Source organism: Nocardia sp. X0981, from assembly GCF_977089955.1.
In genome coordinates, this window is the sequence record NZ_OZ372435.1 from 172673 (window position 1) to 1095418 (window position 922746).

At 68.1% G+C, this 922746-nt stretch carries 775 protein-coding genes, 7 tRNA genes, 9 pseudogenes and 1 riboswitch (1 of these 792 running past the window's edge); of the genes and pseudogenes, 355 read left to right on the forward strand and 436 right to left on the reverse strand.

Features of this window, described 5'->3' with window-relative positions; translation table 11 throughout:
• Positions 1 to 3 carry the 5' end (the start) of a preprotein translocase subunit SecA gene (secA, locus tag ACYR7D_RS00810; protein ID WP_459547718.1) on the reverse strand. 2853 nt of this gene lie to the left of the window's left edge, so the window shows 3 of its 2856 coding nt (coding positions 1-3); the start codon lies at positions 1 to 3; its stop codon lies off the left edge, out of view.
• 296 nt (positions 4 to 299) lie between these two features.
• Between secA and ACYR7D_RS00815 the strand changes: the two genes are divergently transcribed.
• From ACYR7D_RS00815 to bluB, 6 genes are all read left to right on the forward strand, one after another.
• Positions 300 to 1706 carry a WS/DGAT/MGAT family O-acyltransferase gene (locus tag ACYR7D_RS00815; protein WP_459547719.1) on the forward strand — a complete coding sequence of 469 codons (1407 nt, stop codon included), beginning with the start codon at positions 300 to 302 and terminating at the stop codon, positions 1704 to 1706.
• A 10-nt stretch (positions 1707 to 1716) separates the two neighbouring features.
• Positions 1717 to 2220: a DUF6912 family protein gene (locus ACYR7D_RS00820; RefSeq protein WP_459549951.1), complete on the forward strand. Its 504-nt coding sequence runs from the start codon at positions 1717 to 1719 to the stop codon at positions 2218 to 2220.
• Between the two features lie 215 nt (positions 2221 to 2435).
• A complete protein-coding gene (locus ACYR7D_RS00825; RefSeq protein WP_459547720.1) occupies positions 2436 to 3590 on the forward strand; it encodes a ferredoxin reductase in 1155 nt (384 codons plus the stop codon).
• Positions 3591 to 3742: 152 nt separating this feature from the next.
• Positions 3743 to 5116, forward strand: coding sequence for a fatty acid desaturase family protein (locus tag ACYR7D_RS00830; protein WP_459547721.1), 1374 nt, complete (start codon positions 3743 to 3745; stop codon positions 5114 to 5116).
• Positions 5117 to 5339: 223 nt separating this feature from the next.
• On the forward strand, positions 5340 to 6596 hold the full coding sequence (locus ACYR7D_RS00835) for a fatty acid desaturase family protein (RefSeq protein WP_459547722.1): 1257 nt from the start codon (positions 5340 to 5342) through the stop codon (positions 6594 to 6596).
• A 286-nt stretch (positions 6597 to 6882) separates the two neighbouring features.
• On the forward strand, positions 6883 to 7515 hold the full coding sequence (gene bluB / locus ACYR7D_RS00840) for a 5,6-dimethylbenzimidazole synthase (RefSeq protein ID WP_459549952.1): 633 nt from the start codon (positions 6883 to 6885) through the stop codon (positions 7513 to 7515).
• Positions 7516 to 7556: 41 nt separating this feature from the next.
• On the opposite strand, the gene hpf is transcribed toward bluB, so the two are convergent.
• The 14 genes from hpf to cofD form a co-directional block, all read right to left on the reverse strand.
• On the reverse strand, positions 7557 to 8222 hold the full coding sequence (gene hpf / locus ACYR7D_RS00845; protein ID WP_459549953.1) for a ribosome hibernation-promoting factor, HPF/YfiA family: 666 nt from the start codon (positions 8220 to 8222) through the stop codon (positions 7557 to 7559).
• Between the two features lie 236 nt (positions 8223 to 8458).
• A complete protein-coding gene (locus ACYR7D_RS00850; RefSeq protein WP_459547723.1) occupies positions 8459 to 9091 on the reverse strand; it encodes a ComF family protein in 633 nt (210 codons plus the stop codon).
• A gap of 44 nt (positions 9092 to 9135) precedes the next feature.
• Positions 9136 to 10950, reverse strand: coding sequence for an MtrAB system accessory lipoprotein LpqB (gene lpqB, locus ACYR7D_RS00855; protein ID WP_459547724.1), 1815 nt, complete (start codon positions 10948 to 10950; stop codon positions 9136 to 9138).
• Positions 10947 to 12824, reverse strand: coding sequence for an MtrAB system histidine kinase MtrB (mtrB, locus tag ACYR7D_RS00860; RefSeq protein WP_459549954.1), 1878 nt, complete (start codon positions 12822 to 12824; stop codon positions 10947 to 10949). The genes lpqB and mtrB overlap by 4 nt, the downstream gene beginning before the upstream one ends.
• A gap of 114 nt (positions 12825 to 12938) precedes the next feature.
• On the reverse strand, positions 12939 to 13616 hold the full coding sequence (mtrA, locus tag ACYR7D_RS00865; RefSeq protein WP_459547725.1) for an MtrAB system response regulator MtrA: 678 nt from the start codon (positions 13614 to 13616) through the stop codon (positions 12939 to 12941).
• Positions 13617 to 13629: 13 nt separating this feature from the next.
• Positions 13630 to 14367 carry a dTMP kinase gene (locus tag ACYR7D_RS00870; RefSeq protein WP_459547726.1) on the reverse strand — a complete coding sequence of 246 codons (738 nt, stop codon included), beginning with the start codon at positions 14365 to 14367 and terminating at the stop codon, positions 13630 to 13632.
• A 138-nt stretch (positions 14368 to 14505) separates the two neighbouring features.
• Positions 14506 to 15987, reverse strand: a complete 1482-nt coding sequence (gene ahcY, locus ACYR7D_RS00875) for an adenosylhomocysteinase (protein WP_459547727.1) — start codon at positions 15985 to 15987, stop codon at positions 14506 to 14508.
• Positions 15947 to 17254: an alkane 1-monooxygenase gene (locus ACYR7D_RS00880; RefSeq protein WP_459547728.1), complete on the reverse strand. Its 1308-nt coding sequence runs from the start codon at positions 17252 to 17254 to the stop codon at positions 15947 to 15949. Before ACYR7D_RS00880 ends, ahcY begins: the two co-directional genes overlap by 41 nt.
• A gap of 387 nt (positions 17255 to 17641) precedes the next feature.
• Positions 17642 to 17824, reverse strand: coding sequence for a rubredoxin (locus tag ACYR7D_RS00885; RefSeq protein WP_459547729.1), 183 nt, complete (start codon positions 17822 to 17824; stop codon positions 17642 to 17644).
• Positions 17825 to 17864: 40 nt separating this feature from the next.
• Positions 17865 to 18038 (reverse strand): rubredoxin, encoded by a 174-nt coding sequence (locus ACYR7D_RS00890; protein ID WP_459547730.1) that lies wholly within the window; start codon positions 18036 to 18038, stop codon positions 17865 to 17867.
• On the reverse strand, positions 18035 to 19264 hold the full coding sequence (locus ACYR7D_RS00895) for an alkane 1-monooxygenase (RefSeq protein ID WP_459547731.1): 1230 nt from the start codon (positions 19262 to 19264) through the stop codon (positions 18035 to 18037). Before ACYR7D_RS00895 ends, ACYR7D_RS00890 begins: the two co-directional genes overlap by 4 nt.
• A gap of 210 nt (positions 19265 to 19474) precedes the next feature.
• Positions 19475 to 19993, reverse strand: coding sequence for an NUDIX hydrolase (locus ACYR7D_RS00900; RefSeq protein ID WP_459547732.1), 519 nt, complete (start codon positions 19991 to 19993; stop codon positions 19475 to 19477).
• On the reverse strand, positions 19990 to 21342 hold the full coding sequence (locus tag ACYR7D_RS00905) for a coenzyme F420-0:L-glutamate ligase (protein ID WP_459549955.1): 1353 nt from the start codon (positions 21340 to 21342) through the stop codon (positions 19990 to 19992). The genes ACYR7D_RS00900 and ACYR7D_RS00905 overlap by 4 nt, the downstream gene beginning before the upstream one ends.
• Positions 21343 to 21371: 29 nt before the next feature.
• Positions 21372 to 22370 (reverse strand): 2-phospho-L-lactate transferase, encoded by a 999-nt coding sequence (gene cofD, locus ACYR7D_RS00910; RefSeq protein ID WP_459547733.1) that lies wholly within the window; start codon positions 22368 to 22370, stop codon positions 21372 to 21374.
• Positions 22371 to 22882: 512 nt separating this feature from the next.
• Here cofD and ACYR7D_RS00915 point away from each other — a divergent pair.
• The 7 genes from ACYR7D_RS00915 (at position 22883) to ACYR7D_RS00945 (ending at position 29851) form a co-directional block, all read left to right on the forward strand.
• Entirely contained in the window at positions 22883 to 23116 is a 234-nt protein-coding gene (locus ACYR7D_RS00915) for a WhiB family transcriptional regulator (protein WP_084471558.1), read from the forward strand.
• An 84-nt stretch (positions 23117 to 23200) separates the two neighbouring features.
• Entirely contained in the window at positions 23201 to 23680 is a 480-nt protein-coding gene (locus ACYR7D_RS00920; protein ID WP_459547734.1) for a metallopeptidase family protein, read from the forward strand.
• Positions 23681 to 23837: 157 nt separating this feature from the next.
• Positions 23838 to 24212, forward strand: coding sequence for a DUF3499 domain-containing protein (locus ACYR7D_RS00925; protein WP_459549956.1), 375 nt, complete (start codon positions 23838 to 23840; stop codon positions 24210 to 24212).
• A gap of 310 nt (positions 24213 to 24522) precedes the next feature.
• Complete coding sequence (locus ACYR7D_RS00930) at positions 24523 to 25899, forward strand: phosphomannomutase/phosphoglucomutase (protein ID WP_459547735.1); 1377 nt, start codon at positions 24523 to 24525, stop codon at positions 25897 to 25899.
• A 114-nt stretch (positions 25900 to 26013) separates the two neighbouring features.
• Positions 26014 to 27207, forward strand: a complete 1194-nt coding sequence (locus ACYR7D_RS00935) for a tobH protein (protein ID WP_459547736.1) — start codon at positions 26014 to 26016, stop codon at positions 27205 to 27207.
• Positions 27207 to 28421, forward strand: coding sequence for a mannose-6-phosphate isomerase, class I (manA, locus tag ACYR7D_RS00940; RefSeq protein ID WP_459547737.1), 1215 nt, complete (start codon positions 27207 to 27209; stop codon positions 28419 to 28421). The genes ACYR7D_RS00935 and manA overlap by 1 nt, the downstream gene beginning before the upstream one ends.
• Before the next feature lie 503 nt (positions 28422 to 28924).
• The gene (locus ACYR7D_RS00945; protein ID WP_459547738.1) at positions 28925 to 29851 is read left to right on the forward strand and encodes a cation diffusion facilitator family transporter; all 927 of its coding nucleotides are present in this window, start codon (positions 28925 to 28927) and stop codon (positions 29849 to 29851) included.
• On the opposite strand, the gene ACYR7D_RS00950 is transcribed toward ACYR7D_RS00945, so the two are convergent.
• The 4 genes from ACYR7D_RS00950 to ACYR7D_RS00965 form a co-directional block, all read right to left on the reverse strand.
• Positions 29848 to 31320, reverse strand: coding sequence for a phytoene desaturase family protein (locus tag ACYR7D_RS00950; protein WP_459547739.1), 1473 nt, complete (start codon positions 31318 to 31320; stop codon positions 29848 to 29850). The two genes, ACYR7D_RS00945 and ACYR7D_RS00950, sit on opposite strands and share 4 nt — an antisense overlap.
• A gap of 50 nt (positions 31321 to 31370) precedes the next feature.
• Positions 31371 to 32684 (reverse strand): cytochrome P450, encoded by a 1314-nt coding sequence (locus ACYR7D_RS00955; protein ID WP_459547740.1) that lies wholly within the window; start codon positions 32682 to 32684, stop codon positions 31371 to 31373.
• A 113-nt stretch (positions 32685 to 32797) separates the two neighbouring features.
• Positions 32798 to 33517: a TIGR03089 family protein gene (locus ACYR7D_RS00960; RefSeq protein ID WP_459547741.1), complete on the reverse strand. Its 720-nt coding sequence runs from the start codon at positions 33515 to 33517 to the stop codon at positions 32798 to 32800.
• 15 nt (positions 33518 to 33532) lie between these two features.
• The gene (locus tag ACYR7D_RS00965; protein WP_459547742.1) at positions 33533 to 35017 is read right to left on the reverse strand and encodes an LCP family protein; all 1485 of its coding nucleotides are present in this window, start codon (positions 35015 to 35017) and stop codon (positions 33533 to 33535) included.
• A 137-nt stretch (positions 35018 to 35154) separates the two neighbouring features.
• Here ACYR7D_RS00965 and rfbD point away from each other — a divergent pair, with 137 nt between their 5' ends.
• From rfbD to manB, 3 genes are read left to right on the forward strand one after another with little or no spacing between them, the layout of a single operon-like run.
• The gene (gene rfbD / locus ACYR7D_RS00970; protein ID WP_459547743.1) at positions 35155 to 36015 is read left to right on the forward strand and encodes a dTDP-4-dehydrorhamnose reductase; all 861 of its coding nucleotides are present in this window, start codon (positions 35155 to 35157) and stop codon (positions 36013 to 36015) included.
• Between the two features lie 11 nt (positions 36016 to 36026).
• On the forward strand, positions 36027 to 36938 hold the full coding sequence (locus tag ACYR7D_RS00975) for a glycosyltransferase family 2 protein (protein ID WP_459547744.1): 912 nt from the start codon (positions 36027 to 36029) through the stop codon (positions 36936 to 36938).
• A 52-nt stretch (positions 36939 to 36990) separates the two neighbouring features.
• Positions 36991 to 38070 carry a mannose-1-phosphate guanylyltransferase gene (manB, locus tag ACYR7D_RS00980; protein ID WP_459547745.1) on the forward strand — a complete coding sequence of 360 codons (1080 nt, stop codon included), beginning with the start codon at positions 36991 to 36993 and terminating at the stop codon, positions 38068 to 38070.
• A 6-nt stretch (positions 38071 to 38076) separates the two neighbouring features.
• Here manB and ACYR7D_RS00985 read toward each other — a convergent pair whose 3' ends face one another.
• On the reverse strand, positions 38077 to 39645 hold the full coding sequence (locus ACYR7D_RS00985; protein WP_459547746.1) for a carboxylesterase/lipase family protein: 1569 nt from the start codon (positions 39643 to 39645) through the stop codon (positions 38077 to 38079).
• Between the two features lie 115 nt (positions 39646 to 39760).
• On the opposite strand from ACYR7D_RS00985, the gene ACYR7D_RS00990 reads away from it, so the two are divergent.
• Positions 39761 to 39979 (forward strand): FmdB family zinc ribbon protein, encoded by a 219-nt coding sequence (locus ACYR7D_RS00990; protein WP_459547747.1) that lies wholly within the window; start codon positions 39761 to 39763, stop codon positions 39977 to 39979.
• A gap of 26 nt (positions 39980 to 40005) precedes the next feature.
• On the opposite strand, the gene ACYR7D_RS00995 is transcribed toward ACYR7D_RS00990, so the two are convergent.
• From ACYR7D_RS00995 to ACYR7D_RS01010, 4 genes are all read right to left on the reverse strand, one after another.
• The gene (locus tag ACYR7D_RS00995; RefSeq protein ID WP_459547748.1) at positions 40006 to 40287 is read right to left on the reverse strand and encodes an Rdx family protein; all 282 of its coding nucleotides are present in this window, start codon (positions 40285 to 40287) and stop codon (positions 40006 to 40008) included.
• A gap of 68 nt (positions 40288 to 40355) precedes the next feature.
• On the reverse strand, positions 40356 to 40742 hold the full coding sequence (locus tag ACYR7D_RS01000) for a YchJ family protein (RefSeq protein ID WP_459547749.1): 387 nt from the start codon (positions 40740 to 40742) through the stop codon (positions 40356 to 40358).
• Positions 40743 to 40773: 31 nt separating this feature from the next.
• A complete protein-coding gene (locus ACYR7D_RS01005) occupies positions 40774 to 41211 on the reverse strand; it encodes a hypothetical protein (protein WP_459547750.1) in 438 nt (145 codons plus the stop codon).
• Positions 41208 to 43709 (reverse strand): AAA family ATPase, encoded by a 2502-nt coding sequence (locus ACYR7D_RS01010; RefSeq protein WP_459547751.1) that lies wholly within the window; start codon positions 43707 to 43709, stop codon positions 41208 to 41210. The genes ACYR7D_RS01005 and ACYR7D_RS01010 overlap by 4 nt, the downstream gene beginning before the upstream one ends.
• Positions 43710 to 44242: 533 nt before the next feature.
• On the opposite strand from ACYR7D_RS01010, the gene ACYR7D_RS01015 reads away from it, so the two are divergent.
• Genes ACYR7D_RS01015 through ACYR7D_RS01030 form a run of 4 tightly spaced genes read left to right on the forward strand, consistent with a single transcriptional unit; the run spans position 44243 to position 51664 of the window.
• Positions 44243 to 47083, forward strand: a complete 2841-nt coding sequence (locus ACYR7D_RS01015) for an SWIM zinc finger family protein (RefSeq protein WP_459547752.1) — start codon at positions 44243 to 44245, stop codon at positions 47081 to 47083.
• Positions 47080 to 48186 carry an ATP-binding protein gene (locus tag ACYR7D_RS01020; protein ID WP_459547753.1) on the forward strand — a complete coding sequence of 369 codons (1107 nt, stop codon included), beginning with the start codon at positions 47080 to 47082 and terminating at the stop codon, positions 48184 to 48186. The genes ACYR7D_RS01015 and ACYR7D_RS01020 overlap by 4 nt, the downstream gene beginning before the upstream one ends.
• Positions 48183 to 50498 (forward strand): DUF5682 family protein, encoded by a 2316-nt coding sequence (locus ACYR7D_RS01025; protein WP_459547754.1) that lies wholly within the window; start codon positions 48183 to 48185, stop codon positions 50496 to 50498. Before ACYR7D_RS01020 ends, ACYR7D_RS01025 begins: the two co-directional genes overlap by 4 nt.
• Entirely contained in the window at positions 50495 to 51664 is a 1170-nt protein-coding gene (locus tag ACYR7D_RS01030; RefSeq protein ID WP_459547755.1) for a VWA domain-containing protein, read from the forward strand. The genes ACYR7D_RS01025 and ACYR7D_RS01030 overlap by 4 nt, the downstream gene beginning before the upstream one ends.
• A 16-nt stretch (positions 51665 to 51680) precedes the next feature.
• Here the strand turns inward: ACYR7D_RS01030 and ACYR7D_RS01035 are convergent, their stop codons facing one another.
• From ACYR7D_RS01035 to ACYR7D_RS01050, 4 genes are all read right to left on the reverse strand, one after another.
• On the reverse strand, positions 51681 to 54194 hold the full coding sequence (locus ACYR7D_RS01035; RefSeq protein ID WP_459549957.1) for an ABC transporter permease: 2514 nt from the start codon (positions 54192 to 54194) through the stop codon (positions 51681 to 51683).
• Between the two features lie 163 nt (positions 54195 to 54357).
• Entirely contained in the window at positions 54358 to 55134 is a 777-nt protein-coding gene (locus ACYR7D_RS01040; RefSeq protein ID WP_459547756.1) for an ABC transporter ATP-binding protein, read from the reverse strand.
• A gap of 302 nt (positions 55135 to 55436) precedes the next feature.
• The gene (locus ACYR7D_RS01045; protein ID WP_459547757.1) at positions 55437 to 57365 is read right to left on the reverse strand and encodes a serine/threonine-protein kinase; all 1929 of its coding nucleotides are present in this window, start codon (positions 57363 to 57365) and stop codon (positions 55437 to 55439) included.
• A gap of 93 nt (positions 57366 to 57458) precedes the next feature.
• The gene (locus ACYR7D_RS01050; protein WP_459547758.1) at positions 57459 to 58811 is read right to left on the reverse strand and encodes a serine/threonine-protein kinase; all 1353 of its coding nucleotides are present in this window, start codon (positions 58809 to 58811) and stop codon (positions 57459 to 57461) included.
• 110 nt (positions 58812 to 58921) lie between these two features.
• Between ACYR7D_RS01050 and ACYR7D_RS01055 the strand changes: the two genes are divergently transcribed.
• The gene (locus tag ACYR7D_RS01055) at positions 58922 to 59692 is read left to right on the forward strand and encodes a deoxyribonuclease IV (RefSeq protein ID WP_459547759.1); all 771 of its coding nucleotides are present in this window, start codon (positions 58922 to 58924) and stop codon (positions 59690 to 59692) included.
• A 109-nt stretch (positions 59693 to 59801) separates the two neighbouring features.
• Positions 59802 to 60737 carry a TauD/TfdA dioxygenase family protein gene (locus ACYR7D_RS01060; RefSeq protein ID WP_459547760.1) on the forward strand — a complete coding sequence of 312 codons (936 nt, stop codon included), beginning with the start codon at positions 59802 to 59804 and terminating at the stop codon, positions 60735 to 60737.
• A gap of 589 nt (positions 60738 to 61326) precedes the next feature.
• Here the strand turns inward: ACYR7D_RS01060 and ACYR7D_RS01065 are convergent.
• The 6 genes from ACYR7D_RS01065 to ACYR7D_RS01090 form a co-directional block, all read right to left on the reverse strand.
• Positions 61327 to 62436, reverse strand: coding sequence for a protein kinase family protein (locus ACYR7D_RS01065; protein ID WP_459547761.1), 1110 nt, complete (start codon positions 62434 to 62436; stop codon positions 61327 to 61329).
• Between the two features lie 259 nt (positions 62437 to 62695).
• Positions 62696 to 63898, reverse strand: coding sequence for an MCE family protein (locus ACYR7D_RS01070; RefSeq protein WP_459547762.1), 1203 nt, complete (start codon positions 63896 to 63898; stop codon positions 62696 to 62698).
• A gap of 226 nt (positions 63899 to 64124) precedes the next feature.
• Positions 64125 to 64610 carry a glutathione peroxidase gene (locus ACYR7D_RS01075; protein ID WP_459547763.1) on the reverse strand — a complete coding sequence of 162 codons (486 nt, stop codon included), beginning with the start codon at positions 64608 to 64610 and terminating at the stop codon, positions 64125 to 64127.
• Positions 64607 to 65830, reverse strand: a complete 1224-nt coding sequence (locus ACYR7D_RS01080; protein ID WP_459547764.1) for a cytochrome P450 — start codon at positions 65828 to 65830, stop codon at positions 64607 to 64609. Before ACYR7D_RS01080 ends, ACYR7D_RS01075 begins: the two co-directional genes overlap by 4 nt.
• A complete protein-coding gene (locus ACYR7D_RS01085) occupies positions 65831 to 66631 on the reverse strand; it encodes an SDR family oxidoreductase (protein ID WP_459547765.1) in 801 nt (266 codons plus the stop codon).
• Positions 66632 to 67837, reverse strand: a complete 1206-nt coding sequence (locus ACYR7D_RS01090) for a cytochrome P450 (RefSeq protein WP_459547766.1) — start codon at positions 67835 to 67837, stop codon at positions 66632 to 66634. It abuts the gene before it with no gap.
• Positions 67838 to 68148: 311 nt separating this feature from the next.
• Between ACYR7D_RS01090 and ACYR7D_RS01095 the strand changes: the two genes are divergently transcribed.
• The 6 genes from ACYR7D_RS01095 to ACYR7D_RS01120 are packed head-to-tail and all read left to right on the forward strand — an operon-like array spanning position 68149 to position 73907.
• Positions 68149 to 69618 (forward strand): aldehyde dehydrogenase, encoded by a 1470-nt coding sequence (locus tag ACYR7D_RS01095; RefSeq protein ID WP_459547767.1) that lies wholly within the window; start codon positions 68149 to 68151, stop codon positions 69616 to 69618.
• A gap of 52 nt (positions 69619 to 69670) precedes the next feature.
• Positions 69671 to 70420 carry an SDR family oxidoreductase gene (locus ACYR7D_RS01100; RefSeq protein ID WP_459547768.1) on the forward strand — a complete coding sequence of 250 codons (750 nt, stop codon included), beginning with the start codon at positions 69671 to 69673 and terminating at the stop codon, positions 70418 to 70420.
• A complete protein-coding gene (locus tag ACYR7D_RS01105) occupies positions 70420 to 71346 on the forward strand; it encodes an NAD(P)-dependent oxidoreductase (RefSeq protein ID WP_459547769.1) in 927 nt (308 codons plus the stop codon). Before ACYR7D_RS01100 ends, ACYR7D_RS01105 begins: the two co-directional genes overlap by 1 nt.
• Positions 71346 to 72812 (forward strand): FAD-dependent oxidoreductase, encoded by a 1467-nt coding sequence (locus ACYR7D_RS01110; protein ID WP_459547770.1) that lies wholly within the window; start codon positions 71346 to 71348, stop codon positions 72810 to 72812. The genes ACYR7D_RS01105 and ACYR7D_RS01110 overlap by 1 nt, the downstream gene beginning before the upstream one ends.
• Before the next feature lie 18 nt (positions 72813 to 72830).
• Entirely contained in the window at positions 72831 to 73409 is a 579-nt protein-coding gene (locus tag ACYR7D_RS01115; RefSeq protein ID WP_459547771.1) for a TetR/AcrR family transcriptional regulator, read from the forward strand.
• Positions 73410 to 73427: 18 nt separating this feature from the next.
• On the forward strand, positions 73428 to 73907 hold the full coding sequence (locus ACYR7D_RS01120) for a nitroreductase family deazaflavin-dependent oxidoreductase (RefSeq protein ID WP_459547772.1): 480 nt from the start codon (positions 73428 to 73430) through the stop codon (positions 73905 to 73907).
• Positions 73908 to 73953: 46 nt separating this feature from the next.
• Here the strand turns inward: ACYR7D_RS01120 and ACYR7D_RS01125 are convergent, their stop codons facing one another.
• The 5 genes from ACYR7D_RS01125 to ACYR7D_RS01145 all read right to left on the reverse strand — a co-directional run bounded on the left by ACYR7D_RS01125 (position 73954) and on the right by ACYR7D_RS01145 (position 77902).
• On the reverse strand, positions 73954 to 75174 hold the full coding sequence (locus ACYR7D_RS01125; protein ID WP_459547773.1) for a cytochrome P450 family protein: 1221 nt from the start codon (positions 75172 to 75174) through the stop codon (positions 73954 to 73956).
• A 227-nt stretch (positions 75175 to 75401) separates the two neighbouring features.
• Positions 75402 to 76016 carry an MBL fold metallo-hydrolase gene (locus ACYR7D_RS01130; RefSeq protein ID WP_459547774.1) on the reverse strand — a complete coding sequence of 205 codons (615 nt, stop codon included), beginning with the start codon at positions 76014 to 76016 and terminating at the stop codon, positions 75402 to 75404.
• Positions 76013 to 77098, reverse strand: a complete 1086-nt coding sequence (locus tag ACYR7D_RS01135; RefSeq protein ID WP_459547775.1) for an S-(hydroxymethyl)mycothiol dehydrogenase — start codon at positions 77096 to 77098, stop codon at positions 76013 to 76015. Before ACYR7D_RS01135 ends, ACYR7D_RS01130 begins: the two co-directional genes overlap by 4 nt.
• A 177-nt stretch (positions 77099 to 77275) precedes the next feature.
• Entirely contained in the window at positions 77276 to 77419 is a 144-nt protein-coding gene (locus tag ACYR7D_RS01140; RefSeq protein WP_459547776.1) for a hypothetical protein, read from the reverse strand.
• Positions 77420 to 77608: 189 nt separating this feature from the next.
• Positions 77609 to 77902: a hypothetical protein gene (locus ACYR7D_RS01145; protein WP_459547777.1), complete on the reverse strand. Its 294-nt coding sequence runs from the start codon at positions 77900 to 77902 to the stop codon at positions 77609 to 77611.
• A gap of 294 nt (positions 77903 to 78196) precedes the next feature.
• Between ACYR7D_RS01145 and ACYR7D_RS01150 the strand changes: the two genes are divergently transcribed.
• Complete coding sequence (locus ACYR7D_RS01150) at positions 78197 to 78943, forward strand: hypothetical protein (RefSeq protein WP_459547778.1); 747 nt, start codon at positions 78197 to 78199, stop codon at positions 78941 to 78943.
• 57 nt (positions 78944 to 79000) lie between these two features.
• Here the strand turns inward: ACYR7D_RS01150 and ACYR7D_RS01155 are convergent, their stop codons facing one another.
• The 4 genes from ACYR7D_RS01155 to ACYR7D_RS01170 are packed head-to-tail and all read right to left on the reverse strand — an operon-like array spanning position 79001 to position 82129.
• A complete protein-coding gene (locus ACYR7D_RS01155; RefSeq protein ID WP_459547779.1) occupies positions 79001 to 79747 on the reverse strand; it encodes an ESX secretion-associated protein EspG in 747 nt (248 codons plus the stop codon).
• Positions 79744 to 81000 (reverse strand): WXG100 family type VII secretion target, encoded by a 1257-nt coding sequence (locus tag ACYR7D_RS01160; RefSeq protein WP_459547780.1) that lies wholly within the window; start codon positions 80998 to 81000, stop codon positions 79744 to 79746. The genes ACYR7D_RS01155 and ACYR7D_RS01160 overlap by 4 nt, the downstream gene beginning before the upstream one ends.
• Positions 80993 to 81382, reverse strand: a complete 390-nt coding sequence (locus ACYR7D_RS01165) for a hypothetical protein (RefSeq protein ID WP_459547781.1) — start codon at positions 81380 to 81382, stop codon at positions 80993 to 80995. The genes ACYR7D_RS01160 and ACYR7D_RS01165 overlap by 8 nt, the downstream gene beginning before the upstream one ends.
• A 39-nt stretch (positions 81383 to 81421) precedes the next feature.
• The gene (locus tag ACYR7D_RS01170) at positions 81422 to 82129 is read right to left on the reverse strand and encodes an alpha/beta hydrolase (RefSeq protein WP_459547782.1); all 708 of its coding nucleotides are present in this window, start codon (positions 82127 to 82129) and stop codon (positions 81422 to 81424) included.
• Positions 82130 to 82355: 226 nt separating this feature from the next.
• Between ACYR7D_RS01170 and ACYR7D_RS01175 the strand changes: the two genes are divergently transcribed.
• Both ACYR7D_RS01175 and ACYR7D_RS01180 read left to right on the forward strand, forming a co-directional pair.
• The gene (locus ACYR7D_RS01175) at positions 82356 to 83546 is read left to right on the forward strand and encodes an NAD(P)/FAD-dependent oxidoreductase (RefSeq protein WP_459547783.1); all 1191 of its coding nucleotides are present in this window, start codon (positions 82356 to 82358) and stop codon (positions 83544 to 83546) included.
• Positions 83547 to 83556: 10 nt separating this feature from the next.
• On the forward strand, positions 83557 to 84489 hold the full coding sequence (locus tag ACYR7D_RS01180; RefSeq protein WP_459547784.1) for a sigma-70 family RNA polymerase sigma factor: 933 nt from the start codon (positions 83557 to 83559) through the stop codon (positions 84487 to 84489).
• Between the two features lie 121 nt (positions 84490 to 84610).
• Here ACYR7D_RS01180 and ACYR7D_RS01185 read toward each other — a convergent pair whose 3' ends face one another.
• On the reverse strand, positions 84611 to 85357 hold the full coding sequence (locus tag ACYR7D_RS01185) for a hypothetical protein (protein ID WP_459547785.1): 747 nt from the start codon (positions 85355 to 85357) through the stop codon (positions 84611 to 84613).
• Positions 85358 to 85584: 227 nt separating this feature from the next.
• On the opposite strand from ACYR7D_RS01185, the gene ACYR7D_RS01190 reads away from it, so the two are divergent.
• On the forward strand, positions 85585 to 86757 hold the full coding sequence (locus ACYR7D_RS01190; RefSeq protein ID WP_459547786.1) for an acyl-CoA dehydrogenase family protein: 1173 nt from the start codon (positions 85585 to 85587) through the stop codon (positions 86755 to 86757).
• 9 nt (positions 86758 to 86766) lie between these two features.
• Positions 86767 to 87894 carry an acyl-CoA dehydrogenase family protein gene (locus ACYR7D_RS01195; protein ID WP_459547787.1) on the forward strand — a complete coding sequence of 376 codons (1128 nt, stop codon included), beginning with the start codon at positions 86767 to 86769 and terminating at the stop codon, positions 87892 to 87894.
• A 28-nt stretch (positions 87895 to 87922) separates the two neighbouring features.
• On the opposite strand, the gene ACYR7D_RS01200 is transcribed toward ACYR7D_RS01195, so the two are convergent.
• Both ACYR7D_RS01200 and ACYR7D_RS01205 read right to left on the reverse strand, forming a co-directional pair.
• On the reverse strand, positions 87923 to 88558 hold the full coding sequence (locus tag ACYR7D_RS01200; protein WP_459547788.1) for a phosphoribosyltransferase: 636 nt from the start codon (positions 88556 to 88558) through the stop codon (positions 87923 to 87925).
• Between the two features lie 13 nt (positions 88559 to 88571).
• On the reverse strand, positions 88572 to 89417 hold the full coding sequence (locus ACYR7D_RS01205; RefSeq protein WP_459547789.1) for a carbon-nitrogen hydrolase family protein: 846 nt from the start codon (positions 89415 to 89417) through the stop codon (positions 88572 to 88574).
• 60 nt (positions 89418 to 89477) lie between these two features.
• Here ACYR7D_RS01205 and ACYR7D_RS01210 point away from each other — a divergent pair, with 60 nt between their 5' ends.
• Positions 89478 to 91280, forward strand: a complete 1803-nt coding sequence (locus tag ACYR7D_RS01210; protein ID WP_459547790.1) for a DEAD/DEAH box helicase — start codon at positions 89478 to 89480, stop codon at positions 91278 to 91280.
• 102 nt (positions 91281 to 91382) lie between these two features.
• Positions 91383 to 94766 carry an AAA domain-containing protein gene (locus tag ACYR7D_RS01215; RefSeq protein ID WP_459547791.1) on the forward strand — a complete coding sequence of 1128 codons (3384 nt, stop codon included), beginning with the start codon at positions 91383 to 91385 and terminating at the stop codon, positions 94764 to 94766.
• 120 nt (positions 94767 to 94886) lie between these two features.
• On the opposite strand, the gene ACYR7D_RS01220 is transcribed toward ACYR7D_RS01215, so the two are convergent.
• Positions 94887 to 96065: an amino acid deaminase/aldolase gene (locus tag ACYR7D_RS01220; RefSeq protein WP_459547792.1), complete on the reverse strand. Its 1179-nt coding sequence runs from the start codon at positions 96063 to 96065 to the stop codon at positions 94887 to 94889.
• Positions 96066 to 96115: 50 nt separating this feature from the next.
• On the reverse strand, positions 96116 to 96595 hold the full coding sequence (locus tag ACYR7D_RS01225) for a TetR family transcriptional regulator (RefSeq protein ID WP_459547793.1): 480 nt from the start codon (positions 96593 to 96595) through the stop codon (positions 96116 to 96118).
• A gap of 383 nt (positions 96596 to 96978) precedes the next feature.
• Here ACYR7D_RS01225 and ACYR7D_RS01230 point away from each other — a divergent pair, with 383 nt between their 5' ends.
• Positions 96979 to 97737: a tyrosine-protein phosphatase gene (locus ACYR7D_RS01230; protein ID WP_459547794.1), complete on the forward strand. Its 759-nt coding sequence runs from the start codon at positions 96979 to 96981 to the stop codon at positions 97735 to 97737.
• Positions 97738 to 97741: 4 nt separating this feature from the next.
• Here ACYR7D_RS01230 and ACYR7D_RS01235 read toward each other — a convergent pair whose 3' ends face one another.
• On the reverse strand, positions 97742 to 99058 hold the full coding sequence (locus ACYR7D_RS01235) for a class I adenylate-forming enzyme family protein (RefSeq protein WP_459547795.1): 1317 nt from the start codon (positions 99056 to 99058) through the stop codon (positions 97742 to 97744).
• Positions 99059 to 99166: 108 nt separating this feature from the next.
• Entirely contained in the window at positions 99167 to 99961 is a 795-nt protein-coding gene (locus ACYR7D_RS01240; RefSeq protein ID WP_459547796.1) for an enoyl-CoA hydratase/isomerase family protein, read from the reverse strand.
• 38 nt (positions 99962 to 99999) lie between these two features.
• Between ACYR7D_RS01240 and ACYR7D_RS01245 the strand changes: the two genes are divergently transcribed.
• The 18 genes from ACYR7D_RS01245 to ACYR7D_RS01330 all read left to right on the forward strand — a co-directional run bounded on the left by ACYR7D_RS01245 (position 100000) and on the right by ACYR7D_RS01330 (position 123961).
• Positions 100000 to 101013 (forward strand): glutathione S-transferase family protein, encoded by a 1014-nt coding sequence (locus tag ACYR7D_RS01245; RefSeq protein ID WP_459547797.1) that lies wholly within the window; start codon positions 100000 to 100002, stop codon positions 101011 to 101013.
• A 180-nt stretch (positions 101014 to 101193) separates the two neighbouring features.
• On the forward strand, positions 101194 to 101973 hold the full coding sequence (locus ACYR7D_RS01250) for a hypothetical protein (RefSeq protein WP_459549958.1): 780 nt from the start codon (positions 101194 to 101196) through the stop codon (positions 101971 to 101973).
• Positions 101970 to 102923, forward strand: a complete 954-nt coding sequence (locus ACYR7D_RS01255; RefSeq protein WP_459547798.1) for an ATP-binding cassette domain-containing protein — start codon at positions 101970 to 101972, stop codon at positions 102921 to 102923. The genes ACYR7D_RS01250 and ACYR7D_RS01255 overlap by 4 nt, the downstream gene beginning before the upstream one ends.
• Positions 102920 to 103702, forward strand: a complete 783-nt coding sequence (locus ACYR7D_RS01260) for an ABC transporter permease (protein WP_459547799.1) — start codon at positions 102920 to 102922, stop codon at positions 103700 to 103702. Before ACYR7D_RS01255 ends, ACYR7D_RS01260 begins: the two co-directional genes overlap by 4 nt.
• A gap of 198 nt (positions 103703 to 103900) precedes the next feature.
• Positions 103901 to 107542: an ABC transporter ATP-binding protein gene (locus ACYR7D_RS01265; RefSeq protein ID WP_459547800.1), complete on the forward strand. Its 3642-nt coding sequence runs from the start codon at positions 103901 to 103903 to the stop codon at positions 107540 to 107542.
• Positions 107543 to 107650: 108 nt separating this feature from the next.
• A complete protein-coding gene (locus ACYR7D_RS01270; RefSeq protein ID WP_459547801.1) occupies positions 107651 to 111439 on the forward strand; it encodes a multifunctional oxoglutarate decarboxylase/oxoglutarate dehydrogenase thiamine pyrophosphate-binding subunit/dihydrolipoyllysine-residue succinyltransferase subunit in 3789 nt (1262 codons plus the stop codon).
• 326 nt (positions 111440 to 111765) lie between these two features.
• Positions 111766 to 112749: a type IV toxin-antitoxin system AbiEi family antitoxin domain-containing protein gene (locus tag ACYR7D_RS01275; RefSeq protein ID WP_459547802.1), complete on the forward strand. Its 984-nt coding sequence runs from the start codon at positions 111766 to 111768 to the stop codon at positions 112747 to 112749.
• A 62-nt stretch (positions 112750 to 112811) separates the two neighbouring features.
• Positions 112812 to 113696, forward strand: coding sequence for a nucleotidyl transferase AbiEii/AbiGii toxin family protein (locus ACYR7D_RS01280; RefSeq protein WP_459547803.1), 885 nt, complete (start codon positions 112812 to 112814; stop codon positions 113694 to 113696).
• A 90-nt stretch (positions 113697 to 113786) separates the two neighbouring features.
• Entirely contained in the window at positions 113787 to 114785 is a 999-nt protein-coding gene (locus ACYR7D_RS01285) for a TIGR03617 family F420-dependent LLM class oxidoreductase (RefSeq protein ID WP_459547804.1), read from the forward strand.
• Between the two features lie 139 nt (positions 114786 to 114924).
• Positions 114925 to 115809: a helix-turn-helix domain-containing protein gene (locus ACYR7D_RS01290; RefSeq protein WP_459547805.1), complete on the forward strand. Its 885-nt coding sequence runs from the start codon at positions 114925 to 114927 to the stop codon at positions 115807 to 115809.
• Positions 115806 to 116012: a DUF397 domain-containing protein gene (locus tag ACYR7D_RS01295; RefSeq protein WP_459547806.1), complete on the forward strand. Its 207-nt coding sequence runs from the start codon at positions 115806 to 115808 to the stop codon at positions 116010 to 116012. Before ACYR7D_RS01290 ends, ACYR7D_RS01295 begins: the two co-directional genes overlap by 4 nt.
• A gap of 188 nt (positions 116013 to 116200) precedes the next feature.
• Positions 116201 to 116548: a DUF1330 domain-containing protein gene (locus ACYR7D_RS01300; protein ID WP_459547807.1), complete on the forward strand. Its 348-nt coding sequence runs from the start codon at positions 116201 to 116203 to the stop codon at positions 116546 to 116548.
• A gap of 130 nt (positions 116549 to 116678) precedes the next feature.
• Positions 116679 to 117893, forward strand: coding sequence for a sensor histidine kinase (locus tag ACYR7D_RS01305; RefSeq protein ID WP_459547808.1), 1215 nt, complete (start codon positions 116679 to 116681; stop codon positions 117891 to 117893).
• Positions 117890 to 118561 carry a response regulator gene (locus tag ACYR7D_RS01310; protein WP_459547809.1) on the forward strand — a complete coding sequence of 224 codons (672 nt, stop codon included), beginning with the start codon at positions 117890 to 117892 and terminating at the stop codon, positions 118559 to 118561. Before ACYR7D_RS01305 ends, ACYR7D_RS01310 begins: the two co-directional genes overlap by 4 nt.
• A 288-nt stretch (positions 118562 to 118849) precedes the next feature.
• Positions 118850 to 120073 (forward strand): serine hydrolase domain-containing protein, encoded by a 1224-nt coding sequence (locus tag ACYR7D_RS01315; protein ID WP_459547810.1) that lies wholly within the window; start codon positions 118850 to 118852, stop codon positions 120071 to 120073.
• A gap of 44 nt (positions 120074 to 120117) precedes the next feature.
• Positions 120118 to 120465: an alpha/beta hydrolase fold domain-containing protein gene (locus tag ACYR7D_RS01320; RefSeq protein WP_459547811.1), complete on the forward strand. Its 348-nt coding sequence runs from the start codon at positions 120118 to 120120 to the stop codon at positions 120463 to 120465.
• Positions 120462 to 122255: an ABC transporter ATP-binding protein gene (locus ACYR7D_RS01325; protein ID WP_459547812.1), complete on the forward strand. Its 1794-nt coding sequence runs from the start codon at positions 120462 to 120464 to the stop codon at positions 122253 to 122255. The genes ACYR7D_RS01320 and ACYR7D_RS01325 overlap by 4 nt, the downstream gene beginning before the upstream one ends.
• Positions 122252 to 123961, forward strand: a complete 1710-nt coding sequence (locus ACYR7D_RS01330; RefSeq protein WP_459547813.1) for an ABC transporter ATP-binding protein — start codon at positions 122252 to 122254, stop codon at positions 123959 to 123961. Before ACYR7D_RS01325 ends, ACYR7D_RS01330 begins: the two co-directional genes overlap by 4 nt.
• A 62-nt stretch (positions 123962 to 124023) precedes the next feature.
• Here ACYR7D_RS01330 and ACYR7D_RS01335 read toward each other — a convergent pair whose 3' ends face one another.
• Complete coding sequence (locus tag ACYR7D_RS01335) at positions 124024 to 124662, reverse strand: TetR/AcrR family transcriptional regulator (protein WP_459547814.1); 639 nt, start codon at positions 124660 to 124662, stop codon at positions 124024 to 124026.
• Between the two features lie 67 nt (positions 124663 to 124729).
• On the opposite strand from ACYR7D_RS01335, the gene ACYR7D_RS01340 reads away from it, so the two are divergent.
• From ACYR7D_RS01340 to ACYR7D_RS01355, 4 genes are all read left to right on the forward strand, one after another.
• Positions 124730 to 126277 carry a flavin-containing monooxygenase gene (locus ACYR7D_RS01340; protein ID WP_459547815.1) on the forward strand — a complete coding sequence of 516 codons (1548 nt, stop codon included), beginning with the start codon at positions 124730 to 124732 and terminating at the stop codon, positions 126275 to 126277.
• On the forward strand, positions 126274 to 127104 hold the full coding sequence (locus ACYR7D_RS01345; RefSeq protein WP_459547816.1) for an SDR family NAD(P)-dependent oxidoreductase: 831 nt from the start codon (positions 126274 to 126276) through the stop codon (positions 127102 to 127104). Before ACYR7D_RS01340 ends, ACYR7D_RS01345 begins: the two co-directional genes overlap by 4 nt.
• Positions 127105 to 127126: 22 nt before the next feature.
• A complete protein-coding gene (locus ACYR7D_RS01350; protein ID WP_459547817.1) occupies positions 127127 to 128050 on the forward strand; it encodes an alpha/beta hydrolase in 924 nt (307 codons plus the stop codon).
• A gap of 127 nt (positions 128051 to 128177) precedes the next feature.
• On the forward strand, positions 128178 to 129971 hold the full coding sequence (locus ACYR7D_RS01355; protein ID WP_459549959.1) for an AMP-dependent synthetase/ligase: 1794 nt from the start codon (positions 128178 to 128180) through the stop codon (positions 129969 to 129971).
• A 62-nt stretch (positions 129972 to 130033) separates the two neighbouring features.
• Here ACYR7D_RS01355 and ACYR7D_RS01360 read toward each other — a convergent pair whose 3' ends face one another.
• Both ACYR7D_RS01360 and ACYR7D_RS01365 read right to left on the reverse strand, forming a co-directional pair.
• A complete protein-coding gene (locus ACYR7D_RS01360; RefSeq protein WP_459547818.1) occupies positions 130034 to 131518 on the reverse strand; it encodes a DHA2 family efflux MFS transporter permease subunit in 1485 nt (494 codons plus the stop codon).
• 208 nt (positions 131519 to 131726) lie between these two features.
• Complete coding sequence (locus tag ACYR7D_RS01365) at positions 131727 to 132614, reverse strand: glycine betaine ABC transporter substrate-binding protein (protein WP_459547819.1); 888 nt, start codon at positions 132612 to 132614, stop codon at positions 131727 to 131729.
• A 20-nt stretch (positions 132615 to 132634) separates the two neighbouring features.
• Here ACYR7D_RS01365 and ACYR7D_RS01370 point away from each other — a divergent pair, with 20 nt between their 5' ends.
• Positions 132635 to 132961 (forward strand): Tn3 family transposase, encoded by a 327-nt coding sequence (locus tag ACYR7D_RS01370; RefSeq protein ID WP_459547820.1) that lies wholly within the window; start codon positions 132635 to 132637, stop codon positions 132959 to 132961.
• A gap of 47 nt (positions 132962 to 133008) precedes the next feature.
• Here ACYR7D_RS01370 and ACYR7D_RS01375 read toward each other — a convergent pair whose 3' ends face one another.
• From ACYR7D_RS01375 to ACYR7D_RS01415, 9 genes and pseudogenes are all read right to left on the reverse strand, one after another.
• Positions 133009 to 133572 (reverse strand): hypothetical protein, encoded by a 564-nt coding sequence (locus ACYR7D_RS01375; RefSeq protein ID WP_459547821.1) that lies wholly within the window; start codon positions 133570 to 133572, stop codon positions 133009 to 133011.
• A gap of 463 nt (positions 133573 to 134035) precedes the next feature.
• Positions 134036 to 134608, reverse strand: a complete 573-nt coding sequence (locus ACYR7D_RS01380) for a tyrosine-type recombinase/integrase (RefSeq protein ID WP_459547822.1) — start codon at positions 134606 to 134608, stop codon at positions 134036 to 134038.
• A gap of 395 nt (positions 134609 to 135003) precedes the next feature.
• On the reverse strand, positions 135004 to 136209 hold the full coding sequence (locus tag ACYR7D_RS01385) for an NAD(P)-dependent malic enzyme (protein ID WP_459549960.1): 1206 nt from the start codon (positions 136207 to 136209) through the stop codon (positions 135004 to 135006).
• A gap of 505 nt (positions 136210 to 136714) precedes the next feature.
• Positions 136715 to 136981 carry a hypothetical protein gene (locus ACYR7D_RS01390; protein ID WP_459547823.1) on the reverse strand — a complete coding sequence of 89 codons (267 nt, stop codon included), beginning with the start codon at positions 136979 to 136981 and terminating at the stop codon, positions 136715 to 136717.
• Positions 136978 to 137832 (reverse strand): PHP domain-containing protein, encoded by an 855-nt coding sequence (locus tag ACYR7D_RS01395; protein WP_459549961.1) that lies wholly within the window; start codon positions 137830 to 137832, stop codon positions 136978 to 136980. Before ACYR7D_RS01395 ends, ACYR7D_RS01390 begins: the two co-directional genes overlap by 4 nt.
• A 251-nt stretch (positions 137833 to 138083) precedes the next feature.
• Positions 138084 to 138665 (reverse strand): suppressor of fused domain protein, encoded by a 582-nt coding sequence (locus tag ACYR7D_RS01400; RefSeq protein ID WP_459547824.1) that lies wholly within the window; start codon positions 138663 to 138665, stop codon positions 138084 to 138086.
• Positions 138666 to 138668: 3 nt separating this feature from the next.
• On the reverse strand, positions 138669 to 139160 hold the full coding sequence (locus ACYR7D_RS01405) for a YflT domain-containing protein (protein ID WP_459547825.1): 492 nt from the start codon (positions 139158 to 139160) through the stop codon (positions 138669 to 138671).
• Between the two features lie 4 nt (positions 139161 to 139164).
• A complete protein-coding gene (locus tag ACYR7D_RS01410; RefSeq protein ID WP_459547826.1) occupies positions 139165 to 139650 on the reverse strand; it encodes a YybH family protein in 486 nt (161 codons plus the stop codon).
• A gap of 2 nt (positions 139651 to 139652) precedes the next feature.
• Positions 139653 to 140313: pseudogene (locus tag ACYR7D_RS01415) on the reverse strand (NADPH-dependent FMN reductase).
• Here ACYR7D_RS01415 and ACYR7D_RS01420 point away from each other — a divergent pair.
• Positions 140236 to 140706: a MarR family winged helix-turn-helix transcriptional regulator gene (locus ACYR7D_RS01420; RefSeq protein WP_459547827.1), complete on the forward strand. Its 471-nt coding sequence runs from the start codon at positions 140236 to 140238 to the stop codon at positions 140704 to 140706. The pseudogene ACYR7D_RS01415 and the gene ACYR7D_RS01420 overlap by 78 nt on opposite strands.
• 53 nt (positions 140707 to 140759) lie before the next feature.
• Here ACYR7D_RS01420 and ACYR7D_RS01425 read toward each other — a convergent pair whose 3' ends face one another.
• Positions 140760 to 141704 carry an HpcH/HpaI aldolase/citrate lyase family protein gene (locus ACYR7D_RS01425; RefSeq protein WP_459547828.1) on the reverse strand — a complete coding sequence of 315 codons (945 nt, stop codon included), beginning with the start codon at positions 141702 to 141704 and terminating at the stop codon, positions 140760 to 140762.
• A gap of 53 nt (positions 141705 to 141757) precedes the next feature.
• Between ACYR7D_RS01425 and ACYR7D_RS01430 the strand changes: the two genes are divergently transcribed.
• From ACYR7D_RS01430 to ACYR7D_RS01475, 10 genes are all read left to right on the forward strand, one after another.
• Positions 141758 to 143038 carry a magnesium transporter MgtE N-terminal domain-containing protein gene (locus ACYR7D_RS01430; RefSeq protein ID WP_459547829.1) on the forward strand — a complete coding sequence of 427 codons (1281 nt, stop codon included), beginning with the start codon at positions 141758 to 141760 and terminating at the stop codon, positions 143036 to 143038.
• Entirely contained in the window at positions 143035 to 143646 is a 612-nt protein-coding gene (locus ACYR7D_RS01435) for a DUF1003 domain-containing protein (RefSeq protein WP_459547830.1), read from the forward strand. The genes ACYR7D_RS01430 and ACYR7D_RS01435 overlap by 4 nt, the downstream gene beginning before the upstream one ends.
• A 144-nt stretch (positions 143647 to 143790) precedes the next feature.
• Entirely contained in the window at positions 143791 to 145134 is a 1344-nt protein-coding gene (locus ACYR7D_RS01440) for a lytic transglycosylase domain-containing protein (protein ID WP_459547831.1), read from the forward strand.
• Between the two features lie 302 nt (positions 145135 to 145436).
• Positions 145437 to 146288, forward strand: a complete 852-nt coding sequence (locus ACYR7D_RS01445; RefSeq protein WP_459547832.1) for a lytic transglycosylase domain-containing protein — start codon at positions 145437 to 145439, stop codon at positions 146286 to 146288.
• Positions 146289 to 146307: 19 nt separating this feature from the next.
• Positions 146308 to 147444: an Mrp/NBP35 family ATP-binding protein gene (locus ACYR7D_RS01450; RefSeq protein WP_459547833.1), complete on the forward strand. Its 1137-nt coding sequence runs from the start codon at positions 146308 to 146310 to the stop codon at positions 147442 to 147444.
• Between the two features lie 33 nt (positions 147445 to 147477).
• The gene (locus ACYR7D_RS01455; RefSeq protein ID WP_459547834.1) at positions 147478 to 147798 is read left to right on the forward strand and encodes a DivIVA domain-containing protein; all 321 of its coding nucleotides are present in this window, start codon (positions 147478 to 147480) and stop codon (positions 147796 to 147798) included.
• Positions 147795 to 148364 carry a DNA-3-methyladenine glycosylase I gene (locus ACYR7D_RS01460; RefSeq protein ID WP_459547835.1) on the forward strand — a complete coding sequence of 190 codons (570 nt, stop codon included), beginning with the start codon at positions 147795 to 147797 and terminating at the stop codon, positions 148362 to 148364. Before ACYR7D_RS01455 ends, ACYR7D_RS01460 begins: the two co-directional genes overlap by 4 nt.
• Before the next feature lie 157 nt (positions 148365 to 148521).
• Positions 148522 to 148689 carry a DUF3117 domain-containing protein gene (locus ACYR7D_RS01465; protein WP_011211259.1) on the forward strand — a complete coding sequence of 56 codons (168 nt, stop codon included), beginning with the start codon at positions 148522 to 148524 and terminating at the stop codon, positions 148687 to 148689.
• Positions 148676 to 149536 carry a putative RNA methyltransferase gene (locus tag ACYR7D_RS01470; protein WP_459547836.1) on the forward strand — a complete coding sequence of 287 codons (861 nt, stop codon included), beginning with the start codon at positions 148676 to 148678 and terminating at the stop codon, positions 149534 to 149536. Before ACYR7D_RS01465 ends, ACYR7D_RS01470 begins: the two co-directional genes overlap by 14 nt.
• Positions 149537 to 149652: 116 nt before the next feature.
• Positions 149653 to 150051, forward strand: a complete 399-nt coding sequence (locus ACYR7D_RS01475) for a group I truncated hemoglobin (RefSeq protein ID WP_459547837.1) — start codon at positions 149653 to 149655, stop codon at positions 150049 to 150051.
• Positions 150052 to 150059: 8 nt separating this feature from the next.
• Here the strand turns inward: ACYR7D_RS01475 and glgA are convergent, their stop codons facing one another.
• Complete coding sequence (gene glgA, locus ACYR7D_RS01480; protein WP_459549962.1) at positions 150060 to 151217, reverse strand: glycogen synthase; 1158 nt, start codon at positions 151215 to 151217, stop codon at positions 150060 to 150062.
• Between the two features lie 133 nt (positions 151218 to 151350).
• On the opposite strand from glgA, the gene glgC reads away from it, so the two are divergent.
• Positions 151351 to 152565 carry a glucose-1-phosphate adenylyltransferase gene (gene glgC / locus ACYR7D_RS01485; protein WP_459547838.1) on the forward strand — a complete coding sequence of 405 codons (1215 nt, stop codon included), beginning with the start codon at positions 151351 to 151353 and terminating at the stop codon, positions 152563 to 152565.
• Between the two features lie 94 nt (positions 152566 to 152659).
• Here the strand turns inward: glgC and ACYR7D_RS01490 are convergent, their stop codons facing one another.
• Complete coding sequence (locus tag ACYR7D_RS01490; protein WP_459547839.1) at positions 152660 to 153292, reverse strand: O-methyltransferase; 633 nt, start codon at positions 153290 to 153292, stop codon at positions 152660 to 152662.
• Positions 153293 to 153743: 451 nt separating this feature from the next.
• On the opposite strand from ACYR7D_RS01490, the gene sigE reads away from it, so the two are divergent.
• The 6 genes from sigE (at position 153744) to ACYR7D_RS01520 (ending at position 158432) form a co-directional block, all read left to right on the forward strand.
• Positions 153744 to 154394 (forward strand): RNA polymerase sigma factor SigE, encoded by a 651-nt coding sequence (gene sigE / locus ACYR7D_RS01495; RefSeq protein ID WP_459549963.1) that lies wholly within the window; start codon positions 153744 to 153746, stop codon positions 154392 to 154394.
• Between the two features lie 63 nt (positions 154395 to 154457).
• Positions 154458 to 154853: a hypothetical protein gene (locus ACYR7D_RS01500; protein ID WP_459547840.1), complete on the forward strand. Its 396-nt coding sequence runs from the start codon at positions 154458 to 154460 to the stop codon at positions 154851 to 154853.
• Between the two features lie 10 nt (positions 154854 to 154863).
• Positions 154864 to 156408 carry a S1C family serine protease gene (locus ACYR7D_RS01505; protein ID WP_459547841.1) on the forward strand — a complete coding sequence of 515 codons (1545 nt, stop codon included), beginning with the start codon at positions 154864 to 154866 and terminating at the stop codon, positions 156406 to 156408.
• 33 nt (positions 156409 to 156441) lie between these two features.
• Positions 156442 to 156858: a Sec-independent protein translocase protein TatB gene (gene tatB, locus ACYR7D_RS01510; RefSeq protein ID WP_459547842.1), complete on the forward strand. Its 417-nt coding sequence runs from the start codon at positions 156442 to 156444 to the stop codon at positions 156856 to 156858.
• A 51-nt stretch (positions 156859 to 156909) separates the two neighbouring features.
• Complete coding sequence (locus ACYR7D_RS01515; protein WP_459547843.1) at positions 156910 to 157770, forward strand: hypothetical protein; 861 nt, start codon at positions 156910 to 156912, stop codon at positions 157768 to 157770.
• A 230-nt stretch (positions 157771 to 158000) separates the two neighbouring features.
• Positions 158001 to 158432 carry a hypothetical protein gene (locus ACYR7D_RS01520; RefSeq protein WP_459547844.1) on the forward strand — a complete coding sequence of 144 codons (432 nt, stop codon included), beginning with the start codon at positions 158001 to 158003 and terminating at the stop codon, positions 158430 to 158432.
• A 27-nt stretch (positions 158433 to 158459) separates the two neighbouring features.
• Here the strand turns inward: ACYR7D_RS01520 and ACYR7D_RS01525 are convergent, their stop codons facing one another.
• The 5 genes from ACYR7D_RS01525 to dapE form a co-directional block, all read right to left on the reverse strand.
• Positions 158460 to 159398: a glucosyl-3-phosphoglycerate synthase gene (locus ACYR7D_RS01525; protein WP_459547845.1), complete on the reverse strand. Its 939-nt coding sequence runs from the start codon at positions 159396 to 159398 to the stop codon at positions 158460 to 158462.
• Complete coding sequence (folP, locus tag ACYR7D_RS01530; RefSeq protein WP_459547846.1) at positions 159395 to 160276, reverse strand: dihydropteroate synthase; 882 nt, start codon at positions 160274 to 160276, stop codon at positions 159395 to 159397. Before folP ends, ACYR7D_RS01525 begins: the two co-directional genes overlap by 4 nt.
• Before the next feature lie 32 nt (positions 160277 to 160308).
• A complete protein-coding gene (locus ACYR7D_RS01535; protein ID WP_459547847.1) occupies positions 160309 to 160884 on the reverse strand; it encodes an LOG family protein in 576 nt (191 codons plus the stop codon).
• On the reverse strand, positions 160878 to 161681 hold the full coding sequence (locus ACYR7D_RS01540) for an LOG family protein (RefSeq protein WP_459547848.1): 804 nt from the start codon (positions 161679 to 161681) through the stop codon (positions 160878 to 160880). The genes ACYR7D_RS01535 and ACYR7D_RS01540 overlap by 7 nt, the downstream gene beginning before the upstream one ends.
• A 69-nt stretch (positions 161682 to 161750) precedes the next feature.
• Positions 161751 to 162851 carry a succinyl-diaminopimelate desuccinylase gene (gene dapE / locus ACYR7D_RS01545; RefSeq protein WP_459547849.1) on the reverse strand — a complete coding sequence of 367 codons (1101 nt, stop codon included), beginning with the start codon at positions 162849 to 162851 and terminating at the stop codon, positions 161751 to 161753.
• Between the two features lie 61 nt (positions 162852 to 162912).
• Between dapE and dapD the strand changes: the two genes are divergently transcribed.
• A complete protein-coding gene (gene dapD, locus ACYR7D_RS01550) occupies positions 162913 to 163860 on the forward strand; it encodes a 2,3,4,5-tetrahydropyridine-2,6-dicarboxylate N-succinyltransferase (RefSeq protein WP_459547850.1) in 948 nt (315 codons plus the stop codon).
• 45 nt (positions 163861 to 163905) lie between these two features.
• On the opposite strand, the gene ACYR7D_RS01555 is transcribed toward dapD, so the two are convergent.
• The 3 genes from ACYR7D_RS01555 to ACYR7D_RS01565 form a co-directional block, all read right to left on the reverse strand.
• Complete coding sequence (locus tag ACYR7D_RS01555; RefSeq protein ID WP_459547851.1) at positions 163906 to 164298, reverse strand: PPOX class F420-dependent oxidoreductase; 393 nt, start codon at positions 164296 to 164298, stop codon at positions 163906 to 163908.
• 55 nt (positions 164299 to 164353) lie between these two features.
• Positions 164354 to 165772 carry an acyl-CoA synthetase gene (locus tag ACYR7D_RS01560; RefSeq protein ID WP_459547852.1) on the reverse strand — a complete coding sequence of 473 codons (1419 nt, stop codon included), beginning with the start codon at positions 165770 to 165772 and terminating at the stop codon, positions 164354 to 164356.
• 136 nt (positions 165773 to 165908) lie between these two features.
• Positions 165909 to 166544: a TetR/AcrR family transcriptional regulator gene (locus ACYR7D_RS01565; protein WP_459547853.1), complete on the reverse strand. Its 636-nt coding sequence runs from the start codon at positions 166542 to 166544 to the stop codon at positions 165909 to 165911.
• Positions 166545 to 166672: 128 nt separating this feature from the next.
• Here ACYR7D_RS01565 and ACYR7D_RS01570 point away from each other — a divergent pair, with 128 nt between their 5' ends.
• Positions 166673 to 167533: an oxygenase MpaB family protein gene (locus ACYR7D_RS01570; protein ID WP_459547854.1), complete on the forward strand. Its 861-nt coding sequence runs from the start codon at positions 166673 to 166675 to the stop codon at positions 167531 to 167533.
• Here ACYR7D_RS01570 and ACYR7D_RS01575 read toward each other — a convergent pair whose 3' ends face one another.
• The 5 genes from ACYR7D_RS01575 to ACYR7D_RS01595 all read right to left on the reverse strand — a co-directional run bounded on the left by ACYR7D_RS01575 (position 167534) and on the right by ACYR7D_RS01595 (position 174539).
• Positions 167534 to 168484, reverse strand: a complete 951-nt coding sequence (locus ACYR7D_RS01575; RefSeq protein ID WP_459547855.1) for a proline dehydrogenase family protein — start codon at positions 168482 to 168484, stop codon at positions 167534 to 167536.
• Positions 168485 to 168542: 58 nt separating this feature from the next.
• Positions 168543 to 170180, reverse strand: a complete 1638-nt coding sequence (pruA, locus tag ACYR7D_RS01580) for an L-glutamate gamma-semialdehyde dehydrogenase (protein WP_459547856.1) — start codon at positions 170178 to 170180, stop codon at positions 168543 to 168545.
• Between the two features lie 78 nt (positions 170181 to 170258).
• Positions 170259 to 171377 carry a succinyldiaminopimelate transaminase gene (gene dapC, locus ACYR7D_RS01585; protein WP_459547857.1) on the reverse strand — a complete coding sequence of 373 codons (1119 nt, stop codon included), beginning with the start codon at positions 171375 to 171377 and terminating at the stop codon, positions 170259 to 170261.
• 12 nt (positions 171378 to 171389) lie between these two features.
• The gene (gene fdxA, locus ACYR7D_RS01590; protein WP_459547858.1) at positions 171390 to 171713 is read right to left on the reverse strand and encodes a ferredoxin; all 324 of its coding nucleotides are present in this window, start codon (positions 171711 to 171713) and stop codon (positions 171390 to 171392) included.
• Positions 171714 to 171959: 246 nt separating this feature from the next.
• Positions 171960 to 174539 carry a bifunctional FO biosynthesis protein CofGH gene (locus ACYR7D_RS01595; protein ID WP_459547859.1) on the reverse strand — a complete coding sequence of 860 codons (2580 nt, stop codon included), beginning with the start codon at positions 174537 to 174539 and terminating at the stop codon, positions 171960 to 171962.
• A gap of 143 nt (positions 174540 to 174682) precedes the next feature.
• Here ACYR7D_RS01595 and ACYR7D_RS01600 point away from each other — a divergent pair, with 143 nt between their 5' ends.
• Both ACYR7D_RS01600 and ACYR7D_RS01605 read left to right on the forward strand, forming a co-directional pair.
• Positions 174683 to 175195, forward strand: coding sequence for a PH domain-containing protein (locus ACYR7D_RS01600; RefSeq protein WP_459547860.1), 513 nt, complete (start codon positions 174683 to 174685; stop codon positions 175193 to 175195).
• Positions 175192 to 176814, forward strand: a complete 1623-nt coding sequence (locus ACYR7D_RS01605) for a PH domain-containing protein (protein WP_459547861.1) — start codon at positions 175192 to 175194, stop codon at positions 176812 to 176814. The genes ACYR7D_RS01600 and ACYR7D_RS01605 overlap by 4 nt, the downstream gene beginning before the upstream one ends.
• Positions 176815 to 176831: 17 nt before the next feature.
• Here ACYR7D_RS01605 and ACYR7D_RS01610 read toward each other — a convergent pair whose 3' ends face one another.
• A complete protein-coding gene (locus ACYR7D_RS01610) occupies positions 176832 to 177182 on the reverse strand; it encodes a hypothetical protein (RefSeq protein ID WP_459547862.1) in 351 nt (116 codons plus the stop codon).
• A gap of 58 nt (positions 177183 to 177240) precedes the next feature.
• Entirely contained in the window at positions 177241 to 178026 is a 786-nt protein-coding gene (locus ACYR7D_RS01615) for an Rv1157c family protein (RefSeq protein WP_459547863.1), read from the reverse strand.
• 386 nt (positions 178027 to 178412) lie between these two features.
• Here ACYR7D_RS01615 and ACYR7D_RS01620 point away from each other — a divergent pair, with 386 nt between their 5' ends.
• A complete protein-coding gene (locus tag ACYR7D_RS01620; RefSeq protein ID WP_459547864.1) occupies positions 178413 to 179675 on the forward strand; it encodes a mannosyltransferase in 1263 nt (420 codons plus the stop codon).
• On the opposite strand, the gene ACYR7D_RS01625 is transcribed toward ACYR7D_RS01620, so the two are convergent.
• On the reverse strand, positions 179623 to 179910 hold the full coding sequence (locus ACYR7D_RS01625; protein WP_459547865.1) for a 4a-hydroxytetrahydrobiopterin dehydratase: 288 nt from the start codon (positions 179908 to 179910) through the stop codon (positions 179623 to 179625). The two genes, ACYR7D_RS01620 and ACYR7D_RS01625, sit on opposite strands and share 53 nt — an antisense overlap.
• A 61-nt stretch (positions 179911 to 179971) precedes the next feature.
• Positions 179972 to 180148: a hypothetical protein gene (locus ACYR7D_RS01630; protein WP_449995728.1), complete on the reverse strand. Its 177-nt coding sequence runs from the start codon at positions 180146 to 180148 to the stop codon at positions 179972 to 179974.
• Positions 180149 to 180295: 147 nt separating this feature from the next.
• On the opposite strand from ACYR7D_RS01630, the gene typA reads away from it, so the two are divergent.
• From typA to ACYR7D_RS01650, 4 genes are all read left to right on the forward strand, one after another.
• Complete coding sequence (gene typA / locus ACYR7D_RS01635; RefSeq protein WP_459547866.1) at positions 180296 to 182194, forward strand: translational GTPase TypA; 1899 nt, start codon at positions 180296 to 180298, stop codon at positions 182192 to 182194.
• A gap of 49 nt (positions 182195 to 182243) precedes the next feature.
• Positions 182244 to 184022 carry an ABC transporter family substrate-binding protein gene (locus ACYR7D_RS01640; RefSeq protein ID WP_459547867.1) on the forward strand — a complete coding sequence of 593 codons (1779 nt, stop codon included), beginning with the start codon at positions 182244 to 182246 and terminating at the stop codon, positions 184020 to 184022.
• Positions 184019 to 184912 carry an N-acetyl-1-D-myo-inositol-2-amino-2-deoxy-alpha-D-glucopyranoside deacetylase gene (mshB, locus tag ACYR7D_RS01645; protein WP_459547868.1) on the forward strand — a complete coding sequence of 298 codons (894 nt, stop codon included), beginning with the start codon at positions 184019 to 184021 and terminating at the stop codon, positions 184910 to 184912. Before ACYR7D_RS01640 ends, mshB begins: the two co-directional genes overlap by 4 nt.
• A gap of 115 nt (positions 184913 to 185027) precedes the next feature.
• Positions 185028 to 185462: a hypothetical protein gene (locus tag ACYR7D_RS01650; RefSeq protein ID WP_459547869.1), complete on the forward strand. Its 435-nt coding sequence runs from the start codon at positions 185028 to 185030 to the stop codon at positions 185460 to 185462.
• 18 nt (positions 185463 to 185480) lie between these two features.
• Here ACYR7D_RS01650 and ACYR7D_RS01655 read toward each other — a convergent pair whose 3' ends face one another.
• The 5 genes from ACYR7D_RS01655 to ACYR7D_RS01675 form a co-directional block, all read right to left on the reverse strand.
• Positions 185481 to 186197 (reverse strand): DUF1906 domain-containing protein, encoded by a 717-nt coding sequence (locus ACYR7D_RS01655; RefSeq protein WP_459547870.1) that lies wholly within the window; start codon positions 186195 to 186197, stop codon positions 185481 to 185483.
• 254 nt (positions 186198 to 186451) lie between these two features.
• Positions 186452 to 186694, reverse strand: a complete 243-nt coding sequence (locus ACYR7D_RS01660; protein ID WP_459547871.1) for a CHAP domain-containing protein — start codon at positions 186692 to 186694, stop codon at positions 186452 to 186454.
• 143 nt (positions 186695 to 186837) lie between these two features.
• Entirely contained in the window at positions 186838 to 187995 is a 1158-nt protein-coding gene (locus tag ACYR7D_RS01665) for a hypothetical protein (RefSeq protein ID WP_459547872.1), read from the reverse strand.
• Between the two features lie 79 nt (positions 187996 to 188074).
• Positions 188075 to 188902 (reverse strand): SDR family NAD(P)-dependent oxidoreductase, encoded by an 828-nt coding sequence (locus ACYR7D_RS01670; RefSeq protein WP_459547873.1) that lies wholly within the window; start codon positions 188900 to 188902, stop codon positions 188075 to 188077.
• Positions 188903 to 188936: 34 nt separating this feature from the next.
• Complete coding sequence (locus ACYR7D_RS01675; RefSeq protein ID WP_459547874.1) at positions 188937 to 190382, reverse strand: MFS transporter; 1446 nt, start codon at positions 190380 to 190382, stop codon at positions 188937 to 188939.
• Between the two features lie 73 nt (positions 190383 to 190455).
• Between ACYR7D_RS01675 and ACYR7D_RS01680 the strand changes: the two genes are divergently transcribed.
• Both ACYR7D_RS01680 and ACYR7D_RS01685 read left to right on the forward strand, forming a co-directional pair.
• Complete coding sequence (locus tag ACYR7D_RS01680) at positions 190456 to 190968, forward strand: MarR family winged helix-turn-helix transcriptional regulator (protein WP_459547875.1); 513 nt, start codon at positions 190456 to 190458, stop codon at positions 190966 to 190968.
• Positions 190969 to 191011: 43 nt separating this feature from the next.
• Positions 191012 to 191602 carry a TerD family protein gene (locus tag ACYR7D_RS01685; RefSeq protein ID WP_459547876.1) on the forward strand — a complete coding sequence of 197 codons (591 nt, stop codon included), beginning with the start codon at positions 191012 to 191014 and terminating at the stop codon, positions 191600 to 191602.
• Between the two features lie 57 nt (positions 191603 to 191659).
• Here the strand turns inward: ACYR7D_RS01685 and ACYR7D_RS01690 are convergent, their stop codons facing one another.
• From ACYR7D_RS01690 to ACYR7D_RS01715, 6 genes are all read right to left on the reverse strand, one after another.
• A complete protein-coding gene (locus tag ACYR7D_RS01690) occupies positions 191660 to 192067 on the reverse strand; it encodes a TIGR03668 family PPOX class F420-dependent oxidoreductase (RefSeq protein WP_459549964.1) in 408 nt (135 codons plus the stop codon).
• 12 nt (positions 192068 to 192079) lie between these two features.
• Positions 192080 to 194032: a vWA domain-containing protein gene (locus tag ACYR7D_RS01695; protein WP_459547877.1), complete on the reverse strand. Its 1953-nt coding sequence runs from the start codon at positions 194030 to 194032 to the stop codon at positions 192080 to 192082.
• A 29-nt stretch (positions 194033 to 194061) separates the two neighbouring features.
• Positions 194062 to 195459 carry a sigma 54-interacting transcriptional regulator gene (locus ACYR7D_RS01700; protein WP_459547878.1) on the reverse strand — a complete coding sequence of 466 codons (1398 nt, stop codon included), beginning with the start codon at positions 195457 to 195459 and terminating at the stop codon, positions 194062 to 194064.
• Positions 195460 to 195539: 80 nt separating this feature from the next.
• Entirely contained in the window at positions 195540 to 195680 is a 141-nt protein-coding gene (locus ACYR7D_RS01705) for a hypothetical protein (RefSeq protein ID WP_459547879.1), read from the reverse strand.
• 76 nt (positions 195681 to 195756) lie between these two features.
• Positions 195757 to 196803, reverse strand: a complete 1047-nt coding sequence (locus ACYR7D_RS01710) for an NAD(P)H-dependent flavin oxidoreductase (RefSeq protein WP_459547880.1) — start codon at positions 196801 to 196803, stop codon at positions 195757 to 195759.
• Between the two features lie 184 nt (positions 196804 to 196987).
• Positions 196988 to 197794 (reverse strand): NmrA family NAD(P)-binding protein, encoded by an 807-nt coding sequence (locus tag ACYR7D_RS01715; protein WP_459547881.1) that lies wholly within the window; start codon positions 197792 to 197794, stop codon positions 196988 to 196990.
• Between the two features lie 248 nt (positions 197795 to 198042).
• Here ACYR7D_RS01715 and ACYR7D_RS01720 point away from each other — a divergent pair, with 248 nt between their 5' ends.
• Positions 198043 to 198393 carry an FAD-dependent oxidoreductase gene (locus ACYR7D_RS01720; protein WP_459547882.1) on the forward strand — a complete coding sequence of 117 codons (351 nt, stop codon included), beginning with the start codon at positions 198043 to 198045 and terminating at the stop codon, positions 198391 to 198393.
• 20 nt (positions 198394 to 198413) lie between these two features.
• Here ACYR7D_RS01720 and ACYR7D_RS01725 read toward each other — a convergent pair whose 3' ends face one another.
• A complete protein-coding gene (locus ACYR7D_RS01725; RefSeq protein ID WP_459547883.1) occupies positions 198414 to 199196 on the reverse strand; it encodes an SAM-dependent methyltransferase in 783 nt (260 codons plus the stop codon).
• Between the two features lie 160 nt (positions 199197 to 199356).
• On the opposite strand from ACYR7D_RS01725, the gene ACYR7D_RS01730 reads away from it, so the two are divergent.
• The 6 genes and pseudogenes from ACYR7D_RS01730 to ACYR7D_RS01755 all read left to right on the forward strand — a co-directional run bounded on the left by ACYR7D_RS01730 (position 199357) and on the right by ACYR7D_RS01755 (position 205388).
• Positions 199357 to 200619, forward strand: a complete 1263-nt coding sequence (locus ACYR7D_RS01730) for an MFS transporter (RefSeq protein WP_459547884.1) — start codon at positions 199357 to 199359, stop codon at positions 200617 to 200619.
• 178 nt (positions 200620 to 200797) lie between these two features.
• Positions 200798 to 201274, forward strand: a complete 477-nt coding sequence (locus ACYR7D_RS01735) for a hypothetical protein (RefSeq protein ID WP_459547885.1) — start codon at positions 200798 to 200800, stop codon at positions 201272 to 201274.
• Between the two features lie 6 nt (positions 201275 to 201280).
• A pseudogene (locus ACYR7D_RS01740) lies at positions 201281 to 201600 on the forward strand (alpha/beta hydrolase family protein); the annotation flags it as partial.
• 82 nt (positions 201601 to 201682) lie between these two features.
• On the forward strand, positions 201683 to 202000 hold the full coding sequence (locus ACYR7D_RS01745; RefSeq protein WP_459547886.1) for a hypothetical protein: 318 nt from the start codon (positions 201683 to 201685) through the stop codon (positions 201998 to 202000).
• Between the two features lie 166 nt (positions 202001 to 202166).
• The gene (locus ACYR7D_RS01750) at positions 202167 to 203051 is read left to right on the forward strand and encodes a hypothetical protein (protein WP_459547887.1); all 885 of its coding nucleotides are present in this window, start codon (positions 202167 to 202169) and stop codon (positions 203049 to 203051) included.
• 399 nt (positions 203052 to 203450) lie between these two features.
• Positions 203451 to 205388 carry a TerD family protein gene (locus ACYR7D_RS01755; protein WP_459549965.1) on the forward strand — a complete coding sequence of 646 codons (1938 nt, stop codon included), beginning with the start codon at positions 203451 to 203453 and terminating at the stop codon, positions 205386 to 205388.
• 190 nt (positions 205389 to 205578) lie between these two features.
• Here ACYR7D_RS01755 and ACYR7D_RS01760 read toward each other — a convergent pair whose 3' ends face one another.
• Positions 205579 to 205755, reverse strand: a complete 177-nt coding sequence (locus ACYR7D_RS01760; protein ID WP_459547888.1) for a hypothetical protein — start codon at positions 205753 to 205755, stop codon at positions 205579 to 205581.
• A gap of 369 nt (positions 205756 to 206124) precedes the next feature.
• Here ACYR7D_RS01760 and ACYR7D_RS01765 point away from each other — a divergent pair, with 369 nt between their 5' ends.
• From ACYR7D_RS01765 to ACYR7D_RS01775, 3 genes are all read left to right on the forward strand, one after another.
• Complete coding sequence (locus ACYR7D_RS01765) at positions 206125 to 206925, forward strand: helix-turn-helix domain-containing protein (RefSeq protein ID WP_459547889.1); 801 nt, start codon at positions 206125 to 206127, stop codon at positions 206923 to 206925.
• A complete protein-coding gene (locus ACYR7D_RS01770; protein ID WP_459549966.1) occupies positions 206919 to 207110 on the forward strand; it encodes a DUF397 domain-containing protein in 192 nt (63 codons plus the stop codon). The genes ACYR7D_RS01765 and ACYR7D_RS01770 overlap by 7 nt, the downstream gene beginning before the upstream one ends.
• Positions 207111 to 207182: 72 nt before the next feature.
• Positions 207183 to 207431 (forward strand): PIN domain-containing protein, encoded by a 249-nt coding sequence (locus ACYR7D_RS01775; RefSeq protein WP_459547890.1) that lies wholly within the window; start codon positions 207183 to 207185, stop codon positions 207429 to 207431.
• Positions 207432 to 207749: 318 nt separating this feature from the next.
• Here ACYR7D_RS01775 and ACYR7D_RS01780 read toward each other — a convergent pair whose 3' ends face one another.
• The 5 genes from ACYR7D_RS01780 to ACYR7D_RS01800 all read right to left on the reverse strand — a co-directional run bounded on the left by ACYR7D_RS01780 (position 207750) and on the right by ACYR7D_RS01800 (position 210761).
• Complete coding sequence (locus ACYR7D_RS01780) at positions 207750 to 208166, reverse strand: PIN domain-containing protein (RefSeq protein ID WP_459547891.1); 417 nt, start codon at positions 208164 to 208166, stop codon at positions 207750 to 207752.
• Positions 208163 to 208414, reverse strand: coding sequence for a type II toxin-antitoxin system VapB family antitoxin (locus tag ACYR7D_RS01785; protein ID WP_459547892.1), 252 nt, complete (start codon positions 208412 to 208414; stop codon positions 208163 to 208165). Before ACYR7D_RS01785 ends, ACYR7D_RS01780 begins: the two co-directional genes overlap by 4 nt.
• A gap of 167 nt (positions 208415 to 208581) precedes the next feature.
• A complete protein-coding gene (locus ACYR7D_RS01790) occupies positions 208582 to 208803 on the reverse strand; it encodes a type II toxin-antitoxin system VapB family antitoxin (RefSeq protein ID WP_459549967.1) in 222 nt (73 codons plus the stop codon).
• A gap of 107 nt (positions 208804 to 208910) precedes the next feature.
• Entirely contained in the window at positions 208911 to 209990 is a 1080-nt protein-coding gene (ychF, locus tag ACYR7D_RS01795) for a redox-regulated ATPase YchF (RefSeq protein ID WP_459547893.1), read from the reverse strand.
• 12 nt (positions 209991 to 210002) lie between these two features.
• Entirely contained in the window at positions 210003 to 210761 is a 759-nt protein-coding gene (locus ACYR7D_RS01800; RefSeq protein WP_459547894.1) for an oxygenase MpaB family protein, read from the reverse strand.
• 152 nt (positions 210762 to 210913) lie between these two features.
• Here ACYR7D_RS01800 and ACYR7D_RS01805 point away from each other — a divergent pair, with 152 nt between their 5' ends.
• The 4 genes from ACYR7D_RS01805 (at position 210914) to ACYR7D_RS01820 (ending at position 213929) form a co-directional block, all read left to right on the forward strand.
• On the forward strand, positions 210914 to 211756 hold the full coding sequence (locus ACYR7D_RS01805) for a helix-turn-helix domain-containing protein (RefSeq protein WP_459547895.1): 843 nt from the start codon (positions 210914 to 210916) through the stop codon (positions 211754 to 211756).
• Between the two features lie 5 nt (positions 211757 to 211761).
• Positions 211762 to 212190 (forward strand): VOC family protein, encoded by a 429-nt coding sequence (locus ACYR7D_RS01810; RefSeq protein WP_459547896.1) that lies wholly within the window; start codon positions 211762 to 211764, stop codon positions 212188 to 212190.
• A gap of 144 nt (positions 212191 to 212334) precedes the next feature.
• The gene (locus ACYR7D_RS01815) at positions 212335 to 213423 is read left to right on the forward strand and encodes a DNA polymerase III subunit beta family protein (RefSeq protein ID WP_459547897.1); all 1089 of its coding nucleotides are present in this window, start codon (positions 212335 to 212337) and stop codon (positions 213421 to 213423) included.
• Positions 213420 to 213929, forward strand: a complete 510-nt coding sequence (locus ACYR7D_RS01820; RefSeq protein WP_459547898.1) for a hypothetical protein — start codon at positions 213420 to 213422, stop codon at positions 213927 to 213929. The genes ACYR7D_RS01815 and ACYR7D_RS01820 overlap by 4 nt, the downstream gene beginning before the upstream one ends.
• Here ACYR7D_RS01820 and ACYR7D_RS01825 read toward each other — a convergent pair.
• Complete coding sequence (locus ACYR7D_RS01825; RefSeq protein WP_459547899.1) at positions 213923 to 214483, reverse strand: pyridoxamine 5'-phosphate oxidase family protein; 561 nt, start codon at positions 214481 to 214483, stop codon at positions 213923 to 213925. The genes ACYR7D_RS01820 and ACYR7D_RS01825 overlap by 7 nt on opposite strands.
• A 239-nt stretch (positions 214484 to 214722) precedes the next feature.
• Between ACYR7D_RS01825 and ACYR7D_RS01830 the strand changes: the two genes are divergently transcribed.
• From ACYR7D_RS01830 to ACYR7D_RS01845, 4 genes are all read left to right on the forward strand, one after another.
• Positions 214723 to 216984, forward strand: a complete 2262-nt coding sequence (locus ACYR7D_RS01830; protein WP_459547900.1) for a carbon starvation CstA family protein — start codon at positions 214723 to 214725, stop codon at positions 216982 to 216984.
• 53 nt (positions 216985 to 217037) lie between these two features.
• Positions 217038 to 217241 carry a YbdD/YjiX family protein gene (locus ACYR7D_RS01835; RefSeq protein ID WP_459547901.1) on the forward strand — a complete coding sequence of 68 codons (204 nt, stop codon included), beginning with the start codon at positions 217038 to 217040 and terminating at the stop codon, positions 217239 to 217241.
• Positions 217242 to 217355: 114 nt separating this feature from the next.
• Entirely contained in the window at positions 217356 to 218891 is a 1536-nt protein-coding gene (locus tag ACYR7D_RS01840; protein ID WP_459547902.1) for an Ada metal-binding domain-containing protein, read from the forward strand.
• Positions 218888 to 219427 (forward strand): methylated-DNA--[protein]-cysteine S-methyltransferase, encoded by a 540-nt coding sequence (locus tag ACYR7D_RS01845; RefSeq protein ID WP_459547903.1) that lies wholly within the window; start codon positions 218888 to 218890, stop codon positions 219425 to 219427. The genes ACYR7D_RS01840 and ACYR7D_RS01845 overlap by 4 nt, the downstream gene beginning before the upstream one ends.
• Before the next feature lie 41 nt (positions 219428 to 219468).
• Here ACYR7D_RS01845 and ACYR7D_RS01850 read toward each other — a convergent pair whose 3' ends face one another.
• Positions 219469 to 222603, reverse strand: coding sequence for an AAA family ATPase (locus ACYR7D_RS01850; RefSeq protein WP_459547904.1), 3135 nt, complete (start codon positions 222601 to 222603; stop codon positions 219469 to 219471).
• Positions 222600 to 223778 carry an exonuclease SbcCD subunit D gene (locus ACYR7D_RS01855; protein ID WP_459547905.1) on the reverse strand — a complete coding sequence of 393 codons (1179 nt, stop codon included), beginning with the start codon at positions 223776 to 223778 and terminating at the stop codon, positions 222600 to 222602. The genes ACYR7D_RS01850 and ACYR7D_RS01855 overlap by 4 nt, the downstream gene beginning before the upstream one ends.
• Before the next feature lie 242 nt (positions 223779 to 224020).
• On the opposite strand from ACYR7D_RS01855, the gene ACYR7D_RS01860 reads away from it, so the two are divergent.
• Positions 224021 to 224974, forward strand: a complete 954-nt coding sequence (locus ACYR7D_RS01860) for a DUF6542 domain-containing protein (RefSeq protein WP_459547906.1) — start codon at positions 224021 to 224023, stop codon at positions 224972 to 224974.
• A 1-nt stretch (position 224975) separates the two neighbouring features.
• Here ACYR7D_RS01860 and ACYR7D_RS01865 read toward each other — a convergent pair whose 3' ends face one another.
• Complete coding sequence (locus ACYR7D_RS01865) at positions 224976 to 225983, reverse strand: 4-hydroxy-3-methylbut-2-enyl diphosphate reductase (protein ID WP_459547907.1); 1008 nt, start codon at positions 225981 to 225983, stop codon at positions 224976 to 224978.
• 192 nt (positions 225984 to 226175) lie between these two features.
• Here ACYR7D_RS01865 and ACYR7D_RS01870 point away from each other — a divergent pair, with 192 nt between their 5' ends.
• From ACYR7D_RS01870 to ACYR7D_RS01880, 3 genes are all read left to right on the forward strand, one after another.
• A complete protein-coding gene (locus ACYR7D_RS01870) occupies positions 226176 to 226901 on the forward strand; it encodes a lipid droplet-associated protein (protein WP_459547908.1) in 726 nt (241 codons plus the stop codon).
• A 95-nt stretch (positions 226902 to 226996) separates the two neighbouring features.
• On the forward strand, positions 226997 to 228244 hold the full coding sequence (xseA, locus tag ACYR7D_RS01875) for an exodeoxyribonuclease VII large subunit (protein ID WP_459549968.1): 1248 nt from the start codon (positions 226997 to 226999) through the stop codon (positions 228242 to 228244).
• Positions 228245 to 228246: 2 nt separating this feature from the next.
• Positions 228247 to 228483, forward strand: a complete 237-nt coding sequence (locus ACYR7D_RS01880; RefSeq protein ID WP_459547909.1) for an exodeoxyribonuclease VII small subunit — start codon at positions 228247 to 228249, stop codon at positions 228481 to 228483.
• Positions 228484 to 228490: 7 nt separating this feature from the next.
• Here the strand turns inward: ACYR7D_RS01880 and ACYR7D_RS01885 are convergent, their stop codons facing one another.
• The gene (locus ACYR7D_RS01885) at positions 228491 to 229057 is read right to left on the reverse strand and encodes a DUF4245 domain-containing protein (protein ID WP_459547910.1); all 567 of its coding nucleotides are present in this window, start codon (positions 229055 to 229057) and stop codon (positions 228491 to 228493) included.
• Positions 229058 to 229189: 132 nt separating this feature from the next.
• Here ACYR7D_RS01885 and glpX point away from each other — a divergent pair, with 132 nt between their 5' ends.
• The 3 genes from glpX to ACYR7D_RS01900 all read left to right on the forward strand — a co-directional run bounded on the left by glpX (position 229190) and on the right by ACYR7D_RS01900 (position 232181).
• Positions 229190 to 230233: a class II fructose-bisphosphatase gene (gene glpX / locus ACYR7D_RS01890; RefSeq protein ID WP_459547911.1), complete on the forward strand. Its 1044-nt coding sequence runs from the start codon at positions 229190 to 229192 to the stop codon at positions 230231 to 230233.
• Between the two features lie 259 nt (positions 230234 to 230492).
• On the forward strand, positions 230493 to 231134 hold the full coding sequence (locus tag ACYR7D_RS01895; RefSeq protein WP_459547912.1) for an LGFP repeat-containing protein: 642 nt from the start codon (positions 230493 to 230495) through the stop codon (positions 231132 to 231134).
• A 189-nt stretch (positions 231135 to 231323) separates the two neighbouring features.
• Positions 231324 to 232181, forward strand: a complete 858-nt coding sequence (locus ACYR7D_RS01900; RefSeq protein WP_459547913.1) for an acyl-ACP desaturase — start codon at positions 231324 to 231326, stop codon at positions 232179 to 232181.
• A 102-nt stretch (positions 232182 to 232283) separates the two neighbouring features.
• Here ACYR7D_RS01900 and ACYR7D_RS01905 read toward each other — a convergent pair whose 3' ends face one another.
• From ACYR7D_RS01905 to ACYR7D_RS01925, 5 genes are all read right to left on the reverse strand, one after another.
• Complete coding sequence (locus ACYR7D_RS01905) at positions 232284 to 233684, reverse strand: class II fumarate hydratase (RefSeq protein ID WP_459547914.1); 1401 nt, start codon at positions 233682 to 233684, stop codon at positions 232284 to 232286.
• A 143-nt stretch (positions 233685 to 233827) separates the two neighbouring features.
• Positions 233828 to 234538: an ESX secretion-associated protein EspG gene (locus ACYR7D_RS01910; protein ID WP_459547915.1), complete on the reverse strand. Its 711-nt coding sequence runs from the start codon at positions 234536 to 234538 to the stop codon at positions 233828 to 233830.
• The gene (locus tag ACYR7D_RS01915; RefSeq protein WP_459547916.1) at positions 234535 to 235731 is read right to left on the reverse strand and encodes a hypothetical protein; all 1197 of its coding nucleotides are present in this window, start codon (positions 235729 to 235731) and stop codon (positions 234535 to 234537) included. The genes ACYR7D_RS01910 and ACYR7D_RS01915 overlap by 4 nt, the downstream gene beginning before the upstream one ends.
• A gap of 169 nt (positions 235732 to 235900) precedes the next feature.
• Positions 235901 to 236533 (reverse strand): DUF3558 domain-containing protein, encoded by a 633-nt coding sequence (locus tag ACYR7D_RS01920; RefSeq protein WP_459549969.1) that lies wholly within the window; start codon positions 236531 to 236533, stop codon positions 235901 to 235903.
• The gene (locus ACYR7D_RS01925; protein ID WP_459547917.1) at positions 236533 to 236901 is read right to left on the reverse strand and encodes a hypothetical protein; all 369 of its coding nucleotides are present in this window, start codon (positions 236899 to 236901) and stop codon (positions 236533 to 236535) included. The genes ACYR7D_RS01920 and ACYR7D_RS01925 overlap by 1 nt, the downstream gene beginning before the upstream one ends.
• Positions 236902 to 237356: 455 nt before the next feature.
• On the opposite strand from ACYR7D_RS01925, the gene ACYR7D_RS01930 reads away from it, so the two are divergent.
• The 3 genes from ACYR7D_RS01930 (at position 237357) to ACYR7D_RS01940 (ending at position 240098) form a co-directional block, all read left to right on the forward strand.
• On the forward strand, positions 237357 to 237941 hold the full coding sequence (locus ACYR7D_RS01930; protein ID WP_459547918.1) for a hypothetical protein: 585 nt from the start codon (positions 237357 to 237359) through the stop codon (positions 237939 to 237941).
• 238 nt (positions 237942 to 238179) lie between these two features.
• The gene (gene adh, locus ACYR7D_RS01935) at positions 238180 to 239697 is read left to right on the forward strand and encodes an aldehyde dehydrogenase (protein WP_459549970.1); all 1518 of its coding nucleotides are present in this window, start codon (positions 238180 to 238182) and stop codon (positions 239695 to 239697) included.
• On the forward strand, positions 239697 to 240098 hold the full coding sequence (locus ACYR7D_RS01940) for a DUF779 domain-containing protein (protein ID WP_459547919.1): 402 nt from the start codon (positions 239697 to 239699) through the stop codon (positions 240096 to 240098). Before adh ends, ACYR7D_RS01940 begins: the two co-directional genes overlap by 1 nt.
• An 82-nt stretch (positions 240099 to 240180) precedes the next feature.
• On the opposite strand, the gene ACYR7D_RS01945 is transcribed toward ACYR7D_RS01940, so the two are convergent.
• The gene (locus ACYR7D_RS01945; protein ID WP_459547920.1) at positions 240181 to 240453 is read right to left on the reverse strand and encodes a hypothetical protein; all 273 of its coding nucleotides are present in this window, start codon (positions 240451 to 240453) and stop codon (positions 240181 to 240183) included.
• 121 nt (positions 240454 to 240574) lie between these two features.
• Between ACYR7D_RS01945 and ACYR7D_RS01950 the strand changes: the two genes are divergently transcribed.
• Both ACYR7D_RS01950 and ACYR7D_RS01955 read left to right on the forward strand, forming a co-directional pair.
• Positions 240575 to 240958 carry a DUF488 domain-containing protein gene (locus ACYR7D_RS01950; protein WP_459547921.1) on the forward strand — a complete coding sequence of 128 codons (384 nt, stop codon included), beginning with the start codon at positions 240575 to 240577 and terminating at the stop codon, positions 240956 to 240958.
• A gap of 457 nt (positions 240959 to 241415) precedes the next feature.
• Positions 241416 to 242765 carry a PhoH family protein gene (locus ACYR7D_RS01955; RefSeq protein WP_459547922.1) on the forward strand — a complete coding sequence of 450 codons (1350 nt, stop codon included), beginning with the start codon at positions 241416 to 241418 and terminating at the stop codon, positions 242763 to 242765.
• Positions 242766 to 242909: 144 nt separating this feature from the next.
• Here the strand turns inward: ACYR7D_RS01955 and ACYR7D_RS01960 are convergent, their stop codons facing one another.
• The 3 genes from ACYR7D_RS01960 to ACYR7D_RS01970 all read right to left on the reverse strand — a co-directional run bounded on the left by ACYR7D_RS01960 (position 242910) and on the right by ACYR7D_RS01970 (position 246119).
• Positions 242910 to 243323 carry a limonene-1,2-epoxide hydrolase family protein gene (locus ACYR7D_RS01960; RefSeq protein WP_459547923.1) on the reverse strand — a complete coding sequence of 138 codons (414 nt, stop codon included), beginning with the start codon at positions 243321 to 243323 and terminating at the stop codon, positions 242910 to 242912.
• 236 nt (positions 243324 to 243559) lie between these two features.
• Entirely contained in the window at positions 243560 to 244852 is a 1293-nt protein-coding gene (gene glyA / locus ACYR7D_RS01965) for a serine hydroxymethyltransferase (protein ID WP_459547924.1), read from the reverse strand.
• A 70-nt stretch (positions 244853 to 244922) separates the two neighbouring features.
• The gene (locus ACYR7D_RS01970; protein ID WP_459547925.1) at positions 244923 to 246119 is read right to left on the reverse strand and encodes a DUF885 domain-containing protein; all 1197 of its coding nucleotides are present in this window, start codon (positions 246117 to 246119) and stop codon (positions 244923 to 244925) included.
• Positions 246120 to 246387: 268 nt separating this feature from the next.
• Between ACYR7D_RS01970 and coaA the strand changes: the two genes are divergently transcribed.
• Positions 246388 to 247320, forward strand: coding sequence for a type I pantothenate kinase (gene coaA, locus ACYR7D_RS01975; RefSeq protein WP_459547926.1), 933 nt, complete (start codon positions 246388 to 246390; stop codon positions 247318 to 247320).
• A 445-nt stretch (positions 247321 to 247765) separates the two neighbouring features.
• On the opposite strand, the gene ACYR7D_RS01980 is transcribed toward coaA, so the two are convergent.
• Positions 247766 to 248554: an isoprenyl transferase gene (locus ACYR7D_RS01980; protein ID WP_459547927.1), complete on the reverse strand. Its 789-nt coding sequence runs from the start codon at positions 248552 to 248554 to the stop codon at positions 247766 to 247768.
• A 316-nt stretch (positions 248555 to 248870) separates the two neighbouring features.
• Here ACYR7D_RS01980 and trhA point away from each other — a divergent pair, with 316 nt between their 5' ends.
• Positions 248871 to 249566 carry a PAQR family membrane homeostasis protein TrhA gene (trhA, locus tag ACYR7D_RS01985; protein ID WP_459549971.1) on the forward strand — a complete coding sequence of 232 codons (696 nt, stop codon included), beginning with the start codon at positions 248871 to 248873 and terminating at the stop codon, positions 249564 to 249566.
• Positions 249567 to 249674: 108 nt separating this feature from the next.
• The gene (locus ACYR7D_RS01990) at positions 249675 to 251201 is read left to right on the forward strand and encodes an adenylate/guanylate cyclase domain-containing protein (RefSeq protein ID WP_459547928.1); all 1527 of its coding nucleotides are present in this window, start codon (positions 249675 to 249677) and stop codon (positions 251199 to 251201) included.
• Positions 251202 to 251205: 4 nt separating this feature from the next.
• Here the strand turns inward: ACYR7D_RS01990 and ACYR7D_RS01995 are convergent, their stop codons facing one another.
• From ACYR7D_RS01995 to ACYR7D_RS02005, 3 genes and pseudogenes are all read right to left on the reverse strand, one after another.
• Positions 251206 to 253257, reverse strand: a complete 2052-nt coding sequence (locus tag ACYR7D_RS01995) for a thioredoxin domain-containing protein (RefSeq protein ID WP_459547929.1) — start codon at positions 253255 to 253257, stop codon at positions 251206 to 251208.
• A 222-nt stretch (positions 253258 to 253479) separates the two neighbouring features.
• A complete protein-coding gene (locus ACYR7D_RS02000; protein WP_459547930.1) occupies positions 253480 to 254343 on the reverse strand; it encodes an oxidoreductase in 864 nt (287 codons plus the stop codon).
• Positions 254344 to 254764: 421 nt separating this feature from the next.
• A pseudogene (locus tag ACYR7D_RS02005) lies at positions 254765 to 255037 on the reverse strand (hypothetical protein); the annotation flags it as partial.
• Between ACYR7D_RS02005 and ACYR7D_RS02010 the strand changes: the two are divergent.
• Positions 255011 to 255409, forward strand: a complete 399-nt coding sequence (locus ACYR7D_RS02010; RefSeq protein ID WP_459549972.1) for an NUDIX hydrolase — start codon at positions 255011 to 255013, stop codon at positions 255407 to 255409. The pseudogene ACYR7D_RS02005 and the gene ACYR7D_RS02010 sit on opposite strands and share 27 nt — an antisense overlap.
• Positions 255410 to 255419: 10 nt before the next feature.
• On the opposite strand, the gene ACYR7D_RS02015 is transcribed toward ACYR7D_RS02010, so the two are convergent.
• Both ACYR7D_RS02015 and mca read right to left on the reverse strand, forming a co-directional pair.
• On the reverse strand, positions 255420 to 255722 hold the full coding sequence (locus ACYR7D_RS02015; RefSeq protein WP_459547931.1) for a hypothetical protein: 303 nt from the start codon (positions 255720 to 255722) through the stop codon (positions 255420 to 255422).
• Positions 255722 to 256588 carry a mycothiol conjugate amidase Mca gene (gene mca, locus ACYR7D_RS02020; protein WP_459549973.1) on the reverse strand — a complete coding sequence of 289 codons (867 nt, stop codon included), beginning with the start codon at positions 256586 to 256588 and terminating at the stop codon, positions 255722 to 255724. The genes ACYR7D_RS02015 and mca overlap by 1 nt, the downstream gene beginning before the upstream one ends.
• 121 nt (positions 256589 to 256709) lie before the next feature.
• Between mca and ACYR7D_RS02025 the strand changes: the two genes are divergently transcribed.
• Together ACYR7D_RS02025 and greA are read left to right on the forward strand one after the other, a co-directional pair.
• Positions 256710 to 257231, forward strand: coding sequence for a DUF4307 domain-containing protein (locus ACYR7D_RS02025; RefSeq protein ID WP_459547932.1), 522 nt, complete (start codon positions 256710 to 256712; stop codon positions 257229 to 257231).
• A 299-nt stretch (positions 257232 to 257530) separates the two neighbouring features.
• The gene (gene greA, locus ACYR7D_RS02030; protein ID WP_459547933.1) at positions 257531 to 258025 is read left to right on the forward strand and encodes a transcription elongation factor GreA; all 495 of its coding nucleotides are present in this window, start codon (positions 257531 to 257533) and stop codon (positions 258023 to 258025) included.
• Between the two features lie 129 nt (positions 258026 to 258154).
• On the opposite strand, the gene ACYR7D_RS02035 is transcribed toward greA, so the two are convergent.
• Entirely contained in the window at positions 258155 to 259297 is a 1143-nt protein-coding gene (locus ACYR7D_RS02035; RefSeq protein ID WP_459547934.1) for a cystathionine gamma-synthase, read from the reverse strand.
• A gap of 464 nt (positions 259298 to 259761) precedes the next feature.
• On the opposite strand from ACYR7D_RS02035, the gene ACYR7D_RS02040 reads away from it, so the two are divergent.
• Together ACYR7D_RS02040 and ACYR7D_RS02045 are read left to right on the forward strand one after the other, a co-directional pair.
• Positions 259762 to 260274 carry a DUF4254 domain-containing protein gene (locus ACYR7D_RS02040; protein ID WP_459547935.1) on the forward strand — a complete coding sequence of 171 codons (513 nt, stop codon included), beginning with the start codon at positions 259762 to 259764 and terminating at the stop codon, positions 260272 to 260274.
• An 80-nt stretch (positions 260275 to 260354) separates the two neighbouring features.
• Positions 260355 to 260693, forward strand: coding sequence for a DUF6401 family natural product biosynthesis protein (locus ACYR7D_RS02045; RefSeq protein ID WP_459547936.1), 339 nt, complete (start codon positions 260355 to 260357; stop codon positions 260691 to 260693).
• A gap of 51 nt (positions 260694 to 260744) precedes the next feature.
• Here ACYR7D_RS02045 and ACYR7D_RS02050 read toward each other — a convergent pair whose 3' ends face one another.
• Positions 260745 to 261701 (reverse strand): mechanosensitive ion channel family protein, encoded by a 957-nt coding sequence (locus ACYR7D_RS02050; protein ID WP_459547937.1) that lies wholly within the window; start codon positions 261699 to 261701, stop codon positions 260745 to 260747.
• A 105-nt stretch (positions 261702 to 261806) separates the two neighbouring features.
• Positions 261807 to 263198 carry a cystathionine beta-synthase gene (locus ACYR7D_RS02055; RefSeq protein WP_459547938.1) on the reverse strand — a complete coding sequence of 464 codons (1392 nt, stop codon included), beginning with the start codon at positions 263196 to 263198 and terminating at the stop codon, positions 261807 to 261809.
• A 114-nt stretch (positions 263199 to 263312) separates the two neighbouring features.
• Here ACYR7D_RS02055 and ACYR7D_RS02060 point away from each other — a divergent pair, with 114 nt between their 5' ends.
• The 4 genes and pseudogenes from ACYR7D_RS02060 (at position 263313) to ACYR7D_RS02075 (ending at position 266498) form a co-directional block, all read left to right on the forward strand.
• Complete coding sequence (locus ACYR7D_RS02060) at positions 263313 to 263774, forward strand: hypothetical protein (protein WP_459547939.1); 462 nt, start codon at positions 263313 to 263315, stop codon at positions 263772 to 263774.
• Between the two features lie 209 nt (positions 263775 to 263983).
• Positions 263984 to 265201 (forward strand): acetyl-CoA C-acetyltransferase, encoded by a 1218-nt coding sequence (locus ACYR7D_RS02065; protein WP_459547940.1) that lies wholly within the window; start codon positions 263984 to 263986, stop codon positions 265199 to 265201.
• A gap of 436 nt (positions 265202 to 265637) precedes the next feature.
• A pseudogene (locus ACYR7D_RS02070) lies at positions 265638 to 266019 on the forward strand (DUF2199 domain-containing protein).
• A 14-nt stretch (positions 266020 to 266033) separates the two neighbouring features.
• On the forward strand, positions 266034 to 266498 hold the full coding sequence (locus ACYR7D_RS02075; RefSeq protein WP_459547941.1) for a hypothetical protein: 465 nt from the start codon (positions 266034 to 266036) through the stop codon (positions 266496 to 266498).
• A gap of 69 nt (positions 266499 to 266567) precedes the next feature.
• Here ACYR7D_RS02075 and ACYR7D_RS02080 read toward each other — a convergent pair whose 3' ends face one another.
• A complete protein-coding gene (locus ACYR7D_RS02080) occupies positions 266568 to 267419 on the reverse strand; it encodes a Bax inhibitor-1/YccA family protein (protein ID WP_459547942.1) in 852 nt (283 codons plus the stop codon).
• A 296-nt stretch (positions 267420 to 267715) separates the two neighbouring features.
• Complete coding sequence (locus tag ACYR7D_RS02085) at positions 267716 to 268837, reverse strand: serine/threonine-protein kinase (protein WP_459547943.1); 1122 nt, start codon at positions 268835 to 268837, stop codon at positions 267716 to 267718.
• 231 nt (positions 268838 to 269068) lie between these two features.
• Here ACYR7D_RS02085 and ACYR7D_RS02090 point away from each other — a divergent pair, with 231 nt between their 5' ends.
• Positions 269069 to 269629: a hypothetical protein gene (locus ACYR7D_RS02090; RefSeq protein WP_459547944.1), complete on the forward strand. Its 561-nt coding sequence runs from the start codon at positions 269069 to 269071 to the stop codon at positions 269627 to 269629.
• 208 nt (positions 269630 to 269837) lie between these two features.
• Here the strand turns inward: ACYR7D_RS02090 and ACYR7D_RS02095 are convergent, their stop codons facing one another.
• The gene (locus ACYR7D_RS02095) at positions 269838 to 270368 is read right to left on the reverse strand and encodes a hypothetical protein (protein ID WP_459547945.1); all 531 of its coding nucleotides are present in this window, start codon (positions 270366 to 270368) and stop codon (positions 269838 to 269840) included.
• Positions 270369 to 270526: 158 nt separating this feature from the next.
• Positions 270527 to 271144, reverse strand: coding sequence for an AMIN-like domain-containing (lipo)protein (locus tag ACYR7D_RS02100; protein WP_459547946.1), 618 nt, complete (start codon positions 271142 to 271144; stop codon positions 270527 to 270529).
• A 177-nt stretch (positions 271145 to 271321) separates the two neighbouring features.
• Between ACYR7D_RS02100 and ACYR7D_RS02105 the strand changes: the two genes are divergently transcribed.
• Positions 271322 to 272470 carry a class I SAM-dependent methyltransferase gene (locus tag ACYR7D_RS02105; RefSeq protein ID WP_459549974.1) on the forward strand — a complete coding sequence of 383 codons (1149 nt, stop codon included), beginning with the start codon at positions 271322 to 271324 and terminating at the stop codon, positions 272468 to 272470.
• 10 nt (positions 272471 to 272480) lie between these two features.
• On the opposite strand, the gene ACYR7D_RS02110 is transcribed toward ACYR7D_RS02105, so the two are convergent.
• Together ACYR7D_RS02110 and ACYR7D_RS02115 are read right to left on the reverse strand one after the other, a co-directional pair.
• A complete protein-coding gene (locus ACYR7D_RS02110) occupies positions 272481 to 273137 on the reverse strand; it encodes a response regulator (RefSeq protein WP_459547947.1) in 657 nt (218 codons plus the stop codon).
• A gap of 310 nt (positions 273138 to 273447) precedes the next feature.
• Entirely contained in the window at positions 273448 to 274827 is a 1380-nt protein-coding gene (locus tag ACYR7D_RS02115; protein WP_459547948.1) for an ATP-binding protein, read from the reverse strand.
• Positions 274828 to 274983: 156 nt separating this feature from the next.
• Between ACYR7D_RS02115 and ACYR7D_RS02120 the strand changes: the two genes are divergently transcribed.
• Positions 274984 to 276600 carry a PspC domain-containing protein gene (locus tag ACYR7D_RS02120; protein WP_459547949.1) on the forward strand — a complete coding sequence of 539 codons (1617 nt, stop codon included), beginning with the start codon at positions 274984 to 274986 and terminating at the stop codon, positions 276598 to 276600.
• Positions 276593 to 276826, forward strand: coding sequence for a hypothetical protein (locus tag ACYR7D_RS02125; RefSeq protein WP_459547950.1), 234 nt, complete (start codon positions 276593 to 276595; stop codon positions 276824 to 276826). Before ACYR7D_RS02120 ends, ACYR7D_RS02125 begins: the two co-directional genes overlap by 8 nt.
• Positions 276827 to 276919: 93 nt before the next feature.
• Here ACYR7D_RS02125 and guaA read toward each other — a convergent pair whose 3' ends face one another.
• The 3 genes from guaA to guaB all read right to left on the reverse strand — a co-directional run bounded on the left by guaA (position 276920) and on the right by guaB (position 281699).
• Positions 276920 to 278491, reverse strand: coding sequence for a glutamine-hydrolyzing GMP synthase (gene guaA, locus ACYR7D_RS02130; protein ID WP_459547951.1), 1572 nt, complete (start codon positions 278489 to 278491; stop codon positions 276920 to 276922).
• A 214-nt stretch (positions 278492 to 278705) separates the two neighbouring features.
• Entirely contained in the window at positions 278706 to 279884 is a 1179-nt protein-coding gene (locus tag ACYR7D_RS02135; protein WP_459547952.1) for a GuaB3 family IMP dehydrogenase-related protein, read from the reverse strand.
• A 273-nt stretch (positions 279885 to 280157) separates the two neighbouring features.
• Positions 280158 to 281699 carry an IMP dehydrogenase gene (gene guaB / locus ACYR7D_RS02140; RefSeq protein WP_459547953.1) on the reverse strand — a complete coding sequence of 514 codons (1542 nt, stop codon included), beginning with the start codon at positions 281697 to 281699 and terminating at the stop codon, positions 280158 to 280160.
• Positions 281700 to 281944: 245 nt separating this feature from the next.
• Between guaB and ACYR7D_RS02145 the strand changes: the two genes are divergently transcribed.
• On the forward strand, positions 281945 to 282358 hold the full coding sequence (locus ACYR7D_RS02145) for a DUF5319 domain-containing protein (protein ID WP_030522220.1): 414 nt from the start codon (positions 281945 to 281947) through the stop codon (positions 282356 to 282358).
• 208 nt (positions 282359 to 282566) lie between these two features.
• On the opposite strand, the gene ACYR7D_RS02150 is transcribed toward ACYR7D_RS02145, so the two are convergent.
• From ACYR7D_RS02150 to ACYR7D_RS02160, 3 genes are all read right to left on the reverse strand, one after another.
• Positions 282567 to 283742, reverse strand: coding sequence for an anti-sigma-D factor RsdA (locus ACYR7D_RS02150; RefSeq protein ID WP_459547954.1), 1176 nt, complete (start codon positions 283740 to 283742; stop codon positions 282567 to 282569).
• A complete protein-coding gene (locus ACYR7D_RS02155; RefSeq protein WP_459547955.1) occupies positions 283735 to 284313 on the reverse strand; it encodes a sigma-70 family RNA polymerase sigma factor in 579 nt (192 codons plus the stop codon). The genes ACYR7D_RS02150 and ACYR7D_RS02155 overlap by 8 nt, the downstream gene beginning before the upstream one ends.
• Before the next feature lie 127 nt (positions 284314 to 284440).
• On the reverse strand, positions 284441 to 285391 hold the full coding sequence (locus ACYR7D_RS02160; protein ID WP_459547956.1) for a hypothetical protein: 951 nt from the start codon (positions 285389 to 285391) through the stop codon (positions 284441 to 284443).
• Between the two features lie 652 nt (positions 285392 to 286043).
• Between ACYR7D_RS02160 and ACYR7D_RS02165 the strand changes: the two genes are divergently transcribed.
• Complete coding sequence (locus ACYR7D_RS02165; RefSeq protein ID WP_357427507.1) at positions 286044 to 286337, forward strand: WhiB family transcriptional regulator; 294 nt, start codon at positions 286044 to 286046, stop codon at positions 286335 to 286337.
• A gap of 101 nt (positions 286338 to 286438) precedes the next feature.
• Positions 286439 to 287047 (forward strand): ECF RNA polymerase sigma factor SigK, encoded by a 609-nt coding sequence (sigK, locus tag ACYR7D_RS02170; RefSeq protein ID WP_459547957.1) that lies wholly within the window; start codon positions 286439 to 286441, stop codon positions 287045 to 287047.
• 67 nt (positions 287048 to 287114) lie between these two features.
• Here sigK and groL (ACYR7D_RS02175) read toward each other — a convergent pair whose 3' ends face one another.
• Positions 287115 to 288722 (reverse strand): chaperonin GroEL, encoded by a 1608-nt coding sequence (groL, locus tag ACYR7D_RS02175; RefSeq protein ID WP_459547958.1) that lies wholly within the window; start codon positions 288720 to 288722, stop codon positions 287115 to 287117.
• Between the two features lie 104 nt (positions 288723 to 288826).
• Positions 288827 to 289129: a co-chaperone GroES gene (groES, locus tag ACYR7D_RS02180; protein WP_030522227.1), complete on the reverse strand. Its 303-nt coding sequence runs from the start codon at positions 289127 to 289129 to the stop codon at positions 288827 to 288829.
• Between the two features lie 496 nt (positions 289130 to 289625).
• Between groES and ACYR7D_RS02185 the strand changes: the two genes are divergently transcribed.
• Entirely contained in the window at positions 289626 to 291188 is a 1563-nt protein-coding gene (locus ACYR7D_RS02185; protein WP_459547959.1) for an Hsp70 family protein, read from the forward strand.
• A gap of 44 nt (positions 291189 to 291232) precedes the next feature.
• Here the strand turns inward: ACYR7D_RS02185 and tsaD are convergent, their stop codons facing one another.
• The 7 genes from tsaD to ACYR7D_RS02220 form a co-directional block, all read right to left on the reverse strand.
• A complete protein-coding gene (tsaD, locus tag ACYR7D_RS02190) occupies positions 291233 to 292276 on the reverse strand; it encodes a tRNA (adenosine(37)-N6)-threonylcarbamoyltransferase complex transferase subunit TsaD (RefSeq protein WP_459547960.1) in 1044 nt (347 codons plus the stop codon).
• Entirely contained in the window at positions 292273 to 292785 is a 513-nt protein-coding gene (gene rimI / locus ACYR7D_RS02195; protein WP_459547961.1) for a ribosomal protein S18-alanine N-acetyltransferase, read from the reverse strand. Before rimI ends, tsaD begins: the two co-directional genes overlap by 4 nt.
• Before the next feature lie 2 nt (positions 292786 to 292787).
• Positions 292788 to 293495, reverse strand: coding sequence for a tRNA (adenosine(37)-N6)-threonylcarbamoyltransferase complex dimerization subunit type 1 TsaB (gene tsaB / locus ACYR7D_RS02200; protein ID WP_459547962.1), 708 nt, complete (start codon positions 293493 to 293495; stop codon positions 292788 to 292790).
• 85 nt (positions 293496 to 293580) lie between these two features.
• Complete coding sequence (gene tsaE, locus ACYR7D_RS02205) at positions 293581 to 294048, reverse strand: tRNA (adenosine(37)-N6)-threonylcarbamoyltransferase complex ATPase subunit type 1 TsaE (RefSeq protein WP_459547963.1); 468 nt, start codon at positions 294046 to 294048, stop codon at positions 293581 to 293583.
• Positions 294041 to 295063 (reverse strand): alpha/beta fold hydrolase, encoded by a 1023-nt coding sequence (locus tag ACYR7D_RS02210; protein WP_459549975.1) that lies wholly within the window; start codon positions 295061 to 295063, stop codon positions 294041 to 294043. The genes tsaE and ACYR7D_RS02210 overlap by 8 nt, the downstream gene beginning before the upstream one ends.
• Before the next feature lie 56 nt (positions 295064 to 295119).
• A complete protein-coding gene (alr, locus tag ACYR7D_RS02215; RefSeq protein WP_459547964.1) occupies positions 295120 to 296271 on the reverse strand; it encodes an alanine racemase in 1152 nt (383 codons plus the stop codon).
• A gap of 45 nt (positions 296272 to 296316) precedes the next feature.
• The gene (locus ACYR7D_RS02220; RefSeq protein ID WP_459547965.1) at positions 296317 to 297777 is read right to left on the reverse strand and encodes an NAD(P)H-hydrate dehydratase; all 1461 of its coding nucleotides are present in this window, start codon (positions 297775 to 297777) and stop codon (positions 296317 to 296319) included.
• 56 nt (positions 297778 to 297833) lie between these two features.
• Here ACYR7D_RS02220 and ACYR7D_RS02225 point away from each other — a divergent pair, with 56 nt between their 5' ends.
• Positions 297834 to 298244, forward strand: a complete 411-nt coding sequence (locus ACYR7D_RS02225; RefSeq protein ID WP_459547966.1) for a cupredoxin domain-containing protein — start codon at positions 297834 to 297836, stop codon at positions 298242 to 298244.
• A gap of 28 nt (positions 298245 to 298272) precedes the next feature.
• Here the strand turns inward: ACYR7D_RS02225 and glmS are convergent, their stop codons facing one another.
• Positions 298273 to 300156, reverse strand: coding sequence for a glutamine--fructose-6-phosphate transaminase (isomerizing) (gene glmS / locus ACYR7D_RS02230; RefSeq protein WP_459547967.1), 1884 nt, complete (start codon positions 300154 to 300156; stop codon positions 298273 to 298275).
• Positions 300157 to 300192: 36 nt separating this feature from the next.
• On the opposite strand from glmS, the gene ACYR7D_RS02235 reads away from it, so the two are divergent.
• A complete protein-coding gene (locus tag ACYR7D_RS02235; RefSeq protein ID WP_459547968.1) occupies positions 300193 to 301077 on the forward strand; it encodes a poly(ethylene terephthalate) hydrolase family protein in 885 nt (294 codons plus the stop codon).
• A 131-nt stretch (positions 301078 to 301208) separates the two neighbouring features.
• Here ACYR7D_RS02235 and ACYR7D_RS02240 read toward each other — a convergent pair whose 3' ends face one another.
• On the reverse strand, positions 301209 to 301463 hold the full coding sequence (locus tag ACYR7D_RS02240; RefSeq protein ID WP_459547969.1) for a hypothetical protein: 255 nt from the start codon (positions 301461 to 301463) through the stop codon (positions 301209 to 301211).
• A 76-nt stretch (positions 301464 to 301539) separates the two neighbouring features.
• On the opposite strand from ACYR7D_RS02240, the gene ACYR7D_RS02245 reads away from it, so the two are divergent.
• The gene (locus ACYR7D_RS02245) at positions 301540 to 301887 is read left to right on the forward strand and encodes a hypothetical protein (RefSeq protein ID WP_459547970.1); all 348 of its coding nucleotides are present in this window, start codon (positions 301540 to 301542) and stop codon (positions 301885 to 301887) included.
• A gap of 55 nt (positions 301888 to 301942) precedes the next feature.
• On the opposite strand, the gene ACYR7D_RS02250 is transcribed toward ACYR7D_RS02245, so the two are convergent.
• The 10 genes from ACYR7D_RS02250 to ACYR7D_RS02295 all read right to left on the reverse strand — a co-directional run bounded on the left by ACYR7D_RS02250 (position 301943) and on the right by ACYR7D_RS02295 (position 312669).
• A complete protein-coding gene (locus tag ACYR7D_RS02250; RefSeq protein WP_459547971.1) occupies positions 301943 to 302488 on the reverse strand; it encodes a hypothetical protein in 546 nt (181 codons plus the stop codon).
• Between the two features lie 50 nt (positions 302489 to 302538).
• Positions 302539 to 304248, reverse strand: coding sequence for a hypothetical protein (locus ACYR7D_RS02255; RefSeq protein WP_459547972.1), 1710 nt, complete (start codon positions 304246 to 304248; stop codon positions 302539 to 302541).
• 3 nt (positions 304249 to 304251) lie between these two features.
• Positions 304252 to 304557: a hypothetical protein gene (locus ACYR7D_RS02260; RefSeq protein ID WP_459547973.1), complete on the reverse strand. Its 306-nt coding sequence runs from the start codon at positions 304555 to 304557 to the stop codon at positions 304252 to 304254.
• A gap of 127 nt (positions 304558 to 304684) precedes the next feature.
• Complete coding sequence (locus ACYR7D_RS02265; RefSeq protein WP_459547974.1) at positions 304685 to 304978, reverse strand: DUF6802 family protein; 294 nt, start codon at positions 304976 to 304978, stop codon at positions 304685 to 304687.
• A 150-nt stretch (positions 304979 to 305128) separates the two neighbouring features.
• Positions 305129 to 305320, reverse strand: coding sequence for a PspC domain-containing protein (locus tag ACYR7D_RS02270; protein ID WP_459547975.1), 192 nt, complete (start codon positions 305318 to 305320; stop codon positions 305129 to 305131).
• Between the two features lie 135 nt (positions 305321 to 305455).
• On the reverse strand, positions 305456 to 306841 hold the full coding sequence (gene glmM / locus ACYR7D_RS02275) for a phosphoglucosamine mutase (protein ID WP_459547976.1): 1386 nt from the start codon (positions 306839 to 306841) through the stop codon (positions 305456 to 305458).
• Positions 306842 to 307027: 186 nt separating this feature from the next.
• Positions 307028 to 307474 carry a 30S ribosomal protein S9 gene (gene rpsI / locus ACYR7D_RS02280; protein ID WP_459549976.1) on the reverse strand — a complete coding sequence of 149 codons (447 nt, stop codon included), beginning with the start codon at positions 307472 to 307474 and terminating at the stop codon, positions 307028 to 307030.
• Positions 307475 to 307530: 56 nt separating this feature from the next.
• Positions 307531 to 307974: a 50S ribosomal protein L13 gene (gene rplM / locus ACYR7D_RS02285; RefSeq protein WP_459549977.1), complete on the reverse strand. Its 444-nt coding sequence runs from the start codon at positions 307972 to 307974 to the stop codon at positions 307531 to 307533.
• 167 nt (positions 307975 to 308141) lie between these two features.
• Entirely contained in the window at positions 308142 to 309956 is a 1815-nt protein-coding gene (locus tag ACYR7D_RS02290; RefSeq protein ID WP_459549978.1) for a hypothetical protein, read from the reverse strand.
• A gap of 91 nt (positions 309957 to 310047) precedes the next feature.
• Positions 310048 to 312669 (reverse strand): ATP-binding cassette domain-containing protein, encoded by a 2622-nt coding sequence (locus ACYR7D_RS02295; protein ID WP_459547977.1) that lies wholly within the window; start codon positions 312667 to 312669, stop codon positions 310048 to 310050.
• Between the two features lie 113 nt (positions 312670 to 312782).
• On the opposite strand from ACYR7D_RS02295, the gene ACYR7D_RS02300 reads away from it, so the two are divergent.
• Complete coding sequence (locus ACYR7D_RS02300) at positions 312783 to 314216, forward strand: neutral zinc metallopeptidase (protein ID WP_459547978.1); 1434 nt, start codon at positions 312783 to 312785, stop codon at positions 314214 to 314216.
• A 20-nt stretch (positions 314217 to 314236) separates the two neighbouring features.
• On the opposite strand, the gene ACYR7D_RS02305 is transcribed toward ACYR7D_RS02300, so the two are convergent.
• Positions 314237 to 315802 (reverse strand): FHA domain-containing protein, encoded by a 1566-nt coding sequence (locus ACYR7D_RS02305; RefSeq protein ID WP_459547979.1) that lies wholly within the window; start codon positions 315800 to 315802, stop codon positions 314237 to 314239.
• A gap of 144 nt (positions 315803 to 315946) precedes the next feature.
• On the opposite strand from ACYR7D_RS02305, the gene ACYR7D_RS02310 reads away from it, so the two are divergent.
• The 9 genes from ACYR7D_RS02310 (at position 315947) to ACYR7D_RS02350 (ending at position 325376) form a co-directional block, all read left to right on the forward strand.
• On the forward strand, positions 315947 to 317152 hold the full coding sequence (locus tag ACYR7D_RS02310; protein WP_459547980.1) for a DUF7373 family lipoprotein: 1206 nt from the start codon (positions 315947 to 315949) through the stop codon (positions 317150 to 317152).
• A gap of 299 nt (positions 317153 to 317451) precedes the next feature.
• Positions 317452 to 318612, forward strand: coding sequence for a TauD/TfdA family dioxygenase (locus tag ACYR7D_RS02315; protein ID WP_459547981.1), 1161 nt, complete (start codon positions 317452 to 317454; stop codon positions 318610 to 318612).
• Positions 318584 to 319594 (forward strand): ornithine cyclodeaminase family protein, encoded by a 1011-nt coding sequence (locus ACYR7D_RS02320; RefSeq protein WP_459547982.1) that lies wholly within the window; start codon positions 318584 to 318586, stop codon positions 319592 to 319594. Before ACYR7D_RS02315 ends, ACYR7D_RS02320 begins: the two co-directional genes overlap by 29 nt.
• Complete coding sequence (locus tag ACYR7D_RS02325) at positions 319585 to 320964, forward strand: type III PLP-dependent enzyme domain-containing protein (RefSeq protein ID WP_459547983.1); 1380 nt, start codon at positions 319585 to 319587, stop codon at positions 320962 to 320964. Before ACYR7D_RS02320 ends, ACYR7D_RS02325 begins: the two co-directional genes overlap by 10 nt.
• Before the next feature lie 55 nt (positions 320965 to 321019).
• A complete protein-coding gene (locus ACYR7D_RS02330) occupies positions 321020 to 322168 on the forward strand; it encodes a PLP-dependent cysteine synthase family protein (RefSeq protein WP_459547984.1) in 1149 nt (382 codons plus the stop codon).
• Entirely contained in the window at positions 322165 to 323568 is a 1404-nt protein-coding gene (locus ACYR7D_RS02335) for an MATE family efflux transporter (protein WP_459547985.1), read from the forward strand. Before ACYR7D_RS02330 ends, ACYR7D_RS02335 begins: the two co-directional genes overlap by 4 nt.
• A gap of 37 nt (positions 323569 to 323605) precedes the next feature.
• The gene (locus ACYR7D_RS02340; protein WP_459547986.1) at positions 323606 to 324064 is read left to right on the forward strand and encodes a flavodoxin domain-containing protein; all 459 of its coding nucleotides are present in this window, start codon (positions 323606 to 323608) and stop codon (positions 324062 to 324064) included.
• A 221-nt stretch (positions 324065 to 324285) separates the two neighbouring features.
• Positions 324286 to 324768: a pyridoxamine 5'-phosphate oxidase family protein gene (locus tag ACYR7D_RS02345; RefSeq protein WP_459547987.1), complete on the forward strand. Its 483-nt coding sequence runs from the start codon at positions 324286 to 324288 to the stop codon at positions 324766 to 324768.
• 32 nt (positions 324769 to 324800) lie between these two features.
• Positions 324801 to 325376: a TerD family protein gene (locus ACYR7D_RS02350; RefSeq protein ID WP_459547988.1), complete on the forward strand. Its 576-nt coding sequence runs from the start codon at positions 324801 to 324803 to the stop codon at positions 325374 to 325376.
• Between the two features lie 70 nt (positions 325377 to 325446).
• Here ACYR7D_RS02350 and ACYR7D_RS02355 read toward each other — a convergent pair whose 3' ends face one another.
• The 4 genes from ACYR7D_RS02355 to ACYR7D_RS02370 form a co-directional block, all read right to left on the reverse strand.
• Positions 325447 to 326232 carry a nucleoside triphosphate pyrophosphohydrolase gene (locus tag ACYR7D_RS02355; protein WP_459547989.1) on the reverse strand — a complete coding sequence of 262 codons (786 nt, stop codon included), beginning with the start codon at positions 326230 to 326232 and terminating at the stop codon, positions 325447 to 325449.
• Entirely contained in the window at positions 326229 to 329843 is a 3615-nt protein-coding gene (mfd, locus tag ACYR7D_RS02360; protein ID WP_459547990.1) for a transcription-repair coupling factor, read from the reverse strand. The genes ACYR7D_RS02355 and mfd overlap by 4 nt, the downstream gene beginning before the upstream one ends.
• 463 nt (positions 329844 to 330306) lie before the next feature.
• The gene (locus ACYR7D_RS02365) at positions 330307 to 330954 is read right to left on the reverse strand and encodes a ScbR family autoregulator-binding transcription factor (protein ID WP_459547991.1); all 648 of its coding nucleotides are present in this window, start codon (positions 330952 to 330954) and stop codon (positions 330307 to 330309) included.
• 203 nt (positions 330955 to 331157) lie between these two features.
• Complete coding sequence (locus tag ACYR7D_RS02370) at positions 331158 to 331778, reverse strand: TetR/AcrR family transcriptional regulator (protein ID WP_459549979.1); 621 nt, start codon at positions 331776 to 331778, stop codon at positions 331158 to 331160.
• 360 nt (positions 331779 to 332138) lie between these two features.
• Here ACYR7D_RS02370 and ACYR7D_RS02375 point away from each other — a divergent pair.
• The 6 genes from ACYR7D_RS02375 (at position 332139) to ACYR7D_RS02400 (ending at position 337453) form a co-directional block, all read left to right on the forward strand.
• A tRNA-Gln gene (locus ACYR7D_RS02375) sits at positions 332139 to 332209 on the forward strand.
• 43 nt (positions 332210 to 332252) lie between these two features.
• Entirely contained in the window at positions 332253 to 333740 is a 1488-nt protein-coding gene (gene glmU, locus ACYR7D_RS02380) for a bifunctional UDP-N-acetylglucosamine diphosphorylase/glucosamine-1-phosphate N-acetyltransferase GlmU (protein WP_459547992.1), read from the forward strand.
• On the forward strand, positions 333740 to 334720 hold the full coding sequence (locus tag ACYR7D_RS02385) for a ribose-phosphate diphosphokinase (protein ID WP_459547993.1): 981 nt from the start codon (positions 333740 to 333742) through the stop codon (positions 334718 to 334720). Before glmU ends, ACYR7D_RS02385 begins: the two co-directional genes overlap by 1 nt.
• A 121-nt stretch (positions 334721 to 334841) precedes the next feature.
• Positions 334842 to 335093, forward strand: a complete 252-nt coding sequence (locus tag ACYR7D_RS02390; RefSeq protein ID WP_459547994.1) for a hypothetical protein — start codon at positions 334842 to 334844, stop codon at positions 335091 to 335093.
• Positions 335094 to 335150: 57 nt separating this feature from the next.
• Entirely contained in the window at positions 335151 to 336365 is a 1215-nt protein-coding gene (locus ACYR7D_RS02395) for a hypothetical protein (protein ID WP_459547995.1), read from the forward strand.
• A gap of 170 nt (positions 336366 to 336535) precedes the next feature.
• Entirely contained in the window at positions 336536 to 337453 is a 918-nt protein-coding gene (locus ACYR7D_RS02400; RefSeq protein ID WP_459547996.1) for a ribonuclease Z, read from the forward strand.
• A 115-nt stretch (positions 337454 to 337568) separates the two neighbouring features.
• Here the strand turns inward: ACYR7D_RS02400 and ACYR7D_RS02405 are convergent, their stop codons facing one another.
• From ACYR7D_RS02405 to ACYR7D_RS02420, 4 genes are all read right to left on the reverse strand, one after another.
• The gene (locus ACYR7D_RS02405; protein WP_459547997.1) at positions 337569 to 338825 is read right to left on the reverse strand and encodes a CHAT domain-containing protein; all 1257 of its coding nucleotides are present in this window, start codon (positions 338823 to 338825) and stop codon (positions 337569 to 337571) included.
• 64 nt (positions 338826 to 338889) lie between these two features.
• Positions 338890 to 340407, reverse strand: a complete 1518-nt coding sequence (locus tag ACYR7D_RS02410) for a tetratricopeptide repeat protein (RefSeq protein ID WP_459547998.1) — start codon at positions 340405 to 340407, stop codon at positions 338890 to 338892.
• 1 nt (position 340408) lies between these two features.
• On the reverse strand, positions 340409 to 341626 hold the full coding sequence (locus tag ACYR7D_RS02415) for a hypothetical protein (RefSeq protein WP_459547999.1): 1218 nt from the start codon (positions 341624 to 341626) through the stop codon (positions 340409 to 340411).
• Positions 341626 to 342966: a hypothetical protein gene (locus tag ACYR7D_RS02420; protein ID WP_459549980.1), complete on the reverse strand. Its 1341-nt coding sequence runs from the start codon at positions 342964 to 342966 to the stop codon at positions 341626 to 341628. The genes ACYR7D_RS02415 and ACYR7D_RS02420 overlap by 1 nt, the downstream gene beginning before the upstream one ends.
• Before the next feature lie 150 nt (positions 342967 to 343116).
• On the opposite strand from ACYR7D_RS02420, the gene ACYR7D_RS02425 reads away from it, so the two are divergent.
• Together ACYR7D_RS02425 and ACYR7D_RS02430 are read left to right on the forward strand one after the other, a co-directional pair.
• A complete protein-coding gene (locus tag ACYR7D_RS02425) occupies positions 343117 to 343620 on the forward strand; it encodes a lipoprotein LpqH (protein WP_459548000.1) in 504 nt (167 codons plus the stop codon).
• A gap of 97 nt (positions 343621 to 343717) precedes the next feature.
• Positions 343718 to 344521, forward strand: coding sequence for a hypothetical protein (locus ACYR7D_RS02430; RefSeq protein ID WP_459548001.1), 804 nt, complete (start codon positions 343718 to 343720; stop codon positions 344519 to 344521).
• 59 nt (positions 344522 to 344580) lie between these two features.
• Here the strand turns inward: ACYR7D_RS02430 and ACYR7D_RS02435 are convergent, their stop codons facing one another.
• Complete coding sequence (locus tag ACYR7D_RS02435) at positions 344581 to 345753, reverse strand: aminotransferase class V-fold PLP-dependent enzyme (protein WP_459548002.1); 1173 nt, start codon at positions 345751 to 345753, stop codon at positions 344581 to 344583.
• A 203-nt stretch (positions 345754 to 345956) separates the two neighbouring features.
• Between ACYR7D_RS02435 and egtA the strand changes: the two genes are divergently transcribed.
• The 4 genes from egtA to egtD all read left to right on the forward strand — a co-directional run bounded on the left by egtA (position 345957) and on the right by egtD (position 350465).
• Positions 345957 to 347261, forward strand: a complete 1305-nt coding sequence (gene egtA, locus ACYR7D_RS02440; protein ID WP_459548003.1) for an ergothioneine biosynthesis glutamate--cysteine ligase EgtA — start codon at positions 345957 to 345959, stop codon at positions 347259 to 347261.
• Between the two features lie 65 nt (positions 347262 to 347326).
• On the forward strand, positions 347327 to 348661 hold the full coding sequence (gene egtB / locus ACYR7D_RS02445) for an ergothioneine biosynthesis protein EgtB (protein ID WP_459549981.1): 1335 nt from the start codon (positions 347327 to 347329) through the stop codon (positions 348659 to 348661).
• Entirely contained in the window at positions 348661 to 349497 is an 837-nt protein-coding gene (gene egtC / locus ACYR7D_RS02450) for an ergothioneine biosynthesis protein EgtC (protein WP_459548004.1), read from the forward strand. The genes egtB and egtC overlap by 1 nt, the downstream gene beginning before the upstream one ends.
• Positions 349494 to 350465 carry an L-histidine N(alpha)-methyltransferase gene (egtD, locus tag ACYR7D_RS02455; protein WP_459548005.1) on the forward strand — a complete coding sequence of 324 codons (972 nt, stop codon included), beginning with the start codon at positions 349494 to 349496 and terminating at the stop codon, positions 350463 to 350465. The genes egtC and egtD overlap by 4 nt, the downstream gene beginning before the upstream one ends.
• 106 nt (positions 350466 to 350571) lie before the next feature.
• Here the strand turns inward: egtD and pth are convergent, their stop codons facing one another.
• A complete protein-coding gene (pth, locus tag ACYR7D_RS02460; protein WP_459548006.1) occupies positions 350572 to 351147 on the reverse strand; it encodes an aminoacyl-tRNA hydrolase in 576 nt (191 codons plus the stop codon).
• An 18-nt stretch (positions 351148 to 351165) separates the two neighbouring features.
• Positions 351166 to 351756 carry a 50S ribosomal protein L25/general stress protein Ctc gene (locus tag ACYR7D_RS02465; RefSeq protein ID WP_459548007.1) on the reverse strand — a complete coding sequence of 197 codons (591 nt, stop codon included), beginning with the start codon at positions 351754 to 351756 and terminating at the stop codon, positions 351166 to 351168.
• 654 nt (positions 351757 to 352410) lie between these two features.
• On the opposite strand from ACYR7D_RS02465, the gene ACYR7D_RS02470 reads away from it, so the two are divergent.
• Positions 352411 to 354075 carry a peptide chain release factor 3 gene (locus tag ACYR7D_RS02470; RefSeq protein ID WP_459548008.1) on the forward strand — a complete coding sequence of 555 codons (1665 nt, stop codon included), beginning with the start codon at positions 352411 to 352413 and terminating at the stop codon, positions 354073 to 354075.
• A gap of 27 nt (positions 354076 to 354102) precedes the next feature.
• On the opposite strand, the gene ACYR7D_RS02475 is transcribed toward ACYR7D_RS02470, so the two are convergent.
• Positions 354103 to 354729, reverse strand: a complete 627-nt coding sequence (locus ACYR7D_RS02475; RefSeq protein ID WP_459549982.1) for a nuclear transport factor 2 family protein — start codon at positions 354727 to 354729, stop codon at positions 354103 to 354105.
• Between the two features lie 321 nt (positions 354730 to 355050).
• Positions 355051 to 356085, reverse strand: a complete 1035-nt coding sequence (locus tag ACYR7D_RS02480) for an Abi-alpha family protein (RefSeq protein WP_459548009.1) — start codon at positions 356083 to 356085, stop codon at positions 355051 to 355053.
• A 222-nt stretch (positions 356086 to 356307) separates the two neighbouring features.
• Between ACYR7D_RS02480 and ACYR7D_RS02485 the strand changes: the two genes are divergently transcribed.
• Both ACYR7D_RS02485 and ACYR7D_RS02490 read left to right on the forward strand, forming a co-directional pair.
• Positions 356308 to 357630: a hypothetical protein gene (locus ACYR7D_RS02485; protein WP_459548010.1), complete on the forward strand. Its 1323-nt coding sequence runs from the start codon at positions 356308 to 356310 to the stop codon at positions 357628 to 357630.
• Positions 357621 to 358466, forward strand: coding sequence for an Abi-alpha family protein (locus tag ACYR7D_RS02490; RefSeq protein ID WP_459548011.1), 846 nt, complete (start codon positions 357621 to 357623; stop codon positions 358464 to 358466). The genes ACYR7D_RS02485 and ACYR7D_RS02490 overlap by 10 nt, the downstream gene beginning before the upstream one ends.
• 29 nt (positions 358467 to 358495) lie before the next feature.
• On the opposite strand, the gene ACYR7D_RS02495 is transcribed toward ACYR7D_RS02490, so the two are convergent.
• A complete protein-coding gene (locus ACYR7D_RS02495; protein WP_459548012.1) occupies positions 358496 to 359425 on the reverse strand; it encodes an oxidoreductase in 930 nt (309 codons plus the stop codon).
• 62 nt (positions 359426 to 359487) lie between these two features.
• Here ACYR7D_RS02495 and ACYR7D_RS02500 point away from each other — a divergent pair, with 62 nt between their 5' ends.
• Positions 359488 to 360069: a TetR/AcrR family transcriptional regulator gene (locus ACYR7D_RS02500; protein ID WP_459548013.1), complete on the forward strand. Its 582-nt coding sequence runs from the start codon at positions 359488 to 359490 to the stop codon at positions 360067 to 360069.
• A 110-nt stretch (positions 360070 to 360179) separates the two neighbouring features.
• On the opposite strand, the gene ACYR7D_RS02505 is transcribed toward ACYR7D_RS02500, so the two are convergent.
• Both ACYR7D_RS02505 and ACYR7D_RS02510 read right to left on the reverse strand, forming a co-directional pair.
• The gene (locus tag ACYR7D_RS02505) at positions 360180 to 361988 is read right to left on the reverse strand and encodes an ABC-F family ATP-binding cassette domain-containing protein (protein WP_459548014.1); all 1809 of its coding nucleotides are present in this window, start codon (positions 361986 to 361988) and stop codon (positions 360180 to 360182) included.
• Positions 361989 to 362094: 106 nt separating this feature from the next.
• Positions 362095 to 363066 (reverse strand): 4-(cytidine 5'-diphospho)-2-C-methyl-D-erythritol kinase, encoded by a 972-nt coding sequence (locus tag ACYR7D_RS02510; protein ID WP_459548015.1) that lies wholly within the window; start codon positions 363064 to 363066, stop codon positions 362095 to 362097.
• 204 nt (positions 363067 to 363270) lie between these two features.
• On the opposite strand from ACYR7D_RS02510, the gene ACYR7D_RS02515 reads away from it, so the two are divergent.
• Positions 363271 to 363480 (forward strand): heavy-metal-associated domain-containing protein, encoded by a 210-nt coding sequence (locus ACYR7D_RS02515; RefSeq protein ID WP_459548016.1) that lies wholly within the window; start codon positions 363271 to 363273, stop codon positions 363478 to 363480.
• On the opposite strand, the gene rsmA is transcribed toward ACYR7D_RS02515, so the two are convergent.
• From rsmA to ACYR7D_RS02530, 3 genes are all read right to left on the reverse strand, one after another.
• Positions 363462 to 364349 (reverse strand): 16S rRNA (adenine(1518)-N(6)/adenine(1519)-N(6))-dimethyltransferase RsmA, encoded by an 888-nt coding sequence (gene rsmA, locus ACYR7D_RS02520; protein WP_459549983.1) that lies wholly within the window; start codon positions 364347 to 364349, stop codon positions 363462 to 363464. The genes ACYR7D_RS02515 and rsmA overlap by 19 nt on opposite strands.
• Positions 364350 to 364412: 63 nt before the next feature.
• A complete protein-coding gene (locus tag ACYR7D_RS02525; protein WP_459548017.1) occupies positions 364413 to 364604 on the reverse strand; it encodes a hypothetical protein in 192 nt (63 codons plus the stop codon).
• 143 nt (positions 364605 to 364747) lie between these two features.
• Positions 364748 to 365584, reverse strand: coding sequence for a TatD family hydrolase (locus tag ACYR7D_RS02530; RefSeq protein ID WP_459548018.1), 837 nt, complete (start codon positions 365582 to 365584; stop codon positions 364748 to 364750).
• 227 nt (positions 365585 to 365811) lie between these two features.
• Here ACYR7D_RS02530 and metG point away from each other — a divergent pair, with 227 nt between their 5' ends.
• Positions 365812 to 367374 carry a methionine--tRNA ligase gene (gene metG / locus ACYR7D_RS02535; RefSeq protein WP_459548019.1) on the forward strand — a complete coding sequence of 521 codons (1563 nt, stop codon included), beginning with the start codon at positions 365812 to 365814 and terminating at the stop codon, positions 367372 to 367374.
• A gap of 4 nt (positions 367375 to 367378) precedes the next feature.
• On the opposite strand, the gene rsmI is transcribed toward metG, so the two are convergent.
• Positions 367379 to 368284, reverse strand: a complete 906-nt coding sequence (gene rsmI, locus ACYR7D_RS02540; RefSeq protein ID WP_459548020.1) for a 16S rRNA (cytidine(1402)-2'-O)-methyltransferase — start codon at positions 368282 to 368284, stop codon at positions 367379 to 367381.
• Between the two features lie 78 nt (positions 368285 to 368362).
• Between rsmI and ACYR7D_RS02545 the strand changes: the two genes are divergently transcribed.
• The gene (locus tag ACYR7D_RS02545) at positions 368363 to 369985 is read left to right on the forward strand and encodes a dolichyl-phosphate-mannose--protein mannosyltransferase (RefSeq protein WP_459548021.1); all 1623 of its coding nucleotides are present in this window, start codon (positions 368363 to 368365) and stop codon (positions 369983 to 369985) included.
• 33 nt (positions 369986 to 370018) lie between these two features.
• Here the strand turns inward: ACYR7D_RS02545 and ACYR7D_RS02550 are convergent, their stop codons facing one another.
• The gene (locus ACYR7D_RS02550; protein ID WP_459548022.1) at positions 370019 to 370378 is read right to left on the reverse strand and encodes a GntR family transcriptional regulator; all 360 of its coding nucleotides are present in this window, start codon (positions 370376 to 370378) and stop codon (positions 370019 to 370021) included.
• A gap of 29 nt (positions 370379 to 370407) precedes the next feature.
• Positions 370408 to 371676 carry an arginine deiminase gene (arcA, locus tag ACYR7D_RS02555; RefSeq protein WP_459548023.1) on the reverse strand — a complete coding sequence of 423 codons (1269 nt, stop codon included), beginning with the start codon at positions 371674 to 371676 and terminating at the stop codon, positions 370408 to 370410.
• A 125-nt stretch (positions 371677 to 371801) separates the two neighbouring features.
• On the opposite strand from arcA, the gene soxR reads away from it, so the two are divergent.
• Complete coding sequence (soxR, locus tag ACYR7D_RS02560; protein ID WP_459548024.1) at positions 371802 to 372371, forward strand: redox-sensitive transcriptional activator SoxR; 570 nt, start codon at positions 371802 to 371804, stop codon at positions 372369 to 372371.
• Here the strand turns inward: soxR and ACYR7D_RS02565 are convergent.
• Both ACYR7D_RS02565 and ACYR7D_RS02570 read right to left on the reverse strand, forming a co-directional pair.
• On the reverse strand, positions 372298 to 373206 hold the full coding sequence (locus ACYR7D_RS02565) for an SDR family oxidoreductase (protein ID WP_459549984.1): 909 nt from the start codon (positions 373204 to 373206) through the stop codon (positions 372298 to 372300). The genes soxR and ACYR7D_RS02565 overlap by 74 nt on opposite strands.
• Positions 373207 to 373295: 89 nt before the next feature.
• Complete coding sequence (locus ACYR7D_RS02570; protein ID WP_459548025.1) at positions 373296 to 375509, reverse strand: hypothetical protein; 2214 nt, start codon at positions 375507 to 375509, stop codon at positions 373296 to 373298.
• Between the two features lie 456 nt (positions 375510 to 375965).
• Here ACYR7D_RS02570 and ACYR7D_RS02575 point away from each other — a divergent pair, with 456 nt between their 5' ends.
• The 8 genes from ACYR7D_RS02575 to ACYR7D_RS02610 all read left to right on the forward strand — a co-directional run bounded on the left by ACYR7D_RS02575 (position 375966) and on the right by ACYR7D_RS02610 (position 401822).
• Positions 375966 to 376409 (forward strand): GyrI-like domain-containing protein, encoded by a 444-nt coding sequence (locus tag ACYR7D_RS02575; RefSeq protein ID WP_459548026.1) that lies wholly within the window; start codon positions 375966 to 375968, stop codon positions 376407 to 376409.
• A complete protein-coding gene (locus ACYR7D_RS02580; protein WP_459548027.1) occupies positions 376406 to 376861 on the forward strand; it encodes an effector binding domain-containing protein in 456 nt (151 codons plus the stop codon). The genes ACYR7D_RS02575 and ACYR7D_RS02580 overlap by 4 nt, the downstream gene beginning before the upstream one ends.
• Positions 376862 to 377129: 268 nt before the next feature.
• Complete coding sequence (locus ACYR7D_RS02585) at positions 377130 to 377903, forward strand: hypothetical protein (RefSeq protein ID WP_459548028.1); 774 nt, start codon at positions 377130 to 377132, stop codon at positions 377901 to 377903.
• On the forward strand, positions 377893 to 380043 hold the full coding sequence (locus ACYR7D_RS02590; protein WP_459548029.1) for an Rv1355c family protein: 2151 nt from the start codon (positions 377893 to 377895) through the stop codon (positions 380041 to 380043). The genes ACYR7D_RS02585 and ACYR7D_RS02590 overlap by 11 nt, the downstream gene beginning before the upstream one ends.
• A gap of 16 nt (positions 380044 to 380059) precedes the next feature.
• On the forward strand, positions 380060 to 381922 hold the full coding sequence (locus tag ACYR7D_RS02595) for a bifunctional diguanylate cyclase/phosphodiesterase (RefSeq protein ID WP_459548030.1): 1863 nt from the start codon (positions 380060 to 380062) through the stop codon (positions 381920 to 381922).
• A 170-nt stretch (positions 381923 to 382092) separates the two neighbouring features.
• On the forward strand, positions 382093 to 383766 hold the full coding sequence (locus ACYR7D_RS02600) for a WXG100 family type VII secretion target (RefSeq protein WP_459548031.1): 1674 nt from the start codon (positions 382093 to 382095) through the stop codon (positions 383764 to 383766).
• Between the two features lie 5 nt (positions 383767 to 383771).
• Positions 383772 to 400184 (forward strand): MFS transporter, encoded by a 16413-nt coding sequence (locus ACYR7D_RS02605; protein ID WP_459548032.1) that lies wholly within the window; start codon positions 383772 to 383774, stop codon positions 400182 to 400184.
• A gap of 228 nt (positions 400185 to 400412) precedes the next feature.
• Positions 400413 to 401822, forward strand: a complete 1410-nt coding sequence (locus ACYR7D_RS02610) for a hypothetical protein (protein WP_459548033.1) — start codon at positions 400413 to 400415, stop codon at positions 401820 to 401822.
• A gap of 71 nt (positions 401823 to 401893) precedes the next feature.
• Here the strand turns inward: ACYR7D_RS02610 and ACYR7D_RS02615 are convergent.
• From ACYR7D_RS02615 to ACYR7D_RS02635, 5 genes are all read right to left on the reverse strand, one after another.
• A tRNA-Ala gene (locus ACYR7D_RS02615) sits at positions 401894 to 401969 on the reverse strand.
• Positions 401970 to 402091: 122 nt separating this feature from the next.
• The gene (sepX, locus tag ACYR7D_RS02620) at positions 402092 to 403084 is read right to left on the reverse strand and encodes a divisome protein SepX/GlpR (RefSeq protein ID WP_459548034.1); all 993 of its coding nucleotides are present in this window, start codon (positions 403082 to 403084) and stop codon (positions 402092 to 402094) included.
• A gap of 263 nt (positions 403085 to 403347) precedes the next feature.
• Positions 403348 to 403998: a GNAT family N-acetyltransferase gene (locus tag ACYR7D_RS02625; RefSeq protein ID WP_459548035.1), complete on the reverse strand. Its 651-nt coding sequence runs from the start codon at positions 403996 to 403998 to the stop codon at positions 403348 to 403350.
• 11 nt (positions 403999 to 404009) lie between these two features.
• Positions 404010 to 405269 carry a molybdotransferase-like divisome protein Glp gene (gene glp / locus ACYR7D_RS02630; protein ID WP_459548036.1) on the reverse strand — a complete coding sequence of 420 codons (1260 nt, stop codon included), beginning with the start codon at positions 405267 to 405269 and terminating at the stop codon, positions 404010 to 404012.
• A gap of 37 nt (positions 405270 to 405306) precedes the next feature.
• Positions 405307 to 406272 carry a UTP--glucose-1-phosphate uridylyltransferase gene (locus ACYR7D_RS02635; protein WP_459548037.1) on the reverse strand — a complete coding sequence of 322 codons (966 nt, stop codon included), beginning with the start codon at positions 406270 to 406272 and terminating at the stop codon, positions 405307 to 405309.
• 92 nt (positions 406273 to 406364) lie between these two features.
• Between ACYR7D_RS02635 and ACYR7D_RS02640 the strand changes: the two genes are divergently transcribed.
• The 3 genes from ACYR7D_RS02640 to ACYR7D_RS02650 all read left to right on the forward strand — a co-directional run bounded on the left by ACYR7D_RS02640 (position 406365) and on the right by ACYR7D_RS02650 (position 408203).
• A complete protein-coding gene (locus ACYR7D_RS02640) occupies positions 406365 to 406967 on the forward strand; it encodes a 5-formyltetrahydrofolate cyclo-ligase (RefSeq protein ID WP_459548038.1) in 603 nt (200 codons plus the stop codon).
• Positions 406968 to 407082: 115 nt separating this feature from the next.
• Positions 407083 to 407379: an FmdB family zinc ribbon protein gene (locus tag ACYR7D_RS02645; protein WP_459548039.1), complete on the forward strand. Its 297-nt coding sequence runs from the start codon at positions 407083 to 407085 to the stop codon at positions 407377 to 407379.
• 143 nt (positions 407380 to 407522) lie between these two features.
• Positions 407523 to 408203, forward strand: coding sequence for an SAF domain-containing protein (locus ACYR7D_RS02650; RefSeq protein WP_459548040.1), 681 nt, complete (start codon positions 407523 to 407525; stop codon positions 408201 to 408203).
• Positions 408204 to 408311: 108 nt separating this feature from the next.
• Here ACYR7D_RS02650 and ACYR7D_RS02655 read toward each other — a convergent pair whose 3' ends face one another.
• The 9 genes from ACYR7D_RS02655 to ACYR7D_RS02695 form a co-directional block, all read right to left on the reverse strand.
• A complete protein-coding gene (locus tag ACYR7D_RS02655) occupies positions 408312 to 408986 on the reverse strand; it encodes an MspA family porin (RefSeq protein ID WP_459548041.1) in 675 nt (224 codons plus the stop codon).
• A gap of 74 nt (positions 408987 to 409060) precedes the next feature.
• Complete coding sequence (locus ACYR7D_RS02660) at positions 409061 to 409735, reverse strand: MspA family porin (RefSeq protein WP_459548042.1); 675 nt, start codon at positions 409733 to 409735, stop codon at positions 409061 to 409063.
• A 319-nt stretch (positions 409736 to 410054) separates the two neighbouring features.
• Complete coding sequence (locus ACYR7D_RS02665) at positions 410055 to 410717, reverse strand: MspA family porin (RefSeq protein WP_459548043.1); 663 nt, start codon at positions 410715 to 410717, stop codon at positions 410055 to 410057.
• An 80-nt stretch (positions 410718 to 410797) separates the two neighbouring features.
• The gene (locus tag ACYR7D_RS02670; RefSeq protein ID WP_459548044.1) at positions 410798 to 411472 is read right to left on the reverse strand and encodes an MspA family porin; all 675 of its coding nucleotides are present in this window, start codon (positions 411470 to 411472) and stop codon (positions 410798 to 410800) included.
• A 539-nt stretch (positions 411473 to 412011) separates the two neighbouring features.
• Entirely contained in the window at positions 412012 to 412206 is a 195-nt protein-coding gene (locus tag ACYR7D_RS02675) for a hypothetical protein (protein ID WP_459548045.1), read from the reverse strand.
• Positions 412207 to 412215: 9 nt separating this feature from the next.
• The gene (locus ACYR7D_RS02680; protein WP_459549985.1) at positions 412216 to 412770 is read right to left on the reverse strand and encodes a MogA/MoaB family molybdenum cofactor biosynthesis protein; all 555 of its coding nucleotides are present in this window, start codon (positions 412768 to 412770) and stop codon (positions 412216 to 412218) included.
• Positions 412770 to 414134 (reverse strand): S1C family serine protease, encoded by a 1365-nt coding sequence (locus ACYR7D_RS02685; protein ID WP_459548046.1) that lies wholly within the window; start codon positions 414132 to 414134, stop codon positions 412770 to 412772. Before ACYR7D_RS02685 ends, ACYR7D_RS02680 begins: the two co-directional genes overlap by 1 nt.
• Before the next feature lie 516 nt (positions 414135 to 414650).
• Positions 414651 to 416084 carry a HAMP domain-containing sensor histidine kinase gene (locus ACYR7D_RS02690; protein WP_459549986.1) on the reverse strand — a complete coding sequence of 478 codons (1434 nt, stop codon included), beginning with the start codon at positions 416082 to 416084 and terminating at the stop codon, positions 414651 to 414653.
• Positions 416085 to 416173: 89 nt separating this feature from the next.
• Entirely contained in the window at positions 416174 to 416860 is a 687-nt protein-coding gene (locus ACYR7D_RS02695; RefSeq protein WP_459548047.1) for a response regulator transcription factor, read from the reverse strand.
• A 438-nt stretch (positions 416861 to 417298) separates the two neighbouring features.
• Between ACYR7D_RS02695 and ACYR7D_RS02700 the strand changes: the two genes are divergently transcribed.
• The 6 genes from ACYR7D_RS02700 (at position 417299) to ACYR7D_RS02725 (ending at position 422805) form a co-directional block, all read left to right on the forward strand.
• A complete protein-coding gene (locus tag ACYR7D_RS02700; protein WP_459548048.1) occupies positions 417299 to 420049 on the forward strand; it encodes a sensor histidine kinase in 2751 nt (916 codons plus the stop codon).
• The gene (locus ACYR7D_RS02705; RefSeq protein WP_459548049.1) at positions 420046 to 420456 is read left to right on the forward strand and encodes a roadblock/LC7 domain-containing protein; all 411 of its coding nucleotides are present in this window, start codon (positions 420046 to 420048) and stop codon (positions 420454 to 420456) included. The genes ACYR7D_RS02700 and ACYR7D_RS02705 overlap by 4 nt, the downstream gene beginning before the upstream one ends.
• A 185-nt stretch (positions 420457 to 420641) precedes the next feature.
• Positions 420642 to 420971: a DUF742 domain-containing protein gene (locus tag ACYR7D_RS02710; protein WP_459549987.1), complete on the forward strand. Its 330-nt coding sequence runs from the start codon at positions 420642 to 420644 to the stop codon at positions 420969 to 420971.
• Entirely contained in the window at positions 420952 to 421584 is a 633-nt protein-coding gene (locus ACYR7D_RS02715; RefSeq protein ID WP_459548050.1) for a GTP-binding protein, read from the forward strand. Before ACYR7D_RS02710 ends, ACYR7D_RS02715 begins: the two co-directional genes overlap by 20 nt.
• On the forward strand, positions 421577 to 422485 hold the full coding sequence (locus ACYR7D_RS02720; protein WP_459548051.1) for an MHYT domain-containing protein: 909 nt from the start codon (positions 421577 to 421579) through the stop codon (positions 422483 to 422485). The genes ACYR7D_RS02715 and ACYR7D_RS02720 overlap by 8 nt, the downstream gene beginning before the upstream one ends.
• On the forward strand, positions 422485 to 422805 hold the full coding sequence (locus ACYR7D_RS02725) for a hypothetical protein (protein ID WP_459548052.1): 321 nt from the start codon (positions 422485 to 422487) through the stop codon (positions 422803 to 422805). Before ACYR7D_RS02720 ends, ACYR7D_RS02725 begins: the two co-directional genes overlap by 1 nt.
• A 283-nt stretch (positions 422806 to 423088) precedes the next feature.
• Here the strand turns inward: ACYR7D_RS02725 and rpmF are convergent, their stop codons facing one another.
• The 3 genes from rpmF to mrf are packed head-to-tail and all read right to left on the reverse strand — an operon-like array spanning position 423089 to position 424882.
• Complete coding sequence (gene rpmF / locus ACYR7D_RS02730) at positions 423089 to 423262, reverse strand: 50S ribosomal protein L32 (RefSeq protein WP_459548053.1); 174 nt, start codon at positions 423260 to 423262, stop codon at positions 423089 to 423091.
• A 1-nt stretch (position 423263) separates the two neighbouring features.
• Complete coding sequence (locus tag ACYR7D_RS02735; protein WP_459549988.1) at positions 423264 to 423533, reverse strand: type B 50S ribosomal protein L31; 270 nt, start codon at positions 423531 to 423533, stop codon at positions 423264 to 423266.
• Positions 423533 to 424882: a ribosome hibernation factor-recruiting GTPase MRF gene (gene mrf / locus ACYR7D_RS02740; RefSeq protein WP_459548054.1), complete on the reverse strand. Its 1350-nt coding sequence runs from the start codon at positions 424880 to 424882 to the stop codon at positions 423533 to 423535. Before mrf ends, ACYR7D_RS02735 begins: the two co-directional genes overlap by 1 nt.
• A gap of 125 nt (positions 424883 to 425007) precedes the next feature.
• Between mrf and rpmB the strand changes: the two genes are divergently transcribed.
• The 6 genes from rpmB to ACYR7D_RS02770 all read left to right on the forward strand — a co-directional run bounded on the left by rpmB (position 425008) and on the right by ACYR7D_RS02770 (position 427014).
• Positions 425008 to 425244: a 50S ribosomal protein L28 gene (gene rpmB / locus ACYR7D_RS02745; protein ID WP_459548055.1), complete on the forward strand. Its 237-nt coding sequence runs from the start codon at positions 425008 to 425010 to the stop codon at positions 425242 to 425244.
• 10 nt (positions 425245 to 425254) lie between these two features.
• Positions 425255 to 425425 (forward strand): 50S ribosomal protein L33, encoded by a 171-nt coding sequence (gene rpmG, locus ACYR7D_RS02750; RefSeq protein ID WP_459548056.1) that lies wholly within the window; start codon positions 425255 to 425257, stop codon positions 425423 to 425425.
• Positions 425425 to 425730 carry a 30S ribosomal protein S14 gene (gene rpsN / locus ACYR7D_RS02755; RefSeq protein WP_459548057.1) on the forward strand — a complete coding sequence of 102 codons (306 nt, stop codon included), beginning with the start codon at positions 425425 to 425427 and terminating at the stop codon, positions 425728 to 425730. Before rpmG (ACYR7D_RS02750) ends, rpsN begins: the two co-directional genes overlap by 1 nt.
• Positions 425731 to 425757: 27 nt before the next feature.
• Positions 425758 to 426012, forward strand: a complete 255-nt coding sequence (gene rpsR, locus ACYR7D_RS02760; RefSeq protein ID WP_030522354.1) for a 30S ribosomal protein S18 — start codon at positions 425758 to 425760, stop codon at positions 426010 to 426012.
• Between the two features lie 111 nt (positions 426013 to 426123).
• Entirely contained in the window at positions 426124 to 426588 is a 465-nt protein-coding gene (locus ACYR7D_RS02765; RefSeq protein WP_459548058.1) for a hypothetical protein, read from the forward strand.
• 114 nt (positions 426589 to 426702) lie between these two features.
• Complete coding sequence (locus tag ACYR7D_RS02770; protein ID WP_459548059.1) at positions 426703 to 427014, forward strand: hypothetical protein; 312 nt, start codon at positions 426703 to 426705, stop codon at positions 427012 to 427014.
• A 491-nt stretch (positions 427015 to 427505) separates the two neighbouring features.
• Here the strand turns inward: ACYR7D_RS02770 and purH are convergent, their stop codons facing one another.
• From purH to sucC, 6 genes are all read right to left on the reverse strand, one after another.
• Positions 427506 to 429068, reverse strand: coding sequence for a bifunctional phosphoribosylaminoimidazolecarboxamide formyltransferase/IMP cyclohydrolase (gene purH, locus ACYR7D_RS02775; protein WP_459548060.1), 1563 nt, complete (start codon positions 429066 to 429068; stop codon positions 427506 to 427508).
• The gene (gene purN / locus ACYR7D_RS02780) at positions 429065 to 429712 is read right to left on the reverse strand and encodes a phosphoribosylglycinamide formyltransferase (protein ID WP_459549989.1); all 648 of its coding nucleotides are present in this window, start codon (positions 429710 to 429712) and stop codon (positions 429065 to 429067) included. Before purN ends, purH begins: the two co-directional genes overlap by 4 nt.
• A gap of 144 nt (positions 429713 to 429856) precedes the next feature.
• Entirely contained in the window at positions 429857 to 431353 is a 1497-nt protein-coding gene (locus tag ACYR7D_RS02785) for a cell division protein PerM (protein WP_459548061.1), read from the reverse strand.
• Positions 431354 to 431420: 67 nt separating this feature from the next.
• Positions 431421 to 432350: a DUF5336 domain-containing protein gene (locus ACYR7D_RS02790; RefSeq protein WP_459548062.1), complete on the reverse strand. Its 930-nt coding sequence runs from the start codon at positions 432348 to 432350 to the stop codon at positions 431421 to 431423.
• A gap of 224 nt (positions 432351 to 432574) precedes the next feature.
• Positions 432575 to 433489, reverse strand: coding sequence for a succinate--CoA ligase subunit alpha (sucD, locus tag ACYR7D_RS02795; protein WP_459548063.1), 915 nt, complete (start codon positions 433487 to 433489; stop codon positions 432575 to 432577).
• Positions 433490 to 433530: 41 nt separating this feature from the next.
• Positions 433531 to 434694, reverse strand: coding sequence for an ADP-forming succinate--CoA ligase subunit beta (gene sucC / locus ACYR7D_RS02800; protein WP_459548064.1), 1164 nt, complete (start codon positions 434692 to 434694; stop codon positions 433531 to 433533).
• Between the two features lie 609 nt (positions 434695 to 435303).
• On the opposite strand from sucC, the gene ACYR7D_RS02805 reads away from it, so the two are divergent.
• Positions 435304 to 436617, forward strand: coding sequence for a M23 family metallopeptidase (locus tag ACYR7D_RS02805; RefSeq protein WP_459548065.1), 1314 nt, complete (start codon positions 435304 to 435306; stop codon positions 436615 to 436617).
• 69 nt (positions 436618 to 436686) lie between these two features.
• On the opposite strand, the gene ACYR7D_RS02810 is transcribed toward ACYR7D_RS02805, so the two are convergent.
• Together ACYR7D_RS02810 and pcrA are read right to left on the reverse strand one after the other, a co-directional pair.
• The gene (locus ACYR7D_RS02810; RefSeq protein WP_459548066.1) at positions 436687 to 437112 is read right to left on the reverse strand and encodes a hypothetical protein; all 426 of its coding nucleotides are present in this window, start codon (positions 437110 to 437112) and stop codon (positions 436687 to 436689) included.
• A gap of 34 nt (positions 437113 to 437146) precedes the next feature.
• Positions 437147 to 439810 (reverse strand): DNA helicase PcrA, encoded by a 2664-nt coding sequence (gene pcrA / locus ACYR7D_RS02815; RefSeq protein ID WP_459548067.1) that lies wholly within the window; start codon positions 439808 to 439810, stop codon positions 437147 to 437149.
• Positions 439811 to 440233: 423 nt separating this feature from the next.
• Between pcrA and ACYR7D_RS02820 the strand changes: the two genes are divergently transcribed.
• Entirely contained in the window at positions 440234 to 440572 is a 339-nt protein-coding gene (locus ACYR7D_RS02820; RefSeq protein ID WP_459548068.1) for a chorismate mutase, read from the forward strand.
• Between the two features lie 94 nt (positions 440573 to 440666).
• Here the strand turns inward: ACYR7D_RS02820 and ACYR7D_RS02825 are convergent, their stop codons facing one another.
• The gene (locus ACYR7D_RS02825; protein WP_459548069.1) at positions 440667 to 442121 is read right to left on the reverse strand and encodes an NAD-dependent succinate-semialdehyde dehydrogenase; all 1455 of its coding nucleotides are present in this window, start codon (positions 442119 to 442121) and stop codon (positions 440667 to 440669) included.
• Positions 442122 to 442328: 207 nt separating this feature from the next.
• Between ACYR7D_RS02825 and pgi the strand changes: the two genes are divergently transcribed.
• Entirely contained in the window at positions 442329 to 443966 is a 1638-nt protein-coding gene (gene pgi, locus ACYR7D_RS02830) for a glucose-6-phosphate isomerase (RefSeq protein WP_459548070.1), read from the forward strand.
• A 59-nt stretch (positions 443967 to 444025) separates the two neighbouring features.
• Here the strand turns inward: pgi and ACYR7D_RS02835 are convergent, their stop codons facing one another.
• Positions 444026 to 445351: a hypothetical protein gene (locus ACYR7D_RS02835; RefSeq protein WP_459548071.1), complete on the reverse strand. Its 1326-nt coding sequence runs from the start codon at positions 445349 to 445351 to the stop codon at positions 444026 to 444028.
• A 116-nt stretch (positions 445352 to 445467) separates the two neighbouring features.
• Between ACYR7D_RS02835 and ACYR7D_RS02840 the strand changes: the two genes are divergently transcribed.
• Entirely contained in the window at positions 445468 to 447087 is a 1620-nt protein-coding gene (locus tag ACYR7D_RS02840; RefSeq protein WP_459548072.1) for an acyl-CoA dehydrogenase family protein, read from the forward strand.
• 6 nt (positions 447088 to 447093) lie between these two features.
• Here ACYR7D_RS02840 and ACYR7D_RS02845 read toward each other — a convergent pair whose 3' ends face one another.
• The 7 genes from ACYR7D_RS02845 to ACYR7D_RS02875 all read right to left on the reverse strand — a co-directional run bounded on the left by ACYR7D_RS02845 (position 447094) and on the right by ACYR7D_RS02875 (position 452672).
• Positions 447094 to 448230, reverse strand: a complete 1137-nt coding sequence (locus ACYR7D_RS02845) for a lipase family protein (RefSeq protein WP_459548073.1) — start codon at positions 448228 to 448230, stop codon at positions 447094 to 447096.
• Positions 448231 to 448336: 106 nt separating this feature from the next.
• Positions 448337 to 448867 (reverse strand): hypothetical protein, encoded by a 531-nt coding sequence (locus ACYR7D_RS02850; RefSeq protein ID WP_459548074.1) that lies wholly within the window; start codon positions 448865 to 448867, stop codon positions 448337 to 448339.
• An 82-nt stretch (positions 448868 to 448949) separates the two neighbouring features.
• A complete protein-coding gene (locus tag ACYR7D_RS02855; protein ID WP_459548075.1) occupies positions 448950 to 449747 on the reverse strand; it encodes a family 1 encapsulin nanocompartment shell protein in 798 nt (265 codons plus the stop codon).
• The gene (locus ACYR7D_RS02860; RefSeq protein ID WP_459548076.1) at positions 449744 to 450796 is read right to left on the reverse strand and encodes a Dyp-type peroxidase; all 1053 of its coding nucleotides are present in this window, start codon (positions 450794 to 450796) and stop codon (positions 449744 to 449746) included. Before ACYR7D_RS02860 ends, ACYR7D_RS02855 begins: the two co-directional genes overlap by 4 nt.
• Positions 450797 to 450848: 52 nt before the next feature.
• On the reverse strand, positions 450849 to 451175 hold the full coding sequence (locus ACYR7D_RS02865; protein ID WP_459548077.1) for a cupin domain-containing protein: 327 nt from the start codon (positions 451173 to 451175) through the stop codon (positions 450849 to 450851).
• 157 nt (positions 451176 to 451332) lie between these two features.
• Positions 451333 to 451836 (reverse strand): dihydrofolate reductase, encoded by a 504-nt coding sequence (locus tag ACYR7D_RS02870; protein ID WP_459548078.1) that lies wholly within the window; start codon positions 451834 to 451836, stop codon positions 451333 to 451335.
• Complete coding sequence (locus ACYR7D_RS02875; protein ID WP_459548079.1) at positions 451833 to 452672, reverse strand: thymidylate synthase; 840 nt, start codon at positions 452670 to 452672, stop codon at positions 451833 to 451835. Before ACYR7D_RS02875 ends, ACYR7D_RS02870 begins: the two co-directional genes overlap by 4 nt.
• 65 nt (positions 452673 to 452737) lie before the next feature.
• Between ACYR7D_RS02875 and cobF the strand changes: the two genes are divergently transcribed.
• The 4 genes from cobF to ACYR7D_RS02895 are packed head-to-tail and all read left to right on the forward strand — an operon-like array spanning position 452738 to position 456997.
• Positions 452738 to 453478 (forward strand): precorrin-6A synthase (deacetylating), encoded by a 741-nt coding sequence (cobF, locus tag ACYR7D_RS02880; protein ID WP_459548080.1) that lies wholly within the window; start codon positions 452738 to 452740, stop codon positions 453476 to 453478.
• A gap of 36 nt (positions 453479 to 453514) precedes the next feature.
• The gene (locus ACYR7D_RS02885) at positions 453515 to 453760 is read left to right on the forward strand and encodes a DUF2630 family protein (RefSeq protein WP_459548081.1); all 246 of its coding nucleotides are present in this window, start codon (positions 453515 to 453517) and stop codon (positions 453758 to 453760) included.
• A gap of 8 nt (positions 453761 to 453768) precedes the next feature.
• Positions 453769 to 455259: a dihydrolipoyl dehydrogenase family protein gene (locus tag ACYR7D_RS02890; RefSeq protein ID WP_459548082.1), complete on the forward strand. Its 1491-nt coding sequence runs from the start codon at positions 453769 to 453771 to the stop codon at positions 455257 to 455259.
• Positions 455228 to 456997, forward strand: coding sequence for a carboxylesterase/lipase family protein (locus tag ACYR7D_RS02895; protein ID WP_459548083.1), 1770 nt, complete (start codon positions 455228 to 455230; stop codon positions 456995 to 456997). The genes ACYR7D_RS02890 and ACYR7D_RS02895 overlap by 32 nt, the downstream gene beginning before the upstream one ends.
• A gap of 49 nt (positions 456998 to 457046) precedes the next feature.
• Here the strand turns inward: ACYR7D_RS02895 and ACYR7D_RS02900 are convergent, their stop codons facing one another.
• From ACYR7D_RS02900 to ACYR7D_RS02925, 6 genes and pseudogenes are all read right to left on the reverse strand, one after another.
• Positions 457047 to 457913 carry an Fpg/Nei family DNA glycosylase gene (locus ACYR7D_RS02900; RefSeq protein ID WP_459548084.1) on the reverse strand — a complete coding sequence of 289 codons (867 nt, stop codon included), beginning with the start codon at positions 457911 to 457913 and terminating at the stop codon, positions 457047 to 457049.
• 10 nt (positions 457914 to 457923) lie between these two features.
• On the reverse strand, positions 457924 to 458124 hold the full coding sequence (locus tag ACYR7D_RS02905) for an ion channel (protein WP_459549990.1): 201 nt from the start codon (positions 458122 to 458124) through the stop codon (positions 457924 to 457926).
• Between the two features lie 246 nt (positions 458125 to 458370).
• Positions 458371 to 481956: pseudogene (locus ACYR7D_RS02910) on the reverse strand (non-ribosomal peptide synthase/polyketide synthase); the annotation flags it as partial.
• Positions 481957 to 482312: 356 nt separating this feature from the next.
• Positions 482313 to 539183 carry a non-ribosomal peptide synthase/polyketide synthase gene (locus tag ACYR7D_RS02915; protein WP_459548085.1) on the reverse strand — a complete coding sequence of 18957 codons (56871 nt, stop codon included), beginning with the start codon at positions 539181 to 539183 and terminating at the stop codon, positions 482313 to 482315.
• Between the two features lie 375 nt (positions 539184 to 539558).
• Complete coding sequence (gene cobM / locus ACYR7D_RS02920; protein ID WP_459548086.1) at positions 539559 to 540317, reverse strand: precorrin-4 C(11)-methyltransferase; 759 nt, start codon at positions 540315 to 540317, stop codon at positions 539559 to 539561.
• 108 nt (positions 540318 to 540425) lie between these two features.
• A complete protein-coding gene (locus ACYR7D_RS02925) occupies positions 540426 to 540851 on the reverse strand; it encodes a PPOX class F420-dependent oxidoreductase (RefSeq protein ID WP_459548087.1) in 426 nt (141 codons plus the stop codon).
• A gap of 301 nt (positions 540852 to 541152) precedes the next feature.
• Between ACYR7D_RS02925 and ACYR7D_RS02930 the strand changes: the two genes are divergently transcribed.
• Positions 541153 to 542526, forward strand: a complete 1374-nt coding sequence (locus tag ACYR7D_RS02930; RefSeq protein ID WP_459548088.1) for an MFS transporter — start codon at positions 541153 to 541155, stop codon at positions 542524 to 542526.
• A 3-nt stretch (positions 542527 to 542529) separates the two neighbouring features.
• Here ACYR7D_RS02930 and ACYR7D_RS02935 read toward each other — a convergent pair whose 3' ends face one another.
• Entirely contained in the window at positions 542530 to 543135 is a 606-nt protein-coding gene (locus ACYR7D_RS02935) for an SACE_7040 family transcriptional regulator (protein WP_459548089.1), read from the reverse strand.
• 94 nt (positions 543136 to 543229) lie between these two features.
• On the opposite strand from ACYR7D_RS02935, the gene ACYR7D_RS02940 reads away from it, so the two are divergent.
• From ACYR7D_RS02940 to ACYR7D_RS02970, 7 genes are all read left to right on the forward strand, one after another.
• The gene (locus ACYR7D_RS02940; protein ID WP_459548090.1) at positions 543230 to 544840 is read left to right on the forward strand and encodes a carboxyl transferase domain-containing protein; all 1611 of its coding nucleotides are present in this window, start codon (positions 543230 to 543232) and stop codon (positions 544838 to 544840) included.
• A gap of 5 nt (positions 544841 to 544845) precedes the next feature.
• Positions 544846 to 546954 (forward strand): acetyl/propionyl/methylcrotonyl-CoA carboxylase subunit alpha, encoded by a 2109-nt coding sequence (locus ACYR7D_RS02945; protein ID WP_459548091.1) that lies wholly within the window; start codon positions 544846 to 544848, stop codon positions 546952 to 546954.
• A 52-nt stretch (positions 546955 to 547006) separates the two neighbouring features.
• The gene (locus ACYR7D_RS02950; protein WP_459548092.1) at positions 547007 to 548167 is read left to right on the forward strand and encodes an acyl-CoA dehydrogenase family protein; all 1161 of its coding nucleotides are present in this window, start codon (positions 547007 to 547009) and stop codon (positions 548165 to 548167) included.
• A gap of 47 nt (positions 548168 to 548214) precedes the next feature.
• Positions 548215 to 548694: a MaoC family dehydratase gene (locus ACYR7D_RS02955; RefSeq protein WP_459549991.1), complete on the forward strand. Its 480-nt coding sequence runs from the start codon at positions 548215 to 548217 to the stop codon at positions 548692 to 548694.
• Positions 548691 to 549515, forward strand: coding sequence for an HpcH/HpaI aldolase/citrate lyase family protein (locus ACYR7D_RS02960; protein ID WP_459548093.1), 825 nt, complete (start codon positions 548691 to 548693; stop codon positions 549513 to 549515). Before ACYR7D_RS02955 ends, ACYR7D_RS02960 begins: the two co-directional genes overlap by 4 nt.
• A gap of 380 nt (positions 549516 to 549895) precedes the next feature.
• Positions 549896 to 551839, forward strand: coding sequence for an acetoacetate--CoA ligase (locus ACYR7D_RS02965; RefSeq protein ID WP_459548094.1), 1944 nt, complete (start codon positions 549896 to 549898; stop codon positions 551837 to 551839).
• Positions 551840 to 551985: 146 nt separating this feature from the next.
• Positions 551986 to 553026, forward strand: a complete 1041-nt coding sequence (locus tag ACYR7D_RS02970) for an NAD(P)-dependent alcohol dehydrogenase (RefSeq protein WP_459548095.1) — start codon at positions 551986 to 551988, stop codon at positions 553024 to 553026.
• 6 nt (positions 553027 to 553032) lie between these two features.
• On the opposite strand, the gene ACYR7D_RS02975 is transcribed toward ACYR7D_RS02970, so the two are convergent.
• A complete protein-coding gene (locus ACYR7D_RS02975) occupies positions 553033 to 553314 on the reverse strand; it encodes a hypothetical protein (RefSeq protein WP_459548096.1) in 282 nt (93 codons plus the stop codon).
• Between the two features lie 218 nt (positions 553315 to 553532).
• Here ACYR7D_RS02975 and ACYR7D_RS02980 point away from each other — a divergent pair, with 218 nt between their 5' ends.
• Complete coding sequence (locus ACYR7D_RS02980; RefSeq protein WP_459548097.1) at positions 553533 to 553664, forward strand: hypothetical protein; 132 nt, start codon at positions 553533 to 553535, stop codon at positions 553662 to 553664.
• On the opposite strand, the gene ACYR7D_RS02985 is transcribed toward ACYR7D_RS02980, so the two are convergent.
• From ACYR7D_RS02985 to ACYR7D_RS02995, 3 genes are all read right to left on the reverse strand, one after another.
• Positions 553636 to 564408, reverse strand: coding sequence for an amidase family protein (locus ACYR7D_RS02985; RefSeq protein ID WP_459548098.1), 10773 nt, complete (start codon positions 564406 to 564408; stop codon positions 553636 to 553638). The two genes, ACYR7D_RS02980 and ACYR7D_RS02985, sit on opposite strands and share 29 nt — an antisense overlap.
• The gene (locus tag ACYR7D_RS02990) at positions 564408 to 566057 is read right to left on the reverse strand and encodes a WXG100 family type VII secretion target (RefSeq protein ID WP_459548099.1); all 1650 of its coding nucleotides are present in this window, start codon (positions 566055 to 566057) and stop codon (positions 564408 to 564410) included. The genes ACYR7D_RS02985 and ACYR7D_RS02990 overlap by 1 nt, the downstream gene beginning before the upstream one ends.
• Positions 566058 to 566187: 130 nt before the next feature.
• Positions 566188 to 566607 (reverse strand): YbaB/EbfC family nucleoid-associated protein, encoded by a 420-nt coding sequence (locus ACYR7D_RS02995; RefSeq protein ID WP_459548100.1) that lies wholly within the window; start codon positions 566605 to 566607, stop codon positions 566188 to 566190.
• 231 nt (positions 566608 to 566838) lie between these two features.
• Between ACYR7D_RS02995 and ACYR7D_RS03000 the strand changes: the two genes are divergently transcribed.
• Positions 566839 to 568137: a TetR/AcrR family transcriptional regulator gene (locus tag ACYR7D_RS03000; RefSeq protein WP_459548101.1), complete on the forward strand. Its 1299-nt coding sequence runs from the start codon at positions 566839 to 566841 to the stop codon at positions 568135 to 568137.
• Between the two features lie 26 nt (positions 568138 to 568163).
• Here the strand turns inward: ACYR7D_RS03000 and ACYR7D_RS03005 are convergent, their stop codons facing one another.
• From ACYR7D_RS03005 to ACYR7D_RS03055, 11 genes are read right to left on the reverse strand one after another with little or no spacing between them, the layout of a single operon-like run.
• Positions 568164 to 568823 (reverse strand): hypothetical protein, encoded by a 660-nt coding sequence (locus ACYR7D_RS03005; protein ID WP_459548102.1) that lies wholly within the window; start codon positions 568821 to 568823, stop codon positions 568164 to 568166.
• A gap of 13 nt (positions 568824 to 568836) precedes the next feature.
• Positions 568837 to 570018, reverse strand: a complete 1182-nt coding sequence (locus ACYR7D_RS03010; RefSeq protein ID WP_459548103.1) for an MCE family protein — start codon at positions 570016 to 570018, stop codon at positions 568837 to 568839.
• Positions 570015 to 571130 carry an MCE family protein gene (locus ACYR7D_RS03015; protein WP_459548104.1) on the reverse strand — a complete coding sequence of 372 codons (1116 nt, stop codon included), beginning with the start codon at positions 571128 to 571130 and terminating at the stop codon, positions 570015 to 570017. Before ACYR7D_RS03015 ends, ACYR7D_RS03010 begins: the two co-directional genes overlap by 4 nt.
• A 14-nt stretch (positions 571131 to 571144) precedes the next feature.
• Positions 571145 to 572245, reverse strand: a complete 1101-nt coding sequence (locus ACYR7D_RS03020; RefSeq protein ID WP_459548105.1) for an MCE family protein — start codon at positions 572243 to 572245, stop codon at positions 571145 to 571147.
• Complete coding sequence (locus tag ACYR7D_RS03025) at positions 572242 to 573249, reverse strand: MCE family protein (RefSeq protein WP_459548106.1); 1008 nt, start codon at positions 573247 to 573249, stop codon at positions 572242 to 572244. The genes ACYR7D_RS03020 and ACYR7D_RS03025 overlap by 4 nt, the downstream gene beginning before the upstream one ends.
• Positions 573249 to 574271, reverse strand: coding sequence for an MCE family protein (locus ACYR7D_RS03030; protein WP_459548107.1), 1023 nt, complete (start codon positions 574269 to 574271; stop codon positions 573249 to 573251). Before ACYR7D_RS03030 ends, ACYR7D_RS03025 begins: the two co-directional genes overlap by 1 nt.
• The gene (locus tag ACYR7D_RS03035; RefSeq protein ID WP_459548108.1) at positions 574271 to 575773 is read right to left on the reverse strand and encodes an MlaD family protein; all 1503 of its coding nucleotides are present in this window, start codon (positions 575771 to 575773) and stop codon (positions 574271 to 574273) included. Before ACYR7D_RS03035 ends, ACYR7D_RS03030 begins: the two co-directional genes overlap by 1 nt.
• A gap of 7 nt (positions 575774 to 575780) precedes the next feature.
• Positions 575781 to 576644, reverse strand: coding sequence for an ABC transporter permease (locus tag ACYR7D_RS03040; protein WP_459548109.1), 864 nt, complete (start codon positions 576642 to 576644; stop codon positions 575781 to 575783).
• Between the two features lies 1 nt (position 576645).
• The gene (locus ACYR7D_RS03045) at positions 576646 to 577515 is read right to left on the reverse strand and encodes an MlaE family ABC transporter permease (RefSeq protein ID WP_459548110.1); all 870 of its coding nucleotides are present in this window, start codon (positions 577513 to 577515) and stop codon (positions 576646 to 576648) included.
• Positions 577509 to 577724, reverse strand: a complete 216-nt coding sequence (locus ACYR7D_RS03050) for a hypothetical protein (RefSeq protein WP_459548111.1) — start codon at positions 577722 to 577724, stop codon at positions 577509 to 577511. The genes ACYR7D_RS03045 and ACYR7D_RS03050 overlap by 7 nt, the downstream gene beginning before the upstream one ends.
• Positions 577724 to 577948: a hypothetical protein gene (locus tag ACYR7D_RS03055; protein WP_459548112.1), complete on the reverse strand. Its 225-nt coding sequence runs from the start codon at positions 577946 to 577948 to the stop codon at positions 577724 to 577726. The genes ACYR7D_RS03050 and ACYR7D_RS03055 overlap by 1 nt, the downstream gene beginning before the upstream one ends.
• 276 nt (positions 577949 to 578224) lie before the next feature.
• Between ACYR7D_RS03055 and ACYR7D_RS03060 the strand changes: the two genes are divergently transcribed.
• From ACYR7D_RS03060 to ACYR7D_RS03070, 3 genes are all read left to right on the forward strand, one after another.
• Positions 578225 to 579151 carry an oxygenase MpaB family protein gene (locus ACYR7D_RS03060; RefSeq protein WP_459548113.1) on the forward strand — a complete coding sequence of 309 codons (927 nt, stop codon included), beginning with the start codon at positions 578225 to 578227 and terminating at the stop codon, positions 579149 to 579151.
• 61 nt (positions 579152 to 579212) lie between these two features.
• Positions 579213 to 579695, forward strand: a complete 483-nt coding sequence (locus tag ACYR7D_RS03065; protein WP_459548114.1) for an RpnC/YadD family protein — start codon at positions 579213 to 579215, stop codon at positions 579693 to 579695.
• 276 nt (positions 579696 to 579971) lie between these two features.
• On the forward strand, positions 579972 to 581411 hold the full coding sequence (locus ACYR7D_RS03070; RefSeq protein ID WP_459548115.1) for an AAA family ATPase: 1440 nt from the start codon (positions 579972 to 579974) through the stop codon (positions 581409 to 581411).
• Positions 581412 to 581457: 46 nt separating this feature from the next.
• Here ACYR7D_RS03070 and ACYR7D_RS03075 read toward each other — a convergent pair whose 3' ends face one another.
• Both ACYR7D_RS03075 and ACYR7D_RS03080 read right to left on the reverse strand, forming a co-directional pair.
• Positions 581458 to 581649, reverse strand: a complete 192-nt coding sequence (locus ACYR7D_RS03075) for a DUF397 domain-containing protein (protein ID WP_459548116.1) — start codon at positions 581647 to 581649, stop codon at positions 581458 to 581460.
• Positions 581646 to 582833 (reverse strand): DUF5753 domain-containing protein, encoded by a 1188-nt coding sequence (locus ACYR7D_RS03080; RefSeq protein WP_459548117.1) that lies wholly within the window; start codon positions 582831 to 582833, stop codon positions 581646 to 581648. Before ACYR7D_RS03080 ends, ACYR7D_RS03075 begins: the two co-directional genes overlap by 4 nt.
• On the opposite strand from ACYR7D_RS03080, the gene ACYR7D_RS03085 reads away from it, so the two are divergent.
• The 5 genes from ACYR7D_RS03085 to ACYR7D_RS03105 all read left to right on the forward strand — a co-directional run bounded on the left by ACYR7D_RS03085 (position 582832) and on the right by ACYR7D_RS03105 (position 585599).
• Positions 582832 to 583488 (forward strand): hypothetical protein, encoded by a 657-nt coding sequence (locus tag ACYR7D_RS03085; RefSeq protein WP_459548118.1) that lies wholly within the window; start codon positions 582832 to 582834, stop codon positions 583486 to 583488. The genes ACYR7D_RS03080 and ACYR7D_RS03085 overlap by 2 nt on opposite strands.
• A 2-nt stretch (positions 583489 to 583490) precedes the next feature.
• Complete coding sequence (locus ACYR7D_RS03090) at positions 583491 to 583709, forward strand: hypothetical protein (protein ID WP_459548119.1); 219 nt, start codon at positions 583491 to 583493, stop codon at positions 583707 to 583709.
• A gap of 148 nt (positions 583710 to 583857) precedes the next feature.
• Complete coding sequence (locus tag ACYR7D_RS03095; protein ID WP_459548120.1) at positions 583858 to 584253, forward strand: hypothetical protein; 396 nt, start codon at positions 583858 to 583860, stop codon at positions 584251 to 584253.
• Positions 584250 to 584855, forward strand: a complete 606-nt coding sequence (locus ACYR7D_RS03100; RefSeq protein ID WP_459548121.1) for a DUF3558 family protein — start codon at positions 584250 to 584252, stop codon at positions 584853 to 584855. The genes ACYR7D_RS03095 and ACYR7D_RS03100 overlap by 4 nt, the downstream gene beginning before the upstream one ends.
• Positions 584856 to 584996: 141 nt before the next feature.
• On the forward strand, positions 584997 to 585599 hold the full coding sequence (locus tag ACYR7D_RS03105; protein ID WP_459548122.1) for a DUF3558 family protein: 603 nt from the start codon (positions 584997 to 584999) through the stop codon (positions 585597 to 585599).
• Positions 585600 to 585869: 270 nt separating this feature from the next.
• On the opposite strand, the gene ACYR7D_RS03110 is transcribed toward ACYR7D_RS03105, so the two are convergent.
• Positions 585870 to 588086 (reverse strand): TPR repeat region-containing protein, encoded by a 2217-nt coding sequence (locus ACYR7D_RS03110; RefSeq protein WP_459548123.1) that lies wholly within the window; start codon positions 588084 to 588086, stop codon positions 585870 to 585872.
• Positions 588073 to 588396: a hypothetical protein gene (locus ACYR7D_RS03115; protein ID WP_459548124.1), complete on the reverse strand. Its 324-nt coding sequence runs from the start codon at positions 588394 to 588396 to the stop codon at positions 588073 to 588075. The genes ACYR7D_RS03110 and ACYR7D_RS03115 overlap by 14 nt, the downstream gene beginning before the upstream one ends.
• Positions 588397 to 588573: 177 nt before the next feature.
• Between ACYR7D_RS03115 and ACYR7D_RS03120 the strand changes: the two genes are divergently transcribed.
• Together ACYR7D_RS03120 and ACYR7D_RS03125 are read left to right on the forward strand one after the other, a co-directional pair.
• The gene (locus ACYR7D_RS03120; protein WP_459548125.1) at positions 588574 to 590499 is read left to right on the forward strand and encodes a hypothetical protein; all 1926 of its coding nucleotides are present in this window, start codon (positions 588574 to 588576) and stop codon (positions 590497 to 590499) included.
• Positions 590496 to 591260 carry an ESX secretion-associated protein EspG gene (locus ACYR7D_RS03125; protein ID WP_459548126.1) on the forward strand — a complete coding sequence of 255 codons (765 nt, stop codon included), beginning with the start codon at positions 590496 to 590498 and terminating at the stop codon, positions 591258 to 591260. The genes ACYR7D_RS03120 and ACYR7D_RS03125 overlap by 4 nt, the downstream gene beginning before the upstream one ends.
• A gap of 582 nt (positions 591261 to 591842) precedes the next feature.
• Here the strand turns inward: ACYR7D_RS03125 and mftG are convergent.
• The 4 genes and pseudogenes from mftG to mftA form a co-directional block, all read right to left on the reverse strand.
• Entirely contained in the window at positions 591843 to 593297 is a 1455-nt protein-coding gene (gene mftG / locus ACYR7D_RS03130) for a mycofactocin dehydrogenase MftG (RefSeq protein ID WP_459548127.1), read from the reverse strand.
• Positions 593298 to 593309: 12 nt separating this feature from the next.
• Positions 593310 to 594710, reverse strand: coding sequence for a mycofactocin biosynthesis glycosyltransferase MftF (gene mftF / locus ACYR7D_RS03135; RefSeq protein ID WP_459548128.1), 1401 nt, complete (start codon positions 594708 to 594710; stop codon positions 593310 to 593312).
• Positions 594711 to 594938: 228 nt separating this feature from the next.
• Positions 594939 to 596444 carry a mycofactocin radical SAM maturase gene (gene mftC / locus ACYR7D_RS03140; protein ID WP_459548129.1) on the reverse strand — a complete coding sequence of 502 codons (1506 nt, stop codon included), beginning with the start codon at positions 596442 to 596444 and terminating at the stop codon, positions 594939 to 594941.
• Between the two features lie 15 nt (positions 596445 to 596459).
• Positions 596460 to 596543 (reverse strand): annotated as a pseudogene (mftA, locus tag ACYR7D_RS03145) (mycofactocin precursor MftA); the annotation flags it as partial.
• A 407-nt stretch (positions 596544 to 596950) separates the two neighbouring features.
• Between mftA and mftR2 the strand changes: the two are divergent.
• Complete coding sequence (gene mftR2 / locus ACYR7D_RS03150; RefSeq protein WP_459548130.1) at positions 596951 to 597586, forward strand: mycofactocin system transcriptional regulator MftR2; 636 nt, start codon at positions 596951 to 596953, stop codon at positions 597584 to 597586.
• A gap of 66 nt (positions 597587 to 597652) precedes the next feature.
• The gene (locus ACYR7D_RS03155) at positions 597653 to 598708 is read left to right on the forward strand and encodes a 2Fe-2S iron-sulfur cluster-binding protein (RefSeq protein ID WP_459548131.1); all 1056 of its coding nucleotides are present in this window, start codon (positions 597653 to 597655) and stop codon (positions 598706 to 598708) included.
• 12 nt (positions 598709 to 598720) lie between these two features.
• Here the strand turns inward: ACYR7D_RS03155 and ACYR7D_RS03160 are convergent, their stop codons facing one another.
• The gene (locus ACYR7D_RS03160; RefSeq protein ID WP_459548132.1) at positions 598721 to 599479 is read right to left on the reverse strand and encodes a glutamate racemase; all 759 of its coding nucleotides are present in this window, start codon (positions 599477 to 599479) and stop codon (positions 598721 to 598723) included.
• Positions 599480 to 599488: 9 nt separating this feature from the next.
• Positions 599489 to 600688, reverse strand: a complete 1200-nt coding sequence (locus ACYR7D_RS03165) for an NAD(P)/FAD-dependent oxidoreductase (RefSeq protein ID WP_459548133.1) — start codon at positions 600686 to 600688, stop codon at positions 599489 to 599491.
• Positions 600689 to 600905: 217 nt separating this feature from the next.
• On the opposite strand from ACYR7D_RS03165, the gene ACYR7D_RS03170 reads away from it, so the two are divergent.
• Entirely contained in the window at positions 600906 to 601262 is a 357-nt protein-coding gene (locus ACYR7D_RS03170; RefSeq protein ID WP_459548134.1) for an SPW repeat protein, read from the forward strand.
• 302 nt (positions 601263 to 601564) lie between these two features.
• On the forward strand, positions 601565 to 603670 hold the full coding sequence (locus ACYR7D_RS03175; RefSeq protein WP_459548135.1) for a hypothetical protein: 2106 nt from the start codon (positions 601565 to 601567) through the stop codon (positions 603668 to 603670).
• A gap of 99 nt (positions 603671 to 603769) precedes the next feature.
• Here ACYR7D_RS03175 and ACYR7D_RS03180 read toward each other — a convergent pair whose 3' ends face one another.
• Positions 603770 to 604816 carry a helix-turn-helix transcriptional regulator gene (locus ACYR7D_RS03180; protein WP_459548136.1) on the reverse strand — a complete coding sequence of 349 codons (1047 nt, stop codon included), beginning with the start codon at positions 604814 to 604816 and terminating at the stop codon, positions 603770 to 603772.
• 24 nt (positions 604817 to 604840) lie between these two features.
• Here ACYR7D_RS03180 and ACYR7D_RS03185 point away from each other — a divergent pair, with 24 nt between their 5' ends.
• Positions 604841 to 606154 carry an FAD-dependent oxidoreductase gene (locus ACYR7D_RS03185; RefSeq protein ID WP_459548137.1) on the forward strand — a complete coding sequence of 438 codons (1314 nt, stop codon included), beginning with the start codon at positions 604841 to 604843 and terminating at the stop codon, positions 606152 to 606154.
• Between the two features lie 62 nt (positions 606155 to 606216).
• On the opposite strand, the gene ACYR7D_RS03190 is transcribed toward ACYR7D_RS03185, so the two are convergent.
• Positions 606217 to 606714 (reverse strand): phosphopantetheine-binding protein, encoded by a 498-nt coding sequence (locus ACYR7D_RS03190; RefSeq protein WP_459548138.1) that lies wholly within the window; start codon positions 606712 to 606714, stop codon positions 606217 to 606219.
• Between the two features lie 604 nt (positions 606715 to 607318).
• On the opposite strand from ACYR7D_RS03190, the gene ACYR7D_RS03195 reads away from it, so the two are divergent.
• On the forward strand, positions 607319 to 607765 hold the full coding sequence (locus tag ACYR7D_RS03195; protein ID WP_459548139.1) for a hypothetical protein: 447 nt from the start codon (positions 607319 to 607321) through the stop codon (positions 607763 to 607765).
• A gap of 381 nt (positions 607766 to 608146) precedes the next feature.
• Complete coding sequence (locus tag ACYR7D_RS03200) at positions 608147 to 608896, forward strand: hypothetical protein (RefSeq protein ID WP_459548140.1); 750 nt, start codon at positions 608147 to 608149, stop codon at positions 608894 to 608896.
• A gap of 146 nt (positions 608897 to 609042) precedes the next feature.
• Here ACYR7D_RS03200 and ACYR7D_RS03205 read toward each other — a convergent pair whose 3' ends face one another.
• The 8 genes from ACYR7D_RS03205 to ACYR7D_RS03240 form a co-directional block, all read right to left on the reverse strand.
• The gene (locus ACYR7D_RS03205) at positions 609043 to 609909 is read right to left on the reverse strand and encodes a glycosyltransferase (protein WP_459548141.1); all 867 of its coding nucleotides are present in this window, start codon (positions 609907 to 609909) and stop codon (positions 609043 to 609045) included.
• Positions 609910 to 610014: 105 nt separating this feature from the next.
• On the reverse strand, positions 610015 to 611205 hold the full coding sequence (gene tuf / locus ACYR7D_RS03210; protein WP_280402175.1) for an elongation factor Tu: 1191 nt from the start codon (positions 611203 to 611205) through the stop codon (positions 610015 to 610017).
• Positions 611206 to 611292: 87 nt separating this feature from the next.
• A complete protein-coding gene (fusA, locus tag ACYR7D_RS03215) occupies positions 611293 to 613395 on the reverse strand; it encodes an elongation factor G (RefSeq protein ID WP_459548142.1) in 2103 nt (700 codons plus the stop codon).
• A gap of 125 nt (positions 613396 to 613520) precedes the next feature.
• Complete coding sequence (gene rpsG, locus ACYR7D_RS03220; protein WP_014353063.1) at positions 613521 to 613991, reverse strand: 30S ribosomal protein S7; 471 nt, start codon at positions 613989 to 613991, stop codon at positions 613521 to 613523.
• 1 nt (position 613992) lies between these two features.
• Complete coding sequence (rpsL, locus tag ACYR7D_RS03225) at positions 613993 to 614367, reverse strand: 30S ribosomal protein S12 (protein ID WP_030525247.1); 375 nt, start codon at positions 614365 to 614367, stop codon at positions 613993 to 613995.
• Between the two features lie 468 nt (positions 614368 to 614835).
• On the reverse strand, positions 614836 to 615405 hold the full coding sequence (locus ACYR7D_RS03230; protein WP_459548143.1) for a DUF3558 domain-containing protein: 570 nt from the start codon (positions 615403 to 615405) through the stop codon (positions 614836 to 614838).
• Positions 615406 to 615409: 4 nt separating this feature from the next.
• Complete coding sequence (locus tag ACYR7D_RS03235; protein WP_459548144.1) at positions 615410 to 615940, reverse strand: DUF3558 domain-containing protein; 531 nt, start codon at positions 615938 to 615940, stop codon at positions 615410 to 615412.
• 80 nt (positions 615941 to 616020) lie between these two features.
• The gene (locus ACYR7D_RS03240; RefSeq protein WP_459548145.1) at positions 616021 to 616995 is read right to left on the reverse strand and encodes an NADPH:quinone oxidoreductase family protein; all 975 of its coding nucleotides are present in this window, start codon (positions 616993 to 616995) and stop codon (positions 616021 to 616023) included.
• A gap of 348 nt (positions 616996 to 617343) precedes the next feature.
• Between ACYR7D_RS03240 and ACYR7D_RS03245 the strand changes: the two genes are divergently transcribed.
• The gene (locus ACYR7D_RS03245) at positions 617344 to 618114 is read left to right on the forward strand and encodes an acyl-[acyl-carrier-protein] thioesterase (protein ID WP_459548146.1); all 771 of its coding nucleotides are present in this window, start codon (positions 617344 to 617346) and stop codon (positions 618112 to 618114) included.
• Between the two features lie 149 nt (positions 618115 to 618263).
• Here the strand turns inward: ACYR7D_RS03245 and ACYR7D_RS03250 are convergent, their stop codons facing one another.
• Positions 618264 to 619940 carry a 4Fe-4S binding protein gene (locus ACYR7D_RS03250; protein WP_459548147.1) on the reverse strand — a complete coding sequence of 559 codons (1677 nt, stop codon included), beginning with the start codon at positions 619938 to 619940 and terminating at the stop codon, positions 618264 to 618266.
• 175 nt (positions 619941 to 620115) lie between these two features.
• Here ACYR7D_RS03250 and ACYR7D_RS03255 point away from each other — a divergent pair, with 175 nt between their 5' ends.
• The gene (locus ACYR7D_RS03255) at positions 620116 to 620607 is read left to right on the forward strand and encodes a SixA phosphatase family protein (RefSeq protein ID WP_459548148.1); all 492 of its coding nucleotides are present in this window, start codon (positions 620116 to 620118) and stop codon (positions 620605 to 620607) included.
• A 9-nt stretch (positions 620608 to 620616) separates the two neighbouring features.
• Here ACYR7D_RS03255 and ACYR7D_RS03260 read toward each other — a convergent pair whose 3' ends face one another.
• Positions 620617 to 620817, reverse strand: coding sequence for a hypothetical protein (locus ACYR7D_RS03260; RefSeq protein ID WP_459548149.1), 201 nt, complete (start codon positions 620815 to 620817; stop codon positions 620617 to 620619).
• A 182-nt stretch (positions 620818 to 620999) separates the two neighbouring features.
• Between ACYR7D_RS03260 and ACYR7D_RS03265 the strand changes: the two genes are divergently transcribed.
• The 3 genes from ACYR7D_RS03265 to ACYR7D_RS03275 all read left to right on the forward strand — a co-directional run bounded on the left by ACYR7D_RS03265 (position 621000) and on the right by ACYR7D_RS03275 (position 622861).
• Positions 621000 to 621314 carry a GNAT family N-acetyltransferase gene (locus ACYR7D_RS03265; protein WP_459548150.1) on the forward strand — a complete coding sequence of 105 codons (315 nt, stop codon included), beginning with the start codon at positions 621000 to 621002 and terminating at the stop codon, positions 621312 to 621314.
• Positions 621307 to 622287, forward strand: coding sequence for a pirin family protein (locus ACYR7D_RS03270; RefSeq protein ID WP_459548151.1), 981 nt, complete (start codon positions 621307 to 621309; stop codon positions 622285 to 622287). Before ACYR7D_RS03265 ends, ACYR7D_RS03270 begins: the two co-directional genes overlap by 8 nt.
• A gap of 136 nt (positions 622288 to 622423) precedes the next feature.
• A complete protein-coding gene (locus ACYR7D_RS03275; RefSeq protein WP_459548152.1) occupies positions 622424 to 622861 on the forward strand; it encodes a MerR family transcriptional regulator in 438 nt (145 codons plus the stop codon).
• 97 nt (positions 622862 to 622958) lie between these two features.
• Here the strand turns inward: ACYR7D_RS03275 and ACYR7D_RS03280 are convergent, their stop codons facing one another.
• Positions 622959 to 623852: a helix-turn-helix transcriptional regulator gene (locus tag ACYR7D_RS03280; protein WP_459548153.1), complete on the reverse strand. Its 894-nt coding sequence runs from the start codon at positions 623850 to 623852 to the stop codon at positions 622959 to 622961.
• Positions 623853 to 623953: 101 nt separating this feature from the next.
• Here ACYR7D_RS03280 and ACYR7D_RS03285 point away from each other — a divergent pair, with 101 nt between their 5' ends.
• A complete protein-coding gene (locus ACYR7D_RS03285) occupies positions 623954 to 624964 on the forward strand; it encodes an aldo/keto reductase (RefSeq protein WP_459548154.1) in 1011 nt (336 codons plus the stop codon).
• Between the two features lie 77 nt (positions 624965 to 625041).
• On the opposite strand, the gene ACYR7D_RS03290 is transcribed toward ACYR7D_RS03285, so the two are convergent.
• Genes ACYR7D_RS03290 through ACYR7D_RS03300 form a run of 3 tightly spaced genes read right to left on the reverse strand, consistent with a single transcriptional unit; the run spans position 625042 to position 626191 of the window.
• On the reverse strand, positions 625042 to 625512 hold the full coding sequence (locus tag ACYR7D_RS03290) for an SRPBCC family protein (protein WP_459548155.1): 471 nt from the start codon (positions 625510 to 625512) through the stop codon (positions 625042 to 625044).
• Positions 625509 to 625841 carry an ArsR/SmtB family transcription factor gene (locus ACYR7D_RS03295; RefSeq protein ID WP_459548156.1) on the reverse strand — a complete coding sequence of 111 codons (333 nt, stop codon included), beginning with the start codon at positions 625839 to 625841 and terminating at the stop codon, positions 625509 to 625511. The genes ACYR7D_RS03290 and ACYR7D_RS03295 overlap by 4 nt, the downstream gene beginning before the upstream one ends.
• A gap of 32 nt (positions 625842 to 625873) precedes the next feature.
• Positions 625874 to 626191 (reverse strand): VOC family protein, encoded by a 318-nt coding sequence (locus ACYR7D_RS03300; protein ID WP_459548157.1) that lies wholly within the window; start codon positions 626189 to 626191, stop codon positions 625874 to 625876.
• 81 nt (positions 626192 to 626272) lie between these two features.
• On the opposite strand from ACYR7D_RS03300, the gene ACYR7D_RS03305 reads away from it, so the two are divergent.
• A complete protein-coding gene (locus ACYR7D_RS03305; RefSeq protein WP_459548158.1) occupies positions 626273 to 626764 on the forward strand; it encodes a MarR family winged helix-turn-helix transcriptional regulator in 492 nt (163 codons plus the stop codon).
• Between the two features lie 62 nt (positions 626765 to 626826).
• On the opposite strand, the gene ACYR7D_RS03310 is transcribed toward ACYR7D_RS03305, so the two are convergent.
• The 16 genes from ACYR7D_RS03310 to ACYR7D_RS03385 all read right to left on the reverse strand — a co-directional run bounded on the left by ACYR7D_RS03310 (position 626827) and on the right by ACYR7D_RS03385 (position 645580).
• Positions 626827 to 629148 carry a hypothetical protein gene (locus ACYR7D_RS03310; RefSeq protein WP_459548159.1) on the reverse strand — a complete coding sequence of 774 codons (2322 nt, stop codon included), beginning with the start codon at positions 629146 to 629148 and terminating at the stop codon, positions 626827 to 626829.
• 223 nt (positions 629149 to 629371) lie between these two features.
• Positions 629372 to 633325: a DNA-directed RNA polymerase subunit beta' gene (locus ACYR7D_RS03315; RefSeq protein WP_459548160.1), complete on the reverse strand. Its 3954-nt coding sequence runs from the start codon at positions 633323 to 633325 to the stop codon at positions 629372 to 629374.
• A gap of 108 nt (positions 633326 to 633433) precedes the next feature.
• The gene (gene rpoB / locus ACYR7D_RS03320) at positions 633434 to 636958 is read right to left on the reverse strand and encodes a DNA-directed RNA polymerase subunit beta (RefSeq protein ID WP_459548161.1); all 3525 of its coding nucleotides are present in this window, start codon (positions 636956 to 636958) and stop codon (positions 633434 to 633436) included.
• Positions 636959 to 637529: 571 nt separating this feature from the next.
• A complete protein-coding gene (locus ACYR7D_RS03325; protein WP_459548162.1) occupies positions 637530 to 638618 on the reverse strand; it encodes an ABC transporter ATP-binding protein in 1089 nt (362 codons plus the stop codon).
• A gap of 256 nt (positions 638619 to 638874) precedes the next feature.
• Positions 638875 to 639255: a 50S ribosomal protein L7/L12 gene (rplL, locus tag ACYR7D_RS03330; protein WP_459548163.1), complete on the reverse strand. Its 381-nt coding sequence runs from the start codon at positions 639253 to 639255 to the stop codon at positions 638875 to 638877.
• Between the two features lie 102 nt (positions 639256 to 639357).
• The gene (gene rplJ / locus ACYR7D_RS03335; RefSeq protein WP_063062912.1) at positions 639358 to 639897 is read right to left on the reverse strand and encodes a 50S ribosomal protein L10; all 540 of its coding nucleotides are present in this window, start codon (positions 639895 to 639897) and stop codon (positions 639358 to 639360) included.
• A gap of 449 nt (positions 639898 to 640346) precedes the next feature.
• Positions 640347 to 641066, reverse strand: a complete 720-nt coding sequence (rplA, locus tag ACYR7D_RS03340; protein WP_459548164.1) for a 50S ribosomal protein L1 — start codon at positions 641064 to 641066, stop codon at positions 640347 to 640349.
• 260 nt (positions 641067 to 641326) lie between these two features.
• A complete protein-coding gene (rplK, locus tag ACYR7D_RS03345) occupies positions 641327 to 641761 on the reverse strand; it encodes a 50S ribosomal protein L11 (protein WP_459548165.1) in 435 nt (144 codons plus the stop codon).
• Between the two features lie 85 nt (positions 641762 to 641846).
• Positions 641847 to 642620 (reverse strand): transcription termination/antitermination protein NusG, encoded by a 774-nt coding sequence (nusG, locus tag ACYR7D_RS03350; protein ID WP_459548166.1) that lies wholly within the window; start codon positions 642618 to 642620, stop codon positions 641847 to 641849.
• A gap of 117 nt (positions 642621 to 642737) precedes the next feature.
• Complete coding sequence (gene secE / locus ACYR7D_RS03355; RefSeq protein WP_459548167.1) at positions 642738 to 643139, reverse strand: preprotein translocase subunit SecE; 402 nt, start codon at positions 643137 to 643139, stop codon at positions 642738 to 642740.
• 31 nt (positions 643140 to 643170) lie between these two features.
• Positions 643171 to 643243: transfer RNA gene (locus tag ACYR7D_RS03360), tRNA-Trp, on the reverse strand.
• A gap of 277 nt (positions 643244 to 643520) precedes the next feature.
• Positions 643521 to 644573 (reverse strand): fused (3R)-hydroxyacyl-ACP dehydratase subunits HadA/HadB, encoded by a 1053-nt coding sequence (locus tag ACYR7D_RS03365; protein ID WP_459549992.1) that lies wholly within the window; start codon positions 644571 to 644573, stop codon positions 643521 to 643523.
• A gap of 293 nt (positions 644574 to 644866) precedes the next feature.
• Entirely contained in the window at positions 644867 to 645037 is a 171-nt protein-coding gene (gene rpmG / locus ACYR7D_RS03370) for a 50S ribosomal protein L33 (protein WP_011211653.1), read from the reverse strand.
• A gap of 44 nt (positions 645038 to 645081) precedes the next feature.
• A tRNA-Met gene (locus ACYR7D_RS03375) sits at positions 645082 to 645154 on the reverse strand.
• Positions 645155 to 645223: 69 nt separating this feature from the next.
• A tRNA-Thr gene (locus ACYR7D_RS03380) sits at positions 645224 to 645296 on the reverse strand.
• Positions 645297 to 645494: 198 nt separating this feature from the next.
• Positions 645495 to 645580 (reverse strand) — tRNA-Tyr (locus ACYR7D_RS03385).
• Between the two features lie 211 nt (positions 645581 to 645791).
• Between ACYR7D_RS03385 and ACYR7D_RS03390 the strand changes: the two genes are divergently transcribed.
• The gene (locus ACYR7D_RS03390) at positions 645792 to 646283 is read left to right on the forward strand and encodes a YajQ family cyclic di-GMP-binding protein (RefSeq protein WP_459548168.1); all 492 of its coding nucleotides are present in this window, start codon (positions 645792 to 645794) and stop codon (positions 646281 to 646283) included.
• Between the two features lie 7 nt (positions 646284 to 646290).
• Here the strand turns inward: ACYR7D_RS03390 and htpX are convergent, their stop codons facing one another.
• Both htpX and ACYR7D_RS03400 read right to left on the reverse strand, forming a co-directional pair.
• Positions 646291 to 647172 carry a zinc metalloprotease HtpX gene (gene htpX / locus ACYR7D_RS03395; protein WP_459548169.1) on the reverse strand — a complete coding sequence of 294 codons (882 nt, stop codon included), beginning with the start codon at positions 647170 to 647172 and terminating at the stop codon, positions 646291 to 646293.
• A gap of 647 nt (positions 647173 to 647819) precedes the next feature.
• The gene (locus ACYR7D_RS03400; RefSeq protein WP_459548170.1) at positions 647820 to 648842 is read right to left on the reverse strand and encodes a polyprenyl synthetase family protein; all 1023 of its coding nucleotides are present in this window, start codon (positions 648840 to 648842) and stop codon (positions 647820 to 647822) included.
• A 133-nt stretch (positions 648843 to 648975) separates the two neighbouring features.
• On the opposite strand from ACYR7D_RS03400, the gene ACYR7D_RS03405 reads away from it, so the two are divergent.
• Positions 648976 to 650247, forward strand: a complete 1272-nt coding sequence (locus ACYR7D_RS03405) for a geranylgeranyl reductase family protein (protein WP_459548171.1) — start codon at positions 648976 to 648978, stop codon at positions 650245 to 650247.
• A 45-nt stretch (positions 650248 to 650292) separates the two neighbouring features.
• On the opposite strand, the gene ACYR7D_RS03410 is transcribed toward ACYR7D_RS03405, so the two are convergent.
• On the reverse strand, positions 650293 to 650799 hold the full coding sequence (locus tag ACYR7D_RS03410) for a DUF2505 domain-containing protein (RefSeq protein ID WP_459548172.1): 507 nt from the start codon (positions 650797 to 650799) through the stop codon (positions 650293 to 650295).
• 311 nt (positions 650800 to 651110) lie between these two features.
• On the opposite strand from ACYR7D_RS03410, the gene ACYR7D_RS03415 reads away from it, so the two are divergent.
• The 4 genes from ACYR7D_RS03415 to ACYR7D_RS03430 all read left to right on the forward strand — a co-directional run bounded on the left by ACYR7D_RS03415 (position 651111) and on the right by ACYR7D_RS03430 (position 657789).
• Positions 651111 to 651536, forward strand: a complete 426-nt coding sequence (locus tag ACYR7D_RS03415; protein WP_459549993.1) for a DUF3592 domain-containing protein — start codon at positions 651111 to 651113, stop codon at positions 651534 to 651536.
• A gap of 4 nt (positions 651537 to 651540) precedes the next feature.
• Positions 651541 to 652683 (forward strand): glycosyltransferase family 4 protein, encoded by a 1143-nt coding sequence (locus tag ACYR7D_RS03420; RefSeq protein ID WP_459548173.1) that lies wholly within the window; start codon positions 651541 to 651543, stop codon positions 652681 to 652683.
• Positions 652684 to 652768: 85 nt separating this feature from the next.
• The gene (locus ACYR7D_RS03425; protein ID WP_459548174.1) at positions 652769 to 653476 is read left to right on the forward strand and encodes a demethylmenaquinone methyltransferase; all 708 of its coding nucleotides are present in this window, start codon (positions 652769 to 652771) and stop codon (positions 653474 to 653476) included.
• A 119-nt stretch (positions 653477 to 653595) separates the two neighbouring features.
• A complete protein-coding gene (locus tag ACYR7D_RS03430) occupies positions 653596 to 657789 on the forward strand; it encodes a molybdopterin-dependent oxidoreductase (protein WP_459548175.1) in 4194 nt (1397 codons plus the stop codon).
• A gap of 105 nt (positions 657790 to 657894) precedes the next feature.
• Here ACYR7D_RS03430 and ACYR7D_RS03435 read toward each other — a convergent pair whose 3' ends face one another.
• On the reverse strand, positions 657895 to 658929 hold the full coding sequence (locus ACYR7D_RS03435; RefSeq protein ID WP_459548176.1) for an aldo/keto reductase: 1035 nt from the start codon (positions 658927 to 658929) through the stop codon (positions 657895 to 657897).
• An 81-nt stretch (positions 658930 to 659010) separates the two neighbouring features.
• Between ACYR7D_RS03435 and ACYR7D_RS03440 the strand changes: the two genes are divergently transcribed.
• On the forward strand, positions 659011 to 659634 hold the full coding sequence (locus ACYR7D_RS03440; RefSeq protein ID WP_459548177.1) for a TetR/AcrR family transcriptional regulator: 624 nt from the start codon (positions 659011 to 659013) through the stop codon (positions 659632 to 659634).
• A 53-nt stretch (positions 659635 to 659687) separates the two neighbouring features.
• On the opposite strand, the gene ACYR7D_RS03445 is transcribed toward ACYR7D_RS03440, so the two are convergent.
• Positions 659688 to 660266: a TIGR03086 family metal-binding protein gene (locus tag ACYR7D_RS03445; RefSeq protein ID WP_459548178.1), complete on the reverse strand. Its 579-nt coding sequence runs from the start codon at positions 660264 to 660266 to the stop codon at positions 659688 to 659690.
• Positions 660267 to 660516: 250 nt separating this feature from the next.
• Between ACYR7D_RS03445 and ACYR7D_RS03450 the strand changes: the two genes are divergently transcribed.
• Positions 660517 to 661014 (forward strand): DUF6764 family protein, encoded by a 498-nt coding sequence (locus tag ACYR7D_RS03450; protein WP_459548179.1) that lies wholly within the window; start codon positions 660517 to 660519, stop codon positions 661012 to 661014.
• Between the two features lie 68 nt (positions 661015 to 661082).
• Here ACYR7D_RS03450 and menD read toward each other — a convergent pair whose 3' ends face one another.
• The 3 genes from menD to ACYR7D_RS03465 all read right to left on the reverse strand — a co-directional run bounded on the left by menD (position 661083) and on the right by ACYR7D_RS03465 (position 664164).
• Entirely contained in the window at positions 661083 to 662714 is a 1632-nt protein-coding gene (gene menD / locus ACYR7D_RS03455) for a 2-succinyl-5-enolpyruvyl-6-hydroxy-3-cyclohexene-1-carboxylic-acid synthase (RefSeq protein WP_459548180.1), read from the reverse strand.
• 199 nt (positions 662715 to 662913) lie between these two features.
• Positions 662914 to 663360: a DUF6918 family protein gene (locus ACYR7D_RS03460; RefSeq protein WP_459548181.1), complete on the reverse strand. Its 447-nt coding sequence runs from the start codon at positions 663358 to 663360 to the stop codon at positions 662914 to 662916.
• A 147-nt stretch (positions 663361 to 663507) separates the two neighbouring features.
• Complete coding sequence (locus ACYR7D_RS03465; protein WP_459548182.1) at positions 663508 to 664164, reverse strand: PaaI family thioesterase; 657 nt, start codon at positions 664162 to 664164, stop codon at positions 663508 to 663510.
• A 105-nt stretch (positions 664165 to 664269) separates the two neighbouring features.
• Here ACYR7D_RS03465 and ACYR7D_RS03470 point away from each other — a divergent pair, with 105 nt between their 5' ends.
• The 3 genes from ACYR7D_RS03470 to menE all read left to right on the forward strand — a co-directional run bounded on the left by ACYR7D_RS03470 (position 664270) and on the right by menE (position 667105).
• Positions 664270 to 665163: a 1,4-dihydroxy-2-naphthoyl-CoA synthase gene (locus tag ACYR7D_RS03470; protein ID WP_459548183.1), complete on the forward strand. Its 894-nt coding sequence runs from the start codon at positions 664270 to 664272 to the stop codon at positions 665161 to 665163.
• 97 nt (positions 665164 to 665260) lie between these two features.
• Positions 665261 to 665644, forward strand: coding sequence for a VOC family protein (locus ACYR7D_RS03475; RefSeq protein WP_459548184.1), 384 nt, complete (start codon positions 665261 to 665263; stop codon positions 665642 to 665644).
• 324 nt (positions 665645 to 665968) lie between these two features.
• Positions 665969 to 667105, forward strand: a complete 1137-nt coding sequence (gene menE / locus ACYR7D_RS03480; protein WP_459549994.1) for an o-succinylbenzoate--CoA ligase — start codon at positions 665969 to 665971, stop codon at positions 667103 to 667105.
• 54 nt (positions 667106 to 667159) lie between these two features.
• On the opposite strand, the gene ACYR7D_RS03485 is transcribed toward menE, so the two are convergent.
• Positions 667160 to 667444, reverse strand: a complete 285-nt coding sequence (locus ACYR7D_RS03485) for a hypothetical protein (protein ID WP_459548185.1) — start codon at positions 667442 to 667444, stop codon at positions 667160 to 667162.
• Between the two features lie 174 nt (positions 667445 to 667618).
• On the opposite strand from ACYR7D_RS03485, the gene ACYR7D_RS03490 reads away from it, so the two are divergent.
• Positions 667619 to 668491, forward strand: coding sequence for a 1,4-dihydroxy-2-naphthoate polyprenyltransferase (locus ACYR7D_RS03490; protein WP_459548186.1), 873 nt, complete (start codon positions 667619 to 667621; stop codon positions 668489 to 668491).
• Positions 668492 to 668619: 128 nt separating this feature from the next.
• Here the strand turns inward: ACYR7D_RS03490 and ACYR7D_RS03495 are convergent, their stop codons facing one another.
• The 5 genes from ACYR7D_RS03495 to ACYR7D_RS03515 form a co-directional block, all read right to left on the reverse strand.
• Entirely contained in the window at positions 668620 to 669003 is a 384-nt protein-coding gene (locus ACYR7D_RS03495; protein WP_459548187.1) for a phage holin family protein, read from the reverse strand.
• Between the two features lie 152 nt (positions 669004 to 669155).
• Positions 669156 to 669740, reverse strand: a complete 585-nt coding sequence (locus tag ACYR7D_RS03500) for a Clp protease N-terminal domain-containing protein (RefSeq protein ID WP_459548188.1) — start codon at positions 669738 to 669740, stop codon at positions 669156 to 669158.
• Positions 669741 to 669962, reverse strand: coding sequence for a helix-turn-helix domain-containing protein (locus tag ACYR7D_RS03505; protein ID WP_459548189.1), 222 nt, complete (start codon positions 669960 to 669962; stop codon positions 669741 to 669743).
• A 315-nt stretch (positions 669963 to 670277) separates the two neighbouring features.
• Entirely contained in the window at positions 670278 to 671363 is a 1086-nt protein-coding gene (gene cds1 / locus ACYR7D_RS03510; protein ID WP_459548190.1) for an L-cysteine desulfhydrase Cds1, read from the reverse strand.
• Positions 671360 to 671719, reverse strand: coding sequence for a DUF4229 domain-containing protein (locus tag ACYR7D_RS03515; protein WP_459549995.1), 360 nt, complete (start codon positions 671717 to 671719; stop codon positions 671360 to 671362). The genes cds1 and ACYR7D_RS03515 overlap by 4 nt, the downstream gene beginning before the upstream one ends.
• 220 nt (positions 671720 to 671939) lie before the next feature.
• Here ACYR7D_RS03515 and ACYR7D_RS03520 point away from each other — a divergent pair, with 220 nt between their 5' ends.
• Both ACYR7D_RS03520 and ACYR7D_RS03525 read left to right on the forward strand, forming a co-directional pair.
• Entirely contained in the window at positions 671940 to 672152 is a 213-nt protein-coding gene (locus ACYR7D_RS03520) for a BldC family transcriptional regulator (protein ID WP_459548191.1), read from the forward strand.
• 184 nt (positions 672153 to 672336) lie between these two features.
• Positions 672337 to 672537: a hypothetical protein gene (locus ACYR7D_RS03525; RefSeq protein ID WP_459548192.1), complete on the forward strand. Its 201-nt coding sequence runs from the start codon at positions 672337 to 672339 to the stop codon at positions 672535 to 672537.
• A gap of 65 nt (positions 672538 to 672602) precedes the next feature.
• Here ACYR7D_RS03525 and ACYR7D_RS03530 read toward each other — a convergent pair whose 3' ends face one another.
• The 7 genes from ACYR7D_RS03530 to hemL form a co-directional block, all read right to left on the reverse strand.
• Positions 672603 to 672827 carry a hypothetical protein gene (locus tag ACYR7D_RS03530; RefSeq protein WP_459548193.1) on the reverse strand — a complete coding sequence of 75 codons (225 nt, stop codon included), beginning with the start codon at positions 672825 to 672827 and terminating at the stop codon, positions 672603 to 672605.
• A gap of 186 nt (positions 672828 to 673013) precedes the next feature.
• Positions 673014 to 673982 carry a c-type cytochrome biogenesis protein CcsB gene (gene ccsB, locus ACYR7D_RS03535; RefSeq protein ID WP_459549996.1) on the reverse strand — a complete coding sequence of 323 codons (969 nt, stop codon included), beginning with the start codon at positions 673980 to 673982 and terminating at the stop codon, positions 673014 to 673016.
• A gap of 85 nt (positions 673983 to 674067) precedes the next feature.
• Positions 674068 to 675687, reverse strand: a complete 1620-nt coding sequence (gene resB / locus ACYR7D_RS03540; protein WP_459548194.1) for a cytochrome c biogenesis protein ResB — start codon at positions 675685 to 675687, stop codon at positions 674068 to 674070.
• On the reverse strand, positions 675684 to 676559 hold the full coding sequence (locus ACYR7D_RS03545; RefSeq protein ID WP_459548195.1) for a cytochrome c biogenesis CcdA family protein: 876 nt from the start codon (positions 676557 to 676559) through the stop codon (positions 675684 to 675686). The genes resB and ACYR7D_RS03545 overlap by 4 nt, the downstream gene beginning before the upstream one ends.
• 241 nt (positions 676560 to 676800) lie before the next feature.
• On the reverse strand, positions 676801 to 677424 hold the full coding sequence (locus ACYR7D_RS03550; RefSeq protein WP_459548196.1) for a TlpA disulfide reductase family protein: 624 nt from the start codon (positions 677422 to 677424) through the stop codon (positions 676801 to 676803).
• 13 nt (positions 677425 to 677437) lie between these two features.
• The gene (locus tag ACYR7D_RS03555) at positions 677438 to 678109 is read right to left on the reverse strand and encodes a histidine phosphatase family protein (RefSeq protein WP_459549997.1); all 672 of its coding nucleotides are present in this window, start codon (positions 678107 to 678109) and stop codon (positions 677438 to 677440) included.
• Positions 678110 to 678210: 101 nt separating this feature from the next.
• Complete coding sequence (hemL, locus tag ACYR7D_RS03560; protein WP_459549998.1) at positions 678211 to 679515, reverse strand: glutamate-1-semialdehyde 2,1-aminomutase; 1305 nt, start codon at positions 679513 to 679515, stop codon at positions 678211 to 678213.
• Between the two features lie 199 nt (positions 679516 to 679714).
• Here hemL and ACYR7D_RS03565 point away from each other — a divergent pair, with 199 nt between their 5' ends.
• The gene (locus ACYR7D_RS03565) at positions 679715 to 680098 is read left to right on the forward strand and encodes a hypothetical protein (RefSeq protein WP_459548197.1); all 384 of its coding nucleotides are present in this window, start codon (positions 679715 to 679717) and stop codon (positions 680096 to 680098) included.
• 9 nt (positions 680099 to 680107) lie between these two features.
• Here ACYR7D_RS03565 and ACYR7D_RS03570 read toward each other — a convergent pair whose 3' ends face one another.
• From ACYR7D_RS03570 to ACYR7D_RS03610, 9 genes are all read right to left on the reverse strand, one after another.
• Entirely contained in the window at positions 680108 to 680353 is a 246-nt protein-coding gene (locus ACYR7D_RS03570; RefSeq protein ID WP_459548198.1) for a hypothetical protein, read from the reverse strand.
• Between the two features lie 70 nt (positions 680354 to 680423).
• On the reverse strand, positions 680424 to 680933 hold the full coding sequence (locus tag ACYR7D_RS03575; protein WP_459548199.1) for a hypothetical protein: 510 nt from the start codon (positions 680931 to 680933) through the stop codon (positions 680424 to 680426).
• Positions 680934 to 681278: 345 nt separating this feature from the next.
• On the reverse strand, positions 681279 to 681779 hold the full coding sequence (locus ACYR7D_RS03580; protein ID WP_459548200.1) for a hypothetical protein: 501 nt from the start codon (positions 681777 to 681779) through the stop codon (positions 681279 to 681281).
• Complete coding sequence (gene hemB / locus ACYR7D_RS03585) at positions 681776 to 682753, reverse strand: porphobilinogen synthase (RefSeq protein WP_459548201.1); 978 nt, start codon at positions 682751 to 682753, stop codon at positions 681776 to 681778. The genes ACYR7D_RS03580 and hemB overlap by 4 nt, the downstream gene beginning before the upstream one ends.
• A gap of 26 nt (positions 682754 to 682779) precedes the next feature.
• Positions 682780 to 684342 (reverse strand): bifunctional uroporphyrinogen-III C-methyltransferase/uroporphyrinogen-III synthase, encoded by a 1563-nt coding sequence (locus ACYR7D_RS03590; RefSeq protein WP_459548202.1) that lies wholly within the window; start codon positions 684340 to 684342, stop codon positions 682780 to 682782.
• Positions 684339 to 685469: a hydroxymethylbilane synthase gene (gene hemC / locus ACYR7D_RS03595; protein WP_459548203.1), complete on the reverse strand. Its 1131-nt coding sequence runs from the start codon at positions 685467 to 685469 to the stop codon at positions 684339 to 684341. Before hemC ends, ACYR7D_RS03590 begins: the two co-directional genes overlap by 4 nt.
• Positions 685466 to 686896: a glutamyl-tRNA reductase gene (locus ACYR7D_RS03600; protein WP_459548204.1), complete on the reverse strand. Its 1431-nt coding sequence runs from the start codon at positions 686894 to 686896 to the stop codon at positions 685466 to 685468. The genes hemC and ACYR7D_RS03600 overlap by 4 nt, the downstream gene beginning before the upstream one ends.
• Positions 686893 to 687855 (reverse strand): redox-sensing transcriptional repressor Rex, encoded by a 963-nt coding sequence (locus ACYR7D_RS03605; protein WP_459548205.1) that lies wholly within the window; start codon positions 687853 to 687855, stop codon positions 686893 to 686895. Before ACYR7D_RS03605 ends, ACYR7D_RS03600 begins: the two co-directional genes overlap by 4 nt.
• A gap of 248 nt (positions 687856 to 688103) precedes the next feature.
• The gene (locus ACYR7D_RS03610) at positions 688104 to 688367 is read right to left on the reverse strand and encodes a glutaredoxin family protein (protein WP_459548206.1); all 264 of its coding nucleotides are present in this window, start codon (positions 688365 to 688367) and stop codon (positions 688104 to 688106) included.
• A 182-nt stretch (positions 688368 to 688549) separates the two neighbouring features.
• On the opposite strand from ACYR7D_RS03610, the gene ACYR7D_RS03615 reads away from it, so the two are divergent.
• On the forward strand, positions 688550 to 689500 hold the full coding sequence (locus tag ACYR7D_RS03615; RefSeq protein WP_459549999.1) for an HAD family hydrolase: 951 nt from the start codon (positions 688550 to 688552) through the stop codon (positions 689498 to 689500).
• A 36-nt stretch (positions 689501 to 689536) separates the two neighbouring features.
• Here the strand turns inward: ACYR7D_RS03615 and ACYR7D_RS03620 are convergent, their stop codons facing one another.
• From ACYR7D_RS03620 to ACYR7D_RS03660, 9 genes are all read right to left on the reverse strand, one after another.
• The gene (locus tag ACYR7D_RS03620; protein WP_459548207.1) at positions 689537 to 690550 is read right to left on the reverse strand and encodes a lysophospholipid acyltransferase family protein; all 1014 of its coding nucleotides are present in this window, start codon (positions 690548 to 690550) and stop codon (positions 689537 to 689539) included.
• A complete protein-coding gene (locus ACYR7D_RS03625; protein WP_459550000.1) occupies positions 690547 to 691581 on the reverse strand; it encodes an NAD-dependent epimerase/dehydratase family protein in 1035 nt (344 codons plus the stop codon). The genes ACYR7D_RS03620 and ACYR7D_RS03625 overlap by 4 nt, the downstream gene beginning before the upstream one ends.
• A gap of 228 nt (positions 691582 to 691809) precedes the next feature.
• Positions 691810 to 691911 carry a 30S ribosomal protein bS22 gene (locus tag ACYR7D_RS03630; protein WP_003402602.1) on the reverse strand — a complete coding sequence of 34 codons (102 nt, stop codon included), beginning with the start codon at positions 691909 to 691911 and terminating at the stop codon, positions 691810 to 691812.
• 201 nt (positions 691912 to 692112) lie between these two features.
• The gene (locus ACYR7D_RS03635; protein ID WP_459550001.1) at positions 692113 to 692361 is read right to left on the reverse strand and encodes a helix-turn-helix domain-containing protein; all 249 of its coding nucleotides are present in this window, start codon (positions 692359 to 692361) and stop codon (positions 692113 to 692115) included.
• A 144-nt stretch (positions 692362 to 692505) separates the two neighbouring features.
• Positions 692506 to 693324: a pyrroline-5-carboxylate reductase gene (proC, locus tag ACYR7D_RS03640; RefSeq protein ID WP_459548208.1), complete on the reverse strand. Its 819-nt coding sequence runs from the start codon at positions 693322 to 693324 to the stop codon at positions 692506 to 692508.
• A gap of 100 nt (positions 693325 to 693424) precedes the next feature.
• Positions 693425 to 694327, reverse strand: a complete 903-nt coding sequence (locus tag ACYR7D_RS03645; protein ID WP_459548209.1) for a thioesterase family protein — start codon at positions 694325 to 694327, stop codon at positions 693425 to 693427.
• Positions 694328 to 694468: 141 nt separating this feature from the next.
• On the reverse strand, positions 694469 to 695395 hold the full coding sequence (locus ACYR7D_RS03650) for a sugar phosphate isomerase/epimerase family protein (protein WP_459548210.1): 927 nt from the start codon (positions 695393 to 695395) through the stop codon (positions 694469 to 694471).
• An 11-nt stretch (positions 695396 to 695406) separates the two neighbouring features.
• A complete protein-coding gene (locus tag ACYR7D_RS03655; protein WP_459548211.1) occupies positions 695407 to 697044 on the reverse strand; it encodes a hypothetical protein in 1638 nt (545 codons plus the stop codon).
• Entirely contained in the window at positions 697041 to 698069 is a 1029-nt protein-coding gene (locus tag ACYR7D_RS03660; RefSeq protein ID WP_459548212.1) for a Ppx/GppA family phosphatase, read from the reverse strand. The genes ACYR7D_RS03655 and ACYR7D_RS03660 overlap by 4 nt, the downstream gene beginning before the upstream one ends.
• Positions 698070 to 698197: 128 nt before the next feature.
• Between ACYR7D_RS03660 and ACYR7D_RS03665 the strand changes: the two genes are divergently transcribed.
• The gene (locus ACYR7D_RS03665; protein WP_459548213.1) at positions 698198 to 699031 is read left to right on the forward strand and encodes a hypothetical protein; all 834 of its coding nucleotides are present in this window, start codon (positions 698198 to 698200) and stop codon (positions 699029 to 699031) included.
• Between the two features lie 37 nt (positions 699032 to 699068).
• Complete coding sequence (locus ACYR7D_RS03670; protein WP_459548214.1) at positions 699069 to 699419, forward strand: hypothetical protein; 351 nt, start codon at positions 699069 to 699071, stop codon at positions 699417 to 699419.
• A 12-nt stretch (positions 699420 to 699431) separates the two neighbouring features.
• On the opposite strand, the gene ACYR7D_RS03675 is transcribed toward ACYR7D_RS03670, so the two are convergent.
• From ACYR7D_RS03675 to ACYR7D_RS03705, 7 genes are all read right to left on the reverse strand, one after another.
• Positions 699432 to 700121, reverse strand: a complete 690-nt coding sequence (locus tag ACYR7D_RS03675) for a response regulator transcription factor (RefSeq protein WP_355246559.1) — start codon at positions 700119 to 700121, stop codon at positions 699432 to 699434.
• Positions 700118 to 701350 (reverse strand): sensor histidine kinase, encoded by a 1233-nt coding sequence (locus ACYR7D_RS03680; RefSeq protein ID WP_459548215.1) that lies wholly within the window; start codon positions 701348 to 701350, stop codon positions 700118 to 700120. Before ACYR7D_RS03680 ends, ACYR7D_RS03675 begins: the two co-directional genes overlap by 4 nt.
• Positions 701351 to 701563: 213 nt before the next feature.
• Positions 701564 to 703615 carry a CocE/NonD family hydrolase gene (locus tag ACYR7D_RS03685; protein WP_459548216.1) on the reverse strand — a complete coding sequence of 684 codons (2052 nt, stop codon included), beginning with the start codon at positions 703613 to 703615 and terminating at the stop codon, positions 701564 to 701566.
• A gap of 238 nt (positions 703616 to 703853) precedes the next feature.
• Positions 703854 to 704591: a phosphoglyceromutase gene (locus ACYR7D_RS03690; RefSeq protein WP_459548217.1), complete on the reverse strand. Its 738-nt coding sequence runs from the start codon at positions 704589 to 704591 to the stop codon at positions 703854 to 703856.
• A gap of 83 nt (positions 704592 to 704674) precedes the next feature.
• Entirely contained in the window at positions 704675 to 705577 is a 903-nt protein-coding gene (locus ACYR7D_RS03695; protein ID WP_459548218.1) for an ROK family protein, read from the reverse strand.
• A 147-nt stretch (positions 705578 to 705724) separates the two neighbouring features.
• A complete protein-coding gene (locus ACYR7D_RS03700) occupies positions 705725 to 706147 on the reverse strand; it encodes a TIGR03618 family F420-dependent PPOX class oxidoreductase (protein ID WP_459548219.1) in 423 nt (140 codons plus the stop codon).
• A gap of 51 nt (positions 706148 to 706198) precedes the next feature.
• Entirely contained in the window at positions 706199 to 707002 is an 804-nt protein-coding gene (locus ACYR7D_RS03705; protein WP_459548220.1) for an aminotransferase class IV family protein, read from the reverse strand.
• Between the two features lie 91 nt (positions 707003 to 707093).
• Between ACYR7D_RS03705 and ACYR7D_RS03710 the strand changes: the two genes are divergently transcribed.
• Positions 707094 to 707504 carry a MerR family transcriptional regulator gene (locus tag ACYR7D_RS03710; protein ID WP_459548221.1) on the forward strand — a complete coding sequence of 137 codons (411 nt, stop codon included), beginning with the start codon at positions 707094 to 707096 and terminating at the stop codon, positions 707502 to 707504.
• A 19-nt stretch (positions 707505 to 707523) separates the two neighbouring features.
• On the opposite strand, the gene ACYR7D_RS03715 is transcribed toward ACYR7D_RS03710, so the two are convergent.
• The 3 genes from ACYR7D_RS03715 to ACYR7D_RS03725 are packed head-to-tail and all read right to left on the reverse strand — an operon-like array spanning position 707524 to position 710270.
• A complete protein-coding gene (locus ACYR7D_RS03715) occupies positions 707524 to 708027 on the reverse strand; it encodes a type III secretion system chaperone family protein (protein ID WP_459548222.1) in 504 nt (167 codons plus the stop codon).
• Positions 708024 to 709364: a D-inositol-3-phosphate glycosyltransferase gene (gene mshA / locus ACYR7D_RS03720; RefSeq protein ID WP_459548223.1), complete on the reverse strand. Its 1341-nt coding sequence runs from the start codon at positions 709362 to 709364 to the stop codon at positions 708024 to 708026. The genes ACYR7D_RS03715 and mshA overlap by 4 nt, the downstream gene beginning before the upstream one ends.
• A gap of 54 nt (positions 709365 to 709418) precedes the next feature.
• The gene (locus ACYR7D_RS03725; protein ID WP_459548224.1) at positions 709419 to 710270 is read right to left on the reverse strand and encodes an alpha/beta fold hydrolase; all 852 of its coding nucleotides are present in this window, start codon (positions 710268 to 710270) and stop codon (positions 709419 to 709421) included.
• A 57-nt stretch (positions 710271 to 710327) separates the two neighbouring features.
• Between ACYR7D_RS03725 and ACYR7D_RS03730 the strand changes: the two genes are divergently transcribed.
• Positions 710328 to 711062: an SDR family NAD(P)-dependent oxidoreductase gene (locus tag ACYR7D_RS03730; protein ID WP_459548225.1), complete on the forward strand. Its 735-nt coding sequence runs from the start codon at positions 710328 to 710330 to the stop codon at positions 711060 to 711062.
• Between the two features lie 21 nt (positions 711063 to 711083).
• Here the strand turns inward: ACYR7D_RS03730 and ACYR7D_RS03735 are convergent, their stop codons facing one another.
• The gene (locus tag ACYR7D_RS03735; RefSeq protein ID WP_459548226.1) at positions 711084 to 712190 is read right to left on the reverse strand and encodes a UDP-N-acetylmuramate dehydrogenase; all 1107 of its coding nucleotides are present in this window, start codon (positions 712188 to 712190) and stop codon (positions 711084 to 711086) included.
• A gap of 24 nt (positions 712191 to 712214) precedes the next feature.
• On the opposite strand from ACYR7D_RS03735, the gene ACYR7D_RS03740 reads away from it, so the two are divergent.
• The 4 genes from ACYR7D_RS03740 (at position 712215) to ACYR7D_RS03755 (ending at position 714924) form a co-directional block, all read left to right on the forward strand.
• On the forward strand, positions 712215 to 712706 hold the full coding sequence (locus ACYR7D_RS03740) for a DUF2505 domain-containing protein (RefSeq protein ID WP_459548227.1): 492 nt from the start codon (positions 712215 to 712217) through the stop codon (positions 712704 to 712706).
• Positions 712707 to 712790: 84 nt separating this feature from the next.
• Positions 712791 to 713306, forward strand: a complete 516-nt coding sequence (locus ACYR7D_RS03745) for a DUF2505 domain-containing protein (protein WP_459548228.1) — start codon at positions 712791 to 712793, stop codon at positions 713304 to 713306.
• Entirely contained in the window at positions 713276 to 714073 is a 798-nt protein-coding gene (locus tag ACYR7D_RS03750; RefSeq protein ID WP_459548229.1) for a class I SAM-dependent methyltransferase, read from the forward strand. Before ACYR7D_RS03745 ends, ACYR7D_RS03750 begins: the two co-directional genes overlap by 31 nt.
• 128 nt (positions 714074 to 714201) lie before the next feature.
• Complete coding sequence (locus ACYR7D_RS03755) at positions 714202 to 714924, forward strand: LmeA family phospholipid-binding protein (RefSeq protein ID WP_459548230.1); 723 nt, start codon at positions 714202 to 714204, stop codon at positions 714922 to 714924.
• Positions 714925 to 714940: 16 nt separating this feature from the next.
• Here the strand turns inward: ACYR7D_RS03755 and deoC are convergent, their stop codons facing one another.
• Positions 714941 to 715609 (reverse strand): deoxyribose-phosphate aldolase, encoded by a 669-nt coding sequence (gene deoC / locus ACYR7D_RS03760; RefSeq protein ID WP_459548231.1) that lies wholly within the window; start codon positions 715607 to 715609, stop codon positions 714941 to 714943.
• A gap of 92 nt (positions 715610 to 715701) precedes the next feature.
• Here deoC and ACYR7D_RS03765 point away from each other — a divergent pair, with 92 nt between their 5' ends.
• Positions 715702 to 716247, forward strand: coding sequence for a GNAT family N-acetyltransferase (locus ACYR7D_RS03765; protein ID WP_459550002.1), 546 nt, complete (start codon positions 715702 to 715704; stop codon positions 716245 to 716247).
• An 80-nt stretch (positions 716248 to 716327) separates the two neighbouring features.
• Entirely contained in the window at positions 716328 to 717218 is an 891-nt protein-coding gene (purU, locus tag ACYR7D_RS03770) for a formyltetrahydrofolate deformylase (protein WP_459548232.1), read from the forward strand.
• 5 nt (positions 717219 to 717223) lie between these two features.
• Here purU and ACYR7D_RS03775 read toward each other — a convergent pair whose 3' ends face one another.
• The 5 genes from ACYR7D_RS03775 to ACYR7D_RS03795 form a co-directional block, all read right to left on the reverse strand.
• Entirely contained in the window at positions 717224 to 718267 is a 1044-nt protein-coding gene (locus ACYR7D_RS03775; protein WP_459548233.1) for an alpha/beta fold hydrolase, read from the reverse strand.
• Between the two features lie 91 nt (positions 718268 to 718358).
• Positions 718359 to 718655 (reverse strand): DUF2516 family protein, encoded by a 297-nt coding sequence (locus ACYR7D_RS03780; protein ID WP_459548234.1) that lies wholly within the window; start codon positions 718653 to 718655, stop codon positions 718359 to 718361.
• Between the two features lie 69 nt (positions 718656 to 718724).
• Positions 718725 to 719441: a heparin-binding hemagglutinin gene (locus ACYR7D_RS03785; protein ID WP_459548235.1), complete on the reverse strand. Its 717-nt coding sequence runs from the start codon at positions 719439 to 719441 to the stop codon at positions 718725 to 718727.
• Entirely contained in the window at positions 719438 to 719932 is a 495-nt protein-coding gene (locus tag ACYR7D_RS03790) for a helix-turn-helix domain-containing protein (protein WP_459548236.1), read from the reverse strand. The genes ACYR7D_RS03785 and ACYR7D_RS03790 overlap by 4 nt, the downstream gene beginning before the upstream one ends.
• A 128-nt stretch (positions 719933 to 720060) precedes the next feature.
• Positions 720061 to 721413, reverse strand: a complete 1353-nt coding sequence (locus tag ACYR7D_RS03795) for a DUF445 domain-containing protein (protein ID WP_459548237.1) — start codon at positions 721411 to 721413, stop codon at positions 720061 to 720063.
• Positions 721414 to 721799: 386 nt separating this feature from the next.
• Between ACYR7D_RS03795 and ACYR7D_RS03800 the strand changes: the two genes are divergently transcribed.
• The 10 genes from ACYR7D_RS03800 to ACYR7D_RS03845 all read left to right on the forward strand — a co-directional run bounded on the left by ACYR7D_RS03800 (position 721800) and on the right by ACYR7D_RS03845 (position 730194).
• A complete protein-coding gene (locus ACYR7D_RS03800) occupies positions 721800 to 722486 on the forward strand; it encodes a TetR/AcrR family transcriptional regulator (protein WP_459550003.1) in 687 nt (228 codons plus the stop codon).
• 126 nt (positions 722487 to 722612) lie between these two features.
• The gene (locus ACYR7D_RS03805; RefSeq protein ID WP_459548238.1) at positions 722613 to 724016 is read left to right on the forward strand and encodes an ABC1 kinase family protein; all 1404 of its coding nucleotides are present in this window, start codon (positions 722613 to 722615) and stop codon (positions 724014 to 724016) included.
• 37 nt (positions 724017 to 724053) lie between these two features.
• Positions 724054 to 725295: a saccharopine dehydrogenase family protein gene (locus ACYR7D_RS03810; protein WP_459548239.1), complete on the forward strand. Its 1242-nt coding sequence runs from the start codon at positions 724054 to 724056 to the stop codon at positions 725293 to 725295.
• On the forward strand, positions 725292 to 725978 hold the full coding sequence (locus ACYR7D_RS03815) for a class I SAM-dependent methyltransferase (protein ID WP_459548240.1): 687 nt from the start codon (positions 725292 to 725294) through the stop codon (positions 725976 to 725978). The genes ACYR7D_RS03810 and ACYR7D_RS03815 overlap by 4 nt, the downstream gene beginning before the upstream one ends.
• 182 nt (positions 725979 to 726160) lie before the next feature.
• The gene (locus ACYR7D_RS03820; RefSeq protein WP_459548241.1) at positions 726161 to 726589 is read left to right on the forward strand and encodes a hypothetical protein; all 429 of its coding nucleotides are present in this window, start codon (positions 726161 to 726163) and stop codon (positions 726587 to 726589) included.
• A complete protein-coding gene (locus ACYR7D_RS03825) occupies positions 726582 to 727157 on the forward strand; it encodes a hypothetical protein (RefSeq protein WP_459548242.1) in 576 nt (191 codons plus the stop codon). Before ACYR7D_RS03820 ends, ACYR7D_RS03825 begins: the two co-directional genes overlap by 8 nt.
• Complete coding sequence (locus ACYR7D_RS03830; protein ID WP_459548243.1) at positions 727154 to 727888, forward strand: ESX secretion-associated protein EspG; 735 nt, start codon at positions 727154 to 727156, stop codon at positions 727886 to 727888. Before ACYR7D_RS03825 ends, ACYR7D_RS03830 begins: the two co-directional genes overlap by 4 nt.
• A gap of 12 nt (positions 727889 to 727900) precedes the next feature.
• A complete protein-coding gene (locus tag ACYR7D_RS03835) occupies positions 727901 to 728746 on the forward strand; it encodes a polyphosphate kinase 2 family protein (protein ID WP_459548244.1) in 846 nt (281 codons plus the stop codon).
• A gap of 138 nt (positions 728747 to 728884) precedes the next feature.
• Positions 728885 to 729631 carry a DsbA family protein gene (locus ACYR7D_RS03840; RefSeq protein ID WP_459548245.1) on the forward strand — a complete coding sequence of 249 codons (747 nt, stop codon included), beginning with the start codon at positions 728885 to 728887 and terminating at the stop codon, positions 729629 to 729631.
• Positions 729628 to 730194: a vitamin K epoxide reductase family protein gene (locus tag ACYR7D_RS03845; RefSeq protein WP_459548246.1), complete on the forward strand. Its 567-nt coding sequence runs from the start codon at positions 729628 to 729630 to the stop codon at positions 730192 to 730194. The genes ACYR7D_RS03840 and ACYR7D_RS03845 overlap by 4 nt, the downstream gene beginning before the upstream one ends.
• Positions 730195 to 730219: 25 nt before the next feature.
• On the opposite strand, the gene ACYR7D_RS03850 is transcribed toward ACYR7D_RS03845, so the two are convergent.
• The 5 genes from ACYR7D_RS03850 to aceA all read right to left on the reverse strand — a co-directional run bounded on the left by ACYR7D_RS03850 (position 730220) and on the right by aceA (position 738310).
• Positions 730220 to 731344 (reverse strand): S1C family serine protease, encoded by a 1125-nt coding sequence (locus ACYR7D_RS03850; RefSeq protein ID WP_459548247.1) that lies wholly within the window; start codon positions 731342 to 731344, stop codon positions 730220 to 730222.
• 530 nt (positions 731345 to 731874) lie between these two features.
• On the reverse strand, positions 731875 to 732927 hold the full coding sequence (locus tag ACYR7D_RS03855) for an NAD(P)-dependent alcohol dehydrogenase (protein ID WP_459548248.1): 1053 nt from the start codon (positions 732925 to 732927) through the stop codon (positions 731875 to 731877).
• Between the two features lie 65 nt (positions 732928 to 732992).
• Positions 732993 to 735329, reverse strand: a complete 2337-nt coding sequence (metE, locus tag ACYR7D_RS03860) for a 5-methyltetrahydropteroyltriglutamate--homocysteine S-methyltransferase (protein ID WP_459550004.1) — start codon at positions 735327 to 735329, stop codon at positions 732993 to 732995.
• A gap of 232 nt (positions 735330 to 735561) precedes the next feature.
• Positions 735562 to 736434, reverse strand: a complete 873-nt coding sequence (locus tag ACYR7D_RS03865; protein ID WP_459548249.1) for a 3-hydroxybutyryl-CoA dehydrogenase — start codon at positions 736432 to 736434, stop codon at positions 735562 to 735564.
• A gap of 589 nt (positions 736435 to 737023) precedes the next feature.
• Complete coding sequence (gene aceA / locus ACYR7D_RS03870; protein WP_459548250.1) at positions 737024 to 738310, reverse strand: isocitrate lyase; 1287 nt, start codon at positions 738308 to 738310, stop codon at positions 737024 to 737026.
• An 830-nt stretch (positions 738311 to 739140) separates the two neighbouring features.
• On the opposite strand from aceA, the gene ACYR7D_RS03875 reads away from it, so the two are divergent.
• Both ACYR7D_RS03875 and ACYR7D_RS03880 read left to right on the forward strand, forming a co-directional pair.
• On the forward strand, positions 739141 to 740142 hold the full coding sequence (locus tag ACYR7D_RS03875) for an XdhC family protein (protein WP_459548251.1): 1002 nt from the start codon (positions 739141 to 739143) through the stop codon (positions 740140 to 740142).
• 117 nt (positions 740143 to 740259) lie between these two features.
• Positions 740260 to 741201 (forward strand): hexose kinase, encoded by a 942-nt coding sequence (locus ACYR7D_RS03880; RefSeq protein WP_459548252.1) that lies wholly within the window; start codon positions 740260 to 740262, stop codon positions 741199 to 741201.
• An 18-nt stretch (positions 741202 to 741219) separates the two neighbouring features.
• On the opposite strand, the gene ramB is transcribed toward ACYR7D_RS03880, so the two are convergent.
• The 5 genes from ramB to ACYR7D_RS03905 all read right to left on the reverse strand — a co-directional run bounded on the left by ramB (position 741220) and on the right by ACYR7D_RS03905 (position 745954).
• Positions 741220 to 742626, reverse strand: coding sequence for an acetate metabolism transcriptional regulator RamB (gene ramB / locus ACYR7D_RS03885; protein ID WP_459548253.1), 1407 nt, complete (start codon positions 742624 to 742626; stop codon positions 741220 to 741222).
• 157 nt (positions 742627 to 742783) lie between these two features.
• Complete coding sequence (locus tag ACYR7D_RS03890; protein ID WP_459548254.1) at positions 742784 to 743137, reverse strand: DUF3349 domain-containing protein; 354 nt, start codon at positions 743135 to 743137, stop codon at positions 742784 to 742786.
• 1 nt (position 743138) lies between these two features.
• Positions 743139 to 743423: a hypothetical protein gene (locus ACYR7D_RS03895; protein ID WP_459548255.1), complete on the reverse strand. Its 285-nt coding sequence runs from the start codon at positions 743421 to 743423 to the stop codon at positions 743139 to 743141.
• Entirely contained in the window at positions 743420 to 744610 is a 1191-nt protein-coding gene (locus ACYR7D_RS03900; RefSeq protein ID WP_459548256.1) for an inorganic phosphate transporter, read from the reverse strand. Before ACYR7D_RS03900 ends, ACYR7D_RS03895 begins: the two co-directional genes overlap by 4 nt.
• Before the next feature lie 120 nt (positions 744611 to 744730).
• Positions 744731 to 745954, reverse strand: a complete 1224-nt coding sequence (locus ACYR7D_RS03905) for a multidrug effflux MFS transporter (RefSeq protein WP_459548257.1) — start codon at positions 745952 to 745954, stop codon at positions 744731 to 744733.
• Between the two features lie 55 nt (positions 745955 to 746009).
• Here ACYR7D_RS03905 and ACYR7D_RS03910 point away from each other — a divergent pair, with 55 nt between their 5' ends.
• Complete coding sequence (locus ACYR7D_RS03910) at positions 746010 to 746483, forward strand: MarR family winged helix-turn-helix transcriptional regulator (protein WP_459548258.1); 474 nt, start codon at positions 746010 to 746012, stop codon at positions 746481 to 746483.
• Positions 746484 to 746538: 55 nt separating this feature from the next.
• Here the strand turns inward: ACYR7D_RS03910 and ACYR7D_RS03915 are convergent, their stop codons facing one another.
• The 3 genes from ACYR7D_RS03915 to ACYR7D_RS03925 form a co-directional block, all read right to left on the reverse strand.
• A complete protein-coding gene (locus ACYR7D_RS03915) occupies positions 746539 to 748365 on the reverse strand; it encodes an acyl-CoA dehydrogenase (protein ID WP_459548259.1) in 1827 nt (608 codons plus the stop codon).
• A 175-nt stretch (positions 748366 to 748540) separates the two neighbouring features.
• A complete protein-coding gene (locus ACYR7D_RS03920) occupies positions 748541 to 749410 on the reverse strand; it encodes a nuclease-related domain-containing protein (RefSeq protein WP_459548260.1) in 870 nt (289 codons plus the stop codon).
• A gap of 172 nt (positions 749411 to 749582) precedes the next feature.
• A complete protein-coding gene (locus tag ACYR7D_RS03925; RefSeq protein ID WP_459548261.1) occupies positions 749583 to 749960 on the reverse strand; it encodes a VOC family protein in 378 nt (125 codons plus the stop codon).
• 158 nt (positions 749961 to 750118) lie between these two features.
• Here ACYR7D_RS03925 and ACYR7D_RS03930 point away from each other — a divergent pair, with 158 nt between their 5' ends.
• Positions 750119 to 750979: a patatin-like phospholipase family protein gene (locus ACYR7D_RS03930; RefSeq protein WP_459548262.1), complete on the forward strand. Its 861-nt coding sequence runs from the start codon at positions 750119 to 750121 to the stop codon at positions 750977 to 750979.
• Positions 750980 to 750999: 20 nt separating this feature from the next.
• Here ACYR7D_RS03930 and ACYR7D_RS03935 read toward each other — a convergent pair whose 3' ends face one another.
• On the reverse strand, positions 751000 to 752271 hold the full coding sequence (locus ACYR7D_RS03935) for a helix-turn-helix domain-containing protein (RefSeq protein WP_459548263.1): 1272 nt from the start codon (positions 752269 to 752271) through the stop codon (positions 751000 to 751002).
• 385 nt (positions 752272 to 752656) lie between these two features.
• On the opposite strand from ACYR7D_RS03935, the gene ACYR7D_RS03940 reads away from it, so the two are divergent.
• Both ACYR7D_RS03940 and ACYR7D_RS03945 read left to right on the forward strand, forming a co-directional pair.
• Entirely contained in the window at positions 752657 to 753349 is a 693-nt protein-coding gene (locus ACYR7D_RS03940; RefSeq protein WP_459548264.1) for a polysaccharide deacetylase family protein, read from the forward strand.
• Between the two features lie 136 nt (positions 753350 to 753485).
• Entirely contained in the window at positions 753486 to 754070 is a 585-nt protein-coding gene (locus ACYR7D_RS03945; protein ID WP_459548265.1) for a carboxymuconolactone decarboxylase family protein, read from the forward strand.
• Here ACYR7D_RS03945 and ACYR7D_RS03950 read toward each other — a convergent pair.
• From ACYR7D_RS03950 to ACYR7D_RS03960, 3 genes are all read right to left on the reverse strand, one after another.
• Complete coding sequence (locus ACYR7D_RS03950) at positions 754054 to 754458, reverse strand: hypothetical protein (protein WP_459548266.1); 405 nt, start codon at positions 754456 to 754458, stop codon at positions 754054 to 754056. The genes ACYR7D_RS03945 and ACYR7D_RS03950 overlap by 17 nt on opposite strands.
• A 483-nt stretch (positions 754459 to 754941) precedes the next feature.
• On the reverse strand, positions 754942 to 756345 hold the full coding sequence (gene lpdA, locus ACYR7D_RS03955) for a dihydrolipoyl dehydrogenase (RefSeq protein WP_459548267.1): 1404 nt from the start codon (positions 756343 to 756345) through the stop codon (positions 754942 to 754944).
• Positions 756346 to 756468: 123 nt separating this feature from the next.
• A complete protein-coding gene (locus ACYR7D_RS03960) occupies positions 756469 to 757155 on the reverse strand; it encodes a ZIP family metal transporter (RefSeq protein WP_459548268.1) in 687 nt (228 codons plus the stop codon).
• Between the two features lie 245 nt (positions 757156 to 757400).
• On the opposite strand from ACYR7D_RS03960, the gene ACYR7D_RS03965 reads away from it, so the two are divergent.
• Together ACYR7D_RS03965 and ACYR7D_RS03970 are read left to right on the forward strand one after the other, a co-directional pair.
• Positions 757401 to 758033: a TetR/AcrR family transcriptional regulator gene (locus tag ACYR7D_RS03965; protein WP_459548269.1), complete on the forward strand. Its 633-nt coding sequence runs from the start codon at positions 757401 to 757403 to the stop codon at positions 758031 to 758033.
• Positions 758034 to 758079: 46 nt separating this feature from the next.
• On the forward strand, positions 758080 to 758940 hold the full coding sequence (locus tag ACYR7D_RS03970; protein ID WP_459548270.1) for an alpha/beta hydrolase family protein: 861 nt from the start codon (positions 758080 to 758082) through the stop codon (positions 758938 to 758940).
• Positions 758941 to 758951: 11 nt separating this feature from the next.
• Here ACYR7D_RS03970 and ACYR7D_RS03975 read toward each other — a convergent pair whose 3' ends face one another.
• Positions 758952 to 761027 carry a prolyl oligopeptidase family serine peptidase gene (locus ACYR7D_RS03975; RefSeq protein ID WP_459548271.1) on the reverse strand — a complete coding sequence of 692 codons (2076 nt, stop codon included), beginning with the start codon at positions 761025 to 761027 and terminating at the stop codon, positions 758952 to 758954.
• A 46-nt stretch (positions 761028 to 761073) separates the two neighbouring features.
• Entirely contained in the window at positions 761074 to 761559 is a 486-nt protein-coding gene (locus ACYR7D_RS03980; RefSeq protein WP_459548272.1) for a MarR family winged helix-turn-helix transcriptional regulator, read from the reverse strand.
• A gap of 120 nt (positions 761560 to 761679) precedes the next feature.
• Here ACYR7D_RS03980 and ACYR7D_RS03985 point away from each other — a divergent pair, with 120 nt between their 5' ends.
• Positions 761680 to 762684 carry an SMP-30/gluconolactonase/LRE family protein gene (locus tag ACYR7D_RS03985; RefSeq protein WP_459548273.1) on the forward strand — a complete coding sequence of 335 codons (1005 nt, stop codon included), beginning with the start codon at positions 761680 to 761682 and terminating at the stop codon, positions 762682 to 762684.
• Positions 762685 to 762883: 199 nt separating this feature from the next.
• Here the strand turns inward: ACYR7D_RS03985 and ACYR7D_RS03990 are convergent, their stop codons facing one another.
• From ACYR7D_RS03990 to ACYR7D_RS04025, 8 genes are all read right to left on the reverse strand, one after another.
• Positions 762884 to 763300, reverse strand: a complete 417-nt coding sequence (locus ACYR7D_RS03990) for a PIN domain-containing protein (RefSeq protein ID WP_459548274.1) — start codon at positions 763298 to 763300, stop codon at positions 762884 to 762886.
• On the reverse strand, positions 763297 to 763515 hold the full coding sequence (locus ACYR7D_RS03995; RefSeq protein WP_459548275.1) for a type II toxin-antitoxin system VapB family antitoxin: 219 nt from the start codon (positions 763513 to 763515) through the stop codon (positions 763297 to 763299). The genes ACYR7D_RS03990 and ACYR7D_RS03995 overlap by 4 nt, the downstream gene beginning before the upstream one ends.
• Positions 763516 to 763668: 153 nt before the next feature.
• The gene (gene groL / locus ACYR7D_RS04000) at positions 763669 to 765294 is read right to left on the reverse strand and encodes a chaperonin GroEL (protein ID WP_459548276.1); all 1626 of its coding nucleotides are present in this window, start codon (positions 765292 to 765294) and stop codon (positions 763669 to 763671) included.
• Positions 765295 to 765561: 267 nt separating this feature from the next.
• Complete coding sequence (locus tag ACYR7D_RS04005; protein ID WP_459548277.1) at positions 765562 to 765855, reverse strand: hypothetical protein; 294 nt, start codon at positions 765853 to 765855, stop codon at positions 765562 to 765564.
• 78 nt (positions 765856 to 765933) lie between these two features.
• The gene (locus ACYR7D_RS04010) at positions 765934 to 766701 is read right to left on the reverse strand and encodes a Clp protease N-terminal domain-containing protein (RefSeq protein WP_459548278.1); all 768 of its coding nucleotides are present in this window, start codon (positions 766699 to 766701) and stop codon (positions 765934 to 765936) included.
• 60 nt (positions 766702 to 766761) lie between these two features.
• Positions 766762 to 767655 carry a CDP-alcohol phosphatidyltransferase family protein gene (locus tag ACYR7D_RS04015; RefSeq protein ID WP_459548279.1) on the reverse strand — a complete coding sequence of 298 codons (894 nt, stop codon included), beginning with the start codon at positions 767653 to 767655 and terminating at the stop codon, positions 766762 to 766764.
• Positions 767655 to 768380, reverse strand: coding sequence for a phosphatidylserine decarboxylase (locus ACYR7D_RS04020; RefSeq protein ID WP_459548280.1), 726 nt, complete (start codon positions 768378 to 768380; stop codon positions 767655 to 767657). Before ACYR7D_RS04020 ends, ACYR7D_RS04015 begins: the two co-directional genes overlap by 1 nt.
• Before the next feature lie 141 nt (positions 768381 to 768521).
• A complete protein-coding gene (locus ACYR7D_RS04025; protein WP_459548281.1) occupies positions 768522 to 768782 on the reverse strand; it encodes a GlsB/YeaQ/YmgE family stress response membrane protein in 261 nt (86 codons plus the stop codon).
• Between the two features lie 259 nt (positions 768783 to 769041).
• Here ACYR7D_RS04025 and ACYR7D_RS04030 point away from each other — a divergent pair, with 259 nt between their 5' ends.
• Positions 769042 to 770088 (forward strand): beta-ketoacyl-ACP synthase III, encoded by a 1047-nt coding sequence (locus ACYR7D_RS04030; protein ID WP_459548282.1) that lies wholly within the window; start codon positions 769042 to 769044, stop codon positions 770086 to 770088.
• On the opposite strand, the gene ACYR7D_RS04035 is transcribed toward ACYR7D_RS04030, so the two are convergent.
• Positions 770063 to 770515 (reverse strand): SRPBCC family protein, encoded by a 453-nt coding sequence (locus ACYR7D_RS04035; RefSeq protein WP_459550005.1) that lies wholly within the window; start codon positions 770513 to 770515, stop codon positions 770063 to 770065. The genes ACYR7D_RS04030 and ACYR7D_RS04035 overlap by 26 nt on opposite strands.
• A 197-nt stretch (positions 770516 to 770712) precedes the next feature.
• On the opposite strand from ACYR7D_RS04035, the gene ACYR7D_RS04040 reads away from it, so the two are divergent.
• From ACYR7D_RS04040 to mnhG, 9 genes are all read left to right on the forward strand, one after another.
• Positions 770713 to 770874, forward strand: a complete 162-nt coding sequence (locus ACYR7D_RS04040) for a hypothetical protein (protein WP_459548283.1) — start codon at positions 770713 to 770715, stop codon at positions 770872 to 770874.
• A gap of 109 nt (positions 770875 to 770983) precedes the next feature.
• Complete coding sequence (locus ACYR7D_RS04045) at positions 770984 to 771448, forward strand: hypothetical protein (protein WP_459548284.1); 465 nt, start codon at positions 770984 to 770986, stop codon at positions 771446 to 771448.
• Between the two features lie 139 nt (positions 771449 to 771587).
• Positions 771588 to 773840: an AAA family ATPase gene (locus tag ACYR7D_RS04050; protein WP_459548285.1), complete on the forward strand. Its 2253-nt coding sequence runs from the start codon at positions 771588 to 771590 to the stop codon at positions 773838 to 773840.
• 162 nt (positions 773841 to 774002) lie between these two features.
• Complete coding sequence (locus ACYR7D_RS04055) at positions 774003 to 776792, forward strand: Na+/H+ antiporter subunit A (protein WP_459548286.1); 2790 nt, start codon at positions 774003 to 774005, stop codon at positions 776790 to 776792.
• On the forward strand, positions 776789 to 777169 hold the full coding sequence (locus tag ACYR7D_RS04060; RefSeq protein WP_459548287.1) for a Na(+)/H(+) antiporter subunit C: 381 nt from the start codon (positions 776789 to 776791) through the stop codon (positions 777167 to 777169). The genes ACYR7D_RS04055 and ACYR7D_RS04060 overlap by 4 nt, the downstream gene beginning before the upstream one ends.
• Positions 777166 to 778761, forward strand: coding sequence for a Na+/H+ antiporter subunit D (locus ACYR7D_RS04065; RefSeq protein ID WP_459548288.1), 1596 nt, complete (start codon positions 777166 to 777168; stop codon positions 778759 to 778761). The genes ACYR7D_RS04060 and ACYR7D_RS04065 overlap by 4 nt, the downstream gene beginning before the upstream one ends.
• Positions 778758 to 779315: a Na+/H+ antiporter subunit E gene (locus ACYR7D_RS04070; RefSeq protein ID WP_459548289.1), complete on the forward strand. Its 558-nt coding sequence runs from the start codon at positions 778758 to 778760 to the stop codon at positions 779313 to 779315. The genes ACYR7D_RS04065 and ACYR7D_RS04070 overlap by 4 nt, the downstream gene beginning before the upstream one ends.
• Positions 779312 to 779572, forward strand: a complete 261-nt coding sequence (locus ACYR7D_RS04075) for a monovalent cation/H+ antiporter complex subunit F (RefSeq protein ID WP_459548290.1) — start codon at positions 779312 to 779314, stop codon at positions 779570 to 779572. The genes ACYR7D_RS04070 and ACYR7D_RS04075 overlap by 4 nt, the downstream gene beginning before the upstream one ends.
• Positions 779569 to 779916, forward strand: a complete 348-nt coding sequence (mnhG, locus tag ACYR7D_RS04080; protein WP_459548291.1) for a monovalent cation/H(+) antiporter subunit G — start codon at positions 779569 to 779571, stop codon at positions 779914 to 779916. The genes ACYR7D_RS04075 and mnhG overlap by 4 nt, the downstream gene beginning before the upstream one ends.
• A gap of 7 nt (positions 779917 to 779923) precedes the next feature.
• Here mnhG and ACYR7D_RS04085 read toward each other — a convergent pair whose 3' ends face one another.
• The 5 genes from ACYR7D_RS04085 to ACYR7D_RS04105 all read right to left on the reverse strand — a co-directional run bounded on the left by ACYR7D_RS04085 (position 779924) and on the right by ACYR7D_RS04105 (position 784512).
• A complete protein-coding gene (locus tag ACYR7D_RS04085; RefSeq protein ID WP_459548292.1) occupies positions 779924 to 781321 on the reverse strand; it encodes a DUF5933 domain-containing protein in 1398 nt (465 codons plus the stop codon).
• An 88-nt stretch (positions 781322 to 781409) separates the two neighbouring features.
• Positions 781410 to 782555, reverse strand: a complete 1146-nt coding sequence (locus tag ACYR7D_RS04090) for a glutamate--cysteine ligase (protein ID WP_459548293.1) — start codon at positions 782553 to 782555, stop codon at positions 781410 to 781412.
• Positions 782556 to 782579: 24 nt separating this feature from the next.
• The gene (sodC, locus tag ACYR7D_RS04095; RefSeq protein WP_459548294.1) at positions 782580 to 783275 is read right to left on the reverse strand and encodes a superoxide dismutase[Cu-Zn]; all 696 of its coding nucleotides are present in this window, start codon (positions 783273 to 783275) and stop codon (positions 782580 to 782582) included.
• 126 nt (positions 783276 to 783401) lie between these two features.
• Positions 783402 to 783971 carry a LytR C-terminal domain-containing protein gene (locus tag ACYR7D_RS04100; protein WP_459548295.1) on the reverse strand — a complete coding sequence of 190 codons (570 nt, stop codon included), beginning with the start codon at positions 783969 to 783971 and terminating at the stop codon, positions 783402 to 783404.
• A 193-nt stretch (positions 783972 to 784164) separates the two neighbouring features.
• Positions 784165 to 784512, reverse strand: coding sequence for a DUF3263 domain-containing protein (locus tag ACYR7D_RS04105; protein ID WP_459548296.1), 348 nt, complete (start codon positions 784510 to 784512; stop codon positions 784165 to 784167).
• Positions 784513 to 784759: 247 nt separating this feature from the next.
• Here ACYR7D_RS04105 and ACYR7D_RS04110 point away from each other — a divergent pair, with 247 nt between their 5' ends.
• Genes ACYR7D_RS04110 through ACYR7D_RS04120 form a run of 3 tightly spaced genes read left to right on the forward strand, consistent with a single transcriptional unit; the run spans position 784760 to position 787185 of the window.
• Positions 784760 to 785350, forward strand: a complete 591-nt coding sequence (locus tag ACYR7D_RS04110; protein WP_459548297.1) for a peptide deformylase — start codon at positions 784760 to 784762, stop codon at positions 785348 to 785350.
• On the forward strand, positions 785340 to 786344 hold the full coding sequence (locus ACYR7D_RS04115; protein ID WP_459548298.1) for an N-acetylglutamate synthase, CG3035 family: 1005 nt from the start codon (positions 785340 to 785342) through the stop codon (positions 786342 to 786344). The genes ACYR7D_RS04110 and ACYR7D_RS04115 overlap by 11 nt, the downstream gene beginning before the upstream one ends.
• A gap of 25 nt (positions 786345 to 786369) precedes the next feature.
• Positions 786370 to 787185 carry an exodeoxyribonuclease III gene (locus tag ACYR7D_RS04120; protein ID WP_459548299.1) on the forward strand — a complete coding sequence of 272 codons (816 nt, stop codon included), beginning with the start codon at positions 786370 to 786372 and terminating at the stop codon, positions 787183 to 787185.
• Positions 787186 to 787192: 7 nt separating this feature from the next.
• On the opposite strand, the gene ACYR7D_RS04125 is transcribed toward ACYR7D_RS04120, so the two are convergent.
• Positions 787193 to 787771 (reverse strand): Uma2 family endonuclease, encoded by a 579-nt coding sequence (locus ACYR7D_RS04125; protein WP_459548300.1) that lies wholly within the window; start codon positions 787769 to 787771, stop codon positions 787193 to 787195.
• 257 nt (positions 787772 to 788028) lie between these two features.
• Here ACYR7D_RS04125 and thiC point away from each other — a divergent pair, with 257 nt between their 5' ends.
• Together thiC and ACYR7D_RS04135 are read left to right on the forward strand one after the other, a co-directional pair.
• On the forward strand, positions 788029 to 789657 hold the full coding sequence (gene thiC, locus ACYR7D_RS04130) for a phosphomethylpyrimidine synthase ThiC (RefSeq protein WP_459548301.1): 1629 nt from the start codon (positions 788029 to 788031) through the stop codon (positions 789655 to 789657).
• Between the two features lie 319 nt (positions 789658 to 789976).
• Positions 789977 to 790462 (forward strand): annotated as a pseudogene (locus tag ACYR7D_RS04135) (phosphatase PAP2 family protein); the annotation flags it as partial.
• A gap of 15 nt (positions 790463 to 790477) precedes the next feature.
• On the opposite strand, the gene ACYR7D_RS04140 reads toward ACYR7D_RS04135, so the two are convergent.
• The 3 genes from ACYR7D_RS04140 to ACYR7D_RS04150 all read right to left on the reverse strand — a co-directional run bounded on the left by ACYR7D_RS04140 (position 790478) and on the right by ACYR7D_RS04150 (position 792944).
• The gene (locus tag ACYR7D_RS04140; RefSeq protein WP_459548302.1) at positions 790478 to 791170 is read right to left on the reverse strand and encodes a response regulator transcription factor; all 693 of its coding nucleotides are present in this window, start codon (positions 791168 to 791170) and stop codon (positions 790478 to 790480) included.
• Positions 791167 to 792603, reverse strand: coding sequence for a sensor histidine kinase (locus tag ACYR7D_RS04145; RefSeq protein WP_459548303.1), 1437 nt, complete (start codon positions 792601 to 792603; stop codon positions 791167 to 791169). The genes ACYR7D_RS04140 and ACYR7D_RS04145 overlap by 4 nt, the downstream gene beginning before the upstream one ends.
• Positions 792604 to 792728: 125 nt before the next feature.
• Positions 792729 to 792944 (reverse strand): TetR/AcrR family transcriptional regulator C-terminal domain-containing protein, encoded by a 216-nt coding sequence (locus ACYR7D_RS04150; RefSeq protein ID WP_459550006.1) that lies wholly within the window; start codon positions 792942 to 792944, stop codon positions 792729 to 792731.
• Between ACYR7D_RS04150 and ACYR7D_RS04155 the strand changes: the two genes are divergently transcribed.
• On the forward strand, positions 792887 to 793300 hold the full coding sequence (locus ACYR7D_RS04155) for a hypothetical protein (RefSeq protein WP_459548304.1): 414 nt from the start codon (positions 792887 to 792889) through the stop codon (positions 793298 to 793300). The two genes, ACYR7D_RS04150 and ACYR7D_RS04155, sit on opposite strands and share 58 nt — an antisense overlap.
• Here ACYR7D_RS04155 and ACYR7D_RS04160 read toward each other — a convergent pair.
• The gene (locus ACYR7D_RS04160; protein WP_459548305.1) at positions 793267 to 793890 is read right to left on the reverse strand and encodes an NAD(P)-dependent oxidoreductase; all 624 of its coding nucleotides are present in this window, start codon (positions 793888 to 793890) and stop codon (positions 793267 to 793269) included. The genes ACYR7D_RS04155 and ACYR7D_RS04160 overlap by 34 nt on opposite strands.
• A 116-nt stretch (positions 793891 to 794006) precedes the next feature.
• Positions 794007 to 794780, reverse strand: coding sequence for a helix-turn-helix domain-containing protein (locus ACYR7D_RS04165; RefSeq protein ID WP_459548306.1), 774 nt, complete (start codon positions 794778 to 794780; stop codon positions 794007 to 794009).
• 128 nt (positions 794781 to 794908) lie between these two features.
• Here ACYR7D_RS04165 and ACYR7D_RS04170 point away from each other — a divergent pair, with 128 nt between their 5' ends.
• Positions 794909 to 795262, forward strand: coding sequence for a nuclear transport factor 2 family protein (locus ACYR7D_RS04170; RefSeq protein ID WP_459548307.1), 354 nt, complete (start codon positions 794909 to 794911; stop codon positions 795260 to 795262).
• 200 nt (positions 795263 to 795462) lie between these two features.
• On the opposite strand, the gene ACYR7D_RS04175 is transcribed toward ACYR7D_RS04170, so the two are convergent.
• The gene (locus ACYR7D_RS04175) at positions 795463 to 796707 is read right to left on the reverse strand and encodes a KasA/KasB family beta-ketoacyl-ACP synthase (protein ID WP_459548308.1); all 1245 of its coding nucleotides are present in this window, start codon (positions 796705 to 796707) and stop codon (positions 795463 to 795465) included.
• Between the two features lie 38 nt (positions 796708 to 796745).
• Between ACYR7D_RS04175 and ACYR7D_RS04180 the strand changes: the two genes are divergently transcribed.
• The 4 genes from ACYR7D_RS04180 to ACYR7D_RS04195 all read left to right on the forward strand — a co-directional run bounded on the left by ACYR7D_RS04180 (position 796746) and on the right by ACYR7D_RS04195 (position 801856).
• Positions 796746 to 797300: a TetR/AcrR family transcriptional regulator gene (locus ACYR7D_RS04180; RefSeq protein ID WP_459548309.1), complete on the forward strand. Its 555-nt coding sequence runs from the start codon at positions 796746 to 796748 to the stop codon at positions 797298 to 797300.
• A gap of 160 nt (positions 797301 to 797460) precedes the next feature.
• A complete protein-coding gene (gene thiD, locus ACYR7D_RS04185; RefSeq protein WP_459548310.1) occupies positions 797461 to 798300 on the forward strand; it encodes a bifunctional hydroxymethylpyrimidine kinase/phosphomethylpyrimidine kinase in 840 nt (279 codons plus the stop codon).
• Between the two features lie 257 nt (positions 798301 to 798557).
• Entirely contained in the window at positions 798558 to 799811 is a 1254-nt protein-coding gene (locus ACYR7D_RS04190) for a bifunctional glycosyltransferase family 2/GtrA family protein (protein WP_459548311.1), read from the forward strand.
• Entirely contained in the window at positions 799808 to 801856 is a 2049-nt protein-coding gene (locus ACYR7D_RS04195) for a glycosyltransferase family 39 protein (RefSeq protein WP_459548312.1), read from the forward strand. Before ACYR7D_RS04190 ends, ACYR7D_RS04195 begins: the two co-directional genes overlap by 4 nt.
• A gap of 88 nt (positions 801857 to 801944) precedes the next feature.
• Here ACYR7D_RS04195 and ACYR7D_RS04200 read toward each other — a convergent pair whose 3' ends face one another.
• Together ACYR7D_RS04200 and ACYR7D_RS04205 are read right to left on the reverse strand one after the other, a co-directional pair.
• Positions 801945 to 802331: a nuclear transport factor 2 family protein gene (locus ACYR7D_RS04200; RefSeq protein WP_459548313.1), complete on the reverse strand. Its 387-nt coding sequence runs from the start codon at positions 802329 to 802331 to the stop codon at positions 801945 to 801947.
• 183 nt (positions 802332 to 802514) lie between these two features.
• Positions 802515 to 803621: a class II histone deacetylase gene (locus ACYR7D_RS04205; protein ID WP_459548314.1), complete on the reverse strand. Its 1107-nt coding sequence runs from the start codon at positions 803619 to 803621 to the stop codon at positions 802515 to 802517.
• Between the two features lie 250 nt (positions 803622 to 803871).
• On the opposite strand from ACYR7D_RS04205, the gene ACYR7D_RS04210 reads away from it, so the two are divergent.
• The 3 genes from ACYR7D_RS04210 (at position 803872) to ACYR7D_RS04220 (ending at position 807880) form a co-directional block, all read left to right on the forward strand.
• The gene (locus ACYR7D_RS04210) at positions 803872 to 805557 is read left to right on the forward strand and encodes a bifunctional metallophosphatase/5'-nucleotidase (protein ID WP_459548315.1); all 1686 of its coding nucleotides are present in this window, start codon (positions 803872 to 803874) and stop codon (positions 805555 to 805557) included.
• A 230-nt stretch (positions 805558 to 805787) separates the two neighbouring features.
• Positions 805788 to 806099: a hypothetical protein gene (locus tag ACYR7D_RS04215; RefSeq protein WP_459548316.1), complete on the forward strand. Its 312-nt coding sequence runs from the start codon at positions 805788 to 805790 to the stop codon at positions 806097 to 806099.
• Entirely contained in the window at positions 806096 to 807880 is a 1785-nt protein-coding gene (locus tag ACYR7D_RS04220) for a DNA polymerase III subunit gamma/tau domain-containing protein (protein WP_459548317.1), read from the forward strand. The genes ACYR7D_RS04215 and ACYR7D_RS04220 overlap by 4 nt, the downstream gene beginning before the upstream one ends.
• Positions 807881 to 808012: 132 nt before the next feature.
• Here ACYR7D_RS04220 and ACYR7D_RS04225 read toward each other — a convergent pair whose 3' ends face one another.
• A complete protein-coding gene (locus ACYR7D_RS04225) occupies positions 808013 to 808585 on the reverse strand; it encodes a YceI family protein (protein WP_459548318.1) in 573 nt (190 codons plus the stop codon).
• Positions 808586 to 808668: 83 nt separating this feature from the next.
• Between ACYR7D_RS04225 and ACYR7D_RS04230 the strand changes: the two genes are divergently transcribed.
• The gene (locus tag ACYR7D_RS04230; RefSeq protein WP_459548319.1) at positions 808669 to 809130 is read left to right on the forward strand and encodes a MarR family winged helix-turn-helix transcriptional regulator; all 462 of its coding nucleotides are present in this window, start codon (positions 808669 to 808671) and stop codon (positions 809128 to 809130) included.
• A 27-nt stretch (positions 809131 to 809157) separates the two neighbouring features.
• On the opposite strand, the gene ACYR7D_RS04235 is transcribed toward ACYR7D_RS04230, so the two are convergent.
• The 6 genes from ACYR7D_RS04235 to ACYR7D_RS04260 form a co-directional block, all read right to left on the reverse strand.
• Positions 809158 to 810423 (reverse strand): MFS transporter, encoded by a 1266-nt coding sequence (locus ACYR7D_RS04235; protein WP_459548320.1) that lies wholly within the window; start codon positions 810421 to 810423, stop codon positions 809158 to 809160.
• 301 nt (positions 810424 to 810724) lie between these two features.
• The gene (locus ACYR7D_RS04240; RefSeq protein WP_459548321.1) at positions 810725 to 811048 is read right to left on the reverse strand and encodes a hypothetical protein; all 324 of its coding nucleotides are present in this window, start codon (positions 811046 to 811048) and stop codon (positions 810725 to 810727) included.
• Between the two features lie 376 nt (positions 811049 to 811424).
• A complete protein-coding gene (locus tag ACYR7D_RS04245) occupies positions 811425 to 812429 on the reverse strand; it encodes a MerR family transcriptional regulator (protein WP_459548322.1) in 1005 nt (334 codons plus the stop codon).
• 15 nt (positions 812430 to 812444) lie between these two features.
• Positions 812445 to 813101, reverse strand: coding sequence for a HEAT repeat domain-containing protein (locus tag ACYR7D_RS04250; protein WP_459548323.1), 657 nt, complete (start codon positions 813099 to 813101; stop codon positions 812445 to 812447).
• Positions 813102 to 813397: 296 nt separating this feature from the next.
• Positions 813398 to 813607 (reverse strand): DUF397 domain-containing protein, encoded by a 210-nt coding sequence (locus tag ACYR7D_RS04255; protein ID WP_459548324.1) that lies wholly within the window; start codon positions 813605 to 813607, stop codon positions 813398 to 813400.
• Positions 813604 to 814500, reverse strand: coding sequence for a helix-turn-helix domain-containing protein (locus ACYR7D_RS04260; RefSeq protein ID WP_459548325.1), 897 nt, complete (start codon positions 814498 to 814500; stop codon positions 813604 to 813606). Before ACYR7D_RS04260 ends, ACYR7D_RS04255 begins: the two co-directional genes overlap by 4 nt.
• Before the next feature lie 305 nt (positions 814501 to 814805).
• Between ACYR7D_RS04260 and ACYR7D_RS04265 the strand changes: the two genes are divergently transcribed.
• A complete protein-coding gene (locus tag ACYR7D_RS04265) occupies positions 814806 to 815174 on the forward strand; it encodes a hypothetical protein (RefSeq protein ID WP_459548326.1) in 369 nt (122 codons plus the stop codon).
• Complete coding sequence (locus ACYR7D_RS04270; RefSeq protein ID WP_459548327.1) at positions 815171 to 815527, forward strand: hypothetical protein; 357 nt, start codon at positions 815171 to 815173, stop codon at positions 815525 to 815527. The genes ACYR7D_RS04265 and ACYR7D_RS04270 overlap by 4 nt, the downstream gene beginning before the upstream one ends.
• 164 nt (positions 815528 to 815691) lie before the next feature.
• Here ACYR7D_RS04270 and ACYR7D_RS04275 read toward each other — a convergent pair whose 3' ends face one another.
• The 4 genes from ACYR7D_RS04275 to ACYR7D_RS04290 are packed head-to-tail and all read right to left on the reverse strand — an operon-like array spanning position 815692 to position 818108.
• Positions 815692 to 816045 carry a DUF6086 family protein gene (locus tag ACYR7D_RS04275; RefSeq protein ID WP_459548328.1) on the reverse strand — a complete coding sequence of 118 codons (354 nt, stop codon included), beginning with the start codon at positions 816043 to 816045 and terminating at the stop codon, positions 815692 to 815694.
• On the reverse strand, positions 816045 to 817448 hold the full coding sequence (locus ACYR7D_RS04280; RefSeq protein ID WP_459548329.1) for a hypothetical protein: 1404 nt from the start codon (positions 817446 to 817448) through the stop codon (positions 816045 to 816047). Before ACYR7D_RS04280 ends, ACYR7D_RS04275 begins: the two co-directional genes overlap by 1 nt.
• A 14-nt stretch (positions 817449 to 817462) precedes the next feature.
• Positions 817463 to 817768, reverse strand: a complete 306-nt coding sequence (locus ACYR7D_RS04285) for a WXG100 family type VII secretion target (protein WP_459548330.1) — start codon at positions 817766 to 817768, stop codon at positions 817463 to 817465.
• Positions 817769 to 817787: 19 nt separating this feature from the next.
• A complete protein-coding gene (locus ACYR7D_RS04290) occupies positions 817788 to 818108 on the reverse strand; it encodes a WXG100 family type VII secretion target (protein WP_459548331.1) in 321 nt (106 codons plus the stop codon).
• Positions 818109 to 818403: 295 nt separating this feature from the next.
• On the opposite strand from ACYR7D_RS04290, the gene ACYR7D_RS04295 reads away from it, so the two are divergent.
• Positions 818404 to 819615 (forward strand): pyridoxal phosphate-dependent aminotransferase, encoded by a 1212-nt coding sequence (locus tag ACYR7D_RS04295; protein ID WP_459548332.1) that lies wholly within the window; start codon positions 818404 to 818406, stop codon positions 819613 to 819615.
• 4 nt (positions 819616 to 819619) lie between these two features.
• The gene (locus ACYR7D_RS04300) at positions 819620 to 820738 is read left to right on the forward strand and encodes an AraC family ligand binding domain-containing protein (RefSeq protein WP_459548333.1); all 1119 of its coding nucleotides are present in this window, start codon (positions 819620 to 819622) and stop codon (positions 820736 to 820738) included.
• Between the two features lie 87 nt (positions 820739 to 820825).
• On the opposite strand, the gene ACYR7D_RS04305 is transcribed toward ACYR7D_RS04300, so the two are convergent.
• The 7 genes from ACYR7D_RS04305 to ACYR7D_RS04335 are packed head-to-tail and all read right to left on the reverse strand — an operon-like array spanning position 820826 to position 829980.
• Positions 820826 to 821440 carry a TetR/AcrR family transcriptional regulator gene (locus ACYR7D_RS04305; protein WP_459548334.1) on the reverse strand — a complete coding sequence of 205 codons (615 nt, stop codon included), beginning with the start codon at positions 821438 to 821440 and terminating at the stop codon, positions 820826 to 820828.
• Between the two features lie 6 nt (positions 821441 to 821446).
• Positions 821447 to 822256, reverse strand: coding sequence for an enoyl-CoA hydratase family protein (locus tag ACYR7D_RS04310; protein ID WP_459548335.1), 810 nt, complete (start codon positions 822254 to 822256; stop codon positions 821447 to 821449).
• Between the two features lie 56 nt (positions 822257 to 822312).
• Positions 822313 to 823473: an acyl-CoA dehydrogenase family protein gene (locus ACYR7D_RS04315; RefSeq protein ID WP_459548336.1), complete on the reverse strand. Its 1161-nt coding sequence runs from the start codon at positions 823471 to 823473 to the stop codon at positions 822313 to 822315.
• A gap of 3 nt (positions 823474 to 823476) precedes the next feature.
• The gene (locus ACYR7D_RS04320; RefSeq protein WP_459548337.1) at positions 823477 to 825513 is read right to left on the reverse strand and encodes an acetyl/propionyl/methylcrotonyl-CoA carboxylase subunit alpha; all 2037 of its coding nucleotides are present in this window, start codon (positions 825511 to 825513) and stop codon (positions 823477 to 823479) included.
• A gap of 8 nt (positions 825514 to 825521) precedes the next feature.
• Entirely contained in the window at positions 825522 to 827120 is a 1599-nt protein-coding gene (locus ACYR7D_RS04325; RefSeq protein WP_459548338.1) for an acyl-CoA carboxylase subunit beta, read from the reverse strand.
• Positions 827117 to 828268, reverse strand: a complete 1152-nt coding sequence (locus tag ACYR7D_RS04330) for an acyl-CoA dehydrogenase family protein (RefSeq protein ID WP_459548339.1) — start codon at positions 828266 to 828268, stop codon at positions 827117 to 827119. Before ACYR7D_RS04330 ends, ACYR7D_RS04325 begins: the two co-directional genes overlap by 4 nt.
• Positions 828265 to 829980: an acyclic terpene utilization AtuA family protein gene (locus tag ACYR7D_RS04335; RefSeq protein WP_459548340.1), complete on the reverse strand. Its 1716-nt coding sequence runs from the start codon at positions 829978 to 829980 to the stop codon at positions 828265 to 828267. Before ACYR7D_RS04335 ends, ACYR7D_RS04330 begins: the two co-directional genes overlap by 4 nt.
• A gap of 171 nt (positions 829981 to 830151) precedes the next feature.
• Between ACYR7D_RS04335 and ACYR7D_RS04340 the strand changes: the two genes are divergently transcribed.
• Complete coding sequence (locus tag ACYR7D_RS04340) at positions 830152 to 830307, forward strand: hypothetical protein (protein WP_459548341.1); 156 nt, start codon at positions 830152 to 830154, stop codon at positions 830305 to 830307.
• Between the two features lie 175 nt (positions 830308 to 830482).
• On the opposite strand, the gene thiE is transcribed toward ACYR7D_RS04340, so the two are convergent.
• Positions 830483 to 831181 carry a thiamine phosphate synthase gene (thiE, locus tag ACYR7D_RS04345; protein ID WP_459550007.1) on the reverse strand — a complete coding sequence of 233 codons (699 nt, stop codon included), beginning with the start codon at positions 831179 to 831181 and terminating at the stop codon, positions 830483 to 830485.
• Between the two features lie 197 nt (positions 831182 to 831378).
• Here thiE and thiO point away from each other — a divergent pair, with 197 nt between their 5' ends.
• The 6 genes from thiO to ACYR7D_RS04375 all read left to right on the forward strand — a co-directional run bounded on the left by thiO (position 831379) and on the right by ACYR7D_RS04375 (position 836613).
• Positions 831379 to 832479 (forward strand): glycine oxidase ThiO, encoded by a 1101-nt coding sequence (gene thiO / locus ACYR7D_RS04350; RefSeq protein ID WP_459548342.1) that lies wholly within the window; start codon positions 831379 to 831381, stop codon positions 832477 to 832479.
• A complete protein-coding gene (gene thiS, locus ACYR7D_RS04355; protein ID WP_459548343.1) occupies positions 832476 to 832721 on the forward strand; it encodes a sulfur carrier protein ThiS in 246 nt (81 codons plus the stop codon). Before thiO ends, thiS begins: the two co-directional genes overlap by 4 nt.
• Complete coding sequence (gene thiG / locus ACYR7D_RS04360; RefSeq protein WP_459548344.1) at positions 832714 to 833472, forward strand: thiazole synthase; 759 nt, start codon at positions 832714 to 832716, stop codon at positions 833470 to 833472. Before thiS ends, thiG begins: the two co-directional genes overlap by 8 nt.
• Positions 833473 to 833593: 121 nt before the next feature.
• Positions 833594 to 834589: an ABC transporter ATP-binding protein gene (locus ACYR7D_RS04365; protein ID WP_459548345.1), complete on the forward strand. Its 996-nt coding sequence runs from the start codon at positions 833594 to 833596 to the stop codon at positions 834587 to 834589.
• Positions 834589 to 835356, forward strand: a complete 768-nt coding sequence (locus ACYR7D_RS04370) for an ABC transporter permease (protein ID WP_459548346.1) — start codon at positions 834589 to 834591, stop codon at positions 835354 to 835356. The genes ACYR7D_RS04365 and ACYR7D_RS04370 overlap by 1 nt, the downstream gene beginning before the upstream one ends.
• A 414-nt stretch (positions 835357 to 835770) precedes the next feature.
• On the forward strand, positions 835771 to 836613 hold the full coding sequence (locus ACYR7D_RS04375; RefSeq protein ID WP_459550008.1) for an adenylate/guanylate cyclase domain-containing protein: 843 nt from the start codon (positions 835771 to 835773) through the stop codon (positions 836611 to 836613).
• A 10-nt stretch (positions 836614 to 836623) separates the two neighbouring features.
• Here the strand turns inward: ACYR7D_RS04375 and ACYR7D_RS04380 are convergent, their stop codons facing one another.
• From ACYR7D_RS04380 to ACYR7D_RS04395, 4 genes are all read right to left on the reverse strand, one after another.
• Positions 836624 to 837604, reverse strand: a complete 981-nt coding sequence (locus ACYR7D_RS04380) for a LysR family transcriptional regulator (protein WP_459548347.1) — start codon at positions 837602 to 837604, stop codon at positions 836624 to 836626.
• Between the two features lie 142 nt (positions 837605 to 837746).
• Complete coding sequence (locus ACYR7D_RS04385; RefSeq protein ID WP_459548348.1) at positions 837747 to 838202, reverse strand: deaminase; 456 nt, start codon at positions 838200 to 838202, stop codon at positions 837747 to 837749.
• Between the two features lie 8 nt (positions 838203 to 838210).
• Entirely contained in the window at positions 838211 to 838885 is a 675-nt protein-coding gene (locus tag ACYR7D_RS04390; protein ID WP_459548349.1) for a RibD family protein, read from the reverse strand.
• Positions 838886 to 838912: 27 nt separating this feature from the next.
• Positions 838913 to 839671 (reverse strand): NUDIX hydrolase, encoded by a 759-nt coding sequence (locus ACYR7D_RS04395; protein WP_459548350.1) that lies wholly within the window; start codon positions 839669 to 839671, stop codon positions 838913 to 838915.
• Positions 839672 to 839856: 185 nt separating this feature from the next.
• Between ACYR7D_RS04395 and ACYR7D_RS04400 the strand changes: the two genes are divergently transcribed.
• The 3 genes from ACYR7D_RS04400 to ACYR7D_RS04410 all read left to right on the forward strand — a co-directional run bounded on the left by ACYR7D_RS04400 (position 839857) and on the right by ACYR7D_RS04410 (position 844711).
• Positions 839857 to 841221 carry a hypothetical protein gene (locus ACYR7D_RS04400; RefSeq protein WP_459548351.1) on the forward strand — a complete coding sequence of 455 codons (1365 nt, stop codon included), beginning with the start codon at positions 839857 to 839859 and terminating at the stop codon, positions 841219 to 841221.
• 68 nt (positions 841222 to 841289) lie between these two features.
• Positions 841290 to 842264: a glutamate ABC transporter substrate-binding protein gene (locus tag ACYR7D_RS04405; protein ID WP_459550009.1), complete on the forward strand. Its 975-nt coding sequence runs from the start codon at positions 841290 to 841292 to the stop codon at positions 842262 to 842264.
• A 134-nt stretch (positions 842265 to 842398) separates the two neighbouring features.
• A complete protein-coding gene (locus ACYR7D_RS04410) occupies positions 842399 to 844711 on the forward strand; it encodes a serine/threonine-protein kinase (protein ID WP_459550010.1) in 2313 nt (770 codons plus the stop codon).
• Positions 844712 to 844781: 70 nt separating this feature from the next.
• Here the strand turns inward: ACYR7D_RS04410 and ACYR7D_RS04415 are convergent, their stop codons facing one another.
• The 3 genes from ACYR7D_RS04415 to ACYR7D_RS04425 all read right to left on the reverse strand — a co-directional run bounded on the left by ACYR7D_RS04415 (position 844782) and on the right by ACYR7D_RS04425 (position 846623).
• Entirely contained in the window at positions 844782 to 845183 is a 402-nt protein-coding gene (locus ACYR7D_RS04415) for a PIN domain-containing protein (RefSeq protein WP_459548352.1), read from the reverse strand.
• Positions 845180 to 845404: a type II toxin-antitoxin system VapB family antitoxin gene (locus ACYR7D_RS04420; RefSeq protein WP_459548353.1), complete on the reverse strand. Its 225-nt coding sequence runs from the start codon at positions 845402 to 845404 to the stop codon at positions 845180 to 845182. Before ACYR7D_RS04420 ends, ACYR7D_RS04415 begins: the two co-directional genes overlap by 4 nt.
• Positions 845405 to 845522: 118 nt before the next feature.
• A complete protein-coding gene (locus ACYR7D_RS04425; RefSeq protein ID WP_459548354.1) occupies positions 845523 to 846623 on the reverse strand; it encodes a CaiB/BaiF CoA transferase family protein in 1101 nt (366 codons plus the stop codon).
• 150 nt (positions 846624 to 846773) lie between these two features.
• On the opposite strand from ACYR7D_RS04425, the gene ACYR7D_RS04430 reads away from it, so the two are divergent.
• On the forward strand, positions 846774 to 847325 hold the full coding sequence (locus tag ACYR7D_RS04430; protein WP_459548355.1) for a methylated-DNA--[protein]-cysteine S-methyltransferase: 552 nt from the start codon (positions 846774 to 846776) through the stop codon (positions 847323 to 847325).
• 22 nt (positions 847326 to 847347) lie between these two features.
• Here ACYR7D_RS04430 and ACYR7D_RS04435 read toward each other — a convergent pair whose 3' ends face one another.
• Positions 847348 to 847740: a VOC family protein gene (locus ACYR7D_RS04435; protein WP_459548356.1), complete on the reverse strand. Its 393-nt coding sequence runs from the start codon at positions 847738 to 847740 to the stop codon at positions 847348 to 847350.
• 95 nt (positions 847741 to 847835) lie between these two features.
• Here ACYR7D_RS04435 and ACYR7D_RS04440 point away from each other — a divergent pair, with 95 nt between their 5' ends.
• Positions 847836 to 848819: a helix-turn-helix transcriptional regulator gene (locus ACYR7D_RS04440; RefSeq protein WP_459548357.1), complete on the forward strand. Its 984-nt coding sequence runs from the start codon at positions 847836 to 847838 to the stop codon at positions 848817 to 848819.
• 42 nt (positions 848820 to 848861) lie between these two features.
• On the opposite strand, the gene ACYR7D_RS04445 is transcribed toward ACYR7D_RS04440, so the two are convergent.
• Positions 848862 to 850793 carry a cutinase family protein gene (locus tag ACYR7D_RS04445; protein ID WP_459548358.1) on the reverse strand — a complete coding sequence of 644 codons (1932 nt, stop codon included), beginning with the start codon at positions 850791 to 850793 and terminating at the stop codon, positions 848862 to 848864.
• A 1676-nt stretch (positions 850794 to 852469) separates the two neighbouring features.
• On the opposite strand from ACYR7D_RS04445, the gene ACYR7D_RS04450 reads away from it, so the two are divergent.
• The 3 genes from ACYR7D_RS04450 to ACYR7D_RS04460 are packed head-to-tail and all read left to right on the forward strand — an operon-like array spanning position 852470 to position 853851.
• Entirely contained in the window at positions 852470 to 852973 is a 504-nt protein-coding gene (locus tag ACYR7D_RS04450; protein ID WP_459548359.1) for a fluoride efflux transporter FluC, read from the forward strand.
• Positions 852970 to 853332 carry a fluoride efflux transporter CrcB gene (gene crcB / locus ACYR7D_RS04455; protein ID WP_459548360.1) on the forward strand — a complete coding sequence of 121 codons (363 nt, stop codon included), beginning with the start codon at positions 852970 to 852972 and terminating at the stop codon, positions 853330 to 853332. The genes ACYR7D_RS04450 and crcB overlap by 4 nt, the downstream gene beginning before the upstream one ends.
• A gap of 36 nt (positions 853333 to 853368) precedes the next feature.
• Positions 853369 to 853851, forward strand: a complete 483-nt coding sequence (locus ACYR7D_RS04460) for a DUF456 domain-containing protein (RefSeq protein WP_459548361.1) — start codon at positions 853369 to 853371, stop codon at positions 853849 to 853851.
• 46 nt (positions 853852 to 853897) lie between these two features.
• Here ACYR7D_RS04460 and ACYR7D_RS04465 read toward each other — a convergent pair whose 3' ends face one another.
• Together ACYR7D_RS04465 and ACYR7D_RS04470 are read right to left on the reverse strand one after the other, a co-directional pair.
• Entirely contained in the window at positions 853898 to 854761 is an 864-nt protein-coding gene (locus tag ACYR7D_RS04465; protein WP_459548362.1) for an amidohydrolase family protein, read from the reverse strand.
• Between the two features lie 70 nt (positions 854762 to 854831).
• A complete protein-coding gene (locus ACYR7D_RS04470) occupies positions 854832 to 856220 on the reverse strand; it encodes an FAD-dependent oxidoreductase (RefSeq protein ID WP_459548363.1) in 1389 nt (462 codons plus the stop codon).
• A gap of 228 nt (positions 856221 to 856448) precedes the next feature.
• On the opposite strand from ACYR7D_RS04470, the gene ACYR7D_RS04475 reads away from it, so the two are divergent.
• The 3 genes from ACYR7D_RS04475 (at position 856449) to ACYR7D_RS04485 (ending at position 858741) form a co-directional block, all read left to right on the forward strand.
• On the forward strand, positions 856449 to 856919 hold the full coding sequence (locus tag ACYR7D_RS04475) for an Rv0361 family membrane protein (RefSeq protein WP_459548364.1): 471 nt from the start codon (positions 856449 to 856451) through the stop codon (positions 856917 to 856919).
• 64 nt (positions 856920 to 856983) lie between these two features.
• A riboswitch (SAM riboswitch) is annotated at positions 856984 to 857096 on the forward strand.
• A gap of 17 nt (positions 857097 to 857113) precedes the next feature.
• A complete protein-coding gene (locus ACYR7D_RS04480) occupies positions 857114 to 857530 on the forward strand; it encodes a rhodanese-like domain-containing protein (protein ID WP_459548365.1) in 417 nt (138 codons plus the stop codon).
• Positions 857527 to 858741, forward strand: a complete 1215-nt coding sequence (locus ACYR7D_RS04485) for an O-succinylhomoserine sulfhydrylase (RefSeq protein WP_459550011.1) — start codon at positions 857527 to 857529, stop codon at positions 858739 to 858741. Before ACYR7D_RS04480 ends, ACYR7D_RS04485 begins: the two co-directional genes overlap by 4 nt.
• Before the next feature lie 159 nt (positions 858742 to 858900).
• Here the strand turns inward: ACYR7D_RS04485 and ACYR7D_RS04490 are convergent, their stop codons facing one another.
• Positions 858901 to 859668, reverse strand: coding sequence for an HAD-IIA family hydrolase (locus tag ACYR7D_RS04490; protein ID WP_459550012.1), 768 nt, complete (start codon positions 859666 to 859668; stop codon positions 858901 to 858903).
• 198 nt (positions 859669 to 859866) lie between these two features.
• Here ACYR7D_RS04490 and fgd point away from each other — a divergent pair, with 198 nt between their 5' ends.
• The 3 genes from fgd to ACYR7D_RS04505 all read left to right on the forward strand — a co-directional run bounded on the left by fgd (position 859867) and on the right by ACYR7D_RS04505 (position 864652).
• Positions 859867 to 860877, forward strand: a complete 1011-nt coding sequence (fgd, locus tag ACYR7D_RS04495; protein ID WP_459548366.1) for a glucose-6-phosphate dehydrogenase (coenzyme-F420) — start codon at positions 859867 to 859869, stop codon at positions 860875 to 860877.
• Positions 860878 to 861320: 443 nt separating this feature from the next.
• On the forward strand, positions 861321 to 863393 hold the full coding sequence (gene pta, locus ACYR7D_RS04500; protein ID WP_459548367.1) for a phosphate acetyltransferase: 2073 nt from the start codon (positions 861321 to 861323) through the stop codon (positions 863391 to 863393).
• A complete protein-coding gene (locus ACYR7D_RS04505; RefSeq protein ID WP_459548368.1) occupies positions 863390 to 864652 on the forward strand; it encodes an acetate kinase in 1263 nt (420 codons plus the stop codon). Before pta ends, ACYR7D_RS04505 begins: the two co-directional genes overlap by 4 nt.
• 40 nt (positions 864653 to 864692) lie before the next feature.
• Here the strand turns inward: ACYR7D_RS04505 and yczR are convergent, their stop codons facing one another.
• Entirely contained in the window at positions 864693 to 866195 is a 1503-nt protein-coding gene (yczR, locus tag ACYR7D_RS04510; protein ID WP_459548369.1) for a MocR-like transcription factor YczR, read from the reverse strand.
• Between the two features lie 61 nt (positions 866196 to 866256).
• On the opposite strand from yczR, the gene ACYR7D_RS04515 reads away from it, so the two are divergent.
• Positions 866257 to 866466, forward strand: a complete 210-nt coding sequence (locus tag ACYR7D_RS04515) for a hypothetical protein (RefSeq protein ID WP_459548370.1) — start codon at positions 866257 to 866259, stop codon at positions 866464 to 866466.
• Positions 866467 to 866532: 66 nt separating this feature from the next.
• On the opposite strand, the gene ACYR7D_RS04520 is transcribed toward ACYR7D_RS04515, so the two are convergent.
• Complete coding sequence (locus ACYR7D_RS04520; protein ID WP_459548371.1) at positions 866533 to 866820, reverse strand: hypothetical protein; 288 nt, start codon at positions 866818 to 866820, stop codon at positions 866533 to 866535.
• Between the two features lie 177 nt (positions 866821 to 866997).
• Positions 866998 to 869487 carry an Rv0361 family membrane protein gene (locus tag ACYR7D_RS04525; RefSeq protein ID WP_459548372.1) on the reverse strand — a complete coding sequence of 830 codons (2490 nt, stop codon included), beginning with the start codon at positions 869485 to 869487 and terminating at the stop codon, positions 866998 to 867000.
• An 85-nt stretch (positions 869488 to 869572) separates the two neighbouring features.
• On the opposite strand from ACYR7D_RS04525, the gene ACYR7D_RS04530 reads away from it, so the two are divergent.
• Together ACYR7D_RS04530 and ACYR7D_RS04535 are read left to right on the forward strand one after the other, a co-directional pair.
• Positions 869573 to 870016: a DUF3151 domain-containing protein gene (locus ACYR7D_RS04530; protein ID WP_459548373.1), complete on the forward strand. Its 444-nt coding sequence runs from the start codon at positions 869573 to 869575 to the stop codon at positions 870014 to 870016.
• 68 nt (positions 870017 to 870084) lie between these two features.
• Positions 870085 to 871179 carry an FUSC family protein gene (locus tag ACYR7D_RS04535; protein WP_459548374.1) on the forward strand — a complete coding sequence of 365 codons (1095 nt, stop codon included), beginning with the start codon at positions 870085 to 870087 and terminating at the stop codon, positions 871177 to 871179.
• 47 nt (positions 871180 to 871226) lie between these two features.
• On the opposite strand, the gene ACYR7D_RS04540 is transcribed toward ACYR7D_RS04535, so the two are convergent.
• Together ACYR7D_RS04540 and ACYR7D_RS04545 are read right to left on the reverse strand one after the other, a co-directional pair.
• Positions 871227 to 871943 carry a site-2 protease family protein gene (locus ACYR7D_RS04540; protein WP_459550013.1) on the reverse strand — a complete coding sequence of 239 codons (717 nt, stop codon included), beginning with the start codon at positions 871941 to 871943 and terminating at the stop codon, positions 871227 to 871229.
• 577 nt (positions 871944 to 872520) lie between these two features.
• Entirely contained in the window at positions 872521 to 873180 is a 660-nt protein-coding gene (locus ACYR7D_RS04545) for a hypothetical protein (RefSeq protein ID WP_459548375.1), read from the reverse strand.
• 202 nt (positions 873181 to 873382) lie between these two features.
• On the opposite strand from ACYR7D_RS04545, the gene ACYR7D_RS04550 reads away from it, so the two are divergent.
• Entirely contained in the window at positions 873383 to 874669 is a 1287-nt protein-coding gene (locus ACYR7D_RS04550; protein WP_459548376.1) for an adenylosuccinate synthase, read from the forward strand.
• Positions 874670 to 874744: 75 nt separating this feature from the next.
• On the opposite strand, the gene ACYR7D_RS04555 is transcribed toward ACYR7D_RS04550, so the two are convergent.
• Both ACYR7D_RS04555 and fbaA read right to left on the reverse strand, forming a co-directional pair.
• Positions 874745 to 875860, reverse strand: a complete 1116-nt coding sequence (locus ACYR7D_RS04555) for a BTAD domain-containing putative transcriptional regulator (RefSeq protein ID WP_459548377.1) — start codon at positions 875858 to 875860, stop codon at positions 874745 to 874747.
• 24 nt (positions 875861 to 875884) lie between these two features.
• Entirely contained in the window at positions 875885 to 876919 is a 1035-nt protein-coding gene (fbaA, locus tag ACYR7D_RS04560) for a class II fructose-bisphosphate aldolase (RefSeq protein ID WP_459548378.1), read from the reverse strand.
• A gap of 208 nt (positions 876920 to 877127) precedes the next feature.
• On the opposite strand from fbaA, the gene ACYR7D_RS04565 reads away from it, so the two are divergent.
• Together ACYR7D_RS04565 and ACYR7D_RS04570 are read left to right on the forward strand one after the other, a co-directional pair.
• On the forward strand, positions 877128 to 877868 hold the full coding sequence (locus tag ACYR7D_RS04565; RefSeq protein WP_459550014.1) for a DedA family protein: 741 nt from the start codon (positions 877128 to 877130) through the stop codon (positions 877866 to 877868).
• A gap of 30 nt (positions 877869 to 877898) precedes the next feature.
• Positions 877899 to 878537: pseudogene (locus ACYR7D_RS04570) on the forward strand (DedA family protein); the annotation flags it as partial.
• 90 nt (positions 878538 to 878627) lie between these two features.
• Here ACYR7D_RS04570 and ACYR7D_RS04575 read toward each other — a convergent pair.
• A complete protein-coding gene (locus ACYR7D_RS04575; RefSeq protein WP_459550015.1) occupies positions 878628 to 879716 on the reverse strand; it encodes a glycoside hydrolase family 76 protein in 1089 nt (362 codons plus the stop codon).
• Between the two features lie 502 nt (positions 879717 to 880218).
• Here ACYR7D_RS04575 and ACYR7D_RS04580 point away from each other — a divergent pair.
• Positions 880219 to 880887 (forward strand): TrmH family RNA methyltransferase, encoded by a 669-nt coding sequence (locus ACYR7D_RS04580; protein ID WP_459550016.1) that lies wholly within the window; start codon positions 880219 to 880221, stop codon positions 880885 to 880887.
• 30 nt (positions 880888 to 880917) lie between these two features.
• Here the strand turns inward: ACYR7D_RS04580 and ACYR7D_RS04585 are convergent, their stop codons facing one another.
• The 7 genes from ACYR7D_RS04585 to clpB form a co-directional block, all read right to left on the reverse strand.
• A complete protein-coding gene (locus ACYR7D_RS04585) occupies positions 880918 to 881235 on the reverse strand; it encodes a DUF4190 domain-containing protein (protein ID WP_459548379.1) in 318 nt (105 codons plus the stop codon).
• A gap of 53 nt (positions 881236 to 881288) precedes the next feature.
• Positions 881289 to 881978: a lysoplasmalogenase family protein gene (locus ACYR7D_RS04590; protein ID WP_459548380.1), complete on the reverse strand. Its 690-nt coding sequence runs from the start codon at positions 881976 to 881978 to the stop codon at positions 881289 to 881291.
• A 2-nt stretch (positions 881979 to 881980) separates the two neighbouring features.
• Positions 881981 to 883039, reverse strand: coding sequence for a beta-ketoacyl-ACP synthase 3 (locus ACYR7D_RS04595; protein ID WP_459550017.1), 1059 nt, complete (start codon positions 883037 to 883039; stop codon positions 881981 to 881983).
• Between the two features lie 81 nt (positions 883040 to 883120).
• Positions 883121 to 883669 carry an orotate phosphoribosyltransferase gene (gene pyrE, locus ACYR7D_RS04600; protein WP_459548381.1) on the reverse strand — a complete coding sequence of 183 codons (549 nt, stop codon included), beginning with the start codon at positions 883667 to 883669 and terminating at the stop codon, positions 883121 to 883123.
• A 129-nt stretch (positions 883670 to 883798) separates the two neighbouring features.
• A complete protein-coding gene (locus ACYR7D_RS04605; RefSeq protein ID WP_459550018.1) occupies positions 883799 to 884800 on the reverse strand; it encodes a hypothetical protein in 1002 nt (333 codons plus the stop codon).
• 74 nt (positions 884801 to 884874) lie between these two features.
• Positions 884875 to 885642, reverse strand: a complete 768-nt coding sequence (locus tag ACYR7D_RS04610; protein WP_459548382.1) for a DUF5666 domain-containing protein — start codon at positions 885640 to 885642, stop codon at positions 884875 to 884877.
• A gap of 137 nt (positions 885643 to 885779) precedes the next feature.
• Complete coding sequence (gene clpB / locus ACYR7D_RS04615; protein WP_459548383.1) at positions 885780 to 888386, reverse strand: ATP-dependent chaperone ClpB; 2607 nt, start codon at positions 888384 to 888386, stop codon at positions 885780 to 885782.
• Positions 888387 to 888719: 333 nt separating this feature from the next.
• On the opposite strand from clpB, the gene ACYR7D_RS04620 reads away from it, so the two are divergent.
• The 4 genes from ACYR7D_RS04620 (at position 888720) to ACYR7D_RS04635 (ending at position 892002) form a co-directional block, all read left to right on the forward strand.
• Positions 888720 to 889877, forward strand: coding sequence for a globin domain-containing protein (locus ACYR7D_RS04620; RefSeq protein ID WP_459548384.1), 1158 nt, complete (start codon positions 888720 to 888722; stop codon positions 889875 to 889877).
• A 67-nt stretch (positions 889878 to 889944) separates the two neighbouring features.
• Positions 889945 to 890727 carry an FAD-binding oxidoreductase gene (locus ACYR7D_RS04625; RefSeq protein WP_459548385.1) on the forward strand — a complete coding sequence of 261 codons (783 nt, stop codon included), beginning with the start codon at positions 889945 to 889947 and terminating at the stop codon, positions 890725 to 890727.
• 237 nt (positions 890728 to 890964) lie between these two features.
• Entirely contained in the window at positions 890965 to 891114 is a 150-nt protein-coding gene (locus ACYR7D_RS04630) for a hypothetical protein (protein ID WP_459548386.1), read from the forward strand.
• 237 nt (positions 891115 to 891351) lie between these two features.
• Complete coding sequence (locus tag ACYR7D_RS04635) at positions 891352 to 892002, forward strand: helix-turn-helix transcriptional regulator (protein ID WP_459548387.1); 651 nt, start codon at positions 891352 to 891354, stop codon at positions 892000 to 892002.
• A gap of 146 nt (positions 892003 to 892148) precedes the next feature.
• Here the strand turns inward: ACYR7D_RS04635 and ACYR7D_RS04640 are convergent, their stop codons facing one another.
• The 4 genes from ACYR7D_RS04640 to dnaK all read right to left on the reverse strand — a co-directional run bounded on the left by ACYR7D_RS04640 (position 892149) and on the right by dnaK (position 896406).
• Positions 892149 to 892574 (reverse strand): heat shock protein transcriptional repressor HspR, encoded by a 426-nt coding sequence (locus ACYR7D_RS04640; RefSeq protein WP_459548388.1) that lies wholly within the window; start codon positions 892572 to 892574, stop codon positions 892149 to 892151.
• Positions 892574 to 893734 carry a molecular chaperone DnaJ gene (gene dnaJ / locus ACYR7D_RS04645; protein WP_459548389.1) on the reverse strand — a complete coding sequence of 387 codons (1161 nt, stop codon included), beginning with the start codon at positions 893732 to 893734 and terminating at the stop codon, positions 892574 to 892576. Before dnaJ ends, ACYR7D_RS04640 begins: the two co-directional genes overlap by 1 nt.
• A 93-nt stretch (positions 893735 to 893827) precedes the next feature.
• Positions 893828 to 894559 carry a nucleotide exchange factor GrpE gene (gene grpE / locus ACYR7D_RS04650; protein ID WP_459548390.1) on the reverse strand — a complete coding sequence of 244 codons (732 nt, stop codon included), beginning with the start codon at positions 894557 to 894559 and terminating at the stop codon, positions 893828 to 893830.
• The gene (gene dnaK / locus ACYR7D_RS04655; RefSeq protein ID WP_459548391.1) at positions 894556 to 896406 is read right to left on the reverse strand and encodes a molecular chaperone DnaK; all 1851 of its coding nucleotides are present in this window, start codon (positions 896404 to 896406) and stop codon (positions 894556 to 894558) included. The genes grpE and dnaK overlap by 4 nt, the downstream gene beginning before the upstream one ends.
• A gap of 491 nt (positions 896407 to 896897) precedes the next feature.
• On the opposite strand from dnaK, the gene ACYR7D_RS04660 reads away from it, so the two are divergent.
• The 3 genes from ACYR7D_RS04660 (at position 896898) to ACYR7D_RS04670 (ending at position 901062) form a co-directional block, all read left to right on the forward strand.
• Positions 896898 to 898229 carry a hypothetical protein gene (locus ACYR7D_RS04660; protein WP_459548392.1) on the forward strand — a complete coding sequence of 444 codons (1332 nt, stop codon included), beginning with the start codon at positions 896898 to 896900 and terminating at the stop codon, positions 898227 to 898229.
• A 145-nt stretch (positions 898230 to 898374) separates the two neighbouring features.
• Complete coding sequence (locus ACYR7D_RS04665) at positions 898375 to 899730, forward strand: S1 family peptidase (RefSeq protein WP_459548393.1); 1356 nt, start codon at positions 898375 to 898377, stop codon at positions 899728 to 899730.
• Between the two features lie 18 nt (positions 899731 to 899748).
• Positions 899749 to 901062, forward strand: a complete 1314-nt coding sequence (locus tag ACYR7D_RS04670) for a S1 family peptidase (RefSeq protein ID WP_459548394.1) — start codon at positions 899749 to 899751, stop codon at positions 901060 to 901062.
• Between the two features lie 481 nt (positions 901063 to 901543).
• On the opposite strand, the gene ACYR7D_RS04675 is transcribed toward ACYR7D_RS04670, so the two are convergent.
• On the reverse strand, positions 901544 to 902320 hold the full coding sequence (locus tag ACYR7D_RS04675) for a hypothetical protein (protein ID WP_459548395.1): 777 nt from the start codon (positions 902318 to 902320) through the stop codon (positions 901544 to 901546).
• A 449-nt stretch (positions 902321 to 902769) separates the two neighbouring features.
• On the opposite strand from ACYR7D_RS04675, the gene ACYR7D_RS04680 reads away from it, so the two are divergent.
• Entirely contained in the window at positions 902770 to 906087 is a 3318-nt protein-coding gene (locus ACYR7D_RS04680) for a (Fe-S)-binding protein (protein ID WP_459548396.1), read from the forward strand.
• A 75-nt stretch (positions 906088 to 906162) separates the two neighbouring features.
• Here the strand turns inward: ACYR7D_RS04680 and ACYR7D_RS04685 are convergent, their stop codons facing one another.
• The gene (locus ACYR7D_RS04685; RefSeq protein ID WP_459548397.1) at positions 906163 to 906594 is read right to left on the reverse strand and encodes a PPOX class F420-dependent oxidoreductase; all 432 of its coding nucleotides are present in this window, start codon (positions 906592 to 906594) and stop codon (positions 906163 to 906165) included.
• A gap of 105 nt (positions 906595 to 906699) precedes the next feature.
• Between ACYR7D_RS04685 and ACYR7D_RS04690 the strand changes: the two genes are divergently transcribed.
• The gene (locus ACYR7D_RS04690; protein ID WP_459548398.1) at positions 906700 to 907479 is read left to right on the forward strand and encodes a phytanoyl-CoA dioxygenase family protein; all 780 of its coding nucleotides are present in this window, start codon (positions 906700 to 906702) and stop codon (positions 907477 to 907479) included.
• Between the two features lie 129 nt (positions 907480 to 907608).
• Here the strand turns inward: ACYR7D_RS04690 and ACYR7D_RS04695 are convergent, their stop codons facing one another.
• From ACYR7D_RS04695 to ACYR7D_RS04705, 3 genes are all read right to left on the reverse strand, one after another.
• Complete coding sequence (locus tag ACYR7D_RS04695; RefSeq protein WP_459548399.1) at positions 907609 to 908754, reverse strand: acyl-CoA dehydrogenase family protein; 1146 nt, start codon at positions 908752 to 908754, stop codon at positions 907609 to 907611.
• Entirely contained in the window at positions 908754 to 909986 is a 1233-nt protein-coding gene (locus tag ACYR7D_RS04700) for an acyl-CoA dehydrogenase family protein (protein ID WP_459548400.1), read from the reverse strand. The genes ACYR7D_RS04695 and ACYR7D_RS04700 overlap by 1 nt, the downstream gene beginning before the upstream one ends.
• A gap of 186 nt (positions 909987 to 910172) precedes the next feature.
• The gene (locus tag ACYR7D_RS04705) at positions 910173 to 910673 is read right to left on the reverse strand and encodes a YdcF family protein (protein WP_459548401.1); all 501 of its coding nucleotides are present in this window, start codon (positions 910671 to 910673) and stop codon (positions 910173 to 910175) included.
• Between the two features lie 129 nt (positions 910674 to 910802).
• Between ACYR7D_RS04705 and ACYR7D_RS04710 the strand changes: the two genes are divergently transcribed.
• The gene (locus tag ACYR7D_RS04710) at positions 910803 to 912125 is read left to right on the forward strand and encodes a UDP-glucose dehydrogenase family protein (protein WP_459548402.1); all 1323 of its coding nucleotides are present in this window, start codon (positions 910803 to 910805) and stop codon (positions 912123 to 912125) included.
• 158 nt (positions 912126 to 912283) lie between these two features.
• A complete protein-coding gene (locus ACYR7D_RS04715; RefSeq protein ID WP_459548403.1) occupies positions 912284 to 913963 on the forward strand; it encodes an Hsp70 family protein in 1680 nt (559 codons plus the stop codon).
• A 410-nt stretch (positions 913964 to 914373) separates the two neighbouring features.
• Here ACYR7D_RS04715 and ACYR7D_RS04720 read toward each other — a convergent pair.
• A pseudogene (locus tag ACYR7D_RS04720) lies at positions 914374 to 915651 on the reverse strand (YibE/F family protein); the annotation flags it as partial.
• A 321-nt stretch (positions 915652 to 915972) separates the two neighbouring features.
• A complete protein-coding gene (locus ACYR7D_RS04725) occupies positions 915973 to 917226 on the reverse strand; it encodes a pyridoxal phosphate-dependent aminotransferase (RefSeq protein ID WP_459548404.1) in 1254 nt (417 codons plus the stop codon).
• Positions 917227 to 917311: 85 nt separating this feature from the next.
• On the opposite strand from ACYR7D_RS04725, the gene ACYR7D_RS04730 reads away from it, so the two are divergent.
• Entirely contained in the window at positions 917312 to 917863 is a 552-nt protein-coding gene (locus ACYR7D_RS04730) for a hypothetical protein (protein ID WP_459548405.1), read from the forward strand.
• A gap of 6 nt (positions 917864 to 917869) precedes the next feature.
• Here the strand turns inward: ACYR7D_RS04730 and ACYR7D_RS04735 are convergent, their stop codons facing one another.
• The gene (locus ACYR7D_RS04735; protein ID WP_459548406.1) at positions 917870 to 919189 is read right to left on the reverse strand and encodes a helix-turn-helix domain-containing protein; all 1320 of its coding nucleotides are present in this window, start codon (positions 919187 to 919189) and stop codon (positions 917870 to 917872) included.
• A gap of 293 nt (positions 919190 to 919482) precedes the next feature.
• On the opposite strand from ACYR7D_RS04735, the gene ACYR7D_RS04740 reads away from it, so the two are divergent.
• On the forward strand, positions 919483 to 919929 hold the full coding sequence (locus tag ACYR7D_RS04740) for a hypothetical protein (protein ID WP_459548407.1): 447 nt from the start codon (positions 919483 to 919485) through the stop codon (positions 919927 to 919929).
• A gap of 144 nt (positions 919930 to 920073) precedes the next feature.
• On the opposite strand, the gene dcd is transcribed toward ACYR7D_RS04740, so the two are convergent.
• Positions 920074 to 920646 carry a dCTP deaminase gene (gene dcd / locus ACYR7D_RS04745; RefSeq protein ID WP_459548408.1) on the reverse strand — a complete coding sequence of 191 codons (573 nt, stop codon included), beginning with the start codon at positions 920644 to 920646 and terminating at the stop codon, positions 920074 to 920076.
• A gap of 86 nt (positions 920647 to 920732) precedes the next feature.
• On the opposite strand from dcd, the gene ACYR7D_RS04750 reads away from it, so the two are divergent.
• The 3 genes from ACYR7D_RS04750 (at position 920733) to ACYR7D_RS04760 (ending at position 922589) form a co-directional block, all read left to right on the forward strand.
• A complete protein-coding gene (locus ACYR7D_RS04750; RefSeq protein WP_459548409.1) occupies positions 920733 to 921104 on the forward strand; it encodes a VOC family protein in 372 nt (123 codons plus the stop codon).
• A gap of 92 nt (positions 921105 to 921196) precedes the next feature.
• Positions 921197 to 921267, forward strand: a tRNA-Gly gene (locus ACYR7D_RS04755).
• Positions 921268 to 921413: 146 nt separating this feature from the next.
• Entirely contained in the window at positions 921414 to 922589 is a 1176-nt protein-coding gene (locus ACYR7D_RS04760; protein WP_459548410.1) for a helix-turn-helix domain-containing protein, read from the forward strand.
• Positions 922590 to 922746: the final 157 nt, after the last annotated feature.

Here is a 922746-nt window from a genome sequence, read left to right on the forward strand (position 1 = left end):
CACGGGTCTCGTCAGTCCTCTGGGTCGGTATCGGCTCCGATGTTCACGGCCGCGCGGTCCCGGCGATGGGCGCGTGGCCGCAGCTTGCTTCATGGTAATGCGGCTCCCATGGTAGGCGCCGTCGCGGACCCGGCCACTGTGTCTTCGTCACAATGGCGGGCCGGGAGATACCCCATAGCCCGGTCGTCACGCGAGACCGCGAATTCCCTGTCGGAATATGGCACACAATGGTGCGAGAACGGCTGTGGCCTGGTCACAATGGAGTCCGGGTTCCGGACTCCGAAGGGGCAGGCAACAGTGTGATTGCGAAGCTGACTACGCGGGACGCGGACTTCTTCCGCCTGGAATCGACCACGCATCCGGCGCATATCGGTTCGCTGGCCGTACTGGACAACACCACCGGCGGCGAACGGATCCTCGACTACGAGGGCCTGGTCGACCTGGTGGAATCACGCCTGCCGTTGGTACCGCGGTACCGCCGCAAGGTCCGCGAGATCCCGCTCTCCCTCGGCCGCCCGGTCTGGGTCGAGGACAGTCGCTTCGACATCACCTATCATCTGCGCCGCTCGGCGCTCCCGGCACCGGGCCGTGACGACCAGTTGCACGAACTCGTCGCGCGCCTGGCTTCCCGGCCGCTGGACCCCAGCCGGCCGCTGTGGGAGATGTACCTGATCGAAGGGCTCGCCGGCGGACGGTGCGCGATCTACACCAAATCCCACGCCGCGCTGGTGGACGGGAACGCGGCCCTGGAGATCGGGCATGTCATCGTGGACGGGGCCGAATCCCCGCGCGATATCGCCGACGACCTCTGGCAGCCGGGCCGCGAACCCAGCGATACCGATCTGCTGCTGGGCGCGCTCGCGCATCTGGTGGCCCAGCCGGGTTCGGCGGTGGAGGTGCTGCGCGAGGCCGGCGCGGGCGCGGCCGGGGTGGTCGGTGCGGCCGGGCGGACCCTGGACGCGGTGGCGACGGCGGTCCGGTCGGCCACCGGCGGAGCTCCCGACAGTCCCCTCAACACGCGCACCTCCCGGCAACGGCGGTTCGCGGTGGCGGTAACCGACCTCGACGACTACCGGCGGGTGCATCAGCGGGCCGGCTGCACCATCAACGATGTGGTGCTGGCGGTGGTGACCGGGGCCCTGCGCAACTGGCTGCTGTCCAGGAACAAGGGGCTGACCGAATCGAGCGTGCTGCGCGCGGTGGTGCCCATGTCGGAGTACGGCGGGGATACCGGGGGCGGGCGGACGTTACCCAACGAGATCACGCCGTTCCTGATCGACCTGCCGGTAGGGGAACCGAGCCCGGTGATGCGGCTGTCGCATATCGCGCACGCGACCGCGGCGGACGAGCGACACCGCTACGGCGTCCGGGCACGGACCCTGGTACACCTGCCGGGGTTCGCTCCCGCCAGCCTGCACGCGATGAGCGTACGGGCGGCGAGTACGTTCGCAGACCATACGTTCAATGTGGTGATCACCAACGCGCCGGGCCCGCAGACGCCCATGTACGTCGGCGGCGCGCGGATGCTGGAGATGTACCCGGTTTCGCCCTTGCTGCGCAACCAGGCGACGAGTATCGGGATCACGTCCTACGACGGGCGGGTCTGCTACGGACTCAACGCCGATCGCGAGGCGATGGCGGATATCGGGGTATTGGCCGCGTCGGTGCCCGAATCGATGGAGGAGATACTCGGTGCCTGCCTCTGACCGCAAGACCATGCGCGTGTACGTGCCGGCGACCGTGCCGATGCTGCGGGAACTGGTGGAGAAACGGGAGCTGTACGCGGTGGGCGGTACGGCCTTCGCGCTCACCCCGGCGCTGCGCGAGGCCTACGCCTCCGGTGACGACGAGGAGCTGGCGGAAGTCGCGATGGCCGAGGCGGCACGTGCGGCGCTACGCCTGCTGGCCGAGGAGGTTCACGGCTCGTCCACGCCGATGTATCGCCGGGCCGTGATCGCGGTGGATGTCACGGGAGCGACCCTGCGCCCGGATCTGGACGATGCGGTGGTGAAACTGGACGGCCCCATCCAGTACAAGCGGGTGGCCTCGGTCCACCTGGACCTGGCCGAAGCCGAGCCCGCGGTGGCCAAGGCGGTGGACATCATCGATGCCGCCGACCTGGGCGACGAGGACGCCGAATTCGTCCTCGGCGATGCCGAGGATCATCAGCTGGCCTGGTACGCGACCCAGGAGCTGCCGTTTCTCGTCGAACTGCTCTGAATCGGGCCGGTCGTCGCGCCGGACCGGGCGGTTCGCGCGGCCTCGGCCGGGTACCGCGCCTTGTGACGAACACCCGCCGGGCCACGGCTGCGCTGTGAACCCGGACGGCGCTACCGACTGCCGCTCACCTCGGCCCCCAACTGAACCTACGATGCCGTAACCTTGTCGCGACGACGCGCCCAGGGCGCGGGGAATACAGGAGATCAGCAGCGCAAATGGGCAGGAAACCGAAGGGGATGACGGTGCGCGGTGTCAAGGAGTGGCTCGAGGCACCGGCGGCCGATGTCGCCGATCGCGGCGGCAAACTGAATCTGCTGCGGGGAGCGGTGGCCCGGGTCACCACTCCGCTGCTCCCCGACGACTACCTACACCTGGCCAACCCGCTGTGGTCGGCGCGGGAACTGCGCGGCCGGGTCGTGGACGTCCGCAAGGAGACCGCCGATTCGGCGACCCTGGTGATCAAACCCGGCTGGGGCTTCGATTTCCGGTACGAACCCGGGCAGTACATCGGTATCGGCATTCTGGTGGACGGCCGGTGGCACTGGCGCTCCTATTCGCTCACCAGCCCGCCGGACTGGGAGGACCCCCGCTACGGCAAGAAGACCATCGCCATCGCGGTGAAGGCCATGCCGGAGGGTTTCCTGTCCAGCCATCTGGTCAACGGGGTCACGCCCGGAACCATCGTCCGGCTGGCCGCACCGCAGGGCGCTTTCGTGCTGCCCTCGCCGCCCCCGGCGAAGGTACTGTTCCTCACCGCCGGATCCGGGATCACGCCGGTCATGTCCATGCTGCGTGCCATGGACCGCCGCGACACGGTGCCCGATGTGGTGCACGTCCATTCGGCCCGCTCGGCCGAGGACGTGATGTTCGGCGCCGAGCTCGCCGATCTGCACGCGCGCCGCCCCGGCTTCGTCTCGCATATCCATCTCACGGGCGAGAAGGGCAAGTTCACGCCGGAGCAGCTCGACGAGCTCTACCCGGACTGGCGGGAACGCCAGACGTGGGCATGTGGGCCGCTGGGGATGCTCGACGAGATCGAGAAGCACTGGCGCGCGGCCGGCGTGGAAGCGAAACTGCACGTCGAACGCTTCGAGGTGGAGCGGTCGGCGACCACCGAGGGCGGCACCGTCACCTTCGGGAAAACCGGACGCACGATCACCGTCGACGGAGCCACCACCCTGCTGGAAGCCGGGGAAGCCGCCGGGGTCCAGCTGCCGTTCGGCTGCCGGATGGGTATCTGCCAGACCTGTGTGGTCACGGTGAGTTCGGGCCATGCCCGCGATCTGCGCAACGGGACCGAGCGATTCGAGGGCGAGAAAGTGCAGACGTGCGTTTCCGCCGCCGCGGGCGATTGCACGCTGGAGGTGTGAGCCGCCCGGGGGCCGCGGTAACCGGCGGATCCGGGTACTCTCGGGATCGACCGTAGGTTCTGCCCGGGTCCGGGACGGCTACGGGAATTCGTTCTCGTTTTCGATCCTTCCCGCTCTCGTTCTCGCCTACAGCGCCTACAGAAGGGACGCCGGTGGCCATCACCGACATCAGAGCCTTTGCCCACCTCACGGACACGGATGTCGAGTCGCTGGGTCAGGAGCTGGACGGTATCCGCCGCTCGGTCGAACAATCCCTCGGCGAACGCGATGCCCGCTACATCCGGCGCACCATCGCCGCGCAGCGTGGCCTGGAGCTGGCCGCTCGCGCCGTTCTCTTCGGTAGTCGCAATCGCTGGGCCTGGCTGGCCGGTACGGCGATGCTGTCGGTCGCCAAGATCATCGAGAACATGGAGCTCGGGCACAACATCAGCCACGGCCAATGGGACTGGATGAACGACCCCGAGATCCACTCCAGCAGCTGGGAATGGGATATGACCGGCCCTTCCGCCCAGTGGCGGCGGGCGCACAACTATTCCCACCACACCTACACGAATGTGCTGGGCAAGGACGAGGACCTCGGTTTCGGCATCCTGCGGATGACCCGGGACGAACCGTGGCGTCCGCTTCACCTGGTCCAGCCGATCGCCAATATCGTGCTCGCCGCCGGTTTCGAATGGGGTATCGCGCTACACGACTGGAAGATCGAGAAACAGCTCTCCGGAGTGCCGCGGTTCCAGCTCGATTCCGAGCCGAACAAACTCTTCGGCCGCAAGGTCCTCCGGCAGCTGGCCAAGGATTTCGTGATCTACCCGGCCATCACCGGACCGGCGTTCGCCTCCACCCTGAAGGCGAACGCCACCGCCAACCTGATCCGCAACCTCTGGGCCTACGCGGTGATCTTCTGCGGCCATTTCCCCGACGGCGCGGAGAAGTTCACCGAGGAACAGCTCGCCGGCGAAACGCCCGGCGAATGGTATCTGCGGCAGATGCTGGGCAGCGCGAATTTCTCCGCCGGACCCGTTATGGGCTTCATGAGCGGCAACCTGAGCTACCAGATCGAGCACCATTTGTTCCCGGACCTGCCGAGCAATCGCTACCCCGAGGTGGCGATCGCGGTACGCGAACTCTGCGAGAAATACGATCTGCCGTACACCACCGGTTCGCTGGCCAAGCAGTATCTGCTCGCCTTTCGCACCATCCACAAACTCGCCCTCCCGGATCGATTCCTGCGGCGCACCGCCGATGACGCCCCGGAAACCTCCTCCGAACGTAAATTCGCCGGGATCACCTCGCATTCGGCCGCCGAACAGCTGCCGTGGAGTATCGACCCCGCGACCGGCCGGCGCCGGGGTCTGCGGTGGGCACTGCACGAGGCGAAAGCCGCGTTGCATGCCAAGGCCCAGCAGGAAAAGGAAATATTGCGCGCCGCGCAGCGCTCGGTGCGGGCCCGCGCCCGGCAGGAGAAGGCTCTGCTCCGGCGGGCCCGCCGGGCCCTGAACAAAGCACAGGTCACGCAGAGCCGGTGAGGTGGTGGGCCGGGCGCGGAAAAATCCGCTTCCGGTCGGCGCGACCAATTGCCGTAATCGGTGTAATGTGCCTTCGATCCCCTCGGTGACCCAACACACCCGGAGTTCCACGGGGCCCGGTCGAGCTATCACTCGACTTTGGGACGCGCAATAGGATGCACGCCACATTTTCTACCCATATCCCCAAACCTACGGTCCCGTAACTTACGGTAGTGTAGCCGCCATGGCTATCTCGGATGTCAAGGAATACGCACACCTCACCGAGGCGGATGTGGAAGCGCTCGGGGCAGAGTTCGATGCGATTCGTCGGGACATCGAATCGACCCGGGGCGAAAAAGACGCCCGCTACATCCGCAATGTCATCCGCCTGCAGCGCGCACTGGAAATAAGTGGGCGCGCCGTCCTCTACGCCGGTTTCCTCCCCCCGGCCTGGTTCGCCGGGGTGGCCCTGCTGGGCACCGCCAAGATCATCGAGAACATGGAGATCGGGCACAATGTGATGCACGGCCAGTGGGACTGGATGAACGATCCGGAGATCCACTCCACGCACTGGGAATGGGATAACGCGGGCCCGTCCAAGCATTGGAAGCACACCCACAACTATCTGCACCACAAGTACACCAACGTCCTGGGAATGGACGACGATATCGGCTACGGCCTGCTGCGGGTGACGCGCGACCAGCGCTGGAAACCGTTCAATATCGGTAACCCGGTCTACAACCTGGTGTTGCAATCGCTCTTCGAGTACGGGGTCGCGATCCAGCACCTGGAACTGGGCAAGATCGCGGCCGGAAAAGTGAAGCCGGGGACTCCCGAGCGCGCCGAATTCGACCGCAAGGTCGACGAGGTGCTGGCCAAGATCAAGAAGCAGGCGCTGAAGGACTATGTGGTCTTCCCGTTGCTGACGGGCCCTCTCTTCTTCCATACGCTCACCGCCAATCTCGCGGCCAACGTGGTCCGCAATGTCTGGTCCAACGCGGTCATCTTCTGTGGCCACTTCCCCGACGGGGCCGAGAAATTCACCAAGGCCGATATCGACAACGAGACCCGGGCCCAGTGGTATCTGCGGCAGATGTTGGGCAGCGCCAATATCTCCGGCGGCAAGATCATGCATTTCATGACCGGCAATCTCAGTCACCAGATCGAACACCACCTCTTCCCGGATCTGCCGAGCAACCGGTATGCCGAGATCGCCGTTCGCGTACGTGAACTGTGCGATAAATACGATCTGCCGTACACCACGGGGTCACTGCCGGTCCAGTACTTCAAGGCCTGGCGCACCATCCTGAAACTCTCGCTGCCGAACAAATACCTCCGGCACACCGCCGACGACGCCCCCGAAACCGCGTCGGAGCGCAAATTCAACGGGCAGGCGGTCCCCACGATCGACCCCGTGACCGGAAAACGGCGCGGCCTGCGCACCGCCATCGCCGAAGGCCGGAAGCGGATACGCCGCCGCGCCGTCGCCCTGGCGAGCTGACCCACCCCGCCACGCGAGTTCCTCTACGAACAGGCCGGGGTGCGGCCCTGTCCGGTAGGTCCCTCCGAACCAACCGGTGGTCCGCATCCCGGCCCCGCTCACCTGTGCGCTCATGCCACGGGTACCCGGCCCTACGACCACGGCACGCAGCGGAACGGCATCTCCACAACCGGCCGGGCGCATGCCCTCCTCCGCGAATCGGCTCCCCTTCCCCGCACCATCCGGTCCATCCTTCCTCCGCGCCGCCGGAAGCGGCTCGATAATGGCCCGTGTGACTGCTGCGGAGATGAGTGTGTACGAGGCGATCCGGACCCGTCGTGATGTCCGGGCCGAGTTCACCGGTGAGTTGATCGACGAACCCACACTGCGGCGGATACTGGCGGCCGCCCATTGCGCGCCGAGTGTCGGCAACTCGCAGCCGTGGGATTTCGTACTGGTGCGTAGCCGGGCGACCCTCCGCGCGTTCGCCGCACATGTGGCGGAGAAACGGCGGGAGTTCGGGCGATCGCTGCCGCCGGAACGGGCCCGGACCTTCGAACCGATCAAGATCGAGGGCATCGAGGAGAGCGGTACCGGGATCGTGGTCGTGCACGACGACTCCCGGGGTGGGCCGCATATTCTCGGCCGCGCGACCGTGCCCGAAACCGGCGTCTACTCCACGGTTCTCGCCATCCAGAACCTGTGGCTGGCGGCCACAGCCGAAGGAGTGGGAGTGGGGTGGGTGTCGTTCTACGATGCGCCGTTCCTCGCCGAACTGATCGGCCTGCCGGCCGGAGTGCGTCCGGTGGCCTGGCTCTGTATCGGTCCGGTCGGCGGTTTCCAGCGCGTCCCCGATCTGGAGCGCTTCGGCTGGCGGGACCGGCGGCCGCTCGAGGAGGCCGTGCACTACGAGAACTACGGGGTGAAACGAGGCGAATGAGAACACCGGCCGGCCCGTGACGGGCCGGCCGGCTCCAGCGACTAGGCGAGCCTGATCAGGCCGTAATCGAAGGCGTGCCGACGGTACACCACCGACGGGCGATCGGTTTCCTTGTCCTGGAACAGGAAGAAATCATGGCCGACCAGTTCCATCTGGTAGAGCGCGTCGTCGACGGTCATCGGAACGGCCGGGTGAACCTTGGTTCGCACGATATGGCCGGGACCCTCGTATTCGGGGTAATCGGCCGCGAAATCCGATCGCTTCGCGGTGTGCCGCGAATGATCATGGGGGGAGAGCTCGCCGGCCAGCGACTCGTCCACCAGTTCCGCGGTGGCGTCGTGCACCGAGACCGGGGTCTTCTCCCCGTAGTGCACGCGGCGGCGGTCCTTGGTGCGGCGCAGGCGGCTCTCCAGTTTGGCCGTGACCGCCTCGAAAGCGGCGTAGAAACTGTCCGCGCATGCCTCGGCACGGACGACCGGGCCCTTGCCCCGCGCGGTGATCTCCACCCGCTGACAGTTCTTACGCTGACGACGATTCCGTTCGTGGAAGAGTTCCACGTCGAACAGGAAGATCGACGGGTCGAAGCGTTCGAGCCGGGACAGCTTCTCCGACACATAGATTCGGAAATGGTCGGGGACCTCGACATTGCGGCCCTTGACCACGATATCCGCGCGGGTCTCCTGTGGTCGGTCGAGCTGATCGTCCAGCTGCGTAGGGGCTGTGTCCTGAACTGAAGGTCGTGAAGATGTCGTCACGCGTACCTCCCGGATCTGGCCGCACACTTCCGACGTATGCGGCGGGATGAAACAGCGCCGGCCACGTCTGATCAGTCGGCCGGCACTTGGTCCGAGGCCCACCTCCAAACTCCCGGAACGGGGTGTGTGAACGCGACGCTAGTACGCGGATCGGAGGTTCGCCACTGTTCACCGCGAATTTCCCGGATTCACGCCGAACAGGTCACCAATACGCCATCGAGGTGTGCACCGGCGGCCGCCAGGGCACGCGCGCACGCGCGCGCGGTGGTACCCGTGGTGAGCACATCGTCGACCAGGACGACCTGCGCGTTCACAGCCCGGCGGGGTAAGGGCGCGGCATGCACCCGGCCGTTGAGATTGCGGTAGCGCATCCGCGCCGGCAGACCCGCCGAATCACGGACTCCCCACCAGACTCGCAGACACGGCAGCACGTGGCAATCGTTCAGCGATCCGGCCGCCACCCGCGCGCACCGCAGCACCGGGTCGCCGCCGCGACGCCGGGCCGCCGCCCGCCGGCTCGGCGCGGGCACGAGTATCAGGGGCGTTCCGGGCGCTCGCAACTCGGCCAGTCCGGCGGCCCATGCCTGCCCCAGCGGCCGGGCCAGATCGCGGCGTCCCCGTTCCTTCGCCGCGAGTACGGCCTGCCGCGCCGGGCCACGGTACGGGCTCAGCGCCCAGCACGGCACCCCCGGGTCGACCCGCGGGTGCACCCGGACCGGTGGACCGGTCAGGCTGCGTGCGCAGGGCGCGCACCACGATGTTCCCCGGCCGCGGCAGCCCGCGCATTCGGACGGCACGACCAGATCCAGCAGTGTCCGCATACCCGGGAGTGTGCCGCCGGGCACCGACACGGGAAGCGGGGGACTCAGCCGGGAAGTATCGGTGCGGCGTCCGCGCCCAAGCCGGGAACCTCACGCCAGTAGGGGTCGCCGCCCTCGGGGGTGCGGGTGAATTCCAGTACCGCCCGCGAATCGGCGACGTACTGGCGTTCGAGTGAAGCGGTGACCTGACGAACCGGCGGGGTCAGGTTACGGGCACCGAGCGAAGCCATACCGGAACCATCGATTTTCACCGTGCGCACGGGGTCCACATTGCCGCCGCTGGTGAGAATGATCGTATCGTCGCTGAACCAGTCGAGGGAGGTCGCGTCGGTACTGAGTTCGATCGCGATCTGCCGCGGCGAGGTGAGCGCGAAATTACCGTCCGGGCGGCGCTGCACCATGGCGACGTACACCTTGCCGTCGGCGATGAGTGCGACGCCGACCCCGTTGCGGGAAATCCTGAGTTCGGTGATGGGTCCTTCCAGAGCCGGGCCGGTATCGGTGGTGAACAGCTGAGCGGTATCGACCTCCTGTACCGATACCGTCCCGGTTTCCCGGTTCGTCACGGCGCGGATGACCCGGCTACCGTCGATCACGGCCCAGGCCGCGCTACCGTCGGCGTTCCAGGACGGGCGGGTGATGGCGCCGCCCTCGGCCACCGGGAAGGCATTACCTCCATAGGTGCCCACCATCAGGGTGCGCTGCGGCTGCGGCGGCTGCCGGCCCGCGTCGGCGACCGCCGCCACCAGCTCACCGCCCGGGGACAACCCCACCGACTGCAGGTTCTGCACCGCTCCGAAGTATCCCGGAGCCGGTGCCGGCGCGGCGTTGTCCTCGACCTTGACCAGTGTCCCGTCGCGCAGGGCGTGCAGTCCGATACGCGGGTCCGGCCGCAGCGACGCCCCGATGGCGCCCAGATCCTCGAGCGACCAGCCGATTCCGGCGAAGCGTTCGTCCAGCGGCTGCCCCTCGTCGAGCACCCGGTAGGGGCCGAGCACATCGGCGCCGGACAGCGTGAGCACGATCTGGGCAGCGAACAGTTCGCGGTCCCGGGGACTCAGGTCGCCGACGCCGCTGAAATCGAGCCGCACACCGCCCAGGCCCACCCCGACACCCACCGGATCGCCGTTGGCCTTGGTGATCCGGCCGCGCAGGGCGACCGGAGAGCCGAGATAGTTGCGCACGACCGGGGCGATATGCGGTTGCGGCCCGGCCATCAGCATCTCCACCAGACGCTGTGTCAGCTCATCCGGTCGTACCGAGACCCAGCGCAGATCGGGTACCACATGCCGCCCGTCCGAGGTCACGAAGTACAGGGCGTGCCGCCGGTAGGACCGGCTGAACGCGCTGTACTCCATCACGACACCGTCCGGCAGCTCATCGATACGCCATTCCCCCTCGACACGGGTCATCTCGATCTTGTGCTCGATGATCCCGTCGACCGCGTGATAGGAGCCGTCGGCGGCGAGCTCCCCGACCTTCCTGGCGCGCAGCACATAGGTGGCCTCGTTCTCGCTGCGCGACTCCCGCAACGTATCGGCCCGTTCGACGATCACCGAGGACTCGGTGTCGTTCCACTGGGTGGATGCGGCGGGGGTCATGTACTGGCGGGCGGCGAGGTGGCCGTCGGCGGGGTCGGCGGTGGCCTTCAGGAAATCACCCAGCAGCAGGTCCGGGTCGCGGCCTTCGGTGGGCGGCGGCGGGCCCTCGGCCTCGGGTTCCTGTTCGATGGTGCCGAGCGCCTGGGGCTGGGAGGAATCGGGCAGGTTCGCACAACCTCCCACGGCCACCAGCGCCACGACAGCGGCGAGCACGGTGAACAGCCGTAACCATCGGGGGTGTCCGGGGCGCACGGTCATGATTTCTGGTCTCCGCTGTCGGTGAACACATGCCCTTCGGCGGGGGACTCGATGCCGTCCACGCTCCGCGGGTTGTCGACCGGTCCGGCGCCGGACTCCCCGGCGGCCGGAGAGGAGCCGGGGACGGCTTCGGACCCCGGTGCCGCCGCGTCCTTCGCGGCGCCCGCCGTGGCCTCCGGATCGGGCCCGGCGGCCGGCTCCGATTCCGCCGGCTCCGTTCTCCGGGGAGCCCAGGGTTCTGTCTCGCTGACCGGCGGGCCCAGCTCCGCGGCGCTCTGTTCATCGGTGTGCGGGCGGCGCGGCGCCCGCCGCATACCCGGTTCCAGCGGCAGCGGGCTCTTACCGAGTTTCTGTCCCCGCACCAGCGGCAGCGTCAGCCGGAAACTGGCGCCGACACCGGGCCGGCCCCACGCCTCGAGTTTCCCGTCGTGCAGATTCGCGTCCTCCACGCTGATCGACAACCCGAGGCCGGTACCGCCGGATCGGCGCATCCGCGAGGGATCCGAGCGCCAGAACCGGCTGAACACCAGCTTCTCCTCCCCCGGTCGCAGCCCGACCCCCTGGTCGCGCACCACCACCGCGAGAGCGTTGGCCTCGGTATCACCGCGCATCCGGATGAGTACCGGTTTGCCCTCGCTGTGGTCGATGGCGTTGGCGAGCAGATTGCGCAGGACCCGTTCCACCCGGCGCGGGTCGACCTCGGCCACCACCGGTTCCTCGGGTAGATCGATGACGACCTCGACACCGGCATCACGCGCCAGGTGCCGCACGGTGGAGATGGCCGCCCGCACGCACATGCGTACGTCCAGCGATTCCACCTGGAGTTCGGCGACTCCGGCGTCGTGGCGGGAGATCTCCAGCAGATCGTTGAGCAGGCCCTCGAACCGGTCCAGTTCGGTCACCAGCAGTTCCGCGCTGCGGGCCAGGGCCGGATCCAGATCGTCGCTGCTGCCGTGGATCAGATCCGCGGCCATCCGCACCGTGGTCAGCGGGGTCCGCAATTCGTGGCTGACATCGGAGGTGAACCGGCGTTGCAGGTTACCGAACTCTTCGAGCTGGTTGATCTGGTTGGACAGGCTCTCGGCCATCTCGTTGAACGCCTTGGCCAGCCGGGCGATATCGTCGTCGCCGCGTACCAGCATCCGTTCCTTGAGCCGGCCGTCGGCGAACCGTCCGGCGATCCGCGCGGCGGAGCGGATGGGCAGCACCACCTGCCTGGTGACCAGCGCGGTGATGGCGGCCAGCAGGATCAGCAACACCACCCCGCCGACCAGCATCGTCCCGCGCATCAGCGCCAGGCTGCGTTCCTCGTTGCCCAACGGGAAGATCAGATAGATCTCCAGGGTGGGCACCTCGGCGCTGGGACTGCCGATGATCAGTGCCCGGCCCTGGTAACCGTCCGGATCCGCCACCGTGGCGAACTGATAGCTCACCTGGTTGCGCTGCACGAAGCGGCGCAGCGAATCCGGTACCTCCTGGATCGGGCCCGCGGGGATCACCTGCTGCGGGGTCCCGCCGATCATGCTCAGCGCCGCGTCGAAGCTGCCCGCCGCATCACTGGAGCGGCTGGAATCGCGCCGGTTCGACAGCGAATCGCGAGCGTCGATGAGCCGCTGCTGCTGGCTCGTGAGGTCACTGACACCGGCGAGCTGGCCCTCCACGGTGTTGCGGACGCGATCCATCTCCTCGACACCGGCACTGATCTTGGCGTCGAGGAGACGGTCGGTGATCTGACTGGTCAGCACCACGCCCAGCACCGTGATGACGATCAGCGACAGGGTCAGTGTCGACACGATGACCCGTAACTGCAGGGAACGCCGCCAGAGCAAGCTCAGCGATGTGCCGACATGCTGGAACCATCGGTCGACAGGCACCAGCGCCTTACGTACGTCGGCCAGCCGCCCGGCCTCCACGGAGTCCGGAGCCGCGCGAGACCCTTCGTGGTCGCGCAAGTTACCGCCTCCGGGCTCGCGACAACTCGGACCGGATCACGGCGGTCCGGCCTTGTACCCCACACCGCGGACGGTCAGGACGATCTCCGGATTCTCCGGATCTTTCTCGACCTTGGCCCGCAACCGCTGCACGTGGACGTTGACCAATCGGGTATCGGCCGCGTGCCGGTACCCCCAGACCTGTTCCAGCAGTACCTCACGGGTGAACACCTGCCGGGGCTTGCGGGCCAGCGCCACGAGCAGATCGAACTCCAGCGGCGTGAGCGAAATCTGCGCCCCCTCGCGGGTGACCTTGTGCGCCGGAACGTCGATCACGATATCGGCGATGTTCAGCAGTTCCGCCGGTTCCTCTTCGGTGCGGCGCAGCCGCGCCCGCACCCGGGCCACCAGTTCTTTCGGTTTGAACGGTTTGACGATGTAATCGTCGGCTCCCGACTCCAGACCGAGTACGACATCGACGGTGTCGGTTTTGGCGGTGAGCATCACGATCGGCACACCGGAATCGGCGCGCAACACCCGGCACACATCGATACCGTTCATTCCCGGCAGCATGAGGTCGAGGAGCACCAGGTCGGGCCGGATCTCACGGACCGCCGACAGTGCCTGGGTGCCGTCGCCGACCACGTGCGGCTCGAAACCTTCCCCCCGCAGGACGATGGTGAGCATCTCCGCGAGCGCCATATCGTCGTCGACGACCAGAATCTTCGGCTTCATAGTTACTATGTTGTCATCTCCCGGGCCAGTAACGGGCCGCCACGCCACACAGTGGCGGGTTCCCGCCGGATTTCCAACACTGATCAGCGACCAACGCGGCGAGCCGCACGGCCAAATCGTTCATATCGTCGGCGGGCCGGCCGGGACCTTCTCCGGTGGATCGGAAAACCCACCAGGTTCCATACCAATCACGCCGAGCAAGATCACGGTACACCGCGGCGGTACGTTCCTGTAATCCACCGTCGCGCTCATAGGCGTCCAGCGCCCGGCTCTCGTCGAGTTCGCCACGACGACGGGCACGTTCGACGGCGACATCGACCGGAACGTCCAACAGCAATTGGACCCGCGGCACCGGTAGCCCGAACCTGCCGAATTCCAATTCCCCCACCCATCGCACGATTTCCCCATCTGCCGATCGGCCCATCCGTGCGGCGTTGTAGGCGGCATTGGAGGCCACATATCGATCCAGTATCACCAGATCGTTGCCGGCCAGGAGTTTCGCCAATTCGTCCGCGGCATCGGCCCGGTCCAGCGCGAACAGGAGGGCCATGGCGTTCACCGAGGCCGCGAGATCGCCGTGCGCGCCGCGCAGCGCCTCGGCGGCCAGATCCGCGTGCACCGATCTGCCGTACCGGGGGAAAGCCAGGGTGCCAACGCGGAGCCCACGCTGTTCGAGCGCAGCCACCAGCTCACCGATCAACGTGCGTTTACCCGCGCCGTCGAGGCCCTCGATGGCTATCAACACTCCCATATCCAGGCAGAATACTCCGTGGTGCGCGTACCCTCGCATCGCTTCGCCGACGCAGCGCCGCGGGCCCGAAGACCGCTGCGCCACAACGGAGGCCGCCGATGTCTTCCGACGCCGGCGACCTCCGCGCGGGCGAGTGGTTCAGTACCGGTAGTGCTCCGGCTTGTACGGGCCCTCGACATCGACATTGATGTACTCGGCCTGCTCCTTGGTGAGTTTGGTCAGGGTGCCACCCAGCGCCTCCACGTGGATCCGGGCGACCTTCTCGTCGAGCACCTTGGGCAGGCGGTAGACCTCGTTGTCGTACTGCTCGGGCTTGGTCCACAGTTCGATCTGGGCGATCACCTGGTTGGAGAAGCTGTTGCTCATCACGAACGAGGGATGACCGGTGGCGTTACCGAGGTTGAGCAGGCGACCCTCCGACAGCACGATGATGGACTTTCCGGAATCACCGAAGGTCCACAGGTCGACCTGTGGTTTGATATTCAACTTGGTCGCGCCGGAGCGCTCCAGGGCCGCCATATCGATTTCGTTGTCGAAATGGCCGATGTTCCCGAGAATGGCCTGATCCTTCATCGCCCGCATATGGTCGAGGGTGATGATGTCCTTGTTACCGGTCGAGGTGATGACGATATCCGCGTCACCGATCGCCTGTTCCACGGTGACCACGTCGAAACCGTCCATCAGCGCCTGCAGCGCGTTGATGGGGTCGATCTCGGTGACCTGGACCCGGGCGCCCTGCCCGGCGAGCGATTCCGCGCAGCCCTTACCGACGTCGCCGTAACCACAGATCAGCACCTTCTTGCCGCCGATGAGGACATCGGTGCCGCGGTTGATGCCATCGATCAGCGAATGCCGGGTGCCGTACTTGTTGTCGAACTTCGACTTGGTCACCGAATCGTTGACGTTGATCGCCGGGAAGGTGAGTTCCCCGGCTGCCGCGAACTGGTACAGCCGCAGCACGCCGGTCGTGGTCTCCTCGGTGACGCCCTTGACGCTCTCGGCGATCGCCGTCCACTTGCCCTTGTCGGTGGCGAACCGTTCACGCAGCAGGTTCAGGAAAACCGTGTACTCGGCGGAATGGTCCGCGTCGGGCGGCGGCACCACACCGGCCTTCTCGAACTGCGCTCCCCGCAGTACGAGCATGGTGGCGTCACCGCCGTCGTCGAGGATCATATTGGCCGGTTCGCCGGGCCAGGTGAGCATCTGTTCGGCGGCCCACCAGTACTCCTCCAGCGTTTCGCCCTTCCAGGCGAAGACCGGGGTGCCCTGCGGCGCGTCGACGGTGCCGTGCGGACCGACCACCACGGCCGCGGCGGCGTGATCCTGGGTGGAGAAGATATTGCAGGAGGCCCACCGCACCTGCGCACCCAGCGCGGTGAGGGTTTCGATCAGGACGGCGGTCTGGACGGTCATATGCAGCGAACCGGAGATCCGGGCGCCCTTCAACGGCGCGACATCGGCGTACTCGCGGCGCAGGGCCATCAGTCCCGGCATCTCGTGCTCGGCCAGCCGGATCTCCTTGCGGCCGAACTCGGCCAGCGACAGATCCGCGACCTTGTATTCGATGCCGTTGCGGGTATCAGTGCTCAGCGATGTGCGAGGCAGTTCTGAGGTCGTCATCAGCGTGGATCAGCCTTCTCTCGGTATCGGTCTCGATCGCAAGGCTAGTCGGTGCGGGCATGCTGTGGTGCGGCTGTGCCGGTAGGCGCGGTGGGCCGCCTCGTCCGGCTGCGCGCGGCGCCCGGCCGGACGCTGTCATTCGCCGCCGCACCCGGGGTGCGAGGTTGGCCCGGGTGAGATCGCCGTCGTAGTGGGCGATCACCCGCTTGTCCATCACCCGCCGCCACAGGGGTGGTATCACGGCGAGAACCACCATGGCCGCGTACCCGGCGGGCAGTTGCGGCGCCTCGTTCGAGCTGCGCAGCGTCTGGTAACGGCGGCCGGGGTTGGCGTGGTGATCGCTGTGCCGCTGCAGATGGAACAGGAAGATATTGGTGACGAGCCGGTCGCTGTTCCAGCTGTCGCGCGGAGTGCACCGGCGGTACCGGCCGTCGGGGCGGCGTTCACGCAGCAGCCCGTAGTGCTCGATGTAATTGACGGTTTCCAGCAGACCGGCACCCAGGGCCGCTTGCAGGAGCAGATACGGCAGGATCTGCCAGCCGAACACCAGCATCAGCGCCCCGAAGAGCACCACGGTCATCGACCATGCCTGCAGGATGTTGTTGCGCGGGCTCCACCAGCCGCTCCCGGCCCGGTTCAGCCGCTGTCGTTCGAGCACGATCGCGGAGCGGAAGCCGCCGACCACACTGCGCGGCAGGAATTCCCACAGGCTTTCGCCGAACCGGCCGCTGGCCGGGTCCTCGGGGGTGGCGACCCGTACGTGATGGCCGCGATTGTGTTCGACGAAGAAGTGGCCGTACCCGGATTGCGCGAGCGCGATCTTGGCCAGCCACCGTTCCAGGCGTTCCACCCGGTGTCCGAGCTCATGGGCGGCGTTGATCCCGATCCCGGAGACCAGCCCCAGCGTGGTGGCGAGACCGATCTTGTCGACCACACTCAGTTCGCTGCCGGCCCACAGGTAGCCGGCGAGCGTGAGCCCGATCAGCTGGATGGGCAGGAAGAGATAGGTGCACCAGCGGTAGTAGCGGTCGTTGGACAGGGCCTCGTAGTCCTCCTCGCGCGGATTGGTGCCGTCGTCGCCGATCAGCACGTCCAGCAGCGGGATGATCACCAGCACCATGATCGGCCCGATCCACCAGAACACCTCGAGGCCGGTGTGCAGCACCAGCTGAGAGGGCAGCAGCGCACAAGCCGGGGCGATCAGCCCGAGAATCCACAGATGGCGTTTGGGATCGGCCGCCCCGGCCGACTTGCCAACCAGTTGCACGTTTGCCCTCGTTTTATGAATACCGAACTTGCAGCGGCCTACATATTTACAGACCCCGCGTCTCCATTGCGCCGTTGTTCGGCCCGAGCGTGGTAACCGTTACAAGACGGAACCCTATCGGAGACCGGTGCGACACTCCAGCAAACCTCTTGCTCACAACCAGCTACCGGCGTTTCACGAGACAGATCCGGAAAATGCCCGGTTTCCCTCCGGCAGGCGAACACTTCGCAACCATACCGGGTGATCGCGATCGGGCCGGGATTCCGGCGCGAGTCCGGCCGGGTTCCGATCCTGCCACGGGCGCCGTGGTGGCAGCCGCCGCGAAACCGGGTTCTTCTCGACCGGATGCGACGACCGGCCCCGCGGGCCGGAGCACGGCGCCGAAATTCATGTCCGCTCGATTTCCACCATGAAGAAATCCGCCTTGGCCGCCCCGCAGTCCGGGCAGGCCCAGTCGTCCGGAATATCCACCCAGCGCGTACCGGGCGCGATACCGTCCTCGGGCCAGCCCTCGGCCTCGTCGTATTCGAAACCGCACTGGGCACATCTGTACAGCCTGTATTCACTCATGAAGAACCGGCCTTTCACCTCGACGGCGCCGCCCGCGGTATCAGCTCCGGACGGACACCGGCTCGAAATCGACCTTCTCCCGGACCGCGCAGTCCGGACAGCACCAGTCGTCGGGCACCGTCCGCCAGAGCGTTCCCGGGGGGAACCCCTCGTGCGGCGCTCCCTCGGTCTCGTCGTAGACGTAGTCACATACCGGACAACGATAGGCACTCATTCGGCTGCTCCCGCCTTGGCCACGCCGTACCGGGCCAGCACTCGGTCCCGGACCGGCGGATGGATATTTGCCCGGGTGATATCGCCGTCGTAATGCGCTAGCACCCGCTTGTCCATCACCCGCCGCCACAGCGGCGGAATATAGGCGAGCAGGATCATTCCGGCGTACCCGCTGGGTAGCTCCGGGGCCTGCTCCCAATTACGCAGTACCTGGTAGCGGCGAGTCGGGAAGGCGTGATGGTCGCTGTGCCGCTGGAGGTGATAAAGAAAGATATTGGTGACCAGATGATCGCTGTTCCAGCTGTGGGTCGGCGCGGGACGCTCGTATCGCCCGGACGCAGTGCGCTCCCGGGCCAGTCCGTAGTGTTCCAGATAGTTCACCGACTCCAGCAGACTGAACCCCATCACCGCCTGCAGAAGCAGATACGGCAGCAGTTCCGGGCCGAACACCGCGATCAGACCGCCGAACAGTAGCACCGTCAGCAACCAGGAGGTCAGCACATCGTTGTGGCGGCTCCACGGGCCCGAACCCAGGCGCCGCAACCGCGTACGCTCCAGCTCCCAGGCCGACACCAGGCCACCCCGGACCGAGCGCGGCCAGAACGCCCAGAAACTCTCCCCGAACCGGGCGCTGGCCGGATCCTCGGGAGTGGCGACCCGCACGTGATGGCCGCGATTGTGCTCGATGTAGAAGTGGCCGTACGCGGTCTGCGCCAGCGCGATCCTGGACAGGCGGCGCTCCAGGCCGACCTTCTTGTGCCCCAGTTCATGAGCGGTATTGATCCCGATCCCGCCGATCACACCGACCGTGAGGGCCAGCCCGATCTTGTCGACCAGGTGTAACCCGCCCTCGAGTCCGGGCAGATGGTCCGCGGTGATCAGGAAACAGGCCACGAGCAGCGTGGCGTACTGGCACGGCAGATAGAGGTAGGTGAGGTAACGGTAGTACCTGTCGTTCTCCATCGCCGCCAGGATCTCCTCGGGTGGGTTGGACCCATCGGGACCGAAGACCAGGTCGGCGAGCGGGATGACGAGGTACAGCAGGATCGGACCGAGCCAGAAAGCGACATGCACGAACCCGGGCCAGCCCACCGTACTGAACAGCCAGGCCATGGGCAGCCCGATGGTGAAGACTCCCGTGGGCGCGAACAGGCCCCACAACCACAGGTACCGCTTGGGAGCGCGCCGGGATGCGGGCGCGTCCGGTTCGTTCGACTGGGCAGACATCGCTGTCTCCTCCTCGAGCCGACGCACTGTGCCGTGCGCGAACAGTCTCTACGACAGTAGGCGGAGAAGAAACTTCCAATGGGGAGCTTTATGGATTCGTGAAATTACGAAGAACCTCGGCACAGATGCTATCCCGCGCCGCGGCCCTGCGGAAGGAAGGTCACGAGTCGGTGCCGCCGCTCGGCCGGACCGGGCCGAGCGGCGGGGTCGTCAGCGGATCGTTATATCCGTGTCCGACGGCAGGCCGTCCACCGGCCACCACCGCAGATCGGTGGACTCCGCACTGCGCACCGGCACCGCCCCCGGCGGGGCCGTCACCCGGAACAGCAGGTCCAGGTGACGGGTCGGCACACCGAGCGAACAGGTGATCGGGTGAGCCTGGGCACCGTGGAGTCCGGGTTCCAGCCGCAGGCCCGCGATACCGGACTCCTCGGTGGCCTCACGCAACGCGGCCGCGGCCACCGTCTCGTCGGTCTCCTCACAGTGGCCACCGAGCTGGATCCAGCGACCCACGCGCGGATGGAGGGTCAGCAGGATCTCCCGGCCGTCGTGGGAGAACACCAGCGCGGACGCGGTGATATGACCGGGTTCGTGCTCCCGCAGACACCCGCGCGGCGCCGAGCCGAGAAAGGCGAGCATCGCCTCCCGCAGGGAAGCCTCGGACCCGGGCTCCGGCTTCCAGGCGGTGAGCAGTTCGGTCGCCGACGCGCGCAACGATTCGGCACTCACAGTTCCACCAACCCCGAATCGGGGTCACGGGGCGCGCGCGGCGTCAGCTCCTCGGTGGGATACCCCACGGCGACAGCGCCGAGCGGATTCCACTCCGCATCGAGCCCGAGCACCTCGCGGGTGATCTCCGGAGCGAAGATCGTGGATCCGATCCAGCAACTACCCAGGCCCTGGGTGGCCAGTGCCACCAGCAGCCCCTGGACCGCGGCCCCCACCGCGACGGTGAACATGGTGCGCTCGGCGGCACGGCGCCGCTCGTCGGGGTAGTCGTGCGCACCATCGGGGACACAGAACGGGATGATCACCTCCGGGGCGTCGAACAGGATGCGGCCCCGGTTCACCCGGCGCTGCACCCGTTCGGCGTCCAACCCGTCGGCGGTCAGATCCGCGCGCCACTTGTCGGCCATGGCCGTGAGCAACCGCTCCCGGCGGGCGCGGTCCCGCAGCCAGACGAAACGCACCGGATGGGTGTGGTGCGGCGCGGGCGCGGTGAGCGCCACCGCGGTGGCCGCCCGGATCAGTTCCGGATCCACCGGGTCGGGTGCGAAGGTCCGGATCGAGCGCCGCAGCAGCACCGCCTCCGCCCGGCCGCGCGCGATCGCCTCGGCGGTACCGAGCCAGAACAGGTCCTCGGAACCGGAGCGCACTAGATCGGCCGCTGCCGACCCGTCGTCGGCCGGTGTCAGCCCGCGTACCACCGCCACCGGCAATCCGCCGAGTTTCCCCTTCACCAGGTCGGCCGCGGCGGCCAGTTCGTCCGCGATCGCCACCTGGGTGACCTGGAGCTCGTTGCCCTGTCCGTCGACTGTCCCCGAATAGTCGTAGAGCACAGGCAATCCCGCGGACCCGATGGCCACATCCGTCTGACCGTTACGCCAGGCACGGCCCATGGTGTCGGTGATGATCACCGCGACGTTCACGCCGAGACGGGTGGCCAGCGCCGAACGCAGGCCCTTGGCACTCCCGTCGGGATCGGCCGGTAACAGCACCAGCTCGTCACCCTCCACGTTGGACCCGTCCACCCCGGATGCGGCCTGCACGATGCCCAGGCGGTTCTCCGTGATCAGGGTGCGGCCCCGGCGGGCCACCACGCGCACCGCCTCCTCTTCGACGAGCCGGCGCCGCGTCGCGTCACGCTGCTCGGGGTCGGCCGGTGCCGCGACGATACGGCCCTCGGCCTTGGCGACGATCTTGCTCGTGACCACGAGAACGTCACCGTCGGCGAGCCAAGGTGCCCGGGCGGCGATATGTTCGGCGATATCGTCACCGGGCCGGAATTCCGGCAGACCGGGAATGGGCAGTATCTGCAATTGCGCTGCCGCGTGATCGGTGACCTCCGTTTCGGAGATCGCCGGTCCGGGAACCGGTTTCGCGCTGGTCACGGCTTCACTCCCGCGAGTTCGAGGGCCGCACGCACCATCTCGGCGGTGGTCGGCGGATCGGTCATCAACAACGGGACGCTGCGCACGTCCACACCGGGGATCTCGGCGGTATCGGTGGTGTGGATCAGCCAGCCGTCGAGAATGCCGGTGCCCGAACGGGATCCGTAGTGACGACCGACCGCCTCGGCGCTGGTCTCCACGCCGATCACGGAGAGACATTCGTCGGCCATTCCGCGCAGCGGCTTACCGTCGATCACCGGCGAGATACCGATCACGGGCGCGGCGGTGGTGCGCAGCGCACCGCGGATTCCGGGCACCGCGAGGATGGATCCCACGCTCACAACGGGGTTCGAAGGAGCAAGTAATACGACATCTGCATCGGATATGACTTCCGTCACATTCGGGGCGGGTTTGGCGTCATCCGCTCCGATTGTGGCGAATCCGTGAGTTCGGACGTCCGCACGATACCGAACCCACCACTCCTGGAAATGGATCGCGCGGCGTTCGCTGGGGTTGTCCGGATCACTGATAACGACATGTGTTTCACAGCGATCATCGGTTGCCGGGATCAGTTTGACGCCGGGCTGCCAACGATTGCACAGCGCTTCGGTAACCGCCGACAGCGGATACCCCGCGCGTAACATTTCGGTGCGAACCAGGTGCGTCGCTATATCTCGATCCCCCAGTCCGAACCAGTCGGGCTGGACATGATATTTCGCCAACTCCTCCTTGGCGTGCCACGTTTCCCCCAGCCGGCCCCAGCCGCGCTCCGGGTCTATTCCCCCACCGAGGGTGTACATGCAGGTATCGAGGTCGGGGCAGATTCTCAGACCGTGCATCCAGACGTCGTCGCCGACATTGACGATGGCGGAAACCTCCGCTTCGGGCAGCAGCTCCCGGACGCCGAGCAGGAACCGCGCGCCACCGACTCCGCCGACCAGGACCGTGATACGAGGACCTTTGCCGGGTGCCGTGTCCGCTTGTTGTGAAGTCACATCTGTACACACTATGCCGCGGAGAAAATGGCGCACCTTCCGCTATATTTGCCGCTCATTTGCTAATCAGGTCACAAGATCGACTCGGAATGCCGCGCGGGATAGTAACGGAATAGTGACGGCGGCTTGACCATCGGCACAGGCGGCGTGTCTAATCACAGACATGTCATTCCGGGTCGCGCGGGAAGTACAAGGCGTGGACGGAAATTCGAACGCATGTTCGAGTAGGAATGACGGGTACGGGGAAGTCCGCGAGACAACGTCGCGGAGTTTGGCCGTCGGTATGAGTGTGGATCGACGGAAAGAATTCATTCTGCGCTAACACACAGTGAGGAGGCGGAGCGATGGCCGACGACCTGGCCCCGGCCGGCATTCCGGTGGGTGTATCGCGAACCGATTCCACAGCAGGCGCAGCAGGAGGCGTCGCTGCTGACAACGGCTGGACCGATCGCGACCGGAGCGAGCGAGAATCGACTCCCCGGCTCAGCCTGATCGTGACCGGATTCGACGAGATGTTCGATTCCATCGAAGAACAGTGGCAGGAACGCGCGCTCTGCGCGGAAACGGACCCGGAGGCCTTCTTTCCCGAGAAGGGCGGATCCACACGCGAGGCCAAGCGGATCTGCCTGGGCTGCGAGGTGCGGGACGAATGCTTGGAATACGCACTCGCGCACGACGAGCGCTTCGGGATCTGGGGCGGCCTGTCGGAGCGGGAGCGCCGGCGCCTCAAGCGCGGTATCGGCTGACGAGACCGCTCGCGTCGGTGCGCCCCGGAGCAGGTGGCCGGGGCGGGCCGTCGCGATCGGCCGCCGGTGACTAACGTTCGTGTCATGGCACGATCCCGCCACCGGAGACCCCCGACCGCCCGGTCGGTCAGCCGTCGCGGACGCGGAGTGCGCGGCCCGATGCTGCCACCGACCGTCCCCGCTTGGCGTACCCGCGGCCAGAAATTCGACCGGCTCGTCCTCGAGGCGTTCGCACCACTGGACACGCGCTGGCACGATCGGCTCACCAAACTCGATATCGCCGTGGACGACGTGCCGAAAATCCGTCCCCTGCATCCCGATTCGGTGACCTGGCCGGACGAGGTGGTCGCCGACGGACCGGTCCCGCTGTCCCGGCTCATCCCGGCCGGGGTGGACCGGCACGGCACTCCCATCCGGGCCCGCGTGGTGCTGTTCCGCAAACCCCTGGAACTACGCGCGGGCGACCCGGACGATCTGGTGGAATTGCTGCGCGAAGTATTGGTGCAGCAGATCGCGACCTATCTCGGGGTCGACCCGGATGTGATCGACCCGGAATCCGAATAGCCCGCCCGGAACCTCGAGGGCCCACTTTCCCCGAAATCGGGCGAACATACCGAAAGCGGCGTGAATCACACCGCGACGCGCCGTGCACGACCGGATCCATGAGCGTGTCTGCCCCCTGGTAACCCCGCGGCGGGTTACGCTCATCGGCGTGATCTCCATGCGTCGTTGCTGCCGACCAGGCTGCAAGAATCCGGCCGTCGCGACGCTCACCTATGTCTACTCGGACTCCACCGCCGTGGTGGGCCCGTTGGCGACGGTGGCCGAACCCCATTCCTGGGACCTCTGCGGAACCCACGCGTCCCGGATCACCGCCCCCAAGGGGTGGGATATGGTCCGGCACGAAGGTGGCTTCGCGACCAGCCCGGACGACGACGATCTGACCGCCCTCGCCGAAGCCGTGCGAGAAGCCGGATTGCGCCGCCGTCCCCCCGAACCCGATCAACGCGGCTATCGCGAGCACACCCCGCCCCCGCGCCCCACCCGCACCGGCCGCCGCGGTCACCTACGGGTCCTCCCCGACCCACCCGGCTGATCCGCTCCCGCCACTCCCCGGCTCGTGGAAGCGCGCCGCTCCTCCGACCGAGCGCGCCTTCCACAATGCCGCCCCGCCACGAGACAGAGCCGGACCGCCGCACCTCTCGCGCGCTCCTGCGAATGGTCCCCATCCATGGCCGGGGCCCGCCCCGGTCCGGAACGACCAGAGGAAGGGAGCGCAGCGACCGACCGGTGGGAGTGAAGACCCGGGTTCCCAGGGGCCTCGCCCCGCGACGCCGAAGGCGGCGCCATGAACAAGGCCAGACACCATGTCGGAGCCATAACGCGGGGGCACTAGGGTAGTCGCCATGACAGTCGCCCGCTCTGCCGAGTCCGTGAACGCGGTGATCAAGGCCTACGACATCCGCGGTGTGGTCGGGGAACAACTCGACGCCGACTTCGTCCGGGACACCGGTTCGGCATTCGCCCGGCTCATGCGGGCCGAGGAGGCGCGACGCATCGTTGTCGGGCACGATATGCGGGCCTCCTCGCCGCGGCTGGTCGCGGCTTTCGCCGCGGGCGTGCTCGCGCAGGGGCTCGACGTCGTGCACATCGGGTTGGCATCCACCGACGAGCTGTACTTCGCCTCCGGGAAACTGGACTGCCCCGGCGCCATGTTCACCGCCAGCCACAACCCCGCCCGCTACAACGGGATCAAACTCTGCCGGCCGCGGGCCCTGCCCGTCGGTCAGGACACCGGTTTGTCCGTTATCGCCAACGAACTCGTCGCCGGTGTGCCGGATTTCGACGGCAAACCCGGTACGGCCACCGATATCGACCTGCTCGCCGACTACGCCGCGTTTCTCCGGGAGCTGGTGAAGCTGGACGATACGCGGCCCCTGAAGGTGGCCGTGGACGCCGGTAACGGCATGGGAGGGCATACCGTCCCCGCCGTACTGGGCGCATTGCCGCAGGTGACGGTGGTGCCGCTGTATTTCGAACTGGACGGGTCGTTCCCCAACCACGAGGCCAACCCGCTCGATCCGAAGAATCTGGTCGATCTGCAGACCCTGGTCCGCGAATCGGGCGCCGATATCGGCCTGGCCTTCGACGGCGACGCCGACCGCTGCTTCGTGGTGGACGAACAGGGCGAACCGGTTTCTCCCTCGGCCATCACCGCTCTGGTCGCGGAACGGGAACTCGCCAAGGAACCGGGCGCCACGATCATTCACAATCTGATCACTTCCCGGTCGGTGCCGGAATTGGTGACCGAACTGGGCGGTAATCCGGTCCGTTCCCGGGTCGGGCATTCGTTCATCAAACAGCTCATGGCCAGTACGGGCGCGGTTTTCGGCGGGGAGCACTCCGCGCACTACTACTTCCGTGATTTCTGGGGCGCCGACTCCGGGATGCTGGCCGCCCTGCACGTTCTGGCGGCGCTGGGTGAGAAAGAACGGCCCGTTTCCGAACTCATGGCCTCCTACACCGGGTACGCCGCCTCCGGGGAGATCAATTCGACCGTCGCCGACGCCGCGCAGCGTACCGGCGCGGTTCTCGACGCGTTCGCCGGCCGCGCCGTGGCGGTGGACCGTCTCGACGGCGTCACCGTACAGCTACCCGACCAGGCCTGGTTCAACCTGCGAGCCTCCAATACCGAACCGCTGTTGCGGCTCAACGTCGAAGCCCGGTCCCCGGAAGAAGTAGACGCACTCGTGACCGAGATCCTGCGCATCGTCCGCGCCTGACTGGAATAGTGGAAATACACACCGTGGATTCGCCCGTTTCCAGACCCGGTGTCCACGACCGGGCGGTGGCGGCCGAGACCGAAAACAGCGCGATGAGGGGAGGTGCCACGCCCGATGATCGCTGATACCCCGGTACTCGATCTGGACGATGCCGCAATGCTCGAGGCCGCCGATACCGGTGGCGCCCTCCGATCCGCCGCATCCGGTGGTGCCCAGGTGCGTGCCACCGCGGCGGCCGTGGCCGAGGACGCGCTCGTCCGGCTGGACGGTCTACGCCCCCGGAGCCTGCTTCTGGTGTCCGGCCCGGGCCGGGCCAGTCGTGCCGCGAATCTGCTGGTGGCCGCGCTCGGCGACCGGGCCGGACTGCCGTTGGTGCCGGCCACCACGGTTCCGCCCTGGGCCGGTCCGCTGGATGTGGTACTGGTCGCCGGAGACGACGCCGGCGATCCCCGCCTCATCGACGCCGTCGACCGCGGGCTGCGGCGCGGCGCGGAAGTGGTGGTGGCCGCACCGGACGAAGGCCCGCTGCGCGCCGCAGCGGCCGGGCGCGCCGCCCTGCTGGAACCTCGCGTTCCGGTGCTGGACGACAACCGGTTGCTGCGCTACTTCGGTATCGGGATCGCGGTACTGCGGATGATCGACCCCGGCCGCAGCGGAACCGTACTACCCGAACTCGCCGAGCTGGCAGACACCCTGGACACCGAGGCGCTGCGCGACGGGCCGCAGCACGAGGTCTTCCACAACCCTGCCAAGAACCTGGCCGCCCGCACCCAGCAACGCGGGCTGATCCTGGCCGGTGACACCCCGGCGACCACGGAGCTGGCGGTCCACGCGGCCGAGGTACTGCTGCAGTCGGCGGGACGCACCGCCACGGCGGTGGATCTGTCCGTCGCGGTGGCCGCCCTGCCGCGGCTGGTGAGTACCGCGGCCGAAGCCGCGCCGGATTACGATCCGCTGTTCCACGACGAGCAACTCGACGGCCCCCCGCCGGTCGAGAAGAAGCGGGTTTTCCTGTGCAGTACCGGTTCCGACGTGCCGGCCGCGCGCCGCAAACTCGCGGTGTTCGCCGGTGCGGGGGGCGGCACGGTGGATGCCGATCTGATCACCGCCGGACTCGAGGTGGTCCCGCCCGACCCGGCACGGGCCGAATCGGCCGAACCGGCCCCGCCGGGCCCCGCCGGTAACGAGCTGACACGTCTCGCGGTGCTGGTGCTGCGCTGGGAGATGGCCGCGGCCTACCTGCGCCTCATCGGCGGCCGGCGGGTCACCACCGGCGAACCCGAGAGTTACGACGGGGGACACTACTAGTGCACGAACTCGTGGGTGCGCTGCGCTCGTATGCTTGGGGTTCCCGCACCGCGCTCGCCGAACTCTGCGGCCGTCCGGTCCCTTCGGCGCATCCGGAAGCCGAACTGTGGTTCGGCGCCCATCCGGCGGATCCCGCCTACATCCGCACCGAACGCGGCACCCGGTCGCTGCTGGAGGTGGTCGCGGCGCATCCCGGGCGCGAACTCGGCGCAGCCGCCGGACGATTCGGCGACCGGCTGCCGTTCCTGCTCAAGATCCTGGCCGCGGAGGAGCCGCTGTCCTTGCAGGCTCATCCGAGCGCCGCTCAGGCGCAGGCGGGATTCGCCCGGGAGAACCGCAACGGGGTACCGCTGGACTCCCCGATGCGCAACTATCGGGACGACAGTCACAAGCCGGAGCTGGTGGTCGCGCTGGAACGGTTCGAGGCGCTCGCCGGATTCCGTGACCCGATGCGGACCGTGGAACTGTTCCGGGCGCTGGAGGTCACCGCGCTGGAGCAGTACGCGGATCTGCTGGCCGCGCAACCCGATTCCGACGGCCTGCGGACACTGTTCACCAGCTGGATAACTCTGCCGCCCACGGTGCTGGACAACCTGCTGCCGATGGTGCTCGACGGCTGCGTGCGCTATCTGTCCAATGCGAACCGTGAATTCGCCGCCGAAGCACGCACCACACTCGAACTGGCCGAAAGCTATCCGGGTGATGCCGGGGTGTTGGCGGCGCTGCTGCTGAACCGCATCACGCTACAGCCCGGTCAGGGGCTGTACCTGGACGCCGGCAATCTGCATGCCTATCTGCGCGGTGTCGCCGTGGAGATCATGGCGAACTCCGACAATGTGCTGCGCGGCGGGCTCACGCCGAAGCATGTCGATGTGCCGGAACTGTTGAAGGTGCTGGATTTCGAGCCCATCGACCTACCACTGGTGCTCCCCGAGCCCGCCGGTGACGGGTCGGTGCGCTATCCCACGCCCGCGCCCGAGTTCGCGCTGCGCCGTTTCGATCTCACCGAGGGTTCGGCCCTGGTACCGCTCACCGATGCGGGGCCGGGAATCGTCCTGTGCACGGCCGGATCGGCCCGGCTACTGGACGGTGGTTCGCAGCTGAAATTGGAACGTGGTGCCGCGGCATGGGTTTCGGCCGTCGATACCGATATCCGCGCGCAGGCGGCCGATGGACCGGCCACCCTGTTCTGCGCCTGTGTGGGATCGTTGTGAAGACGATCGCTGCCCGCCCGGCGGACTTCCGCGGCATCGGCGGGAGCAGGGCGAAGCCGGCCTGAACGCAGGCACGGGCGCCACCGGCCCCGTCGCCCGAGCAGCTGGTTCCGGTCGCCGAGCGCGACGACGCCGCACAGGGGAGAAGCCGCGCGCGGGCTGCGCCCCGATGCGCGCGACCGGGGCCGTGCGGTTAGTCTTCTTCCGTCGTTCGCGACCCGGCCGGGTTCGCCGGCGACGAGACGAGGATGTGTGGCGAGCACCCATGGCAGCCGGATTCGAACCGGTCCCGTCGAGCGCCTTCGGTGCCGCGGCCGACCGCGAACGGCCGAGCTGTTCGTGCGGCGTTGTTGCGCATTCTCCGGACGGTCCAGTTTCATGGTTCGGGGGTCCGTCTCGGGTCCGGAGCGAGGGAGCGCAGCGACCGAGCGACGGAGTGCAGAACCGGGACGCGGGTCCGGACCGCGCCGCCGCAGGCGGCACAACAGACACGGAGGCGGCGCATGTCGGCTGGGGGAAGTAAGAAGGCGATTCTCGCCGCGTTGACGGCGAATGCCGGGATCGCGGCGGCGAAATTCGTGGGCGCGGCGATCACCGGTTCGGCATCGATGCTGGCCGAAGGTGTGCACTCCGTTGCCGATACCGCCAATCAGGGCCTGCTGCTGTTCGGGCAGAACCGTGCCGCTCAGGAAGCCGACGAGCTGCATCCCTTCGGCTACGGGCGCAGCCGCTATTTCTATTCCTTCGTGGTGGCGCTGGTGCTGTTCACCCTCGGCTCGGTGTACGCCCTGTACGAGGGTATCCACAAGATCCAGCATCCCGAGGAGCTCAGCTCACCGCTCGTCGCGATCGTCATCCTCGTGGTCGCCATCGCGCTCGAGACGTACAGCTTCACCACCGCCTACAAGGAGTCCAAGCCGCTGAAGGGCCGCGCGAGCTGGTGGCAGTTCATTCGCACTTCGCGCAGCCCGGAACTACCGGTGGTACTGCTGGAAGATACCGGCGCACTGGTCGGCCTGATCCTCGCGCTGGGCGGTGTCGGACTCACCATGCTCACCGGCGACCCGGTCTGGGACGGTGTGGGCACCCTGGCCATCGGCGCGTTGCTCGGTGTTATCGCCGTTATCCTGATCGTCGAGATGCACAGCCTGCTGATCGGCGAGGGCGCGACCGCGACGGAGGACCAGGCGATCCGCGAGAGCCTGGTGGACGGAACGACGATCGAGCGTCTCATCCATATCAAGACCCAGTACATCGGCCCCGAGGAGCTGCTGGTGGCAGCGAAGGTCGCGGTGGCGCCCGGACTGGATATCGCCCGGATCGCGGCGGGTATCGACGCGGCGGAGAGCCGGGTGCGCGCGGCCGTGCCGTCGGCGCGCATCATCTACCTGGAGCCCGACCTCTATCGCGAAACCGCCGCCTCCACCTAACGGAGCGCCTTCGCCCCGGGATTCCCGGCCAGCAGCCGGTACGGGTCGGCGTGGCTTCCGAAAACGGTGCGCAACGCATGCTCGGCGGCATGCAGCCCGGACATCCCGTGCACCCCGCCGCCCGGCGGGGTGGCCGACGAGCACAGGTAGACACCCGGCAACCCGGTGCCGTACGGGTTCCAGCGGGGTACCGGACGGAACACGGTCTGCCGCAGGGTCATCGCGCCGGCCGCGATATCCCCGCCCACATAGTTCGAGTTGTACGCGGGCAGCTCCGCGGCAGTACATACGTGTTTCGCGAGGATCAGGTCCCGGAATCCCGGGGCGAATCGCTCTATCTGCGCGATGATCAGCTCGCTGATATCGCGGTCCGAACCGTGCGGCACATGGGCATAGGTGTACAGGGTGTGCCGCCCCGCGGGAGCGCGCGTGGGGTCGACGACACCGGGCTGTATCACCAGGGTGTAAGGACGATCGGGTAGTACACCCGCCGCGATGGCGTGTTCGGCGGCCAGTGCTTCGGCGCGGGTGCCGACCAGATGCAGCGTGCCGGCTTCGGCGCACCCCTCGGCCTGCCACGGCACCGGCCCGGACAGCGCGAAATCGACCTTGCAGGAGCCCGGCCCGTACCGGACGCGGGCGAGCCGGCGACGGTAGCCGGCAGGCAGCCGCTCCCCGGCGATCCGCAACAGTTCGGCCGGAGAGGTGTCGCACAGGATCGCCCGGGCCGCCCCGAATTCGGCCAGCGAATCCACCCGGTGCCCGGTGATCACCCGCCCGCCGCGATACCGCAGTTCGTCGGCCAAGGCGTCCACGATCGCCTGACTGCCACCACGCGGTACAGGCCAGCCTCCGGCATGCGCGAGAGTGGCCAGGAGCAGCCCGGCGCCCACGGCGGGCAACGCGCGCGGCGGAATGACGGCATGGGTGGCGACACCGGTGAAGAGAGCCGGGGCGGCCGACCCGGTGAAGCGGGTGTTCCACAGTGGAGAACCCTGCTCCAGCATCCGCAGACCGAACCGGATCGTGGCCGGAGATATCGGTATATGCCGCATATCGGACATCGCGGTATCCACCACGCCGGACCAATCGCGAACCAGGGGCTCGAACAACCTCCGCCATGCCCGGCCGTCCCGGCCCAGCCCGTCGACGGTACGGTCCAGATCCCGCCAGGCCACCCCCGCCGTACCCCCGTCCAGGGGATGGGCATAGGACGCGGTGGGCGTCAGCAACTCCACCCCGTGCGCCTGCAGATCGAAAGCCCGGAAGAACGGCGAGGCCAACGCCATCGGATGCGCGCCGGCGCAGATATCGTGCCGGAACCCGGGCAGGGTGACCTCCGCGGTCCGGCAACCGCCGCCCACCGTCTCTCCCGCCTCGTACACCTCGACCTCGAGTCCCGCACCGGCCAGTATCACCGCCGCCGCGAGACCGTTGGGCCCGGACCCCACCACCACGACATCAGCCATGAGCTCAATGGTATTGGCGCCGGCCCCGGCGTCACGGGCTCGAGCTGGTTTTATTTCTCGACGTCGGCGGACACCGCCGGACGAACCCGGCGCCCGGTGTGGACCGGCAGGTGTTCGTAGCCGTGCAGGGTGAACAGCGGGCGACGGGTGGGTGCGGCGGTGCGGCGCAGGTCCGGGAAGGTTTCGAAAAGGGCGCGCAGAGCGTGGGTCGCTTCCATCCGGGCGAGACCGGCGCCGAGGCATACGTGGATACCGCTGCTGAAACCCAGGTGGTCCTTGGCGTTCTCCCTGGTGATGTCGAAACGCGCCGGATCGGGAAAAACCGCGGGATCACGATTCGCGCCGGCCAGTGAGAGGACCACGGTGGAGCCTTCGCGCACTCGGTGGCCGGCGATGTCCAGATCGGTACGTGCGGTGCGGGCGGTGGTCTGTACCGGCGGATCGATACGCAGGATCTCCTCGACCGCGTTGGGCCACAGTTCCGGTTCGGCGCGCAGCCGGGCGAGTTGATCCGGGTGGTCGAGCAGCCGGACGACCCCCTTGCCGATGAGGTTCACCGTCGTTTCGAAACCGGCCCCCATCAGCAGGGTGGCGGAGGCGCACAGTTCGTGGGTGGACAGATCGCCCGCGGTGACCAGGCTGCTGAGGATATCGTCGCCGGGTTCGGCGCGCAGCCGCTCGATATGTTCCAGAAGATAGCGGTGCACGCTCTCCGAGGATTCCATGGCCCGCTGGTGGAGCCGCCAGGAGATGCCGAGGTCCAGGAGCGGGCTGATATCGTCGCCCCAGCGCAGGAACATTTCCCGGTCCGCGTCGGGGAAACCGAGCATTTCCGAGATGATGGCGATCGGCACCTGCGCGGCGAAACCACCGATGAGGTCGGCGGGGCCGTCGTCGGGCAGCGCCCGCAGGAGTTCGTCGGTGACGGTGACGATACGGTCGCGCAGCCGGGCCACGGCGCGGGGAGTGAACGCGGAGGCGACGGGTTTACGCATCCGCGCGTGTTCGGGCTCATCGATCATCAGCATGGAGGGCGGGTCGACCGGGTTCGGCGGCAGCGGCAGCCGCTCCACGGCCCGGCGCACGGGAGCGGGCAGGCGGAGCACCGTGGGCATGCCGACACCGAAACGGTTGTCGCGCAATATTTCTCGACACAAGGCATGATCGAAGGTGGCCCATACCGGCGCGATCCGGTGTAGCCCCCCGTCGCCGCGCAACTCCTCGATCAGCGCATAGGGGTTCTCGATACCCTCCGGACTGCCGTTGAGCCGCGCGAAGGCGTCCCCCTGGCGTAGCCGGATCTGTTTACCCAGCCGGAGGAGACCGTGGTTGTTGACCCATCGATACACGTACTGCGGTTTCATCACACCACTCCGTCGTCGTGCCGGCACCTTGTCTCGACGCTACGGGCCCCGCGGCGTGCGCGGAACCTGCCGGAGTCGGAATCCCGCCCCCTACCGTGGTAGGAGACGGCGGATCACAGTACGTGAGTGACCCGTTCGGTCTGCACCCGCCGATCTCGCTGCCCCGGATCGGGATTGGCCACCTGCACCAGCGACGCACCGGCCCCGAGCACCGCGATATAGCGGTCGATCAGTTCGTCGGCGGTATCCCAGCTGCCCTGGGACAGAACCCGGTCGGATTCGGAAATTCCCTGCCGTGCGGCCGATTTCCGGGCCGCGATGAGCACCTCGGCCACCGACATACCCTCCAGCGCGGCCCCGGTGCCGCCGGGCAGGAACTGGTCCCCGTGCACCCGGACCGCCGTCGCGTAGTCGGTGACGCCCAGAGGCAGATCCCGTACAGGGCCACCCATGGGATCCAGGGAGAGTGCGGCGACCTCGGCGGCGTCTTCGGTTTCGGCCAGCCGTTCCGCGGCGGCGAAGACCAACTCCGCATCGGGGTCGGCGTGCAGTACCACCTCGGTACCGGCCCACCAGCAGCCGAGCAGGACCGCGGCCGTCTGCCAGTGCGCGGGCAGGAGTACCGCGACGCGGGCACCCGGCGTGAGGCCGAACTCGTCGCGGACCAGATTGGCGGTTTTGGCCGCCCAATTGGCCAGGGTGAGCCCGGAGAGTTCGATCCGGGCGCCGACCGCGTCGTCGTACCAGGTGACGCGGGGTGCCGCGGGTTCGCGCTCCAGGATCGGCTCGAGTACCGCTTCGGGAAGGGTCGTGGCCTGGTCTATGTCACGCATCGTCTGCTTTCGCGCTCAATTCACACAGGTGGGTCCGTCTTCGGCCGCCGCGATGGGCGGTGCGGGCGGCACCGGAGTGGCCGATGTCGACGTATCGCCGAAATCGAGCACGCTCTCGCTACCGGATCCGGGGCCAGCGTAGTCGCTCGCCAGCACCACACTCACCGTTCCCGCCGCGACCGACGAGTCGGAGACGACGGGAAGCCCACCGAGCGCGGCCGCCACCGCCCGCGCGCCCGGATCCGAGCTCGAGGCAGCGAGCACCTGACTTTCGGAGACCGGCCCATCCGAATAGTTACCCACGTCCCCGGTGATGTAACCGAACGCGGCGAGTTCCTGGGCGACCGAATTGGCCAGGCCCGTGATCAGGCTGGAGTTGTAGACGGCCACTTCCACGAGTCCGGGATCGATATCCGGCACCGCTGTGGTGACGGTGGTCTCGGGAGCGGGCGGTTGCGCACCGACCAGTGCGGCCACGTACTCCCGCACCTCGTCCGGATCCACCCGGACCACCGATTCCCCGTTCGATGTGGTGCCGTTGAGGTCGGCGACCGGGATCGTTTCGAAGGTGACCTCGCCGGCGGCCAGATCCTGAAGCTGGTTCAGGAAGGCCAGCAGATCCCAGCCCTCGTCGAGCACGATGGTGCGGCCGACGGCGTCGCTGAGTTCGCGCAGCCGGCTCGGGTTGCTCAGCGTGTCGGCGCTGATCACCTGGTGCACCAACTGGGCCATGAACACCTGCTGGCGCACGATACGGTCCAGATCACCGCGTTCCAGGTTGTGCCGCTGCCGCACGAAGCTCAACGCCCGGGGGCCGTCCAGTTTCTGCCGTCCGGCCGGGAAATAGGCGCCGGACAGCGGCTCGTCGACCGGATGGCGCAGGCAGACGTCGACGCCACCGACCGCGTCGGTGAGCAGCACGAAGCCGAGCAGACCGACCTCGGCGTAGTGGTCGACGGTTATCCCGGTGAGCCCGGCCACCGCCCCGATCAGGGCCTGCCGGCCGCGCTGGGTGGACTGCTGTTCGGCTTCCTCGAGATCTGTTCCCGCCGCGAGTAGTTCGCCCATTTCGGTCTGCTTGGTGACACCGTACGCGGAATTGATCTTCCCCTTACCCATCCCCGGAATATCGACATAGGCGTCCCGGGGAATGGAGATGGCCGTGGCCGACCGGCCGTCGTTGGGCACCCGCACCAGCACGATGGTGTCGGTATTGGTGCCGATCTCGTCGCCGGCGTGCAGTATGGCGCGTTCGGCCTCGCTGAGCGGGTTGCCCTTGGCGTCGGTGCGCGAATCGACACCCACCAGCAGGATGTCCACCGCACCGTCGCGATGCCCGCCCAGGCCCAGATCGCCGATCCGTTCGATATTCGACACCAGCGAATCCACACCGCGCCAGGCGAACCCGGTCGCCACCAGCACAATGAGAGCGACCGACGCGACGAACACCCGCATCGGCCGCCACACCGTCGGCTCCCCACGCTGTGCCACCTTGAACATCCTCTCCCCGTACGGATCGGTCGAGGACCCCGACCCACTGTGCGTATGTCGTCGACTACCTCCGCACCACGCAGGCTAACCAACAGCGGCCCGGGTGACCCCGATTCGGTTGTCCGACGGCGTGCCAGACTGTGCCGGTGAACGCCGCACCGCCCGATCTCGCCGACCGTCTGCTCGTCACCGGGGCCGGGGGGCAACTCGGCCGGGAACTGGTCCGGCTGGTCCCCGGCATCCGCGCCGTCGACCGGTCCGGCCTCGACATCACCGACCGATCGGCCGTGGAATCGGTGATCCGCCCGGGAGATATCGTCGTCAATTGTGCCGCCTACACCGCGGTCGACCGGGCCGAATCCGAGCCCGAGGCGGCCTTCGCGGTGAATGCCACCGGGCCGGCGGTCCTGGCCGCGGTCTGTGCGCGGGCCGGCGCCCGGCTGATCCATGTCTCCACCGACTACGTGTTCCCCGGCACCGGCACCGACCCCTACGAACCGGGCGACCCCACCGGACCCGCCACCGTCTACGGCCGCTCCAAACTCGCCGGCGAGCTCGCCGTACACGAACACCTCCCGCAGGCCCGGATCGTTCGCACAGCCTGGGTGTACAACGGCGCCGACGGTGATTTCGTCGCCACCATGCGCCGCTTGGAGCGGGAACGCGACACCGTCACCGTGGTGACCGATCAGATCGGTTCCCCCACCTATGCCGCCGATCTCGCCGCCGGACTACTCGAACTGGCCGCCCTCCCCCATGCGCCGGCACTGCTGCACGCCACCAATTCGGGCAGCGCCAGCTGGTTCGATCTGGCGCGTGCGGTGTTCACGGGTATCGGCGCCGATCCGGAACGGGTGCGCCCCTGCACCACCGCGGAATTTCCCCGGCCCGCGCCCCGGCCCGCCTTCTCGGTTCTGTCCGGCACGGCCTGGCGGCGAGCCGGACTGACCCCGTTGCGCCCCTGGGAATCCGCGCTGACCGAAGCACTGGTCCGGGCGGCCTACTAGGGTGGGGCGCTGTGAGCGCTTCCGATACCCCGGATCAACCGCATGACCGCGCACGTCTGGCCGTGGTCACGGTCACCTATTCGCCGGGCGAACACCTCGAGCATTTCATCAGCACCCTGGCCACCGCCACCGCGGAGAAACCACAGGTGATCCTGGCCGACAACGGATCGACCGACGGTGTTCCGGAGCTGGTCGCCGAGGCCAACGCCCATGTGCGGTTCCTACCGACCGGCGGCAACATCGGCTACGGCGGCGCCATCAACCGCGCCGTCGCCGAACTCGACCCCGACCTCGAATACGTGGTGATCGCCAACCCGGATATCCGCTGGGGCAGCAATTCCATCGACATCATGCTCGAAGCCGCCCGGCGGTGGCCCCGCGCCGGGGCGATCGGCCCCCTCGTCCGCGAACCGGACGGCAGCGTCTATCCGTCGGCGCGCTCGGTCCCCGGCCTGCTCGACGGTGCCGGTCACGCGCTGCTCGGCGCGATCTGGAAGAGCAATCCGTGGACGCGCCGCTACCGCCAGGAGAACGAGGAGATCTCCGAGCGCACCGTGGGCTGGTTGTCCGGGTCGTGCCTGCTGGTGCGGCGGGAGGCGTTCGATTCGATCGACGGTTTCGATTCGCGCTACTTCATGTACATGGAGGACGTCGACTTCGGCGACCGGATGGGCCGGGCCGGCTGGCACAACGTCTTCGTCCCCGAGGCCGAGGTCACCCACGCCAAGGGGCACGCCGCCGGGCGCAACCCGGAGAAGATGCTCCCGGCCCATCACGCCAGCGCCTACCGTTTCCAGGCCGATCGGCATCCGCACTGGTGGCAGGCCCCGTTGCGGCTGGCACTGCGGGCCGGACTTGCGGTGCGCTGCCGGATTGCGGTTCGATCCGCACTGCGCGCACGGGATCGGGAACAAGCCGGATAGCGCTACGCCGGTACCGTACCGGGTCGATGATCGGATGGAACAAGGGAGCTCCATGGCAGCACAAGCAGACACGGACGCGGTGATCCTGGTCGGTGGGAAGGGAACGCGGCTGCGGCCGCTGACCCTCTCGGCGCCCAAACCGATGTTGCCGACAGCGGGGGTGCCCTTCCTGACCCATCTGCTGACCCGGATCGCGAGCGCCGGCCTCACCCACGTGGTGCTGGGGACCTCCTACAAGGCCGAGGTGTTCGAGGAGCACTTCGGCGACGGGGCCGAACTGGGCCTGGAAATCGAGTACGTCACCGAGACCGAACCGCTGGGCACCGGCGGCGGCATCCGCAATGTGCTGCCCCGGCTGCGCGCGGACAACGTCATGGTGTTCAACGGTGACGTCCTCGGCGGCACCGATCTGCGGGCCGTTCTGGAAACGCATGAAACCACCCGGGCCGATGTGACCCTGCACCTGGTGCGGGTCAGCGATCCCCGGGCCTTCGGCTGTGTCCCCACCGACGACGAGGGCCGGGTGACCGCGTTCCTGGAGAAGACCCAGGACCCGCCGACCGATCAGATCAATGCCGGCTGCTACGTGTTCCGGCGGGAATACATCGAGAAGATCCCGTCCGGGCGGCCGGTCTCGGTGGAACGCGAGGTGTTCCCCGCGCTGCTGACCGAGGGCGCCCGGGTACAGGGGCATGTCGACACCTCGTACTGGCGGGATATGGGCACCCCCGAGGACTTCGTCCGCGGCTCCGCCGACCTGGTGCGCGGGATCGCCCCCTCCCCCGCCCTGCCGGGGCAGCGCGGGGAGGCCCTGATCCACGAGGGCGCCGGTGTGGCGCCCGGGGCGCTCCTGATCGGCGGCACCGTGGTCGGCCGTGGCGCCGAGGTCGGCGCCGGTGCTCGCCTGGACGGCGCCATCCTCTTCGACGGTGCCAAAGTGGAGGCCGGCGCCACGGTGGAACGCTCGATCGTGGGCTTCGGTGCCCGCATCGGCCCCCGCGCCCTGGTCCGTGACGGTGTCATCGGCGACGGCGCCGGTGTGGGCGCCCGCTGCGAACTCCTGCGTGGTGCCCGGGTATGGCCGGGGGTACAGATCCCCGACGGCGGTATCCGCTTCTCCACCGACGTATAGCGCGGCTCAAGCGAATCCCACGGCCCGCTCCCCCCATGCGGTGAGCAGCTCCCCCTCCGGGTCCGGGACCACCCGGTCGATCGCATCGATCAGCAGCGTATCCCGGGATTCGGGGTGGTAGGGGGGCCAGTGTTTGGACCCGTCGAGCGCGGCCGGCACCCCGTGCTCGGCGAAGGCCAGCCAGCGGCGCATCATCCGGCCGGAGATCTCCATCGCCTGACGGCGGCCACCGAGCCAGAAGGTGGGATCGTGGTCGAAGGTCCCGAAGTTGCCGAAGACGTAGGGCAGTTCGGTGGCGTGCCCCGCGCCGACCCGCGCGGCGCGCAACATGGGGGTCGCGTGGTCGAAGCGGTACATCCAGGTGCGGGAATGCTGGGCGTGGCCGTCGGCGACCCAGAGCGCGGGCATCCGGAACGCGGCGTCGGTGGACATGGCCAGCGCACCGCGCGGTTTGGCCAGGTCCGGATACACCGCGGTGATCTCCGCGATACGTTCCGCCGAGAGGTCCGGGTGCCCGGCCTGCACCTGCTCGAGCATGGTGTTCACCGCTTCGGGGGTCACCGGCATGATCGGTGAACGGAACAGGCGGAACAGCGAGGCCTCGTCCTTGTTCGTACCGATGATCAGCGGTACCCGGTGGGAGCGGCCGTCCCGGAAGCGGTCGGCGGGATAGCCGGGGAGCAGATCTTCGTCCACCACCGGCGCCGCGGCCAAGGTGCCGGGTGCCCGGCCCGGAACCTCGTCGATCAGTACGGCGGCGGCTTTTACGATCCGCTCGATCGGGCATTCGAGGAGTTCACCGATCCGGGCCCGGGGCAGATCCACCAGTTCCCGGAACCGTTCGGCCACCCCGGCCGCGCGTTCGCGGCCGTAGACGGCCGTCGCGGGCGGGCTCTGCGCGATGGCACGCTGGAACAGGCCGGCGGCGCGCGGCGCGGTGAGCAGCGCGGTCACACAACCGGCACCGGAGGACTCCCCGAACAGGGTTACGTTGCCGGGGTCACCACCGAAGCCGGCGATATTGTCCCGTACCCATTCGAGGGCGGCGAGCTGGTCGAGGAGACCGAGGTTGGGAACGAACTCGTCGGACAGCGACGACAGGTCGAGGAAACCGAGCGCCCCCACCCGGTAGTTCACCGTCACCACCACCACGTCCCCGGTGAGCGCGAGGCTGGTGCCGTCGTAGACCGCCTGGGCAGCCGAGCCCAGGCAGTACGCGCCGCCGTGCAGCCACACCATCACCGGCCGCGGTTCGTCGGTGGTGGCGGCCGGGGCCCACACATTGAGCCACAGACAGTCCTCACCCATGTCCAGGGTGCGGTCGAGGGGCACCGTGTTGTCCATGTCCTGCGGGGCGATCTGCCCGAAGGTCACACAATCGCGGATACCGTCCCAGGGTTGCGGCGGACGCGGCGGGCGGAACCGCCGGGGTCCGGCGGGGGCAGCGGCATACGGGATCCCCCGCCACACCGAGACGGCCCCTTCCCGGGTGCCGCGGACCGCACCGGACTCGGTCCGTGCCACCGGGGCGGATCCATCCACCCCAGGCGTCACCTCGAAGCACTGGACGTTCATCACAGACCTCCTCTACCTGTGAATTCGAGGGTACGGGCGAAGTGGTTACAGTTCGGTTCCAGAAATATCGCGTTGTCCGCGAATACGCCGTACGAAACGCCCGTACAATTCCGCTGTGCCGAGTTATGAGTTCCGCTGCCGCAGTTGCGGCGATACTTTCGAGGTCAACCGTCCCATGGCGCAGGCATCGGATCCGGCGCTCTGCCCGAGCGGCCACGACGATACGGTGAAACTGCTCACCACCTTCGCCGCGACCGGCCAGGCCGGGGCGCCGGCGGTTCCGGCTCCCCCCGCGGCCGGTGGCGGCTGCTGCGGTGGCGGCTGCTGCGCCTGAGGACCCGCGGCCGGGAAACGGCGCGGCTACTCCGCGTCTTCCCGGTCGATATGGCCGAGATCCCGGGCCGGGGCGATCCGGTCGCGGACGCGTTGTTTGAGCACGGCGATCTCCGGGAAGCCGCCATCGGTCTTACGCTCCCATACCTGCACATCGTCCACGGTGATACGGAAGACCCCACCTTCGCCCGGGATCAGCGCGACCTCGCCGATATCGGTACCGAAGGTGCTCAACAGCTCCTGGGCCATCCAGCTCGCACGGAGCAGCCAGCGGCACCGGATGCAGTATTCGATGGCGATACGCGGCATGCGGTGCACCCTACCGGGGGCCGGCGGGACGGGCCCGGCGCCCGCCGCGCGGCCCGGGCGACCGCCGGTCAGTCCCCGATATCGCCGTCCAGGTAGCACCACGCCCCCTCGGCCCGGGTGAAACGGCTGATCTCGTGGAGCCGGCCGCGCCCGGCGGGGTCCCGGTAATGCGCGGTGAACTCGACGGTGCCGGTCCGGTCGAAGGGACCACCCGCCGTCGTGTGCTGGACCTCCAGGAAAAGCCAGCGGCGGTCGGGGTCGAGTTCCAGGTCGGCGGGGCGGGTCGCCGGATGCCAGGAACGCAGCAGATAGCCGGCATCGCCGACGGCGAAGGCGGTGTAACGCGACCGCATGAGTGCCTCCGCGCTCGGCGCCGGACGACCGGCCAGCAGTGGGCCACAGCACGCGCCGAAGGTATCGCCACGGCGGCAGGGGCACGGTTTCGTCTCGTCCACGCCTCCGATTCTGCGCCCGGCGACTCCGGTATCAACGGCGCACCCCCGCCAGTTCCGTGGCTATCCGCGCGGTGTCGTCGCGCCAGCGGAGCAGTTCGGTGACGCCGGGAGCCAGTTCGTAATCATGGTGGTGCGTGGCGTGGGAGAGCGCGGTCCACAGGGCCGCGATACGCGCGGCGGTGGCGGGATCGGTGACCACGCGCAGGGCCAGCAACTGGGCGCGCATCGGGCAGCGGACGAGATCGGGCTCGGTGCGGGACCACAGTTCGTCCACCGACTGTTCCAGTGCGATCCGCAGGATCCACGCGGTGGCCCGGGACCAGACGCCGTCGGCGGCGGGTACGGAGCCGTCCAGCAGGCGATCCACCACCGCGAGCCGCTCGGCGACGGTGGGCCGGGGCCCGGCGGCCTCCGCCCCGCGTGGACGCCGGTTCGCGGCACCCCGGCGGCCGGTCCGGTGGCCGCTCATCCGGCCAGCCAATCGACGAAGCGTTCGGTGTCGGTGATCAGATCGGCGAGGTCGCGGGCGATCGGGATATGGGCACCCGCGGTGGCGTCGCGGACGACATCGACGGCCCAGCGGCCCTCCTTGGCCAGTTGTTTGTTCAGATCCTCGATCCGGTGCCCGGGGCCGAGCACCGCGAGCGTCACCATGGCTCGGGTGGACTGCGCGGTGTCGATACGCCGCTGCACTTCACGATGATCCATATCACCGGCGAGCAGATCCCGTTTGGCCCGGGCCAAACTGGCCGCTTCGAGCGCGGACCGGCAGCAGGTGGCGACCAGTTCGTCGGCGATGGCGCGGGGCAGCTGCGGGGTGCGCAGCAGCGCGCGGGCGTCGTCGAGGTAGCGGCGCACCGGGTCGCTGGAGAGCCGGACCTCCACCACCGAGCGTTCCCGCCGCCGCACCTCCAGGATGCGAGCATCGATCTGCATCCGGCGCACCGCCTCGGCGAGGCGATCGTCATGGGTGAACACCACGACCTGCCGATCCCAGGCCACGGTCGCCAGCACTCGGGCCAGGCCGTCGACCTTGGCCGGATCCATGGCCTGGACCGGGTCGTCGATCACGACGAAGCGGAACGGGCTCGCGGGGACAGTGGCCCGCGGCAGGAACAGCGCCAGGCCCAGCGCGTGCAGTTCGCCCTGGCTCATCACCCCCAGCGCGGCGCCGTCCACCTCGTCCACGGTGACCTCGAGCTGGACCCGGCGGGCGGTGTTCGCGTTGCCCTGCAATCGGATTCCACCCAGTTCGACGCTGCTCTGCTGGCGCAGGCTCTGCCATACCCATCGGGCCGTCCCGGCCAGCGGCGCCATCCGCTCGTCGCGCACCTGCGCGGTGGCGGTTTTCAGCCAGTCTTCGGCGGTGCGCACGGTGTGTAGTTCGGTGGCATGTTCGTCGACATCGCGGGCGAGCTCCACCCAGGCACGCAGTCGCGGCACGAACGGTGCCCACATCTCGTCGAGCCGGTCGAGTTCCTTGGCGGCGCGTTGCTGGACGAACGCCAGCTCCGTGGACAAGCGGTCGTAGACGGCGCGTATCCGGTCCGGTAGATCGGCCGCGGCGGCCGATTCGGGCAGCGTCACCCACCGGGACCAGACCTCGCGCAGGGCAGCGGTTTCCAGGTAGGCGAGTTCTTCGGCGGCGGCCAGCGCCCCGGGAAGTTCTCCCGTCAGTACTCGCAGTTCGGACAGTCCAGCGGTGTGTTCGGCCCGGGCCGCCGCCAGGCCGGCCGTCCGCGTGGAGAGGTCGTCGATGGCCGTTTCCGTCTCGCGCAGCCAATGCGCGTCGAGCCCGGTACGACCGCAGACCGGACACGGGTAGCGGGCGGTATCCGCGCCGGGTTCCGGCCGCGGCCCGGCCCCGGCGGCCGGGCCCTGTCCGTCCGGTTGCCGAACCGGATCCGCGCCGGAGACCTGCGCGCCGACGTGGGCGTGGGCGGCGCGCAGGAGTTCGAGGACGCGCAGATCGGCGGCCGCCTCGGGCGAGGCCGCGAGCGCGGCGCGGGCCGCGGCGAGCCGGTCGGCCAGCGCCGCGACCCGGCCCGCGGCGGGCAGTTCCAGGGCGAGCAGGGCCCGCAGGGCGGCCGGTTCCGGGCCCGCGGCCGTATCGCCGGCCAGGCTCTCCAGTGCGGCGAGGTCGGGCGTGAGCGCACGGAGCAGCCGCTCGGCGTGTGCGGCACGGTGGTCGGGGACACCGGCGAGTTCGGTTCGCAGGGCCTGGCGTTCCCGCCGGGCGGTCCGGGCGGCGCGCTCCATCTCCAGCCGACGGTCCCGGATCTGCTCGTGCGCGGCGATCAGTTCCTCCAGGCCCAGCAGCTGATGCAGCGCGTCGAACAGTTCGCTCGGCTTACCGTCGACCAGGGCACCGAGTTCGCTGTAGGACAAGAACGGCCGGTACAGCTCCATGGGGACCGCCCAGTCGCCGCTGGGGAACGCGGCGGGAGGCTCCGTACCACGCCGCTGAGTCCATCGTCCGCCGGACAGCGGCTCCTCCGCTGCCCATTCGCGAGTGATGCGCAGCGCCGATTCCGAGCCGTCGGTGCGCAATTCGAGCTCGAGCCGAACCGGGCCGGCGCGGTGCAGGTTGCGCCAGCCTTCCCGCCAGGCGGCCGAACGTCCGTCCCAGCGGCGGTTTCCCCCGGTGAGCGCCAGTTCCGCGGCTTCGGCGAAACTCGATTTACCGCTGCCGTTGCGGCCGGTCACCAGGGTGAGCCCGGGGCCCGGGGGAAGCTCGAGTACGGTTTCGGGCCCGATACCGCGGAACCCCTGGACGCGGATGGCCCGCAGGAATATTCCGTCGAGGCCGAACTCCGATATCGCTGCGTTCTTTCCGGACGGGTTCAGGGCCGCGCGTACCACCGCGGCGACCTCTGGGGGGATATCCGGATCCGCGCTGATCCGATGCGCGAGCAACGCGCCGGGCCGTACGGGTGCCGCATCGGAATCGTCACGCCCAGAATTCACGAAACTTCTCCACCCCTCGAGACCACCCGCGTATGACGGCCCCCATCTGTGGTCGTACGGTCGAAAGCTGGGCGAAACGCTACCCGATGGCGGCCGATCCGGACAGTGCCGCCGTGTGAATCCGTCCGGGACGGTCGATCCCGAATGCGCTACACGCCATCACGGCAGCGCACGCGGTAACGCGAGAGCCGAACTTACCCGCGGGGATGGGATCTGGTCATCGACCTCGCCGGCCGGACGCCGATGGCCACCCCTCGCCAACCCCGTCGGGCAGCTCGTTGGTGTGTCACCCTTCAGGGGGTGGCTCGGCCTGGCCGAACAGGACAGGATGCCAGAGCTGTTCCGATCACGCAAGGTCAACGGCGGCCGCTTGATGCCGAATAGGGCTCGGCAGCAACCTTTTCCAGCGCTTTCGCTGTCACGTTGTGATTCTGTCGGTGCGGTGCGATAGAAATCTCGCGACCGAGAAACGGGGGCACGATGACCGAACGAAACGGAACCACCGGATGACGCAACGGTGGACCGGAAACCAGGTGGCAGCACTCGCACCGGATGCGAGTTCGCTCACCGCCGCACGCAAGCTCACCGGGAAATGGACCGACTCCGGCTGGTCCGGCACCGCGCTGTGGGGATTGTGCAAGGGCAGCGGGAAGACTCCGTACCAGACGATCGTCGATCTGGGTGGTCCCGCGTTCCGCTGCTCCTGCCCGAGCCGGAAGTTCCCCTGTAAACACGCACTCTCGCTGCTGATGAACTGGTCCGCCGGCACGGTTGCCGAAACCGGTGAAACCGCCGATTTCGCCGCCGAGTGGATCGGGCGCCGGGCGGAGAAGGCGAGCGCGCCGAAGAAACCGCGTACCGAGAATCCGGCGACCACCGAGCAGCGGCAGCACCGGGTCGCGGCGGGGTTGTCCGAGCTCGACACCTGGCTGGCCGATCAGGTCCGCACAGGATTGGCCCAGACGGATCGCTCGTACGCCGCGTTCGAAGCGGTCGCCGCCCGGATGGTGGACGCACAGGCGCCGGGGGTGGCCGCCGCGCTGCGCCGGTTGCCGGCGATGTCGACCGGGCAGGCCGGCTGGCCCGAGGCTGTACTGGGCCGATTCGCCTGGCTACACCTGCTGGCGGTCGCGCATACGAAGCTGGATACGCTGCCCGCCCCCATGGCCGCAACGGTCCGCGCTCATATCGGCTACCCGGTCCCGGCCGAGTCGGTACACGGTGAGCCGGCCGTACACGATCGCTGGCTGACGGTTGCTGTGCGCACGGCCGAGGAGGACCGGTTGCACACCCGGCGCACCTGGTTGTACGGGTTGCGCACCGGCCGCTGGGCACTGATCCTGGACCACTCGCACGGTGCGCCTTCCTTTCCCTCTCATCTGCCGCCGCTCGGCCTGGCGCGGGAGACCGCCTTGCACTACTACCCCGGCGCGCTCGCGTTGCGTGCGGTGGTCGGCCACGGCGCGGACACCGCCGCCGCGGCACAGACACCCGCCCCCGACGAATTCACCGCCGCGCCCGGCACCGTGGCCGACGCGCTGACCGGCTTCGCCGCGGCGGCCGCCGCCGACCCGTGGCTGGAGTCCTGGCCGGTACTGCTCCACGGCGTAACGCCGGTACACGACGGTTCCGACTGGTGGCTGGCCGAATCCGACGGAACGGCGCTGCCCCTGGCGACCCCCGCGCAACCATGGCGCCTGCTGGCGCTCTCCGGAGGCCGGCCGGTCACCGTTTTCGGCACCTGGAGCGGACGGCGGCTGGAGGCGATCTCCGTACTGGCGGCAGCGGAATTCCATGATGTGGGTCCGGTCGCCGGCACCGCGCACCCGGCGGTCGCCGCCACTCCGGAGACCGCGTCGGCGGCACTGCTGGGTACGGCGCGGGGGGTCGTGGCACTGCCGGGACTGCCCGGTCCGGTCGCCACGGCCGCCGCGGCACTGGGCGATCGTGATGCCGCGTATCGGCTGCTGGAAACCGCCGCTATGGAAACAGCCTGGTCGCGGGGTGGCTGTCTACCGAGCCGAGTGGAGGTACCGGCGGATCCGGCCGCCGACGATCCGCGGCCGGTGCTCCCCCGCGCGGCGGCCGACCGGCTGGCCCTGCTGATCGAAACACGACCCGAGTTCCTGCCGGAATGGTTCGCCGCGGCACGGCCGCACGATTACCGCGCGCCGGACCGGCTGGTGGGGCAGCTTCTCCGGTTCGCCTCGAACGACAAGGAATCACGGGAACCGATTCTGCGGCTGGCGGGGGCCCGGGGCCGCTGGCTGGCCGGGCAGATGCCCCAATGGCACGGCCTGGTCCGGCGCGATACCACCGAACCGGAACCCAGCGCGGAAACATGGCGGCTGGGCCTGCCGCCGGAACGTCTCCAGTGGCTGAGAGCGCTGCGCCGCCGGGACACCACCGCGGCCCGGGAGGCGCTGGCGCAGGCGTGGCCGCGGGAATCCGGTACACCGAAAGCCGAGTTGCTGGCGGTACTGGCCGACGGCCTGGGTCCCGGCGACGAGGAATTGCTCGAGCGGGCACTGAGCGATCGGCGCGGGGACGTCCGACGTACAGCGGCGGAACTCCTGGCCCGGCTGCCCGGTTCGGCTTTCGCCGACCGGATGGCCACCCGCGCCGCCACCTGGGTGAAATGCGTGGACGACGACCCGCGGCAGCCGCCCGAACTGGCCGTCGGCATACCGGAAACACTCGACGAGGCGGCGCTACGCGACGGTTTCGGTGACAGCACGACGGAATTCGGCTATCGCTGGAACGGGCAGCCCGACCATACCGCGACCCGGTTACGGAAACTGGCCGCTGCGCTGCCGCCGGGCTACTGGGCCGATCGTCTCGGCTCCCCGGAACGGGCCGTCGCGGCCCGGGTCGAGGATAGATTCCGGCAGCCGCTGTTCGACGGCTGGATGGACGCCGCCCTGGCACAGCGCGACAGTGTATGGGCACAGGCGCTGTTCGCCGAGGGGATGCCGTCGAACCTGGCGATCCTGCGCCGGCCGGAACTGTTCGCGCTGATCCCGCCCGCCGGACAGGTGCGGCATCTGCTGCGGCTGGACACCTCCTGGCTGTCCGAACTGGAATCCCTGCTGGCCGGAGTGGCTCGCCCCTGGCCGGCGGAACTCGCGCGGCATCTGCTGCACCTGGTGGAGGAACGAGCGCGAACCGCGGCCCGGCGGCGCGGCGCGCCGGGGACATATCCGAGTGCCCACCGTTCGCTACTGCACACCATCGCACTCCATCTCCCACCCGAATACGCGAGCGAGGTCTCCGCACTGGCCCGTCGCTGTGAAGCCGAAGACTGGGCCGCCGCGATCGAGCTGCTCGCCCACGACCTCATCCAACGATCCGCGATGCTCGAGGAGCTCAAGTGACCACCATCGAAACCGAACCCGCCCGGCAACTGCTGCGCCCCCACGCCGAACAGGCATTCGCCGGCGAATTGCGGGCTCTCGCCGCCGCGGACGACCGGCCGCGCCCGCCCTCCTGGGCCATGTCGCCCTGGGCGGTGGTGACCTATCTGATGGGTGCCACCCTGGCCGACGGCACGGTGATCACCCCGAAATACGTGGGCCCGCGCCGGCTCATGGAGGTCGCGGTCGCCACCTTGGCCACCGATCGCGCACTACTGCTGCTCGGTATGCCGGGAACCGCCAAAACCTGGGTTTCCGAACATCTCTCGGCCGCCATCAGCGGCTCCTCCACCCTGCTGGTGCAGGGCACCTCGGGCACCGCCGAGGAGGCGATCCGCTACGGCTGGAACTATGCCCGGCTGCTCGCCGAGGGGCCCAGCGACGGCGCGCTGGTGCCCTCGCCGATCCTCACCGCCATGCGTTCCGGCGCGATCGCCCGGCTCGAGGAACTCACGCGCATCCCGTCGGATGTGCAGGATGCCCTGATCACCATTCTGTCCGAGAAGACCCTGCCCGTCCCGGAACTCGGGATCGAGATCCAGGCCGCCAAGGGTTTCAATCTCATCGCCACCGCCAACGACCGCGACCGCGGCGTGAACGATCTGTCCTCGGCGCTGCGCCGCCGGTTCAACACCGTCGTACTGCCCCTCCCCGGCAGCGAGGCCGACGAGATCGATATCGTCACCCGCCGGGTCGAACAACTGGGCTCGGCGCTGGAACTGCCCGAGGTCCCGGCCGCGGCCGAGGAGGTGCGCCGGGTCGTCCGGATATTCCGCGAGTTGCGCGGCGGTATCACCGCGGACGGCCGTACCAAGCTCAAATCGCCCTCGGGCACGCTGTCCACCGCCGAGGCCATCTCCGTGATCACCAACGGTATGGCGCTGTCGGCGCATTTCGGTGACGGTGTGCTGCGGGCTTCCGATATCGCGGGTGCGGTGATCGGGTCGGTGATCAAGGACCCGGTCGCCGATTCGGTGGTGTGGACCGAATACCTGGAGGCCGTGGTCCGGGAACGGCCGGAATGGTCCGATTTCTACCGGGCCTGCCGGGAGATCAACGGATGAGCGCCGCCACCGCGGACGATTCCGGTACGACCCGGATCTACGGTATCCGGCACCACGGGCCCGGTTCGGCCCGATCGCTACGCCTGGCGCTGGAGGAGTTCCGTCCCGATACCGTGCTGATCGAGGGTCCGGCGGACGCGGACCCGCTGGTGGTGCATACGGCCGCCGAGACGATGACCCCGCCCGTCGCCCTGCTCGGTTATATCGCCGATGAACCGGCGCGGGCCGCGTTCTGGCCGTATGCGGTGTTCTCCCCCGAATGGCAGGCGCTGCGGTACGCGGTCGGCAACGGCGTCCCGGTGCGGTTCTGCGATCTGCCCGCCGGCCACGTGCTGGCGATGGACGACAACGACCGCGGTGGTGACCCGCTCGGCGAACTCGCCGCGGCGGGCGGTTACGACGACCCGGAGCGCTGGTGGGACGCGGTGGTCGAATCCACGTCCGATACCGGCACCTTCGCGGCGATCACCGAGGCCATGACCGCGCTGCGGGAGAGCGCGGTGGTGGAAGCGGACGACACCGGAGATTCCGGGCCGGGCACCTCGGCCGCCGCGGACACCGATCCGGTGGACTCCGCTCCGGAACACGACACCGGGGAACAGGGTCGGCCCCGGCCGCTGGTGCTCGACCGGCACACGCTCGTCCGGGAAGCATATATGCGCCAGGTCCTGCGCAAAGCGCGTAGAGACGGTGCGCGCCGGATCGCCGTGGTCTGCGGTGCGTGGCACGCGCCCGCCCTGCAGGAGCCGTTGGGGCCCGCGGCCGCCGATCTGCGCCTGTTGAAGGGTCTACCCAAGGTGAAGGCCGCGCTCACCTGGGTGCCCTGGACCCATTCCCGGCTCGCCGCGGCGTCCGGGTACGGGGCGGGAGTCACCTCCCCCGGCTGGTACCACCATCTCTTCACCGAGACCCAGCGGCCCGTCACCGCCTGGCTGACCAGAGCCGCCGGTGTACTGCGGGCACACGATCTGCCGGTGTCCAGCGCCCATGTCATCGAGGCCGTCCGGCTGGCCGAAACCCTCGCCGCGCTGCGGACCCGTCCGCTGGCGGGGCTCTCCGAGGTCACCGAGGCCACCCGGGCCGTGCTGTGCGAAGGCGACGAAACCATGCTGCGGCTGGTCGACGACGAACTCGTCGTGGGTGAGGCGCTCGGCACGGTTCCCGCCGAGGCGCCGACCGTACCGCTGGAAGCCGATCTGCGCGCTCAGCTGCGTACGCTGCGGATGAAACAGGAAGCGCTGGCGCGCACCCTGGACCTGGACCTGCGCAAAGAGCGGGATATCGCGAAATCCCAGCTGCTGCACCGGTTGCGACTGCTGGGCGTGCCCTGGGGTTCACCGGCCACCGGGGCGGTGCGGTCCACCGGTACCTTCCGGGAGAGCTGGGAACTGCGCTGGCAGCCGGAATTCGCGGTCCGGGTGATCGAGGCGGCCCGCTGGGGCACCACCGTGCGCGCCGCGGCCGAGGCGAAGATCCTCGATATCGCCGCCCAGCCGGACAGCGGGGTCACCCAGCTCACCGATGCGCTGGAATTCGCGCTGCTCGCCGACCTGCCGGGCGCCTTGGACGGGTTGATCGAACGTCTGGGTTCGGCCGCGGCGGTCGACCACGATACGACTCATCTGCTGGCCGCGCTGCCCGGTCTGCTGCGCACCCTGCGCTACGGGGATGTCCGGGGGACCGATACCTCCGCCCTGGTCCATGTGGCCGACAGCATGCTGGTCCGTATCTGTGCCGGACTACCGGCCGCGGTCACCGGGCTGGGCGACGATACCGCGGCGGCGCTGCGCGACCAGCTCGAAACCGTCACCACGGCCGTACACACACGTGATCACACCGAATCCACCGAGATGTGGCTGCGGGCGTTGACACGGCTGGCCGACCGCCCGGATGTACACGGCGTGCTGGTGGGCCGGGCGGTACGGCTGCTGTGTGATGCGGGCCGCTTCGATGCCGAGGAGGCGGCGCGGCGGCTGGCCGCGGCGCTGTCGATCGGGCATACCGCCGCCGCCAAGGCCGCCTGGATCGACGGTTTCGTCGGAGGCCGGGGCCTGGTACTGGTGCACGACCGGGCCCTGCTGACCCTTCTCGACGGCTGGCTGGCCGGTCTGACCGACGACCAGTTCCTCGATGTGGTCCCGCTGCTGCGCCGGACGTTCGGCGCCTTCGAATCCGGTGAACGGCGCGCGATCGGGGAAGCGGTACGCGACGGCCGCCCGGCCGCGACCGCCGCCGCCGCGACCGGCGCCGATACCGAGCGCGGCGCTCTCGTACTGCGTACCGTCACCGACCTCCTGGGAGTGCCCGTATGAACACCACCGCACCGCAATCCGTTCCGGAGGAGGCCCGGCTGCGCCGCTGGCGGCTGGTCCTCGGTTCGGCCGCGGAGCCCTCGCTCGGTGCGCTCACCGGTGCCGATGACAACGCCTGCGACAAAGCTCTCGGCGCGCTCTACGACAGCGGCGGCCGGGACGGCGGGGAGCGGTCCGGCGGCCTCGGCGGCTCGGCGCCCCGGGTCGCGCGATGGCTCGGCGATATCCGCACATATTTCCCCTCCACGGTGGTCGAGGTCATGCAGCGCGACGCGGTCGAGCGGCTGAACCTCACCCAGCTGCTGCTGGAGCCCGAACTGATGGAGGCGGTGGAACCCGATGTACATCTGGTCGGCACCCTGCTCAGCTTGAACCGGGTGATACCGGAGACCACGAAGGCGACCGCCCGGATGGTGGTCACCAAGGTGGTGAAGGAGATCGAGGAACGTATCGCCAACCGCACCGTCGCCGCCGTCAGCGGAGCGCTGAACCGGGCCGCGCGGACCTCACGGCCCAAACCTCGCGATATCGATTTCGACCGCACCATCCGTAAGAATCTCGCCAATTACCTGCCGGAGCGGCGCACCATCGTCGCCGAGCGGCTGGTGGGTTACGGCCGGCGCGCCCAAGCCGTGCAGCGGGATGTGATCCTGGCCATCGATCAATCCGGGTCCATGGCCTCCAGCGTGGTCTATTCATCGGTGTTCGGTGCGGTGCTGGCATCCATGCGGTCCCTGCGGACCTCGCTGGTGGTCTTCGATACCGAGGTCGTGGACCTCACCGAGAAATTGGCGGATCCGGTCGATGTGCTGTTCGGCACCCAGCTCGGCGGCGGCACCTACATCAACCGGGCCATCGCGTACTGCCAATCGCTCATCACCCGGCCCACGGATACGTTGTTCTTCCTGATCTCCGACCTCTACGAGGGCGGAGTCCGGGAGGAGATGCTGCGCCGGGTCAACGCCATGAAGGAGTCAGGGGTGCAGGTGGTGGTGCTGTTGGCCCTCTCGGACGACGGCGCTCCCTCCTACGATCGCGGGAACGCCGCCGCCCTGGCCGCGCTCGGCGTTCCCGCGTTCGCCTGTACCCCGGACCGGTTCCCGGATCTGCTGGCCCAGGCGCTGGATCGGAGCGATCTCCGGCACTGGGCCGGCGATCAGCACTGACCCGTACGCACCGAACTCACAGATCGGCGATGGCGGCCAGTGGTGGGGTGCGGGCGGCCCGGACCGCCGGCCACAGCGCCGCCAGTACGCCCACCACCGCCGAGCCGATCAGCATGTACACCAACTGGTTCCACGGCACCGCGATCTCTTCCAGGCCCAGATCGCGCAGCGTCCGCAGGAATCCCAGGCCCAGACCGAGCCCGAGGATCGCCCCGACCACCGCACCGAATACCGCGATCAACATGGATTCCAGGTAGATCGTGCGCCGGACCTGTGCGCGCTGCGTACCCACGGCACGCAGCATGCCGATCTCCCGGCGCCGTTCCACCACCGACAGGGCCAGCGTATTGACGATGCCGAGGACCGCGATCACCACCGCCAGCGCCAGCAGGCCGTACAGGACGGCCAGCATATTGTTGATCTGTTTCGCTCTCTCACCCTTGAATTCCTCGCGGTTCTGCACCTGGACGATCACGAATTCCTCGGTGGCGCGTTCCAGATCGGTGCGCATGGCCGCCAGATCCGTTCCCGGCCGCGCCTCCACCAGTACCGCGGCGTCGGCGCGCAGGGACACCGGCATGGCCCGCTCGTAGACCGCCGGGGGCACGATGAGCGGCCCCAGTACCTGGGTGTCCGCGTAGACCCCGGCCACGGTCAGCGGGATCTCGGTGCCGTCCAGCGTCTGCACCGTGATCCGGTCACCGGGGCCGGCCCCGTGCTCGTTCGCCTCGTCCTCGCCGAGCAGGATCTCCGAATCGCCGAACGTCGAGGTTCCGCTGATCATCTCGATCTGCACGACCTCGTTCAGCGGCCCGTCCGGTGAGGAGCCGAACTCGTCGTCGTCACCGATCTTCAGCGCCACCCCGCGCAGGGCCACCACCTGGGCGGCCTCGGGCACCTGCGTGCGTACCGCGGCGGCCGCGCCGGCCGGCACACCCATCAGTGGGGGCCCGGCGAGCACGTAATCGGCCTCCATACCCTGATCCACCACCCGGGAGATACTGACCTTCGCCGATTCCCCGAGCATTCCGATGGCGGTGACCAGCATCAGCCCCAGGGTCAGGGCGAAGGCGGTGGCCGCGGTGCGCCGCGGATTACGGATCGCGTTGTTGCGCGCCATCTGCCCGACGGGACCGAAGGGCCGGATCACCCAGCCCAGTCCGGCCAGTACCGGCCGCGACAGGGCGGGCGAAGCGAAGAGGACCGCGAGAATCAGGGCCAGTGCGCCCACGCCGACCACCGCCGCCGCGCCGCCGCCGGTCCGGCGGGCACCCAGCACCACGAAAACCACGCCCACGACCGCGAGGGCCGCGCCCGCGATCGTCCGCGAGCGCAGGGAATCGCCGGCCGAGGCGAACTCCTCGCGCATGGCCTGTACCGGCGGGATCCGGGAGGCGCGGCGCGCGGGTGCGTAGGCACTCACCACGGTCACCAGCAAACCGACCACGAACGCCACCAGGACCGTACGCGGCAGGACGGCCATCCGGCCGGTCGGCAGTCCCAGATCGAAGGCGTTCAGCACCGCGGCGAGCCCGTAGGCGAGAGCGATCCCCGCCAGCAGCCCGAGCACACTGCCGAGTACACCGATGATCAGTGCTTCACCGACGACCGACCGTCCCACCTGCCCACTGCTGGCACCGACCGCCCGCAGCAGCGCCAGTTCGCGCAGACGCTGCGCCACCAGCATCGAGAAGGTGTTGTAGATGATGAAGGTGCCGACGATCAGCGCGATCGCGCCGAATGCCAGCAGGAAATAGTTCAGGAAGTTCAGCGCCTCGGAGAGCTGCGCCTTCATATCCGCGCGTACCTGATCGCCGTTCTGCGATTTGTAGTCCGGATAGAGCATGGCGAGCCGGTCGCGCAGCGTATCGGCGGGTATCCCTTCGGTCGCGATATCGAGATAGGCGATATGGGCGCCGTCGGTGAACAGTTCCCGGGCCTGGCTCTCACTGAACTGCACGCCGATGAACCCACCGGTATCGGCGGCCGGCTCGTAGATACCGGTGAGAGTGACATCGATCGGCGCGCCGTGCGCGGGAACGAGTATCTTGGTGCGCTGCCCCACGGTGAGACCGGCTCGCTCGGCCGCGGTGGTGTTCAGCGCGATCTGTCCCGGTTCGGCCGGGGGTGTTCCGGCGACGAACGGATCCGGTTCGGCGACCGCTCGCTCCGGCGGTACGAATGCCCGGCCCTCGCTGGGCGCGCCACCGGTTTGCACCGCTTTGTCACCGGTGGGGTCGAGCAGCACCACCGTGCCCTCGATCCCCGGCGCCACCGCGCGGACCCCGTCCATGGCGGCGACGGTGTCGGCCACCTCCTGCGGGATTCCCAGCGATTGCCGTTCTTCGGGACTCAACCGCACATCGACGCCCTTGGCCTCGCCGGCGAAGATTCCGTCGAAGGTGCGCTGCAACGTATCGGTGAAAACGAACGAGCCCGCGATGAACGCCGTCCCGAGCACCACCGACAACAGGGTCAGCGCCAGCCGCACCTTGTGCGCGGCCAGATTGCGCAGGGCCACCGTGCGCATGGGATGTGCGGCCACTATTCGCCCCCTGTGGGCCGCGGGGTCCTACGCCCTGGTTCACCCGGTGCGCCGCCGCTGCACGCACGCTGCCGCACCGGGCCTGTGCTGTCTCGCGGGAACATCTCGTATCCGGGCCGGACCGGCGAGCTGCTGTACGGATGACGGCTCACCGGACCTCCAGTGCTTTCATCCGGTCCAGTACCGAGTCGGCGGTGGGATCGCGCATTTCGTCGACGATCTGCCCGTCGGCCAGGAAGACCACCCGATCCGCGTACGCGGCGGCGGTGGGCTCGTGGGTGACGATGACGACCGTCTGGCCGAACTCGTCCACGGCGGCCCGCAGAATGGACAGCACCTCTCCCGAGGAATGGGAGTCCAGGTTACCGGTGGGCTCGTCCCCGAAAATGATCTCCGGTTTGCCGGCCAGCGCCCGCGCGCAGGCCACACGCTGCTGCTGTCCGCCGGAGAGCTCGCTGGGCCGGTGGCCGAGCCGGTCGGTGAGCCCGAGCCGTTCGAGCACGGTGTCCAGCCATTGCGCATCGGGCGCCCGGCCGGCGATATCGAGCGGCAGGGTGATGTTCTCCAGCGCCGTCAACGTCGGCACCAGGTTGAATGCCTGGAAGACGAAGCCGACCCGGTCGCGGCGCAGGGCGGTCATCTGTTTGTCGGAGAGATCGGTGAGTTCGGTATCACCGATACGGACCTGCCCGGAGCTCGCCGCGTCCAGTCCGGCCAGGCAGTGCATGAGCGTCGATTTCCCCGAGCCCGAAGGCCCCATGATGGCGGTGAACTCACCGCGGGCGAAATCGACGGTTACCGCGTCCAGCGCGGTGACCCGGGTATCCCCGGATCCGTAGACCTTGGTCAGTTCGATGGCACCGGCGGCGACGGCGGACGAGGTGCCGGGTGCGGCCGTGTCCGTGTCGACAGCGTGAGCAGTCATGGCTCCAGTCTGTCGGGTGCCGTGCGGTGGCGCCATACGGGATGTCCCTGAGACCGGATATCCCGACAGGAGCCACGGGGTACCCGATACGGATGACCGCCGGTCGTCCCCGCGGCGCCGGGCGACCGAACCCGCGGATGACCGGAGATCGGGGCGGCGGTCGAGACGGTCCGCCCGCGCGCTTCGACCGGCCCGCCGGGGCGGCCCGTACGGGGCCGCGAACGACGAAGCCGCCCGTGGAACGGGCGGCTTCGGGGTTCCGGAGGCCTGCCCACGCGGGCCCTCTCCGTCTTCGGCGTGGATCAGTTCAGCGGAGCCGCCTTCCACCAGTTCAGCATCTCCGGGATGGTGCCGACGATTCCGTCGGTGTACATCAGATACTGCGCCCGCTCCGGATGGTTGGTGAACACCGTGACCATCTTCGGGCCGTCACTGTCGTACTTGTAGTTGGTGTACGTACGGTCGCCGTTGGTGTCGTTGGACTTCTCGGCGGTCGCGGGCAGCTTCTTGACCACGGCTTCCACATCGGCGGCGGATTTGTAGACGTAGATCCGGTAGAACGGGTCGTCGTTGTTGTTACCGCCGTAGCAGCGCCACTGCCAGGCCCAGGTACCGAAATCGGGTTCGCCGTCATCCGGGCTGGGGGTGTAGCCACTGTCGGTTTCCCAGCAGTTCGCGCCGTTGTAGCCGATTTCCTCGGCGGTGGTCGCGGGCACCAGCCGCGGGAACTCCTTGCTGATGGAATCGGCGGTCGCCGGCACCGGAGCGGCAGCGCTCTGGGAGCTGCTGCTACCGGACGCGGTGGTACCGCCGGAGTCGTCACCGCCGCTGGTCGCGAGCGCCACGACACCGATCCCGACGCCGATGAGCACCACCAGACCGAGACAGATCGCCACGATCAGCCCGGTATTCGACTTCGGCGCCTGCGGGCCCTGCTGGAGCGGAGCCATCCCGGGCTGCGGGTAGCTGGTGGGCTGGGTGTAACCGCCCGGCGTCCCGCCCCCGAACGACTGCCCGACCGGGTTCGGATAGGCGTGGGTGGGCCCGTACTGCTGCTGATGCGCATCGCTGCCCATCGCCCCTGCCTGTGGCTGGAAACCGCTGGGGTACGGCTGGCCCTGCTGAGCGCCGCTGGGGTACGGCTGGCCCTGGATACCACTGGCGTAGGGCTGTGCCTGGGTGCCGCTCGGGTACGGCTGGGGCGCCGCGGTACTCGGGTACTGTTGATTCGCGCCGCTGCTGTACGACCCCCCGGGCTGATAGCTCGGCGCCACCGCGGTCGGCGGAGCGGCCAGCGGTATACCGGGAGAGCTGGGCGAGGCCAGCGCCTGTTTGGCCGCCTCGGCGAATTCGCTACACGAGGCGAAGCGGTCGTCGGGCCGTTTGGCCATCGCTTTGGCGAGTACGGCGTCCAGGGCGGGGGACAGCCCCTGCCGGGCCGCGCTCGGCGACGGCGGCGGTGACTGCAGATGCCCCTGGATGACCCCCGCCGGATTGGTGGAGGTGAACGGACCGTTGCCGGTGAGCAGCCAGTACAACGAACAGGCCAGCGAGTACTGGTCCGACCGGTGGTCCAGGTCGGCGCCGGTGAGCTGCTCGGGCGAGGCATAGGCCAGGGTGGCGGTGAAGGTGCCGGTCTGGGTGAGATGTCCGGTGTCGTCGCGTAGGCGGGCGATACCGAAATCGGTGAGATAGACACGTTCCCCGCGGCCACCGGTGGACCGGGCCAGCAGGATGTTGGCCGGTTTCACGTCCCGGTGCATCACCCCCATACCGTGCGCGTAGTCGAGCGCGGCGGCGGTTTCGGCGATGATCTGCACGGCTCGTTCCGGCGGCAGCTTCTGCGGATCCACCGAGGCGGCATCGATACCGTCGATGTACTGCATCGAGATCCACAGCTGTTCGTCTTCGAGCCCGCGATCGTAGACGGTGACGATATTCGGGTGGTCCAGCCGGGCGACCAGATCGGCCTCCCGTTCGAATCTGGCACGCACCTCCTTGTCGAAGAACATCTCCCGGTTCAGCAGCTTCAGCGCCGTCATCCGCGGCAGTCGCGGGTGTTTCGCCAGGTAGACCGAGCCCATCCCACCCCGGCCCAGTTGCCGGTCGATGACATAGCCGGCGAAAACATCGCCGTTGGCCAGCATGTCCACTCCAATTCCCGCCGCGCCACCGGGACCCACCGGCGCGCAAGCGTAGACGAAAAGCGTGACCGGACGTGGTCCGGACACGCGAAATCACCGAAACCATAGCAGCAGTCGATACCGGGCCGACTGTTCTCGCCGTCCGCGTACCCGTCTCCGGACGCGCCTCGGCGCCGGATATCACGCCCGGTCCTCGCCGCTCGGCGGCGGCCGGTGTACCTCCGGTAACGGCGCTGTTCCCCCGGGCCGGCGCCGGAAGGCGGGCAGATCGATCACCGCCGGTTCGGCCGGGCCCGGACGACGCGCGTCGGCGGGGGGCGGATCGCTTCCCCCGCCCACCGGGTACCCGGTGGGCGGTACGGCCGGTCGCCGGCCGCCGGGTGCCGGGCGCGGATCGTTCCCACCGGGAGCGGGCCTGTCGGGGCCGGGCCGCCGGCCGCCCGTCCCCGGCTGCCGGAATTCGGTGGACCGGTACGTAGGGGCATCCTGATCGGGCGCGCGATATCCGCCGGAGGCGTATCCCGGCGTGACCGTGCCCGGCTGCCGGTATTCGGCGGACCGGTGCGGCGGCGCCCCCCGCATCCCGGGCTGCCGGAACTCCCCGGAACCGGGGGCAGGTCCGGGACCGGCCTGCCGTATCGGCGGGCCCGGACGCCGCGGGCCGGGCCGCAACCGGACGCCGGGGCCCCGCCCGCCGCGCCCCGCGCGCAGCGCCTGCTGGGCCGCCACGGCGAATTCGGTGCAGCTGAGGAACCGGTCGGCCGGGTTCTTCGCCAACGCCCGGATCAGTACTTCGTCGAGCGCGGGTGGTAACCCCGGCCGGATGCGGCTCACCCGGGGGATCGGCGCGGTCAGGTGGGCCTGGATGAGTTCGGCGGGATTGTTACCGCGGTACGGGCCGGACCCGGTGAGCAGCCAGAACAGTGTGCAGGCCAGGGAGTACTGGTCGCCACGGTGGTCGAGTTTCGCACCGGTCAGCTGTTCCGGCGCCGCGTACGCCAGCGTCGCGGTGATGGTATCGGCGGCGGCGATGGTGGTTTCGGCATCCCGGACCCCGGCGATGCCGAAATCGGTGAGCAGTACCCGTTCCGGCTGCCCGATGGGCGGTTTGGCGAGCAGGATGTTGCCCGGCTTCACATCCCGGTGCAGTACCCCGTTGGCATGCGCGAAATCCAGTGCGATACCGGTATCGGTGACGATCTGCACCGCTCGCCGCGGATCGAGCACATGCAGGTCCACCAGGGAGGCATCCGATCCCGGCACGTACTGCATCGAGATCCACAGCTGCCTGCCCTCCGCGCCGCGGTCGTAGACGGTGACGATATTGGGGTGTTCCAGGCGGCCGGCCAGTTCGGATTCGCGTTCGAACCGCCGCCGGATCTCCCGGTCGGAGTACAGCTGCGGGTTGAGCAGTTTCAGCGCGACCAGCCGCGGCAACCGCGGATGCCTGGCGAGGAAGACCATCCCCATACCGCCGACCCCCAGCCGGCGCCGGATCGCATAGCCCGCGAAGTCGTCACCAGGTTCGAGCATCGCCGAATTCCCCCTCGTCGGGTCGTACACGATTCTTCCGGTGTATCTTCCCGCACCGCCCGGGCGCAACACGAGGCCTGGTTGTCGTTCGGTGCCGATAGTCTGACCTCATGCGCATTGGAGCACACGTCCGCACGGACAGCGACCCGATCGGGTACGGCGAGCGGCTCGGCGCCGATGTCGTACAGCTGTTCGTGGTGGACCCGCAGAGCTGGGACAAACCCCAGCCGCATCCGGCCACCGAACAGATCCTGGCCAGCCCGATCGATGTGGTGGTGCACTCCTCGTACCAGATCAACGTGGCCAGTACGAACAACCGGCTGCGGATGCCTTCGCGTAACGCGGTGGCCCTGCAGGCCCGGGCCGCCGCCGATCTCGGCGCGTTCGGCCTGGTGGTACACGGTGGGCATGTGCGCTCCGACGACGAGATGGAGGCCGGGTTCGTCAACTGGCGCAAGCTTTTCGAACGCCAGCAGGACAAGGGCGGTTTCGCGGTACCGATCCTGATCGAGAACACCGCGGGTGGAAACCACGCCATGGCACGGCATTTCGATACCATCGCCCGGCTCTGGGACGCCGTCGGCGACTACGGGGCCGGATTCTGCCTGGACACCTGCCATGCCTGGGCCGGCGGGGAAGACCTGGTCGGCGCGGTGGAACGGATTCGGGCGATCACCGGCCGGATCGATCTGGTGCATCTGAACTCTTCCCGGGACGCCTTCGATTCCGGTGCCGACCGGCACGCCAATTTCGCCACCGGCACCATAGATCCCGAACTGCTCGCCGAGGTGTGCCGCACCGCCGACGCCCCGGTGGTGCTGGAGACCCCGGCCGAGGGGCTGGCCGACGATCTGGCCTATCTGCGCGAGAAGTTGGGGTGACGACCGCGGCGTTGTGATCAACGCGACCGCAAACCTGGTCGGCCCGCGGGGTCGATGGTGTGCTCCAGAGAGCGATACACCATCCGCTCTCGACCCCGTGAGGTGCACCATGTCATCCGAAAAGATCACTCCCGCCGCTCTTCCCACCGTTGCCCGCCTCGGGTCCCGGATCGGCGCGCGGATCGAGGGGGTACGCCTGAGCGGCGATCTGGGTCCCGCCGTGGTGGAGGCCGTACGCAAGGCGCTGGTGGAACACAAGGTGATCTTCTTCCGCGGTCAGGACCACCTCACCGAGGACGGTCAGTACGAGTTCGCGCGACTGCTCGGCAGCCCGACCACCCCCCATCCGACGGTCACCTCGCACGGCGACAAAACCCTGGCCATCGACTCCGAGTACGGCAGCGCCAACAGCTGGCACACCGATGTGACGTTCGTGGACCGGGTTCCGAAGGCCTCGATCCTGCGGGCGGTCGTCCTGCCCCCGTACGGTGGTTCCACCACCTGGGCGTCCACCGTCGCCGCCTATGAATCGCTGCCCGCCCCGCTGCGGCAACTGGCCGAGAACCTGCGCGCGGTGCACACCAACGTCTACGACTATGTGGGCCGGCACGGTGAACAGCCGGACGGTAAGGCCCGGGAGCACCGGGCCGAGTTCGAGTCGACCCTGTACGAAACCGAGCATCCCGTGGTGCGGGTCCATCCGGAGAGCGGGGAGCGTGCCCTGCTGCTCGGTCATTTCGTGCGGAATTTCGCCGGTTTCTCGTCCACCGAATCACAGACCCTGTTCCAGCTCCTGCAAGACCGCGTGACCAGGCTGGAGAACACGGTGCGCTGGAACTGGGAACCGGGTGATGTGGCGATCTGGGACAACCGCGCCACCCAGCACTACGCGGTGAACGATTACGACAACCGGCCGCGCCGCCTCACCCGGATCACCCTCGCCGGTGATATCCCGGTGGGTGTCGACGGCCGCCCCAGCACGGTGCTCACCGGGAACGCCGAGCACTATTCGGTGGTCGAGCAGCCGCGGCGCCTGGCCTCCTGAGCTGCCGGTGCGCATCGGCGCGCCGCCGCCGTGCGGCCGTGCCCGCCGGTGCGCACCGTGCTCGTGCGGGTGCCGGGTAAGCCCCGGGTGCGCACGGCATCGGGGGTATCAGCCAGACTGAGCCTATGAGCACGTGGCCACCGACAGGTTCGCCCAGCGCGGCACCGGGCGTTTCCGGGGCCGGCCCGGACAGTAACGAAAACCCCCGTTCGCAGCGTTGTACAGCGGTGACGAGAACTACCGCAGCCACCCCCGCCACCCCGCAGCACGGCCCGGGGGCCGCCTGGTGAGGCGGCGTCGTACCGCCCGTGGTCCCCGTGGACGCAGCCGGGCCGAATTGCGCGCCCCCGCGCACCGGCGCCCCACCGTGCACCCGAACCCGGCGGCACCCACGGACAAACCGTGCGGCGGGGTCATGTGCGTACGCCCCGGCCCGTCCCGGCCGGAGGATTCCGCCTAGACGGGCGGTCCCCCATCGCGACCGGCCGGCGACGGCCGGTCGCGATGCCGGGGTACGCCGACGGCAACCTGGGGAGTACCCGGCCATGCTGATGACCCGGCCTCGCTTCCTGCTGTCCGATCATCTCTTCTACAACTCGATCCACCCTTCCTGGATCGGGGCGGTCTCGGCGGCTGCCGTAGGCTTCGTTTCGGCCATGGGTATCCCGATCTCTCGGGCACCTACGATTTCCCCGGGCCAGTTCTCGCCGGTGATCTTGCCCTCGGTGCGTATCTCCATCAGCCGGTCGAGGGCACCGTCGACAGCCTTATCGCTCAGACCGGTATCCAGCAGGGCGGTCCGCAGCTCGTCCATATCGAGGGCGCGCACACTGTCCACGACCTCCGCGCTGAGCTCCTTGTCACGAAATTCCCTGACGAAATCGGATCGTATACCGAACCGGGAATCGGGTGATTCGGGAAACGCGAACGCGTGGTCGATAGCGACGATATCCCCGTGGCTATCGGTACGGTAGTTGCCCCAATGGCGGTCGGTGTTGCCGATGACATAGTCGAGAACTGCCATCTGTTCACGCTGCACCTGCGGGTATTTTTTGTTCGGGCGTAGCCATTCATCGTATATGGCGGCTCGCTCTTCGCCCGACAACGTGTTGTCCCACACCTCGTCCGCGGCCTTCCGCTCTTCTTTTGTGCGCCGGTTCCACTCCGCCGCCGCATGACCGGGTGATGAGGGGATCCACATCTGATTCGACCCGGGGCCGTACGGGCCCTTCTCGACGAGCGTGGTAGGGGGCACGCGACCGAACCCGAGGGCCTCGTCCACCCGGTAGGCAGCGGTCTCCCGCGCCGCGTGCTGCCCGTAACCGCGAGGGATCCCGTAGCGCACCGGATGGATGCTGTCCGGGTCGATCAAAGTCTCCAGATAGGAGGGTTTGTAGATAGTGCGGACGCCCCCGGGGGAGCGTCCCATGAAGCTGGAACCGACGCCCTGCTGGATCCGCGCCGGTTTGTCGAGGCTCAATGTGCGCAGTGCGCGCTCCGCGGCACTCGGCTGGTACGCCCGCTCGATCTGCTGTCCACCGCGCCGGGCGGCCTCGGACAACTGCTCCGTAGCACGGAGATTGTGCAGGAACAGGTGATAACTCCGCGCCACAGCCCCGGAGAGCTGATCGGCCATACCGTCGGTGATCCGGCGGAGCACGTCGAAAATCCTGCTGTCCAGACGAACCTCCGCACACATTCGGCCATGAGAACGACTCACGGCAGCTCACCTGTGGCCGGATCGAACGCGCCCACCTTCGGCACCCCGGCGATCACCACCTGTACCCGGTCCGCTCTGTCGCATCCCTCGCTCGGCACCCGTCGGGACAATAGCACCGTAGCTCCCTCGGTCCCGCTGATTGCGGTTGAGCCCGATCAACCGGTCGGCAGTATTCGGCGAACCTTCCGTATCCGGCCGGTACCACCCCGGCTCCGTCGGGGACCTCCCGGAACCCTCGTCAGCGCATTCCCGGCATACCGGCGAAGATGATCTCGAAGACGGTGGGGTGGTTCCGGTGGATACGGGTGGACGGGACGAACGGGTTGACCTCGGAGGTATCCGTCACCACATAGTCGGCGTGGCTGCCCGGGACACGGTCCAGCACGCCTTGGCAGCGCGGCCCACCGGTGGCGTTCACCTTCGGTAGATCGTTGGGGTACTCGTAGGCTTCCGCGCCGTACATGAAGCTCGCGTTGAACGACGCCCCAGGATTGCGGCCGCCGAACAGGTCCTCGGCCAGCGGCATGGCCTCGGCGATACCGCGCACCACGCAGTACAGCGCGGGTTTGTAGGTATCGAGCAGTTCAGTGGTGGGGCGGAGCAGGTCCAGGGCGGTGTCCAGGTTCTGCTCGTTCTCCCCCAGCACCGCGCCGGTGGTATCGGCCAGGCCGATGGTCTCCAGCAGCAGCGTGTCGAAGTTCTGTTCGTTGTCGGTGAGGGTGTCGCTGAGCGCGGTCGCGTTGTCCACCGTGCGCAGCAGGCCGGGGGCGGTATCGGCATAGAGGTTCGTGACCGCGGCGCCGGCCCGGAAATCGTGGCGCAGCGCGGGCAGGGAGGGATTGATCTCGCGTAGCAGCCGGTCCGCGTTCACCAGCAGCTCGCCCAGTTGCGCGCCGCGCCCCTGCAGCGCGGTACCGAGTGCGGTGAGAGTCGCGTTGAGTTTCGCGGGTTCCACCATGTTCAGCACCTCGGTGAGGTGTTCGAACAGCGTATTGAATTCGACCGTCACCGATTCACCGCGTAGCACCTGGCCGGGTTGCAGTCGGCCGGCGGGCCGGGCCGGTTCGACGAAGTTCACGTATTTGGCGCCGAAGACCGTGGTGGAGCGGATATCCACTGCGGCGTTGCCCGGTACGAGACGCATGAGGTCGGGGTCCAGCTCGAGTTCGAGCCGCACCTGCCCGTTCTCCGACTCCACGGTGCCGACCCGGCCGATTCTCGCGCCTCGGAATTTCACCGCGGCGTCGGGGTCCAGCACCAGGCCGCTGCGCGGGACCAGGATCGCCACCTGCTTTTCCGGCGTGAAACCACCGAAGAACATGGTGAGGGAGAGGCCCACTGCCAGGACCAGGGCCAGCACCATGCCCAGCGCGGCGAGTTTGTACCGCACGGCCCGCCAGACCGTGTGCAGTGTCGTGTGCCGATCGGACCGGTTGTGCATCGGTACCACCACTCACCTGCCTCGTACGGTGGGCACCTCGCCGTACCACACCGAACCGGATTTATGTCCAGACAGTTGTCCATGTTATGGAGGTGGCAATCCGGCCGGGTGGTTTTCCCCGATTGCGTCCGGATTCCGCCGTATACCACCATTTACGCAGGTAGAAAGCGAAAAAGGCCCGCTCACCGAGTGAGCGGGCCTCGATCATAAGCCGTTACGGCACGGACTACAGGGCTTTTTCGATGGCCGCGACGAGCGTGTCGGCATCGGGAGTGACAGTGGGGCGGAAACGTCCCACCACCACCCCGTCTCGCCCGATCAGGAACTTCTCGAAGTTCCACTGCACATCACCGGCGGCGCCCTCGGCATCGGGAGTATCGATGATCTCCCGGTACAGCGGGTGCCGGTTCTCGCCGTTCACATCCGCTTTTTCGAGCAGCGGGAAATCCACCCCGTAGGTGGTGGAACAGAACTCCGCGATCTCCTCGGCACTACCCGGCTCCTGCCCCATGAACTGGTTGCACGGGAACCCGACCACGCTGAAACCGCGGTCGCCGTAGGTGTTCTGCAATTCGACCAGCCCGGTGTACTGCGGCGTCAGCCCACATTTCGACGCGACATTGACCAGCAGAACGACCCGGTCGCCCACCAGATCACCGAGCGTGGAAGCCGATCCGGACAGCGTGTTCACCGGAATATCTCGGACGTTCATTCGTAGCGCACCTGCCAACTCTTGATCCCGTTGATCCACCCCGATCGCAACCGTACCGGATCGGATACCGATTCCAGGCCGGGCATGGCCTCGGCGATGGCGTTGAACATCAGGTCGATTTCCAGCCGCGCCAGGTTCGCGCCGACGCAGTAGTGGGTGCCGGTGCCCCCGAATCCGACGTGCGGGTTGGGGTCGCGCAGGATATCGAAGGTGAAGGGGTCGGTGAAACCGTCCTCGTCGAAATTGGCCGAACTGTAGAACAGTCCGAGCCGCTGCCCCTTCTTGATCTCCTGGCCGCCCAGGACATGATCCGCGGTGGCGGTGCGCTGGAAGGCCGTGACCGGGGTGGCCCAGCGCACGATCTCGTCCGGCGCGGTACGCGGGCGCTGCTGCCGGTACAGCTCCCACTGCTCCGGATGGTCCACGAACGCTTTCATACCGTGGGTGATGGCGTTACGGGTGGTTTCGTTACCGGCGACGGCGAGCAGGATGACGAAGAAACCGAATTCGTCGGAGGCCAGGCCCTCCCCGTCCACATCCGCGTTCACCAGCTGGGTGACGATATCGTCGGTGGGACAGGTCCGCCGCTGCTCGGCCATGTTCCAGGCGTAACCGAGGATCTCCGCCGAGGCCACGGTCGGATCACCGTATTCGGGATCGTCGTAGTTGAGCATCTGGTTCGACCAGTCGAACACCTTGCGCCGATCCGCCTGGGGCACCCCGAGGAGTTCGGCGATCGCCTGGAGGGGCAGTTCACAGGCGATTTGGGTGACGAAATCCCCACCGCCGGTCTTCTTCGCCTCGTGCACGATCCGATGCGCGCGATCGGTGAGCGCCGCCCGCAACCCTTCCACCGCCCGGGGCGTGAACCCCTTGGAGATGATCCGCCGCACCTTGGAATGTTTCGGCGGGTCCATGTTCACCAGCAGTGCACCGGTGAGCTGCATCTGGTCGGGGGTGATATCGCCGGGCAGCCGGACGATGGCCCCCTTCTGCTGGGACGAGTACAGCTCCGGATTCCGGGAGAGTTCCTTGACGTCCGCCAGCTTGCTGACCACCCAGTATCCGCCATCGTTGAAACCACCCGAGGTCTCATCCGGTTGCGCGTTCCACCAGACCGGTGCGGTCCGCCGGAGCAGCGCGAATTCTTCGACGGGGCTGCGGTCGGCCCACAGTGCGGGATCGGTGAAGTCGAAACCCGGCGGCAGTGCTGTTGTCATCTAGGAATCCTTCCCTTCCTCCGGAAGCGGCCGTAGCGGGGCTTCCGGCTGCACTTCGACCAGCACCAGATGCGCGCCGCGCGGGGTGCCGACGACCGTCGAGACCGCACGGGCCAGATCCGTGGCCCGCAACATGTACGGATGCCGCGCGAATCCCCAGGTCTGCCAGGACTCCAGCAGGGGCCCCACGACCTCGGGCGAGGCATTCATTCCCATCCCGGTCACGGTGGGGCCGGGCCGGACCAGCGAGGCCCGGATACCGGTGCCCTCGAGTTCCATCCGCAACTGCGCCACCATGGCCTCCACCCCGGCCTTGGCCGCGCTGTAGGCACCGTTCCACGGGCGCGGTGCCGGGGCGCAATCGGAGCTGATCAGTACCACGTCGCCACGGCGGCGTCCGACCATGCCGGGCAGTACCGCGCGCGCCATCCGGTGGGCACCGATCAGGTGGATCTGCACCTGGTGGGCGAAGTCAGCGGGGTCCATCTCCTGGAGGAGAGCGAACTCGATATCGCCGGCACCGGAGACCAGGATTTCGGCCGGTCCGATCGCCGCCTCGGCCGCGGCCACGAACTCGTCGACCGAGGACTGGTCGGTGACATCGAGCCGGTGCGCGAATGCCGTTCCGCCGTCGGCGCGGATCTTGCCGGCCAGCTCCTCCAGAAGCTCCACCCGGCGCGCGCCGAGCGCCACCGGATGTCCGTGGGCGGCCAGCTCCACCGCCGTGGCGGCGCCGATCCCGGAGGAGGCACCGGCGACGATGGTGGGCCGCTTCTCGGGGTGGGGGTCGAACCGGGGCATCTACCGCACCTCCACGGAGATCGGGAGCCTGGCGAAGCCCCGTACGTTGCTCGAGTGCACGCGTTCGATACCGTCCTCGCGCACCTGGTAGGACGCGACGCGCGCGGCGAATTCGCGCAGCGCCACCGTGGCTTCCAGCCGGGCCAGGTGAGCGCCGAGGCAGAAATGCACACCGGCGCCGAAGCTGGCGAGATTACCTTTCCGGGAACGGTCCAGATCGTAGGTGTCGGGATCGTCGAAGGCCTCGGCGTCGCGGTTGGCCGAGCCGATCAGCAGGAGCACCTTGGATTCGGCGGGAATCACCCCGCCGTGGTATTCGAGGTCCTCGGTCGCGGTCCGGGCGACGATCTGGCTGGAGGTGTCGTAGCGCAGGGTTTCCTCGACCCAGTCCGGGACCCGCTCCTGGTCGGCGGCGACCTTGGCGTACTCACCGGGGTTGCGGCCGGCCCAGTACAAGGCGTTGCCGAGCAGTTTGGTGGTGGTCTCGTTACCCGCGACCACCATCAGGAACATGAATCCGATGATTTCGTCGTCGGTGAGCACATCGCCGTCGATTTCGGCGTCGAGCAGCGCCGAGGTGAGGTCGTCGGTCCGGGCGGCGCGGCGTTCGGCGACCATGTTCGAGTAGTAGACCACCAAATTCAGCGAGGCCTCGATCGCCGCGTCCGGTACATCGGTCACGCCGTCCTCGCGGTGCATGACCAGATCGGCCATGCGGCGGATCTCGGCACGATCGGCGGGCGGTACACCCATCATGTCGGAGATGACGTCCATGGGCAGTTTGCCGGCGAAATCCTCGATCCAGTCGAATTCCCCGCGTGCCAGGGCCGGCTCCAGGTACTCGAGGGTCAGTTCCCGGATACGTGTCTCCATATCCGCCACCCGCTTGGGGGTGAATCCCTTGAACACCAGGCGCCGCATCCGCATATGCCGGGGATCGTCCATGGCCAGGAACGACATGGTGCGATGGGCGTTCGGTCCCCAGGCGGCGGGGTCGAGCGATACCCCGTTGGCGTTGGAGAGCCGGGCGGCGTCGCGGAAGCCGTTCATCACGTCGGCGTGCCGGGACAGGGCGTAGAAGCCGAGCTCCGCGTTGTAGTACAGCGGTGCCTCCGCGCGCAGCCGAGCGTACGTCGGGTACGGATCCTCGTGGAAGGCGTAGTCGTACGGATCGAACGTCACCGGCTCCAACGATGCGGCCGTCATCGGATCCACCGTTGTTTCGATAACGAGTTCTCACTGGGCGCGGCTCGCCGGCCACGAAGAGGAGACACATAGCTGGACATGTGTCTGGACGGTACCAGCGGCACGTCCCCGCGACAATGATCGCACCAGAAATTACTGGTCAGACATTCCGATACGTAAGGATCCGGACAGCGGGGTGCGATTCACACTCCATCTCGTCGGCATATCCGGCACGATCGACAAGGAGCGCCGACGATAGAACCCGTTCTTGCACTCCCGAAAGAGTCCGGACTATATTCCAAACACCTGTCCAGACGGTATTGGGGTCTTCCATGAACAGTCTTCTGCCCGGCGACGGTTCCCGATTGCTGATCGGCGGCAGCCTTCTCGCCGGCGGTAACGGCGTGTTCGAGAACGTGAACCCGGCGACCGAGGAGAGCATCGGCACCGCGGCCGACGCCGACGCCGCCGATATGAACGCCGCCATCGCCGCCGCCCGCACGGCCTTCGACGAAACCGGCTGGTCCCGCGATCACGCATTCCGCGTGCGCTGCCTGGAACAGCTACAGGCCGCCCTGAAAGCACACGCGGAAGAACTCCGCGAGATCACCGTCGCCGAAGTGGGCGCACCCGTCATGTTCACCAGCGGCCCCCAGCTCGAGGGGCCGATCGAGGATCTGGGCTTCGCCACCGGGCTGGCCGCGAACTACGAGTGGGAAACCGATCTGGGCGTAGCCGCGCCCATGGGGATCAGTACCCATCGCGTACTCCGCCGCGAAGCCGTCGGGGTGGTCGGGGCGATCACGCCGTGGAACTTCCCGCACCAGATCAACCTGGCCAAACTGGGTCCGGCACTGGCCGCGGGCAATACGGTGGTCCTGAAGCCGGCGCCCGATACGCCGTGGTGCGCGGCGGCACTGGGTTCGATCATCACCGAGGAGACCGATATCCCGCCCGGGGTGCTCAATATCGTCACCTCCGCCGACCACGGCCTGGGCGCCCAACTCGCCGGCGATCCGCGGGTCGATCTGATCAGCTTCACCGGCTCCACGAACACCGGCCGGGCCGTGATGGCCGCGGCGGCGACCAATCTGAAGAAGACCTTCCTCGAGCTGGGCGGTAAATCGGCGTTCATCGTGCTCGACGACGCCGACCTCGGCACCGCGGTGAGCTACGCCGGCTTCTCGCTGTGTGTGCACGCCGGCCAGGGTTGCGCCCTGGCCACCCGCCTGCTGGTACCGCGCGCCCGCTACGCGGAGGCCCTCGAGGCCGCGGCGGTCACCATGGGTGGTATCCGGCCCGGCGACCCCACCGATCCCGGCACCGTCTGTGGTCCGGTCATCTCCGACCGTCAGCGCACCCGGGTACTGGGCTATATCGACAGCGCCCGGACCGACGGCGGACGTATCGTCACCGGCGGTGGCCGTCCCGCCGAACACGAGCGTGGTTTCTTCGTCGAACCCACCGTGATCGCGGATCTGGACAACGGCGCGAAGGCCGCCCAGGAAGAGATCTTCGGTCCGGTGCTGGTGGTACTGCCCTACGACGGAGACGACGACGCCGTGCGAATCGCCAACGACTCCCCCTACGGCCTGTCCGGCGCGGTCTGGGGCAGCGATCCCGAACGGATCCGCCGGGTGACCGACCGGGTACGGACCGGAACCCTCGGCGTCAACGGCGGTATGTGGTACAGCGCGGACGCACCGTTCGGCGGGTACAAGCAGTCCGGTATCGGCCGCGAAATGGGTGTCGCCGGTTTCGAGGAATACCTGGAGACCAAACTCGTCGCCACCGCCCGGTAGCCCGCGAAAACACTTCCAGCCAAGCTTTCCCAATCAGCGAGGAGCTCATCCCATGGGTCGTTTCACCGGCAGGTCGGCCATCGTCACCGGCGCCGCGCGCGGTATCGGCGAGGTCTACGCGCAGGCCCTGGCCGCCGAGGGCGCCTCGGTCGTGGTCGCCGATCTCAACACCGAGGGCGGTACCGCCGTCGCCGAGAAGATCGTGGCCGACGGCGGTACCGCCGCCTTCCATCCGGTCGACGTCGCCGACCCCGATTCGGCGAAGGCGCTCGCCGATTTCACGATCGAGAAGTACGGCAAGATCGACCATCTGGTGAACAACGCCGCCATCTACGGCGGTATGAAACTCGATCTGCTGCTCACCGTGCCCTGGGACTACTACAAGAAATTCATGTCGGTGAACCTGGACGGCGCCCTCGTCATGACCCGCGCGGTCTGGGAGAACATGGCCGCGAACGGCGGCGGCTCGATCGTGAACCAGTCCTCCACCGCCGCCTGGGTGTACTCCGGTTTCTACGGTCTGGCCAAGGTGGGTATCAACGGACTCACCCAGCAGCTGGCCACCGAACTCGGCGGCTCGAACATCCGGATCAACGCGATCGCCCCCGGCCCCACCGATACCGAAGCCACCAAAACGACCACCCCCGAGAACATGGTCAAGGATATGGTGAACCGGTTACCGCTCAAGCGGATGGGAACCCCGGAAGATATGGCCGGCGCGCTGCTCTACCTGCTCTCCGATGACGCCGCCTGGGTCACCGGCCAGATCTTCTGCGTCGACGGCGGCCAGGTGATCCGGTAATGAGCGCGGACGGGGGCACCGGCACCAGGGTGGGGTTCATCGGACTGGGTTCGATGGGCGCGCCGATGGCGAAGAAGCTGCTGGGCTGGTCCGGCGGTCTCACCGTCTGCGATACCCGCGCCGAGGTCGTATCACCGTTCACCGACGCCGGTGCCGAAGCAGCGGCCACCCCCGGAGAACTCGCGGCGAAATGCGGGGTCGTCTGTATCGCGGTGGTCGACGACCGGCAGGTCCGTGATGTGCTGACCGGTACGAACGGAGTGCTGAGCACCGCCGCGCCGGGCACCGTGGTCGCGGTGCACTCCACCATCGGCGACGAATCGGCGATCGAATTCGCCCGGCTGTGCGCCGAACACGGCGTTGACCTGATCGACGCCCCGGTCACCGGGGGCGCGGCCGGCGCCGACAGCGGCCGGCTGGCGGTGATGATCGGCGGCCCCGCGGGCGCGGTCGCCGCGGTCCGGGAACCGTTCGGCTGTTTCGCCGATATGGTCGTGCACGCGGGTGAGGTCGGCGCCGGCATCCGGATGAAACTGGCGCGCAATCTCCTGCACTTCATCTCCTTCACCGCGGCCACCGAGGCGCAGCGGCTGGCCGAGGCCGCCGGACTCGATATCGCGGTACTGGGCAAGATCGTCCGGCATTCCGACGCGGTCACCGGCGGTGCGGGATCCATCATGCTCCGCGATACCACCGCTCCGCTCGAAGAGGGCGATTTCTGGCTGCCGATCCTCACCCATGTACGCGAACTCGGGGAAAAGGATCTGCACCTGGCGCTGGCCCTCGGTGACCGGCTCGGTACCGAATTACCGCTGGCCGAACTCGCGCTGAGCCGGCTCGGCGCGGGACTCGGCGTGGGGACGGGCGAGATCGCCGCCGCGCGGCCGGACACTCCGGCGCGGAACGACAGTAAGGAAACCGAATAATGGCCGATGCCACCACCATCCGTCCGTTACCCGCGGCCGAGGTCACCACCTGGGACCGCACCACCGACGTGCTGGTCGCCGGCTACGGGATCGCCGGAGTCTGCGCCGCCATCGAGGCCGCGCGAGCGGGCGCACAGGTGCTGATCCTGGAGCGCACCAGCGGCTGGGGCGGGGCGGCGGCACTGGCCGGCGGGTTCATCTATCTCGGCGGCGGTACCCCGCTGCAGCGGGCGCTCGGCTTCGAGGACAGCCCGGAGAACATGGAGAAATTCATGCTCGCCGCGCTGGGCCCGGGCGCGGACGCGGCCAAGATCGCCGACTACTGCCGCGGCAGTGTGGAGCACTACGAATGGCTGGTCGCCAACGGCGTGCCGTTCAAAGCGGAATTCTGGGGCGAACCGGGCTGGGAACCCCCGCACGACGAGGGCCTGATGTATTCCGGCGGGGAGAACGCTGCCCCGTTCAACACCGTGGCCACGCCCGCGCCGCGTGGGCACGTCCCACAGATGAGCAATAAGCGCACCGGTTCGAAGGGCGGCGGTTACATGCTGATGAAACCGCTCGCCGAGACCGCGGAAGCGCTCGGCGTCACCGCCGAATACGACACCCGCATCCAGCGGCTGATCGTCGACGGTGAGCGGGTGGTCGGCGTGGTGGCCAAACAGTACGGCAAACAGCTGACCATCCGTGCCGAACGCGGAGTCGTGCTGGCCACGGGCAGTTTCGCCTACCACGACCGGATGATCGAGGGATTCGCGCCCCGGCTCATCGGCCGGCCGGGTGCGGCCATCGAGGAACACGACGGGATCGCCATCCGGGTGGCCCAGGCGCTCGGCGCCGACCTGGCGCATATGGACGCCACCGAGGTCGCGTTCTTCGGTGATCCGCAGATGATGGCGCGCGGCATCCTGGTGAACGGCCGCGGCCAGCGGTACGTCCCGGAGGACACCTACCCCGGCCGGATCGGCCAGATGACTCTGTTCCATCAGGAGAACCAGGCGTATCTGGTGATCGGCGAGGCCGCCTACGAGGAAGCGCTCACCACCGAGACCTCCACGCCCTTCTTCCGGCAACCCCCTACCTGGGCCGCGGAGACCATCGCCGAACTCGAAGCCGATATGGGACTGCCCGAACTCGCCCTGCAGACCACCGTGGAGCTGTACAACAAGCATGCGGCCGCGGGCCGGGATCCGCTGCTCGGGAAGAAACCCGAGTGGACGAAACCGCTCGAGGGCCCGTTCGCCGCCTTCGATATGCGCGGGTTCACCGCGGGATTCACCCTCGGCGGACTGCGCACGGACCTGGATTCCCGGGTGTTGCACGTGAACGGGGAACCCATCCCCGGGCTGTTCGCCGCGGGCCGGTGTACCTCCGGTGTCTGCGCGGGCGGCTACGCCAGCGGCACATCGCTGGGCGACGGCAGCTTCTACGGCCGCCGGGCCGGGATTGCGGCCGCGAAGAATTGAAACGGTACTGTCGGGCACATGTCCGAAGGTGAACCCCTCGTCGTGGAAGCGACCCGTCGCCGCCTCTCCGCGAAACAGGCCGATACGGTCGACAAACTGACGAAGGCCGCAGTGGAGGTACTGGCCCGCGAGGGGTTCGCGGGGATGACCATCCGGATGGTCGCCGCCGCGGCCGGGGTCGGCACCGCCACCGCGTACACCTATTTCTCGTCGAAGGAACATCTGGTCGCGGAGATCTTCTGGCGGCGGCTGGTGGCCACCCCGTCACCGGTCAGCGAGGACTCCGACCCCACGGTCCGGGTGATCGCCGAGCTGCGCGCCATCGCCATGCTCGTCGCCGACGAGCAGGAGGTGTCCGGGGCGGTGACCAGCGCCATGCTCGGCCGGGATCCCGATGTGGCTCATCTGCGTGCCCGGATCGGTCTGGAGATCCGCACCCGGATCGAACGCGCCCTCGGTCCCGACGCCGATCCCGACGTGGTGGTCGCGCTGGAACTGGTCTACGCGGGGGCGCTGGTCCGGGCGGGTATGGGCTATGCCTCCTACGCCGATATCGCGGATCTCATCGAAAAATCGGCGCTGATGATCCTGCGCTGAGCAGCGGAAAGCAAGGGTATGAACAACCGTCCCACACAACTCGACTCCCCCGTGGTACCCACCGTCATCAAGTACATGTCCAAGGTGAACACGTGGCTCTACCGGCGCACCGGCGGACGTATCGGTGGCACCTGGCGGGTGGGCTCGGGATTCCGTAAACCGGTCCCGACCCTGCTGCTGGACCATACGGGACGCAAATCCGGTAAACAGTTCACCGCTCCGCTGCTGTACCTGCGCGACGCCGCGAATATCGTGGTCGTCGCCTCGCAGGGCGGGCTACCGAAGAATCCCCAGTGGTACTACAACCTGATCGCCCAGCCGGACACCACGGTGCAGATCGGTAAGGACCGGCTGCCGGTGCGGGCGCGACTCGCCGACGACGCCGAGCGGGAGCGGCTGTGGCCGGAATTGCTGGAACTGTACGCGGATTTCGGCAACTACCAGTCGTGGACCGAACGCCGCATCCCGATCTTCGTCCTGGAGCCCCGCCCCTCCTGAGCGTTCGCGCCGGACCCGGAGACCCGACCGGGCCCGGCGCGACCTATCACACTCCCACCGTGGCGCCGAGGCGTACCGGGATCGACATCGGCCCGATGGTGAAGAACGACGGCGTACGCGGGATCTGGTCCACGGCCGTCGCGAGGGTGAGGTCCGGGAAGCGCCGGTACAGCGAGGCCAGCGCGAGCCGGCCCTCCAATCGGGCCAGTGGGGCCCCGATGCAGTAGCGCGGCCCGTGCCCGAAGCCGAGATTCCCGCTGAGCTCCCGGGTTATGTCGAATGCGCCGGCGGTATCCCCGTAGCGCTCGGGATCCAGACCCCCGGCCTGGTAGACCACGCCCACGGCGCTGCCCTTGGGCACCGGCACCCCGTCGATCGTCACATCTTCGAGGGTGAACCGGAAACTGGTCATCATCACCGAGTGCCGGTATCGCAGGGTCTCCTCGACCACCTCGGCCCACCGGTCCTCGGATTTCGCCAGTGCCAGTTGTTCGGGGTTGTCGGCCAATGCGACCACCGCGTTGCCGAGCAGATAGACCGTGGTCTCGTGACCGGCGATCAGCATCAGCCACAGAACGGCCACCAATTCGTCGGTGGTGAGCCGATCACCCTCGTCCCGGGCCCGGACGAGATCGGAGGTGAGGTCGTCGCCGGGCTCTTCCTGCTTCCGAGCGACCAGCTCGTACAGGTAGCCCCGCAGCGCCACCTGCGTCTCGAACGCCTCCTCCGGGGTGGTGTTCTGCGACAGGGAGGTCAGCGTCCACTGCCGCAGCTGCGCCCGCTCCGCTTCCGGCACCCCGAACAGCTCGGAAATGACCGCCATGGGCAGCGCATCACAGAACGCGGGCACCAGATCGACCCCGTCCCCGGCGGCGGCTACTTTGTCCAGCAGGTCGTCGATGATCTCCTGGATGCGGGGCTGCATCGCCCGGACCCGCCCCGGGGTGAAACCCTTGCCCACCAGGCCGCGCAGTCGCCGGTGGTCCGCGCCGTCCTTGGTGGACAAATGGTCGCCCTGCACGATGGCCCGGAACGGCCAGTCCTCCGGAATGGTGCCGTCGTAGAGCGCCGGCCAGTGTTCGGGGTCGCGGGCGAAGGTCTTGTTGTCGCCGGCCAGGATCTCCTGCGTCGCCCGATGGGAAAGGGCCAGATAGGCGGCGACACCACCGGGGAATTCGACTTCTACCACCGGCGCTGTTGCACGCAGTCTCAGGCAGGTGTCGAGCGGGTTCTCGTCCGCCGCGGGGAAAGAGGGGAGTGTTGTCATATCGGACTTTCCGGGACTACGCGCGAGGTGGCGCTGCTGATCGAATCGGGCGAGGAGTATCGTCGCAGAACCCGGCGGTCCGTGAAGCAAAATAACCCCGAAAGTCGTTGATGCCCAGAGCGTCCGACGCGGAAGCGGCGAAACGGGCTTCGCATCGGCTGTTTTCGTGGCCGCGGCCCCGCGGCGGACGCTCTCCGGCGCCGGCCCGGGACCGCGGCGGGTGAGCGCTACGGCGTAGCGGGAACGGTGGTTCGTTCGGCGGCGAGGGTGGTGTCCGGACCGTGGCCGGTATGCACCACCGTCTCGCCCGGCAGCGCGAAAAGCCGGTTGTTGATGGAGGTGAGAATGGTCGGATAATCGGAATAGGAGCGCCCCGTGGCGCCCGGGCCACCTTCGAACAACGTATCCCCGCTGAATACCGCACCGGCCGCCGGGAGATACAGGCAGCACGAGCCCGGCGAGTGGCCCGGCGTGTGCAGGACCCGCAGCTGCGCTCCACCGATGTCGAAGGTGTCCCCGTCGGTCAGCGCCCGGTACTCCACGCCGGGATGGGTTTGCTGCCAGAGCACATCATCATCGGGATGAAGGTGGATCGGGGCGCCCGTGGCCGCCGCCAGGGCCGGCGCGACGGTGACGTGGTCGTTGTGCGCATGTGTGCAGACGATTGCCGTCACATGACGGCCGGCTACGGCCTCGAGGATCGGCGGCGCCTCGTGTGCGGCATCGATGACGAGTACTTCGCTGTCGTCACCGATCAGCCAGATATTGTTGGCCACATCCCAGCAGCCACCGTCGAGGCAGAACTGTCCCTCGGTGACCACACGCTCCACCCGGACGGTCACAGGACCACCACCGAACGCAGTACCGCGCCCCCGTGCATGGTGTGGAAGGCCTGCTCCACCGCATCCAGGCCGATCCGTTCGGTCACGAATTTCTCCAGCGGCAACCGGCCCTGCCGGTACAGGTCGATCAGCATCGGGAAATCGCGTTCCGGTAGGCAGTCGCCGTACCAGGAGGATTTCAGCGCGCCACCGCGGCTGAAGAAGTCGATCAGGGGCATCTCCAGGGTCATATCCGGGGTGGGGACACCCACCAGCACCACGGTGCCCGCGAGATCACGGGCGTAGAACGCTTGTTTCCAGGTTTCCGGGCGGCCCACCGCGTCGATCACCACATCGGCACCGAAACCGCCGGTGAGTTCCTGTATCCCGGCGACCGCGTCGGCGGCGGAGGCGTCGATGGTGTGGGTGGCGCCGAGTTCGCGGGCCCAGTCGAGTTTGCGGGCGTCGGTATCCACCGCGATGATCGTGGCGGCCCCGGCCAGCCGGGCCCCCGCGACGGCCGCGTCCCCCACACCACCGCAGCCGAGTACCGCGACCGAATCGCCGCGGCCGACGTTGCCCGTGTTCATCGCGGCCCCCAGCCCGGCCATCACCCCGCAGCCGAGCAGCCCCGCCACCGCCGGGTCGGTCTCCGGGTCCACCTTGGTGCACTGCCCCTCGTGAACGAGGGTTTTATCGGCGAAGGCGCCGATACCGAGAGCGGGTGTGAGTTCGGTGCCGTCCTCGAGCGTCATGGGCACACTGGCATTGAAGGTGTCGAAGCAGTACCAGGGACGACCGCGTCGACAGGCACGGCATTGCCCACAGACCGCCCGCCAGTTCAGGATGACGAAATCGCCGGGTGCCACATGGCTCACCGCCGAACCCACCGTTTCCACCACACCGGCGGCCTCGTGGCCGAGCAGGAAGGGGAACTCGTCGTTGATCCCGCCCTCGCGGTAGGTCAGATCGGTATGGCAGACCCCGCAGGCCTGAACCCTCACCACTACATCACGCGGGCCCGGGTCGGGAACCACGATGGTCACCAGTTCGACCGGGGCCCCCGGACTGCGGGCTATAACACCTCGAACCTGCTGCGGCACAGTGTCTCCTCTCGGGCGGTGATGCGGCGATGCGCGATATCGCATACGTTATCCGCCCACAGCGCCCGCGGGGCAGGGTCCGACAACCACGCCGGGGTGTCCGTGGCGGATCCGGCGCCTTCGCGGCCGATGCGGTGGCGTGTCCGACGGACACGCCACCGCGTTGTCGGCAAACGCTCAGAGAATTCCCCAGGCCTGCAACAGGTAGGTCACGTTGGCGGCGATGGAGGTGACGAGATGCGCCACATTCAGGACGGCTGAGCCGGCTTCGAGCATATTCTTCTCTTCCTTGGTGATTCGTCCGGCCGAAGCGCGGGGCACCTAGGGTACTCCGCGGCCGGCAAACGGCCGATTACCCGCCTACCGGTGCCGGGAAACGCGACGACGGAGCTCGATCATCCGTCCGAATAACCGACCGGACAGGTGTCCCACTCAGTGCGCAGCGGCACACGGCACAAGTCGGGAAGGTATGCACGGCACATTCTTCCGCACCTCTTCGAACCGGCCGGATCAGCCGGCGATACCCGCCTCCGGCTCCGGACCGTCCGCCCGCAGTTTGAGCAGGGTCAAACCCGCTGTACAGGCGAGAATGAGGCCGATAACGCTGATCACCACGTGCAGGGTCGCGATCCCGAAAACCGCCGCACCCAGTCCACCGGTGAAGACCAGCCATCCGAACACTCTGCCCACCGTTGCCCCCGTACCACGCGGCCCCCGGTCCGCGGCCGGTTCCATATCCGCCACCGGTACGTCGGGCACCTCCGCCGCGCCCGGCAGGTCGGTGGTGGTCTGGTCTCCCATCATCTACTCCTCGATGGCGCCGATCCGGAAATCGTTTCGCGCCTACCGCTTCAGTGCACGGACACCGCAAATCCGATGCCTCATGCGTCACTCCAGCAACATACGCTACGACCAACTCGACGATTGTTACGCGACACAAGCCCGCGACACGCGGCCGATATCAATTCGATACCTGAATCGTACCCACAACTCACCGCTCTACACCTGGTAGCCCCCGGGATCGGCCGCTGGGGGGCTGGTTCTCGCTCGAGCCCTCGATTAAGGTGAGGCCACTGACATATCACAGGAGCGTCACCGATGGAAAACAAAACGAAAGTCGCCGGGCCACTGGCGGCCGCCGGTGCGGTTTCCCTCGGACTGGTGCTCATCGGTGCGTGCGGAATCGGCCAGGAGGACACCTATGTGCCGCCGCCCCCGATCCGCTCCGGGCCGCAGGCCGCCGACGACGCGCGCCGTGCGGAATCGACGTCCCCCACCATCGCCCAGGTGGTGATCCCCCCGTCTCCCAGCTGGCGGATGGCCCCGGAACCGCCGCCGCGGCGCACCCTCCCGCCGGAGTACCGGATCTCGGTCACGGCCTCGACCGGCTCCGAGCCCGACGAGGATTCGGCGTACGAAGACGAGAGCCCCTCACCCACCCGCAGGGTCACGCTCTCGGCCCCGCCGGGCCCGGCATCACCCCCGAGTCCCGGCTGGTCCCCTGCCTCGGCCCCGGAAATCGCGCCGGCGCATACCGAATCGCCCGTACCCGCGTCTCCCCCTCCGGCCACCGTCGTCGTCACCTCGGCGCCTCCGGAGCCGGCATCGGCGACCGATCCTCCGGTCATCACTTCCGAAGCCGAGCAGACTCCGCACGTGAGCACCGCGCCCGAACAGGCGCCGGAGCCGGCCCGGACGACCCCGCTCCTCCCGGCGGAACCGGACCCCGGAGAAACACCGGCACCGCAAGCGGTTTCCCCGAGCGAGCCGGCCACACCGGAGAGCACCGAAGCGACACCGAGCCGGGAGCCCCTCGTCCCGGCCGTTCCGGTGGCCCCGAACTGATCGAAGCGGTGGCCCGTGATCTCGCCGACCGCGCACGGTACGAAAGTTCGGGCCACCTCAGGTTTCGGCGTAGGCCACCGCGCGCTGAGCGGCGGCGACCATCGGGCGCAACGAATTCGTGAAACCCTCCGCGCCCACGGAGGCGATATCGACATCCGTAGCCGTGTGGATCACATAACGGCCCTCGCCGGTGATATCCAGCCAGCACAGCACACCGATCGGCTTGGTGTCCCCGCGATGATGCGCGGACACGACGATCTGGCCGAGACCGTCCCGCGGCTGTTTCAGTCGCTTCCGGATGCGGGCCGGCACCGTCGGACCGGAAACCGGAATCGTCACCTGATCCCTGCCGTCCCGGACGACCTCGGCCCGGGGCGCCCGCAGCCGCTCACCGGTGCCGGCAGGCGCAGCGGGTAGCGCGGCGATCATCCGGACCGGCAATGCGGCGGCGCCGCCCACGAAGATCCGTATCTCCCCACCCCGGTCCGGTAGTTCCCCGGGACGCTGGGTGGCCACCACCGCGATCCGGCCCGCGGACGCGCCGAGAACCCGGGCGGTCGGCAGGCCGGCACCGTCCTGACCGAGAGCCGTCACACTCACCTCCGGCCCGGCCAGCACCCGCAACGCGGCTTCCAGATCCGCGTCGAGAGTGATGTCGCACCACTGCCGTAACACGGGCAGTTGCGCGGTGCGCTCGCGGGAATCCCGGGCCGAGAGGCGGACCGCCAGCGGACCGGGGATACGATCACCGACCGTCCGCTCCCAGGCCAGCGCGAACTGGTCCGGGTCGAGGATCCAGCTCACTCCTCTTCGGTCCACTCACCCAGGACCGGCGGGGTGGTCGGATCCAGGGTGCCGACGAGCTGCCCACCCACCTCACCCGGTTCGAGGAAGGTGAGTTCCTCGTCGGTGAAATGCAGTTCGTCCTCTTCGGTCTCGGTTCGTTCGGTGCGCGCCGGTGCGGCGACCGGGCTCCCCGAGCGGACCGTATCCGCGGCCATGGCGCCGCCCATCATTCCGCCGATCGCCCCGGCGCCCATTCCGGTGATCGCCTCACCACTCGAATCACGGCGGCGTTCCTCACGTTTGCGCTCGTCGTCCGTACCGGTGGCGGCGGGACGGACGGGCACGGCGATCGGAGGCGCGTTCACGGAAGCGGCCGACGTCACCGGCGGTGCCGCCGGAGCGGAACCCGGGGGCGGCGCCGCTACCGGGGCGGCGGCGACCGGCTGCCCGGTGGCCGCCGCTGTGGTCGATTGCGGGACAGGACCCGCCGGAGGCCGATCCGCGACGGCGCCCGCGGTGCCGGTCACCGGCGCCTCGGATACGGCGGGATCGGTTCCGGCGGCCGGATCCGCCGGCTGCTCCGAGCCGGGAACCGGCGCCGGGACCGGGACCGGAGCCGCGACGGTCCGCCCGGCGGCGGTCTCGGAAGCGGCGGACGCGAGAGGCATCGGGGCGGGGCCGTCCGTACCGGCCTCCGCGACCGGCAGTTCCGGGAAGGCGGGCACCCGCGCACCGGTCGGGACGAATGTGCCGGTGTAGACGCTTTCCATCACCCGCACCGCATCGGCACGATCGTCGTCGACAGCACGCTGGGTAGCGATATTGTCGGTGGCCGCCCGTGGGTTCAGCAGAGCCGCCGTGAGGTCCGGCTCCGCACCCGACGGCTCCGGAACCCCCGCGCGCAGCGTTTCCGCCGCGTCGCTCGCCTGGTTCAGGCGCTGCCCGACGGCGGCCAGCACATCCGCGAGTTGCCGGCCGGCGGCCTCGAAATCACCGACCGCGGCCGCCGCCAGACCCGCGGCGTCGCCGCGCCAGCCGTCGGCGATGGCGCCGCGGATCTCGGTATGCGCTTGCGCGACAGCGTCGCTCAGCCCGGCGGCCGCGCCCTGCCAGGCCAGACTCCCGGCCTGCAGCACCGCCGGATTCAACAGCGATACACCGGCATGGATCTGCTGGTGGGTGAGATTGTCGAAGACCTCCACGGTGGGCGCGTAGTCGGGATCGAAGCGATCGTGGACACCGCGTTTACCGACTCGGGGGAGTTCACGCACCGGATACTCCCGTCACTTCGGGAGAGACGGCGCCGAGCGCCGCCGCGACCTCGGTATCGGCCTCCCGGTATGCCGCCGCGGCGGCCCGAAAGGTATGCGCGAGCTGCCGCGCCGTCCCGGAGTACCGGCGCAGAGCGGCGATCGCCTCGGTGGCCTTGCCCTCGAATCCGTCACGCAGCGCGGCACCGGAGGCGAAGCCGCCGAAACCCGGTAGCGAGACGGCCGCGGCGAGCGTTTCGATCTGCGCGTCCACCTGATCGGCGAGTTGTTCGTAGCGCAGTGCGCACCGTTCGGGCGCCCCCGCGGCCACCAGCACGCCGTCGATCCACAGTTCTCCCTCCGCGACGGCCGAGTCGAGCGCGGTGATCGTATTCGGCTGCATCGGCTTCCCCCTTCCTGCTCCGCTGTCGCACAGCGGTTCTCATCTTCGCCGCACCGGCCCCGCGACGATCTCCTGCGTCCACTGCACGATATCCGCCGTGACCCGGGTACGCACGCGCTCATGCAGCAGATCGTGTCCGGCGTCGGCGTATTCGCGCAGTTCCACCGCCTCGTATCGGTCCGCCCACTCGCGTACCGCTTCGACCGGCGCGCGCCGGTCGTCCACTCCGTGTATCGCCAGGGCCGGAGGCAGTGGCTGGTCCGCCCGCGGGGTCCCGCCGAGCGCGCGTCGCGGGGTACCACACAGCACCAGGCCGGCCACCTCGCTCGCCGTCAGCGCGGGCTCCGCCGGGTATTCGATGGGGGGATCGGCCGGATACCCACCGCGCCCCGCCGGGGGGCGGGCTACGCCCAGGGCGGCCAGCGCGGTGAACGCGCCGAGTGAATGGCCCATCAGTGTGAGCGGTAGGTCCGGCATCTGCTCGCGCACCAGCCGCCAGAAGCGCACCGCGTCCTCGACCAGATCGGGCAGAGTACCGGGGTCGCGCGGATCGCCTTCGCTGAGGCCCTGCCCGGCGGTATCCAGTGTCCACAGGGCGATACCGGCACGGTTCACCTGCCGCGCGAAATCGTGATAGTGCCCGCTGTGCTGACCCGAGCCGGGCAGGAGTACCAATGCCGCCCAGGCCTTTTCGATCCGCCGATCCCGATAGTGCAGTCGGCCGCGCGTGCCGTCGAAGAAGCCCATGCCCGGATTCTGGCAAAGAAACGGAGCCGAGTGGGAGGCTCCGTGCGTGTGCTCCCGCACACCGAATGAGCGGTATCGAGCGCGACGGCCCGCCGCGGGCCCGGAATGCCGGCGCCGGCGCGCCGGACCTCGGCCGAATGCGAAGTGATCCACATCACACAAAAGGCTGTCAGGAATCCGGAGGCCGTCTCGTTCAAAGCGCAAGCGACCAGATAGGAGCGAGATCATGCGACACCGCATCATTGTCCTCGGCGCCGGATACGCCGGAGCCTATGCCGCCGGCATCCTCGCCCGCCGGCTGCACCGCGCCGACGCCGAGATCACCGTTGTCAACGCCGAAGCCGATTTCGTCGAACGGATGCGCCTGCATCAGCTCGCCGCCGGCCAGGAGCTGCGCCGCCACGAGCTGGAGAAGATCTTCGCGGGTACCGGTATCCGGCTGCGGATCGCGCGCGTCACCGCTGTGGACGCCGACCACCGGACCGTCACCGTGAGCGACGACGCGGGCAGCGACCGGCTCGATTACGACACCCTGCTCTACGCGCTGGGCAGCACCGCCGCCGACCACGACGTTCCGGGGGCGGCGGAGCACACCTTCCACGTCGCCGGACGCCACTCGGCACTACGGCTGCGCCGGCGCTTGGACGAACTGGACGGGAACGGGACGGTGCTGGTCGTCGGCGGCAACCTGACCGCGATCGAGGCCGCCACCGAGATCGCCGAATCCCGGCCCGGACTCCGGGTCACCCTGGCGACCAGTGGGGAACTGGGCGGATGGCTGGGCCCGAAGGCCCGTCGTCACCTGTTCCGCGCCTTCGACCGGTTCGGTATCGCGGTCCACGAGCACGCCACCGTCGAACGTGTCGAGGCGGCGAAGGCCATCACCTCCGACGGCACCGTCTTCTCCACCGACGCCACCGTCTGGGCGGCCGGTTTCGCCGCCCACCCCCTCGCCGCCGCCGGTGGACTCGCTGTCGAGGACAACGGCCGGATCACGGTGGATCGCATGATGCGGTCGGTATCGCATCCGCAGGTCTACGTCGCCGGGGACAGCGCTTTCGTCATCGGTGACAACGGCAGGCCGCTGCCCATGTCCTGCGCTTCGGCGGGATTCACCGGTACACAGGCGGCGGCCGCGATCATCGGAGACCTGACGGGACGCACGATCCCGAAAACCGCGCTGGCTTATATCGGCAACCACATCAGCCTCGGCCGTAAGGACGCGATCTTCCAAACGGTCGACAAGGCCGCGCGGTCGAAGGAGCGGGCGTTGTGCGGCCGGCCGGCCGCGCATCTCAAGTCGGCCATCCTCGCGGCGGGGCCGTGGAGTATCGCCCACCCGACCTACGGCATGCCGAGCCGTAGACACCGCGTGACCACCCCGTCCGGGAATCCGACCGCGGCGGTTGCGGCATAGGGTGGCGCCCGTGGAGAGTATCGCGGTAGAGCGTTTCGAGGCCGGCCGGGACCGGCTGGCCTCACTCGCCTACCGTCTGCTCGGCTCGGCCGCCGACGCCGAGGACACGGTGCAGGACGCGTTCCTGCGCTGGCAGGCCGCCGACCGGGAGCGTATCGAGGTTCCCGAGGCGTGGCTGACCAAGATCGTCACCAATCTGGCACTCGACCGCCTCCGTTCGGCCAGCACGCGACGCGAACGCGCGGCCGGCGCCTGGCTGCCCGAACCGTTGCTCGACGGCGATCCGATGCTGGGCCCGGCCGACACCGTCGAACAGCGGGAATCGGTGACCCTGGCGGTGCTGACGCTCATGGAACGCCTTTCACCGGTCGAGCGGGCCGTGTACGTGCTGCGCGAAGCCTTTTCGCACAGTCACGCCGAGATAGCCGGGATCCTCGACATCACCGAGTCGGCGAGCCAGCAACACGCGCATCGGGCCCGGCGCCGGATCACCGCCGAACGCAACTCCCATGTCACCGACCACGCCGCCGCACGCCGGATCGTCGAGGAGTTCGTCGCCGCCGCCGCCTCGGGCCGGACCGACCGGCTGGTGGCGCTGCTGACCGACGATGCGACCGCGACCTCCGACGGCGCCGGACTGGCCGCGAAATTGATCCGGACCACCGGCCCCGCCCGAATCGCCGCCGTGGTCCGCGCGGGCTTCAAACCGTCCCCGGCGAAGCGAAAACTGGCCGGCGGCTCTCTCGCGATCCACGCCGGGATGATCAACGGTTCCCCGGCCGTGATCGCCGCGGTCGGCGACCGGGTGGCGGGCGTCGTGGTCCTGGATATCCGCGACGACAGGATCGCGACCGTGCGCGGTATGGGCTCGTCTCGACTCGACCGCGTCGCCGCGGCATGGCGGCGGCGCGAGCACGACGCTCCCCTCATCGCGTCCTGGTGAGCGGCGGCACCAGGGCGAGGCACTCCGGATCACCGCCGCGCGGACCGATACCGTCGCGCGGGGCTCACTGCCCGATACGTCGGGCTACGCCCTCGGCTGATACGAGCGAAGCGCCCGCTTTCTACCGCGGTTCCGGAGCGGGTGCGCTCGTCGTCGCGGTGGGAGCGGGCTCGCCAGGCGCGACAGGAGCCGACCGCGGAGCGGGCTCACCGGGAGCGACAGGAGCGGGTTGCGGCTCCGGCGTGGTGACAGGCCGCTCCGGAACGGGGAACATGCCCACCGTAGGCGTCATCACGCAGAGCGCGCCCGGGTAGTTGATGGTGCCCCACATGGACGCGAGCACCGTGCCCGGGCCGCTGTCCACGGTCTTGGACAGCGACGGGGTGCCGAATTCGGTGATGTCGTCGAGCACGGTCAGGCCGCTACGGCCGTTGTCGATATTGATCCAGGCGGTCACCAGCCCCGACGCCTGCGGGATACCGGAGTGTCCGGGGGTGGCGTGGAAGGTCAGGGTGCCGGGGGTGCCGCCCAGGTTCGCGCTGGGTCCGTTGGCGGTGCCCGCCGCGATGATGGTGGTGATGGGGCCGTTGCTGCCGCAGCCGAAGGTGGGAGCCGCGTAGACGAAGGGGGTGTAGAGGCCGAGGTTGCCGATCTCACCGGCGGTCACGTAGTCGGCGTAGCGGCGCAGCGCGTCCATTCCGGCATCGGCCTCGGGATCGCCGGCGGTCTGTTCGGTGAGCGCGCGCAACGCTGTTTCGGCGGGAGTCGGTTCGGGCGCGGCGTTCGCCACCGCACCGAAGGTGAGCGCGGCACCGATGCCCAGGGCCGCGGCGGCGGCCGCCGTGCGCGTGACGATTTTGTTGTGCACTGCTGACTCCCTACATCCGATCGTGGCGGTGAGGCCGGACCGGACCGGCAATTCCCCGCTCACCGCTGCAAAGTACCAGCAGCACCGGGGCCTCGCCCGGTCACGCTCCGCTCTCGGCCGGGGTTGTCCACAGCATCCGGCCGCCGCATGTGATGCACTCGACACGGCACGTTCACCCGGGGTGTAGATTCGATGCCGGGACAATCGAGACATTTTTGGAGATGTGTATGAAATTAACTCTGTCTCCCGACGAGATCGCGTTCCGCGACGAACTGCGGAAGATCTACACGACCGCGATCCCCGCCGAGATCCGGGAACGCGTGAAGTACGGTCACGAGCTGTCCCGCGAGGACATCGTGACGACCCACCGGGCATTGAACGAGCACGGCCTGGCCGTACCGAACTGGCCGGTGGAATGGGGCGGTAAGGACTGGACCCCGATGCAGCGGCATCTGTGGCAGGACGAGATGCAGCTGGCCTCCGTGCCCGAACCCCTCACCTTCAACGCCCAGATGGTCGGCCCGGTCATCGCCCAGTTCGGCTCCGCGGAACTCAAACAGCGCTTCCTGCCGCCCACCGCCAACCTGGACATCTGGTGGTGCCAGGGTTTCTCCGAACCCGACGCCGGCTCCGATCTGGCCTCGCTGCGCACCACCGCCGTCCGCGACGGTGACTCCTACATCGTCAACGGCCAGAAGATCTGGACCACCCTCGCCCAGTACGCCGACTGGATCTTCTGCCTGGTCCGCACCGACCCGAACGCCCCGAAGAAACAGGCCGGGATCTCCTTCCTGCTCTTCGACGTGAAATCACCCGGAGTCACCATCCGGCCGATCAAACTCATCGACGGCGGCTACGAGGTCAACGAGGTCTTCTTCGAGAACGTCCGGGTCCCCGCCGATCAACTCGTCGGCGAGGAGAACATGGGATGGACCTACGCCAAGTTCCTGCTCGGCAACGAACGCACCGGTATCACCGGCGTCGGCCGCACCAAGGTGCGCCTCGGCGTGGCCAAGGAATACGCCGCGGCCACCCGGTCCGGATCCGGGACGCTGCTCGAGGATCCGCTGTTCGCGGCACGGATCGCCGAACTGGAGAACGAACTGCTCGCGCTGGAACTCACCCAGCTGCGAGTGGTCTCCAACTCCGCCGAGGGCAAACCGAACCCGGTCTCGTCGGTGCTGAAGATGCGCGGCTCCGAACTCCAGCAGGCCGCGACCGAACTGCTGCTGGATATCGCCGGACCCGACGCGCTACCGGTTCGCGCCGAAGGTATCGCCTCGCCGGAATGGGCGCAGCGCAGCGGCCCCAGCTATCTCAACTACCGCAAGACAACCATCTATGGAGGTTCCAGCGAGGTGCAGCGCACCATCATCGCCTCCTCGATCCTCGGATTGTGAGGTCAGGTTATGGATTTCGATCTCACCGACGAACAGGTCCTGCTCCGCGATACGGTACGTGACCTGCTGAACCGCCACTACAACCCGGAATCGCGGCTCGCGGTCGTGGAAACCGATCTCGGCTGGAGTCGCGAGGTGTGGAATCAGCTCGCCGAACTCGGTGTGCTCGGTCTGAGCTTCGCCGAAAAGGACGGCGGGATGGGCGCGGGCCCGGTGGAGACCATGCTGGTGCTCGAGGAGATCGGGCGCCGGCTCGCGCCGGAACCGCTGCTGGACGCGGTCCTGGTACCGGGCGCGCTGATCAGCGCGGTGGGCACCGCCGACCAGCGGCAGCGGGTCCTTTCCGAGGTGGCGGCCGGCAGTAAACTGCTCGCCTTCGCGCACGGTGAACCCGGCACCCGCTGGCCCGATCACGCGGTGGACACCACCGCGACCGCGCAGGGCGACGGCTATACGCTCACCGGCGTCAAGAATCCGGTACCGCACGGCGATTGCGCCGACGACCTGGTGGTCAGCGCGATCCTCCCCGATGGCGGGCTCGGCCTGTTCCTGGTCGACGCCGCCGCCGACGGAGTGAGGCGCACCTCCTACGCGACGATGGACGGCCTGCGCGGCGCTCAGCTCGAGCTGACTTCGGCGCCCGCCGAACTGCTCGGCAGCGCCGAGGATGCCACCGCCGCGGTGGAGCAGGTCCTCACCGGTGCTCAGGCCGGTCTGTGCGCGGAGTCGATCGGGGCGATGGAAGAGTCGCTACGACTCACCACCGAATACCTGAAGACCCGTAAGCAGTTCGGGGTCACCCTGTCGAAGTTCCAGACCCTCACCCAGCGCGCGGCGAATATGTACGTCTCGCTGGAACTGGCCCGCAGTATGAGCTACTACCTCACCGCCTCGCTGGTCGACAGCGCCGGCGACCCGGTGATCGCCTCGCGGGCGCGGCTGCAGGTGAGCCGGTCGGCCCGGCATATCGGGCAGGAGGCTATCCAGATGCACGGCGGTATCGGCGTCACCTCCGAATACCCGGTGAGCCACTACGTGGCGCGGCTCACCGCCATCGAGCGCGTGCTCGGCGGCAGTCTGGAACATCTGCGTATCCTCGCCGGCCGGGTCGGCGACTACGCCCAGCCGGAACTGTAGGACACCGGAACTGCTCCGGCGGCGCCCGTCAGCGGGGGCCCGGCCGGAGCAGTTCCGTGACCTCGCTATCGGCCAGCTGGTGGAAATCACGGTAGGCACCGCCCACCCCGCCCAGCGCGGCCGGCGCCAGCGGGCAGACCACCTCGTCGGCCTCGGCCTCGATCCGCGGCAGTGCCTCGGGCGCGGCCACCGGGACCGCCACCACGAGATGCCGGGGCTGCTGGACGCGGGCCACTCGGCAGGCCGCCACGACCGAAGCTCCGGTGGCGATACCGTCGTCGACGATCACCACCGTCCGATCGCGTAACGGAATCGGCGGGACGTCCCCCCGCCAGAGGGAGCGGCGCCGGACCAGTTCGGCACGTTCCTCCGCCTCGATCGCATCCAGGCGCGCCGGGCCCAGACCGGTCTGACGCAGCACATCGGAGTTGACCACCCGCGGCCCTTCCTCGCCGATCGCCCCCGCCGCGAGCTCCGGCTGCCAGGGCACCCCGAGCTTGCGGACCAGCAGGATATCCAGGTCACCGCCGATGACCTCGCGCACCGCCGCCGCCACCGGGACCCCGCCGCGGGGCAACCCGAGCACCAGCGGACGCGCCGCACGCAGATGCGTCAGTTCGCTTCCCAGCGCGCGGCCCGCGGAGGAGCGGTCGGCGTAGAGCATTACCCCCTCGACGCTACCCCCCTTCCGGGACGCCTACGACGAACCGGCGCAGGGCGAGGCTCGGATTGCTACGGCGGACCCGGTGCAGTTGCGCGGGGTCCAGCTCGGCGAGAGCGATACCGGGTTCGTCGCCCAGTTCGCGCAGGACCCGGCCCGCCGGGTCGACGATCATCGAGGTCCCGGCGCCGCGGGGCCCGCATTGATCGGCCGCGGCCACATAGACGGTGTTCTCGATGGCCCGCGCCCGCAGCAGCGTCGTCCACTGATCGACTTTCCCCGGCCCCGGGATCCACTGCGCGGGTACCAGCAATACCTGCGCCCCGGCCGCCGCCGACCGCCGGAAACCCTCCGGAAAACGCAGGTCGAAGCAGGTCTGCAGCCCGAAGGTGAGCCCCGCGGCGGTGAACAGGGCCGGCTCGGCGAGGGGACCGGGCCGGACCACCTCCGATTCCCGCTGGCCGAACGCGTCGTAGAGATGCACCTTGCGGTAGTGGGCGCACAGCGCACCGTCGGGGCCGAGCACGACCAGCGTGTTGAAGATCCTGCCGTCGTCCGGCGTGGTCGTTTCGACCGTTCCGGCCACCAGATGCACCCCCGTGCCGGCGGCGAGCTCGGCCAGCGCCGTGACGAAGGGCCCGTCCAGCGGCTGCGCCGCGGCGCGGACGCGGTCGTCGAGACGGCCGAGCGCGAACATCGAATACTCCGGGGCCACCACCACGCGGGCGCCCTGCGCGGCCGCGGCCCGGACCTGCGCGGTCAGCGCCGCGAGGTTGGCGTCGATATCGGTATGCGGCGCGAACTGGAGCACCGCGAGAACCGGTGTGTCCGCACGCGGCGGGTCGACGGGGTCGGGTTCCATGCTGACACCGTATGGCCCGGTGGGTCGGACGACCAGGCCGTACCAGTAAACTCCTGGTCAATGAGCACCAATGAGGGCGAGGGCAGTCTCGGCGAGAACCCTGGCAACACCGAACCCGAAACCGCCGGACCGTCCTTCGCCGATCTCGGTATCGATGACCGGATCCTTTCGGCCATCGCCGATGTCGGCTACGAATCGCCCTCCCCCATCCAGGCCGCGACCATCCCCCCGTTGCTCGGCGGCGCGGATGTGGTGGGTCTCGCGCAGACCGGAACCGGTAAGACCGCCGCGTTCGCCATACCCATCCTGATGGGGTTGCTGGCGGAGCGGCCCACCGGCAAACAACCCACGGCGCTGGTCCTGGCCCCCACCCGGGAGCTGGCGATCCAGGTCGCGGAGGCCTTCGGCCGGTACGCGACGCATATGCCGGGCACCCATGTGCTGCCCATCTACGGTGGCCAGAGTTACGGGGTACAGCTCTCGGGGTTGCGCCGCGGAGCGCAGGTGGTGGTGGGGACCCCGGGCCGGGTGATCGACCACCTGGAGAAGGGCACCCTGGATCTGTCGCAGTTGCGCTACCTGGTGCTCGACGAAGCGGACGAAATGCTGAAGATGGGGTTCCAGGAGGATGTGGAGCGCATCCTCGCCGATACCCCCGCCGAGAAGCAGGTGGCGCTCTTCTCCGCGACCATGCCGGCGGCCATCCGCAAGATCTCCAAGCAGTATCTGCACGAACCGGTGGAGATCACGGTCAAGGCCAAGACCAGTACGGCCACCAATATCACCCAGCGCTGGGTGCTGGTTTCGCACCAGCGCAAACTCGATGCGCTCACCCGGATCCTCGAGGTGGAGTCCTTCGAGGCCATGATCATCTTCGTGCGCACGAAACAGGCCACCGAGGAGCTGGCCGAGAAACTGCGCGCCCGGGGCTTCTCGGCCGCGGCGATCAACGGTGATATCGCCCAGGCGCAGCGCGAACGCACCATCGGTCAGTTGAAAGCGGGCACGCTCGATATCCTGGTCGCCACCGATGTCGCGGCGCGCGGCCTGGACGTGGACCGCATCTCGCATGTGGTGAACTACGACATCCCGCACGACACCGAGTCCTATGTGCACCGGATCGGCCGCACCGGACGCGCGGGCCGCAGCGGTGAGGCGCTGCTGTTCGTCGCGCCCCGGGAGCGGCATCTGCTCAAATCCATCGAACGCGCCACCCGCCACCCGCTGACCGAAATGCAGCTGCCGAGCGTGGACGATGTGAACGCGCAGCGGGTCGCGAAGTTCGGTGACGCCATCACCGAGAATCTCAGCTCGGACAATCTGGCCCTGTTCCGCAAACTGATCGAGGACTACGAGCAGGAGCACAACACCCCGCTGGCCGATATCGCCGCCGCCCTGGCGGTGGCCGCGCACGACGGCGAGAGCTTCTTCCTCGAACCCGAGCCGGAGCCGGTGGAACGGCCGCGCCGGGAACGCGCGCCCCGCCATTTCGACGAGGGCGGTTTCGACGAGCGCCGCGGACCGGCCCGCCACCGCGGCACCGGTGCCGAACTGGCCACCTACCGCATCAGCGTGGGTAAACGGCACCGGGTGGTGCCGGGGGCGATCGTCGGCGCGATCGCCAACGAAGGCGGCCTGCGGCGCAGCGATTTCGGGCATATCAGTATCCGCCCCGACCACAGTCTCGTCGAACTTCCGGCCCAGCTGCCCCCGGAAACGCTGGAGGCGCTGCGCCGCACCAGGATCAGCGGGGTGCTGATCCAGCTGCAGCTCGACCAGGGCCCGCCCGGGCACCGCGCGATCGGCCGCGGCCCGCGCCGCGACGGCCCGAAGCGCCAGGAACGCCGGAAACCGCGCTCCTGAGACACGGTCCGTCCCACCGGCCGGGTCCGCTGGCTACAGTGGGCCCGTCCGGTGTGCGCGGACGCGCCGGCCGGATGTGTCACTGGGCGCAGGAGGTCGTGAGTGTTCGTTGTCGGTGATCGAGTGGTGTGCGGCGCCGCGGATCTGGTGCGCGCGGCGCGCTGTGAATTCGCCTGGTTGCGCGCTCTCGACGCCGAGCTGGGCTCCGTAACCGCTCCGCCCGGTCCTACCGCCGGCCGCGAGACGACGGAAGCCGCGCGGGCGGCCCACGCCGAAACCGGGGAATTCGCCCGCGTTCTCGCCGCCGTAGCCGACCGCTACGGCAGTGAGCCGGTGCCGGTGCGGCAGACGCCGGGGGCCGGCCCGGACACCGCGCACGCCGAAACCCTCGCCCTGCTGCGCGGCGGAGCGCCGGCGATCCTCGATGCCACCCTCGCCGACAATGATTTCTTCGCGCACACCGAACTCCTCCTCCCGACCATCCGGGGAGCCCGGCTGCACGGTAGCGCGGCGGATTCCACCCGGCTGATCCCTGTCGCGCTACGGCTGACGGCCGCGGCGGCGCTACTCGCGGAGCAGTCGATACCGGTCGACCCCGTGCTGCGGGTGTACCGCGCTACCGAGACACATACCTTCGACCTATCCGAAACCATGCCGGTGTACCGGGCGCGACGGCAACGGCTGGACCATATCCTGAGCGAACATTCCAGCGAATTGCTACCGGTGCAGTGGGGCGACCCACGATTCCGCGCCTGCCGGCGCTGTGCCACCTGCGCGGCCGCCGCCGCGGCGGCCCGGGATCTCCTGCTGGTGGCCGGGATGGACGCGGAAACCAGAACCGGGTTACGCGCTTCGGGGATCACCAGTATCGACCGTCTCACCACACGTACCGCGGCGCCGGCCGGGATCCCGGCCCGCACCCTCACCCGGCTGCGCGCCCAGGCGGTCGTCCAGTTGCGTCAGGAGAATTCCGGGCGCGGCGAATACGTCACCGCCGATCCGTCCGCCCTGGATATGCTGCCGCCCACGACGCCGGGCGATCTCGCCCTGGACCACCGGTGGCTCGCCCCGGACCGGTTGCGTATCGAGGTCGCCACCCGCGAGTCCGTACGCCTGGTCCGGGAGCTGCCGCTCGCACCGCGCGGTACGCGGCTACCGCCGGAGCGGCGCCGGGAACTGCGCCGCGCCTTCACCGATCTACTCGCCGCGCTGACCGAACCGCTGCTGGCGGATCCGGAGCTGCACATCTTCCACTACACCACGGCCGCCCGGGATTTCCTGCTGCACACCGGCGGCTGCCTCGGCTACGGCGAGGAAACCGTGGATACGCTGCTGCGGGCGGGCACTCTGGTGGACCTGTACCCGATCGTCCGGGGCGCCTACACGATCGGCACTGCGTCCTATGCGCTGGACGAGGTGGCGCCGGTACTCGGGACCCCGCCGGACGATTCCCCGGCCCGTACGCTGCTCGCACTGGCGGACCGGCTCCGCAAACGAGCAGACGAACTCCCCGTGTCTTCCGGACCGGGCCCGGAATCCCTCGACCTGCTGCTGCGTGCCACCCCGGCCGTACAACCTTCCGATACCGAGGCCGCGCTCACCGAGTTCGCGGCCCGGCCCGCCGGACGCACCGATACGGCCGCCGGGCCGGAAGCCGATCCGCTCGCCGAGCCGGACGCCGGCAGCGTCCCCGCCCTGGCCCGGCCGCCCGATCCGCACCGGATCGCCGCGCTGACAGCGGCGCTGCTCGGCTACCACCGGCGCGAACAGCAGGCACCGTGGTGGGCCCATATCGATCGCCTCACCCACCCGTTGCCGGAATGGCCTGCCGCGCCGGGGGTCATGGTGGCCGATTCCGCCGCGGTGGATACGAAATGGCATATCGGCCCGGACGAGACCGTGCGCCGATTCCTCCGGCTCACCGGCCGGCTGGCCGGAACCGGTCTCGCTCCGGGAACCCGCGTGTACGTCGTCTACGAACCCCTGCACCGCGCGCAGCGGGCGATCCGGACCTGCGGTACCGCCACGGTGCTCGGTTGTTCGGTCGACGCCGATTCCGCCGATATCGTCCGGCTGGAGGAAACGCTGGAGCCGGGCGCCGAGCCCCACGACGAACTACCGGTGGCGCTGGCGCCCGCGCTCGCCGGTTTTCCCGTGCCGGTGGCGGACGCGGTGGAAGAGGCCGGCAGGCAACTGCTCATGACTCTGCCCGCCGTACCCGAAGCTCCGCTGTTCGATCTGCTCGGCCGCCGGCCACCGCGGCTGCACGCCCATCCCACCGAGCCGGGAACCGGGCCCACCGGACTACCCGACGCGGGCGACGGTCCGGTCACCGCGATCGCCCGGACGCTACGCCGGCTGGACCGCTCCTATCTCGCCGTGCAGGCGCCGACCGGTACCGGACGCACCGCCATCCTGGCGGGGATTCTCGCCGACCTGGTGACTCGGGACAATTGGCGGATCGGTATCGTCGCGCCCACTCCGACCCCGGTGGAGAACCTCCTCGATGCCGTCGTGCGGGCCGGGGTGCTGCCCGAGCTGGTCGCGAAGAGCGAAGCGGTGGCGGTGGCTCCCGAATGGCTGGTCCTCGATGCCGACCGGTACCCGCGGTTCCTGGCCAATGCCATTCGCGGCTGCGTCCTGGGCGGCGCCGCCGCTGATTTCGCGGACGCCGCCCGGGTACCCCGGGCAGCGCTGGATCTGCTGGTGATCGCGGACGCCAACGCCTGCCCGCTCGCGACGACGGCGGCGGTAGCGGTGAGTGCGCGTAATCTGCTGCTCATCGGCGATCCGGCCGATCGGTATCCCGAGACCGCGACGGCGCATCCGGAACCGGTGGGAACCCCGGCCCTGTCCTGGCTCACCGCCGGTCGGCGCACCCTGCCGCCGTCCCACGGTTATTTCCTGAACCGGACCCACCGGATGCATCCGCGTGTATGCGAGCCGCTCTCCTATCTCTACTTCGACGATCGGCTGCGCGCGGCGCCGGTACCGGAGCCGCCGGCCGACGCCGTCGAACCGGGTATCCATACGGTCCTGGTGGATCATCACGGCAACAGCACCGCCTCCGACGCCGAGGCCCGCGAGGTGCTCCACCAGATCCGGGGACTACTGGGGCGGCGCTGGTTCGACGGTGCCGCGTTCCGGCCGCTGCAGGCGCACGATATCGTCGTCGTCTCACCGCACCGCGCACAGGTGAGCCGGATCCGGGCCCTGTTGTCGCGGGCCCGGTTCGACGAGATCTTGGTGGGCACTCCGGAGTTGTTCCGGGGCCGGGAGGCCGCGGTGGTGCTGGTTTCTCCGGCCACCTCCGGCCCGGAAGACGCCCCCGGGCCGGTCGGCGCGCTGCTCTCCCCGGCACTGGTCCACGACGCCCTGTGCCGGGCGCGGCGGCGCGCGATAATCGTGCGTTCCCCTTTGCTCACCGAATTCCTGCCCGAGACGGCGAGTGAATTATCGGCTCTTTCCCGGTTTCTCCGGCTGTGAGCACAATTTCCGGACAACGGCCATATCCGGCATTTCGATCGGCCACCGCACCGATATTCACCGGATGCCTCGATACCGGGTGAGTCATCCGGAACTCGGCAATTCACCCGTACCCATCGGTCATCCGAAACATTTACCCTCTCCGCGATAGGTCGGCACCTCGGTCCGGGCGCCGGACCCGTCGACCAGGTACAGCCGGTCGAAGCGTTCGCACAGTTCACCGGCCTTGGCATGCCGGAACCAGACCCGGTCACCGATCTCCGGTGCCGCCGCACCGGACAGCGGTGTCTGCACTTCGCCCGCGCCCTCGGTGCCCAGAAGTCGCAATCCCTTCGGCCACACCGGTTTCGGCACCCGGGACGCCCCCGCCGGCCCGGAGGCGATATATCCGCCGGCGAAAACCGTAGCGATATCGGCAGCCGGACGGCGCAACACCGGCAATGCGAAATACAGTGCGGGCGTAGCCCGAAACGACCGATAGCCGTCGAACAGCGTCGGCACATACAGGCCGGATCCCGCGGTGATCTCGGTGACCCCGGCGGCGGAGGCACTCAACTCGATGGATCCGGTACCTCCGCTGTTGACGATCTCCAGCGGCCCGGCCACCGCGCGCACCGCGTCCAGCACCGCGGCACGGCGCCGTTCGATCTCCCGGGCCGAGAGCGATTTGACCAGCCGCACCGGCAGCGAGGTATCGGGAAGACCGGCTATCTGGGCTTCGTAGGTCATCACGCCGACCACCCGGCATCCCTGGTCCCGGGCGAGTTCGGCGAGTCCGGCGGCCTGTTCCGGGGTCCGCACCGGCGAACGGCGTACCCCGAGGTGCACCGGTCCGAGCCGCAGCGAGGCGTCCACGTCCAGGCAGACCCGGGGGTGCACCGCGGCCGAGCCCACGGCAGCCCGGATCATTTCCAGCTGGGCACCATCGTCGACCATCAGCGTGATCGCCGCGAGCAACTCGGTATCGCCGGCGAGCTCGGCGAGCGCCGCGCGATCGGCGGTGGGGTATCCGAGCAACACATCGCGAGCACCGCGGCGGACCAGCCAGATGGCTTCGGCCAGCGAATACGCCATGATGCCGGCGAAGCCGCCCGAAGCGGTCAGCTCCGCGCCGAGGACTTCCTCGAGTACGGCACGGCAGCGCACCGATTTACTGGCCACCCGAATGGGCCGGCCCGCGGCACGACGTACCAGGTCGGCCGCGTTGGCGCGGAGAACATCGAGGTCCACGACGGCCAGCGGCGGATCGAGATCGGCGGTGGCCGCGTGCAGCGGGGCAATCGGCGAGTTCGCGCTCACCCGGCCCACTCAACCACCGTACTGGTCACACGTCCAGCTCTTCGGCCGATTCAGGACTCGATCGCCCGCGTCACCAGATTCGACACCAGATCGTCGAAGGCCACCAGGATGGCCTCGTCATCACAGTCGGCCAGCCAGCGCAGCACCGAGCCCTGCACCACCGTGATCACATAGGCGGCGACCGATTCGACCGGCTCGAGCCAATGCGTACCGGAGCGCGCCGCGCACAGTTCGAGCCATTCGACCACATCACGCTGCTGGGCCCGCTGCCGCCGGGAAACGACGGGATCGGGCACGTAGCCGGCCTGCGAATCCCAGTGCGCGCACAGGGTCTGCACCGTCTTCTCGTACGCATGGATCTGCTGGATAGGCGCCGATTTGACCAGCGGCCAGTAGGCGCTCACGCCGGCATGCAGTAATACGCGTAACGCCCGTAAACCGGTGAAGTCCAGCACCGCGTCTGCATGATCGACCGCTTCTCGCACGGCCGACCGGATCCGCACCTCCGCTATTTCTCCACGAACGCCCAACGCAAACTCCCTCGGCAAACAATGTGCACACGCGGGCCGAATACTCGGCACCGGAGTGGCCGGCCGGATCGGTGGACACAGGTCGGCAAGTCGTAGTCCACCCAATCCGTCATCTCGATATTAGAAGATTTTCGGGGTTTGAGAACAGTACCGCTGGGAAATCCATACCTGGGGACTGTTTTGTTACCCCTCCGGAACCTTTGTGTTCGGCCCCGGACATATACGCTTGCGCGGCCTGCCCGCGCGATCGACTCCCGCGAGGCGCGGCGGCACTCGAGGCCTGCCCCTTGGGCAGAGACCATCGGCCAGTCTACGACGCCGTGGATGCCAGGAACATCGCTGTGTGGCATCCCACAACCCACCGCGCCGGTTAGCCTGTTGCGGTGACAAGCTCTCCCCTCGCCGATCACCTCAGGATCAGCGGCACCTTCAATTTTCGGGATCTCGGCGGACTGCGCCTGCACGACGGCGGGGTGACACGCCACGGAGTACTGCTCCGTTCGGCCCAGCTCAGCCGCCTCGACGAAACCGGCCACGCGACCCTGCGGGAACTCGGTGTCGGTGCCGTGCACGACCTGCGCGGGCACCGTGAGATCGAACACGCGGGCGCGGACCGGCTGCCCCCGCAGATCCGGCTGGCCGTGACCCCCTTCGACGACGGTTCGGTCTCCGCCCCGCCGCACGAGGCCGGAGCCGACCGCCGGGACGCACCCGGCGCCGCGCTGGCCTACATGATGGACGTGTACCGCAATTTCCCCGCCCGCCCCGAGGCGCACGCGGCCATCGTGGCGCTCGCCGAAGCCATCGTCGCCGACCGCGGCGCCGTACTGGTGCACTGCGCCGCCGGTAAGGACCGCACCGGCTGGACCGTGGCCACCCTGCTGCGGGCCGTCGGCGTCCTCGAATCCGAGATCTTCGCCGACTACCTGCTCAGCAACGCCGCCATCACCGAACTGCGCTCCTCGCTCTTCGACGAACTGGGCGCCGAACTCCCCCAGGCGGTACTCGAGGTACGCGAGGAATACCTGCGCGCGGGCCTGGCGGCCGGTATCGAACTGCACGGCGATTTCGATACCTATCTCACCACCGTCGGACTCACCCCGGACCTGCGGGCACGGCTACGCGAACGCCTGGTCGGCTGATACGTCACGCGCTGCGGCGAACCAGTCCGTCGGTGCCGATACTGACCTGATCCCCGGTGTGGAACCAGCTACCGGTGAACCGGTCCGCGGTGCGCTGCGGATCGTTCCAGTAGCGCCTGGTCACATTCGGCCCGCGGCACAGCAGCTCCCCGCGCCCCGCGGCGGCCTCCGGACCGCACAACGCCAGTTCGGTACCGCCGAACGGAAAACCCAGCGCACCCCCGTTGCCGAGCTCGGACGGCCCGGCCGTGGGACCGAGCGCGAGCCCGATTCCACTGGTTTCGGTGGCACCCCAGACCGACCACTGCCGGGCCGAGGGGAACACCCGGCACAGGTCCCGGGTGAAATCCGGGCCCGCGTCCTCGGCCGCGACGCCGGCACGACGACCGGCGGTGCTGATCCGGGTCACCCCCTCGGTCCGCAACCCTCCGCTCCGCCCCGCCGCGAGTTCCGGCAGTAGATCAGCGAGGATGCGGGTATTACCGGCCACGGTGTCCACTCTCTCGGTGGCGATCGCCTCCGCGACCCCGGTCCGGCCCCGCGCCAGCACGACCGTGCCACCCACCGCGAAGGTCGGCAGCAGCTGATCCACGCAGCCACTGGCGTAGGCCAGCGGCTGCAGCACCAGATTGCGCATACCTTCGGTGGGCAGATCGAGCGCGGCGACCATCGACCGGATCGCCGAGAGCAGGTTCTCGTTGGTGAGCTCGACCCCCGTGGGCGCCTGCCCGCCCCCGGCCCCGCTGGTGTAACAGAGCAGCGCGAGATCGTTGAGTGCCGCGCCATCGTCGATGAACGCGGCCCCGTCGGGCAGGCCGGTGGCCCAGTACACGTCGCCGCGGGTGGCACCGCAGCCCCGGTCGGGCGCACCGAGGACGAAATCGGCGCCGCTGTCCGCGATGACCCGATCGGCCAGGGCCTGCGGCAGGCCGTGATGCACCAGCACCGGTACCGCTCCGCTGAGCAGCGCGCCCAGGAAGGCGCGGACCCAGCGCACCCCGGGCGGCATATGCACCGCCACCCGGTCGCCGTAACCGATCCCGTGCTCCTGCAAGCCGCCGGCCACCCGGGACGCCGAATGCCACAGTTGCCGGTAGGTGACCCGCTCACCGCCGACCTCCACCACCGCTTCCCGGTCGGAGAACGCATGCACCTGGAGATCGAGCAGCTCGGTGAGAGCGGGACTGAGGTTGCCGTACCGCAGGATGCCGTCGGCGCCGCGCGACAGCGGTGCCGCCGAATCGGCGGCGATATGGAACTCCACCAGCTGCTCCACAGGGCCGGCCGAAGGCCCGAGGGTCGTGGTCGTACCGGCTTGCATCGGACCTCCGCACGATCGAACGCTCTGGCATCTGTGACTATATGACGTAGATCACAGATGCGGGGCGGAGTCGGCGAATCGATGCGTTCCGGTCCGGAATGTCCCGGGTCAGCGCCCGCGATAGGTCGCTTTACCCGGGCCCAGTTCGAGGAAGCTACGCACCGCCTGCGGCAGATCCTCGGTATCGAACAGTTCCCCGGAGATGCGCGGGGTCACCGAATCGGCGTGCGCCACCCCGCCCGAACGCCAGGCCTCCACGATCCGTTTCGTCGCGGCATGCGCCCGGGTCGGCCCCTCGGCCAGCCGGTGGGTGAGCGCGACGGCGGCGGTATCGAGGTCCTCGTGGATCCCGTTCACCACCCCCCATTCGAGCATGGTCGCCGCGTCGTACAGATCACCGGTCATCACCAGTTCGCGAGCCCGCCCGGAACCCGCGCGTTCGGCCAGTCGCTGCGGACCACCCATCGAAGGCGTCAACCCGACCACGATTTCCACCAGCCCGAACTTCGCCCGCGGGGACGCCAGGATCAGATCGCAGGCCAGAGCGATCTCGAAGGCCGCGGTCAGGGTGAGCGCATGCGCGGCGAACACCACCGGACAGGGCAGCGCCTCGATCGGATGGCTGATCCGGGCGAACAGGTCCTGCCACAGTCGCGCCCCCTGATCGGCGGTGAGCCCGTCGAACGTGTGCACATCCACACCACCGGAGACCACTTTGCCCTCGGCCCGGATGAGCAGCGCCCGCGGCGGCGCCGCCGACAGATCGGCGAGATCGCCGACCAGGGCGTCGAACATGGCTTTGTCGAACAAGTTCAACGGCGGGGCGGCCAAGGTCAAAGTGGCGACCTCCGCCCCACCGGCGGTCACCGTGCGTTCCAAGCGGGTGGGTTTGGCAGTGCTCATCCCGCCAGCCTATGGGCTCGCCCTGCGAGACTGGTGAGATGACCGACTCGGAAACGGAACAGGGCACCTACGTCGAACCGGGCGAATTCACGCGCGATACCAACTACATCACCACCCGGATCACCGCCGACGGCCGCGACGGTTACCCGGTGGAACCGGGCCGGTATCGTCTCGTCGCCGCCCGCGCCTGCCCGTGGGCGAACCGCACGTTGATCGTGCGCCGGCTGCTGGGCCTGGAATCGGCGATCTCCCTCGGCCTGTGCGGCCCCACCCACGACAAGCTCAGCTGGACTTTCGACCTCGACCCGGACGGGCTCGATCCGGTCCTGCGGATTCCGCGCCTGCGCGACGCCTATCTGGCCCGCTTCCCCGACTATCCGCGCGGTATCACGGTACCGGCGATCGTCGACGTGCCGAGCGGCAAGGTGGTCACCAACGACTACGCCCGGATCACTCTCGATTTCTCGCTGGAGTGGACGGCCCATCACCGCCCGGGGGCCCCGGAGCTGTACCCCGAGCCGCTCCGCGCCGAAATAGACGAGATCAACGCCCGCGTCTTCCGGGAAGTGAACAACGGCGTCTACCGCTGTGGTTTCGCCGGTGCCCAAGACGCCTACGACGCCGCCTACGACCGGCTGTTCACCGCATTGGACTGGCTCTCCGACCGCCTGTCGAAACAGCGCTACCTCGTCGGGGACACCATCACCGAAGCCGATATCCGGCTGTTCACCACCCTTGTCCGCTTCGACCCGGTGTATCACGGCCACTTCAAATGCAACCGCAGCAAACTCACCGAAATGCCGGTGCTGTGGTCTTATGCGCGCGATCTGTTCCAGACTCCGGGCTTCGGCGACACCGTCGACTTCACCCAGATCAAGGACCACTATTACAAGGTCCACACCGATATCAACCCGACGCAGGTGGTGCCGAAGGGACCCGACCTCGCCAACTGGTCGAGCCCACACGGCCGCGAAGCTTTGGGCGGCCGGCCGTTCGGGGAGGGCACACCCCCGCCACCGCCGGTACCGGCCGAAGCGGTGGAAGCGGGATAGACGGGAGTCTCGTCCGGAGAAGTACGGAAGGTGAGCCGGCCCGCCGAGCGCAGGCGCCGCCGAAAGATACGGAACCCATCTACTGGGTAGTCCGTTGTCAGTGGGAACGAAAATGCGGCTTTTGTGGCCTACAGTGCACAGAGGCCGAAAAGGAGGGATGACGCCGTGCGTAACGGGGCACTGGAAAAAGCTGTCGTCGAAGCTCTCGACCACGGTTCCCGGCTACAAGCACCCGCCGTCGCCAAGTATGTCGCGCGATTGCGGCGCGCCCACCCCGATGAGACGCCGGCGCAGATCATCGCGCGTTTGGAGCGCCAGTATCTGCTCGCGGTGACCGGCAGCGGTAGCGCGGTGGGGGCATCGGCCGCGGTGCCCGGAGTGGGTACCATCGCGGCGCTGGCCGCGGTGAGCGCGGAGACCACCTTCTTCATGGAAGCATCGGCCCTGTTCACTCTCGCGGTGGCGAATGTGCACGGCGTGCGGCCGGAGCACACCGAGCAGCGGCGCGCGCTGGTATTGGCCGTGGTGCTCGGTGACGCCGGTATGGAGATCGTGCAGAAGGGGATCGGGACCTCGGCCAAGAACTGGGGGACCGCGTTCGCGGACAGGATTCCCGGCCTGTCCGGGATGAACGATTCGCTGCTCAAGCGTTTTATCGTGCGTTTCCTCACCAAGCGCGCGGCATTGATGGCGGGCAAGGTGGTTCCGGCCGGTATCGGGGCCGTGATCGGCGGAGTCGGTAACCGCGCGCTGGGGAAGTCCACGATCAGCAATGCCCGCAAGGCATTCGGCCCGGCGCCGGCTTACTTCCCCGAGGAGATGGTGGTGGATGCCGAGATCCAGCCCGCACCCGAGGAATCGAAAATGATTCTGCCACAATATGATTCATCCGCACTGCCGCAGGCGGAAGCCGAGGCGCTGCCGAACGAGTCCCGGCGACCCCCGGCCGGCCCGCAGTGAGCACCGGGAGGCGTCCGGCGATCACGGTCCGGGGTCTGAGCAAACGTTACGAGGATTTCAGCACCGGAGCCCAGGACATCTCCTTCGATATCGCGGCCGGTACATGTGCTGCGCTCGTGGGGCCCGCGGGTTCCGGGAAATCGTCCGTCGTCGGCATGCTGCTGGGTCTGTTGCCGCCCACGGCCGGGTCGGTGACCCTCACAGGTGGGCGTGGCAGTTCCGCCGTGGGTGCGGTACTGGCACCGCGCGGCCTGCATCCGCGCCGGACCGTACGTGATCATCTGCGCGTCTACGCGGCCGCCGGCGGCTATCCGGATACCCGGGTGGCGGCCGTACTGGAGGCGACCGGATTGACCGATCGTGCCCGCGCGGTACCCGATGATCTCGCTCCCGGCGAGGAGACGCGGGCCGCGCTGGCCACCGCGCTGCTCGGGGATCCGCCGCTGCTGGTACTCGACGATCCCACGGCCGGTATGCAACTGGGCGAACTGTCCTGGCTACAGGGGTTCCTGCGTCATCACACGCGCCGCGGTGGAACGGTGCTGTTCACCGCGCAGAGCCTGGTCACCGCCCTGCCCATCGCGGATCACCTGGTGGTGCTCAGCGGTGGAGCCGTGGCCTATCAGGGCAGCCCGGCACGGCTGCGGCGGCGCAATCCCGACCGGCTGGTGGTGGCCTCCTCATCGCCGATCGCCGTCGCCACCGCATTGGCGGCGCGCGGGTTCACCGATGCGGTCATCCGGCCCGACGACCAGTTGGCGGTGGCGGGAGCGACCGAGGAGGATATCGTGAACGCCGCCCGCGCCGCGCGGGTGCGGTTGGACGGGATCGTCGCCGACCGCATCCACCCGGACCGGGTCCTCGCCTCACTCACCCGGCCTACCACGCCGCAACCGGCCGGTCCGGGCCTACCACCACCCACCTCTATGCCGTATGGGGTAGCTCGATGATCGACGTCGTACCCGCGGAGCTGCTTCCGCCCGTGCTGTCCGAATATCGCAAGGCCGTCACGGTGCGCTATACCCGAGTACTGGCCGGGACAACGGTCGCGACAGCGGTGCTGGCGCCCGCGGTGAGCGCGATTCTGGCCGGACCACGGGACCCGGCCGGCGAGCCGGTGACAGGTGCCGCCACCATCGGCCTGTATGTGGCGTTGTTCGCGGTGATCCTGGCCTCCGCGGTGTTCGGCGCGGCGGGGGCGGCGGACGAGTACCAGCACAACACGCTGATGATCTCCGCCCTGTTCACCGTGGACCGGGACCGCCTGATGGGTGCGAAATTCCTGGTCACCGCCGCCGCGGCGGTGGCCGCCACGCTGGTTGTGGAGATCGTCGCCGTCCTCTGCCTGCTGCTGTTCGGCCGGGACGATTTCGAGTTCTCCGCGGGGTTGTTCGCGGTGCTCGGCGGTGCTCTGGTGGCGGCGCTGTGCTGGGCGGTGATCGGCACCGGTCTCGGTTTGCTGCTGCGGGCCCCGGCCCTGGCGACAGGCGCGGTCCTGGGCTGGGCACTGCTCGCCGAACCGCTGCTCTGGGTGGTGACCGCGGGGATAGGTCTGCCGGGGATGGCGACGCTGCTGCCCGGATCGGCTTCGCTGAGCACGGTACTGGTCGGCTCGTTCGCCGACAGCGATCTGCTCGCCCCCGCCCCGGCGGCGATCGTGGTGCTGCTGCTCTGGGCGATAGGTATCGGGGCCGCCGGATGGTGGTCGGTGCGCCGCGCCGAACTCTGACCCACCGATTCCGGCCCGCCCGCTGGTTTCCGCCGCCCCGCCCCGGCCGTACCGGCCCGGCCCTTCCGCACCTGCTCCGCCGCGCCGAACGCGGCGCCCGCCGGCTCGACCCGCCCGCCACCATCGGCGGTGGCGGGAACAACAGCATGTCGGCGGGCGTCGTTATGGTCGATGGCAGGTGTAGGTAGAGGGGGGTCGATGAAGGGCGGTGAGCGGGCCGGCTGGCTCCGCAGACTCTGGGCGGAGTGCCGACGCCACCCGGCGACGCTGGCCGGTATCGCGATGGCACTGGTGGCGGGCGCGGTGGCCGAGATCGTGGCCCCGCTGCTCACCAAATGGGCGGTGGACTCGGCGACCAGCGGGGCCACCCGCGTTATCGGTATCGTCGCCGGACTCCTGGCACTACTGGCCGCGGGCCGGTTCGCGGCGTCCTTCGGGCGGCGCATGCTGGCGGGGAAACTATCGCTGGATGTGCAGCACGGATTACGCGTGAAACTGCTCGGATCGCTGCAGCGGCTGGACGGCGCGGGACAGGACGCTCTGCGCACCGGCCAGGTGGTGTCGCGGTCGATCACCGATCTGCAGCTGGTGCAGTCGCTGCTGGCGATGGCGCCGCTGAGTGGTATGTCGTTTCTGCAGTTCACGCTGGCGGCCGGGGTGATGCTGTGGCTGTCTCCGCCGCTGGCGGCGGTGGCGCTGCTCATGGTGCCGGTGGTGATCGCGGTGGTGTACCGGATGCGACCGCGGCTGCACGCGGCGACATGGTCGGCCCAGCAGCGGGCCGCCGACCTCGCCCAGCACGTGGAGGAGACGGTCACCGGGGTCCGGGTGGTGAAAGGTTTCGGCCAGGAAGCGCGCATGGTCGATGTGCTCGAACAGCACGGACGCCGGCTTTTCGCGGAACGGATGCGGGCCGCCCGGATCAACGCCCGTTTCTCCCCCACCCTGGCCGCGATCCCGCAGGCCGGTCTCGTGGTGGTGATCGCGCTCGGCGGCTGGCTGGCCCTGCGCGGCACCATCGGTCTCGGTACTTTCCTGGCGTTCAGCGCCTACGTCACGACGATGACCACCACCGCCCGCACCATGGCTTCGGTGATCATTCTCGCCCAGCTCACCCGGGCCGCCGCCGAACGGGTGTACCAGGTGATCGATGCCGGACCGGCGGTGGACGATCCGCCGCGGCCGGTTCCGATCCCCGACGGTCCGCTGGGGCTGGAGCTCGACGCGGTGCGCTTCGGCTTCGATCCGGCGCAGCCCGTACTGCGCGATCTGGACCTGCGCGTCCGGCCGGGTGAGACGGTGGCGGTGATCGGCCCGGCGGGGTCCGGTAAAACAACGCTGTCCCTGCTGCTACCGCGGTTCTACGCACCCGATTCGGGCCGTATCCGGCTCACGACCGGCGACGGCCGCGGGATCGATATCGCCGATACCGCCGCCGCGGAGCTGCGGGCGGCGATCGGCGTGGTGTTCGACGATCCGTTCCTGTTCAGTTCCAGCGTCGCCGCCAATATCGCGCTGGGCCGGCCCGGCGCCACCGACGCCGAGATCCGGGCAGCCGCCCGGCAGGCCGCCGCCGACGAGTTCATCGAGCAGCTGCCCGACGGCTACGACACCGTGGTCGGCGAGCGTGGACTCACGCTCTCCGGCGGCCAGCGGCAGCGGATCGCGCTGGCGCGGGCACTGCTGGCCCGGCCGCGCATCCTGGTACTCGACGACGCCACCTCCGCCGTGGACGCGGTGACCGAGGCCGCCATTTTCGGCGCCCTGCCCGACCAGGGGGAACGCACCACGATCATCCTGGCGCACCGGGAGTCGACTCTGGCGCACGCCGATCGCGTGATCCGCCTCCCGGCCCCGGACACCCCGGTCACCGCCGGGCCGGACGCGGTGGCCGAACGACTCCCGGCCACCGGTACCGGTGATCGCTTCGCACCGGCGGCGGATCTCGGTGAAACCCCCGAACTGCGCCGCGCCATCGCCCGGCTACCCGCGGCCACCGAGCAGCCCGGCCTGGACGGGACCCGCTTGCGCGAACCCGATCCGGGGTTCCGGCTGGTGCGCCTGCTCTGGCCGGTGCGGATGCTCGTACTGGCCGCTATCGGCCTGCTCGCCCTGGACGCGCTCATCGGGATCGGTTTCCCGCCGCTGGTGCGGCATGCCATCGACGCCGGTGTCTCCGGCGGTGAGGCGTCCGCGCTCGCCCAGGCCGCCGTGCTCGGCACGGGGCTGGTGCTGGCGGGGTGGGTCACAGCCGCGGCCACCACCATGGCCACCTCACGCACCGGTGAGCGGGTGCTCTACGGACTCCGGGTCCGCAGTTACGCCCACCTGCAACGGCTCGGCCTGGACTACTACGAGCGCGAACTGTCCGGCCGGATCATGACCCGGATGACCACCGATGTGGACGCGTTGTCGACTTTCCTGCAGACCGGTGTATCCACCGCTCTGGTGAGTGCGCTGTCGCTGGCCGGGATCGCGGTGGCGCTGGTGGTGATCGATACCGGGCTCGCCCTGGTGGTCCTGCTGGGGGTGCTGCCGCCGCTGATCGTCGCCACGGTGATCTTCCGCCGCGTCGCCTCGGTGGCCTATACCGTCTCCCGGGAACGGGTGTCCACGGTGAACGCCGATTTCCAGGAGAACGTCGCCGGGCTGCGGGCGGTGCAGGCCTATCGGCACGAACGGCTCGCGGCGCACCGTTTCGCCGAGTACTCCGCCCGGTACCGGCGCAGCCGGATGCGGGCCCAGCGGGCGATCGCGTTGTATTTCGCCTTCGTCGCCGCCTGGACCGATCTGGCGCTGGCCCTGGTGATACTCGTCGGCGCACACGCCGTGGCCGACGGCGGCACCAGCGCCGGCACCCTGATCGCCTTCGTGTTGTATCTGGAACTGCTCTTCGGCCCGGTGCAGCAGTTGTCGCAGGTCTTCGACGGTTATCAGCAGGCGCGGGTGGGCCTGCGCCGCATCGGCGACCTGCTGCGCACCCCGTCCTCGATCCGCGCCGACCCGCCCGGTGCCGATCCGCTCACGGCGGGCCTGCGGGGCGAACTCGCGGTCGAGGACGTGCGGTTCCGTTACCCGGGTACCGACCGCCCGGCACTCGACGGGGTGATGCTGGCGGTCGCGCCCGGACAGTCACTGGCGCTGGTCGGCGCGACCGGCGCCGGGAAATCGACCATCGTGAAACTGCTGGCCCGTCTCTACGATCTCGGCGCCGGGGATTCCGGGGAGATCCGGGTGGACGGAATCGATATCCGCGATTACCGCCTGGCCCGGTACCGGGCCCGCCTCGGGATGGTCCCGCAGGAAGCTCATTTGTTCACCGGCGATATCGCGAGCAATATCGCATTCGGGAAACCATCGGCCACCGAGACGGAGATCACCGCGGCGGCTCGGGCTGTCGGCGCGGCGGAGATGATCGAGAGTCTGCCCGGTGGGTTGCGTCGGCCCGTGGGCGAACGCGGCCGCGGATTGTCCGCCGGGCAACGCCAGCTCATCGCCCTGGCCCGTGCCCACCTGGTGGATCCCGATCTGCTGCTGCTCGACGAGGCCACCGCCACCCTCGATCCCGATACCGAGGAGAAGGTACTGGCGGCGACGGGTTCCCTGGCACGCGACCGCACCACCGTGGTGGTGGCGCACCGGCTGGCCACCGCGGCGCGCGCCGACCGGATCGCCGTGGTCGCGCACGGTCGTATCGTGGAGATGGGCGCACATGCCGAATTGATCGCGGCCGGCGGGGAGTATGCCCGCCTGTGGACAGCCGCCGGGACCGGCGAAGGAATATTCTCGACCGAGGACGAGTCGTCAACAGTGAGGTCGGTGCAGTCCGGTGGTCGGTGACACAGCCGATGTGCGTAGGGGCCTATCCTCGTCAGAGGGCGAATCGGCACCCATCCGCCGACCCCCCGTTGCCGGGCACGTCACAAACGTCGCAGCGCGAAGAACGAAATGAGGCGAACACCTGCTGTGAGCAGCTCAAAATCCCAGTTCGGTCAGAACCAATGGCTGGTCGACGAGATGTATCAGAAGTACAAACAGGATCCATCATCGGTCGACGCAAGCTGGCACGAGTTCCTCGCCGACTACACCCCCGAGACCTCCGGTGATGCCGGTAACGCGCAGAACGCTCCGGCCGCGGCCCCCGCTGCCCGGGTGAGCCCGGCCCCCGCCGAATCCGCCTCCACGCAGAGCCGGGCCACCGCCTCCGCCGCCCCGGCCGCCGCGCCCACGCAGGCCCCCACCAAGGCCGGCGGGACGGCCACCAAGACCCCGGCCGCGCAACGGCGCACCCCGCAGACCACTCCTGCGCCCGCCTCCAACGCCGCGCCCACCTCCGGCGCGCCGAAGCCGGCGCCGGCCGCCGACGAGAAGAAGGTGCTGCGCGGCGCCGCCGCGGCGGTCGCCAAGAACATGTCGGCATCGCTGAGCATCCCCACCGCCACCAGCGTGCGGGCGGTCCCGGCGAAGCTGATGATCGACAACCGTCTGGTCATCAACAACCATCTCGCCCGCACCCGCGGTGGCAAGATCTCGTTCACCCATCTGCTCGGTTACGCGATCGTGCAGGCCGTGAAGGCCTTCCCGAATATGAACCGGCACTTCGCCGAGGTGGACGGGAAACCCCATGCGGTCACGCCGGCGCATACCAACCTGGGCCTGGCCATCGACCTGCCCGGTAAGGACGGCAACCGTTCCCTGGTGGTCGCCGCCATCAAGGGCTGCGAGGAGATGACCTTCGGCCAGTTCCACACCGCCTACGAGGACATCGTCCGCCGCGCCCGCGACGGCAAACTCACCGCCGAGGATTTCAGCGGTGTCACCATTTCGCTGACCAACCCGGGCACCATCGGCACGGTGCATTCCGTGCCGCGGCTCATGCAGGGTCAGGGTGCGATCATCGGTGCGGGTGCCATGGAGTATCCGGCGGAATTCCAGGGCATGAGCGACGAGCGGATCGCCGATATCGGCATCGGCAAGCTCATGACCCTGACCTCCACCTACGATCACCGCATCATCCAGGGCGCGGAATCCGGTGATTTCCTGCGTACCATCCACAAGCTGCTGATCGCGGACGAGTTCTACGACGAGATCTTCCACGGTCTCGGCGTTCCGTACGAACCGGTGCGCTGGCGTAAGGACATCAAGGAACGCGGGGTCGACAAGAGCACCCGCGTACTGGAGTTGATCGCGGCCTACCGCAACCGCGGCCACCTGATGGCCGATACCGATCCGCTGCGCCTGGTCAAGGACAAGTTCCGCAGCCACCCCGACCTCGATGTCACCCAGCACGGCCTCACCCTGTGGGACCTGGACCGGGAGTTCAACGTCGGCGGCTTCCACGGCCAGGAACGGATGAAGCTGCGCGACGTCCTGTCGGTGCTGCGCGATTCCTACTGCCGCCATGTGGGTGTGGAATACACCCATATCCTCGAGGGCGATCAGCTCGAGTGGATCCAGAACAGGGTCGAGCAGAAGCACGTCAAACCGACGGTCGCCCAGCAGAAATACATTCTGAACCGGCTCAACGCGGCCGAGGCGTTCGAAACGTTCCTGCAGACCAAGTACGTCGGCCAGAAGCGGTTCTCGCTGGAAGGCGCCGAATCCGTCATCCCGATGATGGACGCGGTGATCGACCAGTGTGCCGAACATTCGCTCGACGAGGTCGTCATCGGTATGCCGCACCGCGGCCGGCTCAATGTGCTGGCCAATATCGTGGGCAAGCCGTATTCGAAGATCTTCACCGAGTTCGAGGGCAATATGAACCCGGCCGCCACGCACGGCTCGGGCGATGTGAAGTACCACCTCGGCGCGCAGGGCACCTACCTGCAGATGTTCGGTGACAACGAGATCGAGGTCTCGCTGACCGCCAACCCGTCGCATCTGGAAGCGGTCGACCCGGTGCTCGAGGGTCTGGTCCGCGCCAAGCAGGATCTGCTGGACAAGGGCGACGACGAGGAGGGTTTCTCGGTCGTGCCGCTGATGCTGCACGGTGACGCCGCGTTCGCCGGTCAGGGCGTGGTGGCCGAGACCCTGAACCTTTCGGGTCTGCGCGGTTACCGCGTGGGCGGCACCATCCATATCGTGGTGAACAACCAGATCGGTTTCACCACCGCACCGGAGAACAGCCGTTCCACCGAGTACTCCACCGATATCGCCAAGTTCATCGGCGCCCCGATCTTCCACGTCAACGGTGACGATCCGGAGGCATGCGACTGGGTGGCCCGCCTGGCGGTGGATTTCCGGCAGAAGTTCCGCAAGGACGTGGTCATCGACCTGATCTGCTACCGGCGTCGGGGCCACAACGAGGGCGACGACCCGTCGATGACCCAGCCGTACATGTACGACGTCATCGATACCAAGCGCAGTGTCCGCAAGAGCTACACCGAGAGCCTGATCGGCCGCGGCGATATCTCGCTGAAAGAGGCCGAGGACGCCCTGCGCGATTACCAGGGCCAGTTGGAGCGGGTCTTCAACGAGGTCCGGGAGCTGGAGAAATACCCGCCGGGGCCGAGCGAATCGGTGGAGGGCGACCAGCAGGTCCCGTCCACGGTGCTCACCGCGGTCGACAAATCGGTGCTGCACCGTATCGGCGACGCGTTCGTGAACGTCCCCAAGGGTTTCAACGTGCATCCGCGGGTGCAGCCGGTGCTGGAGAAGCGCCGGGAGATGGCCTACGAGGGCAAGGTCGACTGGGCGTTCGCCGAACTCCTGGCCTTCGGCACCCTGATCGACGAGGGCCGCGCGGTGCGGTTGACCGGCCAGGATTCCCGGCGCGGCACCTTCACCCAGCGGCACGCGGTGATCATCGACCGCAAGACCGCCGCGGAGTACACACCGCTGCACAACATCAACAGCGAGAACCCGGGCTGGTTCGCGGTCCACGATTCGGCGCTGAGCGAATTCGCCGCCGTTGGCTTCGAGTACGGCTATTCGCTGGGCAATCCGAACGCGCTGGTGCTGTGGGAGGCCCAGTTCGGTGACTTCGTGAACGGCGCTCAGTCGATCATCGACGAGTTCATCTCCTCGGGTGAGGCCAAATGGGGCCAGCTGTCGGAGGTCGTGCTGCTGCTGCCGCACGGGCACGAGGGCCAGGGCCCGGACCACACCTCCGGCCGTATCGAGCGTTTCCTGCAGTTGTGCGCGGAGGGCTCGATGACGGTGGCGGTGCCGTCGACTCCGGCGAACTACTTCCATCTGCTGCGCCGCCACGCGCTGGACGGTATCCGCCGTCCGCTGATCGTCTTCACCCCGAAGTCGATGTTGCGCAACAAGGCCGTGGTCAGCGATCTGCGGGACTTCACGGAGAGCAAGTTCCGGTCGGTGTTCGACGAGCCCACCTACGAGATGGGCGTCGGCGACCGCAGCACCGTCAAGCGGGTCCTGCTCACCAGCGGCAAGCTGTACTACGAGCTGGCCGCCGCGAAGGCCAAGCGCAAGCGTGACGATGTGGCCATCGTGCGGATCGAGCAGCTCTACCCGATGCCGAAGTTCCGCTTGAACGAGGCGCTGGAGCGGTACACCAACGCCACCGAGATCGCCTGGGTCCAGGAGGAACCGGCCAACCAGGGTGCCTGGCCGTTCTTCGGCCTGAACCTGCCGGAACTGCTGCCGGAGCGGCTGGGCCGGTTGCGCCGTATCTCCCGCCGCGCCATGTCGGCCCCGTCCTCGGGTTCGAGCAAGGTGCACGCGGTGGAGCAGGCCGAGATCATCGATGAGGCCTTCGCGCCGTTCGAGTGACCGGTACCGCCCGAAGGGCCGAGCCTCCCGTGTGGGGCTCGGCCCTTCGGCGTACTGCGGATGGTTTCCGCGCGGCTGCGCCGCGCCGCCCGCACGGTAGAGCCGAGTCGTGAAGTAGTTCCAGCGGCCCGGTTCCACTTCGAGGTGACACGTCGAGGCTCTGTATGTGCCTCGTCTCGGAATCGAGAGGATCCCACCACGCATCCGGAGCTCAATGTGTGGTGAAGCACGATCCCGAGCCTGTTGTACACCAATACTTTGATGTTGCGCACCGATAATTTCCCCTAGTGGGAAATTTTTGATTCATAAGGTGATATTATCGGCGTATGACTGATGAGCGGCTCCTTTCCCTCGCCGAACTGGCAGAAGAGCAATGGGGCCTGCTCACCAGCGCTCAGGCCGCTCGCATACTCGGAGTGAACGCCCTGCAGCTCAAGCGCTATACCGATCGGGGGTTGCTTGTCCGATTGCGCCACGGCGTGTATCGCCTTTCCGGCTCACCGATATCGCCGCTCGAGGCGCTTCGGGCGGAATGGCTGGCGCTCGAGCCCCCGCGGACAGCCACCGAAAGGCTGAAGGACCCGATACCACACGGCGTTATCTCGCATCGCTCGGCCGCGGTGCTACAGAACCTGGGAGACCTCGAGGCCGACGTCCATCAATTCACCGTCCCCCGACGCCGCCATACCCGCAGCCCGGATGTCACCTTCCGAGTCGCCGAACTCGACCGCGAAGATTGGCACCGGGTCGGCGGGCTCCCCGTCACACGTCCGTTGCGCACCGCTGTCGACCTGGCCGCCGCCCATACGGACGGCGGACATTTGGCCAGCGTAGTCCGCGACGTCCTACTCACCGGGGACACAGACTCCGCTCGGCTCGCCGACGCACTCCGTCCCTATTCGCACTATTACGGCATCCGCGCCGGCGACGGCGGCAGTCTGGTCAAATCCTTCATCCACCGGGCGGGGGTGCCGGCCTCGGCGGTCAACGTGGCGCTACCCAACCTTGTGGAAGCTGTTCGCTCACTGAGCCCGGCAGCCGACCCCTCCGCCTTCTTCCGGGATATCGACATCTCGGCGGTTGCCGGTACCGAGGCGCGTGATGCCGTGAGGTTCCCCGAATGGGCTCCCGCCCTCGCGCAGCTCCACAAAGCGCTTCTTCCGGATCTGGCCCCGATCCTGAAAAACCTCCATGCCGATGCCCTCGGACAAGGTACGACACAGCCTTCGCCCGACGATGTCGTGGGCACGGCGGCGGACACACGCCACGAGAAAAACCCCGAGGGCCATGCCCCCACCGAACACCCCTGACCGCGTCGATCGAAAGGAATCCCCCTGACCCCGCCCCACGCCGCTCGGCCTCGGCATTCCGGATGTCGATCAACGCCAAGGTCAAACAAATCGCCAAGATCACCGGACGACCCATTCAGCAGATCCACCGGGAGTTCTATATGTTGAGATTCCTGGCCCGGGTCTTCTCCGACCCCGACAGTCCCTGGGTTCTCAAAGGTGGCAGCGGTCTGCTGGTACGCATCGACGGTGCCCGCCACAGCCGTGATGTGGATCTCATGCGCATCGACGTCGACGCCGGGCAAGCCCTGCTCGACTTGCAGCGCATCTGCGACGGACATACCGACCTGGACCCTTTCACCTTCGAAGTGAAACGCAACCGACGCGATACCGGCGCTCGCGACGTGGCCCAACTCGACGCCATCGCCTACTACGGTGCCGCCGAATTGCACAGCTTCCCCATCGACCTGTCCATCAGAACCCTCCTCGCCGCCGAAGTGGACCATGTCGTGCCCACCACGGTGATCGCCATCGACGAGATCGCCGCACTGCCCCCTTTCCGGTGCCTCTCCCTGGCCGATCAAGTGGCGGACAAAGTCTCGGCGATGTACGAGCGCTACGGCGCGACCGAAACACCGTCCACCCGGTACCACGACCTGGTCGACCTATTGCTCATCATCGGCCGATTCCCCCTCGACGCCACGAAAACCCTGCGCGCATTGCATATTCAACAACAGCGACGGCCCCGGCTGACCTTGCCGACCGCTGTTACCGCGCCGGGGCCCGAGTGGGCCCGCGGCTATCGCGCGGAAGCCAGAGGCACCTCCCTCGCACCGGAATTGCAGCATCTCGATGCGGCACTCGCCACACTCGCCGCCTGTCTCGACCCGCTGCTCGACGGGGCGATGCCCGTCGGCACCTGGAATCCCGCTACTCGCCACTGGGATAATTCGCCGGCGGAGGCGTGAGACAGCCGACGCCTCGCCGCAGCGCCTTCGACGGGCAAGCGGCGGGGCATGAACCTGTTCTGATCCGGACGGGTGTACTTGGATGAGCTGATGCTCCTGGATCTCCAATTGGATGCCCGCCCGGATCGGTGCGTGGACCGTGCCCGCGCGCTCGTCGACGCCGGCGCGGCCGGCCTGTTCACCTTCGAGGGCCCACACGATGTGCTGCTGCCGCTGGCGGCCGTTGCCGGACAGGTCGATACGGATCTGATGACCAATGTCGCGATCGCCATACCGCGCAGTCCGATGCATCTGGCGCATGCCGCGTGGGATCTGCAGTTGATGTCGGGCGGCCGGTTCCGGCTCGGTCTCGGCTCGCAGATCCGGCCGCATATCGAGAAGCGTTACGGCGCCACCTGGTCGGCCCCGGCGGCCCGGATGCGGGAGATCGTGCTCGCGGTGCGGGCGATCCTGACCTCCTGGCAGGAGGGCACCCCGCTGGATTTCCGCGGCGAGCACACCCGGCACACTCTCATGCCGAAAACTTTTGTCCCCGGCCCCAATCCGTATGGTCCGCCGCCGGTGCTGCTGGGCGCGCTGGGGCCGGTGATGACCCGGACCGCCGCGGAGGTCGCGGACGGCCTGCTGGTGATGCCTTTCCACAGCCACCGCCATTTCCGGGAACGAACCCTGCCCGCCGTGGCGGAGGGGATGAAACGGGCGGGCCGGACAGAGTTTCCGCTCTTCCCGCAGGTCATAGTCGCCATGGGCAGGTCGGCGGCCGAACTCGCGGCGGCGTCGACCGGGGTACGCGGTCTGCTGGCGTTCTACGGTTCGACACCGGCCTACCGGCCCGTACTCGATATCGAGGGCTGGGGAGACCTCCAGCCGGAACTCAACGCCCTATCCAAATCCGGTGACATCATGCGCATGTTCGACCGGATCTCCGAGCCCATGGTCGACACCCTCGCGGTGCGGGGCACCCCGGAAGAATGTGCCGCCGAGATCCGCCGCCGCTTCGCCGATGTGGCCGACCGGGTGTGCTGCTACTTCCCCGGTTACGATCCGCCGGTCGAGCAGATCACCGCCCTCGCCGCGGCCCTGCGCTGACCGATTCGGTCGTAGAGAGGGTTCCGAATCGGACCCTGTCGTGGGTATTCGAATCGATCTCCCGAAAGTGCGGAGCCAGTCGGAATCCGCGTGTAGGCATGAGCCGACCCGAGCTCTATCCAGCCGGAAGGGGACGGTTTTGACCGAGCAGGACAGCAGTATCACCAGGCGTCAGCTGGGTAGGTACCTGCGCGAGGCACGCGAGGCGGTCGGCTTGACGATCGAGGAAGCGGTACGCCTCATGGAGTGGGGGAAAAGCAGCTTGCAGCGCATCGAGACCGGACGGAACCAGAAGCTCCGCATCCGTGATCTGGACGGGTTGATCGAGATCTACGGGATAGACGAGGTGAAAGCGGCCGGGCTCAGGGGGCTTGCGCGCGAGACAGGTGAAAAATCTTGGTGGCACGAGTTCGGCAGTGTCATCCCGGCCGATTTCAGTGTGTACATGGGCCTGGAGTCGGCCGCCCGTACCCTGACCACTTATCAACCCGATCTCGTACCGGGTCTTCTCCAAACCCGTGACTACGCGCGGGTATTGGCGCAGGTGGCGAGTCCCTATGACACCGAACGAGAGCGAGAGCAGCGCGTGCAACTGAAGGTACGCAGGCAGACCATGATCTCCCGGAAGACCCGCCCTGCCGCACTCGACGTGATCCTGGCCGAGACCGTCCTGCGCAGAGTAATCGGCGGTCCGCGCATCATGGCGGCCCAGCTGAGGCACCTCGCCGACGCCAGCACGCTTCCGAATGTGTGCCTCCGGATTCTTCCCTTCTCCGCCGGTCTGCCCACCGGCGAGCAGACCGGCCCGTTCGTGATCATGGAGTTCGGCGAGGACAACAAGGGCAAGCCGATAGAACCCACACTTGTCTACGCCGAGAACTACACCGGGGATATGTACAGCGAGAAAGTGGGTATTGTTCAGCGGTACACAGAGGCATACCAACTCATCCGGCAGGGTGCGCTGGACGAGGTCAGCAGCAGGAACCTGCTGCGCAGTACTGCAGCAAGGGAGTACCAGCGGTGAATATCGACCCAACCGAAGCGCAGTGGTTCAAGAGCAGTCGCAGTGGCGGAACCAAAGAATGCGTGGAGGTGGCGTTTCTCGATCGCGACCACGTCGGTATCCGCGACTCCAAGAATCCCACCGGCCCGGCCCTCGTCTTCGCCCCCGATGAATGGGACGCCTTCCTGTCCGGTACCCGCAACGGCGAGTTCGACCGCCCGTAGAGTCGCCGCGGTCCCACCATTCCTCGACCACTACGGTCGTCCGCGATCGGCAGAGGCGGAGCGGGACACTGCTCGACCAGGCCATTCATATACGTAACGCAGGCCATTACCTCTCAGGTAATCGCCCCCGCGCCGTCCGTCCTTCATGATCGAGTGGTCGAACTCGATCAGCGGAAGGACCGACCACCATGCCCGCCTACGTCATCGCCCATCTGCAAGAGGCTGACCCGCACCCGGATATCGCCGAGTACATGGAACGTATCCCCGGCACCTTCGAGCCGTTCGGCGGCCGCTTCCTCGTCCACGCCACCCAGCACGAGGTGAAGGAGGGCAGCTGGCCCGGGCATGTCGTGATGATCGGCTTTCCCGGTATCGCCGAGGCCCGGGCCTGGTGGGATTCGGCCGCCTACCAGGAGATCGCCCCGTTGCGTTCCCGGCATATCGACGGCGACATCATCATGGTCGACGGAGTCCCCGCGGGCTACGACCCGGCCGTCACCGCCCGGGCCATACGCGAGAGTTCCTCCGCCGGCTGAGGACGGCCCGGCAGTGGATACCGGCTACGCGGATTCGCGTAGGTGGGCTCGCCGCGGCTACGTGTTCCGTCGTATCGGGCCGCACGGGCGAGCGGAGCACGAATTCCCGCGTATGACGTACTGTCACGGCATGGATCCGCGGGCGGTGTCACGACAATCGGCTGCCCGGTTCGCGCGGCGGTGGTCCCCGGATATCGCGCTGGCGTTGTTCGTCACGGTGGTCCAGGTGCTCAGCGCGAGTATTCCGGTACCGGTCGAGCCGGCCTCCACACCGGTTTCGGGCGTGGGTTACGTCCTGCTCGTCGTGAGCGGAGCGGCCGTGGTCGCGCGGCGCCGCCGGCCTGTCGCGGTTTTCGCGATCACCGGCGTGGCCAGTCTGGTGTATTTCGCCTTCGATTTTCCCGACCGGCTCTCCTATCTCGGGCTCTTCGTCGCCCTGTACACCGTGGCCGCCTACGGCGACGGTCAGCGCTCGCTGCGGATCGCCGGGGCCGGGATCTCGGTACTCGCCGCCGGCTGGTTGATCGCCGGGGCCGACGTGGAACCGGTATCGGCCATCGGCTGGGTGTTCTTCCGGATCGGGGCCGCGGTGATCAGCACGATGCTCGGCGAGTCCGCCCGATCCCGCCAGGTCATGGCGGCCGACGCGCAGCAGCGGGCGGAACTGGCGGAACGCTCCCGCGACGAGGAGGCCCGGGCCCGGGTGGACGCCGAACGGCTGCGTATCGCCCGCGAGGTGCACGACACCGTCGCCCACGCCATCGCCGTCATCAACGTCCAGGCCGGGGTCACCGCGCATGTTCTCGACAAACGTCCGGAACATGCCCGGGAAGCGTTGCACACCATCGAACAGACCAGTTCGCGGGCATTACGCGAAATGCGCGCCATCCTCGGCGTTCTGCGGGACGACGCCGAGCGGGAACCCTCCCCCGGGCTCGACCGGATCCACGAGCTCACCGATAAAGCCCGGCAGGCCGGACTCGATATCTGCGTCGAACAACCCGAACCGGTGTCGTCGCTGCCGAGCGCGGTGGGCAGTGCCGCGTACCGCATCGTGCAGGAGTCGATCACCAATGTGATCCGGCACGTCGGCCCGACCCGGGTGACGGTGGCGCTGCACCCCCGCGTCGATATCCTGCACATCCGGGTGACCGACGAGGGTCGCCGCACCGCGACCCCGGTCCCCGCGCACACCGGCGGGGCGGCCGCTCCCGGCCGCGGGATCATCGGGATGCGGGAACGTTGCCGGCTGCTCGGCGGAGAACTCGAGGCCAAGCCGCGTCCCGGCGGCGGGTTCGAGGTCGTCGCCAGTCTGCCGCTCGTTCCGGCCGGGTCGCGCCTGTGAACCCCGAACCGCCGATCAAGGTACTGCTCGCCGACGACGAACGGCTGGTCCGTTCCGGCTTCAAAGTGCTGCTGGATCTGGAAGACGACATCACCGTAGTCGGGGAAGCCACCGACGGCGCGGAAGCCGTCGAGCTGGCCACGGCCACCCGCCCCGATATCGTCCTCATGGATATCCGCATGCCGAAGCTGGACGGGATACGCGCCACCGGCCGGATCGCCGGAACCGTGGGATTGGAGCGGGTGCGGGTGCTCATCCTCACCACCTACGACACCGACGACAACGTTTTCGAGGCTTTGGAGGCGGGCGCGAGCGGGTTCCTGCTCAAGGACGCGGGCCCCGCCGAACTCCTGCACGCCATCCGGGTGATCGCCGCCGGTGAGGCGCTGCTCGCGCCGCGTATCACTCGCCGCCTCATCGGCCGGTTCACCGCACAGCGCAGGGCCGAGCGTAGCGCCGAGGAGCGGCTCGCGGTTCTGACCGCCCGGGAACGCGAAGTGCTCGCGCTGGTGGGGGAGGGTATGAGCAACGACGAGATCGGGGCGGCGCTGTTCCTCAGTCCGGCCACCGCCCGCACTCACGTCAGCCGGGCCATGGTGAAACTGGGTGCCCGCGACCGCGCGCAGTTGGTGGTGATCGCGTACCGGACCGGGCTGTGCGGCGGGTAGCGCGCGGTTCAGCGGCCGCCCCGGCCGGGCGAGCGCTCACAGGCGTTCGGCTACGACGAAAAGCGTAGCCGGGCCTGATCGGCGTACCCGATTTCGCGTAGCCGGAGCCGACCGCTGCCGGAAGCCGAATATGCCTGGCGCACACCACTATCGACGCATGAACACGATTTCCCGGCAGGTTCGGCTCCCGCTGCCACCACCCCGGCGTCCCGGCGCGGCGCCTATCGCCTCCTCCGGAGGGTGGCGAGTTACTCCGCCACACCGGTCGCGCACGAGCGGAGGGGTGTCGTGAGGGCACGGCTGCTCGCGGCGGCGAGCGCGACCGCGCTGAGCGTCGGTGTGGGCATGGGGGTTACCGCATGTGCGCCCGGCGACCCGGAGGCCACGCTGCCCGACAGCTCCGGCCCGCCGGCGGAACTGCGGTCCGCCCTGAACGGTATCCACCGCGCCGGGATGCCCGGTGTGCACGCCGAGGTGTGGAACGGGGAACAGGTGTGGCGCGGTGCCGCCGGGGTCGCCGATCTGGCGACCGGCAGTCCCATCGACCCCGATATGGTGCACCGGGTCGGCAGTATCACCAAGACGTTCACCGCCGCCGCCGTGATGCAGCAGGTCGAGCAGGGCCGGATCGGGCTCGACGCGCCGATCGGCGACTATCTGCCGCGGCTGGTGCCGGGCGAGCGCGGGGCGAAGATCACGGTCCGGATGCTGCTCAACCACACCAGCGGCCTCGCCGAATACCTTCCCTACGCCTTCCCGTCCCTCGGTGGCTTCCCTTCACCGGCCGGTTTGTCCCCCGAAAGCCTGGAAACCCACCGGTTCACGGAATTCGACCCGGTCGAGCTGATAAGGATGGGTGTCCGAGCCCCCGCGACCGGTGAGCCCGGTAGCCCGGTCGGGGTGTACTCCAATACCAATTACCTTCTCCTGGGCCGGCTGTTGGAGAAGGTGACCGGTACACCGGCCGTGGAGTACATCACCGAGCACGTCATCGACCGCGCCGGGCTCCGGCACACCGCGTTCCCGGACCGGCCGGAGATCGACGGACCGCATCCGCGGATGTACGAGGCGCTGTTCGGATCCATCGACCCGCCGCGCGACTACAGCGTCTACAACATGTCCTGGGTGATGCCGGCCGCGGGCCTGATCTCGACCACGGCGGATCTCAACCGTTTCTTCGGCGAACTGCTCGGCGGCCGGATCGTGAGCCCGTCTTCGCTCGCGCAGATGCAGCGGACCGTGCGGGTGATCGCCATGGACGGACAGACCATCGACTACGGCCTCGGCCTGCACAAGACCGAGATACCGGGCTGCGGAATCTTCTGGGGGCACGACGGCACCGTTTTCGGCGCCGCAGCGATATCGATGACCCGCGCCGACGGTAACCGCCGGCTGTCCGTCGCCATGAACCTGGCCCGGTGGAACGAGCTCGACTCCGCCGGAACACCCCGTCCCCATCCCATCGACGACGCGCTGGCCGCACTGCGCCGGCACGCGCTGTGCGGTAGCTGAAGTATCACGGAAGGCACATCATGCGAGGCAGAATTCCCCTCCGAATGCGCAGCCAGGTACTGATCAACCCACAGCTCGACTGGACCGACAGTGCCTTCGGCTACCCCTCGTTCACCGAGAACGCGGACAGCCCGACCACGTCCCCGGCCCAGTGTCGCGCACTGCCACGCCTGGCGCTGCCCCGATCCTTCGACGCCCGCGCGATTTCCCCGTGGCACCACGAGAACCTCACCGGACTCGCTCCCGCGTTGATCCAATCCGCCGGTCCGGATCCGTTGGAGGACCAGTCCGGGGCCTATGCCGACCGCCTGCGCCGCCGGCCGGCCGGAGCTCCGCGCACGCCGGGCGGCGGAAACCGGTCGGCGGAACCGGTGAAGAAGGCACTGCGGTGACGAGCACCGAGCTCGGCCCGGCGCGAGCATATGCCGCCCCCGCGGCACGGCCCGGCACGGCGGGACCGGGAGTGGCCGATCTGCTCCGCGGTCATCTGGGGAGTTTCGCCGCCGTGGTGGTTACGCAGATCATCGGCGCGGTCGCGGGTCTCGTGCCGTTGCTGGCGGTTGTCGAGCTGGGCCGCGCGCTGCTCGCTCCCGGGCCGGCCGACCACGCGCACCTCCGGCTCGTGGTGCTCGCGGGCACGGCCGGCCTGTTCGTGCGCCTACTGTTCACCGGCGCGTCGTCGGGGCTGGGGCATCTGCTGGATACCCGGGTGCAGCTGTCGTTGCGCCGGGTGGTGGCCGAACGGCTGGGCCGGGTACCGATCGGCTGGTTCTCGCAACGCCGGACCGGTGAACTGGCGAAGGTGGCCGGAGAGGACGTGAGTGCGATGCACCCGTTCATCGCCCACGCTCCCGGCGAGCTCGTCGCGGCCTTCGTGGTGCCGCTGGTGTCGGTGGTCTACCTGTTCACCGTGGATTGGCGGCTCACCCTGATCACCCTGATCCCGGTGGTGCTGGCGGTGGCTCTGGTGCCGCTGATGATGACCCCGGCCCGGCTGCGGGAGCAGCGGGATTTCGATACGGCCATGGGCCGGATCGCCGATGCCGTGGTGGAGTTCGTCCGGGGGATCGCGGTGGTCAAGACCTTCGGTGAATCCGGCCGCGCCCACCGGCAGTTCCGCAGGGCCGCGGATGATTTCGTCGAGATCTTCCTGCGGATGGTGCGCGGTCTCGCCGGAGTGGCCGCCGCGATGCAGGTGGCACTCTCGCCACCGTTCGTGCTGCTGGTGGTGCTGGCCGGCGGCACCGCTCTGCTCACCGGCGGGGGTATGGCCCCGGCGGATCTGCTGCCGTTTCTGCTGCTCGGGCCGGGGTTGACAGCTCCGGTGGCGGCGCTGGGGCACGGTTTCGACGATCTGCAGGCCGCCCGGCGCGCGATGGACCGGATCCGGGACGTCCTCGCGGTGCCGCCGCTGCCGGAACCCGCCCGTCCGGTGGCGCCTCGGGGCCACCGGGTGGAACTGCGCGAGGTCCGGTTCGGCTACGAGGCCGGGCACGAGGTACTGCGTGGGATCGACCTGGTGTTGGAGCCGGGCACGGTCACCGCGCTCATCGGGCCCTCGGGCAGCGGAAAATCCACGCTGGTGCAACTGCTGCCGCGGTTCTTCGACCCCACCTCCGGTTCGGTCGCCCTGGGCGGCGTCGACCTGCGCGAACTGGCCGGCCGCGACCTCTACCGGACGGTTTCCTTCGTGTTCCAGGACGTTCGCCTGCTGCGTGCCTCGGTGGCGGACAATATCGCGCTGGCGGTGCCGGAGGCCGACCGCGGCGACGTGGTGCGCGCCGCCCGGCTGGCGAACGTCCACGACCGGATTCTCGAGCTGCCGCGCGGCTACGACTCGGTGATCGGGGTGGACGCCGGGCTGTCCGGCGGGGAGGCCCAGCGCATCGCGCTCGCCCGCGCACTGCTCGCCGATACCCCGGTGCTGGTGCTCGACGAAGCGACATCCTTCGCCGATCCCCGGACAGAGCAGGCGATACGGCAGACCTTGACGACCTCGGCCGGTGACCGGACGATCCTGGTCATCGCCCATCGCTGGGAGACGGTCGCCGACGCCGACACGGTGGTGGTGCTGGAGAACGGGTCGATCGTCGAACGCGGCAGTCCCGCCGTCTTGCTGACCCGGGACGGGAAGTTCGCCGCCTTCCGGCGGTCCCATGGTGAGTGGAGCGTATCCCGATGATCCGAACGCTTTTGCGTGTGCTGGGCCACGACTACGCCCGGCCGGTGCGCCGCACCATCGCGCTGATGACGACGACCGCGATAGCCGAGGGGTTGTCCTACGCCCTGCTGGTTCCGGTGTTGCGGGCCCTCTTCGGTGATGCTCCCGAGGACGCCCGGCCCTGGCTGCTCGCTTTCGGCGCGGCGGTCGTGGGGTACGCGATCCTGCGCTATCGCAGCGATCGGGCCGGTTTCCGGGTGGGAACCACCCTGCTGCGCGGGGTGTATCACCGGTTGGGCGACCATCTGGCCCGCTTACCCATCGGCTGGTACACGACAGACCGGATCGGGGAGGTTTCGATTCTCGCCGGCCGCGGTGTCCTTCAGGCGATGAGCGTGCTCGCACATCTGCTGGCACCGCTCGTCTCGGCCACCGTGACCCCCTTGACGATCGTCGCGGTGATACTCGTCTTCGATTGGCGGCTGGGCCTGGTCACGCTGGCCGCCGTACCGGTCGCCGTGGTGATCTGGGTCCGGGCGGGCCGCTCGCTGGCCGCGGCCGACGCCGAGCGCCACGCCTGTGAGCAGGAGGCCGCCGGACGGGTCGTCGAATATCTGCGGGCCCAGCCGGTGCTGCGGACCGGCGGCCGGACCGCCGAACGTTTCCGGATGCTCGACGACGCGCTGCGCGGCGTCGAACGCGCCTCCCGCCGGCTGACCCTGTCGACGCTGACCGGTGTGGTGAGCCTGGCGCTCGTGGTGCAGGCGACGTTCACCGCGCTGCTGGCGCTGGGCGCGTATCTGGCGCTCGATGGGCACATCGGCGCGGCGGAGGTGCTGTCCGTGCTGGTGCTGGCGGCCCGCTGCGCGGATCCGCTGCTGTCGCTGACCGATATCGGGGGCCAGGTCCGGGCCGCTCGCTCCGAGTTGGCCCGGCTCGACGCGGTATTGCGTACCGAACCGCTCCCGGAACCGCACGCGCCCATCCGGCCGCAACGCCACGATCTCCGGTTCGAATCCGTGACTTTCGCCCGCGGTGGCCGCACCGTGATCGACGATGTCTCGTTGTCCCTGCCGCAGGGTCGGCGCCTCGCCGTCGTCGGGCCTTCGGGCGCGGGCAAGAGCACTCTGCTGCAGCTGCTCGCGCGGTTCTACGACGTGGACGCGGGCGCGGTGCGGGTGGGTGGCGTGGACGTCCGCGCGATCGACAGCGAATTCCTGATGGGGCAGATCTCCATCGTCTTCCAGGAGGTGCACCTGTTCGACGGCACCATCGAGGAGAACGTACGCCTCGGCCGTCCCGGCGCGACGGACGCCGAGGTGCGCGCGGCGGCGAGCGCGGCGCGACTCGACGAGGTGATCGACCGGCTGCCCGAGGGGTGGGCCACGAATGTCGGGGAGGGCGGCGCCCTGCTCTCCGGCGGTGAGCGGCAGCGGGTCTCCATTGCCCGGGCGCTGCTGAAGGACGCACCGATCGTGCTGCTCGACGAGGTGAGTTCGGCCCTGGATCCAGTGAACGAGGCAGCTGTCCACCAAGGTATCGAGCGATTGATGGCGGGCCGGACGGTGGTGACGGTCGCGCACCGGCTGCGGACCGTCCGCGGCGCCGACCACGTCGTCTTCCTCGACCGCGGCCGGGTCGTGGAGGAGGGCACCCACGACGAACTGCTGCGCCGCGACGGCCGCTACGCGGATTTCTGGAGGATCGCCGCGGTCCCCGGCGCGTGAGCACGACGCGCGGGGCCGCCGGAGGGTGGCCCCGTGTGTCCTCGCGGCGGATCGTGCGCGGCTCAGTCCGGCGGACGCAACGCGGCGGCCAGTGCCGGGTTCACCGCCGTCGACAGCGCTACCAGCGACTCCACCAGTAGTTCGATCAGCTCGGCCCGGGTGACGGGTTCCTCGCGCAACCACGAGAGCGTGGTTTCCTCGGTGAAGGCCACCCAGCCCCGGACGGCGAGGAGCAGCCGGGGCTGTTCGCGTTCCACCTCGGTCAGCGGCACCTGGGTGAGGATGATGTCGACGATCGCGCGCCGGGTCTGTTCCACGAGACCCACCAGCTCCGGGTTGGAGCTGGTGGGTCCCCGGAGCAGTGCCAGGTAGGACGCCCGATTCTCGCTCACGTAGTCGATATAGCGGCCCACCGAATCGCGCAACATATCGAACAGGCTCAGGGCGGGGTCCGGTATCACCCGGGCGAGCAGCTCGGCATTGGCGTGACGGACGACTTCGAGCTGGAAATCCTGCTTGGTGGGGAAGTAGTGGAAGAGCAGCCCCCGGGAGATCCCCGCCTGGGCGGCGATCTCGCTGACGGAGATGTCCTCGATGGCGCGTTCGCCGAGCATCTTGACACCGAGGGTGATCAGCTGCGTCCGCCGCTCGTCCGGGCTCAAGCGGACGCGTTTCGCGGTTTCTCCTGGGCTCGTACGCACGCACCCATCCTACTGAATGCTGTTCAATACTATTGACTCGCACTCAATACAGCCTTACGCTGAGTACATGAGTCGCAAGGTTACAGACAAAGCTGTCGCGAATCGGGCCAGCCGTCATCTGCGCACGATCATCATCGGCAGTGGTTTCGCCGGTCTCGGCCTCGCCATCCGGCTGAGCCAGCAGGGCCGGGACGATTTCCTGGTGCTGGAACGCGGTAGCGATGTCGGCGGCACCTGGCGGGACAACACCTATCCGGGCGCCGCCTGCGATGTGCCCTCGCACCTGTACTCGTACTCCTTCGCGCTGAACCCCGAGTGGTCGCGCTCGTTCTCCCGGCAGGGCGAGATCCAGGCCTACATCAAAGGAGTCGCGGACAGGTACAACGTGCGCGATAAGCACATCTTCGACTGCGATGTCACCAGCGCCCGCTGGAACGGCGCAGCCGCCCGGTGGGAGATCAGTTCCAGCAAGGGCGATTTCACCGCCGATACCGTGGTCTCCGCGGTAGGCGCGCTGTGCGAGCCCAATCTGCCGGATATCAAGGGCATCAACAGCTTCGAAGGCGAGATCTTCCACTCCGCCCGCTGGAACCACGATTCGGACCTCACCGGCAAGCGTGTGGCCGTGATCGGCACCGGCGCCTCCGCCATCCAGATCGTCCCCTCCATCGCCGGCCGGGTCGCGCACCTCGACGTCTACCAGCGCACCGCTCCCTGGCTGCTCCCCCGGCTCGACCGGCCCTACCTGCTGCCGGAACGGCTGGCCTTCAAATACCTTCCCGGTGTACAGCGCCTGTCCCGGGCCGGTATCTACGCCGCCCGCGAAACCCAGGTGGTCGGCCTGGCCAAATTCCCGGCCCTCATGCGCGGCTTCGAGGCGCTGGCCAAAGCCAAACTGCAGTGGGAGATCCGCGACCCCGAACTGCGCGCCAAGGTCACCCCCAACTTCCGGATCGGCTGCAAACGCATGCTGATCTCGAACGACTACTACCCCGCGTTGGACCGCGACAATGTCGACGTGGTCACCGACGGTATCGCCGAGATCCGGGCGAATTCGATCGTCACCAAGGACGGCACCGAGCGGGAAGTCGACGCGATCGTGGTGGCCACCGGCTTCCATGTCACCGATTCGCCGACCTACCAGACCATCTACGGCCGCGACGGCCGCAGTCTGGCCGAGGTGTTCGACGAAATCGGCCAGCAGGGCTACAAAGGTTCGGCCATCGCCAACTACCCGAATATGTTCTTCCTGCTCGGGCCGAATGTCGGGCTCGGGCACACCTCGATGGTGTACATGATCGAATCGCAGATCAACTACATCGCCGATGCCCTGGCGACCTTCGAGCGGGAAGGGTTGCGCACGGTCGAGGTACGCCGGGAGGCGCAGGACGCCTTCAACGCCGATCTGCAGCGCAAACTCGCCAAGAGCGTGTGGAACACCGGCGGCTGCGCCAGCTGGTACCTCGACAAGCACGGGAACAACACCACCCTGTGGCCGGACTTCACATTCGAATTCCGCCGTATCACAAGGAAATTCGATATCGCCGCCTACGATACGACGACCGCGGCGGCCGTCCCCGCCCGTACCGAACCGAAAGTAGTGACCGCACCATGAGCAACGAGGCTTACTTCCGTAACAAGGTCTGCGTCATCACCGGAGCCGGCTCCGGTATCGGCCGGGCACTGGCCGTGAACCTGGCCCGCCGCGGCGCGAAACTGGCCCTCTCCGATATCGATACCGAGGGTCTGGCCGAAACGGTACGCCGCTGCGAAGAGCTGGGTGCCGAGGTGAAATCGGATCGGCTGAACGTGGCCGAGCGCGAAGCCGTCCTGCTGTACGCGGACGCGGTGAAACAGCATTTCGGCGTGGTCCACCAGATCTACAACAACGCCGGTATCGCTCACCACGGCGATGTGGTCAAAACCGATTTCAAAGACATCGAACGCATCATGGATGTCGACTTCTGGGGTGTGGTGAACGGGACCAAGGCGTTCCTGCCCTACCTCCTGGAATCCGGTGACGGCCACGTGGTCAACATCTCCAGTCTCTTCGGGTTGATCGCCGTACCCGGCCAGGCCGCCTACAACTCGGCCAAATTCGCCGTTCGCGGGTTCACCGAGGCGCTGCGCCAGGAAATGCTGGTGGACCGGGCGCCGGTCCGGGTCACCTGTGTCCATCCCGGCGGTATCAAGACCGCGGTCGCCCGCAACGCCACCTATTCCGACGATATCGACGGCGCGGAAGCCAGTTCGATGTTCGACCGGTATCTCGCCATCCACAGCCCGGAGATGGCGGCGGAGACCATCGTCGACGGCGTCCGCAAGGGCCGCGGCCGGGTACTGATCGGCTGGGAGGCCAAACTGCTGGACCTGTTCGTCCGGACCGCCGCCTCCGGCTACCAGCGCCTGGCGGTGGCCGTCGAACGCCGTTTCCTGCCCTGACCACCCCCGGAGAAAGAGCACAATGCGAGATATCGCGCTGCCGCTGCCGTTGGCGCGGGCGGTTCTGGGTTCGATGTACCGGGTGGCCCTGCACTCCCGGCTGCCGTGGCGGGTCCAGCGGGCCCTGATAGATATCGGCTCCGTACTCCAGCCGGTGCCGCCGGGGGTCCGGGTCGAGAAGATCCGGCTGGGCGGGCGACCGGCCGAGCGGCTGTCTCCGCGCTCCGGCGCCACGGGCGAACCCGCCGCGGTGCTGTACCTGCACGGCGGCGGCTACGCCGTGGGATCGCTGGCCACCCACCGGTCGTTGAACGGCCGGCTCGCCGCCGGGACCGGGCTGCCGGTGTACGCGATCGATTACCGGCTGGCCCCCGAACACCCCTATCCGGCGGCGCTGGACGATGCCGAGGCCGCCTTCCGTGAGCTGGTCACCGCCCACGGCTACCCGCCGGAGCGGATCGCGATCGCCGGCGATTCGGCCGGTGGCGGCCTGGCCCTGGCTCTGGCGCAGCGGCTGATCGCCCGGCACCGGTACATACCGGCCGCGCTCGGCCTCATCGCCCCCTGGGTCGATCCCAACCAGCTCTCCGAGCGTCCCCGCGACCTGGTGGTCAACGCACCGTGGTCGCGGGCCTGCGCGGCGGCCTACCTGGGTGACGGCGATCCCGCCGACCCCGGCTACGCCCCGCTGCACGGAGTGCTGGCCGGGCTGCCCCCGGTCTACGTACAGGCCGATACCGCCGAACTGCTGCATCCGCAGTGCGTCGAGCTGACCGCCGCGCTGCGGGCGGCCGGCGTGAGCGTGGAGTTCACCGAGAGCCGCGGGCTCTGGCATGTCGCCCAGCTCCAGGCCGCCCTCGTCGGCCCGGCGGCCGTCGCCCTGACCGAAATGGCCGAATTCATCCGGCAAGCGATCGATCAGCTACCGGCACGCGGCATAGGATGAAAGTCTGTTCGGGACGCGTTCACCCTGGCCACGGCGTGCACTCCCTGGGCGTTCACGGGTGGCCCGCGCCGCCGGGCAATGCGGTGGCGTAAATTACCGACCAGTAAGCAAACAGGGAAAGGCAATGATGCGCGAGTTCGAAGCCCCGGCTTCCTACACCATCCCCGAGGACGCGAACAACTCCGACAACGTGTTCCGGCACGCGAAGGAATCACCCGGCGCCGTGGTCTACAACGTTCCCGACGGCCGGGGCGGCTGGCGAGACGTGCGGGCCGCGGAGTTCGCGAAAGCGGTCACCGATGTCGCCAAGGGCCTCATCGCCACCGGAATCGAACTGGGCGACCGGGTCGCCATCATGTCCGCTACCCGCTACGAATGGAATCTGCTCGATTTCGCCATCTGGGCGGCGGGCGGCTGCACCGTCGCCATCTACGACAGCTCCTCCGCCGAGCAGGCGCGCTGGATCCTGCAGGATTCGGGCACCCGCCTGCTCGTACTGGAAAACGACAAGCACCGCGGCGTCATCGACGAGATCGAGCCCACCGAACTGCCGGACCTACGCGAAACCCTGCAGATCGATGCGGGCGCGATCGACACCCTGATCGAGCGCGGCGCCGAACTCGACGACCAGGTCGTCCACGATCGGCGGGCCCAGGTCGACGCGGCTTCCCCGGCCACGCTGATCTACACCTCCGGTACCACGGGCCGCCCCAAGGGCGTCATGCTCACCCACGCCAACCTGTACGCCGAATCCCGCTCCGACCGGATCGCGCTGGCCTCCTACCTCACGCCCGGCAAGAAAACGCTCATGTTCCTGCCGCTGGCGCACGTCTTCGCCCGCGCGGTGGGACTGGCCGCCTTCGACGCCAAGGTCACTGTCGCGCACACCGCGGACTGGAGCACCCTGGTGCAGCAGTTCGCCGAGCACCGGCCGGACTTCGTGCTCTCCGTGCCACGTGTCTTCGAGAAGGTCTACAACGCGGCCAAGCAGAAGGCGCACGACGAGGGTAAGGGCAAGATCTTCGACGCCGCCGCGGCCACTGCCATCCAGTACAGCGAAGCGCTCGAAAAGGGCAAACCAGGCCTGGTACTGCGGGCCAAACGTGCCCTCTTCGACAAACTCGTCTACGGGAAACTGCGCGCCGCCCTCGGCGGCAACTGCCAGGCCGCGGTCTCCGGCGGCGGGCCGCTGGGCGCCCGCCTCGGGCATTTCTTCCGCGGTATCGGCGTCACCATCTACGAGGGCTACGGCCTGACCGAGAGCACCGCCGCCGTCTCGGTGAACACACCGGAACACATCCGGGTGGGCACGGTCGGCCGGCCGATCGAGGGACACGCCGCCAAAATCGCCGAGGACGGGGAGCTGCTGCTGCGCGGTTCGGTGATCTTCGACGGCTACTGGGGCAATACCGAAGCCACCGCGGACGCCTTCGCGGACGGCTGGTTCAAGACCGGCGATCTGGGCTCCATCGATGCCGACGGTTACATCACCATCACCGGCCGCAAAAAGGAAATCCTGGTGACCGCCGGCGGTAAGAACGTCTCCCCCGCCCTGATGGAAGACGAACTGCGGGCTCATCCGCTGATCAGCCAGGTGATGGTGGTGGGCGACGGCAAACCGTTCATCGGGGCGTTGATCACCCTCGATCCGGAGGCGCTGCCCGGCTGGAAGGAACGCAACGGCGTAGCGGCCGAGGTCGGTATCGAGAAACTCGTCGAACACCCGGACCTGGTCGCCGAGGTGGAAGCCGCGATCGCAGAAACCAACCGCAAGGTTTCCAAAGCCGAGCAGATCAAGAAGATCAATATCCTCACCGTGGACTGGACCCAGGAAACCGGCGAGCTGACCCCGAAGATGTCGCTCAGACGGGCCGTGGTGATGAAGCAGTACGCCGACGAGGTGGAGAAGATCTACAACTGATCCACAACGCGCCGCGGCCCCGGTGAGCGTACGCCCACCGGGGCCGCGGTGTACCCGGCCGGCTACCGGGTGAGCGATTCCGTCTTCACCGTCTCCGTACCGGTCTCGGCCGCGGAACCCGCCGCACCGTTGCGGATGAACAGGGCCGAGGTGAGCGCGCCGATCAGCAGCAGAGCGGCCGGCAGATAGGTGGACTGGCTCAGCGCGGTACTGAAAGCCTCCCGCACCGACTCGGGTACCGGCCCGGCACCCATACCCTCGCCCGCCGGAGCGCCGCCCAGCCCCTCGGCGCTCATCCGGGCCGCCACCAGTGCGCCGATCGCGGCACTCCCCAGCACCGAGCCCACCTGCCGGGTCGTGTTGTACACCCCGGCACCCGCACCGGCCTGATGCATCGGCAGATCGTGGGTGGCGGTGGTCGCCAGTGGCGCCCAGATGAAGGAGTTGGACAGACCGGCCACCGCACCGGCCACCACGAACCAGGCGATATCGGCCTGCGGATCACGCATCACCAGCGCGAACCCGGCGATCGACGCCGAGAAGAGCAGGAAGCCGGCGGTCGGGATCACCCGCGGATGCCAACGCCCGGACAATGCGCCGATCACCGGCGCGGCCACCCCGGTGACGATCGCCATCGGCGCCAACACCAGCGCGGACCCCGTGGGTGTCATCCCGTGCACGGCCTGCAGATAGAAATAGATCGGCACCATGACCGCCGTGGTCGCCGCCCCCATACTGGCGATGCCCAGATTCGACAGCGAGAAATTGCGATTCCCGAACAGTTCCAGCGGGAGCAGCGGTTCACCCGATTCCCGCGCCTGGGTCACCACGAACACCGCCAGCATCGCGAGCCCGGCCACGATCATCGCCCAGATCCGCGCCGACCAATCGCCGGCGTTGCCCTCCTGGATGCCGAAGACCAGGAGAAACATCCCCGCCGCGCTCAGCACCACCCCGAGCAGATCGAATTTGTGCTCATGGGTCGGCAAGGCCGGCACCAGCCATACCGCCAGGGCGAAAGCGAGCACCCCGACCGGCACGTTGACGATGAAGATCCATTCCCAGCCGAGGCCGTCCACCAGCACGCCGCCCAGAATCGGCCCCACCAGGGTCGCCAGCCCCGCGACAGCACCCCACAATCCCATGGCCGCGCCCCGGCCCTCCGGCGGGAAGATCCGGGTGATCACCGCCATGGTCTGCGGGGTCATGAGCGCGGCACCCAGGCCCTGAACCGCCCGGGCGGCGATCAGCGTCTCGATATCGCCGGACAGACCGCACCACAGCGAGGCCAGCGTGAAGACCGTGAGACCGACCAGATAGATGTTCTTCGGCCCGAACCGATCGCCCAACCGGCCGGTGATCAGCAGCGGCACCGCGTAGGTGAGCAGATAGGCACTGGTCACCCAGATCACCTGAGAGATATCGGCCCGCAGATCCGTCATGATCGCCGGATTCGCGACCGCCACGATCGTCACGTCGAGCAGGATCATGAAGAATCCGACGACGAGCGCGGCCAGCGCGAGCCACGGGTTACGTTGATTGCGCATAATTCCGTTCCTGTCCGAGCGGCGCCCGCTGCGCCGTTCGTGGATACGCCGGGTGCGCCGCGCGATCGCATCCCGGCGGCTGTCGGCCCGCCGAATACGTGCGCTCGCCGAACCGGGGCAGCTTCCTACCGTGGTCACTCCGGACTACCGGTTACGACATCACCGCTCCGGCCAACATTCCGGGCATATCGGACCGATTGTCGCACTGCTAGAGGCCGTGGGCGTCCAACCAGGTACGGGCCAGTTCCGCCGGATCGGCGGACTCGTCCCGCACCCGCAGCACCAACGCGCACAGTTCGTCGGTGGTGAGTTCCCCGGCCACATAGTTCAACTTCTCCGCCTGCCGCTCTCCGAGCAGCCCTTTACGCACCAGTGCGAGCGGATTCTGCGCGCGGATCGCGTCCCCGGAATCGGCCAGCACCATCGCGCCATCGGTACCGCCCGGCAGGAATTCGACGGGTCCCCCGAGCACCGCCACCTGGATCCGCCCCTCCATCAGCGCGGCCCGCAACTCCCCGGGACTCGGGAAGACCTGCGTCGTCGCGAACTCACATCCGGCGATCCCACCGGCCGCCGCGGGAAGGTCCAGCAGTCCCGGCACCGCGGCGGTCCCCGCGACCAGCCCCGGGCACAGCTCCACCAACTGTTCGACCGTTTCGACACCTCGCTCCTGCGCGAAAGCGGTCGTGACCAGCACACGGGGCTCGAAATCGGTACCGTCGGCGGGATCGGAGACGATCATGCCCTGCGGTAGCGACCCATTGAGTTCCTCGGTCACCTCGTCGATCGTCTCGGCCACGGCACCCTCGTTCGATTCGGCGAGCAACGCTCCATTGTGGTCGGCGGCGAGGGTCACCGTCCCCGCGTCCAACGCGGCGAAAACGTCGGCCCGATCTCCGAGCCCGGGTTCCACCCGCACCGCCGCCCCCGTCCGCGCCAGCGCCTGCGCATAGATTTCGGCCAGCACCCGCGACTGCGCCGAATCCTGCGCTCCCACTACGAGTGGCTCGTCCGTGCCAGCCCCGCAGGACGCAGCCAGCAGGGCGAGCATCGGCACCAGCGCCCGGCCCAGGAGACGCAACATCGCGCAGAACACCCACTTTCCTACCGAACCACATGATCCCCGAGCTGATCTTATTGCCGGATCGTCGCGCAGCGAGCAACCCGGGCGTGGACTACGGCCCGCTCGGTCAGGTCGCGCGGGGACGCATCGACACCCAAGAGATCGCCCTCCACCGGGAGGACATGTGCCGGGTCGCGGTGTCGATTCACACATGTGAGGTCTCCGCGCACGACGTCACCCGCATGATTTCCCGAGACGGGAACCCAACCCCGTTGGGATTGGCCATCGCGCGCACTATGGGCGGATCTTCGCAACCCTGCACATCCTGCGTCTGGTCGATGACGAACCGTATCGGCGGGAAGGCAAAATCCAAGCCGTAATCGTCGACTTCGAGGACGCGCTCGATACCGGTTTCTGTTGCGGTCTGCTATACGCTGTCATCCGATAACGTCCCACCCTGCGGCGCGGATTCCACGGTTATCGTTCGATCCGCGGGTATTCCTTCCCGAAACTGCATTCGCGCCTCCGTCAGGATCGGCTCATCGCGCGACCACACTTGTGCTTCGATGTATCGCCCATTGTGAACTGCGTCGAGGTAATTTCGGTGTTCTCCGTCGAAGTCGATCGAAGTGTCCGCATCCACACCATGGATGACGCGCGGTACGAGCCCCTCAGGAGTATTGGAGGCAGGCGTTCCCGCCACTATCTGGTAGTTGAAGAAGCTGTCCTCGACCGTGAACGTCAGGCGCTCGGCAGGGATCGAGTCGGCGGGAATTCGAATTACGACAGATCCTTCGGGGGGCGAATATGTGCCTTGCTCGCTCACAAGCTTGAAGTAAAGTGGGCTGTCGGCGGTCGGATTTCCTTTCTCCGCGGCGTGTGATCGCAGCCAGGCTTCGGCTTGCTTGCGGGTGTCCACGTAATCAGCGCCTTCAATCCTCTTTCCCATCTTGTGCGCGATCTCGGCCGCTTCATTATGGGGCAGGTCCATGATTGATGTGAAAGGGTCGAGCGAGTCTGCCGGTACCTTTCTTTCCAACCACAGTCCACGAAGTGGATGTGGCCGGGATCCGAAACCTACTCCGCTCTCGATGCTCTCGACGTTGCCGGTGTGGTGTCCGGACGATCTGCTCGACCGCTCGGGAGAATATCGACCATCGTGCCTGTCTTCGCCGGGGCGTGATGACCGTTCCACCTCACGCGCGCTCGCCGCGATCTGCTTCCCACCATGCTCAGCGGCGCCTTCGGACCTGCGCATCGCGGTGCGGAGCCCAGCAGCGTCGCCCTTGTACCCAGCGGGCAGATGAGTGCCAACCCGGCGACTGAGCAGTTCGTCCAAGTCATCCCGCAACCGCCTCAACAGCACCTTCAGTTCATCAGAATAGGAACCCTTCACCGCAGACAGCCCCGGTCGGCGCACAGCCGAAGTTCGAGCGGGGATCTCCTCTCCTGGATCACTGCCGCCGCAACCGGCGCACGGCGGGGTCGCTGTTCGCTCGATAACGGCGCAGTCCCTCGTCGGGCACCCGCGCGTATTCGGCAAGGCTGCGCACCGAGGTATGTCCCGACAGCTTCATCGACACGGGCGTCGACGCACCCTCCTCCGCGGCGTGCGTCAAAAGCGAATGCCGCAGTCGGTGCAGCGTGTACGGTCCACCGTCGTAGCGGGCATCCGTTCCCAGGATCTGCCCAACCAGGTCCCTGCTCGACGCCTTACTGGCATCCGGCCGCGCGGGCCGCGCCCGCAACCACACTGACTGATCACCGACCAACCAGCCCTGCGCCCGCCGATACCCGCACGCCGACGCCAGCGCCGCCAACCGGATGTTGAACGTCTTCGCCGATTTCCCGCCCCACACGAACGTGAACCCACCACTGACCCGATCCGGATACCGAACAAGCAGCGCCACATCGGTATCCGTCCCGAAGTCGGTGACGAGGCGGTCCAACGCCGCCGCGTACGTCGCACGCGTGTTACGCACCGTGATCGTCGCCGAGTAGGTCCGCGCCGCATCCGCCGGCCGCACACCACTCGCCTGCATCGGCAGCCGTCGAACCCGCCCCAATCTGCCGCCTCCCAGTACTACCGCACATAGGTTCCCGAGTCGCCCCGCTCGAGCGGTGCATCGAGCCAGGACGACCCCGAGTTACCGCATATAGTATGCGGCTATCTGCGGTAACTCCTCAGCGCCTGATCGGGCGGATTTATTACTCGGCCCCACCCTACGGTCTTTTACCCGGGAGCTCCGGTCTCGGGAACAGGTGGTCCGCATCCCGGCGTAACCACACAGCGCCGAGGCTTGCGAGGCCCGCAAAGGGTGAGCCCGCGGGCCGCAGGCGCCGCCGAAAACTACAGCCCCCGGCCTTGGTGTGGCCGGAGGCTGTAGTTGCGGTTACCGCCCGGGTAAGGCGGAACGTTCTATCAGGCGACGCCTTCCGCGCGGGCGGTAGCGGCGACCGCTTCGGCGACCGCCGGGGCGACCCGGGGATCCAGCGGGCTCGGCACGATCTTGTCGGCGTGGAGTTCGTCGGCGACCACGCTGAGGATCGCGTCGGCGGCGGCGATCTTCATACCTTCGGTGATCCGCCGGGCGCCCGCGTCGAGGGCACCCTTGAACACACCGGGGAAGGCCAGCACATTGTTGATCTGGTTCGGGAAGTCACTGCGCCCGGTGGCGACGATCGCGGCGTATTTGCGGGCCACGTCCGGGTGGATTTCCGGATCGGGGTTGGACATGGCGAACACGATCGCTTCCGGTGCCATCGAGGCGATGAGCTCTTCGGCGACGGTGCCCGCGGACAGACCCAGGAAGACATCGGCGCCGGCGAGGGCGTCGGCGGCGGAGCCGGTGAGGCCGCGCGGGTTGGTGCGCTGGGCCAGTTCGGTCTTCACCGGGTTCAGATCGGTGCGATCGCGGCTGACGATACCTTTGGAGTCCAGCACGGTCACATCGGCGACACCGGCGGCGAGCAGGATGTTCGTGCAGGCGACACCGGCGGCACCGGCGCCGGAGACGACGACCTTCAGGCCCGAGGTGGCCCGGCCCTGCACACGAGCGGCGCCGTTGAGCGCGGCCAGCACCACGATGGCGGTGCCGTGCTGATCATCGTGCATCACCGGGCAGTCCAGGGCTTCCACGACCCGCTTCTCGATCTCGAAGCAGCGGGGGGCGGAGATGTCCTCCAGGTTCACCGCACCGAAGCTGGGCCGCAGCCGGACCAGCGTTTCGACGATCTCGTCGACATCCTTGGTGTCCAGCACGAGCGGGATGGAGTCCAGTCCGGCGAATTTCTTGAAAAGAGCCGATTTGCCCTCCATGACCGGCAGGGAGGCGCGAGGACCGATATCGCCGAGGCCGAGCACCGCGGAGCCGTCGCTGACCACCACGACCAGGCGGTCGGTCCAGGTGTAGCGCTTGGCGAGTTTTTCGTCGTCGGCGATGGCGCGGCTCACCTGCGCCACGCCGGGAGTGTAGGCGATCGAAAGGTCACGCTGGGTCTCCAGCGGCGCGCTGAGCTCTACCGAGAGCTTGCCGCCTAGGTGACCCGCGAAGATCTCCTCGTGAGTGATCGCCGAGAGGTCCTCGGCCTCATCCTTGCTGGCGGTGGCATTCGGTGCGTCAGTCACAGAGGACACGATTTCACTCCTACTGGTTGCGGTCGTAACCGGTGGACGGTTACCGCCGGGTATTTGGTGTTATCTGCGTCATATCGTTCATCGGTGGCGCGACCAGGACGTTTCCCGGCCGCGTCGGCATCCGGAGCGCCCGGGGGCACCGGGTACGGGCGATGGTCGACGGCACCGATTCGGGTAGCGATGATCCGGATGGAACCCGGACGGGTTGGTCCGGCAGAACTCGACAGGCGCCCGACTCCGGCCGCGACGGTGCGTCGTATGGCGGTGGGCGCCGAATATCCCCGACCCGGCGGTGGCAACGATCGGGAATCCGCAACATTGTGCCAGGTCCCTGCTCGTAAGCCAAACCGGGTCGTGTCTTGCGCATATCGGACACCACCGGCTCAGCGTAGGCGGTGAGCATTACCTTCCCGTAAGCGGAAACTCGCGCCCGGCCGGCACGCGGGGTGAGAGAGCTCCGCGGCACGATCCGCCGGTGTGAAAACTCGCGGCCCGGTCAGCACCACCACTGGGTCCAGAGCAGGGTCGCGCCGGCGCCGAGCACCACCACCGCCACCGCGAGCGACCTACCGCCGCGCCTGCGATCCGAATATACCTGCGCCACAACGGCTGTCGCCGCGACGGCGATATGCCAGGCCACCGATTCGGCGCCCGGTCCCGGGAAACCGCGCCGGTCGCCGATCACCGCCGCGCCCACCACCACCAGCGCCAGCAGCACGAGCCCGGCCGCGGCGGTACCACTGATCCCGCGCACCAGCCTCATGACGCGAGTACCGGTACACCGGTGGCCCGGCCGGCCAGCTTCTCGAACTGCGCCGGGTCGGTGGTGCACGCGCCCGCGGCGATGGTTTTGTTGGCGCCGTGGTAGTCCGAGGATCCGGTCGCCAGCAGGCCGTATTCCGTGGCGAGGTCGCGCAGCACCGCGCGGTCGGCCGCGCTGTGGTCCGGGTGATCGACCTCCAATCCGCCGAGCCCCAGCGGCACCAGGTCCGGGATCACCGCCAGGTCCAGTAGCCTGCCGCGGCTGCGCGCCCGCCCGTGCGCGAGAACACTCACCCCGCCCGCGGCGGCGATCATTTCCACGGCCCGGCGCAGCGGTGTATCGGCTTTTTCCACGTAGTAGCGGCCGTGGGCGGAGAGGAGATCGGCGAAGGCGGCGTCCACGGTCGGCACCACACCGGCCTGCACCAGCGCACGCGCCAGATGCGGCCGGCCCGCGGCGGGCCCGGCGGCGGCGAGTACGGCGTCCGGATCCACCGGTAGACCGTCGGCGGCCATCCGGACCGCCATGGCCCGTAATCGCTGCACCCGTTCGGCGCGCAATCGCTCGCGTTCGGCGGCGAAACCGGTGTCGGCCGGGTCGAACAGATAGGCCAGCAGGTGCACCGAGACCGGCCTCCCGTCGACACCGCGACCGGTGCACGACATCTCCATCCCGCGCACGAGGGTCAGCTCGGCGGGTCGGGCCGCGGCGGCTTCGGCCCAGCCGGCGGTGGTGTCGTGATCGGTGATCGCGACCACATCCAGTCCGGCCGCGGCCGCCTTACGCACCAATTCGGCCGGGGTATCGGTGCCGTCGGAAGCGGTGGAATGGGTATGCAGGTCGATGCGCACACTGTCCAGTCTGTCAGTGCGCAGGCCGGACGCCACCGGGGTGGGCCGGAAGTACGCGACGACCAGCGGCCGAAGCCGGGGCGCTACGACGCCACCCCGGTGATGGTGATGCGCACGGTCACCTACCGGGAACACGAACCGCACAGCATCAGCGAAATCGTCGAAGCCGTCCATCAATGCGGACGTGAGGGGGGAATCGCGCAGGGCGGTGGATCCGCTGGTGTTGTCCCACCGCAACGACCGGCCCCGAACTACAGCGAGGCCGCGCCGCGGCCGGGATCCATGACGTCGATCCCCGCCTCGGCCCAGGCCTCGCGCAACGCCTGCGCCCCGCGTACCCGCACCCAGGCCGCCTCCGTGGCCGTCACCGGGGCCACGGTGAAATACCGCACCGGCTCGGCGGGCTCGGCTAATTCGATCTCCGGAATATCGGCGGAACCCAGCAGCACCGCGGTGAACGGCGCGCCCTGCCAGAGCGGCTCGCCCAGATCCAGCAGCGCGTCCGCCTGCAGCACAACACCTTCGACCGCCGGCGACGCGGCCAGCACGCCCAGCGAACGAGCCACCCCGGCCCCGGCACCGCCCCCGGCGCGCAAGGAGAGCACCAGCTCCGCCCGCGGGCCCCGCACCGGATCACTGTGCAGCGCGGCCGGATCACCCATCGGATGCCGGGAACCCCCGACGGTCGCGTAGTGGACCACACCGTCCCCCGGGATACGCAGGATCTCGATGGGCTCCAAGCCGAGGAAGGTCACCGACGCCGTATCCACCGCCACGGGATCCACTCCGAAGAACCGGGTCACCCCCGCTCGCACGCGTTCGACGACGTTCATCCGCTAGATGGCCAGCCGGGCGAGCATATCGCGCGCCTGTTCGGCCGTTTTCGGATCGCACAACACGTCGTAACGCCCGGCCACCAGTTGCATTGTGGAGGCGAAATCGCGTTGGCCACGGGTGGCGGCGTACGGGATCGTGGTGGAGATCACCCCGAAGATGATGCCGCCCACCAGGCCCACCACCAGCGGACCTGCCATTCCATTGGTGGTGAACAGGCTCAGCAGCAACCCCAGGAACAAACCGAGCCAGGCCCCCGACACCACACCCCCACCGATCACCTTGCCCCAGTTCAACCGGTAGAGCACCCGCTCGACCTGCATCAGATCGACGCCGACGATGGTCACGTTCTGCACGGGGAACTGGTTGTCCGCCAGATAGTCCACCGCACGCTGCGCCTCGGCATAGGTCGGGTACGAACCGACCGGCCACCCCGAAGGGGGGGTGGGCAGCCCCTGTCTACCGCGATTCGCGTTCCCGAGAGGGTTCGTCATGTATTCATTGTGCCGCCTCGGGCGGCACGGGGTCGCAACCCCCTCGATCCCGCACCCGGCCCGCGCCGGACTCGGTTCGGACCGATACGGTGGTGTTGTGGAACGCGGCGATCCACCATTTCCCATCCCGTTCGACCATGACGATCGTGCCGTGATTACCGAATGCCCGATCCGAGGTCGTCGTGTCCTGCCGGACGTGAACCACGGCCACATCGGAGCCCAGCTTGTTCACGGAGAGAATCGACATAGCGGTCGACCAGTCCACGACCGCATCGGCCAGGCGTTCTGTGTGGTACGCGAACAGGTCCTCCCACCCACGGACCATCCGCCCGTCGGGGGCGACGAGAACCGCGTCGGCAGCGAACCGGGCATCGAGGACTTCCGCGTCTTTGCGGTTGAAACCTTCCACGATTCCGGTGATGAGTTCCTGGAACTGCTCGGTATCGGTTTCCTCGGTCACAGCGCTGAACGCACTGGGTCGTTCGGACATCTTCACTCCATTCGTGGTGAGTTCCGGGTGGGCAGCGGTGCCAAGGCATCGGCCCAGGCGATGATCTGGTCGAGCATGCGTTGCAGAACGGGCTCGTGATGCTCCGCTGGTGCGAAGTCGACACCATCGATGAAGTCTGTGAACACCGATAAGGCGACCTGATCACGTACATCGGCGATATGCAGTTCCGCCATTGCCGATCGCAACTGCTCGACGGCCCTGGTGGCACCGAGCAGGCCGTAGCCGACGAAGCCCGCGGATTTGTTCCGCCACTCGTCGTACAAGAAGTCGATCGCGTTCGTCAGCGCACCCGGGATCGCGTGGTACCGGCTCATCGAGAAGCGGCAGTTCGTAGTCGGCCAAGTCGAGGAGGTCGACAGTGGCATCGGTCCGCCGAGACGCCAGCTCGTGCACCCATTCGGCGACCATCGGCCCTCGCCGGCCCGGCCGGGTGCTTCCGATGATTACGGCTATGCGGGTCATGGCATATCCCTTCCGAGTCGCGGGACGATATCGATTTATCGTTGGAATTCCAACGATAACAAATACTCGTTGGATCTCCAACGAATGTGCTAGCTTTCCTGCGTGGACGAGCCGACACCGGACCCGGCGCCCTACCCCCCGGCGCGATTGCAGGGATTGACATCGTGGCTGCTGAACCATGCCGCCGCGCGAGCCAAGCGTGAAGTCACCGCGCAGGCAGACCACCGCCCGGGCGTGCGGATGCGATACGCCATCCTCGCCGGCCTCACCGAATACGGCCCGCTCGGTCAGGCCGAGCTGTGCCGCAGACTGGGAATCGATCGCGGCGATGCCGTATCGGCGCTCAACAGCATGGAACGCGAGGGCCTCACCCGCCGCATCCCCGACCCGGCGGACGGCCGACGCAATATCGTCGAAATCACCTCGACAGGCACCGAGGTCCTGCTCGAACTCGATACCGTCGTCACCGCGGCCCAGGACGAACTACTACGCAACCTGACCGAACACGAACAAGCCCAACTCAACGCACTGCTGCGGAGACTGATCGGCCTCCCTACAGCAGACCTGAACTGATGCGCCCACCACGACGCAGAGACCGTGGTGAACGGCACGAAGTAAGACGTCCTCTAGGCCGGCGGGGTGAAACTACTCGTCCGGGTCATCTTGGCGGCGCGGCCCTTTTCCGCGATCACGGTCGCCATTTTCGCGCTGGCCTCGTCGATCATCTCATCGCCCAGCATCACCGCGCCGCGGGCGCCACCGGCTTCGGAGGTGTGATAGGCGTAGGCATCGAGAATGAGTTCGGCGCGGTCGTAATCGGATTGCCGAGGGCTGAAGATCTCGTTGGCGGCATCGACCTGGCTCGGATGCAATACCCATTTGCCGTCGAAACCCAGGGCGGCGGTGCGACCGGCGGCCCGCCGGAAACCCTCGAGATCGCGGACCTGGAGATAGGGGCCGTCTATCGCTTGCAGACCGTGGGCGCGGGCGGTGAGCAGAATGGTCATCAAGATGTGGTGGTAGGCGTCACCGGTGTCGTAGCCCTCCGGCTGTTCCCCGACCACCAGCGTGCGCATATTGATACTGGCCATGAAATCGGCGGGGCCGAAGACCAGCGTCTGCACCCGGGGGCTGGCGGTGGCGATCTCGTCGATATTGCGCAACCCCAGCGCGTTCTCGATCTGCGGTTCGATCCCGATCCCGCCCGGTTCCAGCCCGTTCGCCCGCTCCAGCTGACCGAGCAGCAGGTCCAGCGCCCGCACCTGTCCCGCGTCGGTCACCTTGGGTAGCAGGATTGCGTCGAGCGCGGTACCCGCGCCGTCGACCACCGAGATCACATCGGCGTAGGTCCACTGGGTGGTCCAGTCGTTGACGCGCACCACACGCAACTGCTCGCCCCAGCCGGAATCGTTGAGGGCGGCCACGATAGTGGCGCGAGCGGCGGCCTTGGCGCCGGGAGCCACCGCATCCTCCAGATCGAGGAAGACCTCGTCGACCGGTAGCCCCTTGGCCTTGGCGATCATCTTCGGGTTGCTGCCCGGCACGGCAAGCACGGAACGGCGCGGCTTCATCAACACTCCTGTGGTCGGCCCGGTCCGGCCCCGGAACATCTAGCCTGGCAACCATGGCAGCTACCAGGGTGTATATCGCCAGGCTGACCGGCCTGGCGGTGCTGGGGCCGGACGGTGAGTCTATCGGCCGCGTACGCGACGCGGTGGTGGCCGTCCGGTACGACCGGCAGGAACCGCGTGTCCACGGCCTGGTGGTGGAGTTACCGACCCGGCGGCGGATCTTCGTGCCGATGCTGCGGGTGACGGCCATCGAACCAGGTTCGGTGACCCTCAACACCGGTAACGTCAGTCTGCGCCGGTTCGCACAGCGTCCCGGGGAACTGCTGGCCATGGCGCAGATCGTGGACTCGAGCGTGCGGGTCGACGATCCGGAACTGCCGGACCTGGCGGGGGTGGACGTCTTAGTGGTGGATCTCGGCATCGCGCTGACCCGGACCCGGGACTGGCGGGTCACCCGGGTGGCGGTGCGCGGGCACCGCCGGATCGGCCGGCGCCGCACCGTGCACGTGGTCGAGTGGGGCCGGGTCCACGGCCTCACCCCGTACGAGATCGGGCGGCCGGGGCAGGATGTGAGCGCCCTACTGGAGCAATTCGAAGGACTGCGGGCCGCCGATGTGGCTCATATGCTGCGCGAACTGCCGGCCAAACGTCGCCTCGAGGTGGCGCGCGCGCTCGACGACGAACGCCTGGCCGATGTGGTGCAGGAACTTTCCGTGGACGACCAGCTGAAACTGCTGGGCCAGCTCGATATGGCGCGTGCGGCCGATGTGCTCGAGGCCATGGATCCCGACGACGCCGCCGATCTGCTCGGCGGGTTGCCGGAGAACGAAGCCGAATCCCTGCTCACGCTGATGGATCCGCAGGAGTCCGAGCCGGTGCGCCGGCTGCTGGAACATTCCCCGGATACCGCGGGCGGTCTGATGACTCCCGAGCCGGTGATCCTGACGCCGGCGACGACCGTCGCCGAGGCACTGGCCCGGATTCGTGATCCCGATCTGACGCCCGCGCTGGCTTCGATGGTTTTCGTCGTCCGCCCGCCGACGGCCACCCCCACCGGTCGATATCTGGGCTGTGTCCATCTGCAGCAGTTGCTGCGCGAACCACCCGCGCATCTGGTGGGGGGGATCCTGGACACCGATCTGGCCGCATTGCGCCCGGAGTTGCCGCTCACCGCGGTAACCCGCTACTTCGCCAGCTACAACCTGGTGTGCGGGCCGGTGGTGGACGAACAGAATCACCTGCTGGGCGCGGTGAGTGTGGACGATGTGCTCGATCACCTGCTGCCGCGCGATTGGCGCGAGGACGAGCAGCTGTACGAGGGTGTACGCCCGTGACGGAGAAGAGCACCGCGAGCCGCGCGGCGAGCGCGGCCCGGCAACGGTTGGAGACGCCGGTCGAATCGCGTTTCCGCTTCGACTGGGATGCCGAGGCGCTGGCGCGGGGCAGCGAGCGGATCGCCCGATTCCTGGGCACCGGAAGGTATCTGGCGCTGCAGACGGTGGTGGTGATCGTCTGGATCGTGCTGAACGTCTTCGTATTCACGCTGCGCTGGGATCCGTATCCGTTCATCCTGTTGAACCTGGCGTTCTCCACCCAGGCCGCCTATGCCGCCCCCTTGATCCTGCTGGCGCAGAACCGCCAGGACAACCGCGACCGCGTATCACTGGAGGAGGACCGGCTGCGCGCCGCGCAGACGAAGGCCGATACGGAATTCCTGGCGCGGGAACTGGCTTCGCTGCGGCTTGCCGTGGGTGAGGTGGCCACCCGCGACTATCTGCGCCGGGAACTGGACGAGATCCGGGAGGCGCTGGAACGGATCGAGACGGTGGCGGGGGTCGGGCCGGTGCGCGGCTCGGACAAGGCAACCAAGCCGAAACGCAAGAAAACCTCCGGCCCCAAGCCGGTCACGGACTCGATTTCACCGCCTCTCGCCGATGATTGACCGGAAATCCACAATATGCTCCTGACCGGTAGGTAACCTGGATCACGTTGTCCCGAGCGCGTCCTGCGGGAATGTCCGGGACGGTCGCTCACCCGTGACATAGAGGAATGGTGGAGCCGAATGCGGATACCTACCCCTGTGGCAATGTCGGCTCTGGTCATGGCGGGCCTGGTAGCCAGCGGTTCAGCCGCCCACACCCCCTTGTCGTCGACCCCACCGGAAGCACCCGGATCGCAGCTCGCGACCGACGCGGACCGCGTCGTGGAGGCAGACGGCACCCCGGACACCCCGCTGACCCAGACACTTTCCCTGCTGCCCGTGGAGCGCACGACGCCGCGCAAACTCCGCGCCCTGAGCCCCGCACCCGCTGATGGGATCCCCCCTTTCGCGGGCACGGTCCCACTCCACACGATTCTGCTGCCCCCCGGTGGCGGCGCCTTGGGGATCCCGGAGATCGTGCTCGCCGCCTACCGGAATGCCGAACTGGCGATGCAGTCCTCGACACCCGGCTGCGGACTCACCTGGAATCTGCTCGCCGGTATCGGCCGGATCGAATCCGGGCACGCGAGCAACGGGCGTACCGATGCCGCGGGGACAACCGACCCACCGATTTTCGGCCCCGCGCTGGACGGCACGCTACCCGGTAACGAGATCATCCGGGGCGCCGACGGCGGGTACGTACGGGCACTGGGGCCCATGCAGTTCCTGCCGAGCACCTGGGCGCACTACGGCGCGGACGGCAACGCGGACGGACACGCCGATCCGCACAATGTCTTCGACGCGGCGCTGGCCGCGGGTAAGTACCTGTGTTCCGGCGGGCTCGATCTCCGGGACCCGCAGCAGGAATTGCGCGCGGTACTGCGTTACAACAACTCGATGTCCTACGCCGCCAATGTGCTGAGCTGGTCGGCGGCCTACCGCAGCGGCGGCCGCGCGGCGCCGGTCCTCCCCTCTCCCGATCTCGTTCCGCCGGGCACCGCGCCCACCGAGTTCCCGCCCAGCCCAACGGATCTGCTGGCCGCCCAGCGCGATTCCGAGGTCCCGCCGCCCCCGCCGGATCTCCCCGTACAGACGCCCCGGCCCGAGCCGATGATCCGGATACCGGGGCTGCCGCCCATCCCCTGTGGCATCCTGTGCCCGCCCGCGCCGGGGGCTCCGAAGGCCGGCGACCCGCTGCCCGAAATCGCCCCGGCCCCGGCGATCCCCGCGGACCCGGGCACCGCGCAGCCGCCCGCGCCGGACGCTACCGAACCACCGGCCCCGGAGGCCCCGTCCGAAGAGCCCGACACCCGGGCGGCGCCCGCCGAACCCGCTCCGCCCGCGCCGCCGACGATCACCCTGCCGGGTGGGCTGGTCATCCAGCTGCCGAGCATCCTCGCCCCGCCGGCGCCGCCGGCCGATCCGGCCGCCGGCGCTCCCGCACCGGAGGCACCGGCACCGGCCGCATCCACGCCGGCCTCGGCCGCGGACGACACGCCGCCCGCCTGAACGAACGGGACCCTCGCCGGGCGTACTGCTCCCGCTCGCGCCGCTTCGAGCCCCGGCTTCGGGCGGGGCTCGTCCGCGTGGCGAAGGACCCCGCCGTCCCGGATATCGGCGCGCCGGTGGACCGCGGAACCGAGTTCCCAAGGCGCGGTGGGGGTCCGAGGATTCCCACTATCCGCCGAAATAATGGTCACGAGGTAGTAACGAACTGGTCTCGGATGCGGTAGTCTCGGGGCCACAGGTCACGGTCCGGCAACGGCCGGCCCGGACCGCAGGCTGTTGGTTGAGACGAAGGGCTTGAGCACGTGGGGCGTCACCGTAAACAGCAACCTGCCACCGTCACCCGCAGTTCGGTGATCGCGCTGACCGGTCTGGTACCAGCCGGTGTCGTGGCCACGAATGCCGCGGCCGCCGTGGCGACCGATCCCACCGCGGCATCGGTGCAGATGCACATACCCGAGCAGGCCGCCATGCCCGCCGCGGCCGCCGCCGCAGCCGTCGACGACACCGCGATGCACGCCATGGCCAAACAGTCTCCGGAGGCGCGAGTCGAGGTGAAAACCATTGCCCTGGACCCGAACCGCCCGCGCAACGATATGCCGGTCGCCCCGTCCGGAATTCCGGGTATCGCCGAAGCCGCCTATATCAACGCCGAGCAGATCCTGGCCGAGGAGAACCCCGAGTGCAATATGCCGTGGACCATGCTGGCCGGTATCGGCCGGGTGGAATCCACACATATGTACAACGGCAAGGCCGACGCCGCCGGTAACGCCCTCGCCCCCGTTTTCGGGCCCGTCCTGGACGGCAGTCTGGCGGGCAACAATGTCATCCACGATTCCGACGGCGGCGCGCTGGACGGTTTCGCCGGCTACGACCGCGCGGTCGGCCCGATGCAGTTCCTGCCCGAGACCTGGACCCACTACGCGGCCGACGGCAACCGCGACGGCATCTCCGATCCGCAGAACTACTACGACGCGACCCTCACGGCCGGCAAGTACCTGTGCTCCGGCGGGCTGGACATGAACGATCCCGCCCAGCAGACCAAGGCGATCCTGCGCTACAACAACTCCATGGCCTACGTCGCGAACGTGATGGCCTGGGCCCAGTCGTACCGCTCCGGTATCGCACCACGGCCCGCGGAACTCCCCCGGATCTGACAGCACTACCATCGGCAGCATGCCAGTGGTAACGGAAGCGGAGGTGCGGGGCGCTCTCGCGAAGGTCGACGATCCGGAGATCCGCAAACCGATCACCGAACTGGGCATGGTGAAGAGCATCCGGATCGCTCCGGACGGCGATGTGCACGTCGAGGTCTATCTGACCACGGCCGGCTGCCCGTTGCGTACCGAGATCACCCAGCGGGTGAGTACCGCGGTCGCGGATGTGCCCGGTGTCGGTGCCGTCTCGGTCGATCTCGATGTGATGAGTGACGAACAGCGCACCGAACTGCGTAAACAGCTGCGTGGCGATTCCGCCGAACCCGTCATCCCGTTCGCCCAGCCCGGTTCGCTCACCCGCGTCTACGCGGTGGCCTCCGGTAAGGGCGGTGTGGGCAAATCCAGCGTCACGGTCAACCTGGCCGCCGCTCTCGCCGCACGCGGCCTGTCGGTGGGTGTGCTGGACGCCGATATCTACGGTCACTCCATCCCCCGCATGCTCGGTACCGACGCTCGCCCCACCCAGGTCGAGCGGATGATCATGCCGCCCGTCGCCCACGACGTGAAGATGATCTCGATCGCGCAGTTCACCCAGGGCAACACCCCCGTGGTCTGGCGCGGTCCCATGCTGCACCGGGCCCTGCAGCAATTCCTGGCCGATGTGTTCTGGGGCGATCTGGACGTCCTGCTGCTGGATCTACCGCCCGGTACCGGCGATGTGGCGATCTCCATCGCCCAGCTCATCCCCAACGCGGAGATCCTGGTGGTCACCACCCCGCAGATCGCCGCCGCCGAGGTCGCCGAACGCGCGGGCGCCATCGCGCTGCAGACCCGGCAGCGGATCGCCGGGGTGGTGGAGAACATGTCCTGGCTGGATCTGCCGGACGGCACCCGGATGGAGCTGTACGGATCCGGCGGTGGGCAAGCGGTGGCCGAGCGGCTGACCCGCGCCGTCGGCGCCGAGGTGCCGCTGCTCGGCCAGATCCCGATCGAACAGGCACTGCGCGAAGCCGGTGACGAGGGCACGCCGATCGTGCTGCGCGATCCGGAAAGCCCGTCCGCGACGGCGCTGCGGGCCGTGGCCGACAAACTGGCCGTCCGGCGGCGCGGGCTGGCCGGGATGTCACTCGGTATCGATACCACCCGCCATCTCTGATCCGCTGTCGGAGCGCCCACATAGACTCGGTCCATGCTCACCCTGCTGCTGTACGTCTTGATCGTCGGTTTGGTGGCCACGGTGCTGTTCCTTCTGGCCAGCGCCTTGTTCGGGCGGTCGGAGGAGCTGGGGCCGCTGCCGGAGGGCACCACGGCGACGGTCCTGCCGGTGGAGGGCATCACCGGCGCGGATGTACGGGCACTGCGCTTCCAGCAGGTGGTGCGCGGGTACAAGGCGGGGGAGGTCGACTGGGCGCTGGCCCGGCTGGCCGCCCGGATCGACGAACTCCAGGCGCAGCTCGCCGAGGCCCGTACCGTCGGCGCGGCGCATGCCCCCGGCCCGGAGCAGCCGTGACCACCGACACCCTGATCCGCTGCCCCTGGCCGGGAGAATCGCCGCTGTACCGGGCCTATCACGACGAGGAGTGGGGCCGGCCCCTGCACGGCAACGACGCCCTGTTCGAGCGGTTGTGCCTGGAGGCATTCCAATCCGGTTTGTCCTGGATCACCATTCTGCGCAAACGTCCCGCTTTCCGCGCGGCGTTCGCCGGTTTCGTCATCGACGAGGTCGCCGAATTCGGTGACGCCGATCGTGAGCGACTACTCGCCGATGCGGGCATCGTGCGCAATCGGGCGAAGATCGACGCGTGTATCGCCAATGCGAAAGTCGCCCGCGCACTCGATATCGAGTTGGACGAACTGCTGTGGTCCTTCGCCCCGCCGCCGCGGCCGCGGCCCCGCGCGATCGCCGATATTCCCGCGATCACGCCCGAATCCACCGCGCTGGCAAAAGAATTGAAGCGGCGCGGATTCCGTTTCGTCGGACCGACCACCGCGTACGCGCTGATGCAGGCCACCGGCATGGTGGACGACCATCTGGCCGAATGCTGGGTCGGTACCCGGCCCGGCGAGGTCGGCTGACCGGTCACATTTGGACGTCGAGTGTCCGCCATCTCCCGCGATAGGGAAGAATGGACCGAGTGCGGTCCGTCGCTTCAACCGACGGCCGCCCAGTTGGCGACAACTGGAGATCCGAGCAAGTGCGCAGCATACCGCGCAGATCTGGAGGGAGCAGAGGATGGCGGCCATGAAGCCCCGTACCGGGGACGGTCCCCTCGAGGCAACCAAGGAAGGCCGTGGGATCGTCATGCGGGTCCCGCTCGAGGGTGGCGGGCGTCTGGTCGTAGAGCTCACACCGGACGAAGCCGCGGCACTGGGTGACGAACTGAAGAGTGTCACCAGCTAGGCCGGTTGCCGAGGACTCGGCGCTCACCGCGGTCGCCGAGGTACTGAGTTGCCCCGTATGCGGCCGCGGTGTGGTGACGGGGGATCGTGCCCTGCGCTGCGCGCAGGGCCACAGTTTCGATATCGCCCGACAGGGTTATGTGAGCCTGCTCACCGGTTCCGCTTCCAAAATGACCGGTGACACCCCCGCCATGCTGGACGCGCGCGCCGCTTTCCAGACAGCCGGCCATTTCACCCCGATCGCCGAGGCGGTCGTTCGTGCCGCCACCCGGCCCCCCGGCGAGGTGATCGCGGATATCGGTGCGGGCACCGGTTACTACCTGGCCCGGGTGCTCGACGCCGTACCGGAGGCCCGGGGTATCGCCCTGGATATCGCCAAGGCCGCCGGGCGCCGGTGCGCGCGTGCTCATCCTCGCGCGGCCGCGGTGGTGGCCGATGCCTGGCAGGCCCTGCCCGTGCGGGACCACACCCTCGGCACGGCCCTGTCCGTCTTCGCGCCACGCAACCCCGGGGAGCTGGCCCGCGCGCTCGCCCCGGACGGCCGCTATATCGTCGTCACGCCCACCACGGCCCACCTCGGCGAACTCATCGAACCGATCGGCATGGTCACTGTCGATCCCGCGAAGGACCGGCGCCTGGCGGATGCGCTGACCGGCCGGTTCACCTTGCTGGAACGGGACACCGTCGAGTACTCGATGGCCCTGCCGCACGCCGATATCGCCCATCTGGTGGCCATGGGACCGTCCGCCCATCACACGGGCCCGGCCGCCGCGCGGATCGCCGCACTCCCGGAACCCTTCACGGTGACCGCTTCGGTCACCGTGGGCGTCTACGCACCCGCCGGCTGACCTCACCGCGGACCGTCCCCTCCGGTGAGATCGAAGCAATCGCACTGGCACAGAAGGCAATCGGTTCGCGACATCGCTCTGATCGCGGGGTAACACCGTCCTGGTGTCCTTGATCCATGCGGATACCAGTGTTCGGCAAGCGGAAAACCACCACCATCTTCGACCGGATCGGCGGATACGAGGCGCTCGAAGCGGTCGTGGCCGATTTCTACACCCGAGTCCTCGCCGACGAGGAACTCGCCGGTTTCTTCAGCGGGACCAATATGTCCCGGCTCCGGGGTAAACAGGTCGAGTTCTTCGCGGCCGCCCTGGGCGGACCCGACCCCTATACCGGCGCACCCATGAAGCAGGTCCATCAGGGTCGCGGTATCACCACGCACCATTTCGGACTCGTGGCCGGCCATCTGACGGAATCGCTCACCGCGGCCGGGGTCGACGATGCCACCGTGGCCGAGATCATCGGCGCCGTAGCGCCGCTGGCCGACGACATCACCTCCGGCGCGGCCTCCGCCTGAGCCCGGCGTCAGGATTTGCGCACCGTGTGATAGATCCGCAGGGTCTGCTCGGCGATCCGATACCAGTCGAATTCGTCCCGGGCTCGGCGCCGCCCCGCCGCGCCGAGCTCGGCCGCGCGAACCGGGTCCCCGGCCAGTTCGTTGACGGCGGCGGCGAGGCCGTGCTCGTAGGCGGCGGTTTCGTCCGCGTCGAAATGCACCAGGCATCCGGTGCTGCCGTCGGCGACCACCTCGGGTATCCCGCCGACATCCGAGGCGACGACCGCGGTGGAACACGCCATGGCCTCGAGGTTCACGATCCCGAGCGGTTCGTAGACCGAGGGACAGACGAAAACGGTAGCGGCCGCCAGCAGCTGCCGGATCTGCTCGGTGGGCAGCATCTCCCGCACCCAGAAGACATTGTCGCGCCGGCGGCGCAACCCGGCGACGGCGGTCGCGACCTCCGCTTCCAGCTGCTCGGTATCCGGGGCCCCCGCGCACAGCACCAGCTGGATCTCCGGGTCGATATCCCGCGCGGCGGCCAGCAGGTGCCCCACCCCTTTCTGCCGGGTGATCCGGCCCACGAAAACCGCCAGCGGACGGTCGGGTCGCACTCCCAGCTCGTCGAGGATCCGGCGGCTCCCGGACCGCGGGGGCCCGGGATGCCAGACCTCGGAATCGATCCCGTTGCGCACCACGTGCACCCGGGCCGGGTCCAGCTCCGGGTAGGCGTCCAGGACATCGCGGCGCATCCAGTCGCTCACCGCGATCACCGCGGCGGCGTGTTCGAGCGCGTTGCGCTCCGACCAGGACGACAGCCGGTATCCACCGCCGAGTTGTTCGGCCTTCCACGGCCGGCGCGGTTCCAGGGAGTGGGTGGTGACCACGTGTGGGATGCCGTGGAGGGTCGCGGCCAGATGCCCGGCCAGCCCGGAGTACCAGGTGTGGGAATGGACCACATCCACCGGCCCCACGGCGTCGGCCATCCGTAGCTGCGCGGACATCATCCGGAGAGCGGGGTTGGCGGCGACCAGTTCCGGATCGGCGTCGTGGACCCGGGCGCCGGTCCGCGGCGCGCCCATACAGTGCACGGTCACCGTGCTCATCCGGCGCAGCCGGGCCACCAGTTCCGTTACGTGCACACCCGCACCGCCGTACACTTCGGGCGGATATTCCCGGGTCAGCATGGCCACCTCGAGCGGATCGCCCACGAAACCCTCGGCCGCACCGCCCGCACCGCTGGAACCGAAACTCACGGATTCACGGTAGTCGCCGAGCGGTCGACGCCCGCCGACCACCTCGTTGGGTAGGTTTGGCGTTGTGAGGAGCCAGCCGCACGTCCTAGGAATCGTGCTCGCCGGTGGCGAGGGCAAGCGACTCTTTCCCCTGACCGCCGACCGCGCCAAGCCGGCCGTCCCGTTCGGCGGGGCCTACCGCCTCATCGACTTCGTATTGAGCAATCTCGTCAATGCCGGTTTCCTCCGGCTGTGCGTCCTGACCCAGTACAAATCCCATTCCCTGGATCGGCATATTTCGCAGACCTGGCGCCTTTCCGGATTCGCCGGGGAATACATCACCCCGGTCCCGGCCCAGCAGCGGCTCGGGCCTCGCTGGTACACCGGCAGCGCCGACGCCATCATGCAGTCGCTGAACCTCATCTACGACGAGGATCCCGATTACATCGTGGTGTTCGGTGCCGATCACGTGTACCGGATGGATCCGGAGCAGATGGTGGCCCACCATATCGATTCCGGGGCCGGTGTCACGGTGGCCGGTATCCGGGTCCCACGCAGCGAGGCGGGCGCTTTCGGCTGTATCGATTCCGACGAATCCGGACGTATCATCGGCTTCCTGGAGAAGCCCGCGCATCCGCCCGGCATTCCCGACGATCCGAACTCCACCTTCGCCTCGATGGGCAACTACGTGTTCACCACCAAGGTTCTGGTGGATTCGATCCGGGCGGATGCGGAGAATTCCGATTCCGACCACGATATGGGCGGCGACATCATTCCGAACCTGGTCGCCGCGGGCCAGGCCGCCGTCTACGATTTCGCCGACAACGAGGTCCCGGGCGCCACCGACCGCGACCGGGGCTACTGGCGTGATGTCGGCACCATCGATGCCTTCTACGAGGCACATATGGACCTGGTGTCGGTGCATCCGGTTTTCAACCTCTACAACCGTCACTGGCCCATTCGCGGAGCGGCCGAGAATCTGCCACCGGCGAAATTCGCGCGCGGCGGACTGGCCCAGGAATCGATCGTCGGTGCGGGCAGCATCCTCTCCGCGGCGACGGTGCGCAGTTCGGTGCTCAGCGCCAATGTCGTGGTGGACGACGGCGCGACCGTGGAGGGCAGCGTGCTCATGCCCGGCGTGCGGATCGGCCGGGGGGCGGTGGTACGGCGCGCGATCCTGGACAAGAACGTCATGGTTTCGGAAGGCGAGATCATCGGAGTAGATCTGGAACGCGATCGCGGCCGGTTCGCCATCAGCAACGGCGGCGTGGTCACGGTGGGCAAGGGAACCTGGGTCTGAGTCGGGGTCGCGAACGTGCCCCCGCCGGGACGGGGACGCCTCCCTGCACGGCCGGTCAGCGCCTATCGCGCCACGGCCCGCGAGTGACCGCGGCCTACCCCTTCGACGCGCAGAGCAACCCGTCACCGAGCGGAATGAGGACACTGGTCAGGCCGTAGTCCTCCGCGATCGTCCGGGTGGCGGCGCGCACCGCCTGCGTCGCGGCGTCCCGATGCGCCGGATCGGGCACCCGTCCGCCCAGCAGCGCGTTGTGCAGCAGTACCGCCCCGCCGGCACGTAGCAACCGCACGGCTTCGGCGACGTACTGCGGATGCTCGATCGGCGCGGCATCCAGGAACACCAGATCGTAGGCGCCGTCCGCCAGCCGGGGCAGGACGTCCAGCGCGCGGCCGTTGATCAGCCGGGTACGCGCGAGCGGTATCTCGGCCGCGCGAAAGGATTCCTTGGCGGCGCGCTGATGCTCCGGCTCGAAATCGATGGTGGTCAGTGTGCCGTCTTCCCGCATCCCGTCCAGTAGCCACAGCCCGCTGACGCCGGCACCGGTACCCACCTCGACCACCGCCCGCGCGTCGAGCAGCTGCGCGTACATGCTCAGCAGTGCCCCGACCGACGGCGGCACCGGAGCCGCTCCCAATTCGGTGGCCCGTTCGCGGGCGGTGACGAGTACCTCGTCCTCCACGACGGATTCCTCCACGTAGGCGAGATTTCGCTCCAGGTTCGATGCCACGCCTCTGAGGCTATGCCAAACGGGGCGAAGCGGGTCGCAACATTCTCAGGTGTCCCTCAGGGTTACCACACCCCCGCCATATCGAGGCACGGAAGAGTGATGTCTACACAAGACCAGCCGACCGCTGTGTGGGGCCGGGAACAACGGGGCACGTACCGACCGTTGTAACCGGTGTGGCGGCCCGAGAACCGGGTCGCCCATACGAGCCTACGCCTCGGTCCCCGATCAGGAGGTCGTCACCATCCACATGGTCGATGCGGCACGCGAGTCCGCCACCCTGCCCGAACTCCCCCGGGCCGTCCATGGGGCAGAGCCGGCGGGGTATCGCCTGCCCGGCCGGGACGATTTCGGCTCCAGCCCGTTTACCGGACCGGATCACGAGGTAGCCGCACACCACGACCAGGTGATCGACGATACCGCTTCGCCGGACGCCCTGATGGAGGTGCCCGATATGTCCAGTACCGATGAACGAGCCGAGGATTTCGACGCCGTGGTGGCCGAATCCGACCACGAGGCCGATCTCCCCCTCACGGGCACCGCCGCCTTCGACGCCACCGGCGACCGCGCGGTCATGCCGACCTGGGACGAGCTGGTCCGCGAACACGCCGACCGTGTCTACCGCCTGGCCTACCGGCTCTCCGGCGACGCCCAGGACGCCGAGGACCTCACCCAGGAGACCTTCATCCGGGTCTTCCGCTCCCTGTCCAGCTATCAGCCCGGTACGTTCGAGGGCTGGCTGCACCGCATCACCACCAACCTCTTCCTGGACATGGTCCGCCGGCGCAGCCGGATCCGGATGGAGGCACTTCCCGAGGACTACGACCGGGTCCCCGCCGACGGCCCCGGTCCCGAGCAGGTGTTCCACGACGCCCGGCTCGATCCCGACCTGCAGTCCGCACTGGACTCCCTGGCCCCGGAGTTCCGCGCCGCGGTCGTGCTCTGCGATATCGAAGGCCTTTCCTACGAGGAGATCGGCGCCACCCTCGGCGTGAAGCTGGGAACGGTCCGCAGCCGCATCCATCGCGGCCGGCAAGCATTGCGCGACTATCTTGCGCATAATGGAGCGCAGGAGCGTTTCGCCGCGGAGGCGAGCTTCGGGTGATCCGGCAGCCGTGACGCCGGGCCCCGGCGGTCAGCGATGTCGGTTGGGAAGGATGGGCAGCGAATGAGTGACGACTCCAGTAGGTCCGGTCGTCGTTCCCCGCAGTTCCACTCCACCGAACATCTGGCGAGCGAGGCGGTCGCCGCCTATGTCGATGGCGAACTGCGGATGAATCCGTACCTACGCGCGGCTCAGCATATTTCGGTATGTCCCGAATGCGCCGCGGAAGTCGAGGCGCAGCAGCAGGCCCGTATCGCGCTGCGCCGAGCCGGTCAGGTCTCGGTGCCGACCGGTCTGCACGACAGCCTCTCGCGTATTCCGCTCGTCGAACCGCCGAGCGGTCCGCAAAGCCGCAATTCTTCCGGGGGTCACCGCAACGAGGCGGTTTTCGGCTTTTCGAGCCAGGCATTTTCGTCGACGTTCGACAGCTTCCGTTGGTCGGTGTGGTGGCGCAAGTAGAGTTTGCCGCGTGAGTTCCGAACCGACGCACAATTCGCCCGCCGAAAACCCTGATTCGGCGGATGAGAACGGCACGACGACCGATAACGGCACTCTGCGCCCGCCGGGGGCTCCGGTGCTGGCACCGCGGCCGGTCTATCGACCCCATGTGGACTCACATACCGCGCATGCCTTCCGCCGGCCATCCGGCCAGTCCGGCTCGTTCGCCCCGCGCGCCGCGCGCACCGAGACCGGGTCGACGGCCCCGGCAGCGCTGAAGGGCCCGCCCGAGGCGGTGCTGGCCGAGGCATTCGGCCGGCCACCGGGTTCCGATGAACTGCTCCAGCGTGATCCGGATGCCGGTACCGGGAAGGAACCCGTAGCCGGTCCGGTGGACCCGTGGCGCGACCCGGATTCGCCCGCTCGGCTCGGCGCCCCGGCGGTGGCCTCCGCTACCGCACAGGAGCTGCCACGCGCCGGGCAGCTCTCGGCGCGTGAGGTGCTGTTCGGCTCTCGTGTGGCTCCCCGGGCGCTGCTCGCCCTGGCCGCCGTGGCTCTGGCCATCGGGCTCGTCGGCGGTCTGGTGGGGCGGTTGACCGCGGAAACCGCCTCGACCCTGACCTCCCGAAAAGTGAGCCTGGAACAGACCGACAGCGAACAGCCGCACGGTCCCATCGCGCAGGTGGCGGACGCGGTGCTGCCCTCGGTGGTGTCCATCCGCACCACCGTCGGGGACAACGGCGCCACGGGATCCGGGGTGGTGATCGACGGTAACGGCTATATCGTCACCAACAACCACGTGATCTCCATGGCCGCGCAGGATCAGTCCGGCCGCGCCCGGGTACAGATCACCTTCTCCGACGGCACCCGGACCCCGGCGCAGATCGTCGGCCGTGATCCGAAGAGCGATCTCGCGGTCCTCAAGGTAGATGTGAAAAATCTCACCGTGGCCCAGCTCGGTAGATCGGACGATGTGCAAGTCGGGGACGCGGTGCTGGCCATCGGCTCTCCGCTCGGCCTCAGCAAAACCGTCACCTCGGGCATCGTCAGCGCCCTGCACCGACCCGTGAAACTCGAGGGTGAGGGCAGCGATACCAAGGCCGTGATCGACGCGGTGCAGACCGATGCCTCGATCAACCCGGGCAATTCGGGTGGCGCGCTGGTGGACGCGGACGGCCGGGTCATCGGTATCAACACCGCGATCCGCAGTGAAAGCGGCGGTTCCGTGGGCCTGGGCTTCGCCATCCCCGTGGACCAGATGACCGAGGTGGCACAGACACTCATCCGCGACGGTTCGATCCACCATCCGATGATCGGGGTGAGCGCCCGCACGAAGACCGTCGCCAACGAGGTGATGAGCGGCGCCGAGGTCGCCGATGTCGCGCCCGGCAGCCCGGCCGCGAATGCCGGCATCGTCGAGGGGGATGTCATTGTGCGGGTGGGCGACCGCGAGGTGACCAATCCGGACGAACTGGTCGTCGCGGTGCAGACCCACGATATCGGTCAGACGGTGAACGTCCAGCTCATCAGGGAAGGCCGCCAGGTCGATATTCCGGTGACACTGGCCTCGGACTGATCCACCGGCGGCGGCGCCGGGTAGCCTGGAGGGGTGTTCAGCAGTATCGGGTGGGGCGAGATGCTCGTGCTACTCGTCGCCGCCCTCGTCATCCTCGGTCCGGAGCGGCTACCCGGCGCCGTGCGGTGGACCGCGCGCAGCCTGCGCCAGGTCCGTGATTACGCGAGCGGAGCCACATCGCAATTGCGCTCCGAACTCGGTCCCGAATTCGAAGATCTCCGAAAGCCACTCGCCGATCTGCAGGAATTACGCGGAATGTCTCCGCGTTCGGTGGTGACGAAACACCTTCTGAACGGCGATGATTCCCTGTTGCGGGATTTGGACGGCGCATTGCCCGACAGCAAGAATGTGCTGGGTACCAGTAGCGGGATGCCAGATTACCCGAAGGTCAAACCCCATAAACCCTTGGAACGCAACGAACGTCCGCCGATCGATACCGACGCCACCTGAACGTCAACCAGGCTAGACGCATTTTACCGGACTGGTGTCTAGACTTCGCACATGTCGGCCGATGACGTGGCGCGAATATTCGCGATCGAAGATAAAGTCGAGCGACTCAAGGCCGCAACGGAGGGTGTCGCAGCGGCTCAGCAGACCATCAACGAGCTCACGCGCATTCGCCGTGCGGTGATCCGGGAGTTACATGCCGAAGGTTGGACTTTTGCCAGGATCGGGGCCGCCGCCGGGCTGTCCCGCGCCCGTATCCACCAGGTGAGCACCCAGGGCCCCGCGCCCGAGGGACTGTTCTTCGGGCACGGTCCGCTCACGCTGCTGGTCCCGGACAACCGGGCGGGCAGGCTGGTCGGCGCACCCGACCCGGCGGCCGCCCCGCGCCTCGCCGAACAATTACGGGAGCTGGGCTTCTCGGCCACTATCGAGCCTTTCGCGCCGGGGCGTCCGATCGACCTGCTGCGCGACGGACTCATCGTGTTGGGCGGCCCGGAACTCTCGCCGAGCCTGCGCCACCTCATAGCCGCCGATCCGCGGCTACGTCGCGCGGTGGCCCGGCCCGGCGACGGACGCCGCGGGATAGAAGACCGTGCCGCCCGCCGTATCTACCGCCCCGCCAGCCCGGAGCCGCACGATATCGCCTACCTGGCCCGGCTGCCCCGCCCGGACGGCCGGGGTTCGGTTCTGGTGATCGATGGCCTGCACCCACCCGGTTCGCTCGGGGCGGTCCGGCTACTGGCGACCCGGTTGGCCACGCTGCACGAACGCGCGGCCGGTCGCCGGTTCTCGGTGCTGATCGGCGTGCGCTACGAGCGCACCACAGGTGAACCGGTGGACGCGGACCTGCTCACCCCGGTCTATCTCCACGAGCCGGTGGACTCCCGGCCGCCGGTCGTGCGCCAGCGGCGCTGACGAAAGGCCCGGCCCGGCCGCCCGGCCCGGGCCGGGCCGACACGCCCGAAAAGGGCGATAGCTCCATGAAATAACAGCCCGTCATCCATATTGCTACGCTGAAGTGACCCGAACCACTTTTGCCGTATTCGTCTGTGCGGATCTACACCGGAATAACCGTGAAATAGCTTGTAGCGATAGCCGGACCGTGGCCATACCTCGATCCGACAGGGCAATTCGTGGAGGCACAGGTGAACGCGTTGATCATCGTGGCGGTGGTATTGATCGCTGTAGGATTGCTGATTTCGCTGGCCCTCTGGTTCCGTCATCCGAGAGCCGGTAGCAGCGAGTATGTGACGGTCGCCGAACTCCAAGCACGTCTGGAAGACGAACACGGACATCCCGAGCAGGCTCCGGACACCGCCGGCCCCACCACGGACGACGCCGGTCCGGGCCCCATGAGACCGGCCGAGGACTCACCGGCTGCGCCGGCGAGTACCGAAGACGAGGAGCCCACGATCGGCAACGTACCGGAGGAGACCGGAGACAACGCCGCGGCCGAATCGGCGGCAGCCGGGTCCGGCCCCGACCAGGAGGCCTCCGAAGAAACCTCCGGCCCGCAGCCGGACGACCGAGACGCCGGAGACACCCCTACCGGCGAAAGGCCAGACCGCGGCCGCTGACGCCGCGACACGTTCGACCCCGGTGGCTCAGGCGGCCACCGCATCCGGCCGGATCGTGTTCATCGGCGGCCGGTCCACCAGATCCACCTCGGTACTGTGCGGGGTGAACTCGTCGCCGATCAGGGGGAACTGAGTGAGTGCCGCCCCGGAATCACACACCCCGCTGCGGCCCAGCACCGTGCCCAGGATCTGGCGGCTCATCACCCCGAGATCGGCCAGCGGCCGATTACGGTGGGTCCGCACCCCGAGATTGACCTGCCCGATAGCGCCCAGCCCGAGCCGATCATAGGTATCGAGCAGCAGCCCGATCTCCACCCCGTAGCCGGGTGCGAACGGCACAGCGGTCAGCAACTCCCGGGTGCCGGCGTACTCCCCGCCCAACGGTTGCAATACCGAGGTCAGCCCCGGCCGCAGCGCGGCCAGCAGCGGCCGGGCGACGAGCTCGGTCACCCGCCCACCACCGTGGGCGTCCACTCCGCCGCCGTGCCGCAGCGGACGCCGGTAGTACGCCTTGACCAGATGCAGATCCGGGGTGGTGAGCAGCGGGCCGAGCAGTTTCGGCACGAACGCGGGATCCGGATCGATCAGATCGGAATCCACGAAAGCCACCAGGTCGCCGCTGGTCACCGCCAGCGAACGCCACAGCACCTCGCCCTTCCCCGCAACCGGCTCCAACTCGGGTACGGCCTGCTCCCGTGTCACGACCTCCGCACCCGCGGCGCGGGCACGTTCGGCAGTGGCATCGGTCGACCCGGAATCCAGCACCACCAGCTCGTCCACCAAACCGCCGAGTAGCGGCCGGATACTGGCCACCACCGCGGCCACGGTTTTCTCTTCGTTCAGCGCGGGCAGCACCACCGAGACGGTGCGGCCTGCCTTGGCGGCCACCAGTTCGGCCACGGACCAGCGCGGGCTGTCCCACGTATTGGTCGTCGCCCAGCCGGGCTCGTGTTGGGAAAGTTTCATACGAGACCTCGCAGAGTTCGTACCGGTGGCCGGATACCCTGGATCGCGGCGATCATGTCCACGACCCGCCGCGTCGCGGCGACCTCGTGCACCCGGAAAACGCGGGCACCGGCCGCGGCCGACCACGCTGTTGCCGCCAATGTGCCCTCCAGCCGTTCGGAAAGTCCGACACCTAATGTCTCTCCGATGAAATCCTTGTTGCTCAGCGCCATCAAGACGGGCCATCCGGTTTTTACAAGAACGTCTGCTGCCCGCAACAGTGCGAGCCCGTGATAGGTGTTCTTCCCGAAATCGTGCGTCGGATCGATGAGGATGGAATCCCTGCGTACCCCGGCCGCCGCGGCCGCTTCCGCGGCACCGACCACGGTATCGGCGACTTCGGCCACCACGTCCGGATAACGAACGCGATGCGGGCGGGTCCGGGGTACGGCGCCACCGGTATGACTGCATACGATGCCCGCACCGGTTTCGGCCGCCACCGGCACCAGCTCCGGATCGGCCCCCGCCCAGGTGTCGTTGATCAGATCGGCGCCCTCGGCCACCGCGGCCCGCGCGACCTCCGAGCGCCAGGTATCCACACTGATCAACAGGTCGGGGTAGCGCTCCCGGATAGCGGCCACGAACGGCACCACCCGGCGCGTCTCCTCGGCGGCGTCGACCCGGTCGCCGGGCCCCGCCTTCACCCCGCCGATATCGACCAGATCGGCCCCCTCCGCCACCGCCCGGGCCACCGCGGCCAGCGCGGCATCGTCGCTGAACGTGGCGCCACGATCGTAGAAGGAATCCGGCGTACGGTTCACAATGGCCATCACCAGGGCACGATCCGTCGCGACCGTCCGGCCACACAAGGTCGGCGACGGCCGGACGGGCTCGAACATGATCTCGACCTTACTGTGTTGTCGACGCCGGGTTACGCGACCTCCGGCCCAGCGTCGGCAGCGCGCGCCAACGCGGTGAAAGCCGTGGTCGAATCGTCGGTAACGGTGATGAGGTCGAGGGCCTGCCGAGAGACGAAACCGCGTTCCCGGAGTTCGGCCAGCCAGGTGAAAAGACCCTCGTAATGACCGTCGGGATCCAGGATCGCCATCGGTTTGGCGTGCTGGCCCAGATGACCACCGGTCCAGGTCTCGAAGAACTCCTCGAGGGTGCCGATTCCTCCGGGCAACGTGAGGAAGGCGTCGGCGCGGTCCTCCATCACCTGTTTGCGCTGCCGCATGGTGTCGGTGACCACCAGCTCATCAGCACCCACATCCGCCACTTCGCGGTGCATGAGGTGTTTCGGAATGACCCCGACGGTATGGGCGCCACCGGCCCGGGCCGCGGTCGCCACCGCCCCCATCATCGACACGCGACCACCCCCGGAAACCAGCTGCCAGCCGCGCCGGGCTATTTCGGTGCCCACCCGGGCCGCCAGCTCCAGATACGCCGGATCGGTGGTGCCGGCCGAGCAGTACACACACAACGCGAACGGTTCCGGTTTCACCATTCGTCCTCCGTACCCACCTTCTCGATATCCGCACTACCCGGCTCCGACCGTTCGATGATCCGCACGACCTCCGCGATATCGTCGGTGACGTGCAGCAGGTCGATATCGCCCGGTGAGATCCGCCCCTCCGCGGCCAACGACTCCCGAATCCACTCGACCAGCGGCGCCCAATAACGACTCCCGTACAGAATGATCGGGAACCGGGTGATCTTCCTCGTCTGCACCAGGGTAAGCGCTTCGAACAGCTCATCGAGGGTACCGAAACCACCGGGCAGGCAGACGAAAGCCTGCGAGTACTTCACGAACATGGTCTTGCGCACGAAGAAGTACCGGAAGTTGATACCGAGATCCACCCACTCGTTGAGGCTCTGCTCGAAGGGCAACTCGATCCCGAGCCCGATCGAATAACCACCGGCCTCGGACGCGCCCCGGTTGGCGGCCTCCATCACGCCCGGACCGCCGCCGGTGATCACCGCGAACCCGGCCGTCGCCAACGCGGCACCGAGCTCCCGCGCCGACCGGTATTCGGGATGATCGGGCGCTGTACGCGCCGAACCGAACACGCTCACCGCCCGCGGCACCTCGGCCAGCGCCCCGAACCCCTCGACGAACTCGGCCTGGATGCGCAGGACCCGCCACGGGTCGGTATGCACCCAGTCACTACCCTCACGCCGGTCCAGCAGATGCTGATCCGCGGTACCGCCCCGCGGCGTACGGTCACGGCGGAACATGATCGGCCCGCGATATCGGGTCTTGGATTTGCCGACCATCCCGGATTCGACAGCGTCGGTTGACATGGCCGCCACGCTACTGGGTTTGTTTCGCGGCGCCTGCGGCGCCGCGGGGTCGAGCCCTTTCGGCATCGCCTATGACCCAGCCGCCGTCAGGTAGCCCCGCAGCATTTCGGTGACCGCGGTGATCTGGGCCAAGGGGACGTGCTCGTCCCGTTTGTGGGCGAGGTTGGGATCGCCGGGGCCGAAGTTCACGGCCGGGATGCCGCGGGCGGCGAACCGGGAGACATCCGTCCAGCCGTACTTCGCGCGCACACCCGCCGAGCCGTGCGCGCGGACCGCCTCGACCAACCCCCGCGCCGCCGGAGCGGTGAGACCGGGAAGAGCGCCGGCCGCGGCGTCGGTGACCTCGAATTCGAGATCGAGGCCGGCGAAGACCTCCCGCACGTGGTCGATCGCCTGCCGCACCGTCCGATCGGGGGCGAACCGGAAATTGACTTCCACCTCGGCCGTATCGGGCACGACGTTGCCCGCCACCCCGCCACCGGCCCGTACCGCCGACAGACCTTCCCGGTAGCGGCAACCGTCGATATCGACCTCCCGGGCGCGGTATTCGGACAGCCGGCCGAGGACGGGCGCGAGCCGGTGGATCGCATTGTCACCCAGCCAGGATCGGGCCGAATGCGCCCGCACGCCGGTGGTGCGCAACCGGACCCGCAGGGTGCCCTGGCAACCGGCCTCGATCCAGCCGCCGGACGGTTCGCCGAGGATGGCCAGGTCACCGTCCAGCCATTCCGGGATCTCCCGCTCCACGGCGTTGAGGCCGTTGTATTCGGCGGAGATCTCCTCGCAGTCGTAGAAGATCAGGGTGAGGTCGTGCGCGGGTTCGGCGATGGTCGCGGCCAGATGCAGGAAAACCGCGTCGCCCGATTTCATATCGACCGATCCGCACCCGTACAGCACCTCGGCGCCGTTCTCGGTGGTGAAACGACCGGGTACGTTGTCCGCGATCGGCACGGTATCGAGATGTCCGGCCAGCACCACGCGCGTGGGCAGCCCGTGGTTCGTGCGCGCGAGCACCACATTGCCCCGCCGCTGCACCTCGAAACCGCTGGTCTGGGTACGTAGCGCGGTTTCCACAGCCGCGGTGATCGCGGCTTCGTCGCGGGAAACACTCGGAATGTTCACGAGGGCGGCGGTGAGGGCGACGGGATCGGCGTGCAGGTCGAGGGTCACAGGGTACGAGCGTAGAGGTGCCGCACCGCTTCGAGGCCGGTGGTGGGTAGGCTTCGGTGTCGTGAGCACTCAGGGAGCATCCGCTATCGGCATCGCCAACGTGACCACCGACGGGACCGTGCTGGACACCTGGTTCCCCGCCCCGGAGCTGGGCGAGTTCAGCGATACCGGTACCGAGCGGCTCGCCGGGGCACCGGCCGAACTGGCCGAACTGGTGGGCCCCGACCCGGCGCGTGGGGTCGAGGTGGTCGCCGTACGCACCACCATCGCCGACCTGTCCGCGGCTCCGGTGGACGCCCATGATGTCTACCTGCGGCTGCATCTGCTGTCCCATCGCCTGGTGCGCCCCCACTCGGTGAGCCTCGAAGGACAGTTCGCCCTGCTCAGCAATGTGGTGTGGACCAACCACGGCCCGGCCGCGGTCGAGGGTTTCGAGATCACCCGGGCCAAGTTGCGGGCGCGCGGACCGGTGACGGTGTACAGCGTCGACAAGTTCCCGCGGATGGTCGATTACGTGGTCCCCTCCGGCGTGCGCATCGGCGATGCCGACCGGGTACGGCTGGGCGCGCATCTGGCCGCCGGAACGACGGTGATGCACGAGGGATTCGTGAATTTCAACGCCGGCACTCTGGGCACCTCCATGGTGGAGGGCCGTATCTCCGCCGGTGTCGTCGTCGGTGACGGCTCCGATATCGGTGGCGGCGCCTCCACCATGGGCACCCTCTCCGGTGGCGGGACCACGGTGATCTCGATCGGTGAGCGGTCCCTGCTGGGCGCGAACTCCGGCCTGGGTATTCCGCTGGGCGACGACTGTGTACTGGAGGCCGGTCTCTATCTGACCGCCGGCACGAAGGTCACCGCCCCGGACGGGACCGTGCTGAAAGCGGCGGAGCTGAGTGGGAGGAACAACCTGCTGTTCCGCCGGAATTCGCGGACCGGCGCTGTGGAGGTGGTGCCGCGCGCCGGCACCGGTATCGAGCTCAACGAGGTGCTGCACGCCCACAACTGATCGCCGCCCGTACCCCACCCGGTTCGGAGCCGGGTGGGGCCGGGATCACGAGGCTGCCGCTTCCGCGGGAGCGAGGCCGAAGGCGATCACCCGTTCGGGGTGGATGCGGATGAGTTCTCCCGGCTCGGTGCCGATATAGGTGGCGACCCCGGTCAGCGCCTCGGCCGTACCGCGGATCTCCAGGCAGCGCACCCGCCACGGCTGGACCGAGGCGATATCGTCGACGACGAAGGCCACCCGGTTGTTCCCGGCGAGGTTGCGGAACTTGCGTGAGCGTCCCATGTTCCAGCCGGTGATATCGATCGTGCCGAGGTCGGGGTTGTAGCGGAACCCGACCGGATTGTTCTGTGGAGCACCGTCCGGGTCGACGGTGGCCAGGCGGCCCAGTCGCTGTCCGGCGAGGTAATCGATATGTTCCCGGGTGAGCGTCGCGTTCATGGACCCGACGCTAGAACCTCGAGTTCGGTCGAGGTCAACACCCGGCGGTGACCGATCAGCTCAGCTGTTTCTTCTGCACCTTGCCCATCGCGTTACGCGGCAGCGTCGTCACGAAACGGATCTCGCGGGGGCGTTTGTGCACCGAGAGTTGTTCGGCCACATGGCCGATCAGTTCCTGTTCATCGGGCACCTCGGCTCGGGGCACCACGAACGCCACGATCCGCTGCCCGAGGTCGGCGTCCGCGAGACCCACCACCGCGACCTCGGCGACAGCGGGATGCCCCAGCAGCGAGGTCTCCACTTCTCCGGCACCGATCCGGTAGCCGCCGGATTTGATCAGGTCCACCGATTCCCGCCCGACGATCCGGTGGAAGCCGTCCGCATCGATCGCGGCGACATCACCGGTGCGGAACCAGCCGTCGCCGGTCCAGCACTCGGCGGTGGCGTCGGGCCGGCCGAAGTAGCCGTCGAACAGCATCGGGCCGCGCACCTGGAGACCCCCGATACTCGAACCGTCGTGCGGGACGGGTTGTCCCGCTTCGTCACGGAGCCGCGTACTCACTCCCCGCACCGGTACGCCGACCCAGCCGGGGCGCCGTTCGCCGTCCGCCCGGGCGGACAGAGTGATCATGGTTTCGCTCATACCGTAGCGTTCGATCGGGGCGTGGCCGGTGAGTTCCGCGAGCCGTTCGAACACCGGTGCGGGCAGCGGGGCACTACCGGAGATCAGCAGGCGGGCAGCGCTCAACTGTTTCGCCGATTCGGGGTCTTCGGCGATCCGGGACCATACCGTGGGGACGCCGAAGTACAGAGTGCCGGAAGCCGCGGCGTAGTTCGCGGGCGTCGGTTTACCGGTGTGCACGACCGGGCTACCGATCCGCAACGGACCCAGCAGACCCAGGATCAGTCCGTGCACATGGAACAGCGGCAACCCGTGCACCAGCACATCGGCCGCGGTCCAGGACCACGCCTCGGCGAGCGCGTCCAATCCGGCGGCGATGGCGCGGCGGCTCAGCACCACGCCCTTGGGCGCGCCGGTGGTACCGGAGGTGTAGAGAACGAAAGCCGGTGCGGCGGGGTCGGGTTCGGGATAGGTGTGCCAGGAGCGGGCATGCCGCCGGACCGGCACCACGGGCAGCGTCGTACCCGCCGGCGCCTCGCCCAGCCAGGCCTGGGCGCCGGAATCGGCGAGCATATGGTCCAGTTCGGCCGGCCCGGAGTCGGGGGGCACCGGCACCACGGTGACACCGGCGATCAGGCAGCCGACCACGGCCAGCACGGTCGGCACCGTGGGCCGGGCCAGCACCGCGACCCGTTCGGCCCGTGCGATCCGTTCCGCCACCGAGGTGGCCGCGCCCAGCAGATCGCTGCGCGACAGCGTTTCCCCCTCGATCGTGACGGCGTCGGGGATATCGGCTCCTCCGGCTACGGCCAGAGGGTCGAGGGAACTGAGCAGACGTGCGCCGAAGGACATGCGCCCAAACTACTGCGCCGCACGGTCCGGGTGGCATATACCCGCCGTGCGTGCGCCGGCCCCACGTCCTCGTCCGGTTTCCGAGCACCGTACCCCCGGGAACGAGGTCCGGAGACGAGAATTCCCGGCTCGGGGTTCAGGAATCGGCGGGCACCCGGAACGAGACCACCACATGATCGCGCGCGTATCTGCGGACGGCGATATCGTCGCCCAGCGGTATCACCGTCTGCGGGGTCAAGGCCAGCGACAACGCGGTGCGTGCGATCATCTCGGCGAGCGGAAGGGGATCGTAGACCGGCAGCTTTCCCTCGTCCTGCAGGCGGGTGATGAATTCCGCGAGGTAGTCGCGGCCCAGTTCGATGACGGGGGCGCCCTTGGTGGTGAGGTAGGGCAGCACGATTTCCGGTTCGGTGTTCAGGAGCCGGTCCAGCAACTCGTTGCCACGCAGACCGTGCAGGAAGGCCACGAACAGTTCCACGATCTGCTCTTCGGCACCCGCGTTCTTCTCCACCTGTCGCTGCACGGCCGCATCGACACTTTCGATGAAATCCCGGGTCTGCTGTAGTCCGACGGCTTCTATCAAGTCGGATTTACTGGAGAAGCGCCGGTACAGGGTGGCGAGGGAGAGGCCGCCCCGCCGAGCCACCTCCACCATGCTGGTGCGCTTGATCCCGAAATCCAGGAATGCCTGCAAAGCCGCGGTCAGCACCGATTGATCTTGATCTCGGCGCGCAGTTCGCACCAGTGGCAATAATTGAGCCAGCGCACCCATCTCGGCACCTTCCCGCGCTCGGCGATGCAATGACATAGTAAGCATCGCACAATCGCAGCTATGGTTGACGCAAGTTCGAGAGAGTGAGATGGTTATCATATAATCTTCTCACAGGAAAGGGGTCACCGATGACCGCTCCCCGGCCCGCGAGCGAACCCGAACCCCACGCCCGCTACACCCCAGATTTCGATATCGAGGACCATATCGTCGGAATCACCGCCTTCCTCGGCGGCACCGCGAACGTCATCATGCAACTGGGGCTGCGGCCGGTCGCCTACGGCGTCATGGAGAGCGATGTCACCAGCGGCAACGTGATGTTCCACCCGCTCAAACGGCTGCGGACCACACTCACCTACCTCGCGGTCGCCATGCTGGGCAGCGAAGAAGAACGCGAGGCCTACCGGTTCGCGGTCAACACATCCCATCGCCACATCCGCACCAAACCCACCAGCCCGGTCAAATACAACGCCTTCGACCCGAAGCTGCAACTCTGGGTCGCGGCCTGCCTGTACTTCGGTTTCGTGGATCTCCTGGAAAAAGTTCAGGGCCCGATGGACGAGGCCACCGCGGACATCTTCTACGCCCACAGCGCCCGGCTCGGCACCACGCTGCAGGTACGCCCGGAAATGTGGCCGCCCGACCGGGCCGCGTTCTGGCAGTTCTGGGAAGACAACCTGAACAACCTGGAAATCGACGACACCACGCGCGCCTACTTCAACGACCTCATCGACCTGAAGATGCTGCCGCTCCCGGTGCGCCTGCTCTCGGCCGGATTCCACCGGTTCGTGGTCACCGGCTGCCTGCCCCCGCAGATTCGCGAGAAAATGCGGATGACCTGGACCGAGAGCAACCAGCGCTGGTTCGACCGGACCATGAAGCTGATCGGCTTCTCCCTGAAACTGCAGCCCCGTGTCCTGCGCCAGTTCCCGATGAACTACTACCTGTGGGATATGCGCCGGCGTATGCGCGCGGGCAAACCCCTGGTCTGATCACCGCCCGGCAAGGGCGCGCAGGAAGAACCCCAGGTTGGCGGGCCGCTCGGCCAACCGGCGCATCAGGTAGCCGTACCACTGCGCGCCGTAGGGGACATACACCCGTACGAAATCACCGTGTTCGGCGAGGCGGATCTGCTCATCGGTGCGTACGCCGTAGAGCATCTGGTACTCGAGCTCTCCCGGCCCCCGGCCGGTCCGGGCCGCGAGACCGGCCGCTGCCTCGAGGAGGGCCGGGTCGTGCGAAGCCACCAGCGGGCGGGCCGCCCCGCGCATCAGCACACGCAGACAGCGCAGATAGGCGCGGTCCACATCGGATCGGTGCTGATATGCCACCGTCTCCGGTTCCCGGTAGGCGCCTTTGCACAGCCGCACGCGAGCGCCGGCTCGCGCGAGGTCACGGCAGTCTTCCTCGCTGCGATACAGGTAGGCCTGGATCACGGTGCCCAGCCAGGGGAAATCCGGGCGGATCTGCCGCAGGGTGGCCAAAGTGCGGGCCGTGGTGGTGTGATCCTCGGCGTCCACGGTCACCCACACGCCGGCCTCGGCCGCTTTCGTACAGATGACGCGCAGATTCTCGGCGACTGTCGCCGGTCCGTCCGCGCCCAGCGCCTGGCCGAGCGCGGACAGTTTGACCGAAACCTCGAGCGGCGCCGCGCCCGCGGGAACCGCGGCGGTGTCCAGCGCCGCCAGATCGTTGACCAGCGCCAGATATTCGGCGACCGCGGCATCGGCCCGGATACGGTCGGTGGTGTATTCGCCGAGGAAATCCACACTCACCGCCCGCCCGCTCGACAGCAACTCCTGTACCGCCGCGACGAGTTCGGCCCGGGTCTCCCCCGGCACGAAACGCCGGACCAGCGGCGCGGTCGCCGGGGTGGTGGTCAGCGTCCGTTTCACCCGCTCGGATCCGGCGGCCGCGAGAATCGCCGGACGCAGCGGGTTCACCGGCTCCCCCGCATCCGGACCTCGCGGATACGCATGCCGCCGGGAGCGGCCGGCGAGCTCACTCCTGCCCCATATGCGGGTAGCGATACTCGGTGGGCGGAAGGAAAGTTTCCTTCACCGTGCGCGGTGCGGTCCAGCGCAGCAGATTCAGCGGCGAGCCGGCCTTGTCGTCCGTTCCCGAGGCCCGGGCCCCGCCGAACGGCTGCTGCCCCACCACGGCGCCGGTGGGTTTGTCGTTGACATAGAAATTGCCGGCCGCGAAACGCAGCGCCCGGGCCGCCTCCTCGATCGCGTGCCGGTCCCGCGCGAAAATCGCACCGGTGAGCGCGTACGGGGCGGCCGACTCGACCTCCGCCAGAACCGAGGCGTAGGCACCGGGCTCGTTGTCGTCGTAGACGTACACCGACAGGATCGGCCCGAAATACTCGGTGGTGAACGATTCGTCACGCGGATCATCGGCGAGGAATACGGTCGGCCGCACGAACCAGCCCTCGCTGTCGTCGTAGGTACCGCCCACCGGTACGGACACCCCGCCACCCCGGGCTCTTTCGATGGCGCGGACGTTCTTCTCGTAGGCGCGCCGATCGATCACCGCGCCGCCGAAGTTGGACAGATCCGCGATATCCCCGTAGCTCAGTTTCTCGGCGATACCGAGGAAATCGTCGCCCATCTCCCGCCACAGGGACCGGGGTAGATAGGCCCGCGAGGCGGCCGAACACTTCTGCCCCTGATATTCGTAGGCACCGCGCACCAGTGCGGTGCACAGAGCGGCCGCGTCCGCGGAAGGGTGCGCGACGATGAAATCTTTACCGCCGGTCTCCCCGACCACCCGCGGATACCCGTGATACTTCCCGATATTGGCCCCGACCCGGCCCCACAGGTACTGGAAGGTGGCACCGGACCCTGTGAAGTGGATACCGGCCAGCCGCGGATCGGTCAGTGCGACCTCGGACAGTTCCTTCCCGCCACCGGTGACCATATTGATGACCCCGGGTGGTAATCCGGCGGCCTCCAGCAGGCGAATGGTGTAGTACGCGGCCAGCGTCTGCGTGGGCGAGGGCTTCCACACGACCGTATTGCCCATGAGCGCGGGCGCGGTGGGCAGATTACCGGCGATGGCGGTGAAATTGAACGGAGTGATCGCATAGACGAAACCCTCCAGCGGACGGTAATCCATCCGGTTCCAGACGCCCGCGCTGGAGCGGGGTTGCTGCGCGAGGATCTCACGGGCGAAAGAGACATTGAACCGCCAGAAATCGACCAGCTCGCACGGCGCGTCGATCTCGGCCTGCGCCACCGATTTCGACTGCCCCAGCATGGTTGCCGCGGCAAGGGTCTCCCGCCACGGGCCCGCCAGCAGATCCGCCGCCCGCAACAGGACGGCGGCGCGTTCGTCGAACGGTAGCGACCGCCAGCCGGGAGCGGCGGCGATCGCCGCATCGATCGCGGCGGCGGCTTCGGTATGGGTGGTATCGGTATAGGTCCCGAGTACCTGCCGATGCCGGTGCGGGGCGACGATCTCGCGGCGCGCACCGGTCCCCGGGCGGTGTTTACCATCGATGACCAGCGGAATCTCGAGCGTGGTCTGCGAGATATCGGCGATTTCACCGAGCAGCCGTTCCCGTTCGGGACTGCCCGGCGCGTATGTGCGCACCGGCTCGTTGGCGGGAGTGGGGACAACTGTGACAGCGTCCATACCTCAGGCTAGCGCCGCAGGGCCTCCCCCGCCCGAACCCGGCGCGGTGTTTTTCGCGGCGACTCCGGCGCCGCGGGATCAACTGCGCAAACGCTCGGCTGCCGCCCGCACCCGCTCGTCTGTCGCGGTCAGGGCGATACGCACATGCTCGGCGCCCGCGGGACCGTAGAAGTCGCCCGGGGCGGCGAGGATACCCCGGTCGGCCAGCCAGTCCAGAGTTTCGCGGCACGGTTCACCGCGGGTCGACCACAGGTACAGACCCGCTTCGGAATGATCGATCCGGAAGCCCGCGTCCAGCAGCGCGGCACGCAGGGTCTGCCGGCGGGCCCGGTAACGCTCCCGCTGTGCCGACTCGTGCTCGTCGTCGTCGAGGGCGGCCCGCATGGCCGCCTGCACCGGGAAGGGCACCATCATGCCGGAGTGCTTGCGCACCTCCAGGAGTTCGGCCACCAATTCCGGATCGCCGGCCACGAACCCCGCGCGGTAACTCGCCAGATTGGAAGTTTTGGACAGCGAATGCACCGCGAGCAGGCCGGTGTGATCACCGTCGCAGACCCGCGGGTCCAGGATCGAGACGGCCGGTTCGTCCCAGGCCAACCCGAGATAGCACTCGTCGGAGGCGACGATCACACCGCGTTCCCGCGCGAACGACACCACCTTCCGCAGATGCTCCACACCCAGCACCCGGCCGGTGGGGTTGGACGGGGAATTCAGGTAGATGAGTGCCGGGCTCTCCGGCCCCAGGCGGGTGAGCCCGTCGGCCCGTAGGATCCGGGTACCGGCGAGCAGACCGCCCACCTCGTACGTCGGGTAGGCGACCTCGGGGATCATCACCAGGTCGGCCGCGCCCAGACCGAGCAGCCGGGGCAAGCCCGCGATCAACTCCTTGGTTCCGATCACCGGCAGCACCGCCGCCTGATCGACGCCGGTGATACCGAAACGCCGAGCCAGCGCGGCCACCGCGGCGGCACGTAACTCCGGCGTACCGTGCGTGGTCGGATACCCCGGCACCTCGGCCACGGAATTCAACGCCGAGCGGATCAACGGGGCGACCGGGTCGACCGGTGTACCCACCGACAGATCGACCAGCCCGCCCGGATGCGCCGCTGCCCGCACCTTCACACCGGCGATCGTGTCCCACGGGAAATCCGGAAGCGCCGCGCTCACCCGCGGACGGTTGGAAACCTCGGTGCTCATCTACCCGGTCGCTCAGCCTTCGGCCATCGGCGGCAGTTCCTTGACGAAGGGCGGATCGTAATCGACCTTACCCAGTTTGGTGGCGCCGCCGGGCGAACCCAGTTCGTCGAAGAAATCGACGTTGGCGTTGATGTAACCGCTCCACTGATCGGGGGTGTCGTCCTCGTAGAAGATCGCCTCCACCGGGCAGACCGGCTCGCACGCACCACAGTCAACGCATTCGTCGGGATGGATGTAGAGCATGCGACCACCCTCGTAGATGCAATCCACAGGGCATTCTTCGATGCACGCCTTGTCCTTCACGTCAACGCACGGTTCAGCGATGATGTACGGCACTGCCGCTCTCCTAGTCTTCCTTCATCTCCGGGTAACTGCGCCCGTGCACAAGTATTCCTGGCGCCCCACACGTTACCCCCGGTGAGCCTGCCCTAATATTTGCGGCACCACCGGCGCCACGGGGCTGTGTCCATTTCGCGGCGCCTGCGGCACCGCGGGTTCGGAACCCGGCCCGCACGGACCTGCCCATATTTCCCATACGCCGACCCACCCCGGGCTTCACCACCAGCGCGCTTCCCGGCTCGATCAGACGAGTTCCAGGCCCGGTACCGGCTGACGGCGCGGGGGCACACCGTAGGTAGTGGTGCGTTCCCGGACCGGGCGGCCGATACCGGCGGCGATCTCTGTGAGTTCGGCCACTGTTTTCGCGGAGCCGTGCTGGGAGCCGGCCATACGGGAGATGGTTTCCTCCATCAGTGTGCCACCGAGATCGTTCGCGCCGCTGCGCAACATGACCCGGGTGCCGGTGGTGCCGAGTTTCACCCAGCTGGTCTGGATGTTGTCGATCCGGCCGTGCAGCATGATGCGGGCCAGGGCGTGCGCGGCACGGTTGTCGCGGTTGGTGGGGCCCGGGCGGGATGCGCCCGCCAGGTAGAGCGGAGCACTCTGGTGCACGAAGGGCAGCAGGACGAATTCGGTGAAGCCACCGGTTTCGTCCTGGATGCCGCGTAGTACGCGCAGGTGCGCGACCCAGTGGCCGGGGTTGTCCACGTGCCCGTACATCATGGTGGAACTGGACCGGATCCCCACCTGATGCGCCGTGGTCACCACGTCGATCCAGGCGGAGGCCGGGAGTTTGCCCTTGGTGAGGACCCACCGGACCTCATCGTCCAGGATCTCCGCGGCCGTGCCGGGAATGGTGTCCAGGCCGGCTTCGCGCAGGGCGGTCAGCCAGTCCCGCACACTTTCCCCGCCGCGGGAGGCGCCGTTGACGATCTCCATCGGACTGAAAGCGTGCACGTGCATGGACGGCACCCGGGCCTTCACCGCGCGCACCAGGTCGGCGTAACCGGTGACCGGCAGATCCGGGTCGATACCGCCCTGCATGCAGACCTCGGTCGCGCCGTCCACATACGCCTCCCAGGCACGGTCGGCGACCTCGCCGGTGCTGAGCGTGAAGGCATCAGCATCGCCCTTGCGCTGAGCGAACGCGCAGAAACGGCAACCGGTGTAGCAGATATTGGTGAAGTTGATATTGCGGTTCACCACATAGGTGACGTCGTCGCCGCAGACATCCCGGCGCAACTGGTCGGCCAATCCCGCGACGGCTTCCAGATCCGGGCCGTCGGCGGTGGCCAACGCCAGGTACTGGGCATCGGTGAGACCGGCCGGGTCCTTTTCCGCGGCACGCAGGGCGGCCAGTACGTCGGAGCCCAATCGCTGCGGCGCGGCGGCGAGATCGCGGACCTGCTCACGGATCGTTTCCCAGTCGCCGAACGCGTTATCGATATCGCTGCGGGTCTCGGTATTCCGGCCGTCGGTATCGATGGCCGTGTTCAGATCGGTCCGGCCGGCCGACTCCCACGACTCGTCCGGCTCCTGCCAGGGCAGGCCGACGGGCAGGGCCCCGGCTTTCGCCAATCCGGTTTCCGGGTCGGTGAGGGCGGCCACATGCGCCCCGATCCGCGGGTCGATCCAGGGGCTACCGGCCCGCACATACTTCGGATGCGCGGAGGTGCGCTCCACCAGTTCGAATCCGGCGCCGGCGGTGATCTCGGCGAGCGTATCCAGATTGGGCCAGGGACGTTCGGGATTGACGTGGTCGGGAGTCACCGGTGACACCCCGCCCCAGTCGTCGATCCCGGCATCGAGCAGCGCCCGGCATTCCGCCTCCGACACCAGGTTCGGCGGCGCCTGCACCGAAACATCGGGTCCGAGCAGCAGCCGGGTCACCGCGATGGTGGCCCGGAATTCGGCCAGATCGGCGTCGGGGGCGTGCCGCATAGCGGTGCCCTCCTTGGCCCGGAAGTTCTGCACTATCACTTCCTGGATGTGCCCGAACGCCTTGTGCTGCTTACGGATCGCCGCAATGGTGTCCGCCCGCTCGGCCATGGTTTCGCCGATACCCACCAGGATCCCGGTGGTGTAGGGGACCGACAACCGGCCCGCATCGGTGATGGCGCGCAAGCGCACCGCCGGGTCCTTGTCCGGACTGCCGTAGTGACAATTGCCCTTCTCGGTGAACAGCCTGGCCGAGGTGGTTTCCAGCATCATGCCCATGGACTGCGCCACCGGTTTCAGCCGGGAGATCTCCTCCCAGGACATCACCCCGGGGTTCAGATGCGGCAGCAGACCGGTTTCCTCGAGCACCAGGATCGAGACCGCGCGCAGATAGTCGAGAGTGGAATCGTAGCCGCGCTCGTCCAGCCACCGCGCGGCCTCCGGCCAGCGCGCTTCGGGCCGGTCACCGAGGGTGAACAGGGCTTCTTTGCACCCCAATTCGGCACCGCGCCGGGCGATATCGAGTACCTCGTCCGGCTCCAGGAACATGCCGCGCCCCTCGGCCCGTAACTTACCCGGCACGGTGACGAAGGTGCAGTAGTGGCAGGTATCCCGGCACAAATGGGTGAGCGGGATGAAGACATTGCGCGAATAGGTGATCGTACGTGGGCGACCCGCCGAGGCCAGCCCGGCATCACGTACCCGGGCGGCGCTGTCGCAGAGGTCGGCCAGATCGGCGTCACGCGCGTGCAACAGCACCGTGGCCTCGTCGACGTTCAGCGTGACCCCGTCGCGGGCCCGGCGCAACGCCCGGCGCATAGCGGACGCGGTGGGCACGGGGGTCGGGACGGTCGGTTCGGGTAGCTCGGTCACGCCCTCGATCATGCGGCACACATCCGGAACTGTCTCCTCCCAGGTTGTCGAGCGTTCACAACCGCGGTGCACCTCGGGCTATTCCGCGCAGGTCGGGGCCTATGAGCGGGTTCCGGACCGGCGGACGCGCAGGACCGTCGTGCGACGATGAATATATGCCGCCGGAGAGCCCCTCGCGGGAAACCGAACCCAGCACCGAGCCGTCGTGGCGACCCGGCCCGCGCGCGAAGACGCTCTGGACCGTGCAGACGGCACTGACCTGGCTGGTTGTGCTCGCTGTAGTACTGGGGTGGACGGTTTTCGATCCGGCACGGCGACCGTGGCAGGTCGCGGTACTGGTCCTGCTGGTACCGATGGCGGTCGGCGCGACGGTCGTGATACCCCGCTGGCGTTTCCGGGTCCACCGCTGGGAGGTGACCGACGAGGCGGTGTACACCCGGGTGGGCTGGTTGACGCAGGAGAGCCGGGTGGCGCCGATATCGCGGGTGCAGACCGTGGACACCGAGCGCGGCTTGCTGGAACGGATACTCGACCTGTCCACGGTCACCGTGACCACGGCCTCCTCCGCCGGCGCCGTGCGGATCGAGCTGCTCGACCGGGCGGTCGCCGAACAGACGGTGACCAGGCTGACCGAGATCGCGGCCCGGCACCGCGGGGACGCGACATGACGGGCCCGCGGCCCGCACCCGGTGACACGCCCCGGCCCGGTCCGGCCCCGGACGAGGCCGGGCCGGCAGCCGGCGCACCATGGTTACGGTTGGACCGCCGGATGCTGCTGGTGTACCCGGTTCAGGAGATCGCGAAGTTCCTGCCGGCGGTCCTGGGCGCGGCGTTCCTGGGTGTCAGTTCCGGAAACCCGCTCTGGGCCGCGCTCGGTGTGGCCGCGGTGGTGCCCTACGCACTCACCATCTGGTTCACCACCACCTACCGGATCGGATCGACCCACGTGGAATTGCGTACCGGACTGGTCCGGCGCCGCCGCCTGTCGGTACCGCGGGCCCGGATCCGTTCGGTGGATATCGAAGCCGATCCCCTGCACCGGATTCTGGGTCTGGCCACCGTGGTGATCGGTACCGGGCAGGAGGCGGGCTCGGAGGAGCGGTTCGCTCTCGACGGTCTGGCCGTGGACCGGGTGCGGCCGCTGCGCGACCAGTTGCTCGCCCACGCCCGGGAGAGCCGGCCCGCGGAAGAGCCCGCGGCTTTCACCGCGAGCGGCCCGGCCACGGAAGTTCCCCCGAACGGCAAGGGCATCGAGATCGGGCACTGGCGGCCGAGCTGGGTGCGCTATGCCCCGCTGTCGCTCACCGGTTTCGCGTTCGCCGCCTCCGCGATCGGCGTGGCCACACAGTTCGGTTTCGGCGCGATGGATATCGATATCGATCCCGATACCGTGGACGACGTGCGCGGGGTCGGGCTGCCGGTGCTACTGCTCCTCGGGCTGTTCGCTCTGTGTGCCGTGGTCCTGGTGGTCAGCACGGCGGCCTGCGGGCACTACCTGATCACCTACCACGGTCTGCGGGTCACCGATTACGGGTCCGTCCTGCGGATCCGGCGCGGACTTTTCACTCTTCGCCAGATCACCCTCGATACCGCCCGGCTACGCGGGGCCACGATCGAGGAACCGCTGCTGTTGCGCTTGGCCGGGGCCGCGCAGTTGGAAGCCGTCATGACCGGGGAGAACCCCCGGCAGAAAATTCTGCCGCAGGCGCCGCGCCCGGCGGTCGAGCGAACGCTGACCCAACTGCTGCGCCCACACGACACCGAGCATCCGCCCGCACCGGGAGATACGGCGCATCTGGCGGCACTGAGCCGGATACCACTGGTCCGCCACGGCCCGGCCGCCCGCCGTCGTCGCTATTTCCGGGCCGGATGGCCGGTCCCGTTGAGTGCGGCGGTACTCCTGGTGGCGGCGACCACGGGCGATCTCCCACCGTGGTGGTGGCTGATCCCGGTCGCGCTGATCCCGGTATGCGGCCTACTCGCCGAGGACCGGTATCGAAGTCTGGGGCACGCGGTCGTCCCCGCGACCTCGGATTCCCCGGTCTGGCTGATCGTCCGTTCCGGTTCCCTCGATCGCGAGCGGACCTGCCTCGAGGCACCCGGCATCATCGGCTGGACCGTGCGCCGGACCTTCTGGCAGCGCCGCGCCGGACTCGCCACCGTCGGGGCCGCCACCGCCGCCGGTGAGAAGCTCTATCTCGTCCAGGACATACCGCTGGACCAGGCCCGGGCCCTCATCGAAGCGGTGACACCCGGTTTGTCCGGTATCCATCGCCCGGCCGGATGATCGCGGACCGTCCCGGTTCAGGTCTGGCAATGCCGGGTGGCCGCCACCTTCAGATCGGGTTCGTCGGCGACGATCCGCAGATCCGGGCGGGCCTCCGGACTGGAATGGTTACCCTTCCACGACAGCAGCGACCAGCGGGAAAGTCCCGACAGCGCCGAGCCGAGACTCACGAAGGACCCACTGGACAGGAGTGAACCGAACGATCCGATCGAGCCGATGGACAACACCGATCCGACGCTACCGATGGACAGGATCGAATACGCCGAGCCGATGGAGAGAATGGATCCCTCCGACCGGATCGACAGGATCGACCGCGACGAACCCCGGCTCCGGATGCTGCTCTTACGCGCACTTTCGACAGTCGCCATCGCCCCGGTCTACCACAATGCCGCCCCGCCCCGCCGGAGGCGGGGCGGGCGACACAGCTCAGCCGACGGTGAAGAAGCCCAGGGTGGGGGCAAAGGAGCAGCTGCGCGTTTCGGTTTCGGTGGCCTGGGTGGTGAGCCCGCCGCCGATCACCGCGACGATGCGGCCGGTGCCGGTGTTCGCGATGGTCGAGAGAGTGGCGGGGCCGTCCGGGTTGATCTTGGCCTCATCGGTCAGCGCCTGCGACCCGGATGCGCCGGTGTCCAGGTTGCGCCACTGCACGGTCAACGGCTGCGGCTGTTCGGGTGTGGGACGTTCGGTACCCAGCGCGGTGAACACGAAACCGGTCTGCCCGGCGGCCGGGCCGGGCGGCGGCAGATGCGCCGGGCCGGGAACCGCGAGGGCGGTACCGACCGAATCACCGGAGGGGGCGATGCAGCCCTTGCCGACGGTCGGGTAGAGGAACTGGGCGATCGCCGGACCGGATTCGGGAATATCGGGCCCGCCGCCGCCACTGCCGTCGAGGAAGGTGATGACCCGTTCCAGGGTGGCTTCGATCTGGGGCGGCAGGTTCACCACGTCCAGCAGCGCACGGGCCTGGGCCAGGATGGTTTCCTGCGGACCCGGGGCGGCGATGTCCTGCGCGGCCGGGACCGGTGCGTTGACGATGGCCGGCGCCAGGGCGGCGAGCACATCGACCGGGACCCCCTCGGGAACCATCGGTACGCTGGTCACCGAAGCCTGCTCGGCCGGGTCCGCGACGGCCGACATGGGCGCCGCGAGGGAGGCGCTGGCCGCAATGGCGAGCGCGGACAATGCGATCCGCGATCCTCGGGTGCGAAGCACTGGTCTAGCCGTCCTTACCTCGGGTACATCTGGGCGACGCTGAAAAGCCGTCGTTTCGGGGTCACTCTAAGGACACTGGCGCGCGTTGTACAGCACCGGGGTCGGGATCGCGACCCCTCTTTCACTGTGCTACCGAACAGTAGCGGGTGCTTTTTGTGACTGTTGTTAAAAAACGAGGCGATTGTGAATTCGTGACGCATAGGTTGCTCGATGGTTACCGGATGCGGTGCGCATGATTTGCCGGGACGCTTCCCACCGCCACCCCGAAGGCTCGCGACAGAGCCGAACACAATGGGGTTAATGTATTCCGAGCCGGAAACACCTGCCGACGCGCCCAACCGCACCGGGGCCGGCCGCCGGCCCGGACCGACTCGAAAGCTTCTGCCTTGACTCAGCCCAGCGCCCGGACCGATATCCGGGGGTTCGTACCTTTTCGTCTGGCCCTGGCAGCGCTCGGGATCACCGTACTGGCACGACTGCTGTGGATGCTGTTCACCACGAACGGGATGAATCTGGTCGACCTGCACGTCTACGTCGACGGCTCGGCATCGCTGCTCACCGACCATCTCTACGATTTCACCTACGCCGAGAAGACACCGGACTTCCCGCTGCCCTTCACCTATCCTCCGTTCGCCGCGGTGGTGTTCTTCCCTCTGCACTACCTGCCGTTCACCGTGGTCGCGGTGCTGTGGCTGTTCGCCATCGCCGCCGCCCTCTACTGGGTGGTGCGGATCGCGTTCGAACTGCTGCTCGGCCGGGAGGCGCTGGCCGAGCCGCGGTGGCGTACCGCGGTGGTGGCATGGACGGCGGTAGGGCTGTGGTTCGAACCGGTGCGCACCACGATCGACTACGGGCAGGTCAACGTCTTCCTGATGCTCGGGGTCATGGTTGCGATCCGGAGTGCCCGATGGTGGCTCTCGGGCACACTGGTCGGCGTCGTGGCGGGGATCAAGCTGACTCCCGCGATCAGCGGCGTGTACTTCCTGGCCCGCCGGCGCTGGGGCGCGGCGGTCTGGTCCGCGGTGGTTTTCGGTCTCACCGTGGCGGCCAGTTTCCTGATCAACCCGGAGGAGACGCGGCGCTACTTCGGCACCCTGCTCGGCGACGCCGACCGGATCGGCCCGGTGGGTTCGGTGTGGAACCAGTCGCTACGCGGCGCGTTGAGCCGGCTGCTGGGCAGTGATGTGGGCACCGGCCCGTGGTGGATCGCCGGCGTACTGGTGACCGCGGCACTGGGCTGGGGCGCGTGGCGGGCCCTGCGCCGGGACGATCTGCTCGGTACCGCGCTGATCGTGCAGCTGTTCGGGCTGATGATCTCGCCCATCTCCTGGTCGCATCACTGGGGCTGGTTGTTGCCGACGGTGCTGTGGCTGCTCTACGGCCCGTTCCGCGCGGTTCCCGGCGCACGGATCCTGGCCGGCTACTGGCTGCTGACCACACTGATCGGCGCACCGTGGGTGCTGTCGTTCCTGCAGGATTCGATCTGGACCATCTCCCGCTGGGGTGTGTGGTCGTGGCTGGGCGCGGTGGACGCGATCGGTGTGCTGGCCCTCTACGGCTGGACCCTCTGGGCGGGCCGGGTGACCGCCCGGACCGCTATGCCGCCAGCCGATCTATCTCCCGGGCCAGAGCCACGTCCAGTTCGGTGAGCCCACCCACGGCATGAGTGGACAGCGTGAAGGTGACATTGCGCCAGCGGATATCGATATCGGGATGATGATTCGCGGCTTCGGCCGCCTCCGCCACCCGGCGCACGAGGTCTATTCCGGCGGGAAAAGACGCGGCCCGGACAGTGCGGGTGAGCGCATCTCCGGAGCGCTGCCAGCCCGGCAGGGAATCGAGCGCCGCGGTGATCTCGGCTTCGGTGAGCAGTGCTGGTGTCATACCGCCGTGGTACCCCGCGAGGTCGCGTTGTTCAACGATGTGTACGGCGCGGCGAACGGATTCAGGCGGCGCGCGCTTTCTTCAGGCCCTTCTTCAGTTCTTTGCCGGTGGCGCCCGCCGCTTCCAGGCGCTTCATCCGCATGATGACCACGGGGCATTTCACGCAGCGCGTCTTCTTTCGACAGCACTTCTTCTTCGGCTTGAGGCTCGATACCTCACTCGCCTTGACCTTGCCCATGCGGGTTAGCATACCCTTACCTTTAGGCGGCGCTGAACGGCCGTCGCCCTGCCGGTAGTGTGTAACCGGCCCAGATGCCCGGTGAGTCCCCTCTCCCTGTCGCAGGGTCCGGCCGACAAGCAACAGTGAACAGCAGGAGGAACCGGCGTGTCGTCTGCACGCGATTTTCGCAACGTCGCCATCGTGGCCCACGTAGACCACGGCAAGACGACGCTCGTCGACGCCATGCTGCGGCAGTCCGGCGCCTTCGCCGAACGGGCGGAACCGGTCGACCGGGTGATGGACTCCGGCGATCTGGAACGCGAGAAGGGCATCACCATTCTCGCCAAGAACACCGCCGTGCACCGGCACCATCCGGACGGCAGTGTCACGGTCATCAACGTCATCGACACCCCCGGCCACGCCGATTTCGGCGGCGAGGTGGAACGGGGCCTGTCCATGGTGGACGGCGTGGTACTGCTGGTCGACGCCTCCGAGGGCCCCCTGCCGCAGACCCGGTTCGTCCTGCGCAAGGCCCTGGCGGCCTGCCTGCCGGTGATTCTGGTGGTCAACAAGACCGACCGCCCCGACGCCCGGATCGCCGAGGTCGTCGAGGAGAGTCACGATCTGCTGCTGGACCTGGCCTCCGACCTCGACGACGATGCCGCCGAAGCCGCCGAACTCGCCCTCGATCTGCCCGTGCTCTACGCCTCGGGTCGCGCGGGCAAGGCGTCCAAGGAGCAGCCGAGCAACGGCGAGGTTCCGAACGCGGACAATCTGGATGCCCTGTTCGACGTGCTGCTGGAGAACATCCCGGCCCCCAAGGGGGATGCGGCGGCACCGCTGCAGGCCCATGTCACCAACCTCGACGCCTCGGCCTTCCTGGGCCGCCTCGCGCTCGTGCGGATCCACAACGGCGAACTCCGTAAAGGCCAGAACGTGGCGTGGATGCACGCCGACGGAGTGAAGAACGTCAAGATCACCGAACTCCTGCAGACCGTCGGTGTGGAACGGCAGCCGGGTGAGGTCGCGGTGGCGGGCGATATCGTCGCCGTCGCCGGTATCCCCGACATCATGATCGGCGATACCCTCGCCGATCCGGACGCCCCCGTCGCACTGCCCCGGATCACCGTGGACGAACCGGCCATCTCGGTGGTCATCGGTACCAACACCTCCCCGCTGGTCGGCCGGGTGCAGGGGCACAAGCTCACCGCCCGCATGGTGAAGTCGCGGCTCGACCAGGAACTGGTGGGCAACGTCTCGCTGCGCGTCCTCGATATCGGCCGCCCGGACGCCTGGGAGGTCCAGGGGCGTGGCGAGCTGGCGCTGGCGATCCTGGTGGAAACCATGCGCCGCGAAGGCTTCGAGCTGACCGTCGGTAAACCGCAGGTGGTCACCAGGCAGGTCGACGGCAAGGTGCACGAGCCCTACGAAGAACTCACCATCGACTGCCCGGACGAGTACCTGGGGGCCATCACCCAGCTGCTGGCCGCCCGCAAGGGCAAGATGGTGCAGATGACCAACCACGCCGCCGGCTGGGTGCGGATGGAATTCATCGTGCCCTCCCGCGGCCTGATCGGTTTCCGTACCGATTTCCTCACCGAGACCCGCGGGACCGGTATCGCCAACGCGGTTTCGCACGGTTATGCGCCGTGGGCCGGGGAGATCCGGGCCCGGCACACCGGATCGCTGGTCTCCGATCGCTCCGGCACCGTCACCCCGTTCGCCATGATCCAGCTGGCCGATCGCGGACAGTTCTTCGTCGAACCGGGCGCGGAAACCTACGAGGGCATGGTCGTCGGGATCAATCCGCGCGCCGAGGATCTCGATATCAATGTGACCAAGGAGAAGAAGCTCACCAATATGCGCTCCTCCACCGCCGATGTGATGGAGACGCTCGCCAAACCGCTGCAGCTGGACCTGGAAATGGCCATGGAGTTCTGTGCCGCCGACGAATGTGTCGAGGTGACGCCGGAGGTGGTGCGGGTACGCAAGGTCACGTTGGCGGCCAACGAGCGGGCCCGGGAGCTGTCGCGCCGTAAGGCACGCGACCGGGCGGCGCTGTAGCCGTTTCGCCGCCGGACGAGTCGGCTCGGGTTTCGGTAGAGTGCCGGAGATGATTTCGGGGAGGCGCGCGGTGTGGCGCGGGCTGGGAGTGTTGCTGGCGGTGCTCGTTCCGGTACTGGCCGGATGCACCGCTGATCCGCCGCCGCCCATCGCCAGTACGGACAGCCCGAAGACCGAACCCGCGCAGCCCACCAAGAACACCGTCGTGGTGGCCATCGACGATATCGGGATCGGATTCAACCCCCATCTGCGGTCGAATCAGTCGCCGGCGAACGCCGCGGTGGCGGCCATGGTGCTGCCGAGCCCCTTCCGGCCCACCCCCGATCCGGCGGTTCCGGGCGGAACGTTGTGGCTGCCCGACACCGCGCTGATCGATTCGGCGGCGGTGACGGCGCAGGAGCCGTTCACCATCACCTACAAGCTCAAGGACCAGGCCAACTGGTCCGACGGCGCGCCGATCGCCGCGGAGGACTTCTGGTACCTCTGGCAGCAGATGATCACGCAGCCCGGGGTGATCGATCCGGCGGGGTACCGGCTCATCTCCGAGGTGCGATCCTCCGGTGGGGGGAAAACGGTCACCGTGATCCTGAGCAAGCCCTACCCCGCGTGGCCGCAACTGTTCGCGAATCTGCTGCCGTCGCATCTGATGAAGGATTCGCCGGGTGGTTTCCAGCGGACCCTGGTGGAGCAGATTCCGGTATCGGGCGGTAATTTCACCATCGAATCCGCTGATCCGGGCCGGGACGAGATCCTGCTGGAACGCAACGACCGGTTCTGGGGCACCCCGGCCCGCCCCGACCAGATCCTGCTGCGCCGCGGCGGAACCCCCGCGCAGCTGGCGCATTCGCTGCGCACGGGTGATACGCAGATGGCCCTGGTGCACGGCGGCGTCGCGACCCAGGCGCAGCTGGCCGCCATCCCGTCGGTGCGTACCGCGATCATGCCGCAGTCACGCCAGCTCCGGCTCACCCTCAACGGCCGCGAGGGCGTTCTCGCCGATCACCGGGTGCGGACCGCCGTACTGGCCCTGCTCGATCCCGCGCTGCTGGCCACCGTCGGCGCGCAGACCGGGAACTGGGTGGAACCGGTGCGCGCCCAGGTGCTCTCGCCCTCGGATCCCGGCTATACGCCCACCGCGCCGCCCCGGCTCGACACCCAGCAGGCGTTCGACCTCTTGGCCGAGGCGGGTTTCGGCCGCGCCCCGGAACCGCCTCCCGTCTCGGCGACCTCTCCCGCCCCGCGGCCGCGTTCGCTGAACCGTAACGGGGAGCCCCTGGTGCTCCGGATCGGTGCGGTGACCGGCGACGATACCGCGCTGGCCGTGGCCAACACCGCAGCCGACCAATTACGTAGCGCCGGTATCGACGCCTCGGTACGCAATCTGCCCGCCGACGAGCTGTACGGCAGGGAACTGGTCGAGAACAAGATCGACGCCGTGGTGGGCTGGGAAGCGACCGGTGGGGACCCCACCACCGCGCTGGCCTCCCGCTATGGTTGCCCACCCGCCGCTCCCGCCGGAACTCCCGCGGAGGGCGGGCAAACCGAGGTCCCGGCGGCCGTGGAGGCGGCGCGGCAGGCGCCGAGCAATCTGTCCGGTGTCTGTGATCCGCAATTCCAGCCGTCGATCGACGGCGCCCTGCAGGGGGTGGAGGTACCGCGGACGCTGGGCGAGGCCGAACCGCGGCTGTGGGGACAGTCCATCGTCCTGCCGATCGTGCAGGACAATGTGGTCGCCGCGGCGGGTCCTTCGGTGGACGGTGCCTCGCTGAGCGGCGCCATCCAGGCGGGGATCTTCGGTGACGCGGCGATGTGGCGGCGAGTGCCGTGACCGCCGCACCGGATCGGACGGGCGGGCTGCTGCTGGTGCACGCACATCCCGACGACGAGACCATCACCACCGGCGGCACCATCGCCCACTACCGTCGGCTGGGTACCCCGGTGACCGTGGTGACCTGCACCCTCGGCGAGGAGGGCGAGGTGATCGGCGAGCAGTGGGCCGGGCTGGCCGCGGACCGGGCCGATCAGCTCGGCGGCTACCGGATCTCCGAGCTCACCCGGGCGCTGACCGAATTGGACGCCGGACCGCCGTGCTTCCTGGGCGGGGCCGGGCGCTGGCGCGATTCCGGTATGGCCGGAACTCCCGCGGCCGATCATCCGCGCGCGTTCGTCCGCTCCGGCGACGCCGCGGTGGCCGCCCTGATCGAGCTGATCCTGGCGTTACGGCCCCGAGTGGTGGTGACCTACGACCCGAACGGCGGCTACGGCCATCCCGATCACATCCGGGCGCACCGGATCACCACCGAGGCCGTGACGGCCGCCGCCGGGCAGGGCTGGGATACACCGAAGTTCTACTGGACCGTGACCGATGGCGATAGCCTGCGCGACCATCTGGGCGCCCTGGCCCGGCGGACCGTGGAGGGCCTGCCCGGCGCGCTGCCGAGCGGCTGGCGCCTGCCCGCGGCGGACGAGCTGGCCTGTGTGCCCGGTGAGTCGGTGACCACGACCATCGACGTGGCGGAGGTGATCGGCCGCAAACGCGCCGCCCTGCGAGCCCATGCCACCCAGCTCGCGGTCGCGCCGTCGGGCCGGGAGTTCGCGTTGACGAATATGATCGCCCAGCCGATCCTGCCCGAGGAGCACTATGTGCTGGCCCGAGGGCGTATCGGCCCCCGGGGAACCGATGGCCGGGAAAACGATCTCTTCGCCGGGCTGGTGTAACCGTTCGCGCCGGTTGTCCGCTTAGACTCGACCCCATGCAGCAGTGGGAACCAGAGGGGGATATCGGCCACGGCGCCGTAACGGCGTATCCGCATTCGGCACCCCGGCCGCGCGGATGACCACCGCTGTGGAGGATCCGGCGGCCACGGAATCCGGGTGGCGGTACGCGCCGCCGGTACGCGCGGTCCTCGGGCCGGTGCTCATCGCGGTGCTGGTCGTGGACGCGGTGATCAGCCTGATCTTCGAGGTGCTCTCGCTGCCCCTCTATATAGGTGCCGTACCGGTCCCGATCGCCGCGCTGCTGGCGGCACCGGTGAACCTGGCGCTGGTGTGGGCGGCCGCGACGGTGACCGGCCGGCTGTCGGCGCTCTTCCTGCCGCTGGCCGCCTGGCTGGTGGCCTTCCTGATCGCCGCCGGTCGCGGGCCCGGCGGGGATGTTCCCCTGCGTGGCGATCTGCCGACCCTGCTGCTGTTCATCTGCGGTGTGGTGCCACCACTGACCTATATGTACGTGGTGGCGAACCGGCCCCGGAGCGCGCAGCGCCGGTGACCCGCGACGGGGCCGGGCTCACCAGGCCCCGTATTCCGGGACGAGGATATTGTTCACGTCCACGCCGATCCCGTCGACGGTCCGGTCGTCGATCTCGAACTGGTGCAGATGTGCGGCCGGGTGGACGAAACCGGCCGGAGTTCCCCAATCGTGCTGCCAGTACCAGGCGGCGGCGCCGGCCAGTCGCGCCAGTTCGATCGTGGGCGCGTTCGCGTAGACGCCGGTGTTCTCCGTGCCCACCACCGCCTGCCAGCCGCGCAGATACGGCAGGATCATGGTCGCGAAATCCACGGGTGTGGGGTTGTCGTCGATGGAGGCGTAGATCGGCCGATCGTCCGGTCCGCCGGCAGCGCGGTGCAACGCCAGTCCGCGTTCGGCGTGCCGCTTCCCGGCTTCCATACCGCCGCGCCAGTCCGCGGTGGGGCCTTTTCCGAACTGGTAGCAGGAGACGATGGTCAGTCCCGCTTCCCGTAGGGCGTCGGCCTCCGCGATCAGCAGCGGTTTACCGGCCATCCATTCCGCCCCGGGCCGGCGGTCCGAGACGTAGCGGATCACTCCGGTATGTCCGGCCGACCGGATCGCCGCCGCCGACGGCACCCCCGCCGCGTAATCGAGCAGGGTACCCAGAGGCGCGGCAGTAGCCCGGGGAACGCCGACTGCCGCCCCGGCCGCGCCCGCGGCGAGGGCGGCGGCGGTGTAGCCGAGTAGAGCACGCCGTGACAGAGCGGAAACCATCGCAGGACTCCTTCGCACACCCCGGTAACACGGAAACGGCGTGCCCGGCGCACTTCCCCATAGCAGTGTGCGCCGGGAGCCTAGAACGTGCGGTTATTCCACCACATTCACATCCGAACCACCAGGACCGTGGGCCTCACGCGTCACACGACACCGGTTCCCGCGTCCGGAGAATACGTCCGATCCCTGAACACGCTCTCTACACCCGTGATCGCGGTACGGCCGGGAGGTGACGAATCCGGATTCCGCCGTGATCAGAGACGCCCGTACCCGACGATATCGATATCGGGGACCGCGGCGGGATCCCAGCGCTCGATACGCACCTCGTCGCCTTCGTTGCCCCCGATGGTGGTGAGCGTGCCGTTCTCGGCGATCAGCACGATATTGGTGTGCTGACCGAACCTGCTGTCCGGGCCGTACAGGATCACGTCCCCGGTGACCGGCCGGTTCCGCACCGGTTCCTCGCCCGCGGCGCCCACCCGTTTCCGCCCGCCCATTCCCCGCGCCCCTTCGTCTCTCGGACCGATATCGCCGTCCTACCCGTCGGCCGGCTTCCAGCATGCCCGGTACCGCGGACCGTGTCGCGCGGATTCCCGTGACCCGCGGGAAAGATTCGTCCCGCCCCCGCCGAACGCGCCCTCTACAACAAACGGTCCATGCGGGCGCCCACGTCCAGTGTGCGGGTCGCCGGGTCGGCCAACTCGGCCCGCACCACGCGCAGTACCTGGGCCACGATCTGTTTCCTGATCCCGGCGAGTGCGCCCAGCACAGCGGCGCGCATACCCTGTGCCGCGTACTCGAGCCGGACATCCTCGCGCGCCGGCGGATCCACCTCGACGACGATCAGCAGCGGATCGGCGGCCCGCGCCGTGAGGATCAGGGGGATCTCCACCTCGGCCCGGTAATGGTTGTCCTTGAGCACGGTGACCGTGATGTCCAGCGAAACCGGCACCATCAGGTCGAAACGCACCAGGGCGCGATCGCCGGTGGCCTCCGCGGGCTCCCGATCACCGAGTTCGGGTTGCCCGACTTCACCGTGCACGGTGACCGTGGCCGCCGCGCGGGGACCGGTGCGCAGCGGGCCTATTTCGATCCGCCGGCCCCCCAGGGGAGTGATGAACTCCCCCAACCGTTCGCGGGTGATGATCCGCGGAAAGAAACGCCGGCCGAATTCCGTGTAGTCGATCCAGTCGAAATACGTGCGGGTGCGGTGCGGGGAACGTTCCCGGGCCACGATGGCCTCGACGTCGTAGATACGACTGCGCATAACACCCGGATCGCGCAGCAGAGCGTTCACCCGGTGGGCGACTTCGCGTTGCAACAGTCCGGCGATCGGGTCGAGCAGCCATTCGGCCACCGAATCGGCGGCGCTCAGTCGCAGCAACACACTCACATCCGACCGCCGGACGCGCGGAATATCGATCACGACGAGCAGCGGGTCGGCGGTCCGGGCACGGAAGACGAGGTCGATGGATACCACGGTTTCCACCCGGAGCCGTTTGCCACCGAGCAGTATCTTCGCGGCCAGCGAAACAGGTATGCGCACGTCGAAGATAACCTGGGTGCCACGACGCACCACCCGGGGGTGGCCGATCCGGCCTTCGGCGTGGAAACCGGCGAGCCCGGCGGGCGCCAGGTTGAACGGCCCGATGGACAACCCTCGACCGGTGATCCCGGCAACCGCTTTCTCGATCCGCCGCTCGGTTACCGCATGAGCGACGAATCGCCTGCCGAACTCGGCGTAGTCGATCCATTCCGGGTCGCCTGGTTCGACCGGTTCCATGAGCCGTTCCGACACCTTCACCTCCACCGACCGTGATCACGGTACGCGATGGAGTGGGCACGCCGTCGACCGACCGACCGCCCCGGCACGGATATCAGTGGCGCGCGGAAGTGTCCGCTTGCCGCGCGTAGAAAACGCGGCCGACCTGTAGATAAGAGAGCCGGTCTCCGGCCCGCGTGCTGAACCGCCGGACGATGTCGTAGAGCCGGGCGTCCTTGCCGATCACGACACGCCTTTCGCCTTTCACGGTGGCATCGACCATTCGCCGCGCCACCCTTTCCGGTTTGGCGGAAAAGCCCCGGGCGAGTTTTTCGGGTGCGCCCAGGGCCACCGCGCTCTTACGCACGAGCTCGGTCCACACCGATCCCGGAAGTACGGTCGTGACGGTCACTCCGGAGCGGCCCCGCAGATCCTGGGCCAGGCCGTATCCGACCAGCGCGAGCGCGGCTTTCGAGGCACCGTAGAGGGCGGAGCCGGGCACCGGCACGATCGCCGCCAGGCTCGACGTGTTCATGACAACGGCCCGGGGACGGCGCTGCAGGTGGGGGAGGAAGGCGCGCGTCAGCCACAACGGGCCGAAAAAATTGACCCGCATCACCGTTTCGATTTCGGTATCGCTCAGCTCGGTCACGGTGCGGAATTCCTGCGCTATCCCCGCGATATTGAACAGGCCGTCCACCTGGCCGTGGTCGGCGAGTACGAGCTCCGGAAACGCCGCTACCGCCTCCCGGTCGGCGATATCGAGTACCCGGGCCGAGAAACGCGCGGGGTCGGTGACGAGTTCGGCGGTGCCCGTCAGGGCGTGCTCGTCGCGATCGACGCCGACGACGGTCGCGCCACGGCCGACGAGCTCCCGGGCGACACAGCGCCCGATGCCGTTACCGGCTCCGGTGACGACGAAAACTTTCCCCGCGACCTGCATGGTTGATCTCCCGCTTCTCCGATGACATGCGCGTTCAAGGTATCCGGTCTCCTACCGGGCCCGTGCGCATGGGAATGAGGGTGGTGAGCAGGATGGCGAGCCCGGCGGCGACGACGGAGATGAGGAAGGCGGTGTGGAAGGCGTCCCGAGACGGCAGGTGCTGCCCACCGAGGGTGATCGTCATATTGGCCAGGACCGCGCCGGCCACCGCGGCCGAGGTGGAGGTGCCCACCGAACGCATGAGGGCGTTCAGGCCGTTGGCGGCGGCTGTTTCGGTGATCGGCACCGCGCCCATGATCAACGCGGGCATGGCGGCATAGGCCAGGCCGACACCGCCCGCGACGAGTACCGAGGCGAGCATGATCTGCCAGACGCTGTTCATCATCGCGGAGGCGCACAGATAGCCGAGACCGACCACCGCCGCGCCGGTTCCGAGGGTCAGTTTGGGTCCGAAGCGCGCGGAGATCCGGGCCGAGACGGGCGAGAGCAGCATCATCACACAACCGCTGGGCGCCAGCGCCAGCCCGGCGGCGACCATGGACAAGCCGAAGCCGTAACCGGTTTCCGTCGGCGCCATCAGCAATTGGGGGAAGGTCAGGGACATGCCGTAGAGGGAGAAACCGACCGCGATCGAGGCGATATTGGTGTACAGCACTCGGGGCCGGGCGGATACCCGCAGATCGACCAGCGGATGGCGCCGGCCGAGTTCGTAGCGGCCCCAGCCGAGGAAGACCAGGATCGACACCGCGAACAGGGTGAGGATGCCGGCGCTGGTCCACCCCCATTTCGCGCCCTGGGTGATCGCGATGAGCAGGGCGAGCAGCGCGGTCGCCAGACCGGCGGCACCGCCGAAATCGAAGGGGGCCGGTGAGCGTAGCGGCGATTCCGGGACGAACCGGTGGATGAGCAACGCACCGGCCGCGCCCATGGCGGCCGCGGCCCAGAACAGCACGTGCCAGTCGGCGTGTTCGGCGATGAGGGCGGCCAGCGGCAGCCCGATCGCGCCGCCCACACCGAGAGTGGAACTCATCACGGCCATGGCCGCGCCGACTCGTTCCGGCGGAAGTTCGTCGCGCAGGATACTGATGCCCAGCGGGATGGCGCCGATGGCCACGCCCTGGAGCGCGCGCCCGGCGACCGAGGGGATCAGCGACGAGGACAGCGCGCACAGCACCGAACCGGCCACCATGGCGATCAGATCGAACAGCAGGATCCGGCGTTTGCCGAACATATCGCCGAGCCGGCCACTGATCGGTGTGCACACCGCGGAGGCGAGCAGGGTCACGGTGATCACCCAGGAGGCGCCGGTGGCGGTGGTGTCCAGCAGGGCCGGCAGGCTGGGTATGAGCGGCACCACCAGTGTCTGCATGAGGGAGACGACGATGCCGATCGTGCTCAGCGTGGCGATCAGCAGAGTGGGCGAGACGTGGGGGCGATCCCGTTCCCCGGATCTGGAAGGGTCGTCGGCCACGGCAGTCACGAATATGCACGTTACACAGCTTGTGTATCGTGCACAATTTGTAATCGGGCGAATCAGACGACATAGTGTGCGAATGTCCGATTCGGCTGCTCTGCCCGCGACCGATCGCCGCGATCCCACGGTTCTGGCGCGGCTGGTCCTGGAACTGACCCTGCTGTCCCGGCAATACCCGGCCGCCCGCCGGAATTCGCCGTTCCGGCTGGACAGATCCGCCTATCTGATCCTGACTCGCCTGCAGCTGGGCGGACCGCTGTCGCTGCGCGAACTCGCCGAAGCGTTCGGTTTGGACGTCTCCACCGTCAACCGGCAGGTCGCGGCCATGCTCGAACAGGACCTGGTGGAACGAGTCCCCGACCCGGACGGTGGCATAGCCCGCAAAGTCCGCCCGAGCGAGAAGGGCCTGCGACTCTTCGAAGACGATCTGGCGCTGCAGCGGCGCGGCGTGGGCGCGGTGCTGACCGACTGGCCCGATGACGATGTGGAACAACTCGTCCGGCTGATGGAACGGTTCAACGAAGGTGTCGAAGGGCTCGCCCGGCACCCCTGGCCGCGTCCACACCGGACCGTGGGGTCCGGGGGCCGGTGAGCGGGAACCCCGGCGTCCGGACCGCAGCCGGTACCGTGAAACCATGATCACGCTCAAGAAGGAAGACGGCGCAGCGGATCTCGCGGGGATCACCAAGCTGAGCGTCGGTGTCAGCTGGGATCCGTCCGCGGGGGCCAGCGGCGGTGCGCTCGGCTGGGCCCGCCGCAAACGGGGAGTGGACCTGGATCTGATCGCCGTTCTGATGCAGGGCAGCGAGCCGGTGCGGTTCGCCGGGCTGGATTCCCTGGACCCGCTGGGCAACGGTTCGGTTCTGCACTCCGGTGACGAGCAGACCGGCGCCGCCGCCGGCGACGACGAAACCGTGCACGTCACCTTCGCCGATGTACCGGGCGGTATCGACGCCGTCATCTTCGTCGCCGCGGCATTCAAGAAGGGCAGTTCCTTCGACAAAGCCAACAACATCTCGTTCAAGGTCTACGACGCGACCGGCGGCAGTAGCCAGCAGGTGGCCGATATCTGGCCCTCCCTGCTGGGCAACGACAACGCCAACGCGGTGGCCCGGGCGTTCCGCAACGGCGATACGTGGCAGCTCGAGGTGCTCAACCGCAAAGGCAAGATCAAACAGGGTGACAAGCAGGCGCTGTTGCGTTTCGCCATGGGCGGCGGGTCCTGAGCTCGTCCCGCACGGACGCGCCGAAACCGCCGCGCCGCGGTCGGTCCGGTGCCGGGGTCAGGTGGCGGCCCAGCCCGACCAGCGGATGATCTCGATGGTGAGCACCGGCCCCGGCGGCGGCTGGGTCACGTACACGGGGTAACGCGAGGTCAGCAACTCGAGACCCCGGCGCTGTTCGTCCCCGCCCGCGATCCGCGCGGTACCATCCGCGCGGACCCACCACAGACGGGACCAGTCCTCGTCGTAGAAATCGGCCAGTACGGCCACCTCCGGGTGCGCCTCGATATTGGCCAGCCGACGCAGGGCGATGGTCGATTTCGGTTTGGCGTCCACCGCCGTGTAGACGGTGTCCCCGGCGACCGCGAAAACGATCGGCACGATATGGGGGCGGCCCGCGGCGGTCACCGTGGCCAGCCGGGCCACCCGGGCCGCGGCGAACCGCGCCCGCGCCTGCTGAGCGTTCAGTCGCACAGGGGCTCAGCGCCGCCGGCCGCGCAGATAATCACCGACCACCGCCGTGCCCAGGCCGTCGAGATCGGGTGCCACCACCCGGCCGCCGCTGCGCCGCGCCACCGAATCTACGAAGGCCGCCAGCCGCGGCTCTTCGCCCAGCATGAACACCGAGATCGAAGCGCCCAGTTTCGCCAGGGAATCCACCTGCAGCATGGTCATGGCCAGAGTGCGGCGGTCCGGGGGCCAGGTGAAGAAGGCCGAGCCGTCCGCTTCCAGATGAGCGGTCGGCTCACCGTCGGTGACCACCAGCACCACCGGCACCGCATCCGGGTGACGGCGCAGATGCCGGTCGGCCAGTAGCAGTGCGTGATGGAGGTTCGTGCCCTGCTCCCACACCGGCTCGAGGGCAGTCAGTTCGCCGATGTCCACCGTCCCCGCGTGGCGGCCGAAGGTGATCAGTTCCAGCGCATCGCTGCGGAACCGGGTGCTGATCAGGTGCTGCAGGGCCAGTGCCGTGCGTTTCATCGGCACCCAGCGTCCGTCCTGCACCATGGACCACGATGTATCCACGCACAGGGCCACGGCCGCCCGCGACCGCTGTTCGGTTTCGGCGATTTCGACATCGCTGACATCCAATGTCACCGTGCGGCTTCCCGCGGAGGCCGAGCGCAGCACCGCGTTGCGCACGGTACGCGAAACGTCCCACGGTTCGGTGTCGCCGAACCGCCAGGGACGGCTCGCACCGGTGGGTTCCCCCGCCGCCCCGGCCCGCGCGGTCTCCCGCTGTCCCTTCCGCGACCGCAGTTTCCCGACGATATCGCGCAACGCCACCTCACCGAGCCGGCGCAGCGCTTTCGGCGTCAGCCGCAGCGAACCGTCGGGGGCCCGTTCGAACAACCCCTGCCGGCGCAGCTCACGTTCCAATTCGGCCAGCCGGGTGGCGTCCACCCGGGCCTCGGCACCGAGCTGCCGTTCCAGCATCTCCACATCGATATCCTCCAGCCGCGCACCGGGATAGGACTGGGCGAGCTGCGCGGCCAGTTCGTCGAGTTCGCCGAGATCCTGCATCGCCTCGACAGCGGCCCCCATACCCAGCGGGTCCTCCCCGCGGAAGCGCCGCCCCGATTCCCAGTCCTGCCCCGGCCGCAGCGCGCGCAGATTCGCGTCGAGCGCCGCGATCTGCGCCGCGATACCCGGATCACCGAATGCCTGCTCGATGAGGTCGTTCAGCTCGGCCCGCTGCTGCTCCGACATCGAGTTCATCATCCGCTGCGCCGCGGCGGCACGGGCGGCGAGCGCATCGATCAATTCCTCGGTATCGCGCGGATTCTCCGGGAAGAACTCACCGTGCCGGGCCATGAATTCGGCGAACCGCTCGCCGGTGTCCGCGCCACGGGCGTGCGCGGCGAGCAGTTCGTTGAGGTCGGCCATCATTCGCCGGACCCGTTCCACATCCTGCGGGGTCGTACTCCGCAGGGCCTGTTTCATTCCCTGGAAACGGGATTCCAGGAGTTCCCGGCCGAGCAGCTCGCGGATCTTGCCGTAGTTCTCCTGCCCGGTCTCGGATCGCCACCGGTATTCGCTCAGTTCCCGCACCGCCCCCGCCGTACCGGAAGGCAGGGCGTCCAGCCGCATTTCCGCGAAGCGCGCATCATCCGACGGATCCGGGAAAAGGGCCCGACGCTCGGCCGTCAGCGCCTGGTCCAGCAGTTCGCGGACCTGCTGCAATGTCCCGTCCAGCCGATGATTGCGGGAGATCTCGGCCCGCCGCTGCCACAACCGGCGAGTCAATTCCTCGAGGCCGGGCAGGCCGGTCGTGCCCCGCCGCAGCAATTCCTCGAGCGCGGCACGGGGGGAGGAACCCTCCATCACCTCGCGCCCGATCTCGCCCAGTGCCTCCCGCAGATCGAGCGGGGGCGCCAGCGGGTCGGGCCCGTCGTGGTAGGGCCCATAGGAGTATCGGTCCGCCGCTGTCATAACGCCCTCTTCGAAATCCGGTACCGCGATCAGCCGCCGTACACCGCCGTGCCCTCGTCGCCGGAGTCCTTGGCCACCTGCCGGGCCAGATACAGGGATTCCAGCGCGAATTCCACCGCCGCGGCGATCCGCTGCGGCGGATCCCCGGCATCGGCCCCCAGCCGGAGCGCCACCTCGTGCAGTATCGGCAGCTCGGGGAGCGCGGCGAGCACCTGCGCACCGGGAACCTGCTCGCCCGTGGTCACCAGATGTCCCTCGTCCACGGCCTCGGCCAGTGGACGCAGGTTCAGCCCGCCCAGCCGCTCCCGCGCGGTATCGGCGAACGCGCGCCGCAGCATATGGGTGAGATGTTCCTCTTCGCGCCCCTCCTCCCCGGATTCGAACTCCAGCTTGCCCCGCAGCACCGCCGGCACAGATTCCAAGTCGACCGGCCGGGCGACCGCGGGATTCTCGCCGGTGAGCGCGGCCCGGCGCAGAGCCGCCGCGGCCACGGTTTCGGCCGCCGCCACCGCGAACCGCGCCGAGACACCGGAGCGTTGATCGATGGCCGGGGATTCCCGCAGCCGCCGCACGAACCGCGCCAGCACCTCGATCAGCGGATCCCCCACTTCCGCGACCAGCGCGGCCTCCTGCCGGACCAGCGCCATCTCCGCCGGCACCGTGAGGGGGTAGTGGGTACGGATCTCCGCACCGAATCGGTCTTTCAACGGGGTGATGATCCGGCCGCGGTTGGTGTAGTCCTCGGGGTTGGCCGTGGCCAGCAACAGCACGTCCAGCGGTAGTCGCAGCGTATAGCCGCGCACCTGGATATCCCGCTCCTCCATCACGTTCAGTAATGCCACCTGGATACGTTCGGCCAGGTCGGGCAGCTCGTTGACGGCGACGATGCCGCGGTGCGCACGCGGGACCAAGCCGAAATGAATGGTTTCCGGATCGCCGAGACTACGGCCCTCGGCGACTTTCACCGGGTCGACATCACCGATCAGATCCCCGACGGAGGTATCGGGGGTGGCGAGCTTCTCGGCGTACCGCTGCGAGCGGTGCCGCCAGGCCACGGGCAGATCGTCGCCGAGTTCGGCCGCGAGCCGGTGCCCCTGCGGGCTGATCGGCTCGAGCGGATGTTCGCCGAGTTCGAGCCCCTCGATCACGGGGGTCCATTCGTCGAGCAGGCCGATCACCGTCCGCAGCAGCCGGGTCTTGCCCTGCCCCCGCTCACCCAGGAGCACCACATCGTGGCCGGCCAGCAGCGCGCGCTCCAATTGCGGTAGCACAGTGCGCTCGAATCCGACGATCCCCGGCCACGGGTCCTCGCCCGACGCCAGCGCGGCCAGCAGATTCTCCCGGATCTCGGCCTTCACACTTCGCGGCGCGTATCCGGCCGCCCGCAACGCGCCCGCTGTCGCGGGCAGGTCTGTTGGCACAGTCACCTCATCGACGCTACGACGATTTCGCCCAGAGGTCGACAGTCGACCGCCGCACCGGACCACGCCCGCCCCGCCCATACGGCTCAGGAGGCGCCCGCCCGCAGCCGCTCCCGGACGATCCCCAGTCCTTCCCCGCTCAATTCGTCCACGGCGCTGTCCCGCCCCGAGACGACCAGCAACAACGACAGTATCGGCCCCCGCACCCGCGGCCCCGGCCGATCCACCGAGCGACCGCCTTACGCCGGTGCCGGCGACTACCGGGCACGGCGTTCTCTCGTAGCGCCCGGCGCCACAGCGCCCTTATTTCCGGGTCGCTCCGTGCGCGCGTGCCTCCGCCCAGAGCCGCCGAAGAATGGTCGCGGCCGGGTCCGCGGCCGCCGACCGGAACTCGGTACCGGCCCACAACGCCATATCCTCGGGCGCGGCCGCCGCGGCCGCCGCCGCACGCACCGGGCTGGTGAGATGGTGCAGTTGCGGATACGCGGCCGGCGCCGCCGTGTCGTAGGCGGCGATGAAGTCGTTGGCCAGCCCGCGCGCGGGGCGGCCCGAGAAAGCCCGGGTCACGACGGTGCGGGTGTAGCGCGGATCGCCCAGGGCGTCCTTGTGCGCCGCCTTCGCCCCGGACTCCGGGCTGCGCAGGAACGCGGTACCGAGTTGTACGGCGACGGCCCCGTGGGCGAGCGCCGCGGCGATCCGGGCGCCGTCGCCTATCCCACCCGCCGCCACCACCGGCACCGGGCACCAGGCGGTGATCTCGTCGAGCAGGTCTAGCAGCGGTACCGCCGCCGGCTCGTCCTCCACCCGGAACGTCGCCCGGTGACCGCCCCCTTCGGGCCCCTGGACACACAGCGCGCCCACCCCGGCCGCCACCGCGTCCCGGGCCTCGTCCGGCGTGGTCACGGTCGCCATCACCGTGCATCCCGCGTCGCTCAGCCGGCGGAGAGCCGGGCCCGGCGGCAGGCCGAAGGTCAGCGAGACCACCGGCACCCGCTGCTCGACCAGAAGATCCACTTTGGTGTCGAACCAGTCGTCGTCGCGTTCCCGGATCACGGGTAGCTCGATACCGTATCGCCGGGCGGTCTCCCGCAGCAGTTCCCGGTACTCCCGCACCGCGGCCGCGTCGTACGCCGGCTCCTGGGGAACGAACAGGTTCACCCCGAACGGCGCGTCGGTCCGGGACCGCACCTCCCGGACCTGCTCCGCCGTCGCCTCGGGGGTTTTGTACCCTGCGGCGAGAAACCCCAGCCCACCGGCTTGCGCGACACTCACCACCAGATCCGGGGTGGACGGACCACCCGCCATCGGCGCGGCAATGATCGGAACGGCGAGATCTGCGGGATCGAACATGCTCCACCTTCCTCGGTCCGGAACCGGATTCGACCCTACCCACCGGCCGCGGCCGGCGGTCGCGGCAAAGGTTACGACACAACCGGGACCGGGGCGCCGGACGATCTCGGCTCGCCGGGCCCGGCCGGCCGCCCCGGTGCTCGCGGGAGCGATCGGCACCGCCGCGGTGCCCCGGGCCGGCGGTTCAGAAGCGGTTCTTGTGCTCGGTCACCCATTCCGCGAATGTCCGGGCAGGCCGGCCGAGTAGCCGGGCGACGGTTCCGTCCGGAACCCGGGCGGCCTCCGGAGGGTCGGCATGCCAGCCGATGACATAGTCGGCGTCGGCCGCCGGCACGCCCGTCCGTAGCAGCCGCTCGGTGGCCTGTTCTCTGCTGATCCGTTCGAAGGTGATCTCCCGGCCGAGCGCCTCGGCGAGGATCGCCACCCGCCGGGCGGGGGTCAGTGCCTCCGGACCGTTGAGGTTGTACGCCCGGCCCGCGTGACCGTCCTCGGTGAGCGCGAGCGCGGCCACCGCACCGAGATCGCCCTCGTGCACCACCGCGCTGGGGATATCGAAGGGTTCCCGCACCACCCCTTCGGCCCGGACGGATTCCGCCCAGGTGAGCGTATTGGACATGAACTCCTGTGGTTCGAGCCTGGTCCAGGCGACCCCCGACTCCGCCACCGCGGTCTCCGCCGGACCCACGTACCCACCCCACAGGATGGTGATGCGCTCGACCCCGGCGGCGACGGCCCGCCGGACCAGCTCGGGCCCGGTCTCGGCCACACCCGGCGTGACGGTGATGTGCAATCCCGTCACACCGTCCAGCGCGGTATCGAGGGTGCTCGGCTCGGTATGGGTGCCGGCCACCACCTCCGCGCCCGCGGGCAGCGACCCCGTGGCCCGCTCCGGGTCGCGGGTCAGTGCCCGCACCGTCCGTCCTCGGCGCAGCAGCTCGGCGACCACGTGCCGGCCGGTGTTTCCCGTTGCGCCCGTTACCAGAATCGTCATGATCAACTCCTTCCGGCGACGACGCTAAAACCTCGATCTAACTCGAGGTCAAGTACTCGGCGGAGCGCGCTGGTCACCCACCGCTTGCCCGCACGGACGATACAGCCCAGAATTGCCATAGGGTTTCCCTGTAATTCGACGCTCGAGCCTGATTCCAGGTATTTGCGCACCCGTTGGATCGTGGGTGCGGTAGACAGGGCGGACCGTACGCGGCCGGCGCCCGGAAACCTCGATACGAGGCGGCGCTCATGCCAGACGTCGACTATTGCGTAATAGGTGGGGGATTTGCCGGATTGTCCGCCGCGCTACGGCTGAAGCAGGCAGGCCGATCGGTGGCTCTTCTGGAAGTTACAAGCAGTACACCGGTGGATTCCCGCCCGGTCGGCGGCATGCTCAGCCATGCCCCCACCGGTGTACTGACCCAGTTCGGCCACGCGCTGCGCGAACGCTGCGGCCGCATCCACTGGGCCGGAACCGAGAGCTCCGCTGTGATGTGCGGCTGGGTAGACGGAGCCGTCCGTTCGGGCGAGCGGGCGGGTGGCGAAGTACTCGCGCACGAGACCATGGCGGTGGTGGGTGGAGAGGCGGCCGATCGTTGAAGGTCGTCCGCCGCGCCGTATCAGGGTTTGCGGCCGACCGCCGCGTAACCCGGGATCTTCGTGTCCATCGATTTCGCCGGTTCGATCGGGGGCCGCCACCGGTGGATGGGCACCACGCCGGGCTCGAGGATTTCCATTCCGTGGAAGAACCGGGCGATCTCCTCCCGATCGCGCGGATGGCAGTACATCCCGCGCTCCTCGTACACCTTCACCGTGGCTCCGACACCCTCCGGATCGAAATCGGCGGTCAGATGCGTCAGGGTCAGATACGAGCCCGGCGCCAGCGCGTTCACCAGTGTCTCGGTGACCTCGTACGCCCCGGGCACGAAGTTCAGCAGAGCGATCATGGACAGGCCGATCGGCTCGTCGAAATCCAGGGTGCGGCGTGCGGCCCGCAGGATCTCCTCGGGCCGGGTCGCGTCGGCCTGGAGGTAATCGGTACGCCCTTCGGGGGTGCCGACCATCAGCGCGCGGGCGTGGGCGAGCACGATCGGATCGTTGTCCACGTAGACGACACGGGCTTCCGGCATCTGTTCCTGCGCCACCTGATGCAGGTTCGGTTGGGTCGGGATACCCGTACCGATATCGAGGAACTGACGTACCCCGGCCTCTCCGGCGAGAAACCGTATCGCTCGGTGGATGAACCCGCGGTTCGCCTGCGCGGCGAGCCGCACCTCGGGAAGCGCCCGCAACACCTTCTCGGCGGCTTCCGCATCGGCCGGGTAGTGATCCTTACCGCCGAGGTAGTAGTCGTACATCCGCGCCACATGCGGCTCGTGCGGGTTCAGGCCGGTCCTGTCCATACCGGCCAAGATACAAGACCTCCAACGGTTTTCGAACGGCATCACCACCGCCGGCCCCGGCCCGGCGGCATACCGGCCGCCTTTGGGAGCAGCCACCCGCGCCCGTGCTCACCCGAGCCGTCGTCCGGATGGGCCCCGGACGATCTGCCAGGATGGCCGCATGAGAACCATGGCTCGATCCGGCATGTTCCCCGCCGGAACTCTGGTTCTGCTGAGCGCGCTCTATTTCGCGCAGGGACTGCCGTACGGATTCTTCACCCAGGCACTTCCCGTGGTGCTCCGCGAATCCGGCTTCTCCCTGATCGAGATCAGCGCCACCGGTATCCTGTTCGCCCCCTGGGCCCTGAAATTCCTGTGGGCGCCCTATGTGGACCACTACGGCACCCGGCGGCAATGGTTGCTGTCGCTGCAGCTCACCGCTTCGGCGGTGACGCTCGGGCTCGCCTGCCTGGATCTGTCGTCGTCGCTGCGCTGGCTGCTGGCGGGTATCGCCGTGGTCAACGCGGTTTCCGCGACCCAGGACGTCGCCACCGACGGTCTCGCCGTCCAACTCCTCGGGCCTCGGCAGCGCGGCCTGGGCAACGGCATCCAGGTCGGCGCCTATCGGATCGGCATGATCGTCGGCGGCGGCGCCCTGCTCTGGCTGTTCGCACTCGCGGGGTGGCCGATCCTGTTCGTCGCCATGTCGATTCTGCTGCTCGTCACAGCGATCCCGGTGTGGTGGTCACCGCGCACCGCGATTCGCAGCACACCGGAGAGAACAGCACCGCACCCGGCCCGGTTGGCGACCGGATGGTGGAAGCGGCTGCGCCGACCGGGAATGATCGTGTTCATCCTGCTCATCGGCGGCTTCAAGTTCGGCGACTCGATGGGCTCGGCGATGGTCGGCCCGTTCATGTCCGATACCGGCCTCACCCTCGGGCAGATAGCCCTGGTCAAAGGTGTTCTCTCCTCTACCGGGGCACTCGCGGGAGCCGCGCTGGGCGGGTGGCTGTGTTACCGGCACGGCCGGCGCCGCGCCCTGCTGATCGGCGGTATCACGCAGACCGTCAGCCTGGCCCTCTATCTGCTGGTAGCGCTGGGAGTCGGCGGGTTCGAGCTGATCGTCACCGCGAGCCTGGCCGAACATGTTCTCGGCGGCGCCGCGACCGTCGCGGTGTTCACTCTCATGATGGACGCCGCCGACCCCGAGCACGCCGGCAGCGACTACACCCTGCTGGCGTGTGCGGTCGTGACGGTGCAGGGCATCGCGGGGTTCGCCGCCGGAACGGTCGGCGAACTGCTCGGCTACCCGGCATTGTTCGGCTCGAGCCTGGTGTTGTCGGGAATCGGCTGCGCCGCCTTGGTGCTCGCGACCGATCGAGGTGCCGGGCCGGCGGGTGTCCATACGGTGTGGGCGGTTCCCGGCCGGGTTGCCCGATGAGTCTCGGCGCCGCCGGCAGCCGCGCCGGCCGTACCCGCGCCCTCCGGGCTGCGACCGGCCGAGTTCACTGCGAAGATCGACCCTCGAGACGCTTCGAGGGGCCGGGCCGAACACCGAAACGGCACCGAACCAGTCCTCCTGCCGATCCCTTCTCGCCCCGCACCGAAAGAGCTACCAGTTGTACACACCCGGCAATCGCTTCGATCCGCTCCCCCGATCGCTCACCGAACTGAGAGCGGTATTCGGTTCCTTGCCCGCCGACGGCGAACTCACGGGTGACTATCGGGCCGAGTTCATCGGACCACGGCCGCTGCATACCGCCGCGCCCCGGGCGATCGCGCTCGGCGGTATGCCCCGGTGGCACGGGAAGCGTTTCGCCGGGGACGGGACCGCGGTCAATCTGCTCCGCGCTTCGGCCGCCGCCGACGCACCCCTGCTCGAACGACTCCCCATGGGCGTGGACACCGAACCGTCCTGGTTGGACGGGCAACCGGCGATCGTCGTCTCCTACGGAGCCGATGGCCCGATCCCGTGGCGGTGGGTTCGCGACGAATTCCGGTTCCTCGACGCGCGGACACTCCTCGGGCTCACCTTCGCCGGTGGCCGCTGGTCGCGCCGCGCCGCCGCGCCGTTCCTGCTGATCCGGGAGAGCTGAGCCCTACCGTTCCCCCGGGCCTTCGGCGTCGGCAACTGGTACCGCTACGTCGGTGACCCCGAGATCCCGAGGAGGAGGCCGATGCCGACCCGCTCCCGATCATCATGGTGGACCGGATCCGCACCCCGCTGCTCGTCGCTCAGGGCGCCGACGACGCACATATCGTGCAGGCCGAATCCGACAATATCGTCGCCCGGCTGCGCGAACGCGGTATCCCGGTCGAGTATCTGGTCGCCGAGGACGAAGGCCACGGTTTCGGGAACCCGGAGGACCCGATCATGCTGTACCGCGCGATCGAGCGGCACTTCGCCCGGTATCTCGGCGGAGCGGGGTGGGTGATCGGGAATTCGAGTAACGAGCTCGCCTCCGGTGCGATGTATCCGGACAAGATCAAACCAGGAGGTTCGTATGTTGTCTGCGAAGCGGCTCGCCGCCGGCGCCGTCGTTGCCACCGCCACCGCGGCCACTGTGCTCGCCGGTGGCGGCGTGGCCCAGGCCGACGTACCGGTGTGGCAGGCCAACTGTCACGTCTACAACGTCTTCAATACCGGGGGGATGGCCAATTGCGAGCTGCCGACCTGGCACCAGGTGAAACTCACCTGCGTCGCGTGGCCCGTCCCGTTCACCTACTGGAAGTACGGCCCGGTGCAGTACGGGCAGAACCAGTCCTGGGCCAGCTGCGACTCGTTCAACGCACTGACGAAGGTCGAGGTCATCCAAGCGTAGGTTGTGGACGACCGTTCCACGGTAGCCGCTCTTGCGAATACGTCGAACCGCCGTCGCGGACGCTGCGACGTATTCGCGGAGCAGCACGAAGCCGGACGGGCGGCCGACCACTGTGGTGCGATTTCGTATTCGGCCCCGGAGTATCCGGCTCGATAGGCCGACCCTCATGAAGCGGCCGGACCCGAGCTCTCCGTCGACCTATGAGGAAGCGCTGCGAATCGCATGCGATCTGGCCCGCAACGCCGACACTCTCGTCCCCTACCCCCATCAGGGTCTCGAAAACGCTCGTTACGGGCGGGGTTTCGCTTTCCTACAGACGATCGGAACCGACCGCGGCGATATGGACGGCTATGTCCTGGTGACCACGACCGGTTACGGCAGCGGACTGCTATCGGTGGGTGGAAGCACCATCGATACGGTGATCGCCGAGCACCTGGCCCGAGCCGAACACGCCAACAGGAACATTCCCGACAGTGAACTCTCGGCGGCGCACCGCGTGGCGCTCGAGGCCTACGATCTCGGCCTCACGCGCACAGGCGAACTACCCGGGCGCAGGAAGATCGATGCCGCGACAGCCGACTACGCCGAGTACGTTCTCATCGCCCTGCGGCGCAACGGCAACCGGGAAGATCCCGGGCGCGTTGTTCTCGCCCGCAACGATTTCCTGATGCGGAGTCCGGTCGCTGGGCGTCGATACACCCAGCCCTGCCCGCGCTGTGAGCGGCCGGCGGTCTTCCAGGAACGCTACCCGCGCGCGGTATGCGATCACTGCCTGAGCCGCACCACCGACCGCACCGGGCGCCGGATCACCGGTTTCAACACCCATCTGAGCGGCGGAATGATCGCCTACTACACCGACACCCTCGAGGACCCGGACGGATCCGGCTCCCAGCGGGAAGAATGCGTCGAGGTGACCCGGACCGGTATGTGCTTCGTCGCCGGACAACCCGCGACCATGCAGGAGGCACGTTTCGGTGGGATCGTCGTACAAATGGCATCCGGCCACCGGCCACGCCGGAGATGGCTCGGTAGGGGTTTTCGTAGACGCTGACCCGCTACCCGTCCGACCATCCAGTACGCCGCCCGGGCGGCACGAGTCTACGGCCGATGCGCCGCCACCCGCCGGCGCATCGGCCGCCCGATCGGTTACGCGGATGCGCAGATCGCGGCGATCTGCCTGGTGAACGACTGCCCGGTGGCAACCCGCGACATCGAGGATTTCACCGACCTCGGCATCACCATCATCAACCCCTGGGAGCCGACCACCGACTGCACTATCGCGTAGCAGTTGGGACTCCACCGGTAACAGGCGCCACCGAACGGCCGAATATCCCTGCAGCGCACTGGCCTTCGCCGCACGCACGAGACTTCGGCGAACCTCTGGATACAGGCCGGTGCTCTCCCGAACCGCTCCCGATCAGCCGTAGAAGGTGGGCCTGTGACTCCTCCGATGCTGTCCAAAGGACAGAACGCGCCTCTGCCCGAGGATGCGAAACACATCGACGTCGTGCTCGGCTGGGCCGAGCCGGAGTTCGAGGTGGACGTGTCCGCGCTATTGCTCGGAGCCGATAACAAGGTCGGGTCCGACGCCGACTTCGTGTTCTACAACCAGCCGGAATCGCCCGATGGCTCGGTCCGGTTCGCGGGCACCGACACCATCGGGCAGGGCGCCCGGGCACGTATCACCATCGATCTGACATCGGTGCCTTCGAACGTCCATTCCATCGCGTTGGCGGGCAGTGTCGCCGCAGGCGATTTCGGAGCACTCGGTGAACTCGCCCTCGACGTCGTCGACGAGACCGGTCGTCCGCTGGCCCGGTATGCGACGCGAGACGCGTCCACCGAGTCGGCATTCGTCTTCGGTGAGATCTATCGCCGCGGCAACGGCTGGAAGATCAGAGCTGTCGGGCAGGGCTGGGAGTCGGGTCTGGCGGGGCTGGCCACGGATTTCGGTGTCGCCATCGATGCCTCCGGTGACAGCGCCTCGAGCGGTGATGTGTCCGGCACCGAGCAACCCGGGCACTCTTCCCCGGCCGCCTTCATCCCGGAATATCCTCGAGGCTCCTCCTATCGTCTGTGGAGCGAGGCGCGCACGTGGTGCGACCACGAGCTGAACGTCGAAGACCGGTATCTGCCGGCGATCCGCAGCCTCTTCCCACCGGATTTCCCGGAGGGCGGCTCCGTGCTGACCCCGGAGGTGCAACTGGTTCCCGAACCCGCCGGACCGCAGGGCCCTTTCTCCATCTCGATTCGAGCCAAGGGCCAGACGATCGGCTATCTCGACCCCGACGAGGCACCCCGGTGGGCCGGCCCGATCAGGCGCATCGTCGCGTCGGGATTCGTACCGACCACCTCGAGCAGGATCTGGGCCGACGAGTACGACGGCTGGAACGGCCCCGAGTTCCGGGCCCGGGTGCAGATCGCCCTCGGCGAGCCACACCTGGCCATCCCGTCGAACGACCCACCGGCGCAGCCCTACACGCTGCTTCCCCGGTCGGCGATCGTGCAGGTGACGAAAGAGAACGAGCATTTCGACGTGCTGCGTCACCATGTACCGGCGACCGGGCACGGCCTGTTGTTCGTCACCCTGGTCGAGAATGTGCCGGCAGCGGGCAAGGCGAAACCACATGTCGAAGTACGCGTCGACGATCAGCGGGTGGGGCAGCTGACCCCGCAGATGAGTCAACGGTTCCTCCCCATGATCCAGCACCTTCGGACGCGCGGGCTCACCACCGCCTGCTGGGGCGACATCAAAGGCTCGGCCGTGGCCGCCGAGGTGCGCATCGACGGGATCAAAGCCAACGAGGCGACACCGGCCGTGCTGGACGGGCCACCGGTGACCGTCGCCCCCCTGTGCCCGGCGAACCCGGATCCCAACCGCTACGACCTGGCTCCGATGAGTTCGCTCCTGACCCCACTGCCGCCGATGCCACCGACACCCACCGCGTTGCCGAAAGAGCCGCCGGACGGATCGATCGTCAAATTCGACAAAGGCAGCGGCCGCTACCACTACATCGCCGTCCGACGCGGCGACAACTGGGAAACCACCGCGACCGGCGACTGGGGCTCGATCGACGAGGTGATGTCCTGGAGCAACCTGGCGGCCCGGGTCCGCACATTCGAAATCGCCACCGAGTGGAGCCCCGTCGACCCGGCGCGGGATCGACGAATCCACGCTCATCTGGCGGTCGTGCGCTTCACAATCGGCGACAGGTACCTGGCGGCGATCAATGTCTGCGCCGACGGTCGGGCAGCGGGCGATTGGTACACAACGATCACCGACGGTGCGGAGCACAGCCTGCCCTTCGGGGATTACGCCCGCTGGCAGGATATAGCCGCACACGGTAGCCACATCCAATTGGTAACGAGGTGGTCCGCACTCGTCTGATCGAGTCGTACCCGATCAGAGTTCTACAGGCAGGCGAGCGCGATATCGATGCTTCACGACTGTCCGGTGTTCGGTACGCACCGAACACCGGACAGCGTGGGAGTTCCGAATCCGGAGATCGACCTCCGAGAACACTGGCACCGACTGGTCACGGCAGTCGGGCGGCATCGGCTCACTGCTGCGAGATCACTTACTTGCCGTCGATCACCCGCCCGAGTTCGAGATCGATATCGAACTCCTTCGGCGCGGCTCCACACCGGGCGATCGCATCCCGCGCCTCCGCCCGGATGGCCGCCTTGTCGGCAACGACGCGGGTCACCCCGAACGCCGGCACATAGATGAGCCACTTCGACCCATAACAGCTCACTTTCACAATGAACCGCACGCTTCTCCCCCTTCGCCTCGAATGGCCGATTCCCCTTCTTCCCACCAGGAATCGGTCTGCGCATCTGAGGTTCCGCCGTCCCGGGCGTAGAATTCGACCGCCACAGCCGGAGGACTCGACGAATGCGCCGAAAGGTCGCACGACCACTGCCTGAGCGCATCAGCGAACCGAGCAAGCGTGGCTAGCGGCAACGACCCCGCAGTACCCTTCGGTATATGTTCGTAGCACGGAACCCGCTGTACAAGCACACTCATCGCGCACCCCCAGTTTCCAGGAAGTATTAGGTGCCTCAATAGTTCCGCTGGCGCACACCGCAATCCACGGCGCACAAGATGTACCTATGATGCATCCATGCGACGGCAACGACTCATCGACGCCCGCAAGGCCATCGGCAAGACCCAAGAGGAGGTAGCCGAGGCCGTAGGCGTGGATCGCACCACCCTCGGCAAGTGGGAGCGAGACGAGTCGACCCCGCAACCGGGCCAGCGATCCCGCTACGCAGAAGCCCTCGGGCTCACCCTGGACGAACTGGCCGCCATGCTGTCCAGCGTCCCGTCGATCGAAAGCGAGACACCCGACTGGGTCTCGACCTACTTGGGGATGGAACAGTCCGCCACCACGATCAGAGCCCACGAACCCCGTGGTATCTATGGATTGCTCCAGACGCCCCGCTACACCGAAGCGCTCATATCGCGTGTGGGAATCACCGGAGTTTCGGATACCTACATTCAGCGATCGGTGGAGCAACGACTCTACCGGCAGAAGCGTGTCCGGTCCGGAGATCTGGAAATCGACCTGGTGCAACCCGAATCGGCGCTGCACCTGGTAGTCGGAACCGCAGAGGTGATGGCAGAGCAGATGGCGACCTACCTTCAACTGTCCGAACTGCCCAACGTCACATTGCGAGTTTCGCCCTACAGCGCAGGTAACCACGAAGCTCTCAGGCTCGGGAACTTCGCGCTCATGACACACCCGTGGGGCACGCCGCGAGTCCATCTGGAGAGCTACGGCGGCGGCCGATTCATCACGGATGCCGATGAAGTAGCCTATTTCTCGGCCGTGTTCGACCAGGCGAAGAACGTGGCCTTGACTCCCGCGGAGTCCAAGAGGTTCGTTCGCAGGCTAGAAAACGCATGGAGCAAGAGATGCTGAATTGGCGTAAGTCGAGTTTCACCAACCCGGAAACATGCGTTGAGGTCGCGAAAACAACAACGGGCAACTTTCTGGTCCGAAATTCCAATTCGCCGAATTCCGGCACCGTCGAATTCACCGATGCAGAATGGATAGCATTTATAAAAGGAGTGAAGAACGGAGAATTCGATCCGGATAGGCTATGAAGCGAACAACCGGACCACTTCTACCTGTACGACGCCGGGACCCTGTTCGCCATCGACAACAATGACCGGCGCATGTGGGCACGCCATAGCCCGGCTCTCGAAGACGGGCGTGATATCCATGTACCTGCCGTCGTCGGCCAAGCATGGCGGGACTCCCGGCGCCAGGTCGGGCTCGGCAAGTTTCTCGCCGGATGCCACGTCGTGCCCGTCGACCTCGAAACCGCTGAAGCAGCAGGAGTTCTCTGCGGCAGGGCAGGCACCGCAGATATCGTCGACGCCACCGTCGTCACCATGGCGGCCCGCCTCGGCGCCATCATCTGAACCTCCGACCCGGAGGATATCCGGGCGCTCATCGCCGCCCAAGACATCAAACCCGCCCCCGTCATCCGCACGGTCTGAACTTCCACCGAGGTTTCGACGCCGCCGATATCACCGTCGAGGTGCAGTGCGGCCACAGGCTCACGGAAGGGGGCTGCTCGGGCGTCCGAGCCGGACACGCACAGCAACCTGGAGAGAAGACTATCGAACCGAGGGCGCAAGTTTGCTGCCGGAGAATCGGGTCGCCGCATCACTTGTGCCCGAGGAACCGTGGCCCCGACGACAGGAACCGGATCGAGCGTGCCGATCTGTCGCCGTCGCTCAGTCGGCGGTGCCGGGTTCGACGACCCACTCGGCTTGCAACCCACTCACCGAGGAGATCATGTCGAAGTCGCCGTCGTAGTGCAGAACCGTGGCCCGGTGCCGCTCGGCCGTTGCCGCGATAAGGACATCGGCCAGCGACAGCGCCCGATGAAAACCGGCGTTCAGTGCCAACCCTTGGATCTCGAGCGCGCGCTCGAATTCCTCGTCATTGCAGGGCAGGTAGTCGAAACCGCGGAGCAGGGTACGCAGGCGCAGCGCCTCGGGCTTGCCGCGCGCCGAGTACAGCACCTCGTACTCGGTCGGGGCGCACACCGCGAGAAGCCCCGCGTGGTCCAGCGCATCCAGTCGCTGCCGCACCGCGGGTGTGCTCCGGCGGGCCAGCGCCGACTTGTCGATCAGGTAGCGCCCCTTCACGCCACCGAGGCTCCGTTTCCACGCTCGAGCGAGCCGTCCGGCTTCCGCGGCCCGGTCTGCGCCCGGATCTCCGCGAACGCGTCCTCGAACTCACCCTCGTCGATGGCCTCGAACAGCTCCCGGCGTAGCCGCAGTTTCACCCCCTCCTCCATCGCCGCCCGGACTGCCGCCGCTTTGGTCTTCACCCCGTATACCCGCATCGCCTGCTCGACGATCTCCTCGTCCAGATCAATGACAGTCCTGGCCATCGGTCATCCCTCCTCAACTCACCCCTCATCCACGATATCAATTCGATCCATTAAATGACATCGAATAGCGGGTAGCTTTCGTTCACCGCCCGATCACCGCCACCAGCTCGACCCAGGTCGTCGCCTGGCCGGCCTTGCCCGGACCGAGTTGTCGACCAAGTAATCGATCACGCGGACTCGGGCTCGCTCGGCGAGACCGCCGGCGCGCCGAGCTCGCTCCCGAGGTCGGCCGGCCCTGCGATGCCGTCGATCATCGCGCCCCTCTGCTTCGAGGCGATGAGCCGGCGCAACGCGAGGTCGAGAACGGCTCGGTTCGATCGCTCGCCCGTGAGTGCCCTGGCCCGCCCGAGTAGCCGCGGATCCAGGCCGACGCTGGTAATTGCCGTAATTTCCCCTTACGTCGACCATATAGTCACGGCGTCAGGAGACCATCCACCCATGCCGGGGCCTCCGCTCGCAGGCGGATCGCGCTATCAGACGGTGAATCGGAACTCGACTAAACGTTGAAGCGGAACTCGACCACGTCGCCGTCGGCCATGACGTAGTCCTTGCCCTCCATCCGGACCTTGCCCGCAGCCTTCGCCGCCGCCATCGACCCCGCCTCGACCAGATCGTCGAATGCGACGACTTCGGCCTTGATGAACCCGCGTTCGAAGTCGGTGTGGATGACCCCAGCCGCTTTCGGCGCGGTGTCGCCCTGGTGGATCGTCCACGCCCGGGCCTCTTTCGGTCCGGCCGTGAGGTAGGTCTGCAGCCCGAGGGTGTGGAACCCGGCGCGAGCCAGCGCGTGCAAGCCGGGTTCGGACTGGCCGATGGATTCCAGCAGTTCGGCCGCGGATTCCTCGTCGAGTTCGAGGAGCTCGGATTCCACCTTCGCGTCCAGGAACACCGAATCCGCCGGCGCCACCGAGGCTTTCAGTTCGGCGATCTTGGCCTCGTCGCCGAGCACCGACTCGTCCGCGTTGAACACGTACAGGAACGGCTTGGTGGTCAGCAGCGACAGTTCCCGGAGCAGTTCCCCGTCGACCTCTTTCGCCGCCGCGAACAGGGTGCGCCCACTGTTGAGGATCTCCTGCGCCTGCTTGGCCGCGTCCGCGTACGGTTTGCGGTCCTTTTTGACCTTGGCTTCCTTCTCCAGGCGGACCACCGCCTTCTCGAGAGTCTGCAGGTCGGCGAGGATCAGTTCGGTTTCGATCACCTCGATATCGGAGGCCGGGTTCACCTGGCCGTCCACGTGCACCACATCGTCATCGGCGAAAACGCGGACCACCTGGCAGATGGCATCGGCCTCGCGGATGTTGGCGAGGAACTTGTTGCCCAGCCCGGCCCCCTCGGAGGCGCCCTTGACGATGCCGGCGATATCGACGAAGGAGACCGTGGCGGGGACGATGCGGGCGGAGCCGAAGATCTCGGCGAGTTCGTCCAGCCGCGGATCGGGCAGCGGGACCACCCCGACGTTGGGCTCGATGGTCGCGAAGGGGTAGTTCGCGGCGAGCACGTCGTTGCGGGTCAGCGCGTTGAACAGCGTCGATTTTCCGACGTTGGGCAGGCCGACGATTCCGAGGGTGAGACTCACGAGGACAGCAGTCTACGCGGGTGAGTGGTCGCGGCGTCGCTCGGCCGTGCCACCCCGGCTCGCGTGCGCTTTCGAACCGGCGCGCAAACCGGCGGCGTAGATCGCGAACTTGATCCGGTCGCCCGGTTGTTCGGCGATGCCGAGGAGTTCCGTGGCGCGTTCGTGCTGGACGGAGCGGATGGCGAAACCCGGGATCGGGCCGAAGGCCCACCACGGAGGACGCAGCGCCTGCGGCGCCAGCCGGGCGGCGGCTTCGGTGCGCATGAGCCGGGTGGCGCAGGCCTCGGCGAAGTAGTCGGTGAACTCGGGCCAGGTGCCGGGCACGGGGCGGGTGGAGATGCCGTAGCTCCGATACCAGTCGCAGCATTCTTGGTACAGGCGTTCGCGGTCGGCGGCGGAGAGGGGCCGGACATAGGTGTCGACGGCCGTGACGAGGGTGTCGACGTAGGTGGCGTGCTGGAAGTGGAACAGTTCGGGGTTCAGGGCGTGATACCGCCGGCCGGCGGGGTCGCGGCCTTTGACGTGTTCGTGGGCGTATCGGATGACACGGGCGGGGTCGGGGTGGCCGTCGCAGGCCAGCTGGATCATCCGGCCGACACTGCGCTGCTTGTGCGCCCACAGGCCGGTGTGCACATGCTCGAGGAAAGAGGCCGCGATGGCGGGATGCAGGATCTGCAGGGCGACGGCGCGGGGCAGGGTGATCAGGAATCGCCGGTCGGGCAGATACCTGTGCAGTAGTGACCGGTGATCGACCGGCGCCGGATTCTTCATTCCGCGATACCTCCGACCGGGTTCCGAGCACCGGAACCAATGAGAGTAAGAAACCATTCCTTTCTCATCATGTCAATATGGTTCCCTTTCCCGCCGGGTCGAGCCCCGCCGACCCGGCACCACCGCCGCCGTACCGGCGTAGCGTGGCCCCCATGGAGCCGACCTCGGAGGTGGTGACGGCCCGCCCTGCCCCCGCGCTGGCCGCTTTCCTCGACCGCTACGTCGGATACCGCATGTTCGGGTACGAGCCCGGCCTGCATCGTGGGCTGCCGTCCCGGCATATGACGTTCATCGTCGCCATCGGTCCGTCCATCGACGTGATCAGCCACACCGACACCCGTCGGTCTCCGGACGACTACCGCTGTGTGCTGAGCGGACTCCAGGACAGTCCGGCGCTGATCGCGCACAACGGCACCCAGGAGGGAGTGGCGATCGAGCTCACGCCGCTGGGTAGCCGGGCCTTGTTCGGCCTGCCCGCCGCGGAACTGTGGAGCACCTCGATCGAATTCGCCGACCTGATCGGTGCTCCGGGGCGGCAACTGTGGGAGGAGCTCCAGGAACACACCGGCTGGCCGCGGCGATTCGCGGCGTGCGACCGCGTGCTCACCCGGCTCCTCGTGCCGGAGCGGACGGTGCGGCCGGAACTCGCCTGGGCATGGCGGGCGGTGACCGGCTCGCACGGGACGATCGGGGTCGAAGCCCTCGCCGATCGCATCGGCTGGAGCCGTCAGTACCTCACCAAGCGTTTCACCGGTGAATTCGGCTCGAGCCCGAAGGTGGCCGGGCGAGTGGCCCGGTTCGAACGGGCCAAACAGATGCTGCTGCACACCCCGTCGTTCGTATCGATAGCCCAGGTGGCCGCCGCCTGCGGTTACTACGACCAGCCGCACCTCAACCGCGAGTTCACCCGGCTGGCCGGCTGCAGCCCCACACAGTGGCTCACGGAGGAGATTCCATCCGTCCAAGACCCGGAACTCGCCGGCGAGCCAGGCTGAAAACCATGACCGCCACAGCGAAACCCCCCACGACAACCACCCCCGCACCGACCGTCTGGCCGTGCCTGGCCTTCCGCGACGCCCGCGGTACCGCGGACTTCCTGGTCCGGGCGTTCGGCTTCGAACTGACGGCCGTGTACGCCCGCGAAGACGATCCGTCGGTGATCGAACACGCCGAAATGCGCTGGCCGGAGGGCGGCGGGATCATGTTCGGCACCGCGAACAAGGGCGGCGGGCTGCCGGAACGACGCACCCCGGGCACCGAAACGGTCTATATCGTCTGCTCCGACCCGGACGCCCTGTACGAGCGGGCCACCGCGGCCGGGGCGGAGACGATCGCCGGATTGAAGGACGAGGACTACGGGTCGCGCGGGTTCACGGTCGCCGACCCGGAAGGCAATTTCTGGAGTTTCGGCACCTATCGGGGCCGGTGAGCCGCGTCGCTACACCGAATCGGGGCCGGGGCATGGTTGGCTGAGCCGGGTGGCCGCGGTGGTGTCCAGCCCTGCCGCGGCGCCTCCACCATCTCGCCCCGCGCGGCTTGACCTTCAGGTTGCTCGAAACCCGATGATGAGCGGGTGCCCGAATCCGACCTGATCACCATCGGCGCGTTCGCCCGCTCATGCGGTATCACGGCCAGCGCGCTCCGCTTCTACGACGACTCCGGTCTCCTGGCACCGGCCGGGGTCGACGAGACCACCGGATACCGCTATTACGCCCCCGGCCAGCTGGACCGGGCGGTGACCATCCGCCGCCTGCGGGATATCGATATGCCCCTGGAGGGCATCGCCCGAGTACTCGCGGCCGACGCGCACGAAGCGACCCGGCTGATCGATGACCACATGACCCGGCTGGTAGCACGCACCCAGCAGGCGCGCCGAACCGCCGAAGCGGTGAAAGCCGCCCTGGGTGAACCCGCCGGTTGGCTGGTGGCGACCGCGCGCGGGCCGGTGCTCGCGGCGGCGGTCGAGCAGATACTCGCCGCCACCGGAACCGACCCCGAACTGCCGGTTCTGGCCGGGGTACGCCTGGAGGCGACACCCGAATCGCTGACCCTCACCGCCACCGACCGCTACCGGCTGTCCACCCGCACCCTGGTCCCCGCGCAGGCGGGGTCGGCGGAATGGGCCACCACGCTGGACGGCGCCGACCTCGGCGCGGCGCTACCGCAGATCCGCGGCACCCACCTGGTGGATATCGAGGCCGGTGAGCACAACGTCCGATTCCGGACGGCCGATGGAGCCGTCCGGACCTGCCGGACCCTCCCCGGCCCCTTCCCGGACCATCGCGCGCTACTGGCCTCGCTCCCCGCCGCCGCGACCCACGCGGTGGTGTCGAAACACGAGCTGATGCGCACGCTGGACCAGCAGCGGGCGCGTTATCTCCGGCTCACGGTCGCGCCGGGCTCGCTCACCGTCTCGGGCGCCCCGGACGAACCCGCCACCGAACTGGCCGCGCTGGTCACCGGCCCGCCCGTCGATCTCGTCTTCGCTTCCACCATCCTGCACCCGGCCGTCACCACCGCCCTCGGACCCGATGTGCGGCTGGATATCGGAAGCGGGAAGGACCCGATGGTCGTCCGGTCCGCGGACAACGGCGACCTCACCACCCTGGCCATGCCGGCCGACCCCACAGTTGCCGACACCGAGAACGGATCCCGTAGATGACCACCGACCAGCTCTCCCCCGATACCACCATGAACGCGATCACCGAGGCCGTCACGCTCGGCCGGTCCGGCGATCCCGCCACCGCCCGCGAACACCTCCTGGCGCTCTGGCGCGGTATCGGAACCAGCGGCGACCCGCTGCACCGCTGCACCCTCGCGCACTACCTCGCCGACCTCTACGACGACCCTGCCCAGGCCCTGGCCTGGGATATCCGGGCCCTGGACGCGGCCGACACGCTCACCGACGACCGGTTGCGGCGGCAGTACACGGACCTGCGCGTGGCGGGGTTCTACCCGTCGCTACATCTGAACCTGGCCGACAACTACCGGCGGCTCGGCTCCTGGGCCGCCGCGACGGAACACCTCGCCGCCGCGCGGGCCCGGCTGGAGGCCCTCGCCGACGACGCCTACGGCACGCTGATCCGCACGGCGCTCGACGAGGTCGCGGCGGCCGTCGACCGGAAATCCACGCAGCGCCGTCCGAGCGCGCCCGGACCGGGCTACTGACCGATCGGCGACGCCTCGGCCGGTAGTGCGGGCCGGTCGGCGGTGAGCTTCGTGTAGTCGGGGGCGTAGACGGTCATCCAGTGCGGGCGCAGCCGGTAGAAGACCACCTCGCCGTCCCAGTCGAACGCGTCGTCGCCGTAGCAGTCCTGGAGGTAGGCGCGCAGTTCCGGCCATTCCGCGTCCGGCGCGCCGGTCTCCGGGTTCATGATCTCCGCGGTGCCGTGGGTGAAGACGCCCAGGTCCTCACCGCTCATATGCGCGACGCTCGCAGCGGGGCGAGCGGCGAGATGGCGGGCCTTGGCGGCGGTGCGCGCGGTGCCGAAGTACCACCGTCCGTGCAGGAAATGCCCGTCCACGCCGCTGACCCGCGGCTCGCCCGCGGCGGTCACCGTGGACAGCGCGAGGATGCGCATCCCGGTGAGCACCGCGGTCAGCTGCTCGGCGGTCAGGGTGCGGTCGGTGTCGATGATCGAGCGGAGGTGGCTCGTCGAGCGGGCCAGCGACGCATCCAGCAGCGCCTGCAGTTCGGCGAGTTCCTCGGGAGTTTCACGCATCGCACCACCGTATTCGCGCGGCGGCCGAACCCGATTGACCGAAATTGCTCGATTACGAGCCGCCTTCCCGTCCCCGTCACAGGTCGCTTCCCCCGCCCGCCCGCGGCGGGCGGGGCGTGGCCCGGACCGCCCACTCGTCGCACCACAGCGACCGTTCGCCGCATTCGCGCAGGTGCCCGACCGGCAATCGGTTACGTTCGTGTAACCGGCATGTCCGCTCGCTGTACAGGAGTTGCCCGATGGGGACAATCGAATACCTCAAAACCGACCCCGACCGACCACCCGTGGGTGTCGTCGACCGGTCCCCGATCACACCGGTGAAGAAAGCGATCTTCGCGGCGATCGCGGTGATCGGCGCCGCGGCCTGGGCGATCCTGGCGATCTCGCGCGGTGAATCGGTCAACGCCGTATGGATCGTGATCGCGGCGGTGTCCACCTACATCATCGCCTACCGGTTCTACGCGCGGCTCATCGAATACAAGGTCGTGAAACCGCGAGACGACCTGGCGACCCCCGCCGAGATCCTGGACAACGGCAAGGACTTCATGCCGATGGACCGGCGGGTGCTGTTCGGGCACCACTTCGCGGCCATCGCGGGCGCCGGCCCACTGGTCGGACCGGTGCTGGCGGCCCAGATGGGCTACCTGCCGGGGACCATCTGGATCATCGTCGGCGTCGTATTCGCCGGGGCGGTCCAGGACTACCTGGTGCTGTGGGTATCGATGAAACGACGCGGCCGCAGCCTCGGGCAGATGGCCCGCGACGAACTCGGGGTGATCGGCGGTGTCGCGGCGATCATCGGCGTGCTGGTGATCATGATGATCCTGCTGGCGGTGCTCGCGCTGGTCGTGGTGAACGCGCTCGCGCACAGCCCGTGGGGTGTCTTCTCCATCGCGATGACCATCCCGATCGCCCTGTTCATGGGCGTGTACCTGCGGTACCTGCGGCCCGGACGGGTCGGCGAGATCTCGGCCATCGGCTTCGTACTGCTGATCCTGGCGATCATCGCCGGCGGCTGGGTATCGGAGAACGACACCTGGGCCGGCTGGTTCACCTTCCATCCGGTGACCATCTCCTGGATGCTGATCGGCTACGGCTTCGTCGCCTCGGTGCTACCGGTCTGGCTGCTGCTGGCGCCGCGCGACTACCTGTCGACCTTCATGAAGATCGGCACCATCGGTCTGCTGGCGGTCGGCATCCTGGTGACCCTCCCGGTGCTGAAAGCCCCCGCTATCTCCGAATTCGCGACCTCGGGCACCGGCCCCGCCTTCGCGGGCAGCCTGTTCCCGTTCCTGTTCATCACCATCGCCTGCGGGGCGCTGTCCGGTTTCCACGCGCTGGTGTCGTCGGGGACCACACCGAAGCTGGTGGAGAAGGAATCACACACCAAGATGATCGGCTACGGCGGCATGCTGATGGAGTCGTTCGTCGCGGTCATGGCGATCATCACCGCCTCGATCATCGACCAGCACCTGTACTTCGCCATGAACGCCCCCGCCGGCGCGACCGGCGGCACCGCGGAAACCGCGGCGGCCTACACGAACGGCCTGGGCCTGTCGGGACCGCCCACCACGGGCGCCGCGCTGGAACAGGCGGCGGCGGACGTGGGTGAGGAGTCGGTCATCTCCCGCACCGGTGGTGCGCCCACCCTGGCCATCGGCATTTCCGAGGTGTTCGCCGGTTTCCTCGGTGGCGCCGGGATGAAGTCGTTCTGGTACCACTTCGCGATCATGTTCGAGGCGCTGTTCATCCTCACCACCATCGATGCGGGCACCCGCGTGGCGCGGTTCATGCTCTCCGATTCGCTGGGCAATCTCCGGGGCCCGGCCCGCCGGTTCGCCGATCCGTCATGGCGGGTGGGGGCCTGGCTGTGCTCGGCGATCGTGGTGGCGGCCTGGGGTTCGATCCTGCTCATGGGGGTCACCGATCCGCTGGGCGGGATCAACGCGCTGTTCCCGCTGTTCGGTATCGCCAACCAGCTGCTGGCCGCGATCGCGCTGACCGTGGTGCTGACCATCATGGTGAAGAAGGGGCTGACGAAATGGGCCTGGATCCCGGGTATCGCCCTCGCCTGGGATCTGCTCGTCACCATGACCGCGTCCTGGCAGAAGATCTTCTCCGCCGACCCGAAGGTGGGCTACTGGAAGCAGAACAGCATCTGCCGGGCGGCCAGGGACGCGGGCGAGCTGTGCTTGACGGCGAAAACGCCGGACGATGTGGACGCGGTGATCCGCAATACGTTCATCCAGGGCCTGCTGTCGGTGATCTTCGCGGTACTGGTACTTATCGTGGTCCTGGTCGCCGCCTGGGTGTGCTACCGGAGCTGGAAGTCCGGTGGAACCTCCACCACCGAATCGCCGGAGGAACCGTCGAAGATCTTCGCGCCCAGCGGTTTCCTGCCCACCGCGCAGGAGAAGGAAGTGCAGCGGGAGTGGGACGATCTCATCGCAAAGGGTGAGGTCGAACGGCCCGGGGCCGCACACGCCGGGGTACACGGGTGACCGGGGCGGTCGCGGAGAGTGGAACGGGCCCCGGCGCACCGGCCCGGGCGCGCGTGCGTAAGTTACCCGCGGCGATCGTCCGGGCGGCCCGCGGGGTCCTGTGGTATCTGGACTCTGTGGTGGGCGGCCAGGACTACCAGCGCTATCTGGCGCATATGCGCCGGGTCCATCCCGGCCGCCCGGTCCTGTCCGAACGGGAGTACTGGCGCGAACGCCATGCCGATGCCGAGCGCAATCCGGGCGCCCGCTGCTGCTGACCACGTACGCGAGCCGCGGGGACCGGTGACCCGGTCTCCGCGGCCGCCGCGCACCCCGGCGCAGTGTCTGTTTTCCGCTAGCCCCGGCTGAGCCCAGCTGCCATCGTGTGTGGGGTGAGCACCACGGTCCTGGATTTCGAACGCTGTTACCGCGCGGTCACCGCCCGGGATTCCCGTTTCGACGGGCAGTTCTACACCGCCGTCCGTACCACCGGAATCTATTGCCGCCCTTCCTGCCCCGCCATCACCCCCAAACCCGCGAACGTGACATTCCTGCCGACCGCGGCGGCGGCGCAGCAGGCGGGCTACCGCGCCTGCCGGCGCTGCCTCCCCGACGCGGCACCCGGCTCACCGCTGTGGAACACCCGGGCCGACCTCGCCGCCCGGGCCATGCGGCTCATCGGCGACGGCATAGTGGAGCGCGGCGGTGTCCCGGCGCTGGCCGCCGCCCTGGGCTACTCCCAGCGTCAGCTCACCCGGGTGCTCACCAGCGAACTCGGCGCGGGCCCGCTCGCACTGGCCCGGGCCCATCGGGCACATACCGCACGGTTGCTGATCCAGACCACAGCCATGCCCATGTCGGATATCGCCTTCGCCGCGGGCTTCGCGAGTATCCGGCAGTTCAACGACACCGTACGTGAAGTATTCGCGGTCAGCCCCAGCATCATGCGCGCCGAAGCGCAGCGGGCGAAGGACCACCGCCCCGCCGTCAACGGCACCCTCACCCTGCGACTGCCCTACCGTCCGCCGCTGGACCGCGACTGGCTGGAGTGGTTCCTGTCCGCGCACGTGGCGCCGGGCCTGGAACTCTGGCACGACTCCGGCGGCGACGGCCATTACCTGCGCAACATCCGCACCCCGCACGGATACGCCGGAATCCGGCTCAACGTCCGGCCCGGGCACGTCCGGGCGGAGCTGACACTGCGCGATATGCGCGATCTGGCACCCACCGTGGCCCGGATCCGGCATCTGCTCGACCTGGACGCCGACCCGGTCGCGATCGACGAGGTCCTGCTGCGACCGCATACTGCGCCACAGCCCGCCGGACCCGACCCCGTACCGCGATTCGTTCCCGGTATCCGGGTGCCCGGCTGCGCGGACGGAGCGGAACTGCTGCTGCGCACCATGATCGGCCAGCAGATCTCGGTGACCGCCGCGAATACCCACACCGCCCGCCTGGTGGCCGCGCTCGGCGAACCGGCCGAAGGTCCGGTGCGATGGCTGTTCCCGGCACCCGCGGTGATCGCCGAGCGGGGCGCCGAGGTGCTGACCGGCCCGCAGCGGCGCGTCCGGGCCATCACAGCCGCGGCCGCGGCGCTGGCCGCCGGGGATCTCGTACTGCACCAGGGCCGGACCGCCGCCGAACTGCGCCACGATCTGCTGGCACTCGACGGTGTCGGCCCGTGGACCGCGGACTACGTCACCATGCGCCTGCTCGCCGACCCCGACATCCTGCTGGGCACCGATCTCGTGGTGCGCCGGGGCGCCCTCCTCCAGGGGATCGACCTGACCGATACCGGCCACTGGTCGCCCTGGCGTTCCTACCTGTCCATGCAGCTGTGGCGGACCGCGCTACACACCCGGGCCGGCCGTGCGGCGGTCACCGGAGAAACCATCGATACCGACGCGAAAGTGAGCACCGACCAATGACCGCACTCACCGCAATTTCCTCCGCGCCGAGCGCCGGCACCCGCACCGCCGAGGCCGCGACCGTGCACACCCACCTCGGCCCGTTCACCGCGATCGTCGACGGCGACGGCGCGGTACTCGCCTCCGGCTGGACCGCCACGCCCGAAGAACTGCGCATGGTGATACATCCCTCCCTCCGCCCCGGCGAACTCCGCACCCGCGACGACCTCGGTGACGTGACCGCTGCCGTCCGCGCCTACCACCGGGGCGAACTCACCACGATCGATACCGTGCCCGTCCGCCAGCAATCGGGTGAGTTCCTCCGGCACGCCTGGGACGTACTGCGCACCGTTCCGGCAGGACAGCCGATCACCTATACCGAGTTCGCCGCCCGCGCCGGGCGGCCCGCCGCCACCCGCGCGGCCGCGAGCGCCTGCGCCCGGAACGCGGCGGCACTCTTCGTGCCCTGCCACCGCGTGATCCGCACGGACGGCACCCTCGGCGGTTTCCGCTGGGGGCTGGACATCAAACGCCGGCTACTCGATCTCGAGGCATGAGCGGCGGGTCCGAGCAGTTCACCCGGCCGGGACCCGCGATATCAGCCGAGGGTGGCGCGCAGATGCGAGCCGTTGCGGCCACGCACCACATGGAGGCGGCTGGGGATGCGCTGGCGCATTTCGTCGACATGACTCACCAGGCCCACCACCCGGCCGCCCGCGCGTAATTCGTCGAGGACCCCCATCACGGCATCCAGGGTGTCGGCGTCCAGACTCCCGAACCCCTCATCGATGAACAGGGTGTCCAGGATGATGCCCCCCGCCTCCGCGGCGACGGTATCGGCCAGCCCCAGCGCCAGCGCCAGCGAGGCCATGAACGTTTCACCGCCGGAAAGGGTACGGGCCGGGCGGACGGCACCGGTGTAGTCGTCGCGGATGTCCAGGCCCAGACCACCGCGGCGGCCGTGAGTACCGGCACGGTCGGTGTGCACGAATTCGTACCGGCCGCCCGACATCCGGCGCAGCCGCACCGACCCGGCCTCCGCCACCTCTTCCAGACGAGCCGCCAGTACATAGGAACGCAGCGACATCCGCCGGTTGTTCTCCCCCCGTCCGGCGACCACCTCGGCAAGGGCGGTGAGCTCCTGATGTGCGACCTGGGCGGGGGCGATCAGATCCACCGCCGCCCAGAGCTGCCCGCACAGGTTCTCCAGCCGGGTGACCCGCTGCACGGCGGCCGCGTGACCGGCGATCGCGTCGTCCAGGGCCGCGCGCGCCTTCCGCACCGCCTCGTCCAGCGTTTCCATATCGCGGGGTTCGGCCGCGGCCGCCGCCCGTACCTCCGGTTCGTTCACCACCGCCTGCGCCGCCGCCCGCGCCTCGTCGGCCGCGGTGAGGGCCGCGGCGATGGCCTCCTGCCGCTGCCGGGAGCGGGTGGCGGCGGCAATGATCGGCGAGTACACCCGCAGGATCGCCTGGAATTCCGCCGGCCCGTGGCCGGTTTCCGCCGACCGGGGGCCGGCCGCCGCATCCTCCACCCCGGACCACACGACAGCCGTGGTGGGCGGCACCAGCCCCGCGGACAGCGCGAGCTTCTCCACCCGCGCGGTGCAGGTAGCGACGCGCTCCCAGGCCCGCTGGGCCGCGGCATGAGCCTCCCGGCGATCCCCCGCGGCCTTGATCAAGGCGTGCAACCGCTCCCGGCGCCGGGCGATGGTTCCGTCCCGCCCGGCCGCGGTCCGCAACTTCCGGTCGATCTCGGCGAGACGGGTCCGCGCCGCCTGGATGCGCGCGGCCACCGCGCCGGCACGGGTTTCCGTACCGCGCAAGGCGTCGTGCAATTCGTTCTCCCCGGCACGCAGACGGTCGAGTTCCGCGGCACAGGCGGCGGCGGTCTCCGCCAGTTCCTCGGCATCGGTGAAACGGCCGGTCGCCCTGCGCAACGCGGCGGTCAGCTCCGCCCGGTCCGTATCGCCGCCCCGGGCGAGCTGGGCCTGGATCTCGCGCTCCACCTCCGCCAGCGCGGTCCGGGCCCGGTCCAGGTTCGCTTCGGCCGCGCGTTCGGCCGCTTCGGCCGCGGCCTCGTCCTCCTCCGATACCGCGCCGGCTTCCGGATCGGCCGGGCGCGGATGCTCGACCGACCCGCAGACCGCGCACTCCTGACCGTCGACCAGCCGTCCGGCCAGTTCCGCCGCCATCCCGGCCAGGCGCCGTTCGCGCAGTTCGAGTACGTATTCGCGGGCTTCGAGATGAGCGGCGCGCGCCGAATCCAGATCGAGGCGCGCCCGGTCGAGGGTGATCCGGGCCCCGGCCAGCGCCGCCGCCGCGGTGGCCGCTGTCCGCAGTCGTTCACATTCCGCGCGTAAACCGGGCAGCGCCGCCTTCGCGTCATCGGCTTCCCGCGCTCGCGCCTGCGCGTCCGCGATGATCTCCGGTAGCCGCGCCCGGCGCTCGGCCAGCTCGGCCGAACGCGCCCCGAGTTCCCGTTCGCTGTCGTGTAGTTCCGCGAGTTCGGTCCGAAGCTCCTCGGCCGCGGCCGCGTCGGCGCGGATCTCCTCCACTTTGCCCAGTACCGCACTCCATCCACGGATGGCGGTATCCAGGCCGAGATCCTCCTCGGGTTCCTCACGCTCGTCGGGGACGTCCTCCGGTCCGCGAAGTACCAGGCGTATCCCCGGAATATCCGCGCTGTCGGGTTCTTCGGCCAACCGCATCAGCCGGGCAGCGGCCGCCGCGGCTTCCGTGTCCTGGCCCCGAGCGGCCCGCAATGCCGATTCGGCCTCCGCCAAGGCCACGGCCACCGGCTCGGCACGCCGGGCCCGGTCCAGTTCGGCGCGCTCGGCCGCTCGCTGCGCGGCACCGGCCTCGAGGTCCGCGAGCTGCTGGCGCGCGAGGGCGAGCCGTCGGCGCTGCCCGGCCGACCGGCGTTCCCCCTCGGCCCGCTCATCGGCCTCCGCCGACTCCGTGCGACGCGACTCCAGCTCGCCGGTCGCGGCCTCGGCATCGCGACGGGCGATACCGAGCAGATCCTGCGACCACTCGACCGCGTCGAGAATATCGATCCGCTCGGTACGGTCGATTCCCGCTGTCACCGCGACCCGGGTGATCAGATCCTCCACATTGCGCTGCTGTGCGCCGATCTGCTCGTCGGAGTTCTTACGCTGAGCGGTCAGCCACTGCTCGGCCGCCCCGAACCGGCCCGTATCGAACAGTTTCTCGAGCAGTCGCTCCCGCTCCTCGTTCTCCGCGCGCAGGAATTTCGCGAAATCGCCCTGCGGCAGCAACACCACCTGGAAGAACTGGTCGGCGCTCATCCCGAGCAGACGCACGACCTCCTCCCCGATCTCCGGTATCCGGGACAGGTTCGTACCCCGGCCGTCCAACCAGGTGAGAGTGGCCTTGGCGTTTTCCACCCGGGTTCCGCTGCCGCGGAGTTTCGGCCGTTCGAATTCGGGATGGCGGGTGAGCCGCACCCGCCGGCCACCCAGAGTCGCCTCCAGCACCACCCCGGGGCGCAGCTGCGCCGGCGCATGGTCGGAACGCAGGCGTTTGTCCCCGCGCGCCCCGGGCACCCGGCCGTACAGCGCGTACGCGATGGCATCCAGCACCGTGGTCTTACCCGCGCCCGTCTGCCCGTGCAGCAGGAAGAGGCCGTCGGCGCCGAGCGCGTCGAAATCGACCGCGGCGGTTTCGGCGAAGGGGCCGAACGCCGTCATCTCCAGCCGGTGCAGTCTCATGCGGGGAGTCCCGTTTCGGCGGCCGCCGACTTCCCTTCGGTTTCGCGCACCGCTGCCGCCATCGCCCGGGCCAGCCAGTCCATCTCGGCGGTGTTCGGCTCACCGCGCACATCGGTGAGAAAGGTGCGCGCGATATCGGTATCGTCGCGCCCCCGCACCCGCTCGCGGTACTTCGAGGTGGGATCGCTGCGAGGTCGATCCCATTCCACATGTACCGCGTAGGGGAAACGCTCGCGCAGTTTACGCATGGCGTCCACGGGACGGGCGTAATCGGTGAGGGTCACCGAGACATAGTGCTCCTCGGCCGATTCCCAGCGCGGGTCCACCAGCAGCTCCTCCAGGGACCCGGTGAGCCGGCTGAGCCCGCGCACCGAAGGCAGCTCGTGGCCGCGGACCCGGACCGGGCCCTCGGCGTCCAGATCCACCAACCAGACTCGTTTACGGTGCGAACTCTCCCCGAACGAGTAGGGCAGCGGCGACCCCGAATAGCGCACGGACTCCGCCAGGGTCTGCGGAGAATGCAGATGCCCGAGCGCGACATAGTCGAAACCGGGCTCGGTGAACAGCGCCAGCGGCACCGTCTCCACACCGCCCACCGCGATCGAACGTTCCGAGCCGGTGGCCGTACCACCCACGACGAAGGCGTGCGCCAGCAGTACCGACCGGACGCCCGGGCGGCGCCCGATATCCGCGCGGATCCGGCCGAGTACCGCCTCCAGCACCTCGGCATGGGACCGGGCCCGCGGCACCCCGAGCTCGCCGCGGCATATCTCCGGCTCCAGATACGGAATACCGTAGAAGGCGATCTCGCCGTACTCGTCGGACAGCAGCACCGGACGGTCCGAATCGGCCACGGTGGTGCGCAGATACAGTCCACCGGCCGCCGCGAAACTGGCGCCGGCCCCGAGCCGGGTGGGCGAATCGTGGTTCCCCGAAGTCGCCACGATCCGCGCCCCGGCCGCCCGGAGGGCCTCGAAGCCCCTGTTGCACACGGCGATAGCCTCCGCGCTCGGAATGGAGCGATCGTAGACGTCTCCCGGTAGCACCACCGTATCCACCTGCTCCGCCGCGACGAGCTCCGCGAGCGCGCCGAGGACCCGTGCCTGATCCGCCAGCAGATCCACACCGTGGAAGGTGCGACCGATATGCCAGTCCGACGTATGCAGGATTCGCATGACCGCGAACCTAGGGCAACCCACCGACATCTTTCAACGCGAACCCGCACACCCGCGGCGCCACACCGGCAACACGCCGACGCGCGATCCGGCCGCCACCTCCCCCTTGCCATCGTGGCGGATCCCACCCATGACCCTTGACGGGTATGAATACCGCCGCCGACCACCGTTTCCGCACAAACACCGCACCGAACAGGCCGTGCCGTAACACGGTCGACCCTTCCGGACGATAGTGTTCAATCGTGGCTGCTTCCCAACGAGTGAATTCCCGGGTGCCCGCGCCGCAACGTTCGTTACTGCCGACGGTGCCGGGCGTCCCGGCCTACGCCGCAGTACTCATCGCGGCCGTCTGCACATTCCTGGGCTTCCTCATCGATGCCCTCGGCGACGTCACGGATCTCACCGGCACCTTCAGCGCGTTCTACGTCCTCGGCTGCCTCGCGGCCGTGGCCACCGTGCGGTTCCGCGGTCTGTTCACCACGATGGTGCTACCGCCGCTACTACTGTTCGTCGCGGTGCCGCTGGCCTACGGCCAGCTCACCGGAAGCAGCACCGTCTCGGTCAAGGATGTCCTGCTGAACCTGGCCATGCCGCTGGTCCACCGGTTCCCGCCGATGATGCTGGCAACGGTGCTGGTGTTGATCGTGGCGGGCATCCGGATCGCGCAACACCGCGCCGAGAACACCGAGCGTGGGACGACCGAAACCCGGCGCGCAACGAACCGGGGCCGCGGCGAACGCCGGGCGGCCCGCGACGGAAGCCGGGACCGGGCCGAAACCCGGTCCCGGCGCGAGACCGCGAAACGGCCGGCCCGCGAACAATCGAAACGAGCGCCGGGTGGGGAGGGAAAATCGGCTCGCGGGGGTAAACCGTCGCGCGCGCAAACGCTGGCCGCCCGCTCCAAGGAGAAGGCGAAAGCACGGCCGAAACGGTCCGAACCCGATTACACCCGCGATTCCTACGGCGAATCCCCCCGCCCCGGCGGCCGCGGCCGTCCCCCCGTCGACACGGGCGCCCGCCCGGCCGCGCCCCGCTCACGCGAGATGCGTGCACACCGGCCCGCGCGCACCGGTGTACCGGTACAGGAGGAACCGGTACGGGCGAGCGCACGCCGCGAACCGCCGCGGCAGCCGCAGGCCGCCCGCGTCCGCGATCGGGAACCGATCCCGGAACGGCGCCGTCCGGAGCGCCGGTGAACTAGCGCCGGGCGGCCCGTAATTCACGCGGCAACGCGAACACGAGGGTCTCGTTCGCGGTGGTCACCGGCTGTACCTCGCCGAAACCGTGCTCGGCCAGCATGTCCAGCACCCCGCGCACCAGGATGTCGGGGACGGAGGCGCCGGAGGTGATACCGACCGTCCGGACCCCCTCCAGCCAGGCGGGCTCCACCTCGCGGGCGTAATCCACCAGATGGGCCGCCCGGGCGCCGGCGCCGAGCGCGACCTCCACCAGACGCACCGAGTTCGACGAGTTCCGCGAACCGACCACGATCACCAGATCGCATTCCGGCGCCATCGCCTTCACCGCGACCTGCCGGTTCTGCGTGGCGTAACAGATATCGTCGCTGGGCGGATCCTGCAGCGCGGGGAACTTCTCCCGCAGCCGCGAGACGGTCTCCATGGTCTCGTCCACGCTGAGCGTGGTCTGGGAGAGCCAGATCACCTTGGATTCGTCGCGCACGGTCACCTTGTCCACCGCGTCGGGCCCGTCCACCAGCTGCACATGATCGGGAGCTTCACCGGCGGTGCCCTCGACTTCCTCGTGGCCTTCGTGGCCGATCAGCAGGATGTCGTAGTCGTCCCGGGCGAAACGTTTGGCTTCCTGGTGGACCTTGGTCACCAGGGGGCAGGTCGCGTCGATGGTGCGCAGATTCCGTTCGGCGGCATCCGCGTGTACGGCCGGGGAGACACCGTGCGCGGAGAACACGACGAGTTCGCCCTCGGGTACTTCCTCGGTGCTGTCGACGAAGATCACCCCGCGTTCCCGCAGGGTCTCCACCACATGGCGGTTGTGCACGATCTCCTTGCGTACGTAGATCGGCGCACCGTGCTTCTCCAGCGCCTTCTCCACGGTTTCCACCGCACGGTCCACACCCGCGCAGTACCCGCGCGGTTCGGCGAGCAGCACTCGTTTACCCTCGGGGACCGCGGTGGCGGTGCCGGCCGAGCGAGTGATTCCGACGTTCAACGGTATTGCCGAGGACATGCCGACAGGATACGTGCGTACCTCCGCCTCCGCTCCGGCCGTGCGCTCCCTGCGTACCTCCGCCTCCGCTCCGGCCGTGCGCTCCCTGCGTACCTCCGGCCGGCACGCTTCTCGTGACACTCACCACCCGGCGGCTTGCCGCAAAGAGGCGCCCTCTTTTGCGGACCACCTCATATCGGGCAGGCTATTACCATGTTTCGACCACCGTTCCTGGCCCGCGTCGCCGCCGGGGCCGCCGTCTATGTCCTCGAGGAGACGCGACGGCTGCCCGCGGCGGCGGTGAAATTTCCCGTCACCGCGGTGAGCCAATTGCTGCAGACGGGTATGCACGTCCAGCAGTTCGTCACCAGCCTCGCGATCAAAGGCGACTCGGTTTTCGACCGGCTCACCAACCGTCCGGAGCAGCAGCCGGAATGGGCCACCTTCGACGAGGACGAAGAGCTCCCGGGGCGCGGGCCGGGTGCCGCCGTACCCCGCCGCAACAGCGGATTCGACCGGTTCGAATCCGATCCGGCGGAGGTGGAGCAGGCCCTACAGGAAACCTTGGCCGGGCTGCGCGCGATCCAGAACGGCCACACCGTACCGGGGGCCCACGCGTTCGGATCCGGCCCCGGCGACTCCGGCGCGGACGAACCCGCGGCCACCGGCACCGGCCCCGCCGATACGGATTCCGTGGCCGAACTCACCGAACCGGAACCCGTGGCCGAGCCACCGGCCGCCGATCCCGAACCCGAGCTACCGGCCGTCGGGGCCCGCTACGACTACCCGAACATGACCTTGGCCCAGCTGCGCGGCCGGCTGCGTACGCTCACCGTCGCCGATCTGGAAGCCCTGCTGGAATACGAGCGCGGCACCCGCGACCGGGCCGCGTTCGTGACCATGCTGACCAACCGGATCGCCACCGTGCGAGCCCAGTGACCGAGGCCGATCCGGCGCCCACCGCCGCCCGGGCCGGTTCCGGCCGGCCCGGGCAGTCCTCCGCACCGGCCAATTCCGCCGAGCAGCCGTGGCCGGTGCGCTCGGTCTCGATGAAGGTCGCCCAGTGGATCGACCGGCTCGGCAGTATCTGGGTGGAGGGCCAGCTGACGCAGATCAACCTGCGGCCCGGCACCCGCACCGCTTTTCTGGTGCTCCGGGATCCGGCGGCCGATATGTCGTTGTCGGTGACCTGCGATCCGGCCCTGCTCCGCAACCCGGCCGTCCCGCTGCAGGAGGGCAGCCGGGTGGTGGTGTTCGGCAAGCTCTCGTTCTTTCCCGGCCGCGGCACGATCTCGCTGCGGGTCACCGAGATCCGCCCGGTGGGGATCGGTGATCTGCTGGCGCGTATCGAACGCCTCAAGGCCCTGCTCGCGGCCGAGGGGCTCTTCGATACCCGCCTCAAACGTCCGCTGCCTTTCCTGCCCGGCACCGTCGGACTGATCACCGGCCGGGGCAGTGCGGCCGAACGCGATGTGCTCAGCGTGGCCCGGGACCGGTGGCCCGCGGTCCGGTTCGAGGTCCGCAATACCGCGGTCCAGGGGCCGGCCGCCGTACCGCAGATCCTCGATGCCCTGACCGCCCTCGACAGCGACCCCGCCGTCGAGGTGATCGTGCTCGCCCGGGGCGGCGGCAGCGTAGAGGATCTGCTGCCGTTCTCCGACGAGACCCTGTGCCGCGCGATCGTCGCCGCCACCACGCCGATCGTCAGCGCCATCGGGCACGAGCCCGATTCTCCGCTGACGGATCTGGTGGCGGATCTGCGCGCCGCCACCCCGACGGACGCGGCGAAACGCATAGTCCCCGACGCCGCGGCCGAAACCGCGGCCGTGCGCGAATTGCGCGCCCGCTCGGCGGCGGCACTGCGCGGCTGGGTCCAGCGGGAGAGCGCCGCGCTGGCGCAACTGCGGTCGCGGCCGGTGCTGGCCGACCCGATGCGCGAGCTCGGGCACCGGCACGACGAGGTGGAGCGGTTGCGCGACGCGGCCCGCCGCGGCGTCGGCGAGCTGGTACGCGCCGAATCCGTGACCACCGATCATCTCCGGCGCCAGCTCACCGCGGTCGGCCCGGCCGCCACCCTGGCCCGCGGCTACGCTGTCGTGCAGCGGGTGAGCGGGCCCGAACGCCATGTGGTGCGCGAAATCGCCGATGCGCCCGCCGGCAGCCAGCTTCGGATCCGGGTGGGCGACGGCGCTGTCTCCGCGGCCGCCCTGGGCACCACCCCACTCGGCGAGCGTGGCTCGCCCGCCCGCGGATCCCGTAGCGACGAACCCGAGAGGAACTGACCGTGCCCGATACCGGCGCCGCCAACGACCTGGCCGAAATCTCCGGGTTCGGCTACGAACGCGCACGCGACGAACTGGTCGCCGTGGTGAAGATGCTGGAGCAGGGCGGTATGGATCTCGACGAGGCCCTGGCCCTGTGGGAACGCGGCGAGGCCCTGGCCAACCGATGTGAGGAGCACCTCGCCGGGGCACGCCGACGTATCGAGGAGACCCTGGCGGATTCGGACGAGCCGCAGTGACCGGGCTCTACGGCCGCAACGGCTGAGCGCTCGTCACCGCCCGGGCCAGCGTTTCGAAGGCGGTGGTATCGCCGGCCCCGCGGATCAGGACCCGGCTCGTCCCGAAGTCGGCGACCCACGCGGGTTCGGCACCCGGCTCGGCGTACACGATCCATTTCCGCCCGTCGATCTGCTGGGTTCCGCTGGCGTACCGGCCGCCCACGATATGCCCGGCCAGTACCTCTTCGGTGGCGTCGCTCTGGTTGAGCTCCATATAGGTGCCCGCCCCGGTGACATACCCGATGGTGCTCACGGTTCCGCCACCCGATTCGGTGATGGTGTCGCGCCGCCCCGAGTTCGGGGTCCAGTTCTGCGGTAGTGCCGGTTCGCGGACGGGGAAGGAGAGGTTCTGCGCGTCCGAGCGCAGCGCCGCCGCGGCGTCGAAGCTGGGTACGGCTCCCTGGGTGGGGCCGTTCGCCGCGAAACTGCACTGGCTGGTGAGCCCGGCGAACACCACGGCGATCAGCACCAACGGGATCAGCGAGAAGAACAGGTCCCGGTAGTCGTGCAGGATGCGTGGCTTTTGGTACGACACGCTCCCAGTATCCACCGGACCGACGGGTACGCCCCGCCCCGCCCCCGGTACAGCCGTACCAGGTGATCATCGGCACCCGGGCCGACGATGCGACAATTGCCCGGAACTCTCGACGCCAAGGAGGCACCCGTTATGACGGCATCTTCGACCGCTCCGAGCCGCCGCGAGGCGCCCGACCGCAACCTCGCTCTCGAACTCGTACGCGTCACCGAGGCCGGTGCCATGGCGGCGGGCCGCTGGGTGGGCCGGGGCGACAAGGAAGGCGGCGACGGGGCGGCCGTGGATGCCATGCGCCAGCTGGTCAGCTCGGTGTCCATGCAGGGCGTGGTGGTGATCGGCGAGGGCGAGAAGGACGAGGCGCCCATGCTGTACAACGGCGAGAACGTCGGCGACGGCACCGGCCCCGAGGTCGATTTCGCGGTCGACCCGATCGACGGCACCACCTTGATGTCGAAGGGGTCGCCCGGCGCCATCTCGGTGCTGGCGGTCGCCGAACGCGGCGCCATGTTCGATCCGTCGGCCGTGTTCTACATGCACAAGATCGCGGTCGGCCCCGATGCCGCCGATGTGATCGATATCTCGGTACCGATCGCGGAGAACATCCGCCGGGTCGCCAAGGCCAAGCGGGCCTCGGTCTCCGATATCACCGTCTGCATCCTGGACCGGCCGCGGCACAGCGAACTGATCCAGCAGGTCCGCGATGCCGGTGCCCGTATCCGGTTGATCTCCGACGGTGACGTGGCCGGAGCCATCTCCGCCGCCCGCCCCGATTCCGGGACCGATATCCTCGTCGGTATCGGCGGCACCCCCGAGGGCATCATCGCCGCGGCCGCGATGCGCTGTATGGGCGGTGCGTTGCAGGCCAAACTCGCCCCCACCGACGATGCCGAACGGCAGAAGGCCATCGACGCCGGCCACGATCTGGACCGGGTGCTCGAAACCGAGGATCTGGTGTCGGGGGAGAACGTTTTCTTCTGCGCCACCGGCGTCACCGACGGTGATCTGCTGCGCGGGGTGCGCTACTACGGCGGCGGCGCGTCCACCCAGTCCATCGTGATGCGGTCGAAATCGGGCACGGTGCGGATGATCGACGCCTACCACCGGCTCACCAAACTGCGCGAGTACTCATCGGTCGATTTCCACGGCGACGAACACGCCAACCCGCCGCTGCCCTGACACGCCCGCCGCCGCGGGGCACGGGCGGATCTCCCGAGCCCCGCGGCGGCGCAGCGCCCGACCACGGCCGAGCCCCGGGCAAATGTTCCGCATATGATTCAGGAGCCCGATTTCCGGGTAAAATCCGCGTGACCACCGAACCGGCGGCGCCGCGGAGATCATGCCGATTTGCCGTTGCGTTGCCACCTCATCGAGCCGGAGTGATGAGCCAGCACGGTTGCGCCCGTGCATCACCCCGGCCTGTCGCGAGAGGATGGATATGCATCACTTCGCTCGACGTTCGGCCGGATTCACCCTGGCACTCGCCGCCGCGGGCCTGCTCGTCGTGGGCTGCGGTAACAACGACGACGACTCGTCGGTATCGGAGACCTTCGGCTCACTGACCTCGGCGGTCATGCCGGGCGGCGACACCGGTGAGCCGACCGGGTCCCCCGGGGCCGAGGGTTCGCCCACCGAAACCACCGGAGCCGAGGGCTCACCGACGGGCGAGGAGACGGAGACCCCCGACGAGGACCCCAATGCCGATGCCGGCGAGACCACGGTGCAGACACCGGACGGCACGGAAGTCACCGTGAAGGGCTCCATCTATCAGAAGTACACCGAAGCGGGCGGCCCGACCGGCACGCTCGGTATGCCCGAGGGTGAGGAGCAGGTGGCGAGGGACGGCGGCCGCTACCAGAACTTCGTGGGCGGCACCGTCTTCTTCAGCGAGGACACCGGTGCCCACATCGTCTGGGGTGATATCCGGGAAGCCTGGGAGGCCAACGGCGGCGCCGATGGCGAACTCGGTTTCCCGACCTCGGACGAGGAGACCACCCCGGAGGGCAAGAAGAGCGAGTTCGAAGGGGGAACCATCACCTGGAACTCGTCCGATCGTTCCACCACGGTCACCGAGAACTGAACCACCCGCGAGGGGCGTCCACCGGCGGTGGGCGCCCCTCGCGCCGCGCCGACCCCGGAATCCGCGATCACATATGGCCCGTGGCGTATACCGTGCCCCATCACAAGGCGAGCCGCCACGCAGACCGATATCACCCGACCCGGCCCCGGCGGTCATCCGTTCTCCCGGCCGACCCGCTACCGTGTGTGCGTGCAGAATCTGTTGACCGACCGCGACCTGCTGGAATCCCTCGCTGTCGAGGTGGAACTGACCATGCGGCGCCATGTGGAAACCGCCGACGAATGGCAGCCGCACGAGTTCGTTCCCTGGGACGACGGCCGGAATTTCGCCTTCCTCGGGGGCGAGGACTGGGAGCCCGCCCAGTCCGAACTGAGCGATACGGCTCGACTGGCGCTCACCGTGAGCGTTCTCGTCGCCGACAATCTGCCCTCGTATCACCGAGAGGTCGGTAAATATCTGCGTACGGGCCCGTGGTGGCGCTGGGTGGGCCGCTGGACCGCCGAGGAAGCCCGGCACTCCGTCCTCATCCGCAACTACCTCATGGTGACCCGCGCCTGTGATCCGGTGGAACTGGAACGCCTGCGCATGGGTCATATGACCGAAGGTTTCCGCCGCGAGCCGCTGCATCTGCTGGATATGCTGGTCACCGCCGCGTTCGAGGAGAAAGCGGCCGCTGTCCGGCACCGCAACACCGCCGCCCTCGGGGAGAACCCGCTGGTCACCGCCATCAGTGAACGTATCGCCGAGGACGACGAGAAGCAGGCCGAGGTGTTCGCCGATCTGGTCGCCGCCGGTTTCGCGGCGGCCCCGGATCAGACCATGCGCGCCGTGGCGGACCGGATCGCGGCGTTCCGCGTACCTTCGCTCACCCTGCCGGACGGGCGCGGCAGCGACGAGGTGCTGGCCGAGGCCGGGATCTACGATCCGGCGAAACAGGACGAGCTGATCTTCGCCCCGCTGCTGCGGCGCTGGGAGGTGTTCGGCCGCGACGACCTCGGCGACGCCGGAGCGGCGGCGCGAGCGGAACTCGCCCGCTTCCAGGGCTGAAACACGGTTCGCCGGCACCGCCGGAGGGGTGCGGAGCCATCCGGTTCACACCCCTCCGCGGACGGCGCGCAACCACCGCGCGACCGGGACCGAGAGCGCGGATCAGTCCTGTTCGACATTCGTCATGGAGAGCACGTCCAGGCGGCGGTCCAGTTCCTCTTCGCTGAGCACGTCGCCGATCAGCCCGCGGTCGATCACCGCCTGGCGGATCGTCTTCTGCTCCCGCAGCGCCTGTTTGGCCACCGCGGCCGCCTCTTCGTAGCCGATCGCCGAATTGAGCGGGGTCACGATGGAGGGTGAGGATTCGGCCAGGGTGCGCAACCGTTCGGCATTCGCCGTCAAACCGTGAACGCACCGGTCCGCGAACAACCGGGACACCGCCGCCAGCAACCGGATGGATTCCAGCACATTGCGGGCCATCACCGGAATGTAGACGTTCAGTTCGAAATGACCACCCGCCCCCGCGAAGGCGACCGCGGCGTCATTGCCCACCACCTGCGCCGCGACCTGGGTAACCGCTTCGGGCAGAACCGGATTCACCTTACCGGGCATGATCGAACTGCCCGGCTGCAGATCGGGCAACTGCAGTTCACCCAGCCCGGTGAGCGGCCCCGAACCCATCCACCGGATATCGTTGGCGATCTTGGTCAGACTCACCGCGACCGTACGCAGCGCACCCGAGAGCTCCACCAGACCGTCCCGTGCCGCCTGCGCCTCGAAATGATCCTCGGCCTCGGTGAGCGCGTCGAGTCCGGTGGCACGCACCAGCTCCGCGACCACTTTCGCCCCGAACCCGGCGGGCGCGTTCAAACCGGTACCGACCGCCGTCCCGCCGATGGGTAGTTCCCCCAACCGCGGCAGCGTGGCCAGTAACCGCTCCATCCCCGCCGCGACCTGCCGCGTGTAACCGCCGAACTCCTGCCCCAAGGTCACCGGTACCGCGTCCATCAGATGGGTTCGCCCCGATTTGACCACTGTGCGCCATTCGGTGGCCTTGTCCAGCAGCGCGAGCCGCAAATGCTCCAGCGCGGGCAGCAGATCCTTGATGACCGCCTCGGTGGCGGCCAGATGGGTGGCGGTCGGGAAGGTGTCGTTCGACGACTGGGACATGTTCACATGGTCGTTCGGGTGCACCGTCACCCCGTTGTTCGCCGCGATCGAGGCGATCACCTCGTTGGCGTTCATATTCGAACTGGTTCCCGACCCGGTCTGGAACACATCGATCGGGAACTGGTCGTCGTGGCGTCCCTCGGCGATCTCGGCGGCGGCCGCGATGATGGCGTCGGCCCGCTGCGAGTCCAGCAGTCCGAGATCCCGGTTGACCACCGCGCATGCCCCCTTCAGCAGTCCGAGCGCCCGGATCTGGGCCCGCTCCAGCCCTCGCCCGCTGATCGGGAAGTTCTCCACCGCCCGCTGCGTCTGGGCCCGCCACAGCGCGTCCACCGGAACGCGGACCTCGCCCATCGTGTCGTGCTCGATGCGATACTGCTTCTCCTCGCTCATGACCCGACCCTATGCCGCGTCCGAGCGAAGTTGTCGTGCCACGCGCGTGAGTTCCGGGTCACGGGGTCCGGGGCCGATACCCGCTCGCCGTCCGCGCCGCCGAGTACGTTGCGGCCCAGAGCGGTGGGCTCCGCCCGGTTGTTTCAGCCGCGGCCGGCGAGCAGCCGTTCGATCGATGCGCGCAGATCCGCGTGCGAGACCGGGTCGATATGGAAATCCTGATATCGGTGCCGGTAGATGTATCGACCATCGTCGGCGATATCGAACCAGCTCAGATACCGGGGCGGCGGCGGTTCCGGTTCGCGCAACCGATGGCGCGCCTCCAGAAAACCCGAACCCGCGCGCGGTGCCTTCAGCAACCGCCGCATCCGGTCGGCGGGCTGTGGGGTGCCGCCGTTCCAGATCTCGTAGGTATCGCGGAGCCGGTCGATACTCTCCACCAGCGGCGCCCGGGTGCCTTTCGGCAGTTCGCCGAGAATCTGCAGGAAAATTCTGGCGACGATGGCGGGCGGCCCGATCTCGAGCACGAGTTTCCCGTCGAAATCCGTATCCACGCCGGGGAACTGGACAATCGTGATACCCGCGCTCCCCACGAAGGACCCGTAGGCACGGATCCGGTGCCTACGGCTGCCCGACAGCGTGAGCGTGGACTCGGGGTCGGCGGCGGCGCGCAGCGCGGCCGTGAGATCCGGATCGCCGCCCCGCGGATATCTGGTCTCGATCCGGGCCGCCAGTAGCCGGAACTCGCCCTCCCAGCGCACCGACGACCGCAACTCCAGCGGATAGGGATACCGGTCCTGTCCGGTCTCCTTCCAGACGTGCATGAACTCGTCCGGAGTGAACTCCCACTTCACCGTCGCTCACCACGGTCTTCGGCCGGCTGCGCCGCCGGTACATCGGCCCCCAGCACCCCGCCCAGCGTCGCGATCCGGGGCCCGAACAACTCCTCCTCGCGGTCACGCACCAGGTAGTCGGGAGTCGTATGCTCCGCATCGTCCTCACCACGCCGACCCGCCGCACCCGACATCATGCCGGGCATACCCGACATCGCCCGGCTGGTACCGGCCGCGGTCGACGCGGCGGCCGCAGTGGTGGTGGACACGCCCGGCGCGCCCGGGGTCCCCGGCACGGTTCTACCCGGACTCTGATTCTGCGGGGTGCCGCTCGGAGAACCGGGCGTCCCACTCGGCGTGCCTGCCGGCACGGATGGGGAGCCCGTGGTGGTGGTCGACGGCGTCGTACGCTGCGGGTCGCCGGTCGGAACACCGGTGGTGGTGCTGTTCGGCTGCCGGGTGGACGGGGTCTCATTCGTACCGGCGGTCGTTGTCTGCGAATCCTCTTCCGTCACCGCGGTTTCCGAGGTATCGGCCGCGGTTTCGTCCTCACCGGAAGTTTCGGTACCCGGGGTTTCACCGGCCGGGCCGGAGCCCGCGGGGGCGCCACCGGGCCCGCCGGAAGACGGACCGCCCGGGCCGGGGTCGTCGGTCCGGTCACCGGGGATCTGCACCGGAACGAAAGTGGGAACGCCGTCACCGGCAGGCTGGTAGGTGGGTTTATAGGTTGTATTCATCACTTCGACGGCGGCCAGGCGCTGATCTTCCTTGTACCGATCGAAGGCGGCCGCGGCCGCCGGATCGGCCGCGCCCACAACCGTTTGCGCGACCTGAGCAGGATCGACCACCGTGGTGGTAACCGCGGTGTTGGTCGTCACGGGCGCCTGAGTGGGCGGCGCGGGAACGGATTTCTGCACAACTTCGGCAGCGAAGGCGGCTGCCTCGATCCGTAGACCCACCGCCCGGATCACTTCCTGGACGTCGGTCGCCTGCTCGTAGAACGTCCTCGTGGCCTGGTTCGCGGCATCCGCGAACTGCCCCTCCATACCGTCGGAAAGCTCACGCTGTATCGCAAGGTGCGCTCCGAGCAATCCTCCGCTCAGCGAATTCGCCACCGAATCGTATACGTCGGCCACCTCATGCATCAGGCGCGGTTTCATCTTGCCGACCTGGTCGTGGATTTCCTGGTGGGAAAAACCTTCGAACTGCTCCATCCGCGTGATGTAGGAAGGATCCCGACCACTATGGGACACCTGCGACCCGAAATGCTGAGCGCCGGAAAGACTCCGCTCACCTGCCACACGCTGCTGCACCGATCCTGGATCGAGACCGAGCAAGGGCCCGAATTGACCGAGCGGAGGAGTGGACTGGTCCTCGCTCACCTCAGTTGCCCTCTCCGATTTCCGGCTCCAAGGCGGTGGCGATCTCGACCACCCCGTCACACCGTTGCAGACCCGCCTCGGTTCCTTCGAACGTACGGGTAGAACTGAACATGACGAAACCGGCTTCGGTGCGCACGTGCACACTGCACACCCGGTGCAGCTGCGGATCCTGCACCAATAGCGCTTCGCGGCCGTTCACTGTGAGCGGCGTGCTGTGCACACCATTTTTCTGCAGATCTTCCTCCCAGGTCACATTGCCCGAATTTATCTGCAGATCGCGCAGGTGCCCCTCGAAGTCGCACGTCAAGAACGTGTACTCGGCGACGACATCATCACCACGCCGGCGGGTGGCCGGATCGAGGCCGGCCTCACGTATTGCCGTGTCGCTGATCCACGTGCACGGATCGAAGACGACTTCGGGCCGACCCTCCGTAGCGTACTGGTTGTGGTTCGGTGGGGGTTGCAGTCTCGATTCTGTCAATGTAGGCCGGGCGGGGGCCGTTGTCGCCGACTGCGACACGGAAGCGGAATCCGAGGACTCGCGCTGTGTCGGCTCGGTGTTGTCGGAGCACCCGACCGCGACAGCCGTGAGAAATCCCGTCACCGCCAACGCCATGACCCCGCGTCGTATCATCACTGCAGCCCCTCACCGGCGGCTGCGATAGCACGCCTGTTCATGACATCCGCTTCTTCGAACGCGCCACCTGCTTGCAGGAATGCCGCCGCCATTCGAAGAGCTGCTTCTTTCAGGCCGACCAGGGCTTGGATGGTCGCATGCCCCTTGGCCGAGAACCCGGCTTGCAATTCCTGCGCAGAGGCGAACCCGCCGAAACCGTCCACCTCGTACAGTCTTTCGGAGCGCTTCAACTGCGCGTCCAGACACGTATCGACCAACCGGGTGTACACCGCCGCACATCGCTCCGCGGCCCCCCGCTCCATCCGGAACGTTCCGGCAACTGCCTGCTGGTACAACGCGGTCGCGGTCCCCTGCCCCACATCCATACCGCTCGGCCCACCCTTCTGTAACCTGCACTCACCATACTGGACGCGTCCCACCCACCGCTGGTTCCCTGGACGGGCCCCGCACCCGCGGGCAGATGGCCCGCGTGGTCCACACAGCGCTGCCGCCGCCGTTTCCGAAGCCGGCTGTTCGGTTGCCGTCCTCTCGACTGCCCACCGCCCGGAAGACCGCTGCCATTCGTGAAGCGACTTCCTCATCCCCTATCCCAGACGACTTTCCCGTATCCCCTTGCCAACGCTTCCAGCGTGATCCGATGCCGTGTTACGAGACCCTTGCTACCGTTTGCGTCGCAGAAGTAGAGCGCTACCAGGGGGAGATGATGGACCGGGGCCGGGAAAGCCACCTTTCGAATCCGCGAGACACACCGGAAGCGGTGTATCCATCACCGTCGTCTCGCCACCGTGAACACCTTCCGGGCAGCGTCCGCCACGGCGCGGTGGACAGCGACGCCCTGCGGACCATCGCCGATCCGCCGCCCGGGCCGGCCTTCGACCAGCCGCGGACCCGCGCGGCGGTCCGGCGAATCGCCCTGACGTGGTGGCCGATCCTGATCGTTTCGGCCGCGTGCGGACCACTGGCCATCTGGCTGTCACTGCTCCCCGAGACGACCCCCGGTCCTTTCCTGCACTGGCTCATCGACCGCGGGTGGGTGTTCCTCCTCGTAGTGTGCTTCGTAGGGGTGCCGACGGCCGCCGGTTGGGTGCGGGTCAACGGGCGTCGGCGCAGAGCACTGCGCCGACCGTGGGAGGTGTGGCGGATCCGCTACATCCGGTCCGGGCGCTACGAGTGGGTCGATCTGCTCGACCCCGCGCAGCGAGTTGCCGGAAGCTTGCTGTTGAGCACTCGACCGAATCAGCTGGGAAAACTCGTCGACCCCAGCACCGCCCATATCTGGTTCGCCGGTGACCCGTCCCGCTACGGCGTGGTAACGCTGCCGGGCACCGGCGAATTGCGGTACGCCTACCGTTCCAGGCTCTACCGCGCACCCAGGCCTGCGCTTCGAAAGGAACCCGGCCGGTAACACCCATCACGCGGGCAGGGTCGAGCATCGGAGGAGCAACGCGGGGTCGGTCGCGAAGGCAGGCCGGGCCGAGGTACCGCCTGCCGCCGAGATACCGGCCGGTCATTTTCGGCTGCGGAAATCGGGCCCGGTAATTCGGGGCGAACAGCCGGTGCCATGACCAGGAGAGCGGCATAGTGATATGCGTCACGCCGAACTGGGCGTGCTCTCAGTGCCCGAGTCGAACGAGGAGCTCGTCATGACCTACGCCAAACCCGGTGCCGATGGCAGCATCGTCAGCTTCGCCGGCCGATACGACAATTTCATCGGTGGTGAGTGGACCGCGCCCGTCGAGGGCGAATACTTCGACAACCCGTCCCCGGTCGATGGCGAGAAATTCTGCGAGGTAGCCCGCTCCACCGCTCCGGATGTGGAATTGGCCCTGGATGCCGCGCATGCCGCCGCCGACGGCTGGGGCACCACTTCCACCACCGAGCGCGCCAATATTCTCAACAAGATCGCGGATCGGATCGAGGAGAACCTCGAGGCGCTGGCGGTAGCCGAGACCTGGGAGAACGGTAAACCGGTCCGCGAAACGAAGGCGGCCGATCTCCCGCTGGCCGTCGACCATTTCCGCTATTTCGCGGGTGCCATCCGCGCCCAGGAGGGCGGGATCAGCGAAATCGATGCCGATACGATCGCCTATCACTTCCACGAACCGCTGGGCGTGGTGGGCCAGATCATTCCGTGGAACTTCCCGATCCTCATGGCCACCTGGAAATTGGCTCCCGCCCTGGCGGCCGGGAACACGGTGGTGCTGAAACCGGCCGAGCAGACTCCCGCGTCGATCATGAAGGTCGTCGAACTCATCGCGGATCTGCTGCCACCCGGGGTGCTGAACGTGGTGAACGGGTTCGGCGTGGAAACCGGTAAACCGCTCGCCTCGAGCCCGCGGGTGGCGAAGGTGGCGTTCACCGGCGAAACCACCACCGGACGGCTGATCATGCAGTACGCCAGCGAGAACATCATTCCGGTAACCCTGGAGCTGGGCGGGAAAAGCCCGAATATCTTCCTGCCGGATGTCATGGCCGCCGACGACGATTTCCTCGACAAGGCGGTCGAGGGTTTCGTGATGTTCGCCCTCAATCAGGGTGAGGTCTGCACCTGTCCATCCCGCGCGCTCGTCCATTCCTCGATCTACGACGAGTTCATCGCCCGCTGTGTGGAACGTACGAAGGCGATAGTGAGCGGCGATCCACTCGACGACGCCACCATGATCGGCGCGCAGGCCAGTAACGACCAGTTCGAGAAGATCATGTCGTATATCGATATCGGGAAGAAAGAGGGCGCCGAGGTGCTGACCGGCGGAAATCCGCGCTCGGTCGACGGCTACCCGAACGGTTTCTATGTGGAGCCGACCATCTTCAAGGGCAGTAACGATATGCGGATCTTCCAGGAGGAGATCTTCGGTCCCGTCGTCTCGGTGACCACCTTCGACTCCACCGAGGAGGCCCTGAAGATCGCGAACGACACCCTCTACGGTCTGGGCGCCGGTGTGTGGACCCGCGACGGCAACACCGCCTACCGCCTCGGCCGCGGTATCAAGGCCGGGCGGGTGTGGACGAACTGCTATCACGCCTACCCGGCGCATGCGGCGTTCGGCGGCTACAAGAAGTCGGGTATCGGCCGTGAGAACCACGCCCAGATGCTGGACCACTACCAGCAGACGAAGAATCTGCTGGTGAGCTACGCACCGCAGAAGCTCGGGTTCTTCTGATGCCGGAGCCGAACCGGGTGGAGCTCACGGCGGCCGCGGCCGGGTTGCTGCGTGATCTGATCGAACGGCACGGTCCGGTGATGTTCCATCAGTCCGGCGGCTGTTGTGACGGGAGCGCACCCATGTGCTATCCGCGCGGGGAGTTCCGGGTCGGTGGGCAGGATGTGCTGCTGGGGCACGTGGACGCCGACACCCCGTTCTGGATGAGCGCGGACCAGTACGAGTACTGGAAGCACACCCATCTCACAGTGGACGTGGTGCCCGGGCGCGGAAGCGGGTTCTCCCTGGAAGCTCCGGAGGGGGTCCGTTTCCTGATTCGCTCCCGGCTGCTCACCGACGACGAATTTCTCGAACTCGAAGCCGCGCCCCCGCCGCCCACGGGCGCGGATTTCGCCGGCTGAACCGTGGCCGGGCTCCGGTTCGCCGGGGCCCGGCCACGCCGGGCGGACCCGATGGCCGGCTGCGGTGAATTCCGGCGCGGTGTCAGGAGTGTTCGCGCAGATATTCCAGGTAGAAACCGCGCAGGGCTTCGGCGAGGTCGCCGTCGCCCGCGTGGAAGTAGTCGTCGAGCATCGGCACCACCCATTTGATGTCGGCTTCGCTCTCACCCACCCGTCCCGCCGTGGCCTCCGCGGCGGGTATACGGGTCAGTAGTTGCCAGAGAAAGCGGATATCCCCGCGGCGCACCGCCAGCTTGACCGCTCGGTCGTGCAGCTCCTTCGAGGAGAGCTCGTCCAACTCAGCGTTCGGGGTCATAGTGCCGACTTTAATCCCGGTGGCCGTATCCGGGCCGGTTTTTCCCCGCCCGTAGCGTACGAGCCGCCGCCGCTCCGCGTGGCGCGTGCACTCGTACGGGAGACCGTGCTGCGATTACCGGATGACCGACGAATCCTCCACTTCGGCCGCCGGCTTCCGGATCAAGCGCGCCTACGAACCCCCGGAACCGGATGACGGCTACCGCGTACTCGTCGACCGGCTGTGGCCGCGTGGCGTGGCGAAGGACGAGGCAAGGATCGACGAATGGCCCGACGAGATCACTCCGTCGGCCGATCTGCGCCGCTGGTTCCACCAGGACCCGCAGGGCCGGCGCGCGGAGTTCACCGAGCGGTATCGGGACGAATTGACGGCACCGGCGGCCCAAGAGACCTTGGATCGGCTGCGGGCGCTGGCACGCGACAGCCCACCGGTCACACTGGTCACCGCGGTGAAGGATCCCGCACACAGCCATGTGCCGGTACTGGTGGCGCTATTGCGCCGATAGCCGTTGCGGATCACTCACCGGGAGGGACCCGGCTCGCGCGGCAATGTCTCGGCAAACGCATGTGCGCGCGCCGGCCGGAAGCGAATCCGGAGCGAACTCCGGCGCCGGGCCGCCGAAAAAGACAGCCCGATCCGATCTCCGGCCCGAATCGGTTGGCGCCCGCCAATACCTCTTCTCACCTGCGGGTATGCCCTCGAACCGAGGTGAGTTCACAGGGAATTCATCAACTACTCCCGCATTTCTCCGAGCGCTCAGGGGCGGGAAGGAGGTAGCTTCGGAGTGGCGGGTCGCACGTTGCGGCTCGCTCGGGAGGTCCTGACCGTGACTGAGCAACTCAGTACGAGGGGGCCGGCACCCGGCCCTCGTGGCCGCTGACACACCCCGTCAGCCGCCATCCGGACCGACCGGCCCAGCGAGACCGTCTGTGTGGGTGCCACACAGACCCTAGGAGCCTACCGTGACTGATAATCGCTCCGTATCCGCCCCCTCGGCGACTTCTCGCTTCATTCGGAAAGGTACTAAGACCTTCGTCATCGACACCTCGGTGCTGCTGTCCGATCCCTGGGCGGTGACCCGGTTCGGCGAACATCAGGTGGTGTTACCGCTGGTCGTGATCAGCGAACTCGAAGGCAAACGGCATCACCACGAACTCGGCTGGTTCGCCCGTGAGGCACTGCGCATGCTCGACGATCTGCGCCTGGCCCACGGACGCCTGGACGAACCACTGCCCATCGGTACCGAGGGCGGCACCTTGCAGGTGGAACTCAACCACACCGATCCGACGGTGTTACCGGTCGGCTTCCGCACCGAGAGCAACGATTCCCGCATCCTGGCGTGCGCGCTCAACCTCGCGGCGGACGGCCGCCACGTGGTGCTGGTGTCCAAGGACATTCCGATGCGGGTGAAGGCCAGCGCGGTAGGTCTACGGGCGGAGGAATACCACGCGCAGGACGTGGTGACCTCCGGCTGGATGGGGATGGTCGAGATCGATACCACCTCCGACCTCGTCGACCGGCTCTACAGCGAGACGGTGATCGATCTGGACGAGGCGCGGGAACTACCGTGCCACACCGGGATCCGGCTGCTGGGCACCAGTTCGAGCGCACTCGGCCGGGTGACCCCGGACAAACGGGTGCAACTGGTGCGGGAACGGGAGGCATTCGGACTGCACGGGCGTTCCGCGGAACAGCGGGTCGCGCTGGATCTGCTGCTGGACGAAAGCGTCGGTATCGTCTCGCTGGGCGGACGCGCGGGTACCGGCAAATCGGCGCTGGCTCTCACCGCCGGACTGGACGCGGTGCTGGAGCGGCGCTCCCATCGCAAGGTCGTGGTGTTCCGGCCGCTGTACGCGGTGGGTGGTCAGGAGCTCGGTTATCTACCGGGTACCGAGAACGAGAAAATGGGCCCCTGGGCCCAGGCCGTTTTCGACACCCTGGAAGGGCTGGCCAGCCGCGAGGTGATGGAGGAGGTACTCGGCCGGGACATGCTGGAAGTTCTTCCGCTGACCCATATCCGCGGCCGGTCGCTGCACGATTCGTTCGTGATCGTGGACGAGGCCCAATCGTTGGAGCGCAATGTGCTGCTCACCGTGTTGAGCCGGCTGGGCAGCGGTTCCCGCGTGGTCCTCACCCACGATGTGGCCCAGCGGGACAATCTACGGGTCGGCCGGCACGACGGTGTCGCGGCGGTGATCGAAAAGCTCAAGGGGCATCCCCTGTTCGCGCACATCACCCTGACCCGAAGTGAACGCTCCCCCATCGCGGCACTGGTCACCGAGATGTTGGAGGAGTACGGGCCCAACGCCTGACCGAAGCGCGTCCGGGAGGCCGGGCGGTTCTGCTCCGGACCGCCCGCTTCCCGCACGGTCACTGCCCCGTGGTGCCTGGTCCGGCAGCGCGCAGCGCTCCCGGCGCCGGGCCCACCGGGCCGGCGCGCCGGAACTCCCGGACACTCAGCGGCCGAGCACCGCCTTCACCACACCCACCACCGTCCCGCGCAGGAAGTTCTCCCAGCTGAAGTGGTCGTGCCACAGGATGATCCGGCCGTCCCGCAGTTCGAACGTTCCCATCACCCAGAACTCGATGTGCACGGGCCCGAAGCGGAGGATATCGGTGCGGTCGGTGAGCACCACCGCACCGTCGGCCGCGATATGGTGCATCCGCGCGGAGAACCCGAACTGCTCCCGGTCCAGGCCGCGCAGCACCTTGCCGACCCGGCGCGCCCCACGCACATCCGGCAGCGAAGTGTTCTTCCAGACGATATCCGGATGCACCAGCTCCAGCGCCTCGTCCAGCGCCCCGACCTCCATCGCGGTGAAGAATTCGCGGATCGTGGTGACCGCGTCCTGATCCAGATCGGTTTCCATGTCCCGAGCCTAGAACCGCCCCCCGTCCGAGACCAGACCATCCACAAGAAGACCTACGGGGGCGGCCCGACACCGACCACCCCCAAAACCCTCCACCCCTCCGGACGGTTACCCCCGTGGTCGGGGCCCGCCCCGGTTCTGGAGCGACAGAGCGAAGGAGCGCAGCGACTGAGCGGCGGAGTGAAGAACCGGGGTCCCGAGGGCCCCGACCCGCGCCGCCGCAGGCGGCGCCGAAATCACAGCAGGTTCCAGTCCTCCAGGCCCTGGTAGAGCGGGAAATCATGGGCCAGTTTCCGCACCCGGGCGCGCAGTTCGTCCAGATCGGCGCCACCTGCCAGCGCACCGGCGATGATATCGGCGACCTCGGTGAATTCCGCGTCCCCGAAACCGCGGGTGGCCAGCGCCGCGGTACCGATCCGCAGACCCGAGGTCACCATCGGCGGCCGCGGGTCGAACGGGACGGCGTTGCGGTTCACCGTGATGCCGACCTCGTGCAGCAGATCTTCACCCTGCTGTCCGTCGAGATCGGAATTGCGCAGGTCCACCAGCACCAGATGCACATCGGTGCCGCCGGTGAGCACGCTGATACCCTTGCCCGCCACATCGGCGCCGGTGAGCCGCTCGGCCAGGATCTTCGCGCCGCTCAGGGTGCGCTGTTGACGTTCGGCGAACTCGGCGGTGCCCGCGATCTTGAACGCCACCGCCTTCGCCGCGATCACATGCATGAGCGGGCCACCCTGCTGCCCCGGGAACACCGAGCTGTTGAGCTTCTTGGCGTGATCCTGTTTGGCCAGGATCAGCCCCGAACGCGGGCCGCCCAGAGTCTTGTGCACGGTGGAGGAGACCACATCGGCGTAGGGCACCGGGGAGGGATGCAGCCCCGCCGCGACCAGCCCGGCGAAATGTGCCATATCCACCCACAGGTAGGCGCCCACCTCGTCGGCGATCTCCCGGAACGCCGCGAAATCCTGATGCCGCGGGTACGCCGACCAGCCGGCCACGATCACCTTCGGCCGCGCTTCCCGCGCGATGGCGCGCACATTGTCCATATCCACCCGGTGGTCCTTCTCGGACACACCGTAGGAATGGACCTCGTACAGCTTGCCGGAGAAGTTCAGCCGCATACCGTGTGTGAGATGGCCACCGTGCGCCAGATCGAGACCGAGCAGCCGGTCACCGGGATTCATCAGCGACATCAGGACCGCGGCGTTGGCCTGCGCGCCGGAATGCGGTTGCACATTCGCGAAATCGGCGCCGAACAGGTCCTTCGCCCGCTCGCGGGCCAGGTTCTCGACGATATCCACATGCTCGCAGCCCCCGTAGTACCGCCGGCCCGGATATCCCTCGGCGTACTTGTTGGTGAGCACACTGCCCTGCGCCTGCAGCACCGCGCGCGGGACGAAGTTCTCCGACGCGATCATCTCCAGGGTGTCGCGTTCGCGAGCGAGCTCACCCGCCATCGCGGCAGCGAGCTCCGGATCGAGTTCACCGAGAGACTGGGTATTGACAGAGGCGGTCGTCTGCGTCACGACGCCAGTGTATGAGCCACACTCATACCCTCCGGAACCGGGCGGTGTTTATCGGCGTGCCGATGAACCGCTACTCCTGGCGGAGCGCGCCGGGGGTCAGCGGTTCATCGAGCAGTCGGCGGAAGCGGTCCGCCCGGTCCTCCGCATCCGTCGCCCGGTCCAGCCACCCTCCGAGCAGCTTGTATCCCTCCACATAGGTGCTGATGTAGGCCCGCCACAGCGGGGAGGACAGGAAACGCAGTGATTGCCGGGCACGTTCGGCGGTGGTGAGCGACCAGCGTTCCAGGAAACCGGCCACCTCGTCGGCGTCCTTGCCCTGATCGTGCAGCATGAGCGCGGCATCCTGGCGGACCCCGAGCAGCTGCGCGGAAGCTTCGGACAGTCGTTCGGCGCGGTCTCCGTCGAAGCGCAGGCCCAGGTCCGCGTAGATTTCCTGGGCCCATTTCCCCCACCCGGGGCCGATGATCGAGCGCAGCGCGAGATCGGCGAGCCCTTCCGCCATCAGGCACTGCGGAGTGTTGACCAGGAAGATCATCTGCTCGGCCTGGCCGGCCGCCACCAGTCCCGCCTCCTTGCGGCAGTGCTCGGTGTGGTGACCGGGGTAGGCCTCGTGCGCGATGAGCGAAGGCAGAGCCGCCATATGCTGGCGCAGGTCGGAGTTGATGGCGACTTTCGACTGGTAGTCGCCCAGGTAGTAGTTGAACCCGGACCAGGGCTTGTCACCCACCACTTCGTAGGTGACATGTTCGTGGTCGGGCAGCGGGTACCGCGCCCGCACCCGTTCGCGTAGCGCGCCGGAAAAGGCACGCACGCAGTCCTCGAGGCGTTCCGGAGGGATCTCGTCCGCCTTACGGTGCGCGATGATCCGCTCGGCCAACGGTCCGGTACCGCCGAGTACCTCGTCCATCTTCTGGTGCGCCGAGCGGTACTCGGCGGGGTCGCCGGGCGCGATCTCGACGTCGAAGTAGGCCCGGACCTCGTCGACGAACCCGATCTCCTCCCCCGCGAACTTGCGCGCCGAACACTCCAGTGCGCGCAGGTGCACATCGAGGAACTCGGTGCGCTGCGGCCCCAGTTCGGCGCCCGGCAGTTCGGCGCGCAACCGCGCGGCCGTACGGGCCAGATCGCGAGGTTCGGGTTTCGGCGCGTTCTCGATCTCCCGCCGCAGCCGGGGGTCGGCGGTGTAGGCGTCGACGAATCCCTCTTCGATCCGATCGAACGCCAGACCGAGCCGCAGGTAATCGATAACCAAGGGATGGGCTTCCATGGCACCGACCCTAGCGGCGGATGCGCAGTACCGGCGGACTACCGCGAAGGGCCGCTCACCGGACGCTTGTCCCGTATTAAAACCGCCCCGGATGCTGGAGTTATACGGACCAGTTATGGACCCCTCGTATGCTCGGCCTCGCATGAGGAGCAGAATTCAGCCATGAGGGCACAGCCAGACCGCCGGACCGGCCGGAGTCGAGACAGCCGCGGCGGCGGCATCTCGCACGAACGGCACCACGGGTCTCCGGCAGAGCGGAGCTGAACAGATGGCCAAGGCGAGTGAGCCGAGTCCGTATGTGGAATTCGACCGGAAACGATGGCGCGAACTGCGTAAGTCGACTCCATTGGTGCTCACCGAAGAGGAACTGATCGGGCTACGCGGGCTGGGCGAACAGATCGACCTGGCGGAGGTCGCGGAGGTCTATCTTCCGCTGGCCCGGCTCATCCACCTGCAGGTGGCGGCCAGACAGCGGCTGTTCGCGGCCACCGCCACCTTCCTCGGCGAATCGCACCCCGATAAGCAGGTTCCGTTCGTGATCGGGGTGGCCGGTAGCGTGGCGGTGGGCAAATCCACTACCGCGCGCGTACTCCAGGCGCTGCTGGCCCGGTGGGACCACCATCCGCGAGTGGATCTGGTGACCACCGACGGATTCCTCTACCCCACCGCCGAACTCACCCGCCGCGGAATCATGCACCGCAAGGGTTTTCCGGAAAGCTACGATCGGCGCAAACTGCTGCGTTTCGTCACCGAGGTGAAATCCGGCGCCGAAGAGGTGTGCGCACCGGTGTATTCACATATCTCCTACGATATCGTCCCGGGCCGATTCCACTGTGTGCGGCAGCCCGATATCCTCATCGTCGAGGGGTTGAACGTGCTGCAGACAGGTCCGCGCCTGATGGTGTCGGACCTGTTCGATTTCTCCATCTACGTGGACGCCCGTATCGAGGATATCGAGAACTGGTATGTGCGCAGGTTTCTGAGCCTGCGGGAAACGGGCTTCGCCGATCCGAAAGCGCATTTCCACCACTACGCCAAGTTCACCGATTCCGAGGCGACAGCCGCGGCCAAGGACATCTGGAATTCCACGAACCGCCCCAACCTGGTCGACAACATCCTGCCGACCCGCCCCCGCGCAACCCTCGTCCTGCGCAAGGATTCCGACCACAGCATCAACCGCCTCCGCCTACGCAAGTTGTGACGGCCTGTGTTTATTTGCGGCGCCTTCGGCGCCGCGGGTTCGGGGCCCCTTGTGTCTCGGGTCTTCACTCCGCCGCTCAGTCGCTGCGCTCCTTCGCTCTGTCGCTCCAGACCCGAGACGGGCCCCGAACCACGAAGGCGGACCATCCGGAAAAACGGGAACCTCGAGCGCACCCGCGCCGCGATCCCCCCGCGCCCTCGACCCCGGTTGCCGCCGCCTCTGGACAAATCCGCAGGCGACCTGCTCGCGAAACCACCCCCGCATCCTTCCCGGGTCTGTCGCACCCTCCGGGCGCCGAGTTCAGCGAGGCCATTGGAGGGTTGAGCCCGCGGCGCCTTTCAGCACTCGAAGCGCATGCGGCGAAGCCGCGAGTCTCGAGTGCTGAAAGGCGACGCCGACAGGGCTCGACCCCGCGGCGCCGCAGGCGCCGCAAAATAAACACAGCTCAAGTACCGTACCGGCGGTGCCGGGCAGCGTAATCGCGTAGGGCGCGGAGGAAGTCGACGCGGCGGAACTCCGGCCAGTAGACCTCGGTGAACCAGATCTCGGAGTAGGCGCTCTGCCAGAGCAGGAAGCCGGAGAGCCGTTGTTCGCCGGAGGTGCGGATCACCAGGTCGGGGTCGGGCTGGCCCGAGGTGTAGAGATGCTGGCCGATGGCGTTGACCGTGATGGATTGCACCAGGTCTTCCCCGGTTTCACCGGCGGCGATCTCCTGGCGCACCAGCTGGCGTACCGCGTCGGCGATTTCCTGGCGGCCGCCGTAACCGATCGCGACGTTCACATGGGTGCCGGTGCGTTCGCGGGTACGTTCGGTGGCGGTACGCATCCGTTTCGCGACCAGTTCGGGTAGTCCGTCCAGGGTGCCGACGATGCGGACGCGCCAGTTCTGCTCGGGCGCCGCCAGTTCCTCGACCACATCGGTGATCACCTCGAACAGGGTTTCGAGCTCTTCCTGTCCGCGCCGGAGATTCTCGGTGGAGAGCAGGTAGACGGTGACGAGTTCGATGCCCTCGGCTTCGCACCAGCTGACCAGTTCGGCGACTTTGAGGGCGCCCACGCGGTGGCCGTGGGTGATATCGGTGAACCCGTTCTCCCGCGCCCAGCGGCGGTTGCCGTCACATACCACCGCGACGTGCCGCGGATGCTGTTTGCCCGCAAGCTGCTTGGCCAGACGGGCCTCGTAGATGCGATACGGAAAGCCCCGCAGCCGACTCGGAAATTCCACGACGACCAACAGTACGCCCTTCCCGCTGCCCGTCCGTAGTCGCCGCCGAACGCGGCGATGCTCACAACCGAGCCCGTGTCCCCCCGCATCCGAGGCGAAGCCGGTACAGTGAATCACCGAGTAACCTACGCTCGCGTAGGTTACTCGCGGGTTCGGAAACTCGCTCCGGTTCGGGCGCGCTCGGCCGCCCGCGGGTGGCGGGTGCCGCACCCGCGCCGCCGCGCCCACCGCCGACACAGGAGGTTCCGTGCCCGACCCGGCCCCCACCGCCCCCCGCTCCGGCGACAGCGATCCACACGGCACAACGTTCGACGAGGCCGTCATACTGGCCGGCACGGACGTCGACGATCCGGTTCCCAACCCGGCCGAATCACTCGCCGCGCTGGTCAAACCCCGAATGCGTGGATGGATCCACACCTGGGCCGCGGGTGTCGCCGTCCTGGCCGTGATCGCCCTCGTCGCGACCGCCACCACCGTTTCGGAAACCGCGGTGGTGGCCACACTCGTCTACGGGCTCACCATCTGCGCCCTGTTCGGGATCAGCGCCACCTATCACCGCATCACCTGGACGACAGTCCGCGCCCGGTTCCGGATGAAACGCGCCGATCATTCGATGATCTTCCTCTTCATCGCCGGCACCTACACACCGTTCGCCCTGCTCGCTCTGCCCGAGCGCACCGGCCGGATCCTGCTGACGGTGGTGTGGGCCGGAGCTCTGGGCGGAGTCGCCCTGAAAGTGCTGTGGCCGCAAGCGCCGCGGTGGGTCGGGGTGCCGCTGTATCTCCTGCTCGGGTGGGCCGTGGTACCGGTGGGCGGGCAACTGTACCGATCGGCCGGACCGGTGGCGGTATCGCTGCTGGTAGCCGGCGGGCTCGCCTACAGCGTAGGCGCGATCCTGTACGCGACCCGCTGGCCCAACCCCTGGCCGACGACCTTCGGGCATCACGAGTTCTTCCACGCGGCCACCGTGCTCGCCGCGCTCTGTCATTACGTCGCGGTCTGGTTGATCCTGCTCGGCTGAGCCGCCCGCAGCGATCGGGACATCTCCCCGGCCGTCTCGATTAGGCTGCTGAGTCGTGTCCTCCGATACCGGCCGCCCGCGCTACCGCGGCCACCGTGGATAGCCACCATGGCCGAAAGTTCGGGATCGCGCTCCCGGTCCACAACGCTCACCCGGCTGATGCTGTGGACCCTCGGCGCCCGCTGGGGGCTGGCCGTCGTGGTGATCGCCGCGCATCTCAGCGGTCTGGCGGTCATCGTCACCGAACTACTGCTCATCGGATTCCCCGGCCGGCTCGGCGCCGACCAGTTGCGGGGGCTGATCCTGGTCTCCATCTATCCGGCGGTGGCGTTCCTCGTCGGTATCGGACTCGCCGTGCGGGACCGGGGTGGCTATTTCTCCTGGCTGGACCATTCCCGGCGACCCACGCCGGAAGAAGCGCGGCGAATCCTGCATCTGCCGCTGGCCGTCACCCTGCGCTCGCTGGTCATGTGGGCGCCGGGGGTGGTGCTCTCCGCGATCCTGCTGGCCCGGCTCACCCCGGAGAACGACTTCGCCGTTCTGATGGCCATGTTCACCATCGGTGGGCTCGAATCGGCCGGCCTGACCTATCTTATCGTCGACCGGTTGATCCGGCCGGCGGTACCCGTTGTCGCCGGGGTGCTGGGCGTCACCATGCACTGGAGTTCGTCGGTATTCGTGCGGGTGGCGCTGGCCTGGGCGGTATCCGGCGCGATGCCGCTGAGTGCCCTGATCGTGGTCCTCGCCGACCCGGCGACCAGCCAGGAACACCGGATCCGCACCGGTATCTACCTGGCCGCCATCAGTCTGGTGGTCGGACTGCTGGCCACCTCGGCGCTGTCCCGCGCCGTGGCCACCCCGCTGCGGACACTGCGGGGAGCGGTGGATCGGATCGCCCGCGGTGATCTGGACGTCCGCGTCTCGGTGGGCAGTGCCAGCGAGATCGGCCGGCTGGAACATTCGGTCAACGAGATGTCGGCGAACCTGCGGGAACGGTTACGGATGCGCGATGTGTTCGGCCGCCATGTCGGTGAAGAGGTCGCCGAACGGGCACTGGCGGGCGGGATCGACCTCACCGGGGACGTGCGGGAGGTCTCGGCACTGTTCGTGGACGTCACCGGGTCGGTGGCGATCTCCACGGGGCTGCCACCGCAGGAGTTCGTGGCCAAACTCAACCGCCTGATGACGACCGTGGTGGCGGCCACCGAGGAGAACAACGGGCTGGTCAACAAGTTCGAGGGGGATGCGGCGCTGTGTGTTTTCGGCGCACCGATCGCCCTCGCCGACAATGCGACCCCGGCGCTGCGCGCGGCGCGCCGGATCCGGGACGAGGTGCTGGCGGCCGGGGAACTCGATATCGGAATCGGGGTGTCCCGGGGCCGGGTGTTCGCCGGGGACGTCGGCACCGACACCCGCCGCGAGTACACCGTGATCGGTGACGCGGTGAATGCCGCGGCACGGCTCACCACCCGAGCCAAGGAGGTGCCCCGGCGCATCCTGGTCTCGCAGAACGTCGTCGACGCGGCAGCGCCCCACGAACGGGCCCACTGGGAGAAATACGGGGCGGTCGCATTGCGGGGTATCAGTATGCCGACCCCGTCCTGGACCGACCGCGACCCCGAGGAGCAACCGTAGGCGGTCAGGCGGACGCCGGTGGGCTCGGCCGCGTGAGCGCCGTGCGTAGTTCCTCCGGGGCGGTGACCGGAAGATCGCAAACGGTACCCCGGCACACGTAGGCCGCCGCGGTATCGCCGATCGCCGGCCGGTCCGCGAGCAGTGGCACGGTGTCCGCGGCGGCCCGGATGACGATCGTGCCACCCGGCGCGTATGCCCGCGCCACTTCCAGGAGGCCATCGCCTGCCGAAGGAGACCCGGTGGTGGAAACGGCCACCTGCAGGGGCCCACGCACCGCCGCTTCCGCGACCGTCAGCCACTGTCCCGCCGAACGGGGCGCCTTCGCCAGTACCACCGCGCCGCGGTTCAGCGTCTGCTCGGCCAGTTCGCGGTAGCGCGAGGCGTGCTCGGGTGCCACCACGGCCGAAGCGGTGAGCAGTGCCTCGGCCAGCACCGAGGCGCCGGCGGGTGTGGCGCCGTCGATGGGGTCACGGGGGCGCGCGATAAGGGTTTCGGCGTCGTCGGCGGTATCGAACCAGCTGCCGGGTTCGTCCGGGTCGGCGAAATGCGCGATGGCCGCGTCCAGGACCTGTCGAATATCCGGGAGCAGCTCGGCCGACCCCGAGTACTGGTGCACTGCCAGCAGCGCGGTGGCCAACCAGGCATAGTCCTCGAGCACGCCGGGCGCCGTTCCGGGCACCCCACCGAGCGAGGCGCGCAGCACCCGCCCGGCCACCACGTGGAGATCGAGGAGCTGCCGGGCGAGCTCGTGCGCGGCGTCGAACCATTCGCGCCGGTCCAGCGCGTGCGCGGCCTCGCACAGCGCGGTGACGGCCATACCGTTCCAGGCCGTCACCACTTTGTCGTCCCGGTCGGGTTGCGGACGCCGATCGCGGGCCGCGCGCAGGGTGGCGCGGATGCGCTCGAAGCGGGCGGTGTCCTCCGGGTCCCGGTGGCGGGTGAGCACCGAACAGCCCTGTTCGAAGTTCCCGGCCGTCGTGACCCCGAAGATCTCCGCGGCCCAGGCACCCTCGACCGGACCGAGTTCCCCGGTCAGTTCGGCGGGGTTCCACACATAGGTCGCGCCCTCCACTCCCGGCTGCCCGGGTTCGATATGGGTGTCGGCGTCCAGCGCGGAGGCCAAACCGTGCGCTGTGGACAAATCGTCAAGCAGGAACGCCACCAGTTCCTCGGTGATCCGGCGGGGCAGCGGATCGTCCGGGGTGCGCCGGGCCAGATGCGCGTAGAACCGCAGCAGCTGCGCGTTGTCGTAGAGCATTTTCTCGAAATGCGGGACCACCCACGCCGCATCCACCGAATACCGGGCGAAACCGCCGCGCAACTGGTCGTAGATACCGCCGCGGGCCATCGCCTCGGCGGTACGGTCCACCACCGTCCGCACGGCGGGATCACCGGTGCGCTCCCAACTGCGCAGCAGTCCCTCGAGCAGGGCGGCCGGTGGAAACTTCGGAGCGCCCCCGAAACCGCCGTGCACCTCGTCGAAATCGCGGACCGCCGCGGCGACGGCATGGTCCAGCAGCTCCGGGGTTATCCGGAGTTCGCTTTCGGGCAGCCCGCCCGCCTGCGCGCGGAGCGCCTCGGCAACCTGCTCGGCGGCGGTGTCCACATCGGCGCGGCGGTTACGCCAGGTATCGGTGATCGCGGTGAGCAGCTGCGTGAACGACGGCATCCCGCCACGCGGCATCTTCGGGTAGTAGGTACCGCAGTAGAACGGTTCGCCCGCCGGGGTCAGGAAGCAGGTCATCGGCCACCCACCCTGCCCGGTCATGGCGACGGTGGCGTTCATGTACACGGCGTCGAGGTCCGGGCGTTCCTCCCGATCGACCTTGATACAGACGAACTCCTCGTTCATCTGCGCCGCCGTGCGTTCGTCCTCGAAGGATTCGTGGGCCATCACATGGCACCAGTGACATGACGCGTACCCGATCGAGAGGAGGATCGGTACGTCCCGAGCGGCCGCCTCCGCCAGCGCATCGGCATCCCATTCCCGCCAATCGACCGGGTTGTCCGCATGCTGGCGCAGGTAGGGCGAGGTGGCACCGGACAGTAGGTTCATACCTTCCAGCCTCCCACAGCCTCCGACAAACGATCCGGACCCGCAACCACCGGCCCGAGCGCCGTCACATGATGACTCGTGATGTCGAAGCTGGAACCATCCGAGGCCGGTTGGCGGAGCCGCGGACGAGATACCGTCCGGCATCAACTGCGGCGGGTGAGGACAATGCGGTCCGCGAGCATTTCCGGTGCGTTCTGTTCACTCTCGAGTGTATTCCTGCGTTCAGGCCGGGAGCGGCCGAGATGGGTTCTCGTCGAACGCGGTGGCACGCGAGACCTGCTCCCAGGCGACGATATCGGCGCGCACACTGTCCAGGTGGCCGAGCACCGCGTCGACACCGTCGTCGCCCAGCGGCAGGCGCAACGGGGTGTGTTCGGCATCGAGCGCGGCCCGAATCGCGGCAGCCGCCTTGGCCGGGTCGCCGGGCTGGGAACCGTCACTGTTCTCGATCATGCGACGGGTGGGCCCCACAGTGTCGGCGTAGGTGTCGGTCTCGGTGCTGAAGTAGGCGGCTCCGGAACCGAACAGCCCGGTGCGGAAAGCACCGGGCTCGACCACGAGGACCCGGATACCGAACGGCTTCACCTCCTCGGCCAGCGCTTCGGACAATCCCTCCAGCGCGAACTTCGTTGCGCTGTAGGCGGAGAAGCCCGCGAAGGACAGCTGCCCGCCGATGCTGCTCATCATGACGATCGCACCGCTGCGCCGGGCGCGCATATGCGGCAGGACGGCACGGGTGAGCGCCGCGGGGGCGAACAGGTGCAGGTCGAACAGGTCGCGCAGCTCGCGGTCGGTGGTCTCCTCGACGGCACCGACCTGGGTGCGACCCGCATTGTTGACCAGGACATCGATACGGCCGTGCCGGGCGACGACGTCCTCGACGACGGTACCGATCCGCGCGGTGTCGGTGACATCGGCGGCGACGGCCTCGATCCGATCCGGATACGCGGTCAGCAAGTCGTCCAACGCGGCGGTACGCCGGGCCACTGCCACCACAGTGTCGCCCGCGTCGATCGCAGCTTGGGTGATCGCCCGTCCGAAGCCGCTGCTGGCTCCGGTGACCAGCCATATCTTGGGGGTGCTCATCACAGATCTCCTCATTGGGTTCTTCGGTGACCCGGCCCATCCGTCGAGCTCGGTGGCGCCGTCGGCGTGTGACAGCAGGCGAGCACCCCCGGCACGATGCCGACTGTTTCCACGTCGATACCGCCCACGAACTCGCCGCCGAACAGGTAGTCCGTTCCGACAATAAAGCACCCTTGCGGAGTCCGTGCGGTGGAACCGCACCGAGTTGGGCTCCGGGGCATCGCTTCTCGGATCGGGCGCCCGTGGGACGGAACGAGTCGCAGCCGCCGATGCGGCCTCGCGGTGTTTCTGCAAAGCTCGAGCGCTCCGTGTCGTCCCCGGGAAACGGGTCGAACCCGGCCACGCCATAGCGGGCCGGTCCGATGGCCGTCAGCGCCCGGGCGGTCTCCTCCGGGTCGATATCGGCATCGATCTCGCCGTCCTGCTGGGCCCGGACGATCTGACGGGTGAACAGGGCGAGGGTTTCGGCGTGGAGCCGGCACGCGCGGCCGCGGACCTCCTCGTCCTGCGCGCTCAGAGCCGCGGCACTGCTGGCCATCGGGCAGCCCTGCGGCGGCAGATCCAGGCGACCGCCGTCTTCGAATGCCTCGAGGCCGTACCGGCCGAGAGAAGAGAGGCCGCCGTCCCGAAGGGATGCCGGCCTCTCGGCGCCTTCTACGGTGGTCTCGTGATCAGAACCGCCGCACTGGCCCATATCCGTGACCGTCGACTGATCCAGACGCGTTCGGTCGGTAAGTCCGTCTTCTACATGGCGGGCGGGAAGCTCGACCCCGGGGAGACGGCCCTGCAGGCATTGCACCGGGAAATCCGGGAGGAATTGGGCGTCGGGGTCACCGAGGTCAGCGAACTGGGCGTTTTCCGGGCCGAGGCATACGGCCACGCGAGCGGGACCCAGCTGCACATGACCTGTTTCCTCGCCGAGATCACCGGCGAACCGAGCCCCACCGGGGAGATCGCGGAACTCCGCTATTTCACCGGTGGCGAGTACGCGGCCATGTCCGAAGTAGCGCCGGGCTCACTGATGGTGTTCCGGCATCTGCACCGGCTCGGGCTCCTCGACTGGTAGCGCGTCCCGGCTATACGGGCTTCTCCCGGTTGTCGGGGGCACCGGCCTCGGCCTGGTCCGCCCGGCGGGCTATACCGGGCTCGGTGCCCTCGTCGGCTTCCTGATCCGGTTCGGGATGTTCGGGTTCGAAGGTTTCCGGCAGGTTCTTCAGATGCTTGTTCATCGACCGGACCAACAGGAAGGTCCCGATCAACAGCACCAGCACCACCGCCAGGCCCAGCGGGGACGCCTTACCGAATTCCGGGCCCGTCGGGGTACCGGGAGTCTGCGCCAGCAGTGCGGTGGCGTATACGGGGAACTGGGACACCGGCATCAGCGGTACTCGTCGGTTATGCCTGCGAACAGGTCGGTTTCCGGAATATCGGTGCGCACCCGGGTACGAGCGAGTTCGAACTCCTCGGTGGGCCACAGCCGCTGCTGCATCTCCAGCGGGATGGCGAAGAAGGCTCCGTTGGGGTCCACCTGGGTGGCGTGCGCGCGCAGTGCGTCGTCGCGGTGGGGGAAGTACTTACCGCATTCCACCTGGGTGGTGACCCGGGCCATGATGTCCCCGCGTTCGACGGCGTACTTGCGCGAGCGGTCCAGCCACTCCTGCAGCGGGAACGGTTCCCCGATCTTCGCGTACTCCTCGGCGAAAACTTCCATCCGCCGGATCGTGAAGCCGTGGTCGTAGTACAACTTCAGCGGCGTCCACGGTTCTCCCGCGTCGGGGAACTTCTCCGGATCACCCGCGGCTTCGAAGGCGGCCACCGATACCTCATGGCAGCGGATATGGTCGGGATGCGGGTATCCGCCCATCTCGTCGTAGGTTGTCATCACATGCGGCTTGAATTCCCGGACCACCCGGACCAGCGCCTCCGTGGCCTCTTCCAGCGGAACCAGCGCGAAGGATCCCTCGGGCAACGGCGGCAGCGGATCGCCCTCCGGTAGACCCGAATCGACGAAGCCGAGCCAGGTCTGGCGCACGCCGAGCGCGGCGGCGGCCGCCGCCATCTCGTCCCGACGGATCTCGTGGATCCGCTCGAGGACCCCGGGCGTGTCCATGGCGGGGTTGAGGATGCTGCCGCGTTCCCCGCCGGTCAATGTGACGACGAGGACGTCATGGCCTTCGTCGGCGTAGCGTGCGGTCGTCGCAGCGCCTTTACTCGATTCGTCGTCGGGGTGGGCATGCACCGCCATGAGGCGAAGGCCACTCACTTCTCGTTCACCGTCGCTCTCGGTCGCGGGTGTTCGGACTTCATTACCTATAGTTCCATCAGGACCGATTCTGTTCCGACCTACCCCCCGGGAGCACGCGATCATGACCGAGCCCACGCCGGACCCCGGGCGCGCCGACACCGGCGCCGCGGCTGTGAACAGCGCGGACGCCGCACCGGCCGGCACCTCCGCGGCGGCTTCCGCTCGGGATCGCTACGACGACCGGTACGGCCGTCGGCGCACCCGGCCCGGCGGATGGCGGGTGGGAGCCCTGCTCACGGCCTTCGTGGTGTTGGCCGGCATCGGTGTCGCCTACCTGGGCTGGACCAAATTCGGGCCGAAGGACATCGAATCCGAACAGCTCGGTTATACGGTGCTCGACGATTCCTCGGTCGAGTTGCGGATCCGGCTCACCCGCTCCGACCCCTCGCAACCGGTCGTCTGCGTGGTGCGGGCCATGTCGCGCGACCTCACCGAAGTCGGCCGCCGTGAGGTGCTGGTTCAGCCGTCGGGCAGGGACGAGACGGTCCGGGTGAGTACGGTGATCCGCGCGAGCGAACGTCCGGCTTCGGCCGCGATCTACACCTGCACCGATAACGTCCCGGGGTATCTGCGAACGCGGTGATCCACGGACCGACGATCACGGACCCGTCGGTAAAAACTTCTCCGACCTGCACCTTTGCGATTCATGCTAAAATGGCTTCACACACGGTTCCGGGGCACGGAGCCGTGTTTGCTGCATTGGCGGCCAACGCGGTCGGCACCGGGCCGGTGATGGATTCCGGCGTCGGACCTGCCGGGGTTCCTCGAAATTCCCGCAGATCGCGAGAGCCGTCGGCTGAAGCATGCCTGCCTCCGGGCAGGCCGTGTGGCAGTGATCAGGAATCCCGGTCTGCCGGGGACAACTACTAGGGAGTGATCGAGATGACTGAGACCCAAGTGACCTGGCTGACCCCGGAGTCGCACGACAGGCTCAAGAGCGAACTCGACGCGCTCATCGCCAACCGTCCGGTCATCGCCGCCGAAATCAACGAGCGCCGGGAGGAAGGCGACCTCAAGGAGAACGGCGGCTATCACGCGGCGCGGGAAGAGCAGGGCCAGCAGGAGGCCCGTATCCGGCAGCTGCAGGAGCTGCTGAACAACGCCAAGGTCGGAGTGGCTCCCACCAAGTCCGGTGTGGCTCTGCCCGGGTCGGTCGTCAAGGTCTACTACGACGGCGACGAAACCGATACCGAAACCTTCCTCATCGCGACGCGAGAGGAGGGCCTGGGCAATTCCGATCTGGAGACCTACTCCCCCAATTCCCCGCTCGGCGGTGCGCTGATCGACGCGAAAGTCGGCGAGACCCGCGAGTACACCCTGCCCAACGGCAACACCATGAAGGTGACGCTGCTCAGCGCCGAGCCGTACCACAGCTGACCCGTCGGCCGCGGCGCCCGCCGCGGCCGGAACCGGCGACGAAGACGCGAACGGCCGCATCCGAATTCTCGGATGCGGCCGTTCGTTCATGCTGTGCGCTCCTGTGCCTCGGTTCCGTCCGCCCCGGCGTCAGCTCAGGGCCTGCTCGAGGTCGGCCAGCAGATCGCCGATGTCCTCGATACCCACTGAAAGCCTTACCAGATCGGCCGGCACCTCGAGGTCGGAACCCTCGGTAGAGGCGTGGGTCATGGCCGCCGGATGTTCGATCAGCGATTCCACTCCGCCGAGGGACTCGGCGAGGGTGAAGACCTTCGTACGCGAGCACAGTTCCCGGGCGGCGTCGAGCCCGCCCGCCAGCCGCACCGAGATCATGCCGCCGAAACGCCGCATCTGTTTATCGGCCACCGCGTGACCGGGATGCTCCGGCAGCCCCGGATAGATGACCTTGCTGATCGCCGGATTCCGGGACAGGTACTCGGCGATCGTCTCGGCGTTGTCGCAGTGCCGATCCATTCGCAGGGACAGCGTTTTGGTGCCGCGCAAGGTGAGGAAGGCGTCGAAGGGGCCCGGTACCGCACCGGCACCGTTCTGCAGGAACCCGAAGGCGGAATCGAGCTCGCCGTCATCGGTGATCAGCGCCCCACCGATGACGTCGGAGTGACCGCCCAGGTACTTGGTGGTCGAATGGATCACCACATCGGCCCCGAGCAGCAGGGGCTGTTGCAGGTAAGGGGTGGCGAAGGTGTTGTCGACCACCAGTTTGGCGCCCGAGGTGTGCGCGATATCGGCCAGTGCCGGAATATCGCCGATATTGAGCAGCGGATTGGTGGGCGATTCCACCCAGATCAATTTGGTTTCGGGCCGGATGGCGGCGCGTACGGAGTCGATATCGGTGATCGCGGCCGCCGAATGTGCGATTCCCCATTCGGTGAAGACCTTGTCGATCAGCCGGAAGGTCCCGCCGTAGGCGTCGTTCGGGATGACGATATGGTCGCCGGGCCGCAACATGGCGCGCAGCGCACAGTCGGTGGCGGCCATCCCCGAGGCGAAGGCCCGACCGTGGCGACCCGATTCGAGAGCGGCCAGATTGGCCTCCAGCACCGTCCGGGTCGGATTACCGGTGCGTGCGTACTCGTAGCCGTCCCGCAGCCCGCCCACTCCGTCCTGGGCGAAGGTGGAACTGGCGTAGATGGGCACATTGACCGCACCGGTCCGCGGGTCGGGATCGTAACCGGCGTGCACAGCCCTGGTGGTGAATCCCAGTTCGCTCATGGCCCCAGCCTAGAGGGCAGGGCACGGGAGGTCGCGGGCCGGTCGGTTCTCCCAGGGGCCCCTCCGGTGCGGTGGCCGACGGGTCCGCGGCGGACCCGACAGGGACAGGTGCCCAGTTGAGCGGGGTACCAGGAGAATTCGGCACACCGATGGGCGCGGCTTCGTATAGACGGCGACTCCAGATGCGGCCGGGCGCGGGTGCGCGATATCACAGTGGAAATTTCTCTTCCGGATGCGGTTCTCGCCCTCGCCGGCCGGTCGCAGGAATTCCCGGATCGCCGAAAATCCGTCACCGCCGGCGAAATCGTTCCTCACACCGCTTCCCGCGTGGATGCAGGACATTGTTACCAACCGTCACTCCGGAGCCACCTGGGCGTCACCCATTCGCCCGGCCGGCGGCGCACTCTGATATCGCACCCGGAGCAGGCCCGAGACCATCCGGGTGAAGTACACGGAGGTGCGTTATGAATTCGCAGTCGCCCGGCCCGGCTGATCGACGGGCGCCCACCATGGAGGAATCCGGCTTCGAAACCGCCCGGAATACCCGGGAACACGCCACTCCTTGCCGACTACCCGATCAGCGCGAACTGGTGGCCGCGTTCTCCGGTGCCGGGCGCGCGTATTCGGGTCAGCCGTTGCTCTCCTGGGCACACTCGCTGGCGAACCTGCACCGGCGCCGGCACGGCGATCCGCTGTCCACCGCCGGAATCGATTGCCGCCGAGCCGAACTCGTGGCGTTGATCGACCGGTGGGCCGAAACCCGAACGACCCCGCGGCGAACCCACTCGTACGCCTGTTCACTGGGCGCGAAGATAGACCGTATGGCGGCGGCGCATGTACACGCGAACCATCTACTGCACAGCGCCGAGCGAGTCGCCGACGAGCGGGTCCACGCGGCCTGGTACCGGCTCGCGCTACTGGCCGACGAATGGACGGATCTGGTGACAGGCGCGGAACCCCTCCGGCACCGTAGATGAACCGGCCGCCACCTTTCACCTGCGGAATTGCGCCGAATATCACAATTCGATAAATACCGGCGCGTTGTTACCATCGGTATATGTTCCCCCTCGGTACCCGCTTGTACGAAGCCTCTGCCCGCCGTTTCCTGGAGGGTATCCACCGCACCCACGGGGAACCGGCGCTCACCGCGGCGGCCGGGCTTCCGGGGCTTTCCGCGGAACTGGACCAGCATGCCGCCGCGGTCCGCGACATCCTGGAACTCGGTATCGATGCGCCGAACCGGGTATCGCCCACCGTTCTGGTGGCCGGCTATATCCGCGGGCTGCTCGACGAGCGCACCACGCCGATCATCCCGCCCGCGGAGTGGGCCACCGCCGAATGGCTGCACCTGCGATTGGCGGGGGCCTGCCTGCAGGCCGGGCAGCCGACCCGGTAACAGCGGTCCGCCGCGAACAGGAGCTACCGGTCCGCGGCGGAAGAGCCGGGCTCATCCCCGATGGCGCGGTTCTCCGCCGTAGGGGTCCTGACCCCCGCCGTACGGTTCGCCGTACTGCTGGCGATACTCGCCACCGCTCGGCATCTGCCGGCCGTACTCGCCCGATTCACCACGGAAACCGCCACCCTGCGCGGGCTGCGGCTGCTCCCACTGTTCCGGGCCACGCGCCTCGACGCCCTCACCGGGGACAGGCTGTCGGCCGGTCATCCCCTGCTGCGCCCGAGCAGCGTCCTCGCGCCCACGCTGATAGGCCTCCGCATGCCCCCGCACTGTCGGCATCTGCTCCTCGAGGCCACCGAGCCAGTTCTCCCAGCGCTGCTGCATCGGCCGCACCAGACCACCACCGACGCCGACCACCAGGATTCCGCCCAGCGTGGCCAGCACCGCGATCAGGACGGGGGTGGTGACCGTGGTGGCCACCCCGATCTGGTTCAGCGCGGCGATGATACCGATACCCCAGATGAAAACCGAGGCGATCCGGGCGACCATCCGCCCGTAGCTCAGGCCGCCGAGCGCATTGCGCACCAGATCGTTCACCGCGTGCGCGATCGCACCCGCGACGACCACGATCAGGATGGCGACCGCCGCCCTGGGCAGCCAGGCCACGATGCCAGAGATCAGATTGCTGACCGGGTTCGGCCCGAAAACACCGAAGCCCATCTGCAAGGCGATCAGCAGAATCGCGTAGTAGGCCAATTTGGCGAGCAGGTCCGAAGCGTCGTATTTACTGCGCGACAGCATCCGCTTCACCCCGCCCCGCTCGACGAGGCGATCGAACCCCACCCGCTCGAGCACCTTGTCGACGATCTTCGAGACCGCCTTGGCGATGAGCCAGCCGACGAGCAGGATGACCAGGAAGCCGGCGAGCTTGGGTACGAATGTCGCAATCGAACCCCATGCGTCCGAGAAACCCTGCTGGAAATCGATTGCCAAACTCGAGGTTTGCACAAGCTCTTCCTTTCGCTCTCCGACGGACGCGACGTTTGCCGCGCACGGCATCAGTGCCGTTATACCCCGGTAGAGCTGGCCGAACCTGCGATTGCGAAAAAATTGCTAACGCGCCGACCGGCCGGTGCTCAGGAAACCGAGCAGATCGTGACGGGTGATCACGCCGACCGGTTTACCGTCCTCGACCACCATCAGCGCGTCGGTATCCGACAGCGCCTTGGTGGCCGCCGAAATCGGCTCCCCGAACCCGATGAGCGGGAACGACGGGCTCATATGCTCGGCCACCGAATCGGTGAGGTTGGCCCGGCCGGAGAACACGGCGGACAGCAGATCCCGTTCGGATACGCTGCCGGCCACCTCACCGGCCATCACCGGCGGCTCCGCGCCGACGACCGGCATCTGCGAGACCCCGTATTCACGCAGGATCTCGATGGCGTCACGCAGCGTTTCCGACGGATGGGTGTGCACCAGATCGGGCAGTTCCCCCGACTTGCCGCGCAGCACATCGCCGACCAGCGTTTCGGCCGTCGAACCGTCCAGCGGGGTGCGCAGGAAACCGTAGGAGCGCATCCACTGGTCGTTGAAGATCTTCGACATATAGCCGCGCCCACCGTCGGGCAGCAGCACCACCACCACGGCGTCCGGATCGCGGCGGGCCACCTCCAGCGCCGCCACCACGGCCATTCCGCACGAACCGCCGACCAGCAGTCCCTCCTCCCGGGCCAGGCGCCGGGTCATATCGAAGGAATCCGCGTCGGAGACAGCGATGATCTCGTCGGGCACCGCCGGGTCGTAGGCGGAAGGCCAGAAGTCCTCGCCCACGCCCTCGACCAGATAGGGCCGCCCGGTACCACCGGAGTACACCGAACCCTCCGGATCGGCACCGATCACCTTCACCTTCCCGCCGGACACCTCTTTGAGGTAGCGTCCCGCGCCGGTGATGGTGCCGCCGGTACCGACACCGGCCACGAAATGGGTCACCGTGCCATCGGTATCGCGCCAGATCTCCGGTCCGGTGGTCTCGTAGTGACTGTCCGGCCCGTTCGGATTCGAGTACTGGTCCGGTTTCCACGCGCCGTCGATCTCCTGTACCAGCCGGTCGGAGACGCTGTAGTAGCTGTCGGGGTGCTCCGGGGGCACCGCGGTCGGGCAGACGACCACCTCCGCCCCGTAAGCACGCAGTACATTGCGCTTGTCCTCGCTGACCTTGTCCGGGCAGACGAAAACGCAGTGATAACCGCGCTGCTGGGCGACCAGAGCCAATCCGACACCGGTATTACCCGAGGTCGGCTCGACAATGGTGCCGCCGGGACGCAGCTGTCCGGATTTCTCGGCCGCCTCGATCATCTTCACCGCGATACGGTCCTTGGAGCTACCGCCGGGGTTCAGATACTCGATCTTGGCCGCCACCAGCCCGGCACCCGAAGGAACCACCGAGTTCAATCGGACCAGCGGGGTGTTGCCGATGAGGTCCACGACATGATCCGCAATGCGCATACCCCCATCGTTGCAGAGGCGTTGCCGGTGACTTCGGCGTGGTCCGATGCGCCGCCGCGACAGCCGGGCGCGCAACCGGCGGATCGACGGATCGGCATCTAGTATCTGGGAGCTATGAGGCTGCCGAAGCTCGCGCGCGCCACCGTGATCCTGGCCGGCACGGCGTTCGCGCTCATCACCGCGCCGGAGGCATCCGCCGGCGCCGCCGTTCATTCGTTCGCCGATGTACCGACACTCACCTACGGCGGGTTGTGCGGAACCAGTATCCGCACCTGGGCCGATACCAGCCCGGCCTGGCCGGGACGCGCGGTCTTCAATGTCCGGGCCAACCCGGTCACCGGAATCGGGCCGGGCGCTCACCCGCTGGCACCGCTGTGCGAGGTCCTGACCACGGTGACCTGGCGCAACCTCGATACGGGAGCCACCGGCACCTACGTCAACAAAGTGGTGACCGGCATCTACGGCAGCATCCAGTATTCGCTGTTCCAGGACACCGGCCCCGGCCGGGTCGAGGTCACGGTGACCACCGACCACGCGAACATCCCGGCGCGCGGCGGTTTCGTCGTCCCGGCCTGATCAACGACACCACACAGCGAGGGATGCCACCCAGCCGGCACCGCCGCCACACACCTGCTCCCGGAGTCGCCGGCGACGCTCGGTGACCGGGATAGGACCACGACGGATATTTCCCCGCGCGCGCGGGCGACGTAGATTCGAAGGGATCGTACCCGCGAGTAGTGTTCGGTCCGGCCGGGCCGCGCACGCTCCTCGACAAAGGAGTCCTCATGCCAGAGGCCGTCATTGTTTCCTGTGCTCGTTCCCCCATCGGCCGAGCCAACAAGGGGTCCCTGGTGAGCATGCGACCGGACGACCTCGTCGCGCAGATGGTGCGCGCCGCGCTGGACAAGGTGCCTGCCCTGTCGCCCGCCGATATCGACGATCTCATGCTCGGCTGCGGCCAGCCCGCCGGCGAATCCGGTTTCAACATGGCCAAGGTCGTCGCCACCCAGCTGGGTTACGACTACCTGCCCGGCACCACCGTCAACCGCTACTGTTCCTCCTCGCTGCAGACCACCCGGATGGCGTTCCACGCCATCAAGGCCGGTGAGGGCCACGCGTTCATCTCCGCCGGAGTGGAAACCGTCTCCCGGTTCCCCAAGGGCACTGCCGACGGCTGGCCCGACACCCACAACCCGCTGTTCGCCGACGCCGAGGCACGCACCGCCACCGCCGCGCAGGGCGGGACCGGCTGGCACGACCCGCGCAACGACGGCACCCTGCCCGATATCTACATCGCCATGGGCCAGACCGCGGAGAATGTCGCGGCGTTCACCGGTATCTCCCGCGAAGACCAGGACCACTGGGGCGTACGGTCACAGAACCGCGCGGAAGAGGCCATCAAGGCCGGTTTCTTCGAACGTGAGATCACCCCGGTGACGCTGCCCGACGGCACCGTCGTCTCCACCGACGACGGCCCCCGCCCCGGCACCACCTACGAAAAGATCTCCCAGCTCAAGCCGGTGTTCCGCCCCGACGGTACGGTGACCGCCGGTAATGCCTGCCCGCTCAACGACGGTGCCGCGGCGCTGGTCGTCATGAGCGACACCAAGGCGAAGGAGCTGGGCCTGACCCCGCTGGCACGGATCGTGTCCACGGGCGTCTCCGGCCTGTCCCCGGAGATCATGGGCCTGGGCCCGATCGAAGCCGTGCGCAAGGCACTGAAACTGGCCGGGAAGACCATCGACGATATCGACCTCTACGAGATCAACGAGGCCTTCGCCGTCCAGGTCCTGGGTTCGGCCCGCGAACTGGGCATGGACCTGGACAAACTGAACGTCTCCGGCGGCGCGATCGCCCTCGGCCACCCGTTCGGTATGACGGGTGCCCGCATCACCGCCACGCTCATCAACAACCTGCAGACTCACGACAAGCAGTTCGGGCTGGAAACCATGTGCGTCGGAGGTGGGCAGGGGATGGCGATGATCATCGAACGCCTCAGCTGAGTTTCCTGCGGCTGTGTTCATCCTGCGGCGCCTGCGGCGCCGCGGGCTCGAGCCCCCTTGGCGTCGTGCTTGGGCACTCGAGATTCGCGCCTGCGGCGCCTGCGTGGTTGTGCTTCCACTGAGGGTTTCCTCAGCGGTTCGGGGCCCGTCTCGGTCCCTGCCGGGCCTCTTGCTCGCTCAAATGCCGGTGGAGTTATCCGCTTCCACGGAGACCGGCGAGGCGCGTTCTCGGTGTTGCGGTCGGCGCGGCAAGAGTCCGCTCGGCCGAGAGCGCCGAGACAACCACGGCCTAGGCTTCGTGTCGTGCTCGGCGATCCCGGATTTCTCTGCTCATGCTGTGGGGCGCACCACCGCGAGTTACCCATGAACTACACGATCGAGGCACCGGACGTATGAGATCCGGCCTTCCGACTGCCTGCTTTCGTCGGACCAGTGCGTGATCCGGGCACAGCACTACTTCGTCAAAGGTCTGATCGAAATACCGGTCATCGATAGCGACGAAGTGTTCTCCTGGGCTGTCTGGGTCTCGCTCAGCCGCGAGAATTTCTCCCGCGGCGGACTTGTGGGACACCGTCGGCCGAGAAGCAGAGCAACCCTACTTCGGCTGGCTCACTACCGATCTCTCGGCCTACTCGCCCACGACCCTCAACCTGAAGACCCGTGTCCACACCCGCCCGGTCGGCGAGCGTCCCTTCGTCGAGCTCGAACCGACCGGCCACCCCCTCGCCGTCGAACAGCGCACCGGAATCACCTGGGACCGGGTACGCGAGATCGCCGAGACGGTACGGCACATCTCCCGCGACAACAATCGGCGATGAGGGAGGATGCGCGAGTGCCGCCGACCTCTCGGACCCCGGAAGGCCTGAGCCGCCGGGCCCGGTACTTCGTCGAAAACCACGGGCTCCGTGTTCCCTGCCGGGATCTCCGCCGCTATCGGGACGTGTGGCTCGAGCACGGGATACCCGCTGCGGAGATCGACCGGGCCGTGGCTTTCCAGGAAGTTCGGGGCGGCATCGCCCTGCCCCCGGCCCCCGCGTACGAGGGCGGCCCACGTGTTCTGGAAGCCGATGTCCCCGAGGGGCCGACCGTGGAGGGGTGGCGCTTCCCGGCCGGCGAGCGCCGCGTGTCCTCGGCCTACGGATTCATGATCGGGTCCGGCGGCGAATTCGGAATCGACGCCGACACGTCTTCCGACGCAGCGAATGCGCCCTCCGACGCGGAGGTGCTCAGCTGGGGGTTTCCTCGGGCCGCTGCCCGACGCCCGACACGCGGTTCCGCGCCACGTATTCGCCGGTGAATCGAGCACGGAGACGCCACAGGCGGCCCGTCCATCGAACGGGCCGCCTGTGTTCGGTGCGGTGAGGTACTAGTCGCTCTGGAAGTAGCTCAGCAGGCGCAGGATCTCGACGTAGAGCCAGACCAGGGTGACCGTCAGGCCGAGGGCCACACCCCATGCCGCCTTCGGCGGGGCCTGGGCGCGGATGAGCTGGTCTGCGGCATCGAAGTCGAGCAGGAAGCTGAACGCCGCGATGGCGATGACCACCAGGCTGAAGATGATCGCGACCGGACCGCCGTCGCGCAGGCCGAACCCACCATCGGTGAAGAAGCTCGCGATCAGGTTGCCCACGACCAGCACCAGGATGCCGATCATGGCGCCGATGAGCATGCGGGTGAACCGCGGGGTCACACGGATCGCACCGGTTTTGTACACCACCAGCATGCCGGCGAACACACCGAAGGTGCCCAGGATGGCCTGGCCGATCATTCCGGCGCCGCCCGCGCCACCGAAGCTGATATCGGTGAACATGAACGACAGTGCGCCCACGAAAACACCCTCGGCGACCGCGTAGGAGAGCACGATGGCGGGGTTGTCCGCCTTGTTACCGAAGGTGGCGACCAGCACGAGAACCAGGCCGATGAGGCCGCCGCCGATGACGAACAGCGGCGCCAGCGCGTTGTTCGCGCTGGTCAGCATGTAGGTCACCAGAGCGGAGAACGCGAGCACACCGAGCGTGATCCCGGTTTTGGTGACCACATCGTCGATGGTCAGCGACCGCGTCGGCGCCTGCTGGTAGGGCTGCTGATACTGCTGCGGGTACTGCTGGTTTCCATACTGGTATCCCAGCTGCCCCGCGCCTGCGACGCCCGAGCCGAAGCCGGCGTAACCGGCTTCCTGCCGGGGCAGGTTCTTGAATACCGGATTGCTTGTGGCGCGCACCGCAAATCCCTTTCTCGGAGTTCGTTGGCCATACCGGAGCACGACCGTCGGTCTCGAGCGATTACTCGATATCCAACTGTTTGTCCAACGTACGCGCCCCGGGTGGAGTTCCCCGGGCGCCACGACAAGACAGACAAACCGGACCTTACCGCCGGACGGACCCGAATGGGCCACGGACCGCACAACGGACGACGCCGTAGCTGCCGCGGGGCTCGGACCTCGCCCGTGGGGAGGTGGAGCCGGATTATCGAGGACGGCCCACCGTCGGCCGAGCGGCGGCGGGCCGAGCGGCGCGGCTACATGACCATGACGAGAATCACGATGATGATGGCCAACCCGATCAGCAGGCCGATGGTGACGGCCAGGGTGGGGCTGGGCTGTCCCGAACCGGAGCGGACGGGCGGGGCCGCGGCGGCGGGGGCCACGGTCTGCGGCTGAGCGCGGCGGGGCAGCGGCCCGGAACGCGGGCTGCGCAGACCGGCGGCGGAGTTACGGGCCGCCCAGGCCGGGATCGTTCCGTCCTCGGTACGCACCGGAGCGCCGAGAATATTACCGGCGGCACCGGGACCGAATGCGGCGGCGAGGATTTCGTCCCGCGCCTGGGCCATACTCGGGCGGCGCTGCGGCGCCGGTTCCATCATGTGCAGCAGGACGCCGGTGAGGACACCGCTGCGGCTGGGCGGAATGATCCGCGCCATGGCGGCACGTTCCACGACGGCATCGGTGTTGTCGTCCATACCGAACGGGGGCTGCCCCTCGATGGCGGTATAGAGGGTGGCGCCGAGGGAGAACACATCACTGGCCGAAGTGGGGCGGGCGCCACGCGCCACCTCCGGTGGGAGATAGGCCGGGGTGCCGGTGATCATGCCGTCCGGTTCGTCCGCGGCCTCCGTAACACTGCGAGAGATACCGAAATCGCTCAGTTTGGCCATGCCGACCGCGGGCCCGCGGTCGGCGACGAGGATATTGCCCGGTTTGATATCACGGTGCACGATCCCGACATCGTGCGCGGCGGCCAGCGCGTCGGCGACCTGCGCGCCGATCTGCGCCACCTCGATCACCGGGAGGGTGTGCACCAGCCCGAGCGCCCGGGCGACACTGCGCGAGGGCAGATGCTCGATCACCAACCACGGCTCACCAGCCTCGAGCACCACGTCGTAGACAGCGATGGCGTGCTCATGGGACAGCTTGGCGGCGACCCGCCCCTCGTGCACGATCTGCTCCCGGATCCGCCGGGCCTCCGCCTCGTCCAGCCCCGCGGTGGTGAGCACCTGTTTGATGGCGACATCACGGTCCAGCAGCCGGTCGTGCGCGAGCCATACCGCCCCCATACCGCCACCGCCCAGTTTCGACTGCAGACGGTATCGGCCGGCGACCAGGTAGTCCGGGCCGACGATGGGGCGGGCGCGATCGATCATGGTGTGAGACTAGCCGAATTCCATGGTAGCTGGCCGGATTCGGAGCCGGTCTGTACAACGGGCGCCGTCGCGCGCTACATCGGGTCACAGTTGCCTCGACGGGCTTCCGGGGCCTGGTTTCCGCCGATAGCCTGCCGAATGCATGTCCGAATCGAGAAATAGCTGGGGTTGTGCCCGGCGGGTGACGGCAGGCCGGCTGCCCGCGGTCCGGCGCGAAAGTGGTTGGGAGCTATGCCGACACGGTCGCCTGCGGCAAACGGCGCCCGGCTGCGGGAACCGGCCGGACTGCGTCGGGCGCACGCCGGATGCGCGCATACGCCGGGCACGATCCGCCGCGAGTCCGGGCTGCCGGTACCGCTCACCCCGGCCTCGGCCGTTCGGCGCGAAGTACTGCCCGTTCCGCGGGCCCTCGCTCCGCTCCTGCCCGACCACGGCCCGGCCGGAGGAACGATGTTGGCCTACACCGGAACCGGAACGCTGCCGGCGGCAGTCGCCGAAGCGAGCGGGCACGCGGCCGCGGTCAGGCTACCCCGGCCCGGCCTGCTCGCCGCCGCGGAAACGGGCGCCCGGCTGGGCCGGCTCGCCGTGATCCCCGACGCCGGACGAGACGCGGCGGAAGTGGCCGCGGTGTTGCTCGACAGGAGGGAGTCGGCGGTACTCGCCCTCGGGGGCGCTACCGTCCCGGCAGCTCGTGCCCGGCCACTCGCCGCGAAGACACGGGGGAAGGAAGCCGTCCTACTCGTCACCGGCGGTTCCTGGCCCCTCCCGCACCCGAGTCCGAAACCCGGGTAGCCGGATCACCGGGCTCGGCGCGGAGAGCGGCCGATCCGTTCGATCTGCCTCGATATCGAGATCCACCCCGGAACCGGTGCACCGCGGCGAGGCCGGCTCATCGCCCGGCCCCGGGGTTGGCCGGGTGGAACTACCGGGACCGCGCAGTCCGCTGCTCGCCCGGGAAGACCGGTGGTTCGTGGAAGGCCTCTACGAGTGAACCCGGCGTTCAGTACGGATCGCAGGCGTCGAAGGCCGCGTCCTTGTCCGCGTTGAAGGTATCGATCTGCTTGTTGACCTCCTCGATCGAGGCGTTCTCCTCCAGCAGATCGGCCAACTCTTTCAGATTGTCGCGATAGGTGCGCATCGGTGTGGAGACATCGTTGGGCACATCCGGGTTCAGCTCCTGATCGATCTTGCCCGCGGTATCGCGCAACGCGGTGATCGCCGCCCCCTTCTTGGTCTCGGCATCGGGCGCGTTGTTGTCACTCGCGTCGATATAGGCGTTGAAGGCATCGACCGCGGGATTGTTGTGGTCACGCAGTGCCGTGCACACCTCTGTGGCGGCGGCCTCGGCCGCGGCCGCCCGGGAGGACGACGCAGCCGCCGACGACGACCTGACCTCCGAGGAATACACCTGCAACTCGGAGGTGTTCACCTCGGCGGTACCGGTCACGGTATTCGAGCAGGCCGCGATGAAACCGCCCGCGACCAGCGCGGTGACTGCAGCGGCGAAACCGGCTCGTTCGAGTCGTCGCATCGGTCCTGAAACTCCCCTCGGATGCCCACGACCCCGTATTTTCGCGCCGGCGCGCCGGACATCTGAGCCGCCGGTGCTGTCAACCGTACTGGGTCGCGTCGATTTCCGGCTGCTCAGCCTCCGATTGATGATCAACCGATACCGGTACGGGCCCGCGCCTACGCCGTCGCGATATCGACGACCAGGCGATTCGGCAGGGCGGCGGCCGTGACGGTGAACCCCGGCTCCTCGGCTTCCAACCCGATGAACGACTGTGTGACCCCCTCGAACACCGTGGTCCGGTAAACCCCGGCGATCCCGGGAACCGCCGGATCGGTGACCGGATCGGGGCCGGTGTAGGGGGCCACCCCGCTGTCGAACGGATAATCCGAGCCGGTGATCCGCACCTCGAGCACGGACTGCCCCGCCACGGCGAGTTCCCGACCGCTACCGTCCTGGATCGCCCGGCCGGTGTACCACACACTCCACCCGGGTGTCCCGGTTCCGCCGAGGAAGTATTCCACCCGATCGAAACCCGGATGCCTGCTCAACCGGATATCCGTCACGGTCAGGCCGGCATCCGGCGAGGCCTCGGCCTGCTTGGGCACCGTATCGTCCGGTGCGGGTGCGATCGGCAGCGGCACCGGCGGCAGGGGCGGTTGCGACCGGACGGCTTCGGTGCTCGGCGGCGCCGGTACCGGCGCCGGGGAGCCAACCGGTGGTGCCGATTCGGAGTCGGCGCACCCCGCAAGGCACCCCAGCATCGCGGCCACTACGAGTACACGCCCGGTACGCATGCGCCCGATGCTAGCCCGAGTACGCCCTGTCCTGCGGTAATACCCGATCGCGCGGTGTGCCCGCTAGCGGGGCCGCCGGTACCGTCACCACGCGGAAGCAGGCCGAGGGCACCGAGTATTCACCGGGGCGGACGGTAGGGCGCGGCAACGATCCAGCACACTTGTCACGTGCGAGACATGGAGGATCTACTGGGAAGGCTGCGCCGGTACCCGGACGTGGAGGCCGCCAACCTGTATGCCGTCGACGCCGCCGACCGCTTGATTCTCGACGTGGCCGCGGACGCGCTCGCGACAGCCGCCGACCGGCCGGGTTCGGTCGTGGTGATCGGCGACGGTTACGGCGCCCTCACCCTCGGCGCCGCCGCCGCGCACGATCTGCACGCGATCCGCGTCCACCAGGATCTGCTGACCGGCGAACTGGCCCTCGCCGCCAACGCGCGCGCCCTCGGCCTCGCCGACCGCTACACCGCGCATGCGCTGGACGCCGGCCTGCTCAGCGGAGCGACGGTGGTGCTGCTGCGACTGCCCCGGGTCCTGGCCGGACTGGCCGAAATCGCCGAGGCCATCGCCCGATACGCCCACCCGGATGTCCGGGTCTTCGCCGGCGGCCGGGACAAATACCTCACCAAAGCCATGAACGACGTGCTCGGCGAATCGTTCGGTGAGGTACGCGCCAGCCGCGGCCGGCAGAAATCCCGCACCCTGCTGGTCCGCGACCCCAAACCGGTAGGAGAGCCGCGTTTCCCGCTGCGCGAACACATCGGCGACCTCGGAATCGACGTGGTAGCCCACGGTGCGGCTTTCTCCGGAGCGCGCCTCGATATCGGCACCCGCTTTCTGCTCGAACACCTCCGCGCCATGAAACCCGACGCCCGCGATGCGATCGACCTCGGCTGCGGCACCGGAATCCTGGCGGTTTCCCTGGCCCGTTCCCGTCCCGGCCTCGCGGTGGTGGGAACCGATCAGTCGGCCGCGGCGGTCGCCTCCGCCACCGCCACCGCAGCCGCCAACCAGGTGACGGGCCAGGTTCGGGTGGTTCGCGACGACGCCATGTCCGCGGCACCCGACAACAGCGCCGACCTCGTGGTCTGCAATCCCCCGTTCCATGTCGGCGCCGCGGTACACACCGGTTCCGCCATCAAGATGTTCGCCCAGACCGGCCGGGTACTGCGGCCGGGCGGGGAACTGTGGACGGTCTACAACAATCACCTCAACCACCGCACCGTGGTGGAACGTATGGTCGGCCGCACCGAGGTGGTGGGCCGCAACCGGAAATTCACCGTCACCCGCTCGGTGCGCGGCCTGCGCGACCCGGCCCCCCGCTGACGCGCCCGGATCAGTCGATCCGCCGCCGATGCGCCCAGCGGGTGAGCGCGTTGCGATTGGACTGCTGAGTTTTGCGCAACACGTTCGAGGCGTGGGTCTCCACGGTCTTGACCGAAATGAACAGCTTCTCCGCGATCTCCCGGTAGGTGTAGCCGCGGGCCAGCAGCCGCAGCACCTCCAGTTCGCGCGGGGTCAGCGAATCCAGCTCCGGATCCAACGGCGGCTCGGGGACCGGCGATTTCCCGGTGAACGAATCCAGCACGAAACCGGCCAGCCGCGGACTGAACACCGCATCGCCACCGGCCACCCGGCGGATACCGTCGGCCAGTTCGGCGCCGGAAATCGTCTTGGTGACGTAACCGCGGGCACCGGCCCGGATCACCGCGATCACATCCTCGGCGGCATCGGACACGCTCAATGCCAGGCATACCGGCCCACTGTCGATCCCGCGCAGTACCGCTACCCCACCTCCGTCGGGCATATGCACATCGAGCAGCACCACATCGGGTTCGGTGGCATTGATACCGGCCACGGCCTCGGCCACTCCGCCCGCCTCCCCGACGACCTCCATATCGGTTTCCCGGCTCAGCTCCGCCCGCACACCGGACCGGAAAACAGCATGGTCATCGACCAGAAAAACCCGCACCCTCTCCCTCTCTGTGTTCATGGCGCGCCTGCGGCGCGCGGGGCCGATCCCCTCGGCGTCGCCTTTCCGCCCGCACGACTCGCGCCTGCGGCGCATACGCTTCGCGGGCGGAAAGGCGACGCGGGCTCGACCCTTCGCGGGCCTCGTAGGACTCGCCGCCGGGGAGCGGCGTTCGTCGCGAGGCCCGCGGTTGGTGATGGATTCGACGGTAGCGCGAGTTTCGGCGGCCTCGAGTCACGTATTCGCCGGCCGGCGACAACTCGCCGGGGCGTTCGGCCGCACCGGACGGGCCGGGGCGCGGCGGTGTTCCCGGCGGGACCCCCGGAGCCCATCAGCGGTGTCTGCTCTGAGCGGGACCCGGTTCGGCGGGGCAGGTGGAAACCAGGCCGGCGGCGACCGCAGTCGTCGCTTCTCGTTTCTCTTCGGCGTCGTCGCCCGCTGTCTGCTCCTCGGGGGCGGGCGTATCGGTGCGCGGCATGAGGATACGTACCTCCGTGCCGCGGCCCGGGGCGGAGACGATCTCCACGGTGCCGCCACGACGCTCCACCCGGGCACGGATGGAGCGGGCCAGCCCGTGCCGGTCCTCGGGAACGGCACGGGGATCGAAACCGGTGCCGCGATCACGGACGAAAACGCTGACCTGATGCGGTTCCACCTCGGCGAACAGGTCGATATCGGCGACGCCGGCGTGTTTGGCGGCATTCACCAGTGCCTCCCGGGTCGCCCCCAGGACGGCTGTGAAATGTTCCTTCGGCAGGCCGGATCCGGTCTCGTCACCGTCCATCGCGATATCGCCGACCGTCACCGGGGCGACCTTCACACCGTGCTGGTCCTCCACCTCACCGGCGATGGTGCGCAGAGCGGCGGCCAAACTGGATTCCGCCGGCCCGGAATCGTCGAACAGCCAGCGACGCAGCTCGCGTTCCTGGCTACGCGCCAGGCGCAGCACCTCTTGGGGATCCGCGGCCTGCCGCTGGATGAGCGCGAGGGTCTGCAGAACCGAATCGTGCAGATGCGAGGCGATCTCCTCGCGCTCCTCGTTGCGGATGCGGGCGGAACGTTCGGCGTTGAGGGAACGCACCATGCGCAGGGCCAGCGGGACCATCAGCAACCCGACACCGACCAGCGTGGCGGCCACCGCCAGCAGCGCCGAGCCGAGCGAACCCCAGTCGACCTGCGACAGCACCACCACCGTGAGGCCGGCGATCACAAGGGTGACCCCGGCGATGATCCGCGACCAGGTGACGACCGACGGTTTCGCGGGCATCCCCACCAGCGTGCGCGGACCGTCGGCATCGTATTCCCGCCACACCAGCGCCGAGCCCACGGCGATCACGATGACGGGTGCGATCACCCGGGCCGCGGTACCGCTGAACACCCACGAGACCGCCACCGACAACCCCAGCCCGAGCAAGGCCAGCCCGACCGCCTGCCGGCGCTCGGTACCCGAGGGCCGGATATCGTCCGCGCCGTCGGGGGTGAAGATCCACAGCAGGCCGTAGGCCACGGTCCCGGCACCCGCCAGCGCGGACAGCAGCACGAAGGCCATCCGCACCTTGAGCACGTCGACCCCGAGATGGTCGGCGATACCGCCCGCCACCCCGCCGACGATCCGGCCGCCGGAACGGCGCACCAAGGGGCGGGTGCGGGGATCCACCCCGGACCCGGCGGCGGCCCCCCGCGCGTAGAAGGCAGGTCCGAACGGGCACATACCTTCGATACTGGCACGGCCACCTCCCGGCCAGCCATGGGGAAACACCCTGATATCGGTCTTCGCCCCGCCGCCGGCGGTGTTCGGAAAGTTTCGGGAGCAAGTTCAGGGTTCCCCCCGATGCATCCGCGAGCCCGGCGAGCGGACCATGGGTCCATGACGAGAACGAGCTTCGGTGATCAGCTCCAGCAGATGTGGCGCACACGACCGGCTCGCCTGCCCCGGAACGGGCCGATCGCCGGAGTCGCCGCGGGAGTCGGGCACCGCTACGGTGTCGATCCGGTGCTGGTACGTGTGGCGTTCGTGGTCTCCACCATTTTCGGCGGCGCGGGAATCGTGCTGTACCTGGCCGGATGGCTGCTCTTCCCCGAACCCGGCGCACAGGCGTCGATGGCCGAATCACTCACCCGGCGGGATTCGCAGAACCAGACCAAGACCATCGTGTTGATCGTGGCGCTGGCCATCGCGGTGAGCACCATGGGTCCGGTGGGTGTCGGGCTCGGCGGCTCGGGGATCGTTTCGCTCGCGCTCATGCTGGCCGGCTGGTGGATGCTCTACCTGCGGGCACCGGAACCGCCGCCGCTTCCGGACGGAACGGCCGAGCCGCAGCCGTTCGGCGCGCCGGGCACCACCGGTTATCCCGGCATCGTTTTCCCGCAGGGTCCCGCCGACCCCTACACCGCCCACGTTCCCGGTGTCTACACGCCGTACACCAAACTGCCGGACCGCTACGAACCGGCCGATCCGGCCGCCACACCGGCTCCGGACCTCGGCCGCGCCGCTCCCGAACCGGCGCGGACGGCGGATACCCCTGCGGGACCGGACCCCGCGCTATCGGCCGAGCCGCCCGTACGACCGGTGCGCGGTTCCGCGGTACCCGGCACACCCGCACCGGCCGAGGCGGGTACCCCGGCCACCGGCACCCCCGATCCGACCGGAACAGCGGTGCCGGCGAGCCCGGGGGACCGGCTCGGCGACTCCACCGCCGGCCAGGGAGGTTCTCCGGACTCCGCCCAACCGGGCCCGGACCCCGCGGCGAGTCACACCTCCGGCGCCGGCACCTCGATCGATATGAGCAAACCCGGCGACCCGCTGCTCACGCAGCGCACACCGCCCTCCTGGGACCCCCTCGGGGTGGCGCCGCTGGCCTGGGACCTGCCCGCGCCGGCACCGGCCCGCACGGTGGCCCCCACCGCGGACGAACCGGCGCGCTCCCGGTTCACACCGATCGTTGTGGGCCTGGCCGTCCTCGCCGCGGCGGGTGCCGGTGCGGCCGCCGCGGCGGGCGCCGAATGGATGACCCCCGCGCGGATCGCCGCCGTAGCGCTTGCCGTGATCGGTCTGGGACTGGTCGTCGGCGCCTTCCGGCGCCGGGGCCACGGATTGCTGCTCGTCACCGCGCCGCTGGCGGCGTTCGTTCTGCTGGCCGCGGCGGTCGGCCCGGTCGATATGCGCGATTCCACCATGGGCGAGCGCACCTGGGCCCCGGCCGCGTCCACCGAGCTGCGCCCGGACTACACGGTCACCATGGGGTCGGGCACGCTCGACCTGCGCGGAATCGAATTGACCGAGAACAAGACAGTGGATCTGTCGGTACAGATGGGGCAGGCGATGGTCCTGCTACCCGAGAACATGAACGTCCGCACCGACTGCACCGTCCGCATGGGCGAGGCGCGCTGCCCGGACGGGCTGACCGGTCCGGGCGGTGACGCCCCGGTATTGGACTTGCACGTCCGGGTCCGGATGGGTGAAGCGGAGGTGCGACGTGGCTGAGCAACCGACGAGTACGGATTCGACGAGCCGTGGTGGACGCCGGAACCGGGGGTTCTCTCCCGGCCTGCTCATCAGCGGCCTGCTCGCCCTACTGGTCAGCGCCTGGACGCTGCTGGGGCCGGGCCACTGGGAGCTCACGAGCATCGTTCCCCTCGGCTGGCTCGTCGTCGCGACGGCGATCGTCATCGGCCTGTTCCTGGTGGTCTCACCCCGGAAACACCGCTGACGGCCACCCCCACGTCGTTCTCGTCGCGCGCCACACCCCGTACAGCGGAAACGGCCGGACCTCTGTGCGGGTCCGGCCGTTCCTACTGTGCGCTCACTCCCATTCGATGGTGCCCGGCGGTTTACTCGTCACATCCAGCACCACTCGGTTGACCTCGGCGACCTCATTGGTGATCCGGGTGGAAATCCGCTCCAGTACGTCGTAGGGCAGCCGGGTCCAGTCCGCGGTCATCGCGTCCTCGCTGGAGACCGGGCGCAGCACGATCGGATGCCCGTAGGTGCGGCCGTCACCCTGCACTCCGACGCTGCGCACATCGGCGAGCAGCACCACCGGGCACTGCCAGATCTGCGCGTCCAGACCCGCCGCGGTCAGCTCCTCACGGGCGATGGCATCGGCCTGGCGCAGAGTGCGCAACCGGTCCTCGGTGACCTCGCCGATGATCCGGATGGCCAGTCCCGGCCCGGGGAAGGGCTGGCGGGCCACGATCTCCTCCGGCAGCCCCAGCTCCCGGCCGACCGCGCGGACCTCGTCCTTGAACAGCAGGCGCAGTGGTTCGACGAGCTCGAACTCCAGATCGTCGGGCAGCCCGCCCACATTGTGATGCGATTTGATGTTCGCGGTACCGCTGCCGCCGCCCGACTCCACCACGTCCGGGTACAGCGTGCCCTGCACCAGGTATTCCACCTTCGGCACGGCCGATCCGGCGGACTGTTCGCCGACGACCTCGCCCACCGCGTCCTCGAAGGACCGGATGAACTCACGACCGATGATCTTGCGCTTCTCCTCGGGATCGGTGACCCCTTTCAGCTCCCCGAGGAACTTGTCCACCGCGTCCACGGTGACCAACCGGGCACCGGTGGCGGACACGAAATCCCGCTGCACCTGTTCGCGTTCCCCCGCACGCAGCAAGCCGTGATCGACGAAAACACAGGTCAGCCTGTCGCCGATGGCCCGTTGCACCAGAGCACCCGCCACGGCACTGTCCACCCCACCGGACAGGCCGCAGATAGCCTGCCCCTCCCCGATCTGCTCCCGTACCCGCTCGATCATGACCTCGGCGATACTCGCCGGCGTCCACTCCGGCGCGATACCCGCCATTTCGTGCAGGAACCGGCTCAGCACCAGCTGCCCGTGCGGTGAATGCAATACCTCGGGGTGGTACTGCACACCCGCGAGGCGGCGCTCCCGGTTCTCGAACGCCGCGACCGGCGCACCCACCGTGGTACCGGTGACCTCGAAACCCTCCGGAGCATCGGTGACCGCGTCACCGTGGCTCATCCACACCGGTTGCACCGTGGGCAGCCCCGCGTGCAGCAGGCCGCCGTCGATATCGAGTTCGGTGCGCCCGTATTCGCGGGTGCCGGTATGGGTCACCGTGCCGCCCAGCGCCTGCGCCATCGCCTGGAACCCGTAGCAGATACCGAATACCGGCACATTCAGCTCGAAGAGCCGGGGGTCGAGCGCCGGGGCCCCCTCGGCGTACACACTGGCCGGGCCGCCGGAGAGGATCACCGCGAGGGGCTGCTTCTCCGCGATCTCCGCCACGGTCGCCGTATGCGGCACCACCTCGGAGTAAACACTCGCCTCCCGGACCCGGCGGGCGATCAGCTGTGCGTACTGCGCCCCGAAGTCGACAACAAGGACCGGTCTCTGGGAATGCGTCACCCGTAAGAGTCTAGTGAGCCTCCGGCACCCGCCCCTACCTGGGCGGGCCCAGGGTAGCGGCGAGGAGCGCGGAGCACCGCCCCGGCTGCTCGGCCGCTCGGGGAGCGCAGAAGAACTCGAGCAGGCCGCACCACAGCGCCGAACTCGGCGAGGCCCACAGAGGGTGGAACCCGCGACAGAGGGTGGAACCCGCGACGCCGCAGGCGGCGCCGGCTCAACGAACGGTGAGCCCCACCTTCTGGAACTCCTTGAGATCGGAGTACCCCGCCTTCGCCATGGACCGGCGCAGCCCGCCGACCAGGTTCAGTGAGCCGAAGGGGTCGTCCGACGGCCCGGTCAGCACCTGTTCCAGAGCGGGGCGTACCGGCGCGGGGCGCGAGGTATCGCCGAGGACCAGTTCGTCGACGAGATCCCAGGGTTCGTCCAGCGACAGCAGCGATCCACGCGGTACCGACGGATGGGCGGCCGCCGAGGGCCAGTACCAGCCGCGGCCCGGCGCTTCGGCGGCAAGCGCCAGCGGGGCGCCGAGCATGGCGGCATCCGCGCCGCAGGCGATCGCCTTGGCCAGCTGACCGGAGGTGTTGATATCGCCGTCGGCGATCACGTGCACATACCGGCCGCCGGTTTCGTCGAGGTAGTCACGGCGGGCCGCAGCGGCGTCGGCGATGGCGGTGGCCATGGGGACACCGATACCGAGTACCTCGCCGGTGGTGGTGGCGCCCGGCTGGGAGCCGTAGCCGACGATCACACCGGCGGCGCCGGTCCGCATCAGATGCAGCGCCGTCCGGTGATCGCTGACGCCACCGGCGACCACCGGAACGTCGAGTTCGGCGATGAAGGTTTTGAGATTCAGCGGTTCACCGGCGCCGACATGTTCGGCCGAGATGATGGTGCCCTGTACCACCAGCAGATCGATCCCCGCCTGGAGCAGGCCCGGGGTGAGTGCCTGCGCGTTCTGCGGGCTCACCCGCACCGCCACGGTGACCCCGCCGGCCCGTACCTGGGCCACCGCGGCGGCCAGCAGATCGGGCTGCATCGGCGCGGCGTGCAGTTCCTGCAGGAACGCCACGGCCCGCTGGGGGCCACCTTTGTCGGCGAGTTCGACCAACTGCTCGATCTTGGTCGTTACATCGGCGTGCCGCGCCCACAGACCCTCACCGTTGATCACCCCGAGACCACCGCGCCGCCCCATTTCGATGGCGAATTCCGGGGAGACCAGGGCGTCGGTGGGGTGGGTGAGGAAGGGGATATCGAACCGATAGGCGTCGAGCTGCCAGGCCAGCGAAACCTGGCTCGCCGAGCGAGTCCGGCGCGAGGGAACGATATCGACATCGTCCAGTTCGTAGGTCCGGCGAGCCGTCCTACCCATTCCGATCTCGACCATATCGCGCACGAAAAGAACTCCTGTGTTTATGGCGGCGCCTCCGGCACCGCGGGCTCGAGCCCCCGAGACGTCGTCCTCGCGCCCGCGACCCGCGCCTGCGGCGCATACGCTTCGCGAGCGGAAAGGCGGCGCGGGCTCACCCTTCGGGGGTCTCGTGAGACTCGGCACCGGTGTGATGCGTTTCACCTGGTGAACCGCGCATTTCAGATAGACCTTACACCGCGCCCGGAGCGAGCCGGGGTCCGTGTTCATCGGCGCGCCGATGAACACGGACCGCTGGGACTACCGGCCGGTGTAGTTGGGGGCCTCCACGGTCATGGTGATGTCGTGGGGGTGGCTCTCCTTCAGCCCCGCCGCGGTGATCTGCACGAACTGAGCCTGCTGCAGATCGGCGATGCCCTGTGAGCCGGTGTAACCCATGGCGGCCCGGAGCCCGCCGACCAGTTGGTGGATCACCTGGTTGACCGGCCCCCGGAAGGGCACCCGCCCTTCGATGCCCTCGGGCACGAGTTTGTCCTCGGCCAGCACGTCGTCCTGGAAGTACCGGTCCTTGGAGAAGGATTTGGCCTGCCCACGCCCCTGCATGGCACCGAGGGAACCCATCCCGCGGTAGCTCTTGAACTGTTTACCCCCCACCAGGATCAATTCGCCCGGGGATTCGGCGGTACCGGCCAGCAGCGACCCCAGCATGACGGTGGAGGCGCCGGCGGCGATGGCTTTGGCGATATCGCCGGAGAACTGGATACCGCCGTCGGCGATGACCGGAACGCCGGCGGGTGCGCAGGCGGCGACCGCCTCGAGGATCGCGGTGATCTGGGGCGCGCCCACACCGGCCACCACGCGGGTGGTGCAGATGGAGCCGGGCCCGACACCGACCTTCACCGCGTCGGCACCGGCCTCCACCAGGGCCGCGGCGCCCGCGCGGGTGGCGATATTGCCACCGACCACCTGGATACGATCCCCGACCTCGGCCTTGACCTTGCTGACCATGCTGAGCACCTGGCGCTGATGCCCGTGCGCGGTATCCACGACGAGCACATCGACTCCGGCGTCGGCCAGTGTCATGGCACGCGACCAGGCGTCGTCACCGACGCCCACCGCGGCACCCACCAGCAGCCGGCCGTCGCGGTCCTTGGTGGCATCGGGGAACTGATCGGTCTTCACGAAGTCCTTGACCGTGATGAGCCCGCGCAGCCGGCCGTCGCCGTCGACGATCGGCAGTTTCTCCACCTTGTGCCGGCGCAGGAGACCGAGCGCGGCTTCCGCGGTGACACCCTCCTGGGCGGTGATGAGCGGCGCCGGGGTCATCACATCGGCGACACGCCGGTTCTGGTCGACTTCGAAACGCATATCCCGGTTGGTGATGATGCCGACGAGCGCCCCGGTTTCGTCCACGACCGGCAGGCCGGAGATCCGGAAGCGAGCACACATGGCGTCGACCTCGGCCAGGGTGTCGGTGGGCCGGCAGGTCACCGGGTCGGTCACCATCCCGGCCTCGGACCGTTTGACCGTTTCGACCTGACTCGCCTGGTCGGCGACCGAGAGGTTGCGATGCAGCACACCCATACCGCCGGCCCGGGCCATGGCGATCGCCATCCGGGCCTCGGTCACGGTATCCATGGCGGAACTGACCAACGGGGTGCGCAACCGGATCTCCCGGGTCAGCCGGCTCGATGTCTCGACCGAACTGGGAATCAGGTCCGAGGCGGCGGGAAGCAGCAACACATCGTCGAAGGTGAGGCCGAGCATGGCGATCTTGTCCGGATCGTCACCACCCGTATGAGGGCGGACAACGGTGCGCTCGCCCGGTACGGGATTACTCATTCGGATCGACCCCTCCTGGACGTCGACAGAGCTACCGCGGTATGACGACCCGATAGCGAACTGTTACTGGGATTGGACTGCGGCGCCGGCTCGATTCTCCGGCGGTGGCCGGGTGATCGGATCCTCGTCGGCGCCTGGACACCATGGTATCGGTCCGCCTGGACCATGGATCAACTGAGGGCATTGCCGAAACTGACGGCGCGGACGGCTGGCGCAGACCACCCTGTTCTGCGTACCGTGGGGATGTGCGTGACCATCTACCACCTGGCTTGCCGCCGGATCCGTTCGCCGGAGACCCCGCCGACCCGTCCGCCGCGCTCGATGCCATCGAGCCGGGGGAACCGCTGGATCCTCATGAGCGCCTTGCGGTCGAAGAGGATCTCGCCGATCTCGCAGTCTACGAGGCGCTACTGGCCCACCGCGGTATACGCGGGTTGGTGGTGAGCTGCGAGGATTGTCGGCAGGATCACTATCACGACTGGGATATGCTGCGCGCGAATTTGTTACAGCTCCTGGTCGACGGCACGGTGCGGCCGCATGAACCTGCCTACGACCCGACTCCGGAAGCTTACGTCACCTGGGATTACTGCCGCGGCTACGCCGATGCTTCGATGAACGAGGCGTTCCACGGCGACGGGTTCGACGCTTTCGACAGCTGAGTCGGGGGCGCCGGGGAACTCCGGCATGATCGGCCGGTACGCGACGGCCGATCGATTTTTCGTGTCCGCGGCGCGGTCACCAGCACAGCACTACGAAGCCACGGGTGACCACCCTCTCGCGGATGGCCACTCATGAGAAAAGCCGATCGCTACGCGATCGGCTTTTTCGTTTCTTCTCCTCCGCGTCCGGTCGGCTCCGGGACTGCGGTCAGTTGCTCGTACCCGCCGGCGGGGTCGTACCCGCCTGCGGGCTGGACGGAGCCTGGGTGGCCGAGGGCACGGGGGTCGCCGGAACCTGGGGAGCGGTCGGCGCGTCCGGCCCCGGAGAGCTGATCGTCGAAGGAGGCGGGGTGGACGGCACCACCGTATCGGCGCCCGGAGCGGCCGGCGTGGTCGCTCCAGGGGTCTCCGGGACGGCGGTGGTATCGCCCGGGGCGATATCCGGTGCCGTCGGGTCCGGAGCACCGGTATCCGGATTCGGCGCACCGGTATCCGGGTTCGACGTACCGGGACCGGGCGCGACCGGAGCCTCGGTGTCCGGCGCGGTGGGCCGGTCGCCGCCCGGAAGTTCCAGCGGCAACGGGGTGTCACCACCCGGTGGTGTGGTCACCGTGGCATCCGGGCGCTGTGACGTCCCGCCCGGTGCCGGCTGGACCGGCGTCCCCGGCTCGGGGGCAGGAACGGAGCGCTCGAGTTCGGCGGCGATCTCGGGAGCGCGAGCGCGGACCTCCTCGAGGAGCTGCTTCCAGCGGTCGACCAGTTCGTTGCGTTTCACCGGATCGTCGACCTGGGTGGCGTTGGCCGAAGCCTGTTCCAGCCGCGCCTTGGCCTGTTCCGGCTTCCCCTGATCCAACAGTGTCTGCGCCTCGGACAAATTGTCGTCGGCGTACTGCACGACCGTGCTCTGGGCCTGTTCGCTGAACACCACCTCTTTGACGCGCCACAGCGCGTCACCGGGTTCAGCCTGGTAGGAGAACACGGACAGACCGCCGAATACCAACGCCAGCGCGGCCGCGGTGGTGGCTATCGGCCGGAGCAGCCGCAACCGGCCGCCGGACTGCGCGCTGATACGTGCCTGTCGTGCGCCGATTTCCTGATTGACCGCCGCGACCACCGTATCGAGATCAGGTGCGTCCGGTAGCGGCGGCGCCACGATCTCGGCCCGCCAATCCGCCAGCAATGTCGCCAGCTGGAGTTCCTCGGTGCTCTCGGTGGGAATGGGACCGCCGCGGGCGATCGCGTCGATCAGTTCGTCATCACGACGAACCGCGACGATATCGACCGGTTCGGAGCCGGTACCGGAGCCCTCGGCGTAGGGATCGGTGTTCCGCGATGCACGCCGCGCCCATCTGTCGCCCCGACCGCGCCCGCCATCCCTAGCCATACATTTCACCTGCCCTCGCCACTTGTGCTTTCAATTTTGCGAGTGCCCTGTGCTGGGCGACCCGTATCGCTCCCGCCGTACTGCCCACGGCGGTCGCGGTTTCTTCCGCTGACAGACCCATGACCAAGCGCAGAACCAGGATCTCCCGGTGTTTCTCCGGCAACGTGGCCAGCAGAGCGTTCATCTGCCGGCTCGTTTCCGATTCGAGAGCTCGCTGCTCCGGCCCGTGGTCGGTGGATATGACATCTGGTACTTCGGCCATCGCCTCCGCCTTGTTACGGGAGGCATTGCGATGGGCATCGGCGACCTTGTGCGAAGCGATTCCGTACACGAAGGCCATGAACGGGCGCCCCTGGTCCTGATACCTGGGCAGCGCGGTCATGACCGCTAGACAGACCTCCTGCGCTACATCGTCCGCGGAGAGTTGCCCACGCTCCGCGACACCGATCCGCGCGCGGCAGTACCGCATCACCAGCGGGCGGACCATCTCCAGTACCTGAGCTAAAGCGGACCTGTCGCCCTGCGCAGCGGCGGCGACGGCGCGGTCCAACTCTTCGCCCATGTGCGTCATCGTCAGCGGAATTCCTGGCGTTACAAAGTGGCACGGTCGGTGACGACCGGTGCTTCCGCCGGTCCAGCGGAACGGGATCAACAATAGGACACACGAAGCGGTCCCGGTCGAGATGGTGGGCTCCGAGTCAGCGACCCGCGTCGCGGAATCGCCCGCCACGCCGGGCAATGAGCTCTCGGCAGGCGCTCGCGTCGCTCTCGGCCGTGTCGCCTGTGGCGGCATCTCCGGCCCGAAGACCGCTCCGCAACAGGGCGCAGGCCCAGCGCAGCGGTACGAGCCCGGACGTCCGGCACTGCTGGTCGACCAGAGCGGCCAGCGCGGCCGACCGATCCGTATCGCCGGTGGCCCCGGCGGCCGCGGCGACCAGGAGCCGCGACTTCACCTGATGACGTACCGACGGGCCGCTCTCGGAAAGAGCCAGCGCGGCTTCGGCTTCGGCCAAGCCGGTGTCGGCCCGGCCGCCGGCAAGCGCGGTTTCGGCGCGTACCCAGTGCAGCCGCACCCGGACACGCGGCCGATCCGGCCCCGCCGGTTCGGCGTATCCGCTGGTGTCCGGCACGGAATCCAGCAGGGCGGCGCACCGGTCGAGCAGCCGGGTGGCCAGGGCGAGCCGGCCGGTGCCGAGCGCGTCGGCGGCGAGACCGATCAATGCGTCGGCGGCCGCCTCGAGAATGTCGGCAGCGGTGCCGTATCCGTCGGGTGGCGTTCCCGCCCCGGGCGGTAGCGGCCCGCAGGACGCGGGGACGGCGGGAGGTAACGCCGGCAACGCGAGTGCTGCGGCACGGCCGTCGTGGTGCGCGGCGCGGGCGTGCCAGCCGAGCTGGCGCAGCAGTGAGCCCTCCGTGGACGCGGCGAGTGATAGCAGAACCGGATCGGAGGTCGCCGAGCGTAGTCGGCGCAGCGCCACCCGTGCGGCGGCATAGTGCCCCGCGCCACCCAGAGCCACGGCTCGCCACCACTTTTCGAGAGGGCGGCCCGGCTCCGGCAACTCGGCAGCTGACCGGATCGGTACCGCGCCGAACGCGGCGGCGCCGAGCAGGGTGGACGATGTTTCGGAAGGGGGAACCGGGGCGAGCACCGGTGCACTGTACCGGCCGGTGCTCCCGATTTCGGAAGAAAACCACCGAACGGCCTCGCGCCTCGCGCAGTTCAGCTATCTTTCAGCATTAATGGAATCGAGAGTGTTTCGATCGGGTTAATCCCGGCCCATCAATCCATGAGCGGACGTGCATCGAATTCGTGGGCGTTTCGCTCAATTAACGTGGATGCCGCCCGGCGGCCATCTGTGATCGTACCGAGATCAGCGCGCCGGCCGTCGGCCCGGGCCGATGGCCGGCGCGCAATTCGGTCCAGACCTTTCCGAAGCCCCCAGCTAGTCGCGCTCATCAGGGAAAACAGTGGCCAGCGCGCGCGATTCGACGGATTCGACGACGAGGCAACCGTCCAGTATCCCCGGAAGATTAGCGGAAGTAAACAGTAAACGACGTTAAATTCACGCTGCGAAATACCCGACAAATCGGAGCGCCGAACTATTGACGGAATTTCCCCGGTACCCCTAACGTAACTCATCGCCACGGACGGCGCCGCGCGAAAACGGACGGACGCCGGCGGCGCACCACGGCCGACGCATGTGGCCCCGCACGCTCATACGAGCGCCGGGCACACCGGAAGTTGTAACCGTCACTCGCTCGACAATGCCGACGAGCTCGCGTCTACGAGGAGTTCAACCCATGCCCATGCCCACCCACCTTCCCGGACCGAACGCCGATGTCTGGGACTGGCAGATGCGCGGTTCCTGCCGTGGCGTGGACTCGGCGGTGTTCTTCCACCCCGACGGCGAACGCGGCAGAGCCCGCGCCGCCCGCGAGATGCGCGCGAAGGAGATCTGCCGCACCTGCCCGGTGCTCATGCAGTGCCGCTCGCACGCGCTGAAGGTCAGCGAACCCTACGGGATCTGGGGCGGAATGTCGGAAACCGAACGGGAGATGCACGCCCGCCGCAACCGGCGCCGGATGGCGGTGTAACCCTTCGCGCGGCCCCGAGGCCGCCATATCCGGCGCGAAACCGTGGGTGAGGCGGGACCGCATACGATCTCGGTCATAGCATGTGGTTATTGTTATGACCGATGACACAGGAAAGTAGCGAGCTCTCAACGCTCCTGCAGCGTTGTGGTCACTCGGATGCCGAGGCTTTCGCCGAACTCTACGACCGAACCCGCACGCGGGTCTTCGGACTGGTGTTGCGTGTCCTACAGGATTCCGGATTCGCGGAGGAAACCACCCAGGAGGTCTACCTACAGACATGGCGGACCGCCGCGAGTTTCGATCCGGCCCGCGGGTCCGCCGTGACCTGGCTGATGACACTGGCGCATCGGCGCGCGGTCGACCGGGTCCGCGCCGAACAAGCCCATACCCAGCGTGAGATCGCCTACGGGGCCCGCATACTCGGCCAGGACTACGACGCGGTCATCGAGGAGGTCGAGCGCAAACTCGACCATCAGGCGGTGGTCGTGGGCCTACGGGCGCTCACCGAGACACAGCGGGAAGCGATCTCGCTTGCCTATTACGACGGCCGCACGTACGCGGAGGTGGCCCGGCAGCTGGATGTCGGCCTACCGACCGTCAAATCCCGGATCCGGGACGGGCTGACGCGATTGAAGAAGAGTATGGGGGTCGCCGCGCCGATGGGCGAGCGGCGGCCGGCACGAGAACGGGCCGTTCACATTCGGGGCTGAATGTGAACGGCCCGTTCTTCATCGCACGCCTCCGACCGGCGGCGGACCTCCGCCGGCCGGAACGCGCTCAGTGGGCGTGGCCGTGCCCGTGGTCGTCCTCGGCTTCGGCGGGCTTGTCCACCACGGCGCTCTCGGTGGTCAGCACCATACGGGCCACCGACGCGGCGTTGATCACGGCCGAGCGGGTCACCTTGACCGGATCCACGACACCCTCGGCGAGCAGATCACCGTAGCTGAGCGTGGCGGCGTTGAAGCCCTCCGCACCCTCGGCGACCTTGGCGGCCACCACCGCGCCGTCGACGCCGGCATTGGTGGCGATCCAGTACAGCGGCGCACGCAGCGCGCCCCGCAGCACCTCGGCACCGATGACCTCGTCACCGGACAGCCCGGCGACCAGACCGTCGAGCTTCGCTCCGGCCTGGACGAGCGCGGTACCGCCGCCCGGGACGATACCTTCCTCGACGGCGGCCTTGGCCGCGCTGACCGCGTCCTCGACCCGGTACTTGCGCTCCTTGAGCGCGGTTTCGGTGGCCGCGCCGACCCGGATCACCGCGACACCACCGGCCAGTTTGGCCAGCCGCTCCTCCAGCTTCTCCCGGTCCCAATCGGAATCGGTGGCCTCGATCTCGCGCCGCAGCTGAGCGCTGCGTGCGGCGATATCGTCCTTGGTGCCGGCGCCGTCGATGATCGTGGTGGTGTCCTTGGTGACCACCACGCGCCGGGCCGAGCCGAGCACCTCCAGACCGGCCTCCCGCAGGTTGATCCCGAGATCCGGGTTGACCACCGTACCGGCGGTCACCACGGCCAGATCGTCGAGGAACGCCTTGCGGCGATCGCCGAAGAACGGTGCCTTGACCGCGACGGCCTTGAGGGTCTTGCGAATGGAGTTGACGACCAGGGTGGACAGCGCCTCACCCTCGACATCCTCGGCGATGATCAGTACCGGCTTACCGGATTCGGCGATCTTCTCCAGCAGCGGCAGCAGGTCCGGCAGCGAACTGATCTTCTCGCGGTGCAGCAGGATCTGCGCATCCTCCAGCACGGCTTCCTGGCTGTCGGTGTCGGTGACGAAGTAGGGCGACAGGTATCCCTTGTCGAACTGCACACCTTCGGTGACGACCAGTTCGGTCTGCAGAGTGGAGGATTCCTCGACGGTGACCACACCGTCTTTACCGACCGTGGTGAGCGCCTTCCCGACCATTTCGCCGATGACCTCGTCCCGCGAGGAAACAGTGGCGACCTGGGCGATGGCCTTCTCACCGCTGACCGGGGTGGCCGCGGCCAGCAGGGCCTCGGAAACCGCGTCGGCGGCCTTGGCCAGCCCGGAACCGATCGCGATGGGGTTGGCGCCCGCGGCGATGTTCTTCAGGCCGCCGCGCACCAGGGCCTGGGCCAGCACGGTGGCGGTGGTGGTGCCGTCACCGGCCACATCGTTGGTCTTGGTGGCGACGCTCTTGACCAGCTGGGCGCCGAGGTTCTCGAACGGGTCCTCGAGATCGATATCGCGCGCGATGGTGACACCGTCGTTGGTGACGGTCGGGCCGCCGAAGGATTTGGCCAGCACCACATGCCGGCCCCGCGGCCCGAGAGTGACCTTGACCGCATCGGCGAGTTTGTCGACACCGCGCTCCAGCGCCCGGCGAGCCGACTCGTCGAACTCGATCTGCTTTGCCATATGTCTTCGCTCCTGTATCTGGTGCGCTTCGAGTTGTGCGGCACAACGCACTCCGCCCCGGGTCAGAGTGCGACACCGGGGCGGAACGCATGCGCGGCGGTCTCTTACTTGCCGACGACAGCCAGCACGTCGCGCGCGGACAGGATCAGGTATTCCTCACCCTGGTACTTGATTTCGGTACCGCCGTACTTGCTGTAGATGACGGTGTCGCCCTCCTGGACATCCAGCGGGATGCGCTTCTCACCTTCGTCGTCCCACCGGCCGGGGCCGACGGCGACAACGGTGCCCTCCTGCGGCTTCTCCTTGGCCGTATCGGGAATGACCAGGCCGGAGGCGGTCGTCGTCTCGGCCTCGTTGGCCTGGACGAGGATCTTGTCCTCGAGCGGCTTGATGTTCACGCTCGCCACGTTGAGCCCTCCACTTTCAGGGGATAACGGTCGTCCGGAACTGTTGTCCCGGACCATCGATTCGGTCACGATGCTGACCCTGCGCAAAGCCCCGTCGTCGCGGGTGCCGGGACCGTCTGCTCAGTAGTCAAGCCGGCACCGGGCAACAATCGGTGCCGACTAGCACTCTATACATGAGAGTGCCAGCGCTCAAGGGCGGGCGGTGCCAATACCCGGATCGTGATCCGAATCGGCCTCGCTGTCACGAATACGCCACGGACCGTGTGCTCCTGGTCGTCGGGTTAGGACCGCCACAAGGGGGTAGACCAGAGGAAAGAGGACTTCCCAATAATTCTCCGACTCTGTAACGTTCGGATAACAGATCGTGACACCATGGGTGATGGTTGTTCGCGAAGCCACCGCTCACCGCAGACGGCAGTGGCTTCGCGGGCAACTTCAGCCATGTCCGGACCGGTCGATACGACCGGAAAACCGCTGGAAGGGAGGTGAAGAGATCATGCGTACGTCACTCGGCATCTCCGCCGGGAACGAGGTCGTGTGCTCCGCACTCGTCACCACCGCGGCCAACGGTGCGCGGTCCTTCGACTACCGGGTCGTATCCGCGGACGCCCATTCCGATCTGGGCGATCTGGTCGCCTCCTCGATCGAGCTGATGACCACCCAGCTCCCCGCCAGCCATCCCCACGAAGCCGTTTTCGGCATTCAGCTCCCCGCCGCCCAGACCTCCGGACTCGACGTCATCGCGGACCGTCCACCCACCGGGGTGGCGGTGGCCTACCGCAGCAAGGAACAAGCACACGCGATCCGGCTCGCCACCGGTAAGAACCGCGAACCGCAATTGGTTCCGGAGACCACCGCGGCCCTCACCTTCCTGCGCGACACCGGCCTGCTGGACCGCTACGGCACGGTCGCCGTGGTGGACGTAGGTGCCTCGGGAAGTACCGTCTCCGTGGCCGATCCGGCCGACGGCACGGTATTGCACACGGCCCGCACCACATCGGTCAGCGGCCGCGCCATCGACGATCTGCTCTACCGGCATCTGGTCGACCAGCACTACGCCCGGCGCGGGACCCGTCCCAACCGGAGCGTGCTGGTGAATCGCGCACGCACCGCCAAGGAACACCTGTCGGTGGCCCAAGCCGTCACCATCGACCACATCGCCGGGCGGCCGCTGAAGCTCACCCGGCCCGATTTCGAACTGCTCACCGCCCGGCTGATGGGCGAACTCGCCCGTTTCGCCGCCATGACCTTCGGCCTGGCCGACCGGGCACCGGAGGCCGTGGTGGTGATCGGCGGCGGGGCGAATATCCCGGCGGTACTGGAAACGCTGCGCACCGAACTGGATCTTCCGGTGCTCACGGTGCCGGACCCGGACGCGGTGATCGCCAAAGGCGCCGCCCTGCTCGCCGATGCCGCCCGCTCCACCACGCCGGTCGCCACGTTCACCCCCGACAAGTCGGGCAACACCCTGCTCAAGGCCTTCGGCACGGTGGCCGGCGCCATCGTGGTGGTGGGGCTCATCGTCGGATACGGGGTGAACACCCTCGCCCCCAGCTCCGACGAGGAGGTCTCTCCCGCCGGAACCACCAGCAGCGCACAGCTTCCCCCGGCCACCACCGCACCGGCCACCACCGCCGCCCCGACCACGACGGAGCTTCCCGCACAACCCACCGGGGAGCCCACCGATATCGTCGAGCAGACCCCGGTGGAGGACGAACTGCCGGTGGCCCCCGACCCCACCACCTACGGCACGCCGCCGAGGAGCGACACTCCGACGACCCCCGAGGCTTCGACCACCACCGGCACCACCCCCATCCAAGCGGAGCCATCGCAACCCACCCTGCGCCCGGACCCGAACCTGCCGCATATCCCGTTCCCGGAGGGGCTGGGACCGCTGGTGGCGCCGCCGTCGACCACCCCGGAAACCCCGGCGCCGAACGCACCCTCCACCGCGGAACCCACGCCCGAATCCGGTTCGCAGAGCACGCAGACCACACTGCGGGTTTCTCCGACACCCCCACCGCCACCCCGATTGCCCGGCACGGGCTCGGCGGGGTGATCGTCCGGCGGTTCCGAGCGGTACGGCCGTCCGCGTCCCGGTGGTCAGCCCACCTGGCTGACCGATACCGGCAACCCCGGATCCGTGGCCACCGATAACGGAGAAGGCGCGGCGCCGCCGCCGATCACATGGGCTCCCAGGGCCGCGATCATCACGCCGTTATCGGTGCACAGCCGGGGTTTCGGAATACGCAGCGTCAAACCCGCCGCAGCGCAACGTTCCCGCGCCAGCGAGCGGATCCGGCTGTTCGCGGTGGCCCCGCCACCGAGCACCAGGGTGTCCACGCCCGTATCCCGCGCCGCGCGAACCGCCTTCATGGTGAGCACGTCCGCGACCGCCTCCTGGAAGGAGGCCGCGATATCGGCTATCGGCAACTGATCGGATTCGACGCCCTCCCGCCGGCGGCCCTCCACATACCGTGCCACCGCGGTTTTCAAGCCGGAGAAGGAGAAGTCGTACCGCGGGTCGCGCGGGCCGGTCATACCCCGCGGGAACGCGATGGCCGCCGGATCGCCGGTGGCCGCGGCCGCGTCCAGCGCCGGTCCACCCGGATAGCCGAGTCCCAGCAGCCTGGCCACCTTGTCGAAGGCCTCACCCGCCGCATCGTCGACCGTGCTGCCCAGCTCGACCAGGGGCTCCGCCAGATCCCGCACATGCAGCAGGTGGGTGTGTCCCCCGGAGACCAGCAGGGCGACACAGGGTGGCATCGGGCCGTGTTCGAGAGTATCCACAGCCACATGACCACCGAGATGGTTCAGCGCGTAGAACGGGATATCCCAGGCCGCCGCATAGGCTTTCGCGGCCGCCACACCGACCAGCAGCGCACCCGCCAGCCCCGGCCCGATCGTCACCGCCAGGGCATCGGGTGCGGCGATCCCGGCCGTGGACAGAGCCCGCCGCATCGCCGGCACGATCGCCTCCAGATGAGCGCGCGAAGCGACCTCCGGTACCACGCCGCCGAAGCGGGCGTGTTCGGCGACGCTGGAGGCGACCTCGTCGGCCAGCAGTTCACAGCTGCCGTCGGGGTTGCGGCGCACGATCCCGACTCCTGTCTCGTCGCAGGAGCTCTCGATTCCCATCACGATCACGAGAGCACCTCGTCCGGAGTGCGGGTCCCGAAATTCGCCGGGACATCGTCGAGGGCGGGCCGGCGCATCGTATAGGCGTCGGCACCGCTGGGATGGTAGTAGTTCTTACGCAATCCGATGATGTGGAAACCGTGTTTGGCGTACAGCGCGATCGCGGCGGCATTATCGGTACGGACCTCGAGGAACACCGGTCCACCGCGCCGGCCCGCCTCGGCCAGCAGCGCCTCCAGCAGCAGGGTCCCGATACCGGCACGATGGCAGGAGGGATCCACGCCGATCGTGTGCACTTCGGCCTCGGGATGTTCGGCATCACCCAGCAGCGCGATCCCCGCGTAGCCCACCATGTTCCCGGCATCGTCGCGCGCGGTGATGTAGCGGTTGTACCGGGCGGCCAGTTCGGAACGGAACGCCGCGGCCTGCCAGGGATCGTCCTCGGGGAAGAGCACCTGTTCCAGCTCCACACAGCCCGCGATATCGGCCGGTCCCATGGGCTCGATACGGATACCCATCGTCAGGCTCCCATCCGGTCGAGGGTGCGGTAGCTGCGTTCGACAGCGTCGGGGCGGCGCAGGTACAGCGGTACCAGCGGCTCCGGCGACGCCCCGGACAGCAGCGCGGCCGCCGCCACCCGTACCAGTCCGGCCGGGGAGGGCGTGTGCACACTCAGCGCGGGCAGCGGGAACAGCGCGGTATGCGCGGCGGACCCGGCGATAACGGTCGCGGCCCCGATTTCCAGATCGGCCGGTTTACCCACCGCGGGACCGCCGAACCGCCGCGCGCCGCGATCGCGATAGCGCGCGGAATACACCTCGCGGCGGCGGGCGTCCGTAACGACCAGCAGTTCGTCCTCGGGCCCCAGCTCCGCCGCACAATCGGCGGCGATGGCATCCAGGCTGCACACACCGTGCACCGGAATACCCAGCGCGTCACCGAAGGCAGCGGCGGTGGCCATCCCGACCCGCAGCCCGGTGAAGGGCCCGGGACCGATTCCGGTGACGACTGCCGCGATATCCGTGCGGGCCACCCCGGCCTCGGCCAGACACTCCAGGATCTGCGGCGTCAGCGCTTCGGCATGGGCCCGGGCATCGATGAGTTGCCGGACGGCGAGGGTGCGCGGGCCGACGGTACCCGGAGCGTCCGCACCGGCGGCCGCATGCCCGAGTTCGACCAAGCCCGCCGTGACGGCGGGCGTCGCGGTGTCGACAGCAAGTGCAAGCATGATCTGGTCAACGATACCGGGTGACCGTCTTCACACCACGGTGGCGCACAGCGCCCCGGTGCCCCACCGACCGCACCTCCAGCCGCTATTCACCCGCACCGGTGTCCACCCACTCCCAAGAGGCGGTGCGCACTTCGGATTCCGGTTCGCGCGACATCCGCACCAGCAGATGGCGGCCGGTGAGCCGCTCGACCATCCCACTACCCCATTCGACCACCACCACCGCGTCGTCGAGGTCGGTATCCAGGTCCAGTGCGTCGAGTTCGTCGAGGTCGCCGCCGAGCCGATAGGCGTCGACATGGACCAGCGGCACCGGCGGGCCGTCGGAGCGGACACCGGCGCGATGCCGGCGGGCGATGACGAAGGTCGGCGAACTCACCCGGCCACCGACGCCCAGCCCTGCGGCGATACCCCTGGTCAGCGCCGTCTTACCGGCGCCCAAGGGGCCGTCGAGCACCACCAGATCACCCGCCCGCAAACCGGTGGCCAGTTCCCGGCCGAGTGCCTCGGTATCGGCGACGGTGGGCAGCAGGCGTTCACCACGGTCACCCACCGGCGGCCTCCTCCCGCGAATCGTCGGTATCGACCACTCCGGCGCGGAGCAGCAGCCGGTCCAGGGCGGCATTCGTCTCGTCCGGATACTGCAGCTGGGGCATATGCGCGGCTTCGGGCAGCCGCACCAGTTCGCAATCACCCAGTTCGCGGGTCAGCGCACGCGAATTGCGGAAAGGTATGACCAGATCACGGGTCCCGCCCAGGACCAGCACCGGAGTATCACGCAGTACCGGCAGTGCCGCGGCCTCGTCGTGCAATTCGATGGCCTTCAGGAATTTCACCACGGTTTCCACCGGCGTGCGGTCGATCATCATGGTGGTGAAGCGCGACAGGGTGGGACTCACCGCTCCGTGGAACGAGCTCACGTGCAGAATCGGGGTGATGATGTGCCGAGCGGTCACCCGGCCGGCCTGCACCAGCGCCGGTGCGATACACACCGCCAGGCGGAAACCATCGATCGCCGGGGTGCGCAGCAACTGCCCGATCCCGGCGGAGGTCACCTCGGCGGCGGCGGTGGACAGCAGCACGACCCCGCGCACCCGTTTCGCGAAGAGGTCCCCGGCGTGCGCGGCCGCGGCCAATATCGCCATACCGCCCAGCGAATGCCCGACCAGGATCAACGGCCCGCGCGGCGCCCGGGCATCGATCACGGTGAGCAGATCACGACCGAGCTGGGCCACCGTGCAGCTGCCGGTTTCCGGGGTGCCCGAACGACCGTGCCCGCGCTGGTCGAACAGGACCAGGCGCAACCGGTACCCCCAGCGCTGCGCCAGATGGCGACGCTGGAAATGGAACGCCTCCATGCTGTTGCAGAAACCGTGCACGAAGACCACCGTCGCCTCGGCATCACCGGTGCCCCATTCACGAGTGGCCAGGCACACTCCGTCGTCCGCGATCACCTCACCGGCGTGATCGTGATCGATCAGTGCGAAGTTCTCGTCCCGGTATTCGTCGCGTACCGGCGGCCACAACACCTTCGCGCCGGCGCGGCGCAGCGTGTGCACCGCCGCCATGGCGCCGACGAATCCGGCCGTGGCCAGTCCACCGCGTAACAACGTGAGCCGTGGTTTCACCGGGACCCTCCCCCTACATATCGCCGGAGTACCCGGCCACGTGGCGCGCACACCACTTCGTAATGAATCGTGCCGAGCAGATCCGCCCAGTCCTGGGCGCGGGGCTCACCCCGACTCCCGGAACCGAACAGAACAGCGGTATCTCCTTCGACGACGCCGTCGGCATTGTCACCCAACTCGACCACCAGCTGGTCCATGCACACTCGGCCCCGGTTCGGGCGGCGCCGCCCGCCGATCCACACCTCCATCCGATTCCCCAGGGCCCGGAACACACCGTCCGCGTAGCCGGCGGGGATCAGCGCGACGGTGGTGTCGGCCGGGGCGATCCATTCGTGGCCGTACGAGACTCCCTCACCTTCGGCAACGGGTTTGACCAGTGCGACCTCCGCCTGGAAGGTCATGGCGGGCCGCAGGTCGAATTCACCGATCTCCGGGACCGGGGTCAGACCGTAGACGGCGATCCCGGGCCGGACCATATCGAAGGCCAGATCGGGCCGGGTGAGAGTGGCGGCCGAATTCGCCAGGTGCACTAGTTCCGGTTCGAGACCGTATTCCTTGGCCGCGGCGATGGAATCCAGGAAACGATCGCGCTGCCGATCGATGACGGAGTGATGGGGCTCGTCGGCATGCGCGAGATGGGAGAAGATGGCCCGGAATCGCACGACCTTCTCGTCGACCAGTTCGCGCAGGGCGGCGAGTACCACGGGATAGCGATGCGGGTCGATACCGTTGCGGTTCAGCCCGGTGTCCACCTTCAGCGAGACCACGGCGGAACGGCCCAGCTGCCGGGCCGCCGCGGCGACCGCCCGCAACTGTTCCAGCGAGGAAACCCCGATCTCGATATCGGCGGCGACGGCGGCGGCGTAATCGGCGTCACAGACATTGAGCCAGCACAGGATCGGCGCCTCGATCCCGGCGGCACGCAGCGCGAGGGCCTCCGCCACGGTGGTAACCCCCAGTTCTGCCGCACCCGCGCCGAGAGCCGCCCGCGCGACCTCCACGGCGCCGTGGTTGTAGGCGTCGGCCTTGACCACCGTCATCACCGCGGCGTCACCGGCATACGCGCGCAGGACCCGCACATTGTGCGCGATGGCATCCAGATCGACGATCGTCTCCACTTGCCCGTTCACAACAGCCGATCCTGCCATCTCCCGAGGTCGGACCCGGCGGCGGCCACCGGCGGGTCCGCCATCTCAGGCGGCCGACCCGCGCAGTGCGCGCACGGCTGCGGGGAGATACCGCAGCAACGGTCCGGCCGAGATCGGCGCCGCCACACGGCCTCCCGCGCGGGCCGCCAGATTCGCGGCCAGCGCGTGCGCCCGCGCCGCCGCGGCCGCCGCCCAGGCGGGCTCGCGCCCGGCGGCCAGTAGCGCGCCGATCACACCGGCGAGCACATCGCCCGCGCCGGCGGTCGCCGCCCAGGAGCCGCCCGCCTCGTTGACCAGTACCTCGCGTCCCGGCGTCGCCACCAGGGTGGCGCGCCCCTTCAGCAGTACGGTGACCTGCCATGCGGCAGCGAGATCACGCACGGCGGCGACGCGGTCGGGGCCGGGTTCGTGACCGGTGAGCCTGGCGAACTCGCCGGCATGGGGCGTGAGGACGGTCGGGGCCCGGCGGCCGCGGACCAGCTCCGGTTCACCCGCCAGCAGGGTGAGGCCGTCGGCGTCGACCAGGACCGGCAGATCGGTGGCCAGGATCTCGGCGAGCCGGTCGCGGGCGGCGCGATCGGTGCCCGACCCGGGTCCGAACACCCAGGCCTGCACCCGGCCCGCGGCCGCGGGATCGGTGACCGCGACGACCTCGGGGTACCGCGCGAGCACCTGTTCGGCCGCGGTACCGGCATAGCGGACCATTCCGGAGGTCGCCGCCACCGCCGCACCGGTGCACAGCACCGCCGCGCCCGGATAGGTCGCGCTCCCGGCATGCACACCGGTGACCCCCTGCGTGTATTTGTCGTCGTCGGCGTCCGGCACGGGCCAGCCCGCACCCACCGCCGCGGGTTCGAGCGCGGCGAGCGCCGGATCGGGGAGCCGTAAACCGATGGGTACCAGTTCGATCCGCCCGCACCGAGCCGCTGCCAGGGCGTGGACGGGTTTCAGCGCGCCGAACGAAACGGTGACGTCCGCCCGCACGGCGGGTCCGGTGACCGCACCGGTATCCGGATCCACACCGCTGGGCAGATCCGCCGCGACGATCGGTGCCCGGATCCCGGCCACTGTTCTCGCCGCCTCCGGGCGCAGCGGCCCGCGGCCGGAGATCCCGACGATCCCGTCCACCACCAGATCGGCACGGCCAACCTCCGATACGGCCGCGTCCGGATCGGTGATCACGCGCCCTCCGGCGCGCCGCAGCGCCGCGAGCCCCGCCGCGTGCGCGCGCGCCGGGTTCAGCAGGATCGCCGTCACCGCGGCACCCCGGCGCCGTAGCATCGAGCCCGCCCACAGCGCGTCCCCGCCGTTGTCTCCGGACCCCACCAGCAACCCGACCGTGCGCCCCGCGACCCCACCGCTACGCGCCCGCAGTTCGGCCGCCACCACCGTGGCGAGCCCGAATGCGGCGCGGCGCATGGGCACCCCGTCGGGCACCCGGGTGAACAGCTCCGCTTCGGCCGAGCGCACCTCCTCGGCGGTGTAGTAGCCGCGCGGCTCGGTCACCGAACACACCTCCGCAGTCGAACGGGCAGCGACCCCCGCAGACTACGCTCGACTCCATGTCCAGACCCCACCGCGCCGTATCCGTTTCCGCCGCCGGATTCGCCCTCGTGGCAACACTGCTCTCCGGCTGTGGTTCCGGTGGGCCGGAGGAGACGGAGCCGACGACAACACGTGTCCGCGAAAGCCATTCGCACAACGCCCCGGAGACCACGGTCACCGTTTTCGTCGAAGAAGACACTTTCTCCCCCGCCGAGATCACCATCTCCGCCGGTGATACCGTCACCTGGCATTTCGACGGCGATATACCGCACGGGGTGCAGGGTATCGGCGATAAGGCGATGGGCATCAACAGCCCGCTGTACGAGGTCGGCGACTGGAGCCACACCTTCACCGCCCCGGGTGAATACCGCTATCTGTGCCCGATCCATCCGGATATGCGCGGCACCATCACCGTCGAGCCGGCGTAACCGAACCCGGTCACGCCGGCCTCCCCGGTCACTCCACGGTCACCGATTTCGCCAGGTTGCGCGGTTTGTCCACGTCGTAACCGCGCGCCTGGGCCACCTCGGCGGCGAAGATCTGCAACGGCACGGTCGACAGCAGCGGCTGGTACAGGGTCGGGGCGGACGGGATCTCGATCAGATCGTCGGCGAACGGCCGGACCAGATCGTCCCCCTCCTCCGCGATGACGATCGTCCGCGCCCCGCGGGCCTGGATCTCCCGGATATTGCTGAGCAGTTTGGAGTGCAGTACGCCGCGGCCCTTCGGCGACGGCATCACCACGATCACCGGTAGCCCACACTCGATCAGCGCGATCGGACCGTGTTTGAGCTCGCCCGCGGCGAATCCCTCCGCATGCATGTACGCCAGCTCCTTGAGCTTGAGCGCACCCTCGAGCGCCACCGGGTAGCCGACATGCCGGCCGAGGAACAGGATCGTCCGCTCCCGGGCCAGCTCACGTGCGATCGCCCGCACCTGCGGCGCCGTTTCCAGCACCCGCTCCACCAGCTTCGGCATGGCCTCCAGCTCGGCGAACTCGCGTGCCACCTCGTCGGGGTACTTGGTGCCGCGGGCCTGTGCCAGCGCCAGGCCGACCAGGAGATTCGCCGTCACCTGGGCGAGGAACGCCTTGGTGGAGGCCACCCCGATCTCCGGCCCGGCCCGGGTGTAGAGCACGGCGTCGGATTCCCGGGGGATCTGCGCGCCGTTGGTATTACAGACGGCGAGCACCCGGGCTTTCTGACTCTTGGCGTGCCGGACCGCTTCCAATGTGTCGGCCGTCTCACCCGACTGCGACACCGCGACCACCAGGGTGGAGCGGTCCAGCACCGGGTCCCGGTAACGGAACTCACTGGCCAGTTCCACTTCCACGGGCAGCCGGGTCCAGTGTTCGATGGCGTATTTGGCGACCAGGCCGGAGTGGTAGGCGCTTCCGCAGGCCACCACGAAGACCTTCTCCACATCCCGGAGTTCCTGATCGGAGAGGCGCTGTTCGTCCAGCACGATCCGGCCCGCCCGGCTGGGACTGTGGTCGAAATGGCCGATCAAGGTGTCGCCGACGGCGCCCGGCTGCTCCTCGATCTCCTTGAGCATGAAGTAGTCGTGGCCGCCCTTCTCGGCCGCGGCCAGATCCCAGTCGATGGTGAACGGCCTGGTCCGCACGCCCTCGGTGGACCCGTGGAAATCGGTGACCCGATAGCCGTCGGCCGTGATCACCACCGCCTGCCCCTCACCCAGCTCCACGGCCTCGCGGGTGTGCTCGATGAACGCGGTGACATCGGAGGCGATGAACATCTCGTTCTCGCCCACCCCCACCACCAGCGGGGTGGAATGGCGGGCGGCGATGATCGTGCCCGGATGGTCCGCATGGGTGAAGACCAGTGTGAACGCACCCTCGAGCCGGCGCAGCACGGCCAGCGTACTGGCCTCGAAATCGCCGGCGGCCGGCCCTTGGGCGTATTCCCGGGCCACCAGATGCACGGCGACCTCGGTATCGGTCTCGCTGCGCAGCTCGACCCCGGCGTCCTCGAGTTCCCGGCGCAGTTGCGCGAAGTTCTCGATGATGCCGTTGTGTACGACGGCGATCTTGCCGCTCACATCCCGATGGGGATGGGCGTTGCGATCGGTCGGGGCGCCGTGGGTGGCCCAGCGGGTATGTCCCATACCGGTGCTACCGGCGAATACATCGTCGCCCGCACCGGCCAGCGCCTTCTCCAGGTTGGCCAGCCGACCGGCGCGCCGCTCGACCGCGGTACCACCGATGCCGTCGAGGATCGCCACGCCCGCGGAGTCGTAACCGCGATACTCCATGCGGCGCAAGGCGGCGACGACGACGCCCAACGCGTCCCGGTACCCGACGTACCCCACGATTCCGCACATGGCTACCCAGACTACTTATCGGCTAACGTTCACGTCGTGTCGGCGTCTGTGAAATCACTTCTGAGCACTCTGACCAGCCGCGGCCCGCATCGGGTGCTCCGCGGGAACCTGGCCGTCGCGGGTCAGCCCGGGGTGGTGTACACGCCGGAAACCGGGCGGGACCTACCCGCGGTCGCGTTCGGTCACGGCTGGCTCAACGGCGCCGGCAACTACGGCACGCTGCTGGAGCACCTCGCGTCCTGGGGGATCGTCGCCGCCGCCCCGGATACCGAGCGCGGCCCGCTGCCCTCTCATCTGAACCTGGCCACCGACCTGCTCACCACGCTCGATATCTGCACCGGGGTCCGCCTCGGTGACGGTGCTCTCACCGTGCACCCCGAACGCCTCGCCCTGGCCGGTCACGGGATGGGCGCGGGTGCGGCCGTGCTCGCGGCGGCCCGGCGCCGCGTGGCCGCGGTGGCTCCGCTGTTCCCCGCGCCCACGGCCCCCGCCGCCGAAACACTGGCCCCCGATATCGATGCTCCCGCGCTGATCCTGGCCGGTGTGAGCGAGCTGGACTCGATGAATTCCATCGCCGTCCCCCTGGCCGCGGCCTGGGCCGGGCCGGTGCTTCTGCGCACCCTGGACGGCGCGGCTCACAACGGTCTCGCCGAGGGCCGCCGCATACTGGCCGCCCTCGGCGGCGGCAAACACGAGCCGAAAACCGCCCGCGCCACCCGCGCCCTGCTCACCGGCTTCCTGCTGCACACCCTGCTGGGCGACAAGACCTACGCGGCTTTCGCCGATCCGGAGACCGCGATCCGGCACACCCATGTCCTCGACCCGGCGGGCGAGCTGGGCGAACAGGCCGACCGGAAAGCGACCGCCGCGGCCCTGGACCCGGCCAAAGCCGGTCAGCTGGTGCGGTTGCTCCGCAAATAGCCCCGGCACCGAGACGAAGGCCGTATCGCCGACGCCCAGCGGGGCGGAGCCGGAAACGGTACGAACGACCCGGCCGGCGTATACCGGCGGTGACGACGCGGCTTGCCCGATGCGTCGGGACGCTGCCACCGCTACGCTGCTGGACTCATGCGATCGGTATCCCTATCGGCGATGCCGGGGCGCTGTTCGTGCGGTACCGAGCGGCGACACCGAACCGGCACGGCCGTTTCCCTGGTGTCTTCGCTCTGGTCAACGGTTCGGCACGGGCAGGCCGCCTCACCGCCGAGCAGGAACGGTTCCGGCAGCGCGAAAACAACTGGTACCAGCAAAACCTCTTCCCTGCTCATCGCACGCGCGTAGGTGTGCTGGTCACCGGTGGTGATCACATCCGTCCCCGGGACTCCCCACCAGCGCGCGAAAGGCCGGGCACGTGGTGAAATCCTCCGCTGTGCAGGTCAGGGCGTGCTCGATCATGGCCTTGGAGGCTTCGAGTTCACGCAGTCTCCGTTCCAGCTCGGCATGGTGACGCCGCAGAACGTCGTGGCGCTCGGTCCGGCTGGTGGAGCGCAGCACCTCCCGGCGATCGCCGCCGATCTGGGCGTCACCACCTCGGCCACGCTCGCCCTGCGCGGGCTGGGCATGTCGGTGGGGGTGACGGTACTGGGGAATCTGCTGAGCCGCAGGCTGGTCGGGCAGACGAGCGTGGCCACCGCCGTTCCGGAGGTGATGGTCGGGGGTGTGCCGCTCGCCGCCGTACTCGTAGCACTCGTCCTCATGCTCCCGAAAGGGGCGGTCCTCGCCGGCCGTTGAGCAACGTCGGGAGTCGAGGCATCGGCCGGAACGCGATGACCGTCCGGACACGGCTTCAGACCAACCAGCTGTTGCGCCGGTAGTACTCGGCTTCATCGTCACCGTCGTCGTCTATCGGTGCGACGATACTGTTCCTGCGACGCGCGGCCGCGGCGCGCGCGATCGCTTCACGGGGGTCCAACTCGCCGACCTCCGCCGGAGGTACCGAGCTCTCGCCCGCACAGCCCTGCCGAGCGGGTATTCCGCCCCCGGACGGCGGCGCGATCGCCTCCTGCCGGCCGCGCGACTCCCCACCCCACAGCCGTTGAACTTCGCTGCCCCGTGGCCGGAACGACTCCTCCCCGGCCTGCCGCCCGGCCGGAGACGATAGTTCCTCACCCTGTCGGATTCGTTCCTCGGTGTCGACCGGCCGATCGTCCTCGCCCTCGTGCTCGGCGCGCTCCGCCAGTTCCTCCCGGAGCCGCCGCATTTCGGCCGCGGCCTGTTCGGCCCGCTCGCGATCACGGACTTCTCTCCGGGCCCTCGCCTCCGTCATCCGCTCGACCATGCGCTCGGCATACCGGCGGGATTCCGCGCCGATCCGTTCGATTTCGCTCGCCATAGCCACCTCACCGATCGCATCCGAGAACCATCACCGGATTCTGCCCGCGCTCACAGCGGACCCGCCTCGGCCAACTGGGCCCCGGTCTCCACCGGGGGCGCGGGCGGTGGAGCCGCCGGCTCGGGTTCGGCGGGCTCCTCTTCGGATTGCTGCGGCGGCGGATAGTCCTGCGGCCGATGCTCGCCGTCATCCTGCTGTTTCCCGGCCGGAACGCCGGGCACGCCGCTGGGTCGATCGGCCGGCTGGGGATTCTCGGTTTCCGGCGGCGCGGTTTCACCGGACCGGTCGTCACCGACGATCGCCGGTATACCGTCGGGCCCGATTTCGACCCGATAGGTCACCGGATCACCGGTAGGGCTGTCCACCACGAGCTTCAACTGGCCGTCGGACCCCACTTCGAGTTTGTAGGTCCGGCCGTTGAACTCGATCCCCTTGTCGCCGCCGGGATCCGGTTCGCCGTCACCGTCGGCGTCTTCGTCCGGTTCACCGTCACCGTCGAGATCCTCGTCGGGCTCACCGTCACCGTCGGTGTCCTGGTCCGGTTCACCGTCGCCGTCCAGATCCTCGGCCGGCTCGTCCTCCCCATCCGGATCGAGGATGTTCTCGGCTTGTTCCCGTAGTTGCTCGAGCGTACTGGTGATCTGCTGGCTCGCCGAGCTCACCAGAGCGTTCAACCCCTCGGTCAACTGGGTGCCGAGGCCCGAGGAAGCGAGCTGGGTACCCAGCGCGGCAACGGTTGACAGCGGATCGTCGGTGCCGGTCGGGGTTGTCGAGGGAGTGGTGGTGGTGGTGGTCGACGGCGGCGTCGCCGAAGGCGTCGTCGTGGTCGACGGCGTCGTGGGGGCTCCGGTACCGGTCGGCTGACTCGTTGCGGTCCCGGGCGGGGTGGTGGTCTGCGGCGTCTGGGAAATCTTCGGGCACGGGTACTTGGTGGCATTCAATCCTTGAAATGCCTTCACCAGTTCGTCGTGGATACCTGCCACATACTGATTGGTTTGGTTACATGCCTTCACGAATTCCGCGAGATGCGACTCGTACTCCGTCTTGAAGATTTCGTCGAGCCAGGTTCTACACTGCTCCCGCATTTTTCCGACGTAAGTCGAATCTTCGGCGCTGATCCATGGTACGTACAGCGAACCGGACTCGGCCAGCTCGGGGAATATTCGATTGACCTTGTCGACCAAAGTGTCTTTTCCCCACAGTGCGCCACTCGCGAAGAAGCCATTGGCAAACGTGATGATACTGTCGATATCCTCAGGGGTTTTACCGCGGACCTCGATTTCATCGCTCCTGGAGATCTCGGCGGCCGCGCACGTCTTGATCGCCAGTGCGTCACGTAAGGACTGCGGCGCAGCAGCCAGCCCCTCCTGGACCTTGCGCACAATGGTGATATCGGCCTCGGCCAACTGGAGTTGCGTCGCCATCATGTTCGAGGCCGCGGTCGCCGCGTCCCCCCACCACACCGTGGGCAGGGTATGCGCGAACGTGGCCTGCTCGTTTCGCTCGGTCGCCACCTTCTCGAGGACGGTTTTCAATGTATCGGCGGCGGTACGGAACGCCTCTTCGTTCAAACCGTTCTGCTGATAGAAGAGTGTGTGCAGCTCTCCGTACGGTTTGAATTCGGGCGATGTCGCATCACCTACCCAACGGAGGTAACGGACCTCCAATATCTCGAAGTACCGCAGCGCCTTCGAGGCCTCATGGAGCAGTTCGGCACAACTGCGGGTCTCCACCCCCGCCGGACTTCGATCCTCGGCCATCTGTCAGCTCGCCGCCTGCTGAGTGTTCGCGGCGTTTTCCTGGTCCACGGTGGAAAGCTCGACCACCGTCTGCCCCATCGCGTCACCGGTGAGCTGTGTGGCCTCGGACCAATCGTCGAGCCATTGCTGCACCGCTTCCAGGCCCGCGTGAATCGCATCCCCCTGCGCCTTGTACCCGAAACCGGTGTCGGCGGGGACGATCATACTGCCGGCGATACTCGTCACCTGACTCTTCACCGCGTCGGCGCTGGCCCGCATATTGTTCGCCAAGCCCACCAGGGCCTCCGATTGCATCCCCGTCGTACTCATGGGTTTCCCCTCCGTCCTGCCCGCCCCTCCCGGGAAATCCCCGATCGGTCCTGCGGCGCTTGTCCTACCCGTTCCGACGCGGCCGCGCGGGCTGCGGTTCCATGCCGGCGCGAGTGTCCGGCACCGGCTACTCTCCGACCTTCCCCCGATCGGTCTGCCGCCACTCACCGCTTCCGTCCGGGTTGCGATGGTACTCCCAGGCGGAGAAATCACCGTCGTACTCCACCACTTTCAGATGATCGGCGAATCCGTCTGCGTCGGTATCGGTCCAGACACTCATGGATTCGGGACCGGTGGCGGTGAAGGTGTCGAGTATGCCGTCACCGTCGAGATCCTGGGTGGGCGTTTCCATTTCGACCGGACCGAGCCCGTCCGGGGAGGACGATGCGTCGAGACCGGGGAACTCTCCGGATGCGGGCATGGGTCCTCCTGAGTTCCGTGAAGACGGCGAGACGGGTTTTCGCCTATCTTTCCATCCCCGGTGACACAGCGCAGCCCCGCTCCCGGTACGGGAACGGGGCCGGCGGTCGTGATCGGAAAACGGAAGCGGGCCGGGTGGCCCCGCCGGGTCTCAGCGCTTCGGCATCAGCAACCACAGCGCCAGGTAGATCAGGAACTGCGGTCCGGGCAGTACGCAGGACACGACGAACAGCAGCCGGACGAGCCCGGAACTCCAGCCGAAGTACTCGGCGATACCGCCGCAGACACCGCCGATCCACTTATCGGTGGTGGAGCGGGCGAAGCGACGTGCGGGGGCGGTCATGGTGGTCCTTTCGACGGCGGGGACTACACCTCCACTATCCGCACCGTGACCATCCGGTCGCATCGGTAGCGCTACCGATCCCCACCCTGATTTCCGGAGCGTCCGGCTCAGGGTGCCGCCCTGAGCCGGACCCGCTCAGACAGCCGCGACCAGCTTGGCGAGGTCGCCGGCCACCTGTTCGGCCCGGTGGTGATCGGCCGCTTCCACCATCACCCGGACCAGCTGTTCGGTTCCGCTGGGGCGCAGCAGGATCCGGCCGGTGTCCCCGAGTTCGTCCTCGGCGGCGCGGACGGCTTCCAGGATTCCCGCGTCGGAGGTGACCGCGGCCTTGTCCGAGACCGGGACGTTCACCAGGACCTGGGGCACCTTCTGGACGACCGCGGCCAGTTCGGCCAGCGATCGGCCGGTCGCCGACATCCGCGCCATCAGTTGCAGACCGGTGAGGACGCCGTCGCCGGTGGTGCCGTAGCGGGGGAAGACCACATGTCCGGACTGTTCACCGCCCAGCGCGTACCCGCCGCCGCGGAGTTCCTCCAGAACGTAGCGGTCGCCGACGCCGGTGGTCCGCACGGTGATACCGGCCGCGCGCATGGCCAGATGCAGGCCCAGGTTGCTCATCACGGTGGCCACCAGGGTGTTGCCGGTCAGGGTGCCGGCCTCCTGCATCCCGAGCGCGAGGATCGCCATGATCGCGTCGCCGTCGACGAGATCACCGGCGGCGTCGACGGCCAGGCAGCGATCGGCGTCGCCGTCGTGGGCCAGGCCCAGGTCGGCACCGTGTTCGCGCACCGCGCGCTGCACCTGCTCGATATGGGTCGAACCCACCCCGTTGTTGATATTGAGCCCGTCGGGTTCGGCGTTGATCGCCACGACCCGCGCCCCGGCCTCCCGGTAGGCGGCCGGCCCGACCTCCGAGGCCGCACCGTGGGCGCAGTCCACGACGACTGTCAGCCCGTTCAGATCCCGGCCGGTGACCTCCACCAGATGCTCGATATAGCGTTCGTGAGTACCGCCGACACCGAACTGGTCGGACGGGCCGGCATCGGGCCGGTGGGTGCCGCTCGCGCCCAGTACCCGTCCGATCCCGGCGCCGGTGGGCCGGGTGAACTCGCCCGATGCGACCCGGGCCTCGATCCGTTCTTCGACAGCGTCCTCGAGTTTGTGCCCGCCGGCGGCGAAGATCTTGATCCCGTTATCGGGCATGGGATTGTGCGAGGCGGAGATCATCACACCCAGACCGGCGTCGTACACGCCGGTCAAGTAGGCCACGGCGGGAGTCGGCAGGACACCGACCGGTAATACGTCCATCCCCGCGGCCGTCAGCCCGGCGGTCACGGCGGCCTCCAGCATTTCGCCGCTGGCGCGCGGATCCCGCCCCACCACCGCCAGCTTGCGGTGGCCGGACCGCACCTCCACGCCCAGTACCTGCGCCGCTGCCCCGGCGACCCGCAGCGCCAGTTCCGGGCTCAACGAATCATTGGCCAGCCCGCGCACACCGTCGGTGCCGAACAGATCTCCCATACCTTGCCCCTCGTCAGTGAGTCCACGGCGCACGACGAACCCAGCCGTAACCGCGTCCGGGTGGCGAGCACCGCGGTAGATATAGCACGAGAGCAGGCCACCAGACTCCGACTGGTTGCCTGCTCTCGGTATCGATACCGGCCCGTCCGCCCACTCGCGGCGGACGGACAGCCGGCATCGGGGATATCAGCGCTTCGAGTACTGCGGCGCTTTACGGGCCTTCTTGAGGCCGTACTTCTTGCGCTCGGTGGCACGCGGGTCACGGGTGAGGAACCCGGCACGCTTGAGCGCCGGACGGTCGTCCGCGTTGACCACGGTCAGCGCCCGGGCGATGGCCAGGCGCAGCGCACCGGCCTGGCCCGACGGGCCGCCACCGCTCAGGCGGGCGTACACGTCGAAGGATTCGAGACGCTCGACGGTGACCAGCGGGGACTTCACCAGCTGCTGGTGCACCTTGTTCGGGAAGTAGTCCTCGATCGAGCGACCGTTCAGCACGAAGTTGCCGGTGCCGGGCACCAGGCGCACCCGCACCACGGCCTCCTTACGGCGGCCGACGGTCTGCACGGGACGGTCCAGCGGAGCCGCGTAGTCGACGTATTCGGCGTCGTCGTAGACCACGCCCTCGTCCAGCACCTCGGCGGCGTCTTCCGCGACCGCCTCGTCGTACTCGGTGTATTCCTCGGGAGCGGTCACTGGGCCACCTGCTTGATCTCGAACGGAACGGGCTGCTGGGCGGCGTGCGGATGGTTCGGGCCCGCGTACACCTTCAGCTTGCCGGCGATGGCGTTGCCGAGCTTGTTCTTGGGGATCATGCCCTTGACGGCCTTCTCCACCAGGCGGTCGGGACGCTTTTCCAGCACCTGGCCGACAGTGCGGGACTTGAGGCCGCCGGGATGACCCGAGTGGTGGTGGATGAGCTTGTCCTGCCGCTTGTTGCCGCTGATGGCAACCTTGTCGGCGTTGATGATGATGACGAAATCGCCACCATCGACATGCGGAGCGTAGGTCGGCTTGTGCTTGCCACGCAGCAGATTCGCTGCCTGGACGGCAAGACGGCCGAGCACTACGTCAGTGGCGTCGATGACGTACCACTTACGGGTCACGTCACCCGCCTTCGGGCTGTACGTAGGCACAGTGCTTCCCTGTCTGTCGTCGATGCTGCCGGCCAAGTGTGCGTCGAGGGGTTCCCGGCGGCCGGTTGAGACCCGGGACTCGGCGTTCGCACACCAGCCGGTCACGATACCAGTCACGTATCGTGGCCCGGAAACCGCCCGCTCGTGGCGCGGGGCGCGCGGGGCCCTCAGAGGTCGATCGGCGGACCCGGGTCGGCGATACCGGGCAGTCCGGGCACCAGGTAGCGCAGGGTATCGATACCGGGGCGTTCACACATCGCGTCGTCCTGCCCGGGCGCGGCGGGGGCCTGCTCGTTCACGGGCGTTCCGGTGCCCGGCGCGGTGGGCACGCGGGCGTAGAACAGCCGACCGTCCGTACCCGCTCCTTCCGGACCGGCGGTATCGGCCTCTTCCGGAGGGTCGACGGTGACCCGGGGCATGGGCACGCATCCGGCCACGCTGTCCATGTTCACGGCGATACCGGTCGGCCCGGGGGCGGCCTGCGCCGTTCCGGCACCGTCACCACCCCATACCGAGGCGGCCAGCGCGGCGGCACCGATAACGGCGTGCGCGCCGAAGAGGTTGTCCTTCATCTTGTTCCAGAGCCGGCCCTTGGCCTTCTCCCCTTCCGCTTCCGTATCGGGCGGCGCGGGGGCGCCGGACGGAGCCGAACCCGGTGGCCCGGAGCCGGGGTGCGGCGTGAACGGCACCGCCGCCTGACTGCCGGTGGCGGGGTCGGGCGGACGAGTGAACCGGCTGGCGGGGCCGGATATCGGGGGCGGCAGTTCCCCACGCTCGACCTTGACGGTCGCGTCCTCGCCCGCACCCTGCCCGGGCGAACCCGGTGGCTGAGCGGAAGAACCGTAGGGCGAGGGCTGGGCCGGCGGAGGAGGCACCGCGGGCGCTGTCCCGGTGTTGCCGGGCGCGGCCCCCGAGGCGGGCATTTGCCGGCCGGGTCCGGGGTGCGGTGGTTGCGGAGCGCCCGGCGCGGGAGGGTACGGACCGCCCGGCGCCGGCCGGCCGGGACCGCTCGGACCGGCCGGTTCCGGCGGCACGGGCGCGGCACGATCCGCCCCGGGCGGGGACGCAACGGGGTGCGGCGCGGCCGGTGGTCCGGGCGGCGCGTAGCTCTCCGGTTCCTCGTCGTCCTCGTTCTCACTGACCAGCAGATGGGTGGCGCCGAGGACCAGAGCGTGCATGGGATGCTCGGCCTTCTTCAGGCGCTGACCCAGATGATTGCGGAACGCGAACCGCAGCGTTTCGTTGAAGACCACCTGCCCGGCCAGCAGCACCGTCGAATTATCGGCGCCCATGGCCCGTGCCGCGGCCATCACCTCGATCACCGTATCGTCGGCGATACGGGGGTTGCGCGTCGATTCGGGGTCGATGGACACGTAGACCGATTCGGTGGGCCGCTCCTCGTCCCCGTGCACCGCGACCACGAGCACATTGGCCCGGCCGTCGACGACCCGCCCGTCGAAGTGGACCGCCGTGGCACCGATACCGTCCGGCAGGCGATGGTCGGGCGGGCGCACCAGCCCGAGGGCGCGCACATAGCCGGAGAGCGCGATGGATTCCGGAATCGGTTCGACCTCGACGTCCAGCTGCTCCACCAGCTGTGCGTAGGCGTCGATCTTGGGCTCCGGCCAGTCGTCCGGGTAGGGCAGCGCGATAACGTCGGGTTTCCCGCGCAGATAGGTGCCGATCGCGGCCATCGGGTTGTAGAGACGGGCACGGAACACCAGTTCCGCCGGCCAGGTGGCTCCGGCGATGACGATCTGCGGATGCCCGAGGATTTCCCGCACATCCGGAATCGCCATGCCCAGATCGGGCCGCTGTTTCTCCACACCGGCGGTATAGAGCCTGCCTGCCGCGTCGGCCAGCAGATAGGCAGGGGGGTTGTAGCTTCCCTCGACCCGTACCGGGCGGATGGGCACGCCGGATCCACCCGCGGCCACGGAGACCACATCCCACCCGAGATGTATCGCTCCAACTCGCACCATCACAGGCATCAGTGTGCCTGGTGCGCGGGCGCAGCGCTCGCCGCCCCCACCGACCAGCGGTGCGGGCGGCGCGTCCGGTGGTTCCGCGGTCTCATCCGGCGGACTTCCTGAGCCGCAAACGGGTCCAGGTGAACAGAGCGATCACCACCGTGATGGCCACCACCATGCCGATATCCAGGAACCACGCGCTGCGCGTGTGCTCCCAGAATCCGTCCTGTTGCGATTGGACGAACAGCGATCGAACATCCACCGTCGAGGCCGCGGCGGCGTAGCCCCAGCGGGAGGGGAACAGCCAGGAGACCTGTTCCAGCACTACGCGATCGGTCACCGGGATCAGGCCACCGGCCATCACCAGCAACCCCATGATCGCCACCACCAGCAGTGGCATCACCTGCTCGCTCGATTTGGCCAGGCTCGACAACAACAGTCCGAACACCACGCACGCCACCGCGGTCGCCGCGATATCGATATAGAGTTCCGCACCGCCGAGGGCCAGCGCCGAACCTTCCTCCGGCCGTTTCTTGCCCAGCAGCACGAAGCCGATCATCACCGCGGACTGCAACAGGACGGCGAGGCTGAACACCACGATCTTCGCCGACAGGTACGCCCCGGGTCGCAGTCCGACCGCGCGCTCCCGGAAGAAGATCGTGCGTTCCCCGACCAGATCGCGCACGGTGAGAGTGGAACCCATGAAACAGGCGCCGAGAATCAGCACCACCAGCAGCTGCTGAGGTTCGGAGCTGCCGGCCCGGATGAAGGAGCCGTCGTCGGCCTGGGTCAGTGGTGGCGGCGAGAACCCGTACTGGCCCGGGACCACCAGCGAGAGCCCGCCGAGCGCGAACGGCAGCAACACCAGGAACACGAGATAGCCGCGGTCGGCCAGGATCAGCCGCACCTGCCGCCGGGCCAGCGTGGAGAACTGTTTCCAGGCACCGGATTGCGGGGGTGAACCGGCCCCGCCCGATCGGGCCGCGGGCGGTGGCGGGGGCGGTAGCGCGGCCTGCCGCGACCGATAGTGCGCGAACGCGGCATCGGGGTTGGCGGCCACATCGGCGAATATCTTGGCCCAATCACTGGTGCCCAGCGCGGATTCGACACCCGCCGGATTGCCCGCGTAGGCGGTCTTGCCTCCGGGGGCCAGCAACACCACCTGATCACACATGTCCAGGCAGGCCACCGAATGGGTGACCACGATGACCACGCGCCCGGCATCGGCCAGTTCGCGCAGCATCATCATGACCTGGCGGTCCAGTGCCGGGTCCAGGCCGGAGGTGGGTTCGTCCAGGATCAGCAGTGAAGGGCCGGTGAGCAGTTCCAGCGCGACGGAAGCACGTTTGCGCTGACCACCGGAAAGACGGTCCACCCGGGTGTCGGCGTGCTCGGTGAGCGAGAGTTCGCGCAGTACGCCGTCGATCACCTGCCGGCGGTCGGCTTTCGACGAGTCGGGGGGCAGCCGTAGTTCCGCCGCGAAGCCGAGGGCCTGACGCACGGTGAGCTGCCGGTGCAGCACATCGTCCTGCGGGACCATGCCGATACGGGAACGCAACGCCTCGTATTCGGCGTGCAGATCACGACCTTCGAAGGTGACCACACCACCCGAGGGATGGGTGCTGCCCGCGATCAGCCGGGACAGGGTGGATTTCCCGGCGCCGGACGGGCCGATCAGCGCGGTCAGGGTGCCCCGCGCGGCCTGCATGTTCACATCGACCAGCAGCTGCTTGTTGCCTTCGACGGTGAACCCGACCCCGTGGACGGCCAGCCCCTGTTCGGCGACCGGGCGTTGCCGGTGTACCAGCGTGCCCTGCTGGACCTCGAAGTCGATGTTGCCGATGGTGATGATGTCGCGTTCGCGCAGTACGGTGCGCTGCTGCCGGATACCGTTGACGAAGGTGCCGTTGGCCGAGCCGAGGTCCTCGAGGACCAGCCCCTCTGCGCTGCCGATCAGTCGCGCGTGTTTACGGGAGGCCAGCGGATCGTTGACGATGATCTGGTTGTCCGAGGTACGCCCGATGGCCAGACCGCCGGGCGGGAGCCGGTCGGCGCGGGCCGCGGGCCCCTCGCTGGCCCGGTGACGCACCGGCGGTACGGCCGCCACGGTCGCCTTCGCCGTCATGTTCACGTTCACGGGCTGCTGCGCGGCGACCTGTGGCTGTGGCCCGGTGGGCCCCTGCGGGCCGCGCGCGGGCTGCTGCCCCGAGGGGGGCCACTGCTGCGGCTGATGCGGCACCGGCCGCTGGGCATGTGGCTGGTTCGGCACCGGCCCACTGTGCTGGACCGGCGGGGGGACGTGAGGAATCGGTCCCGACGGCGGGCGCTGGACCGGGGGCGGCTGCCGGTGCGGCGGGGCCGGTGGACGCTGCGGTTGCGGGACGGGCTGTCGCTGCCCCTGCTGCTGCGGGACTCCGGAGGGAACCAGCCACAGCAGCGGGCCGCTGATCGCATCGCCGAGCCGGACCTGAGTGGGCCGGTCGATCGGGACGGGCTGACCCACCCGGCGGGCATCGACGAAGACACCGTTGGTGCTGCCGTTGTCGGTGAGCACCCACGCTCCCGACTGCCAGGCCAGTATCGCGTGGACCCGCGAGACCAGCGGACTGTCGACGAACAGCGTCACTTCGGGCGCGCGGCCCAGTGTGATCTGCTGATTCGAATCGAAGACACGTTCGGTTCCATCATGGCGCACCGTGATGGTGCGCACCCCCGGTGCAGACATGCAGCGGATACTATTCCATTACCCGGGCATCGGAGGTGCCCCCGCTGGGGGCCGACCTCCCCGCTCCGGCGGGAGATGTCAGCACCCGAATCGGCCGAAATGGGGGAGGATCCATGCCGAAAGTCCCTGCTGCCGCGTTGGCCTTGGCGACGCTGTGCGCACTGCTGCTGGCCACCGGGTGTACCCGCGCGGTGGACGGCCGGGCGGTCTCCATCTACGACAATCCCTTCCAGGTCGCCGGGTTGCCCACCACCAGCGGTCCGAGCGGGCCGCGAGAGAACGTACCGCCCACCGAGCTGAGCGCGGAGAACGGGGACGGCGGTGAGATCGATACCCTGGCGCTGAACGCGGTCACCGACGTCCAAGCGTACTGGGAAGAACACTACGACGCCGAATTCGAGGGCGAGTTCGAGCCGGTGGAGAAGCTGATCTCGTGGAGCGCCCGGGATTCCCGCCGGGATTCGGTGGAGTTCTGCTCGGAATCGACCTACCGCATGGTCAACGCCGCGTACTGCCGACTGGACAACTCCATCGGCTGGGACCGGGCGCTGCTGCTGCCCACCATGGCCGAGACGTTCGGCCGGATGGCGGTGGTGATGGTGATCGCCCACGAGTACGGGCACGCGATCCAGAACAACGCCGATCTCGTGGCGCGCAACGATCCGGTGATCGTGAAGGAGCAGCAGGCCGACTGTTTCGCCGGAGCGTATATGCGCTGGGTCGCCGAGGGCCGCTCGGACTACTTCACCATCAATACTTCCGACGGCCTGAACTCGGTGCTCGCCGCCACGGTGGCGATCCGCGACTCCGACCCCGACGACCCGGAAAGCGTGCACGGTTCGGCCTTCGAGCGGGTCACCGCGGTGCAGATCGGTTTCACCGATGGAGCCAAGGGTTGCAAGGGAATCGATATGGACGAGATCGAACAGCGGCGGGGTGATCTGCCGCAGAGTTTCGACGGCGCGTCGGGGGAGTTCGAGATCACCGAGGAGAGTCTGGTCGAGCTGAGCAAGGCGCTGGCGGTGATCCTGCCGATATCGCAGGAGCCGGCATACTCCTACGAGGGGGCCGATATCGAATGCCGGGACGGGGTAGCCACCGAACCGGTGACCTACTGCCCCGCGAACAATACGATCGCCACCAATATCAGCGGTCTGGCCGACCGCGGTACGGCGACCGACGACTCCGATGTCCCGCTGCCGGTCAAGGTCACCGGTGATTACAACGGCTATGTGGTTTTCATCTCCCGCTACACCTTGGCGGTGCAGCGGAGCCGGGATCAGGAACTGGTCGGCGCGAAAACCGGGCTGCGAGCGGCCTGCCTTTCCGGTGTGGCCACCGGCCGGCTGGCGGAATCGGGCCGATCCGTCGGCGATATCAAACTGGCGGCCGGTGATCTCGACGAAGCCGTATCCGGGCTGCTGACCGACGGTCTGGCCGCCAGCGATGTCGAGGGCAAAACGGTGCCGAGCGGTTTCTCCCGGGTGGATGCGTTCCGGGCCGGTGTGCTCGGCGGTGAGGACACCTGCACCGCCCGGTACGAATAGTCCCGCACCGGGTCTGCGGCTCAGGAGCCGAACGGCGGCGGGGCGGCGGATTCGAACCGCAACATACGGTTGCCGATGAGGATTTCGGTACCCGGTACCAGGATCACCGGCTGATGCGGCGGCACCCGGACCCAGTCCCGGTAGCCGGGGGCCCGGATGCGGGACCCGTTGGTCGATCCCCGGTCCACCAGTGTCACGTCCCAGTTCACCAGGAGGAGTTCCGCGTGCGCGCGAGACATTCCGCCGGAATTGTCGGCGATCTGCAGCGGGGTGAGCCCTCGTCGCGCCTGCTCGGAATGCTCCGGATCGCGGCCCAGGACGGAATCCTGGTCGAGGAGGTAGGTCGCGCCGTCGTCGAGCACCAGGAGGCCCAGGGGTGGGCGGACCACCTCGATGAGCGGCTGGGTCTGATCCACCGGCATACCGCACACACTGCAGAAGGCCGCGCGGGGGTCGGTGGGGTGGGCACGCGCGCATTTGAAACCCATCACCTTCACCGTGAGCGGCGTACCTTTCGCCGTGGCCTCGGTTCGGCGGCGCATTTCCGCGTCCAGCGGCGGCGCCCCGCGCGCCGGTGGCCCGTGCAGCGGTGTGCGCGGCGGCAGCGGTAGGTCGACCCGCGGGGTGGGATGCGCCGGCGGCCGCCGCCCCGCGTCCGCGCCACGCGCCGGGGAATCCGCTGTCGCGGCGAGCCCCCCACCGGCAGCGGGCTCACTCTCCGGGATATGCGCCCGCTGCCGGCCGCTGATCTCGGTATGCGCGTGATGGGGGTCGGTTTCCGGCACCGGCCTCCCCCCACCGGCGGGCGATACCGGCCCGGTCGCGCCGGTATCGAACGCGCGGCCGGCGATCGCTTCCCGTTCGGAGAGCTCGACACTGTCCGGCAGGGGTGCCGAGGTGGCCGTCGGGATAGCGTCCGGGTCGGTCTGCCCTCGTTCCACCGGTGCGGGGACGGATGGCCCGGGGGTCCGGGGATCCGCGGATCCCTCCGCCTGCCGGGGTGTCCGCTCGCCGAGCGCGGCGCCGGCGAACCGCGCGGGATCCGACCAGACGATCACCGCGTCCGCCTCGGCGATTCCCTCCACCAGGCGCCCGATTCCCCGGCGCTCGGGCATCCGTGGACGCACCGGCTCCTCGGCCTCCCCGGCCCCTTCGTCGACGAACAATCCCACCGCTCGCTGCGGGGTTGCCGTGGCCCGATCGACGGCGAACACCGCATCCCGGCCGTGGTAGTACTCGGTGCGCTCACCGGCCACCACCGCGGTCACGGCGCCGTGCAGGAAGATCGCCACCCGGCCGGGGCCGGCGGCGGACAGGATGCCGAAATCGACGGAGGTTCCGGGGCCGGTCCGGTCCGCCTGCGCCATGAGCCATCGGGTGGCCTCCCGGGCGATCAGCGCCCCCGGACCGGTGGGCTGCCGGGCAGCGGCTTCGTGCACCAGCTCGGCCAGCGCCACCAGCGCGCGCACGGCGGGATCGTCCTCGGTGAGCCGGGCGGGCCCGCGATGCGCCACGAGCACCACCGCCCCCGCGACGCGGGCCGCGGCGTGCCGCCCCGCAACCACCTCGACCTGCCGATCCCGCATCGGGATCAGCCTCCGCCGGGGTGATGCTGCGGGTTGTCTGCCACGACACCAGGGTATGGCACCGGCGCGAACGGTCCGCCGCGAGATCGCTGTGCGTCGGGTAACTTCGACACCGCAGCTTCGATCGGAACGAGGGGTCAGCCCATGGTTCGGATATCGCGTGCCAGTACCGTCACCGCGGTCGTCGCTCTCGTGGCGGCGCTGTCCGGATGCGGCTCGGTGGCGGGGACCGCGATCCCCGGGGAGATCGACGTGCGCACCCTGGCCGTCGGTGATTTCCCGGTCGACAGGTTCGGTTACTCGCAGCGGGCGGGTGAGTACGGCCCGCTGCTGGAGGGGATCCGGATGTCGGAGGCCGTGACGACCAGCAGCCAGGTCGATCCCACGTTGAAATTCGGCCGGGGTTCGAAAGTGCTACCCGATCCCGCGACCGCGATCGATTTCCTGGCCAATGTCTCCGAACCGATCCTGGAGAGCCGCAAGATGGTGGTCGGTTACGCGGCCAGTGGTGCCGACCGCGACGATCCCGCGGGCCGGACCCGGCCGACCACCGATGCCACCGCGATCACGGTGGTGGCCCTGCGTTTCCCCGACCGGTCCACTGCCGACAAGGCCGCCCAGGAGTTGGAGGCCGCCGATATCGCGGTATCCCCGGACAACCGTCCGCTGAAATCCGCGGCGCATCCCGGCGCACTGGTGCACTGGCGGCCGGGAATCGCCAATATCGGTGCCTTCCTGGCGCACGAGGAGTTCGTGATCTCGCTGTTCATCCAGCGGCCGAAAGCCGATAGCGGCGATCTGGTGAGCTGGGTGGACCGCACCCTCACCGCCCAGCTCGCCCAGCTGGCCAGGTTCCGGCCGACACCCACCGCGGATATCGCCGACCTGCGGGTCGATCCGGAGAACCTGCTGGCGCGGGTGGTGGTGGCGGACCGGGACGAGCAGGTACCCGATCCGGACAAGTTCGCGGTCTACGGCCGGAACTATCTCATCAACTCCGCCGACGATCAGATCGCACGTGCCCGCCTGCTCGACGAATCGGGTTTCGAGAGCACCGCCTATGCCGAGGGCAGTTCGGTGGCCCGGGTGCGTGACCCGGCAGGTGCGCCGATCCTGGTGGACGGCTTCGTCGAATCGGCGGGCGAGGCCTACAGCCCGATGGCCGCGCCCGCGGATGTGCCCGGTTCGAAATGCCTGGAGCTCAACGAGAAGGGCGATCCGCAACGCCAGTACCGGTACCGCTGTTTCGTCCCCTACAAGCGCTACGTGGGTGTGGTTTCCAGCGATAGCGCGACCGAGATCCAGCAGAAGACCGCGGCTCAGTACGCCCTGCTGGCCAACAGCCTGTAGCCCGGACCGGCGCGCCGAGCGCGCCGGGAAACGTTGCCGCGCGGACATTCTCGTCCTGCGGCGAGCCTTCGCGATTTTGCGGCAAGGGCAGGCTAGCCTTACCGTGTTCTGCGTCTCACCGCGGCCGGCGTGCCCGGTGGCCACATATCCACCCACCTGTACTCCGACCGCGTTATGCACGATTGCCATCGAGCCCGGTAGTTAGGTAACCCTTGCCACCGCTCGGCGCACGCACTACCTTCGCAGATCGACTCGTCAGCACCGGTACTCCGACCCCGATTCCGAGAAGGGAAATTTTGGTGAAAAGCGTTCTCTCCGAACGTAAGACGCTTCACCCACCTAATATCGAAGGTATCGAGCACCGTGAGTTATCCGAAACCGCCGGCCGGGCGGTACGAGAACTCGCCGCTGAGATCGCACACACACTGCGGCCCGGGCGCGGGAAGCCGGTGCGCACACTCACCGACCCGGAATTGATCGAGCGCATCGACGCCCGAGCCGGGGAGCTGCCCACCGAGGTGTTCGCGGCGGTCCGGCCGCCCGCCACCTCGGCCGGTGCCTGCGTTGTGCGCCGGCTGCCGGTGCGCGACGACGAAATCGGGCCCACCCCCCCGGATTGGCGAACCGCTGCCGAGTGGAGTACCGACCCCGAGCGGCCGGGGGCCTCCCTCGAATTGGATATCGCCATGCTGCTGCTGGCCGCGGCGGCCGGTGAACCGTTCGGCTGGGCGGGCCAACAGGACGGCCGGCTGGTCAACAACATCGTGCCGGCCGCCGGTCACGAACTCGAACAGTCGGGCGCCAGCAGCACGACCCTGCTCAGCCCGCATACCGAGGACGCCTTCCACCCACTGCGCGCGAATCTGCTCGTACTCGGTTGCCTGCGCAACCCCGACCGGGTGGGTACCACGATCTCCTCGGTGCGCCGGGTGGAGCTGACCGGGGCGCAGCGCGATATCCTGAGCACACCCACAGTGCCGATCCTGCCGGATGTCTCCTACGGATCCGATTTCGATCGAGCCACCGCGGTTCCGGTGCCCACCCTGTGGGGCGCACCCCGCGAAGACGGTGCGGCCGAGGCTCTCACCCTGCGTTTCGACCCCGCCTACACCCCGCTCGACGACGCCGGTCCCGAATATCGCGCGGCCTACCGGAGGCTGGAACAGGAGTTCGAACGGGTCTGTGTGCTGGCCGCGCTCGAACCCGGTGAACTGCTGCTGGTGGACAACGATGTCGCCGTCCACGGCCGGGTTCCGTTCACCCCGCGCTACGACGGCACCGACCGCTGGCTCAAACGAGTGAACGTCCGGCTACCCGAACGCTCGCGCCGCGCAACCGAATCCAGGGAGAATGGATACGGTCAGCAGATCATCGCGCCCTTCGCGCCGCTACCGGCGCGGCGGGCGCGGGAAGAGCGGAACGGTGCAGTACATGATCGAGGATCCGTTGAGCACACGTGACCGAGCGACCCCGCTGCGGGTCCTGAGCCGCAGCGACCTCGCCGATGTACCGGTGGCCCCGGCCGCGGTGGTACGCGCGGTGGAGGAAGCGTACATCGCACTGGCCGCCGGGGATTCCGATAATCCCCGCAAGCTCAGTGTCGCCAATCCGGACGGCTGGTCGGTCGCCTACGCGATGCTGGGCCGGGACGGCCGGCGACGGGTCGTCGCCATGAAGACGTCGTACAAATTCGATCCCGGTCACGACCGCACGACCAAGCGCTACTACACGACCATCACGCTGTACGACGACACCACCGGTGCGCCCATCGCCATGATGGACTGCGCCCGTGTGGGCGCATTGCGCACCCCGGCGGTTTCGGCGCTGCTGGTGCGGGAGACGTTGACCCGCGATGCGGACACCGTACTGCTCGTCGGAACAGGGACACAGGGCCGCAACGCACTGCCGCATCTGCTGGCCGCCAACCCGCAACTGCGCAAACTGATGCTGTACGGCACCCACCCGGAAGGTATCGAGGCGGTGCACCGGCATCTCGCCGAATACTCACCGCATGCGCTGCTGGAAACCGTGGACGACCCCTACGCCGCGGCGCGCACCGCGGATGTCGTACTCGCCACCGCCGGCCCGGGTACGGAGGTCGCCATCGAATCCGAACACCTGAAACCGGGCTCGGTGGCGGTGCTGGTGGGCTACGGCCTGGCCCCCTCCACCCTGCACGATGCCGACCGGGTGATCGCCACCAGCGCCGAGCAGATGGCGGTCACCGGGACCGATATGGCCGACGAGCACGGAGAACTGCGCCGCGTGGACGCGGAACTGCCGCAGATCCTGAGCCGCCGCGCGGTGGCCCGCCGCCGGGCGGACGAGAAGATCTTCGTCTACAACAGCGGGTTGGTACTGACCGATATCGCGGTGGCCCATACCCTGGCCGAACGCGCGATCGCCGAAGGGCGCGGCACGGAGGTCGCGCTATGGGACTGACCGGAGCTGACGCACCCGCCGCCGGGCCCGGCTCCACCGGAGACCACGCGGGGACGGTGGCCGCGCCGGTGCCCGCGTATCGCGACCCCTGGGAGCTGCGGGTTCTCGCCGACCCGCGGCTGCTCGGGGATATCGCGTTCGCCATCGGCGGCCCCTTCCATCTCATGTATCCACCGCGGGTCGGCGCGAATATCCGTGGCTTTCAGCGGGTGTTCACCGAAAACCGCGTCTCCGGAGCCCTCTACTACGGCAAGAAGGCCAACAAGGCGGCCTGTGTGGCCCGGGCCTGCGCCACCGCCGGTGCTGGGATCGACGTCTCGAGCACCGGCGAACTCGTCGCGGCACTGGGCCAGGGTGTCCGCGGCGCGGATCTGCTGGTGACCGGCCCCGAGAAATCCGGGGAGCTGCACTGGCTGGCCGCCCGGCACGGTTGTCTGGTCGCGGTGGACAGCCTCGGCGAGCTGAGACGTCTGGCGGCACTCGATATCCCGGTGCGGGTCCTGCTGCGAGCGCTGCCGGCCGCCTCGGCCAGCCGGTTCGGTATGCCGGAGGAAGAACTCGACCACGCCGCCTCCGAAGCGGTCGATTTCGAGTCGGTCACCCTGCAGGGATTCAGTTTCCATCTCTCCGGTTACGACCCGGTACCCCGGGCGGAACTGGCCGCGCGATTACTGGACCGTTGCGTAGCCGCCCGCGCGCTGGGACATCCCGCCACGATGATCTCCATCGGTGGTGGTTTCGGTGTGGATTATGTTGCGGGGGAACACTGGTCGGAGTTCCGGGAACAGGTGAACCGTCGCTGGTTCCATTCCGGTAAAGCTTTCGAATCGTACTATCCCTATTCGTTTCCCGAGCCCGGCCCGGCGATGCTCGCCGCGATTCTCGACCGCGCGGATCTCGCCGGCCGGTTACGTCGCAGCGGGACAACACTGGCCGTGGAACCGGGCCGCGCCCTGCTCGACCGGGCCGGCAGCACCGTTTTCCGCGTACAGGGTGGAAAAACACGGCACGAACACGGGCAGCCCTACCGGATCCTGACCGTGGACGGTTCCAGCCTGAGCCTTTCCGAGCAGTGGTTCGACAGCGAGTACCTGCCCGATCCGGTGCTCTGGCCGGAAGGCCCCGGGGAGCTCACTCCCACGGTCGTCGGGGCGGCCACCTGCCTGGAAAGCGATATGCTCAGCTGGCGGCGTATTCCATTGCCGCGCGCCGCCGAACCCGGCGATCTACTGGTCTATCCGAATACCGCCGGATACCAGATGGATTCGAACGAATCCTCTTTCCACGAGCTGCCCGTTCCGCCGAAAGTGGTGCTTTCCGAGGCACCGGACGGCCGGTATCGCTGGGCCCTCGATCGACCCGCTCACTGAGGCCGCCGGCCCCGGCCTCCTCGCATCACCCGCTCTCGACGCCCAGGAGATTCCCATGCCCGTGGTCACCCGTGTGACGGACCTGATCGGCCGCACCCCTCTGTTCGAATTGGCCGCCACCACCTCCGGCACCCGATTACTCCTGAAGTTGGAGCAGTTCAATCCGACCGGTGCCGCCAAGATCCGGATGGCACGCGAAATGGTGATCGACGCGGAGCGCCGGGGTTTGCTGCGCGATGGCGGCCATATCATCGAATCCACGTCCGGGAATACCGGGCTGGGTCTGGCGGTGGTGGCCGCCGAACGCGGTTACCGGTTCACCGCCGTGGTCGATCACCACGCGAGCAAGGACAAATTACGGGCCATGCGGGCAATGGGCGCGGAACTGGTCTTCGTAGCCGATGACGGCGACGACGGGCTCGCCACCTCCGCCCGGGAGGACCATGCCGCGGCGATGGCCGCGGAACGAGCCGACGCCTTCTTCACCGAACAGCACAACAACGACGCCAATGCGATGGGCTATTACGCGGTCGCCGAGGAATTACTGGAAGAGGTGGACCGGGTCGATGTCCTGCTGTCCGCGGTAGGGACCGGCGGTTCCCTGTTCGGCACCGCGACCAGGCTGCGCCAGCTCGGCTGCACACCGCGGGTCATCGGCGTGGAACCGGTCGGTTCGATCGCCTTCGGGGGTCCCGGCGGGCCGTACTGGCAGTCCGGTACCGGTACCCCACCCGGTGCCACCATCGGCACCGCGGTGGACTACGACCTGCTGGACGAGGGAATCAAGGTCGGCGACCGGGCCGCTTTCGCCACCTGCCGTGCGGTATCGCGGCGGCTCGGTCTGATGCTCGGCGGTTCGGCCGGCGGCTCGGTACACGCCGCGCTCACCCGGCTCGAGGAGTTTCCGGCCGGGTCCACCGTGGTCAGCATCATCTGCGACGGCGGCGAGAAATATCTCGACACCGTTTTCGACGACGACTGGATGGCCGCCCGCGAATTACTGGATCCGGAGACCGAAAACGACGTTCTCGCGATGCTGACCCGATACGCTCCCGCGGGGCGGGTGAACCGGCCGGCGGACGCCGCCGTTTCGACCACCCCCGCCGGCGGGAACACCCACCCCGTCCGGACCATCCGGTCCGGCGGTCACGAGCACGAGCACGACGATACGGAGGATTCGGACACCATGGTGCGGGCCCGGTGATCAACACACCCCTCTCGCGTTACCGTCCCGACGGGCGGCGTCTGGCCGCCCTGGCCACCCCTATCGCCCTCACCCAGCTCGCCCAGGTCGCGGTTTCCACCACCAATATCGCGCTGATGGGCGGTCTCGGTGTGCGCGCTGTCGCGGCGGGCGGGCTGGCGCTGGTGCTGTTCAACCAGATCCGCACAATGTGCGTGGGCCTGATCACGGGCACCGGTAACCGGATCGCCGCGGCCGCGGGCGCTGCCGGTAGACGCGGCGTCGATCCCGACCACGAGGTGCGCGATGTGGTGCGGTCGAGCTTTCTGATCGCCACGGCGGCGGGTCTGCTCGGCGGGGCGATCCTGATCGGACTGGGCTGGTCGCTGCAGTGGCTCGGTCAGGATGCCGCGGTGCTGGCGGACGCCCGGCCGCTGATGGTCGCCCTGGCTCCGGGCCTGCTGCCCTGCCTGTGGTTCCAGGTGCTGCGCCAGTACACGGTCGGAATGCAGCGGCCACAGGCACTGCTGTTGGTCACCCTGGGCTCCATCGCGGTGAACCTGCTGCTCGCGCTCGCCTTGATCCACGGCTGGGCCGGGCTGCCCGCCCTCGGCCTCACCGGCGTGGGAGTCGCCACCTCCCTGGTCCACCTGTTCATGTTCGTGGTGTTCTGGATCATGGTGCGCCGCGATCCCGAACTCGGGCGCCGCCTCCCGATACGGCCCTGGCCGGTGCGCCGGGCCACCATGGTCACCGAACTGCGCCTGGGCACTCCCATCGCACTCACCTACGGCTCCGAAGCCGGTATGTTCTCGGTGCTCGCGCTGGTGATGGGCGCACTGGGCCCGGCCGCGCTCGCCGCCCACAACGTGGTGTACCAGGTGATCTATATCGTCTTCCAGGTCGCGATAGGTATCTCCCATGGGGCCTCCGTGCTGGTCAGCCACAGCGTCGCCCGCGACGAAACCGCGCACGCCCGCGGCCTGGCCCGGCTGGCGCTACAGTTCGCCGCGGTGGTCTCGGTGGTCGCCGGCCTGGCCTACGTCTTCGTCCCCGGCCTGGTGCTGCGTCCCTTCCTCGATCTCGGCGATACCGCCACCATGGAAATGGCCCGGACGCTGCTGCTGATCGGGATCGTGCTGCAATTCTTCGACGCCGCCCAGAACATCGGCACCGGCCTGCTCCGTGGCCTGCAGGCCACGAATGCCGGTTTCCGGCTCTCGGTGGTGGGCTACTGGTTCGTCGGCGTGCCCACGGCATTGCTGCTGGCCTTCCCGGCCGGGCTCGGTGCGGCCGGCGTCTGGTGGGGGCTCACCGCGGGCCTGGCGGTTACCGCCGCGCTGATGTTGCGCAAGTACTTCGGCCTGCTCGCCGCGCACGAACCGGTGCTCCCACCCCGCCGGCCGGAGACAGTAAGTTAGGATTGCCTCTCCAAAGTAGAGCGGAAGGAGTGGCGCGGTGCGTATTGTCGTCCTGTTCGGTTCGGAAATGGGCACGGCGGAAAACGTCGCGGAGAGCATCGCCGAGGAACTGGCCGAGCATGAGGTATCGATTTTCGATATGACCGATTTCGATATCGATGAACTGGATCCGGACCTCCTCCACATCATCGTGTGCTCCACCTACGGCGAGGGCGATCTCCCCACCGGCGCCGAGCCCTTCTTCGAGGCCCTGGACGCGCGCCGCCCGGACCTGACCGGATTGCGGTTCGCCGTTTTCGGCCTCGGCGATTCGGTCTACGACGATACGTTCAATCGCGGCGGGGAGATCGCCGCCGAAAAACTCACCGCACTCGGCGGCGTACAGATCGGCGAGCACGCCCGGCACGACGCCTCCGGTGAGATCGCACCCACCGTGCTGGGCCGGGAGTGGGCCCGCTCACTTCCCCTCGCGGCCGCTGCGCTCGCCGGCGCGTGACCACCCGGACCCACGGTTGCGCGACCACCGCCGAGAAACCCACTGACCTCCTTTTCTGAGGCTCCCCTTGCTCCCGCCGGAATCGGATCACGGTCGGCGCCAGGGGGTTCCGGCGCAGGTGGGGGCGGATACTTCCGCCGCGCATGTCCCCGGCGGCCTCTAGACTGGGCTGCGGTGCGGTATTACACCCGCCGCAGCACGTCGATCCAGGAGGGGACGATATGGCAGCCGCAACGAGCTCCGCGCAGAACCCAGCGACCGACCATCCGGAGCTGGAAGCACTGCCGGAGTGGCCGCAGGAGACCATCGCCGTTCTGGTCACGACCGATCCGGCACCGCATGCCATTCCGGTCTCGTGGCCGGTACGTGCCGGTGACCGGCGAATCCTGCTGAGCCTCAAATTCGATCGCGGGTCGCTGGCCCGGCTCCGGGAACGGCCACAGGTGGCGCTGCTGATCCTGGGTGGTGGAAACGTGGCACTGTGCGCCCGCGGCTCGGCCAAGGTCATCGCCGAGGAAATGCCCGGCGCGGACGACTATGTGGCGGTACGCCTGGATGTGGATGTGATCGACGATCACCGGCAGTCGGCGTTCGCCGTCGCCCAGGGTATCCAGCGCACCGTGCTCGACGACAGCGAATTACGCGCTCTGGAACACCGGGTGGCGACCCTGAAATCCTGGGCGGAGAACGAAGAGAAGAACTGACCCGGGCGCCACGGCGCTGTGGAAAGGAGATCATGAGCGTCAATCTCGCCAAGGGCGGCAATGTCTCGCTGTCCAAACAGGCCCCCAACCTGACCAGAGTCGCCGTCGGACTCGGCTGGGACGTCCGCACCACCATGGGCGCCGCCTACGACCTCGATGCCAGCGCCCTGGCCACCGGACCGGATCTGAAGGTTCTCTCCGATCAGCATTTCGTCTTCTACAACAACCTGAGGTCTCCGGAAGGCACCATCGAGCACACCGGTGACAATCTGACCGGTGAGGGCGAGGGCGACGACGAGGTGATCAACGTCGATCTGGCCAACACCCCGGAGACGATCACCAATATCTTCTTCCCGGTTTCCATCCACGAGGCCGATCAGCGCGGACAGTCCTTCGGCCAGATCCGCAACGCCTTCATCCGCGTCGTCGACCTCGCCACCGGGAGCGAACTGGCCCGCTACGACCTCTCCGAAGACGCGTCCACCGAAACGGCCATGGTCTTCGGCGAGCTCTACCGCAACCGCGGCGAATGGAAATTCCGCGCGATCGGCCAGGGCTACGCCTCGGGGCTCGCAGGTATCGCCCGCGACTACGGCGTGAACGTCTGACCCGAATCCACCCGCCCGGAAAACCCCACTGTCCCAGCAGGCCCCCGGCGCCGCACCAGCGCCGCCGGGCTCAACCCCGCCCCACCGTCGGCGCCGCCAGGAACCGCCGCCAGTCCGCCGCGGACAACGGTAGCCGTTCACCCCGGGCCGCTTCCGCCGCGTCCTCGGCCGAGCGGATGGCGGCGGCGAACCGCAGCGTCGCTTTGCGCAAACGCTCCTCGGCGCTTTCCGGCTCCCCGAGACGCACGATACGGAGATCCTCCGGGACCAAATCGTCCGGCAGACCGGCCCGGGCGCTACGGGCGCGCACCTTCTCGGCCAGAGCCAGCGCCGGCTGGGCCATAGCGATACCGTCCAGGCAGGAACGCCGCGCCTTCTCCGCGTTCTTCCGTTCCTCCCAGGCCTTTTCCTGCGCGGCGACCTTATCGGTGACCGAGGCGGCGGGATCGAAACCGAAGGCCGCTCCCTCACCGGACAGCTGCGGACTGCGGTTCACCAGTTTGGTCACCAGCGCGGCGGCCACATCGTCGATGGTGAACTCCCCGGCCGCCTCGGCGATCCGGGAGTGGAACAGCACCTGCAGCAGCAGATCGCCCAGTTCCTCCCGAATGGTGCCGGCGTCCTCGTGCTGGATCGCGTCGAGCAGTTCGTAGGTCTCTTCGAGCAGATAGGGGCGCAGCGAATCGTGGGTCTGGGTGACCTCCCAGCCGCCGAACCGCCAGAGCCGGTCCATCACCTCGACCGCTGCCGCCAGATTCGCGGCCACCGTCGCGGTTTCGGCCGCGAGCACACCGGGCTCCGGGCGTACGAACGCGCCGGCCTCGTCCGCACGGCCGGACCCGGGATCGGAACTCATCGCGCCGGTGACACCTCGGTCGCGACGGTGAGGTCCACCGCACCGGCGGCCTTACCGTCGAGAGCCAGCAGCAGATCCGCGAGATACTGCAGCAGCGCGATATCCCGGAGCCGCTCGGCGCCCACACTGTCCTGCACCCGAGGCAGCGGCAACTGCACCACCCCGCTCGCGGCCCGGTACGCCGCACTCGGGTATATCCGCTTGAGCCGCAACTGTTTCGAATCGGGCAGGGACAGCGGAGAGATCTTCACGGTCGTCCCGGTCACCGCGATCTCGGTAACCCTGTATTCCCGGGCCAGCAGGCGCAACTTGGCCACCGAGACGAGCCGGCCGACCTCCACCGGCAGCGGACCGTAGCGGTCCACGAGTTCCTCGACCACCGCGGCCAGGGCCGGATCGTCGTGGGCAGCGGCGAGTTTGCGGTAGGCCTCCAGCCGGAGCCGGTCGCTGGCGATGTAGTCGGGCGGGATATGCGCGTCCACCGGAAGGTCGATCCGGACCTCTTTGGGTTCCTCGGTGGTGATCGGCTTCCCGTCGGCGGCCGCACGGTAGGCCTCCACCGCCTCCCCGACCAACCGCACGTAGAGGTCGAAACCCACCCCGGCCACATGGCCGGACTGTTCGGCGCCGAGCACATTACCGGCGCCGCGGATCTCGAGATCCTTCATCGCCACCGCCATACCGGCACCGAGATCGGAATTCTGCGCGATGGTGGCGAGACGGTCGTAGGCGGTTTCGGTGAGCGGTTTCTCCGCGGGATACAGGAAGTAGGCGTAGCCGCGTTCCCGGCTGCGTCCCACCCGGCCGCGCAACTGGTGCAGCTGGGAAAGCCCGAGCGCATCGGCGCGTTCGACGATCAGCGTATTGGCGTTGGAGATGTCCAGCCCGGTCTCGATGATCGTGGTGCACACGAGGACGTCGTATTCGCGCTGCCAGAAACCCTGTACGGTGCGCTCGAGCGTGTCCTCGTTCATCTGCCCGTGCGCCACCACCACGCGCGCCTCCGGGACCAGGTCCCGGAGCCGTTTGGCGGCCTTGTCGATCGAGGACACCCGGTTGTGTACGTAGAACACCTGGCCGTCGCGCAGCAGTTCGCGCCGGATCGCCGCGGTGACCTGCTTGTCGTTGTAGGCACCCACATAGGTGAGCACCGGATGCCGTTCCTCGGGCGGGGTGAGGATGGTCGACATCTCCCGGATACCGGCGAGACTCATCTCCAGGGTGCGCGGAATCGGCGTGGCGGACATGGTGAGCACGTCCACATGGGTGCGCAGCGCTTTGATGTGCTCCTTGTGCTCCACCCCGAAACGCTGTTCCTCGTCCACGATCACCAGACCGAGGTTCTTCCAGCGCACTCCGGTCTGCAACAGGCGGTGGGTGCCGACGACGATATCGACCTCACCGGCGGCCATCCCCTCGAGCACCTCACGCGATTCCGCGGGATCGGTGAAGCGCGACAGCCCCTTCACCGTGACCGGGAATCCGGCGATCCGCTCGGTGAACGTCTGCAGATGCTGCTGGGCCAGCAGGGTGGTGGGGACGAGGACCACCACCTGCTTACCGTCCTGCACCGCCTTGAACGCGGCGCGCACCGCGATCTCGGTTTTGCCGTAGCCGACATCACCGCAGACCACACGGTCCATCGGGACCGGTTTCTCCATATCCGCTTTCACATCGGAAATGGCGGTCAGCTGATCGACGGTCTCGGTGAACGCGAACGCGTCCTCCATCTCCCGCTGCCACGGCGTATCCGGGCCGAAGGCGTGGCCGGGCGCGGCCTGCCGGGCGGCATACAGCTGCACCAGCTCACCGGCGATCTCACGAACCGCTTTCCGGGCCTTGCGTTTGGTGTTCGCCCAGTCCGCGCCACCCAGTTTCGACAGGCTGGGCAGTTCCCCGCCCACGTACCGGGAAAGCTGATCGAGGGATTCCATGGGCACGTACAGCCGGTCCCCGGGCTGGCCGCGCTTACTCGGGGCGTATTCGATCACCAGGTATTCGCGCCGGGCTCCACCGATCGTGCGTTCGATCATCTCCACGAACCGGCCGATACCGTGCTGATCGTGGACCACCATGTCCCCGGCCTCGAGCGCCAGCGGATCCACCTGGTTGCGGCGTTTGGCGGGTAGCCGTTTCCCGTCGCCCGGAGCGGTCACCCGGTTACCGGTGAGATCGGACTCCGCGACCACCACCAGGCCCGCGTCGCCGAAGATCACCCCGTCGTGCAGCGAACCACAGAGCACACCCACCACTCCGGGGGCCGGTTCCTGCCCGGCCGGCAGTTCCGCCGCCGGCACCTCCGCCTCACCGAGGCGCTCCAGGGTGCGCTGCGCGGTACCGTGCCCGGCCAGCACCACCACCGCCCGGCCGCCGGTGGCGACATGCGCCCGCAGAGAGGCGAAGATCGTCGCCACCAGTTCGTCGGAGCCCCGCGCGGTGGGCCCGGCCTGCACCGGCAGCACCACCTCGGCCGGATCCGCCGCCGACAGCGGACTCAACGTCCACCAGGGCAGCTCCCGCTGCCCGGCACTGTCCTGGATTTCGGTGAGCGGCCGGTAGGCCGAGGCGGCCAGATCCAAGCCGTGCGCACCCAGGGGGGCGTCACCGCCGAACGAAGCCGCGGTCCAGGACGCCTCCAGGAACTCCTCACCGGTGCGCACCAGATCGGCGGCGCGGGTACGCACCTTCTCCGGATCGCACACCAGCAGATGGGTACCGCCCGGCAGCTGCTCGGTGAGCAGTCGCAGCTCGCCCGGCTGGAGCACCGGCAGCAGCGCCTCCATACCCTCCACCGGGATACCCGCACCGAGTTTGTCCAGCATCTCCACCAGAGCGGCATCCGCCGGATTGGCGGCCGCCACTTCCACCGCCCGCGCCCGTACCTCGGCGGTCAGTAACAGTTCCCGGCACGGCGAGGCGACCACGGTGGCCGGCGAGGCCTCCCCCAGCGATCGCTGATCGGCCACCGAGAACGGCCGCAACTCGGTGATCTCGTCGCCCCAGAACTCCACTCGCACCGGATGATCCGCGGTGGGCGGGAACAGGTCCAGGATGCCGCCGCGTACCGCGAACTCGCCACGCTTACCGACCATGTCCACCCGCGTGTACGCGAATTCGACCAGCCGGGAGACCAGTTCGTCGAAATCGGCCGCCGCGCCGATCCGTAGCACGATCGGTTCGATATCGCCCAGACCACCCGCCATCGGCTGCATCAACGAGCGCACCGTGGTCACCACCACACGCAGCGGTTCCGGGAACACCGGATCGTCCGGATGAGCCAGGCGGCGCAGCACTTCGAGCCGGCGGCCCACCGTATCCGCGCCCGGTGACAGCCGCTCGTGCGGCAGGGTCTCCCAGGACGGGAACTGCGCGACCGCGGGACCGAGCATCTCGGTGAGTTCCAGGGTCAGATCGTCGGCCTCCCGCCCGGTGGCGGTCACCACCACCACGGGCCGCTCGGCGGCCATGGTCGCCGCGACGAACGAACGCGCCGCCGCCGGCGCCACCAGCTCCACCGACGACCGCCCGAGCATTCCGGAAACGGTTCGCAACGCGGTATCGGCACCGGCGGCCGCGGCCAGTCCCGCCAGTGGTGGACGTGGGGCAGACATGTGCTGAGTTTATGGCGCGCCTACGACGCTCGGGCCCGAGCCCCCCACGCATCACCTTCAGCACCCGCTGTGTTCATTTGCCCCGCCTCCGGCGGGGCGGGTTCGGGACCCTCTTGCGTCTCGGGTCTTCACTCCCGCCGGTCGGTCGCTGCAGACCCGAGACGGGCCCCGAACCACCGAGAACACCTCCGCGAAAGCACAACCACGGAGGCGACCCGCTGAGCAAGCCATGCGTATGGGCTTCCCCAGAAGATCACCATTCGGTCTTTCGCCCGGGAGGTCCGGCCTCGGAAACCGGCGATCCGCATCCCCGCGCTCCTACACAGCGCCGAGATGCTTACGAGGCCTACAAAGGGTCGAGCCCGTGTCGTGCTTCAGCACTCGAAGCGTATGCGCCGCAGGCGCGAGTCCCCGGTGCTGAAGCACGACGCCACAAGGGCTCGACCCCGCGGCGCCGCAGGCACTACGGCACGTAGCGGCGTAGTCGTCTGGCCGCGAACTCGCGGAAGTACGCCACCTTGTCCTCCGGGACGATCGAGGGGAGCAGGAAGTACCAGGCCCGTTCCATCCGGGATGCCAGCTGCTCCATCGACTCCGTGCCGACCGCGACGATGTGCAAACCGGTGGTGAGCCCGTACAGCAGCAGACCGATGGTCTCGGGGTCGAGGTCGGGCAGCAGATCGCCCTGGGCGATCGCCCGCTCCACCAGCAACCGATAGGTATCGCCCCAGGTCTTGGCGATATTGTCGCCGTTGGCGCCGCGGTAGTCGCCGATCTGGTGGGTCAGTTTGAGCATGGCGCCGACCATCGGATCGTTCATCGACAGGTCGGCGACCACGTAGGTGATACCGATCGCCGCTTCCAACGCGGGCACCCGGGAATCGAAGAAGCCCTGGCAGGAAGCGACCAGGCGGTCCTGGCCCTGGTCCACCACGGCGCGGGCCAGCTCCTCCTTGGAGCCGAAATGAAAGTACAGGGCCCCTTTGGTGACGTTGGACTGCGCGATGATCTCGCTGAGGCTCGCATTGGCGTAACCCAAGCGCAGAAAGACATCGGCAGCGCCCGCCAGAACGGAATCGCGGGTGATCTCCGCGCGCGCTTGCCTAGCCATCAGCTCCGCCTGTCATCCCAATAACCAGCCATCCTGAAGTAGACCGACATTGTCGAAGTAGACCGACTTACCGCCCGAACAGCACCCATAAGGATGGGTGAACCGTACCATCCGTGTTCGCTCCGTCTCTCGATTCGACGGCGTCTCGGACCGGGCGGGAGGTCATCCGTGGGTTCGCGAACTCTACTGCCCGCCCGGCGAGTTCACCGGGCAGCGCCGGGCACGGCCGGCCATTCCGAGCTCAGCTGGGGGTCGGCTTCCAGATGACTCAAACCGTTCCAGCACAGGTTGACCAGGTGCGCGGCCACGACCTCTTTGGAGGGGCTGCGAACGTCCAGCCACCAGGTCGCGGTGGTGGCGACCATACCGACCAGCGCCTGCGCGTAGAGGCCGGCCAGGCTGGTGTCGAAGCCGCGTCGTTCGAAATCGCCACCCAGCAGGTGCGCGACCTGACCGACCGCCTCGTTGAGCAGGCTCGAGTACCGGCCGTCGGTCGAGGAGACCGGCTGGTCGCGAACCAGGATGCGGAACCCGTCGGTGCGCTGCTCGATGTAGGTGAGCAGGGCCAGCGCCACCTGTTCCAGCCGGACCCGGGACCGGTTGTTGGTGAGCGAGGAGGTGATCATGTCCAGCAACATCGACATCTCCCGGTCGACCACGACGGCGTAGAGCCCCTCCTTCCCGCCGAAATGCTCGTAGACGACCGGTTTGGACACCTGGGCGCGCTGGGCGATCTCCTCGATGGAGCTGGCGTCGTAGCCGCGTTCGGCGAACAGCGCCCGGCCTATCTCGATCAACTGCTGCCGCCGCTGGGTGCCCGTCATCCGCTGGCGGGCCACCCGCACGTGCTCGGCCGCGTCTCTGGTCTCCCCGGGGGCCCGTGGCTCCTCGGACGTTCTCGCCTCTTCCGACGACACGCTCCCGCCTCCCTGGTTTTCGGGGCCGCCCGTCCACCGCATCCGGACCGGCGACCGGAACCACCGAGATCCACTGTCTCAGACCCGCGATTGCGCGGGTCATCCGGGCTGCTCCGAGGGCCCGCCGGTCACGGGCGGAGCGCGGCGGCGGACTCGTCCGGCGTGTCGCCACACACCGCGGTTCGACGAATCCCGGGGTGGCATGCGAGTATCGTTGCCGTGCCGGGGCACAGCGATGGGGTTTCGGGTTACCCATCGGTGTGACAGTCCGCCGTAGTGTAATGGCAGCACCTCTGATTTTGGTTCAGATAGTTCAGGTTCGAGTCCTGGCGGCGGAGCAGCTCGCGTGCACGATGACCATCGTCGGCCCGAGGGAGATTCATGCAGGAGCAGACCGCCGTCATCGTGCTCGCCGCGGGTGCCGGGACGAGAATGCGGTCGAAAACACCCAAAGTGCTGCATCCGCTGGCCGGGCGCAGCATGCTGGCGCACGCTTTGCACGCCGCTCACACGATCGACCCGCGCCATCTGGTGACGGTGATCGGGCACGACCGCGAGCAGGTCGGCGCGGCCGCGGCGGCGGTGGCGAGCCAACTGGATCGCGACATCGTCCCGGTGGTGCAGGAGCGACAGCTCGGTACCGGGCATGCCGTGCAGTGCGGACTGGCGGGATTGCCCGAGGACTTCGCCGGTGACGTGGTCGTCACCTCCGGTGACGTTCCGCTCCTGGACGGGCACACCCTCGCCGCGCTGCTGGAGGAACACCGCAGCTATGCCGATCGGCCCGCGGTGACGGTCCTCACCTTCGTTCCCGACGATCCGAACGGCTACGGCCGGATCGTGCGCGATGCCGACGGCGAGGTTGCCGAGATCGTCGAGCACGCCGACGCCACCCCGGAGCAGACCGCGATTCGCGAGGTCAACTCCGGTGTGTACGCGTTCGACGCCACCGTACTGCGCACCATGCTCGGCCGGCTGTCCACCGCCAATGCGCAGCACGAGCTCTATCTGACCGATGTCCTGAAGCTGGCCCGCGAGGCGGGCTATCCGGTCCAGGGCGCCCGGCTGGTCGATTCGGCCAAGGTCACCGGGGTCAACGACCGGGTACAGCTGGCCGCCGCGGCCCGCACCCTCAACCGTTACATCGTGGAACGGCATATGCGCGCCGGGGTCACGATCGTGGATCCGGACACCACCTGGATCGATACCGATGTGCGGATCGGCCGCGATACCGTGGTGCGGCCCGGGGTCCAGCTACTGGGCACCACGGTGATCGGTGAGGACGCGGAGATCGGCCCCGATTCCACCCTCACCAATGTCACCGTCGGCGACGGCGCGCGGGTGATCCGCACGCATGGGGAAGGCGCGACGATCGGCGCGGATGCGACGGTCGGCCCGTTCAGTTACCTGCGGCCGGGCACGACCCTGGGCGAATCCGGGAAGATCGGCACGTTCGTGGAGACGAAGAACGTCGATATCGGCAGGTACACCAAGGTCCCGCACCTCACCTATATCGGTGACGCCAGTATCGGCGAGCACAGCAACATCGGAGCGTCCAGCGTTTTCGTGAACTACGACGGGGTGGGCAAACACCGCACCGTCGTGGGGTCTCATGTGCGCGGCGGCAGCGATACGATGTTCGTTGCGCCGGTGACCGTGGGTGATGGAGCATATACCGGAGCAGGTACTGTACTGCGGGAAGACGTCCCGCCGGGCGCGTTGGCCGTGTCCGGGGGTACGCAGCGCAATATCGAGAACTGGGTGCAGCGGAAACGTCCAGGTACCGCTGCAGCGAACGCGGCGGCGAAAGCGCTCGCGGCCGATGAGACACCCGGTCGGGCAACAGAGCTTAAGGATGGCAATCAGTAGTGACCGCGTCATGGATCGACAATCAGAAGAACCTGATGCTCTTCGCCGGACGCTCCCACCCCGAGCTTGCCGAACAGGTGGCCAAGGAACTCGACGTCCAGGTCACCCCGCAGGTCGCGCGTGATTTCGCGAACGGGGAGATCTTCGTCCGTTTCGAGGAGTCGGTACGCGGTTCCGACGCCTTCGTACTGCAGAGTTTTCCCGCGCCGCTGAATCAGTGGCTGATGGAACAGCTCATCATGATCGATGCGCTCAAGCGCGGTTCGGCCAAACGGATCACCGCCATCCTGCCGTTCTATCCGTACGCCCGCCAGGACAAGAAGCACCGCGGCCGTGAGCCCATCTCGGCCCGCCTGGTCGCCGACCTGCTCAAAACCGCCGGTGCCGACCGGATCGTGACGGTCGATCTGCACACCGACCAGATCCAGGGTTTCTTCGACGGCCCGGTCGACCATATGCACGCGCAGCTGCAGCTGGCCGAATACATCCGTAACAACTACAGCCTCGAGAACATCACCGTGGTCTCCCCCGACTCCGGCCGGGTCCGCGTGGCGGAGAAGTGGGCGGATTCGCTCGACGGGGCGCCGCTGGCGTTCATCCACAAGACCCGTGATCCGCTGGTCCCGAACCAGGTGAAGTCCAATCGCGTGGTCGGTGAGGTCGAAGGCCGCACCTGCATCCTGATCGACGACATGATCGATACCGGTGGCACCATCGCCGGCGCGGTGAACGTACTGCGCGAGGCCGGGGCCGGCGATGTGGTGATCGCGGCGACCCACGGCGTGTTGAGCGCCCCCGCGGCCGAACGCCTGGCCGCGTGCGGGGCCAAGGAGGTCGTGGTGACCAATACCCTGCCGATCACCGAGGAGAAGAAGTTCCCGCAGCTCACGGTGCTCTCCATCGCGCCGCTGCTGGCTCGCACGATTCGTGAGGTGTTCGAGAACGGCTCGGTGACCGGGTTGTTCAACGGCAACGCCTGACTCTCTTTCCGACGAACGGCCCGGACCCGACGGTCCGGGCCGTTCGTCGTCGCGGGTGAGTATTCGACACCGCCGCACGCGGTCCCCCGAACCGGCCACGGCCCGGCGCATACTGGTTGGTATGGAACGCGAACCCCAGGATCCCGATCCGGTCGGCGACGATCAGGACGACGAGGTCCGCGCCTACGAACGCTCTATCGAGGACCCGCCCGCCGAGCTGCGCATCCGCGACCGGGAAGGCGGCGACCAGGGCCGTTTCGGTATCGCCGAGGAACTGGCGCAGGAGCCGGACCGGCGCGACCGTCCCGGGGAGGACAACCGCCCCGCCGAAGCCGCCGCCATCCATATCGAAGACGACGAACCCGACAGCTGACAGCTCTCGCCGCGGTACCGGCCTACGAGCCCTCGACGATACGACCGAGGAGACGTGATGAGCACACCGCAGAACCCGCGAGACCCCGGCGAGCGGCCGGAGGACAACGACTCCGAGCAGACCGGCCGTGCGGAACCCGCTCCGGACGCGCCGCGCCCCGGCGAGCCCTCGTTCACCGCCCCTTCCGCCCCCCAGCCGCCGGACGAGACCCGGACTTCCGACCATCCGCCGCCGCCACCCGGGGCCCATCCCGCTGCCGCGGCGCCGCAGCCGCCCGAGCCCACCGGCTCTGCGGGTGCCGGGTCCGAGGACCCGCCCACCGAGTATCTCCCGAAACTGCTGGGCCGCCGATCGCGGCCGGGCGACGAATCCCGTGGTGGTGCGATCGGCCCACCTGGTGGTGTGCCGGGGCAGGACCGGGGAGCGGCCGCCTACGAACAGGGTTGGCGGCCGCCGGACAGCGGTTCCGCGGAAGGCGCGCGATCCGGGGCCTACCCACCGGGCGGTGAGGTGCCGTCCCAGGCATGGTCGGCCGAGCCCGAGGAACAGACTCCCGGGCAGGCGTGGCAGCCACAGTCTCCCGGCGGCCGGCCGGTTTCCGGACAGCCCGGTTCCCCGCCGCCGGGCGGGTACGGCGACCAGGGCGACCGTACGGCCGGGGGAGCCGAGCAGTCCGGCTGGGGGCCTCCGGGCGCGCAACCCGGCCGAAGCGAACCGGGCGCGCAAGCCGGCTGGGGCGAACCGGGGACACAAGCCGGCTGGGGCGAATCGGGCGGCCGGCCCGGCTGGGGCGGGCCCGGCGCGTACCCCGGCTGGGGTCCACCGGAGATGCCCGGCGGGGGCGAAGCCGGCGGGTATCCCGGCCGGGCCGAGTACGGGGAGAAGTCCGGCTGGGGCACCCCCGGCGAGCAGCCCGGCTGGGGCGGCACATCGAGCGGTCAGCAGGGATGGCCCGGCGGAGCACCCGCTCCCGGTGGCTATCCCGCCTATTCGCAGCAGCAGTATCAGCCCTACGGAGCCACCCCCCGGCCGGAACGCTCCGGGCCGCAGGTTCTGTCCATCATCGGTTTCGCCTGTGCCGCGATCTCCCTGTTCCTCTGTCCCATCCTGTTCGGCCCGGCCGGAATCGTCCTGGGCATCGTGGGGCACGTCCGGGGCGAACCGCTGGGCAAATGGGCAGCCGTCGCGGCCGGGGTCTGCCTAGTAATCGGCCTGGTCATCGGGATCTTGATCACCAATACCGATATGGTCCCGACCGAGACCTTCCGTTAGCCGGAGACCGTCGCGTGTTCGTATCCGGCCGGGTCGGCGTCGAGGGCCGCCGAGAACTCGACGGGGCCGCGTCGACGATCCCCGCCGGATATCGTCGACGCATGGCCAGCGAGCAGCAGACAGCGGTGAACCGACTCGTGCCGGCGGACCCCCTCCGGCGGCGCGGGTAGATGTCACAGCGAGAGCTGGTGGTGCTCGGCACCGCGAGCCAGGTGCCGACGGCCCACCGCAATCACAACGGGTATGTGCTGCGCTGGGGCGGCGAAGCCATCCTGTTCGACCCGGGGGAGGGCACCCAGCGGCAGATGATCCACGCCGGTATCTCCGCCACCGACCTCACCCGGATCGCGATAACCCATTTCCACGGCGACCACAGCCTGGGCTTGGCCGGGGTGGTGCAGCGGATCAACCTGGATCGCGTCCCGCATCCGATCGACGCCTACTATCCGGCATCGGGCCGACGATTCTTCGACCATCTGTGTGATGCCACCGCCTACCACCGCACCGTCGAGCTCCGCCGGAACCCGATCACCGAGGCGGGTGTGCTTGCGGCTCCCGGTGCGCCGTTCACGCTGCGCACCGCCCGGCTCGACCACCCGGTGGAGACCTTCGGTTATCGGCTCACCGAACCCGATTACCGCACCATTCTGGCCGAACGATTGGCCGAGTTCGGGCTGCACGGGCCCATCGTGGGCCGGCTGCAACGCGAAGGAGAGATCTCCTGGCAGGGCCGCACCGTCACGCTGGAAGAGGTGAGCGTCGTCCGGCGCGGACAGAGTTTCGCCTTCGTCATGGACACCCGGGTCTGCCCGGCCGCCCGGGAGCTGGCCGCCGGAGTGGATATGCTCGTCATCGAGGCAACTTTCTGCGACACCGATGCGCAGCTGGCCGCCGAGCACGGCCATCTCACCGCGGGCGAGGCCGCCCGGATCGCCGCCGAAGCGGGTGTCCGGACCCTGGTACTGACCCATTTCTCCCAGCGCTACCGCGGTCTCGACGGTCATCTCGCCGCGGCGCGCCGCGAATTCCACGGGGAAATCGTGGTCGCCGGCGATCTGGATCGCATACCTTTTCCGCCGCGGCGCTGACCGGAGTCTCGTATCCGGCCCGTCGTAGACGATCGGCCCTCAGCATCTCCAACGCCGTGGTGGATCTGTCGGCCGAGAACGCCGCCGGCGGCAGACCCGCGAACCCGGCGGGCCGCTACGTGACGAAGGTGGCGAGGGCCGACCACAGCACCGGGGAATCCTCGACGGCCCCGGTGCTACGCCAGGCGCGCAGCCGCTCCCGCTGCCATTGGGCCAACGCGGCGACGGGGTTGGGCGTTTCGTGAGCGATATCCACCGCACGCACGGTTGCCTGCAAGGGCGTGGCCCCCTGCGCACCACCCAGGCGTTGGAAGGCGAAATCGGTGGGCAACGGCCAGCGGGTGGCGGTGACCAGTTCGGCACCACCGGTGATCATGGCGGCGATCAGACCCAACGCCTCGGTGAACCGCAGATCACCGCCGCTTTCACAGGCGATGAGAGCCACCCGGCTCGGTATCGGCCACAGATCCTTTCCCGCGACGGGTTCGGGGGCGAGGGTATGGGTGCCGAGCAGCAGGTCCTTGGCCGACAGCGGCCGGTGGGTGCGCTGCGGGTCGGCGAATCCCACGGTGGCGGCAGTGCAGGCGAGATGTAGTTCCGCATCCTCGCTCCGGCCGGATTCGGGCGGCGCCGCGGTGACATGACCCAGATAGAGCAGCCGGGAGGCGCCTGCGCGCAAGGTCGTGGAAAGCCAGGCGCGATCGAGATCGGTACGGCGGAAAACGGCCACCGGATCGGCGACCTCCGGGCGTAGCCGCCCGGTTCCGATATGGTGCGCGAGCCGCTCGGTGAGCGGTGCCGGATGGCTCATCCGGCCCAGCACCGAACCGAGCTCGGAATCGGCCCGGAAACCCGGTACGCGCGGATCGAGTACGGCCACCACCGGGAGATCCCGGTGCGTGAGCCAGGGCCGGGCCACGCGGGCCGGCGCGTGCACGACTCCGGCCGGCGCCAGCAGAGCGATATCGGCGATATCGGCCAACCGTACGTCCGGGCCCGGAGCGAGCAGCTCCCACGGCACCTGCGCGACCCGCGGAGAAGGTTGAAGCCGGATCCGGGGACGAACACCCCGGCGGTACAGCTCGTGCAGCTGGCCGGCCAGCTGCTGTGGGAGGAGCGCACGGGAAAGGTCACGTGCCAGCAGATATTCGGTATCCGGTGCGGCGAGGGCGGCGGTCGTGAGAGACCGTTCCAGCCCACCGGCCACGCCCGGGTCCGGAAGCGCGGCGGCCAGTTCCCGCACCACCCGGTCGATATCGTCCCCGGGGAGCGCGACGACCCCCGGCGCACCGGTATCGCCGATCCAACGCCACGACAGGTAGACGTCACCGGCGTCGGCCATACGCACCACAACGGTCGGCTGGTCACTCATCGGGTTCTTCTCCGCCGGCCGCACGAAGCAGGAAGCGTCTCCGCTCGTTTCCCCGGGACGGTGCTCATGCCGGAATCACCCGATCCTCCCGTACCCGTTGTCCGTAACGCTGTTCGGCGACGGCGATGTATTCGCCGAGCGCGATCCGCGGGCCCGGTGACACCGCCAGCCGGGGCGGCGGCGCTACGGGTAGCCCGGCGGCGGCCGCCACATGGGCCAGGGCCGACCCCAGCTGTAGTGGGCCGGGTGGCGGCGCACCGACCCGCGCGGGTAGGTCCGCGATATCCAGCGGGAACTGCGGATGCCCGGCCGATACGGTGCGGCTCATATCCAGAGTGGTTCCGGCACATTGTGTTTCGATGAGATCGGCGAGAAGAGCGCCGTCCCCGCAGCGGTGGGCGAAACGGAACGCGAGCCGCCACGCGGGTTCGGCGACCTCCCGGTTCCACTGTTCGCGCTGATTACCGTTCGACAGGCTGTAGCGCACGGCGTCGATGGCGACGGCCGCGGGTACCGACAACGCGCGTCCCAGTTCGAGCAAGGCCATGGGTACGGCGTCCATCTCGTCGATCACCGCCTCCAGCAGCACCGCGTGCCAGTAATCGAGCTGCGCGCACTGCAGGCCGAGGCCGCGTTCGGCATAGACCGCGAAAGCGACGGCGAGCAGCTCCCGGCCCTCGTCGGCCCGTCCGCTCGTATAGGCCAGGGTGGCGAGCCGGCACCGCACCGCCGCGGCGTCGAGTACGGCACCGGAATCCTCGAAACAGGTGAGACCGCGTTCGTACCACGCTTCGGCCTGCGCGGCCGCGCCGCGGTTCTCGGCGAGAAAACCGCGGATCTTCCATCCCACACCGGCCCGATAGCCGAGGCCGGCCCGCTCGTAGTACTCCTGACTGGCTCGGACCAGTTCCTCCGCCTCGTCGAGACGGCCGAGTCTGCTGAACATCTGGGCGAGGTTCTGCTGGGTGTCGGCCACCGCGTTGCCGTCCCCGGCAGTGGTGAACGCGGTCAGCGCCTGCTGCGCGAAATCCACTCCGAGCTCCCGGCGGCCTGTCTCGAAATAGGCGCCGGCCAGGTTCATCAGCGGATGCCCGGTGAGATGAGGGGCGAACCGCAGTGCCGTATCGAGGGATTCGGTGGCGATCTCGATCACCTGGGCCCAACGGCTGCGATGTGTGGCGACCGCGGTCAGCGAGAGCAGGCACGACACCCGCAGCACCCCGAGGCCGTCCGCGCCGGCGAGCAGAGCGCGCGCCTGTTCCAGCACCGACTGGGCCTCGTCCAGTTCTCCCAGATGCTGCAGCGCCTGCGAATAGTTGATCAGTGTGGACGCGCGCTTTTCCACCGCGTCCTCCGGTATCTCCCCCAATGCCAGCCGGTACCGGGCCGCCGCGCCCTCGTGGTCGCCGAGTTCGTCGTACATACTCGCGGCATTGACCAGCGCGCTGATACGCACCCCGCCGGAGGTGCTGCGAACAGCGTGCTCGAATATCCGCAGCGCCTCGGCGATATCACCGCTCTGATACGCCGCGGCACCCTCGTACAGCAGTTCCGGGCCGGGTGGGGTGTCGGTACCGCTCATCTCAGAAATCCGAATCGTTCTCCGCGGCGAATACTTCCGCACGCAGTGGGGTGATATCGGCGAGTACGGAACTCGGTTCCGTATCGCCCGGAGGGTGGCTCGCGACGAATTCGCCCTCCGGCGCGGCCCGGCGCAACCGGTCGCGCGCCAGTTCCCGGATACGCTCCCGGCGGCGCGCACCCACGGTCGATGGACCGGGACCGGTCATCGCCACGGTATCGGGCTCCGGGCCGGCGGAATCCGGCGCGGCGGACGCATCGCTACCGGATGCCCACCGGTGCGCGTCGCCCGGAGCGAACGGCCCGGCTCCCGGAACGTAGACATCGACACCCGCCACCGTGTCCGCCGCGCTCACCTCGGCGGTCCACGTATCCCCACGGAGCTCCAGTACGGTGTCCACGACACCCGCCGCGGCGCGGACCACAGCGTGCGGCCACAGGTGCTCGGGTGGATTCGCGATGATTCCAGGAGCGGCGACAGCCCGTATCCGCACCACCGTGCTCCCACCCGCCCGGAAGAGCTCCCAGGAAATCGCGTGCTCGGAGGCGTCCACCACACCGGCGGGACAGAATCGCCAATCCCAGCCCCCGCTACCGCGACCGAGCGGGAGCCCATCGTGCCGGGCACCCGGCTCCCCGCCGGCCGCCAGCGCGTAGTCCCCCGCGCGGGCGGTGCGCGAGAGGCTTTCCCGGCTGCCCGGCGCGTCCTCGCCGTCCGGCCGGGTGGCCGTGGGCACCTCGCCGCGCGAACCGCCCGGAAGTTCGGCGTCGGGGCCATCGACCACCCCCTCACAGAACTCGGTGAGTTCCGCGATCTCGCCGTCGAGCAGCTCCGGGTCGAGCGCAGCGATACCGTCGAGGGTGGAGGCCGGCCACCAGCGGGCCGCCCAGTGCGCGTACCCGAGCCGGCGGATCGCTGCCGCGAGAGCGGGCCGCTCGGGGCGGGCGGGCAGGTCCACGGGCGCGGTGTACTCGTCGGCGGCCACCGCCACCTCCGCACCGTACAGAGCCCACAGCCACTCCTGGGCCGTGTCGAGATCGTGCAGCGTCGCCGCCGGAATGCGCTGATCCGCCAGGAGACTCCAGCACAGATACCCGCCCGCCACCTCCACGACCGCGGTGTCCGGGTCCGGGCCGGCGCCGGTCGTATCCGGTGCACCGGGCGGCGCGATCGTCCACAGATCCGGGTGCGGGCGCTGAATACGTACGGTATCGACCATCACACCGCCCTCGGCTCGGCCGTATCCGATACCGTTTCCAGCACCTGCGCGCTCAACGCCTTGCGCACCCGGGTGCGATGGTCGAGCACCACCGAACGCGCCACACCGTCCAGCAGATCCCACAGCTCTTCGGGTTCGGTGACGGGCAGCTCACGAACATCACGTCCGTGCAGCCGCACCCAGAGCCGGCGCAGATACGGCCGCCACGGGGTCCGGAGTTCGGCGGCGATGGCGGCCAGCGGGTTGTGGTCACCGGGAATCGAGTGGACGGCCAGCCGCCGGGCCTGCAACACGTAGGCCTCCCGTTGCCAGCGGCCGTTCACCAGCCGGTGCGCGGCGGATCCGCCGGTGGCCTCGTCCTCGGCCCGAGCCGGGACGGGCGGCGGACCGGTGATCGGCGCCAACCCGAGGGCCAGCTCCACCCCGGTGGCAGCCGCGAGCCGTAACGATTCGCCGAGCAGCGCCCACGGGGCACAGCTGCGGGCGATCTCCGTGCTGACCAGGTCCGGTATCGGCGGCAGCTCGGCACGCTCGGTGGATGCCTGCAATACCGTGAAAACCCGTTCGTAGACGGTCCGGTCGAACGGCGGTCCCAGGCCGGCGGTGGACGCCGAATCCCCCACCCCGGGCCGGGGCGGCACCGGATGCGCCGTCAGCCCCAGCGCGTGCGCGCCGCGTTCCGTCCGCCACCACAGTTCGATACCCGTATGCGCGCCCGCGCCGGCGGTGATCAGCTGGTGCAACAGCCGCCGGGCGGCGCGATCATCGGCCGAGGTGCGGGTCGCGGCCGCGTCATCGAGGAGTCGTCGCAGTTCCGCGGTGTGGTCGATCGCCACCTCGGGGGGTGCCGGCCGGCGGCGCCAGGCGGTTTCGAGGAGGCCGTCGAACCGGGCGGCCCGCTCACCGTCGGTGAGGTGTTCTCGCAGTGCCTGCGTGGTGCGTCCCGCCGCGAAACCGTGGATCTCACGTAACACCGCCTCGGCCCGCAGCCGGTCGCGGTGAGGATCGGGATGCCCCCGGGTGGCGGCGAGTTCGAAACAGCGCTGGAAATACAGGTCCTGCGCGGTGCCCTCGGTGATCCGCAACCTGCGACGTGCCTGTTTGAGGAGGGTGAACCACGCCGCCGTCGCCCGTAGCGTATCGGCTTGGGCGTGGACCCGGGCGGCGAGCAGAGTCGCGCCGTCGGCCGAGAGAATCGCGCCACCACAGCTCGGATACCGGACCGGGCGGATGACGAGCGGGTCGAGGATCAGTTTCACGGTGCGGCGCAGCGGTGCCCCCTGCGGCCCGCTCAGCGCTTCCACACCCGCGAGACCGCGCCACACCTCATCGAGCACCATGGCCCGCGGTCGTCGCATGCGCCCAGGTTATCGAAGTCCCACCCGCTGTGCGGGCGCAAAAGTTGGGATCGGTAGGCGTGCGCGGATTCCTACTTTTCTCGTAACGGCCCCGGACACAGGGACCGGATCACCGAGAGAACAGGACCCACCATGAACGCCACGCTCTTCCGCCTCGGCGCCGCCGCTTTCGCCGCTTCCGCCGCGCTGCTGCTCTCCGCCTGCGGTGATGAGGCCACGAGCACTCCGGCCGCTCCGGACGCCACCGGCAAGTCCGTCGCGCTGGTCGACGGCAAAGCCCTCGACGGCGATTTCGACACCACCTGCGCGAAGCAGGGCGACACCCTGGCGCTGGCCCTGACCGATACCGACAACGCGCAGTACGGCCGGTTGAGTGTCAGCGCCGGCATTCTCGGCGATTCGACGGTGCAGGCCGTCGCCATCGCGGGCAGCCGCGGCGGTGCCTCCGGTATGCCGTACGCCGTCGGGTACGGCAACGGTGCGCCCGGCGGGTCTGCGCAGGTCACCCGGGACGGTGACACCTTCACCGTCACCGGTGAAGGTGTCGGTGCCCCCGATATGGCCGACCCCATGGCCGGGCCGGCCACCGCGAAATTCGAACTCACCTTCGCCTGCTCCGACATCGTCGGCGACTGACCGCATCCCGTGTGCCGGGCTCCTCGTCGCCCCTGTCCTCCGGTGTCCGAAGCGACGAGGTGGCCCGGTATCCGGACCATCCTCCGAGGAGAAAATCATGATCCACACCCTGCGCACCCTCGCGCTCGGCTTCGCCGCGCTCGCCATCGGCGGCTACCTGTGGCAGGGCCTCACCTACGAACCCACCAGCGTCTACGAACCCACCTATATGGCGTGGCTGAACGGCTGGACGGCCCTGCCCATCATCGCGTTCACCGTGGTGGTCATGGTTTTCGCGTTCACCGGCACCGGCGTTTTCACCGCTCTCACCGGCCGCAACACCGGCGATTTCCGGGATGCGCCGCTGGGACTGGGCACGGTGAAATCGTTCCGCCACACCGGCGTCACACTCAACGACCAGCCGCAGCTGCGGATCGAATTCAGTGTCGAAGACGCGCACGGCAATATCTTCGACGCCACCGCGAAGACGATCGTGCCGCTCACCGAGCTGGCGCTGCTCACGCCCGGTGTGGTGCTGCCGGTGCGCTATCGCCCGGATCGCCCCGGCATCGTCGAACCGGATCTCTCCGGTGACAGCGCGGCGGCACAGCGGGCGATGGACGAATCACTGATCCGCAAAGGCGTCACCAGCCGGGAGAAGCTGGATATCGCGGCCCGTGGGGTCACCGCGCAGGCGGTGGTGCAAACGCTCACCGTTCCCGGGGAGATCCGCGGGGGCTACTCCAAAGTCGCTGTCGGGCTGGCGGTCACCCGGCCCGACGGCAGCACCTTCACCACCGTCTCGGAGAAGTTCCTGCCGCCGTCGGCGATCGGATACGTACAGGTGGGACGTATCGTCCAGGCTCACTACCTGCCGGAGAACGAGAAGGAGGTGGTACTGGCGATCCCGGTCAACGCCTGAGGTCCGCTCGCCGAGCCCCTACCCCCGCCCCAGGGTACGGGCTCGGTGGTGTCACGGGTTCACAGCGCGGCCACCGCGCTCACGAACCGGTCCAGCTCCTCTTCGCTGACGAAGCAGTGCGGCGACGCCCGGACCACCGAATCCAGTCCGCGCGCGGACATATCGAGCAGGGTCGAAGCGCGATGACTCACGGTCACGGTGATGTCCTCGTCCAGCAGCCGATCCCGGACCGCCACGGGCGCTGTCCCGTCCACGGTGAACGAAACGATCCCGCTGTGCGCTACGCCCAGATCCCGCACCGTCACCCGGGGTAGTTCGCGCAGTGCCGCCCGCAACCGGCCGGCACGTTCGGCGATCGCGGCGTACACCTGCTCCGGGCCGAGATCGAGAAGATACCGAACGGCCGCGCCCAGGCCCAGGCGAGCCGCGACATCGTGCTCCCAGAATTCGAAACGGGAAGCATCGGAGGCCATCCGGTAGTCGTCCGGCCCGGTCCACTCCGCGCTGTGCAGGTCCAACCGGCCCGGTTCCATCGATGCCGCCAGTTCCGGCCGCAGATAGAGGAAACCCGTGCCCCGGGGGCCGCGCAGCCATTTGCGACCGGTAGCCGACAGTGCGTCCACCCCCAGTTCGGTGACGTCCAGCGGCAGCTGGCCCGCGGACTGGCAGGCGTCCAGCAGCACCAGGGCCCCGGAGCCACGCGCGATCCGCGCGGCCTCCGCGACCGGGTTGACCAGCCCGCCGTTGGTGGGCACGTGCAGCAGCGACACCAGTCGCACCCGCTCGTCCATCATCCGGTCGAGTGCCTCGAGATCGAGCCGGCCCGCACCGTCGCCGGGGATCTGTTCGACCCGCGCGCCGGTGGCCCGGGCACGCTGCAGGGCCGCGATGGCGTTACTGGCGTAATCGGCTCCCGAGATGAGGATCCGGTCGCCGGGACGCAGCGGGACCGCGTAGAAGAAATCCGTCCAGGCGCGGGTGGCGCTGTCACTGAGGGCGATGGTGTCGGCGGTGGTACCGAGCAGGGTGGCGACGGCATCCTTCACCCCCGCCAGTTCGGCGAGACGTTCACCGGCCGCCCGGTAACCACCGACCTCGGCCTCCCGGCGCAGATGCGCGATCACGGTATCGGTGACCACCCGCGGCGGTAACGACGACCCCGCGCTGTCCAGAAACACCGCACCGCCCCCGACGCCGGGTGTATCGCTGCGTACTCGCTGCTCATCGACCATGAGCCCGACCCTATGCCGGATTCGTGACGGGTTCGCGCCGAAAACGTGTCCGTATCCGTCGCTACTCTGGATTCGCATGAGGCTCGACACCGTACCCGCCCGGCACCCGGAGGGAGTCGCGCCGACAACCGAACACGAGCGCAGGCAGCACCGGCGACCGAGTACGCGAGACGAATCAGCGAGAAGCCGCATGGAGGTTGGTTATGGCGGTCACGCTCGAACATACGGAATCGACCAGCGACCTGTCCCCACATCCGGCCCTCACCAGTAGAGCGGCGGCGGAAGCCTATATCGGCGGAGTCTGCTTCAAACTGGGTCCCCCGGTACTCGTCGGGGCCGAACTGGAATGGTTCACCGTCCGCGATCCCGTCGCCGGCGACCGCCCCGTCGCGCGGCGCCACCCGTTCGACGGCCGCCGCCCCACCACCGCATTGCTCGCCCGGGCCCTGGGCCCGCACGCTCCCCGCTCCATCTCCCCGGATTCCCCGGCCGACCCGCTACCGGGCGGCAGCCGGGTCACCGTCGAACCCGGCGGCCAGATCGAACTCTCCAGCGTGGCCGTCGGGGAGGTCACCGAACTGTGCACGCGTTTGACCGCGGATCAGCGGCGGCTGCGCGAACTTCTCGGAACCCGATCCATCCGGATGGTCGCCGCGGCCGCGGACCCCGCCCGCAGCCCCCGGTATCAGCTGCGGTTACCGCGCTACCGCGCCATGGCGGATCATTTCGCCCGGATCGGCCCGTTCGGCCGGCTCATGATGAGCAATACCGCGGCGACCCAGGTCAGCCTCGATATCGGCGCCGACCGGTCCGAACTCACCGCTCGCTGGACGGCCCTGCACACCGTCGGTCCCGCGCTGATAGCGGCCTTCGCGTGCTCACCCGTCCTGCGCGGCGCCCCGCCCGGCGCGTGGGTCTCCCAGCGGATGCGGACCTGGCTGCATCTGGATCCGGAGCGCGCCTGCCCGCCGGTGGCCCAATGGTCCGACCCCGTCACCGGATATGCCCGCTGGGCGCTCGACGCGCCGCTGCTGTGCGTACGCCGGCCGGAAGGAACCGGACCCGCGTCCGGTAACACGTGGGCAGCGCCGCCCGGCGCCACCTTCGCCGACTGGCTGGCCGGCGGCCTGGACCAGGTGATCGGCCGCCGGCCCGATATCACGGACCTGCGCTACCACTTGACCACCCTGTTCCCGCCGGTACGGCCCGCCGGGTATTTCGAGGTGCGCTATATCGACGCTCAACCGGGTGACGGCTGGACGGTACCGGTCACCGTGATCCACGCGCTGCTCTCGACCCCGGCCGCCGTCGCCGACGCGACCACCGCCGCATCCGCCGTCGCCGGCCGCTGGGCCGACGCCGCCCGCGACGGTCTGGCCGATCCGGAACTGCGCGCCGCGGCCGTATCCGTACTGGAGGTCGCGGCGGCCCACGGTCCCGCCGGGGTGCCCGGCCTCCGGTCCGTTCTCCGGCGGTGCGCGGCGGGCCGATCGCCCCTGGACGAGTAGAACCGTGCCCCGTATCCGAGAGATCGCACCCAACCCATGCCGCCGAGCGGAGCAGCACTGTGACCATCGCATATCCCCCCACCGACCGAGCCGCGACCGAGCGACTCCGTGAGACCGTCGCCGCCGCCCTCACCCGGGCCCGGCAGCGCACGGCCGCGCTCACCGAGTGCGTGGACGAGGCCGAGCTCGTCGCCCAGCACTCCCGCCTGATGAGCCCACTGGTGTGGGATCTGGCGCATATCGGCAACCAGGAGGAGCTGTGGCTGGTGCGCGATGTCGGTGGGCGGGAACCGGTACGCGCCGATATCGACGAACTCTACGACGCCTTCAAGCACGCCAGACCCGACCGGCCGGCGCTGCCGCTGCTGAACCCGCGCGAGGCGCGCGGATATGTCGGCACCGTACGCGACAAGGTCTGGGAGATCCTGGAACACAGCCCACTGCGCGGCGGCCCCTTGGTCGAGGGCGGATTCGCCTTCGGGATGATCGCCCAGCACGAACAACAGCACGACGAGACCATGCTCGCCACCCATCAGCTGCGCGCCGGAGCACCCGTTCTGTCCGCTCCGGCGGCCCCGTCCGCCACCACCGCGGTAGCCGGTGAGGTCGTGATCCCCGCCGGGGAATTCACCATGGGCACCTCCACCGACCCGTGGGCCCTGGACAACGAACGTCCCGCCCATCCGGTGCGCCTGCCTGCCTTCGCCATCGACGCCGCCCCGGTGACCAACGCTCAATATCTCGCCTTCCTCGACGACGGCGGTTACGAACGCCCCGAACTGTGGTCCGAGCGCGGCTGGTCGCATCGCAACGCCGCCGGGCTCACGGCCCCACAATTCTGGGAACGCGATTCCGCCGGGCAGTGGTGGCGGCGGGTGTTCGGAACGCCGCGCCGCCTGCGGCCGGAACAGCCGGTGGTGCACGTGTGCTGGTTCGAGGCCGAGGCGTACGCGAACTGGGCGGGCAAACGCCTGCCCACCGAGGCCGAGTGGGAGAAGGCGGCCCGCTACGACCCGGCCACCGGCCGCTCCCGTGCCTATCCCTGGGGCGATACCGAGCCCGGGCCCACCACCGCCAATCTCGGCCAGCGGTATCTGGAACCGGCCGATATCGGGGCCTATCCCGCCGGCGCTTCCCCCACCGGGGTACACCAGCTGATCGGCGATGTCTGGGAATGGACCGCCTCCGGTTTCCACCCCTACCCCGGGTTCCGCGCCTTCCCCTACCGCGAGTACTCGGAGGTTTTCTTCGGCGGGGACTACCGGGTGCTGCGCGGTGGTTCCTTCGGCACCGACCCGGTGGCCTGCCGGGGCACCTTCCGCAACTGGGACCACCCCGTCCGGCGCCAGATCTTCGCCGGGTTCCGGCTGGCCCGCACCCTCGGCCCGGAAGAGGCGTGATGTGCCGGCACATCGGTTACGTGGGCACTCCGGTGCCGGTGGGCGATATCCTCACCCGCGGTCCGCATTCCCTGCGTACCCAGTCGTGGGCACCCCGTGACATGCGCGGCGGTGGCACCGTCAACGCCGACGGATTCGGGGTCGCGTGGTGGGTTCCGGGCGCGCGGACGGTCAGCCGGTATCGCAATGCCGACCCCATCTGGACCGACCCGGCCGTGGACGAGGTGCTGCCCCAGCTCACCTCGGACGCGGTCCTGGGTACGGTCCGTTCGGCCACCGTCGGTATGCCGGTGGAGCGTGCGGCGTGCGGGCCGTTCCGCCACGGGCGCTGGGCCTTCAGTCACAACGGGGTGATCCCGCACTGGCGCAGCGTACTCACCGCCGTACTGTCCGATCTCGATATAGCCACGACCCGTGCCGGAATGACACGCCGCTACGAGACCAGCCATCTGCTCGAGGCGGAGTCGCTCACCGATTCGGCCGCCCTGTGGGAACTGTTGCGGCGGCTGCTCGACCCGGAGCCGCTCGCCGGTCTCGCCGAAACTCCCGGCGCCGCGCTACGCCTGCTCGTCACCACAGTGCTGCACCATGCTCCCGGCGCGCGGGTGAACCTGCTGATCGGCGACGGCCGGGCATTCTGGGCGACCACCTGCTACCACTCGCTGTCCGCGCTGGTCACCGACGAGTTCACCGTGCTCGCGTCCGAACCCTATGATGACGATCCGCGCTGGCAGGCTCTGCCCGACCGAAGTCTCGTCCACGCCGAACCCGGCGAGCTGAGTGTCGAGAACCTGGACCTCGGCCACACCCCAGCGACCGAAAGTCTGCATCGATGAACGAACCCGTCGTGGAAGTCCATCTCACCGAGGCCGATCTGATCGCCGCGCTGCGCGACGATGTCCGCCGCGGTCTCACCGCCGACCCGAAATGGCTACCGCCGAAATGGTTCTACGATGCCCGCGGCAGCGCATTGTTCGAGCGGATCACCGCGCTACCCGAGTACTACCCCACCCGGACCGAACGCGCTCTGCTGGAGAAGGTCGCGGGCGCGATCGCCCGGGCCGCTCGAGCGGAGGTGCTGGTGGAGCTGGGTTCGGGCTCGGCCGCGAAGACGCGGATTCTGCTCACCGCCCTCACCGGCGAAGGCCCCTTGAAAACCTATGTACCACAGGATGTCTCGGCCTCGGCCCTGCGTGGTTCGGTGGCCGAGGTGGCGGCCGAATTCCCCGGGCTGGCCGTACACGGGGTGGTCAGCGATTTCACCGATACGCTGGGTATCCTGCCGCGTGGCGGCCGCCGCATGATCGCTTTTCTCGGGGGCACGATCGGCAATATGGTGCCCGAGGAACGCGCCGCGTTCCTCACCGGCGTCCACGATGTCCTCGAACCCGGTGAACAACTGCTGCTGGGGGCGGGTCTGGTCGTCGACCCGGCGGTCCTGATTCCCGCCTACGACGATTCCGCCGGGATCACCGCGGAATTCAACCGGAATATGCTCCGGGTACTCAATTCCCGGCTGCGTGCCGATTTCGACCCCGCGAGTTTCCGTCATATCGCGCACTGGGACCCGGACAACGAATGGATCGAGATGCGGCTGGAAGCCACCCGGGAGATGAGCGTCGAGATCGCCGATCTCGGAACGAGCGTCCGCTTCGCCCGCGGCGAACAATTGCGCACCGAGATCTCCGCGAAGTTCCGGCTGCCCGGCCTGGATACCGAATTGCGATCCGCGGGTTTCGTCCGCCAACATGCCTGGACCGACCCCGACGACCGTTTCGCCCTGGTCCTGGCCGCCCGCACCTGATCCCCGCCCGTCCCCATGAACCAACCCATCCCGGAGATACCCCTCCGAGAGGATCCACCTATGCGGCCGGGCCCCCGGCCCGCACCCCGAAGGCGGCGCCGAAAATTCAGTGCACTTGGTTCTGCGCCGCTTCCAGACCCACCCGCAGCAGCAGTTCCACCGCGTCGGCGGCCTGCTCGACCACCACCGGCAGCTCTTTGCGCTCGGCCGCCGAAAACGGTTTGAGTACGAAATCGGCCGGGTCCTGGCGGCCGGGCGGACGGCCGATACCGATCCGGGTACGCAGATAATCCTTGGTGGTGAGGGCACCGGATACCGAGCGCAACCCGTTGTGGCCGCCTTCTCCACCGCCGCGTTTGAGCCTGACGGCTCCGAACGGGAGATCCAATTCGTCGTGCACCACGACGATCTCGGTAGGCGGTACCGAGAAGAACCGGGCCAGCGCTGCCACGGGTTTACCGGACAGATTCATGAACGATCGGGGTTTGGCGATCAGCACCTGCCGCCCGTCCAACCGCGCCTGCAGGAGATCCGTCCCCGATTTCTTGTGGGTTGTGAACCGGCCGCCGACCCGCTGCGCGAGCGAGTCGGCGACCAGGAAGCCCACATTGTGCCGGGTGCGCTCATAGGCGGGACCCGGATTGCCCAGGCCGACGACGAGCGCCGGCGCGGTATCGGCCATCGAAGTGGTGGCCGGGTCTTATTCGGCGCTCTCGCCCTCGGCCTCGGCCTCCGGCTCGGCGGCGGCGCGGGCCTCGACGATGTTCACGATGAGGGCCTCGGGGTCTCCCACCAGGGTGACGCCCTTGGGCAGCTCGACGGAACCGGCGGTGATCTGGGTACCGACCTCGGCGCCGGCGATGGAGATCTCGATGGCCTCGGGGATGTGCAGCGCCTCGGCCGAGACGGATACGGTGGTGGCTTCCTGGGTGACCAGGGTGCCGGGGCCGGCCTCACCGGTCAGGGTGACCGGGACGTCCGCGGTGACCTCTTCGCCCCGCTTGACGAGCAGCAGATCGGCGTGCTCGATGTAGCGGTGGATGGGGTGCACCACGACCGATTTGGTCAGCGCGAGCTGCTTCTTGCCCTCGATGTCCAGGTTCAGCACCGCGTTGGTGCCGTGCTGACGCAGGATGGCGGCGAAGGCCAGCGCGTTCAGCGACAGATGCTGCGGATCGGACTGATGCCCGTACAAGACCGCCGGAACGTTGCCCGCACGGCGGGTGCGGCGCGCGGCGCCCTTGCCGAACTCGGTGCGGATCTTCGCTTCGAGAAGGTTGACGTCGGACATGACTGGATTAACTCCTACGGCTATACCGGGCTGGTGGGCGGTGCCAGGGATATCGCGCCCCTGGTCGGTGGTCTGCTCGTCAGGCGAAGACCGATCGGGGACGGCCGGAAGCCGCGCCGCGTCGATCACGGTGCCGCAGAGATGCGAACCCTCGCCGAGACAACCCGAACACTGTAACTCAGGCATCGCATAACTCCGGAATCGGGTGCTGTGTTTATTGGCGGCGCCTGCGGCGCCGCGGGGGTTGAGCCCCCTTGGCGTCGTGCTTCAGCACTCGGGACTCGCGCCTTCGGCGCATGCGCTTCGAGTGCTGAAGCACGACGCGGGCTCAACCCTGTGCGGGCCTCGCAAGCCTCGGCGCTGGGTGGTTGCGCCGGAGGCGGAGCACCGGTTCCGAGACCGGGTACGGCGGGGAAACCGCAGGTATTACCTCTCGGTGGGCCGGTCGGGTATCGATATCCGTTGGCTTGCCGGATCCTCTGCGGAGGAGTTCGGCAAGGGGCGGAGGTCGGGGCGCCGAGGTGCCGGCTTTCGGGGCTCGCGCTCGCGGCGGAGACGCTCGGAGGGGTGGGAGCCGACGGGACCTCGGGCCTGCGCGGCCGTCGCGTAGCCTGGACAGGTTGCCCACTGTCTATCGCCGAAAGGTTGTTTTCGTTGACCGCCTCCACCGAGGGCCCTGTCACGCCTGCGCGCGAGGGCTCCGTCGCGCCCGCCCGCGGGTTGGCCGCCGAGGTGTCGCGGCGCCGCACTTTCGCCGTGATCTCGCATCCCGATGCGGGTAAATCAACGCTCACCGAAGCCCTCGCGCTGCATGCCCGCAAAATCTCCGAGGCGGGCGCCATCCACGGTAAGGCGGGACGCAAATCGACGGTGTCGGACTGGATGGAGATGGAGAAGGCGCGGGGGATCTCGGTGAGCTCCACCGCGCTGCAGTTCAACTACCGGTCCGCCGGCTCCGAGATCGATCATGTGATCAATCTCGTCGACACCCCCGGCCACTCCGATTTCTCCGAGGACACCTACCGGGTGCTCACCGCCGTGGACGCCGCGGTGATGCTCATCGATGCCGCCAAGGGCCTCGAACCGCAGACGCTGAAACTGTTCCAGGTGTGCCGGCACCGCGGTATCCCGGTGATCACCGTCATCAACAAATGGGACCGCCCGGGCCGGGCGCCGCTGGAACTGCTGGACGAGATAGACGAGCGGATCGGCCTCACCCCGACCCCGCTGTTCCTGCCGGTCGGGATCGCGGGAGATTTCCGCGGGTTGCTGCGGCGCGGCCCGGACGGCACCGCCGCCGAGTACATCCATTTCACCCGCACCGCCGGCGGTGCCACCATCGCCCCGGAGGAATCCCTGACCCCCTCCGCCGCCGAGGCCCGTGAGGGCACGGCATGGACCACGGCGGCGGAGGAGAGCGAACTGCTCTCGGCCACCGGCCAGGATCACGATCAGGAACTCTTCCTCGCGGGGCAGACCTCCCCGGTGATCTACGCCTCGGCCATGCTGAACTTCGGGGTCCGGCAGCTGCTGGAAACCCTGGTCGCGCTGGCGCCCGCACCGGGCTCCCGGGCCGATATCACCGGTACTCCGCGCACCCCGCAGGACCCCTTCAGCGCGGTGGTGTTCAAGGTGCAGGCGGGTATGGACACCGCGCATCGCGACCGGCTCGCGTTCATGCGGATCGTCTCCGGTGAATTCGAACGCGGCATGGTGGTCACCCACGCCCAGACCGGCCGGCCCTTCGCCACCAAGTACGCGCTGACCGTGTTCGGCCGGGAACGCGCGACCGTGGATACCGCCTACCCGGGTGATGTGGTGGGTCTGGTGAACGCCACCGCGCTCGCGCCGGGGCACACCTTGTTCGTGGACAAGAAGGTGGAGTTCCCGCCGATCCCGTCCTTCGCGCCGGAGCATTTCGCCGCGCTGCGGGCGCAGAGCGCCGGAAAATACAAGCAGTTCCGCAAGGCGATCGACCAGCTCGACTCCGAAGGCGTGGTGCAGGTGCTGCGCAACGAGGCCCGCGGCGACGCCTCACCGGTACTCGCCGCCGTCGGGCCCATGCAGTTCGAGGTGGTCACCGCCCGGATGCAGGGTGAATTCGGGGTCGAGACGCAGCTCGATCATCTGGGTTACACGATCGCCCGGCGTACCGACGCGGCCTCGGTGCCCGAGCTCGACCGCCAGCGCGGAGTAGAGGTGTTCACCCGTAGTGACGGCGCCATCCTGGCGGTGTTCAGCGATAAGTGGCGGTTGCAGTACATCCAGAAGGAAATGCCGGATCTGCTGCTGGAACCGCTGGTGGCCACGGCCGACTGAGGGGCATCGGTACGGCCGGACGAACGGTCAGCCGGCCGCCCGTTCTTCCGGACCGCCGAACTCGGTCACTCCGAATTCCGGTTCCGGACGTTGGCTCGGCCCCGGATAGTCGCTCGGGTTCCGCTCGATCTCTTCGACCCCGTGGGCCTGCTGGATCATGCCCCAGCGGTTGGCGGTCAACCGCAGGCTGGGGAGATCACTGAGTGAGAGGACCACTTCGTAGGTGCGTTCGTAGCCGGTGTGGGCGATCCGCCATCGGCCGTCGTCGCATCGGACGTAACGGTCGGTGTAGAACGCGGAGCCGCGCAGCAACATATTGTTCTCGGGGATGAGAACCGTATCGGAGAGATACCAGAGTCCGGAGGCCTCGTCGCCGCTCACATCGATTTCCGGGTGATCGCAACGGTGCTCGGTGATCACATGGGGACCGAGCGTATTGCGCAGGAATGTGAGATACGCGTCGCGGGATTCGAATTGCAGATATTCACTGTAGGTGGCCGTGGCCTCCGGGATCATGGTGTCGGCGAATTCGTCCCAACGCTTGGTATCCAATGTGCGCACATACCGGAATTTGAGGCGGTGTATCTGCAGGATATCGTCGGAATCGGCCGACGCCGCAGACAGCTCCTCCCGTCGTGGCGGGCCGACGGTCATCGGCAGCTCGGGTCCGGGCTCGAGCCGCTGCGGAAACGAGACGTCCAGTCCGGCTCCCATCGCCGCGGCCAACGCGGCCCCGGAGTACCCCATGGTTCCACTGCTCTGACCCGGCCGCCGCGGAAAACCACCCGGGCGCGGCCCGGGATCGTTACGCTCCTCGCCCTGGTCCATATCTCCACCATCCCACCTGAAATGGACAAATTGGGAGGTTATTCAGATCTGTATCGGATTGCTATACGGCGACGGCGGCATCACGGGGTCGCGGCCTCGGCCGAAGGCGCCGGATAGGGGCTGGTAGGCGCCCTTTCCGGGGAAATTTCAAGGTCGTTCGCCGTTGCCGATGGTGAAGCAGGTGCGGCAGAAATCCTCACCGAACTCGGTCAGGCGCAAACTTTTGCGCACGATTTTCGGGGCACGACCCGCCTTTTTCAGGGCGGCTTCCACGATCGGCTGGACCTCCAGCACCATGTACCGGCTCAACACCACCGGATCGTCGGAATTATGGGTCAGACCCAGGCGGCTGAGATTGATCAGATAGGAGCGGGCCCGGTCCATATAGCGCACCCCGGCCTGTTCCGGTACGGAGGTCAGGCCACCGGCGATCAGTTCGGACCCGATTCCCAGCGGACGGTTGGTGCGTACATCGACCGTCGGCTGCGGGCCGTTGAGAGCCATATAGCGCAGAATGCGTGCTTCGTCGGGGGCCAGTTCGTCCAGGATCCGGTCGTAGGCCGGATGGACCTCCTCGGTGAAGTACACATCCGCCGAGCGGGCCAGCAGCGCATCACCGCGTTTCCGCAATTCCGCGACGGTCGCCGAGCGCAGGTAGGAGCCCACCGCCACGGTCTGCTGCGCGGGGGTCTGCCCGGTGGGCACGTAGCTGACGATCTCGCGTACCGACCCCTCGGTGACGCCGAGCGCGCTGCGCGCGATGGACCGCAGGGCGTTACCGGTACGCTCGGCGATCTCCGCCGAGGATTCCCCGTCCAGGGCGGCCTGGGTGATCTCCCGGGTGACCTCGTAGGAGGTGTTCACCGCCCACTGCCCGCCGCGCACCACACTGCCGGCCGCCAGACCGGCCGCACGGAACACACCACGGATGAGCCGGGCCTCGTTGCTTATCTGGCGCTGCTCGATATCGGAACGACGCTCCACGGCAGACGGTGACCTGCGCTCGATACCCGTGCCGCGGCCGGCGGCCGGGAGTGCGCCCCGCCCCGGCACGGGACCGGAATTCCGCCCGGTACCGGCGCCGGTGCCGGCATCCGACCGCACGGCACCCGACGTGGAGCCGCGCTCCAGGGGTCGGGAACCGGTCCGGCTGGTCTCCTGTCCGGTCCTGTCGTCTGCCACGTGTACTCCGATATCGCCAGATGAACGAATCCGCTCCCCGATTATTGCCCATTACGTATGACAGCCCGCCGCCGGACCATGATCGGAGTCACGTCTGGGACACTGATGTGCCGCGCCTCGACGCGCTGCCGGCGGGACGGCCGCCGCGGCGCGGGGTGGTGCGGTAGTGGTGCTAATTTGAGATCCGGTGCGGCAGCGAACACCGGAGCAGGAGGGTGTGTCGTGTTGGAGAGTGTGTTCGGGGTGCACCCGACGATCCTCCTGGAATTGCTGACCATTCCGCTGTTCACCGGAGTCATCGGCTACATCACCAACTGGACCGGTGTGCTGATGCTGTTCCGGCCGATCGCGTTTCACGGCGTGCGAGTACCCGGCCTGCGCTATCTGTACCCGTACCTGCCGAAACGCATCCAGATCCTGCCGCTGCTCAGCCACGACGGCCGCTTCGGCTGGCAGGGCATCGTGCCCTCGCGAGCCGACAAGATGGCCAGTATCGCGGTGGACAAGGGGCTTTCGAAACTGGGTAGTGTCACCGATTTCTACCGGGAGCTGGAACCGGACGCGCTCGCCGAACAACTCGCGGTCACCGCCGAGGGGCAGATCCGCGATATCGTCGAGAACATTCTGCGCCGCGACCATCCGCAGCTCTGGTACAACCTGCCCGCTCCGGTACGGGAAATGGTGCACGAACGGGTTCGCCAGCAATTGCCGGACATCCTGCGCGAGCTCACCGACGAGCTCGGCGCGAACATCGATCAGCTGCTCGATGTCAAACAGATGGTGATCCGCTATTTCCAGGCCCGCCCGCAGTTGCTCAACCAGTTGTTCCAGGTACTGGGCGCCAAGGAATTGCGGTTCATGCAGAATTTCGGTCTCTATTTCGGCGCCCCCATGGGCGTGGTGCTGGTCGCGATACTGCATCTGACCGGCTGGCCGACCCTGGCGGTACTGCCGATCGGCGGGGTGATCATCGGCTGGGTGGTCAACTGGGTGGGCCTGAACATGATCTTCGCCCCCGCCGAACCGAAGTGGTGGTGCCCGTGGCGGCAGGGGCTGCTCATCAAACGCCAGGACGAAATCACCGCCGGATACGCCGAACTGGTATCGACCCAGGTGATGACGGTGGCCAATATCGGTGACGAGCTGCTGAACGGCCCGAAATCCGACCGCACACTGCAGATGCTGGAGGACACCCTGCGGCCCGCGGCCGACCGGGCCCTGGGGCCGGCCCGGGGGGCGGTGAAACTGGTGCTCGGCAGCCGGGACTATCGCGCACTGACCCAGACTCTCACCACGGAGGCGATGGCCATCGCGCCGCTGGCCTTCGCCGACGAGGATTTCAACCTGCGCCAGGGCAAGCAGATCGGCGCCTATATCGCCAAGCAGATGTCCGGGCTGTCCCCCAACGATTTCGTCGATATGCTGCGGTCCGCCATCAAACAGGACGAGTGGCTGCTGTTCGTGCACGGCGGCGTACTCGGCCTGTTCGCCGGATACGCGCATATCCTGGTCTTCGGAACAGGGATCGCGACGACATGGCTGTGAACGACGAGATGGCGACGAACAAGAAATCCGACCGGACCGGCACACCGAGCAGTACCGGCGGTCCCGCAGCGACAGTGCGCGCGGTGAGCGGAGTCGCGCGCGTCGCGGCCTCGGCGGTTTCGGGTACCGCGCGCTGGGGCGTGCACACCGCGCTGGACGTCACCGAGACGGTGGTGCGCGGAAGTATGGCCGGACTTCCCCCGGCTCGGATCCGCACCGAAGCGGCCCAGCAGCTCCGGGAGGCGCTGCGGCTGGCGCTCGGGGTCACCGCGGTCGAGGCGCCGGGGGCCGAAACCTCCACCGAACGTTCGCTGCGAGAACAGGGCGCCGCGCTGCTACGGCTGGCCGCCAGTACTCGCGCCCCCGACGAGGGCCACCCCGCGTTCGCCCGGATCCTCGCCGAACTCACCTCCGACGAAGCCCGCATCCTGCGGCTGCTGCGCCTGGACGGGCCGCAGCCCGCGGTGACCGTGCGCGGCGGCCGGGCGGCCCGGCGGCGCGGGGGCCGCCGGAACGAGCCCCGATCCGGTGCGCCGGATCTGGGGGTGAGCATGATCGGTGAACATGCCGGGCTCCGGCATCCGGACCGGGTACAGCGGTATCTGGCCAATCTCTGCCGTATCGGGTTGATCGAGGTGCTGGACGATCCGGTCGGTACACCCGAGCGCTATCAGCTGCTGGAGGCCCAGGAGTCGGTGCGCGAACTGCTCGAGCGGTCGGGCAGCCGCGGCAAACTCCTGCATCGCGGGATCGCGCTCACCCCGTTCGGTGGCGAGTTCGTGGCGGCCAGCCTGCCGATAGCGGGGGAAGCCGGACCTGCGGCCGAAACCCGCTGACCAGCGGTATCGAATGCGCTGCGTTGTTGTCAGGCTCCCGAGAGGTCGGTCGCCGGATCAGGCGCTACCGACCGGGAGGTGAGCGGGAAACGTGTCTCGGTGAGTTGCTCGGAGACGCGCCAGAGCCGCCCAGCGATGTCGAGGTCTTTCGCATCAGCGGAGGATTCGGTGAGCGCAGCCGGTCCGCGGACGCCGCCGAAGCGGCTGGGGCCGACGAAGCCGGCGCCGGGGATATTGCCGACTGCCGCCAGCAGGGTGGGGAGCGCGCCGCCCTCGGGGCCGTGAGCCAGCACGGGTGTGCTGATCGCTGCCAGGGCGTCGAGCAGCCGGTTGCCGCTCGTGATCCGGAACCCTGTGGCTGCCCAGCCCGGATGCGCCGAGGTCGCTAGCACGGGTGAGCCGACCGCGCTCAGGCGGCGCTGCAGCTCAGCGGTGAACAGCAGGTTCGCCAGCTTGGACTGGCCGTAGGCGCCGAACGGCTGGTACGACCGCTGTTCCCACTGCAGGTCGGCGAAATCGATATGCGCGGAGCGGTGCGCGGTGGAGGTGACGGTCACGACCCGGCTCGTGACCCGGTCCAGCAGCAGATTCGTCAGCGCGAAGTGTCCGAGATGGTTGATCCCGAATTGGAGTTCGAAGCCGTCCGCGGTGTGCCGCAGCGAGTCGGTCATGGTACCGGCATTGTTGATGAGTACATCCACCGCACCGCCGACACCGGCGGCGAAGTCGCGGATCGATGCCAGCGAAGCGAGGTCGAGCGAGCGGACCTCGACCTTACCGCTCATCTCGGCAGCTGCGGCGCGACCCTTGTCCTGGTCCCTGACGGCGAGGACGAGCCGCGCACCCTTGGCGGCCAGTGCGGCAGCCGCGGCGCGGCCGATTCCGCTGTTGGCGCCGGTGATGATGACAGTGCGACCGGTCTGATCCGGTACCTGCGAAGGAGAGGTGAGTGTGAGCACGAGATCAATGTATCCACTGGATACAATCTAGTCAATGGATACATCGTTGTTAGACTGCCTGCATGACGCCCGCCCGCCCCTACCACCACGGCAACCTGCGTCGAGCCGCGCTGGATCGAGCCATAACGGCGGTTCGCGACAGGGGCGCCTCCGAGCTGTCGCTGCGCGAGCTGGCCGCCACTATCGGGGTGACCCACGCCGCGCTGCGCCGCTACTTCCCCCATCGGCAAGAGCTTCTCGACGCCCTGGCCGTCGAGGGCTTCGCCCGGCTCGATACCCGGTTACGGGCAGCCGTCGGCGCGTCGCCCGACTACCGGGAACAGATTCGCTCGGTCGCGAGGGCTTATATCGACTTCACGATCTCCGAGGCGAATCTGGTCGAACTGATGTTCGCCCATAAACACGGGGCAGGTGGGCGTGCTGTCGGCGAAAGCGCCGCAACCGCATTCGCGCCGATGCTGGAGATGTTCCGGCGTGGTCGGGCCGAGGGCATGCTTGCGAACCACGACCCCGAGAGGATCGGGCTGATCTTCCTCGCCACGCTCCAGGGGCTCGCCGGCCTTGTCAACTGCGGCGTCATCCCGACCGGGCAACTCGATGATCTGATCGGTGACGCCGTGGCGCAGTTTCCGCACAGGCCCTGAGTCATCGCGCTGAGATGGCTGCGCCGGGGGTCCGTGCCCAATGTCGCGGTCGGATCGTTCATCCCGGACCATATCGCCGACCAGCCGGAGCATGCGGCGCCCGGTGACGATCAGACCTGGTCGGCGAGTTCCATCCAGCGTTCCTCGGCGGCCTCCTTCTGGGCCTGCACCTCTTTCAGTTCGGCGCCCAGAGTGATCAGTTTGCCGGGATCGGTCGCGGCGTCGGCGAGGGCGGTGTGCAGCGCCGCCTCGCGCTCCCCCAGCTTGTCGATGGAGCGTTCCAGCCGGGTGAGTTCTTTCCGGGCCGCGCGGTAGGCGGCCGAATCCGTCTGGGGTGCGGCGGGCTGCGCGGCGGCCGGTGCCGGACGCGGCGCGGTGCCCGCGCCCAGCTCGGCGCGACGACTCAGGTACTGGGCGATCCCGCCGGGCAGATTGGTGAGCCGGCCGTCGCCGAACAGCGCCCAGGTGGTGTCGCAGATCCGCTCGATCAGATAGCGGTCGTGACTGATCACCACCAAAGTTCCGGCCCAGTTGTCCAGCAGGTCCTCCAGCTGCTGCAGGGTATCGATATCGAGGTCGTTGGTGGGCTCGTCGAGCAGCAGCACATTCGGTTCGCCCATGAGGATCCGGGTGAGTTGCAACCGGCGGCGCTCGCCGCCGGACAGATCGCGTACCGGTGTGCGCTGCCGGGCCGGGCTGAAGCCGAGCCGTTCCGCGAGCTGCCCGGCCGACAGTTCCAGGGCCTTGCCGCCCTCCCCCAGGGTGATCCGCATGGCGATCTGCTGCACCGCCTCCAGCACCCGCATATCGGTGGGGAGATCGTCGAGTTCCTGCCGCAGCCAGCCGATGCGGACGGTCTGCCCCTGCACCCGTTTCCCGGCTACCGGCTCGGTATCGCCGGCGAGCGCGCGCAACAGCGTTGTCTTCCCCGACCCGTTCACCCCCACCAGGCCCACCCGCTCCCCCGGAGCGAGCCGCCAGGTGAGATCGTGCACGAGTTCCCGGCCGTCGGGCGTGGCCAGCGTGACATCCTCGAGTTCGACCACCACCCGGCCCAGCCGTTTCTTGGCGAAGGCGGCGAGCGAGACGGTGTCCCGTGGGGGTGGTACATCGGCGATCAGCGCCTCGGCGGCCTCGACCCGGTAACGCGGTTTGGAAGTGCGCGCCTGGGGGCCACGCCGCAACCAGGCCAGTTCCTTACGTGCCAGATTCCTGCGCCGGGCCTCGGTGGCGTCGGCCTGGCGGGCGCGTTCGGCGCGGGCGAACACCCAGTCGCCGTATCCGCCCTCGTAGGTCTCGACCCGGCCGCCCACTACTTCCCAGGTGCGGGTCGCCACGGTGTCCAGGAACCAGCGGTCGTGGGTCACCACGACGAGGGCGCTGCGCCGCGCCAGCAGGTGCTCGGCCAGCCACTGCACCCCTTCGACATCGAGATGGTTGGTGGGCTCGTCGAGGACCAGAAGGTCCAGTTCACGTACCAGGGCGGCCGCCAGGGCCACCCGGCGGCGTTCCCCGCCGGAAAGGTTGGCGACCGGACTGTCCAGACCCAGGCCGGCGATCCCGATACCGTCGAGTACCGAACGGATACGCGGGTTGGCGGCCCATTCGTGTTCGGCGATATCCCCGCTCGGCGCATCGTCGGCCAGCCCGGCGAGCACCACCTGCCCGACCGTCGCGCCCGCCGGGAGAACACCGCGCTGGGTGACCACCGCCATCCGCAGCCCACCGAGCCGGCTGACCCGGCCGCTATCGGGCTCCTCGAGACCGGTCAGCACCTCCAGCAGGGTGGTCTTACCCCCGCCGTTGAGTCCCACGACCCCGATCCGATCGCCCGCGTGCACGCCCAGGGAGACCCCGTCGAGCAGCGGCGTGATCCCGAAACTCTTGCTGACCTGTTCGAGGTTGATCAGGTTGGACATGGATCCCTTCGCCTCCGGCTGCCGGCCACGCGGGTACGCGGCCCAGCCCAGCCTATCGAGCCGGGGCGCGACCCGTGAGTCGCCGGTGCCGCGCGGGCGGCGGGGGTCAGGCGCGGCGCGGGCCGGGTCCCGGCGGCTCGGGCGCCGGGGGGTGCGGTTCTTCCTGGCTCGTCACCCGGGCGCCCGGGACCGGGCCGGTGGCCGTGCGCACGCTGCGTGCCACCCCGGCACCGGAGAGTTCCGCCGCGACAGCCACCGCCGATTCGGCCGAATCGCACAGGAACGCGCAGGTGGGCCCGGATCCGGAGATCAGGCCCGCCAGCGCGCCGGCTTCCACCCCCGCGCGCAGGGTGCGGCGCAGATCCGGGCGCAGCGAGACCGCGGCGGCCTGGAGATCGTTGCCGAGCAGAGGAGCGAGCTGCCCGGCGTCGCCGGAGGCCAGCGCCTGCATGAGTTCCTGGGGTTCGCCCAGCCGGGGCGGGTCGCCCTGGACACGCAACCGGTCGAGTTCGGTGAAGACCTCGGGGGTGGACAGCCCGCCCTTGGCCAGGGCCAGCACCCAGTGGAAGGTGCTGCGGGACAGCACCGGAAGCAGCCGTTCTCCGCGGCCGGTTCCGAGCGCGGTGCCACCGTGCAGCGCGAACGGCACATCGCTGCCCAGTTCGGCGGCTACCGCGGCGAGTTCGTCGCGGTGCATGCCCAGTTCCCACAGTTCGTTCAGCCCGACCAGCGTGGCGGCCGCGTCGGCGCTGCCGCCCGCCATTCCCCCTGCCACCGGTATGCCCTTGTCGATGGTGATCTCCACCAGTGGCGCGCGCCCGGCCAGTTGGGCGAGTCGCACCGCGGCCTTCCACACCAGGTTGGTCCGGTCGGTGGGTACTTCCGCCGCGCTCTCGCCGACGACCCGCAGGGTGAGCGAGTGGGCCGGTGCTATCTCCAGATCGTCGGCGAGTGAGAGAGCCTGGAAAACCGTGGTGAGCTCGTGATAGCCGTCGGCGCGCAGGTCACCCACTCCCAGATGGAGGTTCACCTTCGAAGGAGCCCGCACGGTGACGGGGCTGGGCACAACGGATAACACGGTGCCCTAGCCTAACGGCTGCTCGATGCCGGGGGCAGAGCGAAGCCACACCCCGGCCGGTGCTGTCCCGTCGCGGAACCGCGCCGGGAACGAACCGGCTGCGGGCATGGTTGCCTCTCGGGCGGACCGTTGCCGGAAGGTACCCCCAGGGGGTATATTCGGGACAGCGGTTCCCACTCGGGGATCGAGCACGAAGGAGATGCGATGCCCACCACCAGCACCTACACCGTCAGCGGCATGACCTGCGGGCACTGCGTTCAGGCGGTGAAAACGGAGATCGGGAAGATCGACGGCGTCACCAGCGTCGACGTAGACCTCGCCACCGGCAGGGTGGTCGTCGAGGGCACCGCGCCCATCGCCGACGCGGATATCGCCGCCGCCGTCGACGAGGCGGGCTACGAGCTGGCCGGCTGATTCTCCGACTGCGCGGCGAGACGGACGAACGCCGCGGTGTCCAGGGTCTCCCCGCGGGCGGTCGGCGCGATTCCGGCGGCGCGCAGCCGCCGCTCGGCCTCCGCGGGGCTACCTGCCCATCCCGCCAGCGCGGCACGCAGGGTTTTGCGGCGCTGCGCGAAGGCGAGGTCGACAACCTCGAAAACCCGGCGGCGATGCGCCTCGTCCATCGGCCACGGGGGTTCGGCGAACCGGTCTATCCGCACCAACCCCGACTCCACCTGCGGTACCGGCCAGAACACCTGCCGGCCCACCGAACCGGCTTTGGCGACGGTTCCGAAGAAACCCGCCTTCACACTGGGTACCCCGTACACCCGGCTGCCCGGAGCGGCGGCCAGCCGGTCGGCCACCTCGGCCTGCACCATCACCAGCGCGGTGGTGATACCCGGAATTTCGGCGAGCAGATGCAGCAGTACGGGAACGGCCACGTTATAGGGGAGGTTCGCGACCAGAGCGGTCGGAACGGCCGGCAGGTCACCGGCCCGGACCCGCAGCGCGTCGGCGGGGAGCACGGTGAGCCGGTCGGCCAGCGCCCCCGCCCGTTCCCGCACGGTGGTGGGCAACCGCTCCGCCAGCACCGGGTCGATCTCCACCGCGAGAACCGAGTCCACCACATCCAGCAGCGCGAGCGTCAGCGAACCGAGACCGGGACCGACCTCCAGCACGGTGTCCGCCCGCCCGACACCGGCCGCCGTCACGATCCGGCGGACGGTATTGGCGTCGTGCACGAAATTCTGCCCGAGCTGCTTGGTCGGGCGCACCCCCAACCGCTCGGCCAGCTCACGCACCTGCGTGGGACCCAGCAGGGCGGCCCGGCCACGCGCCATCATCTCGGCATCCGACACCGGGAAAACCTACCAACCCGGCCCCTGCGGGCTCGCGGGGACGCGGATTCAGGCGACCTGCGGCAGGTCGGCTACGGACGAGATACCGGCTGGAGCGGAGTGCGTCCGGTCGCCGTCGGAGTGATGCGTGGCGATAGCGGCACCGGCTCCGACCATGAGGGTGAGCAGCACGGCCGCGATGACCACATACAGCAGGGGCGAACGTGAGGCGTTGATCCTCGCAAAGGGTGACACGGTCACGGGACGATAACGAAGCCTCGGGCCGGCGACAACCGCAACGAACCGACCCACCGGTTCGCTCTCACACCCCATAGGGCCGACACCCCAGGTGAACGCATACTCCACGATGAAACTGTGATTCAAATCACTACCCTCGGGCGGGTTTATCGATCCGCGAACCGGTAAATCCGCCGGGCGTTCTCCGTACTGATCGCCGCCAGTTCGGCCGGATCCTGATTCCGCAATTCCGCCACGGCTCGCGCCGTATAGGGCAGGCAGTACGGCTCGTTGGGCGCACCACGGTACGGATGAGGAGTCAGATACGGCGCGTCGGTCTCCAGCAGCAATTGCTCGTCCGGCACCACCCGTACCGCTTCCCGCAGTTCGTGCGCGTTCTTGAAACTCGCCGTCCCCGAAAAGCTCAGCACATAGCCCTCGGCCACGCACGACAACGCCATATTCGCGTCCGAGGAGAAACAGTGGAAGATCACCGTTTCCGGGGCCCCCTCGTCGAGCAACACGGTCAGCAGATCGTGATCGGCCTCACGGTTGTGGATCATCAGCGGTTTGCCGATCCGCTTGGCCAGATCGATATGCCAGCGGAAACCCTCGATCTGGGTTTCGATATCGGCACAACCGTCGAGCTTCCCGGGCCAGTAGTAGTCGAGCCCGGTCTCCCCCACCGCGACCACACGCGGATCCGCCGCCAGCCGCTCCAGTTCGGTACGCGCGGCCGCGTCCAGAGCGTTCGCCCGGGTCGGGTGCAGCGCGACCGCCGCGTACACCCGCTCGTCCCATTGCGCCGCACCCACCGCCCAGCGCGCGGCCTCCAGATCGTCGGCCACGGTCACCACCCGCCCCACGCCGACCCCGGCCGCCCGATCCACCATCTCGGCCACCGAGGCCGCGTCCGTGGCCCCGCAGGCATCGAGATGGGTGTGCGCGTCCACCAAAGGCACCAAGGGCTCGGGCAGCGGGGGCGCGGGCCGTTTCGCGCTCATCGGACCACCACCCGCGGCATCGAACGACCGCCGCGGAACGAACTCACCACAGGGACAGAGCCGGGCACCGGAACTCGCACAAGGAATGGCACGCGCACCACAGTAGAGCGGGATCGCCGATGGCCGAATCCGATACCGGCCCGCACACCCCTGCCGGTAACCTCTGGTGCCATGAACACGCACTCGGGTCGGGCTCACTCCGGGCCACATGGTGGAATCGACACACCATGAGCGCACTCGATCGTCCCGCCTTCTACATCACCACGGCCATCGCGTACCCCAACGGTGCGCCGCATATCGGGCACGCCTACGAGTACATCTCCTCGGACGCGCTGGCCCGGTTCAAGCGGCTCGACGGGTACGACGTGTTCTTCATGACCGGAACCGACGAACACGGCCAGAAGATGCAGCAGACCGCCGCCACCGAGAACATCCCGGTGGAGGAGCTGGCCGCACGCAACTCCGATGTGTTCGAGCAGCTGGACAAAGCCCTCGATATCTCCTACGACCGGTTCATCCGCACCACCGACGCCGACCACCGGGCCGCCAGCGTGGCGATCTGGCAGCGGATGCTGGACAACGGCGATATCTACCTGGGCAACTACTCCGGCTGGTACTCGGTGCGCGACGAAGCGTTCTACACCGAGGAGGAGACCACGCTGCTCGACGACGGCAGCCGTATCTCCACCGAATCCAAAACCCCGGTCACCTGGACCGAAGAGTCCAATTTCTTCTTCCGGCTCTCGGCTTACCAGGACAAGCTCCTCGCGCTCTACGACGAGCATCCGGAGTTCATCGCACCGGCGACCCGGCGCAACGAGATCATCAGCTACGTCAAGGCCGGGCTGAAGGATCTGTCCATCTCGCGCACCACCTTCGACTGGGGCATCCCCGTCCCGGACCATCCCGACCACGTGATGTACGTGTGGGTCGACGCGCTCACCAACTACCTCACCGGCGTCGGCTTCCCCGATACCGATTCCGATACGTTCGGCAAGTACTGGCCCGCCGACGTGCACATCATCGGCAAGGACATCACCCGCTTCCACACCGTGTACTGGCCCGCGTTCCTCATGTCGGCGGGGATCGAACTGCCGCGCCGGGTCTTCGTCCACGGCTTCCTCTACAACAAGGGCGAGAAGATGTCGAAGTCGGTCGGCAACGTCGTCGACCCGCTCGATCTGGTCGACACCTACGGCCTCGACGCCGTGCGTTTCTTCCTGCTGCGGGAGATCTCCTACGGCCAGGACGGCAGCTACAGCCACGAGGCGATCGTCTCCCGTATCAATGCCGACCTGGCCAACGAATTCGGCAACCTGGTACAGCGCAGCCTGACCATGGTCGCCAAGAACTGCGGCGCGGCCGTGCCCACACCCGGCGAGTTCACCGCGGACGACCGCGCGCTGCTCGATCGCGCGAACGGCCTGCTGGAACGCTGCCGGGCCGAATACGACGCCCAGCAGATGCATCTGGCGCTGGAACAGATCTGGCTCACCCTCGGCGAAACCAACCGGTACTTCAGCGCCCAGGCCCCCTGGGCCCTACGCAAATCCGGTACCGAAGCCGATCTGGCCCGGATGGCCACCGTCCTCTACGTCACCCTCGAGGTGGTGCGGATCGTCGCGATCCTGACCCAGCCGGTGATCCCGGGGTCGGCGGCCAGAATCCTCGACCTGCTCGCCCAGCAGGAGCGCGATTTCGCCGCCATCGCCACCCCGCTGGTCCCCGGGGTGCCCCTGCCGGCCCCGGAACCGGTGTTCCCGCGCTACGTGGAACCGAAGGCCGACTGAGCGGTCAGTCCGCCGCGGCGCGCCGGGCGGCCAGCACCGCGTCATAGAGTTCGCGGCGCGAAACCCCGGCGACCTCGGCGATCTCCGCACTGGCGTCCTTGAGCCGCAACCCCGCGGCGGCACGCTCCTCCACCTGCGCGACCAGGTCCGCGGGATCGGCCACCGTACCGCTGGCACCCGCCACGACCACGGTGATCTCGCCGCGCGCGCCGTCGGCCGCCCACTCGGCGAGCTCGGCGAGCGTACCGCGCACGACCTCCTCATAGGTTTTGGTGAGCTCCCGGCACACCGCGGCGCGCCGGTCCGCACCCAGGATCTCGACCGCATCGGCCAGGCATTCCGCCAGCCGGTGCGGGGCCTCGAAGAACACGCAGGCGCGGCGCTCGGAAACGAGGGCGCTCAGCCACTCCCGGCGCCGACCGGCCTTACGCGGCGCGAACCCGTCGAAACAGAAGCGGTCGACGGGCAACGCCGACAGCGCGAGCGCCGTCGTCACAGCCGAGGGACCGGGCAGGCAGGTCACCGGCAGTTCCCGTTCGGCACATGCCGCCACCAGCCGATACCCCGGATCGCTCACCGACGGCATCCCCGCATCGGTGACCAGCAACACGGTCCGCCCGCCGGCGATCTCGCTCAGCAACGCCGGAACCCGCGCGGATTCGACATGATCGTAGAAACTCACGACTCGTCCCCGGATCTCCACGCCGAGTGCCTCCGCCAGCGACCGGGTGCGGCGAGTGTCCTCGGCCGCGACGATATCGGCGGAACCCAGCGCCTCCCGCAACCGCGGGGAGGCGTCCCCGATATCCCCCAGCGGTGTCGCCGCCAGTACCAGCCCGCCCTGTGTCACCACACTCCTGCCCCGGCCCGGACGATCCGGACCTGCCCGTCGGAGCCTAGCCGTGTTCATCTGCGGCACCTTCGGCGCGGCCCCGCACCCGCGCCGCCGAGGGCGGCGCAAATAAACACAGCCTTTAAGCTCGGGGTCGTGACTCAGCTGACCGAATCGCGCCCCAGCGCGTCCTGGCGGCCGGCGCGCGCTTGGTCCGGTCCGGCGCCGTTGCGGCCCGCGCCCGACTTCGGTCCCACCGATACGGTGCGTGGATGGGTGGTCAGCCTGTTCTTGACGGCGATCGCGGCCATTACGCGATTCACCATGCTCCACTACCCGACCGATGCGGGCACACCCGTTTTCGACGAGAAGCATTACGCGCCGCAGGGGTGGCAGGTGCTGACCGGGGGCGGTGTCGAGGACAACCCGGGGTACGGGCTGGTGGTTCATCCACCGGTCGGTAAACAGATGATCGCCCTCGGTGAGGCCCTGTTCGGATACAACGGCTGGGGCTGGCGGTTCTCCGCCGCGGTGGCGGGCACCGTACTCGTGCTGCTGGTGATCCGGATCGTGCGGCGGATGACCCGCTCCACACTGCTCGGCGCTTTCGCCGGCATCCTGCTCATCGCCGACGGTGCGACCTTCGTATCGTCGCGGATCGGGATGCTGGACATCTTCATCACCTTTTTCGTGACCGCCGCCTTCGGTTGCCTGATCGTGGACCGTGATCAGGTGCGGGCCCGGCTCGCCAGAGCCGATGCCGAGGGGCGGGCCGGTGAAACGCCCTGGGGTCCACGTCTGGGGGTGCGCTGGTGGCGGTTCGGCGCGGGCGTCCTGCTGGGGCTGGCGTGCGGAACCAAATGGTCCGGGTTGTATTTCATCGCCGCCTTCGGGCTGATGAGTGTGCTGTTCGACCTCTTCGCGCGTCGCACCTACGGTGTGCGCAGACCGGTGGCCGGTACCGCGGTCCGCGATATCGGCCCGGCGCTGTACGCGCTGGTGCTGATCCCGCTGGGGGTCTACCTGGCGAGTTACGCCGCCTGGTTCCGCAGCGAGACCGGCGTCTACCGCTATATGGCGGGCAACCCGTCGGCCCCCGAGGGCGGGATCGGCACGGGTGGCTTCTGGTCGCATCTGGTACCGGACGCGATGCGCTCCCTGTGGTACTTCCACTCTCGCACTTTGACGTTCCACTCCGAACTCACCAATTCGGCCGGGAACCATCACCCCTGGGAGTCCAAACCGTGGACCTGGCCCATGGGATTGCGGCCGATGCTCTACTACTACGCCGACGACGGGGTCACCGGCTGTGGACAGTCCGAATGCGTGAAAGCCGTCATGCTGGTCGGCACACCCGCCCTGTGGTGGGTATCGCTACCCGTGCTGGCCTGGGGGTTGTGGCGCTGGGTGGTGCGCCGTGACTGGCGGTACGCGGCCGCGCTCACCGGGTACGGCGCGGCCCTGCTGCCCTGGTTCCTCACCTTGGACCGGCAGATGTACTACTTCTACGCGGTCACCTTGGCCCCCTTCCTGGTGATGGCGGTGGCCCTGGTACTGGGCGATGTACTCGGCACCGCCCACCGGGCGGCCGCGCGCGGCCCGGGCGGTGTGTTCCTGTCCCCCGCGCCCAGCGAACGGCACAGTCTGGGGCTGCTCGCCGTCTGCTTGTACCTCGCTCTGGTGATCGCGAATTTCATCTGGTTGTGGCCGATCCTCACCGCCCTGCCCATCACCCCCGGTAACTGGCAGGATCACCTCTGGCTCCCGAGCTGGAGATAGCGGTGTTCGCCGGTATACCGGCGACCACCGCCCTCACCCGTTCAGGGCGACCTCGACATAGTGCAGCGCGGCCGCGTCTTCCAGGCCGAGGCGGCGGATGGTGGCGACATAATCCGATGCCGCGCGACCGGCGGCGTCCGCGGTCGGATCCCCGGAGGAGGCGATGAACGAGCCCAGCCGGCCGCGGGTTTCCAGTACCCCGTCCTGTTCCAGTTCCCGGTAGGCGCGCGCCACCGTATTCGGCGCCAGACCCAGTTGCGCGGCGAGCGCCCGCACAGTCGGGATCTTGGTGCCCGCGGCGAGTTCGCCCGCCCGGACCCGGGCGATAACGGCGAGCCGCAGCTGTTCGTAGGGCGGTACGCCCGAATCGTGCGACACCGTGATCTCGAGCATGGCTCGTTCTTACCGCATCCGGACCGTTTTCATACCGTATCCCGGGCAAGGGGGCAGGACAGGCAGCGTGGCCCGCCCCGGCCCGACCCCAGTTCCGATCCTGGGATGCGCAGGACCTCGATACCGGCGTCCTCCAACCGGGCGTTGGTCATCTCGTTGCGTTCGTAGGCCACCACTACGCCCGGTCGCAGCGCCAGGGTGTTGTTTCCGTCGTCCCACTGTTCGCGTTCCGCGGTGACTCCGTCCAGCCCGGTGTCGATCACCCGGAGTTTGCCGATTCCCATAGCCGCCGCCGCGGCGGGCAGGAAGGGCTCGGGTCCGGTTACCGCGTAACCGCCGGAGCCGTGGTCACCGCGGATGGTGTAGGCGGTGAGGCTTTCCCGCACCCCGGGATACATCACCACCGCGTCGGTATCCACCATGGTGCAGACCGTGTCCAGGTGCATGGTGGCCCGGTTCTGCGCGATGGGGACCACCAGGACCGTATGCGCGAGCCGATCGTCGAACAGGCTACGGGCCAGCGCTTCCGCCCCGGCCGGTGAGGTCCGCTCACCGACACCCACCGCCACCACCCCGGGCGAGAGCAGGAGGACATCACCGCCTTCGATGGGCGCGGTATGCGATTCGTAGGCCCGCCGGACGCCGAGGAACCGGGGATGGAACGCGTAGATCAGGTCGGTGAGCGAGGTTTCCCGGGCACGGGCGGGCAGTGCGAGCGCGGTGATGGCCACTTTGGGGCCCACCCAGAACGAGGAGTCACGGGTGAACAGCAGGTTCGGTAGCGGGTCGATGACGAAATCGCCGCCGTGGTGCATCCGGCGCACCAGCGAGGTGTTGTCGGCCGCGAACGGTAGCTCGTCGAAGGTCATCCCTGCCATCAGGATCCGGGCCAGGTCGGCGGCGGGTACACCACGCAGATATCCGGCGAGATCGCCGGCGAGGGTGTGGCCGAGGCGGCGGGCGTGGACGGCGGCGGAAATACCCTGGATCCGGGCGGCACCGCTGACCTCGAGTGTTTCGGCGAGTACATCGGCCACCAGGAGCACCTCGACACCGCGGTCACGGAGCAGTTGAGCGAAGATATCGTGTTCCTGTTGCGCGCGCTCCACCCAGGGAATGCCGTCGAAAAGCAGCTGGTCGTTGTTGCGGGGGGTGAGCCGGCGCAGTTCGTCACCGGGACGGTGCAGCAATACGGAGCGCAGATCGCCCACTTCACTGGTCACCCCGTAGCCGGGGATCGTGTGTTTCTCGTCCGGGCGGGTAGGCGATGTCCGACCGGGTACGGCATCTGTTCCCATGGTCCGACAGTAGTGCTCCCGTGGCCGGTGAGCACGGCGACGGCCGTTCGGTTTCCGCGCAGTTACCCGTTTCCGCCCCGGCCCCAGTAACCTGAAGTATTGTTCAGGATAATGGAGGAGGATCGATGCCGACAGCGGATTGGACCACGAAAGAGCTCACCCCGGGACAGCTTTCCGAGCGTAGCGGAGTGGCGGTGTCCGCGTTGCACTTCTACGAACGCGAAGGTCTCATCTCCAGCCGCCGGACCAGCGGAAATCAACGCCGATACACCCGGGAGACCCTGCGCCGCGTAGCGTTCATCCGGATCTCCCAGCGGGTCGGTATCCCGCTGAGCGATATCCGCGCCGCGCTCGACCGTTTACCGGAGGGGCGCACACCCACCCGGCGCGATTGGGAGACGCTGTCCACGGCTTGGCGCGCGGATCTGGACGAACGGATAACCCAGCTCGTACGGCTACGCGACAATCTCACCGGGTGCATCGGCTGCGGCTGCCTGTCGCTGGGCAGCTGCAAAATCGTCAACGAGCACGACCGCCTCGGCGCCGAGGGCCCGGGCGCCCGGGTACTGGACGTCCACCTCAACTGCCCGGACTTCGAGCACTGCGGTCCGGACGAGGCGATCAGCGCGGACTCGGAGAATCCGGTGTGCGCTGTGACTCCGGATTCCGATTCACCGACTGCTTCAGCATGCTGAACCGGCGATTCGCCAGACGCATCAGCAGTTCGTAGGGGAAAGCGAATTTCCGCTTCCACCAGTAACCGAATCGGATGTCGAACGAGCTGTACACCAGGAAACGATTACGCTCGATACCCTTCAGAATCGCCGCGGCGACCTTCTCCGGCCCCACGGCGTGCCGGGTGAACAGCGAGGTCACCCGCTGCACCTTCGGATGCTCTTTGTCCACCCCCACCAGGTCGAACGACCGCACCAGCGGTGTCGCCACCGCACCGGGGGTCACCACGTGCACCGAGATCCCGTGCTCGGCCAGTTCGAACCGCAGTACCTCCGAGAGTCCGCGCAGACCGTATTTGCTGGCACTGTAGGCGGCGTGCCACGGCAACGCGAGCAACCCGGCCGCCGAGGACACATTCACCAGCGCGCCCGGCTTACCCGCGCGCACCATCGGCGGGACGAATCTCTCGATCACATTGATCGGCCCCATCAGGTTGATATCGATCATCCGCCGCCAGTGCCGGATCTCCAGGCTGTCCACCGTTCCCCACACCGATGTACCGGCCACGTTCATCACCACGTCGAGGCTGCCGAACTTCTCGTGCACGGCGGCGGCAAACCGGGCCACGACCTCGTAATCGGCGATATCCAGCGCCTCGGCGACCAGTACGGTGCCGCCGGCCTGTTCGACCTCGGCGACAGTAGCGGCCAGCCCCTCGGCATCGATATCGGTGAGCACGAGCCGTGCTCCCCGCACCGCGGCGGCCAGGGCGGTGGCCTTGCCGATACCGCTTGCCGCGCCGGTGATCAGAGTTTTCGCATCCTGCACCGTTTTCCTGCGGTTGACCCGCCCCATCTGGCACTCCCGATAGTCCGACTGCGCTGTCGGCAGCAGCGTACCCATCCGCAAGCGGCGCGGCACGGGAAGCGGTGGCGGCGCGGCCGTCACATATCCCAGGGACCCAACCCGTGTTCGGGCCCCGTGTGATTGAGGTTGGCCAGCCGTTTGAGCGAGGCCACGAGTTCGTCCCGACGCGCGGTAGTCGGTGTGTGATAGTAGGCGCGCGCTGTGGCGTAGTGATCCTCGGCGAGCTGGTGCGCGATGGCGATACGGGTGGGGCGGCCGACGCTGTTCCATTCCTGCGGGGTGATCGCGGCCCGCAGCGCGCGCTCGGAATCCCAGTTCCGTTGGACCCGGGTGAGGAAGGCGTGGTCGACCGGCAGCGTCGGATCCGGCGCGAGCGTATGACGGGAAAGGCTGTCGGCATCGGCGACCGCCTGGGCGGCGAAGGCGGATTCCACCTCACTACCGGCATGATTGATCACCGCGTGACCGGACGCTATGGCCTGCCGTAGCGGCTGGAAACCGTAGGGGTTGCGCGATTTGGTCTCGTCACGGACACTTCGCGCCCGGAGATGGTTGTGAATTCTGGTGTGATCGGCACCCGCGTCCAGGAGCACGGCGGCGAGGAATTGGCTCGGCACCCGGTTGTTGTTGAGGTACTTCAAAGCACGGGCAAGGCCCAGTTCGGTATCGATACCGCCCCATGCGTCGGCTTCGCGGCGCGCCAGCAGCCGCCAGTTCTCCCGGGCCAGGGAGCTCCAGTGGTGGTACTGCAACCGGCTTTCCGTGATGGCGATCGAGGCCCGCTCGCTACGCATCTTGCCGTGGGCCAGCGGGCTCAGCGGATTGAGGGTCCGCCCGGCCAGCCAGGCGGTGAGCGGAGAGGAGTTGACGGTGTTGAGAGCGGCCAGGCCCGCGATCACCCCCGCTCCCGAGCCACCGCGGGAGCTCACTCCGCCGCCACCCATACCGAGCGCTGTGCCACCGGAACCACCGCGTACACCCTGCAGCGTGCGGGCGACCCGATCGGTGAGCAGGCCGGACCCCCGGGTCAGCCCCTTCGCCAACCGGTTCAGTTGCGTGATCGCGACCACTTCGACGACCGCCGCGATGACGATCACCGCGATCACCTGCCCGCGCGCCTGCTGGAAGAGATTGCCCAGGAACAGCAGGTATACGCCGGTGAACACGGTGTACGCGCATATCCGGGCCGCCGCGATACCCGAGTTCACCAGGTTGCGTACCAGGAAGGTCTGGGTGGGGCCGTAGACGAAACCCCCGGCGGCGAAACCGAATATCGCCAAGAAGCCGTGGTAGACGGCGTCCAGCACGGCCCGCATGAGCCGGGCCGAGAGGAGGACCGCGAACAGCAGGAGCACGGTGGCCGAGAGCAGGAGCAGCAGACCGGTGCCGATCTGACCGACGCTCGGCTGCGCGGCGGCTCCCGCCGCCGCGCTGTCCCCGCATTCGCTGAGACCGCGCTGGGTCCGCTCCGTATCACCCGCGTTCGCCCCTGCCGACCACGCCTGCGCACACGCGGCGTCGGTGTCCACCACGTGGCCGAAATTCCACACCTGCACCGGTCGACGGGCGAAGTTGTCGGCCATATCGCCTTGTAGAGCACTGACCGCGAGATCGGGATCCCGGGTCGGGGAGCCGTTCAGGCCCGAAGCGATCGCCATCCCCACATCCCGGCCCTTGGCGAGGAGTCCGTCGGAGCCGAGCGCATTCGTCAGCGGAGCCGTCAGGAACAGCGGTCCCAGAACCGCTACCGCCAGCATGGTCAGCGTTTGCACGGCGGCGCGAGCGTGGAAACCACGCACGACGAACCAGGCGACGAAGAACGCGCCGATGGTCGCGGCGGTCACCAGCACGGCCGGGGTGGCCAGCTGCGCGGCGAAGGCGTCGGCGATACCGCGCAGCGCATCGGCCACCAGATCGAGCCAGTCGAAACTCAGCGCGAAGCCGACGAACCAGATGGCCGTGGTCACGATGATCATGTAGCCGACGAATTCCAGGCCGAGGATCGTCCACACCATGGTGGCGCCGGGGTCGAGCAATCCGCCCGTATCGCTGACGAAAACATAATCGGCCAGCGCCACGCCGGCGGAATCCTGGATATTCATCCAGGCCAATCCGTCCATTCTGCTCAGGCCGGTGGCCCCGGACCCGTCCTGCGCCACCGCCACCGCTCCGACCGAACCCGGGCATACCGTGAACAGAAATAGAACGGCGAGGAAACAGAAGATACGACGGCGATACCGGGCCACTTTCGCCGAAGGCGTACCACTCGCACGGAGGCCGAACAGACGCATGGTCGTCGATCCGGCTACTGTCCTGCGCTTTTCGCGCGGCCGGAGGGCGCGGACAGTGCCCGCCGGGCTGTTCTGCCGATCATGCTCGCATTGATAACGAGGCCGAATGAAGCCCAGCTGAACGAGCAGTGGCGGATCGGGCCCGCACCGGTGAATTACGAAACAATATCCTCCGATTCACCACCACCGAGAACAACGGTAGAATGTCGCGAATTCCTATTCACGAAGAATGATTCGAACTCCTCGGATCACCCGCCGTCACGCAAACGGAAAATATTCCGGCGGACTGCCGCCGTTTCACGGGACCGCCACGATACGCGGCCATGAGCAGCTCTCACGAGCACGACGAGCCGGGCGCGGGCAACCGGCCGACAGCCGCACCGGTTGATAGCATGGCGGGTCCAGCCGACCACTCGGTCGGCTTGCCACCAGGACATATCTCGAAAGAGTCGTTCCATGCAGTTTGAAATCGTCGAGCGCGACGAGACGTGGGTGGCCGGCCTTCCGGTGCGCAGCCCCAAACGCGCGCTCGGGGAGCTCCGTGATCGCGACCTGGAGGGCGCCTGGTCCTCGGTACTGCATCACGAGCTCGGCGGCCCCCTGGCGACGGCGTATACGGACTACTCCGCCGAGCTGGGCACCTACAACACCCAGATCGTCGGGTACCAGTGCTCGACGTTCGACGAGGTGACCCGAGGGCACCTCGTGGCCCGGCTTCCGCGTGGCACCTACGCGAAATTCACGTCGGTGGGTAATTTTCCGCAGATCATGACGAGCCTGTGGACCCAGATCGCCTACGCCGAGGAGCACAACCAGATCAAACGCACGTTCACCGGCGATCTGGAGTTCTACCCGCATGCGTACAAGATCGATCTCTATCTGGCGGTGGCGGCGCGATGAGCTACACGATCGTGGTACGCGGCGAATCCGTCTACGCCGGCCTCGTCGTCCCAAAGGTGCGGCCCAGCTTCAAGGTCAGCAACAGCGAACTCATCGAGTTCCTCAAGGACCGGCTCCGTGAGCGGGTGAGCGACGGTGCCGGGTCTCCCGATATCGACCGACCGATGTACACCGTGTACGTCCGCACACCGACCGGCACCTACAACGCCCTGGTGTCCTTCGAGTACTCCCGGCCGGGCGCGGCCCCGGTCGGCGATATCCTGGTTCGCGTACCACGGGGGGTCTACGCGCGGTTCGTACCCAACGGCGATTACCACGATCCGGTCGAGGATGTATGGGCCCAGGTGGACGACGCGACGGCGTCGGCGGAGATCACCCGGGCCTACCGCGAGGAGATCGAGATCTGGCACGGCTCGTCGTCGGTGGAGCTCTTCATCTCCATCACCGCGTGAACAAAAGCGGAATTCGTTGCCCGCAGGTAACCCAGCCAGAACCAACCGGTCTGGTGTTAATTCCCTCCTATTGAATCACCTACTCTGAACTGCGATAACGATCAGATCTCTGCGCAGTTTTCGGAAGATTAACCAGAGTTCTGGTCAATTTCGTGTCCATGACGGATACTGCACAGGGCACGCCGACGAGCCGGGGCGTCGAGCGGGCTGTCGCACAACAAATTTCGCGCGCCCTCAGCACGGTGCGCGGCGAAAGAGTAGGAACAGCATGACTGTCGAAACAATCGCAGTCGGCCAGGAAAACCCGCGCCCCGGCTGCGGTGCGGGTTTCCGCGACAACGCCTCCGGCTACGACATCCACATCACCACCCCCCGGGAATCCCCCGACCTCTGGCACCGGTACCTCACCGGCGCCCGGCAGGCGTACCGGCACTTCGGCCACGAACCCGCGCTGGAATACGACTCGGTGGCCGACGGATCCTCCACCACCCTGTTCTTCGCCGCGACCGACACCTGCGGCGATGTCGTCGGCGGCCTGCGCGTACAGGGTCCGTACACCTGGGTCTCCGAGGTCTCCTCCCTCGCCCCGTGGGCCGGACGCCCCGGCGCCGCCGACCTGGGCCTGATGATGGCGCGGCGGATTCCGCGGGGCGTGGTCGAATCCCGGGCCGTCTGGGTCGCCCGCGACGCACCGGCACGCAGCGAACTGACCGCGGCGATATCCCGCTGTATGGCGCATGCGCCGCGCCTGCTCGACGCACGCTACGGTTTCGCCACCGTCGCCTCTTTCGCCACCGAGCGACATCGCGCCAGCGGCGGTGTCGTCGCACAACTCATTCCACCGGTGCCGTATCCGGACGAGCGCTACCGGACCGTACCGATCTGGTGGGACACCAAGACCTACCAAATATTTGCTGATAAGTTGCAGTATCTGTTGATGCGTGGTGAACTTCGCGCTATGGGAATAGCTGAACCGAGGTCACGGCGGTCTCACCGGCTACTGGGACACGGCGGGGAGGAATGCTACGCATATGGTCGGTGAGGCAGATCTCGGGGTGGAATACCGCCCGCTGATCCTCGACCCGCGCGATCCCGACGACGAATGCGCACTGGCGGGGTTGCGCGCTGTACCGGATATCGAATTCAACGACCTCCGCGGTCTACTGGCCGGCGAATTCGGGCGGCTCAACGATCCTCCGGAAACCGGGGAGACCTCCGCCGACGACCGCTGGGTCTACTATCCCTGGCGGCGTAGCGTCCTGGTGCTGCCCGGACCACGAACCTTCCGCGCGATCCGCCTGGACCGCAACCGCAACAAACTCACTCGCGCCGAACAGGACCGGCTGAGCACGCTCACCGTGGGGGTGGTGGGTCAGAGCGTGGGCCATGCCATCGCCTACACCCTGGCCCAGGAAGGGGTGTGCGGCGCGCTGCGGCTCGCCGATTTCGACGAACTCGAACTGTCCAACCTCAACCGGGTACCCGCCACCCTGTTCGATATCGCGGTCAACAAAGCGATCGTCACCGCCCGGCGGATCGCCGAACTCGACCCCTACCTGCCGGTGGAGGTACGCGGCGGCGGGGTGGACGCCGATACCGCCGACGATTTCGTCGGCGGTCTGGACGTCGTCGTGGAGGAATGCGATTCCCTGGACGTCAAACTGCTCGTCCGGGAAGCGGCCCGGCGCCGGCGGTTGCCGCTCATCATGGAGACCAGCGATCGCGGACTGCTCGATGTGGAGCGCTTCGACCTCGAACCCGATCGCGTACCGTTCCACGGCCTGCTCGGCGATACCGCGCCCGAACACTTACGCGGCCTGTCCACCCGAGACAAGGCCCCCTACGTCGTCGGGCTGCTCGGCGCCCGGGATCTGTCGGCCCGGATGGCGGGCAGCCTGGTCGAGGTGGGCGAAACACTGAACAGCTGGCCCCAGCTCGGCGGGGATGTGGTACTGGGCGCGGCGAGCGTGGCCACCGCCATACGCCGGATCGGACTGGGCCGGCCCCTGCGCTCGGGGCGTACCCGCGTCGATGTGGAGCAGGCGCTGGACGCCCTCGCCGAGCCGGATCTCGAATCCGAGCGCTACGCGGCCGGCCCCGCTACCGACGAGCCGGGCAAGGGCACCCTCGGCCGTATTCTCGTCTGCGCGCAACGGGCGCCGTCGGGCGGGAATGTCCAGCCGTGGTCCCTGCACCCCGCGCCGGGCGGAGTTCGTATCGCGCTGGACCCGGAACACACCACGGCCATGGATATCGGATACCGGGGTAGCGCGGTCGCCGTCGGAGCGGCACTGTACAACGCCCGGGTGGCGGCGGCCGCCCACGATGTCCTCGGTTCGTACGAACTGATCGAACATGCCGAACCCGGCGTCCCGCTCACAGCGGTCCTGCGCAACGGGACCGGCACCGACCCGGCCCTGGCCGCCGACTACCCCTACGCGCTCGTCCGCGAGACCAACCGGCGCCTCGGCTACGGCGGCGCGATCCCCGCCGGGGTACTGGCCGGGTTGAGCGCGGCCGCGGCGGCGGAAGGGGCGCATATGCGGGCGGTCACCACCACGCCGGGAATCCGCGCCCTGGCCGCCGTCCTGGCCGAATCCGACCGGATCCGCTATCTCACGCCCCGGCTGCACCAGGAGATGTTCGCGGAGATGCGCTGGCCGGGGGACACACCGGACGACGGTATCGATATCCGCTCGCTGGAACTGGCCCCCGACGAACACGCGGCGCTGCGGATCGGGCGACGCGCCGATGTGATGACACAGTTGCGCAACTGGTCGGCCGGGTCGGCGCTCGGTGACTACGCCCGGGACAGGGTGCGCTCCAGCTCCGCGATCGTGGCCCTCACCTTCACCGGCGAACCCGGCGCCGAGCCCGGTATCCTGACCGGTTACGCCCGCGCGGGAGCGGCGGTACAGCGGCTGTGGATCCAGGCCCAGCGGTCGGGTCTGGCGGTACATCCGATATCTCCGGTCTTCCTCTTTTCTCGTTCCCGTACCGAACTGGATGCCCTTTCCCCGGCATACGCGGATAGACTGGCCACACTTCAGGGTCGTTTCCTGGAACTACTGGAAGTGCCGGAACAGGACAGCGTGGCGCTGGTACTACGCCTGAGTTATGCGGCAGCTGCCAGCGTGCGGAGCCGACGGCGCCCCGTACCGGGCGCGGACATCCGCAGTTAGTGGGATCGGAGATCAGGTGCCTCGGCGGACACTCGACTCGCTGGTGACCGAAGTCGCCGCGGAGCTGATGGGCGTCGATTCCGCGACGATGGTCTCGGCCACCGAGCAGGTACTGGCCATGCTGATCGACTACTTCGACGTGGACTTCAGCTACCTGCGCCACAACAACCCCGACACCCGGTCGACGGTACTGGTCGCCGAGTGGCCGCCGCGGCGGGACATCCCCGATCCCGACCCGCTCAAGGTCGTGTACTTCGACCAGGCCGATTCGGTGTTCAAATCGCTGGAACACGCCACCGAACCGTTCCTGATCCCGGCCAGCGCCGCCGACTACCAGCAGACCATCCACTCCGCCTCCGGGCTCGGCGATATCAGTTCGGCCGCGGTACCGCTGGTGTCGCGGGGCCGGGCCACGGGCCTGCTCGGTTTCGTCAAGGTCGGCGACCGTGACTGGAGCACCCGGGAGCTCAATGTCCTCAAGGCCATCGCCACCCTCTTCGCACAGCTCCAGGCCCGGGTGGAGGCCGAGGAGCAGTTACGTTTCATCGCCCTGCACGACGATCTGACCGGCCTGGCCAATCGCCGGGCCCTGCTCGAACATATGGAGCAGCGATTGAAGGCGGGCAGCCCGGGCCCCGTGGCGGCCTTCTTCCTCGACCTGGACCGGCTCAAGGCTCTCAACGACTTCCTGGGCCACACCGCCGGGGACAAGTTCATCCGCACCCTCTCCGAGCGGCTGCGCGACAACCTCGACCCCAACGATATGATCGCCCGCCTCGGCGGCGACGAATTCGTTATCGTGCCCGCCAAACCCATGGACACCGTCGCCGCCGAACACGAAGCCATCCGGATCCGGGAGCTCATCAGCCGCCGGGTCACCGTCGGCGGGGAGTCGGTGAGCCGGGGTGCCAGCGTGGGGGTCGCCGTCGGCATCCCGGGCGAGACCACCGTCGCCGATGTCCTGCGCCGCGCCGACCATGCGCTACTGTCCGCGAAATCCGGCGGAGGTAACGGAGTCGCGTTGTTCACCGACGCCATGCGCGCGCAATTCGAACTCCAGGACGATGTGGAACTCAACCTGCGGAGCGCGGTGTCCGACGGATCCCTGATCCTGCACTACCAGCCCGAGGTGGACCTGCGCACCGGCCGGATCGTCGCCCTGGAAGCGCTGGTCCGCTGGATGCACCCGACCCGCGGGCTGCTCCCGCCCGGCGCCTTCGTCACCGTGGCCGAGGCCACCAACCTCGCCGGTGAGCTGGGGCGCTGGGTGCTGCGCACCGCATGTGCCCAGTTCGCGCAATGGCGGCGGCAGGGGTTGGCGGCGAATATGGTCATGCGGATCAATGTGTCGCCGGTGCAGCTGGTGAGCCTGGATTTCGTGGAACGTATCGAGGACATCCTGCGGCATTTCGGTATCGACGGCAGCTCGATCTGCCTGGAGATCACCGAGCACGTGGTGGTGCAGGATCTGGCCCGCACCCAGGTGACCCTGCGCGGGCTCAAACGGATGGGCGTCCAGATCGCCATCGACGATTTCGGCACCGGCTACTCCTCCCTCTCCCATCTGAAGGCCCTCCCGGTGGACGCGGTGAAAATCGACCGCGGGTTCGTCCAGCGCCTCGGCGCCAGTACCGACGATCTGGCCATCGTGAAATCGATCATCGGCCTGGCCGGCTCGTTCGGGCTCGGGGTCGTCGGCGAGGGGGTCGAGACCCCGGTGGCGGCCCGCACCCTGGTGGGGCTGGGGTGCTATCGGGCCCAGGGCTTCCTCATCGCCCGCCCGCTGCCCGCCGAGGAGGTCGGGGAGCATCTGGCCGTGGGCCGCATCCCCCTGAACCTGGACCTGCCCCGGACCGGGCGTGTCCTGCCCGCCCCCTGACGGGCCGGTTCGGAGAGCACCCGACATCGACCGCGAATTCGACGGCTCGTTCCCGGCGATACCCAGCGGCGAATATTTCTCATCAGCGAGAACAGATTCCCCGGAAAAGATTCGGCCGCAAGGGATAATGACATCTCCACGTGAGAGATTCTGTGCTGAAGGACGTTCGCATGGCGGGATCACTGCGAGTCGACCTGGAGCGACTGCGCGCGCTGTCGCCGGAGCTTGCGCGAATCGCGGAATCGGCGCAGGCGGAACTGAACGAACTGGAAGCCTCCTTGGCCGCGGAGGGGGAATGCTGGGGCGACGACGAGCCGGGGCGGATGTTCGGTGACTCCTACGAACCCGAACTGGACAACGGTCTCACCTCGTTCCGGATCGTGATCGAGAACCTGGGCAGGATCGGTACCGGTATCGACGAAGCCGCCGACATCTTCCAACAGCGGGAGCAGGACAGCGCGCGCTGGATCCAGGAGCAGGATCCTTCCGGAACATCCCCGGACCACCCGTCCACACCGGTGCCGGAACAACAGCTGCCGAGCCGGCCGGCACCGGATATGACTACCCGGCCGACCGGGTATCCCTACCCCACCCCCGAGTCCTCCACCGCCCCCTCGCCGGGCCCGATGGCCGGCGAGTTGCCGTGGTATCCGGCGCCCGGCACACCCCTACCCCTCACGCCGGGCCCGGTGCCCGCAACGCCACCGATCCCCGGCTCGGGCACCCCGGCCGATACCTCCTGGCAACCCGGTGACAGTACCGCCGGAGCCGAGCAGGCCGCGGGCCCCGCCGTGCCGGGCGTACCGGGCGCGCTTCCCGCCGGCACCGCGCCCACTCCGGCAGGGCCCGAGCGGCCGAACTCGCCTACCGCGCCCCGCACCACCACTACTGCGGGCCCCTCCGCCGCGAACCCCGCCACCCCGTGGTCACGTCCCACCGGCCTCACCGGCCGCGCCGGAGCCGCCCCGCCCGTCACACCGTGGAGACCCGGCGGGCCTCCGGCCCCCGCCCCCCGAGGGCAGGTCTTTTCTCCCGGTACCGCGAGCCCGCCCGCTCCGCCCGCCCGTAATGCGGCATCGCCCCCGCGGGATGCGAAGGACCGCCGGAAGAAACCGGTTCCGGCCCCGCCTCCGGCGCAGGGCACACCGGTCACCACCGATCCCGCGGCCCTGGAAGCGGCACGCGCGCTGGCCGAACGGCACGGCCTGCGATTGAGCGGTTTCGAAACCTCCGGTATAGGTCTGGCCACCGTCGTCCAGATCGCGGCGGCGATCGACGATATCGCCGGCAAGTACCCGCTCCCCGAACTCGGCGCTCTGGAAATCGCCGACCTCGCCCCGGGTGAGGTGTCCGCGGTGCGCTGGGACGAGCCACGAGCCGGTGCCGCGGCAGAATCGGCACGAATCGTGTTGCGACGCAATGATTTCGCAGATCCCGAGACGATCGCCGCGGGCCTGCGCGCCGCCACCCGGTCCGGGCGGATCGCGCCCGGCTCGGATCTCCGTCCGGTGTATGCGACCCTCGTGCACGATCTCGGCCGGGTACTGGCCGAGGCGGCCGGGGAGCCCACGCGACGGCTGGCCGAGCAGGCCCTGATCACGGAATACCATCGGATCAGCGGGCCGTGGCATCGGGGCGACACACTGGCATCGGTCGTCCGCGGATACCGGCGCTGGCGCGCGGAACTCAGCGGCGCCTGCTTCACGAAAGGACGCCTGGACTCCCGCGCGGCCCTGGCCGACGGATTCGCCGAGGTCGAATTGCGGGGCGCGGACGCCTGCGGTCCCGCGAAAGTGCTGCACCGCCTGGTGGCGGAGAGAGCCCGGGGGCGGTCGAACCCGTAGTGCCGGTGCAGCTTCCCGACAATATCCCGCCCTGGGTGGCCGATATCGTCATCGGGCATATCCCGGTATGTGACCCGGCGGCCATGCGGCGGTGCGCCGACTACCTGTCCGCTACCGCGAACTCCCTCGTACTGCTGGCCGACGAACTCGACCAGGTGGCGCTCGATCAGCTCCACGAGGCGGTCGAGGGCGCTGCCGGTGAGGTGATCGCCGAGCAGATCCGCACCGTCGCCGCCGATAAACGCCAGCTGGCCGAGGGTTTCGACGCGCTGGCGGGAAAAACCTACGAGGCGGCGACAGCACTGGAATTCCAGCAGTACCTGGCAGCCGGGATCGCCGCGGCGCTGGCATTGCAGCTCACCGTTTCCCTGGCGATGTTCGCGGCCGGCGGGTCGATGATGGCGGTGGCGCAACGCCTCGCCGCCAAGGAAGCCGTAACCCTCGGCTGGCGCAACATGCTGTCCTGGATGGCCCAGATACTCGCTAAATGGGTGGTGCGGTTCCCCCGCTTGTCGATGACCGTGGGCGCGGCCATGCTGGGGATGGCCATCGGCGGCACCGTGAACTGGGGCGCACAGCGTGTTCAGGTCGCCCAGGGCAATCGGGACGAGGTGAACTGGCGCGAAGTCGGCGTGGCCGTCGTGGCCGGTGGTGTCGGTGGCGCCGTGGGCGCACCGATCGGCCGGGCCATCGCCGCCGCGGTGAGCCGCCGGACGCTGACCTCGCCCTCGAAAGCGGCCCGGATGCGGGGGCAGGTGCTGGCGACCCTGGCCGCGGGGGCCGTCGGCGGTGTATCCGGAGGCGTGGCGGGCGGTCTCGCCGCATACGCTGTCACCAACGGTGAGCTGCGCCGCCAGGACCTGATCAATATGGCGATCACCGGTGCCGGATCGGGGGTGGTCGGCTCGGTAGGGTCCTCGCTGCATTCCGCCCGGGCGGCCGCCCGATCGAGCCCACTGCCCACGAATTCCGCACCGGGTCGCGACTTTCCCGATATCGCCTCCGGCAACGGCGATACCGCGGATTCCTCGGCTTCCGCACCGGTCGCCGGCGGCCCGCGCGTGAGCGGCGGCTCGGTGCGGGCACCACGTCCTTCGCTCCGCGACGGACACGCCCCGAGGCCCCGGCATCTCACCAGCGCCGATATGGCGAACGGCGACGAGGTTCCCGCCGGTCTCGCCGGCCGGGTCGACGAGGTGTTCCAGCGGACCACGGTGAAGCCCGCGGACTTCGCCGAAGGCGGACCCCGCACCGCCGCCGAGAACTTCGTCGCCGAACAGCAGGGATTACCGCGCCGGTCCGGCGTGGGACCGGCGGAAGGAAACGGAACTTCCACTCCGAAGGACAACGGAGCGCAGCCCGGTTCGCAGTCCGGGCAGCGCGGCCCGGGGGCACCGGCGAGCACACTCGCCCCGACCGGCGGCCACCCCGCTCCCTCCGGTGCCGTTTCGGCCGCCCCCGAGGCGCGACCGGTGCGCCCGGCCCCTTCCGTCTCCGCCGCACCCGATACCCTGCCTCCCCCGATCTCGGCGGAACCCATCGCCCCGGGCGGGGTAGCGGAGGCACCGGGAGGCGAGGTCACCGCCCGGGCCGCGACACCGGCTACCGAGACCTCGAGTGGTCCCCTTCGCGATGCCGGATCCACGGAGGTAGGGACGGGTCCCGAACACATACCGCCGGGGCACGACGGCCTCACCCCGAACCGGGGGGACGGCGGCACGGTCGCAGACCACGGTCCCGGCCCGACCACCGGAGAGCGCGGCGCGGCCCCGATCGGTAACGCCGACGACGGCCCCCCGGCAACCGGCGACGGCGGGTGGGCCCACCGCTCACTGTCCGACGGCTACCACCCCGGTGAGATGAACTGCGCACCGGAAGCCACGGCACACACCCGAGAGGTGACCGGTTATACCGGGGGAGATCCGACCGCGATCACCGACCGGGCGGCCGCCCGGGGTGTCGACGCGGAGTCGTACGCCAAGGCCCTCGGCGGCGATTGGAAACCCGGCGGATGGGAATCACCGCAGGCACTCGTCGACGACGTCCGGCGCACCGGCGGGCATATCGCCGCGGGCGTCCAGTTCAAACACGGGGCACACGCGTTCACGGTCACCAGAACCGAAAACGGCCATGTCGTGATACACGAACGGGTCGGCGATATCGTGCGCGATATTTCCTCGGAAGGTGTCGTGCGCGAATACCGGGTCGACAGCGCGGGTCGCCGGATCGGCGAGGTCCGCCAGACCTATGATCCGGATGCGCTCGACACCTGGCTGTCCCAGCTACCCGAGGTCCTGATCACCGGCGGTATTCAATTCGGGCGCGACGGCTTGCCACAGCTTCCGCTCGACGGAGCGGAACCCGGCGGCCCCGACGGTCTCCGGACCGGCCTCGACGTCCCCTGGGACGAGATGGGAAACCGGCCCGACGGCGGTACCGCCCTCCTCGAACGCGAATCCACCCGCGACTCCGGCCCCAACGGGCTGGACCCGGCCACCGAAGCGGCATTCGCCGACCTGGCCCGCAGGTTCGAACTACCCGCCGCACCAGCGCCACCGGAACGTACCGCCCCGGCCCTGGTCGCCGCCGACACCCGGCCCGCCGGGGTCGCACCGGAATCCACCGTGTCCGGGGACCGGGCCACCGTGGAGCCGGTCGCTGTCCCACCCTCCGAACCCGCGGCGCCGCTCACCCGTGACCTTTCCGCCGCGGTCTCCGCGCCGGAAACGGCCGCCGGACCGGCACGTCCGAACGGCGAAAGCTCCCGGGCTTCCGTATCCGGCCCGGACACCGCGCCTCCTCCGCGGGTGTCCGCCGAGACCGCGCCCACCATCGCCCCGGACCACGGCTCCGTCTCGACCGAGTCCGGCTCCGCTACGCCTCGCCTCGACACCGCCGCACTCCCGATCGCACCCGAACCCCCGGCAATACCTCGGATCCCGGCCGCGGAACCCACCCGGCTCTCCGTTCCGGCGCCCGACCTCGGTACCCACCCTCCGGATCCGCCCGCCACCGTCACCGGGGCCCGGCCCGATCCGGTATCCACCGAGCATGCCGTCGCCTCTCCCGGGACCGAGCATTCGCCGAGCAAGGTGACACCGCCACCGATTCCGGAGGCTCCCGCACCCCGCGCGACCATCGCTGCCTCCGAGGCACCCCGCGCACCCCATACCCACGACCTACCGAGCCCCACCCTGGCCGCCCGGCCCGGAAACTCACCGCAGGACCTCCCCACCGAACCCGATGAGTTCCGCCCGCAGCTCCCCGGCCCGCTGGTGACGATGCCCCGCCCCGGCCTCGTCCCGGACCCCGGCGAGTACGGCACCTCCTACCCGATGGAACTGCCGCTGGAGTACGAACAGCGCGAAGGCGGCTTCATCGACATCCCCGGCGTCCCGCATACCGAAGAGGACACGTCGAGACGCGAGCCGACGATACCGCGCGAGATCTCCGAATCCCGCCCGGAACTCCCGGCCGAACGCCCCCGTTTCCAACCGCACGACCCCGGTGAACCCGACCGGGAAGAGAACCCGCACGCCGAACCACCCGCCATCCCGTGGGCGGCGCCCCCGCAGCGCTTCCCGGCGGCACCACCGACACATCTCCCCGCCACGCCACCGGCCGGCCCCGCCGAAACCGGGCTGCGACCGAATCACTTCCCCACCCGTCCGGACGAAAACACCCCCGGTGCTCCCACCGACCCCTCCCGACGGCCCGGCCTCGACCCGCACAGTCTCGTCTACGCCCCGCCGCTGGGCGAACTTCCCCGCCCAGCGACCGGGCCGGGGGCTTTCCCGGCCCCACCTCCCGGGAAGCCGGTGGAAGCGGCCCGCCCGGTCCCGTGGGCCCAGGGGGGAACCGGCGGCGAACCCGGCAAACGCCGCCGGAAACGACAGTCGCCCGAGGACGGATCACCACCGGCGAGCCAACCGGTGGTGATGCAGCAGCCCGCGGATCCTGGCGAGAAAGCGCGGCGTCGCCCGCCCGGGCCCGCCACCGGTCCGGCCGAGAACCCTCGCCTACAGCCGAACACCGGAGACGAGGACAGCCTCCGTACGGCGAGCAACTCGCAAGATCGGCCCGGGTCCGGTGAGAGGCCGGCGACGGATCGTTCCCCCCACGACGAGGTGAAGGCAGCGCTACAGCCGCAGGGGCCGCTCATTTTCCGGCATGTCCTGGCCGCGTTGGGCGTCGAACCTCGATCCGGCGGTCCCGAGACGGAGAGACTGATCCGGATGGCACGGGAAATCACCGACGCCACCTTCCGGGAGGCGCTGGCGACATGGCCGTCCCACCGGGAGGAGGGATTGGTCGACTGGTTGCGGCACACGGCCGATGACCAGCTCGCAGCGAAGTACTTCCAGCGGATCCGCACCGGGGTTCTCGAAACCTTGCGTAATACCGCGCTCTCCGAGACCGACGCGGATTTCCGGTTGGTCGAAGAAATGGACCGGGACCAGTTCGAGCGATTGTCTCTCCCCCCAGCACACAACCAGTGGCTACGCAGGCGTTTCTGGCTGGGGCTGGATCGCGAGGCCGCAGATTCCGCGATCTTCGCCGAGTCCACTCTCACCGCGGCGCTGCGCGATCCGGAACAAGAAGCCATCGGCATGCTCCTCCACGAACTCCGGTCACTACGCGCCGGAGCATCCGCCGGGGGCCCGGAACATGCCGCCTCGCCATCGGAACGACCGGCGGTGGAGAGCACCTCCGCCGAGGGCATACCGGCTGTGCTCGCCGATCCCATTCCGACCACCCCGACCACCAACAGCCTCGGCTTGACTCCCCGCGAGATCACGGTGCTCGATCTGATCGCGGCGGACATGTCGAACAAGGAAGCCGCCGCCGTGCTCGGTGTCTCGGCGGAGACGGTGAAAGCCCACCTGTTTCGTATTCGGGGCAAACTCGGCATCGGTGAAAGAGCGGCGATGGTGGCGATTGCCATACGCGCCGGCATCTCGGGTAACACCCACCCCGTAACCGGCGAGCCTTATGCGTCGAGTGCACCGCCGGCCTTGTCCGAGCAACAAGCCGGCATTCTCGAAAAGGTAGCGGAAGGACGATCGAACAAAGAGATCGCCACTACGACCGGTCTCACCGCTTACCAGGTCAAGAACCGCCTCGTCGAGATCGGCGAGATACTGGGCGCGCGCACCCGGGCCGGAATAGTAGCGACAGCCCTGCGGATCGGGGCCCTGCCGCTCGATTCCTCTTCGCCACCGGTAGAACCGGAGAGCGTCAGTGGCCACCCCCAGTTGTCCGCCGGAGAGCTGGCGATCCTGCATCATGTCGAGCAGCGGAAGACCAACCGTGAGATCGGCCTGGCCACCGGGAATTCGGCGGCGACCGTCGATTCCGTGCTCTGGCGGATCGGCCGCAAACTCGGCACCGGAGACCGGACAGCGATGGTGGAAGCCGCGCGCGCCGCGGGAATCCTCGCCGGTCCCGGCTCGGCGGCCGAGCAGAGTGGCGCTTCTCCGGTCACCGGAGCTCGCGCCGAGCTGACCGTTCGCCCAGGCGACCGGACTTCCGCCGATCTCGCGCGGGCGCACACGGCGCTGCGCGATCTGCTGGCCGGTACGCCGCTCGAATCGCGAACCGGGGTGGCCGCGGAACTGGTCGGTGCCTTGGTGACCACCGCCGAGGGCGCGGCCGCCGTGCGGGCGGTCAGGGGCGGCCGGGGAGACACCCAGTGGCTGATCGTCGAGGTGACCGACAAGAGCCGGGCCACACCGGTGCGGGACGTGCCGGATCCCGAGACCGGTGTGCTCACGCCGACCGAGACCGGCGAGCTGCTGGCCCTTTTGGACGAGAAGTCGCGCACCTGGGGGTTGGAGATACACCGGGACGGCGACCGGACCAGGCGGTTCACCCTGGCCACGCCCGCCGTGCCCGACGGATCGCTGCGCCCCGCGCCGGATCCGGTGATCGATCTGACCTTCGCTCGGCACGAAGTGGCCCCGGCTGGTGGGACCGTCCGCGGCGCTGTGGTCGATCTGCTGGAGCGCGCGGGATGGCCGGAAGACCGCACCGAGATGATCCGCACGGCGGTATCGGAGATATTCGGCAATGTCGCCCTGTATGCCCCGGAGGGAGGTGCACGGGTCCGGGGCTGGTTCACCGGGTCGGACGAGGAAGAGCTCGTGGTCGAGATAGCGGATGATTCCCGCGGCGCCCCGGGCTGGAAGTTCACCGCCGCGGAAGCGTCTACCGAGCCGATCACCGCGCCCGCCGACGATTACGACCCCGCCGCGGCGAAGGCGCTGCTCGAGTCCATCGACCTCGAAGCGCTGCTGGCCAATGAAATGAACGGTCCGCGATTGGGTGCCAACCGGGCCGGCGGTACCCACGACCGCGGTGGGCGGATCGTTCTGAAAGCCGCGTCCTCGATCGGCTACGAGATGGCGGCGAACGGCGCTCCGGGCAAAACGGTCGTGATGCACTTTCCGAAGGAGATATCGGAACAGCCCGCACCTCCCATCGTGTCCGGTGACGAGGAGTCCACTCCGGGCAGCGCACCGCCCCGGCCGGCCGGTGGTCCCACCCCCGGACCGGAGCCTTTGGCCGTACACCCGGGCAACCCGGAGGAAGCGATCGGCCGGCGCGACCGCGGCCGGCACAACCCTTTCGTGGGTGGGCCGGGTTACGCGGGCCTGGGCGGGCCGGCGGTCTGGTTCCACCACCCTCCCGGCGATCCGCGACCCGGACAGCGAGAGGCAGAGCATTCCCCGGCGCAGCCCCGAGGCAACCCGCCGGAACGACCTGCGAGAACCGAATCCCGGCCCGGCTCGGGACCTGCCACGCCCACGCACCCGTCGGGCGGAGTCACAGGGCAGGCGGGCACGGTACGAACGTCCGAGCCCGGCTACGCGCTCGCGCGCTCCGAGAAGACCGAGGTGGCGGCCGAGGGTGCGACCGATGTCCCGTTCCATCGGGTGATCGTCCGGGCAGGACGTATCTACAACGTCGCCGACGGCAGTCTCCACAATTCGGGCCCGATGGGTGAGGTCTTCCTCATCGGGCCCGATCCCGACGATATCCGCTGCGGGCCGGTCTCGGATTTCACCCACAGCATTCTGTACAGGACCCAAGAGCCGGGCACCGAAGGGGCTATCGGGTGGGGGATCTGGATAGTAGTGGACGGCGAGCCGCAGCCCGACCCCGCCGCGCCCGAGTTCAAGCTGGCGTTGGGTGGCTACCCGTTCGGCGAGCAACAGTTCGACCCGAAATTCATCGCTCAGACGCTGGAGGTCCTGCGCTCGCGGGGACTCGATATCAGTGCGGCGCAGGTGAGCAGCGGCGCCTTCCAAGGGCGGATGTGGATCTCCGGCAGTGTGAAGCCCAGGATCGAGCGGTTGGTCGACAATCTCCCCCGCAACATCTCCGGCCTGTTCGAGGGTTTCGGCAACGATTACTGGGTATCGGCGGTAAGCACCGAACCCGGTCCGGACTATTACTCGATAACCCTCGACATCCACCCTGTCCGCGCCCACCCGGGCCGGGTGACCCTGGAACTGCGCCGCGAAGACAACACCTACACCGCCCGGTACATCGATGTGGACCTCGGGCAATCGCCGGCGCGCGTGAACCCGGCACTGCACGCCGTGCACCGCCTCCTGGCTCCCTGGCTCGCGGAGAACGACGCGGTCTTCCTCGGCGGTCTGCCCGAACCGGTGGACGGGCCGGAGCCCACGGACGCTGCGGGAGAGAACCGAGCCGGGCCGGACGAACCACCGATCCCACGCGGCGGTGGCACACCGGCTCCGGGGCCGGAGCCTCTCATGTTCGCACCCGAGGTCGACCCCCTCGGCAACACCGCGCGGCGCGGCCACCGGCCCGGCCTCCGGGCAGGTGAACGCTGGGCGGTGTGGAACGGTATCGGGAACGGTCCCGACGCCGACGCCGCCGGACCGGACGCGCGAAACCCGGACCGGCCCCGCGTTCCCACCGGCCGAGGCTCCCGGGACGAGGCCGCGGAACTGCGGGCATCGGTCGATACGACCCGCCTGGACTCGGTACGCGCGGCGTTGACCCGAGATCTGGCCGCGGCGCGGCGCGACGGCAGTACCACGGCGGCGGATACGACTCGGCTCGAGCAGATCCTCGCCCACCTCGACGAACTGCGCACCGCCCTGGACCGAGCGGCCCCCGCGCCGGCACCGCAACGGTTCCGTCTGCTGGTGCACCATTTCCATGCCGCCGCGGAACGCGAGGCAGCCGAGAGCGATGCCGGCGATATCATGGCCGGGCGGGTTCCCGGCGACCTCGAGGAAGTACTCGACAGATACCGCGCGGCGCAGGAGCGTCTCCGCGCGCTGGGGCAGGACCTGGATTCCGATCGGGCACGGGCGGTATCGGCCGAACCCGCCCCCGCGCCGACGCCGTGGTCCCCGGCCGCGCACGGCGACGCGGATATCGCCGCCCTCCGGCAGGTCGATATCGCGCGGCTCCGCCGGACAGCCGAGCAGGCCTTCGCCGAGGTGGTGCGGGCGGGCGAAACCGCCGATAGTGTTCCTCCGGAGGACACGGCCGCCGCCCAGCGGGCTTTCGAACACTATGTGGCCCTTCAGCACTCGTTCGGCCTGCTGGACGAGCTGCTGAGCACCGTGGAGCTGCCCCCGGCGGTGATCGACCGCAACCGCCTCGGATTCTTGATCGAGCACTTTCACCGTGTTCTGACCGAGCCCGCCTACCCACCGTCCCCGTTACCGCGAGAAGAGCCCCGGACCGCCGCCGCACGGCCCGAAGACCGCCGCCCCGCAGGCGGTTCCGGCCCCGCCCCCGGACCTGTCGCATTCCACGAAGTCGACCGCGCCGAAGTGTTCGACCTGCCCGTGCGCACGCCCCGCCGCCCCTTCGCGGGCCGACCGGACCTCGACAAAGCGCTGGCCTTCCACCACGACGCGGACGGCCGGGAATGGGACGGCAGAAGCACGGACCCGCAGGCCGGCCGGAGCCCATGGAACCGAACGACCGCGGCCGGACAACCCGCCGAAGTAGTCGCGACCCCGCGGCTCCCGGGCCCGCGGAATTGGGGCCGCCCGTTGAGTTCCCCCCAGGATCTGGCGCGAGGGCTCGCACAGGTCGCCGCGGCCCTCAGGGTACGTCCGGAGGTGTTGACCGAGGACGCTCTCCACGAGGCGCTCGCTTTCGTCCAAGCTCCATTGCGGCAGGACATGGACGAGGCCATCGATACGGCCATGCAGAGCACGCGGCTCCACGAGTTACCCGCTCTCATGGGCGAGTGGATCGCGAACCGGACGGCGCCGGACTCTGGTCCGAGCCGTGAGCAGATCACGGCGGCACGGACGCGTACCGAGCAGCTGGAGCAGAAGTTGTCGGAGATTCTCGGTTTACCGGTAACGCGCACACCGGGGGATCGGGTCGAGGGAAGCGTTCCGCTGCAGGTGCTGTACGACTATTCCGGCAATTCGGAGTTGGGCCGGGTGCTGGAGACGCTCCAGGAATTCTATGCGTTGCAACAACGGGCGGAATGGGATATCGCTCCCACCGGAGCGCCGGAAAGTATGGCGCGAACCTTCCGTATCATGCACTCCGTACCCGTCGAGGGACACCATCGGCTCACCCCCGGACAGCTCGGGGAATTGCTGCACACCCTGCACACTTTGCTCAACCGGTACCCTGTTCGGCTGCGCAAGGTCGCGATACTGCCGGATTCCGAAGCCGATACCCCTTGGGCTGTGGCGCAACCGGAGACAGCGGACCGGGAGATCCGCAGTCCTACGCTGAAAATATACGTCCCCGATTCCTTCTCCGAGTCATTGGGGGAATCGGTGGTTCAAGAATTCGCCCGTATACTTTCGCTGGCCGGACGGTGGCGGGCGCAGGCCCATGCGATGACCGTTTTGGAGCGGTACCACCTCGAGGAATACAACGACCCGGACGGCTTCACGGAATGGATCCGAGAGCAGTTCCCGGCCGAACTTTTCGATCAGGACGGTAATTTGCATGTCCGCCGGGCACTCGCCGACTCGTTCGAGGCCGTTCATCGCGAGACCATCGGCACGGATACTTCCGGCGATACCGTAACCGAAGGGCAGCAGGTGCTGTACGACCTGCTGGTCGGTACGGCCGAGCATTCGAACTTCCGCAGCGATCACGCCTTCCGCGCCCCCTCGACCGAGGCGGAGATGGACCAGCTGAACCAGAAGCGGGAGCTGATCCAGTATTTCGAGACCACACTCGGCCTCGAGGTCGTGGGGCTGGACATGGTCGACGTCGATGTGGCAACAGTACGAGAGATCGTGGAGGAAATTCTGGACCACCACGAGGAGTTCGGGGATCTCACCGGACTCACGAAGGTGGCCGTACTGCCGCTCGACGGACCGGATACTTTCGCGGAAACGAGAGCATTTTTATACGGTACCCATATCGTATTGAACGAGGAATGGCTGATCGACAGGAATTCATTCCGATCGGCCGTGAACCATGCTGTAGGAATCGGGCATTTCATCAGCGTGCCCGACGAGCCGGTACGCACGATCGTCGACCACGAACTCGGCCATGTCCTTCATTACTTCATTCACGCCGACAGGGATCCCTCGGAGGAGAACATCGCCCGGGTCGAAGACCTGGGGGCCGTAATGCCGGAATTGTTCGAACTGTTCCTGGAAAGCAACCCCGAGGACACGTCGAACGAGGCCCTCTGGAAATGGCTGAGAAAAATTCTGAGCGGATACAGTTTCAAGCGCAACGAAAATACAGGCGATGATGACACGGACGCTTCCGACGACTTCGTCATAAATATCGCCGAGGCCTTCGCCGAAGCCCGTACCGCGGTTCGTAATCTCGGCGCGGACGCCGGCGGGCCTCAGCTGGTCATGAGCGCGCATCTCGAACGACACGCCCACGCGGAGGTCGCGCGCAGGCGCTATCGAGCCGTCGAACCGCCGGGCGAACCCTCCGGCGATTCGATATCACTCCCGGCACGGGCCGCCGGCCCCGCCCGGCCACCCGCTACCGGCGGCGAATCACCCGAGGTCAGGTCGGCGGCAGCCGCGGAAGCCGTTCCCACCCCCCAACAACCTCCTGCGAGCACCGAAGCCACCCGGCCCCGGGATTGGGGCCGTCCCCGGAGTTCCCCCGAGAATGTCGATCGGCTGCGCACGAAGCTGGCGGCGGTATTCGGGGTCTCGGCCGACGTGGTGAGCGAGAGTTCGTTCCGCGCGGCGCTCACATTCGTCCAGGCCCCGCTGGAGGGATTGGACCCGGCCGACTGGACCGCGTTCGACAAACACACGCCGCTCATCGAGTTGCCCGCGCTGATGGGTGAATGGATGACGAACCATACCGTCCTGGGCGCGGAAAGCTCCGATCCACGAAGAGAGCGGGCGAACAGGCAACTCGAGGAACGGTTGTCCGAGATGCTCGGTAGTCCGGTCCCCCGCACGCCGGCGACCGATATCGAGGGGATCGACCTTTTCATAAAGCTGAAAGCCTGGGCAGATATCCCGCTTCTACACGAAGTCGCGGAGGTCGTGCGGGAATTCCACGAACTGATGAGAGTGGCCGCATGGGACCGAGCACCGACGGGTACGCCGGCCGAAATGATAAATGCGTTCCTCGTCATGCACCATGTAGCAATCCAAAAGTACCACATGATCACCGACGCCGAAACGATCGAGGTGGTGCATATTCTGCACCAGCTGCTCACCCGATTCCCGTTGAAACTGACTCATGTGCGGATCGCACGAAGCAAGGACGATACCGTACTGACTTCCACGAAACCGGTCATCATGGGCCGGTCGATATACCAGACCTACTTGGATATATACCTTCCGGCAACGAAACTCCCCGAGCACCAGCTGAGCGACGCCATAACCCTGGAGTTCGCGAAGGTGCTCACACTGGCCGGGCGGTGGCGGGCGCTGGGCAACGCATCGAACGAGTTGCAGAACCACTACCGGCAACACCACGATCCAGAGACGAACGGGTTCGCCGACTGGCTGGCGGAGCAGTTCCCGGAATGTATCCCGAAGACCGGATATTTAAATGTCGAGAAAGCTCTGGAAATATCGTTTTCGAATAATTATCAAGAAATTCTCGGCCGCCGACCCGAAGCCGGCCTCGGGAACACCGAGGGGCAGCGAATACTGTACGACCTGCTGGCGGGTACCGCCGAACAATGGAACTTCAGCAACGAGCTCGCGTCCCGCTTCCCTTCGAACGAGGCAGAGGCCGGAGCGCTCGAACAGCGGGAGGCGCTGATACGGAAAGCGGAGCAGGATCTCGGCCTGCAGCTCAGCGAACTGGCCGTGATCGATTACAACTTCGATACCTTACGAGAAATTTTCGATACGATCCGCGACCATCGGAAGCAATTCGGCAGCACCACAGGACTCGATAAATTATCCGTCGCACCTATAGAAAATGATTTAACGCTCGCCTTTGTCACCAGAACCAGGGACGGTAGAACGAGAATGACCGTGAGCGAGCGATACGTGGTGGCCAGAGACGAATGGCACAGGATATTCGAGAACGCCGTCCGAACAGGACATTTCATATCCGCGCGCGGCGAAGCGGTACGCTCTACCGTGGCCCACGAACTCGGCCATGTAATGCATTATTTCATCTTGGATGGAATGGACACACCCGAGCCGGAGACCACCGAGACGGAAAAGCACTGGGAGGCGGTCACTCCGGCCCTGTACGACCTTTTCCGCCAGGAAAATCCTACGAAAGATTCCTCCGAAGAATTTTTTTCTTGGCTTCTCGAGGTGTTGAGCGGCTACAGCTTCACCACAGACGAAAAAACAGGAATCCGCGAAGTCGACATCATGGAGGCCTTCGCCGAAGCCCGAGCGGCTGCCCGCACCATGGGCGACGATACGCCGGAAGCACAGCGGATCATCAACGAGTACCTCGAACGACGCACCCATGCGGAAGTCGAGCGCAGGCGAAATTCCGCCGAACAGCAAGCGGGCGACGACAAGCGACCGGACGGCCCGGCCGCCGGTTCGGCGACGTACTCGAAACCGAGTACCGACCGGACCGCACTCGGCAGAAAGCCCTCCCGAAGTGAGCAGCGTGCTGCGGGAACGCCTCCGGACGGGCCGAGGCCGACCGCCACGCGGCAACCCGCCCGCTCCTCTCACTCGTCACTCCCACGGGAAGACGACGAGCCGCGGCGCCCCGCGTCCGATATATCCCTACCAGGGCATCGAACGGACAGCCCGGAAGGACGCTTCGAAAAGCTGCGTACCGCACTGCTCTCCGTTCTGGCCGCCGATACGACCGATACGAACCCATACCAGCTCATCGCCGACGCCGACTCCGGCGAATTGGCGGCGGCCTTCGCAGCGCTTTCGGCCCGCGAGCAGCGGGCGCTTCAGCAGCTGGCCGGACCGAGACCCGGCGTAGCTCCCGGAGGCGGTTTCACCAGGCATCAGGCATCCTCGGCCGTCGACCGGATCACGGCAACACTCGAATCCGCGCAACGTGAATCGGCGGCAAGGGCGGCTCAGGCGATCGCCGATATGAAGCCGGAGGAATTGCGGGCCGCCCTCCACCGGCTCACCGGGCAGCAGCAACGACTCGTCATCGGTTTGTTCGAACAACGCCTGACCCCAGCCACGATGGCATCGTTGACGGGCTACGACGAACCGACCATCGAATTGCTGACACGCGGCGCAGTGCGTCGGCTGGCCCGGTTCATCGCCGATGACGCGGTTGCCGATGTCCCAGAAGCAGTCCGGCTCGCCACGAGGCACCCACTCGCCGAGCCGCTGACCACCCAGCAGGCGAATCGGCTGATCGACCTCGCGCGTCGTGACGAACCCGAAGTCCTGCGCTGGTACATCGAACACCGGCTTCACGGTGACGAACGGCGGGCGGCCGAGCTACTGTTCGCCGACGGCGAAAAGGTGGCAACCGTCGCGACCAGAATGGACGTCAGCGAACGCCGTGTCCGGCGTCTACTGGAAACGGCCAGGGAAAAGCTGGCCGATCCCTTGGCCGCTCGCTTGGGGATCCCCGACCCGGAGGCGCGGGAGAGCTCGTTCCGCCGCGGACAGCGCCTCGCGCAGACAGCTGTCTTCTCCTCCGTCCAGGAAGAAACCACCGCCCTGGATCACCTCCTGCACCGCCTGATCGAGCTATTCCCCGCATGGCAGCCCACTGTGGTTCGCCGCGACTCCTCCCCTCCAGCCGGGACCGGGACATCGTCACAGCTGCCGAACCCACCCAGATCCCGCAACGCACCGACCCCTACTGTTGACGGCACCACGGACCGCCCATCGGACGATGCGATCCGACGGCGGGAATTGCGTGAGGACTTCGGTCTGCGTGCAACGCTGCATATCACAGACGATGGCGCCGCTCCCGGCCTCGCCCCGGATACGAGTAGTCGCGGTGATGCCAGCACCCGAGCGGGGAGAACTCCCTGGAGCGGTCATTCCGTGTCCGTCGAAGAGGCCCTCGATCTTCCGCACCGGCGGCATCGGGCCTCCCCGCTGTGGACTCCCCACATCGGGCGGGGCGTGCCGGAGCAGGCGTTGGCCTTCCATCACGACCACGAAGGAGAGGATCACGACCGAGGGGAGGAGAACGAGGCGCCCGAGCCCGGCCCGACTCCCGAATCCGCGGGCGAGATCCCGCGGCCCGGTTTCCTCGAGCGGATGCGTGAAAAGGCCCGGCCGCAAAACCCGCATATCGCGCGGTTGTACACCGGCGCCACCTTCTCCACCATCGGTGGGGTCGGCCTGGCCACCTATGTTCCGCTGCTCGTCGAGCAGATGAGCGATTCCGCGCAGTTGACCGGCCTCACGACCTCCGCGACCGCGGCCGCCGCGCTGCTCGCGCAATTCCCGGCCGGTTCCATCGCGGACCGGTACGACAACCGGCGTGTCCTGCGCATAGTATCGGCGACCGGCCTCGCGACCACCGGTATCGCCGGCGGCTGGATCCTCGCCGGCCTGCCGGGTGCGCTGGAGGCCGTTATCGGCTCGGCGATCATCGTCGCGGTCACCGATACCGTCGCCGGGACCAGCACGACAGTCTACGGCCGGGCCCTGGCCGCAACGGAGGAACAGAAGAAGGCCACCATGACACTGGCGCTCGTGGAGCGTCAGGCATCCGGCAGTATCGGCAGATTCGTCATCCCCATGCTGGGCCGGGTTTCCCCGGGGCTTCCGTTCCTTGCCGACTCCGCCTCCTACGGAATCAATCTCTGGGCGCTGGCCAAGGTGCCGCAGGTTCCCGCACAACCGGTGTCCGAGCGAGCCCGGCTGCTCGACGGCGCGCTCGCGACGTGGCGGGACTCTTATTTGCGCGGTAACGTCGGACTGCTCGTGCCCTGGGGTTTCGGGGCCGCCGCCAGCGGTGTGCACATGGCGGAGATAATCAACAACACGGGCTACTCGGCGACCACCGCGGGATTGCTCATGTCGGCCAGCAGCACCGGAGTTCTCCTGGCCGCCTTCACCCCGAAGCGGCTCATGGACCGGATCAACCTGAAATGGATGCATCCGGTGACGATGGCGACATGGACGGCCCTCATGGCCGGATACGCGACCACGACCGACCCGTGGATCCTGGGGACGACCTCGGTGGCAGTCGGCTCCACTGTCATGCTCACCAACAAGAAGTTCTTCGAGTACCAGGCCGATGTAGTGCCCGCCAAGGCCATAGGCGGCGCGCTTTCGACGACCAATATCGTCAACGGCGTAGGGGGGATCATCGGCGGCGCGGTCGGTGGTTTCGTGCTCCAAGCGTTGGGCGGGGCCGCGACGGGATGGATGAACGCCGGTATTTTCGGTGCCGCCGCGGCCACCTCGACCGCGCTGGCGTTGCTCACCCGTAAGAAGCCGGCATCGACCGGCGCGGATACGGAGGGACAAGAACCGGCCGAGACGGCCGATACCACCTCGGTCGTTATCGAGAACACCGCGATTCGACTCGCTCGGACTTTCCGCGCGTTCGGCGGGAACGATCAGCTCGAACCCGATGTCACCGATCCGCGCTGGGCGACCGAAGACAATTGGCGACCGCTCGAGGAAATTCTCCGCACCCAGCTGCGGCCGATCCCCGGCACCGGCGGCATCGCCGCCATCCGTGCCGCCGCCGAGAGCGTGCGCACGAGGCGGAACGGTATCGACACCATCGTTCTCGTCGCCGAGGGCGAAACCACACACGGCTGGATATTCACCAATGTGGAGGGGAATGTCCTGGTCTTCGACACCGGTATCGATAAAACCAACGACGACATTCCTCGGGTACGTAACTACGACGGCGACGAGAACGGCGAGAACAAATGGGAACCCGCCCATTTGAACAAAGAAATCGGGACGGTCTACGCCGCCTACTTCACCGCCCACGACGGTGTCCCCCTGCCACCGCCGCAGCCGCTGCGAGCCCGTGCGCACTCCCGCCATCCACGCATGATCCGAGACGCGCAGTGACAGGCAGCGGGCATATGCGCTCAGCACTGCCGGCCAGGCCCCACCGCATACGGTGGTCGGGGCGTCCGGTGTTTCGACGTTCTCCATCCTTTCCCGGACCGGGGATACCGGGCACAGGCTGATAACCTCGGCGCGCCGACCGCCAGCGGGAGCCGCGCGACCGTGTCCTGTCGTGTCCGTCGCTTTCGCGGAGCAGACCATGCGATCGGCCGCGGAAGGAGAGACGGCGTGGCCGACGAGCCGGGCGTGCTGACGACCGAGCATCCCTTGATCCGGGCACTGACCGCCGAGGCACCCACCGGATGGGAGCGGATCGATGCGGCGTTCGCCCTCACGGTCACCGAGCGGACGGCGACCGTCGTCTGTTCCGTGGGCCGGCGGACTCTCACGGCCTACCCCTCGGAGATGGTTCTGGACCTGGCTCGCGATCACCGGATGCAGACGACGCCGCCCGGTGGGCCGTGGTGGCGGATGCTGCTCACCCTGACCGGCTCGGGTGGGATCGAGGTCGAGTACGACTACGGTGAAGTGCCGTTCCCGGAGTCCCAACTGTTCGCGCCGGAGGCCTACCGCGCGGATATCGAGGCCTTCCCCCGCGAGCGGGTCCCGGTGTGGCTCGGCGCCTATATCGGGCACGGCGACCGCCAGCGGCGCGATGCGTGGCAGGCGGCGGCGCAGGCGCGGACGGACCGCGACAACCGGATCTGGGCAGTGCTGGCGGAGAACGAATTCCCCCCGTTCCCGGTGCTGTGGGCGCGCTGGGCGACGATTTCCGCCGCCTTCGTCGCCATCGGGTCCGAGTGGGGGCCACGGATCCTGCCGTGGACCGCGGTGTTCGAAGGATCGGGGCGCTCCGGTTCGACCCTGTCGATTCTGCCGAACGGCCGGGCCGTCCTCTCCGGCGGAGTATGGAACGCCCCCGAACTCGATGCCGTGTACAACAACGGTGCCCCGATGCCGGGGTTCTTCGCCGGCGCCCCCGACTGGGTCACCGACGAGGTGCTGAACCCGCGCGCAGCCGCCGGGCTGCTGTCCTTCTGCTACTGGTGGGAGGCGGGCCGCTGGTACCGGGGCGAATCCCCGTCCGCCGAGCACTGCGCCACCGCGTTACCGGGCATGTGGACCGCCGAGACCGTGCGGGAGATCGTCACCGGCCTCGTGGGTGAGGCCGGGGGCGTCGCGAGCCCGGAAGCCGCCGCCGCCCTGATAGCGGCGGCCGAGACCGGTATGGTGACCCGGTCGGCGCTGGCCGAGGTCTTCAGCGAGGACCACGATATCGACGGGGCGTTCCATCAGTACTCGCTCGCCGGTCTGGTAGCCACCAGACCGGAGCCCATACCGGCCGAGCAGGCCATCGCTCATGTGCGTGACTACATCACCGGCCGGAACCTGGACACCACGGGCTACCCGCTGGCACAGCTCACCGCCGAACGGTTCAGTGTGGGCTGGATGGTCTATGTTCCGGTTCCCGACGGGGAGATGGCGATCGGCCGCGCCGTGTTCTACGTCGCCGACGACGGGACCCTGGAACATTCGAGTTCCTCGGTTCCACCGGCCACCGCCATCGCGCGGCACGAGCGCGCCTTCGCCGAACGGCACGGTCCGGCCGGCACCGACCGGACCCCCGCCAGGCCCTGACCGGCCGGTCTGCCGGACAACCGGCACGAAAATACGGAAAACCCGGGACCGTGCGGTCCCGGGTTTTCCGATGGTGGAGCTAAGGGGAATCGAACCCCTGACCTTCTCGATGCGAACGAGACGCGCTACCAACTGCGCTATAGCCCCGTGCGGCTCGGTGAACCGCGCTGTGCCACTCTAGCAAATCGGGTTGCAAGAATCCGAATCGAGGGGTTGACCTGCGGTTCTATCCGAGACAACCGCCCCGGTTCAACGGACTCGCTCGCACCTCACGCCCCCGCGGCGCGACGGATCTCCCCACCCGTGGCACGGTTGCGTACCGTCCGGGCGGCCCCGGCGTCATAGGGCTCGAGGTGCTCGAAGGCGGGGTCCTCGTCGTCGAGTTCGAGCAGATGGGAGCGGCGGCGGAGGGCACGGGCGGTGTCCCGGTCCATTCCCGGGCGGGCGGTGCGCGGTGCGGCGGCTTCTCCGGCATCGAAACCCGGGGCGGCCGCGGGCTGTGCCCGACCGGCCAGGCGGGCGCTGCGGCGCCGCCGGATCTCCTGCTCGATACGGACCTGTTTGCGGAGGTAGGCGAGGTAGGTGACGAGCGAGAGCGCGGTCCCCCCGCAGCCCCACCAGAAGAGCGGAGCGATGGCGACGGCGAGACCGCCGCACAGCACGGTGCCGAGAATGAGCGCCACCACGGCCCGTTGCCGGAAGGTATAGCGGGCGGCCCGCGCGACGGCATCGGCCTCGGGGTCGTAACCACCGCGCCCGCGGCGGGTGGGAACGAAACCTTCGTCCTCGTCCTCGGGTAGCGCCGCGCGCGGACCGGCTGTCCGGACGGGCGGAATCCGGGCCGGCGCGTTGTCCGGGATACCGGACTCGGCATCGATGCCTTCTTCCGCGGCGTAGCGGACGCGCGCGGAAGCGGTTCCCGTCTCGTCTTCCACGCCGGGGCCGAAATCCGCTGCGGCCTCGGCGTGGTCGTCGACGCCTTCCAGCCGTTGCTCGTCGGGCGCGGTGATGGTCTCCTCGGCTGTGCTCATCGGATCCTCCGCATCGTTGCCGTGGTGACGCTTCCTGTGGGACCGGGCGGACCGCTTCTTACGAGCGCGCCCACTTCCTTTGCGACGTTCGGAATCACCACGATGCAGTACCCGCGTAGCCAGGGCGGTATCGGTCGTCCGGCGAATCCGGGGATGCCGGTCGGCGAGGATGGGGAACAGAACGAAGACCCACAGCACGACCAAGCCGATCCACAGGATCGAGTTCGGCATCGTCGTCAGCACCTCCATCCCGCCTGGTCGTCGTCCAAGCCCACCCCATGAACCGTGTCCGTCCCGGTGCCGGAGTTGTTCCCCGCGGGCACGTTTCGCAGATCGTGGTACGAGCTCTGCACCGGCGACGCAAGACGCACCACCGACGTCCGTAGGTTAATTGCCGGTAGGGGTACAACACGGCAGGCGCGCCGTGCACATGCGCCACACGAGTCACATTTCCACCAGAACCGATCCGGCCGAGCCGGTTCCGGGTGGCCGGCTCACCGCTGCGTCAACCGACCTTCCCGGGCCAGGCGATCGACGATCCCGCCGGACAGTTCCTCGACCGTCATACCGACCAGGAGATGATCGCGCCAGGCTCCGTCGACATCCAGATATCTACGGAGCAGGCCTTCTTCCCGGAACCCCACCTTGCGCAGCACGGCCTGACTCGCCAGATTCTCCGGCCGGACCGTGGCCTCGACGCGATGCAGGCCCACCGGGCCGAAACAGTGGTCGAGCCCCAGGGCCAGCGCCGCGGTCGCCACGCCCTGTCCGCCGACATCCTTGGCCACCCAGTACCCGATCCACGCCGAACGCAGCGCGCCGCGCACGATATTGCCGACCGTCAACTGGCCACTGAACGCACCGTCGACCTCGATGGCCAGCGGAATCATCGCGCCCCGGCGCGCTTCGGCTTTCAGGCTCGACCACAGCGGGGGCCAATTCGAGGCATGGTTGCGGGCATCCCAGGCGCCCCGTCCGGTCGGCTCCCACGGCTCCAGATGATTCTGGTCCCGTAATCGGATCCGGCTCCACGCCGCCGCGTCACGCAACCGTACCGGGCGCAGGCTCACCTCGCCGGCCCCCACGCGCACCGGCCCCAGGCGCGCGGGCCACCCGGGGTGCTGGGCGGCCCGGAATACGTTCATGGACTCCACTTCTAGCCGCGCTGCGCCAGGAACGCGACCCGAACCTTGTCACCGGTGCGGATTTCGGTGTCGTCGGGTTCGACCACGATCAGGCTGTTGGCCTCGGACATGGCGGCGAGCAGATGCGACGATGCGCCCGCGCTGTTGCCCAGCGGCTGCACCAGATACTCGCCGGTGGCCTCGTCACGCATCAGCTGAGCACGCAGGTAGCCCTTGCGGCCCGCCATGGACTGGATGGGCGTGATGGTCCGTGCCCGGATGATCCGGCGCATCGGCTGCCGTCTACCCAGCGCGATCCGGATCAGTGGCCGCACCATCACCTCGAAGACCACCAGGGCACCCACCGGATTCGACGGCAGCAGGAACGTGGGCACCTCGTCGCGGCCGAGCCGCCCGAAACCCTGTACCGAACCGGGATGCATGGCCACCCGGGTGATTTCCAGTTCCCCGAGCCCTTCGAGCGCCTCGCACACCTGCTCGGAGGCCCAGCCGCCGACCGCACCGGCGATCACCACCACTTCCGCCCGCACCAGCTGGCCCTCGACCACATCGCGCAGGCGGCGCGGATCCCCGTCGACGATACCGACCCGGTTCACATCCGCCCCCGCGTCGCGGGCGGCGGCGGCCAGTGCGTAGGAGTTCACGTCGTAGACCTGCCCCGGCCCGGGCGAACGGTCGATATCCACCAGTTCCTCACCGATGGAGATCACCGACAGACGAGGCCGCGGATGCACCAGCACCTTGTCCTGGCCCACGGCCGCCAGCAAACCCACCTGGGCGGGCCCGATGATCGTGCCGGCGCGCACCGCCACATCCCCGGGCTGCACATCGTCGCCGGCGCGGCGCACATAGTCGCCGGAACGTACCGGCTCGTACACCTTGAGACGGCCGCGCCCGCCGTCGGTGAAATCCAGCGGGAGTACCGCGTCGGCGAGGGTGGGCAGGGGCGCGCCGGTGGCCACCCGCACCGTCTGCCGCGGCTGCAGCCGGATCGGCTGCCGGGACCCGGCGAGTACCTCGCCGACCACCGGTAGCGTCAGATCGACCAGTTCACCGTCTTCGTCGCGGATATCGGCACCCGCGGAGGCCACGTCCACGCTGCGTACCGCGTACCCGTCGATCGCGGCCTGGTCGAAACCCGGCAGCGGTCGCTCGGTCACCACATCCTCGGCGCACAACAGGCCCTGGGCCTCGGAGATCGCGACCCGCACCGGCCGCGGCGCGACGGCCGCGGCGGTCACTTTGATCTGCTGATCCTCAACAGAGCGCATCCAGGCCTTCCCGATGTCCTCGCCGGAGCAGGCGATCTCATTCGTCCGCGGTGAGCTGCGGGTTCCAGTCCGGGCTCAGCCGGTGCTGGAGCCACTCGCGCAATGCGGGACCGTATTCCTCGCGTTCCAACGCGAAATCCACCGCAGCACGAAGATAGCCGCCGGGGTTACCCAGATCATGGCGCGACCCACGGTGCACGACCACATGGACGGGATGCCCTTCGTCGATGAGCAGCGAAATGGCATCGGTGAGTTGCAATTCCCCACCGGCGCCGGGGCCGATCCGGCGCAGCGCGTCGAAAATGGCGCGATCGAGCAGGTAGCGACCGGCCGCGGCATAGGTGGAGGGCGCCTCGGCCAGCTTGGGTTTTTCCACCATTCCCTTGACGCGCAGCACATTCGGATTCACCGCATCGGGTACCGGGGCCACATCGAATACACCGTAGGCACTGACCTGTTCCTTCGGCACATCGATCGCGCACAGCACGGTGCCGCCACGTTTGCGCCGGACCCGGTTCATCACGTCCAGCACACCACTGGGCAGGACCAGGTCGTCGGGCAGGAGCACCGCGATCGCGTCCTCGTCGGCGTCGAGCGCCGATTCGGCCTGGGCCACCGCGTGACCGAGGCCGAGTGGCTCCTCCTGCACCACCGAACTCACATCGAGCAGCCCGGGGGCCTTACGCACCTTTTCGAGCAGCTGGAATTTCCCGCGCTCGGCCAGCGTGCTCTCCAGCATCAGGTCTTCCACGAAATGCGCGACCACCCCGTCCTTCCCGGGGGAGGTCACGATCACCAGGCGTTCGGCGCCGGATTCGGCTGCCTCACAGGCCACGAGTTCGATACCCGGGGTATCGACCACCGGAAGCAGTTCCTTGGGAACCGTTTTGGTAGCGGGCAGGAACCGGGTTCCGAGCCCGGCCGCGGGAACGACCGCCGTCCGGAACCCCGGTCCCGGACCCTGGACGTCTCCGTTGCCCTGCGCTGCGGCCTTTGCTGTCATATACACACCCTATCCATCCGTAGCGCCGTCCAAACGGCTGTACACCGGCCTACCGCGGACGCCGCCGAGCGGGACCGGTACCGAACGAGCCTATGGTGGTCGCCGTGCGGATGCCCGACGAGATCGATAAGCAGGCCTGGCGCGCGGTGATCCGGGCGCGCCGGGCGGAACTTCCGGAGTCCGCGCGCGCCGCCGAGGCGGCCGCCCTCGCCGCCGCCGCGGCGGGGCTGGGTCCCGCTGAGTGGATCTGCGCGTATGTACCGGTGCGCGGAGAGCCGGGATCGGTGACGATGCTGGACGCGCTGCGGTCGGCCGGCAGCCGGGTGCTGTTACCGGTGACCGGTGAGCCGGGCCCCCTGTACTGGGGTGAGTACACGGGCGCGGAGGCTCTGCGCCCGGCCCGCTACGGATTGCTCGAACCGGCGGGCCCGCCGCTGGCTCCGGAAGCCGTCGCGCAGGCCGAGGCGGTACTGGTCCCGGCCCTCGCGGTGGACCGGCGCGGGGTACGGCTGGGCCGTGGGGCGGGGTACTACGACCGCACGCTGGGGCTCGCCGATCCCGTGGCGCGACTGATCGTGGTGGTTCGCGACGACGAGGTGGTCGAGCGGCTGCCCGAGGAGCCGCACGATATCCGGATGGGCTGGGCACTCACTCCGGGCGGCGGGCTCCGGCGACTCGGGGAGGCACCCTCCTGAGCTGGGCGGAAGTGGTATCCGGCACAGTATCGCGCAACGGGGAATCGAAGAGAGATTGGCGTTGTTGGCACTGTCGCCTGTAGAGTGCTAAGTCTCGAATACCGCGGAGGACCCAGTGCCAACCTATTCATACGCGTGCACCCAGTGCGACAACCGCTTCGATATCGTTCAGTCCTTTACCGACGAGGCACTCACGGTCTGCTCGGAGTGCTCGGGGACCCTGCGCAAGCTGTTCAACTCGGTGGGCATCGTCTTCAAGGGCAGTGGCTTCTACCGGACCGACAGCCGTAGCGGCTCCTCGACGGCCAGCGAACCGGCCAAATCCGAGAGCTCGACGCCGGCCTCGGCCGGTTCGAGTTCGGACAAGGGCTCCGCCGGCACCTCCTCGACGCCGGCGGCCGCCGCGAGCTGAACACATACCGCTACCGCCGGCAGGACGGTAGCGGTGACTCGGCGGTGCGGTAACGTCCCGACCGGTTCATCCACAGCCCGCTGGTTGTCCACAATCGAGCGCACGATCGTCCCGGCCGGATTCCGGGCTCCTACGCTCGGTCCATGAGTCCCGCTCGCCCCGGCCCGCGCGCCCGTCTCGGTTCCGGTGAAACCTGGCGCGATGCCCTCGACAATCGTCCGGAATGGGCGGACGCGGTCCTGCTCCGACGTATTCTGGCGGGTCTCTGCGCGGTGGCGGCAGCCGTTCTGTTCGTGCGCGGCGACCCGGACGCGGCTCGCGTCCAGGTGGTGGTAGCGGCCCACGATCTGGCGCCCGGGCACCTGCTCACCACCGCCGACCTCCGAATCGCGCACTACCCGCCGGGGGCCGTACCGGCCGGCGCCACCCGCGAACCGGCCGGCCTCACCGGCGCGGTACTCACCGCTGCCCTGCGCTCCGGCGAGGTACTCACCGATGTTCGAGTGGTCGGCCCGCGGCTCGCCGAGGTGGCGACGGGTGTTCCGGACGCGCGAATCGTACCGATCCGACCGGCCGATACGGCGGTTACCGGAATCCTGCGCAGTGGTGACCGCGTGGATGTGGTGGCCGCCGATACCGAGGACCCGGCACGGGCACGGACGCTGGCCACCGATGCGCCGGTGGTGCTCGTCTCGGGTAACCCCGCGGACTCCGGAACGAACCGTCGTCCCGAGCGGGTGGTACTGGTGGCGCTGGAGGCCCCGCACGCCGCGGTTGTGGCCGCGGCCTCGCTGCACAGCGCACTCACGGTGATCTTCCACTGATTCCCCGACCGACGAGAGGGACCGGTCGCAGACAAGCGACAGGTCCCTCTCCGAATCCGTGGGCCGGGCAAGGCCGGGGATACTCGGCCGTTCCGGCGCAGCCGCGAATCAGCCGAGGCTGAACGGTCGGCCCCACAGGGTGACCACGGACATGACATTGTCGGTCTCGACCTTGACCCGTACGAACGAGCGCGCCTGCGCGTATCCGCCGCAGCCGGTGAGGTCGATGGTGGTGTCGGACCAGGTGACCGACCCACTGTTGCCGTCGAAGGAGTTGTTGGTGGCGTGGTCCTCGTTGCCGTAGTCGTCGGGCTTCTCGATATCGAGAACATAGAAGGATTCGGCCTGACCGGGGCCGACGGTCAGATTGGCGCTACTCTCCCCACTGGGGCTGATATCGACGGTATCGCCCTCGACGCTGACATCGGCGCCCGCCTCACCCCCGACACCGCCGCCGGCGATATTGACCTGGCAGCCCACGACATAGCCCGGGTAGATTTTGCCGCCGACATCCTCGCCACCGGCGATCTCGACCTGTGCGCTACCGGAGACCCAGGCATTGCGGTGGACCGGGGTGGCACCCATCGAAGGACTGATGGTCGCGGACTCGCCGACCATACGCACGGTCACCACCGTGCCGTCGGACAGCGTTTCGACGATTTCGCCGCCGGGCAGCGGCACGAAGGTATCGGCATGGGCGGCTCCGGTGGAGAACAGGCCCAGCGCCATCGTGGCGGCCGCGCCGGCACCGGCCAGGCGCGCCAGATTCTTACGGTTGAACATGTGTTTGTGCCCCTCTGGGGTTGAATTCGCTACAGCGAGAGGTATGTGGTGGGTGAATTCGACCGATGCCGGCGTCAGCCGATACTGAACGGCTGCCCGTAGAGGGTGGTCTTCGAGTAGTGGTCACCGATGATCTCGACCACGGTGTAGGCCCGGGCCTGTGCGTAACCGGCGCACCCCTGGATCTCCATCTCCACGTCCTGGTATTCGACCGAGTAGACACCGGGCTTCTCGATGTCCTTGAGTTCGATCTGCACGAATTCGACCTCGCCCGGGCCCAGTTTCACCCCGATCGAGCCGCCGATACTGCCGCCACCGACCTCGAGACCGAGGGAGCCACCGAGGCCGATCGCGTTATCGGCGATGCTCACCTGGCAACCGACGATATAGCCGGTATTGATCTGCGAGGCACCATGCGTAGAGGAGTTGTTGGTGCCGTCCTCGCCGGTCGGGCCGTTGTTCGGACCCGCCTCGCTCTCGGGGGTCACGGAGACATCGGCGGTGGCCCTGCCGGAGACCCAGACGGTCCGGCCCGCGCCGTTGGCCGCCATGGACGGCGAGACCAATGCGCTCTCATGGGTGCGGGTGATCTTCACGCCGGGCCCGATCTTCTCACCGTCGGGCAGCGGCACGAAGGTGTCCGCGTGCGCGGCACCGGTCGAGAACAGGCCCATCGCCACAGCAGCGACAGCGCCGACGCCCAGAGCGCGCATACCGCAGTGCAAACCGGTGGTGCGGTTCTTGCTCATATTTCCCCTCATCAAGGTTTTCAGCGACACCCGCCATCGCAGCGATCGACGGCGGGGCGGCCCGAGAACAGGCTTCATAGAGCTTGAGGGACGGCTGTAGCCACCAGATGAACCCGGAACCGCACAACCGGTGAACACTCGAATACCGTGCCGCTGATTCGGTATGGCGCCCGGGTGAGGGCGAGGTAGCCGAGAGGTAACGGATGGTGGGGCAACAGGGGCGGCAACCGGCTGCCGGGGCGGCGCGGAAACGGAAATACCGGCCCGCCGCAGCTGCGGCGGGCCGGTATTCGTGCTGGTGCGGGGGTTCGAGCGGTTGTCAGCCGAGACTGAAGGGCTGACCCCACAGGGTCACCCAGCTGATCACGTTCTCGGTTTCCACCTCGACGCTCACGAACGAGCGGGCCTGCGCGTAGCCGCCGCATCCGCTGAGGCCGATGGTCTCGTCCGACCAGGTCACCGAGCCGCTGGTGCCCTGGAAGGAATTGTTGGTCGCGTGGTCCTCGTCGCCGTAATCGTCCGGAGCCTCGATATCGAGGACGTAGAACGATTTGGCCTGCCCGGGCCCCAGCGTCAGGTTGCCGCCGGTTTCACCGCTCGGGCTCACGCTGCCCTCGCTGTCGAAACTGGCGCCGCCGGCGACCCCGGCACCACCGCCGCCGATATTGACCTGGCAGCCCACGACATAGCCGGGGAAGATGGCGCCACCCGCGTCGCTACCGGCGATCTCGACCTGCGCGCTGGCCGAAACCCAGGCATTGCGGTGGACCGGAGTGGCACCCATCGACGGGCTGATGGTCGCGGACTCGCCGACCAGGCGCACAGTCACCACCGTGCCGTCGGACAGCGTTTTGACGATCTCGCCGCCGGGCAACGGCACGAAGGTATCGGCATTGGCGGCACCGGTGGAGAACAGGCCCATGGCGATGGTCGCGGCGGCGCCGGCACCGGCCAGGCGCACCACAGTCTTACGGTTGAACATGGTGGGATCCTTCGAGGGGAGAGCTCGCGGACTACGCGAGAGGAAATTCGTTTCGATACGACGCGGACGGACCCGCCGGCTCAGCCGATGCTGAACGGCTGCCCGTACAGAGTGGTCTTCGAATAGTGGTCACCGATGATCTCGACGACCGTGTAAGACCGCGCCTGCGCGTAACCCGCGCACCCCTGGATCTCGATTTCGGCATCCTGGTACTCCACCGAATACCGGCCCGGCTTCAGGATGTTCTTGTAGTCGATCTGGACGAACTCGACCTCGCCCGGGCCCAGTTCCACACCGATCGAGCCGCCGACATTGCCGCCGCCGACCTCGAGGCCCAGCGAGCCACCGAGGCCGAACGCATTCTCGCCGATGCTCACCTGACAGCCGACGATATAACCGGTGTTGATCTGCGAAGCGCCGTGCGTGGACGAGTTGTTGGTGCCGTCCGCCCCGGTGGGGCCGTTGTTCGGCCCCGGCTCGCCCTCCGGGGTCACCGCGACGTCGGCGATCGCGTTACCGGAAACCCAGACCACCCGGCCTGCACCGTTGGCCGCCAGCGAAGGCGATATGACGGCATGTTCACCGGTGCGGGTGATGGTTACTCCCGGTCCCGCCTTCTGACCGTCCGGCAGTGGCACGAACGTATCGGCATTCGCGGCGCCCGTCGACAGCAGGCCCACGGTGACAGCGACAGCCGCTCCCACCCCCGCGATCCGGGCACCTTTACTCACACCGTCGGCGCGGTTCTCGCTCATATTTTCCCTCATCATTTCGGACAAACAGCACGACCGTCGAGACTCGGACCAGCACTCTCCGGCTCCGAACAGTGTTTCGCTCGTTTGTTACCCACAGGTGACGACTTGTTATTTCGATGCAACGCCGCAAAACGGACATTGCGCACGAAAACGGCCGACGGGGTGCACGGACTCACCCTCGCCGGACCACCTTTGCGGTGGTCGGCGTCCCGAGATTAAACGTTCGACAACAGACCGGACAAAGGTTGCATTCGCTATATTCTTATGTGATTCAAATCACATCAAATAAGCGCATTACGTGCATATACACGTAAAATCCGGGGCCGCTCAGCGCCCCGGCAACCGTCCCAGTCGCGGGAAATCCGACATACGGAAAAATGACGAGAACCGGCCGACAGGCGAACAGCGGCACTGCCGCCGGGCGAATTACGACGGCCGCGATACCTGAGCCTTCCGGAAATACCCCGCACTACCCCCACGATATCGGCGCTCGGTCGATGAGCGACCGAAAAGCATTGTGCGCCAATAAGTTCGAATAATCAGCCGACCCCGCCATGATGCGGCGGAACCTGCGAGCGCAACCACTCGTCCTCGTACTCCGAGCGAGACCCGTCGTCCCGTTCATCCCGCGTGGTGGCCGGCAGCACCTCGCCGAAAACACGATCCAGCCGGGCCGGATCCCCCGCCCGGCGACGTGCCCGGCGGGGACCCTCGGAGGACTCGCCCTCACTCATCGTGCCCGCTCACTCCAGCAGGCCGGACAACTCACCGATGACGCGGCTCGCCAGCGGTCCCAAGGTGGCCATACCGTCCCGGACAGCGGCGCGCGTCCCCGGCAGGTTCACCACCAGGGTGCTCCCGGAAATCCCGGCCAGCCCACGCGACAATCCCGCGTCCAGCGACCCCGCCACCCGGCCGGAGGCCCGCAGCGCTTCGCTGATCCCCGGCAGATCACGGTCCAGCACCTCCGCCGTGGCCTCGGGGGTCACATCGCGCGGCGACATACCGGTCCCGCCGACCGAGATCACCAGGTCCACCCCACCGATCACCGCGGTGTTCAACGCGTTCCGGATCGCCACCTCGTCCGCCTCCACCGAGACCGACGCGTCGACCAGGAAGCCCGCCTCGGTGAGCAGTTCGGTGACCAGCGGTCCCAGCGAATCCTCACCGCCGTGCGCCGTTCGATCGTCCACGACCACGACCAGTGCGCGCCCCGCCACAGGAGCATCGATTTCCATACCGCTCACCGTAGCGTCGACCCCGATCGCCGTGTGCTCGCCCCCGGTCACCAGCTGCATCATCTGCCTCCTTCCACCGCCGCGGCGGCAAGGGTTACCTCGACTGTTTTGGTATTACCGCCCCGGGCATCGGTATACGTGACTTTCACCTTGTCTCCCGGTTGTTTCGACCGCACCGCGGCGACCAGCGCGTCGCCCGAGTCGATGGTGCGGTCGTCGAGCCGGGTCACGATGGAGCCGGCCGGAATCCCCGCCCCCGCCGCGGGGCCGTTCGCGGTGACATCGAGAACACGAGCGCCGTGTACCGATTCGTCACGCTGCACCGTCATCCCGATCTGCGCGTAGGTGGCGCGGCCCGTGGTGATCAGTTCATCGGCGACCCGGCGCGCCTGATCGACCGGGATCGCGAACCCCAGACCGATCGACCCGCTCTGCTGACCGCCCGCCCCCGACGAGCCCAGGCTCGCGATGGCCGTATTTATCCCGATCAGCCGACCCGCGCCGTCGACCAGCGCGCCACCGGAATTCCCCGGGTTGATCGCGGCATCGGTCTGGATCGCATCGATCACCGGGTTCGGGACCGTGGGATCGTTACCGCCCTCACCGGTAGTGGATACCGGGCGATTCAGCGCCGAGACGATACCGGTGGTGACCGTCCCCGCCAACCCGAGCGGCGAACCGATGGCCATCACCGGCTGACCCACCTGCAACCCGGCCGAGCTACCCAGCTCGATCGGCTTCAGATCCGTTCTGCCACGCGCCCGCACCACAGCCAGGTCCGAGACGGGATCCGCACCCACCAGAGTCGCCGGAGCGGTGCTGCCATCGGAGAAAGTGACCCGCATATCGCTGTTCCTGCCGCCACCGGCCGCGACATGGTTATTGGTCAGGATCAGCCCGTCGGAAGACAACACCACCCCCGACCCTTCCCCCTGGCCCGCGTTACTGGCCACCTCGATCATCACCACCGACGGGAGCACCTGCTGAGCGACCGCCTGTACCGATCCGGCGGGCGCATTCGCGGCATCGCGGATCTCCGGCACGGGCTTGTCCAACGCGTTGACCACCGCGGGCCCTTCGCCGGAACGGGTGACCAGTGCCCCGACGGCACCGCCGATACCCCCGCTCACCAGGGCGAGCGCGAGACCACCCGCCACCAGCCCGGTACGCACCGAGTTCCGGCGCGGCGCGGGCGGTGGCCCCGCGGCGAAGAACTGCCCGTGTTCCATGGGGGGCAGTGGGCCGAACGAGCCCCCCGCCGGATACCCGGCCGTATCCGTCTGCTGGTCGCCCGGAAACCGCGGCCCCCCCGTGGCCTGCGGCCCCGCGCCCATCGGCTGCGGTCCCGCCTGCGCATGCGGGGTCGAGGGCGGCACCGGTCCTGAATCCGGCCGGTCCGGCCGATTGGTGAAATCCTCGGTCATGGTTTCTCGTTTCTGCTCATACCCGCTGTCCAGACTGCCGACAGCGACTGAGAACGGACTGAGAGCCGGGTTTGATTTGCCCCGCCTCCGGCGGGTCGGGGTTCGGGGGATGCGCCGATGCGCGTTCCACGGTCGTGGGACGCTTGCGCACCACCGTAGGGATTCGTGGTCCCGGTCTCCACACGGGCTTGCGCGCCGCATCCGGCACCGCGGGGCCGCGGCGGCTACCGGGCCTTGTGAGCGGTGCGCCGGCGCACGGCTCGGGTACCGGAGTCATGGGGCTCCATTCCCAGTCGGTTGCTGCGGTCTCTGCCATTCTCTCGCTCCGGACCCGAAGCGGGCCACGACCGGGGACACCGGCCCTCGGGAAAGCGCGGGCGAGCCCCGGATACCCGGTCCGTCGTCCGGCAACCATGCGGGAGTATTTTCCCGGCCGATGGGTTCGGTAATTCCGATATCGTTCTTTCCGGTGGAATCATCAGTCGAATCCCGATAAATACTTACTCCAGGTAACTGTTATTCGGTTTCCGGGGTTTCCGGGCGGTATTCCTCGGGGGACGGATTCTCGCCCGGTAGTACGATCCGGATCAGCGCACCGCCGCGGTCGGAGATATCTATGGCAATGGTACCGCCGTGTTTGGTTACGACCTGTTTCACAATTGCCAGACCGAGGCCCGAACCGGGCATGGAGCGGGACGCGGTGGTCCGGTAGAAGCGCTCGAAGACGAGTTCGCGTTCCGCGGGCGGAATACCGGGGCCCGCGTCGTCCACCGATAATTCCAGCAGCCCGCGGCCGGTCTCGGCCATCACCACCCGGACCGGTTCACCGGCCGGGCTCCATTTGGCGGCGTTGTCCAGCACGTTGAGAATGGCACGTTCCAGAGCCGCATCGTGACCGTAGACGAACCAGGGGCGCAGGTCGGCGTCGAATTCCACCGCACCGCGGCGGCGCACCCGCTCCAGTGCGCGCTCGGTCACCTCCCCCAGATCGACCCGCTCGTAGACGGTCTCCGGCGCATCCTCACGAGCCAGATCGACCAGATCGCCGACCAGGTTCGACAGTTCCTCGATCTGCGCCATCACATCGGAGCGCAACTCCGCCATATCCTCTTCCGGAATGGCCGGCGCATCGGGTCGGCTCGACGCGATGAGCAGCTCCATATTGGTGCGCAGCGAGGTCAGCGGGGTGCGTAGTTCGTGTCCGGCGTCGGCGACCAGGCGGCGCTGCCGGTCCCGGGATTCGGTGAGCGCGCGCAACATGGTGTTGAAGCTTTCGGTGAGCCGGGCCAGCTCGTCGTCTCCCGTCACCGGGATGGGAGTCAGATCGTCGGTACGCGCGATGCGCTCCGTGGCGGCCGTGAGCCGGGCGATCGGGCGCAGGCCGGTACGGCCGACCGTCGTCCCGGCGCCCGCGGCGAGCACCACCCCGCACGCCCCCACCGCGAACAACAGCCAGGCCAGCCGGTCCAGCACCTCACGGGTCGGTTCCAGCCGTTGCGAAATGATCAGGGTGACCCCGGAGTCCATCCGCTCCGCCAGTACCCGCTGACTGTCGTAGGTGCGCAACGAGGACGAGCGCGCGCCCCGTGCCACCGCGATCTCCTCGGTACCGATCGGCGGAGTGGTCGGCTGCGGCGGGATATAGACGGGCAGGGCGCGTTCGGGTGAATCCGACACCGCGGGCGGGTAGATCAGCGCGACGCCGATATCGTTCGAGAACAGGGTGGCCACACCCAGCGACTGGAACGCCATACTGTCGATATCGCCGCTGATCATGGTGGCCGCGCGGGCCTGCAACTGGGCATCGACCTGACCGTAGAGGGCGCGGGCGACCATGGCGTAGGCGGCGATAGAAGTGATCGCCACGAAAATCGCCACCAGCGAGGCGGCCAGCAGAGTGACCCGCCAGCGCAAGGAGACCGTCCGGGTCAGCGGAGTCGGCGGGCGCATGGGTGCGGGCTCGTCCGGCCAGGGCCGGCCGAGGGTGGCCACCGTGTGCTTCTTGGCCGATGGACGGGGATTACGTGCCATGCCCGGGCTTACGGCGGGGTCTCGCGCAGCACGTAGCCGACGCCACGCACGGTATGGATGAGCCGGGGTTCGCCGTCGGCCTCGGTTTTACGGCGCAGATAACCGATGTAGACCTCCAGCGCGTTACCGGAGGTCGGGAAATCGTAGCCCCAGACCTCCTCGAGGATGCGGCCGCGGGTCAGCACCCGGCGCGGATTGGCCATCAGCATTTCGAGCAGTGAGAACTCGGTGCGGGTCAGCGAGATGGGCCGCGAACCCCGGGAAACCTCCCGGGTGACCGGATCCAGCGACAGATCCGCGAAGCGCATGGCCTCGGAGATCTCCCCCTGGTCGGGTGCGCGGCGGCGCAGTAGCGCCCGCAACCGGGCCAGCAGTTCCTCGAGCGCGAACGGTTTCGGCAGGTAGTCGTCGGCACCGGCGTCCAGGCCGGCCACTCGTTCGGACACCGAATCGCGCGCGGTCAACACCAGGATGGGCAGATCGTCGCCCGTACTGCGCAACCGGCGGCACACCTCGAGCCCGTCCAGTCTGGGCATCATCACATCGAGTACCAGAGCGTCGGGCCGGTCCACGGTGGCCTTCTCCAATGCGTCGATACCGTCCACCGCCAGATCGACGGTGTAACCGTTGAAGGTCAGTGATCGGCGCAGCGACTCCCGCACCGCACGATCGTCGTCGACCACCAGAATGCGCATAACACCAGTTTGACCGTAGCGACTGAGAGGCTACTGAGAGGGGGTTCCGGCCGTAGCGGGGCCGCGGGTACGGATCTGCGGCCCGGTCGCCCCGCCGTCCGTGCGCCCTTACAGCGAAACAGCAACGGCTTCTCATTCGAGGGAAGCTTCGTGGGATGGGCGAGCGCACGGCGATGGCGTGGAAGCGCCACCGCGACCTGGTAATCCATCCCGTTACCAGATACCACATTACCGACCTGTGATATGCCACGAAACCGGTTACACACCCGCTTTATTCGGGTATAACCGTCTGAACGCCCCGATTGCCCGCCGGTACCATGCACGGTATGTTCCGATCGGTAAAAACTAGACCTCTGGTTGGCTCAGCGCGGATTGCATCATAACTGAAACGGCCACGCACCAAAGAGGTCGAGCGTGATGCGGAGGCGACAGAGGCGGATGGAAACCCCGCGACCGTGGCAATTCAGCCTGTCCAACTGGTCGGTCACCCGCAAGGTCGGCATCGTCCTGGTGTTGCCGGTCGTGCTGGCAACCCTCTTCGCGGTGCTACGGATCAACAACGAGCTACGGACCCTCGAACAACTCGAGGCCGCGACCGAACAGTCACGCATCATCGCTCCCCTCGTCGACTACAACGCCGCCGTCGAACATCTCGCGGTCACCGCCACAGCCGACTGGACCGACAACTCCGCACCGCGGGCCAGTACCGCCCTCGCCCGGTTCGACTCGGCCCACGAGACCCTGGAACGGGCCCTGGACTCCAATCGGATCCGCCCCGAGGTCTCCCGCGAACTCGCCTCGGCCCTCACCCTCGGTAGCACCATGCGCAGCGGCCTCAGCACCGGCTCCCCCGCCATGGTCGGCGACCAGGCCGATGAGGTCTCGGTACGGCTCGGCAATGCGCTGGCGCGCTCCCCCATCGTGGACGACCTGTCGATTCAGCGGTACTTCCTCCAGGTGAGCGCCATCCAGAACGCGCGCCGCTCACTCACCGCGCAACGCTTGGTGATCAGTTCACCCACCGCAGAGGACAATCCCGCGATGCGGGCCCGCGTCCTCACCTCCGGCGGGGCCGAGCTCAGCATGATCCACCAGTACGGCCAGATCCTGCCGGATGTAGCGGGCAATATGCGGCCGCTGCTGGACGCCGTCCAGACCCGCCTGGCGATCTTCAGTCAGGGGGCCCCGGGTGCGTTGACCGACCCGGCCGCACACGATTCGCTGGACGCCAGCTCACAGGCCTATGAGGCCACGACCGATCAACTGACGGCCACTATCACCGGCGCCCTGCACCATGCGACCGTCTCCGCGCAGAACAGCGCGCTGCGCGAGACGGCGCTGCTCATCGCCGCGCTGCTGGGCGGCCTGACCCTGGCGCTCGCCGTCGCGCGGACCCTCGTCGTACCGGTGCGCCGGCTGCGCCGGGATGCGCTCGAGGTGGCGCATGTGCGCCTGCCCGCGGAACTCGAACAGGTGCGCGGGGGTGCCGAGACACCGGCGATCGAACCGGTGGGCGTCCAGGGCACCGAGGAGATCGGCCAGCTGGCCCGGGCCGTGGACGAAATGCATCAGCGGGCGCTCGAGCTGGCCGCTGATCAGGCACGGTTGCGGGTGCAGATCGGCAATATGTTCGAAACCCTCTCGCGGCGCAGCCAGTCGCTGGTCGAGCAGCAGCTCGGCATCATCGAGGAACTGGAACACGACGAAGACGATCCGCAGCGGCTGCAGAGCCTCTTCCGTCTCGATCACCTCGCCACCCGGATGCGGCGCAATGGTGACAACCTCCTGGTTCTGGCCGGAACGGCACTGCGCCGCGGCCAGCTCGAGCCGGTCCCGCTCTCGGATATGTTGTGGAGCGCGGTCTCCCAGGTCGAGGACTACCAGCGGGTCGAGATCGGCCATGTACCCGACGGTGTCGTCGCCGGCGAGCCGGCGGTCGATATCGAGCATCTGCTCGCGGAGGTCATCGACAACGCGCTGCGCTACTCCCCGCCCAACACCCCGGTGGCGGTGACCGTTTCACGCGCCGTCGACGGTGGCTACCTGATCGAGATCACCGACCGCGGACTCGGTATGGCCACCGAGGATCTCCAGGCCGCCAACGCGCGGCTGGCCTCCGGCGGTGAGATCAATGTCGAAACAGCGCGCCGGATGGGTCTGTTCGTGGTCGGCCGGCTGGCCAAGCGGCACGAGATCACCGTGAGCCTGCGGCGCACCTCGACCATGGCCCAGCAGCCCGGTATCACCGCCAGCCTGCATCTGCCGGGCCTGCTGATCTCACCGGATACGAGAGCCGAAACCCCGGAAGCCCCGGTGAACGAGCCGTCCCAGCCGGAGCTGTCCCGGCCCCCGGCGCGGCAGCTGGTACCGGTGCCCGATCTGCCGACCCCCGAATCGTGGCGCTCGCAGTCCGCCCCGCCGGCACCGGCGCCCGCAGCGCCCACGACCGCGACATTCGGTACGACTCCCGCCGGCCTGCCGCAACGCCGGCCCAGCGCCGAGCTCCCGGCGGGCTTCGACAGCGGCAACGGTCGTTCGAAGAGCAACGGCTCCCCGGATACTTTCTCGGCGTTCGATCCGGTTCCCGAACCCGAGGACGCACCCACCGGGTTGTGGTCGGAAAGCCACAAAACGGGATCGTTCCCGGTTCCGGTCGACACGGCCTTCGGCCGGCCCGATCCGGGCACCGCGGAGCCGCCCCCGGAAGGTGGAGAACGGGCCCGGCTCACCGCGCCTTCCGGCCTGCCGATCCGGCGCCCGGGTACCGAGCGGGAGGATCCGATCGGCCGTTCCGGGGCCGTGGCGGAGGAACCGGCCGCGACCACGACGTCCACGCGGTTGCAGCCGGTCGGCGGGGAAACGCCGACCCCGATCTATCAGCGTATGGTTTCGGAATGGCTCGTCGAGCCCGCGACCGCGCAGGACCGGCCACGCCAGGACTGGACGACACCCGCCGATCCCGGCTGGCTGGCCGCTGAGGACGCAGCCAAGCCGACTTCGGATTCCAAGACCGCCAACGGACTTCCCATCCGCAGGCCGGGCGCTCAACTGGTTCCCGGCGGCGTAACCCCTGTCGTGGACGACGCCCCGCGGAATCCGGAGGAGATCCGGAGCAATCTGACCAGACATCTGAGCGGGGTCCGCAGCGGGCGGGCCGACGCACAGCACAATGACGGAGGGCTTGCATGACCGACGACCCGAAGAACAGTACGGACGAGAACCTGAACTGGCTGGTCGCCAGATTCACCCGGGACGTACCGGGTGTCTCCCATGCTGTCCTGGTCTCCGCGGACGGCCTGCTGCAGGCGGTCAGCCCTCACCTGCCCGCCGACCGTGCCGAACAACTGGCCGCCGTGACCGCGGGCCTGGCCAGTCTGTCCACCGGTGCGGCGCAGTTGTTCGACGGCGGCAAGGTGATGCAGTCGATCGTGGAGATGCAGCGCGGCTATCTCTTGGTGATGAGCGTGGGCAACGGCTCGCATATCGCCGTGCTGGCGAACAAACAACACGATATCGGCCGGATCGGCTACGAGATGGCACTACTGGTCGATCGCGTCGGTTCGGTCGTGAGCGCAACCGCTCGATCCACCGTCTGAACGCCATGTCTCAATTCGGCCAAGGTATGCCCGGTTTCCATACCGATGGGCCCGATTACGGTCCGGGGGCGCACAATTTCGGTCCGGGCGCACAGCGCCCGGATCCCAGCTCTTCCCAGTACAACACCGGTGCCTATCGGTTCGGCGGCCGACCACAGCAGAACAGCTCACGCCGGGCCGGGCGGGTGCGCCCGTACGCCATCACGGCCGGACGTACCCAGCCCGCGGTCGAGCTGCCGATGGAGGCAGTTATCGAAACCATCTCCTATCATGGACAATTCGAGTGGCCGTCCGGCGACATTCGGGCCGAGATCCTTCGTCTCGGAACACACCAGTTGTCGGTTGCCGAAATCGCCGCGCATCTCGATCGCCCGCTCGGAATGGTCCGCGTCGTCATCGGTGATCTCGTCGTGGACGGCAACCTGCGAGTGCATTCGACTTTGACCGAGCAGGCGAGCTATGACGAGCGCCGGTCGCTGATGGAGAGGACATTGCGTGGACTCCGAGCCCTTTAGCAAGACACAGGGTGGTGCCGCGGCGGATACCGAGACCCGCGTCGCCTCGACCAAGATCGTGGTCGCCGGCGGATTCGGTGCGGGCAAAACCACTTTCGTGGGCGCGGTATCGGAGATCGTGCCGTTGCGCACCGAAGCCATGGTCACCAGCTTCTCCGACGGCATCGATAATCTCGACGATACGCCGGACAAGCAGACCACCACGGTCGCAATGGATTTCGGGCGCATCATCTTGCCCGGCAACCTGACCCTCTACCTGTTCGGCACCCCGGGCCAGCGCCGCTTCTGGTTCATGTGGGACGACTTGATCCGCGGCGCCATCGGCGCGGTGGTGCTCGTGGACACCCGCCGGCTCGAGGACAGCTTCGCGGCGGTGGACTTCTTCGAGGCCCGCAAGCTGCCGTTCCTGATCGCGGTCAACCGGTTCCCGAACGCACCCCGTTTCGCCATGGCCGAACTCCGGGAGGCCCTGTCCGTGCGGGAGGGGGTGCCCATCGTCGATATCGACGCCCGTGACGCCAAAGAGGTCCGGCAGGCACTGGCCGCCGTCACCGAATACGCGATCAACCGCTTGAAGGCCCAGGAGTACGAAGGAGCCGCCCGGCATGGTTGAGCTGCGGGCCGCGGAAACGGTCGCGAGCATCGAACTGTTCACCATGGGTTACTGGCTCACCCTGCTCACCGCCACGATATCGGCCGTCGGTATGTTCGTCGGCCTGGCGTGCGCGGTCAACGGCCGCCGGTCGGTCCGGTTCCGGCCGGTCTGGATCGCCGCCGCGGCGGTGGCGATCGGCGGGGTCGGGGTATGGCTGGCCGGTACGGTCTCTTTGCTCGGCATCTCCATTCCCGGTGCGGTTCTGCGCTACGACATCTCCGGACTCACCGGATCGCTGATGTTCGCGATAGGGGCTGTTTTCTTCGGCCTGATGATCGCGGGTCGCGAGTTCCAGGTGCGGCGTATGGCCGCTGCCGCGGGTGCGCTCGGGGTCGGTTTCGCCATCATGCTGTGGCTGCAGCTGACCTCGATCGATGTCCAGGGGTCGGTATCGGTCACCTTCTGGCTCTTCCTGGTCGCGGTCGTGTTCGCGGTGGGTGCTTCCTCGCTGTGCCTGTGGCTGTTCCAGCGGTTCCGTTTCCCCGCCGCCCGGGTGGGGTCGATCGCGCTGTTCGCGGCGGGTGTGGCCGCTCTCTACTACACCGGGATCGCCGGCTTGGAGATCCGGCTGGATTCCACGGCCGAGCCGGCCCAGGGCATGGAGTTGTTCGGTTACGCGTTCCCGATGTTCGTCATCGGCCTGCTCTCGCTGGCGGTACCGATCACGGCGGTCCTGGTGGCGCCCGACCGGTCCGAGGAGCGGATCGTGCCCGCGAAGAAGGCCGGCCCCGAGGGCAGGGGTACGACGGGTGATCCCGGCCCCGGCGGTACCGGCGACTCCGAGCGGCGGGAGCTCCGGCCCAATGCCGCGGCGGCGCTGGCCCAGCGCGCCCGGCCCCTTCCCGAACCGGCGCACTGATGCGTATGGAAACGGAATTCGTGCCGGAACAGGAAACCCTGCTGCGCGATCTGGGGACGCAGGTACGCGGTCTGCGCACCGAGGTGGCCGAACTCCGGGTCGAGATCAGCGAGATGGAGGCCACGGTGGCCGACCTGGCCGACCGGGTCGATACCCCGGCCCGGGTCGAGTTGCCCTGGCCGGTATCGCTGCTGTTGCTTCCGGCCGCTCTCACCTTGGCCCTGATCCGCCAGGTCGACGAGCTCGCCCGGGCGCTCGCGGCGGAATGTGAACCGCAGCGGCCGCTCGAACCGGATGAAAGCCCCCAGAATTGGCGATGAGCGGGTCTCCCATTTCTGGGAGACCCGCCCTCACGCACGAGGATAACCGGTCCAGGCCGATAAATCAGCACTACGACACGTTTTTCCACCGATCGCCCTTCGCGTGTCGAGAATTGCCGCGTTCCGGCGACCTTCCCCCGCAACCGAGCAGCTAGCCGGTCGAGCAGGTGAGAAGGAGGGTGCGGATTGCGAACCGGTTGCCGGTACCGCTTCCCGGACCGAAACCGCACCGCTGGATACGGCTGCCACCCCGGCTGTTTCGTATCCAGGGGGCTCGACACCGCTATCGGCGTTTCAGCTCGAGCAACCCGCGCCGCGCCGCCTCGGCCAACCGGCGCGGCACCCGGTGCACCACACCGTCCACCGTGACCGGCACCAGATCGGGTGGACTCGCCTTCCAATTCGCCCGACGGCTACGGGTGTTGGACCGCGACAACCTCCGCTTGGGGACTGCCATCTCAGTTCTCCTTCCAGGCCCGCGCGGCGCGCTTGCCGTATCTGCGTTCGAATTTCTCCACCCGGCCCTGGGTGTCGAGCAGGCGGTTCGCCCCCGTCCAGAAGGGATGCGAATCGGCGGTCACATCCACCACGATCAGCGGGTAGGTTTCTCCGTCCGACCAGGTGATCGTCCGCTCACTGGTGGCCGTGGAACGGGTGCGGAATCGGGTACCGGTACCGGCGTCCTCGAAAATCACCGGGTGATAGTCGGGATGGATACCTGCTTTCATCATTTCTCCTTCCGGGCGTGATCGCCCGTATCACCGCCGCGTCCGTCGCCGGTGGCGGCGGGATGCGGTTCCTCCGGGTCGCAGGGGTCGGCATGCCATTCACCGAAGGGGTCGGGCCACTGCGCCACCTGATGCGGCGACCGCTCGACCAGCCGCAGCTCCGTATCGTCGACCAGGGCCCAGTGCAATGCTGTGCGGATCTCGTCCGGATCGGCGCCGTGGATCAGGACGACGAGCGAGATATCGCGGTCCCCGAACCGTTGGTCCCAACGCAGTCCGGCCATCGCCAGCCGTTCCGGCTCGACCTCCGCGAGTTCTTCCGCCGACATGGCGGCCAGCCAGCGGCCCGCGCCCCCGACCCGCAGCCCGCCGCCGGCCGATTCCAGCCAGACGACCTCGTCGGGCTGCGTGGCCAGCCACACCCGGCCACGGGCGGTGACCACCCCGTCGAGCAATACGTCCAGCGCCTCGTGCAGCCGGTCCGGGTGGAAGGGCCGGCGCGCCGCGAATTCCATGAGTTCCACGCCGTTGTCCGGGCCCAGGGGTGGCTGATCCCGCAGCAGCGGTGCGTGGGCGTCGAATACCCGCCCACGCCGGGAACCGGCGGGAATCCGGCTCAGCAGTTCGTCCAGCGCGCTCGTCGTCACCTCCGCGCCCGAATCCGCCCACAGGACCGGGGCCGCCGGGATCAGCCGGGAGAACACCGCGCCGAGCCGGGAGCGCTCCAGGGCGTCCGCCCCCGCGCACTCCGTCACCACCAGAGCGTCCGCGAAATCGACCTGGCCCACCGCGAGCTGAGCCACGGTCCGATCGTCGTCGGCCCATGCCCGGCCGAGTTCGGCCAGTGTTTCCTCGCCGGTCGCCGCGGCGAACCAGGTTCGCGCGTCGAGGGCGGCGAGCACGGCCGCCACCCGCACATCAGCGGCCGCCGGGCCGTCCACTCGTCCGACGACACCGGCGACCACGATCTCCTCGATACCCCGGCAGACCGATTCCGCCTCGATCGCGGGGTCCAGGGCGAGCACGATACGGCGTACCGAGTCCCGCGCGGCGAGAGTGCACAGCAGGGGCAGCAGATCGGCTTTCAGCGTGCACGACACACAGCCGTGCGCGAGTTCGTGCACCGATACCGATGTGGTGCCGTCGAGAGCCACCGTCCGGCGCACGATTCCTTCCCGGAGCTCGGCCAGATCGTGGCGTACCACCGCGGTGCCCGTGGCCGCACCGAGGGCCCCGGCCACGAGATCGGCGGCGGCGAGAGCGCCGTGCAGACCCGCGACCACCACGACAGGCGTGCGGCGGTCACGGGGACCGGCGGATTCCGGTAACTGTGCGGGATAGGACACCATCACCCTTTCGGTAATGATTTTCAATTGCTACGCGGCACACGGTACAGTCCGAAGCCACCGTTGTCGAAAACGATTGTCATCATCGTCGGCAACCGGTCTCACCGTTCGCAGACGAAGGGAGCCGCATGTCGGCGCACTGTCAGGTCACCGGTCGCAGACCCGGATTCGGCAAATCCGTCTCGCACTCGCACAAGCGGACCAGCCGGCGCTGGGACCCGAACATCCAGCGCAAGACCTACTACCTGCCCAGCGAGGGCCGCCGGATCACCCTGAACGTTTCGGCCAAGGGCATCAAAACCATCGATCGCGACGGGATCGAGGCCGTGGTGGCCCGGATCCGCGCCCGCGGCGAACGAATCTGAGCGAGGCAGCATGGCATCGAAAGCCACCGATATCCGCCCGGTGATCAAACTCCGCTCCACCGCGGGGACCGGCTACACCTACGTCACCCGCAAGAACCGGCGCAACGACCCGGACCGGATGGTCCTGAAGAAATACGACCCGGTCGTACGCCGGCACGTCGACTTCCGCGAGGAACGCTGATGGCCAAGAAATCGAAGATCGCCCGGGACGAGCAACGCCGGCGGATCGTGGCACGCTACGCCGAGCGGCGGGCCGAACTCAAAGAACTCATCCGCAAGCCGAGCACCCCGGCGGACGAGCGCCTGGCGGCGCAGGCCGCCCTGCGCCGCCTGCCCCGCGACGCCAGTCCGGTACGATTGCGCAATCGGGACACCGCCGACGGGCGACCGCGCGGTTATCTCCGGAAGTTCGGCCTCTCGCGTGTGCGTGTGCGGGAGATGGCACATCGCGGAGAGCTACCCGGTGTGCACAAATCGAGCTGGTAATCCCACCGTGAGTTAGGAACCGGTCATATGGCAGTCAAACGAGGCCCGTCGAAGAAGGTCCGCGCGGAGCAGGCCCGCCGGCCGAAGAAGAACCCGCTGATCGCCGCGGGTATCGAGACAGTCGACTACAAGGACGTGAACCTGCTGCGCACCTTCATCTCCGACCGCGGCAAGATCCGCAGCCGCCGGGTCACCGGGCTGACCCCGCAGCAGCAGCGGCAGGTCGCCGTCGCGGTGAAGAACGCGCGCGAGATGGCGCTGCTGCCCTTCACCAGCCGCTGATTCCGCGAACCGCGAACGCCCGGGACCGCCTATACGATCCCGGGCGTTCGCTCGTTCCGGGCGGCTTCCCACCACAGGCCCTCACCACGGCCCGCCATTACAGTGGTGCCCATGACCACCTCCCGGGTATCCCTGGCGTTTCTCGCCTTCTGCGCGGTCTTCGCCGTCACGGCCTGCGGAAATAACGGCGGTAACGATCCGGAACCGGTCCCGTCCCCCACCTCGGCCGCGCCCACCACCCCGGCGCCCCGCACCCCGACCGAAGACCCCACGGCCGATCCGGGACAGATCTTCACGCCGGATCCCACGCTCGTCGGCGCACACCCGATCCCGTTCACCTCCTGGACCAGAGCGGGCGAGAACAGGATCGCGATCCACTTCGAATCCGGCGTCCCCGAATGCTATGGGGTGGACACCACCGTCACCGAAACGGACAGCACCGTCACGATAGAACTGCGCAGCGGTACGCGCGCCGATGCCACCGACAAGATGTGTGTGATGGTGGCGGTCTTCGGCACGCTGGAGGTCACGCTGGAGGCTCCCCTCGGCGACCGGCAGGTGCTCAGCGCCGTCTGAACCGGGCGCGCGGAGCCACCACTTTTCCGGGCTACCTTCTCCCTGCCACTGTTCCTAAGGTTCTGCGGTACGACCCGTGGTCGCCTCGGCGACCGAACCAAAGGAACAATCGATATGCAGCGAATACTCGTCTCCGGCGCCATCGCGGCGGCAATACTCTTCGGACCGGTGACCGGCATCGGCACGGCCGCCCCCGGAACCGGCCTTCCCCTCGAACCGCTCACCGGTGACTCCGTCCCGCGGCCGGTGCTCTCGTCCGGTGACACCACGGGCTCGGCGTACGGCCAGGGATCCAGCGGATCCGCACTCACCGGCCCGGTCGATTCCGGCTCGAGCTCGCCGATCATCCCGCTCTACAGCACCCTTTCCGGCGCCGGCGCCCCGTGCCGGCCGATCACCCTGTGCCTGTTGCCGCGCACCCTGTGAGCCGCGCTACCGACGGCATACCCGTCGCGGAGGGAAGACCTGAACTTCAGGGGCACAATGATTCCCGACTGTTCCGGCCCCAGCGATCTCCCTGGCGTCGCGGCATGGACGAAGCATCCCGATCACCGCGATGCTCGACCACAAAGAAACAGCGAACATACGATGTGCGCTCGTCTCCAGCGCCCTCATGGCGTAGCGCTCGGCTCGGTGGCCGGGGCCGCCACGGCATCGGCCGGAATCGGACTCCCGCTCGAGCCGCTCACCACGGCGCCGAAGCTGGTGCGGGGTCCCGGTAACACGCGGTCCACGATCGGCCACGAGCCCGGTGATTCCGCGCTCACCGGCCCGATCTCCCGTGGATCGGCGGATAGCCCGGTCCGTCCCATCGCCCCGTGCGAACCCCTCCACTGCTGATCGTGCGCCACCGTCGAAGCGACGGCTGATCGCCGGTGGTGTCCGCTCGCAGCGGACACCACCGGGACGCCACCTGCTCAGTGGGCGAAGTGCCGGGCTCCGGTGAAGTACATCGTGACCCCGGCCTCGCGCGCCGCGTCGATCGAGTCCTGATCCCGGACCGACCCACCGGGCTGGACGATGGCGCGGATACCCGCCTGCAGCAGCAGCTGCGGCCCATCGGGGAAGGGGAAGTAGGCATCCGAGGCCGCCACCGAGCCCTTGGCCCGGTCGCCGGCGCGCGCGACGGCGAGCCGCACCGAATCGACGCGGTTGACCTGGCCCATCCCGACCCCCACCGAGGCACCGTCGTGGGCGAGCAGAATGGCGTTCGACTTCACGGCCCGGCAGGCGCGCCAGGCGAATTCGAGATCCGCGAGGGTTTCGGCATCCGCGGGCTCGCCGGTGGCGAGGGTCCAGTTGGCCGGATCGTCACCGTCGGCATCGAGTACATCGCGCTGCTGCACCAGCAGGCCACCACTCACCGGCCGCAGCTCCGCGCCGCCCGGCGCGGGGGGTTCGGCGATCAAGATCCGCACATTCTTCTTCCGCTGCAGCACCTCGACGGCGCCATCGGCATAGGACGGCGCCACGATCACCTCGGTGAAGATCTCCGCCACCTGCTGGGCCATCGCCACCGAGACCTCGCGGTTGGCCGCGATGACCCCGCCGTAGGCGCTCACCGGATCGCAGGCGTGCGCCTTGCGGTGGGCTTCGGCGATATCGGCACCGGTGGCGATACCGCAGGGATTGGCGTGCTTGATGATCGCCACCGCCGGGCCACGGTGGTCGTAGGCGGCACGCAGCGCGGCGTCGGCGTCGGTGTAGTTGTTGTACGACATCTCCTTGCCGTGCAACTGTTCGGCTCGGGCGAGCCCGCGGCCGCCGGAACCGTCGGTGTAGAGGGCGGCCCGCTGGTGCGGGTTCTCGCCGTAGCGCAGCACAGCCGCCCGCTCCCAGCTCGCGCCGATCCAGGACGGGAATTCCGCGTCGTCGGAGGACTTGTCGACCAGGGTCTCCGACATCCAGGTGGCCACGGCCACGTCGTAGGCGGCGGTGTGCTGGAACGCCTTACCGGCCAGGGCGATCCGCTCCGCCAGCGTGAAACCGCCCTCGGCCACGGCCGCGCGGACCCGATCGTAGTCGCCGGTGTTCACCACGACCGCCACCGACGGATGGTTCTTCGCCGCGGCCCGCACCATCGACGGCCCGCCGATATCGATCTGCTCCACACATTCGTCCGGGGTGGCGCCGCTCGCGACGGTCTCGCTGAACGGGTAGAGATTCACCACCACCAGCTGGAACGCCTCGACACCGAGTTCGGCGAGCGCGGCGAGGTGTTCGGGTTTACGAGTGTCGGCGAGAATGCCCGCGTGCACCCGCGGATGCAGGGTTTTCACCCGGCCGTCCAGGGTTTCGGGGAACCCGGTCAGATCCTCGACCTTGGTCACGGGAATACCGGCGTCCGCGATTCGCGCGGCCGTCGAACCGGTGGACACCAGCTCCACGCCCGCGGCGTGCAGGGCGGTCGCCAGCTCCACGAGCCCGGTTTTGTCGTAGACGCTCACCAGCGCCCGGCGGATCGGCGTGCGCTCACTCACCGGAGAACTCGCTCATCTGGGATAACTGCCTTTCGTCCATCGGAGACAATTCCTCGGGCGGCGACGGCGGCGACAACCTCCACCAGTAACCGTCGCTCCACGATTTTGATGCGTTCGTGCAGACCGGCCTCGTCGTCGCCGGGTTCGACCCGGACGGGTTCCTGGGCCAGAATCGGGCCGGTGTCCACCCCGGCATCCACCAGATGCACGGTGGTCCCGGTGACCCGCACCCCGTAGGCCAGCGCATCGCGTACTCCGTGCGCTCCGGGGAACGCGGGCAGCAGGGCGGGGTGGGTGTTGATGATCCGGCCGCCGAAACGCTCCAGGAACACCGGACCGAGCAGTTTCATGAACCCGGCACAGACCACCAGATCGGGGGAATATCCGGCCACCGCCTCGGTGAGCGCCGTATCCCAGGCGCCACGGTCGGCGTAGTCCCCCACCGCCACCCGGAACGCGGGAACACCGGCGGCCGCGGCGTGTCCGGTGGCGGCGCATTCCCGGTCCACCCCGACAGCGCGGATCCGCGCCGGATATCCGGGATCCGCCGCGGCTTCGATCAGGGCGCGCAACAGCGAGCCGGTCCCCGAGGCGAGTACGACCAGGCCGGCCGGGGTGGAATCGGTGGTTTCCGGGGCGGTCAGGGCTCAACTCCTGAGGTTCGAAGGGATGATGGGCGGCTGCGCCCGGGCGGGAACGAGCCCGCGGTACGAATAGAGCCTAGTAGACGCGGTCGGCGGCGGATCCGGCGGCGGTCGGCTCCCCACCGCTGCGGGAACGGCGCGCGCCTACCGTCCGGAATCTCCGTCGACCGTATCGGGATCGACCACCTCGACATCCACGATCTCGGTGCCCTCGGAACCGGCCGGCACCCGCGGTCCGGGCGCGGCCGGACGGTCCTCGACGAGCTCGACGTCCAGGGGCGCTTCCGGCCCGACCCGCTCCCCACCGGGTGGATTCGGCGTTCCGGTCCGGCTACCGGACTCGTCCGCCGGGAGTTCGGGCAGCCGGCCGGACGGCAGCGCGGGGATCCGCACCGGGCCGGCGGCGAATTCGTCGTCCTCGTAGTCGTCGTAGGGATCGAACAGGGCATCGGGATGGCGGAGCAGCGGAGTCGGGAAGGACACCACGAACGTTCGCGCGAACAACAGGCCCGCGTATCCGGGAACGGCCAGCCAGGCGAAAACCGCCAGGGCGAAGATCGGCAGTTCGACCCCCAACCGCCCGAAGTTGCCGAGTTCGCCGCCGCACAGCGCGGCCAGCACGGTGAGGGCGAAACTGCCCAGGCCGGCCGCGGCGAACAGCGCCCACGGCGCGCCGGGCCGGTCGTAGCTCACCCGGGCCGATTCCACCCCGGCGTAGACACCCACCGCGGCCGGGACCAGTAGCAGTACCGCCCACCAGAGCACCGCGGGCCCGGCCGGGACGGCCGCGACGATCGGCACGGCCGGCACGGGACCGCCGACCACGGTGAACACCCCCACCGACGCGTCACCGAATTCGACGCCCGGACCCATGAGCACCCCCACCGTCGCGAGCACCGCGTTGGGCAGGTACATCAGGGAGAGCAGCGTGAGACCCAGCACATCGACGAGACCTTCCGTATGCCGGTATGTCTCGCCCACTCGTGACCAGTGCACCAGCAGGGCCAGTACGAGCACGATCGCGGCGGCGGCGAGGAGCCGCAGCACCGCCCTACCCGCCACGTACGCGGCGGCGATCGAATCGTAGGGCAGGCTGTCGAAGACCCGTTCGCGGCAGCGATAGCCGACCCCGGCGGCGGCGGCGAGCAGATGCAGTACCAGTACCCAGAGGAAGGCCGCCAGTGGATCGGGCCGTTGCAGGGCAATGGATCCCGAGGCGTCCTCGGTCACCGCGAGGCATACCGCGGTGATCAGCAGCGGCCCACCCACCGCGGCACCGCCCAGCCAGCCGAGTTCGGCGCGGGTGGGTTCGGTTCCGGTTGCGGTGGCCGCCTCCCGGGCCGCCGCCGCGAGCAGCAGCGCGGTGGGCAGCACGGGCAGCAGGCCCAGCGTGGTACTGCCGATGAGCAACGGCACCTGATGGACCGCGAGCCAACCGGCGGCCACCGCACCGCTCAGACCGGTGAGGTCGCTGCTCGCGGTGAGCAGAGTCGCCAGCATCACGACAACGATGACGGCCGAGAGATAGGCGGCGGGACGGAAGGCGACGAAGAGCAGCACCCGAGCGCGATCGGGCGGCAACGCGAGCGAGCCCGGCTCACCCCGGAACGGGTGGCTCGACGAGGTACGCGGGGCACTCATGGATTTCAGAGTGGCAGCCGACCCGGCGCGGACGCTTCAGGCGCGCCGCGCCGGGGGCCGCCGGAGATCACTTCTGGTCGTCGGACTGCCGGAACGCGCGGGTGGCGTCGGCGGCCGGATCGGCCGGCTGTTCACTGCCGAAGGGCTGGGCCTGCTGGGCACCGGGCTGCTGCGGCTGCCCGTAACCGGGTTGCGGCTGCTGACCGTAGGGTGCCTGCTGCGGCTGGCCGCCGGCGTACGGCGACTGCTGCTGCGGCTGTTGCCCGTAGCCCTGCTGCTGCGGCGGCTGCTGGCCGTAACCGGGCTGCTGACCGTAGCCCTGCTGACCCTGCTGCTGGCCGTAGGAGGGCTGCTGCTGCTGGCCGCTGCTGTACTGCTGGCCGTAACCGGGCTGCTGACCGTAGCCCTGCTGACCCTGGTACTGCTGCTGGCCGTAGCCCTGCTGACCGCCCTGGTAACCGCTGGGCGCGGCGGGACGCGCGGCCGGCGGGGTCAGGATTCCCGTCTCGAACAGCACGGTGGCCACCGCCAGAGCGGCCTGGATCAGCGAGAGCACCAGGATCAGGTAGAGCCCGATCTCGGCCTTGGCGCCGTCGGGCAGGGTGAAGAGCTGGAACAGGATCGTGAAGAAGGTGCCCGTGGCGACCGCCGCGGAGACACCGACCCAGTTCTGTTTCGGCAGCAGCGACAGACCCGCCAGCAGACCGGCGATCAGCAGCAGGGCACCGATCGAAGCTTCCTGGTACTCCCAGAGATTCAGGCTGGTGTTCGCCGAGGAGGGCAGATCCAGGTCGGTATCCGCGCCCACGTAGGACAGGAAGCCGAGCAGGAAGGCGAGCACCCCCACCGCGGCGATACCGATGGTCAGGAAGAACGGCAGTCCTTTCCCGTCGGACCCCGCGGCACTCCCACCACCGGCCGCCTGCTGGCCGGGATTGGGCGGAACGGAGGGCGGAACGGGTGCGTTGTACCCGGAGCCCCCGGTCGGGTATGACATGTCGTCATCTCCTAGGTCGAGTCATACGTACTTCACGGCTGAATTCCCTTTGACGCTACTGCACGCGCGGGCACAGGTCATCACCGAAGGATCCAGCGGTGAATGGTCCGGAAGTCGCAGGGACGCCATCCGCCCACGGACTTCCGTTTCGTGCACGGGTGGATACCACGGAGGCCGCCCGCGAAACGCGGACGGCCTCCCGAAAACTCACCGGAGCACCCCGATCAGGCGCTCACAGCCGCCTTTTCCAGGATCTCGCGGGCCAGGGCCGCGGTTTCCGACGGCGTCTTGCCGACCTTCACACCGGCGGCCTCCAGCGCGTCCTTCTTCGCCTGGGCGGTGCCCGACGAACCGGATACGATGGCGCCCGCGTGGCCCATGGTCTTGCCCTCGGGGGCGGTGAAACCGGCGACGTAACCGACGACCGGCTTGGTGACGTTGGCCTTGATATAGGCCGCGGCACGCTCCTCGGCGTCGCCGCCGATCTCGCCGATCATCACGATCAGCTTCGTCTCCGGATCCTTCTCGAAGGCCTCGATGGCGTCGATATGGGTGGTGCCGATCACCGGGTCGCCACCGATACCGATGGAGGTCGAGAAGCCGAAATCGCGCAGCTCGTACATCATCTGGTAGGTCAGGGTGCCGGACTTGGACACCAGGCCGATCGGGCCCTTGCCGGTGATGTTGGCCGGGGTGATGCCGACCAGCGATTCGCCGGGGGTGATGATGCCGGGGCAGTTGGGGCCGATGATCCGGGTCTTGGAGCCCTTCTCCACGTTGTAGGCCCACGCGTAGGCCGTGTCCTGCACCGGGATGCCCTCGGTGATGACCACGAGCAGCGGGATCTCCGCGTCGATGGCCTCGATGATGGCGTCCTTGGAGAACTTCGGCGGGACGAACGCGATGGAGACATCGGCGCCGGTCTTTTCCATGGCCTCGGCCACGGTGGCGAAGACGGGCAGCTCGACCGCGTTACCGTCTTTATCGGTGTGCGAGACGGTGGTGCCCGCCTTACGCGCGTTCACCCCGCCGACGACCTGGGTACCCGCCTTGAGCATCAGCGCGGTGTGCTTGGTGCCCTCGCCGCCGGTGATGCCCTGGACGATGACCTTCGAGTCCTTGTTGAGGAAGATTGACATAGTTCTGTTTGTCCTTTACTGGGCGTGCCCTGGTAGTGGGCTCAGCGGGCCGCGAGTTCGGCGGCCTTGTCGGCGCCTTCGTCCATGGTCTGCGCCAGCGTCACCAGCGGGTGCGCGGCCTCGGCGAGGATCTTGCGGCCCTCTTCCACCCGGTTTCCGTCCAGGCGGACCACCAGCGGCTTGTTGGCTTCGTCGCCCAGGATCTCCAGAGCCTTCACGATGCCGCCTGCGACCGCGTCGCACGCGGTGATACCACCGAACACGTTCACGAAAACGCTCTTGACCTGAGCGTCGTTCAGGATGACGTCGAGACCGTTGGCCATGACCTCGGCGGAGGCGCCGCCGCCGATATCGAGGAAGTTGGCCGGCTTCACCCCGTTGTGCTTCTCGCCCGCGTAGGCGACGACGTCCAGGGTGGACATGACCAGTCCGGCGCCGTTGCCGATGATGCCGACCTCACCGTCGAGCTTGACGTAGTTGAGGTCGTTCTCCTTGGCCTTGAGCTCCAGCGGATCGGTCGCGTCCTTGTCCGCGAACGCCGCGTGATCGGCGTGCCGGAAATCGGCGTTCTCGTCCAGGGTGACCTTGCCGTCGAGGGCGAGGATCTCGTTGTCCGGGGTGCGGACCAGCGGGTTGACCTCCACCAGGGTGGCGTCCTCGGCGACGAAGACCTCCCACAGCTTCTGGATGGTCACCGCGGCGGCGTCCAGCACCTCGGCGGGCAGGTGGCCCTGTTCGGCGATGGAGCGGGCGAACGCGAGGTCCACACCCTTGACCGCGTCGACCGGCACCTTGGCCAGCCGGTCCGGCTTGGTGGCGGCGACCTCTTCGATCTCCATACCGCCCTCGACCGAGCACATCGCCAGGTAGGTGCGGTTGGCCCGATCGAGCAGGAAGGAGATGTAGTACTCCTCGGCGATATCCTTCGCCTCGGCGACCAGGATCTTCTTGGTGATGTGTCCCTTGATGTCGAGACCGAGGATGTTGTTCGCGTGGGTCAGCGCGTCCTCCGGGGTGGCGGCGTACTTCACGCCACCCGCCTTGCCGCGGCCGCCGACCTTCACCTGGGACTTGATCATCACCGGCTTGCCGATTTCCGCGGCGATGGCGCGAGCATCCTCGGCAGTGTCGGTCACGCGGCCTTCCGACGAAGGCACTCCGTGCTTTACGAAGAGCTCCTTCGCCTGATATTCGAAGAGATCCATGTACTCACCGTCTCGTCTGCGTTGCTATGACAACGTCTTTGTTGGCGGCCCGACGTCGGTAGCGGGTCGCTCGGACTCTAACCACTCATAGGCACGGCCGATCGGGCACGTTCATCCTAAGTGGCGCAGGTCACGAGCCCCACGGCGGGTATGTCAAATCCGCAGGCCATGCCTACCGGCGAGTAGCTTCGGGCCGGCCCTCCCGGCGGTGCCACGGCATCACCGACAGCCATCCGGAAGCGACGGGTCCGTGCTCACCGGACGGGCCGGCCAGTGGTGAGCCACGCGACAGCGGGAATGTGATCAATGTCACAGTAACGTTTGAAAACGTCCTACCGCTTGCCGCGTCGCAATCGTTTCGTTACCGTCGAACGGTCGATGTCACAGGCCGATCACGAACGTTGCACAGGCGCAGGCGCTTGCGCACTCGGTCATCGCGCGTAGAGATCTTCGTGATGTTGCTCCCGTGAGCAGGTTAAGAGAGGACGGCAGCTTGACGCAGCACCCCGCTCCGCAGTCGCAGAGCCGTTCGGCAGCAGCCTTCCAGGCGCCGCATCCCGCCACCGCCGGTTCGTTCCGCGGTGCCGCCGGCCCGATGCGGGTCCGCCGATGAACCACCGCGGCACCCTCGACACCCGGTACGGCAGACGCCACCGCGACGAACAGCGATCCGTGGAGGGCGTTCAGCCGTTCAACGCATTCGGCGCCCCCGCCGACAGCCGCTCCCGCCGGCGCCCGCTCAACACGGCGGCGGCCTCCGCCGCCGCGGATGCCCACCGCACCGCCGCCGACGATTTCTGGTCCACCAACCAGACCTGGGCCGATTCCCCGGCCGCCACACCCGCCCGATCCTGGGACGAGCCGCAGGCCGCCACCGCCCCGGGCTGGAACCAGCCGCAACAGGATTCCTGGTCCGGCAGCGGGGACTGGCAGGGCCACGAAGCCTGGCGGCAGGACGACAAACCCGCGTGGCACAGCGATCCGAACTGGAATACGCACCAGAGTTGGACCGATGCGCAATCCTGGCCCGACGCCGAAACGAGCGGCGGCGAATACGACGGCCGAGCGCCGCACGAACACCATGACCCCGGCCGGCCCACCACCATCGCCGAGGCGTTGGAAAACACTCCCGCCGCCGACGAGGAGCCCGCGGAACCGCCCCGGCAGTCCCGCTCCCGGGGTGCCCACCGGGTCGCCGCGCCTCCTTCCGCGCTCAAGGGCCGGGCCGCGGTCGTGGCAGTCGCCGCCGGAGCCGTGGTCGCGGCCGGGCAGTGCGCCACCGCCGCCCCGGGTGAACAGGCCAAACCGCAGGCCACCGATTACGAAGCCGCCGGGGCGGTGCACGAGATCGCCGCGCAGTCGATGGCCACCGAGGATCCGGCCGCCGCGGTGGCCGACAGCCATTCCCCCCAGATGCTGAGTGCCGGCGCTCCGCTCGATACCAGCCGTTTCGGCGAGATGCTGGCCAACGGTGCCCAGTTCGCCCAGGATCTGGCCGAGGCCGAGGCCGCCAAATACCGGCCCCTGTTCGCCAAATTCGCCAGTGGCGCCTACACCTCCGGATTCGGCGCCCGCTGGGGCGTACAGCATCTCGGTATCGACGTGGCCGCGCCGATCGGTACCCCGATCTACGCGGTGGCCGACGGCGAAGTGATCGACGCCGGCCCGGCCGCCGGTTTCGGTATGTGGGTACGGCTGCTCCACGCCGACGGCACCGTCACCGTCTACGGACATGTCGACACCACCACGGTCTCGGTGGGTGAATACGTCCTGGCGGGCGATCAGATCGCCACCATGGGCAACCGCGGATTCTCCACCGGACCGCATGTGCACTTCGAGGTCTGGCTCAACGGCAGCGACAAGATCGACCCGGTGCCCTGGCTGGCCACCCGCGGTATCAGTCTCACCGGCAACGGCGACTGAACGACGATCCGGCGCCGGTTCCCCGGCGCCGGATACCTTCTCGCCACTATCCGTGCCCGGTTCCCCCGCTCAGGCCGCGGCGGTGATGGCCAGCCCGATCAGAGCCACCACCTTGACGACCTCCAGCCCGATATACCAGTAGTGCGCGTGGGACCGCGGTAGTTCCTCACCCGCGAGTATCCGGTCCGAACGGCGCGAGAGCGGGGGACGCACCACCGCGACCTGGATCACCAGAATCACTACCGCGAGCGCGAGCCACACCCAGGGCCCGACCCCGGGTCCGAGCACGATCGCCGCCACGAGCAGCACGGCGGCGAGCACCGATTCCACGATGTTCAGCGCGCGGAATATCAGTCGGCCGATCCCGAGACCGAGTTTCGTGGTCACCCCGGGGGCGCGGAACTTCAGCGGCGCCTCGAGGAACGAGATCGCCAGCACCATACCGAGCCAGAGCATCGGCACGAACCATACGAGATGCTGCGCGACAGACTTCATGATCCGAACCTACCGCGCCGACCGGGGCCCTCCGCTAGAGCCTGGTCAGGGTCTGACTGAATTTCGGAATCAGCCGGATGGTGCCGCTGCTACCGAAGTCGATGGTCACACTGGCCATATCGCCGACCCCGTCCGTGGCCACCACCCGGCCCAGGCCGTATTTGTCGTCGCTGACCCGATCGCCGACCGCCAGCACCAGGCCGACATTGTTACGGGAGACCCCACGCCGGCCCGGGCGGGTGTCCCGCGACTGCGGCCAACCTCCGGCCCAATTCTCCTCGCCCGGTTCCGCGCCGCCGCGGCGGCGGCCGTACTGCACCGGAGCCGACGAACGCTTGGGCTCGAGCCGCTGCCAGTCGATCAGATGCCCCGGAACTTCCTGGAGGAACCTGGATTCCGGGTTGAACACCGGCTGACCCCACGCCGAGCGCACCACCGCGCGGGTGAGATACAGTCGCCGCCGGGCCCGGGTGATACCCACATACGCCAGCCGTCGCTCCTCGGCCAGTTCGGCCGGATCACCGAGTGCACGCAGATGCGGGAACTGCCCGTCCTCCCAGCCGGTCACGAAAACGACCGGGAACTCCAGCCCCTTGGCCGTGTGCAGGGTCATCAAGGTGACCATGCCCGCACCCTCGTCGGGGATCTGGTCGGTATCGGCGACCAGCGATACCCGTTCCAGGAACGCGGCCAGCGAACCCGGCTCCGGTTCACCCTCGCCGGTTTCGGGAATCAACCCCTCGGCGCGGGCGGCCTCCACCGCGTTACGGGCCTCGGAGCTGAACTCGCGGGCCACACTGACCAATTCGTTGAGGTTGTCCAGCCGGGCCCCGTCCTGCGGATCGTCGGAGGACTCCAGCTCCGCGCGATAGCCCGTCCGATCCAGAACCGCCTCCACCACGGCTCCCACATCCGGGAAATCCAGTTCGTCCATCTCACCGGCGGCCCGGATCTGTTCCAGAAGCGCCAGGAACCCCGCGATGGCGTTGCGCGCCCGGGTGTTCAGCAGCGCGACCTCACCGGCGGCGGCGTCCCGTAGTGCCTCGGCGAAACCGATACCGCGTTGTTCGGCATGCACGGCGACACAGGCTTCGGCCCGGTCGCCGATACCCCGGCGCGGCGTATTGAGGATGCGGCGCAGGCTCACCGCATCGTCCGGGTTCTCCAGAACGCGCAGGTAGGCGACGATATCGCGCACTTCCTTACGCTCGTAGAAGCGGACTCCGCCCACCACCTTGTACGGCAGGCCCATCCGGATGAAGATCTCCTCCAGCGTCCGCGAATTGTTGTTCGTGCGATAGAACACCGCGATATCGGAGTAGGCGGCTTCCCCCGCGTCCACCAGCCGGTCGATCTCCCGGGCGACATAAGCCGCCTCGTCGTGTTCGTTGTCGGCCACGTAGCCGGTGATGAGTTCGCCCTCGCCGGCATCGGTCCACAGCCGTTTTTCGCGGCGGTTGCTGTTGCGCGCGATCACCGCGTTGGCCGCGGACAGGATGTTCTGGGTGGAGCGGTAGTTCTGCTCCAGCAGGATGGTTTCGGCCTCGGGGAAATCCCGCTCGAATTCCTCGATATTGCGGATGGTGGCGCCCCGGAAGGCATAGATCGACTGGTCGGCATCCCCCACCACGCAGAGCTCGCCGGGCGGTACGACCCGCGGCTGCGCGGCGCCGGGCTCGGTATCGGTGGTCGTGGCCGGCGCCGGACCGTGATGGCCGACCAGTTCCCGCACCAGCACGTATTGGGCATGGTTGGTGTCCTGGTACTCGTCCACGAGAACGTGACGGAAGCGGCGCCGGTAGTACTCCGCGACCTCCGGGTGCCGCTGCAGCAGTCCGACGGTTTCGCCGATGAGATCATCGAAATCCAGCGCGTTGGCCGCCCGGAGCCGCCGCTGATACTCGGCGTAGACCCGGGCCACGATCCGCGGCAGGCCGGCGTCGTCGAACTCGGCGTCCGCGCTCGCCCGCTCCGGGCCGATGAGCTCGTTCTTCAGATTCGAGATGGCGGTGGCGAGCATCCGCGGGGCGTACTTCTTCGGATCGAGTTCCAGATCCCGGCCGATCATGGTGAGCAGCCGCCGGGAATCATCGGCATCGTAGATGGAGAAGTTCGAGTTGAGGCCGGGCAGCAACGCCGACTGGCTGCGCAGGATGCGCACACAGCTGGAATGGAAGGTGGAAACCCACATGGCGGCGGCGCGCTGCCCCACCAGTTCGACGACCCGCTCCCGCATCTCGGCCGCGGCCTTGTTGGTGAAGGTGATCGCGAGGATCTGACCGGGGGTGACGTCGCGCGCGGCCAGCAGGTAGGCGATCCGGCGGGTGAGCACCGCCGTCTTACCCGACCCCGCACCGGCCACGATCAGCAGCGGCGACCCGGTGTGCAGTACGGCCGCGCGTTGCTGCGGGTTGAGGCCCTCGAGTAGTTCCGCGGCTTCCGCGGACCGGCGTTGCGCGGCCTCGGTGCGTTGCTGCGCCTGCTCGGCCCGGACTCTCTGCTGCAGGGCGGCCAGCCCGCCCTGCGCGCCGGAGCCGCCACTCGGGGCACCGGGCGCGGCCGCACGTCGCTGCGTCCTTTCCGTACCGGGCAACGCGGGGCTCTCCGGTGCCGCGTCCGGGCCACGCTCGGTGGCGCCGGGGAGCCGAGCCCGGGAGGAGTGCGAATCCGGACGAAGTGCTGCGTCGGTGGTGTCCATCGTGTGTTCACGCTACCGCCGCGACCCGACACGATCGAACAGTCGGCCGAATCGGCTGCCGGCGGGTGCGGAATCGAGGCTTTTCGCCTCCGTGCTCGCCCCGGGCCGGGTGTCACCGCAGGGAGCGGGTGGCACGGCGGGCCGGGAAGATGCGGACTCCCGGCGCCGATAACGTTACCGACCGTTTTGCATACCCTGCCAATCATGGCAGACTGACAATATGGTTTGCCCTTCAGCGAGACAACCGCTCCGGCTGTGTGCACAGCGGGATCGCAGCCCGGGCACCTGAGCCCCCGTCGGGGCAGGTATGGGGTAACGGCAAGACCAGGCCCGCCGGGTCTTTTTTCACGGTGAAGGAGCTCTGGACCGGTAACACGAAGCGCCGCGATGCCGATCCAGGTTCTGACACGAGGAGATGAACAGATGAGCACACCCGCCACGGCGACCGGGTCGGATTCGACGACCGGCGCGACCGGGCCGGATTCGACGACCGGCTCGGACTCGGAGCTCCCTCGGACCGAAGCCGAGATCGAAAAGCTTCGTAAGGAGATCGACCAGCTCGACGCGGAAATCTTGACGGCGATCAAGCGCCGCACCGAGATTTCGCGGGTCATCGGGCGTACCCGGATGGCATCCGGAGGCACCCGGCTGGTGCACAGCCGGGAAATGAAAGTACTGGAACGCTTCAGCGAACTGGGCCAGGAAGGCCATACGCTGGCGATGCTGCTGCTGCGCCTCGGGCGCGGCCGGCTGGGCCGTTAGGCCGTTCGGACCATACGCGGCGGCCCGCAGACCGTCGCGCTTCCACGAACCGCCCCGGGTGAGGACGCCCCGGGGCGGTTCGTACGTTCGGCGCTCATGTCATGGCGATGTACTTGGTCGACAGATACTCCTCGATGCCCTCGGTACCGCCCTCCCGGCCGAAACCGGACGCTTTGACACCGCCGAAGGGAGCCGCCGGATCCGAGATCACACCACGGTTCACACCCACCATGCCGCTCTCCAGGCCTTCCGCGACCCGCAGCGCTCGGTCGAGGTCCCGGGTGTAGACATAGCTGACCAGGCCGTATTCGGTATCGTTGGCCGCCGCCAGGCCTTCTTCCTCGGTATCGAAGGCGACGATCGGGGCAACCGGCCCGAAGACCTCCTCCCGCAGGATGCGCGCGCCGGCGGGGATATCGGTCAGCACGGTGGCCGGATAGAACCATCCGGGACCGCCGGGGGCCTTACCGCCCAGCCGGACCGTCGCACCAGCGGTCACCGCGTCGTCGACCAGGCCGGACACCGTGGTGAGCTGTTCCTCGCTGACGAGCGGACCGAGGGTGGTCTCCGGTTCGGTACCGGGCCCCATCCGGACCTGATCCTGCATCGCCCCGACGAATTTGTCGGTGAACTCCGCCAGCACACCACGCTGCACGTGGAAGCGGTTGGCGGCGGTGCACGCCTCCCCGCCGTTACGCAGTTTCGCCAGCATGGCGCCCTGTACGGCGGCGTCGATATCGGCATCGTCGAACACCACGAAGGGGGCGTTCCCGCCGAGTTCCATCGAGGTCCGCAGCAGCCCGTGCGCGGACTTCTCCACCAGCGACCGGCCGACCTCGGTGGATCCGGTGAAGGTGAGTTTGCGCAGACGCGGATCGTCCAGCAGTGGTTGGGTCACCGCGCCGGATCGGCGGGAGGTGATCACCGAGAGCACTCCCGCGGGTAGTCCGGCTTCGGCGCAGAGCTTGGCCAGCAGCAGCATGGTGAGCGGAGTGGCCGAGGCCGGTTTGACGATCATGGTGCATCCGGCGGCGAGCGCGGGGCCGATCTTGCGGGTCCCCATGGCGAGCGGGAAATTCCACGGGGTGATGGCCAGGCACGGCCCGACCGGCTGCTTGTGTACCAGGATCCGTCCGGTACCGGACGGGGCGTGCAGATAGCGGCCGCTGATCCGGGCTGCCTCCTCGCTGAACCAGCGGAAGAATTCGGCGCCGTAGCGCACCTCGTTACGGCTCTCCGGCAGGGCTTTACCCATCTCCAGGGTCATCAGCAACGCGAAGTCCTCGGCCCGGGCGGTGATCCGTTCGAATACCGACCGCAGGATCTCACCCCGCTCACGCGCCGGGGTGGCCGCCCACTTTGCCTGGACCGCGACCGCGGCATCCAGCGCGCGTACCGCGTCCTCGGGGGTGGCGTCGGCGACCTCGGCGATCACGTCTCCGGTGGCCGGATTGTGCACGGCGAACGTCGCGCCACCGGTGGCATCGACGGGACCACCGATCCACAGCTGCTTCGGTACGGAATCGAGTACTTCGGTTTCTGAGGCCATGAACTCAGCGTAGGACCGTGTCCCCGACATCACCTCCGGCGACGCGGAATCGAGGCCCTCGGGTCCTCACTCCTGTCTCGGTCGCTGCACCCCTCACTCCGTCGCCGCGGACCCCGGCCGCGGCGACAGCCCGCTCGGGGGTCGAATCCGGGGGCGCGCCCGGGGTTCACCTGCGTTCGGCTCCGTCGGCTTGTACGCTCGGCTGGTGTGAGCGTCGACATCACCGCATCGGCGGCATGGCGGAAATTGCAGGAGCATCACGACGCGATAGCCGCCCTACACTTACGGGAGCTGTTCGCCGAGGATCCGGCGCGTGGCCACGAGCTGACCCTCACCGCGGGCGATCTGCTGATCGACTACAGCAAACACCGGGTGAACCGGGAGACGCTGCGGCTCCTGGTGGGGCTTGCGGAGGAGGCCGGGGTACCGGCCCAGCGTGACCGGATGCTGCGGGGCGAGCACATCAACACCTCCGAGGACCGTGCCGTCGGGCATACCGCACTGCGGCTGCCCGCCGATGTATCGCTGACCATCGACGGTGAAGACGCCGGCGCCGCGGTTCACGAAGTACTCGACCGGATGGGTGTTTTCGCCGACGCGGTACGTTCGGGCCGGTGGCGCGGCGCGACCGGAGAACGGATCCGCACGGTGGTGAACATCGGTATCGGCGGTTCGGATCTCGGGCCCGTGATGGTGCACCAGGCACTACGGCACTACGCGGATGCCGGAATAGATGCCCGGTTCGTCTCCAATGTCGACCCCGCCGACCTGGTGGCGAAACTGGCCGGGCTCGACCCGGCGACCACCCTGTTCATCGTCGCCTCCAAAACCTTCTCCACCCTCGAGACCCTGACCAACGCGACCGCTGCTCGCCGCTGGCTCGTGGACGCCCTCGGCTCCGACGCGGTGGCGAAGCATTTCGTCGCGGTGTCCACCCATGCCGGTCGAGTGGCCGAATTCGGCATCGATACGGCGAACATGTTCGGCTTCTGGGACTGGGTCGGCGGACGGTACTCGGTGGATTCGGCTATCGGGTTGTCGGTGATGGTCACGATCGGACCGGCGCGATTCACCGAATTCCTCGCCGGAATGCGCGCCATGGACCAGCATTTCGCGACCGCGCCGCTCGCGGCGAACGCGCCCGTGCTGCTGGCGCTGCTCGGCGTGTGGTACACGAATTTCTTCGGTGCCCAATCCCGGGTGGTGCTGCCGTATTCCAACGATATGGCCCGGTTTCCGGCCTACCTCCAGCAGCTCACGATGGAATCGAACGGTAAGTCGGTACGCGCCGACGGCACCCCCGTCACCACGGCCACCGGCGAGATCTTCTGGGGTGAGCCGGGTACGAACGGTCAGCACGCCTTCTATCAGCTGCTGCATCAGGGCACCCGGCTGATCCCGGCCGATTTCATCGGATTCGCACGCCCGACCGATGATCTGCCCACCCGCGACGGCACCGGCAGTATGCACGACATTCTGATGAGCAACCTGTTCGCGCAGACCAAGGTGCTGGCGTTCGGGAAAACCGCCGAGGAGATCACCGCGGAGGGTACGCCGCCGGAGCTGGTACCGCACAAGGTGATGCCGGGCAACCGGCCGAGCACCACGATCCTCGCGCCGCAGCTGACGCCCTCGGTACTTGGGCAGTTGATCGCGCTGTACGAGCATCAAGTGTTCGTGGCGGGGGTGATCTGGGGTATCGACAGTTTCGATCAGTGGGGTGTGGAACTCGGTAAACAGCAGGCGCTGGCCCTGGCGCCGCTGCTCACCGCACCGGAGGACCCGGCACCGCAGGGGGATTCGTCCACCGACGGCCTGATCCGCTGGTACCGCGCCAACCGCTGAACCGGCCGCGGCACCGGCGCTCGATGCGGTGAGCGCCGTATCCGCGCCGGGGTCGCGGCCTACCACGGAACGAGCGGCAATCCCACTCGTTGCGCGGTGTGCGCCGCGATCCGGTGGAGCTCCGCGGGGCCCGCCACGTGTTCCGGGGCGAGGCTCATCAGCGTCAGGATGTAATCGTCCCGGAAGCGGCACAGATAGCCCGACATCCGGGTGCGGGGGCGTCCGGCGTAGGTGAGTCCCGGATGAATGGCCCGGGTGGCTGTACCGGTGCAGTCGTAGGGGCCGAACGTATGCAGCACCGGCGGTATCACACCGATATTGGAACAGAGGATGTCGCGCTCCCCTGCCCCCCGGGACAGGCGGTACGCCAGGCGGTCCGGGACGAGGTGCAGGAATTCCTCCGGCAGGCCTGCGGGGCTCGACATCCGGCGTTCGTAGGCGGCCCGGCTCTTCGCGCGGACAGCGGCCGGGCCGTCCGCGGGGGAGATCGCGATCTCGGTCATGGCGAGGTCATTGTCGACCCGTGGTTCGGCACGGGTGTCCACGGGCAGGCTCGCCGCGATCCGGTGCTCGGGAAAACCCGCGGTCCACAGGGCGTTCGCCACGAACCAGATGAACAAGCTGTTCGCTGTGCCCCCGCATCCGCTGGCGACCCGCTCCCAGTCCGCGGCGGGACAGCGCAGGATCACCCCGGGGACCGGTAGTTCCGCCTCCGGCGTGTCCGCGGCGGCGTGGGGGCGGAATCCGGAACCGGCTCGGGCGACGCGGCTCGTCTTCGCGCTCGCGCGCCCTGCCCGGCGGCGCGCGGCGCGGGCGGTGCCGCCCAGGACCGTCGCCCAGGTATGCGCGGCATCCGCCCAATCGGAATCCGGTGCACGCCGGGACAGCGGTGGCGGCGGATCGTCGCGGTACGGCTCCGATGCGGTCGCCGGGTACGAACCGGTACCCGGCGACCGCATCGCCTGTTCGGCGGCGATGATCAGCCCTCGCGCGTCGGCGAGGACATGGGAACAGGTCAACGCGATGATCGTGCCGCCGTCGGTGAGCGGAGCGGCCGAAAGGCGCCAACCGGGCCCCCGCAGCGGATCCAGATCCGCGCCGCACCGGCCGGCCCATGCCGGAATCTCCTCCGGCGACACCTCCGCCGCGGCGATATCGACCGGATGGGCCCGGTCGTTGATCTGCCAGCGGTCCCGTGCTCCCGGAATCCGGGAACGCACCACCCTGCGGCCCAGGGGACCCGTACGCAGAGAGGCGTGCAACCGGTCCAGGCTCCCGCGATCCACTGCGGCAGCCGTGCGCCACAGGCCCTGGAGCGCGATGGGCGTACCCATACCCCGGTGGGTCCGCAGGAAGATTCCGTCGACAACGCTCAGCCGGCGCATCCGACCAGGTTAACCACCACCCGCCGGTGAGCGACCGCAGACCGTGGGGTCCACTCCGGAACCGACCGGTCGCAATCCCACTACCGAGGTCTGTGACGTGGGCCCATAATCGAGGGATGCCCACGCACGAGGTTCGCAATCAGGTACCGCCGATCACGCCGTTCGACGTCTCCCGGGACCCGGCGTTGCTGTCGGGTCTGGTGCGGGAGGGAGCCGGCTGGGCCGAAGCGGAGGTGCGCGAACTCGGAGCCCTAGCCGGTAGCGAGCGGGTACAGGAATGGGGCCGGTTGGCCAACGAGTACCCGCCGGTCCTGCGCACCCACGATCGCTACGGCAACCGTATCGACGAGGTGGAGTTCCATCCGCACTGGCACGACCTCATGGCGCTCGCGGTCGAACACGGTCTGCACGGTGCGCCCTGGGCGGACGACCGGCCCGGCGCGCATGCGGCGCGGGCCGCGAAATTCTATGTCTGGGGCGCCGCCGACGCCGGCCATATGTGCCCTGTCTCCATGACCTACGCGGTGATTCCCGCACTGCGGCACAACCCGGAACTGGCGGCACGCTACGAACCGCTGCTCACCGCCCGCACCTACGATTTCGGGCTGCGGGAACCGTCCACGAAGGCGGGTCTGATCGCGGGTATGTCGATGACCGAGAAGCAGGGCGGTTCCGATGTGCGGGCCAACACCACATCCGCCACCCCGCGGCCGGACGGTTCGTACCGGATCGTCGGTCACAAATGGTTCACCTCGGCGCCGATGTCGGATATGTTCCTCACCCTGGCGCAGGCGCCGGGCGGACTGTCGTGTTTCCTGCTGCCGCGGGTGCTGCCGGACGGTTCCCGGAATCCGATCCGGTTGCAGCGGCTCAAGGACAAACTGGGCAACAAATCGAACGCGTCGGCCGAGATCGAATACGAAGACGCCACCGGCTGGCTGGTGGGCGCGGAGGGCGCCGGCGTGAAAACCATCATCGAGATGGTGAACATGACCCGCCTGGACTGTGTGATCGGGTCCGCTGTCGGGATGCGCCTGGCGACGGTACGCGCGGTGCATCACGCGCGGTACCGGAGCGCCTTCGGCGCGGCGCTCGTCGACCAGCCGGCCATGCGCAATGTGCTCGCGGACCTGGTGCTCGAATCCGAGGCCGCGACCACCGTCATGCTGCGACTGGCCGGGGCCACCGATCGCGCCGCGAGTGATCCGGCCGAGGCCGCGCTGCGCCGGATCGCCCTGGCGGTGAGCAAGTACTGGGTGTGCAAACGCGCGGCCGGTCATGCGGCCGAAGCGCTGGAATGCCTGGGCGGCAACGGTTATGTGGAGGAATCCGGGATGCCGCGGCTGTACCGGGAGGCTCCGCTCATGTCGATCTGGGAGGGGTCGGGCAATGTCGCCGCCCTCGACGCACTGCGCGCCATGGGCACCCAGCCGGAGACCGTGGAGGCGTACTTCGCCGAGGTCTCCCGGGCGCGGGGCGAGAACCCGCATCTGGACCACGCGATCGACCGGGTCGGCAAGGAGCTGGCCGACCGTAGCGATATCGAATACCGGGCCCGGCGAGTGGTCGAGTTGATGGCCCTCGTCCTGCAGGGCTCCCTGCTGGTGCGGTACGGGCATCGGGCCGTCGCGGACGCGTTCTGCGCCTCGCGGCTCGGTGAGGACTGGGGGGCCGCGTTCGGCACCCTACCCGTGGGTGCGGACACCATGGCGATCATCGAGCGGGCCTACGTCTGAGACCGGTCAGCGGGGCGGCAGCACTTCCTCGAGAAAGGTCAGGATGCGGTCCAGGCCGCCCCGTTCGCCGATATCTCCGTGGCCGGCGTGGAACAGCTCGGTGTAGTGCTGGGTGCCGTTCTGGAGGAATTGGCCGATGAGGGCGAGGGTCAGCGGTAGCGGGACCACGGTGTCGTAGAAACCGTGGACGAGCAGGATCGGGTCCTGGTAACCGCTGACCGGCACCCCCGTGTACTCCTGCAGGATCTGGGCGAACTCCGGATCGTCCAGCGGCCGTGACAGCAGCTGCCCGATTTCCACTTTGTCCAGCATCGCGCCGGTCCGGGTACTGCACTCGGTACTCAGCTGCTCGACGAAACGCTGACCGTCCGGGGTGAGGTAGGCATCGACATCGACATTCACTCGGGCCCCGCTCATACCGGACAGCACCATGGCCACGGCCCGCCACGGGAAACCCGGCATATCGGGCTGGTCGGGCCGTGAGCGCAGGAAGAAGCTTTCCAGGTTGCTGGCCGGGGCCAGGGCCGCGGTACCGCGGTAGTCGAGTTCGGGCGCATACACCGGGGCGTACCGGCCGGTGCCCAGCGCGGCATGGCCGCCCTGCGAGAATCCGGCGGCCGCCCAGCTGGCGGACAGTTCGGGGAAAGCGGACCGGGCAGCGCGCACAGCGTCGATGGTGGCGGTGGCCTCGGTACCGGTTTGCAGATACGGATGCGGTCCGGGGGACCGCGGGCTCAGGCCGATATAGTCCGGCGCCACGACCGCGTACCCCGCGTCGTTGAGCCGGCCGACGCTCGGCGCCGTATCCTTCTCCAGTTTTTTCGAGCCGGTGAGCCCACAGCTCTGCGCCAGGCCGGAGGTTCCGTGCCCCCAGGCGACCACTCGCCGCCCGCCTTCCGGGGCCGGGCCGGTGGGTATCCGTACGAGGGCCTCGGCGGGTACGAGCATCCCGCCCGGCCCCGTGGTGACGTAGCCGATCCGGCGCATACCGTCGAGCCCGCCCCAGTCCCGGCCGAGGGGTTCGGCCGAGAGCAGCAGACCCGGATACCACGCCTCGTCCGCCTGCGCGGTGGCCGGACGCCCGGCGCACAACGCGGTGACGAGCGCGATCACTCCCGCGATCGCCCGGAGATAGTGAACCATTCCTCTCCTCTGCCGTACGGCGCCTCGGCTGTCCATGGTCGCAGCAATCGGGACCGGTGGCCGGGTGGGTGCCGTTTCCCGGCGTGGTTCCGGGCGTCTCCGGCGGTCAGCGGGTAGGCGGCGCGATCTGCCAGTGCTCCTCGAGAGCTCCCGCGATATCAGGCAGTACCATAACGGGAATTCGTTTGCGCCGCAAAATATTCCGGATCTCATTGATCTGTTCGCGCTTACGCAGGTCATAGGCCCCCGAGACGGGGCCGCGCACCGGCGGAATGGACAGCAGAACCAGTTCGCTGTGCGATTCCGCACCAGCGGTCAGGTCCAGCGCGAGCGACCACCGCGCGCGCTCGTCCAGGCCGAACCGGCCTGCCACCACCCGATCCCAGTCGATACTGGTCACCGACCACGGCGTACGCCGGTGAATGGCGTGCTCGGTGAGTACCACGGTATCCCGGGTGAACAACGCGATCAGGGCCGCTACCGCGAGCACGGCGCCGAGCACGATACCGGTGACCACCCGGCCGGGCCCGAACACCAGCACCACCGGGACCGTCACGGCCGCGACGATCGCGACCCCGGTGAGGCTGTAGCCCACCACCCGCTCGGTGGGCACCACACCCGCGTGCACCATGCGCATACCGACTCCGTTCACCCGCGACGGTGTTGTCGGCCACACCGTACCGGAGCGGGAACGCGGAGCCGGATGACGCGATACCCGCTCAGCGCAGTGCTACCGCGGCCTCGGCGGAGTAGACGTGGAAGGTCATGCTCTGCTGGAAGTACAACCGAACGGTTTCGGCATCGTGCTCCAGATACCCGATGGACAGATCCTGGCCGAGGGTGAGATCGAAATCGCCGCCCCGGGTGGTGAGGACGAACGCACCGTCGATCGCGGGTGCCCAGATGATCTCGCCGTCGGGCACCAGGCGTTCGAGATGGGTGCGCAGCGGATGCCCGTGGTTCGAGGTCTCGCTGACCTTGGTGTACAGGTCGGCGCTGAGCAGCACCGAATAGGGCCCGTCGACACCGGCCAGCCGCAACCGGCTGACGGCCAGGGCGATCACCTCGGGCACCTTGAACACATCCTCGGGCAAACCGACCGCCGGGTTGGACGTGGCCGCCCGGATACCGGTGATCCCGGCCGCGGCGTAGCCCTCGAAGATCGCGCGGTCCTCGGCGAAGGCGATACTGCGGGCGGCGTCCTTGACCGGGTCCAGATCGGTGTCCCGGGCACCGCGCTCCACATTGTCGAGCTCCGCCCGGGAGAGAGTGAACGGGACCCGCAACTCGACCAGCGGCGCGACCACCCGCTGCCGGGCCTGAACCCCCTCGTGCGGAGCGGCGATGGGCGTGGTGTGGCCCAGCCCCCGGGCGGAGTAATCCGTACCGTGCGGACCGGACAGATCCACCACACGACGGCCGGCGCTGTGCCGTTTGAAGGTGCGCGCGGCCTCCTCTTCGATAACCGACCAGGCCGCGCCCGTGATCGGCGCCAGTTCGCGATGGAGGTTGTTCATACGGTGCTGCTCCTTTTCAACGTGCCGATACCGAGAGAGCCGTCCGCGATCGGCGGCGGACCCGGGTCCGCCGCGGGGATCGCGACCGGCTCCGCCGGTACGGCTGCCTCCGGGGCTGCGGGCAGATCGTCGAAGAAATCCTGGGGTGGGACGAAGAACAGGGTGCCGGTGACCGCTGTGGAAAAGTCCAGGATCCGGTCGTGGGTGGCCTCGTCGGTGCCGAGGAACATCCGCTCCAGCATGATCTCGGTGGTCCGGGGTGTGGCGGAATAGCCCACGAAGTAGGTGCCGAACTCGCCCGCACGAATACTGCCGAACGGCATGTTCGCGCGCAGTATCTGGCGTTCGGTGCCGTCGGGTTCGATCACCTGGTTCACCGCGATATGCGAATCCGCCGGTTTCACGTCCTCGTCGAGTTCGAAATCCTCGAGTTTGGTCCGGCCGATCACCCGCTCCTGTTCCTGCACCGGCAGCGCACGCCACGCCGTCAGATCGTGGAGATACTTCTGCACGATCACATAACTGCCGCCGGTGAACTCCGGATCCCCGGCGCCGATCAGTGCTGCCCGGCCGGCCGGGGAATCGGCGAGGGCCCCCTCGGGGTTCTCGGTGCCGTCGACGAACCCGAGCAGATCACGCTGTTCGAAATAGCGGAAGCCGACCGTCTCGTCGACGATCGTGCCCACCCCGGCCAGCCGGTCGCCGATCGCCATGGCCAATTCGAAGCAGGCGTCGTGCACCTGGGCGCGGATGTGGAAGAGGAGATCTCCCGGCGTGGCCGGGGCGTGGTGCAGCGGCCCGGCGTACCCGGGGAACTCGTGCAGTTCGGCCGGACGCGGACCGCTGAACAGCCGGTCCCAGGCGGCCGACCCGATACCGGTGATACAGCCCAGCCCGGCACCCGGCAGCCGGAACCCGATGGCGCGCCGCAAACCCGGCAGTTCGGCGAGCAGATCCCGCGCCGCCGCCTCGCCGCCGGGTTCGACGGTGGCCACGAGGAAATGCGCGGCCGGTGTGAGTGGTTCGAGAATCGGCTGCGACTGCCCCATACGTGCTCACCTTACCGCCGAACCACCCGCTCATCCCGGCGGAAACCCGGGCTCACATGGCCACGGTCAGCAGGAAGGCCACATCGTCGATCGCGTGCACACTGTGCCGCGCCTTCGGCACCACCAGCAGATCCCCGGCCGACCCCTTCCACTCCTTGTCACCGCTGTTCAGGGTGAGGGTGCCGGTGAGTACCAGCAGCGTCGCTTCTCCGTTGTTCTCGTGTTCGGCCAGGCTCCTACCCGCACACAGCGCCACCACGGTCTGCCGCAGAGAATTGACGTGACCTCCGTAGACGGTCTGGGAGCTACGGCCACTGGTGACGGTCGCGGCCAGTTTGAGCTGCTGCCGGGCCACCGCTGTCAGCGATTTCTTGTCCATGGACCGCCTTTCGCCTCCGCATACCCGCGACCGGGCTGGTGATCGCGGGGTCGTACCGCCGAGTATGCCCGACCCGGCGCCCGGGTTCCGGCGTTTCCCGCCGCCGATGAGGTACTCCCCGCCCACGGGCGGTGCGATGACACCGTGGCCGCGGCCCTCAGCGCCGGGTGAAACGCCGGATCCGATAGCGCAGGCCGCTCGAGGATTCCAGCCATGTGCGCGGGTCGGTGGACTGCCATTCCGGCCCGAGTTCGGGCGCGTAGGCATCCCCGGCCACCTCGGTGTCCACCTCGGTGATCAGCAGTTCGGTCGCGTACGGCAGCGCATGCCGGTAGATCTCGCCGCCACCGATCACCCAGGTGGTGGCGGGGGCGGCCGATTCGAGCGCGGCCGCCACCGATGCGGCGGTTTCGGCCCCCTCGGCCGACCAGGCGGACCGGCGGGTCACGACGATATTGCGCCGGCCCGGCAGCGGGCGGAACCGCGCGGGCAGCGAATCCCAGGTGCGCCGGCCCATGACCACCGGATGACCGGATGTGGTGGCCTTGAAACGGGCCATATCCTCCGGCACCCGCCACGGGATGGTGTTGTCCACACCGATCACACCGTCGGGTGTCTGCGCCCAGATCATGCCGATGACGCGCGTGGGGTCCGCGGTCATACCGCCACCGGCGCCTTGATCGCGGGATGATGCCGATAGTCCAGGATCCGCACGTCCTCGTACCGGTAGTCGAACAGGGAGGCCGCCGGCGCGAGTTCGAGCATCGGGAAGGGATAAGGGGTCCGGGTCAGCTGTTCCGCGACCTGCTCCCGGTGATTGTCGTAGATATGACAGTCACCGCCGGTCCAGATGAACTCGCCCGGGATGAGTCCGGTCTGCTGGGCCACCATCGCGGTCAGCAGGGCATAGCTCGCGATATTGAACGGCACCCCGAGGAACAGATCGGCGCTGCGCTGGTACAGCTGGCAGGAAAGCCTGCCGTCGGCCACGTAGAACTGGAACAGCGCATGGCAGGGAGCCAGTGCCATCCGGTCCAGATCGGCCACATTCCAGGCGGAGACCAGCATGCGCCGGGAATCGGGGTCGGTACGCAGGGTGTGCAGCACCTGCGCGATCTGGTCGATATGGCGGCCGTCGGGGGTCGGCCAGGAGCGCCACTGCACGCCGTACACCGGCCCCAGCTCCCCGTCGCTACCGGCCCATTCGTCCCAGATACCGACTCCGCGCTCCTGCAACCACCGCACGTTGGAATCTCCGCGCAGAAACCACAGCAGCTCGTACACGATCGATTTGAGATGCACCTTCTTGGTGGTGATCAGCGGGAATCCGCTCGCCAGGTCGTAGCGCAACTGATGACCGAACACACTGCGGGTACCGGTGCCGGTACGGTCCGCCTTGGCGGTGCCCGTGTGCAGTACCCGCCGGAGCAGGTCCTCGTACTGGGTGTCCGGAGCGCGATGCGGGTCCGGGCCCTGACTGTTCGCTGCGCTGACCACCGCCCGAGCTTACTTGCGCGACCACCCGGCGACCGGCTCACCCCCCGGCCTGCCAAGCTGACCCCATGCGGAAGCTGTATGTGATCGGGATCGGTGCCGGCGACCCCGACCAGGTGACGATGCAGGCCGTCAAGGCCATACGGCAGGTCGACGTCTTCTTCGTCATCGGCAAGGGCACGGACAAACAGGAGCTCGTGGACGTGCGCACCGCGATCCTCGACGAATACACCGACCGCCCCTACCGCCTCGTGGAGATACCCGACCCGCCCCGCGACCGCGCTCCGGCCGACTATCGGGAAACGGTGCGGGATTGGCACGAACGCCGCTCACTGCTGCTGGAAGAGGCGTTCTCCGCTACCGAGGGGGTGGGCGCGATCCTGGTGTGGGGCGATCCGGCCCTCTACGACAGCACCCTGCGCATGGTGGAACGGGTACTGGCCCGCGGCACGCAGTCCTTCGACTACACCGTGATCCCCGGAGTCACCAGCGTGCACGCCCTCGCGGCCCGGCACCGCACCGTACTGCACCGGATAGGCGAACCCGTGCACATCACCACGGGGCGGCGATTGCGCGAAGAGGGACTCGGCCCGGGATCCACGGTGGTCATGCTGGACGCCGACTGCGCCTTCACCACCACCCCCGCCGACACATTCATCTGGTGGGGCGCCTACCTCGGGATGCCCGACGAAACCCTGCTCGCCGGCCGGGTCGGCGATATCGCCGGCGAGATCGTGGCCCGGCGCGGCGAGTTACGGGCGCGCAAGGGCTGGATCATGGACATCTATCTGCTGCGCCCGCCCGAATAACCAGGTGATCGGGGTCACCGGTCGTAGCATGGTCACATGACCGAACAGGACATCCTCGGGCACATCAAGGAGTTGGTCGACCACGAGCACGACCTGCGGTCACGGGCCTCCCGTGGGGAACTCGACCCCGATGTGGAGCGACGCCGGCTGGCCGAGCTGGAGGTCATGCTGGATCAGTGCTGGGATCTGCTGCGGCAGCGGCGGGCCCGGATCAGCAGTAACGAGTCGCCGGACGAAGCCCAGCCCAGATCCCCCGGTCAGGTCGAGGGCTACCTGCAGTAGGCGGCTCGGTGTCCGGAACCGCCGAATACGACGTCATCGTGCTGGGCGGCGGCCCGGCCGGGGAGAATGCCGCCGCTTACGCGGTGGCGGGCAGCGACCGCACCGCGGTCATCGTGGAACGCGAACGCCTCGGCGGCGAATGCTCCTACTGGGCGTGTATCCCCAGTAAGGCTCTGCTGCGGCCGGTCCGGGTGCTCGGCGCCGCACGGGGGCTGCCCGGAGTGGAGGGACGCGGGCCCGATGTGGCCGCGGTGCTGCGCCGGCGCGACGAGTTCGTCCACGCCCGGGCGGGTGGCCACGACGACACGAGCCAGCTCGACTGGGCCCGGCAGCAGGGCATCAAGGTGATCCGTGGCGTCGGCCGGCTCGATGGTGTGCGAACGGTGCGGGTCGGTGAGCGTGAACTACGCGCCCGGCACGCGGTGGTGCTCGCCACCGGTACCCGGGCCGCCGTGCCGGATATCCCCGGACTGCGCGCCGCGCTGCCCTGGACCTCGCGCGACGCGACCAATCTGCACGAGATCCCGAAACGGGCGGTCCTGATCGGTGGCGGAGTGGTCGCCTGCGAGGCGGCGACCTGGTTGTCGGCCCTGGGCACCGAGGTCACCATGCTGGTGCGCGGGAACAGGTTGCTCACCGGTGTCGAACCGTTCGCCGGGCAGCGGGTGGCCGCCGCACTGACCGAGCAGGGGGTGCTGATCCGGTTCGGAACCCGCCCCGTACGGGTCCTGCGACCGGCGGCCGCCGCTCACGGCGAGGGCCGTATCCACGGTGGCCCGGTGACCGTGCACACCACGGGCCCCGACGGAGAGTCCACCCTGAAGGCCGAGGAGATCGTGGTGGCGGCCGGGCGGATCCCGGCCACCGACGATCTCGGCCTCGAGACGGTGGGGCAGGCGGCGGGCTATGTCGAGGTGGACGACCGGCTGACGGTGACCGGGGTGCCCGGCGAATGGCTCTACGCCGTGGGGGATGTCGACCATCGTGTCGCGCTCACCCATATGGGCAAGTACCAGGGCCGGGTGTGCGGCGATGTGATCGCCGCCCGCGCCGAGGGCCGGTCACCGACCGCGCCGCGGCATCGGGCGAGCTCGGACCGGTACGCGGTCCCACAGGTCGTCTTCACCGATCCCGAGGTCGCGGCGGTCGGGCTCACCGCCGCGGCGGCCCGCGCGGCGGGGCACGATATCCGCACGGTCGAACTGGATATCGAGGTCGCCGGTTCCGCCCTCACCCGCGACGACTACAGCGGCCGGGCCGCGCTGGTGATCGACAATGCCACCGGTACTCTGCTCGGCGCTACCTTCGTGGGCCCCGACGTGGGGGAACAGTTACACGCCGCGACGATCGCCGTCGCCGGCCGGGTCCCGCTGGACACGCTGTGGCACGCGGTGCCCGCTTTCCCGACCGTGAGCGAATTCTGGTTACGACTGTTGGAGACCGATCGAGCGTCGTTACCATCGGTCGATGAGCGTGACCGAGCAGATAACGACCGCTGACGGGATCGTCCGCGGTGTCCGCGGACGCCGCGTGATGTACTGGCGGTCGCTCCCCTACGCCGCCCCACCCGTCGGTGACCTGCGGTTCCGGGCTCCTCAGCCGGTGCGGCCGTGGACCGATGTGCGCGATGCGACCTATTTCCGGGCGGCGGGTATCCAGCCCAGCTTCGGCGTGCGGCTCGGCCCGCGCACGCTGCAGGAGATGAGCGAGGATTCACTGACACTCAATGTCGTGGCCCCCGCTGCTCCCGCGGTGCGGCCGCGGCCGGTGATGGTGTTCATCCACGGCGGCGGCTACCTGTTCGGCACGTCGGCACTACGTCTCTACTCCGGGGTACAACTGGCGGCCGACGGCGATGTGATCGTGGTGACGATCAACTACCGGCTCGGCCCGTTCGGGTATGCCGATTTCTCCGAATTCTCCACTCCGGAGAGCCCCTACGACTCCAACCTGGGCCTGCGCGACCAGATCGCCGCGCTGCGCTGGGTGCAGACCAATATCGCCGAGTTCGGCGGGGATCCGGGCAATGTCACGATCTTCGGTGAATCGGCCGGAGCGCACGCGGTGCTGAGTCTGATGGCCACCCCCGCGGCGGCCGGGCTGTTCCACCGAGGTATCGCCCAGAGTCCGCCCGCGGATTGGGGGTTGACGGTCACCGAATCACGGGAGTTCGCCCGCCGGGTCCTGGACAACCTCGGTGTCTCCCCCGCGGAGGCGAACCGGGCGCTACGCGAAGTGGACCCGCACGATATCCGCCGCGCCTTCAACCGGGCCTCGAACGCGGTCATGACCGAGTACCCGGGGTTCTTCCCCGCCGCCCCGGTGGCCGACGCCGATCTGCTGCCGCGCATTCCGATCGACGCCTTCACCGAAGGACACACCCACCGGGTACCGCTCATCATCGGCACCTGCCGCGAGGAAGGCGCCCTGTTCAACCGTTTCGCGGATAACCTGCCCACCCGGCCGGAACGTCTCAAACGCGCGCTGGCCTCCGCCGGACCGGGTCTCTATCCCCGGATCTTCTCCCTCTACCCCGGCTTTCCGGGACAGGCGGCGGCGATCCGGGCCGGCGGCGACTACTTCTTCTGGCGGCCGTCGCTGGCGGTGATGGAGGGCCACAGCCGGCATACCCCCACCTACGCCTACCGCTACGATTTCGCACCCCGCCTGTTCCAGCTCTACAAACTCGGCGCTACTCACGCGACCGACCTCCTGCCGACCTTCGGAGCGGTGTACGAACCGTGGAGCCGAGCGCTCACCGTGGGCGGCAGCCGCCGGGGTCTGCTCACCGTGACCCGTCAATTCCAGGACAATTGGCTGCATTTCGCACGCACCGGCACTCCGCTACCGTCCTGGCCCGCATATACCGAACAGGAGCGCAGCACGCTCATCATCGACGCGCCCAGCCGGGTGGAGCACGACCCGGAGGCCGAACTGCGCGAATTCTGGACGGGCGTACGCGCACCGCTGCTGGCGCCGGCCGGAAAGCGCACGGGCGTACCCGCGCCCACCTCCGGTGAGCCGGTCGGGACAGCGGACGAATCCGGTGTGCCCCCCGTCGGCAATATCGACGACAGCTCGCAGGAGGATACGATCACCGGCACCGCGATACGGATCACCGAGGCGATCACCACCCCTGCCGAAGGCGCCGGCCCCGCCGATACCGGTACGGCGGAAGCGCAGGAGGGGCCCCGCGGCACCGACGACGGGCCCGCCGCACCGGGAAACCCGGGCTGAGGGCCGTTTCCCGGCTGTCGCACCGTTGCACGGCAGGTACGGCTCCGCTTTATTTGAGCAGGCGTGACATCCGCCGGTCGGCGAGGATCTTGCCCCCGGTCTGACAGGTGGGACAGTACTGGAACGAGCGCTCGGTGTAGGAGACCTCGCGGACGGTATCGCCGCAGACCGGGCAGGACATTCCGGCGCGGGCGTGCACCCGCATACCCGACCGCTTCTCGCCCTTCAGCCGGGCGGCGTCCCGGCCCACCGAACGCTCGACCGCGTCGAGCAGTACACCCCGCAGCGCCGCGTAGAGCTCGGAAACTTTCTCGGGCGGGAGAGTTCTCGCGGTGGCGAAGGGCGAGATCCGGGCGGTGTGCAGGATTTCGTCGGAGTAGGCGTTACCGATCCCGGCCAGCACGCTCTGATCCACCAGCACGGTTTTGATCCGTTGCGCGGTGGCACCCAGGAGCGTGGCGAATTCCGGCTCCGTGACCGCGAGCGCGTCCGGGCCGAGACGCGCGATACCCGGAACCTGCCGCGGATCGGATACCACATGGACGGCAAGCCTTTTCCTGGTACCCGCCTCGGTGAGGTCGAATGCGGGGGTATCGCCGGTGGGGGTGAAGAAATGTATCCGCAGCGCCACCGGTCCCCGGCCCGGTTTCGGCGGCGCGGTACTCGGAGCGTCGCTCCAGCGCAACCAGCCCGCGCGGGACAAATGGGTGATCAGCCACAGCCGACCGCACTCCATTCCCAGGAACTTGCCCCACCGCGCGGCCCCGGTCACGTCCCGGCCCGACAGGGCCGTCACCGGCGGGTCGGCCGTTTTGATCACGCTCACCGCCGCTACATCGATACGCCCTACCACCGCGCCGACGGCATGATCCCGCAGGAACTGGGCCAGCGCCTCGATTTCGGGCAGTTCGGGCACGGGCTCCAGGCTACCCGGGATCCTCATCGTCGCGGGGTGTTCGCGCACCGGACGGCACCGGGGGCGGGATATCCAGCCGCCGGGTGATCTCGGTGGTCAGCACCGCCAGCAACACGCCGATCACCACGAGATCGAAAACCGTCTGGATCATGGTGGCTATCCGGCCCTCCTGCCCGGCCGCGTGGATATCACCGAAGCCCACGGTTGCCAGTGTGGCGACGCCGCATTATGCCCCAGATGCGACCGTCCACTGATCCGCCGGAATGCCATACGGACATGTTCTGCCCCGTGGTCCCGAATACCGGCCGGGCACGCCGACGAGCACGGAATCCCGGCGCGACAGCGCGGAATCGAGGAGCGAGCCGCTCACCGGCGGTGATCGGACGGCGCGAACAACACGCGCCGCCCGATCCGGATCGCGGAGACAGCCCCGCCGGCAACTCCCGGCGGGCCGGCCTCAGCGTCTGCCGGAGGGACCGGCGAGCCGGGCCAGCAGCCGCGGCGCGATCACCGACAGCGCTTCCACCGTCGTCATACCCTCGTGTTCCGCCGGAACCGGGTATTCGACGATGTCACCGAACACATACGGCCGCCAATCCGCGGCCCGCGGGCCGGCCTGTCGCGTACCGGGAGTGGGCACATCGGCGCGGAAGAAATCGACGGCACCGCGGTAGATCCCCGGCCGGTGGCCGGCGATCAGTTCCGCGGACCGCACCGCGGTCCGGTACACCCCGCGCAGCCGTTCCACCGGCAACTGCAGCAGCTCCGGGGGGATCAGCTCGTGCAGGCGGGCGAGTTCGGCGTCGTCGAGTTCGCCGATGCCCTTCTCCGCGGCCGGTTCCTCGGTGATGATTCCCCGGTCCACCAGTGCCGCACGCAGGGCGGTCTCGAACAGCCCCGGGTCGACGTCGGGGTGACTGTCCAGCAATGCCAGCATCTCGACCCGCTCCCCCGCCGCCTGCAACTCGGTGGCGACGGCGTGGGCCAGCACACCACCCAACGACCAGCCGAGCAGCCGGTACGGGCCGGTCGGCTGGATTCGCCGGATCTCCGCCAGGTAGCGTGCCGCGATCTCCGCCAGCGAGACCGGATCGTAGTCGGGTTCGGTGTACGCGGGCGACTGGATACCGTAGATCGGTTGATCTTCGGGCAGCAGTCCGACCAGCCCGGCGAAGCTCCACGCCAGGCCGTCCCTGGCGTGGATGGCGAATATCGGTGTGGCGGTGCCGGTTTCGCGAATGGGAAGGACCACCCGCAACGCCGCCTCGGACAACTCCTCCGTTTCGTCCGGTTCGGCGAGCCGGGCGGCGAGCCCGGCGACGGTCGCCTCGGTGAACAACCACTGCACACCGACCGCGATCCCGGTCACCGCCTTCAGACGGGCCACGACCCGGGTCGCCAGCAGCGAGTTGCCGCCGAGGGCGAAGAACGAGTCGTCGATCCCAACCCGGTCCGTACCGAGAACCTCGGCGAAGATCTCGGCAACGGTGCGCTCCAGCGGGGAGCGCGGTGCCCGGAATTCACGGGTCTCGAACACCGGCGCCGGCAGCGCCCGGCGATCCAGCTTCCCGGCGGGGGTCAACGGAATCGCGTCGAGCACCATGATCGACGACGGCACCATATACGACGGCAACCGCTGCCCGACATGCGCGATCAGCGCCGCGGTATCCACCGTGGCGCCCGGCACCGGGACCACATACGACACCAGCGACACCGCGCCCGCGGTGTTCTCGTGGCCGATGGTGACCGCGAAATCGACGGTCTCGTGCGCGGTCAGCGCGGCGTCGATCTCCCCGAGTTCGATCCGGAAACCCCGAACCTTGACCTGGAAATCGTTGCGGCCCACATACTCCAGCACCGGATCACCCGCGCCGTCACGACGCCACCGCACCACATCACCGGTGCGATACAACCGCGCCCCCGGCCCACCGAAGGGATCGGCCACGAACCGCTGCGCGGTCAAACCCGCCCGAGCGTGGTAGCCCCGCGCCAGCTGCACCCCACCGACATACAACTCACCGGCCACCCCCTCGGGCACCGGATTGAGCCGATCATCGAGCACCAGCGCCCGCATCCCCCGCACCGGACCACCGATACTCACCCGATCACCCGGCCGCAACACGCCACTGATATTCGTGGCCACCGTCGCCTCGGTCGGACCGTAGGCATTGTGGAACCGGCGATCGAGACCACTATCGGCGGGCACCGACCACTTCGCCACCAGATCCGCCGAAATCGCCTCACCACCGGCGATGATCACTTTCATCCCGGCCAGATCCGCCGGATCCAGCGACGCCAGCACCGACGGGGTGATCAACCCGACCGTCACACCTTCCCGGGCGATCAGCTCACCCAGCTCCGCGCCACCATAGGTACCGGTCGGCACCACCACCAGCGCACCACCGGAACCCACCGCCAGCAGCAACTCCAGGATCGAGGCATCGAAACTCGGCGACGCGAACGCCAACGCCCGCGTCTGCGCGTTCAACCGGTACCGCCGCACCTGCTCGGCACTGAAATTCGCCAGACCGGCATGAGTGACCACCACACCCTTGGGCACACCGGTGGAACCGGAGGTGTAGATGACATAGGCGGTGTTGGCCGGGGTCAACGCCCGCACCCGGTCGGTGTCGGTGACCGGGTCCGCCGAACAACCCGAAAGATCGAGTTCGTCGAGGACCAGCCACTGCACCCCGGACTCGGGCAGATCCGCCCGCACACTCGAGACCGTGATACCCACCGGCGCACCGGAATCGGTGAGCATATGCGCGATCCGGTCCGCCGGGTAGGTCGGGTCGATCGGGACGAACGCCGCACCGGATTTGGTGACCGCCCATTCGGCGAGTACCGAATCCGCCGACCGCGGTACCGCTACCGCCACCAGGTCCTCGGTCCCCACACCCCGCGCGATCAACGCCCGCGCCAACCGGTTGGACCGTTCGTCGAACTCGGCGTAGGAGTAGCCGACACCGTCGAACACCACCGCCGGCGCCGACGGGTCCACCGCCACCGCCGCGGCCAGCAACTCCGGCAACGTCGACGCAGACACCGCCGGCCCACCCGACCGCGAGCCCAACTCGGCACGCTCGGTGGAGCTCAGGAATTCCACCTCGCTCACCGGCAGTTCGGGAGTGTCGATCAGGTGGTCGATCACCCGCAGCAGGCGCGCGGCCGTGGTTTCGACGGTTCGGGCGTCGAATCGGCTGGTCAGGTACCGCAGCGAGATCCCGACCGTATTCTCCGCCGTCACCACGAGGGTCAGCGGGTAGTGGCTGTTGTCGCGCGTGCCCACACCGGTGACCGACATACCGTCGATATCGCCGGTGGCGGCGACAGCCGCGGCATCGGTGGGATAGGACTCGAAGACGAACAGGCTGTCGAACTGCACCGCGGTACCGACGGCCTGCTGGATATCGGTCAGTCCGAGGTAGTGGTGCTCCAGCAACGCGGCTTGCGCGCGCTGTTGTTCGGTGAGCAGTTCGCCGAGGCTCGCCCGCTTGTCCAGCCGCACCCGTACCGGCAGCGTGTTGATGAAAAGACCGACCATGGACTCGATACCGGGCAGTTCCGCCGGGCGGCCGGACACCGTGGCACCGAACACCACATCGTCGCGACCGGTGATCCAGCCGAGCAGCACCCCCCACGCCGCCTGCACCAGCGTATTCACGGTGATTCCGAGATCGGTGGTCCGGGCAGTGAGTTTCCGGGTGCGATCCTCGTCGATCTCCACGAAAACCGCGCCGACATCGTAGTTCTCCGCCGCTACCGGCTGCGGAGCCAGCAGCGAGGGCTCGGTGAAACCGTCCAGCGCGTCGCGCCAGGCCTGTTCCGAGACGGCCCGATCCCGGCCCGCGAGCCAGGACAAGAAGTTGCGATACGAGGCCACCCGCGGCAGTGCGGAAGTGTCGCCACGCAGCGCGTACAGCACCAGCAGTTCCCGCATGAGCAGCGGCATGGACCAGCCGTCGAGCAGGATGTGGTGGGTGGTGATGGCCAGCTGCCACGCGTCCTCGGCCCACCGGACGAGGTGGAACCGGATCAGCGGTGGGGCCGACATATCGAAATGCTCGGCCTTGTCCGCGGCCAGCAGCCGGTCCAGCTCATCCGCGCGTTCGCTCTCCGGCAGATCGCGCAGATCGATATCGCGCCACGGCACCGCTACCTTGTCGAGCACCACCTGCACCCACCGACCGGAGGTATCGGCGACGAACGCGGTCCGCAGGTTCGCGTACCTGCCGACCAATGCCTCGGCGGCCTGCCGCAGCCGGGCCGAGTCCACCGTGCCGGCCAGGTCGACCGACGACTGCATGGTGTAGACGTCCACCCCGTCCCGCACGAGCTGAGCGTGGAACAGCAGCCCCGACTGCAGCGGCGACAGCGGCCACACCTCCGTCAGCGCCGGGTATTCGTGCTCCCACCGTTCGATATCGCTCTGCGAAACCCGCACCAGCGACATATCGGACGGGGTGAAACCACCGGCATCCGGCCGGCGCACATGCTCGGCGAGCGCGGTGAGCGCGGCGACCCACAGATCCGCGAACTCACGTGCCCGGGCCTCGGTGAGCAGTCCGGCGGGATAGGCGAAAGCCGCGGTCAGTACCGGGCCGTCCGCCCCGGAATTGACGATGGCGTTGATGTCCAGCACCGCGTTGGCGGGCATATCGCGGTCCATATCCGCATCGATCGGCCCCAGATCGGCGGTCGGCATCCAACCCATTTCGGCGAGTTCGGCAGGAAGCTCACCGGCGGATACGCGACCCAGATAGTTGAAACTGATCTGGCCCGGCACCCGCTCCGGCAGCCGGGCGCCGGTCTCGGGATTCGAATAACGCAGCAGACCGTAGCCGAGCCCCTTGTCCGGAACGGCGAGCAACTGTTCCTTCACCGATTTCACGACCGCTCCGAATGCGGGACCACCGGCGAAAGCCTCGTCGAGATCGACCCCCGGCAGCTCCAGCCGTACCGGGTGCACGGCGGTGAACCAGCCGACGGTGCGGGACAGATCGGCCCCGGGCACCACCGTTTCCTCACGGCCGTGTCCTTCGAGTTTGACCAGTGTCGCCGCGGACGGGCCGTCCCCGCGCCAGCGGGCGGCCGCCAACGCGAGCGCGGACAGCAGAGCGTCGTTCGGGCCACCGTGATAGCGGGCTCCGACGGTGGTCAGCACCGCCTCGGTGATATCGGTGGGCAGTGCCACCTCGAACCGTTCCACGGTCGCGTTGGTGTCCACGGCCGGGTCGAACGGACGAGCGCCCAGCGCCGGGTCCGGGGTGGACGCGATCTTCTGCCAGTACGGCAGTTCCGCGACACGTCCGGGATCGATGGCGGCCTCGGCGAGCCCGTGGGCCCACCGCCGCAGCGAGGTACCCACCGGCGGCAACGCCACCGCTCGCCCGGCCGCGATCTGCGACCAGGCCGATGCCAGGTCCGGGATGATGATCCGCCAGGACACACCGTCGACCACGAAATGGTGCGCCACGAACAGCAGTACATCGCGGCGCTCGCCGCGGAAGGAGAACCACACGAACTGCGCCATCACGGCGCGGGCCGGATTCAGACGACCCAGGGCGGAATCGAATTCGGCCGAAGCGAGGCGGGTGAGTTCCGCGTCGCCGACCGTATCGTCGAGTTCCACCTTGCGTATCAGCGCGCCGATATCGATGGCACCGGGCGCCAGCGCCTCGAACGCGGCCACACCCGCCTCGACCCGCAACCGGGTGCGCAACGCGTCATGGTGGTCGAATACCGCCGCCAAGGTGGCGACCAGCGTTTCGTGGTCGATACCGTCCGGCAGGCGCAACACCATCGGCTGCGAGAACCGCTGGTACGAGGCGTTCCCACCGAGAATCTGCGCCATGACCGGCAGTACCGGCATCTCGCCGACCCCCCGGCCCGGCAGCTCCGTCAACCGCTGCTCGGCCGCGTCGCCGAGCGTGGCGACCTCGGCGAGCGCGGCCACGGTCCGGCGCTCGAACACATCCCGGGGCGTGAAGACCACACCGCGGGCCTTGGCCCGGGACACCAGCTGGATGGACAGAATGCTGTCGCCGCCGAGGGAGAAGAACGAATCGTCCACGCCGACCTGGTCGATTCCCAGGACATCGGCGAATATCTCGCAGATGATCGTTTCCGCCTCGCCCTCCGGCGCCCGGAAGGCACGGGCCTCCAGCACCGGCTCCGGGAGGGCTTTACGGTCCAGTTTGCCCACCGGGGTCAGCGGGAGCTCGTCCAGCACCGTGAGCACTGACGGCACCATATGCGCCGGCAACCGCTGGGCCACGAATTCGCTCACCGCACCGGTATCCACACTCCGCCCCGGCACCGCCAGCACGTACGACACCAGAATGGTCGCCCCCGCATCCGTTTCCCGGCCCAGGGTCACCGCGTACTCGATATCCGGGTGCGCGGCCAGCGCCGTATCGATCTCACCCAGTTCGACACGGAAACCGCGGATCTTGACCTGGAAGTCCGAACGGCCCACATAGTCCAGTTCCCGATGTACCGTCGGCAACGCCTCGTTGCCGGCTCGCGCACCCGGCGCCGAGTACCAGCGCACCACATCACCCGTGCGGTACATCCGGGACCCCGTGGAACTGAACGGATTGGCGACGAAACGATCGGCGGTCAGCCCGGGCCGGTTGTGGTAACCGCGCGCCAGCGCACCACCGGCCAGATACAACTCACCCGCCACCCCCGGCGGCACCGGATTCAACCGCGAGTCCAGGACCAGCGCCGACATCCCGTGCACCGGTTCACCGATGGTGACATGCGCACCGGGAACCAAACGGGCATACGACGAGATGATGGTCGTCTCGGTGGGTCCGTACCCGTTGAAGTACCGGCGACCCGGCTCCCATTTCGCCAGCAGTTCCGGGGTGGTCACATCACCACCGACCGACAGCACCTCCAGGGCATCCAGTCCGGCCGGATCCACGGTTCCCAGCACCGCCGGGGTGATGATGGTATGGGTGACCTCTTCGCTACGCAGCAGCTCGGCCAGGTCCGGTCCACCGATGATCTCTCCCGGCACCACCACCAGGGTCGCGCCCACATAACCGGTGCAGACCCATTCCAGCACCGAGGGGTCGAAACTCGGTGAACAGATGTGCAGGAACCGATGCTTCGGCTCGAGGGCGTACAGGTCGGCAGCCACATCGACGAGACCACCGATACCCGCGTGGGTCACCACCACACCCTTGGGCAGGCCCGTGGAACCGGAGGTGTAGATGACATACGCCGGATGCCGCATCCGCAACGGCGCGATCCGGTCGGCGTCGGTCACCTCCCCGTCCGATTCCGCCGCGGCCCGCGCCAGGAACCGTGGATCGTCCAGCCGCAGCCACTGCACGTCACCGGGCAACCGGTTCACGAACCGATCGCTGGTCAAGCCCAATACGGCACCGGAATCGGAGAGCATATGCCGCATCCGGTCCTGCGGATAATTCGGATCCACCGGAAGGTGCGCACCACCGGCCTTGGCCACGGCCCAGAACGCCAGCACCATCTCGTACGAACGCGGGAACGCCAGCGCCACGATACGTTCGGGTCCGACACCGTGTTCGATGAGCACCCGCGCCAAGCGGGACGATTCCGCGTCGAGCTCCCGATACGTCACCGACCGGCCCCGATAGCGGACCGCCACACCGTCCGGATTCGCCCGGACACCGTGCGCGAGCAGGTCCGGAATCAGACCTGTCGCCATCACATCGTCATCGTGGATACGGGTGAGGAGGCGGTATTCGGAATCATCGATCACCGGCAGATCACCGATCGGTGTATCCGGCTTCCGGGTGACGGCGTCCAGCAGGTGCAGGAACCGACGCGCGAAGACACCGACGGTGTCCTCGTCGAAAAGATCGCGGGCATAGGAGAACTCGGCCGCCATACCGGCACCGGTTTCGATGACCCTCAGCGAGAGATCGAATTTGGCGGTATCGATATCGAAATCCACTCCGGCTACCCGCAGTCCGGGCAGCTCGAACTCGGATTGCGGCATGTTCTCGAACGACAACGCCACCTGGAACAACGGATGCCTGGCGGTGGACCGCTCCACCGCCACCATTTCCACCAGTCGTTCGAACGGCACATCCGCATGCGCGAACGCCTGCAGATCGGCTTCCTTGGTCGCCGCCAGGAATTCACGGAAACTGGATTCGCCCCGTACATGCGACCGCAATACCAGCGTGTTGACGAACATCCCGACCAGATCGTCGAGTTCGGCCTCACCGCGCCCGGCGATGGGCGCGCCCACGGCCACATCGTCGGTCCCCGACATCCGCGCCAGGAACAGCGCCAGCGCCGCGTGTACCACCATGAAAACCGTGGCATTGTGCTCGGCGGCCATCCGGGTCACGGCCTCGTGCAACCGCTCATCGATCCGGAACGGCACCGTCCCGCCGGCGAACGACTGCACATTCGGGCGCGGCCGATCGCTGGGCAGGTTCAGCTCGTCCGGCAACCCGGCCAGCGCCTGGCGCCAGTACGCGGCCTGCGCGCTGACCAGGCTTTCCGGATCGTCCTCCGACCCGAGCACCTCCCGCTGCCAGATGCTGTAATCGGCGTACTGCACCGGCAACGGCGCCCAGCCGGGAGCCGAACCCGCCGCGCGAGAAACATAGGCGGCCACCACATCTCGCGTCAGCGGGCCCATCGACCAGCCGTCGGCACCGATGTGGTGCACCACGAACACCAGCACATACTCATCGTCGGACAGATGCAGCAGCGCCATCCGCAAGGGGACTTCGGTCGTCACGTCGAAACCGGCCGCGACCATACCGGCGATCCGGTCGCGCAGATCCGCCGCCGCCACCGGAACCGGAACGAGGTCGGGCACGGCCTGTTCGACCGGCAGCAGCAGCTGATACGGCTGCCCGTCCTGGGCGGGATAAACCGTTCGCAGGGTTTCGTGCCGCCGCGCCACATCGACGACGGCCTGCCGCAAGGCCGACACATCGAGGTCACCGGACAGGCGGATCGCGACCGGGATGTTGTAGGCAGCCGAACCGGTATCGAACTGGTTGAGGAACCACATCCGCTGCTGCGCCAGCGACAACGGCACCCGGTCCGGACGCGACCGTGGCGCGAGAGCCGGCAGGTCGCGCGTGCCGGTGGTACTTTCCGCGGCGACAGCGAGAGCGGCGACGGTCGGTGCTTCGAACAGGGTCCGGACCGGGACCTGGGTATCCAACGCTTTACCCAGCCGGGCCGCGACCTGGGTCGCGATCAGCGAGTTACCACCCAGAGCGAAGAAATCATCATCGGCGCCGACGCGGGGCACGCCCAGCACCTCGGCGAAGATCCCGGCCACGATCTCCTCGATCGGGGTCGAAGCCGCCCGGAACGCCCGGGTCTCGAGCCCGGGCTCGGGCAACGCTTTACGATCCAGTTTCCCGTTGACCGTCAACGGCAACGCGTCCAGCACCATCAACACCGCCGGCACCATGTACGACGGCAACCGCGACCCCAGCTGCGAACGCACCCACCCCACATCCACACCCGCAGCGGTATCGGCGGGCACGAGGTAGCCCACCAACCGGTCCCCGGTCCGGGGATCGGATCGCGCGATCACCACGGCCGCGGCGATCCCGGGCAACGCCAGCAACGCCGCCTCGATCTCGGCGAGCTCGATCCGGAAACCCCGCACCTTGACCTGGAAATCGGTCCGGCCCCGGTACTCGAGTTCCCCGGCCCGGTTCCACACCACCAGGTCCCCCGTGCGATACATCCGCTGCCCGGTCACGAACGGGTCGGCCACGAAACGTTCCGCGCTCAACCCCGCCCGCGCGTGATAGCCCTGCGCCAGCTGCGCCCCGGCCAGATACAGTTCCCCGGCCACCCCGTCGGGCACCGGCCGCAGCCGGGCATCGAGCACATACACCCGCGAGTTCCACTGCGGTACCCCGATCGGCACCGAGACCCGGTCGGCGCCGGTGACCCGGTGAGTGGTGATCGAGACCGCGGCCTCGGTCGGGCCGTAGAGGTTGAACAACCCGATCCCGGGATACCGGTCCAGTACCCGCTGCGCGGTCGCGGCCGGGAGGGCTTCCCCGATGGCCAGTACCCGCCGCAGGCTCGCGGGCAGACCGGTGCCGTCGGTGGTCAGCAACGCGTCCAGCATCGACGGCACCACCGTCAGCGTGGTCACCCCCTGCTCGGCCATCACCGCGTTCAGATACGCCGGGTCGCGGTGTCCTTCCGCGGTGGTCAGGACCACACGGCCCCCGCAGGTCACCGCGGCCCAGAACTCCCAGACCGACAGGTCGAAGGTGGCCGCGGTCTTCAGCACCACCGCATCCGAGGGGTCGAACCCGAACTCGGTGTGCAGGTAACGCAACTGGTTCACGATCGCGGTATGGGTGACCGCCACCCCCTTGGGCCGCCCGGTCGACCCGGACGTGAAGATCACATACGCGGTGTTACCCGGCCGCAACGGCGCGACCCGCTCCGCGTCGGTGACCGGGGAACCGTCGTAGCCGCTGATATCGAGATCATCGACCACCACGACCGGCGCACCCACCCCCTCGGGGACCGCGACGGTATCCGAGCTGCTGGTCAGCACGCATACCGGTGCCGCGGTCTGCAGGATGTAGCCGCTGCGTTCGCCCGGCTGGTCCGGGTCCACCGGCACATAGACCCCACCCGCGGTGGTCACCGCGTACATCGCGACCACCAGATCCAGCGAACGCCGCAGCACCAGACCCACCCGGTCCTGCGGGCCCACCCCACACTCGATCAGATACCGCGCCAACCGGTTGACCCGGCCACCCAACTCGGCATAAGAAACCCGCTGCCCCTCGGCCGTGACCACAGCCACCGCCTCCGGACCCACAGCGACCGAGGCATCCAACAACGACGCCAACGTCACACCCGGCTCCAGCGCACGACCGGTCGCATTACGCCGTCCCAGCACCTGCGCCCGCTCCTGCGGATCCAGCAGGTCCACATCGCCCACCGGCCGCGCCGGCTCGGCCACCACCGCGGCCAGCAATCGGACGAACCGGTCGACGAAACCCGCCACCGTGGCACGGTCGAACAAGTCGGTGGCATAGGTGATGTACCCGGCCATACCCTGGGCCGCGCCGGTGGCGTCGTAGCTGTCCCCGATGATCAGGTGCAGGTCGAACTGGGAGATCTCGGTATCGATCTCCACCCCGGAAACCGTCAGCCCCGGCAGCTCCAGACTCGACTGCGCCAGGTTCTGGAACGACAACCCCACCTGGAACAGCGGATGCCGCGCGGTCGACCGCGCCGGGTTCAACACCTCGACCAGCCGCTCGAACGGCACATCCGCGTGCGCGAACGCCGCGATATCCACCTCACGCTGGCGGCTCAGCAGCTCGGTGAACGCCTCACCCCGATCCAGCTGGGTGCGGAAGACCAGCGTGTTGACGAACATACCGATCAGGTCGTCGAGCGCGGCCTCCCCACGCCCGGCCACCGGAGTACCGATGGTGATGTCGTCGCTACCGGACAACCGCGACAGCAACACCGCCAACGCCGAATGCACGGCCATGAACAGAGTGGCGTTCTGCGCCTGGGCCACCCGCAGCAGCCCCGCATGGGTAGCGGCGTCGATCGCGACCTCGACCCGGCCGCCGGCGAAGGACTGCACCGCCGGGCGCGGCCGGTCCGTCGGCAACTCCAGCTGATCCGGCACACCCGCCAGAGCCGACCGCCAGTAGCCGATCTGCTTCGCCGCCAGCGATTCCGGATCGGCCTCGTCGCCGAGGAGTTCGCGCTGCCAGATGCTGTAGTCGGCGTACTGCACCGGCAACGGCGCCCACCCCGGCATCTCACCGGCGGCCCGTGCCGCGTAGGCGGTCATCACATCCCGGGTCAGCGGGCCCACCGAGGAGCCGTCACCGGTGATGTGGTGCACCACCATCACCAGCACGTACTCGCCGGCCATCGCGGCACCCGCACCGTTGGTATGGATCGCATCGGCCGCAGTGGTCACGCTGTTCGCATCGTTCACTTCGAGTAGCGCGACCCGTAGGGGTACCTGTTCGGTGACATCGAAACCGGTCGATGCCAGTTCCGTGACCGCCGCCACCACCTCGGTGGCGGTCACCGACCGCACCGTCAGCTCGGGTACCGCGTCCCCGGCGGGCAGCACCACCTGCACCGGGCCGGACTCGGTCTCCGGGTACACCGTGCGCAGCACCTCGTGCCGGCCCACCACATCGGCGACCGCCGCCCGCAGCGCCGCCACATCCAGCACACCGGTCAACCGGATCGCCAACGGCAGGTTGTAGGCCGCCGACTGCTGATCGAACCGGTTGAGGAACCACATCCGCTGCTGCGCCAGCGACAACGGCACCCGGTCCGGACGTGGCTGCGGCACCAGCGCCGCCCGCCCGCCGGAGCCGGCCTGTTCCTGGATCCGGGCGGCCAGGGCTGCGACGGTGGAGGTTTCGAACAGGGTCCGGACCGGGACCTGGGTATCCAGCGCGGCACCCAGCCGGGCCGCGACCTGGGTCGCGATCAGCGAGTTACCGCCCAGGGCGAAGAAGTCGTCGTCGGCGCCGACGCGTGGGAGAGCGAGGATTTCGGCGAAGATCCCGGCCACGATCTCCTCGATCGGGGTCGAGGCCGCCCGGAACTCCCGCGCCTGGAACTCCGGCTCCGGCAACGCTTTGCGGTCCAGCTTGCCGGACGTGTTGAGCGGCAACGCCTCCAACACCATCACCGCCGCGGGCACCATGTAGGCCGGCAGCACCTGTCGCACCGCGTCGAGCAACTCGGCCGCCACGATCCGCGCACCCGGGGCCGGCACGACATAGCCGACCAGCTGTTCACCCAGCTGCGACGCGGCGACCGTGACCACGGCCTGGCTGACCTGCGGCCGGGCCAGCAACGCGGACTCGATCTCGCCGAGTTCGATGCGCTGACCCCGGAACTTCACCTGGAAATCGGTGCGCCCCAGATACTCCAGCACCGCCCGCGCACCACCCTCGGTGCCGGCACCGCCCTCGGTGCCGGTACCGGTGTCGGTGTCGGTGTCGAGGGCCCGCCAGCGCACCAGGTCGCCGGTGCGGTACATGCGCTGTCCGGGGGTGTAGGGGTTGGCCACGAACCGGTCCGCCGACAGGTCCGGGCGGGTGACATACCCCCGCGCGAGCTGGTCACCGGCCAGATACAACTCACCGGTCACCCCCACCGGTACCGGCCGCAGCCGGGCGTCGAGCACATACACCCGCGAGTTCCACTGCGGCACCCCGATCGGCACGCTACCGGCCTCGGCACCGGTCGCCGGCCAGTAGGTGATCGACACCGCCGCCTCGGTCGGACCGTACAAATTGTGCACCGCCGCCGACGTCACCGCCCGGACCGCGGCCACCGTCTCCGGCGGCAACGCTTCACCGATCACGAACACCTCACGCAACGACGGGATCGACCCCGCCGGAGTGTGGGCGGCGAACACGCTCAGCATCGACGGCACGAAATCGGTCACCGTGACCCGCTGCTCGGCGATCACCTCCGCCAGATAAGCCGGATCCCGATGCCCGTCGGGGGTGGCCACCACCAGCCGCGCGCCGGCGGCCAACGGCAGGAAGTATCCCCACAGCGACACATCGAAGGTGGTCGCGGTCTTCTGCAGGTACACATCCTCGCTACCCAGCGGGTACTGGGCCAGCATCCACGCCACCTGGTTGACGATCGCGGCGTGGGTGACCGCCACCCCCTTGGGCCGCCCCGTCGACCCGGACGTGAACAGCACATACGCGGTATTGCCCGGCCGCAACGGCGCCACCCGCTCCGCATCGGTAACCGGCGTACCGGCATACCCGGACACATCGAGGTCGTCGATGCTCACCACCGGCACCGGGGTGCCGGCGGGTACGGCGTCGGCGTCGCGGGTGGTGGTCAGCACGCATACCGGGTTCGCGGTCTCGAGGATGTAACCGATCCGTTCACCCGGGTGCGCCGGATCCAACGGCACATAGGCGCCACCAGCGGCCAGGACACCGTACATGCCCACCACCAGCTCCACCGACCGCGACATCATCAACCCGACCAGCGACTCCGGCCCCACCCCCTGGGCGATGAGATACCGCGCCACCCGGTGCACCCGGTCAGCGAACTGCCCGTAGGACAGACGTGTCCCCTCGAAGCTGACCGCGACTCGGTCCGGGTATGCCGCGGCCATCGCCTCGAACTCGTCGAGCAGCAGCCCCGCCGGCAGCGGATGCTCGGTGGCATTCCACTCCGCCAAGACCCGGGTGCGTTCGGCCGGGGCCAGCACCTCCACATCACCCACCGGCTGGGTGGGGTCGACCACGATCTGGCTCAACACCCGCAGGAACCGGTCCACGAACCCCTGCACGGTGGCGTGATCGAACAGAGCACGCGAATAGGTCAGGTACCCGGCCGCGCCCTGCGGGGCCCCGGATTCGTCGTAGGTGTCGCCGAGGATCAGGTTCAGATCGAACTGCGAGATCTCGGTATCGATATCGACACCCGAGACCGTCAACCCCGGCAACTCCAGTACGGAGGCGGCCAGGTTCTGGAAGGTCAACCCCACCTGGAACAGCGGGTGCCGTGCCTGCGACCGGGCCGGGTTCAGTACCTCGACCAGCCGCTCGAACGGCACATCCGCGTGCGCGAACGCCGCGATATCGACCTCACGCTGGCGGCTCAGCAGCTCGGTGAACGCCTCACCCCGATCCAGCTGGGTGCGGAAGACCAGCGTGTTGACGAACATACCGATCAGGTCGTCGAGCGCGGCCTCCCCACGCCCGGCCACCGGGGTACCGATGGTGATGTCGTCGCTACCGGACAACCGCGACAACAACACCGCCAACGCCGAATGCACCACCATGAACAGAGTGGCGTTCTGTGCCTGGGCCACCCGCAGCAGCCCGGCATGGGTGTCGGCGTCGATCGCGACCTCGACCCGGCCGCCGGCGAAGGACTGCACCGCCGGACGCGGCCGGTCCGTCGGCAACTCCAGCTGATCCGGCACACCCGCCAGCGCCGACCGCCAATACCTGATCTGCTTCGCCGCCAGCGATTCCGGATCGTCCTCGTCGCCGAGCAGTTCGCGCTGCCAGATGCTGTAGTCGGCGTACTGCACCGGCAACGGCGCCCACCCCGGCACCTCACCCGCGGCCCGTGCCGCGTAAGCGGTCATCACGTCCCGCGCCAGCGGCCCCACCGAGGAGCCGTCACCGGCGATGTGGTGCACCACCATCACCAGCACGTACTCGCCGGCCACCGCGGCGCTTACGTTGTCGCCATACCCCCCAACAGCAGTCGGGCCCGCGTCTGCGGCCTCCGCGGTATGCATATCGTTGGTCTGGAGTAGCGCGACCCGCAGTGGTACCTGTTCGGTGACATCGAAACCGGTCGATGCCAGTTCCGTGACCGCCGCGACCACCTCGGTGGCGGTCACCGACCGCACCGTCAGCTCGGGTACCGCGTCCCCGGCGGGCAGCACCACCTGCACCGGACCGGACTCGGTCTCCGGGTACACCGTGCGCAGCACCTCGTGCCGGCCCACCACATCGGCGACCGCCGCCCGCAGCGCCGCCACATCCAGCACACCGGTCAACCGGATCGCCAACGGCAGGTTGTAGGCCGCCGACTGCTGATCGAACCGGTTGAGGAACCACATCCGCTGCTGCGCCAGCGACAACGGCACCCGGTCCGGACGTGGCTGCGGCACCAGCGCCGCCCGCCCACCGGACCCGGCCTGTTCCTGGATCCGGGCGGCCAGGGCTGCGACGGTGGAGGTTTCGAACAGGGTCCGGACCGGGACCTGGGTATCCAACGCGGCACCCAGCCGGGCCGCGACCTGGGTCGCGATCAGCGAGTTACCGCCCAGGGCGAAGAAGTCGTCGTCGGCGCCGACGCGTGGGAGAGCGAGGATTTCGGCGAAGATCCCGGCCACGATCTCCTCGATCGGGGTCGAGGCCGCCCGGAACTCCCGCGCCTGGAACTCCGGCTCCGGCAGTGCTTTGCGGTCCAGCTTGCCGGACGTGTTGAGCGGCAACGCCTCCAACACCATCACCGCCGCGGGCACCATGTAGGCCGGCAGCACCTGTCGCACCGCGTCGAGCAACTCGGCCGCCACGATCCGCGCACCCGGGGCCGGCACGACATAGCCGACCAGCTGTTCACCCAGCTGCGACGCGGCGACCGTGACCACGGCCTGGCTGACCTGCGGCCGGGCCAGCAACGCGGACTCGATCTCGCCGAGTTCGATGCGCTGACCCCGGAACTTCACCTGGAAATCGGTGCGCCCCAGATACTCCAGCACCGCCCGCGCACCACCCTCGGTGCCGGCACCGCCCTCGGTGCCGGTACCGGTGTCGGTGTCGGTGTCGAGGGCCCGCCAGCGCACCAGGTCCCCGGTGCGGTACATGCGCTGTCCGGGGGTGTAGGGGTTGGCCACGAACCGGTCCGCCGACAGGTCCGGGCGGGTGACATACCCCCGCGCGAGCTGGTCACCGGCCAGATACAACTCACCGGTCACCCCCACCGGTACCGGCCGCAGCCGGGCGTCGAGCACATACACCCGCGAGTTCCACTGCGGCACCCCGATCGGCACGCTACCGGCCTCGGTACCGGTCGCCGGCCAGTAGGTGATCGACACCGCCGCCTCGGTCGGACCGTACAAATTGTGCACCGCCGCCGACGTCACCGCCCGGACCGCGGCCACCGTCTCCGGCGGCAACGCTTCACCGATCACGAACACCTCACGCAACGACGGGATCGACCCCGCCGGAGTGTGGGCGGCGAACACGCTCAGCATCGACGGCACGAAATCGGTCACCGTGACCCGCTGCTCGGCGATCACCTCCGCCAGATAAGCCGGATCCCGATGCCCGTCGGGGGTGGCCACCACCAGCCGCGCGCCGGCGGCCAACGGCAGGAAGTATCCCCACAGCGACACATCGAAGGTGGTCGCGGTCTTCTGCAGGTACACATCCTCGCTACCCAGCGGGTACTGGGCCAGCATCCACGCCATCTGGTTGACGATCGCGGCGTGGGTGACCGCCACCCCCTTGGGCCGCCCCGTCGACCCGGACGTGAACAGCACATACGCGGTATTACCCGGCCGCAACGGCGCCACCCGCTCCGCATCGGTAACCGGCGTACCGGCATACCCGGACACATCGAGGTCGTCGATGCTCACCACCGGCACCGGGGTGCCGGCGGGTACGGCGTCGGCGTCGCGGGTGGTGGTCAGCACGCATACCGGGTTCGCGGTCTCGAGGATGTAACCGATCCGTTCACCCGGGTGCGCCGGATCCAACGGCACATAGGCGCCACCAGCGGCCAGGACACCGTACATGCCCACCACCAGCTCCACCGACCGCGACATCATCAACCCGACCAGCGACTCCGGCCCCACCCCCTGGCCGATGAGATACCGCGCCACCCGGTGCACCCGCGCACCCAGTTCCCGATAGGTGAGCTCCTCACCCTCGAAAACCACCGCGACCCGCTCCGGATACGCGGCGACCGCTCGCTCGAACCCGTCGAGCAGCAGCCCCGCCGGCAACGGATGCTCGGTGGCATTCCACTCCGCCAAGACCCGGCTGCGTTCGGCCGGGGCCAGCACCTCCACATCACCCACCGGAACCGAGGGGTTCGCCACCACCTCGGCCAGCACGCGCAGGAACCGGTCCACGAACCCTTGCACGGTGGCGTGGTCGAACAGCGCGGTGGCATAGGTGAAATACCCCGCCACGCCCTGCGGCGCACCACTGGCGTCGTAGTTGTCGCCGAGGATCAGGTTCAGATCGAACTGGGAGAGTTCGGTATCGATATCGACGCCCGAGACCGTCAACCCCGGCAGCTCGAGGGTCGAGGCGGCCAGGTTCTGGAAGGTCAACCCCACCTGGAACAGCGGGTGCCGTGCCTGCGACCGGGCCGGGTTCAGTACCTCGACCAGCCGCTCGAACGGCACATCCGCGTGCGCGAACGCCGCGATATCGACCTCACGCTGCCGCGCCAGCAGGCCGGTGAACGCCTCACCCCGATCCAGCTGGGTGCGGAAGACCAGCGTGTTGACGAACATACCGATCAGATCGTCGAGCGCGGCCTCCCCACGCCCGGCCACCGGGGTACCGATGGTGATGTCATCGCTACCGGACAGCCGCGACAGCAACACCGCCAACGCCGAATGCACCACCATGAACAGAGTGGCGTTCTGCTCCTGAGCCACCCGCAGCAACCCCGCATGGGTGTCGGCGTCGATATGCATCTCGACCCGGCCCCCGGCGAAGGACTGCACCGCCGGACGCGGCCGGTCCGTCGGCAACTCCAGCTGATCCGGCACACCCGCCAGAGCCGACCGCCAATACCCGATCTGCTTCGCCGCCAGCGATTCCGCATCGGCCTCGTCGCCGAGCAGTTCGCGCTGCCACACCGCGTAGTCGGCGTACTGCACCGCCAACGGCGCCCACCCCGGCACCTCACCCGCGGCCCGCGCCGCATAGGCGGTCATCACATCCCGCGCCAGCGGCCCCACCGACGAGCCGTCACCGGCGATGTGGTGCACCACCATCACCAGCACGTACTCGCCGGCCACCGCGGTGCTTGTACCGGTGACACTCGTACCGGCTGTGAGCTTCACGCCGACGGTATCGTCCGCACCGGCCCCAGCGGCGGTGTTGTCCACTTCGAACAATGCGACCCGTAGGGGTACCTGTTCGGTGACATCGAAACCGGTCGATGCCAGTTCCGTGACCGCCGCGACCACCTCGGTGGCGGTCACCGACCGCACCGTCAGCTCGGGTACCGCGTCCCCGGCGGGCAGCACCACCTGCACCGGACCGGACTCGGTCTCCGGGTACACCGTGCGCAGCACCTCGTGCCGGCCCACCACATCGGCGACCGCCGCCCGCAACGCATCCACATCCAGCACACCCGACAACCGGATCGCCAACGGCAGGTTGTAGGCCGCCGACTGCTGATCGAAGCGGTTGAGGAACCACATCCGCTGCTGCGCCAGCGACAACGGCACCCGGTCCGGCCGTGGCTGCGGCACCAGCGCCGCCCGCCCACCGGACCCGGCCTGTTCCTGGATCCGGGCTGCCAGGGCTGCGACGGTGGAGGTTTCGAACAGGGTCCGGACCGGGACCTGGGTATCCAACGCGGCACCCAGCCGGGCCGCGACCTGGGTCGCGATCAGCGAGTTACCGCCCAGGGCGAAGAAGTCGTCGTCGGCGCCGACGCGTGGGAGAGCGAGGATTTCGGCGAAGATCCCGGCCACGATCTCCTCGATCGGGGTCGAGGCCGCCCGGAACTCCCGCGCCTGGAACTCCGGCTCCGGCAGTGCTTTGCGGTCCAGCTTGCCGGACGTGTTGAGCGGCAACGCCTCCAACACCATCACCGCCGCGGGCACCATGTAGGCCGGCAGCACCTGTCGCACCGCGTCGAGCAACTCGGCCGCCACGATCTGCTGCCCCGGGGCCGGCACGACATAGCCGACCAGTTGTTCACCCAGCTGCGACGCGGCGACCGTGACCACGGCCTGGCTGACCTGCGGCCGGGCCAGCAACGCGGACTCGATCTCGCCGAGTTCGATGCGCTGACCCCGGAACTTCACCTGGAAATCGGTGCGCCCCAGATACTCCAGCACCGCCCGCGCACCACCCTCGGTGCCGGCACCGCCCTCGGTGCCGGTACCGGTGTCGGTGTCGGTGTCGAGGGTCCGCCAGCGCACCAGGTCCCCGGTGCGGTACATGCGCTGTCCGGGGGTGTAGGGGTTGGCCACGAACCGGTCCGCCGACAGGTCCGGGCGGGTGACATACCCCCGCGCGAGCTGGTCACCGGCCAGATACAACTCACCGGTCACCCCCACCGGTACCGGGCGCAGCCGGGCGTCGAGCACATACACCCGCGAGTTCCACTGCGGCACCCCGATCGGCACGCTACCGGCCTCGGTACCGGTCGCCGGCCAGTAGGTGATCGACACCGCCGCCTCGGTCGGACCGTACAAATTGTGCACCGCCGCCGACGTCACCGCCCGGACCGCGGCCACCGTCTCCGGCGGCAACGCTTCACCGATCACGAACACCTCACGCAACGACGGGATCGACCCCGCCGGAGTGTGGGCGGCGAACACGCTCAGCATCGACGGCACGAAATCGGTCACCGTGACCCGCTGCTCGGCGATCACCTCCGCCAGATAAGCCGGATCCCGATGCCCGTCGGGGGTGGCCACCACCAGCCGCGCCCCGGCGGCCAACGGCAGGAAATACCCCCACAGCGACACATCGAAGGTGGTCGCGGTCTTCTGCAGGTACACATCCTCGCTACCCAGCGGGTACTGGGCCAGCATCCACGCCACCTGGTTGACGATCGCGGCGTGGGTGACCGCCACCCCCTTGGGCCGCCCCGTCGACCCGGACGTGAACAGCACATACGCGGTATTACCCGGCCGCAACGGCGCCACCCGCTCCGCATCGGTAACCGGCGTACCGGCATACCCACCGGTATCGAGGTCGTCGATGCTCACCACCGGCACCGGGGTGCCGGCGGGTACGGCGTCGGCATCGCTGGTGGTGGTCAGCACGCATACCGGGTTCGCGGTCTCGAGGATGTAGCCGATCCGTTCGGCCGGGTGCGCCGGATCCAACGGCACATAGGCGCCCCCGGCGGCCAGGACACCGTACATGCCCACCACCAGCTCCACCGACCGCGACATCATCAACCCGACCAGCGACTCCGGTCCCACCCCCTGGGCGATGAGATACCGCGCCACCCGGTGCACCCGGTCAGCGAACTGCCCGTAGGACAGACGTGTCCCCTCGAAGCTGACCGCGACTCGGTCCGGGTATGCCGCGGCCATCGCCTCGAACCCGTCGAGCAGCAGCCCCGCCGGCAGCGGATGCTCGGTGGCATTCCACTCCGCCAAGACCCGGGTGCGTTCGGCCGGGGCCAGCACCTCCACATCACCCACCGGAACCGACGGGTTCGCCACCACCTCGGCCAGCACGCGCAGGAACCGGTCCACGAACCCCTGCACGGTCGCGTGGTCGAACAGAGCACGCGAATAGGTCAGGGAACCGCTCAATCCTCGAGGTGCGCCCGCGGTGTCGTAGTTGTCGCCGAGGACCACATTCAGATCGAACTGGGAGATCTCGGTATCGAACTCCACCCCGGAAACCGTCAACCCCGGCAGCTCGAGGGTCGAGGCGGCCAGGTTCTGGAAGGTCAACCCCACCTGGAACAGCGGGTGCCGTGCCTGCGACCGGACCGGGTTCAGTACCTCGACCAGCCGCTCGAACGGCACATCCGCGTGCGCGAACGCCGCGATATCGGCCTCACGCTGGCGGGCCAGCAGGTCGGTGAACGCCTCACCCCGATCCAGCTGGGACCGCAGCACCAGCGTGTTGACGAACATACCGATCAGGTCGTCGAGCGCGGCCTCCCCACGCCCGGCCACCGGGGTGCCCACGGTGATGTCATCGCTACCGGACAACCGCGACAACAACACCGCCAACGCCGAATGCACCACCATGAACAAGGTGGCGTTCTGTGCCTGGGCCACCCGCAGCAGCCCGGCATGGGTGTCGGCGTCGATATGCATCTCGACCCGGCCCCCGGCGAAGGACTGCACCGCCGGGCGCGGCCGGTCCGTCGGCAACTCCAGCTGATCCGGCACACCCGCCAGCGTCGACCGCCAGTAGCCGATCTGCTCGGCTGCCAGCGATTCCGGATCGGCCTCGTCGCCGAGCAGTTCGCGCTGCCACACCGCGTAGTCGGCGTACTGCACCGGCAACGGCGCCCACCCCGGCGCCCCGCCCGCGGCCCGTGCCGCGTAGGCGGTCATCACATCCCGCGCCAGCGGGCCCACCGAGGAGCCGTCACCGGCGATGTGGTGCACCACCATCGTCAGTACGAATTCATCCGCGGCGTCGGATATCTCAAGCAGCGCCACCCGCAGCGGCACCGCCGCCGTCACATCGAAACCGGCGGACACCAGTTCCGATACCGCGGAAACCACCTCGCTCGTGGCCACCGACCGCACCGTCAGCTCGGGTACCGCGTCCCCGGCGGGCAGCACCACCTGTACCGGACCGGACTCGGTCTCCGGGTACACCGTGCGCAGCACCTCGTGCCGGCCCACCACATCGGCGACCGCCGCCCGCAGCGCGTCCACATCCAGTTCACCGGTCAACCGGATCGCCAACGGGATGTTGTAGGCCGCCGACTGCTGATCGAAGCGGTTGAGGAACCACATCCGCTGCTGCGCCAGCGACACCGGCACAGGTTCCGAGCGGCGACCGGCAGCGAGCACCAACCGTCCACCGGAGCCGCTGAGCTCCGCGAGCCGTTCGGCGAACCCCGCCACGGTGGAGGACTCGAAAATCATTCGTGCCGGGATACGAGCGTCCACGGCGGCGCCCAAGCGGGCCGCCACCTGGGTCGCGATCAGCGAGTTACCGCCGAGCTCGAAGAAATCGTCGTCTGCGCCGACCGGATCCGCGGGGTGCAGCAGATCGGCGAAAACAGCGGCGACATGCTTTTCCAGCGGGGTCTGCGGCTCACGGAACACTTTGGTGCGCAGCTGGGGCTCGGGCAGCGCCCGGCGGTCGAGTTTGCCGACGGGGGTCAGCGGAATCTCGTCCAGGACCGTGATACTCGCCGGAACCATATGCGCGGGCAACCGGCTCGCGGCCAGGGCGAGCAGCTCCTCGATATCGATATCGGCCGCGGCGGCCGGATGTACATAGCTGGCCAGTACGGTGGCGCCGCCGGCGCGCTCGTACCCTACGGTGACGGCGAAGTCCACCGATTCGTGTTCGGCCAGTACGGCATCGATCTCGCCCAGCTCGATTCGGAATCCACGTATCTTCACCTGGAAGTCGTTACGACCCAAGTATTCCAACGAGCCGTCGGCGAGCCAGCGCACCAGATCGCCGGTTCGATAGAGACGGGAACCATCGTCGGCGAAAGGGTTCGCCACGAAACGCTGCGCGGTCAGGCCCGGCTGGGCGTGGTAGCCACGGGCCAGCTGGGCTCCGGTGACATAGAGTTCGCCGGTGGCCCCGGTCGGCAGCGGCGCCAGCCGTTCATCCAGTACGTATTCGGTGATACCCCGGGTCGGCGCACCGATGGTGACGGTTTCGTCCGGTTTCAGTGGATCACTGATATTGACCATGATGGTGGTCTCGGTCGGACCGTAGCCGTTGTAGAACTCGCGCGGACGGCCGTCCGCGAGGGTTGCGGTCCAGCGCCGCACCAGATCCGGCGGGCATGCTTCGCCACCGGCGACCACGACGCGCAGATCGTCCAGGCCGGCCGGATCGATCGACGCCAGAGCCGCCGGGGTGATGAACGCATGGGTCACCCCTTCCCGGCGCAGCAGACCGGCCAATTCGTCGCCGCCGTACACGGTGGGCGAGACCACCACCATGGTGGCCGCGCCGCCCAGTGCCAGCAGCAACTCCAGTACCGAGGCGTCGAAGGAGGGGGAGGCGAAGTGCAGGGTGCGGGCAGTCGCGTCCACGCGGTACCGCTCCCGCTGCTCCGCGCAGAAACCGGCCAGCCCGGCCTGGGTGACCACGACCCCCTTCGGGGTACCGGTCGAGCCCGAGGTGTAGATGACATACGCCGGATGCTCGGCGCGCAGCGGACGCAGCCGCTCGTCGAAGGACACCGGTTCGGCCGGATACTCCGCGAGCCGAGCGGCGGCATCCGCGCCGTCGATGGACAGCCATTCCACTCGATCGGGCAGGTCGGCGGCCGATGCCGTCACGGTGAGGCCGAAGACGGCGCCGGAGTCGGACACCATATGCGCGACCCGGTCGGCCGGGTAGCCGGGGTCCACCGGTACGTAGCCGGCGCCGGTTTTGGCCACCGCCCATACCGCGACGACCGAGTCGATCGAACGGGTGATCCCGATCGCGACGAGATCCTCCGGGCCGATACCACGCGCGATCAGCAACCGCGCCAGCCGGTTGGAGCGTTCGTCCAGTTCCGCGTAGGTGAGCCGGCCGAGGTTGCCGGTGGCGTCCGCGTAGCTGACGGCGAGACCCGAGGGGTTGGTTTCCACCGCCGTCGCCATGAGCTGGGGAAGGGTGGTACCGCGAGGGCGCCGGGTGCGGGTGGGACGAGTGCGCGCCGTTCGGGTCATCCCTACATCACTTCCTGGTGGTGCTGGTCACACTGCTCACCGACAACCGAACCCATCAACCTGCCTTGCCTGCCTTGTTCGCTTCCTCCGGCGGTGCGCCGCCGACGGCGAACCGTACCGGCCTGCCGGGCGGTACCTCGCGCAGGGCGCGATCAACCGCCGCCGGACTCGCCGTCGTCCATCATTACATGGGCCGGAAGGGCCCATCTGTTACCACCGAGGTTCTCACCGCCTGGTGACACGGCTGGGCCGCCCGGCGTCGGTGACGCCGGGCGGCCCAGCCGGGACGGACCTCGGATCGCTCACTCCAGTAGCGCGGTCAGCTCCAGCACATACTCGACCTCTGCCCACGGCCCGATCGGCTGCCCCTTCTCCTCCAGGACGAGCGCGACCAAGTCCTCCAGGACTTCCGGCTCCAACGCGTCGAGGCCCGCTCGGTCGGTCCACAGGTGCGTGACCCATTCGTCGCCGAGCGCCTCGCTGCTCACCGCCGGGACCAACACCATGGCCGCGCCGGCCGCACCGGCCGCCACGATCTCCAGCACCGCGGCCGGACCGTCGGTACGCCCGTACCGGAAGGTGCGGGATTCATAGGTGAGCTCGGTAACGGTATGCACCTCGGCCACCACGGTGGCCAGCTCGTCGTAAGAGATACTCCGCCCGTCGGCCGCCACACAGACGGTGTCGCCGCCGTCCAATGGGCGGACCCGGTCCGCGTAGGTCACCGGCCGCGGCGATTCCGCCGCGACCTCGGCGACGGTCGCCGGATCGTCCAGCACCAGCCAGTCCACTTCCGGCGCGGCCGGCGCAGCGCCCACCACGATTCCGGCAGAGACCGTCAACCCCGCGGCCACCGCGGCGTCCACCGCCTCGGCGGGTACCAGAGCCGCACCCGCCTTGAGCACCGCCCACGTCGTAACCGCCGCGTCCACACCACGCTCGAGCCGGACCACGACACCCGTGCCCGGCCCGTAGCCGCGCCCGATCAGGACCCGGGCCAACCGCGACGACCGCACGTCCAGTTCCTGATAGGTGATCTGTTCCTCACCCCACACCACGGCGGGGCCTTCCGGATCGTCCTCCACCGAGGCGCGCAGCGTTTGCGGCAGCGCGGTACCCGTTGTGGCCGCGGGTGCCACCACCGGCTGCGCGGGCGCGGCCATACGGTCGCGCTCCGCGATATCGAGGATATCGATATCGCCCACCCGGATCTGCGGATCGGCGGCCACCGCGGTGAGAATGCGCTCGAACCGGCGACCGAACGACTGCACAGTCGATTCGTCGAACAACTCCGCGGCGTAGTTGAACACCGACCACAGTTCTCCGAAGCTGCCGTCGGCATGCCGCTGGGGGTCGATCCCGATCTGCAGATCGAACTTCGCGGCGATCGCACCCTGGTCCAGCGCCTGAACGCTCAGGCCGGGAACATCCAGTGTCGCCTGTTCGGTGTTCTGGAACGACAGCACCACGCCCAGGAGCGGATTGTGCGCGTTCGCCCGATCCGGCAGCACCGCTTCCACCACCCGCTCGAACGGGATATCGCCGTTGGCGAAGGCCGACAGATCGGTCTCCCGTGCGTGGTCGAGCAGTTCGGCGAAGGTCATGGTGGGTTCCACCTTGGTACGCAGCGCCAGAGTATTGACGAACATACCGACGAGATCGTCCAGTTCCCGCTCCCCGCGACCGGCGATCGGGGTACCGACCACGATGTCGTTCGCGCCGGTGAGCCGAGACAGCAGCACCGCCACAGCGGCATGCATCACCATGAACATGGTGACGCCACGCGCCCGCGCGGCTTCGTCCAGCATCCGATGCACATCGGCGTCCACGGCGAAACCGGTGATACCGCCACGCATCGAGGGCACCGGCGGCCGCGGCCGGTCCAGTGGCAGTTCGAGCTCCCCGGTGACCCCGTCGAGCTGCTTCTGCCAGTACGCCAATTGGCCTGCCGCGATCGATTCGCCATCGGTTTCGTCACCGATCACCGCACGCTGCCAGATCGCGAAGTCCGCGTACTGCACCGGCAACGGCGACCAGCTCGGCGCATCCCCAGCGGTCCGGGCGAGGTAGGCAGTCACCAGGTCGCGGGCCAGCGGAGCCATCGAGGCGCCGTCGGCCGCGATGTGGTGGGCGACGAACGCCAGGACATGCGCGTCCGCGCCCGTGGCCAGCAACAGCACCCGCACCGGCGCGGTCTCGGTGACATCGAAACCGGCCGACATCAACTCACCGATCCGGGCCACCGGATCAGCAGCCGAGGAGATCTCCAAACCACCCTCGAGCACCTGCCCGACCGGCAGCACCTCCTGATACGGCACCTCACCCGGACCCACCGGATAGCGGGTCCGCAACGACTCGTGCCGCTCCAGCACATCGGCGACCGCCGCCCGCAGCGCGTCCACATCCAGCTCACCGGTCAACCGGATCGCCATCGGGATGTTGTAGGCGGCCGAGCTCGGATCGAACTGATTGATCAGCCACATGCGTTGCTGCGCCAGCGACAACGGCACCGCTTCCACGACCTCACCGGAGTCCAGCACCCGCGTCGGCCGTGGCTGCGGCACCAGCGCCGCCCGCCCACCGGACCCGGCCTGTTCCTGGATCCGGGCTGCCAGGGCTGCGACGGTGGAGGTTTCGAACAGGGTCCGGACCGGGACCTGGGTATCCAACGCGGCACCCAGCCGGGCCGCGACCTGCGTCGCGATCAGCGAGTTACCACCCAGAGCGAAGAAGTCGTCGTCCGCGCCGATACGGTTCACACCCAGCACCTCGGCGAAGATCCCGGCCACGATCTCCTCGATCGGGGTCGAGGCCGCCCGGAACTCCCGCGCCTGGAACTCCGGCTCCGGCAGTGCTTTGCGGTCCAGCTTGCCGGACGTGTTGAGCGGCAACGCCTCCAACACCATCACCGCCGCGGGCACCATGTAGGCCGGCAGCACCTGTCGCACCGCGTCGAGCAACTCGGCCGCCACGATCTGCTGCCCCGGGGCCGGCACGACATAGCCGACCAGTTGTTCTCCCAGCTGCGACGCGGCGACCGTGACCACGGCCTGGCTGACCTGCGGCCGGGCCAGCAACGCGGACTCGATCTCGCCGAGTTCGATGCGCTGACCCCGGAACTTCACCTGGAAATCGGTGCGCCCCAGATACTCCAGCACCGGCTGTCCGTCGGCGTACCGCCACCGCACCAGGTCGCCGGTGCGGTACATGCGCTGCCCGGGGGTGTAGGGGTTGGCCACGAACCGGTCCGCCGACAGGTCCGGGCGGGTCACGTACCCCCGCGCGAGCTGCTCACCGGCCAGATACAACTCACCGGTCACCCCCACCGGTACCGGCCGCAGCCGGGCGTCGAGCACATACACCCGCGAGTTCCACTGCGGCACCCCGATCGGCACGCTACCGGCCTCGGTACCGGTCGCCGGCCAGTAGGTGATCGACACCGCCGCCTCGGTCGGACCGTACAAATTGTGCACCGCCGCCGACGTCACCGCCCGGACCGCGGCCACCGTCTCCGGCGGCAACGCTTCACCGATCACGAACACCTCACGCAACGACGGGATCGACCCCGCCGGAGTGTGGGCGGCGAACACGCTCAGCATCGACGGCACGAAATCGGTCACCGTGACCCGCTGCTCGGCGATCACCTCCGCCAGATAAGCCGGATCCCGATGCCCGTCGGGGGTGGCCACCACCAGCCGCGCGCCGGCGGCCAACGGCAGGAAGTACCCCCACAGCGACACATCGAAGGTGGTCGCGGTCTTCTGCAGGTACACATCCTCGCTACCCAGCGGGTACTGGGCCAGCATCCACGCCACCTGGTTGACGATCGCGGCGTGGGTGACCGCCACCCCCTTGGGCCGCCCCGTGGACCCGGACGTGAACAGCACATACGCGGTATTACCCGGCCGCAACGGCGCCACCCGCTCCGCATCGGTAACCGGAGCGTCGGCGTACCCACCGGTATCGAGGTCATCGAGCACGACCACCGGCACACCCACCCCCGTGGGTACGGCGTCGGCATCGCCGGTGGTGGTCAGCACGCATACCGGGTTCGCGGTATCGAGGATGTAACCGATCCGTTCACCCGGATGCGCCGGATCCAACGGCACATAGGCGCCACCAGCGGCCAGGACACCGTACATGCCCACCACCAGCTCCACCGACCGCGACATCATCAACCCGACCAGCGACTCCGGCCCCACCCCCTGGCCGATGAGATACCGCGCCACCCGGTGCACCCGCGCACCCAGTTCCCGATAGGTGAGCTCCTCGCCCTCGAAAACCACCGCGACCCGCTCCGGATACGCGGCGACCGCTCGCTCGAACCCGTCGAGCAGCAGCCCCGCCGGCAGCGGATGCTCGGTGGCATTCCACTCCGCCAAGACCCGGGTGCGTTCGGCCGGGGCCAGCACCTCGAGATCACCCACCGGAACCGACGGGTTCGCCACCACCTCGGCCAGCAACCGCAGGAACCGCTCCGCGAACCCTCGCACCGTCGAGTGATCGAACAGGTCCGTCGAGTAGATGAACTTGGCGGAGACACCGTGAGCCGCGTGCACACCGTTGCCGGTGCCCTCGACCGGACCCATCCGCTCGATCAGCTCCAACTGGAGATCGAACTTCGAGGTCTCGATCGGTGAGTCGATACCGCTGATCGCCAGGCCGGGGAGCTCTCCGGTGATCTGCGGATTGGTGTTCAGCAACGACAGCATCACCTGGAACACCGGATGCCGGGCTTGCGACCGGGCCGGGTTCAAGACCTCCACCAGCCGCTCGAACGGCAGATCGGCATGACCGAACGCGGCGACATCGATACCGCGAACCGTCTCCAGCAGATCGCTGAAGCGGGCCTCGGAATCGACCGGTGTCCGCAGCGCGAGAGTGTTGACGAACATACCGATCAGGTCGTCCAACGCACGTTCACCGCGACCGGCGACCGGCGTACCGACGACGATATCGGGCTCACCCGACAACCGGGACAGCATCACCGCGAACACGGCGTGCACCACCATGAAGAAGGTCACCCCGTGGGCGCGTGCGAGCTCCGCCAGCTCGGCGTGCACGGTGTCGTCGATCTCGAAGGCGTAGGAGGCACCCAGCCCGGAGGAAACCGCCGGGCGCGGCCGGTCGGCGGGCAGATCCAGCTGTTCCGGAATCCCCGCCAGTTCCGCCGACCAGTACGCGATCTGCGACGCGATCACCGAGTCCGGATCGTCTTCGGCACCCAGCACCTGTCGCTGCCACAGCGCGTAATCGGCGTACTGCACCTCCAGCGGCCGCCACCCCGGCTCGCCGCCCTCGATACGAGCGCTGTAGGCCGTGATCACATCGCGGGCCAGCGGTCCCATGGAGAAGCCGTCCGCCGAAATATGGTGCACGACCAGTACCAGTACGTGCTCGGTCGGGTCGACCTCGAACAGCCGGACCCGGAACGGTACGCCGGCGGTGACATCGAACCCGGCCGAGGCGAACTCGGCCACCCGCGGCAGCAGATCGGCTTCCGATACTTCCACCGTGGTCAGATCCGGGATCACCGCCGAAGTCGGTTCCACCTGCTGGAAGGGGGTGCCGTCCACCTCCGGATAGAAGGTGCGCAGCGATTCGTGCCGGGCCAGAACGTCGGCGATCGCGATCTGCATCGCCTGCCGGTCCAGCAGGCCGGAGAGGCGCACGGCGATGGGCAGATTGTCCGCGGCCGAGTTCGGGTCGAACCGGTTGAGGAACCACATCCGCTGCTGCGCCAGCGACAACGGCACCCGTTCCACGACTTCGCCCGTTGCCAGTAGCTGCGTCGGACGCGGCTGCGGCGCCAACGCCACCCGCCGGCCCGCACCCGAATGCGTCTCCGCCCGGGCCGCCAGCGCGGCCACCGTCGAAGCCTCGAACAACTCGCGTACAGCCAGATCGGTATCCAACGCCACCGACAGCCGTGCCGCCACCCGAGTCGCACTCAGCGAGTTACCACCCAGCTCGAAGAAATCGTCGTCCGCGCCGACCCGCTCCACACCGAGCACCTCGGCGAATGTGGCCGCCACGATCTCCTCGACCGGGGTCGACGGCGCCCGGAACACCCGCGCCTGCAATACCGGCGCCGGCAGCGCACGCCGATCCAGCTTGCCACTGGCATTGAGCGGCAACTCGTCGAGCACCACGAACGCCGACGGCACCATATACGACGGCAACCGAGCCGCCAGGTCCTCGCGCACATCCTCGATATCGAGGTGCGCTCCCCGTGCGGGCACCACATAGGCGACCAGCTGCTCGCCGGTGCGCGCGTCACTGCGCATGACCACCACGGCCTGGCCCACCTCGTCCACGCCGGTCAGCGCGGCCTCGATCTCGCCGAGTTCGATGCGCTGGCCGCGCAACTTCACCTGGAAGTCGGAACGACCCACGTACTCCAGCTCACCCGCGGCGGTCCAGCGCACCACGTCACCGGTGCGGTACATCCGCTCGGCGGGATCGAACGGGCTGGCCACGAACCGGTCCGCGCTCAGATCCGGACGCGCCACATACCCGCGCGCCAACTGCACGCCCGCCAGGTACAGCTCACCCATGACGCCCACCGGTACCGGCCGCAACCGGCCGTCCAGCACGTACACCCGGGTGTTGAACACCGGCACACCGATCGGCACCACACCGGTATCGGCATCGGTCACCTCGTGATAGGTGACGTCGACCGCGGCCTCGGTCGGACCGTACAGGTTGTGCAGCGCGGTGCCGGTCAGCTCCCGCAACCGCTGCGCGGGCCTACCCGGCAGCGCCTCACCCGAGGAGAACACCATCCGCAGCGAACCACACCGTACGGCGTCCGCAGCGTGCGGTGCGGTATCCGGCAACGCGGCCACGAACACGCTCAGCATGGACGGGACGAAATGCGCCACCGTCACACGCTCGGTATCGATGACCTCGGCCAGATACGCCGGATCCCGATGACCGTCCGGCTTGGCCACCACCAGCCGCGCACCGATCTGCAACGGCCAGAAGAACTCCCATACCGACACATCGAAGGTCGCCGGGGTCTTCTGCAACACCGCATCGGCAGCGTCCAGCCCGTACTGCGACTGCATCCACACCAGACGGTTCACGATCGCCGCATGCGAAACCGCCACGCCCTTCGGCCGGCCCGTCGAACCCGACGTGAAGATCACATACGCCGTATTCGACGGCCGCAACCGCGCTACCCGATCCGCGTCGGTGATCGCGGTATCGACGTACCCGGAAAGGTCCAGCTTGTCGATCCGCACCTGGGCGGTATCGATGGGCAGGTCGTCTCCGGAGGTCAGCACGCAGATCGGATCGGCGGTACCCAGGATGCATTCGGTGCGCTCGGCCGGATGGTCCGGGTCGAGCGGCACATAGGCGCCACCCGCGACGGTGACCGCGTACATGCCGACCACCAGGTCGATCGACCGCCGCATACCCAGGGCCACGAACGATTCCGGCCCCACCCCGCGGTCGATCAGCCAGTGCGCGAGGAGATTCACCCGTTCCGCGAACTCGGTGTAGGTGAGAGTTTCCTCGCCGAAGGTCAGCGCGGGTGCGTCCGGCGTACGGGTGCACTGCGCGTAGAACATCGAGGCCAGGGTCGCGGCGGAATCGACCGCGTGCGCGGTGTCGTTCCAGGCCCGCAGCACGAGGTCACGCTCACCGCTGTCGAGCAGGTCGATCTCGCTGATCGACCGGTCCGGTGCGGCGGTGATGGCGGCGAGCACCCGCATCAGCCGGTCGGCGATATGCCGTACATCCGCTTCGCCGAACATGTCCTGCAGATAGCCGGCGCGGATGTGCAGGGTATCGCTCAACGAGGCGACCAGGGTCAGCGGATAGTGCGTCGCGTCCGCCACACCGAGTCCGGTCACTGCCATTCCGTCGATATCGGTGGCCTGGGCCCGGATACCGTCGGCGTCCACCGGATACGACTCGAACACCAGCAGGGTGTCGAACAGGGTCGCCATCCCGGCCGTGGCCTGGATATCCGCCAGACCCACATAGTGGTGATCCAGCAGATCGGCCTGTTCGGCCTGGGTCCGGATGAGCAGCTCACGCGCGGGTTCGCTCTGGTCGAACCGCACCCGTACCGGGACGGTGTTGATGAACAACCCGACCATCGTCTCCACCCCGGACAGCTGGGGCGGGCGGCCGGAGACGGTGGCGCCGAAGAGCACATCGTCGCGGCTGGTCATACGCCCGAGCAGGATCGCCCACGCCACCTGCAGCACCGTGTTGGCGGTGATGCCGAGTTCGGCGGCCAGCGTGGTGATCCGTCCCGTGGCCGCGGCGTCGAGCTCGAACACGTACTCGCCGGAGAGCGCGTCGATCTCGTGCGCGGAATCGCCGCCCCCGGATTCGGGGCGGGTCAGCAGGGTCGGTTCGCTGATCCCGGACAGCACTTCTTCCCAGACCGCCAGCGATGTCGCGTGGTCCTGCCTGCCGATCCACTCCAGGAAGTGCCGGTAGGAGCGCGCGGCGGGCAACGCGCTGGTGTCCGCGTGTACCGCGTACAGCGCCAGCAGATCCCGCATGAGCAACGGCATGGACCAACCGTCCAGCAGGATGTGGTGGTTGGACACCACGAACTGCCAGGTATCAGAGCCGGTCCGGATCAAGGTGAACCGGATCAGCCGTGGTTCGGTGAGGTCGAAACGCCGCAACCGATCCGCGTCGACGAGATCGGTGGCGTCACCGGTGGCGGAGCGATCGTGCTCGGTCCAGTCCACCTGCACCTCGTCCAGGATCACCTGTACCGGGTTGCCCTGACCGTCGGTGAGGAAGACGGTGCGCAGGTTCTCGTAGCGATCCACCAGTGCCTGCGCGGCCGCACGGAGGCGGTCGGCATCCACCCGGCCGGTCAGTTCCAGCACTGCCTGCGCGGTGTACACATCCACCGATGCGGCGGCGAGCTGCGCATGGAACAACAGCCCGGCTTGGAGCGAGGACAGCGGCCACACATCCGCGACCGGCATCGGGAACTGCTGTTCGATACCGTCGATATCGCGCTGGGACAGCTCGACCAGCGCGAAGTCGGACGGCGTATGCCCGCCCGCGTCCGCGGAATCGGCATGGTGGGCCACGGCTTCCAGGGCCCGGACCCACAGCTCGCCGAATTCGGCGGCCTCTTCCCGCGACAGCAGGGTGGTCGGGTATCCGATCCGCGCGGTCAGCGTATCGCCGGCCACGACGGCGTTGATATCCAGCAGTGCCATGGCCGGCATATCCGCGTCGTAGGTGGCGTTCAGCCCGGCCGGATCGGCTGCCGGGATCCAGCCGAAACCACGCATTTCCTCGGGCATCTCGCCCCCGCCTGTACGACCCAGGTAGTTGAAGTTCACCTGGCCCGGCAGTTCCCGCGGCAATTCACCGGCGGTATCCCGGTTCATATAGCGCAGCAGGCCGTAGCCGATGCCCTTGTCCGGTACCGCGAGCAGCTGCTCCTTCACGAGCTTGAGCGCGGTACCCAGCGCCGGACCGCCGGTGAGGGCGGCCTCGATATCGATACCGGTGAGCTCGAACCGGACCGGGAACAGGGCGGTGAACCAGCCGACCGTGCGGGACAGGTCGGCTCCGGGCGCGATCTCCTCCTCACGACCGTGGCCCTCGAGCCGGATCAGCAGCGGGTCGTCGCCCCGGACCCCGGTGACCCGGCGGGTCCGCCAAGCGGCGGTCGCCAGGGCGAGCGCGGTCAGCAGGCCGTCGTTCACACCGCCGTGGAACAGCGCCGGCACCTTCGTGAGCAGCGCCTGGGTGACCTCCGGCGATACCCGCACCGAGTGGATTTCGGTAACACCGGCGGTATCCACCGCGGGATCGATACGGCGAGCCGTGAGCAGAGGATCGGCGGTGCCGGCGACGGTCCGCCAGTATTCCAGTTCGGCCAGCCGTTCGGGGCTGTACGCGTTCTGCTCGAGCGCGTGGGCCCAGGTCCGCATGGAGGTGACCGGAGCCGGCAGCTCGGGCGCCTGCCCGGCGCTGTACGCACCAGCGGATACGAGGAAATCGGGCACCAGGATGCGCCACGACACACCGTCGACCACCAGGTGGTGCGCGATGATCACCAGGCGTCCCGAGCGGTCGGTCGTATCGGGTTCCAGCCAGACGAACCGGACCACCACACCGTTGGCGGGATCGAGCCGGTCGAGCGTGGCGTCCACAGCGGCCGAGGCGATCTCGAGCAGTTGCTCGGCGCCGGCGGCGCCGTCGAACACCGTGTGATCGATCAGCGCGTCCACGTCGACAGTGCCCGGCTCCGCCGTTTCGACGACCCATTCGCCGTCCACGGAATACAACCGCGCCCGCAACATATCGTGCCGATCGAGCACCGGGCCCACGATGGCGGCGATGGTGTCGCGGTCGATGCCGACCGGGAGCTCCAATGTCGCCAACTGATGGAATCGCCCGAAGGAACCGGTGCGTTCGGCCATGAACCGGACGATCGGCGTGAGCGGCATGGTGCCGACACCGCCGCCCGGCAGCTCGACGAGCGCGCGGCCCGCTTCCTCGGCGGCCTCCACGGATTCGGCGACCGAGGCCAGCCCGGCCACCGTGCGCTGTTCGAAGACGTGCCGCGGCGTGAAGACCACACCGCGTGCCTTGGCGCGGGACACCAGCTGGATGGAGACGATGCTGTCGCCGCCGAGGGCGAAGAACGAATCGTCCACACCGACCCGCTCCATACCGAGCACCTCGGCGAAGACCTCGGCGATCGTCTGTTCGACCGGTGTACGCGGCCCGCGGAAGGCGGTGGCGGCGGCGAAGACGGGTTCGGGTAGCGCGCGGCGGTCGAGTTTGCCGGCGGGGGTCAGCGGGATCGTGTCGAGCACCATGACCGCCGACGGCACCATATAACCCGGCAGGCGCTGCTCGACATACGCGATCAACACCGCGGTATCCACCGTGGCACCCGACACCGGAACCACATACGACACCAGCGACACCACACCCGCGGTGTTCTCGTGCCCGATGGTGACCGCGAAATCGACGGTCTCGTGCGCGGTCAGCGCGGCGTCGATCTCCCCGAGTTCGATCCGGAAACCCCGAACCTTGACCTGGAAATCGTTGCGGCCCACATACTCCAGCACCGGATCACCCGCGCCGTCACGACGCCACCGCACCACATCACCGGTGCGATACAACCGCGCCCCCGGCCCACCGAAGGGATCGGCCACGAACCGCTGCGCGGTCAGACCCGCCCGAGCGTGGTAGCCCCGCGCCAGCTGCACCCCACCGACATACAACTCACCGGCCACCCCCTCGGGCACCGGATTGAGCCGATCATCGAGCACCAGCGTCCGCATCCCCCGCACCGGACCACCGATGGTGACCCGATCACCGGCCCGCAACACCCCACTGATGTTCGTGGCGACCGTGGCCTCGGTCGGACCGTAGGCATTGTGGAACCGGCGCTGGACCCCGCCCTCGGGTGCGGTCGACCATTTCGCCATCAGATCCGCCGAAATGGCTTCACCACCGGCGATGATCACTTCCATCCCGGCCAGATCCGCCGGGTCCAGCGACGCCAGCACCGACGGGGTGATCAACCCGACCGTCACGCCTTCCCGGGCGATCAGCTCACCCAGCTCCGCGCCACCGTAGGTACCGGTCGGCACCACCACCAGCGTGCCCGCCGAACCGACCGCCAGCAGCAACTCCAGGATCGAGGCATCGAAACTCGGCGACGCGAACGCCAACGCCCGCGTCTGCGCGTTCAACCGGTACCGCTCGACCTGTTCGGCACTGAAATTCGCCAGGCCGGCATGGGTGACCACCACGCCCTTGGGCACACCGGTGGAACCGGAGGTGTAGATGACATAGGCGGTGTTGGCCGGGGTCAACGGCCACACCCGGTCGGCGTCGGTGATCGGCTCGGCCGGGTACCCGTCGAGAGCCAGCTCGTCCAGCACCAGCCAGTCCACCGTATCCGGCAGATCCGCCCGCACACTCGAGACCGTGATACCCACCGGCGCACCGGAATCGGTGAGCATATGCGCGATCCGGTCCGCCGGGTAGGTCGGGTCGATCGGGACGAACGCCGCACCGGATTTGGTGACCGCCCATTCGGCGAGTACCGAATCCGCCGACCGCGGTACCGCTACCGCCACCAGGTCCTCGGCGCCCAGGCAACGCTCGATCAGCACCTGCGCCAACCGGTTGGACCGTTCGTCGAACTCCGCGTAGGAGTAGCCGACACCGTCGAACACCACCGCCGGCGCCGACGGGTCCACCGCCACCGCCGCGGCCAGCAACTCCGGCAACGTCGACGCCGGCACCGCCGCACCACCCGACCGTGCCAGAATTTCGGCGCGCTCGGCTTCGTCGAGGATCTCCACCGCGCCCAGCAGAACATCCGGATCGGCGGCCACCACCGACAACAACCGCTGGAACCGCGTGATCAACCCGGCCGCGGTGGCCTCGTCGAACAGTTCGGTCGCGTAGTTGACCGCGAGATCCATCCCGCCCGAAGCGTTCTCGACGAGCGTGAACTGCAGATCGAACCGGGCCACATCATCGGCCAGCTCCACCCCGGCAACCTGCAGACCCGCCAGCTCCAACACCGGCCGCTCATTGTTCTGGAACGACAACGCCACCTGGAACAGCGGATTACGCGCCTGCGAACGTTGCGGCGCCAGCAGATCCACCAGCCGCTCGAACGGCACATCGGCATGACCGAACGCATCCAGATCGGCCTGCCGCGCCCGATCCAGCAGATCACCGAACGTCTCACCGGAACCGACACTCGTCCGCAGTACCAGCGTGTTGACGAACATGCCGACCAGATCGTCGAGCGCCTGCTCGCCACGACCCGCGATCGGTGTACCGATCGCGATATCGTCCGAACCCGACAACCGGGCCAGCAACGCCGCCAACGCCGCGTGCACCACCATGAACATCGACGCGCCACGACTACGCGCCAAACCATCCAGGCCCTGCACCAAATCGGCGGACAGCTCACCGTGAACCGTCGCCCCCTTCAGCGACGCCACCGCCGGACGCGGCCGATCCGTCGGCAGGACCAGCTCGTCGGGGACACCGTCGAGGGTCCGCCGCCAGAAGTCGATCTGGCGCGCCATCGGCGAATCCGGATCGTCCTCGGCGCCCAGCACCTGCCGCTGCCACAGGGTGTAGTCGGCGTACTGGACCGGCAGCGGCTCCCAGCCCGGCACCTCGCCCTGGGCGCGGGCCGCGTACGCGGTCATCACATCACGGGCCAGCGGCGCCATCGAGAAACCATCCGCGGCGATATGATGCACCACCACGACCAGCACGAACTCGTCCGGCGCGGTACTGAACAACCGGACTCGCAGCGGTACGGCTTCGACCACGTCGAAACCGGCCTCCACGAACCGGGTGACGCTCGACAGCAGTTCGTCCGCCGCTACCGCGACCGGACCCAGCTCCAGCTCCACCTGTTCGGCGGAGAGGATCACCTGCACCGGTGCGCCACCGTGCTCCGGGTACCGGGTGCGCAGAGATTCGTGCCTGCGCACCACATCGGTCAGCGCCGACCGCAGGGCCGCCACATCCAGCGCACCCGAGAGCCGGATCGCCATCGGCAGGTTGTAGGCCACCGACGAGGTGTCGTACTGGTTGAGGAACCACATCCGCTGCTGCGCGAACGACAGCGGCACCCGGTCCGGACGCGGACCGGCCACCAGAGCCTGCCGCGCACTCTCCCCGGTCTGCTCCACTCGTACCGCCAGAGCCGCCACCGTCGGCGCATCGAACAGCGCCCGCACCGGCACGCTCACATCCAGCGCCGCACCGATCCGCGCCGCCACCTGTGTCGCGACCAGTGAGTTGCCACCCAGCTCGAAGAAATCGTCGTCCGCGCCGACCCGCTCCACACCGAGCACCTCGGCGAACGTGGCCGCCACGATCTCCTCGACCGGGGTCGACGGCGCCCGGAACACCCGCGCCTGCAATACCGGCGCCGGCAGCGCACGCCGATCCAGCTTGCCACTGGCATTGAGCGGCAACTCGTCGAGCACCACGAACGCCGACGGCACCATGTACGAGGGCAGCTGTCCCGCCAGGTGGGCGCGCAGCTCATCGGTATCGAGCACAGCGCCGGCGACCGGTACCGCATAGCCGACGAGCTGGTCACCGGTGTGCGCGTCACTGCGCATGACCACCACGGCCTGAGCTACCTCGTCCACGCCGGTCAGCGCGGCCTCGATTTCCCCGAGTTCGATGCGCTGGCCGCGCAGCTTCACCTGGAAATCGGTCCGGCCCAGATACTCCAGCTCACCCGCGGCGGTCCAGCGCACCAGATCGCCGGTGCGGTACATCCGCTCGGCCGTCACGAACGGATCGGCGACGAACCGGTCCGCGCTCAGGTCCGGACGCGCCACATATCCGCGCGCCAACTGCACGCCCGCCAGGTACAGCTCACCCGCGACACCTACCGGTACCGGCCGCAACCGGCCGTCCAGCACGTACACCCGGGTGTTGAACACCGGCACACCGATCGGCACCGTCACCGTGTCCGCGTCGACCACCTCGTGGTAGGTGACGTCGACCGCGGCCTCGGTCGGGCCGTACAGGTTGTGCACAGCCGTCCCGGTCAGCTCCCGCAACCGCTGCGCCGGCTTCGGCGCCAGCGCCTCACCCGAGGAGAACACCAACCGCAGCGATTCGCACCGCACCGTATCCGCTCCGGCGGTCACACCCGACAACGCCGCCACGAACACCGTCAGCATCGACGGGACGAAATGCGCCACCGTCACACGCTCGGTATCGATGACCTCGGCCAGATACGCCGGATCCCGATGACCGTCCGGCTTGGCCACCACCAGCCGGGCACCGATCTGCAACGGCCAGAAGAACTCCCATACCGACACATCGAAGGTCGCCGGGGTCTTCTGCAACACCGCATCGGCAGCGTCCAGCCCGTACTGCGACTGCATCCACACCAGACGGTTCACGATCGCCGCATGCGAAACCGCCACACCCTTCGGCCGGCCCGTCGAACCCGACGTGAAGATCACATACGCCGTATTCGACGGCCGCAACGGCGACAGCCGATCGGCGTCGGTGACCGGGTCACTCGCGTACCCGGACAAGTCGACCTCGCCGACCGGTACCACCGGGCACTTCGCCGTGGCGAAGCCATCGGCCCCGTCGGCCAGCACACACACCGGTGCCGCGGTCTCGAGTACGTAGTCGATCCGCTCGACCGGTTGCGCCACATCCAGCGGCACATACGTACCACCGGCGGTGACCACCGCGTACATCGCCACGACCAGGTCCAGGGACCGCCGCATTCCCAGCGCCACCGGAACGTCCGGGCCCACGCCGAGCGAAATCAGATGCCGCGCCAGGCGGTTCACCCGCCCGGCGAACTCGGTATAGGACAGACCTGTCCCCTCGAACACCACAGCGGGCGCCTCGGGAGTCCGGACGACCTGCTCAGCGAACAGACCGGCCAGTGTCGCAGTCGGATCGACCGCGCGCGCCGGGCCGTAACCGTTGCGCATCACCTCGGACGCCTCCACAGCGTCCAGCAGCGGGAGGTCGCCCAACGGCCGCTCGGGAGTCTTGACGATGGCCTTGAGCAACCGGACGAACCGCCGGCCGAACTGGTCCACGGTCTCCCTGTCGAACAGGTCGGTCGCGTAGACGAACGTGGCCGCGATACCCGCCGCACCGTCGGCCCCGGTCTGCTCGCTCAGTTCCAGCTGCAGATCGAACTTGGCCGTCTGTATCGGCAGATCCACCCCGCTCAGCGTCAAACCGGGCAGTTCCGCGCCCTGCGCGGGCGTGTTCTGCAACGACAGCATCACCTGGAACAGCGGGTTCCGGGACCGCGACCGGGCCGGGTTCAGGATCTCCACCAGCCGCTCGAACGGCAGATCCGCATGCCCGAACGCGGCGATATCGGTCTCGCGGACCGAGCCCAGCAGCTCGGTGAAACCCGTTCCGGTATCGACCGGGGTCCGCAACACCAGCGTGTTGACGAACATACCGATCAGGTCGTCGAGGGCCCGTTCGCCACGGCCCGCGGTCGGGGTGCCGATCACGATATCGGTCTCACCCGACAGCCGCGACAGCAGCACCGCGAACGCCGCGTGCACCACCATGAACAGCGTCGCGCCCTCGGAGCGCGCCAATTCGGCCAATGCCGCATGGGTCTGCGCGTCGATCTCGAAGGCGTGTGTCGCGCCGCGGCCCGAGGAGACCGCGGGCCGGGCCCGATCGGCCGGTAGATCCAGTTGGTCCGGGATACCCGCGAGTTCCGCGGACCAGTACGCGACCTGCGACGAGATCAACGACTTCGGATCGTCCTCCGAGCCCAGCACCTGCCGCTGCCACAGCGCGTAATCCGCGTACTGCACCTCCAGCGGGCGCCAGCCCGGCGCACCGCCTTCGAACCGCGCGATATAGGCGGTCACCACATCGCGGAGCAGCGGCGCCATGGAGAAGCCGTCGCCGGAGATGTGATGGGTGACGAACGCGAGCAGGTGCTCGGTCGGGCTCAGCTCGAACAGCCGCGCCCGGAACGGCGCCGCCGCCGTGACATCGAACCCGGTCAGCACCAGATCGGACAGGTGGCCGGCGAGTTCGTCCCGGGTGATCCGCACCGGTGCGAGATCCGGCACGACCTCGGCTACCGGGGCGATCTGCTGGAACGGGGTGCCGTCCACTTCCGGATAGAACGTGCGCAGCGATTCGTGCCGCGCCAGGACATCTGTCACCGCGGCGCGCAGTGCCGCGAGATCGAGCGTGCCCGACAACCGCACCGCGACCGGGATATTGTCCGCGGCCGATTCCGGATCGAACCGGTTGAGGAACCACATCCGCTGCTGCGCCAGCGACAGCGGCACCCGCTGCACGACCTCACCCGTTGCCAGCACCTGCGTCGGGCGCGCCTGCGGTACCAGCGCCACTCGTCCGCCGGCACCGGACTGTGCTTCCGCGCGCGCGGCCAGAGCGGCCACCGTGGGTGCTTCGAACAGGACGCGCACCCCAACGTTGACATCCAATGCCTGCCCGATGCGGGCGGCGACCTGAGTAGCGATCAGCGAGTTACCGCCCAGGGCGAAGAAGTCGTCATCGGCGCCGATTTGCTCCACACCGAGAACATCGGCGTAGACACCGGCCACAATCTCTTCGATCGGTGTCGACGGTGCCCGGAATTCCCGGGCCTCGAACACCGGCTCCGGCAACGCCTTGCGGTCCAGTTTCCCGGACGTGTTCAACGGGAACGCGTCCAGCACCACCACAGCCGCCGGCACCATATAGGCCGGCAGAACCTCGCGCACCGCCTCGAGCAATTCCGCGGGGACGACCTGGGCACCCGGCGCGGGTACCACATAGGCCACCAGCTGCTCGCCCAGCTGCGACGCCGCGACCGTCACCACGGCCTGGCTCACCTGCGGCCGGGCCAGCAGGGCCGATTCGATCTCGCCCAGTTCGATCCGCTGACCACGGAACTTCACCTGGAAGTCGGTACGACCCAGATACTCCAGTATCCCTCGGGACTCACCGGCACCGGTTTCGATAGTGCGCCAACGCACCAGGTCACCGGTGCGATACATACGCCGACCGGTATCGAACGGGCTCGCCACGAACCGGTCCGCGGTCAGATCCGGCCGCGTGATGTAGCCGCGGGCGAGCTGGTCGCCAGCGAGATACAACTCGCCCACGATACCGCTGGGTACCGGCCGCAACCGCGAATCCAATACGTACACCCGCGAATTCCACTCGGGCACACCGATCGGCACACTGCCGACCTCATCGCCCGTGGCCGGCCAGTACGTGATCGATACCGCCGCCTCGGTCGGGCCGTAGAGGTTGTGGATCGCGGCATCCGAGATCGCCCGCAGGGCCGTCACCGTCTCCGGCGGCAGCGCCTCACCGATCACGAACACATCGCGCAATGTCGGGATGGATCCCGCCTCGGTGTGCGCGGCGAACACCGTCAGCATCGACGGCACGAAATCGGTGACGGTCACCCGCTGCTCGGCGATCACCCGGGCCAGGTACTCCGCGTCCCGATGACCATCGGGAGTGGCGACCACCAAACGCGCGCCCGCCGCCAGCGGCAGGAAATAACCCCACAGCGATACGTCGAACGTCGTGGCCGTCTTCTGCAGATACACGTCCCCGGCACCCAGCGGGTACTGGTCGAGCATCCACGCCACCTGGTTCACGATCGCCGCGTGCGAAACCGCCACGCCCTTCGGCCGGCCCGTCGAACCCGACGTGAAGATCACATACGCCGTATTCGACGACCGCACCGGCGCCGACCGATCGGCATCGGTCACCGCCGACCCGTCGTAACCGGTGGTGTCCAGCACGTCCAGTTCCCATACGGGCACACCTGTCCCCTCGGGAACAGCCGCCGCGTCGGAGGTAGTGGTCAACACACATACCGGCCGCGCGGTCTCGAGCACATACCCGATCCGCTCCGCCGGATGATCCGGATCCAGCGGCACATACGCCCCACCCGCGGTCACCACCGCGTACATGCCGATCACCAGATCCAGCGACCGCCGCACCACCAGACCGACCAACGACTCCGGGCCCACCCCCTCGGCGATGAGCATCCGCGCCACCCGGTTCACCCGCACGGCCAGTTCCGCATAGGTCAGCTCGGCGCCCTCGAAGACCACCGCTACCCGATCCGGGTACTCCGCCACCATCCGGGCGAACCCGTCCAGCAACAGCCCCGGCTCGACCACATGATCGGTGGCATTCCACCGGCGCAACACCACATCGCGTTCGGTCGCGTCCAGCAGCTCGATATCACCGACCGCTACCCCGGGATCGGCGACGATCCCGGCCAGCACCCGCTGGAGCCGGTCCGCGATCTGCCGCACCTCGGCCTCGTCGAACATATCCGGCCGGTACCCGGCCCGGATCCGCAGCGTAGCGCCCAGCGAAGCGACCAGGGTGAACGGATAATGCGTGGCGTCGACCCCCTCCAGGCCGGTCACCGCCATTCCATCGATATCGCTGGCCTGCGCCTGGATACCCTCGCTGTCCACCGGATACGACTCGAACACCAGCAATGTGTCGAACAATGCCGTCATTCCGGCCGCGGCGTGAATATCGGTGAGACCCACATAGTGGTGATCCAGCAGGTCGGCCTGTTCGGCTTGGACCCGGGCCAGCAATGCCCGCACGGGCTCGTCCTGATCGAACCGCACCCGCACCGGGATCGTGTTGATGAACAACCCGACCATCGATTCCACCCCGGACAGCTCCGGCGGCCGGCCGGAGACGGTGGCACCGAACAGCACATCGTCGCGGCCGGTCAAACGTCCCAGCAGCACCGCCCACGCCACCTGGAGCACCGTGTTCGCCGTGACGCCGAGCCGGGCGGCCAGCGTGGTCACCCCGGTGGTGGCCGCCGTATCCAGCTCGAACACGTATTCGCCCGAGAGCGCGGTGATCTCGTGCGCGGAGCCACCCGCTTCCGGACGGACCAGCAGTGTGGGTTCTTCGACCTCCGACAGTGCCGCCCGCCAGGCGTCCAGCGATGTCCGGTGGTCCTGCCGGCCCACCCACTCCAGGAAGGTGCGGTAGGAGCGGACTGCCGGCAGAACAGCGGTATCGGCACGCACCGCGTACAACGTCAGCAGATCCCGCATGAGCAGCGGCATGGACCAGCCGTCGAGCAGGATGTGGTGGTTGGAGACCACGAGCTGCCAGGTATCGGCGCCGGTAGCGACCAGCGTGAACCGGAGCAGCGGCGGCTCGGCGAGATCGAAGCGCCGCAACCGGTCCGCCTCGATGATGTCCGCGGCGGTCCCGGTGCTGCTGCGGTCGTACTCGGTCCAGTCGACCGGCAGATCCTGGAAGACCACCTGAACCGGATTGCCCTCGTGATCGGTGACGAAGGCGGTGCGCAGGTTCTCGTACCGATCCATCAGTGCCTGCGCAGCCGCACGCAACCGGGCGGCGTCCACCCGGCCGGTCAGCGTCAGCACCACCTGGCCGGTGTACACATCCACCGACGTATCGGCGATCTGGGCATGGAACAGCATCCCGGCCTGCAGCGAGGACAGCGGCCAGATATCGGCGACCGGCATCGGGAACCGCTGCTCGATCCTGTCGACATCGGACTGCGACAGCGCGACCATGCCGAAATCGGACGGGGTGTGCCCCCCGGCTCCCGCGGAATTCGCGTGCCGGGCCACCGCTTCCAGCGACCGTACCCACAGCTCACCGAACTCGCGGACCTCCTCGGCCCCGAGCAGGGTGCGCGGGTATCCGATGCGCGCGGTGAACACATCGCCGACGACGATGGCGTTGATATCCAGGAGCGCCAGCGCGGGCATATCCGCGTCGAACGCCGCGTCCACCGGCAGTTCGACCGGCAGCCAGCCGAAATCACGCATCTCCGCGGAGATCTCGTTCGTACCGGACCGGCCCAGATAGTTGAAGCTCACCTGCCCCGGCAGTTCCGCCGGCAGTTCGCTCGCGGTCCGCGGGTTCATATGGCGCAGCAAACCGTAGCCGACACCCTTGTCCGGCACCGCGAGCAGCTGTTCCTTCACCGCCTTGAGCGCCGCCCCCAGCGACGGGCCGCCGGCGAGCGCGTCTTCGATATCGATACCGGCCAGCGCGAACCGCACCGGGAAGACGGAGGTGAACCAGCCGACGGTATGGGACAGATCGGCCCCGGGCACGATCTCTTCCTCACGGCCGTGGCCCTCGAGGCGGACCAGGAGCGGAGCATCGGTGGCCACCCCGGGCACCCGCCGGGCCCGCCAAGAGCCGGCGGCCAGCACGAGCGCGGTGAGCAGACCGTCGTTCACCCCACCGTGGAACAACGCCGGAACCGTGGTGAGCAGCGCCTGGGTGACCTCGGGCGACAACTGCACCGAGTGGGTTTCGACCACCGCGATGGTATCGATGGCCGCGTCCATCCCACGGTCGGTCAGCAGCGGATCGGCGGTACCGGCAACGGTCCGCCAATACTCCAGTTCGGTTTCCCGCTCGGCGCTGCGCGCGTTCTCCTCGAGCGCATGCGCCCAGGTCCGCATCGATGTGGTCGGCTTCGTCAGTTCCGGTGTCTGCCCGGCGCTGTGCGCACCGGCGGACATCACGAATTCGGGAAGCAGAATGCGCCACGACACGCCGTCGACCACCAGGTGGTGGGCAACGACCACCAGGTACCCGGTCCGGTCGCCGGTATCCGGTTCCAACCAGACGAACCGCACCACCACACCGCTGCTGGGGTCCAGCCGGTCCAATGCGGAATCGACAGCGGCGGAAGCCGCTTCGAGTATCTGTTCATCCGTGGCGGCGGCATCGAAGAGGGTGTGATCGATGAGAGCGTCCACATCGACCGAGCCGGGCTCGGCTGTCTCCACGACCCAGTCACCGTCCACGACGAACAAGCGCGACCGCAACATATCGTGCCGATCGAGCACCGGCCGCACCACCGCGGCGATGGTCGCGCGCGTGATGCCGACCGGCAGGCTCAATGTCGTCAGCTGATGGAAGCGCCCGAACGAGCCGAAACGCTCGACCATGGTCCGCACCACCGGAGTGAGCGGCATCCGGCCGACGCCGCCACCCGGCAGTTCGGCCAGGATCCGGGCCGCGCCCTCGGCGGATTCCGCGAACTCGGCCACCGACGCCAGGCCGGCCACCGTGCGCTTCTCGAACACCTGCCGCGGTGTGATCACCACACCGCGCGACTTGGCCCGCGACACCAATTGGATGGAGATGATGCTGTCGCCGCCGAGCGCGAAGAAGTCGTCGTCCGCGCCGACCCGCTCGACCCCGAGCAACTCGGCGAAGGTTTCCGCCAGGGTCTCTTCGATCGGGGTCGATGCCGCCCGGAACTCCCGGACCTCGAACACCGGTTCCGGCAACGCCGCACGATCCAGCTTGCCCGACGCGTTCAGCGGGAACGCCGCGAGCTCCACGAACGCCGACGGAACCATATACGACGGCAACCGCTCGTGCAGATGAGCCCGCAGATCATCGGCGACGACCGTCGCACCGGCTGCCGGCACCACATACGCCACCAGATGATCGGTGTTACCCACATGCCGCAGGATGACCAACGCCTGCGCGACCGGATCGAACTCGGTCAGCGCGGCCTCGATCTCACCGGGCTCGATGCGCTGACCGTGCAACTTCACCTGGAAATCACTACGACCCAGATACTCCAACTCACCCGCTGCGGTCCACCGCACCAGGTCACCGGTGCGGTACATCCGCTCACCGGCCCGGAACGGATCGGCGACGAACCGGGAGGTGGTCAGATCCGGGCGAGCCAGATAACCGGGCGCCAACTGCACGCCACCGACGTAGAGCTCACCCCGCACACCCACCGGCACCGGCCGCAACCGGGTATCCAGAACATAGGCCCGCGTATTCAGACCCGGAGCACCGATCGGCACAGCGCCGACCTCGGCACCGGTCACCTCATGAGCGGTGACATCGACCGTGGCCTCGGTAGGCCCGTACTGGTTGAACAGGCGGGCACCGCCGGTACGCTCCCGCAACCGCTGCGCCAGCTCACCGCTCAACGCCTCACCACCGACGCCGATACTGCGCAAGCCGGCCCAGGCCGTGGGCTCGGATTCGGACAGGAACACCGACAGCAACGACGGCACGAACACAGCCATCGTGACGCCTTCACCGGCGATCAAACCGGTGAGATACGCCGCGTCGCGGTGCCCGTCCGCATGCGGGACAACCAGGCGAGCGCCCAGCTGCAACGGCAGGAAGAACTCCGTCACCGACGGGTCGAAGGTCGGCAGGGTGCGCTGCAGCATCACATCGCCGGCGCCGAAGCTGTGCCGTTCGCGGGTGGTCGCCAGATGGTTGAGGAGGGCCCGATGCGACACCGGGACACCCTTCGGGCGGCCGGTGGAGCCGGAGGTGAAGATCGCGTAGGCGGTGTTGTCCGCACGCAGCGGCCGGAGCCGGTCGGCATCGGTGAGCGGGGTATCGGGGATACCGGACAGGTCCAGCCGATCGATACGCACCTGCCCGGCGATCGCCGGATCCAGGTCTTCACCGCAGGTCAGCACATACATCGGGCGTGCCGTATCGACGATGTACTCCAGCCGGTCCACCGGCTGCTCCGGATCCAACGGCACATACGCGCCACCGGCCGCGATCACCGCGTACGCCCCGGTGAACAGCTCGATCGACCGGCGCATACCCAGCGCCACATAGGTTTCCGTGCCCACACCGGCATCGCGCAGCCACCGCGCCAACCGGTAGACGCGACGCGCGAACTCGCCGTAGGACAGACCGGTGCCCTCGTAGGTCAGCGCGACCCGATCGGGGGCCTGCGCCACCACTCGATCGAACCCGTCCAGCAACAGGCCCGGTTCGATCACTCGGTCGGTGGCGTTCCACCGGTGCAGTACCAGCTCGCGTTCGGCCGCGTCGAGCAGTTCCAGCTCGCCGACCGGGGCTGCGGGATCAGCGACGATCCCGGCCAGTACCCGCAGGTACCGCTCCACGAATCCCGCCACCGTCGCGTGGTCGAACAGGGCGGTGGCGTAGGTCAGGTACCCGGTCATCCCCTCCGCGGCACCCGTCGCGTCGTAGGTGTCGCTGAGGATCATGTTCAGGTCGTACAGGGAGACCTCGGCACTGGCATCCAGCCCGGCCACCGACAGACCGGGCAGTTCCAAACCGGTCTGCGCCAGGTTCTGGAACGCGAAGCCCACCTGGAACAGCGGATGCCGGGAGGTCGACCGTACCGGGTTCAGCGCCTCCACCAGCTGTTCGAACGGCACATCGGCATGCGCGAGCGCCGCGATATCGGTCTCCCGCTGGCGCGCCAGCAGCTCGGTGAACGATTCCCCGCCCTCGACCCGGGTGCGGAACACCAGCGTGTTCACGAACATACCGATCACATCGTCGAGGGCGGCCTCGCCTCGACCGGCCACCGGCGTACCGATCGCCACATCATCGGTCCCCGCCAGCCGGGCCAGCAACAGCGCGAACGCGGTGTGCGTCACCATGAACAGGGTCGCGCCCTGCTGCCGCGCGAAGTCCGCCAGCGCCTGGTGCAGGCGCGCATCGATATGGACTTCGACTCGGCCACCGGCATACGACTGTGTCGTCGGCCGCGGCCGGTCCATCGGCAGATCCAACTGCTCGGGTAGGTCGGCGAGCGCCGATCGCCAGTAGGCGAGCTGTGTGTACGCCAGCGATGTCGGATCGGCGCCGTCGCCCATCAGGTTCCGCTGCCAGATCGCGAAATCGGCGTATTGGACCGCCAACGGCGCCCAGTCCGGTGTCCGGCCTGCCGCCCGTGCCGAGTACGCGGTCATCAGATCCCGCATCAACGGCACCATCGACGCGCCATCGGCGGCGATATGGTGTACCACCGCGGCGAGCACGTGTTCGCCGGCCACATCGTCGATCCGCAACAGGGTCACCTGTGCCGGCACCTGCTGGGCGACATCGAACGAGACCGCCGCCAGCTCGGCCACCACGGAGTCGACCGCGTCCGCGGCCACCGTACGGATATCCAGATCCGGTACCGCCCCGGAAACCGGCAGCACCACCTGCGCCGGACCGGCTTCGGTCTCCGGGTACACCGTCCGCAGCACCTCGTGCCGCGCTACCAGATCACCGACCGCCTGCCGCAGGGCCGGCACGTCCAGGTGCCCGGTCAACCGGATCACCAGCGGGATGTTGTAGGCCGCCGCACCACCGTCGAACCAGTTCAGGAACCACATCCGCTGCTGCGCCAGCGACAACGGCACCGCTTCCGCGATCTCCCCGGACGGCAGCACGCGGGTCGGCCGCGGCTGCGGCACCAGCGCCGGACGTCCGCCGGAACCCACCTGCTCTTCGAGCCGGGTGGCCAGCGCGGTGACGGTGGCGGACTCGAACAGCACCCGGACCGGCACCTGGGTATTGAGCGCCGCGCCCAACCGCGCCACGACCTGGGTCGCGATCAGCGAATTACCGCCCAGGGCGAAGAAATCATCGTCGGCTCCGACCCTGTCGGTGCCGAGAACGTCGGCGAACACTCCCGCCACGATCTCCTCGATCGGGGTCGACGGGGCGCGGAACGACCGATTTTCGAATACCGGTTCGGGTAGCGCGCGGCGGTCGAGTTTGCCGGCGGGGGTCAGCGGGATCGTGTCGAGCACCATGACCGCCGACGGCACCATATAACCCGGCAGGCGCTGCTCGACATACGCGATCAACACCGCGGTATCCACCGTGGCACCCGACACCGGAACCACATACGACACCAGCGACACCACACCCGCGGTGTTCTCGTGCCCGATGGTGACCGCGAAATCGACGGTCTCGTGCGCGGTCAGCGCGGCGTCGATCTCCCCGAGTTCGATCCGGAAACCCCGAACCTTGACCTGGAAATCGTTGCGGCCCACATACTCCAGCACCGGATCACCCGCGCCGTCACGACGCCACCGCACCACATCACCGGTGCGATACAACCGCGCCCCCGGCCCACCGAAGGGATCGGCCACGAACCGCTGCGCGGTCAGACCCGCCCGAGCGTGGTAGCCCCGCGCCAGCTGCACCCCACCGACATACAACTCACCGGCCACCCCCTCGGGCACCGGATTGAGCCGATCATCGAGCACCAGCGTCCGCATCCCCCGCACCGGACCACCGATGGTGACCCGATCACCGGCCCGCAACACCCCACTGATGTTCGTGGCGACCGTGGCCTCGGTCGGACCGTAGGCATTGTGGAACCGGCGCTGGACCCCGCCCTCGGGTGCGGTCGACCATTTCGCCATCAGATCCGCCGAAATGGCTTCACCACCGGCGATGATCACTTTCATCCCGGCCAGATCCGCCGGGTCCAGCGACGCCAGCACCGACGGGGTGATCAACCCGACCGTCACGCCTTCCCGGGCGATCAGCTCACCCAGCTCCGCGCCACCGTAGGTACCGGTCGGCACCACCACCAGCGTGCCCGCCGAACCGACCGCCAGCAGCAACTCCAGGATCGAGGCATCGAAACTCGGCGACGCGAACGCCAACGCCCGCGTCTGCGCGTTCAACCGGTACCGCTCGACCTGTTCGGCACTGAAATTCGCCAGGCCGGCATGGGTGACCACCACGCCCTTGGGCACACCGGTGGAACCGGAGGTGTAGATGACATAGGCGGTGTTGGCCGGGGTCAACGGCCACACCCGGTCGGCGTCGGTGATCGGCTCGGCCGGGTACCCGTCGAGAGCCAGCTCGTCCAGCACCAGCCAGTCCACCGTATCCGGCAGATCCGCCCGCACACTCGAGACCGTGATACCCACCGGCGCACCGGAATCGGTGAGCATATGCGCGATCCGGTCCGCCGGGTAGGTCGGGTCGATCGGGACGAACGCCGCACCGGATTTGGTGACCGCCCATTCGGCGAGTACCGAATCCGCCGACCGCGGTACCGCTACCGCCACCAGGTCCTCGGCGCCCAGGCAACGCTCGATCAGCACCTGCGCCAACCGGTTGGACCGTTCGTCGAACTCCGCGTAGGAGTAGCCGACACCGTCGAACACCACCGCCGGCGCCGACGGGTCCACCGCCACCGCCGCGGCCAGCAACTCCGGCAACGTCGACGCCGGCACCGCCGCACCACCCGTACGGGACAGAACCTCGCGGCGTTCGCTCGGATCGAGCAGCTCGAGATCACCCAGCACCGCGTCGGGATCGGCGGCCACCGCCGACAACAACCGCTGGAACCGGGTGATCATCATGGCCGCGGTGGCCTCGTCGAACAGTTCGGTCGCGTAATTGAGCGATAGGGCCATCCCGCCGGAGTCGTTCTCGACGAGCGTGAACTGCAGATCGAACCGGGCGACGTCATCCGCGAGTTCGAAGCCGGAGACCTCGAGACCGGCCAGCTCCAGTACCGGCCGCTGATTGTTCTGGAAGGCCAGCGCCACCTGGAACAGCGGATTACGCGCCTGCGAACGTTGCGGCGCCAGCAGATCCACCAGCCGCTCGAACGGCACATCGGCATGACCGAACGCATCCAGATCGGCCTGCCGCGCCCGATCCAGCAGATCACCGAACGTCTCACCGGAACCGACACTCGTCCGCAGTACCAGCGTGTTGACGAACATGCCGACCAGATCGTCGAGCGCCTGCTCGCCACGACCCGCGATCGGTGTACCGATCGCGATATCGTCCGAACCCGACAACCGGGCCAGCAACGCCGCCAACGCCGCGTGCACCACCATGAACATCGACGCACCGCGCGCCCGGGCCAGCTCGTCCAACTGCCGGATCAATTCGGCATCGAGCTCACCCTGTGCCGTCGCACCCTTCAGCGACGCCACCGCGGGACGCGGCCGGTCGGCCGGCAATGCCAGCTCGTCGGGAAGTCCCGCCAGCGCCTGCTGCCAGAAGGCGATCTGGCGCGCCATCGGCGATTCCGGATCGTCCTCGGCGCCCAGCACACGTCGCTGCCACAGCGAGTAGTCCGCGTACTGGACCGGCAGCGGCTTCCAGCCCGGCCCGTCACCGGAGACACGCGCCGCGTACGCGGTCATCACATCACGGGCCAGCGGTGTCATCGAGAAACCGTCGGCGGCGATATGGTGCACCACCACGACCAGTACATGGTCATCGGGCGCGATCTCGAACAGCTGGATCCGCAGCGGGACGGCGGCGGCCACATCGAAACCGGTGGCCACGAAGTCGACGACCGCGGTGATCAGTTCGTCCGCCGCCACGGTCACCGGCCCCAGAGCCAGGTCCACCTGCTCGGGCGGCACGATCACCTGTACCGGGACACCGTCGTATTGCGGGTAGAGAGTGCGCAGCGATTCGTGTCGGAGCACCACATCGGATACCGCCCACCGCAGCGCGGCCACATCCAGCGCACCCGAGAGCCGGATCGCCATCGGCAGGTTGTAGGCCACCGACGAGGTGTCGTACTGGTTGAGGAACCACATCCGCTGCTGCGCGAACGACAACGGGATGCGCTCCGGCCGCGGACCCGCGACCAGCTCCTGGCGTGCACCGGTTCCGGCCTGCTGTTCCACCCGCGCCGCCAGCGCGGCGACCGTCGAATCCTCGAACATCATCCGCACCGGTACCTCGGTATCGAGCGCGGCACCGACCCGGGCGGCGACCTGGGTCGCGATCAGCGAGTTACCACCGAGAGCGAAGAAATCATCGTCGGCACCGACCCGTTCGATACCGAGAAGCTCGGCGTAGACCCCGGCCACGATCTCCTCGATCGGAGTCGAGGGCGCCCGGAACTCCCGGGTCTCGAAGACCGGGGCCGGCAGAGCCCGGCGATCGAGCTTCCCGTTGATGGTCAACGGAATCCGGTCCAGCGCGACCAGAGCGGACGGCACCATATACGACGGCAACCGTTGCGCGGCACCGGCGGAAACCGCGTCCAGATCGAGTTCGGTCCCGGCCTCGGGGATCACATAACCGACGATCCGTTGATCACCCGGATTGTCCTCACGGACGATCACCGTCGCCTGCGCGACACCCGCCTCCGCGACGAGCGCGGCCTCGATCTCACCGAGCTCGATCCGGAAACCACGCACCTTGACCTGGTCGTCGGCGCGACCCAGGTATTCCAGTTCGCCGAAACGGTTCCAGCGCGCCAGGTCACCGGAACGGTACAGGCGGGCACCCGGTTCACCCAGCGGATCGGCCACGAAACGCGCGACGGTCAGATCCGGGCGACCGAGATAGCCACGCGACACCTGGCCACCGGACACATACAACTCACCCGGCACACCGACCGGTACCGGCCGCAGCCGGCTGTCCAGCACGTAGGTCTTCAGCCCGGCGAGCGCCCGGCCGATCACGCTACCGGCGGCCTCGGCGACGGTCTCCGCGTCCAGTGCGCGATAGGACACGTGCACCGTGGTCTCGGTGATGCCGTACATGTTCACCAGCAGCGGCGACACGGTTTCCCGGTCACCGATCCGGGCGGTGCGCCCGGTGGTGCCGTCACCGTGCCGTGCGATCCAATCGGCGAGCCGGCGCAGTTCCAGTGCCTCACCACCGAATACCACATAGCGCAGTGCCAGTGAACGGTCATCGGCTGTGCTGCGGTCGGCCTCGGCCAGCTGATAGAACGCCGAGGGCGTTTGATTCAGCACGGTGACCCGCTCGGTGCGCAGCAGTTCCAGGAACTGCTGCGGTGAACGCGAGGTGTAGTAGTCGACGACCACCAGGGTGCCGCCGAACAGCAACGGTCCCCACAGCTCCCAGACCGAGAAGTCGAACGCGTAGGAGTGGAACAGAGTCCACACGTCCTCGGCGCCGAACCCGAACTCGCGCTCGGTGTTGGCGAACAACCGCACCACGTTCCGGTGCGCCACCGCGACGCCCTTGGGGCGGCCCGTGGACCCGGAGGTGTAGATGACGTAGGCGATATTGTCCGGACGCAGCGGCGCCGAGCGGTCGGCATCGGTGATCGGACCGTCGTCGGCGTCCTCGATATCGCCGGCCTCGACGGCGTAACCGTCCACCACCACCCGGGAGATATCACCGGGCAGGTCCACTCGTACCGAAGAATCCAGTACCACCGTCGCCGGACGCGCGTCTGCGAGCACGTAGGCGATCCGATCGGCGGGGGAATCGGGGTCCACCGGCACGTACCCGGCACCGGACTTGATCACCGCGAGCAGCGCTACCACCAGGTCCAGCGACCGTGGCAAGAGGACCGCGACCAGTGTCTCCGGTCCGGCACCCTCGGAGATCAACCGGCGCGCCAGCACATTCGCCCGCCGATCCAGCTCGGCGTAGGTGACCCGATCGCTACCGAACTTCACCGCGGTCCGGTGTGGATGCTTCCCGGCAGCCGCCTCGAACAGGCCGGCCAGAGTGGCCGTCTCCGGCAGATCGACCGGTACACCGCCGACGCTGAACACACCCGGAGCGGCATCGGCTCGGGATTCCACCCAGCGCCGCGAGACATCCAGGCGTTCGGCGTCACCGAGCAGATCGATATCACCGACCGCGATACCCGGATCCCGCGCGACCGTCCGCAGGATCCGCAGCAGCCGATCGGCGAACTCCACCACGAATACTTCGTCGAAAAGATCCGTGGCATAGAGGAGTTCGGCCTCCATACCGGCGGCATCGTCGATCTGCCCGCTCAAGGTGAGCGTCAGGTCGTATTTCGTGGTGGGCGAATCTACGCGCACCGATTCGACCGTCAGACCGGGCAGTTCCAGCCGGATATCACCGAGGTTCTGGAATACCAGCAATACCTGGAACAGCGGCTGGTGCGACTGGGTCCGCACCGGGTTGAGGATTTCGACCAGACGCTCGAAAGGTACATCGGCATGCGCGAACGCCTGCAGATCACGATCACGCACCTGAGCGAGCAGCTCGCTGAACGAGGCGTCTGTATCGACCTGAGTTCGCAACACGAGCGTATTGACGAACATACCGACCAGATCGTCGAGGGTTCGATCACCGCGGCCCGCGACCGGAATACCGACGGCGATATCGTCGGTCGCGCTGAGCCGGGCGAGCAAGGCCGCGTAAGCGCTGTGCACGACCATGAACAACGTCACGCTCTGTGCCTGTGCGACGCGGTTCAATTCCTCGACCAGATCACCGGGGACGCGGAACTTGTAGTTCGCCGCCTGCTCGCCGAGGATCGCCGGACGTTCCCGGGTGGACAGCGGGATCACATCGGGAAGATCCGCCAGCTCCGCTCGCCAGAAATCCAGCTGCCGGGAAACCAGCGAGGCCGGATCGTCATCGGAACCCAGGACCTCGCGCTGCCATATCGCGTAGTCGATGTACTGGACATCCATCGGCTCCCACTCGGGGACAGCCCCCATGGACCGCGCCGCATACGCGATCATCAGATCACGGGTGAGGGGCCTCATCGAGAAACCGTCGGCCGCAATATGGTGCATCACACCGGCCAGCACATAGTTGTCCTCGGCCAGGCGATACACCCGCAACCGCACCGGTAGCTCGTGGGTCAGATCGAATCCGCGGTTCACGAACTCGAGAATCGAAGCGAGCAGCTCGCCCCCGAGCTCCGCACCGGGTGGTGTGGCCTCGTGGGATTCGATGACCTCCACATCCGGAATCGCCCGCTCCGGTGGCAGCACCAGCTGGTAGCCCACACCGTCGTGGGACGGGTACACGGTGCGCAAGGGTTCGTGGCGCGCGACCAGATCGGCCATCGCCTGGAGCAGCGAGTCGATATCGACCGTCCCACTCAACCGCAACACGACCGGAATGTTGTCGAACGCGGACTCCGGCTCGAACCGGTTGAGGAACCACATACGTTGCTGAGCCTGCGCCAGCCACGGCCGCTCGGGCCGGGGACGGGCCTCCAGAACGGGGCGTCCACCGGCGCCGGCCTGCTGTTCCACCCGCATCGCCAGCGCGGCGACCGTCGAATCCTCGAACAGCATCCGCACCGGTACCTCGGTATCGAGTTCGGTACCGATCCGGGCCGCGACCTGGGTCGCGATCAGCGAGTTACCACCGAGAGCGAAGAAGTCGTCGTCGGCACCGACCCGTTCGATACCGAGAAGCTCGGCGAAGACCCCGGCCACGATCTCCTCGACCGGGGTCGACGCCGCCCGGGAACTGGACGATTCGAATACCGGCGCCGGCAGCGCCCGGCGATCCAGCTTTCCGTTGATGGTCAACGGGATCCGATCCAGCACAACCAGCGCGGACGGCACCATATAGGACGGCACCCGCTGTCCGACGCCCTCACGGATCTCCCCCGCAACGGGCTCGCCCCCGGGCTCCGGCACCACATACGCCACGATCCGGTGATCGCCCGGGTTGTCCTCGCGGACGATGACCGCGGCCTGCGCGATACCCGGCTGCGCGAGCACCGCCGCCTCGATCTCACCGAGCTCGATCCGGAAACCACGCACCTTGACCTGGTCGTCGGCGCGACCCAGGTATTCCAGTTCGCCGAAACGGTTCCAGCGCGCCAGGTCACCGGAACGGTAGAGCCGCGATCCGGCCGTACCGGGCTCGGCCAGCGGGTTGGCCACGAAACGGGCCGCTGTCAGATCCGGACGATCCAGGTAGCCGCGGGCGAGCTGCCCGCCCGCGATGTACAACTCGCCTGCCACCCCGACCGGCACCGGTTGCAGCCGGGTGTCCAGCACATATGTCTTCAGCCCGGCGATCGCCCGGCCGATCACGCTCCCCGCCGCACCGGCGATGGTGGCGGCATCGAGCGCACGGTAGGACACGTGCACCGTGGTCTCGGTGATGCCGTACATGTTCACCAGCAGCGGCGACGCGGTTTCCCGGCCGTCCACCAGCAGGGTGCGCCCGGCCGTGCCGTCCCCGTGCCGCTCGACCCAATCGGCGAGCCGGCGCAATTCCAGCGCCTCACCACCGAAGACGATGTAGCGCAGGGCCAGCGGGCGATCCGCCGCCGCAGCGCGATCGGCTTCGGCCAGCTGATAGAACGCCGAGGGAGTCTGGTTCAAAACGGTGACCCGCTCGGTGCGCAGCAGTTCCAGGAACTGCTGCGGCGAACGCGAGGTGTAGTAGTCGACGACCAGCAGGGTGCCACCGAACAGCAGCGGTCCCCACAGCTCCCACACCGAGAAGTCGAAGGCGTACGAATGGAAGAAGGTCCACACGTCTTCGGGTCCGAAACCGAATTCTTGCTCGGTGTTGGCGAACAGGCGCACCACGTTCCGGTGCGCCACCGCGACACCCTTGGGGCGGCCGGTGGAACCGGAGGTGTAGATGACGTAGGCGGTGTTGTCCGGGCGCAGCGGCGCGCGGCGATCGGCATCGGTGACGGCACCGTCGTCGGCGGCCGCGATATCACCGGCTTCCACATCCACCAGCACACGCGGCATCCCGCCGGGCAGTTCCACCTGCACAGTGGAATCCAGGACCACCGCCGCGGGGCGCGAGTCCCCGAGGACATAGGTGAGCCGCTCGAGGGGGGAATCCGGGTCCACCGGCACATACGCGGCGCCGGACTTGATCACCGCGAGCAGCGCTACCACCAGATTCAGCGACCGCGGCAACAGAACCGCGACCCGTGTCTCCGGCCCGGCGCCCTCGGAGATCAACCGGCGCGCCAGCATATTCGCCCGGCGATCCAGCTCGGCATAGGTGAGCTGGTCGGTACCGAACTTCGCGGCGATCCGATGCGGATGCTCGCCCGCGGCCGCCTCGAAGAGCCCGGCCAGAGTGACCGTCTCCGGGTGGTCCATCGGGACACCGTCGACGCTGAACACACCGGGTGCGGCATCGGCGCGGGAACTCACCCAGTGCCGCGCCACATTCGAACGTTCGGACGCACCGAGCAGGTCGATATCACCCACGGCGATATCCGGCTCCCGGGTCACGGCACGCAGGATCCGCACCAGACGCTCGGCGAAATCGGACACGGTCGCCGGGTCGAACAGATCGGTGGCGTACGCCCACTGCATACGCAAGCCGCCGTCCACGGCTCCCTCGGTGCCGACGGTCAGCTGAATATCGAACTTCGAGTATCCGGAATCGAATTCGAGCACTTCGAGGTCGAGCCCCGGCAGCGATACAGCCGACGCCTCGGCAGCCGATGCGGCCTCGAAAGCCAGTACCACCTGGAACAACGGGTGGTGCGCCTGCGAACGCCGGGGGTTGAGGATATCGACCAGCCGCTCGAACGGCACATCGGCATTCGCGAAGGCCGCCAGGTCGGTGCGGCGCACCTGGGCCAGCAGTTCGGTGAACGGCGTATCCGGGGTCACCTCGGTACGCAGGACCAGGGTGTTGACGAACATACCCACCAGATCGTCCAGCGCCTGTTCGCCGCGGCCGGCGATCGGGGTACCGATGGCGATATCGGTGCTGCTGGACAATCGGCTCGCCCAGGCGGCGAGGGCCGCGTGCACCACCATGAACAGTGTGGTGCCGTGCGAACGGGCCAGCACCTCGAGGTCGGCGCGCAGGGCAGCATCGACGGTGAACTCGTGCCCGGCACCGGCGTTGGAGGCGATCTCCGGACGCAACCGGTCGGTGGGCAGCTCCAGCCGATCGGGCAGATCCCGCAGCCGTTCGCTCCAGTAGGCGACCTGTTCGGCGGCAACCGATTCCGGATCGTCCTCCGAGCCCAGCACCGCGCGCTGCCAGAGCGTGTAATCGGCGTACTGCACCGCCAGCGGTTCCCAAGCGGGGACCACGCCACGACTGCGATCGGTGTAGGCGACCACGAGGTCGCGCAGCAGCGGCCGCGGCGAGAAGCCGTCGGCACTGATGTGATGCGCGACGAGGACGACGATATGGCTGCGCTCGTCCAACCGCAGCAGCGTCACCCGGAACGGCAGCTCGGTCGTGACGTCGAAGAACACGCCGGCCAGTTGCAGGATCCGCTCGGGCAGCTGGGCCTCGGTGACCGATTCGGCGATGAGGTCGAAACTCACCTCACCGGCAGGGAGCACCTGCTGGTGGCCGATACCGTCCACCTCCGGGTACACGGTCCGCAGCACTTCATGGCGGGCCACCACATCACCTATGGCCGCCCGCAGCGCCGCCACATCCAGTTCACCGGTCAACCGGAGCGCCACCGGGATGTTGTAGGCGGCCGTGTGCTGGTCGAAGCGGTTGAGGAACCACATGCGTTGCTGCGCCAGCGACAACGGCACCGACTGCACGATCTCACCGGAGGCCAGCACCCGCGTCGGCCGTGGCTGCGGCACCAGCGCCGCCCGCCCACCGGAGCCGGCCTGTTCCTGGATCCGGGCGGCCAGGGCTGCGACGGTGGAGGTTTCGAACAGGGTCCGGACCGGGACCTGGGTATCCAGCGCGGCACCCAGCCGGGCCGCGACCTGGGTCGCGATCAGCGAGTTACCGCCCAGGGCGAAGAAGTCGTCGTCGGCGCCGATACGGTTCACGCCCAGCACCTCGGCGAACACCCCGGCCACGATCTCCTCGATCGGGGTCGAGGCCGCCCGGAACTCCCGCGCCTGGAACTCCGGCTCCGGCAGTGCTTTGCGGTCCAGCTTGCCGGACGTGTTGAGCGGCAACGCCTCCAACACCATCACCGCCGCGGGCACCATGTAGGCCGGCAGCACCTGTCGCACCGCGTCGAGCAACTCGGCCGCCACGATCTGCTGCCCCGGGGCCGGCACGACGTAGCCGACCAGTTGTTCTCCCAGCTGCGACGCGGCGACCGTGACCACGGCCTGGCTGACCTGCGGCCGGGCCAGCAACGCGGACTCGATCTCGCCGAGTTCGATGCGCTGACCCCGGAACTTCACCTGGAAATCGGTGCGCCCCAGATACTCCAGCACCGCCCGCGCACCACCCTCGGTGCCGGCACCGCCCTCGGTGCCGGTACCGGTGTCGGTGTCGGTGTCGAGGGTCCGCCAGCGCACCAGGTCCCCGGTGCGGTACATGCGCTGTCCGGGGGTGTAGGGGTTGGCCACGAACCGGTCCGCCGACAGGTCCGGGCGGGTGACATACCCCCGCGCGAGCTGGTCACCGGCCAGATACAACTCACCGGTCACCCCCACCGGTACCGGGCGCAGCCGGGCGTCGAGCACATACACCCGCGAGTTCCACTGCGGCACCCCGATCGGCACGCTACCGGCCTCGGTACCGGTCGCCGGCCAGTAGGTGATCGACACCGCCGCCTCGGTCGGACCGTACAAGTTGTGCACCGCCGCCGACGTCACCGCCCGGACCGCGGCCACCGTCTCCGGCGGCAGCGCTTCACCGATCACGAACACCTCACGCAACGACGGGATCGACCCCGCCGGGGTGTGGGCGGCGAACACGCTCAGCATCGACGGCACGAAATCGGTCACCGTGACCCGCTGCTCGGCGATCACCTCCGCCAGATAAGCCGGATCACGATGCCCGTCGGGGGTGGCCACCACCAGCCGCGCCCCGGCGGCCAACGGCAGGAAATACCCCCACAGCGACACATCGAAGGTGGTCGCGGTCTTCTGCAGGTACACATCCTCGCTACCCAGCGGGTACTGGGCCAGCATCCACGCCATCTGGTTGACGATCGCGGTGTGGGTGACCGCCACCCCCTTGGGCCGCCCCGTCGACCCGGACGTGAACAGCACATACGCGGTATTGTCCGGCCGCAACGGCGCCACCCGCTCCGCATCGGTAACCGGAGCGCCGGCGTACCCACCGGTATCGAGGTCGTCGATGCTCACCACCGGCACCGGGGTGCCGGCGGGTACGGCGTCGGCATCGCTGGTGGTGGTCAGCACGCATACCGGGTTCGCGGTCTCGAGGATGTAGCCGATCCGTTCGGCCGGGTGCGCCGGATCCAACGGCACATAGGCGCCACCGGCGGCCAGGACACCGTACATGCCCACCACCAGCTCCACCGACCGCGACATCATCAACCCGACCAGCGACTCCGGTCCCACCCCCTGGGCGATGAGATACCGCGCCACCCGGTGCACCCGGTCAGCGAACTGCCCGTAGGACAGACGTGTCCCCTCGAAGCTGACCGCGACTCGGTCCGGGTATGCCGCGGCCATCGCCTCGAACCCGTCGAGCAGCAGCCCCGCCGGCAGCGGATGCTCGGTGGCATTCCACTCCGCCAAGACCCGGGTGCGTTCGGCCGGGGCCAGCACCTCCACATCACCCACCGGAACCGACGGGTTCGCCACCACCTCGGCCAGCACGCGCAGGAACCGGTCCACGAACCCTTGCACGGTCGAGTGGTCGAACAGGTCGGTGGCATAGGTCAGGTAACCGACGACTCCTTCCGGCGTTCCGGCCGAGTCGTAGTTGTCGCCGAGGATCAGGTTCAGATCGAACTGCGAGAGCTCGGTATCGATATCGACACCCGAGACCGCCAGCCCGGGCAGCTCCAGACTCGACTGCGCCAGGTTCTGGAAGGCCATCCCCACCTGGAACAGCGGGTGCCGTGCCTGCGACCGGGCCGGGTTCAGTACCTCGACCAGCCGCTCGAACGGCACATCCGCGTGCGCGAACGCCGCGATATCCACCTCACGCTGCCGCGCCAGCAGGCCGGTGAACGCCTCACCCCGATCCAGCTGGGTGCGGAAGACCAGCGTGTTGACGAACATACCGATCAGGTCGTCGAGCGCGGCCTCCCCACGCCCGGCCACCGGGGTACCGATGGTGATGTCGTCGCTACCGGACAGCCGCGACAGCAACACCGCCAACGCCGAATGCACCACCATGAACAGAGTGGCGTTCTGTGCCTGGGCCACCCGCAGCAGCCCGGCATGGGTGTCGGCGTCGATCGCGACCTCGACCCGGCCGCCGGCGAAGGACTGCACCGCCGGGCGCGGCCGGTCCGTCGGCAACTCCAGCTGATCCGGCACACCCGCCAGCGCCGACCGCCAATAGCCGATCTGCTTCGCCGCCAGCGATTCCGGATCGTCCTCGTCGCCGAGCAGTTCGCGCTGCCAGATGCTGTAGTCGGCGTACTGCACCGGCAACGGCGCCCACCCCGGCACCTCACCCGCGGCCCGTGCCGCGTAAGCGGTCATCACGTCCCGCGCCAGCGGCCCCACCGAGGAGCCGTCGGCCGCGATATGGTGCACCACCATCGCCAGCACATGCTCGTTCACACCCGTGGCCAGCAACAGCACCCGCACCGGCGCGGTCTCGGTGACATCGAAACCGGCCGACAGCAACTCACCGATCCGGGCCACCGGATCAGCAACCGAGGCGATCTCCAAACCACCCTCGAGCACCTGCCCGACCGGCAGCACCTCCTGATACGGCACCTCACCCGGACCCACCGGATAGCGGGTCCGCAACGCCTCGTGCCGCTCCAGCACATCGGCGACCGCCGCCCGCAACGCATCCACATCCAGCACACCCGACAACCGGATCGCCAACGGCAGGTTGTAGGCCGCCGACTGCTGATCGAACCGGTTGAGGAACCACATCCGCTGCTGCGCCAGCGACAACGGCACCGCTTCCACGACCTCACCGGAGGCCAGCACCCGCGTCGGCCGTGGCTGCGGCACCAGCGCCGCCCGCCCACCGGACCCGGCCTGTTCCTGGATCCGGGCGGCCAGGGCTGCGACGGTGGAGGTTTCGAACAGGGTCCGGACCGGGACCTGGGTATCCAGCGCGGCACCCAGCCGGGCCGCGACCTGGGTCGCGATCAGCGAGTTACCGCCCAGGGCGAAGAAGTCGTCGTCGGCGCCGACGCGTGGGAGAGCGAGGATTTCGGCGAAGATCCCGGCCACGATCTCCTCGATCGGGGTCGAGGCCGCCCGGAACTCCCGCGCCTGGAACTCCGGCTCCGGCAGTGCTTTGCGGTCCAGCTTGCCGGACGTGTTGAGCGGCAACGCCTCCAACACCATCACCGCCGCGGGCACCATGTAGGCCGGCAGCACCTGTCGCACCGCGTCGAGCAACTCGGCCGCCACGATCCGCGCACCCGGGGCCGGCACGACATAGCCGACCAGTTGTTCACCCAGCTGCGACGCGGCGACCGTGACCACGGCCTGGCTGACCTGCGGCCGGGCCAGCAACGCGGACTCGATCTCGCCGAGTTCGATGCGCTGACCCCGGAACTTCACCTGGAAATCGGTGCGCCCCAGATACTCCAGCACCGCCCGCGCACCACCCTCGGTGCCGGCACCGCCCTCGGTGCCGGTACCGGTGTCGGTGTCGGTGTCGAGGGTCCGCCAGCGCACCAGGTCCCCGGTGCGGTACATGCGCTGTCCGGGGGTGTAGGGGTTGGCCACGAACCGGTCCGCCGACAGGTCCGGGCGGGTGACATACCCCCGCGCGAGCTGGTCACCGGCCAGATACAACTCACCGGTCACCCCCACCGGTACCGGGCGCAGCCGGGCGTCGAGCACATACACCCGCGAGTTCCACTGCGGCACCCCGATCGGCACGCTACCGGCCTCGGTACCGGTCGCCGGCCAGTAGGTGATCGACACCGCCGCCTCGGTCGGACCGTACAAGTTGTGCACCGCCGCCGACGTCACCGCCCGGACCGCGGCCACCGTCTCCGGCGGCAGCGCTTCACCGATCACGAACACCTCACGCAACGACGGGATCGACCCCGCCGGGGTGTGGGCGGCGAACACGCTCAGCATCGACGGCACGAAATCGGTCACCGTGACCCGCTGCTCGGCGATCACCTCCGCCAGATAAGCCGGATCACGATGCCCGTCGGGGGTGGCCACCACCAGCCGCGCCCCGGCGGCCAACGGCAGGAAATACCCCCACAGCGACACATCGAAGGTGGTCGCGGTCTTCTGCAGGTACACATCCTCGCTACCCAGCGGGTACTGGGCCAGCATCCACGCCATCTGGTTGACGATCGCGGTGTGGGTGACCGCCACCCCCTTGGGCCGCCCCGTCGACCCGGACGTGAACAGCACATACGCGGTATTGTCCGGCCGCAACGGCGCCACCCGCTCCGCATCGGTAACCGGAGCGCCGGCGTACCCACCGGTATCGAGGTCGTCGATGCTCACCACCGGCACCGGGGTGCCGGCGGGTACGGCGTCGGCATCGCTGGTGGTGGTCAGCACGCATACCGGGTTCGCGGTCTCGAGGATGTAGCCGATCCGTTCGGCCGGGTGCGCCGGATCCAACGGCACATAGGCGCCACCGGCGGCCAGGACACCGTACATGCCCACCACCAGCTCCACCGACCGCGACATCATCAACCCGACCAGCGACTCCGGTCCCACCCCCTGGGCGATGAGATACCGCGCCACCCGGTGCACCCGGTCAGCGAACTGCCCGTAGGACAGACGTGTCCCCTCGAAGCTGACCGCGACTCGGTCCGGGTATGCCGCGGCCATCGCCTCGAACCCGTCGAGCAGCAGCCCCGCCGGCAGCGGATGCTCGGTGGCATTCCACTCCGCCAAGACCCGGGTGCGTTCGGCCGGGGCCAGCACCTCCACATCACCCACCGGAACCGACGGGTTCGCCACCACCTCGGCCAGCACGCGCAGGAACCGGTCCACGAACCCTTGCACGGTCGAGTGGTCGAACAGGTCGGTGGCATAGGTCAGGTAACCGACGACTCCTTCCGGCGTTCCGGCCGAGTCGTAGTTGTCGCCGAGGATCAGGTTCAGATCGAACTGCGAGAGCTCGGTATCGATATCGACACCCGAGACCGCCAGCCCGGGCAGCTCCAGACTCGACTGCGCCAGGTTCTGGAAGGCCATCCCCACCTGGAACAGCGGGTGCCGTGCCTGCGACCGGGCCGGGTTCAGTACCTCGACCAGCCGCTCGAACGGCACATCCGCGTGCGCGAACGCCGCGATATCCACCTCACGCTGCCGCGCCAGCAGGCCGGTGAACGCCTCACCCCGATCCAGCTGGGTGCGGAAGACCAGCGTGTTGACGAACATACCGATCAGATCGTCGAGCGCGGCCTCCCCACGCCCGGCCACCGGGGTACCGATGGTGATGTCATCGCTACCGGACAACCGCGACAACAACACCGCCAACGCCGAATGCACCACCATGAACAGAGTGGCGTTCTGTGCCTGGGCCACCCGCAGCAGCCCGGCATGGGTGTCGGCGTCGATCGCGACCTCGACCCGGCCCCCGGCGAAGGACTGCACCGCCGGGCGCGGCCGGTCCGTCGGCAACTCCAGCTGATCCGGCACACCCGCCAGCGCCGACCGCCAATAGCCGATCTGCTTCGCCGCCAGCGATTCCGGATCGTCCTCGTCGCCGAGCAGTTCGCGCTGCCAGATGCTGTAGTCGGCGTACTGCACCGGCAACGGCGCCCACCCCGGCACCTCACCCGCGGCCCGTGCCGCGTAAGCGGTCATCACGTCCCGCGCCAGCGGCCCCACCGAGGAGCCGTCGGCCGCGATATGGTGCACCACCATCGCCAGCACATGCTCGTTCACACCCGTGGCCAGCAACAGCACCCGCACCGGCGCGGTCTCGGTGACATCGAAACCGGCCGACAGCAACTCACCGATCCGGGCCACCGGATCAGCAACCGAGGCGATCTCCAAACCACCCTCGAGCACCTGCCCGACCGGCAGCACCTCCTGATACGGCACCTCACCCGGACCCACCGGATAGCGGGTCCGCAACGCCTCGTGCCGCTCCAGCACATCGGCGACCGCCGCCCGCAACGCATCCACATCCAGCACACCCGACAACCGGATCGCCAACGGCAGGTTGTAGGCCGCCGACTGCTGATCGAACCGGTTGAGGAACCACATCCGCTGCTGCGCCAGCGACAACGGCACCCGGTCCGGACGCGGACCGGCTTCCAGAACTTTCCGGCCGCCGATCCCGGCGTGCTGTTCGACCCGCACGGCCAAACCGGCGACGGTCGGTGCTTCGAACAGGGTCCGGACCGGGACCTGGGTATCCAACGCTTTACCCAGCCGGGCCGCGACCTGGGTCGCGATCAGCGAGTTACCACCCAGAGCGAAGAAATCATCATCGGCACCGACGCGGGGCACGCCCAGCACCTCGGCGAAGATCCCGGCCACGATCTCCTCGATCGGGGTCGAAGCCGCCCGGAACGCCCGGGTCTCGAGCCCGGGCTCGGGCAACGCTTTACGATCCAGTTTCCCGTTGACCGTCAACGGCAACGCGTCCAGCACCATCAACACCGCCGGCACCATGTACGACGGCAACCGCGACCCCAGCTGCGAACGCACCCACCCCACATCCACACCCGCAGCGGTATCGGCGGGCACGAGGTAGCCCACCAACCGGTCCCCGGTCCGGGGATCGGATCGCGCGATCACCACGGCCGCGGCGATCCCGGGCAACGCCAGCAACGCCGCCTCGATCTCGGCGAGCTCGATCCGGAAACCCCGCACCTTGACCTGGAAATCGGTCCGGCCCCGGTACTCGAGTTCCCCGGCCCGGTTCCACACCACCAGGTCCCCCGTGCGATACATCCGCTGCCCGGTCACGAACGGGTCGGCCACGAAACGTTCCGCGCTCAACCCCGCCCGCGCGTGATAGCCCTGCGCCAGCTGCGCCCCGGCCAGATACAGTTCCCCGGCCACCCCGTCGGGCACCGGCCGCAGCCGGGCATCGAGCACATACACCCGCGAGTTCCACTGCGGTACCCCGATCGGCACCGAGACCCGGTCGGCGCCGGTGACCCGGTGAGTGGTGATCGAGACCGCGGCCTCGGTCGGGCCGTAGAGGTTGAACAACCCGATCCCGGGATACCGGTCCAGTACCCGCTGCGCGGTCGCGGCCGGGAGGGCTTCCCCGATGGCCAGTACCCGCCGCAGGCTCGCGGGCAGACCGGTGCCGTCGGTGGTCAGCAACGCGTCCAGCATCGACGGCACCACCGTCAGCGTGGTCACCCCCTGCTCGGCCATCACCGCGTTCAGATACGCCGGGTCGCGGTGTCCTTCCGCGGTGGTCAGGACCACACGGCCCCCGCAGGTCACCGCGGCCCAGAACTCCCAGACCGACAGGTCGAAGGTGGCCGCGGTCTTCAGCACCACCGCATCCGAGGGGTCGAACCCGAACTCGGTGTGCAGGTAACGCAACTGGTTCACGATCGCGGTATGGGTGACCGCCACCCCCTTGGGCCGCCCGGTCGACCCGGACGTGAAGATCACATACGCGGTGTTACCCGGCCGCAACGGCGCGACCCGCTCCGCGTCGGTGACCGGGGAACCGTCGTAGCCGCTGATATCGAGATCATCGACCACCACGACCGGCGCACCCACCCCCTCGGGGACCGCGACGGTATCCGAGCTGCTGGTCAGCACGCATACCGGTGCCGCGGTCTGCAGGATGTAGCCGCTGCGTTCGCCCGGCTGGTCCGGGTCCACCGGCACATAGACCCCACCCGCGGTGGTCACCGCGTACATCGCGACCACCAGATCCAGCGAACGCCGCAGCACCAGACCCACCCGGTCCTGCGGGCCCACCCCACACTCGATCAGATACCGCGCCAACCGGTTGACCCGGCCACCCAACTCGGCATAAGAAACCCGCTGCCCCTCGGCCGTGACCACAGCCACCGCCTCCGGACCCACAGCGACCGAGGCATCCAACAACGACGCCAACGTCACACCCGGCTCCAGCGCACGACCGGTCGCATTCCGATCGGCGATGATTTCCGCCCGCTCCCGGGGATCCAGGATCTCCAGGTCGCCCACTGCGGTTTCCGGTGCCGTGACGATCGCGTCGAGCAACCGCACGAACCGGTCCACGAACCGCTGCACGGTGGCGTGGTCGAACAGATCCCGGGAGTAGGTCAGATGACCGGTCACACCTTGCGGTGCACCGGTCTCGTCGTAGCTGTCCCCGATGATCAGGTGCAGGTCGAACTGGGAGATCTCGGTATCGATCTCCACCCCGGAAACCGTCAGCCCCGGCAGCTCCAGACTCGACTGCGCCAGGTTCTGGAACGACAACCCCACCTGGAACAGCGGATGCCGCGCGGTCGACCGCGCCGGGTTCAACACCTCGACCAGCCGCTCGAACGGCACATCCGCGTGCGCGAACGCCGCGATATCCACCTCACGCTGGCGGCTCAGCAGCTCGGTGAACGCCTCACCCCGATCCAGCGGTGTCCGGAACACCAGCGTGTTGACGAACATACCGATCAGATCGTCGAGCGCCTGCTCACCGCGACCTGCGATCGGCGTGCCCACCGCGATGTCATCGGTACCGGAGAGCTGGGACAGCAGCACCGCCCATGCCGAATGCACGGCCATGAACAGAGTGGCGTTCTGTGCCTGGGCCACCCGCAGCAGCCCCGCATGGGTAGCGGCGTCGATCGCGACCTCGACCCGGCCGCCGGTATAGGACTGCACCGCCGGACGCGGCCGGTCCGTCGGCAGATCCAACTGATCCGGCACACCCGCCAGCATCGACCGCCAGTAGCCGATCTGCTCGGCCGCCAGCGATTCCGGATCGGCCTCGTCGCCGAGCAGTTCCCGCTGCCACACCGCGTAGTCGGCGTACTGCACCGGCAACGGCGCCCACCCCGGCGCCCCGCCCGCGATCCGTGCCGCGTAGGCGGTCATCACATCCCGGGTCAGCGGCCCCACCGAGGAGCCGTCGGCCGCGATGTGGTGCACCACCATCACCAGCACCCATTCGGAGGTCGCGACATCGGCGTCGTTCACTTCGAACAACACCACCCGCAACGGAACCTGCGCGGTGACGTCGAAACTGGTCGAGGCGAGCTCCGATACCGCCGGCATCACCTCGGCGGCGGCCACGGAGCGCACCGTCAGTTGCGGTACCGCCTCCCCGGCCGGCAGGACCACCTGCACCGGACCGGATTCGGTCTCCGGGTACACCGTGCGCAACACCTCGTGCCGCGCTACCAGATCGGCGACCGCCGCCCGCAACGCCGCCACGTCCAGTGCACCCGACATGCGGATGGCGAGAGGGATGTTGTAAGCGGCGGAACGCTGATCGAACCGGTTGAGGAACCACATCCGCTGTTGCGCCGGCGACAACGGCACCGCTTCGACGAGTTCGCCCGAAGAGAGAACTCGGGTCGGTCGTGGCTGCGGCGCCAGCGCCGCCCGGCCTCCGGACCCGGCCTGCTCCTGGATCCGGGCAGCCAGAGCCGTAACCGTCGAGGCTTCGAACAGCACCCGCACCGGCACCTGCGTATCCAACGCGGCACCCAGACGCGCCGCGACCTGGGTCGCGATCAGCGAGTTACCACCGAGGGCGAAGAAGTCGTCGTCGGCGCCGACGCGCTGCACGCCGAGGACCTCGGTGAAGACACCTGCGACGATTTCCTCGATCAGAGTCGTCGGCGCCCGGAACTTCCGCACCTCGAACTCCGGTTCGGGTAGCGCCCGGCGATCCAGCTTCCCGGCGGGGGTCAACGGAATCGCGTCGAGCACCATGACCGCCGACGGCACCATATACGACGGCAACCGCTGGCCGACATGCGCGATCAGCGCCGCGGTATCCACCGTGGCACCCGGCACCGGGACCACATACGACACCAGCGACACCGCGCCCGCGGTGTTCTCGTGGCCGATGGTGACCGCGAAATCGACGGTCTCGTGCGCGGTCAGCGCGGCGTCGATCTCCCCGAGTTCGATCCGGAAACCCCGAACCTTGACCTGGAAATCGTTGCGGCCCACATACTCCAGCACCGGATCACCCGCGCCGTCACGACGCCACCGCACCACATCACCGGTGCGATACAACCGCGCCCCCGGCCCACCGAAGGGATCGGCCACGAACCGCTGCGCGGTCAAACCCGCCCGAGCGTGGTAGCCCCGCGCCAGCTGCACCCCACCGACATACAACTCACCGGCCACCCCCTCGGGCACCGGATTGAGCCGATCATCGAGCACCAGCGTCCGCATCCCCCGCACCGGACCACCGATACTCACCCGATCACCCGGCCGCAACACGCCACTGATATTCGTGGCCACCGTCGCCTCGGTCGGACCGTAGGCATTGTGGAACCGGCGATCGAGACCACTATCGGCGGGCACCGACCACTTCGCCACCAGATCCGCCGAAATCGCCTCACCACCGGCGATGATCACTTTCATCCCGGCCAGATCCGCCGGGTCCAGCGACGCCAGCACCGACGGGGTGATCAACCCGACCGTCACACCTTCCCGGGCGATCAGCTCACCCAGCTCCGCGCCACCATAGGTACCGGTCGGCACCACCACCAGCGCACCACCGGAACCCACCGCCAGCAGCAACTCCAGGATCGAGGCATCGAAACTCGGCGACGCGAACGCCAACGCCCGCGTCTGCGCGTTCAACCGGTACCGCCGCACCTGCTCGGCACTGAAATTCGCCAGACCGGCATGAGTGACCACCACACCCTTGGGCACACCGGTGGAACCGGAGGTGTAGATGACATAGGCGGTGTTGGCCGGGGTCAACGCCCGCACCCGGTCGGTGTCGGTGACCGGGTCCGCCGAACAACCCGAAAGATCGAGTTCGTCGAGGACCAGCCACTGCACCCCGGACTCGGGCAGATCCGCCCGCACACTCGAGACCGTGATACCCACCGGCGCACCGGAATCGGTGAGCATATGCGCGATCCGGTCCGCCGGGTAGGTCGGGTCCACCGGGACGAACGCCGCACCCGATTTGGTGACCGCCCATTCGGCGAGTACCGAATCCGCCGACCGCGGTACCGCTACCGCCACCAGGTCCTCGGTCCCCACACCCCGCGCGATCAACGCCCGCGCCAACCGGTTGGACCGTTCGTCGAACTCCGCGTAGGAGTAACCGACACCGTCGAACACCACCGCCGGCGCCGACGGGTCCACCGCCACCGCCGCGGCCAGCAACTCCGGCAACGTCGACGCCGACACCGCCGGCCCACCCGACCGCGCCAGAATCTCGGCACGCTCGGCTTCGTCGAGGATCTCCACCGCGCCCAGCGCCACATCGGGGTCGGCGGTGACCGCGGACAGCAGCCGCTGGAACCGCTCCGCGAACCGCTCCACCGTCGCGCGATCGAACAGATCCCGGGCGAAGGACAGTTCGCCGAGCATACCGGCGCTCGCGTCCTCACCCATACCGCGGAAAGTCAGCGATAAATCGAATTTCTCGAGGCCGATTTCGAAATCGACCGGGGCCACATGCAACCCGGACAATTCGAAATAGGTATCCGGCAGATTCTCGAACGACAGTGCCACCTGGAAGAACGGGTGCCGCGCCTGCGAGCGAGGGGGGTTCAGAACCTCCACCAAACGTTCGAACGGTACATCCGCATGCGCGAACGCCTGCAAGTCCGTTTTACGGACCTGCGCCAGGAAATCGGCAAAAGTCATATCCCCGGGGACACGGGTACGCAACACCAGCGTGTTGACGAACATACCGATCAGGTTTTCCAGCGCGGCGTCACCCCGGCCCGCGATCGGCGTACCGACAGCGATATCGGATTCGCCGGTCAGCCTGGCCAGCAGTACGGCCAGCGCACTGTGCACCACCATGAACGGCGAGGCGTTGGAACGGCGTCCCAGTTCCACCACACGTTGCCGGAGTTCCGGACCGATCACGAACGAGTGGACGCCACCCTGGTAGGACGATGTAGCCGGCCGGTGCCGGTCCGAAGGCAGCACCAGTTCATCCGGGAGGCCGGCCAGTTCCTGCTCCCAGTAACGGATCTGGCTGGAAATCAGCGAATCCGGATCGTCTTCCGAACCCAGCACTTCACGCTGCCACAGCGCATAATCCGCATACTGCACCGGGAGTTTGACCCATGCCGGAGGCTCCCAGCTGATGCGCGCCGCGTAAGCGGCCATCACATCGCGAGCCAGCGGCCCCATCGACCAGCCGTCGGCGGAGATGTGGTGCACCACCATACCGAGCACGTACTCGGTTTCGCTGATCTCGAAGAGGCGGGCGTGCAACGGCACTTCGCTCGTGACGTCGAAGGCCATCGTGGCCAGCTCGATCAAGTGATCGATGAGCTTGTCCTCACGGATCACGTACGGAGTCAGATCCGGAACCACCTGTGCCGCATCCAGGATCACCTGGACAGGTGTGCTCCCGGTCTCCGGGAATACGGTGCGCAGGGACTCGTGCCGATCGATCACATCGATGACCGCCACCTGCAGTGCCGCTACGTCGAGATCGCCGGACATCCGGATGGCGATCGGGATATTGTTGACCGCCGATTCGGTGTCGTACCGGTTGAGGAACCACATCCGCTGCTGTGCCAGCGACAACGGCACCCACTGCGGACGTTCCCGCGGCGCCACCAACTCCTTGCGCGTACCTTCACCGACGTGGGACTCCACCCGCGCCGCCAGCGCTGCGACGGTGGAGGTTTCGAACAGGGTCCGGACCGGGACCTGGGTATCCAACGCGGCACCCAGCCGGGCCGCGACCTGCGTCGCGATCAGCGAGTTACCGCCCAGGGCGAAGAAGTCGTCGTCCGCGCCGATACGGTTCACGCCCAGCACCTCGGCGAACACGCCGGCCACGATCTCCTCGATCGGGGTCGAGGCCGCCCGGAACTCCCGCGCCTGGAACTCCGGCTCCGGCAACGCTTTGCGGTCCAGCTTGCCGGACGTGTTGAGCGGCAACGCCTCCAACACCATCACCGCCGCCGGCACCATGTAGGCCGGCAGCACCTGTCGCACCGCGTCGAGCAACTCGGCCGCCACGATCCGCTGCCCCGGGGCCGGCACGACATAGCCGACCAGTTGTTCACCCAGCTGCGACGCGGCGACCGTGACCACGGCCTGGCTGACCTGCGGCCGGGCCAGCAACGCGGACTCGATCTCGCCGAGTTCGATGCGCTGACCCCGGAACTTCACCTGGAAATCGGTGCGCCCCAGATACTCCAGCACCGCCCGCGCACCACCCTCGGTGCCGGTGTCGGTGTCGGTGTCGGTGTCGAGGGTCCGCCAGCGCACCAGGTCGCCGGTGCGGTACATGCGCTGTCCGGGGGTGTAGGGGTTGGCCACGAACCGGTCCGCCGACAGGTCCGGGCGGGTGACATACCCCCGCGCGAGCTGGTCACCGGCCAGATACAACTCACCGGTCACCCCCACCGGTACCGGCCGCAGCCGGGCGTCGAGCACATACACCCGCGAGTTCCACTGCGGCACCCCGATCGGCACGCTACCGGCCTCGGTACCGGTCGCCGGCCAGTAGGTGATCGACACCGCCGCCTCGGTCGGACCGTACAAATTGTGCACCGCCGCCGACGTCACCGCCCGGACCGCGGCCACCGTCTCCGGCGGCAACGCTTCACCGATCACGAACACCTCACGCAACGACGGGATCGACCCCGCCGGAGTGTGGGCGGCGAACACGCTCAGCATCGACGGCACGAAATCGGTCACCGTGACCCGCTGCTCGGCGATCACCTCCGCCAGATAAGCCGGATCCCGATGCCCGTCGGGGGTGGCCACCACCAGCCGCGCCCCGGCGGCCAACGGCAGGAAATACCCCCACAGCGACACATCGAAGGTGGTCGCGGTCTTCTGCAGGTACACATCCTCGCTGCCCAGCGGGTACTGGGCCAGCATCCACGCCACCTGGTTGACGATCGCGGCGTGGGTGACCGCCACCCCCTTGGGCCGCCCCGTCGACCCGGACGTGAACAGCACATACGCGGTATTACCCGGCCGCAACGGCGCCACCCGCTCCGCATCGGTAACCGGCGTACCGGCATACCCACCGGTATCGAGGTCATCGATGCTCACCACCGGCACCGGGGTGCCGGCGGGTACAGCGTCGGCATCGCTGGTGGTGGTCAGCACGCATACCGGGTTCGCGGTATCGAGGATGTAACCGATCCGTTCGCCCGGATGCGCCGGATCCAACGGCACATAGGCGCCACCAGCGGCCAGGACACCGTACATGCCCACCACCAGCTCCACCGACCGCGACATCATCAACCCGACCAGCGACTCCGGCCCCACCCCCTGGGCGATGAGATACCGCGCCACCCGGTGCACCCGCGCACCCAGTTCCCGATAGGTGAGCTCCTCACCCTCGAAAACCACCGCGACCCGCTCCGGATACGCGGCGACCGCTCGCTCGAACCCGTCGAGCAGCAGCCCCGCCGGCAGCGGATGCTCGGTGGCATTCCACTCGCTCAAGACCCGGGTGCGTTCGGCCGGGGCCAGCACCTCCACATCACCGACCGGAACCGACGGGTTCGCCACCACCTCGGCCAGCACCCGGACGAACCGGTCCACGAACCCTTGCACGGTGGCGTGGTCGAACAACGCGGTGGCATAGGTGAAGTACCCCGCCACACCCTGCGGCGCACCACTGGCGTCGTAGTTGTCGCCGAGGATCAGGTTCAGATCGAACTGGGAGAGTTCGGTATCGATATCGACACCCGAGACCGTCAACCCCGGCAGCTCGAGGGTCGAGGCGGCCAGGTTCTGGAAGGTCAACCCCACCTGGAACAGCGGGTGCCGTGCCTGCGACCGGGCCGGGTTCAGTACCTCGACCAGCCGCTCGAACGGCACATCCGCGTGCGCGAACGCCGCGATATCCACCTCACGCTGCCGGCTCAGCAGGCCGGTGAACGCCTCACCCCGATCCAGCTGGGTGCGGAAGACCAGCGTGTTGACGAACATACCGATCAGATCGTCGAGCGCGGCCTCCCCACGCCCGGCCACCGGGGTACCGATGGTGATGTCGTCGCTACCGGACAGCCGCGACAGCAACACCGCCAACGCCGAATGCACCACCATGAACAAGGTGGCGTTCTGCTCCTGAGCCACCCGCAGCAGCCCCGCATGGGTGTCGGCGTCGATCGCGACCTCGACCCGGCCCCCGGCGAAGGACTGCACCGCCGGACGCGGCCGGTCCGTCGGCAACTCCAGCTGATCCGGCACACCCGCCAGCGCCGACCGCCAATACCCGATCTGCTTCGCCGCCAGCGATTCCGGATCGTCCTCGTCGCCGAGCAGTTCGCGCTGCCAGATGCTGTAGTCGGCGTACTGCACCGGCAACGGCGCCCACCCCGGCACCTCACCGGCGATCCGTGCCGCGTAAGCGGTCATCACATCCTGCATCAGCGGGCCCACCGAGGAGCCGTCACCGGCGATGTGGTGCACCACCGTCACCAGCACGAATTCATCCGCTGCGTCTTTGGTCTGGAGTAGCGCGACCCGTAGGGGTACCTGTTCGGTGACATCGAAACCGGTCGATGCCATTTCCGTGACCGCCGCGACCACCTCGGTGGCGGCCACCGACCGCACCGTCAGCTCGGGTACCGCGTCCCCGGCGGGCAGCACCACCTGCACCGGACCGGACTCGGTCTCCGGGTACACCGTGCGCAGCACCTCGTGCCGGCCCACCACATCGGCGACCGCCGCCCGCAACGCATCCACATCCAGCACACCCGACAACCGGATCGCCAACGGCAGGTTGTAGGCCGCCGACTGCTGATCGAAGCGGTTGAGGAACCACATCCGCTGCTGCGCCAGCGACAACGGCACCGCTTCCACGACCTCACCGGAGGCCAGCACCCGCGTCGGCCGTGGCTGCGGCACCAGCGCCGCCCGCCCGCCGGACCCGGCCTGTTCCTGGATCCGGGCGGCCAGGGCTGCGACGGTGGAGGTTTCGAACAGGGTCCGGACCGGGACCTGGGTATCCAGCGCGGCACCCAGCCGGGCCGCGACCTGCGTCGCGATCAGCGAGTTACCGCCCAGGGCGAAGAAGTCGTCGTCGGCGCCGACGCGTGGGAGAGCGAGGATTTCGGCGAAGATCCCGGCCACGATCTCCTCGATCGGGGTCGAGGCCGCCCGGAACTCCCGCGCCTGGAACTCCGGCTCCGGCAGTGCTTTGCGGTCCAGCTTGCCGGACGTGTTGAGCGGCAACGCCTCCAACACCATCACCGCCGCGGGCACCATGTAGGCCGGCAGCACCTGTCGCACCGCGTCGAGCAACTCGGCCGCCACGATCTGCTGCCCCGGGGCCGGCACGACATAGCCGACCAGCTGTTCACCCAGCTGCGACGCGGCGACCGTGACCACGGCCTGGCTGACCTGCGGCCGGGCCAGCAACGCGGACTCGATCTCGCCGAGTTCGATGCGCTGACCCCGGAACTTCACCTGGAAATCGGTGCGCCCCAGATACTCCAGCACCGGCTGTCCGTCGGCGTACCGCCACCGCACCAGGTCCCCGGTGCGGTACATGCGCTGCCCGGGGGTGTAGGGGTTGGCCACGAACCGGTCCGCCGACAGGTCCGGGCGGGTGACATACCCCCGCGCGAGCTGCTCACCGGCCAGATACAACTCACCGGTCACCCCCACCGGTACCGGCCGCAGCCGGGCGTCGAGCACATACACCCGCGAGTTCCACTGCGGCACCCCGATCGGCACGCTACCGGCCTCGGTACCGGTCGCCGGCCAGTAGGTGATCGACACCGCCGCCTCGGTCGGACCGTACAAATTGTGCACCGCCGCCGACGTCACCGCCCGGACCGCGGCCACCGTCTCCGGCGGCAACGCTTCACCGATCACGAACACCTCACGCAACGACGGGATCGACCCCGCCGGAGTGTGGGCGGCGAACACGCTCAGCATCGACGGCACGAAATCGGTCACCGTGACCCGCTGCTCGGCGATCACCTCCGCCAGATAAGCCGGATCCCGATGCCCGTCCGGGGTGGCCACCACCAGCCGCGCCCCGGCGGCCAACGGCAGGAAATACCCCCACAGCGACACATCGAAGGTGGTCGCGGTCTTCTGCAGGTACACATCCTCGCTACCCAGCGGGTACTGGGCCAGCATCCACGCCACCTGGTTGACGATCGCGGCGTGGGTGACCGCCACCCCCTTGGGCCGCCCCGTCGACCCGGACGTGAACAGCACATACGCGGTATTACCCGGCCGCAACGGCGCCACCCGCTCCGCATCGGTAACCGGCGTACCGGCATACCCACCGGTATCGAGGTCGTCGAGCACGACCACCGGCACACCCACCCCCGTGGGTACGGCGTCGGCATCGTGGGTGGTGGTCAGCACGCATACCGGGTTCGCGGTCTCGAGGATGTAACCGATCCGTTCACCCGGATGCGCCGGATCCAACGGCACATAGGCGCCACCAGCGGCCAGGACACCGTACATGCCCACCACCAGCTCCACCGACCGCGACATCATCAACCCGACCAGCGACTCCGGTCCCACCCCCTGGGCGATGAGATACCGCGCCACCCGGTGCACCCGGTCAGCGAACTGCCCGTAGGACAGACGTGTCCCCTCGAAGCTGACCGCGACTCGGTCCGGGTATGCCGCGGCCATCGCCTCGAACCCGTCGAGCAGCAGCCCCGCCGGCAGCGGATGCTCGGTGGCATTCCACTCCGCCAAGACCCGGCTGCGTTCGGCCGGGGCCAGCACCTCCACATCACCCACCGGAACCGACGGGTTCGCCACCACCTCGGCCAGCACGCGCAGGAACCGGTCCACGAACCCCTGCACGGTCGCGTGATCGAACAGAGCACGCGAATAGGTCAGGTACCCGGCCGCGCCCTGCGGGGCCCCGGATTCGTCGTAGGTGTCGCCGAGGATCAGGTTCAGATCGAACTGCGAGATCTCGGTATCGATATCGACACCCGAGACCGTCAACCCCGGCAACTCCAGTACGGAGGCGGCCAGGTTCTGGAAGGTCAACCCCACCTGGAACAGCGGGTGCCGTGCCTGCGACCGGGCCGGGTTCAACACCTCGACCAGCCGCTCGAACGGCACATCCGCGTGCGCGAACGCCGCGATATCCACCTCACGCTGCCGGCTCAGCAGCCCGGTGAACGCCTCACCCCGATCCAGCTGGGTGCGGAACACCAGCGTGTTGACGAACATACCGATCAGATCGTCGAGCGCGGCCTCCCCACGCCCGGCCACCGGGGTACCGATGGTGATGTCATCGCTACCGGACAACCGCGACAGCAACACCGCCAACGCCGAATGCACCACCATGAACAGAGTGGCGTTCTGTGCCTGGGCCACCCGCAGCAACCCGGCATGGGTGTCGGCGTCGATCGCGACCTCGACCCGGCCCCCGGCGAAGGACTGCACCGCCGGACGCGGCCGGTCCGTCGGCAACTCCAGCTGATCCGGCACACCCGCCAGCGCCGACCGCCAATACCCGATCTGCTTCGCCGCCAGCGATTCCGGATCGTCCTCGTCGCCGAGCAGTTCGCGCTGCCAGATGCTGTAGTCGGCGTACTGCACCGGCAACGGCGCCCACCCCGGCACCTCACCGGCGATACGCGCCGCGTAAGCGGTCATCACATCCCGGGTCAACGGACCCGCCGACGAGCCGTCGGCCGCGATATGGTGCACCACCATCGCCAGCACGAATTCATCCGCGGCATCGGATATCTCGAACAGCGCCACCCGCAGCGGCACCCCGGCCGTCACATCGAAACCGGCGGACACCAGTTCCGATACCGCGGAAACCACCTCGGCCCCGGCCACCGATCGCCGCCGCAGTTCCGGCATCGCCTCCCCGGCGGGCAGCACCACCTGCACCGGACCGGACTCGGTCTCCGGATACACCGTACGCAGCACCTCGTGCCGCGCCACCACATCGCCGATGGCCATGTGCAGCGCGTCCACATCCAGTTCACCGGTCAACCGGATCACCAGCGGGATGTTGTAGGCCGCCGACTGCTGATCGAAGCGGTTGAGGAACCACATGCGCTGCTGTGCCGACGACAGCGGCACCGATTCGACGACCTCACCCGAGGGCAGTACCCGGGTCGGGCGCGGCTGGGGGACCAGGGCGGCACGGCCACCGGACCCGACCTGTTCCTGTATCCGGGCCGCCAGAGCGGAAACAGTCGAGGCCTCGAACAGCATCCGGACCGGTAGGCGGGTATCCACCGCGCTGCCCAGCCGGGCGGCGACCTGGGTGGCGTTCAGCGAGTTACCACCCAGGGTGAAGAAGTCGTCGTCCGCGCCGACACGCTCGATACCGAGCACCTCCGCGAAGGTGGCCGCGACGAGCTCCTCGAGCGGGGTCGCGGGTGCCCGGAACTCCCGGATCTCGAAGACCGGCTCCGGCAATGCCTTACGGTCCAGCTTTCCGCTGGCATTCAGCGGGAATTCGTCCAGCACCACGAACGCGGACGGCACCATGTAGGCGGGCAGCTTCTCGGCGAGGAACCGGGAGAGCTCGGCGGACTCGGCAGCACGCCCCGGCGCCGGGACCACGTACCCGACCAGATGCTGGCCGCTGTCGGTCTCGACCACCAGCACCACCGCCTGGCCGACCGTGGGATGGGCCAGCAGGTCGGTTTCGATCTCGCCGAGCTCGATGCGCTGGCCCCGGAACTTCACCTGGAAATCGGTGCGGCCGAGGTATTCGAGGACCCCGTCGGCACGCCAGCGCACCAGATCGCCGGTGCGATACATCCGCTCCCCGGGTGCACCGAACGGGCCGGCGACGAAACGGTCGGCGCTCAGATCCGGGCGGCCCAGGTATCCCCGGGCCAGCTGACAGCCCGACAGATACAGCTCACCCGGGGCTCCGATGGCGGCGGGGCGCAGGCGGGAATCCAGCACATGGACCCGGACATTCCATTCCGGGACACCCATCGGCACCGAGCCTGTTTCGGCACCGGTGGCGTCCCAGCGGGTGACGGTGATCGCGGCCTCGGTGGGACCGTACAGATTGTGCAGGCGGGCCGAGGAGATCGCCGCCATGGCGGCGACGGTCTCACCCGGCAAGGCTTCGCCGGCCACGAACAGCAGGCGCAGCGATTCCACCTGCGCGGGGGTGGCGTAGGTGGCGAAAACCGCCAGCATGGACGGCACGAAATCGGTGACGGTCACGCCGCAGCGGGCAATGGTGTCGGCGATGTAGAGCGGATCGCGATGACCGTCCGGGGTGGCGAGGACCAATGTGCCGCCGGACAGCAGCGGCAGGAAGTAACCCCACAGCGATACGTCGAAGGTTGTGGCGGTTTTCTGCAGATAGACGTCGTCAGCGGTGAAACCGTATTCGTTCAGCATGAACAGCTGCTGATTGACGATCGCCCGGTGGGTGACCGCGACGCCCTTGGGGCGGCCGGTGGAGCCCGAGGTGTACAGAACGTAGGCGGTGTTGTCCGGGCGCAGCGGGGCACGTCGTTCGGCGTCCGTGACCGGGGCCGAGGAGTACCCGGTGGTATCGAGCGTATCGATCGCGACCACCCGCACCGAGGAGGGAAGTTCCAGTTCATCCGCGGTGACGGTCAGCACACAGACCGGTGCCGAGCTCTCCAGCACATAGGCGGTGCGTTCGGCGGGATGGTCGGGGTCGATCGGAACGTAGGCGCCGCCGGCACGCAGCACCGCGTGCATGGCCACCACCAGATCGAGTGAGCGGCGGATCCCCAGGGCGACCAGCGTTTCCGGGCCCACCCCGTCGGCGATCAGCTTCCGCGCCAATCGGTTCACGCGGGCGCCGAACTCCGCGTAGGACAGACTCGCGCCTTCGAACTCGACGGCGGTACGGTCCGGGGTGCGCGCCTGCTGCTCGTCCAGTAGTGCGGGCAGGGTCGTGACCGGCACCTCATGGGCCGTGTCGTTCCATTCCCGGGTGGTCTGCTCGACCTCGGTCGCCGTCGCGATATCCATCCGGCTCAGGAGTTCACCGGGGTCGGCGGCGAGGAAACGGTCGAAGAAGTCCAGGAATCGGCCGTGATGCGCCCGTGCCTCGTCGTCGGAGTACAGGTTCGGGTTGGTCTCGAGATCGATATGCGACCGGGTGCCGCCGACCGATTGATAGAAGTTGACGGCCAAGTCCTCGACACTGCCGGTGGACAGGATCTGGATACCGCCGACCATCTCGGCGAGCCGGAGCTCGTCCTGGAACAGCATGATATTGACCCACGGGCCGAAGAACTCCGTGGTCACCGCCCTGCCGCCGGCGGCGTCACGGCGGATGTCCTCATGCCGGTAACGCTGGTGCCGTAGCGCACCCGCTACCTCCAGCTGCACCTGTTTACGCAGGTCGGCCACGGTGGTGTCGGCGCCCACGGACAATCGCAGCGGAACGATGTTCGACGCCACACCGCCGGAGCGGCGCATGGCCGCGGTGGTACGCGCGGTCACCGGCAGGCTCAGGATCACCTCGGAAACGCCGTTCCACCTGGCCAGATAGGCGGCGAACGCGGCCAGCAGTTCCTGGGCGGCCGAGGAGTCGTTGCGCTGTACGGATTCCGCGAGAAGAGCGTTGCGCTCATCGCTGAGCGCGGCGCGTGATACTCCCTTGCGCGCGGCGGGCGCGGCCGAGCGGCCGGCCAGGCTGGTGCCCTCCTCCAGGCCGGCGATGCGTTCGGCCCAGTACTGTTTGTCCGCTTCGAAGCGGGCGCTGTCGCGGTAGGCGATCTCCTGCTCGTACAGGGTGCGCAGCTCCGCGGCCTTGGACGGCGTCGGTTCGGTGCCGGTGCGGTAGGCCGTATACAGCTCCGCGATCCGGTTCATGAAGTTCATCGCGCCGTAGCCGTCGAGCACGATGTGGTGGGCGCGGGAGTACCAGTACCAGTGATCGTCGGCCAGTTGCAGGGCGAAGGTGACGAGCAGGCGATCCTCGGTCAGCTCCAGAGGGCGGCTGTACTCGGCGCGCATCCATTCCTGGGCCGCCACCACCGGATCGTCGGCGTCGCGCAGATCGAGATAACGGACCCCGTCGTACTCGGCGATCGAGTGGTCGACCCACTGCAGCGGTTCCCCGTCCCGTTCGACGATGCGCAGGAAGTAGGAGCCCAGCTCGCGGGAAGCCGCCAGAGTGGCCCGGGTGAGGGTCTCGATATCGAGTTCGCCGTGCAATTCGACGTACTGCGCGATATTGACCGGTACCTGTGGGTCCAGGTGCTGCGCGTACCAGATGCCCAGCTGCGCGGGCGACAGGGGGAACAGTTTCCCGTCGGTGGCTGCCATACCACTGTCAGTACCGTTCCCGCCGTTGTCCAGCCGGTCCAACCGTAACCTCGCTTCCGGAACGCACACGTGCGCTTCCCGTCAACACCCGGATACGGACGCCGCCGATAGCACAGCGTCCGTGGTTCCAGGCCACACTTCATGTCTCGATCAGGCAAAAATATCCATCGGAGTTATCCGTTCATGGGGCCGAGGATGTTACACCGGACGACCCGTTCCACCAGGCGTATCCTGTGCCGTACGACACCGTCCCCCGCACCTGGGCGCCGACTCCTGACCACTGATCCAATCTACCGTCGCGCCGCCGGTGCACCAACCGGCCTCTACAACGGTGTGACCGGCGGCCGATGCCGCCCAGCGGGCCATGCCCGGCGCCTATCCGTTCAGATGCGCGCGATCGCGCGCCGGGTCGTAGAGATGTGATTGCGCGCACTCGGTACCGGGCTCGAGGGCCCGGCCCACCAGGATCACCGCCGCCTGCCGCAGTCCGGCCGCCTCCACTCGGTCGGCGATATCGGCCAGGGTGCCGCGCAGCACCATCTGATCCGGCTGGCTGGCGCGGTAGACCACGGCGACCGGGCAGGCCGGCCCGTAGTGTTCGACCAGTTCCGCCGCCAGCGGCCGGATACGAGTGATCGCCAGATGCAGTGCCAGCGTGGCCCGGGTACGCGCGAAAGCGGCCAGGTCCTCGGACTCCGGCATCGCGGTCGACCGGGCCCGGGTACGGGTCAACACCACCGACTGCGCGATTTCGGGGACGGTCAGTTCCGTACCCAGTAGCGCCGCCGCGGCGGCGTAGGCGGGGACACCCGGGGTGATATCCCACGGCACCCCGGCCGCGTCGAGCCGGCGCGTCTGTTCGGTGAGCGCCGAATAGAGAGACGGATCACCGGAGCACAGCCGCGCGACCTCCCGGCCGCCCGCTGCCGCGCGGACCAGGTGAGCGGTGATCTCGTCCAGATCGAGCCGTTGGGTATCGATGAGTTCGGTGGCCGGGGCGCAGTGGGCGAGAACCGCTGGATCGAGATAGGTCCCCGGGTACAGGCACACCGAACACCGGCGCAAGAGTTCCACCGCGCGCACGGTCAGCAGATCGGCGGCGCCGGGCCCGGCCCCGATGAAGTGCACCGTCATGAGGTCGAGTGTAGGCATCGGCGACAGCCGAGCCGACGCTCGACCACCCGCGGTACGGCCGGGCCGCCGGTGGGCCGGCACTCGGCTGCGATGCCGCGCCCGCCGGGCTCAGCCGACGGCGTCGAAGAAAGCGATCACTTTGGTCGGCTGTACCCGGACCAGGAGTTCACCGGGGACACCGTTACGGCGGCCGAACTCGTCGGCGCGGGCCGTACCCATATAGCGGCCGCCGATCGCGGTCGCGGAGCGCAGTAGTTCGGCCGGGTCTTCGGAGAGGGTGACCGTACCCTGGATCTGTACCGCCGCGTAGGGCGGTTCCTCGAGGTCCACCACCATCGCGATCCGGGGGTCCCGCTGCAGTGCCTTCCCTTTCGCGGTGTTCTTACCCGTGTTGAACACGATCTCGTCGCCGTCGAGCAGGAACCATACCGGCGTGACCACCGGACGCCCGTCGCTCGCGGTGAAGGCCACCTTGGCGGTTCGGGTTCCGTAGCTGAGGAATTCGCGCACCTTGGGGTCGGAAAGTGAGGCCATAGCGCCCAGCGTAGGACGGGCGGGTTCCGGTAAGGGGAATTCCCCGGCGCGTCGGCGCCGGGGCCGTGAGCAGGCCGGGCTCCTGTGGTGGCACCCGCTCACCGAGCGTCCACGAGATGCCCGGACGACCGTACCGGGCACCCGGCGATCGGGTATCCCCCGGCCGGCGCGGGCCGCTGACTCCCGCTGATCGGACAGCGTACGAACCAACCCGGCGGAATCGGCGATACGGCGGGGTTTCGCGGGTGATACTCCGTGTGGCCCCGCTGCCGGTCGGGGCCGAGTGCGTGAGGAGTTGGCGATGAGCGTGGTGAACGGGCCGGAAAAGATCGACGGACCCCCGCCCACGGACCGCGGCGGACTTCGGCGGGTGGTCGCCGCGTCCATGGCGGGCACCGTGGTCGAGTGGTACGAGTTCTTCCTCTACGGCACCGCGGCGACGCTGGTCTTCAGCAAGATCTTCTTCCCGGAGTCCGACAGCGAACTCGACGCCATCCTCAAGGCCTTCCTCACCTATGCGGTGGGCTTCGCTGCCCGGCCGCTCGGCGGCCTCGTATTCGGCCACTTCGGCGATCGCTACGGTCGTAAGCGACTGCTGCAGTTCAGCCTGCTGCTGGTGGGGTCGGCGACCTTCTTGATGGGCTGCCTGCCCACCTACGGGCAGATCGGTTACGCGGCTCCTGTATTGCTGGTGCTGCTGCGATTCCTGCAGGGCTTCGCGGTCGGTGGCGAATGGGGCGGTGCGGTGCTGCTGGTGGCCGAGCACAGCCCGGACCGGAGTCGCGGTTTCTGGGCGAGCTGGCCGCAAGCGGGGGTGCCGGGTGGCAATCTGCTCGCCACCCTCGTGCTGCTGGCGCTCACCGCGACGCTCTCCGACGATGCCTTCCTGTCGTGGGGATGGCGGATCGCGTTCTGGCTGTCGGCCGTGGTGGTGCTGATCGGTTACTACGTACGTACCAAGGTGAGCGACGCACCGATCTTCACGGCCGCGCAGCGGGCGGCGGAAGCGGAACGGTCCTCCGCGTTCAGCGCGGTGGAGGTGCTGAAGCGGTATCCGCGGGGTGTGTTCACCGCCATGGGGCTGCGTTTCGGCGAGAACATCATGTACTACCTGGTCGTCACCTTCACGATCACCTATCTGAAGGTGCGGCACGATATGGCGACCGATGACATCCTGTGGTGGCTCCTGGCCGCACACGCGGTGCATTTCGTGGCGATTCCGCTGGCCGGCACCGCGGCCGACCGGGTGGGCCGGCGGCCCGTCTACCTCGTCGGTACCGTCGCGGCCGGCGGGTGGGGGTTCCTCGCCTTCCCGCTGATGGATACCGGTAACGGCTGGCTGATCACCGCGGCGATCATGCTGGGGCTGCTCGCGCACGCCCTCATGTATGCGCCGCAACCGGCGATCATGGCGGAGATGTTCCCCACCCGGATGCGTTATTCCGGAGTTTCCCTGGGATACCAGGTCACCTCTATCGTGGCGGGCTCGCTGGCTCCGGTGATCGCCGTGAAACTGCTGGACGTGTTCGATTCGCCGGTGCCGATCGCGCTGTATCTCGCGGCGGCGGCCGCGGTCACCGCGGTGGCGGTACTGGTGGCCCGGGAGACCAGAGGATTCGATCTGGCCGATATCGACCGCGCCGACGCGGCCCGCGACGCGGCGGCCGGGCGCTGAATCTCAGTCCGGAACGGGGCCGGTCAACGCGGCCCATGCCATGGCGCGTAGCACCGATCGGGTGCGGCCGGGGACCGGTCCGGCACTGTGCGGGGTGGAGTTGAGCAGTCCGAAGACCGCGTGGGCCTGGACCCGCGCGGTTTCTTCGGCCAAACCAGTGTTCAGCTCGCGCAGCACGCCCACCCAGATCTCCACGTAGCGACGCTGGGTGCGCCGGATCTCCCGGCGTGCCGGAAGCGGGACATTATCGAGATCGCGGTCCTGGACGCGGATGAGCTCGGGTTCACCGAGGGCGAAGTCCAAGTGGAATTCCACCAGCGCGGCCAATGCCTGCCGCGAGTCCTGCGCTCCCGCGGCCACGGCAGTGCCCCCCTCGAACAACCGGCGGCTCACCCCGACCAGTAGTTCCACCAGCAGCGCCTCCTTGTTGGGGAAGTGCCGGTACACCGCCGGACCACTGATCCCGACCGCGGCGCCCAGATCGTCCAGGCGCATCCCCAGGTAGCCACGTTCGGCGATGAGGCGGGCACCGGCTGCGAGCAGTTGGTCGCGGCGCTGCTGTTTCAGCACTTCACGGCGCGTCGGGGTGGCAGAATCGGCGCTGGTCACCCGCACTCCTTCTTCCGCTGGTAGACAACTCGGTTAGTCAAGATTAACCTCAATTCCAGTTATCGGAGATTAACTCAGATGTCAGGACGACGCGATGACCCGCACCGCGAGCCCAGCGCCCGCCACCCGAGCCGGCAACCGCACCGCGAATCTGGCCCTGGTCGATCAGCTACGCCACCACCTCGCCGAAACCGCACGTGGCGGCCCGGAGAAGGCACGGCAACGGCATATCGCCCGCGGCAAACTGCTGCCCCGTGAGCGAGTGGATCAGCTCCTCGACCCCGGTAGCCCGTTCCTGGAACTCTCTCCCCTGGCCGCCCACGGCATGTACGGCGGGGAATCTCCCGGAGCCGGCATCATCACCGGGATCGGACGGGTCTCCGGGCGCGAATGCGTGATCGTGGCCAACGACGCCACGGTTAAGGGCGGTACCTACTACCCGATCACGGTGAAGAAACATCTGCGCGCCCAGGAAGTGGCGTTGCACAACAACCTCCCCTGCCTCTACCTCGTCGATTCCGGCGGCGCCTACCTGCCCGAACAAGACGAGGTTTTCCCCGACCGGGAACATTTCGGCCGGATCTTCTACAACCAGGCCACCATGAGCGCCCGCGGAATCGCGCAGATCGCCGCCGTCCTGGGCTCGTGCACCGCGGGCGGGGCCTACGTCCCGGCGATGAGCGACGAAGCGGTCATCGTGCGCGATCAGGGCACGATCTTCCTCGGTGGCCCGCCGCTGGTGAAGGCCGCCACCGGCGAAGTGGTCACCGCCGAGGAGCTGGGGGGCGGCGCCCTGCATTCCCGCACCTCCGGGGTGACCGATCATCTGGCCGAGGACGACCGCGACGCGCTGCGGATCGTACGCCGGATCGTCGCCACCCTGGGCCCACGCCCGCACCCCGCCTGGGAGGTGCGGCCCAGCCGGGAACCCGCCGCCCCGGCAGACGAGTTGTACGACATCGTGCCCGCGGATCTACGCACCCCCTACGATGTGCGCGCAGTGATCCGGCGGATCGTGGACGCCGACCCCGAAACCGGTGGGTTCCACGAGTTCAAAGCCGAATACGGCACCACGCTGGTCACCGGCTTCGCTCATATCCACGGGCATCCGGTGGGCATCGTCGCCAACAACGGCGTGCTGTTCAGCGAATCGGCCATGAAGGGCGCGCACTTCATCGAACTCTGCGATAAACGCGCCATACCGCTGCTGTTCCTGCAGAACATCACCGGGTTCATGGTCGGACGCGACTACGAGGCCGGGGGTATCGCCAAACACGGCGCGAAGATGGTGACCGCCGTGGCCTGCGCGCGGGTGCCCAAGCTCACCGTGGTGATCGGCGGCTCCTACGGCGCCGGCAACTACTCGATGTGCGGGCGGGCCTACTCGCCCCGGTTCCTGTGGATGTGGCCCAATGCCCGGATCTCGGTGATGGGCGGCGAACAGGCGGCCTCGGTCCTGGCGACCGTGCGCGGCGATCAACTCGACGGCAACGGCCGGCCCTGGAGCGAAGCCGACCAGGAGGCCTTCAAGGAACCGATCCGCCGCCGGTACGAGGAACAGGGCAATCCCTACTATTCGACGGCCCGGCTCTGGGACGACGGTGTCATCGATCCCGCCGATACCCGCACCGTACTGGGGCTGGCGCTCTCGGTGTGCGCGCAAGCGCCCCTGGCACCGGTCTCCTACGGCGTCTTCCGGATGTGATCACCATGCTGAACTCGAATCATCCCCTCCCGTTCGACACCGTGCTGGTGGCCAACCGCGGCGAGATCGCGGTCCGGGTACTGCGCACACTGCGCACCATGGGACTGCGTTCGGTCGCGGTGTACAGCGATGCCGACGCACACGCCCCGCATGTGCGTGCCGCGGATACCGCGGTCCGGCTGGGCCCGGCCGCGGCGCGCGAGAGCTACCTGAATATCGACAGGATCATCGAGGCCGCCCGCCGCACCGGCGCGCAGGCCGTGCATCCGGGTTACGGTTTCCTCTCCGAGAACGCCGCCTTCGCCGCGGCGCTGGAGGCGGCGGGGATCGTTTTCCTGGGCCCGCCCGCAGCGGCGATCGAGATCATGGGCGACAAGATCACCGCCAAGAACACGGTGGCCGCCTCGGGTGTACCGGTGGTGCCGGGGATCGCGGAACCCGGGCTCGGTGACGCCGAACTTCTCGCGGCGGCCGCCGATATCGGCTTCCCGGTGCTGGTCAAGCCCTCCGCCGGCGGTGGCGGTAAGGGTATGCGCCGGGTCGACGATCCCGCCGACCTGCCCGCCGCACTGGTCAGCGCGCGGCGAGAGGCAGCCGCGGCCTTCGGTGACGACACCCTGTTCCTGGAGCGTTTCGTCACCCGGCCCCGGCATATCGAGGTGCAGATCCTGGCCGATACCCACGGCACCGTCCTGCACCTGGGCGAACGGGAATGCAGCCTGCAGCGCCGGCATCAGAAGGTGATCGAGGAAGCGCCTTCACCGCTGCTGGACGCCGAAACCCGGGCCCGGATCGGCGCGGCGGCCTGCGCCACCGCGCGCAGTGTGGACTACGTGGGCGCGGGAACGGTGGAGTTCATCGTCTCCGCCGACCGTCCGGACGAGTTCTTCTTCATGGAGATGAACACCCGTCTACAGGTCGAGCACCCGGTTACCGAACTGGTCACCGGATTCGACCTGGTGGAATGCCAGGTCCGGATCGCCGCCGGCCAGCGGATCCGACCGGCTCAGGACGATATCCGGCTGCACGGCCACGCTGTCGAGGCACGGGTGTACGCCGAGGACCCTGCCCGCGATTTCCTGCCGACCGGCGGCACCGTGCTCGACCTGGCCGAACCCGCCGGCGTGGGCATCCGGGTGGATTCCGGGCTCGCCGTGGGCACCGTGGTCGGCAGCGATTACGACCCGATGCTCGCGAAGGTCGTCGCGCACGGCCCCGACCGGGCCGGCGCGCTCGCCGCCCTCGACCGGGCCCTCGCCGGCACCGTGGTGCTCGGCGTGGTGACGAATATCGATTTCCTGCGTTTCCTGCTGGCCGACCCCGAGGTGGCCGCCGGACGGCTGGATACCGCGCTGTTGGATCGGCGTGCCGCCGGTTTCCGGCCCGCCCCGGTCGCCGACGATGTTTTCGCGGCCGCCGCCGTCTACCGGTGGGCGCGCCGCTGGCCGGTGGGTCCGGCGGATCCGTGGGACCACCCGACCGGATGGCGGGTCGGTTCGCCCGCGCCCACCCGGATCCGGTTGGCGGGCGGAGACCGGATCGTCCATGTCGATCTCACCGGTACACCGGAATCGGCCCGGCTACATGTCGAGGATGCCGCGCCCCTCGCCGTTTCGGCCGAACTCGGCGCCGCTGTCGCGCATGCGGACCTTCCCGCCGAGGCCGCGGCCCACACGGTGACCCTCACGCTGGACGGCGTCCGCGGCCGGTACCGGATCGCGGAGTCCGGCGAGCAGATCTGGGTGGCGGGGGCGTCCGGGGTCGCGGTGCTGCGGGAACTCGCCGAGGAATCGGTCCGCGCCGCCGACGCCACCGCACACGATGCCGAGATCCGCAGCCCCATGCCGGGAACGGTGCTCGCCGTGGCCGCCGAATCCGGTGCCACGGTGGCCGCGGGCACACCGATCCTGGTGGTCGAGGCCATGAAGATGGAACATTCGCTCACCGCACCGGCGGCGGGCACCGTCGAGATCCTGGTGGCGCCCGGTGATTCGGTGCGCCTGGATCAGGTCCTCGCGCGGGTACACACGGAGCCGGCCCCCGGTACAGGCTCGCCCGGCGGTGAACCGGCGGGCAGTGAGCCCACGGCCGAACCCGCCCCCAGCCGGCCGTAGCCGTCCGCACGACCGGCGAACCATATCCCCCCTAGCACGAGATGAGGCACAGGTGACCGATTTCCTGTCCACCGGCACACTGCCGGATCACTACCGCGACCTGGCGCTCACTGTCCGGGACTTCGCGAACCAGGTGGTCGCCCCCGTGGCGGCGAAACACGATGCCGAGCACAGTTTCCCGTACGAAGTCGTCGCCGGAATGGCGCGGATGGGCCTGTTCGGGCTCCCGTTCCCGGAGGAGTACGGCGGGATGGGCGGCGACTACTTCGCCCTCTGTCTGGCATTGGAGGAACTGGGAAAGATCGATCAGAGCGTCGCCATCACCCTGGAGGCCGGGGTGTCCCTCGGCGCGATGCCGATCTACCGGTTCGGCGACGAGAAACAGAAACAGGAATGGCTGCCCCGGCTCGCCGCCGGTACGAGCCTGGGTGCGTTCGGGCTCACCGAACCCGGTGCCGGCAGCGATGCCGGCGGCACCCGCACCACCGCCGTCGAGGACGGCGACAGCTGGATCATCAACGGCAGCAAACAGTTCATCACCAATTCCGGTACCGATATCACCGCCCTGGTGACGGTGACGGCGGTTACCGGGCAGACCGGGGACAAAAAGGAGATCTCCACCATCCTGGTGCCCGCCGACACCCCCGGCTTCACCGCCGAACCCGCCTACGACAAGGTCGGCTGGAACGCCTCGGACACCCATCCGCTCACCTTCACCGACGTGCGGGTTCCCAAGGAGAACCTGCTCGGGGAACGCGGGCGCGGATACGCCAACTTCCTGCGCATCCTGGACGAGGGGCGGATCGCCATCGCCGCCCTGTCGGTGGGAGCAGCCCAGGGGTGTGTGGACGAATGTGTGCGCTACGCCGGGGAACGGGAGGCCTTCGGGAAAACGATCGGCAGCAACCAGGCGATCGCGTTCAAGATCGCCCGGATGGAGGCCCGGGCGCATACCGCCCGCACCGCCTACTACGACGCCGCCGCACTGATGCTGGCCGGGAAACCGTTCAAGAAACAGGCCTCGATCGCCAAGCTGGTGGCCAGCGAGGCGGCGATGGACAACGCCCGCGACGCCACCCAGATCTTCGGCGGCTACGGTTTCATGAACGAATACCCGGTGGCCCGCCACTACCGGGACAGCAAGATCCTCGAAATCGGCGAAGGCACCACGGAGGTACAACTCATGCTGATCGGGCGGGAGCTGGGACTGTGAGCGGCGAGCAGCAGGGCACCGAGGCGGCCGGGTACGACACCACCGGCCTGAAGCGCGTGGTGCAGACCGGGCTGTGGTTCGAGGAGCTGGAAACGGGTGTGCTCTACGAGCACCGTCCCGGCCGCACCATGACCGAAACCGACAATGTGCTGTTCAGCACGCTCACCATGAACCCGCAGGGCCTGCACATCGACAAGGCCTACAGTGACGCCCAGGAGCCTTTCCACGAGCGACTGGTGAACTCGCTGTTCACCCTGGGCACCATGGTCGGGCTGGCCGTGGCCCACCTGACGCAGGGCACCACGGTCGCCAACCTCGGATTCGAGGAAGTGAAGTTCCCCGCACCACTGTTCCACGGCGACACCGTGTACGCCGAAACCGTGGTGCTGAAGAAACGTGAATCGAAGAGCCGGCCGGGCGAGGGGATCGTCACCTTCCGGCATGTGGCCCGCAACCAGCACGGCACCGTGGTGGCGGTCGCGGTACGGCACGCCATGATCCGTTTGCGGCCGGTGGAGGCGGTATGACGATCCCCGGCCCCGACTGGCAGCCCGCGGGCCCGGCCTGGCTGTTCTGCCCCGCCGACCGGCCCGAGCGCTACCGCAAGGCGGCCGATACCGCCGATGTGGTGATCCTGGATCTGGAGGACGGTGTCGCGGCGGCCGATAAACCCGCCGCGCGGACGGCCCTCGTCGATACCCCACTGGATCCCGAGACCACCGTGGTGCGGGTGAACCCGGCGGGCACTCCCGAGCACGAACTGGATCTCGCGGCCCTGCGCCGCACCGCCTACCGGCTGGTCATGCTGCCGAAAACCGAATCCGCCCGGCAGGTCACCGGGCTCGCCGAGTACCAGGTGTTCGCCTTGATCGAATCGCCCTCGGGTGCGCTGGCGATCCAGGACATCGCTGCCGCTCCCAATACCCGGGGCGTGATGTGCGGCGTGGAGGATCTCGTCGCCGCCATGGGCGGTACCGGCACCCGGCGACCCGACGGCAGCTACCGGGATGTGGCGTTACATCTGCGCAGCACCGGCCTCCTCGCCGCCAAGGCGCACCGGCGACTCGCCCTGGACATGGTGTACCTGAACATCGGCGACCTGGACGGTTTACGCAGCGAAGCCGAAGACGCGGTGGCGGTGGGCTTCGACGTCAAGGTGGCCGTCCACCCCACCCAGATCCCGGTCATCCGAGCCGCCTACGCCCCCACCGAGGACGAAATAACCTGGGCCCGAGAGGTTCTCGCCGCAGCCCCCGGCCACCGCGGCGTTTTCGCCCACGAGGGCAGAATGGTGGACGCCCCCCTCCTCCGCCACGCCGAACAAATCCTCCAGCGGGCCGGAAAATAGAACACCCAGCGCACCCCGCTCCGGCATGTGAAGCTGAGAGGACCCAACCAACAGAACCGACCAACCCAGCACAACCCCGGCGCCCCTCCCCTGACGCCCCACACCCAGGGTCGGGGCCCGCCCCGGGTCTGGAGCGACAGAGTGAGGGAGCGCAGCGACCGAGCGGCGGAGTGAAGACCCGGGGTTAATAGGGCCCCGACCCGCCCCGCCGCAGGCGGGGCAATCCAACACAGTCGGGGCCCGCCCCGGGTCTGGAGCGACAGAGTGAGGGAGCGCAGCGACCGAGCGGCGGAGTGAAGACCCGGGGTTAATAGGGCCCCGACCCGCGCCGCCGGAGGCGGCGCCATAGACACAGCGCCATAGATACAGGAGGAGTACCGGTGGAACCGCAGTGGGTGCCCAGCGAGCGGGATATCGCCGAAGCCCGGATCACCGATTTCGCCCGCTTCGTCGCCGCGCGCTCCGGTGCGGAAGTCGCCGATTATTCCGCTCTGTGGCGGTGGTCGGTGGACAACCTGGCCGAGTTCTGGCTGGCCGTATGGGAGTACTTCGAGCTCGGCCCCATCGCCGGCGAAGTACTGCCGTGTCCTGAGATGCCCGGCACCCGCTGGTTTCCCGGTACCCGGCTCAACTATGTGGATCGGGTGGTCGCGCAGGCGCGCACCGACCGGCCCGCCGTACTGCAGGTCACCGAGGGGTCCGCGGAGGTCGGCGAGACGTCCTGGGCCGAGTTGCTGGCCCGGGTGGCCGCCTTCGCCCGCACCCTGCGGGAGCTCGGGGTCGGCCCCGGCGACCGGGTGATCGGTTATCTGCCGAATATCACCGAGGCGGTTGTCGCTTTTCTCGGCACAGCCGCGATCGGCGCGGTCTGGAGCGCTTGCGGGCAGGATTATTCGGCCAAGGCCGCGCTCGACCGTTTGGGACAGCTGGATCCGGTGGTGCTCGTCACCGCGGACGGCTACCGGTACGGCGGGAAGGCCCACGACAAGAGCGAGGATATCGCCGCACTACGCGCCGGACTGAGCACATTGCGCGCCACGATCGTGGTGTCCCGGCTGGGCGGCGAGGTGCCCGGCTCCGTCCCGTGGCCGGCCGCCGCGGAACCGTCCGGTGATCCGCTGCCGCGCACCGAGGCCCTCGATTTCGCGCATCCGCTGTGGATCGTGTTCTCCTCCGGTACCACGGGCCTGCCCAAGGGTATCGTGCACGGGCACGGCGGAGTCGTGCTCGAACATCTCAAAGCCGTTGCCCTGCAATCCGATATAGGCCCCGACGACACCTTCTTCTGGTACACCAGCCCCAGCTGGATGATGTGGAACTTCCAGATCGCCGGGCTGCTGGCCGGCGCGACCATCGTCTGCTACGACGGAAGCCCGGCCCACCCGCGGCCGGATACGCTGTGGGAGATCGCCGCTCGCACCGGCACCACCGTGCTCGGCACCAGCCCCGGCTATGTGCTCGGTTGTATGAAGGTGGGATCGGTGCCCGCCGCGGATCACGACCTGGCGGCGCTGCGGCTCATCGGTATCACCGGTTCTTCGCTGCCGCCCGCCTCCGCGCTGTGGCTGCACGACAATGCCGGTGGCGTTCCGGTCGCCTCCATCAGCGGCGGCACGGATGTGGTGTCGGCGTTCGTCGGTGGGGTGCGCACGGTGCCGGTATGGCCCGGGGAACTGTCCGCGCCCTATCTGGGTGTCGCGCTGGATGCCTTCGACGAGGTGGGCCAATCGGTGCGCGGTGAGGTCGGCGAATTGGTGATCACGGCGCCCATGCCGTCCATGCCGGTGTCCTTCTGGCACGACCCTGACGGAAATCGCTACCACGACGCCTATTTCGACACCTATCCCGGTGTGTGGCGCCACGGCGATTGGATCACCCTCACCGGCCGGGGCAGTGTGGTGGTGCACGGCCGCTCCGATTCCACCCTCAATCGCCACGGCATCCGGATGGGCAGCGCCGATATCTATCAGGCGGTGGAACGGCTGCCCGAGGTGGCCGAAGCCCTGGTCATCGGGGCGGAGCAACCGGACGGCGGCTACTGGATGCCGTTGTTCGTCGTTCTGACGCCGGGGGCCGAACTCACCGACGAACTCCGTGCCCGCATCAAGGAGGTGATCCGCACGGAGGTTTCGCCCCGGCACGTGCCCGACGAGATCCTCGCCGCGCCGGCCGTACCGCACACTCGGACGGGTAAGAAGCTCGAGGTGCCGATCAAACGGCTGTTCCAGGGCGCCGATCCGGCCCGTGTGGTGGAGCGCAGCGCCGTCGACAACCCGGACCTGCTCGACTGGTACACGAACGTCCGGCCACCCGGCGAACGCTGAGCTCCGCGCGTCCCCGGTGTCCGGCGCGGCGCGTAAATCCGCCCGGCCGGGCGCGGCCCGAACTAGCCTGTTCCTTGCCGTTGCATCAGCACGTTCGCTGCCCCACCAGCACGCACCCCGTAGCTCGGCCAGGGAGGACAGGCGCTATGAAGGCTCTGCAATACGTGACCGTCGGTGCGGAACCGGAGGTTCGCGAGGTTCCCACCCCCGAACCCGGCCCCGGGCAGGTGTTGCTCGAGGTGACCGCGGCCGGGGTATGTCATTCCGACGATTTCGTCATGTCGATGCCCGCGGAGATGTTCGGGTTCCGGCTCCCGTTGACCCTGGGGCACGAGGGCGCCGGCCGGGTCGCGGCCGTGGGCGCCGGCGTCCACGGCGTGGAGCTCGGTACGAATGTGGTGGTCTACGGTCCGTGGGGCTGCGGCACCTGCTGGTTCTGCTCCCAGGGCCAGGAGAATTACTGTTCCCGGGCTGCCGAACTGGGCATCTTCCCGCCCGGCCTCGGCGCGCCGGGCGCCATCGCCGAGTACCTGATCGTCGACTCACCGCGCCATCTGGTCCCGATCGGTGATCTCGACCCGGTGGCCACGGTCCCGCTGACCGACGCCGGGCTGACCCCCTACCACGCGATCAAACGCTCCCTGGCCAAACTCCGCCCGGGTTCCTCGGCGGTGGTGATCGGCAGCGGCGGGCTCGGCCATGTGGCGATCCAGCTGCTGCGGCATCTGTCGCCCGCCCGGGTGATCGCGCTGGATGTGAGCGACGACAAACTCGAACTCGCCCGGTCGGTCGGGGCGCACGAGACGGTGCTCTCCGACGAGCACGCCGCCGGTAATGTCCGCGCGATCACCGGCCCGGCGGGCGCGAGCCTGGTGCTCGATTTCGTCGGTTTCCAGCCGACCGTCGATACCGCGATGGCGGTGGCGGGGGTGGATTCCGATGTGACCATCGTGGGTCTGGGTGACGGTAAGGCCGCGGCGCGGGTCGGGTTCGGGATCAGCCCGTACGAAGCGGCGGTGACCGCCCCGTACTGGGGGACGCGGGCGGAGCTGATCGAACTCGTCGAACTCGCCCATGCCGGGGTTTTCGATATCGCGGTGGAGCGGTTCTCCCTCGACGAAGCCCCGGAGGCGTATCGCCGGCTCGCCGCCGGAACCCTGCGTGGGCGGGCGGTGATCGTGCCCTGATGGGGGTCAGCTCCGCCGGAACCGGCGCTTCACCCGGTCGGCGAGGCGCCCGCGCAGTGTCGGGGCTTGCTCGGCTCGGTTGACCTGCAGATTCTTGCGCATATCGCGCAGTGTCACGATATTCACCACGAAAGACGCGGCGTTCGCCGCGTAGGGCAGGCCGTGGGACAGGCCCACCAGGATCGGTCCCAGCACGCGGCCGCCGATACCGGCGATGTACTTCTCCGATTCGATCAGCCGGTGTGCCGCGGTCTGCTGCCACTCGTCGACGGAATCGCGCCTCGTCACCCGTTCCGTCGCGGCGAGGTAGAACGTGGACGCGGTTCCTTCGAATCAGGGCCACGGTCGTCAGGATCGCGCCGAGAGCGGGTGCGCCGGCGACCACCAGAACCCCGCCCACCACCGTGGCCACCAATCCGATCACCTGCCCGGCCGGCATCGTGCGCCGCGGGTCGAAGAAATCGGCGACATAGCCGGCCGGGATACCGAAGAGGAGAGTGGGGCCCTTGACCGCCACGAACATCCACCCGGCCTGGACCGGCGAGCCGGTGGTGGTCAGCACCAGGACGGGTAGCGCGGCCTCCATGATCCCGTCCCCGGTCCGGGTGATCAGATTGGACAGGAACACCGTCCGGTAGAGCCGGTTCTCCCGCAGCAGTTCCCGCACCAAGGCGGCGGGCACGACCTCACCGGTCGCGGCCGGAAGACGGCGCGCCGTCTTCCGGCGATTCCACCGGAACGGTCTCGGGGGGCGGTTTCCGCCTTGTTTTCCACCGCCGGGGCACGATCGGTATCCCGCTCGCCCTGGATCGCACGCGCGGCGTGGGTCTCCTGGCTGCTCTCGGTGTCCGCTCTGCCGTGCGTCTCCCGCCCGCCCCGGGATTCCCGCTCGCGAACGGCATCCCCAGCGGGTGGGGGCAGCCGCTTCCCGGGGGTGGCGTCCGGATCGGCCGGGTCGTGCTGGAAGGCCACCGCCCTGCCGAGCCGGGCGAATCCCGGCCCACCCATGTTGAGGCGACGCCGGGTGCGGCGCACCGGGCGGTCGAGGAGCGCGCGCTGCTCGTCCTCGGTGTGCGCGACCGTGCCGTCCATCGGCCTGCCGTCGTACGGGTAGCCGCGGGGCTGCCCCTCGGCGGTCACGTTCCGCTTCGGTCGTGGGGGTCGGGCCCCGGCCTCCGGCTCGGCGGTGCGCCGGGCCGCCCACGGGGTGTTCGGCGGTGACGCCGGCTTCGGGGTGGCGTCGTCCACCGGTGGAGGTACGCCCAGCTGCCGTTCCACTGCCCAGGGCGGAAGGCCGCGGGTCCCGGTCGCGGATACTCCGACGTCGGTGTCCGGCCGGCCCCGGCCCGCATCGACGGCATCCGCGAGGTCGGGGACCATCACGCCCTTCGGCCGCCTACCTGGACCGGATTCGACTGCCCGGTCGCCTGCCGGTGGTGCTACCGCTTTGCGGGATTCCGTGGCCGGACTCGCGCCTTCCGGTCGTGCACCGGTTCCGGGGAGACCCGCCACATAGAACGGCTCCCCCGACACTATTCGCGCGGTGATGTGGTCCAGCAGGGCACTAACCGTTTCGACGAATTCCCGCATCGCACGAACGTTGGAAGCCCCGTCCCTCAAACCCCCGACTACGGGGAGTGCCGGCCTCAGATAGGTTGCGAGGGTCTGTATGCGAGCAAGATCCCGCTGCGGGAGCGCCGCCTGATCCAGCACGCGGATCAGATCGTTCAAGACCCGCTGCACATCGAGGAGCAAGACATAGGGTAGTACGAAAGTCGAGAGCCACTGGGTGTCACGCAAAAGAAGCCCTGGGCTGCGCTGTAGCTCGACCGCGTACTCGTAATCTTCGGGACCGTACAGGGCGAGTCCGAAGTCGACGAGCACATGCTCGTTCTCTTCGGTCAGCAGCACGTTGGTACTGGTGATATCGCCGTGCAGCACCCGGAAAGGTTGCGAACGTAACAAATCGGCATGTTCGGCCAGACGGGTGATGACCCTTTGCGGGATGAGTGCGTCGACAACAGGGCCGTACCGCGGGTGGCGCAGAGCTTCCTGCAAGCTACTGTCTATATGCTCGACCAGCATGTGGAAGAATCCCGCGGAATCACCGGATTCGGGATATCCGACGGGCAAGGGCAGAAGATCCTGCGGCACCATGACCTCGAAGAACAATTCCCGAGTCTCCAGGATCAGATTTTGTACGGGCTCCTCGAAAATCGAAGCGACCGGCGCTCCGTATATACGCCGGTGGATTTCGAATACAACATTACCGTCGCCGTTCTTTTCCACATGCAGGATCTGCGGCAGCCGGGAAATGAGTTCGGGACGGCCGATACGGACCGCGGTCTCGGTCAATGCCTGAACGGTACGGTACTCCTCGGGCCAGAGCAGGAAATCCACGTGTACGGATTCGGCGGCGCCGGAATCATCCAGCGGTTCACGCACCACATAATCGTCGATCAGGTAGACGCGGTTGTTGTTACCACTCAGCTTCTCCCCGTACGCTTTTGCGAAATCACGCAGTGCCCGAGCCTGTTCGGGGGGCAACACGATACCGGTTTCGGTGCCCCGGACCCGATATTCCGTGGCCGGGCGGAGATCGGCCAAGAGCGGATCCGCGCGGAGCAGACCTTTCGGCGTGACGTAGTAGATGGGTTCGTCGGCATCGTCTTCCGCGACAGCGGCTATGCCCTCCTGTGGACCGACGGCGTTCGGTGGAACATGGGCGCCCGGCGCCGCCGGTACCTCCTCGGGGGCGGACACATAGAGAGCCGCCTCCAGGTCGATCTCTGCGCTCGTAGATTTCACCGGTGTCGCCGCCGCCTCCGGAGTGCCGACGACGAACAGCGGTTCCTCGATGTCGTCGGCGGTGCCCGGCGCGGAATCAGGTCCCCGGCCGACTTCGGTCTCGTCGAGCTGCCGGCCGGCCGGGTGGGCCCAAGGCGTCGCCGACACGGGATCGGTGCGGCCGGAGCCACGGACGGGGGGCGCGGAGCTCGCCGGATGCTTGTCGGTCGTTGCGGCTGATGGAGCCCCACCCGGGGCCGCGGTATCCGAATCCCGGCTACCCGGATCCTCGTTACGGCGGTGGCTCGAGCCCGCAGCGGCCGAATCATCCGGAGCGGACGCGATCTCCGGTAGCCGGGGCGGCAGCGCCAGGGCCGGGTTCAGCTCCGACGGCGGTCGGCGCACCTGCGCCGCCTGTTCGTAGGCATAGGCCATCGCCAGCAGCGGGGCCTCGGAGAAGGCGGTGCCGACCAGGCTCATCCCGTACGGCTGACCACTGGTGGGGTCGTATCCGATCGGTACGGCTACGGACGGATACTGGGCTCTGGGCGCCACGCGCCACGACTCGGCCTGGATGAACAGCAGGGCGTCCAGCTGCTCGCCCGCGAGTGCGGAGTCGATCACGGAACGGTAGGCGGTCACCAGGTTCTCGCGCTGAGCGACATACTTCGCATGAACCTCCGGCTCGGCGAGGTCGGTCTTGTCGAAGTCGATGAGCTGCGACTGGCCGAACGGGATCGCGCCCTCCTCGACATGCTCCGCATTGAACCGGATCACCTCGCCGAGCGTCCGTATCGGCGCGGTATCGGGAAGCCGGGCGAAATAATCCTCGAGGGCTTTCTTGAACTCGCTCGGAATTACTCCCGCCATATCGGGGATGTCGAGGGTGACCGGTACGAGAGTCGCGCCCTGAGCCCGGAGAACGGCTTGGGCGTCCGTGAAGAGGGACAGCGGCTCGGCTACCGACTCGACCTTGAAAAGATCGTCCTCGGTCATGGCGACAACCCCTATGCGTTTGCCGCGCAATGCTTCCGTGGACAGCGCCGCCGAATAGTCGGTACCGGCGACCGTGGCCCCCGTGGCGGTGACGGGATCGTCGGGGTCCACACCTGTGAGCGCGGTGAGCAGGAGGGCCGCATCCGATACCGTGCGCGCCAGGGGCCCCGCGCTGTCCTGGGTTACCGAAACCGGCAGGATACCGCTGCGGCTCACCAGGCCCACGGTGGGTTTCACGCCGACCAGCGAGTTGAATACCGCCGGACTGACGATGGAGCCGGAGGTTTCGGTGCCCACAGTGATCGCCGCGAGACCCGCGGCAGCGGCCACACCCGATCCGGAGCTCGACCCCAACGGGCTCACCTCGGGGTTGTAGGGATTGAGCACCTGCCCACCCAGGGCGCTGTACCCGGGCGGCATCCCCTCCGCCGCGAAATTCGCGAACTCCGTGAGGTTGGTCTTCCCGAGGATCACCGCCCCCGCCGCACGCAACCGGCTGATCAGGAACGCATCCTCGGCCGGGTAAGAATCACGCAACGCCAGCGCACCTGCCGTCGTCGGTATTCCCGCGACATCGATATTGTCCTTGACCAGTACCGGAATACCGTGCAGCGGACCCCGGACGTGTCCACGCGCACGCTCGGCGTCCAACTCGGCGGCCTCCCGCAACGCGTTCGGATTCAGCGCCCGGACCGCGTTCAAACGGGGCCCGGATTTATCCAGGGCCTCGATCCGCCGCTGATATTCGCGGACCAACTCCACCGAGGAAGTCCGCCCGTCCGCCATCGCCTGCCGCAGAGCAGCCGCATCGGCGATTTCCAGGTCGAGCGGAAAGGCAATCGCCGGGTCATCGGCGACAGCCTCCGGTGGCGGTGTCTCCTCCGGATCCGCATGAGCCCCGGTGCGGCGTGGATGTTCCTGGATGCTCTCGGCGGTAGGCGCGTCGGCCGCGGCTCCTGGGTCCGCCTCGGCGGCGCCGGCGTGCCGGGCCCCGGCTGTCGACGCGGGCTGGGTGGCGCCGGAATCGCGCGAAACCGCAGGCTCCCCGGTACCCCAGGATTCCGGGTCGGGCCGGTCCGGTGGATGGTGGAACCCCAGTTCCGGCCCGGTATATCCCGGGCCGGCGGTGAAAGGACGCCGGGTGCGGCGGCGGGCGGGTAGATCGGCGGCCTCGCGGATATCGAACGCGGGGAATGCCGCCGGGTCGCCGGGCGTCGATTCGTCCGGTCGCGCCCCGCCCGCGGCCCGGCGGCGTTCCGGGTCGATCGGGAGGGCGGCGATCCGCCGCCAGCGGGCGGGGGTACCGGTGCGGTGTTCGGCCACCGTGGCCTCGGCGCCACGGCCGACGGTGATCAATCCGGAGTTGAGCAGCGATTCGGTCGGAATCCGGGCTTCCGGATCGGCATACGCGTTGTAGCCCTGGTGGACTGCTTTGAGACTGCGCAGTCCACGGAATTCCGGCAGGTCCGGTGGCAGCACGGTGACCCGTCTACCGCCCCAGCTCGCCATCGAAGGGTCGCCGCCGAGGCCGCGGTTGAACAGCCGCCCCATCCCACCGCTGCGCTCCGCGCCGAGCCAGGTGATCAGGTCCCGGTACGCGGCCATGACGTAGACGTTCTCCGCGCCGATACCGAACTGCTCCGCGTGGGTGATCGGGCCCGCGCCGGGGGAACCGGACAGGGACAGGATGATCTGGTGGATTTCGTCCGCGAGGCGGCCGTCGCGGCCCGCGTAACCCACGGTGGTCGAGCCGAAGCTGTGCCCGGTCAACGTGTGCAGGACGGGAGTCGGTGCCCCGTCGGGTAGTTCCGCGAGCGCTTCCCGGGTCGCGTTGTAGGAGACGAGGTCCCGGGCCACCACGTACCCCCCGACCTCCGCGAGCGTCGCATCGGGAACTTCCGGCGCGGTGGTCGGGTGCCGGTAACCGATATCGTTGATCGCGGCCATCGGCACACCGGGCGCCAGCCGCATCGCCGTCTCCAGCTGGGCCAGCACGAGAGTCGACCGGTAGTGCGCCGAGCGCAGGCGGGTTCCAACACCACCGATATGCCGGGTGACCAGCTGCGCTGTATCGGCGTCGCCGAGCGATATCGCGATTCTGCCGTTGCCGCCGTAGGCGCGGTGATCGAAGGCGATCAGCTGCACCGTGTCCACACCGGCCGCCCGGGCGTCACGTTCGATGGCCGCCAGCTGGTTCCGGGTCTCGAGCAGATTGCGCAGGTGGATCCGCTCGGTCGTGGTGAGTTCGTGACTGCGCCACCCTGCCGGTGGTTTCCGGCGCAGCAGGCGTTCCAGATCACGGGTCACGAAGAGCCGGTTCGCCCGGTCGCGCGCCGTGTAGGGGATGCCGTCGATATTGCCGGTCAGATGCGGGTGCAACCGTAGGAAACCTTCGCGCTCCTCCGGAGTGAGCGAATGCCACCACCGCGCGTTCGCCTTTGCCCGGGTGCGGGCGCCGTCCACCACCGTCTCCGGCTCGACTCTGGCGACCAGGGTGGACAGGGTCGCGCCCGGACCCAGGTACTCGGGCAGTGCGGCGGCGGCACGATTCGCGAGCGCGATCTCGGCGTCGGTGACCGGTGAGTCCGTCGGAAGCGCGGGTCCCAGATGCGCGGGACGGCTGCCCTTTTCCTCATCCCCCGGTTTCCCGGAAGCCGAGAGGCGCACCGATTCCCGGGGCGGGCGGACGGGCCGCGCCGGTGCGGCCGCCGGCGTTTCGGTCACCGCGGAGCTCTTGTCGAGGAAAGGTAACCGGGCGCGGCGGCCGGTGAGCTCTTCCGATACCTCCTGCAGCACCTTGGCGAGCTCCTGGGCGCCGGTGCGCCGCAGGTACGGGTTGACCACCATCTTCAGGTGGTACTGATCCAGCCCGGACCAGGCGATGAGGTCGTAGAGCAGGTCGGACCACACCCGGGTCCGGAGGTAGTCCGGCGATGTGCGGTCGACGAACCGGCACCCCGGGAAGTGCGGAGTCATGATGCCGTAACGGGGAATGGTGGCCCAGTAGCCCGTCTGATGGGCGGGTAGACCGGATTCCGTAATGGTCCGGTCGATATCGAGCTGCAGCAGGGGCCGCGGCCCCACGTATGACATATGACCCCAGAGCACCGACGCGATCTGCAGGATCTCGTCGGCGGACAGCACGCGGGCCAGTCTCCCGACCAGCCCGGCCATCTCGTTGATCTCCGGGCTGCTCGACTCCTCCGCCGAAGCGGTGGGAAAGAGGGTGCGGACTTTCAGCGTGGACAGCGGCTGCTCGGCCGAGCCGAGCCGCTGCTGCCCGAAGAACAGCGGAGCCTCTGTGCCGTCGAACCCGTGCAGCAGCAGTTCGGCCTTCATACCGGCCGAGGTGAGCAGCCCCACCAGCAGGTAGAGCGGTGACCGCTGGAAAACACGGGCGATTTCCCATACCCGCCGTTCGCTGAGCTGCAGCGCGCGCAATTCCTCGGGCAGCGTGGTGCGCCGAGCGTAGTAGTCGCGGCCACGTGGCACACCCGGCGGCGGCTCCGGCCAATTCTCGACGTAGTCGAATCCGAACCGCAGCAACCGCGTGCGTGCCTCGTCGGCACTCATCGGGGGCACCAGCAGCTTCCCGTTTTGCGAGGGAACCACGAGTTCTCGGTTCCGGGAAGGGACCAGGAGTTCCTGATTCCGCGAGGGGACCAGGAGGCCCTGATTCTGCGGGGGCGCCGGCGGTTCTCCAGGCCGCGCACTCGATTGCGCGTCACCGTGGACCACCGGGTTCCCGCTCGCCGCTGCCGGCAGCCCGGCGGCTCGTCCATCCTCGTCGGGCGCTTTCCGCGTCGGCTGCGCGGGCGGGCTCTCCTGTTCACCCATCCCCCGCGGTTCCGTGTCCGGCTCCGGGGGCGGTGCGGGACGCGGTGCCCGCCGCTTCCCGCGGCGGCCGGGTTCGCCGGAGCCGTTTTCCGGTCCGGCCTCCGCGACGGGCCGGCTCGGTACCACCGGCTCCAGGGGCGCGGCGAGCTGCCGGCCGGGTACTCGTTCCTGGTCGGGGACCCCGTAGTCGGGCAGATAGCCGAGGCTGTCCGGGTGAAAGACGGGGCGGGCAGCCGGATCCTGCGGTGCGCCCGGGGTGGCCGGGTTCGGATCGGTGGCATAGCGCGAAGGCAGCGCCGCGTCCGTGCCCGGACGTGCCGGTGTCGCGGGAAGATGGGTGGGAGCGGACGCCGGATACCGGGGCGGCAGCGCCTCCACGTCGGGGGGCGGGGTGTCGGTGGATCGCTCCTGCTGCCCGGATTCGTCCGCGCCCGGCAGATCGGGGACCGGCGGCCGGTACCGCGGCGGGTCGGCGACCGGTTCGGCGGGTGGGTCGGCGGGCAGCCGCGGCAGTACGGGGGTCGCGTCGGGCGGCACTGTGTCCTCGTCGACCGCGATCCCCGGTATCGCCAGGTGATCGCCCTGTGGAATCCGGTACTCCTCCGGTCGCTCCTCCGGGTATTCGGGCACCGGCAGGCGGGTGGGGTCGGGGATGAGCCCGGGGAACGCGGTCGGGAAGACAGCGGGGTGCGGCGGTACGAATTCCGGGGGTTCCGGGGTTGCCGCCCGTTCCGCCGGCCGCCGGCTCGGCTCGGCCTGCGGGGCAGCGTTCTCCGGGAGTTGTGGCAGGGCGCCGTGGCGGTCCGGCGGCGAGGCCGTCCTTCCGGCGGGCGATTCCTCGCCGGGCCGGACCTCCGGGGTCGGCGCCGGGCTCGGCTGGAGCCGGGCCCGCTGGACGGCGGGGTCCGCCGGTTGCGCCGCGTCGCCCGGCCGCATCTTCGGCTGTAGGGAACCGGCCGAATCCACCGGGTCCGGGCGCGGCGCGAGGGCGCCGCCCGAAAGCGCGAGCCCACCCGCTGCGGGCCGCCAGGGATCGGTGACCGGCTGCGCGCCGGATACCGGTTCTCCGGCCTGCTCACGTGAACCGGCTTCGGTTGACACGCCGGCTCGTTCGGGCGCAGCGGTGCCCGTGTCCGGGGCGGCGACGGCCTGCTCGCGCGGGGCGGACACCGCGGCTGCGTCTTCCGCGGAGCGGCCCGGAGGTTGCGCGCGGGAAGAAGCGGAAACCGCGCCCGTACGTGCGGGCCCCGGCTCCTCGGCTCCCACCGGAGTCACGGCGGGAGCGTCCGGGTCGCCGATACCGAGCCGAGCGAGGTCTCGGTAGAACCCCGCTTCGAGGTCGGAAGTGGCGCCGGGCTCCGGGCCGGGTGTCGTCGGTCTCTCCAGCAGCGCCGTACCACCGGCCTCGCGGTGACCGAGCAGCGCGGCCGGGGCGGCGCGGGGATCGGCGCTGGGCGCAGAGCCCGCGAGTGGTGATTCGGCCCGGCCGTCGGCGCCGAAGACGATGCCGTACGTTCCCTCAGCGTACGGGGAGACCTCGCGAAGCCACTTCCCGAGCGCATGCGGGTCGGGCCGGGCCCGGGCGGAACCGCGCGGACGCCCGTCCGGATCGACGGTCCATTCCCGGACGCCGTCCGGAGAAATCAGCCGGACCTTGTTGCCGACCTGTTCGTGGAGGTGCAGTTGCCCGTCGGCGCTCTTGTAGACGACGAACGCGTGGGCCCCGGCGTCCCGGAACTGTACGGCCCCGGCGACGCTGCCGCCGTGCCGCTGCACGTATGCCAGCAGGGATTCGGGGGAAGCGAAACCGCCGCGCCGCCAGTGGGCACCCAGCGCCTCGGCGTATCTGGTGCCCGATAAGCCTTGTGCGCCAACTGTTCTCGGTCCGAGCCGGGCCGGATCTATACCACCTTCGGGATTCAGCTTCGCCATCCGGTTCACGGCCTCGTAGGCGCAGACGCGCTGCCCGTCGGCCATATCGATGGCGGACAGGAAGATACCGCCGTCGTCTCCCTCGGCCGGTAGGGATGCACCGGGCAACGGCGTGCGGGAGCCCCCGTCCGCCGGTCCGGGCGGATCCGCTGCCGGGGAGTCGGCGTTCCGAGACGGGACGGGCCCTTCGCTCACACCGTCGGTGCGAGCGCCGGACTCCGAGCCACCGGGGTCGGTGGCCTGCCCCGGACTCCCGCGCTCCCCCGCGGCCGGGCCGCCGTCTCCGGGGCCGGCCGGCGTGTGCTCACCGGGCCGGACCACCGAGGGTGCGGCCCCGGATTCACCGGCGGGTCCGGTCGTGGTGACCGGTGCCGGTTCACCACCGGACCGAGCCGGCCCGGGAGGCGTCCCGGTGTGCCCTCGCGGGGTGTTCTCGGCCACCGCGGTCGGCGCCACCGTTTCCGGGACGCGGGACGCGGGGCGACCGGTCTCGCCTACCGCGGACACCCCGCGGTGGGTCGGCTGGTCGCCGCCCCGGACCGGTGGTGCCGCCCCGTCTGGGATGACACCGGCAGGTCGTGCGGGTGGGGAGACGGAATGGCGCGTTGTGCCGCTCGGTGCGGAGTCACCGCCGCGTCCCGGAGGCACGCCGATTCCGTCGGACCTCCCGCGCAGCACACCGAGGTTCTGGGCATCGGCCATCCGCTGCAGCTCGCCGATATCCGTTCTGCGCAGCGGACCGACCCTGCGATGCCCTCCTCCGCCCGGTCCGGGCGTGGCGTCTCGCCCGTTCCGGTAGCCCGCCGGAACCGGCGCATGCCCGTCGCCCATTCGAGGCAGCGGAGTCTGCCGGCGCGGGACCGAACCCATCGCCGCGGTAACCGGCGGCACGTCCCGCAGCGCGCGTACCACCCGCAATGTCCCCCCGGCGGCACCTACGATCCCCGCGCCCACACCGGTGAGCACCATGGTCATCAGATCGCTCTTGCGCAGCGGCCCGTCGCTCAATTGCCAGGCCACCAGTCCACCCGCCAGACCACCGACCGCCCCGGCCGCCCCGCCCGCGACCACCACACCCGCGATATGGCGGGTGATGCGGGCCTGCGCCGACGCCGCACCGGCGGCCGCCCGGCTCACCGCCGGCGCCACCACTCGGGCCACTTCCGCACCCGCCAGACCGCCGGCCGCTCCGGCAGCCGTCGCGATACCCACCCCCTGCCAGTCGATTTCCGCCCGGTTCCCCTCCCGGAACTGCTTGTACTGGGCGGCCAGATAGGTCGCTCCGTTGATCGATGCGCCCAGGAACGTGCTCCGGACCGCCAGCGCCAGCCTCGACTGCCCCAAGGCGAAGTGCCGCAGCAGTTGCCAGAGGTTACGGAGCAGATCGCGGGCGGTGAGCTGCATGGCGATCTTCGCCTGCATCCGGTCGTAGGCGGCTTTGGGCGCGTTGGCCATGGCCACGTCCACCGCCAATTGGATGAGCAGCGCCACGGCGGTGCCGTAGACGAGGTATTGCGCCAGTTCTATCTGGTTGGCCGCTTCGTACAGGAATTTCGCGACTTGATCGTGGAACTCCACCTGTGTGCGGGTGTCCTCGAGTTGCGAGTCCAACTGGGCACGGATCGCATCTCCGGTAGCGCCGCTGATCGACTGCGCCGCCGCACCGGCTTTCAGCTGCTCCAGCCGCACCGCCGTCTCCTCGAGCCGGCGCGCCGATTCCGCCCACGCGTCCGCGCAGCGGCGTATCGCCTCCGGTGCGCCGTTGGGCATGGGCCCGGTGATCATGAGCTGCAACCACTGCGGAAACCCAGCGGGGTCGTAGGACGTCATCAGCCCAGGGACCGCTGCCTCGCGAATTCCACCAGCAACCGATGTAGTACCCGGGCCGGACCGCACGCCGCGTCACCACGCACCTCGACCTCGGCGAATGCGGAGACCAGGGCACCCTCCGGTTGGAAGGGGCCGCCGGTCTCGCCCAGGAGCTCCCGCCACCGCCGGTAACCGGCCACCACCGCGGCGAGTGTGTCGCCGTTCCAGGGGCCGCTGATCCGCCGGTACTCGTCGATGAGCGAGCGCTGGGCGAGCCGGCACGGCGCGGGCCCGGCCGCAGCGAGCACGATCCGGCCGAGGTCGGTGACCACAGCGGAATACAGGGGCTCCGCCGGTGCCTTCGGTACCCGTTCGGCCAGCACCGCGGGGTCGGCGAGGGCGTCCCGGTCGAGCAGGATCCAGGCGGCGGTGGGGGCGCCTTCCGCACCGGTCCGCTCCCACGCCGGGCGGGTCGCCGATCCGCCGGCCAGTTCGGTGATCTCGATACCGGTGAGCCGCAGGAACGGATGTCTTCCCAGGATGTCGTCGACGGCGGCAACGAGCTGTCGCACGGTGTCCGGCGCCGCAGGGTGGGCATCGAAGCCGGTGACGATCAGGCCGTGCCGTGCGGCCATTTCCCGCACGGCTGTTACGGCCGCGATATCGACCACCGGCTCCGGCCGCGCGGTGGCCCGGCGTTTCTTCTTGCCCTTTTCTCGCCGCGGCGGCGATTCGGGATCCCGGCGCGGCGGGCGGTCGCCGCGGACGGGCGGCAGCACGCTCGCGGGCGGTGGGGCCGATCTCGCCGGCGCCCAAGGCGAGCTCCTGGGACCAGGTGCGATGCCTGTCTGCCGCGCCCAGGGCGGGTCCACGGCGCGGCGTCCGGCCGGAACAACGACCGGGTCCGCCGGGGAGCGCCCCGGTGGAATCCCGCTCGCGGGGGCCACCGGACCACGAACCGGCGTCCCGGACTGCGAGGCCGGTGCCACGGTGCCCCCGAACGGCGAGCCATCCGCGAACGGCCGGCCGGCGCCGGTCGGCATACCGGTCTCCGGACCCGCCGGGACCTCCGGCGCGGCCGCCCCGTCCCGCGCCATCGGGGTATCCGGGGGAATATTGCTCCGCCCGGATGGATCCGCTGCGATGCTCGTGCCCTCGGGATCCGAAGCGCTACCCGCGGTGAACGGATTCCGAGACGCCGCACTGCCGTCGCGGGAAGGAGCGGCGGTTCTCGACGCGGCACCGGCGGGCGCCGGATCACCTTCCGGTTCCCGCTGCCGGACCACCCCGGCCGGCTCCTCGGCTACCGCGGGAGACCGCATCTGCTGGTCCCGAAGGTGCGGCGCGGGCTCGCCGAGCGGTACCGCCGCGACTTCCCGGGCCCCGGCGTCGTCGACGGCGTCGAAGGTCTCGGTGGCCCGGGCGAGACCGCGGCCGAGCCCACGCAGGTTCTCGATCAGGGTCTCGTACCCGTCCAGCCCTCGTTCCGCCTCGGGTTCGTAGACCTCCCCGATCATCCGCCCCGGCTCGTCGTCACCCCAGCACGCGCCTTCCTCCCGAAGAGTCGTCCGCAGTTGGGTGAGCCCCTGCTGCGCGCTCTCGGCGAGGGCGTGGAGTTCGTCGATGAGGGCCTGCGTCTGGGTGTGGTCGATATGCAGCGATCCAGCCATCAGTTCCGCCTCGGCCGAACCGGGCCACTCGAACCCCGCGCACGACATGCGCGGCCGCTCCCACCATTGTCCGGCAACATATTTCGCTCACTCGAAATCGCACTCGGCCCGCACCGGTTTCCTTCCGGCATCAGCGGCCGATCTCCCCCTCCGGATCCGGTTCCCGCAGGCTGGGCGCCCCGGGCACGAGATCGGGAAGGTCCGGCGATATCCCGGCGGCCTCCGTGATGGGTGCCAGCAGTGCCCGGGTCTGTTCCCGGGCGCACCGGACGGCCTCGGCATTGGCCTCCTGCACCGATCTGCTCAGCTCTTCGGGTGTACCGCGCAGCGCTTCGGCGCTGAACCGCACGTCCTGCAGCACACCCGATGCGTCGACGGTCACCTGCACGGCCCCGTCCGGCGATCGGCCCACGACCCGGGCCGCCGCGAGCTCCGCCCGGACTTCGCCCAGGAGCCGCTGCTGTTCGTTCAACGTATCCAGCACGGTGTCCAGTTGGCGACGCATCCCGTAGTTGGCCGAACGTAATCCCGCGCTCTCCCAGTCGTCCATATCGCATACCTCTGCTGCCCGGCAGCTCCGGGAACGAATGCTCGCCAATTACGTAGATCACGGTAAACGCTCCCCAGCGATGGAGCGCCGCCGAAATCGTGACCCGGCGGTACCTCGTTCGCTCGGAAGTATTGCCCTCCCCGGGGCCGGGCGCGTCTCCGATACCGGGAAATGGGCCGCTGAGCGGGGTGCGTGGCATCTCGGCTGGTGAGCCGAAGTTAGGATTACGGGATGAGCGTCGACAATCGCCGGGCCCGGCCGTCCTCGCCATCGGCGCATGCGAGGGGGCGGGACGACGAGCTGGTCGCGGGCACGGCCGACGCTCGGAAACCCGAGGAGGCGCCCCGCCCGGTGCGGCGCCGGCCCAAGAACCGCCGCGCGCAGATCGCGGCGGCGGCCGCCCAGGCGTTCGGTTCGCTCGGCTACCACAGTGTGAGCATGGAGGATATCGCCGGTGGTCTGGGCATCAGCTCGGCCGCGCTGTACCGGCACTATCCGAGCAAGTACGCGCTGTTCCAGGAGGAATCACTGCGGGTGGGCGCGGCCATGGCCGAATCGGTGCGGCTGCCGGAGGAGACCGCGGACCGTACCCCGCGGGAGAGCCTGCGGCAGGTACTGGAAGCACTCAGCACGGTGACGGTCGCCAACCGGGCCAGTGTGGCGCTGGTGCGCTGGGAGGGGCGCTACCTGGAGCCCGCCGATCGGGCGATCCGGGCCGAGCAGCAGGCCGCGGTCCTGGACGTGCTGGACGACCGGCTCGCCGCGTACGCCCCCGCTCTCCGCACGGGTGATCGGAGCGTGCTCGTGGTCGCTCTGCTGTCCATCATCACCAGTATCGCCGACCATCACGCCGCGCTTCCCCCGAAATCTCTGGTCAACCTGCTGGTCGACACCGGTATGCGACTCGTCGAGGTGACCCTCCCGCCGCCGTCGGAGATCGAACTCGCACCGCCGGTGGAGATTCCGGATTCGTTCAAACACGAGCTGTTGCTCCGCAAAGGTGTCGAACTCTTCCACGCCCGCGGATACCCGAATGTGAGCGTGGAGGATATCGCCACCGCCGCGGGGCTTTCCGCCGCTTCCGCGGTGTACCGGTTCTATCGGGGCAAAAGCGATCTGCTCACCGCTGCTTTCCGCCGCGCGGCCGAGCGGGTGTCCAGCGCCATCGGCCCCGCGGTGGCCGCCGCACCCGGGCCACGTGAGGCACTCGATTCGCTCGTCGACCAGTACGTCGCGGGTTCCTTCGAGGAGCGGGAACTGACCTTCGTCTATTACACGGAATTCCAGCACGTTCCCTCCGAGGAACGCGCCGCCCTGCGTAATGTGCAACGGCTGAGCGTGGAGGAGTGGGCACGGTTGGTCCGGCAGATCCGCACCGATCTCTCCGGCCCGCAGACCCGCTTCCTGGTGCACGCCGCCTTCGCCCTGGTGGTCGACCTGGGACGCGCCTTCGGCACCGTACCGATCGCCTCCCAGCAACGGGTGGCCCTGCTCATGCGCACCGTTCTCTACGGCGCCGAGTCCCCCTAGCCGCGGCGCCGCAGGCGCCGCCGGAACTACAGCACCGTGTTCATCTGATTGACCAGCCAGCGTCCGTCGGTTTTCTCCATTCGCATCACCATGGCCAGCTGTCCGGGTGCGGGTTGTCCCTTGGTGCCGAGGCTGGTGATGGTCTGCTCGATCACCACCACCGCCTCCGCGGTCGTGGCATCGGCGGATTTCACGGCACATTGGATATCGTCGGCCGTCGACACCACCTGTCCCGCCGTCAGGGCCTCACGGAGTTCCGTGGTGGTGGTTTCGAATTCCTTCTTCCAATCCCCGGTGGCCCCGGCCAGAACCGCCGAGAAGTAGGGGTCCAGGTTCTCGGCGTCGTAGTTGGCCAGTACCGGCGCGTATCGGCAGGCGGCCTGCCGTACCTCTTCGTGTGCGGCGAGCAGCTCCGCTGTGTTCTGTTCCCGGACGAACAGGTACCCGGCGAACCCGAGCGCGCCGAGGAGCAGCGCCAGACCCGCGGCGAGGCCGGCGAATACCAGCGGGCGGCGCGGGGCACCCGGCGATCCGTCGGCCTGCTCGTCCGGGCCGGCGGGTTCCGTTGCGGTGCTGTCCGTTCCGGCGGGAGCGGCCGTCGTCCGGTCGCTCGTCTGCGCGGGTTCACCGGCCGGTTCGCCGGCCCCCGGGTCCGTGGTCGCCGATTCCGGCGGTTCGTCACTCATCTCCGTCTTACTCCTAACGACCCGGGATGGGCCGGGACAGTTCGTCACCGCTGACTCCCGGCGGCGGACCGGCCGTGTTGTCGGGCACGTTCGGGCGGGGAGCGTTGGCCGAACCACGCACCTGCAGCGCCGGGTCGTTGGTGACGCAGTAGTTGTACAACCGGACGCGAGTATCGGCGGTGCGTTCGGTGGGGACCACGGGAATGGTGTTGTATTCGCAGGTGGGCCGGGGCCAGATATCCACCAGAGTGTTGAACACCCCGTCCTTCACCGGAACGTTCAGCGCCGCGGTACCGGCCCGCAGGGCGGGGAACAGTGCCGCGATGGCGGGTTGCCGTAGTTTCGCCGCGCGGGTGATGGCCACGAAGTTGGTCACCAGGTTGGTGATGGGGTCCTGGGTTTCGGCGACGAAACCGCTCAGCGTGGCCAGCTGGCCGGGAGCCAGGTCCAACAACCGGCGGACCTCTTGATCGGCGGCGGTCAACTGCTGGAACAGGGCGCTCGCGGAACCGGTCAGCGTGCTGAGATCGGGCTGCGCGTACTGGGTGGTTTCCGCGATCACGGTCAGATTCTCGATGAGTTGCCGGGTCTGGGGCAACAGGTTCTCCAGTCCCGCCATCGCCCGGCTGATCCCGGAGATCATATTGCGCAACCGGTCCGGTCCACCCGCCAGCGCCTTGTCCAGTTCGTCCACGATCACGGTGAGCCGTTCCGGGTTCAGGCCGTTGATCATGGCACTCATATTCGCCAGCAGGGACTGCACGGTCACCGGTATACGAGTGCGTTCGACCGCCACCCGGTCCCCGTCGCGCAGGTACGGCCCGGTGTCCGCGTCGGGCCGGAAATCCAGGTACTGTTCGCCCACCGCGGACAGACGCCCCACCACCACGGTGCCGCCCACCGGGATCCGCACCCCCGAATCTATTTCGGCCACCGCTTCGATTCCCGTGTCCGATACCCGGACTTCGGCGACCCGCCCCACCCGGGTCCCGCGGAAGTTGACGTCGTTATCGGCCAGCAGTCCACCCGACCCGGTCAGCTCCACCGTCACCCGGTAGGTGCTGTTCGGTACGAAATCGACCCGCAGCACCTCGGAACCGAGGTATCCGCACCCCACGACCAGTACGACGACCAGGCCGATATTCGCCACCCCGATCCGGTGCCGGACCAGCCAGTTCCAGAGCGGAATATTCATCGGGTACCTCCCTGCGGCGCCGGTTGCGGCTGCTGCGGCGGGCTGGTCAACCGGCCCTGGATCTTCTGCAGCACCTGGGCCAGGCTGCCGATGAATGCCGGAACGTCCGACCCTTCGGGCAGCCGGCTGCCGTTCGGGTCGGTCAGAGCGCCGACACTCAGGTAGGAGATCCGTGCGGCGACCGCCAGGGTGGGGCCTTCGAACGATTGTTCCAGTGACGGGTACAGCGTGTGCAGCCCTTCGAGGGTCTGCCGCAGATTGTCTCCCATTGCCGTGAATCCGCCCATGAGGCGGCGGATGCTGTCGAACAGGCTGAGGAATTCGGGGCCGGTGGTATCGGTGAAGTCACCGAGGGCCGCCATCGTCACCGAGATCTTCTGGATCAGTGCCGTGATGTCGCGGTTGTTCTCCGCCACCAGTCCCAGCAGGTCGGGGAAGGTGTCCGCGGCCAAGCCCAGTTCTTGTTTACGTGCCGCGAGTTCACCGGTCAGCAGATTGACGCCGTGCAGCACACTGTCGATATCGGCGGTCCGCGCGTTCAGTGCGCTCAACACCTGGGTCATCTCGGTGATCAGATGCGCCAGTTGGGGCGCGCGGCCGGAGAACATCGAATCCATTTCCGCGGTGATCCGCGCCGCCTGGTTCAGCCCGCCACCGTTGAGCAGCAGCGATACCGAGACCATGAGTTCCTCCACCGACGCACCGGCGCCGGTGTGGTCGGTATCGATGACATCTCCCTCGCCGAGGATCGGCGCGTTCGGATCCTCCCGGGGGAGGGTCATGGCGATGAAGATATCGCCCAGCGGGGTGGCCTGCCGTAGTTCGGCGGTGGTCCCGCGGGGCAATCGGATGTCCTCGCGGATCAGCAGATCCACATCCGCGACGAAATCGGTGGTGGATATGCCGGTGACCACCCCGATATCGGTGCCGCCGATCTTCACGTGCGCTCGGTCCGGCAGGTTGAGCGCGTCTTCGAAGCGGGCGCGGACCGTGTACCCGGGCCCGCCGATACCCGGCTCCGGCATCGGCACATTCTGCACCGTCACCGCCCCGCAGCCCGAGGTCGCGAGTACCGCGGCCGATACCGCCGTCACCAGGAATTTCCGATACATCCGGCTCCCGATCCTCATCGCGTCAAACCCAGCAGTGCGGCGGTGAGCCCGAAATCGGGCCCGAAATCCTGGATCCGGCCGGTACGGCAACCGTCCGAACGCAGCTGGATCCGTTCGCAGAACGTGGACAGCATCTCGTTGTCGAGCAGTGCTTTGTCCAGCAGCGCGTGCACGCGGAAGGCCTGGTGTTCGTGGCTCACCGTATTGGCGAGGTTCTCGAAGAACAGCGGGCCGACGTCCACCAGTTCGGTGAGGCCGCGCGCGTTCATTCGCATCTGCCCGGTGATATCCACGAACCTGGCCAATGCGCCGGCCAGCTGGTCGCGGTTCTGCCCCACCAGGGTGGAGGTGTTGTTCACGAAATCGTTGAGCTGGATGAGCACCGCGTGCAGACCGGGTGATTGTTCGCCCATCAATTGCACCAGTTCGGTGAGCCGGGCGCTGAAATCGCGCACCGTCCGGTCGTTCTGCGCGACCACCTGCGTGATCTCGTTCAGCTTGATGATGGTGTTGGCTATCTGGTCTTTGTTCGCGAAGGTCACCTCGAACGCGGCGGAGAGATCGTCGAGTGTTTCGCGCAGCCTGTCGCCGTTGCCTTCCAACAGCGGGAACAGCACCCGGCTGGCCAGCGGACCCGCCTCGTTGTCACCTTTGAGTGCCGCACCGAGCTGGTCGAAGTTCTCCAGGATGCGATCGAGTTCCACGGGCACCCGGGTGCGTTCCAGCGGGATATGCGTCCCGTCGGTCAGGGTCGGCCCGGTACCGCTGTAGGCGGGGGCGAGTTCGACATGCCGGTTGGTGATGAGCTGCGGCGAGATCAGTGCGGCCATGGCATCCGCCGGAACCCGGACGTCTTCGTCCAGCGCCATGGTGACCTCGACGTAACTGCCGCGCGGGGTGACCGTTTCGACCCGTCCCACCGGCACCCCGAGCACCGCGACCTCGTTTCCCGCGTACAGTCCGGCCACGTTCTCGAAATCGGCGCTGATCCGGATGTGTTCGCCGAGATACTGTTCCGGTAGTCCGGCGATGCTGTCCGGCAGTACCGAACAGCCGGCCGCGCACAGCCCGGCGATCCCGGCCGCCAGTATCCGCAGTATTTTGCGCGGGCTCATATGCCACACCCCTCCACTACCTGCGCGAAGCAGAGCCAGTTGTCCGGGAGGATCCAGGGCGCCCACACATCGGCGTAGGGCCCGTTACCGATGACGTTGTTGAACTGCCGCAGACTCACCGGCATGATCTCGTACAACCGGTCCAGGTTGTCCTTGTTCTTCTCCAGGCCCTCGGTCATCGTGTTCAGGTTCTGGATCAGCGGCCCCAGCTGACCGTTGTTCTCCACACCCATATCCCGCAGCAGTCCCGACAGCGCCGCCACGTTGTCCAGCAGCCGGCGCAGCAGATCCTGGCGTAGGGCGACGGCGTTGCCGATCGCCTCACCGCGGGTCAGCAGCATCAGCACGCTGTTCTGGTTGTCGGCGACCAGTTGCGATACCTGGTCCATGCTCCGCAGCAGGGTTTCGACCTCGTCGCGCCGGTCGTTGATCACCTTCGCCAGTGAGCCGATCGAATCCAGCGCGGTCACCGCCAGTTCCGGCGACTCCCCCATCTGCCGGGAGAACACGTCCAGTGCCTGCCGTAGTTTGTCCGGGTCGATCCGCTCGATACGTTCGAACGAGGATGTGTACATCGGGTCCTGGATCACTTTGGCCAGGTTGTACGGCACGGTGGTATTGGCCAGCGGAATCCGGTCGTCCGCGGATTCCGCTCCGGAGCCGGGAATCAGTTCGATATGCAGCCGGCCGAGGATGGTGGACATCTTGATGGCGGCCCGGGCGTCGGTGGCCAGCCGGATGTCCCGGCTGATCTTCATCACCACCTCGACCTTGTCACCGGCCAGCCGGACCGCGCGCACCTCGCCGACCTCGATACCGGACACGTCCACCGTCGCACCCGGCCGCATACCGGCGGCCTGCGCGAATTCCGCGGTCACCGTTTTGTCGGTGAGCCGCATCTGGGAGAGCACACTGGATCCGAGTACGAGGGCCGCGACGGCCGCCGCCGCGATCAGCCCCTGCCAGAGGAATCTGTTCTCGGTGTAGCGCGGGAGCCGGGGCATCAGCGGCACACCTCCGAATGCGAATCGCCACCGACCCGGGAGAACAGGCCCGGCGGTAGGAGCACCCCCCACAGGGAAACGTCCAGGCTGCATATGTAGGCGTTGCCGTAGGCGCCGTAACCGGTGAACCGGGCCAGGCCGTTGAACACGTTCGGCAGCTCGATCGCCGCCTGGTCCAGCGAGGCGCCGTTGAGCAGCAGGAGCTCCACCGCGGTGGTGGCCTCGTTCTGGGCGAGAACCACATCCGGTTTGACGGCGGCGATGAGGTTGGTGAGCGAATCGGTGGAATACGCCACCTGATCCACCGAGCTCTTCAAGGTTTCCCCTTCCGCGTACAGCGCGTCCATCAACCCTCTGGTCTGGGTTATCAGGGTTTCCAGTTCCGCACTGCGATTGGCCAGCCCGGCGATCACGCTGCTCAGGTTGGTGATCACCGCGCCCAGGATTTCGTCGCGCTGTCCGAAGGTGTTCGCCAGTTCGGCGGCCTGGGTGATGAGGGCGCTCAGGGAGACCCCGTCACCCTGGAGGGCCTGGATGAGGGTGTCCGAAAGCGAATTCACCTGGTCCGGTTGCAGCACGCTGAACAGCGGTTCGAAACCGGAGAGCAGGGCCGAGACGTCGAACGACGGTTCGGTCCGTTGCACCGGGATATGCGAGCCGGGCGGAATCTCGGTGCCCCGCTGCTCACCGGGGAGCAACGCGATATAGCGCTGGCCGATCAGATTCTGGTACCGCACCAGCGCTTTGGTGGTGTCGGTGAGCCGCTGCCGTTCCTCGATCCGCAGTACGAGCCGGACCTTGTAGTCCGGTTCGAATTCGATCGAATCCACCCGCCCCACCCGGACCCCGGCCATGCGCACATCGTCGCCGACCCGCACACCCATCACGTCGGTGAACGTGGCCGAATACGTTTCGGTCTCGCCGGGCACCGAACGCTGCAGGGTGGACCAGATGGTGTAGGTGAGCACGATCGCGATGACCGCGAAGAGACTGAATCCGGTGATTGTCTTCGCCAGACGCATCAGGCGGCTCCCTCGGGGTAGACGTCGATCCGGCCGCCCGCCAGCACCGAGGTGAGCAACAGCAGTTCGGCGGTGCTGGGCTGCCGGCCGAGCAGCGCGGTCACGGCGGCATGCCCGCGCAGCTGTGCGATCGGCGCGCCCGAGGGCACCGGCGCGGCGGGGGCGGGTTGCCCGGCGGGAGCGCCACCGGCCGGGGCGGGGGCAGCGGGTACGGGCGGCGATCCGGGAACGTGGGCATCCTGGGTCCCCGGGAACAACGGGACCGTGATGCCGGGTATCGCGGGTAGACCGGGTAGCCCTGGCACTCCGGTGATATCGGGGAGCAGCGGTACGGCGGGGACGGCGGCCGGTGCCGCCGGCGCCTGCGGTTCGGGGCCCGCGCTGTCGAGCCGGCCCGGCAACAGGGACGGTGGATATTCCTGCGGGGGCGCGGTCCGCGGAACCGAGGGCCCACCGCAGCGGGGTCCGGCCATATCTCCGTAGCGCGGGCAGTCCTGCGCGGTGTACTGCTGGAACGGGGTGAACGAAACGTCCATGTTCCACCGCATCTGTCCTTGTGCGCCCCAGCTGAACGAGGGTGCCAGTTTCGCCAGTGCGGCATTGAGGTCGGCCACCGCGGTCGGGATGGCCTCCGGATCCTGGGACAGTGCTCCGAACAGGCTGTCCAGGCCGGGCACCAGTTCCTTGGCGGCGTCGGGGCTGCGGGCGAACAGGCCGTTCACCGAATCCACGGCACCGCTCGCGGTGGCGAGCATGGTGATCAGGTTCTCCCGGCGCTCGGTGAGTGTGCGCGCGGTGGTCACCGATTCCGAGAGCACGCTCACCAGTTCCGGCGCCGAGGCGCTCAGTGCGGTGGTGGCCCGGCCCAGATCACCGAGCAGGTCTCCCACCCCCTCGATATGCCGCACCTCGGTGACCCATTTGTCCAGCCGCTCCACCGTGGATCCGGGTGCGCGGGCGCCCGGATCGAGCGCCTCGGCGAAGGTCGCCAGCACGCGGCCGAGCTTCTCCGGCTGGATGTTCTGCAGGACATCGCGCAGTACGGTCAAAGTGGTCTGCAACTGCACGGTTTCCGTGCTGGTGTCCTCGGCGATCTCCGCCCCTTCGGCGAGTCGTCCGGCGGTGGCACCGTTGTCGACCAGTTCGATAGCCGTCACACCGAAAAGGTTGTTCGGTATCACGCGGGCGGTCACGTTGTCCGGAATGGTCGGCGCGATACGGGGATCGAGGTCGATGCGCACCTGCTGCCGTTTCCCGGCGGCCACCACATCCACGGCGGTCACCGCTCCCACCACCATGCCGCGAAACTTCACGTCCGCCCGCTCGGGCAGACCGTCTCCGGTGCTGGTGAGCACCGCCCGGACCGGCACCCGGTCCTCGAAACGGCCCGTGTACCGCAGCCCCAGCAGGCTCAGCAGCACGGCCAGCAGGGTGAGCATCGCCAACCCCGCCGCCGTCATATGCCACGGTCGCGGCCCCCGGCCGCTGTGATCGATGATCATCGACGCCTCACCCCGAAATCCGGAATCCGGGGTCGATCCCCCAGATCGCCAGTGTCAAGAACAGATTCGCGAACACCATGACGACGATCACCATCTTGATCGCCTGCCCTGCCGCCACCCCTACGCCTTCCGGGCCGCCGGTGGCGAAATAGCCGTAGTAGCACTGGATGAAGGTGGCCAGCATGACGAAAACCACGACCTTGAGCAGCGAGAAGAACAGGTCGCCTCCAATGAGGAACTGGAAGAAATAATGGTCGTAGGTGCCGGCGGAGGTTCCGCCCAGTAGCAGCACCGAGAGTTTCGTCGCCAGGTAGGCCACGGCCAGGCCGACGCTGTACAGCGGGATGATGGTGAGTGTGGCGGCGATCATCCGGGTGGTCACCAGATACGGCAGTGGCCGGATGGCAATGGATTCGAGCGCGTCGATCTCCTCGGCGATCCGCATGGAACCCAGCTGCGCGGTGAACCGGCAGCCCGCTTGGATCGCGAAGGCCAGGGTCGCCAGAATCGGCGCTAACTCACGGGTGGTCGCGAAGCCGGAGATGGCGCCGGTGAGCGGGCCCATGGTCAGCAGGTTCAGCGCGCTGAACGCCTCCATCCCCACCGTGATACCGCCGAAACCGCACAGGATGATCACCACGCCGACGGTGCCGCCGCCCACGATCAGCGAGCCGTTTCCCCAGCCCACGTCGGCGGTCAGCCGGAGCACTTCCTTGCGATAGTGCTTCAGCACGAAGGGGGTCGCGATCAGCGCTTGGACGAAGGTGATGGCCTGGTGGCCGAGCCGGCGGTTGGCCGCCCGTGGTACGGCCGCCGCGGCGGCGACCATCCGGACGGGTTTCAGCGCGGGCGGAGTGTACGGGGCGCCCACGTCAGATCACCTTCGCCGGGAAGACGGTGTTGTAGATCTGCGTGATGATGATGTTCGTCGCGAACAGCATCAGCGCCGAGGACACCACCGCCGAGTTCACGGCGTTGGCCACGCCGCCGGGGCCGCCCTGGGCGTGTAGGCCGATATCGCAGGCGATGATCGCGGTCAGCACCCCGAAGACGGCCGATTTCACCAGCGCCACCGCCATATCGTTGGCGACGGCGAACGAGGCGAAGGAGCCGATGAACGACCCCGGGGTGCCCGATTGGGCGTACACGTTGAACATATAGGCCGTCGCGAATCCGACGAACACGATGAATCCGCACAGCAGCATGCTCACCAGCACGGCTGCCGCCAGCCTGGGCGCGACCAGCCGCCGGACGGGGTTCACCCCCATCACCATCATGGCGTCGATTTCCTCCCGGATGGTCCGGGAGCCGAGATCCGCGCAGATGGCCGAGCCGACCGCGCCCGCGATCATCAGCGAGGTCACCAGCGGCGCGCCCTGTCTGATGATGCCCAGGCCCGCCACCGCACCGATGAACGTGGTCGCGCCGACCTGGTTCACCAGCGCACCGATCTGGATCGACACCACGACCGCGATCGGCATGGCGACGAAAATCGTCGGCGCGGCGGAGACATTGGCCATGAACGCGCACTGCTTGGCGAACTCTTCGAAGGGGAATCGGCGCGCGACAACGGACTTGAAGGTTTTGGCCACTGCCTCACGACCCAGTGTGACCTGCCGCCCCAGGGTTTCCAGGGAGCGCTGCGGATGTCGTTTCCACAGGCCCTTCAGATCGTCGACCGCCTGCTCGAGGTCGGTGCGGTCCGCGCGTTCGCCGGACGCGGCCGGCCCGGTGGTCACCATGGCAGTTCCGATCCGGTCGTATCGAGACCACCGGTGAGGTACTGCTGGAGCAGTACCAGCCCGGCCCCGAGGACCGCTGTCCCGGCGGCGAGTACGCACAGCAGGGCGAGCCAGAGACCGAATCGCAGAACCGGGTTCACTTTCATCCGCCCACCGAGGATCTTGACGATGACGACCAAGATGTCGATGAGCCACACCAGAGCCATCATCAGGTCATGTACACATTCGAGAAGGTGAGCACGGGCCAGCACACGATCGAACCGAGAAACGAGATGATCACATCCAGTCCGTGCATCTCACGCAGATGCGAGGTATGCGTCAGACTCCAGACCAGACCGATGAGCCCGTACGGGATGCCGAGGATGACGAAGGTGCCCACGAACTCGGACACCTTCATCTCGTAGCTGAATATGCGATCCAGCCGTTTGAGCATGTCGTGCTCCTTCCTTGACCGACCGCTGCGCACCCTCCCCGCCGGGGAACGTCTGAGACGGTTGGGGTCGGAGCCGTATGTTACGCACGATTCCTGTCCACGTGGAAGGTTTTCGGCAAGATCGTCTCGCGCGAACCCGATGAAGCTCCCTGTTCCAGGCGCATATCCGGACGGACAAAGCGGGACAAAAGTTAGCGAATGTTCCACAAATGATGATGACTGCGGGCAGAATCTGGAGTAACTTAAACCACACCAGTTCCCCGGGGAAGGACACCCATGACCGCCGCAGCACACCCCCCGCAAACACCCGGTTCGCGCACCCCCGCCCCCGCCCCCGCGCTGACCACGGAGCAGACCCGGATCCATATCGGCACCACACACCGGCCCTTCACCAAGCGCCCCCTCCAGCTCACCGACGCGCTCGACTTCTGGCAGTTCGCCGGGGCGGCCGCCAACGTCATCATGCAGATGGCGCGCCCCGGCGTCGGTTACGGCGTCGCGGAGAGCAAGGTGGAATCGGGATCGCTGATGAAACGCCCGTGGAAACGGGCCCGTACCACCACCCAGTACCTGGCCGTGGCCATCCTCGGCGACGACGAGGAGAAAAAGGCGTTCCGGGAGGCGGTGAACGTGGCCCACCGCCAGGTGCGGTCCGAACCCGGCGCCGCGGTGAAGTACAACGCTTTCGACCGCGACCTCCAACTCTGGGTCGCCGCCTGCCTGTACATCGGTTTCGAGGACACCTACCAGCTGCTCGCGGGCCGGATGAGCCCCGAGCAGAACGAGGCGTTCTACCGTTCCTCGTCCTCACTCGGCACCACCCTGCAGGTCACCGAGGAGATGTGGCCGGCCACCCGGGCCGAATTCGACGAATACTGGAACAAGGCTTGCGAGCAGGCGGTACTCGACGACTATGTGCGCTCCTACCTCGACGACCTCCTGAACCTGCGCATGATCCACTGGTACCTGCGCATCCCCTTCCGCGGCCTGCTCCGGTTCCTCACCATCGGTTTCCTGAGCCCCTATTTCCGCGAACAGATGCGGGTCGAATGGTCCGCCGCCGACCAGCGCCGCTTCGAAAACCTTTTCCTCTTCGTCGGTTTCGTGAACCGCTTCATCCCCCGCTTCCTCCGCCACGGCGGCAGCTACGCCCTGATGGCAGACGTCCGCCGCCGCATCAGGAAACAGAAGAATCTCATTTGAGCCGGGCCCGCCCGGTTGCGTAGCTTCGCAGCCGTGCCCGCCAACCCGTCGCCTCCGGTTCGTGCTCGACGATATCGCCGCCATCGACCTGCCCGCGCTTCACGCCCGCTACGTCACCCCCGCCACCCGCGTCATGCTGGCGCTGCACAAAATCGCACCGGACAATCCCGACCTCGGCACCGATATGCTGGACCTGATCGACGACCTGCGCGTCCTGGCGTCCGGCCCACACGGAACAGCGGAGCTGCAGGCCGTTCTTTCCTACATACTGATAGTCGGCGATACCACCGAAAACGACCTCGACCCCCTGATCGAACAACTCGGTCCCCGAGCCAAGGAGGCACTGATGACCACCGCCGAACGGCTCCGCGCAGAAGGCCGCGCAGAAACCCGAGCGGAAATCCTGGTCGCTCAACTCACCGCCAAGTTCGGCGCGGTACCCGAAACAACCCTCCACACCATCCGCACGGGCAGCCCCGAACAGTTCCGCATCTGGCTCCACCGCATCCTCACCGCCACCACCCTCGAGGAAGTCTTCGCCTGAACAACAGACGCTCCAGCGTCTCGGCCGCTTCTCCGCTCGGCCGTATGCGAACTCCCGTGCTCGAAATCCACCGCTTACCGTGCTCTGAGCAGAAGCTTTCCATCTCCGGGTGATACACGTGGCCCAGCGAAGACGCTCGGTCCCGGTACCCAGGCAGCGACCGTAGGCATCGTTGGATCGAACCTCCTGCGCTCCGGCAGTGCGCCGATCCCACGCCGCAATCTATGTAGAAACAATCTACGTAGATACTATCTACATAAAGGATGGCTGGAAGGGGTGCCTGTGTCCGGATTCGTCGGCAGACAGAACGAACTCCACACGCTCGACATCCGGTTGCGCCGGGTCACCGAATCCGCCGCCGGTATTTCGGTGGCCATTCGGGGCCGCCGCCAGGTGGGCAAGTCTCGACTCGTCCAGGAATTCTGTGACCGCGCAGCCCGGCCGTACGTCTATTTCACGGCTACCAAAGGCGCCGGCCCAGCCGAATCGCTGGCCGCCTTCCTGCTCGAGCTACGGGAGTCATCGCTGGTCACCGATCCCGCGGCCATCCCGGAATCGGCGGGATCGTGGGCCGACGCCTTCCGGATACTGGCGGGGGCGTTACCCTCTGGCCCGGCGATAGTGGTGATCGACGAGTTGCCCTGGTTGGCGGAGCAGGACGCGAGCTTCGACGGCGTCTTGCAAACGGCCTGGGATCGGCTGCTGTCCCGGCGGCCGGTTCTCCTGCTGCTCCTGGGCAGCGATCTGCATATGATGGAGCGCCTCACCGCATACGACCAGCCCTTTTTCGGCCGCGCCGACAATCTCACCCTGGGGCCACTCGATCCCGCCGAGATCGCCGCCGCTACCGGACTCGACGCGGCGGACGCCCTGGACGCGCATCTCATCACCGGGGGCCTGCCGGGCATTTTGCGCAGCTGGCCGCGCGGAACCCCACCCATGGACTTCCTGGCGCGGGAATCCGTGGACCCGGCGGCACCGCTGTTCAGCGTCCCCGAATCCGCACTACTGGCCGAATTCCCCGCCCCTGATCAAACCCGGCGCGTACTCGAAGCGGTCGGCGGCGGCGACCGCACCCACGCGAATATCGCTGCCACCGCGGGGGGCCGCGCCGGAGCGATCGCCTCGGGAAGTCTGTCACCGATCCTGCGGCGACTCACCCAGGACAAACGAGTTCTGGCGATGGACCAACCCCTGTCCACCCGACCGGGCAAACCCGCGCTGTACCGGGTGGCAGACAGCAACCTCCGGCTCTACCTGGCGATTCTGCGCTCCGCGCAGGAACTTTCCCGCCGGGGACGGTACATGAGCGCCTTCCGATTGATTCAGCGGCGGTGGTCCACCTGGCGCGGCCGAGCGATCGAGCCGCTGATCCGGGAGGCGCTGGAACTCGCCGCCCTCGCCGGTGACCTGCCCTGGCCGGAAGCGGAGACAGTGGGTGGTTGGTGGAACCGCCGCTTCGATCCCGAAGTCGACCTGGTCGGCGCCGACCGCGCCCCGATAGCGCAGCACGTGTATTTCGCGGGATCCATCAAATGGCTGGATACGCCGTTCGACGACCACGACCTGGCCGCACTGCACAAGGCGGCCGCGCAGATTCCCGGCTACGAGCCCGGAGAGACAGGTCTGATCGTCGCTACCAGGTCCGGGGTACAGGGCTCCGGAGCCGATCTCGTGTGGGGTCCCGAAGATGTGTTGTCCGCTTGGACCGGCTGAACGCACCGCCGGTTGCGGGACATCGCCTCGGAACCGGCGGGGCGCCTTACCGACCGGCCGAAATAGTCCCGATGAACTCGGCCCAGACATCCGGATCGAAGGAGAGCACCGGACCGGTGGGGTTCTTCGAATCACGGACACCGACGGCATCGGTCATGTGCGCGACCTCGACGCAATCTCCGCCCGCTTGGCTGTAACTGCTCTTGAACCAGTGCGCGTCGGATAGATCCCTGGTCACGTCGCATACTCCTCTGCGATTTCCTGCATCAGACGCCGGGTGTCGTCCTCGTTCAACGCTACCTGGCGAAGATTCGTCACCGCTTCTCTGTGCCGCTCGATCACATCGCGCTCCTCGAGGAACAACGCTCCGGTGAACCCCTCGACGAATACGACGGGAGGCTCAGGCGATCGACCAACGTGGAGAGGCGGGAACTCGAACAACGTGAAGGACTGGACCACCAGCCCGAAGTGGCCGCCGACGCCGAACGGTATTGCCCGCAGAGAAACATTCGATCGAGACGCAACCGCCAAAAGGTGTTGTAGCTGCCCCCTCATGACTTCGCGCCCGCCCACCTGATGACGCAAGGCCGATTCCGAAAGTATGACGCTCAAAGAAAACTCGGGGTCCTCGGCTATTCGGCGTTGCCGCCGTTCGGTCAGCTCCAACCGCCGTTCTACATCCACAGCAGACATTCCGGGGTCTGTCGTCTTCACAATCCACCTGCGGTAGTCAGGAGTTTGCAGCAGCCCGGGCAACAGAGTGAGCTGAAATGTCGTCATGCCCGAACACGCCTGTTCCAGGCTCATGAAGTGGTCGAAGTGCGGATTCACCACATCGGCGTATGCACGCCACCACCCTCGGGACGGGTCACCTTTGGCCGCCTTGACTTCCTGGAGCAGCCCCAAAACCTCGGCCTTTGCCTCATCATCGGCTCCGTAGAAGTCCAATAGATCGCGGAACTGCGCCGTGCTGATGCGGACCGGCTGTCCCTCCTCCAGTCTGCCGATGCCCTGCTTGGAAACCTCGATCGCCAGCCCCGCCGCCAACTGGCTCTTCTTTTTCTCGAGCCGCAACTCCCGGAGACGCCGACCGAGCGCACGCCGCGGAAGAGTCGAACCAATAGCCATTTCCCGCCCTCGCTTTTCCAGGTGGTCCTTACTGGGCCTGCCCTTACTGGAACTACCTAGGCTGGACGTCCAGCCAATCCGAAGGATAGTCCTGAATGGACCGTCCAGTGGCTGGTTTTCGGTGTCTACTGAATCCGCCCCGATGGTCGGGAAGCCTCGGATACGCCCATAGCGCAGAGCATTCCAGTGCATGCAGCATCCGAGACACTGCCGGGATCGCACCGATGCGAGCCCAGCGGTGGCCACTGAGCCCCGGCCGTCGGGTCCGTCACCGACTCGAAGGGAACGATCCATGACGAGATACCCGGCGTCCGCAATATGTGATCCCCACCGTCCCCGAGCGATCGGCTACCTCCGGACCGATCTCTCCGGGCACCACCATATCCGGCACACCGATGCCATCCGGCAGCTCGCGCGGCGCCAGGGTCAAACCCTGGTCTATGTCGTGCGACTCCAGCACGATTCGGCGCCTGATCCGACGTCCAGCGCACTCGATATCGTCCGTGGAATAGGCGCGACCACACTCATCGTGCCCGACCTCGCCCACATCGACGATCTACCCGGCCCCGTATGCGAGGTCTGCGACCTCATCACTGTCTGCCCCGAGCAGCTCTGGATGAAGGCCCACTCCGACGCCGGAGACAGCACCCCCGAACCCATTTGGCTGCCGGAAGATTGGCACAGCGCGCCCGACGACCGCTTGCAGCTGGCCGAAGCGCACCGGACCATGCAGGTGCACCGGGCATGTAACCCACTCGACTGCCCACGCAAGGCCGCCGCGTTCACCCGGCTGGCCGAGGCCGGCAAACTGGTCCCCGCCACCCGCAGTCCCCGTCAACGAGCCGCCGCCCGTGGGATCCCCTACCCGGCCGCCGAGCCCACCATTTCCCGCACATCCCCACCGCTCGATATCCTCCACCGCCTACTCACCGGCCTCGACCAGGCATAACCATGCCCCACCGCCCCGACCCGCTGTCCGACGAGGACGACGTGCACCTCACCGTGTACCTGCACGGTCTACGCATGGACTACCGAGCCCACCCCGCCGTCGCCCACGTTTTTCTCCAGGAGTGGAGAGCCCATCACGGAACCCATTCGGCCGCCGTCCTCCCCGGCCCACCCCGCGGCCTCCCCCGCCTCCCCTGCGAACGCCTCTACCGAGAAACCTGACTCATCGATGTATCCGGTTTCCGGCCGACACGGGCCCCGAACCAGTAAGGCGGCAGTTGCGATACCCAGCCCGCCTAGCGCTACGGACCCGCTCCAACCTCCCCCTTCTGTTAGCCTGATCCACGGAGCTGCTGAGGGGGTCCCACAGATGAACCAGACCGATATCGACTACGGCCAGGCGCAGATCGCGGCATTCAGCAACGCAGCCGCTTCGGGAATCATCAAATACGAACCGGATGTCGCGCGCCAGGCCGCAGCCGAGTATCAGAAGATGATCGTCGGACTCCAGGAAATATGGGACAGACTGCAAACGGCGGCAGACCCGCAAGGTTTCGGGGGCTTCGAATCAGCGACGCAGTTGCAGCAGGGCTTCGGCCGAAAGGCAGTCGATGGCTTGAATGTCCTCAAACAACTGATCGAAGGAGCGATGCGGCTCCAAGAAGCATACTTCCGCTCCGGTAACCTCCTCGCCGAGGCGGATCAGTGCAATGCCGCGATAACACGTTTTGTGGCCGAGAACGGCGGACTCGGGGAACAGCAATGAGAATCAGAGGGACGCTTTTTCCGGCGGTATTAGCCGTTGCCCTGGTCAGCTCATGCGTCGGCCAGACGGACGAAGCGACCTCATCGGCGGCTCCTTCACCAGTCATAACAGCGCCGAGTATCGCAGTTTCCGTTCCGCCTACATCGAGCCAAGTAAACAAAGGACGGGCTCCAGTGACCCACGACCCCTGCAGCGAGTTGGGGGATGATGATGTCACGGAGGCCGGATTCGATCCCCATACCAGGGAGAGAATCGACCGAATATTCGACACCTACTCCTTCGTCGGGTGCCAGTTCAAACATATGGAGCAGGACAAATTTCAGCAAATGGCACCTACTCGAACTCTTTTCGTAAACTCTACGAACGTTACACTCGAAGAGTTCCGAGCCAGGGAGGGCTCGAATTCCACGGCGACCCGAGTGAACGGCAGTGAAGCGATTAGCTACACCAGCCAGGTAGCCGGTGCCTGCTATATCGTTGTCGAGACGTCATACGGCACTCTCAGCGTAGGAAAAAGCGTTGCAAGCGCGCTTACGGCAGAGAAGCCCTGCGACCATATGCAAGAGATCGCTGCGACAATCCATTCGGCCATGCCGGATTGACCTCGATTCCGCCGGAACGGTTATCCGGCAAAGCTCTATCGGCCCATGAGGGCATATCGATGCGGTCCCCGCGTTCTCTTCACGGCATCGGGCACGACACAAAACCCCAATACGCACAACACAAGCGAGAGCTGGAATGGAATGAGAAATTTACCGATACTGAATGCCGCAGTACTCACTATTGTATTTTCCGCCGCATGTTCTGGAGCACAGGAGCAAATAACCCCGGTAACGCCCACCTCGCCAATACCTCCGAAGATCGCGGTACAGGTTCCTCCGATCCAGCACCAGACCCCCGAGGAGTCGGCTTTTTCGGCGCCCGACCCCTGCTTGGAGCTGGGCGACGACATAGTGGAACAATTCGGATTCGATCCACTGACACGGGAACGAAGCGAAGACCTGCCGAGAGATTTTATTTTCGTTGGATGCAATTTCGAAGATAGGCGGCTGCCTATACAACCGTCACCTTCGACGGTGGCCGAAAGATATCTCAGCATCAGCTCCACTGACATAAAAATCTCCGAGGTATGGGAAAGAACCGAAAACACTACCGACCTCAAAGTCGGTGACCGAGACGCGGTGAGCTATACAACCGCGAGCGACAAAGTCTGCAGCATCGCGATCGACAAGCCATACGGCGCGCTCATAATAAGCAAATCCGTCGTACGCAATCAAACTCGAGAGGGGGCCTGCGATAACATGACGGAAATTGTCGCCGCCATTGCGGGCGCACTTCCCGACTGAAATTCCAGGAACCGACAGCACTGTCACCATTTGATACACACACCCACGATTCCCCCTAATGCCGAATCCGCACTTTTATCAAGGAAACCAAACTGTCGATCGAATGGCCGATCGAACTTTCCGATACAATTGCCGAACAGACGTTATCGACCGGGTCACGAGCCGCCTTGGGTTCCCAGGTTTATCTGATATGACTGCCCGTAGTCTTGAACGAACTGCGCCAAACCTTGATCCACCAAAAATTGGTTGAACAGCGCCGAGGTTCGGCCATCAGCACGAACAGCCTCGATGGACATGGGCCCGGTGGACGATTGCAACTCGGGCGGAAGAACTCCTGCCGAGAAAGCCGCCGTCAAGATTGCTTGGTGGGCGTTGCTCGTGGCTTGAGCAGCGAGCGGCTGTTCCGAGGGCCGTTCGAGGAATTGATACTCGGGCTTTCCCAGAGCTTCCATCACAAGATCTTGTACTACGCTGCCCGGCTCCACCCCAGCGATACCGAGGGCGGTTTCCGCGGGTTTGTAGATTCCAATCGCCTGGTCGGTGATACCCCCCGGCAAGTTGCGCCCCGATCATCTTTGCTTTGTACATGGCATCGTCGGGGTTGAGGGCCTCATCACCCTTCATCTGGTCCTGATGTATCAAAGCATCCCAGATAGCATTGTCGGCACGCCCGGCAAGGGCACCTACATCACTGGCTGCGAGCACAGCCGCAGGATTCTGGGGGTTTTCGGTCATGGCGCGTGCCAATTCGGTGATCCGGTAGTGCTCGATAGCTGTTGTCAGAGTGGTACGGCCCTCTTCCGAGTAGCCGCCGAGCTGCAGTAAGCGGTTCGCTTCCTCACCGTTCCACTGCACTCTCCCGTCGGGATGCACCACGCTGTCCTCGTAACCCGTAGCCTGATGAGGGGCGCTTACCGCGTCCAAATTGGATGCAACGGCCCTACTGACCGCTGACGAGAGCTCTGGGCTATTGGCAATGCCCTGCTTGGTCTTCTCCCACGCTGCGTCGTCATCCACCGGTGCGAGCATCGCGCCCAGACTCGCGAGCGCTTCTCGTCCTCTGGCGCTTCTAGGGTCGTCAGCAGGCAAACCTGCTTCCTGCGTGATTCGGTCGATCATGGTGGAAGCCGCGGCGCCGTTGTCGGAATCCGACCAGTCGTGGCCGAGGAGACTGCGCACGGTCTCTTCCGGCTTGTACCCCTCCGGCATCCCTTCGCCCGTCCAGATCTGATGGCTGGAGTCGGCATTGCGCCCGGCGATATCGAGGAATTGGGCCGCGGCATCGTCACGCCCCGGCCAGGTGTACTGGTCCTGCACCAGATCCGAGGATTTCAGGACGAGTTGGGTGCCCAACTCGGTGCCCGGCTCGTGGCCCGGGTTCGCCTCGCCGAGGAGAGCCGCGAGAGCGTTGGTGTCGTTCCACTGCTTCTGCAGGCCCACCAGCGGACCCCCTGGAACATCGGGTTCCAGCGGATCGGGATCGGTACGGCGGGCTTCCAGAAGCTGCCGCACACTTTCGGGAAGTTGCTGGTAGCTGCCGGGGTTCGTCAGGGTGCCGTCGGGATTGCGGCCGGTACCGATGTCCTCGTTGCTGACGATCATCAGGCCGTTCGCCAAAGAATCCAGCTGGGCCGCGGCCTCGGTGCTTCCCGCCGCCTCTTCGGCACGCAGATGCTCGCTCAGTGCCAGGATTCCGTCTTTACCTGCTGCTTGATAGAGGCTGCGGTAGTACTCCTGGACATCCGCCGGGAGGGAGTCGACCTCACCGCCCTCGGCAAGGACGCGCAGCTGCTCCTCCGTAAGCCCGCCCTGTGGTAGCCGACCGGCGATTTCCTCGAGCGTCTCGGTGTTCTCTTTGTCCGGAAGAGAACCGTTCGCCCAGGCAGCGAGTGCTTCACCGTCTTCTTTGCCCAGCTCACCCGAATCGTTGGGAGATAGTGTCGTCACCGCGACACCGTCACCGATCAGATCACCCCGCACCCTGATCTCCTGGGTCGCCGTCGTGATCCCCACGCCCATTTCGCTGATCGCGTTGGCGAGGCTGTAGTAGGCGTTGTTGATGGCGGCCTGGTGCGCGTGGACCTTGTCGGTCACTGTCTGCTGGTCCTCTTGGGACAACCCCGTACCCGTGCCCGATACCGCCCAGTTGTCGGCCACCTGGAGCGGGACCGGGCACGTGGGATCGTTCTCGGCGGCCCCCACCTTGTCCAGCAGGAGCCGGCGTTCGTTGCCCAGCCGCTGGTCCGCCGTCCGTAAGGCCGCGGCCACATCGCGGATCTCCTGGGAGAGCTTACGGCCCTGGTCGTGTTCCTCGGTGAACCGGTCGGCCGCCGCATCGTGCGCCAGCCCGGACCAGCTGGTGCCGCTGAAGTGCTGGAGTATGCGGCCGAGTTCGGTTTCGTACTGCTGGGTGTCGGTTTCGAGTTCGGTCGCCCACTCCGAGAGCTTCCCCGTGTCCCAGGCCTCGACCTCTTTACGGGTTGGCATGACCGGCGCCTCCGGGGAGTCGGAAATCCATCGTGTTCAGCTCGTCCTCGAACTGCTGATCCGTGGTGTTCATATCGTCGGCGCACTGCCTGACGATCCCGGACAGCGCTTGGATACGCAGCGCGATCCGCAACCACGCGCCTTCGGTGAACTCACCGGTCTGCGCGCAGATCGCGCCCAGGTTGCAACCCGGTAGCGCGGCACCGATCTGGTCGCCGGTGGTGCGTACGTCTATTTTGTCGATCTCCCCCGCGACGCTGTCCAACGTATCGGCCAGCTTCTTCAACTGGTCCATATCGGCTTCGAGCACGAACCGGTACCCCCTCCCACTCGCGGCGCCATCATCCGGTTGCCGTGAACAACAGTGCGGTGCGACCCTATCCGAGCGGCCGGAAACCGGCGAACGGAAGGTTAGCGAAGGCAACGTATACTGAGGCGCGCTGTACGGCATCCACTGCCGGCGCCGATGGGGCGAAGGGGGCTGTTCGTGAGCGAACAGGAAACACCAGCGATTCCGGAAATACTCCAGCCGGGAATCGGCGACTATGTCGCCGCCGGACGAGCACAAACCGCGCAGCAGCGGTCCACGGCCGCACAGAACCGGGTGGCCACCGGCGATTCGGAACTCGCGGCCCTCGGTGCCGGCACCGATCCCGAATTCGTCACCACCCTCGAGCATTTCGAAGGCTGGACGCACCAGGCCATGTACGAGGCGGTGCACGGCGCGGGCGGAATGGACGCGGCCGGCCTCCGCACCCTGCAGCGGGTGTGGCGGGAGAACTACTCGGATCTGGTGAATCTTTCGACCTTCAATCTGCTGGGTATGAACCGGATCTTCGGAGAAGGACTCTGGACCGGTGACAGCGCGGACGCGGCACAAGCGGCGGCCGAACGGTATTCGGCGGTGGCCAATCAGATCGGGCGAGTCTTCGGATCTGTGGCCAACAGGTTGGACGCGCTGGCGTGGGCGGCGGAAGCGCTGCGTGCGGCCGTGCAACCACCGCCGAATACGGCGGTGGTGCAGATCGACCCCGACGATCCCACGCAATCCGTCCTCCCGGGCCTGATGAGTCCCGAATACGCAGACCAGGCGCGCGCCGCCCAGGAAGTGGCCCGGCAGGAAGCGGTACGAGCGCTCAACAACATCTACAAACCGACCTACCCCCCGGCGGGCTCCGGAGTACCCACCTATGTGATGGTGCCGCAGATCGGCGGCGATACGCCCGGCACTCCCGCAGGGACGTCACCGAGCCCTCCGGGTTCACCCGGCGCCGCCCCGGTGACGCCCGACGACGGAACGCCACCCCAGCAGAATCCGGTAGCGCCCGGCGGGGAAAACCCGCTCGCGCTCGATCCGGAGCAACTGGGCGCGCTCGAAGGTCTCCTGCCCGATACCGGTGAAGTGCCGGGCGGAGACCCGGCCGCGACCACACCGGCCGGGGTGACTCCGAGTTCCACGGCCACACCGGGTGGACCGGGCGCGCCGGGCCCGGGCACCCAGTCACCTGGGCCGAGCAGTCCGGAACCACCCGGCCGGACGGTCAACGGCCCGGGTGGGCCGGGGACCGCGGCTGTCCCGCCCGCGGCCGCGGCCGCCGCAGGGCCTCGCGGCGGAGCTTCCCCCGGTCGTGGATCGATGATGCCGGCCATGCCGGGCGCGGCCGGCGCCGGCCGGCGCGGGGAGAACGACGACGAGCATTCGGCTCCCGATTATCTGCGGCGCGTACACGACGATTGGACCGAGGGTCTGGGTAGTCCCGTCGGTGTGATCGGCGCGGACCCAGCGGACGAAACGTTGCCCGCGAGCCGGGCCTCCGTACCGCGTTCAGAGCTGTACGACGGTTTCGGGAGCGAGTTCGGGAATGAACCGACGTCCCCTGCGGCCCATGGGTCCGCGGGAACCACCGGCACGCCGCTGCCGAACCGGACCGGATCCCCCGAACCGGCTCTTCCCGGTACCAACCCGTCCACCCGGGCTCCGAGCAGCGGTGCACCCGGTCGAGCCCCTCGCAGCGGTCCGGTCGGCTGGGCCCCCGGCACCAGCCCGGCCCACCACGCTCCCAGCACCAGCCCCGCCCACCACGCTCCCAGCACCAGCCCCGCCCACCACGCTCCCAGCACCAGCCCCGCCCACCACGCTCCCGACGAGCAGATGTCCGGCAGCGGCCCGGCCGGCCAGGAACCACCCGTACGGAACATTTCCCCCTCCCCGCCTCCCGCGATTCCGGCCGAAGGCCGGAGCGAACCGAGTCCGACCACCGACACGGTCGTCTTCACCGCTACGGGCAGCGGGCCGATCATGGACGAGTCCGCGGCCGGGAATTCCCCCGCACCCGAGCCGGAAATCTTCACCGTCACGGGCAGCGGGCCCATCATGGATATCGAGAATCCGGGCGGCGCCCCACCACGATGACCCACCACGGACAGCGAAAATGGACGTTCGACCCGGATGAGTTCGCCTGGGTCTGGGGCGAAACGGGCCGTGATGTCTACCCCGACCCGGTCAGCATCGTCGAATCCGCCACCACGGAGTACGAATACCAGCTGCTCGTGAAGGAGATCAGCACACGCTACCCACGCGGTAGCGCACCCGATCTACTTGCTGTTCTTCGAATTCTCGCCGATCCCGAACTGCGGATCACCTGTACCGGGTATTCCCATCGTTTTCCCGAAAGGCGTCTTCGGGTGCTGGCCGCCGCCGTCGGCGAGGCGGGCGCGGTACTGTTCCAGCGATCGGGACCGACCGCGGAAGTGGGCGGGGATGTGCAGGTGGCGGCCACCTCCCGGGCCGGTCTGAGCCGGCATATCGCCGCGGCGATGCCGGTCAATACACCGGGGCCGGTGCCGAAGATGGTGGGGTACACGCCCCGCGTCCGAGGTGAAGAACAGCCGGTCACCTGGTTCCGCGACGGCGCCGGCCGCGCACCGGTCGAGGAGCAGATCCGGGCTTTCCTGCGTGCGCCGCGGGCCGCCGAAGGTTATCTGAAACTCGAACCCCACGTGGGGAACCGGGATACGACCACCTATCTCAGCTGGGTCGATATCCGGGACGACCGGCCCGCCGCCGGGCGTTACCTGATCACTGTCGACCAGAACGAAACCGTGGTCGAGCCGATTTCCCGGGAGGGCATCGAGCATCGCTTGTCGATATCGGTGACGTCTTCCGGCCGGTGATCTCCACGCTCGGGGAATTCGCGAATTGCGAGGTCGCGGAAGATTCGCTGGGGTTCCGCACCGGCGCCGTACCTTCCCCGTGTCCGGCGCCGGATGCGGATCCCGGGTGGCCGTAACCCGTTGCCGCAGCAGGCCACCCGAGGGACCAGAGTACGCGCTCCCGGCGCGATAACCGGGAGGTCGACTCGGGGTGTCGAAAATGGAGACGCAATATTGCACGGCGCCGCTTGGTATTTCGCCGACCGCATCGGTGAGCTGTATCCCCGACCGATACAGCTCACCTGCCACACCGGTTGTTCCGGCGCGGTCGGTCGGGGTATGCCGACAGCAGACGGTCACACCTCCGGGTGACGGTTCGCTTCCGGTCGGCGGCGGTGCGGAAACGTCGCACCGGCGACCGAGGTGGCCGGCGCGGCGAACCGCACCCGAGGAAAATACCGCAGGGCTCCGCGACCGCGACAACCGGATCGCGGAGCGCGTACCCGGGGTGAATTCGGCGGTTCGCCATCCGTTAGCGCTACATCGGTTATTTCGTGTATCGACTACATGCGCGGACCGGAAGCGGCATACCGGGGGCGGCGCTCAGCGCAGATCCGCGGTGGCACGTTCGGCGAGCAGCACGACGGTGGCCTGCGGACCCCGGCTCAGCGGCACCGGAACCACCGACAGGTCGACCACCGACAACCCCTGCACCCCGTGTACCCGGTACCGCTCGTCGACGACCGCCCGCGGATCGTCCGCGCGGCCCATCCGGCAGGTGCCCGCGAGATGCTGCGAGGTACCGAGCCGCTCCCCCAACCACCTGTCCGTGATATCGCCCGCGCCGATCCATTCGGCCGACATCGCCTCCAGCACCTTCCCGGTGAGTTCCACCGCGGCCCGGAGGCGGGCCCGATCGGAAACGGTCGTCAGGTAGTTGAGCTCGATGCGGGGCGGGGTCAACGGGTCGGCGGTGGCCAGCCGGACACTGCCGACCCCGTGGGGCCGCATCAATGTCACACCCATCCGGTGGACACCGGAGGCGAACGGGACCGCGTAGGGCCGGATTTCGATATCGTCGAATTCCAGCACGTACTCCAGCGGGACCGCACGGCCGGAAGCGGCCGGATGCCGGTAGTCGATCTCGATCTCCGGATGATCGGTGGCCCACTGCCCGACCGGCACCTCGGCCACCAGCGGGATATCCAGGGCGGCGAGCTGATCGGCAGGCCCGATCCCGGACCGCAGCAGCAGTGCCGCCGATTCGATGGCACCGGCGCACAACACCACCCGATCCGCCCAGATGGTTTCGAGTTTCCCGCCGGACAGACGATCCACACCCACCACCCGGGTGCCGTCGAAGCGCAGCCGGGTGATCAGGGTATCGCCGAGTACGGTGAGATTGGGCCGGGAGAGCGCGGGCAGCAGATAGGCCTGGGCGGGCCCGATCCGATGGTGGCGGCCCATCTCGTCGGGTGGGCCGACGGTACACGGGACCGGGCCGACCCCGGATTCGGCGCCGCCCGGTAGCGCGTTCCAGTCCGCCACCTCGCCGAAACCGAGGTCCAGGCAGGCCGCACCGAACTCCTCGAGTAGCGGGGTGGGCCGGGTGACGCGGCGTACCGGTACCGGGCCCGCACGCCCGTGGCCGGGGTGATCCCCGTAGTCGTGATCGTTCTCCAGGGCCCGCAGGTACGGCAGTACTGCTTCGAAATCCCAGGCGGAAGTGCCGACCTCACCGCTCCAGGCAGCGAAATCGTGGGCCACCGCCCGGATGAAGTAGCAGCCGTTCACCGAACCGGAACCACCGATACCGCGACCACGTACGATCCGCCCCGGCCGATTCCGGCTGAGGGCCACCGGGTACCGCCACAGCCAGGGCGCCCGCTCCTCGTGCGGCAGGGCGGCGCTGTCGCGCAGCGGCGGCGGGAAATCCGCGGCGGACGCCCAGCGAGGCCCCGCCTCTACGAGCCGCACCGTATGCCCGGGGTCCTCGCTCAGCCGCGCGGCCAGTACACAACCGGCGGTACCGCCACCGATGATCAGTGTGTCCACCACGTCCGGCCCCGGCTACTGCGGTGGGGCGGTGGGTTTCAATGCGGCGGGGCTGCCCGCCCGGACCACACCCAGCCATAGGCCGGTGCCGTAACCGATATCGTCGACCCGCCGGAAGGCGATATAACGCAGCGGGTCCAGTCCACCGGCTTCCCGATGGGTGTACCAGTCGACCATGCCCTCGGCCACCGCCAGCGTCAGCGCGATCCGCCGGATGCGGCGGGAGAAGAGCATGGCGGCCAGGGTTATCGGCCAGTAGTGCCGGCACATGGCAGAGGAGATCCGCCACAGGCCCGCGAAGAAACCGCGGGCCACATAGATCGCCGCGACGCCGGTGGGGTTGTCGACACCGGCGAACGCGCGCCGCAATCGCCGCAACGGCACCAGCAGGGTGAGCAACGCCCCCAGCAGGCCCCACCTGGTACGGGTCCCCAGGAGGAGCGCGGCCACCGCCGTCCACTTCGGCACCTGGAGCGGCGAGACCATACCGGCGTGCCGTTCGCTCAGCGGAGCGGCGCCGGTGCCGTAGAACATCTTGCGCCGGAACCAGTCACGGAAGGACACCCGGTGATCGTGGGCCACATGGGCGGCCGGTTCGTATCGCGCCCGCCAGCCCGCGCGTTCGAGCCGCCAGCACAGGTCCACATCCTCGGCGACCTGCATGGTCTCGTCGAAACCGCCCTCGGCCTCCAGCACCGAGCGCCGCACCAGCAGCGCGGCACTGGGTACATACGACACCACGCCCCGCGACTGCACGGCGGATTCACGGCGGCCCAGGTCCAGCGAGGAACGGGTGTGTTCGTAGCGGGCCAGCGTATTGGATTCCGGGTCCAGGGCCACGATCCGCGGCGCGACCAACGCCACCTGCGGATCGCTGAAATGTCCGAGCATGACCTCGAGCCAGCCGCTGCGCGGTACCACATCCGAATCGAGGAAGGCCACGAACTGGGTGGTCGCGGCACGCAGCCCGGTATTGCGGGCGGCGGCCGGGCCGCGGCTGCGTTCGTGCCGCAGCACGGTTACCCGGCACCGGTTGGTGTGCTGCTCGTCGACCCGGACCGGTTCGTCGGAACCGTCGTCGACGACGATCACCGTATGCCCGCGCAGCGCGGCCAGGAGCCGGGCCAGACCGTCGGGATTGTTGTGCAGCGGCACGATGATGGTGACGTCCTGCGGGGACGGCAGCAGCCGGGGCCGGGGATTGGCCACACCGGAGTCCAGTAGCCGTCTGGCAACCACGGCCGATTGCGGACCGTTCACTTCGAGGTAGCCGTCGCCGATCATCTCCGCGGCCTCGGGGGCCAGGCGCAGCAATCGGGCAGGTGAGCCACCGATAAGGATGCGTCCCCCCGAGTATGCGCGTACCCGTGGGTCGATACGCACCCCGAATCCGTCGGGCAGGCGATCATGGCGCATTCCACGGATGGTAACTGCCGATTCGATGGAAGACATCAGCAGTCCGGGAAAAAGTGCTCCGGCCCGGAGAAAAACCTGTGAGCACGGTTGATATGAGCATGAAACAGGTCACCCGACCGATAGCACCGGCATGAGAAACCGCCCGGAGCAACGATCTGGCTATCGCGATTCCGGGCGGTTCCGACGGCTCTCACACCAGTGGACTCTGATCACACAAGCGAACTCTCATCACATGAGTGGACTCTCGTCACACGCACGTGCCGGTCGTTTCGCCGGCGGCAGCAGCGTCAACGGGACCGGCCCGGCGGAACGGGACCGGCGCGGTGCGCTCTTACGGGAATGGTCCACCGCCGGACGCGGGATGACACGTCCGGTATCGGCCAGCGCGGCTTCGCCGTAGCCCTGGACGCATTCCGGATCCGGTCCGTCGGCGGGGAGTCCGGTGAAGAACTTCGCCGCCATACACCCGCCGCGGCAGGAGTCGTAGTGCGCGCACGAGGCACAGGCCCCACCGCCGCTGGGCTCGCGCAGTTCGGTGAACAGTTCCGATTCCCGCCACACGGTGGCAAAACCCCCGTCGGTGACCACGTTCCCGGCATGGAACCGGTCGTGGATCGCGAACGGGCAGGCGTAGACATCGCCCACCGGATCGACCAGGCAGACCACCCGCCCGGCCCCGCACATGTTCAGGCCGGGCAGGGCCTGGCCGTACGCGGAAAGGTGGAAGAAGGAATCCCCGGTGAGCACGCCCTCCCCGTTGCGCAGCAGCCAGTCGTACAGGGTGCGCTGCTGCTCCGGTAGCGGATGCAGTTCATCCCAGACATCCGCGCCACGACCGGACGGACGCAGCCGGGTGAGCCGCAGGGTGGCACCGTAACGATCGGCGATCTCCCGGAACTGGTCGAGCTGCTCGATGTTGTGGCGGGTGGCCACCACCGAGAGTTTCGCGTCCCGGAAACCGGCCGCCGCCAGGTTCTCCAGTGCCCGGATCGCCATATCGTAGGATCCGGGCCCGCGTACCGCGTCGTTCACGGCGGCATCGGCACCGTCCAGCGAGATCTGGACGTCGACATAATCGCTCGCGGCGAGACGCTGTGCGACCTCGGGAGTGATCCGCACCCCGTTGGTGGAGAACTTGACCCCCACCTGGTGCGCGGTCGCGTAATCGACCAATTCCCAGAAGTCGGGACGCACCGTGGGTTCACCACCGCCGATGTTCACATAGAACACCTGCATCCGCTGGAATTCGTCGATCAGCGCCTTGCACTGTTCGGTATCGAGTTCCCGCGGATCTCGCCTGCCGGACGAGGACAGGCAATGTACGCACGAGAGATTGCACGCATAGGTGAGTTCCCAGGTGAGGCAGATCGGAGCCGCCAGCCCGGATTCGAAGCGATCCACCAGCCGGACGGCCGGATCGGCCGGCCCCACACCGGTGAACGGCGCGGGCTCGGTGAGCACCGCCGTTTCCGGCGCCTGCTGGATCATCTCCGATTCGGCAAGGCCGGCCAGCGCTTTCACGTACGGTTCCGCGGCCGAGTCCCCGATCCCGGCGGCCCGGATGGCCGCGCGGGCAGAGGTATGCCCGGGCAGGGAGCGCACGATCTCGACGATCCGGGGATTTTTCAGGAAGGACAGTTTGCGGGTGCCGAAGTGGTACAGCAGCGCGCCGAACGGTTCCGGGCGCAGGGCCACTCTGGGATGCAACTGCCAGCGGGTTTCCAGATCGAGCATATCCGGCTCCGCCGATCAGTAGACGCCGCACATACCGTCGATGGACACCTCTTCGATCAGGCTTTCCTCGACGACGGGAGCGTCTTCGGCCGCGTGACTCCCGACGGTGCCGACCGGTCCGCGGTGATCGGTTTCGGCCGGTCCGAAGGAACGGTTGTCCGCCATGGCTACCTCCACAGATTGGTGCCTGCGCCGGCCGGATGGTCGCGTGTCTCCGCCGTAGCGGCACCCGGCGCGGTACCGCCGGTGAGCCGTGGCACAGTGCCGGCGCCGCGATCGCGGGATGCGATCGCCGTCACACCATAACGTCATCCACTGACAAAATGGAACAGTTTGCGATTATCCGTCACACTCCCGTCTCCGCCCCGGCCGTGCGCGCCCACATCACCCGTTCCGATCACAGCACCATCACGTGTGGTCATAGACTGCGAGGACAAAGCAGCTGAAGAGAACGTGACGGGCGGACGTCGCTCGACGTGGTAGAGGTGGCAATGGGAGTCGTGCGGATGCAGACGAGCGGGGGCGGGGGAGGAAACGGCAGTACCCTCTCGGAGACCGAGATCGTCGAGGCGGCGCTGCGCGTGGTGCGCGCCGACGGGGTGGAGAAGCTGTCCATGCGACGGCTCTCCCGCGAACTGGGCGTCTCGCCCATGGCGCCCTACTACTACGTCGCGGACAAACGGGAGCTTCTGGACCTGGTGGCCACCGCCGCGCTGGCCGGGGTCCGTAAACCGCCACCCGAATCGGGCCCCTGGCAGGATCGCCTGGTCGATCTGCTCGCCCAGATCGATGAACGCCTCCGCCGGCATCCGGGTCTGGGCGATGTACTCATCGAGCAGATGCTGGGCAAACAACTCGACCTGATCGCCGGCATCATGGAGATCCTGTACGAGGCCGGTTTCAGCGACCGCAATGTCCTGGCCGGCTATGCGACCATCCACACCTACCTCTTCGGCCGCCGCCGGGTGAACCCCCGCAATCTGGACACCCCGCCCGATGTCGTGATGCCCGAGCGGGTGGCCCGCGCCATGGAGCATCTGCCGGATCTACGCGGCCGGTATTCCTACGATTTCGGGATCGGCGTGCTGGTCGCCGGACTCGAGGGGCAACTGGGGCGTCAGCATGCCGCCGGCATAGGCTAAAATTGAAACACGTTCTAGTTTTGCCGTAGGCTCGGTGCCGACGGCCACCAGTGTCGAGAGGACGAGATGACCACCGTCGAAGTGCCCCATGGCTCGCGATCCGTCGTCTTACGGGTCGCCGAGGTCATCGCGGAAACCACCGACGCGAGCTCGCTGGTCTTCGAGGTCCCCGAGCAGGCGCGTGACAAGTTCGCATACCGGCCCGGCCAGTTCCTCACCCTGCGCATCCCCAGCGACCGCACCGGCTCGGTGGCCCGCTGCTATTCGCTGGCCAGTTCGCCGTTCACCGACGACCGGCCCAAGGTCACGGTGAAACGGACCAAAGACGGTTACGGGTCCAACTGGCTCTGCGACAACATCAAACCAGGAGACCAACTGGAGGTGCTACCGCCCTCCGGCGTGTTCACCCCCGAGAACCTGGACGACAACCTGCTGCTGTGCGCGGCGGGCAGCGGTATCACCCCGGTGATGTCCATCCTCAAATCCGCACTGGAACGCGGTACCGGCCGGATCACGCTGTTCTACGCCAACCGGGACGCCGAATCGGTGATCTTCGCCGCCGAACTGCGTGAACTGGCCGAGCGGCACCCGCGGCGGCTCGTCGTCGTGCACTGGCTGGAAACGCTACAGGGGCTGCCGACCGTCACCGCGCTGGCCGAACTGTTCCGCCCCTACCCCGAATACGCCGCCTTCATGTGCGGCCCGCGGCCGTTCATGGATGGGGTACACGAGGCGCTCGCCCAGGTGGGGGTCCCGCGCAACCGCACCCATGCCGAGATCTTCAACTCCCTCGCCGGCGACCCCTTCGCCGAGAGCGCACCGGTCGAGATCTCCGCCGAGGAAGCCGCGGACGCGGCCACCGTGGAGGTGGAACTGGACGGCGAGGTACACAATCTGAGCTGGCCCCGTAAACAGACCCTGGTCGACATCATGCTGGACAAGGGCATCGATGTGCCCTACTCCTGCCAGGAAGGCGAATGCGGCTCCTGCGCCTGCACGGTGCTGGAGGGCAAGGTCGAGATGGACAATGCCGAGATCCTCGACCCGGAGGATATCGAGAACGGCTACATCCTCGGCTGCCAGGCACACCCGGTGACCGACCACCTGCGCATCCAGTTCTGACCGGCCGGCCGGCTATCCCGCGCCGAGGAGCCGGCCGGGCTCGTAGGCCGCCGCACCCGGCGGCAACTCCCCCGGCCGGCCGCTCAGGTACACCCGGACGGTCCCCTCGCCGGTGGTCGGCCGGCCCAATGCCTCCATCCGCCGGATGGTCTGCGCCGCGACGGCCTGCGCACTGTCGAACAGGCGCACCCCCTCGGGGAGCGCGGCGACAATGGTGTCCACGATCAACGGATAGTGCGTGCAGCCCAGCACCACTGCCTCGACATCGGCGGGCGTACGCGCGGCCGCGTCGGCCACCGCGGCCCGCACCGCGGCCATATCGCCGCGGTCCACCGCTTCGGCCAATCCGTGACAGGCCACCCCGGTGATCTCGGCGTCACCGCCGAAACGGGCGATCAGATCCGCCTGATAGGGACTGGCCGTGGTGGCGGCGGTCGCCCATACGGCCACCGAAGCGCATACGGCCGCGGCCGGTTTGATCGCCGGTACCGTCCCCACCACCGGCACATCGGCACCCAGATCGGCACGGACGTGTTCCAGCGCGGTCACACTGGCCGTGTTACAGGGCAGCACCACCACCTCGGCGCCCAGGTCGCGCGCGGTGCGGGCGGCGGAAACCACCCGGTCGACCACCCACTCCTGCGGTTTCGGACCCCACGGCGCGCCCTCGGGATCCAACTGCAGCAGCAGATCCACATCCGGGCGCAGCTTGCGCAGCCACGCCGCGGTGGGCAGCAAACCGAAACCCGAATCGATGAGCGCGACGATCACACCCACAGGTTATTGAGTCGCGCCGAGCAGTTCCTCCACCGGGGCGGCCGCGGCGATCCCGGCGCGCATCTTCATCACTCGGCCGGTCATACCGGCACCGACCACACCGGCCAATCGGCCCGCACGGAAGTAGTAGGCCAGGAACTTGCGGCCGTCGTCGGCCAGTATGTGGACCTCGTCCGACGCCCGCGGCGTACCGAGCGCCTGGATCTTCAGGTCGTACTGGTCGCTCCAGAAATACGGCACCTGTGGTGCGCTCGGCGCCGGCACGCCCAGAAGCGCGCAGGTCAGCAATTTGGCCTGTTCACCCGCATTGGTCCAGTGCTCGGTCCGGCGATGTTCACCGGTCGGGGTGCGCCAGGCGGCCACATCGCCGACCGCCCAGACGCCGGGCACGGTGGTACGGCCGCATTCGTCGGCGAAGACTCCGCCGCCCGCGGCGGGGCCGGCCAGTTCGATCCCCGATCCCACCAGCCAGTCGGTCACCGGACGTGAGCCGATCCCGGCGACCACCAGATCCGCGGAAACCTCGGACCCGTCGGCGAGTACCGCCCCCCGCACGCGACCATCGGGATGCGCCAGCAGCTCGCCGACGCCGACCCCGCAACGCAGGTCGACACCGGCGCCCCGATGCAGGCGGGCCACCAACTCGCCCACCTCGGCGCCCAGGACGGAGGCCAGCGGTGTGGGCTGCGGTTCCACGAGCATTACGGGCACGTTCTCGGCGCGCAGGCTCGCGGCCACCTCGCAGCCGATGAAACCGGCGCCTATCACCAGCGCACGCTCGGCACCGCGCGCTCCGTCGCGGAGTGCGACCGCGTCGTCGTGGCTGCGCAGCACATGTACCCCGCTGAGGTCCTCGGAGCCGGGAAGCGGCCGCGGCCGCAGTCCGGTGGCGATGACGAGGTGGGCGTAGGTCACCGCCGTGCCGTCGGCGAGACGCACCTGCCGGGCGGCGGTATCGACACCGACCGCCGGCGAACCCAGCCGGAGGTCGATCTCCTTCTCGGCGTAGAAGTCAGCCGGGCGCAGCGGTGTCGATTCGATTTCACCGCGAACGAACTGTTTGGACAGCGGCGGGCGATCATAGGGCGCATACGCCTCGTCCCCGAGAAGTACCAGGCCACCGCTGTATCCGGCGCGGCGCAGTTCCTCGGCGGTGCGCAGCCCGGCCAGGCCGGCACCGGCGATCACGATCGGCGCGGACATACCGAACTCCCTCCCGCGGCCACTGCCGCGCCTGTAACACGTTATAGAAATACGTGTAGCCCACCCTAACTCGCGCGACGATGCCGCGGAAGCGCCTCCGATACGCACCATTTCGCCGCGCAATCGTGTCCGTGGCGATATCAACCCTTCACCCCGGGAACGCTATACCGAGGTCAGGCCCTGTTCACGGACCTGTTTCCAGTTTCAGGAGGCCACTATGTTCACCGAAAGCCGGACCCAGGATTTCCTGGCCGTCGTGCTCGGCGCCTTCACCGCTCTCTCACCGCTCTGGGTGGATACCAACGAGCGGGCGACCTGGACGATGATCGTGCTCGGCACACTGATCGCGCTGACCGGGCTCGCCCAGATGTACCGACCGGCGCTGGCACCGGCCGACTACGCCATGGCTTTGTTCGGTGCGCTGCTGTTCCTCGCTCCGTGGGTCATGGACTACACCGCGTACAACGGCGCCTCGTGGACCTCATGGATCGTCGGACTCGTCACCGTCGTCCTCGCGGTCGCCGCGCTGCCCGCGATCGCCGGGCGCATGCACCGGGCGGCACCACACCACTGACAGCGCCCGCACCGTCACCCGCCGGGCCGTCCGGCGGGTGGGCGCATTTGCGCCATTGCGGTCTCGGAAATTTTCCCCCGGAACAGACATCGGACCCCGGGCGCCGTCATCGGAGCTTCCGCGGCTACCCGGCACCGCACGGCCCGGCTTCCTGGCACGTCAGCGATCCACGGCTCCGGGATCGGCGGTGGGCGGGTGACTCCTGACGGAAATGTAATCCTGGCCACCCGGGGCAGCCGAGGCGGTGGCGACCGGCTTCGCACACTAGAACGAAATCCACCCCGGCGGGTAAGAATGGGCTCATGGATGCCGAAAATGCCAGCCTCGGAGACGAACGTCGTGCTCGCCCGGAGGAGTACGGGCGCGCACAGCGGAACTCCGAGTCGAGGGGCTTCGCCGGCTTCGGATCGAACGGATTCGATCCGGCGAATGGTTCGAACGGCGCCACGAACCACTCCGATTCCGTTCCCGACCACGGTTACACGTGGACTCCCGCACCACCGTCGACCCCGCAGAACCAGCAGAACACCGGTGGTTCGGTGGCGCTGGACCCGTTCGCCACCTGGAACACCCCGGGCGTCATCGGTGACGCGCCGGCTCCCGGGCTCATGACTTCCGGTGGGCAGGATCTGGACCCGCGCTTCGCCACGCCGGCCCAGGACGGTCCACCGTTGCCCGCACCCCCCGACAACCCTCGCGATCCCGACGGACCCGAAACCGCGGCCCTGCCCACCCGCTCCCCGGCCGGGGGCGCGCATACCCACGCCGACACCACGGATATGCCACGTATTCCGCAAACCGGCGCCCCGACCGCGGCCCTTTCCTCCTCCTCTCGTATCCCGATGCCCGGCGCACATCCCACGGACTCCACCGACCCGACGGTCCCGGCCTCGACCGGGCTGCCGGAACGACGGCCTCAGTTGTCCGGCGTGACGAGCACGCCGCGGCCCGCCACCGATCCCGCGGAGCCATCGACCGGCCCGGCGCCGTATCCGGGCGAGGAGAACTACCGCCCGGCGGACAGCGATCCGGGCACGTTCACCGAATCCTCCACCGATCCCGGCTCACTGCCGAGCTGGCTCAGTTCGATCGGTGAGGAACCGGCGCCCCAGCCCGTGGAGTCCGGGGGCCGACGCCGCAAGCTCGAACCGGACGAGCCCGCCGAGCCGTTCAACCCCTTCGCGGATCAGCATTCCGGCGCACCGTCCGCCGATACCGCCGATCCACGCGATCTGCCGGGTACGCCCGCGGAATCCGACCCCGCCGAATCCGCCTCGGCCGACCGCCCGAAACAGCCGTCGTTCGCCCTGCCCACCCGGACGCCGTCGGCGTACCCCGCCTCCGCCGCCGGCAGCGATACCGCACCGGAGGCCCTGCCCGCTCGGCGGCTGCCCCGTTCCGCGGCCCGGCATGCGCCCGCCCGAGAGCCGGAGCCGGTATCGGAAAACCTCCCGAACGCCGATTCCGTCGCGGAACCGGAAACGCCGCGTCCACTCGAAACCCCGGCGGATCCCGAGGGGTCCGACGCCGGCACCGCCCGGGAACCGGCGGTTCCACGCCGGCTGCCCCGCTCCGCCGCGCGCTACACCCCCGAACGGCAAGACGATCGTTCCGGCGAACCGGAGCCGGATTCCGCCACTCCGTTGCGGATCGTCACGTCCGGCGACGAGGACACCGCACCACCCGACGACGAACCGGCCGCGGCCACCGCGCCACCGCGCCTGGCTCCGCCACCGGACAGCGTCCCGATACTCGACCGGTTACTCGAGCAGGAACCCGCGCGCGGTATCGATCCCGGTGACGAGTCCGCGGCCCCGGTGGCCGAGATACTCACTCGGATCCTGGAATCCGAGCAGGAGAACGGGGGGTCGCGGCACGCGGAACCCACCGATTCACCGGATGAGGAGGGCCCGGCGGCGCAGCGCGGTCCGGCGGCCGCGGCGCTGACCCTGGTACCCGACGAGGAAGCCGATGCCACGCAGGCACGCACCGCGCAGAGCGAAATCCGGCCGCCGCTCGAAACCCGGCGTTCCCGGCGTGCCCGAGAGGCCGCCGAAGCCGCTGCCCCACTGACCGGACAGCCGGAGCCGTCGCTCACGGCGCCTGCGGCGAGCACCGAACCGGAGCCGGCCGCGACCCGCGCGAGCGATACCGCGTCCCGGCACGGCCGCAACGAGGAGGGCGCCGATATCGATATCCATCTCATCATGCGTTTGCTCACCGCAAGCGATGATCTGGAAGTCCTCGCTGGTCAGGCCGAGACGGGTGAGGTCTCGGCCGCCGAGGTGGCCCGCGCCGCACGGGAGGCCCGCGCGGCCGTACTCGCGGCGGTCTCCGCCTGGTACGGCGGACCGGCTCAGATGGTCAAATTCGCCAACGCCCTGCTGCAGGCCGCGCGCGAATCCTGATACGACACCGCCACCCCCGGGACCCGGTCGCGCTTTCCCACCGGCCGGCCCCGGTGGTCGCGGCCCGCGCGGGACCGGCCGGTGGCCGGCGATGCGAAGCTACCCGGCGGCGGGCCCCTGCCCGGACTCGACCGGCGGTTCCGTTTCCGCACCGGCGCTCGTCACCGCCGTCCACCGTTGCGCGAGCCGTCGGCAGGCCCGGACCAGTTCAGGGGGCTCCACCTCGGTGATATCGGCGTCGAAGGTGGCGAGGAGTCCCGCGATACCGGCCCACGACCAGGCTCCGAGAGTGATACGGCAGTGCCCCGGATCGAGGTGCTCGACCACCGATCCGCCCGGCGCCCAACGCGCGACGATCTCGGCCGCGAGGTTCAGGCGAGCGCTTCCGGTGTACTGCCACGCGGCGGGAGTATCCCCCCGATCGTGAGTGGTCGTGACGAAGCGGGCGACATCACCGCCCGGGAGATCCCGTGGTGTGAACGGGATACCGGTCGGTGGGTGGAGGTGGAGGCCGTCGAGGCGGTGCACCCGCCACGTACTGTCCTCGAGATCGAAACCGACCAGGTACCACCGGCCGGCCCAGACCACCATATGGTGCGGCTCGATCCGGCGCGCCGGTGCGAACCCGGTATCGCCTGGAGCGGCCCGGGTGCCGTCGGCGCGAAGCGTATCGACGACGAGCACCTGGCGGTGCCGTATCGCGCTGCCGGCGGCCTTCAACACCTCCGGCTCGATGGGCGGCGCCGGAAACTCCCAATAATTCCGCAAACTGGTGACCCGCAGGGATTTCACCGCCGCGCGCAGCCCGGTGGGCATCACCTGCTCGAGGGTGTCCAGCGCCCGCGCGGCGTCCTCGTCCAGGCCGAAGACGGTGGTCGGGGCGGTCTGCAGGGCCACCGCGACCGCGAGAGCCTGGTCCTCGTCGAACAACAGCGGCGGCAGGACATACCCAGGCCCGAGCTGATATCCGCCGCCCGGCCCGTGCAGCGTCACGATCGGATAGTCGAGCAGGCGCAGGGTCTCGATATCCCGCCGCACGGTGCGCTCCCCGACCCCGAGCCGGGCGGCGAGTTCTCCGAGTGTCCAGCGTCGCCGCGTGGCGAGCAGCGAAAGCAACCGCAGCGCCCGCCGGGAGGTGTCGGCCATTTTGCGCATAATAGTGGACGCTCGATGTCCACCACTGATGCCATTGTCGTCTTCGGGAAGTTGTCCGGCACGAACCCGAGGAAAAGGAAGACATTGCGCATCATCATCATCGGCGGCGGTATCGGGGGCCTGGCACTGGCTGCCGGTCTGCGGCGGCACGAGTTCGACGTACAGGTGTTCGAGCGGGATGTCGACCCAGCCGAGACCGGGGGGTACCACATCACGCTCGACGGCCCGGCACAGGCGGCCCTGCGGGAACTCGTCGCCCCGGAGATCTTCGAACGGCTGTTGAGGTCGGCCTCGGCGCTGCGCCTGCGCGCCTCGGACGCGTTCTGGGACCGGCGCGGTCGTCTGCTGGGCTACGGACCGGACCTCGGTGACAGCCCCAGCGTGGATATCGACCGCATCACCCTGCGTACCGTGCTGGCCGACGCGGTGGGCCCCGACCTGCACCTGGGGCGCACCGTCACCGCGATCGGGCGGGCAGAGAACGCAACGCCGACGGCCGTGTTCACCGATGGCTCCTCGCACTCCTGCGATCTCCTGATCGGCGCCGACGGCACCCACTCGCTGGTCGCCCGTCATCTCGCCGGCGGTCCCACCAGCGAACCCACCGGCATCATCGGTTTCTCCGGCCGGACCGCGGCAGGCGACCTCGAAGCCTCCGAACGCCGCCGGCTCGGGCCACGCTCGGGGACGGCGATCGGTCCGGGCGGCACGGCACTCTACATCGGCTACCTCGACCCGGTGGGCAACGCCGTACTCGACGCCACCGGCCCCCGGGAGTCGATCACGTCCGGCCCCACCTACATCTGGGGCGCCATGTTCGGCGAATCCGCTGAAACCGACTCGATGCGCGACCTCCGCGGCGCCGCACTGGGGTCGGCGCTGCACGCCGCCTTCCGCCGCCGCGGATGGAGCGAACCCGCACTCGAAGTCATCACCCGAGCCGACCCCCACAGCATCGGCGGTTTCCGTTTCCATGCCGCTTCGACGCGGGCGCGGGACCTCGCCCCGTGGCCCGCCGGCCGCGTCACCGCGCTCGGCGACGCCGTCCACGCGACCCCACCCACCGCCGGTATGGGTGCCGGCGCCGCTCTCCGCGACGCCGCGAGCCTGGTCACGCGCCTGCGCGAAGTCGCTGCCGGCACAACCGACCTCACCGTAGCCGTCAGCCGGTTCGAGGCGGAGATGCGCCTGCGCGGCAGCGAAGTCCTGACCGCGGCCATGAGAACCGTCCGCTTGTTACGAGCCACCGCAACCCCGGCCGGGTCGGTCGCCACCGCGGCCGCGACCCCCGTGCTCGCCGCCGCCAACCGGCTCGCGGGCAGACGCTGACCCTGCCCTGGCACGGCCACCGATCGGAAAGGAGAGGGCCGTTCCCGTCGGGAACGGCCCCCTCAGCAGTGCCCCGGCCGACTCACCGCTGCGAGGTACCCGGCCAGATCACGAATGGTGTGGTGGGTGAGCACGACGATAAGAGGCACCTCCCAGCCCAATTCACCGCTGAGCCGCTGCTGGAGCCGGGCCAGCAGGATGGAATGGCCGCCCAGGTCGAAGAAGCTGTCGTCGAGACCCACTCGATCGACAGCGAGCAGATCCTGCCAGATGGTGGCGAGTCGTCGCTCCAGCTCCGTTTCCGGCGCCGCGGACCGCGATACCGACAGGGTCTCGGCCGCCTCCGGTTCGGGTAGGGCGGCCCGGTCGACCTTGCCGTTCGCGGTGACGGGCAACCGCGGCAGGAGGAAAAAGCGCGTCGGTACCAGATAGTCGGGTAGTGATCGGGCAGCGAAGCGGCGAAGTTCCGCGGCATCCGGAACAGAGCCCCTATCGGCAGGTACCAGATAGGCGACCAGTTCGATATCACACAGCCTCGCCCAATCGATGGAACGAGGCATTGCGGCGGTATGTACATATCTTCTCCACAGCCGACGCGAGCTGGGGTAGAGGCCGTACATCGGTGACGGCCGCGTTGTCGATGTCGTATGCCGCCAGCTCGGTTCGCAGGCCTGCGATTGCGGCGTGCACTTCGGTATCCGGACCGGGCGCGAACGGTTGCCCGGGCAATTCGGAGACGCTGACGCGCAATGCCTTCGCTACCGTGCCGATGAACGCCTGACTCGCGGGCGCTCGCTTCTACTCGACCGAGCGGACGAGCCCGATGGAGACATTTTCACGGTCCGCCAACTGCCTTTGAGTCAATCCCGCCAGTTTGCGCGCCTGCGCCAGGCAACGATCTGGCAGGGCAACATCGACGCCGGGGACGGCAAAGTAGTGGGAACCGTCAGCCGGTCCGTACCGCGGCCGACAAGGTCAAGGCTCACTCGAATCGGAGACCGGCTCGGCGAATCGATATCGATGCGTCCGAAACCGGCCTATGGTGGTCGGGTCGTCGGACTGCAGGAGACACATCGTGGGTGATGACCGCCTGGTTGTGGCCGCCGGAACATCTACACGCAAAGAGCCACTCGTCATCCAGACCGCCGCGGTGAAGGAGTGATCATGGACCGAGAGCCGGCTGTCGCCATTGCACACCTGGTGCGCGGAATACTCGACATACCAGGAGTTTTCACGCTGTCCGGGATATCTCGCGCGTGCTCCGCCCCACTCACCCGGGCCGCGCCCAGCGACGAATGGGTGACTACATACACCGGCCGTCCGGTGGGACTGCCCGATACCACCGTCACCTACCGCGCTACCAACCATCCGGACCACACAGCGAGCGGATTGGTGATACTCACCCCCGAGCCGGTTACCGCTGTCACCGAACGCGACATGATGAACGCGCTACCCCTCCGCAACCCGAGCGTGCGGCTCGATTACCACGGGGGGTCGGGGATCACCTACGAGCAACGGTTCGGCGCCCGAAATGCCTTCCTGCGCTTCGAGAGAGTGCAGGGCCGGCTGGTCTCGGTTACCGTGCACGACGGTGTCGACACCACCGAATGAGGGTTTGCGACACGGAAATCGGCTCGAACTCGGCTACTCCGGCGAGCGTAACGACGATTCCTTGTCGGCATCGCCTGGCTTTCGGGTCTGGAGTCGGTGGTTCTCGTGTGAACGCGACTCTCCCGGCGCACCTTCGAATACGCTGTACCCCAGCGGAGTGAGTTTCCTCGCTACGCTACGCACCGAACGCCAGCGGCGGACCGCGCTTACTCATACGGTGAGCCGGCTGAGGGGCCGGTGACATACAGTGAGTATCGACCATGATCCGAGGATCCACTCATGCGTATGCGGGGGATTTTCAAAAAGATAAGCGCCAGACTGGCCGGGACCCTGCGCGATGGCGCTGGGGCGGCATCATCGGCCACCAGGAACGCCGCGAGGGTGGGTCAGGCCGCGGGTAAATTCGCGCTCCACGACAAGCGGGCAAAGGGTCTGTTGATCGGAACAGGTGTCGCTGTCCCGGTTGTCACTATCGGAAACGGCCTGATCAACGAATGGCGGCTCTATCAAGAGCAGACGACTCCCGAGGCACTGGACAACAACGATCTGGAGGTCAGGCCCGGAGCGACCGGCCTGGGACCCGACATCGACGAGTATCTGCAGTTCTCCCCGACCATGGCCGCACTGGTGAAGACGCTTCGTTCGTCGGGATGGACCATCGGGTACGGCCATGTCCAGGGCGAAGACGCTGGATTCGTACGGCACGCTACCAAGATCGTGACCCTCGATCCGTCCCTCGAGGATGATCCGGAGACTGCCCTGCAGATCTTGGCCCACGAACTGGGGCACGCGCGACCCGATGGCTTCCAGCCCGAACTGTCGGTTCCCGAACCCGGTGCAGACAAGGAACAGTGGATCAAAGGCGAGATGTTCGAGCGGTACCTCGACGAAGCCGATGCCGAGTTATTCGGTTCCCGGTTGCGCGCAGAGATCGTGGCGAATCAAGGGCCGGCGGTTGCGAACTACTTCGAGAATTCCTCGGATCGGCTGTACCGGGACATCAGCGCCGGAAAGACAGACTGGGCCGCGGCGCGGCATGCCCTGGCAAAGGAATTCGAAGCCGAGGGCGAACGCTGGGCTGGGTACCGCACCGAACTCGAGGCGTTCTGGGACGGAGCGACGGCCGACTGAGCACGCTCGGGCCCAGCTTCGACCTGTCATCGCGACACGATCGGGCTCGGCGGGCCGGTCACCGGAACGGAACACGCTGTGCCAATTGGATTTCCCGCAGAAAATATTCAGCGCGCCTGGAAACTGTTGAACGCCCACCCGAGCGGTCAGTTGTGCGCCAGCCGGCCCGTGATCGCCGTGCGGACGGCGGCAAGAACACCACGCACCACCAGCCCGGCGGCGACCAGCGGCGCAAACAGCATCCAGGGTGTTCCCCGATGGTAGTCGCAGTAGAAACGGAGGGCGCTGCGGTGGTGGGTGCGCACCTTGCGCAGCGGCGCCGACCGCATGCTGCCGCCCTCACGATGACGGATCTCCACACTCGGATCCAGCACAACCCGCCAGCCGTTACGGTGCATATCGAGAGCCATTTTCGTTTCTTCGAAGTAGAGGAAGTATCGCTCGTCGAATCCGTCTACGGCATCGAATGCTTCACGGCGGAACAGCATGCAGCATCCCGAAATCCAGTCCACGTCACTGACTTCGGTGACCTGCCGGCCGAAGTACCGCCGGGTGGCCGGGTTACCCGGCCATACCCCACCCAGGAGCGCGTGTGCGATACCAACCAGCAGTGACGGAAACGCGCGACCGGAAGGGTACGGAGTCCCGTCCAGCCGGGCGATACGCGGTCCTATCATTCCGATCCGCTCGTCGGAACGGGCTGTTTCCACAAGCGCCGATATCGAACCGGGAGCCGGTTTCGTATCCGGATTGGCCACCAACAGCCACTCCGCGTCAGTCTGTGCCGCTGCCTGATTGATCGCCGCAGCCAAACCCACGTTGCGACGGTTACGAGTAACGCGGCCGCCGAATTCCTCGACCAGCTCGGGACCGTCATCGGTGGACGTGTTGTCGACGCAGACGATATCCAGCTCCAGCGACTGCACCGCAGTTTCGATCGACTCCAGGAAAGTAGGGAGATCCTCCGCGCTTTGGTACGTGATCAGCAGGACACCGACGGTCTTGTCACGCATGCGGGGACCCTATCAGCGTTGCGTGAAGTCCTCATCCTCGGTCACGACCGAAACGAAAACGGCGCCGCCCCGAAGGAGCGGCGCCGTTTCCAGCGATTCAGCGAATCACTTGATGATCTTCGTGACGCGACCGGCGCCGACGGTGCGGCCACCCTCGCGGATCGCGAAGCGCAGACCCTCGTCCATGGCGACCGGCTGGATCAGCTTCACCGACATCTCGGTGTTGTCGCCGGGCATAACCATTTCGGTGCCCTCGGGCAGGGTCACAACGCCCGTCACGTCAGTGGTACGGAAGTAGAACTGCGGACGGTAGTTGTTGAAGAACGGGGTGTGGCGGCCACCCTCGTCCTTCGACAGGATGTAGGCCTGACCCTCGAACTCGGTGTGCGGGGTGGTGGTGCCCGGCTTGATGACGACCTGGCCGCGCTCCACGTCCTCGCGCTTGATACCACGGATCAGCAGACCCGCGTTGTCGCCGGCCTGCGCGGTGTCCAGCATCTTGCGGAACATCTCGATACCGGTGATGGTGGTCTTGGTCTTCTCCGGACGGATGCCGACGATCTCGACTTCCTCGTTGAGGTTGACCACACCACGCTCGACACGACCGGTGACCACGGTGCCACGACCGGTGATGGTGAAGACGTCCTCGATCGGCATCAGGAACGGCTTGTCGGTCTCACGCACCGGGTCCGGGATGGACTCGTCGACAGCGTTCATCAGCTCGATGATGGACTCGCTCCACTTGGCGTCGCCCTCGAGAGCCTTCAGGCCGGAGACACGCACGACGGGGGCGTCCTCGTCGAACTCCTGCGAAGCCAGCAGCTCGCGGACCTCCATCTCGACGAGCTCGAGGATTTCCTCGTCGTCGACCATGTCCGACTTGTTCAGCGCGACCAGGATGTAGGGCACGCCGACCTGACGGGCGAGCAGCACGTGCTCACGGGTCTGCGGCATCGGGCCGTCGGTGGCGGCGACCACCAGGATGGCGCCGTCCATCTGGGCCGCACCGGTGATCATGTTCTTGATGTAGTCGGCGTGACCGGGGGCGTCTACGTGAGCGTAGTGGCGCTTCTCGGTCTGGTACTCGACGTGGGAGATGTTGATCGTGATACCACGAGCCTTTTCCTCCGGCGCCTTGTCGATCTGATCGAAGGCAAAGCTCTCGTTCAGATCCGGATACTTCTCCGCCAGCACCTTGGTGATCGCCGCGGTCAGCGTGGTCTTGCCGTGGTCGACGTGACCGATGGTGCCGATGTTGACGTGCGGCTTCGTCCGCTCGAACTTCGCCTTCGCCACTGTGGTGTCCTCCTGGACTTGTTGTTGCTTGCAGTTGCAGCAGTGCGGATTGATTTACAAGGGGGTCGTGCAGACGACCGAGCGATATTACTCGCCGGTCGCCTTGGCGATGATCTCCTTCGACACGTTGGCCGGAACCTCCGCGTACGAATCGAACACCATGGAGTAGTTCGCCCGGCCCTGGGTCTTCGACCGCAGGTCACCGATGTAACCGAACATCTCCGAGAGCGGAACCAGCGCCTTGACGACACGGGCACCACTGCGTTCCTCCATGGCCTGGATCTGGCCACGGCGGGAGTTCAGGTCGCCGATCACATCGCCCATGTAGTCCTCGGGCGTGGTGACCTCGACCGCCATCAGCGGTTCGAGGATCACCGGACCGGCCTTACGGGCCGCTTCCTTCAGGGCCTGCGCGCCGGCGATCTTGAACGCCATCTCCGAGGAGTCGACGTCGTGGTACGCACCGTCGAGCAGGGTCACCTTCAGGTTGACCAGCGGGTAACCGGCGAGCACACCGTACTGCATGGCGTCCTGAGCACCCGCGTCGACCGAAGGGATGTACTCCTTCGGCACGCGGCCGCCGGTGACCTTGTTCTCGAACTCGTAGTGGGCGCCGTCTTCGCCCACGAACGGCTCCAGGCCGATGATGACCTTCGCGAACTGGCCCGAACCACCCGTCTGCTTCTTGTGGGTGAACTCGAGCTTCTCCACCGGCTTGGTGATGGTCTCGCGGTAGGCCACCTGCGGCTTGCCGACATTCGCCTCGACCTTGAATTCACGCTTCATGCGGTCGACCAGGATGTCCAGGTGCAGCTCGCCCATACCGCCGATGACGGTCTGGCCGGTCTCCTGATCCAGCTTCACCGTGAAGGTGGGGTCCTCCTCGGCGAGCTTCTGGATCGCGGTGCCCAGCTTCTCCTGGTCGGACTTGGTCTTGGGCTCGATGGAGACCTCGATGACCGGGTCCGGGAAGGTCATGGACTCCAGCACGATCTGGTTGTTCGGATCGCACAGGGTGTCGCCGGTGGTGGTGTCCTTCAGGCCGATGACCGCGTAGATGTGGCCGGCGCTGACCTGCGGTACCGGGTTCTCCTTGTTGGAGTGCATCTGGAACAGCTTGCCCAGCCGCTCCTTCTTGCCCTTGGTCGCGTTGATGACCTGGGCCCCGGAATCGACCTTGCCGGAGTAGACGCGGACGTAGGTCAGCTTGCCGAAGAACGGGTGCACCGCGATCTTGAACGCCAGCGCGGCGAACGGCTCGTCGGCGCTCGGCTTACGGGTGAGGACCTCGTCCTCCTTACCCGGCACATGACCCTGCACGGACTCGACGTCCAGCGGCGAGGGCAGGTAGTCGATCACGGCGTCGAGCATGGGCTGCACGCCCTTGTTCTTGAACGCCGAACCGCACAGCACCGGGTAGAGCTCGGAGTTGACCGTCATCTTGCGGATGGCGCCCTTGATCTCGGAGACCGTGAGCTCTTCACCGCCGAAGAACTTGTCCAGCAGCGCCTCGTCGGACTCGGCGACGGTCTCGAGCAGTTCCTGCCGGTACTGCTCGGCCTTCTCGACCAGATCGGCCGGGATGTCCTGGACCTCGTACTTCTCGCCCAGCTTGGTCTCGCCCGTCCAGACCTTGGCCTTCATCTCGACCAGGTCGACGACACCCTCGAAGGTGTCCTCGGCGCCGATCGGCAGCTGGATGACCAGCGGCTTGGCCCCGAGACGGTCCTTGATGGTCTGCACGGTGAAGTAGAAATCCGCACCGAGCTTGTCCATCTTGTTGACGAAGCAGATCCGCGGCACGTCGTACTTGTCGGCCTGCCGCCACACCTGCTCGGACTGCGGCTCCACGCCCTCTTTACCGTCGAACACGGCCACCGCGCCGTCGAGCACCCGCAGGCTGCGCTCCACCTCGACAGTGAAGTCGACGTGGCCGGGGGTGTCGATGATGTTGATCTGGTTCTGGTTCCAGAAGCAGGTCACCGCGGCGGAGGTGATGGTGATACCGCGCTCCTGCTCCTGCTCCATCCAGTCGGTGGTCGACGCCCCGTCATGGGTTTCGCCGATCTTGTAGTTCACACCGGTGTAGAAGAGGATGCGTTCGGTCGTAGTGGTCTTGCCCGCATCGATGTGGGCCATGATGCCGATGTTGCGGACCTTGTTCAGGTCGGTGAGCACGTCCTGTGCCACGGAAATCTTCCCCGCTCGTAGCTAGTTGGGATTCGCCGGCGACCTCACGGCCGCCATCTGTAGTCAAAGCCGGAAGCAGAGCTTCCGTAAGCCTCCCGACCCCGGAGCGATGGGCCGGGCAGACATCACCAGCGGTAGTGCGCGAAGGCCCGGTTGGATTCGGCCATCTTGTGCGTGTCCTCACGCCGCTTCACCGAGGCGCCCAGACCGTTGCTGGCATCGAGCAGTTCGTTGGCCAGGCGCTCGACCATGGTCTTCTCCCGGCGGGCCCGGGAGAAGTTCACCAGCCAGCGCAGAGCCAGGGTGTTGGCGCGGCCGGGACGGACCTCGACCGGCACCTGGTAGGTGGCGCCACCGACGCGGCGCGGTTTGACCTCGAGCGACGGCTTGACGTTGTCGAGCGCGCGCTTGAGGGTGACCACCGGGTCGGTGCCGGTCTTCTCACGCGCCTGCTCCAGCGCACCGTAGACGATGCGCTCGGCGGTGGACTTCTTGCCGTCGAGCAGGATCTTGTTGACCAGCTGCGTCACCAGCGGCGACCCGTAGACCGGGTCGTTGATCAGCGGACGCTTGGGTGCGGGGCCCTTGCGCGGCATATCAGCTCTTCTCCTTCTTGGCGCCGTAACGGCTGCGGGCCTGCTTGCGGTTCTTCACACCCTGGGTGTCGAGGGAGCCACGAATGATCTTGTAACGCACACCGGGGAGGTCTTTCACACGACCGCCGCGAACGAGCACCATGGAGTGCTCCTGCAGGTTGTGCCCTTCACCGGGGATGTAGGCCGTGACCTCGACCGCGCTGGTCAGCTTCACACGCGCGACCTTCCGCAGCGCGGAGTTCGGCTTCTTCGGGGTGGTGGTGTACACGCGGGTGCACACACCCCGACGCTGCGGGCTCCCCTTGAGGGCCGCGGTCTTGGTCTTGGCGACCTTGTCTCGGCGACCCTTACGGACCAGCTGGTTGATGGTTGGCATAGACCGGCTTTCCTTTAATCGGTTATGGCGGTGTCAGGTCTGTTCATCGAGCTTTCACCCGCACGTCCAACCACGTTTCTCGCGTCCCGAGGTCGGGCGTGTCGCACGCAGTTCAGGGCCCGATTTACGGGCACGCTGGAATCGTCAGCCGCTCTCGCTGGCCTACGTCTGCGCTCGAACTTGCCCGTATCCTTCCGGGCACAGCCGTCCACTGTACTCGGACGCAGGGAACAGGGTCAAAACAGGGGGGCTGTATATTCGGCCCCACCTGCGGTGGGGTGGGCTCAGGGCCCTCTTCGTGTCTCGGGTCTTCGCTCCCGCCGGTCGGCCGCTGCGCCCCCTCCCTCTGGTCGCTCCGGACCCGAGACGGGCCCCGAACCACCAGCGCACACCTCGGACAACACAACGACGCGGACACCCGGCCCCGAGCGGTACGGGGGCCCGAGCCGACGCGCCGGCGAGTACAACTCAGCGGGCGATATTGAGCGTCAGTTCCAGCAGCTTCTTCGCCGCCGCGCACGGGTCGGCCGTAGCTCCCGGCGCGGAGTTCACCCACCACCCGATCACACCGGCGTCGGCGGCGCTGGCCGTCATACCGCAGGAGTTCGGGTCGTTGGGGCGACGCACCTCCAGCGCGATGGTGCCCTGCACCGTGGTCTTGGTGCTGGTGTAACCGAGCTTGTCGTTGGTGGCCTGCTCGTTGCGCAGGGACCCGTTCTCGTACCAGTTCAGGGTGATCATTCCGGAGCCGCCGCCGATATCCCACATGCACACCGCCCCGAAGAACGAATCGCTGATGTAGGTGTTGCCCCCGAGCGCGTCGATGATCTGATCCTCGGTGACCACATCGCATTCGCGGAGCAGTTTGTCGATCTGCGCGGTGTCCACCGATTCGCCTCCGCCGACCGGTAGGGCCGTGCCCTCGACGGTGCTGCCGCATCCGGCGACCGATACCACCGCCACCAGCAGTGCGCCCAGCACCGCCACGAGACGGCGACCGCGCGCGGTTGTCCTACCGATCGTTGCCCCGAGAGTCATCGCCTCACTCCAGCCGTTCGATGGTCAGTTCGGCGAGCGCCCGGCTGCGGTCGCAGGGGTTTCCGCTCGTATTGCTGAAACTTCCGAACGAGGTGGACCATTCGAAGAAATCGTCGTCGAGTTGGACCGCCAGATCGCAGATGCGACCGGTGGGATCGAGCGCGGCGAAACCGTTGCGCCCGCCCACCTCGATCGGTTCCGGCGGCCGGCCGTGCGTGGTGACCCACGCCTTCTCCCGTTCCAGCGGACTGCCCCGGTACGAGGCGAAGGTGATCGAGGCTCCGGTCAGTCCACCGCCCTGCCAGTTACATCCGACCGCGTTCTTGTACGACTGCACGATCCGGCCCAGCCCCCCGACCTCACGCACCTCGTCATCGGTGACATGCCCGCATTCCCCCACGAACGGACCGAGCGCGGCGACCTTCGGGGCCGGACCCCGCGGTCCGTCGGTTTCCTCCGAACCGTTACCGGAACCGCATCCCGTCAGAGCGAACACGGCGGCCAACCCGAGGACTATCGCCGATCTGATCCGCATGCCGTGAACAATACCGACGAAGCCGGTCACCCGGCGGCGACGCAGGTGGCCGGTGCTCCGCCCGCGTCGCCACGAAGGGCTCAGCGAAGCGTGACCACGACCTTGCCCGTGGCGGCCCGGTTCTCCAGAGACGCCACCGCTTCCGCGGCCCGCTCCAGCGGGAAGAGCACGGGCTGCGGCGGGGCGATCTTTCCGGCCGCGAACAGCGGGCCCACCTCGTCCCACTGTTCGGCCAGATAGCCCGGATGCGACAGCATCCATTCCCCCCAGCCCGCGCCGACCACCTCGACGTTCTTCAGCAGCAGCCGGTTGACCTTCACGGTCGGGATATCGCCCCCGGTGAAGCCGACCACGAGCAGTCGCCCGCCCCGTGCCAGTGAGCGGATGCTGTCGGTGAACCGATCCCCGCCCACCGGGTCGAGCACGATATCCACCCCACGGTTGCCGGTGAGTTCCCGGACCCCGTCCAGCCAGCCGTCGGTGAGCACCACATCGGTGGCGCCGTGTGCGCGGGCGACCTCGGCTTTCGCCTCCGTACTCACCACCGCGATCACCCGGCCGGCGCCCAGCGCGCGGGCCATTCGCAGGGTGGAGGTTCCGATACCGCCGGCGGCGCCGTGCACGAGTACGGATTCGCCTTCGGCCAGGCGCCCGCGGTTGCGCAGGCAGAAGTGCACGGTGAGGTCGTTGAACAGGATGCCCGCGCCCTCTTCGAAGGAGATGTTGTCCGGGAGCGCGAAGACCATCTCGGTGGGGGTCGTCGCCACCTCGGCCATGGCATTGCCCAGCAGCGTCAAGGCGCAGACCCGGTCGCCGGGCCGCACCCGCGCGCCTTCGGGTGCCTCCCGGACCACGCCCGCCACTTCACCGCCGACCACGTACGGCATCTCGGGCTTCATCTGGTACAGGCCCCGGGTCATCAACACATCGGGGAAGGCGACTCCGGCCGCGTGCACATCGATCACGACGCCACCGGGCAGCGGGGCGGGTTCCGGAATATCGACGATCTCGATCGCTTCCGGCCCGTCGAGTTTGCTGACCTGAGCTGCGCGCATATGCGACCTCTCTTTTCGTCCACCGGCGAGCATAGAGACGCACCGGTTTATATGTACCAATCCACCCGTCCCCATCAACCTAACGGCCGTGGCCGGCGGAAGTCCATCCCCACGCATGCCCACACCGCACCGGAACTCGCCACCGGCGCCTGCCCGGAACCGCTACGGCTCGCCGAGCAATGCGCCGGGTGTCGCAGGGGTATCGAACGGCACCGGGTACGTCGGATACTGACCACTGCGACGCAGGAACCGGCGACTCGGCGCGGTGCGGTGACACAGGCATCGTAAAGTCGTCTCACAGGCAATACGAAGAAGTACCGCGGCCGGCCCGCCGCGCGAGGAGCACAAGTGTCACTCGATCAGCCACTCGCCCCGCTTCCCCAGGAGGGCAGGGGGTTCGTTTCGACATGGCCGGTGCGAGCCGGCGACGTGGACCCGTACAACCGCGTACGCCTCGACGGGATCGCCCGCTACCTCCAGGACATCGCCTGGGAACACCTCCAGCAGTCCATCCTGGAACAGACCGACCCCACCTGGATCATCCGGCGCACCGTTGTGGATGTGATCCGGCCGGTCCTGTGGCCCGACCAGGTACATCTGCTGCGCTGGTGCTCGAGCATGTCCACCCGCTGGGCCAATATGCGGGTCCGGATAACCAGCGATCGCGGCGGCCTGATCGAAACCGAGGGCTTCTGGATCAATATCAACGAGTCGAACAACATGCCGTCCCGGATCAGCGACGCGGGCCTGGCATACCTCGCCCAGACGACCACCGAACGCCGGCTGCGCTGGCGGCCCTGGCTCACCGATACGACGCCGCCCGAATCCGATACCGATCTGCCGTTCCCGCTGCGGGCCACCGATATCGATCAGTACAACCATGTGAACAACACCTGCTATTGGCAGGCGGTGGAACAGTATCTGGTCGACTATCCGAAACTGGTGAGCGGTCCGCACCGGGCGGTGATCGAATACATCGCCCCGGTACTGGCCCGCCAGCACATCAGTGTGCGCAGCCGGTACGAATCGGGCGACCGGACGACGGGCCGGCCCACGCTTCGGCTCTGGTTCGTGGTGGACGGGGTCACCACGACGGTCGTACGCATCGCGCCGCTGTAGTCACGGCACATCTCGCGAGAGGACCGGGGCCTCGTTCGCGTACGAAGCCGAGGCGATCGCCCCGGACGGGCCGGAAGCAGACCCGGGATCACATCCCGCGGCGCCGGGATGAGAGAGGCCACCGGGTCTGCCGGGGTCCGGCTTGCTCGTTACACGGTTCCTTTGGCCGCCTGGAGAAGATCGGGGCGCGTGGTGAACTTGACCCGGGGACGGCCCGATTCCTTTCCGGCGCCACGTTCGGCCTGGTCGATGGCTTTCCAGCCGGCCCGGTCCACCAGATCGGGCTGGCGCTCCCGGATCAGTGCGCGGAGGGCGTCGCGGTCACCGGTGGGGGCGGTGAGCTTGCCCGCGACGAAATCGGCGATCAACGCTTCGACGGTTTCCTCGGAGTCGATCCGGTTGGAGCCGATGACCCCGCGCGGTCCCCGTTTGATCCAGCCGCTCACATACACACCGGGCAGCGGTGTGCCGTCGGGGCCGATCACCCGCCCGTGCTCGTTGGGGACCACCGCCCGTTTCTCGTCGAACGGCAGATCGCGGACCGGCCGGCCGCGGTAGCCGATCGAGCGCAGGACCAGCGAGGCCGGGTAGTTCCCGGTCCGGTCGGTGGCCCGGGCGTTGAGGACACCGTCCACGGCGACCAACTCGTTGTGCGCGTATTCGAGCCCTTCGACCTTGTCGGTACCGGTCACCGCGGTCGGGGAGGCCAGATACTTGAAGACGATACGTTTGTTGCCCTCCGTCGGCGGTTTCGCGGCGAATTCCTCGGCGAGGGTGTACTTCAAGCGCAGCGACGGCTCGACCTCGGGATCGTCGAGCAGAGCCTGCGAGGCCGGGTCGAGTTCCAGTTCGGCCGGGTCGATCACCACGTCGACCCCGGAGAGGTGGGCAAGAGCCAGGAATTCCGGCGAAGTGTAGGCCGCCTGCAGCGGACCACGCCGGCCCAGGACCACCACTTCGCGAATATTGCTGCCGCGCAGGGCGGCCAGGGCGTGGTCGGCGATATCGGTTCTGGCCAGTTCGTCCGGATCCACCGTCAGCACCCGGGCCACATCGAGGGCGACATTCCCGTTGCCGACGATGATCGCCCGCTCCCCGGACAGGTCGAAGGTGTGCTCGGCGTAATCGGGATGCCCGTTGTACCAGGCCACGAACTCGGTCGCCGAATGACTGCCCGGCAGTTCTTCCCCCGGCACCCCCATCTTCCGGTCCGACGAGGCACCCACCGCGTAGAGGACCGCGTGATGGTGGGCGAGCAGTTCCTCGTGCGTCACATGAGTACCCACCTCGACGTTCAGGTAGTACTGCAGGGTGTCGCGACGGAACGCCGATTCGAACATGGCCGCCACCGTTTTGGTGCCGGGATGGTCGGGGGCCACGCCCGCCCGGACCAGGCCCCACGGCGTGGGTAGCCGGTCGAACATCTCCACCTGGACATCACAGCGACGCAACAGTTCGTCGGCCGCGTAGGCCGCTGCCGGACCGGCGCCGACGATGGCGACCCGCAGGGTCCCCAGATCCTTGGACGGACGAACCGGGGTCGCGATGGGGTCCAGATTGGACTCCAGCGGATGCCGCTCGAACCAGGCGGCATTGATATCGCGGAAACGGGCCAGCGAGGCGGACAGATCGTCTTCGGAGAAGATGGCCTCCACCGGGCACGCATCCACACAGGCACCGCAGTCGATACAGGTGTCGGGGTCGATATAGAGCATTTCGGTCGTGGCGAATTCCGGCTGGTCCGGAGTGGGGCGGATGCAGTCGACCGGGCACTCGGAAACGCAGCTGGCATCGTTACAACAACGCTGCGTGATTACGTAGGCCATATTTGTGCAGATCCTCGAAACTCATATGCGGGCTGGTGCCGTCCGGGTCGCGGCGGGCAGGGCGTGACGATCGAGCTCGGGCCGGGATCACCGGGCCACCTCCATTGTGACGCCGCTTTCAGTTTGCCTCGAGTGTGTTGTGCGTCTCCGCACCGAGGGTGCCTACGGTGTTCTCATGACGCGGTCTCTGATCTTGATGCGGCACGGGAAATCGGCGTACCCGCCCGGGGTGGCCGATCACGAACGCCCACTGGCCGCGCGGGGGCGCCGGGAGGCCGCCCTGGCCGGAGAATGGCTGCGCGCGACCCTGGAACCCGTCGAGGCGGTGCGTTGTTCGACGGCCACCCGCACCCGGGAAACGCTCACCGCCACCGGCGTCGACGCTCCGGTGGTATTCGAATCCGGGATCTACGAGGCGGGCCCCGAGTACCTGATCGAACTGGTACAGCTCACCGATCCGGCCGTCTCGACCCTGCTGGTGCTCGGACACGCGCCGGGAATGCCGTGGACCGCGTGGGACCTGGCCGCCGACCGCACCACCGAGGACGCCTTGCGGATCAGCCGGAAGTTCCCCACCTCCGCGCTGGCGGTCCTGCGCTTCCCGGGGGAGTGGGAGGATGTGCGGCCCGCGACGGGCGAGCTGGTCGCCTTCCACGTACCCCGGTGAGCGCACCGGTCAGCGCAGCAGTTTGCCGCCGAACACCGCCCCGGCACCGAGCAGCACCAGCAGCAGGAAGGCCGCCCAGCCGCCGATCAACCACCAGACCAACCCGAACACCACGGCGATCGGGGCCACCGCGATCACGGTGATCACCGGGCTCTCCTTTACCGTGGCCCACGCCGAGCGGGCCCGGACCCGATCTATTTCCTTTGCCATATTCCCAGGCTACGTGCCCTGTTCCGGATGCGCTGGCGCCCGCGCGATCCCATATGTCATGCCGCCTGGACACCGCGCGCGGCGCCGTGGCCGGGTCGCGCTGAGTACGCTGGCGTTCGGCGGTGCCGCGCGATTCGTACCGCCGTGAGCAGCGGAACCCGGGCGTGGAGAGGAAGTGCGGTATGACCGGAACGGCCGAGCAGAGCAAGACGCTACGCAACGCGGAGAAGGACCGCTACGAGGTGTGGTACGGCACCGAGCTGGCCGGGTTCGCCGAATACACCGAACGCGGCGGCGAAACCGTTTTCACGCATACCGAGGTCGATCCGGCGTTCGGTGGTAAGGGATTGGGCAGCAAGCTGGCGGAGTTCGCCATCTCCGACACCATCGGGCGCGACCGCAGGATCCGGCCGGAATGCGCCTTCATCCGCGGCTATCTGGAGAAGCACCCGCAGTACGAGGCGCACGTGGTACGCGACGGTCTCGGCGGTGAGTGACCTCGACCCCCACCCCGCCGAGACACTGTGCGAACCGGCCCGTGGACCAGGGCCGGTGGTACACCTGTATCCGGCGCGGGAGGTGCCACTGGGCGGTGTCCGTGGTACCTATGTCGAGCGGACACTGCCACAGCGTGATCTCCCCACTGTCGGCGCCTGGTGTTTTCTCGACTATTTCGGCGCCCCCACCGTCACCACCACGGGCCTGCCGCCCGATATCGACCCGCATCCGCATATCGGGCTGCAAACCGTCACCTGGCCGTTGGAAGGGATGATCCGGCACCGGGATTCGGTACGTTCGGACGTGCTCATCGAGCCCGGTCAGCTGAACCTGATGACCTCGGGCCACGGGATCGCCCATTCGGAATACACCGTGCCCGACGCGCCCGCGGGGCGCGGACTGCAATTGTGGATCGCTTTGCCGGAGGCCCACCGCGATATCGCGCCGCATTTCGAACAGCACCGTGGTCTGCCCGTCTATCGCGCGCCGGGCCTGCGTGCCACCGTGCTGCTGGGCTCGCTGGCCGGGGTGAGCTCACCGGCGCTGGTCTACACCCCCCTGGTGGGCGCCGATATCGAGATCGATCCGGCCGCCACGGTCACCCTGCCATTGAACCGGGAGTTCGAATACGCCGTGCTGGTGATCGAGGGCTCGGTGACCGTCGCCGGGACCGAGTCGGCACCGGGCCCGCTGCTGTATCTGGGTACCGGTCGTGCGGATCTCGAACTGTCCACCGATTCGGGCGGCCGCTTCGCGCTGATCGGCGGGGAACCGCTGACCGAGGAGCTGGTGATGTGGTGGAACTTCGTCGCCCGTGACCACGCGGAGATCGCCGCGGCGCGGACGGACTGGGAAAGTCACCACACCGCCCGTTTCGGGGATATCGCCGGTCATACCCCCGAGCAGCGGATTCCCGCGCCGCCGTTGCCGGGAGGGCAGCTGAAACCGCGCCGCCGCCGGATACCCGGCTGAGAATACGTGTTTCCCCTTGCTTGGAGTCCACTCCAGGTGGATAGCGTTGTCATGTTCGGCGCGAGAATCCGCGCACCGTCTCGACGCGATGCGGCGCAACGGATCCGGCGAGAATTCGATGAGGAAGGCGGCGGGAATGTTTTCCGAACCGGAACGCGATGATCCCGGCCGGGAGATACCGCGCTATTCGATCGGCGCCGCGGCCCGGCACTGCGGCCTGAGCCGGGACACGCTGCGCTGGTACGAACGTATCGGCCTGCTGTCCCATATCGGTCGCGACCACACGGGCAAGCGCCGGTTCAGCGATCGGGATCTGGATTGGCTGACCCTGATCACCCGGTTGCGCGCCACCGGTATGTCGGTGGCCGATATGATCCGCTACGCGGAGCTGGTGCGGGCAGGGGAGAACACGGTGCCCGAACGGCTGGCCATGTTCCGCGCGACCCGCGCCGAGGTCCTCGACCGGATCGCCGAACTACAGCAGACCGTGACGGTGCTGGATCACAAGATCGCGATCTACGAGCAGCACACCGCGCGTGAGACCGCCCGGTCCTCCGATAACGCCGCATCGTGAAGGGACCCCACCTCACACCATCACGGTGAGCACCGAGGAATCCGGGCCGGCGTCCAGGGACCCGATCGGATGGGTACGAGTGAGTTCTACGGGCCCGCTACGCGGATATGTCCTTCACCTCGGCGGGCCGTGAGGCGGGCGCTTCCTGATCCGGCCGGCCCAGCCGCTGGGTACCGATAACACGTAACAGTTCCATCTTCTGCGCGGCATCGGTGCCCGGTAGCGGCCAATAGACGAGCAGCCGCTGGGTGGCGCTGGGGGTGAGCAAGGTTTCGCAGGCGAGATCGATCACGCCGACCTCCGGATGCACGATGCTCTTGACGTCGGAGAGCCGCACCGCGACTTCGTGCTCGTTCCACAACCGGTCGAATTCCGCGCTGGCCGACCGCAACGCTCCGATGAACTCCAGCACGTCGGGGTCCTTCGCCCGCCGGGCGGCGGTGGCGCGCAGATCGGCGACCTGCCGGCGCGACATCCCCGCCACATCCGCCGCCGGGAAACGTTGCCGTACGGCCGGCTCGGTGAACCAGCGCCAGGCGTGGAAGCGTTCCCATCCGCGCCGACCCGTCAGTTCCCCGAGGAGGAGCACGTGCATCCGGTTCTGTGCGAGCGTTTCCCCGAGATCGGTGATCACGGCGGCCGCTGTGTCGTCCAGTTTCGCCAGGACATGCATCGTTCCCGGCCCCACATGCTTGTCCGGCCGGTCGACGCCCGGCGGAGCCTGATCGCACAGCAGATAGACGTGATCGCGTTCGTCGGTGGTGAATCGCAGCGCCCGCGTCAGGGCAGCGAGTACCTGGGTGGAGGGGCGCGGGCCCCGGGCCTGTTCCAGACGGGTGTAGTAGTCGGTGGAGATACCGGCGAGTTGCGCCACCTCGTCGCGGCGCAGCCCCGGTGTCCGGCGGCGCACGCCGGGCGGCAGCCCCACCGCCGCGGGGGTCAACTGTTCGCGGCGGCGGCGGAGGAAATCGGCGAGTTCGCTGCGATCCATACGTTCACCTTCTCCCGCCCCGGCCCGGGTAGCCAGGGATCATCGCTCCCCCGATAAAGGGTCTCTGCCTCGCCCACGAATGTTTCATCACGCTGAGAGGTATGACGAACACGCAGACACAGAGTGCCCGGCTGGGCAGCAACGGACCGGTCGTCGAGCGTATCGGGCTCGGCGCGATGGGCATGTCGGGTGCCTACGGCCCCGCCGACGACACCGAGTCGGTGGCGACCGTACGGGCCGCCCTCGGTTCCGGTGTCCGTCTCATCGATACCGGCGATTTCTACGGTATGGGCCACAACGAGATGCTGATCGGCCGGGCCATCGCCGAACGGCCGCGCGAGGAGACGGTTCTCAGCGTCAAATTCGGCGCCCTGCTGGGCCCGGACATCAGCTGGCAGGGTTTCGATGCCCGCCCGGCAGCGGTGAAGAGTTCCCTGGCCTACAGTTTGCGCCGGCTCGGGGTGGACTACGTCGATATCTACCGCCCGGCGCGGCTGGATCCCACAGTCCCGATCGAGGACACCGTGGGCGCGATCGCCGAACTGGTCGAAGCCGGGTACGTGCGGCATATCGGCCTGTCCGAGGTCGGGGCCGAAACACTGCGCCGGGCGGCCGCGGTCCACCCGATAGCCGATCTGCAGATCGAGTACTCGCTGTTCTCTCGTGGTATCGAGGCCGAGATCCTGCCCGTGTGCCGGGAACTCGGTATCGGGATCACCGCCTACGGTGTGCTCTCCCGGGGTCTGCTCAGCGATTCGATGCGCACCCGCACCGGTTTCGCGCGGTCGGATTTCCGCGCTCACAGCCCGCGTTTCCAGGACGCGAACCTCACCGCCAACCTGGAACTCGTCGACGCCTTGGCCGGTATCGCCGGAGAAAAGGGTGTCTCCACCGCCCAACTGGCAATCGCCTGGGTGCTCGGCCGCGGCGACGATATCGTTCCGGTGATCGGAGCACGCACCCGCTCCCGCTGGTCGGAAGCGCTGGCGGCGCTCACCGTCGCACTCACTCCGGATGATCTCGCCACCATCGAAGCCGCAGTCCCGGCGGGTGCGGTGACGGGCAGCCGCTACGCGGAAGCGCAGATGGCTGTGCTCGACAGCGAACGCTGAACAGATACGTACCCGCGGGGTACCGGTCCCGCCCCGATCCCCTTTCCGGACCGGGGCGGGGCTCGCCGGCCGGACGCCTATGCCAGCAGCGCGTCCAGCGCCCGATAGCTGGCCTCCAACCCTTCCGCCATACCGGACCGCAGCATGCCGTCGCGTTCCTCCGGGGTGTGGAACTGACTCACGGTGACGACCTTCGTCCGCCCGTCCCCCAGGTCTTCGAAGGTCGCCGCATCGATGGCGACGTGCGCGGGCATTCCGTCCCATTCGAAGGATTGCACGATCCGCTCCTGCGGCACGATCTCCCGGAATCGGCCTTCGAAACCGTGGGTTTCGCCCTCGGAGTGCTCGACGAAACGCCAGTGCCCGCCGGGGCGGAATTCCCAGCGCTCGATATCGAGCCGGTTGCCCCGCCCCCACCACTGGGCCAGCTGCTCGACCCGGCTGTAGGCGGCCCAGACGCGCTCGCGGGAGGCATTGAAGATTCGTTCGATCCGGATCTCGCGGTCGGCTTCGGGAGTGACGACGGCTTGTTCGGTGGCAGTACTCATTGTTCGTGCTCCGTTCGTTGCAGGAATTCGCCGAGACGGTCCATACGTGCTTCCAGCATCTGCCGGTAGCCCTGCAGCCAGGCCACCTCCCGGTGGAAGACATCGGGCTCGATGCGGCAGTACCGGACCCGGCCTTTTTTCTCCGTGCTCACCATGCCCGCGTCTTCGAGCAGCCGGATGTGCTTCTTGATGCCGGTGAGGGTCATCGAGAAGTCGTCCGCCAGCTCGCTGACGGTCGCGGGACCACGACCGAGCCGCTCGAGGATGCCCCGTCGGGTGGGGTCCGCGAGCGCCCCGAAGGAGGCATCCAAGAAGTCATACTGAACCATCTAGTTCAGTATTGAGGAGCGTGGCGAACCTGTCAACAGGACACGGTGAACATCTCGTAGCTGTGCCCCTCAGGGGAGCGGACGTACACGCCTCGCCCGCCACCGAGGTGGTTGATCCCCCGATCCCAGCCACCCTCCGGACCGGAGCCGAACGGCACTTCGGGACGTCGCGCCAACTCGTCGAGCACGGCATCGAAGGTGCTGTCGCCGACGCGGAACCCGTAGTGGCCGGGCGCGACGCGGCCGCGTTCGTCGAAATCGAAGGTGAGCTCGGCATTGACCCGCACCGGCACGATCAGGTGGTCCAGCACCACGCGGGGTCGCCCCGCGGCCATTTCCCCATACTGCACAGCAACTCCTTTTTACGTGTGATTCGCACATATTATATCTGTGAAACGCATGCATATTTCCGGGCGCGATAGATTGGGTGGATGAGCGGCAGCGCCAATCCCGCAGACGGCGGGCCCGCCCTGTTCCGGGTGGTTCGATTCTGGTCCCGGCGCTGGATCCAGCGCGGCGCCACCGATGCCGCACCGGATCTCCGGCACGCGCAACACATCCAGGTCGTGGAAGCGGTGGCCGGGGCGGCCGATTCCCCGGACGAAGCCACCATCACCGCGGTCGCCCATCAACTCGGCCTCGATCACTCGGGCGCGAGCCGGATGGTGCGCGACGCCACCGCCGCCGGTTACCTGGCACGCCGCGAATCCGAAGTAGACCGCCGGCGCACCGCGCTCGGGCTGACCCCTGCGGGCCGGCGCCTGCTGGCCGACGCCCACGATTGGCAACGCGAAGTCTTCGACCGGTTGACCGGCCACTGGTCCCCCGCCGATCGCCGCCGATTCGCCGGCTACCTACAGCGACTGGCCGACGAACTCCCCCACCTCACCACCGATAACCGGGGAACTCCCCCGCGGAGGTGAGGACTCACCGCCCGAGCCGGCGACAGCGGCCGACGCGGGTCTTGCGGTGGGCCACCATCCGCTCACCCGAGGGCCGTCAGGACCGATGCTGGCGTACGGGTCGTCTCCGAAGCCCAGTAGTCGGTATCGATCGCCGCGTTCTGCGCGGCATAGAACCGACGGCGCTTCTCGGCATCGGCCGGATCTTCGACATATGCGGAGGCGGCTCGGGAAACGTGTTGCGCGTGTTGATCACCGATCCAGCGCAACACCTGCCCGGCCTCGGCCTCGGAGTAGCCGGCCGTTTCCTCACCAGCCGCGACCTTCTGCAGGTAGTTCAGCTTCGCCCGGGTGGGCGCGGCAAGGTAGTCCTCGCCGGCCCGCCGCGCCGCGCCCTGTAATTCGATGCCGTCACGACCCAATGCGTAGCCGAGCGCGGCACGTTCCAGTTCCGCACGCGCCGCGGACGAATCCATCGCGGAGGCGTAGGTCGATGCCGCGACGACCTCGGCCAGATTCTTATCGGTCAGCGAGACATCCCCGGCATGTTTGGCCACATACCCACGCGCTTCCACGGCCCGCTGGATCATATCCTCGTCGGTGAAACCCGCACCGCGCAGCGAGGCCGCGACCTGGCCGAGGAAGGCCCCACCGCCGACGAGCACGCCGTCGACCGCGGCCGCCGCGCCACGCGCGGTATCCACCCCGCCGCGCCCTGCCTCCGCCGACAGCGCGACAGCATCGCGGGCGGCATGCGAGAAATGCAGACGGTCCAGGTAGGCGTGGGTGAACAATCCGTCGGGCCCACCGATTTTCGCACCGTTCCAGCGGGCGTTCCACGCGCCCCACTGGTCGACCTGCGCCCGCTGGCGGCTCACCGAATACGGTTCCAACGGCCGGACCCGATTGAACAGCCACGCCGATGCCGGACTGGAGTTGAGCGTGCTCAGCGCGGCTGCCCCGGCGATCAACCCGAGGCCGGGTATCCCGGTATCGCCCGGACCGCTCGCACCCGTACCCAGTGCCGCCGGCGCGCCGCCACCGGACCCGCCGCCCGGCCCCTGTTGCAGCGCAAGCGAAAACCGGTTCACGATCCATTCGTTGCCCTGGTGCAACGCGGCGGCCAACCGCCGGAACTGCAGGATGCCCACGACTTCCACCACCGCCCCGAGAATCAGCACCGCCATGGTCTGCCCACGCGCCTGATCGAAAAGATTACCCAGGAACAACACATACAGGCCCAGGTAGATCACATAGACCGCCATCATCGCGGCACCGTAGAAACTGTCCACGAGATTGCGTACGAGAAAGGTCTGGGTGGGGCCGTAGACGAAACCGCCGGCCGCGAAACCGAAGATCGCCGCGAAACCGTGGAATATGGAATCGAGTGCCGACCAGATGATCTTCACCGAGAGATACACCCCGAAGGCGAGCAGGATCGCGGCACAGAGCAGCATGAGCAGACCCGAACCCACCTGTCCCATAGTGGGATTCCGGGTCGCGTGGTAGGCCGCCGTGGCGCCGCAGGAACGCAGCCCGGATACGACGGCCGATTCCGAACCCGACCGCATACCCGCCGACCAACCGGCCTCGCACGCCGGATAGTCGTCGATCGTATGCCCGAAATTCCACACCTGCAGCGGCCGGCGCGCGAAATTGTCCGCCAGAGTGTTCTGCATGGTGGCCACGAGACCCGCGGTATCGGGAGTGGAATTCCCGTTCAACCCGGCGGCAACCGCGATACCGAGATCGCGACCCTGGGAAAGCAGTCCATGGGACGACAGCACATCCTCCAGCGGTGCGGCCAGGAATGTCGGGCCGATCACGGCCACCGCCACCATCGTCACCGCCTGGGTGGCCGCCCGGGCGTGGAAACCGCGCACCACGAACCAGGCGACGATGAACGCGCCGATCGATGCGGCGACGATCAGCAGCACCGGAATACCGAGTTGCCCGGTGAGGCTGTCGGCGACCCCCGAGAGCGCCGCACCGAACGGGTCGAGCCAGTGAAAACTCATCGTATAGCCGATCACCCAGACCGCACTGGTGACGATGACGATATACCCGGCGAATTCGAGACCGAGCACTACCGCGACAGCCGTCTCCAAAGGTTCGAACAGACTGCCGTCGAAGGTGACGAACTGATAGTCGGTGAGCGCCACGCCCCGCGAATCCCGGACATTCATCCAATTCAATGCCGGGAAACCGGCATTGGCGACCGAGGTGGCGTCCCCGGCGGCCAGCGCGCTCGCACCGAGCACGGCCGGGAGGACGAACAGCACCGTCCCGATCACCGCCAGCCGGCGCACCCAACGTCGCCGGCGATCCACCACCGCCGGCTTCGCGGCGTCGTAGGCCGCGCGCATACGATCGAAGCGGGCGGGCAGTGGGATTCGGAGTGCCATGGATCCTCCGGGGTCGACGCAGCGGAAACTGCCGACAACTCCGGCGAGCAGTGCGCAGCAACGGTATTCAGCGCTGTTCGGACACACGACATATCTGCGCAATGTGATCGAAATACCGGGTTAACCCTGCGCCCCCGGCCGGGCCCGATGGCCGGCGCACCCCGTATACGCATTCGGCCCCCGCTCCGGAAAGAGCGGGGGCCGAATGTTCGTCGAGAACCGATTACCGGTAGTCGCTGAATCCGTAGTCGTCCAGCGGTACCGCGGCACCGGTGGTGGTGCCGAAGCCCTCCGGGCTGTAGTAGGTGTCGTCGTAGGACGGCACCGCGTACGCCGCGGCCCGGGCCTCCTCGGTCGGCTGAACCTGGATGTTGCGGTACCGGTTGATACCGGTACCGGCCGGGATCAGCTTACCGATGATCACGTTCTCCTTGAGGCCGATGAGCCGGTCGGAGCGGCAGTTGATGGCCGCGTCCGTCAGGACTCGGGTGGTCTCCTGGAAGGACGCCGCCGACAGCCACGAATCGGTGGCCAGCGACGCCTTGGTGATACCCATCAGCACCGGACGGCCGGCCGCGGGCTCGCCGCCCTCGGCCACGACCCGCCGGTTCGCCGCCTCGAACTCGGCGCGCTCGGTGAGCGAACCGGGCAGGAACTCGGTGGCACCCGAATCGATGATCGTCACCCGGCGCAGCATCTGGCGGACGATGACCTCGATGTGCTTGTCGTGGATGGACACACCCTGGCTCCGGTAGACCTCCTGGACCTCGTGGACCAGGTGGATCTGTACCTGCCGGGGGCCCATCACGCGCAGCACCTCGTGCGGGTCCGCCGCGCCCTCCAGCAACTGCTGGCCGACCTCGACGTGGTCGCCGTCGGACAGCAGACGCTCGGTGCCGTCGTCGTGCTTGAACACCCGCAGGCGCTGACGCTTGGAGAGCTTGTCGTAGACCACTTCGTCGCCACCGTCATCGGGGATGATGGTGATCTTGTAGAAGCGGTCGTCGTCCTCCAGGCGCACCCGGCCCGACACCTCGGCGATCGGCGCCTTGCCCTTGGGCACGCGGGCCTCGAAGAGCTCCTGCACACGCGGCAGACCACCGGTGATGTCGTCACCGGCGACACCACCCTGGTGGAACGTACGCATGGTCAGCTGGGTACCCGGCTCACCGATGGACTGGGCGGCGACGATACCCACGGCCTCGCCGATATCGACCAGTTTGCCGGTCGCCATCGAACGTCCGTAGCACACCGCGCAGACCCCGGTACCGGTGCCGCAGGTCAGCACGGAGCGGACCTTGACCTCGGTGATCCCGGCGTCGAGCAGCGCCTCGATGGCCGGATCGCCCAGGTCGGCGCCCTTGGTCACCACCACGTTGCCGGCGGCGTCGAGCGCGTCGGAGGCGAGCGTACGAGCGTAGGCGGAGGTCTCCACATGCGCGTCGCGGATCATCGTGCCGTCGGCGAGCTTCTCCGCGATGTGCACGACGATGCCGCGCTCGGTACCGCAGTCGGTCTCCCGCACGATCACGTCCTGCGACACGTCCACCAGACGACGGGTCAGGTAACCCGAGTCGGCGGTACGCAACGCGGTATCGGCCAGACCCTTACGCGCGCCGTGGGTGTTGATGAAGTACTCCAGAACCGTCAGGCCCTCACGGAACGAGGACTTGATCGGCCGCGGGATGAACTCACCCTTCGGGTTCGTCACCAGGCCCTTCATACCGGCGAGGGTACGGGTCTGGGTGAAGTTACCCGTGGCGCCCGAATCGACGATCGTGATGATCGGGTTATCGGCCGGGTAGTGCGCGCGCAGCGCCTTACCCACCTCTTCGGTGGCTTCCTGCCAGATCTTCACCAGGGCGTTGTTGCGCTCCTGGTGATCGAGAGCACCACGCTGGTACTTCTTCTCGATCTGGTCGGACTGCGCCTCGTAGCGCTCCATGATCTCGGTCTTCTCCGGCGGCACCAGCACGTCGGACATGGAGACCGTGACACCCGAACGGGTGGCCCAGTGGAAACCGGCGTCCTTGAGCTTGTCGACGGTCTGCGCGACCACGATCATCGGGTAGCGCTCGGCGAGATCGTTGATGATCGTCGCCTGCCGCTTCTTCGGCATCTGCTCGTTGATGAACGCGTAGTCCGCGGGCAGCAGTTCGTTGAACAGCACCCGGCCCAGCGTGGTCTGCGTGGTCCAGGCGTCACCGCGCCGCCAGCCCTCGGGGAACAGCTCCGCTTCGACGTCCTTCGGCGGACGCTGATCGGTCAGCCGCACCTTGATCATCGAACGCACGGTGAGCTCACCGCGATCGACCGCCATCTGCGCCTCGGCCGGCGAGGAGTACACGCCCTGCTCCGGGCCCTCGGCGGTCGCCGGCTGGTACTCGCCCTTGGCGCCCTCTTCGTGGCGGGTCAGGTAGTACAGGCCGGTCACCATGTCCAGACGCGGCATGGCCAGCGGGCGACCCGACGCCGGGGACAGGATGTTGTTCGAGGACAGCATGAGGATGCGGGCCTCGGCCTGTGCCTCCGCCGACAGCGGCAGGTGCACCGCCATCTGGTCACCGTCGAAGTCGGCGTTGAACGCCTCACAGACCAGCGGGTGCAACTGGATGGCCTTGCCCTCCACCAGCTGCGGCTCGAAGGCCTGGATACCCAGCCGGTGCAGGGTGGGCGCACGGTTGAGCAGCACCGGGTGCTCGGCGATGACCTCTTCGAGGACGTCCCACACCTGCGGCCGCTGCCGCTCCACCATCCGCTTGGCGGATTTGATGTTCTGCGCGTGGTTCAGGTCCACCAGCCGCTTCATCACGAAGGGCTTGAACAGCTCCAGCGCCATCAGCTTGGGCAGACCACACTGATGCAGTTTCAGCTGCGGGCCGACGACGATGACCGAACGGCCGGAGTAGTCGACACGCTTACCGAGCAGGTTCTGCCGGAACCGGCCCTGCTTACCCTTGAGCAGGTCGGACAGCGACTTCAGCGGGCGGTTGCCCGGGCCGGTGACCGGCCGGCCGCGGCGGCCGTTGTCGAACAGCGCGTCCACCGACTCCTGCAGCATCCGCTTCTCGTTGTTGACGATGATCTCGGGCGCACCGAGGTCGATCAGTCGCTTGAGGCGGTTGTTGCGGTTGATGACCCGGCGGTAGAGATCGTTCAGGTCGGAGGTGGCGAAACGGCCACCGTCGAGCTGGACCATCGGCCGCAGCTCCGGCGGGATCACCGGTACGGCGTCGAGCACCATGCCCATGGGCGAATTGTTGTTCGCCTGGAAGGCCGCCACGACCTTGAGCCGCTTGAGCGCACGCAGCTTCTTCTGGCCCTTACCGCTGCGGATGGTCTCGCGCAGCGATTCGGCCTCGGCCTCGATATCGAAGTTCTCCATCAGCTTCTGGATGGACTCCGCGCCCATCGCGCCGGTGAAGTACTCGCCGTAGCGGTCGGTGAGCTCGCGGTAGAGCGCCTCGTCCACGATCAGCTGCTTGGGGGCCAGCTTGGTGAAGGTGTTCCAGATCTCCTCGAGCCGGTCCAGCTCGCGCTGGGCCCGATCGCGGAGCTGCTTCATCTCGCGCTCGCCGCCGTCTTTGACCTTGCGGCGGACATCGGACTTGGCACCCTCGGCCTCGAGCTCGGCGAGGTCGGCCTCGAGCTTCTGCGCCCGGGCCTCGAGGTCGGCGTCACGCTGATCGACGACGGTCTTCTTCTCGACCTCCATCTCCGCCTCGAGGGTGGACAGCTCGTTGTGCCGCATCTCCTCGTCGACGCTGGTGATGACGTAGGCGGCGAAGTAGATGATCTTTTCCAGATCCTTCGGCGCCAGGTCGAGCAGGTAGCCGAGACGGCTCGGCACACCCTTGAAGTACCAGATGTGGGTGACCGGGGCGGCCAGCTCGATATGGCCCATCCGCTCGCGGCGCACCTTCGCGCGGGTCACCTCGACGCCGCAGCGTTCACAGATGATGCCCTTGAAGCGGACGCGCTTGTACTTACCGCAGTAGCACTCCCAGTCCCGGGTGGGGCCGAAGATCTTCTCGCAGAACAGGCCGTCCTTCTCCGGCTTGAGCGTGCGGTAGTTGATGGTCTCCGGTTTCTTCACCTCGCCGTAGGACCACTGGCGGATGTCGTCGGCGGTGGCCAGGCCGATCCGGAGTTCATCGAAGAAGTTGACGTCTAGCACGTAACTTCCTTTCCCCTGTGCGGGTCGAATACGAGCAAAAGTTCTCTATTGGTTCGTACGCATCCGCCGGATGCCGAACCGTTTCGGGATCGGCATCCGGCGAGAGCCCTAGTTCGCCAGATCGTCGACGGTGGCCGCTTCGTTGCGGGACAGGTTGATGCCCAGGTTGGCCGCCGCCCGCTCCAGGTCCTCGTCGTCGCCGTCGCGCATCTCGATGGCGGCGCCGTCGGAGGACAGCACCTCCACATTGAGGCACAGCGACTGGAGTTCCTTCAGCAGAACCTTGAACGATTCCGGAATGCCCGGCTCCGGAATGTTCTCGCCCTTGACGATGGCCTCGTAGACCTTGACCCGGCCCACCACGTCATCGGACTTGATGGTCAGCAGTTCCTGCAGGGTGTAGGCGGCGCCGTAGGCCTGCATGGCCCAGCATTCCATTTCGCCGAAACGCTGACCACCGAACTGCGCCTTACCACCGAGCGGCTGCTGGGTGATCATCGAGTACGGACCGGTCGAGCGGGCGTGGATCTTGTCGTCGACGAGGTGGTGCAGCTTCAGGATGTACATGTAGCCGACCGCCACCGGGTAGGGGAACGGTTCGCCGGAACGCCCGTCGAACAGTGTCGCCTTACCGTCGTCACCGACCATGCGCTCGCCGTCGCGGTTGGGCAGGGTCGAGCCGAGCAGACCGGCCAGCTCTTCCTCGCGCGCACCGTCGAAGACGGGCGTGGCGATATTGGAGTCCGCGGGTGCGGCCAGCATCTCTTCCGGCAGCGCCTGGGCCCAGTCGGGCCGGGCGCCGTCGGTGGCGACATCGACCTTCCAGCCTGCCTTGCCGATCCAGCCCAGATGGGTCTCCAGGATCTGGCCGATGTTCATACGACGCGGCACACCGTGGGTGTTCAGGATGATGTCGACCGGGGTGCCGTCCGGCAGGAACGGCATATCCTCGGTCGGCAGGATCTTGCCGATGACACCCTTGTTGCCGTGGCGGCCGGCCAGCTTGTCGCCGTCCTGGATCTTGCGCTTCTGCGCCACGTACACCCGGACCAGCTCGTTCACGCCCGGAGGCAGATCGTCGTCGTCGTCCCGGGAGAACACCCGGATACCGATGACCTTGCCGGATTCACCGTGCGGCACCTTCAGCGAGGTATCGCGCACCTCGCGGGCCTTCTCACCGAAGATCGCGCGCAGCAGCCGCTCCTCCGGGGTCAGCTCGGTCTCACCCTTCGGGGTCACCTTGCCGACCAGGATATCGCCGTCGCGGACCTCCGCGCCGATACGCACGATGCCCCGCTCGTCCAGATCGGCCAGCACCTCGTCGGAGACGTTCGGGATGTCCCGGGTGATCTCCTCGGCGCCCAGCTTGGTGTCGCGAGCGTCGATCTCGTGCTCTTCGATATGGATCGAGGTGAGAACGTCGTCCTCCACGAGGCGCTGCGACAGGATGATCGCGTCCTCGTAGTTGTGACCCTCCCACGGCATGATCGCCACGAGCAGGTTCTTGCCGAGCGCCATCTCACCGTTCTCGGTGCACGGGCCGTCGGCCAGTACCTGACCGGCCTCGACACGCTGGCCCTCGTCCACGATGGGCCGCTGGTTCGCGCAGGTGCCCTGGTTGGAGCGGGCGAACTTGCGCATCCGATAGCTCTTGCGGGTGCCGTCGTCGGCCATGACCGTGACGTAGTCGGCGGAGACCTCCTCCACCACACCGGACTTCTCGTTCACCACCACATCGCCGGCGTCGACGGCGGCACGCAGTTCCATACCGGTACCGACCAGCGGCGCCTCGGAACGGATCAGCGGCACGGCCTGACGCTGCATGTTCGCGCCCATCAGGGCACGGTTGGCGTCGTCGTGCTCGAGGAACGGAATCATGGCCGTGGCCACCGACACCATCTGGCGCGGCGAGACGTCCATGTAGTCGACCTCGGCCGGGGCGACGAACTCCATTTCCTCGTTGCCGCGGCGGGCCAGTACCCGCTCGTCGAGGAAACGACCCTCCGCGTCGATCGGCGAATTCGCCTGGGCGCGGATGTGCCGATCCTCTTCGTCGGCGGTGAGGTAGACGACCTCGTCGGTCACCCGGCCGTCGACGACCTTGCGGTACGGCGTCTCGATGAAGCCGAACGGATTGATCCGGGCGTACACCGCCAGCGAACCGATCAGGCCGATGTTCGGGCCTTCCGGGGTTTCGATCGGGCACATCCGGCCGTAGTGCGACGGGTGCACGTCGCGCACTTCCAGACCGGCCCGCTCACGGGACAGACCACCGGGGCCCAGCGCGTTCAGACGGCGCTTGTGGGTCAGGCCCGACAGCGGGTTGTTCTGGTCCATGAACTGCGACAGCTGCGAGGTGCCGAAGAACTCCTTGATCGCCGCCACGACGGGGCGGATGTTGATCAGGGTCTGCGGGGTGATCGCCTCGACGTCCTGGGTGGTCATGCGCTCACGCACGACACGTTCCATACGCGAGAGGCCGACGCGGATCTGGTTCTGGATCAGTTCACCGACCGTGCGGATACGACGGTTGCCGAAGTGGTCGATATCGTCGACCTCCACCGGTACCTCGACCCCGCCGGGGCCGGTCATCAGGCGATCGCCCTGGTGCAGACGCACCAGGTACTCGATGATGGCGACGATGTCGTCCTTGGTCAGTACCGAACCCTGGACGGGTACGCCGGGGTTGATACCCAGCTTCTTGTTGATCTTGTAGCGACCCACGCGCGCGAGGTCGTAGCGCTTCTCCTTGAAGAACAGGTTCTCCAGCAGGGTCTGCGCGGCTTCCTTGGTGGGCGGTTCGCCCGGACGCAGTTTGCGGTAGATATCGAGCAGCGCCTCGTCCTGGCCGGCCGTATTGTCCTTCTCCAGGGTGGACATCATGATCTCGGAGAAACCGAATCGCTCGGCGATCTCCTCGTTGCTCCAGCCGAGGGCCTTGAGCAGAACGGTCACCGGCTGACGGCGCTTGCGGTCGATCCGCACACCGACGGTGTCGCGCTTGTCGACATCGAATTCCAGCCACGCGCCGCGGCTCGGAATCACGCGCACACTGTGCAGATCCTTTTCGGTGCTCTTGTCCACCGAATGGTCGAAGTACACACCCGGCGAACGCACCAGCTGAGAGACCACGACGCGCTCGGTGCCGTTGATGATGAAGGTGCCCTTATCGGTCATCATGGGGAAATCACCCATGAACACCGTCTGGCTCTTGATCTCACCGGTGTTGTTGTTGATGAACTCCGCGGTGACGAACAACGGCGCCGCGTAGGTCATATCCTTGTCCTTGCACTCTTCGATAGAGGCCTTGACCTCTTCGAAGCGCGGATCGGAGAAGGACAGGGACATCGCCCCGGAGAAGTCCTCGATCGGGGAAAGTTCCTCGAGGACCTCCTCGAGCCCGCCGGCCAGCCCGACGTCACCGCGAGCGGCGGCCCGTTCACGCCATTCCGGCGTGCCGACGAGCCAGGCGAAGGATTCCGTTTGTAGATCGAGAAGTCCGGGCACCTCCAGCGGCTCCCGGAGCTTCGCGAAAGACACCCGCAACGGAGCCCCGGGAATACCCCCGGCAACTCCCAGCTTCGTATTGGCGCTTGTCTGGGTGGAGACTGCCAAGATGCGTCCTTCCAGCACCTCACGCGCGTCGCGTGGTGGTCCGCGACCGTCGCTTGTCTGCTACGTTTTTGGATTCTCGCTGGTCACAACCCGAACGAGACTCGAACAGCAAACAACGGAAGCAACACCGGAAGGGTGGGACTTTCGTAGTGCGATCAAGGTAATGGACAGGAGGCAGCCAGCGCAACGTCCAAACCTACACCTACCTATACGGAGGTGTCAAAGTACCACCCCGGCGAGCCGTTGCGCGGCTGACGCGCCGGGCCGGTTTCGCTGGCCGCGTTCCGGGCTCCGGGCACCTCCGCCGATAACGGATTCGGCGCTGGCGATCGTCCACTATCGCCGACGGCTGATGCCGCCACCAATAGCGTGACTGGTCCGGCGAAACTCGTCAAGTGGCCGTGCCGACCTGCCGCTGTGCCGGCCCGCCCGGCGCGTTACAAGATCATCGGCAACCGGTCCCGGTGGGCGGATACGACCGGTCCCGGACGGGCAGAAGACCCCTGCACCCGCCTTCCCTCGAGGACCCTGGACGACAAAACAGCGCGCCGGGTGCGAAACCCGACGCGCTGCTCTCGGAACAAGCTTTTTACAGCTTGGGGTACTGCATGGTGTCGAAGTCCGACCCCGGGAAATCGGTGCCCGCCGCAGCGCCGCTCGCCTGCTGGCCGGAGTTGTAGGACATCACCATGGTCTCGTCGTTCTGGTCGAGCGAATCACGGATGGCCACCTGCGCGGCATGCGGCAGTGTGTGCATGATCTCACGGACGCGGTCCTTACGCCGCTGCACCGCCTGGCGCACCGGCATACCCGGAGTGGCGCGCATCTGCGGGATGATGCCCTCCACCTCTTCGGCACCACCGTGATGGTGACCGGCATCGACGAGCGCCTGCTCGCGGGCCATCTGCGCCTCGTCCTTCTCCTCGCTCATCCCGATCGGGCCGATCATGCGGCCGTTGAGGAACTGCTTGACCACCGGCTCCTCGCTGGTGAGCAGCACCTCCCGGGGGCCGAACATCACCAGCTGCCGCCGGAACAGCATGCCGATATTGTCCGGTACGGTACGGGCCAGGTTGATGTTGTGGGTCACGATCAGAATCGTGGCGTCGATCTGCGCATTGATATCGATGAGCAGCTGGCTGAGATACGAGGTACGCACCGGATCCAGGCCGGAGTCCGGCTCGTCGACCAGGATGATCTGCGGATCGAGAACGAGCGCGCGAGCCAGACCGGCGCGTTTGCGCATACCGCCGGAAATCTCACCGGGCAACTTTCCCTCGGCGCCGAGCAGACCGGTGAGCTCGAGTTTCTCCATCACGATCTTGCGGATATCGGACTCGGATTTCTTGGTGTGCTCACGCAGCGGGAAGGCGACATTGTCGTAGAGATTCATCGAACCGAACAGTGCCCCGTCCTGGAACAGCACACCGAACAGTTTCCGGATCTCGTAGAGCTCCTTGTTGGAGCAGGTGGTGATATCGGTACCACCGATGAAGATGGAGCCGCGCTCCGGCCGCAACAGGCCGATCAGCGATTTCAGGAATACGGATTTACCGGTACCCGACGGGCCCAGCAGCGCGCTGACCTCCCCGGCAGGCAGGGTGATCGAAACGTCCTGCCAAATCCGCTGTGAACCGAACGACTTGGTTACACCCTCGGTCCTGACCTCGACGCCCACGCCAACCTCCACATTTCTCAGCGAGCCACCCACTCGGCACCACGGACCCGGCAGCGGTGCGTCACGTCACAGTGGGTCCGGTCACTGTATCGCATGGTGTCCGCTCAGCACACCCGACCTGACCGAAGAGTAACCAGGGTTGCCGCTCCCCGGAGCGCGGAATCACCGTTAACCAGCGCGGGAGAAGCCGCTGACCGGGACGAGAAAACGGGCGGCCCCGGAGAGGGACCGCCCGTTTCGGCTGTGCCGGTCGCTACTACTTGACCGTGACCTTGGCGCCCGCGCCTTCCAGCTTCTCCTTGGCGGCGTCGGCGGCTTCCTTGGCGACCTTCTCCAGGATGGGCTTCGGCGCACCCTCGACGAGGTCCTTGGCCTCCTTCAGGCCCAGGCCGGAGACGATCTCACGGACCACCTTGATGACCTGGATCTTCTTGTCGCCGGCACCCTCGAGGATGACGTCGAACTCGTCCTGCTCCTCGGCGGCCTCGGCGGCGGCCGGGGCGGCACCGGCGGCCGCGACGGCGACCGGAGCGGCGGCGGTGACCTCGAACTTCTCTTCGAACTTCTTCACGAAGTCGGAGAGCTCGAGCAGGGTCATGTTGCCGAAGGTTTCGAGCAGCTCGTCAACGTTGGCCATTGTTGTTTCCTTTCGATAGTGAATGTCTGTGCGGGCGAGCCGGTATCGACCGTTCCGCGAAAAGGGATACGGCGGTTACGCCGCGGTGGCTGCGCCGCGGTGTTATTCCGCGGCGGCTTCGCCGCCCTCGGCCTGCTTCTTCTCCTGCAGCGCGGCGGCCAGGCGGGCCACCTGCGAGGCGGGAGCGTTGAACAGACCGGCGGCCTTGGCCAGATTGCCCTTCATGGCACCGGCCAGCTTGGCCAGCAGTACCTCGCGGGACTCCAGATCGGCGATCCGCTCGACCTCGGACACGGACAGCGGGGCGCCATCCATGTAGCCGCCCTTGATGACCAGCGCCTTGTGATCCTTGGCGAAGGTCTTCAGCGCCTTGGCCGCGTCGACCGGCTCACCGGAGATGAACGCGATCGCGGTGGGTCCGACGAACAGATCGTCCAGACCCTCCACGCCGGCCTCGGCCGCGGCGCGCTTCACCAGGGTGTTCTTGGCGACGGAGTACGTGGCATCGGCACCGAGCGCACGACGCAGTTCGGTGAGCGCACCGACGGACAGACCACGGTATTCCGTGACGACTGCGGCCGTCGAGCCCTTGAACTGCTCGGCGATCTCCGCGACCGCGGCAACCTTTTCGGGTTTCGCCATACTTCGCCTCCTCTCTGATGTCGGTATGGATATGCCCTACCGAATCAGGGGCCGGCGAAAGAACAAGCGCCCCGGACGCAGAGCGTTCCGGGGCGCACAAGAAAACAGGCACCGGGCCATTGCCCGTGCTGCGTTCCCAGCCTCGGCTCTCCCTGCGTGGGCCGCCGGCACTCTCGCCGGACCTTCGACCGATTCCTACGGAATCGGCGACCAACGGTCTTCGGTAGAACGGATTGGGTGGTGTCGAAACTGTCGACAACCTTGCCGAGCATACCCGGGTACCGGTTCATCCGGCAAAACGGGGGTCTTCTCATCCCGGCTGTGGTCTCCGGCCCGGTCATCCGGCCGCACGTCCGCCGCCGCGGGAAGCGACCGCCACGCCGGCCCGGAGACGACGATGGCCGGTCCGGAGAGTCCCGGACCGGCCACACTGTCGTTCAGCGAACGCCTCAGGCGGTCGCGTCCTCGTCGAGGAGGTTGCGGGTGCGGTTCGGGTCCACCGGGATGCCCGGTCCGGTGTTCGTCGAAACCGTCACCTTCTTGACGTAACGCCCCTTGGCGGTCGACGGCTTGGCCCGCAGGATCTCGTCCAGCGCCGCACCGTAGTTCTCCACCAGCTTGTTGTCGTCGAACGACGCCTTACCGATGACGAAGTGCAGGTTGGCCTGCTTGTCGACGCGGAAGTTGATCTTGCCGCCCTTGATGTCGGCGACCGCTTTGGTCACATCGGTGGTGACCGTGCCGGTCTTCGGGTTCGGCATCAGACCGCGCGGGCCCAGCACACGCGCGATCCGGCCGACCTTGGCCATCTGGTCCGGGGTGGCGATCGCGGCGTCGAAATCCAGCCAGCCGCCCTGGATCCGCTCGATCAGATCCTCGGCGCCCACCGCGTCCGCACCGGCGGCCTCGGCCTCGGCGGCTTTCTCACCGGCCGCGAACACGATCACACGGGCGGTCTTACCGGTGCCGTGCGGCAGGTTCACGGTGCCGCGGACCATCTGGTCGGCCTTACGGGGATCGACACCGAGCCGGATGGCGACCTCGACGGTCGCGTCCGTCTTGGTGGTGGCGGTCTCCTTGGCCAGCCGCGCGGCGGCCAGCGGGGAGTAGAGCTTGCTGCGATCGACCTTCTCGGCCGCGGCGAGATACGCCTTGCTTCGTTTTGCCATGTTTCTCTGTCCTGTTCCTGTCGGCGACGTTCCCGGGCGTTCCGTGGCTACTCGAGCAGCCACCCACGCGCCCGGCGCTCACGCCGCAAAAGTCGTGGTTCAGCTGTGGTTACCGGGCCTGGCCGGCCCTCCCACCGAAAGCGGGATCGCGATTGACTGCGCTACTTCGGCCTGTTACCTGATGGAGGCGAAGCCCGCAGGAAGGCGGAGGTATCGCCTACGAACGGCGGAGGCCGTAGCGAAGGCGGAGGTATCGCCTCTCAGCCTTCGACGGTGATACCCATCGAACGCGCGGTCCCGGCGATGATCTTGGCCGCCTGATCGATATCGTTGGCGTTCAGATCTTCCTGCTTGGTCTTGGCGATCTCACGCACCTGGTCCATGGTCACGGTGGCGACCTTGTTGCGATGCGGCTCGGCCGAGCCCTTCTGCACACCGGCGGCCTTCAACAGCAGCTTCGCGGCCGGCGGGGTCTTCAGCTTGAAGCTGAAGGACCGGTCCTCGTATACCGAGATCTCGACCGGGATGACGTTACCGCGCTGCGATTCGGTCGCGGCGTTGTACGCCTTGCAGAACTCCATGATGTTGACGCCGTGCTGACCGAGCGCCGGACCGACCGGAGGAGCCGGGTTCGCGGCGCCGGCCTGGATCTGAAGCTTGATGATCCCGGCGAGCTTCTTCTTCTTGGGGGGCATCTTTCTTTCCTAGTTGTGTGAAGTTCCTTGCTCTCTGCAAGTTCCGGCCCGGGACGCACCATCCCGGGAGGCACAGGCGCCGCCGCTAGATCTTGGCGACCTTGGTGAATTCCAGCTCGACCGGGGTTTCGCGACCGAAGATCGAAACCAGCACCTTGAGCTTCTGCTGTTCGGCATTGACCTCGGAAATGGTCGCGGGAAGCGTCGCGAACGGGCCGTCCATCACCGTCACCGATTCGCCGACCTCGAAATCGACCTCGATGGCGGGCTTGGCGGCGACCTCACCGACGGTTTCCGGGGTGGCCGCGGCGGCGGGCGCCGGCGCCTTCTTCTGCTGCGACGCCGGAACGAGGAATTTCACCACCTCGTTGATGGTCAGCGGCGACGGGCGCGAGGTCGCGCCCACGAACCCGGTGACGCCCGGGGTGTTACGCACCGCACCCCAGGACTCGTCGTTCAATTCCATCCGCACCAGGATGTAGCCGGGCAGAACCTTACGGTTGACGTTCTTGCGCTGGCCGTTCTTGATCTCGGTGACCTCTTCGGTGGGCACCTCCACCTGGAAGATGTAATCCTCCAGATCCAGGTTCTGCACACGGGTCTCGAGATTGGTCTTCACCTTGTTCTCGTAGCCGGCGTAGGAGTGGATGACATACCAGTCGCCGGGAGCACGCCGCAGAGCGGCTTTCATCTGCTCGACCGGGTCCGGCTCTTCCGCCTCGGCGGATGCGGGTGCGGCCTCGTCGGCAGCCACGGGCGCGGCGTCGGACGCCGGCTCCTCGACGAACGCGCCGGCTTCCTCGGCCGTCTGATCGTCGACCGGGAACTCGTCGGTGGGGTCGTTCTCCGGGGTGCTCACTGGGCACTCGCTTCCTGTGTCGTCACGTGCATCCTCTGCGTGCCGGGTTCGGGCGCGGCGTTCGGTCTGGTCTCCGGCCCGCGGCGCGGGTCGGTACCGGCCTCCGGTGTCGCCCGGCTAACCGAACAACCAGTCGACACCCTTGATGAACGCCAGATCCAACCCGCTGATGAACGCGACCATGAAGACCACGAACACCAGAACAACGGTCGTATAGGTGATCATCTGCTTCCGGTTGGGCCAGATAACCTTCCGCAGTTCCGCGATCACCTCACGCAGGAACTTGATCAAACGCTTGAACGGATTCCGTGACCGTTCGCGTTCGGCCCGGCCGACCTTCGATTCGGCCTTGCGTACAGGCCGATCGATGGTCGCGAGAGAACCGGTATCGGACGCGCCCGACGAGGCGGACCGGCTCCGGCGAGCGGAGCGCTTTCCGCTCGGCCGCTGCACGGCGGCGGAGTCATCGCCGTCGTCGGCGCCGTATCCGCCGCGGCGAGTGTCCCGCTCGTCGGTCACGTCGATCCTCTCTCATTGCCGGCATCGAAGGCAGGGGCGACAGGACTCGAACCTGCAACCGCCGGTTTTGGAGACCGGTGCTCTACCATTTGAGCTACGCCCCTTCGGCTGGAACAACACTTCCGCGAGGTACCAGCCACACTGCACTATTCAATTATCGGCGTGGTGTCACACAACACGCGCGCTGCCTCGGCACGTGCCGGCCCCGTCGGCGGGCCGGTTCGCACCGGTTCATCCCCGAGCCTACAGCCGGTGTGGCCGACGCTCGAGAACCCCGCCTGGAACCAGCCTCGCAGAGCAGCGCGCATCGGCTGGTGACCCCAGAAACCCGAGTGTACGGCACGGCCGGTGACAGAAGCCAATCAGGGCCGCCGGTCCAGGTCAGGACAACTGGACGGTAGCGGTGGCCCGGCCGAAAATCTTGCGACCCCCCGACTTCGCCACGATGGCGATCGCGGCTGTCCTGGTCTGCGGATCGACCGATTTGATCTTGCCGGTGAACTCCACCTCGGCGGGTTCGGTGGCGCTCACGAACACGGGGCTGGTGAACCGTACGCTGTACTCCTTCACCGCCCCCGGATCGCCGAGCCAGGAGGTGATGAAACCGCCACCCAGCCCCATGGAGAGCATGCCGTGCCCGACGCAGTTCTCCAGACCCACGAGCTTGGCCACCTCCTCGCTCCAGTGGATGGGGTTGGCGTCGCCGGAGACGCCGGCGTAATTCACCAGGTCGCCGCGGGTGAGCTGAACGATCCGCGGCGGCAGCTCGTCCCCCACCGAGACCTCGTCGAAGGAACGCGCGAAGCGACTGCGCTCCAGCTCGCGCGCGGGCAGCGTCGGGGCGACCGCACGCGAGCGGGGGGTGTACTGCGGCGCGGCGGAATCCATCCCGTGCATGAGCACCTTGCCGACGGCCTCGTTCAAGTTGGGATCGATATCGCCGCCGCTGCGGCCGACGAGCGTCGTATAGGTGGTGAGCACCACCTCGTCGTTCTGGTTGGTGACGATGTTCTTGGTGACGATGATGTCGCCGCCGAAGGCCTGCCGGAACGAATGCAGGTACACATCACAGATCAGGTGGTCACCGACCAGGATCGGCCGGTGGAACTCCAGGATCTGGTCGGTCTGCATGATCTGACTCAGGTCGTAGCCGGTGACGACCGTTTCGAAGAGTTTGCGCTGGGCCAGAATGCCGACGAGCGAAATGAAGGTGAGCGGGGCGACCAGACCGTCGTAGCCGTACTCCAGGGCGGCGTCCTCATCCCAGTGCACCGGATGAGCGTCCTGGACGGCGCGCGCGTATTCGCGCACTTTCTCGCGGCCGACCTCGTAGTAGTCGTCCACGCGATAATGGTGCCCGACCATCGCGGCCGCGTGAGCGGCGGCATCGAACTCCGTCTTCGTCGCGACCGCTTCGTCTGTTCCGGTGTTGATTGTCACGGGAGGACTGTACCTATCTGACCCCGCAGCACGGAGTCTGCATGGCGGCTGAGTCAACCCTGGAGATGATGGTGGCGTGAGCAGAAGGGCCGTACCGCCGCCGGTTCAGGACAACGGCTGCCGAGGCAGCCGGAAGATTCGATGGCTCGCGCGGTCATCGAAGCTGTGACGCCACTCGGGACGAACCCGTATCTACGGGTTTACGCGACGAATTCCCCGCAGCGGCTCGAACCGCTCGGGGAATTCCACCCCACCGCCGCGGACACGGCGGCGACGTCACTGATGAATCAGCGCGATTCCCGGTGCGCCCGGTGGGTACCGCAGTTCGGGCAGAACTTCTTCAGCTCCAGCCGGTCCGGGTCGTTGCGCCGGTTCTTCTTGGTGATGTAGTTGCGATGCTTGCACTGCTCGCAGGCCAAGGTGATCTTTGGCCGGACATCGGTGGACTTCGCGGCCACGATATGCCTTCTTTCCGGTCAACCAGAGGGTCAATCAGTATGGGTAGCGATGGCCGGACTCGAACCGGCGACACAACGATTATGAGTCGTTTGCTCTACCGCCTGAGCTACACCGCCTTATACGCCATCTGCGACGGCGACGTCGCGGCTTGGAGTGCCGAGTCGGACACCACCGGCAATCCGGCGAGCCCCCTAACGGAATCGAACCGTTGACCTTTTCCTTACCATGGAAACGCTCTGCCGACTGAGCTAAGGGGGCGCGACCTCTCCGCAGCGGGAAGCGATCAACTCGAACCCGTTGCCTCGAAGACTTGAACGAGAGTACACACTCACCGCCAAGAGCTCCAAACCGGGAGGTCAAAGGCTGTTTTCTGCCGATAAACGAACCACCCAACCGGCCTGCCGACAGAACGGGGGGACGAAAAAGCCCCCGCCGTTCTTCACCGGCGGGGGCTCATGGTGGCAGGTGTAGGATTCGAACCTACGTAGGCTTTCACCGACAGATTTACAGTCTGCTCCCATTGGCCGCTCGGGCAACCTGCCTCGTGCCGCACACCCTGGATCTCCTCGATCCGTTTCGAGTGCGCTGAGGCAGAATACAACGAACCCGCACCCCGAATGCAAACCCGCTGGCCAGACGGTGTGAACGAACACCCCATCATGTCCCGGCGGACACGGTGGCGCCGCGCTTCCGCGCCGACGGGGTAGCTTTTCTCAGCACGCAGGGTGATTCAACAGCGAACAGGAGCGCAGTGTGGCCGATTCATCATTCGATATCGTCAGCAAGGTCGAACGGCAGGAGGTCGACAACGCTCTGCACCAGGCCGAGAAGGAACTGAACACGCGTTACGACTTCCGCGGCACGGGCGCGGGGATCGAATGGTCCGGCGAGGACAAAGTGGTGCTCACCGCCGAATCCGAGGAACGGGTCAAGGCCGCGCTCGAGGTGTTCAAGGAGAAACTGATCCGCCGCGATATCTCGCTCAAGGCCTTCGACGCCGGCGAGCCCGTGGCCTCCGGCAAGACCTACAAGATCACCGGGTCGCTGGTGCAGGGGATCGACTCCGAACATGCCAAGAAGATCTCCAAGAAGATCCGTGACGAAGGCCCCAAAGGCGTCAAAGCGCAGATCCAAGGCGACGAACTACGGGTCAGCAGCAAGAAACGAGACGACCTACAGGCCGTGATCGCGCTGCTCAAGGGCGAGGATTTCGGGATCGCGCTGCAATTCGTGAACTACCGTTAGCCGGGCGCTAACGGTTCCGCGGCCCGCCGGCCAGCTGTTCGAGCCGGGCGATCCGATCGGCCATCGGCGGATGGGTCGAGAACAGGCGGGCCATCCGCTCCCCGGAACGGAACGGGTTGGCGATCATCAGATGCGATTGCGCGGTGAGCCGGGGTTCGGGCGGCAACGGCGCCGCCTGAACCCCGCGCTCCAGCTTGCGCAACGCCGAAGCGAGGGCGAGCGGGTCGCCGGTGAGTTCGGCGCCCGACTCGTCCGCCTGATACTCCCTCGAGCGCGAAACCGCGAGCTTGATCAAACCGGCCGCTATGGGCCCGAGCAGGGATACCAGGAGCACCCCGATCAAATTCGGGCCCGAACCGCCTCGGTTACCGCCGAACGCGGCCGCGAAATACGCGAAATTCGCGAGGCCGGAGATCACCGCCGCCATCGCCCCCGCCACCGACGAGATCAGAATATCCCGGTTGTAGACATGGGAAAGCTCGTGCCCCAGCACCGCACGTAGCTCCCGTTCATCGAGAATCTGCAGAATACCGCTGGTACAGCACACCGCGGCATGGCGCGGATCACGCCCGGTCGCGAAGGCATTCGGCGCATTCGTGGGACTGATGTAGAGCCGAGGCATCGGCTGCCGGGCCAGGGTGGCGAGCTCCCGCACGATTTTGTAGATCACGGGCGCCTCGATCTCGCTGACCGGCTGCGCACGCATCGCCCGCAGAGCGAGTTTATCGCTGTTGAAATACGCGTAACCATTCATCGCCACGGCCAGGACGACCGCAATGACGAGAACGGTGGTATTCCGGAACGCCGCTCCGGCCAGGACTATCAGCGCGGAAAGACCGACCATGAGCCCGAACGTTTTCACCCCATTGGCAAACCCATGCCCGTGCATAGCACTCCTGTATACGTGGCGCCGGCAGGCGCGGATCTCGGCCAGAACCGCTACTGCAGGACAACGTCCACCCTCCCACCCGAGTTCCTGTGTTTATTTGCGGCGCCTGCGGCGCCGCGGGTTCGGGGCCCCCTTGTGTCTCGGGTCTTCACTCCTCCGCTCAGTCGCTGCGCTCCTTCGCTCCGTCGCTCCAGGCCCGAGACGAGCCCGAACCAGGAGCGTGGACCCTCCGCGAAAACACAACCACCGAGACACCCCCAGCCCGGGAAGTCACCCGTATGCACTCCCCCACGGGACCCCCGCAGTCCGGAGTCCGGCAGCCCCGACCTCGGAAACCGGTGCTCCGCATCTGGCGCAACCACCAGCGCCGAGTCTTACGAGGCCCACAAAGGGTTGAGCCCGCGTCGTGCTTCAGCCCGCGAAGCGCATGCGCCGCAGGCGCGAGTCTCGCGGGCTGAAGCACGACGCCAAAAGGGCTCAACCCCGCGGCGCCGCAGGCGCCGCAAAATAAACACAGCGTCGTCCTTCACGGACAACTACACCTGTCACCTTCACGGCCCCAGCCCGCCCCGGACCATCCGCACGCCGCCACCGAGTAAGGCTCGACCCCCCCGACGCCGCAGGCGCCGCCGATAAACACAAACCCCTCAGCCGACGCGTTCGATCGTGTACTGGACCAACTGGACCAAGGCGTCGTTCGCCGGACCTTTCGGCAGCGCGTTCAGCTCCGCGTGAGCGATATCGGCGTATTCCCGTAGTTTCGCCTTCGCCTGGGCCATGCCCGGTGAGCGGCCGAGCAGTTCGAGCGCTTCGTCGACCTCCGCATCGGATTCGAGGGGGTGGTCCAGCAGCGCGCGCAGCCGGTCGCCGTCGGGGCCCTCGTCACGGAGGGCGTAGAGCACCGGCAGAGTGTGTACACCTTCACGCAGGTCGGTGCCGGGGGTTTTGCCCGACTGGGCGGAGACCGACGAGATATCGATGATGTCGTCGGAGATCTGGAACGCGGTGCCGACCGCGTCGCCGAGGCGGGCGAGGCGTTCCACGTGGTCGGCGCCGGCGCCGGAGAACTTGCCGCCGAAACGGCCGGAGGCGGCGATGAGCGAACCGGTCTTCTCCCAGACCACCCGCAGGTAGTGCGCGACCGGGTCGGTGGATTCGCGGGCGCCCATGGTTTCGCGCATCTGGCCGGTGACCAGTTCGGCGAAGGTTTCGGCGATGATGCGCACGGCCTCGGGGCCGAGGGTGGAGGTCAGCCGGGAAGCGTGGGCGAAGAGGTAGTCGCCGGCCAGGATGGCGACGCTGTTACCCCAGCGCGAGTTCACGCTCGCCGCGCCGCGCCGCATGGTGGCTTCGTCCATGACGTCGTCGTGGTAGAGGGTCGCCAGGTGGACGAGTTCCACCACGGTGCCGGCGGTGATCAGATCGGGGCTGTCCGGGCGGGGGCCGAGCTGACCGGTGAGGACGGTGAACAGCGGCCGGAAGCGTTTACCCCCCGCTTTGGCCAGGTGCAGCGCCGCTTCCTGCAGGAACGAGGCGCCGTCGGACAGCTCCTCGACGAGAAGTTTCTCCACTTCCTCGAGGCCGTGGCGCACTGTCGCGGCGAGGGCGGCGTCTCCGAGGTCCACCCCCGCCACCACCGTGCCGGCTTCGCTCACAGCAGATGTGCTCATACCTTCTCCCAAGGACGCGTCCGACCCCACGGTGATGAACCTAGCGTGTTCACGTCCTAGCGCCCATGAACACCGTCACTGTGCACCGTACCGCCATCGACATCACTCTCCACGGCCTGTAACTATTGACCGCATGGGTGCACCCGAAGTCACACCGGCCAGCGACGACCGGAACGCGTTGCCGACCCACGTGCAGGTGCTGGTGGTGGGCGCGGGCCCGGCGGGTTCGGCGGCCGCGGCCTGGGCGGCGCGCGCGGGTCGCGATGTGCTGCTGCTGGATTCCGCGGTATTCCCCCGGGACAAAACCTGCGGTGACGGCCTGACCCCGCGTGCCACCGCGGAACTGGAGCATCTGGGCCTGGGCGAATGGGTGCGCGCACACACCGTGAATCACGGCCTGCGGATGACCGGTTTCGGCCGTGAGGCGCTGCTGCCCTGGCCGGGTGGTTCGTTCCCGACCTACGGCAGCGCGATCCCGCGCACCGAATTGGACGACACATTGCGCGAGACCGCGGTGAAGTCCGGGGCGCGGATGTTCGACGGTACGAAGGTGGTGGGTGTCTCACGCGACGGCGCCCGGGTGACCGGCGTGACCGTACGCACCGGCGGTATCGAACACGAGATCCGCTGCGCGAGCTTGATCGTGGCCGACGGAGTCCGTTCTCCGGTCGGCAAGCTCCTCGGCCGCACCTGGCATCGCCGCTACGCCTACGGGGTCGCGGCCCGCGCCTATATCTCTTCGGCCCGCAGCGACGATCAGTGGATCACCTCGCATCTGGAACTGCGTAACGCCGACGATGAGCTGGTGCCCGGGTACGGCTGGGTTTTTCCGCTGGCCAACGGTGAGGTGAACATCGGGGTCGGTTCGCTGGCCACCGAGCGGCGTCCTTCGCATATCGCGTTGAAACCGCTGCTGGAGCACTACACCGCTCTACGCCGGGAGGAATGGGAGCTGACGGGTTCGCTGCGAGCGGTGTCGTCGGCGTTGCTGCCGATGGGCGGTGCCGTGTCCGGTATCGCGGGCGTGAACTGGGCCCTGGTGGGTGACGCGGCGGGTTGCGTGAACCCCTTGAACGGCGAGGGTATCGACTACGGGCTGGAGGGCGGGCATATGCTCGCCGATCTGCTGGACGAGCCCGATCTGACCCGGCTGTGGCCGGATCGGCTGCGTACCAGGTACGGCCGCACGTATTCGGTGGCGCGGCGGATCGCGGGGCTGGCCACCCATCCCCGGATGGTGCCGCTGGGCGGGCCGCCGGTGATGCGATCGAAGTTCTTGCAACGCACCGCGGTGCGGGTCATGGGAAATCTGGTCACCGACGAGGACGTGGACCTCACCGCCCGCGCCTGGCGCGCCGCCGGTCGGGCATCCATGCGTTTCGACGAACTGGTCCCCTTCGGCTAGGCCGGAACCCGGATCCGCGCGCAACGGCCCCGGGTTCCGCGGCTGCTAGGTGTCGGATCGTCCGGCGAACCAGTCGAGGATGAATTTGCGTTCGCCCTCGACGACCCGCCGCTGCAACTGTTCGGCGAGCGGTTCTATGGTGCCACCGATCAGCGGGATCTTGACCTTCACCTTTCCGGTGACCACCAGTTCCGAGCCCTCGGTGGAGGGACGTAGCCGGTAGGTGCCGGTCATCTCCACCGGAATACCCGAGGAGGTGCCTTCGAAGGTGCCCTCGGCGGTGGAACCGTCGAGCCGCTGCCAGTTGTCCACCCGGGTGACCACGAGCTCACCCTTGAGCACTTTGCGGACGACGGCGGGAACCTTCTCCTGCCGGGCCTTCTCGCTCATCGACAGGCGGATGGTGCCCGGTCCGTCGGGATGGGACATCTCGAGAGTGGCCGTTTCCGCGTCGGCGAATCGGTCACGCCACATTTCTTCTCCGGTGAGCGCCGCGTGGAGGTCTGCCACCGGGATCGGATAGGACAGGGTGAAGCCGAATTTTCGGGCCATGAGCGCCCACCCTAGCGGACCCGGCTAGCCTGTTGCGGTGCTGGAAATCGGTCGCGCCGACGGCGCTCGGTACGCGGTGGCGTGCGCGGGGCCGGCCGAGACCGATACGGCGACCACGCAGCGATTCCGGAGGAGGTAGCGTGCCCGACCAGGCAGGGGTGGCCGAGCCGCCCGGGCCGGCTCCGGAACTGGACGTGGCCCCGCCGGTTCGCCCCGAGCCCGAACGGAAGGAAAGCGGCGGACGTCCGGCCCGCGCCGAGCGGCTGCGCCGGGTGCGGGTGGGGGTGGTGATCGCCGCCGTATCGGTGAGCATGCTGGTGGTGCTGCTGGTGCTCGCGGCGTGGCGCAACGACTATCTGATCGAATCGGACAAAGGGGAAACCACCGGCGAGGTCCTCTCCGCCGGCCGGCTGCGCTCCGCGGTGATGTACGTCACCCCCGATGGGGTGACGCACAATCCGAAGGTCGGGGTCCTGTATCCCACCAATCTGACCGCAGGGGAACGGATCAACGTCGAATACAACCGCGCCGATCCCGACCTGGTCCGCGTGGCCGGGCGCGATGTACGGGTGGCTATTCCGCCGGCGCTGTCGGTGCTGATCACGATCTGGGCGGTGACCCTGCCCCTGCTGTGGCTGCTGAGCCGTGCGGAAACCGGTTCGATGAGTGTTCGCCGGATCTTCGATCCGGTGTCATATCGGCGACGCCCGGCGGGGGACTCCGGCCTCGCAGACTGACGAGGTGCGCGTAGCCATCGTTGCGGAGTCGTTCCTCCCGAATATGAACGGCGTCGTGAACTCGGTACTGCGGGTACTGGATCATCTGTATCGACACGGGCACGAGGCGCTCGTCATCGCACCCGACACCTTGCGCGGCCGGCCACCCGCGCCCCGGCACCACGGCGGATTCCCCGTGTACCGGGTACCCGCGGTGATGGTGCCGAGGATCAGTTCGCTGCCGGTGGGTCTACCACAGCCGGGCATGGTCGGGGCTCTGGGCGATTTCGATCCGGACGTGGTGCACCTGGCCTCGCCGTTCCTGCTGGGAGCGGGCGGGCTGGCGGCGGCACTGCGGCTGGATCTGCCCACGGTGGCGGTCTATCAGACCGATGTGGCCGGTTTCGCCGCGAGCTACGGACTCGGTTTGGCCGCGCGGGCCGCATGGGGATGGACCCGGCGGATCCACGAGGGCGCGGCCCGTACGCTGGCGCCGTCGAGCGCGGCGGCCGAGGATTTGGCCCGGCACGGTATTCCACGGGTGCACCGGTGGGGTCGCGGGGTCGATACCGCGCGGTTCACTCCGCAGGCGCGGGATGCCGGATTACGGGAGCGGTGGCTCGGCGGCGGCGAGCGGCTGCTGGTGGGGTTCGTGGGGCGGCTCGCCCCGGAGAAGCATGTGGAGCGGCTGGCGGTGCTGGCCCGCGATCCGGCGGTACAACTGGTGATCGTCGGGGACGGGCCGGAACGGGCGGAACTCACCCGGCTGCTGCCGGGCGCGGTTTTCACCGGCGAACTCCGGGGCGCCGAACTCGCCCGCGCGTACGCCAGTTTGGATGTGATGGTGCATCCGGGTGAGCACGAAACGTTCTGCCAGGGCGTCCAGGAAGCGCTGGCTTCGGGCGTTCCGGTGGTGGGGCCCGCCGCCGGCGGCCCCCGCGACCTGATCGCGCACTGCCGCAACGGCTACCTGCTTCCGGTCGATGATTTCACCGATCTACTGCCCGGCACCGTCTCCACCCTCCAGGACGCCGGCCTCCGTGCCCGTTTCGGCGCCGCGGCCCGCGGATCGGTGCTGCACCGCACCTGGCCGGCCGTCTGTGCCGAGCTCATGACCCATTACGCGGAGGTCGGCGGGACCGTCTCCCGGCTGCCGCGGTCGGCGTGAACGCGGCAGCAGGCAGGAGCGGCAGCCGGCTCCGCCGCTTCGGGGTTACCCGCTGCCGCCGGGTCGCGCCCATTAGGGTCGAGCCGTGGTGAAAACACAATCGGTCCGGGCCTCGCTGGACAAGCAACCCCATGAGGTCGCGTCGATGTTCGACGGGGTGGCGCGACGATACGACCTGACCAATACCGTTATCTCGGCCGGTCAGGACCGTTATTGGCGCTGGATGACCCGTAAGGCGATCGGCCCGCGCCCCGGTGAGCGCGTGCTCGATCTGGCCGCTGGGACGGGCGTGTCCACGGTGGAACTGGGCAAGTCGGGTGCCTGGTGCGTGGCCGCCGATTTCTCGCAGGGAATGCTGGCCGCGGGACGATTCCGGCAGGTGCCGATGGTCGCCGGGGATGCTATGGCGCTACCGTTCGCCGATAATTCCTTCGACGCGGTCACCATATCCTTCGGGCTGCGCAATGTGGCCGATATCGATCTGGCCATGCGCGAGATGCTGCGGGTCACCAAACCCGGCGGCCGGTTGGTGATCTGTGAGTTCTCCACACCGGTGATCCCCGGGTTCAAGACGCTCTACATGGAATACCTGATGAAGGCGCTCCCCCGGGTCGCGCGGGCGGTGAGCAGCAACCCGGACGCCTACGTCTACCTCGCCGAATCCATCCGGGCCTGGCCGAACCAGCGGCAACTCGGGCGCCGGGTGGCCGACGCCGGCTGGTCCGGTGTGAAATGGCGGAACCTGACCGGCGGAGTGGTGGCGCTGCACCGGGGATACAAGCTGGGCGGCTGACGGCCCGAGAAAGCCGTTCATCTACCTCACCGCTGTGATTTTCGCCGGTGAAGTGGAATGTCACCCGACGATAACATCGGGAAAAGCCGAGGAAACCGGTCGCGGGGACGATCGGAGGCATGTCCGAGGGATGCGGAGACCAGCGGCCGGGCACGACCAGGACGGCGTGCTCGTACTGCGGTGTCGGCTGCGGAATCGAAGTCACCACCGCCGCGGACGCCACCGGTGCGCCGGTGATCACCAAGGTCGGCGGTGACAAACTGCACCCGGCGAATGCCGGACGGTTGTGCACCAAGGGCGCCACACACCTGGAACTGACGCGGGCACCGGGGCGGATGACCACCGCCTACCGCCGGCCGGCCCGCGGTGTCGAACCACAACCCGTGGGCGTGGACGAGGCCGTCGCCGAAGCCGCGGACCGGCTGCGCCGGATCCTGGACGAGCACGGCCCCGACGCGATCGCCCTGTACGTCTCGGGACAGATGTCGCTGGAAGCCCAGTATCTGGCCACCAAATTGGCCAAGGGTCATCTACGGACCGTGCACATGGAGGCCAACTCACGCTTGTGTATGGCCAGTGCCGCCACCGGCTACAAACAGTCACTCGGCGCCGACGGGCCACCGGGGTCCTACGACGATTTCGAGCACGCCGACCTCTTCTTCGTCATCGGCGCGAATATGGCCGATTGCCACCCCGTCCTCTTCCTGCGCATGGCCGACCGGTTGAAGACGGGCGCCAAGTTGATCGTGGTCGATCCGCGGCGCACCGAAACCGCCGCCCGTGCGGACCTGTTCCTGCAGATCGCGCCCGGTACCGATCTCGCTCTGCTCAACGGCCTGCTGTACCTGCTGGTCGAGGCGGGCGATATCGATACCGAGTTCATCGCCGAGCACACCGAGGGCTGGGCCACGATGCCGGAGTTCCTCGCCGACTATCCGCCCGGCCGGGTGGCCGCCCTCACCGGTCTCGCCGAGGACGATATCCGCACCGCCGCCCGATGGATCGGCGAGGCGGGCGAATGGATGAGCCTGTGGACCATGGGACTGAACCAGTCCACTCACGGCACCTGGAACACCAACGCGCTGTGCAATTTACATCTGGCGACCGGCGCCATCTGCCGCCCGGGCAGCGGGCCGTTCTCGCTGACGGGCCAGCCGAACGCCATGGGCGGTAGGGAGATGGGCTACATGGGTGCGGGTCTGCCCGGACAGCGCACGGCCCTGTCCGCCGCCGACCGCGCCTTCGTGGAAACCGCGTGGGCACTACCGCCGGGCACCCTGCGTGCCGAATCCGGTCCCGGCACGATCGAGATGTTCCGCGGACTCGCCGCGGGCACCATCAGAGCGGCCTGGATCATCTGCACGAATCCGGTGGCCACCGTGGCCAATCGCAAAACCGTCATCGCGGGCCTGGAAGCCGCCGAACTGGTGATCGCCCAGGACGCCTATACCGAAACCGCCACCAACACCTACGCCGACCTGCTGCTGCCCGCCGCCCTGTGGGCGGAGGCCGATGCGACGATGGTGAATTCCGAACGTACGGTGACCCTGCTGCCGCGCTCGGTGGAACCGGCCGGTGCCGCCCGCCCGGATTGGCAGTTGATCGCGCAGGTGGCGACCGCGATGGGTTTCCCCGGCTTCGATTTCGCCTCCGCCGCCGAGGTATTCGACGAACTGCGGCGGTTCGCCAATCCGGCCACCGGCTACGACCTGAGCGCGATGAGCCACGATATGTTGCGCGAGGGTCCCGCCCAGTGGCCCTGCTCCGATGCCGCACGCCGCCGCAACCCGATCCGCTACCGCAACGACGGCGTGAACCGGCCGCTGTTCGTCGACGCGGAGGGGCGCCGCCCGCGGCTGGCTTTTCCCACCGCGAGCGGGCGGGCGGTGTTCTGGCCACGTCCGCATATGCTGCCCGAGGAGATGCCCGGCGACGACTACCCCTTCCTGCTCGATACCGGTCGCCTGCAGCATCAGTGGCATTCGATGACGAAGACCGGCCGCGTCGAAAAACTCGGCAGATTGAACGGGGAACCGTTCGTCGAGGTTCATCCCGAGGACGCCCGGGCGCTCGGCCTGGCGCCCGGCGACCAGCTCGAGATCACCTCGCGGCGCGGCCGGGCGGTACTACCGGCCCGCATCAGCGACCGGATGCGGCCGGGCTGCTGTTTCGCGCCCTTCCACTGGAACGACGAACAAGGTGAATACCTGACCATCAACGCGGTGACCAACGATGCCGTGGATCCCGAGTCCCTGCAGCCGGAGTTCAAGGCGTGCGCGGTGGCCCTGCGGCGGGTCGCGCCGGTGGTGCCGGAGCGGACCCCGGCGGCACCGGGGGATCGGCCCCCGTCCGACCCCACCGCGGCCGGCACCCACCCGCTGGCGACCGTGCTCGGCTTGGATTCGGCGAGCACCCCGACGTTGAGCGAAACCGAACGTATCTATCTCGGCGGATATCTGGCCGCCTTGCAATCGCTGCCGGTCTCCGGACAGCCGGTGCTGCCCGTTTCGGCGCCGCTTTCCGAACATGCTCGAACATGGGTGGACGGACTGCTCGCCGGTATGTATTCCCGCGCGGTGGCGCCGGAAGCGGCGGCGGAACCGGGCCTTCCGAACGCCTTGCCGGTAACCGTACTGTGGGCCTCGCAGACCGGTAATGCCGAGGATTTCGCGGCCACCGTCGCCCAGCGGTTGACCGATTCCGGTTTCCTGCCCCACCTGATCGAGATGGATTCCTGCGATCCGGCGGCGCTGACCGGTGATGTTCTGGTGATCAGCAGTACGTTCGGTGACGGCGGTCCGCCGGACAACGGCGCCGATTTCTGGTCGCGGCTCGAGGCGAGTACCGCCCGTCTCACCGGTATGCGCTACGCGGTCTTCGCGCTGGGGGATTCCTCCTATGACGACTTCTGCGGGCACGGCCGGAAACTGGACGCTGTATTCGCCGAACGCGGTGCTTGCCGGCTGTTGCCTCGGCAGGACTGCGAACCGGATTTCGCCGAACCGGGCGCTGCCTGGCTGGACGCGGTGATCGCCGCGCTGACCGGTCCTGGCGCAGAGTCCGGTGACGGCGGTGGGGGCCCCCGCGATATCGCCGGATTCCCCTCCGGCGGCGGTGGGGGTGCCGTAACCGGCGTCCTGGAACGCGCGGCGCCCGCCGCGCCGCGGACGCGCCCCGCCGCGCCCGCCGCGTTCACCCGCGCCGCCCCGCTCACCGTGCCGCTGGTCGGCAACGAGATACTGACCGCTCCCGGCGCGGCGAAGGAGGTCCGGCGCATCACCTTCGACCTTCGTGATACCGATGCCCGTTACGAGGTGGGCGATTCGCTCGGGGTCCGGCCGGAGAACTGTCCGTCACTGGTCGGGGAATGGCTCGATGCGGCCGGTCTGGACGGGCGTCGCGGTATCGAGGTGGACGGGGCCGAGACAACGCTGGAGCAGGCTCTGAGCAGCCACTACGACATCACCAAGATCTCCCGGGACCTGCTGGAATTCGTGGCCGAACGCAACTCCAGCAACCGGCTCGCCAAACTGTTGCGCCGCGATAACCACAATGAACTGGCCGGTTATCTGTGGGATCGCCAGGCCGTGGACGTCCTACGGGATTTCCCGGTGCGCGCCGATCTGGTGGAATGGCTCGGAGTTCTGAAAAAACTACAGCCGCGGCAGTATTCGATCTCCTCCAGCCCATTGGTGGATCCCGATCAGGTGGAGCTGACCGTGGGTATCGTCCGATACGGTGACCCCGCGGCGGCGGGTTCCGCGGCACGACGCGGTGGTGTCTGTTCCACCTTCCTGGCCGATCGCGCCGTCGAGGTGCCCGTATTCCTGCAGCGCGCACCGCATTTCCGGCCGCCGCTGGACCCGAGTGTGCCGATGATCATGGTGGGTCCGGGTACCGGTATCGCACCGTTTCGTGGTTTCCTGCACGAACGCCGCGCGCGGGGTGCCACCGGAGGTAATTGGCTGTTCTTCGGCGATCAGCACGCGGCGCAGAATTTCTACTACCGGACCGAGCTCGAGGATATGTTCCGCTCGGGCCATCTGTCTCGGCTGGACCTGGCGTTCTCCCGCGATCAGCGGGAACGGGTCTATGTGCAGCACCGCATGATCGAGCACGGCGCCGAATTGTGGTCGTGGCTGCGCGACGGGGCCCACTTCTACGTCTGTGGTGACGCCGCGCGAATGGCGAAGGATGTCGATGACGCCCTGCTGCGCATCGCCCGGATCCACGGCAAACTCGACGAGGACGGCGCCCTCGCGTTCAAGAAGCAACTCGTCGCCGAGAAACGCTACGTCCGGGACGTCTACTGACAGCGGACGGAATTCCGTCCCCCGAGCCCGGCCGAGCGGGTGGCCGGGATCGGGATGCGCCGCGGCCACTCCCGCGGGCGGGTCGTAGCGGTCGAGCGCGAGCCCTCAGACCGCGGGTGGATTCACCCGGGTGAAATCCGGCAGGCGGTAGTACGGGTAGTAGGGGTACGGCGGGGTGAGCGCACTGGCCTTGTCGAGCCGGGCGATATGGTCCGGGGTGAGTTCCCAGCCGAGGGCACCGAGGTTCTGGCGCAACTGTTCCTCGTTGCGGGCGCCGACGATAACGGTGGCCACCGTCGGGCGGGAGAGCAACCAGTTCAGCGCGATCTGCGGCACGGAACGCCCCGTCTCGGCGGCGATCTCGTCCAGCGCGTCGATCACGGTGTAGAGATGTTCCTGGTCCACCGGGGGGCCTGCTTCGGCTGTACGGTGCAGCCGGCTGCCCGCGGGCAGGGGTTGCCCGCGGCGGATCTTGCCGGTGAGCCGACCCCAGCCGAGCGGACTCCACACCATCGCGCCCACCCCTTCCGCCAGGCCCAGGGGCATCAGTTCCCATTCGTAGTCGCGGCCGACCAGCGAGTAGTAGACCTGGTGAGCGGTATAGCGGGACAGTCCGTACCGATCGGTGGCAGCCAGCGATTTCATCAGCTGCCAGCCGGCGAAATTGGATGCGCCCAGATAGCGGATCTTGCCCGCGCGCACCAGGTCGTCGAGCGCGCGCAGGACTTCTTCGACCGGCGTGTGCGCATCGAAAGCGTGCAACTGGAACAGGTCGATATGCTCGACCCCCAGCCGCCGCAGTGCGTCTTCCACCGCGGTGATCAACCGGGACCGGCCCGAACCCGCGTCGGCCGGCCCCGGGCCGACGGGCAAACCGGCCTTGGTGGACAACAGCACCCGGTCCCGCCGGCCCCGGATCGCCGCGCCGAGGACTTCCTCGGAGGCGCCGTCGGAATAGACATCCGCCGTATCGAACATCGTCATACCGGCATCGAGGGCGATATCGACCAGCCGTCGCGCCTCGGCGACATCGGTATCACCCCAGGCGCCGAACAGTTCACCTCGCCCGCCGAACGTGCCGGTGCCGAAACTCAGCGCGGGCACGAGCAGACCCGAGGCACCCAGCCGCCGGTACTCCATCTCGACTCCTAAAGGGTCTAGTGTTTCATTAACACCGAAACCGTACCGCAAATTCGCTACAAATGAAACTGGAGTTCCATTATGACCTCAGAGGTGTCCGTTCCCGGCTCGGTCCGACCCGGCGGGCGCACCGCCCGGGTACGCGCGGCGGTCCTGCGGGCCGCCGGTGATCTCCTGGCCGAAAAGGGCTTCGCCCACCTCGATCTCGCAGAGGTCGCCGGGCGGGCGGAAGTCGGCAAGACAACGGTCTACCGACGCTGGCGCACCCCCACCGGCCTGATCGCCGACCTCTTGGTGGATATGGCCGAACAATCACTGCCCCGGGCGGATACCGGCTCCCTGCTCGGTGACCTCACGGCCAACGCCCGGCTGGTCGCCGAAACTCTGGCCGATCCTCGGCAAGGCCGCCTCTTCCGGGCGGTCATAGCCGCGGCCACCTGCGACGACACCGCCGGCGCCGCCCTGCGCAAGTTCTACGATGTACGCCTCGGCGAGTGGGCCTGCTGCATCACCGACGCGATCACCCGGGGCGAGATACCCGGCGGAACCGACCCACGCGCCGTCCTCACCGCCGTCTCCGGTCCGCTGTACTACCGGCTGCTGGCCAGCGGCGACCCACTCGGCGAGTACGCTGCGCGCTCCGCGGCCGCGGCCGCGGCCACCGCCGCCGCGGCCGGTGTCTTCGTCCGCACCGACCTCGGATGACCGGCGTCGCGTTCCCCGACCGGAAGGCCGGCACGCGCGGTCCCGCCCGGCCGTCACATCCTGTGCGGCATCCAGAACGCGTCTCGCCCGGTCAACCCGAGAACTCGATGCAGCAGCGGGGCCCGCTCCGAGACCGGCACCACGGGACCGAAAAGACCGGGCGTGCCCTCCTCGGGGGTGTCCCGCAGAAAGGACAGCAGGATTTCCAGGTCCGCCCGGCGCACCACCATTTCCCGGCCGGTGGCCTGCCCCAGATCCCAGCAGTGGACCACCAGTTCGTCGAGCGCGACGCGCGCCGTCACCGCCGCCGGCATGGCCACCCCGCCCGCCTCCGTTTCCCCGTCCCAGGCCGCCGGGTCACACCAGGCGCGGGCGAGTGCGGCAAGCCGCTGAGGTATACGCACACGCCAACCGGGCCGTACGCCGGAGCCGGACTCCGGCGCCGCGGATCCACCGATCGTCTCCTTGCTCGCGGCAGCGCGGAAGGCCTCGGCCAGACCGTCGATATGTTCGAGCAGGGCGCGGACCGGCATAGCCGCGGGCGTGGACGAGTCGAGTCGATCATCATCGATGGCGACCACCACCTGCGTCAGTGCGTCGGCAGCGGGTGAGAGGTCGAATTCCGGGCGCATGAGGGCTCCTCGTCTACGGGGTTCACCCATGCCGACGATCCCGGGCCGCGAAAATCACCGCTCGCCGCCCACCCATACCGCGAGGTCTTCGCGGCGGCCGGCCCGACACGCGCCGCTACCGGCATCCGGTGCCGGTAGCCCTGTCGGGGCCGTTCAGCGGCGTACCGTGAGGATCGCCAGGCGGTATTCAGCTCGACCGACCCTCGAAAAAGGGGAGACCGGCACCACGATCGAGAACGAGGAGACCGTCATGTTCCACTTCACCATCGCGCGTTCGCTGGGATTGTTCGCGGGTGCGGGCGCGGTGGCCGCGGCAGCGCTGGCCGCAGGTCCCACGGCGGTGGCCGCGCCCCCGGCGTCCTGTCCGGCACCGGGGGCGGCCTCCGTGCAAACCGGTGACGAAGGCGCGTCCTGCACCGCGAAAAGCGAGGAAGGCGGCGCTGCGGCCGCCTACGGACTCGACGGGAGCGCCGCAGCCGACGCGGCACCCACGAGCTTGTCGCTGGCCATCGCCGCCAACGGGGGAAGCGCCGGTTCGGCCGCGGAACACCTGTCCGGCCCGGCGGCGATCGCGGTGGGCCCCGGCGCGCGGGCGAATGTCACGGGTGTACGCCCGGGTCTGTCCATCGGTATCGCCGGCCCCGGCGCGGAGGTGTCCGTCACCGGAACCTCCACACCGACCTGCACCGGCGGGCCCGGATTCGCCGGGGATTTCCAGACCTGGCAGGGCTGTCTGTCGATGGGCTGAGCCGGCGCCGGCCGGGCTCCCCCGGCCTCGGAACCACCGATTCCCCGGGCACGGCCACCGGCCCGTGGCTAGCGGCCGAGATTGGCCCGGACCGCCGCGTGCAACTCCCGTAGACCGGCTCGATCGGTGATGACCTCCAGCACCCGGAATCCGTTCGCGGAACCGGCCAGTTCGGTCGCCAGCTCCTCCGCTCCGACCTGCCGGTGCGGGATCCGGTACGCCGCGCACAGCGCCGACAGATCCATACCGTGCGGAGTGCCGAAAACCCGCTCGAAAACACCGGCGTACTGCGGATCTCCCTGTTCGAGGAGTTCGAAGATGCCCCCGCCGTCGTCATTGGCGACCACGATGGTCAGATCGTCGGGGCGGGGTTCACCGCGTCCGATGAGCAGACCGGACGCATCGTGCAGGAAGGTCAGATCGCCGATGAGCGCGATCGTGCGGCCCGGATGGTGAAGAGCGGCGCCGACAGCGGAGGAGACCGTCCCGTCGATACCCGCGACGCCCCGGTTGGACAGGACCCGTACACCGGGGCGCGGTACCGCGACCAAGGCGGCGTCGCGGACCGGGTTCGACGCGCCGAGTAAGAGCTGATCGCCCTCGCGGAGCGCGTCCATCACCACCGCGGCCACGTGCAGGCCGGTGGGCTTCGGGTGGCGTCCCAGTTCTTCGCGTACGACGGCGCGGGCACGCTGGTCGAGATCGCGGCAGCGGGCCAGCCACTCTGCGCTGGGGGCACCGGTGGTGACCGCGCGGGTGCCGGTACCGACCACATTGCCGGATACGTCCGGCCAGCGCGGCCCGGTGGTCAGCGCGTACACCGTGACATCGGGATCGGCCAGTACCTTGGACACCTGCCGGTGCAGGGTGGGACGCCCGGTGATGATGGCCTGCCGGGGACGCAGCAACGGGAGCGCCAGCGGATGCAGGGCGGGGCCGTGCACGGGAGCGGTGGGTTCGGCGACCGTGGGCAGCGCCGCCAGCTCGTTGCGCAGGCCGGCGCCGTGCCCCGAGATCACCACGGTATCGGGGCCGAGGTCGATCTCGAGCGGAACGTCGAGAGTGGCGTACTGGGTATGCGTCCAGGGCCGGCCGGATTCTCTTCCCCCCGGGGTGGTTTCCTCCGACTGCGAATCGGGCACCAGCGGTTCGCGCAGCGGGATGTCGAAATGTACCGGGCCGGCGTTGCCCGACCGGGTACCGCGAGCGGCGGCCAGTACCCGGCACACCGAGGAACGCCAGACACTGTTCTGCCGCGGGTAGTCGGCGGCGGATTCGACCTCGGCCAGGCCCAGACTGATGGTCGCGCGAACCTGGCTACCGAACAGGCCGAGCTGTTCCACGGTCTGATTCGCGCCGGTGCCCAGCATCTCGTACGGCCGGTTCGCGCTGAGCACGATCAGCGGGACCCGGGCGTAATTCGCTTCCAGCACGGCCGGTCCCAGGTTCGCGACGGCGGTACCCGAGGTCATCACGACCGGAACCGGAGCGCCCGAAGCGATTGCCAGGCCTATCGCGAGGAATCCGGCAGTGCGCTCGTCGACGCGCATATGCAACCGGAGAGTTCCGGCCGCGTCGGCGGCCTGCAGTGCGAACGCCAGCGGGGCGTTACGCGAGCCGGGGCACAGAACGACCTCCCGTACCCCACCGCGCGCGAGTTCGTCGACGACCACCCGCGCTTGCGCTGTTGACGGATTCACGCTTCCAGCCTGTCAGACCCCGGCCGCTACGTCTGCGTCGGCCTGCTCACACCCGCGCGCCGAGGAGCGGACCCACGCTGTGGCGGCGAACGGCCGGAACCGGTGCACGGCGGTCCCCCGTCGAAATCCCCCGTTGGGGACCTCGTCGTCGAGGCCCCCTCGTACCGCGCGTACGCGCGGTCGAATCACCCTGCAGGGGTTAGCCGGCGTGCTTCTGCACCAGGTCGCCGACCCGGGGCAGCGCCTCGATGACGTTCTTCTTGGCCGAGGAACGCATCGAGTTGTACACCTTCTGGATGGCCGGCCGGCTGGAGGACGCGGCCCGCGCGTCGGTGACGCTCAGCAGGGCCTCGGCAACCTCGTCACCCTTGGCGGTGAGCAGTTCGCCGAAGCTGCCGGCGGCACCGGCCTTGTATTCACTCCAGTACGGCTGGAGCTGCTCGAGCAGCTTGGGGGCCAGCGATTCCAGGGCGTCGGGCACGATGGACGGGCTGATCTTCTTCACCGCCGCGTACCCACCCTTCACGGCCAGACCCGACGCACCACCCTTATCGGAGACCTCGGCGTCCAGGACCTGGACGGCGTCGGCGAGGAAGGCCGGGCGCGTGGCCTCGTCAAGCAGTGATTCAGACAGTGCTGCAACCAATTTAAGGATCCTCCGGATCAGTACTCGTATGGACGGGCAACGCAACTATACGCACTGCCCGGAGGAGGGTATTGCGCCCCGCATCCGTGGACCCGAGCCGGGGAAGGCATCTCCGGTACGACCGCAGCCCCGGCGAGGGAAAGAAACTCAGGGCTGCCAGGGCAGCAGCTGCACCATCAGACCTTCACTGTCGGCGAGCACCGTGCCGTCTTCATCGGTCAGTTCGGCGCTGATGAAGGTTTTGCGGCCCTCGATGCGTTCGACCCGCCCGCGCACCGTCAGCGGGGTCTCGAGCGGAGTCACCTTGCGATAGTTCACATGCAGGAAGGCGGTCCGGCTGATCGGGCGACCGGCGTAGTGCACGGTCATGCCGAAGAGGTCGTCGAACAGCAGTGGCAGCACACCACCGTGGGCGGCGGCGTTCCCGCCGAGGTGGTAGCGACGGAACACGCCTTTCATCACGATGCCGTCCGGACCGGCGGAAACCGTGCGCCAGGGCAGCAACAGCAGGCTGCCGCGCCCCGGCAGGTCGATGGCGCGGCCCGCGGGCCCCTGCTGTTCCGGGGCCCGGTAGGGCCCGAGCAGTTCGATCAGCTCGTTCACCTGGTCGCGGGCGGCGCGGTAGACATCGTCGGGGGCGTCCACCGAGACGGCGAGATCCTGCAGTGTGCGCATGGCCTCGACGAATTCGCCGAATTCCGGGCCGACCCGGGCCGGGGTGTACTTGGGGAACCCTCCGTGCCGCTCGTACCGATCCTCGTCGACAGCGCTGTCGTCGATCGTCGGCTGGGTCTGCTCACTCATACAAGCACCGTAACTCTGGATTTTACGGCGTCCAAACCCCCGGGCGAATATGTGGCGAAGTCAACGGCCGGCCACCGGCGGCGCGACGCCTGATGTAATCACCCCATGACGTTCAATCCGACGCTGTGGCGCGAAGTGCCCGGGTTCGAGAACCTGACCGATATCACCTACCACCGGCATATCGAACAGGGCACCGTCCGGATCGCCTTCGACCGTCCCGAGGTGCGCAACGCCTTCCGGCCGCATACGGTCGACGAACTGTATACGGTCCTCGACCATGCCCGGACCACCCCCGATATCGGCGCCGTCCTGCTCACCGGCAACGGCCCCAGTCCCAAGGACGGCGGCTGGGCCTTCTGCTCCGGCGGAGACCAGCGCATCCGCGGCCGCAGCGGCTACCAGTACGCCAGCGGCGACACCGCCGACACGGTCGACAAGGCCCGCGCGGGCCGGCTGCACATCCTCGAGGTCCAGCGCCTCATCCGCTTCATGCCGAAAGTGGTGATCGCGCTGGTGAACGGCTGGGCCGCGGGTGGCGGGCACAGCCTGCACGTGGTGTGCGATCTGACGCTGGCCAGCCGCGAACACGCCCGCTTCAAACAGACCGATGCCGATGTGGGCAGTTTCGACGGCGGCTATGGCAGCGCCTACCTCGCGAAACTGGTGGGCCAGAAATTCGCCCGGGAGATCTTCTTCCTCGGCCGCCCCTACACGGCCGAGGAGATGCACGCCATGGGTGCGGTCAACGCGGTGGTCGACCACGCGGAACTGGAAAACGTGGCGCTGGAGTGGACGAAGGCGATCAACGGCAAATCCCCGCAGGCGCAGCGAATGCTCAAATACGCGTTCAACCTCGCCGACGACGGCCTGGTGGGGCAGCAGCTGTTCGCGGGGGAAGCGACCCGGATGGCGTACATGACCGACGAGGCGATCGAGGGGCGCGATTCGTTCCTGGAGAAGCGGGCACCGGACTGGAGCCCTTACCCCTGGTACTTCTGAACTCTCGGCGCGCGGTATCGAAGCCCGAGGCGCCGGGCTTCGGTCCACGCGGCGAACATCGCCCAGAAGCGGCGCCGGGGGCCTAGACTTTCCGTCGATGGACATCCTCAGTAGTCGGATAATTCTGCGCCCGCGCGACTACGCGACCACGTTGGCGTTCTACCGGGATTCTCTCGGCCTGGCGGTTTACCGGGAGTACGCCGGTGGGACGGTGTTGTTCGCCGGACAATCGCTGATCGAGGTGGCGGGACACGGCGGGGCCGACGACGATCCGCGCGGGTTCGCGGGGGCGATCTGGCTACAGGTTCGGGATGTGGGCGCCGCCGCCGTGGAGCTGGCGCTGCGGGGAGTGGCGATCGACCGGGCACCGGTCACCGAGCCGTGGGGCCTGGTGGAGATGTGGCTGAAGGATCCGGACGGGGTACCGATCGTGCTGGTGGAGGTGCCGGAAGCCCATCCGCTGCGGCGGGACACCCGCTGACAAGGGCATGTGTTCCGGTTTTCTACCGGGTTGCCAACCCCCGGGCGTCCGGGCGACGATACGATCGGATGGCCGCCCGATCACCGACGCCCGGTGCGACCACTTTCGTACCGTCCGACGAGTGAATCGCAGCATCATGCCTGGCACAGCCCAATCCGATCACCCGGCGCCGGCGCCCTGTTCCGGCAGCATCGACCCCTGCTGTCCGCGTCCGGTCGCCCATGACACCATCGCTGCCGTGAGGCAGCGCAGCGAGCGAACCACGGCATTCCGGCCGGCCGGGGACAAGGCGTGGCCGTGACCAGAACCCTGCGCACTCTGCCCATGCCCACCGGTAGCGGGGTCAGCGATGTCCTGCCGCATCTACGCCAGGTTCTCGACGGCAGCGGCTCGGCGGCCTGGTTGCCGGTACCGAGCAGCGACCGCCGCGAAACCCGCCGGCTGGGCGATGCGCTCGCCCCCGGCGAACCGATCGCCGACGATATCGCGCTGGTGGTGACCACCTCGGGCACGACCGGGGTCCCGAAGGGCGCCATGCTCACCGCGGCCGCGCTGCGGGCCAGCGGCGCCGCCACCCATGAACGTCTCGGCGGCCCGGGTAGCTGGCTGCTGGCCCTGCCGACCCATCACATCGCCGGATTGCAGGTGATCCTGCGCTCGCTGCTGGCCGGCACCGAGCCGACCGTGGTGGACGTCTCGGGTGGTTTCCTGCCCGAAGCCCTGGCCGGGGCGATCGCGGGGATGCGCGGCGAACGCCGCTACACCTCTCTGGTGCCGACACAGCTGATCAAGGTTCTGGAAGAGCCCGCCGCGAGCGCGGCGCTGGCCGAGTTGGACGCGGTGCTGATCGGCGGGGCCGCCACCCCGGCCCCGGTATACGAGCGGGCCCGCGAGGCGGGGATCAATGTGGTGCGCACCTACGGAATGAGCGAGACCTGCGGTGGGTGCGTTTACGACGGGGTGCCGCTGACCGGTACGAAGGTGCGCATCGAGAACGGACGGATCCTGCTCGGCGGCGCGATGCTGGCGACCGGTTACCGCAATATGCCCGAGCATCCCGCCTTCGCCGAACCCGGCTGGTTCCGCACCGACGACGCCGGTGTCTTCCAGGACGGTGTACTGCGTGTGCAGGGGCGGCTGGACGAGGCCATCAGCACCGGCGGCCTGCTGGTGATCCCGCAGGTGGTGGAGGCGGTGTTGAGCACGCATCCGGCGGTATCCGAATGCGTGGTACTCGGCCTCCCGGACGATCGGCTGGGGCAGCGGGTCGTGGTCGCGGTGGTACCCGCCCCCGGCGCCGCACCCACTCTCGACGAGTTGCGGGCGCATGTACTCGGCGAACTCGATACGGTGGCCGCGCCCCGTGAGCTCATTCTGGTCGACGACCTCCCCCTGCTGGGTCCGGGCAAACCCGACCGCGCCGAGCTGCGCAGACATCTGCGCAGCGGATCGGCTTCCTGAAACAGGGGTCCGCGCCGTTCCGGCACGGACCCCGTTCCCAGGTTCGGGTTCGGCTCAGGGCTCCTCGTCGGCGTACGCACCGTCGTAATCGTCGCCCAGCGGAACCGGGATGGCCTGTTCGGCGAGGTCGGCCGGATCGGCGTGCCAGTCGTCCCGGGCGCCCGGCACCGGCAGGAGCTCCTCGGGTACCGGCATATCCTCCGGAACCGAACGGGGGTCGATATCGGTGTAGGGGGCATCGTCGGGATAGGCCGGAACGTCCTGTTCCACACGGTCGGCTTCGGGGACCGCGTCGAAGGTAGCGGGTTCGACCGTCCGGGGCGGCTTGTGCTGGGCCATGATGGGCTCCTCTCCTCCGTATATGCCTCGCCGGGCGACTACCCGGCGAGAGGAAGATCAGTCCAACGCTGTCGAGAATGCCCCCGCCTCGCGGATCAGGCAAGTAGCCGTTGCCCGTGTCACGGCGGCATCCGCTCTCCGGCCCCGGCCCGCCGCGTTGGCTAGGCTGCGGGAATGGCTACCGCAGCACAATGGATCGAGGGCGCACGGCCCCGGACACTGCCGAACGCGATCGCCCCCGTCCTGGCCGGTACCGGTGCCGCGGCATCCATCGACAGCGCGGTCTGGTGGAAAGCGCTGCTCGCGCTGGGGGTCTCCTTGGCGCTCATCGTCGGCGTGAACTACGCCAACGACTACTCCGACGGGATCCGGGGCACCGACAACGAGCGGGTCGGCCCGCTGCGGCTGGTCGGTTCCGGGCTGGCCTCCCCCGCCGCGGTGCGCGGGGCCGCGATCGCCGGCCTCACCGTCGGTGCCGTACTGGGCCTGATACTCGCGCTGCTTTCGGCGTGGTGGCTGGCACTGATCGGTGCGGTGTGCCTGGCGGGAGCGTGGTTCTACACCGGCGGCAGCAAACCGTACGGTTACAGCGGCTTCGGCGAGGTGGCCGTTTTCGTTTTCTTCGGTCTCGTCGCGGTCCTGGGCACCGAGTTCGTCCAGGCCGACCGGATCGACTGGGTAGGAGCGGTGCTCGCCATCGCTGTCGGCGCCTTCTCCAGCGCGGTCCTGGTGGCCAACAATCTGCGGGATATCCCCACCGATACCGAATCCGGTAAGACGACCTTGGCGGTGAAACTGGGCGATACCCGCACCCGCACCCTGCATCTGGCGCTGATAGCGCTCCCGTTCCTGCTGACCCTGACACTCCTCGCCCGCACCCCGTGGGCGCTGGCCGGCCTCCTGGCCCTCCCCCTGGCCGTCCGCGCGAACGCCCCCGTCCGAGCGAACCGGCGAGGCCTGGAGCTGATCCCCGCCCTACGCGACACGGGCCTGGCCATGCTGGCCTGGTCGATCCTCACCGCCACCACCCTCTGGCTCGCCCCCTGACCCCTTCGAGCTTCTGCGGTACCTGCCGGAAACCCACCTCGGCAACCGGTGATCCGCATCCCGGCGCAACCACACAGCGCCGAGCCTTACGAGGCCCACGAAGGGGCGAGCCCGCGTCGCAGGACAACTCAGTCCTTGTCGGGCAGGATGATCCCGATCGCCCAGTTCACCACCGTGATGATGATGGCGCCCAGCAACGCGGCCCAGAAACCGTCGATCCGCAGGCCGTAATCGGTGGCTTCGGTGATCCAGGCCGTGAGCCACAGCATCAATGCGTTGATCACCAGCAGGAACAGGCCCAGGGTGAGGATCACCAGCGGTAGGGACAGGAGTTTCACGAACGGTTTGACGAATGCGTTCACCAGCGTGAACACCACCGCCACCGCGAGCAGGACAACGATTTTGGCACCGTTGCCCTGATCCGGCGGCGAGACGATCTCGATTTTGTCCACCCAGAGCGCGGCCAGCCAGATGGCGAACGCGGTGCCTATCAACCGGAGCACAAGCTGCATACAGCCATGCTAGGCATATCGCGGGGCCGTATCTCGGATACAGCACTGTTTCCTGCTTCCGGGCGCTGGCTCCGGCCTATAGCGATGCCGGGCCGGCGAACCCGCCCGGGTACGCCGGCCCGTTTCGGCCGGCGTAGCGAGAGTGCGTGCGTTCACGCGGCCCGGTCGAGCAACGCGTGCACCTGATCTCGCAGCCGGGCGAGTTCGGCGCTCCCGCCGAGGACATCGGCGGTCACCGGGTTGGGCGCACGCAGGATGCCGAGCAGGATATGCCCCGATTCGATGCTTTTCTCCTTGCGCGCCAGCGCTTCTCGCAGCGAGAGTTCCAGCACTTTCTTGGCGCCCGGTGTGAACGGGATATGCCCGAACCGGGCACCGAGCCCGCGACCGAAGCGGCTGCGGCGTTCTTCCGGTGGCGCCGCTCGGTCGAGCGCGTCCGCGCCGAAAGAGGCCTCCAGGCTCTCGCGTACGGCCTCCAGGTCTATGCCGATGGATCGCAGCGCCGCGGCGTCCTCCGCACCCAGCGGTTCTCCCTTTCCGACCCGGGCGAGATCGCGCACCACCCCTTCCCGGGTGACGCCGTTCTGTTCCAGCAGTCCCCGCAGGTCCGGTTCGGCCCGGCCCAGTAGTCCCAGCAGAAGATGCTCGACCCGGATATCGGGAGAGCGTAGTTCGCGGGCCTCCTCCTGCGCCGTGACAACCGCCCGCCTGGCACTTTCGGCGAATCTCTCGAACATTTATCGACCCTTGCCCTTTCGGTTGTGTTTCTGATGGACCGCTTGTTTGCTGACCTCGAGCGCGTCGGCGATGGCCTGCCAGGACCAGCCCTGGCCCCGGGCGTTGTGTACCTGGATCGCCTCCAGGCGTTCGAGCAGCCGGCGCAGCGCCAGGACCGCCCGCAGTCCCACCGCGGGGTCGGGGCTGCCCGCCGCGGCGGCCAGAGTGGTTGCTTCCGTCATGCGTCAATTTTGATTGACGATCCGTACATATGTCAACAAAAATTGACGACAGCGCACATAATCGCCACGCGAGAGCCACGCGAGACAGAGCGGGAACCGTGAACGGTAGGACGAATCACGTATCACTGGACGCGCTCGCCATCGAGGCGAACGACCCGGCCCAGGAGTTCGGCACCCAGCAAGCCGTGGATGGGGTGAGCCCGGCGGTGCCCCGAGGCACCGTCTACGGCGTACTCGGAATCGAGAACCGTATTCGGAGTCGCCCTGTGCGTCGACCGGCCCGGCGAGCCCGTCCTCTACCGCCCGGCCGGTTCGTCAGGCGTTCCAGCGCCCGGTGGCGAAGAAATCGGTGAGCACGGCGGCCGGCTCGGCGAGGTCCCAGCCCTGGGCCGCGATCCAGTCGTCGTCGTAGTAGGTTCCGGCGTATCGCTCTCCCCCGTCGCACAGCAGGGTGACCACACTGCCGCTGCGCCCGTCCGCCAGCATCTCCGCTATCACAGCGCACGCGCCCCAGAAGTTGGTCCCGGTGGAGCCGCCGACCCGCCGCCCGAGAGTCCGGCTCGCGAACCTGGCCGCCGCGATGGAGGCCGGATCGGGGACATGGATCATCCGGTCGACCACTTCCGGTACGAACGACGGTTCCATCCGCGGCCTGCCGATACCCTCGATCCGCGACGGCATACCGGTGGTGTAGTCGCGCGCACCCGTCTCGTAGGCGCCGTAGAAGGCCGAATTGTCGGGATCCACCACTGCCAGCCGGGTCGGATGCCGCCGGTAGCGCAGGTACCGGCCGATCGTGGCGCTGGTGCCGCCGGTACCGGCGCCGACGACGATCCACTCCGGTACGGGGTGGGTCTCCAAGGCCAGCTGCTGGAAAATGGATTCGGCGATATTGTTGTTCCCGCGCCAATCCGTGGCGCGTTCGGCATTCGTGAACTGGTCCAGGTAGTGGCCGCCGCATTCGGCCGCCAGCCGCGCGGCCTCGGTGTACATATCCGGCGGACGCCGCACATAGTGGCAGCGACCGCCCTGCGCTTCGATCAACGCGATCTTCTGCGGCGAGGTGTTGGCGGGCACCACGGCCACGAAATCCAGCCCGAGCAGCGCGGCGAAGTACGCTTCGCTGACCGCCGTCGACCCCGAGGAGGCTTCCACGATGGTGGTTCCCTCGGTGATCCAGCCGTTGCACAGCCCGTAGAGGAACAGTGAGCGGGCCAGCCGGTGTTTCAGGCTGCCGGTGATATGGGTGGATTCGTCCTTGAGGTAGAGCTGGATGTTCCAGTCGGCCGGTAGCGGGTAGCGCAGCAGATGGGTGTCGGCACTGCGTTGCGCGTCGGCATCGATGAGCCGTACCGCGTTATCGGCCCATCCACGTGGGTCGCTACGGTCGCAGGATTTCACGCCGGGCCACCGGAGTCACCACCCGGCGCGTCGCCCTTCTCCGGCCCCGGGCCGCCGGACGGCGGGTCCGTGGATTCCTCGGTTCCGGTCACCGCTTCGCCGCGCAGGCGCGCCCGCAGCTGCGCTTTGTCCCGGCGGCGGCGTTCGTCCACCGCCGCGATATCGGAGTTCACCTGACCGCGCAGGCCCTTGAACAGCGTGAGCGAGAGCGGCATGGCGATGACGATCGCGAAGAGGATGGCCACCACCAGCGGTATCTGCACCGAGATCACCCGGGCTCCGGCCACGATCACGGCGGTGAGTATCGCCACCAGCACCAGCCGTGCCAGGGTGTAGAGCGCCAGGTTGCGCGCCAGACGGCGGCCCGGCGACGCCGGCCGGGGGGCGGTCGGTTCCTCGGGGGTGTTCGCGTCACTCACCTGACCAGCGTAAGCGAACCGCCGGAAGCCATCACACGGGTATCCGTTTTGTCCATTACCTCCGCTTTACCAACAGTAGGTGGTTCGAACACCCGGGGGTCTCGGTGCCACTATGTCGGCATCCGATGAGAAACGTGACGAAACAGAAAGGTTTGCCATGACCGCGATTGCCGTCGGGGCCCAGGAGAACCTGCTGACCCCCGGCCAGGTTGCCGCCCTGTTCCACGTAGACCCGAAAACAGTCACTCGCTGGGCACATGCGGGACGGCTCGGTTCCCTGCGCACTCCGGGCGGCCATCGCCGGTTCCGTGAATCCGAGGTGATGCGGCTACTCGAATCGCTCACCACCGAAGCGACCGTGCGCAGCTGACGCCGGTACCCGAGCACCGGCGCGACGGGGCCCGCGCGGCCCCCTCGGCCGTCGCGCGACCACCATCACCGAACCGCTCGAACGGGTCGGCCGGTGGTTTCACCGGCCCCGGAGCAGTCGAGCCATCGGCGCGAACACCGGCCGACCGCCGCGGGAGCTAACCTCGATAGAGGAGGTGAACCACGTGATGTACCTGTTGGCACTCGTCGCGATCGTGGTGGTCGCGGTGCTGTGCTGGAAGGCGTTCGGCCCCGGGCATACGACATCCGCTCCGGGACCGGCCCCCAGACGCGTTCTCGGGCCGGACGACGATCCCGAATTCCTCTGGCGCCTTTCGCGTCAGCAGAAACACCGGGACGGCGATTCGGAATCGACCGAGCCCTGAGCGCCTCGCCCCTTATGACGAGCGAGGTATTCCGTGCACCGGCGGTGCAGGAAGCGAATTCGAGGCTATTCGGCCGTGCTGTCCAGCTGAGGCAGTCCTTCCACCGCCCGTAATTTATCGGCGACTCCGGCCAGGCGATCCAGCGCCTCGGCCGGCAGTCCCACGGCGGTGCGTACCAGTCTGACCAGGGAGTCCGGCTCCAATCCGCAGATCACCGCGTTATCCGCGGTCTCCGAGGCGCAACTCTGCGCATCTCCGTCGATATCCGAACCGAAAAGCTCCGAATCCACTGCCGCTCTCCTCACTGTTCGCCGCGGCACAGCCGCACTGTGGTGGGGAAATGAGGGATCACATCCGATAAATCACCGGAACCGCGGACTATATATATAGCCCCGCTATTACGAGACCGAACAATAGCAAGCCCGCATTGCGGCGGAGTAACGATCACAGCGGCGCGGAAAATGGGCGCGCCGCGATCAGGTCAGACCGGAGTAGCTGTGCAGGCCGGAGACGACCAGATTGATGATGAACAGGTTGAAGAGCATGGCCACGAATCCGGCCACATTGATCCACGCGGCTTTCGTGTCCCGCCAGCCCGATGTCGCGCGGGCGTGCAGATAGGCGGCGTAGAGCACCCAAGCGATGAAGGAGCAGGTTTCCTTCGGGTCCCAGCCCCAGAAGCGTCCCCACGCGGCCTCGGCCCAGATCGCGCCGAGGATCACGCCCGCACCGAAAAGCGGGAACCCGATGATCGTGGTGCGATACGCCAGCCGGTCCAGTGTGCGCGCGTCCGGGAGCCGACGCGCGATGGCACCGAACACACCGGCCGATTCCGCCCCCTCGACCTGACGCAACCGATACAGGAAGAGCAGACTCGCCACGCCGGACACCAGGAAGACACCGCTACCGATACTCACGATCGTCACATGCAGCGGCAGCCAGAAAGAACGCAGCGCGGGCACCACCGGGGCGGCGTCGGAGTAGAGCACCGTGCCCGCGAGGAACATCAGGATCAGCATCGGCGTCAGCAGGAACGCCCACATGGCGCGGTAGCGTTCGTCACGCATGAAGACGAGGCCGACCACCGCCGCCGCCGCGGTCGCCATGGAGACGAACTCGTACATGTTCCCGAGCGGGAAGCGGCCCGTCGCGAAACCACGCAGCACGATCGAACCGATATGCAGCGCCACCGCCACGAACAGTACCGAGAAAGCGATATTGCCCAGTCGCTCGGAAAGGGGGGTGCGGGGCGTCTCGGTGATCTTGCCGGGGGTATCGCTACCGGGGGCCACCCCGCCGGCGGTCACCAGTTCCCGTTCGCTCACCTGCCGCGTGCGGGCGGAAGCGTACTGCACGATCAGTAGCACCAGCACCAGCGCGTACACGACGATCGCCGTCTTGAAGGCGAGGTCACTGTAGCCGGCGAGAGCGTCGTCGATCGGCATCATTCATCTCCCGTGTTCATACCGCGGTGGCCGGTAGGGTCACCACCCGTGCGTGGCGGGCACGCTGTCGTCCCGAGCCGGGCGCTCAACTTCCGGGCCCGTCCAGCAGACGCCGGCGCAGACCGTCGAACTCACCGCCCCAACCGGCCTGATCGGTGCGAGCGAGCCCACCCATCTCTACTACGATGCGTCGTTGCTCCACGGTACCCTCCGGCGTCACCCGCAACCAGACCCGCCTCCGCGCAACCAGTAGCGATACCAGCAGCCCGCCCATCATGACCAGCGCGCTCACCAGCACCCACTGCTGCGCCGGATCATGCGAAACCTGCAGGTTCACGAATTCCTCGGCCCCGTCGAACCGGACCTCGGTGCCGTTGGGCAATGTGGCCGACTCACCCGGCCGCAGATTCACCCGGGCCTCCTTGGTCAACCGGCCCTGCCGCACCATCTCCTGATCCAGCGCGAAGATCGACTGCGGGCGCCCGGTATCCAGACCGGTATCGCCCCGATAGATATCCACCGCCACCGCCGGATCGGTCATCTCCGGATACACCGAGGTGAGCAGGCTGCCGTGAAAGCTCGCGGTCGGCGCGAACAACCCCTCGACAGCGATCTGATTCTGCCGCCGTTCCGTATCGGTCGCGTACATACCGCCCGGTGGGTCGATACGCAGCACACCGCTGGAGAGGAAGGTCGTCATATCGTTGGGCTGCCACTGCACGGTCTCGGTACGGACCTCCCCGTTGGGGAAGGTCACGGTGAACGTGGGCGCGTAACCGTGGCCCTGCAGGTAGACGCGATCCCCACCGACCCGGAGCGGATGGTTCACCCGCAGGGTCGTCTCCCGCCAGGAACCGGTGGTCAAATCGTCACCGGCCTGATAGGAGATATCGGAGGTGAACATCTCGGCTTGACCGTTTTCCAGATAGTCGGCCCGGAAATTTTTCACCTTGACGCACATCGGCGTCATTCCGGTGCCATCGTTCACGTTCCCGGCGCGGAAGGAATCGAAGACCGCGGGCGAGGTGGTACAGAACCCGGGCCCGTTGTTCGCGACGACGATCACACTGCCCTCGTAGCCGAACAACCGCCCGATCGCGATGGCCACCAGCAAACCGACCAGCGCGAGATGGAAGACCAGATTGCCCAGTTCACGGGTGTAGCCCTTCTCCGCGGAGAGGGTCACCTCGCCCTCGCGCTCCCCCGGCCGCACCTCGGTACGCCAGCCGCGCAGCCGGGCCCGCGCCTGTTCGGCGATATCCTCCGGCGTGCCGACGAGCTCCACACGATGATGGTGTGGCAGGCGGGCGAGATTACGCGGCACCCGCACCGGCGGGGTTCGCAGCGCTCGGTAATGATCCACCGCGCGCGGCAGGATGCAGCCCACCAAGGAGATGAACAGCAGCGCGTAGACCGCGGTGAACCAGAAGCTGGAGAACACGTCGAACAGCTCGAACCGGTCCATCCATTCACCGAGCACCGGGCGATCGGCGATGTACTCCGCGACCTTCTGTTCGTTCAGGCTCCGCTGTGGCAGCAGGGCACCCGGGATGGCGGCGAGCGCGAGCAGGAACAGCAGGACCAGCGCGGTCCGCATACTGGTGAGCCCGCGCCAGCCGTTACGGACGACGGCCCACGCACGGCCCAGCGGAGATTGCCGAGGCGGTCGGACGGAGGGCGCCCCGGGGTGGTCGGTCACGGTCATATCGGCAGTGTCACCTCGGCGACGAATCCGTCACGTACCCAGCCGACGAACTGATCCCAGGCGCCGGTGACCAGTGCGATACCGACCGCCACCAGCAGAATCCCGCCGATCACCTGAATGGTGCGCGAGTTACGGCGCAACCACCCGACCCCGCGCAGCGCGCTCGCCGAACCGAAGGCCAGAACGACGAACGGCAGCCCGAGCCCGAGGCAGTAGGCCACGATCAGGGCCACCCCGCGGGCCGCGGTGGTGCCCTCGGTACCGGCGGCCACCGCCATCACTCCCGACAGCGTAGGGCCGAGGCACGGCGTCCAGCCCAGCGCGAACACCGCGCCCAGCAGCGGCGCCCCGGCGAGCCCGGCCAGCCGCCGGGGCTCCATACGGGTATCGCGCTGCAATACCGGGATCAAGCCGAGGAATGCCAGGCCCATCACGATGGTGACCACACCGCCCAACCGCTGCAGCAGCTCCCGGTTGACGTTGAGGGTCTGGATCAAACCGAAAACGGTGGCCGTGGCCAGCACGAACACCACGGTGAAACCCGCCACGAACAGTCCGGCCGCACCCGCGACCCGCAGCCGCCCGGAATCGGCGGCCGGAGCCGTACCCGCCGTGGTACCGGTGAGCACGGCGGTCCTACCGCCGGAAGCCGCGGCGGCCCGGTCGCGGCGGGCCTGCTCGACGGTCACCGGTGGCGCCTGCGCACCCACCAGGCCGGCCAGATACGACAGATACCCCGGTACCAACGGCACCACGCACGGTGAAGCGAACGACACCAGACCGGCCAGCAGGCAGGCGCCGAGGGCCAGCAGCAGCGGGCCCGAGGCCGCTGTCTGCTGGAACGATTCCCCCACTCCTGCCAGAACCGTCAACGTGAACTACGCTCCGCTTCCGCTTCGCCGCTCACGCGCCGTTCGTCGCCGCGACCACCGGGCGCGGTGGACCCCCGCGAGCCCGACGGGCGCGAACTCGACACCCGCCGATCACTGCCGGGCGCGGCCGCGGGCTGTAGCTCCCACGCACCGAGCGTCGATTTCACCAGCACCTCGGCGCGTACTCCACGCGGCGGGCGGGTCGCCCCGTACCGGCGTACACCTCGGGACCGAAGACTTCTCATGATGCTCCCTCCGCGGCGATGCGCTGCACCACCGGCATAAGATCCTCAGCGAGTAGGGCGCGCAGAAACACCGCCGCCACCCGGTGGTCCCGATCCAGCACCAGCGTGGTGGGAATGACACTGGTCGGGAAATTTCCACCGAGCGCCAGCAGCGTGCGCATCGACGGGTCGTAGATCGACGGATAACCGACGTGGTTATCGATAACGAAATCGCGAGCTTTGTCCTGCTGGAAATCCTTGACGTTGATCCCGAGGAACGCGACCCCGAGATCCTTCGTCCGTTCGTACACCTGCTCCAGCGCCGGCGCTTCGCCGCGGCAGGGGCCGCACCACTGCGCCCACAGATTGACGACTACCACCTGGCCCGGGAAATCGGCTACCGAGATGGTTCCGCCGTCGTCGGACATCAGATCCGGACCGGACAGCTTTCCTATGGTGCCCCGCTCGGACGGCGGATCGTAGAAGATATCGGTCTGCCCGCCGGGCGAAACGAATTCGAAGGTGCCGCCCGTGGCCACCGCGTCGGTGCCGGTGGAACAGGCGGGCAGCACCGTCAGGCACAGCAGCGCCGCGAGCGCCGGCACCAGCCGGGCCCCGAATGCGGCGGCACGTGCGCTCATACGCCCTGCCCGCTCATGCGCCGTGGACCGTGGGGTCCGAGCCGCCCGCGGGCTCGGAGTAGACGATATCGACCAGGGTGTCGCCCCGGTACACCAGCGAGGTGAGCGAGGCCAGGCCACACTGCCGGCTCCGCGGATCGTGCCAGAGCCGCTGCCCCTGCAGGAAGCGGCGCAGCGTCCACACCGGGAGTTGATGGGAGACCAGGACCGCCTCCCGGCCGGCCGACTCCACCCGTGCCTTGTTCACCGCGGCCAGCATCCGGTGCGCGATCTGCAGATACGGCTCTCCCCAGGACGGGGTGAACGGATCGCGCAGTTTCCACCAGTGCCGGGGTTTGCGCAGTGCGCCGTCACCCACCGAAACGCGCAGACCCTCGAAGGTGTTACCCGCTTCGATGAGGTTCTCGTCGATACGCACGGACAGGCCGTGCCGGGCGGCGATCGGCTCCGCGGTTTCCTGCGCACGCTGCAGCGGCGAGGCGATGACCAGGGCGATATCGTGATCGGCCAGCGCCCGGGCCACCGCGCCGGCCTGGGCACGGCCGGTCACCGACAACCCGAATCCCGGCAGGCGGCCGTAGAGGATACCGCGCGGATTGTGCACCTCACCGTGCCGCAGCACGTGCACGATGGTCTCGATCGATTCGGCATCCGATTCGCCGGAGGCGGGCGGGGCGGGGGCCACCGCGCCGTCGGTATCGGGCTCGCCTCCGGCAGCCGCCGGGGACGCGGGGCGGTCGGCAGAGTCCGCCGGTTCGGCGGATACGCGCTCGGGGTCGGAGGGGCTCACGCGCGAGTTCCTTCGGGTGTGGCGCTCGCGGCCGCTTCGGCGGCGGCGGGCAGGGCTGCGGCGATACGGTCGAATGCGTCCTCGTCGAGCGCCGCGGAAACGAACCATGCCTCGAACGCGCTCGGCGGCGCGTAGACCCCGCCGTCGAGCAGCGCGTGGAAGAAGGCCGGGTAACGCCATATCTGACTCGCCTTGACCGCGGCGTAGTCGAGTATCGGAGTATCGGCGAAGAACACGCTCACCATATTGCCCGCGAATTGGACCCGGTGCGCCACCCCCGCGCCGGTGAGCGCATCGGTGAGCAGTATTCCGAGACGTTCGCTGTTGCGGTCCAGGGTCGCGTACACCTCGGCGTCCGCCGCTCGTAACGTCGCCAGGCCGGCCGCTACCGCGACAGGGTTACCGGAGAGGGTGCCCGCCTGGTAGACGGGGCCCAGTGGGGCCAGCCGGTCCATCACCTCGGCGCGGCCGCCGAAAGCCGCGGCGGGGAGTCCGCCGCTCATCACCTTGCCGTAGGTGTAGAGGTCCGCGGCGACGGGATCGAGGCCGTACCAGCCCGCGCTGCTCACCCGGAACCCGGTCATCACCTCGTCCAGGATGAGCAGGGCGCCGTGATCGGAGGTGATCCGGCGCAATCCGGCGTTGAAATCGGGGAGCGGCGCGACGGCACCCATGTTCCCGGCGGCGGCCTCGGTGATCACGGCCGCGATCTCGCCCGGGTGCGCTTCGAACGCCGCGCGTACCGCGTCCAGATCGTTGTACGGCAGCACCAGGGTATCGGCGGCCTGGGCTCCGGTGACCCCGGGCGATGTCGGCAGGGCGAAGGTGGCGACCCCCGAGCCGGCCTCGGCCAGCAGCGCGTCGACGTGACCGTGGTAGCACCCGGCGAATTTGATGATCTTGGTGCGCCCGGTGTAACCGCGTGCCAGCCGGACCGCGCTCATCGTGGCCTCGGTACCGGAGTTCACCAGGCGCACCTTCTCCACCGGCGCCACACGATCCACGATGAGTTCGGCGAGCTCGACCTCGGCCGCCGTGGGCGCGCCGAAGGACAGGCCGTGCACCGCGACCTCGCGGACCGCCTCCACCACCGCGGGGTGGGCATGGCCCAGGATCATCGGGCCCCATGAGCACACCAGATCGATGTAATCGTTACCGTCGGCATCGGTGAGATGGCAGCCGCGGGCAGATGTGATGAACCTCGGCGTGCCCCCCACCGAACCGAAGGCCCGCACCGGAGAATTGACTCCGCCGGGAACAACCGCTTCGGCTCGCTGGAAAAGCTGACTGGAGGCCGGCACCGCCGCACCGGCCACGCGCAGAGAACTCACGGCCTCCAGTTTGGCAGCCTGCCCCGGGGCGCCGACGAGAGGGTGCGGCATACGTGATACATACCGCTGTACGACACATACGAACTCAAATACGCCGGGCCTGCGGCACGAGTGCGTAATGTCTCTTCTCGTCTAGTCAACCGCGTGGATCATCGGCCGGGAGGTCGTTTTGCGAATTGCCATCAGTGGGGCGGCCGTATCTCTGGCCTCGGTCGCGTTCGGCGTCCTGGGCGCGGGCACGGCCGCGGCGGCGGACCCCGTGTTCGACCCCGAGAACGTACGGGCCGGGTTCGCGCTGACCTACGACGAGACCGCGGCGCTGGCGGGCGGCCCCGTCCCCGCTCTGGTGGACAAGGTGATCCCGCCGAGCCGGATCGGTGCCGGGCTGCACAGCGACACCCGGCTCTACCGGGACGAACAGGGCAGCGTGCATGCCTCGCTCCGTCAGGTGATGCTCGAATCGGTGGACAACCGCGGCTCCGTGATCGTGTTCTTCCACGTTCCGGGGGCCCGGCACGGCCGGCTGCTCGATATCTACCAGCGGTGGGACTGACGCTCCGGCTCAGTTCCGCCGAACCGGCCGGATGATCCGCACGCCCGCGTCGAGCAGGGCGACCCCCGCCCCGGCGGCCAGCAGGACCGCCAGGAACAACCACGGCCCCACATAGCGGGTCGCGGTATACGCCGGTACGTCGCCGGACGCCGGGAACCAGGTGTTGTGCAACCCCTGGTTCCAGCAGAGCACGGCCAGTCCGATCGCGAGAACCGCCAGCACGATATCGGCAGCCGGGAGGATCGAGCGGTTCACGGTTCTCCTTGGGTCGGCGGGCATCTCGAGATGAGGCGCTCCCCGATGCTGCCCGCGCCGGATCGGATTATCAATCGTCGCGGCCGGTATCCGGCCCCGGTTCCCCAGTTGCTCGGGTGAGTGCCAGTTCCAGTGCGGTGCGCAGCGCCCGGTGGTCTCTGGCCCAGGTACGGACCAACTCACCATCGGTGCGGCGCAAGCCGATCGCGGTGCGGCGGCGTGGCACCCCGGTGAGTTCACCGAGCGCCCGGCCGTCTTCCCAGGGTTCGTCGGCATCCGGCGGTAGTACCGCGGCGATACAGCGCACCGGAGTGATCTCCGCGCCGTTACGCAGTGTCTCCTCGGTGAGTTCGACGCTCACATGGGTGCGCGCGGCGTAGATCTGCAGAACCGCGAAACCGGCGATCAGCGCGGCGCAGAACAACAGCGCGAACCAGTGCGGTGTGGCACCGGCGACGAGTTCCGCGCCCAACAGGAGAAAACAGATCAACGGCCCGTAGGCGACGGCCCGCCAGCGCGCTCCCGGCTCATGGAACAGAACCACCGCGGACTCGGCGGCGGTACCGGATAGATCAGGCATATCCGGCCGAAGCGGAAACCACCCCGCTCAGCCGACGACGCCGGGAATCAGCAGAACCGCCACGGTGAGAACACCGAACAGAATCAGCAGGCTCAGCACGAGCATATCCCGCCGAATACTCTGCGGCTGCTGGATCACCACTCGCATCGTTGCCTCCGATCCCCGGAACTTCCGGGTTTCCGTCCTACCGGACGGGTACCCGCAACCACCGGTTCCCAATGTCGTCTGTGACAGCCCTCACCATACATGGCGGAATATCGGAAACAAACTTCGCGTTCGTTATCTGAATGGCACGGCTCTCCGGGCCGGCGGCAAAGCACAGGTCACGGCCTCGGTGGGGAATTCTCACGAATTGCCGGGGCCGCCGGGCCGCCGGGGGAGAAACCACTTCGCCGCCTCCGGCCGCTGGCACAGATAAACCGCTCCGCCGGCCAGAACCGCCTGCACGATCGATGCCGCACCGGCGATCAACGGCGCGACGCCCTCCACCACACCGATGGAGAAGAGGGTGGTGACACCCGTGATCACCAACCAGACCCCGGCGAAGGTCAGCAGCGTGCGAGCCCATACCTTCCCCTTGGTGAGTTGATGCACCACGAGTACGCCCAGCGCGGCGATCGCCAGGCCGAATACGAGCCCCAGCACCGCACCGACGGTTACCAGAAGATCAACGGTCGCCGGAGTGATCTGCGGATCCGCGGCCCGCATACGTTCCTGGAACTCGGCGGTGAACCGCTCTCGGTTCGCCAGCGTATCGGCCAGCGATACGAACAACCGGCCGATACCCAGGCCTATGACGCCCCACCACAGTTGCCGCGCGGTGACGATATCCGCGGGCGGGTTCACGATAGCCAGCGCGCTGCCTCCGTCGCCCAGTAGGTGAGCACGATATCGGCGCCGGCCCGGCGGATACCGGTCAGCGATTCGAGCACCGCCGCGCGACGATCGATCCAGCCGCGTTCGGCGGCCGCGGTGATCATCGAATACTCACCGGAGATCTGATACGCCGCGACCGGAACCGGCGAGCGATCCGCGACCTCCCGCAGAATATCGAGATAGGACATCGCCGGTTTGACCATGACGATATCCGCGCCCTGCTCCAGGTCCAGTTCCAGCTCCCGGATGGATTCGCGACGATTGGCCGCATCCTGCTGATAGGTACGCCGGTCCCCCTGCAACGACGACGACACTGCCTCCCGGAACGGCCCGTAGAAGGCAGAGGCGTATTTCGCCGCGTAGGCGAGGATGGCGGTATCGGTACGGCCCGCTTCGTCCAGCGCCTCGCGGATCGCGCCGACCTGCCCGTCCATCATCCCGCTCGTCCCGAGCAGATCGGCCCCGGCTTCGGCCTGGGCCAGCGCCATCTCCACGTAGCGCACCAGGGTGGCATCGTTGTCCACCGCACCGGCGTCGTCCAGCACACCGCAATGGCCGTGATCGGTGAACTCGTCCAGACAGGTATCGGCCATCACCACGGTCGCGTCACCCACCTCGGTGGCCAGTGCCCGCAACCCCCGGTTGAGAATGCCCTCCGGGTCGGCGGCCCGGCTGCCGACCGGGTCCTTGTCCTCGGGCTTGGGCACTCCGAACAACATCAACCCGCCGACACCGGCCGCCACCGCCTCCGTCGCGGCCGCGCGCAACGAGTCCAGGGAATGCTGGTGGACTCCCGGCATCGAACCGATCTCCCGGGGCTCGGACAACCCGTCCACGACGAACATCGGCAATACGAGGTGCCGCGGCTCCACGCTGGTCTCCGCCACCAGCCGCCGCAACGCCGGTGTGCGCCGCAACCGCCGCGGACGCTCGATACCACTCATGGACGTCGAGTCTAGGCCCGTTCCCCTCACCTGCTGCGGCGGCTCTTCTTCCGAGGCGGGGGCAGCAGCCCCTCGGCCCGGAGCCGGGCCGCGTGTTCGGCGAGGGCTTCCACCAGCGGGCCCACCTGAGCGACCTCCGGTTGCACATCGACCCGCAGCCCGAATTCGACCGCGGTTTCCGCCGTCTTGGGCCCGATACAGGCCACAATCGTGCGTGCGTGCGGTTTACCCGCGATCCCGACGAGATTGCGGACGGTAGAGCTCGAGGTGAACAGCACCGCGTCGAAACCGCCGGTTTTGATCATCTCGCGGGTCTCGGCCGGCGGCGGGGAGGCGCGCACGGTGCGATAAGCGGTGACATCATCGATTTCCCAGCCGCGTTCGCGCAACCCCTCGGCCAGCGTTTCGGTGGCGATATCGGCGCGGGGCAGCAGTACCCGGTTCACCGGATCGAAGACGTCGTCGTAGGGCGGGAAGTCCGCCAGCAGCCCGAGAGAAGACTGTTCCCCGCTGGGCAGCAGTTCCGGGTTGATCCCGAACGAGCGCACTTTTTCGGCGGTGGCCTCGCCGACACAGGCGATCTTCACACCGGAGAACGCCCGGGCATCGAGACCGAACTCGCCGAACTTCTCCCATACCGCGCGCACGGCATTGGTGGAGGTGAAGACCACCCACTGATAACGACCGTCGACCAGTCCCTTGACCGCGCGTTCCATCTGCGCGGGACTGCGCGGCGGCTCCACGGCGATGGTGGGGACTTCCTTCGGGATGGCGCCGTGGGTGACCAGGCGTTCACTCATCTCCGCGGCCTGATCCTTGGTACGCGGCACCAGTACGGTCCACCCGTACAGCGCTCGCGACTCCCACCACGACATCTTGGAACGTTGCGCCACCGCTTTACCGATGGTCACCACCAGCGGGCCGACCAGTTCGGAGGCGGCACTGTTCAAAGTGGCCAGGGTGGCTTCGATGGTGCGCTGCTGGCGGGTGGTACCGCGTACGGTCACCGCGACGGGGGTCTGCGGGGCCATACCGTGTTCGACCAGCGCGCTCGCGGTTTCGGCGAGATGACCGGAGGTGGCGTGCAGCACCAGCGGACCGGGCGCGGCGGCCAGGGCCTGCCAGTCCACCTCACCCCGCACATCGGCTTCGGTGTGCCCGGAGCCCAGAGCGATACCCGCGTAGCTGGGCACCGCCGAGCCGGACGGCAGCCCGGGCAGCACCTCGAAGACGATATGCGAGCGGGTGACGGTGGTGACCTCGGCGATCACCGCGTCGGTGGTGAGCGGATCACCGGAAACCACCCGGACCACATCGTGACCGGCCTTGGCCTCGGCGATCAGCGTTTTGGCGACCTCCGCGGGTTCGCCGAGGGCGGGCCGCACATCCACCGGACGCTGCCCCTCCGCGTCCGGTTCCACCTCGATCCCGATCAGGGCGAGGACGCCGGCGTCCACATCGGGATCGGTGAACGCGAGGGTGGCCCGGCTCAGCACTTCGCGGGAGCGGGTGGTCAGCAATGCCGGGTCCCCCGGGCCCGACCCGACGAACAGGATCCGCCCCGGATGCTTCTTGCTGGCTCGACTCATCGGTTGTTCTCCATGGGACTGGGTTCGGTGAAGTCCGTGGCGGTGCTCGTTCCCGCGGTAGCGGCGCTCGATTCCGCTGCGGCGGTGCTCGTTCCCACCGGGGTGGTGTGGTTCCCGGCTGTCGCGTTGCCCGTATCCGCGGTGCCGGGTTCGGCGGCGATCAGTTCACGCGCGCCCAACTCCAGCAGTTCGTGGGCCAGTGCGCGGCCGAGTTCGGCGGCCTCGGCCGGTGCACCCACCGTCGAGGCCCGTATCACATCGGAACCGTCGAGCGCGGCAGCGCAGCCGCGCAACGAGAGTTCCTCGACGATGCGTCCGTCGTCGTCCAATGATTCGACGACTTCGGCTATCGCTCCGACGGGCGCGGTGCAGCCCGCCTCGAGTTCGGCGAGCAGCGCTCTTTCCGCGGTCACGGCCGTTCTGGTGGCGGTGTCGTCGAGGGTGCCGAGCAGCTCGATCAGATCGGTGTCACCGGCACGGCATTCCACCGCGAGCGCGCCCTGCGCGGGCGCCGGCAGCATCTGCACCGGTTCCAGTGCCTCGGTGATCGCATCCAGCCGGCCGATACGGGCCAATCCGGCGCGAGCGACCACGATCGCGTCCAGTTCCCCCTCGGCGACCTTGCGCAGGCGGGTGTCGAGGTTGCCGCGCAACGGCTGGATATCGAGTCCGAGGCCGAGTGCGCGCAGTTGCGCGATACGGCGCGGTGCGGAGGTACCGATCACCGCGCCCGGCGGCAGTTCGCCGAGAACCAGACCGTCCCGGGCGACGAGCGCGTCTCGGGGGTCCTGGCGGGTGGGCACGGCGGCGAGGACGAAACGCTCGTCGGGGGCGGTGGGCAGATCCTTGTAGGAGTGCACCGCGATATCGATGGTTCCGGCGGCGAGTTCCGCGCGCAGCGCGCTGGTGAAAACCCCGACGCCGATATCCTCGACCGGGCCGGTGGACAGGTCTCCCGGTGTTTCGATCAGCACGAGTTCCGCCGGCTGTCCGGCCGCGATGAGCGCGTCGCGCACATCACCGGCCTGGGTCCGCGCCAGCAGACTGGCGCGGGTACCGATCCGCCACGGCGGCCGCCCGCCCGGGCTCGCGGCCGACGCCGAGCCTTCACCCTGCAGGATGGTCATGTCGACTGCTCCTGTTCTTCGTCATGGCCGGCGGGGGTGAAATCGTCGGCCAGGGCGACTTCGCCGTCCAGGCCCATCCAGCCGGCCCCGTTGTGTTCGGCGCCACGGATCTCCATGGGCGCCGCCACCGCCTGGGCCGCCCCGGGCTTGAGCTCGAACAGTTCCCGCAACGCCTCGGCGTAACTGTCGCCTCCCGGCGTGGTGGCCAGCTGCTTCACCCGGACGGTCGGGGCGTGCAGAAGTTTGTCCACCACCCGCCGAACCGTCCGCGCGACCTCGTCGCGTTCGGGATCGGCCAACCCGGGGAGGCGGGAATCCAGGCGCAGGAGTTCGGCCTCCACGACTTCCGCGGCGCGCTGCCGCAGCGCCGCGACGGTCGGGGTGACCTCGGCCATCCGCTGACCGGCCAGGTACTTGGCGAGTTCCTCGGCGACGATCGCGCGAGCGGCGGCGGTATCCCCGGCGGCCGCGCCCGCGGCGGGGTCGCGCTGCAGGGTCTCGATATCGATCACGGTGATACCGGGCAGGCCGGCCACCGTGTGGTCGACATCCCGGGGCAGACCGAGATCACAGAACACCAGGGGCTGCCCGGCGGCACGGCGTTCCCGGTCCGACAGCGCGTTGTGCGCGTCGGCCAGGGTCACCACCGATCCCACCGCCCCGGTGCAGCTGATCACCACATCGGCCGCGGACAGGGCCTCGGTGAGCCGGGACAGTTCCAGGGCCCGAGCGGTCACCCCATGGGTTTCCGCGGTCGCGGCCAGCCGTTCGGCGCGTTCGATGGTGCGGTTGACCACCAGGATCCGCTCGATGCCGGCCCGGGACAGATGCGCGACCGCGAGCCCGCCCATCGCGCCGGCGCCGACCACCGCCGCGGTGCGTCCGGCAAGCGGCCCGAGCACCGCGGTCGCCCGATCCAGAGCCACCGAAACCACCGAGGCGCCGGCCCGGTCGATACCGGTTTCCGAATGCACTCGTTTACCGACCCGCAACGCCTGCTGGGACAGTTCGTGCAATGTGCGGCCGACGGCCTGCTGGGCGTCGGCGGTGGTGTAGGCGCTGCGGATCTGGCTGAGCACCTGCTGCTCGCCGACCACCATCGAATCCAGCCCGCTGGCCACCGCGAACAGATGTTCGGCCGCGGCCTCGCTGTAGCGCACGTAGGCATGGCGGGTGAGCTCGGGCATCGGCAGTCCCGAATGGCGGGTGAGCAGTTCCCCCACATCGGCCAGACCACCGTGGAAGGCGTCGACCACCGCGTAGATCTCCACCCGGTTGCAGGTGGAGACGATCATGGCTTCGGAAATATGGTCGGATGCCAGCATTCGGTCGATCAGTTTGGGCCGGTCCGTATCGGTGATCGCCACCTTCTCCAACATCGCCACGGGGGCGCTGCGGTGCGAGATTCCGACGAGAAGAACGCTCATGGGGTGACCACCGATCCCTTGCTGGTTGGCTCCGTTGCCGTATGCGAGGCCGTCTGGGCGGCCTGAGCCGCGCAATGGGAGAGCCCGGCGGCGCCCGGCGGCGAATGCGCGGGCATTCGGCGAGCGATCCGGCCGGAGCCGTTCAAGGGGTGGGCGGCCGATACGGCACTGCCCGGTACAACACCGCCCGCCGCGGAATCATTCGCCGGTCCGACGGCGTTCTCCGCCACATCTTCGGTGGTCGCCGCGGCCGCGGCGGACTCCTCGGCATCCGCGTTGCGGACCCGTTCGAACGACAGCATCTGCATCTCCACCGCGAGATCCACCCGCCGCAGCTCCACGCCCGGCGGAGCGGTGAGCGGGCACAGCGCGAAACTGAGGATGGACTGCACCCCGGCGGCGATCAGTTCGTCACACACCTGCTGGGCGGCGTCGTCGGGAACCGCGATGACCGCGATGGTCGGCCGCAATACGGCTATCCCCTCGGCCAGGCCGGCGGCGTCACGCACCCGCAGGCCCTCGACATCCCGGCCGATCACCTCGGGGTCGTTGTCGAAAACACCGACCACCGCGAACCCCCGCCGGCGGAACCCGCGGTATCCCACCAGCGCACGGCCCAGATTGCCGGCGCCGACCAGCACCACCCGGTGCCCGTCGGCGAGCCCGAGAACGTCCTCGATCCGGGCCCGCAGCCGGGCCACGTCGTAGCCCACGCCGCGCACCCCGTTCGGCCCCAGGAACGACAGATCCTTGCGGAGTTTGGCCGAATTGACACCCGCCGCGACAGCCAGTTCCTCACTGGATACGATGGCCACACCGTCGTCGCTCAACAGGGCGAGCACCCGGAGGTAGGTGGCGAGCCGGGTCACCGTAGCCTGGGGGATGTCCTTCTGCGGGGTCCGGGTGGTGACGTTGGGAGCATCGTCGGAGACGCCGCGCGTCTCATGGTGCTCTGTCACGTCCTCGGCTCCTCGTCCGGACCGGAAACGGCCGGGTGCTCGGCGACCTCCGCCGTGATGGTCCATGCGCCGGGGGTCGGATATCGGGTTGATTCACCTGCTACCGGCGGCCGGATACTCGCCCCGGCCTGCGGTTCGCGTGCCACCACCGTAACTGCTTGTGAAGCCCTGCACAAAGTCGGTGAAATTCGCCTCATTTTGTGTCGCGGCCTCACCTTGTACGATCCCCACCCTCGATTCGGACACTGTCAACGACTCAGATCGGCCCGCAATCGCGCCTCGTCCACATCGAAATAGCTGTGCTCCCGGCCGTCGAGCAGGACCACCGGAAGCCGGTCGCCGTATTCCGCGCGCAAACCGGGGTCGGTGGCCGCCGCCTCGTCCACATCCAACGCGCCGACCGGGGTGTCGAATTCCGCGCAGATAGCTCGCAGCTGCTCCAGCGCCCGCTCACACATACCGCAGCCGACCCGGGTCAGCAGCGTCACCTCATGGGTCGTGGGATTGCTCATAACGCTATTCAACCCGCCTCGCCGGTGTGGTCGTGCGACTGTAGTGCCTTCCGGGGCGTGCCTCCGGTTAGTGTGGACGTGATTCGCGCGAACAGGCGGAGGTACTGGTGCCGGAACGATCGAAGGTGGGGAAACCAGGGTTCATCGCGGGGCGGTTCGGGGAACTTCCGGTCCGATGGAATCTGGGACCGCTCGGGCAGGGCCTGTCCGAGCAGCTGGCGCGTATATCGCGCAGTCCGTTCGGACCCAGCGAAGAGGAAGTGCGCGCCAATGTCGCCGGTGAGGCCAGCGCCGACGCCGCCCTGGCCATCCAGGACGCCGAGCGGGCGGTCGGAGTCGATATCGGCGTGCCCGAGGCCCCCCGCGACCTCACCGCGGCGGCGTTCTTCGACGTGGACAACACGATGGTGCAGGGCGCTTCGATCGTGCATTTCGCCCGGGGCCTGGCGGCGCGTAAATACTTCCGCAGCACCGACCTGATCGACATCGTGTGGAAACAGGTGAAGTTCCGGGTCACCGGTAAAGAGAACAGCACCGATATGGCCACGGGAAAAGAGAAGGCGCTGGAATTCATCGCCGGACGTTCCACGGCCGAACTCGCCGCCCTCGGCGAGGAAATTTTCGACGAGGTCATCGCGGACAAGATCTGGCCGGGCACCCGCGCCCTCGCGCAGATGCATCTCGATGCCGGCCAGCAGGTGTGGCTGGTCACCGCGACCCCGGTCGAACTGGCCCAGGTGATCGCGAAACGCCTCGGCCTGACCGGCGCGCTGGGCACCGTCGCCGAGAGTGTCGACGGGAAATTCACCGGCCGCCTGGTGGGCGATATTCTGCACGGCCTCGGAAAAGCACACGCGGTCCGCGCCCTGGCGATCCGCGAAGGTCTCAACCTCAAACGTTGTACCGCCTACTCCGACAGCCACAACGATGTCCCCATGCTCTCGCTCACCGGCACCGCTGTCGCCATCAACCCCGACTCCGACCTCCGCGAAGTCGCCAAGGCCCGCGGCTGGGAGATCCGCGATTTCCGCACCGGACGCAAGGCCGCGAAAATCGGCGTCCCCACCGCCCTGGCCCTGGGCGCGGCGGGCGGCGCGGTAGCGGCGGCGGTCACCCGCCGCCGCGCGCAGTAATGCGGGGCCGCTAGGGGCCGTAGCAGAGCACAGAACTCAACCCATGAAGGTGTTACGGCGTTTGATGAGGAGTTTGTAGAGGGTCTGCTGGATCGTTTCGCGGACCTGGTCGGTTACCTCGAACATGAGCATCGGGTCGTCCGCGTCCTCGGTCTGGTAATCGGCGGTGCTGATCGGAGTGCCGAATTCGATGTACCACTTCGAGGGGAGCGGGATCGCGCCCAGTGGGCCCAGATGCGGGAATGTGGGGGTCACCGGGAAGTAGGGTAGGCCGAGCAGCCGGGCCAGCGGTTTGAGGTCGGCGAGCTTGGGATAGATCTCCTCCGAGCCGACGATGGAGCACGGGATGATCGGCACGCCGGTGCGTACCGCCGCGGCCACGAAACCGCCGCGGCCGAAGCGCTGCAGTTTGTAGCGGTCCGCGTACTGTTTGCCTACGCCTTTGAAGCCCTCGGGGAAAACGCCGGTGAGTTCCCCGGATCGCAGGAGGCGTTCCGCGTCGGGACGGCAGGCCAGGGTGTGCCCGGCTTTGCGGGCGAGCGCGCCCAGCATGGGCACTTCGAAGACCAGGTCGGCGGCCAGCAGACGCAGTGCCCGCTGTTTGGGGTGGTGGTCGTGCACCGCGAGCTGGAGCATGAGCCCGTCCAGCGGAACGGTACCCGCGTGGTTGACCACGATCAGCGCGCCACCGGCTTCGGGAATGTTCTCCATCCCGTTCACCTGGACCCGGAACCAGTTGTCGGCGAGCGGTCGCAGGGCCGGCAGCAGTACCGATTCCAGCAGGTGCTCGTCGAAGCCGAATTCATCGATCTGGTAGTCGCCCGTGAGCCGGCGCCGCGCGAACTCGGCGGTGCGACCGATCTGCCGGCCGACGGCGGTGCGCACGAGATCGCCCAGCGAGCGCTGCGCCGGCGGTGCGGGCGGGGTGAGGCGGTCGGTCAGCGAGGTGACCGACCGGCCCGCGGGGCCCGGCCACTTCCGGGTCGCGGGCCGCGGGCGCGGCGTGGTAGCCGGATCTTGCAGCCGGATGATCTTGGCGACGTCGTTCATGTATGTGCTCCCGTACCGACCCTGAGCAGGCCGAGCAGTTTGTTTTCTGCGGCGTCGATCCACGCTGGATCGACTACGGGCCGCAACGCTGCGCCCCCGGTGAAGTCATCGAACGCCTGGACAGTCGTCCAACGCGGCTCGAACCCGAGTTCGGCGCGCATTCGCGTCGTGTCCAGACCACAACCGAAGAGGAAATAGTCGAGCTGTTCGGAACTGAAATCACGCATCACCGGACCCATCAGGGTCCGGCCGACCGTACGGAACACAGGCCACGGTACCGGCATCGCGATCCGGCCGGCCCGGCGCACCGCCTGCGACAACGAGAGAGCACCGTCGCCGGCGACATTGTATGTTCCGCCCGGCCCGGAACGGGTGGCATGGACCAGAGCCGCCACCGCGTCCTCCTCGTGGAGGAACTGCATCCGCGCGTCCCGCCCCAGCACCGTGGGCGTGATGGGTGAGCGCAGCAGTTCCGCGGCCCGGCCACCGAGCCCCGGCCCGATGATGGGTGCCAGCCGCAGGGTTATGGTCGTGATGTCCGGCCGACGGCGGGCCAGCCCGCGCGCGAAGCCCTCGATCTCGATCATGTCCCGCGCGAACCAGCCACCCGGTGGGGTGCGTGCGCTCATTTCCTCGGTGAACTTCGCGGGATCCTTGGCACTGCCGCCGTATACCCCCGAACTCGAACGCAACACCACTCGGCGCACGCTCGGCACTTTTTGACAGACGGCGAACAATTGCATCGCGCCGAGAACGTTCATATCTTTCATCGCGGGCCGGCCGCCGCCCGACGGTGGCTGCGACAGCACCGCGGTGTGCACCACGGTATCCACCTGATACCGCTCGAAGACTTTGCGTATCAACGGGTTCCGAATATCGGCGCGGACGAATTCCGCACGGCCCATTCGGCGCCGCAGCGGCGGGCTGGGGGTGAGTACATCGACCGCTATCACGCGCTCGATATCGGTATCGGATACGAGCCGGCACACGACATTGCCGCCGAAGTATCGGCTGGCGCCGGTCACCAGCACCACCTTGGGCCTGTACCGACCGTTTTCCTCAGCGTCCACCTGCACCGGACCGTCCCACCTCGAGCATCGAACCCCCGCTCAACGTTTCCATGTACCAGACTAACGGCCGTAGCCGTGATCCCCGACGCCTTAACAGGGACCTAACCCCAACTTCAGCTGACCGAAACGCAACAGAAAACCCGCTACCGAATGGTAGCGGGTTTTCGAGGATACGAGGCGCGGTCGCGCTTACTTGCCGAGTTTGCGCCGCTGCACGCGGGTCCGACGAAGCAGCTTACGGTGCTTCTTCTTCGACATGCGCTTGCGGCGCTTCTTGATCACAGAACCCATAGGGTGTCCTCGCGTTCTCTCCTCGGCGCGTCACGCGCTCGCTTACGTCAACTTTCCGGTCGTATGCCCGGTTGCTCGCGGCTGAACCTCAGCCCTGGAGGCGGCGGCCCCGCGCGACCACGAAAGGGAGGCAGCGGGCCACCGATCCAACACAGCGAGGGTTGATGTTACCGGCCCGCTCCGCGGTGCCGGTAACCGCCTTCACCCGGCATCGAAGTAGGACGTTTCCAGATAGTCGTGCACCGCCTTCGCATGCACCCGGAACGATCTACCGACCCGGACGGCCGGCAACTCACCGGAGTGCACCAGCCGATACACCGTCATCTTTGATACTCGCATCAAATCAGCCACCTCGGCGACGGTGAGGAATTGCGTACCCCCGCCGAGTATTGATTGTCCTGGCGACGAACCACCGCCGCTGTTAGCGGACATCTTGTTCGAAGACATCATCGCACCACTGACCTCCGGCACGTCCGCGCCGCCGGCTTCCCCACCGGCGGAACAGACACGCACGTGCTCCTTGAAGCTTAGCGGGACCAGTGGGATTACTGCGACGGGAGTGAGAAATCAGGTTCCTACGCTGGAGGGGGGCCGTCATTCACTCGGCGCGCCCTGTTCGGCGGAACGCTTTTTCGCGGCGTGCAGCGCCTCCAGAAAAGCCGACCGCAACCCCGCCCGTTCCAGCTCGCGCACCGCCGCCGCGGTCGTACCCGCCGGTGAGGTCACCGCCGCCCGCAGATCGACCGCGCTCTGCCCCGACTCCGCCAGCATGGCCGCCGACCCGATCATCGTCTGGGTAACCAGCTGCGTGGCGACGTTCCTGGTCAGCCCCAGTCCGACCCCGGCTTCCACCATCGCCTCCACGACCAGGAAGAAATACGCCGGCCCCGACCCCGATACCGCGGTCACCGCATCCATCTGCGATTCCGCGACCACACACACCTGACCGACCGAGCTCAGCACCTCGGTCACCAGCTCCAACTGCTCCCGCTTGGCGTAGCGCCCCGCCGCCAGCACGCTCATCCCCTCGCCGACCAGCATCGGCGTATTGGGCATGACCCGCACCACGGGGAAACCCGCCGGCAATTTGGCCTCCAACCGGCTCGTCGGCACCCCCGCCGCCAGCGAAACCAGGATCTGATCCCGGTCACCCCCCAGATCGGTTTTGCCCAACTCGGTCAGGACGGCATCGATATCGCCCGGCTTGACCGCCACCACCAGCAGATCCGCCCCCACAGCGGCGTCGTCGACCGCATCGGTCACCCGCACCCCGAACCGATCCGCGAGCAATGCGGCCCGGTCGGCATGTGTCTCCACCACCACCAGGTCCTTGACCGCCCGCCCGGCCTCCAGCAGGCCGGCAATCAAAGCTTCACCGATCCGGCCACCGCCGATCACCGCAATACGTGTCATGAGGGGTAAGGCTAGTGTTTTCGGCACGCCTCCGGCGCGCGGGGTTGAGCCCCGCGGTCGTCACCTCCCGAGCGCGGGAGGCACGCCCACGGTGCCGAGATCAGCGCTTGGTGGACGGGAGCAGGGCGAGCTGACGGCTCTGGGCGACCAATGCGCCGGTGGAATCCACCACGATCTGGTCCGAGTCGAATATTCCCCCACCGACCTCATGCGCGGTGGCGATGATGCGCAACCAGCCCGGGGCGGGGCGGCGGCGGAGATAGGTCGTCATCTGGACCGTCGGCGACCAGCCGAAATAGCCGAGGTTGGTGGGCACCGGCGGGCACATGTCGGCGGCCATCATGGCGATGTAGGACGCGATCTCCGGATCGGCCTGATCGGCCGGTCGCGGGCGCAGCCACATTCGTAGCCGGGGCTCCCCGTGGGCGTTACGGATGAACGTCGCCCATTCCCGGTCGAGGAAGGCCTCCATACCGCGCGCCACGTGCACGATCCGGCCCATCGACGACCCCGGCTCGTAGCCGATGGCGTCGGCGGCCGGTTCGACCGGCAGGTCGGTGTGCAGGGGGGCGTACAGCGGCGTCCGCTCGGGGCTGTCGAGATGACCGAAGGTGAACGCGGTACGTACCAGCGGGCGCCCGCGCTGTACCAGGGTCACATCCACCAGGCAGATCTGCCGGCCGACCTTGCGCAGGGTCACCTCGTAGAGCACCTCACCCGGTTCGGGGGCACCGAGGAAATCGGTGCTGCCGGACAACGGCGCCATACTCGCCCGATCCGGTTCCACGGTACGCAACCAGCGGGACGCGGCGGCGGCGGAACCGGCGACCATGGTGCCGCCGTGCACTTTGGGACCGATGGTCCAGATCTCGTCGATGACGCCGCGGTAGCGGCCTGCGTCCGGTTCGTCGGCGGCGAGCTCGGTCAGGGCGCACACCCGACTGAACGGTGCGTCCGCGCGCACCGCGTCGAAATCGGCGCTCAGCTCCGTCTCCGTCGTCATCAGTACTCCTTCTCCTCGGCCGGTTCCCGTTACCGCGGGTTCATACTGCCCGGTCAATCTTGGTACAGTCGCGCGCCACAGGCTCGTGCGGACCCGGTGGTGTCCCTCCCGGGAACATCCCGGCGCGCGCTCGGCAGCGCGTCAACAGGTTTCGATCGGGCTCGGGTCGGGCCGCGAAGTGACCGCCGGATTCAGGTGGGTCCGGGCAAAAGCGAGGGTGCGGTCCAGCATGGCCGATCGGGCCACGGTGGTACGCGCCTCCTGGGTGTTGATCTCGGCGACCGCGTGCCCGGCGAAACCGTTACGCACCAGAGCGGCACAGACCTGGGCACACGGTTGGGTGCCCTCGCCGGGAATCAGGTGTTCGTCGTGCGCGGCACCGCGACCGTCGGCCAGATGCAGATGTGCCAGTCCCGAACCCATCCGTTCGGTCAGCGCCAGCGCGTCGGTGCCGGCCGTCGCGGTATGCGAGAGGTCGAGCGTGTAGTGCCGGAAGCCGGTGTCGGTGGGGTCGTGACCGGGACTGAACGCGGTCAGCGAAAGGCCCGGGCCACCACGGCGTTCCAGACGCTGGATATCGCGGGCGCGACGGGCAAACAAACGATCGGCGCGCATGGGGAACATGTTCTCGACCGCCACGACCACCGAGCTGTCGTTCTCCAATTCCGCCACCTGATCCACGAATCCTTCCGCATACCGCCGCTGCCAGCGGAACGGCGGATGGACCACCACGGTATCCGCGCCGAGCGTCTCCGCGGCCCGGACACTGCGTTCCAGTTTCGCCACCGGATCGGCGCCCCAGACCCGCTGCGAGATGAGCAGGCACGGCGCGTGCACCGCGAGCACCGGCACCGAATACTTGCGCGAATAACCGCCCACCGTGGTGAGGCTCTGGCTGGCCGGTTCGGCCCACACCATCAATTCCACACCGTCGTAACCCAGTTCGGCCGCATACCGGAACGCCGCCTCGGTGTTCTGCGGATAGACCGACGCGGTGGACAGGCCCACCTTTATCCCGCGGGCCTGCCTGTCGTCCCGCACGTCGGCCGTGGGAGAGTTGCCTGCCATCGCTGCCTCGCTCAGCCCGTACTGAGTAGAAATGCCAGTGGCCCCAGGGTGACGAACACTCCGACGACCACCGCGATCACGGTACTGAAAATATCGTCGGTGCGGCGCAGGATGCGTACCAGTGCGACGAGCCCGAGGATCACCACCACCGCGAGCGCGAGCGCCGGCAACGGTTGTCTCTCCCACAGCTGCTCGAAACCTTTGAACAGCAGCATTCCCGCGAGCGCGGCGCCCACACTCTGGGCGCCGAGCACCATCCACTGTTTACGCGGATCCGCGGCCTCGTCATCCGGTTCGCGGGCGACGCCGGCGAACCGGGATCTGGTGGCGGCGAATTTCCCGCCTGCCGCACCGAGTTTCCCCTTCAGCGCCGCCCGGCCGCGGTCCAGCCGGCTTCCGCCGGAGGGCGAATCGTCCGGATCGGGATAGGCGTCGGACTCCGGATCGAAAACCGGTTCGAATTCACCGGTTTCGGACCGTTCCTCCCTCGGCAGCGGGCCCGGTGCCGGGCGCATGGGTCCGTACACATCGGTGGCGTAGCTGTCGATATCGCCGAAACCGGTCTCGGAATCGAATTCCGGCGCCGGGATCGGCTCCGCGAAACCGGGAGCCGGAGGAGGCGCTACGGGCCCGGCCGGACCGTGGCGTAGACCCGGGGCTCCGCGACCGCCTCGGTACGGCATATCCTCCGGCCCGGCTTCCAGCGGCTGGGCCGGGGGATGCGGCCGGTGACCCTGTTCGGCCAACGGCCACACGGTCGTGGCCGAGTCACCGTCGAAGGCGGGTTCCTCGGGCCAAGGAGCCGGTTCGGGTAGCGGGCGCGCACCGCGACGGCGGCGTTCCAGTTTGGGCCGGGGGTCGTCGGCGGGCGTGGGGCCCGGCGGCGACCACACCTCGGTCGGTGGGGCGGCGTCGGGCGGCGCCAGCCGGGGCGGTCCGGTGTCCGGGCCGGGCAGGGTGCCGATATCGGGGGTGCCGAATTCCGCGGACGGGGCGGGAAACCGGCCGAAATCATCGGCCGGCGGCGCCCAGCCGTACCCCGAGGGGCTTTCCGATGCGGGTCCGTGCGCGACCTGCGTCGCCGCCTCGGCTGCCTCCGCGGCTTCGGCGGCCCGCCTACGCGCCGCTCGGCCACCGCTCGGCGGCGGTGGCCCCACGTCCCAGGGCTGGGGGGTCTGCACATCGTCGGCCCCGTAGCTCTCGGCATCGTCGGGCTCCGCGCGCCGTCGGCGCCCGCTGCGGCGTGGCGTGTCGTCCTCGGGTGTGAACGGTGATCCGTGCGCGGCGGCGCCCGGCTCACCCAGGCGGGCCGGGCCCTCCCAGGATGGCTCGAGAGGGTTGTACACGGTGATGGGCCCGGACATCGGCGAGTTTTCCGCATCCGGAACATGGGCGCCCGCATAGGATTGCGCCGCATACCCGGAATCGGCCGCACCGTCGGATACGCCGGACTCCGTCGCGGAGTCCGCGGTATCCGGCGCCGCGTGCGCCGAACCGCCGCTGTCGACGGCCGGTAGATCACCGCTCAGTTCGTCGACCGAGATACCACCCCCGCCGCGCCGCCGTCGGCCACCGCCCCCTGTCGTCGGCTGCTGTCCGTTGCGGGCGAGCAGCTCGGCCACCGACAGCTGATTGGAGTTCCTGCTCATGTAGGCACCGTTTCGATCGGTCCCGCCGGCACACCCTCACGGGACGCCGAGCCGTTGCCGGCCGCCGTGTTCGGTGTGCTCGTTGTCAGTGGTCCACCATTCATATCGGTATCCAGTTTGCGCAGGATCAGCCCTTCGCGCAGCGCCCATGGACAAATTTCGAGCGTCTCCAGGGAAAACGCACGCATTGCCGCCTCCGCGACCAGGGCACCGGCCACCAATTGCTGCGAACGATCCGCGCTCACGCCCTCCAGTTCCGCACGATCGGCGGCGGTCATGCGGGAGATGAAGGCGATCAACTGGCGCAATCCGCTACTGGTGAGCGTCCGCCGCACCCGGGGGCCGGCGCCCGAGGGCGCCGCGCCGGTCAGCCGGGCCAGCGACCGGAAGGTTTTGGAGGTACCGACCGCCAGATCCGGTTTACCGACCTCACCCAGTTGTTTGGCCGGATCCACCAGTTCAGCGGTGAGCCAGTCCCGCAGAATGCCGATACGCCGCTTGCTCGGGGGGTCCTCGGGTAACCACTTCCGGGTGAGCCGGCCCGCACCCAGCTGCAGCGACAGCGCGACATCGGGTTCCTCGTCGACACCGCTGCTCACCTCCAGCGAGCCGCCGCCGATATCCAGATTGACGATACGGCCGGCACTCCAGCCGTACCAGCGGCGTACGGCCAGGAAGGTCAACCGGGCTTCGTCCACCCCGGCCAGCACCCGCAGATCGACCCCGGTCTCCCCACGTATCCGGGCCAGGACCTCGTCGGAGTTGGTCGCCTCGCGTACGGCCGAGGTCGCGAAGGCCATCAACTCCGCACAGCCGGAGGTGATGGCCAGACCGGAGAAATCGGCCACCGTATCGACGAGTTTCTGGGCCCCCTTCTCGGTGATCCGGCCCGCGTCGTCCATGTTCTCCGACAGCCGCAGCGACTCCTTCGTGGAGCTCATCGGCATTGGATGACCACCCCGATGCGCGTCCACCACCAGCAGGTGAACGGTGTTGCTACCGACATCGAGGACACCTAGACGCACACGAACACGGTACTTGGTGAACCTGAACGCCGGGCGACCCGGTTGTGGTGTTAGCGTTGAGGGTTGTGACGTCAGGCGTGGCCTCGAACGGCTCGACCCCTGCTCCGACCGATCTTCCGATGCCGAAGATGCGGCCGAGCCAGGAGGTGCCCCTCGACTTCCCCCGCGAATGGCTCGAGTTCGTGGACCCGGCCGACGACGAGCACCTGATAGCCGCCGATCTCACCTGGCTGCTCTCCCACTGGACCTGCGTTTTCGGCACTCCCGCATGCCAGGGCATCCTGGCCGAGCAACCGGACGCGGGCTGCTGTACGCACGGCGCTTTCCTCTCCGACGCCGACGACCGCAAACGGTTGCGCAAAGCTGTGAAAATGCTCACCGCCGAGGATTGGCAGCTCATCGATGTGGCGCGCGACGAGCACGGCAAGGTCAAGCGCAGGAAATATCTGGAAACCGATGAGCTCGACGGCGAACCCGCCGAGCGCACCCGCCGGTACAACGACGCCTGCGTATTCCTCAACCGGCCGGATTTCCCGGGCGGCGCCGGCTGCGCGCTGCACATCATGGCGATGCGCCGCGGCCTGGAACCGCATACCGTCAAACCCGACGTGTGCTGGCAGCTACCGATCCGCCGCACCCAGGAATACGTGACCAGGCCGGACGGGGTTCAGATCCTGCGGACCGTCATCACCGAATACGATCGCCGCGGCTGGGGGCCGGGCGGAGTGGACCTCGACTGGTACTGCTCGGGTTCACCCGACGCGCATATCGGGGAGCGACCGGTCTGGCAGGCCTATCGCGCCGAACTCGTCGAACTGCTGGGCGAGCCCGCCTACCGAGAGCTGGAACGGCAGCTGCGCCGCCGGAAAGGGCTCGGCAGCTGCGCCGAACATCCGGCGACGACGAAAGCGCGACGCAAGGCCGCGGCGCGCCCGCGCCGGCCCGCCGGAACGCTCGAATAGGAACACAGGGCCCCAACTGCGACAACAGGAACAGAGCATGACGTACAACCCCTGGGTAGGGGGGTCGGCCGGTATCGCGGCGGCCCTGATCCTCGGCCTCGGACCCACCGCCGCTATCGCCGGCGCCGAACCCGCCACCGATCCGCACCAGTACTCGGACAGGACCGCCGAGTTCGTTCCGATGGAACGCCCGGACGCCATGGCCGCCCGGGATTCGGGGAAGCACCTCGTACTCAGCCCACACGGGACGCGGCACAGGATCGTCTGCCGCGGTGACGGCCACACGGTACCGCTGTACGACTGCGCCCAGGAGGACGGTCTGGTGGGCTGGGCTCCGCTGCGTCTCTCCGAAACACCGGCCGGTGAGGTCTGGGTCTACTTGCCCTGACCGCCGCGGCGGTCAGGCCTCCAGCTTGTATCCCAGGCCGCGCACGGTCACCAGATGCTCCGGCCGCGCCGGATCCGCCTCGATCTTGGACCGCAGCCGCTTCACATGCACATCGAGGGTCTTGGTGTCGCCGACGTAATCCGCACCCCAGACCCGATCGATGAGCTGGCCCCGGGTGAGCACCCGCCCCGAATTCCGGAGCAGGTATTCGAGCAGATCGAATTCCTTCAGCGGTAGCGTCACCGGCTTCCCGTTCACCAGCACCGTGTGGCGGTCCACGTCCATCCGCACCGGTCCCGCTTCCAGTACGCCGTTCTCGCTGCCGGCGTCGAGTTCGTCACCGGCGCCGCGGCGCAGCACCGCCCGGATCCGGGCGATCAGTTCCCGCGCCGAATAGGGTTTGGTGACGTAGTCGTCGGCACCGAGTTCCAGACCGACCACCTTGTCGATCTCGCTGTCGCGTGCGGTCACCATGATCACCGGTACCCCGCTACGGGTGCGCAGCTGTTTGCAGACATCGGTTCCGCTCATCCCGGGCAGCATCAGGTCGAGCAGCACGATATCGGCGCCGGACCGGTCGAACTCGGCCAGCGCCGAGGGACCGTCGCCGACGACCGTGACCTCGAAACCTTCCTTGCGCAGCAAGAAGGCGAGCGGATCGGCCAGCGACTCCTCATCCTCGACGATCAACACACTCGTCATCTGCGTGCCTCCACACCATTCGTTCGGCCCGGACCCGAAGGGCGCGGGCTGGTTTCTCTTTTCGTCAGCACGGGCGCACCGGCGGCGGTGCCGTCGGTTTCCTGGTGCGCGGGTATGCGCAGGGTGAATGTCGAACCGGTGCCGAGTTTGCTCCACAGGGTGATCTCACCGTTGTGGTTGGCGGCCACATGTTTCACGATGGCCAGTCCGAGTCCCGTACCGCCGGTGGCGCGCGAACGCGCCTTGTCGGAACGGAAGAAACGTTCGAACACCCGCTCCTGGTCTTCTTTGGCGATACCGATCCCCCGGTCGGTGACGGCCATCGCCACATAGGGCCCGCGCACCGAGCGGCTCACCGAGACGTGCGAGCCGCGGGGTGAATAGGCGATGGCGTTCTCCACCAGGTTCGACAGGGCGGTGATGAGCAGGGTTTCGTCGCCGAGTACCTCGAGGCCGCTGGGCCGGTCGGTGGTGACCGTGATTCCCGCGGCTTCGGCGGCCGTGCGGGAACGATCCACCGCCTGGTTGACCACGCTGTCCACATCGACGACTTCGAGTTCGGGGAGTTTCTCCGCCCCCTGGAGCCGCGACAGCGCGATCAATTCGGTGACCATCTTGCCGAGCCGGCTGGATTCCGCCAGGACGCGCTTACCGAAATGCCGCACGGCTTCCGGGTCGTCCGCCGATTCCAGCAGCGCCTCGGCCAGTAGGCTCATCGCCCCGACCGGGGTCTTCAGCTCGTGACTCACATTGGCCACGAAATCACGGCGGGTCGCCTCCATCCGGGCCTGTTCGGAATCGTCGTCGGCGAACAGCACGGTGAAGCTCGTCTCTTCGGGGGAAAGCGGGCGTGCCAGGCCGCGGACCGCGATCCGCCCACGACCGGGGGCGGGCTTCTCGGCGGTGAGATCGAATTCCGCCGATTCGCCGGTGGCCAGTGCCTTCTCCACCGCCGTCCACGCCCGTTCGTCCAGCAGACGATTGCGGACCAGGCCGAGTTCCTCGGCGCGCGGGTTCACCAGGACGACATCGCGATATTCGTCCACCACCGCGATACCGCTCTCCGAGGCCAAGACGATCAGATCGAGGACCTGCGACATCGTCAGCCCGGAGTCGGCCTGCCTGCGCTGGGCATGGCGGGCGTTCACATACGGGATGACCAATCCACCGACGGCCAGTCCGACGACAGCCGCCAGGACTGCCAGCAGTACGGCCTGGGGAACGCTCACATCAAGAATCGTACGGTCGACGACGCCCGAACAAACCCTGGGTCGTGGAAGTTTCGCGCAGGTCACGGCCGATTATGACGGCGTTCGCCAGGCGTTAACTCGTTGTTCGACGGGTGAGAGGTTTCGTTTCGACACGGGCGTGTTCCCGCTGGAACGACGACGAACCCCGTTACGTCTGGGACGCAACGAGGTTCGGGCTGGCGGAGGGTTTGTTCACCACCCCGGCTCGCCGCGCACCGGCAGGTTCACGAAACTCGGCCGGTTGGGGTCGAGCTGCAGGTGCTGCGGTTTCAAACCGGTATCGATGAGCATCGGCAGGGGCGGTACCCCCTTCGGCGGATTGCCCGCGTACACGTCCACGCGCAACCGGTGCCCCGGCTCCAGCCTCGCCTCGATCGCGGGGACCGCGATATCGAGCGTGGTGACCTCACCGGGCATCGTGAGCTTCCGCTTCTCGAGAGAGGTGAACGGCCGGGGATCGGTGTAGTCGCCGTTGGCCGAACGACTGCTCAGGGAATCGTCGATCTCCCGCAGCGAGGCCATGAGTTGCCCCGACGACAGCACTCGGGACTGCCCGTCGGGGGCCACATCGTTGACCGTCACCGACCAGTAGCCGTCGGCCGCGTCCTGGACGGTCTGCAGATGTACCGCGATCGGCCCGGAGATCTCGACGGCTTCGGTGACCGGGGCGCTGGTGAAGGTGAGACCGTTGGATTCCTGGATCCGGGAATCCGCTCCGCAGGCATTGATGATCGCGATCACGCCGGCGGTCGCCTGAGCGGCGTCGTTGGAGCACAATCCGGTGAGTCCCGGGGCGACGGTCAAACGGGCGGCGCTGTCGGCGACGGTGCCGAGCGAACCGTCGTGCACACTGTGGCCGCCGGTCCCGCTGGGTGCCGCGGAAAGATACATCCGCCGGTATTCGGCCTGTTCTTCCGTCGGCGCGCTCTCCCCGAAACCCTCGCGGGTGACCCACCCGCCGCCCTGCTGGCGCAGGGTGACCGGACCGTACCCGTCGATCCCGTTATCGATACCTTTCAGCCATTTGTCGAACCAGGCGCGCTGCAGCACGTCGAGTCGCGGCGGCAGACCCGGTTTACCCGATTCGCTACCGGAGTTGATGTGATAGGTATCGCCCATGAGCAGCTGCTTGCGCCCCGGCGGCAACGGCATCTGGTTGTAGATCTGGGATTCGGAGTAGGTGAACAGATCGTGCCAGCCGCCGGTCACGAAGGTCGGCACCTCGATCCGGGTGGGATCACCGAGCCATGCCTGCCGGTCGGCGCTGTCTCCCCGGATCATCTCCTGCAGACGCGGGTCGAGATCCTCGACGCGGGGCGTCGTATAGGCGTTCAGGAAGACGTCCAGATAGGTGAAGGGCGAGGACAGCCGGTCGTGCAGCCACTGCTGGTCGAACGTCCCCGTCACCATCGATGCGACGTCGGGCATCCATTTGGTGGCATTGATCAGCGACATCCACAGCGGAATGAAGTTGAAGCCGAAGCCACCGCCGGGCATGAGCACGTCCTGGGTCAGGTCACTACCGGGAACCACCGGGAACAGCGCCTTCAACGCGGGCGGACGCTTCTCGGCGGCCTGCAACTGGTTGATCCCCGAGTACGACATACCGGTCATCCCGACCTGCCCGTCGGACCACGGCTGGCGCGATGCCCAATCGATCACCTCCACGGTGTCGAGCTGTTCGCGCCCGCGCAGCATATCCCAGACCCCTTGGGAGAAGCCGGTACCGCGGACGTCTACCACGACCTGTACGTACCCGCTCTTCACCAGCTGCCGGTCGACGGCGAAATTGCGCAGCGCGCCGCCGCCGAGCGCCTTGGTGAGATCGGTCAGCCCCGACAGCGGGGTTCCGGTCATATCGATATCGCGAGCGAGCTGGGAGACGGTATCGGACAACCCCGGGACCGAGCCCATGTGATCGACCAGATTGGATGCCAGCTTGGTGTAGGGCGTCATATTGACCAGCACCGGCGTGCGGGTATCGACGGGCCGGGACGCGGCATCGGCCGGCCGGTACACATTCGCCTTCAGCACCGTGCCGTCGCTCATGGTGATCGGCACATCCCAGGTGATGTGGATATTGGGGTACTGCTGCGGTCCGTCGTGGGTAGCCGCCCACTGCGCGCCCGCCGCTCCCCCATCGGGGCCGGTGGCCACCGGCGCCGCAGCGGCGCCGCCGCCGAGCGAGGGCACCAGCAGCACCGCGGCGGTCAGGGCCACGATGGCTCGTATCACAAACTTCATCGGTCGTGATCCATCTCTCGAACTGGTCGGATGCTCGAGAGCTTACACAGCCTTACCGGTGGGTAATGAAAATCGGTCCGTGCGGAATTCGGCCCGCCTTGTTCCGGAAAGAATTTCGAGGTCGTCGCACAATTACCGGCCCCGCGTCCTGTGCGGAATCACAATCGCGCGATATCGCCCGCATCCCGATACGCCGAACGCCGCGGTCCGTAACGGATCGCGGCGCTCGAACGGGAAATTACCGGCCGCCCTGGCTCGCGACGGCGGCGGCACCGGCCGCCGCGGCCTCCGGGTCCAGGTACTCCCGCGGCCGCACCGGACGCAGGTTTTCGTCCAGTTCGTAACGCAGCGGGATACCGGTGGGGATGTTCAGGCCGGCGATATCGTCATCGGAGATCCGGTCGAGATGCTTGACCAGCGCGCGCAGCGAATTACCGTGCGCGGCCACCAGTACGGTCTTACCGGTGAGCAGCTCGCGGGAAATGGTCGATTCCCAGTACGGCACCATCCGATTCACCACATCGAGCAGGCATTCCGTGCGCGGAACCTCGATATCGGCGTACCGCGCGTCGCCCGCCTGGCTGTATTCGTCGTCGAGTTCGATCGGCGGCGGCGGGGTGTCGTAACTGCGGCGCCACAGCATGAACTGCTCCTCGCCGTACTCGTCGCGGATCTGGGCTTTGTTCTTGCCCTGCAGCGCGCCGTAGTGCCGTTCGTTGAGCCGCCAGTCCCGCACCACCGGAATCCAGTGCCGATCGGCGGCGTCCAAGGCGATATTCGCCGTGGAGATGGCCCTGCGCAGCAGCGAGGTGTAGGCGATATCGGGCAGGATGCCGTGTTCGGCCAGCAGTTCACCGGCCCGCTTCCCCTCGGCGGCGCCCTTATCCGTGAGATGTACGTCCACCCAGCCGGTGAACAGGTTCAGGGCATTCCATTCGCTCTCGCCGTGGCGCAGCAAAACGAGGGTGTACGTCATGCGGGCCATCCTGCCATGACCCCCTGCCGGTCATGCGCGGGCCCGCGTCGGGGCCCGGCCCGCGGGCGGGCCGCTTCCCGGCGCTATCGCGCGAGGGCGGCGGACCCGGAACGGGCGAGCAGGGCCGCACCCACGAGAGTGGCGCCCTCGTCCAGCCGGGACAGTTCGACCCGTAGCTCCCGGATGAAATTCAATTTCGCATGGTGGGCCACAGCGGTGCGCAACGGCCCCCACAGCGGTTCGCCGGAGTGGGCGAAGCCGCCGCCGATCACCACCGTGCCGACGTCCAGTAGCGCGGCCGCCGAGCTGATCACCTGACCGAGAGCGGTACCGGCACGTTTCAGGGCGGCCAGCGCGATCGCATCACCGTCGCGGGCCGCCCGCGCCAGCTCGGCCCCGGTTTCTCCCTTCCACCCCTGTTCCCGCGCCCAGCGCGCCGAGGACATACCGCTCGCCACGGCCTCGACACACCCCACGCCACCACATGCGCACGGCACAGCCTCGCCCGGAACGACGATATGCCCGATATGGCCGGCATTACCGGTGCGTCCCAGGGCCACCCGGCCGTCGACCAGGAGGCCACCGCCGATCCCCGAGGACACGGTCATCGCCAGCCCGTCGCGGATGCCGCGTAGCGCGCCCGAATCCTGCTCCGCGAGAGCGAGACAGGCTCCGTCGATCGCGAAACGCACCGCCGCGCCGGGGAACAGCTCACCGACCGCGGCGACGATTCCGAAACCCGCCCGCCACTCCGGGATATTGAGCGGTCCCGTCACCCCCGCCGGAACATCCACCGGCCCCGCGGAACCGATACCGACCGCCGTCACCGCGGCACCATCCGCGACCTCGAGCAGCAGGCCCCGGCACACCTCCCACACCCCGCGGGCCGGCACCGGGGCCCGGCGCACCACGCTCACCCGCCCCGCGGCGTCCACCACACCCGCGGCGAACTTGGTCGCCCCGATATCAAGTGCCAGAACCGCCACCCGCGCCTCCCGAGGATCCGATGCGCCGATTGTCACCCATGAGCGCCGGCGCCCGCGCGGGAGACCCGGATTCGTAGCGCGCCCGGCGCGGAGGAGCCACCGCGCGGGCCGCGGCGCCCGGATACCGCCCGCGCACGGCGACACCCGTCAGGAAGACCAGGGACCGATTCCACCCACCTTGTCGATCCGGATACGAGTGAGAAAACCCGGTGGCGCATCCGGCGGCGGGAACGCGGCTCCCGGGCTCGCCAGGGTCCGCGCCAGTTCGGCCAGCAGCTCCGGCGCCCCGCCCTCGACGATGCGCGCGGTCCCGCGGATCGCCAGGAAAGGCCGCATGACCTCCCCTTTCTCGGGCGAAAGAATTGTCACCGCGACCCGGGGATCGCGGCGCACATTGCGTACCTTCCGGTATTCGCTCAGATGCGCGGCCACCAGTTCGTCACCTTCCGGACCGGATTGCAGCGCCACCCACACCACGCTGACCTGCGGACTGCCATCGGGATCGAGCGTCACCAGAGTGGCGTCGGCACCGGCGCCGATGAACGCACGAGCGGAATCGTCGAGTCTCATACGTTCTTCTACGACCCGCCGCGACCGTTCATTCCCCGGTGCCGAGACCGTTCAGGGCGCTTCGAGTGGTTCGGCCCGGTATGCCCGGTGCAGCAGCTCGACGAACGCATCAGCCGGTGGAAGTTCGACCACCCCGATGCGGTGCACCGGAACGGCCGGAGTCCACGAGTTCATCACCACAGCGCCCGCGAAACCAGGGAGATCGTCGACGGTGACCTCCTGGTCCCGCTGCGGAACACCGAGCTCGGGCAACCGCCGCCGGACGATGCCCATCGTGGTGCCCGGCAGCATATCGGCCTGCGGCCACACCACCGCCGCACCGTCCCAGAAGGCAAGGTTCCAGATGGTCGCCTCGCTCAACCGGCCCCGGCGGTCGACGAACGCGGCGTCGTCGAAGCCCTGCCGCACGGCCTGCCGCAGATAGTGTGTCTTCGCCACCTCGCCGACATGTTTGATCTCCGCGAGTTCGCGTTCGTACTCGACCGTCGCCAGCGCCAACGGCCCCGCGGGGCCGGACGCCGGCGGACCGGTGCGCACCAGGAGATGCGGGTCCGCCGTACCGGGGTCGGCGGTGAACTCACCGGGCCGCGCGAACACGCTCGCCGTGAGCGAGACCTCGGCGGGGCTCGCGGCCAGTGCCGCACGCAGATACGCCCGCACCCGGTCGTCGGGCAGCGCGCGACCGAACATCCGCTCGGAGGCCTTCCGCAGCCGTTCCAGATGTAGATCCAGGCCCCGCAGACCACCGTCGCGTACTTGGGCGGCGGTGAAATGGGCGTAGCCGGCGAAGGCCAGCGGAGCCAGATCCGCGGCGGTGGCATCGTGGCCGTCGAGCTGTGCGAGATGGACTGTCATGGTGACCTCTCCACGAAATACCGGGTTCCCGGCAACGATTCGGACGATCACCACCCTCCACATTCACATAGTGGCAAGGTCAAATGCCGGAATGATCCGGTCCGCCGCCGGGTTGTTCCCGGCGCATGAGGAGGAGATATCTGTGCGTATCGGCGAACTCGCGGCGGCCACCGGCACCAGCCGGCGCCTACTGCGCTACTACGAGGAACGTGGGCTGCTCACCCCTGTACGCACCACGAACGGCTACCGCCGATATCCAGAAAGGGCGGTCCGCGATGTCATCCGCATCCGGCGCCTGCTCGCCGCCGGGCTACCCACCCGGGTCATCACCGAAGTACTCGGCTGCGAATGGGGCGGAGGCGACGGGATCGAGCCCTGTATGGAACCCATATTGCGCGCCGAATTGTCCACTTTGGAAGGCAAACTCGACGATCTCCGGCACCAGCGCGCGGAACTGCTCGATCTGCTCGGGAACCCGGACCACCCCGTACCGCGGCCCTGAATCGCGGGAGAATCCGGAATCAGTCGGATTCGGTGGTATCCACCAGATGCTCGAAGGCACGCAGATTCTGCAGGGATTCCCCGCGCGACACCCGCCATTTCCACTCCCGGCGAATGGATTCGGCGAAACCGAGTTCGAGCAGGGTGTTGAAATCCCCGTCCACCGCCTCCAGGATCTGACCCAGGATCCGATCCAGTTCCTCGGCGGTCACCGCATACGAGGCGGCCCGGCCGACCAGGTAGATATCGCCGAGTTTGTCCAGGGTGTAGGCCACCCCGTAGAGCCGGCGGTTGCGCCGGAGCAGATATTTGTAGACACCTTCGAAGTTCTCGTCGGGTTTGCGGCAGACGAACGATTCGAACCGCACCCCGTGAGCGCCCACGGTCAGCATCACGCTGGTCTTCAGCTTGCGCTCACCCGGCAGCACCGCGACGAACACGCCCTCGCCGGGGCGGGTGAATTCGATTTCACGGTCCCGCAGCGTGTCCTCGACAACCTGCGCGGTGGCCGGTGCCCCGCTCATCTGCGCACTCCCGTCCGGCGCCGCCACAGCGCCCGCGATCTGGCCTGACCTTCGCCGAGGATAGTGGGAACACGGCCGTACCCGGCCAACGCCGCGGTATAGCTGGCGAGCAGTTTCTCGGCGGTATGCGCCCACGAGAATTCCGCCGCGTGCCCGATCGCCCGCTCACCCATCCGGCGCAATCGAGCGGGATCGTCGAGCAGGTACTCCAGCGCCCCGGCCCAGTCGGGGGTGCGGTGACCGGCCACCAGCAGACCGCTGTGCTCGTGCCGGACCGCGGTGCCCAGCCCACCGACCGCGGCCGCCACCACCGGTGTGCCGCTGGCCTGGGCCTCCAGCGCGACGAGACCGAACGATTCGTTGTAGCTGGGTACGGCGACCAGATCGGCGGCCCGGTACACCTGCACCAGCCGGTCGGGCGGCTGCGGCGGCAGGAAGGTGACGTGCTCGGCGATCCCCAGATCGGCGGCCAGCTCGATCAGCGCGTCGGGACGCTGCATACCCGTACCGGACGGGCCCCCGACGATCAGGGCCCGCAACGCGCGGCCGGGCCGCCGCCGTAATACCTCCGCGACCGCGCGCACCAGCACATCGGGCGCCTTCAACGGCTGGATCCGGCCGACGAAGGCCACGATCTCCTCGTTCGCCGCGAGCCCCAGCTCGGCGCGAGCGGCCGCCCGATCGCCCGGACAGTAGCGGGCGAGATCGGCGCCCGGCGGCACGATATCGATCCGCTCGGGTACCGCGCCGTACAGTTCGGCCAGCTGGCGGGCTTCCTGCGCGGTGTTGGCGGTGAGCCGGTCCGCCTCGGCGATCACCTGCTTCTCGCCGATCTCCCGGGTAGCCGGTTCCGGCGCATCTCCTTCGGCCAGCGCCGCGTTCTTCACCGCGGCCAGGGTGTGCGCGGTATGTACCAGCGGCACCCGCCAGCGGTCGCGGGCCAGCCAGCCGACCTGACCCGACAGCCAGTAGTGCGAATGCACCAGGTCGTAGTGACCGGGCAGCTGCCGGGCCTCCTGCCGCAGCACCTCGGCGGTGAAAGGACACAGCTGAGTGGGCAGATCGTGCTTGTCCAGCCCCTCGAACGGGCCCGCGACCACATTGCGAACGAGTACGCCGGGGGCCGCTTCCTGTACCGGCGGCAGATTCGACGAGGTGGCCCGGGTGAAGATCTCCACCTCGATACCCCGCCGTGCCAGCTGCACGGCGGTTTCGAGCACATAGACGTTCATCCCGCCCGCGTCACCGATACCGGGCTGGGCCAGCGGTGAGGTGTGCACCGTCAGTACGGCGATCCGGTTCGGCCGTCGGTCGGGGCGTTGACTCACGTTGTACATACTGCACGGTGCAACACCCCGGCTCGGAGGGTCCTTCCCTCGCCGTGAAAGTCGTCACACCCGGGGCGGTGCGCTCCGCAAGGGTTGGGCGCACTCCGCGCAGAACTCCCGCACCTCGGCCACGAAACGGGCCGGATCCTCGATGAACAGCCCGTGCTGGGCCCCGGTCCAGATCGAGGCGCGGCCCCGCGGTGCTGTTTCGGCGATATAGCGGCCGTCGGCCACCGGCACCACCGGATCCGCCTCCCCGTGCAGCACCAGCACGGGGATATCGAGCCCACGCAGGGTCTCGGTATTGTCCACCGACCGGTAGAACAGAGCCTTCCGCACGAACGGCGGCGTGGCCAGGCTCGCCCCGAACAGCCGCTGCGCGTCGGGCCCTTTGTCCTGCCCCGGCCCGGTATTGGCGTTACCGAAAGCCGAGAATCCACGCATCGCCTGCCCCGGCCTCTCCTCGAACACCCCGGGAATCGCCTGCTGCATGGCCTCTCCGACCTCCGCGCCCGGTACCCCCTTACCGATACAGGCCATAGCCCCGGTATAGACGACCCCGGCCACCGCACCGCTACCGTACTCGGCCAGATAGTCGCTGATCACGATCCCGCCGTACGACCATCCGAGCAATACCGCGCCCGATTCCACCGATTCGGCCGCCAGCACCGCCGCGATATCGGCCGCCCAATTCTTCGGATCGTCGTACCCCGAAGCCGGCGCCCCCGAGTACCCGTGCCCACGCAGATCGAGGGCGATCACCCGGAAATCGACGGCGAAATCGTCGAACACCCGCCCCCAGCAGCGCAGATCGGCGGACCATCCGTGCACCAGAACCAGCGGACGCCCATCGGCGGGCCCGGCCACCCGATAAACGATGCCGGTACCGTCCACACTCCGCGTTTCTCTGATCATGAGGTACATGCTGCGCGATGGGGCGGTGGGAAAACCACAAAAAGTAGGATCGGATCCATGGGTAGACGCACGGCTGTTGTCACGGGAGCCAGTTCGGGTATCGGCGAGGCCACCGCCCGGGAACTCGCGAAACAGGGGTTCCACGTGTACGTGGGGGCCCGCCGGGTGGACCGGCTCCGTGCGCTGGCCGAGGAAATCGGGGGGACCGCGCTCGAGCTCGATGTCACTTCCGACGAGTCGGTGCGGGCTTTCACCGAGGCTGTCGACGGGGTGAACGTCCTGGTCAACAATGCCGGTGGCGCCAAGGGGCTCGCCACGGTCGCCGAGGCCGATCTGGACGATTGGCGTTGGATGTGGGAAACCAATGTGCTGGGCACCTTGCGGATGACCAAGGCGTTGCTGCCGAAACTGATCGATTCCGGGGACGGCTTGATCGTCACCATCACCTCGGTCGCCGCGTTCCACGCCTACGACAACGGTTCCGGCTACACCTCGGCCAAACACGCCCAGGCGGTGTTGCACCGGACGTTGCGCGGGGAGTTGCTGGGGCAGCCGGTGCGGCTCACCGAGATCGCGCCCGGCGCGGTGGAGACCGAATTCTCGCTGGTCCGCTTCGACGGGGACGCCGACCGAGCGGCCGCGGTCTATCGGGGTATCGACCCGCTGGTCGCCCAGGACATCGCCGAGATCGTGGCCTTCGTCGCCGACCGGCCGCCGCATGTGAACCTGGACCAGATCATCGTCAAACCGCGCGACCAGGCCGATCCGGGCCGGTTCGCCCGCCGCGGCTGAGATCTCGGCCGCGAGTCCGCGCTACAGGTCCACCCCGACGGTGACCGGTTCGGGAACCAGCACGACCCCGAACCGCTCCGCCACCCCGTCGCGTACCCGTCGCGCCAGTTCGACGAGGTCGGTGGCGCGGGCGGTCCCCCGGTTGGTGAGCGCCAGGGTGTGTTTGGTCGACAATCGGGCGGGGGCCTGGGGGCCGGGGAACCCTTTGGCGAAGCCGGCGCGTTCGATGAGCCAGCCCGCGGAGAACTTCACGCCGCCGGGAGCCGGATAGGCCGGGACCGGTACGTCGCCCAGATGTTCCCGGATCGCCGCGCGGACCCGGTCCGCCTCGTCCTCGGTGACCACCGGGTTGGTGAAGAACGAGCCCGCGCTCCAGGTGTCGTGGTCGGCGGGGTCGAGCACCATCGCCTTCCCGGCGCGCAGTTCCAGCACCGTGGTCCGGACACTCGCCGCCGGACGGGACTGCCCCGCGGTGACGCCGAGCTTCGCGGTGAGTTCCCCGAAACGCAGCGGGGCGCTGTCCCCCGTGGGGTCCAGCGCGAACTCGACCGCCAGCACCACCGCGTCGTCGCGGTGTTTGAGCCGGCTGGTGCGGTAGCCCAGGTCGAGGTCCTCCGGGCCGACCCAGTACGTCTGCCCGGTGGCCCGGTCCAGCAGCCGGACCCGCCGCAGCACTTCGGCGACCTCCACGCCGTAGGCCCCGACGTTCTGCACGGGGGTGGCCCCGGCCGAGCCGGGGATACCGGAGAGGCATTCCAGGCCGCCGAACCCGGCCGCCACCGTTTTCGCGACCACCGCGTCCCAGTTCGCACCCGCTTCCGCGATGACCCCGTCGCTCCCGAGCTCCACGTCGCCGGTGGTGATCCGGACCACCACCGCGGGCACCTCGGCGTCGGCGACCAGCAGGTTCGAACCGCCTGCCAGCAGGAGCACCGGTACCTCGGCGGCGTCCAGCGCGCGGACCGTGGCCACCAGCGCATCGGTGGTGGCGCATTCGGCCACCGTGGCCGGACCCCCGACGCGCAGGGTGGTCAGCTCCGCCAGTGGTACCGCCGGCCGGACCACCGCGCCCGTGCCGGCGAGCAGGGTCGGCAGTTCGCCGGCCGGGACAACCCGAGAAGTTCGCACGCCCAGACGGTAGCGTGTCCGGTCATGGCTACAGCGCTGGCGTATACGGCTCGCTACTCTCATCCGGTCGCCGCGGTCCGCGAGGCGTTGCGTACCGAGCAGTATTGGAAAGACCGTATCGCCGCCGTGGGCGGCCCGAACGCGCAATTCGTATCGCTGTCCGCGGACGGCGATCAGGTGCGGGTCGAGGTCGTGCAGTCCATCCCCTCCGATTTGCTCCCCCCGGCCGTCACCGCCGTGCACCCGGGCGATCTGATCATTCCGCGTACCGAGCTGTGGTCGGGCACCACCGGTAGTTTCGAAGCACGGGTGAAAGGCGCGCCCGCGGAAGTCCGCGGCACCATCACCGCCACCGACGAACCGGCCGGGGCGGTCGCCGAGGTCTCCGGCACCATCGAGGTGAAGGTCCCGCTGTTCGGCCGCAAGATCGAGGAGGCCATCGGCGAACGGCTGACCGAACTGCTGACCGAGGAGACCGAGTTCACCAACACCTGGATCGCCGAGCGGCAGGGGTAGCCGGCCGCGCTCCGCGGCTTCCGGCCCACGGGTGCCGCCCGGCCTCCGGACGGCCCCACCCGGCCGGACGGTAACCTACCGCGCATGGCTCGCCGACTGGACTATTCCGCCCGCTACCCGCTGCACACCATCGAGGAGTTGTACGCGGCGCTGACGAACCGGGATTACTGGGAGGCCCGGATGGTGGAGATGCGGAAGTATTCACCCAACGAGGTGATCTCCATCGATGCGAGCGACACCGGGATCGAGGTGGTGCTGCACCACATCCTGCCGCGCGATGTCCTGCCCGAGATCGCCCAGTCGGTGATCCGCAAGGATATGGTCATCACCCGTAAGGAGAGCTACGGGCCGCTCGGCCCGGAGGTCGAGGGCAGGTATTCGGCGTCCATCCCGGCCGGTCCGGGCAGCCTCACCGGCACGACGCGGCTGTTCCCCACCGATACCGGCTGCACCATGCGCCTCTCCTCGGAGGCGAAGGTGTTCATTCCGATGGTGGGTCCGCGGCTCGAACAACTCATGTTGGTGAACCTGGTGGATCTGTTCCGCGCCGAGGCCGAAGTAACTCAGCAGTGGCTGGACGAGCACCAGCCCAGCAACTGAGCGCCCCACTCGGCACCGTCACCCGCGGTACCACCGGTATCAACCGGCTCCGCCGCAGCGACCGCCGGCTGGTCCACGATCGGCGGATCACCGGGCTGCTGCACCGCGCCGCCGACCCGCTGGTCGTGGATCTCGGTTACGGCGCGCAACCGTGGACCACGCTGGAGTTGGCGGCGCGGCTGCGCACGGTCCGGCCGGATGTGCGGGTGGTCGGATTGGAGATCGATCCGGCCCGGGTGGTGCCGGATCGTGACGGGGTGCGTTTCGCCCGAGGTGGGTTCGAACTGGCCGGCCTGCGGCCGGTACTGGTGCGCGCGTTCAATGTGCTGCGCCAGTACCCGGAGCAGTCGGTCGCCGAGGCGTGGTCCACCGTGCTCGCCGGGCTGGCACCGGGCGGTCTCCTGGTGGAGGGGACCTGCGACGAGCTGGGCCGCCGGTGCGCCTGGGTGGTTCTCGACCGCACCGGGCCCCGCACGCTCACCCTGGCCTGGGACCCTTTCACGGTCGAGCGGCCGTCGGATCTCGCCGAACGGCTTCCGAAAGCGCTGATCCACCGGAATATCCCCGGGGAACGGATTCACGAGCTGCTCGGCGCGGCCGACCGGGCGTGGGCGCATACCGCCCCGCTGGCCGCCTTCGGCCCACGGGTGCGCTGGCGCGGTGCGGCCGATCTGATGCGGGAACGGGGTATCCCGGTCCGCGATTTCCGCCGCCGGCTCCGGGACAGCGTTCTCGAGGTTCCCTGGACGGCGGTCGCACCCGCGTGAACGGCCGAAACACCGGTGTGTCGCATATCATGGATTTCCGCCCCGACCTCCGCTGACATCCTGACCTCACCGGGGGCTCACAACCCGACCTCATAGCAGGCACAGAATCATCGGGAAGAATCTCACCCATGCCCACCAAGTCCCAGTCTGTCCCGAAGGTCAGTCGCCGGACCATCGTGATCGTCGTGGTCACCGCACTCGTGCTGGTGGCGGCCGCGCTGGTCGGTGGTGAAGCCTACGCGCGGCACCATATCGCGAGCTGTATCAGTTCGCAGTTCGAGAAGGAGATGGGCTCCAAGATCAATGTCGGTTTCGGGGCGAAGCCCCTGCTCGTCACCTGGATCGACGGCAAGGTCTCCCGGGTGGACGTCGACAGCGAAGGTGCCGAGTTCGGCCCGGCCGTCGATATGCAGGTCCATGCGCGGCTGCACGATATCGAGATGCCGAAGAGCGGCGGCAGCGGCAGCACGATCGGCAGCTCCGAAGCCGATGTCAGCTGGAGCAACACCGGTATCGCCGGCACCCTCCAGGGTCTCGTCAGCGAGGTCGTCTCCGACCCCGCCACCGGACAACTCACCATGAAGGTGCTGGGCGGGTTCGGTGAGCTACGGGTGACTCCCGGAATCCAGGACGGGAGGGTTCGGATGCAGGTGGCCGGCGCGCAGTTCCTCGGTTTCGGCGTCCCGGACGAACTCGCCGAGGGCGTGGTGGATCTGATGACGCAGAGCCTGCAGACCTACCCGCTCGGGCTGGAACCGACCGCTCTGCGGGTCACCGACAGCGGGATCGAGGTCGATCTGCACGGTGGCCGCACCGAACTGCCGCCCGCCGAGGGCAATGCCTCCTGCTGAACCGGCCCGGCTGCCCTCAGGCCGGGAAACCGTCGAGCACCGCCCGGGAGCGAGAGAGCCCCAGCCGGGTCGCACCCGCGGCGATCAGCTCCGCCGCGGCTTCCGCGGTGCGGATACCGCCGCTCGCCTTGATCCCGAGCCGGCCCCCCACCGTATCGGCCATCAACCGGACCGCGTGCGCGCTGGCACCACCCGCGGGATGGAAACCGGTGGAGGTCTTCACGAAGTCGGCACCGGCCCGCTCGGCTGTCCGGCACACCTCGACGATGGCCTCGTCGGACAGCGCCGCGGATTCGATGATCACCTTCAGTACCGCGCGATCGGAAATCGCCTCGCGTACCACGACGATATCGGCGAGTACCGCCGCGAAATCCCCCGCGACCGCGGCCCCGATATCGATCACCATATCGACCTCCGCCGCGCCCTGGTCGACCGCGAGCCGGGCCTCGGCCCCCTTCACCAGCGAATGATGTTTCCCGGAGGGAAAACCCGCCACCGTCGCCACCACGACCCCCGGCGCCCGTACCGGCAGTACGGCCGGCGAAACGCAGATCGCGTACACCCCGAGTTCCCGCGCCTCGGCCACCAGGGCGGTGACATCCGCGCCGGTGGCCTCCGGGGCGAGCAGCGTGTGGTCGATCATGGCGGCCACCTCGGACCTGGTCAGCGACTTGGAATCGGCCATAGGACCAGAGTCTGGCACACCCGTGGTGAATTCCGTTGCGCACCTCGATCTCCTCGCGCACACTCGTACCGGCCGTCGAAGGGAGTACGCCGTTGCTGATCCGCCGCGAACGTGAGGTCGATGCCGGAGTCGTCGACCTCGTGCACCGCGCCGCGTTCGCACCGCACTACGCCTCCGGCGGCCCGGCCACCGGCAGCGCGCTCGCCGCCGCGCCGCCGGAGGTCGCGCTGCTGGCCCGCCTGCGCAGCGATCCGGCGTGGATCCCGACGCTGTCCATGGTCGCGGTGGAACGGGAAACGGTGGTGGGTCACGTCTGTGTGACCCGCGCGACGGTCGGGCCTTTCCCGGTGCTGGCGCTCGGCCCGATCGGTGTGCTCCCCGGCGAGCAGCACCGCGGGGTGGGGTCGGCGCTGATGCACGCCGTGGTGGGAGCCGCCGACGCACTGGACGAACCGCTCATCGGACTGCTCGGCAGTCTCGACTACTACCCGCGGTTCGGGTTCCAGCTCGCCGAGCGGCTGGGCATCGCCCCGGACCGCGCCGAATGGGTGAGTCATTTCCAGGCTCGCCCGCTGACCGCCTACGACTCCCGGATCCTGGGCGAATTCCGTTATGCCGCGCCTTTCTACGACTTGTGACCGCCGGGCGGTCCGCGCGCGGACGCGGACAGTCCGGAGGCGCGCTCACGGGCATACGGCCGCCCTGTCAGGATGATTCCATGGTTTCCGCAGCGCCCGTCGCCGACGACCGCCGATACGTGCTCACCCTCGGTTGTCCCGACCGTCCCGGCATCATCGCCGCCATCACGACCTTCATCGCCGACTTCGGGGGCTCCATCCTGGAGGCCGGTTACCACTCCGATGCGGAGACCGGCTGGTTCTTCACCAGACAGTCGATCAAGGCGTCGACCGTTCCGTTCGGCGTGGACGAACTGCGCAACCGCTTCCAGCGAATCGCCGCCGAACTCGGTCCGGACAGCGAATGGCATGTACACGATTCGGGTGTCCGCCGCCGGGCGGTGGTACTGGTCAGCCGCGAGGGGCACTGTCTGCACGATCTGCTGGGTCGCGCGGTCTCCGGAGAGCTGCCGGCCACCATCGAGGCGGTGATCGGCAACCACCTCGACCTGGCCTCGATCACCGAGGCACACGGTATCCCGTTCCACCACGTACCGTTTCCGAAAGACCCCGCCGAGCGCGGACCGGCGTTCGAGCAGGTCCGGGAGCTGGTGGACAAACACGATCCGGACGCGGTGGTGCTGGCCCGGTTCATGCAGGTGCTACCGCAGCAACTGTGCGAGCACTGGGCCGGGCGGGCCATCAATATCCACCACAGCTTCCTGCCGTCCTTCGTCGGCGCCCGCCCGTACCACCAGGCCTTCGCTCGCGGTGTCAAGCTCATCGGGGCGACCTGCCACTACGTGACCCCGGAGCTGGACGCGGGGCCGATCATCGAACAGGACGTCATCCGGATCGATCACGCCGACAATGTCAGCGATATGGTCCGCCAGGGCCGCGATATCGAACGGGTGGTGCTGGCCCGCGGTCTGCGCTGGCATCTGGAGAGCCGGGTGCTGGTGCACGGGCGCCGCACCGTCGTGTTCTCCTGAACTCCTCAGCCCGCGGCTTCGGCCGGTTCGCGCACCGAACCGAGCACCTCGCCGAGGATTTCGTTGAACTGCTCGATCGCTTCCACATTGCCGAGATGGCCGGTGGGCAGCAGCACGAACCGCATGAGGCTGCCCGTTTCGCGCAGCCAGGCGGCGATCTGCTCGGCGTGTACCGCCGGGGTCATATCGTCGGCCGTACCGGCCACCACCGTGGTGGGCACCACCAGGTGCCGGGCGGCGTCGCCCAGGTCCATCTCCGCCAGCAGCCGCCCGAACCGCGACCGTATCCGGGAGCGACAGGATCGCACGATGTTCATCCCGAAATCGACCGTTTCCCGCTCCGCGTCCAGGCTCATGATCTGCCGGGCGAACAGCCAGCGGACCGCGGCTATCGGGGGGAAGACGATCCGGGCGCTCAGGCCGTTACGGCCGAGCCACATCGGTAGCGGCACCACCCGGTTCAGCAGCGGCAACCGCCGGTTGAAGAACGGCACCACGGTGGTTTCGGCCACCAGATTGTGCGGGCCGGTATTGGCCAGCAGAACGGCGGCGGCCTGCTCGGCCACCCGCTGCGGATACTTACCCGCCCAGGCCTGCAGGGTCATGGCACCGAGGCTGTGCCCCACCAGCACCGCGCGCTGCCCCGGGCGCAGCACGGTATCGAGCACGGCGCACAGGTCGTCGGCGAGCAGATGACAATCCAGTCGTTCCGGTTCGCCGAATTCGCTCTCCCCGTGCCCGCGCAGGTCGAAGGCGATGATCCGGTGTTTTCCGGCGAACGCGTTGATCTGCGGGTTCCAGTACTCCAGGCAGCAGGTCCAGCCGTGGATCAATACGACGGGCAGGGCATCCTCCGGGCCGTAGGAGTGCACGCGCAGCCGGGCACCGTCGGCGGTACGGACGTCTGTCACCCGGGCCGGGGCGGCCGGCGGGTTCAGCGCGGCGTTGCGATAACCCGCGCGGGTGCGCAATCCCGCGCGGTGCACCTCCGACAGCCCTTCGATCTGTCCGGCCAAGGCGGTCAGGGCCTTCGGCATCGTCGCACGCATCAACCCACTCCTTTGTGTTACTGATTGACACAGTAACGCCTGGAATCGGTGCTTGCCAGTGCAAGCACCGCGGGTTCTCCGCGTACGAGCCCTACCAGCGCGGGCCGCGCTGGACCTCGTCCACCTTGGGCCGGACATCGGCGAGATAGACACCGGTCGCGATGATCGCGATGAACGCCAACAGACCCAGACCCAGGAAATCCACCAGCAGCAGCAGGACCGCCACCCCGAGGATGCCCAGCCAGATGGGTTTGGTCAGTTTGTCCACCGCCGTGAACGCATCCGAGCGCTGGCGCACGGCGTGCACCAGCGCGAAAACGGTCGCGCTGGTCGCCAGCAGCCACAGCGCGGCCATGATCCACCCGGTCAAGCCATACACCTGTTCCACGCCACCATGATAAGAGCAGCGCCCCCGCGCACCACGGGCACACGGGGGCGATCCGCTCGAATCGGCAGGTCAGGCCTTCTTCGGCGCGGCTTTTTTCGCGGCCGGAGCCTTCTTGGCGGCCGGGGCCTTCTTCGCGGGCGCGGCTTTCTTCGCGGGCGTGGGCTCCGGCGCCGGAACCGGGGCCGACGCGGTCTCCGGAACCGGGGCCGGGGCGGGTTCGGGAGCGATCTCCACCACCTCGGCCTCCACCACCTCGGGCGCGGCGGGCCGCTCCGCCACCACCGGGGCGGCCGCCGCGGCCTCGGCCTTACCCGAACGGCCGATCAGGCCGTTCACCCGGTCCAGAACCTCCTCGGCCCGGCCACTCGCGTCCTTGTACAACGACTCCACCCGGCCGACCCGCTCCTCGACCAGATGATTCGCGCGCAACCGTTCCACGGTTTCCTCGCCGCGTACGGCCAGATCCGAATAGAGCTCACGCATCTGGCGGTAGTACTGCTCGGCGAGCCTGCGCAGCTCGTCCGCGGTGAACTTCTCCCGCAACTCGGCCAGGTCCTCCGGCAGCTCCGACGGCAGCTCGGCCAGCCGGGCCCGGATCTGCTCGAACTGGGTCTGCACATCGGCGGGCAGGCCGGCGAACCGTTCACGAGCCGTATCGACCCGGCCGTTGACGTCGGTCGCCCGTTCGCGCACCTGGGTTACCGCGTCCAGCACCGCGGTGTAGACGGCATCGGTGGCGCCGACGGTGGCGAACAGAGGTTTCGCGCTGGTGTACTTCTCGGTCATTTATCGTTCTCCTGGCGTGGCGGAGCATCGGTGGTCGGTTGTGGAACAACACTGTCCCGGGGGATCGTTTCCTCCGGTCCGTTCTCCCGGCGGAACGATTCGTAGATATCCAGGAGCACCTGCTTCTGCCGCTCGCTGATCGCGGAATCCGCGAGCACGGCGTCCCGGACGGGACTGTGCGGCCGCTGCTCGAGATAGCCGGCGCGCACGTACAACACCTCCGAAGACACCCGCAGCGCCTTGGCGATCTGCGTGAGGACCTCGGCAGAGGGATTACGCAAACCGCGCTCGATCTGGCTGAGATACGGGTTGCTCACCCCCGCGAGCTGGGCGAGCTGACGCAAGGAGACCTGAGCGGCCTCCCGCTGTGCCCGGATGAAACTCCCGATGTCCTGCGCCGCGTTGACCACGCGGGCGGCCTTGTCGCCGGACCCGGCAGGCACTGCCGGACCGTCGGTACGCTGGGCGGAAACCTCGGGATGGTGGGCCATCACTCACCTTCTGGCGTTGTACGTAAGCCACGGTAGATCAGAGTGCTTACAATTGCAAGCACCAATGCTAGCAGTGTTGTCCGGCCGCTCCCGCGCGCCGCGGGGACCATCTGTATTCCCGGCCGGTTCTATCCACCGAACATCAGGTGCGAGACCGTATAGATCACCAACCCCGCCAAACTGCCGACCACCGTGCCGTTGATCCGGATGAACTGCAGGTCGCGCCCCACCTGCACCTCGATCTTCTTGCTCGCTTCCTCGGCATCCCAGCGGGCCACGGTATCGCTGACTATCGTCGCGATCTCATCGGCGTAGTTGGCGGCCAGATAGCGCGCACCGCGCTCGATCCAGCCGTCGACTTTCGCGCGGGCGGCGGTATCGTCGCGGAGGCGCTCGCCGAGCTGCTGCACGTTCTCCGCCACCTTCCGGCGCAGTGTGCTGTTCGGGTCGTCGGCCGATTCCAGGATCAGTCGTTTGGCGGCGCGCCAGGTGGCCTCGGCCAGCCCCGTGATCTCCTCGCGGCCCATGATCTCGGTCTTGATCCGTTCGGCCTTGGCGATCATCGCCTCGTCGTATTGCAGATCGTGGGCGAATTCCTCCAGGAACCGGTTGGCGGCCAGCCGCACTTCGTGGTCCGGGGTCGAGCGCACCTTCCAAGTGAATTCGACCAGCTCCCGGTACACCTTCTCCGCCAACAGCACGTTCACGAACTTCGGAGCCCACTGCGGCGCCTCGCCCATGACGATCCGGTCGATGGTCTCCTGACTACCCAACGCCCACTGATGGGCGCGTTCGGCGAGCAGATCCAACAGGGGCAGCTGCCGGTTGTCGGCCAGGAGTTCGGCGAGCACCCGGCCGATGGGCGGGCCCCACTGCGGTTCGGCGATCCGCTTCACGATCGTGTTGTCGATGACCTGCTCGACATCCTCGTCGCGCAACACACCCACTACGGCACGCAGAATGGTGGAACTCTCCTCGGCCACCCGCGCGGCATTCCCCGGACCCGCCATCCAGCGCCCGACCCGCCACGGGATCCGGGCGGAGTTCACCTTCGCCGTCACCACCTCGGGGGAGAGGAAGTTGGTGCCCACGAAACTGCCCAGGCTGGCGCCCAGCTGGTCCTTCTTCCGGCGGATGATCGCGGTATGCGGGATAGGCAGGCCGAGCGGATGCCGGAACAGCGCCGTCACGGCGAACCAATCCGCCAGAGCGCCCACCATGCCCGCCTCGGAGGCCGCGCGCACGTAGCCGACCCACTCACCGGCGTCCCCACGCGATTCCAGCCACCGGCACACCAGATAGATGGCGGTGGCCAGGGCCAGCAAGCCGGTGGCGACGACTTTCATCCGCCGCAGATCACGTCGTTTGGCCGCGTCGTCGGTGAGGGTCGCGAAGACGCCCGGAGGTTTCGCCGCGCCACCGGCGACGGTCTCCCCGGGGGCGGAATCGAGCACCGCACTGCTGCCGGTCGCTTTCTGCATACCCACCATTCTGCTGTGTCTGATGGCGGCGCCTCCGGCGCCGCGGGTCGAGACCCTCAGAACCCCGGGTCTTCACTCCTACGCTCGGTCGGTGCGCGAAGGCGGCGGGGTAGCGGGCCGGTGAGAGGAGATGTGTTTTCGCGCACCTCGGAGAAAAGGGAGGTACGGCCGCAGGTGCCGGGGCGGGAAGCCCGGCGGCGTTCGTGGTGAAGGGGATCCGGCGGCTCATGGAAAGCTGTGGTTCCGGCTGCGCGGGCACCAAACGAACCACCCGCGACCGGGTGGGGCCTAAAGTGGAACGCACGCGAACCGAACGGACCGAGGAGCCCACGCTGTCCACCGAAGACCTGCTCGATATCGGGGAATCCGCCGAGCGTTCGGCGCCGGTGCGTACCCCCCGGACCGACGGCCGTAAACGCCGCTGGCGGCAGCACAAGATCGACCGGCGCGAGGAACTCGTCGACGGCACGCTGGCCGCGGTGCGCACCCGCGGCGGCAATGCCGGGATGGACGAGATCGCCGCCGAGATCGGTGTGTCGAAAACCGTCCTCTACCGCTACTTCTCCGATAAGAACGATCTCGTCAACGCCGCCATGCAGCGGTTCATCGAGACAACCCTCATGCCCAGGGTCTACGGTGCGATCAGCCTGGACGCCGACGAGTACCAGCTCGTCCGGTCGGCGCTGGCCGAGTACGTCGGCGCGGTCGACGAAGACCCGGAGGTCTACCGGTTCATCATGGGCACCGGTTCCGGCGACCCCTCCTCGCTGGCCGATTTCGAACGGCTGTTCGCCGAGGTCGTGGCGGCCGCCATCACCGAACGCGGCAGCGAACGCGGGATCGAGACCGAAGGCGTCATGCTGTGGTCCTACGTGCTGGTCGGCGGAATCCAGCTCGCCACGCACTGGTGGACCACCAACAAGACGCTGCCGCGCGAAGAGGTGATCGACTACCTCACCATGATGGTGTGGAGCGCCATCGAGGGTATGGCCCGCGCCGGTGGTTCACGGACCAAGTTCGCCGAACAGGAGCATGTGCTCCCACCGATCGCCTCCGAGGACCCGTCCGCCTGAGCCGCGGTCTCGCCGGGTTCGACAACCCCGTCCGTGCGGCTAGTCTGAGTGCCGGGCGGCGGTACGGAACCGGCTGTGTTCTTCCGCCACCGTAGGGCGCGCGTCGGCACCAACGGAGGTACCTCGATGGCGAAGCAAGTGCCGACTTCACGGCTGGCCCGCGGCACCGCACTGGGTGCTGTCGCGGCCGGTTCGATGATGCGTAGACAACGCGCCCGGCTGTCCATGCGCGGTCGTTCGGAAGCGGTCCGGGCCCGGATGGCCGAGGAATCGATACTGCGCAGCACCGAACAACTCGTCATGGTGCTGGGCACCATGAAGGGCGTGGCCATGAAACTCGGCCAGATGATGTCGGTTCTCGACCTCGACCTCGTCCCTCCCGAACACCGCGAACGCTTCCGGAAACGGCTCGCGGTACTGCGCGACGCCGCTCCCTCGGTGCCGTTCGAGGACATGCGAGCGGTGATCGAGGAGGACTACGGACAGCCGCTGGACGCGGTATTCGCCGAATTCGAACCCGAGGCCATCGCCGCCGCGTCCATCGGACAGGTGTACCTCGCCCGGTTGCACAACGGCCGGCAGGTGGCGGTGAAGGTCCAGTACCCGGGAATCGACGCCGCCGTCCGCGCCGACCTCAAGAATCTGTCCATGTTCCGCCGGGTACTGCAGACGGCGATGCCCTGGGTGACCCCCGCGGTCCTCGACGAACTGCGGTTGAACATGGAGGCCGAACTCGACTATCACGTCGAGGCCCGCACCCAGCACGATATCGCGACCCTCTACGCGGACCACCCGTTCATCGTGGTGCCGCATCCGGTGCTCGAGCACAGCACCCGGCGAGTGCTGGTCACCGAGTACCTGCCCGGGAGGCCGTTCGAGGAGATCCGCCGGATGCCGCGGCCCGAACGCGACCGGATCGGCGAGATCATCTACCGGTTCTACGTGGGTTCGTTGTTCGATTTCAACGAGTTCTGCGGCGATCCGCACCCGGGCAACGTTCTGCTCGCCGCGGACGGCCGGGTCGGGTTCCTGGATTTCGGGTTGTTCAACCGGATGGATCCGAAGCACGTACGGTTCGAGGCGGTCTGCCTGTGCGCGGCGGCGGAAGACCGCGGCGAGGATCTGCGCGAGCTGATGATCGAGCGCGGGATCATCGACTCGACCGAGGAGATCGGCGTCCAGGAGTGCCTGGAGTATGTGCTCTCGGCTTCGGAATGGTGCCTGGTGGATCAGGAACTGACCATCACCCCGGAATTGGCCAGCGGTGCCTTCCTGCTCGCCGTGGACCCGCGATCCAGCGAATTCTCCGGGATGAAACAGCAGAATCTGCCACCGGAGCACCTGTTCTCCCGGCGGGCCGATTTCCTGACCTTCGGCATGCTGGGGCAGCTCGAGGCCACGGCCAATTGGCATCGGATCGCCCGCGAATGGCTGTACGGCGAAGAACCGGCCACCGAACTGGGCCGGATCCATCATCAGTGGCTGGCGCGGCGCCGGCCCGGTAAGCGCGGTAACCGCCGTACGGGTTGACGGTACGCACCAGACCACACACCAAGGGGTTCACTCCATGACGGATACACGTGAATTCGATCTGATCGTGTTCGGCGCGACGGGTTATGTCGGCGAGCTCACCGCCCGGTATCTCCTCGGCGCCGCTCCCGCCGGAGCCCGGATCGCGCTGGCGGGCCGGTCGGCGGACAAACTGGCCGCCGTGCGCACCGCGATCGGTGCCGCGGACTGGGATCTGGTGGTGGCCGACTCCACCGATCAGGGCTCACTGGACGCGCTCGCCGCCCGCACCACCGCGGTGATCACCACGGTCGGCCCTTATCTGCGCTACGGCATGCCGATGGTCGCCGCCTGCGCGAAGGCCGGCACCCACTACGCGGATCTCACCGGCGAGCCGTTGTTCATCCGGGATGCCATCGACGCCTACCACGACGAGGCCGCGCGCACCGGCGCGAAGATCGTGAATTCCTGCGGTTACGACTCTGTTCCGTCGGATCTGAGCGTGTACCAGCTCTACCGCAGGAGCGTCGCGGACGGTACCGGCGAATTGGGCGATACCACCCTGATCGCCACGCTGCGGGGCGGCGTGAGCGGAGGCACCATCGATTCCGGCCGCGCGATGATGGAGGCGGTCGCCGCCGACCGATCCAAGGGCGCGGTGCTGAGCCACCCGTATTCGCTGAGCCCCGACAAAACCATGGACCCCGATGTGGGCCGTCAATCCGACCTCACATGGCAGCGGGCCCGCGAGATCGATGCGAGCCTGGACGGCTGGGTGAGCACTTTCGTCATGGCTTCCCACAACACCAAGATCGTGCGCCGCAGCAACGGCCTGCTGGGCTGGGTGTACGGCAAGAATTTCCGCTACCGCGAGACGATGAGCGCGGGAAACTCCCCGCTGGCACCTCTCGTCGCGGCCGGTATCTCCGGTGGGGTGGTCGCCGGAATGGCGGCCGGTGGGCTGCTGTCGCGCTCCCGGGCCGGGCGCGCGCTTCTCGACCGTATCCTGCCCGCGCCGGGTACCGGACCGAGCGAGGCCACCCGGGAGAGCGGCTGGTTCCGTATGCGCACCTACACCCGCACGTCCTCCGGGGCGCGTTACCTGGCCACCTTCGCCGGTCAGGGCGATCCCGGGTACAAGGCCACCGCGGTGATGCTCGGCGAGAGCGGACTGGCCCTGGCCTTCGACCCGAAACCGGAACTGGCCGGCGTGCTGACGCCGGCCGCCGCCATGGGCGATGTACTGACCGAGCGGCTGCGCGCGGCCGGTATGACGATCGATGTCGAGCGGCTGGGATGAATCTGGCCCGGCGCACCATGAACGCCCCCGCCGTGGCGGCCGTCTACGAGCGGATGTGGCGGCCCACGGCGTTCTATCTCGCCACCGGGCGCACCACCGCCGCCGACCGGCGGTTCGCGGTGGAATCGCTACGCCTGCACCGGGCCCGCCGGGTGCTGGACATCGCCTGCGGGCCGGGTAATTTCACGCACTATCTGAGTGAGCGGGTACCGGGCGGCGGCTACGTCACCGGGATCGATTACTCGCCGCCGATGCTGGAGCGGGCGCTCGCGGACAATTCCGGCCCGCGCGCGGGATACGTGCGTGGCGACGCCCGATACCTACCGTTCCCCGCCGGCACCTTCGATGCCGTCTGCTGTTTCGGTGCGCTGTATCTGATTCCCGACCCCCTGGTCGCGGCCCGCGAAATGATCCGGGTACTGGCACCGGGCGGCCGGATCGCCATCACCACCAGCTACCGGCCGGATAATCCCTTCGGCGAGCTGACCCGGCTGGCGGCCGCGGTGAGCGGCCTGCGCATGTTCGGCGGAACCACCTTTCCCGAACTGTTCGCGGCGGCGGGCCTGGTCGATATCGAGCAGCAGATACACCGGTTCTTCCAGTACCTCACCGCCACCCGGCCGGATACCGGTGCCACCGAACGACGGACGGGCCGGTCGCCCGGCTCCGAGCGCGGTGTCTGACGGAACGCTCGATACAGATGCACGGCCTGTCCACACCGGTGTCACCCGTCCGGCACATACGCCCCTTCGCGTGCGTCATGTCACAAACCGCACCCCCGAACCTGCCGGTGTTCCCGCCACCACGGGAACTACTCGCCGGTAGAGTCACGAGACGTACCCGTGCGCCGGAAGGGGGATTCCAGATGGCGGTACCTGATCTGGGGCAGTCCACGGCCCAGCAGCTGTACGCCTCTGCCACGGCCGGCGGACCGGACTCCTTCACCCTCGCCGAGGATGTCGCGCTGCGCTTGGCGACCGCCTGCGACACCCTCGTCGCCGATCTGGAGGGCGCGCGCACCGGCGGCCGATTGCTGGCCGAGGCCCGGGGAACCGCGGGATTCCCCGATCTGCCCACCGGCCGCGCGCTCGCCGCAGGGTTCGGCGGGAAGGCCGTCGAATACCTGGACACCCTCACCGCGCTCCAGGAAACCGCCCTCTGGTTCAAGGCGGCCTATCTGGCGGCGGCCGGCCGGTTCACCGAAGCCGACCTCGCCAATCGCGCCGCCCTCGCAATGGCGGCGTCCTCACCGGGCCCCGGGGCCGACCGCGCGGAAGAAGACGATCATGGCTGAGTCTGCCGATACCGACCTACCGTACGCACCCGAGCGCGAATGTTTCGCCAGCTACACCCATCAGGAGATCTGGGACCTCGTCCACGAGGTGCTCGACCCCGGTGCGCTGGAAACGGCCGCCGCGGCCTGGAAGTCCAACGCGGACGCGGTACACGAGGCCTTCACCGCGTTCGCCGACACCACCCGCGGTGAATTCGACCGCTGGTCCGGGCATACGGCGGCCACGGCCCAGCAGGCCACCCGGGATTTCGTGCGCCGCGGCACCGAAACCCGCGAGGTGTGCCGCGCGCTGCAGCGAATCATGGAGGGTAACGCGGAGGCGGCGCGGACGCTTCGCTCCGCCATCACCGAGCCGCAACCGTACCGGCCGCTGGAGGATCCGGCCGCGGAAGCCGTACACGGCGGCCGGCGCCGGATGGATCACGATATCGCCGCCGCGGCCGCCGCCGCCGACGCCCAAGACGTGATGACCACCATCTACACCCCGACGCTGCCCGCTTCGGGGGATCGGGTCCCGCGGTTCCCCGTAGCGACCACCGGCTCCGGCGCGGGGAGCCCACGCCGGTGAAATGGATCCTCACCCCGGACGAGTTCAGTTACGTCTGGGCCAATGAGACGAGCCTGGAGCGGCGACCGTATCCGGTGAACCTGGCCCCGGCCAGTACCGTCCGGACCGAATCCGAATTGGCCGCCCTGCGATTACCGCAGCGGTTCGCCAGACAGGCCGACCCGGATCTGGCAGCCGCGCTCATGCTCTGCGCCCGCCCGGACGCCACCGCAGTCACCATCTCCGGGGAACGCTGCACCCCTGCCCGCAACGGCCACCAGCCGGATATCGAGCAGATTCTCGGCTTCGCCGCCGTCATCGATCATCACGCCGCCGTTCTGCACGCCACCTGCGACAAGGTCATGGTCCATATGTGCCATGCGCACGATCTCGGGGCCCGGCTGGTCCAGCTGATCGGCTCGGCCGCGCCCGGAGCGTACGGCCCGCTCCGCGAACCGCAGGAAGCGGTCCTCACCGACGCGCCCCTGACCACCGGACCCGGCGACGCCGCCCGATTCCGGAGCACCCTGCGCGAGCCCGTCGACTCCCGTGGCTTCATCACCGTCACAGTTGCTCCGGAGGACCCGATGTCGCCGCCCACCAGGCATCGCAGCTGGCTGGATATCCGCGGCGACGGCCGCTACCTGCTCACCACCTCCGATGTCCTGGTGCTGGATCCGGTCGGCGATACCGAATTCGCCGACCGGCTGCTACGTCTGGCCCGGGTACGGGGCAGCGCGCCCGGATTGTGATAGGTCTGTCCGATGGCCGCTCACTGGAACGTCCCCGCGAGCCGGGCGCTGCGCGCCGACGGCCTGCGCGTCGCCGACCTCGACACCTCCGCACGTCCCGGTTTCAACGGTGGAAAGGCGGATGGGCGACGTCTGCTGGCCGAACGGAGTCATATCCTGGCCGACCTGCAGGAAAAGCTGTACGCCAACGGCCGCTCCGGCGACCGGCGCAGCGTACTGCTGGTGCTGCAGGGGATGGATACCGCGGGTAAGGGCGGTATCGTGCGCCATGTCATCGGGTCTGTGGACCCACAGGGCGTCGACCATGCCGCTTTCGGCGTACCCACCGAAGAAGAGAAACGGCATGATTTCCTGTGGCGGATCCGCAGAGCACTGCCACGCGGCGGGCAGCTCGGCGTATTCGATCGTTCCCATTACGAGGACGTGTTGGTGGCCCGCGTACACGGACTGGTTCCGCAACAGGTCTGGCGGCGGCGCTACACCGTGATCAACGATTTCGAAGAGGAACTCGTCGCGGCCGGGACATCGCTGGTGAAGGTGGTCCTTTTCATATCTCTCGACGAACAGAAGAAGCGGCTGCGGCAGCGTTTGGAACGTCCCGACAAGTACTGGAAGTACAGCCCGGCCGATATCGACGAACGGGGTTACTGGCCCGCCTATCAGCAGGCCTACCAGGACATGCTGGATCGCACCTCTACCGAGTACGCGCCCTGGTACGTATTACCCGCCGACGCGAAATGGTTCTCGCGGCTGGCCGTCACCGAACTGCTCATCGAGGCACTACAGGCCCTGGCTCTGGACTGGCCGCCCGCCGCCTTCGATCCGGCCACCGAACTGCGCCGGCTCGACAACACCTGACCGGCCCGCGCGCCCCCGATTGTGGAAACTCTCAGCAAGCCGGGCAATGATGGGCGGTGCGCCGGGTACCCCCGGCGGCCCCGGCGAACCTCCCGTTCCCGGGACACCCAGGTGAGGGAAAGGCGTGGTGAACGCACGGTGAGTAGAAATCCCGGGCGCCCGAATCCACTGGCGACCGCCGCACGCGCGGATCGCAATCGCAGGATCGCGATACAGGTGGGCGTGACCGCGGTTCTGGTGGCGCTGGTCGCGGCGATCGGCATCGGCTTGGCCGTGCGCAACTCCGGCTCCGACGCCGCAGGAGCGGTCCCGGCGGTGGCCACCGATAACGGCGCCATCCGGATCGGCGAGGAGAACGCGCCCGCGACCGTGCGGATCGTCGCCGATATGTTGTGCCCGATCTGCAAGCAGTTCGAAGCCGATCACCGCGAACTGCTGCGGCAGGCGGTGGCGGACGGCACCGCGGCCATCGAATACAACATCGTGGGTTACCTGGACAAGATGTCCAGTACCGAATACTCCACCCGGGCGGCCAACGCCTCCTACTGTGTCGCCGATACCGGGACCGACCGGTACCAGGACTGGCTGGAGCGGATGTTCGCCGAGCAGCCGCCCGAAGGCGGGCCCGGCCTGTCCGACGAAAAGCTGATCGATATCGCACGCGCGGCCGGATACACCGATCCCGGTATCGCCGACTGCATCACCGACGGCACCTACAAGGAGTACGTCGGTGCCGTATCCGAGGATTCGCTCGCCGAGGGTATCGACGGCACCCCGACGGTCTTCGTCAACGGCGAGCAGGTGGAGCTCACGCTGAACGCGGCCAGAACCGGTTTCGATCCCGCTCCCTTGACCGCCGCCATCCAGGCGGCCGCGGGCCGGTGATCCGGACCTCGCCACGGACCGCCTGGGTCCTGCTCCTGGGTGGTCTGGCAGGCTGGATCGCCTCGCTCGCCCTGTTGGTCGAAGATTTCAAACTGCTGAGCGAGCCCGGGTACGTACCGTCGTGCAGCCTGAACCCGGTGCTGTCCTGCGGTTCGGTGATGGCCACCGATCAGGCGCAGGTGCTGGGTTTCCCGAATCCGATCATGGGTGTGATCGGATTCTCGGTGGTGGTGACGCTCGCCGTGTTGTCGGTGGCGGGAGTCGGCCTGCCGCGCTGGATCTGGACCGGTCTGTGGCTGGGTACGGCAGCCGGCACGCTGTTCATCTGCTGGTTGATCTTCCAGAGCCTCTATCGCATCAACGCTCTGTGCCCGTACTGCATGGTGGTGTGGGCGATCATCACACCGCTGCTCGCGGTGCTCACCGGGCAACTGTGGGGTAACGACCGGGGCGCGCTGCGCGTGGTGGCGGAATGGCGCTGGACCTTCGTCGCGGTGTTCTACGCCGTGGTGCTGGTACTGGTGTTCCTGCGTTTCCAGGACTACTGGCTGTCCCTGTTCTGACCGGACCGGCGCCCGGCATCCCGGATCAGCTCGGGGTACCGGCCGTCAAGCGCACCGGAACGAAGCGTTCGCTCCCGTCCGGCGCCAGTATCCCCAGGCGCACGGTCTCGGCCGGTTTACGGGTATCGATCGCGGCGCGCAGGGCCCGGGCGCTGGTGACGGCCCGGCCGTCGACCGAGGTGACGATATCCCCGGCCACCAGTCCCGCGATCTGCGCGGGCAGGCCCCGGATGGCCATATCGATACGGGCGCCGCGCGGGCTCGCGTCCGAGATCAGCACGCCGAGGGTGGCGGTGGGACCGATATGCACGGAATCGGTGGGGGTACCGGAGCGGATCTGCCGCACGATCCGCATGGCCGCGTCTATCGGCACCGCGTACCCGTTCGGTGGATCGGTGGCGGCACCGGGCGGCGGATCCCGGTCGCCCGAGGCCGCGGCGATCACCCCGACCACGGCTCCGCTGTGGTCGGTGAGTGCTCCGCCCGACTGCCCGGAACTCACCGCCGCCTCGATCTCGAGCATGCCGGTGAGCGCCTGCCGGGAGAGATCCTGTTCGTTGAAAGCCATGATGGTGCTGTCCAGATCGCTGATACGCCCGGCTACCGCGGTGGCGGCGCCGCTACCGCCCGCGTTCCCGATAGCCAGCACCTCGTCACGCAGCCGCAGGCCCGCGGAACTACCGATCCGTGCCGTGGCCAGCCCGGTGGCGCCGGCCAGCGAGAGCAGCGCGATATCGGCGCGGGCGTCGTAGCCGAGGACTTCGGCGGTGTACACCGCACCGTCGGCGACCCGGCTCACCCGGACCGTTCTGGCTCCTTTCACGACGTGGTGGCTGGTCAGCACCTGTCCGTCCCCGGTGAGCACGATTCCGGAACCGGCTGCCGCCGCGCCGTACGGCCGGGCGGCGGCGGTGATGTTCACCAGCACCGGCGATACCCCGCGGATGACCGCCCCGGCGTTCAGTGGTGGGCGCGGCGCGGGAGCGGACGGCGCCGCGACCGCGGCGCTGCCCGGCTGGAACAACCCGTGTAGTTCACCGCGGTAGCCGAACAACGCACCCAGAGCCAGCACCGCGGCGAAGACCGTTACGAGCACCCGGGCCCCGCCGGTGGGCCGGCCGGGCCCGGTGCCCTGCCATTGGTTGTCCAAGGAGCCTCCCGCTGCCGCAGCCGAACGCTTCCCATTGTCGCCGGTTCTGTCCCCGAACATCGAGTTTCCCAGTCGATGAACCGGGTTGTCCACAGTTTTCGCCGGTTATCCACAGGCGTGCCCGGGCCTTGGGGAGAATGCGGCCGGTGCCCGGCGAATCGTTGCCCCGAGCCGTTCCGGTCACATCCGCGTCACGGTAGGAGAACAGGGCTCCGGTGGAAAGTCCCGGAACCGGCCGCGGCGGTGGAGTTCGCGGGGAGAATTCGCCGGACCGCGACGACGGATAAATACCCGTTCCGTTACCCGCCGGAAACCGAGACAATAGATTTCCGGAACGGATGGCCGGCCGGCCGGAAATCTATCCACAGCTTCCCGAGTTCATCCACAGCCCGGCTCGCACGTTTTCCACAGAGTTCTCCACATATGTGGAGAAACGAAGTGGTACGCAACAACGGGCATTGTCCGGACCCTAACCGATGTACGCGGTAAACCGCCGGGATCGACCGCCACTCCGGCACGCGGATCGCGCGTCAGATGGTTGCGGTATCGATCACGAACCGATACCGCACGTCACTGGCCACCACCCGCTCGTACGCACCGTCGATCTCATCGGCGGAAATCAGTTCGATTTCCGCTCCGATTCCGTGTTCGGCGCAGAAATTCAACATTTCCTGCGTCTGCTCGATACCGCCGATCATCGACCCCGCCAGCGCCCGGCGCCGCCCGGCCAGCACCACCGGCTGCACCGCGAGCGGCTGTTCGGGCAGGCCGAGCACGACAAGGGTCCCGTCCAGGCGCAGCAGCTTCATATAGTCGTTGATCGGCAGATCCGCCGAAACCGTATTGATGATCAGGTCGAATCGGCCGCGCAGCTCGCGGAAAACCTGCTTATCGCTCGTTGCGTAGTAGTGGTGGGCTCCGAAACGTTTCCCGTCCTCCTGTTTGCTCAGCGAATGGCTGAGCACCGTCACTTCGGCGCCCAGCGCGGCGGCTATTTTCACCCCGATATGCCCCAGACCGCCCATTCCGATGATCGCGACCCGTTTACCGGGTCCCGCTCCCCAGTGACGTAGCGGCGAGTACAGGGTTATCCCCGCGCACAACAGCGGCGCGGCCACCGACAGATCGATACCTTCGGGAATGCCGAGCACGAAGTTCTCGGTCACCACGATCTGCGTGGAATACCCACCCAGCGTGTGACCACCGGCCTGCATTTCCTCGGCCACTCGCGAGTTGTAGGTCATCACGGCGCCCCGGAGGCAGTACTGCTCCTCCCCGGCCGAGCACGCCTCACACTTTCCGCAGGAATCGACCATACAACCCACGCCCACCCGATCACCGACGCTGTGCCGGGTCACGGCCGAACCGACGGCCGCCACGGTGCCGGCTATCTCGTGCCCGGGTACACACGGGTACGCGGCACCGCCCCACTCGTTGCGCGCGGTATGGATATCGGAATGGCAGATCCCGGCGTAGGCGATATCGATCAGCACATCGTGCGGGCCGAGTTCACGGCGCTCGATGGTGACCTTCTCGAATGCGGCGTCCGGGCCGGCCATGGCGTAGGCGGCAGCAGTACTCATGCACCCATGCCTACCGGCGCATAGCTGGATTAGCCAATAGGAGTGAGATAGCGCACGGAGACGGGTCAGGCCGGGGTTTCGGAGGCCGGGGCTTGCTCCTTCGCGGCTTCGAGACGGCGCCGGACCCGGCGAGCGGCGGCAACCATATTGCGCAGCGCGGGGTCGAGTTGCCAGTGATGACGGGTTTTGAGCCCGCCGTCCGGGTTCGCCCACAGGCGCTCGGGGCCGACCGCCGCCGCGGCGGCGGTGAGGAGTTCGTCCAGCTCGTCGATATCCGGGATACGAGCCGAGCGGCTCTCGTACACACCCGGACCCACCCCGTGGCTGAGGCCGTGACCGGAAGCGTAATCCTCCTCCAGGGCCTTGAGCACCCATTCGATGGACCGGGTGGCCACGATAGCGGTGACGTCGGCGTCGAGCTGTTCGATGGCCTGCACGATCTCGGTGCGGCCCGAGTACGGGATATGGGTGTGGATCTGTGTGCCGGGGCCCACGCCCGAGGTCGCCAGCCGGAACGCGCCGATCGCCCAGCGCAGGTATTCGGCCCGTCCCACCGGGCGGGCGGGCCACAGCTCCCGCAGAGCGGGCTCGTCGACCTGGATGATGCCGATTCCGGCGCGCTCCAGATCGACCACTTCGTCGCGGATGGCCAAGGCCACCTGATCGGCGGTCTCGTAGAGGGGCTGGTCCTGCCGGACGAACGAGCGCGCGATCATGGTGACGGGGCCGGTGACCATACCTTTCACCGGTTTGTCCGTGAGCGACTGCGCATAGGTGATCCAGTCCACCGTCATGGGCGCCGGACGCGAGACGTCGCCGTAGATGATCGGCGGCCGCACACAGCGCGAACCGTAGACCTGCACCCAGCCGAAATGCGTGGTCGCGAAACCGTCCAGCAGTTCGGCGAAATACTGGACCATATCGTTGCGCTCGTGCTCGCCGTGGACCAGCACGTCCAGGCCGATATCCTCCTGCAGCGCGATGGTCGCGGCGATCTCGGCCTCGATTTTCTTGCGGTACTCGTCGTAGGACAACCGGCCCTCGCCCAGCTGATGACGGGCCTGCCGCGCCGCGCTGCTCTGCGGGTACGAACCGAGAGTGGTGGCCGGAACCAGCGGAAGGTTCAGTTTCTCCTGCTGCGCGGCCCGCCGGACCGAATAGGGCTCGCGTTCCCGCATCCGGGGAGTGATCGCGTAGACCCGCTGACGCACCGCGTGCTTCTGTTTGAAATGCACCTCACCGGGGCGTTTGCGCCATTTGTCCGAGGGCCCCTCGGTGAGCGCTCTGGCCAGTGAGACCACCTCGCCCACCTTCTGTTTCGCGAAGGCGAGACGGTCGGCGACATTACCCTCGATATCGTATTCGGCGAGTACGTCGTAGGGCACGTGCAGCAGCGTCGTACCGGTCGAGACGACGAGGTCCGGGCACACCTTCGCCAGCTCGTTCAGATACTCCAGGGTGACGTAGCGGTCGGCACGCCACACGTTCATACCGCTGATGACGCCCGCGTAGAGCCGCTTCCGTCTGATACCCGGAATCTGGGCCAGCTCGTCCGGACGGATGCGGTAGGACGCCAGGTCGAGCCCGATGGCCTCCACATGGGTGCCCGCCAGGATGCGCAGTGCCTCTCCGAAATCACCGTACTGTCCGGTGACCAGCAGCCGAGGCCGCAGCGGGGCCTTCGACAAGCGGTCGTAGGCACGTTCGAACGCGGCGAGCTCCGCATCGGTTCGTTCGGCGGTGAAGCAGGGCTCGTCCAGCTGGACACAGGTGGATCCCCGGCGCGCCAGGATCTCGAACAGTTCCTCGTACACCGGGATCAGCCGGTCCAGTAATTCGATGGTGTCGAAGCCGGCCGATTCACCGGGCACACTGCCCGCCTTGGACAGCAGCAACAGCGAAACCGGTCCCAGCACCACCGGCCGCAGTTCGATACCCGCGGCCATGGCGCGGTCCCATTCGTCGAGCAACGCCTCGGGGTGCAGGGAGAATTCGGTATCGGCGTCGAGTTCCGGCTGCCGGTAGTGGTAGTTGGTGCCGAAGAAACGCACCAGTTCCAAGGGCGGGAGATCGGGCCGGCCACGGGCCATCAGGAAGTAGAAGTCCAGCGGGTCCATATCCGCCCGGTACTGCTCGAACCTGGACGGGGCCGCACCGAACAGCAGCGCGTTGTCGAGCACATGGTCGTAGAAGGAGAAGGTGTTACCCGGTACCTGGGTGAGTCCGGTAGCCGCGAGCTCGTGGAACTGCTGCTCCTGGATATCGCGCCCGACCGCGCGCAGTTCCTCGCGCGTGATCGCCTTCCGCCAGTACGCCTCCAGGGCCCGTTTGAGCTCCCGGTGCGGGCCGATCCGCGGATATCCGAGCACACTCGACCCGAACCCCTCGCTGACGTTGACCATACGAACCTCCGTGTTCATGGCGCCGCCTCCGGCGGCGTGGGGCGGAGCCCTGCCGCCCCGGGTCTTCGCTCCCCGCTCCCGTCCCGGGGCGGCCCCGCCCACGGGTGCCGGCCGATCAGAGGGACACTACGCCGGGCGTGAACGACGGGGGTCCGTTCGCGAGCTCGTAGCGGGTGAGTCCTTCCGCCGCCCGGGGAGCGGGCCGGGTACCGCGCTCCCTATCGGTCTGTGCTCAGCTCTTGTTGTACTGGTAGAAGCCCGCGCCGGTCTTCTTACCCAGCAGACCGGCCTCCACCATGCGCATCAGCAGTGGCGGAGCCGAGTAGAGCGGCTCTTTGAATTCGGCGTACATCGAGTCGGCGATGGATTTCACCGTATCCAGGCCCACGAGGTCGGTGAGCGCCAGCGGGCCCATCGGATGGGCGCAGCCGAGCACCATCGCCTTGTCGACGTCTTCCTTGGTGGCGAAACCGGATTCGACCATCCGGATGGCCGAGAGCAGGTAAGGAACCAGCAGCGCGTTCACCACGAACCCGGACCGGTCGGAAGAACGCACGACCTCTTTGCCCAGGATGTCGGCCGCGAATTTCTCGGCCCGCTCCGAGACCGCGGCACTGGTCTTGAGGGTGGTCACCAGTTCGACCAGCGGAAGTACCGGCACCGGGTTGAAGAAGTGCATGCCGACCACCCGCTCGGGGGTATTGGTCGCCACCGCGATCTTCATGATCGGAATGGAGGAGGTGTTGGAGGCCAGCACCGCGTTGGGGTCGGTGACCACCTTGTCGAGTTCGGCGAAGATGGAGGTCTTGACCTTCTCGTCCTCCAGCACCGCCTCGACCACCAGCTGGCGGTCGGCGAAATCACCGAGGTCGCAGGTGAACCGCAACCGCCAGGCCGCCTGTTCCCGCTCCCGTTCGGTGATCTTCCCGCTGCTCACACCTCGGTCCAAGGAGCGCAGAATGCGCGACCGGCCGGCCGCGGCGAGTTCCCGGGTCTGCTCGTACACCAGCACATCGATATGCGCGCGAGCACACACCTCCGCGATGCCGGCGCCCATCTGTCCGGCGCCGATGACACCGACGCGCTGAATCTTTTCGCTGCTCACGTCCCGCTCCTGATCGGTTTGGTGGTCGGTGGAACGAAGGTGTTGCTCTGGTGTGAGCGGATCCTTCGACATTGAAGTTCGTGACAGTGGAGTTGTTCTGCTCCACGGTAGAAGGACCGAAGCCCCCTCGCCGGGCTGTGTGCGAGGGGGCGGTACACCCCTACCGAGGTAGTGGTTGCCGGTATCCGACACGGATACCATGCCCGGCCCCGGCGACCCCGGAGACGGGCCGCTCCCGGGTCCTCTTGCTCGGAAACCGTGATCCCGAGCCGGGGCCGAGCCCCAACGCCCGGCGAAGAGTCCGGTAAAGGCGCGCCCGGTCCAAGAACCTCACCCGGACCGAACCCGTACCCATCAACCGGACCACCACCGAGCGCCGAGTTCTACGAGGCCCATAAAGGGGCGAGCCCGCGGCGCCGCAGGCGCCGCCGATGGACGCAGCCGCCCTTCACGGACCACTCGCCGCGGTCGAGTCCCATCCGGACTGCCGAGCCGATCGGTCCGGCACGGACCCGTCGAGCCGGTCGGCTCGGGTCCTGGCGGGCCCCCGGACCAGTGCCCGGTCGAGCCCACCCGGACCTCTCGCGGCCTAGTGGAACTGGCCCTCTTCGGTGGAGCCCTTCAGCGCCGCCGTCGAGGTGTTCGGGTCGACCGTGGTCGCGATGAGGTCGAAGTAGCCCGCGCCCACCTCACGCTGGTGCTTGGTGGCGGTGTAGCCACGCGCCTCGGCCGCGAACTCGCGCTCCTGCAGGTCGACGTAGGCCGTCATACCCTCGCGGGCGTAGCCGTGGGCCAGGTCGAACATGCCGTAGTTGAGCGAGTGGAAGCCCGCCAGGGTGATGAACTGGAACTTGAAGCCCATGGCGCCGAGTTCGCGCTGGAACTTCGCGATGGTGGCGTCGTCCAGGTGCTTCTTCCAGTTGAAGGACGGCGAGCAGTTGTAGGCCAGCAGCTGGTCCGGGAACTCGCTGCGTACCGCTTCGGAGAACTTACGGGCCAGCTCGAGGTCCGGGGTGCCGGTTTCCATCCAGATCAGGTCCGCGTACGGCGCGTAGGCCTTGGCGCGGGCGATGCAGGGCTCGATACCGTTCTTGACGCCGTAGAAGCCCTCGGAGGTACGGGTGCCGTCCAGGAACTGCTGGTCGCGCTCGTCGACATCGGAGGTGATGAGGGTGGCCGCCTCGGCATCGGTGCGGGCGATGATCACCGACGGCACACCGGCGACGTCGGCCGCGAGCCGGGCGGAGGTCAGGGTGCGGATGTGCTGCTGGGTCGGGATCAGCACCTTGCCGCCCAGGTGGCCGCACTTCTTCTCGGAGGCCAGCTGGTCTTCCCAGTGCACACCGGCGGCACCGGCGGCGATCATGGCCTTCTGCAGTTCGTAGGCGTTGAGCGCGCCGCCGAAGCCGGCTTCGGCGTCGGCGACGATCGGGGCCAGCCAGTTCTCGACGGAGGTGTCGCCTTCGACCTTGGCGATCTCGTCGGCGCGCAGCAGCGCGTTGTTGATGCGACGGACCACGGCCGGCACCGAGTTGGCCGGGTAGAGGCTCTGGTCGGGGTAGGTGTGACCGGAGAGGTTCGCGTCACCGGCGACCTGCCAGCCCGACAGGTAGATGGCCTTGAGACCGGCGCGGACCTGCTGGACCGCCATATTGCCGGTGAGGGCGCCCAGCGAGTTGATGTAGTCCTCGTTGTTCACCAGGTCCCACAGGATTTCCGAGCCACGCCGCGCGAGGGTGTGCTCTTCGACGACGGTGCCCTGCAGCTTCGACACCTGCTCGGCGGTGTAGTTGCGGGTGACGCCCTTCCAGCGGGGGTTGGTATCCCAATCCTTCTGGATTTCCTCGGGGGTCTTCGGGGTGCCGGTGGTCGACATTCTGCGACTCCACTTCCTTGTTCGGTCGGTCTGTCGGCCCGCGTCGACGGCGCGTTTCCGCTCCGCACTGCTGGAACGACGATTCGCAGGCTTGCAATGCCCACTGGGTGTACTTTCACACCATGGCACACCATCAAAAGCGCGTCTACCTGTTGCTTCTGTGAATCCAAGCTAGGATCGCCCGCGCATTTGCCAACTCTGCGAAGTTTGCCAGCACATTGCCACCATCAATTCTACTGACCAGTAGCTCTGACATGGGGTTTTAGCGTAACGCTTGTACTGTTTAGCCGCGCACCCGCCCGCCTCCACAACCGCCACCGCGGCCCACCGCTGTGAGCACATTCATAACTGAAGGCGACCGCCATCAGATCAATTACGGGAGGTGGACTTCTCCCGCGAAGCGAGAAGCGAGCCACCCCGCAGAGGTGCTGTGTTCATCGGCGCGCCTCCGGCGCGCGGGTTCGGGCCCTCGCGTCCCGGGTCTTCACTCCTGCGCTCGGTCGCTCCGTCGCTCCGGACCATCCGCACGCCGACCTCGGAGTTCCAGCCCTGCCTCGCGGGAGAGCGCGCCGATAAACACAACAAAACTTCCCGTGGTAGGGGAGTCCGACCTGTCCCCGATCAGCAAAATTTCACAATATGCCCAGAAAGGCGCTGTGCCGGCACACAACACTCGGCCGGCCATTCCCATACTCGTCCGACGAGTTTTTCGCAGGTGCGCCAAATTCGCACCCAACAACGCTAGGGTGTCCGTCACGTGCGCGGTCAGCGGTGACGGGTGCCGATGGTGAGCGCCCGCCCTCCGTCGCACGATGGGATCGGAGCTGTTGATGCGGGACATCGTCGACGACCTGCTGCAGGTATGGCGTTCGGGCCGGACCGGCGGATTGGCCACCATCGTGCGCACCGGTGGTCTGGTGGACGTCCCGGTGGGAACTGCCCTGCTCGTCGACCCCGACGGCATGATCTACGGGTCGATGGCGTCCACCGGCATCGAGGATGCCGTCTACGAGGCCACCCTGCGTTCGGCTCGCACCGGTCAGCGCGCACTGCACCGGCTCACCGTGCCCCGCGCCGACGCCGGCGGTGAGGGCGGCATTATCGACGTGTTCACCGAACCGTTCTCTCGTGGGCATTTTCCGGAATTCCCGACAATTGCCACCGAAATCGCCGAACACCGCCGGGTGACAGTTTTCACCGTTGTCTGGAACCCGGAACCCGGAATGATCGGTCAGCATCTGATCACCGATAAACGGCACGCGACAGAACTGGTCTCGCTACCACAATCCGATATCTTCGTCGCGTCCTTCGCCCCGCCTCCGCTGCTGGTCGTCTTCGGTGCCAACACCGTGGCCGCGGCACTGTCGGCTCAGGCGCAGCTGCTCGGCTACCGGGTAGCGATCTGCGATCCGCGGGCCGCCTTCGCCGTTCCGGAGTCCTTCCCCGGCGCCGAGGTGGTCTGCGATTGGCCACATCGCTACCTGAACATCCTGGTGGCCGACGGGGAGATCGATTCCTCCACCGGCATCGTGCTGGCCCACCATGATCCGCAGTTCGAGATCCCGTTGCTCACAGTGGCTTTGCGCCTGTCCGAGGTGGGCTATATCGGTGCGGTCGGTTCGGCCGTCACCAGTGCGCGCCGTCTCGAGGACCTGCGTGCGGGGGGCTTCGACGAGACACAGCTGGCTCGTCTGCACTCACCGGCCGGTATGGATATCGGCGCCGCCACCGCCACCGAGATCGCGCTCGCGGTGGCGGCGGAGATGGTGGCCGCGCGTAACGGCAGGCTCGGCCGGATCACCGTGCCTTTTCCGGCGGAGGCGGCGATCTGAGCGCACCCGCTCGATATCCGGCCGCCCGTATCCGCGACCGAAATCACCTTCGCAACCCAGCCGGTGGGCCTTGCGCCGAACCGGCTCTCGTGGACAGTTGTTCTCGTGATCCTCACCGTGACAATGAATCCCGCCTACGACGTGACCTACCGCGTCGAGAACTTCGCCTGCGGGCAGGCACACCGGGTGCGATCGGTGGAGCAGCGGCTCGGCGGCAAGGGCATCAATGTGACCCGGGTGCTCAACCAGCTGGGGCGGTACGCCCGGGCCACCGGATTCGCCGATCACGCGTTCGCCGCCGCCGCGGAGGCGGAGATGCCGGTGGATTTCGTGCACGCGCTGCCGTGGGTCCGGCGCACGGTGGTGATCAGTGAATCCGATACCGGCACCGCGACCGCGCTGCGGGAACCCGGAGCACGGGTGTCGAACCCGCATGCTTCCGAACAGCTCGAGGTCCGGGTGTCCGGCATGCTGCCGGATATCGCGGGATTGGTGATCGCCGGATCGCTACCGGAGGGCATCGATCCGGGACTGCCCGCGCGTATCGCCGAGACCGCGTTGGAGGCGGGAGTGCCCACGGTGTGTGATCTCGACGGACCGGCGCTGCGGATGGCGGCCCGGGTTCCGGGAGTCGTTCTGCTGCCCAGCCTCGACGAGTTCGAATCTCTCACCAGGTGCCGGCCCGAAACCCCGGAGGCACTGGTCACCGCGGCGCGGCCGCTGGTGGCCCGGGGGGTGGGCGCGGTGATCATCACCCGCGGGTCGCGGGGCATGGTGGCGGTGACCCCGGACGGCGCGTGGGAGGCCCGGCTGCCCGAATCGCTGACCGGTAACCCCACCGGGGCAGGCGATCCCGTCACCGCCGCGGTGATCGCGGCGCTGGCCGGCGCGGATGCTCCGGATTGGCCGGCCATTCTGGTGGACGCGGTCGCCACATCGGCCGCGTCGGTGGTCATCCCGGTGGCCGGCGAGATCGACCGGCGGCTGCGCGGGCATCTGGCGCCCACGGTGCTCGTCTCGGAGATCGGGGCACCGGCGCGCGGAGCCGGCGACACCTGAGCCGGCCGCGCGCCGTGCTCATTTCAGCACATACGGGGAGACCGAACTCCGATGTTCGCTGATGTCCAGGGTTTTGCCCAGCGGCGGGAATGCGCGCTGCGGGCAATTGGCCCGGTCGCATACCCGGCACCCCGCGCCGATCGGTGTCGCGTTGGCCTCCCGCAGGTCGATACCTTCGGCGTACACCACCCGCGCCGCATGCCGGAGCTCGCAGCCCAGTCCGATGGCGAAGGTTTTGCTCGGCTGCCCGTATCGCGTGGCGCGACGTTCGACGGTGCGGGCCACCCAGAGATATTTCCGGCCGTCCGGCATCTGCGCGATCTGCGTCATGATCTTGCCCGGATAGGCGAAGGTCTCGTAGACGTTCCACAGGGGGCAGGTACCGCCGCTGGAGGAGAAGTGGAAACCGGTGGCGCTCTGCCGCTTCGACATGTTCCCGGCCCGGTCGACCCGCACGAAGGAGAACGGCACCCCGCGTAGCTCGGGTCGCTGCAGAGTGGACAGCCGATGGCAGATGGTCTCGTAGCTCTGGGCGAAGAACGCCGATAAGCGCTCGATATCGTAGCGGAAGCCCTCGGCCACTTCGTGGAAGTAGGTGTAGGGCAGCACGGTGGCGGCGGCGAAATAATTCGCGAGCCCGAGCATGGCCAGTTTGCGTGCGTCCGGCCCGGAGAAGTTTCCTTCGTCGACGAGCTTCTCCAGCAGCTGCCCGCATTCGAAGTAGGCCAGTTCGGCGGCCAGTTTGAACAGCCGCTGCCCACCGGACAGATGCGGCGCGATCTCGAGTACCTGGTTCTCCGGATCGTAGCGGTGCAGCACGCCCTCGCCGAGGTCGATCCGCTCCATGATGCGCACCCCGTAGCCGCGCAGCACCTTCGGTATCTCGCTGTGCGGATCACCGTTGTGGAAGCGGATCCTGTTTGCGAGTTCCTCGGCGGCGGTATCGAGTTGGTGGATGTAGTTCTGTCGTTGATAGAAGTAGTCGCGCACTTCTTCGTGCGGTTTGCTGATCGTGGCGCTGCCGGAGCCGTCGGCGAATCGGTCCTCGGTCGCCGCGGCGAGCTGGGCGCTCGTATTGCGGTAGCGGTTGTGCATATTGACCAGGGCGCGGGCCATGCTCGGATGGGCGGAGACCATCTCGGCGATCTCCCGGGCGTCGGCCTCGATGCCCAGCTCCTGGTCCATGACCACTTCTTGGAGTTCGGCGATCAGCCGGGTGTCGTCCTGCGGGGAGAAGAAGGTCGCTTCGACCCCGAAAACCTCGCTGATCCGCAGGAGTACCGGCACGGTGAGGGGCCGCACATCGTGTTCGATCTGGTTGAGATAACTGGCCGATATTTCCAGCTGCTGAGCCAGCGACACCTGGCTCAATCCACGTTCGGTCCGTAGTTGCCGGAGCCGGGCGCCGACGTAGGTCTTGGCCATACGTCCAGTTTAGGGCGAGTTCGCACGCTGCGATAGAGCGGGTTAGCAAGAATTGCAGGAGCGTGCGCCGCGCGACGCATCACCACCGGTAGCCGGTCCGCGTCCGGCTACTCGCGCCGTAGCCGGACGACGATACCGGCCCGTACCCGCGGCGCCGTCATCGGTCCCGGTCCGGTGGCTCCGTTTCGGCCAGCGGCGAGGCCAGCGGCCAGCCCCCGGCGGCCAGGTGCGAGGCGACCCGGGCGATATCGTCCGGGCCGGCCTGTTCGCGGGCCGTCCGAGCCACGGCCGCTTCGATCTCGGCGTGGGTGATCTCCTCGTCGCCCCGGTCCCGGACGAGTTCTTCGGCCACGAGCACGACCTCGTAATCGGTCAGGTCCCGATGCAGTACCGCGAACAATGCGACGTAATCCGATCGCGGCACCCCCTTCGGATATCCGGCACGCAGCCACGAGAGAATCCGGGCCAGCAAACCGGATCGCTCCGGCGGCAATGTGTTCCCGGCGCTCATCTCAGGCCTGCCCGAACAGGTGGAGACCGAGCCGATGCGCGAGAAACGCCTTGGCGACGAACAGGACCCCCGCCGCCACCACCGCCACCACGGTGCACAGACAGAGGTAGGCCCCTGCCCGCGCGGCCATCCGGCGCGGTGCCGCACGACCGGGGACCACGGTTTCCGCGGTCGACCACAACCGCACCCCCACGGCGAACACCATGGGCAGTCCCGCGCCGAGCACCAGAGCCGCCAGCATCACTTCCCCGAGAGATCTCAGATTCGCCAGAACAGTGGACATCATGTCTCCTCCGAAGCGGACCGCCCGACCGACTCCGGCCGGGCCGGCGTAGGGGCGACGCCGGACGGATCGTTGACATTCTCGCTGGACACCTTGTCCCGCAGCGAACGCAGATACATGAGCAGCGCCAGCCCGATCAGTAGCGCGAAGACCAGCAGCACTCCGGTGAGGCCACCGAGGTAGTGCGCCAGCGCCCAGCAGACGGCCCCGGCAAGACCCGCGGCGGGCAGAGTCAGCAGCCAGGCCACCGCCATCCGGCCCATGACAGCCCAGCGCACCTCCGCGCCCTTACCGAGGCCGGCGCCGAGAATCGCACCGGTAACCGTCTGTGTGGTCGACAGCGGCAAGCCGAAATGCGCCGAGGTCAGAATGATCGCCCCCGAAGCCGACTCCGCGGACAACCCCTGCGGTGATTCGATATCGACCAGGCGTTTACCGAGAGTGCGGATGATCCGCCAGCCGCCCAGGTAGGTACCCGCCGCGATGGCCACCGCGCAGGCGGCGATCACCCAGATGGGGATGGCCGCGTCCGGGGTGAGCTCGCCGTAGGCGACCAGTGCCAGGAAGATGACACCCATCGTCTTCTGCGCGTCGTTGGTGCCGTGCGCCAGCGATACCAGCGAGGCGGAGCCGACCTGCCCCCAGCGGAAGCCCGTGGTGATCTTGGCCGGATCGGCCCCCCGGGTGATCCGGTAGACCGCCCAGGTGCCGATGGTGGAGACCATCCCGGCGACGACCGGAGCGAGCAGGGCCGGAACCACGATCTTGTTGAGCACACCGCTGTCGCCGGAGGCCCACACCACACCGTTCCATCCGAGCGCGGCCAGCGCGGCGCCGATCAGGCCACCGAACAGTGCGTGCGAGGAACTCGACGGCAGACCGAACAGCCAGGTGAGCAGGTTCCACAGGATGCCGCCGACCAGACCGGCGTAGACGATGATGAGCAGCGCGTGCCCGGAGACCTCGTCGAGCCGCACGATTCCCTCGGCGACGGTCGCCGCCACCGCTACCGAGAGAAAGGCGCCCACCAGGTTCAGGATCGCGGACAGTGCGACGGCGATTCTGGGACGCAGCGCCCCGGTGGCGATGGAGGTTGCCATGGCATTGGCGGTGTCGTGGAACCCGTTGGTGAAATCGAAGGCCAATGCCGTGACGATGACAACCAGCAGAATCAGCAGCTCACCTGTCACGTCTTGCATTCTCCGCCATGAGGGCCGTCTTCCCGGCGCCCGGGCCCACACGGCCGGGAAATATGCCGTTCACCTGTGTAGCCTCCCGGCAACATGCCTCGTGGACCGGATACGGGCGAGTCAGGCATCGACCGGCTGCCGCTCCGGCCGGACCGGCTCGCCGGCGGCCACCGCCACCCGGCGCGCGATCATGCCCAGGCATGCGCAGACCACGATCACCGCACCCATCGGCAGGCCGGTTCCGGAGCCGCCCAGGCCGACCAGCGGCGAGACCACCGCGCCCAATGCGAACTGCAGCGCCCCCATCAGCGCCGAGGCGGTACCGGCGGCGTGGCGCGCCCGGCCGATCGCCAGGGCGCTCGCGGTGCCCATGACCGTCGGCGTGGCGGCCACCAGCACGAACAGCACCGGTAGGACGAACGCCGCGGGTACCCCGGCCATCAGCACGACGAGCAGCGCGGTCCCGGCCACGAGGATCACCGCCTGCCCGGTGCGCAGGATCGGCCCGGGCCCGAAACGCCCCACCAGCCGGGAGACGACCACCCCGGTCAGCACCATACCGGCCGCATTGGTGGCGAATACGATCGTGTACGCCCGGTTGGACATCCCGAGCACGTTCTCGATCACGAAGGGGGAGGCCGAGATGTAGGCCATCATTCCCGCGAAGCCCAGGGCGAACGTGAAGATGTAGCCGAGGTAGCCGCGGTCCGATCCGATGCGCCCGATCCCGCGCAGGGTGCCGGTGAAGCCCTCGGTGTGCCGCCGCTGCGGGGGCAGTGATTCCGGCACCACGAAGAGCGCGCCCAGGAACATCAGCAGGAAGATTCCGCTCAGCGCCCAGAATTCGGCACGCCAACCGGCGGATACCAGGACGCCGCCGAGTAGCGGCGCTACCACCGGAGCGATCCCGCCGATGGCCGAGAACAGGGTGAAGATCCTGGCGGTGGCCGCGCCTTCGGTGCGGTCGGCACCGACCGCCCGGCCGATCACGAGGCCGGACGCCGCCGTCAGCCCCTGGACGAAGCGCATGGCCACGAGAAGCCAGATGGTGGGCGCCACCGCGCAGACGACGGTGACGGCGACGGTGATCGCCGTGGCCAGCACCAGCGGTTTGCGCCGGCCGAACCGGTCGGAGAGCGGTCCGATGAGCAATTGCCCCGCCGCCAGCCCCACCAGGAACGTGGTCAGCGTGAGCTGCACGCTGGTCGCGGTGGTGTTCAGATCGGTGGCGAGATCGGTGAAGGCCGGAAGGTACATATCCACCGCGAACGGCGCGGCGGCCGACAACAGCGCCAGCACCACCAGTAGTGCTCCCGATACTCCGGGCCGCTTCTCGATCGGCATTCCGGCACCTCCTCCCAGATGATTATTTATGAATACATAAGTTATCATCGGACCCGTGAGCGATAACTCGGACCTCCGTGAGCTGGACAACGCCCTGCGCGGGGTCGCTCGGGCGGTTCGCCGGGCAACGCCGCGCCTCACCGGCACCCGGCCGCTCACCGATACCCAGTTCGAGGCCCTGCGGTTCATCGTGCACAACCCGGGCGCCGCGCCGGGCGAACTGGCCGCGCTGACCGGTATGCAACCGAGCAATATGAGCGTCACCCTGCGGCAGCTGGCCGAATACGGGCTCATCGAGCGAGAACGTGACCCCGCCGATCGCCGGTGCAGCCGGATCCGGCCCACCGCCGAAGCCGCAGCGCACACCCGCGAAGTGGAAGCCGTCCGCACCGCCCTGGTACTGGACGCGCTGGCCGGGATGGACCCGGCCGACCGCGAGACCCTGGTCGCCGCGACCGGGGCGCTACGCGCACTCGCCGCGGCTCTCGGCGGCGAACCCGCCGCCCCTCGCGCGAACCGGCGCCCGTAGGGTCCGCGGGCGATACCGGTCCGGGCGCCCGGACCGGCTCAGCCGGCCACCGCGCTCAGAACGCTTCCTCCGGCAGTTCCATGATGTCGGTATCGAGCGCGGCGATAACGTCCTTCGTCGCGGTGAGTGTGGGCAGGATGTTCTTCGCGAAGAAGCTCGCCACCCCGACCTTGCCCGTGTAGAACGGCCGGTCCTTCTCCGGGGCTTCCGCGGCCAGGGCCGCCGCCGCCACCTCGGCCTGCGCCAGCAGCAACCAGCCGATCAGGAGATCACCGACCGCGAGCAGGAAACGCACCGAACCGAGACCCACCTTGTACAGCTCGGCGGGCTCCGACTGGGCCGCCATGGCGTATCCGCTCAGCGATCCCGCCATGGCCTGCACATCGCCCAGCGCGGTCCGCAACAGTGCCCGCTCGGCTTCCAGCCGTCCGGTCGGGGTGTCCAGGAACTCCGAGATCTTGCCGAAGATATGCGCGGCAGCGACGCCCTTGTCCCGGATGATCTTGCGGAAGAAGAAGTCCTGGGCCTGGATGGCGGTGGTGCCCTCGTACAGCGAGTCGATCTTGGCGTCGCGGAGGTACTGCTCGATCGGATAGTCCTGCAGATATCCGGAACCGCCCAGGGTCTGCAGAGATTCGTTCAGGTACTGGTAGGCCCGCTCGGAACCGACGCCCTTGACGATCGGCAGCAGGAAATCGTCCACCCGGTGGGCCGTCTCGGCATCCGCGCCGGAGACCAGTTCCGCGACATCGGCGTCCTGGTGCATCGCGGTGTAGAGGTACACCGCGCGCAGGCCTTCGGCGTACGCCTTCTGGGTGGCCAGGCTGCGCCGGACGTCGGGATGGTGGGTAATGGGCACCCGCGGCGCCGTCTTGTCCGCCATCCGGGTCAGATCGGCGCCCTGTACCCGCTCCTTCGCGTAGGAGAGGGCGGTCAGGTATCCGGCCGAGAGGGTGCCGCTCGACTTGACCCCCACCATCATGCGGGCGTTCTCGATCACCTTGAACATCTGGGCGATACCGTTGTGGGTGTCGCCGACGAGCCAGCCGACGGCGGGCTTGTCGCCACCGAAGGTCAGCTCACAGGTGGGCGAGGATTTCAGGCCCATCTTGTGCTCGACATTGGTGACATACACCCCGTTGCGCTCACCCGGTTCCAGCGTCTGCGGGTCGAACAGGTATTTGGGTACGTAGAACAGCGACAGCCCCTTGGTACCGGGTCCCGCGCCCTCGGGCCGCGCCAGCACCAGGTGGAAGACGTTCTCCGCGGTATCACCGACGTCGGCGCCGGAGATGAACCGTTTCACGCCCTCGATATGCCAGGTACCGTCGGGCTGCTCCACCGCCTTGGTGCGGCCCGCGCCGACATCGGAGCCCGCATCCGGTTCGGTGAGCACCATGGTGCCCTGCCAGTGCCGTTCGAAACCGGCCGCGGCCCAGTGCTTCTGCTGCTCGTTGCCGATCTCGTAGAGCACCTGGGCCATCGCGGCGCCCATATCGAAGAACACCGCCGCCGGGTTGGCACAGGTGATCATCTCGTTGACCGCCCAGGTCAGCGCCGCCGGAGCGGGCATACCGCCCATCCCCTCGGGCTTGCCCAGACGATTCCATCCGGCCTCGCGGATGGCGAGCACCGTCTTGGTCAAGGGTTCCGGGACGACAACCGAATGCGTCTCCGGCCGGAATTCCACCGGCTCGCGGTCGGCGGCCGCGAAGGATTCCGCCACCGGCCCCTCGGCCAAGCGTTTCACCTCGGCGAGGATCTCGCGCGCGGTATCGGTGTCGAGATCGCCGTAGGCGCCTGCGTCGAGCAGTTTGCCGAGCTCGTGAACCTCGAACAGATTGAACTCGATATCGCGCAGATTCGCCTGGTAGTGACCCACGGTTGTCCTCCTGGTCTGTGCCGTGGCGGCCCGGCGACCGCGCTGATACAGGCTTTTTTGACATCGTACGAACAGCAGCGTGCCCGACTCGGCACCGGATACGCAACTGCAGTCTCCCCCGGCGGTCGGGGCCGGGGGCTTCCGCGCCGCGGCCACCCGACCCGGCCGGGAACGCTCAACAGCCGGGTTGCAACGGCCAGCACTCCACCGGGCCGGCCGGACCCGGCACGGCCGGCTCCACGGTGGTGGTGGGCGCGGCCGGCTCGGCGGAAGGTCCGTCCGCGAGCAGCGACCCGATGATCGCGGTGAGTACGACGAGCCCGCCCACCACCGCGACGGCCAGTACCACCCAGCCGAGGAGGTCCTCGGTACGCCCCGAATCCGGGCGACGCCAGCTCGGTCGTTCCCGCGGCGGTTTCGGCGCCTCGGGCAGTTTGTCGGTGAACCCGGCGGCGATCAGTTCCGCGCGGTCCGGCGCCCAGCCGGTGAGCGCCCGGGTCGCGGCGCAGACCCGCCCTACTGTCCAGCGCGGCGGTCCGGGAGCGAAGTTCTCCAGGAAAATACGCAGTTCGGTCACCTCTACCGCATTTCCCACCACCACATCGACCCCGGGCCGCAACGTTTCCCGGCCCGGCCGCAACACCGCGCCCCGCATGGGGATCAATGCCACCGCACCGCACAACTGTCCGGGGTCGTAATCGGCGCGTTCGAAGGTCAGCCGCACCTCCCGCACGGCACTTTCCAGCCGCCGCACCGGATCGCCGCCGAATTCCAGGTCGAGATCGGCCGGGGCGTCACCCACCCGCCACGGCCCGTCCGGGGAGACCATCAGCATTCCGCTCTGCCGGCTCCGGAAGCCGACCACCTCGATGACCAGCACACCCTGTGGTGTCCAGACCACCGCACCGATCTGCCGGGTTCCGCGCTGGGTGCCGATACGAAGGTCGACGATGGCGAGCCCGGTAGTGGGCAGATGCCGCAGGCTTTCCACGAATTCCTGTTCGGCCGCGGATAGTTCCGCCCGATCGTCGACCTTCACCAGCATCGTGCTCTACCTCTGCCGTGTGTCGTAACGCCCCATGTCGTGACCGACCCCCGTGTCGGTCACGACCCGCCAGCCCCTTTCGTACCATTCATTCGGCCGGCGTCTCAGGTGAATTCGGAATCGCCGGGTCGTGTCCCGCCCCCTGAGGCCCGTACGGCGCGCCGAGGGGGATTCACACCCATTGCACGAGCTGATAGACGATGCCGTTCGGATCGGTTGTCTGGAAGTAGCGTTCACCCCATTCCTCGGTTTCGATCGGGGTGACGATCGGAACGCCCGCCGCGCACAGCCGCGCGTATTCGGTATCGATATCGTCCACCACGAATACGACGAGCAGACCGTCGCCCGCCGGTCCGGCGATACGCGCCGGTTTGAACGTGGACAGGCCGGTGCGCAGGTAGATGAGGTTCACCTTCGCCTCGGGATGCCCCAGGGATATGAATCCGTCGGCCGACATGCGCTCGGTGAATCCGAGGTGTTCGGTAACGAACGCCGCCGAAGCGGCGGGATCCGCGACGTTGAGAGAGATAGCTGTTTCGGTGATGCGCATGCGACCTCCGTAGGAAAAAACACCGTATGCTGTACGTAGTTTTACCCGATCCGAGCTCGCCGCACCTCATGACATACGTCACAGTGCGCACACCCGGATTACGGAACTCCGGCCGGAGGTTGCGAGCGCACACCGTCCGCATTGGCTAACCTGCAGCCATGTCTGACGCTCTGGCGCCCGAAAAACCCACGATCGCACTGGTACTCGGCGGCGGCGGTCCCGTCGGCATCGCCTGGCTCGCCGGACTCGCCACCGGGCTACGGGACGCCGGAATCGAACTCTCACTGGCCGACCGGATCATCGGCACCTCGGCCGGCGCGATAGTGGGCTCGGTCATCGCGGCCGACGCGGATCTGTCCACCCTGCTGGCGCCCCGGGCGCAACCCGCCGAACCGACGGAACCGGTCCGCCGCGACTACACCCCACTGCTCGAGATCTCCTCACTCCTGCGCCATATCGATCAGGACCGGGAGCTGGTACTACAGCGGGTGGGCGAACTGGCCATGGGCGCCGATACCGGCGATCCGGCGATTCATCTGGACCGCATCGGCTCCCTGGTCGGATTCGCCGACTGGCCCGAACGCGAACTGCTGGTCACGGCCGTGGACATCGGTACGGGCACGCTCACCGCCTGGACCCGCGGCGGCGCCGCGACCCTGGTCGAGGCACTGGCCGCCAGCACCGCGGTCCCCGGTGTCTTCCCCCCGATCGAAATCGCGGGCCGGCACTACATCGACGGCGGCGTGCGCTCCACCATCAACGCCGATCTCGCCGTGGGTTACGACGTGATCGTCATCATGGAACCGCTGGCACATGTGTATCCCCGCACCCGCGCCGACCGCGACCTGGGCCCGGCCCGGGAGATCTCCGTGGGCCCCGACGACATCGCCGTCGCGGCATTCGGCCCCGACCTGTTCGCCAGCGCCGCCCTGGGCCCCGCTTACGAATCGGGGCTCCGCCAGGCCGGGCCGGCGGCCGCCGAACTGAAGGATGTCTGGCCGGCCGGACCGTCCGCCTAGCCGCCGGGACGAACCCGCGCTCAGATCGCCCGGGGGCCGCGCGCGGCCCGCAGGCCGCCGCGAGGATTCCCGGCGCGGCCGGCCGGCTGGATCAACGCAGCGTCGATACCGATCCGCTGGGCGAATTCGGCGAGACCCGGGGTACCCGGATCCATGCTGAGCAGGTCCGTGGTCGTCGACCGGACCGAACGATAGTTGTGCACCTGGTCCGGTGCGAGCTCTTCGGCCCGCAACAGCAGAGTGAGAGCGCGATCCGGGCTACGCCGCTGGGCCCAGGCCCGGGCCACGTACAGGAGAAGCCGGGCATGGTCGGTCTCCGGAAGCCGGTCGGTGTCGACCTTGCCGGCCAGCCTGATCGCGGTTCCGGCATCGCCGAGTTCCACCGCGGCGCCGACTTCGCACAGGTCGACGGTGGTGGGCCCGAATACCGTGTGATGGTCGCGGCGGTCCGTTCCGAGCTCCGCGGCGAGCTCCCGGGCCCGGTGGAGCAGTTCATGAGCCCGGTCGGCGTCTTCGGTCTTCGCCGCGATGACGGCCAGTTGCAGGGTGAGCGCGCCGTACACACAGAGAGCACGCGGGTCGGCCGGCCCGGCCGGTTCCGCCAGTGCCGCGCATGCGGTGGACGCGATATGTTCCGCCTCGGCGAGCTGCTGGGCACGCTGGAAGATCAACGTGAGGTGGTAGGCACCCGCGGCCACCAGCACCGGGTCGGCGCTGCGCTGCGCCTTCGCCATCGCACGCTCGGCGGCCACCCAGGCGGCATCGAACTGCTGCAGGTCGGCCAGCGCGATACCCAACGCCGCATAGGCCTCGGCCAGCAATTCGGCTGCCCGGGACGCACCGTCGCGGGCAGCCGCCGATTCCAGTTCCGGAACCAGCTGTTCGAGCAGGCGCAGCAGATCACCGTAGCGGGCCTGCCGGGTACGGGCCCAGACGCTCTCCACGGCTTCGGCGAGACGCTGCGCATCGAAATCCACCGGACCATCGGTGATCATCGCTCGCAGCGGGTGATCGGCGGTGAGCAACCGGCGCAGCCCGACGGCCTCCTGCGGGATGCGCGCGGCGCGGGCGACGGGAGCGCTCGGCACCAGCTCCGCGACCGGCATATCGAGGACTTCGGCGATCCGTTCCAGCACATCGAGGGCCTTCACCGGCCGGACACCGCGCTCCACCTGGGACACCCAGGCTTCGGAGCGTTTGATCAGCGGCGCGAAATCTCGCTGCGACAGGCCTTTTCGTGAGCGATAGTAGGCGATCTTACGACCGATTCCCGACCCCTGATCCGTGGTCACCCGCGGACGCCCTGTATTGCGCCACCACCCGGAAACAGCGGGGCGGGACATACGGACAGTGCGCGCACGCGGCCGGGTGACCGGGGATCGAGGTCTGCCGCGGCTCCCGAACCGCGCGGATCCGCGGGGGGCACCGGTTCGTACATGCACGGCTCCTTCGGTGCGCCATCGTAGGACTTCTCCGACTTTGCGCCGATCCTAGCCAGGATTCGCCTGCCCCAGAAGTGGTTTCCTTTTTTCGCGAATTCCCGGAACGCCATTTCGGGCCTATGGTTTCCCGCCCGGAAATCCGGCTCGACCCCACCGCCGAGGACCCTGGAACCGGTGCGCGGAGCACCGGCCTGCGTAAGTGGCGACCGTATCCGGCTCCTGCTATACAGCTGGGATGCGGCGATGGATGGCCGGGGCGGCGACCGGCCTCGTTCTGGTACTGGTCCTGATGCTCGGCGGCTATCTGGCGATGAACTCGCGAACCTGGCAACTGACCGGTCAGCTGGTCGACCGGGTGGACACCGACGAGAAGATCGTGGCCCTCACGCTGGACGACGGACCGAGCGACCGCGCCGGCGAGGTACTCGATATCCTGGCGGCCGCCGATATCCCGGCCACCTTCTATCTGAACGGCCGCGATCTCGCCGCCCGGCCGGAACTGGGGCGCGCCATCGCCGCGGCCGGCCACGAGATCGGCAACCACACCTATTCGCACCGGCGCATGGTGCTGGTTTCGCCGGAAACCGTCGCCGACGAGGTGGAGCGAACCGATGCCGAGATCCGCAGGACCGGGTATCAGGGCGAGATCACCTTTCGCCCGCCGTACGGCAAGAAGCTGTGGACACTACCGAACTATCTGGCCCATCACGGCCGCACCACGGTGACCTGGGATGTGGAACCGGAGACCGAGAACAGCTCCACCGACGACATCGTGGCCGCCACGGTCGAGGCAGTCCGCCCCGGTTCGATAATCCTCCTGCACACCATGTACGGAAGTGGGGCGTCCCGTGCCGCCATCGGGCCGATCGTCGCGAAACTGCGCGCCGACGGATACCGCTTCGTCACCGTCTCCGAACTGTTCGCGTGAACCGGCGCACCACGGTCGTGAAACGCCGCGACCGGCGATGGGCGAGACGAACCCCCGGCGAGTAGGTTCGAAACGGCGCCGCGAGCGATATCCGCGATCGGCGCGGGAAGACCGATCCCACTCGAGAGGTGCACGTATGGTTTCGCCGTCGCGACCACGGATAACGCCCGGCCGGCTGCGTGAGCTGGGGCCGGTCAACTGGGTGCTCTGGCAGGTGCTCTCCCGCGCTTCCGGTACCGCGGACGCGCAGTTGTTCAGCACGCTCGGTCGTACCGGACGGCTGTTCCGCGGCTGGCTGCATTTCTCCGGAATGCTCATGCCCGCCGGGCGGTTGCGCCGTTTCGATAGCGAACTCGTGATCCTTCGGGTCGCCCATCTGCGTGAATGCGGCTACGAGACCGATCACCACATCCGTCTGGGCCGCCGGGCGGGTATCACCGCGGAAATCCTGGAGCGGATCCGCGTCGGAGCCGAGGCCGAGGGCTGGACGGATGAACACCGGGCCCTGCTCACCGCGGTCGACCAGCTGGTTCTGCAGCGCGATATCGACGACGACACCTGGGATCGGTTGTCCAACTTTTACGACGATCGCCGGTTGATCGAAATCGTGCTGCTGGTCAATCAATACGAGGGTCTGGCATCCACCATCACCACCCTGCGCATCCGGCGCGACGAGTTCCGGCCAGGGCGTCCGGCCGGACCCGCTAACGGCCACCGGTGAACGAAGCCGCCGGAAGGAATATCTCGTGCCCGGAATCGAACCGGACCGAAACCCCCTCCGCGCGCCAGTGCACTGCCGCCAATTCCGGGTCGCGGTCACCGAGGATCTCGAAATACACCGGATGCCCGTACCCGAGGCCGGGGTCGCGACCGACCATGACCTCGTCGGCGAGACGGCGGCGCAACAGCCAGCTCTCGCGCCGCACCAGCCCCACATGGTAGAGCGACCCGTCGTATTCGATGGTCCGCGGCTGCGTTTCGATACGCACCCGCTCGGAACGGACGAGCTGGGTATCGGCGAAGATCGCGGTCACGGCGATCAGGAGAAGCAGCAGCGAGGCGATGACGACCGCCGCTCGCGGCGGGCGAGCCGGCGAATCAGGAGACACAGCCGGAATATATCCCGCGGCACGGCGCGAGGCGACGCGAGCGGTACGGCGAGGATCATTCGCCAGCGGGTCGCGTAGGTCAGCGGAGCCTTGCCGATGGTGGCGGCGAATCGCCGCGCCGGGATCGAATGGCGGATCGAAGCGTGAACCGTACTACAGCGAACGCGGCGATGGCGGATATCGCCGCCGAGGTTCTCCTCGGGGCGGGCGTCGGGGTATGAACCGCTCGGTGACGCTGCCCTACTCGGCTTCTCGCCGCGGAGAAGAGCTCGGTACCGCCTGTCCGGAAGCGGCGGCCCGGAAAACCTCCGCAAACTCCTGGCATCGCGAAACCCGTTACCGGACCGGGCAACGGTGGGCGAGCCGCCGGTGCGATGGCCACCCGGCAACCCGTGGTCGCCGGGTCCCCGGAAAGCGCACGGCCCGGCGCGGTATCACCGCGCCGGGCCGGCTCGCGGGTATTCACGCGCCCCGCGTAATGGATCAGAAGTTGATCATATGCCCGGCCAGTCCGTGGATGGCCTCCTGTAGGGCTTCGCTCAAAGTGGGGTGCGTGTGCACATTGCGGGCCAGTTCGTTGACCGTGAGGTCCCACTTCTGCGCCAAGGTGAGCTCCGGCAGCAGTTCCGAGACATCCGGGCCGATCAGGTGTCCACCGATCAGCTCCCCGTACTTGTTGTCCGAGATCAGCTTGACGAAACCGGTGGCATCGCCGAGACCGTGCGCCTTGCCGTTGGCGGTGAAGGGGAAGGTCGCGACCTTCACGTCGTAGCCCTCGTCCCGCGCCTGCTGCTCGGTGAGCCCGAAGCTGGCCACCTGCGGCTGGCAGAAGGTGGCGCGCGGCATCATCCGGTAGTCGCCGAGGGTCAGGGTTTCCGCGCCGCCGATGGTTTCGGCCGCCACCACGCCCTGCGCTTCCGCGACGTGCGCGAGCTGCAGTTTCGCTGTGACATCGCCGATGGCGTAGATATGCGGCACATTGGTGCGCATATTGTCGTCGATGGCGATGGCGCCGCGGTCGGTGAGCTCGACGCCGGTGTTCTCCAGCCCGTAGCCCTCCACCCGGGGCGCGAAGCCGACGGCCTGCAGCACCTTGTCGACCGTGACGGTCTCGACCGAGCCGGACTTGTTGTCCTTGATCGCGACGGTGACCTTGGCGCCGTCGTCGTCGATGGACTGGACCGCGGCTCCGGTGGTGATGGTGATGCCGAGCTTCTTGTACGCCTTGGTGATCTCCTTGGAGACATCGGCGTCCTCGTTGGGCAGCGCCCGGTCGAGGAATTCGACGATCCGCACGTCCACGCCGTAGTTGCGCAGGACGTACCCGAACTCCATCCCGATCGCGCCGGCGCCCACGATGAGGATCGAACCGGGCAGGTCGCGGGTGAGGATCTGCTCCTCGTAGGTGACCACGTTCTTGCTCAGCGAGGTGCCCGGCAGCAGTTTGGTGACGGTGCCGGTGGCGATGATGACGTTGTCGAAGGTGATCGACTCGGTCCCGCCCTTGCCGAGTTCGACCGAAAGCTCGTTGGGTCCGGTGAACGACCCCTTGCCGTCGTATTCGGTGATCTTGTTCTTCTTCATCAGGAAGTGGACGCCCTTGACCCGGCCGTCCGCGACCTTACGGCTCCGGTCGTAGGCCGCCCCGAAATCGAACGACGCCTCCCCGGTGATGCCGAAGGTTTTGGCTTCCTTGGTGAAGATATGAGCGAGCTCCGCATTGCGCAGCAGCGCCTTGGAGGGGATGCAGCCCACGTTCAGGCATACGCCACCCCAGTATTTCTGCTCGACGATCGCTGTTCGCAGGCCGAGTTGAGCGGCGCGGATCGCGGCGACGTAACCGCCGGGACCAGCACCGAGAACGACGACATCGTAGTGGGAAGTCACGATGTCGAGCCTAACTCTCTTCACTTCGGGCAGGGCCACCCGCCCGCCTCCCGGTGGTGAGCACACCGGAAGGCCCGGATCCCGCGAACAGCGTTCGCCCGGCCGGGTACCGGATACCCGGCCTCAACCGAGCAGGAAGGCTACGAGGAACCCGGTCGACGTCGCGATACCCACCCACCAGCCGCCCTCCCGATACGCCTCCGGCATGAGCGAATCGGCGAGGACGGCGACGGTGGCGCCGCCGGCGAAGGCCTGGATGGCACTGATGGGGGTGGTGGTGAGGTGATCGGAGAGCCCGTGTCCGGCGACGGTCACCACGACCAGTGCCGCGCCGGTCAGGACCCACAGCAGGAACACTCTGCCGCGGGCGATATCGCGCTGCCGGTGCAGGATGGCCGATCCGCCGATCGCCTCGGGCACATTTCCCGCGGCGATGGCGACGAGGAGAGCCAGACCACCACCGGAACCCGAGGAGACACCGAGTGCCGTGTTCTCCGGGACACCGTCGAGAACCGTGCCCAGCATGAGCGCCCACCCCACCGCGGTCGCACCCTCGCGCCGCTCGAGCAGCCGGTCGGCGCCGACGTACACGGCAGCGCCGATCACGAGGGCCAGACCCGCCGTCACCGCTCCGGCCTGTACGAAGGCGGGTTCGAACAATTCGTTGGTGACCGCGGCGATCATGGCGCCCGCCCCGAAGGCCATGAGCGAGGCGAGCAATGGGGCGGGCAATGTGGTGCGCAGGCCGATGGCCGCACCGATCACCAATGGAATTGCCGTACCGAGCCCATACAGCAGTGCGGTTCCCATAAGGTGAACACTATGTGTTATGGGGTTATTGCGAAGCTCGTGCCGGACCGAAAGAAATTATTCTAGAATTTCCCTCTAAAATAAAGCCGCGCGGGCGGTTCGGATATTTGTCCGATTCGACTGCCCCCTCCGTGACCGGACCTGCGAGTAGCCAACTCTCGGCAAACGCCCAGCGTGCTACCGGTGCGCTACGAAAGAGCCCATCGATGATGAGAGGGGCCGGATTTTCGGTATTGTCTGGCGCGATGTCACAGGAAGCGAATTCGGGACGAAGGTACGCCGGCCAGCCCGTAGAAGATCGGCAACGCGAGCGACGCGCGCGTTTTCTCGAATCCGGCCTGACGGTTTTCGCCCGCGACGGGTATGCCAATAGTTCGGTCGGCGCGATTTGTAAAGACGCGGGGTTGTCCTCGCGCCAGTTCTACGAGGAGTTCACCGGCCGTGAATCCTTACTTCTGGAACTCTTCGCCCTGATCGACCGGGAATCCCGAGACGCCGTGCTGGCCTCACTGCAGCACAGCGCCGAAGATAGTTCGCTGAACCGGATCGATGCCGCGATCCGGGCCTATGTGCAGTCCATCGGCACCGATATGCGGCGGGCTCGGGTCGTGCTCGTCGAAGTCGTCGGCGCCGGAAACAAAATGGAGAAGATGCGCACGGAATCGCGCCGCGCCTGGAGCGCGGTGCTGGCCCAGGCCGCCGAGGACGCGGCGCTGCACGGCGAGATCCCGACCGGCGACTACGACATGCGCATGCTCGCGATCATCGGCGCGGTCAACTATGTGGTGGAGGAATGGAGCGGCAGTGCGCCCAGAAAACCGCTCGACGAGGTCATTCACGTACTGAGCCGGATCATCGCCGGCGCCGTCCGGGCCTGAACGCGGCGGCTTCCGGTCGCCCCGTATTGCGGCTAGCCTCGAGGCGATGGAAACCGTTCCCATCCAGATGCCGGACGGCAGCACCGTGCCGGTGCGGCTGGTCCCCGCCGCGGGCCCGCACCGGCACCCGGTGGCTCCGGACACCCCGCGTCCGGTGCTGGTCGTGATTCCCGGACTCGGGGTACCCGGCGAGTTCTATCTGTACTTCGCCCGGGAACTCGCCCGCCGCGGTATGGATGTCGCGATCGGCGAACTGCGCGGTAACGGCGACAGCCTGCCGAAACCGAGCGCGGCCAGCTCCTACGGTTATCACGAACTCGCCGCGGTGGATTTCCCGGCGATCTTCGAGGTGGTACGGGATCGCTTTCCGGGCGGTACCCCCTACCTGCTGGGCCACAGTATGGGCGGGCATCTGGCGGTGCTCTACGCGGCCCGGGTACGTGGCCGGCTCGGCGGCCTGGTTCTCGTGGCCTCCGGCACCCCCTACTACCGCGGTTTCCGCGGCTTGTTCGGTCCGGGCGTGTTGGTCGGCACCGCCGCGGTATCGCTCACCGCCAATCTCGCCGGGGTCTGGCCGGGCGACAAACTGGGCCCCAACGGTTTCGGCCGGCAGTCGAAGGTACTGATCTCCGACTGGGCCCGGCTGGCCCGCACCGGCCGGTTCGCCCCGGCCGGTGCCGATATCGACTACGAGGAGCGGATCTCCCGCCTCACACTGCCCGTACTCTCCATCACCATGACCGGCGACGAACTCGCCCCCCGGGCCTCGGCCCGGCATCTCCTCGACAAGCTGCCCGCGGCGGACAAGACCACCTGGCACGAGCCGCGGCGGCTCGGGCACAACGGCTGGATCCAGGAGCCGAGCAGTGTCGCCGACCGGATCGAAACGTGGTTACGCGACAGGTGACCGGTACACGGTCATACCGAAGTCCGGCCTTCGACGAGCATCTGGGTGAAGAATTCGTAGATGAGGGCCGCCTGGAACGCCGACTGTTTGTTGTCGGCGGCACCGCCGTGCCCGCCCTCGATGTTCTCGTGGTACCAGACCCGATGCCCCTGCGTCTCGAGCAACGCGGCCATCTTGCGGGCGTGCCCGGGATGCACGCGGTCGTCCCGCGTCGAGGTCGTGAGCAGAATAGGGGGATACGCGGCGCTCGCCCCGGTTTCCATCGCTTTCTGGTAGGGCGAATACCTGCTGATGTAAGCCCATTCTTCGGGCACATCGGGATCACCGTATTCCGCGACCCAGGATGCCCCGGCCAGCAGCAGATGATACCGCCGCATATCCAGTAGCGGTACCTGGCAGACGATCGCCCCGAACAACTCCGGATAGCGAGTGAGCATCACTCCCATCAGCAATCCGCCGTTACTGCCGCCGACCGCGCCGAGTTGCGGCGCGGTGGTTATCCCGCGTGCCACGAGATCACGGGCAATCGAGGAGAAATCCTCGTACACCTTGTGCCGGTTGGCTTTCTGGACCGAGGTATGCCATTGCGGCCCGTACTCTCCGCCGCCGCGGATATTGGCCATCACCCAGGTGCCGCCCCGCTCCAGCCACCCCATCCCGGAAGCACCGCTGTAGGCGGGAGTCCGCGACACCTCGAAACCGCCGTACCCGGACATGACGGTAGGTGCCGGCCCCTCCCGGTGGTCCCGGTGCCGGATCACGAAGTACGGAATCATCGTCCCGTCGTCGGAGCGGGCGAAGAACTGTTCGGTCTCGATACCGGATGCGTCGAAGAAGGCCGGCTCCTGCTTCCATTCGGTGACCGCCGCGCCCACCGAACCCGCCAGCAGTGTGGTGGGTGTGGTGAAACCGCTGGTCATCAACATGAAATCGTCACCGCCCTCGAGCGGGTCGAGATTCATGACGTTGGTGGTGGCCATGGCCGGGGCATCGGCCAGCGGTTCGGTGCGCCAGCCTTCCTCCCCGGGGGTGAGCACGTACAGCTTGGTCTGCACATCCTCGAGGGTCACCAGCAGCAGATGATTCTCGGTCCAGCCGTAACTGTGCAGCGAGGTGTGCGCGTCCGGTTCGAACAGAACCTCGAATCGTCTCTCCCCGTCCAGGAATGCGGGGAAGTTCGTGGCGAGCAGCGCACCGGCGGGATAGGTGCGTCCGCCTACCGCCCAGGCGGACTTCAGCCGCACCAGCAGCCAGTCCTTGTACCACGACTCGTCGGCGTCGGAGGGGGTTTCCAGCTGGGTCAGGGAACCGTCCGGCCCGAGGAGGAACACGTCTTCGTTGAAGAAGTCGGTGGCCCGGCCGATGTAGTGCCGTTCGTAGCCCGGCGTCCGGTCGTAGCCGGCCGAGACGGCGACATCGCTCACGGCGCCCTCGAAAACGGTTTCGGCGGCCTCCAGCGGTGTGCCGCGCCGCCAGCGTTTCGCGAGTCGCGGGTAACCGGAATCGGTGAGGGAACCGGGGCCGAAATCCGTTCCGACATACACCGTATCGATATCGATCCAGCTGATCCGGGATTTCGCCTCCGGGAGGAAGAATCCGCCGTCCGCGGGTGCGACGAACGCCCGTGTCCCGAGGTCGAATTCACGCACCACCTTGGCGTCCGCGCCACCGCGGGAGAGGCTGATCAGCGCCCGGGACTGTTCGGGGCGGAGCACGCCCGCCCCGCCCCACACCCAGTTCTCCCCTTCCTCCGCGGCGAGTGCGTCGAGGTCGATGAGGACATCCCAGTCCGGCTCGGCTTTCACATACTCCGCGAAGGTGGTGCGCCGCCACAGCCCCCGTGGATGCCGCGCGTCCCGCCAGAAGTTGTACAGCCACTGCCCGCGCCGTCCCGGAAAGGCGATCTTGGCGTCGGTGTCGAGCATGTCCAGGATCCGCCGCTGCAGCGTATCGAACCGGTCGGCGGCGGCGAACCGTTCCAGCACGACCTCGTTGTGTGCCCGGGCGAAATCCAGGGCCCGTTCGCCGGTGACCTCTTCGAGCCAGAGATAGGGATCGGCCTCGCTGTCCTGTACACCACCACTCATCCGACCATTGTGACCCAGCGGAACCACACCGCGGCCACCACCGGCACTACTCGCGCCCCCGCGTCTTCTCCGCGGCGAAGGTGGGCGGTATCTCGTTCCTGGCGGTGTCGAACAGTTCGGCGCAGCGGGTGAGCAGCCGGCACAGTGTTTCCCGTTCCGCCTCGGTGAATCCGTCGGAGACCGAACGTTCCACGGCGATCGCGCGGGCGTCGGCGTCGCGCATCACCGCTTCGCCCTTGTCGGTCAGCCGGGTTTCCAGCATGTTCTTGTGCCACGGATGGGGGGTGCGCTCGATCAGGCCACGGTCGACGAGGTTGGTCAGCACGGTGTTCATTGTCGGCGGGGTCACCCCGCACAACCGGGCCAGTGCCGCCGCGGAGATTCCCGGATTGTCGGTGAGGAACAGCAGTGCGGCGTATTGCGCCTCGGTGACGCCCGCCGGTTTCAGCACGGCGGACTTGGCCGCGGTACGCGCTTGCTCGGCACGTTTGACATACGAACCGATGCGTTCTTCGGCGGGCATGGACGTCATGCAGGCATGGTATCCAGCCTCCCTAGCATTAGAGCCTTGACTGACATTAGACCTCTAATCTAATTTAGGGTACGCACTCGTCAGGTATCCGTCTCGATTGGTCCACAGGAAGGCCGAAACATGCCCCACTCCAGGTATCCGCGCTGCTCCACAGCCTTTTTCTCGATCGCCGCCGCGCTCGCTCTCACCGGATGCGGCCACGCCGCGGCGCCTCCACAGCCGAGCCGTATCGATACGGCCTTCGAACTCCCCGGCGAGCGCGTCTACCCGGAGGGAATAGCGGTCGACGAAACCACCGGCGACGTCTACGTCGGCTCCTTCGCCGACGGCACGATCTACCGCGCCGGCCCCGGAGCCCACCGCGCCGAGACCTACCTGCCCGCCGGAACCGACGGCCGCCGGACCGCGAACGGACTACGAGTGGACCGGCACGGCCGGCTCTGGGTGATCGACTCCACCACCGGGGTGGCCGTCTACGACACCGGCTCGCGCGCCCTGCTCGCCCGGTTCGAGGCAACCGGCGACGCCCCGCGCTTCGTCAACGACATCGCCCTCGGTCCGGACGGTTCGGCGTATCTCACCGACAGCCGCCGCGCGGTGGTCTACCACATCACACCGGACGCCCTGGTCCGCGCGATCGAGACCGGCGGCCACGGCACCCTGGACCGGTCCTTCGATCTGCGGGCGGCGCTGGAACCGTACGATCCGGAGACATACACCCTCAACGGCATCGTCGCCGACGCCACGGGCTCGTACCTGCTCACCGTCGACTCCACCGGCGGTGGCCTCTACCGCATCGACCTCACCTCGGAGACCGGGCGGGTCCGCAGAGTGACGCTCGACGGGGGTGACCTCGCCCTCGGCGACGGACTCGTTCTCGACGGCACCACGCTGTGGGCGGCACACAACACCGACAACACCGTGACCCGGTGGACGGTATCCGCCGACGGCACGACCGCTACCCGGACCGCCGTCCACCGTGACGACGCATTGGGGACGCCCACCACACTGGCCCGCATGCCCGGATACAACCTGGTGGTGGCCTCCCAATTCGACAGAGGCGGTCCACTGGGGCCCGGTACACCGGATACTCCGTTCCGCGTCCTCTCGGTTTCGGGTATCTGAACACGTTGGGCGCCTCGCCTACGAACCGAGGCAAAAGAGTTGACCTACAAGCTACTCGAGGCCGCCGAACCACTGACACACAGGTGACCCGCTCCCCGTGAAGGCGACCAGCTCAGGTGGTCGCGTTGCGGATGGCCGGTTCCAGATCTCCATGCCACCCGACCGGCAACCGCCGAGACGCGACCGGTCTCTCCGGCCGTCAGCCGGATGTACCGGTTACGAAGACCACCCGCTGCCCGGTGATCCGGGCAACAGTCGCGAAATCGGTGTCATCGCACAAGATGGTGAGCCGGCTGTGTTCGGCGGTTGCCGCGATGAGGAGGTTCACCGGACCGGCCGAGCGGTGGGTCCCCTGCTCCGTCATCAGCTGCTGAACCTCTTCGGCACGCTCGTAGGCCCGAGCCGACATCGGGGCCCGGCCGAACAGATCATGTAGCAACCGCCGCTTCTCGAGCCGGTCGGCCAATGATCGAGCCGAGTACAGGAATTCGAGTTCCACGATCGGACAGGTGGCGATCACTCCCGCGGCCAGTTGATCGGCCCACGCCTTCCGGTAGGGCTCCTGGAGAATTCGGAACAGCCCGGAAGTATCGAGGAGGTAGATGGCGGGGGTCACCGGCGGTAGGACGCCTTGTTGTCGAGAAATTCGTCGAAGTCGCCCTGGTCCGCCATTTCACCGAGGCGCGCAAGGGCGCGCATCCGTACCAATCGTTGGCCGACCTCGCGAAGGGCGGCATTGACCGTGTCCTTCTTGGTCTTGGTACCCAGGACCTCCGCCGCGATCGCCAGCGCTTCGTCATCGATCTCGATCGGCGTCTTGGAAGATCCCATGGCCACCCACCTTCCTTGGATATCCCCTATATCAGACACAGACGTCCAGGACACCGCGTGAGCTCGCGGCGACGCAGACGACAAACGGCCGTGGGCCGGCCCACCCGACGGTGGACCGGCCCACGGTTCGAAAGGTTCGCCGAGCGGCGGGACTCAGAAGTCCATACCACCCATGCCGCCGGTCGGATCGGCCGGCGCGGCGGCCGCCTTCTCCGGCTTGTCGGCGACAACGGCCTCGGTGGTCAGGAACAGGGCCGCGATGGAGGCCGCGTTCTGCAGGGCCGAACGGGTGACCTTGACCGGGTCGGCGACACCGGCGGCCAGCAGGTCCTCGTACTCGTTGGTCTGGGCGTTGAGACCCTGACCGGCGGGCAGGTTGGCAACCTTCTCCGCGACCACGCCGGGCTCGAGGCCGGCGTTGAAGGCGATCTGCTTCAGCGGAGCCGACAGCGCCACCTTCACGATGTTCGCGCCGGTCGCCTCGTCACCCTCGAGCTTCAGATCGTCCAGCGCGGGGACGGCCTGCAGCAGGGCCACGCCACCACCGGCGACGATGCCCTCCTCGACGGCGGCCTTCGCGTTGCGGACGGCGTCCTCGATACGGTGCTTGCGCTCCTTGAGCTCGACCTCGGTGGCGGCACCGGCCTTGATCACCGCGACACCGCCGGCCAGCTTGGCCAGCCGCTCCTGCAGCTTCTCGCGGTCGTAGTCCGAATCCGAGTTCTCGATCTCGGTGCGGATCTGCGCCACCCGGCCCTTGATGGCCTCCGCGTCGCCGGCGCCCTCGACGATGGTGGTCTCGTCCTTGGTGACGACGACCTTGCGCGCCTGACCGAGCAGCTCGATACCGGCGGTCTCCAGGGAGAGGCCGACCTCTTCGCTGATGACCTCGCCACCGGTGAGGATGGCGATATCGGCGAGCTGGGCCTTGCGGCGGTCACCGAAGCCCGGAGCCTTGACGGCCACGGACTTGAAGGTGCCACGGATCTTGTTGACGACCAGGGTCGACAGGGCCTCGCCCTCGACGTCCTCGGCGATGATCAGCAGCGGCTTACCGGCCTGGATGACCTTCTCCAGCAGCGGCAGCAGATCCTTGACGGTGGAAACCTTCGAGCCGACCAGCAGCAGGTACGGATCCTCGAGGACCGCTTCCTGACGCTCGGGGTCGGTGACGAAGTAGCCCGAGATGTAGCCCTTGTCGAAGCGCATACCCTCGGTCAGCTCCAGCTGGAGGCCGAAGGTGTTGCTCTCCTCGACGGTGATGACGCCTTCTTTGCCGACCTTGTCCATGGCCTCGGCGATCAGCTCACCGATGGACGGGTCGCCCGCGGAGATCCCGGCGGTGGCGGCGATCTGCTCCTTGGTCTCGACCTCCTTGGCGGTGTCGAGCAGCTTGGCGGTGACGGCCTCGACGGCCTTCTCGATACCACGCTTCAGGCCCAGCGGGTTCGCGCCGGCCGCGACATTGCGCAGGCCCTCGCGCACCAGCGCCTGGGCGAGCACGGTGGCAGTGGTGGTGCCGTCACCCGCGACGTCGTCGGTCTTCTTGGCGACTTCCTTGACCAGCTCGGCGCCGATCTTCTCGTACGGGTCCTCCAGCTCGATCTCCTTGGCGATGGATACACCATCGTTGGTGATCGTGGGGGCGCCCCACTTCTTCTCGAGCACGACGTTGCGGCCCTTCGGCCCCAGCGTCACCTTGACCGCGTCGGCGAGGCTGTTCAGACCCCGCTCGAGGCCGCGACGGGCCTCTTCGTCGTACGCAATTGTCTTGGCCATTGCGGTGAGATCCTCCAAGTAATGAGGCTGACACACAGGATGACCGCCTTGTCGGGTCACCCTTAGCTACGCTGTGGCCAGGCTCGGTGCCCGCGACGGACGACCAGGGGTGTCGTGTACCCGATCTCACCGTCCCGACCTGGCACTCACCGGTCGAGAGTGCCAATGCCATTTTTAGCACTCGTCGATGGAGAGTGCAAGGTCGAGGGGGCGGGTCCCTCGGGAATCCCGGCCACCTCGCACCACCGGGAGCGGCGGACCATCTCGTCAGAGGCCGTCGGTCACCCGCAGGGCGAGAGCCAGGAAGGCATCGGCCCGGCGCTCCTCGGGAGTGCGGGGCTCCCCTTCGTCGACGGTGACGAATTCGGCATCGTGGAGCAGCAGCTCGGCTTCGACCCGCATGATGGCGCGAATGAACGGCGGCGCGACCTCGGGCGGCAGATCGCCGTTGACGATATAGCTCCCATCCGACAGGGACTCGGTGGAGACGTAGGACAGCGCGCGCAGCAGATCGTCCCGGGGCTCACCGGCCACCAGGTCGGAGTCCGTTTCATCCGCCATTGCTATAGATTACCGGGACACCTGCCTCGTCGGGTGTCCCGGTGCTCGATCCGGGCGCTTCCACGCCGCCCGTCCGGCCTACCGCTCGCCGGCGACGATCTGCTGGAGAATTTCGACCAACCGGGTCTCGATGGCATCCTTGCGCAGGCCCGCGTCGCTGAGGATCCCGGAACCGTTCTCCTGTTCCAGCAGCGCCAGCAGAATGTGTTCGGTACCGATGTAGTTGTGCCCCAGCCGTAGCGCTTCACGGAACGTCAGCTCCAGCGCCTTCTTGGACTCCCCGTCGAACGGCACCAGCCCGCTCATCTTGCCGGCCGCGGTGGCCGCCTTCAGCGCCTCCGGGGAAATCTCCGCGGCCGAGCCGGCCCCGGCGGCCGCCGCGGCGGCGTTCCCCAGGTCCGCCAGGGCCACCCCCTGGTTCACGATCAACTGGCCGGCCAGACCGTCGGCCTCACTGAGCAGCCCGAGCACCAGATGAGGCAGGGAGATCTGCTCACCACCGGCGATGCTCGCGGCCTCCTGGGCGGCCACCACCACCGCGCGGGCCCGCGGGGTGAATTTCGCGAAGCCGGCGTTGGGATCCATCTCCGCCGAGGGGTCACCCGGCGATTTGGGCACGAATCGCTTCTGCGCCGCCTGTTTGCTGACACCCATACTCGCGCCGATCTCGGTCCACGAGGCACCGGAGCGGCGCGCCTGATCGACGAAGTGGCCGATCAGATGGTCGGCCACTTCCCCGAGATGACCGGCCGCGACGACCGCGTCGGTGAGTTGTTCCAGCACATTGTCGGGCCGGGCTTTTTTGATGACCTCGATGAGGTCGTCCAAACGTACTGGCGAAGTCATGCGTCAACTATAGGTTGACGCATGACTCGTCGTCAACCAAAAGTTGACGATCATCCACCGTCAGGTACGGCCACCCGGACGACGCAGACGCAACCGCGAATCACTCCGGATCACCGGCCGGCGGATCTCCGGCCGGCGCAGCACCGGCAGGCGGCGATCCGCCCGGCGCTGAGCCCGGCGCTCCGCCGGTTTGTACTGCCAGGTCTCCGGACGGGCGGCCACCCAGCGCCGCGAATACCAGGCGAACGGAATATGACCCAGATACAGCACGATCAGCACCAGCAGCAGCACGATCGGGTAGGTGATGAGCGCCGCACCGGCCAGCGCCACCAGGACGAGCAGACCGGCCGCGGCCTGCGGTGCCACCGATACCGACTTCAACGCCAAGGTGGGGATGGTGCTCACACACAGCGCGGCGGCGAAGACCGTCCAGGCCGCGACCACGGGAAAACTGATCCACCAGCCGTCACCGAACTGCACATACACCGCGATCGGCGCCATGGCGATGAGCGCACCCGCCGGAGCCGGCACCCCGACGAAGTACTCCCGAGCCCAGTCCGGCCGCGTGTCGTCGTCCATCAGGGTGTTGAAACGCGCCAGGCGCAGCACGATACTCACCGCGAACAACAGCGCGATGATCCAGCCCGACCCGCTGCTCTCCCCGTCGAACAACGCCACGTAGAGCACCAGCGCCGGTGCCACCCCGAAGGAGATGGCATCGGAAAGCGAATCCAGCTCCGCACCGATGCGGGTCGTCGCCGACAGCAACCGGGCCAGGCGGCCGTCCAGGGTGTCCAGTACCGCGGCGGCACCGATCATGGCGAGAGCGATCTCCAGCTCGCCCTCCAGGCCGAACTTCACCGCCGACAGACCGGAGCACAACGCCAGAATCGTGACGATACTGGGCAGCAGCCGGATCGAGCGGCGCCGCCTGCCTTCGATGATCTGCTCCATCACGCACCGGTCGGCGGCAGGACCGCCAGCACCGTCTCCCCCCCGATGGTCCGCTGCCCCACGTTCACGAGCAGTTCGGTACCGGCCGGGAAGTACGTATCGACGCGCGAGCCGAACCGGATCAGACCGTAGGTGTCGCCGATGGTGACCCGATCACCGGCGGCGGCGTCACAGACGATCCGCCGGGCCAGCAGACCGGCGATCTGCACGACCACGACCTGCTCGCCGGCGGGGGTGTCGATCACCATACTGTTGCGTTCGTTGACCGCGCTGGCCTCCGGCAGGTCGGCGGATTTGAAGCGGCCGCGCTGGTAGCGCACCTCGCGTACCACGCCCGAGACCGGGGTCCGCTGGACGTGCACATCCAAAACGGAGAGGAAGATACTCACCCGCGGCAGCGGTTTGTCGCCGAGCCCCAGCTCGGCGGGTGGGGCGGCCGTATCGACGAGCGCCACTTCGCCGTCGGCGGGCGCGACCACCACGCCGGGACGGTTGGGCGGCACCCGATGCGGGTGGCGGAAGAACGTCGCGCTCGCCGCGGCCGCCACGAAACCGGCCCGGCGCAGCCAACGGCGTTTGCGGCTCAGGACCGCGACGGCCAGGGGAGCGGCCACGAAAGGCAGGCCGGCCGGATGTAGGGGCGGAATCGACTTCCGCACCAGGTCGGCCAGATGGCCCGGACCGGAGCGTTCCGGAGTGCCGGGCGGAGTGGGACGGCGTGCCACTTATTCCTCTTTCGTACTCGGTTCGTTTCGCGCGGACCTCCGGTGGCGGCCGGACACCCGCGGCATCCCGGCCGAACCCGTCCGGCGCAAGCGTTCACCTTACGCCGAACAGGCTCGTGGCACCGGGTGCCGAACCGAGATCTACCGGCGAAGGACCAGCCTGACCAGGAACAAAAGGATCACGGCGCCGGCCAGACAGGTGAAGAAACTGAACCACCAGCCGCCGCTCTCCACATCGACCCCGAAGGCGGAGAGCAGGAAACCACCGAGGAGACCGCCTATGACACCGACCACAATATTGAGCAGAATGCCCTGTTGAGCATCGGTTTTCATGATCTTACTGGCAATCCATCCGGCAATACCGCCGATGATGATCCAGCCGATGATGCCGAGACCGAGCATGAGTTGTTCCTCGCTTCTCTTGTCGGTGTCACGCCGCGGCAGCGGGCGCGTACCGACGCAATACCCGGGCGGACCCTCGATAACCCCGGTGAAATGTCGGCGAAGCGACGCTCCTGTGCGAACATGGAGCTAATATGAGGATGCCTCATGTCTTTGGAATACCCGGAAGCTGTCGCTGACGGCGACCGGGCGAGGAATCCAACTCGAATGCGGGTCCACTCTCACGGCGGCGCCGCCGCAGGTACATAGGAGAAGCACCATGGCTGCTCAGCTCGCCCAGACCACCGGGGCGCAGTACACCGCGATCCTGGGGCTGGGCGTCTACCGTCCGGCGCGCATAGTCACCAACGAGGAAGTAGCCGGCCCGATCGACTCCAGCGACGAGTGGATCCGTACCCGGTCGGGGATCCGCACCCGGCGGTTCGCCGATGAATCCGAAACCATCCATTCGATGAGTGTGGCCGCCTCCCGCGGCGCCCTGGAAGCCGCGGGAATCGCCGGTGACCAGGTCGATTGCGTTATCGTGGCAACTTCCACCCATCTGCTGCTGACCCCGGCCGCCGCGCCGCGCATCGCCACCGAACTGGGTACCGGCGGCGCCGCCGCGTTCGATATCTCGGCCGGTTGCGCCGGGTTCTGTCACGGCCTGGCCATGGCCTCGGATCTGATCCGCGCGGGCACCGCCTCGCATGTGCTGGTGATCGGGGTGGAGAAGCTCAGCGATACGGTGAACCCCGCCGACCGGGGCACCGCCTTCCTGTTCGCCGACGGCGCGGGCGCGGTGGTGGTCGGCCCCGCCACCGAGACGGGTATCGGCCCGACCGTCTGGGGCTCGGACGGCACTCAGCACCGGGCCATTCGCCAGGACAAGGACTGGGTCGAATTCTTCGCCGAAATCGAGGAGAAGGGCACCGACGCCGTTCGCCCCTATCTCGCGATGGAGGGCACCGCGGTGTTCCGCTGGGCGGCGCATTCGCTGGAGAAGGTCTGCCGCGATGCCGTGGACCGGGCCGGACTCTCCACCGACGACCTCGACGCCATGATCCCGCACCAGGCCAACGGGCGGATCATCGAGATCATGGCCCGGGTGCTGAAACTCCCCGAGCGCTGCGCGCTGGCCAACGATATCGAGGAAACCGGTAACACTTCGGCGGCCTCGATACCGCTGGCAATGGAAACGATGCTGCGCACCGGACAGTCGCAACCGGGCGATACCGCGCTGCTGATCGCCTTCGGCGCCGGCCTCTCCTATGCCGCGCAGGTCGTGAAGCTGCCGCCGTTCAGCTCGTCTCGGCCGCTGTCCTGATCTTCGCCAGCGATTCGTTCATCCCACGCACCAGGTTCTCCTCGAAAGCCGGTTCACCACCGAGGACAGCGTTGATCAGTGTGCGGGAGACCCAGGTGGTGCCGTTGGGAACGTCCCGGCGTTCGACCAGCCGGGTGCCCTCCTCGGTGGGTTCGAGGGTGTAGGTCCAGACAGTACGGTTCTGGCTGACCCGGAAGGCCAGGGCACTGTTCTTCTCGTAGCGCAGGATCCGAGAGGTCGTCGGCCAGAACTTCCACCCGTCGCGATTGACATTGATCGTCAGGGTGCCCGCCTTGGGCTTGCCGATGGGGATCATGCGGACACACTGGGGACTGAACTCCGGCATCCGGCTCGGATCGGAGATCACCTCCCACACCCGCTCCGGCGACGCGGCGATATCGATGCTGGCTTCCAAATTCTTCGGCAACATTGCCTCCGGGTAGCTGAGACTCCAAGTATCAGAAAGAGTAGCGATCGGCGACGGCTCGGTCACGTTTTCTCGCGGCGCGTATCGATTCCGCGGTGATGAAAGCAGAATTGATACAGCACGAGATCGGTCGCCCTATCCGGCACTGCAAGCAGGACACACCCAGCGAACATTCAGCTACCTCGAGGTGATGGGCCGTGAACCTTCGCTCGCTTCTACGCCGCCAGAACTCCCCGGGTCTACCTCAGCTCCCGGTCATCGAACCGGACGACACCACCCCGAACGACCGCATAGACGAACGACTGGAACGTCTGCTCACCCCCACCGAACTCGATATGGTGCTCCGGCACCGCGTCTGATTCGCCCGTACAGCGTTACCCCGGCTACCGGAAGACCCCTCCCGCACCACCCGGTACGCTGCTGGACGCGCCGGAGGCTCCGGCGTGACCGAACACCGGGGAATGTGTTATGAAGCGAATCTCAACTGCCCTCGTCGCCGCTGCCGCCACCGCGGCTCTGGTGCTGTCGGGTTGCTCATCGGAAGAGGAACCGGCCGAAGCGTCCGGCCTGCGCAAGAACACCGCCACGGCACAAAAAAGCCCCGAGACCGGAACCGACACCACGGACGAGCCCGCCGCACCCGGCGAAGACTCCGAGGCCGCGGAAGAACCCGCGTCCCCCGCCGAATCCGAAACCGCGCCCGAAGACGCGCCCCTGCCGGACCGCGCCTCCGACACCACCTGCGCCCAGTTCAAGGCACTCGACGAACCGGATCAGCAGGCCCTGGTCGGCCGGATCCTCGCCGAGAACCCGGACAGCGCGTTCGCCGACAACCCCAACGCGGCCCTCGGCACGGCGAAGCTGGTCTGCAACTCCAGCAAGGTGGCCGAGCAGAAGGTCGCGGTGGTCTCGGGAATAGTCATCAACGGGTGATCGGGCTCGCCGGTGCACCGGTGCGCGGGGACTCCGGATCGCGGGGCACCGCCCTGCGGCCCGCCGGTCCGCAGGGCTGAAAGCGACGCCGAAGAGCGTGTGCCCACGCACCGGAGGTACGCCGAATACTATTGATGCGGTGGCTGAATTGGCGTTGACCGTCCGATTGAACCCGTCCGCTGCCGATGCCCGGCGCGGGGTGATCCGGCTTCATCCCGAAGCGCTCACCGCGCTGGGGCTACGCGAGTGGGACGGGATAACCCTTGTCGGGTCGCGGCGGACGGCCGCCGTGGTGGGGCGTGCCCCGGCGGGCACACCGGCCGGAACAGCCCTGCTCGACGATGTGACGCTGTCCAACGCCGGCTTACGCGAGAACGCCACCGTGGTGCTCTCCCCGGCTCTCGTGCACGGAGCCCGGTACATCTCCGTGAGTGGCTCACGGCACGCGACCCAGTCCATTCCGGCGGCGACCCTGCGGCAGGCACTGCTGGGCAAGGTGGTGACCGTCGGAGATACCGTTTCGTTGCTGCCGCGGGAACTGGGGCCGGATATTCCGTCCTCGGCGGCCAGTCAGGCGCTGTCGCGGGCCTTCGGTATCGCCTGGACCTCCGAACTGCTCACGGTGGTCGCGACCGACCCGGCCGGTGGACCGGTCAGTGTGCAGCCGAATTCGGCAGTCGAATGGACCGCCAGCGCCGTGGCGTACGGCGAGCCGGAGCCGGTGCGGGTGAACGGGCACACCGGCCCCGATCGATCCATGGTGCCGAGCCATCTCGATACCGTGGCCGAAACCGATCCGGTCGCCTCGGTACCGGTTTCGGGCACCCCGGCCACCGACGTGCGGATGGAGGATCTGGCCGGCTCCCAGCAGCAGGCCGCCAAGCTCGCCGAATGGTTGAGTCTGGCGCTGGACGAGCCCGAACTGTTGAAGGCGCTGGGCGCCACCCCGCACCTCGGTGTGCTGATCACCGGGCCCGCCGGGGTCGGCAAGGCCACCCTGGCCCGGGCGGTGGCGGCACCGCGCCGGATCATCGAATTGGACGGCCCCTCGGTGGGCGCCGCGGAAAGCGGCGCTCGTCTGCGCAAGGTCGCCGCCGCCGTGGGAGCGGCCGGATCCGGTAAGGGCGGGGTGCTGCTGATCACCGATATCGACGCGCTGCTGCCCGAACCCGCCGAACCGGTGGCCACGCTCATCCTGGACCAGTTGCGGGCGGCGGTGGCGGCGCCGAGTGTGGCGCTACTGGCCACCACCGCACATCCGGCGGCCGTCGATTCCCGGTTGCGCACCCCCGAACTCTGTGACCGGGAGCTCGCACTGGCCCTACCCACCGCGGCGGTGCGGAAGGCACTGCTGGAGCAGCTGCTGCGCAAAGTGCCCACCGGGGAGCTGCGGCTCGAGGAGATAGCTTCGTCCGCACCGGGTTTCGTGGTCGCCGATCTGGCCGCCCTGTGCCGGGAGGCGGCGCTGCGGGCGGCGGCGCGGGCGAGCCGGGAGAACGCCGAGCCCCGGCTCGAACACGAGGATCTACGGGGTGCGCTGGAAGTGATCCGGCCGCTGTCGCGGTCGGGCACCGAGGAACCGGAGATCGGCAGCCTCGGGCTGGATGATGTCGGCGATATGGCCGAAACGAAGCAGGCACTGACCGAGACAGTGCTCTGGCCGCTGCGCCATCCCGATTCGTTCGCCCGGCTGGGCATCGAGCCGCCGCGCGGAGTGCTGCTCTACGGGCCACCGGGCTGCGGTAAGACCTTCCTGGTACGGGCACTGGCGGGCAGCGGTCAGCTCAGCGTGCACACGGTCAAGGGCGCCGAGCTGATGGACAAATGGGTCGGTTCCTCCGAGCGGGCGGTGCGGGAACTGTTCCAGCGGGCCCGGGATTCGGCGCCGTCGCTGATCTTCTTGGACGAGGTCGATGCCTTGGCGCCTCGGCGCGGCCAGAGTTCCGATTCCGGGGTGGGCGACCGCGTGGTCGCCGCGCTGCTCACCGAGCTGGACGGGGTGGAACCACTGCGGGATGTGGTGGTCGTGGGCGCCACCAACCGACCCGAGCTGATCGATCCGGCGCTGCTGCGGCCGGGCCGGCTGGAACGTCTGGTGTTCGTCCCGCCGCCCGACGCCGATGCCCGGGCGGCCATCCTGCGTACGGCGGGCCGCTCGGTTCCCCTGGCCGATTCGGTGAACCTCACCCGGCTCGCCGCCGAACTGGACGGTTACTCCGCCGCCGACTGCGCCGCGCTGTTGCGCGAAGCCGCGCTGGCGGCGATGCGCCGTGACGTGGATGCCGCGGATGTGACGGCCGACGATATCGCTGCCGCGCGCCGGGTGGTGCGCCCGTCGCTGGACCCGGCTCAGATCGAATCGCTGCGCCGGTACGCGCAGGCCCGGGGCTGAACGAGCACTCATTCTCCCCACCGCCACTGACCTGCAAAGACGGCTGTTTTCCGGTAGCCGGGTAAAGGACGCCGCCGACCGATCTGTACGATTGTGCCAGTTCGTGCTCGCATATGATGAGCGCGCTGTACCCCGCCGCCCCGATTCCGACGGAGGTAACGCTTGCTCGCCATCCTGCTCGCACACGCCTTGGCCGCGCTCATCGCGCCGCCCGCCGTGCGAGTAATGGGGCGAAACGCGTTCTACCCGCTGGCGCTGGTCCCGCTCGGCTCACTCGCCTGGGTGAGCGCACGATGGAACGACACCGAGCAGGTCCGGCTGAAGTGGGCGCCGACCATCGACCTGTACTTCGATCTGCGGTTCGACCCGCTCGCGACGGTGATGAGCGCGCTCGTCCTCGGCATCGGAGCCCTGGTCCTGGCCTACTGCGCCCGCTACTTCACCGACGAAGAACCCGAGCTCGGTGCCTTCGCCGCCTATCTGGTCGCCTTCGCCGGCGCCATGTTCGGCCTGGTGACCAGCGACAACATGCTGTTGTTGTTCACCTTCTGGGAGATAACGACCGTACTGTCGTTCCTGCTGGTGGGGCACGATTCCACCAGTACCGCCGGGCGCCGGGCCGCCCTGCAGGCACTCCTGGTCACCGGGGCGGGCGGGCTGGCCATGCTCGCCGGAATCGTGATACTCGGGGAGGCCTACGGCAGCTACCTGCTTTCCGACCTGCTCACCGCCGACAATCCCCCGGGCGGGATCGCGGTGCAGGCCGGCGTGGCGCTGGTACTGGTGGGTGCGCTCAGCAAATCCGCCATCGTGCCGCTGCACTTCTGGCTGCCCGGCGCCATGGCCGCGCCCACTCCCGTGAGCGCGTACCTGCATGCCGCTGCCATGGTCAAGGCAGGTGTCTATCTGATCGCCCGCCTGGCGCCCGCGTTCGCCGGCGAACCGGTCTGGCGACCACTCGTGCTCACGCTCGGACTCGCCTCGATGCTGCTGGCCGGTTTACGCGCCATGCAGGTCACCGACCTCAAACTGGTCCTGGCCTTCGGCACGGTGAGCCAGCTGGGCTTCCTGGTGGTGCTGGTGGGCACCGGCACCCCCGACGCCGCGCTCGCCGGTATCGGCCTGCTCGTCGCGCACGCGCTGTTCAAAGCCTGCCTGTTCCTGGTGGTCGGCATCATCGACCACGGGGCGGGCACACGCGATCTCGGGGAACTGTCCGGCCTCGGCCGCCGCGCGCCGATACTCTTCGGCTCCGCGGCCCTGGCCGCGCTGAGCATGGCCGGTATCCCACCACTGTGGGGTTTCGTGGCCAAGGAGGCCGCGCTGGCCGCCGAACTGGAGGCCCAGCCGTTCAGCCCGATGGGCCGGCTGCTACTCATCGCCGGGCTGGTCCTGGGTTCGATATTGACCGTCGCCTACAGCGCGCGCTTCCTCTGGGGCGCCTTCGCGGACAAACCCGGTGTCCCGATCCGCGACTGGCACGCACCGGGAGTCGCGCTGATCTCCGCACCGGTTCTGCTGGCGCTGGGGTCGCTGGGCGCCGGGATCGCCGCACCCTGGGTGGACGGGCTGCTGACCCCGTATGCGAAGACACTGCCCGGGGAGCTGACCGCGCATCTGCAGCTCTGGCACGGGTTCACCTGGCCGGTGCTGCTCACCGTGGTGATCATCGCCGGCGGTATCGGGCTGTTCGCGGTACGCGACCGGTTCGGCGAATCGGCGAAGCTGCTCGGTAACGCCGACCGCGGCTACGACGCGGCCCTGCGCGCCATGGACCGGCTCTCGCTGCGGATGACCACCGCGGTGCAACGTGGGTCACTGCCGCTGAACCAGGCCATCATCCTGGGTACCCTGGTCATCCTGCCCGCGGTCGTACTGGCGCTCGGCACCCGGACCGGCGTGGAACTACGCCTGTGGGACTCACCGCTGCAACTGGTGATCGGCGCGATCATGATCGCCATGGCGTTGGGGGCCACCGTGCTGCGCAACCGCCTGGCCAGCGTTCTGGTGGTCGGACTCACCGGTTACGGCTGCGGGGTGATCTTCGCCCTGCACGGCGCCCCCGACCTGGCGCTCACCCAATTCCTGGTGGAGACGCTGACCCTGGTGATCTTCGTACTGGTGCTGCGGGCGTTCCCGGCCGAGATCCGCCCGGAGCAGCAGGCCGGGTTCCCGCTCGGCCGGGCCGCCGTCGCCATCGCCGCCGGTATCACGGTGCCGGTGCTGGCGGCGTTCGCGAGCGCGGCACGCAACACCGAACCGATCTGGGAACGTATCCCCGCGGCGGCCTACGAGTTCGGCGGCGGTAAGAACGCGGTGAACGTGCTGCTGGTCGATCTACGCGCCTGGGACACCCTCGGCGAGATATCGGTGCTGGTCGTGGCCGCCACCGGGGTGGCCTCCCTGGTCTTCCGCAGTCGGCGCTTCGGATTGCCGCCGCGCGCCGCCGACGCCCCGAACTACCGTCCGGGCAAGGTGGGCTGGCTGCCCGCGGGACGACTGGTGGACCGGCGCGAACGCTCGATGGTGCTGCAGATCGCGACCCGCCTGGTCTTCCCCACCATCATGGTGCTGTCGGTGTACTTCTTCTTCTCGGGTCACAATGCTCCCGGCGGCGGTTTCGCCGGCGGGTTGCTCGCCGGTCTGGCCCTGGTGCTGCGCTACCTCGCGGGCGGGCAGTACGAGCTGGGTGAAGCGCTACCCGTCGACGCGGGGCATCTGCTCGGCGCCGGGCTGGTACTGGCGGCCGGGACCGCCACCGTATCCCTGCTGCTCGGCGCGCCGCCGCTGTCCTCGGCGATCCTGGAGATCACTCTGCCCCTGCTCGGCCACATCAAGCTGGTGACCTCCCTGTTCTTCGACCTCGGGGTCTACCTGATCGTGCTCGGCCTGGTGCTGGACGTATTGCGCAGCCTCGGGGCGCGCCTGGACGACGAGTTGGTGCAGTCATGAGCGCGAACCTCACCCTCCTGGTAGTCGTCGGGGTGCTGGTGGCGTGCGGGGTGTACCTGCTGCTCGAGCGCACCGTCTCGAAGATGCTGCTCGGCATCCTGCTGTTCGGAAACGCGGTCAATCTCCTCATCCTCACCATGGGCGGACCGGACGGGGCGCCGCCCATCCAGGGCGCGGCCGATACCGTACGCGACACCATGGCCGATCCGCTGGCGCAGGCCCTGGTGCTCACCGCCATCGTCATCACCATGGGTGTTTCGGCCTTCGTGCTCGCCCTGGCCTACCGCTCCTACATGTTGACCACGAGTGAAAAAGTCGAGAACGACCCGGAGGATGTCGGGATCGCCGCGCGCGAGCGGGAGGAACCCGAGCAATGACCCTGTCCCCCGACCTGATCCCCGCCCTCGCCCCGCTCCCGGTCCTCCTGCCGCTGCTGGCGGCCGCGGTGACCTTGATCATGGGCCGCTACCCGCGGATACAGCGGGTAGTGGTGATGGTCGTGCTCACCACCGTGGTGGCGGTATGCGGTGTGCTGCTCTACCTGGCCGACCACGGCAGTACGGTCGCCGTCCAGGTCGGCGGCTGGGAGGCACCGATCGGTATCACCATCGTGGTGGACCGGCTGTCCGCGGCCATGCTGGTGGTTTCGGCGATCGTGCTGCTCGCGGTGGCCGTGTACGGCGCGGGCCAGAACATCAACGACAGCACTGTCAAACAGCCCACCTCGATCTTCTGGCCCACCTACCTGGTCCTCGACGCGGGCGTATCGATGGCGTTCCTGGCCGGTGACCTGTTCAACCTGTTCGTCGGCTTCGAGATCCTGCTGGTCGCCTCGTTCGTCCTGCTCACCCTGGGAGCCACCGCCGAACGTATCCGGGCCGGCGTGTCCTATGTGATGGTCTCGATGGTGTCCTCGCTGATCTTCCTGATCGGCGTGGCGCTGCTCTACGGTGCCACCGGAACACTGAACTTCGCCCAGCTGGCGCTGCGTATGGAGGCGATCCCGGACGGTATCCGGCAAGCGGGATACGCCGTGCTGCTGGTTGCCTTCGGGATCAAGGCCGCGGTCTTCCCGCTGTCGAACTGGCTGCCCGATTCCTATCCCACCGCACCCGCGCCGGTGACCGCGGTGTTCGCCGGTCTGCTCACCAAGGTAGGTGTGTACGCCATCGTCCGCACCCAGACCCTGCTCTTCCCGGAGGGCGGTTTCGGCAACCTCCTGCTGATCGCCGGACTGCTGACCATGCTCATCGGCATATTCGGTGCCATCCCGCAGAACGATATTCGCCGTCTGCTCTCGTTCACCCTGGTCAGCCATATCGGATACATGCTGTTCGGGGTGGGGGTGGCCAGCCTGATCGGGCTGGCGGGCGCGGTGTACTACATCGCGCACCACATCCTGGTGCAGACCACGTTGTTCCTCGTGGCCGGATTGATCGAGCGACAGGCGGGCTCGACCTCACTGCGCCGGGTCGGCGGGCTGGCCGCGGCGAGCCCGCTGCTGGGCGGGTTGTTCCTGATACCCGCGCTGAACCTCGGCGGGATCCCGCCCTTCTCCGGTTTCATCGGGAAGGTGGCCCTACTCCAGGCCGGTACCCAGGACGGAAGTGTGCTGGCCTGGATCCTGGTGGCGGGTTCGGTGGTGACGAGCCTGCTCACCCTGTACGTGATGGCGCGGGTCTGGAGCAAGGCGTTCTGGCGGCCTCGGGAGCAGGCACCGGAGGGCCATCTGGTGGCCGCGGCCCTCCCCACGCTCGTGGAGGACCACACCGACATGCTCTACGACGACCGCAGCGATCCCGGGCGCCTACCGGCCATGATGGTGCTGCCGACGGCCGCACTGGTCGCGGTGGGCGTGGCGTTGACCGTCTGGGCCGGACCGATCCTGGGTATCGCCGACCGGGCCGCGGCAGAACTCCAGGACCGCGGCGTGTACATCAGCGCCGTTCTCGGCGGGGGGCCGCGATGAGTCGGCTACGCACGGTGGTGAGCCGGGACAACGTACTGCGCGTCGGTGTCCTGGTCTGGTTGGCGGTCGTGTGGGTGGCGCTGTGGGGGCAGGTCAGCACCGCCAATGTGCTGGCGGGGCTCGTGGTGGGTCTGGTGATCATGGTGACCCTTCCGCTGCCCTGGATACCGGTCCGCGGCCGGTTGCGGTTGCTGCCGCTACTGAAACTGGCCGTGGTCAGTGTCTACTACGGCCTCGAATCCAGTATTCAGCTCGCATGGCTCGCGCTGCGGCCGGGACCGCCCCCCGTATCCGCTGTGCTACTGGTGCATCTCGGTTTCCGCTCCGATCTGGTGCTGGTGCTGTACACCAATCTGCTGAACCTGTTCCCCGGCACGATGGTGCTGGAAATCGATCGCGAACAGTGCGAGGTCTACGTGCACGTCGTCGATATCAGCGGCGAGGAGGCCGTGGCCAAGTTCTACCGGACCAGCCGGAAGCTGGAGCGGCTGCTGATCGAGACATTCCAGCGCCGCGCCACCCCGCTTCCCCCCACCGAGGAGGTGCCTTCATGAGTGTCGTGGCCGTAGTGGCCGCGGTCCTGCTCGGCGCGGCCGCATTGATCACCGGATATCGCATACTCACCGGCCCGGACACCTTGGACCGGGTCGTCGGGATCGACTCCATTGTCGCGATGGCCATCTGCGGCTTGTCGGTGTGGGCGGCCTACAGTCGCGACACCAGCGTGGTGCCGGCCATCGTCGCACTGGCGCTGGTGGGTTTCCTGGGTTCGGCCGCCGTGACTCGATTCCGGGTTCGGGACGACCGATGAACACCGTACTGAACTGGGTGTCGGGCACCCTGATCATCCTGGGCTCCCTGTTCGCGTTCACCGCGGCCGTGGGCATCGTCCGTTTCCCGGATCCGCTGCTGCGTATGCACTCCGCCACCAAACCGCAGGTGATCGGACTGAACATGGTGCTGGCCGGTACCTGCCTGCGGGTCTACGACGACCCGAACGTTTGGATGCTGGTGCTGGTGGGATTGTTCACCGTGCTCACCGCCCCCGTCATCGCGCATCTGATCGGCCGTACCGCCTATCGGGAACACCTCCACCGCGACGATCTGCTGGTGATCAACGAGCTCGGCGACGAACTCGACGATCGGTCGCGCTGATCCCGGATCAGCGTTCGAGCGCGACTCCGCCGGAGCTGTCCGCGGACGTGCCGGCGATCGCGTCCGGACCGGGTAGTACGCCCGCGGGGACGGTGGCGACCCCTATCGACGTCCCGGCCCGGCGCCGGGCGAACCAGGTGGCGTGAAAACCCGCCGCCACCGCGGCCAGCAGCGCCAGGACGATCGACCCCGCCGCCACCGGATAGTCGGCCATGTACACCGCCAGGTACCGGTAGCCCAGTAGCAGCGTGCCGAACACCAGTGCGCCGCCACCGACCAGCCGCACCCGGAACCAGCCCCACCCACGTTCCGGTTCCCGCAGCGCGGATTCCACGGTGAGGCAGAGCACCGCGCCGGCCACCAGGTCCACGCCGTAGTGGTAGCCGAACCCCAGGGTCGCGGCCAAGGTCCCCAGCAGCCAGAACATCCCGCCCCAGCGCAACCAGCTCGGGGCCAGCGAACCGTCGGCATTACGGCGGGTGTGCAGGAACAGGGCCAGCGCCCACGCGGTATGCATGGACGGCATACAGTTGCGCGGCGCCACCGAACCGAACGGCAGCGCCTCGGGGCTGCGATCCAGAGGTGGTACCACCCCGGGCCAGTAGTTGCCCAACTGGAACCCGGTCCCGTCGACGCCGTAGACGAACATCGGACCGACCACCGGGAACAGCAGATACACCAGCGGGCCCACCAAGCCGAGCACGAGGAAGGTCCGCACCAGATAGTGGCCGGGCCAGTGACCGCCGCCCACGACCCCTCGCAACTGCCAGACGGCCACCACGATCGCGGCCGCGGGCAGCTCGATGTAGACCCAGTGCAGAATCGCGTCGGGCACCGGCCCGAGTGTTTCCAGCACCCGGCCCATCACCCAGGACGGATCCCCGAGCGCGTGGTCCGCCAGCATCACGTACTGGTCGAGCACCTCGGGTTGCGTATCGACGGTGATGTGCAGCCAGACATCGCCGACCTTGGTCGCCAGGATCAGCAGCGCACCCAGCGCGGCGGCCCGGAGCGCGTCGACGCGTTCGACGCCCTCCCACCGGAACCAGGCGATCAGCGCCAATGCGGTAAGCACGAGCACCGGCCCGTTACCGACGGTGAACGGCTCCCCCAGCAGCAGACGCGCACTCGCGTAGCCGATATCGAGGAGTACCGCTGCCCCCACCGCGATCACTCGGCGGCGGGCGGAGATACCGACCAGCGCCAGCACCAGGCCGGCCCAGGGCACCGTCATGGACTTGGGCGTGCCGAGATAATCGCGGTACAGGCTCTCCAGCGGACCTTCGTAGCCCCGCCACAGCGCCACACCCTGCAACACCAGCAGCAATACCGGAACCGCGGCCACAGCGAGCACCCGAATCCCCCGTTGCGGCACGAGTTCACGCGCCACGGCTCCAGCTCCCATATTCGGGTTTTCGACTAGCACCCGCCTATCGTAAACGGGGCGTGAACGCCAGGGCTGTGGCCTGTTGAACAGCGAGGAACCGGCTCGGTTACTGCTTCAGCTCGTGTACCAGCGCGTCCACCACGGCCACCAGATCCCCCTGGGCGGCCGCGGCCACCTGCCGCTGCCGCTGATAATTCGCGCCGCGCCGGGGAATTTCGGCCACCTGAGCGAGCTCGTCGGCGCAACCCAGCCGCCGCGCCGTCGGTTCGAGCCGGGTGAGCAGATCATCGAGATCCTCGGTCACCAGGCGTTCCCGGTTGTCCGAGTCCACGATCACGATCGCGTCCAGACCGTAACGCGCTGCCCGCCATTTGTTCTCCTGCACATGCCAGGGCGGCAGGGTGGGCAGGTCCTCGCCACGTTCCACCCGCTCGTCCAGATGTACGACGAGGCTGTGGATGAAAGCGGCCAGCGCGGCCAATTCGGCGCGGTTGGAGATCCCGTCACAGATGCGGACCTCGATGGTGCCCCATTTGGGGGCCGGCCGGATATCCCAGTGCATTCCGCCGAGCTGTTCGAACACACCGGTTTTCATCTCGTCGTGCACATAACGCTCGAACTGACCCCAGTTCTCGAACTGGAACGGCAGCCCCGCGGTGGGCAACTGCTGGAACATCAGTGCGCGATTGCTGGCATAACCGGTATCCGAACCCGACCACATCGGCGAAGACGCGGACAGCGCCAGCAGATGCGGGTAGGACAGCAGCATGGCGTTCAGGATCGGGAAAACCTTCTCCCGATGGGAAACACCGACATGCACGTGCACACCCCAGATCAGCATCTGCCGACCCCACCACTGGGTGCGTTCGATCAGTTCGTCGTAATGCTCGGAGCGGGTGAGCTGTTGTGTGGACCACTGCGCGAACGGATGAGTGCCCGCACAGAACAGGTCCACCCCGAGTCCGTCGGCGGCCCGCCGCAATGTGTTCATGGTGCCGGACAGATCCGCCACCGCGTCCGCGACGGTTTCGTGCACCCCCGTGACCAATTCCACGGTATTGCGCAGCAGTTCCTTGGTCACCTGCGGGGTGCCGTCGTGAGCGCGCAACTCACCGACGGCATCGAAGACGGCGGCCGCGGTATTGGACAGATCGCGGCTCGTCTTGTCGACGAGCGCGATCTCCCATTCGATGCCGATGGTCGGCCGGGGTGACCCACGGAACGACACCGGCTCGATCCGCGCCCCACCCATATCGCCTCCGTAGTGCTTCGATAACTAGCCGATGAGGCCGCAGGCGACGCGGCCACCCGCGTCCCCGGTGCTCATCGTCGTCTGATCCGGACCGGTACCACCTTCGCGGCTGTAACGACCGGGGATGTTGGCGAAGTTGTCGGAGCCCGCGTGAATGATCAGCGCCTTGCCCTCGATATCGCTCATACTCACCTTGTCGGTGGTGGTCACCAGATAGCCGTGGCCGTCCTCACGCACCTGCAACGAGGTCAGGTCGCCACTGGCCGGATGACCCGTCGCGCCGCCGACCTGCAGATGCCCGCCCGCGGACAGGAAATCACCGGGCGCCCCACCGTTGGGCGCGGTCGAATTCGCCTCGCACTTCCCCTCCTGATGGATATGCAGGCCGTGGAAGCCGGGGGTCAGGCCGGTGGCGTCGACGGTGACGCGCAGATGGTTACCCTCCTCGGCGAAATCAGCGGTGCCGACGGTGGCGCCGCTCGGCGACTTCAACTCGACCCGGGTACCGGAACCGGCGGGAGTGTCCTGCTCCGTACCGTGCCCGCCGTGCTCCTCCCCACCACCGGCCGGTGCCGGCGAGGAGGTCCACACCGGCGGCGTCGTCCCCGTCACGTCGCTGGACTCCTGGCTGTTCGTGCAGGCAACGAGGCCGAAAGCCGCGACAGCCAGCACCGGTGTCACGGTCCGCCAAGACGGACGACGAGAGGTGGACGGTGCCATCAGGGAACTCCTTTACGAGTACCGAGTTTACGGATAGAGCGTTTCGTCAACGATCATTCGACGCACACGATGATGCCACGCCCGCCGCATCGCTCCGGGACACCCCCGACCTCCGGCAACCCCGGTTCACCGGCCGGTCACCACTACCACGACCCCGGACCCGCTACCCAGACCGGGAATCATGGGCGCGGTGGTGGCGCCGATATCGGCGGCCACCGCGGCGGCCGTCTCCTGATCGCCCGGGGCATCGCCGTAGTACACGGTGGTGGCCGCCAGCGTGCTGGCGGCGTAGTTACCGGTGGAGGTATTGGTCCAGCCGCGGGCGACGAGTTCGCTCGCGGTCGTGGCCGCCAGGCCGGCGACCATACTGTTGTTGAGCACCCGGATCGGCGCCGACCGGTCGACCTCACCGTCGGCCGCTGCCGTGGTGGGGGCGGTCGACGTGGCGGCGCTCGTGGATTGCGCCGCCGCGCTGGTGGGCGCCGCCGCACTGGTACCGGCGCGCGGGGCGGCGAGCACGGTGGTCGTGGCGGCGGTGGTGGTGTTCCCGGCCCCCTCGGCGTTATCGGAAGACCCGGAATCCGCACTCGACAGCGACATCGCGCCCAGACCGGCGAAAACGATCGACAGGGCGATCAGAACCATTGCCGTCGCACGCAGCGGCAGTCCACCGGAGCCAGGGTTGGAATTGCTCACCCGCCCGAGCCTAGCGCCTGAACTGTCCCGCTGTGTTCATTGGCGCCGCGGCTGTGTTCGTTTCGCGGCGCCTGCGGCGCCGCGGGTCGGGGCCCTCGGGACCCCGGGTCGGGGCGGCCTCGACCACGTAGGCCGGTAGGTGGAGATGGATGTGCCGCGGCGCGGAGGGCCCACCGGGCCCATCGAGACCTGGTTATACCTGGAAGCCGAGGCGGCGGGCGGCGCGTGATTTCTGCCGGCTGGCCCGCAGTCTGCGCAGGCGTTTCACCAGCATGGGATCCGCGGCCAGCGCTTCCGGCCGGTCGATGAGTGTATTGAGCACCTGGTAGTAGCGCGTCGGTGACAGGGCGAACAGTTCGCGGATGGCCTCTTCTTTGGCGCCCGCGTATTTCCACCACTGCCGCTCGAAGGCCAGGATCTCGTGTTCGCGGCGACTGAGACCGCTGTCCGGATCGTAGGCCGATTCGGGGTCCGTGTTCGCTGTATTGGCCGGAGGACCGCCCTGAGTTGCGGAAAGATCCCGCGCTGCTGCGCCGTCCATCTTGCTCCTCGCCGAGTTACCACTGGACGCGACCGCCGTATCGCCGACCCGGTCCGCCACCGTGTTACTGCCTTGCGATATTCAACCACGCCGTAGGGACAACCGCTGCGGCGTCCGCCCGGCGTGTCCGGTACGCAAGTACCAGAAAATGCCGCGGATCCCGCACCACCTGCCCGGAAGACGGCGCGCCGGCCCGCACACCAGACCCTTTTCACGCCCCCGGCAGCCCCCCAATAAGCTCGTACGCATGTCAATCCTGCCCATCGTGATCGTCGGCGATCCCGTACTGCACCGCCCCACCGAGCCGGTCACGGAATCACCGGCGGAACTGGCCGGGCTGATCACGGATATGTACCAGACGCTGGACGCCGCCCGCGGTGTCGGATTGGCCGCCAACCAGGTCGGAGTGTCCAAACGGCTCTTCGTCTACGACTGCCCGGATCAGGCGGCCGACGGCACGGTGGTACGCCGGCGCGGAGCCGTGATCAATCCGGTCCTGGAGACCTCGCGGATACCGGAAACCATGCCGGATCCCGATGACGACGACGAGGGCTGCCTCTCGGTGCCCGGTGAACAGTTCCCCACCGGCCGCGCCGACTGGGCGAAGGTCACCGGCACCGATGAGCACGGCGAGCCGGTCACCATAGAAGGCACCGGTTTCTTCGCGCGCATGCTGCAGCACGAGGTCGGCCACCTGGACGGGCACCTCTATATCGACGTGCTGATCGGCCGCCACGCCCGGGCGGCGAAGAAGGCCGTCAAACGTAACGGCTGGGGAGCGCCGGGCCTGAGCTGGCTTCCCGGCAGCGTCCCGGACCCCTTCGGCCATGACGACTGAACCCCCGGAAACCGGAAAAGACGCCGCGGCAACGCCTGTCACGCCGGGCGAGCGGGTGGTGGTGCGTTACCGGCTGCCCGAGGGCAGCGAACCGCCGCTCACCGATGTGATCGGCGAGGTGGTGGAGACGAACCCGCTGACCGTCCTGGCCGCCGATGGTCATCCGGTGATGATCCCGCAGAGCCGGGTGGTCGCCCTGAAATCGCTCACCCCCAGGCCGATCCGCACCTCGGAGATCCGCGCATTGGAAACCGCGGCGGCCTTCGGCTGGCCCGGTACGGAGTACGCCTGGATCGACGGTTGGCTGCTGCGCGCGGGGCACGGGTACACCCGCCGCGCCAATTCCGCGGTCCCGGTAGGTGATTCGAGCGGGCCGGCCCGCGTCACCGCGGATACCCTGCAGCGGATCGGAGCCTGGTACACGGCCCACGGGCTACCGTTGCAGCTCGCCCTGCCGGACCGGCTCGCCACCGTACCGCCGGGATGGAACAGCTGGGGCGAGACCCGGGTGCTCGGTATCGATATCGACAATTTCGTGCTCCCGCCGGGCCCCTCCATGGTGCGTATCGCCCCCGAACCCGATATCGCCTGGCTGGAGATCCACCGCTACCGCGGTGAGGAACCCAGCGGCCACACCGCGACCGTACCGCTGCCCGAGGTGCTTTCCGCGGTACACGAGGGGCAACTGGGTTTCGCGTCGCTCGGTCTGCCGGATCCGATCGCCATCGCCCGGGGCGCGCTCACCAGCGCACCGGACGGGCGGCGCTGGGTCGGGCTGACCTGTGTCGCGGTTCTGGCCGCTCACCGCCGGCACGGCCTGGCCGCCCTGGTCTGCGGTGAATTGCTGCGCTGGGGTCGCGACCGCGGTGCCACCCATGCCTATGTCCAGGTCGAGGCCGGTAACGTGGAGGCACTGGAACTCTTCGGCGAACTCGGTTTCCTGGATCATCACAGTTACCGCTATGCCGTCCCCGGCGGTTCCGCGACCCACTGACACCTCGGCACCCATAGGAAGTCCCTTGCGTCTGGCCACGTGGAATGTCAATTCGATCCGCTCCCGGCAGGACCGGGTGCTGGCCTGGCTGGATCGCCGGGATATCGACGTCCTGGCGATACAGGAGACCAAATGCCGCGACGACCAGTTCCCCTTCGAACGGTTCACCGAGGCCGGCTACGAGGTCGCCCATGTGGGGTTGAACCAGTGGAACGGTGTGGCGATCGTCTCGCGGGTCGGCCTGGAGGATGTGGAGATCGGCTTCCCGGGTCAGCCCGGATTCGATCGCGATGCCGCCGATACGCTCATCGCCTCGCCGACCGTGGAGGCGCGCGCGGTGGGCGCGACCTGCGGCGGAGTCCGTGTATGGAGCCTGTACGTGCCCAACGGCCGCAGCCTGACCGATCCGCACTACACCTACAAGCTGGAGTGGCTGGCCGCGCTGCGCGATAACGCGGCCCGCTGGCTCGCCGCGGATCCCGCGAGCCGGACCGCGCTCGTCGGAGACTGGAATATCGCCCCCACCGACGACGATGTGTGGTCCCCGGAGTTCTTCGCCGGGAAAACGCATATCTCGCAGCCGGAACGGGACGCCTTCACCGCGATCACCGATACCGGGTTCACCGATGTGATGCGACCCTTCGCCCCCGGCCCCGGCGTCTACACCTATTGGGACTACACCCAGCTGCGCTTTCCACGTAAGGAAGGGATGCGGATCGACTTCGTCCTCGCCTCCCCCGCTCTGGCCGCCACCATCGTCGACGCCGGTGTCGACCGGGAGGAACGCAAGGGCAAGGGCGCCAGCGATCACGCCCCGGTGATCGCCGAATTCACCGGCTGAGCCCGGCCTACATCCACTCCGCGAGCGAGTCGGTGGCCAGGATGACGCCCAGCGGCTCCGGGATTTCCAGGTCCGTGCCGAACGGTACCGTTTCCTTTGTGCCGTAGCGCCCGTCCTCGGGCTCGCTGAACACGTTCACCTCGCCGGCGCCACGGTCGATCATGAGGTAGAGCGGGATACCGGTCGCCGCGTACAGGAACGGTTTGTCGAGCCGGTCCCGGAGTTCGGTGTGCTGTGCCCGGGAGGTGATCTCGATGGTCATGAACACCGGCTGTGGATCCGACCATTCGCCTTCCCCGGCGAATGCCGAGGCGGGCGCGAGAATGGCGTCCGGGCGCACCCGGCTGCCCCCGCCGCGGCCCGCGCGCAGACCACGGTCGGCGAAGAGCCAGAGTTCCGACCGGCGCGGTACCAGGAAACGAGCGAGCCACTGGACGACCCGGGCGTGGTTCGCGTCGGGTCGCGCTTTCGCGGCCAGCAGGCCGTTCAGGTATTCGAGCCGCAGCCCTTCGGAAATACGCTGGGCCGACCGATCGAGTTCCTCGAACTCGTCGACGGTCATCAGCGATCCATGCGAGAGGGTCACCGTTAGACCCTATCGCCACGGCCGGCCGGAACCGTACCGAACACCCGGCCGGGCCGTCGGAACGTCACGGCCGCACCGGCGATATCCGCGGTCTCCGGATCGCGGCGGGCTCGGGCGGGTATGGTCGGCGGCGGAAAAATTCATATGCCAACGGGGGCTCGCACCAGCGGGCTGAGAGGACGGCTAGCCCCATCCGGGGCGCTCAGGGCTGTCGACCGTATGAACCTGACCGGATAATGCCGGCGTAGGGAGGAACAATGACGACCGCACCTGTCGATTCCGTGACCACCGGTCCGATCGAGGGCAGCGTCAAGCACTATCGGGACGTGGACGGTCTGCGCATTCCGGTGCGCCGGATCAATCTGACCAACGGCGAGCATTTCGATGTGTACGACACCTCCGGGCCGTACACCGACGAGAACGCCACGATCGATCTGCAGGCGGGTCTTCCCGCACTCCGGGACAGCTGGGACAAACCCGATATCGCGGGTCCCCGGACTCAGCTGGCCTGGGCGCGGGCCGGGATCGTCACCGCGGAGATGCGTTTCGTTGCCGCCCGGGAGGGTGTTTCGCCGGAGTCGGTGCGCGCGGAGGTCGCCGCCGGGCGCGCGGTGATTCCCGCTAATCACCGGCATCCCGAGCTCGAACCGACCATCATCGGCAAGAAGTTCCTGGTGAAGATCAACGCCAATATCGGTAACTCGGCGGTTTCCTCCTCGATCGCCGAGGAGGTCGAGAAGATGGTGTGGGCCACCCGCTGGGGTGCCGACACCATCATGGATCTGTCCACCGGCAAGAACATCCACGAAACCCGCGAGTGGATACTGCGCAATTCCCCCGTCCCGGTGGGCACCGTGCCGATCTATCAGGCGCTGGAGAAATGCAACGGCGATCCGGCCGCGCTCACCTGGGAGATCTACCGGGACACGGTGATAGAGCAGTGCGAGCAGGGCGTCGACTATATGACGGTGCACGCCGGGGTACTGCTGCGCTATGTGCCGCTGACCGCGAAGCGGGTCACCGGCATCGTCTCGCGCGGTGGATCGATCATGGCCGCGTGGTGTCTGGCCCATCACCGGGAATCGTTCCTCTACACCCATTTCGAGGAACTGTGCGAGATCCTGGCCCGCTACGACGTGACGTTCTCCCTCGGCGACGGCCTGCGGCCCGGGTCGATCGCCGATGCCAACGACGAAGCGCAGTTCGCCGAGCTCCGCACGCTGGGCGAGTTGACCCGGATCGCGAAATCGCACGGTGTGCAGGTGATGATCGAGGGCCCGGGCCATGTGCCGATGCACAAGATCGTGGAGAACGTGCGGTTGGAGGAGGAGCTGTGCGAGGAGGCCCCCTTCTACACTCTCGGCCCGCTGGCCACCGATATCGCGCCCGCCTACGACCACATCACCTCGGCCATCGGCGCGGCGGTCATCGCGCAGGCCGGCACCGCCATGCTGTGCTATGTCACGCCGAAGGAGCACCTCGGGCTGCCGAACCGCGATGATGTGAAAACGGGCGTCATCACCTACAAGATCGCCGCCCACGCCGCCGATCTGGCCAAGGGCCATCCGCACGCGCAGCAGCGTGACGACGCGCTGTCCAAGGCCCGGTTCGAGTTCCGCTGGCGCGATCAGTTCGCGCTATCGCTGGACCCCGACACGGCGCGGGAGTACCACGACGAGACGATGCCCGCGGAACCGGCGAAGACAGCGCATTTCTGCTCGATGTGCGGACCGAAATTCTGTTCCATGCGGATCTCGGCGGATGTCCGCGAATACGCCGAGCGCAACAACCTGACCGACGCGGCGGCCATCGAGGCCGGAATGGCGGAGAAGTCCGCCGAATTCGCCGCGACCGGTAAACGGGTGTACCTGCCGCTCACCACCTGATCGGAGGGCGGAGGGCGCCGAGCCCGTTGCGACGCCACCCAGGGTGGGGATGTCTGTCGACTCGTGTGCGGTTCGCGGCTTTCAGCTGTCAACCCTGTCGATGGTCATATCGGATGGGTGGCCGTTCGGCCGATGTGGTGTGTGGTCGCCACCCTTAACGTCGTTCGTCATGCGAACCAGAGTGTGGGCCGAAATGGCCCGGTGGGCATGTGTGGCGGCGATGGCGGTGCTGGCCGGTGGGGTGGTCGTGTGGTGGCTGTCCCCGGGAGGCCTGGGGCAACCGGGACCGATCGAAGTCACCGAGGGGCCTTCGGCGTCGATGTATCGAGTGGTGGCGGGTGTCTTCGATTTCTCCTTGTGGTCGGTGCGGGCCGTGGAGTTGTTCGGGGAGGGGTGCCTGCTGATTCTGGGCGCGCTGTGGGCGTGGTCGGGTTGGTCGGCGCTGCGGGTCCGCGAATGGCCGTCGGTGGTGACGAGTGCGGCGACAGCACTGGGCACGGTCGGGGCGTATGTGGTCAGCGAGGGGGTGAAACTCGTGGTGGACGAGGAACGACCGTGCCGCGCCGTGGGGTCGGCGGTCGATCCCGGCTTCTGCCCGGAGGCCGGCGATTGGTCCTTCCCCAGCAATCACGCTGTCCTCGCGGCGGGGTTGGCTACGGGACTGGTACTCGGGCGGCGCGGGATGACCGCTCCGGTGGTGGTGTCGGCGTTCGTGGTGGTGGTGTCGCGGGTGGCGGCGGGGGTTCACTATCCGCACGATGTGGTCGCGGGCAGCGTACTCGGTGCCTGCGCAGTGGGTGCGGTGCTGGCCGTGGTGCGGTCAGCGGAACCGGTCGTGCGCGGTCGTATCCGGGGTGCCGAGACCGGCCTCATAGGCGACGACCGCGGCGGCCGCTCGATTGTCGACGCCGAGCGTGGCCAGGATCGAACTCACATGGGCCTTGACCGTCCCCTCCACCACGTTCAACCGGCGCGCGATCTGTCCGTTGGTCAGACCGGTACCGAGCAGGGCCAGAACCTGCCGTTCCCGCACGGTGAGCGTTTCGACGCGGGCGCGGGCGCTCGGCCGGCTGTCGGTGGCCGCCCACGGCCGGGAGTTCGCCAGGTGGGCGACCACTCGCGCGGTGACTTTCGGTGAGAGGTAGGCGGCACCGCCGGCCACCGCGTGGACACCGGCGATGAGTTCTTCCGGATCACCCGATTTGATGAGAAATCCGGTGACTCCGCCGCTCAGTGCGCGCAGGATGTAGTCGTCTTCCCCGAAAGTCGTGAGCACGATCAGGCCGGTACCGGGCGCGATCCGCTGGATCTGCGCTGCTGCGGTGATGCCGTCCAGTCCGGGCATGCGGATATCGAGCACAGCGATATCCGGGCGGTGCCGCCGCACAGCATCGACCGCTTCCCGGCCGTCGGCGGCTTCGGCCACGACAGTGATCTGCGGATCGGTACTCAATACGGCGCGCACACCGGCGCGGACCAGCGGCTCGTCGTCGGCGATCAGAACCCGTGTCACCAACTCTGGCTCTCGGCGATCACGTCGATGCTCACCAAGGTGTCCTCGACTGGCCGGAAACACAGGCGGTAGACATCACCTGAGCGGTCTTCGAAGGGGTTCGCGGTGATCGCGTAGTACTCGCAAGTCCTATCCGGAGCGGGCCGCTCACCGGGAGGGGCGTCGAGTTGTCGCGCAGGAAGGTAGCCCGATACTTCACTGCGGTGCTGTCCGACCCGAAGCCGGTCGAAGTCCGTCCGATGCAGGACCGAGGTCCGCAAGGTCATCGCCTCCCATATCCACAACCCACCGGTCAGCAGAACGCCTGTGACCAATGGAACCACGACCGCGGCCACCGCCACGCGCCGGAGACGGGCACGGTCGCGGTGCTGCTGCTCGATGATTCGGATGTCGGCGAATCCGGTTTCCGCAATGAATTCATCGTCCCCGCCGGTGCCGTCGGGGCGATCGGGAAACCACGCACGCACAACGAACTCGTCGCCGCGGCGGCCGTGCGACAGCGTCCCACCGGCCAGCCGAGCCCTTTCCGCCAAACCCACAAGACCGGAGCCCGTCCCGCCCACGGCCCGCGCAGACAACGAGATCGGCGCATTGGTCACCGACACCTCGGTTCCGCTTTCGCGGTAACCGATCATCACACGCGCCGACGAAGCCGGAGCATGCTTGGCCACGTTGGTCAGGCCCTCCTGTACCACGCGGAACACGGCATGCTCGACCATAGGCGAGACCCCCGAGCGCGCTGCGTCGATATCGGACTCGACCCGCAGGCCCCCGGCGCGGGCGCGTTCGATCAGGCCGGTGATATCCGGTGAGACCGGCCCACCAGGGGAAGACCGCAGGACGCCGACCACTTCACCGAGATGATCCACCGCCTCGGCGGCTTGCGTCCTGATCCGGCGAGCCGAATCCCGGTGCTCCGCGGACAGGCCTTCGGCCATGTGCAGGGCCCCGGCCGACAGCGCTATCAAGCTCAGCTGGTGGCCCAGCCCGTCGTGCATGTCCTGGGCGATCAGGAGGCGTTCCCGCAACCGGACCTGTTCGGTCAGCAATGTTTTCTCCCTCTGCACCTGCGCGGCGAGCTCCCAACCAGCCCGGGTCAGCGCACGCGACAAGTACCAGAGCCGACCGAAAAACCACGGCACCATCCCGGCAGCCACAAACACCGCCGAGAAGACCCCGGCGGCAGATGTCGACGAGGGCCATACGGAGACCACGCCCACGACCGACGCCGCCACGGCCACCAGCACCACTGCCGCGGGCCGTACCGAACGCGCACGGGAGCCCGCGAACAACCCGCACACCACGACCACGGGAATCCACCACCCATCGGCCGCGCTCAGTACCGACCCCGCGACCACCGCCCCCGACCACGCCCCCTCCACCCACCACCCGGTCACCGGCGAGCTTCCCGGCACCATCCTCGATCGATCCACACCCCGACCCTAGGGAGTCCCTCCACCGGGCAGGCGCCGGGCGGATCGCGGGCCGACGCCTGCTGTTCAGCGGTTATCGAGCGTTCATCGTGTCGGCACTTCGGGAAGGACAGAGCGAACGGTTGTCAGTGGTCCGCTCGCAGGCCGGCCAGGACGATTCTCAGCCCGGCGCGGAATTCGGCTTCCGGGTCACCGGCGGCGGCCACACGAGCGATCTCGAGGAGCCCGGGGAACCGCTCGGCGGGTAGCTGCCCGATGCGGCGAACCCGGCGAAGCGGCCTTCGTGAACCAGCCCGGCGCTCTCGCCGGCTGGCAGTCGGTGACCCCGCCCGGTTATCGATTCGACAACAGGATCACCGCGGCGTCCGGGCTCGGCATGCTGTTCCGCAACGCCACGTCCGCCGCACCTCGCGCCCGCTGCCCACTACTGGTATGCGCCTGCGACCGGGAAAATCTCATCGATCCCGCCATCGCCGGACGAGTCGCCGCCACCGCCCCGCGGGCGGTCCGGAAGCACTACGACGCCGACCATTTCACCGTCTACCACCCGCCGGTCGTCGACCGGATCGTCGCCGACCAGATCGACTTTCTCACCACCCACCTGACCGGAGAAGCGGGAGGCCCGGCTCGTTGCTCGACACCGGTACCGAGCCGGGCGGGGCCTCAGTTGGAGATCCCCGGCGCCCTGTGTACATAGGTGCGGTCGGTGACCTGGTCCAGCAGGAACTCGGCGATATCCGCGCGGGCGATCTTCAAGGTGAGCCCGCGCTCCGCACCGGAGAAACCGCGACGATAGGTGCCGGTACGGGGTCCGTCGGTGAAAGCGCTGGGGCGCACGATGGTCCAGTCGAGATCGCTGGCGCGTACGTAGCTCTCCTGCTGTTCGTGATCGGCGTAGGCGGGACGGAGCAGGAGGCCGAACATGATGTATTTCCAGAGGAAGTTCAGGTTGGCGCGGCTGTCCCCGGCCCCCAGGGTGGATTGGCAGATCAGCCGCTTCACCCCGGCACGGTTCATCGCCTCGATGACCGTACGGGTGCCCTCGGCCCGCACCACCCCCTTGCGGCCGTTCCCCAGGGCCACCAGCACCGCGTCCTGACCGAGGACGGCCCGTTCGACCGCGGCCGGATCGAGCACATCGCCCTCCACGACGCGCAACCGCTCGTGCGAGCGGGTGATCCGGCTCGCGTCGCGGGTGAGTGCGGTGACCTCGTATCCGCGCTCGAGCGCCTGCTCGACGATATGCCGCCCGACCGTACCGGTGGCTCCGAAAACCGCGATTCGCATGGTCGCCTCCTGTTTCCCGAAAATTGTTGTGTGCTGACTGGAACCAGTACAACAAGCGGAAACGAGACGGAACATAGCTCGAACGCTCGATGGCATAAGCGAGCGTCTATGGTGGTTCAGCCCTGGCGAAAGGCCCGGACGGTCGCCTCGTCGGCCGGGTAGAAGGCCTCGATATGCAGTTCGTCGATGGTGACGTCGGTAGCCGACATCGCCGACGCCGTGATGCTGAAGAAAGAGAAATCGGCCTCACCCACCCGCAGCCGGAGCGGAATCACCACATCGGCGCGCGCGGTGACGCCCGGATCACGGCACGGATAGCCGGATACCTCGTCGAGCAGCTCTTTCAAGCGGGGATCGCCGGTGGCGTCCAGCCGGCCGCGGACCTGGCTCAGCAGATGCCCGCGCCACTGGCCGAGGTTGCGGATACGCGGCGCCAGGCCCCGCGGGTGCAGGGAGATGCGAACGGCGTTGACCGGCGGTTCCAGCAGATCCGGGGCACAACCCTCGAGGAGCACATCGGTGGCCGGATTACGGTCCACCACATCCCACCACCGGTCCAGCACCAGGGCCGGATGCGGTAGGTGCGCGTCGAGCAGGACGCGGAATGCGTCCATGACAGCGTGTAGTTCCGGCGCGGACACCTCGCGCTGGCCGTATCCGGGAGCGTAACCGGCGGTGAGCAGGAGTTCGTTGCGTTCCCGCAGCGGAACGTCCAGATGGGCGGCGAGATGTTCGACCATCTCGCGGGTGGGCCGCGAACGCCCGGTTTCCACGAAGCTGAGGTGCCTGGTGGAGATCTCCGCCCGCGTCGCGAGCTGCAACTGACTCATCCGCCGCCGCTCGCGCCACGAGCGGAGCAGACCACCCACCGAGGGTTCCGTTGTGACCATCTCTCGGATGCTAACCGTTCCGGTAGCCGATCCCATTACCTCTGAGGTAATCGCCCCCGCGCCCGGTCGCGGCAATGCTGAAGGCACCTGGTCGTCGGCACCGGGAAGCACTCGAAAGGATCACCGATATGAACGACGTCGTCACCGCCTACCTGCAGACCTGGAACACCACCGACGCCGGGGCACGGACGGAGCTACTCGCCCGCCACTGGGCACCGGCGGCGACCTACACCGACCCGCTCGCCGAGGCGGCCGGGCGCGAGGCGATCGGCGCCACCATCGGCGCGGTGCACGAACAGTTCCCCGGCTTCGTCTTCACCCCGGTCGGGGAACCGGATGCACACCACCGGCAGGTCCGGTTCCAGTGGGGACTGGGTCCGGCCGGCGCCGAACCGGTGGTGATCGGTTTCGATGTACTGGTCACCGACGAGCAGGGCCGGATCGACACCGTGCTGGGGTTCTTGGACAAAGTGCCGGGCTGAACCTCGCCGAGTGCCACCGGTCCCGGCCGGGCCGGCGGCGAGTGCACTACCGGCACAACCGGTTTCGGTATGCGGGCGCCCGGTCCGGGACGGACCCCGGTATTTCGGATGCCGCGGGCGGGCATCGATATACCGCTGTTCCGGCAGGACAGCGGCGCGATGGGTTCCGGTTCCGGAGTCCGCCGCACGGGCGGTCGCGATCAGGCGCGGCCCAGCGCGAGAGTGACGTTGTGGCCGCCGAAACCGAAGGAGTTCGTCAATGCGTAGTCGATACGCTGCGGCCGGGCGGCGCCGCGGACGATATCGAGATCGGCGTCCGGATTCTCCAGGTTGAGGGTGGGCGGCACCACCTGTTCACGCAGTGTGAGCGCGGTGAGGACGGTTTCCAGCGCCCCGACCGCCCCGATGGAATGCCCGAGCGCGGATTTCGGCGCGTACACCGAGGCATCGGGTGTGACGGCCCGGATCGCGGCCGCCTCGGAGGCATCGCCTACCGAGGTGGCCGTGGCGTGCGCGTCGACGTGCTGGATATCGGCCGGTTCCAGGCCCGCCGTGGCGATCGCCTTGCGCATGGCCCGGGCCGCGCCGTCACCGGCCGGATCGGAAGCGACGATGTGATACGCGTCGGAGGTGATGCCCGCGCCCAGTATCCGGGCGTGGATGCGAGCGCCTCGCGCCCGGGCGTGCCGCTCCGATTCCAGGACGACCAGCGCACCCGCCTCGCCGAAGACGAAACCGTCCCGGTCGCGGTCGAACGGCCGGGAGGCCGCTTCGGGTTCGGAGTTGCGCGTGCTCATGGCGCGCATCATGGCGAAACTCGCGATCGGCACCGCGTGGATATGTCCCTCCACCCCGCCGGCCACCACCACATCCGCCTCTCCGGTGGCGATCAGCCGCCACGCGTGGGCGATGGCCTCGGTTCCGGATGAGCATGCCGAGACCGGTGCGAAAACACCCGCCTTCGCCCCGATTTCGAGGCTCACCGCCGCCGCGGGACCGTTGGGCATGACCATCGGCACCGACATCGGGGACACCTTGCGGTACCCGCCCGCGCGCATCGCGTCGACGGCGTCGATGAGCGCGTCACCACCGCCCAGACCGGTGCCGATGGATACCGCGAGCCGCTCGCCCGCCACCTCCGGCTGCCCGGCCTCCCGCCAGACCCGCCGCCCCAGTACCAGCGCGAGCTGCTCCACATAGGAATGCCTGCGTTGTTCGACGCGGGTGAGGTGGGCGCCGGGATGGGATTTCAGTTTGCCGCCGATACGTACAGGGAGGTCGTACTCGGTGACGAACTCGTCGTCCAGCGCGGCGATACCGCTGTCGCCGCGCAGCAGCCGGGACCAGGTTTCGTCCATATCGTCGGCGAGCGCGGTGGCGGCCGCATAGGCGGTCAGCACCACCGGCCGGCCGGGACGAGTTTCTGTAGCGATCGATACAGTCACAGGTCATGAATACCTGTAGCGTTCGCTACAGTCAACTCATGGCACGCCCACTCGACCACGCCAAACGCGCCGAACTCCTCGACGCGGTCGTGCGCTATATCGCCGAGCACGGCCTCGCCGGTCTCTCGCTGCGCCCGCTGGCCGCCGCACTGGGCACCAGCTCGCGCATGCTGATCTACTACTTCGGCACCAAAGAGGAACTGCTGGTACAGGCGCTGGCCACGCACCGCCCCGATCTGACCGCCGTCTTCGCCGATCTCCCCGACGCCGCCGCCCTCCGGCAGCGGATGTGGGAGTTCTGGCAGGAGAACACCAGCGGCCCGGGTGCCGTGAGCGTCAAGGTGATGTTGCAGGTACTCGGCGCGGCCTGCGCGCCCCACGGCCCCTACACGGGCTACGCGGACGAGGCCATCGCCGTCTTCGTGACCACCCTCGCCAACGCGCTGCGCCGGCTCGGCACCGAGGAGCCAGAGGTGGTCGCCACACTGCTGGTTTCCGGGCTCCGCGGCGTCCTGCAGGACCGCATCCTCACCGGCGACACCGACCGCGCCGACCGCGCGGCACGGCGGCTCATCGACCAGAACATCCGCTGATCGTCCACTCCGTACCCGCCGCGGCGTCCCCGCCCGGTATTCGATGCTCGTCGCACGTAGCGCCCGCACCCGCCGGCCGGCGCGTTCCGCCGCCGGACCGGCCGGGGTGCCACCCCGCCACCCCGGCCGACGGGCGGACCCGTCCACGTAGGGTGAGCGCGTGAGATTGTTGCCGTTGACGCCCCCGGGGCAGACCCCGGTCCGGGTGCTCACCATCGCCGGAACCGATTCGGGCGGCGGCGCCGGAATTCAAGCCGATACCCGGACCATGGCCCTGTGCGGGGTACACGCCCTCGTAGCGGTGGCCGCGGTGACGGTGCAGAACTCGGTGGGGGTGAGCGGTTTCCACGAAATCCCGCCGGAGGTGGTCGCGGATCAGGTGCGCTCGGTGGCCGGCGATATCGGGGTCGGCGCGGCCAAAACCGGCATGCTCGCCTCCAGCCGCATCATCGAGGCCGTGGCGGAGGTGTGCCGGGAGACCGGGATCGGGCGCGACGGCGCGACACCGCTGGTGGTGGACCCGGTCGCGGCCTCCATGCACGGCGACCCGCTGCTGCACACCGAAGCGCTCGATGCCGTGCGGTACACGCTGTTCCCCTTGGCCACGATCGTGACGCCGAACCTGGACGAGGTGCGGTTGCTGACCGGAGTACGGGTCACCGACGCGGCATCCGCGCGAACCGCCGCCGAGGCACTGCACGCGCTCGGGCCGCGCTGGGTGGTGGTGAAGGGCGGTCATCTGCGGTCGTCGGCGAACAGCACCGATCTCCTGTTCGACGGGGAACGTTTCCTCGAGTTCACCGCGCCACGTATCGATACCGGTAACGACCACGGCGGCGGCGATACGCTGGCCGCCGCGATCGCGTGCGCGCTGGCACACGGATACTCGGTGCCGGACGCGTTCGAATTCGCCAAGGAGTGGACCCGCCGCTGCCTCGAAGCCGCCTACGACCTCGGCGCGGGCCACGGCCCGGTCTCCCCGCTGTGGCGCCTGGCGTAACCCGTATCTGTCGGTGGCCGGGCGCATACTGAGGGCGTTACGCACCACCGCCGCCCACAACGGCGTGGGGACGAGAACAACGGGGTTCGCTGTGGAACGTAGCCATCCGGTCCGATGCCTGCCGCAGCAGCACCGGGGGCCGGGACAACCGAACCGGGGAGCGTCGACGTCGGCCCGCGGGTCACGGCCGGCTACTCCCAGCAACCTCCCAGGTTGCCTGGAGCCCGGCCCCAGCCCGCGGTCCGAATCTGTTCGGTATGACCGAGACCGTGGCCGTCGCCGGACCGGCGGAACATGTGGTCGACCTTTCGATGCCGCCCGTGCTGGACGTGGTCGTACCCGTGTACAACGAAGAAACCGACCTCGGCGTCTGTGTGCGCCGACTGCACGAGCATCTGGAGAAAGGCTTCCCCTTCCCGGCGCGGATCACCGTCGCCGATAACGCCAGCACCGATTCCACGCTGGCGGTGGCGGAGTCGCTCGCGGGCGAACTGGGCAACGTCCGGGTGGTGCATCTCGACGCCAAGGGCCGCGGCCGGGCATTGCGCACCGTCTGGCTGCAGTCCGATGCGCAGGTGCTCGCCTATATGGACGTGGATCTGTCCACCGACCTCAACGCGCTGCTCCCCCTCGTCGCTCCGCTGGTTTCCGGGCATTCCGATCTCGCCGTCGGTACCCGGCTGGGTTCCGGTTCCCGGGTGGTACGCGGACCGAAGCGCGAATTCATCTCCCGCTGCTACAACCTGCTGTTGAAGGCGTCGCTACGGGCCCGTTTCTCCGATGCCCAATGCGGTTTCAAGGCCGTCCGCACCGAGGTCGCACGGGAGCTGCTGCCGCTGGTGCAGGACGGGGAATGGTTCTTCGACACCGAACTGCTGGTACTCGCCGAACGGGCGGGCCTGCGTATCCACGAGGTGCCGGTGGACTGGATCGACGATCCGGACAGTCGTGTCGATATCGTCGATACCGCCCGCAAGGACCTGCGCGGTATCTGGCGGCTGGGCCGCGCCCTGGCCACCGGCTCGCTGCCGTTGCCGCGACTGCGGCATGCGGTCGGCCGCGAGCCGCTGGTGCCGGGAGTGCCGCTCGGCATGGTGGGCCAGGTGATCCGGTTCGCGCTGGTGGGGACGGCTTCCACCTTCGCCTATATGCTGCTGTATCTGCTGCTGCAACCCTCGGCCGGGGCGCAGGCGGCGAATTTCGGCGCGCTACTGCTCACCGCCGTCGCCAATACCGCCGCGAACCGGGCCTTCACCTTCGGTGTGCGCGGCCGGACCGGGATGGTGACCCACCAGTTCCAAGGACTGTTGATCTTCGGCTTCGGGCTGCTGGTCACCGGTGGTTCGCTGTTCGTTCTGCACCGCTGGGCCCCGGGTGCCCCCGTGCAGCTGGAACTGTTCATCCTGGTGGTGGCGAATCTGATCGCGACCCTGCTCCGCTTCGTAGGGTTGCGCTGGGTGTTCCGTACGGCCGGACGCGCGCTTCCCGGTATCGAAGAGGCCGCCCGATGACCGTCACCCCCACCGGCGCCACCGCGTCGTTCGCCGTCGCACCGGTGTCCGCACCGACCCGGGCCAACCGCTGGGAGCATCCCGCCTCGGCAGTCCTGCTGCTCGCTACCGGACTCTCCTATCTCTACAACCTGAGCGCCAACGGCTGGGCCAACTCCTTCTATGCCGCTGCCGTCCAAGCCGGTTCGGAATCGTGGAAGGCGTTCTTCTTCGGTTCCTCCGACGCCGCGAACTCCATCACCGTGGACAAGGCGCCGGCCGCGCTGTGGATCATGGAATTGTCGGTGCGTCTGTTCGGTCTGAACAGCTGGAGCATGCTCGTTCCACAGGTCCTGCTGGGCGTGGCCACCGTAGCGCTGCTCCGGTCGACCGTGCGCCGTTCGTTCGGTCCCGCCGCCGGGCTCATCGCCGGGGCGGCGATGGCGCTGACTCCGGTCTTCGCCCTCATGTTCCGCTTCAACAATCCCGATGCGCTGCTGGTTCTCCTGATGGTGGCCGCGGTGTGGGCCATGACGCGCGCCCTCGCCGACGGCCGCTGGCGCTGGCTGGTACTCACCGGAACCTGCGTCGGTTTCGGTTTCCTGGCCAAACAGTTGCAGGTCGTGCTGGTGGTACCGGCTCTCGCGCTGGTCTACCTGCTGGCCGGCCCGCCGCGACTCGGGAAACGGATCGCGCAGTTGTTCGCCGCGGGCGCCGCCATGGTGGTGGCCGCCGGCTGGTGGCTGCTCACCGTGGAGCTCTGGCCCGCCGATTCCCGGCCGTATATCGGTGGTTCGCAGAGCAATTCGATCATCGAACTCACTCTCGGCTACAACGGGTTCGGCCGGTTGAACGGTAACGAGCCCGGCAGTGTCGGCCCGGGTGGAGAACTCCCGCCGGGCGGAAACGGGATGTGGGGACGAACCGGGCTCACCCGCATGTTCGACCAGATGCAGGGCGGGCAGATCGCCTGGCTGATCCCGGCCGCGCTGGTGGCGCTGGTCGCGGGCCTGTTGTTGCGCGGCCGGGCCGCCCGCACCGACGGCCCACGCGCCCAGATACTGCTCTGGGGCGGCTGGCTGCTGGTCACCGGGCTGGTATTCAGTTATATGGCCGGGATCTTCCACCAGTACTACACGGTGGCGCTGGCGCCCGCCGTCGCGGCGCTGGTGGGTATCGGCGCGGTGCTCCACTGGCGCAACCGGTCCCGGTGGTGGGTGCGCGCCCTGGCCGCCGTCGCGGTGGCGGCGACCACCGCCACCGCCTGGATGCTGCTTTCGCGCAGCGCGGATTTCCTGCCCTGGCTGCGCTGGACGATCCTGGTCACCGGCGTTGTCGCGACCGTCGCGCTCCTGGTCCCGCTGCCGCGCCGGACGGCCGTGGTCGCGGCACTGCTCGCGGGGTTCGCCGGTCTCGCCGGCCCGGTCTCCTACACGGTAGACACCGTGAATTCGGCGCATACCGGTTCGATTCCGACCGCCGGGCCGAGTACCGGGATGTTCGGCGGTATGCGGCCACCGGGTATGCGCGGCGGCCCCGACGGTGGGCCCGGTATGCCCGGCGCGGCGCCCGATATGCCCGGCGGCCCGGCAGGTATGCCCGGAGCGGGCGGTACGGCTCCGGGTGATGGCGCGGCCGGCGCTCCACCCGTGGGCGCACGGCCGGACGGTGGCGGACCCGGTGCGATGGGCGGCGGGCCGGGTGGCGGCGTAATGCGCGCCGCCGAACCCGGCGACGCTCTCGTCGCGCTGCTCGAGGAGAACGGCGACGCCCACACCTGGGCGGCCGCCACGGTATCCGCTACCAGCGCCGCGGGATACCAGCTGGCCACCGAACTGCCGATCATGCCGATCGGTGGCTTCAACGGCAGCGATCCCGCACCCACCCTCGACCGGTTCCAGCGGTATGTCGCGGCCGGGCAGATCCACTACTTCCTCGACGGTAGCAGCAGCGGACCCGGCGGACGCGCGGGTACGAGTTCCGAGATCACCCGGTGGGTGCGGGAGAACTTCCCCGCGAACGAGGTGGACGGGGTGACGGTCTACGACCTGACCGCACCGAACTGATTCCCTGCCGCACAACGCCGACGGCTCGGACCACCACCGGTCCGAGCCGTCGGCAACTCCGCGCGCCCCACCCGGCGCGCAGAAGGAATCAGGCGGCGAAAACCTCGGTGAGGTCGCCGTAGAGCCGCTGTTCGGTGAACTTCAGATCCGAATCGATCGCCGCGTACACCGCGCCGGGGATATCGACCTCTTTACCGTTCTTCAGGTTGTAGTGGATCCGGATCTCGAACAGGACCTCCGTGATCCCGTTGGTCGCCGGATGCGGTTCGATCCAGTGCACCACCGTGTGCTCGATCGCGGTGCACTGGTCGAGCACGTACTGGATCGACGCGGTGGCCGCGTCCCGGCCGGTCACGGGCTCGGCATTGGCGAAGGTCAGCTTCACGTCGTCGGTCATCAGCTGGGCGGCCTCGGCCAGCCGGCCCTCGTCGATGTGCTCGTAGTAGTCCTCCACCATTTGCCGGACGGCCGACATAATTTCTCCTTGCTGAGTTTCCCAGGTAGGGAACGGTTTTCGCGATGCGTGCCCACAGTAGTGGAAGTTCACGCATCCCGCCCCCGGGACCGGAACTTTCGCTCGCGGCAAGGAAGGCTCCCGGTCCGGAGACCGGGAGGCCGAGACCCGGCCGACGGTACCCGCTGATTCCGGTAGCGCGGGCTACGGCGCCACCGGCGCCGGAACAGCCGCCCGGACGGCCGCGCCCTCGTGGTCCAGCAGCACATCGCCGCCCTGCGTGGACACGATCGGGGTGTAGGGGTCGGGTTCGAACGTATCCCCGAGCAGCTCCCGCAGCACCGCCACACCACAGAACGGCACGTAGTACGGGCTGTAGCCACCCTCCTGCACGAAGGCGATACGTCCTGAGCAGACTTCGGCCGCGGTATCGAGCATCCGGCGCGTGAGCTGTGCGAAACCGGCGCTGGTAACCATCTGCCGAGCCAGCGGGTCGAGGATGCTCGCGTCGAAACCACTTGCCACGATGACGAGTTCGGGCCGGAACGCGCGCAGCGCCGGGATCACCACTTCGTCGAGTGCGTACGAGTAGGCGGCGTCGCCGCTGCCCGGCGGAAGCGGGATGTTGAGCGAGTATCCCTCCCCCGCTCCGGTACCGCGTTCCGCACGGAAACCCGAATTCGGCGGGAAGCAGAGATGCTGGTGGATCGAGACGGTCAGCACCGAAGGATCGCTGTACCAGATCTCCTGGGTACCGTTGCCGTGGTGGACGTCCCAGTCCACGATGGCGATTCGCTCCAGGCCGAGGACTTCTCTGGCGTAGGCGGCGGCGATGGAGACGTTGTTGAAAATGCAGAACCCCATACCGGAGGCTCGGGTGGCGTGATGTCCGGGCGGATTGACCAGCGCGTAGCCGGTATCGATCGTGCCCGCCACGACCTGCGCGACGAGTTGGATCGCCCCACCGGCCGACAGGGCCGCGATCTCGTAACCCCCTCGCCCGAAGGGCGAGCATCCGTCTCCCGCGTCACCGCCTTTCGGCAGCAGACTCTCCTCCTTGATCCTGGCCAGATGCTCCGGGGTGTGGACGCGCAGGATGTCTTCCTCACTCGCCGGTACGGCACGGACCGGGTGCAATCGGTCCAGCAGGCCCGATACCGCGACCAGTTCGTGGAAACGGCGCTTGGTATCGGGGTGGGCGAGATGGTGACCTATCGGCTGCAGGCCCGTGGTGGCATCGGCGGGGAACAGGCTCCCCGAGCCGGTGTCGACCCATCCGAAGACGGTGTTCCAGACGTATCCGACTGTCATGGTCGTGCTCCTAGGTGTCGGCGGCCCACCCGAAAGGGGCGCCGGACGGTAAAGCGTGCGCAATCGAACGAGGGCGCCCGCTAATCGAGCCATAAGCGCAGTGGGAACGCAACAGCAGCGATAACGTTCCCGGGAACGGGCCGCCCGGACGAGCATATGGCGCCTGCCCGGCCCCCGTATGCGCGCGGGGAAGCAGGAATTCACCCGATCGTCGCCTGATGGCAGCGCCGGCCTGTCAAAGTCGGACGGTATGGGTGTTGTGCGTCGGGCGGCCGCCGGTTGCGCCGCTGTGCTCGGTCTCGTCCTGCCCGCCGGTTGCGCACCGGCGCCGGAGCAGACCCCGGCCGGGGCGGGCGCCATCCCCTTGGTCTCGACGCACGATCTGCCCGCGGCGCGGCCGGGGGAGGTCCACCTGTTCGGGTTCAACGATCTGCACGGTCATCTGGAACCACCGAAGGCCCGCAACGGCCTGATCGGCGCGTACTCCGCGGGCGGAGCGGCCTATCTGTCCGCTCACCTCGACCGGCTGCGTTCGGCCTACCCGGACAGCGCGGTGCTCTCGGCCGGTGACAATATCGGCGCCGCACCGCTGGTGTCGTCACTGTTCCACGACGAACCGACCGTCACTTTCCTGAACGGGCTCGGGGTGGCGGCGTCCGCGGTGGGCAACCACGAACTGGATCACGGGGTACGGGAGCTCGCGCGGCTGAGCAGGGGCGGCTGCGCACCCGAGGGCTGTTCGCCCGGGGAACCGTTCACCGGTGCGGTATTCGATTTCCTCGCCGCCAACCTCACCGACGCCTCCGGCGAACTGCCGCCCGAGGTGCGGGCATGGACCATGCTGGAGGTCGGGGGTCACAAGATCGGCGTGGTGGGCACGGTCACCCCCGATACCGTGAACCTCGTTTTCCCGGAGGGTATCCGCGGCTATACCTTCGGCGATCAAGCCGAAGCCGTCAACAGGTATGTACCCGCCATGAAACGGGCCGGTGCGGAAACCGTGATCGCCCTCGTGCACGACGGCGGCGCCCAGGGCACCCCGCCGGAATCCACCGATTACAACGGTTGCGCCGATATCGACCCGGATATCGGCGAGCTCGCCGCCCGCACCGACCCGGCCGTCCGGGTTCTGTTCACCGCGCACAGTCATCAGCCCTACGTCTGTGAATTCGACGGCAAGGTGGTGACGCAGGGCTCCTCGTACGGCCGCCTGATCACCGATGTCACCCTGCGTTTCCACGATGACGGTGAGGTCTCCGCGGCCGCGGTGAACCGGGTGGTCACCCGTGATATCGCCCCTGATCCCGCGGTCACCGCCCTGATCGATTTCTTCACCGCGCAGGCCGCGCCGCGCGCCGGGCGGGTGGTCGGCACCGCCACGGCCCCGCTGACCCGTGGGGGTGCCGGCGGCGAATCCCCGCTGGGTGCGGTGATCGCCGACGCCATGCTGGACGTGACGGACGAATCGGCGGGGGCGGTGGCGGCCTTCATGAATCCCGGCGGAGTACGGGCCGATATCGAGGCGGGCCCCATCACCTACGGAAACATCTACGAGACCCAGCCTTTCGGTAACCAGGTGGTCACCCTGACCCTCACCGGACGCCAGATCCTCGATCTGCTGGAACAGCAGTGGGACAACGAGAGCGAACCCGCGCTCCTCGCGGTGGCCGGTCTCGCCTACGCCTACGACGCCACCGCGCCTGCCGGCAACAAAGTGGTCGACGGGTCGGTACGCATCGGCGGGCAGCCCCTGAACGAAGTGGCCGGGTACCGGGTGAGCACCAACAATTTCCTCGCCTCCGGCGGGGACGGGTTCACGGTCTTCACCCGTGGCACCGATACCGCGATCGGCCCCACCGACCTCGACGCCCTGGAAACGTATCTGCGGGACCGGGGGCCGCTACAGCCGCCCCCGGAGCGGATCGAGCGCCGCTGATTCCTACGCCGGGCCGGACGAGCGATGCGTACGCCGGCGGTCGCCCTGCGGTCGAATGCCACGATGAATCGGTAACGGCGGCAAAAAATCTCGGAAGCGGGAACCGATCGCGCCGAGGTACCGTCAAACCCTGTAAAACAAATCAACTCGGGCGAGTAGCCGCTCGAGTATCGGGGTTCGCCGGGTCGGCGAAACGGTGGTATCACGACCGCCACCACGGGAGGGCTGACATGCTGATGGATGTAACGGCGGTGCAGGGCATCGCCGACGACCTACGGGATTCGGCGGGAACGGTCAACAATGCCGCGCTGCGTATCGCGGACGCGGTGCGCGGGTTCGAAACAGCCGATGCGGGCCGCACCTACCAGTCGGCCGGCGAACGCCTGGTCACCGGGCTGGACGAGCTGCGCCGCTCCTTGTTCGCCTGGGCGAATTGCGTGCACGACTGCGGTACAGCGCTGCGGGCCGGGGCGGACGGTTACACCGAAACCGACCAGTCGACCGCCGTCGATCTCGGTGCGGTGCCGGGAGCACTCGTATGAGGTCCACCGCCTCCGAGGGCGTCGACGCCATCTTGGATGCCGGCGCCGTGGGCCTTCGGTACTTCGAAGTCTTCCTGCCGCGCTATCGCGAATGGACCGGGCACGAGCCCGCGGGCGGTGGCTACTTCGCCCTGGCCGCCCATTACGACCAGCAGCGCGGCACGGATCTGGAAGCCCTGCGGGGTATCGCCACCGCTTTGGGTGAAGAGCTGGAAGGCCGGCTCGGTGATCAGGCCGCTGCCCAGAACGCCCGTTTCGCGGATCTGCCCAACCATTGGAACGGCTCCCCCGCCGCCGACAACGCCCGGCAGTTCCTCGCTCTCGCCGGCACCGGAATCGGTACGACCGTCGACGCTCTGCGTGCCGTGCACACCGCTGCCACCACCGCGCTCACCCGGATCGAAGACGCCGTACGCCACAAGGCGGATACGGTGAAGAACGGTTTCGACGCCGCTACGGCGGCGGGTAAGTCCGCGCAGCAGATCGACTGGCTCATCGACGTCGCCCAGGGGACGGTCGGCACCGGTGAAGCGGTGCGGAACAGGCTGCGTACCGAGCTGCCCGAGCACCACGCCGACGGCGCGGATCCGGCGGCGACGTGCCGCGGTTGGCTCGATCGGGTCTTCGCCGGCGAGATCGAGGCCGCGGTCACCCGGTTCACGACCCTGTGCTCCGATACCCATACCACCGTCAGCGGAGCCTACGAACAACTGCTCACCGCGCTCGAAGCGGTCGAGCCTTCGGCGTTCGTCTCGCCCGGCGGCACGCCCTCGGCGGATACGGACCTCACCTCCGCCCCCGGCGGACCCAGCTACGTGATCGCGGCCGGCGCGCCGCAGGCGACCACCGAACCGGAGAGCGACAACCCGGCACCCGGTGGGAATCCCACGCAGACCACACCGGGAGATACGGAGAGTCCGGACGCACCCTCGAGCCTTGCCCTGACCAGCACACCGGCAGCCACGGAGACCGGTGAAACCGTGGATCCGGGTACCGATCCGGCCACGGCGGCCCCGACGGGAACGAACACCCCCGGGAGCACCACCGAGACCTCGACCACCTCCGCCCCGGCGGGGACGCAACCCCCCGGGTCCACCACCGAGACCTCGACCACCCCCGGCGCCTCGGAGGCGGACGACTCGTCGGGCACCACTCCGGAGCCGGCGGCGAGTACTCCCGGGGCCTGGACGCCTACCGATATCACCAACATGGTGACCGCGGTAAGCCAGATCACCGGCACCATCCCGGATCTGATCACCGCGGTGGGAAGTCTCGCCGGTCAGATGGACGAGGTCATCACCGCCACCGGCGACGCCGTGGCGACAGTTATCGACGCCGCCGACAACCAGCCCAGTGCTCCCGGCCCCGGAACCGAGGTCACCGACCCGTCCGAAGAAACGGCTGCCACGCAGGATCCGGCCGCGGAAGACAGCTCATCCGAGAGTTCGGATACCGCTGGGGAAACCGGCGATACGACGCAGGAGGAAGGCCAGAACTCGCAGGCGGGCGACTCCGCGGCGGCGGAGGGCACCGACTCGGAAGCAGCGGATACGGGAACGGCGGCCGTGGGACCGGATACCGGCACACCGGTCCCGAACCCGGCTCCGACGCACCCCACCGCGGCGGCCACCACCGAAACCCCCGTATCCACGGCGTACGGCAGCCTGCGCGGACTCGGCACCGCACCGGCCCCCCGGCCCACGAACGACCATCAGCAGCAGGCCCCGGACACGCCACAGCACGCGGTAGACCAGCCTCGGGCGGTTTCCGCACCCGAGTGAGGAAACTCGGGTACCCGGTTCCACATGCGCGGATGGCCGACGAGAACGGGGCAGGTGTGCGTCCACTGATGATGGCGCTCGTTTTCACGATGATCTTTGTCGCCTGCTGTCATGTGGCGTCGAAGGTTATCGTCAGTTCTGGGCTTCGGGGTCCTGTTTGATGGCCGAGACCTCGAACTCCAGGCCTACCTTCTCGGCGACCAGGACGCCGCCGCTTTCCAGCATCGCGTTCCAGGTGACGCCGAAGTCCTTGCGGTTGATCGTGGTCGAACCTTCGAAACCGACGCGGACATTGCCGAACGGGTCGGTGGCCTGACCTTCGAAAGTGAACGGGACCGTCACCGGCCGGGTGATGCCCTTGATCGTGAGATCACCGGTGACGTCGAAGGTACCCGGACCGGTCGGGGTGATCGCGGTGGACCGGAACGTGATCTCGGGGTATTCGTCCAGTTCCAGGAAATCCATACCGCGCAGATGCTCGTCGCGCGGGGCATTGCGGGTATCGATGCTGGCGACCCGGATGGTCACCTCGCCGTAGGTGCGCTCCGGGTGCTCGCTGTCGAAGTAGGCGTGACCGCTGAAGTCGTTGAACGCGCCGCGCACCCTGGTGACCATGGCGTGCCTGGTCACGAAGCCGATCCGGGTATGCGCCGGGTCGAGTACGTACGTCCCGCTCAGTTCCTTCACATTCGTCGCGGTCGTCATCCTGCACCTCCAAGTTGTTGATGTGTCATATTTATAGTGCGGGCATATTGGTGACATGTCAACTACTTCGTTAAACTGGGGCGGTGACCGAGACACGATGGCTCGATGAGCGCGAGCGGCACGCCTGGCGCGGATATCTGCGGATGCACGCCCAGCTGATGGCCCGGCTGCATCGGCAATTGCAGAACGACTCGGGTTTGTCACTGGCCGACTTCGATGTCCTGGTCCAGCTCACCGACCAGCCCGAGCCGCGAATGCGGGTGGGCGAGCTGGGGCAGGCCCTCCAGTGGGAGAAGAGCCGGCTCTCACATCACCTCGCCCGCATGCAACGCCGCGGGCTGGTGCTTCGCGAGGACTGTCCGGACGATGCCCGAGGTGCCTATATCGTGCTCACCGAACAGGGCCGCACCGCGATCGAACAAGCCGCACCCACCCATGTGGAAACCGTACGCGAGCTGGTGTTCGACCCGCTCACCGCGGACGAGGTGGACACCCTGGCCTCGATCGCCGACCGCATCCTCGAACAGCTGAACGCCCCGGCGTAACTCGCGGTCCGCGACGCCCTCCAGAGACTACGTCCCGTGCCGCGCGATGTGTTCTTCTTTTGCGATGGCAGCTACCGGCCGAGCGGGTTCGGAAGCGCACAATTGCGTCCGGCCGGGCAGCAGGAGCGGGGTAGCGAGCAGCAGGACACCGGCGAGGGTGATCGCGAGGAGGGGGCCGGTGAACGTGGCGAGAACACCCCAGAGCACCATGAGGCTAGCCTGCGCGAGCTTGTTGCCGACGCTCCAGGTGGTGAGGACGCGGGCGGCATGGTCCGGGGGAATCCGTTGCAGGCGTTCGGTGGCCGAGATCGGATTGAAGATACCCATACAGGTGATCAGCAGACCCTCGACGACGATCACGGTGAGGAGTCCGGGCAGGCCGGGCTGGAGGAATGCCAGGCCGAGCGGGAACAACGAGCGCAACCAGCCGGAGACGGTCAGGACCCGGTACCGGCCGTAACGCCGCACGAGGCGGGCGGAGAGCCGCGCGCCCACGAAGCCGCCGAGCGCCGGGATACCGAAGGCGAGCCCGTACTGCCAAGCGGGAAAGTGGTATTCGCCCAACATGAGGACCGCCAGGAGCGGCGCGGTGGCCATGATCAGGCCGCCGACCAGAACAGAGTTGAGGTACAGGCGGCGTAGTACGGGATCGTGGCGGATGAACCGCTGACCGGTGAGAAGGTCGGCCCCGCGCAGCTCGGTACCGGGGTCGCGCACCGCCGCGACATCACCACCGCGGATACGGAGGACCGCGAACGCGGAGATCAGGTAGCTGAATGCGTCGGCCAGGATGGTGACGACCGGGCCGAGCAGCCCCACGAGCGCACCACCCAGAGGTGGTCCGGCCGCGGTCGCCACCCAGTTCGTACCTTCGAACCTCCCGTTCGCGACGAGAAGACGCTCACCGCGAACGAGGTATTTCAAATAGGCACCGGACGCGGCGGTGAAGGCGATGTTCGCGGTTCCGGCGACGACCGAGACCAGTAGCAACTGGCCGTAGGACAGCACGCCGAGGAAGTACGTCACCGGCACACTCGCCATCGCGAGGAATCGGACGAGGTCCATCGCGATCATCACCGGGCGTTTGGGCCGGTGATCCATCCAGGGACCGAGCGGGACGGCGATGATCGCCGCGACGGCAAGCCCGGCCGCCTCCAGCAGCGAAACCGCGAACGCCGACGAATGCAGCACCTGTACCGCGATGAGCGGGAACGCGCCGAAAGCGAGCCACGTGCCGTATGTGCTCACGGCATAGGCCGACCACAACCGGCCGAAATCGGACCTCGATCCCACGCGCACCCGACTCCTCCGCGACAACCGATGGATGAACCCCTACATCACACCGGTCGTACAAGTCCGAGATCAAACAACCGTCTATCGACGAGCCACAACCATCGGTTGTTCATCGTGATCCGAGGTAGGGGCCGTCGCCGATTCCGTCGAGCACGGCATCGCTCGACGAGGCGACGACGACCCCAGCGCACGGTGGGGCAGCGAGGAGCCACCGGGCAGGAATACCTGGTGATCTGCTACCGGCCGGGCAGGTGGGGGTGCGCCCGCCCAGCGGAATCCGACCGGCCGCGGGACTCGCGGGTCAGACGTCCCCGGACAACCTGCCGTAGATGGCCAGCAGAACCACGTTGCCCACGGCGATTCCCACCGATTCCAGCCACTGCCACCGCTGTTCCCGGCGCATCACGGCGAACGATGCCGCGATCCCCGAACCCCCTGCCACGCAATACCCGACCTTCCACGCGGCGCTGTCCGAGGTCAGACCTATGACGAGGGTGAACGACGACAGGACAACCGCCGCCACCAGAAGTTCGCTGCGTAACAGTCCCTCGGACAGCCGCCCGCCTATCCGTGTGAACACGGTGCCGGTTGCGCCCGGACGCCGGACGCGACGTGTATCCCCCATTGCCTACCCCTTTCGCCCGACAGGGCCGCGGCGTCAGCACGGGGCCCCGTATTTCGTATGCCTATCGGAGTACAGCTTTTTCGGAGCCGGACCGCTCACCTCCGAGCGACCGGTCCACGAACAGGGTGGCCGGACACCACGACCCGCCGCGGTACGTTCCGCCCGGTATCGCGAATTCCCGGCCTCCCGCGTGATTCTTCTCCGCTCCGGCCCGGAGCGTTACGGATTCGCCGCTGCCGGTTCGGACCACACCGCACCACATGGTGACCCGGCCTCCGGCGCGCGTCGCGTGGGCGGCATCGACTTCGTCTCGGATCGTCGGGCCGGAAGCGACCGGCAACGTATCGACCGGCACCCGGTATACGGGGGCGGCGGATCATTCCCGGTGGTTCCGGGTGTGCAGGATCGCGGACGCCGTCGCCGCTATCGCGCGGTCGTGGTCGCCGGTCAGTTCGGCGAGAGCTCGCCGGGTCGCCGGGCCCGGAATCTCGGCGAGCGCCTGCGTGATCCGTGAACGCACCGCGGTGGCGTCCGTGGCGCGGAGTTCGGCCCGCAAGGCGCGCACGATATCGGCGGCGGAATCCGTGGTTTCCGCCAGCGATCCCAGCGTTTCACCGGCCTCGACATCGGATCGGCCCTCGACCACCATCTCGAGGAGCGCGGGTATCGCCGTGGTGGCCCGCCGGGCGCCGAGCGCCAGGGCCGCGTGGTCTCGCACCGTTACGTCGCTGTCGTCGAAGGCCCGCCGCAGCAGCGCGGTGGCCTGTTCGGTGGGCACCGCCGCTATCGCGGCGGTCGCCCGGCGCCGGACCGCGACCTCCGGTGAGTCCAGACCCGCGGCCAGCTCCGTCAATCCCGCACCGGCTGCCCGCGCCAGCGACCATCGCAGCGCCCCGGCGACATTCGGGTCGTCCTCCGAAAGGGCCGCCGCCACCAGCGCTTCGACGGGCAACGCCGCGTTCTCGTGCTGTGCCAGCACCGCTTGCTGCCGGTGGGCTCCGAACTCCGAGTCGAGCGCGCGCAGCAGTGCGACGACGCTCATGACCTCGCCCCACCGCGCCGGCGCGGCGGCGTCGACGCGCTCCAGCTTCCGGAGCAGTTCCTCCTCCGCGGTGATCCGGGCGCGAGTGTGCCGGATGAGTTCTCCCACCAGGTCCCCCGGTGCGAAACCGGGTTCGTCCAGCGCCCGTTTGACGTCGTGCAGCGAAAGCCCCAGGCTTCTGAGGCATTCGACGTGGAAGAGGCGACGGATATCGTCGGCGCAGTATTCGCGGTACCCCGCGGCCGTACGGACCGATGGTTCCACCAGACCCAGGCGGTCGTAGTGGCGCAGCATGCGGGTGCTGACGCCGGACCGCCGCGAGACCTCACCGATCAACATCGCATCGCCTCCCACTCAAGCGTCCATACCGGTCGCGGCGACGCGCTTGGCCATCTCGGAGGAGAGGACGAACCCACTGTCGGGATCCTCCCGGAGCCGCTCGGTGGCCTCGGCATGGGCGCGGACGCGCGGATCGGGGCTCGTCACGGCGGCCGCCAGCACCGGTACGACGGGCTCGCCGAGTGCCACCAGTGCCCGGCTCAAACCCAGTTGTACCGGATGGCCGCCGCGGCCCAGCGCCTTCGCCAGATCGGCGGCGAGCGCGCCCTCCTCGCCGGGTGGAACGAGAACCACGGCGGCCCGCCACGCGCTGAGCGCGACCTCGTCGTTGCCGTCGTGCAGCAGCGGCGGAACCGCCGGCCAGGCACTCCGGTCACCGATCTTGGACAGGGTGTGCAGCGCCTGGCTGCGGGCCTGGATCGTCTCGGACCCGAGTTCGGCGAGCAATCTCGGCACCGTGAGCTCGGCGGGCAACCGGCACAGCGCCCAGGTGAGCATGTCCCGGACGAAGAAATCCGGTTCGACGGCGCACCGGGCGACGAGGACCTCCGCGAGCCGTGGATCACCCAGCGTGCCGGCCGAGAGCGCGGCCCGCAGCCGGGTGGACGAGTCGGCACCGGCAAGAGCGTCGACGAGGCGAGCGTCCAGCTCGCCATGGTGGGTTGTGTTCACGACAACCACCTCCTTCGCCGACCATTCGAGTCCTTGTCACAGTGTCAAGGTCAAGCTCGGGGCTTCTCCGCCGGGCTCGCGCCGGCTCGGCGAGCGCGAGTCGAGCCCGGTGCTCCGGCAGGCACGCTGCTCCGAACTCGTCCCGAAACCGGCCGCTCCGGCGTAGGGCGGGCAGTCGTTCGGAACCCTGTCGGAAAACGCGGGGCACACGAGGACAACCATGCGCGCCTTACCGAGTCGTGGTCCGTTAGCGATGGCTCATGAGAACCGTTGTCGATCGCTTCTCCGGCGACACGTCAAGGCCGCGAGTCGAACCCGCCTGCTCGGATCCCGTTCGCGAAGGAATCCCACGTCCTGGAGTCGAAGAGAAGAGCGGGGCCTGATGCGTCCTTCGAATCCCGCACCCCGACGCGCCCACTCGGAAGCCACGCTACCTCGACGCACTCCGTCTGCCCACTGCTGTGGCTGCTCTTGAACCACTTCGCTCCGGATAGATCCGTCTTCACGCCTCGTACTCCCTTGCAATGTGCCTCAGCAGTTCTCGCGATCGCACTTCATCATGTGCCGCACTCCGTATCGCCGAAGCAAGCTCATCGTAGCGTCGCACGTCGTCGGTGCTCTCGAGATAGAGATCGGGTTTCCCGGCACCTTCGAAGTAGACCAGGGGCGGCTCGATGGTTTTCCCTCGTGTATCCGTCCCGAAGTCGAGGATCATGAACGGCCCGTGCAACAGCCCATTGGCGCATCCCCCGGTGAAAGGGTGGATTCGAATCGTAATGTTCGGCCGCTTGCCGAGCTCCGCCAGATGACGGAGCTGCGCTCCCATGACTCGCGATGTGCCCACCACACGACGAAGCGCCGATTCGTGAAGCAGCACATCGAGCTCGATCGGAGATGTCTTCCGGGTAACGACGGTTTGCCGTCGCGAGCGAAGTTCCACACGCCGTTCGATATCTTCCGGACTACTGTCCGCATAGAAATCACCTATCAACTCACGTGCGTACTCCGGTGTCTGTAGGAGGCCCGGCACGATCTCGTTGTAGATCGTCAATTTCCGAACCGAGGCTTCGAGTTCCACATACATGTTGAACGTCGGGTCACTGTAGAGCCCCGCGAACGCCGTGTACCACGACGTCACCTTCGCCTGTTCGGCCAGGTCCAGCGCCCGCACCGTTTCCTCGCGCGCCACCTCGTACAGCTCGCACAGGGCTCGTACGTCCACCGTGCGCACCTTCTTCGTCTTGGCGGCCTCGATGCGCTGGAGCGCCGCCTGACTCAGCTCCACCAGGGCAGCGGCTCTGGCCAGGCTCAATCCGACGGCCTCCCGGCGTTCGCGCAGGAACCGGCCCAGCTGCCGGCGCGGCAGGGTCGACGGTTCCGCCCCCTCGTCACTGACCATGCTTCTACCTCCGTTCGAAAAAACGAATCATCGAGCACCCCGAAATCGAATCATCACCGAACCGGATTCGAATCTTGTTCTGGGACAGCGCATCAGTATGGTCCGGACCGGCCGATTCGGCTTGGACCAGCGTATATCCCGTGGTGTGCTTGTTCAGGCGTTCGGGTGACCACGATCTCGCGCCCCGAACCCGAACATTTCGACCCGCACCGATTCCGACTCGCGACCACCGCGCACCGAGTGTGATCCGCCCGGTCGGTCGCACCCACACGCCCGCCCATTCGCCCTCGGTTCCGGGAGGACCCATGTCGTATACGCACGTCCACATATCCACGGCACAGCACAGACCCGTCGCCCTCGGGTTCGTGCGCACCGAGATCTCCGGGCCGCACGCCCCACGCCACGCCGACGAGATCCGGCGGCACGCCCGCGAAGCCGGCTATCGCTACCTCTACACCGTGCGCCCACCCGCCGGCGAGCCGGATCCGCTCACCTACGTGCGCGCCCTCGCCACCGAACTCGGGGCCGAGGTGATCATCGCTTTCGATCTCGGCCAGGTCGACGACCGGCCGACGCTGATCTGCGACCTCGGATACCGGCTGGAAACCGTATGCCCGCACACCGTATGGGCGCCCAGCCTGCCGATGCCCGGTGCGGATGGTGCGACCGTATGACTGTCTGGCACCTGCTGTACACCGCCGCCCTCACCCTCGCGATATGCGGTATAGCGGTGATCGCCCTCGGTTGTATATGGCCCACCGACCCACCGCCGCAGACCCGCCACACGCCCCGCCCGCATCCCGGGCACCACCGCACTCCCCCTGTCCCCGGCCCCACGGATTGGACCTGCGCCCTGCCCGGCATACCTCTGAGCCCCGAAGACGCTCACAACGCCGCACGTCACCACCGCGACCACGACTGCCCCCGCAAACAGGTCGCGTTCGCCACCCTGGTCGCCTACGGCTGCGTCGTCCCCGATACCAGCCGCCGACCGCACCAGCGGAAAGCGCCGTCCGGAACCCTGTGAGTGTGACCGATCGAGTTTTCGATTCAGCTCGGCCTCAGCCGCCTTCGAATCCACGTGGGCCGACACCGAACTTCCGGCCACAGCTCGAGATGGTTCGCAAATTCCCCGAGGTGTCGGTTCCCAGCTGGATTCGTGAGGATACTATTCGATAGGAGATCGATGAATCATTGCGGCATGGACAGCCGATGAGCACGATCGAAGAAAGATCGCTCTTCCTCGGAGCGAGGGACAATTGGTTTTCCGCCACGCTCCAGCATGATGACAGAAGGCGCCAGAACCGCGCCTATCAAAACCTCGAGTACCGGATGGTCGCCGGAAAAGCATTTTTCCCGCATCATGTGAACAAATGAATCGAATTCATCTAGTTCTATTTCCCAGTAGTCCGAGGCCATGGCATTCATTCCAGTCGATACTTCGAGCACATCAGCCACGTCCCGGGCCATACTCACATACAGCTTACCTACCCGCAGAGAAGGACTCCACACAGTCACATCTTTGATATCGAATATATAGCTCATTATGCCCACTCCAAGTAGATTTCGGCGTTCGGATGCTTCGCCCTCAAGTCGTCGACCGCTTTCTCCACAGCCGCCTTGAACTGCGGATCGGCGCCCGCCTCGGTGAACCTCAAACCGATCGGCGACGACTCATGACCTGCAACATACTGCTGGGCTTCCAGGTACGATTCCAGCTTCTTGGTCACATGCTTTTCAACCCACTTCGGCACATTACCCGCATTCGTTGCAGTTTTCTCCTCCCACAAGACCCCGTCCTCCACCGAATCAATATCAGTGATGGTACGACTGAGGTTTCCCGGTTCGTCGATTACCACGTCTTTGTCCCCCTCCTCGACGTGGTATTTCCCGTCACTACCCAGCTGAGGTCGCTTCGGGTCCTCAAACGTTACATCCTCGTTTTTTGCCGTCGTCTCGACGACGTCTTCGAGGGTTTCGATGAGGTCATGGATACGCTCGATCTTTGTACGAGTGTCTCCCGTGTTGCGCGTGATGGTGACAACGGTTCGCAGCCCGGCCGAGACCACTATGCCGCGGAGGACTTTGATGAAGTCGTTGACGAGGTCGACCGCTTTGCCGGCGCGGACGGCGGCGACCGCCGTACCACCCACACCGAAGGTGATGCAGGAGGCGGCGACGGTCAAGGCCGCGGTGACGAGGACTTGTTTGCCGAGTTCTATCGCGAACTTGTCGAGCTCTTCCTTCAGTTTGCCTTTCATGTTGTCGTGCGCGGTTTTCTGGGCCGCGCACGCGGCGGCGAGATCGGCGAAAGTCGCCAGCAGATCCTCGGCCGCGGCCTTTATCGCGCGCAGGTCTTCGTCGATCGACGCTACTTCGGGGGCCGTCACCTGCTGGAACATCGCCGCCGCCCGCTCCAGCTCCGCGGGCAGGCCGGTGGCACCCTGGGCGTGGGCCAGGGCGTTCCAGACGGTAGCGGCGGTATTCAGCTTGTCGGTGTCGCCGTCGGGAACCGGAAGGTCGATACCGATCTTGTGCGCGAGTTCGAGACCGTCGTCGAACAAGCCGCTGCCCGGCCCACCGGCGGAGGGTGGCGGTATCGCGCAGCTGGCGTAGGCCAGCGGCGGGTCGGGGGGCTTCTCCGGTGCCGGGGTTCCGGACCCGGGGTCGTGGTCGCTGCTCGCGTAGACGTAGCCGGCCTGGTTCAGGACGCGGGCGTATTTGTCCAGCACGAGCATCATCTGGGTGACGAGATCGTTGGTGTCGCGCACCTGCTGGTTGTAGGAGGTCGCCCATTCCTTACCGGGCCCGGCGCTGCCGGCCATGGCCCCGGTACCGCTCATCGCCTGCATATGCCGGTCGTAGGCGGTGAAGAAGGCGCTCGCGGCGCGATTCACGATGGTGGACGCCTCGTAGTAGACGGCCGGGTCCACATTGATGAAGTTCATGCCTCGGGCTCGGGCTACCGGGGACCGAACATTCGCTGCACGGTCTGGATGGCGCTGGTGTAGCGGGCGTGGGCATCGACCGCGGCCCGGCGCATCGCATCGACCCCCTCGGCGACATCGGTGGCCCCCGCCGACCACTGCCGGTAGGCATCGGCCTGTGCGATCGCCGCATCACCGGACCAGGTCTGGTGCAGTGCCGCCATCCGTTGTTCGAGACCGGTGAGACTGTCGTTCAGGAAGCCGATGAAGTTCGCGGCGCGGGCGGTGAGGTTGTCGAGCTCGTCCAGATCTACCTGGAAAGCCTCGGATGGTGCGGGCACGGTGATCCCCCTCGGTGGTTCACAAATTCAACGACGGATAGCTCTGCGAGTTGTTGTCGTCCTGTTCCACGAACGTCCGGGTGGTGACGCCCAGCAACTCGGCGATGGTCGCGAGAGCCTCCAGCACCTGGATCGCGCCCTGTTTGGTTTCGTCCCAGCCTGCCCGGTACGCGGTGGCGGAGTTACCTTTCCACACCTCGAGTACCGCGTCGATATCGTTATCGAGGTCGCGCAGCGCGTTCACGAGCTGATCGGCGGTGAGCTGGACGAACTTACCGGCGTCGAGCACATGGTCGGGTACGACCTGTATGGCCGGCGCGGAATTCGCTGGATCGGCCAACACGCCCCCCTCGATGATCGCAACACAACTGATCCGACAGTACCGGCGCGTGGAGTCGTGTCAATAGACCCGGGGCCGAGGCACGGTCGGGTGACGATGTCACCCATCTGTGCACCATTCCCAGGCGAATTCGCCCACGCAACGGTCTCGGCCGACGGCCCACCACCGGCCTGCCACACACTCGACCGGATGCGCGCACAGGTCGTGGGAGTGCAACCGCCACAGTTGTACTGATCGTTTTCTCTTGTGCCCCAGAGCCAACGCGCGCTGGTGATCTGAATCAGCGCCTGCCACTATGCCACTCGCCCCCAACCTGTCGAAGGTTCAGGGCTGCCGTCCGGACGCCTTCCATGCGACAAAATATGACTTACGCCACATTTTCCCTCTTCAATGCACATCTGCAATGCAACCGGTACGTATAGTTCCCGCCATGCTTCCGAGGGCCACTTTGGGCGCCGAACACGATAACGCCGTTGCGAGCGAGCGGAGCGATGGACCCGATTCGCGCATTTTCGACAGCAGACCCGAGGATCGCGGCGAGCTGAATCTGGCTTTTAATGAGAATCCGTTCGCCGGCCCCCTGGGCCGATATCCCGACAACCGTTCGGAAATACTTCTGCTTCGCTACATGGAAGCAATGAGAGTTGTCGATGAATATCCCGATTCGCGACTATCGGTGGCTCATGCATTCCTGTCGCGCGGGGCAAACGATGCATTGGATCAGGTATTTCGGGCCATACGACCACGGATAGCATCGGCAGTGATCTGCCCGCCCACCTTCTGGGAATTCGAACGGATCGCCGAACTCAACAGGATATCGATCACTCGGGTTCCGCTGGATGGCGCCGATCGCAGTCGTCTCGATATAGACGGAATCGTGCGCAGCGGGGCGGACTGCGTAGTCCTGTGCAACCCCGGAAATCCTACCGGTGTCGAAATTTCCGCAGCGGACCTTCGGGAGTTGCTCGCGGTGTATTCGGGCTATGTTGTCGTCGACGAGACATATGTCGAATTCTGTCCCGGTGCATCGCTGGCATACGCGGTACCGGAATACGACCATCTGATCGTCATCCGTTCGCTGTCGAAAGCGTTCGGAATGGCCTCGCTGCGGCTGGGTGCCATTATCACCGCACCACACCGGATCATGGCGCTGCGCCGGGATACGTTGCCGTTCATGCTGCCTACGCCAGTAGTGGACGCCGCGGTGGCGGCACTGGACGGTCCGTTGATCGCCGAACGACTGCGGCGGCTGATCAGCACCCGGGACCGGTTCGCAGAAGAGCTGTCGCGCATACCGGAGGTTCTACGAGTACACGCCGATGCCGGCTTCGTGAGTATTCAGGTGATCGATCGGCCCCGCGTCCTGGCCCGGTTGCGGTCGGCCGGAATAGCCGTTTCGTCCGGTGCGGACAATATTCGATTGTCGATCGGCACCGATGAAAACAATACCCGGGTCATAAACGCATTATCGAGCGCACACGACAAGCAGGTACAGATAAAGGAATGACCGAATGACGAATTCAAATCTCCCTTTCGTCATCCGCCGGGCAGAGGTACATGCGATCAGTTCGGTCGAAATCGACGGAATTATACACGAACTGGGTGAGCAGCGTGACTTCCGGCGAAACGATCGACTGCGAGATTTTCTGCCCGAGTACGGCCGCACCTCATTGGCCTGGGTGCGGCTCCAGGATGGACAAGTGCTCGGTAACCATACACACCCCACGGCATCGATGATCATCATATGCGCCGGATCCGTGTATTTAACCGGCGATACCCACCAGCTTGTGGAGGAGGGCGATATCGTCTGCGTTCCTCCCGGGTGCGTGCATGGTTTCCGCACTTCCGCCGGCGGGGCATTCGATGGATTATCGGTACAATTCGAAGGTAATGGTTTGTACGAATCGCCAGAGGAAGCTCGTGTGAATTTTCAGGATATTCCCCGAACCACTGCGAGCGATACTCCGGCAACAGGCTCGCCGAAGCAGGAGGGGGTCTCCCCGGCTCTCGCCGAACTCCGTGCCCTCTGTGACCGAAGATGCGAAAAGCATCAGCAACGGGCTCTTTTCGAGCTATTGGCTTCCAGGAAACTGGAGAGTGACCAGAAACTGCGAGAACGGTTCTTCTCAGCTCTCTACACCTTCTCGTGCGGCTTCCAGCGCATGGTGCTGGCCCGGCAGGCGCTGGCCACCGACGATGCGCTACGGCGGGAATACGCCGGCCATCTGGCCGAAGAGCTGGGTCACGACGAACTACTGCGTACCGGATTCGGCGTCGAGGAACCGGCCTATGACGCAGTGCTGGATGCGGCGTCGAACTGGTTCGTCGCCCAGATGTACGGGCGCGCCGAGGACGAGAAGATCGTCATCGTGCACATGGTGGTCGAGGCCAGCGGTCACGTTTTCGGTGAGGCCACCAAGTCGATATTTCATCCGGAGCTCGGATTACGTAACGGGTCTTATTTCGAGGTGCATGCCGAGGCCGACGACGATCACGCCGCCCTGGGGCAGGACTATCTGGCCCGGCTACCGGAGGCCCGGCTGCGAGAACTCCGCATCATCTGCGAGAAAGCCTGGGATCAAATGGATCTCGTGCATGACCGCATCGCGGCATACACGCTGGCCGACTGATCCCGGATGCACCGATGGTGTTCTGAGCAGCCGGTGAAGACGGCCACGGGCGACGCTGAACACCACCACTTCGAATCGAGTCCCGATTCATTTGTCACCGGCCGACCTGGCTTCCAGAGCTTCGTGCAGGGTGACCGACCACTGGTGCACGATCTGTTTGCGGCGGACCGAATCGTCGGTGAGGACATCGGCCAGCCCCAGTCCACGCGCCAGGTCCAGGGTGGCCTGAACCAGGTGGTGGGCGACGGGATCGGTGTCGTCGACCCCCAGCGCCTCGACGGCGCGGTGGTGGGCCCCACGGCCGAATCGGGCCTCCAACGGGACGATACGTTCGCGCAGGGCGGGGTCGGCGGCGGCGTGGGTCCAGACCTGCAGGGCCGCTTTGAAAAGTGGGCTGGTGTAGGACTCGACCAGACCGGCGACCACCGCCTCGGTGCGGGCCAGGCCGGGTTCGGTGATCTCCGTGGACACCGCCTGGTCGGTGCGGGTATCGAACATATACGTCAGGGCGGCGGTGATCAGATCTTCGCGGGTGGGGAAATGGTGCTGGGCCGCGCCCCGCGACACCCCGGCGCGTTCGGCCACCACCGCTACGGTGGCCGCTGCCCAGCCCTTTTCGGCCAGGCAGTCGATGGTCGCCTCGAGGAGCCGCTGCCGGGTGGCCCGGCTGCGGTCCTGTTTGGGTTCGTGGGGTGTCGCCATAGCGGCCTATTCTGCCGAGGGGGTATCGGTGGACGGGACGGCCCAGCGGGGTGGGCGGCGCTGCAGGAAAGCGGTCATCCCTTCGATCACTTCCTCGGTGCCGAAGAAGCTGCCCGAACGATTGGCCAATTCGCCGGCGCGGCGGTCGAATTCGGCGAGTATCGGGGCGGTGGTGAGGCGTTTGCTCTCCGCGAGCCCCTGCGGGGAGCCCTTGCGCAGTTCGTCCAGTAGTTCGGCGACCCGGGCGGCGGGGTCGTCCGTCGAGAGCGTGATCAGGCCGATGCGTTCGGCGGTGTCGGAGTCGAACGTCTCGCCGGTCAGGAAGTACCGGTCGGCGGCGCGGGGCGCCATCCGGGGCAGCAGGGTGAGCGAGATGACGAACGGGGCCAGGCCGAGGCGGGCCTCGGTGAGCGCGAAACTGCTCGACAGTCCCGCGACGGCGATATCGCAGGCGGCGAGCAAGCCCATCCCGCCGGCGCGCACATTCCCGTCCACCCGCGCGATCACGGGTTTGGGGAGTTCCAGGACGGTCCGCAGCAACCGCACCATCCACTGGGTGCGGATATCGGCCGCGGCCGCTGGATCGGCGGCCACCGCTTCCTTGAGATCCGCGCCCGCGCAGAAAGTATTGCCGGTGTGGGTGAGGACCACACCGCGCACGTCCGGATCGGCCGCGGCGCGCTCCAGGCCCGCCAGCAGTTCGGTCACCAAACGAGAGGAGATGGCATTGCGGTTGTGCGGGGAGTCGAGGGTGAGGGTGGCGAACCCGTCCTCGACGGCGTACCCGACAACCCGGCCGGTCTCGGTTCCGGTCACGGTGATCCTGCCTTTCTGGAGGGGCCGGGGCGAGCGGCCCCGGCCCGTCCCGATGCTCAGTAGGACTTCGGCAGACCCAGCGAATGCTGGGCGACGAAGTTGAGGATCATCTCCCGGCTCACCGGAGCGATCCGGGCGATCCGGGCGGCGCCGAGCATGGCGGCCAAACCGTACTCCGAGGTCAACCCGGAACCACCGTGGGTCTGGATGGCCTGATCGAGAGCCTTGATACTGGCCTCCGCGGCCGCGTACTTGGCCATATTGGCGGCCTCGGCGGCCCCCATCTCGTCGCCGGCGTCGTAGAGGGTGGCGGCCTTGAGCATCATCAGCCGAGCCAGTTCGAGTTCGATCTTCACCTGCGCCAGGGGATGGGCGATACCCTGATGCGCGCCGATGGGGGTCTTCCAGACGGTGCGCTCCTTGGCGTATTCCACCGCGCGGTCGATGGCGTAGCGGCCGACGCCGACGGCCATGGCCGCGCCCATGATGCGCTCGGGGTTCAGGCCCGCGAACAACTGCATCAGCGCGGCGTCTTCCTTGCCGACCAGGGCACTCGACGGAAGCCGGACATCGTCCAGGAACAGCGTGAACTGGTGATCCGGTTCGATGATGTCCATTTCCTGGGGGGTCTTCTCGAACCCGGGCGCATCGGTGGGGACGATGAACAGGGCGGGCTTGAGCTTGCCCGTCTTATGGTCTTCGGTGCGGGCCACGATCAGCACCGCCTCGGCCTGGTCCACCCCGGAGATGAAGATCTTGCGGCCGCTGAGCAGCCAGTCGTCACCGTCGCGGCGGGCGGTGGTGGTGATCTGGTGCGAATTGGAACCGGCGTCGGGTTCGGTGATGCCGAACACCATCTTGGCCGAACCGTCGGACAGTTTGGGCAGCCATTCGGCCCTCTGCTCGTCGGTGCCGTACTTGGTGATGATGGTGCCGCAGATGGCCGGGGACACCACCATCAGCAGCAGACCCGCGCCCTGCGCGGACAACTCCTCCATCACCAGCGCCAGCTCGTACATCCCGGCGCCGCCGCCACCGTATTCCTCCGGCAGGTTCACGCCCAGGAAGCCGAGCTTGCCCGCTTCGCTCCACAATTCGTCGAGGGGCTCGTTGTTCCGTGCTTTCGGCAGGACGTAGTCGCGGTAGTTGTACTTGGCTGCCAGCGCGGCGACAGCGGCACGCAACTCCTTGCGTTCGTCGGATTCGATGAAGCTCATTGCTCACTCCTGATTTTCGGCGGCGGGGTCCACCACTGCGAGAACGGTGCCGACCTCGACCTGCTGGCCGACCTCGACATTGAGGGCACTGAGCACCCCGTCCGCCGGAGCGGCGACGGTGTGCTCCATCTTCATGGCTTCCAGCCACAGGATCGGCTGCCCGGCGGTGACCGTACTGCCGACCTCGGCGCCCAGCCGGATCACACTGCCCGGCATGGGGGCCAGCAGGGATCCGGAGGCGACCTGATCGGCGGGGTCGGTGAAACGGGGCAGGCGGCGCACCGTCACCGGGCCCACCGCCGAATCCACGCAGACGAGATCGCCGTAGCGGGCGACGGTGAACTGCCGCCGCACCGGCCCGTATGCGCCGGGTGCCGCCAGCACCACCTGTTCAGGGGTGGCCGTGATCAGTTCCAGTCCCGCGAAATCGGCGACCTCCACCCCTGTCCGGGTGAACCGGTAGTCGATATCGTGGCTACCGGTGGCGCGGCTCTCATAGGACTTGCGTTGGAACTGCGAGGGCAGGTTCCGCCAGCCGCTGGGCACCCCCGCGACCACGCCGGCCCGGGCCCGGTTGGCGGCCGCCTCGGCCAGTGCGGCCGCGACGATCGACAGCTTCTCGTCCGCCGCGCCGACCAGCGGTGCCGCCAGCGTGTCCAGGCCGTGGGTGGTGAAGAACGCCGTATCGGTATCGCCGGCGAGGAAGGCGGGATGGCGCAGCACCCGGACCAGCAGGTCGCGATTGGTGACCACACCGTGGATATGGGCGCGGTGCAGCGCTCCGGCCAGCAGGCGGGCCGCCTCGTCGCGGGTGCGGCCATAGGAAACGACCTTGGCGAGCATGGGATCGTAGTGCGCCCCCACCACGTAACCGTCCGTCACGCCGGAGTCCAGGCGCACACCGGGCTTGGTGAGAATATCGAATTCTGTTGTCACCGAAGGTATTTCGATATGGTGCACGATTCCGCTCTGCGGCTGCCAATCGTGCCCCGGATCCTCGGCGTAGAGGCGTACCTCGATGGAATGACCGCGCATCGCGGGAGGCTCGGCCGCGAGCCGGGCGCCCTGGGCGATTTCGAGCTGGAGCGCGACGAGGTCCAGCCCGGTGGTGCATTCGGTGACCGGATGCTCCACCTGCAGCCGGGTGTTCATCTCCAGGAAGTAGAACTCGCCGGTCTCGTCGGCGAGGAACTCGACCGTCCCCGCGCCGGTGTAACCGATGGCGGCGGCGGCCTGCCGGGCCGCGGCGAACAGCCGGTCCCGCATCCCCGGGCCGGCCGCGCCATCGTGGCCGGCGTCGATCCGCTCCACCAATGGTGAGGGGGCTTCCTCGACAACCTTCTGGTGGCGGCGCTGGATCGAGCACTCCCGTTCGCCGACAGCCCAGATGGTGCCGTGGGTATCGGCCAGCACCTGGACCTCGATATGGCGGCCGGTTTCCAGGTAGCGCTCACAGAAAACGGTCGGATCACCGAACGCCGATTCCGCTTCCCGCCGCGCGCCCTCGAGCTGCGCGGATAGTTCGGCCAGGGTACGCACCACGCGCATACCGCGGCCACCACCCCCGGCGGAAGCCTTGATCAGTACGGGCAACCGGTCTTCGGTCACCTCGTCCGGATCGAGTTCGGCCAGTACCGGAACACCGGCGGTGTCCATCATCTTCTTGGCCGCGACCTTGGAACCCATCTCCTCGATGGCGGGGGCGGACGGGCCGATCCAGACCAGTCCGGCCGCTTCGACGGCGCGCGCGAACTCCGCGTTCTCCGAAAGGAACCCGTAGCCGGGGTGCACCGCGTCGGCTCCCGCGGCCTGCGCGGCGGTAACGATCAGGTCGGCACGCAGGTAGGTTTGCGCCGGGGTGCTGCCGGGCAGCCGGACCGCCACATCGGCCTCGGCCACATGGGGTGATCCGGCATCGGGGTCGGAGTACACGGCGACCGTACTCAGGCCCATCCGGCGGCAGGTGGCGAAGATCCGCCGGGCGATTTCACCGCGATTGGCGACCAGCACGCGGGTGATGTGTTGCTGCGGGTTCGACACGACCGGCCTCACATTCGGAAGACGCCGAAGGACTCGGCGCCCTGGACAGGAGCGGTGTGGATGGCCGACAACGCCATACCGAGCACCGTACGGGTATCGCGCGGGTCGATGACCCCGTCGTCGTAGAGACGCCCGGACATGAACATGGCCAGCGATTCCGCCTCGATCTGTGCCTCCACCATGGCGCGCATACCCGCGTCGGCCTCTTCGTCGAATACCTGCCCGCGTGCCTCGGCCGCGGCCCGGCCGACGATCGAGATGACCCCCGCCAGTTGCGCACCACCCATCACCGCGGATTTCGCGCTGGGCCAGGCGAAGACGAACCGCGGATCGTAGGCGCGGCCGCACATCCCGTAGTGCCCGGCACCGTAGGAGGAGCCCATGAGCACCGAGATATGCGGGACCTTCGAGTTGGACACCGCGTTGATCATCTGGGCACCGTGCTTGATGATGCCCTTCTGCTCGTACTCCTTGCCGACCATGTAGCCGGTGGTGTTGTGCAGGAACAGCAGCGGGGTGCTCGTCTTGTCGGCCAGCTGGATGAACTGGGTGGCCTTCTGTGACTCCTCGGAGAACAGCACACCGCGGGCGTTGGCGAGGATCCCCACCGGATACCCGTGCAATTCGGCCCAGCCGGTGACCAGACTGGAACCGTAGAGCGGTTTGAACTCGTCGAAATCGGAGCCGTCGACGATCCGGGCGATCACCTCGCGCGGGTCGAACGGAATCTTGAGATCGGGTGGGACGATCCCGAGCAGCTCTTCGGGGTCGTAGCGCGGTTCGAGCACCGACGCCCGCGGCGCGGGCCCCTGCTTCTTCCAGTTCAGCCGTTTGACGATACGCCGGCCGATCCGGATGGCGTCCTGTTCGTCGAGCGCGTAGTAGTCGGCCAGACCGGAGACCCGGGCGTGCATATCGGCGCCGCCCAGGGATTCGTCGTCGGATTCCTCACCGGTGGCCATCTTCACCAGCGGCGGGCCACCCAGGAATACCTTGGAGCGTTCCTTGATCATCACCACGTGGTCGGACATGCCCGGGATATAGGCGCCGCCCGCGGTGGAGTTGCCGAAAACCAGCGCGATGGTAGGGATGCCGGCCGCCGATGCCTGGGTGAGATCGCGGAACATCCGGCCGCCGGGGACGAACACCTCTTTCTGCGTGGGCAGATCGGCCCCACCGGATTCCACCAGCGAGATCACCGGCAGCCGGTTCTCCCGGATGATGTCGTTGGCCCGCAGGGTTTTACGCAGTGTCCAGGGGTTGGAGGTACCGCCGCGCACGGTGGGGTCCGGGGCGACGATCATGCATTCCACCCCCTCCACCACACCGATACCGGTCACGGTGCTCGCGCCCACCTGGAATTCGCTGCCCCAGGCCGCGAGCGGGCAGAGCTCGAGGAACGGCGAATCCTCGTCGATGAGCAGTTCGATCCGCTCCCGGGCGGTGAGTTTGCCGCGTTTACGGTGCCGGGCCAGTTTCTCCGGACCGCCGCCCGCGACGACCTTCGCGAATTCCGCCTCGACCTCGGCGAGTTTGGCGGTCATCGCCGCGGCGGCGGCGGTGTATTCGGCGGTGGTGGTATCCAGAACACTGCGTAATACCGTCATGCTTGATAACCCAACCGTTTCGCGGCCAAGCCGGTGAGGATTTCGGTGGTACCGCCGCCGATACCCAGGATCCGCATATCCCGGTACTGGCGTTCCACCTCCGATTCCCGCATATACCCCAACCCACCGAACAACTGCACGGCCTGATTCGCGACCCATTCGCCGGATTCCACGGCGGTGTTCTTGGCGAAGCAGACCTCGGCGATCAGATCGTGTTCCCCCGCGGCGGAACGGGTGAGCACATCCCGGGTGTAGACGCGGGCGATATCGACCTTGCGGGCCATTTCGGTGACCGTGTTCTGCACGGCCTGACGGCTGATGAGCGGGCGGCCGAAGGTCTCCCGGTTGCGCACCCAGTCGAGGGTGAGGTCCAGGCAGCGCTGCGCGCTGGCGTACGCCTGCACCGCCAGCCCCGCCCGCTCGCTGACGAAAGCCGACGCGATCAGCAGGAATCCGGAGTTCTCCGGGCCCACCAGGTTCGCCACCGGAACCCGCACATCCTCGTACGACAGTTCCGCGGTATCGGAAGCCCGCCAGCCCATCTTGTCGAGTTTGCGGCTGACCGTGAAGCCGGGAGTGTCCTTCTCCACCACCAGCAGGGAGACGCCGGACGAACCGGGGCCGCCGGTGCGTACGGCGGTCACCACGAAATCGGCCCGGCAGGCCGAGGTGATGTAGGTCTTCGACCCGTTGACGATGTAGTGATCGCCGTCGCGGCGGGCGGTGGTGGTCAGATGGCCGACATCGGAGCCGCCGCCGGGCTCGGTGATGGCCAGCGAACCGATCTTCGCACCGGCCAGCGTCGGTTTCACCCAGCGCTCGATCTGCTCGGGGGTACCGGCGGCGACCAGGTGCGGTACCGCGATACCGCAGGTGAACAGCGAGGCGAACAGTCCCCCGGAAACCCCCGCGTAGTGCAGTTCCTCGCAGACGATCGCGGCATCGATACCGTCGCCCCCGGAGCCACCCACGTGTTCGGGGAACTGGATACCCAGCAGGCCGAGTTCACCGGCCTTCTTGTGCAGTTCCCGGGGGATCTCCCCCTCGCGTTCCCAGTCGTCCAGGTACGGCAGGATCTCGCGTTCGGCGAAAGCGCGCACGGTGGCCCGTAGTTCGCGGCGTTCGGGAGTGTTCCAGACATTGCTCACGGCAGCAGCTCCAACGGTATGTCGAGATGGCGGGACCGCAGCCATTCACCGAGTCCCTTGGCCTGCGGGTCGAAGCGGGCCCGGTAGGCCACGCCCGCGCCGAGCAGACCGGAGATCAGGAAATTGACGGCGCGCAGATTCGGCAGGACGTGCCGGGTGATCTCCAGCGGCGCGGTCTCGGGCAGGAGTTCACGCAACCGGCCGGCGGTGAGCGTATGTACCAGCCAGCGCCATTGCTCCTCGGTGCGCACCCAGACGCCGATATTGGCGTCCCCGCCCTTGTCACCACTGCGGGCCAGGGCGATCGTGCCGAGTGGCGCGCGCTTCGTGGCGGACGGCGGCAGCGGCGCGGGGAGCTCCGGTTCGGGAACCTCGGCCAGTTCCTGGGTATGCGCGGGCGCTTCCACCGGAACCCGGCGGCCGTCCGGGAACACCGCGGTATGCGCAACCTCCGCGGCGTCCACGTATCCCGGCCGGTACACACCGTAGGGGGAGCCGTTACCGGGTGGGGTGGTGAAACTACAGCCGGGATAGCTGGCCAGGGCGAGTTCGACGGCGACACCGGAGAAGGCGCGGCCCACCTTCTCCGGGTCGGTATCGCGGACCACGCAGCGCAGCAGGGCGCTGGCCTGCTCTTCGGTATCGGCGTCGGGGCGGTCCAGCCGGGCCAGGGTCCAGTCCAGTTCGGCGGGACGTTGCGGCAGCCAGGATTCCAGCTGGCGGCGCGCGAGATCGGCCTTGGCTTCGATATCGAGGCCGGTGAGGACGAATTCCATTTCGTTGCGGAAACCGCCGAGGGTGTTCAGCGAAACCTTGAGCCGGGGTGGTGGCGGTTCCCCTTCGGCGCCCCGGATCAGTACCCGGTCCGGGCCCTCGGCCACCAGTTCCACGGTGTCGAGCCGGGTGGTGACATCGGGTCCGGCGTAGCGCGCGCCCTGGATCTCGTACATCAGCTGCGCCGCCACCGTATCGACGGTGACCGCGCCGCCGGTACCCGCGTGTTTGGTGATCACGCTGCTGCCGTCCGCGCGGATCTCGGCGATCGGGAAACCGGGACGGTTCAGATCGGCGAGTTCGGTGAAGAAGGCGAAGTTCCCGCCCGTGGCCTGAGTGCCGCATTCGACGACATGACCGGCCACCACCGCGCCCGCGAGCCGGTCGTAGTCGGTACGACCCCAGCCGAAGTGCGCGGCGGCCGGGCCCACCACCACCGAGGCATCGGTGACCCGGCCGGTGACCACCACGTCGGCGCCCGCGTCGAGGCATTCGACGATGCCCCATGCCCCCAGGTAGGCGTTGGCGGTCAGCGGCGCGCCGAACCCGAGTTCGGCGGCACGGCCGGTGAGATCGTCACCTTCGACGTGCCCGACCCGCACGTCGAGACCGAGCCGCCGCGCCAGCTCCCGCACCTTGTCCGCGAGCGCGGACGGATTCAGGCCGCCGGCGTTGGTGACGATTCGGACATTGCGCTCCAGGGCGAGGCCGAGGCACTCCTCGAGCTGGCGCAGGAAGGTTTTGGCGTAGCCGAGGCCCGGATCTTTCATCCGGTCGCGGCCCAGGATCAACATGGTGAGTTCGGCGAGATAGTCGCCGGTGAGCACATCGAGCCGCCCGCCCTCGAGCATTTCGCGCATGGCACTGTGCCGATCGCCGTAGAACCCGGAACAGTTCCCGATCCGGATCACGTCCGGATCGGCCGCCAGACCACTCATCAGCGGTTGCGCCTCCTACCGTGGCATGCGGGCGGTCGCCGGTGAACGCCCAGGGCTGTACGAAATCAGCATCACAGGCCACCGAGAAAAAAGCAAGCATGCGTGCTTGTTAAATGACGATATCCCGCCCCCGCCCTCCACACCCGATACGACCAGGCAAAATGAGAGGCCGTGTCCACCGATGTCGCCGTAGTCCTGCTGTTCACCCTCGCCGGTTTCCTCCTCGGCGGCGCCTACACCACCTGGAAGAACACCCGGCCGCTATCGATCGCCCTGGGCGTCTGCGCGGCCCTGGCCGTGGCGGGAGCGGTGCTCTGGTTGCTGTGAACAGGTTTCGCGCGAGCCCGTTCGGTCAACTCTCGGTCAACGGCAGCGGTTCCCGAACCGGGGGCGAACACTCATCACCACCCCACAGACAACCGGCTGCCCGCCCGAACCAGATTGATAGGCGCCGGCCCTGCCCACCTGCGCCGGGCAGGGCCGGCGCGCCCCCTCACACCGATCAGCCGGCCGCCAGCAGCGCGGCTCTCAGTTCCCGGGCCGCGGCCTCCGGATCGTCGGCCGCGGTGATCGCCCGCACCACCACCACCCGCTCGGCGCCGGCCGCCAGCACCTCGGGCAGCGTCGCGCCGTCGATACCGCCGATGGCGAACCACGGCCGGGTGGGCGCGGCCGCGGCGGTCTGCCGCACCAGCTCCAACCCGGCGGGCGTACGCCCCGGTTTGGTGGGCGTCGCCCACACCGGCCCCGTGCAGAAGTAATCGAGTTGCTCGTCCGCGGCGGCGAGCCGGGCCTGTTCCCGATCGTGCGTCGAACGCCCGATCACCACATCCGGCCCCAGAATCCGGCGGGCGTACCAGGGCGGCAGGTCCTGCTGCCCCAGATGCAGCACATCGGCCCCGGCCGCCAGCGCGATATCCGCGCGATCGTTCACCGCAAGCAGCGCGCCGTGACGCCGGGCAGCGGCCTTCAGCTCCGCCAGCACCGCGAGTTCACCCTTCGCCTCCAGCGGACCGAACCGCTGCTCCCCCGGCGAACCTTTGTCACGCAGCTGGATGATATCGACACCGCCGGCCAGGGCGGCATCGGCGAAATCGGCCAGATCCCCCTTCTCGCGCCGGGCATCGGTGCACAGGTACAGCCGGGCCGTCGCGAGGCGGTCCCGCGGTGGAAGGGGTCGGCGAGCGGAGGACGGTTGCACAGTTGCCACGGTAGCCGCGCTAACGTGGAGACGTTGCAGGAGGTAGACGTAGTGCGAACATCCGCGCTCAGCGCGCGGGCGACGGGCCGGGGCGATACCGCGCCGTGTCGCCGCGCACCGATCCGGGAAACCCGCGGCCCCGGCGTCTCCCCTGATCCGATCCGATACGAGCGCAGTGCCCGGAGGAGGTGGCGCGGATGAGCATGCCCGATGGCGCCCCCGAGCCGACCCTCGCCGTGGTCGGCGGCGGGGTGATCGGTCTCGCCGTGGCCTGGCGCGCCGCCGAGGCCGGATGGACGGTCACCCTCTTCGACCCCGCGGTGGGCAGCGGCGCCTCCTGGGTGGCCGGCGGGATGCTCGCCCCCCTCTCGGAGGGCTGGCCCGGCGAGGACGAGGTACTCGCCTTCGGAGCCGCCGCCCTGGCCCGGTGGCCGGGATTCGCCGCCCGGCTCGAAGCCGTCACCGGCGTGGATGTCTTCGTGGCCACCGAAACCCTGACCGTCGCGCAGGACACCGCCGATGCCGCCGACCTGCGGACCGTCGCCGACTGGGTGGGCGAACACGGCCACGAGCTGCGAATACTGGATCGCGCCGGGGTACGAGCCCTGGAACCCGCACTGGCCCGCACCGTACGAGCCGGACTGCTCGCCGCCACCGAACCGGCCGTCGACAACCGGCGACTGGTCGAGGCCCTGCGCAAGGCCGCCACCGAGGCCGGGGTGACCGTACGCGCGGCCGAGGTGCGCGACCTCGCCGAACTCGACCAGCACCGGATCGTCCTGGCCGCCGGTGCCGCCTCGGCACGGCTCTGGCCGGGCCTGCCGGTCCGGCCGGTGAAGGGCGAGATCCTGCGCCTGCGCCACCGCCCCGGCGCGCAGACCCCGCCCACCCGGGTGATCCGTGCCCGCGTCCACGGCCGTCCGGTGTACTTCGTCCCCCGCCCCGACGGCCTGGTGGTAGGCGCCACCCAGTACGAAGCCGGTTTCGATACGGCCGTCACCGTGGCCGGGGTCCGCGATCTCATCGCCGACGCGGAAACCGTGCTGCCCGGGGTCGGCGAATACGAACTGGCCGAGGCGAGCGCCGGATCCCGGCCGGGAACCCCGGACAACCTTCCGTTGCTCGGCCGGCTGTCCGAGCGCGTGATCGCGGCCACCGGGCACGGCCGCAACGGCATGCTGACCAGTGCGTTCACCGCCGACGCGGTACTGGCCGAACTCGCCGGGCAACCGCTGTCCGAGGCCGCTTCGGCCGATCCACGCCGGTTCACGGCAACACCTTCAGGAGGAAGTCGATGACCGTATCGTCACCAGGGGCATCAGCACCGGGCTCGTCCGCGCCCATCGGGGTCACCGTGAACGGGACCGACCACGAGTTCGCCGAACCGCTGACGGTGCGGCAACTACTGGAACGGCTGGAATTGCCGTGTCAGGGCGTGGCACTGGCGGTCGACGGCACCGTCTTCCCCAAATCGCGCTGGGACGAACCGGTGGGCCGCGGCTGGGAGATCGATGTGGTGACGGCGGTCCAGGGTGGCTGACGACCCGCTGCGCATCGCCGACCGCACCTTCGAGTCGCGGCTGATCATGGGTACCGGTGGGGCGGAGAGCCTGGCGGTACTGGAGGAGGCCCTGCTCGCCTCCGGTACCGAACTCACCACGGTGGCCATGCGCCGGGTCGACGCCGCCGGTGGCACCGGTGTGCTCGACCTGCTGAAACGGCTCGATATCGCTCCACTGCCCAATACCGCGGGCTGCCGGACCGCCGCCGAGGCGGTACTCACGGCCCGGCTGGCCGCCGAAGCACTGGACACCACCTGGGTCAAACTCGAGGTGATCGCCGACGAACGCACACTGCTACCCGACCCGGTCGAACTACTGGACGCGGCCGAACAGCTGGTCGACGCCGATTTCACCGTACTGCCCTACACGAACGACGACCCGGTGCTGGCGCGGCGGCTCGAGGACGCCGGCTGCGCCGCGGTGATGCCGCTGGGCGCGCCGATCGGCACCGGCCTGGGAATCGGGAATCCGCACAATATCGAGATGATCGTCGACCGCGCGCAGGTGCCGGTCATCCTCGATGCCGGGATCGGCACGGCCAGCGATGCCGCGCTGGCCATGGAACTGGGTTGTTCGGCGGTACTGCTCGCCACCGCGGTCACCCGGGCCCGGCAGCCGGCGTTGATGGCCGCCGCCATGGCCGATGCCGTGCGGGCCGGTCACCGGGCACGCGAGGCGGGCCGGATCCCGAAGCGTTTCTGGGCGCAGGCGTCCTCACCCGGACTGTGACACCCCGAGCCGGGCCTCCGCGAGTGGGTGGGTACCCGGGGAAGGGTCATCCTCCAGGATGACCGCGGGACGCGACCACAGGTCGACGCGAGCACCCGGCCGATAAGGCATGCTGTGAGACATGATCGAAGTCCGGGGCTTGACGAAGCACTACGGGCAGACCGTGGCGGTCCAGGACCTGACCTTCACCGTACGACCGGGGCAGGTCACCGGGTTCCTCGGACCCAACGGCGCCGGTAAGTCCACGACCATGCGCATGATCCTGGGACTGGACCGGCCCACCGCCGGCACCGCCCTGATCGACGGCAAACCCTACGCCGCGCTGCGGCACCCCCTCCGTGAGGTCGGGGCCCTGCTCGACGCGAAATGGGTGCATCCGAACCGGTCGGCGCGCGCCCATCTGGAATGGATGGCCGCCTCCAACGACCTGCCGAAATCGCGGGTCGAGGAAGTACTGCGGCTGGTGGGGCTGTCCGAGGTGGCCGGGAAATCGGCGGGCGGCTTCTCCCTCGGCATGTCCCAGCGGCTGGGGTTGGCGGGCGCACTGCTGGGCGACCCCAAGGTGCTGTTGTTCGACGAACCGGTCAACGGGCTGGACCCGGAGGGCATCCTGTGGATCCGCCGGTTCATGCAGCGGCTGGCCGCCGAGGGACGTACCGTACTGGTCTCCAGCCATCTGCTCTCGGAGATGTCACAAACCGCCGACCACCTGGTGGTGATCGGCCGCGGCCGGCTCATCTCCGATTCCCCCACCGCCGCGTTCATCGAACGCGCCTCCGAATCCTCGGTGCGGGTGCGCAGCCCGCAGCTCGAAGAGTTGCGCAGTCTGCTCACCTCCCGGGGTATGACGGTCAAGGAGAACGAGCGCAACGCCGACGGCGCGGCCCTGGTGGTCTCCGGGGTGACCAGTGACGCGGTCGGCGCCCTGGCCGGCGAGCACGGCATCACCCTCTACGAGCTCGCCCCGCAGCGCGGCTCGCTGGAGGAAGCGTTCATGCGGATGACCGGCGGCGATGTCCAATACCACGGCGAGGTCGGCTCCCCGGGCGATGTCGCCGCGCTCCCGGACGGCGCGACACCGGCAGCCCGGACCGAGGTTCTCGGAGGTGCGAAGTAATGGGCGTGATCGCCGCGGAACGTATCAAGCTCACCTCCACCCGCTCACCGTGGTGGTGCTCGGCCGTCGTGGTGGCACTCGCCGTGGGCTTCGCCGCGCTCTTCGGCCTGATCGGCCGGATCGCCGCGGACGAACCGCAGGCGGGGGGCGCACCCGCCCTGACGGTCGATACCGCTTTTCTCGGGATCAGCGGATTCGGCATCATGGTGCTGGCCATCATGGCCACCCTCACCGTGACCAGCGAATACCGGTTCGGCATCATCCGCACCACCTTCCAGGCCGTACCCAACCGGATGCTGGTGATCGGCGCCAAGGCCGGGCTGGTCGGTGCCTACGCGGCGGCGCTGACCACTGTGCTGGCCTTCGCCGCGTACGCGGTGGCCAAGGCGGTGGCGGGGGACGCCGGCACGACACTCGTACTCGACGGCAACTGGCGCGCGCTGTACGCGATCCCGATCCTGGCCTTCCTCAACGTGGTGCTCGCCATCGCGATCGGGGTGCTGGTACGGCAATCGGCGGCGGCCATCTCCCTCATCGTTCTCTGGCAGTTGATCATCGAACCGCTGGTGGGAGCACTCGGTAAGTGGGGCAGGGAGATCAGCGCGTTCCTGCCGTTCCAGAACGCGAGCCGCTTCGCGCTGATGGACGAGTCGATGGCGGCGGGAAACTGGCACTGGGGTGCCTGGGGAAGCCTTTTCTACTTCATCGCGTTCGTACTGATTGTGAGCGGTGCCGCCCTGGTCGTCCTGGACCGGCGCGACGCCTGACCTCGGACCACCCGAGCCGCTTCCCTCGCCGCTCGGGTAGTGGTGACGCTTCCTCGTCGGAAGGACTGCGTCGCCTCGCACTCCGGCGGCCACTGCCCGGCCGCCGGGTGCGGTTACCACCGGCCCGGTGCGATACGCATCGGGCCGGCGGTCGTTACCGCACACCGTTGTTCGCCGCCTCCATCGGTAACCGCGCGTTCACCTCCCGACCCGTATGCGTGGCTACTATCGAGTCGAGCACCATCACGTTTTCCATCGGCGGACCCAACGGCGTGCCGCATTCCTCCGATCGAGAGGCGAAAGGTGACGATTCTCAGCGTTCCCCCCGCGTCCGACCCCCTGAGATACCCTCGGGTCGTGAACGAGATTCCCTCCGGCAGCGCCGTACCGGAGCCGGAGGTCGACAGCACCCGAATCGAACCGACCCCCACCGGCGAAAACGACACCGGCACATCGAGCGTGCGCCCCCGGGCGCATCCGCTGTCCGCCCTGGTGAACGCGGCCAACCAGCGCCCGGATGTGATCGAGGTGCTGCGTCGCGCCCGGCAGCAGCTCCCCGGCGACCCCGCGTTCGGCGACCCGCTGTCGGTGAGCGGCCCCGGTGGCGCCCGCGCGGTCGCACGCGCCGCGGACCGGCTGGTCGGCGACAGTCCCAGCGCCGCCCGGGAAATCGGTTTCGGCGCACTGCAGGTCTGGCAGGCGATGCTGGAACGCCTCGGCCGCGGTAAAGGGGCCGAGGAGGTGACCGTGATGTTCACCGATCTCGTATCGTTCTCCTCCTGGTCGCTCACCGCCGGTGACGAGGCCACACTGGACCTGCTGCGCAAGGTCGCCAAGGCCATCGAACCGCCGATCGCCGAACGGGGCGGGCAGGTGGTGAAACGCATGGGCGACGGCGTGATGGCGGTCTTCCCTTCCCCCGACCGCGCCGTGCAGGCCGCGGTCGTGGCACGGCGCAATCTGGCCCGTATCTCCGTGGGCAGCTACCGGCCGCGGATGCGGATCGGCCTGCACACCGGCTCGCCCCGCGAAATCGGCGGCGATTGGCTCGGGGTGGACGTCACCATCGCGGCGCGCGTGATGGAGGCGGCCGGTAACGGCCGGATGATGATCTCCCAGACCACGCTGGCCGCCCTGGAACCCGAGACCTTGGCGGAACTGGGGCACACCGTCCGCCCCTACCGGCGCAGTTTCTTCGCCGCGCCGCTCAGCGGGGTTCCCGAGGATCTGCGCATCTACCGGGTCGCGCCGGAGTAGTCGCGCGTCTTCACCGCGTGAACAGCGCGCGGTCGCTGTCGGGTATCCAGCAGTTGGCCACCGCATCCCGGTTGTAGCTGTCCCGGAAGTGTTCGATCAGGGCCGCGAGACCCGGATGCGGGTCGGTACTGTCCCACAGCAGCGCATGCGGGTATGCCGGGGCGGGATCGACGACGGGAACCCGGCGGATATGTGGATGCCAGGGTATTTCGAATCCTTCACCGTTGAACGTCGCAAGTGTGTCCGACGCGGCGATATGCCCCACCATGGCTTCGACCGGGGCCGTGCCGCGTGGGGTGGCGGCGTCCGGGAAAAGTACGGACCGGGGCGTGCTGTCGACGGTGACACCACTGAAACGGCTGAGACAGTGGTAATAGTCGGCCCATTCCGACGGCACGGCCGCCCCGGGCACCCATACGGAACGACCCGCCAGTTCGGCGAGGGTCACAGCGGATCGCCCCGCGAGCGGATGTTCCTTGCCGACGAGCAGATGCAGTACCTCCAGGTAGGCCGGGACGGCCGCGATATGCGCGGGCAGGGGCCGTGGCCCGCCGTGTGCCCGCGCGAGAGCGGCATCCGCGCGACCACTCAGCAGGGCGTCCCGGGAGGTCACGCGCGCGTTGGCCAGCACGATCTCGATATCGGCCTCGGGGTGGCGGGCCAGGTGGAAACGCATGGCCCGCATCTCACCCTGCCGCTCCCCCAGGAGCGCGACCCGCAACGGCCCCGCCCGGCGGCCCACGGTGGCGGCCGCCTCGTCGGCGAGTGCCAGCAGCGAGCGGGCATGCGGCAGGAACCGCACGGCGGCGGTCGGCCGCGCGCCGGTGGGTATCCGCTCGAACAGACCGACCCCCAGCCGGCTCTCCAACCGCGCGATCCGCTTGGACACCGCCTGCTGACTGATTCCCAGCACCCCGGCCGCCAGCCCGAATCGGCCCTGATCGGCCACGGCGACGAACGCGCGTACCGTCGCCAGATCCAGATCGGCCACCCCAGCTCCCGATACATCCGGTGGTTGTCGCGAGATTCGCGTAGATTGTTCGGTCAATCGCGTTTCACCTGCTCATATATAGCCGGAACCACAACCATACGAGCCGTCACGGACCGGCACCGCCCACGCTGAACGGTGGTGGTCAGGACAGGTCGAGATGCCGGTTCATCGCCATGGCCGCCTCGGCCAGTTCGGGCAATTCCAGCACCCGCACTCCGTGCTGTCGCAGCTTCTCCACTCCCACACAGTTCTCGACGAAGGTACCGGGCTCGCGCCAGGCGATCACGACCTCCGGGATCCCCGCCGCCAGGACGCGGTCGGTACAGGGCACCCGGTCCTTGCTGGCCCGCTCCGAACAGGGTTCCAGGGTGCTGTAGAGGGTGGCCCGCCGCAGCCGCGGATCCTGCGGGTCGAGTTTGTTCAGCGCGGATTCTTCCGCATGCGCCTTCGGGCCGGTCTCCCGCGAATAGCCGGTGGCGAACGCGGCACCGTCGGCGACCAGCACCGCACCCACCGAGAAAGCACCCGCCACCGGCGGGCTACGCCGCGCCAGCTCTATCGCCCGGTTCATCCAGTGGTGGTGGTCCGATTCGGGCACCGCGCCTCCTAGGGTCGATACCGCAACACTGCCACATCCCCCACCTGTGTGACCTCGAGCAGCCGCATCCGGTGGGTGGGGCCGCCGGGATATTCGGCGGGATACAGGAATCGGGGCGCGGCCGAATCGCCGACGAGGACCGGGCCGACGGCCAGCAGGAGTTCATCGGCGAGACCACCGGCGAGGAACGCGGTATGGATCCGGCCCCCGCCCTCCACCATCAGCCGCCCGATACCCCGCCCACCCAGATCGTCGAGCAACGCGCCGAAATCGAGTTCCGTGCCCAGGTCGACGATCTCGGCCGGGGCGGTCAGCCGATCACGCAACCGGCGCGCACCCGAACCTGTCGTGTAGACCAGCGGTGGATGCTCCGCCGTTCCGCACCGCCAGAAGCGGGCGTCCGGGCTCAGCTCACCGCGCGCGGTCACCGTCACCTTGCGCGGATACGCCGGTCTGCCCGCGGCGAGACGCTCCGCGCGGCGGCCGTCGTCCTTCACGATCAGCCGCGGATCGTCCCGGCGCAATGTCTCGGCGCCCACCAGGATCGCGTCCGACCAGGCACGGATACCGTCCACCCGGTCGAAATCGGCGGCGCCGGAGAGCAGCAGCCGCTCGTCGGTGGTGTCGTCGATATAGCCGTCGACACTCGTCGCCACCGACAGCAGCACATACGGTCGGGTCACCCCCCGGCCTCCACGGACCCGCGCATATCAGGCCTCCGGTCCCAGCACCCGTTCCCGCGGAATGCCCAGCACCCGGGCCTCTTCCGGCACCGAGCCGCCCAGTCCGGCCTCCGGGTCACCGGCGGGGGGCGGTGCCGCACCTGCGGAGTCGCCGGTGTCCGCGCTCTCGGCCGGGTAGGGCGGGTTCAGCAGCACGGCCCGTTCGCCGGGCCCAGCGGGCTCCGCGTGCAACCAGATGAACTCCTCACCCAGGTCGACCGTGCGCGGTAATGCCGTGGCCAGCTCCATCGCGTCGGCTTCCGCGCATTCACCCGGGTCCATCCGGGCCGCGGTGGCCCGCAGCGCGGGCCAGGCGGTCGCGAACCCGGCGTGCAGTGGGCGCTGGTCCACCTCGTCCTCCGGCACCCAGGCCAGTTCCACACTCTCCATATTGGGCCGGACCGGCAGCGGTTTGCCGGCGTCGGCGATCACGGTGGTGTAGGTCCAGCCGCTGGGGGCCACAGCCGTCACCCGTTGCGCGCGTACCTGGATATCCGCGGCCTTGATCCCCGCCTCCTCGTCGGCCTCCCGGACCGCCGCGTGCACCGCCGTCTCATCGCTGTCGCGGGCACCGCCGGGCAACGCCCACGTCCCACCCTCATGGCTCCATGCCGCCCGGAGCTGCAACAACACGGCCGCCCCACCGGTACCGAGCGGGGCACGCAGCAGCAATCCGGCCGCACCGAATCGGCCCCAGTGGCGTACACCGCCCGGGCTCACAGCCCATCCGTCACCATCTCCGCGCATCTCGCACCGTCCTCGTCGACCGTCCCTCTCCATCCTGCCGTACCCCGCCAGGGGAATGGTCGTTGTGGACGTCGGAGCGCGGACGTGGAGAATACCGAATACGCTCTTACAAGCGGTGTGACCGATAACCCGTTCATGCCAGGGAGCGATACAGCGCACACGGCGCCCGAAGTGGGAGGGTGGACATGACGCGGTTGGCGGAGGATCGGGTGGCAGCCGAGCCCGACCCGGCCCACCCGGAACCGGCACCCGCGCCTCCGCCCGCGCGGGCACGCATCGTTCGTCCCCGGATGCGGCTGGCCTGGAAGTGGCTGGATCCGGCGCGGTTACGGATGTTCGCGCAATCCTCCCCCGGGCGGCTGATCGGGATCGGATTACTGCTGGTCGTCCTGTGTCTGGGCGCGGGTCTGGTCACCGCCGGGACCGTGCACGACCGCCAGCGGGACCTGGACGTCCTACTCGCCGACACCGAGCCCGACGCCCATGCGGCACACCGGCTCTACACTTCGCTCTCGGTCGCCGACGCCGCGGCATCGACCGCCTTCATCTCCGGGGGTCTGGAACCGCAGCAGGTGCGTGACCGGTACAGCCAGGCACTGGGCGAGGCCGGCGCCGAACTGGTGACGCTGACCGGCGACGGCGGCGACGATATCGAACAGCGAATGCGTATCGGTTCCGGGCTGCCGGTGTACGCGGGATTGGTGGAGACCGCGCGGGCGAACAACCGCGAAGGGCATCCGGTGGGCGCGGCCTATCTGAGTGAGGCCTCGAATCAGATGCAGAACGTCTTGCTGCCGACCGCCGAACAGCTGTACGTGCGGCGCGCGGCCGTGGTCGAGACCGCCCAAGACGGGCACGTCCGGCCGCCGTGGTCGGCGATCGTGCTGCTGCTGATCGCGGTGGCGGCGCTGTTCTGGGCGCAGCGGCTGCTGGCCCGGCGCTGGCGCCGGACCTTCAATCCGGGACTGCTGCTCGCCTCGGGGGCGGTACTGATCCTGCTGCTGTGGACCGTGGTGGCCGGCTCGGTTTCGGCGGTGGCGATGTCGAGTGGACGCTCCGACGGGACGGTGCCCGCCGCCCGGCTCACCGAAAGCCGCATCCTGGCGCAGCAGGCACGTTCCGCGGAGACCCTGAAGCTGGTGCGCCGCGATGCCACCGGCGATTACGACCATGTCTTCGACGCGAATATCGCCCGGCTCGACGAACTACTCGCCGGACACGACGATCGCGCCACCACCGATGCGCGCGCCGCGCTGCTGCAGTGGCTGGCCGCGCATCAGCGGATGAACGAGGCGTTGAACCGCGGCGAGTTCGGCCGGGCCGCGACCATCGCCACCGCGCCGGGCACCGAGAACGCCACGGTGCACGTGGACGCCCTGGACAAGGCCTTGGGCGCGGGGATAGCGGAGACCCGGGACACGCTACGCAGCAATATTTTCCACAGCGCCCGGGTACTCGATTATCTGGCGCCCGGCGCGCTGATCCTCGGAATCGCCGCCGCGGCCTATATCGCGATCGGCCTCTGGCCCAGACTGCGGGAGTATCGATGAGACCTGCGCGCAACCCGCTCCGGCCGGTGACCTCCCGGCAGCCACGAACCGATCGGCCCCGGGCCGGAATGCTCCGGCGGTCCCGGCAGCTGCGTGCCGGAATGGTGTGTGCCGCGCTGCTGCTCAGCGGCTGCGCCACCGGCCCGGACCCCTACAGCGAGAACGCGCACGGCGACTACGCGGAACCTCCGCTGCCCGCCCAGGCGACCGCGATCCCCGCCGACAGCCCCGTAGCCGTGCCCCGCGACCCAGCCTGTGGTGATCCGACGGCCAGCCTCCGTCCCGTACCGGCACCGACCGGGCCCACACTGAACCGGATCCGGGCCCGGGGCCGCCTGGTGGTCGGCTTGGACACGGGTAGCAACCTGTTCAGCTTCCGCGATCCGAACAGCGGTGTGATCGTCGGCTTCGACGCCGATATCGCCCGTGAGGTGGCCCGGGATCTGTTCGGCGATCCGGATCGCATCGAGTACCGCAGTCTCGGTTCCGAAGAGCGTGAAGCGGCGCTGATCGACCGCCGGGTCGATATGGTCATCAAAACGATGACCATCACTTGCGCCCGGTTGGAGCGGGTGGCGTTCTCCACCGTCTACCTGCAGGCGCATCAGCGCGTGCTGGCGGTGCGGGGTTCGGGGATCGAGAGCCTGCAGGATCTCGCGAACAAACGGGTCTGCACGATCCGGGGGACCACCTCGCTCGAACACATCAGGCGTCTCCAGCCGAAAGCGTCCATCCTGACCGTTCCCACCTGGGCCGACTGCCTGGTGGTGCTGCAGCAGCGGCAGGTCGACGCGGTGAGCACCGATGATTCGATCCTGGCCGGGCTCGCCGCCCAGGATCCGCATACCGAACTGGTGGGCCCCAGTATCAGCCAGGAGCCGTACGGTATCGGGATCCCCCGGGAAGACCAGGATCTGGTGCGGTTCGTCAACGGTACGCTCGATCGTATTCGCGCGGACGGCACCTGGGATCGCCTCTACAACCATTGGCTTTCCGCCCTCGGGCCCTCCCCCGGACCTCCACCTGCGACCTACCGGGACTGATCGTCGTGGCGACCGACGAATCCGGCTACCGGCTCGGCTCCGGAAAGACCCCGGAGCCGCCGGAAACCCACGCGGTCGACGCCACCCACTATCGATCCCGGCGGTCCGGGCACGATTCCCCGGAATCCGGTGGTATGCCGACTCGACGTGGACCCCGCGCGGCGGACGCGAGTTCCGAATCCCCCGATACGGCCGCGTTTCCGGGCACCGCCGCCATCCCGGGTACCGCCGCCGTGGACATCACCGGTCCCGGATCGGGCTCGATGGATACCGGGCGCGGAAGCGGTTCGCAGATGCGTACGGGGCGCAGCAACCGCACCGTGCGCTCCCGGCCGACAGTGCGCACACTCGTCGCCGGGCTGGTGGAGATCCCGCCCGTCGAACCCGCCGACCCGGCCCGCGCCGTACTGCCCGATCCGGTGGTCGCGGAGGGAAAACGGTTCTGCTGGCAGTGTGGTGAGCCGGTGGGGCGCGCGAGCGCGGGCGGACCGGCCACCACCCGCGGCGCCTGCCCGAGCTGCGGCGCGCACTACGATTTCCGGCCCGCGCTGCGGCCCGGCGATATGGTGGCCGGGCAGTACGAGATCCAGGGGTGTCTCGCGCACGGTGGCCTGGGCTGGATCTACCTGGCGATCGACCGGAACGTGAGCGACCGCTGGGTGGTACTCAAAGGGCTGCTGCACGCCGACGATATCGAGGCGCAGGCGGTGGCCGTCGCCGAACGCGAATTCCTCGCCGAGGTGGCGCATCCGGGCATCGTGAAGATCCACAACTTCGTAGAGCACCGGCCGTCCGGGGGCGATCCGATCGGTTTCATCGTCATGGAGTACGTGGGTGGCCGTTCGCTGCGGAGCATGCTCGACGACCACCCCCGCCCGGAGCGTATCCCGGTGGCCCAGGCGATCGCCTACATTCTGGAGGTCCTGCCCGCGCTGGACTACCTGCACGCCACCGGACTCACTTACAACGACCTCAAACCGGACAACATCATGGTGACCGAGGACCAGGTCAAACTGCTCGACCTGGGTGCCGTGGCACCGATCGACGCCTACGGCAACCTGTACGGCACGCGTGGTTTCCAGGCTCCCGAGATCGCCCGCACCGGCCCGACCGTGGCCTCCGATATCTACACGGTGGGCCGCACTCTCGCCGTGCTCACGCTGAACATGCCGACCGAGCACGGCGCCTACTCCGAAGGGCTGCCCACACCGGAGGACGAGCCGATCCTGGCGGAATACGAATCCTTCCACCGCCTGCTGCTGTGCGCGACCGACCCCGACCCGGAACGCAGATTCGCCTCGGCCGGGGTGATGGCCGGCCAGCTCGCCGGCGTGCTGCGGGAGATACTGGCTCTCGAGACCGGTATCGAACGCCCGCACCGGTCCACGGTATTCGGTAAACAGCGCAATGCTTTCGGTACCGAGGCGCTCATCGGCCAGACCGACGCCTACGCCGACGGGATCGGGCGCGACGCCCTGCTGTCCGCGGCCGATATCGCCGCCGCCCTGCCGATTCCGCTGCTGCCCCCGTCCGATCCGTCCGCCGACCGGCTGGCCGGTACCTTCCGGTCCGATCCGGAACAGGCGATGGTCGCCCTGCACGAGGCGCGGGAGCAGCTCGCGCGGGATCCCGCGGCGGCGCCGGAGAACCTCGAATACGAATTACGGCTGGCCGAGGCCCGGATCCTGCTGGATCTCGACCGGGCGGAGGCCGCCACCGAACTGCTCGCCGCGATACCCGGAACCGGCCGCCGGGATTGGCGTATCGACTGGTACACCGGCCTGGCGGGGCTGCGCGAACAGGACTACGAGAAGGCATATTCCGCCTTCGACGAGGTGCTGCGGGTGCTGCCGGGCGAACCGGCGCCCAAACTCGCCCTGGCCGCCACCGCCGAACTCGTCCTGCAGCACTGGCAGCCGGACGAGAGCCGGGCCTGGCGCGATTACGCCGAGAACTTCTACACCACCGCCTGGCGCACCGACCACGGTCTGGTGAGCGCGGCATTCGGCCTGGCCCGGTTGCTCACCGTCACCGGCCGCTACGCGGAGGCGATCGCGGCCCTCGACGAAGTGCCCGCCTCGTCGCGGTATTTCACCACCGCCCGGATGACCGCCGTGCTGTTGCTGCTCACCAGCGCACCGGTCGCCGACCTCCCCGAACGCACCCTGCGGGAGGCCGCGGGCCGCGTAGCGGCACTGCCGCAAGGGGAACGCCGGGTGATGCAGTTGCGGATCATGGTCCTCGGTAGTGCTCTGGCCTGGTTGCAGGCCGGTAATACCGCCCGCGGACCCGCGGCACCGCTGCTGGGGGTGCCGTTCACCGAACACGCGCTGCGCGACGGCACCGAAAAGGACCTGCGCACCCTGGCCCGCCTGGCCCCCGACCGCCGCCACCGTTACGCCCTGGTGGACCTGGCCAACTACATCCGTCCGACCACATGGTTCTGATCCTGCCGGTCCGGTCGTCGGGCACCCCCGCGAACCACAGGGAGGTCGGGACCGGCCTCGGGCGAGGCCATCAGACGATCCGGCGAACCGGCTGGCGCGTGAGGCGAGCGATGGTTTCGAAATCCGCGTCCGCGTGCAGCAGTGTCAGCTTGTGGTGCACGGCCGTGATCGCCACCACCAGGTCCACCGGACTCACCGATTGGTGCCAAGATTTCTCGGCCAGACGATGCTGCAGTTCGGCGGTGTCGTCCCAAAGGCTTTCGCGTGTGACGTAATGAGGGAAGGTCTCGCGTAACAGACTGTCGGCTTCGTAGTAGGCGTGACGTGCCCCGGCCGCACGCAAGTATTCCTGGCGGACCGGCTCACATATCCCCACCCGTCCCGCCGCGACCACCTCATCCCATTCGGCATCGCTCTGGCGGCGGAAAAAGCGAACAAGGGCACTGGTATCGGCCAGAAACAGTTCCGTCACGCGACACGGCCGCTATCAGCGGCATTTCCCTCCGGTGTTCCGAAGTCGAGTTCGCCTTCGGCCACCAACTCACGCATACGGGCGACAGCGGCAGCTCGGCGCCGCCGGTCGCCGATCTCGCGTAGCGCGGCGTTCACGGTGTCTTTCTTCGTGGAGGTACCGAGGTGCCGAGCCGCTTCGGCGAGCGCCTCGTCGTCTATGTCGATCACTGTTCTGGACACGCCCGCGACCTCCCCTTGATATACATTACGAAAATAATATATCACCGGCTGTCGGGGTCGGTCGACACCACGACCCGTGCGGCCGGCCGCACACCGGGGCGGCCGGCCGTCGCGAGGATCAGTCCGTCCAGACCGATTCGATCGGAGTGGCCTCGGTGGGCGGCGGGGTGGGAACGCCGTTGGGGGTGCGGGAGAAGCGCGGCGCCGGGGCGTGCTGGGTGACCCCGTCCAGTTCGATCAGCGAGCCGCGGGCGGCGATGTGCTCGTTACCGCCCGCCTCGTCGAAGGTGAGGACCGGGCTGACACAGGCATCGGTGCCCGCGAAGATCGCGGTCCACTCGTCCCTGGTCTTGCTGCGGAACTTCTCGGTGAACAGTTTCTTGAGCGTGTCCTGCCCGGCGGGGTCCATCTGGAAGGGCAGACCCTCGGGGTCGATCTCCAGGCCGGCCAGCAGCTGGGCGTAGAACTGCGGTTCGATCGCGCCGACCGCCATGTACTTGCCGTCGGAGGTCTCGTAGGTGTCGTAGAAGGACATTCCGGTGTCGAGCAGGTTGGTGCCCCGCTCCGAGGACCAGGCGCCGGTGCCACGGAAGGCCCAGATCATATTGGACAGCGCCAGGGTGCCGTCCACCATCGCGGCGTCGATGACCTGCCCCTGACCGGAGTTCTGGCGTTCCACCAGCGCGGCCAGGATGCCGAACACGAGGAACATGGAGCCGCCGCCGAAATCACCGACCATGTTCAGCGGCGGCACCGGCCGTTCGCCCTTACGGCCGATGGCGTGCAGAACACCGGTGAGACTGATGTAGTTGATGTCGTGCCCCGCGCGGTCGGCCAGCGGGCCGTTCTGGCCCCAGCCGGTCATCCGGCCGTACACCAGGCGCGGATTGCGTTCGAGCAGCGCGTCGGGCCCCAGGCCCATCCGTTCGGTGACCCCGGGACGGAAGCCTTCGATGAAAACGTCCGCCTTGTCAACCAGACCGAGCACCTTCTCGATATCCGCCGGATCCTTGAGGTTGGCTTCGACGACGGTGCGGCCACGCAGCTGAGGCCGGTCGGCTCCGCCCGGCAACTGGCCGGCCCGCTGGATCCGCACCACATCGGCGCCGAGATCGGCGAGCAGCAGCGCGGCATGCGGCCCCGGGCCGATCCCGGCCAGTTCGATCACGCGAATACCCGCGAGTGGGCCCTGCTTGGTGGCGGTGGATGGTGTGCTCACGCCTTACCTCGGTTCGTCGTCGATCCATTGTCCGCCCGCGGCCACCCGCGGGTCATATTGACAATATGACAACAGGCGCGCCCCGTCACTGCCCCGGGGTGATCGGGTCCCCTTCCCTCAGGTGTCGGTGGGCGCGAGCAGACTGGTGGCATGCCGGACAGCGCGGTCGCACCCCTCGACGCGACAGATTTCGACACCGCCATCGGCCGCTGCGCCATCGCCTGGCACGAGGAGACCGTGGTCGGCTTCCGGCTACCCGGTGAGACACCGGCGACCTCCGTCCGTTTCCGAGGTCACGAGGCCCGCCGGCTCCCCGAACCCACCGACGGCGCACGCGCCGCGGCGATCGCCGGTATCCGGGCCCACCTCGACGGCGACCTCGACGATCTCCGCTGGATTCCGCTGGACCTCGCCGGCCTACCCGAATTCCATCGGCGGGTCTACACCGTGACCCGGGCCATCGACCCCGGGCGCACCCTCAGCTACGGCGAGGTCGCCGAACGCTGCGGTGCGGTGGGCGCGGCCCAGGCGGTGGGCCGGGTGCTGGGACGCAACCCGATCCCGCTCATCGTCCCCTGCCACCGGGTACTGGCTGCCGATCACGCCCTGCACGGTTTCTCGGCGCCGGGCGGAATCGAAACCAAACGGCGGCTCCTGGCGATCGAACGCACCGCCGGTTTCGGCGAACCCACCTTGTTCTGATCGCGACGATCGGCCGCCTGCCTCACTTGCGGTCGAGAATCTCCAGGTAGTGGATATTGCTCATGATGCCGAGCACGTTGCCGAACGGATCCACCACCGAGGCGGTGACGAAACCTTCCCCACGAGTGGTGATGGGTTCGTATTCGGTGGCGCCCAGTTCGAGCAGTCGGTCGAATGTGGCCCGCAGATCGTCGACATGCCAGTACGAGATCGCACCGCCCGGCCCGGATCCGGCCTTTTCCGGCTGGTGAGCCCGATCGACCAGCCCGAATTCGTGCTCGTAGTCACCGATCCGGAACTCGTAGTAGCCGGGAACACCGAAATACGGCTGCCTTCCGAGGAATTCGGCGTACCAGTCCTTGGCGGCAGCCAGATCGTCGGCATAGAACGTCACGGTCGTCATTCCGCGCAGCATCGTTGTTCTCCTCGGTAGTGGTTCGAGCTGATGGAAACCATCCTCGCGATAGAAGTGCTCACCTTATGAGCACTTTTCCGGGCAGAATGACGAATATGCGAGCGGACCGATTGGTGGCCACCCTGTTGTTGATGCAGACCCGCGGCCGCGTCACGGCCGCCGAGGTCGCCGCTGAACTGGAGGTGTCGGTGGCTACCGCCCGCCGCGATCTGGAAGCGCTGTCGACGGCCGGAGTGCCGGTCTATCCGCAACCCGGCCGCGGCGGCGGCTGGCAACTGGTGGGCGGCGCACGCACCGATCTGAGCGGGCTCACCGCGGGAGAGGCGCGAGCGCTGTTCCTGCTCACCGGCCCCTCCGCGGGCGCGGTGCCGGAGGCACGCTCGGCCTTGCGCAAGCTGTTGCGCGCCCTACCGGAAACCTTCCGCGGGGATGCCGAGGCCGCCGCCGACGCGGTAGTGATCGATCCGGCGGGCTGGGGCCGTACCGAACGCGAACCACCCGAAATCGTCCAGCGCTTGCAGGAGGCGGTGGTGCGGCGCCGCAAGGTCGCGTTGCGCTATCGGGGTCGCTCCGGTGACCCGACCGATCGGCTGGTCGACCCGTGGGGCCTGATCGACAAAGACGCCATCTGGTATCTCGTGGCCGGAACCGAACGCGGTCGCCGCACCTTCCGCATCGACCGGATCCTGCACGCCGAACTCACCGACCGGATCGCCCACCGGCCCGCCGACCTCGACCTACGGGCCCTCTGGGCGGAGGTCGTCGAGGAGATGGAACAGCACCGCGCGACCACCGCGGCCACCGTCTCGATCAGCCCACGATTGCTGCCGATCCTGCGCGATCAGCAGGGCAGGCACTGCACGGTGGAGGGCCCCGCCCCCGACGGCCGGATCCGGGCCCGGATCACCGCCCCCACGCCGAGAACGCTCGCTCAGCAACTCGCGGGTTGGGGCACCGATATAGAGGTGACCGGACCGGAATCGGTGCGGGCCGAACTCGCCGCGCTCGGTGCGGATCTGGTGGCGATGTACGGGCCACCCTCTGCTACGACTGGATCGACAGCCACCACCGCGCGCTGAACGCCGACCGCTACCTCCAGTGCTGCTTCCCGGGCCACGCCGCTATCGCGGCAGCCGTAGCCGACGGCCGCCGGCCCGATACCGGGCGCGAGGCGCCGCCGGGCCACCGGGCGCCACTGGCAGTGGACGACGCCGGTGACCGCCGGGTACGGCACTTCGCCGAGTGGGCCACCCCGGAAGACGCGGAACAACCCGCCACAACGCGACGGGGATGCGGCCCCGGTTCGGCCCTCGCCTGCCATACCCCCGGCGCGCCACCCGGATCGCCCCGCAAGCGCATGCCGATACGAGGGCCAGGAACACCAGCCCCAGCAGATAGACACCGAGTCCGTGCGGCGAACGCCGGCCGGTCTCGGTGACGGCGAAGGCCCGGGGCACGGTTCCGGACACGATATGGCGGACCTCGGGGCCCGGGAGCAGCCGCTGTGACGGTGGCACCGGTGTGGCGTCCGGCTCGATCAGCAGCGGGCCCGCGGGGATCCACTGCGGAGGAGCCGGTTCCGGGAGCCGGTGGAAGGCGAGGTCCGCGGCGAGAGCGGCGAACCATTGCAGGATGAGCCCGGCGACGGGCCGGCCGTCCGGAGTGTAGGCGACGTGGAAGTAATCACCGTGTTTGCGGATCGTATCGGTGTAGCGCAACCACAGCAGGGGATCGAGCAGTTCGGCATTATCGGCACTCAACTGGCCGAGGGTATCGAACATCGTGCTCACCAGGTTGAACACAGTGCGATGCGGCAGGGGGCGCTGGGAGGCGGCCGTGATCGCGGTGGCGGTGCGTTCGAGTCCGGTGAGCGGGTCGGGGGCAGTGGCTATCGCGGCGACCTCGGCGGGCTCCAGCGCGATACCGACGATGGCCAGCAGGGTGTTGAGTACGGTGGTGCCCAGTTTGAACAGCGCCGCGCGTTCCTGAGGAGCACTGGCCGAGCGCGGGTCGGCGGCTTCGGCCAGCCGTACGCCGAGCGGTTCCTCGGGAGTCAGCCGCAGTGTGCCCAGGGAGTAGCCGTGCAGGTCGTGGGTCACGACAGCGGTCGCCGTCCGGCCGAGCGTCGCGGTGAACCCGTCCGCGATGGAGGACAGCGCCCCGACCGGATCCGTCGGAATGAGTTCGGCTTGACCGAGAATATTGGCGGCCATGTGCAGTAGCGGGGCGTCGGCGGGGGCGTCGCAGGCTAGATCGCCCGACTGACACAGCGAGGCGACGCGGCCGGTGAGAGCACCGAAGTCCGGGGCGATATCGCGCAGGGGTCCTATCCCACCGCCCGTGGCGGGGGCGCGGGGGAATTCCGGCAGCGCCGCCAGTTCCGCGCCCGTCGTACCCGGGGCGGGGTCCGGGCGGCTCTGCCCCGGCCGGCCCGGGAATGTCGCCGCGCCCGGAGCACGTGTGGGGTCGGCCAGCAGGGCGACCGCCGCGACACGATCCGCCGGCACTGCCCCCGTCCCCGCGCCTATCTCGCGCGCGAACATCGAAACAACATGCGCCCCCTGCGAATACCCGATCATCGCCAACTGGGTACGGGGGCAGCGGTCGACGACCTCGGCCGCCATCTCGCGCAGCCGGTCCAGCCCTCCGCTCGCCGACGTCGAGTACGGGGTGGCCGTGGCACCGGGCAGCGCACTACCGAATGTGGCCTGGTAGGGAACATAGGCGCGACCGACAGCGGGTCGGCGGCCCGGCTCCGTCAGCGGTCCCAGCACCATCGCCAGCATGCCGGTATCCGCCACCACCGGAGAATCCGGGGAGGACTGTCCGGTCCCTTGCACACCGAGAACGAAAAGACCGGGACACCCGCCGGCCTCCGCCAGCGCCCCCTCGATACCGTCCTGGGGGGCAGCGCTCCCGTCCTGCGGGATGGCGCTCCCGTCCTGGGCCGTGGCGATCGCGGGTGGACCGACCGCCAAGAGGGCGAGCCCTACCGTCACCGCACCGGCCAATGCGCATACCGCGCGCTCGGCCACCGTACGAGCGCACCTCATCCAGACCTCCGGATTCCTCGAAAACGGCGCGGCTACGGACGACGCCGAGTCGCGGTCGGGCTCATGGACGATCGCTAGGGCACTACGAGCCCGATAACGAGATCCAGCACCATGCCGACAAGCCGACCGACCACACTCAGAAGCAACTGGTCTCTCCTCGAACCGAATGCGGATACGTGGCCGCGTTCCGCGGGCGAAACGGTTGTGATATCCAAAGGCCCGCCCCGGTCGTTGCCGCACGGCGATCGACCGGGACGGGTGAATTCGTATCGCCCTAACGGAAGAGCTCGTCAGGTGCAGTGTTGCCGAGCACTTCCTTTGTGGGACAACGATTCAGAACAGCACACCAACGAGACCGGTGACCACTCCGCCGAGACCGGCGACGACACCACCCACGAGTTCCACCAGACCTCCGAGCAAACCCTGCATTTCCTACCTCGTTTCACTGGTTTCGTTGTCCGTCCGGGCGCCCGCCCGGACCCTTACACGGTTGCGCTCTCACCCAAGCCCGCAATAGCCGATCGGCACGTCGGCCGCACTACACGATCAGCAGTTATGGCTTGCGGCTATGAGACATACCACTTGATATTCGGTACGGGCGGACAAATGGATGGGCTCCATTCCACGGCCGGCATCGCCGAGTGGAACCCGGGGAACATCCGAGTCCATTCGTTTCCCGCGGCCACCGGATCGTGCTACGGCTCGTTACCGCTCGACAGGGGAAAGCACTTCCGGGCATCCACATAACTCGGCAGTGCGGCAGTGGCGTACCGGCACTCGAGAGCCGCCGGCCCGGTGCCCGCCGGGGTGCGCACGATCCTGAACCGCTCGTCCACGAGGCCCTCTACCGGCGCGGTCTCGGGAGCAGTACAACTGAGCGCCCGCGCCGCCATCTCGTCGGTGTCGAAGTGAACGCTTTCGCAGGTATAGGCCCACCGCGAAGATTCCGGTTGATATCGAGCGAAGCCGAGCGGCGCGAAAACGGACAATGCTGCGGCAGCTATGAATACACCGGCCCCGGCACGTACGCAACGAGTGGTCATCGGCGTTCTCCTGATTTCGGACCCGATTCGGCGGCACGACACCACTTCTGGAGACGAGACATTACAACTGTGGCGCCCACGGCCCGCGCGGGCGAGCAGGAGATATCCGCGCAAGCCGGGCCCACAGTAACCGCTGGATCACATTCCGCCCGGGTACGACACACACCTGCGCGATCATCGGCTCGCACCGATCCGCCGTCGCGTACCGCGCCCCGGAACGGAAAACGCCGCCAGGTGATTCACCTGGCGGCGCGAGTCTCCCGGCCGCACGGACCGGAGAGCCGACGTCCGGCAAGCGCCTCTCGGCGAGTGGTCGCTCGCAGCGACAAAGGGTGAGGCCCGGGGCTGCTCGAACGTCGACAGCTTCTTCAACCGTGAGGTCGCGGGCCCTATTCCACCCGCTGGATGTGATCCGGCCTACAGGGGAACCGGGCGGGCGCGGGGCGGGACGGCGCCACACCGGAGGCAAGAAGACGGAGGCAGCTCCCGGCACCCGCTGCACTAGACTGCGATACGCGGCGGTGGGGCTCGCCGCTTCGGACACCGGCTCCGGAACAACCGCGGACAAGGTCTGCCGCCGACAGTCCCTACGCCATCACCCCGTCCCGGACGGTTATGGAGTAGGAGACACCTGTGCCCACCGACCCGCAGCAGTCCCCCGATTCGCCGCCGCCCGTCGACGCCGATATCGATATGCGCGATCCCCGGCAGCGCCGCGAACTCACCCGCACCCACGGGGCGGTCCTGGCCGTCATCGCCGCCGGCGGCGCGCTGGGCGCGATGACCCGACACGGGCTCACCGTGTGGTGGCCCACCCCCGCCGGGGGGTTTCCCTGGGCGGTGTTCGTGATCAATGTGAGCGGTAGTTTCCTGCTGGGCGTGCTGATGGTCGTGATCACCGAACTCCGGCCCGCTCATCCGCTGCTGCGTCCTTTCCTCGGCGTCGGAGTACTGGGCGGCTTCACCACCTTCTCCACCTACGCCGAGGACATCCGGACCCTGCTCGGGCCGGCCACGGCCCCGGTCGGCATCGCCTATCTCGCCGCCACGCTCATCGCGGCGATATCGGCGACCGTGGCGGGAATCGGGCTCGCCCGAACAGCCGGCCGGCCCGGAGCCACGGCGGTGCCCCGGTGACCGTGCTCCTGGTGATCGCGGGCGCCGCCGTGGGCGCACCGCTGCGCTATCTACTGGACCGGGCCGTCCAGACCCGTCATACCGGCCGGTTCCCATGGGGCACGTTCGTGGTCAACGTATCCGGCTGTCTACTTCTCGGTGGGCTCACCGGTGCCGGTTTACCGGCGCTGTGGACGACATTGGCCGGTACAGGTTTCTGCGGTGCGTTCACCACGTACAGCACCTTCGGTTACGAAACCGTGCGCCTCACCGAACAGCGCGCCTACTCGACCGCCATCGGCTACGCCGTGGGCAGTGTCGTCACGGGAGTGACCGCGGCCGTGGTGGGTTGGTCCGGTATGCACGCACTTCTGGGATGAGACCGGTCGGGCGCCGTATTCGGATAGCGTGGTGAGGTGAGCGTATGGGGTGAGATCGTTGTCGGCCTGGTGATTCTCGTCGGCCTGGTCGGTATCGTCGTGCCGATTCTGCCCGGGGTGATCCTGATCTTCGCCGCCATCGCGGTATGGGCCTTCCTCACCGGGGGCACCACCGCGTGGGTGGTACTGGCGATCAGCGCCGTGCTGCTGATCGTTTCCGGGGTGGTGAAATACACCTGGCCCGGCCGCAACCTGAAAGAAGCGGGCGTACCGAACCGGACCCTGCTACTCGGCGGAATCGCCGGTATCGCCGGGTTCTTCGTGATCCCCGTGGTCGGGCTCTTCGTCGGCTTCGTCGTGGGCGTGTATCTCGCGGAGCTGCAGCGGATGCCCGACAACCAGCAGGCCTGGCGATCGAGCAAACACGCCGTCAAGGGTGTGGGCCTGTCGATCCTGGTGGAATTGCTGGGCGCGTTACTGGCGAGCGGTGTGTGGGTCCTCGGCGCGATCGCTGCCTGAGCCGGCGGATATACCGTTCGGCGGCACCGGAACGGCGGGTACCGGGTTACCGCAGGCGCTTCTCGATGATCGGCAGCGGGCGCGTGGTGCCGTCCGTGGACGGTTTCCGCTCGGGGTCCGGCGGCGGCCGGAACAGCGGCAGCGTGGGGGTGGGGTCCTCGGGAGCCCGGTCGATGGCGGGTAGGCCGTAGAAGGCGCGGGCGTTGTCCTCGAGCACGGCATGCATATCCGTGCCCACCACATCACAGATCAATTCCACATCCGACTCACGGAAGGGGCGCCCGGCGCGAGTGCCCGGCAGATCACTGCCGAACATCAGCGCCTCCGGGTTCACCGCGTGGATCCGGCGCAGCGTGGTGGCGATATCCATATCGACCCGGCCGAAACCCGTCGCCTTCACCCGGGCCCCCCGATCGACCAGGTCCAGCAGGTAGGACACACCTTCTTCGGACATCCCGAGATGATCGATCGACACCTTGGGCAATTTCAGGATCACCGGTTGCAGCGAGGCCAGCATCTGGCCGTCCACGTAGATCTCCACATGCCAGCCGGCCAGTTCGTACGCGCGCAACGCCTGGCGGGTCATGCTCGCGATATCGGCGGCGGCGCGCTTGAGATTGAACCGCACCGCCCGCACCCCGGCCGCGTGTAGATCGAGGATCTCGGCATCGGAGGCGTCCAGGTCCAACCGGGTCACCCCCACCCAGCCGGGGCCGAGTTCGGCCAGCGCGGCCCGCAGGTAGCTCTGGTCGTTGCCCTGGAAGGACGCGCTGACCACCGCGCCGCCGGAAAGGGGGAACCGGGCCATCCGCCGCCGGTAGTCGGCGATGGTATAGGGCTTCGGCAGGTAGCCCTCGTTCTCGATCAGCGGAAAACGCGGATCGATGATGTGCACATGGGCGTCGAACACGGATACAGAATGCCTGATATATCGAGGCGCCGCCCGCTCCTCCCAGCACCGGCAGGAGCGGGCCGCACGCTCAGACCTTGTGCGGTTCGCTGGCGCGCAGCATATCCTCGCGCTCCACGACCTTGACCCGTTCCCGGCCCTCGGGCTCGCCGAGCGCGCGTTCGTGCGCGTCCAGGCGGTACCAACCGGCCCAGGTGGTGAACGGGATACCGCGGCCCTCCAGGAACTCGAGCACCGCCTCGGGCTCGGGGTTCTCGGCGGCGGTGAAATTCTTGCTGTCGTCGAGGAGGCAGGCGACCGTCTCGTTCGCGTCACCCTTGGTGTGACCGATGAGGCCGACCGGACCACGTTTGATCCAACCCGTCACGTAGGTGCCGGGCATGTAGCGGGCGGCACCGTCGGCATCCTCGTCGACCAGCACACGGCCCGCCTCGTTCGGGATGACCCCGGCCTGGTCGTCGAACGGCAGTTCGGAAATGTTCTGGGAGAGGTAGCCGACGGCACGGTAGACCGCCTGCACATCCCAGTCCTTGAACGTCCCGGTGCCCTTGACGTTGCCGGTGCCGTCGAGCTGAGTGCGCTCGGTACGCAGCCCCACGACCTTGCCGTCCTCACCCAGGATCTCGGCGGGGGATTCGAAGAAGTGCAGGAACAGCTTGTGTGGCCGGTCACCCTGGTCCCGGATGGCCCACTGCTCCAGAGTGTTGGCCACCATATCGACCTGCTTGGAATGACGGCGCGCGGCCTCGGAGCCCTCGTCGTAGTCGATGTCCTCCGGGTCGACGATCACCTCGATCGTCGGCGAATGGTCGAGTTCGCGCAGCTCCAGCGGAGTGAACTTGGCCTGCGCGGGCCCACGGCGACCGAATACGTGCACCTCGACGGCTTTGTTCGCCTTGAGGCCGGTGTACACGTTCGGCGGGATCTCGGTGGGCAGCAGTTCGTCACCGGTCTTGGCCAGGACCCGCGCCACGTCGAGGGCGACATTGCCGACCCCCAGCACCGCGACCTTCTCCGCGTCCAGCGGCCAGGTGCGCGGCACATCCGGGTGGCCGTCGTACCAGGACACGAAATCGGCGGCACCGTAGGAACCGTCCAGGTCGATACCCGGGATGGGCAGCGCGCGGTCGGCATTGGCACCGGTGGAGAAGATCACCGCATCGTAGAAGCGGCGCAGATCGCCGAGGGTGATATCGGTGCCGTAGTCGATATTGCCGAGCAGGCGCACCTGCTCCTTGTCCAGCACCTTGTGCAGGGCGGTGACGATACCCTTGATCCGCGGATGGTCGGGCGCCACGCCGTAGCGGATCAGTCCGAACGGCGCGGGCATCCGCTCGAACAGATCGATCGAGACCTCGGCGTCCGACTTCATCAACGCGTCGGCGGCGTAGATCCCGGCCGGACCGGCTCCCACGATCGCGATCCGAAGCGGGCGGTTCGCTTCCTTCTGCTCGGTCATCTGTTACGCGCACCCTTGTCGGTCGAAAGAATAACTGGCGTTGTTGTTAGCTTAGGCTAAGTTGAAGCGTGGCTGTATGCGCCGTCATCGCGCCGTCGGCGGGCAGCTGTTCGCCGTACGTCTTCCCACGTCTTCCGCGGTAACCGTCGTGCGGCCACGCGCGGTCCCCCGCGATTCTATCGGGACGCGGGCGTATCGCCGATGCGGGGACCAGGGATGATCGACAGTATGAGCGATGCCGGACCCGCCGACGAACAGGCAGCCAGCGAACCGGAAGGCACCGAGCCACCGCGCACGATTACGCCGTTCGTCGTGGCCGCGGCACTCGCGGCCCTCGTTCTCGGCGGTGTACTCCTGGCCGGGCTACTGAAGCCCGTTGAGAAAAATGTCACAGATTCCGACCGGATCGCGGGCGCCGTACGCGAGTTCGCCGACGCCAGCGGCCGCTACGGGCTCCAGCCGCCGGAGCCGGCGGTCTGCCGCGGCTTCGACCCGTCCCGGTCCCCGCTGGCGGGCCGGCTCGAACCCGGCGAGACCGGATCCGACGTCGAAATCGAAACTTTCGGCGATATCCGGGTGACCGGCGAGGCCGCGACCGTCGTCGTCACCAGCCGGGTCGAGGACACCACGGAGACCGCCACCTGGCATCTGACCCGCTCCGCGGACGGCTGGCTGGTGTGCAACCAGCCGGTCGGCTGAAGCCGTCCGGCGTCGTCAACCCGCGTTTGACAGAGCCCCACCCGCCCGGCAATCTCAGGAGCTGGGTCATGAGCATCAGCGCCAAGCCCCGGCTCGCTGGTCGGCAACCCTCCTCCGCGGTGGGGTGCTCCGGGTGACGACCTGGCGCGCATCGAACCGATGCGGCAAGTGCGGATTCGCAGGAGGTGCCACGCATGAGTTACGCAGGGGATATCGCCCCGCAGCAGGCCTGGGAGATCTTGACCGATAATCCCGACGCCGTCCTGGTGGACGTGCGGACCGAGGCCGAATGGAAGTTCGTCGGAGTACCCGACACCAGTTCCCTCGACCGGCCCACGCTCTTGGTGGAATGGGTCGACGGTTCGGGCGCGCGCAATACCGATTTCCTCGACCAACTGCGCAAACTGCTGGGTGAACGTCCGGCCGACGCACCCGTGCTCTTCCTCTGCCGCTCCGGCCAGCGCTCGGCCCATGCCGCCGCCACCGCCACAGCGGCGGGCATCGCACCTTCCTACAACATCTCCGATGGTTTCGAGGGCCCCCTCGACGAAACCGGTCACCGCGGCGGCGCCGGCTGGCGGGCGGACGGACTCCCGTGGCGGCAGTCGTGATCAGCGGCGGTGCGTTCGAACGGAAACTGCCGGATGGGGTCGGACCGGCCACGCTGGGCGTACGCGGGGGCTTGAACCGATCCGGGTTCGAGGAGACCTCCGAAGCGCTGTACCTGAACTCCGGCTTCGTCTACGAGAGCGCCGAAGCGGCCGAGGCCGCCTTCACCGGTGAAGTCCCCCATTTCGTGTACTCCCGCTACGGCAACCCGACCGTGGCCGCCTTCCAGGAACGGATGCGCCTGCTCGACGGCGCCGAGGCGTGTTTCGCCACCGCCAGTGGAATGGCCGCGGTGTTCGTCGCGCTCGGTGCGCTCCTCGGCGCGGGCGACCGGCTGGTCGCCGCGCGCAGCCTGTTCGGCTCGTGCTTCGTGGTGTGCAACGAGATTCTGCCGCGCTGGGGTGTAGAAACGGTTTTCGTCGACGGTGAGGACCTCGACCAGTGGGAGGCGGCACTGTCGCAGCCCACGGCGGCGGTGTTCTTCGAAACCCCGGCCAACCCGATGCAGACGCTGGTGGACGTGCGCAAGGTCTGCGAACTCGCCCATGCCGCGGGCGCGAAGGTGGTACTGGACAATGTCTTCGCCACCCCGCTGCTGCAACGCGGTTTCGACCTCGGCGCCGACGTGGTGGTGTACTCGGCCACGAAACATATCGACGGCCAGGGCCGGGTGCTGGGGGGCGCGATCCTCGGGACCGAGGAATACATCGAGGGCCCGGTCAAGACGCTGATGCGGCACACCGGTCCGGCACTGAGCCCGTTCAACGCCTGGACCCTGCTCAAGGGCCTGGAAACCATGCCGCTGCGTGTACGGCAATCCACCGAATCCGCCCTGCGGATCGCACGCTACCTGGACGAACACCCTGCGGTGAGCTGGGTCCGGTACCCGTTCCTGGACTCCCATCCGCAGTACGACTTGGCGACCGCGCAGATGAGCGGCGGCGGCACCGTGGTCACCTTCGAGCTGAAAGCCGCCGCGGACACGGCCAAGAAACGAGCCTTCGAGGTGCTCAACCGGCTGCGGATCATCGATATCTCCAACAATCTGGGCGATTCGAAATCCCTCATCACCCACCCCGCCACCACCACGCATCGCGCGATGGGGCCGGAGGGGCGGGCCGGTATCGGGCTCTCGGACGGGGTGGTCCGGATATCGGTGGGCCTGGAGGATATCGAGGATCTGCTGGGAGATCTGGACCAGGCGCTGAGCTGAGCGGAGGGCGGCACGTCCGGCGCCTTCGCACACCCCGCGGGGGTTCACGGCAGCTGTCGGAGCCCGAAGGTCTCCTCCATGGAGAGCCGCTGCACGCGCTTCGGAGCCGGGGTGCGCCCACCCTCGGAGTCGATAGTCCGCGGGGTCTCGGGAGCGGGATCAGTCCGGTGGGGCGGTGAAGGGCGTTTTCACTCGACCCACCAGGTCGGCGACGGAGTTCAGGACCATGGTGGGGCGGTAGGGGTACTGCTCCACCGAGAGGCGGCTCGAAATTCCCGAGGTCACCAGAATGGTGCGGATACCGGCCTCCATTCCGGAGATCACATCGGTGTCCATCCGGTCGCCGATCATCACACTGGTCTCCGAATGCGCGCCGATACGACGCAGGGCCGACCGCATCATCAACGGATTCGGTTTGCCGATGTAGTACGGCTCGCGGCCGGTGGCGCGGGTGATCAGCGCGGCCACCGAGCCCGTGGCGGGCAGGACCCCCTCCCGGGACGGGCCGGTGGGGTCGGGGTTGGTGGCGATGAACCGGGCACCGCGCTCGACCAACCGGATCGCGGTGGTGATCGCCTCGAACGAATACGTGCGGGTCTCCCCCAGGACCACATAGTCGGGGTCCACCTCGGTCAGCACATAGCCGATCTCGTGCAGCGCGGTGGTCAGCCCGGATTCGCCGACCACATACGCGGTACCGCCCGGCCGCTGCTCGTTCAGGAAACTGGCCGTGGCCAGCGCCGAGGTCCAGATCGAATGTTCCGGGATGTCCAGCCCGCTCTGCCGCAGCCGCGCCTGCAGATCACGCGGGGTGCGGATGGAGTTGTTGGTCAGCACCAGGAACGGGATCTGCTCCGAGCGCAACTCGGCGAGGAACTCATCGGCGCCGGGCACCAGATGGTCTTCGGAAACGAGGACCCCGTCCATATCGGTGAGGTAGGACAAAATCCGGTCATCTGTGCTCACCCCGCCGATTCTGCGCTTCACCGGGCCGCCGGTGGGTATGCCGCGCCCGCGAGTCCACGCGGACGTGAGCGAGACCACCGGGCGCGAGCGTCCACCGGGCTGGCTATGGTCGAACCCGGACCGGAAACGGTCCGACACAACGCGACAGGAGTGGCGCATATGGGTGAGCTCAAGCTCGGGTACAAGGCGTCGGCGGAACAGTTCGGACCCCGTGAACTGGTGGAGCTGGCGGTGCTGGTGGAGGAACACGGCCTCGACAGCGCGACGGTCAGCGATCATTTCCAGCCCTGGCGGCACAAGGGCGGCCACGCGCCGTTCTCGCTGGCCTGGCTGGCGGCGGCGGGTGAACGCACCGAACGGATCATGCTCGGCACCTCGGTACTCACCCCCACCTTCCGGTACAACCCCGCCGTCATCGCGCAGGCGTTCGCGACCATGGGCTGCCTGTACCCCGGACGGGTGATGCTCGGCGTGGGCACCGGTGAGGCACTGAACGAGATCGCCACCGGATACGCCGGCGAGTGGCCGGAGTTCAAGGAGCGATTCGCGCGCCTGCGGGAATCGGTGGATCTCATGCGCGCTCTGTGGACCGGCGCGCGGACCGATTTCGACGGCACCTACTACAAGACGGTGGGCGCCTCCATCTACGACGTCCCCGAGGGCGGCATCCCCGTCTACATCGCCGCCGGGGGCCCGGTGGTGGCCCGGTACGCGGGCCGCGCGGGGGACGGTTTCATCTGCACCTCCGGCAAGGGGATGGATCTCTACACGGAGAAGCTGATGCCCGCCCTCGCCGAAGGCGCGGCCAAGGTGGACCGCGAGGTCGGCACGATCGACCGGATGATCGAAATCAAGATCTCCTACGACACCGACCCCGAGCTGGCACTGGAGAACACCCGATTCTGGGCCCCGCTTTCGCTCACGCCGGAACAGAAGCACAGCATCACCGACCCGATCGAGATGGAGGAGGCGGCCGACGCGCTGCCGATCGAACAGATCGCCAAACGCTGGATCGTCGCCAGCGACCCCGACCAGGCGGTGGAACTGATCGAACCGTATATCGACGCCGGCCTGAACCACCTGGTGTTCCACGCCCCCGGCCACGACCAGCGCCGTTTCCTGGACCTCTTCCAGCGCGACCTGGCCCCCCGCCTGCGCAAACTGGGCTGAGTTGTTATTTCGCGGCGCCTGCGGCGCCGCGGGTTCGGGGCCCTCGTGTCTCGGGTCTTCACTCCTGCGCTCGGTCGCTGCGCTCCCACGCTCCGTCGCTCCAGACCCGAGACGGGCCCCGAACCACCGAAGACACCCTCCGCGAAAACACCACCACCGAGACACTCCCCGCCAGGGAACCCACCCGTATGCGCTCCGCACACGGACTCACCCCGCAATCCGTAGTCCGGCCGCTCAGAGCTCGGAAACAGAAGGTCCGCATCCGGCGCAACACACAGCGCCGAGTCTTACGAGGCCCACAAAGGATTGAGCCCGCGTCGTGCTTCAGCCCGCGAAGCGCATGCGCCGCAGGCGCGAGTCTCGCGGGCTGAAGCACGACGCCAAGGGGGCTCGACCCCGCCGGCGCCGCAGGCGCCGCCATGAACGCAGCTACGCTTTTGGGCATGGCCGAGGTTGCTGCGTCCAGTGTGTACATCGCGTCGCCCGAGGGCGATACCGGTAAGTCGACCGTGGCGCTCGGCGTACTGCAGATGCTGTGCGCGACCACCGCGCGCGTCGGAGTGTTCCGGCCGATCGTCCGGTCGACGACCGAAGCGGATTACATCCTCGAACTGCTGCTCGAGCATTCCACCGTCGATATCGAATATCAGCAGGCGGCGGGAGTGAGTTACGAGCAGGTACACGCCGACCCCGACGCCGCCATTTCCGAGATCGTCATGCGGTACCACGAAGTCGCGTCCGCATGTGACGCCGTGGTCATCGTGGGCAGCGATTACACCGACGTCGCCGGCCCCAGCGAACTGCGGTTCAACGCGCGTATCGCGGTGAACCTGGGGGCTCCGGTGCTGTTGGTGGTCCGGGGGGCTGGGCGGTCCCCCGGCGAGGTCGAACAGTTGGTGGAGTTGTGTGCGAGCGAGTTGGCCTCCGAACACGCGCAGCTCGCCGCGATCATCGCCAACCGGTGTGCGCCCGGGGAGCTCGACGCGGTCCGGGCGGCCCTCGATCCTTTCGCCGTACCGTCGTGGACCCTGCCCGAGGTACCCCTTCTCATCGCCCCCACCATGGCGGAATTGTGTGCGGCGCTGGACGGCGAGATCTACAGCGGCGACCCCGAACTACTGCATAGGGAGGCTCTGGGCGTGATGGTCGGAGGGATGACGGCCGAGCACGTTCTGGAGCGGCTGCGCGACGGTACGGTGGTGATCGCGCCCGGCGACCGTTCCGATGTACTGCTGAGCGTGGTGAACGCGCACGAAGCGGAAAGTTTTCCTTCGCTGTCCGGCATCATCATGAACGGCGGATTGCTTCCACATCCGGCGATCGCCCGTCTCATCAGCGGGCTGAAACCGCGATTACCCATCCTCACCACACAGCTGGGCACCTACGAGACCGCCGGTGTCGCGCACCGCACCCGGGGCCGGATGTCGGTGGATAATCCGCGCAAGGTCGAAACGGCGCTGGCACTGATGGAAACCCATGTCGAAGCCGCCGCTTTCCTGCACCGGCTGGAGGTGCCGATGACCAGCGTGGTGACTCCGCAGATGTTCGAGTACCAGCTCATCGAGCGGGCCCGCGCCGACCGGAAGACGATCGTATTGCCCGAGGGTGACGACGATCGGGTGCTGCGTGCCGCCGGGCGGGTTCTGCAACGCAAGATCGCCGATCTGATCATTCTCGGTGACGAGACCGGGATCCGGGCACGCGCCGCGGAATTGGGAGTGGATATCGCCGATGCCCGCGTTCTCGACCCTCGGACGTCGGAGTATCTCGACGATTTCGCCCGGGAATACACCGAGTTGCGCGCGCACAAGGGGATGACACTGGAGCGGGCGCGTGAAACGGTCGCCGATATCTCCTATTTCGGCACCATGATGGTGCATCGCGGGATCGCCGACGGTATGGTCTCCGGCGCGGCGCACACCACGGCGCACACCATCCGCCCCTCGTTCGAGATCATCAAAACGGTGCCCGGTGTCTCGACCGTCTCCAGTGTGTTCCTCATGTGCCTGGCCGATCGAGTGCTGGCCTACGGCGATTGCGCCGTGGTCCCGGATCCGACCGCCGAACAACTCGCCGATATCGCCGTCTCCTCGGCGGCGACCGCGGTCCGCTTCGGAATCGACGCCCGGGTCGCCATGCTCTCCTACTCCACCGGGGAGTCCGGTAGCGGCGCCGATGTGGACAAGGTGCGGGTGGCCACCCACCTGGTGCGCGAACGGGCGCCGGAACTGCTCGTGGAGGGGCCGATCCAATACGACGCCGCCATCGAACCGACCGTCGCCGACGCCAAACTCCCGGATTCGGAGGTCGCGGGCCGGGCCACGGTTTTCGTCTTCCCGGACCTCAACACCGGCAACAACACCTATAAAGCGGTGCAGCGCAGCGCGGGAGCCGTCGCGATCGGACCGGTGTTGCAGGGATTGCGTAAACCGGTGAACGACCTGTCCCGCGGCGCGCTGGTCACCGATATCGTGAACACGGTGGCCATCACCGCCATTCAGGCGCAGGAGCAGTGACGGCGCCGCGGCGCCACGAACAGGAGACGACGGTGGACGGCGATCTCGTACTGGTGGTGAACTCCGGCTCGTCCTCGATCAAATATCAACTCATGGAACCCGACTCGGGTGAAGTGGTGGCCGCGGGGCTGGTGGAGCGGATCGGGGAGGACAGCGGCGCGCTCGAGCACACCGCCGGTGGCCGGACCCTTTCCGAGCAGGGGCCGATACCCGACCATACCGCGGGGTTGCGCCTGGCTTTCGAGAAATTCACCGAGACCGGGCAGGATCTCACCCGAGTGGGGGTGAGCGCGGTCGGGCATCGGGTGGTGCACGGCGGGGAGGTCTTCTACCGCCCGACCCTCGTCGACGAGCGCGTGCTGAGCACCGTCCGTGAGCTGTGCACGCTGGCGCCACTGCACAATCCGGCGAATATCCGCGGTATCGAATCGGTGCGCACCCTTCTGCCGGATGTCGCACAAGTCGCGGTTTTCGATACCGCGTTCTTCCACGGTCTGCCCGCCGCGGCACGAACCTACGCGATCGACGCGCGGATCGCCGCAGCGCACGGTATCCGCCGCTACGGGTTCCACGGCACCTCGCACGAGTACGTATCCTGCCGGGCCGCCGAATTCCTGGGCCGCCCGGCGGAATCGCTGAATCAGATCGTCTTCCATCTGGGCAACGGCGCCTCGGTGTCGGCGCTGCGCGGCGGGCGCCCGGTGGATACGAGTATGGGCCTGACCCCGCTGGAGGGGCTGGTCATGGGCACTCGGCCGGGAGATCTCGATCCGGGGATCATTCTGCATCTCGCGCGGGCGGCACATCTGAACATCGACGATATCGACCGGTTGCTCAACCGTGGCTCCGGTTTGCGGGGGCTGGCCGGTGTCAACGATTTCCGGGAACTGCGCCGGCTCATCGAAACCGGAGACGCCACCGCGAAAACGGCATACGACGTCTATGTGCACCGCCTCCGCCACTATCTCGGCGCCTATCTGCTCGAGTTGGGCGGGGTCGACGCGATCACGTTCACGGCCGGTGTGGGCGAGAACAGCGCGGATGTCCGCGCCGACGCGCTGGCTGGTCTGGAGCGGTTCGGGATCACGGTGGACGCGGCCCGCAACACCGCGGGCGGGGGTGGTGAACGCCGGATCTCGCCGCCGGGTGCCGCGGTCGATGTGCTGGTGATCCCCACCAACGAGGAACTCGCCATCGCGCGCGCGGCGGTGGCGGTGACGCGACAGCTCGATCCGGCACCGGATTCCCGCACCCGGTAGCCGCAGCGGTAGTTACCGGTCCGGTGCGGCTACCGGCACCTCAGTAGCAGGTGAGGGGCGCGAGAGTGTCCCCGGCCTGGGGACCCAGCGACGAGTAGGCCGCGGCGATGGCGGTGACGGCCCGGCGCAGCTCCGGTTCGGGATTGGTGTAGGGCAGGCGCAGGAATCGTTCGAACGCGCCCTGCACGCCGAACCGGGGTCCCGCCGCCAGGAGTACGCCGTGGTTGGGTGCGGTGGCGGCCAGCGCGGTGGATACCGGCGCGGGTAGCTGCGTCCAGACCGACATACCGCCGACGCCGGGGAATACGTACCAGTCGGGCAATTCCTCGGCCATGGCCTCGAGCAGTGCCGCACGTTGATCGCGCAACTGTGCGCGGCGCCGGGCGAGAATGGGTTCACCCGCTTCGAGCAGGTGTACCCCCGCCAGCTGGTCCATCACCGGTGTGCCGAGGTCGACGGTGGCGCGGATGCCCAGCAGCCGGGTGATCAACGATTCCGAGGTCCGGATCCAGCCCAGCCGCAGCCCGCCCCAGAACGATTTGGACGCCGAACCGATGGTGATCACCTCGGATCCCTTCGCGAAAGCGGCGACCGGCGCGACCGGCGCGGCGTCGTCGAGGGTGAGGTCGGCCATGGATTCGTCGATTATCAGGGTCATCCGGGTTTCCCGGGCGATGGCGACCAGTTCGGCGCGGGTCGCCTCGTCCATCCGGAATCCGGTGGGGTTGTTGTGGTCGGGCACCAGGTAGGCCAGTGCGGCGGCGGTCTGCCGGGCAGCGCTGCGCAGCCCGTCGAGATCCCATGCGGCGCCGGGATCCTCGAGCCGCAAGGGGACCGGCACCGGACGCGCACCGACATCGCGGATGGCTTCGATGGCATTGGGGTAGGTGGGATGGTCGATGAGTACCCGGGCGGCCGGGGACGCCAGCACGTTCAGCAGCAGCCGGAGCCCGTGCTGGGCGCCGAGGGTGACCAGGATCTGGTCCGAGCTGGTCGGCAGGCCGCGTTCGGTGTAGCGGCGGGCGAGTGCCTCTCGCAGCGGCAGGATACCCACCGGATCCATGCCGTGTGTACTCAGATACGACGGAATGCCTTGTAGGGCGACGGAATACGCTTCGGCCATTTCGGGTGGCGCGGTCATGGCGGCATAGGTCAGATCCACGGCGGGTTGAGCGTCGGTGGACATGGTGGCCAGGATGCCGCGGGCGGCGCGGGTGCCGTCGTGCGCGACGGCGGGCGGTAACGCCACCGTGCTCCGGGAGCCCTGCCGGGTGATGAGGTAGCCGTGATCCCGCAACAGGGAGTAGGTGGAGGTCACGGTGGTACGGCTGACACCGAGTGTGGCGGCCAGATCGCGTTCACTGGGCAGGGCCACTCCCAGCGGCGCGCGACCGTCGTGGATGAGCAGCCTGATGCCCTCGGCCAGGGCCAGGTATGCGGGGCGAGCCGGTTTACGAGCACCGTCGGCCGTCGCCGAATCCGCACTTCGCCAGTGCCCCAGGTCGCGCGCCAGACCCGACGCGCCGATCACTCGTGTTGCCATGAGGTCCAGTATTGAGCCACTGGCTCTTTCGAAGCAAGTCCAGTTATTGCATGCTGGAGGCATGACACTCTTTGTGGCACTCGTGGGAGTGGGAACCTTCGGCTTTTTCGCCTATCACTACGTCGTGAACGAGTCGCGGCTACCGGAACTCCTGGAAAAGTACCGCCCGATCGGTTCTGTCCAGGACGACTCCGCCAGCCGCTACGACCTCGAACGCGACTACCGGAACCTGAGCGCTGCCGGTTCCCGCCGCACCCTGGAACGGATCTGACCCGGCACCACCGCGCATGACGGGAAATACCTACCAGTCCAGTTGTCCAACTGGACTGGTTTGGTGTCAGTTCAGTGGGTGCGCGCGATAGAACTCGCACGCCTCACCCGCGAGCAGGCCGTCCGCACAGGCGAAATAAGTCTGGATACAGGAATTGGTATCGCACCCCAACCGGACGAGCTGGTCGCGGATCCGGAGATTGCGCTCCTGCGGGGTCTCGACCGGAGACGGCGCGGCGACCGGACCGGAAGCCGGAACAGCGCTTCCACTGTTCTCCGCACACGCGCCGAGCAGGGCTGCTCCGACGCACAGGGCAACACTGCCGGCGAAACGGACGACAGACCTCGTCACCATGCGCACCTCCAGATCCCGGGGTGTTCGGCGCGCGGCCAGCGTAACCGATACCGGACCGGATGAGAATCCTCGATCCGGTCCGGTCCCCCGAAACGGGAAGGCCCCGCTCCCCCTCGGGGAGCAGGGCCTTCCGCCAGCGGACCAGCGCACTCGCGAGAACATATCCGCGGGCGCGGTTTACGGAGTGGCGGCCGGCGGATCACACACCTTCCAACCGTCCGCGGTCTGCTGAAGGTCGAAGGTCCGGGCCGTCTGCTCCGGGTCCGCCTCGGTGTGTACGGAGACCTGCGCCAGCGCCGTACGATCGGTGATCTGCACGGCATCGACGCTGGTGACCTCGGGAATACTGCCCTCGTCGACGGCCTGCTGGTGCACACCGGCGAACTGTTCCTCGGACAGGCCCTGGTAGTACTCGTGCAGCGCACCGCAGGTGGCGGTACGCAGCCCGGCCAGGTCACCGCTTTCCAGTGCGCCGGTATAGGCGCCGATCGCCGCCCGGATCCGGGCCTGCGGGGAATCGTCTTCGGATCCGACGGATACCAGGATCGCGATCAGCGCCACCACCAGCACCGCGGCGGCCCCGGCCGCCAGCAGCCACTTCTTGTTCCCGCCGGATTCGGCGGAAGTGGCAGCCGGTTCCACCCGCTGCGGCTGGGCGATCGGCGCGGACGCGGTATAGCCGGAGGGCTGGGCGATACGTTGTTCGGCCACGGTGGGTTTGCTGTCGGCCGGCGACGGCGCACCACCCTGGCGCTGGGCACCGGGCCGGGACGGGCCGGCCTGGGGTCGCCCGCTCGGACGTCCCCCGGGCGGAGGCCCACCGGGACGCTGCGCAGCGGGCTGTTCCGGTCGGCCGGGAGCCTGCGGGCCGGGTCGTTTCGGCCCCGATTGCGGACGCGGGGTGCTCGGTGGTTTCGACAGCGGCACACCCGGACCCACCCGGTCGGTGCGCGCCGGACCCTGCGGGCCACCGGTCTTCGCTCCCGGGCGTCCCGCCTGCCGTACCTGGTTCATATCGATACGTTCGGTGGCATCGGGATCGGGCTGGTGGGCGGGCAGGCTCACGGTCCGTGCCTCGTCGGGCCGCTGCGGCCGCGGGATCACGACCGTCTTCGCGTCCGAACTCTCCGCCGCTCCGCCTTCTCCGGCCGCGCCCGTCACCGCCGCGGTCTCCTCGGTGTCGGCGGCCTCGGGGCCCGAGGACCCGCCCGCCTGCTCACCCTCTCCGGTATCGCTGTGCGCGGTATCCGTACCCGCGTCCTCGGCGTCGGGGCTTCCCACACCGCCTACCCCGGCGCTCCGGGGCTCCGGGGCTCCGGATACCGCGGCCGGACCGGCTTCGCCTCCCGCCGCGACCACAGCGGAGGTACCGGGAGTCCGGCCGGGATCGTCCGTATCGGCACTGTCCGCGGCAGTGGGCTCGCCCCGGGGCCCGGCCGCGTCCGCCCCGGCGGCGGCTCGTCCGGTATCCGAAGCGGCGTCATCACCGGGCCCACGGTCGGCCGCCGCAGCGGCATCGGTACCCGCTTCGTCGGCTACCTCGCCGGTACCCGCTGCCCGGTCGGCGATCGCCGGCTCACCGGCGTCGGCCGGGTCCGCGGTCACGCCGTCCGCCCGCTCCGCCACCAGGCCGGCCTCGGGCTCCTCACCGGCACCGGGTATCGGCTCGGTGGGCGCCGATTCGCTGCCGGTGCCCGGTTCGCCGATCGAATCCGCCGCCTCGGGAACATCTTTCGTCACACCGTCGGCCGCCGCCGAATCATCCGCATCGCCGGCCTCCGCCGCACCGCCCCCACCGGTGGAGTCCGCCGAACCGCCCGCATCACCGGCCTCCGCCGAACCGTCCACACCGGTGGAGTCCGCCGCCGTCGACCCAGCCGATGCCTCGGGACGGATATCGGCGTCACCGGTTCCCTCCGCATCGCTTCCACCCGTATCCGCATCCGGCTCACCTGGTTCAGGGCTCACCCGCACGGCATCTTCCTCCGGGACGGCATTCTCCGCCTCGTCCGCAGAAGCTCCTCCGGGCCCGTCGGCCCCGGTCGCGGACGCGCCGGCCGCCGGCTCGCCGCCAGGAGACCCCGCTTCGGGCGAATCGTCTTCCGGCTGCGGCCGTCGCTCGGCACCGGCGGCACCGCCGTCCGTCACGGCCGCTCGTTCCGCCCCGGTTCCCGTTTCCGCCGTTTCCTCCGCCGCACCGGTATCGGCCGCGCCGTCCGCCGGTGCCGAGTCGGCGGGATCCGCTGTCGCGGCCGGAGAGCCCGCGGCGACACCCGCCGTGTCCGTTCGCGCGGACGTTACCGGTTCCACGGACTCGTCCGGTACGTCCCCGGCAGTACGTGAATCACCGGCCCCGGTGGGGATCGCCTCGGTTTCCGCGTCACCGGTCGATCCCGCGGCGGAGGCCGTGGACCCGGCCGCCGTATCATCCCCGGTCGCCGAGGCCCGCGGCAGCGCGACGGTCGGCGCGTTGTTCTCCCCCGGGGCCGGTTCGTCCGGTGTGGTGGTGCCGGCATCGGCAGCACGATCCGGCCGCGAGGTGGTGGCCGGGGATTCCGTCCCGGGCGACCCCTCGGCGGCAGAGTCCGCGCGCGGGTCTTTTCCGGCGGTCGAGCCGGAGTCCGATTCGGAGCGCATCGGTTTCTTGTCGTCGGTCGGGTGCGACACCTATACCCCTTGTTGCTGGCGAACAGATCGTGACGTAGAAGGCCAGCCTATCGAGCATTCACCCGGGCCGTGCACAATGAAGCACATGACCTCGTTCGGTGATCTGCTCGGCCCGCAACCGGTACTGCTTCCTGAACTACACGCGGCGGAAGACGCGATCGACGCCGGCACCGATCCGGTGCGGGTGGCGGCCGAGAATCCCGCCGCCTCGATCGCTTGGGCGGCGCTGGCCGAGGCCGCGCTGCAGCGCGCCGCGGACGCGGCGGAACCGGTCAACCACGATGTGGTCGCCGCCTACGGGTTCGCCCGCACCGGCTACCACCGCGGGTTGGATCTGCTCCGCCGCAACGGCTGGAAAGGCTTCGGTCCGGTGCCCTGGGAGCATGAGCCGAACCGCGGATTCCTGCGCAGCGTCGCGGCCCTGGCCCGCGCCGCCCAGGCGATCGGCGAGTCCGACGAATACGCCCGCTGCCTGGATCTGCTCGAGGACTGCGATCCGCGAGCGGCCGGAGAACTCGGTCTGGGCTGAACGTTTCCGTTGCTTTGATCGACCCGAATTCACGAATGGGCAGGGCCGGATCCAGAAGTGCCGCCCGGATGCGGCGGTCCTGGAAGCGCCTGCGTCTCTCGGCCCTCCCGATTCTCCAGTGTTCGCTCGCCGCGGCCCTGGCCTGGTTCCTGGCCAAGGATGTCGTCGGCCACGCGCTGCCCTTCTTCGCGCCGACCGCGGCGGTGGTATCGATCGGTACCGCGTTCGGGGCACGCTTGCGCCGGTCCCTCGAACTGGTGGTCGGGGTGGCCGTCGGGATCGGTGTCGGTGATCTGTTCATCTCGCAGGTGGGCACCGGGGCCTGGCAGATCGCCCTGGTGGTGGCGGTGGCGATGGCGCTGGCCGTATTCCTGGACGGCGGCCCGGTCATCGGTATGCAGGCGTCCGGTTCGGCCGTGCTGGTGGCCACGCTGATGCCGCCGGAAACCGGTGGCGGTCTCTCCCGGATGATCGATGCGCTCATCGGCGGGCTGGTGGGTGTGGTGGTCGTGGCCGCGGTGCCGTTGCATCCGGTACGCCGGGCCCGGGAGCAGGCGGCGGCGATTCTGGGGGTTATGAGCAAATCGCTCACCGATGGCGCCGCCGGGCTGCTGGAACAGGATCCCGCGAAGATCCACACCGCCCTCACCGCGGTCCGCGCCACCCAGCAGCAGTTGGATTCGCTGCGCAAAACGCTCGAGGGCGGGCGGGAGGTGAGCCGCATATCCCCGCTCTACTGGAACTCCCGCGGCCGGTTGAAGAGATTGCGGGAGGCCGCCGATCCGCTGGACAACGCGGTGCGCAACACCCGCGTGCTGCTGCGTCGCTCGTTGACGCTGGTACGGGACGACGAAATCCTCAATCCGGGACTGATCGACGAGGTGGAGCGTTTGGCCGCGGCGGTGGAGGTGGTGCGGCGCATGGTGCTCACCGACCCGGATGAACAACCCGACCGGGCCGAGGCCACGCGGGTACTGCGTTCCGTAGCGGCGGAGGCGCGGCCGGAGCTGGTGACGGGAGCCGGTCTGTCGGCGCATGTGGTCTTCGCCCAGATCCGGTCCACCCTGGTGGATCTCATGCAGGTGTGCGGGGTGCAGCGGGTATCCGCCCTCGCCCTGCTGCCTCCCACGGTGCCCAATCCCTATGTGACACCACGGAAGTAGCTCCGGCGCCGTGCGAACGGGCAGCCGCGACGCAGGCACGAGCGCGACTACGCCCAGAATCTCGTCAGGTATCCGCCGTAGCGCGACCACTGCGCCGAGACTCCGGACAGGTCGTACAGCGCGTACACGGCATCGAAGAACACCTGGTTGATCGTCGGTGTGAAAAGCAGCGCGAACAGGATCAGCATGCCGAACGGTTTGAACTGTTCCAGCCCGCGCCGGGTGGCATAGCTCAGCGAGGGTTCCAGCACCCCGTAGCCGTCCAGACCGGGTATCGGCAGCAGATTGAGCAGCGTCGCCGTCACCTGGAGAAACGCCAGGAAGCTCAGCCCGAACCAGAACGCCGGGTTCTCCTGCGAGCTACCGAAGAGCCGCACCACCAGCAGCAGTACCACCGCCCACACCGCGTTCACCGCCGGCCCGGACACGCTGATCAACCGCTGTATTCGCGGCGACACCCGGTGCGCGTGCACGTACACCGCCCCGCCCGGCAAACCGATCCCGCCGAGTGCGATGAAAACCATCGGCAGCACGATCGACAACAGCGGATGGCTGTACTTCAGCGGGTTGAGGGTCAGATACCCGCGCAGCTCCACTTCCCGGTCACCGGCGCGCCAGGCGATATAGGCATGCATGAATTCGTGCAAGCACAAACTCACCACCCAGCCGAACACCACCAGCACGAAAACCCCGGCCCGCGCCTGCCACGACCCCAGTTCCGCCTCCCACGCCACGACCCCACCGCCCACCGCGAGGGCGACCATGAGCAAAAAGACCGGACTCGGCCGCACCGCACCGCGCCGCAGCCCCGGAAACCCCGCGGTCACCGCTGCCCCTTCACGAAAATCCGCATACCCTCACCGTCCCACCGGCACAGGAACCGGCCCGCCGAAGGCCCCACGCGAGCCCCCACGCCCGACAACCGACAACCGGCCCCACCGACATAAGCCCGTGAACCCCGGAACGACACGAAACCCACCCCAACCAGCAACACGCCCCCATCCCACCACGAACCCCGAAGCGAACGCGAGAACCACACGAGACCCATCACGACCAGCAATACACGCCCGAACCCACCCCACACGAACCCCGAAGCGAACGCGAGGACCACACGAGACCCATCACGACCAGCAATACACGCCCGAACCCACCCCACACGAACCCCGAAGCGAACGCGAGAACCACACGAGACCCATCACGACCAGCAATACACGCCCGAACCCACCCCACACGAACCCCGAAGCGAACGCGAGGACCGCACGAGGCCCATCACGGTCGGCAATGTGTGGCCGGACCCGCCACATACGGACGCGGACGCCGGAGCGAATGCGGAGGACCGCATCAATGCACCAGGAGCCAGTCTTCGTGGTGCCGGTAGAAGCTCGCGCGCGGTACCGTCCGTTCGCTCTGCACACCGTCCCGGTTGATCACCGCTGCGGGGGTGCCGAGTTGCGCGGCCCGGCCCGCTGTCCAGCGGCGGCGGCGGAATCTGCGCGGTACGCTCGCCCGGACGCCGGGCAGTTCCCGGGTGGGGGTCACGAACATCGCTTTGACCGCGCCCGAGAACAATCGGGTGTCGTCGACGTAGGCCTCGCCGGTCAACCGGCCACCGTCGGGCCCGGTGATCTTGGCTCGTCCCACCAGCACCGTACCCGTATCGTCGCGCACCAGCGGCACCTTCCCGGCGGTGCCGGTCAGGGCTCGTTTGGCGGCCGTGTTTCCGGTGGCGAGGTCGTAGGCCTGGGCCGCGTAGGTACGTTCCAGCGGAACGTAGCCCACCTCCACATGGAGCCGTTCGGTGCGCATCAGGTGGGTGAGCACGGCCGCCAGCGCCGCGTCACCGCCCAGCACGATGAGCCGCGGCCGGCTGTCCGCTGCCAGCACCGGCAGCAGCTCGTCGATCAGCGCGGGTGCCGGAACGGTGCCGGCTTGCGCGGTGGGCTGTGCGGCGAGGGCGATGGGCACCGGCGCGTCGGCACAGCGGAGAACCTGGGTACTCAAACGCCCAACACCCTCCCTCGGACCGGTCACCCATGAGTGTAGAGGGTGCCCTGTGGCGGGTTGCGCCACGGGCCTGGTACGGCGGCCGTTCCCCGTGTGCCGTGTGGGCTCGAGTAGACTGTGCTCCCGGCTTCCTCCCTATTACGGCAGGTAGCTGCAGCACGGGCTGCGTGCTGCGCGTCGAACCGTAGGAGACACGACCATGCCGGCAATCGTCCTCATCGGCGCCCAGTGGGGTGACGAGGGCAAGGGCAAAGCCACCGATCTACTCGGCGGCCGCGTGCAATGGGTGGTGCGGTATCAGGGTGGCAACAACGCCGGTCATACCGTGGTGCTGCCCAACGGGGACAACTTCGCGCTGCATCTCATTCCCTCGGGCATTCTCACCCCGGGTGTCAAGAACGTCATCGGTAACGGCGTCGTGGTGGATCCCGGCGTGCTGCTCGACGAACTCGCCGGGTTGGAGGAGCGTGAGGTCGATACCTCCGGTTTGCTGCTCTCCGCGGACGCGCATCTGATCATGCCCTATCACGTGGCCATCGATAAGGTCACCGAACGTTTCCTCGGTAACAACAAGATCGGCACCACCGGACGCGGGATCGGGCCCTGCTACCAGGACAAGGTCGCGCGGGTGGGGGTGCGGGTCGCCGATGTGCTCGACGAGAAGATCCTCACCCAGAAGGTGGAGGCCGCGCTCGAGTTCAAGAACCAGGTGCTGGTCAAGATCTACAACCGGCGGGCCCTCGACCCGCAGCAGGTGGTGGAGGAGGTGCTGGCGAAAGCGGAGAAGTTCGCGCATCGCATCAGCGATACCCGGCTGGAGCTGAACCAGGCTCTCGAACGGGGGGAAACCGTGCTGCTGGAGGGCTCGCAGGGCACTCTCCTCGATGTCGATCACGGCACCTACCCCTACGTCACCTCGTCCAACCCCACCGCCGGTGGTGCCGCGGTGGGGGCGGGTATCGGCCCCAATCGGATCGGTACCGTGCTGGGTATCCTCAAGTGCTACACCACTCGGGTCGGTTCCGGTCCGTTCCCGACCGAACTGTTCGACGAATCGGGCGCCTATCTCGCCAAAACGGGCGGCGAGGTCGGGGTGACCACGGGTCGCGCCCGGCGCTGCGGCTGGTTCGACGCGGTGATCGCCCGCTACGCCACCCGCGTCAACGGCATCACCGATTACTTCCTGACCAAACTGGATGTGCTGTCCAGTCTGGATCGGGTGCCGATCTGTGTGGCCTACGAGGTGGACGGCGAGCGAGTCGAGCAGATGCCGACCACTCAAACCGGTTTCCATCACGCCAAGCCGATCTACGAGGAGATGCCGGGCTGGTGGGAGGATATTTCCGGGGCCCGCAGCTTCGCGGATCTCCCCGCCAACGCGCAGGCCTACGTGCACCGGCTGGAGGAGCTGTCGGGTGCCCGGATCTCCTGTATCGGTGTCGGCCCGGGGCGGGATCAGACCATCGTCCGCCACGACATCCTCTGATCCACGACGGGTTCGGTCCGGCGCCGCCCCGGCGGCCGTCTCGTCCGGCGAGCCGGGGTGGGCACCCCGTGCGGTTCAGCGAAGGGCCTGGAAGGCCAGGACGGTGGCGCCGATACGGATCGCGTCCCCGTCGGCCAGCAGCGCGGAATCGATCGGCTGGTCGTTGACGTAGACCCCGTTGGCCGAATCCAGGTCCTCGATCAACAGCCCGGCCCGGCCCAGTTTGATCTGGGCGTGGTATCGGCTGGCCTTCGGATCGTCGAGAACCAGATCGTTATCGGTCATCCGGCCGATCCGGAAGCCGCCGTGGGCCACCATAACCAGGCGTCCGTCGGGTAGCCGCAGTTGTCCGCTGCGTACGGTGCGCGGCACCTCGGTGACCGTATCGGTCATGGCCGCGGCCATCCGTTCGACACTTTTGAACTCGACCGTGCTCAGCGGCTCCTGGCGGAGTACTCGTCGCTCCAGTTCCAGCAAGGCGGGACCGGGGTCGATCCCGAGTTCCTCGGCCAGGACCGCCCGCACCCGGCGGCAGGCCTCCAGCGCGTCGGCATGCCGTTCGGAAAGGTAGAGGGCGGTGATGAGCTGACCCCACAGCGGCTCCCGCAGCGGATGTTCGTTGGTCAGCGCGACCAGTTCCCCGACCACCGCGGCGGATCGGCCGCAGGCGATCTCCGCGTCGAAACGCGCCGAGACCGCCAGCAGCCGCTCCTCCTCCATCGCGGTGGCGAAGCCGTCCGCGAACCCCAGGCCGGCGAGATCCGACAACGCCCGGCCGTTCCATTCGCGCAGGGCGGTGGCGAACAGCCGGGACGCGGCCACGTGATCCCCGGCGCCGGAGGCTCGGATACCGGCGTCACGGGCGGCTTCGAACCGGCCGAGGTCGCATGCGTCGTCGGTGATCTCGAGCCGGTAGCCCGAGGATTCCGTACGCAGTACCGCGGCCGGATCGATGCCCGAATTCCGCAGTGCCTTGCGGATGTTCGAGACGAAGACCTGCAGGCTCGCCGCGTAGGCGTCCGGCGGCTCCTCGTTCCAGACCATATCGGCCAGGGTGGTCGAGGCCACGGCCCGCCGCCGGTTCACCGCGAGCGCGGCCAGCAGCGCCCGGGGTTTGGGCCCGCCGATCGGCACCGGCTCACCGCCGACGAACAGCCGTACGGGCCCCAGCACACGAAGATCCAGAGTCATCTGGCTGCGGGCGGTAGGAGGCGGTCAGGCACTGATGGAGCGCCCTGCGGACTTCAGGTCCTCACAGGCCTGCACCACCCGCTGGGCCATCGACAGTTCGGCCTTCTTGAGGTAGCTGCGCGGGTCGTAGGTCTTCTTGTTGCCGACCTCGCCGTCGATCTTGAGCACACCGTCGTAGTTGCTGAACATATGGGCCGCGACCGGGCGGGTGAAGGCGTACTGGGTATCGGTGTCGACGTTCATCTTCACCACGCCGTAGCGCAGCGAATCATCGATTTCCGACTTCAGCGAACCGGAGCCGCCGTGGAACACGAAATCGAACGGCTGGGCATCGTTGGCCAGGCCCAGTTTCGCCGCGGCCACCCGCTGGCCCTCGGCCAGCACCTCGGGCTTGAGCACCACGTTCCCGGGCTTGTAGACGCCGTGCACATTGCCGAAGGTGGCGGCGAGCAGGTATTTACCCTTTTCCCCGGCGCCCAGCGCGTCGATGGTCTTCTCGAAATCCGCCGGCGAGGTGTAGAGCTTCTCGTTGATCTCGGCCTCGACACCGTCCTCTTCACCACCGACGACGCCGATCTCGACCTCGAGGATGATCTTGGCGGCGGTGGCCGCGGACAGCAACTCCTGGGCGATCGAGAGGTTCTCGTCGATCGGCACCGCCGAACCGTCCCACATATGCGACTGGAACAGCGGGTTGCGCCCCGCGTTCACCCGTTCCTGCGAGATGGCCAGCAGCGGGCGGACGAACCCGTCGAGTTTGTCCTTGGGGCAGTGGTCGGTGTGCAGCGCGATGGTGATGTCGTATTTCGCCGCCACCACATGGGCGAATTCGGCGAGCGCGACAGCGCCGGTGACCATATCCTTCACACCCTGCCCGGAACCGAATTCCGCGCCCCCGGTGGAGAACTGGATGATCCCGTCACTGCCCGCCTCGGCGAAACCTTTGATCGCCGCGTTGATCGTCTCCGACGATGTGCAGTTGATGGCCGGGAAGGCAAAAGAGTTCGCCTTGGCCTGACCGAGCATCTCGGCGTAGACCTCCGGAGTCGCGATCGGCACTGTGAAGACCTCCGTGTAGTGCGGCAGACGGGATTGTCTGTTTCTGCACATACCCTAAGCCAGGCGGGATTCATCCGGTATAAGGGGATTGTTTGCGCCGCTGTGCCCTGCGAGCCGCGAGGTACCCGGTACTGTGGGCCGGGTGATTGCGCTGGCGGCTACCGACGCGGTGACGAGCAATCTGGCTCTTACCGAACTGCTCGACCCGATGCACCTGTTGACCGAGACCTGGCTGAAGAGCGCGGTGCTCCCGGCGATCCTGGTGATCGTCTTCATCGAGACCGGCCTGCTGTTCCCGCTGCTGCCCGGTGATTCGCTGTTGTTCACCGGGGGTCTGCTGGCCGCGCAGCCCAACCCGCCGGTGTCGATCTGGGTGCTGGTGCCGGCTGTCACGTTCATCGCGTTCGCCGGTGACCAGTGCGGTTATTGGATCGGCCGGGCCATCGGTCCGGCGCTGTTCCACAAGGAGGACACCCGCTTCTTCAAGAAGAGCTACGTCACCGAAACACATGCGTTCTTCGAGAAGCACGGCCCGAAAACGATCATCATCGCCCGTTTCGTCCCGATCGTCCGGACTTTCATGCCGGTGCTGGCCGGCGTATCGAAAATGAATTACCAGCGCTATGTGGCCTTCGATATCGTCGGCGCCATAGCCTGGGGCGGCGGAGTGACGGTCCTGGGCTACTTCCTGGGCAATGTCGCGTTCATCCGCGACCATATCGAGGCGATTTTCCTGCTCATCGTGTTCGTTTCCATTCTCCCGGGAATCAGCGCGGTGGCCAAGAAGTTGCTGAACCGCGGGAAGGTGGCCTCGGATGCGGCACCCGCCCTCGTCTCCACCGCGGAACTGCCCGCCGTCGAACTGCCGGACATGGTCGACACCACCATGCCGCTGCCGGTCGTGCCGGGCGGCCGTATGGTCGGCGCGAACGAGACCCCAGTACGGTAAGTGGTGTCCGCCCCGGCCGTGCCCCATGCGATGGGCAGTTTCGAACCACTCATCTCCGCCGGCCCGGCGCTCGTCTGGACGGTGGTGCTGACCTTCGTCTTCCTGGAGTGCGCGTTCATTCTCGGCCTGTTCCTGCCCGGCGATTCCATGCTGCTCACCGCCGGGATCGTTATGGCTTCCCACTCCGCGGGAGAAACCCAGGTATGGCTGCTGTCGGTGGGCGCGATGGTCGCGGCGATCGCCGGGAACCAGGTCGGCTACGTGGTCGGGCGGCGCACCGGACACCGGCTCGTCGCCCGTAAGAACGGGCGTTATATCAACACCCACAACCTCACCCGGGTGGCCGATCTGCTGCGCCGGCACGGTTTCGTGGCGGTGCTGATCGCGCGCTGGATCCCCTGGGTACGCACCCTTTGCCCGATGGTGGCGGGCGCCGCCGAGATGGATCATCGCCGCTATACCGTGGCCAGCACCATCGGCGCGATCATCTGGGCCCCCGTGCTGCTGTTGCTCGGCTACTACGCGGGCGGTTTCATCCAGCAGATCTCCTGGCTGATGCCCATCGTGATCGGTTCGCTGGTGTTCTTCCTGATCGTGGGCACGATCATCGGTATCCGGCAGTACCGGCAGGAGATGGCGCAACCGGCCGAGGATTTCGATCTCGATTCCGCGGCGGCCGACGCCGACACCATGCCGCTGCCCGACCTCGGCGGCACGGTCCGCGAACCGCAACGGTATGCCGGCAACCTCCCGTATGAACTACAGTCCGGCCGCGGTGACCCGGTGGGCGGCTTCCATGAGCAGCCAACCCGACAGCTGTACCGATAGGTCGCGCTCGGGCACCCGCGACGAGGTCACCGCGCCGTTCGACGTGAGCCCGCCGGCTCCCGAGCTGCCGCCCGGCAGCTGAGCGGAAACGGTCCAGTCGTGCCCGAACAGCGGCTCGCCCTCGACATCGAGCCGGTTCGACCATGCCGCGGCCGCCGACTCCCGGACGATCCGGGCCGCGGTCCGGCGATCGGCGATCTGCTCGTGCTCCTCGCCGGGGAGCATGAGCGCCACCAGCGCGAGGTAGCGGACGAGGATCCCGTTGAACAGGCCGCCGTCGCCACCGCTACCGCCGCGCACCACACCGCCGGTGGTCAGATTGTCCTCGACCGCGTCGAGGAGACGATGGACGCGGTCGAGATGGACGGAGTCGCCGGTACGGACGGCGAGTTCGGTTTCCAGCCCGAGCACCACGCCCTGGCAGTAGCTGTAGATCGGGCGTTCGACCACCCCGGACGGCAGATGGATACCGTCGAAGATCAAGCCCGTCTCCGGATCGCGCAGGGTGGTATCGATCCAGTCCGCGATCTCGGCCGCCCGTTCGTACCGGCCGAGCCGCGCGAGCGCGATACCGGCGGGGCCGTTGGCGGGGGCGTTGTAGAAATCGGCACCCACCCGCCACGGGATACCGCCGCCCACCTCCGGGTCCCATGCGGTGAACAGCTTCTGCTCCAGCGGACCCAGCCCGCCACGGGCCGCCCCGTTGTGCTGGACGCGCGAGGCCCGTTCCAGGGCGAGGGCCAGCCAGGCCATATCGTCGTAGTACCGGTTGGTCCAACCGGAGATATTGCGCAGCCGATGCGACCGCACCAGCGCGCCGATCCGCTTCCGGCGTTCGATGGTCGGGGCCCGGTCGACGGCATCGACGGCGCAGTCGATGAGATGGGCCTGCCACCAGTAGTGCCAGGTCAGGAAGAAACGTTCGCGCCGGGTCGCGGGCCAGCCCACCACGCCGAGCGCTGTGCCGGGCAGGCACCAGAGGGGCCTCAGGTGCCGCGAGAGAACGGACGCCTCGGCCATATCGGCGCGCTCGGACCAGCGGGTCACGGAGCCACCCGGCGATCTGCGGTGCTGCCCGGCCGGACGCCGGGGAACATCGAGATCATCGCTGGGCGAGGTCATGAGTCCATATTGCCAGGAGGGCCGGAATTCCCGCCGCTCAATTGTTACCGAGTCGACGCGGAACCGTTCGGCTTCCGCCCGATTCCGTCCGGACGTGCCGGGTTGCTCCCGCGCAGCGGGCCGACCGTCCCCGACCGCATTGTTAACCCGGGTTGACATGCCACGGCCCACCGGGCACGATCCGAGCCGCTCCGTGCGACAGCCGCCGCCCGTATCGGCAAAACGGGGTACCACAATATATTTCGGACCGAGCGGACCGAGCCGCGAGCCGCCGCGGCTCGCGCACTACGATCATGCCGTGACAAACCCAGCGTCAACGGCCGATACCGACCCCGCCCGGCTCCCACCGGCAACCCCCGGGGCAGGCGCGACCGCGGCGCCGGGAAACGAGCCACCCGCGGTGGGCGACGACGAATCCGCGGCCGGTCCCACCGAATGGGGTGAACACCCATACGGGGTCGGTCCGTGGGCCGATGAACACAACGAGCTCCCGCCGGAAGACGACCGGCTCGACCCGGTTCTGCTGGCGGAAGGGGATCGCCGCAATGTGGTCGACGCCTATCGCTACTGGACCCGGGAGGCGATCGTCGCCGATATCGACCGCCGCCGCCATCCTTTCCACGTCGCCATCGAGAATTTCGGGCACGACGCGAATATCGGCACCGTCGTGCGCACGGCCAACGCCTTCGCCGCCGGTGCGGTCCATATCGTCGGCCGCCGCCGCTGGAATCGCCGCGGCGCCATGGTGACCGACCGCTATCAGCACATCACCCACCACCCCGATATCGAAACGCTGCTGGAATTCGCGCGCGCCGAAGATCTCAGCGTGGTGGCGGTCGACAATGTGCCGGGCTCGGTACCACTGGAAACAGTACGTCTACCGCGCCGCTGCCTGCTGCTCTTCGGCCAGGAGGGCCCGGGCGTCACCGAAAGCGCCCGGGAAGCGGCCGTACTCACGGTGTCCATCGCCCAATTCGGCTCCACCCGCAGTATCAACGCGGGCGTGGCGGCGGGTATCGCCATGCACACCTGGATCCGTCAGCACGCGGATCTGACCACCGCGTGGTGAGCATCCGCGCCGTATACGTCGCCCGGCCGGTCAGGTCGTGGAAGCCGCGCCGAGGACGATGACGAGAACGACGAAGTAGACGACGATCGCCAATACCGCCAGGATCAGCAGGACCGAGCCGATGATACCGAGTACATAACCCACCATCACATTGCTGCGACCACCGATACTGCCGCCCGAGGCGTCGATCTCGTGGAGCGTCCGGCGGCCCATCACCCACGCGAACGGCGCGCAGAACTGGCAGAACATCATCCCGACGATGCCGAGGACGAGCACCAGGGTGGCCCGAGGATGCTCCGGTGGTGGACCGTAGCCCGGGTGTCCGTACGCGGGTGGCGGGTAACTCATGGTGGGATCGTAGCGGCCGGAACCGAAGCGGAGAAACGAGAATTCGGGCCGGCTCAACGCCGGGTATGCGCCTCGGGGTCGGCGAGCAGGAACTGCGCGGCACCGTAAGTCGCCAGGATGACGCCCTCCAGCACCCGGCGCGACCGCTCTCCGCGCGCGAACAAGCGGCGTACCACGATGAGACCGTCCGAAACGGTGAACAGCAGGGCACCCAGCCCGAGGCGACTACGCGGATCGGCATCCGGAACGTTCAGTCCGGCAATCGTTTTCGCCCCCGGCGCGAGCGCCGGATCGGAGGCCAGTACGGCGGCGGTACCCAGGGTCGCGCCGTAGGCGCTCAGCGGCGCGGCGAGCGCCGGCGCCCGGCTCCGCAACAGCGCGCCCGCTCCCACCCAGGCCAGCACCCTCGGCGCCGCGACGACGGGGCGGGGACGCGCACCCCGGCGCCACCACAGCGCCGCGTACCCCATCTGCATCACCGCGAAAGACGAGGCACCCGCGACCAGCCGACGGTCGTCGTCGGGATCGATGAGCAGGACGTCACCGACGGTGGCCGCGCCCAGCGAACCCAGCAGCAGGGCCCGGTCGGCCGGGGCCGGATCGGCCCGGCCGGTGGCGATATCGGCGGCCAGCAACGGCATCATCAACGGTTTGGCCGCCCACTGCAGCCGCTCGCGGCCGGTGAGTGCTCCCAGCACGGTCACCGCCGTGGCGGCCAGATATCCGGCGCGCAGCGGACGCATCGTCAGAAACTCGGTTCCTCGGGCGCGGGCGGCAACGTGACCACCTGCCCGGCGTAACTGAGTCCGGCCCCGAAACCGAGCAGCAGCGCCAACTGACCGCCCTTCGCCTTGTCGGTGGCCAGCATTTCCTCCATCGCCAGCGGGATCGACGCCGCGGAGGTGTTGCCGGTGTTCTCGATATCGTTGGCCATCGGGACCTCGTCGGCCAGGCCCAGGTTCTTCTTCATCAGTTCGTTGATCCGCGCATTGGCCTGATGCGGGATGAAGACCTCGATGTCCTCCTTGGACACCCCCGCCACGTCCAGCGCGGTGGACAGCGCCCGGGGCAGGGTGACCGCCGCCCAGCGGAACACCCGCGGGCCCTCCATACGCAGGGACATCCGCCCCACCGGCTCCACCTCCGGATCGGTGCCCTGCAGTTCCTGCGCACGCCGCATGTAGTCGACGAAGTCGATGTCCTGCCGGATCGCCTCGGCGTTCTCGCCGTCACTACCCCAGACGGTCGGCGAGATACCGTTGTCCTCACTGGGTCCGACCACCACCGCGCCGGCCCCGTCGCCGAAGATGAACGCGGTACCGCGGTCGGTGGGGTCGATCCCGATGGTCATGGTCTCGGCCCCGATGAGCAGTACGTATTCGGCGGAGCCGGCGCGGATCATATCCGCGGCGACGCCGAGCCCGTAACCGAAACCACCACACCCGGAGGTCAGGTCGAAGGCGGGGATACCGTTCATACCGAGATCGCTGGCGACGATCGGGGCGCCGTGCGGGGTCAGCATGGGCCAGCTGGAAGTGGCCAGGATCAGGGCACCGATCCGAGCGGGGTCCACACCGCTGTTGCGCAGCGCACGCCGGCCCGCGGCCACCGAGATCGACCGCAGCGACTCGTCCCCGCTGATCCAGCGTCGATTGCGGATACCGCTGCGCTCGTAGATCCATTCATCGGTGGAATCCAGGACCTGACACACCTCGTCGTTGCTGACCACGCGACGCGGCCGGTAGGCACCGATGCCGAGCATTGCGACGTTCTCGTGCCCTTTCCTGCCGGCAATGCTCACCACGGTATTCACGACCCTTCGTTCACAGTACTGACCGATCCCAGGCTAACGGAGCAGCGTGGCAGGGAGAACAGCCCATCACGCTCAGCCCAGCGCCAGATCCTTCAAATTGAGTATGGAGCGGTACTCCAGCCCCTCGCTCGCGATCACGCGGTCCGCGCCGGTCTCCCGGTCCACCACGGTGGCCACCCCGACCACCGCCGCGCCCGCCTCCCGCAGGGCGCGTACCGCGGTCAGCGGGGAATTGCCGGTCGTGGTGGTGTCCTCGACGACCAGTACTCGTCTGCCCGCCACTTCGGGCCCCTCGATCTGACGCTGCATACCGTGCGTTTTCGCGGCCTTGCGCACCACGAACGCATCGATCGGGCGGCCCGGGGCGTGCATCACCGCCAAGGCGACGGGATCGGCACCCATGGTCAACCCGCCTACCGCGTCGAAATCCCAATCGGCGACCAGCTCCCGCAGCAGCGTGCCGATCAGCGGGCCGGCCCGATGGTGCAGGGTGGCGCGGCGCAGATCGACGTAGTAGTCGGCCTCCTTGCCCGAGGACAGTGTCACCTTGCCGTGCACGACGGCTAGGTCACGCACCAGCCCGGCCAGCACGTCCCGGTCGGTCGTTGCCTGCTCGATCATCGATGTCCTTCCGCCTGCGTGGGCGAGTTCGCGGCAGTATTGTCCCGGCGCACTCGGCGGCGCCCTGCGAGCAGAATACGGGGGCACGCCACGAGGAGTTGTCGCAGGTAGGGCGGAGTCGATCCCGAACTACTGCGGCACCGGCCCCTGGTAGGGCCGGAACCCCGGATGGAAGGGCCCACCGGGCGGACGCGGGGAATTCTCGTCGTCCGCGGTGTCACGACGCGGCGGGCCACCCGGCCGCTCCGGCGCACCGGGACGGCTCCCCGACCGGGTGTCGGGGACCACGGCCAGGCTCGGACGGCGCGGCGGGATACCGTCGCCGGGCCCGGCTACCCGATCGTCCGGTTCGCCGCGGTCTTTTGGATCACCCTGCCGATAGCGGACATGGGGGCCCGGCCGGTCGTACGGTTCATCCGGATCTTCGTCGTAATCGTCGTAGTCGGGGTCGGCGTCGTCCTCGTCGTAATCCGCCGGGCGGCCCCGGGGCCGCGACCGGACCGGACCCTCGTGCTCCTCGGGCCGGGGCTCGGTGACCGGCGGCAGGACGTGCAGCAGACCCGACAGCCGCAGCACGGCGTCGATACCGGTCTCCCAGTCCTTGGCGGCGGTACCGACGGGGAGCATGCCCAGGGTCCAATTACCCTCGCTCCACAGCATCTGCACCGTATCGGCCAGCGATTCGATGAAAGCGACCATCCGCTGATCCACCGCGTGGCGTGCGATTTCGGGGTTGGTCGCGAAAACGACGCGGTCACCGATCGCGCCGAGGAGTTCCAGATCGGCGTCCTTCGGCGGATTCATGGTCTTGAGCCGCATATCGACGTCGATATCCGAGCCGATCTGGCGGCGCACCGCCACCAGGGTCGCGGAATCCTCGAGATCCAGCAGGACGAACTTCTCGCCCTTGCGGATACCGGTCACCACATCGACCGCGGTCAGGTACCCGAGCTTGGCCAGCGCGCCGCGCCGCCAAGTCGAAGCGAGCGCCGGCTCCACCGACACGTAGGTGTATCCCTGGGCCTTGGCCCACACCTGGCGCGCATGACCGGTCCGCTGTCGCTGGCGCCGGTCGAAGTACAGCAGCACGATGGCACCCGCGAGGGTGATCGCCGCCAGCCCGAACCACATTGCCGTCATCGTCGCCTAGCCTATCGACCCGCCCGGCGTAATGCCGGGCACCCACACTGCGCGCCGCACTTTTCTCATCGCCCGCCCCCTTCGAGGGCGGTACTGATAATGACATCGGCCTGGATGGAGCCGTCCGGGCTCTTCTGTCCCTGCACGATAACCAGATCCCCGGCGGGCAGATCGTCCACCGTGGTCCCGGCCAGCGAGATCACCTGCGTATCCGGGGTGGTGTGCACGGTCACCTCGCTTCCCCCGAGCGTACTCAATACCAGCGTCCCACCGGAGTTCGAGCTGATGGTGCCCATGGCGGTGCCGTCCGCCTCCGCGTCACCGGAGTCGGGCATATCGGGGAGGCCGGGCAGGCTGGGCAGCGCCGGGCCCGATTCCTCCGGATCCGCCGGGATTTCCCGGCCGAAGGTCCGGCTGGTGGTGGTATCGCTCGCCGAGGGCTCGGAACCGCCTCCGGAGAACAACCCCACCGCGACCCCCGCCAGGCCGATCAGGACGATCGCGGCCACGGCGACCCCCACCCACATACCGGTCGGCCGTGGCGGCCGCGGCGGTTCGGGCGGTGGGCCCCCCGGTGGCGGACCGCCCGGCGGGCCGTACTGCCCGTAACCGCCCCATCGGCTGTCGTAGGCCGGCATCTCGCGGGTGGGGTAGGGCCCGGGACCCCAGCCACCGTAGGGATCGTTACCCGGATAAGCCGTCGTCTGCTCCGGGTACCCCGCCGGACCGTAGCCGCCGGTCAGCTTCTCGGTCGGCGATTCGCCCGGCTGACCCAGGTGCTGCGTCGGATCGTCGTCCGGCCGCCTCGCCCAGGGATCGTTCGGGTTGGTCATGCCACCCAGACTAGGCCGAAGAGGTCCCGGGTGAGGTGACCTCACCCGGGACCGTCGCGCAGCTCGGCGGTAAAGACGAGGTCAGCACCGCGATGGTGGGACACGGACAGCGCCCGCGACCGAGTCGGCCGGGCCGGTCAGTCCGGCAGTCCCCGGCCGCCCGCGGCGACGGGGGTCGCGCCGACTTCCCGGCGGCCCACGGTCAGCCGGTCACCGTCCGGAGTGACACCCACCTCGACTGTGTCCCCATCGGTGACCCGCCCGGCCAGCAGCTCCTTGGCGAGCCTGTCCCCGATCGACTGCTGGATGAGGCGGCGCAGCGGCCGGGCGCCGTACACCGGGTCGTAGCCGCGTACCGCCAGCCAGAACCGGGCCGAATCGCTCACCTCGAGGGTGAGGCGCCGTTGCGCGAGCCGCCGCTGCAGCTGGTCGAGCTGGATATCCACCACGTGCGCGAGCTGGTCCTCGTCGAGGGCGTCGAACATGACCACATCGTCGAGCCGGTTCAGGAACTCCGGTTTGAACGCCGCGCGCACCGCGTTCATCACGAACTCCGGATCACCGCCGGCGCCCAGGTTCGAGGTGAGGATGAGGATGGTGTTGCGGAAGTCCACCGTCCGGCCCTGGCCGTCGGTGAGCCGGCCTTCGTCGAGCACCGCGAGCAGGATGTCGAAGACGTCGGGATGCGCCTTTTCGATCTCGTCGAAGAGCACGACCGTATAGGGCCGGCGGCGCACGGCCTCGGTGAGCTGTCCGCCCTGGTCGTAGCCGATATATCCGGGCGGGGCGCCGACCAGGCGGGCCACCGCGTGCTTCTCGCTGTATTCGCTCATATCGATACGGACCATCGCCCGCTCGTCGTCGAACAGGAAATCCGCCAGCGCCTTGGCGAGCTCGGTCTTACCCACACCGGTGGGGCCGACGAACAGGAACGACCCGGTGGGCCGGTTCGGGTCGGCGACACCGGCCCGGGCGCGGCGTACCGCATCCGATACCGCCTGCACCGCGGCGTGTTGTCCGACCACCCGGCGGCCCAGTTCCGATTCCATCCGCAGCAGTTTCTCGGTCTCCCCTTCGAGCAGCCGGCCCACCGGGATACCCGTCCACGCCGAGACCACCTCGGCGATATCGTCGGGCCCGACCTCTTCCTTGAGCATGACCTCGCCGTCGGACGCCGCGCCGGACGCCTTCTCGGCCTCCGCGAGCTGCTTCTCCAGAGCCGGGATCCGCCCGTAGCGCAGTTCGGCGGCCTTGCCCAGATCGCCGTCGCGTTCGGCGCGTTCGGACTCTCCGCGCAGCGCCTCGAGTTGCTCCTTGAGCACCCGGACCTGGTCGATGGCGGTTTTCTCGTTCTGCCAGCGGGTGGTGAGCTGATTGAGCTTCTCCCGGCCGTCGGCGAGTTCGGCGCGCAGTTTCTCCAGCCGCTGTTTGGACGCTTCGTCGGTCTCCTTGGTGAGTGCGACCTCCTCGATCTCGAGCCGGCGCACCGCGCGTTCGACCTCGTCGATCTCCACCGGCCGCGAGTCGATCTCCATCCGCAGTCGCGAGGCGGATTCGTCGACCAGGTCGATGGCCTTGTCCGGTAGGAAACGGGAGGTGATGTAGCGGTCGGACAGCGCGGCCGCCGCGACCAGCGCGGAGTCGGTGATCCGCACGCCGTGGTGTACCTCGTAGCGCTCCTTGATCCCGCGCAGGATGCCCACCGTATCCTCCACCGAGGGCTCACCGACCAGGACCTGCTGGAAGCGGCGCTCCAGGGCCGCGTCCTTCTCGATGTGCTGCCGGTACTCCTCCAGTGTGGTCGCGCCGACGAGCCGCAGTTCGCCGCGTGCCAGCATCGGTTTGATCATGTTTCCGGCATCCATCGCCGATTCGCCGGTCGCGCCGGCGCCCACGATGGTGTGCAGTTCGTCGATGAAGGTGATGATCTGCCCGGCACTGGATTTGATCTCCTCGAGCACGGCCTTGAGCCGCTCCTCGAATTCGCCGCGGTACTTCGCCCCGGCGACCATGGCGCCCAGATCGAGCGAGATGACGGATTTACCGCGCAGCGATTCCGGGACGTCGCCCGCGACGATGCGCTGTGCCAGACCTTCCACGATCGCGGTCTTGCCGACGCCGGGCTCGCCGATGAGTACCGGATTGTTCTTGGTGCGCCGCGACAGCACCTGCACCACCCGGCGGATCTCGGTATCGCGGCCGATCACCGGGTCCAGTTCGCCGGCGCGCGCCGCGTCGGTGAGATCGGTGGAGTACTTCTCCAGCGCCTGATAGCTGCCCTCGGGGTCCGGGCTGCTGACCCTGGCGTTACCGCGCACGGCGGTGAACGCCTCCCGTAGGGCGGCGGCGGTGGCGCCGTACTTCTCCAGCAGCATGGTCACATCGCTGTCCCCGGCCGCCAGACCGGCCATCACATGCTCGGTGGATACGTATTCGTCGCCGAGTTCGGTGGCCAGATGCTGGGCCGCGGTGATCGCGGCGAGCGCTTCGCGACCGAGTTGCGGGGCGGTGGTGGCGCCGGTGGCCCGCGGAAGCCGGTCCACGAGATCCTGCGCCTCGCGCCGGACAGTAGCCGGATCGGTGCCCACCGCCTTCAGAAGCGGCCCGGCGATACCGTCGGTCTGATCCAGCAGCGCCACCAGCAGATGGGCCGGGCGGATCTCGGGATTACCGGCGGCCGAGGCGGATTGCAACGCGGCGGTCAGCGCGGCCTGGGTCTTGGTGGTGGGGTTGAACGAGTCCACGAAGCACCTTCCTGCTAGTCGATATATCCTCCGGCAGCCGCACCGATCGATGACTCGTGCCGTTCTGACCGGTTCAACGTTTCAAAGGTTGAGTCTGTTCCGCTCAAGTTTGAGAATTTTGCCGAACCTCGGCTCCGTCCCGATTGCCACAAAAGCGCTGGGCCGCAGGGCGCAGCGAGGCGGCGATACCCCCTGACAAGATCAGTTAAACCCTCTCGCACGTATCTCACACACACCATCCTCACAATTTTCGGGGATACTGGTCCAGGGCAGGACGGCCGGTAACGGTTACGTCCCTTCAGGGCAGATTTCAGGGAAAGGAAGCTCCACGCCGTGGATGCGCGTTCGGCAGCGCTGGTCCGCGCCAATTTCCAGTCGGTGCTCGACGCACCGAGTGGACCCGAGCGGTTGATCAGCGCCTTCTATGGTCATCTGTTCGCGGAGAACCCACGGCTGCGGGAACTGTTCCCGCCGGCCATGGATATGCAGGCCAAACGGCTGGTCACCGCGATCCAGTACATGCTCGATCACCTCGAGGACTGGGACCGTGCCCAGAAGTTCCTCGAACAGCTGGCGCGGGATCACCGTAAATACGGTGTGGAAGCCGCACACTACGATCAGGCCGGGCCCGCCCTCTATGCCGCCTTCCAGACCTACAACGGCCCGTACTGGACCCGGGAACTCGCCGAAGGATGGCGTGATGTGTGCCTGCTCATTTCCGCGGCCATGGCGATAGGCGCCAACTCCGACGATTCGCCGCCCTACTGGGAGGCCACCGTGGTCGGGCACCGGCACGTCCTCGACGACCTCGCCATCGTCCGGTTGCAATCCGACGACCCCATTCCCTACCTGGCCGGCCAGTACGTGCCCGTATCGGTCCCGCAGCGACCACGTATGTGGCGCTATCTCTCGCCCGCCATCCCGTCGAACCCTTACGGGGAGATCGAATTCCACGTACGCAAGGTGCGCGGCGGCTGGGTGAGTCCCTCGATCGTCAACGAGACGAAGGTCGGCGACCGCTGGCTCATCGGCGGCCCCCTGGGCGGCCTGCAGGTGGACCAGGACAGCGGCCGCGATGTGCTCATGATCGGCTCCGGCACCGGGGTGGCGCCGTTACGCGCTCAACTCATCGAAATGGGCCGGCGCGGAATCAACCCGCGGGTGCACTTCTTCATCGGCGGTGTCTACCCCTGCGACCTGTACGACGTGGAGAACATGTGGCAGCTCTCGCAGAGCAATCCCTGGCTCACCGTCGTGCCGGTCTGCGAGCACAAGACCAACCCGTGGTGGTACCCGCACCCCACCGAGGACGCCCCCTACGGCATGCACCGGCGTCTCGTCGGTAACCTCGGCGCCGTCGTCGCCAGCTTCGGCGCATGGGAGGATCGGCAGATCCAGATCGCCGGCTCGGCGAAGATGATCGCCGATACCCGGCGCGCGCTGCTGGCGGTCGGTACCCCGGAGGGAATCATCAGCACCGATCCGGTGTGATCGGACGTCCGCACCGTATCGGGCACCGGGCGGCAACCGCCCGGCCCGGCCTGTCAGTGGGAGAGCTATGACCAACGACCCGCGCGTACCCCCCGGCCGTTCACCCCAGCAGTCGCACTGGCTGGCGAATGTCGTCGAACATCACCGGCTACGCCACGATCTGGCGGTGATCCGGCTCATCGGCGAATACGTACCGTTCACGGCGGGGCAGTCCCTCGAGGTCGAGGTTCCGCAGTTCCCCGGTATCCGCCGCCGGTTCTCACCGGCCCTACCGCCCTCGCTGGACGGGAAACTCGAATTCCATGTGCGCACGGTGGCGGGCGGCTGGTGCAGCGGCGGAATCGTCGCCGACACCAGAATCGGTGATCAATGGAAACTCGCCGAGCCCTTGGGCACGTTCACCGTCGACCCCGAAGGGGAGGAGGTGGTGATGATCGCCGGCGGTACCGGCCTCGCCCCGTTGCGCAGCCAGATACTCGAACTGGCCCGGCGGGAGAACCCCCCGACCACCTATCTCTTCTTCGGCGGTTTCTCGCCGCGTGATCTCTACGCCGCCGATATGCTCGTCCTGCTGGCCGCCGACCTGCCGTGGCTCACGGTGGTACCGGTCGTGGAGCGGCTCGAGGATCCGTCCTGGCCCGATCAATGGCACGAAAGCCACCGGGTGGACATAGGTTTCGACGAGGACGATCTGATCCAGGGCACGCTCGCCGAGGTGGTCGGCTCCTATGGATCGTTCGACCGGCACCAGGTGCTGGTCTGCGGTTCCCCCGCGATGACCCGCTCGACGGTGGAACGGCTGCTCGATGCGGGCACTCCGGCCGAACGAATCCAGTTCGAGGGCGCCTGAGCCTCCGGGACACCTGCGATGCCGGGCCGGCACAGCTCGACACCGCGGGTATGGTTATCGGCCGGGAACCCGTCACGGATTCCGCCGCGGCCGGCCGGCGGAGGATCGGCATGTGGCGCCGGCAGGTCTTCGGCCGCCGGAGCGAAGGACCGCCGGGCAGTGATCGCCGCCCTCTTCCGGAGGCCGGCACATCATGTTGTTCCAGGATGTGATCGAAGGCCAACGGGCATAGACCTCATGGGTGTCCACTATTACGTCGGCTCGGGCTACTACGCGCATATGTTCGCCGTCCAGATGGTCCAGATGCGGTACGAAGACCGCCTCCGCGCGTTCGAGCGCGATCTGCCCGAGCAGACGATCTATCCGGCTGTGTGTGGCGGCAGATAGTACGAGGGTTCCGCACAGGAAGTAACCGAGTCGTTCGGCCAGGCAGCGCATACGGCGTTCGTCCCAGTGTTGCCGGGCTCCTGACAAGTCGGTGCGCAAATAGGCGATGGCAGGTGCTTTTTCCATGACCTTCCCCATAAAGAAGGACCAACTAGTCCTGATCGAGCACGAAACTTGCCCAATGATAGGACTATTGAGTCCACTTGGCGTTCTCTTCGGGCATGGAGAAGATGAGATATGAGCAAGACCTCTGACGTGATCCGTGTGCGGCGAAGCCAACTCCGGCTGTCACAGGACCGGCTCGCCGAGCTCGTGGGCGTCACTCCACGCCAGATCGGTCGCTACGAGTCCGGCGGGCAGTCTCCCAGCCTCGCGGTCAGCGTCCGGCTGGCCGCCGCGTTACAGGTTTCCTTGGCCGAACTGGCCGGCGCGGAGGCAGCCGGTACCGACTTGTCGGGCGAGTGGTGGACGGCATGGCAGACAGGGCACAGCGACGACGACGTGAGCACTCATCCGATGGCCATAGCGCAGGACAAGGAACTGCTCCAACTAGCGGATGGAGACCGCGCCCATCCGGTCGCCGACGGGTTGTACGCGTGGCGCGGAGAACTACGACTATGGGACGGCGACGTCCTGCTGGGGTGGTACCGGACCTCGGGTGGGAATATTCGCCACATAGGGACGCTCTACTTCGCCCTTCACCCTGATGGTTCGCACATGATCGGCTCCTGGACCGGTCTGCGGCCGACCGGTCCGCTGGCCCGGGGCTGGAGTGCTCTGGCACGCGATGAGCACTCGGCGACCCGGTTGGTGAGGTCGCTGATCGACACGAACGGGCGATTACCGGCCTGGCCCGACGGGTCCACCGCCCAGTCGTGTCGAACATGACCGCGACAGCGGAGGGCGGCAAGGCGAAGACCTCCCACCCGGACCGGCTGCGCGGCCTCGTCCGGTGGGGATCCACCGGCCCGACGCCGGATCGCGGCGGCGGATGCCCCGATGGGCCGGCCCGCGGCAGGCCGTGACTCGGGGCCCTAGCGACGCCGGTTACGTGGCTGCCAGACCACCAGCGCGGTATTGCGCTGGGGTGGAATGAGTTCCGGCCGGTAATCCGGACGGGCCCGTTCCCGCTCGAGTTCCGCGGTCAGTTCCACCACCCGCTGCTGGAGTTCGGTGACCTGGTTGGTGAGTTCGATGATCCGTTTGATGCCGGCCAGGTTGACGCCCTCGTCCTGGGACAGCCGCTGCACCTCGCGCAGCAGCTCGACATCCCGTACCGAATAGCGCCGGCCGCCGCCCGAAGTACGCTGCGGCGTAACCAGGCCCAGCCGGTCGTAGGTGCGCAATGTCTGCGCGTGCATACCGGCCAGCTGGGCGGCTACCGAGATCACGAAGTACTCGGTACTCGACGCACGGCGCGCCGAACCACCCTCGGGTGTTCGTTTCGGATCAGTGGACATCACGCACCTGCCCATCCAGCTCTCGGATCGAACCCGCTGGCCTTCTCCGCCTCCTGCAGCGCGCGCACCGCCGCGACGGCATCGTCGTCCAGCTTCGGTGGCACGGCGACCTTCACGGTGACCAGCAGATCACCGGCTCCGCCACCACGTTTGGGCACTCCGCGGCCACGCACCCGCAGGATGCGGCCGTCCGCGGTACCCGGCGGCACTTTCACGCCGACCCGGCCCTGCAGAGTGGGCACCGATACGGTCGTGCCGAGCACCAATTCACTGTAACTGACCGGTAGTACCAGGGTCAGGTCGTCGCCGGTCCGGCCGAAGACCTTGTCCTGGCTCACGTGCACCGTCACGAACAGGTCGCCCGAGGGGGCTCCCCGCAGCCCGGCCTCCCCTTGACCGGCCAGCCGGATACGCTGCCCGTCGGCGATTCCGGGCGGGATCCGCACATTGATGGTGCGAGTGCGGTTCTGGATACCGCTACCGCGGCAGTCCACGCACGGATCGTCGATGATCGACCCGGTGCCCCGGCAGTCGTCGCACGGTTCGCTGAAACCGAACGCGCCCTGATTCCGGCTCACCGCTCCACTGCCGTTGCAGACCGGGCACACCCGCGGGCTGGTACCCGGTTTGGCGCCGCTGCCGTGGCAGGTGGTGCACGGCGACGGGCTCGTCAGGTGCAGGGGCACGGTGACGCCCTTGGCCGCCTCACGGAACCCGAGGGTGGTCTCCGCCTCCACATCCGACCCCCGGCGGGGCCGGCTGGTGGTGCGGCCACCGCCACGGTTGAACAGGCCGCCGAGCAGATCACCCAGACCACCGTCGGCGGTACCGGCCTGGCCGAAGATATCGCCCAGGTCGAAACTCTGCGAGAACCCACCACCGGCGCCGGGTGTGAAACCGCCGGGCCGACCGTACCCGCCGCCTGCGAACAGGCGGCGGGTCTCGTCGTATTCGGCCCGTTTGGCCGGGTCCGAGAGCACCGTATGGGCCTCGCTGACCGCCTTGAACCGTTCTTCGGCCTTGGGGTCACCCGGGTTGGCGTCCGGATGGAGATCGCGGGCGAGTTTGCGGTACGCCTTTTTGATCTCCTCCGTGGAGGCGTTGGAGGAGACACCCAGCTCCTTGTAGAAGTCCTTTTCGATCCACTCCCGCTGGCTCACCGGGCATCTCCTCCTTTCGATATCGTCATGCGGCGCGCCCGGGTGTTTCCGCGGTCGCCCCGCACCACCGCCTCCCTCGCATACGCGAAAACGCTAATCGTCCGAGCCGGCATCAGCATCCGATGCCTCCGCTCCCGCGGGTTCCGCGGCGGCGGTTTCCGGGTTCGCCGCGGCGTCCGCCGCGAGACCACCCACGCCGTCGGTGACTCCGACCAGCGCATGCCGCAGCACCCGCTCGCCGAAGCGGTACCCCTTACGCATCACCACGCCGATCACCGGGTCGTGCCCGGAACCTTCGTGCTGAACCGCCTCGTGCAGATTCGGATCGAAGGCTTCGCCCTCGGCCCCGAACTCTTCGAGACCCTGTTTCCGTAGGGCCCCGATCAGCTTGTCGGCTACCGAGCGCAACGGCCCGGATTCCAGATCGCCGTGCGCCTTGGCGCGGTCCAGATCGTCGAGCACACCCAGGAGCTCGGTGACCACCGACGCCTTGGCGGTGTCGATCGCGGCCTTGCGGTCGCGTTCGACGCGACGCCGGTAGTTGGTGTACTCGGCCGTCAGGCGCTGCAGATCGGCGGTACGTTCGGCGAGTTCGTCCACCGGTTCGGCCTGGACTCCGGCCGGCGCCGCATCGGCACCGTCCCCGTCCTGACCCGCCTGTGGCGCCTGCGGGGCGATGGGTTCGCCCGCACCGGGCTCGGCCGGGGCGGCGCCGTCGGCCGCCCCGCCCTGCTCCCGGACCTCACCGGTCTCCGGATCGATCTTGCGCTTGTCTACGAAGCTGATCGGTTCCTCGTGATTACCTGCGTTGTCCGCGTTTGTCACTTCTTCTCCGTGTCGACCGGCTCGTCCACGACTTCGGCATCGACCACCTGGTCGTCGCCGGCGGCCGCACCCGCGGCTCCGTTACCGGAGGCCGCGCCGTCCGCCGCCTGGGACTCGTAGATTGCCTGGCCCAGCGCCTGCGACTCGGTGGCCAGCTTCTCCACGGCGGCCTTCACCGCGGCGATATCGGTGCCCTTCAGCGCCTCCTTGGCCTCGGCCACGGCGGCCTCGACCTTGGACTTCACGTCCGCCGGCACCTTGTCCTCGTTGTCCGCGATGAACTTCTCGGTCTGGTGCACCAGCGATTCGGCCTGGTTGCGGGTCTCCGCCTCCTCGCGACGTGCCTTGTCTTCGGCGGCGTGCGCCTCGGCATCCTTGATCATCCGGTCGATCTCTTCCTTGGACAGGCCCGAGCCGTCCTGGATCTTGATCGTGTTCTCCTTACCGGTGCCCTTGTCCTTCGCCGTCACGTGCACGATGCCGTTGGCGTCGATATCGAAGGTGACCTCGATCTGCGGCACACCGCGCGGGGCCGGCGGGATACCGGTCAGCTCGAAGGAACCGAGCAGTTTGTTGTGCGCGGCGATCTCCCGCTCACCCTGGAAGACCTGGATCTGCACCGACGGCTGGTTATCGTTGGCCGTGGTGAAGGTCTCCGAGCGCTTGGTCGGGATGGTGGTGTTGCGCTCGATGAGGTTGGTCATCACGCCACCCTTGGTCTCGATACCCAGCGACAGCGGGGTCACATCGAGCAGCAGGACGTCCTTGACCTCACCCTTGAGCACGCCCGCCTGCAGCGCGGCGCCGACGGCGACGACCTCGTCCGGGTTGACGCCCTTGTTGGGTTCCTTACCACCGGTGAGTTCGCGGACCAGATCGGTTACCGCGGGCATACGGGTGGAACCACCCACCAGCACGACGTGGTCGATATCGGAGACCTTGATACCGGCATCCTTGACCACGGACTGGAACGGCGCACGGGTGCGGTCCAGCAGGTCCGAGGTGATCTTCTGGAATTCGGCGCGGGAGAGCTGCTCGTCGAGGAAGAGCGGGTTCTTGTCGGCGTCGACGGTGATGTAGGGCAGGTTGATCGAGGTGCTCTGCGAGGAGCTCAGCTCGATCTTGGCCTTCTCCGCGGCTTCACGCAGCCGCTGCATGGCCATCTTGTCCTTGGTCAGGTCGATGCCCGAGCTGTTCTTGAACTTCTCCACCAGCCAGTCCACGACCCGCTGATCCCAGTCGTCACCACCGAGGTGGTTGTCACCGGAGGTGGCGCGGACCTCGACGACACCCTCGCCGATTTCCAGCAGCGAGACGTCGAAGGTGCCGCCACCGAGGTCGAAGACCAGGATGGTCTGTTCCTTGTCGCCCTTGTCCAGGCCGTAGGCCAGGGCGGCCGCGGTGGGCTCGTTGACGATGCGCAGCACGTTCAGGCCCGCGATCTGCCCGGCCTCCTTGGTGGCCTGGCGCTGGGCGTCCTCGAAGTAGGCGGGGACGGTGATGACCGCGTCGGTGATCTCCTCGCCGAGGTAGGCCTCCGCATCCCGCTTCAGCTTCATCAGCGTACGAGCGCTGATCTCCTGCGAGGTGTACTTCTTGGCGTCGATCTCCACGGTCCAGTCGGTGCCGATATGGCGTTTGACCGAGCGGATCGTACGGTCGACGTTGGTCACGGCCTGGTTCTTGGCCGGCTGCCCGACCAGAACCTCCCCGTTCTTCGCGAACGCGACGACAGAGGGCGTAGTGCGCGAACCCTCGGAGTTGGCCACGACGACCGGCTCACCACCTTCGAGAACGGCGACGACCGAGTTCGTGGTCCCGAGGTCGATTCCGACCGCACGAGCCATTTGTTTCCTCCTCATTTTCGACTGCTTGTGTCTCTGTGGGCTGTACACCCATCACGCCGCGGCCCGGAGGGCGCGGCGCTCGGACCAGCCCCAGGCACGGCATAGAGCACGGTCCCAGCAATACTGAGCGTGGTCGACTCAATCCTGCCCCGGCCGGAGTCGGGTCGTCAAGTCAAACTTGAGCCCACTTCACTCAATATTGTCGATCGGCTCAACCCGGAGTCCTACGGATCTATTCCCGCCCCACACGAAAGGGCGCCCACACCACCCGACCCACACCTACCACGGCAAACCCGCTCGACAGGGGATCATGGCCCGGCGGTACCGCTCGCGGCGCCCCCGCGGACCGTAATGCCCGGATCCCCACCGGCCGGGTATCGGAGTTATTGTCAATGCTCCGCCCATGATGACCCGGTGCCTCGCGCCGGGCCGAGCATGGGCGAACCCGTGTCGTGGTTGCTGGACCAGGAAGTCGAAGCGAGGATCCGAGGATGGCCACTGGGGTGGGCCTGCACATCGCCGAACACGCGTGCACCGCGGCGGTCGTGAGCGATGGCCGGGATCCGCACTTCGTTCTCCGCGAGCCGATCCTGCACATGTCCGAGGAAGGGGACGCGGTACTCGGCGGCGCGGTGCCACCACCCGGACACACCCATACGATCACCGATTTCGTATCCGCCGTCGGTGATCCGGCCGGCGTTGCGGTGGACGAGGGTGAGGCCTACCGGGGCGAGGATCTGCTCGCCACCGCCATGTTCTGCCTGATCGACCTGGCCTCCGAATACCTCGCGGGCCCCGCGGAGTTCTACGCCACCCACCCCGGTGACTGGGGCGGCGAGCAGGTACTCGCCTTGCGCGGCGCGCTCGACTATCTCGGCCTGAAATCGGTGGCCCTGATCGGCGAGGACGAGTTCCCCGGCCCGCCCGCCGGCCTCACCCCCACCGAAACCGGCAGGTACTTCGCCGAGGGCGCGGGCCGGGCCGCCCTGGCCGTCGTACTCGACACCCCCGCCGGTGCCACCCCGCCCGACCCCACCACGGCGGAGAACTCCTTCCTCGACACGGTCATCATGCCCAAGCTGCGCGACGGCGACACCCCGGCCAAGGCGTACTCCGCGGTGGTCCCCGCCGTGGACCCGGAGGCCACCTACGGTGGACCGAGCCTCGGCGTACTCGCCGCCGGACTGGGTACGGCCGGCGATTCCCCCGCTGCCTCGGGTACGGTCGCGGCGGTCCCGGCGGACGCACCGTCGTCCGCTCCGGCGGCCACCGCGAAGAAACCGGGCGCCCCCGCCCGGAGACCGGCGGTCGCGGCCCGGCACCGCACCGCTCTGCTGGTGGCCGCCGCCACCGTGGTGGGGTTGGTACTGGGCGGGGCGGGAGTCGCCGCGTTCCTGCGCACCGGCGCCGCCGAACCCGGCCCCCCGCCGCCCGCGGTGACCGAAACCCCCACCCCCGAGCTGCCGCCGGTACCGCCGGAACCGGTCGCGCCACCGCCCACCGAACCGACCTATATTCCCGAACCGACATACGAGCCGGAACCGACCTATCCGGAAGAGCCACCGGCGCCCCCCGAACCTCCGGTCACCATCACCACCACGACCGAGCCACCGGCTACGACCACGGAGCCGCCGGCCACCGGTCTGCCCTCCGGCCCGACCCTGAGCGAGCCGAGCTCGACCGAATCGACCACCGAGCCCCGGACCACCACGCGACGGCCGCCGGGTTTCGAGTTCTTCCCGTTTCCGATGCCTTTCCGCACCGAGGATCCGGACCTTCCAGACACCGGATCGAAGGAAGGTCGTCAAGAAGAAGCCAGATAGCGATCTGTGCCTTAGAGTGTTGCGCTGACCGGTGTTATTCCGGCCACCCCGGCAGCCCGGTTGTAGCTCGAGCAAACCTGTGCGCCAACGGATCCAATCCCGTGGCCATGGATTATCTGGCACCCAGTGCCGACGAAGGGACTTCATGCGCAAGTCGGTGGCGCGTCGCGCCGCGGTCAAGGCTGCCGTTATCGGCTCGACCGTTCTCCTGGCTCCCCTGTTCTGTGCGACTTCCGGTTCGGCCGCACCCGCCCCGGAACAACTCGGTGCCGAGGATCTTCCGGCCGAGCTCGTCGAAGCGCTGTCCCGCGATCTGAACATGACGCCGACGGAATATCTCGACCGTTCCGCGCGTGCCCAGCAGTTGCAGACCTACGCCGCGGAGTTCCGGGCCGAACGTCCCGATGTCTTCGCCGGCGCCTGGATCAACCAGGAGGGCAAACCTGTTGTGGCGGTGACCTCGCCGGACGCTGCCCAGGTGGCCAGCGCCGACGGGTACCAGACCCGGCTGGCGCCGGTCTCGGCCGCCGCCCTGGAAACCTCGCTGACGCAGCTGAACCAATGGGTGGCCGGACAGCCGCGGGATATCTCGCAGATCATCAATTCGATCGCCATCGATTTCCTCAACAGCCAGCTGGTCGTGAATGTCGCCAATACGCCGCTGGCTCATGTGCTCAATCTGCCGACCCTCATCGCCAATATCAAAGTGGTCCTCGAACCGGACGGCGGCGGGCCGGTCGAACGCCGGCCGATGGGCGGAGACACCTATATCAGCGCACCGGGTCCGCTCGACGCCGCCGAATTGCGCACCGTCGATGTCTGCTCGTTCGGTTTCAACAGTGTCGATTCCGCGGGGAACGCACTGAATATCAGTGCGGGGCATTGCAACCCGAACCTCGGCAAAGGCGATGAACGGGCCGCCGTCTACGGGCCCAATGTCCGCAACATCCCGGCCAGTCCGCAGCTCGGCACATTCGTGCGGTCGGAACTGGGCGGCGACAGCGCACTCGATTATTCGGTTATCCAGCTGAACGAGCGGGCGGTCGGCGCCGGAATGGACCAGCCGTCGGTACGCGGGGCCAACGGCACCACCCTGACCATCACCGGCACCGCCGATCCGGTGGTCGGCGCGCCGGTCTGCAAGTCCGGGCAGTCCTCGACGTTCACCTGTGGTTTCGTGGTGGCCGACCGGGTGGAAACCCAGCTGTTCACCACCGAGGGCGAGTCCAAGATCATCCGCGGCTTCGCCAGCACCGCCTGCACCCTCGGCGGCGACAGCGGCGGCGCCATCATCTCCGGCACCCTGGCACTGGGGATCACCAGCGGTTCCAATGCCGCGGACGCGCCCGATTGCGGTAAGGCGAATATCGCCCTGGCCCAGTTCGGCGGTACCGCCACGCTGGGCATTCCCATCCGCACCATCCTGGCTCGCATCGACGCGACCTCCGGTGGCGGCGTCGGCAGCGGCATCACGGTACGAACCAGGCCGAATGCCGGGTGAGCCCGATATAGTCTCTGCATGCTCATGCCACGCATAGGTAAACGACGGGCGGCCCGGTCCAGGAACCGGGCGTACCGTGCTGCTGTCGCCGCTTCGGCGGCCGTGCTGCTGTTCGGTCCCACCGCGGTGTCCTCGGCGGCCCCCGACCCCGGTCTCGGGCTCCCCGCCGACCTCGTCGCGGCTCTGAACCGCGATCTGCACCTCTCCCCCGAGGAGTACCTGCAGCGCGCCGATACGGCGCAGCAGGTGGCCGCGTTCGCGACCACCGCCCAGCGGCAGTACCCGCAGGTGTTCGCGGGCGCCTGGCTCGACGAACAGGGCAAGGGCGTGATCGCCCTGGCCCCCGGCCCCGGTGCCGAGGAGGCCCGCGGCGCGGCCGAATCGACCGGTTTCGTGGTGCGTAATGTCGCCAAGAGCGAATCCACCCTGCGCGGCGAGAAGAGCGCCTTCGAGCGCTGGCTCGACGGTCAGCCCGAGGCCGTATCCGCACTGGTTCGCGGCGTCGTGATCGATACGGTGAACAACAGCATCGCGGTGCGGGTGGACAAGCCCGGGCTGCCGATGCCGAACTTCATCGACCCGGCACACGTCATCGTGATGGCCCCGCCGGTGGCCGCGGAAACCCTGCCGCAGGCCACGGCCGTGGCCGAGGCGGGTACCGCCGCGGTGGGCGGCGGTTCCGGTTTCGCCTCGATCGCCGGCGATACCTCGCTGCGCTGCTCCTTCGGCTTCAACGGTGTCGGCCCCGGCGGTAACGTCGTGAACATCACCGCGGGCCACTGCAATCCCGATCTGGACAATGTCGGTGCCGCCACCGTGCACGAATCGCTCGGTGGCAACCAGGTGGGTCCGAAGATCGCCACCTTCCAGAAGTCGGTCCTCGGCAACCAGGACTATTCGATCCTGGACATCGAGGACGGCGCCGCCGGCCGCTTCGAGAACAATCTGGTCACGGTGCCCGGCGCCGCACCGGTGCCGATCGAAGGGGTGGCCACCCCGGTGGTCGGTGCCCCCGTCTGCAAATCCGGTTCGCGGACCGGTTTCAGCTGCGGTGTGGTGAACGCCGTCGATCAGACCGTTCAGGTGGGTGACCGCCAGCTCACCCAGAGCTTCTCCGCCAATATCTGCGCCCTCCCCGGCGACAGCGGCGGGCCGATCCTGACCGGGCGCCAGGCCCTGGGCATCTCGAGCGCTTCCTCGGTCGCCGATTACCCCATCTGCGAGATCCCCAACCTTCTGGGCGTGCTCACCGGTAACGCCCCGCAGTTGTTCGCACAGCCGGTGAGCGTCGTGCTCTCCGACAACCCGGGCCTGCGCATCCGCACGAACTAGAGACCGTCCCGCTCTCCGCTCCGCGCGTCGGCCGCGCCCGGAGCGGAGAGCGGGATTTCGGTACCGCACCCGTGGGCGCGATTCGCATCGGGCATCGAGCACACGAGAGGGTCGGCAGCGTAATGCTGCCGACCCTCTCGCTTATCGGGACTTCTCGGCTGCGGCGCTACCCTCATACGCGGCCTGCCGCTCATACGCGCCCGCCGCTCCACGGCGCAGCTCTTCCCAGATCTTCGATTCGGCCCGAGCGGGCGGCACAACACGCCGTACCGGCACGAACCGCCCGGATACGACGGTGTCCTGTCCCGGGCTCGGGTGACAGCGTGGCGGAGCCGCCGGACCCCGCCCCGGCACACCGTCCGTTCCCCTCCCCACAATGGCAGCAGCAGGCCTCCCGGCCGCGAATACCTTCCGTGAACAGCCGAACGGGGCCGACAGCTACCAGCTGTCGGCCCCGTTCGGCTGTTCAGGTAAGCGGAGGCTACTTCTCCGCGGGAGCGGCGGGAGCAGGCTCCTCCTGGGTGACGGGCTTGCCGCCATTGGCCCACTTGGTGGTGCCTTCCGGCGCCTGCAAAGCGTTGATCAGCTCGATTCCGGCAGCGACCAGAGTCGGACCGCCGACAGCGATGGTGCCCAGGACTCCACCGACACCCGCGCCGGTGAGCAGCCCGGGGAAGCAGCCGGCCACGATCGTGACAACGCAACCGATAACGGCACCTATAGCGGTGCCGACAAAGCCACCGATCGCAGTCGCGATGCCGAAGTGACTCGAGAACTCGTTCACCGCATTCTGGTTTTCCGCAGGCGAGGCGATGGGTTTGGCAACCGGCTGGAGCGTCGCACCGGCCGTATCGAGCCCTTCCGGCTTCGTCGGGGTGATCTCGACCACCGTGCCGTCGTTCTTGACCTCGGACGCCACCGGAATTTCGACTCCGTTGACGGTGAACTCCAAGGGCATCGCGGCGATCAGATCGCCGGCCTTGTCCTTGATCTCGAGAACCTTGGTCTTCTCGGCTTCCGCGATCGGAGCGGCTTCCGGGGTCCCCGGTTCTGTCGCCGCGGGCTCCTGCTCTTTCTCGACGATGGAGAAGGTTCCGCCGCCCAAGGTGGCGACAACCGTCTTCTCGACGAGTTGCACGGCATAGTTGACCGGCTCCTTCGGCGCCGGAGCCGCCGGTTGGGCGTGCGCGGTGCCCCAGCTCAAGGCGAGCGAGCCGATGACCGTTGCCGCAATCGCGGTGGGTCTCGCGAGTTTCATTCAGTTCCAATCGGGGTGTCGACGTCACATCCGCACGCGAGGGGCCCGCAAGGGGACGCGGCCCGAAATCCTCACCCGAGCGTTATGAGATGTCACGCTTCCTGATAGATCGGGGTGAGCGTAATCGAATTCACTGACAAAAGGCCACATTTCGTTTCCCAAGGGTAAGAATCACGTGGGTAAGCCTGGCCTTAGCGCCACCCCTCCCGGCGCGCCCTTTACGGTGTTAACCAGCCCTGTTGCTTCTGGGCGCAAAACTGAAAAGAGTGATATTCCTCACGTCTCAGTCGCCCGGGGAAAGCCCAGGCAGACCGACTGCGGCGCAGCGGCGATCGTATAGTGGACACCACTAGTTACCGGTGGGTAACTTACTGGCGGTTACGATACGAGCCGACGGGGTACTGCTCGGTTCTCCAGACCTCGTGTTGCTTCGAAAGAAAGGTCGCGACATGAATGCCCTGACAGTGACGCTGGGCACCTTGGGAGCGGCGCTCAGCCTGCTGTGTTGGGCGTCGTTCTTCGGCGGCGTCCGGGATATCGTCCGCGCCATCATGCTGGGCCAGCCGGCCCCGGACCGCTGGCGGCCGTTCTTCCCGCGTTTCAAACAGATGCTGGTGGAGTTCCTGGCGCACACCCGGATGAACAAGTTCCGGACGGTCGGCTGGGCCCACTGGCTCGTGATGATCGGCTTCCTGGGCGGTGCCATCCTCTGGTTCGAAGCGTACGGGCAGACTTTCGACCCGGCCTTCCACTGGCCGATCATCGGCAACACGGCGCTCTATCACCTGTGGGACGAGATCCTCGGCATCGGCACGGTCGTCGGCATCATGACACTGATCGTCATCCGGCAGCTGAACCATCCGCGCGTACCGGAGCGGCTCTCCCGCTTCAGCGGTTCCGCGTTCGGACCCGCGTATGTGATCGAGGCGATCGTCCTCCTCGAGGGCCTGGGTATGGTCTTCGTGAAGGCCGGCAAGATCGCGACCTACGGCCACGCCAACGGCGCGACCGACTTCTTCACCATGCGGGTGGCCGAACTACTACCCGCCAGCCCGACCATGGTGTCGATCTTCGCCTTCATCAAGCTGATGTCCGGTATGGCCTTCCTCTACTTCGTCGGCCGCAACATCACCTGGGGTGTGGCCTGGCACCGGTTCTCGGCCTTCCCGAACATCTACTTCAAACGTGAGGACGACGGTGGTGTCGCCCTCGGCGCGGCGAAGCCGATGATGTCCAAGGGCCGCCCCCTGGACATGGAGAACGTCGATCCCGATACCGACACCCTCGGCGCCGGCCGGATCGAGGATTTCTCGTGGAAGGGCTGGCTGGATTTCACCACCTGCACCGAATGCGGGCGTTGCCAGTCGCAGTGCCCGGCCTGGAACACCGGTAAACCGCTGTCGCCCAAGCTACTTATCATGTCGCTGCGGGACCACGGCCGCGCCAAGGCACCGTATCTGCTGGCCGGCGGCAGCAAGGATATGGGCGGCGACGAGGTCGGTCTGGTCGACGGCGAAGGTAAGCCGGACGAGGCGAAGCTGGCCCGCGTCTCCGAGGCCGCACGCGCCGAGGCCGAGCGCCCGCTCGTCGGTGACCACGAGGTGAACGGCATCATCGACCCCGAAGTGCTGTGGAGCTGCACCACCTGCGGTGCCTGCGTCGAGCAGTGCCCGGTCGATATCGAACACGTCGACCACATCATCGATATGCGCCGCTACCAGGTGCTGATCGAATCGGAGTTCCCCTCCGAGCTCGCGGGCCTGTTCAAGAATCTGGAGAACAAGGGCAATCCGTGGGGCCAGAACGCCAAGGACCGGCTCAACTGGATCAACGAACTGGACTTCGACATCCCGGTGTTCGGCAAGGACGCCGACAGCTTCGACGGCTACGAATACCTGTTCTGGGTGGGCTGCGCCGGCGCTTATGAGGACCGCGCCAAGAAGACCACCAAGGCCGTGGCCGAACTGCTGGCGACCGCGGGCGTGAAATTCATGGTGCTGGGTCAGGAGGAGACCTGCACCGGTGATTCGGCCCGGCGAGCGGGTAACGAATTCCTGTTCCAGCAGCTGGCGATGCAGAACATCGAAGTGCTGAATTCGGTATTCGAGGGCGTCGAGCAGAAAAAGAAGAAGATCGTCGTCACCTGCGCCCACTGCTTCAACGCGCTCAACAACGAGTACCCCCAGGTCGGCGGCACCTACGAGGTGGTGCACCACACCCAGCTACTGAACCGGCTGGTACGCGCGAAACAGCTCGTTCCGGTGGCCCCGGTTTCGCAGAACGTCACCTACCACGACCCGTGCTACCTGGGCCGGCACAACAAGGTCTACAACGCCCCACGTGAACTGATGGCCGCTTCCGGATCCACGCTGGTGGAAATGCCCCGGCACGGCGAGCGCTCCATGTGCTGCGGCGCCGGCGGTGCCCGGATGTGGATGGAAGAGCAGCTGGGCAAGCGGATCAATATCGACCGCGTGGACGAGGCACTGACCACCTCACCGGCCAAGATCGCCACCGGCTGCCCGTTCTGCCGCGTCATGCTCACCGACGGCGTCACCGCGCGCCAGGAGTCGGGTCAGGGCGAGGGCGTCGAAGTCGTGGACGTGGCGCAACTGATGCTCGAATCGATCGAACGCCGGGAACCGGAACAGCTGACGGCGAACCTCACGGTCGTCCAGGAGCCCAAGGCCGAACCGGAACCGGAACCGGAGCCCGAACCCGAGCCGGTGGCCGAAGCGGCCGCACCGGCGGCCGAGAAAACGGCGCCCAAGGGCGGCGGTCTGGCCATGAAGGGCCCCGCGAAGACACCCGGCAAGGGTCTCGGCATGAAGGGCGCCGCCAAGGCACCCGGCGCGAAGGCTCCCGCGGCCGAGAGCGCTACCGGTGACGGGGCACCCGCCGCGAAGGGGCTCGGTATGAAGGGCGGCGCCAAGGCGCCGGGTAAGGGTCTGGCGATGAAGGGGGCCGCCAAGGCGCCCGGAGCCAAGGCCGAAACCGCGCCCGCCGCCGAGGCCGGCACCGCACCCGCCGAAACCCCGGCGGCTCCGCCGGTGAAGGGCCTGGGCATGAAGGGCGGGGCGAAAGCTCCGGGCAAGGGTCTCGCCATGAAGGGCGGCGCGAAGGCCCCCGGCGCCAAGGCTCCCGGCGGCAGCGCACCGCAACCCGCGCCCGAGACCGGATCGGCCGCCGAACCGGCGGCGGATGCCGGACCCGCCGAAACCAAGCCCACGGTCGCGCCCAAAGGCCTGGCGATGAAGTCCGGGTTCAAACGCCCCGGCGCCAAGGCACCGGGCGCGAAACCGGCCGCCGCGGCCGATACCGGCGCGGCGCAGGCCACGGCCCCCGCGGAATCGGCCTCCACCGAATCCGCCGCTCCGGCCACGTCCGCGCCGGGCGGCGCGGCATCGGCGCCCGCCGAGAGCAAGCCCTCGAAACCGGCGAAGGGCCTGGCGATGAAGTCCGGGTTCAAGCGTCCGGGAACGAAGGCTGCGGGGGCCGGGACCACGGCAGCGGACTCCGCACCGGAAACCCCGGCGGCCGGAATCTCGGGCGGAGCGACCACCGCGGCGACCGCGGACGCATCCGCCGCGGCCACCACGGATACGACCTCCGCACCCGCCGAGGGCACGGCAGCCGAAACAGCGTCCGGAGCCGCCGACAACGGCAACGGCACCGCGGGCAACGGCTCGGGCGTGAAACCGCCGCAGGCCAAACCCGGCGGCCTCGGCTTCAAATCCGGCGCGAAAGCACCCGGACGTAAGAGCTGACGGGTAGTACCCGGCCGACAACGAGGCGGGGTCTGGTGGAAACGCCGGACCCCGCCTCGTGCGTTCCGGCCACGATCAGCGCAGCGCGGCGCCGTACACGTGTTCCACGGACAACCGCATGAGCACCCGCCGGTCGGCGACCATGACCGCCCGGTACTCGTCCCAGTCGGGGTGCTCCCCGGCCGCCTTGCGGTAGTAGTCCACCAGTGCCTCGACCTCGGGGCCGTGCGGATCGGTACCCGGCCCGATGAGGGTGACCGTGCCCTCCGCGGTGGCCCAGGCCCAGCCGTCCGCGCGGGTGACCTCCAGTGCCGCGCGGGGGTCACGGCGCAGGTTCACGGTCTTGGCCCGTCCCTCGGTCATCGAGACATAGATGATTCCGGCGGCGCGGTCGTAGTACGGCGTCACCGGCGACAGCTGCGGCAATCCGTCGGCCTTGATCGTGGCCAGGACGCCGAGCCGGCTCTCGCCGAGCAGGGTGCGCGGGTCGAACTGCGTACTCGTCATATCCGTTTCCAAGCGGGCCGGGCGGCGGGGTATTCCGCGGCTCATGAACCCGCTCACCGGAAAATCACTGGCGCCCGGACACCCACCGCGGTTCGAATGGGGCACATGCTCGACGACGCACAGCTGGCCTCGTTCATCGACAACGGCTACGTCCACATCCCCGCAGCGTTCCCACGAGCGCTCGCCGCGGAGTGCCGCGAGATCATCTGGCGCGATCTGGGTGCGTCCCCACAAGACCCCGGCACCTGGCCCACCCCGGTCGCCACCAGGCCCGACTACACCACGGCCCCGTTCGTGGCCGCCGCCGCGACCCCACGGTTACGCGCCGCCTACGACGCTCTGGCCGGTCCCGGCCGCTGGCTGCCGCGGAAAAGCCTCGGCGGCTTCGTGATCCGCTTCCCGAGCACCGGATCGGCCGTCCTCGACGGCTGGCACGTGGACGCGAGCTTTCCGGGCGCCGACTCGGCGCCCAACGACTACCTGAACTGGCGGATCAATATCCGATCCCGGGACCGGGCACTGCTGATGCTGTTCCTGTTCTCCGATACCGGCGAAAGCGACGCACCCACCCGCCTGCGTATCGGCTCACATCTGGACGTCGCCCGGATCCTCGAACCGGCGGGTGAGGCCGGGCTGACCGCGCGCGAACTCGCCGCCCGGGCCGAGCCGGTGACTGCCCACCGCCCTACGGCCTTCGCCACCGGATGTGCCGGCGACGTCTACCTGTGCCATCCGTTCCTCGTCCACTCCGGGCAGTCCCATCGCGGTACGGTCCCCCGCTTCCTGGCTCAGCCCAACCTGAGCCCGGCGCAACCGTTGCGCATCGCCGGCGACGGCCCGTTCACACCGGTCGAAACCGCGATTCGCGCCGCCCTGGCCGGGTGAGCGTCCGCGGTCCGGCGAGCACCACCCCATCGAGCCGCGCGATGATCCCCCTCTCGAGAAGCGTCGCGCGGCTCGGTGGTGTGCTTCCGCACCGCGCTCGGACGCACGGGTGAGCGCGGTGCGGTCCGATCAGGATTTCGTCAGCGCGATATAGCGGGCGAGATGATCGGAGCTGGAACCGAATTCGTATTCGATGGCGGTGAGCCGTTTGAAATAGTGGCCGATGGCCAATTCCTCGGTCATACCCATCGCGCCGTGCAACTGCACCGAATTCTGGCCGATGAACCTCGTCGCCCGGCCGATCGTCACCTTGGCCGCCGAAATCGCCCGAGCGCGTTCGGCCGGTTCGGCATTCACGGCGTAGGCGGCCAGATACGCGGCGGCGACGCTCTGCTCCAGTTCGATCAGCATATCGACCATGCGGTGCTGCAGCGCCTGGAAACTACTGATGGGCACCCCGAACTGCTGTCGTTGTCTGGTGTATTCGACGGTGTCGTCGAGCACCTTGCGCATCAGGCCGACGGCCTCGGAGGCGACCGCGGCGATGGCCTCGTCGATCGTCGCGTCGATCACGGGCCAGGCCGCGCCTTCGTCGCCGAGCAGCGCGGCGGCGGGGATACGGAAATCGGTGAACGCCAGATCGGCGGCGACGCGGTCGTCGATGGTGCGGTACTGGTGCACCTCGACACCGGCGGGTGGGGCGGCCGGGTCGAATTCCACCAGGAACAACGAGATTCCATCCCGATCGCGGCGCTGCCCGGCCGTGCGGGCGGAGATGATCAGATGGGTGGCGACGGGCACACCGGTGACCACGATCTTGGCGCCGTCGAGTACCCATTCGTCGCCGTCGCGGCGGGCGGTGACCGATACGTCGTGGCGTACTTCGCCGGATTCCGGCTCCAATGCGGCGAAAGCGATGCGCGCCTCTCCGCCGGCGATGCTCGACAACAGTTCCCGGGCCCGGTCGCCGCCGGACCGGCGCAGCAGGCCGCCGCCGACGACCACGGTGTCCACATAGGGCTCGACCACCAGGGCCCGGCCCAGTTCCTCCGCGATGATCATGCCCTCGATCGGACCACCGCCGGAGCCGCCTGCCTCCTCCGGCAGGGTGAGGCCGAGTACGTCCAGTTCGGCCAGACCGCGCCAGATCTCGGGCTGCCAGCCGGCGCCGGTTTTCACCGCGCTACGGCTCTTGGCCAGGTCGTAGCGGGCGGCGAGAAATCCGGAGACCGCGTCGCGCAGCATCTGCTGCTCGTCGGTGAAGGTGAAGTCCATCAGAGCCCCAATGCTGCCTTGGCGAGAATGTTTCGCTGGATTTCGTTACTGCCCGCGTAGATCGAGCCGGCGCGATCGTTGAAATAGCGCAGCGGCGCGACCGCCTGCCAATCGGCGCCACTGAGGTAGCCGTCGGCCGGCGGGGTGTACTCGGCGATCGGACCGCCGGGCGCGGTGGCGTGCGGCTGGTAGACCCGGCCGCGCGGACCGGCGGCGGTGAGTGCGAGTTCGGTGAGCCGCTGGCTGAGCTCGGTGGACAGGATTTTCAGCATGGACGAGGAGGTGCCCAGGTCCTTGCCCTGGGCCATGGCGGCCAGGGTGCGGAATTCCAGCACTTCCAGTACCTCGGTGCGGATCCGGGCGTCGGCGAGCCGGGCCGCGAACAACGGGTCGTCGCTGAGCGGTGCGCCGTCCGGTCCGGGCTGTCCGGCGGCGGCGGTGGCGATGTTCTGCGCCATCGCCTGGAGGGCGGGCGCCATGGCGCCACCGCCGCGCTCGTGGACCAGCAGGTATTTGGCGACGGTCCAGCCGTCGTCGATACGCCCGAGCACATTGCTCTTCGGGACCCGCACGTTGTCGAAGAAGATCTGGTTCTGTACCTGTTCGCCGGAACTCATCACCAGGGGCCGGATCTCGATACCGGGTGCGGTCATATCCATCAGCAGGAAGGTGATGCCCTGCTGTTTCTTCCCCTCGCGGGAGGTGCGGACCAGGCAGAAGATCCAGTTCGCCTCGGTGGCGTGGGTGGTCCAGATCTTGCTGCCGGAGCACAGGAAATCGTCGCCGTCGGATACCGCGGACATGCTCAGCGCGGCCAGATCGGAACCGGCTTCGGGCTCGGAGTAGCCCTGGCAGAAGAAAACCTCGCCGGTGAGGATCCGGGGCAGGAAGTAGTTCTTCTGTTCCTCGGTGCCGAAGGCGATCAGCGCCGGGGCGACCATCCGGATACCCATCGGGGAAAGCGCGGGCGCACCGGCCAGGGTGAGTTCCCGGCTGAAGATGTAGTGCTGGGTGAGCGACCAGTCGCAGCCGCCGTACTCGACCGGCCAGTGCGGCGCGGCCCAGCCCCGTTCGTGCAGGATGCGCTGCCATTCCATACTGGCTTCGTGGTCGGAGTAGACACTGGTCATCAACCGGCCCGCGGTGCTCAGCTCGGGGGTGAGCTTTTCGGCCAGGAACGCTCGTACCTCGTCTCGGAAGGCCTTGTCGGCCTCCGACCAGTCGTAATCCATACACGCTCCCGAAGGCTTGAGGCGTTGTCGCAGCAGGTCCGGCGGCTACCGGCACTAGAGAGAATGTAGCGAGGCCTCTCTCATGACGTCAAACTGAAGGCGCATGCCCTCACAAGAGCGGCGATGGGTGCCGAGCAGGACCGGAACCGCGACCGCGGGCCCGGTGCGAACTCCACGCTCCATTCGTCAGCAATCCTCGAACACCGCCTTCACATACCCGGCGGATTGGTACACATAGTCGTAGGCCCAGCGCGCCACCGACAACGTCGGTCGCGTGTCCACGAACAGCAACTCCCCGCCCCAGCACTTCCCGAGAACATGGCGGGCCCGGGAGATATGCGGAGTGAAGGTGACGACAAGCACCCGCCGCCAGCCGTGCGCCCTGGCCTGCGTCGCCAGGTAGCGCCCCTCCCCCCGGGTGGTCCGGGGCGAAGGATCGAAACACACCACCTCGAAGCTGTATCCACCGTGGCAGATCCGATTGATCAGCGGGCTGTCCTCGTAGGGGTTCGAGATCAGCACCCGCGGCGCGTACCCCTCCCGGGCCAGACCTAGCCCCAGCGCCTCCCGCCCGTCGTGCGCGCCGCCGAGCACCAGAATCGCATCGACCGGCGCGGGCTCCTCACGCTGCGGAGACACATAGACCGGCCACAACGCGGCCACCAGCGTCACGAGAACGGCCGTCACCACGGCGAGGACGAATACGCGGCGGCCCCCGGGCCGGCGGCGGCCTCGTCGTCCGGTGTACACCTGCTGTTGCCCGGCGCCTCGTCTCGGTTTTCTGGTGCGGCCACCGGCGGGGATTACCAATCGATCATGCGATGCACAGTCTTCGGAACCGGGTACCTGGGGGCCACGCACGCAGCGTGTATGGCCGAGCTCGGGCACGATGTGCTCGGAGTCGATATCGATCCCGGTAAGGTGGCGAAACTCTCCGACGGTGTCACTCCGTTCTACGAACCCGGCCTCGAGGCGGTGCTGCGCCGTAACCTCGATGCCGGGCGGCTGCGGTTCACCACCTCCTACACCGAGGCAGCCGACCACGCCGACGTCCATTTCCTCGGGGTGGGTACCCCGCAGAAAAAAGGTGAATACGCGGCAGACCTGAAATTCGTGCACGCGGTCGTGGACACCCTCGTTCCGCTGCTCACTCGCCCCTCGGTGCTCATCGGTAAATCCACGGTGCCGGTGGGCACGGCCGCCGCCCTGGGCGATCGGGCCCGCGCGGTGGCCGCGGTGGAGGTGGAGGTGGCGTGGAACCCGGAGTTCCTGCGCGAAGGTTTCGCGGTGCGCGACACCCTGCGCCCGGACCGGCTGGTCCTCGGGATGGACCACGACCGGCAGCGGGCACCGTGGGTCCGGGCGGTCGTCGAGGAACTGTACGCGGATCTGCTCACCGCCGGGGTGCCCTTCCTGGTCACCGATCTCGCCACCGCGGAACTGGTCAAGGCCTCCGCGAACGCTTTTCTGGCCACGAAGATATCGTTCATCAACGCCGTATCCGAGGTCTGCGAGGCGATCGGCGCGGATGTCACCGTACTCGCCGACGCGCTCGGATACGACGCTCGCATCGGCCGCCGTTTCCTGGATGCCGGACTGGGTTTCGGGGGCGGCTGCCTACCGAAGGACATCCGCGCCTTCATGGCGCGGGCGGGAGAACTCGGCGCCGACCACGCGCTGGCATTCCTGCGCGAGGTCGACAACATCAATATGCGTCGCCGCACCAAAATGGTGGATATGGCGGCCCGCGCCTGTGGCGGTTCACTACTGGGCGCGAATGTGGCGGTGCTCGGCGCCGCCTTCAAACCGGAATCCGACGATGTCCGGGATTCACCCGCGCTGAATGTGGCCGGCATGATCCAGCTCCACGGCGCGGTGGTCACGGTGTACGACCCGAAAGCCCTGGAGAACTCGCGTCGTGTCTTCCCCACCTTGAACTACGCGACCTCGGTGACCGAGGCCTGCGAACGCGCCGATGTAGTACTGGTGCTCACCGAATGGAGCGAGTTCGCGCGGCTGCGGCCGACGGATCTGGACACGGTGGTGCGGACCCGTTCGATCATCGACGGACGCAACTGTCTCGATCGAGCCGCCTGGCGCTCGGCCGGATGGGTGTACGCGGGACTGGGCACACCGTAGAGTCGAGGGGCACCGCCCCACGGCATCTGTTCCTGCCACCCGCGACGACGGGACCGGGCGGTACTGTCGGAGTAGTCACCTGGTCCGGGGGACGAGCCGTCACCGTCGACCGGTTGACGCTCGCATATCGTGAAGCGGGAAGTACGGATGGGCTGCTGATGAGTTCGGTACTGGGAGTGTCGGTGGGGGCCGGCGCGATCCGCTTGGCGCGCCCACCCGCGGACGAAGCACTCGGAACCGGCCCCGAATCGTTCGAGCAACGAACCTTCGTGGTCCCGCCCGAAACACCGAGCGCGGAGCGAGCCGCGCTCTCGGTGGCCGCCGCACTGAACTCGAATCCCGATATCACCGGGACGGTTCTGGCGTGCCGGGACGAACAGCAGGCCCGGGCGCTGCACGCGGCCATGGCGGAGCAGAAGCTCACCGCCTACGACATCGTGCCCGATATCGAGGCCATCCTGGAATTCGCCGTGATCTCGGGGGCGCTGCAGGGGGTGACCACCCTCGGCGTCTACGACCTGGGGGCCTCCGGACTCTCGGTGACGGTGGTGGAGGTGGCGAGCCGCACCGTCCTGCACACCGAACGTACCGGCGATATCAGTGGCGAGTATTTCGATTCGCTCATCCGGGAGCAGCAGATCAATTCGGGCCGGATCGCCCACCCACCCGACCCGGCGGGTCTGGCCCAGCTGGACGCGCTGTGCCGCGCCGCCAAAGAGCGGCTCTCGTCCAATACCGCGGTGGCCCTGCCCAGCGAGTACGGGCCGGTGCTGCTCACCCAGGAGAACTTCAGCGCGCTGATCGCCCGCGCGATCGAAACGTCGGTGCTGGCCACCCGCGAGATAATCCGGCGTCCGGGCCGCGCGGTACAGGCGGTGCTCGCGGTCGGCGGCGGGGTGCGTATCCCGCTGGTCAGCCAGACATTGCGGGAGATCCTGGAAATGCCGGTGCTGGTACCACCGGAACCGGAAGCCGCGACAGCGCGCGGTGCCGCCCTGCTGGCCCGCAGACCACCGGCCGCCCGCCCGGCCCGCGAACCCGACGCCGTTCCTACCGTGACGGCGGACGGTTCGGCTCCTCCCCCCGGGCAGCCCACCGCCACCGGAACCCGTCCGGACGCGCCCGTTCCCGCGCCGGACCCCGACGAACGCACGGTGCCGACCGCGGGGCGGGCCGGTCCGCCGGGTCCGGCGCCCGCTCGGCCCGCCCCACCGGAACCGCAGCCGGGTATTTTCGGCCCGCCGGCGGGCACGGCCGCCGAATTACCGCCCCCGCACCCGCATATCGCCGCCGCCCCGCCGAGTACCACCGACGTCGCGAGCGACGGCGGTACATCGCAGGCTCCGGCCGCCGAGCCCGGCCCACCGGCACCGCGGCTCTCGGAAGCAGAGGATCCGCCCACGGTCGCCCTGCGTATCCCGGCCAAGCTGGTGCCGCAACGTTCGTTCGATACGCCGCCGCGGCGGAACCGGGAGATCAACGCCGCCGTGGTGGCCGTGAGTGTGCTGGTGGTGGTGGCCTCGATCGGGATCGGTCTCGGCTACGGCCAGCACATGTTCCGTCAGGAATCCACCACCATCGAGGGCACCACCCGGGCACCGGCCACTACGTCGAGCGAACCCTCTCCCGCGCCCGGTATGGCGGGAGCCACGGTCACCACCCCGTCCGAACACGCCTCGCTGGCCGAACCGCCGCCGGTCGCCGCCCCACGACCGACACAGGCGCCGACGACCACCAACGGCCCGAACACCTTCCAGGTACCGGGATTGCCGCCGATCGTCGTTCCGACTCTCCCGCCGCTCTTCCCATCGCCGCAGACACCACCGCCGAGGCGCTGACCTCGTAGTCCCCGGGCTACGCCCCTGATCCGGGGGATCGAAGACCTCGACCGGATCCGGTGCGGTGGGTGGACCGGCAGGAAGACGTCGCGGGTTCAGCTCTGCCCGTAACCGGGTCGCGGGCGCCCCCGGTACGGTCCGGGTGGGCGCAGTTGTTGCTGCTCACCGCTCCATGGCCGGGGTGTTTCCGGGTTCTGAGGTCCCGGCTGCGGCGGGCGGGGCGGAGTCTGCCGCTGGGGTGGCGCACCGGTGCGCCGCGGTCGCGGTTCGCCGGCCCCGGCCCGCGGCAGGCGGGGCTGTTCTCCGGTGGTCGGCCACGGTTCCCGGGCGCGGCCCGCTCGATTCCGCTGTTGTCCCGCGCGGCCGCCCCTGGCTGCCGCCTTCTCGTCCCGGTCGGCGGTGCCGGTATCGGAGTGGCGTCCCGCCCGGCCACGGCGTGCGGGCGCCGATACTCCGGGATTACCCGACCCGAACGGCCGGGCGAGCAGCACCGCGATACCGGTGGTCAACGGTACCGACAACGCCAGGCAGATACCGCCGACCGCCGAGCGCGCGATCTCGATCGCCACCGCGTCGCCCACCAGGACATCGCTGATGGGCCGCCCCGCCACGCTGAAGAGCAGCAGCAGCGGCAGCGCACCACCGGCATAGGCGAGCACCAGTGTGTACACCGTGCTGGCGATATGGTCGCGGCCCACCCGCATCGCCGCCGCGAAGACCTCGCGCCGGGAGGCTTTCTTGTCCAGTTCCGCGAGTTCGAAAGCGGCCGAGGCCTGGGTGATGGTCACATCGTTGAGCACACCGAGCGAACCGATGATGAAACCGGCCAGCAGCAGACCGGTGATGCTGACGTGTTCGATGTAGGTGGCGACATTGGTGTTCTGTTCTTCGGACAGCCCCGTGAGCGTGGTGGCCTCGATGGCGATCCAGGACAGTACCGCGGCGATGACCATCGACGTGAGGGTGCCCAGCAGCGCGGAACTGGTGCGCAGGTTCACCCCGTGCGCGAGGTACAGCACCGCGTAGAGAATGAGGGAACCGGCAACCAGCGCAACCGGTATCGCGGGTTTGCCGTCCAGCAGCGCCGGGAGCAGGAAGATCACCAGCACCCCGAACGCGAACACCAGTCCGATCAGGGCCCGCACGCCGCGCCAGCGGGCGATCGCCACGATCACCACCACGAAGGCCAGCACGATCAGACTCAGCGGCAGTCCGCGGGAATAATCGTCGAACGAGTACAGCGGGGTGCCGTCCGGGCCGGTCTGCCGAACGATGCGCAGTTCGTCGCCCGCGGCGAGATCGGGCTGGCCGGGGCCGGGCGCGATTTCCAGCAGGGTGTTCTTCCCGGCATGCGGGCCGGATTCGATGGCGATCACGCTGCGCTGGCATTCGTAGGCTCGCAGGGTGGGTTGTTGGGGCTCGCCGTCGAAGACCCGGCCGATGGAGGGGCTGCCGCACGGGCCGACATCCTGGCGGATCACCGTTCCGGCTTCCGTGACCACCGCTGTGCCGTCCGCGTTCTGCAGCGGCAGCGGGATTTCGACCTGCTGACGAGCCGGCCAGAGGGCGATGGTGGCGATGACCACGATGATGCCGATGGCAACCAGCAAGCCGACCACGACCCGGGCCGCGGGAGCGCTGATGGCGATCGGCCGGGAGTGGTCGTGATGGTGATGGTGGTCGCTCACCCAGGTGAGCCTAGAGGATTCGCCGTACGCCCACCGTACCGGCGATAGCGCCTACGCTGGGGATTCGCGGAATTCGGGAGGATCTCGGGAAGGGGCGGCGGAGAGCAGGGGGATGTCTCCGCCGCCCGCGGGCAGGCGCCCAGGGGGGGTAGGCGGCCTAACCCGAGGACCAGGTTGCCCAGGGGGGGTAGACAACCTGGCCGGGCACTTTGAGGTGCCGAGACCACTGTACACATACGATCCTGTTTCGTGCCAGTGGGTTCAGAAAATTGCGTGTAATCCGGATGAGGAGTTGGTTTTAACCCACCGTTGGCCGCCCCGCTACTGTCGGTAACCGGACAGGAAGTTGCCGAACCGCTCGATGGCAACAGCCAGGTCCCGAGCCCAGGGCAGGGTCACGATGCGCAGATGATCATGATTGGGCCAATTGAATCCCGTCCCCTGCACCATCAGGATCTTTTCCTGGAGCAGCAGGTCCTGGACCAGTTTCTCGTCATCATGGATTTCGTGTACTTCGGGATCCAGTCTAGGGAACGCGTACAGCGCCCCTTTGGGTTTCACGCAGGACACACCGGGAATCGAGTTCAGCCGCTCCCACGCCACATCCCGCTGTTCCAGCAACCGCCCGCCGGGCAGGATCAGATCCTCGATGCTCTGGTACCCACCGAGGGCCACCTGGATGGCATGCTGCGCGGGCACGTTCGGGCACAGCCGCGACGAGGCGAGCAGGTCTATACCTTCGAGGAAACCGGCCGCGTGCTCCTTCGGTCCGGTGATGGCCAGCCACCCGGAGCGGTAGCCGGCCACCCGGTACGCCTTCGACAGACCGTTGAACGTGAGACACAGCAGGTCAGGGGCCAGCGTCGCCAGGGATATATGCTTCGCGTCGTCGTAGAGGATCTTGTCGTAGATCTCGTCCGCGAGCAGTAGCAGCCGGTGCTTACGGGCCAGATCGACCACCTGCTGCAGAACCTCCGCCGAATACACCGCACCGGTCGGATTGTTGGGGTTGATGATCAGCAGCGCCTTGGTGCGCTCGGTGATCTTCGATTCGATATCGGCGAGATCGGGCTGCCAGCCGGCGGTCTCGTCGCACAGATAGTGCACGGGGGTCCCCCCGGCCAGACTGGTCATCGCCGTCCAGAGCGGATAGTCCGGCGTCGGGATCAGCACCTCGTCGCCGTTGTCCAGCAACGCCTGCATGGTGATGGTGATCAGCTCGGAGACACCGTTACCCAGGTAGACATCGTCCACATCCAGCTCCGGGAAACCGGGCACCAGTTCGTACCGGGTCACGATGGCCCGCCGCGCGGACAGTATCCCCTTGGACTCGGAGTATCCCTGCGCATGCGGCAGCGCGGCGATCATATCCCGCATGATCACATCGGGCGCCTCGAAACCGAACGGGGCCGGATTACCGATATTGAGTTTCAGGATCCGATGCCCTTCGGCCTCGAGCCGTGCCGCATGCGCGTGTACCGGTCCACGAATCTCGTAGACGACATTCTGCAGCTTCTTCGACTGCTCCAGAATCCGGGGCGCGGGGTGCGAATGGCCTGTACTCACCCGATCCATGGTGCCACCCGGGGCAAGCGGATATCGGGTCCGACCCCGCCACGTGCAGTACCGTTACCGCTGAACAGAGGCAGAGGAGAGCCCGGTGGGGCAGTCGCCGGCGAGCGGCCAGGTTTTCGCGGGGTATCGGATCGAGCGCCTACTGGGCGCCGGAGGTATGGGTGAGGTCTTCCTGGCCACCGACCGTGACCTGCCCCGATTCGTGGCCCTGAAACTGCTCGGCCGGGACCGCACGGGCGACCCGGAGGTGGTGGCCCGCTTCCGCCGGGAGGCCGCGGCGGCCGCCCTGTCCGGGACCGGAGCGCCGGCGACGACCATGCGGTCGCCGGCCCCGCGCCGCCGCGGAAGAGGTGGCGGGCGGCGACGCCGCCGCACGCTCGCCCTGGTCACGGCACTGACCGTCGTCTTCGCGATATGCGGTACCGGTGCGATGGTCGTCGATACGGTCCGGACGCCGGTGGTCGAACGCCTGCACAAGGCCCGGGAACTCGCCGGCGGATTCGTGTATCGCATGAAAGGCGCAGTGCACGATCTGGTATTCCTCCCCAGCGCGCAGCACATACAGAACACCTCCGGCGCAACGGTCGCCCCATTCGTACCCGCTGTACCGCCGCCGGGCTCGCCCGGCGGCCCCTAGCCCCGCCTACCCACCGGGCGGCAGGACACGTGTCGCCGTCGCCCCGCAGAACTCCTCGATCCGCTCGTCCAGCGCCCGGGCCTCGGCGACACCGCGGAACGCGGGGGCACAGATACGCCGGCGTACACCGGTGAGGCGTTCCTCCAGCTGCGCGATGCGTTTGTCCTCGTCGAGTTCCAGAACGGGTAGCAGCGCCTCGGCCGCGCCGTCGATACTGCCGTTGATCAGATGCGCGGCCGCCGAATCCACCCTGGCCAGCGCTTCCGCCCCGTAGGAGCGCTGCCGGGCCGGGCCGGTGCGGTAGAGCTCGATCGTGCGCTCGGTGGCCGCCAGCGCGGGTTCGGCGAGGCCCAGATGGATATAGGTCGCGCCCGAGTAGTAGCTGGCCTTGGCGTCGGAGAAACCGAACACGCCACCCACTTCATCGTGCAGATCGTCCGTTCCGGAGCCCTCGGCCGCGGCGGTGGCGGCGCGGATACACCGCTCGGTCTCGGTGGCACTGCCGATCTTCGACCAGATACGGGCCTCGATATTGTGCAGCCGCACCGCCGCCGTGGCCGAATCGGCGTACTGCTGCCCGCTCTGCGCCAGCTGCAATGCGCGGTGCGGGCGTTCGGACCAGTACTCGATCAGCGCGTGCATGCCGCGGGCCCAGGCCCGTAAACCGTTGTGGCCGCTGATCTCCCCGTATGCCCAGGCCGCCCGGATCTGTTCGGCGGCGGCGTCCAGGTATCCCAGATCGGTACTCGCATTGGCCAGCAATCCCGACAGCGATCCGGCGAGCAGATACAGGTGCCCGGTATCGGAGGGCCGCTGCTGCCCCTCCAGCAGCCGGTACACCCGCCGCCGCACCCGCAGCATCTCCACCATCATCGGCATCGGCGGGGTGTGCACATAGTCGTTGGCGATCCGGGTGACATCGGCGTCGAGCTGCTCCAATGTGCCGGGGCCGAGGTTGCTGCCCCCGGCCCGGCTCGCGTGCTCGCTCGCCTCATGTGCTGCCGCCATGATCAGATCCCTCTCCGAAATCGCCGCCGGCTCCTCCCCGCGGACCGCACCGCTATCGATGAGTGCCAAGAGTTCGGCGTCAGTGGAATAGCTTCCGCGCACCGGGGAAGGACCGGGGGCCGCGCGTGAGCCGGAAACGGACGCGGGAGCGGTCAGCGCCGCGAACCGGGACCGCTCGATATCGTCGGACCTGGCCAGACAAGTATCGAGGGCGGCCTGGTTGACCGGACGTGGATGCACCCGGTCGCCCCCGGCCTCCCATTTGGATACCAGTCGTTCGTGCACTCCCAGATGTGCCGCGAACTCCCGGATGCTCATCCGCTTGGCCTCGCGAAGCGCCCGGGCCTCCCTTCCAGACCACTGGCCGACCACTTTGTCACCCTTTCCGAACGATTCCCTCACCCAGAGTACGAGCCGTATGTGACTGCGACCACAAGGAATTCCACTGTCGTGGACAAGGGCAGCGCAAGGGCAGTGGAACGCGGGCGTGTAGACGGTTCCCACGCGCCGACCGTGCCGGGATCCTGGATATGAAAGGTCTGCCAGACCGCCACCAGTCGTGGTTCGGGACACCAGGAACTCGGAGCGCCCGGGAGGCAAGGGGATTCACCGTGAACGTGGAAAAGCTCAGAACGGTCGACGACTGGGCCGCATACTATCGCCACGAATTCGGGTTACCGGCCACCGAACGTGGCGGATTCGTCATGTTGCCGATCACGAGCCGGGCCTGCGTCATTCATCTACCCACCCGGCGCGCGGAAGCCGTACGCGATCTGCTCGACTCCCGCGATATCCGCGTCCCCATGCTGGCCCGGCAGATCCGCTGGAGTTTCCTGGCCTACCCGGATCGCCGTCCGGATCCACAGGTGGTCGAAATGCTGCGGCGGATCGATATCGATATCCCGGGTGTGGGTAGCGCGGTGATGCTGCCGACCGGTATGGGCCGGTGGAACCGGGAGGGCTGCAACTGGGTGGTGCCGCCGGAACGCGACGGCCTGCTCCCACCGCTGTCCTCGGTGATCAATGCCGCACTCTTGGCCGGGAGCACCGAGGAATGACCGGGGATGGGGCTGCGGCCGGCCGCTCACGAGGCGCGCCGGTCGTAGCCCGCCCCCGGCCGCACGGACCGCGTCGGGGCTATGGCCCCGGCCGCCGATATCGTGCTCGGCGCGGACGTGCCCCGACCGCGCCGAGCACTCCTCCTAGCGCGACGCCGGGAAGTTCAGATACGCCCGAGACGGTGTCGGCCCCCGCTGTCCCTGGTACTTCGACCCGGCCCCCGCGCTGCCGTACGGGTTCTCCGCCGGGCTGGTCAGCCGGAACAGGCACAGCTGGCCGATCTTCATACCCGGCCACAGCGTGATCGGCAGATTCGCCACATTCGACAATTCCAGGGTGATGTGCCCGCTGAACCCCGGGTCGATGAATCCGGCCGTCGAATGGGTGAGCAGCCCCAGCCGCCCCAGACTGGATTTGCCCTCCAACCGCCCCGCGAGATCATCGGGCAGGCTGCACACCTCCAGCGTGGAACCGAGCACGAACTCTCCCGGATGCAGCACGAACGGCTCGCCCTCGGCGGGCTCCACCAGGCTGGTCAGCTCGTCCTGACGCTGCGCCGGGTCGATATGGGTGTAGCGGGTGTTGTTGAACACCCGGAACATCCGGTCCAGCCGCACGTCGATACTGGACGGCTGGACAAGGGTTTCCTCGAAGGGTTCGAGCCCGAGCCGTCCGGCGGCGAACTCCGCCCGGATATCACGATCGGAAAGCAGCACGCCACGAGCGTAGCGACCACCGCCGGGGCGAGCGGGGCCGGTCCGCGGCTTCCCCCGTTGTCGCACCCCGGTGGCATGATCCGGCCATGGCCGATACGAGCGCACACACCCACCACGGCATCGACTACATCGAGCTCACCGTCACCGATATGGAGAGCGCCCAGCGTTTCTACCGATCGGCCTTCGGCTGGCAGTTCACCGACTACGGCCCCGGCTACGCGGGCATCCGCCGCTTCGACGGCAGCGAGGGCGAAGCGGGCGGACTGGCCCTCGGCGCCGAGGTCCGCCCCGGCGGGCCGCGGGTCCTGCTCTACTCCGAAGACCTCGACACCACCCTCCGCGCCGTATCGGCCGCGGGCGGCACCGTGACCGAAGGCCCCTTCGACTTCCCCGGCGGCCGCCGCTTCCACTTCGCCGACCCGAGCGGCAACGAGCTCGGTGTCTGGGCGGAGAGTTGATACCTCCGCGCCCCCACCCGAGGCTGGACCGGGAAAGATTTCGGCCTCGGGGCGGGCTCTGCTAAGCTCCCCTTCACGCCTACGGGCGTACCGCCGGTGTAGTTCAATGGCAGAACTTCTGCTTCCCAAGCAGACGGCGCGGGTTCGATTCCCGTCACCGGCTCAATAGAAAACCACCCCGGACCAGGCGAAAGCCGAGCGAGGTTTTCTTTGCCGACTGCCGCTGTAGCCCAAGCTGTATCCGAGTGCCCAATTTTCCTTTCGGCCGGGCGTATACGTGAAATACTCGCAGCCCGTACGCTCGACGGTATGGCTGCGGATCTTGGGGACCGCGTCGCGTCCGTGCGCAAACGGCGTGGGCTGACGCAACGAGAACTGGCTGATCTGAGCGGGGTGTCTCTCTCGCTGATCAAGAAGATCGAGCAGGCGGAGCGCGGCACTGTGCGCCTCGAGACGCTCCGGAAACTGGCAGTGGGGTTACGTGTCCGAACCTCCACACTGCAGGGTGATCAGCGAGACGCCGAGTGGGCCGACACTCAGACCGAGGATCTCTGGGCACCCGTGCACCGAGCGCTGGCCGGCGCCGCCGAGCCCGCCCCGGGTGACGAGCCGGTGACCGCCGCCGGCGTCCAGGCCGCGGTCGAGGAGATCCGGCCACTGCTCAGCACTCACCGATACCGGACCATCGCGCACCGGCTACCCGGGATCATGCGCGATGCCGATGCCCTCGACGGCGAGGACGGACGCAGCATCCGCGCCCGGCTGCTCGGCATGGTCGGATTCCTACTCGTGCAGAATCGGCAATTCGACATTGCCGAGCAGACGCTACAGCGCGCGATCGACGACGCGACCGATCAGCGCGAGGCCGCCGCGGTGGCGAACACCATGACGTGGGCGATGCTGCGCCAGGGCCGGGTCGCCGAGGCCGAGGCCTACGCCGTGCAATGGGCCGACCGCGTCGAGCCCCGCTTCAGCCGGGCCACCACAGGCGAGCTCGCCTGCTGGGGGCGGCTGTGGCTCTACGCCGCGAACGCCTCGATCCGGGACAACGTCGAGAGCCGCGCCGACGACGCGCTCGCCCTGGCGCGCGCAGCCGCGCACCGGATCGGCCGTGAGGTTCTGTCGGACACGCACACCGTGCGCGCCTATGGTCCGGTGACGGTGGCGCACAACACGGCCGAAACCTATGTGCTCACCGGACGGCCCGACAAGGCGCTCGCCATCGCCGAGGCCACGCCGAGGCCGACCCTTCAGCCGACCGGGGCCGGACGGTTGCGCCACCAGCTCGATATCGCCAATGCGCACGCCCAGCTCGGCCAGGGCACGGCAGCGGTCGGTGTGATAACGGAGTTGCGCGCCGTGGCGCCGGAATGGCTGGTGCAGCAGCGTTACGCCCGCGACATTCTCAGCAACATCGTCGCCGACCGCCGGACGCTGTCCGCTGATATGCGCGAGCTCGCCGACGCAATCCGCCTCGAATACTAGATACCAACCGGTTGCTTGTGTCCCTTGGGTCGCCCCGGCTCGGATCGGACACAGACACAGTGCTTTCAAGTTGACAGTCTGTGCCCAGCCCCGGCGCCGGGTCGATTTCCCTTTGCCGCAGAACCGCATACCGCCGGCACGATGAAAACCCCGGCGC

Coding starts and splice junctions, on each gene's coding strand:
- ACYR7D_RS01430 (WP_459547829.1), top strand. CDS start 141,758: ATGGCAGCTACCAGGGTGTATATCGCCAGGCTGACCGGCCTGGCGGTG.
- ACYR7D_RS03920 (WP_459548260.1), bottom strand. CDS start 749,410: ATGCTGGTGAAGGTCGACGATCGGGCGGAACTATCCGCGGCCGAACAG.
- ACYR7D_RS01360 (WP_459547818.1), bottom strand. CDS start 131,518: ATGCGCAATCAACGTAACCCGTGGCTCGCGCTGGCCGCGCTCGTCGTC.
- ACYR7D_RS01515 (WP_459547843.1), top strand. CDS start 156,910: ATGTCGGCCGATGACGTGGCGCGAATATTCGCGATCGAAGATAAAGTC.
- ACYR7D_RS03645 (WP_459548209.1), bottom strand. CDS start 694,327: ATGACGACGGAGACGGAGCTGAGCGCCGATTTCGACGCGGTGCGCGCG.
- ACYR7D_RS02885 (WP_459548081.1), top strand. CDS start 453,515: ATGACCGAACAGGACATCCTCGGGCACATCAAGGAGTTGGTCGACCAC.
- ACYR7D_RS01150 (WP_459547778.1), top strand. CDS start 78,197: ATGGAAAACAAAACGAAAGTCGCCGGGCCACTGGCGGCCGCCGGTGCG.
- glmU (WP_459547992.1), top strand. CDS start 332,253: ATGCAGGAGCAGACCGCCGTCATCGTGCTCGCCGCGGGTGCCGGGACG.
- ACYR7D_RS03100 (WP_459548121.1), top strand. CDS start 584,250: ATGAGAATCAGAGGGACGCTTTTTCCGGCGGTATTAGCCGTTGCCCTG.
- ACYR7D_RS02655 (WP_459548041.1), bottom strand. CDS start 408,986: ATGTTCAACCGTAAGAATCTGGCGCGCCTGGCCGGTGCCGGCGCGGCC.
- ACYR7D_RS03310 (WP_459548159.1), bottom strand. CDS start 629,148: ATGGCACTCCGAATCCCACTGCCCGCCCGCTTCGATCGTATGCGCGCG.
- ACYR7D_RS03190 (WP_459548138.1), bottom strand. CDS start 606,714: ATGCCTCGTTCCATCGATTGGGCGAGGCTGTGTGATATCGAACTGGTC.
- ACYR7D_RS03470 (WP_459548183.1), top strand. CDS start 664,270: ATGACGTTCAATCCGACGCTGTGGCGCGAAGTGCCCGGGTTCGAGAAC.
- ahcY (WP_459547727.1), bottom strand. CDS start 15,987: ATGACGACCTCAGAACTGCCTCGCACATCGCTGAGCACTGATACCCGC.
- ACYR7D_RS04725 (WP_459548404.1), bottom strand. CDS start 917,226: ATGGATCGGGTGAGTACAGGCCATTCGCACCCCGCGCCCCGGATTCTG.
- ACYR7D_RS01905 (WP_459547914.1), bottom strand. CDS start 233,684: ATGAGCGAGGAGAAGCAGTATCGCATCGAGCACGACACGATGGGCGAG.
- ACYR7D_RS03005 (WP_459548102.1), bottom strand. CDS start 568,823: ATGAGTGACGAACCGCCGGAATCGGCGACCACGGACCCGGGGGCCGGC.
- hemB (WP_459548201.1), bottom strand. CDS start 682,753: ATGAGTGGTATCGAGCGTCCGCGGCGGTTGCGGCGCACACCGGCGTTG.
- tsaB (WP_459547962.1), bottom strand. CDS start 293,495: ATGCTTGCACTTGCTGTCGACACCGCGACGCCCGCCGTCACGGCGGGC.
- ACYR7D_RS03445 (WP_459548178.1), bottom strand. CDS start 660,266: ATGCGCCCGGAATTCGACCTCTCACCCGCTGCCGACGCACTGACGCAG.
- ACYR7D_RS02820 (WP_459548068.1), top strand. CDS start 440,234: ATGAGCACACCCGCCACGGCGACCGGGTCGGATTCGACGACCGGCGCG.
- ACYR7D_RS03250 (WP_459548147.1), bottom strand. CDS start 619,940: ATGGCCTACGTAATCACGCAGCGTTGTTGTAACGATGCCAGCTGCGTT.
- ACYR7D_RS04710 (WP_459548402.1), top strand. CDS start 910,803: ATGCGATGCACAGTCTTCGGAACCGGGTACCTGGGGGCCACGCACGCA.
- egtD (WP_459548005.1), top strand. CDS start 349,494: ATGAACGAACCCGTCGTGGAAGTCCATCTCACCGAGGCCGATCTGATC.
- ACYR7D_RS02835 (WP_459548071.1), bottom strand. CDS start 445,351: ATGCGCCGGCTGAGCGTTGTCGACGGAATCTTCCTGCGGACCCACCGG.
- ACYR7D_RS02060 (WP_459547939.1), top strand. CDS start 263,313: ATGAGGCTGCCGAAGCTCGCGCGCGCCACCGTGATCCTGGCCGGCACG.
- ACYR7D_RS03305 (WP_459548158.1), top strand. CDS start 626,273: ATGAGCGGCAGCGCCAATCCCGCAGACGGCGGGCCCGCCCTGTTCCGG.
- ACYR7D_RS04030 (WP_459548282.1), top strand. CDS start 769,042: ATGGCTGCTCAGCTCGCCCAGACCACCGGGGCGCAGTACACCGCGATC.
- thiO (WP_459548342.1), top strand. CDS start 831,379: ATGAGCATGCCCGATGGCGCCCCCGAGCCGACCCTCGCCGTGGTCGGC.
- ACYR7D_RS03010 (WP_459548103.1), bottom strand. CDS start 570,018: ATGAATATTCCGCTCTGGAACTGGCTGGTCCGGCACCGGATCGGGGTG.
- ACYR7D_RS04220 (WP_459548317.1), top strand. CDS start 806,096: ATGAGGTCCACCGCCTCCGAGGGCGTCGACGCCATCTTGGATGCCGGC.
- ACYR7D_RS02650 (WP_459548040.1), top strand. CDS start 407,523: ATGAGTCCCGCTCGCCCCGGCCCGCGCGCCCGTCTCGGTTCCGGTGAA.
- egtC (WP_459548004.1), top strand. CDS start 348,661: ATGTGCCGGCACATCGGTTACGTGGGCACTCCGGTGCCGGTGGGCGAT.
- ACYR7D_RS03235 (WP_459548144.1), bottom strand. CDS start 615,940: ATGCGGATCAGATCGGCGATAGTCCTCGGGTTGGCCGCCGTGTTCGCT.
- rpsL (WP_030525247.1), bottom strand. CDS start 614,367: ATGCCAACCATCAACCAGCTGGTCCGTAAGGGTCGCCGAGACAAGGTC.
- ACYR7D_RS04695 (WP_459548399.1), bottom strand. CDS start 908,754: ATGGACTTCACCTTCACCGACGAGCAGCAGATGCTGCGCGACGCGGTC.
- ACYR7D_RS01915 (WP_459547916.1), bottom strand. CDS start 235,731: ATGGAGCAGTTCGAAGGTTTTTCCCACCAGGAAATCCACGACCAGGTC.
- htpX (WP_459548169.1), bottom strand. CDS start 647,172: ATGCACGGGCATGGGTTTGCCAATGGGGTGAAAACGTTCGGGCTCATG.
- proC (WP_459548208.1), bottom strand. CDS start 693,324: ATGACACGTATTGCGGTGATCGGCGGTGGCCGGATCGGTGAAGCTTTG.
- ACYR7D_RS03575 (WP_459548199.1), bottom strand. CDS start 680,933: ATGCCTGATCTATCCGGTACCGCCGCCGAGTCCGCGGTGGTTCTGTTC.
- ACYR7D_RS01245 (WP_459547797.1), top strand. CDS start 100,000: ATGACCGACTCGGAAACGGAACAGGGCACCTACGTCGAACCGGGCGAA.
- ACYR7D_RS03485 (WP_459548185.1), bottom strand. CDS start 667,444: ATGGCCCAGCACAAGCCGCCCCGGACGGTCGAACCCGCTACCTTCGAC.
- sepX (WP_459548034.1), bottom strand. CDS start 403,084: ATGCCGAACTCGATCCTGTGGATCGGCTTGGTCGTGCTGTGGGTCTTC.
- ACYR7D_RS02110 (WP_459547947.1), bottom strand. CDS start 273,137: ATGAACACAGAGAGGGAGAGGGTGCGGGTTTTTCTGGTCGATGACCAT.
- ACYR7D_RS02575 (WP_459548026.1), top strand. CDS start 375,966: ATGCAGTTTGAAATCGTCGAGCGCGACGAGACGTGGGTGGCCGGCCTT.
- ACYR7D_RS03430 (WP_459548175.1), top strand. CDS start 653,596: ATGTCCGAGGGATGCGGAGACCAGCGGCCGGGCACGACCAGGACGGCG.
- ACYR7D_RS02420 (WP_459549980.1), bottom strand. CDS start 342,966: ATGGTGCTCGATGAGGTGTGGCGCGGTCTCGCGGGTGTGGAAGCGCTG.
- ACYR7D_RS01175 (WP_459547783.1), top strand. CDS start 82,356: ATGCGACACCGCATCATTGTCCTCGGCGCCGGATACGCCGGAGCCTAT.
- ACYR7D_RS04010 (WP_459548278.1), bottom strand. CDS start 766,701: ATGACTTCGCCAGTACGTTTGGACGACCTCATCGAGGTCATCAAAAAA.
- ACYR7D_RS01145 (WP_459547777.1), bottom strand. CDS start 77,902: ATGATGGGAGACCAGACCACCACCGACCTGCCGGGCGCGGCGGAGGTG.
- ACYR7D_RS02155 (WP_459547955.1), bottom strand. CDS start 284,313: ATGACGCACATGGGCGAAGAGTTGGACCGCGCCGTCGCCGCCGCTGCG.
- ACYR7D_RS00965 (WP_459547742.1), bottom strand. CDS start 35,017: ATGTTCAAGGTGGCACAGCGTGGGGAGCCGACGGTGTGGCGGCCGATG.
- ACYR7D_RS01610 (WP_459547862.1), bottom strand. CDS start 177,182: ATGGCGACTGTCGAAAGTGCGCGTAAGAGCAGCATCCGGAGCCGGGGT.
- ACYR7D_RS03110 (WP_459548123.1), bottom strand. CDS start 588,086: ATGCCAACCCGTAAAGAGGTCGAGGCCTGGGACACGGGGAAGCTCTCG.
- ACYR7D_RS04215 (WP_459548316.1), top strand. CDS start 805,788: ATGCTGATGGATGTAACGGCGGTGCAGGGCATCGCCGACGACCTACGG.
- ACYR7D_RS03435 (WP_459548176.1), bottom strand. CDS start 658,929: ATGGAGTACCGGCGGCTGGGTGCCTCGGGTCTGCTCGTGCCCGCGCTG.
- coaA (WP_459547926.1), top strand. CDS start 246,388: ATGGCCAAGGCGAGTGAGCCGAGTCCGTATGTGGAATTCGACCGGAAA.
- ACYR7D_RS00885 (WP_459547729.1), bottom strand. CDS start 17,824: ATGAGTGAATACAGGCTGTACAGATGTGCCCAGTGCGGTTTCGAATAC.
- ACYR7D_RS04715 (WP_459548403.1), top strand. CDS start 912,284: ATGAGTTCGGTACTGGGAGTGTCGGTGGGGGCCGGCGCGATCCGCTTG.
- ACYR7D_RS02685 (WP_459548046.1), bottom strand. CDS start 414,134: ATGACCGAGGATTTCACCAATCGGCCGGACCGGCCGGATTCAGGACCG.
- hemC (WP_459548203.1), bottom strand. CDS start 685,469: ATGACCATCCTGCAGGGTGAAGGCTCGGCGTCGGCCGCGAGCCCGGGC.
- ACYR7D_RS02870 (WP_459548078.1), bottom strand. CDS start 451,836: ATGACCGCGGACCCCACGCGCGTCATCGGCATGATCTGGGCGCAGACA.
- ACYR7D_RS03080 (WP_459548117.1), bottom strand. CDS start 582,833: ATGGATCGTTCCCTTCGAGTCGGTGACGGACCCGACGGCCGGGGCTCA.
- ACYR7D_RS03715 (WP_459548222.1), bottom strand. CDS start 708,027: ATGAGCGGGGCACCGGCCACCGCGCAGGTTGTCGAGGACACGCTGCGG.
- ACYR7D_RS02805 (WP_459548065.1), top strand. CDS start 435,304: ATGAACCACCGCGGCACCCTCGACACCCGGTACGGCAGACGCCACCGC.
- ACYR7D_RS01075 (WP_459547763.1), bottom strand. CDS start 64,610: ATGAACGTCCGAGATATTCCGGTGAACACGCTGTCCGGATCGGCTTCC.
- ACYR7D_RS02395 (WP_459547995.1), top strand. CDS start 335,151: ATGAGCACACCGCAGAACCCGCGAGACCCCGGCGAGCGGCCGGAGGAC.
- ACYR7D_RS01600 (WP_459547860.1), top strand. CDS start 174,683: ATGCCGCCGGAGAGCCCCTCGCGGGAAACCGAACCCAGCACCGAGCCG.
- ACYR7D_RS03875 (WP_459548251.1), top strand. CDS start 739,141: ATGCGGGACATCGTCGACGACCTGCTGCAGGTATGGCGTTCGGGCCGG.
- glmM (WP_459547976.1), bottom strand. CDS start 306,841: ATGGGAGATCTGTTCGGCACCGACGGTGTGCGCGGGCTGGCCAATGAT.
- ACYR7D_RS01035 (WP_459549957.1), bottom strand. CDS start 54,194: ATGCGCACGGTGGCCCTGCGCAATCTGGCCGCGCACAAGGTGCGGCTG.
- ACYR7D_RS02210 (WP_459549975.1), bottom strand. CDS start 295,063: ATGGCGGCGGTGCACACGCTGCGCCGCGCCGGCGCGAAGGTGTTGTGG.
- ACYR7D_RS03030 (WP_459548107.1), bottom strand. CDS start 574,271: ATGCGTCTGGCGAAGACAATCACCGGATTCAGTCTCTTCGCGGTCATC.
- ACYR7D_RS04110 (WP_459548297.1), top strand. CDS start 784,760: ATGTCAATCCTGCCCATCGTGATCGTCGGCGATCCCGTACTGCACCGC.
- ACYR7D_RS01100 (WP_459547768.1), top strand. CDS start 69,671: ATGGGTCGTTTCACCGGCAGGTCGGCCATCGTCACCGGCGCCGCGCGC.
- ACYR7D_RS04405 (WP_459550009.1), top strand. CDS start 841,290: ATGCTCCGGCGGTCCCGGCAGCTGCGTGCCGGAATGGTGTGTGCCGCG.
- ACYR7D_RS03690 (WP_459548217.1), bottom strand. CDS start 704,591: ATGACGTACACCCTCGTTTTGCTGCGCCACGGCGAGAGCGAATGGAAT.
- ACYR7D_RS01870 (WP_459547908.1), top strand. CDS start 226,176: ATGTTTCGACCACCGTTCCTGGCCCGCGTCGCCGCCGGGGCCGCCGTC.
- rplA (WP_459548164.1), bottom strand. CDS start 641,066: ATGGCAAAACGAAGCAAGGCGTATCTCGCCGCGGCCGAGAAGGTCGAT.
- ACYR7D_RS01755 (WP_459549965.1), top strand. CDS start 203,451: ATGCTGTCCAAAGGACAGAACGCGCCTCTGCCCGAGGATGCGAAACAC.
- ACYR7D_RS02265 (WP_459547974.1), bottom strand. CDS start 304,978: ATGCCCGCATCCGGAGAGTTCCCCGGTCTCGACGCATCGTCCTCCCCG.
- ACYR7D_RS03505 (WP_459548189.1), bottom strand. CDS start 669,962: ATGACGGAAGCAACCACTCTGGCCGCCGCGGCGGGCAGCCCCGACCCC.
- ACYR7D_RS01730 (WP_459547884.1), top strand. CDS start 199,357: ATGAGAACCATGGCTCGATCCGGCATGTTCCCCGCCGGAACTCTGGTT.
- ACYR7D_RS03410 (WP_459548172.1), bottom strand. CDS start 650,799: ATGGCCCGAAAATTCGGCTTCACCCTGTCCTATCCGATCCCGGTGGCA.
- ACYR7D_RS02670 (WP_459548044.1), bottom strand. CDS start 411,472: ATGAGCGAGAACCGCGCCGACGGTGTGAGTAAAGGTGCCCGGATCGCG.
- rimI (WP_459547961.1), bottom strand. CDS start 292,785: ATGGGTATCCGTATCGAGCCCATGGGACCGGCCGATATCGCGGGCTGT.
- ACYR7D_RS01340 (WP_459547815.1), top strand. CDS start 124,730: ATGAGTCGCAAGGTTACAGACAAAGCTGTCGCGAATCGGGCCAGCCGT.
- ACYR7D_RS02185 (WP_459547959.1), top strand. CDS start 289,626: ATGCGTACGTCACTCGGCATCTCCGCCGGGAACGAGGTCGTGTGCTCC.
- ACYR7D_RS04200 (WP_459548313.1), bottom strand. CDS start 802,331: ATGTCGGCCGTCCGGCAAATGGTGGAGGACTACTACGAGCACATCGAC.
- ACYR7D_RS00835 (WP_459547722.1), top strand. CDS start 5,340: ATGGCTATCTCGGATGTCAAGGAATACGCACACCTCACCGAGGCGGAT.
- ACYR7D_RS04170 (WP_459548307.1), top strand. CDS start 794,909: ATGAACGACGTCGTCACCGCCTACCTGCAGACCTGGAACACCACCGAC.
- ACYR7D_RS01820 (WP_459547898.1), top strand. CDS start 213,420: ATGACCACCGACCAGCTCTCCCCCGATACCACCATGAACGCGATCACC.
- ACYR7D_RS04565 (WP_459550014.1), top strand. CDS start 877,128: ATGCACCTGTTGACCGAGACCTGGCTGAAGAGCGCGGTGCTCCCGGCG.
- ACYR7D_RS01405 (WP_459547825.1), bottom strand. CDS start 139,160: ATGACGAACCCTCTCGGGAACGCGAATCGCGGTAGACAGGGGCTGCCC.
- ACYR7D_RS01920 (WP_459549969.1), bottom strand. CDS start 236,533: ATGATACGACGCGGGGTCATGGCGTTGGCGGTGACGGGATTTCTCACG.
- ACYR7D_RS02735 (WP_459549988.1), bottom strand. CDS start 423,533: ATGAAAGCAGGTATCCATCCCGACTATCACCCGGTGATTTTCGAGGAC.
- ACYR7D_RS02860 (WP_459548076.1), bottom strand. CDS start 450,796: ATGGGGCAGTCGCAGCCGATTCTCGAACCACTCACACCGGCCGCGCAT.
- ACYR7D_RS01280 (WP_459547803.1), top strand. CDS start 112,812: ATGTCGATCAACGCCAAGGTCAAACAAATCGCCAAGATCACCGGACGA.
- ACYR7D_RS02120 (WP_459547949.1), top strand. CDS start 274,984: ATGACGAGAACGAGCTTCGGTGATCAGCTCCAGCAGATGTGGCGCACA.
- ACYR7D_RS03785 (WP_459548235.1), bottom strand. CDS start 719,441: ATGACCGAGAAGTACACCAGCGCGAAACCTCTGTTCGCCACCGTCGGC.
- ACYR7D_RS01190 (WP_459547786.1), top strand. CDS start 85,585: ATGAAATTAACTCTGTCTCCCGACGAGATCGCGTTCCGCGACGAACTG.
- ACYR7D_RS02150 (WP_459547954.1), bottom strand. CDS start 283,742: ATGGCTAGGGATGGCGGGCGCGGTCGGGGCGACAGATGGGCGCGGCGT.
- ACYR7D_RS01775 (WP_459547890.1), top strand. CDS start 207,183: ATGTGGGCACGCCATAGCCCGGCTCTCGAAGACGGGCGTGATATCCAT.
- lpqB (WP_459547724.1), bottom strand. CDS start 10,950: ATGACCGTGCGCCCCGGACACCCCCGATGGTTACGGCTGTTCACCGTG.
- ACYR7D_RS02790 (WP_459548062.1), bottom strand. CDS start 432,350: ATGTCATACCCGACCGGGGGCTCCGGGTACAACGCACCCGTTCCGCCC.
- ACYR7D_RS03090 (WP_459548119.1), top strand. CDS start 583,491: ATGCCCCACCGCCCCGACCCGCTGTCCGACGAGGACGACGTGCACCTC.
- ACYR7D_RS01630 (WP_449995728.1), bottom strand. CDS start 180,148: ATGGGCAAGGTCAAGGCGAGTGAGGTATCGAGCCTCAAGCCGAAGAAG.
- ACYR7D_RS04575 (WP_459550015.1), bottom strand. CDS start 879,716: ATGGCCGAGGCGTCCGTTCTCTCGCGGCACCTGAGGCCCCTCTGGTGC.
- ACYR7D_RS04515 (WP_459548370.1), top strand. CDS start 866,257: ATGACACTCTTTGTGGCACTCGTGGGAGTGGGAACCTTCGGCTTTTTC.
- ACYR7D_RS01235 (WP_459547795.1), bottom strand. CDS start 99,058: ATGCAAGCCGGTACGACCACGACCCTCGGGCCTTCGGCCGGCCCTGTG.
- ACYR7D_RS01390 (WP_459547823.1), bottom strand. CDS start 136,981: ATGAGGCTGGTGCGCGGGATCAGTGGTACCGCCGCGGCCGGGCTCGTG.
- ACYR7D_RS02350 (WP_459547988.1), top strand. CDS start 324,801: ATGAGCGTCAATCTCGCCAAGGGCGGCAATGTCTCGCTGTCCAAACAG.
- rpsN (WP_459548057.1), top strand. CDS start 425,425: ATGGCCAAGAAATCGAAGATCGCCCGGGACGAGCAACGCCGGCGGATC.
- ACYR7D_RS02270 (WP_459547975.1), bottom strand. CDS start 305,320: ATGACCGCCCCCGCACGTCGCTTCGCCCGCTCCACCACCGATAAGTGG.
- ACYR7D_RS04195 (WP_459548312.1), top strand. CDS start 799,808: ATGACCGTCACCCCCACCGGCGCCACCGCGTCGTTCGCCGTCGCACCG.
- ACYR7D_RS01825 (WP_459547899.1), bottom strand. CDS start 214,483: ATGCGTGAAACTCCCGAGGAACTCGCCGAACTGCAGGCGCTGCTGGAT.
- ACYR7D_RS02255 (WP_459547972.1), bottom strand. CDS start 304,248: ATGGCCGAGGATCGAAGTCCGGCGGGGGTGGAGACCCGCAGTTGTGCC.
- rplJ (WP_063062912.1), bottom strand. CDS start 639,897: ATGGCGAAACCCGAAAAGGTTGCCGCGGTCGCGGAGATCGCCGAGCAG.
- ACYR7D_RS02915 (WP_459548085.1), bottom strand. CDS start 539,183: ATGGCAGCCACCGACGGGAAACTGTTCCCCCTGTCGCCCGCGCAGCTG.
- glgA (WP_459549962.1), bottom strand. CDS start 151,217: ATGCTGACCCGGGAATATCCGCCCGAAGTGTACGGCGGTGCGGGTGTG.
- ACYR7D_RS02435 (WP_459548002.1), bottom strand. CDS start 345,753: ATGGTCGATGAGCAGCGAGTACGCAGCGATACACCCGGCGTCGGGGGC.
- mshA (WP_459548223.1), bottom strand. CDS start 709,364: ATGTACAACGTGAGTCAACGCCCCGACCGACGGCCGAACCGGATCGCC.
- ACYR7D_RS04475 (WP_459548364.1), top strand. CDS start 856,449: ATGAGCGATGCCGGACCCGCCGACGAACAGGCAGCCAGCGAACCGGAA.
- ACYR7D_RS01655 (WP_459547870.1), bottom strand. CDS start 186,197: ATGGTTTCCGCTCTGTCACGGCGTGCTCTACTCGGCTACACCGCCGCC.
- ACYR7D_RS01005 (WP_459547750.1), bottom strand. CDS start 41,211: ATGAGCGGCCACCGGACCGGCCGCCGGGGTGCCGCGAACCGGCGTCCA.
- ACYR7D_RS01605 (WP_459547861.1), top strand. CDS start 175,192: ATGACGGGCCCGCGGCCCGCACCCGGTGACACGCCCCGGCCCGGTCCG.
- ACYR7D_RS01725 (WP_459547883.1), bottom strand. CDS start 199,196: ATGGACAGGACCGGCCTGAACCCGCACGAGCCGCATGTGGCGCGGATG.
- ACYR7D_RS03490 (WP_459548186.1), top strand. CDS start 667,619: ATGGCTACCGCAGCACAATGGATCGAGGGCGCACGGCCCCGGACACTG.
- arcA (WP_459548023.1), bottom strand. CDS start 371,676: ATGGGAACAGATGCCGTACCCGGTCGGACATCGCCTACCCGCCCGGAC.
- ACYR7D_RS04660 (WP_459548392.1), top strand. CDS start 896,898: ATGGCCACTGGGGTGGGCCTGCACATCGCCGAACACGCGTGCACCGCG.
- ACYR7D_RS02310 (WP_459547980.1), top strand. CDS start 315,947: ATGGTTCGGATATCGCGTGCCAGTACCGTCACCGCGGTCGTCGCTCTC.
- ACYR7D_RS01660 (WP_459547871.1), bottom strand. CDS start 186,694: ATGGGCGGGCGGAAACGGGTGGGCGCCGCGGGCGAGGAACCGGTGCGG.
- ACYR7D_RS02295 (WP_459547977.1), bottom strand. CDS start 312,669: ATGTCTGCACCGGGGGTGCGCACCATCACGGTGCGCCATGATGGAACC.
- ACYR7D_RS02035 (WP_459547934.1), bottom strand. CDS start 259,297: ATGAGCGAACTGGGATTCACCACCAGGGCTGTGCACGCCGGTTACGAT.
- groL (WP_459547958.1), bottom strand. CDS start 288,722: ATGGCAAAGCAGATCGAGTTCGACGAGTCGGCTCGCCGGGCGCTGGAG.
- glp (WP_459548036.1), bottom strand. CDS start 405,269: ATGCGCTCTGTTGAGGATCAGCAGATCAAAGTGACCGCCGCGGCCGTC.
- ACYR7D_RS02410 (WP_459547998.1), bottom strand. CDS start 340,407: ATGAGCGGTACCGACACCCCACCCGGCCCGGAACTGCTGTACGAGGGT.
- rplL (WP_459548163.1), bottom strand. CDS start 639,255: ATGGCCAACGTTGACGAGCTGCTCGAAACCTTCGGCAACATGACCCTG.
- ACYR7D_RS02500 (WP_459548013.1), top strand. CDS start 359,488: ATGACGCCCGCCCGCCCCTACCACCACGGCAACCTGCGTCGAGCCGCG.
- ACYR7D_RS01500 (WP_459547840.1), top strand. CDS start 154,458: ATGAGTGACGACTCCAGTAGGTCCGGTCGTCGTTCCCCGCAGTTCCAC.
- ACYR7D_RS03165 (WP_459548133.1), bottom strand. CDS start 600,688: ATGTCCGCGCCGATCGTGATCGCCGGTGCCGGCCTGGCCGGGCTGCGC.
- ACYR7D_RS01260 (WP_459547799.1), top strand. CDS start 102,920: ATGATCGACGTCGTACCCGCGGAGCTGCTTCCGCCCGTGCTGTCCGAA.
- soxR (WP_459548024.1), top strand. CDS start 371,802: ATGCCGACAGCGGATTGGACCACGAAAGAGCTCACCCCGGGACAGCTT.
- ACYR7D_RS02585 (WP_459548028.1), top strand. CDS start 377,130: ATGACTGTCGAAACAATCGCAGTCGGCCAGGAAAACCCGCGCCCCGGC.
- pyrE (WP_459548381.1), bottom strand. CDS start 883,669: ATGATCGAGCAGGCAACGACCGACCGGGACGTGCTGGCCGGGCTGGTG.
- ACYR7D_RS01355 (WP_459549959.1), top strand. CDS start 128,178: ATGCGCGAGTTCGAAGCCCCGGCTTCCTACACCATCCCCGAGGACGCG.
- dnaK (WP_459548391.1), bottom strand. CDS start 896,406: ATGGCTCGTGCGGTCGGAATCGACCTCGGGACCACGAACTCGGTCGTC.
- ACYR7D_RS03475 (WP_459548184.1), top strand. CDS start 665,261: ATGGACATCCTCAGTAGTCGGATAATTCTGCGCCCGCGCGACTACGCG.
- ACYR7D_RS01330 (WP_459547813.1), top strand. CDS start 122,252: ATGATCCGAACGCTTTTGCGTGTGCTGGGCCACGACTACGCCCGGCCG.
- ACYR7D_RS04300 (WP_459548333.1), top strand. CDS start 819,620: ATGACGAATTCAAATCTCCCTTTCGTCATCCGCCGGGCAGAGGTACAT.
- ACYR7D_RS04315 (WP_459548336.1), bottom strand. CDS start 823,473: ATGAGCTTCATCGAATCCGACGAACGCAAGGAGTTGCGTGCCGCTGTC.
- ACYR7D_RS00915 (WP_084471558.1), top strand. CDS start 22,883: ATGTTCGATTCCATCGAAGAACAGTGGCAGGAACGCGCGCTCTGCGCG.
- sodC (WP_459548294.1), bottom strand. CDS start 783,275: ATGGCACCGTCCACCTCTCGTCGTCCGTCTTGGCGGACCGTGACACCG.
- ACYR7D_RS03655 (WP_459548211.1), bottom strand. CDS start 697,044: ATGAGCAGGAACTCCAATCAGCTGTCGGTGGCCGAGCTGCTCGCCCGC.
- ACYR7D_RS02895 (WP_459548083.1), top strand. CDS start 455,228: ATGAGCGTGACCGAGCAGATAACGACCGCTGACGGGATCGTCCGCGGT.
- ACYR7D_RS02930 (WP_459548088.1), top strand. CDS start 541,153: ATGAGCGTGGTGAACGGGCCGGAAAAGATCGACGGACCCCCGCCCACG.
- ACYR7D_RS02725 (WP_459548052.1), top strand. CDS start 422,485: ATGCGTATGGAAACGGAATTCGTGCCGGAACAGGAAACCCTGCTGCGC.
- ACYR7D_RS01475 (WP_459547837.1), top strand. CDS start 149,653: ATGCGGATACCAGTGTTCGGCAAGCGGAAAACCACCACCATCTTCGAC.
- ACYR7D_RS04105 (WP_459548296.1), bottom strand. CDS start 784,512: ATGGACGGCGCAGCAGCGCGGGATCTTTCCGCAACTCAGGGCGGTCCT.
- glmS (WP_459547967.1), bottom strand. CDS start 300,156: ATGTGCGGAATCGTGGGGTACGTCGGGTACCGGGACGCGTTGGGCGTC.
- ACYR7D_RS02320 (WP_459547982.1), top strand. CDS start 318,584: ATGATCGAGGATCCGTTGAGCACACGTGACCGAGCGACCCCGCTGCGG.
- ACYR7D_RS03195 (WP_459548139.1), top strand. CDS start 607,319: ATGGACCGAGAGCCGGCTGTCGCCATTGCACACCTGGTGCGCGGAATA.
- ACYR7D_RS00920 (WP_459547734.1), top strand. CDS start 23,201: ATGGCACGATCCCGCCACCGGAGACCCCCGACCGCCCGGTCGGTCAGC.
- ACYR7D_RS04025 (WP_459548281.1), bottom strand. CDS start 768,782: ATGCTCGGTCTCGGCATCATCGGCTGGATCATCATCGGCGGTATTGCC.
- ACYR7D_RS02065 (WP_459547940.1), top strand. CDS start 263,984: ATGCCAGAGGCCGTCATTGTTTCCTGTGCTCGTTCCCCCATCGGCCGA.
- ACYR7D_RS04335 (WP_459548340.1), bottom strand. CDS start 829,980: ATGAGTGGTCTGGCGGCCGATCCGGACGTGATCCGGATCGGGAACTGT.
- ACYR7D_RS04045 (WP_459548284.1), top strand. CDS start 770,984: ATGAAGCGAATCTCAACTGCCCTCGTCGCCGCTGCCGCCACCGCGGCT.
- rsmA (WP_459549983.1), bottom strand. CDS start 364,349: ATGATGGCGCGTGGCCGGGCCGCCCTGCTGGGTCCCACGCAGGTGCGT.
- ACYR7D_RS00935 (WP_459547736.1), top strand. CDS start 26,014: ATGATCGCTGATACCCCGGTACTCGATCTGGACGATGCCGCAATGCTC.
- ACYR7D_RS03805 (WP_459548238.1), top strand. CDS start 722,613: ATGGCGAAGCAAGTGCCGACTTCACGGCTGGCCCGCGGCACCGCACTG.
- ACYR7D_RS01085 (WP_459547765.1), bottom strand. CDS start 66,631: ATGCCCCGGTTCGACCCCCACCCCGAGAAGCGGCCCACCATCGTCGCC.
- ACYR7D_RS01285 (WP_459547804.1), top strand. CDS start 113,787: ATGCTCCTGGATCTCCAATTGGATGCCCGCCCGGATCGGTGCGTGGAC.
- ACYR7D_RS04295 (WP_459548332.1), top strand. CDS start 818,404: ATGCCACTCGCCCCCAACCTGTCGAAGGTTCAGGGCTGCCGTCCGGAC.
- ACYR7D_RS01090 (WP_459547766.1), bottom strand. CDS start 67,837: ATGACGGCCGCATCGTTGGAGCCGGTGACGTTCGATCCGTACGACTAC.
- ACYR7D_RS03405 (WP_459548171.1), top strand. CDS start 648,976: ATGGGTGCACCCGAAGTCACACCGGCCAGCGACGACCGGAACGCGTTG.
- ACYR7D_RS02490 (WP_459548011.1), top strand. CDS start 357,621: ATGGCTGTGAACGACGAGATGGCGACGAACAAGAAATCCGACCGGACC.
- ACYR7D_RS03600 (WP_459548204.1), bottom strand. CDS start 686,896: ATGAGCGTTCTTCTCGTCGGAATCTCGCACCGCAGCGCCCCCGTGGCG.
- ACYR7D_RS01565 (WP_459547853.1), bottom strand. CDS start 166,544: ATGGGTGCGCTGGCTCAATTATTGCCACTGGTGCGAACTGCGCGCCGA.
- ACYR7D_RS04635 (WP_459548387.1), top strand. CDS start 891,352: ATGAGCAAGACCTCTGACGTGATCCGTGTGCGGCGAAGCCAACTCCGG.
- ACYR7D_RS01650 (WP_459547869.1), top strand. CDS start 185,028: ATGACCACCGCTGTGGAGGATCCGGCGGCCACGGAATCCGGGTGGCGG.
- ACYR7D_RS02675 (WP_459548045.1), bottom strand. CDS start 412,206: ATGAGTGAGGGCGAGTCCTCCGAGGGTCCCCGCCGGGCACGTCGCCGG.
- ACYR7D_RS04065 (WP_459548288.1), top strand. CDS start 777,166: ATGACCCTGTCCCCCGACCTGATCCCCGCCCTCGCCCCGCTCCCGGTC.
- ACYR7D_RS02345 (WP_459547987.1), top strand. CDS start 324,286: ATGGCAGCCGCAACGAGCTCCGCGCAGAACCCAGCGACCGACCATCCG.
- dapC (WP_459547857.1), bottom strand. CDS start 171,377: ATGAGCACCGAGGTTTCCAACCGTCCGCGGGTGAGCGCGGCGCTTCCG.
- ACYR7D_RS02550 (WP_459548022.1), bottom strand. CDS start 370,378: ATGCTCGAGATCACGGTGTCGCACGATTCGGGCGTACCGCCCTACGAA.
- ACYR7D_RS02305 (WP_459547979.1), bottom strand. CDS start 315,802: ATGCGGGATCGGCAGGTCGAGGTGGTTGCGGGGCGGCACGCCGCGGCC.
- ACYR7D_RS01640 (WP_459547867.1), top strand. CDS start 182,244: ATGATTTCGGGGAGGCGCGCGGTGTGGCGCGGGCTGGGAGTGTTGCTG.
- ACYR7D_RS01750 (WP_459547887.1), top strand. CDS start 202,167: ATGAAGCGGCCGGACCCGAGCTCTCCGTCGACCTATGAGGAAGCGCTG.
- ACYR7D_RS03125 (WP_459548126.1), top strand. CDS start 590,496: ATGACCCACCACGGACAGCGAAAATGGACGTTCGACCCGGATGAGTTC.
- ACYR7D_RS01070 (WP_459547762.1), bottom strand. CDS start 63,898: ATGCACAACCGGTCCGATCGGCACACGACACTGCACACGGTCTGGCGG.
- ACYR7D_RS02940 (WP_459548090.1), top strand. CDS start 543,230: ATGACCCGCACCGCGAGCCCAGCGCCCGCCACCCGAGCCGGCAACCGC.
- ACYR7D_RS02040 (WP_459547935.1), top strand. CDS start 259,762: ATGAATTCGCAGTCGCCCGGCCCGGCTGATCGACGGGCGCCCACCATG.
- ACYR7D_RS02960 (WP_459548093.1), top strand. CDS start 548,691: ATGACGATCCCCGGCCCCGACTGGCAGCCCGCGGGCCCGGCCTGGCTG.
- ACYR7D_RS01080 (WP_459547764.1), bottom strand. CDS start 65,830: ATGACAACAGCACTGCCGCCGGGTTTCGACTTCACCGATCCCGCACTG.
- ACYR7D_RS02370 (WP_459549979.1), bottom strand. CDS start 331,778: ATGACGGGCACCCAGCGGCGGCAGCAGTTGATCGAGATAGGCCGGGCG.
- ACYR7D_RS03035 (WP_459548108.1), bottom strand. CDS start 575,773: ATGATCATCGATCACAGCGGCCGGGGGCCGCGACCGTGGCATATGACG.
- mfd (WP_459547990.1), bottom strand. CDS start 329,843: ATGTCTGCCCCACGTCCACCACTGGCGGGACTGGCCGCGGCCGCCGGT.
- yczR (WP_459548369.1), bottom strand. CDS start 866,195: ATGGCAACACGAGTGATCGGCGCGTCGGGTCTGGCGCGCGACCTGGGG.
- ACYR7D_RS01570 (WP_459547854.1), top strand. CDS start 166,673: ATGACCGCTCCCCGGCCCGCGAGCGAACCCGAACCCCACGCCCGCTAC.
- ACYR7D_RS03740 (WP_459548227.1), top strand. CDS start 712,215: ATGGCTACAGCGCTGGCGTATACGGCTCGCTACTCTCATCCGGTCGCC.
- ACYR7D_RS04015 (WP_459548279.1), bottom strand. CDS start 767,655: ATGGAGCAGATCATCGAAGGCAGGCGGCGCCGCTCGATCCGGCTGCTG.
- ACYR7D_RS01680 (WP_459547875.1), top strand. CDS start 190,456: ATGTCCGATTCGGCTGCTCTGCCCGCGACCGATCGCCGCGATCCCACG.
- rplK (WP_459548165.1), bottom strand. CDS start 641,761: ATGCCCCCCAAGAAGAAGAAGCTCGCCGGGATCATCAAGCTTCAGATC.
- ACYR7D_RS02045 (WP_459547936.1), top strand. CDS start 260,355: ATGTTCCCCCTCGGTACCCGCTTGTACGAAGCCTCTGCCCGCCGTTTC.
- ACYR7D_RS04430 (WP_459548355.1), top strand. CDS start 846,774: ATGCCGGACAGCGCGGTCGCACCCCTCGACGCGACAGATTTCGACACC.
- ACYR7D_RS01440 (WP_459547831.1), top strand. CDS start 143,791: ATGTCGGCTCTGGTCATGGCGGGCCTGGTAGCCAGCGGTTCAGCCGCC.
- ACYR7D_RS04665 (WP_459548393.1), top strand. CDS start 898,375: ATGCGCAAGTCGGTGGCGCGTCGCGCCGCGGTCAAGGCTGCCGTTATC.
- ACYR7D_RS01535 (WP_459547847.1), bottom strand. CDS start 160,884: ATGGTGAAACCGGAACCGTTCGCGTTGTGTGTGTACTGCTCGGCCGGC.
- folP (WP_459547846.1), bottom strand. CDS start 160,276: ATGTTCGAGCCCGTCCGGCCGTCGCCGACCTTGTGTGGCCGGACGGTC.
- ACYR7D_RS04435 (WP_459548356.1), bottom strand. CDS start 847,740: ATGCTGCGCGGAATGACGACCGTGACGTTCTATGCCGACGATCTGGCT.
- ACYR7D_RS01320 (WP_459547811.1), top strand. CDS start 120,118: ATGCGCAGCCAGGTACTGATCAACCCACAGCTCGACTGGACCGACAGT.
- guaB (WP_459547953.1), bottom strand. CDS start 281,699: ATGAGTAATCCCGTACCGGGCGAGCGCACCGTTGTCCGCCCTCATACG.
- mca (WP_459549973.1), bottom strand. CDS start 256,588: ATGGCGGTGCATGCCCACCCCGACGACGAATCGAGTAAAGGCGCTGCG.
- ACYR7D_RS01400 (WP_459547824.1), bottom strand. CDS start 138,665: ATGAACGTCGTCGAACGCGTGCGAGCGGGGGTGACCCGGTTCTTCGGA.
- ACYR7D_RS02635 (WP_459548037.1), bottom strand. CDS start 406,272: ATGACAGCAAAGGCCGCAGCGCAGGGCAACGGAGACGTCCAGGGTCCG.
- ACYR7D_RS04445 (WP_459548358.1), bottom strand. CDS start 850,793: ATGAGGTGCGCTCGTACGGTGGCCGAGCGCGCGGTATGCGCATTGGCC.
- ACYR7D_RS01165 (WP_459547781.1), bottom strand. CDS start 81,382: ATGCAGCCGAATACGATCACCGCGCTCGACTCGGCCGTCGCGGAGGGA.
- ACYR7D_RS03965 (WP_459548269.1), top strand. CDS start 757,401: ATGTCACAGGAAGCGAATTCGGGACGAAGGTACGCCGGCCAGCCCGTA.
- ACYR7D_RS04480 (WP_459548365.1), top strand. CDS start 857,114: ATGAGTTACGCAGGGGATATCGCCCCGCAGCAGGCCTGGGAGATCTTG.
- rpmB (WP_459548055.1), top strand. CDS start 425,008: ATGTCGGCGCACTGTCAGGTCACCGGTCGCAGACCCGGATTCGGCAAA.
- ACYR7D_RS01765 (WP_459547889.1), top strand. CDS start 206,125: ATGCGACGGCAACGACTCATCGACGCCCGCAAGGCCATCGGCAAGACC.
- ACYR7D_RS02680 (WP_459549985.1), bottom strand. CDS start 412,770: ATGCAGCTGGTGACCGGGGGCGAGCACACGGCGATCGGGGTCGACGCT.
- ACYR7D_RS03175 (WP_459548135.1), top strand. CDS start 601,565: ATGGATGCCGAAAATGCCAGCCTCGGAGACGAACGTCGTGCTCGCCCG.
- ACYR7D_RS01990 (WP_459547928.1), top strand. CDS start 249,675: ATGGCCGAAAGTTCGGGATCGCGCTCCCGGTCCACAACGCTCACCCGG.
- ACYR7D_RS03440 (WP_459548177.1), top strand. CDS start 659,011: ATGACCTCAGAGGTGTCCGTTCCCGGCTCGGTCCGACCCGGCGGGCGC.
- fgd (WP_459548366.1), top strand. CDS start 859,867: ATGGGTGAGCTCAAGCTCGGGTACAAGGCGTCGGCGGAACAGTTCGGA.
- ACYR7D_RS01370 (WP_459547820.1), top strand. CDS start 132,635: ATGATCCCCGAGCTGATCTTATTGCCGGATCGTCGCGCAGCGAGCAAC.
- ACYR7D_RS02995 (WP_459548100.1), bottom strand. CDS start 566,607: ATGGACGACTGGGAGAGCGCGGGATTACGTTCGGCCAACTACGGGATG.
- ACYR7D_RS02100 (WP_459547946.1), bottom strand. CDS start 271,144: ATGCGTACCGGGCGTGTACTCGTAGTGGCCGCGATGCTGGGGTGCCTT.
- ACYR7D_RS01995 (WP_459547929.1), bottom strand. CDS start 253,257: ATGAACCTACTGTCCGGTGCCACCTCGCCCTACCTGCGCCAGCATGCG.
- ACYR7D_RS04535 (WP_459548374.1), top strand. CDS start 870,085: ATGCGGCGGTCCTGGAAGCGCCTGCGTCTCTCGGCCCTCCCGATTCTC.
- ACYR7D_RS02640 (WP_459548038.1), top strand. CDS start 406,365: ATGGTGGTCGCCGTGCGGATGCCCGACGAGATCGATAAGCAGGCCTGG.
- sigK (WP_459547957.1), top strand. CDS start 286,439: ATGACACAGGAAAGTAGCGAGCTCTCAACGCTCCTGCAGCGTTGTGGT.
- ACYR7D_RS01695 (WP_459547877.1), bottom strand. CDS start 194,032: ATGACAGCGGCGGACCGATACTCCTATGGGCCCTACCACGACGGGCCC.
- ACYR7D_RS02430 (WP_459548001.1), top strand. CDS start 343,718: ATGATCCACACCCTGCGCACCCTCGCGCTCGGCTTCGCCGCGCTCGCC.
- ACYR7D_RS01375 (WP_459547821.1), bottom strand. CDS start 133,572: ATGGACCTGCCCCATAATGAAGCGGCCGAGATCGCGCACAAGATGGGA.
- cobF (WP_459548080.1), top strand. CDS start 452,738: ATGCGGAAGCTGTATGTGATCGGGATCGGTGCCGGCGACCCCGACCAG.
- ACYR7D_RS01845 (WP_459547903.1), top strand. CDS start 218,888: ATGACCGCACTCACCGCAATTTCCTCCGCGCCGAGCGCCGGCACCCGC.
- ACYR7D_RS03260 (WP_459548149.1), bottom strand. CDS start 620,817: ATGGCAAAGGAAATAGATCGGGTCCGGGCCCGCTCGGCGTGGGCCACG.
- ramB (WP_459548253.1), bottom strand. CDS start 742,626: ATGGCCAAGACCTACGTCGGCGCCCGGCTCCGGCAACTACGGACCGAA.
- ACYR7D_RS02990 (WP_459548099.1), bottom strand. CDS start 566,057: ATGGCTGGATCGCTGCATATCGACCACACCCAGACGCAGGCCCTCATC.
- ACYR7D_RS03675 (WP_355246559.1), bottom strand. CDS start 700,121: ATGACGAGTGTGTTGATCGTCGAGGATGAGGAGTCGCTGGCCGATCCG.
- mrf (WP_459548054.1), bottom strand. CDS start 424,882: ATGGTGTCCTATCCCGCACAGTTACCGGAATCCGCCGGTCCCCGTGAC.
- ACYR7D_RS02985 (WP_459548098.1), bottom strand. CDS start 564,408: ATGACGTCCTACGACCCCGCTGGGTTTCCGCAGTGGTTGCAGCTCATG.
- ACYR7D_RS01745 (WP_459547886.1), top strand. CDS start 201,683: ATGTTGTCTGCGAAGCGGCTCGCCGCCGGCGCCGTCGTTGCCACCGCC.
- ACYR7D_RS04440 (WP_459548357.1), top strand. CDS start 847,836: ATGCGAGCGGACCGATTGGTGGCCACCCTGTTGTTGATGCAGACCCGC.
- ACYR7D_RS02570 (WP_459548025.1), bottom strand. CDS start 375,509: ATGCGTCTGTTCGGCCTCCGTGCGAGTGGTACGCCTTCGGCGAAAGTG.
- ACYR7D_RS04210 (WP_459548315.1), top strand. CDS start 803,872: ATGGGTGTTGTGCGTCGGGCGGCCGCCGGTTGCGCCGCTGTGCTCGGT.
- rpsG (WP_014353063.1), bottom strand. CDS start 613,991: ATGCCGCGCAAGGGCCCCGCACCCAAGCGTCCGCTGATCAACGACCCG.
- ACYR7D_RS00850 (WP_459547723.1), bottom strand. CDS start 9,091: ATGCGGACACTGCTGGATCTGGTCGTGCCGTCCGAATGCGCGGGCTGC.
- ACYR7D_RS03610 (WP_459548206.1), bottom strand. CDS start 688,367: ATGAGCAATCCCACGACCCATGAGGTGACGCTGCTGACCCGGGTCGGC.
- ACYR7D_RS04280 (WP_459548329.1), bottom strand. CDS start 817,448: ATGAACTTCATCAATGTGGACCCGGCCGTCTACTACGAGGCGTCCACC.
- mnhG (WP_459548291.1), top strand. CDS start 779,569: ATGAACACCGTACTGAACTGGGTGTCGGGCACCCTGATCATCCTGGGC.
- bluB (WP_459549952.1), top strand. CDS start 6,883: ATGAGTGTGTACGAGGCGATCCGGACCCGTCGTGATGTCCGGGCCGAG.
- ACYR7D_RS01810 (WP_459547896.1), top strand. CDS start 211,762: ATGACCGCCACAGCGAAACCCCCCACGACAACCACCCCCGCACCGACC.
- ACYR7D_RS03975 (WP_459548271.1), bottom strand. CDS start 761,027: ATGAGTGGTGGTGTACAGGACAGCGAGGCCGATCCCTATCTCTGGCTC.
- ACYR7D_RS01270 (WP_459547801.1), top strand. CDS start 107,651: ATGAGGCGAACACCTGCTGTGAGCAGCTCAAAATCCCAGTTCGGTCAG.
- ACYR7D_RS03550 (WP_459548196.1), bottom strand. CDS start 677,424: ATGAGCGCACGTGCCGCCGCATTCGGGGCCCGGCTGGTGCCGGCGCTC.
- ACYR7D_RS03095 (WP_459548120.1), top strand. CDS start 583,858: ATGAACCAGACCGATATCGACTACGGCCAGGCGCAGATCGCGGCATTC.
- ACYR7D_RS02700 (WP_459548048.1), top strand. CDS start 417,299: ATGGAAACCCCGCGACCGTGGCAATTCAGCCTGTCCAACTGGTCGGTC.
- ACYR7D_RS04075 (WP_459548290.1), top strand. CDS start 779,312: ATGAGTGTCGTGGCCGTAGTGGCCGCGGTCCTGCTCGGCGCGGCCGCA.
- ACYR7D_RS03055 (WP_459548112.1), bottom strand. CDS start 577,948: ATGCTCAAACGGCTGGATCGCATATTCAGCTACGAGATGAAGGTGTCC.
- mftC (WP_459548129.1), bottom strand. CDS start 596,444: ATGCTCGATCTGGAAACCCGCTGGCAGTTGCATCCCAGAGTGGCCCTG.
- groL (WP_459548276.1), bottom strand. CDS start 765,294: ATGGCCAAGACAATTGCGTACGACGAAGAGGCCCGTCGCGGCCTCGAG.
- ACYR7D_RS03105 (WP_459548122.1), top strand. CDS start 584,997: ATGAGAAATTTACCGATACTGAATGCCGCAGTACTCACTATTGTATTT.
- ACYR7D_RS02840 (WP_459548072.1), top strand. CDS start 445,468: ATGCCCACGCACGAGGTTCGCAATCAGGTACCGCCGATCACGCCGTTC.
- ACYR7D_RS04735 (WP_459548406.1), bottom strand. CDS start 919,189: ATGAGCATCCGGGAGTTCGCGGCACATCTGGGAGTGCACGAACGACTG.
- ACYR7D_RS03620 (WP_459548207.1), bottom strand. CDS start 690,550: ATGAACGACGTCGCCAAGATCATCCGGCTGCAAGATCCGGCTACCACG.
- ACYR7D_RS02785 (WP_459548061.1), bottom strand. CDS start 431,353: ATGAGTGCCCCGCGTACCTCGTCGAGCCACCCGTTCCGGGGTGAGCCG.
- ACYR7D_RS03290 (WP_459548155.1), bottom strand. CDS start 625,512: ATGAGTACTGCCACCGAACAAGCCGTCGTCACTCCCGAAGCCGACCGC.
- ACYR7D_RS01350 (WP_459547817.1), top strand. CDS start 127,127: ATGCGAGATATCGCGCTGCCGCTGCCGTTGGCGCGGGCGGTTCTGGGT.
- ACYR7D_RS03820 (WP_459548241.1), top strand. CDS start 726,161: ATGGCGGTACCTGATCTGGGGCAGTCCACGGCCCAGCAGCTGTACGCC.
- ACYR7D_RS01410 (WP_459547826.1), bottom strand. CDS start 139,650: ATGTCCGAACGACCCAGTGCGTTCAGCGCTGTGACCGAGGAAACCGAT.
- ACYR7D_RS00870 (WP_459547726.1), bottom strand. CDS start 14,367: ATGGGAGTGTTGATAGCCATCGAGGGCCTCGACGGCGCGGGTAAACGC.
- ACYR7D_RS04490 (WP_459550012.1), bottom strand. CDS start 859,668: ATGGACGGGGTCCTCGTTTCCGAAGACCATCTGGTGCCCGGCGCCGAT.
- ACYR7D_RS02825 (WP_459548069.1), bottom strand. CDS start 442,121: ATGGCCTCAGAAACCGAAGTACTCGATTCCGTACCGAAGCAGCTGTGG.
- ACYR7D_RS03705 (WP_459548220.1), bottom strand. CDS start 707,002: ATGACAGTCCATCTCGCACAGCTCGACGGCCACGATGCCACCGCCGCG.
- ACYR7D_RS04520 (WP_459548371.1), bottom strand. CDS start 866,820: ATGGTGACGAGGTCTGTCGTCCGTTTCGCCGGCAGTGTTGCCCTGTGC.
- ACYR7D_RS01720 (WP_459547882.1), top strand. CDS start 198,043: ATGCCAGACGTCGACTATTGCGTAATAGGTGGGGGATTTGCCGGATTG.
- ACYR7D_RS00930 (WP_459547735.1), top strand. CDS start 24,523: ATGACAGTCGCCCGCTCTGCCGAGTCCGTGAACGCGGTGATCAAGGCC.
- ACYR7D_RS00945 (WP_459547738.1), top strand. CDS start 28,925: ATGTCGGCTGGGGGAAGTAAGAAGGCGATTCTCGCCGCGTTGACGGCG.
- resB (WP_459548194.1), bottom strand. CDS start 675,687: ATGACCGTGACCGACCACCCCGGGGCGCCCTCCGTCCGACCGCCTCGG.
- metG (WP_459548019.1), top strand. CDS start 365,812: ATGAGCGCACTCGATCGTCCCGCCTTCTACATCACCACGGCCATCGCG.
- ACYR7D_RS03155 (WP_459548131.1), top strand. CDS start 597,653: ATGACCACCGTCGAAGTGCCCCATGGCTCGCGATCCGTCGTCTTACGG.
- ACYR7D_RS00895 (WP_459547731.1), bottom strand. CDS start 19,264: ATGTCTGCCCAGTCGAACGAACCGGACGCGCCCGCATCCCGGCGCGCT.
- cobM (WP_459548086.1), bottom strand. CDS start 540,317: ATGACGGTGCACTTCATCGGGGCCGGGCCCGGCGCCGCCGATCTGCTG.
- ACYR7D_RS03930 (WP_459548262.1), top strand. CDS start 750,119: ATGTCTGACGCTCTGGCGCCCGAAAAACCCACGATCGCACTGGTACTC.
- ACYR7D_RS03240 (WP_459548145.1), bottom strand. CDS start 616,995: ATGCGCGCAGCTCAGGTCAGCAAACTCGACGGGCCGGAAGCGATCGAG.
- ACYR7D_RS02090 (WP_459547944.1), top strand. CDS start 269,069: ATGCCGACACGGTCGCCTGCGGCAAACGGCGCCCGGCTGCGGGAACCG.
- ACYR7D_RS02165 (WP_357427507.1), top strand. CDS start 286,044: ATGCCCATGCCCACCCACCTTCCCGGACCGAACGCCGATGTCTGGGAC.
- rsmI (WP_459548020.1), bottom strand. CDS start 368,284: ATGAACACGGCTAGGCTCCGACGGGCAGGTCCGGATCGTCCGGGCCGG.
- mftF (WP_459548128.1), bottom strand. CDS start 594,710: ATGCGCCATGATCGCCTGCCCGACGGATTCGGGGTGCGTATCGACCCA.
- ACYR7D_RS01670 (WP_459547873.1), bottom strand. CDS start 188,902: ATGCAGGTCGCGGGGAAAGTTTTCGTCGTCACCGGAGCCGGTAACGGC.
- ACYR7D_RS02720 (WP_459548051.1), top strand. CDS start 421,577: ATGGTTGAGCTGCGGGCCGCGGAAACGGTCGCGAGCATCGAACTGTTC.
- adh (WP_459549970.1), top strand. CDS start 238,180: ATGACCTACGCCAAACCCGGTGCCGATGGCAGCATCGTCAGCTTCGCC.
- ACYR7D_RS02855 (WP_459548075.1), bottom strand. CDS start 449,747: ATGAACAACCTCCATCGCGAACTGGCGCCGATCACGGGCGCGGCCTGG.
- ACYR7D_RS02025 (WP_459547932.1), top strand. CDS start 256,710: ATGACCGAGCCCACGCCGGACCCCGGGCGCGCCGACACCGGCGCCGCG.
- ACYR7D_RS04260 (WP_459548325.1), bottom strand. CDS start 814,500: ATGGTCAGTGACGAGGGGGCGGAACCGTCGACCCTGCCGCGCCGGCAG.
- ACYR7D_RS01595 (WP_459547859.1), bottom strand. CDS start 174,539: ATGATCGAGGGCGTGACCGAGCTACCCGAACCGACCGTCCCGACCCCC.
- greA (WP_459547933.1), top strand. CDS start 257,531: ATGACTGAGACCCAAGTGACCTGGCTGACCCCGGAGTCGCACGACAGG.
- ACYR7D_RS01865 (WP_459547907.1), bottom strand. CDS start 225,983: ATGTCCTCGGCAATACCGTTGAACGTCGGAATCACTCGCTCGGCCGGC.
- ACYR7D_RS02300 (WP_459547978.1), top strand. CDS start 312,783: ATGCCGAAAGTCCCTGCTGCCGCGTTGGCCTTGGCGACGCTGTGCGCA.
- pta (WP_459548367.1), top strand. CDS start 861,321: ATGGCCGAGGTTGCTGCGTCCAGTGTGTACATCGCGTCGCCCGAGGGC.
- ACYR7D_RS01205 (WP_459547789.1), bottom strand. CDS start 89,417: ATGGAACCCGACCCCGTCGACCCGCCGCGTGCGGACACACCGGTTCTC.
- ACYR7D_RS03275 (WP_459548152.1), top strand. CDS start 622,424: ATGTTTTCCGAACCGGAACGCGATGATCCCGGCCGGGAGATACCGCGC.
- ACYR7D_RS04160 (WP_459548305.1), bottom strand. CDS start 793,890: ATGCGAATCGCGGTTTTCGGAGCCACCGGTACGGTCGGGCGGCATATC.
- ACYR7D_RS01200 (WP_459547788.1), bottom strand. CDS start 88,558: ATGCTCTACGCCGACCGCTCCTCCGCGGGCCGCGCGCTGGGAAGCGAA.
- ACYR7D_RS03630 (WP_003402602.1), bottom strand. CDS start 691,911: ATGGGTTCTGTGATCAAGAAGCGCCGCAAGCGCATGTCGAAGAAGAAG.
- ACYR7D_RS01265 (WP_459547800.1), top strand. CDS start 103,901: ATGAAGGGCGGTGAGCGGGCCGGCTGGCTCCGCAGACTCTGGGCGGAG.
- ACYR7D_RS01450 (WP_459547833.1), top strand. CDS start 146,308: ATGCCAGTGGTAACGGAAGCGGAGGTGCGGGGCGCTCTCGCGAAGGTC.
- ACYR7D_RS04690 (WP_459548398.1), top strand. CDS start 906,700: ATGCTCGACGACGCACAGCTGGCCTCGTTCATCGACAACGGCTACGTC.
- ACYR7D_RS01040 (WP_459547756.1), bottom strand. CDS start 55,134: ATGACTGCTCACGCTGTCGACACGGACACGGCCGCACCCGGCACCTCG.
- deoC (WP_459548231.1), bottom strand. CDS start 715,609: ATGGCCGATTCCAAGTCGCTGACCAGGTCCGAGGTGGCCGCCATGATC.
- ACYR7D_RS04090 (WP_459548293.1), bottom strand. CDS start 782,555: ATGGGTGGGGCGCGGATCGAGCCGGTGTCGTTCCGTGGGTCACCCCGG.
- ACYR7D_RS02115 (WP_459547948.1), bottom strand. CDS start 274,827: ATGTGCCCGTTCGGACCTGCCTTCTACGCGCGGGGGGCCGCCGCCGGG.
- ACYR7D_RS02565 (WP_459549984.1), bottom strand. CDS start 373,206: ATGGGGCGGGTCAACCGCAGGAAAACGGTGCAGGATGCGAAAACTCTG.
- ACYR7D_RS01950 (WP_459547921.1), top strand. CDS start 240,575: ATGACCGACGAATCCTCCACTTCGGCCGCCGGCTTCCGGATCAAGCGC.
- sucD (WP_459548063.1), bottom strand. CDS start 433,489: ATGTCAATCTTCCTCAACAAGGACTCGAAGGTCATCGTCCAGGGCATC.
- ACYR7D_RS00960 (WP_459547741.1), bottom strand. CDS start 33,517: ATGCGTGACATAGACCAGGCCACGACCCTTCCCGAAGCGGTACTCGAG.
- ACYR7D_RS03415 (WP_459549993.1), top strand. CDS start 651,111: ATGCTGGTGGTGCTGCTGGTGCTCGCGGCGTGGCGCAACGACTATCTG.
- ACYR7D_RS03400 (WP_459548170.1), bottom strand. CDS start 648,842: ATGAGCACATCTGCTGTGAGCGAAGCCGGCACGGTGGTGGCGGGGGTG.
- ACYR7D_RS01455 (WP_459547834.1), top strand. CDS start 147,478: ATGCTCACCCTGCTGCTGTACGTCTTGATCGTCGGTTTGGTGGCCACG.
- ACYR7D_RS01465 (WP_011211259.1), top strand. CDS start 148,522: ATGGCGGCCATGAAGCCCCGTACCGGGGACGGTCCCCTCGAGGCAACC.
- ACYR7D_RS03755 (WP_459548230.1), top strand. CDS start 714,202: ATGCCCACCAAGTCCCAGTCTGTCCCGAAGGTCAGTCGCCGGACCATC.
- thiS (WP_459548343.1), top strand. CDS start 832,476: ATGACCGTATCGTCACCAGGGGCATCAGCACCGGGCTCGTCCGCGCCC.
- ACYR7D_RS04680 (WP_459548396.1), top strand. CDS start 902,770: ATGAATGCCCTGACAGTGACGCTGGGCACCTTGGGAGCGGCGCTCAGC.
- ACYR7D_RS03185 (WP_459548137.1), top strand. CDS start 604,841: ATGTCCACCACTGATGCCATTGTCGTCTTCGGGAAGTTGTCCGGCACG.
- ACYR7D_RS04590 (WP_459548380.1), bottom strand. CDS start 881,978: ATGCGTCCGCTGCGCGCCGGATATCTGGCCGCCACGGCGGTGACCGTG.
- ACYR7D_RS03520 (WP_459548191.1), top strand. CDS start 671,940: ATGACCGCGATTGCCGTCGGGGCCCAGGAGAACCTGCTGACCCCCGGC.
- menE (WP_459549994.1), top strand. CDS start 665,969: ATGCCCACCGGTAGCGGGGTCAGCGATGTCCTGCCGCATCTACGCCAG.
- ACYR7D_RS03710 (WP_459548221.1), top strand. CDS start 707,094: ATGATCCGGTCCGCCGCCGGGTTGTTCCCGGCGCATGAGGAGGAGATA.
- ACYR7D_RS01055 (WP_459547759.1), top strand. CDS start 58,922: ATGCGCATTGGAGCACACGTCCGCACGGACAGCGACCCGATCGGGTAC.
- ACYR7D_RS04555 (WP_459548377.1), bottom strand. CDS start 875,860: ATGACTCTGGATCTTCGTGTGCTGGGGCCCGTACGGCTGTTCGTCGGC.
- alr (WP_459547964.1), bottom strand. CDS start 296,271: ATGGCAGGATCGGCTGTTGTGAACGGGCAAGTGGAGACGATCGTCGAT.
- thiC (WP_459548301.1), top strand. CDS start 788,029: ATGACGACCGCACCTGTCGATTCCGTGACCACCGGTCCGATCGAGGGC.
- ACYR7D_RS04225 (WP_459548318.1), bottom strand. CDS start 808,585: ATGACGACCGCGACGAATGTGAAGGAACTGAGCGGGACGTACGTACTC.
- rpmG (WP_459548056.1), top strand. CDS start 425,255: ATGGCATCGAAAGCCACCGATATCCGCCCGGTGATCAAACTCCGCTCC.
- ACYR7D_RS03995 (WP_459548275.1), bottom strand. CDS start 763,515: ATGGGATCTTCCAAGACGCCGATCGAGATCGATGACGAAGCGCTGGCG.
- ACYR7D_RS03855 (WP_459548248.1), bottom strand. CDS start 732,927: ATGAGTACTGCTGCCGCCTACGCCATGGCCGGCCCGGACGCCGCATTC.
- ACYR7D_RS01125 (WP_459547773.1), bottom strand. CDS start 75,174: ATGACAACACTCCCCTCTTTCCCCGCGGCGGACGAGAACCCGCTCGAC.
- ACYR7D_RS03775 (WP_459548233.1), bottom strand. CDS start 718,267: ATGCGTGCGACGATGCCGAAGGCCCTGACCGCCTTGGCCGGACAGATC.
- ACYR7D_RS00825 (WP_459547720.1), top strand. CDS start 2,436: ATGGGCAGGAAACCGAAGGGGATGACGGTGCGCGGTGTCAAGGAGTGG.
- ACYR7D_RS04165 (WP_459548306.1), bottom strand. CDS start 794,780: ATGGTCACAACGGAACCCTCGGTGGGTGGTCTGCTCCGCTCGTGGCGC.
- sucC (WP_459548064.1), bottom strand. CDS start 434,694: ATGGATCTCTTCGAATATCAGGCGAAGGAGCTCTTCGTAAAGCACGGA.
- ACYR7D_RS03180 (WP_459548136.1), bottom strand. CDS start 604,816: ATGGCCGACACCTCCCGGCGGGCGCTGCGGTTGCTTTCGCTGCTCGCC.
- ACYR7D_RS01855 (WP_459547905.1), bottom strand. CDS start 223,778: ATGCGAATCCTGCATACGTCGGACTGGCATATCGGTCGCACCTTCCAC.
- ACYR7D_RS02970 (WP_459548095.1), top strand. CDS start 551,986: ATGAAGGCTCTGCAATACGTGACCGTCGGTGCGGAACCGGAGGTTCGC.
- ACYR7D_RS02845 (WP_459548073.1), bottom strand. CDS start 448,230: ATGGTTCACTATCTCCGGGCGATCGCGGGAGTGATCGCGCTCGTCACC.
- ccsB (WP_459549996.1), bottom strand. CDS start 673,982: ATGCCGATCGACGACGCTCTCGCCGGCTACAGTGACCTCGCCTTCAAG.
- manB (WP_459547745.1), top strand. CDS start 36,991: ATGGCAGCACAAGCAGACACGGACGCGGTGATCCTGGTCGGTGGGAAG.
- egtA (WP_459548003.1), top strand. CDS start 345,957: ATGGCGGTCACGCTCGAACATACGGAATCGACCAGCGACCTGTCCCCA.
- ACYR7D_RS04630 (WP_459548386.1), top strand. CDS start 890,965: ATGGGTGTCCACTATTACGTCGGCTCGGGCTACTACGCGCATATGTTC.
- ACYR7D_RS02665 (WP_459548043.1), bottom strand. CDS start 410,717: ATGTTCAACCGTAAGACTGTGGTGCGCCTGGCCGGTGCCGGCGCCGCC.
- ACYR7D_RS01710 (WP_459547880.1), bottom strand. CDS start 196,803: ATGTTCGATCCCGCAGATCTCGCCGTTCCGATCATTGCCGCGCCGATG.
- ACYR7D_RS03810 (WP_459548239.1), top strand. CDS start 724,054: ATGACGGATACACGTGAATTCGATCTGATCGTGTTCGGCGCGACGGGT.
- ACYR7D_RS03665 (WP_459548213.1), top strand. CDS start 698,198: ATGCGGCCGAGCCAGGAGGTGCCCCTCGACTTCCCCCGCGAATGGCTC.
- ACYR7D_RS04585 (WP_459548379.1), bottom strand. CDS start 881,235: ATGAGTTACCCGCCACCCGCGTACGGACACCCGGGCTACGGTCCACCA.
- ACYR7D_RS01800 (WP_459547894.1), bottom strand. CDS start 210,761: ATGAAGAATCCGGCGCCGGTCGATCACCGGTCACTACTGCACAGGTAT.
- ACYR7D_RS02770 (WP_459548059.1), top strand. CDS start 426,703: ATGCAGCGAATACTCGTCTCCGGCGCCATCGCGGCGGCAATACTCTTC.
- ACYR7D_RS01625 (WP_459547865.1), bottom strand. CDS start 179,910: ATGACACCAGCACTGCTCACCGAAGCCGAGATCACCGCGGCGCTCGAT.
- ACYR7D_RS00890 (WP_459547730.1), bottom strand. CDS start 18,038: ATGAGTGCCTATCGTTGTCCGGTATGTGACTACGTCTACGACGAGACC.
- ACYR7D_RS04625 (WP_459548385.1), top strand. CDS start 889,945: ATGACCAACGACCCGCGCGTACCCCCCGGCCGTTCACCCCAGCAGTCG.
- ACYR7D_RS02465 (WP_459548007.1), bottom strand. CDS start 351,756: ATGTCCGACGTCAACCTTCTCGAAGCGAAGATCCGCACCGAGTTCGGC.
- ACYR7D_RS02925 (WP_459548087.1), bottom strand. CDS start 540,851: ATGGCCTCACTTTCCGACCCCAAGGTGCGCGAATTCCTCAGCTACGGA.
- ACYR7D_RS02850 (WP_459548074.1), bottom strand. CDS start 448,867: ATGCGCATGGTGCACGCGGGTGTGGTGCCCACCGAGCGGGTGGTGGGC.
- ACYR7D_RS02260 (WP_459547973.1), bottom strand. CDS start 304,557: ATGAGTACGACGGGGATGCAATCGGAGGCCCTGGTGGGCTTGGCGAAC.
- ACYR7D_RS01345 (WP_459547816.1), top strand. CDS start 126,274: ATGAGCAACGAGGCTTACTTCCGTAACAAGGTCTGCGTCATCACCGGA.
- ACYR7D_RS04060 (WP_459548287.1), top strand. CDS start 776,789: ATGAGCGCGAACCTCACCCTCCTGGTAGTCGTCGGGGTGCTGGTGGCG.
- ACYR7D_RS02325 (WP_459547983.1), top strand. CDS start 319,585: ATGGGACTGACCGGAGCTGACGCACCCGCCGCCGGGCCCGGCTCCACC.
- ACYR7D_RS02530 (WP_459548018.1), bottom strand. CDS start 365,584: ATGAGCGCGAAACGGCCCGCGCCCCCGCTGCCCGAGCCCTTGGTGCCT.
- ACYR7D_RS02105 (WP_459549974.1), top strand. CDS start 271,322: ATGGAGGATCTACTGGGAAGGCTGCGCCGGTACCCGGACGTGGAGGCC.
- glpX (WP_459547911.1), top strand. CDS start 229,190: ATGACGGCATCTTCGACCGCTCCGAGCCGCCGCGAGGCGCCCGACCGC.
- ACYR7D_RS04190 (WP_459548311.1), top strand. CDS start 798,558: ATGACCGAGACCGTGGCCGTCGCCGGACCGGCGGAACATGTGGTCGAC.
- ACYR7D_RS02250 (WP_459547971.1), bottom strand. CDS start 302,488: ATGGCGAGCGAAATCGAACGGATCGGCGCGGAATCCCGCCGGTATGCC.
- ACYR7D_RS03890 (WP_459548254.1), bottom strand. CDS start 743,137: ATGAGCGCCGGGAACACATTGCCGCCGGAGCGATCCGGTTTGCTGGCC.
- ACYR7D_RS01300 (WP_459547807.1), top strand. CDS start 116,201: ATGCCCGCCTACGTCATCGCCCATCTGCAAGAGGCTGACCCGCACCCG.
- ACYR7D_RS02705 (WP_459548049.1), top strand. CDS start 420,046: ATGACCGACGACCCGAAGAACAGTACGGACGAGAACCTGAACTGGCTG.
- ACYR7D_RS03795 (WP_459548237.1), bottom strand. CDS start 721,413: ATGCAGAAAGCGACCGGCAGCAGTGCGGTGCTCGATTCCGCCCCCGGG.
- ACYR7D_RS04675 (WP_459548395.1), bottom strand. CDS start 902,320: ATGAAACTCGCGAGACCCACCGCGATTGCGGCAACGGTCATCGGCTCG.
- ACYR7D_RS00820 (WP_459549951.1), top strand. CDS start 1,717: ATGCGCGTGTACGTGCCGGCGACCGTGCCGATGCTGCGGGAACTGGTG.
- purU (WP_459548232.1), top strand. CDS start 716,328: ATGGTTTCCGCAGCGCCCGTCGCCGACGACCGCCGATACGTGCTCACC.
- ACYR7D_RS01715 (WP_459547881.1), bottom strand. CDS start 197,794: ATGACGATTCTGGTAACGGGCGCAACGGGAAACACCGGCCGGCACGTG.
- ACYR7D_RS02095 (WP_459547945.1), bottom strand. CDS start 270,368: ATGCGACGACTCGAACGAGCCGGTTTCGCCGCTGCAGTCACCGCGCTG.
- ACYR7D_RS03265 (WP_459548150.1), top strand. CDS start 621,000: ATGACCGGAACGGCCGAGCAGAGCAAGACGCTACGCAACGCGGAGAAG.
- ACYR7D_RS02810 (WP_459548066.1), bottom strand. CDS start 437,112: ATGAAGTCTGTCGCGCAGCATCTCGTATGGTTCGTGCCGATGCTCTGG.
- ACYR7D_RS00955 (WP_459547740.1), bottom strand. CDS start 32,684: ATGAAACCGCAGTACGTGTATCGATGGGTCAACAACCACGGTCTCCTC.
- ACYR7D_RS01945 (WP_459547920.1), bottom strand. CDS start 240,453: ATGACCCCGAACGCTGAGTTGGACGAGCTCTCCTCGAAGGAGCTGCAC.
- ACYR7D_RS03465 (WP_459548182.1), bottom strand. CDS start 664,164: ATGAGTGAGCAGACCCAGCCGACGATCGACGACAGCGCTGTCGACGAG.
- ACYR7D_RS01850 (WP_459547904.1), bottom strand. CDS start 222,603: ATGAGACTGCACCGGCTGGAGATGACGGCGTTCGGCCCCTTCGCCGAA.
- ACYR7D_RS01095 (WP_459547767.1), top strand. CDS start 68,149: ATGAACAGTCTTCTGCCCGGCGACGGTTCCCGATTGCTGATCGGCGGC.
- ACYR7D_RS03060 (WP_459548113.1), top strand. CDS start 578,225: ATGACCGCCGCAGCACACCCCCCGCAAACACCCGGTTCGCGCACCCCC.
- ACYR7D_RS01960 (WP_459547923.1), bottom strand. CDS start 243,323: ATGGAAACCGATCTGGATCAGGACGCGGTCACCACGATCCGCGAATTC.
- ACYR7D_RS01050 (WP_459547758.1), bottom strand. CDS start 58,811: ATGCTCGAACCTGGTGACGACTTCGCGGGCTATGCGATCCGGCGCCGG.
- ACYR7D_RS02365 (WP_459547991.1), bottom strand. CDS start 330,954: ATGGCTAGGCAAGCGCGCGCGGAGATCACCCGCGATTCCGTTCTGGCG.
- ACYR7D_RS02660 (WP_459548042.1), bottom strand. CDS start 409,735: ATGAGCAAGAACCGCACCACCGGTTTGCACTGCGGTATGCGCGCTCTG.
- ACYR7D_RS02390 (WP_459547994.1), top strand. CDS start 334,842: ATGGAACGCGAACCCCAGGATCCCGATCCGGTCGGCGACGATCAGGAC.
- ACYR7D_RS03670 (WP_459548214.1), top strand. CDS start 699,069: ATGACGTACAACCCCTGGGTAGGGGGGTCGGCCGGTATCGCGGCGGCC.
- ACYR7D_RS02015 (WP_459547931.1), bottom strand. CDS start 255,722: ATGCCGGTGTCCCAGTTCCCCGTATACGCCACCGCACTGCTGGCGCAG.
- ACYR7D_RS03205 (WP_459548141.1), bottom strand. CDS start 609,909: ATGCGTGACAAGACCGTCGGTGTCCTGCTGATCACGTACCAAAGCGCG.
- ACYR7D_RS04610 (WP_459548382.1), bottom strand. CDS start 885,642: ATGACCAACCCGAACGATCCCTGGGCGAGGCGGCCGGACGACGATCCG.
- mtrA (WP_459547725.1), bottom strand. CDS start 13,616: ATGAAGCCGAAGATTCTGGTCGTCGACGACGATATGGCGCTCGCGGAG.
- ACYR7D_RS03295 (WP_459548156.1), bottom strand. CDS start 625,841: ATGGTTCAGTATGACTTCTTGGATGCCTCCTTCGGGGCGCTCGCGGAC.
- ACYR7D_RS03835 (WP_459548244.1), top strand. CDS start 727,901: ATGGCCGCTCACTGGAACGTCCCCGCGAGCCGGGCGCTGCGCGCCGAC.
- ACYR7D_RS04470 (WP_459548363.1), bottom strand. CDS start 856,220: ATGACCGAGCAGAAGGAAGCGAACCGCCCGCTTCGGATCGCGATCGTG.
- ACYR7D_RS04750 (WP_459548409.1), top strand. CDS start 920,733: ATGGCCGATACGAGCGCACACACCCACCACGGCATCGACTACATCGAG.
- ACYR7D_RS01170 (WP_459547782.1), bottom strand. CDS start 82,129: ATGGGCTTCTTCGACGGCACGCGCGGCCGACTGCACTATCGGGATCGG.
- ACYR7D_RS03790 (WP_459548236.1), bottom strand. CDS start 719,932: ATGGCCCACCATCCCGAGGTTTCCGCCCAGCGTACCGACGGTCCGGCA.
- ACYR7D_RS01925 (WP_459547917.1), bottom strand. CDS start 236,901: ATGGATGTGGGGCAGGGGACCGCGACCGCGTTGTACCAGCAGGCAGTT.
- ACYR7D_RS01115 (WP_459547771.1), top strand. CDS start 72,831: ATGTCCGAAGGTGAACCCCTCGTCGTGGAAGCGACCCGTCGCCGCCTC.
- ACYR7D_RS03170 (WP_459548134.1), top strand. CDS start 600,906: ATGTTCACCGAAAGCCGGACCCAGGATTTCCTGGCCGTCGTGCTCGGC.
- ACYR7D_RS03280 (WP_459548153.1), bottom strand. CDS start 623,852: ATGGATCGCAGCGAACTCGCCGATTTCCTCCGCCGCCGCCGCGAACAG.
- ACYR7D_RS03045 (WP_459548110.1), bottom strand. CDS start 577,515: ATGGTGACCACCGGGCCGGCCGCGTCCGGCGAACGCGCGGACCGCACC.
- rpsR (WP_030522354.1), top strand. CDS start 425,758: ATGGCAGTCAAACGAGGCCCGTCGAAGAAGGTCCGCGCGGAGCAGGCC.
- ACYR7D_RS04085 (WP_459548292.1), bottom strand. CDS start 781,321: ATGGGAGCTGGAGCCGTGGCGCGTGAACTCGTGCCGCAACGGGGGATT.
- ACYR7D_RS01685 (WP_459547876.1), top strand. CDS start 191,012: ATGATCACGCTCAAGAAGGAAGACGGCGCAGCGGATCTCGCGGGGATC.
- ACYR7D_RS03895 (WP_459548255.1), bottom strand. CDS start 743,423: ATGATGTCCACTGTTCTGGCGAATCTGAGATCTCTCGGGGAAGTGATG.
- ACYR7D_RS01210 (WP_459547790.1), top strand. CDS start 89,478: ATGAGCACCAATGAGGGCGAGGGCAGTCTCGGCGAGAACCCTGGCAAC.
- ACYR7D_RS01830 (WP_459547900.1), top strand. CDS start 214,723: ATGGGGACAATCGAATACCTCAAAACCGACCCCGACCGACCACCCGTG.
- ACYR7D_RS03085 (WP_459548118.1), top strand. CDS start 582,832: ATGACGAGATACCCGGCGTCCGCAATATGTGATCCCCACCGTCCCCGA.
- ACYR7D_RS01030 (WP_459547755.1), top strand. CDS start 50,495: ATGAACACCACCGCACCGCAATCCGTTCCGGAGGAGGCCCGGCTGCGC.
- ACYR7D_RS02600 (WP_459548031.1), top strand. CDS start 382,093: ATGGCGGGATCACTGCGAGTCGACCTGGAGCGACTGCGCGCGCTGTCG.
- ACYR7D_RS04685 (WP_459548397.1), bottom strand. CDS start 906,594: ATGACGAGTACGCAGTTCGACCCGCGCACCCTGCTCGGCGAGAGCCGG.
- ACYR7D_RS00950 (WP_459547739.1), bottom strand. CDS start 31,320: ATGGCTGATGTCGTGGTGGTGGGGTCCGGGCCCAACGGTCTCGCGGCG.
- ACYR7D_RS01065 (WP_459547761.1), bottom strand. CDS start 62,436: ATGTGTGCGGAGGTTCGTCTGGACAGCAGGATTTTCGACGTGCTCCGC.
- ACYR7D_RS04205 (WP_459548314.1), bottom strand. CDS start 803,621: ATGACAGTCGGATACGTCTGGAACACCGTCTTCGGATGGGTCGACACC.
- ACYR7D_RS04325 (WP_459548338.1), bottom strand. CDS start 827,120: ATGACGGTATTACGCAGTGTTCTGGATACCACCACCGCCGAATACACC.
- ACYR7D_RS02055 (WP_459547938.1), bottom strand. CDS start 263,198: ATGCGCATTGCGGATCATGTCGTGGACCTCATCGGCAACACCCCGCTG.
- ACYR7D_RS03650 (WP_459548210.1), bottom strand. CDS start 695,395: ATGGCAGGCAACTCTCCCACGGCCGACGTGCGGGACGACAGGCAGGCC.
- ACYR7D_RS03700 (WP_459548219.1), bottom strand. CDS start 706,147: ATGAGACTCGACGATTCCGCTCGTGCGTTCATCGGCGCCGGTGCCGAC.
- ACYR7D_RS01540 (WP_459547848.1), bottom strand. CDS start 161,681: ATGTCAACCGACGCTGTCGAATCCGGGATGGTCGGCAAATCCAAGACC.
- ACYR7D_RS03745 (WP_459548228.1), top strand. CDS start 712,791: ATGGCTCGCCGACTGGACTATTCCGCCCGCTACCCGCTGCACACCATC.
- ACYR7D_RS01770 (WP_459549966.1), top strand. CDS start 206,919: ATGCTGAATTGGCGTAAGTCGAGTTTCACCAACCCGGAAACATGCGTT.
- ACYR7D_RS03590 (WP_459548202.1), bottom strand. CDS start 684,342: ATGAGTCGAGCCAGCAAGAAGCATCCGGGGCGGATCCTGTTCGTCGGG.
- ACYR7D_RS03815 (WP_459548240.1), top strand. CDS start 725,292: ATGAATCTGGCCCGGCGCACCATGAACGCCCCCGCCGTGGCGGCCGTC.
- ACYR7D_RS03495 (WP_459548187.1), bottom strand. CDS start 669,003: ATGCAGCTTGTGCTCCGGTTGATAGGCACCGCGTTCGCCATCTGGCTG.
- ACYR7D_RS02505 (WP_459548014.1), bottom strand. CDS start 361,988: ATGTCCAACCTGATCAACCTCGAACAGGTCAGCAAGAGTTTCGGGATC.
- ACYR7D_RS02415 (WP_459547999.1), bottom strand. CDS start 341,626: ATGGTCGATACCGTACGTATTCAGCGCCCGCACCCGGATCTGTGGACG.
- ACYR7D_RS04005 (WP_459548277.1), bottom strand. CDS start 765,855: ATGGCGGATGAAACGGACTCCGACCTGGTGGCCGGTGAGCCCCGGGAC.
- ACYR7D_RS04640 (WP_459548388.1), bottom strand. CDS start 892,574: ATGTCCACTGATCCGAAACGAACACCCGAGGGTGGTTCGGCGCGCCGT.
- ACYR7D_RS02690 (WP_459549986.1), bottom strand. CDS start 416,084: ATGCGCCCGCCGACTCCGCTGACCCGGACGGTCTCCTTGCGCTGGCGG.
- ACYR7D_RS03940 (WP_459548264.1), top strand. CDS start 752,657: ATGCGGCGATGGATGGCCGGGGCGGCGACCGGCCTCGTTCTGGTACTG.
- ACYR7D_RS00985 (WP_459547746.1), bottom strand. CDS start 39,645: ATGAACGTCCAGTGCTTCGAGGTGACGCCTGGGGTGGATGGATCCGCC.
- ACYR7D_RS04530 (WP_459548373.1), top strand. CDS start 869,573: ATGACCTCGTTCGGTGATCTGCTCGGCCCGCAACCGGTACTGCTTCCT.
- ACYR7D_RS01525 (WP_459547845.1), bottom strand. CDS start 159,398: ATGAAACTTTCCCAACACGAGCCCGGCTGGGCGACGACCAATACGTGG.
- ACYR7D_RS03230 (WP_459548143.1), bottom strand. CDS start 615,405: ATGACTCTCGGGGCAACGATCGGTAGGACAACCGCGCGCGGTCGCCGT.
- ACYR7D_RS04240 (WP_459548321.1), bottom strand. CDS start 811,048: ATGGGGGATACACGTCGCGTCCGGCGTCCGGGCGCAACCGGCACCGTG.
- ACYR7D_RS01970 (WP_459547925.1), bottom strand. CDS start 246,119: ATGGAAGCCCATCCCTTGGTTATCGATTACCTGCGGCTCGGTCTGGCG.
- aceA (WP_459548250.1), bottom strand. CDS start 738,310: ATGTCGACCACCGGCACCCCGAAGACCCCCGAGGAAATCCAGAAGGAT.
- pruA (WP_459547856.1), bottom strand. CDS start 170,180: ATGGACGCTGTCACAGTTGTCCCCACTCCCGCCAACGAGCCGGTGCGC.
- ACYR7D_RS04265 (WP_459548326.1), top strand. CDS start 814,806: ATGTCGTATACGCACGTCCACATATCCACGGCACAGCACAGACCCGTC.
- ACYR7D_RS02225 (WP_459547966.1), top strand. CDS start 297,834: ATGTCCAGACCCCACCGCGCCGTATCCGTTTCCGCCGCCGGATTCGCC.
- ACYR7D_RS04275 (WP_459548328.1), bottom strand. CDS start 816,045: ATGAGCTATATATTCGATATCAAAGATGTGACTGTGTGGAGTCCTTCT.
- ACYR7D_RS04180 (WP_459548309.1), top strand. CDS start 796,746: ATGGCACGCCCACTCGACCACGCCAAACGCGCCGAACTCCTCGACGCG.
- ACYR7D_RS01805 (WP_459547895.1), top strand. CDS start 210,914: ATGGAGCCGACCTCGGAGGTGGTGACGGCCCGCCCTGCCCCCGCGCTG.
- ACYR7D_RS04400 (WP_459548351.1), top strand. CDS start 839,857: ATGACGCGGTTGGCGGAGGATCGGGTGGCAGCCGAGCCCGACCCGGCC.
- ACYR7D_RS04410 (WP_459550010.1), top strand. CDS start 842,399: ATGCCGACTCGACGTGGACCCCGCGCGGCGGACGCGAGTTCCGAATCC.
- ACYR7D_RS04365 (WP_459548345.1), top strand. CDS start 833,594: ATGATCGAAGTCCGGGGCTTGACGAAGCACTACGGGCAGACCGTGGCG.
- ACYR7D_RS04370 (WP_459548346.1), top strand. CDS start 834,589: ATGGGCGTGATCGCCGCGGAACGTATCAAGCTCACCTCCACCCGCTCA.
- ACYR7D_RS03000 (WP_459548101.1), top strand. CDS start 566,839: ATGAGCGTCGACAATCGCCGGGCCCGGCCGTCCTCGCCATCGGCGCAT.
- ACYR7D_RS04070 (WP_459548289.1), top strand. CDS start 778,758: ATGAGTCGGCTACGCACGGTGGTGAGCCGGGACAACGTACTGCGCGTC.
- ACYR7D_RS04245 (WP_459548322.1), bottom strand. CDS start 812,429: ATGTTGATCGGTGAGGTCTCGCGGCGGTCCGGCGTCAGCACCCGCATG.
- ACYR7D_RS04605 (WP_459550018.1), bottom strand. CDS start 884,800: ATGTGGTTCGGGCTGGCGGCGATCACCCTCGCGGGTGCCATCGTGCTG.
- ACYR7D_RS03970 (WP_459548270.1), top strand. CDS start 758,080: ATGGAAACCGTTCCCATCCAGATGCCGGACGGCAGCACCGTGCCGGTG.
- ACYR7D_RS00995 (WP_459547748.1), bottom strand. CDS start 40,287: ATGCCGCGTATCGCCATCGAATACTGCATCCGGTGCCGCTGGCTGCTC.
- ACYR7D_RS01895 (WP_459547912.1), top strand. CDS start 230,493: ATGCATCACTTCGCTCGACGTTCGGCCGGATTCACCCTGGCACTCGCC.
- sigE (WP_459549963.1), top strand. CDS start 153,744: ATGTCCAGTACCGATGAACGAGCCGAGGATTTCGACGCCGTGGTGGCC.
- ACYR7D_RS01105 (WP_459547769.1), top strand. CDS start 70,420: ATGAGCGCGGACGGGGGCACCGGCACCAGGGTGGGGTTCATCGGACTG.
- ACYR7D_RS03960 (WP_459548268.1), bottom strand. CDS start 757,155: ATGGGAACCGCACTGCTGTATGGGCTCGGTACGGCAATTCCATTGGTG.
- ACYR7D_RS01275 (WP_459547802.1), top strand. CDS start 111,766: ATGACTGATGAGCGGCTCCTTTCCCTCGCCGAACTGGCAGAAGAGCAA.
- ACYR7D_RS04540 (WP_459550013.1), bottom strand. CDS start 871,943: ATGGTCGCCCTCGCGGTGGGCGGTGGGGTCGTGGCGTGGGAGGCGGAA.
- ACYR7D_RS04395 (WP_459548350.1), bottom strand. CDS start 839,671: ATGCGCGGAGATGGTGACGGATGGGCTGTGAGCCCGGGCGGTGTACGC.
- ACYR7D_RS04115 (WP_459548298.1), top strand. CDS start 785,340: ATGACGACTGAACCCCCGGAAACCGGAAAAGACGCCGCGGCAACGCCT.
- ACYR7D_RS01060 (WP_459547760.1), top strand. CDS start 59,802: ATGTCATCCGAAAAGATCACTCCCGCCGCTCTTCCCACCGTTGCCCGC.
- ACYR7D_RS01785 (WP_459547892.1), bottom strand. CDS start 208,414: ATGGCCAGGACTGTCATTGATCTGGACGAGGAGATCGTCGAGCAGGCG.
- ACYR7D_RS04305 (WP_459548334.1), bottom strand. CDS start 821,440: ATGGCGACACCCCACGAACCCAAACAGGACCGCAGCCGGGCCACCCGG.
- ACYR7D_RS03905 (WP_459548257.1), bottom strand. CDS start 745,954: ATGCCGATCGAGAAGCGGCCCGGAGTATCGGGAGCACTACTGGTGGTG.
- ACYR7D_RS03730 (WP_459548225.1), top strand. CDS start 710,328: ATGGGTAGACGCACGGCTGTTGTCACGGGAGCCAGTTCGGGTATCGGC.
- ACYR7D_RS01120 (WP_459547772.1), top strand. CDS start 73,428: ATGAACAACCGTCCCACACAACTCGACTCCCCCGTGGTACCCACCGTC.
- ACYR7D_RS04270 (WP_459548327.1), top strand. CDS start 815,171: ATGACTGTCTGGCACCTGCTGTACACCGCCGCCCTCACCCTCGCGATA.
- ACYR7D_RS02695 (WP_459548047.1), bottom strand. CDS start 416,860: ATGCGCATTCTGGTGGTCGACGACGATCGTGCGGTGCGGGAGTCGCTG.
- ACYR7D_RS03450 (WP_459548179.1), top strand. CDS start 660,517: ATGTTCCACTTCACCATCGCGCGTTCGCTGGGATTGTTCGCGGGTGCG.
- ACYR7D_RS03925 (WP_459548261.1), bottom strand. CDS start 749,960: ATGCGCATCACCGAAACAGCTATCTCTCTCAACGTCGCGGATCCCGCC.
- ACYR7D_RS02580 (WP_459548027.1), top strand. CDS start 376,406: ATGAGCTACACGATCGTGGTACGCGGCGAATCCGTCTACGCCGGCCTC.
- ACYR7D_RS03725 (WP_459548224.1), bottom strand. CDS start 710,270: ATGATCAGAGAAACGCGGAGTGTGGACGGTACCGGCATCGTTTATCGG.
- ACYR7D_RS02945 (WP_459548091.1), top strand. CDS start 544,846: ATGCTGAACTCGAATCATCCCCTCCCGTTCGACACCGTGCTGGTGGCC.
- ACYR7D_RS01305 (WP_459547808.1), top strand. CDS start 116,679: ATGGATCCGCGGGCGGTGTCACGACAATCGGCTGCCCGGTTCGCGCGG.
- ACYR7D_RS02290 (WP_459549978.1), bottom strand. CDS start 309,956: ATGGTGCGAGTTGGAGCGATACATCTCGGGTGGGATGTGGTCTCCGTG.
- ACYR7D_RS03020 (WP_459548105.1), bottom strand. CDS start 572,245: ATGAGCCCGCGCAAAATACTGCGGATACTGGCGGCCGGGATCGCCGGG.
- ACYR7D_RS02765 (WP_459548058.1), top strand. CDS start 426,124: ATGACCACCTCCCGGGTATCCCTGGCGTTTCTCGCCTTCTGCGCGGTC.
- ACYR7D_RS04670 (WP_459548394.1), top strand. CDS start 899,749: ATGCTCATGCCACGCATAGGTAAACGACGGGCGGCCCGGTCCAGGAAC.
- ACYR7D_RS03685 (WP_459548216.1), bottom strand. CDS start 703,615: ATGAAGTTTGTGATACGAGCCATCGTGGCCCTGACCGCCGCGGTGCTG.
- ACYR7D_RS01940 (WP_459547919.1), top strand. CDS start 239,697: ATGCCGGAGCCGAACCGGGTGGAGCTCACGGCGGCCGCGGCCGGGTTG.
- ACYR7D_RS03825 (WP_459548242.1), top strand. CDS start 726,582: ATGGCTGAGTCTGCCGATACCGACCTACCGTACGCACCCGAGCGCGAA.
- ACYR7D_RS02590 (WP_459548029.1), top strand. CDS start 377,893: ATGGTCGGTGAGGCAGATCTCGGGGTGGAATACCGCCCGCTGATCCTC.
- ACYR7D_RS02865 (WP_459548077.1), bottom strand. CDS start 451,175: ATGGACAAGAAATCGCTGACAGCGGTGGCCCGGCAGCAGCTCAAACTG.
- ACYR7D_RS02400 (WP_459547996.1), top strand. CDS start 336,536: ATGTCACAGCGAGAGCTGGTGGTGCTCGGCACCGCGAGCCAGGTGCCG.
- ACYR7D_RS01195 (WP_459547787.1), top strand. CDS start 86,767: ATGGATTTCGATCTCACCGACGAACAGGTCCTGCTCCGCGATACGGTA.
- ACYR7D_RS03285 (WP_459548154.1), top strand. CDS start 623,954: ATGACGAACACGCAGACACAGAGTGCCCGGCTGGGCAGCAACGGACCG.
- pth (WP_459548006.1), bottom strand. CDS start 351,147: ATGGCCGATACCGCGCCGGCGCTCGTCGTCGGCCTGGGCAATCCGGGT.
- ACYR7D_RS02625 (WP_459548035.1), bottom strand. CDS start 403,998: ATGAACGTATTCCGGGCCGCCCAGCACCCCGGGTGGCCCGCGCGCCTG.
- ACYR7D_RS04550 (WP_459548376.1), top strand. CDS start 873,383: ATGCCGGCAATCGTCCTCATCGGCGCCCAGTGGGGTGACGAGGGCAAG.
- ACYR7D_RS02000 (WP_459547930.1), bottom strand. CDS start 254,343: ATGAGCACCCCCAAGATATGGCTGGTCACCGGAGCCAGCAGCGGCTTC.
- ACYR7D_RS02355 (WP_459547989.1), bottom strand. CDS start 326,232: ATGAGTTCCGATCCCGGGTCCGGCCGTGCGGACGAGGCCGGCGCGTTC.
- ACYR7D_RS01110 (WP_459547770.1), top strand. CDS start 71,346: ATGGCCGATGCCACCACCATCCGTCCGTTACCCGCGGCCGAGGTCACC.
- ACYR7D_RS03015 (WP_459548104.1), bottom strand. CDS start 571,130: ATGTATCGGAAATTCCTGGTGACGGCGGTATCGGCCGCGGTACTCGCG.
- ACYR7D_RS03500 (WP_459548188.1), bottom strand. CDS start 669,740: ATGTTCGAGAGATTCGCCGAAAGTGCCAGGCGGGCGGTTGTCACGGCG.
- ACYR7D_RS03985 (WP_459548273.1), top strand. CDS start 761,680: ATGCCCCACTCCAGGTATCCGCGCTGCTCCACAGCCTTTTTCTCGATC.
- ACYR7D_RS02405 (WP_459547997.1), bottom strand. CDS start 338,825: ATGAGTGACCAGCCGACCGTTGTGGTGCGTATGGCCGACGCCGGTGAC.
- rpmF (WP_459548053.1), bottom strand. CDS start 423,262: ATGGCAGTCCCCAAGCGGAGGTTGTCGCGGTCCAACACCCGTAGCCGT.
- ACYR7D_RS03050 (WP_459548111.1), bottom strand. CDS start 577,724: ATGATGGCTCTGGTGTGGCTCATCGACATCTTGGTCGTCATCGTCAAG.
- ACYR7D_RS01425 (WP_459547828.1), bottom strand. CDS start 141,704: ATGAAGCCGCGCCGTTCCGTGCTTGCCGTGCCGGGCAGCAACCCGAAG.
- ACYR7D_RS02475 (WP_459549982.1), bottom strand. CDS start 354,729: ATGACCGTCGGCCCGCCACGACGGGAGGAGCTGTCTGCGGCGTCGGCC.
- ACYR7D_RS00925 (WP_459549956.1), top strand. CDS start 23,838: ATGCGTCGTTGCTGCCGACCAGGCTGCAAGAATCCGGCCGTCGCGACG.
- mftR2 (WP_459548130.1), top strand. CDS start 596,951: ATGCAGACGAGCGGGGGCGGGGGAGGAAACGGCAGTACCCTCTCGGAG.
- ACYR7D_RS01555 (WP_459547851.1), bottom strand. CDS start 164,298: ATGAACGCGACGCTCACCCGGGAACATATCGATTACCTCGCCGGACAG.
- ACYR7D_RS04700 (WP_459548400.1), bottom strand. CDS start 909,986: ATGGATTACGACTGGTCGGAGGCCGACAAGGCCTTCCGAGACGAGGTA.
- ACYR7D_RS03025 (WP_459548106.1), bottom strand. CDS start 573,249: ATGCCCCGGCTCCCGCGCTACACCGAGAACAGATTCCTCTGGCAGGGG.
- ACYR7D_RS01025 (WP_459547754.1), top strand. CDS start 48,183: ATGAGCGCCGCCACCGCGGACGATTCCGGTACGACCCGGATCTACGGT.
- ACYR7D_RS01560 (WP_459547852.1), bottom strand. CDS start 165,772: ATGTCCTTCGGCGCACGTCTGCTCAGTTCCCTCGACCCTCTGGCCGTA.
- ACYR7D_RS03635 (WP_459550001.1), bottom strand. CDS start 692,361: ATGATGTCTTCGAACAAGATGTCCGCTAACAGCGGCGGTGGTTCGTCG.
- ACYR7D_RS03980 (WP_459548272.1), bottom strand. CDS start 761,559: ATGACGTCCATGCCCGCCGAAGAACGCATCGGTTCGTATGTCAAACGT.
- ACYR7D_RS04760 (WP_459548410.1), top strand. CDS start 921,414: ATGGCTGCGGATCTTGGGGACCGCGTCGCGTCCGTGCGCAAACGGCGT.
- ACYR7D_RS03945 (WP_459548265.1), top strand. CDS start 753,486: ATGGTTTCGCCGTCGCGACCACGGATAACGCCCGGCCGGCTGCGTGAG.
- ACYR7D_RS01240 (WP_459547796.1), bottom strand. CDS start 99,961: ATGAGCACTGCCAAACCCACCCGCTTGGAACGCACGGTGACCGCCGGT.
- ACYR7D_RS02515 (WP_459548016.1), top strand. CDS start 363,271: ATGCCCACCACCAGCACCTACACCGTCAGCGGCATGACCTGCGGGCAC.
- ACYR7D_RS03255 (WP_459548148.1), top strand. CDS start 620,116: ATGACGCGGTCTCTGATCTTGATGCGGCACGGGAAATCGGCGTACCCG.
- ACYR7D_RS02330 (WP_459547984.1), top strand. CDS start 321,020: ATGCCCGTGGTCACCCGTGTGACGGACCTGATCGGCCGCACCCCTCTG.
- ACYR7D_RS02425 (WP_459548000.1), top strand. CDS start 343,117: ATGAACGCCACGCTCTTCCGCCTCGGCGCCGCCGCTTTCGCCGCTTCC.
- pcrA (WP_459548067.1), bottom strand. CDS start 439,810: ATGGACACCACCGACGCAGCACTTCGTCCGGATTCGCACTCCTCCCGG.
- ACYR7D_RS02085 (WP_459547943.1), bottom strand. CDS start 268,837: ATGATCGATCGCGCCCGCCCCATCGTCGGCCCGGACTACCTGGTCGCC.
- metE (WP_459550004.1), bottom strand. CDS start 735,329: ATGGTCAACGTCAGCGAGGGGTTCGGGTCGAGTGTGCTCGGATATCCG.